General features: G+C 53.9%; 830 protein-coding genes, 26 tRNA genes, 9 rRNA genes, 4 other RNA genes, 4 pseudogenes, 6 riboswitches and 6 other annotated features (2 of these 885 only partly in view). Of the genes and pseudogenes, 662 read left to right on the plus strand and 211 right to left on the minus strand.

Translation table 11 applies throughout. The features are described from left to right. Positions 1-974 carry the 3' portion of a transcriptional regulator gene (locus tag ACFWUB_RS05800; protein ID WP_416183636.1) on the plus strand. The gene continues 481 nt to the left of window position 1, outside the view, so only the last 974 of its 1,455 coding nucleotides appear in the window; its start codon lies off the left edge, out of view; it ends in the stop codon at positions 972-974. A gap of 133 nt (positions 975-1,107) precedes the next feature. Here the strand turns inward: ACFWUB_RS05800 and ACFWUB_RS05805 are convergent, their stop codons facing one another. Both ACFWUB_RS05805 and ACFWUB_RS05810 read right to left on the minus strand, forming a co-directional pair. Further along, positions 1,108-2,454, minus strand: a complete 1,347-nt coding sequence (locus ACFWUB_RS05805; RefSeq protein WP_020310836.1) for an acetyl-CoA hydrolase/transferase family protein — start codon at positions 2,452-2,454, stop codon at positions 1,108-1,110. Positions 2,455-2,657: 203 nt separating this feature from the next. Then, positions 2,658-2,786 (minus strand): twin-arginine translocase TatA/TatE family subunit, encoded by a 129-nt coding sequence (locus ACFWUB_RS05810; protein WP_416184389.1) that lies wholly within the window; start codon positions 2,784-2,786, stop codon positions 2,658-2,660. An 81-nt stretch (positions 2,787-2,867) separates the two neighbouring features. On the opposite strand from ACFWUB_RS05810, the gene ACFWUB_RS05815 reads away from it, so the two are divergent. Next, the gene (locus ACFWUB_RS05815; RefSeq protein WP_292108430.1) at positions 2,868-3,788 is read left to right on the plus strand and encodes a DMT family transporter; all 921 of its coding nucleotides are present in this window, start codon (positions 2,868-2,870) and stop codon (positions 3,786-3,788) included. Between the two features lie 120 nt (positions 3,789-3,908). Here the strand turns inward: ACFWUB_RS05815 and ACFWUB_RS05820 are convergent, their stop codons facing one another. The 3 genes from ACFWUB_RS05820 to iorA are packed head-to-tail and all read right to left on the minus strand — an operon-like array spanning position 3,909 to position 7,622. Further along, on the minus strand, positions 3,909-5,246 hold the full coding sequence (locus ACFWUB_RS05820) for an acetyl-CoA hydrolase/transferase family protein (protein WP_292108429.1): 1,338 nt from the start codon (positions 5,244-5,246) through the stop codon (positions 3,909-3,911). An 11-nt stretch (positions 5,247-5,257) separates the two neighbouring features. Further along, entirely contained in the window at positions 5,258-5,839 is a 582-nt protein-coding gene (locus ACFWUB_RS05825; RefSeq protein ID WP_349173191.1) for an indolepyruvate oxidoreductase subunit beta, read from the minus strand. Between the two features lies 1 nt (position 5,840). Continuing rightward, the gene (gene iorA / locus ACFWUB_RS05830; protein WP_416183637.1) at positions 5,841-7,622 is read right to left on the minus strand and encodes an indolepyruvate ferredoxin oxidoreductase subunit alpha; all 1,782 of its coding nucleotides are present in this window, start codon (positions 7,620-7,622) and stop codon (positions 5,841-5,843) included. Positions 7,623-7,831: 209 nt separating this feature from the next. Here iorA and ACFWUB_RS05835 point away from each other — a divergent pair, with 209 nt between their 5' ends. After that, complete coding sequence (locus tag ACFWUB_RS05835; RefSeq protein WP_020723995.1) at positions 7,832-9,712, plus strand: sigma-54 interaction domain-containing protein; 1,881 nt, start codon at positions 7,832-7,834, stop codon at positions 9,710-9,712. A 3-nt stretch (positions 9,713-9,715) separates the two neighbouring features. Here ACFWUB_RS05835 and rpoN read toward each other — a convergent pair whose 3' ends face one another. The 15 genes from rpoN to ACFWUB_RS05910 form a co-directional block, all read right to left on the minus strand. Further along, positions 9,716-10,996 (minus strand): RNA polymerase factor sigma-54, encoded by a 1,281-nt coding sequence (gene rpoN, locus ACFWUB_RS05840; RefSeq protein ID WP_416183638.1) that lies wholly within the window; start codon positions 10,994-10,996, stop codon positions 9,716-9,718. A gap of 24 nt (positions 10,997-11,020) precedes the next feature. Beyond that, positions 11,021-12,349 carry an aspartate ammonia-lyase gene (locus ACFWUB_RS05845; RefSeq protein ID WP_292108427.1) on the minus strand — a complete coding sequence of 443 codons (1,329 nt, stop codon included), beginning with the start codon at positions 12,347-12,349 and terminating at the stop codon, positions 11,021-11,023. A 45-nt stretch (positions 12,350-12,394) separates the two neighbouring features. Beyond that, positions 12,395-13,591 carry a [FeFe] hydrogenase H-cluster maturation GTPase HydF gene (gene hydF / locus ACFWUB_RS05850; protein WP_416183639.1) on the minus strand — a complete coding sequence of 399 codons (1,197 nt, stop codon included), beginning with the start codon at positions 13,589-13,591 and terminating at the stop codon, positions 12,395-12,397. Between the two features lie 16 nt (positions 13,592-13,607). Then, on the minus strand, positions 13,608-14,354 hold the full coding sequence (locus tag ACFWUB_RS05855) for a nitrogenase iron protein NifH (protein WP_292298225.1): 747 nt from the start codon (positions 14,352-14,354) through the stop codon (positions 13,608-13,610). A gap of 12 nt (positions 14,355-14,366) precedes the next feature. Next, on the minus strand, positions 14,367-15,593 hold the full coding sequence (locus tag ACFWUB_RS05860) for a nitrogenase component 1 (protein WP_020310439.1): 1,227 nt from the start codon (positions 15,591-15,593) through the stop codon (positions 14,367-14,369). Further along, positions 15,590-16,945, minus strand: coding sequence for a nitrogenase component 1 (locus tag ACFWUB_RS05865; protein ID WP_349173198.1), 1,356 nt, complete (start codon positions 16,943-16,945; stop codon positions 15,590-15,592). The genes ACFWUB_RS05860 and ACFWUB_RS05865 overlap by 4 nt, the downstream gene beginning before the upstream one ends. Before the next feature lie 14 nt (positions 16,946-16,959). Then, positions 16,960-17,964 (minus strand): hydrogenase expression/formation protein HypE, encoded by a 1,005-nt coding sequence (hypE, locus tag ACFWUB_RS05870; protein WP_020310437.1) that lies wholly within the window; start codon positions 17,962-17,964, stop codon positions 16,960-16,962. Further along, entirely contained in the window at positions 17,957-19,015 is a 1,059-nt protein-coding gene (gene hypD / locus ACFWUB_RS05875; RefSeq protein ID WP_020310436.1) for a hydrogenase formation protein HypD, read from the minus strand. The genes hypE and hypD overlap by 8 nt, the downstream gene beginning before the upstream one ends. Then, positions 19,015-19,224: a HypC/HybG/HupF family hydrogenase formation chaperone gene (locus ACFWUB_RS05880; RefSeq protein WP_020310435.1), complete on the minus strand. Its 210-nt coding sequence runs from the start codon at positions 19,222-19,224 to the stop codon at positions 19,015-19,017. Before ACFWUB_RS05880 ends, hypD begins: the two co-directional genes overlap by 1 nt. 183 nt (positions 19,225-19,407) lie before the next feature. Continuing rightward, complete coding sequence (hypF, locus tag ACFWUB_RS05885; protein WP_416183640.1) at positions 19,408-21,690, minus strand: carbamoyltransferase HypF; 2,283 nt, start codon at positions 21,688-21,690, stop codon at positions 19,408-19,410. A gap of 1 nt (position 21,691) precedes the next feature. Next, entirely contained in the window at positions 21,692-22,726 is a 1,035-nt protein-coding gene (locus ACFWUB_RS05890; protein WP_020310434.1) for a nitrogenase component 1, read from the minus strand. Continuing rightward, positions 22,723-24,027, minus strand: a complete 1,305-nt coding sequence (locus ACFWUB_RS05895; RefSeq protein ID WP_036201012.1) for a nitrogenase component 1 — start codon at positions 24,025-24,027, stop codon at positions 22,723-22,725. Before ACFWUB_RS05895 ends, ACFWUB_RS05890 begins: the two co-directional genes overlap by 4 nt. Positions 24,028-24,029: 2 nt before the next feature. After that, entirely contained in the window at positions 24,030-24,785 is a 756-nt protein-coding gene (locus ACFWUB_RS05900; RefSeq protein WP_416183641.1) for an AAA family ATPase, read from the minus strand. A gap of 9 nt (positions 24,786-24,794) precedes the next feature. Continuing rightward, positions 24,795-25,046, minus strand: a complete 252-nt coding sequence (locus tag ACFWUB_RS05905; protein WP_020310431.1) for a TM1266 family iron-only hydrogenase system putative regulator — start codon at positions 25,044-25,046, stop codon at positions 24,795-24,797. A 323-nt stretch (positions 25,047-25,369) separates the two neighbouring features. After that, complete coding sequence (locus tag ACFWUB_RS05910; RefSeq protein ID WP_020311924.1) at positions 25,370-26,626, minus strand: dicarboxylate/amino acid:cation symporter; 1,257 nt, start codon at positions 26,624-26,626, stop codon at positions 25,370-25,372. A gap of 174 nt (positions 26,627-26,800) precedes the next feature. On the opposite strand from ACFWUB_RS05910, the gene ACFWUB_RS05915 reads away from it, so the two are divergent. Further along, positions 26,801-27,007, plus strand: a complete 207-nt coding sequence (locus ACFWUB_RS05915; protein WP_020311925.1) for a zinc-ribbon domain-containing protein — start codon at positions 26,801-26,803, stop codon at positions 27,005-27,007. 3 nt (positions 27,008-27,010) lie between these two features. Here the strand turns inward: ACFWUB_RS05915 and ACFWUB_RS05920 are convergent, their stop codons facing one another. Next, positions 27,011-27,235, minus strand: a complete 225-nt coding sequence (locus ACFWUB_RS05920; RefSeq protein ID WP_226885428.1) for a hypothetical protein — start codon at positions 27,233-27,235, stop codon at positions 27,011-27,013. 1,249 nt (positions 27,236-28,484) lie between these two features. Here ACFWUB_RS05920 and ACFWUB_RS05925 point away from each other — a divergent pair. Further along, positions 28,485-30,119: an IS1182 family transposase gene (locus ACFWUB_RS05925; protein WP_292282715.1), complete on the plus strand. Its 1,635-nt coding sequence runs from the start codon at positions 28,485-28,487 to the stop codon at positions 30,117-30,119. A 172-nt stretch (positions 30,120-30,291) separates the two neighbouring features. Here the strand turns inward: ACFWUB_RS05925 and rrf (ACFWUB_RS05930) are convergent. From rrf (ACFWUB_RS05930) to ACFWUB_RS05955, 6 genes are all read right to left on the minus strand, one after another. Further along, positions 30,292-30,408, minus strand: a 5S ribosomal RNA gene (gene rrf, locus ACFWUB_RS05930). 283 nt (positions 30,409-30,691) lie between these two features. Continuing rightward, a 23S ribosomal RNA gene (locus ACFWUB_RS05935) occupies positions 30,692-33,603 on the minus strand. Positions 33,604-33,798: 195 nt separating this feature from the next. Further along, positions 33,799-35,362 (minus strand): 16S ribosomal RNA (locus tag ACFWUB_RS05940). 824 nt (positions 35,363-36,186) lie between these two features. Further along, the gene (locus ACFWUB_RS05945; protein ID WP_020311887.1) at positions 36,187-36,537 is read right to left on the minus strand and encodes a desulfoferrodoxin family protein; all 351 of its coding nucleotides are present in this window, start codon (positions 36,535-36,537) and stop codon (positions 36,187-36,189) included. A gap of 328 nt (positions 36,538-36,865) precedes the next feature. Beyond that, a complete protein-coding gene (locus ACFWUB_RS05950; RefSeq protein ID WP_020724212.1) occupies positions 36,866-38,014 on the minus strand; it encodes an acyl-CoA dehydrogenase in 1,149 nt (382 codons plus the stop codon). A 122-nt stretch (positions 38,015-38,136) separates the two neighbouring features. Then, the gene (locus tag ACFWUB_RS05955) at positions 38,137-38,919 is read right to left on the minus strand and encodes an enoyl-CoA hydratase-related protein (RefSeq protein ID WP_302420253.1); all 783 of its coding nucleotides are present in this window, start codon (positions 38,917-38,919) and stop codon (positions 38,137-38,139) included. A gap of 318 nt (positions 38,920-39,237) precedes the next feature. Between ACFWUB_RS05955 and ACFWUB_RS05960 the strand changes: the two genes are divergently transcribed. Continuing rightward, a complete protein-coding gene (locus tag ACFWUB_RS05960) occupies positions 39,238-40,698 on the plus strand; it encodes a hypothetical protein (RefSeq protein WP_020311373.1) in 1,461 nt (486 codons plus the stop codon). A gap of 294 nt (positions 40,699-40,992) precedes the next feature. Here ACFWUB_RS05960 and ACFWUB_RS05965 read toward each other — a convergent pair whose 3' ends face one another. From ACFWUB_RS05965 to ACFWUB_RS05990, 6 genes are all read right to left on the minus strand, one after another. Then, positions 40,993-42,576 carry an acyl CoA:acetate/3-ketoacid CoA transferase gene (locus tag ACFWUB_RS05965; RefSeq protein WP_416183642.1) on the minus strand — a complete coding sequence of 528 codons (1,584 nt, stop codon included), beginning with the start codon at positions 42,574-42,576 and terminating at the stop codon, positions 40,993-40,995. 128 nt (positions 42,577-42,704) lie between these two features. Next, entirely contained in the window at positions 42,705-43,706 is a 1,002-nt protein-coding gene (locus tag ACFWUB_RS05970) for a sirohydrochlorin cobaltochelatase (RefSeq protein WP_020311371.1), read from the minus strand. 156 nt (positions 43,707-43,862) lie between these two features. Next, positions 43,863-44,043: riboswitch (cobalamin riboswitch) on the minus strand. Positions 44,044-44,054: 11 nt separating this feature from the next. Next, positions 44,055-44,567, minus strand: a complete 513-nt coding sequence (locus ACFWUB_RS05975; protein WP_014015433.1) for a ferritin — start codon at positions 44,565-44,567, stop codon at positions 44,055-44,057. Positions 44,568-44,669: 102 nt separating this feature from the next. Next, on the minus strand, positions 44,670-45,584 hold the full coding sequence (locus ACFWUB_RS05980) for a polyphosphate kinase 2 family protein (RefSeq protein WP_416183643.1): 915 nt from the start codon (positions 45,582-45,584) through the stop codon (positions 44,670-44,672). 27 nt (positions 45,585-45,611) lie between these two features. Then, positions 45,612-46,955: a hypothetical protein gene (locus ACFWUB_RS05985; protein ID WP_416183644.1), complete on the minus strand. Its 1,344-nt coding sequence runs from the start codon at positions 46,953-46,955 to the stop codon at positions 45,612-45,614. Next, the gene (locus tag ACFWUB_RS05990; protein WP_416183645.1) at positions 46,945-48,996 is read right to left on the minus strand and encodes a zinc-ribbon domain-containing protein; all 2,052 of its coding nucleotides are present in this window, start codon (positions 48,994-48,996) and stop codon (positions 46,945-46,947) included. Before ACFWUB_RS05990 ends, ACFWUB_RS05985 begins: the two co-directional genes overlap by 11 nt. Positions 48,997-49,139: 143 nt before the next feature. Between ACFWUB_RS05990 and ACFWUB_RS05995 the strand changes: the two genes are divergently transcribed. Next, positions 49,140-50,228, plus strand: coding sequence for a hypothetical protein (locus ACFWUB_RS05995; protein ID WP_155274727.1), 1,089 nt, complete (start codon positions 49,140-49,142; stop codon positions 50,226-50,228). Positions 50,229-50,407: 179 nt separating this feature from the next. On the opposite strand, the gene eis is transcribed toward ACFWUB_RS05995, so the two are convergent. From eis to ACFWUB_RS06060, 13 genes are all read right to left on the minus strand, one after another. Next, entirely contained in the window at positions 50,408-51,568 is a 1,161-nt protein-coding gene (eis, locus tag ACFWUB_RS06000; RefSeq protein WP_416183646.1) for an enhanced intracellular survival protein Eis, read from the minus strand. Positions 51,569-51,580: 12 nt separating this feature from the next. After that, complete coding sequence (locus ACFWUB_RS06005; protein ID WP_014015439.1) at positions 51,581-52,465, minus strand: DUF2156 domain-containing protein; 885 nt, start codon at positions 52,463-52,465, stop codon at positions 51,581-51,583. Between the two features lie 46 nt (positions 52,466-52,511). Continuing rightward, positions 52,512-53,120 carry a DNA-3-methyladenine glycosylase gene (locus ACFWUB_RS06010; protein WP_287055349.1) on the minus strand — a complete coding sequence of 203 codons (609 nt, stop codon included), beginning with the start codon at positions 53,118-53,120 and terminating at the stop codon, positions 52,512-52,514. Continuing rightward, positions 53,117-53,866 (minus strand): IclR family transcriptional regulator, encoded by a 750-nt coding sequence (locus ACFWUB_RS06015; RefSeq protein ID WP_022497190.1) that lies wholly within the window; start codon positions 53,864-53,866, stop codon positions 53,117-53,119. The genes ACFWUB_RS06010 and ACFWUB_RS06015 overlap by 4 nt, the downstream gene beginning before the upstream one ends. Positions 53,867-53,887: 21 nt before the next feature. Next, the gene (locus ACFWUB_RS06020; protein WP_014015442.1) at positions 53,888-55,063 is read right to left on the minus strand and encodes an efflux RND transporter periplasmic adaptor subunit; all 1,176 of its coding nucleotides are present in this window, start codon (positions 55,061-55,063) and stop codon (positions 53,888-53,890) included. 21 nt (positions 55,064-55,084) lie between these two features. Beyond that, positions 55,085-55,330 carry a pro-sigmaK processing inhibitor BofA family protein gene (locus tag ACFWUB_RS06025; protein ID WP_014015443.1) on the minus strand — a complete coding sequence of 82 codons (246 nt, stop codon included), beginning with the start codon at positions 55,328-55,330 and terminating at the stop codon, positions 55,085-55,087. A gap of 7 nt (positions 55,331-55,337) precedes the next feature. Then, positions 55,338-55,928: a recombination mediator RecR gene (gene recR / locus ACFWUB_RS06030; protein ID WP_014015444.1), complete on the minus strand. Its 591-nt coding sequence runs from the start codon at positions 55,926-55,928 to the stop codon at positions 55,338-55,340. Next, positions 55,928-56,245: a YbaB/EbfC family nucleoid-associated protein gene (locus tag ACFWUB_RS06035; protein ID WP_014015445.1), complete on the minus strand. Its 318-nt coding sequence runs from the start codon at positions 56,243-56,245 to the stop codon at positions 55,928-55,930. The genes recR and ACFWUB_RS06035 overlap by 1 nt, the downstream gene beginning before the upstream one ends. A gap of 27 nt (positions 56,246-56,272) precedes the next feature. Continuing rightward, positions 56,273-58,192: a DNA polymerase III subunit gamma/tau gene (gene dnaX / locus ACFWUB_RS06040; protein ID WP_416183647.1), complete on the minus strand. Its 1,920-nt coding sequence runs from the start codon at positions 58,190-58,192 to the stop codon at positions 56,273-56,275. A gap of 44 nt (positions 58,193-58,236) precedes the next feature. Continuing rightward, positions 58,237-58,439, minus strand: an RNA gene (gene ffs / locus ACFWUB_RS06045) — signal recognition particle sRNA large type. Between the two features lie 11 nt (positions 58,440-58,450). Next, positions 58,451-58,597 (minus strand): hypothetical protein, encoded by a 147-nt coding sequence (locus tag ACFWUB_RS06050; RefSeq protein WP_416183648.1) that lies wholly within the window; start codon positions 58,595-58,597, stop codon positions 58,451-58,453. Positions 58,598-58,735: 138 nt separating this feature from the next. After that, on the minus strand, positions 58,736-60,274 hold the full coding sequence (locus ACFWUB_RS06055) for a M20/M25/M40 family metallo-hydrolase (protein ID WP_416183649.1): 1,539 nt from the start codon (positions 60,272-60,274) through the stop codon (positions 58,736-58,738). A gap of 12 nt (positions 60,275-60,286) precedes the next feature. Then, positions 60,287-60,736, minus strand: a complete 450-nt coding sequence (locus ACFWUB_RS06060; RefSeq protein ID WP_020309822.1) for a GtrA family protein — start codon at positions 60,734-60,736, stop codon at positions 60,287-60,289. A gap of 176 nt (positions 60,737-60,912) precedes the next feature. On the opposite strand from ACFWUB_RS06060, the gene ACFWUB_RS06065 reads away from it, so the two are divergent. Beyond that, positions 60,913-61,353 carry a MarR family winged helix-turn-helix transcriptional regulator gene (locus ACFWUB_RS06065; protein WP_036200818.1) on the plus strand — a complete coding sequence of 147 codons (441 nt, stop codon included), beginning with the start codon at positions 60,913-60,915 and terminating at the stop codon, positions 61,351-61,353. 175 nt (positions 61,354-61,528) lie between these two features. Here ACFWUB_RS06065 and ACFWUB_RS06070 read toward each other — a convergent pair whose 3' ends face one another. From ACFWUB_RS06070 to dapF, 5 genes are all read right to left on the minus strand, one after another. Beyond that, complete coding sequence (locus tag ACFWUB_RS06070) at positions 61,529-62,926, minus strand: GntP family permease (protein WP_416183650.1); 1,398 nt, start codon at positions 62,924-62,926, stop codon at positions 61,529-61,531. Between the two features lie 232 nt (positions 62,927-63,158). Further along, positions 63,159-63,581, minus strand: coding sequence for an OmpH family outer membrane protein (locus ACFWUB_RS06075; RefSeq protein ID WP_020309825.1), 423 nt, complete (start codon positions 63,579-63,581; stop codon positions 63,159-63,161). Positions 63,582-63,598: 17 nt separating this feature from the next. Further along, positions 63,599-64,186 (minus strand): domain HDIG, encoded by a 588-nt coding sequence (locus ACFWUB_RS06080; RefSeq protein ID WP_020309826.1) that lies wholly within the window; start codon positions 64,184-64,186, stop codon positions 63,599-63,601. A gap of 61 nt (positions 64,187-64,247) precedes the next feature. Then, positions 64,248-65,405: a DNA/RNA nuclease SfsA gene (gene sfsA / locus ACFWUB_RS06085; protein WP_416184390.1), complete on the minus strand. Its 1,158-nt coding sequence runs from the start codon at positions 65,403-65,405 to the stop codon at positions 64,248-64,250. A gap of 248 nt (positions 65,406-65,653) precedes the next feature. Continuing rightward, positions 65,654-66,493: a diaminopimelate epimerase gene (gene dapF / locus ACFWUB_RS06090; RefSeq protein WP_036205034.1), complete on the minus strand. Its 840-nt coding sequence runs from the start codon at positions 66,491-66,493 to the stop codon at positions 65,654-65,656. Positions 66,494-66,652: 159 nt separating this feature from the next. Between dapF and ACFWUB_RS06095 the strand changes: the two genes are divergently transcribed. Further along, positions 66,653-67,495 carry an AraC family transcriptional regulator gene (locus ACFWUB_RS06095; RefSeq protein ID WP_320801526.1) on the plus strand — a complete coding sequence of 281 codons (843 nt, stop codon included), beginning with the start codon at positions 66,653-66,655 and terminating at the stop codon, positions 67,493-67,495. Position 67,496: 1 nt separating this feature from the next. Here the strand turns inward: ACFWUB_RS06095 and ACFWUB_RS06100 are convergent, their stop codons facing one another. Further along, positions 67,497-69,779: a hydratase gene (locus ACFWUB_RS06100; protein WP_353804295.1), complete on the minus strand. Its 2,283-nt coding sequence runs from the start codon at positions 69,777-69,779 to the stop codon at positions 67,497-67,499. A 319-nt stretch (positions 69,780-70,098) separates the two neighbouring features. On the opposite strand from ACFWUB_RS06100, the gene ACFWUB_RS06105 reads away from it, so the two are divergent. The 4 genes from ACFWUB_RS06105 to ACFWUB_RS06120 all read left to right on the plus strand — a co-directional run bounded on the left by ACFWUB_RS06105 (position 70,099) and on the right by ACFWUB_RS06120 (position 75,557). Next, positions 70,099-71,442 carry a citrate synthase gene (locus tag ACFWUB_RS06105; RefSeq protein ID WP_329990178.1) on the plus strand — a complete coding sequence of 448 codons (1,344 nt, stop codon included), beginning with the start codon at positions 70,099-70,101 and terminating at the stop codon, positions 71,440-71,442. Between the two features lie 3 nt (positions 71,443-71,445). Beyond that, positions 71,446-72,441, plus strand: a complete 996-nt coding sequence (locus ACFWUB_RS06110; RefSeq protein WP_416183651.1) for an isocitrate/isopropylmalate dehydrogenase family protein — start codon at positions 71,446-71,448, stop codon at positions 72,439-72,441. Between the two features lie 18 nt (positions 72,442-72,459). Continuing rightward, entirely contained in the window at positions 72,460-73,419 is a 960-nt protein-coding gene (locus tag ACFWUB_RS06115) for an NAD(P)H-dependent glycerol-3-phosphate dehydrogenase (protein WP_036205040.1), read from the plus strand. A gap of 503 nt (positions 73,420-73,922) precedes the next feature. Next, entirely contained in the window at positions 73,923-75,557 is a 1,635-nt protein-coding gene (locus ACFWUB_RS06120) for an IS1182 family transposase (RefSeq protein ID WP_292282715.1), read from the plus strand. 257 nt (positions 75,558-75,814) lie between these two features. On the opposite strand, the gene budA is transcribed toward ACFWUB_RS06120, so the two are convergent. The 11 genes from budA to dnaA all read right to left on the minus strand — a co-directional run bounded on the left by budA (position 75,815) and on the right by dnaA (position 87,294). Further along, positions 75,815-76,546 (minus strand): acetolactate decarboxylase, encoded by a 732-nt coding sequence (gene budA / locus ACFWUB_RS06125; protein WP_416183652.1) that lies wholly within the window; start codon positions 76,544-76,546, stop codon positions 75,815-75,817. 25 nt (positions 76,547-76,571) lie between these two features. Further along, entirely contained in the window at positions 76,572-77,951 is a 1,380-nt protein-coding gene (locus ACFWUB_RS06130; RefSeq protein ID WP_416183653.1) for a hemolysin family protein, read from the minus strand. A 26-nt stretch (positions 77,952-77,977) separates the two neighbouring features. Next, the gene (locus ACFWUB_RS06135) at positions 77,978-78,769 is read right to left on the minus strand and encodes a hypothetical protein (protein WP_072982674.1); all 792 of its coding nucleotides are present in this window, start codon (positions 78,767-78,769) and stop codon (positions 77,978-77,980) included. A gap of 33 nt (positions 78,770-78,802) precedes the next feature. Further along, complete coding sequence (locus ACFWUB_RS06140; RefSeq protein ID WP_416183654.1) at positions 78,803-79,963, minus strand: pyridoxal phosphate-dependent aminotransferase; 1,161 nt, start codon at positions 79,961-79,963, stop codon at positions 78,803-78,805. Between the two features lie 11 nt (positions 79,964-79,974). After that, complete coding sequence (gyrB, locus tag ACFWUB_RS06145) at positions 79,975-81,894, minus strand: DNA topoisomerase (ATP-hydrolyzing) subunit B (protein ID WP_416183655.1); 1,920 nt, start codon at positions 81,892-81,894, stop codon at positions 79,975-79,977. Positions 81,895-81,969: 75 nt separating this feature from the next. Then, a complete protein-coding gene (locus ACFWUB_RS06150; protein ID WP_020310262.1) occupies positions 81,970-82,233 on the minus strand; it encodes a hypothetical protein in 264 nt (87 codons plus the stop codon). Beyond that, positions 82,211-83,113, minus strand: coding sequence for a DUF721 domain-containing protein (locus ACFWUB_RS06155; protein ID WP_292281637.1), 903 nt, complete (start codon positions 83,111-83,113; stop codon positions 82,211-82,213). The genes ACFWUB_RS06150 and ACFWUB_RS06155 overlap by 23 nt, the downstream gene beginning before the upstream one ends. Beyond that, positions 83,094-84,206, minus strand: a complete 1,113-nt coding sequence (gene recF / locus ACFWUB_RS06160; protein ID WP_416183656.1) for a DNA replication/repair protein RecF — start codon at positions 84,204-84,206, stop codon at positions 83,094-83,096. The genes ACFWUB_RS06155 and recF overlap by 20 nt, the downstream gene beginning before the upstream one ends. Before the next feature lie 2 nt (positions 84,207-84,208). After that, the gene (locus ACFWUB_RS06165) at positions 84,209-84,424 is read right to left on the minus strand and encodes an RNA-binding S4 domain-containing protein (protein WP_302680970.1); all 216 of its coding nucleotides are present in this window, start codon (positions 84,422-84,424) and stop codon (positions 84,209-84,211) included. Then, positions 84,424-85,539 (minus strand): DNA polymerase III subunit beta, encoded by a 1,116-nt coding sequence (dnaN, locus tag ACFWUB_RS06170; RefSeq protein WP_302680969.1) that lies wholly within the window; start codon positions 85,537-85,539, stop codon positions 84,424-84,426. The genes ACFWUB_RS06165 and dnaN overlap by 1 nt, the downstream gene beginning before the upstream one ends. A 225-nt stretch (positions 85,540-85,764) precedes the next feature. Further along, a complete protein-coding gene (dnaA, locus tag ACFWUB_RS06175) occupies positions 85,765-87,294 on the minus strand; it encodes a chromosomal replication initiator protein DnaA (RefSeq protein ID WP_303267736.1) in 1,530 nt (509 codons plus the stop codon). Between the two features lie 384 nt (positions 87,295-87,678). On the opposite strand from dnaA, the gene rpmH reads away from it, so the two are divergent. The 15 genes from rpmH (at position 87,679) to ptsP (ending at position 103,060) form a co-directional block, all read left to right on the plus strand. Next, positions 87,679-87,813 (plus strand): 50S ribosomal protein L34, encoded by a 135-nt coding sequence (rpmH, locus tag ACFWUB_RS06180; RefSeq protein ID WP_020310268.1) that lies wholly within the window; start codon positions 87,679-87,681, stop codon positions 87,811-87,813. A 76-nt stretch (positions 87,814-87,889) separates the two neighbouring features. Further along, positions 87,890-88,243: a ribonuclease P protein component gene (rnpA, locus tag ACFWUB_RS06185; protein ID WP_020310269.1), complete on the plus strand. Its 354-nt coding sequence runs from the start codon at positions 87,890-87,892 to the stop codon at positions 88,241-88,243. A gap of 6 nt (positions 88,244-88,249) precedes the next feature. After that, positions 88,250-88,459: a membrane protein insertion efficiency factor YidD gene (gene yidD / locus ACFWUB_RS06190; RefSeq protein WP_020310270.1), complete on the plus strand. Its 210-nt coding sequence runs from the start codon at positions 88,250-88,252 to the stop codon at positions 88,457-88,459. Positions 88,460-88,516: 57 nt separating this feature from the next. Continuing rightward, on the plus strand, positions 88,517-89,185 hold the full coding sequence (locus ACFWUB_RS06195; RefSeq protein WP_036200823.1) for a YidC/Oxa1 family membrane protein insertase: 669 nt from the start codon (positions 88,517-88,519) through the stop codon (positions 89,183-89,185). After that, positions 89,182-89,970 carry an RNA-binding cell elongation regulator Jag/EloR gene (gene jag, locus ACFWUB_RS06200; RefSeq protein ID WP_302680965.1) on the plus strand — a complete coding sequence of 263 codons (789 nt, stop codon included), beginning with the start codon at positions 89,182-89,184 and terminating at the stop codon, positions 89,968-89,970. The genes ACFWUB_RS06195 and jag overlap by 4 nt, the downstream gene beginning before the upstream one ends. Positions 89,971-90,137: 167 nt before the next feature. Then, on the plus strand, positions 90,138-91,514 hold the full coding sequence (gene mnmE / locus ACFWUB_RS06205) for a tRNA uridine-5-carboxymethylaminomethyl(34) synthesis GTPase MnmE (RefSeq protein WP_302680964.1): 1,377 nt from the start codon (positions 90,138-90,140) through the stop codon (positions 91,512-91,514). Positions 91,515-91,526: 12 nt separating this feature from the next. Further along, a complete protein-coding gene (gene mnmG / locus ACFWUB_RS06210; protein ID WP_416183657.1) occupies positions 91,527-93,416 on the plus strand; it encodes a tRNA uridine-5-carboxymethylaminomethyl(34) synthesis enzyme MnmG in 1,890 nt (629 codons plus the stop codon). Next, entirely contained in the window at positions 93,403-94,113 is a 711-nt protein-coding gene (gene rsmG, locus ACFWUB_RS06215) for a 16S rRNA (guanine(527)-N(7))-methyltransferase RsmG (protein ID WP_302680963.1), read from the plus strand. The genes mnmG and rsmG overlap by 14 nt, the downstream gene beginning before the upstream one ends. A 17-nt stretch (positions 94,114-94,130) precedes the next feature. Then, the gene (locus ACFWUB_RS06220) at positions 94,131-95,276 is read left to right on the plus strand and encodes a D-alanyl-D-alanine carboxypeptidase family protein (RefSeq protein ID WP_292298255.1); all 1,146 of its coding nucleotides are present in this window, start codon (positions 94,131-94,133) and stop codon (positions 95,274-95,276) included. A gap of 58 nt (positions 95,277-95,334) precedes the next feature. Then, positions 95,335-95,419, plus strand: a riboswitch (ZMP/ZTP riboswitch). A gap of 74 nt (positions 95,420-95,493) precedes the next feature. Continuing rightward, positions 95,494-96,732, plus strand: coding sequence for an OFA family MFS transporter (locus tag ACFWUB_RS06225; RefSeq protein ID WP_302754950.1), 1,239 nt, complete (start codon positions 95,494-95,496; stop codon positions 96,730-96,732). Between the two features lie 672 nt (positions 96,733-97,404). Further along, complete coding sequence (locus tag ACFWUB_RS06230) at positions 97,405-98,166, plus strand: DeoR/GlpR family DNA-binding transcription regulator (protein WP_020723853.1); 762 nt, start codon at positions 97,405-97,407, stop codon at positions 98,164-98,166. Further along, positions 98,163-99,068 carry a 1-phosphofructokinase gene (pfkB, locus tag ACFWUB_RS06235; protein ID WP_416183658.1) on the plus strand — a complete coding sequence of 302 codons (906 nt, stop codon included), beginning with the start codon at positions 98,163-98,165 and terminating at the stop codon, positions 99,066-99,068. The genes ACFWUB_RS06230 and pfkB overlap by 4 nt, the downstream gene beginning before the upstream one ends. Before the next feature lie 49 nt (positions 99,069-99,117). Then, the gene (locus tag ACFWUB_RS06240) at positions 99,118-101,067 is read left to right on the plus strand and encodes a PTS fructose transporter subunit IIABC (RefSeq protein WP_292262082.1); all 1,950 of its coding nucleotides are present in this window, start codon (positions 99,118-99,120) and stop codon (positions 101,065-101,067) included. Between the two features lie 82 nt (positions 101,068-101,149). After that, positions 101,150-101,407 carry an HPr family phosphocarrier protein gene (locus ACFWUB_RS06245; protein WP_020310281.1) on the plus strand — a complete coding sequence of 86 codons (258 nt, stop codon included), beginning with the start codon at positions 101,150-101,152 and terminating at the stop codon, positions 101,405-101,407. A gap of 21 nt (positions 101,408-101,428) precedes the next feature. Further along, positions 101,429-103,060 carry a phosphoenolpyruvate--protein phosphotransferase gene (ptsP, locus tag ACFWUB_RS06250; protein WP_292262080.1) on the plus strand — a complete coding sequence of 544 codons (1,632 nt, stop codon included), beginning with the start codon at positions 101,429-101,431 and terminating at the stop codon, positions 103,058-103,060. Between the two features lie 214 nt (positions 103,061-103,274). Here ptsP and ACFWUB_RS06255 read toward each other — a convergent pair whose 3' ends face one another. From ACFWUB_RS06255 to ACFWUB_RS06275, 5 genes are all read right to left on the minus strand, one after another. Then, on the minus strand, positions 103,275-104,090 hold the full coding sequence (locus ACFWUB_RS06255; RefSeq protein ID WP_416183659.1) for a basic amino acid ABC transporter substrate-binding protein: 816 nt from the start codon (positions 104,088-104,090) through the stop codon (positions 103,275-103,277). 270 nt (positions 104,091-104,360) lie between these two features. Then, complete coding sequence (locus ACFWUB_RS06260) at positions 104,361-105,767, minus strand: sodium:solute symporter family protein (RefSeq protein WP_416183660.1); 1,407 nt, start codon at positions 105,765-105,767, stop codon at positions 104,361-104,363. A 167-nt stretch (positions 105,768-105,934) separates the two neighbouring features. Next, a complete protein-coding gene (locus ACFWUB_RS06265; protein ID WP_416183661.1) occupies positions 105,935-110,077 on the minus strand; it encodes an S-layer homology domain-containing protein in 4,143 nt (1,380 codons plus the stop codon). Between the two features lie 211 nt (positions 110,078-110,288). After that, positions 110,289-110,456 (minus strand): ESPR domain-containing protein, encoded by a 168-nt coding sequence (locus ACFWUB_RS06270; protein ID WP_416183662.1) that lies wholly within the window; start codon positions 110,454-110,456, stop codon positions 110,289-110,291. Between the two features lie 39 nt (positions 110,457-110,495). Next, positions 110,496-111,284, minus strand: a complete 789-nt coding sequence (locus tag ACFWUB_RS06275; protein WP_416183663.1) for a LytR/AlgR family response regulator transcription factor — start codon at positions 111,282-111,284, stop codon at positions 110,496-110,498. 605 nt (positions 111,285-111,889) lie between these two features. On the opposite strand from ACFWUB_RS06275, the gene ACFWUB_RS06280 reads away from it, so the two are divergent. The 8 genes from ACFWUB_RS06280 to ACFWUB_RS06315 all read left to right on the plus strand — a co-directional run bounded on the left by ACFWUB_RS06280 (position 111,890) and on the right by ACFWUB_RS06315 (position 117,459). Next, entirely contained in the window at positions 111,890-112,864 is a 975-nt protein-coding gene (locus ACFWUB_RS06280) for a bile acid:sodium symporter family protein (RefSeq protein ID WP_416183664.1), read from the plus strand. A 27-nt stretch (positions 112,865-112,891) separates the two neighbouring features. Continuing rightward, entirely contained in the window at positions 112,892-113,737 is an 846-nt protein-coding gene (gene panC, locus ACFWUB_RS06285; protein WP_416183665.1) for a pantoate--beta-alanine ligase, read from the plus strand. 102 nt (positions 113,738-113,839) lie between these two features. Beyond that, positions 113,840-114,136 carry a hypothetical protein gene (locus ACFWUB_RS06290; RefSeq protein WP_020310289.1) on the plus strand — a complete coding sequence of 99 codons (297 nt, stop codon included), beginning with the start codon at positions 113,840-113,842 and terminating at the stop codon, positions 114,134-114,136. 28 nt (positions 114,137-114,164) lie between these two features. Continuing rightward, positions 114,165-114,704: a DUF6803 family protein gene (locus tag ACFWUB_RS06295; RefSeq protein ID WP_292281651.1), complete on the plus strand. Its 540-nt coding sequence runs from the start codon at positions 114,165-114,167 to the stop codon at positions 114,702-114,704. 242 nt (positions 114,705-114,946) lie between these two features. Beyond that, the gene (locus ACFWUB_RS06300) at positions 114,947-115,231 is read left to right on the plus strand and encodes a nucleotidyltransferase domain-containing protein (protein ID WP_292108393.1); all 285 of its coding nucleotides are present in this window, start codon (positions 114,947-114,949) and stop codon (positions 115,229-115,231) included. Beyond that, positions 115,218-115,607 carry an HI0074 family nucleotidyltransferase substrate-binding subunit gene (locus ACFWUB_RS06305; RefSeq protein ID WP_292108392.1) on the plus strand — a complete coding sequence of 130 codons (390 nt, stop codon included), beginning with the start codon at positions 115,218-115,220 and terminating at the stop codon, positions 115,605-115,607. Before ACFWUB_RS06300 ends, ACFWUB_RS06305 begins: the two co-directional genes overlap by 14 nt. A gap of 21 nt (positions 115,608-115,628) precedes the next feature. Next, positions 115,629-116,336 (plus strand): response regulator transcription factor, encoded by a 708-nt coding sequence (locus tag ACFWUB_RS06310; RefSeq protein ID WP_020310292.1) that lies wholly within the window; start codon positions 115,629-115,631, stop codon positions 116,334-116,336. Further along, positions 116,323-117,459 carry a sensor histidine kinase gene (locus tag ACFWUB_RS06315; protein WP_416183667.1) on the plus strand — a complete coding sequence of 379 codons (1,137 nt, stop codon included), beginning with the start codon at positions 116,323-116,325 and terminating at the stop codon, positions 117,457-117,459. Before ACFWUB_RS06310 ends, ACFWUB_RS06315 begins: the two co-directional genes overlap by 14 nt. On the opposite strand, the gene ACFWUB_RS06320 is transcribed toward ACFWUB_RS06315, so the two are convergent. The 8 genes from ACFWUB_RS06320 to ACFWUB_RS06355 form a co-directional block, all read right to left on the minus strand. Further along, positions 117,425-120,274, minus strand: a complete 2,850-nt coding sequence (locus ACFWUB_RS06320) for a heavy metal translocating P-type ATPase (protein WP_416183668.1) — start codon at positions 120,272-120,274, stop codon at positions 117,425-117,427. The two genes, ACFWUB_RS06315 and ACFWUB_RS06320, sit on opposite strands and share 35 nt — an antisense overlap. 13 nt (positions 120,275-120,287) lie before the next feature. Beyond that, complete coding sequence (locus ACFWUB_RS06325) at positions 120,288-120,608, minus strand: metal-sensing transcriptional repressor (RefSeq protein WP_020310295.1); 321 nt, start codon at positions 120,606-120,608, stop codon at positions 120,288-120,290. Positions 120,609-121,142: 534 nt separating this feature from the next. Beyond that, complete coding sequence (locus ACFWUB_RS06330) at positions 121,143-121,571, minus strand: OmpH family outer membrane protein (RefSeq protein ID WP_020310296.1); 429 nt, start codon at positions 121,569-121,571, stop codon at positions 121,143-121,145. Positions 121,572-121,675: 104 nt separating this feature from the next. Then, on the minus strand, positions 121,676-122,089 hold the full coding sequence (locus ACFWUB_RS06335; RefSeq protein ID WP_020310297.1) for a GerW family sporulation protein: 414 nt from the start codon (positions 122,087-122,089) through the stop codon (positions 121,676-121,678). Continuing rightward, entirely contained in the window at positions 122,082-122,828 is a 747-nt protein-coding gene (locus ACFWUB_RS06340) for a hypothetical protein (RefSeq protein ID WP_416183669.1), read from the minus strand. The genes ACFWUB_RS06335 and ACFWUB_RS06340 overlap by 8 nt, the downstream gene beginning before the upstream one ends. 73 nt (positions 122,829-122,901) lie before the next feature. After that, positions 122,902-124,026 (minus strand): NADH:flavin oxidoreductase, encoded by a 1,125-nt coding sequence (locus ACFWUB_RS06345; protein WP_020310299.1) that lies wholly within the window; start codon positions 124,024-124,026, stop codon positions 122,902-122,904. Between the two features lie 152 nt (positions 124,027-124,178). After that, entirely contained in the window at positions 124,179-124,613 is a 435-nt protein-coding gene (locus tag ACFWUB_RS06350) for a MerR family transcriptional regulator (protein WP_020310300.1), read from the minus strand. A 12-nt stretch (positions 124,614-124,625) separates the two neighbouring features. Further along, positions 124,626-125,750, minus strand: coding sequence for an alpha/beta hydrolase (locus ACFWUB_RS06355; protein ID WP_416183670.1), 1,125 nt, complete (start codon positions 125,748-125,750; stop codon positions 124,626-124,628). Positions 125,751-126,172: 422 nt separating this feature from the next. Between ACFWUB_RS06355 and ACFWUB_RS06360 the strand changes: the two genes are divergently transcribed. Continuing rightward, entirely contained in the window at positions 126,173-127,456 is a 1,284-nt protein-coding gene (locus ACFWUB_RS06360; RefSeq protein ID WP_416183671.1) for an adenylosuccinate synthase, read from the plus strand. 528 nt (positions 127,457-127,984) lie between these two features. Here ACFWUB_RS06360 and ACFWUB_RS06365 read toward each other — a convergent pair. Further along, positions 127,985-128,638: a hypothetical protein gene (locus tag ACFWUB_RS06365; protein WP_020310303.1), complete on the minus strand. Its 654-nt coding sequence runs from the start codon at positions 128,636-128,638 to the stop codon at positions 127,985-127,987. A gap of 162 nt (positions 128,639-128,800) precedes the next feature. Between ACFWUB_RS06365 and ACFWUB_RS06370 the strand changes: the two genes are divergently transcribed. The 4 genes from ACFWUB_RS06370 (at position 128,801) to ACFWUB_RS06385 (ending at position 132,629) form a co-directional block, all read left to right on the plus strand. After that, a complete protein-coding gene (locus tag ACFWUB_RS06370) occupies positions 128,801-129,652 on the plus strand; it encodes a ParB/RepB/Spo0J family partition protein (RefSeq protein WP_292106805.1) in 852 nt (283 codons plus the stop codon). 35 nt (positions 129,653-129,687) lie between these two features. Further along, positions 129,688-130,218: a DUF4446 family protein gene (locus tag ACFWUB_RS06375; RefSeq protein ID WP_020310305.1), complete on the plus strand. Its 531-nt coding sequence runs from the start codon at positions 129,688-129,690 to the stop codon at positions 130,216-130,218. A 16-nt stretch (positions 130,219-130,234) separates the two neighbouring features. Continuing rightward, on the plus strand, positions 130,235-131,257 hold the full coding sequence (locus ACFWUB_RS06380; protein ID WP_416183672.1) for a peptidoglycan DD-metalloendopeptidase family protein: 1,023 nt from the start codon (positions 130,235-130,237) through the stop codon (positions 131,255-131,257). Positions 131,258-131,459: 202 nt separating this feature from the next. Continuing rightward, a complete protein-coding gene (locus ACFWUB_RS06385; protein ID WP_292106810.1) occupies positions 131,460-132,629 on the plus strand; it encodes an ABC transporter substrate-binding protein in 1,170 nt (389 codons plus the stop codon). Here ACFWUB_RS06385 and ACFWUB_RS06390 read toward each other — a convergent pair. After that, positions 132,617-133,339 (minus strand): M48 family metallopeptidase, encoded by a 723-nt coding sequence (locus ACFWUB_RS06390; RefSeq protein ID WP_416183673.1) that lies wholly within the window; start codon positions 133,337-133,339, stop codon positions 132,617-132,619. The genes ACFWUB_RS06385 and ACFWUB_RS06390 overlap by 13 nt on opposite strands. Before the next feature lie 78 nt (positions 133,340-133,417). Between ACFWUB_RS06390 and ACFWUB_RS06395 the strand changes: the two genes are divergently transcribed. The 12 genes from ACFWUB_RS06395 (at position 133,418) to ACFWUB_RS06450 (ending at position 144,978) form a co-directional block, all read left to right on the plus strand. Next, positions 133,418-133,972 (plus strand): 3'-5' exonuclease, encoded by a 555-nt coding sequence (locus ACFWUB_RS06395; protein WP_020310309.1) that lies wholly within the window; start codon positions 133,418-133,420, stop codon positions 133,970-133,972. Positions 133,973-134,390: 418 nt separating this feature from the next. Beyond that, entirely contained in the window at positions 134,391-135,605 is a 1,215-nt protein-coding gene (locus ACFWUB_RS06400) for an MFS transporter (protein WP_303147770.1), read from the plus strand. Positions 135,606-135,619: 14 nt separating this feature from the next. Continuing rightward, complete coding sequence (locus ACFWUB_RS06405) at positions 135,620-136,054, plus strand: MarR family winged helix-turn-helix transcriptional regulator (RefSeq protein WP_292300666.1); 435 nt, start codon at positions 135,620-135,622, stop codon at positions 136,052-136,054. Between the two features lie 121 nt (positions 136,055-136,175). After that, entirely contained in the window at positions 136,176-137,123 is a 948-nt protein-coding gene (locus ACFWUB_RS06410) for a 2-hydroxyacid dehydrogenase (protein ID WP_020310313.1), read from the plus strand. A 279-nt stretch (positions 137,124-137,402) separates the two neighbouring features. Next, on the plus strand, positions 137,403-138,482 hold the full coding sequence (gene uxuA / locus ACFWUB_RS06415) for a mannonate dehydratase (protein ID WP_020310314.1): 1,080 nt from the start codon (positions 137,403-137,405) through the stop codon (positions 138,480-138,482). A gap of 16 nt (positions 138,483-138,498) precedes the next feature. After that, complete coding sequence (locus ACFWUB_RS06420; RefSeq protein ID WP_416183674.1) at positions 138,499-139,044, plus strand: MFS transporter; 546 nt, start codon at positions 138,499-138,501, stop codon at positions 139,042-139,044. Further along, positions 138,969-139,787 (plus strand): MFS transporter, encoded by an 819-nt coding sequence (locus ACFWUB_RS06425; protein ID WP_416183675.1) that lies wholly within the window; start codon positions 138,969-138,971, stop codon positions 139,785-139,787. The genes ACFWUB_RS06420 and ACFWUB_RS06425 overlap by 76 nt, the downstream gene beginning before the upstream one ends. A 60-nt stretch (positions 139,788-139,847) precedes the next feature. Further along, complete coding sequence (locus tag ACFWUB_RS06430) at positions 139,848-140,792, plus strand: sugar kinase (protein ID WP_416183676.1); 945 nt, start codon at positions 139,848-139,850, stop codon at positions 140,790-140,792. 488 nt (positions 140,793-141,280) lie between these two features. Then, positions 141,281-141,919: a bifunctional 2-keto-4-hydroxyglutarate aldolase/2-keto-3-deoxy-6-phosphogluconate aldolase gene (locus ACFWUB_RS06435; RefSeq protein WP_416183677.1), complete on the plus strand. Its 639-nt coding sequence runs from the start codon at positions 141,281-141,283 to the stop codon at positions 141,917-141,919. Positions 141,920-142,407: 488 nt separating this feature from the next. After that, positions 142,408-142,818, plus strand: coding sequence for an IS200/IS605 family transposase (gene tnpA, locus ACFWUB_RS06440; protein WP_292298285.1), 411 nt, complete (start codon positions 142,408-142,410; stop codon positions 142,816-142,818). 17 nt (positions 142,819-142,835) lie between these two features. After that, complete coding sequence (locus ACFWUB_RS06445; RefSeq protein ID WP_292298286.1) at positions 142,836-144,143, plus strand: transposase; 1,308 nt, start codon at positions 142,836-142,838, stop codon at positions 144,141-144,143. A 145-nt stretch (positions 144,144-144,288) separates the two neighbouring features. Then, complete coding sequence (locus ACFWUB_RS06450; protein WP_416183678.1) at positions 144,289-144,978, plus strand: GntR family transcriptional regulator; 690 nt, start codon at positions 144,289-144,291, stop codon at positions 144,976-144,978. A 135-nt stretch (positions 144,979-145,113) separates the two neighbouring features. Here the strand turns inward: ACFWUB_RS06450 and ACFWUB_RS06455 are convergent, their stop codons facing one another. Then, complete coding sequence (locus ACFWUB_RS06455) at positions 145,114-146,109, minus strand: LacI family DNA-binding transcriptional regulator (protein WP_302681459.1); 996 nt, start codon at positions 146,107-146,109, stop codon at positions 145,114-145,116. A gap of 354 nt (positions 146,110-146,463) precedes the next feature. Between ACFWUB_RS06455 and uxaC the strand changes: the two genes are divergently transcribed. From uxaC to ACFWUB_RS06495, 8 genes are all read left to right on the plus strand, one after another. After that, a complete protein-coding gene (gene uxaC, locus ACFWUB_RS06460; RefSeq protein WP_416183679.1) occupies positions 146,464-147,873 on the plus strand; it encodes a glucuronate isomerase in 1,410 nt (469 codons plus the stop codon). A 14-nt stretch (positions 147,874-147,887) separates the two neighbouring features. Continuing rightward, positions 147,888-149,345, plus strand: coding sequence for a tagaturonate reductase (locus ACFWUB_RS06465; protein WP_416183680.1), 1,458 nt, complete (start codon positions 147,888-147,890; stop codon positions 149,343-149,345). 3 nt (positions 149,346-149,348) lie between these two features. Then, on the plus strand, positions 149,349-150,839 hold the full coding sequence (locus ACFWUB_RS06470; protein WP_416183681.1) for a UxaA family hydrolase: 1,491 nt from the start codon (positions 149,349-149,351) through the stop codon (positions 150,837-150,839). Positions 150,840-150,902: 63 nt separating this feature from the next. Continuing rightward, positions 150,903-151,847: a sugar kinase gene (locus tag ACFWUB_RS06475; RefSeq protein WP_416183682.1), complete on the plus strand. Its 945-nt coding sequence runs from the start codon at positions 150,903-150,905 to the stop codon at positions 151,845-151,847. A gap of 488 nt (positions 151,848-152,335) precedes the next feature. Further along, positions 152,336-152,983 (plus strand): bifunctional 2-keto-4-hydroxyglutarate aldolase/2-keto-3-deoxy-6-phosphogluconate aldolase, encoded by a 648-nt coding sequence (locus ACFWUB_RS06480; protein ID WP_416183683.1) that lies wholly within the window; start codon positions 152,336-152,338, stop codon positions 152,981-152,983. Positions 152,984-153,335: 352 nt separating this feature from the next. Next, on the plus strand, positions 153,336-153,680 hold the full coding sequence (locus ACFWUB_RS06485) for a molecular chaperone Hsp90 (RefSeq protein WP_292282200.1): 345 nt from the start codon (positions 153,336-153,338) through the stop codon (positions 153,678-153,680). Between the two features lie 12 nt (positions 153,681-153,692). Continuing rightward, a complete protein-coding gene (locus ACFWUB_RS06490) occupies positions 153,693-154,133 on the plus strand; it encodes an Rrf2 family transcriptional regulator (protein ID WP_292282198.1) in 441 nt (146 codons plus the stop codon). Positions 154,134-154,156: 23 nt separating this feature from the next. Beyond that, the gene (locus ACFWUB_RS06495; RefSeq protein ID WP_416183684.1) at positions 154,157-154,744 is read left to right on the plus strand and encodes a phosphatase PAP2 family protein; all 588 of its coding nucleotides are present in this window, start codon (positions 154,157-154,159) and stop codon (positions 154,742-154,744) included. Positions 154,745-154,862: 118 nt separating this feature from the next. Here the strand turns inward: ACFWUB_RS06495 and ACFWUB_RS06500 are convergent, their stop codons facing one another. Continuing rightward, on the minus strand, positions 154,863-156,161 hold the full coding sequence (locus ACFWUB_RS06500; RefSeq protein ID WP_416183685.1) for a lactate racemase domain-containing protein: 1,299 nt from the start codon (positions 156,159-156,161) through the stop codon (positions 154,863-154,865). Positions 156,162-156,346: 185 nt separating this feature from the next. After that, the gene (locus ACFWUB_RS06505) at positions 156,347-158,437 is read right to left on the minus strand and encodes an OPT family oligopeptide transporter (RefSeq protein ID WP_416183686.1); all 2,091 of its coding nucleotides are present in this window, start codon (positions 158,435-158,437) and stop codon (positions 156,347-156,349) included. A 255-nt stretch (positions 158,438-158,692) separates the two neighbouring features. On the opposite strand from ACFWUB_RS06505, the gene pepD reads away from it, so the two are divergent. From pepD to ACFWUB_RS06520, 3 genes are all read left to right on the plus strand, one after another. Continuing rightward, positions 158,693-160,147, plus strand: coding sequence for a beta-Ala-His dipeptidase (gene pepD / locus ACFWUB_RS06510; RefSeq protein ID WP_292106687.1), 1,455 nt, complete (start codon positions 158,693-158,695; stop codon positions 160,145-160,147). A 249-nt stretch (positions 160,148-160,396) separates the two neighbouring features. Then, positions 160,397-160,657 carry a 4Fe-4S binding protein gene (locus tag ACFWUB_RS06515; RefSeq protein WP_239639863.1) on the plus strand — a complete coding sequence of 87 codons (261 nt, stop codon included), beginning with the start codon at positions 160,397-160,399 and terminating at the stop codon, positions 160,655-160,657. Further along, complete coding sequence (locus tag ACFWUB_RS06520) at positions 160,654-161,355, plus strand: FprA family A-type flavoprotein (protein WP_416183687.1); 702 nt, start codon at positions 160,654-160,656, stop codon at positions 161,353-161,355. Before ACFWUB_RS06515 ends, ACFWUB_RS06520 begins: the two co-directional genes overlap by 4 nt. Here ACFWUB_RS06520 and ACFWUB_RS06525 read toward each other — a convergent pair. Both ACFWUB_RS06525 and ACFWUB_RS06530 read right to left on the minus strand, forming a co-directional pair. Next, the gene (locus ACFWUB_RS06525; RefSeq protein ID WP_020311590.1) at positions 161,338-161,958 is read right to left on the minus strand and encodes a hypothetical protein; all 621 of its coding nucleotides are present in this window, start codon (positions 161,956-161,958) and stop codon (positions 161,338-161,340) included. The two genes, ACFWUB_RS06520 and ACFWUB_RS06525, sit on opposite strands and share 18 nt — an antisense overlap. Positions 161,959-161,969: 11 nt before the next feature. Further along, positions 161,970-162,545 carry a xanthine phosphoribosyltransferase gene (locus ACFWUB_RS06530; protein ID WP_020723908.1) on the minus strand — a complete coding sequence of 192 codons (576 nt, stop codon included), beginning with the start codon at positions 162,543-162,545 and terminating at the stop codon, positions 161,970-161,972. 186 nt (positions 162,546-162,731) lie between these two features. Here ACFWUB_RS06530 and ACFWUB_RS06535 point away from each other — a divergent pair, with 186 nt between their 5' ends. The 4 genes from ACFWUB_RS06535 (at position 162,732) to rpsR (ending at position 167,674) form a co-directional block, all read left to right on the plus strand. After that, a complete protein-coding gene (locus ACFWUB_RS06535) occupies positions 162,732-166,475 on the plus strand; it encodes a phosphoribosylformylglycinamidine synthase (RefSeq protein WP_292298313.1) in 3,744 nt (1,247 codons plus the stop codon). Positions 166,476-166,656: 181 nt separating this feature from the next. Further along, positions 166,657-166,941, plus strand: a complete 285-nt coding sequence (gene rpsF / locus ACFWUB_RS06540) for a 30S ribosomal protein S6 (RefSeq protein ID WP_014015536.1) — start codon at positions 166,657-166,659, stop codon at positions 166,939-166,941. Between the two features lie 16 nt (positions 166,942-166,957). After that, positions 166,958-167,398, plus strand: a complete 441-nt coding sequence (locus tag ACFWUB_RS06545; RefSeq protein WP_416183688.1) for a single-stranded DNA-binding protein — start codon at positions 166,958-166,960, stop codon at positions 167,396-167,398. Between the two features lie 45 nt (positions 167,399-167,443). Further along, positions 167,444-167,674 carry a 30S ribosomal protein S18 gene (gene rpsR / locus ACFWUB_RS06550; protein WP_014015538.1) on the plus strand — a complete coding sequence of 77 codons (231 nt, stop codon included), beginning with the start codon at positions 167,444-167,446 and terminating at the stop codon, positions 167,672-167,674. 209 nt (positions 167,675-167,883) lie between these two features. Here rpsR and ACFWUB_RS06555 read toward each other — a convergent pair whose 3' ends face one another. Together ACFWUB_RS06555 and ACFWUB_RS06560 are read right to left on the minus strand one after the other, a co-directional pair. After that, the gene (locus ACFWUB_RS06555) at positions 167,884-169,140 is read right to left on the minus strand and encodes an amidohydrolase family protein (RefSeq protein ID WP_416183689.1); all 1,257 of its coding nucleotides are present in this window, start codon (positions 169,138-169,140) and stop codon (positions 167,884-167,886) included. Between the two features lie 22 nt (positions 169,141-169,162). Next, on the minus strand, positions 169,163-170,053 hold the full coding sequence (locus ACFWUB_RS06560; protein WP_036200907.1) for a diacylglycerol/lipid kinase family protein: 891 nt from the start codon (positions 170,051-170,053) through the stop codon (positions 169,163-169,165). A 170-nt stretch (positions 170,054-170,223) separates the two neighbouring features. On the opposite strand from ACFWUB_RS06560, the gene ACFWUB_RS06565 reads away from it, so the two are divergent. Both ACFWUB_RS06565 and ACFWUB_RS06570 read left to right on the plus strand, forming a co-directional pair. Further along, positions 170,224-171,831: a gamma-glutamyltransferase family protein gene (locus ACFWUB_RS06565; RefSeq protein ID WP_416183690.1), complete on the plus strand. Its 1,608-nt coding sequence runs from the start codon at positions 170,224-170,226 to the stop codon at positions 171,829-171,831. A gap of 67 nt (positions 171,832-171,898) precedes the next feature. Next, positions 171,899-172,903: a 1-aminocyclopropane-1-carboxylate deaminase/D-cysteine desulfhydrase gene (locus ACFWUB_RS06570; RefSeq protein ID WP_020311596.1), complete on the plus strand. Its 1,005-nt coding sequence runs from the start codon at positions 171,899-171,901 to the stop codon at positions 172,901-172,903. Between the two features lie 288 nt (positions 172,904-173,191). Here ACFWUB_RS06570 and ACFWUB_RS06575 read toward each other — a convergent pair whose 3' ends face one another. Together ACFWUB_RS06575 and ACFWUB_RS06580 are read right to left on the minus strand one after the other, a co-directional pair. Then, positions 173,192-174,187 carry an inorganic phosphate transporter gene (locus ACFWUB_RS06575; protein ID WP_416183691.1) on the minus strand — a complete coding sequence of 332 codons (996 nt, stop codon included), beginning with the start codon at positions 174,185-174,187 and terminating at the stop codon, positions 173,192-173,194. Next, the gene (locus ACFWUB_RS06580) at positions 174,180-174,809 is read right to left on the minus strand and encodes a DUF47 domain-containing protein (RefSeq protein WP_370857022.1); all 630 of its coding nucleotides are present in this window, start codon (positions 174,807-174,809) and stop codon (positions 174,180-174,182) included. The genes ACFWUB_RS06575 and ACFWUB_RS06580 overlap by 8 nt, the downstream gene beginning before the upstream one ends. Before the next feature lie 224 nt (positions 174,810-175,033). Here ACFWUB_RS06580 and ACFWUB_RS06585 point away from each other — a divergent pair, with 224 nt between their 5' ends. The 4 genes from ACFWUB_RS06585 (at position 175,034) to ACFWUB_RS06600 (ending at position 178,560) form a co-directional block, all read left to right on the plus strand. After that, positions 175,034-176,362: a nucleobase:cation symporter-2 family protein gene (locus ACFWUB_RS06585; protein ID WP_292261228.1), complete on the plus strand. Its 1,329-nt coding sequence runs from the start codon at positions 175,034-175,036 to the stop codon at positions 176,360-176,362. A 54-nt stretch (positions 176,363-176,416) separates the two neighbouring features. Continuing rightward, positions 176,417-177,550, plus strand: coding sequence for a L,D-transpeptidase (locus ACFWUB_RS06590; RefSeq protein WP_239639713.1), 1,134 nt, complete (start codon positions 176,417-176,419; stop codon positions 177,548-177,550). Positions 177,551-177,847: 297 nt separating this feature from the next. Beyond that, complete coding sequence (locus ACFWUB_RS06595) at positions 177,848-178,246, plus strand: NifB/NifX family molybdenum-iron cluster-binding protein (protein WP_370857024.1); 399 nt, start codon at positions 177,848-177,850, stop codon at positions 178,244-178,246. 32 nt (positions 178,247-178,278) lie between these two features. After that, the gene (locus tag ACFWUB_RS06600; RefSeq protein ID WP_020311601.1) at positions 178,279-178,560 is read left to right on the plus strand and encodes a glutaredoxin family protein; all 282 of its coding nucleotides are present in this window, start codon (positions 178,279-178,281) and stop codon (positions 178,558-178,560) included. Here the strand turns inward: ACFWUB_RS06600 and bioA are convergent. From bioA to ACFWUB_RS06615, 3 genes are read right to left on the minus strand one after another with little or no spacing between them, the layout of a single operon-like run. Next, positions 178,557-179,903 (minus strand): adenosylmethionine--8-amino-7-oxononanoate transaminase, encoded by a 1,347-nt coding sequence (gene bioA, locus ACFWUB_RS06605; RefSeq protein WP_292282178.1) that lies wholly within the window; start codon positions 179,901-179,903, stop codon positions 178,557-178,559. The two genes, ACFWUB_RS06600 and bioA, sit on opposite strands and share 4 nt — an antisense overlap. A gap of 12 nt (positions 179,904-179,915) precedes the next feature. Further along, a complete protein-coding gene (bioD, locus tag ACFWUB_RS06610; protein WP_302681507.1) occupies positions 179,916-180,584 on the minus strand; it encodes a dethiobiotin synthase in 669 nt (222 codons plus the stop codon). Between the two features lie 17 nt (positions 180,585-180,601). Continuing rightward, positions 180,602-181,168, minus strand: coding sequence for a biotin transporter BioY (locus ACFWUB_RS06615; RefSeq protein WP_302681506.1), 567 nt, complete (start codon positions 181,166-181,168; stop codon positions 180,602-180,604). A 227-nt stretch (positions 181,169-181,395) separates the two neighbouring features. On the opposite strand from ACFWUB_RS06615, the gene ACFWUB_RS06620 reads away from it, so the two are divergent. Beyond that, entirely contained in the window at positions 181,396-182,421 is a 1,026-nt protein-coding gene (locus ACFWUB_RS06620) for a branched-chain amino acid aminotransferase (protein WP_302681505.1), read from the plus strand. 139 nt (positions 182,422-182,560) lie between these two features. Here the strand turns inward: ACFWUB_RS06620 and ACFWUB_RS06625 are convergent, their stop codons facing one another. Then, positions 182,561-183,118 (minus strand): manganese efflux pump MntP family protein, encoded by a 558-nt coding sequence (locus ACFWUB_RS06625; RefSeq protein ID WP_416183692.1) that lies wholly within the window; start codon positions 183,116-183,118, stop codon positions 182,561-182,563. A 139-nt stretch (positions 183,119-183,257) separates the two neighbouring features. Between ACFWUB_RS06625 and ACFWUB_RS06630 the strand changes: the two genes are divergently transcribed. The 5 genes from ACFWUB_RS06630 (at position 183,258) to ACFWUB_RS06650 (ending at position 187,249) form a co-directional block, all read left to right on the plus strand. Next, on the plus strand, positions 183,258-184,613 hold the full coding sequence (locus tag ACFWUB_RS06630; RefSeq protein WP_416183693.1) for a purple acid phosphatase family protein: 1,356 nt from the start codon (positions 183,258-183,260) through the stop codon (positions 184,611-184,613). A 75-nt stretch (positions 184,614-184,688) separates the two neighbouring features. After that, complete coding sequence (locus tag ACFWUB_RS06635) at positions 184,689-185,480, plus strand: hypothetical protein (RefSeq protein ID WP_020311607.1); 792 nt, start codon at positions 184,689-184,691, stop codon at positions 185,478-185,480. A 229-nt stretch (positions 185,481-185,709) separates the two neighbouring features. Next, entirely contained in the window at positions 185,710-186,279 is a 570-nt protein-coding gene (locus tag ACFWUB_RS06640) for a kinesin (protein ID WP_147675874.1), read from the plus strand. Between the two features lie 133 nt (positions 186,280-186,412). After that, positions 186,413-186,991, plus strand: coding sequence for a GNAT family N-acetyltransferase (locus tag ACFWUB_RS06645; RefSeq protein ID WP_416183694.1), 579 nt, complete (start codon positions 186,413-186,415; stop codon positions 186,989-186,991). Between the two features lie 42 nt (positions 186,992-187,033). After that, positions 187,034-187,249: a hypothetical protein gene (locus tag ACFWUB_RS06650; protein WP_292282170.1), complete on the plus strand. Its 216-nt coding sequence runs from the start codon at positions 187,034-187,036 to the stop codon at positions 187,247-187,249. Positions 187,250-187,339: 90 nt separating this feature from the next. Here ACFWUB_RS06650 and ACFWUB_RS06655 read toward each other — a convergent pair. After that, positions 187,340-187,415: transfer RNA gene (locus tag ACFWUB_RS06655), tRNA-Thr, on the minus strand. A 495-nt stretch (positions 187,416-187,910) separates the two neighbouring features. On the opposite strand from ACFWUB_RS06655, the gene ACFWUB_RS06660 reads away from it, so the two are divergent. The 4 genes from ACFWUB_RS06660 (at position 187,911) to rrf (ACFWUB_RS06675) (ending at position 193,085) form a co-directional block, all read left to right on the plus strand. Further along, a 16S ribosomal RNA gene (locus ACFWUB_RS06660) occupies positions 187,911-189,475 on the plus strand. Between the two features lie 86 nt (positions 189,476-189,561). Beyond that, positions 189,562-189,637, plus strand: a tRNA-Ala gene (locus ACFWUB_RS06665). Between the two features lie 135 nt (positions 189,638-189,772). Beyond that, positions 189,773-192,685, plus strand: a 23S ribosomal RNA gene (locus ACFWUB_RS06670). Between the two features lie 283 nt (positions 192,686-192,968). Further along, positions 192,969-193,085: ribosomal RNA gene (gene rrf, locus ACFWUB_RS06675) — 5S ribosomal RNA — on the plus strand. A gap of 733 nt (positions 193,086-193,818) precedes the next feature. Here the strand turns inward: rrf (ACFWUB_RS06675) and ACFWUB_RS06680 are convergent. Beyond that, on the minus strand, positions 193,819-194,127 hold the full coding sequence (locus tag ACFWUB_RS06680) for a hypothetical protein (RefSeq protein ID WP_416183695.1): 309 nt from the start codon (positions 194,125-194,127) through the stop codon (positions 193,819-193,821). A gap of 40 nt (positions 194,128-194,167) precedes the next feature. Then, positions 194,168-194,701 carry a DMT family transporter gene (locus ACFWUB_RS06685; RefSeq protein ID WP_416183696.1) on the minus strand — a complete coding sequence of 178 codons (534 nt, stop codon included), beginning with the start codon at positions 194,699-194,701 and terminating at the stop codon, positions 194,168-194,170. Between the two features lie 110 nt (positions 194,702-194,811). Between ACFWUB_RS06685 and ACFWUB_RS06690 the strand changes: the two genes are divergently transcribed. Further along, entirely contained in the window at positions 194,812-195,693 is an 882-nt protein-coding gene (locus tag ACFWUB_RS06690; RefSeq protein WP_020311317.1) for a LysR family transcriptional regulator, read from the plus strand. Here ACFWUB_RS06690 and arcC read toward each other — a convergent pair. The 5 genes from arcC to ACFWUB_RS06715 all read right to left on the minus strand — a co-directional run bounded on the left by arcC (position 195,672) and on the right by ACFWUB_RS06715 (position 201,524). After that, positions 195,672-196,631: a carbamate kinase gene (gene arcC, locus ACFWUB_RS06695; protein ID WP_020311316.1), complete on the minus strand. Its 960-nt coding sequence runs from the start codon at positions 196,629-196,631 to the stop codon at positions 195,672-195,674. The genes ACFWUB_RS06690 and arcC overlap by 22 nt on opposite strands. A gap of 109 nt (positions 196,632-196,740) precedes the next feature. Further along, entirely contained in the window at positions 196,741-197,934 is a 1,194-nt protein-coding gene (gene ygeW / locus ACFWUB_RS06700) for a knotted carbamoyltransferase YgeW (RefSeq protein ID WP_020723902.1), read from the minus strand. 34 nt (positions 197,935-197,968) lie between these two features. Next, positions 197,969-199,288, minus strand: coding sequence for a YgeY family selenium metabolism-linked hydrolase (locus tag ACFWUB_RS06705; RefSeq protein WP_020311315.1), 1,320 nt, complete (start codon positions 199,286-199,288; stop codon positions 197,969-197,971). Between the two features lie 30 nt (positions 199,289-199,318). Then, positions 199,319-200,527: a diaminopropionate ammonia-lyase gene (gene dpaL, locus ACFWUB_RS06710; RefSeq protein ID WP_020311314.1), complete on the minus strand. Its 1,209-nt coding sequence runs from the start codon at positions 200,525-200,527 to the stop codon at positions 199,319-199,321. Between the two features lie 358 nt (positions 200,528-200,885). Next, positions 200,886-201,524: a helix-turn-helix transcriptional regulator gene (locus ACFWUB_RS06715; RefSeq protein WP_020311313.1), complete on the minus strand. Its 639-nt coding sequence runs from the start codon at positions 201,522-201,524 to the stop codon at positions 200,886-200,888. Between the two features lie 310 nt (positions 201,525-201,834). On the opposite strand from ACFWUB_RS06715, the gene ssnA reads away from it, so the two are divergent. The 6 genes from ssnA to ACFWUB_RS06745 all read left to right on the plus strand — a co-directional run bounded on the left by ssnA (position 201,835) and on the right by ACFWUB_RS06745 (position 211,524). Then, on the plus strand, positions 201,835-203,172 hold the full coding sequence (gene ssnA / locus ACFWUB_RS06720; RefSeq protein ID WP_292298347.1) for a putative aminohydrolase SsnA: 1,338 nt from the start codon (positions 201,835-201,837) through the stop codon (positions 203,170-203,172). 13 nt (positions 203,173-203,185) lie between these two features. After that, positions 203,186-205,696 (plus strand): putative selenate reductase subunit YgfK, encoded by a 2,511-nt coding sequence (ygfK, locus tag ACFWUB_RS06725; protein ID WP_020311311.1) that lies wholly within the window; start codon positions 203,186-203,188, stop codon positions 205,694-205,696. Between the two features lie 17 nt (positions 205,697-205,713). Further along, complete coding sequence (hydA, locus tag ACFWUB_RS06730; protein WP_303267818.1) at positions 205,714-207,093, plus strand: dihydropyrimidinase; 1,380 nt, start codon at positions 205,714-205,716, stop codon at positions 207,091-207,093. A 24-nt stretch (positions 207,094-207,117) separates the two neighbouring features. Continuing rightward, positions 207,118-209,811: a selenium-dependent xanthine dehydrogenase gene (gene xdh / locus ACFWUB_RS06735; protein ID WP_416183697.1), complete on the plus strand. Its 2,694-nt coding sequence runs from the start codon at positions 207,118-207,120 to the stop codon at positions 209,809-209,811. Between the two features lie 151 nt (positions 209,812-209,962). Next, complete coding sequence (gene yqeB, locus ACFWUB_RS06740; protein ID WP_292106603.1) at positions 209,963-210,811, plus strand: selenium-dependent molybdenum cofactor biosynthesis protein YqeB; 849 nt, start codon at positions 209,963-209,965, stop codon at positions 210,809-210,811. A 2-nt stretch (positions 210,812-210,813) separates the two neighbouring features. Beyond that, positions 210,814-211,524, plus strand: coding sequence for a formate dehydrogenase accessory sulfurtransferase FdhD (locus ACFWUB_RS06745; protein ID WP_416184391.1), 711 nt, complete (start codon positions 210,814-210,816; stop codon positions 211,522-211,524). 200 nt (positions 211,525-211,724) lie between these two features. Here ACFWUB_RS06745 and ACFWUB_RS06750 read toward each other — a convergent pair whose 3' ends face one another. The 4 genes from ACFWUB_RS06750 to ACFWUB_RS06765 form a co-directional block, all read right to left on the minus strand. Then, entirely contained in the window at positions 211,725-212,936 is a 1,212-nt protein-coding gene (locus ACFWUB_RS06750; protein WP_416183698.1) for a molybdopterin molybdotransferase MoeA, read from the minus strand. 2 nt (positions 212,937-212,938) lie between these two features. Further along, on the minus strand, positions 212,939-213,499 hold the full coding sequence (locus ACFWUB_RS06755) for a 4Fe-4S dicluster domain-containing protein (RefSeq protein WP_020311305.1): 561 nt from the start codon (positions 213,497-213,499) through the stop codon (positions 212,939-212,941). Between the two features lie 3 nt (positions 213,500-213,502). Beyond that, on the minus strand, positions 213,503-215,695 hold the full coding sequence (gene fdhF / locus ACFWUB_RS06760; RefSeq protein WP_292106596.1) for a formate dehydrogenase subunit alpha: 2,193 nt from the start codon (positions 215,693-215,695) through the stop codon (positions 213,503-213,505). A gap of 120 nt (positions 215,696-215,815) precedes the next feature. Next, the gene (locus ACFWUB_RS06765; protein ID WP_416183699.1) at positions 215,816-216,844 is read right to left on the minus strand and encodes a molybdopterin-guanine dinucleotide biosynthesis protein MobB; all 1,029 of its coding nucleotides are present in this window, start codon (positions 216,842-216,844) and stop codon (positions 215,816-215,818) included. A gap of 173 nt (positions 216,845-217,017) precedes the next feature. On the opposite strand from ACFWUB_RS06765, the gene ACFWUB_RS06770 reads away from it, so the two are divergent. The 15 genes from ACFWUB_RS06770 to pyk all read left to right on the plus strand — a co-directional run bounded on the left by ACFWUB_RS06770 (position 217,018) and on the right by pyk (position 232,590). Next, positions 217,018-217,395 carry a winged helix-turn-helix domain-containing protein gene (locus ACFWUB_RS06770; protein ID WP_020311300.1) on the plus strand — a complete coding sequence of 126 codons (378 nt, stop codon included), beginning with the start codon at positions 217,018-217,020 and terminating at the stop codon, positions 217,393-217,395. 6 nt (positions 217,396-217,401) lie between these two features. After that, entirely contained in the window at positions 217,402-218,421 is a 1,020-nt protein-coding gene (locus ACFWUB_RS06775) for a molybdopterin-binding protein (RefSeq protein WP_416183700.1), read from the plus strand. Positions 218,422-218,430: 9 nt separating this feature from the next. Continuing rightward, positions 218,431-218,928 carry a cyclic pyranopterin monophosphate synthase MoaC gene (gene moaC, locus ACFWUB_RS06780; RefSeq protein ID WP_204904840.1) on the plus strand — a complete coding sequence of 166 codons (498 nt, stop codon included), beginning with the start codon at positions 218,431-218,433 and terminating at the stop codon, positions 218,926-218,928. Beyond that, a complete protein-coding gene (gene moaA, locus ACFWUB_RS06785; RefSeq protein WP_020311296.1) occupies positions 218,918-219,895 on the plus strand; it encodes a GTP 3',8-cyclase MoaA in 978 nt (325 codons plus the stop codon). The genes moaC and moaA overlap by 11 nt, the downstream gene beginning before the upstream one ends. 3 nt (positions 219,896-219,898) lie before the next feature. Beyond that, positions 219,899-220,834 (plus strand): molybdopterin-binding protein, encoded by a 936-nt coding sequence (locus tag ACFWUB_RS06790; RefSeq protein WP_416183701.1) that lies wholly within the window; start codon positions 219,899-219,901, stop codon positions 220,832-220,834. Positions 220,835-220,873: 39 nt separating this feature from the next. Continuing rightward, positions 220,874-221,719, plus strand: coding sequence for a molybdate ABC transporter substrate-binding protein (gene modA, locus ACFWUB_RS06795; protein WP_020311294.1), 846 nt, complete (start codon positions 220,874-220,876; stop codon positions 221,717-221,719). A gap of 12 nt (positions 221,720-221,731) precedes the next feature. Further along, positions 221,732-222,403 carry a molybdate ABC transporter permease subunit gene (modB, locus tag ACFWUB_RS06800; protein ID WP_020311293.1) on the plus strand — a complete coding sequence of 224 codons (672 nt, stop codon included), beginning with the start codon at positions 221,732-221,734 and terminating at the stop codon, positions 222,401-222,403. After that, entirely contained in the window at positions 222,400-223,440 is a 1,041-nt protein-coding gene (locus tag ACFWUB_RS06805; RefSeq protein WP_416183702.1) for a sulfate/molybdate ABC transporter ATP-binding protein, read from the plus strand. Before modB ends, ACFWUB_RS06805 begins: the two co-directional genes overlap by 4 nt. Before the next feature lie 4 nt (positions 223,441-223,444). Next, entirely contained in the window at positions 223,445-224,500 is a 1,056-nt protein-coding gene (locus tag ACFWUB_RS06810) for an XdhC family protein (protein WP_416183703.1), read from the plus strand. Beyond that, a complete protein-coding gene (yqeC, locus tag ACFWUB_RS06815) occupies positions 224,497-225,153 on the plus strand; it encodes a selenium cofactor biosynthesis protein YqeC (RefSeq protein WP_416183704.1) in 657 nt (218 codons plus the stop codon). Before ACFWUB_RS06810 ends, yqeC begins: the two co-directional genes overlap by 4 nt. Continuing rightward, complete coding sequence (locus ACFWUB_RS06820) at positions 225,150-225,755, plus strand: nucleotidyltransferase family protein (protein ID WP_302681142.1); 606 nt, start codon at positions 225,150-225,152, stop codon at positions 225,753-225,755. Before yqeC ends, ACFWUB_RS06820 begins: the two co-directional genes overlap by 4 nt. 219 nt (positions 225,756-225,974) lie before the next feature. Next, on the plus strand, positions 225,975-227,453 hold the full coding sequence (locus ACFWUB_RS06825) for an amino acid permease (protein WP_020311288.1): 1,479 nt from the start codon (positions 225,975-225,977) through the stop codon (positions 227,451-227,453). A gap of 427 nt (positions 227,454-227,880) precedes the next feature. Then, positions 227,881-228,564, plus strand: coding sequence for a 7-cyano-7-deazaguanine synthase QueC (queC, locus tag ACFWUB_RS06830; RefSeq protein WP_020311779.1), 684 nt, complete (start codon positions 227,881-227,883; stop codon positions 228,562-228,564). Between the two features lie 28 nt (positions 228,565-228,592). After that, positions 228,593-230,578 carry a M13 family metallopeptidase gene (locus ACFWUB_RS06835; protein ID WP_416183705.1) on the plus strand — a complete coding sequence of 662 codons (1,986 nt, stop codon included), beginning with the start codon at positions 228,593-228,595 and terminating at the stop codon, positions 230,576-230,578. Positions 230,579-230,841: 263 nt separating this feature from the next. Then, the gene (gene pyk / locus ACFWUB_RS06840) at positions 230,842-232,590 is read left to right on the plus strand and encodes a pyruvate kinase (RefSeq protein ID WP_302512078.1); all 1,749 of its coding nucleotides are present in this window, start codon (positions 230,842-230,844) and stop codon (positions 232,588-232,590) included. A gap of 114 nt (positions 232,591-232,704) precedes the next feature. Here the strand turns inward: pyk and ACFWUB_RS06845 are convergent, their stop codons facing one another. Next, complete coding sequence (locus tag ACFWUB_RS06845) at positions 232,705-233,808, minus strand: M20/M25/M40 family metallo-hydrolase (RefSeq protein WP_292282605.1); 1,104 nt, start codon at positions 233,806-233,808, stop codon at positions 232,705-232,707. A gap of 478 nt (positions 233,809-234,286) precedes the next feature. Between ACFWUB_RS06845 and hcp the strand changes: the two genes are divergently transcribed. From hcp to ACFWUB_RS06875, 6 genes are all read left to right on the plus strand, one after another. After that, complete coding sequence (hcp, locus tag ACFWUB_RS06850; protein WP_020724202.1) at positions 234,287-235,858, plus strand: hydroxylamine reductase; 1,572 nt, start codon at positions 234,287-234,289, stop codon at positions 235,856-235,858. A gap of 377 nt (positions 235,859-236,235) precedes the next feature. Beyond that, positions 236,236-237,492, plus strand: a complete 1,257-nt coding sequence (locus ACFWUB_RS06855) for an RNA-guided endonuclease InsQ/TnpB family protein (protein WP_416183706.1) — start codon at positions 236,236-236,238, stop codon at positions 237,490-237,492. A gap of 343 nt (positions 237,493-237,835) precedes the next feature. Beyond that, the gene (locus ACFWUB_RS06860; protein WP_020311621.1) at positions 237,836-238,318 is read left to right on the plus strand and encodes a peptidylprolyl isomerase; all 483 of its coding nucleotides are present in this window, start codon (positions 237,836-237,838) and stop codon (positions 238,316-238,318) included. A gap of 7 nt (positions 238,319-238,325) precedes the next feature. Next, positions 238,326-238,595, plus strand: a complete 270-nt coding sequence (locus ACFWUB_RS06865) for a GIY-YIG nuclease family protein (protein ID WP_020311622.1) — start codon at positions 238,326-238,328, stop codon at positions 238,593-238,595. Positions 238,596-238,600: 5 nt separating this feature from the next. Then, positions 238,601-239,803, plus strand: coding sequence for a M48 family metallopeptidase (locus tag ACFWUB_RS06870; RefSeq protein ID WP_020311623.1), 1,203 nt, complete (start codon positions 238,601-238,603; stop codon positions 239,801-239,803). Then, entirely contained in the window at positions 239,796-241,208 is a 1,413-nt protein-coding gene (locus ACFWUB_RS06875) for an SGNH/GDSL hydrolase family protein (protein ID WP_416183707.1), read from the plus strand. The genes ACFWUB_RS06870 and ACFWUB_RS06875 overlap by 8 nt, the downstream gene beginning before the upstream one ends. A 230-nt stretch (positions 241,209-241,438) precedes the next feature. On the opposite strand, the gene ACFWUB_RS06880 is transcribed toward ACFWUB_RS06875, so the two are convergent. Further along, positions 241,439-242,380, minus strand: coding sequence for a sugar-binding transcriptional regulator (locus tag ACFWUB_RS06880; protein WP_416183708.1), 942 nt, complete (start codon positions 242,378-242,380; stop codon positions 241,439-241,441). Between the two features lie 95 nt (positions 242,381-242,475). Further along, positions 242,476-243,732 (minus strand): RNA-guided endonuclease InsQ/TnpB family protein, encoded by a 1,257-nt coding sequence (locus tag ACFWUB_RS06885; protein ID WP_416183709.1) that lies wholly within the window; start codon positions 243,730-243,732, stop codon positions 242,476-242,478. A 465-nt stretch (positions 243,733-244,197) separates the two neighbouring features. Between ACFWUB_RS06885 and glpK the strand changes: the two genes are divergently transcribed. From glpK to ACFWUB_RS06910, 5 genes are all read left to right on the plus strand, one after another. Further along, complete coding sequence (gene glpK, locus ACFWUB_RS06890; RefSeq protein WP_416183710.1) at positions 244,198-245,703, plus strand: glycerol kinase GlpK; 1,506 nt, start codon at positions 244,198-244,200, stop codon at positions 245,701-245,703. Positions 245,704-245,721: 18 nt separating this feature from the next. Beyond that, positions 245,722-246,453 carry an MIP/aquaporin family protein gene (locus ACFWUB_RS06895; protein ID WP_204365355.1) on the plus strand — a complete coding sequence of 244 codons (732 nt, stop codon included), beginning with the start codon at positions 245,722-245,724 and terminating at the stop codon, positions 246,451-246,453. 267 nt (positions 246,454-246,720) lie between these two features. Then, positions 246,721-248,181: an NAD(P)/FAD-dependent oxidoreductase gene (locus ACFWUB_RS06900; protein WP_292262466.1), complete on the plus strand. Its 1,461-nt coding sequence runs from the start codon at positions 246,721-246,723 to the stop codon at positions 248,179-248,181. Next, complete coding sequence (locus ACFWUB_RS06905; RefSeq protein WP_292298372.1) at positions 248,181-249,449, plus strand: NAD(P)/FAD-dependent oxidoreductase; 1,269 nt, start codon at positions 248,181-248,183, stop codon at positions 249,447-249,449. Before ACFWUB_RS06900 ends, ACFWUB_RS06905 begins: the two co-directional genes overlap by 1 nt. A gap of 1 nt (position 249,450) precedes the next feature. Continuing rightward, a complete protein-coding gene (locus ACFWUB_RS06910; RefSeq protein ID WP_020311410.1) occupies positions 249,451-249,822 on the plus strand; it encodes a DUF1667 domain-containing protein in 372 nt (123 codons plus the stop codon). Positions 249,823-250,174: 352 nt separating this feature from the next. Here ACFWUB_RS06910 and ACFWUB_RS06915 read toward each other — a convergent pair whose 3' ends face one another. The 3 genes from ACFWUB_RS06915 to cysE form a co-directional block, all read right to left on the minus strand. Next, positions 250,175-250,255, minus strand: a complete 81-nt coding sequence (locus ACFWUB_RS06915; protein ID WP_366926068.1) for a putative holin-like toxin — start codon at positions 250,253-250,255, stop codon at positions 250,175-250,177. A 380-nt stretch (positions 250,256-250,635) separates the two neighbouring features. Then, entirely contained in the window at positions 250,636-251,580 is a 945-nt protein-coding gene (gene cysK, locus ACFWUB_RS06920; protein WP_020311412.1) for a cysteine synthase A, read from the minus strand. A gap of 144 nt (positions 251,581-251,724) precedes the next feature. After that, positions 251,725-252,423, minus strand: coding sequence for a serine O-acetyltransferase (cysE, locus tag ACFWUB_RS06925; RefSeq protein ID WP_020311413.1), 699 nt, complete (start codon positions 252,421-252,423; stop codon positions 251,725-251,727). 54 nt (positions 252,424-252,477) lie between these two features. Further along, positions 252,478-252,692 (minus strand) — a binding site (T-box leader). A 641-nt stretch (positions 252,693-253,333) separates the two neighbouring features. On the opposite strand from cysE, the gene ACFWUB_RS06930 reads away from it, so the two are divergent. The 13 genes from ACFWUB_RS06930 (at position 253,334) to ACFWUB_RS06990 (ending at position 267,415) form a co-directional block, all read left to right on the plus strand. Beyond that, positions 253,334-253,879, plus strand: a complete 546-nt coding sequence (locus tag ACFWUB_RS06930; RefSeq protein WP_020311414.1) for a LutC/YkgG family protein — start codon at positions 253,334-253,336, stop codon at positions 253,877-253,879. Positions 253,880-253,894: 15 nt separating this feature from the next. Continuing rightward, the gene (gene ldhH, locus ACFWUB_RS06935) at positions 253,895-256,057 is read left to right on the plus strand and encodes an L-lactate dehydrogenase (quinone) large subunit LdhH (RefSeq protein WP_020311415.1); all 2,163 of its coding nucleotides are present in this window, start codon (positions 253,895-253,897) and stop codon (positions 256,055-256,057) included. A gap of 32 nt (positions 256,058-256,089) precedes the next feature. Then, the gene (locus ACFWUB_RS06940) at positions 256,090-257,118 is read left to right on the plus strand and encodes a polyprenyl synthetase family protein (protein ID WP_296820926.1); all 1,029 of its coding nucleotides are present in this window, start codon (positions 256,090-256,092) and stop codon (positions 257,116-257,118) included. Further along, positions 257,119-258,051, plus strand: coding sequence for a prenyltransferase (locus ACFWUB_RS06945; RefSeq protein WP_292108289.1), 933 nt, complete (start codon positions 257,119-257,121; stop codon positions 258,049-258,051). Further along, positions 258,035-258,754 (plus strand): ubiquinone/menaquinone biosynthesis methyltransferase, encoded by a 720-nt coding sequence (locus ACFWUB_RS06950; RefSeq protein WP_226888102.1) that lies wholly within the window; start codon positions 258,035-258,037, stop codon positions 258,752-258,754. Before ACFWUB_RS06945 ends, ACFWUB_RS06950 begins: the two co-directional genes overlap by 17 nt. An 87-nt stretch (positions 258,755-258,841) precedes the next feature. Next, positions 258,842-260,137, plus strand: a complete 1,296-nt coding sequence (locus tag ACFWUB_RS06955; RefSeq protein ID WP_292108288.1) for an FAD-dependent oxidoreductase — start codon at positions 258,842-258,844, stop codon at positions 260,135-260,137. 1 nt (position 260,138) lies between these two features. Next, on the plus strand, positions 260,139-260,423 hold the full coding sequence (locus tag ACFWUB_RS06960) for a 4Fe-4S dicluster domain-containing protein (RefSeq protein ID WP_020311420.1): 285 nt from the start codon (positions 260,139-260,141) through the stop codon (positions 260,421-260,423). A gap of 386 nt (positions 260,424-260,809) precedes the next feature. Then, positions 260,810-261,508 carry an MBL fold metallo-hydrolase gene (locus tag ACFWUB_RS06965; RefSeq protein WP_020311421.1) on the plus strand — a complete coding sequence of 233 codons (699 nt, stop codon included), beginning with the start codon at positions 260,810-260,812 and terminating at the stop codon, positions 261,506-261,508. 9 nt (positions 261,509-261,517) lie between these two features. Further along, positions 261,518-262,792, plus strand: coding sequence for a DUF445 domain-containing protein (locus ACFWUB_RS06970; protein ID WP_302681321.1), 1,275 nt, complete (start codon positions 261,518-261,520; stop codon positions 262,790-262,792). Further along, complete coding sequence (locus ACFWUB_RS06975) at positions 262,789-264,069, plus strand: DUF445 domain-containing protein (protein WP_416183711.1); 1,281 nt, start codon at positions 262,789-262,791, stop codon at positions 264,067-264,069. The genes ACFWUB_RS06970 and ACFWUB_RS06975 overlap by 4 nt, the downstream gene beginning before the upstream one ends. A 293-nt stretch (positions 264,070-264,362) precedes the next feature. Next, on the plus strand, positions 264,363-265,094 hold the full coding sequence (locus ACFWUB_RS06980) for a LytR/AlgR family response regulator transcription factor (protein WP_416183712.1): 732 nt from the start codon (positions 264,363-264,365) through the stop codon (positions 265,092-265,094). A 13-nt stretch (positions 265,095-265,107) separates the two neighbouring features. Continuing rightward, on the plus strand, positions 265,108-266,502 hold the full coding sequence (locus ACFWUB_RS06985; RefSeq protein ID WP_416183713.1) for an FAD-binding oxidoreductase: 1,395 nt from the start codon (positions 265,108-265,110) through the stop codon (positions 266,500-266,502). Positions 266,503-266,515: 13 nt separating this feature from the next. Beyond that, complete coding sequence (locus tag ACFWUB_RS06990) at positions 266,516-267,415, plus strand: radical SAM protein (protein ID WP_020311426.1); 900 nt, start codon at positions 266,516-266,518, stop codon at positions 267,413-267,415. Here ACFWUB_RS06990 and ACFWUB_RS06995 read toward each other — a convergent pair. The 9 genes from ACFWUB_RS06995 to ACFWUB_RS07035 form a co-directional block, all read right to left on the minus strand. Next, positions 267,412-268,050 carry a sensor histidine kinase gene (locus ACFWUB_RS06995; protein WP_416183714.1) on the minus strand — a complete coding sequence of 213 codons (639 nt, stop codon included), beginning with the start codon at positions 268,048-268,050 and terminating at the stop codon, positions 267,412-267,414. The two genes, ACFWUB_RS06990 and ACFWUB_RS06995, sit on opposite strands and share 4 nt — an antisense overlap. 39 nt (positions 268,051-268,089) lie before the next feature. Beyond that, positions 268,090-268,512 (minus strand): hypothetical protein, encoded by a 423-nt coding sequence (locus tag ACFWUB_RS07000; protein ID WP_416183715.1) that lies wholly within the window; start codon positions 268,510-268,512, stop codon positions 268,090-268,092. Positions 268,513-268,536: 24 nt separating this feature from the next. Further along, a complete protein-coding gene (locus ACFWUB_RS07005; RefSeq protein ID WP_416183716.1) occupies positions 268,537-268,767 on the minus strand; it encodes a hypothetical protein in 231 nt (76 codons plus the stop codon). Between the two features lie 19 nt (positions 268,768-268,786). Beyond that, positions 268,787-269,146 carry a hypothetical protein gene (locus ACFWUB_RS07010; RefSeq protein ID WP_292108286.1) on the minus strand — a complete coding sequence of 120 codons (360 nt, stop codon included), beginning with the start codon at positions 269,144-269,146 and terminating at the stop codon, positions 268,787-268,789. A 290-nt stretch (positions 269,147-269,436) separates the two neighbouring features. Next, the gene (ilvN, locus tag ACFWUB_RS07015) at positions 269,437-269,940 is read right to left on the minus strand and encodes an acetolactate synthase small subunit (protein ID WP_020311428.1); all 504 of its coding nucleotides are present in this window, start codon (positions 269,938-269,940) and stop codon (positions 269,437-269,439) included. Continuing rightward, the gene (ilvB, locus tag ACFWUB_RS07020; protein WP_036200715.1) at positions 269,940-271,637 is read right to left on the minus strand and encodes a biosynthetic-type acetolactate synthase large subunit; all 1,698 of its coding nucleotides are present in this window, start codon (positions 271,635-271,637) and stop codon (positions 269,940-269,942) included. Before ilvB ends, ilvN begins: the two co-directional genes overlap by 1 nt. A 111-nt stretch (positions 271,638-271,748) precedes the next feature. Beyond that, positions 271,749-272,759 carry a ketol-acid reductoisomerase gene (ilvC, locus tag ACFWUB_RS07025; protein ID WP_020311430.1) on the minus strand — a complete coding sequence of 337 codons (1,011 nt, stop codon included), beginning with the start codon at positions 272,757-272,759 and terminating at the stop codon, positions 271,749-271,751. Positions 272,760-272,854: 95 nt separating this feature from the next. Then, positions 272,855-273,096 (minus strand) — a binding site (T-box leader). Between the two features lie 264 nt (positions 273,097-273,360). After that, a complete protein-coding gene (locus tag ACFWUB_RS07030) occupies positions 273,361-275,238 on the minus strand; it encodes a carbon starvation protein A (protein WP_337466104.1) in 1,878 nt (625 codons plus the stop codon). Positions 275,239-275,709: 471 nt separating this feature from the next. Then, positions 275,710-277,587: a carbon starvation protein A gene (locus ACFWUB_RS07035; protein ID WP_416183717.1), complete on the minus strand. Its 1,878-nt coding sequence runs from the start codon at positions 277,585-277,587 to the stop codon at positions 275,710-275,712. Positions 277,588-278,021: 434 nt separating this feature from the next. On the opposite strand from ACFWUB_RS07035, the gene ACFWUB_RS07040 reads away from it, so the two are divergent. From ACFWUB_RS07040 to pta (ACFWUB_RS07085), 10 genes are all read left to right on the plus strand, one after another. Next, positions 278,022-279,119 carry an iron-containing alcohol dehydrogenase family protein gene (locus ACFWUB_RS07040; protein WP_296820941.1) on the plus strand — a complete coding sequence of 366 codons (1,098 nt, stop codon included), beginning with the start codon at positions 278,022-278,024 and terminating at the stop codon, positions 279,117-279,119. 272 nt (positions 279,120-279,391) lie between these two features. Further along, positions 279,392-280,393, plus strand: coding sequence for a nicotinate-nucleotide--dimethylbenzimidazole phosphoribosyltransferase (locus ACFWUB_RS07045; protein ID WP_416183718.1), 1,002 nt, complete (start codon positions 279,392-279,394; stop codon positions 280,391-280,393). Between the two features lie 12 nt (positions 280,394-280,405). Then, positions 280,406-281,272: a LarC family nickel insertion protein gene (locus ACFWUB_RS07050; RefSeq protein ID WP_020309588.1), complete on the plus strand. Its 867-nt coding sequence runs from the start codon at positions 280,406-280,408 to the stop codon at positions 281,270-281,272. 241 nt (positions 281,273-281,513) lie between these two features. Continuing rightward, positions 281,514-281,588: transfer RNA gene (locus tag ACFWUB_RS07055), tRNA-Gly, on the plus strand. Positions 281,589-281,609: 21 nt separating this feature from the next. Further along, positions 281,610-281,685 (plus strand) — tRNA-Asn (locus ACFWUB_RS07060). A 3-nt stretch (positions 281,686-281,688) separates the two neighbouring features. Further along, positions 281,689-281,763: transfer RNA gene (locus ACFWUB_RS07065), tRNA-Gln, on the plus strand. Between the two features lie 5 nt (positions 281,764-281,768). Beyond that, a tRNA-Lys gene (locus ACFWUB_RS07070) sits at positions 281,769-281,844 on the plus strand. 14 nt (positions 281,845-281,858) lie between these two features. After that, positions 281,859-281,934, plus strand: a tRNA-Glu gene (locus ACFWUB_RS07075). A gap of 7 nt (positions 281,935-281,941) precedes the next feature. After that, positions 281,942-282,017 (plus strand) — tRNA-Val (locus tag ACFWUB_RS07080). Positions 282,018-282,430: 413 nt separating this feature from the next. Then, on the plus strand, positions 282,431-283,465 hold the full coding sequence (gene pta / locus ACFWUB_RS07085; protein WP_020309844.1) for a phosphate acetyltransferase: 1,035 nt from the start codon (positions 282,431-282,433) through the stop codon (positions 283,463-283,465). Positions 283,466-283,672: 207 nt separating this feature from the next. On the opposite strand, the gene ACFWUB_RS07090 is transcribed toward pta (ACFWUB_RS07085), so the two are convergent. Continuing rightward, positions 283,673-284,101 carry a hypothetical protein gene (locus ACFWUB_RS07090; protein WP_020309843.1) on the minus strand — a complete coding sequence of 143 codons (429 nt, stop codon included), beginning with the start codon at positions 284,099-284,101 and terminating at the stop codon, positions 283,673-283,675. A gap of 220 nt (positions 284,102-284,321) precedes the next feature. Here ACFWUB_RS07090 and ACFWUB_RS07095 point away from each other — a divergent pair, with 220 nt between their 5' ends. Further along, positions 284,322-285,710 (plus strand): NAD(P)/FAD-dependent oxidoreductase, encoded by a 1,389-nt coding sequence (locus ACFWUB_RS07095; RefSeq protein WP_416183719.1) that lies wholly within the window; start codon positions 284,322-284,324, stop codon positions 285,708-285,710. Positions 285,711-285,716: 6 nt separating this feature from the next. On the opposite strand, the gene ACFWUB_RS07100 is transcribed toward ACFWUB_RS07095, so the two are convergent. From ACFWUB_RS07100 to ACFWUB_RS07110, 3 genes are all read right to left on the minus strand, one after another. Next, the gene (locus ACFWUB_RS07100; protein ID WP_302485952.1) at positions 285,717-286,415 is read right to left on the minus strand and encodes a response regulator transcription factor; all 699 of its coding nucleotides are present in this window, start codon (positions 286,413-286,415) and stop codon (positions 285,717-285,719) included. Then, positions 286,393-287,892, minus strand: coding sequence for a sensor histidine kinase (locus tag ACFWUB_RS07105; protein ID WP_292106363.1), 1,500 nt, complete (start codon positions 287,890-287,892; stop codon positions 286,393-286,395). Before ACFWUB_RS07105 ends, ACFWUB_RS07100 begins: the two co-directional genes overlap by 23 nt. 229 nt (positions 287,893-288,121) lie before the next feature. Continuing rightward, positions 288,122-288,799, minus strand: coding sequence for a hypothetical protein (locus tag ACFWUB_RS07110; RefSeq protein ID WP_302681514.1), 678 nt, complete (start codon positions 288,797-288,799; stop codon positions 288,122-288,124). A gap of 265 nt (positions 288,800-289,064) precedes the next feature. Between ACFWUB_RS07110 and selD the strand changes: the two genes are divergently transcribed. Further along, positions 289,065-290,102 (plus strand): selenide, water dikinase SelD, encoded by a 1,038-nt coding sequence (gene selD / locus ACFWUB_RS07115; protein WP_416183720.1) that lies wholly within the window; start codon positions 289,065-289,067, stop codon positions 290,100-290,102. A gap of 64 nt (positions 290,103-290,166) precedes the next feature. Here the strand turns inward: selD and ACFWUB_RS07120 are convergent, their stop codons facing one another. Together ACFWUB_RS07120 and ACFWUB_RS07125 are read right to left on the minus strand one after the other, a co-directional pair. Further along, the gene (locus tag ACFWUB_RS07120) at positions 290,167-291,099 is read right to left on the minus strand and encodes an RNA-guided endonuclease InsQ/TnpB family protein (protein WP_416183721.1); all 933 of its coding nucleotides are present in this window, start codon (positions 291,097-291,099) and stop codon (positions 290,167-290,169) included. Continuing rightward, positions 291,044-291,424, minus strand: coding sequence for a transposase (locus ACFWUB_RS07125; RefSeq protein WP_416183722.1), 381 nt, complete (start codon positions 291,422-291,424; stop codon positions 291,044-291,046). Before ACFWUB_RS07125 ends, ACFWUB_RS07120 begins: the two co-directional genes overlap by 56 nt. 267 nt (positions 291,425-291,691) lie before the next feature. On the opposite strand from ACFWUB_RS07125, the gene purB reads away from it, so the two are divergent. The 7 genes from purB to selA all read left to right on the plus strand — a co-directional run bounded on the left by purB (position 291,692) and on the right by selA (position 298,702). After that, on the plus strand, positions 291,692-292,984 hold the full coding sequence (purB, locus tag ACFWUB_RS07130) for an adenylosuccinate lyase (protein ID WP_292106059.1): 1,293 nt from the start codon (positions 291,692-291,694) through the stop codon (positions 292,982-292,984). A gap of 277 nt (positions 292,985-293,261) precedes the next feature. Further along, entirely contained in the window at positions 293,262-294,404 is a 1,143-nt protein-coding gene (locus ACFWUB_RS07135) for an aminotransferase class V-fold PLP-dependent enzyme (RefSeq protein ID WP_416183723.1), read from the plus strand. A 104-nt stretch (positions 294,405-294,508) separates the two neighbouring features. Then, positions 294,509-294,829 carry a thioredoxin gene (trxA, locus tag ACFWUB_RS07140; protein ID WP_020309836.1) on the plus strand — a complete coding sequence of 107 codons (321 nt, stop codon included), beginning with the start codon at positions 294,509-294,511 and terminating at the stop codon, positions 294,827-294,829. Positions 294,830-294,855: 26 nt separating this feature from the next. After that, complete coding sequence (locus ACFWUB_RS07145; protein WP_020309835.1) at positions 294,856-295,113, plus strand: TIGR03905 family TSCPD domain-containing protein; 258 nt, start codon at positions 294,856-294,858, stop codon at positions 295,111-295,113. Beyond that, a complete protein-coding gene (locus tag ACFWUB_RS07150) occupies positions 295,113-295,385 on the plus strand; it encodes a DUF3343 domain-containing protein (RefSeq protein ID WP_020724137.1) in 273 nt (90 codons plus the stop codon). The genes ACFWUB_RS07145 and ACFWUB_RS07150 overlap by 1 nt, the downstream gene beginning before the upstream one ends. A gap of 4 nt (positions 295,386-295,389) precedes the next feature. Next, positions 295,390-297,312 (plus strand): selenocysteine-specific translation elongation factor, encoded by a 1,923-nt coding sequence (selB, locus tag ACFWUB_RS07155; RefSeq protein ID WP_416183724.1) that lies wholly within the window; start codon positions 295,390-295,392, stop codon positions 297,310-297,312. Further along, on the plus strand, positions 297,305-298,702 hold the full coding sequence (selA, locus tag ACFWUB_RS07160) for an L-seryl-tRNA(Sec) selenium transferase (RefSeq protein ID WP_292262246.1): 1,398 nt from the start codon (positions 297,305-297,307) through the stop codon (positions 298,700-298,702). The genes selB and selA overlap by 8 nt, the downstream gene beginning before the upstream one ends. Positions 298,703-298,875: 173 nt before the next feature. Here the strand turns inward: selA and ACFWUB_RS07165 are convergent, their stop codons facing one another. Further along, positions 298,876-299,889 carry a LacI family DNA-binding transcriptional regulator gene (locus tag ACFWUB_RS07165; protein ID WP_416183725.1) on the minus strand — a complete coding sequence of 338 codons (1,014 nt, stop codon included), beginning with the start codon at positions 299,887-299,889 and terminating at the stop codon, positions 298,876-298,878. A gap of 160 nt (positions 299,890-300,049) precedes the next feature. Between ACFWUB_RS07165 and ACFWUB_RS07170 the strand changes: the two genes are divergently transcribed. The 3 genes from ACFWUB_RS07170 (at position 300,050) to ACFWUB_RS07180 (ending at position 302,586) form a co-directional block, all read left to right on the plus strand. After that, on the plus strand, positions 300,050-301,111 hold the full coding sequence (locus ACFWUB_RS07170) for a nicotinate-nucleotide--dimethylbenzimidazole phosphoribosyltransferase (RefSeq protein WP_292106078.1): 1,062 nt from the start codon (positions 300,050-300,052) through the stop codon (positions 301,109-301,111). Further along, positions 301,104-301,298 carry a type II toxin-antitoxin system RelB/DinJ family antitoxin gene (locus ACFWUB_RS07175; protein WP_020311799.1) on the plus strand — a complete coding sequence of 65 codons (195 nt, stop codon included), beginning with the start codon at positions 301,104-301,106 and terminating at the stop codon, positions 301,296-301,298. The genes ACFWUB_RS07170 and ACFWUB_RS07175 overlap by 8 nt, the downstream gene beginning before the upstream one ends. 277 nt (positions 301,299-301,575) lie before the next feature. Further along, a complete protein-coding gene (locus tag ACFWUB_RS07180; RefSeq protein ID WP_416183726.1) occupies positions 301,576-302,586 on the plus strand; it encodes an NADH:flavin oxidoreductase in 1,011 nt (336 codons plus the stop codon). 189 nt (positions 302,587-302,775) lie between these two features. Here ACFWUB_RS07180 and ACFWUB_RS07185 read toward each other — a convergent pair whose 3' ends face one another. From ACFWUB_RS07185 to ACFWUB_RS07195, 3 genes are all read right to left on the minus strand, one after another. Next, positions 302,776-303,180, minus strand: a complete 405-nt coding sequence (locus tag ACFWUB_RS07185) for a hypothetical protein (protein ID WP_020311801.1) — start codon at positions 303,178-303,180, stop codon at positions 302,776-302,778. 438 nt (positions 303,181-303,618) lie between these two features. Further along, positions 303,619-304,740: a hypothetical protein gene (locus ACFWUB_RS07190; protein WP_292261072.1), complete on the minus strand. Its 1,122-nt coding sequence runs from the start codon at positions 304,738-304,740 to the stop codon at positions 303,619-303,621. A gap of 29 nt (positions 304,741-304,769) precedes the next feature. After that, positions 304,770-305,690, minus strand: a complete 921-nt coding sequence (locus ACFWUB_RS07195; protein ID WP_292106990.1) for an NYN domain-containing protein — start codon at positions 305,688-305,690, stop codon at positions 304,770-304,772. A 139-nt stretch (positions 305,691-305,829) separates the two neighbouring features. Here ACFWUB_RS07195 and ACFWUB_RS07200 point away from each other — a divergent pair, with 139 nt between their 5' ends. Then, positions 305,830-306,705, plus strand: coding sequence for an EamA family transporter (locus tag ACFWUB_RS07200; RefSeq protein WP_416184392.1), 876 nt, complete (start codon positions 305,830-305,832; stop codon positions 306,703-306,705). Here the strand turns inward: ACFWUB_RS07200 and ACFWUB_RS07205 are convergent. Genes ACFWUB_RS07205 through murQ form a run of 3 tightly spaced genes read right to left on the minus strand, consistent with a single transcriptional unit; the run spans position 306,695 to position 310,061 of the window. Further along, a complete protein-coding gene (locus ACFWUB_RS07205; protein WP_292281667.1) occupies positions 306,695-307,777 on the minus strand; it encodes a DUF871 domain-containing protein in 1,083 nt (360 codons plus the stop codon). The two genes, ACFWUB_RS07200 and ACFWUB_RS07205, sit on opposite strands and share 11 nt — an antisense overlap. Continuing rightward, positions 307,778-309,160: a PTS transporter subunit EIIC gene (locus ACFWUB_RS07210; protein WP_020311687.1), complete on the minus strand. Its 1,383-nt coding sequence runs from the start codon at positions 309,158-309,160 to the stop codon at positions 307,778-307,780. Then, the gene (murQ, locus tag ACFWUB_RS07215; RefSeq protein WP_302681344.1) at positions 309,147-310,061 is read right to left on the minus strand and encodes an N-acetylmuramic acid 6-phosphate etherase; all 915 of its coding nucleotides are present in this window, start codon (positions 310,059-310,061) and stop codon (positions 309,147-309,149) included. Before murQ ends, ACFWUB_RS07210 begins: the two co-directional genes overlap by 14 nt. A 180-nt stretch (positions 310,062-310,241) precedes the next feature. Here murQ and ACFWUB_RS07220 point away from each other — a divergent pair. From ACFWUB_RS07220 to gmhA, 4 genes are all read left to right on the plus strand, one after another. After that, positions 310,242-310,318 (plus strand) — tRNA-Arg (locus ACFWUB_RS07220). 57 nt (positions 310,319-310,375) lie between these two features. Beyond that, complete coding sequence (locus ACFWUB_RS07225) at positions 310,376-311,734, plus strand: FAD-dependent oxidoreductase (RefSeq protein WP_416183727.1); 1,359 nt, start codon at positions 310,376-310,378, stop codon at positions 311,732-311,734. Between the two features lie 10 nt (positions 311,735-311,744). Then, positions 311,745-312,323, plus strand: coding sequence for a beta-class carbonic anhydrase (locus tag ACFWUB_RS07230; protein WP_020311684.1), 579 nt, complete (start codon positions 311,745-311,747; stop codon positions 312,321-312,323). Next, positions 312,320-312,877, plus strand: a complete 558-nt coding sequence (gmhA, locus tag ACFWUB_RS07235) for a D-sedoheptulose 7-phosphate isomerase (RefSeq protein WP_416183728.1) — start codon at positions 312,320-312,322, stop codon at positions 312,875-312,877. The genes ACFWUB_RS07230 and gmhA overlap by 4 nt, the downstream gene beginning before the upstream one ends. Here gmhA and ACFWUB_RS07240 read toward each other — a convergent pair whose 3' ends face one another. After that, entirely contained in the window at positions 312,878-313,528 is a 651-nt protein-coding gene (locus ACFWUB_RS07240; RefSeq protein WP_292261092.1) for a tetratricopeptide repeat protein, read from the minus strand. 33 nt (positions 313,529-313,561) lie between these two features. Between ACFWUB_RS07240 and ACFWUB_RS07245 the strand changes: the two genes are divergently transcribed. Beyond that, on the plus strand, positions 313,562-313,960 hold the full coding sequence (locus ACFWUB_RS07245; protein ID WP_020311681.1) for a NusG domain II-containing protein: 399 nt from the start codon (positions 313,562-313,564) through the stop codon (positions 313,958-313,960). Between the two features lie 8 nt (positions 313,961-313,968). Then, on the plus strand, positions 313,969-314,505 hold the full coding sequence (locus ACFWUB_RS07250; protein ID WP_020311680.1) for a Gx transporter family protein: 537 nt from the start codon (positions 313,969-313,971) through the stop codon (positions 314,503-314,505). Here the strand turns inward: ACFWUB_RS07250 and ACFWUB_RS07255 are convergent. From ACFWUB_RS07255 to ACFWUB_RS07270, 4 genes are all read right to left on the minus strand, one after another. After that, on the minus strand, positions 314,498-315,097 hold the full coding sequence (locus ACFWUB_RS07255; RefSeq protein WP_416183729.1) for a hypothetical protein: 600 nt from the start codon (positions 315,095-315,097) through the stop codon (positions 314,498-314,500). The genes ACFWUB_RS07250 and ACFWUB_RS07255 overlap by 8 nt on opposite strands. A gap of 18 nt (positions 315,098-315,115) precedes the next feature. Beyond that, positions 315,116-316,093: an AEC family transporter gene (locus ACFWUB_RS07260; RefSeq protein WP_292106967.1), complete on the minus strand. Its 978-nt coding sequence runs from the start codon at positions 316,091-316,093 to the stop codon at positions 315,116-315,118. A 17-nt stretch (positions 316,094-316,110) separates the two neighbouring features. Beyond that, entirely contained in the window at positions 316,111-316,776 is a 666-nt protein-coding gene (locus ACFWUB_RS07265) for an exonuclease domain-containing protein (RefSeq protein WP_416183730.1), read from the minus strand. 135 nt (positions 316,777-316,911) lie between these two features. Then, positions 316,912-317,736, minus strand: coding sequence for a MetQ/NlpA family ABC transporter substrate-binding protein (locus ACFWUB_RS07270; protein ID WP_036200576.1), 825 nt, complete (start codon positions 317,734-317,736; stop codon positions 316,912-316,914). An 89-nt stretch (positions 317,737-317,825) separates the two neighbouring features. Further along, positions 317,826-317,924: riboswitch (SAM riboswitch) on the minus strand. Positions 317,925-318,171: 247 nt separating this feature from the next. Here ACFWUB_RS07270 and ACFWUB_RS07275 point away from each other — a divergent pair. After that, the gene (locus tag ACFWUB_RS07275; protein WP_416183731.1) at positions 318,172-319,428 is read left to right on the plus strand and encodes an RNA-guided endonuclease InsQ/TnpB family protein; all 1,257 of its coding nucleotides are present in this window, start codon (positions 318,172-318,174) and stop codon (positions 319,426-319,428) included. Positions 319,429-319,665: 237 nt separating this feature from the next. Continuing rightward, complete coding sequence (locus tag ACFWUB_RS07280) at positions 319,666-320,805, plus strand: MFS transporter (RefSeq protein ID WP_416183732.1); 1,140 nt, start codon at positions 319,666-319,668, stop codon at positions 320,803-320,805. Between the two features lie 158 nt (positions 320,806-320,963). On the opposite strand, the gene ACFWUB_RS07285 is transcribed toward ACFWUB_RS07280, so the two are convergent. The 4 genes from ACFWUB_RS07285 to ACFWUB_RS07300 form a co-directional block, all read right to left on the minus strand. Continuing rightward, a complete protein-coding gene (locus tag ACFWUB_RS07285) occupies positions 320,964-322,364 on the minus strand; it encodes an FAD-binding oxidoreductase (RefSeq protein ID WP_020311675.1) in 1,401 nt (466 codons plus the stop codon). Positions 322,365-322,430: 66 nt separating this feature from the next. Continuing rightward, positions 322,431-322,859, minus strand: a complete 429-nt coding sequence (locus tag ACFWUB_RS07290) for a hypothetical protein (protein WP_020311674.1) — start codon at positions 322,857-322,859, stop codon at positions 322,431-322,433. Positions 322,860-322,875: 16 nt separating this feature from the next. Then, a complete protein-coding gene (locus tag ACFWUB_RS07295) occupies positions 322,876-324,222 on the minus strand; it encodes an MFS transporter (protein WP_416183733.1) in 1,347 nt (448 codons plus the stop codon). 35 nt (positions 324,223-324,257) lie between these two features. Beyond that, complete coding sequence (locus ACFWUB_RS07300) at positions 324,258-324,467, minus strand: hypothetical protein (RefSeq protein ID WP_020311672.1); 210 nt, start codon at positions 324,465-324,467, stop codon at positions 324,258-324,260. A gap of 444 nt (positions 324,468-324,911) precedes the next feature. On the opposite strand from ACFWUB_RS07300, the gene ACFWUB_RS07305 reads away from it, so the two are divergent. The 4 genes from ACFWUB_RS07305 to ACFWUB_RS07320 are packed head-to-tail and all read left to right on the plus strand — an operon-like array spanning position 324,912 to position 328,632. Further along, complete coding sequence (locus ACFWUB_RS07305) at positions 324,912-326,066, plus strand: amidohydrolase (RefSeq protein ID WP_071601857.1); 1,155 nt, start codon at positions 324,912-324,914, stop codon at positions 326,064-326,066. Continuing rightward, positions 326,063-327,085 carry a methionine ABC transporter ATP-binding protein gene (locus tag ACFWUB_RS07310; RefSeq protein ID WP_020311670.1) on the plus strand — a complete coding sequence of 341 codons (1,023 nt, stop codon included), beginning with the start codon at positions 326,063-326,065 and terminating at the stop codon, positions 327,083-327,085. The genes ACFWUB_RS07305 and ACFWUB_RS07310 overlap by 4 nt, the downstream gene beginning before the upstream one ends. Then, the gene (locus ACFWUB_RS07315) at positions 327,085-327,744 is read left to right on the plus strand and encodes a methionine ABC transporter permease (RefSeq protein WP_020311669.1); all 660 of its coding nucleotides are present in this window, start codon (positions 327,085-327,087) and stop codon (positions 327,742-327,744) included. The genes ACFWUB_RS07310 and ACFWUB_RS07315 overlap by 1 nt, the downstream gene beginning before the upstream one ends. 48 nt (positions 327,745-327,792) lie before the next feature. Then, positions 327,793-328,632 carry a MetQ/NlpA family ABC transporter substrate-binding protein gene (locus tag ACFWUB_RS07320; protein ID WP_292281678.1) on the plus strand — a complete coding sequence of 280 codons (840 nt, stop codon included), beginning with the start codon at positions 327,793-327,795 and terminating at the stop codon, positions 328,630-328,632. Between the two features lie 11 nt (positions 328,633-328,643). Here the strand turns inward: ACFWUB_RS07320 and ACFWUB_RS07325 are convergent, their stop codons facing one another. Then, on the minus strand, positions 328,644-329,366 hold the full coding sequence (locus ACFWUB_RS07325) for an HAD family hydrolase (RefSeq protein ID WP_416183734.1): 723 nt from the start codon (positions 329,364-329,366) through the stop codon (positions 328,644-328,646). Positions 329,367-329,400: 34 nt separating this feature from the next. Continuing rightward, on the minus strand, positions 329,401-330,327 hold the full coding sequence (locus tag ACFWUB_RS07330) for a metal ABC transporter substrate-binding protein (protein WP_020311666.1): 927 nt from the start codon (positions 330,325-330,327) through the stop codon (positions 329,401-329,403). A gap of 129 nt (positions 330,328-330,456) precedes the next feature. Here ACFWUB_RS07330 and ACFWUB_RS07335 point away from each other — a divergent pair, with 129 nt between their 5' ends. Genes ACFWUB_RS07335 through ACFWUB_RS07345 form a run of 3 tightly spaced genes read left to right on the plus strand, consistent with a single transcriptional unit; the run spans position 330,457 to position 332,365 of the window. Next, on the plus strand, positions 330,457-331,125 hold the full coding sequence (locus ACFWUB_RS07335) for a metal ABC transporter ATP-binding protein (RefSeq protein ID WP_292262524.1): 669 nt from the start codon (positions 330,457-330,459) through the stop codon (positions 331,123-331,125). Next, positions 331,125-331,943 carry a metal ABC transporter permease gene (locus ACFWUB_RS07340; RefSeq protein WP_292298400.1) on the plus strand — a complete coding sequence of 273 codons (819 nt, stop codon included), beginning with the start codon at positions 331,125-331,127 and terminating at the stop codon, positions 331,941-331,943. Before ACFWUB_RS07335 ends, ACFWUB_RS07340 begins: the two co-directional genes overlap by 1 nt. Next, on the plus strand, positions 331,940-332,365 hold the full coding sequence (locus ACFWUB_RS07345) for a Fur family transcriptional regulator (RefSeq protein ID WP_292262527.1): 426 nt from the start codon (positions 331,940-331,942) through the stop codon (positions 332,363-332,365). Before ACFWUB_RS07340 ends, ACFWUB_RS07345 begins: the two co-directional genes overlap by 4 nt. Before the next feature lie 311 nt (positions 332,366-332,676). On the opposite strand, the gene ACFWUB_RS07350 is transcribed toward ACFWUB_RS07345, so the two are convergent. Continuing rightward, positions 332,677-333,201 (minus strand): nitroreductase family protein, encoded by a 525-nt coding sequence (locus ACFWUB_RS07350; protein ID WP_020311662.1) that lies wholly within the window; start codon positions 333,199-333,201, stop codon positions 332,677-332,679. Positions 333,202-333,455: 254 nt separating this feature from the next. Between ACFWUB_RS07350 and ACFWUB_RS07355 the strand changes: the two genes are divergently transcribed. The 24 genes from ACFWUB_RS07355 (at position 333,456) to ACFWUB_RS07470 (ending at position 357,787) form a co-directional block, all read left to right on the plus strand. Next, on the plus strand, positions 333,456-333,758 hold the full coding sequence (locus tag ACFWUB_RS07355) for an ArsR/SmtB family transcription factor (RefSeq protein ID WP_020723714.1): 303 nt from the start codon (positions 333,456-333,458) through the stop codon (positions 333,756-333,758). A gap of 42 nt (positions 333,759-333,800) precedes the next feature. Then, positions 333,801-334,283 (plus strand): SixA phosphatase family protein, encoded by a 483-nt coding sequence (locus ACFWUB_RS07360; protein ID WP_292298401.1) that lies wholly within the window; start codon positions 333,801-333,803, stop codon positions 334,281-334,283. Between the two features lie 16 nt (positions 334,284-334,299). Next, on the plus strand, positions 334,300-335,106 hold the full coding sequence (gene thiD / locus ACFWUB_RS07365) for a bifunctional hydroxymethylpyrimidine kinase/phosphomethylpyrimidine kinase (RefSeq protein ID WP_301876880.1): 807 nt from the start codon (positions 334,300-334,302) through the stop codon (positions 335,104-335,106). Beyond that, positions 335,103-335,948: a hypothetical protein gene (locus ACFWUB_RS07370; protein ID WP_020311658.1), complete on the plus strand. Its 846-nt coding sequence runs from the start codon at positions 335,103-335,105 to the stop codon at positions 335,946-335,948. The genes thiD and ACFWUB_RS07370 overlap by 4 nt, the downstream gene beginning before the upstream one ends. Positions 335,949-336,153: 205 nt before the next feature. Continuing rightward, the gene (locus tag ACFWUB_RS07375; protein ID WP_302681467.1) at positions 336,154-337,815 is read left to right on the plus strand and encodes a ribonuclease J; all 1,662 of its coding nucleotides are present in this window, start codon (positions 336,154-336,156) and stop codon (positions 337,813-337,815) included. Between the two features lie 78 nt (positions 337,816-337,893). Continuing rightward, the gene (locus ACFWUB_RS07380) at positions 337,894-338,850 is read left to right on the plus strand and encodes a YybS family protein (protein ID WP_416183735.1); all 957 of its coding nucleotides are present in this window, start codon (positions 337,894-337,896) and stop codon (positions 338,848-338,850) included. An 18-nt stretch (positions 338,851-338,868) separates the two neighbouring features. Further along, positions 338,869-340,884, plus strand: a complete 2,016-nt coding sequence (locus ACFWUB_RS07385; RefSeq protein ID WP_301876881.1) for a DHH family phosphoesterase — start codon at positions 338,869-338,871, stop codon at positions 340,882-340,884. Beyond that, positions 340,881-341,327, plus strand: coding sequence for a 50S ribosomal protein L9 (rplI, locus tag ACFWUB_RS07390; protein WP_020311654.1), 447 nt, complete (start codon positions 340,881-340,883; stop codon positions 341,325-341,327). The genes ACFWUB_RS07385 and rplI overlap by 4 nt, the downstream gene beginning before the upstream one ends. A gap of 22 nt (positions 341,328-341,349) precedes the next feature. Next, the gene (gene lonC / locus ACFWUB_RS07395) at positions 341,350-343,269 is read left to right on the plus strand and encodes a Lon family ATP-dependent protease (protein ID WP_416183736.1); all 1,920 of its coding nucleotides are present in this window, start codon (positions 341,350-341,352) and stop codon (positions 343,267-343,269) included. A 1-nt stretch (position 343,270) separates the two neighbouring features. Then, complete coding sequence (gene dnaB / locus ACFWUB_RS07400) at positions 343,271-344,599, plus strand: replicative DNA helicase (RefSeq protein ID WP_020723716.1); 1,329 nt, start codon at positions 343,271-343,273, stop codon at positions 344,597-344,599. 199 nt (positions 344,600-344,798) lie between these two features. Beyond that, positions 344,799-344,874 (plus strand) — tRNA-Thr (locus tag ACFWUB_RS07405). 6 nt (positions 344,875-344,880) lie between these two features. Beyond that, positions 344,881-344,966 (plus strand) — tRNA-Tyr (locus tag ACFWUB_RS07410). Positions 344,967-344,971: 5 nt separating this feature from the next. Further along, positions 344,972-345,047, plus strand: a tRNA-Met gene (locus ACFWUB_RS07415). A 58-nt stretch (positions 345,048-345,105) separates the two neighbouring features. Beyond that, positions 345,106-345,181: transfer RNA gene (locus ACFWUB_RS07420), tRNA-Thr, on the plus strand. A gap of 5 nt (positions 345,182-345,186) precedes the next feature. Continuing rightward, a tRNA-Met gene (locus tag ACFWUB_RS07425) sits at positions 345,187-345,263 on the plus strand. Between the two features lie 147 nt (positions 345,264-345,410). Further along, positions 345,411-346,598 (plus strand): elongation factor Tu, encoded by a 1,188-nt coding sequence (gene tuf / locus ACFWUB_RS07430; protein ID WP_020311652.1) that lies wholly within the window; start codon positions 345,411-345,413, stop codon positions 346,596-346,598. 604 nt (positions 346,599-347,202) lie between these two features. Then, the gene (locus tag ACFWUB_RS07435) at positions 347,203-348,099 is read left to right on the plus strand and encodes a mechanosensitive ion channel family protein (protein WP_020311651.1); all 897 of its coding nucleotides are present in this window, start codon (positions 347,203-347,205) and stop codon (positions 348,097-348,099) included. Between the two features lie 313 nt (positions 348,100-348,412). Continuing rightward, positions 348,413-349,933, plus strand: coding sequence for an L-lactate permease (locus ACFWUB_RS07440; RefSeq protein ID WP_416183737.1), 1,521 nt, complete (start codon positions 348,413-348,415; stop codon positions 349,931-349,933). Positions 349,934-350,747: 814 nt separating this feature from the next. After that, positions 350,748-352,301, plus strand: coding sequence for a propanoyl-CoA transferase Pct (pct, locus tag ACFWUB_RS07445; RefSeq protein WP_020311649.1), 1,554 nt, complete (start codon positions 350,748-350,750; stop codon positions 352,299-352,301). Then, on the plus strand, positions 352,298-353,212 hold the full coding sequence (locus ACFWUB_RS07450; RefSeq protein ID WP_014015706.1) for a VOC family protein: 915 nt from the start codon (positions 352,298-352,300) through the stop codon (positions 353,210-353,212). The genes pct and ACFWUB_RS07450 overlap by 4 nt, the downstream gene beginning before the upstream one ends. Before the next feature lie 25 nt (positions 353,213-353,237). Beyond that, positions 353,238-354,014, plus strand: coding sequence for an acyl-CoA dehydratase activase (locus ACFWUB_RS07455; RefSeq protein WP_014015707.1), 777 nt, complete (start codon positions 353,238-353,240; stop codon positions 354,012-354,014). 21 nt (positions 354,015-354,035) lie between these two features. Then, on the plus strand, positions 354,036-355,322 hold the full coding sequence (locus ACFWUB_RS07460) for a 2-hydroxyacyl-CoA dehydratase subunit D (protein ID WP_020311648.1): 1,287 nt from the start codon (positions 354,036-354,038) through the stop codon (positions 355,320-355,322). Next, positions 355,322-356,440: a 2-hydroxyacyl-CoA dehydratase subunit D gene (locus tag ACFWUB_RS07465; protein WP_014015709.1), complete on the plus strand. Its 1,119-nt coding sequence runs from the start codon at positions 355,322-355,324 to the stop codon at positions 356,438-356,440. The genes ACFWUB_RS07460 and ACFWUB_RS07465 overlap by 1 nt, the downstream gene beginning before the upstream one ends. Positions 356,441-356,638: 198 nt before the next feature. Continuing rightward, entirely contained in the window at positions 356,639-357,787 is a 1,149-nt protein-coding gene (locus ACFWUB_RS07470; RefSeq protein WP_020311647.1) for an acyl-CoA dehydrogenase, read from the plus strand. 297 nt (positions 357,788-358,084) lie between these two features. Here the strand turns inward: ACFWUB_RS07470 and ACFWUB_RS07475 are convergent, their stop codons facing one another. Continuing rightward, positions 358,085-358,978 (minus strand): ketopantoate reductase family protein, encoded by an 894-nt coding sequence (locus ACFWUB_RS07475; protein WP_416183738.1) that lies wholly within the window; start codon positions 358,976-358,978, stop codon positions 358,085-358,087. Between the two features lie 182 nt (positions 358,979-359,160). Between ACFWUB_RS07475 and ACFWUB_RS07480 the strand changes: the two genes are divergently transcribed. The 9 genes and pseudogenes from ACFWUB_RS07480 (at position 359,161) to ACFWUB_RS07520 (ending at position 368,542) form a co-directional block, all read left to right on the plus strand. Further along, positions 359,161-361,122, plus strand: a complete 1,962-nt coding sequence (locus ACFWUB_RS07480) for a heavy metal translocating P-type ATPase (protein WP_292298406.1) — start codon at positions 359,161-359,163, stop codon at positions 361,120-361,122. A gap of 323 nt (positions 361,123-361,445) precedes the next feature. Next, a complete protein-coding gene (locus ACFWUB_RS07485; protein WP_416183739.1) occupies positions 361,446-361,718 on the plus strand; it encodes a hypothetical protein in 273 nt (90 codons plus the stop codon). Positions 361,719-361,870: 152 nt separating this feature from the next. Next, positions 361,871-362,986 carry an RNA-guided endonuclease TnpB family protein gene (locus ACFWUB_RS07490; RefSeq protein ID WP_416183740.1) on the plus strand — a complete coding sequence of 372 codons (1,116 nt, stop codon included), beginning with the start codon at positions 361,871-361,873 and terminating at the stop codon, positions 362,984-362,986. A gap of 151 nt (positions 362,987-363,137) precedes the next feature. Further along, positions 363,138-364,343, plus strand: a pseudogene (locus tag ACFWUB_RS07495) (MFS transporter); the annotation flags it as partial. Positions 364,344-364,708: 365 nt separating this feature from the next. Further along, a complete protein-coding gene (locus ACFWUB_RS07500; RefSeq protein ID WP_020311850.1) occupies positions 364,709-365,149 on the plus strand; it encodes an Hsp20/alpha crystallin family protein in 441 nt (146 codons plus the stop codon). Between the two features lie 95 nt (positions 365,150-365,244). Continuing rightward, on the plus strand, positions 365,245-365,676 hold the full coding sequence (locus ACFWUB_RS07505) for an Hsp20/alpha crystallin family protein (protein ID WP_416183741.1): 432 nt from the start codon (positions 365,245-365,247) through the stop codon (positions 365,674-365,676). A gap of 95 nt (positions 365,677-365,771) precedes the next feature. Next, a complete protein-coding gene (locus ACFWUB_RS07510; RefSeq protein WP_416183742.1) occupies positions 365,772-366,200 on the plus strand; it encodes an Hsp20/alpha crystallin family protein in 429 nt (142 codons plus the stop codon). 323 nt (positions 366,201-366,523) lie between these two features. Further along, positions 366,524-367,171, plus strand: a complete 648-nt coding sequence (locus tag ACFWUB_RS07515; RefSeq protein WP_074502902.1) for a cupin domain-containing protein — start codon at positions 366,524-366,526, stop codon at positions 367,169-367,171. Between the two features lie 39 nt (positions 367,172-367,210). Continuing rightward, positions 367,211-368,542 carry an anaerobic nitric oxide reductase flavorubredoxin gene (locus ACFWUB_RS07520; protein ID WP_416183743.1) on the plus strand — a complete coding sequence of 444 codons (1,332 nt, stop codon included), beginning with the start codon at positions 367,211-367,213 and terminating at the stop codon, positions 368,540-368,542. A 227-nt stretch (positions 368,543-368,769) separates the two neighbouring features. Here the strand turns inward: ACFWUB_RS07520 and ACFWUB_RS07525 are convergent. Continuing rightward, positions 368,770-368,843 (minus strand) — tRNA-Gly (locus ACFWUB_RS07525). A gap of 320 nt (positions 368,844-369,163) precedes the next feature. Between ACFWUB_RS07525 and ACFWUB_RS07530 the strand changes: the two genes are divergently transcribed. Beyond that, the gene (locus ACFWUB_RS07530) at positions 369,164-370,420 is read left to right on the plus strand and encodes an RNA-guided endonuclease InsQ/TnpB family protein (RefSeq protein WP_416183744.1); all 1,257 of its coding nucleotides are present in this window, start codon (positions 369,164-369,166) and stop codon (positions 370,418-370,420) included. A 348-nt stretch (positions 370,421-370,768) separates the two neighbouring features. Then, positions 370,769-371,488, plus strand: coding sequence for a hypothetical protein (locus ACFWUB_RS07535; protein WP_416183745.1), 720 nt, complete (start codon positions 370,769-370,771; stop codon positions 371,486-371,488). 218 nt (positions 371,489-371,706) lie between these two features. Here the strand turns inward: ACFWUB_RS07535 and tnpC (ACFWUB_RS07540) are convergent, their stop codons facing one another. From tnpC (ACFWUB_RS07540) to ACFWUB_RS07575, 8 genes are all read right to left on the minus strand, one after another. Then, positions 371,707-373,245, minus strand: coding sequence for an IS66 family transposase (gene tnpC / locus ACFWUB_RS07540; protein WP_416184393.1), 1,539 nt, complete (start codon positions 373,243-373,245; stop codon positions 371,707-371,709). 113 nt (positions 373,246-373,358) lie between these two features. Further along, positions 373,359-373,712: an IS66 family insertion sequence element accessory protein TnpB gene (gene tnpB / locus ACFWUB_RS07545; protein WP_020311937.1), complete on the minus strand. Its 354-nt coding sequence runs from the start codon at positions 373,710-373,712 to the stop codon at positions 373,359-373,361. Next, positions 373,712-374,059: an IS66 family insertion sequence element accessory protein TnpA gene (gene tnpA, locus ACFWUB_RS07550; protein WP_292299018.1), complete on the minus strand. Its 348-nt coding sequence runs from the start codon at positions 374,057-374,059 to the stop codon at positions 373,712-373,714. The genes tnpB (ACFWUB_RS07545) and tnpA (ACFWUB_RS07550) overlap by 1 nt, the downstream gene beginning before the upstream one ends. A 143-nt stretch (positions 374,060-374,202) precedes the next feature. Continuing rightward, on the minus strand, positions 374,203-375,741 hold the full coding sequence (tnpC, locus tag ACFWUB_RS07555) for an IS66 family transposase (RefSeq protein WP_416184374.1): 1,539 nt from the start codon (positions 375,739-375,741) through the stop codon (positions 374,203-374,205). A gap of 113 nt (positions 375,742-375,854) precedes the next feature. Further along, a complete protein-coding gene (gene tnpB / locus ACFWUB_RS07560) occupies positions 375,855-376,208 on the minus strand; it encodes an IS66 family insertion sequence element accessory protein TnpB (RefSeq protein ID WP_020311937.1) in 354 nt (117 codons plus the stop codon). Next, the gene (tnpA, locus tag ACFWUB_RS07565; protein ID WP_292282491.1) at positions 376,208-376,555 is read right to left on the minus strand and encodes an IS66 family insertion sequence element accessory protein TnpA; all 348 of its coding nucleotides are present in this window, start codon (positions 376,553-376,555) and stop codon (positions 376,208-376,210) included. Before tnpA (ACFWUB_RS07565) ends, tnpB (ACFWUB_RS07560) begins: the two co-directional genes overlap by 1 nt. Positions 376,556-376,926: 371 nt before the next feature. Next, positions 376,927-378,783, minus strand: coding sequence for an APC family permease (locus ACFWUB_RS07570; protein WP_416183746.1), 1,857 nt, complete (start codon positions 378,781-378,783; stop codon positions 376,927-376,929). Between the two features lie 195 nt (positions 378,784-378,978). Next, a complete protein-coding gene (locus ACFWUB_RS07575; protein WP_192813576.1) occupies positions 378,979-379,071 on the minus strand; it encodes a YadA-like family protein in 93 nt (30 codons plus the stop codon). Positions 379,072-379,199: 128 nt separating this feature from the next. Between ACFWUB_RS07575 and ACFWUB_RS07580 the strand changes: the two genes are divergently transcribed. Next, on the plus strand, positions 379,200-379,433 hold the full coding sequence (locus tag ACFWUB_RS07580; RefSeq protein WP_416183747.1) for a tyrosine-type recombinase/integrase: 234 nt from the start codon (positions 379,200-379,202) through the stop codon (positions 379,431-379,433). 172 nt (positions 379,434-379,605) lie between these two features. Here the strand turns inward: ACFWUB_RS07580 and ACFWUB_RS07585 are convergent, their stop codons facing one another. Next, entirely contained in the window at positions 379,606-380,853 is a 1,248-nt protein-coding gene (locus ACFWUB_RS07585; protein WP_020311933.1) for an IS256 family transposase, read from the minus strand. 129 nt (positions 380,854-380,982) lie between these two features. On the opposite strand from ACFWUB_RS07585, the gene ACFWUB_RS07590 reads away from it, so the two are divergent. Both ACFWUB_RS07590 and ACFWUB_RS07595 read left to right on the plus strand, forming a co-directional pair. Beyond that, complete coding sequence (locus ACFWUB_RS07590; RefSeq protein WP_292261670.1) at positions 380,983-381,201, plus strand: plasmid mobilization protein; 219 nt, start codon at positions 380,983-380,985, stop codon at positions 381,199-381,201. 210 nt (positions 381,202-381,411) lie between these two features. Continuing rightward, positions 381,412-382,641, plus strand: coding sequence for a [Fe-Fe] hydrogenase large subunit C-terminal domain-containing protein (locus tag ACFWUB_RS07595; RefSeq protein WP_020311845.1), 1,230 nt, complete (start codon positions 381,412-381,414; stop codon positions 382,639-382,641). 145 nt (positions 382,642-382,786) lie between these two features. On the opposite strand, the gene ACFWUB_RS07600 is transcribed toward ACFWUB_RS07595, so the two are convergent. Continuing rightward, positions 382,787-383,449, minus strand: a complete 663-nt coding sequence (locus ACFWUB_RS07600) for a uracil-DNA glycosylase (protein WP_020723726.1) — start codon at positions 383,447-383,449, stop codon at positions 382,787-382,789. Positions 383,450-383,608: 159 nt separating this feature from the next. On the opposite strand from ACFWUB_RS07600, the gene ACFWUB_RS07605 reads away from it, so the two are divergent. Genes ACFWUB_RS07605 through ACFWUB_RS07615 form a run of 3 tightly spaced genes read left to right on the plus strand, consistent with a single transcriptional unit; the run spans position 383,609 to position 386,540 of the window. Next, positions 383,609-384,403: a carbon-nitrogen family hydrolase gene (locus ACFWUB_RS07605; protein WP_416183748.1), complete on the plus strand. Its 795-nt coding sequence runs from the start codon at positions 383,609-383,611 to the stop codon at positions 384,401-384,403. 1 nt (position 384,404) lies between these two features. After that, positions 384,405-385,352 (plus strand): AEC family transporter, encoded by a 948-nt coding sequence (locus ACFWUB_RS07610; RefSeq protein ID WP_020310066.1) that lies wholly within the window; start codon positions 384,405-384,407, stop codon positions 385,350-385,352. An 18-nt stretch (positions 385,353-385,370) separates the two neighbouring features. Continuing rightward, entirely contained in the window at positions 385,371-386,540 is a 1,170-nt protein-coding gene (locus tag ACFWUB_RS07615; RefSeq protein ID WP_020310065.1) for a M20 family metallopeptidase, read from the plus strand. Positions 386,541-386,785: 245 nt separating this feature from the next. Here ACFWUB_RS07615 and gdhA read toward each other — a convergent pair whose 3' ends face one another. Beyond that, positions 386,786-388,135 carry an NADP-specific glutamate dehydrogenase gene (gene gdhA / locus ACFWUB_RS07620; protein ID WP_292298414.1) on the minus strand — a complete coding sequence of 450 codons (1,350 nt, stop codon included), beginning with the start codon at positions 388,133-388,135 and terminating at the stop codon, positions 386,786-386,788. 453 nt (positions 388,136-388,588) lie between these two features. Between gdhA and ACFWUB_RS07625 the strand changes: the two genes are divergently transcribed. The 52 genes from ACFWUB_RS07625 (at position 388,589) to ACFWUB_RS07880 (ending at position 432,671) form a co-directional block, all read left to right on the plus strand. Next, the gene (locus tag ACFWUB_RS07625; RefSeq protein WP_020310063.1) at positions 388,589-390,502 is read left to right on the plus strand and encodes a fructose-bisphosphatase class III; all 1,914 of its coding nucleotides are present in this window, start codon (positions 388,589-388,591) and stop codon (positions 390,500-390,502) included. A gap of 41 nt (positions 390,503-390,543) precedes the next feature. Next, positions 390,544-391,659: a Na+/H+ antiporter NhaA gene (gene nhaA / locus ACFWUB_RS07630; RefSeq protein WP_071601821.1), complete on the plus strand. Its 1,116-nt coding sequence runs from the start codon at positions 390,544-390,546 to the stop codon at positions 391,657-391,659. Between the two features lie 214 nt (positions 391,660-391,873). After that, entirely contained in the window at positions 391,874-393,130 is a 1,257-nt protein-coding gene (tyrS, locus tag ACFWUB_RS07635) for a tyrosine--tRNA ligase (RefSeq protein ID WP_292281787.1), read from the plus strand. Between the two features lie 237 nt (positions 393,131-393,367). Beyond that, a complete protein-coding gene (gene rpoB / locus ACFWUB_RS07640; protein ID WP_416183749.1) occupies positions 393,368-397,105 on the plus strand; it encodes a DNA-directed RNA polymerase subunit beta in 3,738 nt (1,245 codons plus the stop codon). A 53-nt stretch (positions 397,106-397,158) separates the two neighbouring features. Then, the gene (gene rpoC, locus ACFWUB_RS07645; protein ID WP_416184394.1) at positions 397,159-401,388 is read left to right on the plus strand and encodes a DNA-directed RNA polymerase subunit beta'; all 4,230 of its coding nucleotides are present in this window, start codon (positions 397,159-397,161) and stop codon (positions 401,386-401,388) included. Positions 401,389-401,659: 271 nt separating this feature from the next. Further along, positions 401,660-401,905, plus strand: a complete 246-nt coding sequence (locus tag ACFWUB_RS07650) for a L7Ae/L30e/S12e/Gadd45 family ribosomal protein (protein ID WP_020310059.1) — start codon at positions 401,660-401,662, stop codon at positions 401,903-401,905. A gap of 80 nt (positions 401,906-401,985) precedes the next feature. After that, positions 401,986-402,357 carry a 30S ribosomal protein S12 gene (gene rpsL, locus ACFWUB_RS07655; protein ID WP_014015730.1) on the plus strand — a complete coding sequence of 124 codons (372 nt, stop codon included), beginning with the start codon at positions 401,986-401,988 and terminating at the stop codon, positions 402,355-402,357. Between the two features lie 56 nt (positions 402,358-402,413). Beyond that, positions 402,414-402,884 carry a 30S ribosomal protein S7 gene (gene rpsG / locus ACFWUB_RS07660; protein ID WP_014015731.1) on the plus strand — a complete coding sequence of 157 codons (471 nt, stop codon included), beginning with the start codon at positions 402,414-402,416 and terminating at the stop codon, positions 402,882-402,884. A gap of 39 nt (positions 402,885-402,923) precedes the next feature. Then, positions 402,924-404,996, plus strand: coding sequence for an elongation factor G (fusA, locus tag ACFWUB_RS07665; protein ID WP_014015732.1), 2,073 nt, complete (start codon positions 402,924-402,926; stop codon positions 404,994-404,996). Positions 404,997-405,027: 31 nt separating this feature from the next. Further along, complete coding sequence (tuf, locus tag ACFWUB_RS07670; RefSeq protein ID WP_020310056.1) at positions 405,028-406,221, plus strand: elongation factor Tu; 1,194 nt, start codon at positions 405,028-405,030, stop codon at positions 406,219-406,221. Positions 406,222-407,021: 800 nt separating this feature from the next. After that, positions 407,022-407,333 carry a 30S ribosomal protein S10 gene (rpsJ, locus tag ACFWUB_RS07675; RefSeq protein WP_292298418.1) on the plus strand — a complete coding sequence of 104 codons (312 nt, stop codon included), beginning with the start codon at positions 407,022-407,024 and terminating at the stop codon, positions 407,331-407,333. 14 nt (positions 407,334-407,347) lie between these two features. Beyond that, complete coding sequence (gene rplC / locus ACFWUB_RS07680) at positions 407,348-407,986, plus strand: 50S ribosomal protein L3 (RefSeq protein ID WP_014015735.1); 639 nt, start codon at positions 407,348-407,350, stop codon at positions 407,984-407,986. Between the two features lie 31 nt (positions 407,987-408,017). Further along, positions 408,018-408,641: a 50S ribosomal protein L4 gene (gene rplD, locus ACFWUB_RS07685; RefSeq protein ID WP_020310055.1), complete on the plus strand. Its 624-nt coding sequence runs from the start codon at positions 408,018-408,020 to the stop codon at positions 408,639-408,641. Further along, on the plus strand, positions 408,641-408,925 hold the full coding sequence (rplW, locus tag ACFWUB_RS07690; protein ID WP_014015737.1) for a 50S ribosomal protein L23: 285 nt from the start codon (positions 408,641-408,643) through the stop codon (positions 408,923-408,925). The genes rplD and rplW overlap by 1 nt, the downstream gene beginning before the upstream one ends. Positions 408,926-408,955: 30 nt before the next feature. Further along, the gene (gene rplB / locus ACFWUB_RS07695; RefSeq protein ID WP_416183750.1) at positions 408,956-409,783 is read left to right on the plus strand and encodes a 50S ribosomal protein L2; all 828 of its coding nucleotides are present in this window, start codon (positions 408,956-408,958) and stop codon (positions 409,781-409,783) included. Positions 409,784-409,807: 24 nt separating this feature from the next. Next, positions 409,808-410,083, plus strand: coding sequence for a 30S ribosomal protein S19 (rpsS, locus tag ACFWUB_RS07700; RefSeq protein ID WP_014015739.1), 276 nt, complete (start codon positions 409,808-409,810; stop codon positions 410,081-410,083). Positions 410,084-410,096: 13 nt separating this feature from the next. Further along, positions 410,097-410,432, plus strand: a complete 336-nt coding sequence (rplV, locus tag ACFWUB_RS07705) for a 50S ribosomal protein L22 (protein WP_014015740.1) — start codon at positions 410,097-410,099, stop codon at positions 410,430-410,432. 13 nt (positions 410,433-410,445) lie between these two features. Continuing rightward, the gene (gene rpsC, locus ACFWUB_RS07710) at positions 410,446-411,114 is read left to right on the plus strand and encodes a 30S ribosomal protein S3 (RefSeq protein ID WP_014015741.1); all 669 of its coding nucleotides are present in this window, start codon (positions 410,446-410,448) and stop codon (positions 411,112-411,114) included. Continuing rightward, on the plus strand, positions 411,114-411,539 hold the full coding sequence (gene rplP, locus ACFWUB_RS07715; protein ID WP_416183751.1) for a 50S ribosomal protein L16: 426 nt from the start codon (positions 411,114-411,116) through the stop codon (positions 411,537-411,539). Before rpsC ends, rplP begins: the two co-directional genes overlap by 1 nt. A gap of 1 nt (position 411,540) precedes the next feature. Further along, on the plus strand, positions 411,541-411,741 hold the full coding sequence (rpmC, locus tag ACFWUB_RS07720) for a 50S ribosomal protein L29 (RefSeq protein ID WP_014015743.1): 201 nt from the start codon (positions 411,541-411,543) through the stop codon (positions 411,739-411,741). Between the two features lie 43 nt (positions 411,742-411,784). Further along, on the plus strand, positions 411,785-412,039 hold the full coding sequence (gene rpsQ, locus ACFWUB_RS07725) for a 30S ribosomal protein S17 (RefSeq protein ID WP_014015744.1): 255 nt from the start codon (positions 411,785-411,787) through the stop codon (positions 412,037-412,039). Between the two features lie 25 nt (positions 412,040-412,064). Continuing rightward, positions 412,065-412,433 carry a 50S ribosomal protein L14 gene (gene rplN / locus ACFWUB_RS07730; protein WP_293986065.1) on the plus strand — a complete coding sequence of 123 codons (369 nt, stop codon included), beginning with the start codon at positions 412,065-412,067 and terminating at the stop codon, positions 412,431-412,433. 25 nt (positions 412,434-412,458) lie between these two features. Then, positions 412,459-412,767 carry a 50S ribosomal protein L24 gene (rplX, locus tag ACFWUB_RS07735; protein WP_173364624.1) on the plus strand — a complete coding sequence of 103 codons (309 nt, stop codon included), beginning with the start codon at positions 412,459-412,461 and terminating at the stop codon, positions 412,765-412,767. A gap of 21 nt (positions 412,768-412,788) precedes the next feature. Then, complete coding sequence (gene rplE, locus ACFWUB_RS07740; RefSeq protein ID WP_416183752.1) at positions 412,789-413,328, plus strand: 50S ribosomal protein L5; 540 nt, start codon at positions 412,789-412,791, stop codon at positions 413,326-413,328. Positions 413,329-413,346: 18 nt separating this feature from the next. Then, entirely contained in the window at positions 413,347-413,616 is a 270-nt protein-coding gene (gene rpsN, locus ACFWUB_RS07745; protein ID WP_014015748.1) for a 30S ribosomal protein S14, read from the plus strand. 31 nt (positions 413,617-413,647) lie between these two features. Further along, positions 413,648-414,040, plus strand: a complete 393-nt coding sequence (gene rpsH / locus ACFWUB_RS07750) for a 30S ribosomal protein S8 (RefSeq protein ID WP_014015749.1) — start codon at positions 413,648-413,650, stop codon at positions 414,038-414,040. A gap of 20 nt (positions 414,041-414,060) precedes the next feature. Next, positions 414,061-414,603, plus strand: coding sequence for a 50S ribosomal protein L6 (rplF, locus tag ACFWUB_RS07755; protein ID WP_014015750.1), 543 nt, complete (start codon positions 414,061-414,063; stop codon positions 414,601-414,603). A 30-nt stretch (positions 414,604-414,633) separates the two neighbouring features. Next, positions 414,634-414,996, plus strand: a complete 363-nt coding sequence (rplR, locus tag ACFWUB_RS07760; RefSeq protein WP_014015751.1) for a 50S ribosomal protein L18 — start codon at positions 414,634-414,636, stop codon at positions 414,994-414,996. Between the two features lie 18 nt (positions 414,997-415,014). Beyond that, a complete protein-coding gene (rpsE, locus tag ACFWUB_RS07765; RefSeq protein WP_020311738.1) occupies positions 415,015-415,515 on the plus strand; it encodes a 30S ribosomal protein S5 in 501 nt (166 codons plus the stop codon). Positions 415,516-415,533: 18 nt separating this feature from the next. Then, a complete protein-coding gene (gene rpmD / locus ACFWUB_RS07770) occupies positions 415,534-415,713 on the plus strand; it encodes a 50S ribosomal protein L30 (protein WP_014015753.1) in 180 nt (59 codons plus the stop codon). A gap of 21 nt (positions 415,714-415,734) precedes the next feature. Next, positions 415,735-416,199, plus strand: coding sequence for a 50S ribosomal protein L15 (gene rplO, locus ACFWUB_RS07775; RefSeq protein WP_014015754.1), 465 nt, complete (start codon positions 415,735-415,737; stop codon positions 416,197-416,199). A gap of 12 nt (positions 416,200-416,211) precedes the next feature. Beyond that, positions 416,212-417,474 (plus strand): preprotein translocase subunit SecY, encoded by a 1,263-nt coding sequence (secY, locus tag ACFWUB_RS07780; RefSeq protein ID WP_022497273.1) that lies wholly within the window; start codon positions 416,212-416,214, stop codon positions 417,472-417,474. A gap of 16 nt (positions 417,475-417,490) precedes the next feature. Further along, positions 417,491-418,141, plus strand: coding sequence for an adenylate kinase (locus tag ACFWUB_RS07785; RefSeq protein ID WP_014015756.1), 651 nt, complete (start codon positions 417,491-417,493; stop codon positions 418,139-418,141). 2 nt (positions 418,142-418,143) lie between these two features. Then, complete coding sequence (gene map / locus ACFWUB_RS07790; RefSeq protein WP_020311735.1) at positions 418,144-418,896, plus strand: type I methionyl aminopeptidase; 753 nt, start codon at positions 418,144-418,146, stop codon at positions 418,894-418,896. 1 nt (position 418,897) lies between these two features. Continuing rightward, complete coding sequence (locus ACFWUB_RS07795; protein ID WP_014015758.1) at positions 418,898-419,167, plus strand: KOW domain-containing RNA-binding protein; 270 nt, start codon at positions 418,898-418,900, stop codon at positions 419,165-419,167. Between the two features lie 14 nt (positions 419,168-419,181). Further along, positions 419,182-419,400 (plus strand): translation initiation factor IF-1, encoded by a 219-nt coding sequence (gene infA, locus ACFWUB_RS07800; RefSeq protein ID WP_014015759.1) that lies wholly within the window; start codon positions 419,182-419,184, stop codon positions 419,398-419,400. Positions 419,401-419,423: 23 nt separating this feature from the next. Continuing rightward, the gene (rpmJ, locus tag ACFWUB_RS07805; RefSeq protein ID WP_007391661.1) at positions 419,424-419,537 is read left to right on the plus strand and encodes a 50S ribosomal protein L36; all 114 of its coding nucleotides are present in this window, start codon (positions 419,424-419,426) and stop codon (positions 419,535-419,537) included. A 22-nt stretch (positions 419,538-419,559) separates the two neighbouring features. Then, positions 419,560-419,928 (plus strand): 30S ribosomal protein S13, encoded by a 369-nt coding sequence (rpsM, locus tag ACFWUB_RS07810; protein WP_014015760.1) that lies wholly within the window; start codon positions 419,560-419,562, stop codon positions 419,926-419,928. 28 nt (positions 419,929-419,956) lie between these two features. After that, positions 419,957-420,346 (plus strand): 30S ribosomal protein S11, encoded by a 390-nt coding sequence (gene rpsK / locus ACFWUB_RS07815; RefSeq protein ID WP_014015761.1) that lies wholly within the window; start codon positions 419,957-419,959, stop codon positions 420,344-420,346. 52 nt (positions 420,347-420,398) lie between these two features. Next, positions 420,399-421,379 carry a DNA-directed RNA polymerase subunit alpha gene (locus ACFWUB_RS07820; protein ID WP_416183753.1) on the plus strand — a complete coding sequence of 327 codons (981 nt, stop codon included), beginning with the start codon at positions 420,399-420,401 and terminating at the stop codon, positions 421,377-421,379. A gap of 17 nt (positions 421,380-421,396) precedes the next feature. Beyond that, positions 421,397-421,735, plus strand: coding sequence for a 50S ribosomal protein L17 (rplQ, locus tag ACFWUB_RS07825; protein WP_014015763.1), 339 nt, complete (start codon positions 421,397-421,399; stop codon positions 421,733-421,735). Between the two features lie 75 nt (positions 421,736-421,810). Continuing rightward, a complete protein-coding gene (locus ACFWUB_RS07830) occupies positions 421,811-422,233 on the plus strand; it encodes a DUF3783 domain-containing protein (protein WP_416183754.1) in 423 nt (140 codons plus the stop codon). Between the two features lie 4 nt (positions 422,234-422,237). Beyond that, positions 422,238-422,714 (plus strand): 8-oxo-dGTP diphosphatase, encoded by a 477-nt coding sequence (locus ACFWUB_RS07835; RefSeq protein WP_416183755.1) that lies wholly within the window; start codon positions 422,238-422,240, stop codon positions 422,712-422,714. A gap of 231 nt (positions 422,715-422,945) precedes the next feature. Then, a complete protein-coding gene (locus tag ACFWUB_RS07840; RefSeq protein WP_416183756.1) occupies positions 422,946-424,490 on the plus strand; it encodes a capsule assembly Wzi family protein in 1,545 nt (514 codons plus the stop codon). Between the two features lie 248 nt (positions 424,491-424,738). Continuing rightward, positions 424,739-425,533 (plus strand): tyrosine-protein phosphatase, encoded by a 795-nt coding sequence (locus tag ACFWUB_RS07845; RefSeq protein ID WP_292282601.1) that lies wholly within the window; start codon positions 424,739-424,741, stop codon positions 425,531-425,533. 19 nt (positions 425,534-425,552) lie between these two features. Further along, positions 425,553-426,209 carry a polysaccharide biosynthesis/export family protein gene (locus ACFWUB_RS07850; RefSeq protein ID WP_416183757.1) on the plus strand — a complete coding sequence of 219 codons (657 nt, stop codon included), beginning with the start codon at positions 425,553-425,555 and terminating at the stop codon, positions 426,207-426,209. A gap of 26 nt (positions 426,210-426,235) precedes the next feature. Further along, entirely contained in the window at positions 426,236-427,693 is a 1,458-nt protein-coding gene (locus ACFWUB_RS07855) for a GumC family protein (RefSeq protein WP_416183758.1), read from the plus strand. Beyond that, positions 427,681-428,379, plus strand: coding sequence for a CpsD/CapB family tyrosine-protein kinase (locus tag ACFWUB_RS07860; RefSeq protein ID WP_416183759.1), 699 nt, complete (start codon positions 427,681-427,683; stop codon positions 428,377-428,379). The genes ACFWUB_RS07855 and ACFWUB_RS07860 overlap by 13 nt, the downstream gene beginning before the upstream one ends. Positions 428,380-428,516: 137 nt before the next feature. Continuing rightward, on the plus strand, positions 428,517-429,887 hold the full coding sequence (locus tag ACFWUB_RS07865; RefSeq protein WP_416183760.1) for a sugar transferase: 1,371 nt from the start codon (positions 428,517-428,519) through the stop codon (positions 429,885-429,887). Positions 429,888-430,137: 250 nt separating this feature from the next. Then, positions 430,138-431,052 (plus strand): glycosyltransferase, encoded by a 915-nt coding sequence (locus ACFWUB_RS07870; RefSeq protein ID WP_416183761.1) that lies wholly within the window; start codon positions 430,138-430,140, stop codon positions 431,050-431,052. Next, positions 431,045-431,812 (plus strand): glycosyltransferase family 2 protein, encoded by a 768-nt coding sequence (locus tag ACFWUB_RS07875; protein WP_416183762.1) that lies wholly within the window; start codon positions 431,045-431,047, stop codon positions 431,810-431,812. The genes ACFWUB_RS07870 and ACFWUB_RS07875 overlap by 8 nt, the downstream gene beginning before the upstream one ends. Before the next feature lie 109 nt (positions 431,813-431,921). Continuing rightward, positions 431,922-432,671, plus strand: a complete 750-nt coding sequence (locus ACFWUB_RS07880; protein ID WP_416183763.1) for a LicD family protein — start codon at positions 431,922-431,924, stop codon at positions 432,669-432,671. A 132-nt stretch (positions 432,672-432,803) separates the two neighbouring features. On the opposite strand, the gene ACFWUB_RS07885 is transcribed toward ACFWUB_RS07880, so the two are convergent. Next, positions 432,804-434,051: an IS256 family transposase gene (locus ACFWUB_RS07885; RefSeq protein ID WP_020311933.1), complete on the minus strand. Its 1,248-nt coding sequence runs from the start codon at positions 434,049-434,051 to the stop codon at positions 432,804-432,806. A 136-nt stretch (positions 434,052-434,187) separates the two neighbouring features. Between ACFWUB_RS07885 and ACFWUB_RS07890 the strand changes: the two genes are divergently transcribed. The 13 genes and pseudogenes from ACFWUB_RS07890 to ACFWUB_RS07950 all read left to right on the plus strand — a co-directional run. Then, positions 434,188-434,649, plus strand: a complete 462-nt coding sequence (locus ACFWUB_RS07890) for an IspD/TarI family cytidylyltransferase (RefSeq protein ID WP_416183764.1) — start codon at positions 434,188-434,190, stop codon at positions 434,647-434,649. Between the two features lie 325 nt (positions 434,650-434,974). Further along, positions 434,975-436,069, plus strand: a complete 1,095-nt coding sequence (locus ACFWUB_RS07895) for a glycosyltransferase (RefSeq protein ID WP_416183765.1) — start codon at positions 434,975-434,977, stop codon at positions 436,067-436,069. Between the two features lie 18 nt (positions 436,070-436,087). After that, complete coding sequence (locus ACFWUB_RS07900; RefSeq protein WP_416183766.1) at positions 436,088-437,230, plus strand: EpsG family protein; 1,143 nt, start codon at positions 436,088-436,090, stop codon at positions 437,228-437,230. A gap of 22 nt (positions 437,231-437,252) precedes the next feature. After that, positions 437,253-438,347: an acyltransferase gene (locus ACFWUB_RS07905; RefSeq protein ID WP_416183767.1), complete on the plus strand. Its 1,095-nt coding sequence runs from the start codon at positions 437,253-437,255 to the stop codon at positions 438,345-438,347. Positions 438,348-438,783: 436 nt separating this feature from the next. Further along, positions 438,784-439,005 (plus strand): hypothetical protein, encoded by a 222-nt coding sequence (locus ACFWUB_RS07910; RefSeq protein WP_416183768.1) that lies wholly within the window; start codon positions 438,784-438,786, stop codon positions 439,003-439,005. Positions 439,006-439,456: 451 nt separating this feature from the next. Further along, entirely contained in the window at positions 439,457-440,851 is a 1,395-nt protein-coding gene (locus tag ACFWUB_RS07915; RefSeq protein ID WP_416183769.1) for a lipopolysaccharide biosynthesis protein, read from the plus strand. 157 nt (positions 440,852-441,008) lie between these two features. Then, positions 441,009-442,256 carry an IS256 family transposase gene (locus ACFWUB_RS07920; RefSeq protein ID WP_020311933.1) on the plus strand — a complete coding sequence of 416 codons (1,248 nt, stop codon included), beginning with the start codon at positions 441,009-441,011 and terminating at the stop codon, positions 442,254-442,256. Positions 442,257-442,303: 47 nt separating this feature from the next. Continuing rightward, positions 442,304-443,104 (plus strand): LicD family protein, encoded by an 801-nt coding sequence (locus tag ACFWUB_RS07925; protein ID WP_416183770.1) that lies wholly within the window; start codon positions 442,304-442,306, stop codon positions 443,102-443,104. 196 nt (positions 443,105-443,300) lie between these two features. Then, on the plus strand, positions 443,301-445,085 hold the full coding sequence (locus ACFWUB_RS07930) for an NTP transferase domain-containing protein (RefSeq protein ID WP_416183771.1): 1,785 nt from the start codon (positions 443,301-443,303) through the stop codon (positions 445,083-445,085). Continuing rightward, positions 445,078-445,797: an NTP transferase domain-containing protein gene (locus ACFWUB_RS07935; RefSeq protein WP_416183772.1), complete on the plus strand. Its 720-nt coding sequence runs from the start codon at positions 445,078-445,080 to the stop codon at positions 445,795-445,797. Before ACFWUB_RS07930 ends, ACFWUB_RS07935 begins: the two co-directional genes overlap by 8 nt. Beyond that, complete coding sequence (locus tag ACFWUB_RS07940; RefSeq protein ID WP_416183773.1) at positions 445,798-447,336, plus strand: BCCT family transporter; 1,539 nt, start codon at positions 445,798-445,800, stop codon at positions 447,334-447,336. Positions 447,337-447,562: 226 nt separating this feature from the next. Then, positions 447,563-447,841: pseudogene (gene glmM / locus ACFWUB_RS07945) on the plus strand (phosphoglucosamine mutase); the annotation flags it as partial. 85 nt (positions 447,842-447,926) lie between these two features. Next, positions 447,927-448,232, plus strand: a pseudogene (locus tag ACFWUB_RS07950) (UPF0236 family transposase-like protein); the annotation flags it as partial. Between the two features lie 31 nt (positions 448,233-448,263). Here the strand turns inward: ACFWUB_RS07950 and ACFWUB_RS07955 are convergent. Next, the gene (locus ACFWUB_RS07955; RefSeq protein WP_416184395.1) at positions 448,264-449,238 is read right to left on the minus strand and encodes an IS3 family transposase; all 975 of its coding nucleotides are present in this window, start codon (positions 449,236-449,238) and stop codon (positions 448,264-448,266) included. Beyond that, on the minus strand, positions 449,175-449,456 hold the full coding sequence (locus tag ACFWUB_RS07960; RefSeq protein ID WP_008860184.1) for a transposase: 282 nt from the start codon (positions 449,454-449,456) through the stop codon (positions 449,175-449,177). The genes ACFWUB_RS07955 and ACFWUB_RS07960 overlap by 64 nt, the downstream gene beginning before the upstream one ends. A gap of 107 nt (positions 449,457-449,563) precedes the next feature. On the opposite strand from ACFWUB_RS07960, the gene ACFWUB_RS07965 reads away from it, so the two are divergent. The 18 genes from ACFWUB_RS07965 to ACFWUB_RS08050 all read left to right on the plus strand — a co-directional run bounded on the left by ACFWUB_RS07965 (position 449,564) and on the right by ACFWUB_RS08050 (position 469,130). Next, the gene (locus ACFWUB_RS07965; RefSeq protein WP_416183774.1) at positions 449,564-450,286 is read left to right on the plus strand and encodes an ATP-binding protein; all 723 of its coding nucleotides are present in this window, start codon (positions 449,564-449,566) and stop codon (positions 450,284-450,286) included. A gap of 10 nt (positions 450,287-450,296) precedes the next feature. Then, entirely contained in the window at positions 450,297-450,446 is a 150-nt protein-coding gene (locus tag ACFWUB_RS07970) for a hypothetical protein (protein ID WP_279133106.1), read from the plus strand. 305 nt (positions 450,447-450,751) lie between these two features. Next, a complete protein-coding gene (locus ACFWUB_RS07975; RefSeq protein WP_416183775.1) occupies positions 450,752-451,558 on the plus strand; it encodes an HD domain-containing protein in 807 nt (268 codons plus the stop codon). A 60-nt stretch (positions 451,559-451,618) separates the two neighbouring features. Continuing rightward, positions 451,619-452,548, plus strand: a complete 930-nt coding sequence (locus tag ACFWUB_RS07980; protein WP_301877350.1) for an NAD-dependent epimerase/dehydratase family protein — start codon at positions 451,619-451,621, stop codon at positions 452,546-452,548. A gap of 87 nt (positions 452,549-452,635) precedes the next feature. Next, positions 452,636-453,349: an orotidine-5'-phosphate decarboxylase gene (gene pyrF, locus ACFWUB_RS07985; protein ID WP_416183776.1), complete on the plus strand. Its 714-nt coding sequence runs from the start codon at positions 452,636-452,638 to the stop codon at positions 453,347-453,349. A gap of 6 nt (positions 453,350-453,355) precedes the next feature. Then, positions 453,356-453,943, plus strand: a complete 588-nt coding sequence (gene pyrE, locus ACFWUB_RS07990; protein WP_027895355.1) for an orotate phosphoribosyltransferase — start codon at positions 453,356-453,358, stop codon at positions 453,941-453,943. A 24-nt stretch (positions 453,944-453,967) separates the two neighbouring features. After that, complete coding sequence (locus tag ACFWUB_RS07995) at positions 453,968-454,903, plus strand: hypothetical protein (protein WP_416183777.1); 936 nt, start codon at positions 453,968-453,970, stop codon at positions 454,901-454,903. Positions 454,904-455,086: 183 nt separating this feature from the next. Further along, positions 455,087-455,584, plus strand: coding sequence for a copper amine oxidase N-terminal domain-containing protein (locus ACFWUB_RS08000; RefSeq protein WP_292108153.1), 498 nt, complete (start codon positions 455,087-455,089; stop codon positions 455,582-455,584). 208 nt (positions 455,585-455,792) lie between these two features. Further along, positions 455,793-456,737 (plus strand): aspartate carbamoyltransferase catalytic subunit, encoded by a 945-nt coding sequence (locus ACFWUB_RS08005; protein ID WP_416183778.1) that lies wholly within the window; start codon positions 455,793-455,795, stop codon positions 456,735-456,737. Then, on the plus strand, positions 456,721-458,007 hold the full coding sequence (locus ACFWUB_RS08010; RefSeq protein ID WP_292262009.1) for a dihydroorotase: 1,287 nt from the start codon (positions 456,721-456,723) through the stop codon (positions 458,005-458,007). Before ACFWUB_RS08005 ends, ACFWUB_RS08010 begins: the two co-directional genes overlap by 17 nt. Then, positions 458,007-459,065: a glutamine-hydrolyzing carbamoyl-phosphate synthase small subunit gene (gene carA / locus ACFWUB_RS08015; protein ID WP_020310981.1), complete on the plus strand. Its 1,059-nt coding sequence runs from the start codon at positions 458,007-458,009 to the stop codon at positions 459,063-459,065. Before ACFWUB_RS08010 ends, carA begins: the two co-directional genes overlap by 1 nt. Before the next feature lies 1 nt (position 459,066). Next, on the plus strand, positions 459,067-462,270 hold the full coding sequence (gene carB, locus ACFWUB_RS08020) for a carbamoyl-phosphate synthase large subunit (protein WP_416183779.1): 3,204 nt from the start codon (positions 459,067-459,069) through the stop codon (positions 462,268-462,270). 1,413 nt (positions 462,271-463,683) lie between these two features. Then, a complete protein-coding gene (locus ACFWUB_RS08025; RefSeq protein ID WP_416183780.1) occupies positions 463,684-464,157 on the plus strand; it encodes a hypothetical protein in 474 nt (157 codons plus the stop codon). Then, positions 464,154-465,083 carry a S66 peptidase family protein gene (locus ACFWUB_RS08030; RefSeq protein WP_416183781.1) on the plus strand — a complete coding sequence of 310 codons (930 nt, stop codon included), beginning with the start codon at positions 464,154-464,156 and terminating at the stop codon, positions 465,081-465,083. Before ACFWUB_RS08025 ends, ACFWUB_RS08030 begins: the two co-directional genes overlap by 4 nt. Before the next feature lie 231 nt (positions 465,084-465,314). Continuing rightward, positions 465,315-466,259 (plus strand): N-acetyl-gamma-glutamyl-phosphate reductase, encoded by a 945-nt coding sequence (argC, locus tag ACFWUB_RS08035; RefSeq protein WP_416183782.1) that lies wholly within the window; start codon positions 465,315-465,317, stop codon positions 466,257-466,259. 27 nt (positions 466,260-466,286) lie between these two features. After that, positions 466,287-467,012, plus strand: a complete 726-nt coding sequence (locus ACFWUB_RS08040) for an arginine biosynthesis protein ArgJ (RefSeq protein ID WP_292282339.1) — start codon at positions 466,287-466,289, stop codon at positions 467,010-467,012. A gap of 17 nt (positions 467,013-467,029) precedes the next feature. Continuing rightward, entirely contained in the window at positions 467,030-467,938 is a 909-nt protein-coding gene (gene argB, locus ACFWUB_RS08045; RefSeq protein WP_292282337.1) for an acetylglutamate kinase, read from the plus strand. A 19-nt stretch (positions 467,939-467,957) separates the two neighbouring features. After that, positions 467,958-469,130 carry an acetylornithine transaminase gene (locus ACFWUB_RS08050; RefSeq protein WP_416183783.1) on the plus strand — a complete coding sequence of 391 codons (1,173 nt, stop codon included), beginning with the start codon at positions 467,958-467,960 and terminating at the stop codon, positions 469,128-469,130. 346 nt (positions 469,131-469,476) lie between these two features. Here ACFWUB_RS08050 and ACFWUB_RS08055 read toward each other — a convergent pair whose 3' ends face one another. Further along, positions 469,477-470,682, minus strand: a complete 1,206-nt coding sequence (locus tag ACFWUB_RS08055) for a Fic family protein (RefSeq protein WP_416183784.1) — start codon at positions 470,680-470,682, stop codon at positions 469,477-469,479. 393 nt (positions 470,683-471,075) lie between these two features. On the opposite strand from ACFWUB_RS08055, the gene speC reads away from it, so the two are divergent. After that, entirely contained in the window at positions 471,076-473,235 is a 2,160-nt protein-coding gene (gene speC, locus ACFWUB_RS08060) for an ornithine decarboxylase (RefSeq protein WP_416183785.1), read from the plus strand. A 175-nt stretch (positions 473,236-473,410) separates the two neighbouring features. On the opposite strand, the pseudogene metF reads toward speC, so the two are convergent. Together metF and ACFWUB_RS08070 are read right to left on the minus strand one after the other, a co-directional pair. Next, positions 473,411-474,264: pseudogene (gene metF, locus ACFWUB_RS08065) on the minus strand (methylenetetrahydrofolate reductase [NAD(P)H]). A 47-nt stretch (positions 474,265-474,311) separates the two neighbouring features. Further along, positions 474,312-475,142 (minus strand): MetQ/NlpA family ABC transporter substrate-binding protein, encoded by an 831-nt coding sequence (locus ACFWUB_RS08070; RefSeq protein ID WP_416183786.1) that lies wholly within the window; start codon positions 475,140-475,142, stop codon positions 474,312-474,314. Between the two features lie 106 nt (positions 475,143-475,248). Beyond that, positions 475,249-475,342: riboswitch (SAM riboswitch) on the minus strand. A gap of 33 nt (positions 475,343-475,375) precedes the next feature. On the opposite strand from ACFWUB_RS08070, the gene ACFWUB_RS08075 reads away from it, so the two are divergent. The 5 genes from ACFWUB_RS08075 to ACFWUB_RS08095 all read left to right on the plus strand — a co-directional run bounded on the left by ACFWUB_RS08075 (position 475,376) and on the right by ACFWUB_RS08095 (position 480,090). Beyond that, positions 475,376-476,176 (plus strand): MetQ/NlpA family ABC transporter substrate-binding protein, encoded by an 801-nt coding sequence (locus ACFWUB_RS08075; RefSeq protein ID WP_416183787.1) that lies wholly within the window; start codon positions 475,376-475,378, stop codon positions 476,174-476,176. Between the two features lie 361 nt (positions 476,177-476,537). Further along, positions 476,538-477,353 (plus strand): energy-coupling factor ABC transporter ATP-binding protein, encoded by an 816-nt coding sequence (locus tag ACFWUB_RS08080; protein ID WP_020311169.1) that lies wholly within the window; start codon positions 476,538-476,540, stop codon positions 477,351-477,353. Then, positions 477,353-478,036, plus strand: a complete 684-nt coding sequence (locus ACFWUB_RS08085; protein ID WP_036201004.1) for an energy-coupling factor transporter transmembrane component T family protein — start codon at positions 477,353-477,355, stop codon at positions 478,034-478,036. Before ACFWUB_RS08080 ends, ACFWUB_RS08085 begins: the two co-directional genes overlap by 1 nt. 12 nt (positions 478,037-478,048) lie before the next feature. After that, positions 478,049-479,524, plus strand: coding sequence for a tryptophan transporter (locus ACFWUB_RS08090; protein ID WP_020311171.1), 1,476 nt, complete (start codon positions 478,049-478,051; stop codon positions 479,522-479,524). Next, entirely contained in the window at positions 479,521-480,090 is a 570-nt protein-coding gene (locus ACFWUB_RS08095; protein WP_416183788.1) for a GDSL-type esterase/lipase family protein, read from the plus strand. The genes ACFWUB_RS08090 and ACFWUB_RS08095 overlap by 4 nt, the downstream gene beginning before the upstream one ends. 265 nt (positions 480,091-480,355) lie before the next feature. On the opposite strand, the gene ACFWUB_RS08100 is transcribed toward ACFWUB_RS08095, so the two are convergent. Together ACFWUB_RS08100 and ssrA are read right to left on the minus strand one after the other, a co-directional pair. Further along, the gene (locus tag ACFWUB_RS08100; protein ID WP_416183789.1) at positions 480,356-481,693 is read right to left on the minus strand and encodes an MFS transporter; all 1,338 of its coding nucleotides are present in this window, start codon (positions 481,691-481,693) and stop codon (positions 480,356-480,358) included. A 67-nt stretch (positions 481,694-481,760) separates the two neighbouring features. Next, positions 481,761-482,002 (minus strand) — a binding site (T-box leader). A 242-nt stretch (positions 482,003-482,244) separates the two neighbouring features. Continuing rightward, positions 482,245-482,595: a transfer-messenger RNA gene (gene ssrA, locus ACFWUB_RS08105) on the minus strand. Between the two features lie 318 nt (positions 482,596-482,913). On the opposite strand from ssrA, the gene ACFWUB_RS08110 reads away from it, so the two are divergent. Then, positions 482,914-483,855, plus strand: a complete 942-nt coding sequence (locus ACFWUB_RS08110; protein WP_416183790.1) for an RNA-guided endonuclease InsQ/TnpB family protein — start codon at positions 482,914-482,916, stop codon at positions 483,853-483,855. 78 nt (positions 483,856-483,933) lie between these two features. On the opposite strand, the gene ACFWUB_RS08115 is transcribed toward ACFWUB_RS08110, so the two are convergent. Then, positions 483,934-484,995 (minus strand): RNA-guided endonuclease TnpB family protein, encoded by a 1,062-nt coding sequence (locus tag ACFWUB_RS08115; protein ID WP_416183791.1) that lies wholly within the window; start codon positions 484,993-484,995, stop codon positions 483,934-483,936. A 198-nt stretch (positions 484,996-485,193) separates the two neighbouring features. On the opposite strand from ACFWUB_RS08115, the gene ACFWUB_RS08120 reads away from it, so the two are divergent. From ACFWUB_RS08120 to rrf (ACFWUB_RS08230), 23 genes are all read left to right on the plus strand, one after another. Then, entirely contained in the window at positions 485,194-485,583 is a 390-nt protein-coding gene (locus ACFWUB_RS08120; protein ID WP_416183792.1) for a transposase, read from the plus strand. Between the two features lie 168 nt (positions 485,584-485,751). Beyond that, complete coding sequence (locus ACFWUB_RS08125) at positions 485,752-486,516, plus strand: YdcF family protein (protein WP_051524988.1); 765 nt, start codon at positions 485,752-485,754, stop codon at positions 486,514-486,516. Between the two features lie 135 nt (positions 486,517-486,651). Beyond that, the gene (gene gap / locus ACFWUB_RS08130) at positions 486,652-487,680 is read left to right on the plus strand and encodes a type I glyceraldehyde-3-phosphate dehydrogenase (RefSeq protein WP_020311176.1); all 1,029 of its coding nucleotides are present in this window, start codon (positions 486,652-486,654) and stop codon (positions 487,678-487,680) included. 127 nt (positions 487,681-487,807) lie between these two features. Further along, positions 487,808-489,331 carry a 2,3-bisphosphoglycerate-independent phosphoglycerate mutase gene (gpmI, locus tag ACFWUB_RS08135; protein ID WP_416183793.1) on the plus strand — a complete coding sequence of 508 codons (1,524 nt, stop codon included), beginning with the start codon at positions 487,808-487,810 and terminating at the stop codon, positions 489,329-489,331. Between the two features lie 43 nt (positions 489,332-489,374). Then, the gene (locus ACFWUB_RS08140) at positions 489,375-490,397 is read left to right on the plus strand and encodes a sugar-binding transcriptional regulator (RefSeq protein ID WP_020311178.1); all 1,023 of its coding nucleotides are present in this window, start codon (positions 489,375-489,377) and stop codon (positions 490,395-490,397) included. 18 nt (positions 490,398-490,415) lie between these two features. Next, positions 490,416-491,597, plus strand: coding sequence for a phosphoglycerate kinase (locus tag ACFWUB_RS08145; protein WP_020723979.1), 1,182 nt, complete (start codon positions 490,416-490,418; stop codon positions 491,595-491,597). A 31-nt stretch (positions 491,598-491,628) separates the two neighbouring features. After that, entirely contained in the window at positions 491,629-492,390 is a 762-nt protein-coding gene (gene tpiA, locus ACFWUB_RS08150; RefSeq protein WP_292282545.1) for a triose-phosphate isomerase, read from the plus strand. 252 nt (positions 492,391-492,642) lie between these two features. Continuing rightward, complete coding sequence (locus ACFWUB_RS08155; protein ID WP_416183794.1) at positions 492,643-493,602, plus strand: 5-bromo-4-chloroindolyl phosphate hydrolysis family protein; 960 nt, start codon at positions 492,643-492,645, stop codon at positions 493,600-493,602. 290 nt (positions 493,603-493,892) lie between these two features. Beyond that, positions 493,893-494,669: a LytR/AlgR family response regulator transcription factor gene (locus tag ACFWUB_RS08160; protein ID WP_302681443.1), complete on the plus strand. Its 777-nt coding sequence runs from the start codon at positions 493,893-493,895 to the stop codon at positions 494,667-494,669. Between the two features lie 222 nt (positions 494,670-494,891). Then, positions 494,892-495,521 carry a DUF47 domain-containing protein gene (locus tag ACFWUB_RS08165; protein ID WP_416183795.1) on the plus strand — a complete coding sequence of 210 codons (630 nt, stop codon included), beginning with the start codon at positions 494,892-494,894 and terminating at the stop codon, positions 495,519-495,521. Beyond that, entirely contained in the window at positions 495,514-496,503 is a 990-nt protein-coding gene (locus ACFWUB_RS08170) for an inorganic phosphate transporter (protein ID WP_302681441.1), read from the plus strand. The genes ACFWUB_RS08165 and ACFWUB_RS08170 overlap by 8 nt, the downstream gene beginning before the upstream one ends. A gap of 208 nt (positions 496,504-496,711) precedes the next feature. After that, positions 496,712-497,188, plus strand: a complete 477-nt coding sequence (locus ACFWUB_RS08175; protein WP_226885715.1) for an RrF2 family transcriptional regulator — start codon at positions 496,712-496,714, stop codon at positions 497,186-497,188. A gap of 171 nt (positions 497,189-497,359) precedes the next feature. Then, positions 497,360-498,172: a diadenylate cyclase CdaA gene (gene cdaA, locus ACFWUB_RS08180; RefSeq protein ID WP_020310207.1), complete on the plus strand. Its 813-nt coding sequence runs from the start codon at positions 497,360-497,362 to the stop codon at positions 498,170-498,172. 3 nt (positions 498,173-498,175) lie between these two features. Next, positions 498,176-499,081, plus strand: a complete 906-nt coding sequence (locus ACFWUB_RS08185) for a YbbR-like domain-containing protein (RefSeq protein WP_020310206.1) — start codon at positions 498,176-498,178, stop codon at positions 499,079-499,081. 14 nt (positions 499,082-499,095) lie between these two features. Further along, positions 499,096-500,700: an NAD(P)/FAD-dependent oxidoreductase gene (locus tag ACFWUB_RS08190; RefSeq protein WP_416183796.1), complete on the plus strand. Its 1,605-nt coding sequence runs from the start codon at positions 499,096-499,098 to the stop codon at positions 500,698-500,700. Next, on the plus strand, positions 500,701-502,056 hold the full coding sequence (glmM, locus tag ACFWUB_RS08195) for a phosphoglucosamine mutase (protein WP_416183797.1): 1,356 nt from the start codon (positions 500,701-500,703) through the stop codon (positions 502,054-502,056). 275 nt (positions 502,057-502,331) lie between these two features. After that, on the plus strand, positions 502,332-504,161 hold the full coding sequence (gene glmS, locus ACFWUB_RS08200) for a glutamine--fructose-6-phosphate transaminase (isomerizing) (protein WP_416183798.1): 1,830 nt from the start codon (positions 502,332-502,334) through the stop codon (positions 504,159-504,161). 262 nt (positions 504,162-504,423) lie between these two features. Next, the gene (gene pta, locus ACFWUB_RS08205) at positions 504,424-506,868 is read left to right on the plus strand and encodes a phosphate acetyltransferase (protein ID WP_368075177.1); all 2,445 of its coding nucleotides are present in this window, start codon (positions 504,424-504,426) and stop codon (positions 506,866-506,868) included. Positions 506,869-507,158: 290 nt separating this feature from the next. Beyond that, positions 507,159-508,157, plus strand: coding sequence for a phosphate acyltransferase (locus tag ACFWUB_RS08210; protein ID WP_020724174.1), 999 nt, complete (start codon positions 507,159-507,161; stop codon positions 508,155-508,157). A gap of 539 nt (positions 508,158-508,696) precedes the next feature. Continuing rightward, positions 508,697-510,261: ribosomal RNA gene (locus ACFWUB_RS08215) — 16S ribosomal RNA — on the plus strand. Positions 510,262-510,347: 86 nt separating this feature from the next. Continuing rightward, positions 510,348-510,423: transfer RNA gene (locus tag ACFWUB_RS08220), tRNA-Ala, on the plus strand. Positions 510,424-510,558: 135 nt separating this feature from the next. Beyond that, a 23S ribosomal RNA gene (locus ACFWUB_RS08225) occupies positions 510,559-513,471 on the plus strand. Between the two features lie 283 nt (positions 513,472-513,754). Further along, a 5S ribosomal RNA gene (gene rrf, locus ACFWUB_RS08230) occupies positions 513,755-513,871 on the plus strand. A 733-nt stretch (positions 513,872-514,604) separates the two neighbouring features. Here the strand turns inward: rrf (ACFWUB_RS08230) and ACFWUB_RS08235 are convergent. Together ACFWUB_RS08235 and ACFWUB_RS08240 are read right to left on the minus strand one after the other, a co-directional pair. Continuing rightward, entirely contained in the window at positions 514,605-516,038 is a 1,434-nt protein-coding gene (locus ACFWUB_RS08235; RefSeq protein WP_292261593.1) for a sensor histidine kinase, read from the minus strand. Continuing rightward, the gene (locus tag ACFWUB_RS08240; protein ID WP_020309681.1) at positions 516,022-516,702 is read right to left on the minus strand and encodes a response regulator transcription factor; all 681 of its coding nucleotides are present in this window, start codon (positions 516,700-516,702) and stop codon (positions 516,022-516,024) included. The genes ACFWUB_RS08235 and ACFWUB_RS08240 overlap by 17 nt, the downstream gene beginning before the upstream one ends. Positions 516,703-517,217: 515 nt before the next feature. Here ACFWUB_RS08240 and ACFWUB_RS08245 point away from each other — a divergent pair. The 35 genes from ACFWUB_RS08245 to ACFWUB_RS08415 all read left to right on the plus strand — a co-directional run bounded on the left by ACFWUB_RS08245 (position 517,218) and on the right by ACFWUB_RS08415 (position 558,666). Beyond that, positions 517,218-517,382 (plus strand): DUF362 domain-containing protein, encoded by a 165-nt coding sequence (locus ACFWUB_RS08245; RefSeq protein WP_014015850.1) that lies wholly within the window; start codon positions 517,218-517,220, stop codon positions 517,380-517,382. Positions 517,383-517,507: 125 nt separating this feature from the next. Further along, on the plus strand, positions 517,508-517,945 hold the full coding sequence (gene lspA, locus ACFWUB_RS08250; RefSeq protein WP_416183799.1) for a signal peptidase II: 438 nt from the start codon (positions 517,508-517,510) through the stop codon (positions 517,943-517,945). A gap of 10 nt (positions 517,946-517,955) precedes the next feature. Beyond that, on the plus strand, positions 517,956-518,873 hold the full coding sequence (locus ACFWUB_RS08255) for an RluA family pseudouridine synthase (protein ID WP_416183800.1): 918 nt from the start codon (positions 517,956-517,958) through the stop codon (positions 518,871-518,873). 15 nt (positions 518,874-518,888) lie between these two features. Beyond that, the gene (gene pyrR / locus ACFWUB_RS08260) at positions 518,889-519,422 is read left to right on the plus strand and encodes a bifunctional pyr operon transcriptional regulator/uracil phosphoribosyltransferase PyrR (protein WP_292261590.1); all 534 of its coding nucleotides are present in this window, start codon (positions 518,889-518,891) and stop codon (positions 519,420-519,422) included. Positions 519,423-519,629: 207 nt separating this feature from the next. Then, on the plus strand, positions 519,630-520,619 hold the full coding sequence (gene dhaK / locus ACFWUB_RS08265; RefSeq protein WP_020309676.1) for a dihydroxyacetone kinase subunit DhaK: 990 nt from the start codon (positions 519,630-519,632) through the stop codon (positions 520,617-520,619). 6 nt (positions 520,620-520,625) lie between these two features. After that, the gene (dhaL, locus tag ACFWUB_RS08270) at positions 520,626-521,255 is read left to right on the plus strand and encodes a dihydroxyacetone kinase subunit DhaL (protein ID WP_239639869.1); all 630 of its coding nucleotides are present in this window, start codon (positions 520,626-520,628) and stop codon (positions 521,253-521,255) included. Between the two features lie 21 nt (positions 521,256-521,276). Next, the gene (gene dhaM, locus ACFWUB_RS08275) at positions 521,277-521,654 is read left to right on the plus strand and encodes a dihydroxyacetone kinase phosphoryl donor subunit DhaM (RefSeq protein WP_020309674.1); all 378 of its coding nucleotides are present in this window, start codon (positions 521,277-521,279) and stop codon (positions 521,652-521,654) included. 6 nt (positions 521,655-521,660) lie between these two features. Then, entirely contained in the window at positions 521,661-522,617 is a 957-nt protein-coding gene (locus ACFWUB_RS08280) for an alpha/beta hydrolase (protein WP_020309673.1), read from the plus strand. Between the two features lie 139 nt (positions 522,618-522,756). Then, positions 522,757-525,039, plus strand: coding sequence for an adenosylcobalamin-dependent ribonucleoside-diphosphate reductase (locus tag ACFWUB_RS08285; protein WP_416183801.1), 2,283 nt, complete (start codon positions 522,757-522,759; stop codon positions 525,037-525,039). A 779-nt stretch (positions 525,040-525,818) separates the two neighbouring features. Then, positions 525,819-526,892, plus strand: coding sequence for a 3-phosphoserine/phosphohydroxythreonine transaminase (gene serC / locus ACFWUB_RS08290; RefSeq protein ID WP_014015859.1), 1,074 nt, complete (start codon positions 525,819-525,821; stop codon positions 526,890-526,892). 27 nt (positions 526,893-526,919) lie between these two features. Continuing rightward, positions 526,920-528,512, plus strand: coding sequence for a phosphoglycerate dehydrogenase (gene serA / locus ACFWUB_RS08295; RefSeq protein WP_014015860.1), 1,593 nt, complete (start codon positions 526,920-526,922; stop codon positions 528,510-528,512). Between the two features lie 13 nt (positions 528,513-528,525). After that, complete coding sequence (locus tag ACFWUB_RS08300; protein ID WP_302527534.1) at positions 528,526-529,170, plus strand: histidine phosphatase family protein; 645 nt, start codon at positions 528,526-528,528, stop codon at positions 529,168-529,170. Positions 529,171-529,224: 54 nt separating this feature from the next. Beyond that, positions 529,225-530,505 carry a serine--tRNA ligase gene (gene serS / locus ACFWUB_RS08305; RefSeq protein WP_416183802.1) on the plus strand — a complete coding sequence of 427 codons (1,281 nt, stop codon included), beginning with the start codon at positions 529,225-529,227 and terminating at the stop codon, positions 530,503-530,505. Between the two features lie 321 nt (positions 530,506-530,826). Continuing rightward, a complete protein-coding gene (glpX, locus tag ACFWUB_RS08310) occupies positions 530,827-531,792 on the plus strand; it encodes a class II fructose-bisphosphatase (protein WP_020309666.1) in 966 nt (321 codons plus the stop codon). Between the two features lie 343 nt (positions 531,793-532,135). After that, on the plus strand, positions 532,136-533,410 hold the full coding sequence (gene murA, locus ACFWUB_RS08315) for a UDP-N-acetylglucosamine 1-carboxyvinyltransferase (RefSeq protein WP_416183803.1): 1,275 nt from the start codon (positions 532,136-532,138) through the stop codon (positions 533,408-533,410). Next, complete coding sequence (locus ACFWUB_RS08320) at positions 533,391-534,461, plus strand: rod shape-determining protein (RefSeq protein WP_020309664.1); 1,071 nt, start codon at positions 533,391-533,393, stop codon at positions 534,459-534,461. The genes murA and ACFWUB_RS08320 overlap by 20 nt, the downstream gene beginning before the upstream one ends. A 41-nt stretch (positions 534,462-534,502) precedes the next feature. Continuing rightward, positions 534,503-534,793 (plus strand): hypothetical protein, encoded by a 291-nt coding sequence (locus ACFWUB_RS08325; RefSeq protein WP_020309663.1) that lies wholly within the window; start codon positions 534,503-534,505, stop codon positions 534,791-534,793. An 11-nt stretch (positions 534,794-534,804) separates the two neighbouring features. Further along, positions 534,805-536,820 (plus strand): SpoIVB peptidase S55 domain-containing protein, encoded by a 2,016-nt coding sequence (locus ACFWUB_RS08330; protein ID WP_416184396.1) that lies wholly within the window; start codon positions 534,805-534,807, stop codon positions 536,818-536,820. A 483-nt stretch (positions 536,821-537,303) separates the two neighbouring features. Beyond that, entirely contained in the window at positions 537,304-538,365 is a 1,062-nt protein-coding gene (locus ACFWUB_RS08335; RefSeq protein ID WP_416183804.1) for an RNA-guided endonuclease TnpB family protein, read from the plus strand. A gap of 188 nt (positions 538,366-538,553) precedes the next feature. Then, positions 538,554-539,318: an MlaE family ABC transporter permease gene (locus ACFWUB_RS08340; protein WP_292107609.1), complete on the plus strand. Its 765-nt coding sequence runs from the start codon at positions 538,554-538,556 to the stop codon at positions 539,316-539,318. 8 nt (positions 539,319-539,326) lie between these two features. Then, positions 539,327-540,079: an ABC transporter ATP-binding protein gene (locus tag ACFWUB_RS08345; protein WP_020309660.1), complete on the plus strand. Its 753-nt coding sequence runs from the start codon at positions 539,327-539,329 to the stop codon at positions 540,077-540,079. Further along, a complete protein-coding gene (locus ACFWUB_RS08350) occupies positions 540,076-541,311 on the plus strand; it encodes an MlaD family protein (protein ID WP_416183805.1) in 1,236 nt (411 codons plus the stop codon). Before ACFWUB_RS08345 ends, ACFWUB_RS08350 begins: the two co-directional genes overlap by 4 nt. Positions 541,312-541,340: 29 nt before the next feature. Then, complete coding sequence (locus ACFWUB_RS08355) at positions 541,341-543,023, plus strand: TolC family protein (protein ID WP_416183806.1); 1,683 nt, start codon at positions 541,341-541,343, stop codon at positions 543,021-543,023. Positions 543,024-543,177: 154 nt separating this feature from the next. Continuing rightward, positions 543,178-547,464, plus strand: a complete 4,287-nt coding sequence (locus tag ACFWUB_RS08360; protein ID WP_416183807.1) for a translocation/assembly module TamB domain-containing protein — start codon at positions 543,178-543,180, stop codon at positions 547,462-547,464. A gap of 229 nt (positions 547,465-547,693) precedes the next feature. Next, complete coding sequence (locus ACFWUB_RS08365; RefSeq protein ID WP_292107619.1) at positions 547,694-548,329, plus strand: sigma-70 family RNA polymerase sigma factor; 636 nt, start codon at positions 547,694-547,696, stop codon at positions 548,327-548,329. A 168-nt stretch (positions 548,330-548,497) separates the two neighbouring features. After that, positions 548,498-549,097 (plus strand): hypothetical protein, encoded by a 600-nt coding sequence (locus tag ACFWUB_RS08370; protein WP_020309654.1) that lies wholly within the window; start codon positions 548,498-548,500, stop codon positions 549,095-549,097. Between the two features lie 16 nt (positions 549,098-549,113). Next, the gene (locus tag ACFWUB_RS08375; protein WP_416183808.1) at positions 549,114-551,333 is read left to right on the plus strand and encodes a BamA/TamA family outer membrane protein; all 2,220 of its coding nucleotides are present in this window, start codon (positions 549,114-549,116) and stop codon (positions 551,331-551,333) included. A gap of 18 nt (positions 551,334-551,351) precedes the next feature. Continuing rightward, positions 551,352-552,632: a hypothetical protein gene (locus tag ACFWUB_RS08380; protein ID WP_416183809.1), complete on the plus strand. Its 1,281-nt coding sequence runs from the start codon at positions 551,352-551,354 to the stop codon at positions 552,630-552,632. Positions 552,633-552,653: 21 nt separating this feature from the next. Then, complete coding sequence (locus tag ACFWUB_RS08385; RefSeq protein WP_416183810.1) at positions 552,654-553,202, plus strand: OmpH family outer membrane protein; 549 nt, start codon at positions 552,654-552,656, stop codon at positions 553,200-553,202. A gap of 9 nt (positions 553,203-553,211) precedes the next feature. Further along, on the plus strand, positions 553,212-554,147 hold the full coding sequence (locus ACFWUB_RS08390; protein ID WP_020309650.1) for a hypothetical protein: 936 nt from the start codon (positions 553,212-553,214) through the stop codon (positions 554,145-554,147). A gap of 16 nt (positions 554,148-554,163) precedes the next feature. Continuing rightward, entirely contained in the window at positions 554,164-554,583 is a 420-nt protein-coding gene (locus ACFWUB_RS08395; protein ID WP_020309649.1) for an OmpH family outer membrane protein, read from the plus strand. 18 nt (positions 554,584-554,601) lie between these two features. Then, positions 554,602-555,633, plus strand: coding sequence for a UDP-3-O-(3-hydroxymyristoyl)glucosamine N-acyltransferase (gene lpxD / locus ACFWUB_RS08400; protein ID WP_416183811.1), 1,032 nt, complete (start codon positions 554,602-554,604; stop codon positions 555,631-555,633). A 12-nt stretch (positions 555,634-555,645) separates the two neighbouring features. Beyond that, entirely contained in the window at positions 555,646-556,560 is a 915-nt protein-coding gene (locus ACFWUB_RS08405; protein WP_416183812.1) for a lysophospholipid acyltransferase family protein, read from the plus strand. 237 nt (positions 556,561-556,797) lie between these two features. Beyond that, positions 556,798-557,505, plus strand: a complete 708-nt coding sequence (locus ACFWUB_RS08410; RefSeq protein ID WP_416183813.1) for a 5-bromo-4-chloroindolyl phosphate hydrolysis family protein — start codon at positions 556,798-556,800, stop codon at positions 557,503-557,505. Between the two features lie 9 nt (positions 557,506-557,514). Further along, the gene (locus ACFWUB_RS08415) at positions 557,515-558,666 is read left to right on the plus strand and encodes a toxic anion resistance protein (RefSeq protein ID WP_020309645.1); all 1,152 of its coding nucleotides are present in this window, start codon (positions 557,515-557,517) and stop codon (positions 558,664-558,666) included. Between the two features lie 24 nt (positions 558,667-558,690). Here the strand turns inward: ACFWUB_RS08415 and ACFWUB_RS08420 are convergent, their stop codons facing one another. Then, the gene (locus ACFWUB_RS08420) at positions 558,691-559,452 is read right to left on the minus strand and encodes an HAD family hydrolase (RefSeq protein ID WP_020309644.1); all 762 of its coding nucleotides are present in this window, start codon (positions 559,450-559,452) and stop codon (positions 558,691-558,693) included. A 160-nt stretch (positions 559,453-559,612) separates the two neighbouring features. On the opposite strand from ACFWUB_RS08420, the gene tkt reads away from it, so the two are divergent. The 46 genes from tkt (at position 559,613) to ACFWUB_RS08650 (ending at position 603,973) form a co-directional block, all read left to right on the plus strand. Further along, positions 559,613-561,604: a transketolase gene (tkt, locus tag ACFWUB_RS08425; protein WP_020309643.1), complete on the plus strand. Its 1,992-nt coding sequence runs from the start codon at positions 559,613-559,615 to the stop codon at positions 561,602-561,604. A 271-nt stretch (positions 561,605-561,875) separates the two neighbouring features. Then, a non-coding RNA gene (gene ssrS / locus ACFWUB_RS08430) (6S RNA) lies at positions 561,876-562,053 on the plus strand. A gap of 79 nt (positions 562,054-562,132) precedes the next feature. Next, positions 562,133-563,452 carry a replication-associated recombination protein A gene (locus ACFWUB_RS08435; protein ID WP_292108204.1) on the plus strand — a complete coding sequence of 440 codons (1,320 nt, stop codon included), beginning with the start codon at positions 562,133-562,135 and terminating at the stop codon, positions 563,450-563,452. A 24-nt stretch (positions 563,453-563,476) separates the two neighbouring features. After that, a complete protein-coding gene (locus ACFWUB_RS08440; RefSeq protein WP_020309641.1) occupies positions 563,477-566,020 on the plus strand; it encodes an FtsK/SpoIIIE family DNA translocase in 2,544 nt (847 codons plus the stop codon). 72 nt (positions 566,021-566,092) lie between these two features. Continuing rightward, positions 566,093-566,497 carry a helix-turn-helix domain-containing protein gene (locus ACFWUB_RS08445; RefSeq protein ID WP_292108205.1) on the plus strand — a complete coding sequence of 135 codons (405 nt, stop codon included), beginning with the start codon at positions 566,093-566,095 and terminating at the stop codon, positions 566,495-566,497. Positions 566,498-566,509: 12 nt separating this feature from the next. Next, positions 566,510-568,399 carry a YgiQ family radical SAM protein gene (locus ACFWUB_RS08450; protein WP_071601811.1) on the plus strand — a complete coding sequence of 630 codons (1,890 nt, stop codon included), beginning with the start codon at positions 566,510-566,512 and terminating at the stop codon, positions 568,397-568,399. A gap of 5 nt (positions 568,400-568,404) precedes the next feature. After that, on the plus strand, positions 568,405-569,448 hold the full coding sequence (locus ACFWUB_RS08455; RefSeq protein ID WP_292300816.1) for an ABC transporter substrate-binding protein: 1,044 nt from the start codon (positions 568,405-568,407) through the stop codon (positions 569,446-569,448). A 6-nt stretch (positions 569,449-569,454) separates the two neighbouring features. Beyond that, entirely contained in the window at positions 569,455-570,789 is a 1,335-nt protein-coding gene (gene rimO / locus ACFWUB_RS08460; RefSeq protein WP_020309636.1) for a 30S ribosomal protein S12 methylthiotransferase RimO, read from the plus strand. A gap of 15 nt (positions 570,790-570,804) precedes the next feature. Next, on the plus strand, positions 570,805-572,064 hold the full coding sequence (locus ACFWUB_RS08465) for a competence/damage-inducible protein A (protein WP_292281336.1): 1,260 nt from the start codon (positions 570,805-570,807) through the stop codon (positions 572,062-572,064). Positions 572,065-572,112: 48 nt separating this feature from the next. Next, the gene (gene recA / locus ACFWUB_RS08470; RefSeq protein ID WP_239639538.1) at positions 572,113-573,156 is read left to right on the plus strand and encodes a recombinase RecA; all 1,044 of its coding nucleotides are present in this window, start codon (positions 572,113-572,115) and stop codon (positions 573,154-573,156) included. Next, the gene (locus ACFWUB_RS08475; RefSeq protein ID WP_020309632.1) at positions 573,157-573,582 is read left to right on the plus strand and encodes a regulatory protein RecX; all 426 of its coding nucleotides are present in this window, start codon (positions 573,157-573,159) and stop codon (positions 573,580-573,582) included. A gap of 196 nt (positions 573,583-573,778) precedes the next feature. Continuing rightward, entirely contained in the window at positions 573,779-575,314 is a 1,536-nt protein-coding gene (gene rny / locus ACFWUB_RS08480) for a ribonuclease Y (RefSeq protein ID WP_302680908.1), read from the plus strand. Positions 575,315-575,501: 187 nt separating this feature from the next. After that, positions 575,502-575,578: transfer RNA gene (locus ACFWUB_RS08485), tRNA-Asp, on the plus strand. A gap of 3 nt (positions 575,579-575,581) precedes the next feature. Further along, positions 575,582-575,657: transfer RNA gene (locus tag ACFWUB_RS08490), tRNA-Phe, on the plus strand. Between the two features lie 5 nt (positions 575,658-575,662). Continuing rightward, positions 575,663-575,737, plus strand: a tRNA-Gly gene (locus ACFWUB_RS08495). Positions 575,738-575,742: 5 nt separating this feature from the next. Next, positions 575,743-575,816 (plus strand) — tRNA-Cys (locus tag ACFWUB_RS08500). A 19-nt stretch (positions 575,817-575,835) separates the two neighbouring features. Next, a tRNA-Leu gene (locus ACFWUB_RS08505) sits at positions 575,836-575,924 on the plus strand. A gap of 134 nt (positions 575,925-576,058) precedes the next feature. Then, entirely contained in the window at positions 576,059-576,778 is a 720-nt protein-coding gene (locus tag ACFWUB_RS08510) for a segregation and condensation protein A (protein ID WP_416183814.1), read from the plus strand. Further along, a complete protein-coding gene (gene scpB / locus ACFWUB_RS08515) occupies positions 576,753-577,331 on the plus strand; it encodes an SMC-Scp complex subunit ScpB (protein WP_302680907.1) in 579 nt (192 codons plus the stop codon). Before ACFWUB_RS08510 ends, scpB begins: the two co-directional genes overlap by 26 nt. Further along, positions 577,300-578,019 (plus strand): pseudouridine synthase, encoded by a 720-nt coding sequence (locus tag ACFWUB_RS08520; RefSeq protein ID WP_014015898.1) that lies wholly within the window; start codon positions 577,300-577,302, stop codon positions 578,017-578,019. The genes scpB and ACFWUB_RS08520 overlap by 32 nt, the downstream gene beginning before the upstream one ends. A gap of 12 nt (positions 578,020-578,031) precedes the next feature. After that, positions 578,032-579,285, plus strand: coding sequence for an NAD(P)/FAD-dependent oxidoreductase (locus ACFWUB_RS08525; RefSeq protein WP_020723740.1), 1,254 nt, complete (start codon positions 578,032-578,034; stop codon positions 579,283-579,285). Beyond that, complete coding sequence (cmk, locus tag ACFWUB_RS08530) at positions 579,273-579,941, plus strand: (d)CMP kinase (RefSeq protein WP_302680906.1); 669 nt, start codon at positions 579,273-579,275, stop codon at positions 579,939-579,941. Before ACFWUB_RS08525 ends, cmk begins: the two co-directional genes overlap by 13 nt. Then, a complete protein-coding gene (locus tag ACFWUB_RS08535) occupies positions 579,941-580,555 on the plus strand; it encodes a lysophospholipid acyltransferase family protein (RefSeq protein ID WP_416183815.1) in 615 nt (204 codons plus the stop codon). The genes cmk and ACFWUB_RS08535 overlap by 1 nt, the downstream gene beginning before the upstream one ends. Next, positions 580,552-582,510, plus strand: coding sequence for a bifunctional 4-hydroxy-3-methylbut-2-enyl diphosphate reductase/30S ribosomal protein S1 (locus ACFWUB_RS08540; protein ID WP_302680905.1), 1,959 nt, complete (start codon positions 580,552-580,554; stop codon positions 582,508-582,510). Before ACFWUB_RS08535 ends, ACFWUB_RS08540 begins: the two co-directional genes overlap by 4 nt. Before the next feature lie 69 nt (positions 582,511-582,579). Next, the gene (der, locus tag ACFWUB_RS08545) at positions 582,580-583,911 is read left to right on the plus strand and encodes a ribosome biogenesis GTPase Der (RefSeq protein ID WP_020311473.1); all 1,332 of its coding nucleotides are present in this window, start codon (positions 582,580-582,582) and stop codon (positions 583,909-583,911) included. After that, positions 583,908-584,531, plus strand: coding sequence for a glycerol-3-phosphate 1-O-acyltransferase PlsY (gene plsY / locus ACFWUB_RS08550; protein ID WP_020311472.1), 624 nt, complete (start codon positions 583,908-583,910; stop codon positions 584,529-584,531). Before der ends, plsY begins: the two co-directional genes overlap by 4 nt. 54 nt (positions 584,532-584,585) lie before the next feature. Then, positions 584,586-585,143 (plus strand): 16S rRNA (guanine(966)-N(2))-methyltransferase RsmD, encoded by a 558-nt coding sequence (gene rsmD, locus ACFWUB_RS08555; protein WP_020311471.1) that lies wholly within the window; start codon positions 584,586-584,588, stop codon positions 585,141-585,143. Between the two features lie 3 nt (positions 585,144-585,146). Continuing rightward, positions 585,147-585,638 carry a pantetheine-phosphate adenylyltransferase gene (gene coaD, locus ACFWUB_RS08560; protein WP_020311470.1) on the plus strand — a complete coding sequence of 164 codons (492 nt, stop codon included), beginning with the start codon at positions 585,147-585,149 and terminating at the stop codon, positions 585,636-585,638. A 13-nt stretch (positions 585,639-585,651) separates the two neighbouring features. Then, on the plus strand, positions 585,652-586,128 hold the full coding sequence (locus ACFWUB_RS08565) for a hypothetical protein (RefSeq protein WP_020311469.1): 477 nt from the start codon (positions 585,652-585,654) through the stop codon (positions 586,126-586,128). Positions 586,129-586,216: 88 nt separating this feature from the next. Beyond that, entirely contained in the window at positions 586,217-587,026 is an 810-nt protein-coding gene (locus tag ACFWUB_RS08570; RefSeq protein WP_292260113.1) for a TrmH family RNA methyltransferase, read from the plus strand. Positions 587,027-587,028: 2 nt separating this feature from the next. Beyond that, entirely contained in the window at positions 587,029-587,706 is a 678-nt protein-coding gene (gene larB / locus ACFWUB_RS08575) for a nickel pincer cofactor biosynthesis protein LarB (RefSeq protein WP_292260110.1), read from the plus strand. Between the two features lie 5 nt (positions 587,707-587,711). Next, the gene (gene larC, locus ACFWUB_RS08580; protein ID WP_239639701.1) at positions 587,712-588,158 is read left to right on the plus strand and encodes a nickel insertion protein; all 447 of its coding nucleotides are present in this window, start codon (positions 587,712-587,714) and stop codon (positions 588,156-588,158) included. A 96-nt stretch (positions 588,159-588,254) separates the two neighbouring features. Beyond that, on the plus strand, positions 588,255-589,103 hold the full coding sequence (locus tag ACFWUB_RS08585; protein WP_020311464.1) for a ChbG/HpnK family deacetylase: 849 nt from the start codon (positions 588,255-588,257) through the stop codon (positions 589,101-589,103). A gap of 17 nt (positions 589,104-589,120) precedes the next feature. Next, on the plus strand, positions 589,121-590,053 hold the full coding sequence (locus tag ACFWUB_RS08590) for an NAD-dependent epimerase/dehydratase family protein (protein WP_416183816.1): 933 nt from the start codon (positions 589,121-589,123) through the stop codon (positions 590,051-590,053). After that, on the plus strand, positions 590,050-590,499 hold the full coding sequence (locus ACFWUB_RS08595) for an ACT domain-containing protein (RefSeq protein ID WP_014015913.1): 450 nt from the start codon (positions 590,050-590,052) through the stop codon (positions 590,497-590,499). The genes ACFWUB_RS08590 and ACFWUB_RS08595 overlap by 4 nt, the downstream gene beginning before the upstream one ends. 23 nt (positions 590,500-590,522) lie before the next feature. Next, positions 590,523-591,812, plus strand: coding sequence for a homoserine dehydrogenase (locus ACFWUB_RS08600; RefSeq protein WP_020311462.1), 1,290 nt, complete (start codon positions 590,523-590,525; stop codon positions 591,810-591,812). A 3-nt stretch (positions 591,813-591,815) separates the two neighbouring features. Next, the gene (gene thrB / locus ACFWUB_RS08605; protein ID WP_292260100.1) at positions 591,816-592,733 is read left to right on the plus strand and encodes a homoserine kinase; all 918 of its coding nucleotides are present in this window, start codon (positions 591,816-591,818) and stop codon (positions 592,731-592,733) included. Beyond that, positions 592,730-593,557: an NAD(+) diphosphatase gene (nudC, locus tag ACFWUB_RS08610; protein WP_416183817.1), complete on the plus strand. Its 828-nt coding sequence runs from the start codon at positions 592,730-592,732 to the stop codon at positions 593,555-593,557. Before thrB ends, nudC begins: the two co-directional genes overlap by 4 nt. A 317-nt stretch (positions 593,558-593,874) precedes the next feature. Next, positions 593,875-596,538 carry a valine--tRNA ligase gene (locus ACFWUB_RS08615; RefSeq protein WP_416183818.1) on the plus strand — a complete coding sequence of 888 codons (2,664 nt, stop codon included), beginning with the start codon at positions 593,875-593,877 and terminating at the stop codon, positions 596,536-596,538. Positions 596,539-596,547: 9 nt separating this feature from the next. After that, a complete protein-coding gene (locus ACFWUB_RS08620) occupies positions 596,548-597,855 on the plus strand; it encodes a bifunctional folylpolyglutamate synthase/dihydrofolate synthase (protein WP_302680901.1) in 1,308 nt (435 codons plus the stop codon). Between the two features lie 132 nt (positions 597,856-597,987). Then, positions 597,988-599,238 carry an O-antigen ligase family protein gene (locus ACFWUB_RS08625; protein ID WP_416183819.1) on the plus strand — a complete coding sequence of 417 codons (1,251 nt, stop codon included), beginning with the start codon at positions 597,988-597,990 and terminating at the stop codon, positions 599,236-599,238. Between the two features lie 116 nt (positions 599,239-599,354). Next, the gene (locus ACFWUB_RS08630; protein ID WP_014015920.1) at positions 599,355-599,990 is read left to right on the plus strand and encodes a redox-sensing transcriptional repressor Rex; all 636 of its coding nucleotides are present in this window, start codon (positions 599,355-599,357) and stop codon (positions 599,988-599,990) included. A 279-nt stretch (positions 599,991-600,269) separates the two neighbouring features. Next, positions 600,270-600,884, plus strand: coding sequence for a GTP pyrophosphokinase (locus ACFWUB_RS08635; RefSeq protein WP_020311456.1), 615 nt, complete (start codon positions 600,270-600,272; stop codon positions 600,882-600,884). Between the two features lie 12 nt (positions 600,885-600,896). Beyond that, the gene (locus ACFWUB_RS08640; protein WP_416183820.1) at positions 600,897-601,586 is read left to right on the plus strand and encodes a response regulator transcription factor; all 690 of its coding nucleotides are present in this window, start codon (positions 600,897-600,899) and stop codon (positions 601,584-601,586) included. A gap of 3 nt (positions 601,587-601,589) precedes the next feature. Continuing rightward, positions 601,590-602,864: a sensor histidine kinase gene (locus tag ACFWUB_RS08645; protein WP_292281348.1), complete on the plus strand. Its 1,275-nt coding sequence runs from the start codon at positions 601,590-601,592 to the stop codon at positions 602,862-602,864. Between the two features lie 74 nt (positions 602,865-602,938). Further along, positions 602,939-603,973, plus strand: coding sequence for a 3-deoxy-7-phosphoheptulonate synthase (locus ACFWUB_RS08650; protein ID WP_416183821.1), 1,035 nt, complete (start codon positions 602,939-602,941; stop codon positions 603,971-603,973). Positions 603,974-604,150: 177 nt separating this feature from the next. On the opposite strand, the gene ACFWUB_RS08655 is transcribed toward ACFWUB_RS08650, so the two are convergent. Further along, on the minus strand, positions 604,151-604,561 hold the full coding sequence (locus ACFWUB_RS08655) for an amino acid-binding protein (protein ID WP_416183822.1): 411 nt from the start codon (positions 604,559-604,561) through the stop codon (positions 604,151-604,153). Between the two features lie 166 nt (positions 604,562-604,727). Between ACFWUB_RS08655 and ACFWUB_RS08660 the strand changes: the two genes are divergently transcribed. Together ACFWUB_RS08660 and ACFWUB_RS08665 are read left to right on the plus strand one after the other, a co-directional pair. Then, the gene (locus ACFWUB_RS08660) at positions 604,728-605,192 is read left to right on the plus strand and encodes a hypothetical protein (RefSeq protein ID WP_239639699.1); all 465 of its coding nucleotides are present in this window, start codon (positions 604,728-604,730) and stop codon (positions 605,190-605,192) included. Between the two features lie 593 nt (positions 605,193-605,785). Then, entirely contained in the window at positions 605,786-606,109 is a 324-nt protein-coding gene (locus tag ACFWUB_RS08665) for a hypothetical protein (protein ID WP_020311448.1), read from the plus strand. Between the two features lie 127 nt (positions 606,110-606,236). On the opposite strand, the gene ACFWUB_RS08670 is transcribed toward ACFWUB_RS08665, so the two are convergent. Continuing rightward, positions 606,237-607,439: an IS256 family transposase gene (locus ACFWUB_RS08670; protein ID WP_416183823.1), complete on the minus strand. Its 1,203-nt coding sequence runs from the start codon at positions 607,437-607,439 to the stop codon at positions 606,237-606,239. A 213-nt stretch (positions 607,440-607,652) separates the two neighbouring features. Here ACFWUB_RS08670 and ACFWUB_RS08675 point away from each other — a divergent pair, with 213 nt between their 5' ends. Further along, positions 607,653-611,132, plus strand: coding sequence for a DNA polymerase III subunit alpha (locus tag ACFWUB_RS08675; RefSeq protein WP_416183824.1), 3,480 nt, complete (start codon positions 607,653-607,655; stop codon positions 611,130-611,132). Positions 611,133-611,180: 48 nt separating this feature from the next. Here ACFWUB_RS08675 and ACFWUB_RS08680 read toward each other — a convergent pair whose 3' ends face one another. Beyond that, positions 611,181-612,359 (minus strand): cation diffusion facilitator family transporter, encoded by a 1,179-nt coding sequence (locus ACFWUB_RS08680; RefSeq protein WP_416183825.1) that lies wholly within the window; start codon positions 612,357-612,359, stop codon positions 611,181-611,183. 234 nt (positions 612,360-612,593) lie between these two features. Between ACFWUB_RS08680 and ACFWUB_RS08685 the strand changes: the two genes are divergently transcribed. Together ACFWUB_RS08685 and ACFWUB_RS08690 are read left to right on the plus strand one after the other, a co-directional pair. After that, positions 612,594-613,256 carry an HAD family hydrolase gene (locus ACFWUB_RS08685; RefSeq protein ID WP_292107843.1) on the plus strand — a complete coding sequence of 221 codons (663 nt, stop codon included), beginning with the start codon at positions 612,594-612,596 and terminating at the stop codon, positions 613,254-613,256. Between the two features lies 1 nt (position 613,257). Next, a complete protein-coding gene (locus tag ACFWUB_RS08690) occupies positions 613,258-614,460 on the plus strand; it encodes a multidrug effflux MFS transporter (RefSeq protein WP_292107841.1) in 1,203 nt (400 codons plus the stop codon). Between the two features lie 137 nt (positions 614,461-614,597). Here ACFWUB_RS08690 and ACFWUB_RS08695 read toward each other — a convergent pair whose 3' ends face one another. Together ACFWUB_RS08695 and ACFWUB_RS08700 are read right to left on the minus strand one after the other, a co-directional pair. Next, positions 614,598-615,857 (minus strand): M20 metallopeptidase family protein, encoded by a 1,260-nt coding sequence (locus ACFWUB_RS08695; protein WP_020310358.1) that lies wholly within the window; start codon positions 615,855-615,857, stop codon positions 614,598-614,600. A 19-nt stretch (positions 615,858-615,876) separates the two neighbouring features. Further along, positions 615,877-616,404 carry a cob(I)yrinic acid a,c-diamide adenosyltransferase gene (locus ACFWUB_RS08700; RefSeq protein WP_020310359.1) on the minus strand — a complete coding sequence of 176 codons (528 nt, stop codon included), beginning with the start codon at positions 616,402-616,404 and terminating at the stop codon, positions 615,877-615,879. Between the two features lie 176 nt (positions 616,405-616,580). On the opposite strand from ACFWUB_RS08700, the gene ACFWUB_RS08705 reads away from it, so the two are divergent. The 7 genes from ACFWUB_RS08705 to ACFWUB_RS08735 all read left to right on the plus strand — a co-directional run bounded on the left by ACFWUB_RS08705 (position 616,581) and on the right by ACFWUB_RS08735 (position 627,196). After that, entirely contained in the window at positions 616,581-618,011 is a 1,431-nt protein-coding gene (locus tag ACFWUB_RS08705; protein ID WP_020310360.1) for a CCA tRNA nucleotidyltransferase, read from the plus strand. Beyond that, positions 618,004-619,980 carry a penicillin-binding protein gene (locus ACFWUB_RS08710; protein ID WP_416183826.1) on the plus strand — a complete coding sequence of 659 codons (1,977 nt, stop codon included), beginning with the start codon at positions 618,004-618,006 and terminating at the stop codon, positions 619,978-619,980. The genes ACFWUB_RS08705 and ACFWUB_RS08710 overlap by 8 nt, the downstream gene beginning before the upstream one ends. A 20-nt stretch (positions 619,981-620,000) precedes the next feature. Continuing rightward, entirely contained in the window at positions 620,001-620,852 is an 852-nt protein-coding gene (locus tag ACFWUB_RS08715) for a bifunctional 5,10-methylenetetrahydrofolate dehydrogenase/5,10-methenyltetrahydrofolate cyclohydrolase (RefSeq protein WP_020310362.1), read from the plus strand. Positions 620,853-620,869: 17 nt separating this feature from the next. After that, on the plus strand, positions 620,870-622,036 hold the full coding sequence (locus ACFWUB_RS08720; protein WP_292298539.1) for a class I SAM-dependent methyltransferase: 1,167 nt from the start codon (positions 620,870-620,872) through the stop codon (positions 622,034-622,036). 404 nt (positions 622,037-622,440) lie between these two features. Continuing rightward, positions 622,441-625,971, plus strand: a complete 3,531-nt coding sequence (gene nifJ, locus ACFWUB_RS08725) for a pyruvate:ferredoxin (flavodoxin) oxidoreductase (RefSeq protein ID WP_416183827.1) — start codon at positions 622,441-622,443, stop codon at positions 625,969-625,971. 363 nt (positions 625,972-626,334) lie between these two features. Then, entirely contained in the window at positions 626,335-626,910 is a 576-nt protein-coding gene (locus ACFWUB_RS08730; protein WP_020310366.1) for a histidine phosphatase family protein, read from the plus strand. A gap of 13 nt (positions 626,911-626,923) precedes the next feature. After that, positions 626,924-627,196: a GNAT family N-acetyltransferase gene (locus ACFWUB_RS08735; protein WP_416183828.1), complete on the plus strand. Its 273-nt coding sequence runs from the start codon at positions 626,924-626,926 to the stop codon at positions 627,194-627,196. Positions 627,197-627,396: 200 nt separating this feature from the next. Here the strand turns inward: ACFWUB_RS08735 and ACFWUB_RS08740 are convergent, their stop codons facing one another. Beyond that, positions 627,397-627,993: a nitroreductase family protein gene (locus tag ACFWUB_RS08740; RefSeq protein ID WP_020723805.1), complete on the minus strand. Its 597-nt coding sequence runs from the start codon at positions 627,991-627,993 to the stop codon at positions 627,397-627,399. A 199-nt stretch (positions 627,994-628,192) separates the two neighbouring features. On the opposite strand from ACFWUB_RS08740, the gene rpsD reads away from it, so the two are divergent. Continuing rightward, the gene (rpsD, locus tag ACFWUB_RS08745; RefSeq protein WP_014015950.1) at positions 628,193-628,780 is read left to right on the plus strand and encodes a 30S ribosomal protein S4; all 588 of its coding nucleotides are present in this window, start codon (positions 628,193-628,195) and stop codon (positions 628,778-628,780) included. A gap of 271 nt (positions 628,781-629,051) precedes the next feature. Here rpsD and ACFWUB_RS08750 read toward each other — a convergent pair whose 3' ends face one another. Continuing rightward, positions 629,052-630,008, minus strand: a complete 957-nt coding sequence (locus tag ACFWUB_RS08750; RefSeq protein WP_296820355.1) for an exonuclease domain-containing protein — start codon at positions 630,006-630,008, stop codon at positions 629,052-629,054. Between the two features lie 34 nt (positions 630,009-630,042). Further along, positions 630,043-630,483 (minus strand): hypothetical protein, encoded by a 441-nt coding sequence (locus ACFWUB_RS08755; protein ID WP_020310370.1) that lies wholly within the window; start codon positions 630,481-630,483, stop codon positions 630,043-630,045. A 163-nt stretch (positions 630,484-630,646) separates the two neighbouring features. On the opposite strand from ACFWUB_RS08755, the gene ACFWUB_RS08760 reads away from it, so the two are divergent. From ACFWUB_RS08760 to ACFWUB_RS08875, 24 genes are all read left to right on the plus strand, one after another. Then, positions 630,647-631,264 carry a hypothetical protein gene (locus ACFWUB_RS08760; RefSeq protein WP_416184397.1) on the plus strand — a complete coding sequence of 206 codons (618 nt, stop codon included), beginning with the start codon at positions 630,647-630,649 and terminating at the stop codon, positions 631,262-631,264. A 17-nt stretch (positions 631,265-631,281) separates the two neighbouring features. Next, positions 631,282-631,773, plus strand: a complete 492-nt coding sequence (locus ACFWUB_RS08765) for a MogA/MoaB family molybdenum cofactor biosynthesis protein (RefSeq protein ID WP_020723807.1) — start codon at positions 631,282-631,284, stop codon at positions 631,771-631,773. Further along, positions 631,774-632,349, plus strand: coding sequence for a bifunctional adenosylcobinamide kinase/adenosylcobinamide-phosphate guanylyltransferase (gene cobU / locus ACFWUB_RS08770; protein ID WP_292106163.1), 576 nt, complete (start codon positions 631,774-631,776; stop codon positions 632,347-632,349). Then, positions 632,346-633,098, plus strand: a complete 753-nt coding sequence (cobS, locus tag ACFWUB_RS08775) for an adenosylcobinamide-GDP ribazoletransferase (protein ID WP_020310374.1) — start codon at positions 632,346-632,348, stop codon at positions 633,096-633,098. Before cobU ends, cobS begins: the two co-directional genes overlap by 4 nt. A 51-nt stretch (positions 633,099-633,149) precedes the next feature. Next, complete coding sequence (locus tag ACFWUB_RS08780; protein ID WP_020310375.1) at positions 633,150-633,803, plus strand: histidine phosphatase family protein; 654 nt, start codon at positions 633,150-633,152, stop codon at positions 633,801-633,803. Positions 633,804-633,812: 9 nt separating this feature from the next. Then, positions 633,813-634,532: a pseudouridine synthase gene (locus ACFWUB_RS08785; RefSeq protein WP_292298546.1), complete on the plus strand. Its 720-nt coding sequence runs from the start codon at positions 633,813-633,815 to the stop codon at positions 634,530-634,532. Positions 634,533-634,615: 83 nt separating this feature from the next. Continuing rightward, positions 634,616-635,683: a M24 family metallopeptidase gene (locus tag ACFWUB_RS08790; RefSeq protein ID WP_020310377.1), complete on the plus strand. Its 1,068-nt coding sequence runs from the start codon at positions 634,616-634,618 to the stop codon at positions 635,681-635,683. A 13-nt stretch (positions 635,684-635,696) separates the two neighbouring features. Further along, complete coding sequence (efp, locus tag ACFWUB_RS08795) at positions 635,697-636,254, plus strand: elongation factor P (RefSeq protein ID WP_020310378.1); 558 nt, start codon at positions 635,697-635,699, stop codon at positions 636,252-636,254. A 98-nt stretch (positions 636,255-636,352) separates the two neighbouring features. Beyond that, positions 636,353-636,721, plus strand: coding sequence for an Asp23/Gls24 family envelope stress response protein (locus ACFWUB_RS08800; protein WP_294025659.1), 369 nt, complete (start codon positions 636,353-636,355; stop codon positions 636,719-636,721). After that, positions 636,714-637,010 (plus strand): hypothetical protein, encoded by a 297-nt coding sequence (locus tag ACFWUB_RS08805; RefSeq protein ID WP_416183829.1) that lies wholly within the window; start codon positions 636,714-636,716, stop codon positions 637,008-637,010. Before ACFWUB_RS08800 ends, ACFWUB_RS08805 begins: the two co-directional genes overlap by 8 nt. 21 nt (positions 637,011-637,031) lie before the next feature. Then, entirely contained in the window at positions 637,032-637,478 is a 447-nt protein-coding gene (nusB, locus tag ACFWUB_RS08810; RefSeq protein WP_020310381.1) for a transcription antitermination factor NusB, read from the plus strand. Beyond that, the gene (locus ACFWUB_RS08815; RefSeq protein WP_416183830.1) at positions 637,478-638,431 is read left to right on the plus strand and encodes a peptidase; all 954 of its coding nucleotides are present in this window, start codon (positions 637,478-637,480) and stop codon (positions 638,429-638,431) included. The genes nusB and ACFWUB_RS08815 overlap by 1 nt, the downstream gene beginning before the upstream one ends. Then, positions 638,428-639,636, plus strand: coding sequence for an exodeoxyribonuclease VII large subunit (gene xseA / locus ACFWUB_RS08820; protein ID WP_020723809.1), 1,209 nt, complete (start codon positions 638,428-638,430; stop codon positions 639,634-639,636). The genes ACFWUB_RS08815 and xseA overlap by 4 nt, the downstream gene beginning before the upstream one ends. Beyond that, positions 639,620-639,874, plus strand: a complete 255-nt coding sequence (gene xseB / locus ACFWUB_RS08825; RefSeq protein WP_292260194.1) for an exodeoxyribonuclease VII small subunit — start codon at positions 639,620-639,622, stop codon at positions 639,872-639,874. Before xseA ends, xseB begins: the two co-directional genes overlap by 17 nt. Beyond that, positions 639,871-640,755, plus strand: a complete 885-nt coding sequence (locus tag ACFWUB_RS08830) for a polyprenyl synthetase family protein (RefSeq protein WP_292298552.1) — start codon at positions 639,871-639,873, stop codon at positions 640,753-640,755. The genes xseB and ACFWUB_RS08830 overlap by 4 nt, the downstream gene beginning before the upstream one ends. Before the next feature lie 21 nt (positions 640,756-640,776). Continuing rightward, positions 640,777-641,580 (plus strand): TlyA family RNA methyltransferase, encoded by an 804-nt coding sequence (locus tag ACFWUB_RS08835; RefSeq protein WP_416183831.1) that lies wholly within the window; start codon positions 640,777-640,779, stop codon positions 641,578-641,580. 9 nt (positions 641,581-641,589) lie between these two features. After that, complete coding sequence (locus tag ACFWUB_RS08840) at positions 641,590-642,462, plus strand: NAD(+)/NADH kinase (RefSeq protein ID WP_014015969.1); 873 nt, start codon at positions 641,590-641,592, stop codon at positions 642,460-642,462. Then, complete coding sequence (locus ACFWUB_RS08845) at positions 642,455-643,063, plus strand: class I SAM-dependent methyltransferase (RefSeq protein WP_278970384.1); 609 nt, start codon at positions 642,455-642,457, stop codon at positions 643,061-643,063. The genes ACFWUB_RS08840 and ACFWUB_RS08845 overlap by 8 nt, the downstream gene beginning before the upstream one ends. After that, positions 643,041-643,496: an arginine repressor gene (gene argR / locus ACFWUB_RS08850; RefSeq protein ID WP_014015971.1), complete on the plus strand. Its 456-nt coding sequence runs from the start codon at positions 643,041-643,043 to the stop codon at positions 643,494-643,496. Before ACFWUB_RS08845 ends, argR begins: the two co-directional genes overlap by 23 nt. 7 nt (positions 643,497-643,503) lie before the next feature. Next, positions 643,504-645,186, plus strand: coding sequence for a DNA repair protein RecN (gene recN, locus ACFWUB_RS08855; protein WP_416183832.1), 1,683 nt, complete (start codon positions 643,504-643,506; stop codon positions 645,184-645,186). Positions 645,187-645,308: 122 nt separating this feature from the next. Beyond that, the gene (dapB, locus tag ACFWUB_RS08860) at positions 645,309-646,106 is read left to right on the plus strand and encodes a 4-hydroxy-tetrahydrodipicolinate reductase (protein WP_416183833.1); all 798 of its coding nucleotides are present in this window, start codon (positions 645,309-645,311) and stop codon (positions 646,104-646,106) included. Between the two features lie 27 nt (positions 646,107-646,133). After that, positions 646,134-647,171, plus strand: coding sequence for an aspartate-semialdehyde dehydrogenase (locus ACFWUB_RS08865; protein WP_020310392.1), 1,038 nt, complete (start codon positions 646,134-646,136; stop codon positions 647,169-647,171). Between the two features lie 25 nt (positions 647,172-647,196). Next, complete coding sequence (gene dapA / locus ACFWUB_RS08870) at positions 647,197-648,078, plus strand: 4-hydroxy-tetrahydrodipicolinate synthase (protein WP_014015975.1); 882 nt, start codon at positions 647,197-647,199, stop codon at positions 648,076-648,078. Positions 648,079-648,246: 168 nt separating this feature from the next. Continuing rightward, a tRNA-Arg gene (locus ACFWUB_RS08875) sits at positions 648,247-648,323 on the plus strand. A gap of 248 nt (positions 648,324-648,571) precedes the next feature. Here the strand turns inward: ACFWUB_RS08875 and ACFWUB_RS08880 are convergent. Both ACFWUB_RS08880 and ACFWUB_RS08885 read right to left on the minus strand, forming a co-directional pair. Then, positions 648,572-649,123, minus strand: a complete 552-nt coding sequence (locus ACFWUB_RS08880; RefSeq protein ID WP_416183834.1) for a hypothetical protein — start codon at positions 649,121-649,123, stop codon at positions 648,572-648,574. A 12-nt stretch (positions 649,124-649,135) separates the two neighbouring features. After that, a complete protein-coding gene (locus ACFWUB_RS08885) occupies positions 649,136-650,395 on the minus strand; it encodes a DEAD/DEAH box helicase (protein WP_416183835.1) in 1,260 nt (419 codons plus the stop codon). Positions 650,396-650,542: 147 nt separating this feature from the next. On the opposite strand from ACFWUB_RS08885, the gene ACFWUB_RS08890 reads away from it, so the two are divergent. Further along, on the plus strand, positions 650,543-650,965 hold the full coding sequence (locus ACFWUB_RS08890; RefSeq protein ID WP_292260215.1) for a hypothetical protein: 423 nt from the start codon (positions 650,543-650,545) through the stop codon (positions 650,963-650,965). Continuing rightward, complete coding sequence (locus ACFWUB_RS08895; RefSeq protein ID WP_416183836.1) at positions 650,965-651,843, plus strand: hypothetical protein; 879 nt, start codon at positions 650,965-650,967, stop codon at positions 651,841-651,843. The genes ACFWUB_RS08890 and ACFWUB_RS08895 overlap by 1 nt, the downstream gene beginning before the upstream one ends. Positions 651,844-651,997: 154 nt before the next feature. On the opposite strand, the gene potE is transcribed toward ACFWUB_RS08895, so the two are convergent. The 3 genes from potE to ACFWUB_RS08910 all read right to left on the minus strand — a co-directional run bounded on the left by potE (position 651,998) and on the right by ACFWUB_RS08910 (position 656,280). After that, positions 651,998-653,323 carry a putrescine-ornithine antiporter gene (potE, locus tag ACFWUB_RS08900; RefSeq protein ID WP_416183837.1) on the minus strand — a complete coding sequence of 442 codons (1,326 nt, stop codon included), beginning with the start codon at positions 653,321-653,323 and terminating at the stop codon, positions 651,998-652,000. 378 nt (positions 653,324-653,701) lie between these two features. Further along, positions 653,702-654,883, minus strand: a complete 1,182-nt coding sequence (locus ACFWUB_RS08905) for an acetyl-CoA C-acetyltransferase (protein WP_416183838.1) — start codon at positions 654,881-654,883, stop codon at positions 653,702-653,704. A 212-nt stretch (positions 654,884-655,095) separates the two neighbouring features. Next, positions 655,096-656,280 carry an acetyl-CoA C-acetyltransferase gene (locus tag ACFWUB_RS08910; protein WP_416183839.1) on the minus strand — a complete coding sequence of 395 codons (1,185 nt, stop codon included), beginning with the start codon at positions 656,278-656,280 and terminating at the stop codon, positions 655,096-655,098. Positions 656,281-657,267: 987 nt separating this feature from the next. Between ACFWUB_RS08910 and ACFWUB_RS08915 the strand changes: the two genes are divergently transcribed. The 5 genes from ACFWUB_RS08915 to rplT all read left to right on the plus strand — a co-directional run bounded on the left by ACFWUB_RS08915 (position 657,268) and on the right by rplT (position 659,478). Next, positions 657,268-657,900, plus strand: a complete 633-nt coding sequence (locus tag ACFWUB_RS08915; RefSeq protein ID WP_416183840.1) for a hypothetical protein — start codon at positions 657,268-657,270, stop codon at positions 657,898-657,900. A 59-nt stretch (positions 657,901-657,959) separates the two neighbouring features. After that, positions 657,960-658,190 carry a DUF1653 domain-containing protein gene (locus tag ACFWUB_RS08920; RefSeq protein ID WP_014015984.1) on the plus strand — a complete coding sequence of 77 codons (231 nt, stop codon included), beginning with the start codon at positions 657,960-657,962 and terminating at the stop codon, positions 658,188-658,190. A 42-nt stretch (positions 658,191-658,232) separates the two neighbouring features. Next, positions 658,233-658,342 (plus strand) — a sequence feature (ribosomal protein L20 leader region). 14 nt (positions 658,343-658,356) lie between these two features. Further along, the gene (gene infC, locus ACFWUB_RS08925; RefSeq protein WP_071601828.1) at positions 658,357-658,869 is read left to right on the plus strand and encodes a translation initiation factor IF-3; all 513 of its coding nucleotides are present in this window, start codon (positions 658,357-658,359) and stop codon (positions 658,867-658,869) included. A 16-nt stretch (positions 658,870-658,885) separates the two neighbouring features. Then, a complete protein-coding gene (gene rpmI, locus ACFWUB_RS08930; RefSeq protein WP_014015986.1) occupies positions 658,886-659,083 on the plus strand; it encodes a 50S ribosomal protein L35 in 198 nt (65 codons plus the stop codon). A 44-nt stretch (positions 659,084-659,127) separates the two neighbouring features. Then, positions 659,128-659,478, plus strand: a complete 351-nt coding sequence (rplT, locus tag ACFWUB_RS08935) for a 50S ribosomal protein L20 (protein WP_014015987.1) — start codon at positions 659,128-659,130, stop codon at positions 659,476-659,478. A 123-nt stretch (positions 659,479-659,601) separates the two neighbouring features. On the opposite strand, the gene ACFWUB_RS08940 is transcribed toward rplT, so the two are convergent. Beyond that, positions 659,602-660,771, minus strand: coding sequence for an MFS transporter (locus ACFWUB_RS08940; RefSeq protein ID WP_020310405.1), 1,170 nt, complete (start codon positions 660,769-660,771; stop codon positions 659,602-659,604). Positions 660,772-660,890: 119 nt separating this feature from the next. On the opposite strand from ACFWUB_RS08940, the gene ACFWUB_RS08945 reads away from it, so the two are divergent. The 6 genes from ACFWUB_RS08945 to rlmH all read left to right on the plus strand — a co-directional run bounded on the left by ACFWUB_RS08945 (position 660,891) and on the right by rlmH (position 664,975). Beyond that, on the plus strand, positions 660,891-662,078 hold the full coding sequence (locus ACFWUB_RS08945; protein WP_302681244.1) for a pyridoxal phosphate-dependent aminotransferase: 1,188 nt from the start codon (positions 660,891-660,893) through the stop codon (positions 662,076-662,078). A gap of 75 nt (positions 662,079-662,153) precedes the next feature. Continuing rightward, positions 662,154-662,230 (plus strand) — tRNA-Ile (locus tag ACFWUB_RS08950). Between the two features lie 55 nt (positions 662,231-662,285). Beyond that, positions 662,286-662,362, plus strand: a tRNA-Ile gene (locus tag ACFWUB_RS08955). A 65-nt stretch (positions 662,363-662,427) separates the two neighbouring features. After that, positions 662,428-663,366, plus strand: coding sequence for an MBL fold metallo-hydrolase (locus tag ACFWUB_RS08960; RefSeq protein ID WP_302681245.1), 939 nt, complete (start codon positions 662,428-662,430; stop codon positions 663,364-663,366). Continuing rightward, on the plus strand, positions 663,363-664,496 hold the full coding sequence (locus ACFWUB_RS08965; protein ID WP_292262646.1) for a S1C family serine protease: 1,134 nt from the start codon (positions 663,363-663,365) through the stop codon (positions 664,494-664,496). The genes ACFWUB_RS08960 and ACFWUB_RS08965 overlap by 4 nt, the downstream gene beginning before the upstream one ends. After that, positions 664,496-664,975: a 23S rRNA (pseudouridine(1915)-N(3))-methyltransferase RlmH gene (gene rlmH / locus ACFWUB_RS08970; RefSeq protein ID WP_020310409.1), complete on the plus strand. Its 480-nt coding sequence runs from the start codon at positions 664,496-664,498 to the stop codon at positions 664,973-664,975. The genes ACFWUB_RS08965 and rlmH overlap by 1 nt, the downstream gene beginning before the upstream one ends. 290 nt (positions 664,976-665,265) lie before the next feature. Here rlmH and ACFWUB_RS08975 read toward each other — a convergent pair. Further along, positions 665,266-665,341, minus strand: a tRNA-Lys gene (locus tag ACFWUB_RS08975). 213 nt (positions 665,342-665,554) lie between these two features. On the opposite strand from ACFWUB_RS08975, the gene ACFWUB_RS08980 reads away from it, so the two are divergent. Genes ACFWUB_RS08980 through ACFWUB_RS08990 form a run of 3 tightly spaced genes read left to right on the plus strand, consistent with a single transcriptional unit; the run spans position 665,555 to position 668,670 of the window. Next, positions 665,555-667,018, plus strand: a complete 1,464-nt coding sequence (locus ACFWUB_RS08980) for a leucyl aminopeptidase (protein ID WP_416183841.1) — start codon at positions 665,555-665,557, stop codon at positions 667,016-667,018. Further along, the gene (locus ACFWUB_RS08985; RefSeq protein WP_020310411.1) at positions 667,008-667,832 is read left to right on the plus strand and encodes a PHP domain-containing protein; all 825 of its coding nucleotides are present in this window, start codon (positions 667,008-667,010) and stop codon (positions 667,830-667,832) included. The genes ACFWUB_RS08980 and ACFWUB_RS08985 overlap by 11 nt, the downstream gene beginning before the upstream one ends. A gap of 4 nt (positions 667,833-667,836) precedes the next feature. Continuing rightward, positions 667,837-668,670: an Asp23/Gls24 family envelope stress response protein gene (locus tag ACFWUB_RS08990; RefSeq protein ID WP_020310412.1), complete on the plus strand. Its 834-nt coding sequence runs from the start codon at positions 667,837-667,839 to the stop codon at positions 668,668-668,670. Here ACFWUB_RS08990 and ACFWUB_RS08995 read toward each other — a convergent pair. Then, the gene (locus ACFWUB_RS08995; protein WP_020310413.1) at positions 668,667-670,145 is read right to left on the minus strand and encodes a hypothetical protein; all 1,479 of its coding nucleotides are present in this window, start codon (positions 670,143-670,145) and stop codon (positions 668,667-668,669) included. The genes ACFWUB_RS08990 and ACFWUB_RS08995 overlap by 4 nt on opposite strands. Before the next feature lie 245 nt (positions 670,146-670,390). Here ACFWUB_RS08995 and ACFWUB_RS09000 point away from each other — a divergent pair, with 245 nt between their 5' ends. From ACFWUB_RS09000 to ACFWUB_RS09090, 19 genes are all read left to right on the plus strand, one after another. Then, positions 670,391-671,941: an acyl CoA:acetate/3-ketoacid CoA transferase gene (locus ACFWUB_RS09000; protein WP_301876682.1), complete on the plus strand. Its 1,551-nt coding sequence runs from the start codon at positions 670,391-670,393 to the stop codon at positions 671,939-671,941. A 195-nt stretch (positions 671,942-672,136) separates the two neighbouring features. Continuing rightward, a riboswitch (ZMP/ZTP riboswitch) is annotated at positions 672,137-672,214 on the plus strand. A gap of 53 nt (positions 672,215-672,267) precedes the next feature. After that, complete coding sequence (locus tag ACFWUB_RS09005) at positions 672,268-673,443, plus strand: phosphoribosylaminoimidazolecarboxamide formyltransferase (protein ID WP_292108345.1); 1,176 nt, start codon at positions 672,268-672,270, stop codon at positions 673,441-673,443. Positions 673,444-673,723: 280 nt separating this feature from the next. Continuing rightward, positions 673,724-675,715, plus strand: a complete 1,992-nt coding sequence (locus ACFWUB_RS09010; RefSeq protein WP_416183842.1) for a molybdopterin-containing oxidoreductase family protein — start codon at positions 673,724-673,726, stop codon at positions 675,713-675,715. A gap of 198 nt (positions 675,716-675,913) precedes the next feature. After that, the gene (gene ylxM / locus ACFWUB_RS09015; RefSeq protein WP_298678281.1) at positions 675,914-676,243 is read left to right on the plus strand and encodes a YlxM family DNA-binding protein; all 330 of its coding nucleotides are present in this window, start codon (positions 675,914-675,916) and stop codon (positions 676,241-676,243) included. Between the two features lie 13 nt (positions 676,244-676,256). Next, positions 676,257-677,609: a signal recognition particle protein gene (gene ffh, locus ACFWUB_RS09020; RefSeq protein WP_072983238.1), complete on the plus strand. Its 1,353-nt coding sequence runs from the start codon at positions 676,257-676,259 to the stop codon at positions 677,607-677,609. Positions 677,610-677,663: 54 nt separating this feature from the next. Continuing rightward, the gene (gene rpsP, locus ACFWUB_RS09025; RefSeq protein ID WP_020310421.1) at positions 677,664-677,933 is read left to right on the plus strand and encodes a 30S ribosomal protein S16; all 270 of its coding nucleotides are present in this window, start codon (positions 677,664-677,666) and stop codon (positions 677,931-677,933) included. A gap of 15 nt (positions 677,934-677,948) precedes the next feature. After that, positions 677,949-678,176, plus strand: a complete 228-nt coding sequence (locus tag ACFWUB_RS09030; protein WP_014015998.1) for a KH domain-containing protein — start codon at positions 677,949-677,951, stop codon at positions 678,174-678,176. Between the two features lie 8 nt (positions 678,177-678,184). Further along, positions 678,185-678,592, plus strand: coding sequence for a YlqD family protein (locus ACFWUB_RS09035; RefSeq protein WP_020310423.1), 408 nt, complete (start codon positions 678,185-678,187; stop codon positions 678,590-678,592). A 6-nt stretch (positions 678,593-678,598) separates the two neighbouring features. Next, complete coding sequence (gene rimM, locus ACFWUB_RS09040; protein WP_020310424.1) at positions 678,599-679,102, plus strand: ribosome maturation factor RimM; 504 nt, start codon at positions 678,599-678,601, stop codon at positions 679,100-679,102. Continuing rightward, the gene (trmD, locus tag ACFWUB_RS09045) at positions 679,099-679,833 is read left to right on the plus strand and encodes a tRNA (guanosine(37)-N1)-methyltransferase TrmD (protein WP_020310425.1); all 735 of its coding nucleotides are present in this window, start codon (positions 679,099-679,101) and stop codon (positions 679,831-679,833) included. The genes rimM and trmD overlap by 4 nt, the downstream gene beginning before the upstream one ends. Then, positions 679,833-680,405 carry an RNA methyltransferase gene (locus tag ACFWUB_RS09050; RefSeq protein ID WP_020310426.1) on the plus strand — a complete coding sequence of 191 codons (573 nt, stop codon included), beginning with the start codon at positions 679,833-679,835 and terminating at the stop codon, positions 680,403-680,405. The genes trmD and ACFWUB_RS09050 overlap by 1 nt, the downstream gene beginning before the upstream one ends. A 14-nt stretch (positions 680,406-680,419) precedes the next feature. Beyond that, a complete protein-coding gene (locus ACFWUB_RS09055) occupies positions 680,420-681,154 on the plus strand; it encodes a YebC/PmpR family DNA-binding transcriptional regulator (protein WP_014016003.1) in 735 nt (244 codons plus the stop codon). Between the two features lie 236 nt (positions 681,155-681,390). Next, positions 681,391-681,633: a DUF1858 domain-containing protein gene (locus tag ACFWUB_RS09060; RefSeq protein WP_020310427.1), complete on the plus strand. Its 243-nt coding sequence runs from the start codon at positions 681,391-681,393 to the stop codon at positions 681,631-681,633. A gap of 14 nt (positions 681,634-681,647) precedes the next feature. Beyond that, positions 681,648-682,241, plus strand: a complete 594-nt coding sequence (locus ACFWUB_RS09065) for a hypothetical protein (protein WP_020310428.1) — start codon at positions 681,648-681,650, stop codon at positions 682,239-682,241. 37 nt (positions 682,242-682,278) lie between these two features. After that, positions 682,279-682,821 carry a hemerythrin domain-containing protein gene (locus ACFWUB_RS09070; protein ID WP_239639606.1) on the plus strand — a complete coding sequence of 181 codons (543 nt, stop codon included), beginning with the start codon at positions 682,279-682,281 and terminating at the stop codon, positions 682,819-682,821. Between the two features lie 237 nt (positions 682,822-683,058). Further along, positions 683,059-684,414, plus strand: coding sequence for a hypothetical protein (locus tag ACFWUB_RS09075; RefSeq protein WP_416183843.1), 1,356 nt, complete (start codon positions 683,059-683,061; stop codon positions 684,412-684,414). Beyond that, complete coding sequence (locus ACFWUB_RS09080) at positions 684,386-685,243, plus strand: nuclease-related domain-containing protein (protein WP_292108350.1); 858 nt, start codon at positions 684,386-684,388, stop codon at positions 685,241-685,243. The genes ACFWUB_RS09075 and ACFWUB_RS09080 overlap by 29 nt, the downstream gene beginning before the upstream one ends. A 484-nt stretch (positions 685,244-685,727) precedes the next feature. Then, positions 685,728-686,093 carry an ATP-binding domain-containing protein gene (locus ACFWUB_RS09085; protein ID WP_416184398.1) on the plus strand — a complete coding sequence of 122 codons (366 nt, stop codon included), beginning with the start codon at positions 685,728-685,730 and terminating at the stop codon, positions 686,091-686,093. Positions 686,094-686,303: 210 nt separating this feature from the next. Next, complete coding sequence (locus tag ACFWUB_RS09090) at positions 686,304-686,795, plus strand: tetratricopeptide repeat protein (protein WP_292108351.1); 492 nt, start codon at positions 686,304-686,306, stop codon at positions 686,793-686,795. Between the two features lie 625 nt (positions 686,796-687,420). Here ACFWUB_RS09090 and ACFWUB_RS09095 read toward each other — a convergent pair. Beyond that, positions 687,421-688,296, minus strand: a complete 876-nt coding sequence (locus tag ACFWUB_RS09095; RefSeq protein ID WP_416184399.1) for an IS3 family transposase — start codon at positions 688,294-688,296, stop codon at positions 687,421-687,423. Continuing rightward, complete coding sequence (locus tag ACFWUB_RS09100; protein ID WP_020310575.1) at positions 688,263-688,841, minus strand: helix-turn-helix domain-containing protein; 579 nt, start codon at positions 688,839-688,841, stop codon at positions 688,263-688,265. Before ACFWUB_RS09100 ends, ACFWUB_RS09095 begins: the two co-directional genes overlap by 34 nt. A 138-nt stretch (positions 688,842-688,979) precedes the next feature. On the opposite strand from ACFWUB_RS09100, the gene ACFWUB_RS09105 reads away from it, so the two are divergent. The 8 genes from ACFWUB_RS09105 to upp all read left to right on the plus strand — a co-directional run bounded on the left by ACFWUB_RS09105 (position 688,980) and on the right by upp (position 696,050). Beyond that, positions 688,980-690,671, plus strand: coding sequence for an AAA family ATPase (locus tag ACFWUB_RS09105; RefSeq protein ID WP_416183844.1), 1,692 nt, complete (start codon positions 688,980-688,982; stop codon positions 690,669-690,671). Positions 690,672-690,721: 50 nt separating this feature from the next. Next, positions 690,722-690,931: a 50S ribosomal protein L31 gene (rpmE, locus tag ACFWUB_RS09110; protein WP_014017132.1), complete on the plus strand. Its 210-nt coding sequence runs from the start codon at positions 690,722-690,724 to the stop codon at positions 690,929-690,931. Positions 690,932-690,979: 48 nt separating this feature from the next. Next, positions 690,980-691,894, plus strand: a complete 915-nt coding sequence (locus ACFWUB_RS09115; RefSeq protein WP_192813546.1) for a DUF1385 domain-containing protein — start codon at positions 690,980-690,982, stop codon at positions 691,892-691,894. 10 nt (positions 691,895-691,904) lie between these two features. After that, positions 691,905-692,993 (plus strand): peptide chain release factor 1, encoded by a 1,089-nt coding sequence (gene prfA, locus ACFWUB_RS09120; protein ID WP_287046320.1) that lies wholly within the window; start codon positions 691,905-691,907, stop codon positions 692,991-692,993. After that, a complete protein-coding gene (gene prmC, locus ACFWUB_RS09125) occupies positions 692,986-693,843 on the plus strand; it encodes a peptide chain release factor N(5)-glutamine methyltransferase (protein WP_292108339.1) in 858 nt (285 codons plus the stop codon). Before prfA ends, prmC begins: the two co-directional genes overlap by 8 nt. Before the next feature lie 5 nt (positions 693,844-693,848). Beyond that, complete coding sequence (locus tag ACFWUB_RS09130; RefSeq protein WP_416183845.1) at positions 693,849-694,901, plus strand: L-threonylcarbamoyladenylate synthase; 1,053 nt, start codon at positions 693,849-693,851, stop codon at positions 694,899-694,901. A 70-nt stretch (positions 694,902-694,971) separates the two neighbouring features. After that, positions 694,972-695,409: a ribose 5-phosphate isomerase B gene (gene rpiB, locus ACFWUB_RS09135; protein ID WP_014017127.1), complete on the plus strand. Its 438-nt coding sequence runs from the start codon at positions 694,972-694,974 to the stop codon at positions 695,407-695,409. A 17-nt stretch (positions 695,410-695,426) separates the two neighbouring features. Further along, positions 695,427-696,050 (plus strand): uracil phosphoribosyltransferase, encoded by a 624-nt coding sequence (upp, locus tag ACFWUB_RS09140; RefSeq protein ID WP_020310569.1) that lies wholly within the window; start codon positions 695,427-695,429, stop codon positions 696,048-696,050. Between the two features lie 196 nt (positions 696,051-696,246). Here upp and ACFWUB_RS09145 read toward each other — a convergent pair whose 3' ends face one another. Together ACFWUB_RS09145 and ACFWUB_RS09150 are read right to left on the minus strand one after the other, a co-directional pair. Continuing rightward, positions 696,247-697,182: a homoserine O-succinyltransferase gene (locus tag ACFWUB_RS09145; protein WP_020310568.1), complete on the minus strand. Its 936-nt coding sequence runs from the start codon at positions 697,180-697,182 to the stop codon at positions 696,247-696,249. A 24-nt stretch (positions 697,183-697,206) separates the two neighbouring features. Beyond that, complete coding sequence (locus tag ACFWUB_RS09150) at positions 697,207-698,493, minus strand: O-acetylhomoserine aminocarboxypropyltransferase/cysteine synthase family protein (protein WP_302680942.1); 1,287 nt, start codon at positions 698,491-698,493, stop codon at positions 697,207-697,209. A gap of 82 nt (positions 698,494-698,575) precedes the next feature. Then, positions 698,576-698,820, minus strand: a binding site (T-box leader). Between the two features lie 464 nt (positions 698,821-699,284). On the opposite strand from ACFWUB_RS09150, the gene ACFWUB_RS09155 reads away from it, so the two are divergent. From ACFWUB_RS09155 to ACFWUB_RS09170, 4 genes are all read left to right on the plus strand, one after another. Then, a complete protein-coding gene (locus ACFWUB_RS09155) occupies positions 699,285-700,169 on the plus strand; it encodes a LysR family transcriptional regulator (protein WP_301876688.1) in 885 nt (294 codons plus the stop codon). A gap of 97 nt (positions 700,170-700,266) precedes the next feature. Then, complete coding sequence (gene mmdA / locus ACFWUB_RS09160) at positions 700,267-701,796, plus strand: methylmalonyl-CoA decarboxylase subunit alpha (RefSeq protein ID WP_302680941.1); 1,530 nt, start codon at positions 700,267-700,269, stop codon at positions 701,794-701,796. A 12-nt stretch (positions 701,797-701,808) separates the two neighbouring features. Beyond that, positions 701,809-702,294: a hypothetical protein gene (locus ACFWUB_RS09165; RefSeq protein ID WP_020310564.1), complete on the plus strand. Its 486-nt coding sequence runs from the start codon at positions 701,809-701,811 to the stop codon at positions 702,292-702,294. Positions 702,295-702,329: 35 nt separating this feature from the next. Beyond that, positions 702,330-702,743 (plus strand): biotin/lipoyl-containing protein, encoded by a 414-nt coding sequence (locus ACFWUB_RS09170; RefSeq protein ID WP_292261403.1) that lies wholly within the window; start codon positions 702,330-702,332, stop codon positions 702,741-702,743. Between the two features lie 267 nt (positions 702,744-703,010). Here ACFWUB_RS09170 and ACFWUB_RS09175 read toward each other — a convergent pair whose 3' ends face one another. Beyond that, positions 703,011-703,415 carry a thioesterase family protein gene (locus tag ACFWUB_RS09175; RefSeq protein WP_020723822.1) on the minus strand — a complete coding sequence of 135 codons (405 nt, stop codon included), beginning with the start codon at positions 703,413-703,415 and terminating at the stop codon, positions 703,011-703,013. Between the two features lie 160 nt (positions 703,416-703,575). Between ACFWUB_RS09175 and ACFWUB_RS09180 the strand changes: the two genes are divergently transcribed. Continuing rightward, the gene (locus ACFWUB_RS09180) at positions 703,576-704,253 is read left to right on the plus strand and encodes a hypothetical protein (protein ID WP_302680940.1); all 678 of its coding nucleotides are present in this window, start codon (positions 703,576-703,578) and stop codon (positions 704,251-704,253) included. Between the two features lie 359 nt (positions 704,254-704,612). Here the strand turns inward: ACFWUB_RS09180 and ACFWUB_RS09185 are convergent, their stop codons facing one another. From ACFWUB_RS09185 to ACFWUB_RS09195, 3 genes are all read right to left on the minus strand, one after another. Next, positions 704,613-705,113 (minus strand): transposase, encoded by a 501-nt coding sequence (locus ACFWUB_RS09185; protein WP_071602040.1) that lies wholly within the window; start codon positions 705,111-705,113, stop codon positions 704,613-704,615. Next, a complete protein-coding gene (locus ACFWUB_RS09190; RefSeq protein ID WP_416183846.1) occupies positions 705,059-706,246 on the minus strand; it encodes a transposase in 1,188 nt (395 codons plus the stop codon). Before ACFWUB_RS09190 ends, ACFWUB_RS09185 begins: the two co-directional genes overlap by 55 nt. A 505-nt stretch (positions 706,247-706,751) precedes the next feature. Continuing rightward, positions 706,752-708,407: an acetolactate synthase large subunit gene (locus ACFWUB_RS09195; RefSeq protein WP_020310559.1), complete on the minus strand. Its 1,656-nt coding sequence runs from the start codon at positions 708,405-708,407 to the stop codon at positions 706,752-706,754. Positions 708,408-708,514: 107 nt separating this feature from the next. On the opposite strand from ACFWUB_RS09195, the gene ACFWUB_RS09200 reads away from it, so the two are divergent. From ACFWUB_RS09200 to ACFWUB_RS09220, 5 genes are all read left to right on the plus strand, one after another. Then, positions 708,515-708,940 (plus strand): DUF523 domain-containing protein, encoded by a 426-nt coding sequence (locus ACFWUB_RS09200; protein ID WP_020310558.1) that lies wholly within the window; start codon positions 708,515-708,517, stop codon positions 708,938-708,940. Positions 708,941-709,002: 62 nt separating this feature from the next. Then, positions 709,003-709,563 carry a signal peptidase I gene (lepB, locus tag ACFWUB_RS09205; RefSeq protein WP_020310557.1) on the plus strand — a complete coding sequence of 187 codons (561 nt, stop codon included), beginning with the start codon at positions 709,003-709,005 and terminating at the stop codon, positions 709,561-709,563. Between the two features lie 143 nt (positions 709,564-709,706). Continuing rightward, a complete protein-coding gene (locus ACFWUB_RS09210) occupies positions 709,707-710,198 on the plus strand; it encodes a QueT transporter family protein (RefSeq protein ID WP_020310556.1) in 492 nt (163 codons plus the stop codon). Between the two features lies 1 nt (position 710,199). Continuing rightward, the gene (gene queF, locus ACFWUB_RS09215; RefSeq protein ID WP_292106443.1) at positions 710,200-710,694 is read left to right on the plus strand and encodes a preQ(1) synthase; all 495 of its coding nucleotides are present in this window, start codon (positions 710,200-710,202) and stop codon (positions 710,692-710,694) included. A gap of 70 nt (positions 710,695-710,764) precedes the next feature. Then, complete coding sequence (locus ACFWUB_RS09220) at positions 710,765-711,151, plus strand: hypothetical protein (RefSeq protein ID WP_020310554.1); 387 nt, start codon at positions 710,765-710,767, stop codon at positions 711,149-711,151. A 123-nt stretch (positions 711,152-711,274) separates the two neighbouring features. Here ACFWUB_RS09220 and ACFWUB_RS09225 read toward each other — a convergent pair whose 3' ends face one another. Then, a complete protein-coding gene (locus ACFWUB_RS09225) occupies positions 711,275-712,381 on the minus strand; it encodes an acyltransferase (protein WP_020310553.1) in 1,107 nt (368 codons plus the stop codon). An 89-nt stretch (positions 712,382-712,470) separates the two neighbouring features. On the opposite strand from ACFWUB_RS09225, the gene ACFWUB_RS09230 reads away from it, so the two are divergent. The 7 genes from ACFWUB_RS09230 to ACFWUB_RS09260 are packed head-to-tail and all read left to right on the plus strand — an operon-like array spanning position 712,471 to position 717,048. Then, the gene (locus ACFWUB_RS09230; RefSeq protein ID WP_020310552.1) at positions 712,471-712,983 is read left to right on the plus strand and encodes an ECF transporter S component; all 513 of its coding nucleotides are present in this window, start codon (positions 712,471-712,473) and stop codon (positions 712,981-712,983) included. Positions 712,984-712,996: 13 nt separating this feature from the next. Continuing rightward, positions 712,997-713,404, plus strand: coding sequence for a DUF3592 domain-containing protein (locus tag ACFWUB_RS09235; RefSeq protein ID WP_020310551.1), 408 nt, complete (start codon positions 712,997-712,999; stop codon positions 713,402-713,404). Positions 713,405-713,425: 21 nt separating this feature from the next. After that, positions 713,426-714,001 carry a GTP cyclohydrolase I gene (gene folE / locus ACFWUB_RS09240; protein ID WP_020310550.1) on the plus strand — a complete coding sequence of 192 codons (576 nt, stop codon included), beginning with the start codon at positions 713,426-713,428 and terminating at the stop codon, positions 713,999-714,001. Next, positions 713,994-714,359, plus strand: coding sequence for a dihydroneopterin aldolase (gene folB, locus ACFWUB_RS09245; protein WP_416183847.1), 366 nt, complete (start codon positions 713,994-713,996; stop codon positions 714,357-714,359). The genes folE and folB overlap by 8 nt, the downstream gene beginning before the upstream one ends. After that, positions 714,352-714,861, plus strand: coding sequence for a 2-amino-4-hydroxy-6-hydroxymethyldihydropteridine diphosphokinase (folK, locus tag ACFWUB_RS09250; RefSeq protein WP_292298577.1), 510 nt, complete (start codon positions 714,352-714,354; stop codon positions 714,859-714,861). Before folB ends, folK begins: the two co-directional genes overlap by 8 nt. Continuing rightward, on the plus strand, positions 714,836-715,501 hold the full coding sequence (locus ACFWUB_RS09255; RefSeq protein ID WP_292298579.1) for a response regulator transcription factor: 666 nt from the start codon (positions 714,836-714,838) through the stop codon (positions 715,499-715,501). The genes folK and ACFWUB_RS09255 overlap by 26 nt, the downstream gene beginning before the upstream one ends. Then, positions 715,498-717,048, plus strand: coding sequence for a histidine kinase dimerization/phospho-acceptor domain-containing protein (locus ACFWUB_RS09260; protein WP_416183848.1), 1,551 nt, complete (start codon positions 715,498-715,500; stop codon positions 717,046-717,048). Before ACFWUB_RS09255 ends, ACFWUB_RS09260 begins: the two co-directional genes overlap by 4 nt. Before the next feature lie 263 nt (positions 717,049-717,311). Here the strand turns inward: ACFWUB_RS09260 and ACFWUB_RS09265 are convergent, their stop codons facing one another. The 3 genes from ACFWUB_RS09265 to ACFWUB_RS09275 are packed head-to-tail and all read right to left on the minus strand — an operon-like array spanning position 717,312 to position 719,079. Then, on the minus strand, positions 717,312-717,542 hold the full coding sequence (locus ACFWUB_RS09265) for a hypothetical protein (protein WP_292261551.1): 231 nt from the start codon (positions 717,540-717,542) through the stop codon (positions 717,312-717,314). Beyond that, positions 717,539-718,267, minus strand: coding sequence for a metallophosphoesterase (locus ACFWUB_RS09270; RefSeq protein ID WP_020310544.1), 729 nt, complete (start codon positions 718,265-718,267; stop codon positions 717,539-717,541). The genes ACFWUB_RS09265 and ACFWUB_RS09270 overlap by 4 nt, the downstream gene beginning before the upstream one ends. 23 nt (positions 718,268-718,290) lie before the next feature. Then, a complete protein-coding gene (locus tag ACFWUB_RS09275; RefSeq protein ID WP_416183849.1) occupies positions 718,291-719,079 on the minus strand; it encodes a DUF4931 domain-containing protein in 789 nt (262 codons plus the stop codon). A 105-nt stretch (positions 719,080-719,184) separates the two neighbouring features. On the opposite strand from ACFWUB_RS09275, the gene deoD reads away from it, so the two are divergent. Genes deoD through ACFWUB_RS09295 form a run of 4 tightly spaced genes read left to right on the plus strand, consistent with a single transcriptional unit; the run spans position 719,185 to position 721,704 of the window. Then, entirely contained in the window at positions 719,185-719,892 is a 708-nt protein-coding gene (deoD, locus tag ACFWUB_RS09280; RefSeq protein WP_020310542.1) for a purine-nucleoside phosphorylase, read from the plus strand. A gap of 6 nt (positions 719,893-719,898) precedes the next feature. Continuing rightward, positions 719,899-720,723, plus strand: a complete 825-nt coding sequence (locus ACFWUB_RS09285; RefSeq protein WP_020310541.1) for an amidohydrolase family protein — start codon at positions 719,899-719,901, stop codon at positions 720,721-720,723. A 29-nt stretch (positions 720,724-720,752) separates the two neighbouring features. Further along, complete coding sequence (queD, locus tag ACFWUB_RS09290; protein WP_020310540.1) at positions 720,753-721,082, plus strand: 6-carboxytetrahydropterin synthase QueD; 330 nt, start codon at positions 720,753-720,755, stop codon at positions 721,080-721,082. Next, positions 721,072-721,704, plus strand: a complete 633-nt coding sequence (locus tag ACFWUB_RS09295) for a radical SAM protein (RefSeq protein ID WP_298588256.1) — start codon at positions 721,072-721,074, stop codon at positions 721,702-721,704. The genes queD and ACFWUB_RS09295 overlap by 11 nt, the downstream gene beginning before the upstream one ends. A 19-nt stretch (positions 721,705-721,723) precedes the next feature. On the opposite strand, the gene ACFWUB_RS09300 is transcribed toward ACFWUB_RS09295, so the two are convergent. Both ACFWUB_RS09300 and ACFWUB_RS09305 read right to left on the minus strand, forming a co-directional pair. Continuing rightward, positions 721,724-722,356: an exonuclease domain-containing protein gene (locus ACFWUB_RS09300; RefSeq protein ID WP_020310538.1), complete on the minus strand. Its 633-nt coding sequence runs from the start codon at positions 722,354-722,356 to the stop codon at positions 721,724-721,726. A gap of 218 nt (positions 722,357-722,574) precedes the next feature. Continuing rightward, positions 722,575-724,053: an aldehyde dehydrogenase family protein gene (locus tag ACFWUB_RS09305; protein WP_020310537.1), complete on the minus strand. Its 1,479-nt coding sequence runs from the start codon at positions 724,051-724,053 to the stop codon at positions 722,575-722,577. A gap of 203 nt (positions 724,054-724,256) precedes the next feature. Between ACFWUB_RS09305 and ACFWUB_RS09310 the strand changes: the two genes are divergently transcribed. From ACFWUB_RS09310 to nadC, 59 genes are all read left to right on the plus strand, one after another. After that, positions 724,257-724,904, plus strand: a complete 648-nt coding sequence (locus ACFWUB_RS09310) for an HAD hydrolase-like protein (protein WP_302680933.1) — start codon at positions 724,257-724,259, stop codon at positions 724,902-724,904. Between the two features lie 46 nt (positions 724,905-724,950). Continuing rightward, positions 724,951-727,872: an insulinase family protein gene (locus ACFWUB_RS09315; RefSeq protein WP_302680932.1), complete on the plus strand. Its 2,922-nt coding sequence runs from the start codon at positions 724,951-724,953 to the stop codon at positions 727,870-727,872. 12 nt (positions 727,873-727,884) lie between these two features. After that, positions 727,885-728,808, plus strand: coding sequence for a tRNA glutamyl-Q(34) synthetase GluQRS (gene gluQRS, locus ACFWUB_RS09320; protein WP_020310534.1), 924 nt, complete (start codon positions 727,885-727,887; stop codon positions 728,806-728,808). A 307-nt stretch (positions 728,809-729,115) separates the two neighbouring features. Then, positions 729,116-729,556 carry a division/cell wall cluster transcriptional repressor MraZ gene (gene mraZ / locus ACFWUB_RS09325; protein WP_302491087.1) on the plus strand — a complete coding sequence of 147 codons (441 nt, stop codon included), beginning with the start codon at positions 729,116-729,118 and terminating at the stop codon, positions 729,554-729,556. 8 nt (positions 729,557-729,564) lie between these two features. Continuing rightward, positions 729,565-730,497, plus strand: coding sequence for a 16S rRNA (cytosine(1402)-N(4))-methyltransferase RsmH (gene rsmH, locus ACFWUB_RS09330; RefSeq protein WP_292260616.1), 933 nt, complete (start codon positions 729,565-729,567; stop codon positions 730,495-730,497). A 39-nt stretch (positions 730,498-730,536) separates the two neighbouring features. Beyond that, positions 730,537-730,905 (plus strand): cell division protein FtsL, encoded by a 369-nt coding sequence (ftsL, locus tag ACFWUB_RS09335; protein ID WP_299721334.1) that lies wholly within the window; start codon positions 730,537-730,539, stop codon positions 730,903-730,905. Positions 730,906-731,004: 99 nt separating this feature from the next. After that, positions 731,005-732,510, plus strand: a complete 1,506-nt coding sequence (locus tag ACFWUB_RS09340; protein ID WP_292299464.1) for a UDP-N-acetylmuramoyl-L-alanyl-D-glutamate--2,6-diaminopimelate ligase — start codon at positions 731,005-731,007, stop codon at positions 732,508-732,510. After that, a complete protein-coding gene (locus tag ACFWUB_RS09345; RefSeq protein WP_292298588.1) occupies positions 732,510-733,880 on the plus strand; it encodes a UDP-N-acetylmuramoyl-tripeptide--D-alanyl-D-alanine ligase in 1,371 nt (456 codons plus the stop codon). Before ACFWUB_RS09340 ends, ACFWUB_RS09345 begins: the two co-directional genes overlap by 1 nt. Positions 733,881-733,885: 5 nt before the next feature. Continuing rightward, positions 733,886-734,851 carry a phospho-N-acetylmuramoyl-pentapeptide-transferase gene (gene mraY / locus ACFWUB_RS09350; protein ID WP_020310529.1) on the plus strand — a complete coding sequence of 322 codons (966 nt, stop codon included), beginning with the start codon at positions 733,886-733,888 and terminating at the stop codon, positions 734,849-734,851. Between the two features lie 55 nt (positions 734,852-734,906). After that, positions 734,907-736,274, plus strand: coding sequence for a UDP-N-acetylmuramoyl-L-alanine--D-glutamate ligase (gene murD / locus ACFWUB_RS09355; RefSeq protein WP_416183850.1), 1,368 nt, complete (start codon positions 734,907-734,909; stop codon positions 736,272-736,274). Between the two features lie 33 nt (positions 736,275-736,307). Next, entirely contained in the window at positions 736,308-737,429 is a 1,122-nt protein-coding gene (murG, locus tag ACFWUB_RS09360; protein WP_020310527.1) for an undecaprenyldiphospho-muramoylpentapeptide beta-N-acetylglucosaminyltransferase, read from the plus strand. 28 nt (positions 737,430-737,457) lie between these two features. Continuing rightward, on the plus strand, positions 737,458-738,846 hold the full coding sequence (murC, locus tag ACFWUB_RS09365; protein ID WP_292298590.1) for a UDP-N-acetylmuramate--L-alanine ligase: 1,389 nt from the start codon (positions 737,458-737,460) through the stop codon (positions 738,844-738,846). A 4-nt stretch (positions 738,847-738,850) separates the two neighbouring features. Then, positions 738,851-739,789, plus strand: coding sequence for a D-alanine--D-alanine ligase (locus ACFWUB_RS09370; protein WP_302680930.1), 939 nt, complete (start codon positions 738,851-738,853; stop codon positions 739,787-739,789). After that, positions 739,789-740,700, plus strand: coding sequence for a cell division protein FtsQ/DivIB (locus ACFWUB_RS09375; RefSeq protein WP_292260601.1), 912 nt, complete (start codon positions 739,789-739,791; stop codon positions 740,698-740,700). Before ACFWUB_RS09370 ends, ACFWUB_RS09375 begins: the two co-directional genes overlap by 1 nt. Positions 740,701-740,819: 119 nt before the next feature. Further along, entirely contained in the window at positions 740,820-741,857 is a 1,038-nt protein-coding gene (gene ftsZ / locus ACFWUB_RS09380; RefSeq protein WP_020310523.1) for a cell division protein FtsZ, read from the plus strand. Positions 741,858-741,935: 78 nt separating this feature from the next. Then, positions 741,936-742,400, plus strand: coding sequence for a transcriptional regulator NrdR (gene nrdR / locus ACFWUB_RS09385; protein ID WP_020310522.1), 465 nt, complete (start codon positions 741,936-741,938; stop codon positions 742,398-742,400). Positions 742,401-742,422: 22 nt separating this feature from the next. Continuing rightward, on the plus strand, positions 742,423-743,904 hold the full coding sequence (gene rfaE1, locus ACFWUB_RS09390) for a D-glycero-beta-D-manno-heptose-7-phosphate kinase (protein WP_020310521.1): 1,482 nt from the start codon (positions 742,423-742,425) through the stop codon (positions 743,902-743,904). Next, entirely contained in the window at positions 743,901-744,866 is a 966-nt protein-coding gene (gene rfaD, locus ACFWUB_RS09395; protein WP_292260593.1) for an ADP-glyceromanno-heptose 6-epimerase, read from the plus strand. The genes rfaE1 and rfaD overlap by 4 nt, the downstream gene beginning before the upstream one ends. Next, a complete protein-coding gene (locus tag ACFWUB_RS09400; protein WP_020310519.1) occupies positions 744,863-745,384 on the plus strand; it encodes a D-glycero-alpha-D-manno-heptose-1,7-bisphosphate 7-phosphatase in 522 nt (173 codons plus the stop codon). Before rfaD ends, ACFWUB_RS09400 begins: the two co-directional genes overlap by 4 nt. Continuing rightward, positions 745,371-746,402: a glycosyltransferase family 9 protein gene (locus tag ACFWUB_RS09405; protein ID WP_020310518.1), complete on the plus strand. Its 1,032-nt coding sequence runs from the start codon at positions 745,371-745,373 to the stop codon at positions 746,400-746,402. The genes ACFWUB_RS09400 and ACFWUB_RS09405 overlap by 14 nt, the downstream gene beginning before the upstream one ends. Continuing rightward, the gene (locus ACFWUB_RS09410) at positions 746,399-747,448 is read left to right on the plus strand and encodes a glycosyltransferase family 9 protein (protein WP_020310517.1); all 1,050 of its coding nucleotides are present in this window, start codon (positions 746,399-746,401) and stop codon (positions 747,446-747,448) included. The genes ACFWUB_RS09405 and ACFWUB_RS09410 overlap by 4 nt, the downstream gene beginning before the upstream one ends. 26 nt (positions 747,449-747,474) lie before the next feature. Continuing rightward, positions 747,475-748,053 (plus strand): porin, encoded by a 579-nt coding sequence (locus ACFWUB_RS09415; RefSeq protein WP_292281407.1) that lies wholly within the window; start codon positions 747,475-747,477, stop codon positions 748,051-748,053. A 507-nt stretch (positions 748,054-748,560) separates the two neighbouring features. Continuing rightward, on the plus strand, positions 748,561-748,980 hold the full coding sequence (locus tag ACFWUB_RS09420; RefSeq protein ID WP_416183851.1) for a PaaI family thioesterase: 420 nt from the start codon (positions 748,561-748,563) through the stop codon (positions 748,978-748,980). Beyond that, the gene (locus ACFWUB_RS09425) at positions 748,973-749,416 is read left to right on the plus strand and encodes a PaaI family thioesterase (RefSeq protein WP_020310514.1); all 444 of its coding nucleotides are present in this window, start codon (positions 748,973-748,975) and stop codon (positions 749,414-749,416) included. Before ACFWUB_RS09420 ends, ACFWUB_RS09425 begins: the two co-directional genes overlap by 8 nt. A gap of 43 nt (positions 749,417-749,459) precedes the next feature. Continuing rightward, complete coding sequence (locus ACFWUB_RS09430; protein WP_292298599.1) at positions 749,460-750,599, plus strand: acyl-CoA dehydrogenase family protein; 1,140 nt, start codon at positions 749,460-749,462, stop codon at positions 750,597-750,599. A 276-nt stretch (positions 750,600-750,875) separates the two neighbouring features. Continuing rightward, positions 750,876-751,901, plus strand: a complete 1,026-nt coding sequence (gene pheS, locus ACFWUB_RS09435; RefSeq protein WP_292108141.1) for a phenylalanine--tRNA ligase subunit alpha — start codon at positions 750,876-750,878, stop codon at positions 751,899-751,901. 13 nt (positions 751,902-751,914) lie between these two features. Further along, positions 751,915-754,341 carry a phenylalanine--tRNA ligase subunit beta gene (gene pheT, locus ACFWUB_RS09440; protein WP_020310511.1) on the plus strand — a complete coding sequence of 809 codons (2,427 nt, stop codon included), beginning with the start codon at positions 751,915-751,917 and terminating at the stop codon, positions 754,339-754,341. A gap of 236 nt (positions 754,342-754,577) precedes the next feature. After that, positions 754,578-755,921 (plus strand): trigger factor, encoded by a 1,344-nt coding sequence (gene tig / locus ACFWUB_RS09445; protein ID WP_020310510.1) that lies wholly within the window; start codon positions 754,578-754,580, stop codon positions 755,919-755,921. A 41-nt stretch (positions 755,922-755,962) separates the two neighbouring features. Continuing rightward, on the plus strand, positions 755,963-756,559 hold the full coding sequence (gene clpP / locus ACFWUB_RS09450) for an ATP-dependent Clp endopeptidase proteolytic subunit ClpP (protein WP_020310509.1): 597 nt from the start codon (positions 755,963-755,965) through the stop codon (positions 756,557-756,559). A 17-nt stretch (positions 756,560-756,576) separates the two neighbouring features. Beyond that, complete coding sequence (gene clpX / locus ACFWUB_RS09455; RefSeq protein WP_020310508.1) at positions 756,577-757,815, plus strand: ATP-dependent Clp protease ATP-binding subunit ClpX; 1,239 nt, start codon at positions 756,577-756,579, stop codon at positions 757,813-757,815. A gap of 72 nt (positions 757,816-757,887) precedes the next feature. Next, on the plus strand, positions 757,888-760,221 hold the full coding sequence (lon, locus tag ACFWUB_RS09460; protein WP_292108143.1) for an endopeptidase La: 2,334 nt from the start codon (positions 757,888-757,890) through the stop codon (positions 760,219-760,221). Beyond that, a complete protein-coding gene (yihA, locus tag ACFWUB_RS09465; RefSeq protein WP_020310506.1) occupies positions 760,221-760,856 on the plus strand; it encodes a ribosome biogenesis GTP-binding protein YihA/YsxC in 636 nt (211 codons plus the stop codon). The genes lon and yihA overlap by 1 nt, the downstream gene beginning before the upstream one ends. 182 nt (positions 760,857-761,038) lie before the next feature. Further along, positions 761,039-761,410, plus strand: a complete 372-nt coding sequence (locus ACFWUB_RS09470; RefSeq protein WP_020310505.1) for a thioredoxin family protein — start codon at positions 761,039-761,041, stop codon at positions 761,408-761,410. Positions 761,411-761,446: 36 nt separating this feature from the next. After that, positions 761,447-762,373, plus strand: a complete 927-nt coding sequence (locus ACFWUB_RS09475) for a glycosyltransferase family 2 protein (protein WP_292298610.1) — start codon at positions 761,447-761,449, stop codon at positions 762,371-762,373. Positions 762,374-762,415: 42 nt separating this feature from the next. Further along, positions 762,416-763,159 carry a C40 family peptidase gene (locus ACFWUB_RS09480; protein ID WP_292298611.1) on the plus strand — a complete coding sequence of 248 codons (744 nt, stop codon included), beginning with the start codon at positions 762,416-762,418 and terminating at the stop codon, positions 763,157-763,159. A 158-nt stretch (positions 763,160-763,317) separates the two neighbouring features. Next, positions 763,318-765,918 carry an alanine--tRNA ligase gene (gene alaS / locus ACFWUB_RS09485; protein ID WP_416183852.1) on the plus strand — a complete coding sequence of 867 codons (2,601 nt, stop codon included), beginning with the start codon at positions 763,318-763,320 and terminating at the stop codon, positions 765,916-765,918. 45 nt (positions 765,919-765,963) lie between these two features. Next, the gene (locus tag ACFWUB_RS09490) at positions 765,964-766,224 is read left to right on the plus strand and encodes an IreB family regulatory phosphoprotein (protein ID WP_020310502.1); all 261 of its coding nucleotides are present in this window, start codon (positions 765,964-765,966) and stop codon (positions 766,222-766,224) included. 7 nt (positions 766,225-766,231) lie between these two features. Continuing rightward, positions 766,232-766,648, plus strand: coding sequence for a Holliday junction resolvase RuvX (gene ruvX / locus ACFWUB_RS09495; protein ID WP_020310501.1), 417 nt, complete (start codon positions 766,232-766,234; stop codon positions 766,646-766,648). Between the two features lie 11 nt (positions 766,649-766,659). Then, complete coding sequence (locus ACFWUB_RS09500) at positions 766,660-766,932, plus strand: DUF1292 domain-containing protein (protein ID WP_302491090.1); 273 nt, start codon at positions 766,660-766,662, stop codon at positions 766,930-766,932. 141 nt (positions 766,933-767,073) lie between these two features. Then, positions 767,074-767,967 (plus strand): LysR family transcriptional regulator, encoded by an 894-nt coding sequence (locus tag ACFWUB_RS09505; protein ID WP_020310499.1) that lies wholly within the window; start codon positions 767,074-767,076, stop codon positions 767,965-767,967. Positions 767,968-768,086: 119 nt separating this feature from the next. Next, complete coding sequence (locus ACFWUB_RS09510; protein WP_020310498.1) at positions 768,087-769,292, plus strand: MFS transporter; 1,206 nt, start codon at positions 768,087-768,089, stop codon at positions 769,290-769,292. A gap of 133 nt (positions 769,293-769,425) precedes the next feature. After that, positions 769,426-769,977 carry a TlpA family protein disulfide reductase gene (locus ACFWUB_RS09515; RefSeq protein WP_292298615.1) on the plus strand — a complete coding sequence of 184 codons (552 nt, stop codon included), beginning with the start codon at positions 769,426-769,428 and terminating at the stop codon, positions 769,975-769,977. Positions 769,978-770,050: 73 nt separating this feature from the next. Beyond that, positions 770,051-770,127 (plus strand) — tRNA-Val (locus tag ACFWUB_RS09520). 381 nt (positions 770,128-770,508) lie between these two features. After that, positions 770,509-771,405 carry a Rossmann-like and DUF2520 domain-containing protein gene (locus tag ACFWUB_RS09525; protein ID WP_020310496.1) on the plus strand — a complete coding sequence of 299 codons (897 nt, stop codon included), beginning with the start codon at positions 770,509-770,511 and terminating at the stop codon, positions 771,403-771,405. Then, complete coding sequence (gene panB / locus ACFWUB_RS09530) at positions 771,374-772,213, plus strand: 3-methyl-2-oxobutanoate hydroxymethyltransferase (protein ID WP_020310495.1); 840 nt, start codon at positions 771,374-771,376, stop codon at positions 772,211-772,213. The genes ACFWUB_RS09525 and panB overlap by 32 nt, the downstream gene beginning before the upstream one ends. Before the next feature lie 385 nt (positions 772,214-772,598). Further along, positions 772,599-773,420 carry a transketolase gene (locus ACFWUB_RS09535; protein ID WP_020310494.1) on the plus strand — a complete coding sequence of 274 codons (822 nt, stop codon included), beginning with the start codon at positions 772,599-772,601 and terminating at the stop codon, positions 773,418-773,420. Continuing rightward, positions 773,420-774,355, plus strand: coding sequence for a transketolase family protein (locus ACFWUB_RS09540; RefSeq protein ID WP_292261441.1), 936 nt, complete (start codon positions 773,420-773,422; stop codon positions 774,353-774,355). The genes ACFWUB_RS09535 and ACFWUB_RS09540 overlap by 1 nt, the downstream gene beginning before the upstream one ends. A 287-nt stretch (positions 774,356-774,642) precedes the next feature. After that, positions 774,643-776,094, plus strand: a complete 1,452-nt coding sequence (locus tag ACFWUB_RS09545) for a nicotinate phosphoribosyltransferase (RefSeq protein ID WP_292261438.1) — start codon at positions 774,643-774,645, stop codon at positions 776,092-776,094. A gap of 12 nt (positions 776,095-776,106) precedes the next feature. Beyond that, positions 776,107-776,946: an ADP-ribosylglycohydrolase family protein gene (locus ACFWUB_RS09550; RefSeq protein ID WP_020310492.1), complete on the plus strand. Its 840-nt coding sequence runs from the start codon at positions 776,107-776,109 to the stop codon at positions 776,944-776,946. Further along, positions 776,915-777,748, plus strand: a complete 834-nt coding sequence (larE, locus tag ACFWUB_RS09555; RefSeq protein WP_416183853.1) for an ATP-dependent sacrificial sulfur transferase LarE — start codon at positions 776,915-776,917, stop codon at positions 777,746-777,748. The genes ACFWUB_RS09550 and larE overlap by 32 nt, the downstream gene beginning before the upstream one ends. A 1-nt stretch (position 777,749) precedes the next feature. Beyond that, on the plus strand, positions 777,750-778,382 hold the full coding sequence (nth, locus tag ACFWUB_RS09560; RefSeq protein ID WP_020310490.1) for an endonuclease III: 633 nt from the start codon (positions 777,750-777,752) through the stop codon (positions 778,380-778,382). Between the two features lie 78 nt (positions 778,383-778,460). After that, a riboswitch (SAM riboswitch) is annotated at positions 778,461-778,559 on the plus strand. Between the two features lie 50 nt (positions 778,560-778,609). After that, positions 778,610-779,863, plus strand: coding sequence for a branched-chain amino acid transport system II carrier protein (locus ACFWUB_RS09565; protein WP_416183854.1), 1,254 nt, complete (start codon positions 778,610-778,612; stop codon positions 779,861-779,863). A gap of 142 nt (positions 779,864-780,005) precedes the next feature. Then, positions 780,006-781,418, plus strand: coding sequence for an aldehyde dehydrogenase family protein (locus ACFWUB_RS09570; protein WP_416183855.1), 1,413 nt, complete (start codon positions 780,006-780,008; stop codon positions 781,416-781,418). A gap of 26 nt (positions 781,419-781,444) precedes the next feature. Next, positions 781,445-782,698: an NAD(P)-dependent malic enzyme gene (locus ACFWUB_RS09575; RefSeq protein WP_416183856.1), complete on the plus strand. Its 1,254-nt coding sequence runs from the start codon at positions 781,445-781,447 to the stop codon at positions 782,696-782,698. 277 nt (positions 782,699-782,975) lie between these two features. Beyond that, positions 782,976-783,698 carry a glycerophosphodiester phosphodiesterase gene (locus ACFWUB_RS09580; RefSeq protein ID WP_072981727.1) on the plus strand — a complete coding sequence of 241 codons (723 nt, stop codon included), beginning with the start codon at positions 782,976-782,978 and terminating at the stop codon, positions 783,696-783,698. A 70-nt stretch (positions 783,699-783,768) separates the two neighbouring features. Continuing rightward, the gene (locus ACFWUB_RS09585; RefSeq protein ID WP_416183857.1) at positions 783,769-785,058 is read left to right on the plus strand and encodes an alanine/glycine:cation symporter family protein; all 1,290 of its coding nucleotides are present in this window, start codon (positions 783,769-783,771) and stop codon (positions 785,056-785,058) included. A gap of 253 nt (positions 785,059-785,311) precedes the next feature. Beyond that, positions 785,312-786,217, plus strand: coding sequence for a quinolinate synthase NadA (gene nadA / locus ACFWUB_RS09590; protein ID WP_416183858.1), 906 nt, complete (start codon positions 785,312-785,314; stop codon positions 786,215-786,217). Between the two features lie 15 nt (positions 786,218-786,232). Beyond that, complete coding sequence (locus ACFWUB_RS09595) at positions 786,233-787,576, plus strand: L-aspartate oxidase (RefSeq protein ID WP_416183859.1); 1,344 nt, start codon at positions 786,233-786,235, stop codon at positions 787,574-787,576. After that, positions 787,545-788,396, plus strand: coding sequence for a carboxylating nicotinate-nucleotide diphosphorylase (gene nadC / locus ACFWUB_RS09600; RefSeq protein ID WP_022497878.1), 852 nt, complete (start codon positions 787,545-787,547; stop codon positions 788,394-788,396). The genes ACFWUB_RS09595 and nadC overlap by 32 nt, the downstream gene beginning before the upstream one ends. Before the next feature lie 403 nt (positions 788,397-788,799). On the opposite strand, the gene ACFWUB_RS09605 is transcribed toward nadC, so the two are convergent. Continuing rightward, positions 788,800-789,954 (minus strand): RNA-guided endonuclease TnpB family protein, encoded by a 1,155-nt coding sequence (locus ACFWUB_RS09605; protein ID WP_416183860.1) that lies wholly within the window; start codon positions 789,952-789,954, stop codon positions 788,800-788,802. Between the two features lie 396 nt (positions 789,955-790,350). On the opposite strand from ACFWUB_RS09605, the gene mutY reads away from it, so the two are divergent. The 18 genes from mutY (at position 790,351) to sufU (ending at position 809,617) form a co-directional block, all read left to right on the plus strand. After that, the gene (gene mutY / locus ACFWUB_RS09610; protein WP_416183861.1) at positions 790,351-791,409 is read left to right on the plus strand and encodes an A/G-specific adenine glycosylase; all 1,059 of its coding nucleotides are present in this window, start codon (positions 790,351-790,353) and stop codon (positions 791,407-791,409) included. A 30-nt stretch (positions 791,410-791,439) separates the two neighbouring features. Then, a complete protein-coding gene (locus tag ACFWUB_RS09615; RefSeq protein ID WP_416183862.1) occupies positions 791,440-792,651 on the plus strand; it encodes a metallophosphoesterase in 1,212 nt (403 codons plus the stop codon). A 16-nt stretch (positions 792,652-792,667) separates the two neighbouring features. Then, positions 792,668-793,669 (plus strand): nucleoid-associated protein, encoded by a 1,002-nt coding sequence (locus tag ACFWUB_RS09620; RefSeq protein WP_020310479.1) that lies wholly within the window; start codon positions 792,668-792,670, stop codon positions 793,667-793,669. A gap of 11 nt (positions 793,670-793,680) precedes the next feature. Beyond that, positions 793,681-793,962 carry a hypothetical protein gene (locus ACFWUB_RS09625; RefSeq protein ID WP_020310478.1) on the plus strand — a complete coding sequence of 94 codons (282 nt, stop codon included), beginning with the start codon at positions 793,681-793,683 and terminating at the stop codon, positions 793,960-793,962. An 11-nt stretch (positions 793,963-793,973) separates the two neighbouring features. Next, the gene (gene uvrB / locus ACFWUB_RS09630) at positions 793,974-796,091 is read left to right on the plus strand and encodes an excinuclease ABC subunit UvrB (RefSeq protein ID WP_416184400.1); all 2,118 of its coding nucleotides are present in this window, start codon (positions 793,974-793,976) and stop codon (positions 796,089-796,091) included. A 174-nt stretch (positions 796,092-796,265) separates the two neighbouring features. Then, positions 796,266-799,121: an excinuclease ABC subunit UvrA gene (gene uvrA, locus ACFWUB_RS09635; RefSeq protein ID WP_302680747.1), complete on the plus strand. Its 2,856-nt coding sequence runs from the start codon at positions 796,266-796,268 to the stop codon at positions 799,119-799,121. 3 nt (positions 799,122-799,124) lie between these two features. Next, positions 799,125-800,951 carry an excinuclease ABC subunit UvrC gene (gene uvrC / locus ACFWUB_RS09640; protein ID WP_416183863.1) on the plus strand — a complete coding sequence of 609 codons (1,827 nt, stop codon included), beginning with the start codon at positions 799,125-799,127 and terminating at the stop codon, positions 800,949-800,951. Positions 800,952-800,990: 39 nt separating this feature from the next. Further along, positions 800,991-801,638 (plus strand): RsiV family protein, encoded by a 648-nt coding sequence (locus ACFWUB_RS09645; protein ID WP_416183864.1) that lies wholly within the window; start codon positions 800,991-800,993, stop codon positions 801,636-801,638. 106 nt (positions 801,639-801,744) lie between these two features. Then, on the plus strand, positions 801,745-801,906 hold the full coding sequence (locus ACFWUB_RS09650; protein WP_014017078.1) for a rubredoxin: 162 nt from the start codon (positions 801,745-801,747) through the stop codon (positions 801,904-801,906). A 215-nt stretch (positions 801,907-802,121) separates the two neighbouring features. Continuing rightward, positions 802,122-802,517 carry a hypothetical protein gene (locus ACFWUB_RS09655; RefSeq protein ID WP_014017077.1) on the plus strand — a complete coding sequence of 132 codons (396 nt, stop codon included), beginning with the start codon at positions 802,122-802,124 and terminating at the stop codon, positions 802,515-802,517. Positions 802,518-802,588: 71 nt separating this feature from the next. Continuing rightward, the gene (gene scfA / locus ACFWUB_RS09660; RefSeq protein ID WP_186503878.1) at positions 802,589-802,729 is read left to right on the plus strand and encodes a six-cysteine ranthipeptide SCIFF; all 141 of its coding nucleotides are present in this window, start codon (positions 802,589-802,591) and stop codon (positions 802,727-802,729) included. A 69-nt stretch (positions 802,730-802,798) separates the two neighbouring features. Continuing rightward, positions 802,799-804,232, plus strand: a complete 1,434-nt coding sequence (gene scfB / locus ACFWUB_RS09665) for a thioether cross-link-forming SCIFF peptide maturase (RefSeq protein WP_416184401.1) — start codon at positions 802,799-802,801, stop codon at positions 804,230-804,232. Further along, a complete protein-coding gene (locus tag ACFWUB_RS09670; RefSeq protein ID WP_020310471.1) occupies positions 804,225-804,431 on the plus strand; it encodes a hypothetical protein in 207 nt (68 codons plus the stop codon). The genes scfB and ACFWUB_RS09670 overlap by 8 nt, the downstream gene beginning before the upstream one ends. Before the next feature lie 165 nt (positions 804,432-804,596). Then, positions 804,597-805,334: a Fe-S cluster assembly ATPase SufC gene (sufC, locus tag ACFWUB_RS09675; RefSeq protein WP_292108376.1), complete on the plus strand. Its 738-nt coding sequence runs from the start codon at positions 804,597-804,599 to the stop codon at positions 805,332-805,334. A 131-nt stretch (positions 805,335-805,465) separates the two neighbouring features. Then, entirely contained in the window at positions 805,466-806,830 is a 1,365-nt protein-coding gene (gene sufB / locus ACFWUB_RS09680; RefSeq protein ID WP_292261954.1) for a Fe-S cluster assembly protein SufB, read from the plus strand. A gap of 15 nt (positions 806,831-806,845) precedes the next feature. Then, positions 806,846-807,982: a SufB/SufD family protein gene (locus tag ACFWUB_RS09685; protein WP_014017071.1), complete on the plus strand. Its 1,137-nt coding sequence runs from the start codon at positions 806,846-806,848 to the stop codon at positions 807,980-807,982. Continuing rightward, positions 807,945-809,165 carry an aminotransferase class V-fold PLP-dependent enzyme gene (locus ACFWUB_RS09690; protein WP_416183865.1) on the plus strand — a complete coding sequence of 407 codons (1,221 nt, stop codon included), beginning with the start codon at positions 807,945-807,947 and terminating at the stop codon, positions 809,163-809,165. Before ACFWUB_RS09685 ends, ACFWUB_RS09690 begins: the two co-directional genes overlap by 38 nt. A gap of 14 nt (positions 809,166-809,179) precedes the next feature. After that, positions 809,180-809,617 carry a Fe-S cluster assembly sulfur transfer protein SufU gene (gene sufU, locus ACFWUB_RS09695; protein WP_020310466.1) on the plus strand — a complete coding sequence of 146 codons (438 nt, stop codon included), beginning with the start codon at positions 809,180-809,182 and terminating at the stop codon, positions 809,615-809,617. Positions 809,618-809,897: 280 nt separating this feature from the next. Here sufU and lgt read toward each other — a convergent pair whose 3' ends face one another. Next, positions 809,898-810,686 (minus strand): prolipoprotein diacylglyceryl transferase, encoded by a 789-nt coding sequence (gene lgt, locus ACFWUB_RS09700; RefSeq protein ID WP_292105941.1) that lies wholly within the window; start codon positions 810,684-810,686, stop codon positions 809,898-809,900. Positions 810,687-810,811: 125 nt separating this feature from the next. Between lgt and ACFWUB_RS09705 the strand changes: the two genes are divergently transcribed. From ACFWUB_RS09705 to ACFWUB_RS09745, 9 genes are all read left to right on the plus strand, one after another. Continuing rightward, positions 810,812-812,566, plus strand: coding sequence for a glycosyl hydrolase family 18 protein (locus ACFWUB_RS09705; protein WP_416183866.1), 1,755 nt, complete (start codon positions 810,812-810,814; stop codon positions 812,564-812,566). An 87-nt stretch (positions 812,567-812,653) separates the two neighbouring features. Beyond that, positions 812,654-815,134, plus strand: coding sequence for a leucine--tRNA ligase (gene leuS, locus ACFWUB_RS09710; RefSeq protein WP_416183867.1), 2,481 nt, complete (start codon positions 812,654-812,656; stop codon positions 815,132-815,134). A gap of 245 nt (positions 815,135-815,379) precedes the next feature. After that, on the plus strand, positions 815,380-815,994 hold the full coding sequence (locus ACFWUB_RS09715; protein WP_020310463.1) for an NUDIX hydrolase: 615 nt from the start codon (positions 815,380-815,382) through the stop codon (positions 815,992-815,994). Between the two features lie 348 nt (positions 815,995-816,342). After that, positions 816,343-817,494, plus strand: a complete 1,152-nt coding sequence (locus ACFWUB_RS09720; RefSeq protein ID WP_020723925.1) for an acyl-CoA dehydrogenase — start codon at positions 816,343-816,345, stop codon at positions 817,492-817,494. Positions 817,495-817,567: 73 nt separating this feature from the next. Next, the gene (locus ACFWUB_RS09725; RefSeq protein WP_020310462.1) at positions 817,568-818,380 is read left to right on the plus strand and encodes an electron transfer flavoprotein subunit beta/FixA family protein; all 813 of its coding nucleotides are present in this window, start codon (positions 817,568-817,570) and stop codon (positions 818,378-818,380) included. 20 nt (positions 818,381-818,400) lie between these two features. Next, positions 818,401-819,417: an electron transfer flavoprotein subunit alpha/FixB family protein gene (locus ACFWUB_RS09730; protein WP_020310461.1), complete on the plus strand. Its 1,017-nt coding sequence runs from the start codon at positions 818,401-818,403 to the stop codon at positions 819,415-819,417. 297 nt (positions 819,418-819,714) lie between these two features. Next, positions 819,715-819,929 (plus strand) — a binding site (T-box leader). A 36-nt stretch (positions 819,930-819,965) separates the two neighbouring features. Further along, positions 819,966-821,873, plus strand: coding sequence for a threonine--tRNA ligase (gene thrS, locus ACFWUB_RS09735; protein ID WP_292260345.1), 1,908 nt, complete (start codon positions 819,966-819,968; stop codon positions 821,871-821,873). Positions 821,874-822,012: 139 nt separating this feature from the next. Next, positions 822,013-822,876, plus strand: coding sequence for a ribosome biogenesis GTPase YlqF (ylqF, locus tag ACFWUB_RS09740; protein WP_416183868.1), 864 nt, complete (start codon positions 822,013-822,015; stop codon positions 822,874-822,876). Between the two features lie 2 nt (positions 822,877-822,878). Continuing rightward, positions 822,879-823,667: a ribonuclease HII gene (locus ACFWUB_RS09745; protein ID WP_292105960.1), complete on the plus strand. Its 789-nt coding sequence runs from the start codon at positions 822,879-822,881 to the stop codon at positions 823,665-823,667. Here the strand turns inward: ACFWUB_RS09745 and ACFWUB_RS09750 are convergent. Next, positions 823,659-824,612: a magnesium transporter CorA family protein gene (locus tag ACFWUB_RS09750; RefSeq protein ID WP_416183869.1), complete on the minus strand. Its 954-nt coding sequence runs from the start codon at positions 824,610-824,612 to the stop codon at positions 823,659-823,661. The two genes, ACFWUB_RS09745 and ACFWUB_RS09750, sit on opposite strands and share 9 nt — an antisense overlap. Positions 824,613-824,858: 246 nt before the next feature. On the opposite strand from ACFWUB_RS09750, the gene smc reads away from it, so the two are divergent. The 8 genes from smc (at position 824,859) to ACFWUB_RS09790 (ending at position 836,210) form a co-directional block, all read left to right on the plus strand. After that, on the plus strand, positions 824,859-828,413 hold the full coding sequence (gene smc / locus ACFWUB_RS09755) for a chromosome segregation protein SMC (protein WP_416183870.1): 3,555 nt from the start codon (positions 824,859-824,861) through the stop codon (positions 828,411-828,413). A gap of 2 nt (positions 828,414-828,415) precedes the next feature. Next, positions 828,416-829,360 (plus strand): signal recognition particle-docking protein FtsY, encoded by a 945-nt coding sequence (ftsY, locus tag ACFWUB_RS09760; RefSeq protein ID WP_020310457.1) that lies wholly within the window; start codon positions 828,416-828,418, stop codon positions 829,358-829,360. 11 nt (positions 829,361-829,371) lie between these two features. Then, the gene (locus ACFWUB_RS09765; protein WP_020723921.1) at positions 829,372-829,836 is read left to right on the plus strand and encodes a YhcH/YjgK/YiaL family protein; all 465 of its coding nucleotides are present in this window, start codon (positions 829,372-829,374) and stop codon (positions 829,834-829,836) included. A gap of 14 nt (positions 829,837-829,850) precedes the next feature. Further along, positions 829,851-830,663 (plus strand): hydroxyethylthiazole kinase, encoded by an 813-nt coding sequence (gene thiM / locus ACFWUB_RS09770; protein ID WP_020310454.1) that lies wholly within the window; start codon positions 829,851-829,853, stop codon positions 830,661-830,663. Continuing rightward, complete coding sequence (gene thiW, locus ACFWUB_RS09775) at positions 830,656-831,159, plus strand: energy coupling factor transporter S component ThiW (protein ID WP_020310453.1); 504 nt, start codon at positions 830,656-830,658, stop codon at positions 831,157-831,159. The genes thiM and thiW overlap by 8 nt, the downstream gene beginning before the upstream one ends. Before the next feature lie 121 nt (positions 831,160-831,280). Next, positions 831,281-831,871 (plus strand): TetR/AcrR family transcriptional regulator, encoded by a 591-nt coding sequence (locus ACFWUB_RS09780; protein WP_292107324.1) that lies wholly within the window; start codon positions 831,281-831,283, stop codon positions 831,869-831,871. 2 nt (positions 831,872-831,873) lie between these two features. After that, positions 831,874-833,046: an efflux RND transporter periplasmic adaptor subunit gene (locus tag ACFWUB_RS09785; RefSeq protein ID WP_292107327.1), complete on the plus strand. Its 1,173-nt coding sequence runs from the start codon at positions 831,874-831,876 to the stop codon at positions 833,044-833,046. Positions 833,047-833,057: 11 nt separating this feature from the next. Continuing rightward, positions 833,058-836,210, plus strand: coding sequence for an efflux RND transporter permease subunit (locus ACFWUB_RS09790; RefSeq protein ID WP_416183871.1), 3,153 nt, complete (start codon positions 833,058-833,060; stop codon positions 836,208-836,210). A 229-nt stretch (positions 836,211-836,439) separates the two neighbouring features. Here ACFWUB_RS09790 and nadE read toward each other — a convergent pair whose 3' ends face one another. Further along, positions 836,440-838,344: an NAD(+) synthase gene (gene nadE / locus ACFWUB_RS09795; protein ID WP_416183872.1), complete on the minus strand. Its 1,905-nt coding sequence runs from the start codon at positions 838,342-838,344 to the stop codon at positions 836,440-836,442. A gap of 162 nt (positions 838,345-838,506) precedes the next feature. Here nadE and ACFWUB_RS09800 point away from each other — a divergent pair, with 162 nt between their 5' ends. The 9 genes from ACFWUB_RS09800 to ACFWUB_RS09840 all read left to right on the plus strand — a co-directional run bounded on the left by ACFWUB_RS09800 (position 838,507) and on the right by ACFWUB_RS09840 (position 847,434). Then, positions 838,507-840,258, plus strand: a complete 1,752-nt coding sequence (locus ACFWUB_RS09800) for a B12-binding domain-containing radical SAM protein (RefSeq protein ID WP_020723918.1) — start codon at positions 838,507-838,509, stop codon at positions 840,256-840,258. After that, positions 840,255-841,205, plus strand: coding sequence for a TIGR01212 family radical SAM protein (locus ACFWUB_RS09805; protein ID WP_416183873.1), 951 nt, complete (start codon positions 840,255-840,257; stop codon positions 841,203-841,205). The genes ACFWUB_RS09800 and ACFWUB_RS09805 overlap by 4 nt, the downstream gene beginning before the upstream one ends. A 14-nt stretch (positions 841,206-841,219) precedes the next feature. Then, entirely contained in the window at positions 841,220-842,182 is a 963-nt protein-coding gene (locus ACFWUB_RS09810; RefSeq protein ID WP_370854616.1) for a PhoH family protein, read from the plus strand. A gap of 15 nt (positions 842,183-842,197) precedes the next feature. Beyond that, positions 842,198-842,671, plus strand: a complete 474-nt coding sequence (gene ybeY, locus ACFWUB_RS09815; RefSeq protein ID WP_014017045.1) for an rRNA maturation RNase YbeY — start codon at positions 842,198-842,200, stop codon at positions 842,669-842,671. 18 nt (positions 842,672-842,689) lie between these two features. Beyond that, complete coding sequence (gene era, locus ACFWUB_RS09820) at positions 842,690-843,583, plus strand: GTPase Era (RefSeq protein ID WP_416183874.1); 894 nt, start codon at positions 842,690-842,692, stop codon at positions 843,581-843,583. A gap of 11 nt (positions 843,584-843,594) precedes the next feature. Next, on the plus strand, positions 843,595-844,944 hold the full coding sequence (locus tag ACFWUB_RS09825; protein ID WP_416184402.1) for a hemolysin family protein: 1,350 nt from the start codon (positions 843,595-843,597) through the stop codon (positions 844,942-844,944). Next, complete coding sequence (gene recO / locus ACFWUB_RS09830; RefSeq protein ID WP_416183875.1) at positions 844,934-845,677, plus strand: DNA repair protein RecO; 744 nt, start codon at positions 844,934-844,936, stop codon at positions 845,675-845,677. Before ACFWUB_RS09825 ends, recO begins: the two co-directional genes overlap by 11 nt. Before the next feature lie 246 nt (positions 845,678-845,923). Beyond that, complete coding sequence (gene tnpA, locus ACFWUB_RS09835) at positions 845,924-846,319, plus strand: IS200/IS605 family transposase (protein WP_226886007.1); 396 nt, start codon at positions 845,924-845,926, stop codon at positions 846,317-846,319. Between the two features lie 53 nt (positions 846,320-846,372). Beyond that, on the plus strand, positions 846,373-847,434 hold the full coding sequence (locus ACFWUB_RS09840; RefSeq protein WP_416183876.1) for an RNA-guided endonuclease TnpB family protein: 1,062 nt from the start codon (positions 846,373-846,375) through the stop codon (positions 847,432-847,434). Between the two features lie 307 nt (positions 847,435-847,741). Here the strand turns inward: ACFWUB_RS09840 and ACFWUB_RS09845 are convergent, their stop codons facing one another. After that, positions 847,742-848,224: a hypothetical protein gene (locus tag ACFWUB_RS09845; RefSeq protein ID WP_020310925.1), complete on the minus strand. Its 483-nt coding sequence runs from the start codon at positions 848,222-848,224 to the stop codon at positions 847,742-847,744. Between the two features lie 190 nt (positions 848,225-848,414). Here ACFWUB_RS09845 and ACFWUB_RS09850 point away from each other — a divergent pair, with 190 nt between their 5' ends. Next, the gene (locus ACFWUB_RS09850) at positions 848,415-849,752 is read left to right on the plus strand and encodes an MATE family efflux transporter (RefSeq protein ID WP_416183877.1); all 1,338 of its coding nucleotides are present in this window, start codon (positions 848,415-848,417) and stop codon (positions 849,750-849,752) included. Positions 849,753-849,923: 171 nt separating this feature from the next. Here the strand turns inward: ACFWUB_RS09850 and ACFWUB_RS09855 are convergent, their stop codons facing one another. Further along, the gene (locus ACFWUB_RS09855; RefSeq protein WP_416183878.1) at positions 849,924-851,486 is read right to left on the minus strand and encodes a nitrite/sulfite reductase; all 1,563 of its coding nucleotides are present in this window, start codon (positions 851,484-851,486) and stop codon (positions 849,924-849,926) included. 332 nt (positions 851,487-851,818) lie between these two features. On the opposite strand from ACFWUB_RS09855, the gene ACFWUB_RS09860 reads away from it, so the two are divergent. From ACFWUB_RS09860 to hpf, 19 genes are all read left to right on the plus strand, one after another. Further along, positions 851,819-852,880 (plus strand): RNA-guided endonuclease TnpB family protein, encoded by a 1,062-nt coding sequence (locus ACFWUB_RS09860; protein WP_416183879.1) that lies wholly within the window; start codon positions 851,819-851,821, stop codon positions 852,878-852,880. Between the two features lie 196 nt (positions 852,881-853,076). Further along, entirely contained in the window at positions 853,077-854,558 is a 1,482-nt protein-coding gene (locus ACFWUB_RS09865) for an ATP-binding protein (RefSeq protein WP_416183880.1), read from the plus strand. After that, a complete protein-coding gene (locus ACFWUB_RS09870; protein ID WP_020310921.1) occupies positions 854,555-855,241 on the plus strand; it encodes a response regulator transcription factor in 687 nt (228 codons plus the stop codon). The genes ACFWUB_RS09865 and ACFWUB_RS09870 overlap by 4 nt, the downstream gene beginning before the upstream one ends. Positions 855,242-855,362: 121 nt before the next feature. Continuing rightward, a complete protein-coding gene (locus ACFWUB_RS09875; RefSeq protein WP_416183881.1) occupies positions 855,363-856,901 on the plus strand; it encodes an ArnT family glycosyltransferase in 1,539 nt (512 codons plus the stop codon). 81 nt (positions 856,902-856,982) lie between these two features. After that, positions 856,983-857,300 (plus strand): hypothetical protein, encoded by a 318-nt coding sequence (locus ACFWUB_RS09880; protein ID WP_416183882.1) that lies wholly within the window; start codon positions 856,983-856,985, stop codon positions 857,298-857,300. Positions 857,301-857,648: 348 nt separating this feature from the next. Beyond that, complete coding sequence (locus ACFWUB_RS09885; RefSeq protein WP_302755290.1) at positions 857,649-858,338, plus strand: tRNA (adenine(22)-N(1))-methyltransferase; 690 nt, start codon at positions 857,649-857,651, stop codon at positions 858,336-858,338. Further along, complete coding sequence (locus tag ACFWUB_RS09890) at positions 858,323-859,441, plus strand: Nif3-like dinuclear metal center hexameric protein (RefSeq protein ID WP_292298651.1); 1,119 nt, start codon at positions 858,323-858,325, stop codon at positions 859,439-859,441. Before ACFWUB_RS09885 ends, ACFWUB_RS09890 begins: the two co-directional genes overlap by 16 nt. A gap of 248 nt (positions 859,442-859,689) precedes the next feature. Further along, positions 859,690-860,334, plus strand: a complete 645-nt coding sequence (thiE, locus tag ACFWUB_RS09895; protein ID WP_020310916.1) for a thiamine phosphate synthase — start codon at positions 859,690-859,692, stop codon at positions 860,332-860,334. Positions 860,335-860,753: 419 nt separating this feature from the next. Further along, an RNA gene (rnpB, locus tag ACFWUB_RS09900) (RNase P RNA component class A) lies at positions 860,754-861,101 on the plus strand. Positions 861,102-861,393: 292 nt separating this feature from the next. Further along, a complete protein-coding gene (locus tag ACFWUB_RS09905; RefSeq protein WP_020310915.1) occupies positions 861,394-862,617 on the plus strand; it encodes an aspartate kinase in 1,224 nt (407 codons plus the stop codon). Between the two features lie 9 nt (positions 862,618-862,626). Then, entirely contained in the window at positions 862,627-862,926 is a 300-nt protein-coding gene (locus tag ACFWUB_RS09910; RefSeq protein WP_020723737.1) for a hypothetical protein, read from the plus strand. 188 nt (positions 862,927-863,114) lie between these two features. Continuing rightward, positions 863,115-863,480, plus strand: coding sequence for a holo-ACP synthase (gene acpS / locus ACFWUB_RS09915; protein WP_020310913.1), 366 nt, complete (start codon positions 863,115-863,117; stop codon positions 863,478-863,480). Between the two features lie 459 nt (positions 863,481-863,939). Continuing rightward, positions 863,940-865,592 (plus strand): NAD(P)H-hydrate dehydratase, encoded by a 1,653-nt coding sequence (locus tag ACFWUB_RS09920; RefSeq protein WP_416183883.1) that lies wholly within the window; start codon positions 863,940-863,942, stop codon positions 865,590-865,592. Position 865,593: 1 nt separating this feature from the next. Next, positions 865,594-866,526, plus strand: coding sequence for a ComEC/Rec2 family competence protein (locus ACFWUB_RS09925; protein WP_416183884.1), 933 nt, complete (start codon positions 865,594-865,596; stop codon positions 866,524-866,526). Position 866,527: 1 nt separating this feature from the next. Beyond that, positions 866,528-866,746 carry a DUF3006 family protein gene (locus ACFWUB_RS09930; RefSeq protein ID WP_020310910.1) on the plus strand — a complete coding sequence of 73 codons (219 nt, stop codon included), beginning with the start codon at positions 866,528-866,530 and terminating at the stop codon, positions 866,744-866,746. 441 nt (positions 866,747-867,187) lie between these two features. Further along, the gene (locus ACFWUB_RS09935; protein WP_416183885.1) at positions 867,188-868,021 is read left to right on the plus strand and encodes a protein tyrosine phosphatase; all 834 of its coding nucleotides are present in this window, start codon (positions 867,188-867,190) and stop codon (positions 868,019-868,021) included. Positions 868,022-868,399: 378 nt separating this feature from the next. Beyond that, on the plus strand, positions 868,400-869,818 hold the full coding sequence (locus tag ACFWUB_RS09940) for an S-layer homology domain-containing protein (RefSeq protein ID WP_416183886.1): 1,419 nt from the start codon (positions 868,400-868,402) through the stop codon (positions 869,816-869,818). Positions 869,819-870,287: 469 nt separating this feature from the next. After that, positions 870,288-871,736: an S-layer homology domain-containing protein gene (locus tag ACFWUB_RS09945; protein ID WP_416183887.1), complete on the plus strand. Its 1,449-nt coding sequence runs from the start codon at positions 870,288-870,290 to the stop codon at positions 871,734-871,736. A 778-nt stretch (positions 871,737-872,514) separates the two neighbouring features. Next, a complete protein-coding gene (gene hpf, locus ACFWUB_RS09950) occupies positions 872,515-873,039 on the plus strand; it encodes a ribosome hibernation-promoting factor, HPF/YfiA family (RefSeq protein ID WP_014017019.1) in 525 nt (174 codons plus the stop codon). Between the two features lie 191 nt (positions 873,040-873,230). Here hpf and putP read toward each other — a convergent pair whose 3' ends face one another. Beyond that, positions 873,231-874,736, minus strand: a complete 1,506-nt coding sequence (gene putP / locus ACFWUB_RS09955) for a sodium/proline symporter PutP (protein ID WP_302755300.1) — start codon at positions 874,734-874,736, stop codon at positions 873,231-873,233. A 231-nt stretch (positions 874,737-874,967) separates the two neighbouring features. On the opposite strand from putP, the gene secA reads away from it, so the two are divergent. The 21 genes from secA to ACFWUB_RS10060 all read left to right on the plus strand — a co-directional run bounded on the left by secA (position 874,968) and on the right by ACFWUB_RS10060 (position 896,897). Then, the gene (gene secA / locus ACFWUB_RS09960) at positions 874,968-877,433 is read left to right on the plus strand and encodes a preprotein translocase subunit SecA (RefSeq protein ID WP_036200638.1); all 2,466 of its coding nucleotides are present in this window, start codon (positions 874,968-874,970) and stop codon (positions 877,431-877,433) included. A 93-nt stretch (positions 877,434-877,526) separates the two neighbouring features. Beyond that, positions 877,527-878,649, plus strand: a protein-coding gene (gene prfB, locus ACFWUB_RS09965) for a peptide chain release factor 2 (protein WP_416184403.1) whose coding sequence is annotated in 2 segments (ribosomal slippage) — positions 877,527-877,595 and positions 877,597-878,649 — 1,122 coding nt in all. Because the reading frame shifts where the segments join, the coding sequence is not laid out codon by codon here. A gap of 5 nt (positions 878,650-878,654) precedes the next feature. Then, positions 878,655-879,341 carry an LmeA family phospholipid-binding protein gene (locus tag ACFWUB_RS09970; protein ID WP_292261503.1) on the plus strand — a complete coding sequence of 229 codons (687 nt, stop codon included), beginning with the start codon at positions 878,655-878,657 and terminating at the stop codon, positions 879,339-879,341. Positions 879,342-879,364: 23 nt separating this feature from the next. After that, the gene (locus tag ACFWUB_RS09975; RefSeq protein WP_416183888.1) at positions 879,365-881,413 is read left to right on the plus strand and encodes a DUF5693 family protein; all 2,049 of its coding nucleotides are present in this window, start codon (positions 879,365-879,367) and stop codon (positions 881,411-881,413) included. Next, positions 881,406-882,539 (plus strand): polysaccharide pyruvyl transferase CsaB, encoded by a 1,134-nt coding sequence (csaB, locus tag ACFWUB_RS09980; RefSeq protein WP_416183889.1) that lies wholly within the window; start codon positions 881,406-881,408, stop codon positions 882,537-882,539. The genes ACFWUB_RS09975 and csaB overlap by 8 nt, the downstream gene beginning before the upstream one ends. Beyond that, on the plus strand, positions 882,536-883,222 hold the full coding sequence (gene ftsE / locus ACFWUB_RS09985) for a cell division ATP-binding protein FtsE (protein ID WP_416183890.1): 687 nt from the start codon (positions 882,536-882,538) through the stop codon (positions 883,220-883,222). Before csaB ends, ftsE begins: the two co-directional genes overlap by 4 nt. Next, entirely contained in the window at positions 883,212-884,099 is an 888-nt protein-coding gene (gene ftsX, locus ACFWUB_RS09990; RefSeq protein ID WP_278948224.1) for a permease-like cell division protein FtsX, read from the plus strand. The genes ftsE and ftsX overlap by 11 nt, the downstream gene beginning before the upstream one ends. Before the next feature lies 1 nt (position 884,100). Continuing rightward, positions 884,101-885,285 (plus strand): murein hydrolase activator EnvC family protein, encoded by a 1,185-nt coding sequence (locus ACFWUB_RS09995; RefSeq protein ID WP_416183891.1) that lies wholly within the window; start codon positions 884,101-884,103, stop codon positions 885,283-885,285. 38 nt (positions 885,286-885,323) lie between these two features. Beyond that, positions 885,324-886,481: a S41 family peptidase gene (locus ACFWUB_RS10000; protein ID WP_416183892.1), complete on the plus strand. Its 1,158-nt coding sequence runs from the start codon at positions 885,324-885,326 to the stop codon at positions 886,479-886,481. Positions 886,482-886,616: 135 nt separating this feature from the next. Next, positions 886,617-887,888, plus strand: coding sequence for a GTPase ObgE (gene obgE / locus ACFWUB_RS10005; protein WP_292108361.1), 1,272 nt, complete (start codon positions 886,617-886,619; stop codon positions 887,886-887,888). Positions 887,889-887,999: 111 nt separating this feature from the next. Next, positions 888,000-888,293: a YhbY family RNA-binding protein gene (locus tag ACFWUB_RS10010; protein WP_020310895.1), complete on the plus strand. Its 294-nt coding sequence runs from the start codon at positions 888,000-888,002 to the stop codon at positions 888,291-888,293. 13 nt (positions 888,294-888,306) lie between these two features. Next, the gene (gene proB / locus ACFWUB_RS10015; protein ID WP_416183893.1) at positions 888,307-889,437 is read left to right on the plus strand and encodes a glutamate 5-kinase; all 1,131 of its coding nucleotides are present in this window, start codon (positions 888,307-888,309) and stop codon (positions 889,435-889,437) included. A 15-nt stretch (positions 889,438-889,452) separates the two neighbouring features. After that, on the plus strand, positions 889,453-890,697 hold the full coding sequence (locus ACFWUB_RS10020; protein ID WP_292298674.1) for a glutamate-5-semialdehyde dehydrogenase: 1,245 nt from the start codon (positions 889,453-889,455) through the stop codon (positions 890,695-890,697). Between the two features lie 147 nt (positions 890,698-890,844). Continuing rightward, complete coding sequence (gene nadD, locus ACFWUB_RS10025; RefSeq protein WP_416183894.1) at positions 890,845-891,486, plus strand: nicotinate-nucleotide adenylyltransferase; 642 nt, start codon at positions 890,845-890,847, stop codon at positions 891,484-891,486. Next, the gene (yqeK, locus tag ACFWUB_RS10030; protein WP_020310890.1) at positions 891,444-892,040 is read left to right on the plus strand and encodes a bis(5'-nucleosyl)-tetraphosphatase (symmetrical) YqeK; all 597 of its coding nucleotides are present in this window, start codon (positions 891,444-891,446) and stop codon (positions 892,038-892,040) included. The genes nadD and yqeK overlap by 43 nt, the downstream gene beginning before the upstream one ends. A gap of 2 nt (positions 892,041-892,042) precedes the next feature. Continuing rightward, positions 892,043-893,011 (plus strand): LCP family protein, encoded by a 969-nt coding sequence (locus ACFWUB_RS10035; RefSeq protein WP_416183895.1) that lies wholly within the window; start codon positions 892,043-892,045, stop codon positions 893,009-893,011. 27 nt (positions 893,012-893,038) lie between these two features. Beyond that, the gene (gene rsfS / locus ACFWUB_RS10040) at positions 893,039-893,422 is read left to right on the plus strand and encodes a ribosome silencing factor (RefSeq protein WP_014017001.1); all 384 of its coding nucleotides are present in this window, start codon (positions 893,039-893,041) and stop codon (positions 893,420-893,422) included. A gap of 1 nt (position 893,423) precedes the next feature. After that, complete coding sequence (locus ACFWUB_RS10045; protein ID WP_416183896.1) at positions 893,424-894,278, plus strand: S1 RNA-binding domain-containing protein; 855 nt, start codon at positions 893,424-893,426, stop codon at positions 894,276-894,278. 532 nt (positions 894,279-894,810) lie between these two features. Continuing rightward, positions 894,811-895,350, plus strand: a complete 540-nt coding sequence (locus tag ACFWUB_RS10050) for an ECF transporter S component (RefSeq protein ID WP_416183897.1) — start codon at positions 894,811-894,813, stop codon at positions 895,348-895,350. A 13-nt stretch (positions 895,351-895,363) separates the two neighbouring features. After that, a complete protein-coding gene (locus ACFWUB_RS10055) occupies positions 895,364-896,185 on the plus strand; it encodes a pyridoxamine kinase (RefSeq protein ID WP_416183898.1) in 822 nt (273 codons plus the stop codon). A gap of 109 nt (positions 896,186-896,294) precedes the next feature. Further along, positions 896,295-896,897 carry a TatD family nuclease-associated radical SAM protein gene (locus tag ACFWUB_RS10060; RefSeq protein WP_239639646.1) on the plus strand — a complete coding sequence of 201 codons (603 nt, stop codon included), beginning with the start codon at positions 896,295-896,297 and terminating at the stop codon, positions 896,895-896,897. Between the two features lie 228 nt (positions 896,898-897,125). Here the strand turns inward: ACFWUB_RS10060 and ACFWUB_RS10065 are convergent, their stop codons facing one another. Then, the gene (locus ACFWUB_RS10065) at positions 897,126-897,599 is read right to left on the minus strand and encodes a CBS domain-containing protein (protein ID WP_020310884.1); all 474 of its coding nucleotides are present in this window, start codon (positions 897,597-897,599) and stop codon (positions 897,126-897,128) included. A gap of 251 nt (positions 897,600-897,850) precedes the next feature. Here ACFWUB_RS10065 and ACFWUB_RS10070 point away from each other — a divergent pair, with 251 nt between their 5' ends. Beyond that, a complete protein-coding gene (locus ACFWUB_RS10070) occupies positions 897,851-898,666 on the plus strand; it encodes a hypothetical protein (protein WP_292298681.1) in 816 nt (271 codons plus the stop codon). Positions 898,667-898,870: 204 nt separating this feature from the next. On the opposite strand, the gene ACFWUB_RS10075 is transcribed toward ACFWUB_RS10070, so the two are convergent. After that, complete coding sequence (locus ACFWUB_RS10075) at positions 898,871-899,329, minus strand: phosphoenolpyruvate carboxykinase (ATP) (protein ID WP_416183899.1); 459 nt, start codon at positions 899,327-899,329, stop codon at positions 898,871-898,873. A 131-nt stretch (positions 899,330-899,460) separates the two neighbouring features. Between ACFWUB_RS10075 and htpG the strand changes: the two genes are divergently transcribed. Beyond that, entirely contained in the window at positions 899,461-901,410 is a 1,950-nt protein-coding gene (htpG, locus tag ACFWUB_RS10080) for a molecular chaperone HtpG (protein ID WP_027895755.1), read from the plus strand. Between the two features lie 325 nt (positions 901,411-901,735). Here the strand turns inward: htpG and gltS are convergent, their stop codons facing one another. Together gltS and ACFWUB_RS10090 are read right to left on the minus strand one after the other, a co-directional pair. Then, entirely contained in the window at positions 901,736-902,998 is a 1,263-nt protein-coding gene (gene gltS / locus ACFWUB_RS10085) for a sodium/glutamate symporter (RefSeq protein WP_416183900.1), read from the minus strand. Positions 902,999-903,117: 119 nt separating this feature from the next. Next, positions 903,118-904,326: a nucleotidyltransferase family protein gene (locus ACFWUB_RS10090; protein ID WP_416183901.1), complete on the minus strand. Its 1,209-nt coding sequence runs from the start codon at positions 904,324-904,326 to the stop codon at positions 903,118-903,120. Positions 904,327-904,584: 258 nt separating this feature from the next. Here ACFWUB_RS10090 and ACFWUB_RS10095 point away from each other — a divergent pair, with 258 nt between their 5' ends. Genes ACFWUB_RS10095 through ACFWUB_RS10105 form a run of 3 tightly spaced genes read left to right on the plus strand, consistent with a single transcriptional unit; the run spans position 904,585 to position 907,072 of the window. Next, entirely contained in the window at positions 904,585-905,121 is a 537-nt protein-coding gene (locus tag ACFWUB_RS10095; RefSeq protein WP_020310879.1) for a hypothetical protein, read from the plus strand. Positions 905,122-905,152: 31 nt separating this feature from the next. Then, positions 905,153-906,349, plus strand: a complete 1,197-nt coding sequence (locus ACFWUB_RS10100) for an acetate/propionate family kinase (protein ID WP_292281494.1) — start codon at positions 905,153-905,155, stop codon at positions 906,347-906,349. Between the two features lie 36 nt (positions 906,350-906,385). Continuing rightward, positions 906,386-907,072, plus strand: coding sequence for an HAD family hydrolase (locus ACFWUB_RS10105; protein WP_020723962.1), 687 nt, complete (start codon positions 906,386-906,388; stop codon positions 907,070-907,072). Between the two features lie 27 nt (positions 907,073-907,099). Here ACFWUB_RS10105 and ACFWUB_RS10110 read toward each other — a convergent pair whose 3' ends face one another. Both ACFWUB_RS10110 and ACFWUB_RS10115 read right to left on the minus strand, forming a co-directional pair. After that, entirely contained in the window at positions 907,100-907,489 is a 390-nt protein-coding gene (locus tag ACFWUB_RS10110) for a hypothetical protein (protein WP_292298685.1), read from the minus strand. A gap of 5 nt (positions 907,490-907,494) precedes the next feature. Beyond that, the gene (locus ACFWUB_RS10115) at positions 907,495-908,406 is read right to left on the minus strand and encodes a LysR family transcriptional regulator (RefSeq protein WP_014016983.1); all 912 of its coding nucleotides are present in this window, start codon (positions 908,404-908,406) and stop codon (positions 907,495-907,497) included. Positions 908,407-908,894: 488 nt separating this feature from the next. Here ACFWUB_RS10115 and nifJ (ACFWUB_RS10120) point away from each other — a divergent pair, with 488 nt between their 5' ends. From nifJ (ACFWUB_RS10120) to hemZ, 9 genes are all read left to right on the plus strand, one after another. Then, positions 908,895-912,410 (plus strand): pyruvate:ferredoxin (flavodoxin) oxidoreductase, encoded by a 3,516-nt coding sequence (gene nifJ / locus ACFWUB_RS10120; protein WP_416183902.1) that lies wholly within the window; start codon positions 908,895-908,897, stop codon positions 912,408-912,410. A gap of 269 nt (positions 912,411-912,679) precedes the next feature. Further along, positions 912,680-914,287, plus strand: a complete 1,608-nt coding sequence (locus ACFWUB_RS10125; RefSeq protein ID WP_416183903.1) for an EamA family transporter — start codon at positions 912,680-912,682, stop codon at positions 914,285-914,287. 319 nt (positions 914,288-914,606) lie between these two features. Next, positions 914,607-916,583 (plus strand): single-stranded-DNA-specific exonuclease RecJ, encoded by a 1,977-nt coding sequence (recJ, locus tag ACFWUB_RS10130; RefSeq protein WP_416183904.1) that lies wholly within the window; start codon positions 914,607-914,609, stop codon positions 916,581-916,583. Between the two features lie 14 nt (positions 916,584-916,597). Continuing rightward, a complete protein-coding gene (locus ACFWUB_RS10135) occupies positions 916,598-918,802 on the plus strand; it encodes a RelA/SpoT family protein (RefSeq protein WP_020310872.1) in 2,205 nt (734 codons plus the stop codon). Further along, entirely contained in the window at positions 918,799-919,248 is a 450-nt protein-coding gene (gene dtd / locus ACFWUB_RS10140) for a D-aminoacyl-tRNA deacylase (RefSeq protein WP_020310871.1), read from the plus strand. The genes ACFWUB_RS10135 and dtd overlap by 4 nt, the downstream gene beginning before the upstream one ends. A gap of 15 nt (positions 919,249-919,263) precedes the next feature. Then, entirely contained in the window at positions 919,264-919,899 is a 636-nt protein-coding gene (locus ACFWUB_RS10145) for an MBL fold metallo-hydrolase (RefSeq protein ID WP_020310870.1), read from the plus strand. Between the two features lie 3 nt (positions 919,900-919,902). Then, a complete protein-coding gene (locus ACFWUB_RS10150; protein ID WP_020723870.1) occupies positions 919,903-920,994 on the plus strand; it encodes an AI-2E family transporter in 1,092 nt (363 codons plus the stop codon). Beyond that, positions 920,969-921,529, plus strand: a complete 561-nt coding sequence (locus ACFWUB_RS10155; RefSeq protein WP_416183905.1) for a Fur family transcriptional regulator — start codon at positions 920,969-920,971, stop codon at positions 921,527-921,529. The genes ACFWUB_RS10150 and ACFWUB_RS10155 overlap by 26 nt, the downstream gene beginning before the upstream one ends. After that, positions 921,450-922,746: the 5' portion of a coproporphyrinogen dehydrogenase HemZ gene (gene hemZ, locus ACFWUB_RS10160; RefSeq protein ID WP_416183906.1), read on the plus strand. It continues 239 nt past the right edge of the window; the window shows 1,297 of its 1,536 coding nt (coding positions 1-1,297); it begins with the start codon at positions 921,450-921,452; the stop codon falls past the right edge of the window. Before ACFWUB_RS10155 ends, hemZ begins: the two co-directional genes overlap by 80 nt.

Below are 922,746 nucleotides of genomic sequence, written 5' to 3' on the forward strand. Positions count from 1 at the left end.
TCTGGTCCTACCTCGACGTGCCGTCCCATTATAAACGCCTGCGCATCCGCGTCGGCCTGGATAAAGAGAAGATACGCCGCCATCCGGAATACGTAGCCCGGCTCTACGCCGTCCTCAACCGCTTCATGGATGCGGAATTCACCTTTTACGACTTCTCCGCCTTGAGCGATGCCAATCTGATCATCCTCAAGGACCAGTTCGTCATCCAGTATTCGCTCCAGAGCCATCGGGGCATGATGATGTGTTCCTACATCGACGACCCGGCCGTCGTCCACGACATTTACGAGCGCTTCGGCGTCCACCATACGCCGAAACTCCTAACTCACATCCAGAGTCCCTGGAACGACGACTACGGCTACCGCACGTCCTTCTATGAAACGTCGCGGTTCTGCTTTTTCCTGACCAACGGCATCGAATACCTCCTGCCCCAGGAAGTCTTCGACCGGCTCATCGCCGAATCGCCGGCTGACCGGGCCGGCAATATCGAACGCCTGCGCATTACCTGGGAAGAAATCATCGCCAAGGCCCGCGTATCGCTCATCGTACCGACGCCGTCCTTCATGCGCTATCTGGAAACGGGCCACATTGACCTGACCGACGTCCAGTACACCTTGACGCCAGGCGAACGAATAGACCACTTGAAGACCATCGCCCGGACTCTGACCCAGAGCCAGGGCATCACCTTGGGGACCATGCACTTGTCGCCGGCCTTCCTGGCCTATAAAGAAGCGAACCTGTCCTTCTATTCCAACTACCGCATGAGCTTCTTCAAAAAGAACACCCTGGCCATGAACAGCCGGACCGACCCGTTCTACATCATCGTCGATAAGGACCTGGACGCCATGGTCCTGGACTTCTTCGACAACATGACGAAATCCACCTACTGCCATCCGTGCAGTGGCCAGGAGCTGGAAGGAAAAATCAAGGTCTACCAACACATGCTGGAAAAAATCACCAGCTTGGCTGGGACATAGAAAAAAGGCTTGTCGCCGTGCGACAAGCCTTTTTAAGTTGTAGGGGTCGCCACGTGGGCGACCCGCCGGGGATTCGGTAACTATCCTGGACGGGCTTGCCACGTGCAAGCCCCTACGGACTACAAACTATTTTTTACATGGAAATCTTGCTGGTCTTAGTCCAGATACCCATCTTTTCTGCGTCTTTGATGAGTTCTTCACGGAAGTCCGGATGAGCGATGTTGATCAGGGCTTCGGCGCGTTCCCACGTCGATTTGCCTTTCAGCAGGGCTGTACCGTATTCAGTGACGATGTAGTGGACAGCCGAACGCGGTGTCGTGATGACCGTGCCAGCCGGGAGGGTCGGTTTGATCAGGGATTCGACATGGCCGTCCTTGAATTTACGCGTCGAATGGACGCAGATGAAGCTCTTGCCGCCGTTGGATGCGAATGCGCCCTGGGCGAAGTCGAGCTGGCCGCCGGTGCCGCTGATCTGCTGATAGCCAGCCGTTTCCGCGTTGACCTGGCCATAGAGGTCGAGGTCGATGCAGCCGTTGATGGAGATGAATTTATCGATGCTGGCGACAACGCCGACGTTGTTGACGTAGCTTACCGGAGCGTTGAAGACGATCTGGTTGTCGTTGATGAAATCATAGAGGCGCTGTGTGCCGCCGGCAAAAGCATAGATGATCTTGCCTTTATCGCGGTTCTTGTTGCCCGTAATCTTGCCGGCTTCATAGAGGTCGACATAGGAATCGACGAGCATTTCCGTATGACCGCTCAAATCTTTGACATCCGATTCAGCCAGTTTGCAGCCGACAGCCGACGGGATACCGCCGATGCCGAGCTGGAGCGTACTGCCGTCTTCGATCATGGGGATGATGTAATCGGCGATCTTGTCATCGACTTCCGTACCGGCGCGGTTGGGGATCTGCGGCATGGGATGGTTCGAGCCTTCGACGACATAGTCGACGTCGCAGAGGTTCAGTTCCGTTTCATAGCCCAGAGCTTTCGGCATGTTCTGGTTGACTTCGAGGATGATCGTCTTAGCAGCACGGATCAAACCGCGAAGGTCCGATGCCTGAGGCCCGAGGTTGAAGTTGCCCCACTGGTCCATAGGATGAACCTGGATGATGAGTTTATCGATGTTTTCCCAATACTTCGGCAATTCGTTGAAGAGAATAGGAATGAACCAGCAGCGGCCGGCTTTGGACATCTTGCGTTCAAACCCGTTCATATGAGCCGTTGCGAAGCGGATCTGTTCGTTCGAGTCACTGTTGAGATAAGCCGCATAGGGTTCATCTTTGACGACGGTCGTGGCAACGATTTCGACGCCATGCAGGTCTTTCGCCCGTTTACCGATTTCGATGTCGATATCATACGGAGCAGCGCAGCCGAGGCCGTAGGAAACGCGGTCGCCATCTTTGACGAGAGCCGCAGCCTGTTCAGCCGTGATCAATTTCTTCTTATACTCTTCAGGAATTTGTGAAAGTTTGTACATTCTAAAGTCTCCTCCTTCATGACTTTGCAATAGTAGTATGAGATAACCTTATATATAGTATAAAACTTTCCCGCGGCGACTGCAATCATATTTTGTGAAAAATATTACAAAATATGCTATTATACCAGAATAGTCCGTGATGAAATCTCCCTAACAGGCCGCCTTTTAGGGGGACAGCCCTTACGCACAAGGCCACAGGCCGTCTATTTACGACCGGCCACTTGCCACCTGCGGCCTGCATTTATTTTTTCATCGTTATTCTTTTCGTCGGCCTTGACATCCGCCGTGTTGACGGCTTCTTTGAATTCCCGCAGGCTCTTTCCCAGGGCAATCTATTTTTGTTTACATTTTCTTCAAGGCAGTATAAAATGAAAATATTCTGGTTATTTTTCGTTTAGAGAAAGGATTATGCTATGTATCATTCACAAGCTAAAGGCACGATACTGCTGCTCATTACGGCCCTCATCTGGGGCGCTGCCTTCGTCGCCCAGAGCGTTGGCATGGACTATATCGGCCCGTTTACCTTCAGCGCCGCCCGCGATGTCATCGCCATCATCGTCCTGATTCCCGTCATCCTGTTGTTTACCGATAAAGGGACAGACGGGACCTATCCGCCGATTTTGCAACAGCTGAAACCGGACCGCATCACCCTCATCGGCGGTGCCTGGTGCGGCCTGGTCCTGGGCGCCGCCGATACGCTGCAGCAGGTCGGCATCTCCATGACGACGGCTGGGAAAGCCGGTTTCATCACGGCTTTGTACATCATCCTCGTCCCCCTCATGGGCCATTTCATGGGCCACAAAGTCCCGCGGATCATCGTAATCTGCGTCACCCTGGCCATTGCCGGCTTTTATCTCTTATGCATCAACGGCGATTTCCAGGTTTCTTTCGGCGACTTCCTGGTCCTCTGCTGTGCCGTCTTCTTCGCCCTGCACATCCTGGTCATCGACCATTTCCTCTTGAAAAAAGCCAACAGCATCAAGTTGTCCTGGGTCCAGTTCGCCACGGCCTTCCTCTTCTCCGGTACGCTGACGGTCCTCTTCGAACAGCCCGACTGGTCCGCCCTGTGGGCCGCCAAATGGCCCCTGCTCTACGCCGGCGGCCTGTCCAGCGGTGTCGCCTACACCCTGCAGATCGTCGGCCAGAAATATACCGAACCGACGACGGCGACCCTCATCATGAGCCTGGAATCGGTCTTCGCCGCCCTGGCAGGCTGGCTCATCCTGGGAGAAGTCATGACGGCCAAAGAACTGACAGGCTGCGTCCTCGTCTTCGCCGCCGTCATCTTAGCACAGATTCCCCTGCCACATCTCTCTTTCCGTCAAAAGAATTAAATTATATTTGAAAATATTATATTTCAAAATATAATATTTTGAAGTATAATATTTTTCTTCTAAATTCTCAAAAAAAAGCTGCCTATGTCGATTGACATAAGCAGCAGCGAAAAAAATTCATTAAATTTTGTTGCTCCGCCGCCAGATGCGCTGGGCTTCGGCGGCTTTGATCAAGTCTTCACGCATATCGGGATGGGCAATGTTTATCAGGGCTTCTGCCCGCTGCCACGTGGCCAGGCCGGACAGGTTGGCTACGCCGTATTCCGTGACCATGTATGGCGCCTGGGTCCGCGGCGTCGTGATGATATCGCCGGCAGTGAACTTGGGGAGGATGTTGGAATGGCGGACTCCCTTTTTATCGACCCGGCTCGACGGCATGGCCAGGAAGGCTTTGCCGTGGTCGGCGGCATAGGCACCGGTCACGAAGTCCAACTGGCCGCCAGTCCCGCTGATGTGCCGCGTACCGGCCGATTCGGAGCAGACCTGGCCGTAAAGGTCGGCGGCGATACAGCTGTTGATGGAAATGAAATCATCGAGCTGGCGGATGGTTTCCGGATTGTTGACGTAATGCATAGGCGCTGACAGGACATCCTGATTGTGGTCCAAAAATTCATAGAGTTCCTTCGAGCCCATACAAATGGAGAAGACGCCTTTCCCCCGCTGGAAAGGCTTTTTGTCGTTGGTAATCTTGCCTGCCTTATACAGGTTGAGATAGCCGTCGCTCATGAGCTCTGTATGCATGCCTAAGTCCTTCAAGTCCGATTCGGCAATGAGGATACCCAGGGCATTGGGCATGCCGCCGATACCGAGCTGCAGGGTAATGCCGTCGTGCAGGTAGGGGAAAATATTCTCGGCGATCTGCTTGTCGATGGCACTCGGTTCCCGATTCGGCGCCAGGCTGACCGCTTCCTGGCTTTCGACGATGGCCTGGACTTTCGAAACGTGGATGTGGTCGCTGCCCATGCCAAAGACGACGGGCATGTTGGGATTGACTTCGACGATGATCGTTTCCGCCGCGTCGAGCATTTCCTGGGTACAGCCATTGGTCAGGCCAAAGGAAAAATTCCCGTGCCTGTCCATGGGAGCTACGGTGATCATGGCGACGTTAACCGGCGCAAAGCCCCGCGTATAATAGGAGCCGCAGTCGCGGAACAGCATCGGCTCATGGTAGGCCCGGCCGGCATCGAGATATTTCCGGTCGATAGCGGAACAATGCCAGAGATTATACGTAAAGGTCTCGTTTTCCGGGTCGGCTTCCAAAATAGCTACAGGGTGGCAGGAAATGGCATTGCGGACCTTGATGTCCTTCAAATCCCCCTGGCGCCGGGCCAGGGCCTTGTCCAGGGCCGTCGGATAAGCACAGCTCATGCCATAATCGACCCAATCGCCATCCTTGACGACCTGCACGGCCTGGTCAGCCGTACAGCATTTCCCTTTATATTCCTGATATACGTCCATGACCGGTCACCTCACTGTCTGGCCGCAGCCATACCGGCGTCAAAGGCTTTTAAGTTGATGTCGACAAAGGCTGGTTTCACTGTTTTGGCAATGATTCCTTTCCAGTCGATATCATGGAGGCCCAGGGCTTCGATGAGGGCGCCCAGGAGGACGACGTTGGCACTCTTGGGATTGCCCAGGTCGGTGGCGATCTTCGTCGCATCGAGGTCCCGGACGGGGACGTGTTTCTTCAGTTCTTCAAGGATGCCCTGGGGATACTGGCAGGCGCCGGAAAGGACGGGCAGGGACGGGATCTGTGTCGTATTGACGACCATCTTGCCGTCTTTCTTGAGGAAGCGAGCATAGCGGGCCGCTTCCATTTCTTCAAAGGAGACGAGGATATCTGCTGAGCCTTCGCCGATGATGGGCGAATAAACTTTTTTGCCGAAACGGACCTGCGTGCTGACGCTGCCGCCGCGCTGGCTCATGCCGTGGACTTCGGACATCTTGACATCGTACCCGTGTTCGATGAGGCCGATGGTGAGGATCTTACTGGCTAATATCGTACCCTGGCCGCCGACACCGACGAAGAGTACACTCTTGACATCTGACATATTATTTATCCCCCTTTCTGGAAATGGCCTGAACCGGGCAGACCTGCATACAGACCGTACAGCCGATGCAGTCAGACTGGGCAATACTGGATTTCTTACTTTCACTGTCATAACGCAGGGCCGGGCAGCCAGTAGAAAGGCATTTCTTACAGCCAATGCATGTATCCCTATCGACGACGCACGGCGTCTTGTCGAGGTTGAACTGGGCTTTATCTTCTTTCGAGAACTTCTTGAGGACGCAGGGCCATTTGGTGATGATGACCGACGGTTCCTCTTCGATGGCAAAGGCCCAGTCCAGCGTCTCTTTCATGGCCTTCAGGTCCAGGGGATTGACGGTGCGGACGTGCTTGATGCCCAAAGCTTTGACGACGGCTTCGACGTCGATGAGTGTCGCCGGTTCGCCTTTGATATTGTAACCCGTCCCGGGGTTGTCCTGATGGCCGGTCATGCCGGTAATGCGGTTGTCCAGGATGACGCAGATGGCATTGGAACCGTTGTAGGCCACTTCGGTCAGGGAGTTGATGCCCGTATGGAAGAACGTCGAATCGCCCATGCAGGCGACAACCCGCTTCTTCTGATCACCGAGCTGGAGGCCATGGCTGAAGCCGTGAGCAACGGAGAAAGCACTGCCCATACAGACGGCCAGGTCCTTGGCGTTGAGCGGCGCCGACCCGCCTAAGGCATAGCAGCCGATGTCGCCGATCATGACCGTATCTTTCCGCTTGCCCAGTTCATAGAAGAAACCGCGGTGCGGACAGCCGGCACAGAGAGCAGGCGGTCTGGGAACGAAACAGGAATCGGGGACGTCCACACCGTGCTGCTGTTTCTTGAGGACACCGGCCGATACGATATTGGGGTTCAGCTCATCGATTTTTGGGATGACATCCTTGCCGTGGCAGGGAATCCCGGCCTGGCGTATCTGTTCTTCCATGAAGGGATCCAGTTCTTCGATGACGTAGAGTTCGTCGACCTTATCGGCAAAAGCTTTGATTTTCTGCATCGGCAGGGGATAGGTAAAGCCCAGCTTCAGATATGAAGCCTGGTCGCCCAAGACTTCTTTGGCATACATATAGGCTGCCCCAGCGGCGACGATGCCGATTTTCGTATCATGCATCTCTACTTCATTGAAGGGACAGATTTCGGAATAACCCTTCAATTTTTCTTCCCGTTCTTCGACGACATAGCGGCGTTTCTTGGAAATGGCCGGTACGGCATCCATTTTTTCCCGCTGTTTCTGATAGAGGACAGGCGGCACTTCCTGGCGGTCCTGTTCTTCGACGAGACTCTTGGAATGGCAGACGCGGGTCGTCATGCGTATCATGACCGGGACGCCATAGGTTTCGCTGACTTTATAGGCTTCTTTGGTCATGTCGATACATTCCTGCGAATCCGACGGCTCGAACATGGCGATTTTGGCAAACTTGGCATAATTGCGGTTATCCTGTTCATTCTGGGATGAATGCATCCCCGGGTCGTCAGCTGAAACGAAGGCAAAGCCGCCGTTGATGCCTAAATAAGCAAAGGTGAACAGCGGGTCGGCTGCGACGTTGACGCCGACCATCTTCATGGCTGCAAAAGAGCGGACGCCGGACATAGAGGCGCCGATGGCCGCTTCCATGGCCACTTTTTCATTTGGTGCCCATTCGGCATACATATCATCATATTTCGCGACATTTTCCAAAATTTCCGTACTCGGTGTTCCCGGATAAGCCGAAGCAAAGGACACGCCGGCTTCATACAAGCCTCTGGCGATGGCTTCATCACCGGTCAATAACTTTTTCATACTCCATACCTCCTCCATCGTTCGATCGGTTCATTATCTATTCACTAATCTATATGTAATATCCATGCCAATTCATTCCATGAGGTATATAAGCCATTTTCCCGAAGAGGGCCTTCGACGATAGGCTCATTAGGTAAAATACTTTTTACCTTCTTTACATTTATTTCGTATTTCTTTATGATGGAAAGAGAAACGGAGGAGGAAAGAAAATGGATACCATCGCTTTTTTGATTGCTGACGAGTTGATGCAGCAGTCTGTCTATACGATACTGCACATTTATAAAGATAAACTGGAAGCCCATGACATCACGACGACAGTCACGATCATCGACTTCCCCCATCTCATCGACCAGGCCCGCGGCCTGATACGCCAGGGCGCCAAAGTCATCATCACCAACAGCGGTTCCCACCAGATACTGACCAAGGCCATCGACAACGTGCCGATTCTCTGCCTTTTCAGTTCGACCAACGACGCCTTATATACACTGCGCTCTATTGCTCCGAAATACAAGCAGATCCACTTGCTGCTCAATGAGAACTTCATGTTCAACAAAGATGCCTGTCCGGAAGAGCTTCGCAAAAAAATCGTCTTCTATCCCCGCTACAGCCTGGATAAGACGCACTTAGAGCTGTTAGCGCGGGTCCGTCAGCTTCCGGTCACGCCGGATACGGCCATCGTCGGCTGTCCCCTGCTGCCCCAGATTGCCTATCCCAGTCCCATGCCGATTTATTCCATCAGGCCCAGCGAATCGACGATGCTCTCCGTCCTGCTCTACGCCCAGGAGCTCCTGGTCTTTCAAAGGAAGGACAATAAGCAGCTGTCCATGATGTCGTCCATCTTATCCCACGTCACAGACGGCATCATCCTCTATGCCAAGGGCGGCGCCATTTCCCACATCAATGAACGGGCTGCGTCCTTCCTGGGGATTCCGGTGACGACGAAGAACATGCGCGACATCTTTCCCGACTGGACCGAAGGGTCGAGCCCATCTTTCCACGAGACGATTCTCCAGCGGCCGCCGTATACGCTCATCGCCAATTCTGACTTTTTCCTCATGGACAGTAGGTCCCAATACATCCTGACTATCCGCGACGTGACGGAACTGCAGCGCCTGGAAAAGAATATCCGCTACAAACTCTCCAAGACGGGACTGACGGCGACGCACCATTTCGAGGACATCAAGACCGTCGACGAAGGCATGAAGCACGTCATCCGCCAGGCCGAAGTCATGGCCCGGTACAACGCGCCCATCCTCATCCAGGGCGAGAGCGGCACGGGGAAGGAACTCTTTGCCCAGAGCATCCACAATGCCAGCGACCGCCGTCACGGTCCTTTCGTGGCCATCAACTGCGCCGCCCTGCCGACAGACCTCCTGGAAAGCGAGCTCTTCGGCTATGTTGGCGGGTCCTTTACGGGCGCCCGCAAAGAAGGCAAGGCCGGCCTCTTTGAAATGGCCCACAACGGGACGATATTCCTCGATGAAATCAACAGCATGGCGCCGAGCATCCAGTCGAAGCTCCTGCGCGTCCTGGAAACGAAGCAGGTCATGCGCCTCGGTTCGGACTACGTCATCCCCCTGGATATCCGCATCATCTCGGCCAGCAATGCCGACATCATCGCCGCTGTCCAGGCCGGCAGCTTCCGGCGCGACCTGTTCTTCCGCATCAACACCCTGCGCCTGAGCCTGCCGCCGCTGAACGAACGGCCTGACGACATCCTCTACCTCTTCGCTTACTTCCTGGAAAATTTCACCCATCGCCGGCAGCCCCTCAAGGCGTCATTAAAAAAAGCCCTCATCCAGCATGACTGGTGGGGCAATATCCGCGAGCTGCACAGCGTCGCCTTGCGCTATTATATTTTTGGCGATACTCTGGACGATGACTACGATACCTTATTCGATATCCCGGACGAGGCCCAAAAGAACGCCCTGCTGGATACGGCGTCCCTCCAGCTGAACATGAAGAGCCTGGAAAAGACGATCCAGCAGATTCTCATTGAAGAACTGCAAGAAAAAGGCTATAGCCAGAAGGATATAGCCAAATTGCTCAACGTATCGCGGCAGACGATTTTCAATAAGATGAGGCCTTAGCCTTTACGGCCTCCAGCGGCGCCGGATGCGGCTGTTGGGGATGTTCAATTTTTGCCGGAACTTGGTCACCGTCCGTCGGGCTACGGAAATCTGGGCGGAGGCAAAATATTCGGCCAAGTCCTGGTCCGAATAGGGGTGGTCCTTATCTTCGCTTTCGACGAGATCCGCGATTTTCCGCATGATAGCTTTATCGGATACGCTGGCCCCATCTTCTTTATCGACGGCATAGGCCGTAGCCAAAAAGGACTGCAGTGGATATACCTGGCCTTCAAAGAGGACGTAGCGGTGGCGGCAGACGCGGCTGACCGTAGCCGTGCTGAGTTTCGTCTCCTCGGCGATGTCTTTCTGCCGCAAGGGCTGCAAGGGCTTATGGTACAAGAAATAGTCTTTCTGGTGGCTCATCAGGCAGGTCACGACTTGTTCGATGGAATGATGGCGATAGGCCAGGGCCGAGGCCAGGTCATTGAAATCACGGCGGGCTTTGCGGATATAGACCAGGGTCTCCTTGTCGCCCTGGGCGGCGTACTGGTCATACAAGTCATCGCGAAAATAGACATCCGGTATCTCTTCCAACGAGCGCAGGGCCAGCTGGCCTTTCTCGTCGCAATAAATCTCCACGTCCGGCCGGATATAGACTTCTTCCTGGGTAATCTGGCCGGCCGGCTGGAGGGACAGGGTCTTGAGGAAATCGCGGATAGCCTGCAGGCCCGCTTCAGACAGGGCCAGGGAAGCCTGGATTTTCTGCCATTTCCCCTGGAGGAAGTCTTCATAATGCTGCGCCAGCAGGGCTTCCGTCTTGGCAGGGGCCTTGCGGCTGCGCCGGGTCTGGATGAGCAGGGCTTCGCGCAGATTCCTGGCGGCAATGCCCGGCGGGTCAAAGGACTGGACGAGTTCCAGCCCTTTTTTCATGTCTTCCGGAGTGAGATGATAAGCCGTGCCCAGGGAAGCCAGGTCGCCCTGGAAAAAGCCCTTATCGTCGAGGGAGCCGATGACCAGGCCTGCCGCCATCAGCTGCGGCCTGGGCAGGGACTGGACGCGGAGCTGGGCCATGAGCCGGGCTTCCAGGGAATCACTGCGGCTGCGGAGATTGTCGATGGCCTTATCCCCCTTATCGCCGGCCGGCCGGACATCGTGATAGCGGATATCCAGCAAGGGATTGTCCGTCACCTGTTCCTGCAAAAAATCGGCCAGATCCTGGGCGTGGAGGGCCAGCATATGGATGGTCAGGCGCTGGACCTGCAATATTTTCGCTTTCTGTTCGAGTTTCAACGATAAGTTCGACATGACACGCCTCTTTCACGTAAAGAATTATTTTTTCACCATAGCCTCTAAGATACGATGGGCTTCGTCCGGTTCGTGGTCTTTGATGATGCGGCTCACCGTATCATATCCCAGGGCCCCGATATAGGCTGCGCCAAAGGCAGCCGAAGCCTGGAGGTGCTGCCGGCACGAGTCTTCCCGGACTTCCAGTCCTTCGACACAGGCCGTCTGGAAGATGCGCACTGACCGGATGAGGAGCTGCAGGCTTTCCAGCAGGCAGTCGGCGATGAGCGGTTCAAAGGCATTGAGTTCAAATTCGCCGTGAGCGGCGGCCATGGCAATGGCGCTGTCGTCAGCCATGACTTTCATGGCGCACTGCATGACCATTTCCGGGATGACCGGATTGACCTTGCCCGGCATGATGGAACTGCCCTGCTGACGGGCAGGCAGGCGGATTTCGCCGATGCCGCCATGAGGGCCGGAATTCATGAGGCGCAAGTCGTTGGCGATTTTCATGAGATTGACGGCCAAGGCCTTGAGTAGGCCCGACACTTCGACGAAGACGTCGTTGTTCTGGGTCAGGTCGACGGGATATTCTGCCGCGGCCAGGCCGATGCCCGTCAGCTGGCGCAGCTGTTCGATGACTTCGTAGCGGTACTGCCGCGACGCCGTATCGGCCGTGCCGATAGCCGTGCCGCCGAGGTTGACCATGCGCAGGCGTTCCTCGATTTTATAGAGGCGCCAGCGGTCACGGGACAGGGCCTGGGCATAGGCGCCGAACTCTTCGCCTGCCGTCATGGGGACGGCATCCATGAGCTCTGTCCGGCCCAGTTTATATGTCTTCTCATAGGCCTGTTCTTTGTGCTGGAAGGCTTCCTGCAAGTCGGCACAGGCCTTGCTCAGCTCCCGCAGCTGGCGGATGGCGGCAATGCGCAGGGCCGTCGGATAGACGTCGTTCGTCGACTGGCCGCGGTTGACGTCATCCAGGGGATGGATGACGTCGTATTGGCCCGGCTTTTTCCCCAATATGACCAAGGCGGCGTTGGCGATGACTTCGTTGACGTTCATGTTCGTCGACGTACCGGCGCCGCCCTGCAGGGCCTCGGTCACAAAAGCGTCGTCGTACTGACCGGCCAGGATGGCATCACAGGCAGCGGCAATGGCCTGGTAAATCCCGTCTTCGCGCACACCCAGGCGGGCGTAAGTCAGGGCGGCGGCCTTCTTGACCGTCACCATGGCATAGATGAGCGGCATAGCCGTCCGCTTGTGGCCTAAGGGGAAATTTTCCAAAGCCCTGGCCGTGTTGATACCGTACATCGCATTTTCCGGCAAATCCACTTCACCTAGTACATCGCGTTCGATACGCGTGTGTTCCATCCGAATCCCTCCCAAAGTAATCGCCCCTACAAACTACAAACTATTTTACACCAGCGACTGCAAATACGGGAAGACGCTGAGGCTGCGTTTCAAGATGCCCTGCATATAGGCGATGGCGATGCCGTAATTGGTAATCGGCACCTGCTGGTCGGCAGCGCATTTCATGCGGTACTGGACTTCCCGCCCGTTGAGCATACAACCGCCGCAGTGGATGACCAGGGCATAGCCCGATAAATCGTCGGGGAAATCGCGGCCGCTGGCCGTTTCGATGCGGATATCCTTATGCGTATAATTACGAAGCCAGCGGGGAATCTTGACCGTGCCGATGTCGTCGCACTGGCGATGATGGGTACAACCTTCGGCAATGAGGACCGTGTCGCCGTCTTGCAGCTTTTCCAGGGCCGTGACGCCGCGGACGGCCGTTTCCAACAAGCCCTTGTGCCGGGCCATGAGGATGGAGAACGACGTCAGGCGCACGTCCATAGGCGTATCGGCCGACACTTTGGCAAAGACCTGACTGTCCGTAATGACCAGGGCCGGTTTCTGGCCCAGACATTCCAGCGTATGGCGCAGTTCATATTCCTTGACGACGATGGCGGCGCTGTCGTTGTCGATGATTTCCCGGATTGTCTGCTGCTGCGGCAGGATGAGGCGCCCTTTCGGCGCTGCCGTATCGATGGGGACGACGAGGACGACGAAATCGCCGCCCTGGATGAGGTCGCTCACGATAGGCGATGCCGTTTCGACGGGCTTCAGGCGGGCCAGGCGCTCTTTGAGTTCGTGGATGCCTTCTCCCTTCAAGGCGCTGACGTAGATTTCATGGTCCTGCGCCTTGAAGGGCTGGTCCAGCAGGTCCGCCTTATTATAGACGATGAGGTAAGGCAGGTTCTTGTCCCGGATGAGAGCCAGGACTTCGTCGTCAGCCGGCGACCGCCCTTCGGCAACGTCGATGATGACGACGGCTATATCCGTCTTGTTGAGGACCTGTTTTGTCCGCCGCACCCGTTCTTCACCCAGGGCGCCGACGTCGTCGAAACCCGGCGTATCGATGATGACGACTGGCCCTAAGGGCAGGAGTTCCATGGCCTTGTAGACCGGGTCCGTCGTCGTCCCTTTCGTCGCCGACACGATGGACAGGTCCTGGCCGGTCACGGCGTTGACGACGCTCGATTTGCCGGCATTGCGGCGGCCAAAGAAGCCGATATGGACCCGTTCGCCTGACGGCGTATCATTCATCCCCATAGATATCGCTCCTTTCCTAAACCTGGAGCAGCTTTTGAGCTAACTCCCGATAAATCTGGCTGACCGGCAGGTCCGGGTCGCCTTCGACGACGGTCATGCCTTTATTTTCATAATACTGGATTTCCTTGCTTCTGGGAATATCGGCTACGATGGGCAGGCCGTGTTCATCGGCAAAGGCCTTGACCAGTTCGTATTCATCATCGACATTGCGCCGGTTGAGGATGATGCCCTTGACCTGGGCATAGCCGCGGCTCTTGAAGTTTTCGACGGCCTTGATGATATTAGCCGCTGCGTAGAGGGCCATCTTTTCGCCGGACGTGACGATGAAGATTTCATCGGCATAGCCATCGCGGATGGGCGCAGAGAAGCCGCCGCAGACGACGTCGCCCAAGACGTCATATAAGACGACGTCAGGCTGGAGCTTCTGGAAGACTTCCTGTTCGTCCATGAGGTCGAAAGTGGCGATGATGCCCCGGCCGGCACAGCCCAGGCCCGGCGTAGGGCCGCCCGTTTCGATGCAGAAGACGCCGCCGAAGCCTTCCCGGCCGATATGGTCGAAATCCGGTCCTTCTGTATGTTCCCGATAGTAGTCCATGACCGGCGTGACGGGATGGCCGTGCAGGAGGTTCAGCGTCGAATCGGCCTTAGGGTCACAGCCGACTTGGACGACTTTTTTCCCCATCATGGCCAGGGCGGCCGACACGTTGGCTGCCGTCGTCGACTTGCCGATGCCGCCTTTCCCATAAATTGCAAATTTTCTCATAAGACTTCCTCCTCACGTCAATTTATTTTTCAGCCATGCCGAAAAGGACGGCCCGACGAAGATGGGCATATCGGCGTGATAATGCCGTCCCGAATAGGCTTCATGGGGCATGGAAATGAATTTTTCTTTTTCATCCGGCAGCAGCCGGGCGTAAATCGGGTCGGCAATGACCCGGCGGGCTTTGCGGCATTCCTGACGGATGACATCTTCGACGCTGGCCACTTCGACCTGTTCCAGGAGCCACCGCGGCGCATCGGCAAGGGGGCAGAGCATGCGGACGTCGGAAATGCCCATTTCCTGCTGGAGCATAGCCTTCATCGACAAGAGGTAGACCGGTTCGCCGATGACCAGGACGTCACAGGGCGTATCGGCGTAGACCGGCTCCGTCTTCCAGGCGTTGAGGTCGGCCAGGGCATACTGGGCTTTGATGTACTTTTCCTGTCCCGTAAAGCCTGTGAGATACGACGAATCGCAGTTCCGCAAGGCTTCCAGCCAGTCAGCCGTCCCCTTTTCACCCATGGGGATGCCGACGACATAAGGGATGCCGTAGGTATCGCGCATGTACTGGGCCAGGTAGAAGGCCGTCGACGACAGGACAGCGTTGACGTCGGCATTGGCCGCTTCGGCCAACGTGTCCAGGGTATCGCCCATGGACCACGAACTCTGCAGGGTAAAGCCGGCATCGGTGACGATTTGCTTGAGCGTCGTCGCATTGCCGACGACGGAAAAGTCCAGCGGCGTCAGGCCCAGGAGATTGACCCGTTTCGCCGGTTTCTGCGGCTTGCGATGAGGCGCCTTCAAAAAGGTCTTGGCCAGCCAGATATAGGCGCCGCCGGCACCGGGCAGGTAACTGTGGATACCGTCGGTCCGGAAGCCCAGCGTCGGCAGGCCCGTCCGGGCCGCTACCAGGCGCTCGATGGCCTTGAAGTCCGTGCCGATGGCATTCGGCATGGGACTGCCGCCGATGGCGACAAAGCGGGGATGGGCCGCTTCTACGGCTTCGGCGATATTGTCGATGAGGCGCTGGTCATTGCCCTGGATGGTATCGATTTCATTGATGCCCGATACGTAGACCATGCTCGGCGTATCGTACCACCGCGGTTCATCGTGCGTATCGTATGTCGAATTACAGCCGTCAGCATCGTGCATGACGATGAGGCCGCCTAATTCAAAGAGCGACGATGCAATGCCGAACATGTCGACGGCATACGTCGATAAGACGCGTTGTGCTTGTTTCAACCATGACACCCCCATGCTTTTATTTGAATGATATCCCGCATCTTGGGATTTTCGGCGGCATTGGCCTGGCCGATCAAATCTAAAATCTTCAACAGGCCCGTATAGCCATAGAAACCGCCGTTTTCAACGAGATTGACGAAATACTTCGTATCCGTGAAATAGGCCGCCATCTGGCCGATGGCCAGGACTTTCCCGTACTTCTTACTGTCGTCACGCGGCAGGAGGCGGCGCTTGAAATGCGACGTCGAACGCAGGGACAGGTCCGGATACTGTTCCCGCAGGAACTGGAACGTTTCCTTTTCATCAGGCGACATTTCGTCGAGATAAATGGCGTAGACGTTGAAACCGTGGGTCAAGAGGAACGCAGCCAGTTCCAAGGGCCGCGGCGTCGCCGTATAGTCGATGGCGATGTGCGTATCACCGACTTGTTCCCGCAGGGTTTGGACTTTTTCTTCGATAGCCTGTTCATAGGCGTCGCAATCGGGCATGGTCAGGCCCAGGGCATCCGCCGCCTTTTGCAGGTTGCGGCGCATCCGGCCGTACTCATAGGCATAGGGCAGGTACAGGGCCTGCTGGTCCAGGCGCTTGCCCATATCCTGAGCTGCCGGACCGGCATTTTCCAGGAAGTAAATGTTGGCCACCGATTCACCCATGGCCTTATATTCTTCATAAGTCTGGCAGGCAGCGAAATCGTGGATAGCATAGCCTCCCTGGCGGAGCATAGCCGTCAATTCATTGTCTTCGTCGACGGGATAGTAATTGACGACATAATTGACGGCCTTCTGTTTCGGCAGGGGCTGGACAGCCCGCACGAGCTGGCGCCGGCCGAGGATGTCCGGCGTATAGCGCCGCTGCAGGGTCGGAATCATATAGCCGTCGATGAAATCGATGTCGGGATATTTCTGGCGCAGCGTCCCGTAGACGACGCGCAGGTCGATATTGAGGAAGTGCTGCATACAGCTGGTAAAGCCTTCGATGCACTTCGGCCGCTCGGGCATATCGTCGATGATATGGGAAATGCCGTCGATCATCATTTCTTCCAGGTTGCCCTTTATCAGGTTCTCGTTCGTCAAGGTGACGGTAGAGAAGCGGCCGGCCCCGTCCGGGACTTCATCAGCCGACAAGACGACGCCGTGAAGGCAGCAGGCGCAGCAAACGTAGACTTCGTGGCAGCCAGGGATGAGCATGGGCGAATGGGCAATGGTCCAATGGCCCCGGGCTGGCGAAGCATATTTCAGGCCGATGTGGAAAGGTTTGGGAAACGACGCCTGGCTGATGGCGACTTCGGCGCCGTCTGGTGTGACGTGATACCGCGGCACCTGGGGTGGATGAATTTCATTTTCGTAAATCATGCTCTCCCTCCTCCTTAGCAGATGCGCGGCAGCAGTTCACCGCCTGGCGGCGGCAGCAGCGTTTCCGCGCCGATTTCCGTACGCATGATGACCCGGCCGGGCTGGTCGGCTGTAACTTCGCCGATGATGGCCGCATCTTTCGAATATTTGCCCTGGCGCAGGGTGGCGACAATATCGCCGGCTACGGCTTTGGGCGCAAAGATGACCAGCCGGCCTTCGCAGGCCAGGTAAAGCGGTTCCAGGCCGAGCATGCCGCAGACGCCGCGGACGGCCGGGTCGACCGGGATGGCCTGGCTGTCCAAGTGGATGCCGACGTGGCTCTGGCCGGCGATTTCATAGAGGACCGTACCGACACCGCCGCGGGTCGCATCACGGATGACGTGGATGTCCTTGGTCGTATCCAGCATGGCTTCGACAGTCCCCCATAAAGGCGCGCAGTCGCTGGTCACATCGGCATCGATGCCGAACTGGTTGCGGGCCAGGAGGATCGTGCAGCCATGGCGGCCGACGTCGCCGCTGACGATGACAGCATCGCCGGGACGGGCCAGGGTCCCCGACGTATGGACGCCGTCTACGATCTGGCCGATACCCGTCGTCGTAATGAACAGGTGGTCGACCTGGCCTTTCCCGGCTACTTTCGTATCGCCGGCGACGATGCGCACACCGGCTTCAGCCGCCGTCTTGGCCATAGCCGCCGCATATTCTTCGACTTTAGCCAGGGGGAAGCCTTCTTCGATGACGAAGGCACACGACAGATATAAGGGCTTGGCACCCATGCAGGACAGGTCGTTGACGGTCCCGCAGATGCTCAGTTTGCCGATATTGCCGCCAGGAAATTCCGGCGGCGAGACGATGAAGCCGTCTGTCGTAAAAGCCAGGTTAGTCCCGCCGATGGGCAGGACAGCGGCGTCGTCCCCGGTGAACTGGGGATTGGAAAAATGAGCTTTAAAGACACGGTCGATGAGTTCGGCAGTCTGTTTGCCGCCGGCGCCGTGGGCTAAGGTAATGACATCACTCATGTAAATTGCCTCCATATAAATAATAAGCCGAGCAGGCCCCTTCGTGGGAAACCATGCAGGCCCCTACGGGATGTTCCGGCGTGCAGACCTTGCCAAAGAGCGGGCACTGGGGCGGCGTGCATTTCCCCTGCAGGATATCGCCGCAACGGCAGGCCGGATTGGCGCGCCCTTCCATAGCCGGCACGCCGTATTTCTTGCGGGCGTCACAGACTGCAAAGGCAGGCCGCAGCTGCAGGCCCGACTGGGGGATGACGCCTAAGCCGCGCCATTCCGAATCGCACGGTTCCATGACTTCTTTTATCAGGGCCTGAGCGGCCGGGCTGCCTTCAGCCTTGACGACACGGGGATAGCAGTTCTTGAAGAAGGGCTTCCCCTGAGGGAATTTGACCAGGATGACGGCAAAGGCCGTGAGCAGTTCTTTGGCCGTAAAGCCGGCGACGACGCCGGATACGCCTTCTTTCAGCATGGCTTCGCCAGAGCGGGTCCCCATGACGGCGTCGACGTGGCCGGGATAGAGGAAAGCGTCGGCGCTGTCCTTCATGGCTTCATAGGCCATAGGCATGGTCTTGTTAGCCGTGAGCAGGGAAAAATTCGTCATCCCGTCGGCGACGGCCTGCTTGACAGCCAGGCACGACGGCGGTGTCGTCGTTTCAAAGCCGACAGACAGGAAGACGACGTCTTCGTCCGGATGCGCCTTGGCATAATCATAGGCGTCGAGGGGCGAATAGACGATTTCCACATGACCTCCCTGACTGCGGGCATCGGCCAGGCTCATCGTACTGCCCGGTACGCGCACGAGGTCGCCAAAGGTGCAGATCGTAACGCCTTTTTCCAGGGCCAGCCAGATGGCCTGGTCGATATAACCGACAGGCGTGACGCAGACCGGGCAGCCCGGCCCGGAGATGACGTCGACCTGGGGCGGCAGGATCTGGCGGATGCCCTGGCGGAAGATTTCATGCGTATGGGTCCCGCATACTTCCATAATGCGGATTTTCGGCCCGTCATAACTGCGGATAATATCCAGGGCCGTCCGCTTCTTTGCTTCTGCCATCAGTTCAGGTCCTCCAGGATATCGTCTGTTTCGTCGGCATCATTATCGGTAATCTTGGCGATAGCCATGCCGGCGTGGACCATGACGTAATCGCCAGGATCGAGTTCGTCGATAAGAGCTGCCGATACTTCCCGTTTAGCACCGGAAGCATCGACGAGAGCCATTCCATTCTGTATTTTCATAACACGTGCCGGTAACCCTACACACATGATAATTCCTCCTTTATGTATAATCAATTAATTTCGTTCATCGAACAACGGGCAACCTCTCAGACCGCCTGCGGCGGCCAGCTCCCCTATCAGGGGAGCCTTGCGAACTGCGGCCTGCGGCCCTACAAAGACATGCATAACGTCATCACCATCGTTCCAGACGGGCGCCCCACGTGGGCGCCCCTACGCATACGCGGCGTAAACGGCCTGTCCTAAGGCGATGCCGCCGTCGTTGGGCGGGACCGTGCTGTGCTTGAGGACGGTGAAGCCCAGGTGCTGCAGGGTCTGGTCGCAAAGGCGCAGGAGCAGGCGGTTCTGGAAGACGCCGCCGCTCAGGGCCACGGCGTGCAGTCCCGTTTCTTCCTGCACGGCCAGGCAGGCCCCGGCAATCATGGCGGCCAGGCCCCGATGAAATGCATAGGCCAGGCAGCCGGCCGCTTCTCCGGCCAGGCGGCCTTCCAGTATCTGCCGGACCAGGACACCCGTCGGCAGGAGCAGCCGCTCTTGGCCATGGATGGGCGCCATGGGCGTCACATCCGGTGCGGGACGGTCTTTTTCCCAGGCCTCAGCGGCAAACTGGAGGGCCATCGACGCCTGGCCTTCAAAGGTCGAAGCCCGGCAAATCCCCAAGATAGCGCTGATGCCGTCGAAGAGGCGGCCGGCACTGGTCGACAAGACGCTGTTGATCTGCTGGTCAGCCAGGAAGAACTGGGCCTGCCGTTCGGCTTCACTGCAAAGGTGCAGGGCTTCGATCATGGACGCCGCCTGGCTCCGGTCCTTCTGCAAGCTGTCGATGAGGCTGACGGCAATGCGCCAGCCCTCGCGGGCCGATGCGTCGCCGCCGCGCTGCCAGAAAGGCTGGATTGACGCAGACCGCTGAAAGCCATGGACGTCACTGACCAGGACTTCGCCGCCCCAAATCGTCCCGTCTGTCCCGTAGCCGGTACCGTCAAAGGCGATGCCGATGACCGGTTCTTCCCAGTCGTTTTCAGCCATGCAGGACATGATATGGGCATAGTGATGCTGGACGGCGACGACGGGCAGGCCCAGTTCATGGGCTACGGCCGTCGTGTTATAGCGCGGGTGCAGGTCGCAGGCGACGACAGACGGCTTGGCTTCGAGGAGCGTCGTCATGCGCCGGATGGACTGGCGCAAGGCTTCGACAGTCCGTATATCGGCCATGTCGCCGATGTACGGCGAAGGATAGAACAGGTGATTGCGGCCGATGCAGAAACAGTTCTTCAATTCCCCACCGATAGCCAGGACATCCTTGCCGCTTCCCTTTCCATAAAAGAAAGGCAGCGGCGCATAGCCCCGAGAGCGGCGTATCATATAGGGCTTGCCGTCATACCAGTCCATGACCGAATCATCAGCCCGCAGGCGAATGCGGCGGTTGTGGCTCAGGATGAGGTCGCAGAGGCCGGACAGTTCCTGCCGCGCTTCGTCGTCATCGTGACAGATAGGCGCACCGGACTCATTGGCGCTGGTCATGACCAGTGCATCCGGTACGGCGAGGCCGTCGTCATAAGTAAAGAGCAGCAGATGGAGCGGCGTATAGGGCAGCATGACGCCGACAGACGGATTGCCCGGCGCAATGGACGGCGCCAGGGTCTGACTGCCTTTCTTGGGCAGTAAGATAATCGGCTTCTGATGGCCGTCGAGGACGTTTTCCGCCCCGTCGGGAATGATGCACTGCCGGCGCACGGCGTCGAGGTCCTTCATCATGACGGCAAAAGGCTTTACAGGCCGCCGCTTGCGCTGACGCAGGGTCTGGACAGCCTGTTCATTGCGGGCATCACAGCAGAGGTGGAAGCCGCCGATGCCCTTGACGGCGATGATTTTTCCATCAATAATCGCCTGTCTGGCCGCAATGATGGCCTGACGGCGCCGTTCGGGCCGGTCCAGGAGATAGACTTCCGGACCGCAGTCGTTGCAGCAGACCGGCTGGGCATCGTAACGCCGCGTTTCGGCGTGGGTATATTCATATTCGCACTGGGGACACATGGGGAACTCGCCCATACTCGTCCGTTCGCGGTCGTAAGGCATGGCATCGAGGATGGTCAGCCGCGGGCCACAGGCCGTGCAGTTGATGAAGGGGTGGAGATAGCGGCGGTTGGTCTTATCGAAGAGCTCCGCTTTGCAGGCATCGCAGATAGCAATGTCCGGCGACACGAAGATATCGCCTTTTTCCCTGGCGCTCTCGACGATGGAAAAATTCTCGTACGGCGGCCGGTCTTCCGTCGTCGTGACGACTTTCAGGATAGCCGACCGTTCAGGCGCCTTGCTTTCCAAATCATCGTGGAAGGCCATCAGGGCCGCCGGGGAACCTTGGGCCAGGATTTCCACATAAGAGCCCTTATTGCAGACCGTCCCGTGAATGGCATGAGCCGCCGCGATGCGGCTGACAAAGGGCCGGAAGCCGACGCCCTGGACGATGCCAAAGACACAAATCCGTTCCGTATGCATCTTATCCCCTCCCGGACACGGCAAAATGCGGAAAATCAACGTATTGGCCATGGAAGTTCGGCAGGGCCCGGCGGAAATAGGCATCGCCGAGGATGATGTCGAACTGGTCGTTGTCGGCCAGGCGGCGCAGGTCGTCTTCTTCACGGAGCCGGACGCAGTCCGTCCCCTGCGGCTCAGGGAGCCCCATGAACCACGAAGCCGTCGTCACGTAAGCGGCACCGGCTTCTTCGGCCATGGCGGCCATAGCCGAGGCAGCGACAGCCTGATGGATGATGAGGACGTTCTTGCCAGAAAAGAGATTGTCGTCAAAATCGACGACGGCATCGAGGCCGAAGTAATGGAGCTCATAAGGTGTCCCGAAGGTCTTCTGCAGATATTGAGCGGCCTTCAGGCCGGCCGGCGAAAGGACCAGATTGAGGGAGGCCTTGCCGGCCTTGCGGTAATCGTCGATTTCATCGAACAAGAGAATCTGCTGCCAGCCGTCTTCGACCAGGGACTGGCTGATCCATTCGATATCGCCAGGGTGCATCAGTTCCAGGGGAACAGCGCCGAGGACGCCGACTGTATCGGCTTCGGCCTGCTGCGACGAGTCGGCCAGGACCGGGAATAAGGCGTCGTAGGCCTTTTCGATGCCCTTGTCGTAGTAATCCATGCCCGTCGTATCGACTGTGACGACTGGGATGGACAGCTTCTTTTCAGCCATGTGCTTCAAGGCCTTATAGTCCGTGCCGATGACCGACGGGACCGGCGTCCCGACGATGGCGGCAAAGTCGGCATCAATCGTTTCGGCAGCCTGGCAGAGTTTATCGACCAGGCGGTCGTCGCGGCCGAGGATGGCGTCCATATCGCGCAGGCCGGCACTGAAGACGGCACTCTTTTTCCCACTGAACCAGCGCGGTTCATCAAAACCGCAGATGTTGCCGGCACAGCCGCCGGCATCGCAAATGACGACGATGCCGTTCAGTCCGTAGAGGACGGCCGCCGCGCCGGAGTCGTCCGGTGCAAAGGGTGAAATATATTTCCATAAACCTTTCATGGATGTTTCCTTTCCAACAAGGCCTGCTCCAGCCGCTGTAACAGCGAAATGACTCCGGCATAACCGAAGGGCTGGATATCTTCATCCCACGAGAGATGGGCGGCCTGTTCATGATAATATGCGGCATCTTTGCCGATGGTGACGTCGACAGGATGGTCCTGTCCCCGGTAATAGAGCATGGACGGCGACAAATTGGAGTATACCTGCGTATCCGGGCTCAGCTGGGCCAGGTGGCGCAGGTAGACGAAATCGTCCGGCCCCAGGTTGGCGTAGATTTCGCGGATGACGAAACCGTAGCGGGTCAGGGCCAGGGCCATTTCAAAGGCGTTGCCGTTCTGCATCTCGCCGATGGCCACGGTCGTGCCGCTGCATTTTTCCCGCACAGCCCGAACGACGGCCTGGGCCCGTTCATGCCAGGCACTGTCATCGATGGTCGTCCCCAGTACCTGAGCCAGGGCCTGATACTGTTTGTGGATCTGGGCGACCTGGTAGAGACGGGTCAGTTCGATGCTGGGAATACCCAGGCGCTTTTCCATATCCTGGGCAGCCAGGCGCGCTTCCGGATTGAGGATGATGTTGACGTTGGCCTGGGACATGGCCTTATAGGCGGCAAAGTCGGGACAGCGGGAAATCTCATTGATCTGATTAAAGCCGACGCCTCTCAGGATGTCGTACAACTCGCAATCGTCCTGCAAGGGCGCGAAATAGCCCAGGAGATTGACCGTCCGGCGGCGGCGCGGCTGTTTTTCCAGCAGCGAATAAATGGCCCGGCGGACGTCGACCATCGGCGGCTTGCGGCCTTCCCGGGTCAGAGCGTACATGTAGCAGGGCACGACGGGCAGGCCCGCTTCCTTTTCGGCTTTGCGGCAGACCCGTTCCATATCGGTCCCCAGAAGGGCGTCGACACAGGTCATGCAGATCATGACGACTGACGGCTTTTCAGCTAGGCTGTCGACGACTTCACAGACGGCCTGGGGGATTTTCTTCAGATGGCGGCCCGTGACGATGTCCGTTTCATCCATGATATAGAAGAAGAAACGGTCGCTGTACCCGCCCATTTCGCTGAGGATCGTCGTATTGCGGCCACAGCAGCCCGGTCCGACCAGGAGCATGACCGATCCGGGAATGGACAGGCCTGCCCGTTTGACGCCGAAGCCCTGGGCCCCAGGCGAGTTGAAGGCCAGGGCAGCCGGAGAATTATAGATGAGGTGCGTCGACGTGACGAGTTCAGCCGGGATATCATCGCGGCCGCGCGTCACCAGGTCCTGCACGGTGATAGCATAAGGTTTTCGTTCTGTCATAATCATTCCTTGTCTTGTAATAATTTTTGGGCCAAATCGAGGAAGATATGGCTGATAGGCAGGTCCGGATCGCCTTCGATGACGGTCTGGCCCAGATCTTCATAGCGGTTGATGTCGTCGCTGCGGGGAATGTCGCCGACGATGGAAAGGTGAGCCTTTTCGGCAAAGGCCCGGACCTTCGCTTCTTCGTCGGGGACGTTGCGGCGGTTGAGGAGGACACCCCGGACCTTGGCATAGCTGCGGTCGGCAAAATTGGCCACAGCCGTATTGATGTTGTTGGCTGCGTAGAGAGCCATTTTTTCGCCCGATGTGACGATGAGGACCTGTTCCGCATAGCCTTCGCGGATAGGCGCTGCAAAGCCGCCGCAGACGACGTCGCCCAGGACATCGTACAGGACGACGTCGGGCTCATATTTTTCAAAGAGGCCTAAATCTTCCAACAGAGAAAAAGTGGCGATAATGCCCCGGCCGGCACAGCCCAGGCCCGGCGTAGGACCGCCCGTTTCGATACAGAGGACACCGCCATAGCCGATGCGGGAAATATCCTCGATGGATTCTGGATCTTCGTCGTGTTCCCGCAGATAATTCATGACCGGCTGGACGGGATGGCCGCCGAGCAGATTGAACGTCGAATCGGCCTTAGGGTCACAGCCGATCTGGATGACTTTCTTGCCTAAATAGGCGAAGGCAGCGGCCAGATTACTGGTCATCGTCGATTTCCCGATGCCGCCTTTGCCGTAAATCGCAATTTTCAGCATACGCGCCTCCTACTGCGGCATAGGCGGGTAAATCGTCTTGGTGCTGACTTCCGGGAGCATCCCTAATTTCCCCGACAAAGCGCTGATGACGTCTTGCGGCGCATCGACGATGAGGCTGATGACGTTGATATCCTTATCCTTATAAGGGACCCCCATGCGGCCGACGACATACTGGCCATATTCATGCAGGATCTCATTTAATTTAGTCGATTCCTGGCGATTCCCTACGATAATACCGATTAAAGCGACTCTCGTTTCCATATTCGTACCTCCTAAAGAAAAAAGGGGCTGTCGCACGTGCGACGCCCCTTTTTGAGTTTTAAGTTTCCAGTTTGTAGTTTTTAGTGAAGGTCTTTGAATTGAAAGCCCTCATCTACAAACTATAATCAAAAGGGACCACGCATGATGGCAGAAGCCTCCGTGCGACAGTCCCTTCGGATAATTGTGCTTTCGCCTCATCTGCGCAGTCAAGTCTTTGCAGAGGAGCACGGTTGCTTCATAGATGAAGTTTTCCGTCAGGCAATCCTTACGGAGCACTTATTTACCCTATTATTATAACAGATTTAGTCTACTTTGGCGAATACTCACCTATTTTTTCCGCCCAAAAAAGCGCGGTACTTTTCATTGAACGTGGCCTTGTTCAATTCCTTTTCCCAGCAGGCGACGACGACCGTAGCCATGCAGTTGCCACAGACGTTGCAGATCGTGCGGATCATGTCGAGGAGGCGGTCGATGCCCAGGAGGATGGCGACGCCTTCTGTAGGCAGATTGAAGGCCGCTGCCGTCGCAGCGACGACGATGATGCCCGCACCGGGAACACCGGCAATGCCCTTGGTCGACAGCATGAGCGTGACCATGACCAGTAGCTGCTGCTCAATGGGCATCTGGATACCGTAGAGCTGGGCAATGAACAAGATACCGGCTGAACTGTACAGCGTCGAGCCGTCGAGGTTGAAGGAATAACCCGTCGGCATGACAAAGGTGACAATCGTCTTGGGAACGCCCAATTCTTCCAGGCGCTTCATGGCGCCGGGCAGGGCGGCTTCACTGCTGGCCGTCGAGAAAGCCAGGAAGAGGATGTCCTTCAAGGCCCGGATGACGTGGAAGAAATTGATGCCCGTAAAAAGGCTGGCAATGAGGGCGACGACACAGATGAACAGCGCCGTAGCACCGGCGACGGACAAGATGAGCTTGCCCAAGGGGATGAGCATGGCAATGCCATAGCTACCGACGGTATAGGCAATCATGGCAAAGACACCGATAGGCGCAAAGTGCATGACATAGCCCGTTACTTTGAACATGGCTTCAGCCACGCTCTGGCAGATATCGACAATGGTTTCACCTTTGCCGCCGATATGGGCGACGGCGACGCCAAAGAAGCAGGCAAAAAAGATGATCTGCAGCATATCCTGCCGGGCCATGGCATCGACGATGTTGGTCGGGATGATGTGGACGGCATAGTCGACGAGGTCGACACTGTGCTGGCTGGCAGCTGCGGCATTGGAAGCATTCGCTGCCGAAGCCGATAAAGTGACGCCCACACCGGGTTCTGCAATATTCATGAACAACAGGCCGATGGCCAGGGCGATGGTCGTAGCGAACTCGAACCAAATGATGGCCTTGCCGCCTAAGCGGCCGAGCTTTTTAAAATCGCCCGTACCGGCAATACCCATGACCAGGGTACTGAAAATAAGGGGCACGACAATCATCTTGATCATGCGCAGGAAGGCATCACCGAAGGGTTTCAGCTTATCGCCGAAATCGGGGAACAAATAACCGACCAGGGCACCAAGGGCCAGGCCGATCAAAATTTGGGAACTCAAGCCAATTTTTTTCTTCAAGGCTGTATCTCCTTTTCTCTGGTAATAAAAAACAGCAGATAAATAAAATTGTATGCTATTTTCGCCAAATACACAAGGTTTTATATGTATATTTTCCTCACAAAAAGATAACTTCTTGACACAGCGGGTACAGCCTTCTATAGTATACATAAAAGAAGAACAGGAGTTGAGCTTATGATTTGTCCCAAATGTGGTACGGAACTGCGCGACGGCGTCCTCATGTGCCCGATTTGCGGCACTAAACAGGAAGTACCACCGCCAGTCCCGCCCAAAAATATACAAAATAACCCGAAAATCTTTACTAAGACTCGGGTTATTAGTGTCATCATCATTGCAGCCTTTATCATTATCGGCTTATGCAAGGTGTTCTTATTCAAATGATTGTTAGATGCGGGAAATGACAGCATCATCATCAATGAAAATGCCGTTGTTTCCCATATCACCGGAAAAACGGTCTGTTTCCACTGAGGCCTGGATTCCCATGAGCGTATTGCGGAAATGGAGCGTCCCTCGACTATAACGGTCTCCATCAGCGCCATTAAAACCGTCGATATCGGCGCGGTCCAATAACATCTGGCGCGTATCTTCCGATAAGTCGCCCCATCTCATTCCCAACAAGGTCCGTGAAAGCATAACCATCCATCCTTTCGTTTAAATTTGACAAAGAGTAAAAAAAGAGCAAGGGCAGAGTGTGTACTCGTAAGACATCTTTGTCCTTGCTTTTATTCTTTGTATCCATTATATATTTCACAATAAGAAAAGTCAATCCGTTATGTGAAAAAAATATACTATTCCCCGGTCGCAGTTCGCAAAACCATGCCTCATGGACCTGTTATGTATATCACTATAAAAAAAGCCGTGGCTCGTTGTTCGTGGTTCGTGGCTCGTAAAAGCTCACCATCATTTTGAATAGGCTGTGGTCAAATATCACAGCGGGCCGCCCAAGACTCCCTTTATAGGGGAGCTGACCGCCAAAGGCGGTCTGAGAGGTTAAAGATCGGCCCCTACGATGCGGCCATAAGGCCGCAAAAACAAGCCACGAGCCACTAACAACGAACAACAAAAAAAGCACTAGCGGTTGTCCCACATCTCCTGCCGAATCCAGGGTATCTCTGTCTGACCGCATACTTTCACTCCATCAGGTCACGAGATTCGGCATAAGCGACTCACACGGTTTTGCGCGTCGCAGAGCTCCTTCAAAACCGGTTCCCTGCTTATCCCAGGGAACCCTGGTCGGATAGGAAGCCGCCTCGTCCCACATCGCTTGTCATGTATGATGGGTACCCCCATTATTCCGAACGGGCGCCCCACGTGGGCGCCCTTGCTAGCTGCTAACTGCTGACGGCTAACAACAAAAAAGGGCCTGTCGCACGTAATCGTGCACAGGCTCTTTTTATGTATGCAAAAACATCATAGCTTTATGGTCGTTCTTCGTGGACGGTTTGCTCGGACTCAGAAGCGGCTTTGCCGCAATAGACTCTGGAAATCAGGCGCAGGAGCGCCAAAAGGCTCCCCTGTGAAGGGGAGCTGGCCGCCAACGGCGGTCTGAGGGATTCTTCTGAAGAGGTTGGCATCGGCCACCTGGCCCCTAGCTGGTTCGCGTGCTCCACTCCTCTTGCCGAGAGTGCCATTTGCTGGCGTGCTGAAACTCGCTGCGCTCAAACAAAGCAGCACGCCGGACGCAAATAGCACGCACGGCATCCGGCACGGCCTACCCGGACCGCGCCGGACCGAGGTCGTTCCCGCAATGTCACCCGCCAGGGGCCAGGCAGCCGTATCCATTAGGGCTGAACAAAAAAATCTGAAAAAAACAAATCCCGGACTGTAAAAAGCCCGGGATTGCGCGTAAAATAGAGTTATGACGACACTAAATACGCATGTCAATTATACAATATGGGAAGCGCCTTATCAACTATCACTTCCCTTGAATATTTCATTTCAGATTCCGGATGACGATCCCGTGCGGTTAGTGAAGCTGCTCATAGAAAGGATGGATTTATCACCGCTGTACCAGACGTATTCTCGTATCGAGAAAAATCAGGCTTCACCACGCCAGTTACTGGCCATCGTTATTTATGCCAGCATGAACCAGATTTTCAGTTCCCGTCGTATTGAATCGGCTTGCCGGAGAGATTTGAATTTTCAATATCTGCTGGAAGGGAAACCCGTTCCCGATCATGCGACTATCGCCCGTTTCCGTTCTCATCATATGGCGGCATGCAGCCGGACCTTGTTTGCCGACATGGATGCCGTCTTGGCTCAGGCCGGGGCCTTATCGCTGAAGAATTTGTTCATCGATGGGACAAAAATCGAATCTGTTGCCAATAAATACACTTTTGTCTGGAAGAAGAGTGTCACGAAACGGCAGGCCAAAGTATTAGCAAAAATTCCGGGCTTTATTCTTAAGACCCAGGAACTCTTTGGCATCCAAGTGCTCCATACACACGCTGTCCATCGGTACCATTTACGGCGGCTGTTGGGGAAATTAAAACGGCTTCAACGAGAAGGACACATCGTTTTCGTCCATGGCAAAGGCCATCGTAAGACGCCATTGCAAAAGGCCATTGAAAAAGCCAAGGATTTCCTGCATAAGACAAAAGAGTACGCCGTCCAGCTTCATTACTGCGGGGACCGGAACAGCTATGCCAAGACCGATATCGATGCCACCTTCATGCATCTGAAAGAAGACGCCATGAAAAACGGCCAGGTCAAGCCTGCATATAATGTACAATATAGCGTGGACGCTGGATTCGTTACCTGGGTCACTGTCGGACCGCAGACTTCAGATTGTACCACCCTGCTGCCTTTCCTCGAAGATTTTCGCAAGCATTTCCCTTTCCAGTATACCCGTATCATTGCAGATTCCGGCTATGAAAGCGAAGAAAATTACACGAAGCTCGCCGAACAGGGGTATGATGCTTACATCAAACCGTCCGACCATGAGCAGCGGAAAAAACGCCGTTTCAAAAAAGATATTGGCAAATTCCAGAATATGGACTATGATGCGAAAAATGATGTCTTTTATTGCCACAATCACCGTAAGCTGACCTGTGTTGGGAAAAAGACCGAAACAACCAGCACGGGATTTAAAATACGCAAAAGCCATTATGTCTGTGAGGATTGTTCGGACTGTCCCTATAAGAAAGGATGCATTCATGGCAATCGCAGCAAGAAGCCGTTGGAAAAAAGGACGAAGCAATTAGAACTTTCTAAAAGGTTCCAAGCCCAACGGGCCGAAATGGAAGCTCACATCAGTTCTCCTACAGGGAAGATGCTTCGAATGAACCGTTCCATCCAGTCTGAAGGCGCTTTTTCCGACATCAAGGCGAATCTGTCGTTCCGGCGTTTTTTGAGCCATGGAACGGAGAACGCCCTGGCAACCAGCATCATACTGGCAATGGCCCACAATGTCTTGACCTTACATCACAAGCTGCAATCCGGCAATTTCGGGACATACCTTTATTCCTTAAAAAAAGTGAAAAAGAGTGCTTGAATAACCATATACATAGCAAAGGCACACGTTTTTTGCCGACTGGATGGCCGGTCTGTTTCGTGTACCTTTTTTACGTTTAGCTAAAAAAAGAGAATAGAACGATGAAATAGAATAAAAAAAGAGAGCTGTCGCACAAAGCCGAAATGGCTTAATGCGACAGCCCCTTTTTCTTAATCAGCGGCTTCCTATCCTCCCAGGGGGCCTCCCCCCAAGTACTTTCGGCGTTTGCGGGCTTAACTGCTGTGTTCGGCATGGGAACAGGTGGATCCCCGCAGCTATCGCCACTGAATTATGTTATTCAGGCGTCGGACAAGTCCGACATAAGCGATTCACACAGTTTTGCGCGTCGTCTCTGACTCCTTCAAAACTGGTTCTCTGCTTATCGTATCCTGACAACTGCATAAAAATGTTTCATACATCCAACGAACTATCAAGAATCTTTCCGCTCGTCTCCGAATCGTCGTTCTCTCTGTGTATCTGTTTCCAAATTCACAGCCTCCTGAGATTCGGAGTAAGCGATTCGCACATGTTTGTGCGTCGCCTTTCGGCTCCTTCAAACATGGCTCTCTGCTTAAGTCAAGTCCTCGGTCTATTAGTACCGGTCCGCTCCGTACATCGCTGTACTTCCACTCCCGGCCTATCAACCACATCGTCTTTGTGGGACCTTACTTGTTAAACAATGAGAAACCTCATCTCTAGGCTGGTTTCACGCTTAGATGCTTTCAGCGTTTATCCGTCCCCGACGTAGCTACCCAGCTGCACGGCTGGCGCCATGACTGGTACACCATTGGTCGGTCCACTCCGGTCCTCTCGTACTAGGAGCAGCCCCTTTCAAGTTTCTTACGCCCGCGATGGATAGGGACCGAACTGTCTCACGACGTTCTGAACCCAGCTCGCGTACCACTTTAATGGGCGAACAGCCCAACCCTTGGGACCTACTTCAGCCCCAGGATGTGATGAGCCGACATCGAGGTGCCAAACCTCCCCGTCGATATGGACTCTTGGGAGAGATAAGCCTGTTATCCCCAGGGTAGCTTTTATCCGTTGAGCGATGGCAATTCCACTCTCTACCACCGGATCACTAAGCCCGACTTTCGTCCCTGCTCGACCTGTCCGTCTCGCAGTCAAGCTCCCTTCTGCCTTTGCACTCTTCGCGCGGTTTCCGTCCGCGCTGAGGGAACCTTTGGGCGCCTCCGTTACTCTTTCGGAGGCGACCGCCCCAGTCAAACTGCCCGCCTGAGACTGTCCGCAAGCTCGTTACGCTTCTCGTTAGAATTCCAATAAAACAAGGTTGGTATCCCACCAGCGGCTCCGTGAATACTGGCGTACTCACTTCTCAGCCTCCCAACTATCCTGTACATCTCTTACCGGAATCCAATCTCAGGTTACAGTAAAGCTCCATGGGGTCTTTCTGTCCAGTCGCGGGTAACCTGCATCTTCACAGGTACTTCAATTTCACCGGGTCCCTCGTTGAGACAGTGCCCAAATCGTTACACCTTTCGTGCGGGTCGGAACTTACCCGACAAGGAATTTCGCTACCTTAGGACCGTTATAGTTACGGCCGCCGTTTACTGGGGCTTCAATTCACTGCTTCGCTTGCGCTAACACTTCCTCTTAACCTTCCAGCACCGGGCAGGTGTCAGCATCTATACATCAGCTTTCGCTTTAGCAGACGCCTGTGTTTGTGGTAAACAGTCGCTTGGGCCTCTCTTCTGCCACCCATCTCCGCTCCATGCGTTTCTGCACTTCACGTACGCTGGGTTATCCTTTTCCCGAAGTTACGGATATATTTTGCCGAGTTCCTTAACGAGGGTTTTCCCGCGCACCTTAGAATTCTCATCCTGCCTACCTGTGTCGGTTTCGGTACGGGTGCCTGAGTCCTCACTAGAAGCTTTTCTCGACAGTTTAGTGCCAGCCCCTTCGCTTCTGTCTCCAGAAGCTCCCCATCGCATCTCGGCCTTACGGGAAACGGATTTGCCTGTCTCCCGACCTACCTGCTTGGACGTGCTCTTCCATTCGCACGCGCGCCTTCCTTCCTGTGTCACTCCTTCGCTCAAACGGCCTCAGCCAGTACAGGAATTTCAACCTGTTGTCCATCTCCTACGCGTCTCCGCCTCGGATTAGGTCCCGACTTACCCTGGGACGACGATCGTTGCCCAGGAACCCTTAGGCTTTCGGTGGAAGGGATTCTCACCCTTCTTTTCGCTACTCATACCGGCATTCTCTCTTCCTGCCTGTCCACCTGTCCTTCCGGTCAGGCTTCTCCCATGCAGGAACGCTCCCCTACCCAATTAACTTATGTTAATTGCCAAAGCTTCGGTTCCGTACTTTAGCCCCGGACATCTTCGGCGCAGAGTCTCTCGACCAGTGAGCTATTACGCACTCTTTTAATGGTGGCTGCTTCTGAGCCAACATCCTGGTTGTTTTCGAAATTCCACATCCTTCGCCACTTAGTACGGCATTGGGGACCTTAGCTGTTGGTCTGGGCTGTTTCCCTCTTGACTATGGGCCTTATTACTCACAGTCTGACTCCCATGGATAAGTACAGCCATTCGCAGTTTGATTAGGTTCAGTAGCCGGATAGGCCCCTACCCCGTTCAGTGCTCTACCGCCTGTACTCTCGCCATGAGGCTAGCCCTAAAGCTATTTCGGGGAGAACCAGCTATCTCCACGTTCGATTGGCATTTCACCCCTACCCACATCTCATCCAAAAGCTTTTCAACGCTCACTGGTTCGGTCCTCCACACATTTTTACCTGTGCTTCAACCTGGACATGGGTAGATCACTGTGGTTTCGGGTCTACTCCAACTAACTATACGCCCTGTTCAGACTCGCTTTCGCTGCGGCTCCGCATTTCCTGCTTAACCTCGCTAGCTGAAGTAACTCGCCGGTTCATTCTTCAATAGGCACGCCGTCGCACCTAAAAAGTGCTTCGACTGCTTGTAGACATACGGTTTCAGGTTCTCTTTCATTCCCCTCCCGGGGTTCTTTTCACCTTTCCCTCACGGTACTATGCGCTATCGGTCCATATCAGTGTTTCGCCTTGGAGGGTGGTCCCCCCAGCTTCCCACAGGGTTTCTCGTGTCCCGTGGTACTCCGGATCCTGCTCCATGCATTCGCTTACGCCTACGAGGCTCTCACTCTCTCTGGCTGAGCTTCCCAGCTCATTCTGCTTCACTCATGCATTTGATAGCAGTCCACAACCCCGGATTGGTTTCCCATCCCGGTTTGGGCTCTGCCCCGTTCGCTCGCCGCTACTAGGGGTATCTCTGTTGATTCCTTTTCCTCCGGCTACTTAGATGTTTCAGTTCACCGGGTGCCCTTCCTCATAGAGGATGACAGCACTACTGCTGCCGGGTTTCCCCATTCGGAGATCTGCGGGTCAAAGGTTACTTGCACCTCACCGCAGCTTATCGCAGCTTATCGCGTCCTTCTTCGGCTGATATGGCCAAGGCATCCGCCGTACGCCCTTACTTACTTGACTATTTTTTCATGTATCACGCCATCCACACGGGATGTCATGATGAACAAGAATTCAAGGTTCGTTAAGATCTCTTTTTAAAAAGAGGTATTTTCTAACATTTTTATGCAGTTGTCAAGGTACGATTGAGAGGATGACCTCTCAAAACTGAACAATGAATGAATTGGCCTCCGTGCCGACTTCTTAGGTTTTCCCTAGAAAGGAGGTGATCCAGCCGCACCTTCCGATACGGCTACCTTGTTACGACTTCACCCCAATCATCGCCCCCACCTTCGACGGCTGGCTCCTTGCGGTTACCTCACCGGCTTCGGGTGTGAATGACTTTCGTGGTGTGACGGGCGGTGTGTACAAGGCCCGGGAACGTATTCACCGCAGTATGCTGACCTGCGATTACTAGCGATTCCTGCTTCATGCAGGCGGGTTGCAGCCTGCAATCCGAACTGGGACTCTGTTTTCGGGGTTTGCTCCGGATCGCTCCTTCGCTTCCCTCTATTAAGAGCCATTGTAGTACGTGTGTAGCCCAAGCCATAAGGGGCATGATGACTTGACGTCATCCCCGCCTTCCTCCGCATTGTCTGCGGCAGTCTCTCCTGAGTCCCCGGCCGAACCGCTGGTAACAGAAGATAGGGGTTGCGCTCGTTGCGGGACTTAACCCAACATCTCACGACACGAGCTGACGACAGCCGTGCACCACCTGTTTTCTTGTCCTCCGAAGAGGAACAGGGTATCTCTACCCTTAGCAATCAATGTCAAGGCTTGGTAAGGTTCTTCGCGTTGCGTCGAATTAAACCACATACTCCACCGCTTGTGCGGGCCCCCGTCAATTCCTTTGAGTTTCAGCCTTGCGGCCGTACTCCCCAGGCGGGATACTTATTGCGTTAACTCCGGCACAGAAGGGGTCGATACCTCCTACACCTAGTATCCATCGTTTACGGCCAGGACTACCGGGGTATCTAATCCCGTTTGCTCCCCTGGCTTTCGCGCCTCAGCGTCAGTTGTCGTCCAGAAAGCCGCTTTCGCCACTGGTGTTCCTCCTAATATCTACGCATTTCACCGCTACACTAGGAATTCCGCTTTCCTCTCCGATACTCTAGCATCGCAGTTTCGGTCCCCTCACGGGGTTAAGCCCCGCACTTTTAAGACCGACTTACGACGCCGCCTGCGCGCCCTTTACGCCCAATAATTCCGGACAACGCTTGCCACCTACGTATTACCGCGGCTGCTGGCACGTAGTTAGCCGTGGCTTTCTCTTACGGTACCGTCACTTACGACGGGTATTGACCGTCGTACCATTCGTCCCGTATAACAGAACTTTACAACCCGAAGGCCGTCATCGTTCACGCGGCGTTGCTCCGTCAGACTTTCGTCCATTGCGGAAGATTCCCCACTGCTGCCTCCCGTAGGAGTCTGGGCCGTGTCTCAGTCCCAATGTGGCCGTTCATCCTCTCAGACCGGCTACTGATCGTCGCCTTGGTGGGCCGTTACCCCTCCAACTAGCTAATCAGACGCAAGCCCCTCCTCCAGCGAAAGCTCCGAAGAGCCTCCCTTTCTTCCCTCTGCCATGCGACAGAAAGAACGTATTCGGTATTAGCAGCCGTTTCCAGCTGTTGTCCCCATCTAGAGGGCAGGTTGCTTACGCGTTACTCACCCGTTTGCCACTCGAATCAATAAGAAGCAAGCTTCTCATCTCTTCTCGTTCGACTTGCATGTGTTAAGCACGCCGCCAGCGTTCGTCCTGAGCCAGGATCAAACTCTCCATGATATATGGAAGAGCGTTTGGCTCTTGTTTATTGATTGGTATTACTCATTGTTTGACGTTCTATATAATAGAACCTCGCACGTTGGCGTTCATTCAGTTCATTGTTCAGTTTTCAAAGGTCATCGTTGTCATCACCGGGTGGCGACGACTTGTTTATTTTAACAAACTCAGAAGAGCTTGTCAAGGATGTTTTTGAACTTTTTTCAAAGTTCAATCACCCCGGCCTGCATGGCGCAGACCACGGCAGGATGAAACTCCTGCTGTGTCAGGGCCTTGCCCCGACAGCTTGTTCAGTATACTACTGTGTAAAGGAATTGTCAAGGATTTTTTAAAATCCTTGACGCAGGCCGCCGCGACATCACAGATGTCGCTGTAGGGGCCGGCCAAAGGGCGGCCCGTTGTGGGAATCCCGTGAAATGCTTTGTAGCGAAATCGCCGGTCGCAAAACCATGCTACATTGACTTGACAAGTATTTTCCCCATTATTCACAGCGGGTCGCCCAAGGCTCCCTTCATAGGGGAGCTGGCCGCCAAAGGCGGTCTGAGAGGTTAAAGGACGTCCCCTACGATGGCCCCGGTTGGGGCGTAAGCCGCCCCTGCGAAGAAGAGGGGGACCGCTTGCGGTGGAGGGGTTCTCCTCTACGAGCCGAGGGTTACTCGAGGCGATGTTGTCAGTCCGAGTCAGTCGCGGCGGGACGCCGCATCTGAATCGTCGTCGATGAACGATGAACGGCCTACGACGAACGACATCGCCAATGACGATGGGCTCCGGCCTGCGGCCTGCAAAAAAAGGGCTTGCCGCGTGTGCGGCAAGCCCTTTTTTATCCCTTAAAATTCCGCTTTCCAAATACCGTGGAGATTGCACGATTCGTATACGACGCCGGAGTCGACGGCTGCGAATACGGCTTTCGGTTCTTCACCGGGTTTGAGGAATTTGACTTCCAGTTTATCATCCGTTGCCAAGGCAATCCATTCGATGTGGTGTTCTTCCAACATCGGGTGGATGACAGAGCCGACAGTGACTTCCAGTTTATCGCCGACGCGTTTTACGACGGGGATGTGTTTTTCTTTAGCTGCATCAACGGAACCGACGGCAATGGGTTCAGCGCCTTCTACGCTGCCGCTGAGCAAAGCCAATACGTTTTTACCTTCGAGCTGATAGAATTTTACGTCTTTCATGATAACTCCTCCTCTAACAAAAAATTCAAGTGCATATATAAGGATTATATATTATATGTCGTTCATAGGTGGTAATAAAATCTTTTGTACCTTTAATTGATATTGGTTCTTTGTTATGTATATATCTTACATGATTTAGCCGTTTTTGTCAAGAAATAATCAACAAATAATTATTACTTATTCATAAATCAAAAAAAAAAGAAAAGAGCCTCACATGATGGGCGGAAGTTTCATGTGAGGTCCCTTTCTCTGGAGCGTTATCTTATATACTATTGTTCTATTATATGTACTTCTATATGTACTTCAGGAAGAAAGACGGTGAGCCGGCTTATCGGAGGATAGCGCCGGAAATGACCATCTGCTGTACCTGGTTGGTGCCTTCGTAAATCTGAGTGATCTTAGCATCGCGCATGTAGCGTTCAACCGGGTATTCACGAGTGAAGCCATAGCCGCCGAATACCTGGACAGCATCGGTGGTGACCTGCATAGCTACGTCAGAAGCGTATTTCTTAGCGATAGCTGCATCTACAGAGTAGGATTTAACGTCGGGCTGAGCCATTTTCCAAGCAGCCTGATAAACTGCGAGGCGGGCCGTTTCAATCTTGAGTTTCATGTCAGCCAGCATGAAGCTGATAGCCTGGAATTTAGCGATCGGTTTGCCGAACTGCGTACGTTCTTTAGCGTACTGAACAGCTGCATTATAAGCGCCTTCAGCAATGCCGAGAGCCTGTGCGCCAACGCCAACACGGCCGCCGTCGAGGGTCATCATAGCGATTTTGAAGCCTTCGCCTTCTTTGCCGAGGAGGTTTTCAGCCGGAACTTTTACGTTCTGGAATACGAGTTCACGCTGTACGGAAGCGCGGATACCCATTTTAACTTCTTCTTTGCCATAGGTAAAGCCTTCCATTCCTTTTTCCAGGATGAAAGCGCTCATGCCTTTAGCGCCTTTGGATTTGTCCGTCGAAGCGAATACGACGGTAACGTCAGCTTCGCCGCCGTTGGTGTTGAAGACTTTGGAGCCGTTCAAGGTGTAGCTGCCGTCTTCGTTTTTCGTAGCGACTGTGGAACCGTTCAAAGCGTCAGTACCAGCGTTCGGTTCGGTGAGGCCGAAAGCGCCGAGTTTCGTACCTTCTGCCAAGGGTTTCAAGTATTTGGCTTTCTGTTCCGGCGTACCGAATTTCCAGATTGGCCAGGAGCAGAGCATGGTGTGTACTTCGAAGCTGAGTGCGATGGACGGGTCAACTTTAGCGACTTCTTCGCAAGCGACAGCCAGGCTGAGGAAGTCAGCGCCTACGCCGCCGTTTTCTTCTTCCCAGGGGATACCGAGAAGGCCGAGGGTACCCATTTTGTCGAGGATAGCGCGGTCAAAGACTTCCTTTTCATCGCGTTCTTTGACAGTCGGTGCCAATTCTTTTTCTGCAAAATCTTTAGCCAGTTTAGCAATATCCTGCTGCATTTCGCTGAGTTTGAAATCCATAGTAAATATTCCTCCTAAAAATAATTCTTATTACATACTAAAGGTTTATAGGAAAGGGACTGTCGCACGAAGCTTTCAGCTGCCATGCGAAGCCCCTCCTTCTAACAATGAAGCGTGCTCTATTATTTGCCCTGGAAGTGTTTAGCGCGTTTGTTGACGAATGCGTCCATGCCTTCCTTCTGGTCTGCCGTGGAGAAGCAGAGGGCGAATACTTCGTCTTCGTAAGCGATACCGGTGACGACGTCGCAGTTGATGCCGCGGTTGATAGCCGTCTTAGCGAGCTGTACAGCGATAGGAGCGTTGCCCATGATTTCTTTCGCTACCTTTTTGCAGGTATCCATCAATTCTTCCTGAGGAACGACTTTGTTGACCAAGCCGATGCGATGAGCTTCCTGAGCGTCGATCATGTTAGCGCGGAAAATCATTTCTTTGCCATAGCCACGGCCTACGACACGGGGGAGACGCTGAGTGCCGCCGAAGCCCGGTGTGATGCCGAGGCCAACTTCAGGCTGACCGAATTTAGCGTTTTCAGCAGCATAACGGAAGTCGCAAGCGCAGGCGAGTTCGCAGCCGCCGCCGAGAGCGTAGCCGTTAACAGCTGCAATGACCGGCTGGGGCAGGTTTTCGATGCGTGTGAAAGTATCCTGGGAAATCTTACCGAATTTACGGCCTTCGACAGGGTTCTTAGTGGACATTTCAACGATGTCGGCACCGGCGACGAAGGATTTAGCACCTTCACCAGTGATGATGACAACTTTTACCGATTCGTCAGCTTCGATTTTGCCAACGCAGTCATTCAGTTCCGTAACTGTTTCCGTGTTCAATGCGTTGAGAGCCTTCGGGCGGCTGATCGTTAAAATACCGATACCATCTTCGTTGACGAATTTAATATTTTTGTAAGCCATAATGAAAAACCTCCTAATATAGTTATAAAAATTATCAACTATGTCTTATTGATTGGCCTTGCCTTGAACCAACCTTGTGACTACAGTATACAAATGACCAAGTTGGAACAAAACAGGAAAGGCTTGACCTTTTTTGCATAGAATTAAGTCCATGTGAATTTTTTTGTCAAAATCGTTGTGATTCACTAAGGCATGTGATAAAATGTACGTGCTTGATTGAATTAAATTTATACAGAGAATGAATGTATTTCATATATTAAAAACTATATGTGTTCCATATAAAAAATATGATAGTTTCGTATTGAAGGAGGTTACAACGTGATTTCAGATGGATATGCTTCAACGTTAAAACGGCTCATTACCTTCACACAGGCCAAGTTCATTTCCCTGGCCGATGTCGTCGGTTACGATGTGTCCTACGTCAATAAATGGAGCAACGGTACGAAATTACCGTCTTCCCGTTATGTCGAACGGATCAACGAAGAAATGGGCCAATACTTTGCCGAACTGATCACTAAGCAGAAGAAAGAGGCCAAGTTCTTTAAAACCTTCCCCATTTCCGAAAATACGGATGACCTGGGCTTTGAAATCGGCCAGTACCTCTGCGCCGCCTACCGGACGACGCTGAACCAGAACCGGGTTCCCAAGGGCAAAGAAAACCGCCCGTCCATCCAGGTCGTCACCGGTCATCACGATACGTCGGCTTTCTTGTCGGACTTGCTGCAAAAGGGCATTCAAAGCCTCGAAAGTGATGGTGAGCTCCTGGTCCTCGGTGAATTTTGTACTTTATACAAAACAGGGTTCTGGAAATATTTCGAAGGCCTCGAATTACAGCACAGACTGACCATCCGTGTCGGCCTGGACTTAGATAAAATTGAAAGCAACTTCGATGATTTAATCACGGTCTATCGTACGCTAGATAACTTTTTGGATATCGATTTCGTCTTTTATGACATCCAGGATACGTCCAATGCCAACCTCATCATCCTCAAGGGCGCGTTCGTCGTTCAATATGCCCTGGACACACAGCCCCGCTTCAAGATGTGTACCTATATTTTCGACGAATCCTTAGTCGGTGATATTTATGAAAAATTCAGTTTCAACGGAGCTGAAAAGAAACCGCTCATGTCGACGGTCAGCTCTCTGGGACTGGAAGAACTCGGCTATCGCACGGCCTTCTATGCGACAACGAAATTCTTCTTCTACTTGACCATCGGCTTTGAATTCCTCCTTCCTCACGAAGTCTTCGACCACATCAGCGAAACCGTATCGCCGGAACAGGCCTTTGCCATCCAGCGCCTCTGCGTCACGTGGGAAGAAATCCTCAATGCTTCGGAAATCACCTTCATCATGCCGACGACATCGCTCCTGCGCTACGTCGAATCGGGCTACATCTACCTGACCGACATCGAATACCGCTTGACTGCGGAAGAACGGAAAGCGCATATCAAGAGTATCTTTGAAGGCCTGGAAAAGAATCCCAACTTAACGACTGGCGTCCTCTTGCCGACCGTCAGCGACGGCATGTACACGGGCAAGGACTTGTCCTTCTATTCCAACTACAAGACAGGCTTCCTGAAAAAGAACAAGCGGAATATCCACAACGACGCCGATTCGTTCTACGTCATCAGCAGCAACCGTCTCCACTCCATCCTGCTCAATGCCTTCCAGAACATGAAGAACCAGCCGTCATACCGCCAGTATGATTTAGAAGCCTTAAAGAAAAAATACGAAACGTATAAACCGCTCATCGAAAGGACCTTGTCCTTGTCGAAGTAAAAAAAGAGGCTGTCGCATTAAGACAGCCTCTTTTTCTGTAGGGGCGCCCACGTGGGGCGCCCGCCCATGCAAATCGGCTACAGGCATCATAACATATACCTGACGGGCTCGCCACGTGCGAGCCCCTACAATCAAAAAAAGAAGCTTGTCGCAAATGCGACAAGCCCTTTTTTTACAGTCCGCAACTCACAGCGTAGTCCGCGGCTGTGTCAAAACCTCTCAGGCCGCCTTCGGCGGCCTGCTCCCCTATCAGGGGAGCTTTTCTGCAAACAACAAACTCTGTACTACAAACTATTATTTGTTCATTTCTTCTTTCATCTTTTTCAAACCCATGGGTTTATCTTCAAAGAGGAAGGCCGGCATGACTTTGACTTCGTCGATGATCGGCGTGAAACCCATCTGGTCGAGGACGTCTTTCTGGAGGTCGATGCCCGGGGCGATTTCGGTCAGGTGGACACCGTCTTCTTTCATTTCGAATACGGCACGTTCTGTGATGTAGAGGACATGCTGTTTATGTTTACGGGCATAGTTGCCGCTGAAGGTGATGTGACCGACTTCGGGAACGAATTTCTTGACTTTCCCTTCCTGCAGGATGTGCAGTTCACCGTCTTTGATTTCTTCGCGGAGTTTCCCTGTCGTAAAGGTCCCGCAGAAGACGACGTTCTTCGTATTCTGGGTGATGTTGACGAAGCCGCCGCAGCCGGCAATGCGCGTACCGAATTTGGATACGTTGATATTGCCTTCTTTATCGCATTCGGCCAGGCCCAGGCAGGTCAGGTCCAGGCCGCCGCCATCGTAGAAGTCGAACTGTGTAGCCTGGTCCATGTAGGCTTCGGCATTGACAGAAGCCCCGAAGCGGACGCCGCCGAGAGGTACGCCGCCGATGGCCCCGGCTTCGACAGTCATGGTCAAGCTGTCGCCGATGCCTTCTTCGTTGGCTACGGACGAGACGAGTTCCGGAATACCGATGCCCAGGTTGATGACGGCTTCACTGCTCATATTGAGAAGCAACAGGGCTGCCCGGCGGGCAATGACTTTCTTGGCATTGAGCGGAGCCGGATCCAGGGCTTTGACGGGAATCGTCGTTTCGCCCGTCAGGGACGGGTCATATTCGCAGTCGAAGGACTGCTGCCGTTTCGTTTCGTCATCGACCTGAACGACGTAGTCGACGTAGATGCCCGGTACTTTGACCAGTTTCGGGTCGAGCGTGCCGCCTTTGACGATTTTTTCAACCTGGACGACGACGATACCGCCGCTGTTATGGACGGCCTGTGCCAGCGGCGTGGCATCGAAAGGCGATACTTCCTTGGTCAGGACGATGTTGCCCCATTCATCGGCATAAGTCCCGCGGATGAAGCCGATATTCATATCCATACGCGGATAGAAGAGCTGGTCATGGCCTTCGATGTTGATGACTTTGACGAAGTCTTCCTTGGTGACGTCATTGAGACGGCCGCCGCTGATGCGGGGGTCCGCAAAGGTATCGAGACCGACGTGGGTAATCGTGCCTAAGCGATGAGCTGCGACGTCACGGAAATACTGGGACAGCGTGCCCTGGGGCAGGTTGTAGGCCTGGATCTTATTTTCATTGACTAATTTCTGCAGGGCCGTAACGGCGTTCCAGTGGCCGAGGATGGCTTTTTTCAACATCCCTTCGTGGGCGAAGTGGTCGCCGCCGCGGCCATCCGTATTCCCCTGGGAAGCGGCATAGATGAGCGTCAAATCTCTCGGCGAACCCGTATTGAGGAAGCGTTCTTCCAGGGCGCTGGTCAGCGCTTCCGGCTGTCCGGAACCGACGAAACCATTGGTCGTGACGACGTCACCGTCTTTGACGAGCTGAGCTGCTTCTTGAGCTGTAATTATTTTCACTTGTTTCATGTCTTCCATCTCCTATTTCTTCACGTTTGTTATATGCATTTCGTGAATTCATTATACAAAGGAAGCATATGGAATGATAGACGAAAAGGATGGACTAATTTGGTAGGAAAAAATTCCATGAAGTCAAATTACTGGGCTTCCAGGGCATTCCAGGCTTCATCAGCTCGTTCGACGAACATCTGGCGGACCGCTTCATTTTCTCCCAGGCCATGGATATAGGTCGTAACCGTGAAGCCTTCTTTTTCCAGGATACTCTTATGGGAATCGGCATCGGCACCGGCCATGTCGTTATTGGCATGGTCGCCGGCGACCATCATCATGGGCATGAGGATGACGTGCTTGATGCCCTTGGCTTTCAGCTGGGGAATGACTGTATCCAGATGGGGCCAGCCTTCGACAGAGTAGATGTAGACATTGCCCAGATCAGCTGCATCGAGGCGGTTCTGGACGACGGAGTAATAAGCATTGGCCGGATGCGGCGTGCCATGGGCCATGACCAGGATGGCGTCTTTCTTGCCAATTTTCGGGAACTGTGTCGAGAAGGCTTTGACGAATTCAGCGATGTCGTCGCGCTGGTCTTCCTGTCCCATCCAATACATGAGCGGCGTGCCGAGGGTCAATTTCTTGAAATCATGTTTGTAGAGGTCGAAAATAGCCGTATCATAAGCATATTCCATACCCGGGATGATGTCCAGGGAGGTAATGGCCACGCGCGTATAGCCTTCTTTTTTCAGCTGGGCCATGGCCTGTTCCGGCGTCGGTACGGTCACGCCTTCTTTAGCCTTGATGCGGTCGACGATGATATGCGACGTGAAGGCGACGACGACTTTCTGATCCGGATGGGCCGCCTTGATAGCCGATACAGTCTGGTCGATGGTCTTCTGGCGGCTGTCCTTATAGGTCGTGCCGAAGCTCAATACCAGGATGGCGTCTTTATTGGCTTCGTTCTGCATGTCCGGGTTGTTGTACGTGCGGACCCCGATTTCCGCGGCCTTTTTCAAAGCCGGCGTAGCGTCCTTGACTTCCGGGTTCAGCGTATAGCCGGCAGCAAAAGAGGGCGCCGAAAAAGCACCAAACGACGTCAGGGCCAAAGATAAAATCAGCGCGGTCTTTAATTTTTTGTGGAACATAATCATCTCTCCTTTGATAAAAAATATAAAAAAAGAGGCTGTCACATGATGGCATAAGCCTTCATGCGACAGTCCCTTACATACGAGTCCTTCACGGCCAGCAGCTCATAAAAAGCGGCTCGCCGTAAAAATCGCCATCCCCATCGCTCGCAGGTCAACCGGTGATCCTAATCAGGCAGTTCTTCTGGCTCGGATTCATGGCCATGGCTGCGCCTTCCCATACGCGGACGTACAGTGACATCATTGCAGCCTGGCTCCTCCTTACAGCGGCGGGACCGCGCCGGTTTTGCACCGGACTTCTCTATTGAGCTTACGCACCTGATTGCGCTTATGGAATTATCGTAAAACTTACAGGACTAATGTCGGAGCAACATAGGTACGGGCCAGCAATTCCTGGTTCAGAGAATACAGGCCTTTGGCATCGCTGCCGAACATCTTGTATTTCTTGATCAAATCGTCGGCATTCTTTTCTTCTTCACCCTGTTCCTTGACGAACCAGTCGAAGCATTGCATGGTCCGGTAGTCGTGGACTTTATCGGCGGCCTGATAGATCTTGTTGATCAGGGATGTGACATACTGTTCATGGGCCAGGCCGGCTTTCAGGACCGCTTTGATGCTGTCAAAGTCGTTCTGCGGTTCGGCAATGGCCGAGAAGGTAACGCGTTCACCGTTGTTGTGCAGATAGGTCCGCATGAGCATCGCGTGATCCCGTTCTTCCTGGGCCTGGACATCATACCAGTTGGCAAAGCCGTCGAGGCCATTGTCATAGAAATAGTTGGCAAAAGCTAAATACAAATATTCCGAATAGAATTCCTGATTGATCTGTTTGTTAATTAATTCTTTTACTTTTGCATCGAGCATAACGGTACCTCCTTGAGATATGTCTCAAAACGTGTACAGAACTTCATCGGTTTTCTTGAACCGTCCTTATTATATCACATTTGACCCTATCAGGAACACTTCTTATTTGACTTTTTGCTCATCAATGGCATTCTTGATGCTCTTCAAGTCCTTGATATCGACTTCTTTCAGGAGCTGGCGGAACCGGGCCAGCTGTTTTTCGACTTCCGGTGACAATTTCGGGAATTTCGGGTTAATGGCCTTGAGTTCCTTGAGGACGATCTGGGCGACGACATAGCGCGTATACCACTTGTCGTCAGCCGGGACGATATACCAGGGCGCATACTTCGTCGACGTCGCTGTCAGGACTTCGCCATAGACTTTCTGATATCGGTTCCAGTATTTCCGTTCTTCAATATCGGACATGTCGAACTTCCAGTTCTTCTGCTTGGTCACGATGCGGTCGATCAGGCGTTTCTTCTGTTCGTTTTTCGACAAATGAAGGAATATCTTGACCATAGGAAAGCCATTTTCCGACAAGTACCGTTCCCAGTCGCGTATCTGGCGATAGCGGCTCTCCCAGATATCCTTGCGGACCAGTTCTTCCGGCATGCCGTCGCTCTTGATGAGGTTGTGGATGCGGGCGACGACGACTTCTTCGTAATGGGAGCGGTTGAAGATGCCGATTTCTCCCCGGCCGGGCAGGGCCTTGTTGATGCGCCACATGTAGTCGTGGTCCATTTCTTCCGAACTCGGCTTCTTGAAGCTCTGCACCTTGACGCCAGCCGGATTGAGGCGGGCAAAGACGTGCTTGACCGTCCCGTCTTTCCCGGCAGCGTCCATAGCCTGCAGGACGATGACCAAGCCGTAATGGTTATCGGCAAAGAGTTTTTCCTGTAAATCCTGCATTTCGGAAATCGTCTGGTCCAGCAGTTCGCCTTTGACCTTCTTCTTGTCGATATCCACATCGCAGGCCGTCGGCCATTGGGCCAAATCGACTTTTTCGCCTGATTTCGCTAAATAGCGTGAAATATCCATGATGAAAACTCCTTTCTCTATCTATGTTCACCGGATGGTCTGCGGGCCGCCCTTTCCCCAGCGGCTCCGCTTGCCGTTTTTATAGTCGATGTTGATGGCCCCTATCTTGACTTTGCCGTTGACGATGGAAAAGGCATCCGTCGATACGTCGCCAAAGAACATGGAAATGACGACGTCCCGGAAGTTCAAGGTCTTGCCATCTTGAGCAAAGGAACCGGAAATGCCCCGGAACGGTACGTTGTGATAGCGGCCCGGACCGGAACGGAAATCACCGTAAATCGCCTTGGTGCCGGTCGTTTTATTTTCTTCCATGTGCAGATTCAAGTCGACGTTGCAGCGCAGGAAGAGGTCATGGGCCGCAATGCCGCCTTTGAGCTGGGAGCCGGTCATGTCCGCCGTATACGATTTATCGTCCAGGTTTACCTGTCCATGACCTTTCATGGAGCCGCCGAAGACGCCGGCCGTGACTTCGTTTATATCGAGCAGGCCCTGTTCATAATGGACCTGTCCTACGACATCCGTAAAGACCAGGGCCGTAATATCCAGACGGTCCATCTTCAAAGTGCCGTCGATGACCGGGGCATATAAAGGGCCGCGGATGTCGGCCGAAACTGTCGCCGGGTCGTCGATATCCAGGCCGGCCCCGAGAGAACGGGGATTGCAGTCGCTCAGCAAGAGCGACAGGTTATACTGCGGTGTTTCTTCTTTGAAATCCAGGCTGCCGCGGATGCGCAGGGACTTGGCATCGATCATGCCGGAAAAGTGACCGGCCCGCAAGTCGATTTTCGTCTTGCCTTTAGTATGGATGGCCGAAGAGAATTCGACATCGCCGATCTTGAAATAACGGCCTGGCGCTTCAGCTTCGATGACGCTCTGATGCAGGGCGACGTGGCAGTTAAAGGGGCGGTTGCTCTTAGGCCCTGTGACCTTGACCAAATCCTTCGGGCCGCTGCTGTGATGGTCACTGGCCTTCTTGATATGCTGTAACTCCATTTTATCATTAAAGATCAAATGAATATAGGCATTATTCAAAGTCACGTCTTCGACAGTCTGCGTACCGATATGACCGGTCAGGACATCGCTCAGTTTGACCGTAAACTGGCCTTCCGGTATCTGGACCAGCGTATCCCCATCTTCATCGTGCCATACCAGGCCCTCAAAGGACACGGTTCCGCCTGGCGTCGCCGTCAGGCGTTCCACCGTGACCGTACCGGGAAAGAGCTGGCGTTCTGCGACGACTTGGTTGAAGATATCCGCCGCTTTGTAGCTCATGTAGAAACAGAGTCCGTAAAGAACGGCGGCGGCGATCAAGGTAATCGCCCCCATGCGTTTCAGTTTTCGTTTATGTCGGACATACCATTTATTCCACATGTTCTCCCGTCTTCTTGGCACTCATATCACTGATTTTCCAGGTGTTCCCGTCTTTTACCATCGTCACCTGACCGTTGAAATACTGGACTTTGACCTTGGCACTGCCTGGGATACGGTCCCGCGCTTTCAAGGTGAAGGAAAAGGTCGTCTTATCGCTTCCGGAAGCGATTTTGCGGAGATTGGAAACGTCGCTGGACAAGGTGTTGGCGTAGCCCGGCGCGTAACCATCATAGCCGCCGACAGAATTCTGGAATTCCCCAGTCAGCATCTGGAAGGCATCTTGCAGGTCGTGATTGGAAATGGCCTTATGGTAAGCCAGGAAAGCCTGCTTCGCGCCATCTGTCTTTTCATCGGCCAGGCGGACGCTGATATATTCGACGGTCTGGCTGTTCTTGCTGACGGCAAAGCGCAGGATTCCCTGTTTCCCGTCATCGGTCTTAAAGGTATATTCATAATGAATCTGGGCACCGTATTCCGAGGCCTGGTAATCGTCACCATAGGCATTGACGACGTCATCCAAAGAGCTGCCCTGATGGATGCCCCGCTTGCTCTGAGCTGCCGGCGAGGAGGATGTCAGCATGATGACTTTATCGTCTTTGACGACGACATCCATATCGGTAAACTTATGATGAACGGCACCGTCTTTACTATCCGACGTGCTGAGTTCCCGGCCCAGGCCGTCTTTAGCTTCATCCCAGCTTTGGTCCAGGTAAACGCCGTTTAAAGAGAGTTCCGAATCAGCCGTCTTGACAAGCTGCGACGATACGGTACTCCCCTGGGCCGGTAGGGCTTTCTGTTCATGGGCGTACCAGATGCCGCCGGCAATGGCCACGACGAGGACGCAGGCCAGGGCGATGAAGAGATTGCGATGCTCCTGGAGCTGCGCTTTTAAAGGAACTTCTTTTTTCTCCCGCTGCGGCATAACTACAGGATGTACTGCCGGCCGGCTTTCAGGCTGCACTACCTTTTCCTCCTGCTGTACGGCTGTCCGATTGGTCAGATGACCGTATTGGGCTTGCAGAACCTGCAGCGGGGCCCCGCAGGACGGGCAGAATTTTGCCGACGGGTCGACGGGCTGGTGACATTGCGGGCACGTATGGACGGGTTTGCCGCAATGACTGCAAAAGGCCGCATCAGCCGCTACGGGACGGCCGCAATGAGGGCAGTATTTTTCATTTACTCCGTTTACATTTTGCGTTGACATTGCATTTTCATCGTTTTGATGATTGGCTTGGTTATCGCCTGTATCGTCAAAGTTAAATGATGTAAACATGTTTTCACCGCTCAATGTGCCAATCGACGCCAGGGAAGAAATGCCGAAGATGAAGAACAGGGCTGTCATGGGAACGGTACACATGAGGCGAAATGCCTGATAGAAGGAAGTCCCCAGCCGTTCTTCCCGGCGATAGATGTAATGCTGGCAGAAAACAGGAATCATCCAGACCAGGACCAGGAGGACGGCATAGCCGATAAAGGTCCCATAGCCGCCGCGGGTCATGCCGAACATCAGCTGGGTCATACTATAGACGATATGGCCGACGACAGCCGCCGTACAAAGGGCACTGATGAGCCAGCTGAGGACGACGTAGTAAATATAGCGGCGGTATTTGCTGATATAATGCCAACGTCTGCGATTCACATAAATAGTAGCGATGATACCCAGAATACAGAGAATGGCAGCGACAGTCCCACTGAAAAGGTCGGCAATCAAAATCAATAAAAGGTCTACAACGAAATAGCCCAGGGCCATCTTGAGCAGATAAGCCAGAGCCCGCGTCTTATAGAGCAGGTAAATCATGATGACCAGAAGAGCCAGCGTGACCAGCGTATTGAGGCCGCTGAAAAAGGTCAGGACATCCATGGTCCGCCGTATCCCAACAGGGCCGCCGAAGAGGCCGATCATTTCCAGTCCCCGAAGAGCCAATTCAAACAACACACCCAGTACCGTCGTTACCACGCCAAGATACATCATGGCGATGATAGCGGTATACTTCTTGTGTTCTGTCGGGAACCACTTGCCAAAATAACCTAAAGAATCCATAGAAACACCTCCGTGCCAATAAGGGGAATTATAATTTCATGTTACACCTATTTGACGAAAAGGAAAAGGGGCTGTAATGTTCTTGATTTTTTACAGCTTTTTCTCTACTATAAAAAGTAACGACTACGTATGCGAGGTGTTTTATGGACAGACAGCAAATGACGCGCCGGGAGTGGGTATCGGCACAACTCACGACTTGGCAGAATGTTTTGAGTGCCATCTGGATTTTCGCTATCCTCATGTATACTTTTATCCACGGTTTTAATCCCTGGGTCATCATCGGCGGCTTCGTCGGCTTTTTTATCGTTACGGCCTGGCAGATGATTTACATGATGCTCGCCTTTTCCCTGATTGCCGGCGGCCTCTGTGCCATATTTCCCTTTTTGGCGCCTGTCGCCTTCATCATCATGATCGTCCTCTTCATCGCCCGCATCGGTTTCATCTTGAAGAACTGGCGGGCTGTCATTGCCGGTCTTATGGTCTACGGCCTGGCCTTTGTCCTCTACTTCCGCATGGACTGGCTCAATACCTTATACCGGCCGATTTACCGAGGCTTGGCAACGATAGTAAACACGTTTCCTCACGTTTTCTTTACAGTCGTTCACGCGTCTCTCCTGGTTCGGGTCTTGGCCTTGACAGCCTTAGCCGCCCTTATCGCCTTCGTCTTCCAGCTCTTGTTGTATTGGCTCTATCGGAATGGTTACTCCTCGTCAGGTGCTTTGAACATCATGGGCAGTATCCCCCTGGTCATCATCGCCCTGGTCCTGCCCTTCCTGAAAGCCGCTGCCGGCGGCGTCGTCGACGGCGGCATGGCCGACGGCTTCGCCCACGATGGCGCCTTTGCCCATGACGGCGTCGTCAGCCACGAAGGCTTAGTCAAAGCGCCGTCCGGTTACCACCATGTAAACGGCTATACCCGCATCGCCCCAGACGGCCATACGGAATATGTCCACGACTACATCCGCTCCAACCCGGACGGCATTTTAGAAAACAACCTGTCCTATCACGGAAACCATCCCGTCGTAGAAGGAACGTACCAAGCTCTTCCTGGAGAAGCAGCTCACGTCCCGGCTAGCACAGGCCACTCCCTGTACGTCATGCTGGCCGGCGGCATGAAGAGCGGCTGGCGGGTCGTCGCCAACATCGGCCGCCATACCCTGATCACACTCTTCCTGGTGTATACCGCCGTGTTCCTCGTAACCAGTGTGGTCGTTTACACTGTTTATCGGTAAAAAAATAGGCTGTCGCTTATGCGACAGCCTATTTTTAAGTGGTTAGTGGCTAGTGAATGGTTTCGTAGGGGCCGTCCCAAAGGGCGGCCCGCCATGGATTTGTATAATCCCCTACGGATTACGAGCCACGTACGAGCTCCTACGAGCCACGAATCACTAACAACGAACCACAAAAGACACTAATACCACTCGTTGATCCAGTTTTTTTCGGTCGGGAAGAGGGCCTGCAGGGTTTGCAGGGCCTGTTCATTTCCCTGTAGTTTTTCATTGAAAACCAGGTCGTTTACATCCATGGCGCCAAAGGCTAATAAAGCCAGGGTACCGATGGGCAGGGTAACGTCGGCCTGCTCATTCTTCTCTTGGGTAACTACGGGTTTACCATTGTTTACTGTCAAGGTAAAGGTCCCGCAGTTCCAATCCGCCAAGGGGTCTTCCGTATGGAAGGTAACCGTACCGTCGGTCTGGTAGGGAAGCTGTTCCAAGGCCCCTTTGACATCGACGATGCGTCCCGTCATGAAGGGCATCGTTTCATGGCCCTGTTTCCCATCGGGATAAAAGCGATAGGACTGGTCATGGATGCCTTCGTTCCATTGGAAGGCCTCGCCTTGAGAACGGTGGTTGTACATATAGCCTAAGAGGCCGCGCTTGCCTTTGCGGCAGGTGTAAACAAATTCACCGCTGATGATGGTAGGTTCTCCCAGCTGATAGAAGGCATAGCCAATCGGTTCGTCCCCATCGAAGCAGACAGCGATATTGCCTTCGGACAGCTGGGCCTCGATATGGCTCCGCCAGCTCTGTTCATCGCGCAGGGCATAGCCGGACAGGCCCTTCGTATAGCCTTCATAAACGGTGGCCAGATAAGGCCACTGATCCGGGCTGTTGACAAAGGCATAGCGCACGGTCCGGTCCGTCAGAGGCCGCAAGGCTTCCAGGGGCATCGTTTCCTTCCACTGATGACAATAGAGTTCATAGCCATAAGGCTGATAGAAACCGGCCTTGCTGGGCATGAGGATGTGAATGTAATGGCCGCGGCGCTTCATTTCCTTTAGGGCTGCCGTCAACAGTTTCCCGCCGACACCGCTGCGCCGGGCTGCAGGATGCGTTGCCAGACCGACGATATACGACGTGTCGATGGCTTTGCCGCGCAGGCACAGCGTATACGGATTGAGATGGGTCAGGCAGGCCATATCATCGCCTTCAAAGCCCATGAGGACGTTTTCAGGCCGATAAAAATGATTGAAATACCACTGGAAAAACGGATCTTCCCGGTGTTCGAAACAATAGTCCCAAAGGCTTTCGACGAGGCCCCGGTCCGATTCAGTCGCTAAACGGAAGTACATAGAAAGGCCCCCTTATTTCTGGCGCAGTGTGACGTCGTATTTTTCGACGAAGTGATCCGGATTATACGATTCTTTGGAATGGCGCAGGCCGGGAATCCCCATGTCTTCTTCGCGGTTGATGTACGTCGTGTGCGGCCAGGCATGGACGACAAATTCATGGTTGATGACCTGGTACAGGCCGCGGATGGTCGGGTCGCTCTTTTCAAAATGGATGATAGCCGTATCATCGTTGAGCATTTCACCGATGGAGAAGGCGACGATCTTATTATACATGCGGATGGCGCCGCCTGTCGGCTGGAGGACTTCCCAGTTGTTAAAGACCGTTTCGATGGCATGGCGTTCGCCTAAGAGTTCATCGTCTTCATCGCCGGCTTCATGCTGGTCATACCAGGACTGTTCAGCGGCCAGACATTCATCGAAGATATCTTCCGTAATGGGGACGTATTCCCAGTTGCCGAAATACTGATTACGGAAATGGTTGAGGTTATTCTTCTTCTGGCGGTATTTCTTGCCCGACAGATTAATCAGGTTCTGCGTCAGGTAGACGTATTCATAATTGTCCCGGTCCGGCGTGAAGTCGTAACAGTCTTCGCAGAGCGCTTTGATCCGTTCGACAGCAGCCGGCGTGACGCCTTTCATCAAGAAAGGATAGCCGTGTTCTTCGAACCATTCATGCATGCGCAGGACGCCTTTAGCGAAACTGCCGTCTTTGCGGGCGAAAGGCGGGATCCAGAACTGTTTCTTGCCGCGGCCCGAGCGGATGTAGAGGACATTGTCTTCTTCAGCCCACTGGATTTCATAGGGCTTCTGCCAGGCAAAGAGCGTCATAAAGGTAGCATCAGCCTGTTCATATCTTTTCTGATGAAAATAGTCATCTATAATGGGTTTATCTTCCAAACGGATTTCTCTAAATTCAATAATAGTAATCTCCCCCTAACTAGGATTACAATTTAGACACATAAGGATTGTCTTTTATATAGAACCGCCAGGGAAAATGCTTTCCCCGTTCGGCATAGTCAATATTGATGCGCGTCGTCTGAACGATAGAAAAAGGTTCCTGACGCAGCGGATGGGCCAGATAGAGTTCATCACCGGTCAAATCCAGACCGTTCTGGTCCCGCGTAATAGCCAGGGCCTGGCAAAGTTTTCCCGGCCCGTTAGTCAGATTCTTGCTGACTTTCTTCGCCTTCCGGCGCCGTACCATGAGCGGAGTCCCTTCAGCTGGTTCAACAGCCCGTATGAGCACGGCCTGGCCCTGTCCTTCCGGACCGGCGACGACATTGAAGCAGCAGTACATGCCGTAAATCAGGTAGACATAACTGATGCCGCCGGCGTGGAACATCGGTGCCGTCCGCTTGGTAAGGCCATGAAAGCTATGGGCTCCGTCGTCGGCAAAGCCGTCGTAACAGCCGCCATAAGCTTCGGTCTCGACGATGAGGCCACTGCAGAGGCCCTGCGGCGTTTCATGGATGAGGTACTGCCCCAGCAGGCGCGGGGCCAGTACGCTGGCATCGACGCAAAATTCGTCAGCCCTCCATTTCCGGCCGGTCATGCTTTCTTCCGGTAGCCCAGGGAATGGGAAATCTCATAGGCATACTGGCTCATGGTGAACAGCATTTTCTGACGGATCGAGTCATAGAAACGCATAGACGGCCCGGCGATAGTCAAAGAGGCGATGACCTGGCCTTCAAAATTGAAGATAGGTACCGACAGGGCAAATAAGCCGTGTTCGCTTTCATCCTGAGTCATGGCATAGCCATTATGGCGGATGGCCGCGAACTCTTCTTCAGAAATATTGCCGTATTTTTCAATGTACCGCTTGCGTTCGTCATCGCTCGTCCAGGCCAGCAGGACCCGGCCGGCAGCCCCCTTATAGAGCGGCAGGGACTCCCCGATGGGGATGACCCGGCGCAGGGAATGGGTGCTTTCGACGTGGTCCAGGCAGATGCGGCAGTCGCCTTCGGCAATGTAAATGCTGACCGTTTCATTAAACAACTGCTGTAAACGCCGTAAATAAGGTTTGGCCAAAGTGATGACATTCTCTGTCCAATGAGACGAATAGCCCAGCGCCAGGGCTCGGGGACCGAGGCGGTACTGCTTGGACGTATCGTTGCGGGTCAAATACTGGCGCCGCTCCAAGGTGTTTACAATGCGGAAGGCCGTCGACGTATTCAAGTGGGTGTGTTCGGCAATGTCCTTCAGGGTCATGCCGGTATTACATTCCACGAAGAGGTCGAGGACGTCGAGGCTCTTTTCCAAGGACTTCAATAAACTGCTGTGATGCTCTTCTTTTGCCACTGGCTCTCACCTTCCTTGGAATTACGATTTAACTTTCATGCCGATTTCCAGCGAATCCGGCGGATCGGCAACGACGACATCGCCTTCGTCGAGGCCGTCGAGGATGACGACGCGGCCGTCTTCTTCATCGCCAGTCAGGACGGAACGGGCATCGGCCAGGCCGCTGTCATTGACGATGTAAACGAAGTCACCGCTGTCTTTGGTCCGGACCGCCGTCTTGGGAACGGTAATCTGGGACACTTCTTTCGGCGTGGCGATGCGGACGTGATAAAATTCACCGGGAACGAACAGGTTCTTGGCGTTGTTGAAAGTGACCTTGGCCATATAAGAACCGGTCGAAGGATCCTTGGTCGTTGCCAGATAGGTCAGTTCCCCCGTTTCCGTTTCACCCGAAGCGGCAATGATAGATACTTGCAGGCTGCCGTCTTTTTTGGCATCCTGTAAAGCGTCAATGTACATTTCAGGAATGGCAAAGGTCGCCACTAACGGCGACATCTGCTGAATCGTAGCCAGGACATTGCCGGCGACGGCGACAGACGGATTATCCGATACGGCCGTGACACGGCCGTCAATGGGCGAATAAATCGTCGTATTGCCTAACATATCGCGGGCAGCCTGGACGGCCTGCTGCAGCTGGGCGATTTTTTCATGGTCCACAGCCGGCGCTTCCTGGACCTGGACGGTCTGAGTCGTCTCGCCCTGAGAAGAACCTGAAGAGCCGCCAGCATCAGCCATCATCTGATTGTATTCGACTTTCGATAAGGCCCCCATATTATACCAGGCCTTCAATTCCGCCCGGTGGCCGCTGTTATCGCCGCCACCACCGCCGCCGCTGCTGGCAGCCGGTACGGTAACGGTCTTATACGTCGGCGTCGCAGCCGATGAAGCAGCGACGAGCTGCGATTCAGCCTGGCTGACGCTCTGCTGATACGGTGCCGAATCGACTTGGACGACGACGTCGCCAGCCTTGACTTCCTGGCCGACGGCCAACGGTGTCGATACGAGTTTCCCCGACAGTTTCGGCACGATATTGGTCATATGTAAAGCCGTAATATTGGCATCCAGCGTCAGAGCCACAGGATGATCCGACTTGGAAACCGTTTCAGTTTTCGTAGACACGCTGTTGCCGCAGCCCGAAAGGACTGATACAGCCAAGGCAGCCGTACAGGCAAGGACGGCCCATTTTTTCAATTTCACGATATCCCCTCTTCGCGTAGGTTAAAAAAACGTGTAATACAAGGTAACCAGTACGACCCCGGGCAAGCCGAACAGGCCGATGATGAGGCCTGTCCCGATGGTGATGGGGACGTGCTGGAAGCCAAAAAGATAGCCAAAATGGTTGACGCCGTACAGGACGATGAGGCCGACGACGACATTGACCAATAAATGGCGCATCGGTGCCAAGATGAGCTTATGCACTAAGAACAGGACAAAAACGCCTGCGGCTATCCATAGATATTCCATAATACCCTCACATTTCCTGCCGATTGGCAACGGCACCAGCCAGCGTCGCTTCGTCAGCATATTCAATGTCGCCGCCCATGGGAAGCCCGCGGGCAATGCGGGTCACGCGGATGCCGGCCGTCTTGATGAGGCGGGCCAGGTATAACGCCGTCGCTTCGCCTTCTACATCAGGATCGGTAGCCAAGATGACTTCCTTGACCGTCGTATTCCCCAGACGCTGCAGGAGCTCGCGGATACGCAGGTCTTCGACGTTGACGCCGTCTAAAGGCGATAAGGCCCCGTGCAGGACGTGATATAAGCCGTGGTAATCGCCGCTGCGTTCAATGGCCTGGACATCCTGCGGCGTTTCGACGACGCAGATCGTCGAGCGGTCGCGGCTGATGTCGCTGCAAATCGGGCACGGATCCTGGGACGATAAGTTGAAGCAGACCGAACAGAAGTGCATATTCGCTTTGGCATCGCGGATAGCATCGACAAATTCGTCGACACGGCTGGCCGGCTGCTGGACGATATAGTAAGCCAGCTTGCGTGCCGTCTTGACGCCGATGCCGGGAAGACGGCGGAACTCTTCCGTCAGCTTATCTAATGGCGTATCCATTAAAACATGCCCGGCAGGTGCATGCCACCGGTGATCTTGCTCATTTCCTGAGCCATCATATCGTCCACTTTCTTGTTGGCTTCATTGACGGCAGCGACCATGAGGTCTTCCAGCATTTCAGCGTCTTCCGGGTCGATGATGCTCGGGTCGATGTGGACGCTTTCGACGTTCTTTTCACCGTTCATGACGATGGTCAGGACACCGCCGCCGACGGTCGCTTCGACAGTGCGTTTCTTCAAATCTTCCTGCAGTTTCTTCATTTCTTTCTGCATTTTCTGTACTTTCTTCATCATACCTTGCATATTTCCACCAAACATTTGTTTTCCTCCTAATTTTGTGTAAACTTATTTTTTATTTTCTATATATATATTACAGTCTCCTACGTTTTTAAGCAATGGTCCCAAGGCGGCTCGTTCGGCTTCATCCATATCCTCGATGGAAGCCGGTTGCCATGCCGTTTCATCGCTGGAACTAGCTGCTTCTTGAGATGGCGCAGGAACTGGAATATCCTCTTCGGGCAGCGGTTCAGGTTCCGCCGGCCGGGTCAGGTTACTCTTTTTTTTTTCGTACCCATCCAGTTCGGCATCACCTTCCAAAAAGCCCTGCATGTGGTACGTGCCGCCCAGTATCTGGGATAAGGCAGCATCGGTAAACTTATAGTAATCTTCCCGGTTGGCCCTTTTCACCATGAAGGCCGTCTTAAAGGCGACGATGACCTGGCCTTCGCCGATGTAAACGACGCGGCCGTTGCGAATACAGGACAAGACGGCTTTCTTCTTTTCTTTATCAAGAATGGCGCACATCTTTTTCCAGACGTCCTGGTATTCGGCCGATGCGACAGGCTGCGCTGCCGGGGACGGTGCCGGAGCGGGTACGTTCGCAGCCGGAGCGGCCGCCTTCACGGGTTCGGGCCGGGGCGGTGCCGGTGGCACAGGCGGACGAGCAGGCTGGGGCATAGCGGCCGCAGCTTCCTGTACCGGTGCCTGGCCAACGGTGGGTCCAGGTGAAGTAAACTCTTCTTCCGGAAAGGGAACAGCTTCTTCCAGGCCGTAGCCGCCGCTGTAATCGTCCTCTTCCGGAACTGGGACGACTTCCGGCTTTTCTGCCACAGCAGTTTTAGCCGGTTTAGCCGGAGCCTTGGCGGCAGAAGCCGCTGCGACGGGGACAACGGGCGGCTGATTCAGCTGCCGCGCTGCCATGAGCAGCCCCATTTCCACGGCAATGCGCGGAACCGGCGACGTCTTGGCCGTCAGCAGTGCCTGCTGTAAAATGGCCAGGACTTGAAAAACTGCCGCTGGCGTCCATTCGCCAGCCTGTTTACGCAACTCGTCGAGGCAGTCGTCGTAAGCCGAAAGGGTATCGGAAGATGACGCGGCCTGGCAGAGCATGACGGCCCGCAAATGAGCCAGCAGCTCCATCAAGATGACCCGCGGCTCCTTGCCCATATGGATGACGTCGTCGACAGCCTTGATGATGACATCGCCTTTCCCATCGAAAATGGCCTGAGCCAGGGAAAACAGCCAGTCTTTGCCGATGAGGCCTAGCAAATCGCGGACGACGCCTTCGTCAATGGTACCGCTCGTGTTGCTGACGCACTGGTCGAGCATACTCAAGGCATCGCGCATGCCGCCGTCGGCCTGGACGGCCAGGATATGAGCCGCCCCCTTGGTCAGGTCGATTTGTTCCTGTCCGGCCACATAGAGCAGGCGCTTGGCAATATCCTCGCTGGTAATGCGCCGGAACTCATAACGCTGACAGCGCGACAAGATAGTCATGGGAATCCGTTCCGGCTCCGTCGTCGCCAGGATGAAGATGACATGGGCCGGCGGTTCTTCCAGGGTCTTCAGAAGGGCATTGAAAGCTTCTGTCGTCAGCATATGGACTTCATCGATGATGTAAATCTTCTTATGACCTTCAGCCGGCATGAATTTAATCGTTTCCCGCAAGGTGCGGATGTCTTCGATGCTGCGGTTGGAAGCGGCATCGATTTCGACGACATCCAGGGACTCGCCGCTCATGATGTGGCGGCAGACTTCACATTCATTGCACGGGTGGGACGTGGGCCCGTGGACACAGTTCATGGCCCGGGCAAAAATTTTAGCCGTGCTCGTCTTGCCCGTCCCGCGGGGACCGGAAAACAAGTAAGCATGGGCTACTTTGTCCGTATCTATCGCTTTTTGCAGGGTTTCCGTGATATGGGACTGGCCGACGACATCTTCAAAATCCTTCGGCCGCCATTTGCGGTATAATGCAATATATGCCATGAGTCTTTCCCTTCCGTATACGAAAAAAAGCAGCTAACCGCTGCTTTTACCAACTGAAAAGTACTCGTGTATGATAACCCGCCAGGTTTCCTCGTGGCACATGGAAATGTCTACTTATTGCTGCTTCCTCTCGGACCTGACAAGGTTCATAGATTCCCATTGCACAAGCCCCGGCGGATTACCACGCACCAGTACTTTTATTAAGTTAGCTACATTATTATATCGTGAAAAACGAAGTTTGGCAAGATTTTTTTTCTATTAATCAACCGAAGCTTTCGGGTTCCAAGCGCCTAAATCGAGCTGCCACTGTCCCTGGTTCCACTGCGTCTGCGGCGTAGCGAAAGCAAAGGAAGTAGCGCAGGCTGCCATGACTGCAGCCAGTACTAAAGATTTCTTTTTCATCATAATCCCAGCTTCCTATTGATATTTAATAGTGCCACCTATGACATTATTATGTTTTAGTATACCATATCTTTGTCACAAGTGCGTCACACTATTTCATGATTTTTAGTCATATCAGGACTATTTCCCATACTTTTATGATTATTCCCGGCCGACGTAAGAAATGATGGCGTCCAGGATATGCGGCAATTTCCGGCTCACACCGTCGATATGGACGCGTTCCGTCCCTTCGTGCAGGTCCTTACCCCATGGGCCCAGGAGGAGGAAGGGAATCTGTAATTTTTTCAGACTGTCCAAGTCGAAGGGATAGGCCTTGCCCCAGAGGAGCAGGTTCTTTTCGACCATACTTTCATCGAAATCGGGGTCGACGCAGCAGTAGCTGCAATCGGAAACGCCGTTGAAATAGCGGTCGAAGCGGACATCCATCAGAGTCGGGATTTTTTCCAGCAGGCCCGTAAAGGCCGGCGTCGGGAACGACAGGCTGTCAGCCGCCGGATAATAGGGCGGCGCAAAGGCGACGACGGCCATGGGCGCCGTCATGCCTGTGAAATCGAGGATCTGCTCCAAGAGATGTATCGTCTCTTCGACATAAGTACTGCTGCCTTCCTGCAAGGCGACGAAAGAAGCCTGTTTGGCCGCTTCATAGAAGACGTCGAAACCGGGATAAGCCGAAGCCTGCTGCAAGAGCTCATCGGCACTGCAGACGGAAACAGGCAAATCACTGCCCATGGTCTGCTGCAGGTCGTGGACAGCCCGCCGCGTTTCTTCCAGCAGGACGTACATGACGTCATCGGGCGTCTTGTCGTAAGTCAGCAGGTTCAAGGCCGCTGCCACCCGCTGAGGCAGGGTCACGTCATAGCGTTCCTTGCGGTCCCGCAGATAGACCCAGGCCGGCGGCGGCGTCTGTTCGCCATCACAGCAGTCAGTCAGGTCCGGACTGCCTTCCGTCGCCGCGATGAGGTGGGCCAGGATGCCCACGGGATTGATGCCCTTATCATAGCAGCCGATGTGGACAGGCTTGCCCTGGACTAGGACGACAGGCTGTATCTTGCCGACCGAACCGGTATAGGCGACGAGCTTGCCCTGCTCCTTATGGTTCGGTTCGCTGTCGATGAGGATGTCATAGGTCAAATCATAAGAAGAACGCAGTTCATTGAGCAAGGTAATGGCCGTCCGCATGCCGGCCGAATACGTTTCTTCATCGGGCAGGGATAAGTAAATCAAGCTGGCCTGTCCCGGCTGGAAGGCATAGTCCTCAAAGACGGCTAGTTGCGCGGCCGCACCGCCCTTCATGTCACAGGCACCGCGGCCAAAGAGCCATTCGCCGCTTTCCCAGTCACGGCGCACTTCCTCACTGAGCGGCGCCCGTTCCAGCGCCTTATACAGCCCTTGCGGGTCAAAAGCCTGGTCCCGCAGATAGCCATAGGACTCGACATCGACGACATCGTGATGATTCATGAAAATGACCGTATGGGCCGTACTGCCGCGGACGAGGCCGTAGACGACAGACCGCTGGCAGTTATCGTCGGGCACATGGATGAGGCCGCTGACGACGCCGTCGAGGTGAGAGAAGAACTGCTGCAGATAGCCTTCCATCTGCCTTTCCTTGAGCGTGTTCGTTTCACTGTCAATATGAATCATATCCTGTAAAATTTCCATAATCCGCGCTGCTCGTGCCATAGAGACACCCCCTTATTTAAATATCCATTTTTTACGCGATACATAATTCCAAACGGTGACGATGGCACTAGCCATGATTTTCGACACCATCGGATTCAGGCCTAAAATAGCCGGCGATGTGAACAGCCACATGAGCAGGAGATTCCAGCCCAGGCCAATGGCACTGACCAGGAAGACCAGGGACACTTCCGTCCCGCGATGATAGCGGCTGCCGCTGTCGAAGACGAAGCGGTTGCAGAGGATGTAGTGATACAGCGTCGACGTGGCAAAGGCCAGGGTCGTCGCCGCCAGGACAGTCTGGGTCTGCATGGAAAAGACAGCACTGGCTGACAACAGCCTGAAGAAAATATAAAAGAGCGTCCATTCCAATAAAGCCGCTGAGCCGCCGACGAGGAGATACATGAAGATCTTCATGTACTCGTTGTTGGTATAATCAAAGCCAAAGATCTGCTTGCGTTTCATGGTGTTCCTTCCTTTTCTGTTTTCGTATCCATTATACGGCACTTGCCAGGGAATTACCACACACTGCCGTTTTTTCTTGCATTTTCTAAAAAGACAATAGATATATATACGAAAATATGATAAAATATATAGTAATTGGTAATACGAAATATTTTTAGAAGGAAGGCAGATATCCTGTGGATTACACGAGATGCATCAATTTTTTGCTAACCATTTCACAACACGAAGTCTTTTTGATTTTCTCCGAGAACTTGTCGGAATTCGGCATCACGCCCGGCCAGTATGGTGTCCTGGCCTGTCTCTGGAAACATGAAACACTGACGCCGAAGGAAATCGCCAACATCCTGCGCGTCGAAAACTCCACCATTTCCGGCGTCCTCGACCGCATGCAGAAACGCGGCCTCATCGACCGCATCCTCGACCCCAACAACCGCCGCAGCATCCGCGTCAAACCGACGGCTGCCGGCATGGCCATCAAAGAACCGGTCCAGAAACGCATCGAAGAACTGAATGACATGGTCTTCAAAGAATTCACACCCCAAGAACGGGAAGAAGTGTTGAACCTGCTCACCCGTATCGGCAAAGTCTGTGCCGATGATTTGAAAGAAGGGAAATGAAAAAGGGGCTGTCGCACGTGCGACAGCCCCTTTTGAGTTTTAAGTTTGTAGTTTGTAGTTTTTAGTGAAGGTTTTTAAATTTAAAGTCCCTATCTACAAACTCTATACTAAAAACTATAAAGCAAAAGGGACCGCGCATGATGAACATATACCTTCATGCGCTAGTCCCACCAAATTATACAATACCAGTTAACATGTAGAAGAATACGCCGAAGAAGGCGACGAATACTTTCAAGAGGGTAATGGCGAACATATCCTTATAGGCTTCGCGATGAGTCAGGCCGCAGATAGCCAGGGTCGTGATGACAGCTCCGTTATGGGGCAGGCTGTCCATACCGCCGGAAGCCATGGCCGCGATACGGTGGACGACTTCAGCCGGGATGCCGACGGCAGCCGTTTCAGCCAGGAAGTGCTGGCCAAAGATATCGAGGGCGATACTCAGACCACCGGAAGCGGAACCGGTGATACCAGCCAGGATGTTGACCATCAAGGCGACGTTGAACAGCGGCATGCCCTGACCGATACCGAGGAGGGCATCAGCGACTTCCAGGAAGCCCGGCAAGGACGAAATGACGTTGCCGTAGCCAACTTCCGATGCCGTGTTCATGATAGCCAGCAGAGAACCTAAAGCGCCGGCATTGAGAGCGGCTTTGACGCTGGTGTTCTTGGACATGAACTTGCGGCCCGTTGCAGCGGCGATGATGATAGCCGCCAAGAGGCCGAGGACCAGGGCCCAGATAGCGACGACGTTGTGGACGCCTTTGGCCAGGAGAGGCACATTCATGGCGCGGAACGGTTCCAGTAAGGCATCATCCCACTGGAAAATCATGGAGAAGTAGAAGTTCAAGACCAGGACGACGATGAGCGGGATGATGGACAACTGCCAGGGCGGAAGAGAAGCTTCCGGATCGATGACCGTTTCATTGAGGGTATGGTTGCCATAGCCTTCGCCGGAACGGGCCATCTGTTTGCGGCGGAATTCAAGATAAATGAAGCAGAGGATAATCAGCAAGGTACCGCAAATCAAGCCTAAGATAGGAGCGGCAAAAGTCGTAGTTCCCAGATAAATCGTCGGGATGATGTTCTGGATCTGCGGCGAACCAGGATAGCAGTCCATGGTAGCCGTGAAGACACCGGCGACGAAGCAGGCCGGAATCAGGCGTTTAGGAATATCGGCTTCGCGGAACAGTGCAGCAGCGAAGGGATAGACGGCGAAAGCACAGACGAACATGGAAATACCACCATAACAGAGGATCATGCAGGCGAAGACGACGGCGAAGACAGCCTTATCTTTCCCGAGGAGCTTGATGGTTTCCATGGCAATACTGCGGGCCATGCCCGTTTCTTCCATGACCTTGCCGAAGACGGCACCGAGGAGGAAGACCGGGAAGAAGGACTTAATGTAGGTAACGGCCTTAGCCATGAACAGTTCCGTATACCCCGGTAAAATCGGCAGCCCCGAAAAGCTGGCGGCAAAGAGGGCGAAAATCGGTGCGAAGAGAATGACCGAGAATCCGCGATAAGCAAATGTTACGAGCAAAAATAAACTTAGGACGATTGCAACAATATCCATATACGTGTTCTCCTTTTCTTTTGGTTTCCGAATGACTCATTTCGTATCTTCATCATACGTGAGAACCAATGAGAATAAAAGACAACGTCCTAAGACAACCTTTGCGCTTTTTGCCCGTTTTGGAAATTCCATGAATGCAAAAGGACTTGCCGCACATGCGACAAGTCCCTTTTGAGTGGTTAGTGGCTAGTTGTTAGTGGCTAGCGGATGATTAAAAATTTAAAAACTGGGATTATTTCAGTTTAGCAGCGACGTCTTTGGTGATGTCCTGGGACTGGCCGATGACGACGGAGCCCGAGAGGACGACGTAGTCCAGGCCTTTTTCTTTCTGGACGGCCTGGGTCTTAGCGAGGATATCCTTTTCCAAGGGCGAGAACAGGGCAATGCGCTGCTGGTTCAGTTTCGTATTGTATTTCTGTACCAGTGCCTGCTGCGCGTTTTTATCGCTGGTCTTTTTCAATTCTTTCTGGAAATCCTGCTGAGCCGATTTGACATCGGACTGCCAAGTAGCCATGGTCTTCGCGTACTGCGGATGCTGCTGCAAGAGGGCACCGGCATTGATCGTGCCCAGGCCCGATGCGAAAGAAGCGCCGGCAGCGCTGAAGGTCAGCATAGCTGCGGCTACGGTGGTCATCATCATTTTACGTAATTTCATAGTGGTTTTCCTCCTAATTATTCTTCTACGCCTGTCAGTTCCAGACATTCCTTGCGGACGCCGTCTTCACAAGAGCGCATGGCTAAAATCGTCTTTTCAAAGAGGTCGTTCAGGTCCCATCCCAGGGTTTCTGCCCCCTGCTTGATGACGTCCCGTGAACAGCCGGCAGCGAAGCGCTTGTCTTTGAATTTCTTCTTGAGACTCTTCACTTCCATGTCTTTCGTGCTCTTAGACGGACGCATTTTGGCAGCCGCCCAGATGAGCCCGGTCAATTCGTCGGCAGCATAGAGGACTTTTTCCATCAAGTGCTCCGGTGCGACATCGACACAGATGCCATAGCCATGGCAGACGACGGCATGGATAAAGGCATCGTCGGCGTCGATTTCAGCCAGTAATTCCGGTGCCTTTTTACAGTGCTGATCCGGATATTTTTCAAAATCCACATCGTGGAGCAGGCCGACGAGTCCCCAGAAATCGACGTCATCGCCATAGCCCAGTTCCTGGGCATACCAGCGCATGACGCCTTCGACGGTCAGGGCATGCATGATGTGAAAAGGCTCCTGATTATATTTCTGCAATAAAGCCAATGCTTGTGAGCGTTCCATGTCTTTATCTCCCCCTAGCAAATCTCGATTTACCCCATTATAGCATAAAAAACGGGCCTGACTAGTCTTTTTTCACGAAAGCGCCTGTATCGGTCATCAACGAGGCCAGGCGGTTCATGCGGAAGTCTTCGATGACCTGGATGAAAGGCCGGTAATGGATGGGATTTTCGGCAAACCCGAAGAGATGGGACGGGCAGTCGCAATCGGTACAGCCAAAGCCCTCGATATGCCAGTCTGCCACGGCATCGACGGCCCGGGCCAGGTCGTGCTCCAGGTCATCCGCCGTCCGGACGGGCAGGGCGGCGACGACGTCGGCTTCCTGGCGCAGGTAGTCGATGTGCCAGTGCATCTTCTTGCGCTTGCGGCTGTGACGGGCCAGACGGGCAGCCAGGTTCTTCCGGGCCGACCCGGTATAGACGTAATAGCCGGCAGGAAAAGGGAACTCCCCTTTCGAACCGATGGCGATATCCTTCGCATCTGCCAGGTGAAGGATGAATAAATAATCACCGCTGTCATGGTTTTCCCGTTCCAGGATGGCCTGGGGATAGGTCAGGACGCCGGCTACGCCGGGCCTTGAAAACGAGCCATCCCAGTGCAGGGCTAGGGCCTTCCAGTCCAAGTGCGGCGCCGCTTCATAAAAGGCCTGGGCAAAGGCCGGATCCGTATGGTAGTCCGGCAGGAACCAGCGGCCCCGATTCCAGTGGACCAGGAACAAGACGCCCGTGTGGATGCCCTGACGACTCATGGCGGCTAGTTCCAGGATATGCTTTCGGCCCCGTTCGGTGACGGCATCGGGGAACATGGCGCCGTTTCGGCTGAAAAGGGTACACGACTTGACTTCGACGAAAAAGCGTTCTTCTCCCCGTCCCAGGAGGAGGTCGAAGCGGCTGTCGCCGACGGTGACTTCCCGGCGGATGAGGTCCCAGTCTTCCCAGCCGGGGATGCGGTGTTCCTGGACCAGCCAGGCCGCCGTATCATTATTGTACTGCGTATCGAGCAGAATCGGGATGCCGTCGCGCTCGATGCCGACGACGTCGTAAGCCGTCCGCCGCTTGAGATTGGCTGCCGGCCGGACATAGACAGCGACGCCGGGAAAGAGCAGTTCCCACATGCGGCCGGGATTGGGCATATGGCAAGTCACGATATCCCCATCCAAAGCGACATGGGCGATGAAGCGGTTGGGCCTGTCGATAAAGGCGCCGCGTTGTATATCATGCATTTCCAATAGTGAAAACCTCCCTTGGTAAAATGAAAAAGGGCTGTCGCATAAGCGAGCAGCCCTTTTTCGTGGTTCGTTTGGCGTGGTTCGTTTGCCGAAGTTTCACGTAAATACATATGAGGATATCTCCAGGATTCCCGCGGGCGCCCCGCGTGCCCCCCTACAACGGCAAACGAGCCACGACCCACGACAAACGATGGGAAAAAACAGCTCATGGCCAACGTCAGAAACCGTTTTCTGCCAAAGCGCTAGTCTTCCAGCCAGTCGCCGGTGAAGGTGACGGCGGCCGGGCCGGTCATGTATACGTTGCCGTCTTGTTCGTTGTATTCGATGTGCAGCGTGCCCAAGTAGAGCTGGACGTCTACGCTGCGGCCGGTGAAGCCGTTCAGGAAGGAGCCGACGGCGCAGGCACAGGAGCCGGTCCCGCAAGCCAGGGTGGCACCGGCACCGCGTTCCCACGTATGGACTTTGATGGTGTGATCGTCGATGACCTGGACGAAGTTCATATTGGTCTTGCGCGGGAAGGCTTTATACGTTTCAAATTTCGGGCCCAATTCATGGAGATCGACGGCATCGACATCCTTGACGTAAGTCATGGTGTGGGGGACGCCCATGAGCAGGCTGGTAATCTTATAGGTCTTGCCGTCGATGTCGATGGGTTCATCGATGACCGGACCCGACGGGCCTTCCATGGGAATCTGGGCGCGGTCGGTAAAGGGTTTGCCCATGTTGATCGTGACCAGACTGACTTTGCCGTCGTCGCCGACAGTGACTTTCGGTTTCATGATGCCCGCCAGGGTTTCGACAGCAAATTCTTTCTTGTCGATGATGCCGTTGTCGTAGACGTATTTGGCAAAGCAGCGGATGCCGTTGCCACACATTTCTGCTTCACTGCCGTCGGCATTGATGATGCGCATGCGGACGTCGGCTTTATCGCTCGGCACGATGACGATGATGCCGTCGGCACCGATGCCCGTATGAGGGGCGCACATCTTGATGGCCAGCTGTGAAAAATCCTTGTCAGCGCCGTTCTTATCTTCCAAAAAGACGAAGTCATTGCCTAAACCGTGCATTTTTACGAATTTCATAGTTGAGTCCTCCATAAAAAATATCTATTTCTGATTTCATTGCTTACTTGAATCCTTACAGTTGTTATTATACAATAGCGGAAAGTGGCAAATATATGAAAATAATGCTGTTTATATTGCAAATCCTGTTATACGCATATCAGGCGAGGTGACACGGCCATGGCTCAGAAAACCGGTTATTTAGCAGAAAAACTGAAACTCTTCCATCTCTCGGACAAGCGGCAGTGGACCTGCCCCTATCATTATCACGACTTCGACAAGATTACCCTTTTCTTCCGGGGCCATGTGTCGTATGACGTGGAAGGGACGGCTTATGACCTGCAGCCCTTCGACATCGTCGTCATCCCGGCCGGCAGGATCCACCGCCCCATCATCTATGGCGATGCCGTCTACGAACGCATCATAGCCTATATTTCTCCATCTTATTTACAGGGCTATGAACGCCGCGGCTGTCCGGCCGGGCAGATATTCACGCGGGAAAACGCCCCCATCCTGCGCCAGCCCCAGGAAGCGGACAATTTATACAATGTATCGTGCCGCCTGCGCCGGGCCTGGGCCGACATGGGCCCGGAAAGCCCGCTCCTGCAGGAAACGCTGTTTACGGAGTTCATGATCCACCTGACGCGGGCCCTGCAGAAAGACAAGCTCCACGTCGTCCAAAAAGGCCATCAGAATGAGAAGATACGCCGCATCCTGGCCTATATCGAAGAAAACCTGAGCGGCGACCTGTCCATTTCCAGCCTGGCCGCGGCCTTTTTCATGAGTCCCGATTACCTCATGCACCTCTTCAAGGCTGAAACGGGCATGACCGCCGCCAGCTACATCACGACGAAACGGCTGCAAAAAGCCCGCCACCTCATGCAGGAGGGGCGGGCTTTGACGGAAATCTGCTATGACTGCGGATTCACCAATTATTCGACGTTCTACCGGGCCTGGAAAAATCACTACCACACGTCACCCAAAGAAGGAATCCGCGCTTTTCCCGACAGTTTCGATGAATGAATCAGCGGTTTTTATTATAATTGATGAGGCAGCCGGCTTTGACGATTTTCTTTTCATCGTCCGTCATGGGAGCGATGTACAGCGACAATTCGCGCAAGTCCTTGCCGACGACATAGGCCTTGATGGCTTTCATGTCGCCGTCAAGGGATTTCTTGATGTCCGGTACATAGATGTAATCGCCGATTTCAAAGTCCGGTTCGCCTTCCATCTGGAAAGGCAGCATACCCCAGTTGATGACGTTGGAACGATAGCGCTTGGTCGCATATTCCTGGCAGATGTTGGCCAGGCCGCCGAGGACGCGCTGGCAGCTGGCAGCCTGTTCGCGGGCCGAACCGTCGCCGGGCTTGATGCAGTAGATCATGCTGCCAATTTCTACGTCTTTCATGGAAACGTCGCCGAAATGAGCGCGCAAGACGGCAAAGACGTCTTTCAAGGCCGGATCGACACCGGCCGGGCAGTCGCCGGCCAGGCGGGCCCGTTCAACTTTGTCGACGGCTTTGGCCCGGCCGACGTATTCCGGATCGCGGCGGGACAAGGTAAATTCCGCCAGGCCCAGGGGATTGGACCGGTACGACGACGTTTCGCCAGACGGGATGAGTTCGTCTGTCGTCGTGACCGGGTCGAGGATTTTCGAGCAGACCTTGAGCAGGACCGAATCGGCCAGGGGTTCCATGTCCGGCCAATCCTTGATGTTCGGGCCATAGACCAGGGAAGCGCCTTCATCGGCCTGGCCGAAGCCCTGGTAGACGCGGGTAGCATAGGGCTGGTCATCGTAATCGTAAGGTGTTTCGACGTAGTCGTCCATATAACCTTCGGCCGACGTCAGGACGCCGCCATTGGCTGCTGTCGCGGCGATGGAACGGGCATCCATGAGGGCGACGGAAGCGAACTGGCCGTTGCCCGGCTTGGAACCTTCGCGGTTCGGGAAGTTACGCGTCGTATGGCGGATGCTGAAGGCATTATTGGCCGGCGTATCGCCTGCGCCGAAGCAGGGGCCGCAGAAAGCCGTCTTGAAGATGGCACCGGCTTCCAAGAGGGAAGCGACAGCACCTTTGCGGACCAGGTCGAGGTAGACCGGCTGCGACGACGGATAGACATCGAGGGTAAAGTTGCCATTGCCGCAGGAAGCCTGTTTCAGGATGTGGGCGGCAGCCATGACATTGCTGTAGTTGCCGCCGGCACAGCCGGCGATGACGCCCTGCTGGACCTGGAGTTTCCCTTTTTGGATCTTATCGGTCAGGCTGTATTTCAAATCTTTATTGCTCATGCGGCCGTTGATGGCTTCTTCTGTTTCGTGGAGGATATCTTCCAGATTGGCATTGAGCTCATCAATAGTAAAGGCGTTGCTGGGATGCATGGGCATGGCAATCATCGGCTTGATCGTGCTCAGGTCGATGTAAATCATACCGTCATAGTAGGCGACGTCGGCCGGATTCAATTCCTTATAGGCATCGCCGCGGCCGTGCTGGGTCAAATAGGCCTTCGTGTCTTCATCGGTCCGCCATACCGACGACAGGCAGGTCGTCTCCGTCGTCATGACGTCGACGCTGTTGCGGTAATCCGTCGTCATGGAAGCGACGCCAGGACCGACGAATTCCATGACCTTGTTCTTGACATAGCCGTTCTTGAAGACGGCACCGACGATGGCGATGGCAATGTCGTGAGGGCCGACGGCCGGGCTCGGTTTCCCCGTCAAGTAGACGCCGACGACGCCAGGATAGGCGATATCATAGGTATCGCACAGGAGCTGCTTGACCAGCTCGCCGCCGCCTTCGCCGACGGCCATGGTCCCTAAGGCGCCATAGCGCGTATGGCTGTCGGAACCGATGATCATGCGGCCGCAACCGGCCATCTTTTCACGCATGTACTGATGAATGACGGCAACGTGAGGCGGAACGAAGATGCCACCATATTTCTTGGCTGCCGACAAGCCGAAGACGTGGTCGTCTTCATTAATCGTACCGCCGACGGCGCAGAGCGAATTGTGACAGTTTGTCAGCACATACGGGAGCGGGAATTTTTCCATTCCCGAGGCTTTTGCCGTCTGGATGATGCCGACAAAGGTAATGTCATGGGAAGCCATGGCATCGAACTTGATCTTCAAGTGTTCCATGGACCCTGATGTATTGTGATTTTTCAAGATAGAATAGGCGATGGTCCCCTTCCGCCCTTCTTCTTTCGAAATAGTCTTGCCTGTGAGCTGTCTGAGTTTGGCCACATCCTGTTCCGGTACGACATCTGTCCCGTGAACCAGGTACGCGCCTCCATCATATAACTGAATCATTCCAAGCCCTCCTTTGTCACCGCCTGGGCGATGGCTTTTCTCATCGTGAAAATAATGCAATCTATTTTCACAATATAAAAATTTAAGCATTTCAGTAAATATTATATCATAATTAAAACGGCCATGGCTACCCTTAAAACGTTTTATACTTTACGCGATTTTCATTTTACTTTCTCCATAATTATGCTATAATAACTTATACTTTGTAGGAATATATTAAAAATTATTCCCAAAATAAAATTTATGAATATTCGTAGATAACCGATATTTTATAAGTTATTCTTCCATATTCATACTTGCAGGAAAGAGAGGAATCATCTTGGACAAAAATATTTATTTAGCCCAGTTTTATGGCAAGTCACAGAACTACACACAGATTCCCCGCGAATGGTTCACCAAGTACGGCGTAAAGCGCGGCCTGCGCAATGAAGATCATACTGGCGTCCTCGTCGGCCTGACCCGCATTGCCGATGTCGTCGGCTACCAGCGCGACGAAAAAGGCCAAAAAGTCGATTGCGACGGCGTCTTGTACTATCGCGGCATCGACATTCGCGAGCTGGCTAAAGTGGAAAATTATAGAGGCTATTTATACGAAGAAGCCAGCTTTCTCCTCCTCTTCGGTTATTTGCCGACTGAAGATGAACTGAATGCCTTCTGCAAGGTTTTACAAAACGGCTACGACCTGCCGGACGACTTCCTGGAAATGAACCTCCTGCGCCTGCCCGGCAAGAACTTAATGAATAAACTGCAGCACGCCCTGCTGACCCTCTATAACTACGACCCCGACCCGGATAACACCGACGTCTACCAGACCCTCCGAAAGGGCTTGAACATCATGAGCAAGCTGCCGTCCATCGCGGTCTATGCTTATATGTCCAAAGTCCATTATTACAACCGCAAGAGCCTGGTCATCCACTATCCCCGCAAGGACTATTCGACGGCTGAAAACATCTTGTCCATGCTGCGGCCGGACAGCAAGTTCACGCCGAAAGAAGCGCAGCTCCTGGACCTGCTCTTATTCCTCCATGCCGACCACGGCGGCGGCACGAACTCGACGTTCACCAATATCGTCGTCTCGTCGACGGATACGGACCTCTACTCCAGCATGGCCAGCTCCGTCGGCGCCCTCAAGGGACCGCGCCACGGCGGCGCCAACATCCGCGTCTCCCTGATGATGGAACAAGTCATCGACGCCATCGGCATTAAGGCCACAGATGAACAAATCGTCGACGTCATTCACCAGATACTCAACAAGAAATTCAAAGGCTGTCACGATGGCCTGGTCTACGGTTTCGGCCACGCCGTCTACACCTTGTCGGACCCGCGCGCTGAAATCATGCGCCACTACTGCGGCATCCTGGCCAAGGAAAAGGGCATGACCGACGTCTTCCGCTTCTATAACCGTTTCGAAAAGCTGGCCATGAAGACCTTGAAAGAAGAAAAAGGCGTCAACATGTGCAGCAACGTCGATTATTACAGCGGCTTCGCCTACAATATGCTGGGCATCCCGCGCGACCTCTACACACCGCTCTTCGTCATCAGCCGTATGGTCGGCTGGCTGGCCCACAACATCGAACACAAGCTGTATGATAACCGTATCGTCCGTCCGGCAGCCAAGTATGTCGGCGACCTGATGGATTATATTCCCAGAAAGGACAGATAAATCATGAAGACAATTACCGTATTCAAAGGCGACGGCATCGGCCCGGAAATCACCGACGCTGTCCTGCAGATCCTCGACGCCGCCAAAGCGCCCCTTTCCTATGAAATTTTCAACGTCGGCGCTGCCGAATATGAACGCCACGGCGCCCTCATCCCGGACGACGCATTCACTTCTTTTGAAAAGACCCATCTCCTGCTGAAATCGCCGATCACTACGCCTATCGGCAAGGGCTTCCGCTCGCTCAACGTCACGCTGCGCAACAAATACGACCTCTATGCCAATATCCGTCCGGCCAAATCGAACACAGCCGTCAAGACGCCCTTCCCCAACGTCGACATCGTCACTTTCCGGGAAAACACGGAAGACCTGTACATCGGCGTCGAATACAAGATGAATGAAGACACGGTCCACGCCATCAAGCTCATCACCCGCAAGGCCAGTGAACGCATCATTAAGGCCGCTTTCGACTACGCCGTAGCCCATGGACGCAAAAAGGTTACCTGCGTCCATAAGGCCAATATTCTCAAGATGAGCGACGGCTTGTTCCTCGACATCTTCCACACCATCGCCAAGGATTATCCGCAAATCGAAAGCGACGACAAAATCGTCGACAACACGTGCATGCAGATGGTCATGCGTCCGGAACAGTTCGATATCATCGTCACGCCCAATCTCTATGGCGACATCCTGTCCGACCTGACCAGCGGTCTCATCGGCGGCCTGGGCCTGCTCCCGTCCATGAACGTCGGCGACGACTATGCCATGTTCGAAGCCGTCCACGGCAGTGCCCCGGATATCGCCGGTAAACACATCGCCAACCCGACGGCTCTCTTGTGGTCGGCCTGCATGCTCCTGGAATATATCGGCGAAACGGCTATTGCCGCCAAGATCCGCAAAGCCGTCGACGAAGTCCTGGCCGAAAAGCAGCATCTGACACCGGATTTGGGCGGCAGCGCCACGACGGAAGAATACCGCGACGCCGTCATTGCCAAACTGTAAGCTCAAAGGAGGTATTCCATGAAGATTACCGTCTTAGGCTGCGGCCGCTGGGGCAGTTTCCACGCCTGGTACGCCGACCACATCGGCCATGACGTCACCTTGTGGGGCCGTCCCGGTTCGCAGCACTTGCAGGAACTTTTAGAGACCCGGAAGAACGAATACCTGAGCCTTCCCGCTTCCATCTCATTGACATCGGACCTGAAGGCCGCCCTGGACGCTGCCGATATCTGCATCATCTCCATCAGCGCCCAGCAGCTGCGCTCCTTTGCCCGTCAGCTGAAAGCAGCCGGCTTTGCCCCATCCCTGCCCTTTGTCCTGGCCATGAAGGGCCTGGAGGAAGGGAGCGGCAAACGATTGACGACGGTCATGGCCGAAGAACTGGAACCGGCCGTACGCACGGCCGTCTGGGTCGGTCCGGGCCACGTCCAGGATTTTATCAGCGGCATGCCCAACTGCATGGTCATCGCCTCGGCTGATGAAGGCCTGACCCATTTCTTAGTCGATACCTTCACCAGTCCCCTCATCCGCTTCTACTATGGTCAGGACCTGTTAGGCATCGAAATCGGCGCTGCCGCCAAGAACGTCATGGGCATCGCCGCCGGTATGCTCGACGGCGCCCATCTGACCAGCCTGAAAGGGGCCCTCATGGCCCGCGGCGCTCACGAGCTCTCGGTCCTAGTCGCCGCCATGGGCGGCCAGGCCATGACCGTCTACGGTCTGAGCCACCTCGGCGACTACGAAGCGACCCTCTTTTCCCTGCACAGCAATAACCGCCGCTTCGGCCAGGACTTCATCGAAGGCAGGCCCTTCAAAAAACTGGCCGAAGGCGTCAGCACGACCGAAGCCCTCCTCGACTTATCCCAAAAATACGGCGTAGAACTGCCCATTACGGCAGCCGTCCATGCCATCATCAAAGAAAAAAAGGACCCCCACGAGGTCCTGAAAAATCTATTTCTCCGTTCTACGAAGAGCGAGTAAAAAAGGGCCTGTCGCACGTAATCGTGCACAGGCTCTTTTTATGTATGCAAAAACATCATAGCTTTATGGTCGTTCTTCGTGGACGGTTTGCTCGGACTCAGAAGCGGCTTTGCCGCAATAGACTCTGGAAATCAGGCGCAGGAGCGCCAAAAGGCTCCCCTGTGAAGGGGAGCTGGCCGCCAACGGCGGTCTGAGGGATTCTTCTGAAGAGGTTGGCATCGGCCACCTGGCCCCTAGCTGGTTCGCGTGCTCCACTCCTCTTGCCGAGAGTGCCATTTGCTGGCGTGCTGAAACTCGCTGCGCTCAAACAAAGCAGCACGCCGGACGCAAATAGCACGCACGGCATCCGGCACGGCCTACCCGGACCGCGCCGGACCGAGGTCGTTCCCGCAATGTCACCCGCCAGGGGCCAGGCAGCCGTATCCATTAGGGCTGAACAAAAAAATCTGAAAAAAACAAATCCCGGACTGTAAAAAGCCCGGGATTGCGCGTAAAATAGAGTTATGACGACACTAAATACGCATGTCAATTATACAATATGGGAAGCGCCTTATCAACTATCACTTCCCTTGAATATTTCATTTCAGATTCCGGATGACGATCCCGTGCGGTTAGTGAAGCTGCTCATAGAAAGGATGGATTTATCACCGCTGTACCAGACGTATTCTCGTATCGAGAAAAATCAGGCTTCACCACGCCAGTTACTGGCCATCGTTATTTATGCCAGCATGAACCAGATTTTCAGTTCCCGTCGTATTGAATCGGCTTGCCGGAGAGATTTGAATTTCCAATATCTGCTGGAAGGGAAACCCGTTCCCGATCATGCGACTATCGCCCGTTTCCGTTCTCATCATATGGCGGCATGCAGCCGGACCTTGTTTGCCGACATGGATGCCGTCTTGGCTCAGGCCGGGGCCTTATCGCTGAAGAATTTGTTCATCGATGGGACAAAAATCGAATCTGTTGCCAATAAATACACTTTTGTCTGGAAGAAGAGTGTCACGAAACGGCAGGCCAAAGTATTAGCAAAAATTCCGGGCTTTATTCTTAAGACCCAGGAACTCTTTGGCATCCAAGTGCTCCATACACACGCTGTCCATCGGTACCATTTACGGCGGCTGTTGGGGAAATTAAAACGGCTTCAACGAGAAGGACACATCGTTTTCGTCCATGGCAAAGGCCATCGTAAGACGCCATTGCAAAAGGCCATTGAAAAAGCCAAGGATTTCCTGCATAAGACAAAAGAGTACGCCGTCCAGCTTCATTACTGCGGGGACCGGAACAGCTATGCCAAGACCGATATCGATGCCACCTTCATGCATCTGAAAGAAGACGCCATGAAAAACGGCCAGGTCAAGCCTGCATATAATGTACAATATAGCGTGGACGCTGGATTCGTTACCTGGGTCACTGTCGGACCGCAGACTTCAGATTGTACCACCCTGCTGCCTTTCCTCGAAGATTTTCGCAAGCATTTCCCTTTCCAGTATACCCGTATCATTGCAGATTCCGGCTATGAAAGCGAAGAAAATTACACGAAGCTCGCCGAACAGGGGTATGATGCTTACATCAAACCGTCCGACCATGAGCAGCGGAAAAAACGCCGTTTCAAAAAAGATATTGGCAAATTCCAGAATATGGACTATGATGCGAAAAATGATGTCTTTTATTGCCACAATCACCGTAAGCTGACCTGTGTTGGGAAAAAGACCGAAACAACCAGCACGGGATTTAAAATACGCAAAAGCCATTATGTCTGTGAGGATTGTTCGGACTGTCCCTATAAGAAAGGATGCATTCATGGCAATCGCAGCAAGAAGCCGTTGGAAAAAAGGACGAAGCAATTAGAACTTTCTAAAAGGTTCCAAGCCCAACGGGCCGAAATGGAAGCTCACATCAGTTCTCCTACAGGGAAGATGCTTCGAATGAACCGTTCCATCCAGTCTGAAGGCGCTTTTTCCGACATCAAGGCGAATCTGTCGTTCCGGCGTTTTTTGAGCCATGGAACGGAGAACGCCCTGGCAACCAGCATCATACTGGCAATGGCCCACAATGTCTTGACCTTACATCACAAGCTGCAATCCGGCAATTTCGGGACATACCTTTATTCCTTAAAAAAAGTGAAAAAGAGTGCTTGAATAACCATATACATAGCAAAGGCACACGTTTTTTGCCGACTGGATGGCCGGTCTGTTTCGTGTACCTTTTTTACGTTTAGCTAAAAAAAGAGAATAGAACGATGAAATAGAATAAAAAAAGAGAGCTGTCGCACAAAGCCGAAATGGCTTAATGCGACAGCCCCCTTTTTTAGTGGTTAGCAGCTAGTGGCTAGGGGTTAGCGGATGATTTTAAATTTAAAGCCATCTTCTACAAACTACAAACACTGTACTACAAACTATTTTCCTTGTTCAATCTGTTTGATTTCTTCCTGTGAAGCTGCTGTCAGGTCACCTCGTTCGAACTGCTTGTTATGGGGCATGTCGAGGATGAAGCGGTCGGCTTTGTTGAAGATGACCCGGCCTTCTTCCAGATCCAGGTCAAAGACGTGGCCGCCTTTTTTCCGGTCTGCCGAAATGAAGTGGGAATGCCAGCCCGACGTATTGACGCCGCTCAGATAGTCCGGGATGTAGATGCCGATGAGGCTGCCGTCGATATCTTCAAAAGTGAAGCGGCGTTCATCTTTTTCCAGGACCTTGGCAAAGGGCAGATAGGGCTCCTGCTGTTCCAGCTCGGTCCGGGCCGACACACGGCGGAAATGACCGTCGATGCGGACGATGTAGACGTCGTTGATGCCCAGCCGGCGGACATGTTCCGTCATGATTTCTTTCAAGGCTTCAATCGAAGGCTGATGTTTCAGCAAGACTGGTTCCTGATGCCGCAGCCACGTTACCGTCGCGAAGGGCGTTGTATCGGTCTGAGCCGCTTCTACTGCCGATCCGTCGCCTAAGACGCGGTAGGCGTGGCCGTCGATGACGATGAGTTCACCGGCTACGGCATGAAACGTGCCCAGCCCCGTATCTCCATGGAGCAGCAGTGTTTCCATATCCGTGCTGCCGTAATAATTGCCGCGGGCCAGGGCCTGCAGCGTAGACACCTGGTAAATGGCCTGGCGTTCTTCCCTTTCCATATAACCTTCCTTTCTTAAAGGCTGACTATTTTTCATTGCCCTTCTCCGCTTTTTCATCGCTATCCGGGCTTTCCTTGCGGGTCACTAAAATCTTATCGACCCGCAGGTTATCCATATCCATGACTTCAAAAGTGAAATTTTCCCATTCATACGTATCGGTTTCCCGCGGGATGCGGCCTACGCCATACGTCATGAGGCCGCCGAGGGTCTTATAGAGGTCCTCGTCTTCTTCGGGCAGGTCCTCTTCGATGTCGAAGAAGTCCTTGAACTCTTCGATGGTCAGCAGGCCTTCCATGAGCCATTCATTGGGACCGCGCTGGATGATGCGGTTCGCTTCTTCTTTCTTTTCTTCTTCACCGGCCGGCATGATGCCTACTAATTCTTCCAGGATATCGTGCAGCGTCAGGATGCCGCTGAAATTGCCGTATTCATCGAGAACGGCGACTTCATGGACACTGTGTTCGCGAAAGACGTGGACGACCTTCATGATGTCCATGGATTCGGGAATATAAATCGGCTTGTGGACGCTCTCTTCGACGATGGTCGTCAGGGAAACGGTCTTATCCTTCCGGACGGCGGCATAGTATTTCTGGAAGATTTCGCTGACGGAAATCATGCCGATGAAATCATCCAGCGAGCCCCGGCCGACGGGCAGAGTGTTGTGGTTAAAGGCTACCAGTTCCTGCATGATTGTTTCTTCCGGATCTTCGACATCGATCCAATCGACCTGGGTCCGGTTGGTCATGATATCGCCGACGTCCATATCGGCCAGGCGGAAGACGCGGTCTACCAGTTCCGGCTCTTCTTTTTCAAAAGCCCCCAGTTCGACGCCCTGTTCCAGAAGCAGCTTGATTTCATCTTCTGTGACGGGCAGGACTTCCGGCTTGTTGACGCCCATGATTTTCGTGACCACTGCCGTCGACCAGGACAGGATCCAGACGACCGGTGTACAGAGGACGGAAAAATAGAGCATCGGCCGGGCCAGGAGACAGGCGATTTTTTCCGGTTTGTCGATGGCAATGCGCTTGGGTACGATTTCACCGAGGATGATCGTCAAATAGGTGATGAAGGCGACGATGCCCGTCAGGCTGATCGTATAGGCATAATTTTCCAGGCCGGGGATCTTGGCGACGTATTTCGACAAGGGCCCGGCCATTTCCGTGCCCCCGTAGACACCGGTGAGCAGGCTGACCAGGGTAATGCCGAACTGGACCATGGAAAACATCTTATTCGGATTTTCACGCAGTTTCAGGACGATGGCCGCCGATTTGCTGCCTTCATCGGCCAGGGCTTCCAGCCGCGACTGATGGCAGCTGACGATGGCCATTTCCAACAGCGAAAAGATGCCATTGCCAAAAATCAGCAAAATGATGACGAGAAATTGTTTCCCTAGGGAAAACTCCACAATAGATACACCCTCCTTTTACCTCTCTACCACCAAGGACCGACGCCGATGCCGATGCCACCGTGGTGGTGCCAGCCGCCGCCCCAGCCAATGCCGATGCCGACGCCGACACCGGGTCCGCTGTGGGACGATTCACTCCCATGACGGTCGGCTTCGTCGACGATGGTAAGGGTCTTGGTCACAGTCCGTACAGTATCACCGATCTTCACGTCGATGACCAGGTCGGTCTTGCCGGCCTGTAGGGGATGGATATTCATTTTTTCCGTAATATCGGCGATTTTGGTATTCAAACTCGTCGCTTTGACGTCATAAGGAATCATGCCCGGTACGTGGACGCGGATGATGCCGTAGCTGCCCAGGGGAATCTTTTTCGGATAGACGACGACTTCGACTTTGTCCATGAGTTTTTCCGTATTGCCGTAGATAAGGGCCGCATCATCGCCGGCCTGCAGTTTCCAGGCACAGCTTTCATCCTTGGCGACGAAATAGTTGCCCATGAGGACGTGGGATGCCGTATCATAGGCTTTTACATGATAGAAGTAATCGCCGACGAGGTTCTTATCGACGCGGAAATAGTAGCTGCCAACGAGTCCCGTCGTCTGGGACGGCAAATTCTGCAGCAGTCCCGTGACCTTATCGTAGGTACTCCCTTTCAGGATGTAAAAGTCATTGAGGTTCTTGACATTGACCGTCGGGTCTGTCAGGACGATGGCTGCCGTTTTTTCAGTACTGCCAGCTGCCGGCGCCTCTGCAGCCAGGGCGGTCATGGCCGTGACGGTGAAACAAAGACTGGTCAAGAGTATTTGCCATTTTTTCATCGAAATCCCCTCCCATACACAGGGTAAAGCAGATCATTTTTTCAAGATAGAAATATTTTCGAGCCGTTCCATAGCCTTTTCCAGGGTTTCGTCGCGGACGGCGAACTGCAGCCGCGCCAGGTGATGGACCGGTTCGATGAAGAACGTCGACGCCGGCACCAGGGCGACGCCGACTTTTTCCGCCAAATCCCGGCAGAATGCCTCATCGTCGTCATAGCCATAGCCGCCGATATCGACGAGCATGTAGAAAGCCCCTTGCGGTACATTATGGCCGATGCCGATATCATCGAGGCGCTTCATGACGAAATCCCGCTTGCGCGTGTACATGGCCCGCAGACCCTGGTAATAGTCCGGCCCGAAACGAAGGCCCGTGATAGCCGCTTCCTGCAGCGGACTGGGCGCGCTGATGGTCAGGTAGACGTGGAGCTTCTTGATGGCTTCCGTGATTTCCGGCGGAGCAAAGATATAGCCCAGGCGCCAGCCCGTGATGGAATACGTCTTGGACAAGGAACCGCAGCAGAGGGTCCGTCCGTACATGCCGGGCAGGGTCGAAAAATACGTATATTCCGTCGGTTCATAGAGGATGTGTTCATAGACTTCGTCGATGACGACGAAAGTATCGTATTTTTCAGCCAGGCCGGAAATGACCAGCAACTCGTCGCGGCTGAAGACCTTGCCGCAGGGATTGGACGGGTTGCACAGGAAAATGACTTTCGGCCTCTGTTTAAAAGCCGCTTCCAGTTCATCGCTATCAAAAGTATAGTCCGGTTCCCGCAGGGAAACGTAAATCGGTTCGGCGCCGCAGAGCAGGGCATCCGTGCTGTACGCTTCGTAAAAAGGCGAAAAGAGGATGACTTTATCGCCAGGGTCGACGAGGGTCATCATGGCTGCCATCAAGGCTTCCGTCCCGCCACAGGTGACGACGACTTCTTTTTCCGAGTCGATAGTCTGTCCCGTGAACTGCCGGCGGCAGTCGGCCATGGCCTGGCGCAGATTGGCTGCGCCAGGGTCCATACTGTACTGATGAGGTCCTTCCTGAGCGACCTGGCTGAGGCGGTCGCACATGGCCTGAGGCGGCGGGAAATCAGGGAATCCTTCAGCCAGGTTGATGGCTCCGGAAGCTTCGGCAATGCGCGACATCCGGGCGATGACCGATTCTGTGAACAATTCGATTTTTCGGGAAAGTTTCGGCATAATGTCTCCTCTTATAAATCCAGGTTGCGGACTTTCTTGGCGTTTTCTTCGATGAACTTGCGGCGTGGTTCGACTTTGTCACCCATGAGGACCGAGAAAATGCGGTCCGCTTCGGCAGCATCTTCCAGTTCGACTTTGAGCATCGTCCGGTTTTCCGGGTCCATCGTCGTTTCCCACAACTGTTCCGGGTTCATTTCGCCCAGGCCTTTGTAGCGCTGGACAACGACGCTGTTGTTATCGCGGCCCAGTTCATCGAGCTTGGCCTGCATCGATTCATCCGTATAGAAATACCAGACCTGTTTGCCCTTACGTACCTGGTAGAGCGGCGGCTGGGCGATATAGACGTGGCCATCCGTGATGAGGGGCTTCATGAAGCGATAGAAGAAGGTCAGGAGCAGCGTCCGGATGTGGGCGCCGTCGACGTCGGCATCGGTCATGATGATGATCTTATCATAACGGCGTTTGCTCAAGTCAAATTCCTGGCCGATGCCCGTACCGAAAGCGGTAATCATGGAACGTATTTCATCATTGGCCAGGATCTTGTCGAGGCGGGCTTTTTCGACGTTGATGATCTTGCCGCGCAAGGGCAGGATGGCCTGGAAACGGCGGTCACGGCCCTGCTTGGCACTGCCGCCAGCCGAATCCCCTTCGACCAGGTAGATTTCCGTCTGGTCCGGATTCTTTTCCGAGCAGTCTGCCAATTTACCGGGAAGGCTGCTGATTTCCAGAGCATTCTTGCGGCGCGTCAGTTCCCGGGCACGACGGGCGGCCTGGCGGGCGCGGGACGCGGAAATAGTCTTGGTGATGATAGCCTTGGCTTCGGACGGATGTTCTTCAAAAAATTCCTTCAAGCCATCTGAAATGATATTGTCGACGATGCCCTTGACTTCGCTGTTGCCCAGCTTGGTCTTGGTCTGGCCTTCGAACTGCGGTTCCCGGACCTTTACGCTGATGACGGCCGTCAAGCCTTCGCGGACGTCTTCGCCGGACAAGTTGTCTTCATTTTCCTTAATGATACCCGCACTGCGGCCATAATCGTTGATGGTACGCGTCAGGCCGGACCGGAAGCCGCTCAGGTGCGTGCCCCCTTCTTCGGTGAAGATATCGTTGACGAAGGTCAGGATATTTTCGCTGTAGCCGTCGTTGTACTGCATGGCAATATCGACGATGACCTTATTCTTTTCGCCGTCGACGTTGATGATCGTCGGGTTGACGGCCTGATGGCTCTGGTTGAGAAATTCGACGAACGACGTCAGGCCGCCTTCGTAGCAGTAAACTTCGCTCTTGCCTTCGCCGCGCTTGTCAGTCAGCGTGATGTGCAGGCCCTTATTGAGGAAGGCCAGTTCGCGCAGGCGCGTCTTCAAGGTATTGAAGTCATAGACCGTGTCCGGGAAGATTTCATGGTCCGGTTTGAAAGAAACTTTTGTCCCCGTTTCTTCTCCTGCTTCCAGAGGGCGTACCTTCCGGAGCGGCTGATCGGTCACGCCGCGGGTGAAGGAGATGTCCCATAAATAACCATCCCGTTTGACCTGGACCTTCGTCCAGACGCTGAGGGCGTTAACGACGGAAATGCCGACGCCGTGGAGGCCGCCGGAAATGGGATAGCCGTCGCCGCCGAATTTCCCGCCTGCATGGAGGACCGTCAGGACGACTTCGACAGCAGGCTTGCCGATCTTATGCATGGCTACAGGGATACCGCGGCCATTATCGACGACAGTGATGCTGTTGTCTTCCTGGATGGTTACTTCGATGTGCGTACAATAGCCGGCCAGAGCTTCGTCGATACTGTTATCGACGACTTCGTAGACCAGATGATGAAGGCCCCGTGTCGATGTACTGCCGATGTACATCCCAGGCCGTTTGCGGACGGCTTCCAGTCCTTCCAATACTTGAATCTGTTCGGCACCATATCTAGCTTTGTCTTTCGACATAGAGATTCTCAACTCCTGTTTCTTGCAATTTTAATGATTCATTTAGGCAATCTAACACTTTATTATACCGTAAAATCAAACATTTTTGAATACATACCTTGCCGGGTGCAGGCACTTCTGATAGCGCCGGACCACAGTCTCTCCCGTGACCGGCAGGGCAAAGACCTGCTTTCCTGTGACGACCAGGCAGCGCCAGGCCTTTTCCGGTATCCCGTCGACGGCGACGAGAGGCAGGCCGCAATGCTGGCAGACCGAGCGGCCCTGACGGCCTGACAGGTTGACGATGGCTACGACATCGCCGGCATGGATGGAGAGATTACGGCTCAGATGGAGATACATGGTCGTCCTTCTTTCTGTATTTGGCAACGAGGTTCTCGATGAATTTCGGCGGGATATCGCCGGGGACGCGGCGGGTGATGAGCATGGCCAGGGTAAAATCATCGGCTGCCGTATCGTATTCGTAATATACCTTTTCAATATAGGTATAGATGAGATTGCGGCGGACTTCATTGTACGCCTGTTCTTCCGCAGCCGCCGTCACGTCCGTCTTCAGATAGCCGGCCACGGCCTCCCACGACAGCCAGGGCATGTCGTCGAGGTAAGCGCGTATCTGCCGCTTCAAGGCATGCCGGGCCTCGCTGCGGCAAAAGAGGCACTGCCTTTCGCCAGGCGCCATCCAGCGGCCGCAACAGGGACAGGAAACGAAGCCTTCCAGCTGGTAAGCCTTCTTCCGCTTGGCCTGGGCGAAACGGAGCTGGACCACTTTTTCCCGCAGCCCTTCTGCCAGATGGGCCGTTTCCTGGCGGATACGGGCTACCGTATCGTCATCGAGGCGGACCTGGCTGATAGTCTCTTTAGGAAAGACATCTTCCCTTTCGCCCTGCAAGGTCTCATAGACCGGCCGGACCGGTTTTTTCCCCTTTTTGACAAAACGGACATCGGCAATGGCCCGATGCCCTACGTAAGAATTAATTTCCTCTATGATTTCATTTTTATACATAAACAGATAATTCATATATACCGGGTTCATGACGGCAATGATAACCTGTTTATCCTTAAAATCTAATATATATGAATATTTGGCAATCTGTTCGCCAGCAATCTGTTTCCAGTCCCGTTTGGCCTGGTATAAGTGATAAGGCAAAAGGAGCCGGTTTTTCTCCAATACTTTCGGTATGGCTAAACCGGCTTTTTTTAATTCAAGACTGCGTTCCTCCATGAGACAGGACCCTCCCTTGTTCAATGCAAATGGGATGACAGCCGGCCATGCCGGCAAAGATCCCCGGTTCCGTCGTCGTAATGAACGTCTGGATACGGTCGCGGACGAAATCGAGCAGGGCCTGCCGGCGGTCCGGGTCCAGCTCGCTCATGACATCGTCCAGGAGCAGGACCGGATATTCACCCGTCTCGGACTTGACGTATTCCAGCTCCGACAATTTCAAGGCCAGGACGGCCGTCCGCTGCTGCCCCTGGGAGCCGTATTTCCGCAGATCCGCCGGGCCGACGGAAAAAACCAGGTCGTCCCGGTGCGGCCCGACCGATGTCGCCTGACGGCGCACGTCTTCTTCGAGATGGCGCTGCAAGAGGGCATAGTACCATTCCGGATTGGTCTGATGGTCCCGGTCGCCGCCGCCATATGGCTGAACATATGTTAGGTTCAGCATTTCCGTCCCCCGGCTCAGACGCTTGTGGAGGACGCCGGCCAAAAAGGACAACTTGTGCAGGGCTTCGAGCCTTTTCGCGACCAGCGAAGCTGCAAAGCCGGCAATCTGGCGGTCCCATTCTTCGAGAGGATGGATGCCTTCATATTTCATCTTCTTCAGCAGGAGATTGCGCTGGGAAATGGCCCGGTTGTACTGCAGCAGTTCCCGGTAGTACGGCCGGCTGACCTGGGAGATTTCCATGTCGATGAAACGGCGCCGCAGCGACGGGCTGCCCTTGATGAGCTGCAAGTCGTCCGGCGAGAACAGGACTTCGTTGAGGGTCCCGACCAGTTCCTTTTGGGGAACTTTTGTTTCATTGACCCAGAGTTCTTTCTTGGCCGTCCGGGATAAGATGATTTTCAGCTGCTGCTGCGTATCACTGCGCTGAAACTGGATGATGATGCTGGCCTGGTCCTGGTTCCAGCTGATGAGGTCGGCATCGGCGATGCCCCGGTAGGACTTGCCGATGCCCCCCATATATAATGATTCCAATAGATTCGTCTTGCCCTGGCCATTCTTCCCATAGAGGAGGATGATGGCCTTGGGAAAGGTAATCATTTCATCATCATAATTCCGGAAACGGTGGAGCCGGACCGATTCAATCATCATAATTATTCACCTTTAATCAAATACGTACCGATACCTTTAATTTCAACTTTGTCTCCAGGATAGAGTTTTTTGCGTTTCGCAGTGCATAAAATTCCATTTATAAAAATCTTTTTTTCGTCCAGCAGAAAGCGGATTTCACCGCCGCTCTGTAAAATACTGGCCCATTTCAAGAATTGGTCGAGCTGGATCATCGGTGTCGTAATGTTTACTGTTTCCATTATTTTGTCCTCATAGGCGTTACAACAAATACACAGGAAGTATCTTCTTTATCCTGGACCAGCATGGGGCTGTTTTCCTTGGATTTCAAGATGACTTCCGAATCATGGCAATGCTTCAAGATGTCGAGGATGAATTTCCCATTAAAGGAAATATCCAGGCCCTGGCCTTCCAAATGGCAGGGGACGTAGTCTTCGACCGTACCGTAGTCAGGATGCTGGCTCATGAGTTTGATCTGGTCGTCGGCGACGATGAAGTTGATGACATTGTACTGGGCATCTTTGGCGACGATAGAAGCGCGTTCGACAGCGCCCGTGAATTCGGCCCGGTCCACCGTGACGATGCACTTGAAGTCATTGGGGATGACGCGCCGATAATTGGGGAATTCCCCTTCGATGAGCCGCGTCCGGATGTAGACATTGCCGAACTGTACGGCCAGGTAATTGCGGACTGCCGTGATTTCGACGGTTTCCGGGATATCTGTCGGCAGCTGGCGGGAAATTTCTGATAACAATCGGCTGGGGATAACGGCCTGTAAGGGATTATCCACAGGCGCATCGAGGGTAGCCGTCTTCAATGCCAGGCGGTGCGTGTCAGTGGCGACCATGGTCATCTGATTCCCCTGGACGTCCAGGAAGGTCCCCATGAAAATTGGGCGGGCCACATCAGTAGCGCAGGCATAGGACGTATTGTCTATGAGGTCCTTCATGACGACGCTCGTCGTCGTAAAGCTGGCATAGCCGTTTTCAACGATTTCGACTTCTGTGAAATCATCGGGATTCATGGTCAGACATTCAAACTTGAGTTTGCCGCCTTTGATGAGCAGCTGTGTATCGGCATCTTCCTTGATGATTTCGATTTCATCACTAGGCAGGCGGCGGGTCAATTCCATTAAATAAGGATTGGCAATAAAAGCTTCACCGCCTTCTTCAATGATACCGGGAACGGTGATCTTAATGCCCATATCGTAGTCATTGGCCTGGAACTCGATGATACCATGGAGGGCTTTGATAAGCAAGCCGTTTTCAGAAGATATATTGTTGCTTTTGTTCTGGGCGACTTTCTGGACAGCCTGCAGGCCTTTGTTCAGATCTTCTTTTTTCAGTTTTAGTCTCAATGGAGTATCCTCTTTTCTGCGCTGAATAAATTAATTAAATGTGAATTAAAAAATAGTAGTCTTAGTAATAGGGGCTGTGAATTTGTGGATAAGTGGAAAAAGACAGCGATTTTAAGCTGTCCACAGCTGTGGATAACGTGTGGACAAATCGTCATTTTTTATCCACATTTCCACTGTGGATTTCTTTTTTTGACTTATCCACAATGTATGTACAATTTTATCAGCCTAGTTATCCACACCGCGGATTTCATTCATCATCTTTTCCAGATGTTCTTTGAAATGCCTGTCTTTGTCTATTTTCTTCCGAATCTGCGAGCAGGCGTGCATGACTGTCGTATGATCGCGGCCGTTGAAGGCTGTCCCGATGTGGGGATACGTATTTCCTGTCAGTTCGCGGCACATATACATGGCAATCTGCCGCGGCAGGGCGATGTCTTTGGTCTTTTTCTTGCCCATGAGCTCTTTATAATTGATGTTATAGTGCTGACAGATGTACGTCGTGATTTCGTCAATGGTGATATATTTCTTTTCATCCTGGGCGTCGGTAATGTAATGGATGGCGTGTTTTACTAAAGGCAGGGTGACGTTGCTCTTGGACTGCGATGCTTCCAGGAGGACGCGGATGAAGGCGCCGTGCAGTTTTCGGATGTTTTCGCTGACATTGGCTGCGATGTAATTGAGGGCATCCAGGTCGCAGGTGATATTTTCTTTTTCTGCCCAGGCCCGGAGGATAGCCGTGCGCGTTTCTAAATCAGGCGGCTCGATTTGCGTGACCATGCCGTTTTCAAAGCGGGAACGCAGGCGTTCTTCCAGTTTCTTGATGTCCCGTGGCGGACGGTCGCTGGTGAAGACCATCTGTTTTTTGTCCTGATAGAGCTTGTTGAAGGTGTGGAAGAATTCTTCTTTTGAACTTTCTTTATCCCCACGGCCCAGGAACTGGATGTCGTCTACGAAGAGGACATCGACATTGCGGTAACGGCGGCGGAAACTTTCCGTGTTTTTGTCCTGGATACACTGGATGAATTCGTTGACGAAGTCTTCACTGGTGATGCACAACAGGCGCATGTTAGGGAAGTTCTTCAGCAATTCGTGGCCGATGGCGTGCATCAGGTGGGTCTTGCCCAAGCCGCTGCCGCCGTAGATGTAGAAGGGGTTCCATTTCTGGGCCGGTGCGGCTGCAATGGACTTGGCGACAGCTGTGGCGACGCGGTTGCTATTGCCGACGATGAAGTTATCAAAGGTATAATCTTTATTTAAATTATTATTATAAGGGATTTCATCAGGCGTGACGGGGACGGCTTCTTTGACGACGGGCATGGGGGCTGACGGACCGTCACTGATGGGCAATTCAGGCTGGACCCATTCTGTCTGTCCTGACGGGACGGACTGCGCGTCTCCGGCCGGGGCAGCGGCTGCCGGTGCGGGAGGCGCTGCCGGCTTTTTCGGCAGGGTGATCGTTTCAGCGACGGCTTCTGGCTGGCTTTCGGGAGCGGGCTTCTTTTCCTGGCTCGTAATCAGCTGGACCCTTGTCGGGCGGCCGATGGCGTCCTGGGCGACGGTTTCCAGGATATCCGTGTATTTTTTGCTGACGTAGTCGCGGAGAAAATTCGTCATTGTGTCTAATATGAGGAGATTTTCTTCTTCGGAATAGGAGTAGGGAATGATGTTGCCTTCAAACCAGTTGGTAAAAATCTCTTTCGGCAAGACTTGTTTCAGGTTAGCCAGCATTTTTTCCCATAAGCTGAGCAGGTCCATAATAATCCTTCCAATCTGTGCGTAAAATTGTGCGAGACATAGAGTGTACCATATAAAGTGTATATGTGTATAGCCTGAATTGTGGATAACGTGGACAAAGAGGACACAAAAAGGCGGAAAGACGATAATCATCGAATTTCCGGTTCTTTTCCACTTATCCACAAAATGTGGATAGATTGTTGACAACTTATTTATCTATCCACATTTTACAACAAAACCGAAATTAAGGGAAGAAAATTTTTACGGAATACTTATACATGAGGTATGCGCAAACAGTATAATACTTGGAAAATAGGGCTTGACAGCCGGGGCTTCGCTTACTATAATTAACCTGTTATGGTGTAAATTCATTTACTGTCAATGACGACAAAGGAGGTGTCTAGCTTGAAACAGACATATCAGCCGAATACATTGTGGAGAAAGAGGACTCACGGCTTCCGCGAAAGAATGAAGACGAAAGGCGGCCGCATGGTTTTGAAAAAACGCCGCATGAAAGGCAGAAAGAAACTTTCTGCTTAATTATTACGAGATAAACAGAAAAGTTCCGGTTGGCGGAATTTTTCTGTTTTTCTGGCATTTTTAGGACAATTTACGTATGTATGAACTAACAAAAGAACAACGGCTGTGCAAAAACCGTGAGTACCAGCTCGTATACCGCCGCGGCAAGTCGTATGTCAACCGCCGCGTCGTCCTGTACGTCCTGCCGCGCTCACCGAAACAGCCGACCCGGATTGGTTTCGTAACGGGTAAGAAAATCGGCTGCGCCGTCGAACGCAACCGCTGCCGCCGCCTGATGAAAGAAGTCTATCGTCTGCACCAGTTCGACCTGCGCGACGGGTTCGACTTGGTCCTCATCGGCCGCAGCAGTTTAAAATACGCCGGATACAAAGAAGCAGAACAAAGCATCCTGCAATTATTCCGGCATGCCAGGGTATTGAAAAAGAAGTGATGACACATGAAACGGTGTTTCATAGCCCTTATCCGGTTTTACCAGTTGTTCATATCGCCCCTTCACCGGCCGTGCTGCCGGTTTTATCCGACTTGTTCTGCCTATGCCATCGAGGCTTTGCAGAAGTACGGTGCTGTCAAAGGGAGTTATTTGGCACTAAGGCGCATTTTAAAATGCCATCCCTTTCACAAAGGCGGATATGATCCGGTACCGTAGATCCCTATTTTTACAACTGAACAGGAGTTGAGAGTATTGGGCTTTTTCAGTGGAATAATGGATGTCCTCAGCGGCATTATGACGACATTCATGAATTACTGTTATGCATTTACCCAGAATGTAGGCTATCCGAGCTATGGCGCTGCCATTATCATGCTCACCTTGATTATTAAACTGGTTCTGGCTCCGCTTACGGCTAAACAGATCCGTTCCATGGAAGGCATGCAGACCCTGCAGCCTAAGATCAAAGAATTACAGAAGAAATATAAGGGCAATCAGAAAAAGATGCAGGAAGAAATGACCAAACTGTATCGGGAAATGGGCGTCAACCCCTTGTCGGGCTGTCTGCCGATCCTCATTCAGATGCCATTCCTCATCGCCATTTTCTATGCTCTTCGGGAATATCCCTACGACCCGGCCTTTGAAAGTTTCTTATGGCTTCCCAGCCTGGGCCAGCCGGACCCCACATATATCATGCCGGTGCTGTCGGCTGTTTCGACTTACTTCATCCAGAACCAGATGTCCGGTACGCAGGTAGCGGCTTCGGATGCACAGGCTAAACAGCAGAAAATCATGAAGATCGTCATGCCGTTATTCATCGGCTGGATCAGCTTGAATTTCCCCAGCGGCCTGGTCATTTACTGGGTTGTTTCTAACGTATTCCAGTGGGCACAGCAGTTCCTCATGACCCACCTCAAGAAAAAAGGAGCACGATCAGAAGCATGAGTACCATCGAAACTACAGGAAAAACGATCGAAGATGCCGTCCGCTCCGGTCTGGTCCGTCTCGGCAGAATGAAGGACGAAGTCGACATCGAAGTCTTGGAAGAACCGAAGAGCGGTTTCTTCGGATTCGGCAGCAAGCCGGCGAAAGTACGCATTACCGAAAAAGAAGGCGTACCGACGGTCCCGACCATGGAAAGCCAGCCGGCAGCCGTGGAAAAGCCCGTCGCACCGGCAGCGGCTGAACCGGCTGCCAACGCAGCTGGCGCAGCTGAAGAAGCGGTTCCCCAGGTAGAAACAGAACCGGCTGAAGCCGAAACAGGCGATGATTTTACGGCTGAAGAAGCCGCCGCCAAGGCGAAGGCCTTCCTTCAGGAAGTGCTCAAGAACATGGGTATCGACGTCGTCATCGAAAAGATGATCAAGTCCGATAAAGTCCTGCTCCACCTGCACGGCAAGAACTTGGGTATCCTCATCGGCAAGCATGGCCAGACCTTGGATGCCCTCCAGTACCTGACCAACTTGACGACGAATCAGGGCGAAACGACGCGCCATTTCATCATGCTCGATGTCGAAAATTACCGCCATCGCCGGGAAGAAACGCTGAAACAGCTGGCTATCCGTCTGGCGAACCGCGTCAAGAAGAACGGCGACCGCGTCGTCCTGGAACCGATGAACGGTTATGAACGCAAAATCATCCATGTGACCTTGCAGAACGACCCGCAGGTCCGCACGGAAAGTGAAGGCCAGGACCCGTACCGCCACGTCGTCATTTACTATCAAGAATAATTTTTAGTTTGCCCTATGAAGCTTAACAAAGAGGCTGTCGCATTCAGACAGCCTCTTTCGAGTATTTTTCTACAAACTCTGTACTACAAACTATAAAGTAAAAGGAATCTTGCATGATGTCAGGAAACTTCATGCGAGCCCCTTGGCTATGAAAGGAGTATTGCCATATGTACGATACGACCGATACGATCGCGGCCATTGCCACCCCCCTGGGGGAAAGCGGCATCGGCGTCATCCGTATCAGCGGCAGCCATGCCTATGACGTAGGCGATGCCATTTTCCGCAGCCCTTCGGGAAAGCCCCTGGCCCAGCGCCGGGACCGTTCTATCCAGCATGGCTTCATCGTTGCCGATGACGGCCGTCCTGTCGATGAAGTGCTCATGCTCATCATGAAAAGGCCGCACTCCTATACGGCGGAAGACGTACTGGAAATCCAGTGCCACGGCGGCCGCAAGGCCTTGGAAGAAATCCTCGGCCTAGTCCTGGCCCACGGCGCCCGCATGGCCAATCCCGGAGAATTTACGCAGCGTGCCTTCGTCAATGGCCGCATCGATCTGGCCCAGGCCGAAGCCGTCATGGATGTCATCCAGGCCAAGAGCCGCCAGGGCCTGACCAGTGCCGTCAATCAGCTTGAAGGGCGGCTGTCTAAAGTCATCGGTGCCATGCGCCATGATTTGACGGACTTCATTACCCGCCTGGAAGTCACCATCGATTATCCTGAAGAAGACTTGGAAGATATCACCGTCCCCGATGTAGCCGGAGCTATCCGCAAACAGCTGACGGCCCTGGACGATATGCTGGAGGCTTCTCACGACGGCCGCATCATCCGCGACGGCGTCATGGCCGCCATTGCCGGTACGCCGAACGCTGGCAAATCGAGCCTGCTCAACCGCCTGCTCCAGGAAGACCGGGCCATCGTCACCGATGTGCCGGGGACGACGCGGGATGTCCTGGAAGAATGGATTTCCCTCAAAGGTGTCCCGGTCTGCCTCGTCGATACGGCAGGTATCCGGGAAACAGACGATACCGTCGAAAAGATAGGCGTCACCAAGGCCAAGGCCTATATGGACAAAGCCGATATTATCCTGGTCGTCATCGACCGGTCCCGGTCCTTGTCCGATGAAGATAAGGCCATCCTGGAAGACACGAAGGATAAGAATGTCCTGGTCGTCCTCAACAAGACCGATTTAATGCCAGTCGTTACGGAAAAAGATTTGGCAGGCTATGGTCATCCCGTTCTCTCCTTGTCGGCTGGTACGGGTGACGGCCTGGATTCCCTAAAAGATAAATTGTTGTCCCTGGCCCTGTCCCATGCCGATACGGCAGGCAGTGCCCTGCTCACCAATACGCGCCATATCGAACTGGTGCGCCAGAGCCGGCAAGCCCTGCAGCGGGCCCTCGATTCCATCGAAGCCGGTATGCCCGTCGACTGTGCCGTCGTCGACCTGCGCGAAGCCTGGGAGCTTTTGGGCTCGATCACGGGCGATACGGTCCACGACGATATGGTCGAAGAAATATTCAGCCGATTCTGTTTAGGTAAATAAAGGGGTGTAACCATGTTTGTAGTCGATACATACGATGTCATCGTCATCGGTGCCGGCCATGCCGGCTGTGAAGCGGCCCTGGCCAGTGCCCGCCTGGGCGCCAAGACCCTGATGGCGACGCTGAACTTAGATAATATTGCCCTCATGCCCTGCAATCCCGCTATCGGCGGACCGGGGAAGAGCCATCTCGTCCGGGAAATCGACGCCCTGGGCGGTGAAATGGGCATCAATACGGATAAGACGTGCCTCCAGATGCGCATGCTCAACACCGGCAAAGGACCGGCCGTCTATTCTCTCCGGGCCCAGTCCGATAAGAAGATGTACCAGATGGCCATGACCAAGACCCTGGAAAACCAGGACCACCTCGATGTCAAGCAGCTCATGATCACAGACCTTCTCGTCGAAGACGGCGCCGTCACCGGTGTCCGGACGGAACTGGATGAAGTTTATAAAGCCAAGTGCGTCATCCTGGCGACGGGGACCTACCTCAAAGGGAAAATCATCATCGGCACCTGTACCTATTCCGGCGGCCCTATCGGCCAGCGCTCGGCTGAAGATTTGTCGGGGTCCCTGGTCAAGGCCGGCCTCAAGCTTATGCGCTTCAAGACCGGTACGCCGGCCCGCGTCGACCGCCGTACCCTGCGGACCGATGAAATGGCCAAGCAGGAAGGCGACAAAGACGGTCATGCCTTTTCCTTCCTGTCGGAACGGAAAGACCGCAACAAAGAATGTTGCTGGCTGACCTTTACCAACGAAGAAACGCATAAGATCATCCGCGACAACCTCGACCGGGCTCCCATGTGCAATGGCATCATCACCGGCATCGGGCCGCGCTACTGCCCGTCCATCGAATCGAAAATCGTCCGCTTTGCCGATAAGAAGCGGCATCAGCTCTTCATCGAACCGGAAGGGGAATCGACGGAAGAAATGTACGTCCAGGGCATGAGCACCAGTATGCCTGCCGACGTCCAGTACGCCTTCCTGCGTACCATCCCGGGCCTGGAAGACGTCAAAATCATGCGCCCGGGCTATGCCATCGAATATGACTGCCTGGACCCGACGCAGCTCACGCCGTGGCTGGAAACGAAGAAGATTTCCGGCCTCTTCTCGGCAGGCCAGGCCAACGGGACCAGCGGTTACGAAGAAGCCGCTGCCCAGGGTCTCATGGCCGGCATCAACGCGGCCTTGAAGGTCCAGGGCAGAGAACCGTTCATCCTAACCCGCTCCGAAGCCTATATCGGCGTCCTCATCGACGATTTGGTCACAAAGGGGACGAATGAACCGTACCGCATCATGACCAGCCGCAGCGAATACCGCCTCATCCTGCGTCAGGACAATGCCGACCTGCGCCTAACCCAGAAAGGCTATGACCTGGGCCTGGTCACGCAGGAACGGTATGACCGCTTCACGGCCAAGAAAAAAGCCATCGAAGAAGGCATCGCCGCCCTCCAGGCCATTTCCGTCACGCCGTCCAAGGCCAATCTGGAAAAATTGGAACGCCTGGGCACGGCACCCATCCACACGGCCATCACGGCCTACGACCTCCTGCGCCGCAACGATGTCGACTACGAGGCCCTGCGGACGGTCTTCGACCTGCCGGAACTGGCTGCCGACGTGGAAGAAGAAATCGAAATCATGATCAAGTACGAAGGCTATATCAGCCGCCAGATGGAACAAGTCAAAAAGATGAACCGCCTGGAACAGAAGAAGATGCCCGCCGATATCGTCTATACCGATATCGACACCCTGTCGGCCGAAGCCCGGCAGAAACTCGATGAAATCCGGCCCTTGTCCTTAGGCCAGGCCAGCCGTATTTCCGGTGTGTCCCCGGCGGATATCACGGCCTTGCTCATCGTACTGGAACAGCACAGCCGGGAGGAAAAAAATCATGTTTCGCAGTGAATTAGAACAGGCCCTGAAGGCCATGGGCCTTACCGTGACAGACGGGCAGCTTTCCCAGTTCTGCGCTTTTAATGAAAGACTGGTGGAAACGAATAAAGTCATGAACCTGACGGCCATTACCGACCCGAAAGGCGTCGCCATCAAGCACATGGCCGACAGCCTGTCCTGTTATGACCCGGCTTATTTCAAAGAAGGCGCTCGTGTCCTCGATTTGGGGACTGGCGCCGGATTCCCCGGCCTGCCCCTGCTCATCTACCGGCCGGACTTGAACGTGACCTTCTTCGATTCCCTGCAAAAGCGCCTGACCTTCCTGGAAAACACGGTCCGCGATATAGGACTGACGGCGTCGTTCCTCCACGGCCGGGCCGAAGAAATGGCCCATAAGCTGGAATACCGCAGCGCTTTCGATATCGTCACCAGCCGGGCCGTCGCCCGCCTGAACATATTGGCCGAATGGGCCCTGCCCTACGTGAAGACCGGAGGCTATTTCATTTCCCTCAAAGGGGCCCAGTATGAAGACGAACTGGCAGAAGGCGAAAAAGCCTTGCAGATCCTGGGCGGCAAAATCGCCGAAGTCCGACCTGTTCACCTGCCGGGACTCGATGACGTCCGCGCCGTCCTTTACATCGAGAAAGTGAAGGAAAGCCCCAAAAAGTATCCCCGCAAGCCCAAGATGGCTGCGAAAAATCCCTTATAGAGAAAGAAGTGTATGCTATGTCTTTGAAAAGAATCTTCTGTCTGGCTGCAGCCGCCTGCCTGACTGTGTCGGCCGCCGTCTTTGCCGATACGCCGCAGCCACCTGAAATCAGCGCTCATGCCGCCTATGTCATGGATGCCGATACGGGTGACACGCTCTATGCGAAAAATGCCGACGACCGGGCCTATCCGGGCAGTACGACGAAAATCATGACCGGTATTCTCGGCGTCGAATTGGGCAAGGCCCAGGGCAAAATGGACCAGCCCCTCAACATCACCAATGACGTCTACAACATCGAAAGCGATGCGTCTGTTCTGGGCATCGATCCTGGCGACCAGATTACCCTGCGCCATGCCCTGACCGGCATGATGACCGTATCCGGCTGTGATGCGGCCGTTGCCGTAGCTGAAACGGTTACGCCGACCCAGGCCGATTTCGTCGCCAAGATGAATGAAAAAGCAGCCGCCCTGGGCTGCACGAATACCCATTTCGCCAATCCCCATGGCCTGCCGGACAGCGATCACTATTCGACGGCCCGCGATATGGCGACGATTGCCGCTTATGGCATGAAAATGCCGGAATTCCGCGACATGGTCAGCCACAGTGAATACGACATGCCCTATATCAACGGCGGGTCCAAGCACTGCACGACGACGAACTATTTCCTGACCAGCGGCTTCCCCGGTGCCAACGGCATCAAGACCGGCACGACCAACGCCGGCGGTCCCTGCCTGGTCGCTTCGGCTACCCAGGATGGCCGGACGGTCATCGCTTCCATCATGAACTCGGACGACCGCTTCGGCGATGCCCAGAAATTGATGGCCTATGGTTTTTCCGTCCTGAAACCGGTCGAACCGGCAGAAAACGTCTATATCCTGCGTCAGGCACCGGCAGGCCAGACATTGTCGGATATCAGGGAAAAAAAGGCCCAGGCTGCTGAACTGGCATCGCAGCAGAAGCAGGAAGCCGCTACGGCTGCCGCTTCCACGGCTGCGGCCAAAGCGCCTGTCAAAACAGCTACAACGGTAAAGACCGCAACGGAAACAGCTGCTAAAACGGCAGCCAAGACGACTGCGAAAACCGCTGCCAAAGCTGATACGGCGAAGACCAGTAAGCCGGCTGTTTCCAGCCAGCCTTACGTTCCCTTCTCGCCGGCTGCTTAAAAGTTAAAAAAGGGATATTGACAATCACCGTCCATATTCGTATAATAAGCACATCAGCAGATTCGTACAGGACTGACGGAATCAAGTGGAGTAACCACATGAACTGTACGGAGATTTTCATGCCGACCGTCTGGGCAAGAGTATGCTACATATTCTTGAGCCAGGCGGCCGGTATTTTTTTTCGCCAGTCTGGCTCCTCACAAGGAGTGTTGTCTAAATGAAACGAAATCGCTGGCTCATCGCCCTGTCTGCCATGGGGCTCCACCTCTGTATCGGCAGTGTCTACGCCTGGAGCGTCCTCACCAAGCCCATCATGGAATCTATGGGCTTCACCCTCAAGGAAACGACGTGGACCTTTTCCCTGGCCATCCTCTTCCTCGGCCTGTCGGCCGGCTTTTTGGGCAGTTTCGTCCAGAAAATCGGTCCCCGCAAGTCCGGCCTCTTATCCATGACCTGCTTCGCCACGGCCATGTTCGGCACGGCAGCGGCTCTCTATGCCCAAAGCCTGCCCATGCTCTACGCTTTTTACGGCGTCATCGGCGGCGTCGGCCTGGGGACGGGCTATATCACGCCCGTATCGACACTGGTCAAATGGTTCCCGGAAAATCGGGGCTTTGCTACGGGCCTGGCTATCATGGGCTTCGGTTTTGCCAGCCTCATCGCCGGTCCGGCCATTCAGCTGCTGGTCCAGCATTTTGGCTTAGTCGCTAACTTCATCATCCTCGGCTGCGTCTATATGGTCGTCATGACGGCTTCGTCGCTCTACCTGGCTCCGCCGGCAGCCGGAGACGTTCCGGCCAAGGCCGAAAAAGAATCTTCCGTCGAATACGCCGACGCCCAGCCGCAGTTCACCGTCCGCCGGGCCATGAAGACCTGGCAGTTCTACGCCATCTGGTGGCTCTTCTTCACCAACATCACCTGCGGTATCGCCCTGCTGTCCGTCGCTTCGCCCATGGCACAGGATGTCGTCGGCATGTCGCCTATGGCAGCGGCTTCCATGGTCGGCTTCATCGGCCTCATGAACGGCGCCGGCCGCATTGCCTGGGCGACCATATCCGACTACATCGGCCGCTCGGCTACGTATGTCCTCTTCTTTGTCATTGAAATCCTGGCCTTCTGGCAGCTGGCTGGCGTTACGGGCGCCTTCAGTTTCCAGGTCCTGGTCCTGCTCATCATTTCCTGCTATGGCGGCGGCTTCTCGTGCATGCCGGCCTACCTCAGCGACCTCTTCGGCACGAAATACCTCAGTGCCATCCACGGCCGCATCCTCACGGCCTGGGGCGCTGCCGGCGTTGCCGGCCCCCTGGTCCTGTCGCTCATCAAAGAAAATACCAATAGTTATGCCGTCACCTTGTACTTCTTCGTCGGCGCCTTCACCGTCGCCCTGGCCCTAATGCTCTTCCTCAAATACCGCACCCGCCACGGCATCGCCCGCGTCGCAGAAGCACGGGGATGATCGTTCATCGTAGGCCTGATGATCGTTTATCGTAGGTCGTTCGTCGTAGGGGGCCGCACGCGGGCGCCCCACGGGTCGCCCCTACAACGAAAAAAGCTGTCGCTATGCGGCAGCTTTTTTTTCGATGACGACGAACGATGAACGAATCGCAGCCAGGCGATGTTATGGATTTACGACAAACGATGAACGCATTACCATAGGCGATGTTATGGCAGAACCGTTATGGATTAACGGCAAATCATTCACGGCCTATGGCCTTGTGCGTAGGGGACGCTCTTTAACCTCTCAGACCGCCTTCGGCGGCCAGCTCCCCTATAAAGGGAGCCTTGGGCGTCCCGTTGTGAACAATGGGAGATATACTCAACTGGTCTATGAGAAATGGTTTTGTGACCTGTGAACTGCGAATAATGATATCGACGAACAGCATTTCACGGGATTCCCACAACGGGCCGCCCTTTGGGACGGCCCCTACAGCGACATCTGTGATGTCGCGGCGGACTGCGGGCTCGCCACGTGCGAGCCCCTACATATGTGAATAAAATCACTTAATGAGCCGGACGCATAGATGAACGAAAATGATTGCTTTTTGATTATAATGAATGAATTTGATTGAAAATGATTGAATATAACGGTATAATGAGGCCAAAGGAGGATAAAAAGGGAAGTGATACGATGTTGACAGAAGAAAGACATGAAAAGATCATGCGTCTTGTCAATACGAGTGGTGCCGTTTCGGTTCAGGACTTAGTAAGTTTTCTGAACATTTCCGAATCGACGGTCCGTCGGGATTTACTCACGCTGGACCGGGAAGGCCGCCTGCGCCGTGTCCATGGCGGCGCCACGACGCTGCGCGATGATTCTTCATATGAAGCGGATATGGAAAATCTGCAGGACAAGTATTCCATTCATATGAGCGATAAACGCCGCATCGCCCAGTATGCAGCCAGCCTGATCAAGAAGGATGACTTCGTCTATCTCGACGCCGGTTCGACGACGGAACAGATGGCCGATTTCCTGGCCGAATCTGAAGCGACCTTCGTGACCAACAGCATCCCGCTGGCCCAGAAATTGGGGCGCAGCGGCAGCCGCGTCTACATCCTGCCCGGACGGGTCAAAGGCGATACGGAAGCCATTGTCGGCAGTGATATGCGGGATATGATCGGCCGCTATCATTTCACCAAGGGCTTCTTCGGAGCCAATGGAATCGCTCCCCATTCCGGATGTACGACGCCGGATGATGAAGAAGCTGTCTGTAAGCGCGCTGCCGTAGGCCAGTGCCTAGACCGCTTCGTCCTGGCCGATTCCAGTAAATTCGGTTTATCTTCGCACATTACATTTGCAGACTTATCAATGGTTACGCTGATTACGGCCAAAGATGAAGAACACGTCGATTACCGGCCTTATCAGCAGATTACGGAGGTGCATATCCTGTGATTTATACAGTTACGTTCAATCCATCGTTAGACTATGTCGTCCACATGAAGACCTTCACGGCCGGTGACATCAACCGGGCCGAACAGGAAATGATCTATCCTGGCGGCAAAGGCATCAACGTGTCCCTCGTCCTGGGAAACCTTCATATTCCTTCTAAGATGCTCGGTTTCGTCGCTGGTTTCACAGGCCGGGAAATTGAACGCCTGGCCAAAATCAACGGCGGCGATACGGATTTCATCATCCTCGACGAAGGCTGCTCGCGTATCAACCTCAAAGTCAGCGCCGATGATGAAACGGCTGTCAATGGCATGGGACCGCATATTCCCGAAGAAAAACGGCAAGCCCTGCTGGCTCAGATCGATACCCTCAAAGCCGGTGACACCCTGGTACTGGCCGGCAGCATCCCCAGCGATATTCCCGATGATATTTACGAACAGATCCTCAAACGCCTCCAGGACCGCGATATCCGCGTCGTCGTCGATGCCACAGGCGACCTTTTGAAGAATGTCATCAAATATAGACCGTTCCTCATCAAACCGAATAACTTTGAATTAGGCGAATTGTTCAGCGTCGACCTCCATACGGATGAAGAAATCATCGTCTGCGCCAAACAGCTCCAGGCCATGGGGGCCCGCAACGTCCTCGTATCTCTCGGCGGTGACGGCGCCCTGCTCCTCGGCGAAGACGGCCAGGTCTACCGCCGCCAGTCCCCGAAAGGCACGCTGGTCAACTCCGTCGGTGCCGGCGACAGCATGGTCGCTGGGTTCCTGGCCGGTTTCGAAGCGTCCAAGGGCGACCTCCAGGAAGCCTTGAAAATGAGCATCAGCGCCGGCAGTGCATCGGCCTTCCATGAATGGCTGGCTACGGAAGACGATATCAAGGAAGTATACGCTACCTTATAAAGAAACACGCATTTTTGTGTAGAGAGTTGAGAAGAGAAGGAGAGAAATAATGCGTATTGTAGATTTACTCAAGAAACAGAGCATCGACCTCAATGCGTCTGTAGCCGACAAGGCCGCTGCCATCGACCACCTGGTCGACCTCATGGCCGCCGGCGGCAACCTGAACGACAAAGAGCTGTACAAGCAGCGCGTCCTCGCCCGTGAACAAGAAGGCAGTACGGGTATCGGCGAAGGCATCGCCATTCCCCATGCCAAGACGGAAGCCGTCAACGAACCGGGCCTGGCTTCGATGATTGTCCGCGACGGCGTCGACTACGAAAGCCTCGACGACGAACCGGCTCACTTGTTCTTCCTCATCGCCGCTCCGGCTGGCGGTGCCAACGTCCATCTGGAAGTCTTGAGCCGTCTGAGCCGTATGCTCATGGACGACGATTTCCGCGACAACCTGATGAAGGCCCAGACGCCGGAAGAATACCTGGCTATCATCGACAAGGCCGAAGCCGAACAAGTCGCAGCTGAAGAAGCAGAAGCTGCCGCTGAAGCCGCTGCCGAAGAAGCACCGGCTGAAACGGAAACGGCCGCTCCGTCGGATCGTCCCTACGTCATCGGCGTCACAGCCTGCCCGACGGGCATTGCCCACACCTACATGGCAGCAGAAGCCCTGGAAAACAAAGCCGCTGCCATGGGCGTCGACATCAAAATCGAAACGAATGGTTCCGGCGGTGTCAAGAACCACCTGACCCAGGCCGATATCGACCGCGCTGTCGGCGTCATCGTCGCCTGCGATAAAGACGTGCCGGTCCAGCGTTTTGCCGGCAAACCGGTCATCTTCACGAAAGTCGCCAACGGCATCAAGATCCCGGAAGAACTCATCCAGACCGTCCTCGACGGCAAAGCACCCATTTATCAGGGCAATGAATCGTCGTCGGAAGCCGTCGATGTCGAAAGCGCTGAAAAAGAAAGCGTCGGCCGTCAGATTTATAAGCACTTGATGAACGGCGTATCCCATATGCTTCCCTTCGTCATTGGCGGTGGGATCCTCATCGCCCTGGCTTTCCTCTGCGACATGGATAACGCCGGTACGGCCAACTTCGGCAGCGGCACGCCGCTGGCTGCCTTCCTGAAAAATGTCGGCGGCCTGTCCTTCAGCATGATGATGCCTATCCTGGCAGGCTATATCGCCATGAGTATCGGTGAAAGGCCGGCTCTCATGCCCGGTATCGTCGGCGGTTTCCTGGCAACGACAGGCGGTTCTGGTTTCTTCGGCGCCCTCTTTGCCGGCTTCATCGCAGGCTATCTCATCATTTTCCTGAAAAAAGCCCTGGCCCATCTGCCGGAAGCGCTGGACGGCACGAAGTCCATCCTCTTCTATCCGGTCCTCGGCCTGGTCCTCATCGGCGTCATCATGACTTATATCATCAATCCGCCGACGTCTGTTTTCAATACGTGGCTCTTCGACGTCCTCAACAGCATGACCACATCGAGCCGTATCGTCCTCGGCTTCATCCTCGGCGGCATGATGTCCATCGACTTCGGCGGCCCGATCAACAAAGCCGCTTACGTCTTCGGTACGGCCTCGCTCATGAGTGCCAGCGGTCAGGCTGTCAGCTCGGGCATCATGGCTTCGGTCATGGTCGGCGGCATGGTTCCGCCTCTGGCTATAGCCCTGGCTATGCTCATCTTTAAAGGTAAATTCACACCGAAAGAACGACAGTCGACGATTACCAACTTCATCATGGGCCTGTCCTTCATCACCGAAGGGGCCATTCCTTTCGCCGCATCGGATCCGGTCCACGTTATCCCGCCCTGCGCTATCGGCGCCGCTGTCGCCGGTGCCTTGTCGATGCTCTTCAACTGCGCCCTTCCGGCTCCTCACGGTGGTATCTTCGTCTTCGGTGTCATCACCAACTGGCCTATGTACATCGTCGCCTTAGTGGCCGGTGTCATCGTCGCAGCTATCCTGCTCGGTATTTTCCGCAAAAAACGTCCGCAAGACTGATTGCGTTATCGCTATAAATCGTATACACTATATTATGTAGCTTTATCTCATCTTCTATATTTCCTAAAAGGAGGAATTTGTCATGAAAGAATTTGAATTTGTTGTCACTGATCCCCAGGGTATCCACGCTCGTCCGGCAGGCCTTTTGGTCAAAGAAGCAAAGAAATTTGAATCCAATATCAGCGTATTCAAAGGCGCCCGCAAAGGCAATTTGAAGAAAATCTTCACCGTCATGGCTCTCGGCGTAAAACAGGGCGAAACGATTAAAGTACAAGTAGAAGGCGCAGACGAAGAACAGGCAGCTAGTACTGTAGAAGCCTTCTTGAAAGAAAACTTCTAATTTCTTTGAGGGGGAAAGTACATGCTGACGTTAAAAGGTAAAAGTGTCTTCTCCGGTATCAGCATCGGACCGCTGGCACTGTTCCATCGTAATACGATTTCTACGGCCGTACGGCCAATCGAAGACGTCGATGCCGAAATCGCGCGTTTCCAGAAAGCCCGCGAAGAAGCTATCGGCCAGCTCAAGGATTTGTATGTCAAGGCTGTAGACAAAGTCGGTGAAGAACAAGCCGCTGTCTTTGAAGTCCATCAGATGATGCTTGATGACGATGACTATATCGAAGGTATTGAAACCAAAATCCGCGATGAAAAAATGAATGCTGAAGCCGCTGTCGACCAGACGGCTCAGGAATTTGCTGAAATGTTCCGTTCCATGGAAGATGCTTATATGCAGGCCCGCGCAGCCGACGTCCTCGACATCTCCCGCCGTGTAGAACAACAGCTTTGCGGCGGCCCGGGAATCGACTTCAGCAATTATGACCACGTCATCATCGCAGCCGATGACCTGGCTCCCAGCGAAACGTTACAGCTCGATACGGATAAGATTCTCGGCTTTGTTACGTCAGCAGGCAGCACGAACTCGCATACGGCCATCCTGGCCCGCACCCTGGGCATCGCTGCCGTCGTCAGCACGGGCACACAGCTCCACAACGACGTCGACAACATGACGGCCATCATCGATGGCACGACGGGCACGGTCTACATCAATCCGGATGAAGAAACCATGGCGGCCATGAAGCAGAAACAGAAGGAAGAAGAACTTCGCGTAGCCGCTCTGGAACAGGTACGCGGCGTCCCGACGGTTACCAAAGATGGCAAGAAGATCAACCTCTATGCCAATATCGGCAACCCCGGCAATCTGCCGCAGGTCCTGGCCAACGACGCCGAAGGCATCGGCCTCTTCCGCAGTGAATTTCTCTATCTCGAAAGCAGCGATTATCCGACAGAAGACCAGCAATTCGAAGCCTATAAACAGGCGGCTGAAGCTCTGCAGGGCAAGACCGTCGTCATCCGTACCCTGGATATCGGCGCCGACAAGAAAGTCGACTACTTCCAGCTCGACCCGGAAGAAAACCCGGCCATGGGCATGCGTGCTATCCGCATCTGCCTGACCCGCGTCGACCTCTTCAAGACGCAGCTTCGCGCCCTCCTGCGCGCTTCGGCTTATGGCAAGATCGCTATCATGTTCCCGATGATCATTTCCGTCTGGGAAGTACAGCGGTGCAAAGAAATCCTCAACGAAGTCCGTCAGGAATTGGATGAAAAAGGCATTGCCTACGATAAGGATATGGAAATCGGCATCATGGTCGAAACACCGGCTGCTGCCGTCATGAGTGAAGAACTGGCTAAGGAAGTCGACTTCTTCAGCATCGGTTCCAACGACTTGACCCAGTATACCCTGGCCATCGACCGTCAGCAGACCCAGCTCGATGCCTTCTTCGATCCCCATCATCCGGCTGTCCTCAAACTCATCCAGATGACCATCGAAAATGGCCACAAAGCCGGCATCTGGGTCGGCATCTGCGGCGAACTCGGTGCAGACCTGACACTGACCGAAACGTTCCTGCGCATGGGCGTAGACGAACTCTCCGTCAGCCCACCGTCGGTCCTGCCGCTCCGTGAAAAAGTACGCTCTCTTGATTTGAGCAAGTAATAAAAAAGGTCTTGTCGCGATGCGACAAGACCTTTTTAGCTGTTAGCCGTTAGCCATCGGCCTCCCCTGTGAAGGGGAGCTTTTTGGCATTGTAGGGGTCGCCACGTGGGCGACCCGTTAGGAATTTGGATGATACTCTCAGCAGGCTGGCCGGGAAATCGTACACCCCCCCAAGCGGGCTCGCCACGTGCGAGCCCCTACGACCTGATAACCATTACTTCAGCACTTCTTCCGAGCTGGTCGGGAGGTTAGGCATATCGGTGTTGAACCATTTCTTGTAGATTTTCTGGAATTCGCCCGATTCTTTCAGTTTGGCCATGGCGTCGTTGACTTGTTTCAACAATTCTTTGTTGTCTTTGTTGATGGCGAAGGCCAGGTATTCCGGTTTCGTGTCGGGGATGTCGATGACGTCGAATTTATCTTTGCCGTCCTGGGTCAGAAAGTAATCGGCAACCGGTTTGTCGAGAATGGCTGCCGGCGAACCGCCGACCTGGAGTTCCATGATGGCTTCGGAGTTATTGTCGAACTGTTTGATCGTATAGCCCTGTTCTTCGGCATATTTAGCGCCAGTCGTACCGATCTGGACGGCAATCTGTTTGCCCTGCAGGTCGGCTACGGAATGGACGCCGCTGTTTTTCGGTGTCAAGATGACCAGTTTCGATTCGTAGAACGGAGCGGCAAAGGCGACTTTCTGGGCCCGTTCCTTGGTGACGGTCATGCCCGTAGCGGCGATATCCATGTCACCCTGCTGGATGATGGGGATGATACCAGAAAAAGCGATGTTGTTGAATTCGACATCACGGCCCATTTCTTTGGCTACGGCGCGGATCAAGTCCATTTCAAAGCCCTTATATTCCGTCGATTGGTCGTTATCCTTGAATTCAAAAGGAACAAACGTCGCATTGGTAGCGACGCGAAGCGGTTTCTTCGTATCGTTGGCAGCATCTTTCTTGTCACTGCCGCAGCCGGCCAGCATCGAAGCGGCTAATACGCCTGTAAGCAAAGCAGCACCTAATTTTTTCGTATCCATACAATCCCCTCCAGAAATTGAATAAAAATAAATTTATGCTTATTATTATACCATCTTGTGGGAAAAAGTAAAGGGCTTGTCGCAAGCGACAAGCCCTTTATCGTTGTTCGTGATTCATGATTCGTAGGGGAGACCACGTGGGGCGCCCGCTCCTGGGGATGTACGAATCTTCCGGCTACGGCTAATCTGCTGGAGAAATCGGACATATCCCGAAGCGGGTCGCCTTGACAGGACGGCCCCTACGAGCAGCAAGCAGCTGACTGCTTGCTGCTACTCCTTCAACTCCGGCATCTTGATAGGTGTCTTATCGATGAGGCGGACGACGAGGAGAGTGATGATGCAGATGATCCATTCAAAATAAATGACGTGGGGCAGGACGCGGATCTGCGGGCAGAGCTGCCAGGCAAAGAGGCCGATGATGCCGACCAGGGTCGTCCAGAAGGCCGTGTTCTTGCGGCACAGGGACGGGCAGAACATGGTGCAAAGGAAGACCAGCGTGAAGGCCGTCGTCAGGCTCAAACCGATGAGCATGACTTTGACGATGCCGACGGCGTTGAAGGCCAGCCACAACGTACCGGCGCCGATGATAAGGATGATTAGGCGGTTGGCCTTGATGTAGCTTGTTTCGGAAATATCCGGTTTGATAAAACGTTTAAAAATGTCCTGAGAGATGAGGGTACCGGCACCGAGGAGAATCGTGCAGGCCGTCGATACATCGGCCGCCCAGAGGGCAGCCAGGGTCATCCCTGACGAGAACGGGTCGAGACTCATGATGATCTGCGGCAGAGCCATGGTCGGATTGATGCCCGGGAACTGGGCTTTGGCAGCCAGGCCGAGGATAGCCGACAAGAAGCCGACCGGGAAGATGAGCAGGCCGCCGAGGATGAAGCCCCTGCGGGCTGCCTTGGCGTTCTTGGCGCCGCAGGCAATCTGGACCGGCCCCTGAGCCGTGATGGCCTGGGTCGTCATGACGATGATCCAGCCCAGGAGTACGGCAAAGGACAGGCCGCCCATGGGCGAGAACCAGTTAAAATCCGCTGCCGGCAGGGCTGCATTGATGCCGCTGATGCCGCCGTCGCGGAGAAGGATGCGGACGAGGGAATAGAGGATGCCGAGGTAAATGACGGTGACGCTGAGGATATTCGATAAACCGGAAGACCAGAGGCCGCCGATGGCCGTGATGCCGACGAAGACGACGGCACTGGTGATCATGCCGGCGTGCATGGAGAAGATATCCGGCATGAGGGCGTGTAAAATCGAACCGCCGGCGACGTACTGCAGGGACGTGATGCAGATCATGATCAGGGACAGGCCGATGACGCTGATGATGCGGGCTTTTTTATCGTAACTCCGTTCAAAGAGTTCCGGAATGGTCGTGCAGTTCAGGGAACGGTACTTACCGGCAGCGACAAAGCCCATGATGATGGCGCCGATAGCCCAGGCCGCATTGTACCAGCCGGCAGCCAGGCCGATTTTCGTCGCGCTTTCAGCGACGCCGACGGTCGAAGCCGCGCCGACGGCCATACCCGTGATACTGACGGCGACCAGGCCCGTAGAAAACTGGCGCCCTGCAAATAAATACTCTGTCGGGTTCTGACTGGCCCGGCGTTTGACATAGAAAGAAATGGCAAATAATAAAATGATGTATAAGATGACAATACACAATTGAATCGACATTTTCTCTCCATCCTCCTTTGACTTATAAATTTAAAAATTTGCAACCTTAGTTCCATCTATGGGAACATAATATGCCAATAATTAACGTTATTATAGGCTAAAACGAAGAAAAATACAAGGAGGAGAAAAAAGGGCTTGTCGCCGTGCGACAAGCCCTTTTTTTCAATCTATGCTTTTTTCTGTGCGGCCATGGCCTGGAGTTCTGGTTTGAATTCTTCGACCAGTTTCTTTTCGGCTTTGGCACCTTTGGAGAGGGCGTTGTAGATGATTTCCGCCATTTCGTAACGGGTCATCGTGCGTTCGCCGTGGTATTTTCCGTCTTCGTAGCCCTGGATGATGCCGTTGCCAGCGAGTTTGCTGACGGCTTCATAAGCCCAGTGGTTTTCCGGGACATCCGGGAAGTCTTTGGACATATTCGGATTGATGACCGAAAGGAGGGCATCGAGGCGGCTGGTGAGATAATCAATCTGTTTCTGCTGGGCTTTTTCCCGTTCTGTCAAGCCGTTCGTGGCATTGCGTCTTGCCTTATTGCCACCCTGGCCGATACGGAGGGAAATGCCGCCGCCATACATGTTTTCGCCTGTTCCGAAGGACGACGAAACATTGACCATGACGTTTTCATTCGGCCGGTAGAAGGCGCCGATAGCCGTAGCCGTTTCGCCTTTGTAACCGCCGACAGCAGCTGCAATGTTCCACTTGGAATCAGCATCGAATTCGAGGGGATGCAGGTTGGCCAATGCCGCTGCGTTAGCCCCGACTTTGTCGACGCGGCTGTCCAGCTTGTTGACCTTGTTTTCAACGCCGGTGACGCGTTCATTGGTCTGATAGAGCTGGCTGCCATTGACGGCATCCGTGCTGTCAGCGGCAATCCGGCCCGGAGCGACGTTGACCACTTTCTGATCGTTGGCGTTGATGCCGTTGGAATCGATGTAGGTCTTGTCGCCGACCTTATAGGAAGAAGCGGTCATGCTACCGGCAACCGTAGCGTTGCCGCCGACACTGAGATCTTTTTCCATGGTGACAATATCCTTAAAGGTTGCCTGGCCATCGAAGGTAGAGGTGCTGGTGACGTGGAGTGTATCCGTCGTCGTGCCGCCAGTAACGGTTGCACCATTGTTGACGACGAGTTTTTCTGTTTTTGTCGTACCTTCTACAGTCAGGTCTTTTTCAACCGTAGCGTTAGATTCCATGGTGACGTCGCCTTTCAGGTCAGACGTACCGTTGACTGTCAGGTTCTTGCCAACGTTTGCATTGCCCTGCAGGTCCGAATCGCCTTTGACAGTCAGTTTCTGATCAACCATTGCATTGCCATGGACACCGAGGTCCTTCATGACATCAGCATAATCCATCGTAGCCTGACCCGTTTCAATCGTGTTGCCAGAAATGGTGGTCTTTGTGACGGTCCCTTCTTTAATGGCCGTATTGTGGTCCGTGTTTTCAAAGGTTGTTCCACTGTCCGTCGTCGTTACCGTCGTTTTACCTACGGTATTGGTAATGGATTCGCTGGCCGTGTTGGTAATGTTCTGAGCAGCATTGGCAATGGTTCCGCCAGCAGCACTCAGGCTGATGTCTTTGGCACTCTGACTGATACCGGTACTGGTGTTGCCATCCGTTACGGCACTGCTGACCATGCCTGTTGTCGAATCTTTTACGATGTCGATGAGGGTGGAACCGTTGACCAGGGCATCTTCCGTCTTGGTGGTGGCGCTGTACTGGGTATCGCTGGCTTTGATCAGCTGTTCCGATTTGTCCACGGTGCTGTTGGTGTTGTTGGCCTTGGTCCCGTCAGTGATGGAGGAGGCCAGGCTCATGGCATCCTGGTTCACAACGGTGGTGTTGGTCTGGCCGGCAATGGTGTCGATGGTGGTCTTCTTATCCCCATCGGTGAGCTGGGATTTTTCTTCTGCTGCGCCCCGGAGATAGGAAGCGGTCTTGCCATCGACCTGGCTCATTTCTTCTTTAGTCTGATAGGACAACTGGGTGGAAGTGTTGGAGCCGTACTCGTTGGAAACCTTGCTGACAATGGAGCTGGAAGCATCCGTTTCTACATCAATAGCCTTGTTGGTGATCTTGTTCTTTGCTTCGTTGGTGATGCTTTCTGCTGTCAGGCTGCTGTCGCCGGTCACGGTCGTGGTCTGGTTTCCGCCTACCTTGGTATCCAGGTCGGACTTGTAGTCTTCCGTGACCTTGCCGGTGACAGTGGTCTTCAATTCTCCACCAACGGTGTTGGTCATATTGCCGGTTGCTGTGTTCACCAGGTCTTTAGCCGTATTGGTGATGGTTCCATTAGCTGCGCTGTTGGTAATATTACCGGTTGCAGTATTCAGGATATCTTTGGCATTGGTTGCGACCGTCTTATCTGTTGCATTGTTTGTGATGCCGCTTTCATTCATCACACTCTGAACTGCCGAACCGTCGCCAATCTGGGTGGTTACAGATTCACTGGCCGTATTGGTAATGGTTTTTGCATCATTGGTCATCGCTTCAGCAGCTTTGTTGGAAATAGTCTTCGCTTCATTGCTGATAGTGCCGTTGGAAGCAATGTTGCTGATATTGCCATTCTCTGCTTTGTTGGTAATGCTGTCAGAAGCTGTGTTTGTCAGTTCTTTGGCATTATTGGAAATAGTGCCATTTGTGGCCGTATTGGTAATATCCGTCGTAGTCTGGGTGGAAGAAGTCGTGTTGGTTCCATCGGTGACTTCGCTGGTGATGTTATCTACTTTCTGATCCACTTTGGAGAATACCGTATCAGACGAATTAATCTGATTGAGGATTTCATCGACGTGCTGTTCGAATGTGGAAGTCTTGCCATTGGCATCATTGGTAATGACATTACTGGATTCCGTTGCATTCATCTTTTCCACATTTCTGTTGATTCCATTGGAAGCTGTTTCGGTCTTACCTTTTTCCGTCAAAGTAGAAGTGCTGGTATAGGTTTTTCCATCCGTGGTATCTACTTTGCTATTGACAGAAGTCACATTCCCGCCATGAATTTCGGTATAATTGTTTTTATCCAGTTTGCTGGAGAGCGTCTTGGCATTGAATTCACCCTGGACTTCCCAATCTTTCACAGTTGCTTTACCACTTACGTTCAGGGTACCTGCATCAACTTCTCCAGTAGTCTTGATGGTGCCAGCCCCTGCATCCAGGTCTCCACCGGTCAGGGTCAGGTTGTGCCCTGTCATGCCTTTGGCTACCGTAAGGCTGTCACCGCTCAGTACTCCGCTGGCTGTAATATTCTGGCCGGAAATGTTCCCGGTCCCTGCCACGATATCTCCGCCGCTGGTATTCAGTTTGCCGCCGGCTGTCAGGATATCGCCGCCTACGGTTTTGATGTTGCCGGATCCAGTGTTGATTTCGCCGCCAGAAGTAGCTACTTTGCCCCCATTGGTACGGACTTCCCCGCCCTGGGTATTCACGTTGCCGCCGCCGGTCTGGATGAATCCACCGTTGGTCTTGATATTGCCATTGCTGATGGTGGCCGTTCCATCGGTCAGGGTAGCGCCCTGTACCGTTCCGGTAGAAGTCACATTCCCAGAAGCAACATTGCCATCAGTATCCACCGTAAACTTCCCGTTGGCCCCTTTGATGCTGCCGTCAGCATTCATAGCCGCCTGGGCTGCCGCATAGTTATCCCCGCCAGTATAGACGCCTTTGGCATCCATCACACTGCTGTTGGTACCAACCTTGATGCCATTTTCGCTGAGGGTAATCTGGTTTTCTTTGCCTTCATTCATAACCAGGGTAGTCGCCGCTTCTTTGGAAGTGCTGACAGTCCCATCCTTGTTCACCGTGGTGGTGTTCTTTTGCAGTACATTGTTGTCACTCAGGCTCAGTCCGCCATTGACCGCTTCTGCCAGTTTGGTATCAGCTGCCACACGGCCTGCCCATTCATTGGCATCAGCCTGGCTCAGGGCGTTGAACCCATCCACCATATTCTGGTTGACCTGCTGGATGACCTTATCCTGGGCTGCATCTGCACCCAGCCGAGCAGCCGTTTCGTCTGCCAGACCTTTATCCAGCAGCGCCACGTTTTCGCCAATGGTATTGGCGGCTCTCACGATAGCCCCATCCTGTACGGCGGCATCGTCCTTGCTCACATAGTTATCAGATGTCTGTTTTTCCAGATATTCCTTCACATTGGTGATCCGGGTATCCAGAGCCGTATCGGCAGCTTCCCGGGCAGCAGCTTCAGCGGCATCTGCCTTTTCCAGATTCGTCACAGAGTATTTCCGTTTCAGTGCTTCTTCATTAATGGCATCAGCATTGGCTTTGACCTGCGTATCCAGCGCATTCAGGTTCTCGCCCACAGATTTAAAAGCATCAACATATGCCCCATCCGTCGCTTGAATATTTTCACCTATCGAAAGGAGTTCATTTTGAACTTCCTTACTAAATTTTTGAATATCTTTCTGCAGGCTTTCTTGCCCTTTATCTATCCCTTCTTTGGTATAAACTTCTACTGCCGTAGTAGAACCAGTGCCAACCGGTTCCACCATTATGGTGGCATCCGCTGCATAGCTAAAACCCTCCGACCGGGAGGAGTATGAGGGCCGTGATGGCGGCCAGGGCCAGGCGTCTGGTCTTATCGCCTGTGCTGGAGGCCTTGGTATGGCTTTTGGCTAATTCCGATGCTACGACGTAGCAATTTCTTGATTTACTCCAGATGACTTTAAATATCTTATTCATATTTTCGCACCCTTTCTGTATAAAGATTTGACAGGGACCTTAATTTTGCGTACAAAAATAATAAGGTACCGGAAATGCTGAAATTTTTGGGATTTTTATGCGTCTTTTTGGAAAATGAATTTGAAATAATCTTCCTGGAACTGGGCGATATTTTCGTTTGGCCAGGGGGATTTTGTGCCCCTTCACTTCGATGTACTCACTCTTTATGATGTGAATTGCAGACTGGTTGACGATATAACCTTTTCCGGGAGAGACGAACTGGCCGGGGACGATGGATTCAAAGGTCTGCAGCAGGGCTGACAGGGATTGGCGCGTTTCCAACATGGAGCCGTCATAGGTGTGGACTTGCTGGACATGGCCGTTGCTTTCGATGAAGAGCAGGTTGTTGACTTCTTCGACCTGGATGCCGCCGCCGACGAGGCGAAAGAGGATCTTTTTGCTGTGCCGCTGGCGTATCGTGTCCATGACCCGGTCCATGGCCTGGTCGAATTGTTTTTGTGTAAACGGCTTGGTCAGGTAATGGGCGGCCCGGACGTCGAAGGCTTCGACGGCGAATTCGTCACTTGTCGACAGGAAGATGATTTCGGCTTGACTTTTCTGTTTTCTCATTTCACGGGCGATATCGGTTCCCAGCAGGCCGGGCATGCAGATATCCAACAAGATGATGTCGAAATCTTTCCTTTCTTCCACGGCGTCTACAAAGTTCATGGCGTTGTTATAGGCGTATATCTCGATATTCGAGGCTTTGTTCTGGTAATAAGTCTGTACGGCTGTTTTCATGATTTCCAACTGGTCTTGTAAATCATCGCAGAGGGCAATTCTCAACATAGGTACCTCCTTTCTGTTCACGGTAAGGGAACAATCATCCTTTTGCAAGTGTATTATAACTCGTGTTGATGCTTAAAAATTCCTCCGTGACATGAAATGTACTTTTTTTGGCATAAACGGAATAGGCCCTGATTTTTTTTTATACAATATCAAGTACATTGCTATTATTCTGTAATTATCCTATGAAATTTAAGTTTTGACTCCAAACGTCACTTTATTTTGCCGAATTCCGTATAACTGGAAAATGCTTGAGGTCTATTATGCTTCCGTATACAATTTACTGGCATATTAATGTGACTGAGAAACGCCATTGCATCGCGTTCCTAAATATGGTATGATACGGCCGAGGCAAAAGATAACATCACGTATCGTGAGTTATACTTTTTTCGGATATTTTTCAAGATGGTTTTTTCATCTGCTTGGATCTGCTTTGGACCGAGACAGAAAGGATGGCTCATCATTTGTTGGTAGTGCTGAAATACGTGGGATTTTTCACAATTTCGCCTGCCACTATGGACGTTTGTCGCTTAGACACCTTTCGGTCTGTGCCGGAAGGTGTTTTTTTTGTTTCTTTTGCCCCAGATTCTCATAGGGAGGTTTTTTTATTGAAAAAGTGTTGTGATTTTCTGGTAAACAACATGGCCATTTTCGTCGTCCTCATCGGTATTGTCGGCGTCGTATGGCCCCAGACCTTGCAATGGGTCGGCCCGTACGTTGGCTGGCTGCTGGGGATTGTCATGTTCGGCATGGGCATGACCCTGACTGTACAGGATTTCAAGACCGTCTTCAAGCGGCCGTGGGAAGTCCTCATCGGCGTCGTCGCTCAGTTCCTCATCATGCCCTTCGTGGCCTGGGCCCTGGTACGCCTCTTTGCCCTGCCGCCGGAACTGGCCATTGGCGTCATCCTCGTCGGGACCTGCCCGGGCGGGACGGCATCGAATGTCATCTCTTATCTGGCCAAAGGCGACGTCGCCCTGTCTGTCTCGATGACCATGTCGACGACGCTCCTGGCGCCTATCGTGACGCCGGCCCTGACCTGGTTCCTGGCAGGCGCCTGGATCCATGTTTCCTTCGTATCCATGATGATTTCCATTGCGGAAATGGTCCTGGTACCGGTCCTGCTCGGTTTGGCGGCTCATCATTTCTTCGCCCGCGGCGTCGAAAAAGTCCTGCCGGCCATGCCCGTCGTATCGGTAGCGACTATCGTCATCCTCGTCGGCTGCGTTGTATCCCTCAGTGCATCGCGTCTCTTTGACGTCGGCCTGCTCATGGCGGCTATCGTCATCTTGCACAATGTCTTTGGCCTGGCCCTTGGCTATGGCATGGCCAAATTGTTCCGCCTCGATTCGCGTAAATCCCGGACCGTAGCCATCGAAGTGGGCATGCAGAATTCCGGCATGGCTGCGTCTTTGGCCGTCTTATATTTCAACCCGGCAGCGGCCATTCCCGGCGCTATTTTCAGCGTATGGCACAATATTTCCGGGTCCATCGTGGCCAATTTCTTCTCGCGCCGCGATGAAAAAGCCGAAGAAAAGGCTCGTGCCCTGTCTGTCGATAAATCGAGTGTTCCTACTCATTAATTCATATTTCAAAGGAGTCTTACAATCATGAAAATTTTCCGTACTGTCAAAGAAATGCAGGCATTTGCTGGTGAACAGAAAAAGGCTGGTAAGGTTATCGGCCTGGTCCCGACTATGGGTGCGCTCCACGAAGGTCATCTGACCCTGATGCGGGCTGCCAAGGCCAAATGCGACGTCGTCATCGCTTCGGTCTTCGTCAATCCGACCCAGTTCGGCCCGAACGAAGACTATGATGCTTATCCGCGTCGCTTCGATGAAGACTGCCAGAAATTGGAAAGCGTCGGCGTCGATGCCGTTTTCCATCCGGAACCGTCGGAAATGTATCCTGAAGGCTGCTGCACCTATGTCAATGTCGACGGCGACATTACGCATAAACTCTGCGGGGCTCAGCGGCCTATCCATTTCCGCGGCGTCGCTACGGTCGTCACGAAATTGATGAACATTACCCGCGCCGATGAAGCCTTCTTCGGTCAGAAAGACGCCCAGCAGGTCGTCGTCGTCCGCCGTTTCGTCAGCGACCTCAATATCCCGGTCCACATCAATATGGTCCCCATCGTCCGCGAAGAAAGCGGTCTGGCCCGGAGCTCGCGCAATGCTTACCTTTCGCCGGAAGAAAAACAGGCGGCCCTGGTTCTGTCCCGCAGCCTGCGCAAAGCCAAAGCCGCTTATGAAGGCGGCGAAAAGGATGTAGAAACACTGAAATCCATCGTGACCAAGGAAATCCAGTCGGAACCGATGGCTTCTATCGACTACGTCGATCTCTTCTCCTTCCCGGCCTTGAAACCGATTGCGACGGTCGACCAGGAAAGCCTGTTGGCTATCGCCGTCCGCATCGGCAAGACGCGTCTCATCGATAACGTCATCTTGGGCTAAGGAAATCTTCACATTATCTTCACATTTCCTCCACATCTTTTTCGCACCCCTCTGGTATAGTAGAAGCATAAACAGAGGGGTACTACAAAGGAGGTTTTCGTGATGAAGAAAAAAATCTTAGCCGGATTGGCTGCACTCGTAGTGATTGCCGGTTTTTCCGCCTTTGCAGCGACACCAGCTGCTTCAGATGGTTCATCGTCAGGGACTTACGGCCCGGGCTATACGTGTTATGACAACGGTAACGGGTATTGCCGGGGACCGCGTGCCTGCTATGATGACCAGGATAACTGCTATACTGGAAATGGCTATTGCCAGGGACCGCGCCGCGGCTGCCGGGCTGATGGCCAGCGCGGTTGTCAGGGCCGTCAGGATTGCCCTGCCTATAGCGCTCAACAGTAAGCCGTTCTAATCAAAGGGGGAAAACAATATGGTAATGACTCACTACATGGAACTCTTATCGCTCTATGAACCTTGGTTTTTGATTCTCTTCATGCTCGTACCGATGGTACTGGCCGAAACGATTTTGGCTGCCGGTGCTTTTTCCTTGCTCTACAAGGACAGCCGCAGTGAAAAATGGGACAGCCTGAGCCACGTCTGCGGCCTCATCCTGGGTGTCTTCTTCATCGTAGCTACAGTATACATCGTCACATCCTACGTGCCGACTATCCAGTGGCGCGGCCCGATTGATTACATTTCTATCTGGGCCTATGTCCTGGGCGTCATCCCGGCCGTCCTCATCCTCTTGCAGGAATTGGGCATCATCTTTAAGGGCCTCGATACAACGGCAAAAATCAAGAAACACATCGTCCTCATGATTCTCTTCGTCTTGTTCACCCATTTAGCCATGGTCTTCGGCATGGCCGACCCGCAGCTCGCAGGCTACGTCCCGCCGAAACAGAACATGCAGATGCAGATGAACGGCAATATGCCTATGGACCACAGTCAGATGGACCACAGCAAGATGTAGTTTCGTGGCTAGTGGCTAGTGGTTCGTGGCTTCGTAGGGGCCGTCCCAGAGGGCGGCCCGCCTCTCCTGTTAGGAGAGGTGGCCCGAAGGGCCGGAGAGGTTTAACCTCTCAGTCAGCTGTAGCTGACAGCTCCCCTATAAGGGGAGCCATTATACGAGCCACGAACCACTAAAAAGGGCTTGTCGCACGTGCGGCAAGCCCTTTTTTCATGCTATAATTGATGTAAAAAGGGGTGAACACGATGGACTTAGCGCAGCCGATTTTAGAGGGCATCATCGCTCTGGCTAAACAATACGATATTCAAAAAGTCATTCTTTTTGGCTCCCGTGCCCGTGGCGATAATTGGGAACGCAGTGATATTGACCTGGCTGTCTGCGGTGGAAATCTCACGCGGTTTTCTCTCGATGTCGACGAGGTCATACCGACGCTGCTCATGTTCGATGTCGTCGATTTAGATGAACCGGTCCAGCCCGAACTACGAGCCGCTATCCAACGGGAAGGAGTTGTTATATATGAAAAAGTATGAGAATTTCTGCAAAGCCTTGAATAACCTCAAAGAAATACAAAAAGAAATACCGCCTTATTCGACGGTCGTCCAAACGGGAATGGTTTCCCTTTATGAAATCTGCTTTGAACAGGCTGGGAAAGCCATGAAAGAAGTATTGGAAAACAATGGCTATAGCCAGCATAAGATAGGGTCACCGCGGGCGATTATCAAAATGGCTTATCAGGCCAATCTGATTGACGATGAGGATTGCTGGCTGGAGGCGTTGCGGGACCGGAACAATGTGGCCCATTCTTATAATGAAGAAATTGCCAATAATATCATCAAGGACAGCAAGGAAAAGTACATCGCCATGTTTGAAGAGTTGCAGCGGGAAATAGAAAAAAATTGGTTGTGAAAATGATCGGGAGGTGGAATTTTGCGAACGAATTCGATTTTGATCGTCGATGATGATGAAAAACTCTGTGCCCTGCTGCGGTCTTATTTCGAGCAGGAGCGGTTCATGGTCTATGTCGCCCATGATGGCATGACGGCGTTACATACACTGCGCACCCAGAAGCCGCAGATCATGCTCCTCGATTTGATGATGCCCGGCATGGATGGCTTCGAAGTCTGCCGCCGCATCCGCCAGTTCAGCGATATACCCATCATTTTTCTGTCTGCCAAGGATGATGAAACGGACCGCCTGGTCGGCCTCAACATGGGCGGCGACGATTATGTGACCAAGCCTTTCCACGTCAAGGAAGTCATTGCCCGCGTCTACAGCCTGTTGCGGCGGACCCGTGGTGAAGTACTGCAGCAGACGACGTCGTATACCATACGGGACCTGACTATCGACAAGGAAAAATTTACCGTCCTGCGGGGACAGCAGCCCATTGCCCTGACGCCGACGGAATTCAATCTCCTGCTGGTTCTGGCCTCGGCACCGGATCGGGTATTCAGCCGCATGCAGCTCGTGGATAAAGTACAGGGCGGCTATGGCTTTGAAGGCTATGAACGGACTATCGACACGCATATCCGCAATCTGCGCAAGAAACTGGAGCCCGACCCGGCCCATCCGACGTATATCCTGACCGTATACGGTATCGGTTATAAATTCGACGGAGGGAATCATGAAGAAAGCTGACAGCATCGTCATCCGCCTGACCGGGATGGTCTTTATCCTGATTTTCCTGACCATCGCCATCCTGCTCATCCTGGTCAATAATCAGATGGACAGCCATTTTTCCCAGTATTTGAATAACATGTCGCAAATGATGGGAAACAGCCATCAGGGCATGGGGATGATGCATGGGCTGGCGGAAATTACGTATATATCGGCTGTCCACCGGTCGCTGTTGTGGGTCGGCCTGGTCATGCTGGCCGTCAGCGTTACCATCAGCTACTTCATTGTCCGGGAAATCATGCGGCCTTTGTCGGCCCTGACTGACGCCGTCCAGAAGGTCAAGTCCGGCACGTATGGCCAGACCGTACCCGTCGAGCGTCATGACGAAGTCGGGACCCTGACGGAGACTTTCAACGATATGTCCCAGGAACTGGCGAAAAACGATAAGATGCGGCGCCGCCTGTTTGCCAACATCGCCCATGAACTGCGGACGCCCCTGGCCATCTTGCAGGGCAATCTGGAAGGCATGATCGACGATGTCATCCCGACGGATAAGAAGGTCCTCCTGTCCATGGAAGATGAGACGTTGCGCATGGGCCGGCTCATCCAGGACCTGCGCGACTTGTCGCTGGCTGAAATCAACGAGCTCACCCTCCATAAAGAACCTTATGATATCAACGTCCTCCTGGAACGGGCCGTGAGCATGCTCCAGCCTTTATGCGACGAAAAATCCCTGACCGTCCATTTGGACTTGGCCAGGGATTTACCGAAAGTATCCATCGATATAGACCGTATCAATCAGGTCATTTATAATCTGCTGAACAACGCCATCCGCTATATCGAAGCGGGATGTATGATTACCGTTTCGACGCAGGTCGTCACCGTACAGGGCCAGCCCTATGTGCAGGTCCAGATCGCCGATACGGGCAGCGGCATTGCCCCAGAGGATTTACAGCATATCTTCCAGTATTTCTACCGTAGCGAAAAATCGCGGAGCCGCAAGAGCGGCGGCAGTGGTATCGGCCTGGCTCTAGCCCGGCAGTTCGTCCGCAGTCATGGCGGCAGGATATGGGCGGACAGCGAAGTCGGCAGAGGGACGACGTTTACTTTTATTTTACCAATTCATAGCCAGCATCGGCAATGACTTTGGCAAAGGCTTCCGTCGGGATGTCTTTGCTGGTCGTGACGTCGGCTTTTTTACCTTCCAAGTCGACAGTGACAGCCGTGACGCCGTCCATGGCAGCCAATGCATCGTGTACGTGTTTCTGGCAGTGCTGGCACATCATGCCTTCGATTTTCAATGTTTTTTCCATCGTTTCATCCTCTTCTTTCTTTGGTGTACTGAGATTTTGTAATGTATATCCAGCAGTAGTGATGACTTTTTTGAAGTCCTCTGCGGAGATAGCTTTATCAGCCGAGACATCGGCTTTTTGACCATCGAGGTCGACGACGGCATCGGTGACGCCGTCCATGGCTTTCAGGACTTTCGTGACCGTAGCCACGCAGTGCTGGCACATCATGCCTTCGATGGACAGGGTATAGTGATACGGAGCCGGAACGGCTGCCACTTCGGGAACCGGCGTTTGCGTCGCTGCCTGTGCAGCTTTCGGGCTACTGGTTTCCGGCGCCGATGTTTCACGTGAAACATCGGTACTGTGCGTCGTCTTGAAGAAGCGCAGGCGCAGGGCGTTCATGCAGACCGTGAAGCTCGACAGACTCATGGCAGCGGCGCCGATCATGGGATTGAGGCGGATGCCAAAGGCCGGATAGAGGACGCCTGCAGCTAGGGGGATGCAGATGACGTTGTAGAAGAAGGCCCAGAACAGGTTTTCTTTGATATTCTTGATGACAGCCTTGCTCAGGCGGATGGCGCTGACGGCGTCGAGGAGGTCGCTGCGCATGAGGACGGCATCGGCGCTTTCGATGGCGACGTCGGTCCCGGCACCGATGGCCATGCCCAGATCGGCTTTGGCCAGGGCCGGCGCATCGTTGATGCCGTCACCAATCATGGCGACTTTATGGCCTTCGGCCTGGAGGGCGGCGATGTGTTTTTCTTTATCCTGCGGCAGGACGCCGGCGATGACCTGGGGAATATGCAGGCGCTGGCGGATGGCTTCGGCTGTGCGCTGGTTGTCGCCTGTGAGCATGACGACGTTGATGCCCATTTTGGCAAAGTCGGCAATGGCTTCGGCGCTGGTCTCTTTTTCGACGTCGGCTACGGCGATGATACCGATGATTTCTTTGTCGTCAGCAAAGAGGAGCGGCGTCTTGCCGTCGTCAGCCAGGGCATTGAGGCTGGCCGTGATGGCTTTGGTGTCGATATGGGCTTCGTCCATGAGGCGCGTGTTGCCGGCATAATAGGTCTTGCCGTCGATGACGGCCTGGACGCCGCGGCCGAAGAGGGCCTTGAAATCGCTGGCTGTCCTGCCGGTCAGCTGATGGTCGCCGGCATAGGTCGTAATAGCTTCGGCCAGGGGATGTTCGCTGCCTTTTTCCAGGGCTGCAGCGATGGCGACGAGGTCTTCTTTCGTGCCTTTCAGGGGAAGGATATCCGTGACTTTCGGACGGCCTTCGGTAATGGTACCGGTCTTATCCATGACGACCGTGTCGATGGCATGGGCCGTTTCCAGGGCTTCGCCGGATTTGATGAGGATACCGTTTTCAGCCCCTTTGCCAGTGCCGACCATGATGGCGACTGGCGTAGCCAGGCCCAGGGCGCACGGGCAGGAGATGACCAGGACGGAGATGGCCGTCGAGAAGGCGAATTCGGCGTCGACGCCCATGACGAAGTACCAGATGAGGCCTGTAATGATGGCGATGGTGATGACGGCCGGGACGAAGTAACCCGAAATGGTATCGGCCATCTTGGCGATAGGTGCCTTGCTGGCACTGGCTTCATCGACGAGCTTGATGATCTGGCTGATCGTCGTGTCGTCGCCGACGCGGCGGGCTGTGATGTGGATGAAACCCGTCTTGTTTATCGTAGCCGACGTGACTTTATCGCCGACTTGTTTTTCTACAGGGATGCTTTCGCCAGTAATGGCGGCTTCATCGACGCTGGTCGTCCCTTCAGAAATGATACCGTCTGCCGGGATGCTTTCACCCGGACGGATGACGATTTCATCGCCGACGACGAGGTCTTCGACGGGAATGACCGTTTCGACGCCGTTGCGCAGGACCGTGGCCTGTTTCGGCGCCAGGTCCATCAATTTTTCGATGGCCGTACTGGTCTTGCCTTTGGCGCGGGCTTCGAGGTATTTACCGATGTCGATGAGGGTGACAATCATACCGGCCGATTCAAAGTACAGATTGGTGCTGTACTGGGCGACGAGGGCCCAGTCGCCATGGCCCATGCCCCAGCTCATGCGGAAAATGGCGAAGACGCCGTACAGGGCAGCTGCCATGGAACCCATGCCGACCAGGCTGTCCATGTTCGGGGCGCCCTGGAAGAGGTTGCGGAAGCCGTTGACATAATACTTGCGGTTCAAGTACATGATCGGCAGGATCAGTAAGAACTGGGTAAAGGCGAAGGTAATGGCATTTTCATCGCCGTGGAAGACATACTGGAAACCTTCCGGTACGGGGATGCCGAACCATTCGTAGAACATGTGGTGCATGGCGATGTACATGACCGGGATGAGGAAGACGATGGACCAGATGAGGCGGTGCTTCATGGATTTCATTTCTTCCTTGGCTATGTCAGAGGCGCTCTTTTGCGGAGCGCCGGCCTGTTTCTGGCTGCCGCCTTCGGCCGGGCTGGCTCCGTAGCCGGCGTCGACGACGGCCTGGATGATGTCTTGCTCGCTGACGACATTTTCATCGTACGAGGCCTGCATACTGTTGGTCAGCAGGTTGACGCTGGCCTTGTCGATGCCGTCCAGCTTGTTGACGGCTTTTTCCACGCGGGACGAGCAGGCGGAACAGCTCATGCCTGTGATGTTGAATTTTTCGTGCTTCAACGGACTCACTCCTTTATTTCATGAGTTTCTGAAGGGCGCAGACGAGTTCATCGACGACTTCGTCTTTGCCTTCACGGATGTCGTGGACGACGCAGGACTTGATATGCTGGCCCAGGAGTTCCTTATTGAAAGAATTCAATGCCGACTGGATGGCACTGACCTGAGTCAGGATATCAATGCAGTAGCGGTCGTCTTCGACCATCTTTCGCACACCCCGTACCTGGCCCTCGATGCGGTTCAGGCGGGAAATGAGCGATTTATACTCTTTGCCCTCTTTATTGCGATACTTATGTTTCTCCGTATCGCAGCAGGGACAGACTTTCTTTTCGTCCATAATTGAGTTCTCCTTTCATTTAAATACCCCTATGGGGTACATTGATATAATATACCGATATGGGGTATATGTCAAGGGTGTTTTAGCGGTTAGCAGTTAGGGGTTAGGGGCTAGCGGATGGTTTTTAATTTGTAGGGGCGCCCGCGTGGGGCGCCCGCTCCGGAATATGCATGATTTCCTAATCAGTTTGCCAGGAGAATCATCCCAATTCCTAACGGGTCGCCCACGGACCCCTACGAACGCTAACCGCGGATTGTTAAAAAAGGACTACGTATGATGATATAAGCCCTCATACGATAGTCCTTTTTCTGTAGGGGCGTCCGCCCCGGGATTATGCGATTTCACTGTAGGGGCGACCGCGTGGGGCGCCCGCTCCGGAATATGTCTGATATCCCAATCAGTTTGCCAGGGGAATCATCCCAGTTCCTAACGGGTCGCCCACGTGCGACCCCTACGGTGCGGCCATGAGGCCGCCACGAGCCACTAACACTAACCACTAAAAAAAGCTGCCGCAAAGCGGCAGCTTTTTTACTCCTATTTCAACAATGCTTTTACAGCTTCTGTTTCATCCGTAGCGTTTTCAGTACCGGAGATGATGGCACCCTGGACTACGATGCAGTCGAGGCCTTTGTCCTTGCGGACCTGTTCGACTTTGGAAACGACGTCTTTTTCAATGGGGACGATCAGTTTGTTTTCCAATTTGCTCAAGTTCTGAGCCAATTCACGGCCGAGGTTCTGGCGTTCCTGGTCGGTCTTCATTTTCGGAGCTTTTTTAGCGAACTGTTCGTTAGCGTCTTTAACGGCAGCCTGCATCTGGGCGCTGACTTTCGGGAAGTCCTTATGGGACTGTACCAATGTATCGAAGTTGACGACACCGACGCCGGAAGCAAAGGCCGACGAAACAGCGACGAGGCTCATCATTCCCATAACGGCAAGGGATGCTAATTGTTTTTTCAGTTTCATAATGTATTCCTCCTGTGCCGCAGAGCGGCTGAATTACTCTTTCTTACTATGGTTCTATTCGTATATTATAACAAACTTACCGATAAAGTACAACCTGCACAGAATCAGGCTTTTTCGTCGTCGCCTTCTGCTTTGTCTTCTTCATCGTCGTGAATATAAATGTATTTGTCTTTTTTCATCTTGTCGATGATTTCCGGTGCCATGGCGATGAGTTTTTCAAAGGCCGAAGCCTGGTAGCCATCTTTCTTGATGGAGAACATTTCTACCCGGTCCCCTTTGATGACCAGGATGGCAGCTGGTTCCATCTTGGCACCGCCGCCGCTGCCGGCACTGCTGCGCCCGTTTTCGGTCTTGCCGTTGACGCCGCCGGACCCGAAGCCAAAGGTGACGTCTACGAACGGTACCAGGATGGCGTCACCGATGTGGACGGCCTGGCCGACGACGGTTTCGACTTTGATCATTTCTTTGAAACTTTCAAAAATTTGTTCCAAGTTGTTCTTGATGTACGAGTTATCCATGTTGTTCCTCCTTGTTCACAGCGTGCCACTCAGCCCATAAACGGCGTACAGGCCGGGAGGCGGCAAAGGCGGCTGTAAACAGAAGCAGCACTGCCGGATATAGACGGCCCGAAGCACGGACGGTACAGTCATACTGTTCCTCTACGAAATTGAATTGTAAGTCTGTGACGCTCCCCGGACAGATGGCATAGAGGGCACCGGCCAGCATCCCCGTTTCATGCGGTTCAGGGAGGCCGACGATGCCGGTCAGGGTGAAGCGGCGGATTTGGCCGTGGCCGAGCAGGCGCGACAGCCAGGTGAAGAAAGCCGCTAAAAAGTCGGCATTGAAGAAGCTGGCTAAGAACCGGCGTATGGGCGGTTTCTTTTTTTTCGCTTCTTTCGCGTCACTCTGTGCTGGGGCATCCGGCCCTTCCTGGCGGAGCAGGTCTTCATACGTGAGGCGCTGGCTTTCTTTTTCCAGTTCGTCCCAGGCCTTTTCTTCCTCTTCCGCTGTAGGGAGCGGCGGTTCGACAGACTCTTTCACGGCAGGGCTGCGCTTCCAGCACATATGCAGTTCATGATGCGGCTCCTCGCCCAGCGTATAGGACCAGGATGCATCGGCCAATTTCCGGCCCCATCGGTCCTGGCCTTCGATGTGGAAAGGCGTCCCGATATGGATGGTAAGGGCGTAGGAGACGGGCAGGCAGAGGATGAGCAGTATGCAGCTGAATAAGATGGCAAGGATGACGATGATTGCCATAGGGCAGCCCCCTTTTGTGAAAATAATCCGTTATTTTTATTTATTCGATGAACTCGGGGCGATTTCCTCTTTTTTAGGCGTCTTGTTTCGCTTTTTCTTGTTTATTGAAAATGCAGTCCACATCTTCGGCACCGAAGCAGCGGGAACAGGAAATGCACAGGGCCGGTTCGGTATCGCCCGATTTCCAGCGGTTCGGCAGGTCCGGCTGGCGCAGGTAGGGACGGCTCATGGACACGAAAGCCAGGTCTGTCGATTCCAGTGTATCTTCGATATCTTCGACCTTGCGGAAACCGCCGACGACGCCGACATCGATTTTGTCTTTCAGCATAGCTGCGGCTTCAGAGGCATAGGCTTTGAAATACATCGGTTCCTTTGTGCGGCGGATAGCCCGGATCGGGCCCTTGCGCGGCAGGGACGATGTGTTGCCGCCGCTGACTTCGATGGCGTTTACACCCATGTCGGCCAGCCAGGTCATGACCTGCTTGCTTTCTTCAAAGGTCATGCTGCCGTCTTTCATGAAATCGGCACAGTTCAATTTGACCCAGACCGGATAATCGGCGCCGACGGCCTGGCGCATGGCGGCGACACATTCCAGGAGGAAGCGGGCCCGGTTTTCCAGGCTGCCGCCGTAGGCATCGGTGCGGGTGTTGAAATGGGGCGACAAGAACTTGCTGGCCAGGTAGCCGTGGGCGCCGTGGAACTGGACGCCGTCGAAACCGGCGGCCTTGGCTCTGGCAGCGGCTTTGGCGACGGCTTCCGTCAGTTCGTGGATCTGGTCGACTGTCAGGGCCTGCGATTCCTGGGTCCACTTGCCGACCTTTTCCGTAACGCCGCTGGGGCTGATGATAATGCGCGTTTCCCCTTCCGGGATTTCCGGCAGGAGGATGGCGGACCCCATGACGACGAGCTGAGCGATGATTTTTCCGCCGTGCTGGTGGACGCGGTGGACGACCTGGGACAGCGGGGCAATACATTCATCATCGTCGATGCGGATCTGGCAGTGCTGACGCGGTTCCATTTTGGTAGTAGCCATCATGCCGGTAATAATGATACCGGCACCGCCGTCGGCCAGATTTTCATACATTTGGGCCAGCTTTTCTGTCGGAAGGCCGTAGTTCCCCATTCCTTCAAAGGTAGCAGAACGGACAAGGCGGCACTTCGCTTCAATACCGCCGATGTGACATGTATCAAATAACATGGTAGAAATCTCTCCTTGGTAATAAAAAATGAATTTCAGTTTATCCCGAATATTATACAATATTTGAGGAAATAAGCCAATGCATTGTTTTTTGAACATTTGGGAGTTCATTTTAAAAAGGGCTTGTCGTCGTGCGACAAGCCCTTGGCTATTCACTTATTGGGATCATCAGGAGGTTTTTTACCTGTTTCTCGTTCATATTCATCGAAATCAATTTTGCTTTCTGAACCGAGTTCCAATGCTTTTTTATAGTACCATTCTTTAAAATCCAGCTCTTCCATGTAGTACTGCAGTTGTTCAATCTGATCCAGGACAAACTGACGCTGCTGGCGGATGAGGGCCTGCCGTTCTTTCAGGCTTTCATCGCCGCGCTGAGCCAGTTCGGCATATTCGCGGATGCGCTTGATGGGCATGCCCGTATTTTTCAGGCAGGTCAGCAGGTGGAGCCAGCGAATATCCATATCGCTGAAGAGACGGATACCGTTTTTCCGTTCTACCTGGGGCAGCAGCCCTTCTTTGTCATAATAGCGGATGGCAGACGGACTGATACCAGTCATCTGCGCCGCTTGTGAAATCGTATAAGACATAGTTTATCTCCCTTATTTTAAATACTGCCGGTAGAAGGCTTCGATTTTGTCGAAGGGAATGACATCCATTTTATAATACAGGTCGGTGTGTACGGCATCGGGGATGATCAGCAGTTCTTTGTTGTTCCCTTTCAGTTTCTTGAACGCGTCTTCGCTGAAGTAGCGGGAGTGGGCTTTTTCCCCGTGGATCATCAGTACGGCGCTTTCGATTTCATCAGCCCGGGACAGAAGGGGCATGTTCATGAAATCGAGCAGGGAACTGAGAGTTGCGCCTGTGGTGGAGCCGAAGGACCGGGGGCTGTAGCCGCGTTTTTCCTGGTAGTAGTCATGATAATCCTTGACGAACTGTGGCGTATCGGCTGTTACTTCTGTGGGGACACCGCCGGCCATTTTATAGGTGCCATTCCGGTAATCTTCTGTGCGCTGGGCGCTGATGGCTTTGCGGGCTTCCATCCGTTCTTTTTTTAGGGTTGCTTCATCTTTTTCATAGTCGAAATAGCCATTGGCGATGACCCGGCTCATGTCGTACATGGTAGATGTGACCGTAGCTTTGACGCGCGTATCCATGGCAGCGTCATTCAGAGCAAAGCCGCCCCGGCCGCAGATGCCGAGGATGCCGATTTTTTCCGGGGCGATGTTATTGCGGGTGGACAGGTAATCGACGGCGGCAGAAAAATCTTCCGTGTTGATATCCGGTGAGGTCGTGTTGCGCGGTTCGCCGGCGCTTTCCCCGGTAAAGGACGGGTCGAAAGCCAGGGTGATGAATCCCCGGGCCGCTAATTCCTGGGCATAGCGGCCGGAAACCTGTTCCTTAACGGCACCATAAGGACCGGCTACGGCAATGGCAGCGAGTTTTTCACCTTGTTTCATATTTTTCGGCGTATAGAGGTCGCCGACTAACGTAATGCCATAGCGATTATGGAAGGTAATTTTTTGGTGAGCGACCTTCGCATTTTCTGGAAACGTCTTGTCCCATTTATTGGAAAGTGTTGCAGCGTCAATGGTTTCAGCCGGTGCTTTCGATGGAGCTGGGGCCTGGGCGGCATAACTGCTACCGGCACCTGCGCCGATGATGAAAAGGGAGCTGCACAGGGCAGCGAATACCATATTTTTCATGATGCGTTTTCTTAATTTCATAATTATAGGCCTCCTGTCAGAAAATTTATAGCTCATTTGTATTTCATGGCCTAAGCATAAACCTTAAAGGTAACTTTAAGTCAAGGGCTTTCTTTAGCGTGATTTCTTTATAACCCCCAAAACCTTTTAAGTTCATTGACAAAATGGGCTTAAATGATATACTTCTAGTAGAAGTAGTGAATTTTTGCAATTGAAACACGAAAGCCCCTGGAACTGCCATTCCAGGGGCTTTCTCTATGGTTTAGAACTATCCGCTAACCACTAACTGCTAGCCCCTAACCCCTTAAAAAGGATTGTCGTCATGCGATAGCTACTTTTTGCTCCTTTTGTAAAGAAATATGTTTTTAGTTGGCTTCACTAAGCGACTATGATATAATATAAGTGTTTGTTAATTTTACAATTCACGAAGGGATGTTGAATACATGGCTACAGCAATGGTAATCGGAACCCAATGGGGCGACGAAGGTAAAGGTAAGATTGTAGATTATTTGGCCCAGAAGGCCGATGTCGTCATCCGCTCCCAGGGTGGGAATAACGCCGGCCATACGGTCGTCGTCGACGATAAGTCCTTTGCACTGCGTCTTTTGCCGTCGGGTATCCTCTTTTCCGACAAAACTTGCATCATCGGCAGCGGCGTCGTTGTCAATCCGAAAGTCCTCCTTGAAGAAATCGAAGGCATGACCTCCAAAGACGTGCAGATCAGCAAATTGGAAATTTCCACGCGTGCGCATGTCATCATGCCGTATCATATCCGCATTGATGAAGAAGATGAAAAACTCAAGGGCGACGCTAAAATCGGTACGACGAAGAACGGTATCGGACCGTGCTATGCCGACAAAGTCAACCGCGTAGGCATCCGCATCGGCGACCTCATGGACCGCGATGTCTTTGCCAAGAAACTGCGCATCAATATTGACCTTAAAAACCGTCTCTTTGAAAAATATTATGGCTGCGAAGGCTTCGATTACGATGAAGTCCTCAAAGAATACCTCGGCTATGCCGACCAGATCCGCCAGTATGTCAAGGATACGAACTACTCGGCGAACCTCTATGTCAGTGAAGGCAAGAAAGTCCTCTTTGAAGGGGCACAGGCTGCTATGCTCGACCTCGACCATGGTACATATCCCTTCGTTACCAGCTCCAATCCGACGGCTGGCGGTGCCTGCACTGGTTCCGGCGTCGGTCCTCGCCGTATGGAAAATATCGTCGGCGTCGTCAAAGCCTATACGACCCGCGTCGGCGCTGGCCCGTTCCCGGCAGAACAGCTCAACGAAGTCGGCGAATATCTGCGCAACACAGGCCATGAATTCGGCACGGTTACCGGTCGTCCCCGCCGCTGCGGCTGGCTCGACACGGCTGTCGTCAAATATGCAGCCATGCTGAACAGCCTCGATTACCTGGCTATTACCCGCCTGGACATCCTCGATGACCTGGATACTATTAAAATCTGCACGGGCTATAAATATAAAGGCCAGCTCTTGAAAGAATATCCGGCCAGCCTCGACGTCCTGGAAAACGTCGAACCGATTTATGAAGAAATGCCGGGCTGGAAAGCAGACATCTCGAAATGCAAATCCTATGATGAACTGCCTGAAGCTGCCCGCCACTATGTCGAACGCATCAGCGAACTCACAGGCGTTCCCCTGGGCATCGTCTCCGTCGGCCCGAACCGCAGCCAGACGATCATCCTCAAAAAGATTTTCTAAAAACAACTGAATTACACCATAATTGTGAAAAGGCGCTGTCTTATGAAGACAGCGCCTTTTTGAGTATTAAGTTCGCAGTTTGTAGTTTTTAGTGAAGGGTTTTAAATTTAAAGCCCTCCATACTACAAACTACAAACTCCATACTACAAACTACAAACTCCATACTACAAACTATGAAGCAAAGGGAATCTCGCATGATGGCAGAAACCTTTGTGCGACAGTCCCTTTCAAGTTATTAGTGGTTCGTCAAAAACAAACGCCCCAATCGGGGCATCCGTAGGGGCCGTCCTGAAAGGCGGCCCGCCGTGACCAGTCGGTAATACATTATATGGTTCATGTGGCATGATTTTACGACCGGCGTTTTTTTCGGATTCAGATGCGGCGTTCCGCCGCGACAGACTCAAGCTGACAACGACGCTTCGGGAAACACTCAGCGTGTAGCGGGACGCCCTTTGGGACGGCCCCTACGAGCTACGAGCCAGCGGTCCGCTGGCTAACGGCTAACCCCTAGCCCCTAGCCCCTAGCCTCTACTCCCCGCAATGGCCGGCCATGGCGCAGGAGCTGCACGAGCCGGAGCAGCCACCGCCGATGAAGTTCAGGCCGATGACGCCGGTTACGGTTTTGCGTGGCATGAGCATGCCGCTGGGCAGGAGGGAGACGCCGATTTGTTCGGCGTGGACGGCCTGGGCGATGTTGGCCATCTGGCCGGACGGCCAGTCGCCAGTGCCGGGATTCATGATCCAGGCGGCTTTATAGCCTTTATCGGCGCCGGCTTCGTCGAGCATGTCGATGAGCTGTTTCGTATAGCCTGCTGTGGCGACGGCCAGGGCCGAATCGAGAGCCAGGCCGCGGGTGATGTCTTTATTCATGAACAGGGCATCGACCTCTTTTTCCAGGGCTTCGCCGAGGGTAACGGCATACATCAGGACGATGGCCGAATCTTCGATGCGCTGGTGGACAGTCGGGCTGTTGATGGTAAAGGGGCTGTCGCAAAGGACCATATGGGACGTGCTGTCATAGAAGCACTGCTGGCACGTAGCCTGGGGTTTGGCCAGTTCCATGACGCGCTGGCACGCTTCCTGGACGAAATCATCGGAAAGTTCAGCAGCTCCGCGCTGCAAGGCGTATTCTTTGACGCTGGCAGCGTCGATTTCCCGCAAGGGGTCGGTAAATGTTGGCATTTTTTACATCCTTTCTGAATCTGTACATTTGCTTCTTATTATACCATAGAAATTGTTAGAAAAATCAATGAAATCAGGGCAATAAATATTTGATTAAATGGTGGATAGACGATATACTATAATATAGACTTCAAAAATAATTTTGGAAGAAATGAGGTGGACATGGTGGCAGTCGACGAGTCTCCTGCTGAACGGGGCGCACCGGCGGAAATCGCCGTAGAATGTATCGTCCCCAATCCCCGGCAGCCGCGGCAGACCTTTGATGAACAGGGGCTGGCCGCTTTAGCGGATTCCATCCGTCAGCATGGGCTTGTCCAGCCTGTCGTTGTCCAGAAGGCCGGTCCCGGCCGATATGAGCTCATTGCCGGTGAGCGGCGGCTGCGGGCGGCCAAACGCTGTGGCCTGAAAACAGTGCCGGCTATCATACGAAGCTATACGCCCGATGAAGCGGCAGAAATTGCTCTCATCGAGAACCTGCAGCGCCAGGACCTGGATGCTATTGAAGAAGGCATGGCCTATGAACGGCTGATGAAGGACTTTGGCCTGACACAGGAACAGACGGCGCAGAAAGTCGGGAAAAGCCGGTCCCATGTAGCCAACATGGTCCGTCTGCTGCAGCTTCCAGCCGACATCAAGGAATGGATCGCTGCAGGCCGCCTATCCATGGGACAGGCCCGGCCTCTGTTGCAGCTGCCGTCTGCGAAACTGCAGCGGGAAGCGGCTCTGTACATTATGAAGCATGAGCTGTCGGCCCGCAAGGCAGAAGCCCTGGTCCGCCATCTGATGACCCAGGCCAAGCCCCGCCCGGAACCGGACGCCCATGTGGCCTGGCTGCAGGATAAGCTGAAGATGGCCTTGGGGACCGATGTGGCCATCCAGCTGGGGAAGGGCCGGAAAAAGGGGAAAATCGAGATTTCCTTTTCGTCAGAAGCAGAATTTGAACGGCTGCTGTCGATACTGACTGAAGAAAAAGAAGACACGCCGCGGTCACCTCTTTCTTTGTTTCATATATAATATTTTTGCATATTCATGTTCATGGGAGGAAAGAAATGCTGAATGTCGATATGCAGGCTGCCACGATGGCGCTTGCCGGTATTGGCGGGTTGATTTTATTGCTCTTGCTCGTCTATATCGTCATTTTACACAAGAAAATCAGAAAATTAGAAACGAATTACACCTTTTTTATGCAAGACGAAACGGGAGCCAGCGTCGAAGCGAAGCTGCGTGACGATGTCGATAAGCTGCATAACCTGCAGGGGACACTCGACATGATCCACCAGACGCAGAAGGATATCATGGCTGTCCAGAATCACTGTTTCCGTAAAATCGGGTTCGTTAAATATAATGCCTTTGACAATATCGGCAACAATCTGAGTTTTGCCTTTACCGTCCTCGACGGGAAAAATGATGGCTTCTGTCTTTCCAGTGTCTATGGGCGCAATGAATCGCGTATTTTTGCCAAACCGATCGTAGAGGGCAAGTGTCTCTATGGCATGAGTGAAGAAGAAAGGGAAAGCCTGGACAACGCATTGAATTACAGCGGTGACATGCAGGCTGTTCAAAAGGATCTGGAAGGATAACAAAGAGGGGAAAAGCGTGAAGATCCACATCAAGATATATCCATGGATGCGCAACCTGCAATCATGGTGCCAACGCATGAAGGCCTGGGAAACACCGGCATGGTGGCCGTCGTTCCTGAAAACGGACCGGACGGAGCCATTAGTCGTGACACCGGCGCAATATAAGAAACTCGTCCGCGGCTGTGCTGTCGCAGTGGTCGTCATTGTAATCGCTGCAGGCATCGGCATTTACGAGTTCGTTTCGCTTCAGCAGGCCAAGGCCCAGGAAGCACTGCATGAACAGCAGCTGGAATTGATGCGTGAAAAGACGACATCGCTCCAGGAAAAGATGGATAAAATGGATTCCCTGGATCAGGAGCTGCGGCAAATGGTCAAGGGGTCGGGGGCTGGTGACAGCCCAAAAGGTGACGGTGGCGTAGCAGGGGGACAGAAGAAATCTCCGGACCTTTCTCATGCCAGCTACAATGACCTGTTATTGGCCACCTCGCGTTTGGAAACCCGCAGTAATGCCCGCATCATCAGCTTCATCACCTTGAAGACGGTCTTGAGCGATACGGCAGGCGAACAGGTTCGGCAAATGCAGCAGATTACGCATAAATATCAGGGTGGTGCCCTGGGCGGCGGAAATAATGGCGATGCCAGCAGCACGTCGACGACGCCTTCCATCTGGCCCGTCAGCGGGACAGTCACGTCTAACTTCGGTTATCGCGGCAATCCTATTGGCGGCGGTTCCGGCTTCCATGAAGGCATCGACATCGGCGTCGACTACGGGACGCCTGTCCGGGCGACGGCAGCCGGTAAAGTCACCATGGCCGGCTGGGTCGACGGCTATGGCAACCTCGTCGAAATCGACCATGGCAATGGCTTCGTTACCCGCTATGGCCATAACTCCATGCTGTTAGTTACGGTAGGACAAGAAGTCCGGGCTGGTTCGATTGTTGCCTTAGCCGGCAGTACAGGCCGCAGCACGGGACCGCACGTCCATTACGAAGTCCGCGTCAATGGAACCCCGACCAACCCGCTGCTGTTCCTGCCGTAGAGATTAGCGCATGCCGGTCTTTGTCATCATGCACGGTCTCTTTGTCTTCAAAGTTTGTAGTACAAAGTTTAGAGTTTGTAGAAGATGGTTTTCAATTTTTTACCATTTGCTGTAAACTAAAAACTACAAACTCAAAAGGGGACTGTCGCACGTGCGGCAGTCCCTTTTTTTTACTACTATCCCCCAGGAAGGAGGCGCGTTTATGAAGAGAAACATGCAGATACTCGGCTTTTGTATGCTTTTTGTCATCCTTCTCTTGAGTGGCTGTTCTTTGATGCCAGCCAATACAGGGGTCCTCATCGGGACGAACCTGGCCTTGAGCGGCAAGGGTATGTCCTATTCGACATCGACGGAACGGGGCATCGAACTGGCCAAGGATATGGTCAATGACCGGGGCGGCCTCTTAGGTAAGCCCGTCCAGCTCGTATCGGTCGATAATCATGGTAAACCGGAAGATGCCGTAGCCGCTATCCAGCAGCTCACGGTGCGCCATGTGTCGGCCATCATCGGCCCGGACTTGGCCGATTGTACGCGGGCTGTCATCCCCAACGTGGAAGCCGTGAAGATTCCCCTCATCAGTCCGGCCTGCACACAGCCGGATATCACCGTCGATGCCCAGTCCCATGAGGTGTACCGCTATATTTTCCGCGCCGCTTATATCGATGCTTCCCAGGGACGGGCCATGGCCGACTATGCGCTGAAACAGCTCCATGTCAAGCGGGCGGCAGTCTTTTATTATCCGGACAAGATGTATGCCCAGGGCCTGGCCGAATATTTCCGCAGTGCCTTTGCTGCCAGCGGCGGTGACGTGCCCGTCTATATTCCCGTAGAAAATGTACTGGACCTGACTAAATACCTGCCCTTGTTGCAGCGGGAACAGGTCGACGTCATCTATCTGCCCGGTTATGATGACTGGACGATACCGGCTATCGAGCTGCTGCGCAGTCACGGCGTTTCCCTGCCCCTCTTAGGGCCGGACGGCTGGAATGGACCCAAGATGGAACGGGATGTCGACAAGGATTATTTGACCCAGGTCTATTATACGGACCATTATGCCGGCCACGACGCGACGGATGCGGCCAAGCGCTTTTCTCAGGCTTATTATGAAAAGTATGGGGAATGGCCGGATAGTTATGCCGCCCTGGGGTACGACGCCTTCATGATGACGGCCGATGCCATTGAACGCTGTCAGTCAGCCGAAGCGGCCGATGTGGCCCGGGAACTGGTGAAGACCATCGATTACGATGGCGCGACGGGGACCATTTCCCTCGATGCCAATCACGATGCCATTAAAGACGTCTTCATCATGACCTTCCAAGATGGCCGGCCGGAACTGGCGGCGACGATTCCCGCTGACCATCAGACACAGTAAGGCAGATACTTCGCCATGGCCTGGCGCCGGGCTTTCCAGTCGGGCATGCGGATGGTCATGGCGTCATAGAAATGGCGGGAATGATTGGGCTGGAGAAAATGGCAGAGCTCATGGAGCATGACGTGGTCGATGATGGCTTCAGGCATGATGGCCAGGTAGGTGTTCATGGTGACGATGCCTTTGAGGGGCATGCAGGACCCCCAGCGCGACCGCATGACCCGCTGTTTCAGGACCGGGTCGGGCAGGGCGAGGCCGGCGAATAAGGGCTGCATACGGGACAAACTGGCAGGAAAGAGTTTCTTCCCCAGGGCTTGCAGCAGCTTATGATAGAGCTTCTGCCGCATGACCGGCGTGTCATCGGCCAGTTCCATGAAGACCGTCTGGCCGCTGCGGCGGATGCTGTTGTGCAGGCCCAGGCGGACGTCGAGCCTGTAGGGCTGGCCTGCCAGATAGAGCGTGTCGCCGTCGCTGAGGGTCAGTATGGGGAATTTCTGTTTCCGTTCTTCCATTTCGCGGATGGCGCGGATGATGAAGTCCGTCTTCTTTTCCAGGAAATCCTCGATATATTCCCAAGGGGCACGGGCCGGTGCCGAAATATACAGCGTGCCGTCACTGCGGACGTGGAGATTGATGTTTTTCACTTTTTTTCGGACCAGGATGACCGGGAAGGTTTGGCTCTGGGCCGTGAATTGGCGTTGTTCGTTCGTCATGGTGATACCTCGCAGAAATAAGATTTGTAGCTATTGTAAATAGAATCTGTTCGTTTGTCAAAAAAAGGAAGGTAGATTATGCTCGATTTTACGGCTATCGACTTTGAAACGGCCAATAAATACGCCAACAGTGCCTGCTCCCTGGCTGCGGTCACCATGAATGACGACCGCTGTGTCAAAGAAGGCTATACCCTCATCCGACCGCCTTTCATGGTTTTTGATTCAGGCAATATCCAGATCCATGGCATCACGCCGGACCAGGTCGCCCATAAACCAAAGTTCGATGCCCTGTGGGACCGCATCCGCCCTCATCTGGAAGGACGCATCCTGGTCGCCCACTATGCCGTCTTCGATACGCGGGTCCTGCGCAGCCTGCTGAAGACGTATCACCTGGAAAAGCCCCAGGCGTCCTATGCCTGCACTGTCGAAATCTCCCGCCGCGTCTGGCCGGACTTGCCCAATCATAAACTGGACACCGTTGCCGGTCACCTGGGCTATTCCTTCCATCACCATCAGGCCTTGGACGACGCCCGCGCCTGTGCCTACATCGTCCTCAAAGCCGCAGAAATCGTCGGCGCTTCGTCCATGGAAGAACTCCTCAAGGCGACGCACCTCAAGTTGAAGACACTGTGATAGAGTTTGTATTATGGACTTTGTAGGGGCCGTCCCAAAGGGCGGCCCGTCTGTCATGGTGGTGTACACGTAATGCATGACGGGTGATGCGTGAAAACATCCTTCATCTGCCCGAATAGCTATGTCTACAATTCACAGCGGGACGCCTAGCCACAGCTGTCCGTTTTGGCAGCCGTCCTGCGCCTCCTGCTGGTCGGCACCTGACGGGCCAAAAAGGCTTAGCAGGACGTCCCCTACGATATCGCATACAGGCGGTGGAAATGAACTCGAGACAGCTGCCGGAACGGACAACTTTTGAGATAAAAGCGTCCGGCATGATGGCAGAAATCCTCACATAGTATTGACTAGTCAATATAACAGTGTTATGATAGATTCCGTCAACAAATTTGACTAGTCAATTATAAAAGGAGCGATTGCAGTGATAAAAGAAAGATTATGGACTCGTGATTTCATGGCTCTGGTCCTGGCCAACGGTTTTTTGTTTGCCGGGTTTCATTTCCTCTTGCCGACGATTACCCTCTATGCGGCCAGTTTAGGGGCTACGGGTGGGGAAATCGGCCTCATCGGCGGTATCTTTGGTTATTCGGCCATCTGTATCCGTCTGTTCACTGATACGGGTGTCCACTATTTAGGGAAAAAGAAGTGCCTTTACCTGGGCCTGGCCCTTTCCATTTTGGCTACCGTGTCGTATTATATGTTTGATAGTATCCACGCCATCGTAGCTGCCCGCATCCTCCACGGCTTCGGTTTTGGCCTGAGTACGACCTTTGCGGCAGCTATCGTCGCCGATGTCATCCCGGCCAGCCGCCGCGGCGAAGGGATTGGTTATTTCGGCCTGGGCAGTACGGTCATGATGGCCCTGGCTCCGGCTGTTGGTTTATTTTTACTCAATGACATCAGCCCAGCAGCCCTGTTCTTTGCCTCGGCCGCCGTTTCCTTCCTGGCTGTCCTTGCCAGTGTCTTCTGTCATGCCGGCAAGAAAGTTCGTCGGGTAGAAGTGAAGGAAAAGGCTTCTCTGCGCGACCGCATCTGTGAAACCGGTACGGGCCTTCCCGCTGTTTTGACGATTTTCTTCGGTGCCGCCTATGGCAGTGTCAATACGTATATCGCCATGATGGCTGCTGAAGCGCATATCGAAAATGCCGGCCTGTTCTTCATCATCGGGACGCTGTTCGTCTTCATTTCCCGTCCTTTTGGCGGCCGTCTCCTCGATGCTAAAGGTGCTTTTGCCGTCGTCATGCCCGGATCGGTCTTGTACTTGATCGGCTTATTGCTCATCATGGCAGCTCATTCGCTCACGGTCTTATTGGCAGCGTCCGTCTTTTATGGCTTAGGTGCAGGCCTGCTGCTTCCGGCCCTGCTGACGTGGATTTTGAATATGGTCCGCCCGGAACGGCGCAGTTCTGCCAGCGCGACCTTCTATAATATGCTTGATATCGGCACCAGCACGGGTATCCTCGTCTTGGGCGTCATCGCCGGCATGGTAGGCTACCGCCACATGTACTGGAGCGTTACAGCTCTCATGATTTGCTTTGCTGTCCTGTTCATGTTCTGTCATTATCGTTATGGCAGCGATGTCATGGCCAGCCAGAAAGCGGGGAAAGGAGCTGTCGCCGATATCCATGAAGATTGAGAGGTATTACAATTATGGATATACAAGACCGGCAAGATGATGAACTAGTGCGGCAGTTATTTTGCACGACCCGTATCTTTTCCCGGACTTTAAATGGCTGTGTTGCGCCTTTGGGACTTCACAGTTCGGAATGGATGGTCCTGAACTTCATCCATTTGAATAGCGGCATTGCCCAGGCCGATTTGATACGTCATTTTAAGGTAGAAGCGGCAGCGATTACGCGCACTTTGAGCCGGCTGGAAAAGAAAGGCCTCATTAGCCGCCATCCTATGGAGAAGGGGCGGGGAAAGTATATCGAATTGACAGCATCCGGCCAGGACTTGTTCGCCCAGGCAGAACCCTTTGTGACAGCTCATCGGCGACGGGCTCTGCAAGGCCTGTCGCCAGAGGAACGAAAACTATTATTGAGCCTATGTGCTAAAGTACAAGCGGCCTTAGACGAAAAATAGTATATGTTTTTATCATATAGAGGGTATACCTATACTGATTTCCCATAGATAGCTTACAAATTGCCAATATATGCGTATAATTAAATCAAAATATTACCTATGCTGAAAGGAGATTTTACAAATGAAAATTGTCTTGTTGGAATCGTTAGGTATCAGCCAGGAATTACTTGATTCGTATGTGAAACCCTTGAAAGAAAAAGGCTATGAATTCGCTGCGTATGAACGCAATGATGACCCGGCCGTCCAGATTGAAGAAGCCAAGGACGCCGATATCCTCATCATCGCCAATATGCCCCTCAAAGCCGAAGTCATCAATGCCTGCCCGAACTTGAAGTACATCGACGTCGCCTTTACCGGTGTCGACCACGTCGCTCTCGATGCGGCCAAAGCCAAAGGCATCAAAGTCAGCAATGCGTCCGGCTATTCGACAGTTGCCGTAGCTGAATTGACCATCGCCATGATGCTCGATTTGCTCCGCCGCGTACCTCAGGTCGATGCAGCCTGCCGTGCTGGCGGTACGAAAGCCGGCCTCGTCGGCAACGAACTGGAAGGCAAGACCGTCGCCCTCGTCGGTACCGGTCATATCGGCCATCGCGTCGCCGAACTGGTCCATGCCTTTGGCGCCAAGGTCATCGCCTATAACGGCTTCTCCCATAAAGCCGATACGGAACTGATTAAATACCTGCCCATGAAAGAAATGATGGAACAGGCCGATATCGTCAGCCTCCATTGCCCGGTTACGGACAAATCGAAGGGCTTGATCAATAAAGAAACCTTGTCGTATATGAAACCGACGGCCTTCCTCATCAACGAAGCCCGCGGTCCTGTCGTCGTATCCCAGGATTTGGCTGATGCATTGAACAGCGGTAAAATCGCCGGTGCCGGCATCGACGTTTTTGAAAACGAACCGCCTCTCGACACCAATCACCCGCTGCTCCATTCCAAGAACACTATCGTTACGCCGCACGTCGCTTTCGCTACGGCAGAATCCATGGCGAAACGCGCCGTCATCGTCTTTGACAACATCGACGCATACTTAGCCGGAAATCAGAAGAACGTCATTTTATAATGATACAGGGCTTGCCTGGTAGCAAGCCTGCAGGCCGCGGTTCGCAGACCGCAATCGTAGGGGCCGCCCAAAGGGCGGCCCGCTTTTTTTTGGCCATTTTCATGCCTTTTTATGCACAAAAATCATGGATTCAATTTTTCTATTCTACTTATTCAAATTATAATGTCTTACCTTGCTTAATGGATACTAGTATGGTAGTATGTAACTGCGAAAAGAAATAAAAGAAACATCAACGAAAATAAATATTTTATGATTCATTTATAATTGGAGGATTGCCTTATGAGAATGACCTTCCGTTGGTACGGAGAAAATGATGACAAAATTACCTTGCAGCAGATCGACCAGATTCCTGGTATGGACGGTATCGTCGGCGCTTTATTCGACATTCCTGTTGGCGAAGTATGGCCAGTAGAACCGCTGCTTCACATCAAAAAGCAGGCTGAAGCGAACAACCTGGTCTTCAAGGATCTGGAAAGCATCAACGTCCATGAAGACATCAAATTGGGCCTGCCCAGCCGTGACCAGTATATTGAAAATTACATCACGTCCCTGCGCAATGCTGCCAAAGCCGGCATCCAGATGGTCTGCTACAATTTCATGCCCGTCTTCGACTGGACCCGGACCGACCTGGCCAAACCCCTTTACGACGGCTCGACGGTCCTGGCTTATGACTACCATCTCATCGCCGGCAAGACGCCGCAGGACATGGCCCGGGAAATCCTCGACAACAGCAATGGCTTCGTCCTTCCCGGCTGGGAACCGGAACGGCTGAAAGAATTGTCGCACCTGTTTGAACAGTATGAAGGCATGGATGAAGACGGCCTGCGCAAGAACCTGGAATATTTCCTCAAAGCCATCGTTCCTGTCGCTGAAGAAGTCGGCATCAAGATGGCCATTCATCCCGATGATCCGCCGATTTCCGTCTTTGGCCTGCCGCGCATCGTAAAAAACGAAGACGACCTCGACAAAATCGCAGCCATGGTCGACAGCCCGAGCAACGGCTTCACCATTTGCACCGGTTCCCTCGGCTCGAACCGTCAGAACGACATTCCCCACATCATCCGCAAGTTCGGGAAAATGGGCCGCGTGAACTTCCTGCATATCCGCAACATCCAGGTCCATGAACCGTGGGTCTTCAACGAAGTCGCTCATAAATCGCAAATCGGCAACCTCGATATGTACGAAATCGTCAAAGCCGCTTATGACATCGGGTTCGACGGCCCTATCCGTCCGGACCACGGCCGCATGATCTGGGGCGAAGAAGGCCGTCCGGGCTATGGCCTCTACGACCGGGCCCTTGGTGCTAACTATATCTGTGGCTTATGGGATGCTATTAACCGCACGTGCGGGCAGTTATAAAAAGGAGGAACTTACGATGACGGCAGAAAGATTTAAAAATATGCGCTGGGTAATTATTGGACTATGCTTTTTAGCGAATGCGATTAACTTTATTGATCGTGCTAATTTAGCTATTGCAGCACCTCATATTCGGGCTGAATTGGCCTTAGACCCGACAACGATGGGGGTTATTATGAGTGCTTTCTTTTGGACATATGCTTTATGTCAAATGCCGGCCGGGTGGTTTATTGATAAAGTCGGTGTTCGCGTAAGCTTGGCTTTTGCTGTTGCTTGGTGGTCTATCTTTACCGCAGTAACAGGGATGGTTCATACTTTTGGTCATATGGTTGGGTCGCGATTATTGCTTGGTGTTGGTGAATCGGCAGCTATGCCGTCTTTTGCCAAAGCTGCTTATAATTGGTTTCCTCATAAAGAACGCGGCATTGCTTGCAGTATTTTTGATAGCGGTTCTAGAGTTGGTTCTGCCTTATCGTTGCCCTTGATTGCTTGGATTATTTCTATTCTTGGTTGGCGTGGCTCCTTTATTATCACGGGTATTATTGGTCTTATTTTTGGGCTTTAGCATGGTGGTTTATTTATCATGACCCTGAAAAGTATCGTGATATTGCTCCTGGACAAGTTGAAGCTTTATTAGCTGAACGAGGAGAACAAGAGGCAGAATCAGCTAAAAATCAATCTAAAGTTTCTTGGGCAGCCCTGTTTCGCTATCGGACTGTATGGGGATTAATGATAGGATTATTTTGTTTGAATTTTGCCATTTATTTCTTTATTACATGGTTCCCAAGCTATCTGATGGAAACACGTGGATTTTCTCTAAAAGCATTGGGGACATTGGGGATGTTACCGGCATTATTAGCAATTCCAGGTGGATGGCTTGGTGGTTTTACGTCTGACTGGCTTTTACGCCATGGACACACAGCTACTTTTTCTCGTAAAGTTTGTTTAGTTGGTGGAATGTTTCTTTCTTCCTGTATTGCACTTTGTGCTATTGTTGATAATGTATATGTTTGTTTAGCACTATTTGCATTATCTTATGCTAGTTTATCTTTTGCAGGATCTAATACCTGGGTTATTGTTGGTGAAATTGCACCGACACAAAAATATGTTGCTTCTATTGGTGGTATTATGAATTTTGCAGGGAATCTCGCTGGCATATTTATTACTACATTTACAGGTGTTATGTTGACAATCACGCAAGGTTCCTTCTTAGTTCCGTTAGCTGTTGCTGGTATTCTATGTATTTTGGGGGCCTTATCGTATCTCTTCTTGGTTGGACGTGTTGAACCATTGCCGTTGAAGAAATAAGTTTATATCTAGATGAGCTGCTTTAGTTGGCGGCTCATTTTTATAAAGGGTGATATTACTATGAGTAAAGTACTTACTATCGGCGAAGCCATGGGCTTGCTGATTGCTGAAGAAATAGGGCCGCTGGAAGAAGTGGAACATTTTTCCCGCCATGTTTGCGGGGCGGAACTGAATTACGCCGTCGGCATGGCCCGGCTGGGCAATGATGTATCGTATATTTCCAAGGTCGGCGTCGATCCCTTCGGGAAGTGCATCTGCAACTTCCTCAAGGCCAATGGCATCCACGATGACTATGTCTGGACTGATGACGACCATATGACGGGGTTCCAGATGAAGGAAAAGGTCCTGGAAGGGGATCCGATGGTGGCCAATATCCGCAAACACACGGCCTTTTCCCACTTCCAGCCGGCGGACCTTTCCGGCATCGACTGGACTGGCGTCGACCACCTGCACGTCACGGGGATTCCCCTGGCCCTGTCGGAATCGTGCCGGGAAACGATTTATACGCTGATGATGCGGGCTCACGGCAAAGGCGTGCGCATTTCCTTTGACCCCAACCTGCGGCCCATGCTCTGGAAATCCCAGGAAATCATGGCCCGTGTCATCAACGACGCCGCCCAGTATGCCGATATCGTCATGCCTGGCCTCAATGAAGGCCGGATCCTGACGGGAATGGACAATGAAAGAGATATCGCCGGCTATTATTTGCAGCGCGGCGTTCAGACTGTCGTCATCAAAATGGGTGGCAGCCATGGGACCTATATCCGCACGGCCGATGACCAGGAATACCGCGTGCCGAGCTATCACGTCGACCACATCGTCGATACCGTCGGCGCCGGTGACGGTTTTGCCGTCGGTTTCACCAGTGCCATCCTGGATGGCCTGAGCCTGGAAGAGGCTGCCCGCCGAGGCGCTGCCATCGGGGCCATGGCCATCCAGGTCGCCGGTGATAACGAAGGATTGCCGACGCGGGAACAACTGGCGGTATTCCAACAGAACGCATAATATTGGTTGTGGGATTCCCACAAGCGGGCCGCCCTTTGGGACGGCCCCTACGTGCGGTCCTATGGGACCGCTGCGGCCTGCGACCTGCGTTAATGACACCTGCATCAATCCGTATAATTGGTGCAAAACAACCCCATTAACCGCGAATAGGACATGGCCGATAAATGTGGAACGGGCGCCCCACGTGGGCGCCCCTACGCTGCGGCCTGCGTTGATGCCACCTGCATCAATCCGCATGATTGGTGCAAAACGGCCCCATTAACCGTGAATAGGACATGGCCGATCGGTGTGGAACGGACGCCCCACGTGGACGCCCCTACGAAAATGGGTATAAAAACATGTAGGGGCTCGCACGTGCTTTTTCAGCCCGTCAGGTCATGACTGTAAGGAATGGCAGGACGGTTGCTGAAACGGACCGCTGCAGAGGGCGAGCCCGCCCGGAATGATGGTGGCAAAACGTTCATCAGTCGTGAAAAGGAGAGAAAATCATGGATAAATTAGATGTTGTTAAGAAAATTCAGGAAATCGGCGTCGTCGCTGTCGTTCGAGGCAAGACACCGGAAGAAGCGATGATGATGTCCGAAGCCTGCATCAAAGGTGGCGTCACGGCCATTGAACTGGCTTTCACGACGCCGCGGGCTCATGAAGTCATCGAAGCCCTTTCCAAGAAGTATGCCGATAATCCTGACGTCCTCATCGGCGCCGGTACGGTCCTCGATGCCATTACGGCCCGCATCGCCATCCTCGACGGCGCTCGGTTCATCGTATCGCCGGCCCTGGATGTAGAAACGATTAAGCTCTGTAACCGCTACCGCGTGGCCGTCATGCCGGGGACGACGACCCTCAACGGCGTCATTACAGCCCTGGAATACGGTGCTGACGTCGTCAAGATCTTCCCTGGGGAAATCCTGGGCATGAAAGCCATCAAGGCCATCCATGGTCCCCTGCCGCAGGCTCCGCTCATGCCGACAGGCGGCGTCAATGTCGAAAACGCCGGTGACTGGATCAAAGCCGGCTGCGTCGCCGTCGGTGCCGGCGGTGCCCTCACTGGCGGCGGCAAGACGGCCGATGAAATCACGGCTACGGCCAAGAAATTCATCGCCGCCGTCCAGGCTGCCCGGAAGTAAAAATTTGATGTAATGTATTTGATGAAAGGCTCTCCTCATAGGAGAGCTGGCCGCCGAAGGCGGTCTGAGAGGTTGCTTTAAAAACGGGACTGGCGCATGAATGCCTATGTCATCATGCGCCAGTCTTTTTTCTTTAAGTTTGTACCTCTCGATGAATTTACACGTTCACATAATTCGTTTAAATGGTGTGATGACATAAAAGAAAAACTCGATAATTAAGCCGCTCACAGTCGTGTAAATCAAAATAAATTAATTTACTGATGCTGGAAACAGTACTTTTTTTCTTCTGGAAATATATAATTTGTGCCCGTTTTGTGATAAGATGAAATTGAGAAAAGCAGGTATTGATGAAGTGTCGCCGCACACTCGTGACTTTAGTCATGAGTTAGGCGACACATAACATATGTCATTTTAAAATCGCAAATAAAACCTTGAAATCATTGAGCTTTCCAACTGCATATGTTATTATATATGCAGGAGGTGAGAATATGACAATAGAAACCCATCATGGTCGAGGATATGTCTATTGTTTACACTACCATATCGTTTGGTGTGTGAAGTACAGACATAAGGTACTGACACCAGAAATTGTCGGAGACCTTGTTCAGATACTAGAAAAAATAGCCAATGACAATGACTTCGAAATTTTGGAACTCAACACAGACACAGACCATGTACATATTCTCATAGACTGTTCCCCGCAGCACTTCATCCCAGACATAATGAAAGCTATTAAAGGCGTGTCTGCTCGACTGCTTATGAAAAAGTACGGTGATACGCTCAGAAAGAAGCTCTGGGGAGGGCATTTGTGGAACCCGTCTTATTTTATAACGACTGTTTCTGAGAACACAGAAGCACAAGTTAGGGAATACATCAAATCTCAAGGAAAAAAGGATTAAGAAATGAGGGCTTGGCGATGAAGATAATGACTACTTACAAAACCAAAATCAGAGATTCGCATAGTGCATTAGCTAACACCGTGGGAATCTATCGTCAAGCTGTAGACTTTCTTATTGGTGTGGCTTTAGAAGAATGGAATGCCCTCAAAGAAATCGAACGCTCTCTCGAAAAACAGAGGGCGATTGAGTGCGTAATTCATCATACTAAATCTAATCCTTGCCCAAAATACGATTTCGATTCCAGATTTGGCAAATTCCCAAGTTATCTTCGCCGTGCGGCTATCACCGAGGCTGTCGGCAAGGTGTCCTCCTACAAAAGCAACTATGCTAACTGGGAAGAAAATCCGCAAGGTAAAGAACCTGGGATTCCAGTTGCAGGGTATATCTACCCCGCTATGTATCGAGACAACTGCTTTGTTCGTATTGGCACATATACAGCAAGACTAAAAGTCTGGATTCGAAATACTTGGGATTGGCTGGATGTGCAGCTTCGTAAATCTGACGTTGACTATATCCAACGTCATTGTGCAACCCGCAAGGAGTGCGTACCGACTCTTCGTAGACGGGGGAAGAACTGGTATTTGGATTTTACCTTCGAGGAAAATGTCAAACTCGAAGACAAACCCATTGACCGTCAAATTATCATCGGAGTAGACCTTGGCATTAACAATGCTTGTACTTGTTCCGCTATGTTATCAGATGGCACTGTCATCGGCAGGAAGATTCTTTCCCTGCCGAGAGAAAAAGACTCTCTGGGGCATAAGCTGAACAAAATCAAGAAGGCACATCAGCATGGTGCGAGGAAAATGCCGAGGTTATGGGCAAAGGCAAAAGGCGTAAACCTTGACATTGCCCATAAGACGGCTCAGTTCATCGCTGATGTAGCTATGCTCTATTCCGCTGACGTAATTGTATTTGAACATCTCGACACTCAGGGTAAGAAGCGAGGCTCAAAGAAGCAGAAACTCCATCATTGGCGGGCACAAGCTGTGCAGCGTATCGTTGCCGACAAAACCCACCGTGATGGAGTTCGCGTCCGTCGTGTTTGTGCATGGAACACATCAAAACTCGCTTTCGACGGTTCTGGTGAGGTCGAGCGAGACGAACACAATTATTCGATGTGTACTTTCAAAACTGGCAAAAGGTATCATTGTGACCTGTCTGCCAGTTATAACATTGGTGCTCGGTATTTTATTCGAGAAATCCTGAAATCCTTGCCTGCGAAGGCAAGGTTGGGCATTGAGGCAAAAGTTCCTCAATGTACCAAGAGAACCACCTGCACCTTGTCTACGTTACTTAGTCTGAATGCGGAGCTTGTGGCGTAATGCCATCAAGTTATCTGAGTTCAGTGCCTTATCGTAGAAAGACAGTCCGCTGTCCTAAAGACAGCATGACACGAACTTAATCGTGTCGTTGGAAGCATCCGACTTTAGTCGGGTGAGGGTTCACTTTCAGAATGATGGAGTTGTTATGGAAAATTTGGAATTATTTGAAAAAGCGCCGAATGAAACGGTGCGGGAATACGCCTATCGCGTGTTGTATGAAAACATTATGTCTTTGAAGCTGCCGCCAGGTACGGCCATGTCTGAACAGGAACTGTCGGGAATCTTGCATGTCAGCCGGACACCGGTGCGGGAAGCCTTCATCCGCCTGTCGCAAAAGGGACTGCTCGAAATTTTACCGCAGCGCGGGACCTTCGTATCTAAGATTCATACGGAACAACTGGCAGAGTTCCGCTTTTTCCGGGTCACCTTGGAACGGGCTATCGTAGAACTGGCTTGCCAGGATTTTCCGGATCCGTGGCGGACGAAATTAGAATTCTGTATTTTCGAGCAGGGTAAATTCATCACCTCAAAAGATGCAGAAAAATTTTTCAAGAGTGATAATACCTTGCACTCTCTGCTCTATGAAGGCTGTGGGAAACCGCATATCTGGCAGATTGTCCAGGAATCGAACCTGGATTATGCCCGGGCCCGCGTCCTCAATGTCAGCGATGCCGCTGAGCAGATGAATCTTCTCTACGAGCAGCACAAAAGCATAGTCGGCGCTATCTTTGCCGGTAATACAGAACTGGCAAAACGCATCATGACCGAACACATTGACAAGGTCATGGGTGATGTAGAAGTGCTGAAAAAAGAATATCCAGAGTATTTCCGGTAAAGGTAAGGATAGTTTGTAGTTCAGAGTTTGTAGTTTGCAGAAGATGACTTTAAATTTTTTACCATTTGTTGAAAACTAAAAACTACAAACTTAAAACTCGAAAAGAGGCTGTCGCACATGCGACAGCCTCTTTTTTCACCTCTTGAAACTTTCCCGTTCTACGAGGTCTGCACTGAATTCGGTGCGGACTGGGACGGAATCAGCTTTTTTTCCGGTCAGCTCGGTGACGATGTGGACGGCTGCATTGCACAGGCTGGTCAGTTTATTGTCCAGGCTGGTAATGGTCGGCGTGGCACATTGGGCCAGGATGGAGTTATTGCAGCCGATGACGGGAATGTTTTTTCCATGGCGCAAGGCGGCACGCTGGGCCGCAACGGCAAAGATGTCTTCTGACGTGACGATGGCGTCAAAGGGAATATCGTCTGCGACTAAACGGTCGATGAGTGCTTCCGTATCTTGCAAGGTCCGGGGAATCTGCTGGATGAGTTCTGGTTTCTCCGTCAATCTCCATTCCCGGATCCCCTGGCGGAAACCGTCGAGCTTATGGCGGCCGCTGTAGGTGAGGGAATCGTAAATGTAGAGGATGTCCTGACAGTTCTTGGCAGCCAAAGCGGCGATGACCATTTTCATGCCTTCTTTTTCATTGCAGACGACGCTGTACATATTGGGCTGATGGTAATCGCTGTTGATGGTGATGACCGGGATTTGCCGGGCCGTTTCACAGAGTTGGCGGATATCGGATTCGGAAGAAAATGGCGTGCCGATAGTGATGATTGCATCGACGTGCTTATCGGCCATAGCGGAAATATATTTGCCGTTATGCCCTGTATCGCTGCCGGTATTGGAGAGCATGACGTCGAAATGGTGCTTCCGCAGGCCATCTTCCAGCAGGGATACGGCATGGGCATAGAATATATCGGCCACGTCGGTACAGATGACGCCGACGATTTTCATGGAATCGAGACCTAAGCCCCGGGCGAAGGGATTGGGTTTATAGCCCATTTCTTTCATAACTTGAAGGACTTTCGCCCGTGTCTTTTCACTGACCCGTGTGCTGCCGTTGAGGACGCGGGAGACGGTGGCAATCGATACATTGCATTTCTGGGCGATGTCGTAAATGGTGATGTTCATGGCGATCGTTCCTCTTTATGTAAAAAATCTGGATTGCTTACATTATAGCATACTTTTTTCTGGAAAAAGGCGGGGATACGAAAATGCAAAATGTAAGCGATTAACCAAGCGGAATAGGAAAACAGGAAAATCTAGGCACAAAAAGAATAATAAAATGGATCGACCATTCATAATTATGAGTTAAAAGCATGGAAAATGATTAATTTTTCAAAGTTAATACGGAAAAATCATATTACGTTGACACTTAGGTAATGACATGATATTCTTTCAGTGAAGATAAATGTAAGAGCTTACAATAAAATTTACCAATGACCGATGAAGTTAGCGGCCTTATATTGGGAGGAGACGGACAAAATGAAACAATTCATGGACAAAGACTTCTTATTGGATACGGCTACGGCCAAGCATTTATTCCACGATTATGCAGAACATATGCCGATCATTGATTACCACTGCCATATTTCTCCGCAGGAAATCGCAGAAGATCACCATTTCCGCAGCATTACCGAAGTATGGCTCGGCGGTGATCACTATAAGTGGCGCCTCATTCGTTCCAATGGGACACCGGAAGAAAAGGTTACCGGGACGGAATCGACAGATTTGGAAAAATTCGTTGAATATGCGAAAGCTCTTTCACGAGCTATTGGCAATCCGCTCTATCATTGGAGCCATTTGGAACTGCAGCGCTATTTCGGTATTACCGAACCGTTGAACGAAAAGAACGCTGAAGATATCTTCAATCGCTGCAATGCCAAGCTGCAGGAAAAAGGCATGGGCGTCCAGGGCTTGATTGAACAGTCCAATGTCAAAGTCATCTGCACGACTGATGACCCGGCCGATGATTTGAAATGGCATCAGAAGCTGAAAGAAGAAAAGACGTGCAGTGCCAAGGTATATCCGGCTATGCGTCCGGACAAGCTGATGAACATCGACAAAGCCGGTTATGCCGATTACATGGCCCGCCTCGGTCAGGCTGCCGGCGTTGAAATCAAGACCTTTGCCGATATCCGCCAAGCCATGGACAAGCGCATCGCCTTCTTTGAAGAAATGGGCTGCCGCGCTACAGACCATGCACTGGAATATGTCTTCTGCCGCGAAGCCGATGAAGCGACTGTCGATGCTATCATTGCCAAAGCCTTGAAAGGCGAAAGCATCAGTAAAGAAGAAACGGAAGCCTATAAGACGGCTGTCCTCACCTACCTGGCTGGTGAATATTACAAACGCGGCTGGGTCATGCAGCTCCACTTCGCTACCCTGCGCGACCTCAATTCGGAAATGTACCGCAAGTTAGGACCGGATACGGGTTTTGACAGTGTTGCCGAAGGGAATTGCTGCAAAGGCCTCATCGCCTTCCTGGATCATCTCAATGAACGCCATATCCTGCCGAAGACGATTCTCTACTCCGGGACGCCGAACGATAACGCCATGATCGGCACCATTATCGGCGCTTTCCAGGGTCCTGAAGCCCGCGGCAAGATTCAGCAGGGCGCTGCCTGGTGGTTCAATGATACGAAACAGGGCATGATCGACCAGATGACGAGTATTGCTAACTTGTCCGTCTTTGGCAACATCCTGGGGATGTTGATCGACTCCCGGTCCTTCTTATCCTATGCCCGTCATGAATATTATCGCCGTATCCTCTGCAACTGGATCGGCAATCTCGTCGAAAACGGCGAATATCCGAACGATGAAGACGCACTCCGCCAGCTCGTCGAAGATATCTGCTATAACAACGTAGCCAACTACTTCCAGTTCCAAATGTAAACGGAGGGTAAACGATGAAAAACGTCAGTGAACTTTATACAAAAGCCAAACATCCCGTCCGTATCTTACAGTTCGGAGAAGGCAATTTTCTGCGGGCCTTCGTCGATTACGCCATCGATGTAGCTAATGAAGAAAATGGTTTTGATGGCAGCGTCGCTGTCATCATGCCCCGGTCGGGCAAGACGGACCGCTTTGCTAAACAGGACGATGTTTACACGGCCTGCCTGCGCGGCCAGCAGGATGGCAAAGTCTATAAAGAAAACCGGGTCATTACTTCCGTCCAGACCGTGCTCAGCGCCCGCGATGAATATGATGCGTTCATGGCCCTGGCTCACGAAGATTCGTTGGAATTCGTCGTATCGAATACGACGGAAGCCGGTATCACCTTTGATGAAAAGGATGCTTTTACAGATTGCCCGCCGTCGACTTTCCCGGCAAAATTGACCAAGTTCCTCTATGAACGCTATACCTTTTATAAAGGCGCTGCCGATAAAGGCCTGACCATGCTGCCGACGGAATTGAATGACAACAACGGTAAACTCCTTCGGGACTGTGTAAACCAATATGTATCCCTGTGGAAACTGGAAGCGCCTTTCCAGTCCTGGCTCGACCAGCATTGCCAGTTCACGGATACCTTGGTCGACCGCATCGTCGTCGGCTATCCGGCTGATTCCATCGTGGCTCTGCAGGACGAACTGGGCTATGAAGACAGCCTGCTCGACCAGGCCGAACCTTTCTCCTTATGGGTTATCGGCGATCCGGCGCTGGCTTCGCGGCTGCCGTTAAACTCAAGTAAATTCCATGTTGAATTCACGGACCATATCCAGGCCTTTAAAGAACAAAAAGTGCGCATCCTCAACGGGGCTCATACGTCTATGGTCCTCGGTGCTTATCTGGCCGGTCTCGATTATGTCGGCCAGTGCATGGAAGACCCGGTCATCCGCAAGTCTCTGGACCAGACCGTCTTCGATGAAATCGTTCCGACCGTCCATTTGCCGGAAGAAAAGGCCGTTGCCTTTGCCAAGGCCGTTTATGAACGCTTTGAAAATCCTTTTGTCAAACACGCATTGCTCTCGATTTCCCTGAATTCCATTTCCAAGTGGAAAGCCCGCATCCTGCCGACCTTTAAAGACAGTCTGGCAGCGACGGGGAAACTTCCGAAATGGCTGACCTATTCCTTTGCCGCTTTCCTGGCTTTCTATCGGACGACGGAGGCTGGTGAACATTGTCTTATCGGGTCACGGCCGGGCAATACTTATGAAATCCACGATGATGAAGATAAACTGGCCTTTGTCAAAGAACAGGCCGGTAAAACGACGGCTGATTACGTCAAGGCCATCATGGCACGCAGTGATTGGTGGGGCGAAGACCTGTCGGCTATCGACGGCTTTGCCGATGCCGTTACGGCTTATCTGGACCGCATGGCTGAAATCGGTGTCAAAGCTCACATTGCCGAATTGACAAAGGAGTAAACGATGAACGTATTCCAAATCAACCCTCATGATAATGTCGCCGTAGCTGTCGATGCCGTTGCCAAAGGCAGCGTCGTCACGGCTGGCGGTAAGACTTTCACGGTCTGCCAGGACATCCCGGCAGGGCATAAAGTGGCCCTGCAGCCGATTGCCAAAGGCGAAGACCTCATCAAATACGGCTTTCCCATCGGGACGGCTAAAACGGATATCCCCGTCGGTGCCTGGGTCCATACGCAGAACGTCCAAAGTAAACTCGGTGATTTACTTCACTATACCTATGAACCGGAAAAAGCTGATCGTTCTCCCTGGAAAAGTGAAAAAAAATACGAATTCCAGGGCTATAAACGGAGTGATGGCAGTGCCGGCATCCGAAATGAAGTATGGATCATCCCGACCGTCGGCTGTGTCAACAATATTGCCAGAGCCATTGAAACGGCAGCCCAGGCTTATAAGACGGAAAATATCGATGGTATCTATGCCTATAGTCATCCCCACGGCTGCTCGCAGTTAGGCGATGACCAGGTCCATACACAAAAGATACTAAGTGGGCTGATTCACAATCCCAACGCCGGTGCCGTCCTGGTCCTGAGCCTGGGCTGTGAAAACAATCAGGTCAGCCTGATGAAAGAAGTCATCGGCGACTATGATCCGGACCGCGTCAAATTCCTGGTCTGCCAGGACGTGGAAGATGAAATTGAAGCCGGCACGGCTATCGTCAAAGACCTCTGCCATTACGCGGCTCAGTTCCATCGCCAGCCCTGCGATGCATCGCTGCTGACTATCGGTTTGAAATGCGGCGGCTCCGATGGTTTTTCGGGCATTACAGCCAATCCCCTGGTCGGGGAGATTTCCAACCGCCTCATCGCAGCCGGCGGTACGTCGATTCTGACTGAAGTGCCGGAAATGTTCGGCGCCGAAACGCTGCTCATGAACCGGGCTCGCAATCGGGAAGTCTTCGACAAGACCGTCGACCTCATCAACCACTTCAAAGAATATTTCATGAGTTACAGCGAAAAAATCAATGAAAATCCATCGCCAGGCAACAAGGCCGGCGGCATCACGACGCTGGAAGATAAGTCCCTGGGTTGTGTCCAGAAGGGCGGCCGGGCTCTCGTCGAAGATGTCCTGGCCTATGGAGACAGGGCGACGAAAAAAGGCCTAAACTTGTTGCAGGCTCCAGGCAATGATTTAGTAGCCTCCAATGCGCTGGCCGCTGCCGGAGCCCATATGGTACTGTTTACAACGGGCCGGGGTACGCCGTTTGCCTGCCCCGTACCGACGATTAAGATTTCCAGCAATAGTCACCTGGCCGGATTCAAACGGAATTGGATCGATTTCAACGCCGGAACCATTGCTGAAGGGGAATCGCGGGAAGCCGCAGCGGACCGCCTTTTCCAATATATCCTTGACGTAGCGTCAGGTCGTGTCCATGCGAAATCGGAAGCCTTGGACAAGCACGAACTGGCTATATTTAAAAACGGAGTTACTTTATAGTAAACATGGATAAACCGTTACATTCAGATGTGACGGTTTATCCATATCTTATGGAGGAAAAATATGGTTAAAGTACTTACTATCGGCGAGGCCATGGGCTTGCTGATTGCTGAAGAAATAGGGCCGCTGGAAGAAGTGGAACATTTTTCCCGCCATGTCTGCGGGGCGGAACTGAATTACGCCGTCGGTATGGCCCGGCTGGGCAATGATGTATCGTATATTTCCAAGGTCGGCGTCGACCCCTTTGGGAAGTGCATCTGCAACTTCCTCAAGGCCAATGATATCCATGACGATTATGTCTGGACCGATGACGACCATATGACGGGCTTCCAGATGAAGGGAAAGGTCCTGGAAGGGGACCCGACGGTCGCCAATATCCGCAAGCATACGGCCTTTTCCCACTTCCAGCCGGCAGACCTCGCCGGCATCGACTGGACCGGCGTCGACCATCTGCACGTCACGGGGATTCCCCTGGCCCTGTCGGAATCGTGCCGGGAAACGATTTATACGCTGATGATGCGGGCTCACGGTAAGGGCGTGCGTATTTCCTTTGACCCCAACCTGCGGCCCATGCTCTGGAAATCCCAGGAAATCATGGCCCGTGTCATCAACGACGCCGCCCAGTATGCCGATATCGTCATGCCTGGCCTCAATGAAGGCCGGATCCTGACGGGAATGGACAATGAAAGAGATATCGCCGGCTATTATTTGCAGCGCGGCGTTCAGACTGTCGTCATCAAAATGGGCGGCAGCCATGGGACCTATATCCACACGGCCGATGACCAGGAATACCGCGTGCCGAGCTATCACGTCGACCACATCGTCGATACCGTCGGCGCCGGTGACGGTTTTGCCGTCGGTTTCACCAGTGCCATCCTGGATGGCCTGAGCCTGGAAGAGGCTGCCCGCCGAGGCGCTGCCATCGGGGCCATGGCCATCCAGGTCGCCGGTGATAACGAAGGATTGCCGACGCGGGAACAACTGGCGGTATTCCAACAGAACGCATAATATTGGTTGTGGGATTCCCACAAACGGGCCGCCCTTTGGGACGGCCCCTACGTGCGGTCCTATGGGACCGCTGCGGCCTGCGACCTGCGTTAATGACACCTGCATCAATCCGTATAATTGGTGCAAAACAACCCCATTAACCGCGAATAGGACATGGCCGATAAATGTGGAACGGGCGCCCCACGTGGCGCCCCCTACGCTGCGGCCTGCGTTGATGCCACCTGCATCAATCCGCATGATTGGTGCAAAACGGCCCCATTAACCGTGAATAGGACATGGCCGATCGGTGTGGAACGGACGCCCCACGTGGACGCCCCTACGAAAATGGGTATAAAAACATGTAGGGGCTCGCACGTGCCTTTTCAGCCCGTCAGGTCATGACTGTAAGGAATGGCAGGACGGTTGCTGAAACGGACCGCTGCAGAGGGCGAGCCCGCCCGGAATGATGGTGGCAAAACGTTCATCAGTCGTGAAAAGGAGAGAAAATCATGGATAAATTAGATGTTGTTAAGAAAATTCAGGAAATCGGTGTCGTCGCTGTCGTTCGAGGCAAGACACCGGAAGAAGCGATGATGATGTCCGAAGCCTGCATCAAAGGTGGCGTCACGGCCATTGAACTGGCTTTCACGACGCCGCGGGCTCATGAAGTTATCGAAGCCCTTTCCAAGAAGTATGCCGATAATCCCGACGTCCTCATCGGCGCCGGTACGGTCCTCGATGCCATTACGGCCCGCATCGCCATCCTCGACGGCGCCCAGTTCATCGTATCGCCGGCCCTGGATGTAGAAACGATCAAGCTCTGCAACCGCTACCGCGTGGCCGTCATGCCGGGGACGACGACCCTCAACGGCGTCATTACGGCTCTGGAATACGGCGCTGACGTCGTCAAGATCTTCCCTGGGGAAATCCTGGGCATGAAAGCCATCAAGGCCATCCATGGTCCCCTGCCGCAGGCTCCGCTCATGCCGACAGGCGGTGTCAATGTAGAAAACGCCGGTGACTGGATCAAAGCCGGCTGCGTCGCCGTCGGTGCTGGCGGTGCCCTCACAGGCGGCGGCAAGACGGCCGATGAAATCACGGCTACGGCCAAGAAATTCATCGCTGCCGTCCAGGCTGCTCGAATTAAAAGTTTATAGTATGGAGTTTGTAGTTTGTAGAAATATGGTTTAAATTTTTACCCGTCCGCTACAAACTAAAAACTGCAAACTTAATACTCAAAAAGAGGCTGTCGCACGTGCGCAGCCTCTTTTTTTTACAATTGTTTACACGCGAATAAAAACGTTTAAATAGAGAATACGCTCGTTTTAAAAATGTGATAACCAAGCGGATGACAAATATTTAAATCAAAATAAATAAGTTTAAAATAGTTCAACAAAACATATAATATGTAACCATTGACTTTACAATAAAAATGTCGTATGATAGGGATGTAATCAGGATAATTCTATCCTGGATGTTTTGATTCGTCATTTATAGGGGGTTTTTAAAATGGATGCAAAAACAGTAGAATTCGTTACGGCTAAGACACATGATTTGATGGCAGCTCCCAGCTGCAATCCGACGCTGAAAACGGCCGCCCAGACTTGGCTCGATGCTGCCGATAAAGACGCAGCTGCGCCGGCTTATATCGAATCCTTGAAGCAGGGCGTCTCGACCATCGATGAACTCCTGGACTTTGCAGCTTCGGAACATGCTGTCCAGATTATGGGGGACGATGCAGCGAAACAGCTCTTGGCGCATGCCAAAGATATTCAGGCCAAAGGGGCTAAATTCTGTGACTGCCCGGCTTGTACGGCTGACCTGGCTATCCTTCGTGAATTAAAAGCCATTTAAGGAGTCTTTCATATGCAGATTTCCAGTCGATTTACCATGGCCGTTCATACCCTGTTGTGTATCGATTACTTCGGCAAAACGGAAAAAGTGACGAGTGACTTCATTGCTGCCAGCGTAGGGACGAATCCCGTCATCATCCGCAAACTGCTCATCCAGCTCAAAGCGGCCGGGTTGATCCAGGTCAAGCGCGGGACTGGTGGCGCAGCGTTGGAAAAACCGATTGCTGACATTAGTTTATATGACGTTTACCATGCCGTAGACTGCGTTGGCGGCGACTCGCTCTTCCATTTCCACGAACATCCCTGCCCGCAGTGTCCGGTGGGCAAGACGATTCACGCAGGGTTAGATGACCGGCTGCATCAGGTACAGGATGCCATGGAGGATAAGATGCGCAGCATCTCCTTGGCCGATGTAGCGGGAACGATGCGGGACGTCTTTGCAAAACAGGGCTGAGTCCGGCTGAAAGAGAGGCTATCATGGCAAGGTCTATCTTTTTATTCGTTCAATGGTTCATTGCCCGGCGCAGGACCTGGCTTCGGATCCTTACTTGGATTACCCGGTTCGGCTACTGGCTGTTCATCCTTTATGGCCTTATCGAATGGTTCCGGCCGCGGCCGGTTTCAGAGCAGATTAAACGTCGAAAAACATTAGTTTACTGTCTCTTTTCCGTCATCGTGGGCTCTTCGGTTTCCTGGGTCATCGGTAAAATCTGGCATCGCCCCCGGCCTTTTGCCTGTGGTGACGCGGCGCCGCTGGTAGCGCATAAGGCCAATGCGTCCTTTCCCAGCAATCATTCCATGAACAGCCTGGCCATTTCCCTGATGCTACTGGCCCGGCACAACCCCTGGGGACTGCCGGCCCTGGCCTGGACAGGCGTCCTGGCATCGTCGCGGATACTCAGCGGTCTCCATTACGTCAGCGACGTCGTCGGCGGCTTCTTCATCGGAGCTGCGGCCAGCCATGTCGTTTACCATAGTAAACGTTGTTCACAACTAGCTGACCACATCCTTTACTATTGGCACGTCGGGGCCACGGTTGTAGAGACCTGGTGGCGGAAATGCTGATGGAACAGAGTTTGTAGTTTGCAGACGATGGCTTTAAATTTAAAAACATTCACTACAAACTAAAAACTGCAAACTTAATACTCAAAAGGGCTTGTCGCATATACGACAAGCCCTTTTTTTACCACAGATTGTCTTCTTCGTTAAACTTCCATGTAAACGGTTCGGATGTGACTGTCATGTCCGGATCGTTTTTTATATCTTCTAAGCACGAGAGGGAACATTCGATGTCTTCCAGTTTCAGTGTATTCTTGATGCGGACGATTTTAGCCTGGTTCGGGTCGGTCAGGAAGGCGTGGGCCATGGCCATTTCGATGGCGTCTTTATCGCTGTTGCCATACAGGGGCAGGAGGGCCATGCGGAAGGACTTGGCCGTAATGCAGTTGGTATAAACGGAAGCGAAATCCATCTTGTTTACGAAGCGGTAACTGACGATGTCGGCCATACCGCAGCCGGCACCATTGCCATGGGAAGCCTCGGTTATATCCAGGATGACGATGCGTTCGATGTCCGGCGCTAAGGCGCGGAAGGCCGGTTCCTGACTGAAGCGTTCCGTCCGTCCCGTGATGTTCGGGTCCATGCCGGTACCGCTGATTTCCTTGCCGATTTCGTCGACGATGAGGACGTCGATGTGGGGCAGTTTCAGCCGGGGCATTTCGGCTTTGGCCATGGTCTGCAAGGCAGCATCGCGTTCAAAGAATTTATCTGTCGGGATGACTTCCAGGGCGGCGATGTCATCGCTGGGGCTCTGGACCATGCCGACGGAGAAAACGACGTTTACATGCTGCAAGAAGGCTTTCGATACGCGTTCCAGGTTGGGCCCGAAAGCGTCATAACCCCGGCCGTGGAAGGTCGAAGCGCCTTTGTGCTTGCCGCAGCCGATGCAGATCATCTTCAGCAGACCTGATTCGTGTTTATATTTGAAGTGTGTATGCGGTTTAATTTTGTTGAATAAGATGATGCCGTCGGCTTCGTAGGCGTTTTTATCGCAGTAGACCGGGAAGCCATCGTCTAAGGTAGCGACTTCGACGACGTCCATGGTGGAAAGGACGGGGACGCCTAAGTAGTCTTCATTGATGCCGAACTGAGCTAAATGGGCCTTTTGGCCTTCAGCGGTGGCTCCGGCATGGCTGCCCATGGCCGGGAAGACGAAGGGTTTGGCGCCCCAGGCCTTGAGCTGGTCGCAAAGGGCTTTCATGATTTCCTTGTAGTGCGGGAGCCCGCGGCTGCCGGCTGTGATGCCGATGCGTTTACCAGGCAGGCTGGCCGTCGTCTTTTCATCGAGAGCTAGGAGCTGTTGTTTCAATGTGCCCACAGGATCGGCTAAATCTTTATGGGGGAAAGCCTGGTGGACTTTGACCATCTGCGGGATGACGATACCGTCGGTCAGGGATTGCTTGTCGAGTTTGGGAAAGAACAAAGAAAGGACCTCCTTTAAAGTGGACTCGCAGGATAGTCTGCGGGATCCCCTTATTATACGCCGTTAGGGGAAAAGAAGAAATATGCAAAAAAAGCCCTCGTACCAAAAAATGTACTGTGTACGAGGACTTTTTTTGAGGATTTTGTCGAAATTTTAATGAAATTCTAATGTAAGCGGCATATTCCTTACTTGCTTTCGGCATCTTCCGGATTGAACTTGGTAATCAAGATGTGGCGGACGAAGATGGCGATCATGGCGATGAAGCAGAGCAGGCCGAGGATATCAGCTGTAGACTGGAAGTCTTTGCCGACCAGGGCCAGCGGGTTTTCGCTGCCGCCGGAAGTAACGGAAACGACGATGAGCAAGGCGATGATGACGCCCATGAGGCTTTCGCCGACGATGAGGCCCGATGCAAAGAGGACACCGCGATGATTGCAGGCTTCTACGTCTTCTTCTTCGTGGCCAGGGCTGCGGCGGGCAGCGCGGGCTTTCAGGGACTTATGAATGAGATAACCCATGACCGAACCGATGACCAGAGGGATTTCCAGTGTCGGCGGCAGGTAAATGCCCATGCCGACAGCCAGCGGCGGCAATGCCAGGGATTTCGTGTTTTTCGTCAAAATGAGGTCGATGATGATGGCGGCGATACCGACACCGACACCGAAGAGGATGTAGTTCCAGTCGAGGCTGGCACTGAAGATACCTTGGGCGATGGTCGTCATCAAGGTTGCCTGCGGAGCTGCCAGGGCCTGGGTCGGATCCATGCCGGCACGGGGAAGGGCACCGGTAAAGCCATAGGCCTGATAGAGCAGGTTCAGGACCGGAGCGATGGCGAAGGAGCCGATGATCGAGCCCAAGATGAGGGCGACCTGCTGTTTCCACGGCGTAGCGCCGACGAGGTAGCCTGTCTTGAGGTCCTGCAGGTTATCGTTGGAAATAGAAGCGATGCTGACGATGACGCTGGTGATGAAGATAGCAAAGGCCGTAGCGAACTGCGTGCCCTGCATGGTTTCAAAGACACCGGCCGAAGAGCCGATACCGAGGACGACCAGGGACGATACGATGATGCCCAGGATGCCGATACCGGAAATCGGGCTGGCCGACGTGCCGATGAGGCCTGCCATGTAACCGCAGGCAGCAGCGACGAAGAAGCCCATGAGGGTGGCGACCAGGATGCCGACGACGATGAACATGAGCGTTACCGACATGGAAAGGCCGGCGTTGCTGACGAAGGCGTAGAAAGTGATGAACAAGCCGATAAGGATGGCCAGGAAGACCAGGCCGACCGATTTCGGCGACATGTCGATGTCCGTATGATGGAGTATCTTCTTTTCTTCCGTATCGTTGGCGCGCAATGCGTTGATGGACATCTTGATGCCGTCGACGACCGGTTTGGCCAGGCGGATCAAGGTCCAGGCAGCGGCGATACCGATGCAGCCGGCACCGATGAAGCGGACTTTCTGAGCCCAGATGGCCTTGGCGAAAGCGGCGGCACTCTGGCCTTCAGCCGGCGTGATGACCGACGTCAGATAGGGAACGAAGACGTACCAGGCCAGGAGCGTGCCGACTAAGATAGCCATGCCGCTGGCGATGCCGATGAGGTAACCCGCGCCGAGGAGGGCTGTCGAAAAGCCCAGGGGAATCTGGGTGACGGCTTTGCCGAACGAGAGCCAGTAGCTGAATTCGGAAGAAACGACGTGGAAGCCGTTGGAACAGAGACTGAAGAGACCAGCCAGAGCCGTGCCGCCGACGATATCTTTCATGCCTGTTTCTTTTTTGCTTGTGTCTTCGCCGTTGGCTTCTTCCTTGCGGATTTCACTGCCGACTTTCAGGATTTCAGCAGCAGCCCGGCCTTCCGGATACGGCAGGTCGCTGTTGACGACCATAGCCCGGCGCAGGGGGATAGTGAACAAGACCCCGAGAGAGCCGCCGCAGGCGCAGAGCAGCAGGGTCTGCCAGAACGGGAAGCCCTGCCAGTACCCCAGCATGAGCAAGCCCGGCAGGATGAAGATGATTGCAGATAAAGTGCCGGCAGCAGATGCCTGCGTCTGTACCATGTTATTTTCCAGGATGTTGGAATGTTTGAACATGCGCAGGATTGCCATGGAGATGACTGCAGCCGGGATGGACGACGAGAACGTCAGGCCGACTTTTAAGCCCAGGTATACGTTGGAAGCCGTAAAGATAACGGTGATCAGGGCGCCGAGGATCATACCGCGGGCCGTCAATTCCGGCATACTTGGGTAGTTCACAGTCAGATTTGATTGTGGTTTCATAGAAAAACCTCCCAAATAAAAATTAAGCAGTACTAAAACGTACAACTTCACTGACGCTTATATTATACTCAATTTTTTTGCATTCGTCATATATCAATTTGTACACTGTACGCGGAAAAACAGCTGTATAATTACTTTTTCGCAAGCAAAAATATACACATGCGGATAGTAGCCCGATGCGCCTCGTCCGTGGTATAATAAATAAACGATTAAGCAAGTCAATCGCAGAGACTTTTTGAAGGGAGCGTTTGTCATATGAACGATCATGAAATCATTGAAGGTGTCATCCACGAATTTGCAGGACTGGCCAAGCATCCGCGTCCGTCCCACCATGAAAAAGGCGTCAGCGATTATATCGTCAGCCGTCTCCATGAACTGGGCGTTGCCGATGTAACACAGGACGAAGTATATAATGTCATCGCCAATGTTCCGGCCAGCAAGGGCTGCGAAGATTGGCCGCTTACGGTCCTCCAGGGCCATATGGATATGGTCTGCGTCGCCAAGCCCGGCGTCGATTTCGACCCCTTGACCAGTGAAATCAAACTGGTCCGCGAAGGCAACATCCTCCACGCCGATGGGACCAGCCTCGGTGCCGATGACGGCATTGCCGTCGCTTTGGCGCTGTATCTCATCCAGCAGGATATCCAGCACGGCCCGCTGCGCCTCATCTTTACGGTCGATGAAGAAACGGGCATGACCGGGGCTACCCATCTGGATCCGAAATACGTCCAGGATGTGCAGTACATCATCAACTGTGACTCTGAATACATGGATGTCCTCTGTGTCGGCTCGGCCGGCAGCGTCCATACGCATTTCAGCCGGCCCATCCACTGGCAAGCTGCTGAAGGTAAACAGGCGTTTACTATCACAGCCAAAGACTTTGCAGGCGGCCATTCCGGTGAAACCATCAACGACGGCAAGAGCAACGCCATCAAGGCCCTGAGCCTGGCCCTCCGCCGCATTGCCCAGGCCGGCGTATCCTATGTCCTGGCATCTATCACGGGTGGCGTAGCTGCCAATGCTATCCCGTCGGAAGCCTCGGCTGTCATCGTTGTCGACGATGTAAACGCAGGTGAAACGGTGAAGAAAGCCGTCGGCGAAGAACAGGCCGAAATCGCGGAAGTGTATGGTGAAGTCGAAAAGAACGCCCACTTCCTCGTCGAAAGTGCCGACGTACCGGCCCAGACCTTCTCGGCTGACGATACGAAGAATCTGGTCAGCCTGCTGAACATCCTTCACTGCGGCGTCTTCGCCATGAACCAGCTGCTGCCGAAGCTGCCGGACCTGTCGGCCAACATCGGTACGATCCGGACTGAAGGCGACCATGTCGCCATCCAGTATTTCCCCCGCGCTTCGGCCGATGCCCGCCTGCGCGAATTGATGGCTATCCTCCCCGTTTACGCAGAGTTGACAGGCTGTGACATCGAACTGGCTTCGCCGGAACCGGCCTGGACGGAAAATCCGCACAGTAAACTCGTTCCCCTCGTCGCTGACGTTTACAAGGAAGAAGCCGGCAAAGAAGCCCGCATCGAAGCCATGCACGGCGGCCTGGAAACAGGGTACTTCTTCTCCATGAACCCGAAACTGGACATCATCTCCGTCGGCCCGACGACGCATGACATCCACAGCGCCGATGAATCGGTCGAACTCGATACGGTAGCCCTCCTGACCCGCATCGTCGCCAAGACATTGGGAAAATTAAATAATTAGTGGCTAGTGGATAGTGATTCGTGGCTCGTAGGGGCTTGCATGTGGCAAGCCCGTTCCTGGATATATGTGATTTCCCAGTCAGGTGTCATGGGCGTCATATAAATACCCAGCGGGTCGCCCACGTGGCGACCACTACAGTAAAACTTAACAAAAAGAGGCTGTCTTCATGCGACAGCCTCTTTTGTTGTATTTGCAACGGTTTTATTTGGATATTTTTGCTATAGTATAAGTGTACAAAAAGGGGGGAGTATGATGGAAAAAACGCATATTGACCGACTGGTTACACCCGATTATTTTAACCGCAAGGAATGTGAAGGCTGCGGCTGTTGCATCAGTATCTGCCCGTATGAAGCTTTGTCGATGCAGACCTGCGCCGACGGCATCCGGCGGCCCCGCGTCGATATGACTAAATGTCTGCGCTGCAACCGCTGTATGGATGCTTGTGAAATTTACAAGTGTTACTATATTCCTCAAAAACAATATGAAACTGCCAGGAGGGCTGCACTATGAAATACTCGCTGAATCCACACATCTTTGTCTTTGGCAAGACCATCAAGAAGCCGAAGATTTCCATTTCTTTTTTATCTTACCTGCTTCGGGGGAAACAGAATATCCTCATCGACACGGTTCCCGATAAAGCAGCCGATGCCTATATCCAGGACATCGAAAGTGTCCTGCCTGTCAGCCAGATCGATGCCCTGATTCTCAACCATTCCGAAGAAGACCATAGCGGAGCCCTGCAGGCCGTCCTGGACCGTCATCCCCAGCTGCCCATCTACTGCACGCCGGCCACGAAGGAACGGCTCCAGCCGACGTATCCGGAAGCTGATTTCCGCGTCGTCCAGCATGGCGAAAGCCTGACGTTAGGCGATTATACCTTCCAGTTCATCCATACGCCGGGGCTCCACTGGCCGGATAATATGGTCACCTGGCTGGCTTCGGAAAAAATCCTCTTCTCCAATGACCTCTTTGGCCAGTATTTAGCCGAAGAACCGCCGGTCGATGCCGGTTATTCCAAGGAAGCCATCCTCAAAGGCACCGAACCCCATTTTGAACGGGTCTTTGCCCCTGCCTCTGAAAGCGATAAAGCCATCATCGCCGATATCGCCGCTATGCCTATCCAGACAGCAGCAACCGGCCATGGCCTCATCTTGCAGAGCCAATGGCCGGCTGTCCGGGATTTCTATGTATCACACGTGATCAAATAAATATTTCGTATCGTAACTGAGGTCCATGTACTGCGCAATCGTTTCGTCGTCGAATCCGTATTCTTCCGACTTATGGGTCAAATTACCCCATTTGATCTGGAGCTTCTTCTTGGAATTCAATGGTTCTTCGTATTCGATGCGCAGTTCTTGTGCTTCTTGGGAGTGGTCCTGGACCTTGACAAACAGGCCTTTGTCGAAAGTCAGCTCGTAGACTTTTCGGAAAGCATGAGGAAGCTGGAAACCGAAGGGAACGAAGTATTTATCGATGAAGCTGTTGGCGATGAGGATGGACCCGCTGTAATCCATGACGTGGTTGAGTTCATATTTCAGGTCCCCTGCCGGCGAATGGAAGGAAACGGGATGGATGCCGTCGATGGCAGGCGGTTCCATGCCGTTGTTATTGGTCAGCAATTTATGGAGGGTCAGCATCTTTTCATCGTTGAAGCCGAAGATCGCCGTATATCCGCGCAGGCAGGCTTCATTGTACATGATGGGATGGAGGCCGAATTCCTCGATGTTAAAGAAGTCGTCCACCTCTTCGATGGCGACGATACTGAATTTATACGTGGCAAAATCGAAACCGTCAAAAAATTGGGCGCGCATGATGATTCTCCTTATTCGACGAAGACAGGTTTGTTATTTTCAAAACGGGCGATGCGGGCCAGAGATTCGACGCGGAAGCCTTTATCTTCCAACGTCCTGCGGCCGCTCTGGAAAGTCTTTTCGACGACGATGCCGATACCGGCGACAGTACAGCCTGCCTGGGCGACGATGTCCGTCAGGCCGACGGCAGCGGCTCCACTGGCCAGGAAGTCATCGATGATGAGAACCGATTCGCCGGCGTGGAGATAGGCCTTGCTGATCGTTGCCGTATATTCTTCTTCTTTCGTATACGAGTAGATCTTGGCCGTATACTGTTCGCCCTTGGTGAGCAGGGATTTCTTCTTGCGGGCAAAGACGATAGGCAGGTTGCCCATGGCCAGGGAAGCCGCATAGGCTACGGCGATGCCCGAAGCCTCGATGGTGACGATGCGGTCGATGTGTACGTCTTTGAAACGGCGGGCGAACTCCTGACCGACGTGATTGATGAGGTTCGTATCGATTTGCTGGTTCAAAAAGTTATCAATCTTCAAAATCCGGTTGTCGATGACCAGGCCATCCTGTAAAATTCGCTGTTTCAATTCTTCCATTACTTCCATGTCCTCCCTGTGATGAAAAATGGTAAACATTGTCTACTATAATAGTACTAGTCTAATACGATTTTATAGGCAAGTCAATAAAATTCTAAGTTTACTTATGGTTTTAAAACAGGTATACTAAAGTTGTCTAATGAGTTGTCTAATGATAAGTTATCTATCTTTGAGGGAGGTCATGACATGCAGTCTATCCGACGTTTGTATGTTGCCAAGAACGGTGTTTTTGCTGACGAAGCAAAACGATTGCTCACTGATTTACAGGAAAACCTGTTGATTAAAGGGTTGACCGATATTCACATTTACCACCGCTATGACGTATCCGGGCTCGATGATGCGGCTTTTGAAGCGGCTAAAAATATGATTTTCTCCGAACCGCCTGTCGATGCCGTCTATGACGAATTGCCGGTTGGCAAGGACGACACGGTCCTGGCCGTCGAATATCTGCCGGGCCAGTACGATCAGCGCGCCGATTCGGCCATGCAGTGCCTGCAGATGCTGACCATGAAGAACGACAGCCTCGTCCGCACGGCACAGGTCCTCGTTTTGTCCGGCAGCTTATCCGCTGATGACGTCGCTGCCATCAAACATTATTGCATCAACCCCGTCGAAGCCCGCGAAGCCTCGCTGGACCCCATTTCGACGCTGGAAATGCCCTGGGAAAAACCGGCTGACGTCCCCGTCATCGACGGCTTCGATGCCATGGATGACGCCGCTTTGAAAGAACTGTCGGCACACATGGGCCTGGCCATGAGCTTCGACGATTTGAAGTTCGTCCAGACCTACTTCCGGGATGAAGAAAAACGGAATCCGACAGTGACGGAAATCCGCGTCATCGACACCTATTGGTCGGACCACTGCCGTCATACGACGTTCATGACCGAACTCACGGATGTTTCTTTTGAAAACGGGACGTTTACGGCGCCCATCCAGCGCGCTTATGAATCATATAAGACGACGCGGGAAAACTTGAACCGTAAGAAACCACAGACCCTCATGGATATGGCGACTATTGCCGTCAAAGAATTGAAAGCTGCCGGTAAACTCGATAACCTTGACGAATCGGAAGAAATCAACGCCTGCACGATCATCATCCCTGTCGATGTCGATGGCGTCGAAGAAGAATGGCTCCTCCTCTTCAAGAATGAAACCCATAACCACCCGACGGAAATCGAACCGTTCGGCGGCGCAGCTACCTGCCTGGGCGGCTGTATCCGCGACCCCTTGAGCGGCCGTTCCTATGTCTATCAGGCCATGCGCGTCACCGGTGCCGGCGACCCGCGTCAGTCGGTCAAGGATACGCTCGTCGGCAAACTGCCCCAGTGTAAGCTGACGACAGGCGCTGCCAAGGGTTACAGCTCTTATGGTAACCAGATTGGCCTGGCTACGGGCGAAGTCAAAGAATATTACAACCCCGGCTTCATTGCCAAGCGCATGGAAATCGGTGCCGTCCTCGGCGCAGCTCCGCGCAATAACGTCGTCCGCGAAGAACCGCTCCCTGGCGACATCATCATTCTCCTCGGCGGCAAGACCGGCCGCGACGGCTGCGGCGGTGCTACGGGCTCGTCCAAGAAACATACCGTCGAATCCCTGGAAACGTGCGGCGCCGAAGTCCAGAAGGGCAATGCCCTGACGGAACGCAAGATCCAGCGCCTCTTCCGCCGCCATGAAGTCACGGTACTCATCAAACGCTGCAACGACTTCGGTGCCGGCGGTGTCTCCGTCGCTATCGGCGAATTGACAGACGGCCTGGACATCAACCTCGACAAAGTCCCGAAGAAATACGAAGGCCTGGACGGTACGGAACTGGCTATTTCCGAATCGCAGGAACGTATGGCTGTCGTCGTCGCTCCGGAACACGTCGATGAATTCATGAAATATGCCGCCGAAGAAAACCTGGAAGCGACGATCGTCGCTGTCGCTACGGATACAAAACGCCTGGTCATGCACTGGCGCGACCAGAACGTCGTCAATATTACCCGCGCTTTCCTCGATACCAACGGCGTCACCCAGCATCGCAAAGCCGTCGTCGTCGCTCCGGAAGACAAAGATTTCTTCAAGGCTCCGGAAGTCAAAGACGTCGCCAAGACCTGGCTCGATACCATGGGAACCCTGAATATCGCCTCGGAACAGGGCCTGGCCGAACGCTTCGACAGCACCATCGGCGCCCGCACGGTCCTCATGCCCTTTGGCGGCAAATACCAGAAGACGCCGGTCGAAGGCATGGTTGCCAAGATTCCGGTCGAACACGGCAATACGACGACGGCCAGCATCTTCACCCACGGCTATGACCCGGACCTGGCTATCTGGAGCCCCTTCCACGGTGCCCTCTACGCCGTCATCCAGTCCATTGCCAAACTGGTAGCCCTCGGTGGCGACCGCAAAAAAGTCTATCTGACCATGCAGGAATTCTTCCAGAGCCTGGGAACCAATGAAAAGGCCTGGGGCCAGCCGGTCAGCGCCCTCCTCGGTGCTTTCGTAGCCCAGCAGGTCATGGAAGTGGCCGCTATCGGCGGGAAAGACAGCATGAGCGGTACCTTTGAAAACCTCACCGTTCCGCCGACGCTCGTTTCCTTTGCCATTGCACCGGAACACACGAACCATATCATCTCGCCGGAATTCAAAGCCGCTGACGACGCAGTCCTCCTCTTCGACCTGCCCCGCGACGCTGAAGAAATGCCGGACTTCGATACTTTTAAAGCCCACTGCGATTTCCTCCATCAGGCTGTCCTCGATGGTAAAATCAAAGCCATGCATGCCGTCGGTCAGGGCGGTATCGCCGCTGCCGTCGCCCAGATGGCCTTTGGCAATGGCATTGGCTTCGCCGTTGATGCATCCTTTGCTACGCAGGAACTGTTCAACCTCCGCTATGGCTCGATCCTCGTCGAAACCGACGCTGCTACGGCTGCTGAATGGGTCAAACGGGCTCACGTTTCCCTCGTCGGCAAGACGACGGCTGCTGCTGATGTGACCGTCGATGGCGTGACGATTTCTCTGAAAGACCTCCAGGATGCCTGGGAAAAACCGCTGAGCCACGTCTTCCCCATCAAGAGCGAAAGCGGTACAGGTGATGCCGAACTGCCGCTGTTCACGACGTATGGTCCGCGCCGCAGTGAAGCCTTTGGTACGCCGCGGGTCTTCATTCCCGTCTGCCCGGGCACGAACTGCGAATACGACTCGGCCGCTGCCTTTGAACGGGCTGGCGCTACGACGGATGTCATGGTACTGCGCAACAACACGCCGCAGGATCTGGCAGAATCTATCGATGAAATGGCTAAACGTATTGCCAAAGCCCAGATCATCATGTTCCCTGGCGGCTTCAGTGCCGGTGACGAACCGGAAGGTTCAGGCAAGTTCATTGCCACCTTGTTCCGCAACCCGGTCCTGTCGGAAGCCCTGGAAAACCTGCTCTATCAGCGCGATGGCCTGGCTCTCGGCATCTGCAACGGCTTCCAGGCCCTGATTAAACTCGGTCTTCTGCCTTACGGTCATGTCCAGCCGTTGAAAGCTGACAGCCCGACGCTGACATACAATACCATTGGCCGCCATCTGTCGCGCATGGTCGAAACCAAGGTCGTTTCCGTCATGAGCCCGTGGTTCAGCAGCTGCAAAGCCGGTGACGTCCACACCGTCGCCATCTCCCATGGCGAAGGCCGTTTTGTCGCCACACCGGAACAGATTCGCGAACTGGCTGCCAAAGGCCAGATTGCCACACAGTACGTCGACCTTTCCGGCAAAGCGACTTATGACAGCGAATACAACCCGAACCAGTCGGTCCTGGCAGTCGAAGGCATTACCAGCCCCGATGGCCGTGTCCTGGGCAAGATGGCGCATACCGAACGCTTCAGCGCCGAAGACGTCTTCCAGAACATCGCTGGCAACAAACTCCAGCCGATCTTCAAATCGGGCGTCGAATACTTTAAATAAAAGAGGAGCACTAGTGCGGGCCGCCCTTTGGGACGGCCCCTACGAGTCGCTAACTGCTAGCTGCTAATAGCTTTTTCTTGCATTTCCCCATCACCTATGATATAATTAACGAGCTTGAACTGTGTCAAGCTCCTAACCCTTCTGCGGGAAGGGTCATATGTCCAAAAGAGGAGGTGATTTCGTGAACAAGTACGAAGTCATGTTTATTGCAAAACCGCTCGAAGAAGCAGAAGTAGATCCGATCGTTGAATTGGTATCCAACCTTCTCACCAAGAACGGCTGCACTATCGAAAAAGTAGATCGCTGGGGTAAACGTCATCTCGCATACCCTGTTAAAAAACAGGCTGATGGCTACTACGTTTTGATCAACTTTGAAGGCGAACCTGACGTCATCAAAGAAATCGACCGTGTCATCAAGATCCACGATACTATTCTGAAACACTTGATCGTCAAGATCGACGAATAACCGGAGGCGCAAAGGTATGAACTCAGTCCAGTTATTAGGGAATTTAGCTCGTGACCCGGAAATCCGTTTTACGAAGACCGGCCGGGCAGTCGCTATGTTTACCGTTGCCTGTACGCGGTCGTATATTCCGGCCGGCAGTTCAGAACCGCGGGAATTAACTGATTTTATTCCTTGTGTTGCTTGGGGTAATTTGGCGGAAAACTGTGGCAATAACTTGTCCAAAGGCAGCCGTGTATTCGTCCAGGGCCGTATCTCCGTTCGTTCTTACGAAACGCAGGATGGCCAGAAACGCTATCGCACGGAAGTTGTATGCGACTTCGTTGCCCAGACAATGGGATCAGAACACCAGCAGGCTGCTCCGGCATCGCATGCTAGTGCACCGCAGCCCAAACCGGCTGCACCGGGAACCGGCTTTGACAGCATGGGTTCCAGCACAGACGAAGAAATCCCATTCTAAAAGGTCAGACACACCCCTTCTAATTCTTGAAGGAGGAAACTATACATGAGAAGAGATCGCTCGAGAAAACCGAGAAGAAAAGTATGCAGCTTCTGCGTAGATCATGCTGAACAGATCGATTACAAAGACGTTGCAAAACTTCGCCGTTTCACAACAGAACGCGGTAAAATCTTGCCGCGCCGCATTTCCGGCGTTTGCGCTAAACATCAGCGTAAATTGACTGTTGCCATCAAACGGGCACGTGCAATCGCACTCTTGCCGTATACGGCTGAATAATAAAAAAAGACTTGTCGCTTTGCGGCAAGTCTTTTTTTTGTAGGGGCGACACGTGGGGCACCCGCATCGGAATATGTACGATTTTCCTGTCAGGGTGCTAGGCGAATCATACAAATGCAACGGGCCGCCCTTTGGGACGGCCCCTACAAAAGGCTAGCCGCTGACTGCTGACCGCTAACCACGAGCCACGAACCACGAACCACTAGCCACTAATCACGAGCCACTAACTTCCCGTCTACATAGCGGGCGATGATGTTGCGGTCGTCGCCGTCGTAGATGAACTGCTGGAGTTTTTCAAAAGGCGTCCGTTCCAGGCCTTCGATGTCGTCCATGTGGATGACCAGGGCGTCAAAGGCGTAGCCTTTTTCAAAGCTGCCTGTCCGGCCGTAGAAGCGGCCCGGTCCTTTGGTGGCCAAATACAAGCCTTCACCGATGGTGAGGGCTTTTTCTCTATCGTGCTGCAGGGAATAGAGTTTCGATATTTCAATGGTCAAGGCAATCTGCTTGTTCATGGACGGTGTATGGCCGGCAGCGACGTCGCTGGCAATCGTGCAGGTCAGGCCGTTTTCCAGGTTGCGCCGCAAGGGCATGATGCCGCTGGTCAGGTTGGCATTGGACTGGGCGCAGTGTGCTAAGTAAATGCCTTTATCGCGAAGTAAACGTTTTTCTTCGTCTGATAAATAGATGGCATGGGCCATGATAGTCTTTTCGGGCCGCAAGAGGCCAAAGGCGTCATAGACGTCCGTATAAGACGGCAAGTCGGGATGGAGCTCTTTGACCCAGGCGACTTCATTCCGGTTTTCCGACAGATGGGATTGGACGGGCAAGTCGTAGGTTTCACAGAGGCGGCCCAGGCCGGTCATCAGTTTTTCTGTCGTCGACGGGACGAAGCGCGGCGTCGCGATGAAGCGGACCTTGTGCAATGCTTCGCGGCAGCGGACGGCCAGCTCTTCCGTATCGGCCAGGGAGCGGTCCGTATCTTCCAGGAGGTAGTCCGGGGCGTTGCGGTCCATGTTTACTTTGCCGATATAGGCTTTGAAACCCATGGTTTCGGCCAGTTCCATGAGCTGCCACGTCGATTCTTTATGAATCGTCGCAAAGGCGGAAAAACATAGGGTCCCTTCGGCCTGGAGGCGTTTCAGGAAGGCCGTATAGACGCGGCGGGCAAAGACGGGGTCGGCGAATTTCCCTTCGGCCGGAAAGGTGTAATGTTCCAGCCAGGGAAGGAGTTCTTCGTCAAAGCCGAGGCCGCGGTTTATGTATTGCGGGGCGTGGATATGCAGGTCGACGAAGGCCGGAATGATGATATCCTGGTTGTAATCGACGACTGTTTCCGGGCCTGTCGTTTCCGGCAGGTCCGTCATGAAGCCCGTTACGACGCCGTTTTCGATATGGGCATATTGATTTTCACGGATCGTCAGTTCATGGCGTGACGGCGTGAAGAGAAAATTTCCTTTAATGAACATGTAAACGCTCCTTGTCTATCACTTACGCAGGTACGTAAACGGATAAGAATGATGGCAGGACTTCGATGTCCAAGGGGAAAGCCGGCCCTTCGTCGCCGTCCATGTTGGTCGAGAGATGGCTGCCATCCAGCAGTTCGATGCGGACGCGGTCCATGGTCTTCAAGGTCATCAGTTCCGACGTCAGCGGCTGGCCGGCCAGGAATTCCGGGATGACCTTGATGAGGTCCAGATAATTGAAGTCCTTGAAGATGCCCAGCCAGATTTTTCCGTCGTCGACGCGGGCCTGGGGCGCCAGGTTGCGGAAACTGCCGACGGAATTGGTCAGCATGACGACGATGAGGGGCGAGCGGTGGACTGTCGAGCCCTGGGCCGTCGTGATCTTGAACAGCGACGTCTTATGGGCCTGCATGGCCTTGATGCCGGTCAGGAAATAGGCCAGCGGGCCGAGGCGCGTCTTCTGCTCGATGGATACGTGGCCGACGGCTTCGGGCATGATGCCGGCGGCAATGGTATTGACGAAGTAGCGGTCGTTGGCCTTGGCGATGTCGACTTTGACCGTCTTGCAGTGCTGCAGCATGGCGATGGCAGCTTCCGGATGGAGGGGGATGTTCAGGGCCCGTGCCAGATCGTTGATGGTTCCCAGGGGGATGAAGCCGAAGTGGATGGCACTGTTGGCCTGTGCCAGGCCGTTGATGGTTTCATTCAGCGTCCCGTCGCCGCCCATGGAAAATACCGAATCGAAGCCGGTCAGGGCTGCTTCCTTGGCCCATTCCGTCGCGTCGCCGGCTTTCTGCGTTTCCCGCAATTCGACGTCGTCGAACATCGTTTCCAGTTGTTGTCTTAAATTATCCTTGTGATATTTTGCCCGTTCACGCCCTGCTGTAGGGTTGACGATTAACATACACCGTTTCAACTTGCTCTACTCCTTACTTGTAAATTGTGATAAGTCCTTAACGTGACTGATGATTACTATTATAGCGGTAAAAAAGTCGTTCGTGAAGGTGTAAACAAAGGATTTCTCTGATTTTCGTCGAACTCTTTAAGTAAGGTTCACTTGTAATTTTTTGAAAAGGGGAGATTGGAATGAATTTTGATGCATCTGTGTATCCCTATGGCTCCCACCGGGAAGTGGTCTATGGCCGCCGGGGCATGGTCTGTACGTCTCAGACCCTGGCTGCCCAGGCCGGGCTGGATATGCTGAAAAAAGGCGGCAACGCCATCGACGCCGCCCTGGCTGCGGCCATGTGTCTGACTGTCCTGGAGCCGACCAGCAACGGCCTGGGCAGTGACGCCTTCGCCCTGATATGGACGAAGGGGAAACTCTATGGCATCAACGGCAGCGGCTGGTCCCCGGCAGGACTGACGCGGGATGAATTGCTGAAGCGGGGGTATGACCAGGTCCCGCTCCGGGGCTGGGAGCCGGTCATGGTCCCAGGGGCGCCGGCGGCGTGGGCCGAAGTCCATCGCCGTTTTGGCCGACTGGCCTTTGAAGAACTCTTTGAACCGGCCATTGCCTATGCCCGGGATGGTTATGCGGTCATGCCGAACCTGGCAGCTATGCTGGCCGACAGTATGGCATCCTTTGCACCTTATCGGGGGAAGAAAATCTTTCAGCACTTATTCGATACTTTTTTCCCTCATGGCCAGGCGCCCAAAGCCGGTGATATCCTCAAATTGCCGGAACTGGCCAAGTCTCTGGAAATCCTGCGGGACAGCCATTGCCGGGCCCTGTACGACGGTGAACTGGCTGACGCCATAGAGAACTGGTCAAGGGAAACGGGCGGTCTTATCCGAAAGGCGGATTTAGCAGCGTACCAGCCGCAGTGGGCCGACCCGATCCATACGGCGTACCGTGGTTACGATGTCTGGGAAATGCCGCCCAACGGCCATGGCCTGGTCGTCCTCATGGCCCTGGATATTGCCAGCGGGTTTACTTTTAGTAAACGGGATGATGCCGAATCGATTCACCGCCAGATCGAAGCCATGAAACTGGCCTTCTGCGATGGCAAGAAATATATTGCCGACCCGCGTTTCATGAAGACGGCTGTTGACGATTGGCTCTCTCCAGCCTATGCCGACCGGCGGCGGGCCCTTATCGGTCACGAGGCCCTGCTGCCGCAGCCGGTCGATGTAAACTGTGGCGGTACCGTTTACTTGTGCAGTGCCGACGGCGAAGGCAATATGGTTTCTTTCATCCAGAGCAACTACAGCGGTTTCGGTTCGGGCATCGTCGTTCCGGGATACGGCATTTCTCTCAGCGACAGGGGTTATAACTTCTCTATGGACCCAGCCAGCGATAACTGCGTCGGGCCGCGGAAGAAGTCCTATCATACGATCATTCCCGGCTTTTTGACGAAAGACGGCCGTCCTGTCGGCCCCTTCGGCGTCATGGGCGCTTTCATGCAGCCCCAGGGGCAGTTCCAGGTCCTGCTGAATACCATCGACTATCATCTCAACCCTCAGGCAGCCCTGGATGCTCCGCGCTGGCAGTGGGTCGGCGGCAAGACCATTGAAATGGAACGGGCCTTTCCAACCGCTGTCATTGAAGAACTGCGCCGCCGCGGCCATGACGTCGTCGTCAAAGACGATATCCAGACCTATGGCCGGGGACAGATCATCTGGCGCGATGACCAGGGGACGCTCATGGGTGGGACCGAACCCCGGGCCGATGGCTGTGTCGCCGCCTGGTAAAGGTCGTTTACTTTTCTTCTTCCGGAAAATATGATAGGATGGAGAAAACTAAAGGAGGACTGTCCCCATGAAACCGAAACTTTCTATTTTAGACCCTAATCCGACGCCGCTCCAATACCTGTCCGGCCTGTCGCAGGAATTATTCCGTGAAATCTATATCAAGCGCGATGACCTGACGCCTTTCGGCGGCGGTGGCAATAAACTGCGTAAATTAGAGTATCTGATGATCGAAGCCCTCAACTCTCAGGCGACGACCATTGTGACCGTCGGAGCGCCGCAGACCAACCATGGCCGCCTGACGGCGGCTGTTGCCGCGAAATTCGGCCTGAAATGCATTATCGTCGCTGTCGGTGATACTGATGGCGAACTGAGCGGCAATTTACTCCTCGACGGTATTTTTGGCGCCCGCGTCGTCCTCAAGCATGACGATGGCCGCGACCACGACGTTCAGCTTGAAGAAACAGTCAAGAAAGTCATGGCCGCCGAATTAAAGAAGGGTGAACAAGTTTACTTCATCCCCATGGGCGGCAGCGATACGACGGGTATGCTGGGCTACATGGACTGCGCCCGCGAACTCGACGCCCAGGCCAAGGAACAGCAGATCGACGGGGCGACGGTCTATGTCGCCGTCGGCAGTATGGGTACATATCTCGGCTTGTATTGCGGCTTGAAAGCCATTCAGTCGAATTTGAAACTGGTAGGCATTGCCGTCATGCCCTTCGACATGGAAAAATTAAAGGCCTACTTTAAGCAGGCCAAGGAAGAATATGGCTTTGATTTCGACGGCGACTTCCACGTCGAAACGGGCTATATCGGCAAGGGCTACAACGAACCGGAACCGCGGGTCCGCGAAGCCATCTACACCATGGCCCGTCACGAAGGCATCCTCCTCGACCCGTGCTACACGGGCAAGATGTTTGCCGGCGTCCTGTCGATGATCAAAGAAAAGAAAATCAAACTGGGCCGGCAGGTCATCCTCGTGCATACCGGCGGCATGCCTGGCCTCTACACCAAAGCCCATCGCATCAAATTTGAAAACGAACTCAAAAACCAGATCGAGATTGTGAAGTAAGGGGTTAGCAGTCAGCCGTTAGCAGTTAGTGGCTCGTGGCTAGTGGCTCGTAGGGGACGCCCAAAGCCTTTTTGGCCCGTCAAGTGCCGACCAACGGAAGGCATAGGACGGCTGCCAAAACGGACAGCAGCGATGGGCGTCCCGCATTCGTGGTCCCTTTCTCTTTATAGTTTGTAGTACGGAGTTTGTAGAAGAGGGCTTTAAATTTAAAAACCTTCACTACAAACTACAAACCTAAAACTCAAAAAGGGGCTGTCGCACATGCGACAGCCCCTTTTACTATGTCTTTTAAAAGAACACTTTTGTCAATATGACGTACGACAAGGCGCCCATGACAGCCGTGCAGGGAATGGTCATGACCCAGGCCGTGACCATCTGCCGGGCGACGCTCCAGTGGACAGCTTTGACGCGTTGTGCCGAACCGACACCCATAATCGACCCGGAAACGACGTGTGTCGTCGAGACGGGCAGGTGCAGCAAGGTGGCCGAGAAGATGACGACCGCTGAGTTCAAGTCGGCTGCAAAGCCGTGGACGGGATGCATCTTGAATATCTTGCCGCCGACGGTACGGATGATCTTCCAGCCGCCGACGCTGGTCCCCAGGGCCATGGACAGGGCGCAGAGGAATTTGACCAGGTCCGGTACTTCCAGGCTGGTGATGAAGCCGCCCGATACCAATGCCAGGGTGATGATACCCATGGATTTCTGGGCATCATTGGAGCCGTGGGAAAAAGCCATGAGGGCCGCCGACACGACTTGCAGCCTGTTGGCCGACAGGTTTACCTTGGCCGGTTTGAATGAATGGCAGACGGCAAAGATGATCTTCATGATGATGAAGCCCGTAATGATGGCCGAAACCGGTGAAATGATGAGGGACAGGACGATTTTCAGGATACCCCAGCCGTTGAGGGCGGCTACGCCGGCCGATACGATGATGGCACCGATCATGCCGCCGATGAGGGCGTGAGACGAACTGGAAGGCATGCCGACCCACCAGGTCAGGAGGTTCCAGATGATAGCGCCGACCAGGCCGGCGATGATGATCATTTCGTTGACTAACGTCGGCGAGACGACGATGTCGCCGCCAATCGTCTTGGCGACACCTGTCGAAATCATGGCGCCGAGGAAGTTGAGGATAGCCGTACCGACGATGGCGACGCCAGGGCGGATGGCACGTGTCGATACGCAGGTTGCGATGGCATTGGCCGTATCGTGGAAGCCGTTGATGAAGTCAAAGACCAGAGCCAGGACGACGACCATGATGATGAGCGACATATCAAGCATATTTCATGGTCACCTCTTTAATGGTATTTCCCAGGGTTTCGACGTGGTCGGCCGCTTCTTCCAGGGTCCCTAAGATATCTTTCCAGCGGATGACGTTGAGCAGGTCCGTTTCATCGCCGCTGAAGAGCCTGGAAATTTCCTGGCGATAGATATGGTCTACTTCCGATTCGAGGCGGTTCAGTCGTTCAGCATGACGCATGAGTTTGGCTTCGTTGTGGTCGATATCCTTCAAGAAAGAGAAAATCTTTTTCAATTCTTCGCCCATAGTGACAATCTGTTCGGTCATGGCGATGGCCGCTTTCGGCGCTTCCGTGACGTGATACATGCTGGTGCGCATGAGAGCGCCCTGCAGGGAATCGATGCAGTCTTCGAGCTGACACGTCAGTTTGTAAAAATCTTCCCGGTCGATAGGCGTGATGAAGACACGGGACAATTTGAAGATGACTTCCTGGTTGATTTTGTCCGACGTGTGTTCCAGTTTGACGATTTCCTTGAGATGCATGGAAATGGTTGAAACGTCCTCCATGACTTCATGGGCGATGAGGGCGCCGCGATGGAAATTTTCGGCGTTGGTCATGAGATAATCGAAGAATTCTTCGTGCTTGTTGCTGATACTGAACATGTTATTTCCTCCTCTGTGTACTTAAAATCAGTATATGAGAGACATATCATTGTTTTGAAAAGAATATGTAAAGATTGAGTAAAATTTAGCTACATGTTTTATTTTTTTTGAGGCAATGGTATAATAAAAACGGTATTGTTATTTTTTATAGGTATGTATATTGTTAAGAAAAAATCGCTTGCCATGGTGCAGGCTTTTTTTGAACATGAGGTGACTTTTACGAAATGAACGAAAACCTGACTAAACGGATCCATCCCGTTGACGAAATGCTGCCGGCTGGCCGGCTCTTTGCCTACGGTCTGCAACACGTCCTGGCCATGTACGCCGGGGCTGTAGCCGTACCGATCATCATTGCCCAGGCCCTGCACTTGTCGCCGGCTGAACTGGTCCACCTGATCAATGCCGACTTATTTTCCTGCGGCATCGCCACGCTGATACAGACTTTAGGCTTCTGGAAAATCGGCGCCCGCATCCCGATGATCCAGGGGGTCACTTTTGCGTCGGTCACGCCGATGATCCTCATCGGGGCGGAACACGGAATTACGGCCATTTACGGATCGATTCTCATTGCCGGGCTGTTCACTTTCTTCATTGCTCCTTTCTTTAGCCGGTTCATCCGCTTTTTCCCGCCTGTCGTCACGGGGACGATCATCACCATCATCGGTATCACCCTGCTGCCGGTAGCCGTCAACTGGATGGGCGGCGGCAATCCGAAGTCGCCGGACTTCGCCTCACCGATGAATTTGTTCCTGGCCTTCATCACCCTGGTCATCATCATCGCCATTTACCGCTGCGGCAAGGGCTTCTTGAGCAATGTTTCTGTCCTGCTGGGACTCATCGGCGGGACGATCATTGCCATGATTTTAGGGCAGACGAACTTCGCCGAAGTCGGCAACGCGGCCTGGATTGGGTTAGTCACGCCTTTTTCCTTCGGCTTCCCGACTTTTGATATCGGCTCGATCCTGTCGATGATCGTCGTCATGATCGTCACGATGGTAGAAACGACGGGGGACTGCATCGCTATCGGGTCCATCGTCGGCCGCCCCATTGGCCGCAGCCGCCTGGCACGCTGCCTCCGGGCTGATGGCTTATCGACCTTTATCGGCGGTATCCTCAACAGCTTCCCTTATACGGCCTTTGCCCAGAACGTCGGCCTCATCGCCGTCACCCGCGTCAAGAGCCGTTTCGTCGTCGCCGCGTCTGGCATCATCCTCATCGCTTTGGGCCTGTTCCCGAAGATGGCGGCTGTCGTCGCCTCTATCCCGAATTCCGTCTTAGGCGGTGCAGGCGTAGCCATGTTCGGCATGGTCATTGCCAGCGGTATCCGGGCCTTGAGTAAAGTTAAATTCGACGGGACATACAATCTGATGATTGTCGCCGTCAGTATCGGCGTCAGCATGATCACCCTGACGGCGCCGAACTTTTTCCACAGCTTCCCGTCGTGGGCGAACATCGTCCTGCACAGTGGCATTACCCTGGGCAGTATTACGGCTGTCGTCCTCAACCTGATTCTGAATGGCAGCGGCCGGGAAGATGATGTAAACGAAGATTAAATAAATGTAAATCAAAATAAAGGCGCATCAGCGCGATGAAAGTGAGGGATTTTTTTGCTGAAACGAATGATGGCTCTGACCTGCGTCCTGGCCTTGACCGCTGGAGCTGCCTGGGCCGATACGCCGGAACTGAAGACTGGACCGGCTCCTTTTGCAGTCAAAGTGGAAATCAAGCCGACGGCGGCGCCGCAGGAAGAAACGAAACCGGCCCAGCCAGCCGTAACGGCGAAGAAGGACACGAAAAGCCAGACGGCCGCCAAGGAAGGCCAGCAGGCCAAGGCGGTCGAATCGGAAAAGAAAATAGGTATCAACCTGGCCAGCCGTATCTTAACGCTCTATGAAGGCGATACGAAGGTCAGGATGTATCACGTCGGGGTCGGCAAGACGTCGACGCCGACGCCGACCGGTTACTATGCCGTCCAATATAAGGAAGTCAACCCGACCTGGGTCGACCCGGATGACACGAGCATCCAGATCGGTTCAGGTCCGGACAACCCTATTGGCTACCGCTGGATCGGCTTTTACGGTAACTATGGGATCCATGGGACCAATCATCCTGAATCCATCGGCGGCTATGTATCCAATGGCTGCGTGCGCATGAAAGAAGCCGATGTAGAAGACCTCTACCAGTATGTATCCGTCGGGACGCCGGTTACGGTCTACTATGACCGCCTGGTCATCGACGTCGACCCGGACCATACGGTTTCTTATTATATCTATCCTGACGGCTACGGCTGGCAGTCCCTGAGCATCGCTCAGGTCAAGAAGGCCCTGGCCGGCTATGGCGTAGAAGATTTTGCTGATTTCCAGGAAATCTCCGATAAGATCAACGCCTCCGATGGCAACGTCACGTACATCGCCAAGGCTTACGATTTAGTTGTAAACGGCCATAAACTGGCCAAGCGGGCACTGGGCAAGAATGGCCAGATTTACCTGCCGTCCGTAGCTGTGGCGACGGCGCTGAATCTGGATTTACAGTGGAATTCTCAGCAGGGCATCCTGACCAGTCCTTATGGGATCGCCCCGGGATACGTCAAGAGCGACGTCGTTTACATGAACGCCGTCGACGCCTACTCCCTGTTCCATCTCAAAGGTGAACTGACGCCGGACTATGTCTATAATATGTACTCCGTCAAAGGCAACAGTACACCGACCGTCGTCATCTCGCCGGGAAGCGGGAATGATTGACGTTTGATGCGATGGCTTTTTTGTAGGGGCTTACACGTGCTTTTTTAGCCCGTCAGGTATATGCAAGATGGCCATGCACCGATTGGCGTGAACGGGCGCCCCACGTGGGCGCCCCTACGACGAACGATAAACGACCTACGATGAACTCAAAAAGAGGCTGTCTTAATGAGACAGCCTCTTTTTCATTGACAAATACCGACATATGTCATATACTAAAATCAAATTAATCGACATATGTCAAAAAAAGACGGGCCGCGAGGACCCGTCTGGTTATTGCAGATTGGAGGAGAAATTGTTATGATGAGAGTAGCAGTTACGTATGAAAATGGGAATGTATTCCAGCATTTCGGCCATTCGGAAAAATTCAAGATTTATGATGTCGAAGATGGGCATATCGTCAAGGCTGACGTCATCGACACCAATGGTCAGGGCCACGGTGCCCTGGTCGGTTTCCTGCAGGCCCAGGAAATCAATGCCGTCATTGCCGGCGGCATCGGTGGCGGAGCCCAGCAGGCCCTGGCGGCCGCTTCGATTGACCTCTATGGCGGCGTTACGGGCAGTGCCGATGAAGCCGTCAAGGATTTGCTCAATGGTACGCTGAAATTCAATCCCGACGTAGCTTGCAGCCATCACGACCAGCAGCATGGCCATGGTGAACATCACTGCGGTTCCCACGGCTGCGGAGGTCATCAGTAACCTGTCTGTTCCCTGGAAAGGAGACGATTCCCTTGAAGAATATCACCGCTTTTTATATGAACGGCTGCCCCTATTGCAAGGGCGCCAAAGAAGCCTTGGCTGAACTGATCGAAGAAAATCCGGCTTACCGCCAGGTAGCCGTCGACTGGTACGAAGAATCGGAACACCCCGAAGTCGTACAGGGCCATTCTTACTACTATGTGCCGTCTATGTTCATCGGCACGGAAAAACTCTACGAAGCCCAGCCAGGCCAGTCTTATGACGACATCAAGGCCCATGTCAAAGCGGCCCTGGATGCGGCGCTGAAGGCTTAATCGCCACCTAAGACGGCATGGACGGCATCCCGGCAGCGGCGGACGGCTTCATCCATGGTCTGCTCATCAATGGTGAGGGGCGGATTGAAGTAAATGACGTCGCCAATGGGGCGCAGGACCAGTCCCAGGTCCATGGCTTTGCGGAAGATGTGCCAGCCGACCCGTTTTTCCGGGTCAAAGGCGCGTTTACTCCGTTTATCTTCAACTAATTCAATCGCATTGATCAGGCCGATGTGGCGGATTTCGCCGACATGGCTGTGGCTGCCGAGAGCAGCGTCTAACTTTTCGTGAAGGTAGATGCTCTTTTCGGCAGCTTTTTTTAATATATCGTCGCGTTCCATGATGTGTAGCACAGCCAGGGCCGCCCGGCAGGCCAGGGGATTGCCGGCATAGGTGTGGCTGTGGACGAAAGCCTTATGGGTCTTGAAATCGTCGTAGAAGGCCTGGTAAATGGCATCGGTCGTAATCGTCAGGGACATGGGCAGGTAGCCGCCGGTCAGGCCTTTCGACGTGCAGAGGATATCCGGGCTGACGCCGGCGTGTTCAATGGCGAACATCTTGCCCGTCCGGCCGAAGCCGGCAGCGACTTCATCGTCGATGAGCAGGACGCCGTACTGGTCACAGAGCTGGCGCAGGCGGCGCAGGTATTCTGGCGGGTAGATGCGCATACCCGCCGCGCCTTGCAGGATCGGTTCGACGATGAGGGCTGCCGTTTCTTTGCCGTAAGCGGCGAAGGCCTTTTCAGCGCCGACGAAACATTCGCAGTCACACGTATCCCGCGTTTGGCCATAGGGACAGCGGTAGCAGTCGAGGCCGTCGAAATGGATGTTATTCATCATCATGGGCTTGTAAATGCGGGCATAGAGGTCCATACTGCCGACGGACAGGGCGCCGATGGTCTCGCCGTGATACGATTCAGACAGGCACATGAAACGCTGCCGTTCAGGGTGGCCCGACTGATACTGATATTGAAAGGCCATCTTCAGGGCACATTCGACAGACGATGAGCCATTGTCGGTGAAATTGAAATGCGTCAGCCCTTTTGGCAGCAGCGGCAGCAACGCCTGACAGAGCTCGATGGCCGGGCGATGGGAGAAATTGGCAAAGATGACGTGTTCCAGCTGGTCGAGCTGGTCTTTGATGGCGTCATTGATTTCGTCGTTGCAGTGGCCGAGGAGATTGCACCACCAGGAACTGATGATGTCGATGTATTCTTTGCCTTCTGTGTCATAGAGATAGCAGCCTTTGCCGTGGTCGATGACGACGGGCGGGAAGACTTCGGCGTCTTTCATCTGCTGAGCCGGATGCCAGATGTATTTTAAGTCAGCTTCAAGTAAACTCATGTAAATCACTCCTTACTGGTATAGTTGAATCAAAGCCTGGGCATCGGCCTGTAAAAGTTCGGCGTTGTCGCCGACGACGGCCAGGACGGGCTTGCCGCTGAGCTTTTCAATCATGCGGATGTTGTCTTTTTCCATGGGGCTTCCCGTATAATGGTTGACGATGAAACCTTGGACAGGCAGGCCCTTTTCTTTCATATAAAAGGCGGTCAGGACGGCGCCGTTGATGGTCCCCAGGCCAGCCGGGCAGACGATGAGCGATGGGATGTGCAGCCAGCCGATGAGATCTTCCAGCTGGAAGCTGATGGCATCATCTTCGCGGAGGGGACAGATGATGCCACCGCTGCCTTCGACCGTGACGTAGGGATAGGCTGCCGTGACGCGCTGCCAGTCGCGGAGGATGACGCTTTTTTCGATGGGCTTCTCTTCCCAGCGGGCTGCCAGGTGAGGCGACACGGCGTGGTCGTAAAGATAAGACAAGAGCAGGTCCGGCGATTCGCCAATCCCGGCTATCTCATTTACATAACCGGCATCACTGGCCGCGACGGTCGGGGCGCCGCTGATGGCAGCCTTATAATAACCGACGTCATAACCGTGCTGGCGCAGTGTCTTGATGAGCAGGGCTGTGACATAGGTCTTGCCGATGTCCGTCCCCGTCCCGGTGATGAATAAACCTTTACTCATAGTAAACGAACTCCTTTCTAGAGGGCAGTGGTCCGACGTATTCGGCGGGTCAGGAAGGCGGCGACGATGCAGAGAAAGATGTCACCGGGAATGGGCAGGACGAAGCAGTAGACGAAGAGTGTCCACAGACTGATCGGTGTGCCCAGGTATACGTTATTGATTAAAGCTAAATAGACCATGCCGCAGGCGTAGACGATGATGAGGCCGGCAAAATCAGCAGCCAGCAGGCGCTGCAGCGATGGCATGGCGCTTTGATGGGCAATGTATCCGGTCAGACAGGCACCGCCGATGAAGCCGATGAGATAGCCGAAGGTCGGCTGGAAAATATAGGACGGACCGCCGCCAGACGTGAAGACCGGCAGTCCGACCAGCCCTAAGAGGACGTAGACGGCCACCGAGGCGGCGCCGCGGCGGCTGCCCAGGAGCAGTCCGGCCAGGGTGGTGAACAATAATTGCAGCGTAAAAGGACAGAACGGAACAGGGATGCGGATAAAGGCCCCGATGGCGATGAGCGCCGTGAACAGGGCGAATAAGACCATATCCCGCGTATCCCAGCGGTGGGCTGAGAGGACAGAAGAAACCATGAAATCACTCCTTTGGATAAATGTAAACCACAATAATATTTAAAAAGTTTACGATAATCTGGATTATAGCCAATAATCGACTTATTGTCAATTTTTAAATAGTATAAATTAGTTAACAATAATCCGGTGAGAATTTCTCCCATTGACAAAAGCGAAAGAAGTGATTAATCTATAATTACAAAATAGATATAAATTATTTTGTTTAAAAAAGAAATGGAGGAATTGCGATGTCAAATGTTAATATTGACTGGTCGGCCTTAGGTTTTGAATATCAGCCGATTGCAAAACGTTATGTTGCCAACTATAAAGATGGCAAATGGGGCAAAGGGGAATTGACGGATAACCCGAATGTCGTCCTCAATGAATGTGCCGGCATCCTGCAATACTGCCAGCAAGTCTTTGAAGGCTTAAAAGCCTATAAAACCAAAGACGGCCGCACGGTCACCTTCCGTCCGGACCAGAACGCAAAACGTTTGATGGACTCGGCAAAACGCTTGGAAATGCCGCCGGTTCCGGAAGATATGTTCATGGAAGCTGTCGACGAAGTCGTCCGGGCCAATAAGGATTATATTCCTCCCTTTGAAAGCGGCGGCGCTCTCTACCTGCGTCCGTATCTCTTTGGGACTAACCCGGTCATCGGCGTCAAACCGGCTGACGAATATCAGTTCCGCCTCTTCGGCACGCCTGTCGGCTCTTACTTCAAGAACGGCGTCAAACCGATTACGATCTGCATTTCTGACTTCGACCGTGCAGCACCGCGCGGCACAGGCCATATCAAAGCCGGCTTGAACTATGCCATGAGCATGTATCCTTACATTTTGGCTCATCAGAACGGCTTCGATGAAAACATGTTCCTCGACCCGGCTACGCGCACGTACGTAGAAGAAACGGGCGGCGCTAACTTCCTCTTCGTCAAGAAAGATGGCACTTTGGTTACGCCGAAATCGGACTCCATCCTGCCGTCCATTACCCGCCGTTCCCTGATCACGATCGCAACGGACATGCTTGGCATGAAAGTCGAACACCGTCCGGTTAAGTTCGCAGAAGTCAGCGAATTCGCTGAAGCCGGCCTCTGCGGTACGGCTGCCGTCATCTGCCCGGTAGGCAAAGTCGTTGACCACGGCAAAGAAATCTGCCTCCCCAGCGGCATGGACGAAATGGGTCCTGTCCTGACGAAACTGTACAAGACCTTGCGGGGCATCCAGATGGGCGAAATCGAAGGACCGGAAGGCTGGATCCACGAAGTTAAATAATTTATATTTCGTAGGGGCTCGCACGTGGCGAGCCCGCGGGTATATGTAAGATGCCCGTGAACCGATTTGCGCGAACGGGCGCCCCACGTGGCGCCCCTACAGAAAAAAGGCTTGTCGCATGTGCGACAAGCCTTTTTTTTTACAACACGCCCAAGCCTTCCAGAAATATTTTTAAACCAATCAAGATGAGGACGGCCCCGCCGATGCGTTCGGCCTTATTTTTATAGCGCATCCCGAAGAGGCTGCCGACTTTTATCCCGGCTGCCGAGAACAAGAACGTCGTCACGCCGATGAGTGTCACAGACGGCACGAGGGCGATGTCCATGAAAGCGAAGGTGACGCCTACGGCCAGAGCATCGATACTGGTTGCGATGGCCAGCATGAGCATCGTATAGGGACTCATGCTGGCATCACAGTGTTCTTCGGCTTCAAAGGACTCCTTAATCATATTGAGGCCGATGGCGCTGAGCAGGATGAACGTGACCCAGTGATCATAGGCATCGATCATGTCGGCGAAAAAGCTGCCCAAGCCATAGCCGATAGCCGGCATCAGAGCCTGGAAGCCGCCAAACCACAGGCCGGCCAGGACCATGTGGCGCCAGTTGATTTTTCCCAGCGACAGGCCTTTACAGATGGAAACGGCAAAGGCATCCATGGATAGGCTGACGGCCAGCAAGAGTAAATCAAGTGTATTCATTCTCTTCTCTCCTCATCAATGCAGCAATATACAATTCAATTATTATAGGAGATAGGGAAATCGATGTCAACGAAAAAGATTGCCAAATCAACGAATTGTGCTACAATACATTTTGTGACAAGAAAGGACGTGAAAACACATGAAATATAGAAAGCGCCATCTCCTGGCGGCGCTCCTCAGTGCGTTTACTTTATTTTCCGGTCAGGCCATGGCCATGTCCGTGGATAACCTGATGCAGGTCGTCGCCAAGGACAGTGCGACAGGCAAGACCATTTCCTGGCAGTATGACAGCGACCGTAGCGATTACAGTGTAGAATACCGTCACAAGGACCAGGGTGATGTCCAGTTGGCTTATGTGACCGAAGGGAAACGGCCTCCCATTTACGACGCCGACAATCCGGCACCCTATACGTATGGGGCTTACATGCAGAAACTGACACCGGCGACGGAATATGAATACCGCATCGTCAATGCTGACGGTGCGACCGATTGGATTACTTTTTCGACGACAAAAGAAGATTTAAACAAATACAAAGTCCTCGTCTTCGGCGACTCTCAGTCCACCGATTACAGCGTCTGGGGGCAGACGGCGCAGATCGCCTGGCAGCAGAACGATGATGCGGCTTTCTTCATCAATATGGGGGACATTACCGACAACGGTCAGGCTTACTTCCAGTGGCGGGACTGGTTTGACAACGCCGATGTACTGACCAGCCATATCCCCTTTGCGCCGGTCCTGGGCAACCACGAAGCCTATAGCATGGATTGGCAGTTTGCCGAACCGTATACGTATAAAGCCCTGTTCGCCGTGCCCTATGGCGGCCCGAAGGATCAGAACCGCCTGGCTTACTCCTTTGATTATGGCGACGTCCACTATGTGTCCCTCAATACGGATTACGAAGAATTGAACGGCTGGCGTCCGACGATGATGGAAGATGAAGCTGCCTGGCTCGACAAGGATTTGGCTGCGGCCAAGAAGGCCGGGAAACGGCTGGTCGTCCTCATGCACCGTCCGCCTTGGGACAGCCCGTATAACGGCACCCTCGATGTAAACGGCAAATACTTCATGCCGCTCTTCGATAAATACGACGTCCCCCTGGTATTTACGGCTCATGAACACTGCTATGAACGGACCGTTCCCATCAAGAACGACCAGGCCGCTACGGAAGGGACCGTCTACATTGCCACGGGCCGCTCCGGGACAGAAGCCTGGGATGGCTCGGTCAAGAAGCCGACTGATGTCATTTACTATAATCCAACGGATATGCCCATGTACCTGACGCTCCAGGTCGAACCGGATGAATTCCGCGTCAGCGCCATGAAAAATGACGGCACCCTGATCGATACCGTTTCCATCCCGGCCAAGCACCAGGAAGCGGAAGTTTCCAAAAACGCAGACAACACCGTAAAGGCGCCGGAAACGAAGACCAAGAAAGATAAGCAGAGTGCTAAGCAACATGCTAAGAAAAGTGTAAACAAACATAAACAGAAGTAAAGACGGTTGTTTTCTTTCTGGAAGATGTGTATAATTAACAGTTACAGAAAGTAAACAGAAGAGGAGCGAATGAGAATGAAAAAATTAGCAAAAAATATGATCCTTTGTGCGCTCGTGACGATGAGTTTATCAGCCGTCTGCTTTGCAGAAGATACGACTACGACGGAAACGACGGCAACAGAACCGCAGGCAACAGCTACGGTGACGACAACGACTCAGGCTGCTCCGGACCAGAATGTCGTCGACTGGCTCGACCCGGCTGCCGGTGAATGGTACAGCACCAAGGGCAACCTGGTCATGACCATCGAAGGCAACACCATCAACGGCTGTACGGTAACGGACCCGAAAGACTGCACCTATGACTATCCGCGGACCGGGACCTTCACCATCCATGAACAGACTGGCGACCGGACGATCAAGATGGACCTCATGGGCCATAAATCCCATCAGTACCTCATCGTAGACAATAAGATGCCCTTACGCCGGTCCCTCAACGCCGACCGTTACGAATCCATTGGCGGCGTCTACCTCGGCATGACCCAGGAAGACCTGACGGCTGCCTATGGCCAGCCGAGCAGTACTGCCGAAGATCAGGGAACAGACCGCTGGATTTATGATAACCATCACATGGATGCTTATCTCCAGGGCGGCATTGTCATCGGTATCCGCATTTATGACGGCAGCGATTTGAAGTTCGATAAATCTGGCCTGACCGCTTCTGATACAGCAGGTGCCTATGCCAAATCTTACGAATTGGAAACGACGCCGGAAGTCCCGACAGAAGCCAACGCCATTTCCAAAGCCTATAAACTGCCCCAAGGCGAATACCTGCGCTTTGGCCAGAATTTCGTCCAGCTTTCCATCTAATCGGATAGATACTAATTGCACATCGACTGAAATGGGGCCTCACATGACGGGAATCTTCATGTGACAGCCCCCTTTTCGTTGCATTATTCTTTGAAATACGGTAAACTAAAGGTAATTGATTTATATGAATTGCTGTTGCGCTGGCTGGCATGGTTAAGCCTTTTTTTATTGGAAAAATGAGCCAGGTAAATGCAAAAACAGAGATAGTAAACATGAGGAGAGAAAACACGTGATTACGACAAGAGATTTAATGGACCGCTATAATATCAAGACCCGTCAGGGCATCATCCAGTTCGTCAAAAAACATCTGGACGAAATCAATCATGACGGAGAAGAACACGCCACCATGCAGAAAGGCGAATGGGCCTTCGATACGGAAGCTGTCCGCATCCTCGACCAGCTGCGCGGCCTCCACGACCAGGCGACCATTACCGAACTGGAAAGTGAAAAAGTATCCAATGCCCAGCAAGAATCGCACAACCTGCGCATTTTGCTGCTCAAAGCCCAGCAGGACCTCAACACGGCCCAGCAGCAGGTCATCACGTTGCAGCAGAACCTGATCGCCAAACAGAACGAACTGTCTGAAGTCAAAGTCAAAGCCCTGGAAGCTCAGCAGAACAAGGACCAGGCCGATGCCCTGCAGAGCGAACTGGACCGTCTGAAAAAAGAAGGCAGTATCATCGAAGACGAACACAAACAACTCCAGGAAACACTGGCCACCGTCCAGGCTGAACGAGACAGCCTGCGCCAGCAGCTGGCCGAAAAAGACAACCGCCATTGGTGGGAATTCTGGAAATAATCATATACCGGGAACAGGGACTATGGCATGGAAATCCTGAGAGCATGCCATAGTCTTTTTTTAGGCTCCCATGATAGGGAAGCTGGCCGCCAAAGGCGGTCTGAGGGGTTCTTTGAAAAGGAGAGATACGGCCATGAGCGATAATATTACGATTCGGTCAGCCTGTGAAAGTGATGCGGCAGCTTTGGCCCGGATTTACGCACACTATGTGGAAAAGACGGCCATTACGTTTGAATACACCGCGCCGGATATGGTGGAAATGGAACGACGCCGCCAAGAGATTTCGCAGCACTATCCCTACTTGGTTGCCGAAACAGACGGCGAGGTCATCGGTTATGCCTATGCTCATGCATTCTATGGCCGTGAAGCCTATGCCTGGTCCGTTGAATCGAGCATCTACGTCGATGTAAACGCCCGTAAACACGGCATTGGCCGCAAGCTGTACGAGGCCATGGAAGAAGAATTGAAATCCATGGGAATACTCAACATCAACGCCTGCATTGCCGTACCCCGTGATGATCAGGACCCGTATGTCACCAACGGCAGCTTGAACTTCCATCAACGCCTTGGCTACACCCTGGTCGGCCGTTTCCACAACAGCGGCTACAAATTCGACCGTTGGTATGACGTCGTCTGGATGGAAAAAATGATTGGCCCCCATACCGTTCATCCCCGATTTCCGGCAAAAAATGAGACCCTTTTTGCTTTATAGTTTGTAGCATGGAGTTTGTAGGGAGAGGGGGATTTGGCAGTCATGTGCAACTTAGGAGAAGGAATATACGAAGATGGCCTGATGAAAGGCAAGCAAGAAGGATGGGAAAAAGGCAGAAAAGAAGGTAGAAAAGAAGGTAAATTGGAATTCGCTCTCGAACTGTTAAAGGATGGGATGGCCTTGGAAAAAGTGGCAAAGTATAGTAAATTATCGTTGTCCATGATTGAAAAACTGGCTAAACAAAATAAATTGATTTAGGAGCAGTTGGATGTATGATGTTTGAAGCGATAGCTTTCAACTTCAAACGCAAAAAGAGGCTGTCGCATATGCGACAGCCTCTTGATTTTTTGGAGCCACTAATAGGATTCGAACCTACGACCCTCTCATTACGAATGAGATGCTCTGCCAGCTGAGCTATAGTGGCAAGTACTCTTATATTATATTCACGAGGCCTATAGTTGTCAACACTTTTTTTAAACTTTTCTGATTTTTTTTGAAGAGTTATTACGGCGTGCGAAAACGGCCCTGCTAGTGAAGGAGGACCTGGCAGGGCTGTTTCCGTGATGATTGTGAAAGGGTTTAGGTTGTAGTTGTGAGGTGGTTCTACTGGCCTGCTTATATTATATAATACCATGTATAGGAATTTTCTCGTATTAGGGGACTAACTACGGATTTTTTGTTACTAACATCGATATACAGGGACGAATGGGAATTATTTCAAGTTTTTTTGGAAAATGTGTTGACAAGATGGAAAAGGTCTGGTAAGATATACAAGTCGTCGCGATGAGGCGATGACACGATGACCTTTGAAAACTGAACAATGAACTGAATGAACGCCAACGTGCGAGGTTCTATTATATAGAACGTCAAACAATGAGTAATACCAATCAATAAACAAGAGCCAAACGCTCTTCCATATATCATGGAGAGTTTGATCCTGGCTCAGGACGAACGCTGGCGGCGTGCTTAACACATGCAAGTCGAACGAGAAGAGATGAGAAGCTTGCTTCTTATCGATTCGAGTGGCAAACGGGTGAGTAACGCGTAAGCAACCTGCCCTCTAGATGGGGACAACAGCTGGAAACGGCTGCTAATACCGAATACGTTCTTTCTGTCGCATGGCAGAGGGAAGAAAGGGAGGCTCTTCGGAGCTTTCGCTGGAGGAGGGGCTTGCGTCTGATTAGCTAGTTGGAGGGGTAACGGCCCACCAAGGCGACGATCAGTAGCCGGTCTGAGAGGATGAACGGCCACATTGGGACTGAGACACGGCCCAGACTCCTACGGGAGGCAGCAGTGGGGAATCTTCCGCAATGGACGAAAGTCTGACGGAGCAACGCCGCGTGAACGATGACGGCCTTCGGGTTGTAAAGTTCTGTTATACGGGACGAATGGTACGACGGCCAATACCCGTCGTAAGTGACGGTACCGTAAGAGAAAGCCACGGCTAACTACGTGCCAGCAGCCGCGGTAATACGTAGGTGGCAAGCGTTGTCCGGAATTATTGGGCGTAAAGGGCGCGCAGGCGGCGTCGTAAGTCGGTCTTAAAAGTGCGGGGCTTAACCCCGTGAGGGGACCGAAACTGCGATGCTAGAGTATCGGAGAGGAAAGCGGAATTCCTAGTGTAGCGGTGAAATGCGTAGATATTAGGAGGAACACCAGTGGCGAAAGCGGCTTTCTGGACGACAACTGACGCTGAGGCGCGAAAGCCAGGGGAGCAAACGGGATTAGATACCCCGGTAGTCCTGGCCGTAAACGATGGATACTAGGTGTAGGAGGTATCGACCCCTTCTGTGCCGGAGTTAACGCAATAAGTATCCCGCCTGGGGAGTACGGCCGCAAGGCTGAAACTCAAAGGAATTGACGGGGGCCCGCACAAGCGGTGGAGTATGTGGTTTAATTCGACGCAACGCGAAGAACCTTACCAAGCCTTGACATTGATTGCTAAGGGTAGAGATACCCTGTTCCTCTTCGGAGGACAAGAAAACAGGTGGTGCACGGCTGTCGTCAGCTCGTGTCGTGAGATGTTGGGTTAAGTCCCGCAACGAGCGCAACCCCTATCTTCTGTTACCAGCGAGTTAAGTCGGGGACTCAGGAGAGACTGCCGCAGACAATGCGGAGGAAGGCGGGGATGACGTCAAGTCATCATGCCCCTTATGGCTTGGGCTACACACGTACTACAATGGCTCTTAATAGAGGGAGGCGAAGGAGCAATCCGGAGCAAACCCCAAAAACAGAGTCCCAGTTCGGATTGCAGGCTGCAACCCGCCTGCATGAAGCAGGAATCGCTAGTAATCGCAGGTCAGCATACTGCGGTGAATACGTTCCCGGGCCTTGTACACACCGCCCGTCACACCACGAAAGTCATTCACACCCGAAGCCGGTGAGGTAACCGCAAGGAGCCAGCCGTCGAAGGTGGGGGTGATGATTGGGGTGAAGTCGTAACAAGGTAGCCGTATCGGAAGGTGCGGCTGGATCACCTCCTTTCTAGGGAAAACCTAAGAAGTCGGCACGGTGGCAATTCATTCATTGTTCAGTTTTGAGAGGTCATCCTCTCAAGAGATAGAGAAGCTGGGGGTGTAGCTCAGCTGGGAGAGCACCTGCCTTGCAAGCAGGGGGTCAGGAGTTCGATTCTCCTCATCTCCACCAAACTTTTTTATCATCGTACCTTGACAACTGCATAAAAATGTTAGAAAATACCTCTTTTTAAAAAGAGATCTTAACGAACCTTGAATTCTTGTTCATCACGACATCCCGTGTGGATGGCGTGATACATGAAAAAATAGTCAAGTAAGTAAGGGCGTACGGCGGATGCCTTGGCCATATCAGCCGAAGAAGGACGCGATAAGCTGCGATAAGCTGCGGTGAGGTGCAAGTAACCTTTGACCCGCAGATCTCCGAATGGGGAAACCCGGCAGCAGTAGTGCTGTCATCCTCTATGAGGAAGGGCACCCGGTGAACTGAAACATCTAAGTAGCCGGAGGAAAAGGAATCAACAGAGATACCCCTAGTAGCGGCGAGCGAACGGGGCAGAGCCCAAACCGGGATGGGAAACCAATCCGGGGTTGTGGACTGCTATCAAATGCATGAGTGAAGCAGAATGAGCTGGGAAGCTCAGCCAGAGAGAGTGAGAGCCTCGTAGGCGTAAGCAAGTGCATGGAGCAGGATCCGGAGTACCACGGGACACGAGAAACCCTGTGGGAAGCTGGGGGGACCACCCTCCAAGGCGAAACACTGATATGGACCGATAGCGCATAGTACCGTGAGGGAAAGGTGAAAAGAACCCCGGGAGGGGAATGAAAGAGAACCTGAAACCGTATGTCTACAAGCAGTCGAAGACCTTTATATGGTCGACGGCGTGCCTATTGAAGAATGAACCGGCGAGTTACTTCAGCTAGCGAGGTTAAGCAGGAAATGCGGAGCCGCAGCGAAAGCGAGTCTGAACAGGGCGTATAGTTAGTTGGAGTAGACCCGAAACCACAGTGATCTACCCATGTCCAGGTTGAAGCACAGGTAAAAATGTGTGGAGGACCGAACCAGTGAGCGTTGAAAAGCTTTTGGATGAGATGTGGGTAGGGGTGAAATGCCAATCGAACGTGGAGATAGCTGGTTCTCCCCGAAATAGCTTTAGGGCTAGCCTCATGGCGAGAGTACAGGCGGTAGAGCACTGAACGGGGTAGGGGCCTATCCGGCTACTGAACCTAATCAAACTGCGAATGGCTGTACTTATCCATGGGAGTCAGACTGTGAGTAATAAGGCCCATAGTCAAGAGGGAAACAGCCCAGACCAACAGCTAAGGTCCCCAATGCCGTACTAAGTGGCGAAGGATGTGGAATTTCGAAAACAACCAGGATGTTGGCTCAGAAGCAGCCACCATTAAAAGAGTGCGTAATAGCTCACTGGTCGAGAGACTCTGCGCCGAAGATGTCCGGGGCTAAAGTACGGAACCGAAGCTTTGGCAATTAACATAAGTTAATTGGGTAGGGGAGCGTTCCTGCATGGGAGAAGCCTGACCGGAAGGACAGGTGGACAGGCAGGAAGAGAGAATGCCGGTATGAGTAGCGAAAAGAAGGGTGAGAATCCCTTCCACCGAAAGCCTAAGGGTTCCTGGGCAACGATCGTCGTCCCAGGGTAAGTCGGGACCTAATCCGAGGCGGAGACGCGTAGGAGATGGACAACAGGTTGAAATTCCTGTACTGGCTGAGGCCGTTTGAGCGAAGGAGTGACACAGGAAGGAAGGCGCGCGTGCGAATGGAAGAGCACGTCCAAGCAGGTAGGTCGGGAGATAGGCAAATCCGTTTCCCGTAAGGCCGAGATGCGATGGGGAGCTTCTGGAGACAGAAGCGAAGGGGCTGGCACTAAACTGTCGAGAAAAGCTTCTAGTGAGGACTCAGGCACCCGTACCGAAACCGACACAGGTAGGCAGGATGAGAATTCTAAGGTGCGCGGGAAAACCCTCGTTAAGGAACTCGGCAAAATATATCCGTAACTTCGGGAAAAGGATAACCCAGCGTACGTGAAGTGCAGAAACGCATGGAGCGGAGATGGGTGGCAGAAGAGAGGCCCAAGCGACTGTTTACCACAAACACAGGCGTCTGCTAAAGCGAAAGCTGATGTATAGATGCTGACACCTGCCCGGTGCTGGAAGGTTAAGAGGAAGTGTTAGCGCAAGCGAAGCAGTGAATTGAAGCCCCAGTAAACGGCGGCCGTAACTATAACGGTCCTAAGGTAGCGAAATTCCTTGTCGGGTAAGTTCCGACCCGCACGAAAGGTGTAACGATTTGGGCACTGTCTCAACGAGGGACCCGGTGAAATTGAAGTACCTGTGAAGATGCAGGTTACCCGCGACTGGACAGAAAGACCCCATGGAGCTTTACTGTAACCTGAGATTGGATTCCGGTAAGAGATGTACAGGATAGTTGGGAGGCTGAGAAGTGAGTACGCCAGTATTCACGGAGCCGCTGGTGGGATACCAACCTTGTTTTATTGGAATTCTAACGAGAAGCGTAACGAGCTTGCGGACAGTCTCAGGCGGGCAGTTTGACTGGGGCGGTCGCCTCCGAAAGAGTAACGGAGGCGCCCAAAGGTTCCCTCAGCGCGGACGGAAACCGCGCGAAGAGTGCAAAGGCAGAAGGGAGCTTGACTGCGAGACGGACAGGTCGAGCAGGGACGAAAGTCGGGCTTAGTGATCCGGTGGTAGAGAGTGGAATTGCCATCGCTCAACGGATAAAAGCTACCCTGGGGATAACAGGCTTATCTCTCCCAAGAGTCCATATCGACGGGGAGGTTTGGCACCTCGATGTCGGCTCATCACATCCTGGGGCTGAAGTAGGTCCCAAGGGTTGGGCTGTTCGCCCATTAAAGTGGTACGCGAGCTGGGTTCAGAACGTCGTGAGACAGTTCGGTCCCTATCCATCGCGGGCGTAAGAAACTTGAAAGGGGCTGCTCCTAGTACGAGAGGACCGGAGTGGACCGACCAATGGTGTACCAGTCATGGCGCCAGCCGTGCAGCTGGGTAGCTACGTCGGGGACGGATAAACGCTGAAAGCATCTAAGCGTGAAACCAGCCTAGAGATGAGGTTTCTCATTGTTTTAACAAGTAAGGTCCCACAAAGACGATGTGGTTGATAGGCCGGGAGTGGAAGTACAGCGATGTACGGAGCGGACCGGTACTAATAGACCGAGGACTTGACTTAAGCAGAGAGCCATGTTTGAAGGAGCCGAAAGGCGACGCACAAACATGTGCGAATCGCTTACTCCGAATCTCAGGAGGCTGTGAATTTGGAAACAGATACACAGAGAGAACGACGATTCGGAGACGAGCGGAAAGATTCTTGATAGTTCGTTGGATGTATGAAACATTTTTATGCAGTTGTCAGGATACGATAAGCAGAGAACCAGTTTTGAAGGAGTCGGAGACGACACGCAAAACTGTGTGAATCGCTTATGTCGGACTTGTCCGACGCCTGAATAACATAATTCAGTGGCGATAGCTGCGGGGATCCACCTGTTCCCATGCCGAACACAGCAGTTAAGCCCGCAAACGCCGAAAGTACTTGGGGGGAGGCCCCCTGGGAGGATAGGAAGCCGCTGATTAAGAAAAAAAGCACTAGCTTAGGCTAGTGCTTTTTTTGTTGTTAGCCGTCAGCAGTTAGCAGCTAGCAAGGGCGCCCACGTGGGGCGCCCGTTCGGAATAATGGGGGTACCCATCATACATGACAAGCGATGTGGGACGAGGCGGCTTCCTATCCGACCAGGGTTCCCTGGGATAAGCAGGGAACCGGTTTTGAAGGAGCTCTGCGACGCGCAAAACCGTGTGAGTCGCTTATGCCGAATCTCGTGACCTGATGGAGTGAAAGTATGCGGTCAGACAGAGATACCCTGGATTCGGCAGGAGAGGTGGGACAACCGCCAGTGCTTTTTTGCTGTTCGTTGTTAATGGTTCGTGGCTCGTTTTTGCGGCCTTATGGCCGCATCGTAGGGGCCGATCTTTAACCTCTCAGACCGCCTTTAGCGGTCAGCTCCCCTATAAAGGGAGCCTTGGGCGGCCCGCCGCGAATAAATGGTGATATACATAACAGGTCCATGAGGCATGGTTTTGCGAACTGCGGCCTGCGAATGGCGTTTTCTCCGAACAGCATTTCGCGGGATTCTCACAACGGGACGCCTAGCCACAGCTGTCCGTTTTGGCAGCCGTCCTGCGCCTCCTGCTGGTCGGCACCTGACGGGCCCAAAAGGCTTACAGGATGTCCCCTACGAAAGCGGTCCGGTGGACCGTCTGCTAACTGCGATCGGCGGCCTGCGAATAATGTTTTCTTTGAACGCCGTTCTACAGCAATTCGTATTTTTGGTTTTTTTGATAGCTTATCATGAATACCCGGCCCTTTTCGTCGAACATGATGGTCAGGTAATAGTCCGGGTAGACGACGTCGGACAGGAGGTATTCGTTACCGATGGCCTTGAGTTCATACATGAATTTGAAGGCTGGACGCAGCTTTTTCAGGGCGTCGCTTTTTTTGTCGCCAATCTGCAGGCCGTAGAAAGAATGAGGGACTTTGTCATCAGCACTGATGATGAGGTCTTTTTTTTCTTGGCGACTGTAATACAGGTCCTGCCATACCGTAAGACACCTCCGCATTCAGCATAGGCCGGGCGGAGGTGTTTTGTCAAGGCAGGTGTCATCCATTTTGACAGCTATGCGTTTTGCAGCGATATTTTTCGGGAAGCTGGACGATGATGATGCCCAGGAGGATACAGATGGCTCCGGCTAATTGGACGGGCGTAAAGGTTTCGCCCAGGAAAATGACGCCCAGGACGGCGGCGATGAGCGGGTTCAGTGCTGTAAACAGGCCGGCTTTTTCGGCGCTGGTATACTTTTGGGCGACGGGCTGGAAGGTGAAGCCAAAGACGGAACAGATGAAGACCAGGGCCAGGATGGCACCCCACGTCGTCGTATCGGCAGGAACGGCCGGGCTTTCAAATAAGACCATGCCTGCTGTACTGTACACGGCGAGGAATCCCATTTGCAAGATCCCCAGCAGCAATGGGTCGTACTGCCGGGCCAGGCGGGCGGTCAGGCAGATCCAAAGGGCGTAGAAGACGGAACCGGTCAGGCAGATGATTTCTCCCGGTGCCAGATGGAAAACGGCGCCTTGCAGGGTAAGACAGGCGATGACGATGATGAGCAGTATTTCTGCATTTCTTTGTTTCATGAAAAAGTCCCTCCTTACTTTTTTCTTGCTTTTATGATACGATAAAAGCAGTATGGAGAGAATAGCAAAATAATATATATAGTTTTGATAAAAAAGCAAAGGTGATAGATATGAATACGGAAAAATGCAGGCTCTTGCTGCAAGTCATCCAGGCGGGCAGTTTTTCTTCAGCTGCCGAACGATTGGGATATACCCCGTCTGGCGTCATGCGGTCCATTGCATCGCTGGAAAAAGAAATCGGCTTTCCCCTGCTGGGGCGGACGGCACAAGGCATTTATCTGACCCGTGAAGGGCAGGCAGTGCTCCCTTATCTGCGCCGCCTCATCCGTGATGAAGATGCTTTGTTGCAGTACAGTGCCCAGATCCGGGGATTGACGGCCGGGGATATTTACATTGGCTCTTATTTCAGTGTAGCCGCCAACTGGCTGCCGCAGATCATACAGGCTTTCCAGCAGGCCTATCCGGCAGTCCACGTCCACATCGAGGAATGCGCCAATAAAGTGATGTACGATGGATTGGAAGAAGGGCGCTTCGATTGTTGTATCACGACGTGGCGCCCTTTTTCCGGAGACTGGATTCCCTTATGTGAAGATGAAATGGTCATGTGGCTTCCGGAAAATCATCCCTTGGCACGAGCCGAGGTATACCCGTTGAAGCAGTTGTGTCATGAATCTTTTATTGAACCACTGCCGCAGCAGGATACGGATGTCGTCCGGATCCTCAAGGAAGAACATATTTCTTATGAAACGCGATATACGGCCATCGATAACTATACGACCTATCGCATGGTCGAAGCCGGCCTGGGTGTCAGTATGAACAATCGCCTCATGACGGCACAGTGGCAGGGCCGCGTGGCTATCCTTCCCATGGATCCGCCCCATACGATTACCATTGGCATTGCCATTCCCAGCCGGGATGGGGCATCACCGGCAGTCAAGAAATTCATCCATTACGTGCAACAGGGAATCAGTCAGATCCTTGCGCCCCGGTAAATGCGGGTCCCCGTCTTTCCGAGGATGCCTTCTTTGGCTTTTTGGAGCAGTGTGATCAAGGCTGTCCGGCCGGGACGGGATTCGGCGAATTTGACGGCAGCCTGGACTTTGGGCAGCATCGAGCCGGGAGCGAATTCATTTTGAGCCATATATTGCCGGGCTTGGTCGGTCGTCATTTCCGACAGCCACTGTTCGTCTGCCTGGCCAAAATGGATGGCGACTTTTTCCACGGCTGTCAGGATGATGAGGTAGTCGGCGTGGAGGTCTTCGGCCAGGCGTTCGCTGGCAAAATCCTTGTCGATGACGGCACTGGCCCCTTTGAGGTGGTTGCCGTGGCGCATGACGGGGATGCCGCCGCCACCGCAGGCGATGACCAGCTGGCCGGAATCGACGAGGGTCTGGATGGCGCCGATTTCAATGATTTCCTGGGGTAGCGGCGAGGCGACGACGCGGCGCCAGCCCCGGCCGGCATCTTCCTTGACGATGTAGCCGTATTCTTTGGCAGCGTATTCCGCCTGTTCCTTGGTCATGAAATGGCCGATGGGCTTCGACGGGTTCTTGAATGCCGGGTCTTCCGGGTCGACGCGGACCTGAGTGACCATGGTGGCGACGGGGATGTCGAAGATGTCGCGGTTGTACATTTCTTCGCGCAGGGCATTCTGCAGGTCATAGCCGATGTAAGCCTGGCTCATGGCGACACAGACCGACAGCGGCGTGTTGGGCTGGTTCGGGTCTTCCCGGCTCAGGGCGGCCATGGCGTGGTTGATCATGCCGACCTGCGGGCCGTTGCCGTGGGCGACGATGACTTCACAGCCTTCCTGGATGAGGTCGACGATGGCTTTGGCTGTCGTCTTGACGGCCAGCATCTGTTCGTGCAGTGTATTTCCCAGGGCGTTGCCGCCGAGGGCAATGACGATACGTTTCTTTTTCTCGGTCATGATAAATCTCCTTTTATGTGTGAAAAAGTTTTATAAATGATGAGTAAAACGCATGGCAGGGAGATGAAAAAGGCACCGGTCCGGAGGACCGGCACCTTTGGCGGTCAAATTATTTCATTTTGCGCAGAATGCCGCGTTCTTCTAAGGCTTTCAGGGTCTGAGCCGGATCCTGGCATTTGGCCAGCATGATCATGGCGGCGATGACATAGGGTTTGTAGCTGGCTTCTTTATAGAGGGAATCGCGATAGCGGTCAAAGACAGAGGCTTCGACTTCGCCGTCTTCACAGCTGACGCCGTTGATGTCGGCCGGCAGGCAGTGGAGATACATAGCTTTGCCGTCTTTCGTGGTCTTCATCAATTCTTCTGTACAGCACCAGTCTTTATGCTGCGCGTTCTGGGCTAAGAGTTCCTGTTCCAGGGCGTCGATGCCGGCCTGGTCGCCAGCGGCGTAGAGGTTAGTCCGCTTTTCCATGGCTGCAAAGGGAGCCCAGCTCTTGGGATAGACGACGTCGGCGTCTTTGAAGGCGTCGGCCATGTCGTGGGTGATGCGGAAGGAGCCGCCCGATTTTTCGGCGTTCTTTTTGGCGACGTCGACGACGTCCGGCATGACTTCATAGCCTTCGGGATGAGCCAGGACGACGTCCATGCCCAGACGGGTCATGAGGCCGATGACGCCCTGCGGGACCGAGAGGGGTTTGCCATAGGACGGGGAGTAAGCCCAGGTCATGGCGATTTTTTTGCCCTTCAGGTTTTCCAGGCCGCCCATTTCGTGGATGATGTGGGCCGCGTCGGCCATACACTGAGTCGGATGGTCGATGTCGCACTGGAGGTTGACCAGCGTCGGTTTCTGTTCGAGGATACCGTCTTTATAGCCCTGCGTGACGGAATCGACGACTTCTTTCTGGTAGGCATGACCTTTGCCGATGTACATGTCGTCGCGGATGCCGATGACGTCGGCCATGAAGGAGATCATGTTGGCCGTTTCCCGGACCGTTTCGCCGTGGGCAATCTGGCTCTTCTTTTCGTCCAGGTCCTGGACCTGCAGGCCTAAGAGATTGCAGGCCGAGGCGAAGGAAAAACGGGTCCGCGTCGAATTATCGCGGAAGATGGAAATGCCTAAGCCGCTTTCAAAAATCTTTGTGGAAATATTGTGTTCCCGCATGAAGCGGAGGGCGTCGGCTAGGACCCAGATGGCTTCCAGTTCGTCATCGGTCTTGTCCCAGGTGAGGAAAAAGTCGTTTTCATACATGTCTTTGAAATTGAGGGCATTTAATTTATCGATGTAGTCCTGTAAGGTTTTCATAGGGCAGTCTCCTTTTAATCGTTATGGGATGTGATCATTTATCGGTGTATACAGAAGGTAATGCGGCATAGACGGCGGCACAGGTGACGAGGTCCTGTTTCCATGTCTTTTCGTTCGGTGCATGGGCCTGGGCTTCTGCGCCGGGGCCGAAGCCGATGACGGGGATGCCGTTGCGGCCCATGATGGAAACGCCGTTAGTCGAGAAGGTCCATTTATCCGTCAGGGGGCGGGCTTTACGCATGGCTTCCGCTTCGGCAGTGCCGATGCGGCTGTCGCCGAAGAGGGAGGTATAGGCTTCTTCCAGGGCTTTGGTGACTTTGTGGTCTTTCGGGATGACCCATGTCGGGAAGTAACATTCGATGGGATAGGTCAGGCCGGTGTAGCTCGGGCGGGCGTATTCATACATGCTGACTTTGACATCGTCGCCGTACTTCTGGACGCTCGGCAGAGCCCGGATTTCATCGAGGCAGCTCTGCCACGTTTCGCCGGCCGTCATGCGGCGGTCCAGGGAGACGGCACAGGAATCGGCGACGGCGCAGCGGCTCGGCGAGGTATAGAAAATCTGGGAGCACGTGACTGTACCGCGGCCGAGAAAGTTGGCTTCTTCCCATTCGGGATTGTATTTCTTGTCGAGCATCTTGACCAGGCCTTTGATTTCCGTCGTGTCGGCTGCGTCATTTTCGTTGAGGGCCCGCACGTCCTGGAGGATATCGGCCATCTTGTAAATGGCGTTATCACCGCGTTCGGGTGCGCTGCCGTGGCAGGATACACCCTGGACGTCGATGCGGATTTCCATGCGGCCGCGCTGGCCGCGGTAGATGCCGCCGTCTGTCGGTTCCGTGGAGACGACGAATTCCGGACGGACCTTGTCTTCGTTGATGATGTACTGCCAGCAGAGGCCGTCGCAGTCTTCTTCCTGGACCGTACCGGTGACCAGGACGGTGTACTTGTCGGATAGGAGGCCCAGGTCCTTCATGATGCGGGCGCCGTAGACGGCAGAAACGATGCCGCCGAGCTGATCCGACGTGCCGCGGCCGCCGATTTCCGTTTCCGATTCAAAGCCTTCGTAGGGATCGAAATCCCAGTTGGCCTTGTTGCCGATGCCGACGGTGTCGATGTGGGCGTCGAAGCCGATGAGGGTCTTGCCGGTGCCCATGTAGCCCAGGACGTTGCCCATGGGGTCGATTTCCACTTTATCGAAATCGAGTTTGCGCATTTCTTCGGCAATGCGGTCGATATGTTCCTTTTCGCCGCAGCTTTCACCGGGGAATTTAACGATGTCCTGCAGGAAACGGGTCATATCCTGTTCATAGCCTTTGGCGGCTTCTTTGATTTTTTCGTACGGTACTGTCATGAAAATCACTCCTATATCTTATATAATGTTTTACTTATTCAAACCGCGCCAGACGATATTCTTATAGCGTTCCGGGTCCGTGTCGCCTTCTGTCGAGAAGACCAGGACCTGTGAATGGTCGTCGAGGCCGAGTTCAGCGCGCAGGTCCTTACATTCATCGGATAACATGATTGTAGCCAGGGTGCCGAAGGGGACGGCACCGGATTCACCGGATACGATGGGCGCATCTCCTTTGAGGGGCGCTGCCAGCATACGCATACCGCGGACCGTGATGGGGTCATCGGCTGCGATGAAGGTCGTCACATGGTTCTTGAGGATGTCCCAGGAAATCGTGTTCGGTTCGCCGCAGGCCAGGCCGGCCATGATGGTATCCAGGTCACCGCCGACCATGCGGGGCTTGCCGTCACCGGCTGCGGCACCTTTATACAGACAGGCTGCGGCCGATGCTTCGACGACGATGAATTTCGGCGGATTGTCTTTATAGAGGTTGGCGAAGTAACCGACGACGGCACCGGCCAGGGACCCGACACCGGCCTGGACGAAGATGTGCGTCGGCCGTTCGATGCCCCGGGCCTTCAGCTGTTCGCCAGCTTCCATGGCCATCGTGCCGTAGCCCTGCATGATCCACGACGGGATTTCTTCATAGCCGTCCCAGGCCGTGTCCTGGACCATGACGCCGTGCGGCGTAGCGGCGGCTTCTTTGGCTGCCTGGCGGACGCAATCGTCGTAATTGAGGTCGAGGATGTCGACGTCGGCGCCGAGTTTCTTGATGTTTTCCAGCCGCGTCTGGGTCGTGCCTTTCGGCATGTGGACGACGGCTTTCTGGCCCAGCTTCTGGGCGGCCCAGGCGACGCCGCGGCCGTGGTTGCCGTCGGTTGCCGTGAAGAAGGTTGCCTGGCCGAATTCCTGGCGGAGCTCATCTGACGTCAGGACGTCATAAGGCATGTCCGATACATCGCGGTGCGTTTCCTTGGCGATGTACTTGGCCATGGAATAGGAACCGCCCAGGACTTTGAAGGCATTGAGGCCGAAGCGGTACGATTCATCTTTGACGAAAATCGAACCGACGCCCAGGTAGCGGGCCATCTGCGTGAGCCGGGTCAGCGGCGTTTCGCTGTATTGCGGGAAACTCTGGTGGAATGTCCGGGCCTTGGCGACTTCGCTGAGGGACATGATCGGCAAATTTTTATCATCTGATTTGGGCAGATGGTTCATAGCCCATTTCATATCTTTCTTCATATCCGTACCTCCTAAAGATAGACTGAAAAAAATATTTTAGTAAATCTAAAAGTTTTTGTATACCTAGAGTATAACATGACCTTACAGATTTGCAATAGAAAAGAGCTAAAAATTTGTTAGGTATCTACACTTTTTTTGCAATGACAGAAAGAGAACTGTTACATTTGGGCATAGAAAAAGGGCTTGTCGCATGTGCAACAAGCCCTTTTTTGAGTATTAAGTTTGCAGTTTGTAGTTTTTAGTGAAGGCTTTTAAATTTAAAGTCAGCTTCTACAAACTACAAACTCCGTACTATAAACGATAAAGAGAAAGGAATCTTGCATGATGATAGAAGCCTTCGTGCGATAGCCCCTTAATCTCACTCTTCTCCGCTGTCGATGTAGCTGTACAGGGTATATTTGGAGATGCCGAAGTGTTTGGAGATTTTGTCGCCGGCCTTGGTGATCAGCAGGGCCCCGCGGTCGTTGAGGAATTTGATGGCTTTGATCTTGTCTTCCCGTGTCATGAGGGGGACGGGTTTGCCGACCTGACGCGTCGATTCGTCGATGAGGTCGTTGAGGAGGTCCGTGACATTCTGCGGGATGCGGCTGACCTTATCTTCCTTGGACGTGACCGAGATGAGCGGCTTGATGGCATTTTCGACCATCATCAGTTCGGTAATGTCATAGTTGATGGAGAAGATGCCGATGACTTTTTGCTGTTCATTGCGGATGTAAATGGTCGTCGACTTGAGGATGCGGCCGTCTTTGGTCTTGGTCAGGTAACTCGTATGGTCCTGGAGCTTGTCGGGATCGCTGCGCAGGGCGTCGAGGACGGCCATAGACGGGCCATCGCCTACTTTGCGGTTGGTGACGTGGCCATTTTCGATGGCGACGATGGAATTTTCCTTATAATTATCGCTCAAGTCGTGGATGACGATTTCACAGTTCGGGCCGAATTGGTCTGCCAGGCCTTTGGCTAAGTGACGCAAGAAGTTGAGGACGACGTCGTCTAACATAAGGGGCACCTCTTTCTCATATCAAAAACAGATTATTAGCTTATCTGCTAAAAATTTTTTAGGTACTGTTACTATAGCATATTTTCGGGATAAATCAACGCCCTTGGTGAAAAAAGGTATGTCGAAAAAACATCTTTCCATTACAGGCTATAACAAAAAGATAATAAAAAATTTTTAGACTAAAAAAAAATTGACAGGTAAGGCGGAACGGGTTACTATTAAGATAGATACGAGAATGACACAAATAACATGCATTAACTGCAAGAAATCTTATGATTTATGATTTGTATAGCATAGAGGAGGTATACTTATGTTAATCGTCGGAAACGGTCACGTCGTTACCCGCGACGCGAAGAATCAATATTTCCCTGATGGCGCCGTAGCCATAGACGGCACGACAATCTGCCGCGTCGGCCAGACGGCAGAAATCCGCCGAGCCTATCCAGACGCCGCTTTTATCGATGCCAAAGGCGGTGTCATCATGCCGGCTTTCATCAACGTTCACGAGCATATTTACAGCGCCATGGCCAGGGGTATGAATATCGACGGCTATGCGCCCAAGGGCTTCCTGGACATCCTCGACGGCCTGTGGTGGAACATCGACCGTCACTTGACCAACGACCTGACTTATTTGAGCGCCATGGAAACGTATGTCGAATGTATCAAGAACGGCGTGACGACAGTCTTCGACCATCACGCCAGTTTTGGTGAAATCAAGGACAGCCTCTTTGCCATCGGCCAGGCAGCGCAGGAACTGGGCGTCCGCTCGTGTCTGTGCTACGAAGTCTCCGACCGCGACGGTCAGGATAAAGCTTGCCAGGCAGTCCTGGAAAATGAAGCCTGGATCCGCCACGCTCAGGCCGACACGACGGACATGATTGCCGGCATGATGGGCATGCATGCCCAATTTACCATCAGCGACAAAACGATGGCCCTGGCAGCCGAACATAAACCGGACGGCGTGGGTTACCACATCCACGTCGCCGAAGGCATCGAAGACTTGCAGGATTGTCTGAAGAAACACGGTAAACGCATTATCGACCGCCTTTATGACTGGAATATCTTAGGGCCCAAGACCCTGCTCGGCCACTGCATCCACGTCAATCCCCACGAAATGGACCTCATCAAGGCGACAGATACCATGGTCGTCCACAATCCGGAATCGAACATGGGCAATGCCTGTGGCTGCCCGCCGACGATGGACATGGTCCACCGCGGTATCCTGACCGGCTTGGGGACCGATGGCTATACGCACGATATGATTGAGTCCTATAAAGTCGCCAATATCCTGCACAAACACCATCTCTGCGACGCTACAGCCGCCTGGGCTGAAGTACCGCAGATGCTGTTCTATAACAACGCAGCCATGGCCAACCGCTATTTCAAGAAGCCCTTAGGCGTACTGGCAGAAGGGGCTGCAGCCGACGTCATCGTCATGGATTACATTGCTCCGACGCCGATGAATGAAGAAAACATCAACAGTCACATCTTATTCGGCATGAGCGGCCACGATGTCGTCACGACTATTGCCAATGGCAAAGTCCTCATGGAAAACCGCCAGCTCACCGGTGTCGATGAAGAAGCCCTGATGGCTAAAATCCGCGAAGGCGCAGCGACCCTGGCCGGACGCATTAATGGATACTTATAAGGAGGAATCTATCATGAGTGATCGCATGACATCCATTCCCTTTGGAAAATTGATGAACTGGGTCCTGACCGAAGCGCCGTCAGGGACGATCTTTGGCGTCCACCATCGCCTACAGGCCGACCCGAATCGGACATATACTATCTTTGACAGACCGCTGGAAATGCCCTTTGGCCCGGCTGCCGGTCCCCATACCCAGCTGGCCCAGAATATCGCTGCCGGCTATGCGGCGGGAGCGCGCTTCTTTGAACTGAAGACGGTCCAGAAAATCGACGGCGAAGACCTGCCCGTTCCCAAACCCTGCATCAAGGCCGACGATGAATGTTACAATGTCGAATGGTCGACGGAACTGACCGTCCCCAAGGCCCTGGAAGAATACGTCAAGGCCTGGTTCCTGGTCCACGTCATGGCCGTCGAATACGGCTTAGGAAGTCCGGACGGGATGCAGTTCAACATGTCCGTCGGCTACGACCTGGCAGGGATACAGACGGCAAAAATCGATTCGTTCATCGAAAATCTGAAAGACGCATCCCATACGGCTATCTTTGCCGAGTGCAAAGCCTGGCTCCTGGCCCATCTGGACCGGTTCCAGAAACTCCGTCGGGAAGACGTCGAAGCCATTCCGGCAGAAATCTGCAACTCTGTCACGGTCTCGACCATGCACGGCTGTCCGCCCGATGAAATCGAACGGATTGCCCGCTATTTACTGAAAGAAAAACACCTCAATACCTTCGTCAAATGCAACCCGACCTTACTGGGCTATGACTTCGTCCGGAAATGCATGGATGACCTGGGCTATGGCCATATGGTCTTCGATGACAGCCATTTCAAGGCGGATTTACAGTACCGTGATGCCGTACCCATGCTCAAGGGGCTGCAGGAAGCGGGTAAAGAGGAAGGCCTGTTGTTCGGCGTCAAACTGACCAATACCTTCCCCGTCGACATTACGCGCCATGAATTGCCGGGGACGGAAATGTATATGTCCGGCAAGCCCCTCTTTTTCCTGTCCATGAATGTGGCCAAGAAGCTGAGTGAAGCCTTTGACGGCAGCCTGCGTATTTCTTACAGCGGCGGTGCCGATGCCCACAACATCAAGAATATCGTCCGGGCCGGCATCTGGCCGGTCACGGTGGCGACGACGCTGCTCAAGCCCGGTGGCTATGAACGCTTTGCCCAGCTGGCACAGTGTTTTGAAGGTCAGCGTGGACAGGCGTTTACTCGTGTAAACGTCAAGGCCCTGGATGACTTGCTGGCTAAGGCTCAGGATGATGCCCACTATGCCCGTCTGGACCCGAAGGCCCAGCAGCGCAAGAACGACCAGGCACTGCCCTTGATGGACTGCTTCATGGCACCGTGCAGCCAGACTTGCCCCATCCATCAGGATATCCCGGCCTATATGGACCTCGTCGCCGCCGGGAAATATGACCAGGCCCTGCAGATTATTCTGGAAAAGAATCCCCTGCCCTTTACGACGGGGACCGTCTGCTACCATACCTGTATGAACAGCTGTACGCGCAATTTCTGCGATGCCCCTGTTGAAATCCGGCGCAATAAGCTGATAGCTGCTGAAAAAGGCTATGCCAGCGTCATGACGACTTTGCAGGCCACGCCGTCCAATGGGAGAAAAGCGGCTGTCATCGGCGCCGGTCCGGCCGGACTGTCGGCGGCTTATTTCCTGGCCCGCGGCGGCCTGGATGTGACCGTCTTCGATAAGAACGACGAACCTGGCGGCCTGGTGCGGACCTTCTTGTGTGAAAAGAAAGGGCAGATTTCACCAGAAGCCATCGACAAGGATGTAGCCCTCATCGAAAAGATGGGTGTCCATCTCGTCGTCGGTAGGGCCATCGCCTCGCTCGACGAATTGCAGGGCTATGACATCATCCTGGCGGCCTGCGGCGTCAAAGGGAAAATCGGTGACACCCTGGCCGGCGCCATCGAAGGCCTGACCGTCATCGGCGATGGCCATTACGGCAAGACGACATCCGTCGTCGAATGTATTGCCGACGGCAAGCGGGCGGCGGAAGGCATTTTAGGCCAGATGGCCAGTGTCGATACCCTGATTCCAGCTGATGTAAACGACGTTTACTCGAAGCGGGGTATTCTGGAGACGGCACCGGAAACAGGCTGTGACGGCCGCTGCCTCCATTGTGACAGCGTCTGCGAAGTCTGTACGGAAGTCTGCCCCAATCGGGCCAATACAGCCATCCAGGTACCGGGCCATATGCAGGCTCAGATCCTGCATATTGACTACATGTGTAACGAATGTGGCAACTGCCGGACCTTCTGTCCCTGGGGCGGTGCGCCGTATGTAGATAAGTTTACACTCTTCGCTAATGAAGACGATTTAGACCACAGCGATAATTCGGGCTTTGCCGTCCTCGACAAGGCCAGCGGCTTCTGCAAAGTCCGCCTGGATGGAGAAATCCGGACGACGACTTTAGGGACGGCTGATGAAGCGATCCCGGAAGACCTGCGGACCTTCATGGAAACGGTCTGCCGCGATTACGATTACCTGCTGATTGAATAGAGAAAGAAGGGAAAACCATGGATTACGTCATCAAAAACGGGACGGTCTGCCTGGAGGGCGAACATTTCCGGGCCGACGTTACCGTCCGTGAGGGAAAAATCCAGGCCTTGGGACAGGCTGTGCACAGCGGTCATGAACAGGTCATCGACGCCGACGGCCTCTATGTCTGCCCTGGCGGCATCGATGCCCACACCCATATGGACCTGCAGCAGTCGCCGCAGTACCGCGCGTGCGATGACTTTTACAGCGGTGGCGTGGCAGCGGCCTGCGGCGGCACGACGACCATCCTGGATCATATGGCCTTTGGCCCGGCCGGCTGTTCCCTGCGCTATCCCTTTGAACGGTACCGGAAACTGGCCGTGCCCTGCCCGGTCGACTACAGCTTCCATGGCGTCATCCAGCATGTCGACGACCAGGTCCTGCAGGAATTGGGCCAGCTCATCGACGAAGGTTTTCCCAGTTTCAAAGCCTATACGACGTATGGCTATCCCGTCGGCGAGAAGAAACTGATGCAGCTCCTGCCGGTCATCAAGAAGCATGGCGGCCTGCTCACGGTCCATGCCGAAAGCGACGGCATTACCAACGCCCTGCGGAATGCCCTGGGACCGCAGGACCTGCAGCCCATCGGCCAGGCGAAGACGCGGCCCAACGTGGCCGAAGCCGCAGCCGTGAGCCGTGTCCTGGCGGCAGCCCGGGCTTGTGGCGATGCGCCGGTCTATATCGTCCACACGTCGGCCCATGAGAGCCTGGACCAGCTGCGCCTGGCCCGGCGCCAAGGCCAGCGTCATATTTACAGTGAAACGTGTCCGCAATACTTATTGCTGACAGAAGAGAAATTCCGTCACGGCGGCCCTATGGAAGGCATTAAATACATGCTGGCGCCGCCGCTGCGGAAAGCCGAAGACAACCAGGCCCTGTGGCAGGCCCTGGCCGACGGGACGATCCAGACCGTAGCGACGGACCACTGCCCCTTTACGATAGCTGAAAAACAGGAGAATGTCAGCGATTTCCGGAACTGTCCCGGCGGCGTATCCGGCGTCGAAGAACGGATGCCCCTGCTGTTCAGTGAAGGCGTCCTGAAAGGCCGGCTGACCCTGGAGCGCTTCGTCCAGGTGACCAGTGCCAATGTGGCCAAAATCTTTGGCCTCTATCCGCGCAAAGGGACGCTGCTGCCCGGCAGCGATGCCGACATCGTCCTCATCGATCCGAAAGGGACGCGGACCTTTGCCAGGGAGAACCTGCACACGACCTGCGGCTATTCGCCCTATGAAGGCATGACGGTCCAGGCGACGATCCGCCTGACCATGCTCCGCGGCGAAATCATCGCCAAAGACAATCAATTCTGTGGAAAACGCGGCTATGGAACCTTGTTGTATCGATTCCGCGATAAAAGATAATCTTGATTATAGGAAGGTGGCATTATGAGTGAATTATGTAAACTATGGGTAAACGGCCGTGAAATAGAAGCCGATGGAGAACGCAAGCTCATCGACGTCCTGCGCAATGACCTGCGCCTGAAATCCGTCAAGGATGGCTGCAGTGAAGGGGCCTGCGGAACCTGTACGGTCGTCATCGACGGCAAGGCGACCAAGACATGTGTCCAAAAGGTCAGCCGCATGGCTGGTAAACACGTGTTGACCGTCGAAGGGCTGTCCAAGCGGGAAAAAGACGTCTTCGTCTACGCCTTTGGCGAAGCCGGCGCCGTCCAGTGCGGCTTCTGCATCCCCGGCATGGTCATGTGCGGCAAGGCCCTCATCGACGCCAACCCGGCGCCGTCGCGGCTGGAAATCGCCGCGGCCATCCGTAATAATATCTGCCGTTGTACGGGTTATAAGAAAATCATCGACGCCATCGCTATGGCAGCAGATTTGCTGCGCACGGACCAGCCTCTTCCCGTCCGCGGCGGCTACCGCGGCGTCGGCGCTCCCTGCCAGCGCGTCAACGTCAAGGCCAAAGTCCTGGGCGTCGGCAGATATACAGATGATTTGGACGCCGTCGACCTGCCCGGCATGTGTTACGGCAGTGCCATCCGCAGCGCTTATCCGCGGGCTGTCGTCAAGGCCATCCATGCGGAAAAGGCCAAGGCCCTGCCCGGTGTCGTCTGCGTCCTGACGGCAGACGATATCCCCGGGTCCGTCAAAGTCGGCCATTTGAAGACCGATTGGGATACGCTCATCCCCGTCGGCTCGACGACGCACTTCCTGGGTGACGCCATCGCCCTGGTGGCTGCGGAAACGCCGGAAATCCTGGAACAGGCTAAGAAGCTCGTCGATATCGAATATGAAGAACTGCCGGCCCTGACCTGTGCAGCCGACGCCCTGAAAGAAGGGGCGCCGCTGGTACACCCGTCGGCTGGTACGAACGTCCTGGCCCATGAACACCTGGTCCGCGGCGACGCTGATGCCGTCATTGCCGCCTCGAAGTATAAGGTGACGCACCACTTTGAAACGCCATGGACGGAACACGCCTTCCTGGAACCGGAATGTGCCGTCGCCATGCCCTTTGATGACGGCGTCTTCGTTTATTCGTCGGACCAGGGCATTTATGATACGCGCCGGGAAACGGCACTCATGCTGGGCCTGCCGGAAGAAAAAGTCATCGTCGAGAACTGCTTCGTCGGCGGCGGCTTCGGCGGCCGGGAAGACGTGACGGTCCAGCATTTGGCTGCCCTCGTCGCCTATGTATGTAAACGGATATGTAAAGTGAAGTTGACGCGCCAGGAAAGCATCCTCATCCATCCCAAGCGCCATCAGTTCAGCATGGACATGACGACGGCCTGCGATGAAACTGGGAAACTGACGGCTATGAAGCTCGTCGCCGTCACCGACAACGGGGCCTATGCCTCCCTGGGCGGACCCGTTCTCCAGCGCGCCTGTACCCATGCGGCAGGGCCTTATAACTACCAGACCATCGACATCGACGGGACAGCCGTTTACACTAACAATCCACCAGCCGGAGCCTTCCGCGGATTTGGCGTCACTCAGACCATTTTTGCCACGGAATTAAACTTAAATAAACTGGCTGAACTGGTCGGCATCGACCCGTGGGAAATCCGATATCGCAATGCCATCCGGCCCGGTGACATCCTGCCCAATGGCCAGATTGCCGACCCGTCGACAGGCTTGGCCGAAACGCTGGATGCCGTCAAAGAGGCGTACTATCACAGCGGGCCTTATGTCGGCATTGCCTGTGCCTTGAAGAATTCCGGCGTCGGCGTCGGCCTGCCCGACTATGGCCGCTGCCGTCTGGTCGTCAAAGACGACAGGGTACACATTTACTCGTCGGCATCCTGCATCGGCCAGGGCGTCGGCACGGTCCTGGTCCAGATGGTATCCCAGGCTGCAGGTCTTCCCATTGAAGATATCAAATGGCATATGCCCAATACGGCGACCTCACCCGATGCCGGTACGACGTCGGGTTCGCGGCAGACGACGTTGACCGGGGAAGCGGCCCGGCGAGCCGCCGTCCAGCTGCGGCGCGACCTCTTTGCCGCCAAGGGCCTGCCTTATGAAGAAACGAGCCATGCCAGCAACTACCTGGAAGGCGTAACGGTAGAAAAAGAATCGCCCGCTACGGCCGCCGTCCGCTTCAACCGTAGCGACTTAGATGTCCTCAACGGTCGGGAATACATCGGCGAATACCTGGGCAAGACCGACAAGATGGGCGCTGACGTCCCTCATCCCGTATCACACGTCGCCTACGGCTATGCCACACACGTCTGCATCCTCAATGACGACGGTACCATCCGCAAAATGGTCGCCGCCCACGACGTCGGCCGCGTCGTCAACCGCAAGAGCCTGGAAGGCCAGATCGAAGGCGGCACCGTCATGGGCTGCGGTTATGCTCTGACGGAACAATATCCGTTGGACCACTGTAAACCGACGGCCAAATTCGGGACCCTGGGCCTGTTCCGGGCCGATAAAGCCCCTGACGTCGAAGCCATTCCCATCGAAAAAGAAGGCGTCGACGTAGCCTACGGAGCCATCGGCGTCGGCGAAATCACCTCCATCCCGACGGCACCTGCCGTAGCCGGAGCCTACTATAAATGGAACGGCCAGTTCCAGACAACATTGCCCTTAGAAGGGACGCTGTATAGCCGGAAGAAAAAGAAATAAAAGTTTGTAGTACAGAGTTTGTAGTTTGTAGAAGAGGGCCTTAAATTTAAAGCCGTCTGCTAGCCACTAACAACTAAAGAGTGCTTGACGTCTTGCGACAAGCACTCTTATAATAGGGATGTTTGATGTTTCGATGTGGAAAGGTGGTCTTATGGAAGATAAATTGGTCATTATCCGCGGGGCTGGGGACCTGGCGACGGGCGTGGCCCAGTCTTTGTATGAGGCTGGGTTCCGCCTGCTGCTGCTGGAAGTGGAGAAGCCGTCGGCTATCCGGCGTCAGGTGGCCCTCTGTGAAGCCGTCTACGATGGGACGGCTGCCGTCGAGAATCTGACTTGCTGCCGCTGTCGGTCTTTGGCCGAGGTCCGGAAGGCCTGGGAAGGCGAGGCCATTCCCTTGCTGGTGGACCCGGAAGGGGCGTCGATTGCGGCGCTGAAGCCCTGGGCCGTCGTCGATGCCATCCTGGCTAAGAAGAACTTGGGGACGAACCGGCGTATGGCACGTCATACCGTGGCCCTGGGGCCGGGATTTACGGCCGGGGTCGATGTCGATGCCGTCATTGAAACCAAGCGGGGCCACCAGCTGGGGCGTATCATTTGGCAGGGCACGGCTATCGCCAATACGGGGATTCCCGGATTGATTGCCGGCTACGGCAAAGAGCGCGTCATCCACAGTCAGCAGGCCGGGTTCGTATACGGATTGGTCCACATCGGCGATAAAGTAAAAAAAGGACAGCCCATGGCTGTCCTGACAGAAGAGCCCATCCCTTTTGGAATGGCCGTGACGGAATGTATGGGGACGCCGATTCTGGCGTCGCTGACGGGATTCGTCCGGGGACTGATCCGTGACGGCTATCAGGTACCGCAAGGCTTCAAGATAGCCGACATCGACCCGCGGGATGATGAACGGGAGAATTGCTTTACGATTTCCGACAAGGCCCGCAGCCTCGGCGGCGCCGTCCTGACGGCCCTGCTCTGGATGGGGAAGGGGGAATTTTCGTGAAGATGAATCAGAATGACTTACATTTTTCGTCGTGCCGGGAGCTGCCCTATATCGACTATTACCAAGGCGCAGCAGCTAAGAAGCAGTCCATTGCCGTCGAAGTGATGACGCCACTCTATCTCGATGGGCAGCGCATCAGTACGCTCATTTCTTCGCCGGAAGATATCGATGTCCTGGCTGTGGGTTACTGTCTGGCCGAAGAGAAAATACCGGCTGGCCGCAAGCTGGCTGGTGTCTGCCTGCACGATGGGGCGGCCTGGGTCACGACGGAAACCGGGACGGCACGGGCAGTAGAAAAGCCGCCTTTTGTGCCGATTACGGCAGAGAAGCTCTGTTCCTATGGAGGTCTCTTGGACAGCTTATCGACGGCACATCACGCCTCGCACGGCGTCCACGAAGGGGCCTTGGTCCAAGGCGATGAAGTCCTCGTCTATACGGAAGATATCGGCCGCCACAATGTCCTCGACCGCCTGCGGGGCCTCGTCGAATTACAGCACATCGACGTCAGTCAGGCCGTCCTGGTCTTCAGCGGCCGCGTTCCGCAATCAGTCATCGAAAAAGTCCATGGCCTGGGCGTCCGCTTCCTGGCTTCACGGGCCTTACCGACGAGTCTGGGCGTGTCCCTGGCGGAGCAGTACCAGATTACCCTGTCCTGCGGCTTGCGGCCTGATTCTTTCAAAATATTTGCTCATCCAGAACGGATTTTATTATAATATAAAAAAGTGTCACATGAAGGCATTTTGGCTTCGTGTGACAGCTTTTTTATGTAGGGCTCGCACGTGGCGAGCCCGCTTCGGGATATGTATGATTTCCCGAAGTGGTTGCTAAAAAATCGTCCCAATTTCTAACGGGTCGCCCACGTGGCGACCCCTACAGTGCAAACAAGGGCTTGTCGCTGTGCGACAAGCCCTTTTTATAGGAATATTACTTCAATGGGAGCGCCCTTTGGCAACGGGGGCGTTCCTTTTTTTATATACGCCAGGGCGTTGGTGTGGGCAAGGCCCAGCAGGGCACTGGACGTCAGTGTCGCATTGGGTGTGAATATGGGCTGGCCCTGTTCGTAGGTCAGGCGGCCCTGGACGAAGCGGTCGACAGGATTTTTCTTATAGATCGCGTCGCCTAAATGGCAGGTGACGACGGGAAATTCGCTGTTTCTTTCGCCGTTGAGGCGGCGCAGGATGGGGACGGCCAGGAGATGGAAGGCATTGAACGACGCCGAAGGATTGCCGGACAGGCCGAGGATGACTGTCCGGTGGCCGTTGTCGTCGATGACGCCGCCGTAAGAGGCCGAGCCGGGCCGCATGGTGATGCGGTTGTAAAGCTGGACGGCACCGAGGTCTTGGTAAATCTGGGGCATCGTGTCATAGAGACCGACGGAAACGCCGCCAGTGCTGACGATGAGGTCCCTGCCCTGAGCTAATCGTCGGATCGCGGCCATTTCAGCGGCTAGTTGGTCCGGCCCATCCGATACATGGTAAAAAGTGACTTCTGCGCCGTACTGTTCCAGTAAAGACCGGAAAAGATAGGCATTGGAGTTGTAAATCTGGCCATGGTGCCGCACTTCTCCGGGCAGGACCAGTTCCCGTCCTGACGTCAGGAAGAGGACCTTCGCTTTGGCGTAAACGGGAAGGCGTTCATTTCCCAGGCCGACGGCGACGGACAGGGCACCGGCTGTGAGCTTCGTCCCGGCCGGGATGATGACGGCGCCGGAACGGCACTCTTCGCCTTTGGGGATGATGTTGCTGCCCGGCGGGATGCTTTCTGTAACTCGTATATGATTTCCCTGGCGTTCGACGTATTCCTGGGGGACGACGGTATCGCAATCATCCGGGACGGCGCAGCCCGTCATGAGGCGTACGGCCTGGCCGGCTGCAACAGGGCCGTCATAGACGATGCCGGCGCCGATGGTCGCCACGACTTCATAGGTGGTTCCTTCATGGCTATGGATAGCATAGCCGTCGAAGGGCGATTTACGGTACGGCGGATAGTCGCAGGCTGCCGTAATGTCCCGGGCTGTGATGCGGCCCAGGGCCTGGTTTGGTGTGACATATTCTATTTTCGCTTCATAGGAAGGCAAGGCGCCGTCGAGACGGCGCCTTGCTTCGGTAATTGTGACGATTTCCATAGTTATGGCTTTCCTTTTTTCAATGCTTTTTCATAAGCTGCCTGTGTTTTGGCCGCTTCTTTTTGGGCTTTCAGTTTAGCCCGCTGAGCCGCGACGACGGCCGGGTCGAAGAGACTCAGGGCTTCCGTTGGGCAGGCCGGGATACAGGCTGGTTCCCCCGTTTCCGTATTGGCACAGAGGTCGCATTTGTAGGCGACGATGCGGAAGGGCCGGCCTTTGGTATCGCCGTGGTAGATCTTGGTCATGTTGATGGCCTGGAAAGGACAGGCGCGGGAACATTTTCCGCAGCCCCGGCAGGCCTCTTCATCGATGACGACCGAGTCGGGACCCAGGGAAATGCAGTGGAACGGACAGGCCTCCATACAGCGCGGCTTCGGGCACTGCTGGCATTGGACGGCCTTGGTGACTTTCGACGTGTAAACGACGTGGACCCGCGGCGTGAAATCGAAGCTCTTGGGCTTGAGGGCAAACAGGGCCTTGCCTGTATGGCTGGCCACACAGGCGGCCATGCAGGTCTTGCAGCCGATGCACAGTTCCGGGTCCGTCTTGACGTGTTTAAACATCGTTTACACCTCCTTTACTTCGATGCCCATGCGGCTGCGGATAGCGGTATACTGGGCTTTTACATCGCGTTCGGCCTGTTTCTGGTCGTCGATTTTTTCGACGCGGCAGGCACAGTATTTGAATTCCGGCGTATGGCTCTTGGGGTCCAGGGCGGCCGACGTCAATTCGTTGCAGGCGCCGACCCACCACTGATAGGTCATGTACGTCGCCCCTTTGGATACGCGGTCTGTTTCCTGGCAGCGGGTGATGGTATGGCCCCGCTTGGAGACGACGCGGACCAGGTCGCCGTTGGCAATGCCCAGTTCCTGGCAGTCTTCGGGATTCATCTGGATATAGCCCGGTTCATCGGCCAGGTCGGCCAGGAGGCGGCAGTTGCCGGTCATGGTACGGACCGAATAGTGGCCGACTTCGCGGACTGTCGACAGGGACAGGGGGTATTCGGGACTTTCCAGCTCTTTGGCCGGCGTCCAGGGGTAGTAGTAGAAATGGCCTTTGCCGTCGGCCGTAGCAAAATGAGCGCCCTTGTGGAGATACTGTGTCCCCGTATCATCCGGGCTGTCTTCCGTGCAGGGCCATTGGACGCCGTGGTTCTCGACCATCTTTTCATAGCTGGCACCGGCGAATTTCGGGCACAGGGAGCGCATTTCGTCCCAAATCTGTTCGGTATTGTCGTAATGCATGGGATAGCCCATGGCCGTTGCCATGAGGCAGAGGATTTCCCAGTCCGTCTTGCAGCCCGGCTGGGGTTCGATGAGCTTGCGGACGCGCTGGAAGCGGCGGTCGCAGGAGGTATATACGGCATTGTGTTCGCCCCAGGCCGTAGCCGGGAAGATGACATCGGCATATTCGCAGGTCTTGTTGAAGAAGATGTCCTGGACGATGACCAGGTCGATAGCCGACAGGGTGCGGCGGATTTCCGGCAGGTCCGGATCGGACTGGGCCGGGTCTTCGCCGATGATGTAATAGGCGTGGATCCGCTTCTTCGGGTCCGGTTCGCGCAGGACTTTGTCCGGCACATAGGTCAGGGGCAGGCCGACGTGGGATGGCAGGGAAACGCCCCAGGCCTTTTCAAATTTATGGCGGATTTCATCGTCCATGACGTCCTGATAGCCAGGATACTGGTTGGGCAGGACGCCCATGTCACAGGTTCCCTGGACGTTGTTCTGGCCGCGGACCGGGCCGACGCCGGTGGCGTAATGGCCGTAGTTGCCGGTCATGAGACTCAGGTTGGAGCAGGCGATGACGCATTCGACGCCCTGTGAGAACTGGGTGATGCCCATGCCCCAGAGGGTCATGGTATGTTTGGACGAAGCGAACAGGCGCGCTGCCCGGTGGATATCGTCGGGATCGAGGTGGGTCGCTGCGGCGACGGCTTCGGGCGCGTATTTATCCTGGGCCACTTCTTTGGCATAGTCGGCAAAGCCTGTCGTATGCTTTTCGATGAAATCGTGGTCGACCAGGTCCTCCGTGACCATGACGTGGGCCATGGCGTTGAGGAAGAGCATGTTCGTGCCGCCCTTGATAGGCAGGTAAATGGTGGCGATGCGGCCCGTTTCTGTCAGGCGCGGATCGACACAGATGATCTTGCAGCCCTTCTTCTTGGCCCGGACGATATGGCGGGCGACGAGGGGATGCGAGACCGGCGCGTTATAACCGATATCGAAGATGACTTCTGCGTCTTCGAGTTCGGGAACGCTGAAAGACATGGCACCTTCACCGACGGACTCACCGAGTCCGGTAACCGATGGAGCGTGTCAAATGCGGGCGCAGTGGTCGACGTTGTTCGTGCCGACGACGGCGCGCATGAATTTTTGCGTAATGTAAGCGGCCTCATTGCCGGGACCGCGGGCCGAACCGGCGCCCATGACGGCATCCGGGCCGTATTCCTTGATGATGGCTTTGAGGCGGGCCGCTGCGTATTCGATGGCTTCCTGCCACGATACTTCGACGAGGGGCGTGCCCTTGCCGTTTTTGCGGATCATCGGCTGGCGGATACGCTTGGTCAGGATCTGAGGGTCATTCAGATAGTCCCAGCCGTACAGCCCTTTCAGACAGAGCCGGCCTTCATTGTTGACACCGCGCGGCGAGCCCTTGGCTTCGATGACCTGGTTTTTTTCCGTGTCGACCGTGCAGGTGATGACGCAGCCTGTGCCACAATAGGGACAGACCGTGTCGATTTTCTTATAGGCACACATAGGAACACCTCACTTTTACATAAACTGGAGATTTTTAGTATACCACGGACGGGGTACGCTTTACTAGTCTCAGTGTAGGACTTATTTTAGCAGGGTGCAAGACAGAAAAGAACAAACTGCTTATATCACCGACGAGCGGTAGCCAGTGAGGAATAAGATATTGTTGACCAGCTGGTTGTCATCGGCCTGGGTCACGTCGATTTGTGGAAAGAGACCGTGACTGCGGCTTTCGACGAGGACCAGGTCGGCCAGCTGTTGCTGGGACAGGGCCAGGATGTAATCTTCTTTCCGCGTTCCCATGGGATAATCTGCCGGACCGCAGAGACAGACGGAAACGGCACCGGCTTTGCGGGCCCGGTCCGTATCGGAGCCGGTCTTGCAGCGGGCCACGGTGTGATGGCTGCTCTTGATATAGGCGACCTGATAGCCGCGGTGCGTCAGTTCCGTAATGGCTGCCGCAGCGGCTGTCGTCTTGCCATCGCCTGATTTCGGTGCCGTCAGGGTGACGACGGGTACCTGGCGGCGGCTGTTGGTGTCGCGGCCTTTGGCAGCCTCATAGGCTTCAGGCGTATTGATATTGAAATATAAGGCCGAACGGAAGGTTTCATCGACATAGGCTGCCGGCACGTCTTGATACAGATGGCGCAGGCGGTAATTGCCCTTCTGCAGATGGTCCGTAATGGCTGGCAGGAGCTGACGGCTGTATAAGGCGGCCAGGGGCTGGTCCTGGCCGTTTTCCGTCCTGGGTATGATGGCCTGCAGGGTGGGCTGGCGCCGGAGTAATTTGACCAAATCCGGGGCGGGGGCAAAATCATAGAAGGGAAGGTCGACAGATAAGACCAGATAGAAGTCGCACTGGCCGCTGTACAGGGCGGCCTCCATCCCGCCCAAGGGGCCGCAGTCAGGATAATTGTCTATGACCAGGCGGACTGTGCGGGCTAATTTGGCGGGTAAATGGGACGATTCATAAGGACGGTTGATGGAAAGCAAGCGCTCTGTAAAGGGATAAGCCTGGCTGCGCAGAAGCAGATCCGTCAGCAGGTCCGTATCGCGCCAGGGGAGGGCCGTTTTATCGCGGCCCATGCGGGTACTGCGGCCGCCGGCCAGGATAATTAGTCCCAGCGATAAAGGGCGAAGTATTTTTGTCATCCTATCACATCCTTTTGTATGTTATGCGTGTATTATATCATAATTTGCATAAGCGATGATGATTTCACTACGGGTTACAAAAAAAGTATGGCCAGCTAACAGATTTTCATGTATAATGAGCTTAGTAGATTCGTTATTTGTAAGCGCGAATAACGCTTGAAGGAGGTGGCTCCATGGCAGAAGAGAAACTACATTGCAAAGTGACCCTGTGCCTCATGGGCGATAAGCGGGCCTTCGGGCCCGGCGTGGCCGAACTGCTGGAAGGTGTCCGCCGTCATGGTTCCCTGCAGGGCGCAGCCCGGGATATGGGCATGTCGTACTCCAAGGCCTGGACAGTCATGCGCAACGCCGAAGAAATCTGGGGCTTTCCCCTCATCCGCCGCTATGTCGGCGGCAAAGACGGCGGCCGGTCCGTCCTGACCAAGCAGGCTGAAATCATCCTGGAACGGTATGAAGAGATGAACGAGGCCCTGCACGACGTGGCAGACCGCCAGTTCCGGCAATGGTTCAATGATGAAGAACTCCATAAATTACAAAAAATGGAAGGATAGATAAGTATGAAAATGATGAAAACCGAAGACGCTGTCGGCCATGTCCTCTGCCATGATATTACGCAGATCATCCGCGGCGTCACCAAAGGCCCGGTCTTCCGCAAGGGCCATGTCATTACCCAAGAAGATATTCCGGTCCTCTTGTCGGTCGGCAAGGACCACGTCTATATTTGGGAAAAAGATGACACCCTGTTCCATGAAGATGAAGCCGCTGCCATCCTGCGCGACATCTGCATGGGAGCCCATATGCACGGCAGTGCGCCGAAAGAAGGGAAAATCGAACTCATCGCCGACTGCGACGGCGTCCTGACTATCCGCCGGGATGGCTTGAAAGCCGTCAATTCCCTGGGCGAAATGATGATCGCCACCCGCCATGGCGGCTTCCCGGTCCGCAAGGGCGATAAACTGGCCGGTACGCGCATCATTCCCTTGGTCATCAAGAAGGATAAGATGGCCGCTGCCCAGGAAGCAGCCGGTCCGGCACCGCTCCTCGACGTCCATCCCTTCGGACAGAAGAAAGCCGGCGTCGTCACGACGGGGAATGAAGTCTTCCATGGCCGTATCGAAGATACGTTTACGCCGGTCATCGAAAGCAAGCTGGCTGAATACGGTGCCGTCATGGCCATGCATACGACCCTGGCTGATGACCCGGCTGCCATTACGGCGGCTATCCAGGATATGCTGGATAAGGGCATGGATATGGTTTTCTGTACGGGCGGCATGAGTGTCGACCCCGATGACCAGACGCCGCTGGCCATCAAGAATACGGGAGCCCGCATCGTATCGTATGGTGCTCCGGTCCTGCCAGGGGCCATGTTCCTTCTGGCTTATAGCGGGGACGATCGCCCCATCGTCGGTCTGCCGGGCTGTGTCATGTATGCCAAGCGGACGATCTTTGACCTCGTCCTGCCGTCGCTCATGGCCGATGTCCCCGTGACGACCGATGACCTGGCCGGTCTCGGCGAAGGCGGCTTATGCCTGGGCTGTCCTGTCTGTACCTTCCCGAACTGTGGCTTTGGAAAGTAGGTGATCCTGGTGAACCCGTTTACACACATTGACAACAACGGTGACGCCGTCATGGTCGACGTCAGCGGTAAAGCCGTGACGGCCCGGACGGCTGTGGCCTGCGGCCGTATTTCCATGAGCCGCGAGTGCTATGAAGCCGTCAGGGCCGGTGCCGTGAAAAAAGGCGATGTCCTCGGCGTGGCCCGCATTGCCGGCATCATGGGAGCCAAGCGGACGAGCGACCTCATCCCGCTCTGCCATATCCTCAATTTGACCAAATGCGGCGTCGAATTCATCTTCCACGACGATACTTGTGAACTCGAAGGCCGCTGTACTGTCAAGTGCGACGGCAAGACCGGCGTCGAAATGGAAGCCCTGACGGGCGTATCCGTGGCTTTGCTGACGGTCTACGATATGTGCAAGGCCGTCGATAAGCGCATGTGTCTCAAGGATATCCACCTCGTCGAAAAAATCGGCGGCAAGAGCGGCCATTTCCAATATGACGGAGGGGAGCACCATGAAGGATAAATGGGGACGGACCATCGGCTACCTGCGCCTGTCCCTGACGGACCGCTGCAACCTGCGCTGCCGCTACTGTATGCCTGAAGCCCTGACCAGCGTCGGCCACGAAGCTGTCCTGCGCTATGAAGAAATGCAGCTCATCTGTCGGGCTGCTCTGTCCCTGGGCATCGACCGCTTCAAGATTACCGGCGGCGAGCCGCTGGTGCGCAAAGGGGCCGTGGCCTTCATGGAATCCCTCAAAGCCATGAAAGGCGTCCGTTCTGTGACCTTGACGACGAACGGCCTGCTGTTGTCCGACGCCCTGCCGGACTTGGTCCGTATGGGCATCAACGGCATCAACATCAGCCTGGACAGCCTCGATGCCGGGCAGTATGCCGGGCTGACCGGAGGCGGCCAGCTGTCCGTCGTCCTGGAAGCCTTGGAACGGGCCGCGGCTGCTCGGGTAAACGTCAAAGTAAACGCCGTATTACTAGAAGAAACGCAGGACCAGATCCTGCCGCTGGCCCGCTTGGCCGGCCGGTTTCCCGTCGATGTGCGCTTCATCGAACTCATGCCCATCGGCTACGGGACGACGCTGAAAGGCCTTACGGAAGAAGCGGCCCTGGCCGTCCTGCGCCGGGCCTATCCGGATTTGGCTGCCACAGAAGAACGGCGGGGAAACGGACCGGCTTCGTATTACCGGAGCGGCCAGCTGCAAGGTCGTATTGGCTTCATCGCTGCCAATACCCATGGCTTCTGCTCGTCCTGTAACCGCCTGCGCCTGACGAGTACGGGCTTTTTGAAGCCCTGTCTCTGCTATGACGATGGCGTCGATTTGCGGGCCATCGTCCGCAGCGGCCAAGAGGAGGAAACTATCTGTCAGGAGCTGCAGCGCGCCATGGCCAGGGCGGTTTATGACAAGCCGGCCAAGCATTGCTTCGCCGAACAGAACCATATCAGTGAACATAAGACGATGAATCAGATCGGAGGATAAAAAATGGGGAAAGTACATGCTGTTTGCATCAGCACCATCCGCGGCGTGGCTAAACAGGCCGTACCGGAAGGGAATTTCATAGTCAACTGGGGCATTGAAGGCGACGCTCATGCCGAACACTGGCACCGCCAGGTCAGCCTGCTGGGCCTGGAAAGCATCGAAGCTTTCCGCCGCCGCGGCGGTCAGGTGGAATTCGGCGCTTTCGGCGAAAATCTCGTCGTCGACGGCTTCAATTTCTCGGCCCTGCCTGTAGGGACGCTGCTGCGCTGTGGCGACGTCCTGCTGGAAATGACCCAGATCGGCAAGAAATGTCACAACCATTGTGCCGTCTATGAAGCCGTCGGCGATTGCATCATGCCCAGGGAAGGCGTATTTGCCCGCGTCCTTGAAGGCGGCGTCATCCGCCCGGGCGATGTCATGACCGAAGTCCCGCGGCAAGGGAAACGGCCTTATCAGGCAGCGATCATCACCTTGTCGGATAAGGGAAGCAAAGGCCTGCGGGAAGATGCCAGCGGCCCCGTCATTGTCCAGCGGCTGGAACGGGCTGGGTTTGAAGTCATGGAACAGCTGCTCCTGCCCGATGGCAAGGGCCCCTTGGAACAACAGCTCTGCCGGCTGGCCGACCAGCGCCAGGCTGACCTCATCTTGACGACAGGCGGTACCGGGTTTGGCCCTCGCGACGTCACGCCCGAAGCGACCCTGGCCGTTGCCGACCGTCAGGCGCCGGGCATTGCCGAAGCCATCCGGGCCGCTTCCATGCAGATTACGCCGCGGGCCATGCTGTCCCGGGCGGTCAGCGTCATCCGCAAGAAGACCTTGATCATCAACCTGCCCGGCAGTCCCAAGGCCTGTCAGGAATGTATGGATGTCTTCCTGGATACGATTCCCCATGGCCTCGACTTACTGCGCGGCGAAGTCCGGGATTGTGGCCGCAAGTAAATGCATATAAATGGATTTACAAAAAGGAGATGTACGGTGATGACGTGGAAAAAAGTAGTCGCATCGGTCTTGGCGGCGACGCTGGCTTTTGCCCTGGCCGGATGCGGGTCGGACAAGAAAGAGGACAAAGCCGCCGGGGACGGCGATAAAGTCCACCTGACCGTCTTTGCTGCGGCCAGCATGACGGAAACGATGAACCAGATTGCCGCCCAGTATCAGAAAGAACATCCGGACGTGGAAATTTCCTTTAACTTCGATTCGTCGGGCACGCTGAAGACGCAGATCCAGAACGGTGCCGACTGTGACCTCTTCATTTCGGCAGCCCAGAAGCAGATGAACCAGCTCGACGCCTCAAAAGACGCCAAAGCCAATCCGGATAAGCTGGACTTCGTCAAGAGCGGCAGCCGCATAGACCTGTTGGAAAACAAGGTTGTCCTGGTGACGCCCGAAGGCAACCCCAAGGGCGTCCAGAATTTCAATGATATGGCGGCGAAATTGAAGGACGGCTCCATCCGCCTGGTCATGGGCAACAGCGACGTTCCTGTCGGCCAGTATACACAGAAAATCCTGAAATTCTACAACCTCGATGAACAGGCCATCGCTCAGGCCGGCCACATTACCTATGGCTCGAACGTCAAAGAAGTGACGACCCAGGTCCGCGAGGGCAGTGCCGACTGCGGCGTCATCTATGCGACCGATGCCTTCAGTGCCAAGTTGAAACCTGTCGACGAAGCGACGAAAGATATGTGCGGCCAGGTCATTTATCCGGCGGCTGTCATGAAGAACAGCAAGCACCCGCAGGAAGCGCAGGATTTCCTCAATTACCTCAAGGGCCAAGAAGCCATGAAGATTTTCCAGGGCGTCGGCTTCAGCCCTGTCGGCTAAGGATAGCTGCTTATGGACTGGTATCCCCTTTGGAACAGCCTGCGCATTGCCGCTATTTCCTGTGTCCTCGTCTTCTTTAGCGGCATTGCCCTGGCTTATTATGTCGCCCGCCTGCCGCGGGTCCTCAAAGGGCTCCTCGATGTCGTCCTGACACTGCCCCTGGTCCTGCCGCCGACGGTCTGCGGCTGGCTGCTGCTCCTGGTCTTCGGCTTGAAGCACCCTGTCGGCATCTTTCTCAATGACGTGGGCATCCGCTTCGTCATGACCTGGTATGGCGGCGTCCTGGCGTCGGCTGTCGTCGCTTTTCCCCTCATGTACCGCACGGCCCGCGGGGCCTTTGAGAGTTTCGACGAAACCCTGGCCTGGAGTGGCAAGACCCTGGGCCTGTCGGATACGTTCATCTTCTGGCATATCCGCATGCCTTACTGCAAGCAGGGCATCATCGCCGGGACGGTCCTGGCCTTTGCCCGGGCCCTGGGCGAATACGGGGCGACGAGTATGCTCATCGGCTATATCCCCAAGAATACGGCGACCATTTCGACGACGGTCTACCAGTTGTGGCGGACCAATGACGAATACAGCGCCTTCATCTGGGTCCTGGTCAACATCGCCATCAGCGCCGTCGTCCTGCTGACAGTCAATCTCTTTGAAAAGCGCAGCCGTGAAAGGAGGCGCCTGGCATGATCGATATCGATGTCCATAAGGACTGGGGCTCTTTTACGCTGGATGTGAAGCTCCATCATGAGAGCGGCATCCTCGGCCTGCTCGGCGCTTCGGGCTGTGGCAAGAGCAAGACTCTGCAGTGCATTGCCGGTATTGAAAAGCCTGATGCAGGCAAAGTCGTCGTCGGGGCGCGGACCTTGTTCGACAGCGAGCGCCATATCAATGTCCCCGTCCCGCAGCGGCGCGTAGGCTATCTGTTCCAGCACTATGCCCTGTTCCCCAACATGACCGTCGAAGACAACATCCGCTGCGGCGTCCGCTCGGCTTCGTCCAAGGCTGACGCCCGCCGGCAGGTCCGTTCCATGATGGAACGCCTGAATTTGACAGGCCTGGAGAAACAGAAACCGGCCGAATTGTCCGGCGGCCAGCAGCAGCGCGTGGCCCTGGCCCGCATCCTGGTCAATGAGCCGGACATCCTGCTCCTGGACGAACCCTTCAGCGCTCTGGACAGTTATTTAAAAGAAAAGGTCATGACAGAACTCAAGGACTTGCTGCGTCAATTCCCGAAAGACGTCGTCTTGGTGACACACAGCCGCGACGAAGCCTATCAACTCTGTCAGTCCATCGCCGTCCTAGACGACGGCCGCGTGTCGGCCTGTGCGCCGACAAAGGAACTCTTTGCCGATCCCCAGTCCCGGGCGGCAGCGGTCCTGACGGGCTGCAAGAATATCGTAGCGGCCCGCAAGGCCGGACCGACAGCCGTCTTCATCCCGTCGTGGCAGATTACGCTGCAGACGGGACGGCCTGTCGGCGACGACCTCTGTGCCATCGGCATCCGCGGCCACGCCTTTTGCGGTGGCGACGGCGAAAATGCCAGGCCCATCGTCGTGACCGAGGAAATCGAGCAGCCCTTTGAATGGATCGTCAAGTTCCGCTATGCCCATCAGGAAGGCGGGACGCCGGATATCTGGTGGCGTTTCGCCAAGCCCGACCGGCCGGCTGTCCTGCCGGACTGCCTCACTGTCGATGGGCAGGCTATTTTACTCTTATATAGGTGATATCATGGAAGCTTTCTATACCCGATTATATGAAACTTTGCAGTCCGGCCAGCCGGCTGTCCTCCTGACCGTCGTCGCCAGCCAGGGCTCGACGCCCCGCGGCATCGGCAGCCATCAGGCCGTCTTTGCCGATGGGACGACGGCCGGTACTGTCGGTGGCGGTTATCAGGAATATCTGGCCATCCAGGCCGGCCGGCAATGCCTGGAGAGCCGCCAGTCGGCTTTTCGCCGGCTCATCCTCCACCCCAATGACGAAGAAGATATCAACGCTGCCTGTGGCGGGGAATTGACCGTCTTCTGCCAATACCTCGACCCGGCCCTGCCGGGCCTGCTGGATGTACTGGCCGCTATCATCCAGGCCCTGCGCCAGAAGACGGCGTCGTGGCTGGCCCTGGATGTCAGCGATGAAGCCCATTGGGGCATGGCCCTGGTCCGGGAAGGCCAGGTGCAGGGCTGCGGCCAGATGGCGGCTTTGCAGGCCGTCGATGCGGCTTGGTGCCGTCAGAATGTAGCCGGCCTTGCTGCGGATGGCCAGCGGCGCTGGTACAGCGAACCCCTGACTTATCCGGGACGGGTCTTCGTCTTTGGCGGCGGCCACGTGTCTCAGGCCCTGGTCCCGGTCCTGGCCAGTATCGGCTTTTCCTGCATCGTCGTCGATGACCGGGCGGAATTTGCCGATCCGGCTCTGTTCCCCCAGGCCGATGCTGTTTACCAAGCTGATTATGAAGCCCTTCCGGCGGACCTCGGCGTAACGCAGGATGACTATGTCTGCATTATGACCCGCGGCCACGTCGGCGACTACGATGTCCAGCGCCAGATGCTGGCCATCAAGCCGTATTATCTCGGCGTCATCGGCAGCCGCCGCAAATTGGCCTTTGTCAAAGAGAAACTCCTGGCCGACGGTTTTTCAGCTGCCGAAATCGATGCCTGCCACGCGCCTATCGGCCTGGCCATTTCGGCCGTGACGCCGGCAGAAATCGCCATCAGCATCGCTGCCGAACTCATTGCCGTCCGGGCCAAGCGGGAAGGGCGGGAAAAGAGCCGCTACCGTAAACCATGACGGCCGAGGTATACACTTATATCGGTGCCGGCGGCAAGACGACCAGTATCTTTGCCCGGGCCCGGCAGGAACGGGCTGCCGGGCGCCGCGTGGCCGTCGTGACGACGACTCATATGAAGCGGCCACGCAGATGGTTCGTACCGGCCGCTTTGCCGGCAGGCTGGCAGAGCCAATGGCAGCGCGACGGTATCATCGTCGTCGGCCAGGAAGGGCTGAACGGGAAAATCACCTGGCCCGGCGAGGATGTTTACCTGCGTTTATGTGCGGCTGCCGACGTCGTCCTCGTCGAAGGCGATGGCTCACGGCGCCTGCCCTTGAAGGTCATGGGCCCCCATGAACCGGTCATCCCGGCCAACAGCCGTGATGTATACTGCCTGGCCGGCCTGTCGGCCGTGGGACGGATCGTGAAGGACGTCTGTTTCCGCTGGGAGTTATTGCATCTCAATCCGGAAGCCGTCGTGACCGAACGCCTCCTGGCCTATATTGTAGAAGCCGGCTGCCTGGCCCGCATCGGGTCCTGGAAAGACAGGACGACCGTCGTCCTCAACCAGGCCGACGATGAACGGCAGCAGGCGGGGAAACGGATTTTGAGCGGCCTGTCCCGGCCAGGAATAGTGACGACGTATCCAGTGGAAATGAGGGAAGCGAAATGAAAATACAGTTAGTCTTGATGGCGTCCGGCTTCGGCCGCCGTTTTGGCAGCCATAAATTGGAAGTGTTCGTTCATGGACGCCCTTTATATACGTATGGAATGAAAAGCCTGTGCCAGGCGGCACAGGCTTTTTTGCCATCTTCCGGTATCGACTGTCAGGTGACGGTCGTGACGGCTCATGATGCCATTGCCTCAGCCTGCCAGGCTCAGGGCATTGACGTCATATGGAACGGTCAGGCGGGAGAAGGTATGGCTGCGTCTTTGCGCTGCGCCGTCCAGGCTCATAGTGAAGCCGACGCCTGGGCTTTTTTTCCGGCAGACCAGCCCTTGCTGACGGCAGAAACGATTGCCGACTTCCTGCGGCAGTTCCTGGCCTCTGGCGCAGCTGTAGGCTGTATGCATAACGGCGAGCGGCGCTGCAGCCCTGCCGTTTTCCGCCGCCCTTATGGACCGGGACTCCTGACCCTGCGCGGCGATACGGGAGGCCGGCAGTTTCTGAAGCGTCCTCAGACCTGGGTCTATTATCCCAAAAGAAAAGGTGAATTATTTGATATAGATTACCAGGATGATTTAATCTTTTTAAATAAAACACTGGATAAATAGATTATGATTTAAGCGTATTAATATTATAGTTTACCTTAACTTTTTGATTGAACATATTTTTGCTATTTTTAATTTTAAATATAAAAATATAATTAATTTAGGATAAAACATTTACAAATTAAAATGTACGAGTATAATAAAAGGCAGTTGAACGATTGACTATCCGGTCAATCCATAGGGGAGTCAACGATACTTTACAATCATAAGGGGAGAGGTTCTATGACGAAACACATCTTTAGAACCAAAAGTATCAGTGAATTTATTTCGGAAACGAAACAAGACGGCGGCATGAACCGCGTCCTCGGTACTTTTGGCCTGACCATGCTCGGTATCGGCGCTATCGTCGGTACAGGTATCTTTGTTCTGACCGGCGTTGCCGCTGCCAATTATTCCGGTCCTGCACTTATCATTTCTTTCATCATCGCAGCTTTGGCTTGCGGCTGTGCCGCCCTGTGTTATGCTGAATTTGCCGCCATGGTTCCCGTTGCCGGCAGTGCCTATACTTACGGCTACGTCGCCCTCGGTGAATTTTGGGCCTGGGTCATCGGCTGGGACTTGATACTAGAGTACGCCTTTGCCGTATCGGCCGTCGCTATTGGCTGGTCCGGGTACTTCAATAATATCCTCACCAACTTGGGCCTCGTCCTGCCGAAAGCCTTGACACTGGCTCCATATAACGGCGGCATCGTCAATCTGCCGGCCGTCCTCATCCTCTGCGTCATCGCCTTCATCAACATCCACGGCGTCCGCCAGAGTGCAACTGTCAACAACATCATCGTCGGCATCAAATTGGCCGTCGTCGCCTTGTTCCTGGCTTTAGGCTTCAGCCACGTCGATGCTGCCAACTGGGTTCCCTTCATGCCCTATGGCTGGTCGGGTGTCTTCGCCGGCGCGTCCATCATCTTCTTCGCTTATATCGGCTTCGATGCCGTTTCCACAGCAGCTGAAGAAGTCAAAAATCCGCAGAAAGATCTGCCCCGCGGCATTATCTTATCGCTCATCATCTGTACGGTCCTGTACATCGCCGTATCGGCCGTCCTCACCGGCATGGTTCCGTACCTCGAATTCAAGACGACAGCAGCTCCGGTTGCCTTTGCCCTCCAGGCCGTCGGCTATCACTGGGGTGCTGCGGCTATCTCTGTCGGCGCCATCTGCGGCCTGACTTCGGTCCTCCTGGTCATGAGCTTTGGCCAGAGCCGCGTACTCTTCGTCATGTCCCGCGATGGCCTGCTGCCGAAATTCTTCGGCCACGTCCATCCGAAATATAAGACTCCGGCCCGCAGCTCCATGCTGGTTTGCGTGGTTACGGCTATTACGGCAGGGTTCCTGCCAATCAACATCGTCGCTGAAATGACCAATATCGGTACACTCTGTGCCTTCATCATCGTTTCGGCTGCTGTCATTGTCCTTCGCAAGAAGAACCCGAACCAGGTACGCGCCTTCAAATGTCCGCTCGTTCCCCTGGTTCCGCTCCTGGCTATCGCCTTCTGCGGTGTCCTCATCTACATGCTGCCCCTGGTTACGCAGATCCGCTTCGTCGTATGGCTTCTGTTAGGCCTGGCCATCTATTTCGGCTATGGCTACAACCACAGCATCATCTCCCAGGCACGCCGCGGACAACTCGGTGCCGCTCCCATTCCGGGTACTGCTGCACCGGCTGAACAAGGCGTCCACGAAGGCCATCCGGCTAACCATTAATCCGCTTTCCAACCCAATACCAATACAGAAAAAGGCTATCACTCTGTGACAGCCTTTTTCTATGTTAAAAATGCCCCGACTGGGGCTACGTAGGGGACGCCCAAAGGGCGTCCCGCCGCGAACAGTCAGCCAATATATGTAACTGGTCAATGAGGCATGGTTTTGCGAACTGCGACCGGCGGCCGGCGTTTTCTTGGATTCAGATGCGGCTTCGCCGCAACAAACTCAAACCGACAACGACGCTTCGGGAAACCCTCAGCGCGTAGCGGGACGCCCTCTGGGCGTCCCCTACGACCGCGAGATTTGCTCACAGCCCATTCGATTATGGTGGTATGTTTTTACGAACCACGAGCCACGAACCACGAGCCACTGATTCTGTGTTATACTATGGTGTATACGGTTTATCATGAATAAAGGGGGTCTCCTCATGAAGTGTGTTGTTTTGCTCAGTGGCGGCGTCGATTCTACGACGTGTCTGGCCATGGCTTTGACGAAATATAAAAAGGAAGACGTCTTGGCGTTGACGGCTTATTATGGCCAGAAACATGCCAAGGAATTGGAAGCGGCCCGCAAGGTGGCGGCTTACTACGGGGTGCAGCAGCAGGAGGTCAATTTGTCTCAGGCTTTTTCTCTGAGCGATTGTTCGCTCCTGCAGGGCAGCCATAAGGCGATTGCCCATGAATCGTATGCAGATCAGCTGGCCAAGAAGAGCGGCGAAGGGACGGTTGATACGTATGTGCCTTTCCGCAACGGTCTGTTCTTGTCGTTTGCCGCAGCCGTCGCCGTCAGCGTCGGCGCGGAAGTCATTTATTACGGTGCCCATGCCGATGATGCCGCTGGCCGGGCGTATCCGGACTGCACACCGGAATTTGAAACGGCCATGAACACGGCCATTTATGAAGGTTCTGGCCGGACCTGCCACTTGGAAGCGCCTTTGTTATCGTGGAACAAAGCGGGCGTCGTCAAAGAAGGCCTGCGCCTGGGCGCGCCTTATGAATTGACCTGGAGCTGCTATGAAGGCGGCGACAAGCCCTGTGGTGTCTGCGGGACCTGCCGCGACCGGGCGGCTGCCTTTGCTGCCAATGGGGTCAAGGACCCGGCATTGTCATAAAACAGGGAGTCAGGGAGGAGACATATATATGGAATATAAGGTAAAGACGCGGCTGACGACGATGGTACTGTTGGCTCTCATGGCCTTTGGGTCCGTCCAGGCCAGCGATGCTGTGTCCGAAAAAGATAATTTTTATCAGGCTGTCAATAGCAAGACGTTAGCAGCTCAGCAAATCCGGCCGACGGAAGCTTCTTGGTCCTGGTTTTCTGAACGGTCTTTAGAAAATAAGAAAGCCCTGGGCAAGGAACTGGAAACGGTCGCCGCCAAGCAGGGAACTTATGCCAAGGGGACGCCGGAACAGAAAATCGCCGACCTCTACGCCTGCGCCATCGACAATAAACAGCGCAACGCCACGGCCCGCGCCCATCTGCAGGAACTGACCTGTCCCATTGAAAAAGCCCAGACCCTGCCGGAATTGACGGCGGCCTTGCAGGCTGTCAGTGCCAAGACCGGGACGGATATCTTCGTAGGCTACACCGTCGACCGCCTGCCGACGGGCCTGCGTTATGTGCCGCGTATCTTGACGGTGACGCCGTCCTTTACGAAGGATGAATTGGAAAAAGAACCCCAGCCCGGAGCCTGGAAGGCTTATCGGGAATACGTCGCCCATATCCTCGAAGAAGCCGGAGAAGCGCCGGACCAGGCGGCGGCTCACAGCGAAGCCATCTTCGCCATGGAAAAGGGCCTGGGGCCACACTTGCTGACGAGCGAACAGCGCAATGACGTGACTGTCCAGAACCGCCTGATGTCGCGGGGGAATCTGGAAAAACTCATGCCCAATATGGGCGGCAAGACGGTCCTGACCAACCTGGGCCTGAATAAAGAAAAACAATTCTTCTTATCGAATCCGGAGTATTTACAGCAGTTCGACGCCCTCTATGTGCCTAAGAATCTCGACCTGCTCAAGAGCTATGCTGTCTATCAGGTCTATAGCGGCTTTGCGCCCAGTGCGGATATCAAATTGCGGGATCTGCAGCGCAATTATGCCCTCCAGCGCTTCGGCATCGCCCAGGCGCGGGATGACAAGGAAACGGCGAGCCGCATGGTCCAGAACATGCTGTCTTATGAATTCGGCCAGATTTATATGAAGAATCACTGTACGGCGGCCATCATCAACGATGTGAAGGCCATGATCAATGAAATCCGCGACGTCTATCAGCAGCGGCTGGAAGCCAATGACTGGCTCAGTCAGGCGACGCGGGCCAAAGCCGTCGACAAGCTCAGCCACCTGCGCGTCTTTGTCGGCGGTCCGGCTGAAGATGACAAACCTATCATCGAAAGTATGCCTGACGTCATTGCTCCACAGGATGGCGGCGATTTGCTGGCCAATGTCATGCACAACGGCGTCCTGGAAAAACAGCAGGTCCATGCGCTATTGGGAACGAATTTTAATCCCGACAAATGGTATGCCTTTGACCCGCAAGATGTCAATGCCGCTTATATCCCGGAAAATAACAGCATCACCATCCCGGCCGGTATCCTGCAGCCGCCGTTCTACGATGCCAAAGCTTCACGCGGTGCCAATCTGGGCGGCATCGGCGTCGTCATTGGCCATGAGATTTCCCATGCTTTTGACCCGAATGGCAGCAAGTACGACAGCGAAGGCCGCTTGAAGAACTGGTGGAAGGCAAAAGACTATGAAGCTTTCCAGAAATTATCGGCTGCTTTCGGTCCTTATTACGATCGCTATACCCTCGGCAAGGGGCTCCATGAAAATGGCAAGCTCGTCAGCAACGAAGCCATTGCCGACTGCGGCGGCCTGTCGGTTGCGACGGAACTGGCCCATGACGACCAAGGGATGCTGCGCGACTTATACCGCACCTTTGCCACGGTATTTGCGACCAAGATGACCGACCAGCTGCTGCTCTACCTGGTCCAGAATGATCCCCATCCGACTGGCGAAGCCCGCGTCAACGGCGCCTTGTCGTCGACGAATGGCTTCTATACGGCCTATGGCATCCAGCCCGGCGACGGCATGTATGTCGAACCGCAGAAGCGCGTCCATTTGTGGTAAAATCTTCGTGGCTAGTGGCTAGTGGCTAGTGGCTAGTGGCTAGTGGCTAGTGGCTAGTGGTTCGTAAGGCCGTCCTGCTGCGGCGGCCTGCGGCCTGCGTCCTCATAAAGTATTTACACAACTAATCCTTGCATTATCGTGGGGAATACGGTACAATCGCAGTGAGCAATAGCCGTATATTGCACTAGTGGGACAAAAAACGCACCACTAGGAACAGAAACGTCAATCGTTACGTGTACGTGAGTAGAAAAGGAGAAATCTGTATGCTGAAAAAAACAAAGATCGTCTGCACCTTAGGCCCCAGTTCCAATACCCCGGAAATTATCGAAAAGATGATTAAAGCCGGCATGAACGTTGCCCGCTTTAATTTCTCCCATGGTTCTCATGAAGAACATAAACAGCGCATCGACATGGTCCGCGCTGTCTCTCAGAAACTGGGTATCCCGGTTGCACTGCTCCTCGACACGAAAGGCCCGGAAATCCGTTTGGGCAAATTTAAAAATGGTTCGATCATGATGGAAGCCGGCAAAGACTTTACCTTGACGGCCCGTGACGTAGAAGGCGATGAAACTATTGCCTCCATGAACTATAAAGAATTACCGCAGGACGTCAAAGCCGGCGACCACATCCTCTTGTCGGACGGCCTGGTCAACTTGGAAGTTGTCAGCGTCGAAGGCCAAGACATCCATACGAAAATCCTCAACAGCGGCAAGATGAGCGACCGTAAACGCGTTGCCGTACCGGGCATTGCCATCAACCTGCCGGCTGTTTCCGATACAGACGCCGACGATATCGAATTCGGCTGCCGCATGAACATGGACTGGATTGCCGCTTCCTTCATCCAGCGCGGCAAAGATGTCCTGACGATCCGCAAGATTTTGGAAAAACACGACAGCCATATGAAGATCATCTCCAAAATCGAATGTCAGGCTGCGGTCAACAACATTGACGACATCATCAAGATGAGCGACGGCATCATGGTCGCCCGCGGTGACCTCGGCGTCGAAGTCCCGGCAGAAGAAGTGCCGATGCTCCAGAAAGTCCTCATCCATAAATGCCAGGCCGCAGGTAAACCGGTCATTACGGCTACGCAGATGCTGGAATCTATGTGCAACAACCCGCGTCCGACCCGTGCTGAAACGAGCGACGTCGCCAACGCCATCCTCGACGGTACCGATGCCATCATGCTCAGTGGCGAAACGGCTGGCGGTCTCTATCCGGTGGAAGCGGTAGAAACCATGGCCCGCGTCGCAACCTTTACGGAAAGCAACTTCACGCCGAAGTCCTATGAAGACGTCGACGCTGAATCGGCTACGACGACGGAATCCATCGGCAAAGCCGTCGTCAAGATTGCCCAAGACCTCCACGCTGCAGCCATCATCGCTTCGACTGAACGCGGCGGCACAGCTCAGATGATTTCTAAATTCCGTCCGGCCTGCCCGATTGTAGCCGTATCGCCGCATGAAGCCATCGTCCGCCGCCTGCAGCTCAACTGGGGCGTCCAGGCTGTCACCGGTAAAGAAGCCAGCGACACCGATGCTGTCGTCGACAATGCTATCTTTGCAGCTCTCGACAACGACCTCATCAAAGCCGGCGACCTCGTCGTCCTCACGGCAGGTGTCCCCGTTGCCAAAGCCGGTTCGACCAATATGATCCGCGTCCAGGTCGTCGGTGACGTCCTCCTCCGCGGTACCGGCATCGGCCGGAATTCGGCTATCGGCAAAGTCTGCATCGCCGAATCGAAAGAAGACCTGGAAAAGAACTTCACCGACGGCTGCATCCTCGTAGTCCGTTCGGCCCGCGCTGATTTCGTCGACTACATGAAACGGGCCAGCGCCATCGTCTCCGAAGAAGCCGGCCTCACTAGCGAATCGGCTATCGTCGCCATCACCCTCGGCATCCCGACCGTCGTCGGCGCTGCCCATGCTGCCGATACCCTGGAAAACGGCGAAGTCGTCACCGTAGACGCCAGCCGCGGCACTATCTTCCGTGGCGAAGCCAACGCACGGTAGGCCTCGCTAAATTTTTTACCATTTGCTAATCACTAACAACTAGCCACAACGGACCGCCCTTTGGGACGGCCCCTACGATAAAAGGGCTTGTCGCATATGCGACAAGCCTTTTTTTTACACTCCCATGAATTCCAACATCTGGATCATGCCGGGCACAAAGGTATCGACGTCCAGCGATTCCTGAAGGGTATGCTCCCCGTGGCTGCGGCAGAAACCGAAGGAAATGGCCGGGATACCCTGGCCCATGGGAATGTTGGCATCGGTGCTGCCGGCAATGCACGGCGTCGGCAGGCCGTGGCGCCGCCGGATGGCCGTGATGCGGTCTGCCAGGGGATTGGTGTCCAGGCGACTGCAGGGCCGTTCGCCGAGCAGCTGGGTTTTGATGTGGACCGTTTCCCCTTCAGTATGGGCCAGGAGGCTTTGAAAAGTTTGGTCCAGCTTGTCCAGTTCATCAGCATTTTCCGAGCGCAAGTCGACAGTGAACACGGCCTTTGCTGCAATGGAATTGACCGTCGTGCCGCCCGTGATGGTGCCGACATTGTACGTCGTCTTTGGCTGGGATGGCACGGACAGTGCATAGAGCTGGCTGATGATGCGGGCCGCTTCGGCAATGGCATTGGACTGGCCGAAATGCATCCAGCTGTGGCCGCCGGCGGCTTCGACGGTGACGGCATAGCGGCGGGAGCCGACAGCTGTCGTCACAAAAGTATCGAAAGTACAATCGACGGCGACCACTTCGGCAATGCGGCCGTGCCAATCGGCCATGACCTGCCGCATTCCCTTGAGATTGCCCAAGCCCTCTTCGCCGACGTCGAAGGCAAAGAGCAGACCTTGTGGCGGCGTGAGCTGTAAATCGTGGAACATTTTGATGATAAATAATAGACCGGCGATACTGGCGCTGTTGTCGCTGCACGACGGCGCTGACAAAATGTGACCTGTCTGGCGGATGTGGATTTCCTGCAAATCCTGGAATACCGTATCTATATGAGCGGTGTAAAGGGCGACCTTTTCACCGCTTTTTACATGGCAGGGATAGACCACATTTCCTGCGGCATCACGATACGCCCCGGCGGCGCCCCATTGATGCAAAAGATTCAATATCCATTCGCCCTTGGCCTGTTCATGTCCGGTCGGTGAAGGAATAGAAATAATATCACAAAGCCATTCCATAAAATCACGGCCGTGATTCCGTACGTATTGCTCAATCTTTTCATTCATGATGATGACTCCTCTCTCAGCATGGTAACCTTATTATAGCATGAAGGAAAAAGCAGGTCGCAGTTCGCAGGCCGCAGGCCGCCTCGGACTCAGATGCGGCTTCGCCGCGACAGACTCGTGAAATGAACGCAGTTCGCAGACGGCAGTTCGCAGGTCGCAAAAAATACGGCCTGTGGCCGAATTGTAGGGACCGGCCTTTAACCTCTCAGACCGCCTTTGGCGGCCAGCTCCCCTATAAAGGGAGCCTTGTGCGTCCCGCTGTGGGGATTAATCACAGCCTATTCGAGTATAATGGCAGGCTTTTACGAGCCACGAACCACAAATCACGAATAACGAGCCACTAATTTCTCTTTTGGTTGTAAATGCAACAGAAATGTTTCTTTCTTTTTGTTATACTTTACGTGTACTCGATGAGAGCAGAGAATTACGAATCACCCATTCAATTTATTATATGTATGAAATACAGGAGGTTTTCCCCATGACAAAAGAAAAACAGATGTTTTGTTTCCAGTGTGAACAGACCGCTATGGGTACTGGCTGTACCGGTTGTGCCGGTGTTTGTGGCAAATCGGCTGTTGAAGCCGGCTTGCAGGATGTTTTGACCGGCGCCCTTGTTGGTTTGGCCCGCACCTGTCAGACTGCCGCTCCGACGGCTAAGACCTATCGTACTATCCTCGAAGGCATGTTCACGACCATTACCAACGTCAACTTCAACACGACGACGACCCAAGCTATGATCGATAAAGTTCACGCTGAAGCCGCTGCCCTTTCGTCCACTCCCGCAGCTGACTACGATATGAACCAGATGTGGAACGCTGACGAAGATATCCGTTCCCTTAAATCGCTCATCCTCTTTGGTATGCGCGGCATGGCTGCTTATGCTTATCATGCTCTCATGCTCGGCAAATCGAGCGAAGAAGTCGATGCTTTCTTCGTCAAAGGCTTGTCGGCCATCGGCGAAGACTGGGGCATGGATGAACTCCTCCCGATTGTCATGGAAACAGGCAAAGTAAACTTGACCTGCATGGCTCTCCTCGATGAAGCTAATACGTCTACTTATGGTACTCCGGTTCCGACGACAGTTCCTTTGACGGTTGAAAAAGGCCCGTTCATCGTTGTCACCGGCCACGACCTGAAAGACTTGGAACTCCTCCTCAAACAGACTGAAGGCAAAGGCATCAATATCTATACGCACGGCGAAATGCTCCCGGCTCACGCTTATCCGGAATTGAAGAAATACAAACACCTCAAAGGCAACTTCGGCACGGCTTGGCAGAACCAGCAGAAAGAATTCGACGGCGTTCCCGGTGCATTCCTGTTCACGACGAACTGCCTCATGCCGCCTCGTAAATCCTACATTGACCGCGTCTTCACGACGGAAGTCGTTTCCTTTGACGGCGTAACTCATATCGGCGAAGACAAAGACTTCACGCCGGTCATCGAAAAAGCCCTGGAACTCGGCGGCTATGCAGAAGACCAGCATTTCACCGGCATCAACGGCGGCAGCACCGTTACGACTGGCTTTGGTCATGGCACGGTCCTCTCCGTTGCTGACAAAGTCATCGATGCTGTCAAAGCCGGCGCTATCAAACACTTCTTCCTCGTCGGCGGTTGCGACGGCGCTCGTCCGGGCCGTAACTACTACACGGAATTCGTTAAACAGACCCCGGCTGATACGGTCGTCCTCACCCTGGCTTGCGGCAAATACCGCTTCAACGACCTCGACCTCGGCACTATCGGCGGCTTGCCGCGCATCATGGATATGGGCCAGTGCAACGACGCATACAGCGCTATCCAGGTAGCTGTCGCTTTGGCAAAAGCCTTCGACTGCGGCGTCAACGATCTGCCCTTGACCCTCGTCCTCTCGTGGTATGAACAGAAAGCTGTCTGCATCCTCTTGACCCTCCTCTCCTTGGGCATCAAGAATATTTACCTCGGCCCGACACTGCCGGCCTTCGTCTCCAAGAATGTCCTCAACTACTTGGTAGAAAACTTCAACATCACTCCGACCAGCACGCCGGAAGCTGACCTCAAAAAGATTTTGGGATAAGAGGCCGGAGTTTATAGCTTGTAGTTTGCAGAGAAAACCTTCAAATTTAAAGCCATCCGCTAACAACTAACTGCTAGCCACTAACAACTTTAAAGGGCTTGTCGTCGTGCGACAAGCCCTTTTTTTCGCCTGTATGCGATTGCGTAGGGGACGCCCAAAGGGCGTCCCGCGTGAATAGTGTGAATGGCTGGAATTTATGACGAGCGGCTAGTAATTTATCCCAGTTTCGCCAGAAGACTCCTTCCTCTTAGGTAGGGGATGAATGGCAATGGATTTCGCAGGTTCGATGCCTGCGAAATCCCCCCTATGTCTTTTCTGTCTTAGCCTTTTCACCTCGGCTAGGGTATAATTGTAGATGACAGAGGAGGTGAAACCAGATGTACTTGACGCAATCGAATGTCATCCGCGGCTTGTCGAAACAAGACTATGCCATGCTTCGGGAAATGTGCCAATACAGCAATAACCTGTACAATGTAGCGGTCTATACGATTCGGCAGCATTACTTCGATACTCATCAATTCTTGCGGTACGAAGAAAATTACCCCATTTGCAAGGAAAATGAAAACTATAGCTTGTTGCAGGCCGGTGTAGCCCAGCAGATATTGAAGATGGCCGACCGCAGTTTTCGTTCTTTTTTCGGGCTTTTGCAGAAAGTCAAGGCAGGTGACTATCAGTCGAAAGATGTCCGCCTGCCGCACTATCGTGAAAAAGGGGGATGGTTCCATCTCGTCTTGTCGACGAACGCTATCAACATCAAGAATGGCTTCCTGACAGTGCCGCTGAGTCGGAAATATGCGAAGATCCATAACGGCCATCGGATTCGGATTCCTGTTCCCGACAGGATGAAGGAGAAGACGATTCAAGAAGTCCGCATCTGTCCCATGTATGGCGGACGGTATTTCAAGATTCAGTATTGTTACCTAAAGGAACCAGAACCGGTGAAAGCTTCGCCAGACCGTGTCCTGGCTATCGACTTGGGCCTGGACAATCTGGCCGCCTGCGTTACCAATACGGGGACGTCGTTTCTCATGGACGGTCGTAAACTCAAATCTATCAACCAGTATTGGAACAAACGCAAAGCCAGACTCCAAAGCATTGCCGCCAAGCAGGGCCAGAAGACGACGAACCAGCTCTGTCAGTTAGCGAAGAAACGCAATTTCCGGATGCAGGACATCCTTCGCAAGACAGCCCGCTATATCCTCGATTTTTGCATCAGTCATCAGATAGGGACTATCGTCTGTGGCTATAATCGCGATTTCAAACGAGGACTAAAGCTGGGCAAAGTGACGAATCAGCATTTCGCTCAAATCAATTTGAGCTATCTTCGTAGTACCTTGAAACACCTGTGTGAACGCTATGGGATAACCTATCTGGAACAGGAAGAATCCTATACCTCTCAGGCCAGTTGCCTGGATTTGGATGATATTCCCGTATACCAGTTGGATGCCCCCTATACAGGAACGTTCAGCGGGAAACGAATCCGGCGCGGCCTGTACCGTTTCGCTAACGGCAGGACGGCCAATGCCGACATCAACGGTGCCGCTAATATACTCCGCAAAAGTAAGCAGAACTTCGATTTCGAGGAACTGTGTAAGGGGCTTTTGGACAGCCCTTTGAGAATAAGGCCATCCTGATTTCAGGAGAAAACTTAAACAGCAACCTTCTCAAGAATCTCCCGCGTCTATAAGCGGGAGAGGTTCAAAAAACCTGCCATCATGCCAGAGTGAGCTGTGGTGGAATTTCGCGGCGGGCCGCCCGTCGGGACGGCCCCTACGAAAAGGCCCCGATTGGGGCGATTTTTACGAGCCGAGGGTTACTCGAGGCGATGTCGTTATTCTGAGTCTGTTGCCGCGTAGCGGCATCTGAGTCCGAGGCGGCCTGCGGGCGCTTTAGCGCCCTAACTACTTGCGGAATTGCCTATTCTACGGTAATATAAACGTATACAATACCTTATTATATACACAGGAGGCTGTTACTATGGCAGACAATAAAACATACGCTGTGTTCCAGACGAACCGCGGCGATTTTACGGTAGAACTTTTTGCAGACAAGGCACCGATTACGGTCGAAAATTTTGTGAATTTGGCAAAATCCGGTTTTTATGATGGCACGATTTTCCATCGCATCATTGCCGATTTCATGATCCAAGGCGGCGACCCGACGGGTACGGGATGCGGCGGCTCGAAACAGACGATTCCTGATGAATTCGGTCCGGGCCTCGATTTCAGCGAACCCGGTGTCCTGGCTATGGCCAATGCCGGCCCCAATACGGGCAGTTCCCAGTTCTTCGTGACGGTCGTCCCGACGCCGTGGCTCCAGAACCATCATTCTATTTTCGGCAAGGTCGTCAAGGATTATGACGTCGTCGAAGGCATCAGCAGAGTCAAGACCGATTTTGCCGATAAACCGCTGGAAGATGTTGTCCTGAATACGGTGAAAATCGTCACGGAAGAAGCCTAAGGGCTTCATGTTATATTATACGTATATGGTGCGCTGCGCCGACCAGTCTTTATATACGGGCTGGACGCTGGATGTGCCCCGGCGGGTCGCAGCGCATAATGACGGCAGAGGGGCTAAGTATACCCGTTCCCGTCGCCCTGTAACCCTGGCCTGGTGCCAGGGTTTTCCTACAAAACACGAGGCCATGCATTGGGAATGGCAAATCAAGCAGTGGACGAAAAAGAAGAAGGAGAAGCTCTGCCGGGAACAGCTTTCGCTAACGGATGAGGGAGGATGATAGGGATGAAATTATGGAAAAAATGGCTGACGACTCTCGTTGCCAGCCTGTCTCTCTGCGTGGCGCCTGTCGCCATCGCTTCGGCTGCGTCGACGGCGCAGATCCTGCTCTATGGGGCAGCGACTATGGCTCTGGCCAAACAGCAGCTGCTCCAGATGGACAACAACAATCAGAAGCAGATGTTGGCCAATACGCAGGCCAAGACTGGTGTCGTCGATAATGAAGCCTACAGCGACCGTCTGGAAAATATCCAGCGCAACCTCGTAGCGACGGGCCTCATCAAGCGCAATTACGATGTCTATGCCAACCCGTCGAAAGAGTTGAACGCCTTTGAAACGATTGGCGGCGTCATTTCCGTCAATAAGGGGATGCTCGATGCCCTCAACGACGATGAACTGGCCTTTACCATGTGCCATGAAATGCAGCACGGCGAAAAACGCCATGCCATCAACGGCGTCCTCAAGAGTATCGGTATTTCGACGCTCATCGACGTTTCCCTTGGCGGTAATGCCGACGTCCTCGACATTCTCCTGGGCAGTGTGGCCGTCAATTACATCGACAATGAATTCGTCACTATGGACCAGGAAAAACAGGCCGATGCGACGGGCTTCAATGTCTTCAAGAATACGGCCTACAATGTCGGCGGCGCGGCTTCGTCCATGCAGTACGTTTACGAACAGTACGGCGAACTGTGGCAGGAAGGCTTCAAGCGCGTCATCAGTCCGAATAATCATCCTCAGATGTCGAGCCGTATTGAAAAGCTGGCCGGCCGCATGACCTTGTGGTCGGGCAACCGCGTCCAGGTCGGCGGCAACACGGTCTATGTCAATGCCAAACCCGTCGTCACACCGGCTGCAGCCGGGACGTATTCGTCGCGGCGCCGGGCTTTCCTGGTAGCGGGCAATCTGGCCCGGGCTACGCATGACGTCTACGGCGAAGCGACGAAAGACGACAAGGTCGTTACGGAAGCGATGAACAAGAAGCAGCCGTCGTGGAACGTAGCGTCCCGCGGTAACGATGTCTATGTCAACGACTTGCGCATCATGACCTGTGCTGACGGTGATGATCAGCCGGCTATCGTCAAGAATATCCAGTCGGCCCTGGAAGCCAAGCCGGCCATGTTGAGCAAGAAGGAAATCCAGAAGCAGAATAAAGCCTGGACCCAGAAGTACGGTTATAAGAAAGATAAGAAGGAGAAGAATGCGTAAACAATTAGCTTTTATCACGGCTCTCATGGCCCTGACCCTGGGGGTCGGCATCTTTGCCGGCGCCCGTCAGTCGACGGACTCCCGCGGTGTCGACGTGGCCCTGGAAGAAACGCGGCAGCATGTAAAGGCCGATAGTGATGACATGCCGGCTTTGCGGGAAAAACCGCATGTCACTCTCCATTATCCGGCGACGGATCCGGCTGATGGCCATCCCATCCTGCGCTGGAGCCGTGTCGACGGGGCTGTCATGTATGACGTGCAGATCTTGAAGAAAGAGGAAGAAAAAGGCGATGACGGAAAGGTCAGTACGTCTTACGAGCCTTTCATGGATGACCAGAAGGCTTATACGACGGGACTGGAACTGGATTTGCCCGATACCTTCCTGGGACAGGTCTTTTACTGGCGCGTCCGCGGCCTCGATTTGAAGGGCCGTCCGGTCAGTGAATTTTCGGATATCGAAGAAGCGCATGTCGATATTTTCCAGCCTTTTACGGAAAAGCCGACGCCCTTGTCCTTTTTCAACCAGGGACCGGGACAGACCCTGCTCTATCCGGTCTACGACTGGATAGCCGTACCGGGGGCAGCCAAGTATGAAGTAGAAATCCTCAACGATTTGCCGGAAGATCCGAATGGCACGGCGCCGTCGATTCATCGCATCGACAGTTACACGCCGCAATATGCCCAGCAGTACGACCAGAAGGCCCGCATGGGCGATAAGCCCTTTTACTGGCGCGTCCTGGCTCTGGATGGGGCAGACAATCCTATCGGCGGTTATTCCGATGCCCTGCCCTTTGAGCTGGACCCGGCAGCGGAACAGGGCGTCGTCGCTATCTTTGGCGACAGTATCAGCCACGGTGGCGGCAGTATTTCCTATTCGCCGACGGATTGGGACTTCAGTTACGCTTCGTATCTCATGTTCCCGACAATCAACCTGGCCCAGAGCGGCGATACGAGCGCCATGGGCGTCGAACGCTTCGACCGCGACGTCCTGCCCTTCAAGCCGTCGTATGTCATTATCCTCATCGGCTCCAACAGCCTCCGCGCCGGCGTGCCGGCCGGTGAAGTCATCAGTGACTTACAGACGTTGAAGGAAAAATGCCTGAGCCATGGCATCAAGCCCGTTTTCCTGACCATTCCGCCGCTCAATCCGGAGAACATCAAGGCTGCCTTCGACCAGGATACGGCCGATGACTGGCGCGGCGCCATTGCCGAAGTCAACGACTACATCGACACGCAGGTCCATATCGACATCACGCCGGGCATGGCCGACAGCCGCGGCGAACTCAAGACCGAACTGGCCCTGGACGGACTCCATCTCGACCCGCCGGGCAAAAAAATGATGGCTGCTGCCATCAATAACGCCTGGGCCAGCATCACCGCCCTGCCCGATAGCGCCTGGGAGTAAGGGAAAGGGCTGACGCCCTTTCCAGTGGTTAGTGGTTCTTTGTTCGTTAATAAGCGGGCCGATATCCCCGTGATTGTAGGGGGCGCCGCGTGGACGCTCCTGCTAGGATTTGGAGTATTTTTTAGCAGACTGATTGGAAAATCGTACATATCCCGTACATATCCCGGAGCGGGCGCCCCACGTCGCCCCTACAGAAAAAGAGGCTGTCGCATATGCGACAGCCTCTTTTTTTACACCTTCTCCAGTAATCGTTTGGCTGTGAACTGGTCGGTGATGAGAACGTTGGCGTAGCCTCCTTTTAGGGCCGCCCGGATGCTGGCGATTTTGCCTTCGCCGCCGGACAGGAGGATGCTGTATTCTTTGTTGCGCAGGTCATCGAGGGCGATACCGACGGTGCGGTCGTTCAGCTCCTGGCTGGAGATATTTCCGTCTTTATCGAAGAAGCGGGAGCAGATATCGCCGACGGCGTGGCTCTTGAGGTAGGCCTTTTCCTGGGCGTCGGCATAGCCCAGACGGAAGAACAAGGCGTTGTCGCGGACGGTGCCGACGCTGAAGATGGCGATGTTGGCGTTGCGGCCCAGTTCCAGGACGCGCTTGATGTGGCGGTCGCGGTAGACCATTTCCTTGACCTCTTTCGAGTCGAAGAGGACCGGCAGCGGCAGGTACTGGGCGATAGTTTCATAGTTCTTGGCGAATTTTTCCAATATTTCATTGGCAAAGGTTTCGCTCGTCGACAAGGTGATGCCCCCTTCGAGCTGGACAATCTGGGCGCCCTTCAGGGGATGGGGGATGAGCTGGTGGGACAGTCTGTGCAGGGTCGTGCCCCAGCCGACGCCGATGATGTCCCCGTCCTGGATGATTTCATTGATATAGGCAGCGCCGCGCTGGCCTATATATTTCTTGACCTCTTCTTCGTCTTCGATAGGGGCGTTGGCGATGCAGACATCGCGCAGGCCGTATGCGGCGGCGACTTTTTGGGCCAGCTGGCCCTGGTCTTCGATGGGGTCGAAGATTTCGATGCGCACGAAGCCCATGTCCTTGGCGTACTGTAAAAGCCGCGATACCGACGGACGGGACAGCTGCAGCTCTTTGGCAATCTCGGCCTGGCTGAAGCCCGACTGGTAATACAATTTGGCAGCGCTGATGGCTAGTTTATTCTTATCATGTTGCATAGGAATCCATCCTTAATTATAGATATTTTGAACCTCTCCCGCTTATAGAAGCGGGAGATTCTTGAGAAGGTTGCTGTTTAAGTTTCCTCCTGAAATCAGGATAGCCTTATTCTCAAAGGGCTGTCCAAAAGCCCCTTACACAGTCCTTCGAAATCGAAGTTCTGCTTACTTTTACGGAGTATATTGGCGGCGCCGTTGATGTCGGCATTGGCCGTCCTGCCGTTGGCGAAGCGGTACAGGCCGCGCTGGACTCGTTTCCCGCTGAACGTTCCTGTATAGGGTGTATCCGGCTGGTATACGGGAATGTTGTCCAAATCCAGGCAGCTGGCCTGAGAGGTATAGGATTCTTCCTGTTCCAGATAGGTTATCCCATAGCGTTCACACAGCTGTTTCAAGGTACTGCGCAGATAGCTCAGGCTAATTTGAGTGAAATGCTGATTCGTCACTTTGCCCAGCTTTAGTCCTCGTTTGAAATCGCGATTATAGCCGCAGACAAGGGTCCCTATCTGATGACTGATGCAAAAATCGAGGATATAGCGGGCTGTCTTGCGAAGGATGTCCTGCATCCGGAAATTGCGTTTCTTCGCTAACTGACAGAGCTGGTTCGTCGTCTTCTGGCCCTGCTTGGCGGCAATGCTTTGGAGTCTGGCTTTGCGTTTGTTCCAATACTGGTTGATAGATTTGAGTTTACGACCGTCCATGAGGAACGACGTCCCCGTATTGGTAACGCAGGCGGCCAGATTGTCCAGTCCCAAGTCGATAGCCAGGACACGGTCTGGCGAGGTTTTCACCGGTTCCGGGTCCTGTAAGTAGCCATACTGAATCTTGAAATACCGTCCACCGTACATGGGACAGATGCGGACTTCCTGAATCGTCTTATCCTTCAATTTGTCCGGAAAAGGAATCCGAATCCGATGACCGTTATGGCGTTTCATATATTCACGGCTCATCGGCACCGTTAGGAAGCCATTTTTTATGTTGATGGCGTTCGTCGACAAGATGAGACTGAAGAGACCACCTTTTTCACGATAGTGTGGCAGGCGGACAGCCTTTGAACCATAGTCACCTGGCTTGACTTTCTGCAAAAGCCCGAAAAAGGAACAAAAACTGCGGTCGGCCATCTTCAATATCTGCTGGGCAACACCGGCCTGCAACAAGCCGTAGTTTTCATTTTCCTTACAAATGGGGTAATTTTCTTCGTACCGCAAGAATTGCTGGGTATCGAAGTAATGCTGCCGAATCGTATAGACCGCTATATTATACAGGTTATTGCTGTATTTGCACATTTCCCGGAGCATGGTATACTCTTGTTTCGACAAGCCGCGGATGACATTCGATTGCGTCAAGTACATCTAGGATTCACCTCCTCTGTTATCTACCATTATACCGTAGACGAAGTGAAAAGGCTAAGATGGAAAAGACATAGGGTGGATTTCGCAGGCATCGAACCTGCGAAATCCATCGCCATTGATGCCCCTACCTAAGAGGAAGGAGTCTTCTGGCGAAACTATGATAAAATAGTGTAATCCTCTGACGAAAAAATAGTAGCGAATGCGAGTATATTCTCTTCCATTATCGCATTTTTGTTCATGTAAATGCAAGGTAAAATAGAAAACAAATTCAGAAATATGACCTTTTATGTATACTATATTTTGCATAAAAATTATAGCCTGTTTTAAGGCTATACGCAAAGTGAAAATATGTAAATATTTAGTTGAAATAATGTGCTAGGTGATGTATGATGAAATCACAGAAAATCCTCTATGCAGGTAGCGAAAGAAGACACCAGTGTAATTGATGAAAGGAGCAATGTTATTATGCAAGACAAGCAATACGTCATGGCCCTTGATGCCGGCACCACGAGTAATCGCGCTATTATTTTCGACAATGAATCACATATCGTCAGCGTCAGCCAGAAAGAATTCACTCAGTATTTCCCGAAACCGGGCTGGGTAGAACATGACGCCAATGAAATTTTCCACAGCATGGTCGAAGTCATGCGCGAAGCCCTGGAACAGGCCAATATGACGGCTAGTGAAATCTCGGCTATCGGTATTACTAACCAGCGTGAAACGACGGTCGTCTGGGACAAGAACACAGGCGACCCCGTGTACAACGCCATCGTATGGCAGTCCCGCCAGACCGCGCCGATTTGTGAAGACCTCAAAGCCCGCGGCCTGGTCGATGAATTCCGTGAAAAGACGGGCCTGGTCATCGATGCCTACTTCTCGGGCACGAAGGTCAAATGGATTTTGGACAATGTCGAAGGCGCCCGGGAAAAAGCCGAAAAAGGCGATCTCCTCTTCGGGACCATCGACTGCTGGCTGGTCTGGAAACTGACAGGTGGCCAAGTCCACATCACCGACTATTCCAACGCATCCCGTACACTTATGTTCAACATCAAAGAACTGAAGTGGGATGACCAGCTTCTTGAATATTTAACCGTTCCTAAATGCATGCTCCCGGAAGTCCGCCCGTCCAGTGAAGTCTATGGCTGCACGGATCCGGCTATCCTCGGCGGTCCGGTCAACATCGCCGGTATCGCCGGTGACCAGCAGGCGGCTCTCTTTGGTCAGACCTGCTATGAACCGGGTATGGCCAAGAACACCTACGGTACAGGCTGCTTCATGCTCATGAACACAGGCACGACGCCGATTCCTTCCAAGAACGGCCTGGTCACGACCATTGCCTGGGGCCTTGACGGCAAAGTCGAATATGCCCTGGAAGGTTCTATCTTCGTCGCCGGTTCGGCTATCCAGTGGCTCCGCGACGGCCTGCGCCTCATCGACACGGCTCCTGATTCGGAATGGGTCGCTAAACGCGTTCCCGACTCGGACGGCGTCTATGTCGTACCGGCATTCGTCGGTCTCGGCGCTCCCTACTGGGATATGGATGCCCGCGGCTTGATCATCGGCATCACGCGCGGTACTAAGAAATCTCACATCGTTCGTGCAACTCTCGATTCTATGGCTTACCAGACGAAAGATGTCCTCGGCGCCATGGAAGCAGACTCTGGCATCAAACTGGCTGCCCTCAAAGTCGACGGCGGAGCTGTTGCCAACAACATGCTCATGCAGTTCCAGGCCGATATCCTCGGCGTTCCTGTCGATCGTCCGCAGGTCATCGAAACGACGGCTCTCGGCGCCGCTTATCTGGCTGGCCTGGCTGTCGGCGTATGGGATTCCAAAGAAGAACTCGTATCGAGCTGGAAAATCCAGAATCGTTTCGAACCGACCATGGATCCTGAAAAAGCAGCAGGGTATTATAAAGGCTGGCGCAAAGCTGTCAAACATGCAATGCACTGGCTTAGTGATGAAGACTAAGAGAGAGGTGCTGGAATCATGATGTTTGACAACTTATTAGGAGAATTTATCGGGACGATGGTCCTCATCGTCTTCGGGGCCGGCGTCTGCGCCTGCAACACGCTGACCAAATCGAAAGGCCAGAACGGCGGCTGGATTTGTATAACCGCAGGATGGGGTTTCGCCGTAACCCTCGGCGTTTACACGGCAACGACCCTCGGTGCTCCGCAGGGTGACCTGAACCCGGCTGTTACGCTCGGCAAGACGATGATCGGGATTTACAGTGTTCCTCAGTTCTTCGCCACGTCCATCGCTCAGATCCTGGGCGGTATCCTCGGCGCAGCTATCGTCTGGCTGGCTTACCTGCCCCATTGGGCTGAAACGGAAGATAAACCGGCGAAACTCGGTATCTTCTGCACGGCTCCGGCTATCCGCAACTATCCGGCCAACTTCCTTTGTGAATTCATTGCTACTTTCTTCCTGATGTTCGTTATCTGGATGATTTTCTCCAATAAAGTCGGTGCCATTCCTCCTGGAGTCGGCCCGTATATCGTCGGCATCCTCATCTGGGCTTTGGGTATGAGCCTTGGCGGTCCTACGGGGTACGCCATGAACCCGGCTCGAGATTTGGGTCCTCGTATTGCTCATGCTATCCTGCCGATTGCCGGTAAAGGCGGTTCGGACTGGGCTTATGCCTGGGTTCCTGTTTTCGGCCCGCTGGCTGGTGCCTTTGCTGCCTACGTCGTAGCCATGGCTTTACATGTCTTCTAATTTATTTAATATATGGTTTTGGGAAAGGGCTTGTCATTCATCGGCAAGCCCTCTCCTTTACTTAAGTTTATAAATTTGTTTATAAATTTTGAACATAATTTCATACTTAATCAAAGGTAATATTCCTATATTTTTGCATGAAAAAATAGTATAAGTTGGCTGCGTGAAAATATGTAAAAATAGTCTTGCAATTATTTTCACAAACCGATATAATAAGGGCATCAAAGATAGTGATACTTGGTATTTACAGAGAAAGAGGTTGTGAACATGACAAAACAAGCAGATGTCGTCGTAATTGGCGGCGGTATTACCGGCACAGCCATTTTGCACGAACTGGCAAAGTACAATCTTCGTGCAGTCCTGGTTGAACAGGAACCGGAACTGGCTGCCGGCACGACAAAGGCCAACAGTGCCATCCTTCACGCAGGTTTCGATGCGCCTACGGGTAGTATGAAGGCCCGCATGAATGTTGCAGGCAATGCGATGTATCATGAATTGAAAGACGAATTGGATCTGGACATCCGCTGGTCCGGCTCGTATGTAGCCGCCCTCGACGATGAACAGATGGACGTCCTCAAGGAACTCCTCGAACGGGGCAATGCCAATGGCGTTCCGGGACTGAAAATCGTCAGCGGCGACGAAATGCGCAAAGAAGAACCGAATGTCAGCAAGGACATCAAAGGCGCACTCTGGGCTCCGACTGCCGGTATCTGCTGGCCTTTCGGCCTGGCCCTGGCTTTTGCTGAAAATGCCGTCATCAACGGCGCTGAAGTCATCCGTGAATGTCAGGTCACGGGCATTACCGTAGAAGACGGTGCCGTCAAAGCCGTCGAAACGGACAAGGGTACTATCGAAACGAAATACGTCATCAATGCCGCCGGCGTCCATGCCGACGAAATCAGCCGCCTTGCCGGGGACGATACCTTTAAGATCCATCCGCGCCGCGGCGAATACATCCTCTTTGATAAAACGGCTCAGAAAGACCTCGTTTACTCGCCGATTTTCCCGACACCGACGAAAATGGGCAAAGGCATCCTGGTCTGCGCGACGACGCATGGCAACGTCTTCGTCGGCCCGAATGCCCAGGATATGCCAGATGAAGAAAAAGACGACACGGCCGTTACCATTCCGGGCATGGACGACATCCTGGACAAAGCCCGCCGCCTGGTCCCGAACATCCCTGTAGGCGCTACGATTACGGAATTTGCCGGCGTCCGCGCCGTATCCAGCACGGGCGACTTCATCCTCGGCCCGTCGGAAAAGACGAAAGGCCTCATCCAGGCTGCCGGCATCCAGTCTCCGGGCCTGACTTCGGCTCCGGCTATCGCCAAATACCTCGTCGACGGCATCGTCGCTGAAACCGGTGCGACAGCCAAGACGGACTATAAGAAAGGCCGTCCGGCTCAGCCCTGCTTCCGCATGATGGCTGAAGCTGACCAGAAAGCCCTCATCGCCAAGGATCCCCGTTATGGCCGCGTCATCTGTCGCTGCGAAACGATTACGGAAGGGGAAATCGTCGATGCCATCCATCGCCCCGTCGGTGCCCGCACCGTCGACGGTGTCAAACGCCGCACGCGTGCCGGCATGGGCCGCTGCCAGGGTGGCTTCTGCGGACCTCGTGTTACACAGATTTTGTCCCGTGAATTGAACATCCCCGTTACGGAAGTACGGAAAGAAATGCGTAATTCTTACATGTTCTACAACAAAGAAAGCGGAGGTAAGGCATAATGGGTGAACAACTTTATGATATTATCATCGTTGGCGGCGGCCCGGCAGGCTTATCCGCTGCCTACAGCGCTTGGCAGAACGGCGCTAAAAAAATTCTCGTCCTCGAACGTGACCGCGAAGCTGGCGGCATCCTCCAGCAGTGCATCCACAATGGTTTCGGCCTCCATCACTTCAAAGAAGAACTGACCGGCCCGGGCTACGCACAGCGCTGCTATGACCTGGTCAAGGATAAACCGGAAATCGAAATCCTCGTCGACACCATGGTCCTCAGCGTCAATCCCGACAAGACCGTTACGGCTGTCAGCCCGGCTCACGGCCTGATGAAAGTACAGGGCAAGACGATCATCCTCACCATGGGATGCCGCGAACGTACACGCGGTGCCATCCGTATCCCCGGTTATCGTCCGGCTGGCGTCTTTACGGCCGGTGCAGCGCAGCGCATGGTCAACATGGAAGGCTATCTGCCCGGTAAGAAAATCGTCATCCTCGGCAGTGGCGACATCGGCCTCATCATGGCCCGCCGCATGACCCTGGAAGGCTGTAAAGTCCAGGCTGTCCTGGAAATCTGCCCCTTCTCGAACGGCTTGACCCGTAATATGGTACAATGTCTGTATGACTATGATATTCCTTTGTATCTGTCTCATACCATTACGGCCATCCACGGCAAAGACCGGGTCAACGGCATTACGGCCGCCAAAGTCGACGACCATATGAAACCCATTCCGGGCACGGAATTCGACATCGACTGCGATACGCTGCTCCTGTCCGTCGGCCTGATCCCGGAAAATGAATTGTCCCGCGGCTTGGGGCTGGCTATGTATCCGCTCACCAATGGTCCTATCGTCGACCAGCATCGTGAAACGAGCATCCCTGGCATCTTTGCAGCCGGCAACGTCGTCCACGTCCATGACCTGGTAGACTTCGTATCGGAAGAAGCTGAAATTGCCGGTAAATACGCTGCCCTCAAGGCACAGGAACAGCTGCCGGAAGACGTAGCCGACGTCAAGGTCGAAGCCATCGACGAAGTCCGCACCTGCGTTCCCCAGCACGTCCGCGCTACGGCAGAAGGCGAAACGATCCGCTTGTTCATGCGTGTCCGCAAACCCATGAAGAAAGTCCGCCTCACTGTCAAGAGCGGTGACGATACGCTGCTGACGAAAGTCCTCCCCGTCGCCAAACCGAGTGAAATGATCGCCGTCAACGTACCGGCTGAAAAAGCCAAGGGCCATCATGCGGATTGGACCGTTTCCGTAAAGGAGGAAGCATAACATGAGTGTAGAAACGAAACAACTGAACTGCATCAACTGCCCGCTGGGCTGCCTGCTTACTGTTACCCTGGAAGACGGTAAGATTACCAAGGTCACAGGCAATACGTGCCCGCGCGGTGAAAAATATGCCCATCAGGAATTGACCGACCCGCAGCGCATGCTGACCTCGACGGTCCGCATCGAAGGCGGCGAACTGCCGCTCCTGCCGGTCGTATCCAAGACGACGTTGCCGAAAGGCAAAATCCTCGACTGTGCAGCAGCCCTGCGCAGCGTCGAAGTCAAAGCCCCGGTCCATACAGGCGACGTCATCGTCAAAGATATCCTGGGCCTCGGCGTAGATATCGTGGCCAGCCGCGATATGGGCAAAGAATAAGCATCGGTACCAATATTCCCTCTTACATATACCAGAAAGGGGCTGTCGCATGTGCGACAGCCCCTTTCTCGTTGCTCGTTGTTCGTGGCTAGTGGCTAGCGAAAAGAGGTTGCAGGGGTCGTCCTCTACAGCGATCTTCTTCAGCAGCCGTCCTGTCGTTTTTTACAGTCATGCCCTGACGGGCTGAAAAGGCACGTGCTTTAGAGGGACTCATTAATTTGCTTGATTTATTAGGCGAACATGGTACAATAAAAACAGAGATAGTCCGATGGTGGTACATCGGTCTCCTCTGTGGTTTATGTTTGAAGAAGGCCGTGTACCGCGAGTACGCGGTTTTTTTCATGCTAAAGGTTTATCGCTTCGTTGCTGAAATAATCAGCACTATAAGAGTTGCGAATGCAATCATCAATGACAATGCTTCGTATACACTCATGCTGATCACCTCGCTTTCGCGAGGGAAACCGAATACATTGAACTATCTCATGGAGTTCAGTATACCAGATTTACTACCAGGCTTCAAGGAAAAGCCATTGTTCGTAATTCATAAAGCCATACCATCATTATCGAATAGGTTGTGGTGAAATCTCGCAGCGGGCCGCCCATCCTCTGCTGTCCGTTTCAGCAGCCATCTTGCGCCTTCCGTTGGTCGGCACCCGATGGGCTGGAAAGGCTCTGGGACGGCCCCTACGCAGCTAACCACTAACCACTAGCCACTAACCACTAGCCACTAACCACTAGCCACTAACCACTTAAAAGAGGCTGTCGCATGTGCGACAGCCTCTTTTCTCATGTATTGGTTGGAGGATGGTCTATTTATTTCGTTTTCTGCTGGATGAAGCCCGGCGTCGTGAGGTAACGGTCGCCGTTATCCGGCAGGAAGGCTACGATGGTCTTGCCGGCGTTTTCCGGACGTTTTGCGACTTCCGAAGCGGCATAGAGAGCTGCACCGCCGGAGATACCGATGAGGAGGCCTTCGGATTCGGTGAATTTCTGAGCCGTTTCATAAGCCTGTTCTGTCGTAACCGTGAAGACTTCGTCGTAGATCTTGGTATCCAATGTTTCCGGAACGAAGTTTGCGCCGATGCCCTGGAGTTTGTGCGGGCCTGCATGGCCTTCGGAGAGGAGCGGCGAATCTTTCGGTTCGATAGCGATGATCTGGACGGACGGTTTCTTTTCTTTGAGGTACTGGCCGACGCCGGAGAGCGTGCCGCCTGTGCCGACACCAGCTAAGAAGATGTCGACAGCGCCGTCTGTATCTTCATAGATTTCCGGGCCCGTCGTCAGGCGATGGATTTCCGGATTGACCGGGTTGGTGAACTGGCCGGGGATGAAGGAATCGGGGATTTCTTTGGCCAATTCGTTGGCTTTGTCGACAGCGCCTTTCATGCCGGTCTTGCCCGGTGTGAGGACGATTTCAGCGCCATAAGCGGAAATGAGGTTGCGGCGTTCGATAGACATGGTTTCCGGCATGGTGAAGATGGCGCGGTAGCCTTTGGCAGCAGCTACGGCAGCCAGGCCGATACCCGTATTGCCACTGGTCGGTTCGATGATGACCGAGCCTTTTTTGAGGATGCCTTTCTTTTCAGCGTCTTCGATCATGGCTTTGGCGATGCGGTCTTTGGCGGAGCCGGCCGGGTTGAAAGCGTCGAGTTTGACCAAAAGGTTAGCAGCTACGCCAGCGGCGTTGTTGTAACGTTCCGGTTTCAATAATGGTGTGTTGCCGATCAACTGTAACATGGATGTGTAGATTTTGCTCATGAGAATCTCTCCTTTTCCTATGATTCATCCCCCGATGAATGCAAAAATATGTTGAAGTATAGTAAGGTATACCAAATGGGTATAGATTTTATGTACACCTGTAGAGGGATTTTTCATTTCCATACAGGGTGACAACGAAGTTTATTATTTCAATGGCCGCATTTTGCCAACGCAGCGTTCATCTTGCTGGTGGTCCATCATTTCGACGCGGTGCTGCAAGAGGGCTACCTGATGCTGCAGGGCGATGATCTGATCTTCGATGGGGTCGGGCAGGCGGTTGTGGTTGAGGTCGACGTCGCGTTCGCTGTGGCTGGCCTTGAGGCGCTTGCCTTTCTGGACGACGACGCGGCCCGGGATGCCGACGACTGTCGAGTACGGCGGCACTTCTTTGAGGACGACGGAACCGGCGCCGATTTTTGAGCTTTCGCCGACGGTGAAGGACCCGAGGACCTTGGCGCCGCAGGCGACGACGACGTAGTCGCCGATGGTCGGATGGCGTTTGCCCTTTTCCTTACCCGTCCCGCCGAGGGTGACACCCTGATAGAGGGACACGTTGTTGCCGATGACCGTCGTTTCTCCGATGACGATGCCCATGCCATGGTCGATGAACAGGCCTTCGCCGATTTGGGCGCCGGGATGGATCTCGATGCCCGTGAAGAAGCGGGAAATCGTGGAAATGAGGCGGGCCGTGACGAACCACTGATGCTTATAGAAGAAGTGGGCCAGGCGATGGGCCCAGATGGCATGAAGGCCGGAATAGCAGAGCAAGACTTCCAGCGTGTTCTTGGCGGCTGGATCGCGGTCCTTGATGACGCGAATGTCGTTGCGAAGTGATTTGAACATGGCGTAGCGCCCTCCTGTGTCGTAAAAAAGTAAATAAAAAAAGACCTGCCGTCATACAGAGACGGTGGTCCGTGGTTCCACTCTGATTGCAGTCTTTCGACTGCCACTCAATACCCGTAACGGCGGCAACCGGGATGACCTACTCACGTTCAATCATCCTGCTCCCAAAGGCATTCCATCACATTCAACTTCGATAGGGGCTTTCAGCCGGTGGCCCTTACTCTCTGTGCCGTTATCCTGTGTGTACTTGTTTTGGTCATTGCATTTTTGTTTTCGTGTTGAACACATGATACCCCTTCACAGGACGTTTGTCAATAGAAAAATTGTAAAAAGATGATAAAATTGGTGTCTTATTCAAAAAGGCCGATAGAATCACGTTCTTTATATATCCATATAAGGGATTTGCCGTTTTTCGTTCATCGTTCGTCGTAACCAGGGCTTTTGTTTTTTTCGACCTACGACGAACGATGTTTTCATAAAGACTCATTATTTTTGATTAAATTTGTCTGCATACAATATCCATGTTTAGTAGATATGAATTGTATTCTCTACAATCAATCGTATACTGTAAAGCAAAATGAGCTTAATATGAGATAAAGTAATTTAAAAAATCTAAAAATATCATTACAAAAACATATCCTTTAGCGTGGTTAAACGAAGTATATAGCGTAAATAAGCCATTTTTCTGAAAGGCTTATTGATAAAAAGCATGGAGTGTTAAAAGAACACCATATTAGTAATGAATGAGCTAATAACAAAAACGCATAGATGACCATTCAAGGTTTCTCGTTTTGTATTACCCATTTTTCTATACTTATTGCACTTTGCGCATGAAATGGTATACTTATGTTAAATACTTTACTTCATAGTATTCGTTGTAGTTGTGATTTATAAGTAAAGAGGTGTGAAAATGGAAAAGACAGAATTGTATGAAACATTCCAGAAAGGGTTGACCAGCGTCAACGGCGAAAGTTACATCGCCAAAAAAGCAGACGTTGCTGCAACTCTCACCAAAATTTTCCAGGACAAGGACACACATGAAGTTGCCCTCGTTGAAACGCCGCTCCTGAAAGAAATCGGCGCTGTAGACGCATTGAAAGCCGCAGGCATCAAAGTGGATACGGATCACTTCCGCAAGAATGCCCCGGACGACAAAGGCGGCGTTACCGAAGCCGATTACGGCATCGCCAACTTGGGCTCCATTGTCCAGATGAAGGACGACATCGACTGTCGTATCGTTGAAACGGTATCGGACGTCTATGTCGGCATCGTCAAACTTTCTAAGATCGTCGATACTTTCGATGACATGATCGACATCATGGCCGAAACGAAACCGTTCCCGAAATTCGCCGGTATCATCACCGGCCCGAGCCGGACAGCTGATATCGAATGTGTCGGTACTGTAGGGGTTCATGGCCCGCGTCAGTATTCGGTCATCGTCGTAGAAGATGCGTAAGGGAGGGAACAGCACATGTCTAACGAATTACTGAAGCAAGAAATCGAGCGCGCCATGGATAATGCGCCGCTGCAGAAGGCGTTGAAGAACTTTACGACAGCTTATCCTGGCAACCGTGCAAGAGTTTACAAAGGATATGACTTTGAAGCGCTTCGTGAGAAAGTCCATGAAGTAAAATCCTATGCTCGTGACCATCTGGACGAAGTCATGGCCGAATTCATCAAGAATGCGGAAGCCAACGGGGCTCACGTATTCGTCGCTCATTCTCCGGAAGAAGCTATGGACTATGCTTTGAAACTGGCAAAAGACAACAACGTCAAACTTTGCGTTAAGTCGAAATCCATGGCATCGGAAGAAATGCACTTCAACCAGAACTATGAAAAAGCAGGCATTACGGCTCAGGAAACGGACTTGGGCGAATTCATCAACTCCATCGCTGGTGATACGCCGTCCCACATGGTTATGCCGGCTATTCATTATTCTAAAGAAGACGTTGCCGACCTCTTTGAATCGTATACGAAACAGCCAGAAGAACCGGTCATCACGAAAGAAGTCAAGACGTCCCGCCGCGTCATGCGTCCGAAATTCCTCAGCGCTGAAATGGGGGTTTCCGGTGCCAACGTCGCTGTCGCTGAAACGGGGACAGTCATTACCATGACGAATGAAGGCAACGGCCGTATGGTCGCAACCCTTCCGAAAACGCACTTATATATCTTTGGTATTGAAAAATTCGTCGCTAAGATGAGCGATATCCGCTACATCTTCAAAGTACTGCCTCGTAACGGTACAGCCCAGAACATCACGGCATACCTTTCCTTCTACACGGGCGCTACGAAAGTCGTTACGGATCCGGAAAACGATACGAAGGAAGACAAGAACTTCCACATGATCATCCTCGATACGCCGGAACGCCGTAAGATCATGGCCAGTGAAGATTACAAAGATATCTTCTGCTGCATCCGCTGCGCTGCCTGCCTGAATGTATGTCCGGCCTTCCGCCTCGTCGGCGGCCACGTATATGGCGGCTCCATTTATACCGGCGGTATCGGCACGCTGCTCACGAGCTTCCTCAACAGCCGTGAACGCGGTAAAGATATCCAAAACATCTGTCTCCAGTGCGGTACGTGTAACACAGTCTGCGGCGGCAAACTCGATATTGCCGGCATGATCCTGAAATTACGTACGAAATTCGCTCAGGAAGATGGCCTCAATCCGGTCCATAAATTCTGTCTCGATACGGTTGCTGACCGTCACCTCTTCCACTCTATGCTGCGCATCGCTTCCGTTGCTCAGGGCATGATTACCAAAGGTCAGCCGATGATCCGTCATCTGCCGATGTTCTTGTCCGGTCTGACAGCAGGCCGCAGTCTGCCGAGCGTTGCTCCGCAGCCGTTCCGCGATATCCTGCCGACAATCAAACAGGATGTTCCCAATCCGAAGGGCAAGATCGCTATCTTCACGGGCTGTCTCCTCGACTTCGTCTATGTCGACATCGCAACGGACGTCGTCAAAGCCCTCAACATGGCTGGCTATATCGTAGAAATGCCGCTTGGCCAGGCTTGCTGCGGTGCTCCGGCTACCTATATGGGCGATGTTGAAAACGCCAAGAAAGCTGCTGAAATGAACTTGAACGCTATGGAAGCTGAAAAATACGATTACATCGTATCGGCTTGCCCGACTTGTACGCATGCCCTCCGCGATTATGTCGACTTCTTCAAGGACGATCCGGAAATGCTCAAGAAAGCGGAAGCACTCCGCAGCAAGACCTTCGACTTCTGCAAACTCGTTTCCATGCTCGGCGGCTTGCCGGATACCGGCGATGGCGTACCGATGAAGGTCACCTATCACGACTCCTGCCACTTGAACCGTTACCTCGGCGTCACAAAGGAACAGCGTGAACTCTTGAAAGCTACCAAGGGCGTCGAACTCATCGAAATGCACGATTGCGATAAATGCTGCGGCTTCGGTGGTTCTTACTCCGTTAAATTCCCTGAAATGTCGGCTCCGATCCTCGAAGAAAAGATCAACAACATCGTCGCTTCTGGCGCAGATGTCGTCGCTGTCGACTGCCCGGGCTGCTTGCTCCAGATCCGTGGCGGCCTCGATGCTCGCGGCTTGAACAACATTCAGGTTAAACACACAGCACAGATCGTCGTTGAAAAACGCGAAAAAAAATAGGCAATAACGTTGGCCGGAAAGGTAAATAGAGCATGATGATAAAACAGACACTCTTAGAAACCAGCGCCCGGAAGTTTATGCCCAAATTGTTTGCCGGTATCAGCGATGACCAGGTCCGCAGAGTGAAAGAGTATATAAAACTATATACGCAGCATCCCTTTGAAGGTACAGCCACTGGCGCTGTCCTCGACGATGCAGCCTCTTCGCAGGGGAAGATGATCCGTCCCCGCCTGGTACTGATGGCCGGCTCGTTCGGAACAGACCGCGACGATGTGCGGGAGCGGTTGTATAAACTGGCGGCCGTAGTGGAAATGACCCATCTGGCCTCACTGATCCATGACGATATTGTCGACGATGCACCGGTCCGGCGCGGCAAGCCGTCGGTGCAGAGCAAGTACGGGAAGAACGCAGCCGTCTATGCCGGCGATTTCCTGATGAGCCGCATCACCTTCTATTTGATGCGCGAGGGATTGAACCGGGCAGGTATGGTCATCGCCCAGGCTGTAGAGGAAATGTGTGCCGGCGAAATCGGCCAGGCCATGTGCCGCTATAAAGAGGACGTCACTATTGACCAATATCTGCAGAACATCCACGGCAAGACCGTCGCCTTGTTCCGCGCCTGCTGCCGCATCGGTGCCATGGAAAGCGGTTGTGACGAACGGGTATCGCGGATGCTCGAGTCCTTCGGCGAATGTCTGGGCTATATGTTCCAGATGCGCGACGACCTCCTCGACTTCGTACCCGATAGTTCGATGATTGGCAAGAAAGCCCACCAGGATTTCCGCGAAGGGATCTATACCCTGCCGGTCCTCCTGGCACGGGAACAGCCCGGCGGCCGCCGGCTCCTCTACCCCTATATGGAAAGGAGCGCCGAAGGGACGCTGACTCATGCGGATATCTGCCGCATGGAAGAAATCGTCGCAGCCCTGGGCGGCCTGGAAGGCGCGTGGAACCAGATCCACACCTACCAGAAACGGGCTGAGGACATCCTCGAAGCCCTGCCGTCAAGTGATATTTCCCTGCAGCTCGGCAAGATCGTACGTAAGCTGGGGGCCGTGTGAATGGAACAGCAACATTGCTTAACACCTAAGCTGGCCGTTCGCCTGGCTGCACCGCACACCTGGCTGGCTTCTGTATATCCCGCCGTATTCGGTGAACTGTATTGCCTCCTGAAGGGCTACCCCCTTACGGGGACGCTGGCCATCACCCTCTTTTGGGCCTGCGTCTTCATGCAGTCCGCCGTCAATACGCTGAATGATTATTTTGATTTTGTAAAAGGCACGGACACTGCCGACGACAACGTCGAGGTGAGCGACGCCGTCCTGGTTTATGAAAACATCAAGCCTGGACAGGCATTGGCTTTGGGACTTGGCTACTTAGTTGCAGCCGGTCTCCTGGCCTTGCCGGCACTGGTCACAGCCGGACCGGCGCCGCTGATCATCGGCGTCATCGGAGCCATCGCCGTATGGACTTATTCCGGTGGTATCCTGCCGATATCCTATCTGCCGATTGGCGAGTTCGTTTCGGGCTTCGTCATGGGCGGCCTCATCCCCATGGGAATCGTCGCCGCCGTAAGCAGTGCCTTCGATTTTTCCGTTTTGCCTGCAGCGCTGCCCTTCATCATCAGTATCGGTCTCATCATGATGACCAACAATACGAGTGATATCGAAAAGGACAGGCAGGCCAAGCGCCGGACCTTACCGGCACTTTTGGGAAGGACTAAGGCTGTCCGCCTGTACCGGGCTGCCGTATGGATCTGGATGGCACTCATCTGCATCCTGCCCGTATGGTACACCGGCTGGTGGGGCCTCATCAGCCCGGCTTTCTTCATCGTGTTTGCCCGACATACCTTTATGAACCTGCTTCGTTCGCCCCTGGAACCGCAGGGGCGGGTGAAACAGATGAAAGGTATCATCGCCGCCAATCTCTTTGGCAACGGTGCCTATCTGTTAGCACTCGCGATGGTCCTCTTCGGAGGTGGTACTTTTGGCTGAACTCTCAAAACGGGAGAAGGTATATCATGTATTCCAGCAGATTTCCCAGACTTATGACCGCGCCAACGGGCGCATCAGTCTCGGCATGGAAAGCCGTTGGAAAGACTGCCTCATCGAAGCTGTCTGTGAGCAGGCAGCCAAGGGCAGCCGTGTCCTGGATGTGTGCAGTGGCACTGGGGACATCGCTATTTCCCTGGCAGCGCACCGGCCGGATCTCAAGGTCACTGGCCTCGATTTTTCGCCGGCGATGCTCGACGTAGCCCGCAAAAAAGGCGCGCCGCTTGCTAACGTTACCTGGCAGGAAGGTGATGCCATGAACCTGCCTTTTGAGGATAATACCTTTTCGGCAGCCTGTATCTCCTTCGGGCTTCGCAACACATCGGACTACCTGCGCGTCCTGCAGGAAATGACCCGCGTCGTCGTTCCCGGCGGCTGGGTATATTGTCTCGACTCCTTTGTCCCCGATTCTCTGGTCATCCGGCCCTTTTATTCGGTGTACTTCCGGTATGTCATGCCCTTCCTGGGCGGCGGCTTCCGCCATCGGCAGGAATACACCTGGCTGTGGCAGTCGACGCAGGATTTTCTCAGGAAGAAGGAGCTCCTGGACTTGTTTGGACAAGCCGGATTGATTGACAGGCAGATGAAAAGCCGCTTATTTGGGGCCTGCGTGCTCCACAAGGGGAAGAAGCCTGCGGTCGAATGAAGGATTATGAAAAGGACTTACATTACGTTACGATAGATACGAACGGAAATTAAGATAGCAAACCGTATGGTTAAGGAGGGTAAGAACATGAGTAGTGAAGAAAAATTTGATGCCATCGTGGTTGGCGGCGGTTTAGCTGGTTCTGCTGCAGCCTTGACAATGGCCAGAGCTGGTTTGGATGTTATGATGGTGGAGCGCGGTAAATTCTGCGGTTCCAAGAACTCCAGCGGCGGCCGTCTCTATGGACACAGCTTGGAAAAACTGATTCCGAATTTCGCAGCAGAAGCTCCGATTGAACGTAAGATTACGCAGGAACGCCTGTCGCTCATGACAGAAGGCGGCGCACTGAGCTTCCAGTATGGTTCGGATAAACTGGAAAACCTCAAATATCCGTCCTACTCGGTACTGCGTTCTAAATTCGATAAATGGTTGGCCGATAAAGCCGAAGAAGCCGGCGTCATGCTGACAGAAGGCTTCCTCGTCGATGAACTGGTCGTCGAAGACGGCAAAGTCATCGGTGTCATGACGGGCGGCGAAGAATTCGACGCTGATGTCGTCATCCTGGCTGATGGCGTCAACTCCCTGCTGGCACAGCAGATCGGCATGAAGAAAGAACTGGAACAGAAAGACGTTGCAGTCGGCGTCAAAGAAGTCATCGAACTCGGTGAAGACGTCATCAACGAACGCTTCGGTTTGAGCGGCAATGACGGCGCAGCCTGGATGATGGCTGGCGACCCGACGGGCGGCAACCTCGGCGGCGGCTTCATTTACACCAACAAAGACAGCCTGTCCCTGGGCATCGTTACGACCATCAGCGATATCGGCCGCGTCGATGTCAGCGTACCGGACATGGTTGAACGCATGAAAGCTCATCCGGCTATTGCTCCCTTCCTCAAAGGCGGGAAACTGAAAGAATATTCGGCTCACCTCGTTACCGAAGGCGGCCTCAAGATGATGCCGGAACTCGTCCGTGACGGCGTCCTCGTCGCTGGCGATGCAGCAGCTATGGTCGTTAACCTGGGTTACACCGTCCGCGGCATGGACCTGGCTATCGAATCGGGCCGTCTGGCTGGCGAAGCCGTCATCAAAGCGAAGAACCGCAACGACTTCTCGGCTGAAAGCCTCTCGGTTTACAAGACCTTGTTAGAAGAAAGCTTCATCATGAAGCTCATGAAACAGTATCAGAACCTGCCGGGCCTCTTGGAAGATCACATTATCTTCAACGATTTCCCGAAGATGGCCGACGAATTTGCCGGCATGGTCTACAAAGTAGACGGCGGCGCACCGGTCGCTCTGCCCATGATTGCTCTGACAGTTTTGGCAAACAACGGCGGCTTGGCTAATCTCTTCGATTTAGGTAAGAAAGCTTGGGAGGCGATGTAAGATGGCAAAGATGAGTGTAGACGATAAACTGGGTTTCGATAAGTTCGTGACCGATGAACACGAATCTCATATCCAGATCAACGAAGATTATCATGACGAAGCAGAAATCAAACGCTTAGTCATGGCATGTCCGGCTAACCTGTATCACTATGATGACGGCAAACTGGTCTTCAGTCATGAAGGCTGCCTCGAATGTGGTACGTGCCGCGTCATTTCCGGCGGCAAAGGCGTAAAGAGCTGGAAACATCCGAAAGGCGCTATGGGCGTAGAATTCCATCAGGGCTGATCGCAGAGGGAAAGTAAAAAAGGCTTGTCGCATGTGCGGCAAGCCTTTTTACTTTGTAGGGGTCGCCACGTGGGCGACCCGTTAGAACTTTGGATGAGTTCCCTAGCAAACTGGCTGGGGGAATCACATATATCCTCAAGCGGGCTCGCCCTCTACAGTGGTCCGTTTCAGCAACCGTCCTGCCATTCCTTGTAGTCATGGCCTGACGGGCTGAAAAGGCACGTGCGAGCCCCTACAACTAAAAATTGGAGAAATTCGCACGAGCCACGAACTACGAGCCACCGGCCCCTAGCCACAACCCTCCCCGGCATGTACACGGGCGACGCATATATGGTATAATAAAAAGTATGCAATAGCCATTAAACAACCGATAAGGGGGTTACTATATGAGTGTACAGATTACCTTTTTGAATCACAGCGGCTTTGCCGTCGAGACCGATTCCAAGGTGCTGGTCTTTGATTACTACAAGGATCCATCGGGGACGGTCAAGGCTTACAGCCAGGTCGGCAGGAAGCCGTTGTGGTTCTTTGTCAGCCATTGGCACGAAGACCATTTCAACCGCAGCATCGGCCAGTTCGGCGGTGCCCAGTACATCGTCAATGAAGATGTGCGCCTCAAGGACATTCCGGCAGACCGGTTCCATGCCATGAAGTTGTATGAAACGCTGCCCCTGGGAGATACGACGGTGACCCAGTATGGGTCGACTGATGAAGGCGGGTCGTTCCTGGTGGAAACGGACGGCTTGAAGATTTTCCATGCCGGCGACTTGAACTGGTGGCACTGGCTCGGCGATACGGATGAAAATAATGCCGAAGCCAAGAGCAACTTCGACCGGGAAATGAAACACCTTGCCGGACAGACTTTCGACATTGTCTTTTTCCCTGTCGACGCCCGCCTGGAAGGCGCCCGCGAATGGGGCGTCACGGGTTTCCTGAAAGACGTTTCGGTCACGAAATGCCTCATCCCCATGCATTATTTCGGCACGCCCTGGACGCCGTCGGCAGCTTTTAAACAGGCTTATCCGGACGTACCCTTGTGGATTCCCCAGCATGATGGCGACGACGTCATCATCGGCGGGCAGTAAGGAGGTATCATGGCAAGTAATACACACGGGGGCAGACGCAGCCAGATTGCCAATTATATCCTGATTACGGCGGCAGTCCTCCTGCTTCTGGCATACCCCTTCCAAGACTTTTTTGTCGGCGGACTGCTGACCCATCTGGCCGGGGCGGCCCTCATCGGCGGCCTGGCAGACTGGTATGCCGTAACGGCCCTGTTCCGCCGGCCTTTGGGCATCTCCTTTAAGACGGCCCTCATTCCGAACAGCAAGGAACGCATTGCCGAAATGGCCCGGCATATGATCGAATATGAAATCCTGACCGTTTCCAATATGTACAACATCCTCAAACATCATCCCATCCTGGGCGCGACGCTGGATTATCTCCATACGGAAAAGGGGTTCCAGTCGGCAGAACGCGTCTTCGGTCAGATCCTCAATACCTTCTTGTACACCATCGACATGAAGACCGTCGTCAAGGCCTTTGCCGGCATCGGCGGCCAGGTCATCGAGAAAGTCGACCTGGCACCGATCATGAGCAAGGCCATCAAAATCGGCCTGCGCGGTGAATCGGGGAAGGATTTCCTCGATTTCATGATCCTCAACCTGGAAGACCTCGTACGCAGTGAAACGATGAAGCGCTATGTCGGCGAAATCTACGAAGCCTCCCTGCGCCAGTACGCCAAGCACAATATCTTCCTCGGCTGGGCCATCAAGGCGGCCTTGAAGATGGAAGTCTTCCAGCCGGACCACGTAGCCGGCCTCTTGCAGACGAAGTGCCTGGACCTCCTGGCCGAAGCCAAGGAAGACAATTCCCTACAGCGCCAGCAGGCCCTGCGCTATTTGTGGAAACAGACGGAAAAGATCGAATTCAACGACGAATGGCGCCAGCGCATCGACAGCTATAAGAACCGCATGTACAACAGCCTGGTCACGCGGCCGGACACGAAAGAAGCCTGGCAGCGCTACGTCCAGGACCCGGAACGGCAGAAGCGGGTCTGCAAGGTCGCAGCTAATTACGTCATCAATAAACTGGAATCGTGGCGCCAGAGCCCAGACCAGGTGGAACATATGAACCGCCAGGCCCTGGCCTTTGCGGCCCGCGAATTGAAGCGTCTCCAGGTCTGGTTCGGCAAGACGGCAGAACAGGAAATCCTGAAATACGACGGCAATTACCTGGCAGAACAGCTGGAAAACAGTGTCTGGTATGACCTGCAGATGATCCGCGTCAACGGTTCGCTCGTCGGCGCCATCCTGGGTGCCGTCATTTACCTGGTCATGTACGCCGTGAAGGGAGGGGCTATCTTATGACATACAGACAGCGTGCCAATATGATTTTAGGCCTGTCTTTCGTCTGCTTCATCGCCATTTTCCTCTGGTGGTATACGCATGACGTCTCGGTCTGGGAAGAACTGCTGTTCTTCGTCATCCAATCGGCCCTCATCGGCAGTATCGCCGACTGGTTCGCCGTTACGGCGCTCTTTGAAAAGCCGTTGAGCTTTCCGTATCACACGGAACTGCTCTATCGCCATCGCGACCAGATCATCGACAGCATGACCAAGATCATCTCGGAAAAGCTTCTCCAGCCCAATATGTGGCAGGATAAGCTCTATCAGATTTCTTTCATCGATAAGCTCGTCGGCTGGCTGCGCGGCCCGAACGGCCGGGAAAAGTTCCGCAGCGTCCTCTACGAAGTGGCTCAGCGGGCTTACCGCTACGCTCAGAAGGGCGGGACCCAGGCATCCATAGCCTCGCACATCCGCAAGTACCTGAAACAGCAGCCCCTGGTCAGTTTCTTCCAGGACCGCCTCATTTCCCTTTTGGAAGACCCGAACAGCAACATGTTCAACGATGCCATCGGCCTCGTGCGGGAACTGGTCAACAGCGACGACTTCGACAGCCTCCTGGAAAAGCTCATCCTCCAGTGGCGTGAAGAATCGCAGCATTCGTCCATGTCCAGCCTCACACTGACCAAAGTCCTGGGCATTGTCGATACCCGTAAGATTGCCAAGGATATCAAGATGGGCATCGTCGAATGGCTCGACCAGTGGGAACATGCCGAAGGGGAACAGCGCGAATGGCTGTGCCGCAAACTGGAACTCTTCCTCTATTCCATGAACGGCCAGCTGGCCTTTGGCGTCCAGAACTGGCAGGACCAGTTCGTCGACTCCCTGCCCATCGAGCAGTGGCTGACGGCGACCCAGAATTCGGCCAAGGACTATTTCACCAAAGGCGACCAGGGCAAGGAAGAACTGAAGGATTTATTGGAAGAACAGTTCATCCATTACCTGGAATACTGCCGGTCCTATCCGGAAATCAAAGACTGGCTCGATGAACAGATACGCCGGGCCTGCAACGTCATCCTGGAACATGAACACTCGCTCATCGCCGTCGCCGTCCGCGACGTCCTGTCGGGCTTCGACAAGAAGCGGTTCAACCAGTTCCTGGAAAGCAAAGTCGGCGAAGACCTGGCCTGGATCCGTATCAACGGGGCCATCGTCGGCGCATCCATCGGCATCTGCGTCTTCGGCTTTTTGAAATTATATCAGTTCACCATCGTACCGCTCCTGCGGGGCATCGTACTGTAGTGGGGGAAAAGGGGCTGTTGCATGTGCGACAGTCCCTTTTCTGTAGGGGCTCGCACGTGGCGAGCCCGCTCAGGCAAATCAGTGATAACGGGATTCTTGCATATGCTGACGGGCGCCCCACGTGGGCGCCCCTACTATAGAGAAAAAGGGACCATGCATGATGGTAAATACCTTCTTCTGAACGCCGCTACGCGTCAAAAATGCGCCATTTCGTGACACATCGGACGGCTTGAGACGAATCTGGTGATATAATAAACTTGTAAAATACTTGTTTATTGAAAGGAGGCGTCACGATGGTACGAATTGCGATTTGTGATGATTTACAGGAACAGTTGGACATCATTCAAAAGGCAGTCCAACAGTATTTCCACGATAAAAAGGAACCGACCGAAGTCTTTACCTATAACAATACCATGGATTTCGTCGATGCTTTTGAAAAGGAAGGGAATTTCGACATCGTCCTGCTGGATATCTGTATGCCCGGCCTGCTGGGGACGGACATTGCCGCAGAGATGCGCAAGCAGAAGAGCCGGGCGGAAATCGTCTTCTTGTCGACGAGCGAAGAATTTGCCGTCGAAGCCTTTGCCGTCCGGGCTGCCCATTACCTGGTCAAGCCCTTTACGCAGAAAGAGTTCGACCAGGCCATGGACCGCGTCATGGAAAGCATCCGCCAGCGCCACAGCGGCAAGATGATCTTCCGCCTCGTCGGCGGCGGTATCCAGGTCGAAGAAGTCAACGCCATCCTCTACGTCGAAAGCAATGGGCACATCCAGCAGGTCTATACGGCAGACCACTTGCTGCTGGAAACGCGGCAGTCCCTGGCTAGTCTCTTGGATACGCTGGATGCCATTGCGCCGGGCCAGTTCGTATCGCCTGGGAAAGGCTATATCGTCAACCAGTCGGCTATCCGCGTCATCAAGAGCGATTACATCGAAATCCAGGGCCATAAGATTCCCCTGGCCAAGCGGAAATATCGCCAGTTCCAGGAAAGTTATTTAAAATTTATCTTCGGGCAGGAAGCCTGAGAAGGAAGTCATTATGGAGTATAATCACGTAACCCCGGCCGTCGTCGCGGACCTCGAAGCCATCGTCGGCGCTAAATATGTCTGGACGGACCGGGATAAAAAGATTCCCTATGGACAAGACGAAGGGACCGGGCCAGCCTGTCTGCCCGACGTCGTCGTCCTGCCGGCGTCGGCCGAAGAATTGGCGGCTGTCGTCCGCCTGGCCAATGACGCCGTCATCCCGGTCATCCCCAGGGGGACCGGGACCGGCCTGGAAGGCGGAGCTGTGGCCGACAGCCGCGGCGGCATCGTAGTCAGTATGGAACGGATGGACCGTATCGTAGAAATCAATGAAGACGCCATGTACATGGTCGTCCAGGCCGGCGTCATTACGGCGCGGATACAGGAAGAAGCCCGCAAGCGCGGCCTCCTCTATGCCGGCGACCCCTGCAGCGGCGACTGCTGCTGTATTGGCGGCAATGGCGCGACCAATGCCGGCGGCAACCGGGCCGTCAAGTACGGGACGACGCGGGATCAGATCTACGCCATCGAAGTCGTCACGCCGACCGGGCAGATCGCCCATCTCGGCAAGCGCCTGCACAAGATGACGGCCGGTTATCCCCTGGAAAAAATCGTCATCGGTTCCGAAGGGACGCTGGGCATCATTACGGAGCTGACTTTGAAGCTCGTACCCCTGCCCAGGGCCACGGCCCACGTCCTGGCCGTCTTTCCGTCGCCGGAAACGGCCCTGGCCCTGGTCACGGCCCTGCCCAAGGCAGGTATTACGCCGACGTGCCTGGAATTCATGGACTATGACGTCATTTCCGTCGTCCAGGACTGGCTCAAAGAAAAACAGCCCTGCCCGGCCGGCGGCGCCTATATGATTATCCAGCTCGACAGCTCGCGGGACGAAACGCTCGATGACGACTGCGTCACTGTCGATGAAGTCTGCCGCTGCCTGGGAGCTGTCGATGTCTTCATGGCCGACGCCGATAAAGTCTGGAAGGCCCGCAAGGCCTTTACGGAAGCGTCGGCTGCGGACTGCCCCGTGGCGGCCATGGAAGACTTCGTCGTCCCGCCGGACCGGCTCCTGCCCTTCATGGAACGCTTACGGGATTTGGGACAGGCGCTGGGCGTCGTCTTCCGCGGTGTCAGCCACGCCGGCGACGGCAATATCCATCTCGATGTCCTGCGCAAGGGCTTCGCCGATGAAGGGGATGAAAAGCAGAAAGTCGCCGCCTTTGAAGATAAGGCCTGCCAGGCAGCTTATGAGCTGGGTGGTGCCATTTCCGGGGAACACGGTATCGGTCAGGCCCGCAAGGCCCTGTTCGCCAAGTATACGGATCCGGTGGAACTGGCCTTGATGAAGGCTGTGAAGCAGGCCTGGGACCCGAAGAATATCCTGAATCCCGGAAAAATTTTTGACTGAGGTATAGAAAACTATGGAAACCTATTGTAATGACTGTCCCCGCCGCTGCGGCGTCGTCCGCGCGGCCTTTTGGGATGAAAAAAAGATGCCCGGCTTTTGCCACAGTCCGCTCCAGCCCGTCGTAGCCCGGGCGGCCCTGCACCAGTGGGAAGAACCCTGTATCAGCGGCAGCCACGGCTCTGGCGCCGTCTTTTTCACGGGCTGCAACCTGCGCTGCTGTTTCTGCCAGAATGCCACCATTTCCATGGGCGGGACGGGCGTGCCCATTACGGTGGACAAGCTGCGGGAGCTTTACGGCCGGCTCATCGCCCAGGGGGCGCACAACATCAACCTGGTCACGCCGACGCCGTATAAACAGGCCATCTTGGCGAGTCTGGCCGCCCCCCTGCCGGTACCGGTCGTCTACAACTGCGGCGGCTATGAATCGCAGGAGACGATTGACGATTTCAAGGGCAAAGTGCAGATCTATCTGCCCGATTTGAAATACCTCGACCCGAAATTGGCCAAGCGCTACAGTGCTGCCGAAGACTATCCGCAAGTCGCCACGGCGGCCATCCTGCGCATGTACGACCAGGTCGGCCCTTATGAAATGGACGACGACGGCATCCTGCAGAAGGGCGTCGTCATCCGCCACCTCATCCTGCCGGGCTGCGTAGACAATACGAAAGCCGTCATCGACTGGGTGCGAGACCACTTCGATGACGGCCAGGTCTTATTCAGTTTGATGCGCCAGTATGTACCCTGCGGCCGGGCCGGGGAATACCCCGAAATCGACCGGCCCTTGTCGGACGAAGAGTACGATGAAGCCGAACAGTACCTCTTCGACAGCGGCATCGAAGACGGCTTCGTCCAGGAAAAAGGCAGTGCCAGCGACGCCTTCATCCCGGCCTTCGACGGTACAGGCGTCGTCTAAGACGGGCTGCCCTTGCCCCAGGGGACGCGGATGTACGTAGAGAACCAGCCGTCTTCACAGGTGCAGAGGACGCTGGCGTCATAGGTGTCGCGGAAGCGGCTCAGCGATTTCATGCCGATGCCATGGCCATTGACCTTTGTCGTCGGCAGGCCGTCTTCATCGAGGGCTACGGTCCCGTCGAAGCGGTTCTTGACCAGGATGCTGAGGATGTCGCCCTGGCAGATGGTCAGCAGGGACAGGGCGCGATGGCTTCCGGGCTGCTTTTCGCTGGCATGGATGGCATTTTCGATGAGGTTGGACAAGACGATGGCCAGGTCGGAGCTGAGAGCCGTATTTTCCTTGGGGATGACGGCTTTGACGGTAATGGGCATGTGCAGGGCTTCGGCTTTGGCCAGATACGTCGACAAGGCGGCGTTGACCAGGGGATTCTGACAATACTGTTTGCGCTTGGTCTGATTCAGCTCGGCACCGATTTCCTCGATGAGCTGCAAGGCTTCTTGGGAACGATGGGACACGATGAGTTGTTCCAGTTCGTCCAGGTAGGCCTTGCGTTTTTTATATATGGCCTTCATCTGGTTCTGTGACTCCAGCAGGGAATGGGTATAATCGTAGCTGGCTTCGATTTGGGCTGTCATATTTTCTGTCCGTTCGTACATCTTCAGGGTCTGATCGGTTTAGCGGAGGCCCGTGCGGATGCTCTGGGCGATGATGAGCAAAGCCAGGAGCAGGATACTGCGGGGCAGGATCATCCGGTCCATGATGAGGACGTCCGAACTGGCCATGATGAAGTACATGTCCAGCAGCAGGAAGAGCGGCAGCATGCTGATGTATTTCCAATAGTGATGCGTCGTCAGATGACGGTATTTCACGAAGACTTCATTGAAATAACGGCGCAGCATGGGCATAAGGGCCATGTAGCAGACGATATAGAACAGCCATTGGGCCGGATAGATGGCTGCCGACAGGGCCGGCCGGGAGCTGTCGCCATGGAAGATGGCCAGCAGGATCAGGGCCATCAGGGTGTGGACGAAGATCGTACAGGCTGCGCGGATGGAAAAGACGTAGAGATGGAGGAATACATAAGGCCGGATCGTCACGACGGCCCAAAGAAAATGGGGAATCTAGGCGATGACAAAGACTTTTTTATATAAGATGAAGCTGTGTTCCCAGGGACCCCAGACGAACATATAGAGGAAAAAGATGAGTTCCATGAGGTACAGGACGGCATATCCACCCAGGACGAGGACTTTCTGCCGATGCTTCAGCAAGGGTTCAAAGGCATAGTACTGGAGGATAGCTGGCGGCATGAGGGCTGTCGTCATCAGGAAAACGGTCACGATGTTGTAAAGCATGGCTGAGTATCACTTCCAATCAAGTCTGATAGGGAATCGTCAAATACAGGCTGGCCAGGTGGTTGTGGAGGTCATAGCGGAAGGTCGCCTCGTAGAGCCGGGAGAACTGATTCAGGTCCGGAACGAACTGGGCATAGGGCGCTTCCCGGAGGAGGTCGTTTTTGTCGTCCGGGATGTCCGGTGATACGGCATGTTTAATGAAGACCAGCAGGCCGCCGTGTATGGGCGTCGTCCCGATGATGAGCAGGCGCTGGTCTTTCGGCAGGGACTGGAGGGCCTGGGCCGACATGGCAATGGCTTTGGCCAGGATGTCGCCCAAGGCGATTTCAAAGGGCAGGGACGGGGGGAAGCCGTCGTCAAGACCGTAGCTGACATGCATATCACTCCCTTTCTATCAAATACAAGATACCTTATTATAGCATATTTATGTGGCTGGCACATGGATGTTTCTGATAAGGTGCATTATAATTTGTAGGGGCTCGCACGTGCCTTTTCAGCCCGTCAGGCCATGACTACAAGGAATGGCAGGACGGTTGCTGAAAAGGACCACTGTAGAGGGCGAGCCCGCCGGGCATATGTAAGAATCCCGTGGTCGATTTGCGTGGACGGGCGCCCCACGTGGGCGCCCCTACAGAAAAAAGGAGCTGTCGCGATGCGACAGCTCCTTTTTTACATCGCCTTGACCGGTACGAGTCCTCGTGATAGGGAAATGGTCCCGGTCCGGGCGATTTCTAATATTTCATATGGCGACAATACCTTGATGAGGGCATTGACGTGGTCTTCGCGTCCTGTAACGCGGAGGATGAGCGAGTTCAAGTTGACATCGACGACTTTGGCGTGGAACAGGTTGGCCAGGCTGGCCAGCTCGTCGCGGACTTGCGGCGTGTCGTAGCGGACCTTGATCATGGCCAGTTCGTAGCTGATGAAGGGCGCTTCATCGAGGTTGATGATCTTGATGACGTCGATGAGCTTGGCCAGCTGGCTGATGGTCTGCTTCAATTCTTTATCGTCTTCGATGCTGATGACGATATTGAAGCGCGACACATCTGGTTCTTCCGTATAACCGACGGTCAACGATTCGATGTTGATGGCCTTGCGGCTGATCAGGCCAGCAATATGTGTCAATACGCCCGGTTTATTATCGGACAAAATAGCCAGATGCTGTTTTCTCATCAGGCGTCACCTCCTAAAATCATGTCACTCAATGCTTTGCCGCCGGGAACTGTCGGGTATACCCGTTCTTCCGGCGAGATGCGGATATCGACCAGGGCCGGCCCTTTATGGGCAAAGGCCTCTTTCAGGACGGGGGTTAAATCGTCCTGTTTTTCGATGGCGTATCCTTTGACGCCCAGCGATTCGGCCAGCATGGGCAGGTTTTTGCGCTTATTCAAAGTGCATTGTGAATAATGGTGGTTATAGAAGAAATCCTGGAGCTGGACGATCATTCCCAGCGTATCGTTGTGCAAGACGATGACTTTCACGTCGATGCCGTATTCCGACAAGGTCGCGAATTCCTGACAGTTCATGAGGATACTGCCGTCGCCGGAAAAGACGACGACTGTTTTTTCGGGACAGGCCACTTTGGCACCGAGGGCAGCCGGCAGGCCGAAGCCCATCGTGCCCAGACCACCGGAAGAAATGAAGTGTTTCGGCTCATCCGTCGTGAAGAATTGAGCTGCCCACATCTGATGCTGACCGACGTCGGTAATGGCTACGGTATCGTCGTCCCGGGTGATGTCCCGGACGGCGGCGAAGATTGACTGGGGTGAAATGCAGCCTGGACGCGGCGGCGTCGCGAAGGGGTGGCTTTTCTTCATGGCCAGGACCTCATGACGCCAATCGGCAAAGGCGGCTCCATAATCGAAGGCGCCTTCTTTCAGCTTCTTGGCGAAAATGGGCAGGGACCAACGCAGGTCCCCTTTGATGCCTAAGTCGATGTCGATGATCTTGTCGATTTCGACATCATCGATTTCAAAATGGATGATCTGTGCATTGGGAGCAAACGTATCGGCTCGGCTGGTCAGGCGTTCGTCGAAACGGGCCCCTAAGGCGATGAGCAGATCGCAGCCTGAGATGGCTTTGTTCGATGCATAAGAGCCGTGCATCCCGCCCATACCGAGATGGAGTTCGTGAGAATCGGGGATGGCTCCTTTGCCCATGAGTGTCGTGACGACGGGAATCTTCGTCGTATTGACGATGTCTTCGAGATACTTCGTCGTTTCCGACAGGATGACACCGCCGCCGACGAGGAAGACCGGTTTCTGGCTGTGCTGGATCATGGCGACAGCCCGGTCGATGTCATAAGCTTGTCCAGTTGTTTCGACGACGTAGCCCGGCAGATGGACTTTATCGGGATATTGGAAATAGATTTCCGCTTCCAGGGCGTCTTTGGCAATATCGATCAGGACTGGACCGGGCCGGCCTGTCGATGCGATGTAAAAGGCTTCTTTCAGGACGCGCGGGATAGAAGCGGCGTTCTTTACCAGGTAGTTGTGCTTGGTAATGGGCGACGTAATGCCGGAAATATCGGCTTCCTGGAAGGAATCGCGGCCGATGAGGCCCGTCGGGACCTGTCCGCTGATGATGACCATGGGGATAGAGTCCATGTTGGCCGTAGCAATGCCCGTAACCATGTTGCATACCCCTGGTCCGGACGTGGCGATGCAGACGCCGGGCCGGCCGGTAACGCGGGCGTAGCCGTCTGCAGCGTGGACCGCTCCTTGTTCATGACCGGTAAGGATGTGCCGGAAGTTGTCTTTATACATTTCTTCGTATAGTGGCAGGATAGCCCCTCCGGGATAGCCGAAGACGACGTCGACGCCTTCCCGTTTCAAACATTCCAGCACTGCCCTTGCACCTGTCATTTTCATCATCATTCACCTCTTAATATCGTTCATCGTTTGTCGTAGTTCGTTCATCGAAGCGGCCATTCATCGTCCTTTTCGATGAACGACGAACGGCCTGCGATGAACGGATCTTACTTAGTCGTTCTGGTCGTTGTTGTGGAGCCACGGCATCATGTCGCGGAGTTTAGCGCCGACTTTTTCAATCGGATGTTCAGCGTGCTGACGGCGCATAGCGAGGAAGTGAGCGCGGCCGCCGGCTTTGTTTTCGAGGAGCCAATCTTTAGCGAAAGCACCGGTCTGGATGTCGTCGAGGACAGCTTTCATGGCTTTCTTGGAATCCTGCGTGATGACGCGCGGGCCGGCTGTGTAGTCGCCGTATTCTGCCGTGTCGCTGATGGATTTACGCATCTTAGCCATGCCGCCTTCGTACATGAGGTCGACGATCAACTTCATTTCATGGAAGGTTTCAAAGTAAGCGATTTCCGGCTGATAACCAGCTTCGCAAAGGGTTTCAAAACCGTTGGTGATCAACTGGCAGATGCCGCCGCAGAGGACTGCCTGTTCGCCGAAGAGGTCTGTTTCCGTTTCTTCCTGGAAAGTCGTCTGGATGACGCCGGCACGGGTACCGCCGATGCCGCGGGCATAGGCCAAAGCGATGTCGAAGGCTTTGCCTGTAGCGTCCTGTTCGACAGCGAATACGTCAGGAACACCGCCGCCTTCAGTGAAAGTACGACGGACGAGGTGGCCCGGGCCTTTCGGAGCGACCATGAAGACGTCGACTGTCGAAGGAGGAACAATCTGTTTAAAGTGAACGTTGAAACCGTGAGCGAAAGCGAGGGCGCTGCCGTCTTTCAAGTTGGGAGCGATTTCTTTTGCGTAGACGTCAGCCTGTTTTTCGTCCGGAATCAAGATCATCGTGATATCGGCTTCTTTAACGGCTTCAGGAACGGATTTAACTTCAAGACCGGCTGCCTGGGCTTTGGCGATGGATTTGCTGCCTTCATACAAGCCGACGACGACGTCGATGCCGCTGTCTTTGAGGTTCAACGCATGAGCGTGGCCCTGGCTGCCATAACCGATGATTGCGACTTTTTTGCCTTTCATTACATCCCAGTTTACATCCTGATCATAAAATACTTTTGCCATGATAACATATCTCCTTTGTAATATAAAATAAGAATTTTATCGTTGGGATTTAGAGATTTGTCAAAAGAGGCCAACAAAAAAACTCCGCCCCTTCTGTAAGGGACGGAGTATAATTCCGCGATACCACCCTGATTCCCGGCGCATTGCTGCAGCCGGACTCTCTACAACGTACCAACATACGCGTTTCTGGTAACGGTGAAATGCCGTCGGCGCCTAATGAAATTCAGCGTCGATCTTCGGAGAGGAGCTTCATCGGTATCATCGTACTGGCTCGCACCGGCCGCCAGCTCTCTGAAAAGCAATGGTACAGACTACTTTCTCTCGTCATTAGATTTACGAATATTTCGCTTCACGGTTTGTTTCCTGAAGCTTGAACACATTGTACGCAATTTGCTGGTCTATGTCAAGATGTTTTTCCATAAATTTTTAAAATAAAACAAGGTTAAACGTTAAATGATTAGGTAAAACGTTTATAGATTGTAGGGGCTCGCACGTGGCGAGTCCGCCCGATATATGTGGGAATACCGAGGTCGGTTTGCGCGAGCGGACGCCCCACGAACAACCTAAAAAGGCTTGCCGCTGTGCGACAAGCCTCTTTTTTCTAATGATGATCAACTGTAAGTTCTTTGAAGCGTTTGGCGACCGGGTCGGTCTTGATGAGTTCTTCCAGGTGTTTCAATTCTTCGGCTTCTACAGTTTCTGTCGTATCGTAGCTGGGCGGTACGGTCTTAGCCAGGTACAGGCATCTTCTGATGGAGGAGATGCTGACGATGATGACCAGGAGAGCCATGATGGCCGAAACGGTGAACAGGAGCCATTCTTGTTTGGGCAGATAGATGTTGAACATGTTAAGGTAATCGGCCCAGAAGATGACGACGGTCAGGAAGACCCAGGGGATAACCGTGACCCAGGCAAAGCGGGCCTTACCCATAGCGCAGATGACAACCGTCGAGATGGCCAGGGTGATGATGGCCAGCAGCTGGTTGGATACACCGAAGATAGGCCAGATGGTGGACAAGTTCCCCTGGAGGACGATGTAACCCCATGCACCGGAGATCAGAGCCGAAGCGATGATTGCGCCGGGCAGCCAGTGGGGATCGCCGAACTTCGGCCATACGCGGCCGATGAGTTCCTGAAGCATGTAACGGCCGACACGGGTACCGGCATCGATGATGGTCATGATGAAGAGAGCTTCAAACATGATGCAGAAGTGATACCAGTAATTCATGAGGTGGTCGAGGCCGGGGATGTTGGAGAAGATGAAAGCCATGCCGACAGCCAGGGAAACAGCACCGCCCGGACGATGGGCGACGTTTTCGCCGACCATGGCGTTCAGCTGGGGCAGGTCGACGACCTGGATGCCCAGAGCCTGGAAATGTTCGGCCGACGAGTTGATGGCGAAGTAATCATTCGGTACGAGCGAGCAGGCTGCAATCAAAGCCATCATGCCGACGAAGGATTCGGTCAGCATAGCGCCGTAGCCGACGGGCAGGATAGAGCGTTCGTTCATGAGCATCTTCGGCGTCGTGCCCGTAGAAATCATGCAGTGGAAGCCGGAGATAGCACCACAGGCGATGGTGATGAAGATGTACGGCAGGACCGGACCGGTGATGACCGGGCCGCCGCCGGCGCAGAACTGGGTGATAGCCGGCATCTGGACGGTCGGGCCGACGATGATGATGCCGATGGCCAGGGCGCCGATGGTCCCGATCTTCATGTACGTCGAGAGGTAATCACGCGGTGCCAGGAGCAGCCATACCGGAAGGGCAGCGGCTACGAAGCCGTAGATGATGAGGGCGATGGAAATGCCTTTGGCGCTGATGGTAAAGAGCGGAGCCAAGGTAGGCGATGCCTGGACGGCCGGGCCGAGGACGACGGCCAGCAAGGTCAGGGCGACGCCGATGATGGTGCCTTCTTTAATGCGGCCAGGGCGCAGGAACTGCATATAAATACCGATGAAAATAGCAATAGGAATGGTCATGCCGATGGTGAACGTACCCCACGGGCTGTCGTGCAGGGCGTTGACGATGACGACGGCCATGCCGGCCATAGCCAGGATGTTGAGGAACAGGACGGCGAAGGACGTAGCCAGGCCAGTCTTGTCACCAATCTGGGCTTTTGCGATCTCAGCGATGGATTTGCCATCGTAACGCATGGAGCAGAAGAGGATGACCATGTCGTGGACGGCACCGGCGAGGACGCCACCGATGAGGATCCACAAGGCACCGGGCAGATAACCGAACTGAGCGGCAATGACCGGGCCTACGAGCGGGCCGGCACCGGCGATAGCGGCGAAGTGATGGCCGAAGACGACGTACTTGTTGGTAGGCACGTAGTCGTGGCCGTCTTCAAAGCGGAAGGCCGGCGTGACCTTGTACTGGTTGACCGTCAAGACTTTGGCAGCGATGAAAGCGCCATAGAAACGGTAAGCCAGTACAAATACTAATGCAGAGATAATGACTAAATACAAACCATTCATAAAACAATCCCTCCTTTATGAAATTGTGTGTAGGCTACTCTACTTCCCACGGATCCGGAGCTATACTTATTTCTAATTGGTGTAATATGAATTATGTATCGCACGAGAAATAAAGTATACACTGTACTTATACACTTACTATAGGCTAAAGGAGAGAAAAATTCAAGTTACTTATAGTAAAGATTACGAAAACAGCATGATATAAATTCATAATAAAAATAATAAAATGTTATAAAACGGGCATTTCCTTTGCGCAAAGAGAATTTTGAGTATATTATCAATGGTCAACAATGCACTTTGTGCATTATTGACAGTGGCTCGTGATTCGTGCCTGTAGGGGCTCGCACGTGGCGAGCCCGCTGGGGATATGTAGAATATCCATGAACCGATTTGCGTAAACGGGCGCCCCACGTGGTCGCCCCTACAGAAAAAAGGCTTGCCGCATGTGCGACAAGCCTTTTTTACTCGCTCTTAGTGATGAGCAATGGTTAATTCCTGGAAACGCTGAGCGGCTTTATCCGTCTTAACGAGTTCCTGGAGATGTTTGAGTTCTTCTGCTTCGACAGTTTCTGTCGTATCATAGCTGGCCGGTACGGTCTTAGCCAGGTAGATGCATCTACGGATAGCACCGATAGCTACGATGATGACCAGGACGGCCATGATGATGGAGACTGTGAACATCGTCCATTCACCCTTCGGCAGGTAGATTTCGAAGATGTTCAGGAAGTCGGCCCAGAAAATCATGACCATCAGGAAAGCCCAGGGAAGACCAGTAACCCAGAGGTAACGGGCTTTGCCCATGGAGCAGATGACAACCGACGAAATGGAGAGGGCGATGATAGCCAACAGCTGGTTGGATACGCCGAAAATCGGCCAAATCGTGGACAAGTTGCCGTTCAGTACGAGGTAACCCCATGCTGCGCAGATCAAAGCCGATGCGAGGATGGCACCCGGTTTCCAGTTCGGGTCACCGAATTTCGGCCATACGTGGCCGACGAGTTCCTGGAGCATGTAACGGCCGACACGAGTACCAGCATCGATGATAGTCATGATGAACAAAGCTTCAAACATGATGCAGAAATGATACCAGTAGTTCATGAGGTGGTCGAGGCCAGGCAGGTTCGAGAAGATGTAAGCCATGCCGACAGCCAGGGAAACAGCACCGCCCGGACGATGAGCGACGTTTTCACCGACCATTTCGTTCAGGTGCGGCAGGTCGACAACCTGGATGCCCAGAGCCTGGAAGTGTGCAGCCGAAGAGTTGATAGCGAAGTAATCGTTCGGTACGAGGGCGCAGGCTGCAATCAGAGCCATCATAGCGACGAAGGATTCAGTAACCATAGCACCATAGCCGACAGGCAGGATGGAGCGTTCGTTCATGAGCATCTTCGGCGTCGTGCCGGTGGAAATCATGGAATGGAAACCAGAAACAGCACCGCAGGCGATGGTAACGAAGATGTACGGAAGGACTGCACCGGTGATGACCGGGCCGCCGCCAGCGCAGAACTGCGTCGTTGCCGGCATCTGAATCTGCGGGCCTACGATGAGGATGCCGAGAGCCAGGGCACCGATAGTACCGATTTTCATGTACGTAGAGAGGTAATCACGCGGTGCCAGAAGGAGCCATACCGGAAGGGCTGCGGCGATGAAGCCGTAGATGATCAGGGCGATGCAGATGCCGTTATGGCTGATGGTGAACATGGGCCCTAAGACCGGCGAAGCCTGGACTGCCGGACCAGCGACAACAGCCAGCAAGGTGAGGATGACGCCGATGATGGTGCCTTCTTTGATCTTGCCAGGACGCAGGAACTGCATGTAGATGCCGATGAAGATAGCGATAGGAATGGTCATGCCGATGGTGAAAGTACCCCACGGGCTGTTTGCCAGGGCATTGGCGATAACGACGGCCATGCCAGCCATGCAGAGGATATTCAGGAAGAGGACGGCGAAAGAAGTAGCTACGCCTGTCTTCTGGCCAATCTGTGCTTTTGCGATTTCGGCGATGGACTTGCCATCGTAACGCATGGAGCAGAAGAGGATGACCATGTCATGGACAGCACCGGCGAGAACCCCACCGATGAGAATCCATAAAGCGCCGGGCAGATAACCGAACTGGGCGGCGATGACCGGGCCGACAAGCGGGCCCGCACCAGCGATGGCTGCGAAGTGATGGCCGAAGACGACGTACTTGTTGGTCGGTACGTAGTCATGACCGTCTTCAAAGCGGAATGCCGGTGTGACTTTGTACTGGTTCAGCGTCAAGACTTTTGCGGCGATGAAAGCGCCGTAAAAACGGTAAGCCAGTACGAACACTAATGCTGAAATAATAACGAGATACAAACCGTTCATACAAAAAGAACCTCCTTTGATAAAATAGTATGCGTGCAACCCTTTCCGTATGAAACAAAATGATACCAACGTACAACGCTTGGAAATGGTGTACACTACATTACGCTCCCTTATTATAGAGCAGTTTTCCCGAATTGCAAGATGTACACTCAGCATAGTACGCTAACTGATTATAACTCAAAATACATTATCAAACTACAATTTGTTATAGTAAACGTTTTCATACTATATATAGCAATGAACGTTTAATTTACATACTAGATAAGTCATATAATTACTAAAAGTCATATGGATAAATGTCAACATAGCGATTTTTCATAGGTATTGCGAATAGAAAAGTTAAACCTTTTACCCTAGCCACGGCCAGTGGACAATGCTATAATGGCTATAGCTTTTGAACTTATCTTTTTTCATTATTACAGGAGGTTTTTATCATGTCTCAAACTGACTATACTTTGGTTCTGCCGGCTTTTACCATTGGCGTCCATGCTTATGATGCTATCGGCAAGATTACCCGTCATTTCGGCAAAAAAGTCGTCATCATCGGCGGCAAGACGGCCCTGTCCAAGGCAAAACAGCCCTTGCTCGATGCCATCGCCAAGACGGACCTGGAAGTCCTCGGCGTACTCTGGTACGGCGACGATGCGACGTATGAACACGTCGACCGCCTGCTCCGTGAACAGGCCGTCCAGGATGCTGACCTGGTCTTCGCCGTCGGCGGCGGCCGTGCCATCGATACCTGTAAAGTCGTCGCTGACCGGGCTGGCAAGGCCTTGTTCGCTTTCCCGACGCTGGCTTCCAACTGTGCTCCATCGACGGCCCTGGCTGTCATGTACAAAGCCGATAAATCCTTTGCCGGCTACTACTATCTCGACCAGCCGCCGGTCCATACCTTCATCAATATGGCCATCATTGCCGACTCGCCTTTCAAGTTCTTCTGGGCCGGCATCGGCGATGCTATGAGTAAAGAATGTGAATCGGAATTGGCCAGCCGTACGGCGGAACACTTCCATACGGTCCTCCTGGGCCGGGCCATCGGCAAAGCCTGCACGGCGCCGCTCTTGCAGTATGGTGAACAGGCCCTGGAAGATTTCAAGGCCAAGAAGATCACCTATGCCCTGCAGCAGGTCGTCCTGGATATCATCATCAGCACGGGCCTCGTTTCCAACTGTACGACGGGCGGCGGCGACTACTACTACAATTCGTCCCTGGCTCACATGTTCTATAACGCGTCGACGGTCCTGCCGCAAGTCGTCGAAGGCCATCTCCATGGCGAAACGGTTTCCTTCGGCGTCCTGGTCCTGCTGACCTATGACAAACAGTTTGAACTGCGCGACCAGGTAGCGGCCCTCTATAAGAAGTGCCATTACCCGACGACCCTGGCTGACCTCGATATCAAAGCCGACGAAGTCGATTCCATCGTTGATGCTGCTCCGGCCCTGACCGAATGGACCTGCGTCCCCGAACCGCTGACCAAAGAAGCTTTCAAAAAAGCCATCATGGATACCGACGAATTCGGCCGTTCGTTATAATACCTTGAAGGCCGTTGGTCGAAGTGCTTCGATGAACGATGAACGGACTACGATGAACGTCATGATGTAGCGATAACTGGCTTTTTCGTGTATTTCGTGTATAATGAATTTTATAATAAGATTAGTTTGTAGTATGGAGTTTGTAGTTTGTAGAAGATGTTTTTAAATTTTTACCATATACTACAAACTGAAAACTTCAAACTTAAAACTCAAAAAGGAGCTGTCTTATTGCGACAGCTCCTTTTCAAACTTTTCACGCCACGGAGGGGATTATGGACCAAGTATTAGAACAAGTCATCAGTGCCATCGAACCGATGGATTTGGCAAAAACGGCAGAGTGCTATCAGCGCCTGGCCAGTCTGACCATACGCCAGGACAGCAAGTTGTCCTATCTGGCAGGCCGCATTGCCGGTGTACAGAGGACGCTGCATCCGGAAAAATTGCAGAAAGCCGTCGTCGTCTTTGCAGCTGACCATGCCGTCGATGGCGGAGAAAATAAGACCAAGGGCAAGAACAGCAAGGCCGACGCCCTGGAAATCGCCACTGGCCGAGGGCCTATCAATAAGGTGGCCCACCGCATCGGTGCCGGCGTCATGCTCCTTGACATGGGCCTGGAAGAAGATATCCCGGAATCGCAGGGCGTACAGAATTTAAAAGTCATGCACGGCAGCCATTTCTGGGCCCGCCAGGATGCCATGAGCGAAGATGAAATGATGGATGCCCTCTTCAGCGGCCTGCAGATCGGACAGAACCTGGCCGATGAAGGCTATACGGCTGTAGGTCTGGGGAACCTCGGCGAACGGGGACTGCTGACGGCTTTCATATTGACAGCTGTCTTTTTCCGGGACCAGCTGGAAGAACTGCCGGAGCACATGAAGTCCGGTCAGAAATTAGAGAAATTGAAGGAAGTCATCGACCAGCACCACTTCCATGCGTCAGATCCCCTGGACCTCCTGCGCCGTGCCGGGGCTCCGGACATTGCCGCCATGGTCGGCTTCATCCTGTCGGCAGCCCAGCGCAAGCTGCTCGTCATCTTTGACAACGCCGTCACCGGCTCTGCCGTCCTCATTGCCCGCGCCTTATGCCCGACGATTGACGATTACGTCTGCGCTTCGGCGCGCTATCTGGAACCGGTCCATCAGATGCAGATGAAGAAACTGGGCCTCAAGCCCTTCGTCGAACTGGACCAGAACCTCGACCAGGGCATGGGCTCGGCTATGGGCCTGACCATGCTCGACGCATCGGTACAGATGATGAATGAAAATTTAAAATAAGGAGCGATTTCCATGAAAACCTTATACCTCGATTGCTTTTCCGGTATCAGCGGCAATATGTTCATCGGCATGCTCATCCAGGCCGGTGTCCCCTTTGAAGCCTTTAAACAGGCCATGGCCTCGCTGAACCTGACGGGCTATGACTTGGTGTGCCACAGCGTCAACAAGCTGGGCATCCAGTCTATCTATTATAATGTCCTCCTCGATGCAGAACGTCATGACCACGGGGCTCACGACCATCATGAGCATCACGACCATGAACAGGGACACGAACACCATGAACACCACGCGCATCATGGGGAAGAGTTGGCCGGCCAGGGCCATCTCGTCGATATGACGGGCCATCATCATCACCATCAGCACCGGGGCCTTCCGGAAATTACCAAGATCATCGAAGGTGCACCTATCGAGGACGATATCAAGGCCAAGAGCCTGGCCGTATTCCAGGCCCTGGCAGAAGCCGAAGCCAAGGTGCATGGCGTCCCCGTCGACGAGATACACTTTCATGAAGTCGGCGCCATCGACTGTATCCTGGATATCGTCGGTACGGTCTGGTGCCTGAAATACCTGGGCATCGAACAAATCGCCACGTCGCCGCTCCATGCCGGCAGCGGCTTTGTCCGCTGCGCTCACGGCATCATGCCCGTCCCGGCACCGGCGACGGCCGAACTCCTGGCCGGGATTCCCTGGTATGCGACGGATATCAAAGGCGAACTGGTCACGCCGACCGGCGCTGCCCTGGTCAAAGTCCTGGCGCATGCCGGCGTCCGCCCGAAGGATTTCGTCTACGACACCGTGGCCTACGGGGCTGGAACGAAAGACCTGACTATCCCCAACGTCGTCCGCGGCTTCATCGGACAGGCAGGGGAAATATCGTAGGCCGTAAATCGTAGGGCCGTCCCAAAGGGCTTCCCGCCATGATATCGAAATCAGGCGGGACGCCCTTTGGGCGTCCCCTACAGAAAAAAATTACCGGCCGCATATGCAGCCGGTAATTTTTTTTCTTGACAAATCTCATACGTCATGGTATTATAATTAAGCACTGTGACGGGCACAACGGCCCGCCGGAATACAGCGTTGACATATCAATCCCGATGTGATATACTTAGAAAGTCGTCATGCGGAAGTAGCTCAGTGGTAGAGCATCACCTTGCCAAGGTGGGGGTCGCGAGTTCGAGTCTCGTTTTCCGCTCCATTTCCTTCGGGAAGCTATTGTTCCTCAATAGCTCAGTTGGTAGAGCAATCGGCTGTTAACCGATTTGTCGTAGGTTCGAGTCCTACTTGAGGAGCCATACAGGGGTGTCGCCAAGCGGTAAGGCAACGGACTCTGACTCCGTCATTCGTAGGTTCGAATCCTACTACCCCTGCCAATCATGATCCACTAGCTCAGTTGGCAGAGCACCTGACTTTTAATCAGGGTGTCCCGAGTTCGAATCTCGGGTGGATCACCACATTCCACATACGTGGCCCCTTGGTCAAGCGGTCTAAGACATCGCCCTTTCACGGCGAGAACATGGGTTCAAATCCCGTAGGGGTCACCACAATCATGGGCGATTAGCTCAGCTGGGAGAGCGCCTGCCTTACAAGCAGGATGTCAGCAGTTCGATCCTGTTATCGCCCACCAGGAAAAAAAGACCTGTCACTTTGTGACAGGTCTTTTTGCGTTGTTAGTGGCTAGTGGCTAATGGCTCCCCTGTGAAGGGGAGCTGGCGCCGCAGGCGTCTGAAGGGTTCTACCCATGACGAGTGATTTGCCGCCACGGTCCGCGGCCTGCGGCCTGCGAACTGCGAACTGCGACCTGCGGCGGGACGCTCAAAGGGCGTCCCCTGCAATGAACGATATAAAATACGTATCACATTGGCCTTTGGATTGCGCAATCGGCATAGTCTATTTCTTCTGCTCATTTTATATATGCGTAATAATATGTTTGATTCCTATAAATTTTGTATTATAATGGATGGTAGCGATGGGATATTTTCTTTAGCATAAGGACATATTCCTACTAATTTCTAAGAACTTACAAGGAGTGGTACCCAAATGAGATTTACAGAAGATTTGAAAGCCCGCGTTTCCAAAGCACAGAAAAAAATCGTCCTTCCGGAAACGAACAGCCGTCGTGTATTGAAAGCTGCTGAACGCGTTTTGGCTGATGGTTTTGCTAAAATCGTTCTCGTAGGTAAACTGGAACAGATCAAAAAAGATGCTGCTAAATTCCAGATCGATCTCACCGGTGTCGAAGTCGTCGACCCTGAAACTTACTATCGTATGGACGAACTTTGCGCTTACTTCGCAAAACGTCGTGAAAAGAAAGGCATGACCCTGGAAAAAGCTCGTGAAATCATGCTCAACAACTACACCTTCTTCGCAGCTGGCCTCGTTGCTCTCGGTGAAGCTGACGGCTGCGTATCCGGTGCTGCTACGACTTCTGCTGAAGTTATCCGCGCAGGCCTTCAGGTCATCGGCCCCCGTCCTGGCAACAAGACCGTATCTTCCGCTTTCATTCTCTTGACCAATACTCCGCAGTATGGCGATAACGGTATCCTCGTACTCGGTGACTGCGGCGTTATACCCAATCCGACGTCGGAACAGCTCGCTGATATCGCTTGCATCTGCGTAGAACGCGCTCGCCGCACGGTCCAGATCCTCAACCCGAAAGTCGCTTTCCTTTCCTACTCCACCAAAGGTTCTGGCGCTGGCGAATCCGTCGACAACGTACGCCATGCTGTTGAAATCCTGAAAGAACGCAACGTCGACTTCGACTTCGACGGCGAACTCCAGGCTGACGCTGCTCTCGTACCGGAAGTTGGCGAACACAAAGCACCGGGCTCCAAAGTTGCCGGCCACGCTAACGTCCTCATCTTCCCGAACCTCGATGCTGCTAACATCGGCTACAAGATGGTTCAGCGTTTCGCTAACGCAACGGCTCTTGGCCCCTTGGTCCAGGGCTTGGATAAACCTATCCTCGACTTGTCCCGTGGCTGCTCGTCTGAAGACGTTGCTGACGTCGTTGCTGTATGCTGCTCCGATGCCATCACAGCTGACCTCTACAAAAAAGAACGTGCTCAGCAGTAATTTCGTAGTTCGTTCGTAGTTCATCGTGATAGCTTGATATTTTTCATCCTATGCAATCAACGATGAACGACCTACCGTATATATTCCAGAGCGGGCGCCCCACGTGGTCGCCCCTACAACTCAAAAGGGGTTTGTCATTGGCTAACCGCTAACCCCTAACTGCTAATCACTAAAAAAGGCGCTGTCTTTATGGGACAGCGCCTTTTTTTACTTATACCGGATGCGGCGGTTGCCGACGACCATAGTCGGGCTCAGGGTGCGGTAGACCATGTACGTGAAGAACATGAAGCCGAAGAGGAAGACCAGGGCATATTCATCCGTCAGAGGGGCATCTTTGGTGAAATACCAGGCACAGGCCAGGGTCAGGATGAGGCTGGCGTACATGGAAATGGTGACACACCACGTCCGCTGGCCACGGTCGCGCATCTTGTAGAAGTCATGGAATTTGACGTACATGGCGACAGTCCAGGCGACGAGGACGACGGCCAGTACGATGGGGACAGCCACGGGAAGGGGAAGGTATAAGGATACGAGAAAGAGGACCATGAGGGCAAAAGTGCTGAGGAAAATCCCTTCCTGGCGTTTTAAATCCCGGCTGGAGTCATCAGGGACAGCCGGGCGGTTACGACGAGACATAAGTCATCATCCTTTCTATAGCGTTTTACCTCATTATAGCATAGGTTGACTTTCTTTTCACAATATGATAGCGTGAGGGGGTAAGGGCCGCTTTGCAGAGCGGCCCGCAGACCGCAGTTCGCAGGCCGTAGGGGCGACCACGAGCCACGAGCCACTTTAGAGCGCTTGCCACGTGTGAGCTCCTGTTCGCAAAGGGTCTGCCTGGAAAGGATGTGTGATTATGCATGCAGTAAAGACATATGATGTCATTATCATCGGGGCCGGTCCGGCCGGTATTTTTACGGCACTAGAACTGGCCGATAAAGGATTTAGGATCCTCATGGTCGAAAAGGGACAGGATATACGGGAGCGCATTGCGACGAGCCTGAACAAGAAGGCCCTGCCCAAGGATAAGATGCGCAATGTCGTCTGTGGCTGGGGCGGCGCCGGTGCCTTCAGTGACGGCAAACTGACGCTGACGACGGAATACGGCGGCAATCTCGACGACTATATGTCCAAGGCCGACCTCATGGATAAGATACGTTACGTCGACGACGTCTACTGCCGCTTTGGCGGTGCTGGCCGCAAGGTCTATGGCGATGAGAACAAGGAATGTATCCGCGATATCAAGCGCAAAGCGGCTGCTGCTGACCTGCGCTTCATCCCGGCCCGCATCCGCCATCTGGGGACCGATGTCAATGCCCAGATCCTGACCAATATGCGCGATTTCCTGGAAGGGAAAGTCGATATCATGGCCGATACGGCAGTCAATCACATCGTCGAAGAAAAAGGGGAAATCAAAGGCGTCCTCATCGGCGGCCAGTTCTACGCCTGCCGCTATCTGGTCAGCGCACCGGGCCGGGAAGGGTCGGAATGGTTCGTCCACGAAGTCGAAAAGATGGGCCTCAAGCTGACGTCCAACGCCGTCGATATCGGCGTCCGCGTGGAAATGCCGGCAGAAGTCCTGGAAACGATTACCGACGTCGTCTATGAATCGAAGCTCATCTATTTCAGCAAATCCTTTGACGACCGGATCCGCACGTTCTGTATGAACCCTTATGGTTTCGTCGTCGAAGAGAATAACGACGGCCTGCTCACGGTCAACGGCCACAGTTATGCCCATAAGAAGAGTGAAAACACGAATTTCGCCATCCTCGTATCCAAGAAATTCACGGAACCTTTCCATGAACCGATCAAATACGGGAAATACATCGCCAACCTGGCCAATATCCTCGGCGGCGGCGTCATTGTCCAGCGCCTGGGAGACTTCCTCGACGGGCGGCGGTCGACGCCGGAACGCATCCAGCGGGGCCTGGTCCGGCCGACCATGCCCAATGCGACGCCAGGGGACTTATCGCTGGTCCTGCCGTACCGTCATATGCAGGATATCAAGGAAATGCTGGAAGCCCTCGATGCCGTAGCACCTGGTGCCAATTCGCGCCATACCCTGCTGTACGGCGTGGAAGCCAAGTTCTACTCGAACCGGCTGGAATTGAGCCATGTCCTGGAAACGAAGATTCCCAACTTCTTTGCCATCGGCGATGGCGCCGGCATCACCCGTGGCCTGGTACAGGCTTCGGCAGCCGGCGTGACAGTCGGTCAGGAAATCCTGCGGCGGGAAGAAAAGTAAATAGCGTCATTCTTTGAACCGGTATCCGGCACCCCAGACCGTCTCGATGTAGATGGGCTTGGCCGGGTCCGGTTCTATTTTTTCGCGGATACGGTTGATGTGGACCATGACTGTCGCCGTGTCGCCTTCGGCGTCGAGGCCCCAGACGCGCTCGAAGAGTCGGTCCCGGCTGAAGACTAGGCCGGGATGCTTGGCCAGGAAGACGAGGAGCTCGAATTCGCGGTTGGTCAGGGCGATTTCTTCTCCTTTGACGTAGACCCGGTGCTTATCGACATAAATTTCCAGGTCGCCGCTGCGGATGACTTCGCCATCGGCTGCTTTCTGCTGGGCCTTGCCCATGAGCCGTTCATAGCGTGTGATGTGGGCCTTGACGCGGGCTACGAGCTCTGTCGGGCTGAAGGGTTTGATGATGTAGTCGTCGGCACCGAGGCCCAGGCCGCGTATCTTGTCCATGTCTTCCCGCTTGGCCGATACCATCAGGATGGGTACTTCCTTTTCCTCGCGGATGCGGCGGCAGATGTGAAAGCCGTCGGTCCCGGGCAGCATGATGTCCAGCAGGATGAGGTCGAAATTTTCCTGCAGGGCCCGTTCCAAGCCTTTCGTCCCATCCGTTTCGATGACGCTCTCAATGGCACTGGCTTCGAGAAAATCCCGTTCCAGTTCGGCAATTTCTAAGTTATCTTCAATGATCAGAATCCGTTTCATGATATTCCTCCTCTATCCGCGGTAAGGTGATGACGACGGTCAGGCCGCCGCCGGGTGTTGCTTCTGCATGGATTTGGCCGTGCAGGGTCGTAATGATCTGTTTGGCAATGGCCAGGCCCAGGCCGCTGCCCTTTTGGACATCCGTCCGGGCGGCATCGGTCCGGTAAAAACTGTCGAATAAGCGGGGCAGGTCTGCCGCCGGGACACCTGGCCCGTGGTCGGCTGCGGTCAGGACGACGGCCTGCGGCGTTTCGGCGAGGTGCAGGTCCATGGTGACTGTAGGGCCTTCTTTATATTTCAGGGCATTTTCCAATAGGTTGTCGATGACCCGCTGGAACTGCATCCTGTCGATAGCTGTCCAGGCCGGACCGGCTGGCGGCGAATAGTGCAGGATGAGGCCCCGCTCGGCCAGGCGTTCCGTGTTTTCGGCGGCGAAATCAGCGAAATAATCGCGCAGCGATACCCGTTCCATCATAAAGGATACTTGGCCCAAGTCGAGTTTGGAAAAGAGGAACAGCCTGTCGACGAGTTTTTCCAGGGTGCAGGCGTTCTGGTAGATGAGCTCGACGTAATGATGGCGCTTTTCAGCGGTCTTGGCGATGCCGACCAGGATGCCGCTGGCATAGCCTTTGAGCAGGGTCAGGGGCGTCGACAAATCATGGGAGATGCCGGCGATGAGCTCTTTGCGGTTCTGCTCATACTTTTCCTGGGCCAGGCGGGCTGAGCGCAGCTGGCGGCGCATGTGGTCGAAGGCTTCACAGGTCCGGCCGAGTTCATCGCGCGACGACAGGCGGAGCTCGTAGTCGAGATTGCCTTTCTCGATTTCAGCTGCCGCTGTCCGAAGCGCTGCCAGCGGCGTCAGTATCTGGCGGGACAAGACGCGGGACAGGATGAAGCCGCAGGCGATGATGATGGCGCTGGCCGTGCCGACGATGAACAGGAGCAGCATTTGCATGACGCCCTTGGCCATGCCTTCGCGGATGCCGCTTTTAGCAATGAACGGCGTATTGCCGGCAGCGATGACCGTCGTCCCGCTGTGGGGGGACGTGTAGCGGAAAAAGAAACCGTCGCCGTCCCAGGTCATGACCGTCTGCTGGCCATGGGCTTTTTTCAGGACCCTGTCGGCCAGACCATAAAAGTCGATGCCCGGCGTGATATAGGCGACCTGGTCGTTGCGGACGATGGCCGTGGCAATGCCCAGGTCTTCCAGGACCCGGCAGTCTTCGCGCATATCCTTGACCTTTAACGGCCCAGGCCGTTCGGCCTTGACGCGAAGGGAACTAACCGTATACTGGATGGACAGGGCCGGCCCCTTTTCCGGCCATAACGTCGTCAAATCATTGTGAGGCGATGAAAAGCGGAGTCCTGAGATGAGCAGGAATCCCAGGGCCGTCAAAATAGCGATGGGAACAAAGACCATGGTAAAATTAGTGATGAGCAGGCGGTGTCGCAGTGAAATATCACGTATATGCAGCATAAACAGGCCATCCTTTCGTAGTGATAGTTTCATTATAGAGTGATTCGTGGCTCGTGGCTAGTGATTCGTAGGGGGATGTCGCACGAAGGTTTCTGCCATCATGCGCGGCTCCTTTTTCTCTATAGTTTGTAGCATGGAGTTTGTAGTTTGTAGAAAACTAAAAACTAAAAACTACAAACTTAAAACTACAAAAGAGGCTGTCTTCATGGACAGCCTCTTTTGTATCAAGCTAATCTTCAATTTCTGTATGGATGACGGTGCCGTTAGTGGCGTCTACGAGGACGTCATAGCGGACGGAGCCGGATGTGACGCGGACTTTATACATGGGGTGGAAGGTGTTTTGCGGCATAGCGCCCTGCGGCGGCTGGCCATTCCTATCCGGCTGGCCCTGGGGTGGTGTCATGGGGACGACTTGTTTGTCGGCCTGGCCGTCTGCTGTGGCTTTGGCCGTAGCCCCGGCAGCGGCGTCTGCGCCAGGACGACCGGCTTTCATGCCTTCCGGTCCGCGCTGTTCGCCTCTTTCATCGCCTTTACGGTCTTTGTCTTTCGGCTTTTCTTTGCGGCCGTCTTTCGGACCGTGTTTGGCACTGTTCATATCGAAGAGGGCGATTTCTTTGAACGTCAGTTCACTTTCGTCTTTGCCGATGGCCTGGGCGGCAGCGGCGCAGGCCTGGTCTTCGCTGATGAGGGAGATGTTGTGCTGGTCGGCCTGGGCCTTGGTCATCTGGGCCATGGCGTCGACCCGTTCGGCGTGACGGGCCAGATGCTGCTGGTGCAGATAGTAGTGGCCGCCGGCCGTGGCTACGACGCAGACGACGCAGAAGGCAGCAGCGATTTTTGCATTGCGGGCCGTGCAGACTTTATTTTTAATCGAAACGAGTGTATCTTGCCATTTTTCCTGGGTCATGATGAATTCCTCCTGTCTTCAATCACTTATTCTTGACTACGAGGACAGTATAACGGATAAATCTAAAATCGAGCTAAACCAGGCCGTAAGAATTACATAAATATAGTATAATGAGTTTGTAGCCTATAGTTTGTAGTTTGTAGCAGATGGTTTTAAATTTTTAGCCATCACTGAAAACTAAAAACTGCAAACTCAAAGCTAACAATAAGGCGTCTTTGTACGATGACCTTATTCTGAATACTGTAACACCAAGGAGGTATCTATCATGAACGATGAACGTTTGAAATTGACTCAAATGGCGTCCTGCTCCGGTTGAGGCGCTAAGTTAGGGCCAGGGACACTGGCTCAATTGTTGGACGGGCTTCCAACACACAAAGATGACCGCCTCCTCGTTGGCTATGATAAGAGCGACGACGCGTCGGTCTATCAGGTGAGCGACGATCTGGCTGTCGTCCAAACGGTCGATTTCTTCCCGCCTATCGTCGATGATCCTTATTTATTCGGTCAAATTGCGGCGGCCAACGCCCTGAGCGACGTCTATGCCATGGGAGCCGAAGCCAAACTGGCCATGAACGTCATGTGCGTCAATCTGTCCATGGGCCGCGAAGCCATCCGGGCTATCCTCGAAGGGGGCTACCAGAAGGCCTATGAAGGCGGTGTCATCATCACCGGCGGCCATACTATCGAAGACAAGGAACCGAAATACGGCTTGTCCGTCACGGGTTTCGTCCATCCGCAGAAACTGCTGCGCAACTCGTCGGCCCGGCCTGGCGATGTCCTCATCCTGACCAAGCCCTTAGGCGTGGGCATCCTCATGACGGCAGCCAAGGGCGATTTCGTGGCCAAGCCGCTCCTGCAGCAGCTCTACGACCAGATGGCCCAGCTCAATAAAGGGGCCCGCGACATCATGGTCGGCTACGACGTCCACAGCTGTACCGACGTTACGGGCTTCGGCCTGCTCGGCCATGCCTGTGAAATGGCCGACGGCAGTGGAACGACGATTCATTTTCAGAGTGACGCCATTCCCTACCATAAACAGGCATTGGACATGGCAGCCATGGGGCTGATCCCGGCTGGAGCCTACCGCAACCGCGACTTTGCTGCGGGACGCGTCAAGGCGGACGGCGCTGATAAGCGCTTCATGGACATCCTCTACGATCCCCAGACTTCGGGCGGACTGCTCATCGCTGTCGCCGAAAAGGACGCACCGGCCCTGGAAAAAGCCTTGAAAGACTCGATTCCCTGTGCGGCCGTCGTCGGCTATGTGACCGAGCGGGACAAATGGTCCATCGTAATCGATTGAACCTCTCCCGCTTATAGAAGCGGGAGATTCTTGAGAAGGTTGCTGTTTAAGTTTCCTCCTGAAATCAGGATAGCCTTATTCTCAAAGGGCTGTCCAAAAGCCCCTTACACAGTCCCTCGAAATCGAAGTTCTGCTTACTTTTACGGAGTATGTTGGCGGCGCCGTTGATGTCGGCATTGGCCGTCCTGCCGTTGGCGAAGCGGTACAGGCCGCGCCGGATTCGTTTCCCACTGAACGTTCCTGTATAGGGTGTATCCGGCTGGTATACGGGAATGTTGTCCAAATCCAGGCAGCTGGCCTGAGAGGTATACGATTCTTCCTGTTCCAGATAGGTTATCCCATAGCGTTCACACAGGTGTTTCAAGGTACTACGAAGATAGCTCAGACTGATTTGAGTGAAATGCTGATTCATCACTTTGCCCAGCTTTAGTCCTCGTTTAAAATCGCGATTATAGCCGCAAACAATGGTACCTATCTGATGGTCAATGCAGAAATTAACAATGTAACGGGCTGTCTTGCAAAGGATGTCCTTCATCCGGAAATTGCGTTTCTTCGCTAACTGACAGAGCTGGTTCGTCGTCTTCCGGCCCTGCTTGGCGGCAATGCTTTGGAGTCTGGCTTTGCGTTTGTTCCAATACTGGTTGATAGATTTGAGTTTACGACCGTCCATGAGGAACGACGTCCCCGTATTGGTAACGCAGGCGGCCAGATTGTCCAGCCCTAAGTCGATAGCCAGGATACGTTCTGGCGAGGTTTTCACTGGTTCTGGGTCCTGTAAGTAGCAATACTGAATCTTGAAATACCGTCCGCCATATATAGGACAGATGCGGACTTCCTGAATCGTCTTATCCTTCAGCCTGTCGGGAACAGGAATCCGAATCCGATGGCCGTGATGGCGTTTCATATATTCACGGCTCATCGGCACGGTTAGGAAGCTATTCTTAATGGTAATGGCATTCGTGGACAAGATGAGATTGAAGAGCCCCCCCTTTTTCACGATAGTACGGCAGGCGGACTGCCTTTGAACTATAGTCTCCGGACTTTACTTTCTTTAAAAGACTGAAAAAGGCCCGAAAACTGCGGTCGGCCATTTTCAATATCTGCTGGGCGACACCGGCCTGCAACAAGCCATAGTTTTCATTTTCCTTGCAGATGGGGTAATTTTCTTCATACCGCAAGAATTGCTGGGTATCGAAGTAATGCTGCCGAATCATATAGACCGCTACATTGTACAGGTTATTGCTGTATTGGCACATTTCCCGGAGCATCGTATAGTCTTGTTTCGCCAAGCCGCGGATGACATTCGATTGCGTCAAGTACATCTAGGATTCACCTCCTCTGTTACCTACCATTATACCGTAGACGAAGTGAAAAGGCTAAGATGGAAAAGACATAGGGTGGATTTCGCAGGCATCGAACCTGCGAAATCCATCGCCATTGATGCCCCTACCTAAAAAGAGGAAGGAGTCTTCTGGCGAAACTATGATAAAACTTGTAAAAACGGCTACCTTCAGCCCCATAGATAGTGTATAATAAAGTTGGTGAGTTTTTTTACCGTACTCATGTCAACTACAAAGGAGAGATCAACTGTGATTGAACGCTATACGAAACCGGAAATGGGTCATATTTGGACAGAATACAATGAATGGGATACGATGAAACAGGTCGAAATCCTGGCTAGTGAAGCACAGGCCGAACTGGGCAACATCCCGAAAGAAGCGGCTAAGGAAATTCGCGAAAAAGCTGCTTTTTCTGTCGACCGCATCCATGAAATCGAAGCGGAAACACACCATGACATTGCGGCTTTCGTCTCGACGCTTTCGGAAAATATCGGCGAAGCCGGTAAATATGTACACCTCGGCCTGACCTCGACAGACGTTAAAGACACGGCTCTGGGCTACATGCTCAAACAGGCTTCGGACATCCTCATCAAGGACCTGGAAAACTTCCACGCCGTATTGCGCCGCCGCGCCGTTGAATTCAAATATACGCCGTGCATCGGCCGTACCCACGGCATCCATGCCGAAGCGACGACGTTCGGCCTCAAGCTGTGCAACTGGATGGCTGAAATCGAACGCGACATCGACCGCATGAAACATGCCAAGGAAACGATTTCCGTCGGCAAGATCTCCGGTGCTGTCGGTACCTATGCCGACATTGATCCCTTTGTTGAAAAATATGTCTGCGAACATCTCGGCATCGCTGCTTCGCCGATTTCGTCGCAGACCTTGCAGCGCGACCGCCATGCTGAATATGTAACGACCCTGGCTGTCATTGCCAGCTCCATCGACAAGATGGCTACGGAAATCCGTCACCTCCAGCGCACGGAAGTCCGCGAAGCCGAAGAATACTTCAGCCCCAAACAGAAAGGCTCTTCCATCATGCCTCACAAACGCAATCCTATCACTTGTGAACGCATGTGCGGCTTGGCCCGCGTCATCCGCGGCAACGCCCAGGCTGCTTTGGAAGACGTCGCCCTCTGGCACGAACGCGACATTTCCCATTCGTCTGTCGAACGCGTCATCCTGCCAGACAGCACTATCGCTCTGGACTACATGCTCCAGACTTTCACCCGCGTCATCGACAAGCTCCTGGTCTATCCGGACAAGATGATGAAGGACCTCAACCTTACTGGCGGCCTCATCTACAGCCCGATCATCCTCAACACGCTCGTTGAAAAAGGCGCTGTCCGCGAACAGGCATACCGCTGGGTTCAGCGCAATGCCATGAAACGCTGGCTCGAAGGGGAAGACTTCCTGGGAAACCTGAAAAAAGACGAAGACGTCACGAAATACATGACAGCCGAAGAAATCGAAGGCTGCTTCGACGTCAAGAAGATGCTCAGCCACGTCGACACCATCTTCGCACGTTTCGGAATTTAAAAATAGTTTGTAGGGGCTCGCACGTGGCGAGCCCGCCCCGAAGATATGTAAAAAAGGGTTTGTCGTCGTGCGGCAAGCCCTTTTTTGCTGTCTCGGAAATCTGCATCCACGAAAGCCTCTCCTAACAGGAGAGGTGGCTCAAAGGGCCGGAGCGGTTAACCTCTCAGTCAGCTGCGCTGACAGCTCTCCTAACAGGAGAGCCGGGCCGCCCTTTGGGCGGCCCCTACGAACCACGAACCACGAACCACGAGCCACGAATCTCCCAGGAGGTGATTTTATGTATTATTTCGATAATGCGGCGACGACGGCGCAGAAGCCGGAGGCCGTCGCCCGGGCCGTTTACAATGTCCTGTCATCGGGAACCGTGGGCAACCCGTCCCGCGGGGCCCATGGCTACGCCCTGAAGGCCTATGGTATCGTCTTGCAGGCCAAGGATGATGTAAAGGCCTTGTTCCACTGCGGCCCGGAATATGATGTCGCCTTTACGCATAACTCGACGGCAGCCCTGAACATGGTCCTCAAAGGGCTCATCCATCCCGGCGACGGCGTTTTGACGACGTCGTGGGAACACAATGCCGTCCTGCGGCCGCTTTACCAGTTGGAAGCCCAAGGCGTATCCCTGGCTTTCATCGCCAGCGACAGTCCCGGCGGCGCCTTGCAGTATGACACCCTGGAAGAACGGCTGACACCGCGGACGAAATGGTTCGTCTGCAACCACGCGTCGAACGTGACCGGCAATGTTTTGGACCTGCCCCGCATCAAGGCCTTCTGCCAGCGTCACCATCTGGGGCTCATCGTCGATGTATCCCAGACAGCCGGCGCCATCGACGTCGACTTATCCGATGGCATCGTCACGGCAGTCTGCTTTACGGGCCATAAGTCGCTTTACGGGCCAGGCGGGACGGGCGGCATCGTCATCCGCCGCGATGCTCTCGTGACGCCGTACATCACCGGCGGCGACGGCGTCCATTCCTTCGAGCGGGAGCAGCCGTCGGCTGTCCCCGGTGTCTTTGAAGCAGGTACGGCCAACGTAGCGGGCATTGCCGGCCTCGACGCCGGGATAAAGCAGCTCCTGGATGGTGGCGTCACCGCTGCGGCTGCGCATCAGGAAGCACTGGCCCGGATTTTCGTACCCGCCGTCCAGGCTATCCCGGGTATCCGTCTGTATGGCGACTTTTCCGGACCCCGCGTCGGCGTCTACAGCCTCAATATCGGTGATGCAGAATCGGCCGTCGTCAGCGACATCCTTTGGCAGACATACCAGATGGCGACGCGCCCGGCCTATCACTGTGCGCCCCTCATCCATCAGGCCCTGGGGACGGCCGTCCAGGGAGCGGTACGCTTTTCTTTTTCCCAGTTCACGACGGCTGACGACGTCCGGGCCGCTGTCCGGGCCTTGCGGGCCATTGCGGCGATGTAAGATTTTCTGGCAATCCATCAGGAAAACTTGACTGCTTTGGTATAGTAATATATAATAGATATAGTCATAAAAGACAAATAGTCAAAAGAAAGGTGGAATCTCTCATGGAATATAAATTCACAGCCGATAATTTTCAGCAGGAAGTATTGAACAGCAGCCAGCCGGTCATGGTCGACTTTTTCGCTAACTGGTGCGGCCCGTGCCAGATGATGGGACCGGTCATCGCCAATCTGGCCGAAGAATATGCCGGCAAGATTAAGATCGGCAAGATCAATGTCGACGAAAATCCGGGCGTAGCCCAGGCCTATGAAGTCGCCACGATCCCGAACCTGGTCTTCTTCAAAGACGGGAAAGTGGTCAACCGCGTCATCGGTGTCGTCCCGGACAATGTATTGAAAGAAAAATTAGACGCTTTGCTCAAATAAGCAGCTGGCGCCGGAGGAGGATTTTCATGAAAAATTATTCCTATATGACCCAGGGGACTTGTGCCCGTCAGATTACCTTCAGCCTAGAAGACGGCAAACTGCATGACGTCCATTTCGTAGGCGGCTGTCCCGGCAATACCCTGGCTCTCAGCAAGTTGTTGGAAGATACCGATGCCGCCCGGGCCGTAAAGCTCCTGAAAGGGAATCCCTGCGGTGACCGCGGTACCTCCTGTGCCGATCAACTGGCCATCGCCGTCGAACAGGCCTTGAAACAAGGCGCCTGATGGCGGAGTCAGTCTATGGCGTCGCCCTGGTGCCGTCGACACGGCAGGCTATGGAAGGCGAAAAGCTGGCCAAGGCAGCCGGCCTGGCCGTGCGCATCATTCCGACGCCGGGAAAGCTCGACGCGTCGTGCGGCTTTTCCCTGCGCTATGAACTGGTTGATGAAGCGGCCCTGACAGCTCTCCTCGATGAGGAGGGGCTGGCATGGGTCGCTTTATATCATGCCTGCCGCCAGGGCCTGACCGTCACGTACACTAAAATCAGAGAAGGGTGATATTATGGCCAGACATATCGTCATCGGGACGGCCGGCCATGTCGATCATGGCAAGACGACGCTGGTCCGGGCCCTGACCGGGATCGATACGGATACGACAGCGGAAGAAAAGAAACGGGGATTGACCATCAACCTGGGCTTTGCCTGGCTCGACCTGCCTGACGGTACGCGGGCCGGCATCGTCGATGTGCCGGGTCATGAAAAGTTCATCAAGAATATGGTCGCCGGCCTGCCGGGCCTCAATCTGGTCCTGCTCGTCGTCGATGCCAACGAAGGGGTCATGCCGCAGACGAAAGAACATCTCGACATCTTGACCCTTCTTGGCGTGCATAAATTCATCATCGTCGTCACCAAGGCCGACACCGTCGACGACATGCTGCTCAGCCTGACCCTGCAGGACATCCGCCAGAATCTGGCCGATACGGCAGCCGAAGGGGCCCCGGTCGTCGTCACCGATGCCGTCAGCGGCCGCGGCCTGACGGAACTGGTCGATGAAATCCAGGCCATGGCAGCGACGCTGCCCATGGAAAGCGCTCAGGGGATGGGCCGTCTCAACGTCGACCGGTCGTTCTCCATCAAGGGATTCGGGACTATCGTCACGGGGACCCTCATCGACGGCCCCATGATGAATGGCCGCGAAGTCTGGCTTTATCCTGGCGGCCGGCGCCTGCGCATCCGCAATATGCAGGTCCACGAGCAGGATGTCCTGCGGGCCGACCCGCCGCAGCGGACGGCATTGAACCTGGCAGGCATTTCCTGTGGCGCCATCCATCGCGGTGACGTCCTCTGTACGGCGCCGGATTTTACAGCGACGCGGATGATCGATGTCAAAGTGACCTGCCTGGCTGACGCGCAGCCCCTTTTTCTATGGCAGCGCATGCGCCTCCTCGTCGGGACGCGGGAAGTCATGGCCCGCATCGTACCCTTGGGAGCCGAACAGATTGCGCCGGGGACGGAGGGCTTTTTGCAGCTGCGCCTGGAGCAGGATGAAATCTATGTCAAGGCTGGGGACCGTTTCATCCTGCGGACCTTTTCGCCCATGCATACCGTAGCCGGCGGGGAAATCCTCGACGCCCATCCGCAGAAACACCGCCGCTTCAAAGACGACGTCGTGACCAGCCTGGAAGCCCGCGATGCCGGTCTGACGGACGACGTCGTCGCCGGCTTCCTGCGCCTGCGCCAGGTCCCCTTTACCCAGGCTGACGTCATTGCCGGGGCGACGGACCTGCCCCTGGATAAGGTAGAGCTGGCCCTGGACCATTTGCGGCAAAATGGGATTGTCCGCCGGACCCGTCAGGGCTACATCCACGGTGACGTCTATAAGACCTGGCAGGCCAAGGCCCTGCAAGTCCTCCTGGCCTATCATAGAGAGAAACCGCTGCAGCCTGGGATTCCCCAGCCGGCCTTCCGGAGCCGCCTGCATCTCGATGAAAATGACGGGACGGCCCTATTGCGGCTGCTGACGGCTGGCGGCATCTGCCGCCTGTCCCGCCAGTGCGTAGCGGCGAAACAATTCCGTATCACCTTTTCTCCGTCTCAGCGGAAATTGCAGTCGGCTATTGAAAAGAAGCTGGACCACAGTGGCTATGTGCCCGTCCCGGTCCGCGACGTCCGGGCTTTGGGCCGGGAAGCCCAGGCCGTCGCCGATGCCCTCAACGGCAAGAGCCTCGTCTTCTTATCGCCTGATTTCATCTTGTCGAAGCGCTACATGATGAAAGCCGCTGAAGCGGCCTGCCGGTATCTGCAATCAGGCTGTCCGCTGACACTCGGCGATTTTCGCGATGTCCTGGGAGTCAGCCGCCAGCAGGCCCTGCTCATCCTGGAATATATGGACCGCTGTGGCATTACCCGCCGCGTTGCCGACGGGCGCCTGGCCGGACCGGCAGCCCGGAAATATGAAATAAAAGGGGAGAATGACCATGGATGAAGAACGACAGCAGCTGCTCCGTCAGCTGCCCGATGTAGACCATTTACTGCAACGGCCGGTACTGCTGACCTGGCAGGAGAGGAAATCGCGCCAGGCTGTCCGCGATGCCGTCCGGAACGTATTGGATGAACGGCGTCAGGCCATCTTGGCCGGCCAGTGGGACCAGCCTTTTTCCGGCGATGACTTTGACCGGGCCGTCGTCTCCCGCCTGCAGGCAGAAGAAACGGGCCATCTGCGCCGGGTCATCAACGCCACCGGGACGGTCCTGCATACGAATCTGGGCCGGGCTGTTTTCAGTCCGGACCTGGCCCGTCACATTGCCAATCTGGTCTGCCATTACAGCAATTTAGAATACGACCTGGCTTCCGGCAAGCGGGGATCGCGCTATGACCATGTCCGGGAACTTCTCTGTGAGCTGACCGGTGCCGAAGATGCCATCGTCGTCAATAACAATGCCGCTGCCGTCCTCTTGACCCTGTCCAGCATGGCCGCCGGCCGGGAAGTCGTCGTGTCGCGGGGGGAACTCGTCGAAATCGGCGGCTCCTTCCGGATTCCCGACGTCATCGAACAGAGCGGCGGCCGTATCTGCGAAGTCGGTACGACCAACAAGACTCATTTGTCCGACTACGAACGGGCCATCGGCGAAGATACGGCGGCCCTCATGAAGGTCCACACCAGTAATTACCGCATCATCGGTTTTACCGAGAGTGTCTCCGCTTCGGACCTGGCCCGCCTGGCCCATGACCACGGACTGCCCTGCATCAACGATGTCGGCAGCGGCCTGTTCGTCGATTTGGCCGCATGGGGACTGCCTCATGAACCGACGGTCCGCGAAGTGTTGGACGCTGGCTGCGATGTCGTGACTTTCAGCGGCGACAAGCTCCTGGGCGGCCCTCAGGCGGGTATCATCGTCGGTAAAGCCGCCTATCTGGATGCCATGAAACACCATCCCCTGCTGCGGGCCCTGCGCGTCGATAAGATGACCCTGGCCGGTTTGCAAGGGACTTTGCAGGCCTATCGCGACGGTACGGCCGTTTGCCAGATCCCGACACTGTACTGCCTGGCCCAGACGAAGAAAGAGACGCGGGAACGGGCGGAACGGCTGTTGCAGGCCCTGCATACAGATGACCTGCCGGCCTGCGTTTCCCTGCGCCGTGTAGACGATTGTGTCGGCGGCGGCGCCTGCCCCGATGCCGTCCTGCCGGGCTGGGCCCTGGCCATTGATCCCTATGACCTGTCGGCGGAAAAACTGGAACAGCGCCTGCGCCAGGCCGACATCCCCATCATCGCCCGCGTCCAGCACTGCGCCGTCGTCCTGTCCCTGCGCACCATCGGCGACGACGAATTCCCGGACGTCGCCCGCATCGTGCGGGAAGCGTTGGGCGTTTGAGCGTCGCGTGGAGGTTTCTGCCATCATGTATGAGCGGGCCGTTCTTTATAGTTTGTAGTACGGAGTTTGTAGTTTGTAGAAGAGGGTTTTGAATTAAAAAAACTTCACTACAAACTGCAAACTTAATACTCAAAAAGGCGCTGTCTTCATATGACAGCGCCTTTTTACATTTCCTACCGCGGGGATGATTGGCCGATGATTTCTTTTCCTTCTACGAACTGGACCGTAGGATTCGGTTTTTTCTTTTCAATGAGGTCGACCATGAGGTGCAGACAGTGCTGACCGATTTCGCCCATGGGAATATCGACGCGGGACAGGGAGGGAATGGCGTAATCGTTGAACTGAGCCATGTTGATCCCAATGGTGAAGACCTCAACGTCCTGGGGAATCGAAATACCCAGTTCATGGCAGGCATAGAGCATGCCGTGGGCCAGGACGTCGGATTCACAGAACATGGCCCGGGGCATCCGCTTTTCTTCGTAGAGCTTCTTCGTAGCTTTCACAGCGCTCGATGAAGACGTATCGCAGAGGATGATGTTTTCTTCCGGAACGGTGTGGCCGGCCTTGGCGAAGGTGTCGAGGAAGCCCTGCATCCACGTGCGCATGATCGGGAACGACGTGTCATGGGTCAGGACGCCGGCGTCGAAGATGCCCTTGTCCAGGAAGTGCTGGGCGACGTTGCAGCCGATAGTATAGTTGTCCATGGTGACGCTGCTGTATTTATCCGATTCCCGGTTAAAGAGGACGACAGGGCAGGGGATATGGATGGAATTGAGGTAGTCCATATCTTTATTGGACATATTCGCGATGATGATGCCGTTGAAAAATTCATTCTGCATGGCTTCGAGCTGTTTTTGCAGCTGGTCGACCTTATAAGGGACGACGGTCAGATGAATGGCTTTGTCCTGTTTCATGATTTCTTCCTGGATGCCGAGGGTGATGCGGGCCAGGTAGTTGATACGGAAGTCCGTTGCCCAGTAGAAGGCAATGGCATAGCTGTCTTTTTTAGCCGACCGCAGTTTTTTGGCCGACTGGTTGGGGACGTAATTCAGGTCTTGTGCAATTTTGTATATACGCTGTTGTGTTTCCTGCGAGATTTTCCGTTCCCGGCCCTTGCCGTTCAGGACGATGGAAACGGTGGCGATGGAAACGCCAGCAGCTTTGGCAATGTCTTTAATTGTGGACACGATGGCCACCTCCACTCTTGCTTTTATTTTGACATAAATTAAACGTTTTTTCAAGGAAATCTGTGTTACAGGATGAACAAATATTCATTTTTATGTAAGTCGCGAATCGTTTGCAATCATGGTACAATAGAAGCGATTAAGACGAGAAAAGAGGATGTGTATGACAGTGAGCAAAGAACGTTACCGGCGCCAGGCCCTTCATCAAATCGACAATCTGGCCAAGCCGCCGGGAAGCCTGGGACTTTTGGAAAAGCAGGCCAAGCAGATTTTATTGGCCTGGGGGACCTTTCACCGGGAGCTGCGGCCGAAACACATCATCTTTGCCGCCGACAATGGTGTCGTCCGGGCCGGTGTCGTCGCGCAGTTGTCGGATATCACGTATATGCAGAGCTGCCATATGGTACAGGGGACGTCGGCCGTGACCTGTTTCTGCCGCAGCCAGGATATCCCTTATGAAGTCGTCGATGTCGGTATCGACAGTGATGATGCCGTCGGACTGGACCGCAAGATCGCCAGGGGGACAAAGAACTTTGCCGTCGAACCGGCTATGAGCCGGGAAGAGCTGGCGCAAGCCATGGCGACGGGCCGCGAACGGGTGCAGGCAGCGGCCAAAGATGGCATCAATCTCCTGTCATTCGGGGAAATGGGCATTGGCAACACGACGACGTCTGCCGCGGTCCTTACGGCATTGTCGCCGAAAAAGATGTCCTGGCTGACTGGCTTCGGTTCGGCCCGGGGCAATTATAAACTGCTCTTCCATAAGCGCCATGTCATCGCCGCAGCCGTCAAGGCCTATGAAAAAGAAATCCAGATGCCGGCTGATGCCCTGCGCTGCGTCGGCGGCTTTGATTTGGCAGCACTCTGCGGCGCCATGATGGCCTGTGCCGACGAAAAGATTCCCTTTTATATCGACGGCTTCATTACGGCGACAGCCCTGGCCTGTGCCATCGCCATGAAGCCTGCCGTCCGCGATTATGCCCTGCCGTCCCATATTTCCCGGGAGCCCGGCATGGCCCAGGCCCTGCGCCTGTGCGGCATCGATGAATACGACGTGCCCATCCAGGCCGGTCTCTCCCTGGGTGAAGGGACGGGGGCCGTCTTGGGCGTCGTCCTCATGAAGACCATGATGTATGCCGTCTGGCATATGGCTACCCTGGACGGCATCAACCAGGAAGCCCAGGACCGCCATGACAACCGCAAAGGAGATGAAACGCATGGATGAAGAAACGAGAAAAAAAGCCCAGGCCATCTTTGAGCGCCTGGGACTGACGGAAGAACAAGCAGTTGAACTCTTTTATAAACGGACCATTGCGGCCGGGAAAATGCCCTTTGCTGCAGCCGAAGGGGAAACCAAGAAAATCAAGAAAAAACGCATGAACGAACGCTTCGCCGAATGGGATGCTTTTTAGCGGACCGCAGAAGCTCAATTCGTGCAGCCATCTCCGCTTGTCTTTGCCGGGCTGACTGCGTCGAAAAGCCTCGACAGAGCCCCGCTATGCCTGCGTTTTTCTCCTTGCCAGCCCGGCAAATCCGGCGCGGATCTGACCGCGTCATTGAGCTCCTGCGGTCCGAAAGGCTCTCCTGCGAAGGGGAGCTGGCCGCCGAAGGCGGACTGAGGGGTTCTTAAATGTACGAGCCACGAACCATGAACCACTTTAAATTATTTTTACGAAAGAAGGGATTTTGATGATGTATCCGTTATTACATGAAACGCTGAATGTTGGGTCTCTGGTTTTGAAGAACCGTCTGGTCCTGCCGCCGATGGCGACGGAAAAGTCGGCGAAAGGCCAGGTGACGGATGGGCTGGTCGCTTATTATGGTGATATGGCCCGCAGCGGTCCAGGCCTGATCATTCAGGAACACAGTTTCGTTTCGCCTGAAGGCCGGGCCAGTGCCAACCAGGTGTCGCTGGCGGCCGATGCCGATATTCCCGGACTGCAGCGCCTGACGGCGGCTGTCCACGCTCAGGGCGTACCCATCCTGGCACAGATCAGCCATGCCGGCAGTGCTGCCCATCGGGCCATTACGGGGCAGGAAGTCATCAGTGCCAGTGCTGTTTCCAATCCGTCGCGGGCCGCTTCGGTCCAGGGCCAGCCGGAATTTCCCCGGGAAATGACGCAGGGCGATATCCAGCGCATCGTCCAGGCCTTTGTCGACGCCGCTGTCCGGGCACAGCAGGCCGGCTACGACGGCGTGGAAATCCACTCGGCCCATGGCTATCTGCTGGACCAGTTCTATTCACCGGTGACCAATAAGCGGACCGATGACTATACGGGCCAGACCTTGGCTGGCCGGACCCGGCTGCACGTTGAAATCATTCAGGCTATCCGCCGCCAGGTCGGGTCTGATTTTGTCCTTTCCCTGCGCCTGGGCGGCAGCGATTATATGGATGGCGGTGCCGTCGTCGGCGATGTCAGCGAAGCGGCTAAGATTTTTGAAACGGCCGGCATCGACATGCTCAGCCTTTCCGGCGGCATGAGCTTCTTCTTCCGCCCTGGCCATACGGAAGCGGGATATTTTGCCGAATTATCGGCAGCAGCCAAAAAAGGGACGACCCTTCCCGTCTTGCTGACCGGCGGCATTGCCGACGGCGCCGAAGCGGAAGCCTTCCTGGAAAAAGGGCAGGCCGACCTCATCGGCATCGGCCGGGCGGCACTCCGGGACCACCAGATTTACCAAAAAATCTTGTCCATGTAGAAAAAAAGCGCTGTCGCATGAAGACAGCGCTTTTTGAGTATTAAGTTTGCAGTTTGTAGTTTTTAGTGAATGTTTTTTTTAAATTTAAAGTCGTCTTCTATAAACTACAAACTCCGTACTACAAACTTTAAAGAGAAAGGAGCCTCGTACGATGGCAGAAGCCTTCATGTGACAGCTATGAATTATGTTTCAATGAATACGGTCTGTTTTTTTCTGAGCAAAAAGCCATTCTAAGGCGGGCTGCATGGTGTAGGCATGCTGCCAGGTAGAGCGGTGGCTGCCGCCTTGGTACTGGGTCAGGTAGTGGCTGCAGTCCGGCGTGATGAGGGCAGCGGCCTGGGCGTCGACCTGGTCTTGCGGCTGGGTGGGGTCGAGGGTCTGGCTGGCTACTTTGACGCCGTCTTTTTCTAAGTTTTCCATGATTTTTGCCAGGCTCGGGCTGGCACCGGGGTCACCTTGGGAGGTAACGGCCCAGATATGCTGGTGACCTAAGGGCGAAGTGACGGTTTCGTCCCATTTGCAGGCGACGAGGTAAGAGCCGGCGAAGAAGTCCGGATATTTGACATCCATGGCGATGGATGTCATGCCGCCCATGGACTGCCCCGTGTTATAGATGCGGTCCGTATCGATGGAATATTGACGGCAGAGCTGCTGGACGAGATGGATGGTCCGGTCCAGTTCCGGCCCGTACTGATAGTTGTCATCGACGATGATCGTATCGTATTGAGGGGCCAGGACGAAGCAGGGGTGCTTGGCCTGCCATTCCGGCGAGGCGAAGGTAATCCCAAGCCTGCCATTTTTTCAATTTCATGAGAAAACCTCCCTTTTGGACTGTCGCACGAAGGCTTCTGCCCTCCTGCGGGGTTCTTTTTCTTTTATGGTTTATATTATAGTACAGCATTTGTAGTTTGCAGAGAAAACCTTTAAATTTAAAACCATCCCCTAGCCCCTAACAACTAAAAAGCGTAAACGGGCGCCCCACGTGGTCGCCCCTACAGAAAAAAGGCTTGTCGCATATGCGACAAGCCTTTTTTATTTACTTATCATATCGTCTGAGGCGAAGCCCGTGCGATTGGCGTAGTCGCCTTCCAGGATTTGGACGGGGACGAAGCCGTTCTTGTCTTTGTCACCGGTAATCTGGATGCGCGTCGGCTTGGCAAAGACCAGTATCTTGTCGGACCGGACGAGGGAGCGGATTGTTTCCATATCGCGGTCGTGGCTGGCTTTGAGGAAGGTGGGAATGGTCGTCTCGTCGGGGATGACGTAGGTCCCGCGCATCATGAGGTAGCGGCCGCTGTTCGAGGGCAGGCGATTCTTTTCCTGCTGCGCTTCTTTTTCCTCGTCGCTCAGTTCCGGGACGCCGCTGGCTGAATAGCGGGAGAAGTTGACATTGGTCTGTTCGGCTTCTCCATAGCGGTGGACGTAATAGATGGTGATGAACAGGCAGAAGATGACGAAGGGCAGGAAGAGCATCTTCGTGTAATACGTCAGTTTGGCGTATTTGGCTTCCTTTTCTTCCCGCGCTTCCCGTTCTTCCCGCGTCTCGACGACTTCTTCCGGCTGGCCCTGGAGGGCACCGGCCAGGATGGCCGACAAGGGGATACCGTAGCTGGAAATGGGATAGAGGTTTTCCAGCCAGTTCAAGCCGCAGATGCAGGCCATGGCCCGGCTCAGGGCATTGTCCATGTCGACGGGGATCTTCATGCGGTGCAGAATCGACGTCAGCGAATCATTGGCCAGGTTGGGCATGTACGTCGAGGCCAGGAATTTCAAGTCCCGGATGTAGACATCCTTCAGGGGCAGTTCCCGCCCGGATGCTTCATAGCTGGCCTTGATGGCCGGAAAGAGCCGTTCCGAGCGGTAGGCAGAGAGGACGGCGTCTTTGAGGAGAAAGGCAATGTCTTCATCCCAGACGACATCGAAAGGCTTGCTGTCGGCCAGCATGGCTTCCGTCAGGTTGTGTGCCTGGACCGGGCCTTCCCGGGGTTTGATGAAATAGGAAATGCCGTGGACATTGCCGTCGCTGATCCAGGCCAGCGCCAGGCGGCAGATACTGTTTAAGTTGTCGTTGGCCAGGTCCGCTGCGATGGCGATGGACGAATTGACCTTTCGCCGGCGCAGCGATTCCAGCGCCTTTTGTGTATTCGCATCCATGGCGGGTATCCTCCGTGAATCGAGTGGTTTTAACGGCCTCGCTGTTTATAGTAGGGGCGGAACGTGCGCCGCGGCCGCTTGGGCGTTTGTTTGAGCTTGAAGTAGTTGTGCTTGACTGTGCAGTTCTTTTCGTCTGTAAAGGTATTGACGTCGAAGAGTTTCAACGATTCGATGAAGGGAACGAATTTCTTGTAGCCAAAATTGCGGACGTCGAAGTCGGAGAACTGCTTGCTCAGGAGATTTCCCAGGGTACCCGAGAAAATCCAGCCGTTGTCGTCGGAATTTTCTTCGGTCAGCTTGATGAGCGCCTGACGGATGGTGGAGAAATCTTTCCCCGGTGTCTTGCCGTGGAGGGGCATCGTTTCCGGCGGTGTCAGCGGACGGGCTGCCGGCGTTTCGCTGGCATGATTATCGGCTTCCGGCTTTTCGGCCTTAGCCTGCGGACTGGTATGTTCGGCCTGGGCTTCTTCATGGTCCGTGCCTTCGTGGTCACCGGCTTCGTGTTCTTCGGCTTCTTCCCAAAGGACGTCGAGGTAGAGGAACTTGTTGCAGGCCGAGATGAAGGACCGGGGCGTCTTGCTTTCGCCCATACCGAGGACATATTTCTGCGATTCCCGCAGGCGCGAAGCCAGGCGGGTGAAATCACTGTCTGACGAGACGATGCAGAAGCCGTCGAGGTTGCTCTGGTACAATAAGTCCATCGTGTCGATGATGAGGGCCGAGTCGGACGAATTCTTGCGGATTGTATTGCTGTACTGCTGGACGGGCTGGATGGCGTTATCTAAAATGGTATTGCGCCACGACGCCATCTGGGGCGTCGTCCAGTTGCCGTAAATGCGTTTGTAGATGACATCGCCGAGATTATTCGCTTCAGATAAGATGACGTCGATGTATTTGCTGGAAATATTTTCGGCGTCGATGAGGACGGCGAGTTTCATTTCTTGATTCATAATTTGATTACCTCTGTTTACATTACTTTTTTATTATATCATCATCCATAATAACTGTGCTATAATAAAACCAAGGCTGGAACGAAGGCGTTTATCCTTCACCAGGCCTATTTTTTTTAAGAAGGTGATACGCGTGAAAATGGAACATATGGCGCCTTTCTGCGTCGTCGCAGCGGGCATCTGCTGGGGCATCATCGGCCTGTTTACCCGCCAGCTGTCGGCCTATGGCCTGTCGCCCTTACAGATTACCTTTGGCCGGGCCCTGGTCACGGCCATCGCCATGGCTGGCGTCGCCCTATTCCGCCAGCCCCGCAGTTTGGCCATTGCGCCGCGGGATATCTGGATGTTCCTGGGGACCGGCCTGGGGAGCATCGTCTTTTTCAATATCTGCTACTTCACAGCCATCGAATTGACGACCTTGTCCGTCGCGGCTATCCTGCTCTATACGGCGCCGAGTATCGTCATGGTCTTTTCTATCTTCCTTTTCCATGAACGCTTTACGCGGCGCAAGGGGTTCTGCCTGGTCCTGGCCTTTGTCGGCTGCGTCCTGGTCAGCGGCTTAGGCATGGGTCATGTCGAGGCTGCCGGTATCCTGGCCGGTCTGGGCAGCGGCTTCGGCTACGCCCTCTATTCCATTTTTGGCCGCTATGCCCTGGCGAAATATGAACCCCTGACGGTCACGGCCTGGACCTTCATCATCGCGTCTTCAGGACTCCTGCCTTTCTGCCATTTCGGCATGGTCCTTTCCCTGGCCGCCGCCGTGCCCTATACGGGCCTCCTCTTCGCCCTTCTCGGCCTGATGTCGACGGCTCTGCCCTTTGGCCTCTATACGATGGGCCTGAAGCATATGGAAGCGGGCCGGGCATCTATCCTGGCTTCAGTGGAACCGTTGACGTCGACCGTCGTCGGCATTGCTATTTTCCATGAAGCCCTGACCCTGACCGGGGCGGCCGGCATGGCCTGTATCCTGGGGGCGGTCATCCTCCTGGCCAGGTCCGGATCCGCTAACGGATGAATTCAAAGCGGAATTTCCGGCCCGGCGTGATATAGTCGAGGAGAAATTCTTCGTTCGGCACGACTTTGGCGACGATGTTGGTCCGCTCTTCCGGCGGCAGTTCACATTTGACGATCTGGACTTCGCCCATATAACGCAGGAAATCGGCGTTGTCCAGGGTGATGTCGCCGCGGTGGAGACTGCGGAAGATGTCGCTGTCCGGTTCGATGATGCGGCCGTCCAGATGGGCCCGGCTGCCATTGGCGCGGATGACATCCCGCGACGGGTCGGGCCGGGCCGTGAAGGTATAGGACAACAGGTCCTGGATGTGCGGTTCCCAGCTGAGGAGTTTGGCCTTGATGACGACGACGTCCGTTTCTTCCCGGCCGGCCCGGGCCAGGTCGCGCAGTTCTTTATCGGCCGGCTTGTCGTCGCCGATGAAGACGGACTGGACGCCCAGGGCGGCCAAGTGGCGGGCTGCCAGGCTGACGTCCTGATGGCGGTGGAATTCCAGCGTCGGCAGGCCTTCATACAGCGGTGCCCGTTGGCCGGCCTGGCTGGCGACGAAGGCGCCGACGGACAGGCCACAGGCGTGGAGCCTGTCAGTCTGGGTCTTGAAATAGTCGAGGGCCAGGCCCGTGTGGGGACGGGGATAGAAGTTGTGCAGGCTGTCGATGTGGTCCAGCTGGGCGCCATTCTTCCGGAGGTCTTCCAGGTCTTTCCGGGTCAGCGTCGACGCGTTGACCTGGACGCGGACGATGTGGCTGTACATGGCCAGCTTGGCTGCATCGAAACCGTCGTCAAAGCGGACAGTTGTAATGCCCAGCTTGGCGATAACTTCCGGATCGAAACGGTCCATGCCCAGGCAGGCTGCCGAGGCCGGCGATACGTCGGCGACGATGTCGAGCTGACATTGCCGGGCCGTGTCCAGGACGGCCTGCAGTTCCTTGCGGAAGGCTGCCGGGTCCGTTTCAGGGATGTGGAATGACGTAAAGAGCCGCGTCATCCCCAGGGCAGCGCCCCGTTCGATGCGGGCCGTTTTTTCTTGGATCGTCCCTCCCAGGCCGGGATAGACGGAAATACCCGTTTCCATTTATTCACCCTCCTTCGGGTCGTCGAAACCCAAGAGCCAGGTTGCAATGAAGCCGGCCACGTAGGCTGTGACGAGTCCTAATAAATACATGGGGATGTTGTCCGTACTGGCTGCCAGAGGCAGGCCGGAAATGCCGATCGTCGCGGCGCCGACCATGTAGGCGGCCTGGACGGCGCCGCCAAAGGCGCCGCCGATGCAGGCCCCGATAAAGGGCTTGCCCAGGGGCAGGGTGACGCCGTAGATGAGCGGTTCGCCGACGCCCATGAGGCCGACGGGCAGGGCCGAGGCGATGGTCTTGCGCAGGGCCTTGTTCTTCGTCTTGGCATAGACGGCGATAGCCGCGCCGACCTGGCCGCCGCCGGCCATGGCCAGGATGGGCAGGAGAATGGTCACGCCGTAGCGCGACAGGAGTTCCGCGTGGATCGGCGTCAGGCCCTGATGGATGCCGACCATGACCATGGGCAGGAAGGTCCCGCCCAGGATGAAGCCCGTCACGGCGCCGCCGGTCCCGATGGATTCCGTCGCCGCATAGCCGATGGCTTCTGACAAATAGCCGCCCAGGGGCTGGCAGAGGAAGAGGGCCACGAAGGTCGAAATGACGACGACCAGGAAGGGCGTGACGAAGAGGTCGAACATATCCGGGACGAGGCGGTGGAGCTTCTTTTCCAGCCACGATGAAAAGAAGACGACCAGGAGGACGGCGATGATGCCGCCCCGGCCAGGGACCAGGGATTCGCCGAAGAGATTGATCTGAGCCAGGTTCGGATGGCTGAGGATGGCTGCCATGACGCCGCCCAGCATGGGCGAGCCGCCGAATTCCTTAGCCGCATTGATGCCGACGAAGATGTTCAGGCCATAAAAGGCGGCGTTGCCGGCGATGGCCAGGACCTGCATCAGCGGCTGGGCCGCCAGGGACGGGTCCATCTTGAAGGCCACGTTGAGCAGGCCCGTGATCAGGCCGCAGGCGATGAAGGCCGGGATGATGGGCACGAAGATATGGGCGATTTTCTTCAGGGCCAGTTTGGCCGGCGTCGCGTTCTTGCGGCGTATTTCTTCGTGAAGGGCCTGGCCGTCGAAGGGCCCCTGCTTATCGTCGCCGGCATCTGGCGCAGCGGCCGCCGGCTGTTCTTTACGGCCTGCTTCGACTAGGGGGGCAAAGGCCTGGTATAGTTTGGTCGCCTTGCCCGGGCCGACGATGATCTGCCATTCGTCACCGGATTTGTTGATGCCCATGACGCCGGGCAGTTTGGCCAGGTCGTCTTTGCTAAAGTGTTCATCCTTTACGGTCAGGCGCAGGCGGGTCATGCAGTTGTAAGCCTTTTCGATATTGCCTGCCGGACCGGTGATATCGTAGATGGCCCGTGCCAGTTTATCGTAATCCATGGGCAGCCTCCTTGAGGACGGCGGCGACATAGCCCTGGGCCGCTGTCAGGCGGTCTTCGGCTTCGCTGGCCGGGATGTGCAGGAGGACCATGACGATGGCCGTCTTGGCCCGGCCCTGACTTTCCCTGAGGGCTTCGATGGCCTTCTGGCGGCTGCAGCCCGTCGCCGTCATGACGATGCGTCGCGCCCGTTCTTCCAATTTCTGATTGGACGACTTGACGTCGACCATGAGGTTGCCATAGACTTTGCCCAGGCGGATCATGGCGCCTGTAGACAACATGTTGGCGATCATCTTCTGGGCCGTGCCGGCTTTCATGCGCGTCGAGCCCGTGACGACTTCCGGGCCGACGACGGCGCAGAGGTCGATGTCGGCACAACGGCCGATGGCCGAATGAGGCGAACAGTCGATGGCGATGGTAGCGGCTCCGACCGAGGCCGCATAGGTCAGGCCGCCGACGACATAAGGCGTCCGGCCCGAGGCGCTGAGGCCGACGACGACGTCGTCAGCCGTCAGGTTTTTGTCTATCAAATCCTGCCGGCCCAGTTCCGGCGAGTCTTCAGCCCCTTCTTTGGCCCGGAAGATGGCTTCATAACCACCGGCGATGAGGCCCTGGATGCGTTCCGGGTCGGTGCTGTACGTCGGCGGACATTCGACGGCGTCGAGGATGCCCAGGCGGCCGGACGTGCCCGAGCCCATGTAGAACAGACGGCCGCCGCGGCGCAGTTTATCGGCAATGGTGTCGACGGCTTGGGCGATGGCCGGGATGATGGCGCCGACGGCATCGGCGACTTTATGGTCTTCTTCATTTATGATGTGCAGCATATCTTCGGTCGATACGCTGTCGATATGCTGGCTATGGCTGTTCTGCTGTTCCGTAGCCAGGGTTTCTAAATTGATCATGCTTGATTCCTTTCTTTCATGCAGTCGTGGCTATTGCCGCTTGGGAACAATATACACATCTCTAATTATAGAGAGTGTTTGAAAGACTTGCAATAGGCTTTTTTTCATGAGCCAGCACCTTTATTTTTTTGCCGTTTCATGGTATGATTAATCTGCACGCAGCAGACCTGTGTGCCCTGTGCGCCCATAGCTCAGCTGGATAGAGCAGCAGTTTCCTAAACTGCGTGTCGGATGTTCGAGTCATCTTGGGCGCACCATTTTTTTATCTTGAATACAATCTAATCATTTTACAATCCGGAAAGGTGGGTTCTCTCATGTCCGATACCAAGAACCGGCTGGCTTCTTTCCATGAAGAAGTCATGCATGATGCTGATTATACGCTGGCTGAAGCCGTTGCCGAAGCCAAACGCTGCCTGAATTGCAAAGTACCGCAGTGCCGCAAAGGCTGCCCCATTGAAAATGAAATCCCCCAGTTCATACATGCCATGACCTTGGGCGATTTCGGCGCCGCTGCTGAACATATCTATCACCGCAGTGATTTGCCGGCTATCTGCGGCCGCATCTGTCCGAGAGAAAAGCAGTGCGAAGGCCACTGCATCCTCGGCAAAAAAGGCAAACACGTCGAAATCGGCAAACTCGAACGCTTCGTAGCGGACATGGCCCTGGATGGCGGCTTCCTGCCGCAGCCGGTCAGCCGTAAAACAGAAGGCCGCGTGGCCATCATCGGCTGCGGCCCGGCCGGCATGGCAGCTGCGAGAGAACTGGCTGGCCGCGATTATGATGTAACCATCTTTGAAGCCGCTTCCCAGCCCGGCGGTACCATGACCTATGGTATCCCGACTTTCCGGCTCCATAAGGAATTACTGCAGCGCGAAGCCCAGGCCCTGACAGCTATGGGCGTCACCATCGAATATAACGTCAAAATCGGCGTCGACAAATTCCTGGACGAACTGCAGCGTGATTTCGATGCCGTCTTCATCGCCATCGGTACGATGAATGCCTGGAATCTCGGCGTCGACAACGACACGATCGACGGCGTCGTCGATGCGGAACAGTTCCTGCGCGACGTCCAGCGCGTCCAGACCGGTGAAGTCGAACTGGCAGACCTGCCCGTACAGAAAGGCGACCAGGTCATCGTCGTCGGCGCCGGCAACGTCGCCATCGATGCGGCCCGCACGTCGCTGCGCCTCGGTGCGGACGTCAAAATCGTCTACCGCCGGGCTGAAAAGAACATGAAGTGCCTGCCGTCGGAATACGAAGAAGCCAAGGCCGATGGCGTCCAGTTCCAGTTCTATTCGGCACCGAAAGCCGTCGTCGGGACGGACCATGTAGAAGGCCTGAAATACGAAAAACAGCAGATCCTCGAAGATGCCACCATGGTACCGACGGGAGAATTCGGCGTCGTCCCGGCCAATAAAATCATCGCCGCCATCGGCAACAAGCCGGAATTGTCCGTCGTCAAAGCTCTCGGCGTCGATGCCAATGACGATGGCTACATCGCCGTCAAGGATATGCCTTACGGCCTGACCAGCAAAGAAGGCGTCTTTGCTGCCGGCGATATCGTCCACAAGCCGCAGACCGTCGTCCTGGCCATGCGCGAAGGGCGTAAGACTGCTGAAGGTATCGACCAGTACTTGAAGGCCAAAAAAGTCATGGCCGCTGTGAAAGCATGAGGAGGCCGCTATGAGTGAATTGACACGGCAGATACTGAAAGCCAATAAGTCTTTTGTCAAACAGTCCCTGTCCCAGGGCGGCTTCGATGAAGTCAGCAAGTATCCGAGCCGCAACCTGGCCGTCCTGACCTGTATGGACACGCGCCTCTTGAATTTCCTCGAACCGGCCATGGGCATCGCCCGGGGCGAAGCCAAACTCATCAAAGTCGCCGGCAATACGGCTTTTGAAGACTTTGACAGCGTCATCGGCAGCCTCATGGTTGCCGTCTACGAACTGCACGTCCACGACATCATCGTCATGGGCCATGACGACTGCGGCATGCTCAAGACGACGGCAGACAGCCTGTGCCGCCATATGGCCGAAGAAGGCATCGATGAAAAGGCCATCGCCGCCGTCCGCCCCAAATTGGAACAGTGGGCCGACCCCATTACCGATATCGACGCGTCTGTCTGCGATACGGTCCGCCGCCTGCGGGCCAATCCCTACTTGCCTTCATCCCTTACGATTTATGGTATGGTCATCCATCCGCACACCGGTGAAATCCGCGTCGTCGACGATGGAGAAGGCCAGGAACAGGAGGTATTATGAGTCTGGTCACACAACGAATGAAAGACCACGCCGCCGTCCTCGAGGCGACGATGGAGTTGATCCCGGATATTGAAAAAGCCGGGGCTCTGTTCAAAGAGGCCCTGGCTTCTGGTCACAAGATACTTTTTTGCGGCAACGGCGGCAGTGCTGCCGATTCCCAGCATTTAGCCGCGGAAATCGTCGGCCGCTTCCAAAAGGAACGGCGCCCGTTCCCGGCCATCGCCCTGACCGTCGACACGTCGATCCTGACGGCCGTCGGCAATGATTATGGCTTCGATACGGTCTTTGCCCGCCAGGTCCGGGCCTTAGGCGAAAAAGGCGACGTCCTGGTCGGCATTTCTACGTCCGGCAACAGCCAGAACGTCCTGGAAGCCATCGATGCAGCCCGTGAAAAAGGCCTCACTGTCATCGGCCTGACCGCTTATGGCGGCGGCAAGATGAAGGAGACCTGCGATATCTGCCTGGCCGTACCGGCCAAAGTGACGGCACGGGCCCAGGAAATGCATATCATGATCGGCCACATCCTCTGTGAAATCGCTGAGGAAGACATGTAATCAGCCGACGATTTGCTGGAACTGTTTGTTGTTCCGTATCTTATCGAAATGGCTCTGCGTCCGGGCTGCCTGGCGGACGTCTTCGCCGCCCAGGTCGATGGCCTGCTTCAGATAGGGCAGGGCCTGGTCGGCTTTGCCCAGGTCGCCGTAGATGGTGGCGATGCCGTAGTAACTCCAGGTATTGCCCGGATCGGCGGCGATGACGTTCTTGAAATACGTCAGGGCCTTGTCGTATTGGCCGTCAATTTTATAGGCTAAGGCCAGGTTGTAGAAAGAAGCGACGTCTTTCGGGGCTATTTTCAGCGCTTTTTCGATGAGCTCGATGCCCTGGGAGACGTCGTTTTTGCTGCCTGTGCTGTTGCCGCGCATGGCCAGGGTGACGCCCTTATTGCTCAAGGCCTGATAGTTGTTGGCGTCGAGGGAAAGGGCCTTGTCGAAATCGTTCAGGGCCCCGGCATAATCGCCGGCCTGGTATTTTTTCAGGCCTTCGTCGCTGTAAGCCTGCGAATCGGCCTGGATGGCCGGTGCCGATGGAGCCTGTACGTCCTGTGCCGTCTGAGCCGGCTGGGGCTGGGATGGCTGTGTACTGCATCCGCCGCTCCCGGCAGCCAGGGCCAGCAGGAGCAGGATGGCCAAGTGTTTGTTCTTCATGTTCATTCTCCTGTTCGTCAATATGGAAATCCTATGAAACATATCATCAAAAAAGGGGACATCGTCCTCATCATTACGCTGCTCGTCTTATCTTTCATCCCGGAAGGTATCTTTTACCTGACCGGTAACGATGCGTCTGTGAGCCGGACGTATGCGGTCATCCAGGTCGACGGCAAGGTCTATAAAGAAGTTCCCTTGTCGGGCCACCATGGGACCGATGTCATCCCTATCCAGACCGAGGAGGGCTATAACCTCGTGGTCATCCAGGACGAGAGCGTAGGCATTACCGAAGCCGATTGTCCCGATAAAATCTGTATCAGTGAAGGCTTTGTCAGCAAGCCCGGTGCGACTGTCGTCTGCCTGCCGCACAAGGTGCTGGTCGAAGTGAAGTCCGCCGGCGATGACGAACCCGATGTCATTCCGGCCCATTAGAGGTACTTATGAAAAAGACATTTCACATTATTATCCTGGGCCTGTTCATCGCCCAGTCCCTGGTCTTATACGTCGTCGAAGGGATGCTGCCCGTGCCCTTCATCGCGCCAGGGGCGAAACTGGGGCTGGCCAATCTGATTACGGTCATCGCCCTCTATGCCCTGCCGCGTAAGCGCGACGTCTGCCTCATCCTGCTCGTGCGCATCATCCTGGCCACGGCCTTTGGCGGCGGCATCAACGCTTTCTTGTACAGCGTCGCCGGGGCGGCTTTCAGCCTGGGCGCCATGATGGTCCTGCAGAAGACGGGGAAATTCTCTATCATCGGTGTCAGCACGGCTGGCGGTATTTTCCACAACCTGGGCCAGGTCATCGTGGCCTCTTTGGTCGTAGAGAATATCAAGATTATGCTCTACCTGCCGATCCTGGCCGTTGCCGGCACAGGAACGGGCATCCTCATCGGCATTACGGCTATCTTCACCTTGCGCCACTTGAAGCGGCTGCCCATTTACCGGCGCATGCAAGAGGAAAATCAGGCGATTAATTGATTCGGATGGAGTCGAGGACTTCGTCAGCGAGCTTTACCTTATCTTCTTTGCTGCCGTCGCAGGCTACGACGACGATCCACGTCGCCGGGCCGTCGGCAAAGCCGATGAGGCGGGCCTTCATGGATTTATCCTGATACGTGAAGGTAAAGGTCTGGACGACGGCGTGCTGCCCGCTGACCATCGTCGTGTCCTGGCTGACCGAGACGTTCTGGGCGTCGATTTTCGATAATACGGCGCCGGCTGCGGCTTCGGCCGTCTGGTTGAGGCGCTGGCTGATGGCCTGGCCCTGGCTGATGTGCAGGTCGTCGTACATCTGCTGCGTGTCGATGCTGTTGGTATAGATGGCGATGTACAGGCCGCCGTCCATTTCACCGTACAGGCGGCTGCCCTCGAAGTACCGCTGGGTCAGCGGGTCTACGGGGACGGGGAAGTCGAGCTTCTGGAGATTTCCCGGCAGTTTCAGGGAAATGGCCGAGCCCATGCCGTCGACGCGGCGTTCTTTGAGGGTAATCGTATAGCAGGCCGTCAGGCTCAGGGTAAGGATGAGCAGGCATAAAGCCAGACAGAGGGAACGGATTCGGGTATGAGTCATGAGTGCACCTCGCGAAAGTTATTTGAAAGGCAGGTATCCCCAGGATACGAGCAGGTAAAAAGCGGGATATAGAATAAGTATATATAAGAGCTGTGTCGTAATGAAAGGCGCCATGGCCAGATTGACGTTCAAGTCGTAAAGGCGCTCCGTAATCAAGGCGTTGATGGCACAGGGCGTAGCCATGACGATGACAATCGTCCCCAGGAGCACCGGGTCCGACGTGAAGCACAAGGCCAGGAAATACGATGCCAGCGGCGTCAGGACCATCTTGATGGGAATGAGGTCCAGCGTCTGGCGGGCATAGTCCTTGAAGTGGGAAAAGTCGATGAGGTAGCCGACGGGGATGAGGGCTACCCAGGCGCTGACGTGGATCAGGGCCTGGAAAATCGTCGTCCCCGCAGCGGGCCTGGGGATGCCGGCGGCGTGTAAGGCCGTGCCGATGACCAGGGCTACGACGGACAACTGGTTCCAGTTGATGAAGATCGATTTCCAGTTATCCTTGAAAAAGACGAAGAAATTGCGGTCCTTGCCGCCGTGCTGGTAGTAGTAGCCCATGGGGAAGAGGACGAAGAACATGAGCAGGTTCTGGAAGACGCCGATGATCTGGACGTAGGCATAGGACATTTCCCCGTAGAGAATGTAGCTGCACAGGCCGCCGAGCATCCCCGTGTTGGCCGGGATGGCGGCGATGAGGTAACTGCCTCGGTCGACGAAGGACGAGAATTTGCGCTGCCGTCCCAGCAAGAGGACGACGGCCAGCGGCAGGAGGCCGTTGAAAAAAGCGAAGAAAGGCAGGCTGAGCAAGTCCGTCCGCATGGGCAGGACCCAGAAGCTGAGCAGGGTCAGGGACGTCATGATGACGATGATGTTGAAGCGGATGAGCCAGTTCGACTGGTCCGGCGTCAGCCAGCTCCGCCTTTTGGCGACATATCCGGCAATCATGGGCAGGATGATGTCTGTGAAAATATAAACCATCCGGAGTGTCGTATCTTCCATGGCCGGATTCCCTCCCTTTACTTGCGGGCAGCGCGGAAGGCGTCGGCCAGGGAGAACGTCAGCGGTTCTGCCGGCTTGGTGGCGTCGATGATAGGCTGCATGATATCGCGGAATTCTTCTTTTTTCTTCGATAAGACGTAGAGTTTGGACGTGTTGCGGGCATCCCAGAGGGCGTCGTGCATCTGGCCGTCGAAGGTTTCTCCCAGGGTGCTGACAGCCTTGTCCAGGGAAATGACATTATCCAGGCCCAGGAGGTTGCAGTAAATCTGCTGGAAGTTCTGCCAGTGGTCGAGCATCCAGCGGACGCGGTCGTCGTGCTCGTCGATTTCTTTGAGGCGGAGTTCGCAGTCCAGCTGGCGCCAGTCATTTTCACTCCAGGCGAACATTTCGTAGGCATTGGGGCAGCCTTCGTTGCACCAGGTCAGGAAATGGTCGAAGGCCTGGCGGAAATGGGGTTTCCCGGCCAGCATTTCCATGGTGATACCTGTCAATTCCTGACAGGTCTGATTCATGGCTGTCGTATATTCGGGCAGCACATATTCCTTATACGACGAGATTTCATTCCCCTCTTCGTCTATTTTAACAGCACCGATTTCGATGATTTCCCCTTTGCAGATGCGGCGCGCTTCCTTCTGGTCCCGGCCGATAGGGTTCATCTCGAAATCGACAAATACGGCTTTCATGAGAGTGTCTCCTTTCTGAATCTGATGACAACCATTATTATACCATAAGTAAAGGGCTTGTCGCACGTGCGACAAGCCCTTTTAAGAGGATTCAGGCGGGCCGCCCTTTGGGCGGCCCCTACGAACCACTAGCCACTAAAACGCCGGCAGGATAGTTCCCTGGAAGTGTTCTTCAATGAATTTCTTGATCGGTTCAGACTGATAGATTGCCAAGACTTTCTTGTATGTTTCGTTGTTTTCGTCGCCCTGACGGACTGCCATGACGTTGGCATACGGCGAATCCTTCGATTCGACGAGGATCGAATCTTTCTGCGGGTTCAGGCCGGCCGGGATAGCGTAGTTGGTGTTGACGCAGGCCAGGTCCGTATCGTCGAGGGAGCGGGGAATCTGAGCGGCGTCGAGTTCGACGAACTGGAGGTTCTTGGGATTTTCGGTGATATCTGTTACCGAAGCGTCGACGGAGTTGCCGTTTTTCAATTTAATCAGGCCGGCCTGCTGGAGCAGGAGCAGGGCGCGGGCACCGTTGGTCGGGTCGTTCGGGATGGTGACTTTGGCGCCGTCCGTGACGTCTTTAATGTCTTTGAATTTATGGGAGTAAACGGCCATGGGCAGGATAATGGTCTTGCCGATGGAGGTAATCTTCAGGCCTTGTTTCTTGACGACGTTGTCCATGTACGGCTGATGCTGCATGGAGTTCATATCCAGGTCGCCTTCGGCCAGGGCCTTGTTCGGCTGGACGTAGTCGTTGAATTCGACGACTTTGATAGTAATGCCCTGTTTAGCTGCTTCTTTAGCGACTTCTTCCATGACTTCGGCATGAGGACCGGCAGTGACGCCCATCTTGATTTCTTTTTTGTCACCGGAAGCACCGGAATTGGAAGACGAACCGCAGCCGGCGGCAAAGAGGCACGTCGTCGTGATGAGAACGGCGGCGAAGAGTTTTTTTACTGTTGCGTTCATGTAATCATTTCCTTTCTGGATAACGGATAATAAGGGCTTGCCGGTCAAAAAGAAAAGCCGTCATACAGATGACGGCTCAATTTGCGATTCGTTCATCTGCCGGTATACACCGCTGGACTTGGCACCTATCCCGATAGGGGGTTGCCGCAGCGTCATCGGGCCATTCCCTCGACTGCTCTTGATGAAAGACAATGTATGGTTGTTGGTGTACATATTATCACCTGGAAGAGAATCTGTCAAGAAATATTGTGCTTCTTGAGGAAAATTTCTTTTTATCATAGTTTCGCCAGAAGACTCCTTCCTCTTAGGTAGGGGATGAATGGCGATGGATTTCGCAGGTTCGATGCCTGCGAAATCCACCCTATGTCATTTCTGTCTTAGCCTTTTCACTTCGTCTACGGTATAATGGTAGGTAACAGAGGAGGTGAATCCTAGATGTACTTGACGCAATCGAATGTCATCCGCGGCTTGGCGAAACAAGACTATACGATGCTCCGGGAAATGTGCCAATACAGCAATAACCTGTACAATGTAGCGGTCTATATGATTCGGCAGCATTACTTCGATACCCAGCAATTCTTGCGGTATGAAGAAAATTACCCTATCTGCAAGGAAAATGAAAACTATGGCTTGTTGCAGGCCGGTGTTGCCCAGCAGATATTGAAAATGGCCGACCGCAGTTTTCGTTCTTTTTTTGGGCTTTTGCAGAAAGTCAAGTCCGGTGACTATGGTTCAAAGGCTGTTCGCCTGCCATACTATCGTGAAAAAAGGGGCCTCTTCAGTCTCATCTTGTCGACGAACGCCATCAACATTAAGAATAGCTTCCTGACGGTACCAATGAGCCGTGAATATATGAAACGCCATCACGGCCATCGGATTCGGATTCCTGTTCCCGACAGACTGAAGGATAAGACGATTCAGGAAGTCCGCATCTGTCCCATGCATGGCGGACGGTATTTCAAGATTCAGTATTGCTACTTACAGGAACCAGAACCGGTGAAAACCTCGCCAGACCGTGTCCTGGCTGTTGACTTGGGCCTGGACAATCTGGCCGCCTGCGTTACCAATACGGGGACGTCGTTCCTCATGGACGGTCGTAAACTCAAATCTATCAACCAGTATTGGAACAAACGCAAAGCCAGACTCCAAAGCATTGCTGCCAAGCAGGGCCAGAAGACGACGAACCAGCTCTGTCAGTTAGCGAAGAAACGCAATTTCCGGATGCAGGACATCCTTCGCAAGACAGCCCGTTACATTGTTAATTTCTGCATTGACCATCAGATAGGGACCCTTGTTTGCGGTTATAATCGAGATTTCAAACGAGGACTGAAGCTGGGCAAAGTGACGAATCAGCATTTCACTCAAATCAGCCTGAGCTATCTGCGTAGTACCTTGAAACAGCTGTGTGAACGCTATGGGATAACCTATCTGGAACAGGAAGAGTCCTATACCTCTCAAGCCAGCTGCCTGGATTTGGATGATATTCCCGTATACCAGCCGGATACACCCTATACAGGAACGTTCAGCGGGAAACGAGTCCAGCGCGGCCTGTACCGCTTTGCCGATGGAAGGACGGCCAATGCCGATATCAACGGCGCCGCCAACATACTTCGTAAAAGTAAGCAGAACTTCGATTTCGAAGGACTGTGTAAGGGGCTTTTGGACAGCCCTTTGAGAATAAGGCTATCCTGATTTCAGGAGGAAACTTAAACAGCAACCTTCTCAAGAATCTCCCGCTTCTATAAGCGGGAGAGGTTCAAAATAATACCGCTCATCGGAGGCTTATGCTCGTATAGTATAAAGCCGGATAAGATGTCACTTCAGTCCTGCAGCGGAGGAAGGGCGCGTACGTAAACGCGTCTTTCGATAAAGATGCAGGACAGGGTGGTTTCTTGTCTGGCTTTTTTTAGTGTGAGGTGACAGAAATTGATGAATAAACGAGATATCCTTTGGCAGATTTATAGTGCCAAAGCCTTTTACTTCCTCGGCGGTTTCGGTTTTACGTCGTGGGCATCGCTCATTCCCTTCCTGAGGCAGCAGCTGCAGATTCAGGACGACCACCTGGGGTTCCTCTTATTGGCCGTCGGCTTAGGCGCCCTGATCATGATGATGCTGGCCGGTTCCATTGCCGGGCGCCTGGGCTGTCGCCGTTCTTTGACCATCGCCGGCCTGGCCATTGCCGTCGTCCTGAACGTTCTCTGTTATGTGCCGGCTTATGCAGCGGCCTTGGTCATGGCCGTCCTCCTCGGTTCGTCCCTGGGACTGCTCGACGTCGTCGTCAACATCAACGGTATCTTCATTGAACGGAAAGTCCACAAGCGCCTCATGTCCGGCCTGCAGGCCATGTGGTCCCTGGGGAATTTCGCCGGCGCTGCCTTTTTTGCTTCCATGCTCCACCTGGGCTTTTACTGGAAAATCGTCATGATTGCCGGCGCCGTCTTCATCGGCCTCTGCGTCTGCTTCTTTGCGCCCCATCTCCATGAGGAACGGCAGGCATCCGGCAAGGGCGCTTCCCTGGTCCTGCCCAAGGGGAAAATCGTCCTCATCGGCCTGGTCTGCACCATTGCCTTCCTGGTAGAAGGTTCTATCAACGATTGGAGCGGCGTCTTCATGACGACGGAAAAGGGCATCGACATTTCCCAATCCGGTCTGGGCCTGACCCTGTTTACGGCGTCGGCCTTCCTGGCCCGCCTGCCCGGTGACTCCCTGACCATGCATTTCGGGCCGCGGCGGCTGCTGGCCCTGTCACTGCCCGTCGCCTTTGCCGGCTTCATGGGCATCCTGCTCATCAGCGGCGGCCCCTTCCTGTTTGCATCGTACATCCTCATCGGCGTCGGCTGTGCCAATACCGTGCCGATCTTTTATTCCTCTCTGGGGACGCAGAAGGACATGCCCGTAGCCGATGCCGTCGCTGCCGTCAGCACCATCGGCTACGCCGGTATCCTCCTGGCACCGGCCGTACTGGGCTTCATCGGCCGGGCCTTCAGCCTGACCGCCTCCTTCGCCTTAGTCACGGCCCTCCTGGTCATCATGTCCATCATGGCCATGCGGCTCTTGCGGGGGAAATAGTTTGTAGTTTGTAGTCGGGGATGTGTAAGAATCCCGTGACCGACTTGCGTAAACGGGCGCCCCACGTGGGCGCCCCTACTAACCCCTATCCCCTAACCCCTAACCACTAACCACTAGCCACTTAAAAAGGGCTTGTCGAATGACGACAAGCCCTTTCTTCACGCCTCAATCACTTTCCCCGGGTTGAGGATGTCTTTCGGGTCCATGGCCCGCTTGATGGTCTTCATGATTTTCAGTTCGCCTTTTGGCGTGAACTGTTCCATATATTTCAGCTTCTTGGCACCGATGCCATGTTCACCGGCCAGGCGGCCGCCGACGCTGTAGGCATAGGCGTAGACCTGCTGGTGGAATTCTTCGACGTTCTTTTCCCATTCTTCGTCGCTCATATCCATCTTGCAGAGGACGATGTGCAGGTTGCCGTCGCCGATATGGGCGTTGATCTTGACTTCAAAAGGATAGTTCTTACCGATGTCCATGATTTTTTCAATGGTCCCGGCGATTTTATGTACCGGAACGACGACGTCGTCCGTGAGGAAGACCTTGCTCTGGAGTTCGACGGACGTCTGGCAGTTACGGCGCATATTCCAGACGCGGTCGTCAGCTTCCAGGACTTCGGCAGCGCCCGATTCTTCACAGATCGTGCAGACAGCGTCCATCTTGGTGTCCAATTCGTCTTCGTGGAACGTTTCGACGGTGATGATGACGTAAATGCCGTCGTCGTAGTGCGGCATGTCCTTGTAATGGCAGTAGTCAGCGCAGCCGCGGACGTAGGAATTGTCCATGTATTCGACGCTGGTCGGGTCGATGCCGGCTTTCATCAGCTTCGGCACCATGTGCAGGGCCTGGCGCGGGTCCGTGTAGATGGCCAGGACGTCGAAGCGGTACGGCGGCAGGGGGATGAGCTTGACTGTGACTTTGGTGATGATGCCCAGCGTCCCTTCACTGCCGATGATGAGCTGTTCCAGGTCGTAGCCGGTAGAGCATTTCTTGAGGATGCGGCCGCATTCGACGATATCCCCTGTAGGCGTGACGATTTCCAGGCAGTAGACCTGGTCGCGGGTGACGCCATAGCGGACGGCGCGCAGGCCGCCGGCATTGGTGGCCAGGTTGCCGCCGATGAGGCAGCTTTCGGCGCTGGACGGGTCGCCGGCATACATGAGACCGACTTTTTTGGCGGCGTTCTGCAAGTCTACCGTGCGGACGCCGGCTTCGACGGTCATGTACATGCCTTCTTCATTCAGTTCGATGATCTTGTTGAGACGGTCCATGCAGAGGACCAGGCCGCCGCAGACAGGGATGGCACCGTCGGCCAGGCTGGTGCCGCCGCTGCGGACGGTAATGGGGAAGTCGTATTCATTGGCCAATTTGACGATGTCCGAGATTTCCTGGGCATTGGCCGGTGATACGGCTGCTTCCGGGAGATGGAACATGGCCGGATTGGTTTCATAGTCTGTCTGATACTGTAAGAGCAGGTCTTTATCGGTCTTGACATAAGTCGGACCGGTAATGGCCTTTAATTTTTCAATGATTTCTGCCGTAATAGGCTGATAAGTTTTCAAGCGAAGGGCCTCCTTATAAAAATCGGTTGTCTTATTTTACCACGCCCGCTTTGCTTAGGGAAGGCATCAGAACTTGAAATCGATTGTTGCCGAGACGCCGACGCCCTGGACGCGGCTGAGGTTGGTGACATTCGTCGTCGCCATTGGGATGAGGGCATTGGCCCGGGCGATGCCGTTGAATTCGCCTTCCAGCTGAGCCACGGCCTTGACCTTTTCGACCTGTGCTGATGGGCCGATGACCTGGACGGCGCCGATATATTTACCCGTACCGACACTGACGATGGGGACGACTTTCGTCGCGTAGTCCGTGCCGACGCCGTTCTTCATGAGCAGTTTGTTGAGGAAATCATTGATGGAATCGCCGTATTTGGAAACGAGGACGGAAATACCGCCGACTTTCAGGATAGAGCCGAGGTTGAAGGCCTGGACGGCCGTGCCGCCGGCAAAGCCGAGGAGCGATGCGACCGTAACGGCTGCGATGAGTTGTTTTTTCATGGAAATACCTCCTAATTTACACTTTTTTGGGACTTGTGCCGCGGGCCAGCGAGGCCGTGACGGCGAGGAAACAGAGGACGGCCAAGATGACGAACGAAGCGTGCAGGGCGGCCACGACGCCATCCGCATAAGACGGCTGTTTGGCCGTCTCTGTCGTCATGATGAAGGTGACGACGGCCATGCTCAGGGCCTGGCCGAGGTTGCGCGATAAGGCCAGGATGCTCGAAGCGATGCCGTGATGCATCTTTTTGACCGACCCCATGATGGCGCTGTTGTTGGGCGCGCCGAACAGGGCTGCGCCCAGGCCGATGAAGACCAGGAATATGGCGGCGCCGCTGACGGGGATGTGCGGGAACAGGGCGAATGCCGTCAGCCCCAGGGCAGTCAGGACGAGGCCGATAGAGGCGATGCCTCGCGGGCCGTATTTATCCGACAAGTCGCCGGCCCGGGGCGACAAGAAGGCCATGATGATGGGCTGGACCAGGAGGATGGCTCCGGATACAGCCGGCGGCAGGCCGAGGATGACCTGGAAATAGAGGGACAACAGGAAAGAAACGGCATAGGTAGAACTGTACTGAATGAGGGCGGCCAGGTTGGACATGGAAAAAGTCAGGTTGCGGAACAGATAGAGTGGCAGCAGGGGGTGGAAGGACTTGCCTTCATGGATGACGAAGATGACCAGCAAGACCAGGCCAATCCAGAAAAAAGCACTGTAATCTTCAAAGGATGATAGCCCGTACAGGGCGCAGAGGATGCCGCTGACCGATAAGGCAGAGCTGACGAGGTTGACGAAGGGAGCGCCGTTGGCATACCATTCTTCTTTGATGGGCCGGATGAAGGCGTACGAAATGATGATGGCCAGGGCAGACAAGAGGAAGATACAGCGCCAGCCGACGAACTGCGTCAGGGCGCCGCCGATGACCGGACCCAGGGACAGGCCAAGATAGGTCAGGGCGACAGCCTGGCCCAGTATATGGCCCTGATGGGCTTCATCCGTCGTGGCCAGGAGCAGGGGCATATAGGATACATAGACGCCGGACAGGGCGATGCCCTGGATGGCCCGCAAGATGATGAGCATCGTCAGGGTCTGGGCGAAGGCCGCCGCCGCTGTCGCCATGGCAAAGACGATGAGCGACAGGGAATAGGTCCGCCGCCGTCCATGAACATCGGAGACCTTTCCCAAAGGCAGGAGAAAAGCAGCCGTCGTCATCAGGAAAATCGTCACGACCCAGCTCATGCGGTCCGGCGCGACGCCGAACTGACCGGCCATGACGGGGATGGCGATATTGATAGACGTAGAAAGAAAAGGCCCGACAAAACTGATCAGGCAAATCGAGTAAAAAATCCGTTTTTCCGTCGACATATCCGCACCTCACAAACGTAATCATTCTGCTCCTATTATACCATATGAGCCGGAGCCGGTGGGAGCTGGCGGAGAAAATCGCGGACTAAGAACGTGCAGAAATAAGGAAAGGTGTAAATATCGTTTTCATGGCCGATGTTGCCGCCGATGAGCTTGATGCCGAAGCGGATGTCACTATAAGACGGGCTTTTCGACGAAAAACGGCTTTTTCTGAGGACGCTCTTTCCACTGAATGAGGAAGTCATCGATTTTTCGCTTTAAAAGCAGTATCTGAGCGAGTCAAAATAATGTTTGTTATAATGATATGCTAACGTGAATTTTTTTTGCTAATTTATTAGAAAATATATAAAAAGATGAAACTATACTTGACAAGTAGCCTTTTGAATAGTACCATAGGCGTAAACATTGAGAAATGCGATAACCAAAACAAGTACATCTGTGTACTGCGTCAGAGAGTGCAGGTCTGGGGCTGAAAGCCTGCATCGTTGGGAAACAGGATGGAATGCCTTTGGTTGCATGGCTGCGGAATTTAGTATGCAGCTGCGTCTGACCGGCGTTACACGGTTATGAGATACAGTTTTGGCTGTAAACAGAGTGGAACCGCGGGCCACCGTCTCTGTCATAGGAGATGGTGGCCTGTTTGTATATCCACAGAAGGATGTAGAGAAAATGAGAAAGAGGGGTTATGAATGATACAGGACATAAATCAATATATTCATGATGAATTTCAATGGTTCCATCGTCATCCGGAACTATCTTTTAAAGAAATAGAGACGACCAAACGGATCCGTCAAGACTTACAAAAAGGCGGGCTTCATATTTTGAATCTGCCTTTGGAGACGGGCGTCGTTGCAGAGGTCGGAACAGGAAAACATCCTATTGTTGCTATCCGCTGCGATATTGATGCCCTGCCGGTTACGGAAAAAGCTGACGTACCTCATCGGTCAGAACATCCCGATTGTATGCATGCTTGCGGACATGACTTCCATACAGCTTCTATTTTGGGGGCAGCTTATTTATTGAAAGCACGGGAAGCCGATATTCAAGGAACTATCCGTATTATTTTCCAGCCGGGAGAAGAAGGTCCGAGCGGAGCCTTGAAAATCATTGAAACGGGCATTATTGATGATGTCGATGCGATTTTTGGAATGCACTGCACGCCCCTTCTCGATGTCGGTCAAATGGGGATCATCGATGGTCCGGCCATGGCGGCTGTCGATGCTTTTCGTATTACTTTTCATGGCAAGGGCGTCCATGCAGCTCATCCGGATAAAGGTATCGATCCCATCGTAACAGCGTCTGCTTTTGTCGGTGCTGTCCAGACTGTGGTCAGCCGGAATATGGATCCCTTCGCCGCTACTTTGGTCAGCGTTACCCATATTGAAGGCGGTCACAACTGGAATGTCATTCCTGATGAAACTTTTGTTGAAGGTACGACGCGGAGTATGAGTAAAGAAGGGCGGCAGGCTATTCGCAATCATATCGAATCCTTGGCCTCTTCCACCGCTGCTGCTTATGGCGCCAAGGCCGAAGTCCATTGGATTCCAGGGCCGCCGGCATTGATTAATGATGCTCATTGGGGAATCTTAGCCCGTAAGGTAGCTGATAAACAGGGCTTTGATAAACAACCGATGGCCCCGTCACTGGGAGGCGAAGACTTTGCCTTTTATTACGATAAGGTACCTGGTTATTTTGTTTTTGTCGGGACTGGCCATTCCTACCCGAATCACAATGCTAAATTCAAGGTAAATCCAGCCGCACTATATCCGGCTTCACAATATATGGCTGAACTGGCCTGCCAGGCAGTAGAACAGATTCAGCAAGAAGGGAGCAGCAAGGGATGATTCAATTTAAAGATGTCAGCAAGACCTTTAAAAGCAAAGGTGTTACGACACAAGCATTACAGCATGTATCACTGACTATTGATGACGGAGATATGTTTGGCGTCATCGGGTTCAGCGGTGCAGGTAAATCGACGCTGCTGCGCATGGTCAACGGCCTAGAAATGCCGACCGAAGGTCATGTAGAAATCAACGGCCAAGATTTGAGTAAAATTTCTCACAATGAAATGCGTAAACTTCGCAAATCCATTGGTATGGTCTTTCAGCAATTCAATCTTCTCGACTCGAGGACCGTTTTTGACAATGTAGCTATTCCTTTACGGCTTAATAAAGCGGATAAAGACAAGATGCATAAAAAGGTCATGGAACTTTTGGAATACGTCAATCTGGCGGATAAGGCCGATGCTTATCCGGGTCAACTTTCTGGCGGGCAAAAGCAGCGTGTTGGCATTGCTCGCGCACTGGCTACGGATCCGTCTATTCTCTTATGCGATGAAGCGACAAGTGCACTGGATCCGGAAACGACGGAATCGATTTTGCAGCTCCTTGAACGGATTCATAAAGAGTTAAATATTACCATGCTTATCGTTACGCATGAAATACAAGTTATTCAGCGTCTATGCAATCGTGTGGCCGTCATGGAACATGGTAAAGTCGTAGAAAGAGGATCTGTGCTGGAAGTCTTCAGTAATCCTCAGCAGGATATGACTAAAAAATTTGTCCGTACGGTTATTCCCGACCAGATTCCGCCGTCTGTCGTTGCCAAGATTCATGAAGAAAAAGATAATTATAAAATTTTGAAACTTCGTTTCCTTGGCGATAATGCGACAGACCACCTTATGTATCATATCAACAAAACCTTTTCCGTCCAGACGAATATCCTCTTTGCATCAGTCAATGAATTACAAAAGACGATTCTTGGTATCTTCATCCTTCAGATTATTGGGAATGATGCAGAGATTGCCAAGGTTATTCAATACATTGATGAACAGCAGGTTCAGTGGCAGGAGGTTGATTTGTAATGATTGATTTAGGTGTGCCTATGTCGCAGATTATTTTGGCGGCAGAACAGACTGTATATATGGTCTTCGTTTCGTTATTCTTAGGGACTATTTTGGCAATTATCATGTCTGTTGTCCTGGTGCTGACTAATGATGATGGCATTTTGAAGAATAAATATGTCTATACTGTTCTCAATACAGTTATCAACATTATTCGCAGTATCCCGTTTATCATCTTGATGGTTTTTATTTTGCCATTGACTAAAATGATTGTTGGGACTCGTATTGGGACGACAGCGGCTTTAGTTCCACTGGTCATTTTCATTGCGCCTTACTTGACCCGGCTTTTTGAAAATTCCATTTTGGAAGTCAGCAAGGGGATCGTGGAAGCGGCGCAGTCCATGGGAGCGTCTTATTTTGAAATCGTTTGGTATTTTCTGCTTCCTGAAGCTAAAAGCTCTCTTATTCTATCGATTACGACTGGGACTATCGGCCTTATCGGAGCGACAGCTATGGCTGGTGTCATTGGGGCCGGTGGCGTCGGTGACTTAGCTTTGACCTATGGCTATGAACGATTGAATACGCCGCTCATGTTCTTTACGGTCGTCATCTTAGTTATCTTTGTACAAATCATTCAATCCATTGGCAATCATTTTGCCTATAAGACGCGCAATCATTAAGGTTGCACACTTATCATATATAGGGATGTTCATTTAGGGGGTATTCATATGAAATGGAAAACATGGAAAAAATTTGGTGTCATTGCGATGGCCGTCATCATGGGCGCTGCTTTTCTTGCCGGTTGTGGCAGCGACAGCAATAATGCATCTAGCGCCAACAAAAAGGAACTGACGTACAGTAAGTCTCAGGGACCGTATTCCGACCTCTTTGAAAAGGGAATTAAGCCTATTTTGGAAAAGAAAGGCTATAAAGTTACCGGTAAGGATATGTCTGATTTATTGCAGGCCGATGTAGCTTTGAATGAAGGTGAAGTAGATTTCAACGTTGAACAGCATACGGCTTATATGGAAAACTTTAATCAAAAACAAAATGGCCATTTAGCGGCTATTACGCCGATTCCGACTGTTCCGGCCGGTATTTTCCCGGGTTCTAAGACTTCTTTGGACCAGGTTGCTGATGGCGATACGATTGCCGTTCCAAACGATGCTTCTAATACAGCTCGTGCTTATGCCCTGCTCCAGAAAATCGGCTGGATTAAATTGGATCCCAATAAAGACTTGTCGACAGTTACCCAGCAGGATATCGTAGAAAATCCGCATCACTTGAAATTTACAGAAATGAAATCTTTAACTATCCCATCTGTACGCAGTGATTTCAGTTACATTGTCATCACTGGCGCTATCATTTACAATGCTAAAATCGATCCTCAGACGGCTTTGGCTAAAGAAGATATCTTACCGCATCTCCTGTTACAGCTCGTTGTCCAGGATAAAGATAAAGATGCACAATGGGTCAAAGATATTGCCGATGCATACCATTCCGACGAATTCAAAGAGTATATGAAGAAAAACAATAATGGCCTTTGGTTCGTACCTGAGGGAGAATAATCGCTAGTTTTTTAAAAGAACCTGGCGATTTCTTCCGGCGTATCGACGAGGAAGCGGGCACCGTGGGCTTTCAAAAAAGTTTTGGAACGAAAACCCCAGGTGACGCTGATGCAGTCCAGGCCTGCGTTTTTGGCGGTCTGGATGTCGATTTCAGAATCGCCGATGTAAACAGTCTGTTCCGGTGTGAGTCCTAAGTCTTTCAAGGCTTTGAGGACCATGTCCGGCGCAGGCTTTCGCCGTATCTGGGGCTGTTCGCCCAGGGAGAGATCGAAGAGGTCCTGAAAATAGTCGGCTGTCAGTTTCTGTACGGCCGGGTCGGGTTTATTAGAGACGACGGCCGTTTGGATGCCATTGGCCCGGAGCTGGCGGAGGAGCTGGCTGATGCCGGTGTATTCTCCCGTCTGGATGGCGCAGTGGGCGGCATAGTAGGGACGGAAGATGTCCTGGATGCGGCGGACTTCCTGGGCATCGACACGCGGTGTAATCGTATCGCCGTCCTGGCCGACGTATTCCAGCTGTTCGTAAGAGGCAATCCCCTTTTCAATGGCCAAGGCGCGGGTAATGGCCACTTGGACGCCGCTGCCGAAGAATTGGCGGACCTGGGCTGTCCCATAGGCATGGTCGTGACCTGTTTCGGCTAAGACGTGGTTCAAGGCGCTGGTCAGGTCTTCCAGGGTATTGAGGACGGTACCGTCCATATCAAAAATTGCGGCTTTATATGTTTTATGTTTCATATTCTTCTCCATGGTTACTTTATTTTTTGCCATTTTAGCGCAGGCTGCTGGCATAAATCTTTTCCAGGTTGTCGCGCATGCGATCCAGGTAGGATTCGTCATCTTCACTCGTTTCGATGGTATGGATCGTTTCGACGCGGGCACCGACTTCACGGGCCAGGGTTTCTGACGTTTTCGGGCTGACCATGTCTTCGACGAAGATGGTCCGCACGTCGTTGGCCCGGCAATAGTCGGCCAGGCGGGCCAGCTGGCGGGCACTGGGTTCGCCGCTGGAAAAGACGGATTCGACGCTGTGCTGGGTCAGGCCGAAGTCGCGGCAGAGGTAGGCAAAGGCAGCGTGGCCGGTGACGAAATCCTTGCGGGGAACGCTGGCGAATTTGCGGGCATATTCGTCTTGCAGGGCCTGGAGCTGTTTTTTGTAATTCGCCGCATTGTTGCGGTAATAGTCGGCGTTGGCCGGGTCGGCTTCAGCCAGGGCGGCGGCGATGTTAGATACTTCGATTTGGGCGTTTACCAGGCTCAGCCAGATGTGAGGGTCGTAGGCGCCGTGTTCTTTGACATCTTCCTCATCGGTCAGGGCGATGGGCGTGACGCCTTGCGAGGCATTGACCGTATGGAGGGATGTATTCTTGGCTGCTTCGACGACCTTAGGGGCCCACGGTTCCATGCCCAGGCCGCTGTAAACGAAGAGCTGAGATTTACCGAGATGTTTAATAGTCTGCGTCGTCGGTTGGAATTCATGGGGCTCTGTCCCATCGGGGATGAGGGTGTAAACATCGACTTTATCACCGCCTACGGCTTGAGTGAACTCTTTCAGAGCGTCGAAAGTGACAGCGACTTTTAATTTCCCGTCATCGGGGACATCGGCGGCGGGACCACAGCCAGCCAGGCCGATGATGCATAAGCAGGCCGCCAGGACCATGCCGTAACGGGCCAGGCGGTTGAGGGTATGTAACAACATTGATAAGACCTCCTATGGCGTCCATCGTATCACGGGCGCCTTTTTTTGTCAATTATTTGCAAATGCCTTGCATTTTCGTTTTCACGGGGCTATAATAAGGGCTCGAGACTACGACAAGGGAGGCAAGCTATGATTGATTTACAGCACGTTTATTTCGCCTATGAACACGGTCAGTACCTGTTAGAAGATGTCAACATGACCATCCGCGACGGCGACTATATTTCCGTCGTCGGTGAAAACGGCAGCGGCAAGAGTACGCTCATCAAACTCATCCTGGGCCTGTTGTCGCCGAGCCGGGGGTCCATTTCCAATACCTATCGCCATCGGGCCTATGTGCCCCAGCGCTTCGAGACGCTGAACAGCCAGTTCCCGATTACGGTCTGGGAAGTCCTCAACTGTTACCGCCAGGTCCTGCACTTGAAGCATAAAGAAATCATCCGGGACTGCCTGGAACAGATGAATGTCTATTCCCTGAAGGACCAGCTCATCGGCAACCTGTCCGGCGGCCAGTGCCAGAAGGTCCTCATCGCCCGGGCCCTCATGGGCCATCCGGACCTGCTCATCTTCGATGAACCGTCGACGGGAATCGATGTGCGCAGTCAGGAAGAGCTCTACCCGTTTATCAAGGATTTAAATGAAAATAAAGGCGTCACGGTCATTACGGTCGAACACAATCTGAAATTCGCTGTCCGCAATTCGACGAAGATGTTCCACGTCGTCGGTGGCCGCGGCCATTTCTGCTCGCCCAAGGCATATCTCGATGAATATGTATCAGCCACGATGGGAGGGGATAAGTAATGTTTGAATATGCCTTTATGCAGAATGCTTTTATCGTAGCCCTGCTCATTTCTATCGTCTGCCCGCTCATCGGCATGTTCCTGGTCCTGCGCCGCTATTCCATGATTGGCGACGCCTTGTCCCATGCGTCCCTGGCCGGCGTGGCTGTGGGTCTCCTCTTTGACTGGAACCCCGTTCTCAGCGCCTTTGGCCTGACCAGTTTCTTCGGCATCCTCATCGAAGTCCTGCGCCGCCGCTTCCGCCGTTATGCCGAGCTCATCCTGGTCATCATCTTATCTCTCTCCGTGGGCATTGCCATTACCATCATCAGTGCCGGCCTGGTCCACACGAATGTCGAATCCTTCTTGTTCGGCAGTATCCTCACCGTGTCGACGGGCGATGTCTACTCCGTCGTCGCCCTCAGCATCATCTCCCTGGCCGTCATTGCCAGACTCTATCCCCAGCTGGTCATGCTGACCTTTGATGAAGACGGAGCGCAGATTGCCGGTGTCCGCAGCAAGCTCATCAACTATATCTTTGCCGTCCTGGTAGCGGCGACGATTTCCGTTTCTATCCGCATCGTCGGCATCCTGGTCATCAGCTCCCTCATCGCCCTGCCCGTGGCGACGGCCCTGCAGCTGCGCAAAGGCTTCCGGCGGACCCTCATTTACTCCGTCGTCTTCAGCTTCATCGACATTCTGTCGGGCCTGCTGCTGTCGTACTACATCGATGCTGCGCCTGGCGGCGTCACGGCCTTGACGTCAGTTGCCATGCTGCTTCTGGTCATTGCCTATAAAGAATGTGTCTTTTCCCTGCAAGAAAAGAGGCGCCGTCCATGAATGACGATTATAAAGCCTGTTTACGCGAACATGGCCTGAAGAGTACCAAGGCCCGCAACGGCGTCCTGGATATCCTGAGCCGGGAAACCAGTGTCGTGACCGTCGAAACCGTCTATGCAGCCCTGTTGGAACAAGGATGTAAAGTCAATTTTTCCACAGTGTACCGCATCCTGGAAATGTTTACAGAGCGTAAACTGACAGAAAAGATATTCCTCCCCGATGAAGGGAAATACGGCTTTTCCCTCCGCCGTCCCGGCCATACACACAGGCTCATCTGTTTACAATGCCATAAAGTCGTGGATCTAGCTCATTGTCCGCTCAGCGACTATGAAAAAGAAGTGGCCCAAAAGACACAGTTCGACATCGTCGGCCACAACCTGGAACTCTACGGCTATTGCCCGGAATGTAAGAAGGGGAGATAATCGCTAGTGGTTAGTGGTTAGTGGTTAGTGGTTAGTGGTTAGTGGTCATTTGCTAGGAGCATCACCCAAATTCCTAACGGGTCGCCCACGTGGCGGGCCTTACTAGAAAAGGGACTACGCATGATGGTATAAGCCTTCATACGATAGTCCCTTTTCTAGTAGTGGTTGTTATTAAATTTATAAAAAAGAAAAAGCAACCTCTCAGTCAGCTTTGCTGACAGCTCTCCTATGAGGAGAGCCACGAACTGCGGCCTGCGAACTGCGGTCTGCGGGCGCCCCACGGGGCGCCCCTACGAGCCACTAACCACTATTTACTTAACAAATTTAATGAAATCCGGTTTCCGCGGGGCTGCGGCCGGTTCCGGGCCGTCGCCGTAGCCGACGATGCAGTGGCCGACGCCGACGAGGTGTTCCGGCAGGCCCCATTCTTTGAGGAGGGCTTTCCCTTCGGGCGTTTCAAATTCTTCTTTGGCCCGGTTGATCCAGCACGAGCCGAGGTGCAGGGAAGCGGCGGCATTCATGAGATTGCCCAGGATGAGGCAGCCGTCGGACCAGGCGTTGGGGGATTTTTCCATGTCGGCCAGGACCAGGAGGACCGTCGGGGCGCCGTACATGGGGTCATTCGTCGTGCCCATGATTTTGGCGTTGAGAGCGCTCAGGCGGGCCAGGGTATCCGTATCCTGGATGACGACGATGGTACAGGGCTGCAGGCCACGACCGCTGGCTGCATAGGTGCCGGCCTGGAGAATCAGATACAAGTCTTCATCGCTGATCTGGGCCTTTTTGTACTTGCGGACGCTGCGCCGCGTGATGAGGGTATGGATGGTTTCATTCATGACATTCACTCCTAAGTAAAAGTATTTTGTTGCGATTTTGTTATCATTATAGGGCATTTTTGATTTAGAGGAAAGGCTTTTGCCAGGACATTTCACGCCTTTTTAGGACTTTTTATAATTCCTTCATAATTCATTTACCTTGTCTGTACCCTGTGCGGGCCTTATTTGTGACGCCTCTAGCAGTATCTGTGAAAAGTGTGCTATAATAAAACGATTAAGACAGACAGTGATAAACAGCATTAGGAGCGATTGCATTGAAACGACGAGCACCGGAACTTTCACAACAATATATCCAGCCTTTGGCCGATGTCTTCAAAGTCCTCGGCGATCCGACACGGCTGCGCATATTGCGCGTCCTCATGAATCAGGAAGTCTGCGTCCGGGATATTGCCGATGAACTCGGTATGGGCCAGTCTGCTGTGTCCCATCAGCTGCGCATCCTGCGCGATGCCCGGCTGGTCCAGTTCCGCCGGGACGGCAAGACCGTATACTATTCGCTGGCCGATGCCCATGTCTTTACGCTGCTCGACGTCGGCCTGGAGCATGTTGCCGAATAAAAGGGGTACATAAAAGGGGAGTAGTTTATGTATGTTTGTTTAATGCGTCACGGAAAGGCCCAGCCTTTTGATCTGCATCAGCCGGATAAACTGCGTGAACTGACTGAAAAAGGGTGTAATCAGGCTTCGTCCATGGCGAAATGGGCCTCGTCATGGTGGCCGTCGGGGAAAACGGCCCTGTGGGTCAGCCCATACGTGCGGACGTGTCAGACAGCCGCTTATTTAGAAAAGCATCTGCCTATTGAGCAGTTCCATACGCATAAAGCCATCGCTTCTGGTGACTTAGTCGCCGTATACGACGAGATTTTGAGCCGGGAAACAGCTGATGTCGTGTGCATCATCGGCCATTCGCCGTTCCTTGACCGCTGGGCTCAGGCCTGGACGGGGACGGCTGTCGACTTCAAGACGGGCAGCATGGCCCTGTTCGACTTCGACGTCCACGGCGGCCGCATCGGTTCGGCATCGCTGCTTTTCTATGTCCATCCGAAGGCCTTGAAATTTTTGGGACCTTCTTACAAAGAATAAATTGGAGGTTGTACTCATGATGAAACATGTATTATCCATTGCCGGGACGGATCCTTCTGGCGGAGCCGGTGCCGCTGCGGATTGCAAGACTTTTTGTGCCCACGGCTGCTTTGCCTTGAATGTCATTACGGCCGTCGTTTCCCAGAACACCCAGGGCGTGCGCGGCTATATGGACATCACGCCGGACCTCATTGCTTCGCAGATCGATGCGGTCTTTGAAGATATCGACGTCGACGCCGTCAAAATCGGCATGGTCAGTGTACCTGAAACGATCCGCGTCATCGCCGATAAATTGAAACAATACCAGCCGCCGTATATCGTCATCGATCCGGTCATGGTTGCTACCAGCGGCCATCGCCTGCTGGTACCGGAAGCCGAACAGACGCTGAAGGAAGTCCTCCTTCCCATGGCCGATCTCCTGACGCCGAATCTGCCGGAAGCCGAAGTGCTGACAGGGAAATCCATTGAAAGCCTGCACGACATGGAAGAAGCGGCCAAGGCCATTGCCGCCATGGGTGCCAAAGCCGTCCTGGTCAAAGGCGGTCATCGCATTGCCGATGTGACGGATATCCTCTTCGATGGCCATGATTTTCATTATTATAAGGGGAAACGCCTGGAAAGCACGAGTACCCATGGGACAGGCTGCTCCTTATCGAGCGCCATCGCCTCGAACCTGGCCAATGGCCTGAGTCTGCCAGACGCAGTCGGTGCGGCGAAAGAGTACGTCTTTGAAGGCATTGCCCATGCTGAACCCATTGGCAAGGGCCATGGCCCGATTCATCACTTTTATGAATTATATAAGAAAGCAGGGTGGACAAAATGAGATTGACACATTCTTGGAAGAAAATGTGCTGCCTGGTCATGGCAGCTGCATCGATCGGCGGTATGGCACTGGCTGCTTCACCGCAGGCAACATATGAAGAAGCGGCCCGCAACATGGCGGCCCATCCTCAGGGCTCTTATACGCTGAAACTGGGCCTCAAGATGCCCTTTGTCGGCGAAGGGGCCGTCGTCAACAATATCGACGTCCAGGAACGGCCTTTCGTCATCCAGTCCCAGGCTAAGGTAACGGGTTTTGCTGCGACGACGATGAAGAAAGTCCCTGAAGGGAAAGCCTATGCCGTCCAGAACGGGAAAAAAATCGACGTCTATTACCAGGAAGATGGCGATGAATGGGAAAAGAAGAGCTATGATTTGAAGGACAGCAAGCCCTTGGCCGATTACCTGCGTCAGGACTACAATGTCCTGGCTGGCGTGAAAAAAGTCACCGCTGCCGGCGGCAATGATTACAACGTCGTCTTCGACGCTTCCCATATCTATAATCCGGCCGACCAGGCCCAGTGGAAGAAAAACGGCATGACGGCCGAACAGATCCGCGTCATGACCAAAGTCCTCCAGGGCTTGCAGCAGTGCGGCGACTTATCGACGGTCGTCACCATCGACCCGGCGACGAAGCGCATTTCCCGCATCTCCCTGCCCTTGACGGACCAGCTGCGCAGCCTGGCCCTGACGCTGGTCGATGAATATGGCCGCAGTGACGCCGACAAGGCCGTAGCCCAGTCGTTCATCAAAATGAGCGAAGTCAGCCTGACCATCGATTGCACGGCCCTGCCCCAGGGAACACAGCTGACCGTGCCGGAAAAAGTCATCAAATCGGCAAAATAAATGTAAATTTTTTATGAAAAGTTAAGAGTTTTCACAAAAAGAGACGATAGATTATTGACAGAGTCCCGGAAATAACGGAAAATATGATAGAAGGAAGAAAATCCATTACTGTTCGTTATATCTACATATAGGATAGACCTGCAGCCTGGTCTGCCGGGCTCCGGTTGGAACGGATACAACTATATTTATTTTTAGGAGGTATATTTTGGCTAAAAAAGAAAAACTCATGGTAATTCCCTTAGGTGGTTTAGGTGAAATCGGCAAGAATATGACGGTCATCCAGTACGGGAATGATATTATCGTCATCGACGCCGGCCTGGCCTTCCCGGATGACGACATGTTCGGCATCGACCTCGTCATCCCGGACATGAGTTACTTGATTGAAAACCGGGACAAAGTACGGGCCGTCGTCATCACCCATGGTCATGAAGACCATATCGGCGGTTTGTCCTACTTGCTCAATGAAGTAAATGTGCCCGTATACGCCACCAAGCTCGTATGCGGCCTCATCGAAGGGAAACTGAAAGAAAATCACATTACGAATTATACACTGAATGAAGTGCATCATGGTGATGAAGTACAGATCGGCTGTATGAAGGTCGGCTTCATCCATACGAACCACTCCATCCCGGATGCCAGTGCCCTGTATTTCCGGACTCCCATAGGCACCATTGTCCATACAGGCGACTTTAAGATGGACCTGACGCCAGTCGATGGCCGTCAGATGGACATCCATAAATTTGCTGAATTAGGCCGCCGCGGCGTCCTGCTGCTCATGTCGGACAGCACCAATGCCGAACGGCCGGGCTACACCGAATCGGAAACGACTGTCGGCCATGCTTTCCGCAAGGCTTTCCGCGCTGCAAAAGGCCGTATCATCCTGGCGACATTCGCCTCGAATATTTCCCGTATCCAACAGGCTATCAATACGGCAGTGCAGTTCAAGCGCAAAGTCACCGTCCTCGGCCGCAGCATGGTCAACAACGTCCAGATTGCCATTGAACTGGGCTATCTCGACGTTCCCGAAGGTGTCCTCATCGAACCGGATGAACTGAACCGTTATCCCGATGACCAGATCCTCATCTTGACGACGGGCAGCCAGGGCGAACCCATGGCCGGCCTGTCGCGCATGGCTTCCAACAACCATCGCAGCGTCAGCATCATGCCTGGCGATACAGTCATCATTTCGGCTACGCCTATCCCAGGCAATGAAACCGGTGTCAGCCGCACCATTGATAACCTCATGCGCCTCGGTGCCAATGTCATCGCCGGCCGGGATAAGAAAATCCACGTATCCGGCCATGCCAGCCAGGAAGAACTGAAGCTCATGCTGGAACTGATCAAACCGAAGTATTTCATCCCTGTCCACGGCGAATACCGCATGCTCAAGACGCACGGCGACCTGGCCGTCATGATGGGCGTTGCCAAGGACCACGTCCTCATCGGCGACAACGGCCAGATCTTTGAATTCTCGAACCGTTCCGGCCATAAGACAGGCCATGTCAATGCAGGCCGCGTCTTCATCGACGGTCTCGGCGTCGGCGATGTCGGCAACATCGTCATCCGCGACCGCCAGCAGCTGGCTATGGAAGGTGTCGTCATCGTCGTCATGACCCTGGCCAAAGGGACGAGCCATCCCCTGGCCGGCCCGGATATCGTTTCCCGCGGCTTCGTCTATGTCCGCGATTCGGAAGAATTGATCCGCGAAGCTCATGACCGCGTCGCCGCCGTCCTCGAACGCTGCGAAGCCGGTAATATCCGCGAATGGGCTGTCATCAAGTCCCAGGTCCGCGATACGCTGAGCCGTTATCTCTATGAAAAGACACGGCGTCGTCCGATGATCCTGCCGATCATCATGGAAGTATAATTTGATGTTTGTTACTGTGACAGCGGAGGCATCTCGTGCCTCCGCTGTTTCTCAGTCCCGACGAAAGGGGGAACTGTTATGGAGCAGAGGCGTGTCACCCCGCTGACGACGGCCGGCTGTTTTGCCGCCATTATGCTGGTCTTTACGCTTCTCAGTACATACGTGCCGATTTTTTCTTTTATTGGTTATTTCATCATGCCCATTCCCATGGTCATCATTTTCATGAAATACGGTCTGCGCCAGACCTTGCTGCTGGGCGTGACCGTAGGCTTCCTCATGGGGTTGTTCATCGACCCGGTGACGGCATTGGTCCAATTCCTGAGCTTCGGTGCCGTCGGCCTGGCCCTGGGAGCTGGCTTTCGCTATGAATGGTCGGCTGTACGCCTCTTGGGGACGGTTACAGCGGCCCTGGTCGCCGTCTTCGTCGTCATCGCCCTATTGTCCTATGTTGTCCTCGACGTCAACGTCTTTACCCAGATGAACGATTTCTTCACGCAGTTCATGGACAGCATGATGGCCCAGTACCAGCAACAGGGCATGTCTGACGTCAAATTGGCAGAAACGCGGGCCCAGCTCAACCAGGTCCGGGAGATGCTGCCGTCGCTGCTGCCCATGTTCCTCTGTCTGGGGACGGCCATCATCGCCTACGCGAACATCAAGATTTCCCAGGTCATCCTGCGCCGTCTCGGCTTTTCGCTCAAGGCGTTTTTGCCTATTCGTTATTGGGAAATACCCCGTAGTATGATATACTTATATATATTGGCATTGGTCATGAAATACTGGGGAGTGACACGGGATATTACCTGGCTCAATATCATCGGCATGAATCTCAATCAGATTGCCTTCTTCTTCATCTGTATCCAGGGAATTGCCTTCGTCTTTTATCTCCTCAGCAGCCGTTTCCGTTTAGGGAATGGCCTTCAGGCCCTGATCCTCATCTCATTTTTTGTCATGCCTGTTTTTTCGTATGCTGCCTTTTTAGCCGGCATCTTCGACATGCTCACGAATTATAGAAAAAAAGGTCGTACGCTTTAGTACGCAGGGGGCGGAACCATGTTTAAAACGTTGCTGTCAAGGCGGTCGGAAGAACCTTTCTTCCTGATTACCGTCTTGCTGCTTATCATCATTGCCGTATATAATTGGGTCATCGCCTTGCTGGCCCTGATCCTCATCGGCGGGGCTTATGTCCTGACCCGCAAGAACCATAACGAACGCAACCGGGAAATCAGCCAGTTCTTCGATGCCATCTCCAAGAGCGTCGACCAGGCTTCGACGTATGCCGTGCAGAATCTGCCTATCGGCATTGCCATCATCGACATGCAGTCCAACTTGTGCTGGGCCAACAGCGTCTTCCGAGACTGGGTCGGCGACATCGACAACGACCAGCAGCTGGACCACATCATGCCGAACTTGAAAGTCGATAAGTTCTGGGGGAAATCGGGATATTTCTTTGAACACATCGGCGAACGCTATTACCGCGTCGTCTACAAGTATCTGCAGACCGAAGCCGCTGACGATGACAATTACCTCATCCTCTATTTTGAAGACATTACCGATACGGAACGGCAGAAGCTGAATTCCCTGGCTGCTGTCCCCGTTTTCTGCGATATCGAGATCGACAACCTGGAGGAAGTTGCCAAGGGGATGACGGCTGTCCAGCGGGCTACGCTGGTGACCAACGTCAACAACTGCCTTATCGGCGAGCTGTCCGGCCATAATTGCTTTATCTGGGCTTACGGCAATGAGAAGTACATTGCCTGCATGAGCCGGGATACGCTGGAATATTATAAGGAAGATAACTTTTCTTTCCTGGAAAAAATCCGTTCCATCCATACGGTCAACCGCATCCCCGTGACGCTCAGCATGGGCATCGCCCTCTTCCCGAGCGACGTCATTGCGGCGGGCAAAGCCAATTTCAACGAACTGGCTACGAAAGCCCGGGCCGGCCTCGACCTGGCTCTGGGCCGCGGCGGCGACCAGGTCGTCGTCTATGAAGAGGACGGATCGCCTCACTTCTACGGCGGCAAGACGCGCAGCGTCGAAAAGAATACCCGCGTCCGGGCCCGCGTCGTCGCCCAGGCCATCCACGAACTCATCGATACGAGCGATATGGTCCTGGTCATGGGACATGAACGGGAAGACTATGACAGCATCGGCGCTGCCGTCGGCGTAGCCCACATGGCCCGCCTGGCAGGCAAGCCAGTACATGTCGTCGTCAGCAATCAGACCGACGCCATCCGGCGCCTGGAAGATCAGATCATGGATAATCCCGATTTCAAGGACCTGCTCATTTCGGCAGAAACGGCGGAGAACATCTGCAACAGCCAGACCCTGCTGTTCATCGTCGATACGCACCGCCCGGACATGACCGTAGCCCCGGCTTTGCTGGACGAAACGGACCGGCGCGTCGTCATCGACCATCACCGCCGCAGTTCGGACTTCATCAAGAAGCCCTTGCTGACCTATACGGAAACGTCGAGTTCTTCGACGAGCGAACTGGTGACGGAGCTCTTGCAATATTTCCAGGAAGATGTAGAATTGACGAAGATCGAAGCGACGGCCCTCTATGCCGGCATCATCGTCGACACCAAGAACTTCGCCGTCCAGACCGGCGTGCGCACTTTCGACGCCGCGTCGTATCTGCGCCGCTGCGGAGCGGATCCGGATATCGTCCGCGAACTGTTCAGCTCTGACTTCGATACCGTCAAGGACCGGGCCCTCATCTTGTCCGGTGCCCAAATCAGCGACGGCGTCGCCATGGCCAGCTGCCCCAAGGGTCAGCGCAATGCCACCATCATCGCCGCCCAGGTAGCGGATATGCTCATCAACATCGACAGCGTCGAAGCCAGCTTCACTTTCTATTATCTGGCCGATGACTGCATCGGTGTCAGCGCCCGCTCGAAAGGCGAAATCAATGTACAATTAGTCATGGAAGCTCTCGGCGGCGGCGGCCACCGTACCGTTGCCGGTGCCCAGCTGCGTGGCCGGACCCTGGTCGAAGCCCAGGGGGACGTCATGGCAGCCCTCCATGAAATCATAGATAAAGACAAGGAGATTGATGAAAAATGAAAGTAATCTTATTACAGGATGTAAAAAAACTCGGTAAGAAAGGGGACATCATCGAAGTATCGGAAGGCTATGGCCGCAACTTCCTCCTGCCCCGTAAATTAGCCGCTCCCGGCACATCGGAAAACCTCAACGATGCCAAACAGAAAAAAGCCGCTGCCAAGCATAAGGCCCAGGTCGCTTCGGATGAAGCCGTCATCCTGGCCAGCCAGCTGAAGAAAGTCGAACTGACCATTCCCGTTAAAGTCGGCGAAGGCGGCAAAGTCTTCGGTGCCATTACGGGCAAGACTATCAGCGAAGCGGCCAAGGCCCAGTACGATATCGACCTGGACAAGAAAAAAGTAGAAATCAAGGATCCGATTAAATCGCTCGGCGATTACGATGTTACCATCCGCGTCCATCCGACGATTACCAGTGTCATCAAAATACACGTTGTAGAAGGCTGATCATAAGCCATAAGGGGATACAATGAAAGAATTATTGGACAAATTATTACAGCGCCATAAGTACCTCGAACCGACGGCGGAGGAAGAACTCCGCCGTCAGGTTAACGTGCTTTATGGCGCTTTTACTGGTCTTATAGGGTCTGAAAAGATGGTCCTCCGGGCCAGTAAGTACTCTGCCTTGTCGTACATCCATTCCGAAGACCCGCGCCAGCGCCTGGTCGGACTGCAGCGCCTCATCTATGAAGACGTCTCGTATGATAAAGTACCCGATGACGATGAAGTCATCAACGTCCTCAATGAACTGGAAATGGTCCTGGCTGAGATGCTGGCCCGTCAGGCCGTAGAAGAACGGCTGGAAAAGAAAATCAGCCAGCGCATGGATGAAAAACAGCAGGAATACGTGCGGGAAATCAAGATGGAACTCATCAAGGAAGAACTGCACGACGTCGAAACGCCGCAGACCAAGCGCAAGCTCAAGGAATTGGACGACCTGGAAAACGTCCATCTTACGGAATCGGTCATGGAACGGGTACGGCCGAAACAGCTCCGGGCTATTGTCGGCCAGGAACGGGCCGTGGAAGCCATGCAGAGCAAGTTATCGTCTGTCTATCCGCAGCACCTGCTCCTCTACGGACCGCCTGGCGTCGGCAAGACGACGGCTGCCCGCATCGTCCTCGACGAAGCCAAGAAGCTGCCCTTTACACCGTTTGGCCCTGATGCGCCCTTTATCGAAACGGACGGGACGACACTGCGCTGGGATTCGCGGGATATGACCAACCCCCTCATCGGTTCGGTCCACGACCCGATTTATCAGGGCGCCCGCCGCGACCTGGCCGATACGGGGATCCCGGAACCGAAGCCGGGCCTGGTCACCGAAGCCCATGGCGGCATCCTCTTCATCGACGAAATCGGGGAAGTGGACCCGATGCTGCTCAACAAGCTGCTGAAAGTCATGGAAGACAAGCGGGTCCGTTTTGAATCGGCTTATTACGACGAAGACGACCCGAATGTGCCGAAGTATATCAAGAAACTCTTTGCCGAAGGGGCTCCGGCCGACTTCATCCTCATCGGTGCGACGACGCGGGACCCGTCGGAAATCAATCCGGCCATCCGGTCGCGCTGCGCTGAAATCTTCTTTGAACCCCTCATCCCGTCGGATATCGAACAGATTGTCACCAATGCCGCTGCCCAGCTGGGGGCGGAACTGGAAGACGGCGTGGCCAAATTGATCAGTGAGTTCACCATCGAAGGCCGCAAGGCCGTCAACATCCTGGCCGATACATATGGCCTGTCTGTCTTTAAATCGGGCTCCAAGGACCACGTGCGCATCACCTGCGACCACGTCCGCCGCGTCGCCCAGATCAGCCGCCTCGTGCCTTATGTGACGGAAAAGGCCAGCGATACGCCTGTCGTCGGCAAGGTCTTCGGCCTCGGCGTCGCCGGTTACCTCGGCTCGGCCATTGAAATCGAAGCCGTCGCCTTTCCGGCGCGGGCGCCGGGGAAGGGGTATTACCGCTTCAACGATACGGCCGGTTCCATGGCCAAGGACTCCATGTTCAACGCAGCCGCTGTCGTCCGCCGCATGACCGGTAAGGAACTGTCCGATTACGACGTCAACATCAACTTCGTCGGCGGCGGCAATATCGACGGCCCGTCGGCAGGCTGTGCCATTACGACGGCCCTCATCTCGGCCATCACAGGCAAGCCGGTCCGCCAGGACATGGCCCTGACCGGGGAAATTTCCATCCAGGGCCAGGTCAAGCCCGTCGGCGGCGTCTTTGAAAAGGCTTATGGCGCCCGTCAGGCTGGCATGAAAGGAATCATCATCCCGAAAGAAAATGCTCATGATATCCCGGAACGCCATTTAGGCCTGAATATCCACTATGCCGTCACCATCGACGACGTACTGAAACTGATGTTGGTCGAACAGGAGAGAACCTAATATGGAACAGCGGATTCCACCGCAGAACGTAGAGGCGGAACAAGCCGTCCTGGGGGCGATGCTCTTATCCCATGATGCCGTCATCGTCGCTATGGAAAAGCTCCAGTCCCAGGATTTTTACCGCGACGTCCATCGCATCATCTTCGAGGCCATGGAACACCTCCATCGGGAAAATAAAGAAATCGACGTCATCACCCTGCCGGACGAGTTGAAACGCATGAAGAAGCTCGACGATGTAGGCGGTCTCGAATACGTCCTGAACCTGCCGAACCTGGTCGGGTCAGCGGCCAATATCGAATATTACGCCAATATCGTCGCCGAGAAGGCCCTGGCGCGCAACCTCATTTCGACGTGTACCGAACTGACGACGGAAGCCTATGACGGCCAAAAGGAAACGGAAGCCCTCCTGGACGATGCCGAACGGCGCATTCTCCAGCTGTCGGATACAAAGAACCGCGGCGATTTCGCTTCCGTCGGCGCCGTCGTCGAAGTGACCCTGGACAAGATCACCAAGCTCTATGAAAATAAAGCGGGCCTCACCGGCCTGCCGACGGGATTCCGCGACCTGGACCGCATGACGTCAGGCCTGCAGCCGTCGGACCTGATCCTGGTCGCTGCCCGTCCGAGTATGGGCAAGACGGCCTTTACCCTGAACATCGCCCAGAACGTCGGCGTCCGTCAGCATAAGACGGTAGCCTTCTTTTCCCTGGAAATGTCCCAGGAACAGCTAGTCCAGCGACTGCTCTGCCAAATCGCCCATATCGACTCGCAGAAACTGCGCACAGGCCAGCTCAACAGCGATGAAGAGTGGACGCGCCTGACCGATGCCTGCGACAAGCTTTATGAGTCGCCCATTTACATCGACGATACGCCGGGCATCTCTGTCGCCGAAATGCGATCGAAAGCGCGGCGCCTCAAGTCGGAACACGGCCTGGACCTGATTATCGTCGACTACCTGCAGCTCATGCAGGGGCGCAATGCCGAAAGCCGCCAGCAGGAAATCTCCGAGATTTCCCGGTCCCTCAAGGCCCTGGCGCGGGAACTGAAAGTACCGCTCATCGCCTTGTCCCAGCTCAGCCGCAGTGTCGAAAGCCGGCAGGATAAACGGCCTATGCTCAGTGACCTCCGCGAATCGGGGGCCCTGGAACAGGATGCGGATATCGTTTCCTTCTTGTACCGCGAAGATTACTACGATAAGGAAACGGAGAACCAGCACATTACAGAAGTCATCCTGGCCAAACACCGCAACGGCCCTGTCGGGTCGGTCAAGCTCTACTTCAAGAACGAGTTCACGCTGTTCCTCAACCTGGACACGCAGCATGAAGGGTAGATAAAATTAATTTAAAAAAAGTGTAAAAAGCACTTGCATTATTCCGTGGGGTATAGTATACTAATCAAGTCAGCGGTTCTGACAGAGCCTTTTGAAACGGGGTTCTGCCTCGTCAGAAGAAATAAGAAAAGCTGATAAAAAAGTTCTTGACAGAACGTCAGTCCTTTGATATAATAGACTACGTTCCACGGAACAGTAAGCCAACGTAGCTCAATTGGTAGAGCAACTGACTTGTAATCAGTAGGTTGTAGGTTCAAGTCCTATCGTTGGCTCCAGTAAATGGTGGGGTTCCCGAGTGGCTAAAGGGAGCAGACTGTAAATCTGCCGGCGTTTGCCTTCGAAGGTTCGAATCCTTCCCCCACCACCAATCATCGCGGGGTGGAGCAGTTGGTAGCTCGTCGGGCTCATAACCCGAAGGTCGTAGGTTCAAGTCCTGCCCCCGCTACCAAATTTTTTTACTGTCAGGTAAAAAAACAACTTCATAATTGGCTTTGACCAGTTCATAAGCTGTTGTAGCTCAGTCGGTAGAGCGTATCCTTGGTAAGGATAAGGTCACCGGTTCAATCCCGGTCAATAGCTCCACACATGGCGGCTTAGCTCAGTTGGCTAGAGCATGCGGTTCATACCCGCAGTGTCCAGAGTTCGAATCTCCGAGCCGCCACCACACTAATAACCTCGTGCATACGAGGTTATTTCTATATGCAAAAATATTTTTTGTTTAAATTTTCCTATTTTTTTAAGCAAAGAGTATGGATGTGTGATAGAATACAAGTGGGTAGCTGTTTTTTTCCTAAAGGAGGAAATGATTACAATGGCAAAAGAACATTATGAAAGAACAAAACCGCATGTTAATATCGGTACGATTGGTCACGTCGACCATGGCAAAACGACATTAACGGCTGCTATTACGAAAGTATTAGCAAAGAAGGGCTTTGCCAAGTTCGAAGATTACTCCGATATTGACAAGGCTCCGGAAGAACGTGAACGTGGTATTACGATCAACACGGCGCACGTCGAATATGAAACGGAAAAACGCCACTATGCACATGTTGACTGCCCGGGGCATGCTGACTATGTCAAGAACATGATCACTGGTGCAGCTCAGATGGATGGTGCTATCCTCGTTGTATCCGCAGCTGACGGCCCGATGCCGCAGACTCGTGAACACATCCTCCTGGCCCGCCAGGTCGGTGTACCGGCTATCGTCGTATACCTCAACAAAGCTGACCAGGTCGACGATCCGGAACTGATTGAACTCGTTGAAATGGAAGTCCGCGACCTCCTGACTGAATATGATTATCCTGGCGATGAAGTACCTATCATCGTAGGTTCTGCATTGAAAGCCCTCGAAGGCGATCCGGAAGCTGAAAAATCCATCCTCGACTTGATGGATGCTGTCGACAGCTACATCCCGACGCCGAAACGTCCGACGGACCAGCCGTTCCTGATGCCTGTCGAAGACGTATTCACCATCACCGGCCGTGGTACGGTTGCTACGGGCCGTGTCGAACGTGGTACGATCAAAGTCGGTGACGCTGTCGAAATCGTCGGCCTCGCTGATAAACCGAAAGATACCGTCGTTACGGGCGTTGAAATGTTCCGTAAGATCCTGGACCTCGCAGAAGCAGGCGACAACATCGGCGCACTGCTCCGTGGCATCGACCGCAAAGACGTCGAACGCGGCCAGGTCCTGGCTAAACCGGGCACGATTCATCCGCACACGAAATTCAAGGCTCAGGTCTATGTCCTGACCAAAGATGAAGGCGGCCGTCATACGCCGTTCTTCAACGGCTATCGTCCGCAGTTCTACTTCCGCACGACTGACGTAACGGGTGTCATCACCCTGCCGGAAGGCACAGAAATGTGCATGCCTGGCGATAACGTCAAGATGGAAGTCGAACTCATCACACCGATTGCTATCGAAGCAGGCCTGCGCTTCGCTATCCGTGAAGGCGGCCGTACCGTAGGTGCTGGTGTCGTATCCGAAATCGAAGGCTAAAAGATAGTTTAAAGTTTGTAGTGCCGAGTTTGTAGAAAGAGGTTAAATTTTTAGCCAATAACTGCAAACTAAAAACTACAAACTTGATACTTAAAAGAGGGGCTGTCGCACGAAGGTTTCTGCCATCATGCGAGGCCCCTTTCTCTTTATAGTTTGCAGTATGGAGTTTGTAGTCTGTAGAAATGGAATTTAAATTTTCTAATCACTAACTGCTAACCACTAGCAACTTAAAAGGGCTTGTTGCATGTGCAACAAGCCCTTTTTTTGCATACATTTATGCGCAAGGCTACAGGCCGTGAATTAGTTATCGCCTGTCTGCGCAATTGTAGGGGCTCGCACGTGGCGAGCCCGCTTCTAATATAATGAGGGAATGACGGTAACTGTAGCGTAAGGCACCCGTCGGAAGCCTCTCCTCATAGGAGAGGTGGCCCGAAGGGCCGGAGAGGTTAACCTCTCAGTCAGCTGCGCTGACAGCTCTCCTAGCAGGAGAGCCGGACCGTCGGCCCCTACGAACCCCTAGCCCCTAACCCCTAACCCCTAGCCACTAGCCACTACCCAAAATCCCGGGTATAATAGAACTACACACAAGAGGAGGGTGCGAAATATGAACATTGCTGAAAATACGGCCGATACAGCGCAGCAGGCGGCTAACGTCGTCCAGGCCGATGTCCAGAACCAGGTCACGCAGAGCGTCACGACGCTGGACCATTTAAAGGATTTTCTGCTCAACCACGGTCCCGATGTCATCTATGCCATCGTCATCTTCATCGTCGGCCGCTATGTGGCCCGGGCTTTCAAGAACCTGGCTGTCCGCATGATGACCCATGCCAATTACGACCATACGGTCATCACCTTTGTCAGCCAGCTGATTTATTATGCCATCATGGCCTTGGTCCTGTTGTCGGCCCTGAATAAGGCCGGTATCCCGACGAATTCCTTCCTGGCCGCGTTCGGCGCCTTTGGCCTGGCTGTCGGCCTGGCCTTGCAGAGCAATCTGTCGAATTTCGCTTCCGGCCTTTTGATCCTGATCTTCAAGCCTTTCAAAGCCGGAGATTGGATCGCCGTCGGCGGCGTAGAAGGCAGCGTCAAAGGGATTCAGATGATGAATACGGCTATTACGACGAAAGACAACAAGACGATTTTCATCCCCAATTCCAGTATCACCTCGTCCCAGGTGACCAACAGCTCTTACCAGCAGGAAAGGTACATTACTTTTTTCTTCGACATCGGTTACCAGAACGACCATCACAAGGCCATTGCCCTGCTGAAGCAGATATTCCGGGAAGACAGGCGGGTCCTCAATGCCGACACGATGGAAATCGGCATCCGCGAATTTGCCGAAAGCTCCGTGCGCATCGCCGCTTTTCCCAAGGTCGCCAAGGAAAATTATTACCCCGTCTATTACGACACTATGTCCAAGGTAAAGGATACCTTCGATGCCAACGGTATTGATATACCTTATCCGCAGCGCGTAATTTATATACAAAAAAATGAACAATAAAACATTACTTTTTGAACATGTTTTCAGCTATTTCTTAGGAAATAGCTGATTTTTTTGTACCTTATCCATAGTATGTGAAAAAAAGAATAAAGATGGGAAATAAGAATATTCGCCAAAATCGAAAAATAATCTTGCGTTTTTCGTCTAACTAAGGCTTGAGCTATACTTTAATAGCATTGTTAAGCTGTTGATTTATGCCCTTTTTCTATTATATAATAGTATCATGTTGTTCGGGAATTAATTATTTAATTATTAATAGTTTTTGAGCATATAATAAGTTCAAAAGTGAACAAAGAAAGAGGGTATTTGTATTATGGTATTTTTATTGGCATTGTCACCTATTTTGTGGCTCATCGTTTCTTTGGGCTTCCTGAAGATGCAGAGCTTCAAGGCATGTCCCATTGCCTTGATCATTTCTTTTGCCGTCGCCCTGGCCTGGTATCATATGCCGGGCATGGATGCCGCTACGGCAGCCCTGGAAGGCGTGGCCCTGGCATGCTGGCCTATTTTACTGGTCATCATCGCCGCTATCTTTACGTATAATCTGACCTTGTACACCAAGAGCATGGATATCGTCAAGCACATGCTGACGACGGTCAGCAAGGACCGCCGCGTCCTGGCCCTGCTCATTGGCTGGGGGTTCGGCGCCTTCATGGAAGGTATGGCCGGCTTCGGTACGGCTATCGCTATCCCGGCATCGATGCTGGTTGCCCTGGGTTTCGACCCCATCAAGGCTATCCTGGTCTGCCTGGTTGCTAACTCCGTTCCGACGACGTATGGTTCCATCGGTATCCCGGCCAGCACCCTGGCTAACTTGACGGGCCTCGATCCGGTCCAGCTGTCGACATATATCAGCTTGCAGCTCCTGCCGCTCAACATCCTTTGCCCGTTCATCATCGTCGCCATCGTCGGCGGCTCGCTGAAGGCCCTCAAAGGCGTTTTCATGGTTACCCTGCTCTCGGCCCTGGGCCTGGCTGTGCCGGAACTCATCGTCTCGGCCTTCGTCGGTCCGGAACTGGCTGTCATGGGGGCTTCTATCGTCATCATGGCCCTCATCGTCGTTTATTCCCATTTCCGTCCCATAGACAATCCGGAATATGCCATGGACATCAATCCGGCTCACGTACCGCTCCGCGGTGGTCTGCTGGCTTGCCTGCCCTTCATCTTGATCTTCGTCTTCTTATTGCTGACGTCGAAACTCGTTCCCTTCATCCATGCACCGCTCATGGCTATTAAATCGTCGGTCCTCATCTATACCGGTCAGGGCGGCGTGCCTTATACCTTCATCTGGGTCAATACGCCGGGCATCCTCATCCTCCTGGCAGCCTTCATCAGCGGTAAGGCCCAGTCGGCCCGTTTTAGCGAAATGTTCTTCGTCTTGCTGAACACCATTAAAGGTCTCCGCAATACGATCATCACCATCATCGCCGTCATCGCTACGGCTAAAGTCATGGGCTACAGCGGCATGACATCGGATATCGCCCGCACGGCTGTCGAAGCGACGGGCATGATGTATCCGGCCATTGCACCGCTCATCGGCTCTGTCGGCACGTTCATCACCGGTTCCGGTACGTCCAGTAACGTCCTCTTCGGCAACCTCCAGACCGATGCCGCTGCCGCCATCAACGCCAATAAAGCCTGGCTGGCTGCTGCCAACGCGGCCGGTACCTGCGCAGGCAAGATGATTTCGCCGCAGAGTATCGCCATCGCCGTCGGGGCCATCTCCCTGACCGGCAAGGATAACGAAATCCTCCAGGCAATCATGAAAGTCTACGTACCATATATCATCCTCTTAGGGGCCATCGTCTACTTCGGACAGGTCCTGGTAGGGTAGGGAAAAAGGGACTGTCGCACATGCGACAGTCCCTTTTTCTGTAGGGGCTTGCACGTGGCAAGCCCGCCTGAAATGTGATGTAGACGTTATACATGACAAATGATATGCGTGAAAACGTTCAATATACTCCAATCTATTATGTCTATACAATCATGATAGGCCTGTCTTAGAATATGAGTGATTATTCATTTTAGGGAGAGCGCCACCAAATATCCAACGGGTCGCCCACGTGGCGACCCCTACAGCGCAAAAAAGGCTGCCGTATAAAGCCATCTGGGCTTCGTGCGGCAGCTTTTTTAGATGATTCAGGCGAACCACTAGCCACTAGCCACGAACCACTAATCCCTAGCCCCTAAACTTCCTATTACGAACTATTCTAGAATGGAAGAATAAGTGCCGTTTTTCACATACTATAACGAATTATCATGCTTGATTTTTAACAGTACCTTTTGGTCATGGCTGTTTTACAGGGGTTTCCGACTTTTTGATATATAATATCGATTAAACTAAAAATCATACGTGATGAATTAATCTATTTATATCAATATATAAGCCGTTTTATCGCCGTAATTCGCTTGGAATTAGTTGTTCGATAAATAATTATAAATATCAAAATTTATAATTCTAAAGTGGAATGGATTTGTAGATTTTCTATTCCTTGTGACTAATTTGTCCCAATTTATTCATTGACGTTATGGATTTTCCATGATATCATTCTAGTCAGTAATTCACCTTTGGAAAATTTTCACAAAGGCGTACGACAGTAGCGACGACAGCGTCGGTACACTCTACATAGCAGGAGGAAGTTACGGTAATGAGAAAAGTAGAAATCATTACAGCTGAACAAGCAGCTCAGCTCGTAAAAGACAACGACACGATTACGTCTATTGGTTTTGTCAGCAGTGCCCATCCGGAAGCCCTGACCAAAGCCTTGGAAAAACGGTTCTTGGATACGAACACGCCGCAGAACCTGACTTACATCTACGCAGGTTCCCAGGGTAAACGCGATGGCCGTGCTGCAGAACACCTGGCACACACAGGTCTTTTGAAACGCGCCATCATCGGTCACTGGCAGACAGTACCGGCTATCGGTAAACTGGCTGTTGAAAACAAAATCGAAGCATACAACTTCTCGCAGGGCACGCTGGTTCATTGGTTCCGCGCTTTGGCAGGCCACAAACTCGGCGTCTTCACAGATATCGGTTTGGAAACTTTCCTCGATCCCCGTCAGCTCGGCGGCAAGCTCAATGACGTAACCAAAGAAGACTTGGTCAAATTGATCGAAGTCGACGGTCACGAACAGCTTTTCTATCCGACCTTCCCGGTCAACGTAGCTTTCCTCCGCGGCACTTATGCCGATGAATCGGGCAACATCACCATGGATGAAGAAATCGGGCCTTTCGAAAGCACTTCCGTCGCCCAGGCCGTTCACAACTGTGGCGGTAAAGTCGTCGTCCAGGTCAAAGACGTCGTCGCTCACGGCAGCCTCGACCCGCGCATGGTTAAGATCCCTGGCATCTATGTCGACTACGTCGTCGTAGCAGCTCCGGAAGACCATCAGCAGACGTATGACTGCGAATACGATCCGTCCCTCAGCGGCGAACATCGTGCTCCCGAAGGCGCTGCCGACGCAGCTCTCCCCATGAGTGCTAAGAAAATCATCGGCCGCCGCGGCGCTTTGGAACTGACCGAAAACGCTGTCGTCAACCTCGGCGTCGGTGCTCCGGAATACGTTGCTTCCGTTGCCGGTGAAGAAGGTATCGCCGATACCATTACCCTGACCGTCGAAGGCGGCGCTATCGGTGGCGTACCGCAGGGCGGTGCCCGTTTCGGTTCGTCCCGCAATGCCGATGCCATCATCGACCACACCTATCAGTTCGACTTCTACGATGGCGGCGGTCTGGACATCGCTTACCTCGGCCTGGCCCAGTGCGATGGCTCGGGCAACATCAACGTCAGCAAGTTCGGTACTAACGTTGCCGGCTGCGGCGGTTTCCCGAACATTTCCCAGCAGACACCGAATGTTTACTTCTGCGGCACCTTCACGGCTGGCGGCTTGAAAATCGCTGTCGAAGACGGCAAAGTCAAGATCCTCCAGGAAGGCAAAGCCAAGAAGTTCATCAAAGCTGTCGACCAGATCACTTTCAACGGTTCCTATGCAGCCCGCAACGGCAAACACGTTCTCTACATCACGGAACGCTGCGTATTTGAACTGACCAAAGAAGGCTTGAAACTCATCGAAGTCGCACCGGGCATCGATATTGAAAAAGATATCCTCGCTCACATGGACTTCAAGCCGATCATTGATAATCCGAAACTCATGGATGCCCGCCTCTTCCAGGACGGCCCGATGGGGTTGAAAAAATGAAACCTATGCGACTCCACCACGTAGGCATTGTCCTGCCGACCTTAGAAAAAGCCCATGAATTCATGCAGAATAATGGACTTGAAATCGACTATGCCGGCTATGTCGATGCTTACCAGGCTGATCTCATTTTCACTAAGTTTGGTGAATTTGCCAGCCCGATTGAAATGATTATCCCGCACTCCGGTGTGCTTACCCAATTCAATGGTGGCCGCGGCGGCATTGCCCACATCGCCTTCGAAGTGGACGATGTCGAAGCTGTCCGCCAGGAAATGGAAGCAGATTGTCCGGGATGCATGTTAGAAAAGAAAGCTGTCCAGGGTACGGACGACATTATCGTCAACTTCCGCCGCCCGACAACCAACCAGGGTATCCTCGTTGAATATGTTCAGACGACAGCACCTATCACCGGCCGCGGCGAAAATCCTTTCGTTAAGAATCTCGGCCCGGAAAAAGGGAAGCTCAACGAAACATGGCATCCCATGCGCCTGCACCATATCGGCATCGTCTTGCCGACCTTGGAAAAGGCCCATGAATTCATCAAGACCAATGGTCTGGAAGTGGATTATTCCGGTTTCGTCGACGCCTACCATGCGGATCTCATTTTCACTAAAAAAGGTGAAAACAGTACGCCTATCGAATTCATTATTCCCCGTGAAGGGGTCCTCAAAGATTTCAATCATGGCAGGGGAGGTATCGCTCATATCGCCTTTGAAGTGGATGATGTCGAAAAGGTACGTCAGATTATGGAAAGCCAGAAGCCTGGTTGCATGCTCGAAAAGAAAGCCGTCCGGGGAACGGACGATATCATCGTCAACTTCCGCCGTCCCAGCACGGACGCCGGCATCCTCGTCGAATATGTCCAGACCGTAGCTCCCATCAATCGCAGCAATCCCAACCCTTTTAATGATTGATTTTTTATAAAGAAAGGTGAAAACTGTGTATACTCTCGGAATCGACGTTGGTTCTTCTTCTTCCAAGGCAGTCATCCTGGAAGATGGCAAGAAGATCGTCGCCCATGCCGTCGTTGAAATCGGCACCGGTTCGACCGGTCCGGAACGCGTTTTGGACGAAGTCTTCAAAGATACCAACTTAAAAATTGAAGACATGGCGAACATCATCGCTACAGGCTATGGCCGTTTCAATGTCGACTGCGCCAAAGGCGAAGTCAGCGAAATCACGTGCCATGCCAAAGGGGCCCTCTTTGAATGCCCCGGTACGACGACCATCCTCGATATCGGCGGTCAGGACGTCAAGTCCATCAAATTGAATGGCCAGGGCCTGGTCATGCAGTTTGCCATGAACGACAAATGCGCCGCTGGTACGGGCCGTTTCCTCGACGTCATGTCGAAGGTACTGGAAATCCCCATGTCTGAAATGGGGGACTGGTACTTCAAATCGAAGCATCCCGCTGCCGTCAGCAGTACCTGCACGGTTTTTGCTGAATCGGAAGTCATTTCCCTTCTTTCCAAGAATGTCCCGAAAGAAGATATCGTAGCCGGTGTCCATCAGTCCATCGCCGCCAAAGCCTGCGCTCTCGTGCGCCGCGTCGGTGTCGGTGAAGACCTGACCATGACCGGCGGTGGCTCCCGCGATCCCGGCGTCGTCGATGCCGTATCGAAAGAATTAGGTATTCCTGTCAGAGTCGCTCTGCATCCCCAAGCGGTGGGTGCTCTCGGAGCTGCTTTGATTGCTTATGATAAAATCAAGAAATAAGTCAAAGGAGAGAACAAAATCATGAGTGAAGAAAAAACAGTAGATATTGAAAGCATGAGCTCCAAGGAAGCCCTTGGTTACTTCTTGCCGAAAGTCGATGAAGACGCACGTAAAGCGAAAAAAGAAGGCCGCCTCGTTTGCTGGTCCGCTTCTGTCGCTCCTCCGGAATTCTGCACGGCTATGGACATCGCCATCGTCTATCCGGAAACTCACGCAGCTGGTATCGGTGCCCGTCACGGTGCTCCGGCCATGCTCGAAGTTGCTGAAAACAAAGGTTACAACCAGGACATCTGTTCCTACTGCCGCGTCAACATGGGCTACATGGAACTCCTCAAACAGCAGGCTCTGACAGGCGAAACGCCGGAAGTCCTCAAAAACTCCCCGGCTTCTCCGATTCCCCTTCCGGATGTTGTCCTCACTTGCAACAACATCTGCAATACCTTGCTCAAATGGTATGAAAACTTGGCTAAAGAATTGAACGTACCTCTCATCAACATCGACGTACCGTTCAACCATGAATTCCCTGTTACGAAACATGCTAAACAGTACATCGTCGGCGAATTCAAACACGCTATCAAACAGCTCGAAGACCTCTGCGGCCGTCCCTTCGACTATGACAAATTCTTCGAAGTACAGAAACAGACACAGCGCTCCATCGCTGCCTGGAACAAAATCGCTACGTACTTCCAGTACAAACCGTCGCCGCTCAACGGCTTCGACCTCTTCAACTACATGGGCCTCGCCGTTGCTGCCCGCTCCTTGAACTACTCGGAAATCACGTTCAACAAATTCCTCAAAGAATTGGACGAAAAAGTAGCTAATAAGAAATGGGCTTTCGGTGAAAACGAAAAATCCCGTGTTACCTGGGAAGGTATCGCTGTCTGGATCGCTCTCGGCCACACCTTCAAAGAACTCAAAGGTCAGGGCGCTCTCATGACTGGTTCCGCTTATCCTGGCATGTGGGACGTTTCCTACGAACCGGGCGACCTCGAATCCATGGCAGAAGCTTATTCCCGTACATACATCAACTGCTGCCTCGAACAGCGCGGCGCTGTTCTTGAAAAAGTTGTCCGCGACGGCAAATGCGACGGCTTGATCATGCATCAGAACCGTTCCTGCAAGAACATGAGCCTCCTCAACAACGAAGGTGGCCAGCGCGTCCAGAAGAACCTCGGCGTACCGTATGTCATTTTCGACGGCGACCAGACCGATGCTCGTAACTTCTCGGAAGCACAGTTCGATACCCGTGTAGAAGCTTTGGCAGAAATGATGGCAGACAAAAAAGCCAATGAAGGAGGAAACCACTAATGAGTCAGATCGACGAACTTATCAGCAAATTACAGGAAGTATCCAACCATCCCCAGAAGACGGTTTTGAATTATAAAAAACAGGGCAAAGGCCTCGTAGGCATGATGCCTTACTACGCTCCGGAAGAAATCGTATACGCTGCAGGCTATCTCCCGGTAGGCATGTTCGGTTCCCAGAACCCGCAGATCTCCGCAGCTCGTACATACCTTCCTCCGTTCGCTTGTTCCTTGATGCAGGCTGACATGGAACTCCAGCTCAACGGCACGTATGACTGCCTCGACGCTGTCATCTTCTCCGTTCCCTGCGATACCCTCCGCTGCATGAGCCAGAAATGGCACGGCAAAGCTCCGGTCATCGTCTTCACACAGCCCCAGAACCGTAAGATCCGCCCGGCTGTCGACTTCCTCAAAGCTGAATACGAACATGTCCGCACTGAATTGGAACGTATCCTCAACGTAAAAATCTCCGACCTGGCTATCCAGGAAGCTATCAAAGTATACAACGAAAACCGTCAGGTTATGCGTGAATTCTGCGACGTAGCTGCTCAGTACCCGCAGATCTTCACTCCGGTCAAACGCCATGACGTCATCAAAGCCCGCTGGTTCATGGACAAAGCTGAACACACCGCTTTGGTCCGCGAACTCATCGACGCTGTCAAGAAAGAACCGGTACAGCCGTGGAATGGCAAAAAAGTCATCCTCTCCGGTATCATGGCAGAACCGGATGAATTCCTCGACATCTTCAGCGAATTCAACATCGCTGTCGTCGCTGACGACCTCGCTCAGGAATCCCGCCAGTTCCGTACAGACGTACCGTCCGGCATCGATCCCCTCGAACAGCTCGCTCAGCAGTGGCAGGACTTCGATGGCTGCCCGCTCGCTTTGAACGAAGACAAACCGCGTGGCCAGATGCTCATCGACATGACCAAGAAATACAATGCTGACGCTGTCGTCATCTGCATGATGCGCTTCTGCGATCCGGAAGAATTCGACTATCCGATTTACAAACCGGAATTCGAAGCAGCCGGTGTCCGTTACACCGTCCTCGACCTCGACATCGAATCTCCGTCGCTCGAACAGCTCCGCACCCGTATCCAGGCTTTCTCGGAAATTCTCTAAGAATCGCCTGATCCATCAGCCATCTGGGCGGGACTCCGAAAGGTGCCTGCTACAGGATAAATTGCCTGCTCCGGCAGACAGTATGGCAGCTTGCAGCCCGCGTTGTGCGGGCTGTGGGCTGTTCATGACGCTTTAAAGACGGCTCTGCCGTTTTTAAATAAAAACCATATATACAATCTTTTAGGAGGAAACTCAATCATGGAATTCAAACTTTCTGAATTACAGCAAGATATCGCAAATCTCGCAAAAGATTTTGCAGAAAAAAAATTAGCTCCCACTGTCAAAGATCGCGACGAAAAAGAAGTCTTTGACCGCGCTATCCTCGACGAAATGGGTACTCTCGGCCTTCTCGGTATTCCTTGGGAAGAAGAAAACGGCGGCGTAGGTGCTGACTTCCTCAGCCTCGCAGTTGCTTGCGAAGAAGTAGCTAAAGTTGACCCCTCCATCGCACTCAGCTTTGAAGTACACACTATGCTCTGCTCCTGGCCGATCTGGAAATTTGGCACAGCTGAACAGAAAGCTAAATTCCTCAAACCCCTCGCAGAAGGCACAAAACTCGGCGCTTTCGGCCTCACCGAACCGAATGCTGGTACCGACGCTTTGAACGGCTCCACAGTCGCTACGAAAAACGAAGATGGCAGCTACACCTTGAACGGCTCCAAAGTCTTCAACACCAACGGCGGCGAAGCTGACGTTACTGTCGTATTCGCTTCCACGGACAAATCCAAAGGCGCTAAAGGCATGAGCGCTTTCATCCTCGAAAAAGGCATGGAAGGCTTTACCTATGGCAAAAAAGAAGTTAAAATGGGTATCCGCGCTTCCGTACAGCGTGAACTCGTATTCCAGAACGTAAAAGTTCCGGCTGAAAACCTCCTCGGCAAAGAAGGCGAAGGCTTCAAGATCGCTATGATGACCCTCGACGGCGGCCGTGTTGGCGTTGGCGCACAGGCTCTCGGCATTGCTGAAGGTGCTTACAATGCAGCTGTTCAGTATGCTAAAGAACGTACACAGTTCGGCAAACCGATCGCTAAATTCCAGGCTATCAGCTTCATGCTCGCTGACATGAAACTCAAAATCGAAACGGCTCGCCTCGCTGTCTACAAAGCAGCTTGGAAAATGGCTCAGCCCGACGTTAAATCCTACTCCGTAGATGCAGCTATCGCTAAGAAATATGCTTCTGACGTAGCTATGCAGGTCACCACCGATGCTGTCCAGGTGTTCGGCGGCTATGGCTTCACTCGCGAATATCCGGTTGAACGCTACATGCGCGATGCTAAGATCACTCAGATCTACGAAGGCACCAACCAGGTACAGCAGATGGTTATCTCTGGCGCCATCCTCAGATAGTCAAAGAGTTTCCTAACAGAACTCTCCTCCTTTTGAAACACGTATAGAAATAGTATAAAACAGTATGAGATAAAACCGCTTACAAAGAGAGGCTGTCGCCGATGCGACAGCCTCTCTTTTTCGTATTTGTAATTTGCAGTTTGTAGTGGCTCCCCTGAGAAGGGGAGCTGGCCGCTCCAGGCGGTCTGAGGGGCCTTGCTACAGTAATGCGTAAGCCAGCCCCTAACCACTAGCCACGAGCCACTAACCACTTAACGGGGCTTTACACTGCGGCCTGCGGCGCCCGTATGGGCGCCCCTACACCAACGCCCGGTAACATTTCTCCGACATGGGCACGGGCACGCCGTACTGGCGGGCCAGGCGGATGAGGGCGCCGCTGAAGGTATCCAGTTCGCTCTGGTGGCCGGCGGCGATGTCCCGCTCGAGGGAGCTCGTGGCACCCATGTCGTCGCTGCCTAAGATGCGGTCGTACTGGTCGTCGACGATGTCGTCGGGCAGGGGGACGCCGGCGGCCTTGCCGACGTCATAGGCTTCCTGCAGGAGAGCCCGGAATTCTTCCCTGCCATGGAGCTGGGAGAGGGCGCCGCCGATGGATGTCCGATAGTACGCCGTCAGGACGTTATAAGCGCAGTTGAGGATGAATTTGCGCCAGATTTCGACGGTGATGTTCTCGGCGATGCAGCAGGTCAGGCCTGGATGGTTGAGGATGCCGTAGACTTTCTTCGTCGCATCGGCGTCGTCCGAGCCGATGTAAATACGGGCAAAGCGCCCTTCCTGGCGGATGGAGTAGTCTTCTTTATAAGATGACGTGATGTAGATGGCCGAATCGACGATTTTTCCGCGCTTCATGAGGGCCGCTGCCGTATCGTGGTAGGTGAAGCCGTTGAGGACGGGGACGACGATCGTATCGTCGCCGATGCAGGGCAGGACCGCCGTCAGAGCCGCTTCCAGGGAATAATTCTTGACGCAGACGAAGATGACGTCCTGGATGCCTGCCGAGGCGGGATCGTCCGTGACGGCCGGATGGGCCGTGTGGTCGCCGAAGAAGTCGCTGTGGACGACGAGGCCCTTTGTCTGGAGCGATTCTTTGCGCTTCCGCCGGGCAATGAGTGTTACGTCATCATAATTGGCACAGAGGACGGACGCGATATATCCCCCGACGCCGCCGATGCCGGTAATCATGATTTTCATAGTATCAACCCCTCTTTGAATAATCAAGTATACCTTATTATCGCACAGGCCCGGATAAACAGCAAATCGGTCAGGGTATGCCCAAAAAGTATATGAAGATAACATATGAACACTTGAACATATTTAACTTTAATGATATCATGAAGGCAAATAAAAAGTGAGTCCCTGAAGGAGGCATATCTATGGCAGAAGAATTTTTGAAAGACCAGGGCTGTTCCTGCTGCAACGGCCATCACGACGAAGACGAAGCCGTCAAACTGGATGCTGTCGGCACTTGCGGCTGCTGCTGCGGTGACGACGATAATGACGAAGAAGAAAGTCCCTTGTGGACCCTCGTCGCCGGGACGGTGCTCTTTTTAGTCACCTACCTGACCGGCATCATTCCCGATGATTTTTCCCTTCCCGCCTATATCATCGCCTATCTGTTCTTAGGCTACGGCGTCCTGCGGGAAGCTGGAGAAAACATCATGAAGCGCCAGCCTTTCGATGAAAATTTTCTCATGGCCGTGGCTACCATCGGCGCCTTTGCCATCGGTGACTATCCAGAAGCCGTCGCCGTCATGCTCTTCAGCCGCATCGGCGAAGCCATGGAAGACCGGGCCGTCAACCGCAGCCGCAAGCAGGTGGCCGCCGCCATCGATATGCGCCCGGAAGTCGTCCATCGCGTAACGGCCGATGGCTCGACGGTCACCATCCCGGCCAAGGACGCTGCTGCTGGTGATGTCGTCGTCGTCCGCGTCGGTGACCGCATCCCCTTGGACGGTGTCGTCATGGCCGGCGAAAGCCTCATCGATACGTCGGCCCTGACAGGGGAACCGGTTCCGGTCATCTGCCGGGAAGGCTCGGAAGTCCTGTCGGGCAGCATCAATACGTCTGGCGTCCTCCACGTCAAAGTGACCAAGCCCCTGGCAGAATCGATGGTCACGAAGATTTTGGAATCCGTCGAACGGGCAGCGGCGCGCAAGCCGAAAATCGACCGTTTCATTACGCGCTTTTCCCGCATCTATACACCGGTTGTCGTCGCCATCGCCGCGGCTACGGCCATCATCCCGTCCCTGGTGACCGGTCAGTGGCATTACTGGATTTATACGGCTTTGACTTTTCTGGTCATCAGCTGCCCCTGCGCCCTGGTCCTCAGCGTACCCCTGAGCTTCTTCGCCGGTATCGGTGCGGCGTCGAAACAGGGCATCCTCTTCAAGGGCGGTATTGCCATGGAACAGATGAAGCACATCGGCGCCGTCGTCTTTGATAAGACCGGGACCATTACCAAAGGTAACTTCGTCGTCCACCAGGTCGTTCCGGCCGATAACCGCAGTGCCGATGACGTCCTCTGCCTCTGCGCGTCGGCAGAACAGGCGTCGAACCATCCCATTGCCCGCAGTGTTGTCGCCCAGGCCTGTGAACAGGGCCTGAGCCTGACCGAGCCGTCGGAAATGGAAGAAATCGCCGGGCAGGGCCTGAAAGCCCAGGTCGGCAGCCATAGCGTCCTCTGCGGCAACCGCCAGCTCATGGACGGGCAGCATATTGCCCTGCCGGCCATGGACGACGTCGAATACGGCTCGGAGCTATACGTCGCCATTGACGGGGCTTATGCCGGCCGCTTGGTCATTTCGGACACCATCAAAGAAGATGCGGTTGACGCCGTCAAGGCTATTTCCCGCATGGGCATCACGACGGCCATGCTTACCGGTGATTCTCAGAAAGCCGCAGATTACATCGCCTCTAAGACGGGCATCGACGACGTCCGGGCCAAACTGCTGCCGCAGGATAAAGTCAATCAGATGGATGCCCTGCGTAAGCAATATGGGCCGGTCCTCTTCGTCGGCGACGGCATCAACGACGCGCCTGTCCTGGCCGGTGCCGATGTCGGCGCTGCTATGGGCAGTGGTGCCGATGCAGCCGTCGAAGCGGCTGACGTCGTCTTCATGCAGTCCCGGGTCAGCGCCGTACCGGCAGCACTCCACCTGTCCCGGGAAACCATGAAGATTGCCATGGAAAACGTCGTCTTTGCCTTAGGCGTCAAAGGCGTCGTCATGATTGCCGGGTTTGCCGGTTATGCTTCCATGTGGGCTGCCGTCTTTGCCGATTCCGGCGTCGCCGCCCTTTGTGTCCTCAATTCGGTACGCATGCTTTACAAAAAATAAAGTCTTTCTGGAAAATTGGTAATAAAAACGTTTAACTAAATTGAAAATATAACGTTTAACGAAAGAAAATTTAAAAATATTAATAAAATACCTTGACAACCAGCCTCTTTTCAGGGATAATAGGCACATCACACAAACAGAGCACTGTGAAAGCAGTGCGGATATAATGACGATGAACGGGTAAAAGACGAATCCTGATCCTCTTCAGAGAGCCGGCGGTGCTGTGAATCCGGCGAGGTGCAATCGTCCGACTTCGCCCGGGAGTTTCTGTACCGACTCTTTTTCTAGGGAATTGAGGTACAGACGCAATCCCGCGTTATAGGATGTCTGTCAAAGACGTTGAGTATAATGACAGGGTGGTACCGCGAATCATCGCCCCTGTTGCTCCGCTGGAGCAGCAGGGGTTTTTTATATCCCCTGAGTGTGACTCGTACAGTATTCATTATCAAATTATTTCTTGGGTATTTTGGTATTCATGTAAAGAGGTATTGGCTATGGAAAAAGCAATGGGTAAGATCATGACCGCTGCAGTTGAAACGCGGGCTGCTGCCGGCACGATGACAAATTTCCGATGGAAAATCGCGTTTTTAACCTGATTCTGCAAGAAGTCTCCCGCCTCTTTAGGCGGTGAGATGAATTGCAGGTTTTTCTGAGGGCTCGATGCCATCAGAAAAACAATGGCTTCACAAGTTGATTTGCAGTATAATCAGTAGTAAGAGTGAAAGGATTTGGAAAGTCAAGGCAGGTGATGATAGTGAATAAGGCATACCGATACAGAATCTATCCGACAACGGAACAGAAAATTACGTTTGCCAAGACCTTTGGGTGTGTCCGATTCATCTACAACAAGATGCTGAGTGACCGCATTGACTATTATAAGGAAACCGGCCAAAAGCTGAATAACACGCCTGCGCAGTACAAGGAAGAATTCCCTTGGTTAAAGGAAGTAGATAGTTTAGCCCTTGCCAATGCCCAAATGAACCTGAATAAGGCCTACAGCCACTTTTGGAATGACAGCAAGCATTTCGGCAAGCCGCGCTTCAAGTCAAAGAAAAATTGTCGTGCTTCGTATTCTACGAACAACCAGAAAGGCTCTGTCCGAATCGAGGGCCATAAGGTGAAACTGCCGAAAGTCGGCTGGGTGAAACTATGCCAGCATCGTCCCTTGCCGGAGAACAGTATCATAAAGACCGTGACCATCAGCAAGACGCCATCCGGAAAGTACTATATCAGTATGCTGGTGGAGTATGAAAACCAAATACTCCCTGTCATACCGAAGACCTTCCTGGGCCTGGATTTTGCGATGCACGGCTTGTATGTGGCTTCCGATGAGGATGAGGCTAAGTATCCCGATTTCCTGCGAAAGGCAGAGAAGAGATTGGCTAAGGCACAGCGGAAGCTATCCCAAAAGCAGAAAGAAAGTCATAACAGAGAAAAACAAAGGCTGCGTGTAGCTATTCTCCATGAGAAAGTGGCCAATCAACGGCAGGATTTCCTGCATAAGAAGGCTCGCTACCTTGCAGACCGCTATGATGTCATTGGCATTGAGGATATTAGCGTCAAAGCGATGGCAAAGCGGAAAAAGGGTGGCAAGTTCAGTTTTGGCAAATCCGTAGCTGACAATGGCTGGAATCTGTTCACGAACATGCTGGAATATAAGTTGGCTTGGCAAGGCAAACAGCTTATCAAGATAGACAAGTGGTATCCAAGCAGCCAACTGTGCCATGTTTGCGGATATCAGAACCACGAAACCAAGGACTTATCTGTAAGGGAATGGGATTGCCCGAAATGTGGCAGTCACCATAATCGCGATAAGAACGCTGCCATAAATATTCGGGAAGAAGCCAGGCGGATATCTGCCTGACGTAATCCATAAAATACCGTGGGGCGCACGGGAATCTACGCCTGTGGAGAGAGTGTAAGCCGCCGCAACTCTTTGGAGTCAGTAGCGCTGTTCTCGTTGAAGCAGGAAGCTCCCGCCTCTCTAGGCGGGAGTACGTTCACTCAGTTTCGTCGCTTACATGGACCGCGTCAACCTTTCCGTCGCGACGCCGGTCATCATGCAGGAATTCGGCTTCACGAAAATCGACATGGGCTTCATTCAGACCTGTTTCTTCGCCAGCTACGCTTTGATGCAGGTCCCTGGCGGTATCCTGGCTGAAAAGTTCGGCATGCGCAAGACCGGGGCTTTCGCCATCCTCTGGTGGTCCGTCTTCACGGCCTTGACGGCTTTAGCTAAAGGCAAGATCAGCTTTGCCGCCGTCCGCCTGGCTTTCGGCCTCGGCGAAGGCCCTGTCTTTCCGTCCTTAGGGGCCGCTACCTTTACATGGTTCAATAAACACGAAAAAGGCAAGGCCAGCTCGTCCATCCTGTTAGGGACCTTCTTCGGCCCCGTCGTCGGCCCGGTCGCAACGGTCGCCCTCATGGGGCTCTTCGGCTGGCACGCCGTCTTCATCATCTTCGGTCTCGTCGGCGTCGCCCTGGCCTGGGTATGGCACCGCTTCGCCTGCGACAATCCGGCAGACAGCCCCTATGTCAATGCTGAAGAAGCAGCATACATCAACGAAGGCCGTTCGGCTGACTCCCTGAAGAAAGCCGTCGCTCCCTGGCATAAGTTCCTCCGCTCGACTCAGTTCTGGGCTGTCGGCATCCAGTTCATGGTCGTCGACTACATCATGTACGTCTTCCTGGCATGGCTGCCCATGTACCTGACTGAAGTTCACAACATGTCCTTGAAATCCATGGGCTTCTGGGCTTCCTGCCCTTGGATCGCACTGATGGCTATGGTCTTCCTGGCCGGCTTCGTTTCCGACAAGATTGCCAATGGCAGCCACAGCGAAATGCAGTATAAGATGCGCACCGTCACGGCTATGGCCGGCGTCGCCGTTACATCCCTCGGCCTGTACATCGCATCCCATACGGCTGACCCGGCCATGAACATCTTCTGGATGTCCGTTTCCCTCGGTGCCTTGGGCTTTGCTATGAGCGCCAGCTGGTCTTCCGTCATCTCCCTGGGTGGTAAATACACCGGTTCCGTTTCCGGCTGGATCAACCTCTGGGGCAACATCGGCGGCGTCCTGGCTCCTATCGTCACGGCCTTCTTCGTCACCAACTACGGCTGGAACAACGCCTTCACGGCAACGTCCCTGTTCGGCATCATCGCCATCGTAGCCTGGATCTTCGTAAAACCGGGCAAACAACTCGTCCCGCAGGATAAGTAATTTAGTGGCTCGTAGGGGCCGTCCCAAAGGGCGGCCCGCCGTTCGCAGGCCGCCGTTCGCAGACCGCAGACCGCGTTCTTTGCCTCCCTTAACAGGGGAGGTGGCCTGAAAGGGCGGAGAGGTTTCTTTTACTAGCCCCTAACGGCTAGCTGCTAACCACTAAAAAGTGCTGTCGTTTACGCGACAGCACTTTTTTTAAAATTTTTTATTAGCACTCACTTGACAAGAGTGCTAATAGGGTCTATGATATAGCTGTAATCAGGAAGAGGTTACAGAGAGATAAGCAAAAAGGTCAAAAGAACAGAACTGAAAAGAAGGTTCACTCATAGCAACAATGAACGATGTGTTGAAAGAGGGTAATGATTATGATGAAAGGTTTATTTCCAGTTGTAACGAACAGTGATTTTGTATTCCCTGATACGATTTTTGACAACTTCTTCAACAGCTTTGAAAATCCGACAGAAGGCAACTACCGCGTCCCGCAGGTAGATATCGAAGATACCGATAAGGCCTACATCCTGACGACGGACCTGCCGGGCATTGCCAAAGAAGACATCAACGTCAGCTACAACGATGACATCCTGACTTTGACGGCTAAACACGAAGAAAAGAAAGATGAAAAAGACGATAAGAAGAAATATATCCGCAAAGAACGCAGCAGCCATACGTTCTGCCGTCAGTTCACGGTCCGCAACATCCAGAAAGATGGCATCCAGGCAGCCTTTAAAGACGGCGTCCTGACCGTAACCCTGCCGAAAGAAGACCCGAAGAAAGTGGCTGAAGCCCACCGCATTGAAGTCAAATAATTGTAGGGGCGCCCACGTGGGGCGCCCGCCAAACTCCCTTGTATTCAATGTTTGATATATGGTGTTCAAACTTACGTAAAAAGGAGGCATGACTTATGAATAGCTTATTCCCAGTTGTTGATAATGGATTTTCCGTTCCCGATGTTTTTGATAACTTCTTCAATCGCTTCATGTGGCCGAGTGAATTCTCCAGCACGATGCCGAAAGTCGACATTGAAGACAAAGGCAGCGAATACGTTATGACCGCTGATCTGCCGGGCGTCCAGAAAGAAGACATCCATCTGAGCTACGACAACAACGTCCTGACTTTGGCTGCCAGCCACAACGAACAGAAGGATTCGCAAGACGAACAGCACAACTACATCCGCAAAGAACGCAGCAGCCATACGTTCTGCCGTCAGTTCACGGTCCGCAACATCCAGAAAGATGGCATCCAGGCAGCCTTTAAAGACGGCGTCCTGACCGTAACCCTGCCGAAAGAAGACCCGAAGAAAGTGGCTGAAGCCCACCGCATTGAAGTCAAATAATTGTAGGGGCGCCCACGTGGGGCGCCCGCCAAACTCCCTTGTATTCAATGTTTGATATATGGTGTTCAAACTTACGTAAAAAGGAGGCATGACTTATGAATAGCTTATTCCCAGTTGTTGATAATGGATTTTCCGTTCCCGATGTTTTTGATAACTTCTTCAATCGCTTCATGTGGCCGAGTGAATTCTCCAGCACGATGCCGAAAGTCGACATTGAAGACAAAGGCAGCGAATACGTTATGACCGCTGATCTGCCGGGCGTCCAGAAAGAAGACATCCATCTGAGCTACGACAACAACGTCCTGACTTTGGCTGCCAGCCACAACGAACAGAAGGATTCGCAAGACGAACAGCACAACTACATCTGCAAAGAACGTTCGAGTTCGTCCTTCTGCCGTCAGTTCCCTGTCACAGGTATTCAGAAAGAAGGTATCCAGGCTGCTTTCAAAGATGGCGTCCTGACCGTAACTCTCCCGAAAGATGCCCAACAGGCACAACCGACCAACACCATTGAAATCCAGTGAGGATGAAAAAAAGACCTACCGCATACACGGCAGGTCTTTTTTTAGTGGCTAGTGGCTAGCAGTTAGTGGCTAGCAGCTCGTAGAGGCAGGCCTCAAGGCTCCCCTAATAGGGGAGCTGGCCGCCGAAGGCGGTCTGAGAGGTTGATTTAAAGCTATCTGCTAACCGCTGACTGCTGGCTGCTAAAAATAGGCATCGCTTAATGCGACGCCTATTTTTTTTATAATTGAGAAATTCTATTATCTGTTGTAATTACAACAGACATAATGATGAAAAAAACGTATACTTAACACATCGAAGGGAAAGAAAAAACGAGGTGAGTGGAATGAAAGAAACGAAAGGCCATATCTTTTCTATCAGCCGTGATAATGCCCCAGTGGCCGGCTGTACGATTTCTAAAGAACTGGTCAATGAAGCCCAGTATCAAGTCTTTTACTTTTCCCTGGCTGCCGGTACGGACATCAGTCCGGAAATCTACAGGCAGGCGAAACTCCTCTATGTCGCTGACGGTACGCTGACCGTTCACTGGCCGGGGGAAGAACATAATCTGGTGGCTGGTCAGGCCATCATCGCACCGCCGTCCGTACCCGTTGGCATGAAGAGCCGCGATGGGGCGGTCTATACGGAACTTACAGTAGAGGAGGAATTCCTTATGAACATCGATGCAGGCAAGATTTTCTCTTTGGCAGGCCTCGTGCCTTATCAGGATGGTAAGATCATCAACCGCGACATTATCCAGTCGCCTAAAGTCAAATTCGTCGTCATGAGCTTCGGCGCCGGCACAGGTCTTTCGGAACACGCTGCTCCCGGTGAAGCCTTGATTTTTGCCCTGGAAGGCAAAGCCGTCATCCGCTATGAAGGCGAAGATCATGAAATCAAGGCCGGCGAAAACTTTGCTTTTGCCAAGAACGGCCGCCATGCCATCACTGCCGATGGACCTTTTAAAATGGCATTGCTGCTTACGTTAGAATAATTTTATCATATAGAGATAACTGAAAAGGAGACAATCATCATGGGTAAAAAAATTACAGAAAAAGTGACTTGGGTAGGTAAAATCGACTGGGAATTGAACGAATTCCACGGCCATGAATATTCGACAGAAAAGGGCTCTTCGTACAACTCCTACTTGATCCGCGATAAAAAGACGGTCCTCATGGATACGGTCTGGAAACCCTTTGACGACGAATTCGTCGCTAACCTGAAGAAGGAAATCGACCTCAAAGACATCGACTATATCGTCATGAACCACAATGAAAACGACCACAGCGGCGCTTTGCCGGCACTGATGCGGGAAATCCCGGATACGCCGATTTACTGCACCAAGAAAGGGGAAGCCATCCTGCGCGGCCTCTATCACCAGGATTGGAACTTCGTCAACGTCAAGACCGGCGATACCCTGGACCTGGGCGACAGCCAGCTCGTCTTCATCGAAGCCGCTATGCTCCATTGGCCGGATACGATGTTCACTTATATGACCGGCGAAAACATCCTCTTCAGCAACGACGGTTTCGGTCAGCACTATGCCAGCGAAAGAATGTACAATGACTGCGTAGACCAGGCAGAACTCTATCAGGAAGCCATGAAATACTATGCCAATATCCTCAACCTCTACAGCCCCATGGTTACGCGGAAAATCGATGAAATCCTCAAGATGGGTGTCCCGGTCAACATGATTTGCCCGAGCCACGGTGTCATCTGGCGCAAAGATCCCCTGAAAATCGTCGCCAAATATCAGGATTGGGCCAAAGCTTACCAGGAAAACCAGATCACCATCATTTATGATACGATGTGGAATTCCACGCGCCGCATGGCTGAATGCATCGCCGAAGGCCTGCGCGAAACGGATCCGACGCTGACAGTGAAACTTTTTAACTCCGCTGTCGATGACAAGAACGACATCGTTACGGAAGTCTTCAAATCGAAAGCCATCCTCGTCGGCTCGCCGACCATCAACTATGGCTTCCTCTTCTCCATCGGCGGCATCATGGAAATGATCCGCGGCCTGAAATTCAAGAATAAGAAAGCCGCTGCTTTCGGCAGCTATGGCTGGAGCGGTGAAGCTGTCAAACAGATTACAGCTCTCCTCCAGGGTGCCGGCTTCGACGTCGTCAACGACGGCCTGCGCTGCCAGTGGAACCCGGACCAGGCAACCCAGGAAACATGCCGCCAATACGGTCGTGATTTCGCAGCAGCCGTCAACACTTCCGAAGCCAAGGAAGATGAAGTCCAGACCGAACTCGGCGATTACAACAACGACGAACAGATCGGCAAGGCTGCTAAAGAACATTTCGAAGATTGGGAAAAAGATGCCCGTGAAGGCGTAAAAGGCGGCTATGCCGGCTAAGTAGGGAAAGTGGCTCGTGGTTCGTGGCTAGTAGTTAGTAGCTCGTGGCTAGTAGCTGGCTACTAGCTCTTGCCTCCCCTTATAGGGGAGGTGGCCTGAAAGGCCGGAGAGGTTGCTTTAAATTTAAAGTGATAATACTTGCGAACCGGATTTGTGTGAGCGGGCGCCCCACGTGGGCGCCCCTACAAAAAAAGGCTGTCGCACATGCGACAGCCCTTTTTTTATTCTGGAGCGGATGAAGGGAATCGAACCCTCGTACCAAGCTTGGGAAGCTCGTATTCTACCACTGAATTACACCCGCATGAACTTTTACTTGTTCATTTTACCAGTATTCATGCGGTTTGTAAAGGTTTTCGAAGAATTTTCTTGAAATACTGGTAAAATAAGGCCTCACGGCCTTTTATAATGGTTAACAATAGGCGGAAAAGCAGATAAAATCTAGCTTTTTCCGCCTTTTTTTATCACAGTTTCGCCAGAAGACTCCTTCCTCTTAGGTAGGGGATGAATGGCGATGGATTTCGCAGGTTCGATGCCTGCGAAATCCACCCTATGTCATTTCTGTCTTAGCCTTTTCACCTCGGCTACGGTATAATGGTAGATAACAGAGGAGGTGAATCCTAGATGTACTTGACGCAATCGAATGTCATCCGCGGCTTGTCGAAACAAGAGTATACGATGCTCCGGGAAATGTGCCAATACAGCAATAACCTGTATAATGTAGCAGTCTATACGATTCGGCAGCATTACTTCGACACCCAGCAATTCTTGCGGTACGAAGAAAATTACCCCATCTGCAAGGGAAATGAAAACTATGGCTTGTTGCAGGCCGGTGTTGCCCAGCAGATATTGAAGATGGCCGACCGCAGTTTTCGTTCTTTTTTTGGGTTTTTGCAGAAAGTCAAGTCCGGTGACTATGGTTCAAAGGCTGTTCGCCTGCCATACTATCGTGAAAAAAGGGGCCTCTTCAGTCTCATCTTGTCCACGAACGCCATCAACATTAAGAATAGCTTCCTGACGGTACCAATGAGCCGGGAATATGCGAAACGCCATAACGGGCATCGGATTCGGATTCCTGTTCCCGACAGACTGAAGGATAAGACGATTCAGGAAGTTCGCATCTGTCCCATGTATGGCGGACGGTATTTCAAGATTCAGTATTGCTACTTACAGGACCCCGAACCGGTGAAAACCTCGCCAGACCGTGTCCTGGCTATCGACTTGGGCCTGGACAATCTGGCCGCCTGCGTTACCAATACAGGGACGTCGTTCCTCATGGACGGTCGTAAACTCAAATCTATCAACCAGTATTGGAACAAACGCAAAGCCAGACTCCAAAGCATTGCCGCCAAGCAGGGCCAGAAGACGACGAATCAGCTCTGTCAGTTAGCGAAGAAACGCAATTTCCGGATGCAGGACATCCTTCGCAAGACAGCCCGTTACATTGTTAATTTCTGCATTGACCATCAGATAGGGACCCTTGTCTGCGGTTATAATCGAGATTTCAAACGAGGACTAAAACTGGGCAAAGTGACGAATCAGCATTTCACCCAAATCAGCCTGAGCTATCTGCGTAGTACCTTGAAACACCTGTGTGAACGCTATGGGATAACCTATCTGGAACAGGAAGAATCCTATACCTCTCAGGCCAGCTGCCTGGATTTGGATGATATTCCCGTATACCAGCCGGATGCCCCCTATACAGGAACGTTCAGCGGGAAACGAATCCAGCGCGGCCTGTACCGTTTCGCCAACGGCAGGACGGCTAATGCCGACATCAACGGCGCCGCCAATATACTTCGTAAAAGTAAGCAGAACTTCGATTTCGAGGGACTGTGTAAAGGGCTTTTGGACAGCCCTTTGAGAATAAGGCTATCCTGATTTCAGGAGGAAACTTAAACAGCAACCTTCTCACGAATCTCCCGCTTCTATAAGCGGGAGAGGTTCAATGATTTTCTGAGTAATTGTTTTACTGTACATTTTCGCTGATTTTTAGTGATTTTTCTTCAAAAGGGGTGCAGGAGGGGTGCAGTTTGACCCTGAATACAAGCTCTACATTTATGGAATACAAGCTTTAAAGGGCCTATAAACCGCATGGTTAAATGATTTTATGGAAAATGAAAAGGGGCAATGATTTATGAATGAAATGGTAATAAAAATACAATTTATAGTATCGTAGCATATCAAAGAGGCTCTCTAAGTGAGCCTCTTTTTTAGGAGGTGTAATTGTTGGCTACTGTAATCAATCGAGGAAATGGTCATTGGGAACTTCGGGTCTATATAGGTCAAGATAAGGACGGCAACAAAATCCGTAAAAGTAAACGCATCGTAGCTAAATCCAAAAGAGCCGCTATGAAGGAACTAGATAAATTCAGACTACAACTTCAGGCAAAAGAATTACAAGCTGAAGAAGTAGCTGCTCCTGTCCATAAGGATATGGCAATTACCTTTGATAATTTTGTCGGTATCTGGGATAAGAGACATAATATCCATCTGGCCATGACGACAAGGGAACATAACCGGACACTGTTGCGAAACCGGATTCTGCCATTCTTCCATGACAAACCTATCGAAAATATCAACGTTGAAGATATCCGGGCTTTCATCTATGAACTTCACCAGAGTGAGATTCATCATAATTCTAGGCAAAAACAACGATTCTTGTCAGAGACGATGATTCACAAAAACTTTGCTCTTTTAAAACATATCCTGTCTAAAGCTGTTGAATGGGGCTATATCAAGGAAAACCCTTGTGACAGATTAGAACACAGAGAAATACCAAAGCCTAATTATCATCACTATCCCATTATTCAGGAAGAACAGCTGAAGAAATTGCTGAAGGCAATAGATGATTTACCTGATAACTACAGTGAATTGAAACACAGGGCTATATTTTATTTAACTTTGATGACAGGGATGCGAAAAAAATCTGTATTCAGAGGTCTGTGAAATATGTATCATCTCGTTGTACTGAAGTCTCTAATCCAAAGATGGACAAGTCCATCCGGACAGTTTACATCAGTGACTTCCTCAGCCAATTATTAGAACAACTTAAAAGAAAACAAATCAAATCCGCCCTGTGTGGTAAGCGGAAAATAAATCAGTGTATAGAAAAAGCCCCAGACTTATGCTATCCTTTTTTCATAAGTCTAGGGCTTTGATTCTATTTATTCTTTGCACTTTTCCTGGGGCTTTGTTGCCCAAGGCAGGTATTGATCCAAGGTTTCGGTATCTTTGAAGTTTGCTGTATTCGGCAGCTTTTCAAAAAGGTATTTCAGATACCGTTCGGGGTCCAAGCCGTTGGCTTTGGCTGTTTCAATCAGGCTGTAGACGATGGCACTGGCTTTGGCTCCTTTGGGGCTGTTACTGAAAAGCCAGTTTTTCCGCCCAACGGTGAAAGGTCGGATGCTGTTTTCCGCGGTGTTGTTGGAAATGTCACAGTGTCCGTCTTTGAGGTAACAGGTCAGCCCGTCACGGTTCGACAGGAGATAATTCATGGCCGTTGTCAGCGGCGATTTGGGCAGCAGTTTGTCGACATTGTTTTCTGCCCACGCGAAGAGCGCCTTCAGGATAGGCTTTTCTTCCCCGAGGCGTCGTTCATACCGTTCTTCCGGTGAGAGCGATTTATATTCTTTTTCTTTGTCGAATAACTGGCTGATCTGGTCGATACCCGCTTTGACTAAGGTGTTTTCGAGTCCATCCGTTTCTTTAGCATAAGCCGGAGCGGCATCGACGAACTTCCGTCGGGCATGGGCCCAGCATAGGCAATGCCCCGCTGTCTTGATGGAACGGTAGCCGACATAGTCGTCCGTCAGCAGGTAGCCAGAGAAACCTTCCAGGAAAGTTTCTGCACAATGGGCACTGCGCGTCGGCGCATATTCAAACAAACGGATTTTCCGCGTGGGATTCAAAGCCGTGCTGGCATAGACCCACATATATGACTTGCTCGTATTTTTACGGCCTTTTTCGTTATGCACCTGGATAGGTGTTTCATCAGCATGGAGACAGCGCTCTTCCAGGAGCATCTCATGCATCCGTCCATAGACCGGGGCCAACCATTCTTTGGAAGCGATGATGATCCAGTTAGCCAGATTGGCCTGGGAAAAGGCCAGGCCGATGCGTTTCCATTCGCTTTCCTGGCGGTACAGTGGCAGGGCATAGCCATATTTCTGCATCATGACATGGGCGACCACCGATGGTGAGGCGATAGAATGGGGGATGACCGGCTGAGGCATGGCTGCTTTCAGGATGGCAGGCTGTCCCTGCTTGCGGCAGGTACGGCATTCATAACTTTTACGATAGAAATCCTTCACTTCCACGCGGGCTGCGATGTAGACGACTTCCGAACGAATGAATTCTTCGCCTACCGGCGAAAGTGTGCTGCCACATTCCGGGCAGACCGTCGTTTCCGGTTCGACGACAATTTTCTGATGAGGCAGTTTGGCCAGTAATTCTTCACGATGGCCGACCTTTTTCTTGCGTTTGTGCGGCTTGACCGAAATTTCCGGTTCCGGAGCGCTGGGTTTCGCTTCTGTTTCTGCTTCATTGAACAGGCTCATCTGTTCTTCCGGGTACACGACTTTCTTGGTTTCCGACTTGCGGCCAAACTGAGCCTTGCGCAGCCATTCGACCTGCTTGCGCAGCTGTTTGTTCTCTGCTTCCAGAGACGCTTTCTGCGCGGTCAGTTCATCGATTTTCCCCTGCATTTCCTGTTCACGGATATCTGTCATACGGCACCTCAATCTTACGGATTTGTGATAAATCTATTATACCATAAAACAGCCGAAAACCCTAGCGTTTATGCAGTGTTTCGGCTATTTTACAAAACCGTTTTCGGCGTAATCTTTTGCACGGCCCGAGGCTGTTCAACAGACAGCCCCTCCATGAGCCAGCGGTACTGCTGTGGTGTGAGTTCCCGGACTTCATCAGGTGTCCTTGGCCACTGCAGCCTTCCTTTTTCCAAGCGTTTGTAGAGGAGCAGGAAACCATCACCCTGCCAGAGCAGGGCCTTGAACCGGTCCCGGCGACGGCCGCAAAACAGGAAAAGAGAAAGCTGAAACGGATCCATCTGGAACTGCTGGGCGATGATGGCACTGAGCCCGTCAATGGACTTGCGCATGTCCGTATAGCCACAGGCGATGAAGACATGTTCTGCTGAAATATGCAAATCCATCAAGCATTCACCTTCTGCAGTAGCTGCAGCGTCTTTTGCAGCAGTCTTTCAGAAGTATGCTCCGTCACTTCCAGGGAAAACGCACCACACTGCACGATAAGGGAATCCTGAACGGGAATCGCCGCCGAAAGAGGGACTAGTGTGGGGACTTCTTCCTTTTTAGTTTCCGGCGCCTGTGCCGGTGTGAAACGAATACGGAGTTTATGTTGCCAGTAGTAATACTGCTTGATAGGGATATCCTGCTGCGCACAGAATTCCTTCACCGTTAAGCCACTCTGCTGGCGCTGCGCGATGATCTGCATCCAGTGTTTCATTCTTATTTCGTGTGTAATTTTTTGAGTATCCAAAAACATCCTCCTTACTGAATAGGATAAATTAGAGTTTTTAGACAAAATGGGAGAAACTCTGTAAGCGGAAAATAAATCAGTGTATAGAAAAAGCCCCAGACTTATGCTATCCTTTTTTCATAAGTCTAGGGCTTTGATTCTATTTATTCTTTGCACTTTTCCTGGGGCTTTGTTGCCCAAGGCAGGTATTGATCCAAGGTTTCGGTATCTTTGAAGTTTGCTGTATTCGGCAGCTTTTCAAAAAGGTATTTCAGATACCGTTCGGGGTCCAAGCCGTTGGCTTTGGCTGTTTCAATCAGGCTGTAGACGATGGCACTGGCTTTGGCTCCTTTGGGGCTGTTACTGAAAAGCCAGTTTTTCCGCCCAACGGTGAAAGGTCGGATGCTGTTTTCCGCGGTGTTGTTGGAAATGTCACAGTGTCCGTCTTTGAGGTAACAGGTCAGCCCGTTACGGTTCGACAGGAGATAATTCATGGCCGTTGTCAGCGGCGATTTGGGCAGCAGTTTGTCGACATTGTTTTCTGCCCACGCGAAGAGCGCCTTCAGGATAGGCTTTTCTTCCCCGAGGCGTCGTTCATACCGTTCTTCCGGTGAGAGCGATTTATATTCTTTTTCTTTGTCGAATAACTGGCTGATCTGGTCGATACCCGCTTTGACTAAGGTGTTTTCGAGTCCATCCGTTTCTTTAGCATAAGCCGGAGCGGCATCGACGAACTTCCGTCGGGCATGGGCCCAGCATAGGCAATGCCCCGCTGTCTTGATGGAACGGTAGCCGACATAGTCGTCCGTCAGCAGGTAGCCAGAGAAACCTTCCAGGAAAGTTTCTGCACAATGGGCACTGCGCGTCGGCGCATATTCAAACAAACGGATTTTCCGCGTGGGATTCAAAGCCGTGCTGGCATAGACCCACATATATGACTTGCTCGTATTTTTACGGCCTTTTTCGTTATGCACCTGGATAGGTGTTTCATCAGCATGGAGACAGCGCTCTTCCAGGAGCATCTCATGCATCCGTCCATAGACCGGGGCCAACCATTCTTTGGAAGCGATGATGATCCAGTTAGCCAGATTGGCCCGGGAAAAGGCCAGGCCGATGCGTTTCCATTCGCTTTCCTGGCGGTACAGTGGCAGGGCATAGCCATATTTCTGCATCATGACATGGGCGACCACCGATGGTGAGGCGATAGAATGGGGGATGACCGGCTGAGGCATGGCTGCTTTCAGGATGGCAGGCTGTCCCTGCTTGCGGCAGGTACGGCATTCATAACTTTTACGATAGAAATCCTTCACTTCCACGCGGGCTGCGATGTAGACGACTTCCGAACGAATGAATTCTTCGCCTACCGGCGAAAGTGTGCTGCCACATTCCGGGCAGACCGTCGTTTCCGGTTCGACGACAATTTTCCGATGAGGCAGTTTGGCCAGTAATTCTTCACGATGGCCGACCTTTTTCTTGCGTTTGTGCGGCTTGACCGAAATTTCCGGTTCCGGAGCGCTGGGTTTCGCTTCTGTTTCTGCTTCATTGAACAGGCTCATCTGTTCTTCCGGGTACACGACTTTCTTGGTTTCCGACTTGCGGCCAAACTGAGCCTTGCGCAGCCATTCGACCTGCTTGCGCAGCTGTTTGTTCTCTGCTTCCAGAGACGCTTTCTGCGCGGTCAGTTCATCGATTTTCCCCTGCATTTCCTGTTCACGGATATCTGTCATACGGCACCTCAATCTTACGGATTTGTGATAAATCTATTATACCATAAAACAGCCGAAAACCCTAGCGTTTATGCAGTGTTTCGGCTATTTTACAAAACCGTTTTCGGCGTAATCTTTTGCACGGCCCGAGGCTGTTCAACAGACAGCCCCTCCATGAGCCAGCGGTACTGCTGTGGTGTGAGTTCCCGGACTTCATCAGGTGTCCTTGGCCACTGCAGCCTTCCTTTTTCCAAGCGTTTGTAGAGGAGCAGGAAACCATCACCCTGCCAGAGCAGGGCCTTGAACCGGTCCCGGCGACGGCCGCAAAACAGGAAAAGAGAAAGCTGAAACGGATCCATCTGGAACTGCTGGGCGATGATAGCACTGAGCCCGTCAATGGACTTGCGCATGTCCGTATAGCCACAGGCGATGAAGACATGTTCTGCTGAAATATGCAAATCCATCAAGCATTCACCTTCTGCAGTAGCTGCAGCGTCTTTTGCAGCAGTCTTTCAGAAGTATGCTCCGTCACTTCCAGGGAAAACGCACCACACTGCACGATAAGGGAATCCTGAACGGGAATCGCCGCCGAAAGAGGGACTAGTGTGGGGACTTCTTCCTTTTTAGTTTCCGGCGCCTGTGCCGGTGCGAAACGAATACGGAGTTTATGTTGCCAGTAGTAATACTGCTTGATAGGGATATCCTGCTGCGCACAGAATTCCTTCACCGTTAAGCCACTCTGCTGGCGCTGCGCGATGATCTGCATCCAGTGTTTCATTCTTATTTCGTGTGTAATTTTTTGAGTATCCAAAAACATCCTCCTTACTGAATAGGATAAATTAGAGTTTTTAGACAAAATGGGAGAAACTCTAATTGGTCTAATTCATCCTGTTTGATGAGCCTATTGTCTCACAAACAGCCAGGAGATTAAATCCACCGATTTATTTTCCGCTTACGAAACTCTAATTGGTCTAATTCATCCTGTTTGATGAGCCTATTGTCTCACAAACAGCCAGGAGATTAAATCCACCGATTTATTTTCCGCTTACCCTGTGTGTCCTCAATTCGGTCCGCATGCTCTATAAAAAATAACTGACCATCTCCCGATGACAGTTCCATAACAGAAAGCCCCGTCGAAGAAATTTCCTTCGACGGGGCTTTGTTGTAGATGCTACTTGATTTCTATTTCGTAAACTGCAGGGGGACTGTCGATACGACGACGTCTAAGTAAGGCAGGATACGGAGTCTTAGCAGCCAGCCGCTCTGGTTGTGAAGCAGGCGGTGCCATAATTTTTTCGTTTCAAATTCCGGAATGAGGACGGTAATCATATCTTTCGGAGCCGTCTCTTTCCGCAGCTCTTGGATAAAGGTGATGAGCGGGTCCGTCAACTGCCGATAAGGCGATTGAAGCATGATGAGCTCGATGTCGGGTTCCAGTTGGCGCCACAAGGTTTTGATTTTTTTACCCCGTTCATCGTCGCTGTAGACGTGGACGGCATAGATTTTATCTTTCGAACCGCTGATGATCTTGGCGTAGCGAATGGCCTTGGCTACGGCTTGAGTCGGGGACGCGATGGGGATGATGATGATATTGCGGCCTAAGTCGGTGGTCATGACTTTCGTATACTCTTCCGGTGTCAGCAACAGCTGTTCTCGGACGTCATCATAGTGATGATGGACTTTAAGGAACATATAGACCAAGGTCGGGATGAGCAGGACGATGATCCAGGCTCCGTAGATGAATTTGGTGATGAGGACGATGACGACGACGCAGGCCGTGACCAGGGCACCGAAGCCGTTGATGACGGAAAAGAGGCGCCAGTTTCGTTCCCGGCATTGTCTCCAGTAGACGACCATGGCCGATTGGGCAATGGTGAAGGAGAGGAATACGCCGATGGCATAGAGGGAAATGAGGTGCTCAATATTACCCTGGAAGAGGACAATCAAGATGCCGGCCATGAGCGTCAGGACTTGGATGCCGTTAGAATAGCTCAGGCGTTCACCGCGGTTGGCAAAGTAGCGGGGGACGTAGCCGTCGACGGCCATGAAAGAAAGAAGCGGCGGCAGGCCGTTGTAGGCCGTATTGGCGGCGATGTAGAGGATGACCATCATCAAAATCTGGATGACGTAGTAAATCAAGGTCCGGCTGAAGATATCTTCGACAAGGAGGGACAATAGGGTGTAGCCTTGTGTCGGCAAGAGGTGAAGATAAATGATGAGGTAACTGAGGCCGCCGAGCATGATTGCCAGGATACAGGCCATGATAGCCGTCGTTTCGATGGCGTTTTTTTGCTGAGGCGCCTTGAACATGGTGACGCCGTTGGCAATGGCTTCGATGCCGGTCATGGAACTACAGCCGTTAGCAAAGGCCCGCAGGACGATGAGCATCAAGGCGGTCTGATTCAATGGGGCTACCGTTTCGACAGCGACGGTATGAGCCGTGAGGGTGCCGTTCCAGATTTGATAGAAGCCGCCGATTAAGGTGATCCCCATGGCAGCCAAGAAGAAGTACGTCGGCCAGACGAAGACGGTTGAGGCCTCCCTGGTACCGCGCAGGTTGACGATCATCATCAGGATGAGAACGCCGAGGTCAAGGTAGACGTGATAAGGGTGGAGGACCGGAAAGGCACTGACCAGCGCCGCCGTCCCTGAAGAAATGGAAACGGCAACGGTCAGGATGTAATCGGCCAGAAGCGCCGCCCCTGCCGTAAGGGCCGGGTAGACACCGAGGTATTTCATGGCGATGCCATAGGAACCGCCGCCGCCCGGATTGACCCGGACGACCTGGGTATAGGACAGGGCAACGATGAATAATAAGGCAATGATAGCTAAGACGATAGGTCCGAAATAACGGTATGTCGCTAAGGTCGGTACCGAAGCCAGGACGATGGCAATCTGTTCCGGCCCGTACCCGACGGATGACAGGGCATCCGATGAGAAAATAGGCAGGGCCTTCCATTTTGGTATCTGTTCGCCCTCGAGTTTGGTATTCTCCAAAGGCTTGCCGAGAAGGTGGCGACTAATCGTTTTGAATAGCATGATAGCCTCCTTTTTTTATTGTAAGAAACTGCATTTTGCTAAATACAGCTTAGTATAATCCCTTTTCATACTCCTGTCAATAAAGGTTTTTCATGTGTTATTCCTGTTGACCATAAGATTTCAGAAACAATAGCAAAAAGACATCCCTCGCTGCTGCAAGTCAAAGGAGACTTTTTGTCTAAGGAGGAAATCGTGTTATTTAGAGGCGCCGAGGGCTGCGGCATGTTCGCTCTTGTAGGAGCCGAATCCGACGGCGAAGGAGCCTTTGTCATCGGGGGCGAAATCCAAGGGATGGAGTTATCATCACTATCCCATTATTCAGGAAGAACAGCTGAAGAAATTGCTGAAGGCAATAGATGATTTACCTGATAACTACATGATCATCTAGTTCCTGTAAGTCCTAGTTATCTGAATACATGGTTGACAAAAATGTGCAAAAAGATAGAATACCCCATATTGGTGTTCACTCTTTGCGTCATATGGCCGCTACGTATGCTCTGAATGAAGGGGCATCTTTAACGACTGTACAGTCAATGTTAGGGCATACAAACATACGGACTACGTCCATCTACTTACATCCCTTGGATAGTAAAAAGAAGGAGGCTGCACAAATCATGGGAAAACACTTTGATGAAATGCGGAAAGGGTAGATAGTTACAATAACGTTTATATATGGGAGAGAACGTGTATTGCGTTCTCTCTTCTTTTTTTGTTTTTTATGAATACTAAAACATATTAATAAAGAAAGAATGATTTCAATTGTTCTTAAATGATGCCAAATGAAGGAGCTGAGGGTGTGTCAAGAGTTTTGTGTAAATCGATTCAATAAGCAACATCGTATTGCTGCATAAGCTGAGACATCCTGTCGTCCATGAGCAGCTGGTTCCGGACCATCGCCCAGTTTGCGACGTGACGACCCTTCCATTTTTTATAGAGCTCTTGGATGCGTAGGTAGAAAATCTTGAAGACTGCATCCTCGTTGGGGAAAGCGCCTTTCTTGGTCACCTTGCGGAAGCTAGAGTTGACGCTCTCGATGGCATTGGTCGTGTACATGATCTTGCGCACGGCACTGCCATAGTTATAGAGCTGCTCGACGTGTGAGAAATTGTTTTCCCATACGCTGACCGCGCCTGGATAAGCCTGCCAGTCGGTCTTGAACTTCTCGAATTCCTGACGGGCCTGCTTGACGTTGATGGCACCATAGATGAGCTTCAGCTGCTTCGTGAATGCACTCCACTGCTTGCGTGGGATGTAGCGGATGGAATTGCGGATGAGGTGTACGATGCAGCGCTGAACCGTGGCATGCGGGAATACAGCCTTGGCGCCTTCCTCCAATCCGCTCACGCCATCCATGGACAGGATGCCAAGATCCTTAACGCCGCGAGCCCGCAGCTCGTCGAAGATCTGCATCCAGGCATGCTTGCTCTCCGTCTCGTTGATCCAGAGGCCAAGGACATCCTTGCAGCCGTTGACGTCATAGGCAAGCATGACATAGACGGCCACCTGCTGGACGCCATACTCCGTGCGCAGCGATACGTAGATGCAGTCGACGAAAGCAAATGGATAGAACGACTGGAGCGGACGATTCCGCCATGCCTCGACCTCTTCCATGACGCAGCCTGTGATGGTGGAGATCTGTTCATGTGACATCTGGAAGCCGTAGATGTCTTCGATGGTTGCAGCGATGTCGCGTTGGCTCATGCCACGGGCATACATCGCCAGTACCTTGCCCTCGATGGACGAAACGTCGCGCTGGTGCTTCTTGATGATCTGCGGTTCAAACGTACTCTGGCGATCCCTAGGGACGCGGATAGGAACCTCGCCCAGAGAGGTCTTGAGCGTCTTGGATGAATAGCCGTTCCGGACATTGTCACCGTCTTCGGAGCGCTCATGCTTCTTATGGCCGAGATGATTTTCCATCTCACCTTTGAGCATGGACTCAAAAATGGGGCCAAAAATCTGCTTCAGGACGTCCTGTACGTCTTCCGCGCTCTTGATGTCGTAGTTGTTGAGGATTTGCTGAGCAATCTGCTCGCCTGGGGTAGTTGGTGGAGTTTTACACTTTGCCATTCTGTTACCGTCCTTATCTTTGTTTACCCCAGTATGGGGCATAAAGTAGATTCATGCAATACCGATTTACACAAACTATTTTACACTCCCCAAGAAAGAGACTGTATAGCAAAGAAAGGTGGTCATATTATGAGTAAATCTTTGAGGAAACGTAATATCGAAAAACAGTTAAACAACAGAAAGGAATATTATGACAGGGAAGAGAAAGAAAAGAAAACCGTCCAAATAAATACTCGGTGTACAGCTCATACAAAGAAAATGCTTGATGAAAAAGTAAAGGAAAGCGGCTTAACCGTATCCGAATATATAACACGCTTGATTGAAGAGGGGCAGGGCAAAACAGATTAATTGTTTCGTTACTGGACCGCGTGTAAAATCGGCGATGCCTTTCATGAAAAAAGCCTCCTTTTTTTGCAAATCGTACTCACTATAGCAATCTGGGCAGGCTTTTTCAATATAGAACATAAAATTATCATAAAACTGTTGTAATAACGAAAAATCTGCTACAATAAAGCTGTATTAGTCTGTGTTAGCAGATGTTCACAAAGGAGGTTCCTCATGAAAACATTAGATGAATTGTACCAGCAGATGCTTAAACGGGCTGCTGACGGTAAACCGGTCGGTGTCGATGGTGACCCGAAATTGATCGATTGTCTGGCTCATCCCGACGACCATCCCCTGATCTGGCGGGTCAAGCCCTGTCTCTGTCCGCCCGATGAACCACATCACTGCCAGGAAGCCTGTGACTGGGGCGCTATCACGTCCGGTCCCGATGGCATCTCCATCGACGACAGCCAGTGCGTCGGCTGCCAGGCCTGCGTCGATGCCTGCAAGCTCGATACCCTGAAGACGCGGAAAGACCTTATCCCTGTCGTCCAGGAACTGCACGACTACGACGGCCCTATCTACGCCTTGGTTGCTCCTGCCGTATCCGGTCAGTTCGGTCCCGATGTTACCATGGGGAAACTGCGGACAGCTTTCAAGCGCCTGGGTTTCACGGGTATGCTGGAAGTCGCCGTCTTTGCCGATATCCTGACATTGAAAGAAGCCCTGGAATTCGACAAGAACATCAACAATGAAGACCAGTTCCAGCTCACCAGCTGCTGCTGCCCCATGTGGATTGCCATGATCAAGAAGCTCTATCACCAGCTCCTGCCCAACGTCCCGGGCTCTGTCTCGCCTATGATTGCCGGCGGCCGTACAGTTAAGGCCCTGCATCCTAATGCCAAGACTGTCTTCATCGGGCCCTGCCTGGCTAAGAAAGCTGAACGGAAAGAACCGGACCTGGTAGGCGCTATTGATTACGTCCTGACCTATCAGGAACTGCGCGACTTCCTGACGGTTACGGACATCGACCTGGCATCCCTGCCGGAAGACAACGTGCCCCACGCTTCGGAAGCGGGCATCTGCTACGCCTATGCCGGCGGCGTCTCTGAAGCCGTCACGGAAACGGTCCATCAGCTGAACCCGGACCGCAAAGTCGACATCAAGACGCGCAAAGCCGATGGCGTCCCGGCCTGCAAGGCCATGATCAACGACATCCTGGCCGGCAACCGCGATGGCAACTTCTTTGAAGGCATGGGCTGTCTGGGCGGATGCGTCGGCGGTCCCCGGGCCATCATCAAGAAAGAAGAAGGCAAGGTCAACGTCCAGGCCTACGGCAAACAGGCGGCCTACAAGACACCCATGGAAAATCCCTACGTCATCGAATTATTGAAGAAACTCGGCTTCCCGACAGTCGAAGAATTCCTCGAACGGAGCCACCTGTACGACCGTATTTTTGACTGATGATGGGTATGGTCATCATGTAGTGACCTTTTTCGTCAGAGTTTCTAGGGGGCGCCCCACGTGGCGCCCCTACAGAAAAAAGGGCTGTCGCATCTGCGACAGCCTTTTTTTACACGGCCTGCGAACTGCAGCCTTCAAGGGCCATTTACCAATGCCGGCTCTCTTTTAATGCTGCATATTGGGCCAGGAGGTCCGGCTTTTCCGGGCTCTGATAGGTATAGTCGGGCATGGCGGCTTTGGCTTTTTCGACAGCCGCTTTGAAGTCGTAGTAGACCTGCCATTTCGATTCGACCAGTTCGTGGCCGGTCTGGCGCAGGAGAAAGGCCGGGTGATATGTCGGCATGATGTCATAGCCGCGCCACGTGAACCACTTGCCTCGGTTGCGCATGATGCTGGCGGCGCGGCCATAGAAATACTGGAAGGCGACTTTGCCTAGGCAGACGATGACTTTCGGCTGGACCAGTTCGATTTCTTTGACCAAATGGATGTCCGCGCAGTGGCGCCCTTCTTCCAGGGTCGGCGTGCGGTTGTTCTTGGGCCGGCACTTGACGATGTTGGTGACATAGACGTGGTCCCGCGTGAGTCCGACGCTCCACAAGGCCTTGTCGAGGAGCTGCCCCGACGGGCCGACGAGGGGAACGCCGTATTCATCTTCCACACCGCCAGGCCCTTCGCCGACGAACATCAGCGGCGACGCACAATCGCCGGAATAGCGCGTCGGTCCGCGATTGCCTTCGTCCCGTAAGTGACAGGCTGTACAGCTCATGAGTTCTGTCAGCCAATCTTTCATCTTTTCATTTTCTTCCATGATACCCCTTCTTTATGCGATAATTAATTTTACTATAACAAGGCGGCCGCCTCTTTTCAAGTCGTCCAGCGGTATTCTAAAAAAATACTTTTTACATACTATAGTATGGTATATAATAAAGCTAAATTGACATGAAAATTAAAGAAAGGGGGAAGTGCAGTGAAAATCTCACTCATTCAATTTCCTATCGTCCCCGGCGACAGGCTGGCCAATTTCGACCAGGTCCGGCGCCGCGTCCAACAGGCGGCCAGGGCTGGTTCGGATATGGCCGTGCTGCCTGAATTGTGGGACCTGTCGTTCTACCCGCCTGATGTTTATGACCTGGCCGATGAAGAGGGCCGCCAGGCCCAGGCGTTTTTGCAGGACCTGGCTGCGTCCTGTCATATCCAGCTCATCGGCGGCTCCATTGTCCGCCGTCACGACGGGTGCCTGTACAATACGACGTATATCGTCGATGAAGAGGGGAATCGCGTCTCATCGTATGACAAATGCCATTTATTCACGCCTGGTGGGGAAGAGAAGGTCTTCGCGCCGGGAGATCACTTGAATACTTTCTTCCTGGGCGACATCCCTATGGCGTCGATTACCTGTTATGACCTGCGCTTTGGCGAATGGGTCCGCATGGCGGCCCTGGCCGGTGCCCAGATCCTCTTTGTCCCGGCCGCCTGGCCTCATCCCAGGCTGGCTCATTGGCAGATACTCAATCGGGGCCGGGCTATTGAGAACCAGTTCTTCGTCGTCGCCGTCAACAGCTGCGGTACCTGCGGTGACTACCGCTTCTGTGGCCATTCTATGATTATCGACCCGTGGGGCGAAGTGCTGGCCCAAGGAGGAGACGGTGAGGAAATCGTTACCGGCGAAATCGACTTGTCCGTCATCAAAGACATCCGCAGCCGCATCAATGTCTTTCGCGACCGGCGGCCTGAGTTATATCATTTAGAAGGGAAGCGGTAACGTGGAAGGCGTATTGCACGGTTTACAAGGTATTTTTGAAGTCCTCTTCATCATTTCCATCGGCTTCATCTTGGCCAAGAAAGGCTGGTTCGGGCCGGACATGAGCGCTGTCTTTACCAAACTGGTCATGAAGATAAGCCTGCCCTTATACATGCTCTGCCAGCTGGAAAAGGACTTTACCCATGATTCGCTGCTCCGCATCGCGCCGGACCTGCTCCTGCCCTTTGCGTCAATCCTTTTGGCCTATGCCGTCGGCCGCATAGCGGCCAAAGTCCTGCACATCCGCCAGGACCGGCAGGGCGTCTTCATCACTTGTTTTTTCATTGCCAATACCATCTTCATCGGCCTGCCCGTCAACCTGGCCCTGTTCGGGACGCAGAGCGTGCCGTCGGTCATGCTCTATTACATGGCCAACACGACCATGTTCTGGACCCTCGGCGTCTACCATATCGTCAACGACAGTCTGGGCGGCAAGGGGAATATGCCCTTGTTTTCCCTGCAGACCCTGAAGAAAGTCTTTTCGCCGCCGCTCCTGGGCTTTTTGGCTGGCCTGGTCCTGATTATGGCCAATATCAAGCTGCCTGATTTCCTGCTGACGTCGTTCCAATACGTTGGCAATATGGCGACGCCGCTGTCGCTCATGGTCATCGGCATTGAAATGACGGGCATTTCTCTGGCGTCGGTCCGCTGGGACCGGGACATCATCGGCGCCCTCGTCGGCCGCTTCCTGGTCTGTCCGGCCTGCGTCCTGGTGCTCCTGCCCTTCATCCCGGTCACGCCCATGTCGGCCCAGGTCTTTACTATGCAGGCCAGTATGCCGGCCATGACCCAGATGACAGTCGTCGCCAAGTCCGTCGGCGCCGATGTCCGTTATTCGACGGAAGTCAGCTTTATCACCGTCGTCATGGGCATCGTCATCATTCCCTTATATATGTTTATCATTGGATAGAAGGAGTTTTTTTAGAAAATGAATACCCTCGAAGATTTGAAGAAAGCTTTGAAAGCCCATGAAGCCCAGGCTTTTCAGCTCAACTATACCATTGCTGACGACCCGGAGCTGTCCGGTGAAGAATATCATGCCTGCCGCCACTACGTCGATTTGTGCCGTTCTTTGGGCATGGAAGTGGAAGAACAGTTCACCGGTCAGCCGACGGCTTTCCGAGCCATCGCTCATCGGGCCGATAAACCCGTCTTCAAGATGGCCCTTTTGGCGGAATACGACGCCCTGCCCGGCGTCGGCCACGGCTGCGGCCATTCGGCCAATGGTGCCATGAGCTTCCTGGCCGCTGCGGCCTTAAAGGATTTGAAGGATCTGCCTGTCGACGTCGACCTCATCGGCACACCGGACGAAGAACTGCGCGGCGGCAAGGTCATCATGTGCGACCAGGGCGTCTTCAAGGACTATGATTTCGCCGTCATGGTCCACGTGTCGCCGACCCGGACCAATGCCAATTCCCATTTCCTGGCCCTCGACGACTACCGCATTGCCTTCCACGGCCAGACGGCTCACGCCGCCGGTGAACCCTGGAACGGCCGCAATGCCCTGAATGGGGCCATGCTGGCCCTGCACGCCGTCGATATGCTGCGCCAGCACGTCCGGCCGGAAACGCGAATCGGCTCGTATATCGTAAACGGTGGGGCCGCCTCCAACGTCGTCCCCGATTACGCCGAAGTCGAATGTTGTATCCGCCACAGCGAACGGGAATATCTCGATACCGTCGTGGCCAAGGTCATGAACTGCTTCAAAGGGGCGGCCATTGCTACGGAAACGACATATGACGTCACCCAAATGGGCTGCAAATTCGATAACATGGTCTGGAATGAAGCGGCGACGAAAGCGTCGGAACAGGTCCTCCAGGCCATGGGGATCCCTTACGAAGAACCAAAGGATTGCGGCAGCTCCGACGTCGGCAACGTCAGCCATCAGTGCCCGGCCGTCCACGTCCACCTGGCCTTGGGCGACGTCCCCATGCCGGAACACTCGACGGACATCGCCAATGCCGTCAAGGCCAGGACCATCGAACCGACCATCGTCAAAGGCGCCGAAATCATGGCACGCCTGGCCCTGCTCTTCGCCCAGGACACGGCCCTGCGCCAGCAGATGAAAGATGAGTTCACGGCGAAGAGCCTCTCCTGATAGAGGTAGTTTGTAGGGGCTCGCACATGCCTTTTCAGCCTGTCAGGTCATGACTGCAAGGAATGGCAAGACGGCTGCTGAAACGGACCGCTGTAGAGGGCGAGCCCGTTAGGTATATGTGAAATACTTGGAAAACGGATTTGCGTGAACGGGTCGCCCACGTGGCGACCCCTACAGAAAAAAGGAGCTGTCGCGATGCGACAGCTCCTTTTTTCACGCTCTATATATTCAGTTTCAGGTATACCTTAGAAGACACCTTGTGCCAGCATAGCGTCGGCGACGCGTTCGAACCCGGCGATATTGGCACCGGCTACGAGGTTGTAGCCCAGGCCGTTGCGGGCAGCTGCGTCTTTGCAGTTCTGGTAAATGGTGTTCATGATTTCGTGGAGACGGTCATCGACTTCCTTGGCAGTCCATACCAGGCGTTCGCTGTTCTGGCTCATTTCCAGGGCCGATGTAGCGACACCGCCGGCGTTGACGGCTTTCGACGGAGCGACGATGATGTCTTTCTGATCGAGTAAGAATTTCAGGGCATCGTTGGTCGTCGGCATATTGGCGACTTCGATGTAGTAGCGGATCTTGTTGGCAGCAATCTGTTTAGCCTGTTCCATATGGACGTCGTTCTGCATAGCCGACGGCATGACGATATCGACTTTGCGGCCCCACGGTTTTTCGCCCGGGAAGAATTCGACGCCGAATTTATCGGCATAGTCCTGGACGCGGTTGCGGCCGCTGTTGCGCATTTCGACGATGTAGTCGATCTTTTCCTGCGTAGCGACGCCGTCCGGGTCATAGATGTAGCCGTCCGGACCGGAGAGGGTAACGACTTTGGCACCCAGTTCCGTAGCTTTCTTGCAGATGCCCCAGGTTACGTTGCCGAAGCCGGCAGCGGCGATAGTCTTGCCTTTGATGTCCTGGCCGTCGTCTTTGAGAACGTTTTCCAGGAAGTATACGGCGCCGTAGCCCGTAGCTTCCGGACGGATGCGGGAACCGCCGAAGCTGAAGCCTTTGCCCGTGATGACACCGTTTTCGAAGCAGCCTTTCAGGCGGCGGTATTCGCCGAAGAGGTAGCCGATTTCACGGCCGCCGACACCCATGTCCCCAGCCGGTACGTCGACATCGGGACCGATGTAGCGATAGAGAGCCTGCATGTAGCTCTGGCAGAAACGCATGATTTCAGCGTCGGACTTGCCCGTCGGGTCGAAGTCAGCCCCGCCTTTGGCGCCGCCGATAGGCAGGCCGGTCAGTGCGTTCTTGAAAATCTGTTCAAAGCCCAGGAATTTGATGATGCCTGAGTATACGTTCTTCTGGAAACGAAGGCCGCCTTTGTAGGGCCCGATAGCGCCGTTGAACTGGAAGCGGTAGCCCGTGTTGGTGTGGTATTTGCCTGCATCATCCTGCCAGACGACGCGGAATGTGAATTGCCGTTCCGGTTCGACGAGACGGTTGAGGAGGTCGAACTTTTCATATTCCGGGTGGCGTTCGACGACAGGGTCCAGGGAGCTGAAGACTTCTTCGACGGTCTGGACGAATTCCGGTTCGTTTGCGTGTTTCGTGCGTACATTTTCAATGACAGATTCCAAATACTTATTCATATGTAATCACCTCATTTAAAATTAATTATACCTAAAACTGATTTCTACAATTACATAATAACATGTTTTTCCGTCCTTGCAAATACCACAATGAGGAAAAGATTTTTCCATGATGGCACTGCATTGCCACTATGTGAAAGAGAACGTCAAAATTCAAGGATTTTTAAGGTATAAGATAAACGTTATAGTAAGTTAAAGGGAGGTATTCGTTAAAAATAATTGCAATATAAATCAAAATCATGGTATAAATAGAACTATACTTATTGAGGAAGAAGGGGGAAGACGGCCCTTTGTCTTTTGCTGGAGGAATAATTGTATACACCAGTTAAACAAAATGGAGAGGAAGGTGACGAAAATCAGAAAAAGAACCTAGTCACCCTGACAATGATGATATACAATAGAAAGTAAATAAGCCATACAACATATACTATATAAGAAAGAGAGGTACGCAACATGGAAACGTACGATACCTATTCCCCGGAATATTTGCGCTATTTGGAGCTCCTGTCCAAGGAGTATCCCACGCAGGCGGCGACGTTCACGGAAATCATCAATCTGCAGGCCATCGTCAACCTGCCGAAAGGGACAGAACACTTCATGAGTGACCTGCACGGTGAATACGAAGCCTTCTATCACATCCTCAACAACTGCTCCGGCGTCATCCGCGAAAAAGTGGAAATGATTTTTTCTGACAAGATGAGCAAGGCCGAACAGGACGACTTGCTGACTCTTATTTATTATCCTAAGGAAAAGCTGAACATGCTCTACCGCGAAGGCAAGGTCAACGATGACTGGGCCCGGACGACGCTGGAACGGATGATCGACCTGGCCAAGCTCTTGTCGTCGAAATATACGCGGTCGAAAGTCCGTAAAGCCATGCCGGAAGTCTTCCGCTTCGTTATCGATGAACTCTTGCACGCCCAGCCCGATGAAGACCAGAACCAGCTGGTCTATCACATGAAGATTCTCGACACCATCTTGGAAACGGGAAGTACGCGCCAATTCATTTACGCTTTGGCCAATCTCATCAAACGGCTGGCCGTCGACCACCTGCACATCATCGGCGATATCTACGACCGCGGCGCTCATGCCGACAAGATCATGGACACGCTCATGCATCATCATTCTCTGGACATCCAGTGGGGCAACCACGACGTCCTCTGGATGGGTGCTGCTGCCGGCAACGCGGCCTGCATCGCCAATGTCCTGCGCAATAACATCCGTTACCATAATATGGAAATATTAGAAAGCGGCTATGGCATCAGCCTTCGGCCCTTTGCCCTCTTTGCCTTGCAGACGTATAAAGAGGACGACGGCATTGAGCCCATGGTCAAGGCCATCAACGTCATCGTGGCCAAGCTGGAAGGTCAGACCATTTACCGCCATCCCGACTACAATATGGACGACCGCCTGCTGTTCCACAAGATTGATTGGGAAAAAGGCGTCATCACTCTCGATGGCAAGACGTATGAATTGAAGACCAAGGACTTCCCGACGGTCAATCCCCAGGACCCGTACACGCTGTCGCCGGAAGAACACCAGCTCATGAACGACATCCAGGCCGAATTTACCGAAAGCGAACGCCTGCAGCGCCACATCCGCTTCCTCTACAGCCACGGCTCGTTATACCGCTGCATGAATAACAACCTCCTGTTCCACGGCGGCCTGCCCCTCAACCAAGACGGCAGCTTTAAGGAAATCTACCTCGACGGTAAGCCGTATAAGGGCAAAGCCTTCATGGATAAGGCGGAACACCTCATCCGCCGGGCTTATGACCAGCGCGATACTGACAGCCTGGACTATATGTGGTACCTCTGGTGCGGTGCCGATTCCCCTGTATCCGGCCGCATCGTCAAGACTTTTGAACGGAGTTACATCATAGACGAATCGACGTGGAAAGAACCGCAGAATGCCTACTACCGCCTGAATCGCGATAAAGACGAATGCATCAAGATCCTCCACGAATTCGGCATCGACTCGCCTCAGGGACACATCATCAACGGCCATACGCCGGTCAAGGTCAAGAAAGGCGAAAGCCCTATCAGGGCGGAAGGCAAGGAAATCTGCATCGACGGCGGTTTCTGCAAGGCCTACCAGGGGTCGACGGGCATTGCCGGCTACACGCTCATCTTCAACTCCCACGGCATACGCATCAAATCTCACTACCCCTTTGAAGATGTCTACCAGGCGTTGATGAACAACGTCGACATCGATTCCGAATCGACACAGGTCGAACTGGAACCGAAGCGCGTCATGATCGGCGACACGGATAACGGCAAGAAACTCCTCCAGATGATCCACGACCTGAAGGCCCTGCTGGAAGCCTACCGCCAGGGCGTCATCCTCGAACGCCGTCCGAACCCGTAGGGGCCGTCCCAAAGGGCGGCCCGCCTAGTTAAGGAGGAAATATGAAACGAGAATCGTTAAGCGGACTGTTACTCATTGCCTGTGCGATACTTGCCATGGCCATCTCTAATTCTCCCTTCGGTCCCGCTTATGAACGCTGGCTCCAGGCCCCGCTGCCGGCAGGGACGCACATGTCCCTGCTGCACTGGGTCAATGACGCCGTCATGGCGCTGTTCTTCTTTGTCGTCGGCGCCGAAGTGAAGCGGGAATTCCTCTATGGAGAACTGAAGTCCCGGTCGGCAGCGATGCTGCCCATGGCTGCGGCCTTAGGCGGCATGCTCGTGCCGGCTGCGATTTATGGCCTGTGCAATGCCGGCCTGCCGACGGCTGGTGGCTGGGGCATCCCCATGGCGACGGACATCGCCTTTTCCCTGGGCGTCCTGTCCCTGGCGGCTCCGAAAGCGCCGCGCAGCCTCGTCGTCTTTTTGACGGCCCTGGCCATCGTCGATGATCTCGGCGGTATCGTCGTCATCGCTGTCTTTTATGCCGGTTCCCTCAACCTTCCGGTCCTGGCCGGCGGCCTCATCGTCTGGCTGCTGATGCTGGCTGGGTGCCGCAGGAATTGGCAATCAGCCTGGTTTTACGCTGTGGGAGGTATCCTCATCTGGCTGGCCTTCTTCTACGGCGGTATCCATCCGACCATGGCCGGCGTCCTCACGGGCTTCGCCATGCCGGCCGTGCCCGGCAAGGATGGAAGGGAAGGCCTGCTGCTGCGGGCAGAACACGCCCTGACGCCTGTCTCGGCTTTCGTCATCATGCCCGTCTTCGCCCTGGCCAACGCCGGCATCCGCCTCGACCTGAGCGGCCTGACCGGCCTGGCGTCGGCACCGGGACTGGGCGTCCTGGCTGGCCTGGTCCTGGGCAAGCCCATCGGCATCGGCCTGGCCGTCTGGCTGTTGACGGCCTTGAAAAAAGCGTCCCTGCCAGAAGGGCTGACGATGAAACACTTCTGGGCCGTCGGCCTCCTGGCCGGTATCGGCTTCACCATGTCCCTGTTCATCGCCGGCCTGGCCTTTCCCGGCAGTCCGGTCCTGATGACGGCCAAGACCGCCATCATCGCCGCGTCCCTCACGGCGGCCATCCTCGGCGGCTTCCTGGTCAACCGCGTAAGCCGATAGCCTTCCTGTAATTATCGGTAGGGGGCTCACACGTGGCGAGCCCGCCGCGAATAGTCAGCCATATACCAAGCGGGCCAATGTGGCGTGGTTTTGCGGCCTGCGGCCTGCGGTCTGCGAACAGCGGGCGCCTTTGGCGCCCATCATTGACGTAATACGTTCATGTCGTTATAATGAAGAGTAACTTATCATTTTTTATACAAAAGGAGCGAATTCGATGAATATTATTGATGAATTGTCTTGGCGCGGTGCCGTCAATCAGATGACAGATGAAGAAGGGTTGCGTAAGCTCACGGAAGAAAAGAGCATTTCCCTCTATTGCGGTGTCGACCCGACGGGTGACAGCATGCATATCGGCCACTTGATTCCGTTCATGATGCTTAAACGCTTTGCCAATGCCGGCCATCATCCGTATGTCGTCATTGGCGGCGGTACCGGTGCAATCGGTGACCCGAGCGGCCGCAAGACGGAACGCCAGCTCCAGACTCTCGATAAAATCAAGGCCAATGCCGAAAAATTGAAGGCTCAGTTCATGCATCTTTTCGGCGATTCGGAAAACATCACCTTCGTCAATAACTATGACTGGCTCAGCCAGATCAGCCTCCTCGATTTCCTCCGCGATTATGGCAAACTGTTCAGTGTCAACATCATGCTCAGCAAGGAAGTCGTTGCCAGCCGTCTGGAAGCAGGCATTTCCTTTACGGAATTTTCCTACCAGATTCTCCAGTCCATCGACTTTGAACACCTCTTTTCCCATAACGACGTCCAGCTGCAGATCGGCGGTGCCGACCAGTGGGGCAACATCACGGCCGGTATCGACACGATCCGCAAGATGCACGGCAGCGATGCCAAAGCCTATGGCCTGACCATTCCCCTCATGCTGAAATCGGACGGCACCAAGTTCGGCAAGACCGCCGGCGGCGCTGTCTGGCTCGACCCGGAAAAGACATCGCCCTTTGAATTCTATCAGTTCTGGCTCAACCAGGATGATGCGGACGTCGTCAAATACTTGAAATACTTTACCTTCCTCAGCAAGGAAGAAATCGACGCCCTGGCCGAATCGGTCGAAAAAGAACCGGAAAAACGACTGGCCCAGCGCCGCCTGGCTGAAGAAGTCACGACTTTCGTCCACAGCCCGGAAGCCCTGAAGGAAGCCCAGAACATCACGGAAGCCCTGTACCACGGCAGCATCGCCGACCTGTCGGAAAGCGAATTGGAACAGGCCTTCGGCAAGATGCCGACTGTCGACGTTTCCAACGAAGATAAAGACGTCGTCAACTGGCTCGTCGATTCCCAGATTTACAAATCGAAACGCCAGGCCCGCGAAGACATCACCCACGGTGCGGTCACCATCAACGGCGTCAAAGTCACGTCCCTCGACGAAATTGTCAAACCTCACAAGAATTCCAACGGCAAGTTCGTCATCGTACGCAAAGGGAAGAAGAAATACACTTTGGCCCGGGTTCATCAGTAAGGGTAAATTTTAGAAAATTGTTAAAATAGAATATTGACAGAAGCGCTTTGCTATGCTATAATAACTCATTGCAAAATGTTCAATTGATATTATGAGATACATGGAGGAAGCGCTTCCGGTGAGCAAAAAATTAAGCAAGGTTCAAATCGTCTGAGAGCCTTGCTTTTTTGTCGCTTTACACGGCGCTGTACAACGCTATCATAATGATTTACTTTTTATAAGGGGTGAAGAATCAGCATGTTCAAACCTGTACAAGTAGGGAAAAGGACTCGATACACGTATGCTAAGATTAACGAGGTCTTGAAAATGCCTCATTTGTTGGATTTACAGAATAAATCCTACGAATGGTTCCTGGAAAAGGGACTGAAAGATATCTTCAAAGACATTTCTCCCATCGAAGATGCATCGGGTAACCTGTCTTTATCCTTCGAGGATTTTAAATTAGGGGAACCGAAGTACGACATTCGTGAATGTAAGGAACGCGATACGACATACGCCGCACCGCTCCGCGTCCAAATCCGTCTTGTCAACCACGAAACAGGTGAAATCAAGGACCAGGAAGTATTCATGGGTGATTTCCCACTGATTACCGATACAGGTACCTTCATTATCAATGGGGCAGAACGCGTTATCGTCAGCCAGCTCGTCCGTTCTCCGGGCGTCTACTATGGCCACGAAATCGACCCGATGGGCATCCGCCTGTACAATTCGACGGTCATTCCGAACCGTGGTGCCTGGATCGAATTGGAAACAGACGCCAACGACATCGTCTATGCCCGTATCGACCGCAACCGCAAGATTCCTGTCACGGTCCTCATCCGCGCGCTGGGCTGGTCGTCGAACGCCGACATCCTCGAACTCTTCTTCGACGATAAACGCCTGAAGGCTACGTTTGAAAAAGATACGACGGAAAATCAGGACGAAGCCCTCGTTGAAATCTATAAGAAACTCCGCCCCGGTGAACCGCCGACCGTTGAAAGTGCCCGCAATCTCTTTGAAGGCCTCTTCTTCGACCCGCGCCGTTATGATATGGCCCGCGTTGGCCGTTACAAAGCCGGCAAGAAACTCGGCTGGGAACGCCGCCTCTTTGGCCTGACCTTGCACGAACCGATCGTCAACCCGGAAACAGGGGAAGTCATCGTCGATGCCCATACGGAAATCGGCTCGGCTGAAGTTGAAAGGATCCGCGAAAGCGGCGTCTTCCATCGCGAAATCGCCGACGGTGCGCCCGCCGGTGACGGCGGCGGCCTCGTCGAAGCCTTCGTCGAAAAACCGGACGGCTCGGTCTACAAGATCATCTGCAACAACAGCGACCTTCCGTATGACCACCGCACGATTACCCGCGAAGACATCATCGCCCACATCAGCTATCTTCTCAACCTCATGGACGGCTTCGGAACTGTCGATGACATCGACCATCTGGGCAACCGCCGCCTGCGCTGCGTCGGCGAACTCCTGCAGAACCAGTTCCGCATCGGCCTGACCCGTATGGAACGCGTCGTCCGCGAACGCATGACCATCCAGGATGCCGAAAGCATTACGCCTCAGGTCTTGATCAACATCCGTCCTGTCGTCGCTGCTATCAAAGAATTCTTTGGTTCCAGCCAGCTGTCCCAGTTCATGGACCAGACAAACCCGCTGGCAGAAATCACGCACAAACGCCGTCTGAGCGCCCTCGGCCCTGGCGGTCTGTCCCGTGAACGCGCAGGGTTCGAAGTCCGCGACGTCCATCATTCCCACTACGGCCGCATGTGCCCGGTAGAAACGCCTGAAGGCCCGAACATCGGCTTGATTTCGTCCCTGGCCTGCTTCGGTAAAGTCAACGAATTCGGCTTCATCGAAGCCCCGTACCGCCGCGTCGATAAAGAAACGGTCGTCGTTACGGAAGATGTCCACTACATCACGGCTGATGAAGAAGAACAGTACGTCATCGCCCAGGCCAACGAACCGTTGACCGAAGATGGCCATTTCGTCCACGAACGCGTTGCCTGCCGTCACGGTGAAGATACCCGTGAATTCCCGGCTGACCGCGTCGACTTCATGGACGTATCGCCTAAGGAAGTCGTTTCCGTCGGTACATCCATGATCCCCTTCCTGGAAAACGACGATGCCAACCGTGCCCTCATGGGTGCGAACATGCAGCGCCAGGCAGTACCTTTGCTGCGCACACAGGCTCCGCTCGTCGGTACCGGCATGGAATACAAGACGGCTTGTGACTCCGGCGTCTGCGTCCTGGCAAAACACAGCGGCGTCGTATCCCGCGTTACTGGCGACACCATCCAGGTCCGCACGGATTCTGGTTCTGTCGATACATATAAACTCATCAAATTCGTCCGCTCCAACCAGAGTACCTGCATCAACCAGCACCCGTTGGTCTATAAGAACGAAAGGGTCACGGAAGGTCAGCCCCTGGCTGACGGCATGGCTACGGACGGCGGCGAATTAGCTCTTGGTTACAACATCCTCGTAGCCTACATGCCTTGGGAAGGCTATAACTACGAAGACGCCGTTCTCCTCAGTGAAGAACTCCCGAAGAACGACATCTACACATCCATCCACATCGAAGAATACGAATGTGATGCCCGCGACACGAAACTGGGTTCGGAAGAAATTACCCGTGAAATCCCCAACGTCAGTGAAGAAAGCACGAAGAACCTCGACGAAAACGGCATCATCATGATCGGTGCCGACGTCTTCCCGGGCGACGTCCTGGTCGGCAAAGTCACGCCGAAAGGCGAAACGGAACTGACACCGGAAGAACGCCTGCTGCGCGCCATCTTCGGCGACAAGGAACGCGAAGTCCGCGATACGTCGCTGCGCGTACCTCATGGTGAATCGGGGAAAGTCGTCAACGTCCGCATCTTCTCCCGTGAAAATAACGACGAACTGCCGCCTGGCGTAAACCATCTGGTCCGCGTCTACATCGCCCAGAAACGTAAGATCCACGAAGGCGACAAGATGGCTGGCCGTCACGGCAACAAAGGTGTCGTTTCCCGCGTCATGCGCCAGGAAGATATGCCTTTCCTGCCCGATGGCACGCCGGTCCAGATCGTCCTGAACCCCTTGGGCGTACCGTCTCGTATGAATATCGGTCAGATTTTGGAAACCCACCTTGGCTGGGCTGTCCACGAACTGGGCAAACAGATCAAGGAAATGGATCCGGGCCTGGAAGAAAAACTCCGCGCTGCCGGCTATGATTTCGATAAATACGGCATGCCCAAACCGGACGTCGCCGGTGTCCATATCGCAACACCGGTCTTCGACGGCGCTCAGGCCGAAGACGTCTTTGAAGCCCTGAAGATCGCCGGCCTGCCGGAAGACGGCAAATCCGTCCTCTATGATGGCCGTACAGGGGAACCGATGGACCGCCGCGTCACTGTCGGTTACACGTACTTCCTCAAACTGCATCACCTCGTCGACGACAAGATCCATGCTCGTTCGACAGGCCCGTACTCCCTGGTCACGCAGCAGCCGCTCGGTGGTAAAGCCCAGTTCGGCGGCCAGCGTTTCGGCGAAATGGAAGTCTGGGCTCTGGAAGCGTATGGCGCAGCCTATACCCTCCAGGAAATGCTGACTGTTAAGTCTGACGATGTCGTCGGCCGTGTCAAGGCTTACGAAAAGATCGTCAAAGGTGAAAATATTCCTGAACCGGGCGTACCGGAATCGTTCAAGGTCCTCCTCAAAGAACTCCAGGCCATCGGCCTCGACGTCCAGATCCTGAACGAAGACGGCGAAGAAGTCGTCATCAAGGAACTCGACGATGAAACGGAACCGGAACAGACTGATGAACTCCGCCGCGTCATGGAAGGTGAAAATGGTCCGGAAACACCGGCTGCACCGGCTGAAGACGCTCCTGCCGAAGGAGAAGAAGGCGAAGAACAGGAACCCGTCGCCAACGGCGGCGAAGATGACATCATGAGTGCCATGAGCCTCGATGCCGTCGCCGAAGCTGAACAGGCTGACGATGATGAATAACGAGTCGATAGAAGGGAGCGGTATTAGTGCTTGATGTGAATGAATTCGATTCCATGCGGATCGGTCTTGCTTCACCGGAAAAGATCCTCGAATGGTCCCACGGGGAAGTCAAGAAACCAGAAACGATCAATTACCGTACATTGAAACCGGAACGGGATGGGTTGTTCTGCGAACGCATTTTTGGGCCGACAAAGGACTGGGAATGTCACTGCGGCAAATACAAACGTATCCGGTATAAAGGTGTCGTCTGCGACCGCTGCGGCGTCGAAGTCACGCGCGCCAAAGTCCGTCGTGAACGGATGGGCCATATTAAACTGGCTACACCGGTATCTCATATTTGGTATTTTAAAGGCATCCCCAGCCGGATGGGCCTGATCCTCGATATTTCTCCCCGTTCGCTGGAAAAAGTCTTATACTTCGCCTCGTACATCGTCCTCGATCCGGGCGATACGCCGCTTACCAAGCAGCAGCTGATGACGGAAACGGAATATCGTCAGTATCTGGATATGTACGGCGATAAATTCCGCGTCGGCATGGGCGCTGCAGCTGTCAAGGAACTGCTGCAGGGCCTGGACCTGGACCAGCTGGACAAACAGCTCCGCGATGAACTCCGCGATTCGTCGGGCCAGCGCCGCGTCCGCGCTATCCGCCGGCTGGAAGTCGTCGAAGCCTTCCGCCACTCCGGCAACAAACCGGAATGGATGATTATGGATGTCATCCCGGTCATCCCGCCGGAACTGCGCCCGATGGTACAGCTCGACGGCGGCCGCTTCGCTACGTCTGACCTGAACGATCTCTATCGCCGGGTCATCAACCGTAACAACCGCCTGAGCCGCCTCTTGGAACTGGGCGCACCGGACATCATCGTCCGCAACGAAAAACGTATGCTCCAGGAAGCCGTCGATGCCCTCATCGATAACGGCCGCCGCGGCCGTCCGGTCACGGGCCCGGGCAACCGTCCCCTGAAATCCCTGTCGGATATGCTGAAAGGGAAACAGGGCCGTTTCCGCCAGAACTTGCTCGGTAAACGTGTCGACTACTCTGGCCGTTCGGTTATCGTCGTCGGTCCGGAAATGAAGATGCACCAGTGCGGCCTGCCGAAAGAAATGGCCCTGGAACTCTTCAAGCCTTTCGTCATGAAGAAACTTGTCGAAAAAGGCATTGCTACCAATATCAAGAACGCTAAGAAGAAAGTCGAACGCGTCAACAGTGAAGTCTGGGACGTCCTGGAAGACGTCATCAAGGAACATCCTGTCCTCTTGAACCGCGCCCCGACACTGCATCGTCTGGGTATCCAGGCTTTCGAACCGATCCTCTGGGAAGGCCGCGCCATCAAACTGCATCCGCTGGTCTGCACGGCATTCAACGCCGACTTTGACGGTGACCAGATGGCCTGCCATCTGCCTCTTTCCGTAGAAGCCCAGTCCGAAGCGCGGACGCTCATGCTTTCGTCTCATAACATCCTGGCTCCGAAAGATGGCAAACCGGTCGCCGTCCCGACACAGGACATGGTCCTCGGTGCTTATTACCTGACCCTGGTCAAACCGGCTGCCAAGGGCGAAGGCAAGATTTTCTCCAACTACGATGAAGTCATGCTTGCTTACGATGCCAAAGTCATCGACATCGAAGCCCTGATCAAGGTCCGCATCCCTGGCCACGGCCTCATCGAAACGACGGCAGGCAAACTGCTCTACAACTATCAGATCTATGAACCACTGCGCCTCTTCCATACGGATAAAGTCATGGTCTTCACGGACCCGAAGGACACGGTCTTCGCCTATGAAAACGGCCTCATCGACTGGTCCCACTTCGTCAAGATCAAAGACGAAGAAGGCCATATCCGCGACTATGGTTTCTCGCAGCTGAAAGAAAAATTCGGTGTCGACCTCACGGCTACGCGCCCCTTGCCGAAGCGTAAGATCGACGAAGCCGCTGTGGCTGAATTCAAGAAAGATAAAGAATATGTCGACGTCAACTGCCTGGGCGTCCTCATGAACAAGAAACAGATCGGCAAACTCGTCGATGCCTGCTTCCACCTCGTCGGCAATACCAAGACGGCAGAACTTCTGGACAAGATCAAGGCCATCGGCTACCATTACGCCCGCCAGGCCGGTATGTCCATCGCTATTTCTGATATTCAGATCCCGGCAGAAAAATGGGATATCCTCAATGAAGCCGACAAGAAGGTCCAGAACGCCTATGCCATGTATCAGCGCGGCTTGATTACCGAAAACGAACGCTATAACAAGAGCGTCGAAATCTGGACAAAGGCCACTAACGACGTTACGGATGTCATGATGGATAACATGGACCCGTTCAACTCGATCTTCATGATGGCTGACTCCGGCGCTCGAGGCAGCCGTGACCAGATTCGTCAGGTTGCCGGTATGCGTGGCTTGATGGCTGACCCGTCGGGCCGTATCATCGACTTGCCGATCAAAGCGAACTTCCGTGAAGGCCTGTCCGTACTGGACTACTTCACCTCGTCTCACGGCGCCCGTAAAGGCTTGGCCGATACGGCACTGCGTACAGCTGACTCGGGTTATCTGACCCGTCGTCTCGTCGACGTCTCTCAGGACGTCATCGTCCGTGAAGATGACTGCGACGTATTCGGCATCGACCTCGTCCGCGAACGGGCCCGTCTGGCCAGCTCGTGCCGCCAGGCCGTCAACCTCCTGCGCGACAAGCTCATCGGCCGCGTCCTGGCCCGTGATGTAGCGGATCCGGAAACCGGCGACATCGTCTTCCCGGCAGAACATCTCCTGACCAACGACGATATGGATACGGTCATCGAACACCAGATCCCGAAACTCTACCTCCGCGGCAGCCAGATGGATATCAACGATGACCTGAACCACACCAACGTCATCGAAACGGTTTCCCTCGGTGCTCCGGAAGAAGGTTTCCGCGCAGCTATCCGCAAATCCATGGCGGAAAATATGCTCGGCAAGACTGTCGAAAAAGCCGTCATCGATTCCAACGGCATTGAAATCTGCGCCAAAGGCACGCCGCTCACAGAAGATGCCATCGACCGCATCCTCAACAGCGACGTCGATGAAGTCAAGGTCCGCAACAACGACATCCGCGGCGTCGAAGTCACGGCTATCGTCGAAGACAGCGGCAACGGCGTCATCGAATCGCTGGAAGACCGCATCGAAGGCCGTACGGCTGCCGAAACCCTGGTCAACCCGGAAACGGGCGAAGTCATCGTGGCCCTCAACGAAGAAATCATGGCAGACCAGGCCAAAGAAATTGCAAAATACTATGATAAAGTCCGGATCCGCAGCGTCCTCACCTGCCGCAGCCGTTATGGCGTCTGCGCGAAGTGCTATGGCCGCGACCTCGGTACGGGCGGCAAGGTCAATGTCGGCGAATCGGTCGGCACCATCGCTGCTCAGTCCATCGGTGAACCGGGCACACAGCTGACCATGCGTACCTTCCATACGGGCGGTGTCGCAACGGCCGGCGATATCACCCAGGGTCTTCCTCGTGTCGAAGAATTGTTTGAAGCCCGTAAGCCGAAGGGCAATGCTATCGTCACGGAAATCAGCGGTACCGTATCGATTACCGAAAAAGAAGACCATCACGATATCAACATCGTCCATGTCACTTCCAAGGACGGTGAAGAACGGAGCTACACCATCCCGTTCGGTTCGCACCTCGTCGTACATGAAGGCGACTTCATCGAAAAGGGCAGCCGCATCACGGCCGGCTCCATCAACCCCCACGACATCCTGCACATCCTGGGTGTCGAAGCTACCCAGCGGTACCTCGTATACGAAGTACAGAAGGTATACAAATCCCAGGGTGTTGGTATCAACGATAAGCACATCGAAGTCATCGTACGCCAGATGCTGCGCAAGATGAAGATCGAAGACGCCGGCGATGCCGATGTATTGCCGGGCGATTATATCGACGTCAACATCTTTGAAGATATGAACAAGCGCATCGAAAGCAATGGCGGCAAGCCCGCTATCGGCAAACCGATGCTCCTCGGTATCACCAAGGCCGCACTGGCAACGGACTCCTTCCTGTCGGCTGCATCCTTCCAGGAAACGACCCGTGTCCTGACCGATGCTGCTATCAAAGGCAAGATCGACCCGCTCCTGGGCCTCAAAGAAAACGTCATCATCGGTAAACTCATCCCGGCTGGTACGGGCATGAGCCGCTACCGCAAGATCAAGGTCGTAAAGCCCGTTCCGTCTATCAGCTATGAAGACGAAGAAGGCAACCCCGTAGACGCACCGGAAGGTGCCGATACGACACCGGAAGCCGGACATTAAGAGAGTAAAAAAGGGCTGTCGCATGTGCGACAGCCCTTTTTTGTTGTTAGTGGTTCGTCGTTCGTAGGGGCTCGCACGTGGCGAGCCCGTTTTGTATATATGGGAAGGCTCGTGGCTCACGAATCACTAGGACACGTGTAATAAAAAATGTACTGATTACGCAGTTTTTACCCAAAAACTCATTGACATATCATATTCGTGATGATAAAATATCTAAGTGTCGCAATGAATGCATTGCGTCTAAATTGCAAGACGTAAGGAGTGAGGTTTCGTGAGCTTGGAACTAGCTGCCAGTGTCCGCAAGACCGTGGGCGCGAAGCAAACCCTGAAAGCAATGAAACGAAACGAAGTCACACAGCTGTACATCGCCAATGATTGCGATGAACAGGTCGTAGCGCCGCTCATAGCAGAAGCCGAAGGCGCTCACATCCCCGTCGACCGCGCTTACACCATGACCGAATTGGGCATGGCCTGCCACATCAAGGTAAAAGCTGCAGCCGTAGGCTTGTTAAAATAATTTTCGGTAACATCATCTCATGAGCTCTGCTCGTTGATGATTACATTATAAATCTAATTGTTTGGAGAGGAGGTGCCCAAATGCCAACAATCAGCCAATTGGTTCGTAAAGGACGTCAGGTTGCCGTCACAAAATCGACAGCACCGGCTTTGAAAAACTGCCCGCAGAAACGCGGTGTCTGCACTCGTGTATACACAGCTACCCCGAAAAAACCTAACTCGGCTCTGCGTAAAGTTGCCCGTGTTCGCTTGACGAACTCCATCGAAGTAACTGCTTATATTCCCGGCATTGGTCACAATTTACAGGAACACAGTGTTGTATTAATCAGAGGCGGTCGTGTCAAAGACCTTCCTGGTGTACGTTATCACATCGTCCGCGGTGCCTTGGATACAGCTGGCGTAGCAGATCGTCAGCAGTCCCGTTCTAAATACGGCGCTAAGAAAGGCAAATAAGATTTGCCATTTAAGATGAACAAGATGACTTACATAGCATAGAGGAGGAATTAGACATGCCAAGAAAAGGCCCCGTGCCGAAGCGTGATGTGCTGCCGGATCCGGTGTACCATTCCAAATTGGTAACGCGCTTCATCAACAAAGTTATGTTGGACGGCAAAAAAGGTGTCGCTGAAACCATCGTTTATGATGCTTTCGACATCATCCGTTCTAAAATGAATAAAGATCCTTTGGAAGTATTCGAACAGGCTCTCAACAACGTTATGCCTGTCCTGGAAGTCCGTGCCCGCCGCGTCGGTGGTGCTAACTACCAGGTTCCTGTCGAAGTACGTGCAGACCGTCGCCTGTCCCTCGGTATCCGCTGGACTGTCGGCTATGCCCGCAAACGCGGCGAACGCACGATGAAAGAAAAGCTCGCTGGCGAATTGATGGACGCCTTCAACAATACAGGCGCTGCTATCAAGAAAAAGGAAGATACTCATAAAATGGCTGAAGCTAACAAAGCTTTCGCTCATTATCGTTGGTAATTTACGATATTTATTATTTTTTGAGGAGTGGAAAAAACCGTGCCAAGAGAATTTTCTTTGGAAAAAACGAGAAATATTGGCATCATGGCTCACATCGATGCTGGTAAAACCACGACAACAGAACGTATCCTGTTCTACACCGGCCGCGTCCACAAGATCGGCGAAGTTCATGATGGCGCTGCTACCATGGACTGGATGGCTCAGGAACAGGAACGTGGTATCACGATTACATCGGCTGCTACGACGGCTCACTGGAAAGGATACCGCATCAACATCATCGATACTCCGGGGCACGTTGACTTCACCGTTGAAGTTGAACGCTCGCTGCGCGTACTCGACGGCTCTGTTGCTGTTTTCTCCGCAAAGGGCGGCGTAGAACCGCAGTCGGAAACGGTATGGCGTCAGGCTGAACATTACCATGTTCCCCGTATCGCATTCGTCAACAAGATGGATACGACCGGTGCTGACTTCCTGAACGTTGTCGACATGATGAAAGATCGTCTTCAGGCAAATGCCGTTGCTATTCAGCTCCCAATCGGTGCTGAAGCAACCTTCCGCGGCATCATCGACCTCATTACCATGAAAGCAGAAGTCTATGACGATGCACTCGGTAAAGAAATCGAAGTTGTCGACATCCCGGAAGACGAATTAGAAGAAGCTAAGAAATATCATGACATCATGGTTGAAGCTGTTTGCGATACCGATGAAGACCTCATGATGAAATACCTCGAAGGTGAAGAAATCACCATCGACGAATTGAAAGCAGCTATCCGTAAAGGCGTCTGCACGAACAAATTGTTCCCGGTCCTCTGCGGTTCTGCTTACAAGAACAAAGGGATCCAGATGCTCCTCGACGCTGTCGTCGATTACATGCCGAGCCCGTTGGATATTCCTCCGGTCAAAGGCACCAACCCCGACACAGACGAAGAAGAAACTCGTGAAGCTGATGACAATGCACCGCTTTCCGCATTGGCATTTAAGATCATGGCTGACCCCTTTGTCGGCAAACTGGCATTCTTCCGCGTTTACTCCGGCACCTTACAGGCCGGTACCTATGTCTACAACTCGACAAAAGGTAAAAAAGAACGTGTTGGCCGTATCCTCCGGATGCACGCTAACCACCGCGAAGAAGTACAGGAAGCTTACACGGGCGACATCGGCGGCATCGTCGGCCTGAAAGATACGACCACAGGCGATACGCTGTGCGATGAAAAACACCCGATTATCCTCGAAAAGATGGAATTCCCGGATCCGGTTATTTCCGTAGCCGTTGAACCGAAGACCAAAGCTGACCAGGAAAAAATGGGCATTGCCTTGGCTCGTCTGGCTGAAGAAGACCCGACGTTCAAAGTCAAGACCGATGCTGAAACCGGCCAGACCATCATCTCCGGCATGGGCGAACTCCATTTGGATATCATCGTCGACCGCATGTCCCGCGAATTTAAAGTAGACTGCAACGTCGGCAAACCGCAGGTTGCTTACCGCGAAACCATCCGCAAAGATGTCAAGTCTCGTGGTTTCTTCAAGCGTCAGTCCGGCGGCCGTGGTCAGTATGGTGACTGCTGGCTCGAACTCATTCCGCAGGAACAGGGCAAAGGCTACGAATTTGAAAACAAAGTCGTTGGCGGCGCTATTCCTAAGGAATACATCGGCTCCGTTGAAGCTGGTGTCAAAGAAGCAATGGAAACAGGCGTTTTGGCAGGTTTCCCGATGGTCGATATCAAAGTCGTCGTATACGACGGTTCTTACCATGAAGTCGACTCCTCGGAAATGGCCTTCAAGATCGCTGGCTCTATGGGCTTCAAAGAAGGTGCCCGCAAGGCAGACCCGGTTCTCCTCGAACCGTACACGAAAGTCGAAGTTGTCGTTCCTGAAGAATACATGGGCGACGTCATCGGCGACCTCAACTCCCGCCGTGGTCGTGTCGAAGGTATGGAAATGCGCTCCGGTGCAGAACATATCAACGCATTCGTACCGCTGGCAGAAATGTTTGGCTATGCAACGGATTTGCGTTCCCGTACGCAGGGCCGTGGCGTTTATACGATGACATTCGACCACTACGAAGAAGTTCCGAAGAACGTAGCCGAAAAAGTCATCAGCGAAAAAGGCTAATATAATTTAATTTACACTGGAGGAACAGCAAATGGCTAAAGAACATTACGAAAGAACCAAACCGCATGTTAACATTGGCACGATCGGTCACGTCGACCACGGCAAAACTACTTTGACAGCTGCCATCACCAAAGTTTTGGCTGAAAAAGGCTACGCTAAATTCGAAGACTATGCTGATATCGACAAGGCTCCGGAAGAACGTGAACGTGGTATTACAATCAACACGGCACACGTTGAATATGAAACAGACAACCGTCACTATGCACACGTTGACTGCCCGGGCCATGCTGACTATGTCAAGAACATGATCACCGGTGCTGCTCAGATGGACGGCGCTATCCTCGTCGTTTCCGCTGCTGACGGCCCGATGCCCCAGACTCGTGAACACATCCTCTTGGCCCGCCAGGTTGGTGTACCGGCTATCGTCGTATACCTCAACAAAGCTGACCAGGTTGACGATCCGGAACTCATCGAACTCGTTGAAATGGAAGTTCGTGATCTCCTCAGCTCCTACGATTTCCCCGGCGACGAAGTTCCTATCGTAGTTGGCTCTGCTCTCAAAGCCCTCGAAGGCGACGAAAGCGAAATCGGCAAACCGTCCATCCTCAAATTGATGGATGCTGTTGACGAATACATCCCGACTCCGCAGCGCCCGACGGACCAGCCGTTCCTCATGCCTGTCGAAGACGTCTTCACCATCACAGGCCGCGGCACTGTTGCTACAGGCCGTGTTGAACGTGGCGAACTCAAAGTTGGCGACGCAGTTGAAATCGTCGGCCTCGCTGACGAACCGAAAGATACGGTTGTTACGGGCGTTGAAATGTTCCGTAAGATCCTCGACCGTGCTGAAGCAGGCGACAACATCGGCGCTCTTCTCCGCGGCATCGACCGTAAAGAAATCGAACGCGGCCAGGTCCTCGCTAAACCGGGTACCATTCATCCGCACACGAAATTCAAAGCTCAGGTTTACGTCTTGACGAAAGACGAAGGCGGCCGTCACACTCCGTTCTTCAACGGCTATCGTCCGCAGTTCTACTTCCGTACAACTGACGTAACTGGCGTCATCCAGCTCCCGGAAGGCACTGAAATGTGCATGCCTGGCGATAACGTCAAAATGGATGTTGAACTCATCACTCCGATTGCTATCGAAGCCGGCCTCCGCTTCGCTATCCGCGAAGGCGGCCGTACAGTAGGCGCTGGCGTCGTTTCCGAAATCGAAGGCTAAAAATAGTTTGAAGTTTGTAGTACCGAGTTTGTAGAAAGAGGTTAAAATTTTTAGCCAATGACTGCAAACTAAAAACTACAAACTTGATACTTAAAAGAGGCTGTCGCATATGCGACAGCCTCTTTTTTGCATGCATTCATGCATGAATCGCAGTTCGCAGTCCGCTGTTCGCAAAACCATGCCACATGGACCCGTTAGGTGTATGGACATTCTTCATAGCGGGCCGCCCAAGGCTCCCTTCATAGGGGAGCTGGCCGCTGAAGGCGGTCTGAGAGGTTAAAGGACGGCCCCTACGCACAAGGCCGCAGGCCGTGAAAGATTTATCGCCTGGCTGCGATTGTAGGGGCTCGCACGTGGCGAGCCCGCTTCTGGCATAATGAGGGAATCGCGGTTATAGTAGCGTGGGGCACTAAAGCCTCGCTTCATAGGAGAGGTGGCCCGAAGGGCCGAAGAGGTTAACCTCTCAGTCAGCTGCGCTGACAGCTCTCCTAGCAGGAGAGCCGGGCCGCTAACCACTAGCCACTAACTGCTAACAACTTAAAGGGCTTGTCGTCATGCGACAAGTCCTTTAGCATGATGCAACGACATGGGACCCATGTTAAATTGGTTCGATTATTTCTCAAAAACATAGAAAACTCCTTGCATGATGCGCCTTTTTGTAGTAAACTAAGTAAGTACGCGACAACAGGGTAATACCCTCTGCGGCGCGCTAAACTATGATATAAGATGTTGCCCGCCTTGCGGGGAAACTCTTATGGAGCAGTCTATTCAAGGAAATAGACGTTAGGAGGAATTAAGTAATGGCAAAACAGGAAAGAATTCGTATTCGCCTCAAAGCTTACGATCACAAAACGCTTGATCAGAGCGCGGCGAAAATCGTCGACACGGCGAAACGTACCGGTGCTATGGTATCCGGACCGATTCCGCTTCCGACAGAAAAGAACATCTTCACGATTCTTCGTTCTCCCCATGTCAACAAAGACTCTCGTGAACAGTTCGAACTCCGTACGCACAAACGCTTGATCGACATTCTCGAAGCATCCAACAAGACCGTTGATGCCTTGACAAGACTCAATCTGCCGGCAGGCGTAGACATCGAAATCAAATTATAGGAGGAGGTGCGATTATGTCTAAAGCTATTTTGGGTAAAAAATTAGGTATGACTCAGGTCTTTACTGAAGAAGGCGCAGTCGTCCCTGTAACCGTCGTCGAAGCTTCCCCGAACGTAGTTGTACGTGTCAAGACCGTTGATACGGACGGATACAACTCCATTCAGCTCGGCTATGGTGAAATCAAAGAAAAACATCTGACAAAACCCGTTAAGGGTCAATTCGACAAAGCAGGCGTTGCTCCTGTTAAGTATCTTCGCGAATTCCGTTTGACAGATACGCCGGAATATACGGTAGGCCAAACTCTGGCAGCTGATATTTTCGCAAGCGGCGATCTCGTCGACGTAATTGGCACCAGCAAGGGCAAAGGTTTTGCAGGTACCATCAAACGTCACGGTTTCCACCGCGGACCGATGGGTCACGGCTCCAAATCTCATCGTGAACCCGGTTCTCTCGGACCTATGACCAGTGGTGGCGGCGGTAAAGTCGTCAAAGGTAAAAAACTTCCTGGACAAATGGGTGGCAATCAGGCAACTGTTCTTCATCTCTCCATCGTCAAAGTCGACATGGACAAGAACCTGATCCTGGTTAAAGGTGGTATCCCGGGCGCCAAAGGCAGCCTCGTCATGATTCGCGATACTGTAAAACCCCGCTAATAGTTGTCTACAGGAAGGAGGATAAAATATAATGCCAAAAGTAAGCACGTATAATATTACCGGCGCACAGACCGGTGAAATCGAATTGAACGATAGCGTATTTGGCGTTGAAGTGAACGAAGCCGTTATGCGTCAGGCCGTTCTCCGTCAGCTCGCCAACCAGCGCTTGGGCACACATTCCACCAAAACTCGCGGCGTCGTTCGCGGTGGTGGCAGAAAGCCTTGGAAACAAAAAGGAACCGGCCGGGCCCGTGTAGGCAGCAACCGCAGCCCGTTGTGGGTTGGTGGCGGCACCATCTGGGGTCCCCATCCGCGCTCTTACGCACAGAAAATGCCGCGTAAAGCTCGTCGCCTCGCCGTTAAATCCGCTTTGAGCAATAAAGTCAATACTAACGAATTGTTCGTCCTCGACGAAATCAATCTCGCAGCTCCGAAGACGAAAGAAGTCGTCGCACTCATCAACAACTTCAAATTCGCTGGTGAAAAAGTCCTTTTCATCACCGACAACGATGAAGTCGTAGAACGCTGCGCACGCAACATCAAAGGCGTTAAAGCCATTTCCACTACGGGCGTCAACATCTTTGACCTGCTCCACTACACGAAATTGTTCGTTACGAAGAGCGCTGTAGCTAAGATTGAGGAGGTGCTCGCATAATGAACATGCATGATCTCTTGCTGAAACCGGTCATCACTGAAAAAACGACCATGATGATGTCTGATGGCAAATACACATTCAAAGTACCGCTCCGTGCTAATAAAGTTGAAATCCGTAAAGCTGTTGAAGCCGTCTTCGGCGTCAAAGTTAAAAGCGTAGCAACACTTCGCACGATGGGCAAATTCAAGCGCATGGGTAAATACATCGGCAAGCGCCCGGATTACAAGAAAGCCATCGTAACCCTTCAGGAAGGCGAAACCATCGAATTCTTCGAAGGAGCTTAAGGAATTAACGAATAAGGAGGAGGCACTACAATGGCCATTAAATCATTTAAACCGTACTCCGCTAGCCGCCGTTTCATGACTGTTTCGACATTCGAAGAAATCACGGCGTCTAAACCGGAAAAATCCTTATTGGCTAAAGTAACCAATAAGGGCGGTCGTAATAACAGCGGCCGTATGACTGTCCGCCATCAGGGCGGTGGTCACAAACGCCGTTATCGTTTGATTGACTTCAAACGTATTAAAGATAACATCCCGGCAAAAGTTGCGACGATCGAATACGATCCGAACCGCTCTGCCAACATCGCTCTTCTGTTCTACGCAGATGGCGAAAAGAAATATATCATCGCTCCGAACGGCCTGAAAGTCGGCGACGTTCTCTACAGCGGTCCTGAATCGGATATCAAGATCGGCAACGCATTGCCGCTCCAGAACATCCCTCTCGGTACGCTCGTACACAACGTCGAACTGAAAATCGGCAAAGGCGGCCAGATGGTCCGCTCCGCTGGTGAATCGGCTCAGCTCATGGCTAAAGAAGGCAACTATGCACTGCTCCGCCTTCCGTCGGGCGAACTTCGTCAGGTACACGTACGCTGCCGCGCTACGATCGGCGTAGTCAGCAACACGGACCATGAAAACATCACCATCGGTAAAGCCGGCCGTTCCCGTTGGAAGGGCATCCGTCCGGGCAACCGTGGTGTCGTCATGAACCCGTGCGATCATCCGCATGGCGGCGGCGAAGGTAAAGCTCCTGTTGGTCGTAAACGTCCGGTTACTCCTTGGGGTAAACCTGCTTATGGCGTTAAGACTCGCGACGCTAAGAAAGCTTCCAATAAATTCATTGTGAAGAGACGTAAATAAGTGTTGAGGAAAGGAGATAACTAAGTGTCCAGATCCATTAAAAAGGGCCCATTCGTAGCACACCATCTCTTGAAGAAAATCGACGCTATGAACGAAGCCAACGAAAAGAAAGTAATCAAAACCTGGTCCCGTGCCTCGATGATCCTGCCGAGCTTCGTCGGCCACACCATCGCTGTTCACGACGGCCGTAAACATGTACCTGTCTATATCACGGAAGATATGGTAGGTCATAAATTAGGCGAATTCGCACCGACTCGTACGTTCAAGGGTCATGCTAAAGCCGAAAAAGTAACTAAATAAGGGGGTAACATAAATGGCAGTAAAAGCTGTTACGAAACACATTCGCATTGCTCCCCGTAAAATTCGGATTGTTGCTGACTTGGTTCGGGGCAAAAACGTCGGCGAAGCTTTCGCTATCTTGAAATTCACTCCGAAAGTGGGTTCCCGTGTAGTTGAAAAAACTTTGCGCAGTGCCGTTGCTAATGCGGAACATAACAATGATATGGACGTTGCAAAATTGTTCATTTCTGAAATCTTTGTTGACCAGGATTCCACGATGAAACGTATTCATCCGCGCAGCCGTGGACAGGCCTTCAAAATTCTCAAACATTCCAGTCATTTGACGGTTGTTGTTGACGAAAAAGCATAAGGAGGGAAATGGAGTGGGTCAGAAAGTTAATGCCCATGGATTCCGCGTCGGCGTTTCCAAACCTTGGGACGCAAAATGGTATGCAGAAAAAGATTACGCTGCACTTTTGAATGAAGACGTCAAGATCCGTGAATTCTTAAAGAAACAGTTATACATCGCAGGTGTTTCCCGTATCGAAATCGAACGCTCTGCAAAACGTATCAAATTGATTATCCATACCGCAAAACCGGGCATGGTCATCGGCCGTGGCGGCGCAGGTATCGAAGATATTAAAAAAGCGTTGAAAGCCTTCACCACTAAGACTGTCGACGTAAACATCGCAGAAATCAAACAGGCCGAAATGGATGCAACCCTGGTTGCTGAAAACGTTGCCGGCCAGCTCGAACGCCGTATCGGCTTCCGCCGCGCTATGAAACAGTGTGTTGGCCGTACCATGCGTATGGGCGCTAAAGGTATCAAGATCATGTGCTCCGGCCGTCTCGGCGGTGCTGAAATCGCTCGCAGCGAAAGCCTTCGCGACGGTTCCATCCCCCTGCATACGCTCCGTGCTGACATCGACTATGGCTTTGCAGAAGCTCATACGACATATGGCTGCATCGGCGTCAAATGCTGGATCTACAAAGGTGAAATCCTCCCGGAAGCTAAGAAAGCTCCGAAGAAACGCGAAGGGAGTGAAGCATAATGTTAATTCCAAAACGTGTTAAATATCGTAAACAGTTCCGTGGCCGCATGAAAGGCCAGGCACATCGTGGTAACAAAGTCGCTCATGGTGAATACGGCCTCGTCGCTCTCGAACCGTCGTGGATTACGAACCGCCAGATCGAAGCAGCCCGTATCGCTATGACCCGTTATATCAAACGTGGTGGTAAAGTCTGGATCAAAATCTTCCCGGACAAACCGATCACGGCAAAACCGGCTGGTACTCGTATGGGTTCCGGTAAAGGCGCTCCTGAATACTGGGTTGCCGTTGCAAAACCGGGCCGCGTACTCTTTGAAATGGGCGGTGTAAGCGAAGAAATTGCTCGTGAAGCAATGCGTCTTGCCGGCCATAAGCTGCCGATTAAAACGAAGTTTGTTGTTAAAGGTCAGGAATTAGGTGGTGAATAAAATGAAGGTTAAAGAAATCCGTGCGCTGAGCGCTGCCGAAATGGATGAAAAAGTGGTTAGCCTGAAAGAAGAATTGTTTAACCTCCGTTTTCAACATGCGACCGGCCAATTAGAAAATCCAATGCGTATCCGCGAAGTCAAGAAGACAATCGCTCGCATCAAAACGGTACAGCGTGAAGCAGAACTGAAAGCGCAGGCGTAAGAAACGTCCATAATTGGAATCTAAAAGGAGGTCACAAGCACAGATGGAAAGAAATGAACGGAAAATCCGCGTAGGTAAAGTTGTCAGCGATAAAATGGACAAAACCGTTGTCGTTGCTGTAGAATATAAAACACAGCACAAGCTGTACAAAAAGCCGATTATCTCGACTGTAAAATTCAAAGCCCACGATGAAAACAACGAATGCCATGTTGGCGACGTAGTCCGCATCGAAGAAACTCGTCCGCTGTCCAAACAGAAACACTGGAGAGTAGTGACAATCGTAGAAAAAGCTAAATAAGCTCGATTAATTAGGAGGTTAAGCCATGATTCAGCAAGAAACTGTGTTGAATGTTGCCGATAACACGGGCGCCAAGAAAATCTTGTGCATCCAGGTCATGGGCGGCTCGTATCGCAAATATGGCAACATTGGTGATATCATTACCGCATCTGTTAAAGATGCAACACCCGGCGGCGTTGTCAAGAAAGGCGATGTAGTCAAAGCTGTTATCGTTCGTTCCAAAAAAGGTTTGCGCCGCGCAGACGGTTCCTATATCCGCTTCGACGAAAACGCAGCTGTCGTAATCAATAATGATAAAAGCCCGAAAGGTACTCGTATTTTTGGGCCCGTTGCCAGAGAACTGCGTGAAAAAGATTTCATGAAGATCATCTCCCTGGCTCCGGAAGTATTATAAGGAGGAGGTGTTCTCAATGGGTAAAATGCACGTTAAAACAGGCGATACGGTCATCGTCATCGCTGGTAAAGAAAAAGGCAAAAAAGGCAAGGTCATCGCAACGTATCCGAAGAAAGACCGCGTCGTAGTAGAAGGCCTTAACCTGGTTAAGCGCCACACGAAACCGAGTCAGAACAATCCTCAAGGCGGCATCATCACGAAGGAAGCAGCTATCCACGTTTCCAACGTAATGCTCGTAGATCCTGAAAGCGGCAAACCGACCCGTGTCAAAATGGTCCAGCAGGCCGACGGCACCAAAGTCCGTACAGCCGTAAAGAGCGGTAAAGCTATCTAATAAGAAGGGAGGCCCTTGAGAGTGTCCAGATTAAAAGACAAATACCTTTCCGAAGTTGTGAAAGGCTTACAGGAAAAATACAATTACAAAAATGTAATGCAGATTCCGAAGGTTACTAAAGTGGTTATCAACATGGCCGTTGGCGAAGCTGTTACCAACTCCAAAGCCTTGGACGCTGCTGTTAACGATATGACCATCATTTCCGGTCAGAAACCGATCATCACGAAAGCCAAGAAATCCATCGCAGCTTTCAAAATCCGTGAAGGCATGAACCTCGGCTGCAAAGTAACGCTCCGCGGCGAACGGATGTATGAATTCCTCGACAAACTGATGAACCTCGCACTGCCCCGCGTCCGTGACTTCCACGGCGTCAGTGCCACCGGTTTCGACGGCCGCGGCAACTATACCCTCGGCCTGAAAGAACAGCTTATCTTCCCGGAAATCGAATACGATAAGGTTGATAAAGCTCGCGGCATGGACATCACCATCGTTACCACAGCTACGACCGACGAAGAAGGCCGTGACATGCTGAAAATGATGGGCATGCCTTTTGAAAAGTAATAGAGGAGGATAACATACATGGCAAAGAAATCGATGCTCGAACGTGAAAAGAAACGTGAAAAAATGGTTGCCAAATACGCTAAGCTCCGCGCTGAACTCAAAGCAAAAGGCGACTATGAAGCACTTTCTCAGCTGCCGGCCAACGCATCTCCGGTTCGTCTGCACAACCGTTGCAAAGTAACCGGCCGTCCTCACGGTTATATGCGTAAATTCGGCATCTGCCGCATCACATTCCGTGAACTGGCTTACAAAGGTCAGATCCCTGGCGTTAAAAAAGCCAGCTGGTAACACGTATTCCATGGAGGGAGGTTTTTAGATTATGGCAATGACCGATCCGATTGCGGATATGCTCACAAGAATCCGTAATGCTAACTCGGCATATCACGAAAAAGTAGAAATCCCTGCTTCGAAGATGAAAGCTGCAGTGCTCGACATCCTCAAAGAAGAAGGTTTCGTCAAAAACTACGAATCCGTAAACGAAGGCAAAACGCTGAAAGTTACGTTGAAATATGGTTCTAATAAAGAAAAAGTAATTACCGGCATCAAGAGAATTTCCAAACCGGGCCTGCGCGTATACGCTGGCAAAGAAGAACTCCCGCGCGTTCTCGGTGGTTTGGGGATCGCAGTAATTTCCACGTCCCAGGGCGTCATGAGCGACAAAAAAGCTCGTAAACTCGGCTTGGGCGGCGAAGTTATCGCTTACGTCTGGTAAATCGTTTTGGAGGTGTCAATATGTCCCGAGTAGGTAGAATGCCTATTGATATCCCGGCAGGCGTAAATGTAAACCTCGATGGCCACGTAATTACCGTTAAAGGCCCGAAAGGCGAACTCACACGTACGCTTCACCAGGATATGAAAATCACAGTGGCTGACAACGTCATCACTGTAGAACGTCCGTCTGACGATAAAAATCACCGTGCACTGCACGGCCTCACCCGTGCCCTTATTGCCAATATGGTAAAAGGTGTTTCGGAAGGCTTCAAAAAAGAACTGGAAATCGTTGGCGTTGGTTACAGAGCACAGATGAAAGGTAAGAAACTTGCCTTGACTCTTGGCTTCTCCCATCCCCTCGAACTCGATGCTCCGGCTGGTGTCACCATCGAATGCCCGAGCGCTACGCAGATCACCATTTCCGGTGCTGATAACGAAGTTGTCGGCGAATTTGCTGCTAAAGTCCGCGGCTACCGCCTGCCTGAACCGTACAAGGGCAAAGGTATCCGTTATGTTGGCGAACATGTCCGTCGTAAAGCCGGTAAAGCTGGTACGAAAAAATAAGTAACCTTTAATTAGAAAGGAGTGAATTCCTTGAAGAAGAGTAAAAACACAATCCGTTTGAAACGGCATTGGCGTTTACGCAAGAACATCAACGGCACGGCAGAACGTCCGCGTCTCAACGTTTTCCGCAGCCTTAACAATATCTACGCTCAGGTCATCGACGACCAGAACGGCGTAACTTTGGTTTCCGCAAGCTCTTTGGACAAAGAAATCAAAGGGCAGAACGTCAGCGGCGGCAACGCCGAAGGCGCAAAATTAGTCGGTGCTTTAGTTGCAAAACGGGCTATCGAAAAAGGTATCACGACGGTTGTCTTCGACCGTGGCGGTTACATTTATCATGGCCGTGTTGCAGCTCTCGCTGAAGCAGCTCGTGAAGCTGGCTTGAAATTCTAATCAAGGAGGAAATAACACATGGCAAAAGTTGACCATGCAGGTCTCGAATTACAGGAAAATGTAGTATTCATCAACCGCGTTGCTAAGGTAGTTAAAGGCGGCCGCCGTTTTTCCTTCAGTGCCCTCGTTGTTGTCGGTGACGGCAACGGCAATGTCGGCGCAGGTTTAGGTAAAGCTGGCGAAGTTCCTGAAGCAATCCGCAAAGGCGTTGAAGACGCTAAGAAACATATGATTTCCGTTCCTCTCAAGAACGGTTCCATTCCCCACACGATCACGGGTATCTTCGGTGCAGGCAAAGTATTCCTGAAACCGGCTGCTGAAGGTACTGGCGTCATCGCTGGCGGCCCGGTCCGTGCCGTATTGGAACTGGCAGGCGTCCGCAACATCCTCACCAAATCGATCGGTTCTTCCAACCCGAACAACATGGTTCAGGCAACCCTCGAAGGCTTGGGCCGCTTGAAGGATGTCAACAAAGTTGCTGAACTCCGTGGCAAAACTGTAGAAGAAATTTACGGTTAATAAGGAGGATATAACAAGATGGCTCAGGTTAAAGTTACACTCGTAAAGAGTTTGGCAGGCCGTCCTGGCGACCAGCGCGCAACCATCGTTGCCCTCGGTCTCCACAAGACGAACTCCAGCGTAGTAAAAGAAGTCACCCCGCAGATCAAAGGGATGCTTCATAAAGTAGAACACTTAGTAAAAGTAGAAGAAATTTAATATAGAAGGAGGTGCGCTGAATTGAAACTTCATGAAATGAGTATTGTTCCTGGTTCCAAGAAAAAACGCAACCGCGTCGGCCGCGGCATCGGCTCCGGCAATGGCAAAACGGCTGGCAAAGGTATGAAAGGTCAGCTCTCCCGTAGCGGTGGCGGCAAGCGCCCGGGCTTCGAAGGCGGCCAGATGCCGTTGTATCGTTTGCTCCCGAAACGCGGCTTCAAAAACATTTGGGCTAAAGAATATGCAGAAGTTAACGTTTCTGTACTCAACCGCTTTGAAGATGGCACGACTGTCGATCCCGTCGCTCTCGTAGAAGCTGGCATCCTCAAGAATGTCCGCGATGGCGTCCGCATCCTCGGCAACGGTGAACTCGAAAAGAAACTCACTGTCGTAGCTAACGGCTTCACGAAATCCGCTAAGGCTAAAATCGAAGCAGCTGGCGGCAAGGTTGTAGTACCGGGAGAAGAACCGGTAGCTGAACAGTAGGGGTGATTTGTGGTGTTAGAAAACATCCAAAACGTACTGAACGTCCCGGAATTTCGGAAACGGGCAGTCTTCACTCTCATCATGTTCGTCATTTTCAGACTTGGCGTTCACATCCCCGTACCGGGCGTTGATTCGTCAGTCATTGAGAATCTCTTCAGCAGCGGCAACTTGTTCGGTCTTCTGGACTTGTTCGCCGGCGGGGCACTGAGTAAGTTCTCCGTCCTGGCCATGAGCATCACGCCGTACATCAACGCGTCGATCATCATGCAGCTGCTGACAGCCGTCGTCCCGACCTTTGAACAATGGGCAAAGGACAATCAGGAAGGCCGCGATAAGATCCAAAAGGTCACGCGGTACGGTACGGTTGTCCTGGCGTTGATCCAGGCTTTCGCCATGAGCTATGCGCTGAAAGTCAACAATGCCCTCATCGTCGACAGCTGGGCCATGGTCGTCATGGTCTCGCTGATCCTCACGGCAGGCACGTGTTTCCTCATGTGGCTCGGTGACCAGATCACAGCTGGTGGGATCGGCAACGGCATTTCTCTCATCATCTTCGCGGGTATCGTAGCGCGTTTCCCGCAAGGGTGCATGACGATTTACAAGTATATCCAGGCTGGTTCGATCAACATCTTCCAGGCCTTGCTTTTTGCTGTTATCGCCTTGTTCATGATCGTCGTGGTCATCGAAGTCACACAGGGTCAGCGCCGCGTCACGGTACAGTATGCGAAACGTATCGTCGGCCGTAAGATGTATGGCGGTCACTCGACACATATTCCGCTGAAAGTCAACCAGGCTGGCGTCATCCCCATCATCTTCGCTTCGTCTGTACTGATGTTCCCGATTACCATCGCACAGTTCGTACAGAATGACACGATCCAGTGGATCGCAAGCTTCTTTGCATGGGGCACGGTGACCAACACCGTCATGTACGCACTCCTGATTATGTTCTTCACCTATTTCTACACGGCTATTTCGCTGAACATCCCGCAGCTCACGGAAAATATGCAGAAGTATGGCGGCTTCATCCCTGGCATCCGCCCGGGCCAGCCGACAGCCATGTATATCGATCGCATCATGACGAGGATCACCCTCGCCGGTGCCTTCTTCCTGGCCTTCATCGCCATCCTGCCGAACTTCATCGGCTGGATCACGGGGATCGAAGGGGTTTACTTCGGCGGTACGGCCATCCTCATCGTCGTCGGTGTTGCCATCGACACGATGAAACAGGCAGAATCCTTAGTTTTGAATAGACAATATCAAGGATTTATGAAATAATAAGGGGGTAGTTTGAGTGTATATTCTTTTAATGGGCCCTCCGGGTGCTGGTAAAGGTACCCAGGCTGAACGATTGATTGAAAAATATGGTATTCCCCAGATTTCGACAGGCGACATGTTCCGGGCAGCTGTAAAAGAACAGACCCCGCTCGGCCTCGAAGCCAAGAAGTACATGGACAACGGCCAGCTCGTACCGGACGCTGTTACCGTAGGCATCGTCAAAGAACGCCTCGCCAAGGATGACTGCAAAAAAGGCTTCATCCTCGACGGCTTCCCGCGCACGACCAGCCAGGCTGTATCCCTTGATGCCATCCTCCGCGATTTGGGCATCAAACTCGATGGCGTCATCAACATCGCCGTCCCCGATGAAGAACTCATCAAACGGACGACGGGCCGTCAGATCTGCCGCTCCTGCGGTGCGACATACCATGTCACATTCAAACCGTCCAAGGTGAAGAACGTCTGCGATAAATGCGGCGGCGAATTGTATCAGCGCGATGACGATAAAGTAGAAACCGTCAAGAAACGCTTGAGCGTCTACGCTGCACAGACGAAACCGCTCATCGACTACTATAAGAATTCCAATCTCTACATCGAAATCGATGGCAAACAGAGCATGGAAGATGTCTACAAAGACATCGTTGCTAGTCTTGAAAAGAGTAAATAAGCATGATTATTTTAAAATCCAAACGGGAAATTGAGTATATTCGCGAAGCTGGCCGCATTACGGCCAACGCCCTTCAGCTCATGAAGAAACTGGCAAAACCTGGCATCACGACAGGCGAACTCGACCAGCGCTGTGAAGAATACATCCGCAGCTGCGGCGCTTTTCCGAGTTGCAAAGGCTATTACGGGTTCCCGGCAACCATTTGCGCCAGCGTAAATGAAGAAGTTGTCCACGGTATCCCGGGGCACCGCAAGCTCAAAGATGGCGATATAATCAGCATTGATTTAGTAGTGAACAAGAATGGCTACCATGGCGATTCGACGGTAACGATTCCCGTCGGCCACGTTCATCCGGCGACCCTCAAGCTCTTGAAGGTCACCGAAGAAAGCCTCTATAAAGGCATCGAACAGGCCGTTGCCGGGAATCACCTCGGCGACATCGGCCACGCAGTCCAGTCGTATGCCGAATCCTTTGGATACGGCGTCGTCCGCGACTACGTCGGCCACGGCATCGGTACGGACATGCACGAAGATCCGGAAGTGCCGAACTACGGCATGGCCGGTCACGGCGAACTGCTGGAACCGGGCATGGTCCTGGCCATTGAACCGATGATCAATATGGGCACGGAAAAAGTCCGCCAGTTGAAGAACGGCTGGACCGTCGTCACGCGTGACGGCAAACCGGCAGCCCACTTCGAACATACAGTAGCCATCACGGAAAACGGTCCTGAAATCCTTACCCTTCCGGAAGAATAAGATGGAACGGACACAGATGATACCTGTCTGCACGGTCGTAGAAAGCCTGGCAGGCAGGGATAAAGGCCACTTGTATGTTGTTGTCGGCAGTCTGGCTTATCCCTACGTATGGATTGCTGACGGTAGAAAGTACAACCTGGATAAGCCGAAGAAAAAGAATTGCCGGCATCTCCGGATATTGGGAACGAGCGTATCCACTGGAAGCGCTGGTCCCGCGAGAATCAGCAATGAATGGATACGGTCCGTCTTGAACCGGGCTGTGAAGAATTGACCAGGGAGGTTACTATGTCGAAGGTAGATGTCATTGAAGTAGAAGGCGTCGTCGTTGAAGCTTTGCCAAACGCCATGTTCAAAGTCAAGCTTGAAAACGATCACATCGTGCTGGCTCATGTCTCCGGTAAAATGCGGATGAACTTCATTCGTATCCTTCCGGGCGACCGGGTCACACTTGAATTGACACCGTATGATCTGAATCGCGGTCGTATCACGTACCGCTTTAAGTAAGAGTATTACGCAGGAGGTTAACGATGAAGGTAAAACCGTCAGTAAAAAAGATTTGCGAAAAATGCAAAATTATCAAACGTAAAGGCCGCGTCATGGTCATTTGCGAAAATCCGAAACATAAACAGAAACAGGGTTAATAAACAGGAGGTGAATGAATAGATGGCACGTATAGCCGGTGTGGATTTACCACGTGATAAACGAGTTGAAATTGGTTTGACTTACATTTTAGGTATTGGTCTTTCTTCTTCCCAGAAAATTCTGGCTAAGACTGGCGTAAACCCGGATACCCGCGTTCGCGACCTGACAGAAGACGAAGTACAGAAGATTCGTGAAGTCATCGGTTCTGAATATAAAGTTGAAGGCGACCTTCGCCGTGAAACAGCACTCAACATCAAACGCCTGATCGAAGTTAATTCGTATCGCGGCAAACGTCATCGTGCAGGTCTTCCGGTCCGCGGTCAGCGCACCAAGACGAACGCACGTACCCGTAAAGGTCCGAGAAAAGCTGTAGCAGGTAAGAAGAAATAAGATTCTTTAAGTAAGGAGGGAAACGATTTTGGCTAAGAACGTAAGAAGCAACAAAAGAAAAGAAAAGAAACACGTAGAATCGGGCGCAGCACATATCCGTTCTACTTTCAATAACACGATCGTTACGATCACTGATGCAAAAGGCAATGCACTGTCCTGGGCAAGTGCCGGCGGCCTCGGTTTCCGCGGTTCCCGTAAGAGCACTCCGTTCGCTGCACAGATGGCTGCTGAACAGGCTGCCAAAGCTGCTATGGAACATGGCCTCCGTCAGGTAGAAGTTTTCGTAAAAGGTCCGGGCTCCGGCCGTGAAGCTGCTATCCGCGCATTGCAGGCTGCAGGTCTTGAAGTCAACTCCATCAAAGACGTAACTCCTATTCCGCATAACGGCTGCCGTCCGCCGAAACGGAGACGCGTATAATCGTAGATAATTAACCAAGGTGTTTTGATTCTGAAATAGGAGGATTTTCCTAATGATCGATGATAACAAGTTTAAAGTTAAAACCGTCGAAATCAATGACGGCGGTACCTATGGAAAATTCGTATGTGAACCTCTCGATCGGGGTTACGGAATCACATTGGGTAATAGTTTGCGGCGTGTCCTCCTGGCATCCCTGGATGGCGTAGCAATCACTTCGATCAAAATCGATGGTGTTCTCCATGAATTTTCGACCATCCCCGGCGTTCGGGAAGATGTTTCGGAAATCATCCTCAACCTCAAACAGGTTCGGATGAAATTCCTGGACGATGATATCAACGAACTCGATATCACTGTCGATATCTCTGGTGAATGTGAATTCACTGCAAACAATCTTAACGTAAACTCAGACATTGAAATTTTGAACCCGGATCTTCATATTGCCACGCTGGATACGGACGCTGAAATCCGTATGCAGTGCCACATTGAACGCGGCAAAGGGTATGTTCCTTCTACGAAGAACAAGAAAGAAACGGATATGATCGGGGTCATCCCCATCGATTCGATTTTTTCGCCTATTGTGCGCACCAACTACGAAGTAGGCAATATCCGGGTCGGCAACGAAATGGATCACGATTCGTTGACGCTTGAAGTGACGACGGACGGCAGCATCAGTGCTGAAAACGCCGTCGCCAAGGCTGCATCCATTATGATCAGCTATTTGAATTACTTCCAGGACATCGCCACCGACGCCAAAGTCAATGACACGTTGGCTGAATTCACCAACAAAGATGGCGAAGAACCGGAAGCACCGACAGAACCGGACCTCAACGACATCAAGATTGATGTCCTCGATCTTTCCGTACGCGCTTCGAACTGCCTGAAACGTGCAAACATCTACACCTTAGGCGACCTCGTAGAACGGACGGAAGACGACTTGTCCAAGATTCGCAACCTCGGCAAGAAGTCTGTCGATGAAATCATTGAAAAGTTGCAAAAAGAAGGTTACGATTTAAAATCGAGTAACGAAGAATAGTTCGAGGAGGATGAACGATGGCTTATAGAAAGTTGGGACGAGACAGCTCCGCACGTAAAGCATTGCTGCGCAGCATTGTCACCTCTTTATTCCAGCATGAACGCATTGAAACGACAGAAGCAAAGGCAAAAGAACTTCGCAAAGTCGCTGACAAAATGCTTACCCTCGCAAAACGCGGCGACCTCCACGCTCGCCGTCAGGTCTTGGCATACATGATGGATGAAGACGTTGTCAAAAAACTGTTTGACGAAATTGCACCGAAATACAAAGATCGTCAGGGCGGTTACACTCGCATCATCAAAACTGGCGTTCGTCAGGGCGATGCTGCTCCGATGGTAATCATCGAATTAGTATAAGCTTGTAAGAAAAAAGGGGCTGTCGCAAGACAGCTCCTTTTTTGCACAAAGGAGTGAATACAAATGCCATATCGTATGATGTTAGCTGTCAACTTTACACCGGAACGGCTGGACCAGGTCAAGCTCCTGGCCCTGCTGACCAAATCGAAAGTGAAAGCCGTCAAAGAAGAAGAAAAAAATGAAACTGTTGGCAAAGTCCTCGGTCTGACGGACGAAGAAATTGCTGAAATCGCTGCGATGAAACAGGAAACGGAACAAACCAAGGTTCACGAACAGATGAACGAAGACGAAAAACTTCCGCCTGTCACCAAAGAAGCGCTGATTCTCTGCGGCTTCGATAACCAGGCTGTCAACCTGCTCCTGAGCAGCATCCGCCGGGGCCGCCTGAAGAACGTGCCCCTCAAGGCCATGTTGACGCCGAACAACATTTCCTGGACTATCGAAACGATTTTGCAGGAATTGTCGAAAGAACACGAATATTTTCATAAAAAGAGGTAAGACCATGCGTCCTACGACACTTTGCTTTCCCGTCCGCCCGGACGGGAAACTTTTATTAGGCCGCAAAAAACGCGGCTTCGGCGTCAGCAAGTGGAACGGCTTCGGCGGTAAAATCGAAGCCGGTGAAAACTTCCTGCAGTGCGCCGTCCGGGAACTCCGGGAAGAAACGGGCCTCATCGCCAAGGAAGAAGACCTGGAACTCGTCGGCTTCCTGGACTTTCACTTCTCGGCCTCATCGGAACTGGACCACATCGGCTTCGTCTACTTCCTCCGCCAATGGCAGGGGACTGTCCAGGAAACCGAAGAGATGGAACCGCAATGGTTCGACCCGTCAGCCCTTCCGTATGATGAAATGTGGAAAGGCGACCGGACCTGGATTCCTATGCTGCTGAAAAAAGAAAAAGTCAAAGGCATCATTACCTTTGCCGAAGATAATGAGAATCTGCAACATCTAGAATTGTATCGCATAGACAATGTATAGATTCATGAGTTAGCTAAGACGACAGATAGACAATATCTGTCGTCTTTTGCAGTCTTGAGACAATTGCGACAAAATCCAGGTCTTGACATTGTTTTGGCATTTGGTTTACACTTATTAAAGTATTAATAGGTGATAAATAGAACGTAGTCATTTTTAAAACTTTTATATGAAATCGTAATAATGCATATTAGTTATGCAGTATATTTTGTGATGAAGTGGAGTTTGATGACGATGAAGACGACCTTAATGAGTGCCCTCATGCTGAGTTTGGGTATGACGGCCAGCGTATTGGCAGCACCGGCGACGACGGCCAACGTTTCCGTAGACAGCCCGTACTATGGCTATATCGAGAAATTGAGTGCCATGGGCTATCTCGATACCATGCCCAACGGGGCCAAACCATACAGCCGCATGCAGATGGCCCAGTGGGTCGTCCAGGCTCAGGATAAGGCCCAGACCAAGCCTATGCCAAAATACTTGTCCGATGAAGTCGAAGCCCTGGCGCAGTACGTGGCGCCGGAAGTGGCGACCCTGCGCGGGGAAAAGACCTATGATCCTTTGAAGCTCCGTTCGGTCTCGCTGACGGCAGCAGCCCAGCTTTCAGATACGCCGCGCCATTCCTATAGCCATATTGATCGCAGTCATACTACTAATGCGGGCTGGCAGACCTTTGGCGCCAATCGCAATGGCTATAAATACGGCCGCGACGGCAATGGCATCTTGGAAGCCGAAATCTCCGGGAACATCGGTCATGAAACGGCTATCGCCCTGCGGCCGCGCTTCAGCTATGACAAGGACAACGATTTCAGCGCCAGCCTGGAAGAAGGTTATATCAAGACCCGTGCCGGTATCTGGGCCTTTGAAGCCGGCAAAGAAGCCATGTCCTGGGGGCAGGGGGAAACGGGCAATCTGGCCTTAGGGAACAACATGCGTCCCTTGACGACCATCCAGGCCCACTTCATGGAACCCCAGCGCGTCGGTGGTTTCTTCCGTTTCCTCGGGCAGGCCGACGTCCATCTCTTCTACGGCTTCCTCGAAGACGACCGATCCGACCGCGCGAATGCCCGTGGGATGAAAGATTACGATAATGCCGGTCTCTTTGGCATCCGTGCCGATTTCTCGCCGACGTCGTACTTCACCTTCGGCCTGTCCCGCCTGTCCATGCTCGGTGGTGACGGCAATGGCTTGGATAGCTCTGACTGGGGCCATTGGCTCTATGGCCGTAACGATGATGCCGACCAGGACCGCTGGGACGACATCGCTGGCGGTGACTTTCGCTTGAGCCTGCCCGGTGTCACCTTCTACGGTGAACTTTACGGTGAAGACCAGTCCCACTACATGCCGTCCAAAGTCGCTTACCGGGCCGGTATGTATTTGCCGAAGTTGACCCATGACGGCTCGTGGGATATGACCTTGGAAATGGCCGATACCAGCGATGCCTGGTACGGCCACCAGCGCTTCAATAACGGCTGGACCTATCACGACGCCATCATGGGCGATGCCATGGGCCGCGATGCCCGCAAATACTACGGCGCCATCCGCCATTATTTGCCTCATGAAACATCCATCGGCCTCTATGCCCAGCGGACCGAAATGGAACGGGGCATGCGCATCCATCCTACAGTCAATGAATTCGGCCTCACCGGCCAGACCAAACTTGCCCAGGACGTCTACTTAAGCGGCATCATCGGCTACGCCAACGTAGAAAACGCCGACTTCACCATTCATACAGACCACGACAAATTCGCCACCGCCACCATCCAGTGGAGGTATTAGAATACGGCTCTCTTGATAGGCCCTTTTTGGCCCGTCATGGACTGACCGGAGGGAAGTGCATGACGGTTGCCAAAACGGAGAGCCGTGCTAGAGTTGTCAGCGAAGCTGACTGAGAGGTTTCGCAGGCCGGCGCCCACGACCAACCAACCTCTCCGGCCTTTCAGGCCACCTCCCCTATAAAGGGAGGCATAACGACGAACGATCTACGATGAACGACAGGGGCCCCGGCCCCCAGACGGAGAACTATCATGATAGACATTCACTCACATATTTTATACGACATTGATGATGGCTCTGAATCGCTGGACATGTCGCTGCAGATGCTGCGCATGTCCGTCGATTCCGGGGTCACCGATATTATTGCGACGCCTCATGTCAACCGTCAGGGCCATATACCGGCCTGGCAGACGATTCTCGACAAGGTAGCCGCCCTTCAGGAAGAAGCGGATAAGGCTCAGATTCCTATTCGTATCTATACGGGCGCGGAAGTGGAACTCAACGGCGATACGCTGCGCTTTATGAAGGAAAATCACGACGATTATTGTCTGGCTGGCAGCCGCTATGTCATGTTGGAACTGACCGACCAGTCCCAGCCGGATATCGTCGAAAAGATGATTTATGAGCTGCAAATGCGCGGGTTCCTGCCACTTCTGGCCCACGTAGAACGCTATGAGCGCCTCATGGAGCGCCCGGAAACACTTCTGGCATGGATGAATAAGGGCGTCCTGGCTCAATGCAATACAGGCAGTTTCACGGGCTATTTCGGCTCAAAGTTGCAACAGCGCGTCCGCGACCTCTACCGCAATGGCATGATCCACTTCCTCGGCAGCGACGGGCATCGCGTGGAATCTCGCACGACGGATATACGCGAAGCCCACGAAGAACTGGACCGCCTGGCTGCCAAGGATAAGCAGCACGTCAATCTTTGGAACACGGCGACGCGCAATGCCGAATGTATTTTAAAGAACCGCGTCTTTTATCCCGACTTGCCGTCGCATTGGCAAAAAGAGAAAAAAGGCTTTTTCCATCGTCTCTTTGGTTGAATTTAGGATGTGAATAAATATGTTGAAGAAACGTATACTGGCGCTGGCTGCCGTGACTGCCTTATGGACCGGGACGGCCTGCGCTGAAGAATATTACATGCGGCCTGGCGATGAGCTCAATATCGTCGTCACCCAGCAGCAGGATTTAGGCAATTCATCGACGAATCAGTCGCCTTTCGTCGTCCGGCCGGACGGCAACGTGTCCTTTCCCTTAGTCGGGGAAATCCACGCCGAAGGTATGACGGTCTCCCAGTTCACAGACGTCTTGCAGCAGGGATTGTCGCGGTATATTGTCGATCCCGATGTATCTGTCAATATTTCCAAGTTAGGCCGCGTCCGGGTCTACGTCTTTGGCGAAGTCAAGAAGCCCGGTGCCGTAGAACTGGAAAAGGGCCATACCGTCATCGACGCCATCGGTGCCGCCCAGGGCTTTACGCGGGATACGGCGAAGAAGAAAATTTTCCTCATCCATCAGGACCAGCCGAAGTCGCTCATTCCCATTAACCTCAATAATATGCTCAAAACCGGCGATATGTCGCAGAATGTCACCCTCCGCGAAGGGGACATCCTTTATCTGACCAAGAATCATCGCATCGACTTTGCCCGCGATATTGCGCCGATCTTCAGTAGTATTTACATGATTACCGAAGCGAAAGATAACTTAGATAACAATTAGTATTTCCCATACAGGAGTTGAACAGGGTGGAAGAAATAACCATTGATTTGAAGGACCTCTTTCAAGTTGTCATGGCCAACAAGAAGAAAATCGCGGCTATTACGGCGGCCTTCATGATTGCCGGCGGGGCCTATCTGCTCGTCGCGCCGCCGGTGTACCAGTCGACGTCGCTGCTGCGCATCAAGCAGGATAAGGGCCTGGGCGATTCGATTTTGTCCAAAGTATCCGGCGGCAATGCCATGGATGACAAGCAGCGCATGATGACCGACGCAGAAATCCTCAAGAGCCGCAACGTCGTCCTGCCGGTCATCGCCCAGACAGAAGAACGCGATGAAAACGGGAAATTGCCCGACTATGACGGCTATGTCAAGAGTCATATCATTACCAAACCGTATAAAGATACAGAAATTCTGGAAGTCGACGTCACCGGCAAGTCGCCGGAACAGGCCCAGAAAGCCAATAACCTCATCATTAAGGGTTTCATCAATCGTCTGACCGAACTGAGTCATGACGAACAGAAGCGGACTCGCGAGTTCCTGGAAAAGCGACTGGCCGCGTCCAAAGACGAATTGAGTCAGGCCGAAGATAAGCTGCAGCAGTATCAGGCCGCCAACAAGATGTACTCTACCGACGACCAGATGAAGCAGCTCACGGATAAACTGAACATCGTCGACAAGGCCAAGGCCGAAAACCAGCTCAATTTGGAAACGGCCCAGGCTGGTTTAAAGAGCGTCAACGAACAATTAAGCTCTGCCGGCGTGGCCATTGCCGACAGCCCGGCTATCCAGCAGTACAAGACTCAGCTGGCCCAGTTGGAAGCGACCAAAGCCAGCTACGTCGGCAAATATACGGATGAACATCCGAAGATGCAGGAAATCAACAACCAGATCAACTCCACCCGCGATTCCCTGAATCAGGAAATCAGCAAAATCGTTTCCCAACAGGCGCCGTCCAGCAATACTGTCCAGCAGGGCTTATTGGCCGATAAATTCAAGAACGAAGCGGCCATTGCCGTAGCCCAGAGCAAAAAGACGGCCCTGGACCAGATGGATTCGGAAAATGACGCCATCATCGCCTCCCTACCGGAAAAGGAACAGGGCTTCGTCCGCGTCAAGCGCGATGCCGACGTAGCCAACGAAATCTATGTCATGTTGGCCAAACGCCTGGAAGAAGCCAAGGTCGCCGAAGTCATGGTGCCGAACGAAGTACAGGTCGTCGACTGGGGGACATTGCCGGAAAAACCGATTAAGCCGCGGAAAGTCCTGATTATGGCCATCATGACCTTGTTAGGTCTCATCGTCGGCATGGGGACGGTCATCGTCCAATCCCTCATGTATCGCAAGATACGGACGGCCGAAGACGTCGAAAAAGAACTGGGCCTGCCGGTCCTCGGGATGATCCCCGACATCAACATATTGCAGGAAGACCTGCAGCGAAGCAGTGGTCTCTGGTCCAAGATTAGGAGGAAATTATGGCGGAAATAGATTTCATCACCCATTATGACAGCCGGTCCCCGGTCTCCGAAGCCTACCGGGCCATCCGGACGAATTTGCAGTTTTCTGGTGCCGGCAAGACCTTGAAGACCATCGTCTTTACGTCGGCCATCCCAAACGAAGGGAAGTCGACGACCGTCGCCAACTTGGCCATTACCATCGGGCAGGACGATAAAAAAATCCTGCTCATCGACTGCGACATGCGCAAGCCCGTCGTCCATCGCCGTTTCAGTCTGCTCAACCGGGGCCTGAGTAACTGCTTTGCTGAAGACCTGCCCCTGAAAGAAGTCATCCAGGCCGACGTCTTCCCCAACCTGGACGTCGTCACTAGTGGCCCTGTTCCGCCGAACCCGGCAGAACTTCTGGGATCGAAGAAGATGAAGGCCCTCTTGCAGGAAGCAGCGGAAATGTATGATTACGTCTTCCTCGACATGCCGCCCGTCCTGGCCGTCACCGACGCCGTCCTTATGGGCAGCCAGACCGACGGCACCATTCTCGTCCTGGGCAGCGGCGACATCAGCCCGGACGAAGGTAAACAAGCCAAAGAACTCTTAGAAAAAGTCCACGCCAACATCCTCGGCGTCATCTTGAATAAAGTCCCGCAGCACCACAAGAGCGGCTACTATTACTACTACTATTACGACGAAGACCATCATAAAAAGCGCCGCCGGCGGTAGGGGCCGCCATAACCGGCGGCCCGCGCGAATCCTGTGCATAGCCCAATGAATGATATGCGGAGGTAGGGGCGCCCACTACAAACTACAAACTATTACTTCAAACACCACGGGGCCTGCAGCCCCGGAAAGGAGAGGTCATGAAGACCCGTGTCTACCCTACGTCGCGCAAGCTTTTCGGCTTACTGGGCGACGTGACTATCATCACCCTTACATATCTTGTCTTGACCTATCTGCTTGTCAATCCGGCAGCGGTAGAAGCGCACCATGTCCTGTACTCGGGAATGCTTCCTGTTGCCGTCATCTTCACGGTCATGATGTTCAGCATCAATGGCCTGTATACCATCGAGCACAAGCGCTTCAGTGAAGTCCTGATCAGCCTGGCTGTCAGTCTCTTCCTGGTTCTCATCCTCGTCATGGCCTTGAGTTTTGTCATTCATGAATTCGCTTATTCCCGGGTATTGATTATTTCCAGTACGGCCGTACAATTCGTCCTGCTCGGTTTTTGGAAGCGGGCCGTCCAGCGTTGGGAACAGAGCCTTCATCCCGTCCGACGCGTCATGATTATGGGCAACGAAGACGAATGCCGCCATGTCTATTACCGCATGAGTGCCCAACCACAGCTCAAAATGAAGCTCCAGCACGTCATCATGAACCCGCAGACCGATTGGCGCCAGGAATTGGAAGCTTGTGATATCGATACGCTCATCATCTGCTCAGATATCCCCATTGCCACAAAAGCCAAAATTGTCAATTATTGTACGGATAAAGAAATTCAGCCATACATCATTCCCGGTTCTTATGAAATCTTTTGCAACGGGGCCATGCTCCAGAAAATCGATGACGTGCCCGTCTTCCGGCCTAAGAGCCTGCGCCTCAGCGTAGAACAGCGGGCAGTCAAGCGCACTGTCGACATCATCTTGGCTGGCATCGCCGCTATCTGCGCCTTGCCTTTCGCCATTCCCGTCGCCTTGGCCATCAAACTCGGCGACGGTGGTCCCGTCCTCTATAGTCAGGTCCGTGTCGGCCGCTTTGGCAAGGAATATAAAGTCTACAAATTCCGTTCCATGCGCGTCGATGCGGAAAAATATTCCGGTCCCCAGCTGGCGACGGAGGACGACCCGCGCATTACCAAAGTCGGCAAATTCATCCGCGCCACCCGCCTGGACGAACTGCCGCAGATCCTCAACGTCCTCAACGGCGACATGAGCCTCGTCGGTCCCCGACCGGAACGGCCTTTCTTCGTCGAAAAATTCAAAAAAGAAAACCCTGAATACGCCTATCGCCATAACGTCAAACCGGGCATCACCGGCCTGGCTCAGGTCTTTGCAAAGTATAACACCACGCCTTATGACAAACTCGTCTACGATTTGATGTACATCGAAAACTACAGTATCTGGGAAGACTTCATCATCATGATCCAAACCATCAAGATCCTAGTCACCAAGAGCGCCACCGAAGGCAAAGACGTCAGCGGCAAAGACCTGGACCTAAGCAAATTCCAGCGCTAAAAAGCCCTCAAAGCCTCCCCTAATAGGCCCTTTTTGGCCCATCAGGTGCTGACCGCAGGGAAGCGCAAGATGGTTGCCAAAACGGAGAGCCGTGCTGGAGGTGCCACGAAGTGGCGGAGAGGTTTCGCGTGGAGACCGCTTGCGATGGTAGGGTTCTTTCTCAAGACGGTTGCCAAAACGGAGAGCCGTGCTGGAGGTGCCACGAAGTGGCGGAGAGGTTCTTCCTATTTTTACAAAGGATGGATTATTTATGCCTGTCAATTATTCTGTTTTAATGTCTGTCTACTACAAAGAGCATCCTGATTACTTACGGCAAAGCATGCAAAGCATTTACGACCAGACCGTCCCTACCGACGACTTTGTCCTCGTCTGTGATGGACCATTGACGCCGGAACTGGATACTGTCATCGCTGACATGCAGCAACAATTCGGGCCGCGCCTGAATGTCTGCCGTCTTTTAAAAAACGGCGGCCTCGGTAAAGCTTTGAACTTCGGTATCGGACAATGCAAAAACGACCTTGTCGCCCGCATGGATTCGGATGACGTCAGTCGTCCCGACCGGTGTGAACGACAACTGGCCGTATTTCAGAATTATCCCGAATACAGTTTGGTCAGCGGTATCGTAGAAGAATTCAGCGATACCATCACGAACGTTTCCGTTCGCCGCATCGTTCCCGAACACCAGAACGACATCATTGCCTTTGCTAAGAAACGCAATCCTTTCAACCATCCTTGTATTATGTATAAAAAAAGCGATGTAGAAGCTGCCGGAGGCTATCAAGACTTTTATCTGCTGGAAGACTACTACCTCTGGATTCGCATGATTCAACAAGGCTTTATAGGCTACAATTTGCAGGAGCCGCTGCTGTGGATGCGGGCCGGCAGTGATATGTATAAACGTCGAGGTGGCTGGAAATATTTTTTATCACAGCGTAAGCTGTTGTGTTATATGTATCAGTCTGAATTTATTACTTACAGTCAATACCTTATGGGTACATTCATTCGTTTGGGAGTAGCTATGGCACCTAACAATTTTCGAAGTTTCGTTTTTAATAATATTCTAAGAAGAAAAATGAATAAAAATTCGATGGGGGGGGGGGTAACTCGATATAGTCAGTTAAATCGTCTCAACCCCATGTGGACCTGGGGTGTTGTCTGTGATTGATACAACACCAAAGTCGAAAACCATTCCCTTGGTCAGCATCATCATGCCGGCTTACAATAGCAGTAAAACAATTCGAGACAGCATCCAATCGGTTTGTCATCAAACATATCCCAATTGGGAGTTATTAATCATCGACGATTGTTCAGAGGAAGATATCGAAAGCATTGTTCATGAATTTGAAGACCAACGGATTCACTACTACCGCTTACCAAGCAATCAGGGCGTTGCATGCGCCAGAAATAAAGGGATTTCAGAAGCCCAAGGACAGTACTTGGCTTTTTTGGACAGTGATGATTTGTGGCATCCCCGGAAATTGTTCAATCAGGTAAGTTTTATGCAGAAATATCATTATGCTTTTACTTATACTTGGTATCGGCAATTTAGTGGTGATATTCATCATTTGGGGAATCTGGTCAAAACGAAAACGGCTGTCGACTATAAAGAACTTTTAAAAGGTAATGATATCGGCTGTTTGACGGTTATGATTGACCGTAGTCAAGTCCGTAACATTTCTATGCCATCTCAGAGACATGAAGACTATATCACCTGGCTCAACATCTTAAAGCAGGGTTGGACGGCTTACTCTCTTCCCCTTGTATTGGCAGCATATCGCAAAGAAAAAGGATCTTTAACCAGCAATAAATGGAAAAGCCTTCTATGGACTTGGAAGGTATATCGGGACAGTCAGCATTTATCCTTGTTTCGTTCGGCAATTTGCTTGTTTTTTTATGTTTATTATGGAGTAAGAAAGCATTTCTAAAATTCATTATCGTATTTTTGTATAGCTTTTTGACAGGATATTGTATCAAGTAAAGTGAGGTTTTATTGTGCGGCTTTTATCTAGCGACGAAGTGAAAAAACATGAACTTATGATTTTATTAGATGTTCAGGATTTTTGTGAGAAAAATAATATATGTTTCTACATTCTGGGTGGAACCTTATTGGGAGCTATCCGGCATCATGGCTTTATCCCATGGGATGATGATATAGATATTTGTATGCCCAGACCTGACTATGAGCGCTTTTTGCAAACCTATAAGTCAGCACATGGGTATATACCAATGGCTAATATCTTAGGCAATTGGGTTAATCCATTTGCTAAGGTAATAGATCCAAATACGAAAGTAGTTTCTTATATTAGTGATAATGAGCCAGGGCTATGGATTGATATTTTTCCTGTAGATGGATTGCCAGATAATTTCGATCATGCAAAAAAATTGTATGATAAATGTGAAATCTACCGTAGCCTATTCTCTTGCGTTTTTTCTAAATTAGGGGAGGGGAAAACAAGACTTCGGAAATATGCTAAATATATACTGAAGCCAATAGCATTAATGATTGGCGCCCCGTATTTGTCAAAGAAAGTCGAGGAGCTGGCACATACCTGCAGATATGAAGATTCAAAATATGTGGGTGTCATTACATGGGGGTATGGTATTGGTGAGAGAATGCCCAAAGATGAGTTTGAAAGGAAGGTTATGGTCGATTTCGAAGGATATAAGATGCCAACTTTTTCATGCTGGGAATTATACCTTGGTAATTTGTATGGAGATTATATGCAGCTGCCTCCGGAAAATCAGAGGTATACACATAGTATGGATGTATATGTAAAGGATTAGTGAATTAAATGAATATTGCAATTATTTTTGCTGGCGGTACAGGGACACGGATGAATTCTCGTTCTAAGCCGAAACAGTTTTTGGAAGTGCATGGGAAACCAGGGGTGTGTCAAGAGTTTTGTGTAAATCGATTCAATAAGCAACATCGTATTGCTGCATAAGCTGAGACATCCTGTCGTCCATGAGCAGCTGGTTCCGGACCATCGCCCAGTTTGCGACGTGACGACCCTTCCATTTTTTATAGAGCTCTTGGATGCGTAGGTAGAAAATCTTGAAGACTGCATCCTCGTTGGGGAAAGCGCCTTTCTTGGTCACCTTGCGGAAGCTAGAGTTGACGCTCTCGATGGCATTGGTCGTGTACATGATCTTGCGCACGGCACTGCCATAGTTATAGAGCTGCTCGACGTGTGAGAAATTGTTTTCCCATACGCTGACCGCGCCTGGATAAGCCTGCCAGTCGGTCTTGAACTTCTCGAATTCCTGACGGGCCTGCTTGACGTTGATGGCACCATAGATGAGCTTCAGCTGCTTCGTGAATGCACTCCACTGCTTGCGTGGGATGTAGCGGATGGAATTGCGGATGAGGTGTACGATGCAGCGCTGAACCGTGGCATGCGGGAATACAGCCTTGGCGCCTTCCTCCAATCCGCTCACGCCATCCATGGACAGGATGCCAAGATCCTTAACGCCGCGAGCCCGCAGCTCGTCGAAGATCTGCATCCAGGCATGCTTGCTCTCCGTCTCGTTGATCCAGAGGCCAAGGACATCCTTGCAGCCGTTGACGTCATAGGCAAGCATGACATAGACGGCCACCTGCTGGACGCCATACTCCGTGCGCAGCGATACGTAGATGCAGTCGACGAAAGCAAATGGATAGAACGACTGGAGCGGACGATTCCGCCATGCCTCGACCTCTTCCATGACGCAGCCTGTGATGGTGGAGATCTGTTCATGTGACATCTGGAAGCCGTAGATGTCTTCGATGGTTGCAGCGATGTCGCGTTGGCTCATGCCACGGGCATACATCGCCAGTACCTTGCCCTCGATGGACGAAACGTCGCGCTGGTGCTTCTTGATGATCTGCGGTTCAAACGTACTCTGGCGATCCCTAGGGACGCGGATAGGAACCTCGCCCAGAGAGGTCTTGAGCGTCTTGGATGAATAGCCGTTCCGGACATTGTCACCGTCTTCGGAGCGCTCATGCTTCTTATGGCCGAGATGATTTTCCATCTCACCTTTGAGCATGGACTCAAAAATGGGGCCAAAAATCTGCTTCAGGACGTCCTGTACGTCTTCCGCGCTCTTGATGTCGTAGTTGTTGAGGATTTGCTGAGCAATCTGCTCGCCTGGGGTAGTTGGTGGAGTTTTACACTTTGCCATTCTGTTACCGTCCTTATCTTTGTTTACCCCAGTATGGGGCATAAAGTAGATTCATGCAATACCGATTTACACAAACTATTTTACACTCCCGAAACCAGTCTTGATTTATACAATGGAAAACTTTCAAAACCATCCATTGATTGATAAGATCATTCTTGTTTGTGTAAAATCCTGGATAGGATATGCACAACAACTGATAAGCAAATATGACATTACTAAAGCAGTCAAGGTAATATCTGGTGGTGCTACTGGGCAGGCTTCAATTTATAGAGGATTAAAGGCAGCAAAAGAGTTATATGGTGATAACCATATCGTATTAATCCATGATGGTGTTAGGCCTTTGATTGATCAAACAACCATTACAAATTGCATTCAAGAGGTTGAGGCTCATGGCAATGCGATTACAGTATCCCCAGCTGTAGAAACTATCTATGTCAAATCTGATGATAATAAGAATGTAGGAACAGTTTTGGAACGCTCTCGCTGTGAGATGGCAAGAGCCCCACAGTGTTTTATTTTAAATGATATCTTTAAAGCTCATGAGAAAGCGAATGAAGAAGGTCGGAGAGACTTTGTTGATTCTGCTTCATTGATGTAATATTATGGTTATGATCTTTATACAGTTGATGGACCGGCTGAGAATATAAAGATTACGACTCCATCTGACTTTTATATATTCCGTGCCATTTTGGATGCTAAAGAAAATAGCCAAATTTGGGGATTGTAGCAGTCAAGTATGCAAAGGTTGCAGAGATGGATTTAAAAACCTTGCAGCTTAATCCGAATAGCACGATGGCTCAGTATGTACTTGATAAGCATTACATGCGAAAGCATGGACCAAATGCATATTATGGGCAAAAATAATACATGAAAACTTGTGATTTCTGAATAAAATCTGTTTTTGATAAAGGAATGGTTGTCATATGAAAGTCTTATTCCTTGTTCCTAATTTACGCGCATCCAATGGTGTTGCGAGCTTTGCGCTAAACTATTTCCGAAACATGGATCCCGGTGAAGTCCATATCGACTTTGCCCTTTACCAAGATCGCGCTTCCCCTTACTACGGTGAAATCAGGGAACGTGGTTGCGAGATCTTCATTCTTCCCAGTGTAAAGCACATGAAAGAACACTGGCGGGCATGTGACAAGATCCTGCGTGAAGGGCACTACGACATCATACACGACTGTACCCTCCACATCAGCCTTCCCATGATGCTCTGTGCGAGGAATCATCATGTGCCTGTCCGGTTGCTCCATAGTCATAGCGCCAAAATGGGAGAGACGAAGAAAAAAGAAATCCGAAATCGACTTTTTATGCCCGTGCTTCGTTCTCTTGCGACGGACTATGCCGCCTGCTCCAAGCTGGCCGGAAAAGCGATGTTCGGAAAGCGTGATTTCACATACATTCCGAATGTCGTTGACAGCAGGAGGTATATGTACAATGAAGTTGAGCGTTTAAAAATAAGGGGAAAATACAATTCTAAAAACAAGAGAATCGTAGGCACAGTCGGTCGTCTGGCCCCCCAAAAAAACCCCATCTTTGCCATGGATGTGTTTAAAAAGTTTTCTGAGTCACGTAGGGACGTAGAGTACTGGTGGATTGGGAATGGCGATATGGATCGGCAGGTCAAGGACTATGCAGAAAAAATCGGCATTGCGGATCACGTACACTTTTGGGGGGGACGTGACGACGTGATCGAGCTGTACCAGGCGATGGACGTTTTCTTCCTCCCAAGTCTTTTTGAAGGGCTTCCCGTGACGGGTATCGAGGCGCAGGCCATGGGTCTTCCCATGGTTGTCTCAGATACAGTGACGAACGAGATGGTTTATACAGATTTGGTCGATTATGTGAGCCTCGCCTCGCCGCTTTCCGCATGGTCTGATCACTTGCAGGCGGCTCTTTCGCGGAATGTTCGGCGTGAGGCGTATGCTGAGCAGTTGAAAGCCAGTCTTTTCTCGGATGTGCAGTGCGGGGAACGTCTGATGGGGATTTATCAGCGGATGCTGGATGGAAAATAATGTAAAGGAGTACAGGTTATGTTTATTTTTGAAAGGTTAATTAGTTTAGGATTTTTCTTTTTGGCGATACTCATAGCTTGTTATTTAATGTCTCGTATAAAGGGAAAACAGTACAGAGTAATTCTTGCTTTGTATTTATTGGTGCTTACTGGTTTTGCATGGTGTTATGAACCCTATATTACTGCTGATTTATATAGATTGAGGCAATATGTTGAAGCATGGATTAATCTTTCTTTTGAAGGTGCTTTTGACTATGCATGTCATACAACAACACCAAGCTGGATACTGTTTTCTTATTTTACTAATCAAATTGGAAATCAAAATTGGATGCAGTCTATTGCCTGCTTATGGTGTTATGGCAATATTTTTATCGTCTTATCCAAGGTGATTGATCGGTTTGATTTAAAAAAGACAGATAGAGGTTGGCTACTCTTTTACATAATGTCTGTTGGTACACTTTTTCTTCAAGCAATTTCCGGAATTCGTACTATGCTGGGATTTTCTATTGTTTTTCTCTGTGTATATCGAGAATATTTTGAGGGGAAAAGCGCAATTTGGGATCTGCCATTTTACATAATTGCGGGATTATTTCATCCTGCCGTATTAGTATTACTTGGCTTGCGATTTATCGGATTGGCACTTGAAGGAAAGTCTGGTATTAACCGAATATTGAATATTTTATTTTCTGTGATGGTGGTAGCGATTGGTTTATATTATGCGTATGATTATCTGTTGGCCGCAAATGATAAAGCAGTTGATTATATGACTAATGATGCTGAGTACACTTATATGTGGGAATATCTTATTGGATGTATAGAAAGTGTCCAAATTTTATTTCTTTGCTATTGGTGGAAAAAAGGTACACCAAGTCTATGTGATGGGGAAAACTGGTCGATTCGCTCTTACGTAGTAATGAATGCTTTGTTTACTTTAGGCTGCATTTGTTTTATTCCTCTTTCATATTCAATATTTAGACGATTTACTGTCTTTGCAACAATGCTGTCATTGCCTATATTGGGAGCATTTTTGCAAAGATGTGCTATTGAGAGAACGCGTGGAGTTTTGTGGGCGCGGTGGGCGATTAATCTTATGTCAGTAATAATTATGTTTTTATCCATTGCTCGGGGAGATCTTTGCGGCTATAAGTTTTTCTTAAGCTGAGAAAGGGAGTTAATGAGTGGTAATGCCAGGAAAAGTAAGAAATTCAAATATAGAACTTTTGCGTATAGTTTCCATGCTGATGATTGTTATACTTCACTTTCTTATGCATGGACAAATTTTAAAATGGTCTGCATTCGGATCAAAAGAATATGCGATATATTGGATGATTGAGGCTTTCGTATTCGTCTCTGTTAATGCTTTTGTCCTTATATCAGGATATTTTTTGTGCTTATCCAAATTTAAAGTTTCAAGACTCATGAAAATATGGTTCCAAGTACTGTTTTACTCAATTATATGCACAATATGTTGTATGGCGATAGGGGGGGGGGTATCTCTAAAAAGTTTGTTTAAGGCAATCGTGCCTTTGACAGCAAAACAGTATTGGTTTGTGACGACGTATGTATTGATGATTTTATTTAGCCCTTTAATTAATATGGCAATTCGTGAAATGAATAGAAAGCAGCATCAACTGGCTGTTTGGCTGATTGCAATTATTCTTTGCGTTATGCCGACTGTTTTTGTTTGGGAGCGAGATCTTATAACCAAAGGCATGGATTATACTTGGTTTCTTGCACTGTATATTATTGCTGCGTATATTCGTAAATATGGAATTCCCAAATGGATGACGATGAAAGTATGTATATGGACGTATGTGATTTGCTCACTCATTACTGGAGGGGTGCGCATTCCGTTAGGAATTTTATCTAATCACTTGGGATTTGGCTATACATTGTCTGGCCTCTTTTTTAGATACAACTCGATGCTTGTCGCAGGGGCTTCCATTGCTTTATTTTGTTTCTTTTTACAGTTACGAATCAGGGAAGGGGGGCTGAACCGTTTGATTTTGCAGGTGGCACCTCTGACTTTTGCAGTATATCTTATTCATGATCATCCACTGATTCGAGATTTACTTTGGGATTCTTTGCCTATGCATCAATGGTTTACGATGGGGATACCATCTACATTAGTGGCTATGTGTGTTACTGTTTTGATAATATTTTTGTTCGCTTGTCTTGCTGAAAAAGGGAGAATCATTTTGTTTGAAAAGTTGGGGATTAATAACCTGCTTTCCTATATCACTCAAACGACAGAGAGAATGATAAGTCGATCGCTTTAGAAAAAATTACACAAATCACTTGCCGTTACCAATTTTTGAATAACCAAATTACAATATCCTATCATCCTGTACTCAATTCAGGACGATTTCCAATCATTAACAATAGTTTATCCATGTCTCTTAAAATAGGAGTCAGTCTGCTCTAATCAGATGATTCCTCATAAAAATAAAAGCCTGTAACGTTGTAGAGCGCGTTCGTTTCTATTTCGACTACTTGTGGGATTCTACTACAAAGGATATATTATGAATATTTTGTATTTATCAAATCTATCTGCCAGCAACTTTACTGGACCTAGATACAGTGTGCCTAGACAAGTTTTAGCGCAATCGAAGTATGATCATGTTTTTGGGTATAATATAAGCAGAATTGATAAGATGAAGTTTCAATCTGTTTTTCCTGTAGTCAGCGGCGGGTCTTCATTTTTTTACCCTGGTTTTGGTTTTAATTCGTTTTTTCTTTCTTGGCATACAAGGGAAAAGTGCCATTTCCCATATCTTGGCAGCAGGTGGCGCAATGGCAGCTATAGCATTTATTTTTTTAAAAGGACAGCTCTATATTGAAGCGGTAATGGAAAAAGCGGGCAATTATACTAATAATGCAGAAGAATATACTTATTGTACACAATTTATAGGGGTGGCGAAAAATGAAACAGCTTAATGTAGATAAAATATTAGTATTAACGCCACCTGGCTGTCAGAAATCCCAAGAATCTCTATGGGGAAAATCTGTAAAAGTATGTAGTATGTATACGGATAGTCGAATTGGTGTACACCTTCAGTATTTGCGGCGGTGTACTTGGTACATGAAAAGCCAATTTTGCGGCATTTATTGTGGAACCAGCGAATCTTGATATACCTAGAAAACTGTAACTTCGTTTCGTATATGGTTACGATTGTCTGTATTTCGGTTGGAATCTTTGGAGCGGCAGTTTTTATTGATAATTTTTTTGTAAGTAAGATTCTTGAAAGAATATATGGACTCCCGATTATGGATAAAATTAGAGAGAAGTGTAATCAATGCAGTAGATACATTGGGGAATAAGCCAAGGAAACTAGTGGAAATAAATGAGCGACTTTATGTAGCGAATGATTAACAAGGAGGAATATTAGTGTCCCGGTATAAATCGTTGCTTAAAGATACACTGATATTTGCAATTGGTAGCATTGGAACTAAACTGATTTTGTTTCTAATGGTTCCGCTATATACAAATTACATGACAAGTGCAGAATATGGAACTGCAGACTTAATATTTACGATTGCACAGTTACTAGTATCCATTTTGTCAGTTGTTATTTTTGATGCAGTTATCCGCTTTGGTTTATCAGGCGGTGAAAAACGTGAAAATGTTCTTTTGGTTGGATTTATCGTTTTTGTTTTTTCTATAATTTTGGGAGCGGCCATTACGCCAATAATCGGCCTCTACAAAACAATTTCTGAATGGAAGTGGTATTTGTATTTCTATGTTGTGTTGAGCATTTTATATAGTATAGAATTTAATTATCTCAAGGTGATGGGAAAAAACAAGCAGTATGCGGCTTTTAATATTTTGCAAACAGGAATGATGGCGAGCTTTAATGTTTACTTTCTTGTTAATAAATCCCTTGGAGTGCAAGGCTATCTTCTTGCATATATATTGTCCACCTTTATTATAGATATCATTGCATTCATATCTGGGAAACTCTGGAAAGAACTTTCAAAAGCTAAATTTGAAAAAGCACTTTTTTGCAATATGATTTCCTTCTCAGCGCCATTGATTTTAAATAATGTTTCATGGTGGATTATCCATTCTTCTGATAAAGTAATGGTCGAAATTATGGTTTCTACGGCAGCATTGGGCATTTATACCGCTGCTGCAAAAATTCCAGCACTGATAAATGTTATTGTGTCGATTTTTCAACAGGCATGGGACATTTCAGTCATAAAAGAAATTGAAACTACAAATGAAAGTGACTATTATTCCGATGTGTTTAAATGTTTATTTCTCTTCACATCCGGAGCCTGCCTTGTATTCGTTACAATTATAAAAGTTTTTATGCATTATTATATTGGAATTGAATTTGCAGATGCTTGGCGCTATGTTCCGTTACTACTTGTCAGTGCTGTCTTTGCTGCAGTTGCATCTTATTATGGTTCAATGTATGGGGCACTAAAAAAATCCGTGAATAATATGTTTACAACATTGTTAGCTGCAGCTGTAAATATTGTGATTAATGGATTGTTAATTCCTTTCATGGGGATTTGGGGTGCAGTGATTGGCACATTGATAGCATACATTGTGGTTGCTTTTGCTAGAATGATAGATGTTAGACGGTATATGATGATTTCAGTGAATTGCAAGACTTTCTTGTCAATAAGTGTAATAATATTGATACATGCAATTGCAGTATCTTTAGATTTCCACATATATGCTATTTCTTTGCTTGCAATTCTTGCGTTTGTTTCTATTAATTTGCATGATTTAGGGATACTCGTAAAGAAATTTTCAAAATTCATATTAAGGTGAGTTGATTAAGCGATATTTGTTTTATATCTAATGCTGAATTGGATAAAATATAAATAGATGAAAGGGAGGGAGTGTAAAATAGTTTGTGTAAATCGGTATTGCATGAATCTACTTTATGCCCCATACTGGGGTAAACAAAGATAAGGACGGTAACAGAATGGCAAAGTGTAAAACTCCACCAACTACCCCAGGCGAGCAGATTGCTCAGCAAATCCTCAACAACTACGACATCAAGAGCGCGGAAGACGTACAGGACGTCCTGAAGCAGATTTTTGGCCCCATTTTTGAGTCCATGCTCAAAGGTGAGATGGAAAATCATCTCGGCCATAAGAAGCATGAGCGCTCCGAAGACGGTGACAATGTCCGGAACGGCTATTCATCCAAGACGCTCAAGACCTCTCTGGGCGAGGTTCCTATCCGCGTCCCTAGGGATCGCCAGAGTACGTTTGAACCGCAGATCATCAAGAAGCACCAGCGCGACGTTTCGTCCATCGAGGGCAAGGTACTGGCGATGTATGCCCGTGGCATGAGCCAACGCGACATCGCTGCAACCATCGAAGACATCTACGGCTTCCAGATGTCACATGAACAGATCTCCACCATCACAGGCTGCGTCATGGAAGAGGTCGAGGCATGGCGGAATCGTCCGCTCCAGTCGTTCTATCCATTTGCTTTCGTCGACTGCATCTACGTATCGCTGCGCACGGAGTATGGCGTCCAGCAGGTGGCCGTCTATGTCATGCTTGCCTATGACGTCAACGGCTGCAAGGATGTCCTTGGCCTCTGGATCAACGAGACGGAGAGCAAGCATGCCTGGATGCAGATCTTCGACGAGCTGCGGGCTCGCGGCGTTAAGGATCTTGGCATCCTGTCCATGGATGGCGTGAGCGGATTGGAGGAAGGCGCCAAGGCTGTATTCCCGCATGCCACGGTTCAGCGCTGCATCGTACACCTCATCCGCAATTCCATCCGCTACATCCCACGCAAGCAGTGGAGTGCATTCACGAAGCAGCTGAAGCTCATCTATGGTGCCATCAACGTCAAGCAGGCCCGTCAGGAATTCGAGAAGTTCAAGACCGACTGGCAGGCTTATCCAGGCGCGGTCAGCGTATGGGAAAACAATTTCTCACACGTCGAGCAGCTCTATAACTATGGCAGTGCCGTGCGCAAGATCATGTACACGACCAATGCCATCGAGAGCGTCAACTCTAGCTTCCGCAAGGTGACCAAGAAAGGCGCTTTCCCCAACGAGGATGCAGTCTTCAAGATTTTCTACCTACGCATCCAAGAGCTCTATAAAAAATGGAAGGGTCGTCACGTCGCAAACTGGGCGATGGTCCGGAACCAGCTGCTCATGGACGACAGGATGTCTCAGCTTATGCAGCAATACGATGTTGCTTATTGAATCGATTTACACAAAACTCTTGACACACCCGAAAGGGAGGAGTAAAATTGAAGAAGATTACTATGAAAGAATATAAAGAATGCGTATTAAATGTTCTTGAGAAAATTGATTTTATATGTAGAGAAAACAATTACACGTACATGATTTGCTATGGCACCCTTCTTGGTGCTGTCCGACATAAAGGCTTCATTCCATGGGATGACGATATTGACATTGTTATGCCAAGAAAGGACTACTATAAGCTCGGACAATATATTATTGATCATCCTGAAGTGGGCTTAAACTATATAGATATTAGTAACAGGAAAGACTCTATTTACTACTGCGCAAAAGTGTGTGATGCGAATACTATAGTAAAGGAGTCGAGGTTCAAGCAAATTGAGGGGTATGGCGCTTTTGTGGATGTTTTTCCGCTAGATTATTTGCCTGAAGATAGTAAAGAAAGGATGAGATATTGCAAAAGAGAATTATTTTGGGAAAGAATTGTCCAGCATGCAGCTGAATTAACTCCGGGAAAAGGTGATGGACTGAAACAGGACGTATTAAAAAAACTAGCTTTTTATGGAGCAAAAATTTTTAATGCAGAAAAGGTCCTATTAAAGATGCATCAACGGTATATAAAATTTGATGAGGTGCCAACAAAATATATTGGTATTCCATGGGATTCAAACTGTTTTAAGACTGAGTGGTTTCAGGATAAGGTCGAAGTTGAATTCGAAGGGAAATTGTTTTTTGCACCAAAGGAAATTGAAAAAGTACTTAAAGCATCCTATGGTGACTATATGCGGTTGCCTGCTGAAAAAGATAGGGTCTATAAGCATCATTTAGAATGTTATAGAATAAATTAATAATATATCGTTGATGACTACTATGATAGCTGTCTGGATGACGTAAGCGGAAAGGTCTACACTCGCGACTTGTTCCGCAGAGACTAAATTGATATATAGGGTATGTGCAGAAACTTTTGAGGATAACTGGATCGTAAACTTCCTTAAAGGTTTTTGCTTCATTATGATGTTCATGAAGTGTAACGGAGGGATGAACATGAACAAGCGGGAAAGCGATGTGCTGAACACACTTCTGCAAGAACCGTTCATCAACCAGAGAATTTTGGCTGAAGAAGCAGGTCATTCTTTAGGTGTAGTAAATCGGTCTCTTAAAGAACTTATCAAGGATGGATATTTGGATGATTCTATCCGTCCCACGGCAAAAGCCATGACAGAGTTTAGGCAGAAAACTCCGCAACGAGCTATTATCTTAGCAGCTGGTTTTGGTATGCGGATGGTTCCCATCAATACAGAAATGCCCAAGGGCCTTCTGGAAGTCAACGGGGAGCCTTTGATTGAGCGAATCATCAAGCAACTTCATGAAGTGGGAATTCAGGAAATCTATGTTGTTGTGGGTTTCATGAAGGAAAAATATGAATACCTGATGGATGATTATGGCGTAGAACTGGTGGTTAACCCGGACTATGCCGCAAAGAACAATCTGCATTCTCTCAGATTGGTAAAAGAGCATCTGGAGAATGCGTATATCGTCCCTTGCGACATCTGGTGTGACCGCAATCCGTTTCACCGTCATGAGCTGTACTCATGGTATATGGTCAGCGATCTTGTGGAAAACGAAAGTAATGTTCGTGTGAACCGCAAGATGGAGCTGGTAACTGTGCCGAAAAATGTCGGTGGTAATGCGATGATCGGTATCAGCTACCTTACAAAAGAGGACGCAGATACGGTGTCTGCACGCATCGAGGAGCTTTGCAAGAAACCACAGCATGATGGTTCGTTTTGGGAAGAAGCACTCTATAATAAGGATCGCATGATCGTCACAGCCCGAGTAGTGCATTCGGCAGATGTTGTGGAGATCAACACCTATGAGCAGCTTCGTGAGATCGACAGCGATTCTAACCAACTGAAAACGGATGCGATTCGTTTAATCTGCAAGGCATTGTGCGCAAAACCGGAGGAAGTCACGGATATTACAGTCCTGAAAAAGGGAATGACCAACCGTTCGTTTCTGTTTACCTGTAAGGACAAAAAGTACATTATGCGCATTCCGGGAGAGGGTACAGACCAGCTTATCAATCGCCGTCAGGAAGCGGCAGTGTATCATGCCATCGCTGATAAAAACATCTGTGACGATATCGCCTATATTAACCCGGAGAACGGCTATAAGATCACAGAGTTTCTGGAGGGCGCCCGGGTATGCGACCCTACCGACTATGAGGATGTCAAGAAGTGCATGAACCGTTTGCGTGACTTCCATGCGTTGAAGCTGAAGGTGGCGCATGAATTTGATATTTTCGGGCAGATGGAGTTCTACGAAACGCTGTGGGATGGTACTCCTTCTGTTTACAAGGATTATGAGAAAACTAAGGCGAATGTCTGGTCTTTGAAGCCTTATATTGATGCACACGCAGGTGAAAAGATTTTGACGCATATTGACGCAGTACCGGATAACTTCCTGTTTGTCCAGAAGGATGGAAAAGAGGAAATTCGTCTGATCGACTGGGAGTATGCAGGTATGCAGGATCCCCATGTGGATATCGCAATGTTCTGTATTTACTCGCTTTACAATAAGCGTCAGGTGGATCGCTTGATTGCAGCATATTTCACAGACGGTTGCGATGATGTGACACGGATCAAAATCTACTGCTATATCGCTGCCTGTGGTCTGCTGTGGAGCAACTGGTGTGAGTATAAGCGGAATCTGGGCGTAGAATTTGGCGAATATTCTCTGCGGCAGTATCGCTATGCTAAGGACTACTATCGCATCGTTCAGGATGAACTGAGGAAATCAGGGGAAAGCGGGGAACAGGAAAATGCCTAAAGTAGAAAGAGCCATTATTATGGCGGCAGGGCTGGGAAACCGGATGCACCCGGTCACGCTGACAACGCCGAAGCCGCTGGTCAAAGTAAATGGCGTGCGGATGATTGATACGGTAATTAAGGGGCTGCACAAAAATGGCATTTCGGAGATATACATTGTGGTGGGCTATCTGAAAGAGCAGTTCGTTCCACTGGCGACAGAATATCCCGGCGTTCGACTGATTGAAAACCCCTACTATGATACCTGCAATAATATCGCATCCCTGTATGTAGCAAGAGATCACATCGAAAATGCGATCATTCTGGATGGCGATCAAATTATCTATAACCCGGATATTCTGGCTCCGGAGTTTGAGCGTTCCGGCTACAACAGCGTATGGACGGACGAGGAAACGGACGAGTGGTTGCAAACCGTAAAAGGTGGCATCGTGATCTCTTGCAGCCGTACAGGCGGCAAGGGCGGATGGCAGTTATATAGCATTTCTCGCTGGACAGCAGAGGACGGAAAAAGACTGAAGCACCATCTGGAAATCGAGTTTGAACAGAAGCAGAATCGTCAGATTTACTGGGATGATGTGGCACTGTTCTGCTATCCGGAAGAATATCGACTGGGAATTCGCCCGATGAATCAGGGCGATGTCATTGAGGTGGACAACTTCAGTGAACTGGTTGCTCTGGATTCCAGCTACAAAAAATACGAGGGGGAAGCATAAATGAACAAAAATAGAGAGCGTGGAAAAATTGATTGGATGATAACGCTGCTCCCACTGACCATTATCATTGCCCTGTGCATTCTGTTCTTCTTTGCACCGGAACAGTCCAATGCCGTGCTGAGCCAGATCCGGTTCTTTTTCGGAGATACCTTTGGCACCTATTATTTGGTGATTGGACTGGGTATTTTCATCCTGTCACTGTACATTGCGTGTTCGAAGTATGGGGACATTGTTCTGGGTGAACCCAACGAAAAGCCTCTGTATTCCTTCTTTGCATGGGGCTCCATGATGTTTACTTGCGGTCTTGCTGCGGATATCCTGTTTTACTCTTTTTCGGAATGGGTGCTGTATGCAACCGACCCCCATCTGGCAGAGATGGGCAGCATTCAGGACTGGGCAGGGGTATATCCCTTGTTCCATTGGAGCTTTATCCCGTGGGGCTTCTATCTGGTGCTGGCGGTAGCATTCGGCTTTATGCTGCACGTAAGAAAAAGAACCCGGCAGAAATACTCGGAAGCTTGCCGCCCGATTCTGGGCAAGCACACCGATGGCTGGGCAGGTCGCATCATTGACCTGCTGGCGGTGTTCGCTTTGCTGGCGGGTACGGCGACTACTTTCAGCGTGGCAACACCGCTGATGGCGACCATTATTGGGGAGCTATTCCATGTTGCTGTCAGCCACACAGTCATCAATATTATCATCCTGTTAATCACTTGCGCCGTGTATACTTACTCTTTGCTGCATGGCTTCAAGGGTATCAGCAAATTGGCCAATGTCTGCATCTATCTTTTCTTTGGGTTGCTTGCCTTTGTCCTCCTGTTTGGCGGCGAGACCCGGTATATTATCGAAACTGGTTTCTCCTCGCTGGGACGGATGATGCAGAATTTCATCGACCTTTCCACCTTTACCGACCCGCTGCGTACCTCCAACTTCCCCCAAAACTGGACCATTTATTACTGGGCCTACTGGATGGTTTGGTGTGTGGCAGCACCGTTCTTTATTGGCAGCATTTCCCGTGGCAGAACGGTACGTCAGACGATTCTGGGTGGCTATGTGTTTGGCGTGGGCTCTACACTGACCAGCTTCATTGTGCTGGGTAACTACTCCATGGGACTGCAGATGACTGGCAAGGCGGATTTTATCGCCAAGTATCTGGAAAACGGCGATATGTACGGTATGATTGTAGATATGATCAAGACTATGCCCGGCGCACCGGTCGTTATGGTGGCTGTTCTGATTACTATGATCACCTTCTACGCAACATCCTTTGATTCTATCGCACTGACGGCATCCTGCTACAGCTACCACACCCTCAAGGATGATGAACAGCCCAATAAGGGCATCCAGTTGATGTGGTGCATCTTGCTGATTCTGTTGCCCATTGCATTGCTGTTTGCGGAAAGTTCCATGAACAACTTGCAGTCGGTCAGCATCGTGGCAGCATTCCCCATTGGCGCAGTCATCGTGATGATTGCGGCGAGCTTTTTGAAGGATGCCAAAAAGTATCAATCAGAGCTGGAAACGCATCAAAACGAATAAATTGATAAGATAAGACAATGCAGCCATGCTCAAAGCGTGGCTACGCCATCCTAATATGCTGCCTCTACGTGGCGGATGGCAGGCAACGAGATTCTCTCTCGGCTAAAGCATACATTTGTCAATTCACTCTTTGGATGAGGAAAAGCTATAATGGGAAAGCATTTTGGAACCGATGGCTTCCGTGGCGAAGCTGGGATCACGCTGACCGCTGACCACGCCTACAAGGTTGGTCGTTTTCTGGGCTGGTATTACAACGCACTGGCGTGAGTGCAACGGCAACAACGAGCCTGCACACATTGTAATCGGCAAGGATACCCGCCGCAGCTCTTATATGTTCGAGTATAGTCTGGTTGCCGGTCTGACCGCTTCCGGCGCAGATGCCTATCTGCTGCACGTTACCACTACGCCATCTGTGGCCTACATCGCCCGCATGGACGACTTCGACTGTGGCATCATGATCTCCGCCAGCCACAACCCCTACTACGATAACGGGATCAAGCTGATCGACTGCTATGGTGAGAAGATGCCGGAGGAAATCTTGCTGTTAGTCGAGGATTACATCGACGGCAAACTGCACGTGTTCGATAAGGACTGGCCGGAGCTGCGCCCGAACAGAGGCGGATTTGGAGGAGGTAGACAAGCTGCAGAGCTATCTGGAGAGAAATGCTCCCTATATCCCCAGCCTGAGTTAGCGCGGCATCCATACAGAGATTCACCTGGGGACTGCAGAAACAAATTACCGGTTCTACAGCTATCGCATGAAGCGGCAGGGACGGAGCTGGTCCAGCGAGGGAATGGAGTGTATGGTTTGGGGACTGACCGCCCGGAAGAATAAGACGCTTACGTACGCCCTCTTGTACCATGCTAATGGGAAGTGGTCCTATGTCAAGTTTGAGTACAAATTAAATTGAGGTTTCTATCAATCAGTTATCCAGCAATCAAAGCTGCCTTTTTCTTGTAGTTTGCATATAATTTTTCATAGTCATTGGGTGACATATAGTTACAGTGACTGTGAATTCGAACGGTATTATAAAACGTGTTAATGTATTCAAACACCAGCATATAGGCTTGTTGATAATTTTCAATCTTAAATCGATTCAGCCCTTCTCGCTTAATCAAGGCATGGAATGATTCTATGCAGGCATTATCCCATGGATAGCCTTTCTTCGAATAGCTGCGGCGCATCTGTGCAGTTTCCTTGATATAGGATTGCGAAAGATATTGACAACCGCGGTCCGTGTGAATTACTACCAGACGGCCTGGATTCCTGGTTTGCTTTGCCATTTGAATCATCCTAACAATGCTAGATGCATCCAACTTCCGGGATAAATTCCAGGCAATGATTTTTCGAGAAAACAAATCCATGATACTGGCCAGATACACAAATCCTTCAGTGGTCCAAATATAAGTAATATCGCTGCACCAGATTGTGTCTGGTCTTGGCGGATTAAATTGTTCTTGCAGAATGTTAACTAATATGGCATCCAAACAACGGCTCTGGGTCGTAACGGTATAATGCTTGACCCAACAAGCACGAATCCCCATTTGCCGCATGTAAAGGCCCACTGTCCTTTCGGAAATACATTCACCTTTCTGTTGAAGCAATGTAGTAATTTTGGGTGCTCCATAGATTTGCTTTGAATCTTCGTAAATGGTTTGAATCTGTTTTTTTACCTCCTTACGGTGCGTAGCTTGTTTGGATAATTTGCGATGACTCCATCTATAGTAACCTGATGTAGAAACGCCCAGTTCTGCCAGCACTCCAGATACCGAAAAATGGCATTTCTCCTGATGGGCTTTTTCGGCTTCCTGTTTGACGCTATGGTAAATGGCAGGGATTATTTGTCTAGAATGCTGATAGCTTTTTTTAAGACATTGATGGCATCCTTGGCATCTCGTAATTCACGTTTCAAACGAGCGATTTCCTTGGCTTCATCAGATGCATAGTTTCCGGATCCGCGATATGGCATTTCCCCATTATCCCGCAATTGCTTTTGCCATCGGGACAGTGTCTGTTGGGAAATTCCTAAATTATGGGCACACCCAATCAGTCCTAAGTCACGATGATCATGGTAATATTGGACAGCATCCACTTTGAATTGTTTGTTGAACTTCGTCATACTAAGGCCCCCTATATATACTTTTATTGTATCACTTTATGGGAAACCTCAGTTTGACTTGTCCTATTTATATGCTAGCACCAAAGAACCCGTGGACAATTAGAGGGATGCGGCGAGAAGAAAAAAGCGATTATCCTTTTAAAGCAGTTCGTGAGGTTTTAGTGAATGCTTTAATTCATAGAGATTATCAAAATATTGGGGCTGAGGTACATGTTGATATGTATGATGATCGGATGGAAATATCCTCTCCTGGAGGTATGATGAATGGAAGCCGTATTCAGGATTTGGATTTGAAAACGGTGCCGTCTATGAGAAGAAATGAAATTATTTCAGATATTTTTGGGAGATTGCATTATATGGATCGTCGAGGGAGTGGGATACGTCGAATTATAAATTCATATACCCATTATGAGAATAAACCGAGTTTTTATTCTAATGAATATTTCTTTCTTGTATCTCTTCCGAATAGAGGAATTGCATCAAGAATAAAGCATACTACGGGAAAAACGCAACTTACTACGGGGAAAACGCAACTTACTACGGAGAAAACGCAACTTACTACGGAGAAAACGCAACTTACTGCGGAGAAAACGCAACTCGAAGTCTTAAGGACTGATATACGGCAAAAGACGGAAAAAATTTTTCGGCCGGTAACAGTGGATAAAATTATAAAATTATTGTCTACTTATGAAAATAAATATTCTTTTAATCGACAGATTGTGGCAAAGCAGTTTGAAATAAGCGAAAATGCTGCATCTCGGATACTGAAAAAAGCCATGGATTGCGGTATTGTCAGAAAAGAAAAAAAAGGAGTTTATTATTTCAAATAATTCCTGCACCATGAACAAACTGCCCTATACCTTCAGCGTCATCTTCTTCGGCATCATTAGCATCAGCGCCACTTACATCGGCCTCGCCTATTTCTACCTCGGCCTCTGGGGGAGGCGCCTGACGGCGCCGCAGTTCGCAGCCGGCCGTCCGCAGTCCTGATGAGGGCAGCCAGAGGCAGTAAAAATCAGCTAAGTGCAGATTAAGGCAGTAAAGACAGCTAGAAGCTGCTGTTTTCTGCACTTCTCTGCTTTCCACTGCTTTTTTCTGCTTCTTTCTGTCCGCCGGGGCTACCCGGGGTGTCATTGTTAGTTTGAGTCTAAAGCGGCACAGCCGCATCTGAGTCCGAGCGGCAGGGCGGAAGAACCCCTCAGTCAGCTTTGTTGACAGCTCCCCTATTAGGGGAGCCTTAAAATTTATGGAATGTTTAATATAGTATAATATACTGGTTAGGAGATGGCGGTTTAATGATAGACAGGGATTTTGTGGTGGCCCAGTTCCGGCGTTATGTCGATGGCTTTGATCAGTCTGAGGAGGGCGTGCGCTTGAAGTATGCTCATTCGCTGCGGGTCAGTGCCCTTTGTGAGGAAATTGCGGCGAGTCTTGGTTTGCCCTCGGCGGACCGGGATTTGGCTTGGCTCATCGGTATCCTCCACGACATCGGCCGTTTTGAACAGTTGCGGGAGTACCATACGTTTGTCGATTACCGGTCCATGGACCATGCCAAGTATGGCGCTCATTATTTATTTGATGACGGTCATATCCGCGATTTTCTCGACGATGAGAGCCAGGATGATATTATCCGTATGGCCATTGACCAGCATAATGTCTACCAGCTTCGCCGGGATTTGACGCCGCGGCAGCAGCTCTTTTGCCAACTCATCCGTGATGCCGACAAAATCGATATTTTCCGGGTTTATGTCATGTATATGCGCCAAAAGAAGAATATCTGGAACGTCGACTGGTCTGACTTTGAAAACCAGCCTATTTCCGATGTCGTCATGGCTCAGGCCCGCCAGGGGAAACTGGTGCGGACGCAGGATAAGAAGACCTTCATGGACTTTTATGTCGGTGCCCTCTGCCTCTATTTTGATTTAGTCTATCCCCGGAGCCAGCAGCTGGCGCGGGAACAGGGCTATCTCGATAGGCTCCTCGATTTCCATTCGCAGAACGCCGATAGTGAAGGTAAATTGGAAGAAATCCGTCGTTTGATTCGCAGGACGGGAACATTGCCTCATCCTTCATTTATTGATACAATATATAAAAATATGTAGTATATATTTGATTGATGACAAAATGAGTATTGTATCCTTAATAGTAGGGGGCTTAAAATTATGGAAATATTGATTACTGGCGGTGCTGGGTTCATTGGGTCACACATTTTGGCACAGCTCCAGGGACGGCGCGATATGGATGTCGTCGTGTTTGACAATTTGTCCAGCGGATCCAAAGAACATGTACCGGCTGGGATGGAACTGGTAGAAGGCGACGTCTGCGATGAAGCGGCTGTAGATGCCCTTTTTGCCGACCATCACTTTGATGCCGTCATCCACTTGGCGGCCCAGACGATGGTCCCGACTTCAGTGGAACAGCCTGTCCTCGATTGCCAGATTAATCTGGAAGGCGTCCTCCACGTGCTGGAAGCCTGCCGGATCCATGGCACAGGGCACATCCTTTTTTCGTCCAGTGCCGCTGTCTACGGCGACAACCTCCATATCCCCCTGAAAGAAACGGAACGGCTCGTGCCGACGTCCCCTTATGGTATCACTAAGATGACGACGGAACATTACCTGCGGGTCTATCACGAATTATATGGTATGGATGCGACGGTCTTCCGCTTTGCCAACGTCTATGGCGAACGGCAGGGCGAAAAGGGCGAAGGCGGCGTCGTCAGTATTTTCTGCAAGCTTTTGTCCCAGCGTCAGGGAATCACGGTTTTCGGCGACGGCAATCAGACCCGCGATTTCGTCTATGCCGGCGATATCGCCCAGGCCATCATCCGGGCGCTGCCACTCAAAGGCTGTCACACGATGAACGTGTCGACCGGACAGGAAACGAGCATCAACGATTTGATCCGCAGTTTTGAAAAAGCCGTGGGCTATACGGTCCCCGTCCAGTATACGGCACCCAGGACGGGCGATATCCTGCGGTCGGTCCTCAGCAATGAGGCCTTGAAAAGGGATTTAGGTTTTGTGCCGGAAATGGATTTGGAAGAAGGAATCCGCCGGACCTATGACTGGTATCGCAGCCAATGGATGAAGTAAGGCGCTTTTTGCCTTGACAGGCTTCCCAAAACATGACACAATGAATTAGATATGCCTATATACATTTATATACAGGAGGGGTAGCCTATGGCAGATGATCGCATCATTACGGCTTTGGACGTCCATTCACTGGATGATATGAAGAAGCTTGTTGAAACCCTTGGCGATAGTGTTTCTTTTTATAAAGTCGGGATGGAACTCTTTTACAGTGCCGGTCCCGATGCAGTACGGTATTTGAAGGACCAGGGGAAACATGTTTTCCTCGATTTGAAGGTCCACGATATTCCCAATACGGTGGCCCAGAGCATCCGCGCCCTGACCCGTCTCGGCGCCGACCTCATGACGCTGCACGGCACAGGCGGCCGGGCTATGATGGAAGCGGCAGCCGAAGCTGTCCGCGATGAAGCGGCCAAATTGAATATCGAACGGCCGCGCCTGCTGGCTGTAACGGTCCTGACCAGTATCGACGAAGACGCGTGGAAGGAAATCGGCGGCAAGTACAGCATTGCCGAATCGGTCAAGAATCTGGCAAAGCTGGCCAAGGAAGCCGGTATCGACGGGACCGTTTCTTCGCCGTATGAAGCCAAGGAAATCCGGGAAATGAATGGTCACGATTTCCTCATCGTCACGCCGGGCATCCGTCCGACCTTTGCCGTCGCCAACGACCAGAAGCGCTTTACGACGCCGTCCCAGGCACTCCGCGACGGGGCTTCTCATTTGGTCATCGGCCGGCCGATTACGAAAGCCGCGGATCCGAAGGAAGCAGCCGAAAAGATTTTAGCAGAAATTCAGGGGGTATGATTCACTATGATGACAGAAGAAGAAGTAAGACAGTTGTTAGTTGACACGAAAGCCGTTCTCGAAGGCCATTTCCTTTTGACGTCCGGCCTGCACAGCCCGCTTTATGTTGAAAAATTCAATGTCCTCCAGCATCCGGAATATACGGAAAAGCTCTGCAAGGAATTGGCAGAACGCTTCAAGGACCAGAACGTCCAGACCGTCATGGGTCCTATGACCGGCGGCATCCTGCTGGCTCATGAAGTCGGCAAGGCACTCGGTACGCGGGCTATCTTCACGGAACGTGAAAAGGGCGTTATGACACTGCGCCGCGGTTTCCACATCGAACCGGGTGAACGCGTCCTCATCGTCGAAGATATCGTCACGACTGGCGGTTCCGTCCAGGAAGTCGTCAATGTCGTCAAGAAAGCCGGCGGCGTCATCGTCGGTGTCGGCCTCCTCGTCGACCGCAGCGGCGGCAAGGCCGAATTTGGCGTACCGAAAGATAAAGTCCAGGCTCTCCTGCATTTGACCGTCCCGACGTACAAACCGGAAGAATGCCCGCTCTGCAAACAGGGCATCCCCATGACCGAACGGGGCAGCCACCATCTGAAATAATCTGGATCAGGAGATGTTTTGTTCATGGAAATGTTATCGGCCATAGCGCCTTTCTTCATGGCTGGCCTGCTGGGGACGGTGTTCGCCCGCTTTACGGGTATCAATATGAGCATGTGCGTCCTCCTCATGTTCTTGTACATGGGAGCTAAGCCCATCGAATGTATTGCCGCTATGTTGATGTTCAATGTCTTTACGTATTTTACGGTGTACTCTCAGCTTCACGTCATGAAGATCAAGAGTTTCACCTTTTTCCCTGGCATGCGCCTGGCCATCCCGATTTTGATCACCATTGCTCTGGCTGCGCTCAATCCTTTCATCGGCATCGTTTTCTTCGTCTTTACCTTCCTCATGGAAATCTTCGCCAAGATTTATAAGGAAATGGATGCCAAGTCGCGGCCGACGAAAGGGAAAATCGGCCAGATGGTCGTCATCGCCGGTATCCTGGTGACTATCGGTGCAGCTATCGTCCAGTTCATCCCGGAAAATTACTACTACATCGTCGGCGGCGTGACCATCTTGATTTACGCCTTCGTCATGTGGCGGACGGGAGACCGCCGCAAGGGGACGGCCTGGTGGGATAAGATGCTCTACGCATCGACGTTCCTCACCGGCCTGAGCGGTATCGACGGGACCGATTGGCTTACGGCGATGCGCCGCAATCCCGAATCGGTGTTGTCCAAGTGCTATCCCATCGTCATCAACGGGGCCATGATCATCGGCCTGCTGGCGTCGTATGCCATGTACCAGTATTTCTCGCTGGGCGCCCTGTTCGCTACTATCGGCTCGGCCGTCGGCATCCGCCTGTTCGGCTTGTATGAACATAAAGAAAAGGGAAGCTTCTCGTACCTCACCCTGGGCATTGCCGTCCTGGCAGCCCTGGTGTTCATGATCATCCAGCCAGTACCGACGGGATTCCCCGTCGTACCCATGGCTGACCAGACGGGATTCTTTGATTTTTAGTTTTGCAAAAAAGCGCTGTCTTCTATGGCAGCGCTTTTTTTGCAAGGCTCCCTTTATAGGGGAGCCAGGGGCGACCTGCGTTCTTTCAAATATTAGCAGGAAAACGGCGGGATTTGTCGAATATATTATATATGTCCTTATTTATGACTCATTTTTGTGTTTTGGATAAAGGGGGAATCCCTTATGAAGAAGAGTATTATCTTAGCCATGGTCGTGGCGGCTTTGGCTTGCGGGCCGGCCTGGGCCTATGATGAAGGGCCGGTTATGGGGCCGTATACGTCGATTCCGGGGCTGACGGCTGTGCAGCAGTGCCAGCTGACCGTTGCCGGCAAGGTCATGGACCCGGCTGATGGAGCCGTATTACAGGAAAATAACGTGGTCATGATTCCTCTGCGTAAAGTGGCGGAACAGCTCGGTTATACCGTGACCTGGGATCCTGACGACCAGAGCGTCCGCGTCGAGATGAATATCGCCTATATCATCGTCAAACCCGGTGAAGACTGGTACGAACGGATCGGGACGATCAAGAAGGTCAACTTGAACCACATCTTCCAGTACGGTGCCGGCCCGGTCAATGTCAACGGTACGATGTACGTCCCGGCCCAGCTCTTTGAAGCCTTTTACAACAGCGTCACCATTACGCCCCAGGCCGTGACGATTACGCCGGCGTCGACGGATTGAAGTCGTGAAAAAACTGCTTGACTTTATAGGCCCTGGCCGATACAATATATAGAAGAATATGTGGCAGTCCCGTGAGGCTGTGCGATTCTAATACTTTCAGATTGAACCTTTAATATAGTCCGGAGAGGCTAAAAAGGGACATATTTTGCCATGCTTATAATATGACCTTTGCCCTGCGGCAGAGGTCTTTTTTTACAAGGAGGATTCGATGGTTAGTATACAGGGCAAAAGCCTGTTGGGGCTCCAGGGAGTACCGAAAGAAGAAATTGAGTTGATACTGCAGGTAGCTAAGAAGATGAAAGCCGTCGTCAACAGCGGGAATAAGAAGTTATCCCTGCTCAAAGGGAAATCGGTGGTCAACATGTTCTGGGAACCGAGCACGCGTACGCGCGGTTCCTTTGAAATGGCTGCCAAGTATCTCGGCGCCGATGTCATCAACTTCACGCCGCGGGGAAGCTCCATCCAGAAAGGCGAAAGTTTCCGCGATACCCTGCTGACGGTAACGGCCATGGGTGTCGATGCCATCGTCATGCGTCAGAAACAGGAAGGTTCGCCTTGGTTTGCCGACCGCTGCGTCGACCCGATCATCATCAACGCCGGTGATGGCGCCCACGAACATCCGACGCAGGGCCTCCTCGACATGTTCACCATTCAGGAAGTCAAAGGCCATATCGACGGCTTGAAGGTCGTCATCGTCGGCGATATCGACCACGGCCGCGTCGCCCGCTCCAATATTTACGGCCTCAAGACCATGGGTGCTGACGTCCACCTCGTCGGTCCGCGGACACTGCTCCAGCCGGAATTGGAAGCCATGGGCGTCAAAGTCCACTACGACTTGAAGGAAGCCATCCAGGATGCAGACGTCATCAACGTCCTGCGTATCCAGAAAGAACGACAGGGCATCGGCTTCTTCCCCAGCGCCGGTGAATACAATTCGCTCTTCGGTGTCAACCGCGACCGCCTCAAGTGGGCTAAAGACGACGTCCTCGTCCTTCATCCGGGCCCCATGAACCGGGGCATCGAAATCGAACCGGATACATGTTACAGTGAATTTTCTTCGATTCAGGAACAGGTCAAGAACGGCGTATCCGTCCGTATGGCCGTATTATATCTGACAATTATGGGAGGCGATGACGTTGACACTACTCGTTAAAGGCGGCAGAGTCGTAAATCCGGCCATGCAGCAGGATGAAATTTGTGACATTCTCATTGAAAATGGTAAAATTAAGGAAATCGGAGCCAATCTGAGCGCTGACGGCGCCGAAATCTTCGACGCATCGGGCCTCGTCGTAGCACCGGGCTTCATCGATATGCACGTCCATCTCCGCCAGCCCGGCCAGTCCGGCAAGGAAACGATTGAAACGGGGACGAAGGCAGCTGCTGCCGGCGGCATCACCCGCGTTGCGACCATGCCGAATACCAAGCCGGTCATCGATTCGGCAATCATCGTCGACGGCATGAAGTATAAGATCGAACGGGAAGCCAAAGTCAAAGTCGAAATCATCGGCGCCATCTCCAAGGGCCTCCAGGGCCAGGAACTGGCCGCTATGGGCGCCATGGCCAAAGAAGGCGTCGCCGCTTTCTCCGATGACGGCCGTTACGTCGAAAACTGCGATTTCATGCGCAAAGCCATGGAATATGCCAGCATGTTCCACAAGGTCATCATCGACCACTGCGAAGAACAGAGCCTCGTCGAAGGCGGCAACATGCATGAAGGCGTCGTTTCCAACGAATTGGGCATCAAAGGCCGTCCGGCTGTCGCTGAAGACATTGCCGTCGCCCGCGATATTTTCCTGGCCGAAGCGACACACACGCCGGTCCACATCGCTCACATCAGCACCAAGAACGCTGTCGAACTGGTCCGCCAGGCCAAGAAGCGCGGCGTCCAGGTCACGGCGGAAGTCACGCCGCAGCACCTCATCCTGACCGATGAAGCCCTGCGCACTTTTGAAACACGGTATAAAGTCAACCCGCCGATCCGCTCGGAAGAACACCGCGCAGCCTGCGTCGCCGGCCTGCAGGATGGCACCATCGATGCCGTCGTCACCGACCACGCACCGCATGAATGGGAAGAAAAGGACCAGGAATTCAACCTGGCTCCCAGCGGCTTCGTCGGCTTGGAAACGAGCGTCGGCGCCATGCTGACTTATATGTATCATACGGGTCATATCGACCTCATGACTCTGGTCAATGCCATGTCGACGGCACAGGCCAAGATCCTCGGCCTCGATGCCGGTGTCATCGCACCGGGCAAGGATGCCGATTTGACCGTACTCGATCTCGATAAAGAATGGACGGTAGATTCCTCGAAATTCTATTCTAAGGGAAAAGCGTCGCCTTTCGATGAAATGATTTTCAAAGGCAAGGCCGCAGCTACCATCGTCAATGGTGAAATTGTAATGAAAAACGGGGAGGTTTTATAATGAAAGGTGTCCTCATATTAGAGAATGGACAGAAGTTTTATGGCAACATGCTGATGGATGAACCGGCTGTCGGCGAAGTTGTCTTCAATACGGGCATGACAGGCTATCAGGAAACGTTCACCGATCCGTCCTATGCCGGTCAGATCATTACCATGACCTACCCGCTCATCGGTAACTACGGTTTGTTCCACGAAATCGAACAGGCCGACCGTCCCTATGCTGCCGGCTTCATCGTCAGCGAGCTCTGTGAAGAACCGAGCAACTGGCAGAACGAAGGCAAGCTGTCTACCTTTATTATGACACACCACATCCCCTGCCTCTACGGCGTCGATACGCGTGCCATTACGCGGGCCATCCGCAGCCAGGGCGTCATGAAAGGCGTCATCGTGCCGGAAACGATGGAAGAAAGCGCTATCAAGGAACTCTTCGATACGCCGCTGGAAACGCAGCTCGTCCGCCGCGTCACGACGCGTGAAATCAAGCATATGGGCGATGGCCGCTTCCATGTCGCCGTCATGGATTACGGTGCCAAAGCCAACATCCTGCGCGAACTGGTCAACAGCGACTGCCGCCTGACCCTTTTCCCGGCTGAAACCAAGGCTGAAGAAGTCCTGGCCGTCAATCCGGACGGTATCTTCCTGAGCAACGGCCCTGGCGACCCGAAAGACGTCCCGTACATCGTCGAAGAAGTCAAGAAGATGATCGGCAAGAAACCGATTTTCGGCATCTGCCTGGGCCTTCAGATGCTCGGCCTGGCTCTGGGCGGCAAGAGCCGCAAGCTGACCTTCGGCCACCGCGGTGCCAACCATCCGGTCAAGGATATTCGCACGGGCCGCGTCTACATCACGTCCCAGAACCACGGCTATGTCATCGACGAAGCCTCTCTGCCCGATGACGTCGTCATCACCCATCGCAACCTCCACGACAACACCCTCGAAGGTTTTGAAGTCCCGTCCAAGAAGATCATGTGCGTCCAGTACCATCCGGAAGCTTCGCCGGGACCGACTGATAATTTGTATCTGTTTACACAATTCGTCAAGATGATGGAGGAAAACTAACATGATAGAAGGATTGAAGAAAGTACTCGTTATCGGTTCGGGCCCTATTATCATCGGTCAGGCCGCTGAATTCGACTATGCCGGCACTCAGGCCTGCCGCGCCTTGAAGGAAGAAGGACTGGAAGTCGTCCTCATCAACAGCAACCCGGCGACGATCATGACCGACGAAGACATTGCCGACCGTGTCTATGTCGAACCGATTTCCCTCGACTACGTGACGGAAGTCATTGAAAAAGAACGGCCTGACGGCCTGCTGGCTACCCTTGGCGGCCAGGTCGGCCTGAATATGGCTGTCGAACTGGCTAACGCCGGTGTCCTGGAAAAATATAACGTCCAGCTCCTCGGGACGCATCTGTCGGCTATTGAAGAAGCGGAAGACCGCGAACTCTTCAAGAAAGCCATGAAGGACATCAACCAGCCGGTACCGGAAAGCGATATCTTTGAAGATGTCCCGTCGGCTATTGAATTTGCCGATAAAATCGGTTATCCGATCATCGTCCGCCCGGCCTTTACCCTCGGCGGTACCGGCGGCGGCATCGCCCACGACGAAGACGAATTGTTCATGATCGCTACGCGCGGCATCAAACTCAGCCCGATCAACCAGATCCTCGTCGAACGCTCCGTTGCCGGCTGGAAGGAAATCGAATACGAAGTCATGCGCGATAAGGCCGACAACTGCATCATCGTCTGCAACATGGAAAACATCGACCCAGTCGGCATCCATACGGGCGACTCCATCGTCGTCGCACCGAGCCAGACCCTGAACGACTTGCAGTACCAGATGCTGCGTACGGCATCGCTGGACATCATCCGCCGCTTGAAGATCGAAGGCGGCTGCAACGTCCAGTACGCCCTGGACCCGAACAGCAACCAGTATTACGTCATCGAAGTCAATCCCCGTGTCAGCCGTTCGTCGGCCCTGGCTTCCAAAGCGACGGGCTATCCTATCGCCAAAGTTGCCGCCAAAGTCGCTACAGGCCTGACCCTGGACCAGATTACCAATGCCGTTACGGGCAAGACGACGGCCTGCTTCGAACCGACCCTCGACTATTGCGTCGTCAAATTCCCGCGCTGGCCTTTTGAAAAATTCGCCCTCGCCGACAAGACCCTGGGCACGCAGATGAAGGCTACGGGCGAAGTCATGGCCCTCGACCGCTGCTTTGAAGGGGCCCTGCTCAAAGCCGTCCGCTCCCTGGAAATCGGCGTCAACTATATTTCCATGAAGAAGCTCGAAAGCAAGTCCCTCATCGACATCGTCGAACTTCTGCAGAAACAGGATGATGAACGGCTCTTCGTCGTCGCTCAGGCCCTGCGCCTCGGCATCAGCGAAGAAAAGATTCATTACATCACGGGCTATGACCTGTGGTTCCTCCATAAGATCAAGAACATCATCGACTTGGAATTCGACTTGAAGCGCAACAACCTGACGGTCGATAACATCCGCCTGGCTAAACGCTACAGCATGCCCGATGCCGTCATCGCCGGCTTCACCAACAAGACGGAAGACGAAGTCCGCCAGTTCCGCCTCGACCACGGCATTACGCCGACCTTCAAGATGGTCGATACGTGCGCTGCCGAATTTGAAGCCGCTACGCCGTATTACTATTCGTGCTATGCCGACGAAGACGAAGTCAAGCCCCTGGGCAAGAAGAGCGTCATCGTCCTCGGTTCCGGCCCAATCCGCATCGGTCAGGGTATCGAATTCGACTACTGCTCGGTCCATTCGGCCTGGGCCCTGCGCAAAGCCGGCATGAACAGCATCATCGTCAACAACAACCCGGAAACGGTCAGCACCGACTTCGATACGTCGGACAGCCTGTACTTTGAACCGCTCACCGTCGAAGACGTCATGGCTGTCGTTGACAAGGAAAAACCGGTCGGCGTCATCTGCCAGTTCGGCGGCCAGACGGCTATCAACCTGGCAGCTCCACTGGCCAAACGGGGCGTTACCGTCCTCGGTACGTCTGTTGACGGCATGGACCGCGCCGAAGACCGCGAACGCTTCGACGAAGTCCTGGCCAAATTGAACATTCCCCGTCCGGACGGCCGCATCGCTACCAGCGATAAAGAAGCCATGAAGGTTTCCAAGGAATTGGAATTCCCGCTCATCGTCCGCCCGTCTTACGTCCTCGGCGGCCGGGCTATGGAAATCGTCTATAACGAAAAAGAATTGGAACGCTATCTCCGTGAAGCCGTCATCGCTTCACCGGATCATCCGATCCTCATCGACGAATACATGGTCGGCCGTGAAGTCGAAGTCGACGCCGTCGCCGATGGTACGGATGTCTATATTCCGGGCATTATGGAACAGGTCGAACGGGCCGGCGTCCATTCTGGTGATTCCATTGCCGTCTATCCGCCGCAGCACCTGGACCAGGATATGATCGACCAGATCGTCGATTACACGACGCGCATTTCCCTGGAATTGCAGGTAAAAGGTTCGGTCAACATCCAGTTCGTCGTCTCCCGCGGTAAATTGTACATCATCGAAGTCAACCCGCGTTCGAGCCGTACCGTTCCCTTCCTGAGCAAGGTCACCCATTTCCCGATTGTCGAAATCGCAACCCGCATCGCCCTCGGCGAAACTTTGAAGGACATGGGCTATCACAGCGGTCTCATGCCGGCCAAGAAACACGTCGCCGCCAAGGCTCCGGTCTTCTCGTTCAGCAAGATCGGCCTGGCTGAAATCGCCCTCGGGCCGGAAATGAAATCGACTGGCGAAGTCATGGGTATCGGCCATTCGTACTCCGAAGCCCTGTACAAAGCCGTCAATGGCGCTAAGATGAAGATCCCCGCTGGCGGTACGATCCTGGTCACCGTCGCCGACCGCGATAAAGCCGAAGCCCTCCAGCTGGCTGAAGGCTTCAAGGAATTGGGCTATCACATCATCGCCACCGAAGGGACAGGCAAATACTTCAACGACCACGGCATGCCCGTCGACATCGTCCGCAAGATCCACGAAGGCGGCCAGAATATCGCCACCCTGATCCGCAACGGCAAAATCGACTTGGTCCTCAATACCCTGACCTATGGCAAACACCCGGAACGCGACGGTTTCAACCTCCGCCGTATGGCCGTAGAACTCGCCGTTCCCTGCCTGACCTCCCTCGATACAGCCCGTGAAGTCCTCCGCGTCTTTGCCAACAAAGGCAAAAACGAAGGCTATCACCACGTCGCTGCCTTGCAGGATTACGACATGGAATAAAATAACGCAGTCCGCCGGCCGCAGTCCGGTAAAGGGATTGTGCACGAAGGTTTCTGCCATCGTGCACAATCCCTTTTTGCATGTCGTTTGTCGTAGTTCGTTCATCGTTCGTCGTTTGCGGGACGGGCTCGCTGGCGCATCGCCGTTCTCGGATTCAGATGGCGCTGCGCGCCTTTAGACTCAGACTGACAATGCGGCTTCGGGTGCTCCCTCCAGCGCATAACGGGCGCCCGGTTATGGGCGCCCCTACAGGTCTCGGGGTATGTTTTTGCCATAACGGCTTGGACTCAGACTGACAATGCAGCTTCGGGTGACCCCTGCGGCGCATAGCGGGCGCCCGGTTATGGGCGCCCCTACAGGTCTCGGGGGATGTTTTCGCCATAACGGCTTGGACTCAGACTGACAATGCGCCTTCGGGTGACCACTGCGGCGCATAACGGGCGCCCGGTTATGGGCGCCCCTACAGGTCTCGGGGGATGTTTTCGCCATAACGGCTTGGACTCAGACTGACAATGCGGCTTCGGGTGCTCCCTCCAGCGCATAACGGGCGCCCGGTTATGGGCGCCCCTACAGGTCTCGGGGGATGTTTTCGCCATAACGGCTTGGACTCAGACTGACAATGCGGCTTCGGGTGACCTCTGCGGCGCATAGCGGGCGCCCGGTTATGGGCGCCCCTACAGGTCTCGGGGCATGTTTTCGCCATAACGGCTTGGACTCAGACCGACAATGCGGCTTCGGGTGACCCCTGCGGCGCATAGCGGGCGCCCGGTTATGGGCGCCCCTACAGGTCTCGGGGGATGTTTTCGCCATAACGGCTTGGACTCAGACTGACAATGCGGCTTCGGGTGACCCCTGCGGCGCATAGCGGGCGCCCGGTTATGGGCGCCCCTACAGGTCTCGGGGGATGTTTTCGCCATAACGGCTTGGACTCAGACTGACAATGCGGCTTCGGGTGCCCCTCCAGCGCATAACGGGCGCCCGGTTATGGGCGCCCCTACAGGTCTCGGGGTATGTTTTCGCTATAACGGCTTGGACTCAGACTGACAATGCGGCTTCGGGTGACCTCTGCGGCGCATAGCGGGCGCCCGATTATGGGCGCCCCTACAGCACGGGAGTAGCCACGTGTAAAAATCCGGCGTGCGACATCGCCGACAGGCGATGAGCCGCCTTCAGGCGCTCCTGCGCCCATACAATCCCGTGAACCTGGCGCTGCGAAGCAGCATCTGAATCCGAATGGGGGAGATGTGAGGAGCAACCCTTCCGCCTCTTCGAGGCACCTCCCCTATTAGGGGAGGATTTCCGGAATGCGAACGGCCGACTGCGGACTGCGGGCCGCCGGTTATGTCGGCCCCTACATCGATGAACGATTTCCCCTGTGGTATAATAATCTCAGCATGAGAAAGGGTGGTATCTATGAAACTGAAACACGGTATACTTACATTGTCTTTGGGATTGGCCATGGCTCTAGGCGGTTTTGCCGGCAGTCAGGCTTTTTTCAACAGTCCTTTGGCTGCGAATAGTCATTACCGGCCGATTAATTTTGGCATGGGTTATGAAATGTACGTCGATTTGAGTTCGCTGGAAACCGTGAAGGATGATGGTCAGGGCTGGATTTTTAAGGTCAATCTCTTCCGGTCGCCAGAGGATTCGGGGAATATTGAAGGGACGTATACCCTGACTTATAAGGTGGCTCATGGCCAGGCCTGGCTGTATAATGATTCGACCCATAGCTGGCAGGAAATCCCTATGCGCAAGAAGGAAATCAAGCACAATCAGATTGCCGATTTCGTCGCCGTCAATCTCTGTTACAAGCAGAAGACGGGCCAATATCTGAATGACGACTATGGCTATGCCAAGGGTATGGAGCATTATTACAAGGGGGAGTGAAGGCCGTGACTGCCGTCCGGGGACCGGCTCTGCATCGCGGCGACTGTATCGGCATCGCAGCTCCGGCGACACATGATGAAGGCCAGGATATTTCCGCGGCTGTGGACAGGCTGGAACGGGCCGGCTATCGCGTCAAGCTGATGCCGACGGTTACCGGGAGTTACGGCTTCTTTGCCGGGACCGATGAGGAACGGGCCCGCGATGTCAACGCCTTGTTCTACGACGATGACGTCAAGGCCATCCTCTGTCTCAATGGCGGCTATGGCTCGGCACGCATCCTCGATAAGCTGGATTACGACTATATCGCCGCTCATCCTAAACTGGTCATCGGCTTCAGTGATGTGACGGCTTTGCAGATTGCTCTCTGGGAAAAGTGCCGCCTGGTCACGGCCAATGGGCCGCTCATGGTCACCCTCGGCGGCTCCGATGCCTATACGGCAGGCCAGTTCTTTCAGGGCCTTACGACAGACGCATGGCAAGGTCCCCTGGCCCTGCCGGCCGGGCGGAAGCTGACGACCGTCGTTTCGGGACAGGCAGAAGGGCCGATTGTCGGCGGCAATCTGACGGTCCTCACGTCCCTTGTCGGCACGCCTTATGCCCTTGACGGGACAGGCTGCATCCTGGTCCTGGAGGATACTGGTGAAGATGCCTACCGTATCGACCGCATGCTGAACCAGCTCTGGCAAAGCGGCCTTTTGTCCCGCGTCGCCGCCATCGCCTATGGTGACTTCACCGACTGCCCTCATGATCCGGGCGACTTCACGACGGACCAGGTGCTGGATTATTATGCTCATCTGGCAGGGAAACCGGCCATTAAGGGCCTGCCCGTCGGCCATACCCGGGATAAGGCCTTCGTGCCTTACGGCGTCGAAGGACGGCTCGATGCTGACAGGGAGGGCGCGTCGCTTACCTTTGTTGATGGTTGATGTTAGGCGGGCCGCAGCCTCTGCTGTCCGTTCTGGCAACCGTCCTGCGCCTTCCGTTGGTCGGCACCTGACGGGCCAGAAAGGCCCTTGGGACGGCCCCTACGATTATTTGCGATTATTTATGTAAAAAATCGTGTATAATTCTTGACAAAATATTAAAATGCATCTATAATGAATAAAAATTCAAAGAATAGTCAGGGCACAGCCCATGTGATATAGGAGTGATGAAGTGTGAAAACGAAAGTATTCATTGATGGCCATGAAGGGACGACGGGCCTTCGTATTCATGAACGGCTCAGCAACCGTCAGGACATTGAACTGGTTCCTATTGCCGACGATGTCCGCAAGGATCCCGATGCCATCCGGGCTTGCATGAAGCAGGCCGACATCGCCTTCCTTTGTCTCCCTGACGGTGCCGCAGCCGAAGCCGTAACGCTGGCTGAAGGTTGTGACGTCCGCCTCATCGATACGTCGACAGGCCGGCGGGTGGCACCGGGCTGGACTTATGGGTTCCCCGAATTATCGCCGCAGCAGGCCGAAGCCATTGCCAAGAGCGACCGCGTCGGCAATCCGGGCTGCCACGCCAGCGGTGCCATTTCTATTCTCCAGCCCCTGACGGCAGCCGGCATTGTTCCGGCCGATTATCCCGTAACGGCGTTCTCCCTGACCGGGTACAGCGGCGGCGGTAAGAAGATGATCGCCCAGTACGAAGGCGACAAGAGCCAGGATTTATATGCACCGCGTCAGTACGGCCTGGTCCAGCAGCACAAACACTTGCCGGAAATCGTCACCATCTGCCATTTGACGCAGGAACCGGTCTTTACGCCTATTGTCGATGATTATTACAGTGGCATGGAAGTCATGATTCCTTTCTTCAGCCACTTGCTGGCCAAGAAAGTGACGGCTCAGGACGTATGGCAGGTCTTGGCCGACCATTATGACGGCTGCCCCTTCGTCCACGTCCTGCCCTTTGGGGAAGACAAGGGCGGCTTCATCGCAGCCAATGACATGAGCGGCTACGACGATATGGAAATCTTAGTCACCGGCAACGACCAGCGCATCATGGTCACGTCCTTGTTCGACAACCTCGGCAAAGGCGCTTCCGGTGCGGCCATTCAGAATATGAACCTCATGATGGGCATCGATCCCACGACGGGGCTAAATTTAAAATATTAGATGAGTCAGATGAAAGGTGGAGTCAGTATGAGTCAGGTTTATGATAGCCTCAGCGTACCGCAAGGATTTCAGGCTGCCGGTACGTACAGTGGATTATGCAGCAGCCGTGTGAAATTGGATGTCGCCATGATCGTAAGCCGACGCGACTGCTCCATCGTTACCGCCACGAGTCAGGGCCTGATGACTCAGTCCGGTAAGGTACTGCTCCTGCACAACGGTACGGCCCTTCCTGATGGGCCGCGGGGCCATGAGATTTCTCAGGAAGTCTGCCAGGCTGCCGGGAAATGCATGGATGAAGCGCCAGACGATATCGCCCTGGTCGCCAGCGGGGCCAAAGGCCAGTATTTCCGCCCGTCCCTGCTCATCCACAGCCTCAAGACGCTGACGGCAGGATTGGGGACCGACAGCCAGCCGCTGGAAGCGGTTCTGGATAATGCCGGCGACGTCACGGCCTATCAGGTAGCCTTGTCCAGTGGGACGCCCGGCTGTTCTCTGAGCGGTGTCGCCGCCGACGGCACGGCCGACAGCGACGGCTTATGTGTCATCATGACCGATGCCCAGGCCGGCAGTGCTGTCATCGAAGGCGCCCTGGCTCAGGCCAAGGCGGCCATCGATACGGAAAACTTTACGTTCATCGTCATGGCCAACGGCATGGCCGGCAGCAGCCCGTGCAGTCAGGAGGTACTGGCTGATGGACTGGAACAGTTATTGAAAAAATTAGGCTTCCAAAATTCCTTGAAGGCCTGCAGTTAATGGGGGAATCTATTGTAATGTTTAAACGAATCGAACTCGTCTCGGAAGATGTCAAATCCGTAACCAATGCCCAGAAGGCGCAGATTTTGATGAACGCCCTGCCGTACATCAAGAAATACAGCAACAAAATCGTCGTCGTCAAATACGGCGGCAATGCCATGATCAACGAAGACCTGAGGAAATCGGTCATGGGCGATATCGTCCTCTTGAACCTCATCGGCGTCAAGGTCGTCCTCGTCCACGGCGGCGGCCCGCACATCAAAGAGACGCTCAATAAATTGGGCATGGAATCGAAATTCCTCAACGGCCTGCGCGTCACCGATGCAGAAACGATGAAAGTCGTCCAGATGGTCCTGGCCGGTCAGGTCAACAAGGACCTGGTCAACCTCATCGGGACCATCGGCGGCAAAGCCATCGGCCTCTGCGGCATCGATGACCAGATGATCAAAGTCCAGAAACAGAGCGATGAACTGGGCTACGTCGGCCGCATTACCGACGTCGACGTTTCCATCATCAAAGATAACCTGGATAAAGGCTATATCCCGGTCATTTCGACCATCGGGACCGACACCAACGGCCAGGCTTATAACATCAATGCCGACACGGCAGCCGCCAAGATTGCCGGCGCCCTCAATGCAGAATGTATGCTGTCCATGACCAATATCGACGGTGTCCTCAAAGATAAGGACGATCCCGATTCATTGCTCACGGAAATCACCCTCGACCAGGCGCGGCAGCTGGAAAACGACGGCATCATCGCCGGCGGCATGATTCCCAAAGTCCAGTGCTGCACCGATGCCATCAAGGCCGGCGTCAAGCGCGTGTTCATCATCAACGGCACGGTTCCCCATGCCATCCTCATCGAAATGCTCACCGAAGAAGGCCTGGGCACGATGTTCGTAGGACATTACTCTATCGGTAAATAAAGAAAGAAGGAATCCCCTAATGGCAGAAGATTATAAAAACCTTGATAAAGAATATATCGTCAATGTATACAACCGGGTCGGGGCTGTATTGGATCACGGCAAAGGTGCGATTTTATATGACGTCGATGGCAAGAAATACATCGATCTCAGCGCCGGTATTGCTGTCAACATTTTTGGTGTCTGTGATGACGTGTGGATTCATGCCGTCGAAACGCAGCTCCATAAATTGAGCCATATTTCCAACGTCTTCTTTACGGAACCCCAGACCGTCCTGGCCGAAAAACTCTGCCAGAAGACGGGCATGAAGAAGGTCTTCTTCTCGAACTCCGGTGCCGAAGCCAATGAATGTGCCATCAAGACGGCCCGCAAATATTCGCACGACAAATACGGCGACGGCCGCTATACCATCGTCACCTTGAAGAACAGCTTCCACGGCCGGACCATTGCCACCTTGACGGCGTGCGGCCAGGACTCGCTCCATGAAGACTTCGGGCCCTTCGTCGACGGCTTCGTCTATGCGGAACCTGATGATTTTGCCGATATGAAGCGGCTCTGCGAAGAAAATAACGTCTGCGCCATCATGATGGAAATGGTCCAGGGCGAAGGCGGCGTCCATCCCCTCGACAAAGAATATGTCCAGCAGGTCGCAGAATATGCGCATGCCCACGATATCCTGATTATCGTCGACGAAGTCCAGACCGGTAATGGCCGGACGGGCTATCTCTATTCCTACATGGGCTACGGCATCCAGCCCGATATCATTTCGACGGCTAAAGCCATCGGCGGCGGCCTGCCCTTGGGGGCTACGATGTTCGCCGATTCGACGCAGCATACCCTGACCAACCATACCCATGGTTCGACTTTTGGCGGCAACCCGATTTGCACGGCCGGTGGCATTTCCATCATCGACCGCCTCGACGACGCCCTCATGGAAGAAGTCCGGAAAAAAGGGAAATACATCAAAGAAGAACTGGAACAGTGCGAACACGTCGACCACGTATCCGGCATGGGCCTCATGATTGGCGTCACCCTCAAGAATAAAGCCCTCATGGACGTCGTAGAAGGCTGCGTCGACCACGGCGTCCTCGTCCTCACGGCCAACGGCCTCCTGCGCCTCCTGCCGCCGCTCAACATCCCCTGGGATGAATTGAAAGAAGCTATCAGCATCGTCAAGGAAGTCATCGATAAATAGAATATAGTTTGCAGTATCAAGTTTGTAGTGAAAAAGGCGCTGTCGCACATGCGACAGCGCCTTTTTGGCAGTCAGCAGCTAGCTGTTAGCCGTTCGCAAAAATACACACGGCCCATGGCCGAACTGTAGGGGCTTCCCGTGGGAAGCCCGCCAGAGAGATTTCATAACAGCCCATTCGAGTATAATGGTAAGTTTTTACGAGCCACGAACAACGAGCCACTATTTTTTGACGAGCCAAGGGGCACTCGAGGCGATGTCGTCATTCTGAGTCTGTTGCCGCGAAGCGGCATTTGAGTCCGAGGCGGCATGCGAACTGCCAACTGCGACCGGCGGGGCCGTCAGGCCCTTATAACCGCAATTGGTAGCGGTATGGCCGTATTTCTTTATTTATCCACAGATATTCTTCAGGAATTTTTTTCAGATGATTGTAGACTGTGTTTTCGGAAATGTTTAGGGTTTCTATGATTTCTTTTACGGAAACGCCGATGTCGGAAAAGATAGCCGCTTGTAGCAGGATATCGCAAATCGCAGCGGTGGTTTTATTTTTCGTTGACAAGGACGGCGTTTGGGTGAGTTTTTCTTTGGCTTTTTGATAAGTTTGATATTTATGTTTGAGTGTATGGTGTGTGAAAAGCGTGGCCTGTTCGATGAATTTCAAGGTTCCTATGATGAAGGGGGTCAAATCTCCGCGATTGATGTCGGCATCGGTATGTGAAAACAGGTCGTAGTATCTTTTGCGGTATTTTTTGATTAAGATAGAAACTTGCAGGGCTATTGCGGGATGTAAATGCAATGCCAACAAATAAGACGTGATGAATCGCGCCATTCGGCCATTTCCATCATAGAAAGGATGGATGTAGCCAAAGAAATAGTGAAAGATAGCAACACGGATTAAATAAGGGATGGTCTTGTCATTCAGCACATCGAGGGCTGCGTCCATCATTTGAATGATAGCTGATTCCGGATAGACTCCTTGATGGATAGTTTTTTGTGCCGGTGAGACGATGTCGACACGATCCTTACGAAAGATTTTCCCATCAGGGAGATTTTTGGGGTCATCTCGTTTAATTTCATCGGCCAGAAAATCGTCGAAAAGCTGGCGGATATCCTGGCTGGTAGTTAAAGGGATGTATTCTTTTTGAATGATTTTGATGTATTTGTTGACGATGCTGCCCAGACGGTAAAATGACTGTTCCGATTCGGGGACGGAAAAAGCCATCAAGATTTCTTTCCTCGTACTGCGGACGCCTTCAATGTCATTGGTCGATTTGATTTCATCAACCAGGGACGTATGCAAAAACTGCGAGATAGCGGCCGGTGGAACTTGATGTATAATGTCAAGACAGTCCATGACTTCGCTGGCAATTTTTTCCAAGGATAAGGCGATTTCTTCGCTATAGCAGAAAAAAGCAGGATGGCTTTGCCAACGATGATACTGCTTTATCGCCAAAGGCAAATGACGGCTAAAGGGGCTGTGAAACCGTTCCTGATATACTTTTTCCCATATTTGGCTGTCTTTGTAATAGAGTGAATACAGGGATTCATATTTCATGGCAGTTACCTCAAAAAAAGCGATTTTTGCTATCTCATGATTCTGAGACCTCAAAAAATGGAAATTTTGAGGTTTCACTTTTATTATACTCGGCAATTGATAATATGACCAGTATAGAGCTCAGGTCGCAGTTCGCAAAAAAATACACGGCCAACGGCCTTGTGCGTAGGGGGCGACCTTTAACCTCTCAGACCGCCTTTGGCGGCCTGCGACCGGCGGGGCCGTCAGGCCCCATATTCGATGAACGACGAACGACCTACGATGAACGACTTTTTAGGCCCCAATGTACTGTTTGCGAAATATTTTTCTTGCTATTCATGGGGGAATTGCGTACAATAGGGCTGTATTTATTAAAATATCAATGCAAAGGAAGAGGATAGGGAGAGAAGACATATGAAACATTTGAAGATAGCTTACAGCTTTGATGTACAGTATTATTTCGTTGACAGCGACCGGGAAATCGTGCCTGTTGAGCAGACGGATTTCACCGATGTGGCCGTAGCGGTTATTTCGGACCAGGATTTTGCCTACATCGACAAGATCGATGAAACGGGATTCGGTATTCCCATCATGGTCATCATGCCGGGCGGCGAGAAGATGCCGGACCAGTATATCGACAAGGTCGATGTCGTCTTTACGGAAGAAATGGTCAATAAGAGCCGCTGTATTTCGACGGCCGAACGCCTGGCCAGCCGCTATGAACATGCTGTGCTGCCGCCGTTTTTTGCCGACCTCGTCGATTACGTCAGTGAAAAGAATACGCCTTTTGACTGCCCGGGCCATCAGGACGGCCTGTTTTTCAAGAAGCATCCGGCAGGACGCTATCTTTATGATTTCTATGGACCTCATATTTTTCAATCCGATATCTGTAATGCCGACGTGACCCTCGGTGATTTGCTCATCCACGAAGGGCCGGCTTTGGAAGCGCAGGATTTTGCAGCCGAAGTCTTCCATGCCGATAAGACCTATTTCGTCCTCAATGGCTCTTCGTCGTCCAATAAGGTCGTCACCAATGCCTTGCTGACGCCTGGCGACTTGGTTCTCTATGACCGCAACAATCACAAGTCCGTCGCTCTCGGGGCTCTCATCCAGGCCGGGGCGACGCCGGTCTATTTGGAAACGGCCCGCAATCCCTATGGCTTCATCGGCGGCATCGACGCCCACTGTTTCGATGAAACGTATCTGCGCCAGCTGGCAGCCGAACGGGCTCCGGAAAAAGCCAAGGCCAAGCGGCCTTTCCGCCTGGCTGTCATCCAGCTCGGCACTTATGACGGGACGCTGTACAATGCCCGCTACGTCGTCGACCGCATCGGCCATCTCTGCGACTACATCCTCTTTGATTCGGCCTGGGTCGGCTATGAACAGTTCATTCCCATGCTCAAGGATTGCTCGCCGCTGCTCCTCGATTTGCATGAAGACGATCCGGGCATCATGGTCGTCCAGTCGGTCCATAAGCAGCAGGCTGGTTTTTCTCAGGCTTCGCAGATCCACAAGAAGGACAACCATATCCATAACCAGCCCCGCTACTGCAACCACAAGACCTTCAACAATGCCTTTATGGCCAATGCGTCGACGAGTCCTTTTTATCCCATGTTCGCCACTATCGCTGTCAACGCCAAAATCCATGCCGGTGCGGCTGGCCGCAAGATGTGGATGGACTGCGTGAAAATGGGTATCGAAGCCCGCAAGGATATCCTGCGCCGCTGCCACTATATCCGGCCGTTCGTGGCACCGACGGTCTACGGCAAACCCTGGCAGGATGGCAATACAGATGACATGGCCAACGACCTGGCTTATTTCACCTTTGAACCGGATGCCAAGTGGCATGCTTTTGAAGGATACGGGCCGGGGCAATACCTCGTCGACCCCTGCAAATTGTTATTGACGACACCGGGCATCGACGCTGAATCGGGACAGTACGAAGATTTCGGTATCCATGCCAACATCCTGGCGACGTACCTTCGCGGTAACGGCGTCATCCCGGAAAAATGTGATTTGAATTCGATCCTCTTCCTGCTGACACCGGCTGAAAATAAGAATAAGATGCGCCTCCTCGTGTCCCAGCTGGTCCGTTTTGAACGCTTCGTCGACCACGATGTCCCCATGCAGGAAGTCCTCCTCGGCGTCTACAACTCACATCCGGACCGCTACGCCGGCTATACGATTCGCCAACTCTGTCAGGAAATGCATGATTTCTATAAGGCGCGGAACGTCAAGGACCTGCAGAAGAAACTCTTCCGTCGGGAATACTTGCCGGAATACGCCATGAATGCCCAGGATGCGCAATACGCTTTCATCCGCGGCCAGGGTGAGCTGGTGCCCCTCGATGAAATCGAAGGCCGCATCGCCCTCGAAGGCGCTCTGCCGTACCCGCCGGGCGTCCTCTGCGTCGTCCCGGGCGAACGCTGGTCCCATACGGCAGTCCAGTATTTCAAGGCCCTGGAAGAAGGCCTCAATGAATTGCCGGGCTTCGCCTCGGAAATCCAGGGCGTCTATCTGGAAAAAGAAGACGATGGACGCATCCACGCCTATGGGTATGTGCTGAAAGAGTGAAAAAAAGAGAGACTGTCGTATTAAGACAGCCTCTCTTTTTTTCACTGTAGGGGTCGCCACGTGGGCGACCCGCTAGAGATTTGGCAATGCATTCCCTGAACTTGAGACTCGCTAATGTTCTGGGACGGGCTTGCCACGTGCAAGCCCCTACTATAGAGGTGATGTACAAAGATTTCTATAACAATGTCTTTACGGCTTCGGCGATTTTTTTGGCGATGTACGGGTTATTCATGGTGTAGACGTGGATGCCGTCTACGCCGTTGGCCAGGAGGTCGGCGATCTGGTCGATGGCGTAGGCGATGCCGATGTCGCGCATGGATTCGGGAGTGTCACCGTATTTTGCAATGGCCCGCTGGAATTTGATGGGGAGTGTAGCGCCGCACATGGTGACCATGCGTTCGATTGAGCTTTATTGGTGACGGGCATGATGCCGGCTTCGATGGGGACGTTGATGCCGGCGATTTCACAGCGTTCGAGGAAGCGGTAGAAAAGGGCGTTGTCGAAGAATAGCTGAGAAATGAGCTCGCTGGCACCGGCGTCGACTTTGGTCTTCAAGTTGCGGATGTCGGCAGCCAGGGTCTTGGCTTCGGTATGGCCTTCGGGATAGCAGGCGCCGATGACGTTGAAGTCCGGTTCCTTTTCTTTGATGAAGGCTACGAGGTCGCTGGCATGTTCAAAGACGTGAGCCCGTTCGCGGCCCGGTACTTCGTCGCCGCGCAGGGCCAGGATGTTTTCGATGCCCGCTTCTTTCAATTCTTTCAAGTTCTGCAGGGCTGCTTCTTCCGTGAGGTAGATGCAGGGCATATGGGCCGCCGTTTCGCAGCCTAACTGCTTGATGTACGTAGCGACTTCGACGGTACGGTTGCCGCCCGTGCCGCCGGCGCCGCAGGTGACGCTGATGAAGTCAGGATGGAGCTGGCTCAGCTCGTCCAGGGTCGGATAGACCGTTTCGACGGGAATGTCCCGTTTCGGTGGAAAGACTTCAAAAGAAAAGACCGTTTTTTTGGCAAAAAGCTCATTCGTATGCATGTATATGAATTCCCCCTCAATATCAAACGTCAAACATCCAACTTTTATTAGAAGCTCGGCAGGATTGCGCCCTGGTATTTGTCTTCAATGAATTTCTTGACTTCCGGAGACTGGAGGGCTTTGACGAGTTTCTGGATTTCCGGACGATTTTCATCGCCTTCACGGATGACGAGGACGTTGGCGTACGGCGAATCCTTCGGTTCCAGGAAGAGAGCGTCTTTCAGCGGATTGAGGCCGGCTTCCATAGCGAAGTTGGTGTTGATCAAAGCGATGTCTACGTCATCGATGGAACGGGGAATCTGAGCGGCTTCGAGTTCGACGAACTGGAGATGCTTGTCGTTCTTTTCGACATCCTGTACGGTCGATGTGATGTTACCGCCGTCTTTCAAGCCGATGAGACCGGCACTCTGCAGGATGAGGAGGGCGCGACCGCCGTTGGTCGGGTCATTAGGAATGGCGACTTTAGCACCATCCGGCAGGTCTTTCAAATCCTTGATTTTGTGGGAATAAATGCCCATCGGTTCGACGTGGATCTTGGCGATGGCTTTCAGTTTCGTGCCGTGTTCGTTGTTGAATTTGTCGAGGTACGGCGAATGTTGGAAGAAGTTGGCATCCAGTTCCTTGTCGTTGAGGGCCAAGTTCGGTTTGACGTAATCCGTGAATTCGACGACTTTCAAGTCGACGCCTTCTTTGGCCAGGAGCGGCTTGATTTCGTTGAGGATTTCGCCGTGCGGTACGGGCGTAGCGCCGACGGTGACCGTCGTGTTCTTGGAAGACGAGCCGCTGGAAGCGGAATCACTGCCGCAGCCGGCAGCCAGGAAAGCGACGGCCAGCAGGGCCGAAGCGGCGAGAAGCGAGAGTTTCTTGAGATTTTTCATGAAGATTCCTCCTAACAAAATATAGAATAATATAGACTATCCTGTTCCGTCATTTTATCCATAAAAAAGACCTCTTTCCGAAAGAGAAAGAGGTTTGATGGCTGATTCTTTATCTCTCGGAATAATCCGCAGGAATTAGCACCGTCATCGTCGGTTGCCGGGTTTCATAGGGCCAGTCCCTCCACCACTCTGGATAAATGTCGTTCTAAAGTTGTCTTGATTCTTAGTTTATCATGGATAGGCTATTTGTCAAGGTCTATCTTAAGGGCATTGACAAAACTATACTTAATGGCCAGAGTGCCGGCAGCAGCGACAAGGAAATCAAGATCGGAGCCACAGCGGGTCCTCATGCTGAAGTCGTCGAAGCCGTGGCTAAGGAAGCGGAAAAACAGGGGATTCACATCAAGGTTGTCGAATTTTCCGACTACATTACGCCGGACAAGGCCCTGGCTGATGGAGATATTGACTTGGTCAGCTATCAGCACAAGCCATTCCTGGATAATTTCAATAAGCAGAATGGCACTGATTTAGTGCCTATCGGCAATACGATCCTCATGCGCATGGGGATTTACAGTGATAAATATAAGAGTGTCGACGCTTTGCCCGACGGTGCCGTCATTGCTATCCCCAATGACCCGACCAACGGTGGCCGCGGCTTGGCACTCCTTCAGCGGTCTGGCCTCTTGAAACTCAAGGACGGTGTCGGTTTCAAAGCTACACCGGCTGATGTTGTCGATAATCCCAAGCATTTCCAGTTCAAGGAAATCGAAGCGGCCCAGTTGCCGCGCAGCCTCGGTGATGTCGATGCCGCTGTCATCACTATGAATTACGTCATGAGCGCCGGCCTCAACGTCAAAGAACAGGGCATCTTCCTGGAACCGAAAGACGAACCGCTGGCCGTCATGGTCCTGGCTGTCCGGGCTCAGGACAAGGACAACCCGACGTACAAGAAGATTGCTGAAATCTTCCATTCCGATGCTGTCAAGAAGTTCATTGCCGATAAATACAACGGCACCATCGAACCGGCTGAATAGGCGGGCCTAAGGCTTGACAATAGGCGCGTTACAAGTATATAATAAAGCAAAATCTAAATGGATTTGTCGATGAACGAAACGAGTATATCCGATTGTGGCAGTTCCAGCGAGCCGATGGCAGTGGGAGTTCGGCACGGACCGGCGGATAGAATGGATTCGGGAGATGCGGCCTGAACGGTGACCAGTAGGGTGCGACGGTGTATTTCCACCGCTATCAAAGAAACGTGTATCGCTTATGCCGTACATGTAGAGCTGGACTCACTGAGTCAATCTGGGTGGCACCGCGGAAGAAATCAAACCTTTCGTCCCTGTATAGGGACGGAAGGTTTTTTTGTGTCTTCAAATAGAAGGGGAGAGAAAGATGCTGGAAATGAAAGATGTCAGTTTCAACTACGGCAATGGCGTGCCCGTATTGGAACATGTAAATGTACAGATCGGTGAGGGCGAATTCATCGGTCTCGGCGGCCGCAACGGCTGCGGCAAGACGACGGTGACGCGCCTGCTCATGGGGCTGGAAAAGCCCGTATCCGGGGAAATCCTGTATGACGGCAAGGTCATCAACGATGACGATGCTTCTGTGCGCAGCCATTTCATGGGCTACGTCTTCCAGCGGCCGGAACGGCAGATGTTCCGGCCGACGGTCCGTGAAGAAGTAGCCTACGGGCCGCAGCAGCTGGGCATGAGCCGCGACGAGATCCGCCAGGCCGTCGACGAAGCCCTGGCTGCAACGGAACTGACGGAACTGGCTGAAGCCTATCCGCCCAACTTGAACCGCGGCGAAAAACAGCGCGTCGCCATTGCATCAGCCATCGCCATGCATACGAAATATATCGTTCTCGATGAACCGACGAGCGGCCAGGACAGTGAAGACAAGGACCAGCTCATGGCCTTGCTGACGGACCTCAATAAAAAGGGCATGACCATCCTCATCATCAGTCATGACATGGATATTTTCGCCGAATACTGTCAGCGCGTCCTGGTCATCGGCAATCATACCAAGGCCTTCGACGGGACGCCGCAGGAACTGTTCACCCAGCGCGATGATCTATATGACCTGGGTCTGAGCCGGCCCGATGCCGTCACTTTATCCATGGCGGTTCCTGATTTTCCTTATTGTAAATCGATGAAAGAATTTACGACAGCCATGCTGGAACGGATTGGAGGTATGAAAAAATGATGAAGAATTTGGTCCCTGTTACGAAATTGATCGGCACCTTCGCCTTTTCCTTTTGGGCCCTGGTCATGCATACGACGCTGCCCCTGGTCATCTTAGTCGTCATCGAACTCATCCTCTTGGGATTATGCGGCAGCCTGTCGCGCAACCTCAAGGCCGTCTTCAGCCTGGCCGTCTTCGCCGTCTTCCTGGCTGTCGTCCAGCTCCTGGGCGGCGGGTCCCTGGAATCGGCTTATGTCACGGGCCTGCGCATGCTGGCCATGACCATCGTCTTCATCATCTTGCTGACGACGACGCGCCTGCAGGATTTGACGGCCGCCCTGGTCAAGCAGATCAAGATACCTTATGAATATGCCTTCATGTTCACGGCGGCCCTGCGCTTCGTACCCGATTTCATCGCCGAAAGCAAGGCCGTCCAGGAAGCCCAGGCCTGCCGGGGTCTGTCGACGAAGGGCAATGTCTTTAAGAAAGTCATCAATTATATGAGTGTCGTCCAGCCGCTGATGCTCAAGTCCCTGGGCCGGTCGGAAACGATGGCACTCAGTCTGGAATTACGCGGTTTCGGCAGCAACGAACACAGCTTCATGAGCAATGTCCGCCCGAAAGGCCGCGACTATGTGGGCATTGTCATCATGCTGGCCCTGAGCTGTTTTGTCGTTTACTTGCGCCTGCAAGACTTGGTTTAGGAGGGAAGAAAGATGAAAACTGTTGCAGATATTGCTAAATTAGAATTTCATCATCGTCAGGGCGGCCAGTTCCGCTGGATCACCATTACGACGCTCATGCTGGCCATCGGCACGATCCTGCACCTGGTCTCACCGAGCGTCGGCGGCGTCACGCCGAACTGGACCATCGCCACGTATTGTGTCGCCATCTGCCTGACCAAGCCGAGTTACAAGCAGGCCTTGGGCATCGGCCTGGTCGCTGCCCTGGTCAACGTCCTGACGTCGAAGTCGGGCTTTCCTTATGGCAACCTCATCAGTGAACCGCTCGGCGCCCTGACCTGTACGTTCATCGTCAAGAACCTGGCATTCATCAAATTCAAAGGTCATTCGTGCCTGCCCGTCCTGACCGGCTTTGCAGCGACCTGCATGAGCGGCGGCGCTTTCGTCACGATCCTGAAGTTCGTCATGAATCTGCCGAATGTCGTCTATTTTACGGCCATGCTGCCCTTGGTCGTCGTCATCGGCGCCTTGAATGCCATCGTTACACCGCTCATGTATTTCCCGGCCCTGCGCCTTTTCGTATCCCGGGGCATCCTCGATTCCCTGGAAGAACGGGAAGTCACGTCGGACCACAGCATGTATGATTTGAAGCCGTCCCAGGAAGGCCTCATTTCCATGGAACATTTGTCGTACATCTATAACAAGCAGAAGACGCCCGTCCTGGACGATGTCACCATGACCGTGAATAAAGGCGACTTCCTGGTCATTACCGGTGAAAGCGGCAGCGGCAAGAGCTCGCTGTGCATGGCCATGACCGGCGCTATCCCGCATTATTTCGGCGGCGTCATGAAAGGCATGGTCTACGTCGACGGCCAGGCGACGACGCAGACGACGATTTCCCAGCTGGCAACCCGTGTCGGCGCCATGCTCGATGATTATGACAGCCAGCTCGTCGCCATGACGGTCGAAGAAGAAATCGCCTTCAGCCTGGAAAATCAGGGCGTCGCACCGGATAAGATCGGCCAGGCTATTTCGGAAGCCCTGGAAAAGGTCAATATGACGCCGTACCGCAACCGCCAGGTCACGAAGCTGTCCGGCGGCCAGCGACAGCGCCTGGTCATTGCCGACGTACTGGCGACCAATCCGGATATCCTCGTCTTCGATGAACCGACGTCGGCCCTGGACCCGGAAGGGACCCATGAATTCTATGAATTGATCCACGACTTGAATGTCAAATACGGTCATACCATCGTCGTCATCGAACATACGCTGGAAGCAGCCCTGCCCTATGCCAACCGGCTGGTCCTCATCGACCACGGCCACATCCTCAGCGATGCCGACGTCGAAACGACGCTGCGCTATATGTATGACCATGATATTTATACCAGTGCCATCCCGAAAATCTTCGCCTGCCAGATGGACCTGGAAAAAGCCGGCTGCCAGTTCGATGCCCCGTGGCTGTCGACGGACGCTGCCGTAAAGGCCGTCCAGAAAGCCGTCCAGCCGTGAAACTCCTGTGCCTGGGCGACAGCCTGACCTACGGCTTCGACGTCCGGCCCGACCAGAGCTGGACGGCCCTGGTCTCGGCCCAAAGCCATATCCATATCGACAATGAAGGCCAATGCGGCGATACGACGACGGGCATGGTCTATCGCCTCCATCAGTTCGACCTCAGCCGGTATGACGCCTTCTTCATCATGGGCGGTTCCAACGACATCCTCCTCGGCGGGGAGTTGGAGAAAATCTGCCAGAATATGCGGACTATCGTCACGACTTTCAAGGAGCAGGGGAAGCCCGTATACCTGGGCATCCCGCCGCTGACCAAGATGGAAAGCGCCATGTACGGCTGGCAAAATGCCAGTGACGTAGAAAAACACAACGACGGGCTCCGCCAGTATCGGCAATGGCTCCTTTCCTACGGAAAAGAAACGGAATGCATCGTCATCGACTTCTACGAAGCCCTGCTCAAAGCCGAACGGCGGACAGGCCGCAATCTCTATGCCGACGGCGTCCATCCCAATGCCGAAGGCTACGCCGTCCTGGCTGGAGCTGTGCTGAAAGCGATGGGGTGTTAGTGGCTAGTGGTTCGTGGCTTGTAGGGGCCGCCCAAAGGGCGGACCGCCTGATTCACGTAAAAAGGCACTGTCTTTATGCGACAGTGCCTTTTTACGAACTGTAGGGGCGTGCACGTGGCGCGCCCGCACGGTTTATGTGAGCATCCCCTAAGCCATCCTAGGGGGTGCTTTTTTGGACCCTTACAGCTCGGTGGCGTAGGCGCCGGTTATTCATAACGGGCGCCCCACGTGGCGCCCCTACAATGTGGGTCCGAGCCACGAGCCACTAATGTCCGACTGTAGGCTGGACGTTGGCTTTGGCGTCGAGGAGGACGTCTTTTTTGGCGGCGCCGTTGACTTTATATTTCAAAGTCAGGACCAGGAGGCCGGCGCAGAACATGAAGGCGGCCATGAGGTAGTAACCCATGTCGAAGCTGCCTGTCTGAGCCTGGACCCAGGCCATCATGTTCGGACCGAACATGCCGCCCAGGTTGCCGCAGGAGTTGATGAGGGCGATGGAGCCGGCAGCGGCCGGGCCGGAAAGGAACGTCGTCGGGATGGTCCACCATACGCCCATGGAAGCGTGGATGCCGATTGCCGACAGGCAGATGAGGAACAAGGCGACGCCCATGTTATGAGCGAAAGGCGACAAGCCGAGGCCGACAGCGCCGACGGCCAGGGCACCGAAGACGTGCCATACTTTATCGCCCGTAACCGTAGCCGTATGGCCGATGACCAGCTGGACGACGAGGGCTGCCATCATGGGGATAGCGATAGCCCCGCCGATGAGCGACGTAGACCAGCCGGAGAGGTTCTTGAGGACCGTGGGCATCCAGAAGTAGAAGCCCCAGAAACCGACGACCCAGAGGAAGTAGATGAGGCAGAGTTTCAAGACTTTCGTATCCGTAAAGGCCTGGAAAACTGTGTATTTCTTGACGCTTTGCATCTTGGCTTGTTCTTCTTGGTACATGGTGGTCAGGTATTCTTTTTCAGCGTCTGTCAGCCAGCTGGCTTGATCCGGACGGTCTTTGACGGCAAAGAAGAAATAGAAAGCGAAACAGAGGGCCGGGATGGATTCCAGGATGAACAATTCCTGCCAGCCTAAGAGGCCGAAGAAGGAATGTTCCAGGAGAACGCCGGCAATCGGTGCGCCGATGATGGTCGAAAGGAGCAGGGACGTCAACATGAGTGACGTAGCCCGGGCCCGTTCAGAGGCTGTGAACCAGCGGGGGAACAGGAGGGAGTAGATGACCGGGTAGAGGCTGGCTTCCGATGCGCCTAACAGGAAGCGGCACAGGTAGAACTGCCATTCCGTCGTGACGAAGGCCATGCACAGACTGACGGCGCCCCAAGTGAACATGATGCGGGAAATCCATTTCGATGCCGAAAATTTAGCAGCGAACAAGGAACCTGGGATTTCCAGGAGCAAGTAGCCGATGAAGAAGATGCCGGCGCCGAAGCCATATACTTCCGGCGATAACCAGGGCAGGGTTTGAGTCATGGTCAGTTTAGCGTAGGAAATATTGACGCGGTCGATGCAGGCTATAATCGAGACGAGAAAGACCGGTAAAATGATGCGAAGATCTCTCCGTCGTTTTAGACTGTCAAAATTGATGTTTTCCATGATGAATTCCTCCTATTGTGAGTCATATAGTCATAAGATAAACATGAAATAAAAAAAACTCCCGTCCACAAGGGACGGAAGTTCATATCCGCGGTACCACCCAATATTCCTCGCCAAAAAAAAAGCAAGGCACTTTTCAACGTACTATCATACGCGTTTCCTGTAACGTGGATCAGACGGTGCAGTTTACTCACTTCAACTGCAATTCTCAGAGATGATTTTCCATTTTCCTTCCACCGCCGGCTTTCACCATACCCGGCTCGCTGTGCGCTTCCGTAAAAATGTACTCTTTCTCGTCATCGAATGTCAAAATATAAAATCGATGTTTAACTTACGGTCCTTATCATAGCCCTTGGGAATTGATTTGTCAAGCTTTTTGTCGTAAAAAGAATTATCCCTTGAAGGTTTCTGCTGTTATTCCTGTTGCTTTTTTTTTAGGTTTGCCGTGGGTCGTTTGCCGTTTGCCGTAGAAGAAAGGAGATTCGACAAACGAACCACGAACTACGAACAACGAAAAGGCCTGCCGCTAAAAGCGACAGGCCTTTTTTATTTGGTGGAGATGAGGAGAGTCGAACTCCTGTCCGTAAATGCCGCCCCATGAACTTCTCCGAGCGCAGACCTTGTTAGGATCTTAAACCGTTTTCGTACAAGGACAAACTAGACGATTCCAGCCTGTGAGTTTCCCGACACGACTGCCAGGCAGAGCCATGTGGTATCCCGCTAAGTGACGTCTGCGAGCTGCCCGCAGGATTAGCAGCAGGAGACGTTAGCCGCGATTAGGCAGCTAAAGCAAAATTGTTTTCTTTTGCGTTTAATTTAAAAGGTTCACCGATTTACGGGCAGATGAAACCCCGGCTCGCTATTCATGATACAACCATCCACGTCGAAACCTTTACATCCCCATGGATAGAATCTCCCTTTACAGGGATTCAAAATAAGTATAGCACATATTTTACCGTTTGCCAATGAAGTTTATGGTATAATATGCGTAGGGGCCGCCCAAAGGGCGGCCCACAGTTCGCAGACCGCAGTTCGCAGTTCGCCGGTCGTGGTGATTTATCTTTTCCCGCCAGAAGACTCCCACCTCTTAGGTGGGGGATGAATGGCGGTGCTTGAGTGGGTTCAATGCCCGTAAAAAGCACAAAAACGCTGTAACTCATCTTGAAAATCATCACTATTTCCCACATAATAATCATATAATAAAAAAGGAGGTGAAAAATGTGTATCTTACTCAATCAAATGTCATCAGAAATCTTTCCAAAGAAGACTATGCCATGCTGCGGGAGATGTGCCAATACAGCAATAACCTCTACAACGTGGCTCTCTACAACATCAGGCAATACTATTTCCAAGCGAGGAAGTTCTTGAAATACGAAGAAAATTACCATGTCTGCAAGGAAAACGAAAACTACGGTCTGTTGCAGGCTGGCGTATCTCAGCAGATATTGAAGGTGGCTGACCGCAGTTTCAAGTCATTCTTCAATCTCATAAAAAAGGCAAAATCAGGAGAATATCGCTTCAAGGATATCAAAATGCCTCACTATCGGGAAAAAGGCGGCATGTTCAACCTGATTCTTTCCACGAACGCCATAAACGTAAAAGATGGATTCTTGACGATCCCCATGAGTCGGGGATTTTCTAAACGGCATGGCCGTAAGCCAATCAAAATCCCTTTCCCTGCAAGACTGAAAGAGAAAACCATCAAGGAAGTCCGTATCTGCCCCGTATATAATGGCAGATACTTCAAAATCCAGTATTGCTATCTTCAGGAGAAAGAACCTCAAGACGTTTCACCGGACAATGTTCTTGCTATCGACATCGGTCTTGAAAATCTGGCAACTTGCGTGACCAACACCGGGACGGCGTTCATCATGGACGGGCGTAAACTTAAATCAATCAACCAGTATTGGAACAAGCAGAAAGCCTACTATCAGGGGATTGCCGACAAACAAGGACAGAAGAAAACGCACAGGCTCTATGCCTTAGCAAGAAAACGTAACAATCGGACACAAGACTACCTCCGCAAGGTTGCCCGCTATATCATCAACTACTGTATCGAACACCGTATCGGAACCATCGTCTGTGGTTATAACGGTGACTGTGAACGTACTCCCGCCTATAGAGGCGAGAGCTTCCTGCTTCAACGAGAACAGCGCCACTGACTCCAAAGAGTTGCGGCGGCTTACACTCTCTCCACAGGCGTAGATTCCCGTGCGACCCACGGTATTTTATGGATTACGTCAGGCAGATATTCGCCTGGCTTCTTCCCGAATATTTATGGCAGCGTTCTTATCGCGGTTATGGTGACTGCCACATTTAGGGCAATTCCATTCCCTTATAGATAAATCCTTGGTTTCGTGGTTCTGATATCCGCAAACATGGCACAGCTGGCTGCTTGGATACCACTTATCTATCTTGATAAGCTGTTTGCCTTGCCAAGCCAGCTTATATTCCAGCATGTTCGTGAACATATTCCAGCCATTGTCGGCTACGGATTTGCCAAAGCTGAACTTGCCACCCTTTTTCCGCTTGGCCATCGCTTTGACACTAATATCCTCAATGCCAATGACATCATAGCGGTCTGTGAGATAGCGAGCCTTCTTATGCAGGAAATCCCGCCGTTGATTAGCCACTTTCTCATGGAGAATAGCTACGCGCAGCCTTTGTTTTTCTCTGTTGTGACTTCCTTTTTGCTTGTTGGATAGCTTTCGCTGTGCCTTAGCCAATCTTTTCTCTGCCGTTCGCAGGAAACTGGGATACTTAGCATCCGCCTCATCGGAAGCCACATACAAACCGTGCATCGCAAAATCCAGGCCCAGGAAGGTCTTCGGTATGACAGGGAGTATTTGGTTTTCATACTCCACTAGCATACTGATATAGTACTTTCCTGATGGCGTCTTGCTGATGGTTACGGTCTTTATGATACTGTTCTCTGGCAAGGGGCGATGCTGGCATAATTTCACCCAGCCGACTTTTGGCAGTTTCACCTTATGGCCCTCGATTCGGACAGAACCCTTCTGGTTGTTCGTAGAATACGAAGCGCGACTATTTTTCTTTGACTTGAAGCGCGGCTTGCCGAAATGCTGGCTGTCATTCCAAAAGTGGCTGTATGCCTTGTTCAGATTCAGTTGGGCATTGGCAAGGGCTAAACTATCGACTTCCTTTAGCCAAGGGAATTGTTCTTTATACTGCGCAGGCGTGTTATTCAGCTTTTGGCCTGATTCCTTGTAATAGGCAAGGCGGTCACTCAACATTTTGTTATAGATGAATCGGACACAGCCGAAGGTCTTGGCAAACATCATTTTCTGTTCCCTTGTCGGGTATATTCTGTATCGGTATGCCTTATTCACTATCATCACCTGCCTTGACTTTCCAAATCCTTTCACTCTTACCACTGATTATACTGCAAATCAACTTGTGAAGCCATTGTTTTTCTGATGGCATCGAGCCCTCAGAAAAACCTGCAATTCATCTCGCCGCCTAAAGAGGCGGGAGACTTCTTGCAGAATCAGGTTAAACGTAGTATCGACCTGGGTAGGATAACCAACCAGCAGTTTACGCAAATCAGTTTCGGTAATCTGCGTGAAAAACTGGAAGGACTTTGCGAGCGTTACGGTATGCGATATATCGAACAGGAAGAATCTTACACTTCTCAAGCAAGTTGCTTGGATTTAGACGATATTCCTGTCTATAATCCTGAACAGCCGTATACTGGCACGTTCAGTGGGAAGCGTATCCACCGTGGCTTGTACCAGTTCGCCGATGGCAGGATGGCCAACGCGGATGTGAATGGAGCATACAACATACTCCGTAAAAGTAAGCAGAACTTCGATTTCGAGGGACTGTGTAAGGGGCTTTTGGACAGCCCTTTGAGAATAAGGATATCCTGACAGCTAACTCCTTTGGAATAGGCTGTCAGGCGTTAGTCCATGTATCAAACTTCTCAAGAATCTCCCGCTTCTATAAGCGGGAGAGGTTCAAGGTTTACAAGCAACCTCTCCGGCCCTTCAGGCCACCTCTCCTAGCAGGAGAGAACTATACGAAAGGATGTCTTCATTTTGTTGTTATATATCATTAAATGGCTTTATGCCTGGATCCTGCCGATGGGTGGCATTGTCCTGGCTTTGATTCTCTTATTGTGTTATATGTTCCGCAAGCATAGTCCCGGCCGCTGGGCGCTGGCTGTCGTTACGGCTGTCTTTTATCTTTTGTCCATCGAGCCCGTATCGAACGGCCTCATCCATCCCTTGGAAACGGCTTATGACCAGCCGCAGGGGACGGCTGTCGCTGGCGATGTCATCGTCCTTCTCGGCGGCGGATCCCGGGCCGGCGTCCCCGATTTCGACGGTACCGGCCAGGTCGGCAGCGCCGCAGCCAACCGTTTCCTCATGGCCTTGCGCCTGCAAAAGGCTAAGGATCTGCCCATCCTCTTATCGGGCGGGACCATCCTCGAAGGCGACGCCAATGAATCGGAAATCGAAAAGCGGATGCTCCTCTCCCTGGGCGTGCCGGAAAATAAGATCTTCATGGACGACAAGAGCCGCAACACGGCGGAAAATGCCGCTTTTTCCAAGCAAATCTGCGAGCACCAGGGCTGGACGAAGCCCATCCTGGTCACCAGTGCCTTCCACATGCCCCGGTCTGTCCGCTTCTTTACGCGTGAAGGCCTCGATGTGACGCCGTATCCCTGTGATTACCATACGAGCGCTGTGACGAACTGGTCCGGATACTCCGTCGTACCCCAGTCTTTTTACTTATTTAACTCCTGTCTGGCCATCAAAGAATACGTCGGCATCGCCGCCGCTTCTTTGCGGATGCAATAAATTGGGACATAAAACGTCCATGGTATTGCAAAATCGTACCCGATGTGGCATACTTACAGTGTAAGTAGTAAGGCCCTCAAGTTCTTAGAATTATGTAAAAGAGTTATTTTCGTTTTCAAAAGGAGTGTATCGACAATGATTAAAGTTGGTATTAATGGTTTCGGTCGTATTGGTCGTTTTGTTTTCCGCGCTGCACAGACTCGTGATGACATCGAAATCGTAGGCATCAACGACCTCTGCCCGGTTGACTACATGGCATACATGCTCAAATATGATACCATGCACGGCCAGTTCGATGGCACGATCGAAGCTGACGTCGAAAACAGCCAGCTCATCGTTAATGGCAAAAAAATCCGCGTAACGGCTGAAAAAGATCCGGCAAACCTCAAATGGGACGAAGTCGGTGCTGAATACGTCGTTGAATCGACAGGCCGTTTCCTCACCATGGACCTCGCTGAAAAACACCTCGCAGCCGGTGCAAAATACGTTGTACTCTCCGCTCCTTCCAAACAGGGTGCTGACGGCCGCCAGGCAGACATGTTCGTTTGCGGCGTTAACACCGATACATACAAAGGCCAGAAAATCGTTTCCAACGCATCTTGCACGACGAACTGCCTCGCTCCGATCGCTAAAGTCCTCAACGATGCTTTCGGCATCAAAGAAGGCCTCATGACGACGGTTCACTCCACGACGGCTACGCAGAAAACCGTTGACGGCCCGTCCATGAAAGACTGGCGCGGTGGCCGTGCAGCTGCTGGCAACATCATTCCGTCCACGACGGGTGCTGCTAAAGCTGTCGGCAAAGTCATTCCGGAATTGAACGGCAAATTGACCGGTATGTCCATGCGTGTACCGACCCTCGACGTTTCCGTCGTCGACCTCACGGTCAACCTCGCTAAACCGGCTACATACGATGAAATCTGCGCAGCTATGAAGAAAGCTTCTGAAGGCGAACTCAAAGGCATCCTCGGCTACACTGACGAAGCTGTCGTTTCCTCCGACTTCCTCGGCTGCCCGCTCACGTCCATCTTCGACGCTAAAGCTGGTATCGCTTTGACGGACACCTTCGTAAAAGTCGTTTCCTGGTACGACAACGAAATCGGCTACTCCAACAAAGTCCTCAACCTCATTGCTGTCATGAACGATTACAACAGCAAACACTAATTTGTAGCGACGCATTTCCCAACGGGTAAACAGCCTCCCGTTACAAATCAGATTGAACCCTAAAGGGGCCGTCGCATGGCGGCCCCTTTTTATTACTCATCGATTACAAAAGGAGTCAAAAACTGTAATGACGAAAAAGAAACCTGTAATGCTGGTCATCATGGATGGTTTTGGCTGCAGCCATATCGAAAAAGATAACGCCGTAGCCCAGGCAGACCTCAAGGTCTTGCCGAAACTTTGGAAAGAATATCCTCATTCGTATCTCGGCGCATCGGGCGAAGACGTCGGTCTGCCTGACGGCCAGATTGGCAACTCTGAAGTGGGCCATCTTAATATCGGTGCGGGACGTATTGTGTACCAGGCGCTGACAAAAATCACCAAGGACATCAAAGACGGCGCTTTCTTCCAGAAACCGGCTCTCGTCGGTGCTATGGAAAACGTCAAGGAAAAGGATTCGGCCCTCCATCTGCTGGGCCTCGTCTCTCCTGGCGGCGTCCACAGCAGCGAACAGCATCTCTATGGTCTTTTGGAAATGGCGAAGCGCTATGGCTTGAAAAAAGTCTACATCCACGCCTTCCTCGACGGCCGCGACGTACTGCCCCGCAGTGCCGGCGAATACCTCCAGGAACTGGAAGACAAGTGCGCTGAACTCGGCGTCGGTGAAATCGCCACCATCAGCGGCCGCTACTATGCCATGGACCGCGACAAGCGCTGGGAACGCGTCGAAAAAGCCTATGATGCCGTCGCCCTCGGCGAAGGACCGCAGGAACCGGATGCCCAGACCTGCCTGGAACATTCCTACGCAGCTGACGTTTCCGACGAATTCGTCATCCCGACAGTCATCCATAAACATCCCGTCCAGGATGGGGACAGCGTCGTCTTCTTCAACTTCCGCCCCGACCGGGCCCGTCAGCTGACGACGGCTTTCGTCGTCCCCGATTTCGACGGCTTCCCGCGTCCGAAGAAACTGGACACGTACTTTGCGACCATGACCCGTTACGAAGACGACCTTCCGGTACACGTCGTCTATGATAAAGAACGGATCCCCGACACACTGGGCGAAGTCCTGGCCAAGGCCGGCAAGACCCAGCTGCGCATTGCCGAAACGGAAAAATACGCTCACGTCACGTATTTCTTCAATGGCGGTGAAGAAGAACCGAATCCCGGTGAAGACCGCATCCTCGTACCGTCGCCGAAAGTTGCGACGTATGACTTGCAGCCGGAAATGAACGCGCCCATTGTCACGGAAAAAGTCATCGAACAGATCAAGGCCGATAAATATGATATGATCATGCTCAATTTCGCCAACGCCGATATGGTCGGCCATACAGGCGTCTTTGAAGCGGCTGTCAAAGCTGTCGAAACGGTCGACACCTGCGTCGGCAAAATCGTCGAAGCCTTGAAACCCGTCCAGGGCCAGCTCCTGATCATCGCCGACCATGGCAATGCGGAACAGATGGCCGATCCCGATACGGGCTGCCCTTACACGGCTCATACGACGAACCATGTACCGTGCATCCTGGTCAGTGAAGAACATAAAGGGAATCACCTGCACGACGGTATCCTGGCCGACGTCGCCCCGACCATGCTGACTTTGGCCGGTATGGACATTCCTGCCGATATGACCGGCAAATGCCTGCTGGATCAGTGATTATACTCTGTTGTTCTATCGCATCGTGAAGGGAGAGAGTAAGATGGAACAAGATACATTGAGTATCTTTCAAAAAATAGCTCCCGATGTCATGGGGACAATCAAAGAACGTTACCTGCTGCTGCGGCATATCGCCGACGCCGGACCCGTCGGCCGCCGGACCCTGGCCGGCCTTTCGGGCCTGTCGGAACGCGTCGTCCGGTCGCACGTCGACGTCCTGCGGCGCAGCGGTATCGTCCGCTTTACGACGCTGGGCATTGCTATGGAGCCGGAAGGCAAACGGCTCATGCCGGATCTGTTGGAATGTTTCCTGCGCCTGAACAATTTGGATGACATGCAGCGCCAGATTCGCCAGAAGCTGGACCTGAAGAATGTCTACATCGTTCCCGGTGACAGTGACAGCGATAAGACAGCGAAGGAAGAACTGGGCCGCCGTGGCGCCCTCTTGCTCAACGACCTCTTTGGCAGCGTCGATACTGTCGCCATCAGCGGCGGTTCGACCATGGCCGAAGTGGCCCGTATGCTGCCGGAATGTCTGGCCAATGTGACCATCCTGCCGGCCCGCGGCAGCATGGGGAACCACGTCGAAGTCCAGGCCAACTATATTGCCGCCAACATTGCGTCCAAGACCCACAGCTCGTACCGCATGATCCACATCCCCGAAGGCCTGAGCGACTCGGCGCTGCAGATGATGCTCAAAGCTGACCGTCAGACCCAGGAAAATGTCGCCATGACCGCCCGGGCCCAGGTCGTCATCTTCGGCATCGGCCGGGCCGACCGCATGGCCCGCAAGCGGGGCATGACGGCGCTCCAGCGCGATGCCCTGCACAGCCTCGGCGCCTGTGGCGAATCGCTGGGCTGCTATTGCGGCCTGGACGGCAAAATCTTATATGGTACGAATAATGTAGGGATTTCATTACGGGAAATCAAATATCATCCGCACATCATCGCCGTAGCCGGTGGCGCCAGCAAGGCAGAAGCCATCGTCGGCGTCATGCGGGCCTGCCATACGGGCACGCTGGTCACTGATGAAGGTGCGGCTGAAAAAATCATACAACTGCTTTAATTGGAGGAGGAACCTTTCATGAAAAAAACGATCACCGATGTAAATGTCGAAAACAAACGCGTCTTTGTCCGCGCTGACTTCAACGTCCCCCTTGATGAAAACTGCCACATCACAGATGACACGCGTATCCAGAAGACGCTGCCGACCATCAAATACTTGCTCGACCACAAGGCTGCTGTCATCCTGGCCAGCCATCTCGGCCGCCCGAAGGGACAGGTCGTCGAAAAGTATTCCCTGAAACCGGTCGCTAAACGCCTGTCGGAACTCCTCGGCATCGACGTCAAATTCGCTCCGGACTGCGTCGGCGCAGAAACGAAAGCCATGGCTGATGCCCTCAAACCGGGTGAAGTCCTGCTTCTGGAAAACCTCCGTTTCCATAAAGAAGAAGAAAAGAACGGCGAAGATTTCGCCCGCCAGCTCGCTTCCCTGGCTGAAGTCGGCATCAACGACGCTTTCGGCTGCTGCCACCGCGCTCATGCTTCCGTCGCTGGCATTACGAAGTTCCTGCCCATGGCTGCCGGCTTCCTCCTGGAAAAAGAAATCCGCTTCATCGGCGGTGCTGTCGATAATCCGGCTCACCCCTTCGCAGCTATCATCGGCGGCGCTAAAGTTTCCGACAAGATCGAAGTCATTTCCAACCTTCTGCCGAAAGTCGACCTCATGATTATCGGCGGCGGCATGGCCAACACCTTCCTGGCTGCCCAGGGTTATGGCATCGGCAAATCTCTCGTCGAAGCCGACAAGATCGACCTGGCTAAACAGCTCATCAACCAGGCTAAGGAACAGGGTACGAAACTGCTCCTGCCGGTCGATGTCATGGTCGCCGCTGAATTCAAGAACGATGCTGATCACAAAGTCGTTCCCGTCGATGCGGTCCCGGCTGATTGGATGATCCTCGACGTCGGCACGAAGACACAGGAACTCTTCGCCAAAGAACTGGCTCCGATGAAACTCATCGTTTGGAATGGTCCTATGGGCGTATTTGAAATGGAAAACTATGCTAAAGGTACGGAAGCAGTCGCCAAAGCTGTTGCTGATTCCGATGCTGTTTCTATCGTCGGCGGCGGTGACTCCGTCTCGGCTGTCAACAAGACCGGCCTGGCCGACAAGATCAGCCACATCTCCACGGGCGGCGGCGCTTCCCTGGAATACCTCGAAGGCAAACAGCTCCCGGGTGTCGTATCCCTGAGCGATAAATAAAATCATTCACCTTTAAAGGAGGAAACTCATTATGCGTAAAACCATCATTGCCGGCAACTGGAAAATGAACCATCTCGGTGCCGACGCCAAAGAAACTATCCAGGGCCTCGTCGCCAAAGTCCCGCAGGACGTAAAACCGGAAGTCATCATCGCTCCGGTCTTCCCGTACCTGCCCATGGCTGTCGAAATGACCAAAGGTACGCCGATCCACGTCGCAGCCCAGAACATGCACTGGGAAGAAAAAGGCGCTTTCACTGGCGAAGTTTCGCCGGCTATGCTCGTCGACATCGGTGTCACCCATGTCATCCTGGGCCATTCCGAACGCCGGACGTACTTCAATGAAACGGACGAAACGGTCAACAAGAAGACCAAAGCCGCACTGGCTCATAATCTGACGCCGATTGTTTGCTGCGGCGAAACGCTGGAACAGCGCGAACAGGGCATCATGCAGTCCTGGATCGAAAGCCAGATCGAAAAAGCCTTGGAAGGCCTGACGGCAGCAGACGTCAAGAAAGTCATCATCGCTTATGAACCGATCTGGGCTATCGGCACGGGCAAGACGGCCAGCGCTGCCCAGGCAGAAGAAGTCTGCGCTATCATTCGCAAGAAACTGGCTGCCCTCTATGACGCAGCTACGGCAGAAGACGTTTCCATCCTCTACGGCGGCAGCGTCAAAGGCGGCAACGTCGCTGAACTCACAGGCTCTGCCGACATCGACGGCGGCCTCGTAGGCGGTGCCAGCCTCAAAGCCGACGACTTCCTGGCTATCATCAACAATGCTGTTGTAAAATAGTTAGTGGCTAGTGGCTAGTGGCTAGTGGCTAGTGGCTAGTGGCTAGTGGCTCGTAGGGGTCGCCACGTGGGCGACCCGTTATGGATTTGGATGATTTTTCTAGCAGACTGGCCGGGAAATCGTACATATCCCGGAGCGGGCGCCCCACGTGGTCGACCCTACAGAAAAGGACCTGTCGCTTTTGCGGCAGGTCCTTTTGCTATATCTCCCCACATTTGTTACAATAAGGGCATGAGATGGAGGAGAAATTCGATGAAATATATTTTATATGTCCTTTCTTTTTTCTGCCTGCTCATCGGCGGCGGTGCCTGGTTCTTTTATAACCATCCTGTCGGTGTCATCGGCGTTATCCTGTCGCTGTATATCCTGTATCGCCTGGAACGGCAGCCGCACAAGCTTTCTTTGAAGTGGCCCGGCAGCAAAGGGAAGGGAGCCAGCCGTGACCAGGCGGCCTTTGAAAAGGCTGTCAGCGACTTCAACTGCATGGAAGCGGAACGATTGGGGCTGACCGACCCGGACCTGCGCCGGACCGTTGCCAATATGCAGCACATTGCCCGTAACTTTCTCTACTATTTACAGCAGTATCCCGAACGAATCGGACTGGCAGAACACTTCATCGACTACTATCAGGACCGGGCCGTCTACATGGTCCATAAATATAAGAAACTGGCCGTAACAGGCGTTAAGACGGACAAAGTGGTCAACACGCAGAACAAGCTCAAGAACCTGCTCAGCCAACTCGACCAGGCCTATGAAGAACAGTTCACGCAGGTCATGGAAGCGGAATTAGTGACCATCGACGGAGAAACGACGGTCATGGCCCAGAACCTGTCTGCCCAAGGCCTGTACGACCCGGAGGCTGCCGCGCGGAGAAAGAAGCCGTCGTCCCTGAAAGGCTCCCTGGCTCAGTGGAAGCAGAAAGCCGCCGACCGCTTCGATGCCTATACGGACGGGACCTTCTCGTCGATTACACCGGAACTGCGCCATAAAATCAACGAAGAGCGCCTGATTACAGCCGTCCTGGCCTTCTTCCTGGGCTCCTTCGGCATCCATTACTTCTATTTGAAGCGCCCTGTCCGCGGGGCCATCTGCGCCCTCTTCTGCTGGACCCTCATCCCGGGCTTCCTGGGCCTGCGCGAAGGCATCCGCTACTTCAACATGACGACCGATGAATTTTACTATGCCGATTATTTACATAAATACGGCGCTTAACTCCATAAATAAAGTGAAACACGAGTATAATACTCATGAGTATTATACTCGTGTTTCACTTTATTTGTAATGCGCTTTCTTAGATTTCTACGTTGAAGTGTTTGAGAATCATTTTTTCGGCTTCTGCATTCCACAGTCCTTTGTGGGCTTTGCAGCATTTGTCCAGTTCCTTACTATATGTATTAAAAGACAGGCAATTTGAGGTTGTCTTTTTACAGGTTTCATTCCTACTAGCGGTAACGCAGTTTGTGGTATAATGAAGGTAAAAATCACGAAGAGGAGGTGTTGATATGGGGGCGAAAGCCGTGATCATCGATCACGAACCACTGATGGCGGCGCAGTTGAAAAAACTGTTACAGCAGGGGAAACCAGCTATCGAGGTGAAAGCGATATGCTATGAAGGGGAGCAGGCCATGGCCTGTCTGGCAGCCCATCAGCCGGATATCGTCTTTCTGACCCTGGAAATGCCGCGGGTCAGCGGCATGATTATTGCAAAGCAGATCGAAGCGGAAAAAGGGCCTCATCCGGCCATCGTCTTTGTCACGGGTCAGCGCGATTTCATTTCTCAGACGCTGCGGCTCAATGTCCTCGACTATCTGGTCAAGCCGGTTACGGAAGGTGAAGTCCGGCGGGTTGTCGAAAAGTTCTGTGCCGTCTATACAAAAAAAGAAACCCCTTCACAGGAAGGAGCTTCTCTGACGGCTGCCGACGGCGGCGAACGGCCCAGTTATGCCCGGCGCTTTTCCGTCGATGAAGGTGATAAGATAAAACTCATCGCAACGGAAGATATCCGCCTGGTCTATGCGGAAAAGCGCAAGGTCTATTTGGTTACTCTCTCAGGCCGGACTTATCCCAGCCATCTCAGTCTGGTCCAGTTTGAAAAGCGTCTGCCTGAAGACATCTTTTTCCGCTGTCACCGCAATTACATCGTCAATATCGATGAAGTCCAGCAAATTGAACCGTGGTTCAATCATCAATACGTCCTCATCCTGAAAGGGATGGAAGACCAGCCCGTGCCCATCGGCCGATCGTATGTCAAGAAGCTCCGGCAGTACGTCGACTTATAGGTTCAAGGCAGCCTTAAAGTAGGCTTTAAGGTTCCCCGGCAGATGACAGCATTTTGATAATGCATAGATTGCAGGATGAGGGTGAAAAAATGCCTGGTTGTTATAGAATAATGGCAAGCCATATGATATAATTCAAAGTAAAGCCTTGTAAAGAATATGAAAGAATCGTGTGAATTTTGATAAAGGCTTATTCTTATCTTTTTGTTAAGGAGATCGATGATTATGGCATTCCACTTAAAGCCCAAGGAAGAAAAATTCTTTTCCCTATTGGACCAGCATGCGACGTTGAGCTATGAAGCGGCTGAATTACTGAGCCAGGCTATTAACGGCGAAGTCGCAAAAGAAACGGCGCTGGAAAAAATCGACGCCCTGGCCGACCAGGCCGATGTATTGGTCATGGAAACGATGAAGCGCCTGCAAAAGACATTCATTACGCCTATGGACCGGGAAGATATCCAGCAGCTGATCGACCAGCTCGATGCGGCAATCGATAACATCAGTGAAATCATGGATAAAATGTGCATGTACCAAGTCGGTGAAGCGACGGATGGGGCTAAAAAGATGGCGACCATTACGGCTAAGGCCATGAAGGAAATACGCAAGTCCATTGGCTACATGAAGGACCTCAAGAAGAATTACCTCAAAGTCGAAGCGCGGAGCAAGAAAGTGTTGAAATTGGAACAGGACTGCGACGACTTATATCATGAAGAAATGGCGAACTTGTTCAAGAACTGCAAGGACCCCACCGAAATCATCAAGTGGAAGGAAATCCTCCAGTCCGTTGAAGACGTCACTGATGATTGTGAAAATTTAGTCGTTACGTTCAGAAGGGTTGTATTGAAGTATGCCTGAGCATTGGTTAATATGGGCCATCGTACTGCTGGCTGTTCTCTTTGATTATATTAATGGCTTCCACGATACGGCGAATGCCATCGCGACCAGTGTTTCGACGCGGGCCATTTCACCGCGTCACGCTATCATGATGGCGGCGTGCCTGAATTTTGCCGGTGCTATGATCAGTACCGGCGTCGCTAAGACCATTGGCGGCGATTTAGTCCTCAATCCGGCTGAAATCAGCTTAGAAGTCATCGTAGCTGCTCTTATCGGCTCGATTATCTGGAATGTCATCACTTGGTACTATCGCATACCGAGCAGTTCATCCCATTCGTTGATTGGTGGCGTCATCGGTGCCGTTTGCATCAGCGTCGGGCCGGCAGCTCTCGATATGGGCGGTATCGGCAAGATTATCCTGTCTTTGATCTTGTCGCCTGTCGTCGCCTTGATTACGGGCTATTTCGTCATGATCGGCATCCTCTGGGTCGTCCGTAAATATTCCCCGCTGGCCCTGAACCGGCAGTTCCGCAAGATGCAGCTCTTGTCGGCCAGTTTGATGGCTTTTTCCCACGGCTCCAATGATGCCCAGAAAGCCATGGGGATCATCGCCCTGGCTCTCTTATCTGGCGGTTATATTGAAACCATGGAAATCCCGATTTGGGTCAAGATGGCCTGCGCCACGTCGATGGCCCTGGGGACGTCGGCCGGCGGCTGGCGTATCATCTCTACGATGGGGACGAAGATCTTCAAGATGGAATCGATCAACGGCTTTGCGGCGGATTTGAACTCGTCTATCGTCATCTTTTCGGCGACTTTCCTCCATCTGCCCGTCAGTACGACCCACGTCGTATCGGGCTCCATCATGGGCATCGGTTCAGCCGAACGCGTCCGCGCCGTCCATTGGGGCGTCGCCCGCAGTATGCTCGTCGCCTGGGTCGTCACCATCCCCATCAGTGCCCTTATGTCGGCAATCATTTTCAAAATTATCGATTTTCTTTAAGACTATGTTTGAGGTTTAGTGTGTGAAACTAACCACTAACCACTAAAAAAGCGCTGTCTTCATGGGACAGCGCTTTTTTCTTTTGAGGATGTCTACCCCAAAGTATATTATAGATGTACTTTGGGGCGCTGGAGTTACAGAATTAAAACTATACTTTTTTTGTCTTTTATTGTATAATACTAAATATAGACAACAAGGGGGTAGAAATATGAGATTGAATCAGGCTACGGACTATGCCTTCCGCATGGTCCTCTATTTGGCATCTCTCCCGGAAGGCACGAAGATTACCGGCGCGGCGCTGGCTGAAAAACAGAATATACCGGAACGTTTTTTATTGAAAATCATGCGCAGTCTCACCAAGGCTGGCATCATGAAGTCTTACCGCGGTGTCGAAGGCGGCTTCGCCCTGCAGCGGGCTCCCAAGGATATCACCCTCTTTGACATCATCGATGCCGTCGAAGGGCAGACGGAACTGCAGCGCTGTCTCCATGATATCGGCTCGTGCAGCCGCGGCTGCAGCGGCATGTGCTCTATTTATGCCGCTTTTGCCGACATCCAGCGCGACCTGGCGGCCCGCCTGAAGTCCATCAACTTCGAGACACTGGCCAAACAGGAAGCCAATCTGCGCATGGTCCATGAAGCAGAAGCGCAGCTGACGGCCAAAAAAGAAGCGGCAGAAAAGTGAGCTTGTAGTACGGAGTTTGTAGAAGAGGGCTTTAAATTTAAAACCCTCCGCTAACCACTAGCCACTAAAAAGGGCTTGTCACCGACGACAAGCCCTTTTTTTTATGCCCAAAATATTGTAAAATAAGGATACCCATTTTATTTTTATTCTCGTTGTGTGGAGTGAAGCCCTATGTACCTACCCCTTCAAGGTTTCATCAGCAGCTTCCGGCTGCTCGATATATTGGATATCCTGCTCGTCGCTTTTGTCCTCTATAAATTATTCATCCTCATCCGCAATACCCGGGCCGTGGCCCTGATCAAGGGCCTGCTGGTCCTGGGCGTGGTCACTGTTGTCAGCAAGGTCCTCGACCTGCACGTCATCAACTGGATGCTGCAGCAGGGGATGACGGTCATTCTCGTCGCCCTGCCTGTCGTCTTCCAGCCGGAATTGCGGCGGGCCCTGGAACAAATCGGCCGGGGCCGTTTCTTTCGTTCCGGCCAGGTCATCAGCATGGAAGAACTGGAACGGCTCATCGATGAAATCGTGGCTATCAGTGAATCCCTGTCAAAGACCCATACAGGAGCGCTCATCGTCTTTGAACGCGAAGTAGGCCTTAACGACTACATCGATACAGGCATCGCCATCGACGGCCTGGTGTCGCGGGAACTGTTGGGGAATATCTTCATTCCCAATACGCCCCTTCACGATGGCGCCGTCATCATCCGGGAAAACCGGATCATGGCTGCCGGCTGTCTGCTGCCGTTGACGTCGGACCGGTCGCTGTCGACGGAATTAGGGACGCGTCATCGGGCGGCTATCGGCATCAGTGAACTGGCCGATGCCGTCGTCGTCGTCGTCAGCGAAGAAACGGGCTCCATTTCTTATACCTATGGCGGTCATATTTATCGTCACCTCGACGGCAATGCCCTGCGCAATGTCCTGAAGACGTTCTTGAACAGGACGCCTCAGGGCCTGGCCAATATTTTTAAATGGAGGCCTTAGCTTATGAACAAGATTGATAAAAAATGGCAGCTCAAAATAATTTGCCTCCTCTTGGCTATCGTCTTGTGGTTCGTCATCATCAACGAACAGAACCCGCTCAGTGAAGGCAGTTATACCGTACCGATCACTGTAGAGAACCTCGACTCCCAGTATATTACGTCCAACGTGCCCAAGACGGTCTATGTCCGCCTGTCGGGACCGCGCAATACGATCATCAACGTTGGGCCGTCGGATATCAAGGCCTATATCGACTTGTCCAGTGTCCAGGAAGGGGAAGTAGAGGTCCCGGTCCACATCGAGATCCCCAGCGGGACGGAGCTGAAGAAGCAGAGCATGACGTCGACGAAAATCACAGTCGATGTCTATACAGTCAAAGAATTTAAATTGACGCCCCATGTCGTCGGCAAACTGGATGACAAGGATTTCATCAGCGATTTGAAAATCGTACCGGAGAAAGTCGTCGTCAGCGGGGCGCGCCGCCTCATCCAGCACGTCAGCCAGGCAGTCGTAGATATCCCGGTCAATCAGCGCAATGGCGACTTTGCTATTATGGCGCCGATTCATTTGTATCAGGCTGATGGCACGCCTGTCGAAGGACTGGAAATGACGCCCTGGCAGAGCAATGTCAAAGTGGCCATTGCCCATGATGCCGTGGCCAAGACGGTGCCTCTCAACCTGAACGCTACGGGCCAGACGGCCTGGAAGACCGTCACAGTCCAGCCGATGTCGGTCCAGGTCCGCGGTGAAGCCGATACGCTGAAGAATATCAGCTCCATCGATTTGCCAGATATCGATGTGGAAAACATGACGGAAGAAAAGACCTGGAAAGTGCTGATTCCGCCCATTGATGGTGTCGTCATAGACCCTGATGAAGTCGACGCCACACTGCATATTAAGAAAGATGAGTAGAAAGGGAGAAGATTGTGCTTAGAGTATTGAATATCCGCACGGCTGTCCCTATGCAGAAGCCTTTGGCAGCTTTAGTGGCTAAAAAGCTTCGATGCAGCCGCAGCGATATTTCCCGCCTTATCATTGTCCGCCGGTCCATCGACGCCCGGCGGAAACCGCGGATTTATTTCGTTTTTACGGTCGATGTGGAATTCGTCGACGAAAGCCGCGTTTGGAAGCGCTGTCGTGACAATAAGGATGTCCGCCAGCTGGCTGAGTCGCCGGCGCCGGATATCCGGCCCGGTACGCAGCCGCTTACCCACCGGCCCATCGTCATCGGGACCGGCCCGTCTGGCCTGGCGGCAGCCCTGGCCCTGGCCGAACACGGCTATGCGCCTATCGTCTTTGAACGGGGGTGTGACGTCGATACCCGCACGAAAGACGTTGAAGATTTTTGGCGCGGCGGCCCCTTCAAGGCATCGTCGAACGTCCAGTTCGGCGAAGGCGGAGCGGGGACCTTTTCCGATGGGAAATTGACGACCCGCGTCAATCATCCGCTGCTGCGGCGCATTTTGCAGACTTTCGTCGATGCCGGAGCGCCGGAAGACATCCTGTATGCCTATAATCCCCACGTCGGGACCGATGTCCTGCGCTGCGTCGTCAAGAATATGCGCCACACCATCGAGGCGCAGGGCGGCGAAGTCCATTTTTCCAGCTGTGTCACGGCCATCCATCGCGACGATGAAGGCCGCATTACTTCTGTGACCGTCAATGACCGCGATGAGTACCCGGCCGAGCTGGTCGTCATGGGTATCGGCCACAGTGCCCGCGATACGTATTACATGCTCCATGACCAGGGCATTACCCTGGAAAAGAAGCCTTTTGCCGTCGGTGTGCGTATCGAACATTCCCAGGATGTCATCGACCGGGCCCAATATGGCTGCCCGGCAGCCGACCTCGGCCTGGAACCGGCCGATTACGCCCTGGTCTATCACAGCCCGGAAGGGCGGTCGTGCTATTCTTTCTGCATGTGTCCCGGCGGTGTCGTCGTCGGCGCGGCTTCGGAAGAAGGGCGGGTTGTCACCAATGGCATGAGCCTGTACCGACGTGACAGCGGCATCGCCAACAGTGCTGTCGTCGTCAACGTCACAGCCGACGACATGGGCGGCGACAGCCCCCTGGCGGGGATCGAATTCCAGCGCCGCTATGAAGCCCTGGCCTATCAGGCCGGCGGCAGCAATTATCACGCGCCAGCTCAGACCGTCGGGGCTTTCCTCAGCCGTCCTGGAGCACCGCAGGAAGGGCCCATCCATTCCTATCGTCCCGGCGTGACCTGGACGGACCTGCATGAGGTCCTGCCAGGTTTCGTTACGACGACACTGGAACAGGCCCTGCCTTATTTTGGGCGGCGGATCCATGGTTTTGACGATGACGATGTCGTCATGACCGGCGTCGAAACCCGGACCAGCGCCCCGGTACGCATTGTCCGCGGCGAAGACCGCATGGCCCTGGGGGCGGCAGGCCTTTATCCCATCGGGGAAGGGGCTGGCTATGCCGGCGGCATTATGAGCGCTTTTTTGGATGGCCTGGAAACGGCGATTGAAATCATCCGTAAATATCAACCTTTGGAGGTAAAGTAAATGGCTAGATTGTTTGGAACTGATGGAGTACGAGGTATTGCCAATGATTCGCTGACACCGGAATTGGCATATCATTTGGGCAGAGCAGCTGCCTATATTTTTGGGCAGAACAAAGAACACCCGACCTTTCTCATCGGCCGGGATACCCGCCGTTCCGGCACTATGCTGGCAGATATCCTGGCCGCCGGTATCGCTTCGGCTGGTGGTGACTGCTACATGGTAGGCGTCATTCCGACTCCGGCCATTGCCTACTTGACGCGGACTCATCATATGGATGCCGGCGTCATGATTTCGGCGTCGCATAATCCCTTTGAATACAACGGTATCAAGTTCTTCGACGGCTTTGGCTATAAGCTGCCTGACGAAACGGAAGACAAAATCGAAGAATGTATGCTCAAAGATGAACGGGCTGCCCTTCAGAGCCGTCCGACCGGGGCCGCTATCGGCACGATTTCGACGTGGACCGATTTACAGCAGGAATATGCCGATTTCATCTGCAAATCGACGGATGTCGATTTGTCGGGCCTGAAAGTCGTCCATGACGGGGCCAATGGTTCCGCTTCGGTCTTGGGGCCGGAAATCCTCAAACGCCTGGGTGCCGAAGTCATTGCCATCCATCATGAACCGAACGGCATCAACATCAATGACAACTGCGGCTCTACCCATTTGGAAAGCTTAAAGGAAACGGTTCTCAAGTATGGGGCCGACGTAGGGATTGCCAACGACGGCGATGCCGACCGCTGCCTGGCTGTCGATGAAAAGGGCCAGGAAATGGATGGCGACCAGATCATGCTCCTCTGCGCCATGAAATTGAAGGCCGAAGGCCGGCTCAAACAGGATACCGTCGTCGGTACGGTCATGAGCAATATCGGTTTCCACAAAGCCCTGAAGGAAATGGGCTGCCAGACGGAAATTACGGCTGTCGGCGACCGCTATGTCCTGGAAAAGATGCGCAAAGACGGCTATTCCCTCGGCGGCGAACAGTCGGGCCATATCATCTTCCTCGACTACAATACGACTGGTGACGGCCTGCTCACGGCGGTCCAGCTGCTGAGCATCATGAAACAGCAGCAGAAGCCCTTGTCGGAACTGGCCGGATTGATGACGCGCTATCCGCAGATTTTGAAAAATGTTCGCGTTCAGACGAAATCGGGATGGGAAGACAATAACCTCATCATGGCCGCCATCTCGGCTGGCGAAGAAGAGTTGGGCGATGAAGGCCGCATCCTCGTCCGCCCGTCGGGCACAGAACCCTTGATCCGTGTCATGGCAGAAGGACCGGACCTGGAACAGCTCGAACGCATCGTCGATGACATCGCCGTCGTCGTCGAACACGAAATGGGCCCGTCTAAGTAGGTATTGACAAAACCTTGCAAATATATTAAAGTGTGGGAATGGAGTTCCTGGAACTCTTTCCTGCACTTTTTTATGCAGGCGTCTGGAAATCCTTGACGATATAATGGATAGCGCTAGTGCCTGATGGATTCAGGCAGACGAGGTAGAGAAGTATCGAAATAGTCAGCGGATGTCTCTCGGCAGCTTCAGCCGTTATATGGCGGAAAAACACGATGGTAACGTCGTCGACAAGTTCGTCATAAGAAGGAACATTTTCATATCAGGAGGATATAACTATGTGTGGTATTGTAGGTTACATCGGAGACAGAGAAGCAGCAGATTTTTTGATGGATGGACTGGCCAAGCTGGAATATCGTGGTTATGACTCGGCCGGTATCGCCGTCTACAACGACGGCGCCATCGCTGTCCGCAAAAAAGCAGGCCGTCTGGTCAATCTGGCTGAAGAAGTCAAGGCTCACCCCGTCGTAGGGACGCTGGGCATCGGTCATACCCGCTGGGCGACACACGGCGGCCCGTCGGACGTCAATGCCCATCCCCATACGGATGAAAAGGGGAACTTCGCCATCGTCCACAACGGTATCATCGAAAACTACATGGAATTGAAGGAAGAACTCCTCAAAAAAGGGTATCACTTCAAGTCGGAAACGGATACGGAAGTCGTCGCGCACCTCTGCGCCGACATGTACGACGGAGATTTCACCAGCACCGTCCGCAAGGTCCTGGCCCGTCTGCGCGGTTCCTATTCGTTGGTCTTCATGTGCAAGTTTGAACCGGATAAGATCATTTGCAGCAAGAAAGACAATCCCCTCATCGTCGGCCTCGGCCAGGGGGAAAATTACATCGCTTCGGATATCCCGGCCATCCTCAGCTACACCCGCAAGACGTATATCATGAATGATGGGGAAATCGCCATCGTCATGAAAGATAATGTCTGGGTCACGGACCTCGAAGGCAAGCCCATTTCCAAGAAGGTCTTTGAAGTCAACTGGGATGCTGAAGCAGCTGAAAAGGGCGGCTTTGAACACTTCATGCTCAAGGAAATCTACGAACAGCCGAAGGCTATCAAAGATACCATGAGCTGCCGCATCACCAAAGATGGCAAGCACGTCCATTTTGAGGAATTGAACTGGACGCCGGAAGACGTCAAATCAATCGGCAAGATTTTGATTACTGCCTGCGGTACGGCCTACCATGCCGGCCTTTTGGCCAAGTATTTCATTGAAAAACTGGCCCGCATCCCCGTCGAAGTCGACATCGCTTCGGAATACCGTTACCGCGATCCCTTGACGGACAGCAAGACCCTGTGCATCGTCATCAGTCAGTCCGGGGAAACCATAGACACCCTGGCAGCCCTGAAAGAAGCCAAACGCCGTGGCGCTCGTTCCCTGGCCGTCACCAACGTCGTCGGTTCGTCTATTTCCCGTGAAGCCGACCAGGTCGCTTATACCTGGGCTGGCCCGGAAATCGCCGTCGCTTCGACCAAGGCCTATACGACGCAGCTGGTCACGCTCCTGCTCCTGTCCCTGTACATGGGCCGCTTGAACGGGAACCTGCCCGTAGACCGGGAAGAAAAAATCCTGGCTGATTTGACCAAACTGCCGGATCAGTGCCAGGCCATCTTCGACCAGGTCGATTTCATCAAAGGTCTCTGCAGTACTTTCAAAGATAAAGAAGACGTCTTTTTCATCGGCCGTTCCATGGACTACGGCCTGGCTATGGAAGGTGCCCTGAAATTGAAGGAAATCTCCTATATTCATGCTGAATCCTATGCCGGCGGCGAACTGAAACACGGCACGTTGTCCCTCATCGAAGCCGGTGTCCCCGTCATCGCTTTGGCTACGCAGGTAGAAGTCGAAGAAAAGATGATCAGCAACATCAAGGAAGTCAAAGCCCGTGATGCCTATGTCGTCGGCGTCGTCCAGGAAGGCGATACGGAAGTCGGCAAGACTGTCGATGCCTTGATCAAGGTCCCGGCATCGGACGATTTCGTCATTCCCATCCTGGCCATCATCCCCTTGCAGCTCCTGGCCTACTACATCGCCGTCAGCCGCGGCAACGACGTAGATAAACCGCGTAACCTGGCCAAAAGCGTTACCGTAGAATAATCGTTAGTTTGAGGTTTGATGTATGATGTTTGAGGTGATGGCCTTTAAATTTTGTCCCATCCACATCAAACATCAAACTTTCAACTTCAAACTAAAAAGCGCTGTCTTCATGCGACAGCGCTTTTTTTGTCCCCTTTATTCTCCGTTCGGCAGGGGAATCGTCCCTTTCGTCCGGGAAAAGGCGCGGCCTTCTTCTTTTTGCCGTATACTATACTCAACGAAATGACAGTGATGATTGCAGATAGATGTGAGGTGTTGTCTTATGTCACGCTTTATCAATAACCTGAAACGCCGCGTTGCCAAAGAGCAGAAGAAAATCGTCCTGCCGGAATCGGAAAGCCGCCGCGTCCTGCAGGCTGCCGAACGGGTCCAGGCCGAAGGTTTCGCCCGGCCCATCCTCATCGGCCGGCCCCAGAGTATCGTCGAAGTAGCGTCAGAATATCAAATCGATATGGATGGTATCGAAATCATCGATCCCGAAACATATCCCATGATGGATAAATTCTGTGAATATTATGCTAAGCGGCGGGCCAAGAAGGGCATGACTCTTGAAGAAGCACGGAAAGTCTTGTCGGAAAATTATATTTTCTTTGCTGCCTGTCTCGTCGCCTTCGATATTGCCGACGGCATGGTCGCCGGGGCTGTCGCTACATCGTCGGAAGTCATCCGGGCGGCCCTGCAGGTCATCGGGCCCCACCCCGGCTTGTCGACGGTCAGCAGTTCCTTTATCATGATTACGGATAAACCGCAATTCGGCGATGATGGCATCTTCGTCGTCGGCGACTGCAGTGTCGTCATCGAACCGACGCCGCAGCAGTTGGCCGATATCGCCGTCAGCTGTGTCGAACGGGCCCGCCGGACGGCGCAGATGCTCGATCCGAAAGTAGCCCTCTTGTCGTATTCGACCATGGGAAGCGGTGCCGGCGAAGAAGTCGACCGCGTCCGCGAGGCCGTCCGCCTGCTGCGGGACCGAAACGTCGATTTCGAATTTGATGGGGAAATGCAGGCCGACGCTGCCCTGGTGCCTCGTATTGCCCGGCAGAAAGCACCGGGATCGACGGTAGCCGGGCAGGCCAATGTCCTCGTTTTCCCGAATCTCGTTTCCGGCAATATCTGCTATAAAGTCTTGGAACATCTGGCCGGAGCGACGGCGCTGGGCCCGCTCCTCCAGGGCCTGGCCAAGCCGGTCATGGATTTATCCCGGGGCTGTACGCCTGAAGATATTACCGACGTCATCGCCATTTGCTGCAGCGATGCCATCTACATGCAGGCTGAAAAGAAACGCGATATCGCCTTTACCAGCCGTTTTGAAAAGCTCGACCGCCGCGTAGCCGTCGAGAACCGCAATATTTCCATCCAGTTCGACCCGGAAAAATGCAAGAACTGTACTCTCTGCCGCCGGCGCTGTGCCGATGTCATGTCCATGACCGGTTATTATTCCCTGGAAAGTACCGGCGACGTGCCTATCTGCGTCCACTGCGGCCAGTGTTCCCTGACCTGCATGTTTGGGGCGACGACGACGGTATCCCAGCGCGATGCTATCCAGAAGGCCATCGACGATCCTAAGAAAGTCGTCATCTTCCAGACAGCGCCGGCTGTCCGCGTCGCCCTCGGCGATGAATTCGGACTGCCTTTCGGTTCGGTTGTCCAGGGCAAGATGATCGCCGCCCTGCGGGCCCTCGGCGGGGATTATGTCTTCGATACGAATTTCGGCGCCGATTTGACCATCATGGAAGAAGCATCGGAACTCTTGTACCGCATGCATAACAAGAAAGAACTCCTGCCGCAGTTCACCAGCTGTTGTCCGTCGTGGGTCGAATTCACGGAAATCTTCTTCCCTGAACTGATTCCCCATCTGTCGACGGCTAAGAGCCCTATCAGTATGCTCAGTCCTATGATCAAGACGTATTTTGCCAAACGCATGAAGATCGACCCGGCCGATATCGTGACGGTCTGCGTGACGCCGTGTACGTCGAAGAAGGCGGAAATCGCCCGGCCGGAACGGAATGCTGCCGGCCGTTACTGGAAGAAACCGGAAATCCGCGATACGGACTACTGCATTACGACGCGGGAATTGGCGAAATGGATCAAAGACGCCCAAATCGACTTCAACAGCCTGAAAGATTCGGATTACGACCCCATCTTCGGCCAGTCCTCCGGCGGCGGCACGATTTTCGGAAACAGCGGCGGCGTCATGGAAGCGGCCCTGCGGACGTTGGTCTATTTGAAGACGGGCAAACCGGCTGATGAAGAATTCCTCCACTTTGAAGAAGTCCGCGGCTTGGAAGGCGTCAAGGAAGCGGCCCTGACCCTGGACAACGACATCATCCGCGTCGTCGCCATCAGCGGTCTGGCCAATGTCCGGCGCTTCATCAACCTCATGGAAGAAAAACATTCGTGGAAGAAATATGCCTTCATCGAAGTCATGGCCTGCCCAGGCGGCTGCATCGGCGGCGGTGGTCAGCCGAGAACGAAACTGCCACAGGAAATCCCGGCCAAACGCGCCCGCATCGAATCGCTTTACGGACTGGATGCACTGAACCAGATACGTGCCAGCTGGGAAAACCCGGAAATCCAGACACTGTATACCAAGTTCCTGGGTGAACCGCTCAGCGACCTGTCGGAATCCTTACTGCACACGCAGTATATCAACAAGCACTACATGCTGGGCAAAGAAGATAAAGTCCAGCCAGGCGTGAGCCATTAACGTGATTAGTGGTTCGTGGCTAGTGGCTCGTGGCTTCGTAGGGGCCGTCCCAGAGGGCGGCCCGCCTCTCCTGTTAGGAGAGGTGGCCCGAAGGGCCGGAGAGGTTAAACCTCTCAGTCAGCTGTAGCTGACTGCTCCCCTATAATGGGAGCCATTGTACGAACTGCTAACAGCTAGCTGCTGACTGCTAAAAAAGCGCTGTCTTCATGCGACAGCGCCTTTTCACTTGCTTCCTTTCCCGTATGTCCTTATAATGAAAGGTAACATACATGATGCGGAAGGGAATCGATATGAGCCGGTATATTACGTCTTTGAAACAGCAGGCGGCCCAAAAGCCGCAAAGAATAGTTTTGCCTGAAAGTGATGATATCCGTATATTGCAGGCTGCCGACCGGGTATTGGCCGAGCAGCTGGCCATCCCCGTCCTTTTGGGGAAGGAAGGCGACATACAGGAACTGGCTTCACGGTATCAGCTCGATTTGGAAGGGGCTGAAGTGATTTATCCCAAGAAGTACCCTGGTTTAGAAAGCCTGGCCCAGACCTATGCGGATAAGCGGAAAGCCACTGGTATGACCTTGGAAGAGAGCCGCCGTTTTCTCTTGAATCATCCCTTGTATTTTGGGGCCGCCTTAGTCGCTGCCGGGGAAGCGGCCGGCATGGTAGCCGGTATCGAAACGCCGGCGCCGGAAGTGCTCCGGGCGGCTTTGCAGCTCATTGGGACGCGGGATGACATCGATACGGTCAGCAGTTCTTTTATCGTCGTGACGGATATGATGCAGTTCGGTCATGACGGCGTCTTCGTCGTCGGCGATGGCGATGTCATTCCCGACCCGGACGAATACCAGTTGGCCGATATTGCCTGCAGCTGCGTCGAACGGGCGCGGCGGACCCTGCACATTGCCTCGCCCAAAGTGGCCTTGCTGTCGTATTCGACCATGGGCAGTGACCGCGGTGCCGGTGCCGATAAAGTCCGCAAAGCCGTGCAGATCCTGAGTGACCGCAATGTCGATTTCATCTACGATGGAGAAATGGAGGCCGACGTGGCCCTGGTCCCAGCGTATGCTGCCGATTGGGCGCCCCGCTCACCGGTGGCAGGCCAAGCCGATGTCCTCGTCTTTCCCGACCTCAATACGGGCAACATCTGCTGCAAGATGCTGGAACACGTCGCCGGGGCGACCGTCCTGGGGCCGCTGCTGCAGGGCCTGGCCAAGCCGGTCATGGACCTGTCCCGGGCGTCCACTGTCGATACCATCGTCGACACCATCGTCATCTGCTGCTGCGATGCGTGAGAATACGCAGACCGCAGTTCGCAGGCCGCAGGCCGCATCTGAGTCAGACTGACAACATCGTCTCGAGTAATCCTCGGCTCGTAGAGGAGAACTCCTCCACCGCAAGCGGTCCCCCTCCCCTTCGCAGGGGCGGCTTACGCCCCGACCGGGGCCGTCGTAGGGGCCGTCCTTTAACCTCTCAGACCGCCTTTGGCGGCCAGCTCCCCTATGAAGGGAGCCTTGGGCGACCGGCGGCCGGCGTCAAGGATTTGAAAAAAGTCCTTGACAATTCCTTTACACAGTAGTATACTAAATAAGCTGTCGGGGCAAGGCCCTGACGCAGCAGGAAGTTTGAATTTAAAAAAGTTCAAAAACATCCTTGACAATCTCTTCTGAGTTTGTTAAAATAAACAAGTCGTCGCCACCCGGTGATGACAACGATGACCTTTGAAAACTGAACAATGAACTGAATGAACGCCAACGTGCGAGGTTCTATTATATAGAACGTCAAACAATGAGTAATACCAATCAATAAACAAGAGCCAAACGCTCTTCCATATATCATGGAGAGTTTGATCCTGGCTCAGGACGAACGCTGGCGGCGTGCTTAACACATGCAAGTCGAACGAGAAGAGATGAGAAGCTTGCTTTTTATTGATTCGAGTGGCAAACGGGTGAGTAACGCGTAAGCAACCTGCCCTCTAGATGGGGACAACAGCTGGAAACGGCTGCTAATACCGAATACGTTCTTTCTGCCGCATGGCAGAAGGAAGAAAGGGAGGCTCTTCGGAGCTTTCGCTGGAGGAGGGGCTTGCGTCTGATTAGCTAGTTGGAGGGGTAACGGCCCACCAAGGCGACGATCAGTAGCCGGTCTGAGAGGATGAACGGCCACATTGGGACTGAGACACGGCCCAGACTCCTACGGGAGGCAGCAGTGGGGAATCTTCCGCAATGGACGAAAGTCTGACGGAGCAACGCCGCGTGAACGATGACGGCCTTCGGGTTGTAAAGTTCTGTTATACGGGACGAATGGTACGACGGCCAATACCCGTCGTAAGTGACGGTACCGTAAGAGAAAGCCACGGCTAACTACGTGCCAGCAGCCGCGGTAATACGTAGGTGGCAAGCGTTGTCCGGAATTATTGGGCGTAAAGGGCGCGCAGGCGGCGTCGTAAGTCGGTCTTAAAAGTGCGGGGCTTAACCCCGTGAGGGGACCGAAACTGCGATGCTAGAGTATCGGAGAGGAAAGCGGAATTCCTAGTGTAGCGGTGAAATGCGTAGATATTAGGAGGAACACCAGTGGCGAAAGCGGCTTTCTGGACGACAACTGACGCTGAGGCGCGAAAGCCAGGGGAGCAAACGGGATTAGATACCCCGGTAGTCCTGGCCGTAAACGATGGATACTAGGTGTAGGAGGTATCGACCCCTTCTGTGCCGGAGTTAACGCAATAAGTATCCCGCCTGGGGAGTACGGCCGCAAGGCTGAAACTCAAAGGAATTGACGGGGGCCCGCACAAGCGGTGGAGTATGTGGTTTAATTCGACGCAACGCGAAGAACCTTACCAAGCCTTGACATTGATTGCTAAGGGTAGAGATACCCTGTTCCTCTTCGGAGGACAAGAAAACAGGTGGTGCACGGCTGTCGTCAGCTCGTGTCGTGAGATGTTGGGTTAAGTCCCGCAACGAGCGCAACCCCTATCTTCTGTTACCAGCGAGTTAAGTCGGGGACTCAGGAGAGACTGCCGCAGACAATGCGGAGGAAGGCGGGGATGACGTCAAGTCATCATGCCCCTTATGGCTTGGGCTACACACGTACTACAATGGCTCTTAATAGAGGGAGGCGAAGGAGCGATCCGGAGCAAACCCCAAAAACAGAGTCCCAGTTCGGATTGCAGGCTGCAACCCGCCTGCATGAAGCAGGAATCGCTAGTAATCGCAGGTCAGCATACTGCGGTGAATACGTTCCCGGGCCTTGTACACACCGCCCGTCACACCACGAAAGTCATTCACACCCGAAGCCGGTGAGGTAACCGCAAGGAGCCAGCCGTCGAAGGTGGGGGTGATGATTGGGGTGAAGTCGTAACAAGGTAGCCGTATCGGAAGGTGCGGCTGGATCACCTCCTTTCTAGGGAAAACCTAAGAAGTCGGCACGGTGGCAATTCATTCATTGTTCAGTTTTGAGAGGTCATCCTCTCAAGAGATAGAGAAGCTGGGGGTGTAGCTCAGCTGGGAGAGCACCTGCCTTGCAAGCAGGGGGTCAGGAGTTCGATTCTCCTCATCTCCACCAAACTTTTTTATCATCGTACCTTGACAACTGCATAAAAATGTTAGAAAATACCTCTTTTTAAAAAGAGATCTTAACGAACCTTGAATTCTTGTTCATCATGACATCCCGTGTGGATGGCGTGATACATGAAAAAATAGTCAAGTAAGTAAGGGCGTACGGCGGATGCCTTGGCCATATCAGCCGAAGAAGGACGCGATAAGCTGCGATAAGCTGCGGTGAGGTGCAAGTAACCTTTGACCCGCAGATCTCCGAATGGGGAAACCCGGCAGCAGTAGTGCTGTCATCCTCTATGAGGAAGGGCACCCGGTGAACTGAAACATCTAAGTAGCCGGAGGAAAAGGAATCAACAGAGATACCCCTAGTAGCGGCGAGCGAACGGGGCAGAGCCCAAACCGGGATGGGAAACCAATCCGGGGTTGTGGACTGCTATCAAATGCATGAGTGAAGCAGAATGAGCTGGGAAGCTCAGCCAGAGAGAGTGAGAGCCTCGTAGGCGTAAGCAAGTGCATGGAGCAGGATCCGGAGTACCACGGGACACGAGAAACCCTGTGGGAAGCTGGGGGGACCACCCTCCAAGGCGAAACACTGATATGGACCGATAGCGCATAGTACCGTGAGGGAAAGGTGAAAAGAACCCCGGGAGGGGAATGAAAGAGAACCTGAAACCGTATGTCTACAAGCAGTCGAAGACCTTTATATGGTCGACGGCGTGCCTATTGAAGAATGAACCGGCGAGTTACTTCAGCTAGCGAGGTTAAGCAGGAAATGCGGAGCCGCAGCGAAAGCGAGTCTGAACAGGGCGTATAGTTAGTTGGAGTAGACCCGAAACCACAGTGATCTACCCATGTCCAGGTTGAAGCACAGGTAAAAATGTGTGGAGGACCGAACCAGTGAGCGTTGAAAAGCTTTTGGATGAGATGTGGGTAGGGGTGAAATGCCAATCGAACGTGGAGATAGCTGGTTCTCCCCGAAATAGCTTTAGGGCTAGCCTCATGGCGAGAGTACAGGCGGTAGAGCACTGAACGGGGTAGGGGCCTATCCGGCTACTGAACCTAATCAAACTGCGAATGGCTGTACTTATCCATGGGAGTCAGACTGTGAGTAATAAGGCCCATAGTCAAGAGGGAAACAGCCCAGACCAACAGCTAAGGTCCCCAATGCCGTACTAAGTGGCGAAGGATGTGGAATTTCGAAAACAACCAGGATGTTGGCTCAGAAGCAGCCACCATTAAAAGAGTGCGTAATAGCTCACTGGTCGAGAGACTCTGCGCCGAAGATGTCCGGGGCTAAAGTACGGAACCGAAGCTTTGGCAATTAACATAAGTTAATTGGGTAGGGGAGCGTTCCTGCATGGGAGAAGCCTGACCGGAAGGACAGGTGGACAGGCAGGAAGAGAGAATGCCGGTATGAGTAGCGAAAAGAAGGGTGAGAATCCCTTCCACCGAAAGCCTAAGGGTTCCTGGGCAACGATCGTCGTCCCAGGGTAAGTCGGGACCTAATCCGAGGCGGAGACGCGTAGGAGATGGACAACAGGTTGAAATTCCTGTACTGGCTGAGGCCGTTTGAGCGAAGGAGTGACACAGGAAGGAAGGCGCGCGTGCGAATGGAAGAGCACGTCCAAGCAGGTAGGTCGGGAGACAGGCAAATCCGTTTCCCATAAGGCCGAGATGCGATGGGGAGCTTCTGGAGACAGAAGCGAAGGGGCTGGCACTAAACTGTCGAGAAAAGCTTCTAGTGAGGACTCAGGCACCCGTACCGAAACCGACACAGGTAGGCAGGATGAGAATTCTAAGGTGCGCGGGAAAACCCTCGTTAAGGAACTCGGCAAAATATATCCGTAACTTCGGGAAAAGGATAACCCAGCGTACGTGAAGTGCAGAAGCGCATGGAGCGGAGATGGGTGGCAGAAGAGAGGCCCAAGCGACTGTTTACCACAAACACAGGCGTCTGCTAAAGCGAAAGCTGATGTATAGATGCTGACACCTGCCCGGTGCTGGAAGGTTAAGAGGAAGTGTTAGCGCAAGCGAAGCAGTGAATTGAAGCCCCAGTAAACGGCGGCCGTAACTATAACGGTCCTAAGGTAGCGAAATTCCTTGTCGGGTAAGTTCCGACCCGCACGAAAGGTGTAACGATTTGGGCACTGTCTCAACGAGGGACCCGGTGAAATTGAAGTACCTGTGAAGATGCAGGTTACCCGCGACTGGACAGAAAGACCCCATGGAGCTTTACTGTAACCTGAGATTGGATTCCGGTAAGAGATGTACAGGATAGTTGGGAGGCAGAGAAGTGAGTACGCCAGTATTCACGGAGCCGCTGGTGGGATACCAACCTTGTTTTATTGGAATTCTAACGAGAAGCGTAACGAGCTTGCGGACAGTCTCAGGCGGGCAGTTTGACTGGGGCGGTCGCCTCCGAAAGAGTAACGGAGGCGCCCAAAGGTTCCCTCAGCGCGGACGGAAACCGCGCGAAGAGTGCAAAGGCAGAAGGGAGCTTGACTGCGAGACGGACAGGTCGAGCAGGGACGAAAGTCGGGCTTAGTGATCCGGTGGTAGAGAGTGGAATTGCCATCGCTCAACGGATAAAAGCTACCCTGGGGATAACAGGCTTATCTCTCCCAAGAGTCCATATCGACGGGGAGGTTTGGCACCTCGATGTCGGCTCATCACATCCTGGGGCTGAAGTAGGTCCCAAGGGTTGGGCTGTTCGCCCATTAAAGTGGTACGCGAGCTGGGTTCAGAACGTCGTGAGACAGTTCGGTCCCTATCCATCGCGGGCGTAAGAAACTTGAAAGGGGCTGCTCCTAGTACGAGAGGACCGGAGTGGACCGACCAATGGTGTACCAGTCATGGCGCCAGCCGTGCAGCTGGGTAGCTACGTCGGGGACGGATAAACGCTGAAAGCATCTAAGCGTGAAACCAGCCTAGAGATGAGGTTTCTCATTACATTAGTAAGTAAGGTCCCACAAAGACGATGTGGTTGATAGGCCGGGAGTGGAAGTACAGCGATGTACGGAGCGGACCGGTACTAATAGACCGAGGACTTGACTTAAGCAGAGAGCCATGTTTGAAGGAGCCGAAAGGCGACGCACAAACATGTGCGAATCGCTTACTCCGAATCTCAGGAGGCTGTGAATTTGGAAACAGATACACAGAGAGAACGACGATTCGGAGACGAGCGGAAAGATTCTTGATAGTTCGTTGGATGTATGAAACATTTTTATGCAGTTGTCAGGATACGATAAGCAGAGAACCAGTTTTGAAGGAGTCGGAGACGACACGCAAAACTGTGTGAATCGCTTACGTCGGACTTGTCCGACGCCTGAATAACATAATTCAGTGGCGATAGCTGCGGGGATCCACCTGTTCCCATGCCGAACACAGCAGTTAAGCCCGCAAACGCCGAAAGTACTTGGGGGGAGGCCCCCTGGGAGGATAGGAAGCCGCTGATTAAAGAAAAAAAGCACTAGCTTAGGCTAGTGCTTTTTTTGTTGTTAGCCGTCAGCAGTTAGCAGCTAGCAAGGGCGCCCACGTGGGGCGCCCGTTCGGAATAATGGGGGGGTACCCATCATACATGACAAGCGATGTGGGACGAGGCGGCTTCCTATCCGACCAGGGTTCCCTGGGATAAGCAGGGAACCGGTTTTGAAGGAGCTCTGCGACGCGCAAAACCGTGTGAGTCGCTTATGCCGAATCTCGTGACCTGATGGAGTGAAAGTATGCGGTCAGACAGAGATACCCTGGATTCGGCAGGAGAGGTGGGGCAACCGCCAGTGCTTTTTTGTTGTTCGTTGTTAGTAGTTCGTGGCTCGTTTTTGCGGCCTTATGGCCGCATCGTAGGGGCCGATCTTTAACCTCTCAGACCGCCTTTGGCGGTCAGCTCCCCTATAAAGGGAGCCTTGGGCGGCCCGCCGCGAATAAATGGCGATATACATAACAGGTCCATGAGGCATGGTTCGTAGGACTGCGGATGCTAACTGCTAACTGCTGACCGCTAGCTGCTAGTAGGGGCGCCCACGTGGGGCGCCCGTTCGGAATAATGGTATATCCATCATACATGACAGGTGATGCATGAAAACACGCACATATATTAGTATACGTTATGCTCACATAGTCACAGCGGGCTTGCCACGTGCAGGCCCCTACGAAAGCGGTCCGGTGGACCGACCGCTAACGGCTAATCCATCACTCTTCCTGCGTGCGTTGGAAGATGGCGGTGACTGTCGTTCCTTTATGGAGGGTGCTGTCTAATTCCAGTTCGGCATTATTGGCCTTGGCGATGTATTTGGCGATGGATAGGCCCAGGCCGGATCCGCCTGTGTCTTTGGTGCGGGACGAATCGACGCGGTAGAAGCGTTCAAAAACGCGTTCCAGGTCTTCTTTGGGGATGCCGATGCCTGTATCGCTGATGACATAGCGGACGGTCTTTTCGTCGGCCTGGCAGGTCAGGGTGACCTGTCCGCCGGCAGGCGTATATTTCAGGGCATTGTCGACGAAGATGCGCAGCATCTGTTTGACGCTGCCCGGTTCGGCCGTAATCAGGGCTTCGTCGTTTTGACGCAGGATGATCTGGTGTTCTTTGTCGATGAGGCTGACTTCGCTGTATACTTCCTGCAGGAGGTCGGCCGTATTGATTTTCGTAAAGTGTTTCAACAGCGTTCCATTATTGGAACGGGCAAAGAAGAGCAGGCGTTCGATGAGCTGCTTCATATAGTCCGTTTCTGATTTGATGGCCGTCAGGCTTTCGTTGAGGACGGCCGGGTCGTCTTTGCCCCAGCGGCATAAGAGGTCGGCGTAGCCGGCAATGACGGTAATCGGCGTCCGCAATTCGTGGGACGCGTCGCTGATGAACTGCTGCTGTTGTTTATAACCGTATTCGATGCGGTCCAGAGCCTGGTTGATGCTGACGGCCAGGTCGTGGAGTTCGTTCTTGTTGTCAGACAGGGCGATACGGTTGTCCAGGCGGTTGACTTCAATGGTCTTGACCGTGTCATTGATGACCTGCAAGGGGGCCAGGGAGCGCTTCATGAGGTACATACCCGTGAAGATGGTCAAGATCAGGCTGATGAGGACCGAAGCCAGGAGCTGTTTCGATAAGAGCGACACGAAGCCCGTTTCTTTATCGGGGCGCTGAGAAAAGCGCAGGTAGTAGTTCTTTCCCTGTTTGTCCGTCCAGAGCTGATAATAGGAGAATTCAGACGATTCGTTGCCTTGGACGCTGGTGGGCAGCGGCTTTTTCTGCGGATTGCTTATGGCGTCGTCGATGTAGCGGTCGCTCAGTTTGCGGACGGCATGGGTCGGGCCGTTGTCGACGATGAGATGGCCTGCGCCGTCATAAATTTGTAAGTTCATCGACGGTGGTACGTTGGCCCGGACAAATATCGTCGTATCGACCTTTCCGTAGTCGTCCAGGTATTGGATGGCCGCCGCAGCGCGGGACTTCAATTCATCGCGCAGGGAGTCGTTCATGATGTAGTGGACGCTGGTAATGGTTACGACCGATACGGTCAGGAGGATGAAAAAGACGATAGACGAATAGAGCAGGACCATTTTAGCGAAAATGGGCAGGGGAGCGATGAGCAGGTGCTGTGTCAGCCAATGATTAATCTTCTGCCACATAACCGACTCCACGGACTGTACGGATGTAGTTGCGCCCGTTCGGGCCCAGTTTGCTGCGCAGGTAACGGATATAGACGTCGACGATATTCGTGTCGCCGATGTAATCGTAGCCCCATACCTCTTCGACGATGCGCGACCGCGAGAGGACGATGTTCTTGTTCCGGACTAAATAGGCGAGGAGCTCGAATTCTTTCTTCGTCAATTTTAATTTTTTCGTTCCCTTCATGACTTCGTGACGGTCGAGGAATAAAGTGATGTCATTCAGCTGGAGAAAATTTCCCCGGTCGGCCAGCTGATGGCGTTCTCGCAGGAGGACACGGATGCGGGCAAAGAGTTCTTTGCTGTTGAAGGGTTTGGTCAGATAGTCGTTGGCGCCGATGTCCAGGCTGACGACTTTCGTTTCGATATCGTCCTTGGCTGAGAGCATCATGATCGGGACGTTCGATAGTTCCCGCGTCCGCTTACAGATGGTCAGGCCGTCGACGTCAGGCAGCATGATGTCCAGCAGGATGAGGTCGAAGTGTTCCTGGCCGATGCGGTCCAGGGCAGCGGCGCCGTTGTATTCGATGCCACATTCATAGCCTTCATGTTCCAACTCCATTTGCAGGAAGCGGGCGATTTGTTTTTCGTCTTCGACGATTAAGATATGTGTCTTTTCGGTCATATAACAACCTCCCCAAAAAAGAATTTGCACACTCTAAGCCATATACATACTATTATAACGTATAAATTCCCTTTTTTGTACTACTCATTCGGACATTGTTACAAAAATATCACGAAAATTTAATCTATTTTTAATCTTTAGGGATTTACTTTTCGCCAGAACCTGTTATTATAGTATATGTAGAACAGATCATCTACGAGACGTTGGAGAAGTAAGTTGTTCATATACCCCTCGAACACCCATATCTTATTTTCTTCAACTGCTGAGATATTGTCTTCCCCCGATGATATCTTGCAAAAAGAGAAAGCCGGCTCCCCTCGCCGGCTTTTTTCTATTTCTACGGAAAATGATTTTGGCGAAATTTTGAGAAAATTTTTTTGGACAATCGCAAAAACCTAGGAAATACCTATATCTTTACCCATTCGGTATTCATTGACAAGTCTGTCTATTCGTGTAATAATGAGGAAGACGAAGGGGAGATTCCCCCGAAGGCTTGATGTTTGGAGGTGAAAACCATGCATGTTATTTCCGACGAATGCGTAAAATGCGGCGCTTGCGCTAGCACTTGCCCGACCGGTGCCATCGAAGAAGGCGAAACGAAATACGTTGTAACTGATTCCTGCATCGACTGCGGTGCTTGCGAATCCGCTTGTCCTACAGGCGCTATTTCCGCTGAATAATTGCTTCGGCAAAAGGTTGTCGCATAAGGCTTCGGCTATTGTGCGGCAGCCTTTTTTTATTGAATTTTCCCTGTTTCTGTGATAGGATAAAAGCACTGTAAGATGCATAATAGGAGGAGTTTGCTTTGTATGTATTAGGCATTGCCCTGGCCGTGACCGTTGTCGATCAGCTTACGAAATACGCTATCCATCAGGCCATGGTCCTTCATGAATCCATTCCGGTCATTCCGGGATTTTTTCATATTACTTATATTTTGAATCGCGGTGCTGCTTTTGGGATTTTAGAAAATCAGCAGTGGCTCTTTTTAGTCATGGCCTTGGCCTTATTCCTGCTCTATGGTCTATTCCGCAAGAAATTGCCGGCGACGCCCTGGGTCTATGGCGGGGCGGGGCTGCTTTTGGGCGGTGCCTTGGGCAATGCCCTGGATCGGACGCTCCGCGGGGCAGTAACAGATTTCTTCGATTTTCGTATCTGGCCCGTCTTCAATGTCGCTGATATCGGCATTGTTGTCGGCGTCGTTCTTTTGTTATGGTATAGTTGGACCCATATTTCAGATAAATGAGGATGAAGACATGGAAGAAAAGAATTTAATTGTCACAGAACAGGAACAGGGCAAGCGGCTGGACGTCTATTTGACGACGGCCCTGGATATTTCGCGCAGTTATGCCCAGCAGCTCATTCAGCGCCAGGGAGTCACAGTCAATGGAAAGGACGCCAAAGCCAACCGCCGTCTCAACGAAGGCGATCAGGTACAGGCTGTCATCGAACTCCAGGAAGAATATAAGGTGGTCCCGCAGGACATCCCCTTGGATATCGTCTATGAAGATAAGGACATCATCGTCGTCAATAAGGCCCGCGGCATGGTCGTCCACCCGGCTGCAGGCAATCCCGACGGGACCCTGGTCAATGCTCTGCTCTATCACTGCCAGGGCGAGTTGTCGGGCATCAACGGCGTCATCCGCCCGGGTATCGTCCATCGCCTGGACAAGGATACGTCAGGCGTCATGGTTGCCGCCAAGACCGATGAAGCTCATAAGGGGCTGGCCGAACAGATTAAAGAACATTCGGCGCACCGGACGTACTGGGCCCTGGTCCACGGCAATATTTCGGAAGAACGGGGCGTCGTCGATGCCCCTATCGGCCGCCATCCCAAAGACCGGGTCAAGATGGCCGTCACCTTTAAGGGTGGCCGCGAAGCTGTGACCCATTTCAAAGTATTGAAGCGCTATGGCGATTACACCTGGGTCGAATGTAAGCTGGAAACGGGCCGGACTCATCAGATCCGCGTCCACATGGCTTATATCCACCACCCGGTCGTCAACGACCCTTTATATGGGTATAAGAAGGACGATTTCCCTATCGACGGTCAGGCCCTTCACTCGCATAGTCTCGATCTGGTCCATCCGATTACGGGGAAGGCCATGCATTTTGAAGCGCCAGCGCCGGCTGATTTCCTGGCCTGCCTGGAACGGGCGGAAAAGAAAGACTGACAGGTGGTGAGTCACATGTGGAAAGAAAAGACACTGCTCATGGACGAAAAAGCAATCGGCCGGGCTATCCGCCGCATTGCCCATGAAATCATTGAACGCAATAAAGGCCTGGACAAGACGGTACTCGTCGGTATCCATACGCGCGGCGTCCCCCTGGCTCAGCGCCTGGGCCGGGAACTGGCAGCTATCGAAGGCCGGGATGTGCCCGTGTATGATCTCGATATTTCGGCTTATCGCGACGACGACCGCAAGAGCCCCATCGCCGTCAGCGATGCCGGCAAATTCGATGCCGACGGCCAGACGGTCATCTTAGTCGACGACGTCCTGTTCACGGGACGGACGGTCCGGTCGGCCCTCAATGCCATCATGGAACTGGGGCGGCCTCAGTTCATCGAACTGGCTGTCCTCGTCGACCGGGGTCACCGGGAACTGCCGATCCGTGCCGATTATGTCGGCAAAAATGTGCCGACGTCGCGGAAGGAAGACGTGTCGGTTCAATTAAAGGAAACCGATTCGTGCGACCGCGTCGTCTTGCGGGAACAGAATTGATTTTCCCCTTATTTCTTGCTATACTTAAGTGAACATCGCACGAAGTTTTCGACCATCTTATCTGGTTATCCTGGCGTTAATGTTTGAAGATTGATGTAAATTTTTAACCATCCGCTAACAACTGACTGCTAGCCACTAACCACTTAAAAGAGCTTGTCGCACGTGCGACAAGCTCTTTTAACTATATCCTAGAAAGAAGGGGTTATCATGAAAAAAATTGTCAATGATGTCAACAACGTTGAAGAGGAAATGATTCAGGGCCTGGTCAAATCGGCACCGAAGAAGCTGCGCAAACTCGATTATGGGACCATCGTCGTCCGGGCCGACAAAAAAGAAGACAAAGTCGCCCTGGTCAGCGGCGGCGGCAGCGGCCATGAACCGGCTCATGCCGGCTACGTCGGCACGGGCATGCTCGACTGCGCCGTGGCCGGGACGGTCTTCACGTCGCCGACACCGGACCAGGTCCTGGAAGGCATCAAAGCCGTAGCGACGGATAAAGGCGTCCTCTGCGTCGTCAAGAACTATACAGGTGATGTCATGAACTTTGAAATGGCCATCGAAATGGCAGCCGATGAAGATATCAAGGCCGACTATGTCGTCGTCAATGATGACGTCGCCGTCCGGGACAGCCTGTATACGACGGGCCGCCGCGGCGTAGCCGGTACGATTTTCGTCCATAAGATCGCCGGTGCCAAAGCTAAACAGGGCGCTGAACTGCCGGAAGTCAAGGCCGTCGCCGAAAAGGTCATCGCCAACGTCCGCTCCATGGGCATGGCCATCGAACCGTGCACTGTTCCGGCTGCGGGAAAACCGGGCTTTGAACTGGCCGATGATGAAATGGAAATCGGTATCGGCATCCATGGCGAACCGGGGACGCATCGGGAAAAAATGCGTCCGGCCAATGAAATCGCCAAGATGCTCGTCGACCAGATTCTGGCGGATCTCGATTATAAAGGTCATGAAGTCGTCGTCCTCATCAACGGTATGGGCGGGACGCCGCTCATGGAACTGTACATCGTCAACAACTTCGTACAGGATTATCTCAAGGAACAGGGCATCAGCGTCTACGACACGATGGTCGGCAATTATATGACATCCATCGAAATGGCTGGTTTCTCCATCACTCTCCTGCGCCTGGATGACGAAATGAAGGCTCTCTACGATGCACCGGCCGATACGCTGGCCTGGAAAAAATAAGAGGGGATGAGTTCATTGGATACGAAACAGATGGCAGCCATCGTCGAAGGGATGGCTAAGAAAATCGAAGCAGAAAAAGAATATTTGACCGAGCTCGACAACGAAATCGGTGACGGCGACCACGGCATCAACCTGGCCCGCGGCTTTGAAGCCGTCGAAAAGAAGCTGCCTTCCCTGGCAGGCGGTGACATCGGTGCCCTGCTCAAAGGCGTCGGCATGCAGCTCGTGTCGACAGTTGGCGGCGCATCGGGCCCGCTCTACGGGACGGCCTTTATGAAAGCCGGCATGGCCTGCAAGGGCCTGACGGAAATCGACGGACCTGCTTTCGTCAAAGCCATGGAAGCCGCTGTCGACGGCATCAAGATGCGCGGCAAGGCGACAGAAGGCGAAAAGACCATGCTCGATGCCTTGTGCCCGGCACTGAAAGTCCTGCAGGATGACGTAACGGCCGGCAAATCATTGAAAGAAGCCTTGCAGGATGCAGCTCAAGCTGCGGAAAAAGGCGTAGAATACACGAAGACCATTATCGCTACCAAAGGGCGTGCCAGCTATTTAGGCGAACGCAGCCTGGGCCATCAGGATCCGGGCGCTACGTCGTCGCTCTATTTGCTGCAGGTCCTGGCTGAAATGGCCTGATCTTTAGGAGTGAAGGAAAAGATGGTAGGAATCGTATTGATTTCCCACAGCCAGAAGGCCGCTGAAGGGGCCGTTGAACTGGCCCGCATGATGGCGCCTGATGCGCCTATTGCCGCTGCCGGCGGACTCGAAGACGGCAGCCTGGGAACGAGTTTCGAGAAAATCACGGCGGCTGTCGAAGCCGTAGATCAAGGCGATGGCGTCGCCTGCATCATGGATATGGGCAGTGCCGTCATGACGGCAGAAATGGTCGCTGAAAGCCTGGACGACCGGCAGATACAGCTCCTGGACTGCCCCTTCGTCGAAGGGGCAGTCATCGCCGCCATTGAAGCAGTTGGCGGTACGCCTCTGGCTGCCATGCAGGATAAAGTAGAAGCCAGCCGGGACAGGAAGCTGTAAGGTATCATGATGAAGCGCTTCTTGAAACGCCTGCTCCTGTTCCTGGTCTGCCTGGCCGTCATCTTGGGCGGTATCGGGGCTTATATCGGAAACATGGCTTATGAAGAATTTTATGATGCTCCCTGGGACCAGCTCCTGGGCATCGAGAACCACAGCCGAGACGTGTCCACCGTCCGCCAGTGGGAAAAGGAACGGGGCTGGGAACCGGTCCGGGTCAATGGTCAGGACGGGACGATCCTGCGCGGGACGTATATCGAGAACCGTCATGATTCCCATAAGACGGTCATCCTCATCCACGGCCTCTACCAGAATCGGTCCATGTGCCTGCCTTATATGGAAGTCTATCGCCGCCTGGGCTATAATATCCTGCTCATCGACCTGCGGGGCCACGGCGAAAGCGAAGGGGCCCATACGGAATGGGGCATCCGGGAAATCGATGACCTGGCCATGTGGTGCCAGTGGCTGCGCAACCGCGATGAACAGATGAGCATCGGCCTGCACGGCGTCTCCCTCGGAGCGGCCATGGCCCTGCTGTATGCAGGCAGTGAATACGGCAAGGACCTGTCCTTTGTCGTCGCCGATAGCTCTTATGGCAATATCATCTCCCTGGGACGGGAGAAATTGTGGCAGGCTTCAGGAGATAAGCGGGCTATCTGGAGTTATGACCTCCTGGACCCCTTCTTCCAGGCTGCCATGTTCTACCATACCCACAAGACCGTGTCTTCCCTGGAACCGGCGCAGGCTGTGAAGCGGATGAAGATGCCTGTCCTCTTCCTTCACGGCAGCGACGATGCCCTGGTGCCGGTCAAGACGGCAAAGAGCCTCTATGATAATTGTACGAGCCCGAAAAAAGAACTCTATATTTTTGCTGACTCTCCTCATGCTGTCGGCATTGAAACAGACCGCAGCGATTACCTGCGCGTCGTCAGCCGTTTCATAGAAAAGGATGTCCTCAATGACTAGGAAGGCGTCGGACTATGCATTTCCGATACTTGACTATTTCCCGCCATCCTGCTATTATTAGTATAGTAAATGACCGCCGTCTACTACATGTAGTAGACGGCGGTCATGCGTTTGCTATGCGCAGTGGAGGAGGAAGATTATGAACGAACAAGAATGGCTCGGTGCAGAGAATCAGCTCGGCCTGGATATTTGGAAGAATAAATATTGCGATAACGGCGAAACCTTTGACCATTGGGTCGGCCGCATCAGTGGCGGCGATGAAGAAGTCGCCGATTTGATCAAAACCAAGAAATTTCTCTTTGGCGGCCGCATCCTGGCCAACCGGGGACTGGAATATGAAGGCAAGAAGATTACCTTGTCCAACTGTTACGTCATGACGCCGCCGGAAGACAGCATCGAAAGCATCTTCGACCGGGCCGGGAAATTGGCCCGGACCTACAGCTACGGCGGTGGCTGCGGCATCGATATTTCCCGCTTGAGTCCGAAAGGGGCGCGCATCAACAACGCGGCCAAAGAAACGAGCGGTTCTATTTCCTTTATGACCCTCTATTCCCTGGTCACGGAACTGATCGGCCAGAACGGCCGCCGCGGGGCCTTGATGATTTCCATCGACTGTGCCCATCCTGATGTCCTGGATTTCATCAAGCTCAAGACGGACCTCAATAAGGTGACTAAGGCCAATATTTCCATCCGCCTGAGCAATGAATTCATGGAAGCCGTCAAGGAACACAAACAGTTCCGCCTCCATTTCAAGCGACAGGAAACGGGGCAGGTCATTGAAAGCCTGGTCAATGCAGCCGACGTCTTCCGCCTGGTCGCAGAAACGAACTGGGACTATGCCGAACCGGGCGCCCTGTTCTGGGACCGCATCAAATCGTGGAACCTCCTGGCCCACACGCCGGAATTTTCCTTTGCCGGCGTCAATCCCTGCGCCGAAGAACCGTTGCCGGCCGGTGGCTCCTGCCTCTTGGGCAGCATGAACCTGTCCAACTTCGTCAACGATCCCTTTACGCCGAACGCTACCTTTGATTTCGATGAATTCAAGCGCTGCGTCCGCATTGCCGTCCGGGCCCTGAACGATGTCCTCGAAGAAGGCCTGCCCCTGCATCCCTTGGAAGAACAGCGGGAAAGCGTCAAAGCCTGGCGCCAGATCGGCCTGGGCATCATGGGCCTCGGCGACATGCTCATCCAGATGGGCCTGACTTATGGCAGCACAGACGCCGTCGCCTTCTGTCATGATATCGGCTTTGCCATGGCCGATACGGCTATCGCTGCGTCGGCAGAACTGGCTCATCAGCGCGGTGCCTTCGAAAAATGCCATATCGATGAAATCATGAGTACGCCTTATTTCAAAGCCAACACGACGGAAGCGACGGCCAAACTGGTCAAGGAATACGGCCTGCGCAATTCCCAGCTCCTGACCATCGCCCCGACGGGGACTTTGTCGACGATGCTCGGCATTTCCGGCGGCATCGAACCGATTTATGCGAACTTCTATGAACGCAAGACGGAATCGCTTCACGGGACGGATGTATATTACAAAGTCTATACGCCTATTGTCGAACGGTATATGAAGAAACACCATATCAAAGACGACAGCCAGCTGCCGGAATACTTCGTCACGGCGTTGACCCTGGATTATCATGAACGCGTCGAAATGCAGGCAGCCTGGCAGCAGCACATCGATGCGTCCATCAGTTCGACAGTCAACGTGCCCAACAGCTTTACCGTCGAAGATACGGAAGACCTCTACCTCTTGGCCTATGAAAAGGGCTGTAAGGGCCTGACCCTGTTCCGCGACGGCTGCAAGCGGGCCGGTATCCTGACGACCCATGAAGAAGAAAAACGTGTACCTACGGCTGGTGAAGGCCTGGAACGCGGTGAAATCGTCAGCATCGACGACAACGTCATCGGCAAGAAACGGAAACTCATCACGGGCTGCGGCAGCCTGCACTGCATGGCTTTCTTCGATCCCCAGACAGGGGCTCTCCTGGAAACATACCTCAGCAAGGGCTCGACAGGCGGCTGCAACAACTTTATGATCGGCTTGTCGCGCATGATTTCCATCAGTGCCCGCGCCGGCATCGATATCTATACCATCGTCGACCAGCTCAATTCGACAGGCAACTGCCCGTCCTATTCGGTGCGCCGGGCGACGCGCGGCGATACCAGCCGCGGTTCGTGCTGCCCCATGGCAGTCGGCAATGCCCTCCTGGACATGTTTGACGAAGTCCAGGAAGAACTGCATCAGACGGCGTCTGTCGCCAGCGGCCATACACCGGTCAAAAAGACACCGGTCCGGCCGAAAGCCGAAAAGAAAGTCACCGCTGAAAGCATGCTCTGCCCGCAGTGCGGCGAACCCTTAGTCTTTGAAGGCGGCTGCAACACCTGCAAAAACTGCGGTTGGAGTAAATGTAATTAGAGTCTGATTTCGCCTCTGGTGACAGCCGTCTTGCATCATCTTGCCCCGTTTCTCTTCGTCAGCCGCTCCTCGACGTAGCTCTGCTACGCCTTGCGGGCGTCTTCCTTGAGAAACGGGGCAATCTGACGCAATCCAACTGCCCCCAGAGACGGCATCAGACTCTGGGCTGTGGGAGATTTGGAAAAGCCAATGAGTCGTGCCACTGGCTGACGCTGGCCTGGCAATCCAACTGCCCCCCAGAGACGGCATCAGACTCTATGCAATCTCTGGAAAATTGGGAAAAGCCAATGAGTTGTGCCACTGGCTGACGCTGGCTTTTAGGAAATGGGCAATCCGGACTGTAGGGGTCGCCACGTGGGCGACCCGCTGGAGACTGATAGTGATAGCCCATGGCAGGATGATGGGGCTGATTTATCGGCTACGAGCACGCACCTACGGCTGTTGGGGGATGATCCTGTTAAAATTTGTCTTGACAGGCAGGGCGTTTGTGTTTATAATAGACGTAATTTTACAGAAGGCGATGAAGGAGAAGCAAATTATGGGTCCTTTCAGAGAGCTGCCGGGTGGTGTGAGGCAGCAGGGCTGTAAGGCGTTCCGCTCTGGAGCTGCAAATGATGAATTTGACGGGTACGCCCGATATAGCGGTACAAGTTGGCCGAAAGGCAAGTTGGGTGGCAACGCGGGAATATCGACTCTCGTCCCTTTGATGGGACGGGAGTTTTTTTATTGGTATGGCAGAAGACTTCCCCTGCGGTCTTCTCATAGTAAGAGGTGGAAATATGAAGAGAGTGTACAATTTCAATGCAGGCCCATCGGCAATGCCTTTGGAAGTCCTCAAGGAAGTGCAGGACGAATTTCTCGATTTCAATCATACGGGGATGAGCATCGTCGAAATCAGTCATCGCAGTGCTGCCTATCAGGAAATGCAGGACGACACGGTGGCGACGCTAAAGAAGCTCCTAACTGTTCCTGACGATTACCATATCGTCTTCATCCAGGGCGGCGGCAGTATGCAGTTCGTCATGCACGCGGCCAATTTCCTCAAGAAACGCGGCGGTTATTTGAATACCGGGGTATGGTCCAACAAGGCCATGGAAGCGGCTTCCTTCTTCGGGGAAACCTATGAAGTCGCTTCGAGTAAAGCCGATCACTTTACGTACATCCCCAAGGCAGACAGCTTCGTCGTCAAGCCCGATACGGACTATATTTACATGACATCGAACAATACCATCCATGGGACGGAATGGCATGATTTTCCGTCTTTCGACGTTCCTTTGTTCTGTGATATGTCCAGCGATTTCCTCAGCCGCCCGGTAGATGTGAAGAATTTCGATTTCATCTATGCCGGTGTCCAGAAGAACGTCGGTCCGGCCGGCGTCGTCGTCGCCATCATCAAGGACGACCTGCTGAATAAGGTCTGCCGCGATTTGCCGCTCATGCTGCAGTATAAGACCTATGTCGACCACGATTCGACATACAATACGCCGCCGGTGTTCAATATTTATTTCGTCAATAAAGTAGCTCACTGGCTCGACGACCACGGCGGATTGCAGGCCATGTATGAACGCAATCAGAAGAAAGCCGCCATCGTCTACGGCGTCATCGACGACAGCCACGGCTTCTACCGCGGCCATGCCCGCCAGGATTCGCGCAGCCTGATGAATGTCACCTTCAACTTGCCGACGAAGGAACTGGAAGCACAGTTCGTCGCCGAAGCAGCCGAACACGACCTCATCGGTGTCAAAGGCCATCGGTCCATCGGCGGCTGCCGGGCGTCCATTTACAATGCCGTCACCGAAGAAGGCTGCCAGGCCTTGGCCGATTTTATGAAACAATTCCAGAAGAAACATTAATGTGTCAGTAATAGGGGGAGAAAGAACATGAAGATTTTAGTCAGCGATGACGTATCGATGAAAGGCGTAGAACTCTTACGCGAAAACGGTTATGAAGTAGATGTCAAGAAGAACCTCGATGAACAGGGCCTGATCGACTGCATCGGCGAATACGACGGCCTCATCACCCGTTCCATGACCCACGTTACGGAAAAAGTCATCGAAGCGGCTACGAAATTGAAAGTCGTCGGCCGTGCCGGTGTCGGCGTCGACAGCATCGACTTGAAGAGCGCAACGTCCCGGGGCATCGTCGTCGTCAATACGCCGACCTCCAATACGCTGGCTGCCACAGAACACACCTGTGCCATGATCATGGCCATCACCCGCCACATCCCGCAGGCCCACAATTCGCTCATGGCCGGCAACTGGGACCGCAAGACTTTTACAGGCATCCAGCTCCAGAACAAGACTATCGGCATCATCGGCGTCGGCCGTATCGGTTCGCGCATTGCCAAACGCATGCAGGCTATGGAAATGAAGACCATCGGTTATGACCCGTACATCCCGGAAGAACGGTTCAAACAGCTCGGCGTCGAACAAGTCGACTTGGATACCCTCCTCAAACGGTCGGACTACATCACCATGCATACGCCGCTGACCAAGGAAACGCGGGGCCTCATCGGCAAGGAAGAAATCGCCAAGATGAAAGACGGCGTTCGGGTCATCAACGTCTCCCGCGGAGCTGTCCTCGATATTTATGCCTTGGCGGAAGCCCTCAAGAGCGGCCATGTCGCCGGCGCTGCTATCGACGTCTTCCCGACGGAACCGCTGACCAAGGACATCAACCCCTTCCTGGGCATGGACAACGTGGTCATTACGCCGCACCTCGGCGCATCGACAGTAGAAGCTCAGATCGGCGTTTCCATCGATGTCGCTGAAGGCGTCATGGAAGCCCTCAAGGGCGAACCGGTTGCGACGGCTGTCAACATGGCCCCGGTACCGCCCAATGTCTACAATGTCATCCATCCTTATTTCGACCTCATGGAACGCATGGGCAACCTGGCCGTTTACCTGGCCGATGCGCCGATGAAGGAAATCGAAGTCGAATACACGGGCGAACTGGCCGATACGGAAACGCGCCTGCTGACGACGGCCGTCCTCAAAGGAGCCCTCAATCCGATCCTCCAGGAATCGGTCAACTACGTCAATGCCGCCGAAGTCGCCAAGACGCGCCACATTGCCATTAAAGAAATCAATAGCCAGTCCAATGGCTATTTTGTCAATTCCGTCACCGTCCGGGTCCGCACCAATAAAGGGGAACACGCCATCGTCGGCGTCTTGTTCAACGGCACGGAAGCCAAGATCGTCCAGATCGACGAATACCGCGTCGACTTCACGCCGGAAGGCTACCTGCTCCTGGTACCGCATGTCGACCAGCCGAATATGATTGGCCAGATTTCGACCATCCTCGGCCAGGCTCACATCAACATCATGGGCATGCAGGTCGGCCGGATGACCAAATCGGGCAACAACATCATGGCTATCGCCGTCCAGGACGATATCCCCAACGATATCATGGTCAAACTCCGCTCGATCAACGGCATCCTCGACATGAAGCTCATTCACTGCGATATTCACTAACAGGGGGAACACTATGGTACGCATCATACTCATTCGCCACGGCGAAACACAATGGAATATTGAAGGCCGCTACCAGGGCCAGGAAGATACGCACCTCAGTGAACGGGGCCTCAAGCAGGGCCATATGGTCGCTGAAGGACTGAAAGACACGCCCATCGACGTGGCCATTTCCAGTCCTCTCGAACGGTCGTACATGACCTGCTCCTTCTGCGCGGACCTCCACGGTCTGCCGGTCCTCAAAGACGACAGGCTCCTGGAAATCAACCACGGCGACTGGGAAGGGAAGCTGGCCGATGAAATCGAAGCCAAGTATCCTGAAGAATTCCACCGCTGGCATACACAGCCTCATACGGTGACCATGCCCGGTCAGGGCGGCGAATCGCTGGAAGACGTCCGCGTCCGCGCCCGTGCCGCCTTTGATGATTACGTCCGGAAATACGACGGCAAGACGGTCCTCGTCGCCGCTCATGATGCCGTCAACAAGGCCATCATCTGCGATATCCTGGGTCTGGATATGAGCCATTTCTGGCAGATCAAGCAGGATAATACGTGCATCAACGTCCTGGAATGTCAGGATGGCGTATGGCGCCTGGTCCTGCTCAATTCTACGAATCATATGGGGTATTTGTTCAGCGGTATTGAACAAAAAGGCTTATAAGGCTATAATACGAGGGGTATAAAAGCATATTTACTGAGGAAGGAAGAAATTATCATGTTAGATACGAAATTCATCCGCGAACATGCGGAAGAAGTCAAAGAAAATATTAAGAACCGCCATGCCAAAGCCGATGTCGACGCTTTCGTCGCCTTGGACAACCAGCGCCGCGACATTCTTCAGAAAGTCGAAGCCATGAAGAACGAACGCAATACGGTCACCAAGGAAATCAGCCAGCTCAAACGCAACAAAGAAAACGCTGACGCCCAGATCGCAGCCATGAAGAAGCTCGGCGACGACATCGACGTCCTCGACAAAGAAGTCAAGAAAGTTGAAGCTGACATGCGCGCTATCCAGCTCATGATCCCCAATATGTGCCACCCCTCGGTCCCCGTTGGCAACGACGACAGCGACAACCCGGAAGTCCGCAAATGGGGCGAACCGACGAAATTCGATTTCCAGCCCCTCAATCATTGGGATGTCGGTGAAAAACTGGGTATCCTCGATTCCGAACGGGCTGCTAAAGTCACGGGTGCCCGCTTCTATTATTACATCGGCGCCGGCGCCCGCCTGGAACGCGCTGTCTACAACTTCATGCTCGACCAGCATACAGAAAAGGACGGCTACACCGAAGTCATCCCGCCGTACATCGTCAACCGCGATTCCATGACCGGTACAGGCCAGCTGCCGAAGTTCTACGAAGATATGTACAAGCTCAACGTCGAAGGCGAAGAAATGTACATGATCCCGACGGCAGAAGTACCGCTGACCAACTACTACCGCGGTGAAATCATCGACGGTGCCAAGCTGCCGGCCTACTTCACGGCCATGACGCCGTGCTTCCGTGCCGAAGCCGGTTCGGCTGGCCGCGATACGCGGGGCCTCATCCGTCAGCACCAGTTCCACAAAGTTGAAATGGTCAAATACGTTGCTCCGGAAACGAGCTATGATGAACTCGATAAACTGACCAACAACGCCGAAGATATCCTCAAGGCCCTGGGCCTGCCGTACCACGTCGTCTGCCTCTGCACGGGCGATATCGGCTTCTCCGCTGCCAAGACCTTCGACGTCGAAGTCTGGTTCCCGGCACAGGGGAAATACCGTGAAATCTCGTCGTGCTCCAATACGGAAGATTTCCAGGCACGCCGGGCCAATATCCGCTTCCGCCGCACGCCGAAATCGAAACCGGAATTCGTCCATACCCTGAATGGCTCCGGCCTGGCTGTCGGCCGTACCGTCGCCGCTATCCTGGAAAACTACCAGCAGGCTGACGGTTCCGTCATCGTACCGGAAGTCCTCCGCCCGTACATGCATTGCGACGTGATCACGAAACAGTAGTAGGGGACGCCCAAAGGGCGTCCCGCAGTTCGCATTCGCAGGCCGCCGGTCGCGTTCGTAGGGGGCTGTCGCACGAAAAATTTTGCCATCATACACGGTCCCTTTTACTTTATAGTTTGTAGTACAGAGTTTGTAGAGCTGGCTTTAAATTTTTTACCATTTGCTGCAAACTAAAAACTGCAAACTTCAAACTCGAAAAAGGCGTTCGCCTGCGATAAACGATGAACGAAAAAACTCCTGCCCCGAGGCAGGAGTTTTTTTACTCTGTCTAGAAGTAATACTATATATGTATTTCAATTATTTTTAGATAGGAGGTTCACTATGGATCGCGTATTGACCTTGGAATTTGTCCGCGTTACCGAAACGGCTGCCGTCAAGGCTGGCCGCCTCATGGGGAAGGGCGACAAGATGGGCGCTGACCAGTTGGCTGTCGATGGGATGCATTCGATTTTATCGACGGTTCCTATTGATGGGACTGTCGTCATCGGCGAAGGCGAAATGGACGAAGCGCCGATGCTCTATATCGGTGAAAAAGTCGGCGCCGGCGGCACGGAAGTCGATATCGCCGTCGACCCGCTGGAAGGGACGAACCTGACGGCGAAAGGCCAGGATGGGTCCATTGCCGTCATGGCCATCGCCCGCAAGGGGAACTTGCTCCACGCTCCGGACATGTACATGGAAAAGCTCTGTGTCGGACCGCGGGCCAAAGGCCGCATCGACCTGACCCAGCCCGTTCAGGAAAACCTGCGCCGCATCGCCGAAGGCCTGGAACGAGGCATCGACGATCTGACCGTCGTCATCCTCGACCGGCCGCGCCATCAGGAAATCATCGACGAATGCCGCAGTGCCGGCGCCCGCATCAAGCTCATCACGGACGGTGACGTCTCGCCGGCTGTCGACGCCGGTATCGAAGGGTCCGGCGTCCACGTCCTCATGGGCATCGGCGGCGCTCCGGAAGGCGTCCTGGCTGCAGCGGCCCTGAAATGCCTGGGCGGCGATATGCAGGCCCGCCTCATTCCCTATACCGACGAAGAACGGAAGCGCTGCTGGGAAATGGGCATTGATGACATCAACCGCGTCATGACCCTCGACGACCTGGTCAAAGGCGACGACTGCATCTTCTCGGCGACGGCCATTACCGATACGCCCATGATGCGAGGCGTCCAGTACTTTGGCGGCGGCGCCCGCACCATGTCCGTCGTCATGCGCTACAAGAGCGGCACGATCCGCTTCATCGACACGTTCCACCGCTTCGACAAGAAGGCCAAATGGAGTATTCATTTGTAAAAGCCGTAGTTCGCAGGCCGCAGGTTGCTGTCAGCCGTCAGCAGCTAGCGGTCAGCAGCTAGCGGTCAGCAGTTAGCGTCCCGCTTGTAGGTTGAAGAAAAATTTCCGAGTGATTTCGTCTGTAGGGGCTTGCACGTGGCAAGCCCGCTCCGGAATATGAGTGATTTTCCGGATTGGGAGAACGTAAAAAGGGCTTATCGCACGGCGACAAGCCCTTTTTTTTTCTTCCCTTTTATGGTACAATGACTTGATAGTAATTATATGCTCATAATGGCACCTTAGGCGCCATTGCCTTTTGGCCATTTAGAATAAACTACTCGAATAGTATTAGGAGGCACCAGAATTGGAGAAACTTGTTATTCATGGTGGAAAGCCCTTACAGGGTACGGTTCGCGTCAGCGGGGCTAAAAATGCCGTGCTGCCTATCATTGTCGCATCTATGCTGGGAACGACGCAGAGTACTTTGACAGAAATCCCGAAATTAGCCGACGTACATACCGTCTGTGACGTCATCGCGTCCCTCGGCGTTCATATAGAACATCCTGAAAGAGATACACTGGTCATCGATGCCCATGAGCTGACATCGACAACGGCTCCGTATGATTTAGTGCGCCGTATGCGTGCATCTTTTTTGGTTATGGGACCTTTACTGGCCCGCAAGGGGAGGGCCCAGATTTCCCTGCCCGGCGGCTGCTCCATCGGTGCCCGTCCTATCGACCTGCACCTCAAGGCTTTTGAAGCCATGGGAGCCGTCATCAACCTGGAAAACGGAGACATCGAAGCGACGGCACCGAATGGCCTCAAAGGGGCTCAGATCTATCTCGATTTCCCCAGCGTCGGCGCTACGGAAAATATCCTCATGGCTGCATCCATGGCCGACGGTAAGACGGTCCTGGAAAATGCCGCAGAAGAACCGGAAATCGTCGATTTGGCAACGTACCTCAACAGTATGGGCGCCAACATCCGCGGTGCCGGCACCAACGTCATCCGCATCGAAGGCGTCAAGGAACTGCATGGCGCCAATCACGCCGTCATCCCCGACCGCATCGAAGCGGGTACTTTCATGGTCGGCGCGGCCATGACCCAGGGCAATGTCTTCGTAGAGAATGCCATTTCGGAACACTTGAAGCCCCTCATTTCCAAATTGAAAGAAGTCGGCGCCGAAGTCCAGGAAGAAATCGACGGCATCCGCGTCATCGGCCATGAACCGCTTCGCCCGGCCGATATCAAGACCCTGCCTTATCCCGGTTTCCCGACAGACATGCAGGCCCAGTTCATGGCCCTGACGACTATCTGCCAGGGGACGAGTGTCGTCACCGAAACGGTCTTTGAAAACCGCTTCATGCACGTCGACGAATTCAAGCGCATGGGTGCCAAGATCCGCATCGAAGGCCGCAGCGCCATCGTCGAAGGCGTCCCCAGGCTCAAAGGGGCCTCTGTCAATGCGACGGACCTGCGGGCCGGTGCTGCCTTAGTCCTGGCTGGCCTCGTCGCCGAAGGGAAAACGGAAGTCGGCTATTTATACCACATCGACCGCGGTTATGATAATCTCGTATTAAAATTACAAAGGCTAGGTGCAGACATTGTTCGCGTCAATATTGAGGAAGAAGAAAACTAAGAAAAGAGTACAGCCGAAACAGTCTCATTCGTTCTTTCTGGCCAACTGGTTCGGCAGCGATATCGCTATCGACCTGGGAACGGCCAATATCATCGTGTTCGTCAAGAACCGGGGCATTGTCGTCAATGAACCGGCCGTCATCGCCGTCGATACGATGGAAAATAAAGTCGTCGCCATCGGCCGCGAAGCCCAGGCCATGCTGGGGCGGACGCCGCGTAACATCCACGCCTACCATCCGCTGCGCAACGGCGTCATCGCCGACTACGACGCGACGGAATACATGCTGCGCTACTTCATCCGCAAGGCCATCGGCAAGGCACTGATCTTTAAACCCCGCGTCGTCATCTGCGTCCCGTCGAGCGTCACCAACGTCGAACGGCGGGCCGTCATCGAAGCGGCCATGCAGGCCGGTGCCCGCAAGACGACGGTCATGGAAGAACCGCTGGCTGCCGCTATCGGCGCCGGTCTGGACATTGCCACGTCTAATGGTTCCATGGTCGTCGACATGGGTGGCGGGACGACGGACGTCGCCGTCCTCAGCCTGAGCGGCGTCGTCATCAGCGAATCCCTGCGCATTGGCAGCAACACTTTTGACGAAGCGATTATCCGCTATTTGGAAAAGATCAAGCACGTCGCCATCGGTCAGCACACAGCAGAAGAGCTGAAGATACTCATCGGCACGGCCATGGGCGACGGCCGGCGCATGACAGCCGATGTCCGCGGCCGCAGCACGGAAACGGGCCTGCCGACGTCGGTCGATATCGACTCGCAGGAAATCCGCCAGGCCCTGGACGAACCGATTCAGACCGTCCTCAAGACGATCGTTTCCATCCTGGAAAAGACACCGCCCGAACTGGCTGCGGACATTGCCGACCATGGCATTGTCCTTACCGGCGGCGGCCTGCTCCTGGATAGTTTCGACCGCCTCATTTCCCAGACGACAGGCATGGCCGCCTATCTCTGCGATGAACCTTTGTTGTGCGTCGCCAACGGAGCCGGTAAGGCTTTGCGGGAAATGGACCGCTTAAAAGATAGTTTTGATGATTTATAGAGTGCTCCGCAGCAGGCGGAGCTGAGAAGGAGGGAGCCGTCATGAAAAAGTTTCGCAGACTCGCCGTATTAGCTGGGTTAGCAGGTCTGATGGCTATGCCGGCCGCAGCTGCTGACGTATCGTACACGACGGTATTGAGCGGCAGCGTCGTCAGCGTAGCCCCTGTCGGTGCAGCCGTCAAAGAGGGAGATGTCCTGCTTACGGTGAATTCCCTGGCCGGTCCGATGCCGGCTGCCCGTTCTGACAAGGATGGCGTCGTCAAGACCGTCCTCGTTCAGCCGGGATCACAAGTGCAGCAAGGCGCCGTTGTCGTCGTGGTGGAAACGAAATGAGATATACCATGATGAAGAAAGTCTCCGCCTTGCGGCGTACGTTGGGCCGGGTCTGTCTGACCGCGGCCCTTTCCTGTATCCTGGCTCTTTCGGCACAGGCACAGGAGTTCATGAATGTCAGTGAAGTCCAGCCGGGGATGACGGGCTATGCCAAGACCGTCGTCCACGGTACGACTATTGATACCTTCCCCGTCGAAATCTTAGGGGTCATGAAGAACAGCGGCCCGTCAGGGGACTTGGTCCTGGCCAAGTTTTCCGGGCCCCTCATTGAAGAAACGGGTGGCATCGCTCAGGGCATGAGCGGCAGCCCGGTCTATATCAATGGCAAACTGCTCGGTGCCGTCGCTTACGGCTGGTCCTTTACCAATTCCCGCGTCGGCATGATTACGCCTATCAACGATATGATCAAGCTCTGGAATGTGCCGACGAGAGAAGAAATCCGGCCTTTCAACGCCCGCGAATCATCGCTCATCCCCATTGCGACGCCGCTCATGACGTCGGGCTTCGACAGCGTGTCGACAGCGTGGATGCAGAGCAAACTGCCGGGCTATAACTTCATGCCTGTCGATACGGCTTCGGCCAGCAGCGACAGCACGGCCCTGCCCCTGGAACCGGGCAGCAGCGTCGCCGCAGCCTTCGTCAACGGCGATATGAAGATGGGTGCCATCGGGACGGTCACTTACGTCGACAACGACCAGATCGTCGCCTTTGGCCATCCCTTCCTGAAAAAGGGCAGCATCAATTATTTCATGCACAATGCCTACATCTTTACAGTCGTCAATAACCTGTCCAGTTCCTTTAAGCTGGGCTCTATCGGTGCCGAAGTGGGCAAAATCACTCAGGACCGCGGCGCCGGCATCGGCGGCCAGTATGGCTATCTGGCACCGGGCATTCCCGTCGTCATCAAGGCCAGGGATACGGACACCGACACGGCCATGACCAAGCGCGTCAAGATCATCGAAGACAATGAACTGACTCCGGTCCTGGCGGCTACGACGGTGTACAATACGGTCAATAAGACCATCGACCGCACGGGCGGCGGCACGGCGACCTTGTCGTATACCATCCGCTCTTCCAATGGCCGTGATAAAGATATTACCCGGCACAATATGTATTATTCCGAAGATAACATCAATGAAAAGAGTATCGACGAGCTCTACAATGTACTGGATATCTTGAAACACAATGAGTTCATCGACTATCCTATCCTGGACATCAACATGTCCGTCGATATCACGCAGGCCTGCAAGTCGGCGACCATCGTCGATGCGTCGGCAGCGCCTGTCATTGTCAGCCCAGACGATACGGTCTATTTCAAGGTCAAGCTCCACCCGTACCGCGGTGTCGATGAAGTGAAGACCATGAGCTTCACCGTCCCCAAGAACCAGCCTCTCGGCGATATGGTCCTGGAAGTGCGCGGCGGCGGCGTCATTCCTCTGCCGTACCTCATCGAAAAACAGCGCTACAACCTGACTGACGAAATCGTCCAGCGCCTGCGCCATTATAAGGATTTCAATGAACTGAAGAAGGAAATCGAAAAAGAAGATGCCAACAATGACTTGGTCATCGAAATCCTCAGCCAGGGCGTCAGCATGATCAACGAAAGCGGCACGAAAGTGAAGAAGGAAAAGATCCGCGGCAAAGAACCGGGGACCAGCGCCAAGGATGTCATCAAACCGGGCAAGCACAACATCGGCGATGAAAATCCGAACGACGCCAAATCTTCCATTCCGACACCGTATATCGTCAAAGGCGACGGCCAGATCACCATCAAAGTCGTCACGCCGGAAAAACGCGACGCTTATTTGGCCAAGAACCACAACATCAACGAAGCGAAAGCCGTCATCGGTGAAGAAACCGACGGGTCCTCGCAGGATGATGAATTGGTCAAAGCCGATAAGAGCAGCGATGACAACAAGGATACAACCAAGAAAGATGACAAGGGAAGCGACAAGAAACCCGATAAAGGCCAGGATAAGAAATCGGCTGAACCGATCCGCACCGTCGATCTGGATATGTTCCACTAGCCGTTCGTAGGGGACGCCCAAAGGGCGTCCCGCAGGCCGTAGGCCGCATGTCGCAGTCAGCAGCTAGCCACTAGCCACTAACCACGAGCCACGAGCCACTAGCCACTAAACAGGCGCTGTCTTCATATGACAGCGCCTTTTCCCTTGCCATTTTTCGCATAAAATGCTATTATTTTAGCTGTAGAAAACTCAAATTGCAATTTTAGTTTTCCTTATTTTCTTTCTCACAATTTAGGCACAATTGAATACAGGTGTTTTACATCCATTTTTAACCTGATTCTGCAAGAAGTCTCCCGCCTCTTTAGGCGGTGAGATGAATTGCAGGTTTTTCTGAGGGCTCGATGCCATCAGAAAAACAATGGCTTCACAAGTTGATTTGCAGTATAATCAGTAGTAAGAGTGAAAGGATTTGGAAAGTCAAGGCAGGTGATGATAGTGAATAAGGCATGCCGTTACAGGCTCTACCCGACAACAGAACAGAAAATGATGTTTGCCAAGACCTTCGGCTGTGTCCGATTCATCTACAACAAGATGCTGAGTGACCGCATTGACTATTATAAGGAAACCGGCCAAAAGCTGAATAACACGCCTGCGCAGTACAAGGAAGAATTCCCTTGGTTAAAGGAAGTCGATAGTTTAGCCCTTGCCAATGCCCAAATGAACCTGAATAAGGCCTACAGCCACTTTTGGAATGACAGCAAGCATTTCGGCAAGCCGCGCTTCAAGTCAAAGAAAAATTGTCGTGCTTCGTATTCTACGAACAACCAGAAAGGCTCTGTCCGAATCGAGGGCCATAAGGTGAAACTGCCGAAAGTCGGCTGGGTGAAACTATGCCAGCATCGTCCCTTGCCGGAGAACAGTATCATAAAGACCGTAACCATCAGCAAGACGCCATCCGGAAAGTACTATATCAGTATGCTAGTGGAGTATGAAAACCAAATACTCCCTGTCATACCGAAGACCTTCCTGGGCCTGGATTTTGCGATGCACGGCTTGTATGTGGCTTCCGATGAGGATGAGGCTAAGTATCCCGATTTCCTGCGAAAGGCAGAGAAGAGATTGGCTAAGGCACAGCGGAAGCTATCCAAAAAGCAGAAAGGAAGTCACAACAGAGAAAAACAAAGGCTTCGCGTAGCTATTCTCCATGAGAGAGTGTCCAATCAACGGCGGGACTTCCTGCATAAGAAGGCTCGCTACCTTGCAGACCGCTATGATGCCATTGGCATTGAGGATATTAGCGTCAAAGCGATGGCCAAGCGGAAAAAGGGTGGCAAGTTCAGTTTTGGCAAATCCGTAACTGACAATGGCTGGAATATGTTCACGAACATGCTGGAGTATAAACTGGCTTGGCAAGGCAAACAGCTTATCAAGATAGACAAGTGGTATCCCAGCAGCCAGCTGTGCCATGTTTGCGGATATCAGAACCACGAAACCAAGGACTTATCTGTAAGGGAATGGGATTGCCCGAAATGTGGCAGTCACCATAACCGCGATAAGAACGCGGCCATCAATATCCGAGAAGAAGCCAGGCGGATATCTGCCTGACGTAATCCATAAAATACCGTGGGGCGCACGGGAATCTACGCCTGTGGAGAGAGTGTAAGCCGCCGCAACTCTTTGGAGTCAGTAGCGCTGTTCTCGTTGAAGCAGGAAGCTCCCGCCTCTCTAGGCGGGAGTACGTTCACTGATGGTATAGTAAAGTAGTATGATACTTAAAGAAAGGACGGTCTTTCATGCAGGAAATTTTGGAAGGCATCGGCAGCTTTACGCTCCGTGTCTTTGAACAAGTCGGCGTCATTGCCATCCTCTTTGGCCAGACCCTGCGTCAGCTGCCAAAGATACAACGCCGCCTGACCCTTGCCCAGATGGCTCATCTCGGCGTTAATTCCCTGCCTATCGTCAGCCTGACCCTGCTCTTTGCCGGCATGGTCATGACCTTGCAGATCGTCGATATTCTCTTGCGCTATGGCGCCCAGTCGACGCTGGGCGGCGTCATGTCCGTCGCCATGGGCCGTGAATTAGGCCCTATTTTAACTGGCGTCGTCATGGCAGGCCGCGTCGGTGCAGCCATGACGGCTGAAATCGGGACCATGAAGGTCACGGAACAGATCGATGCCCTGCGCTGTATGGCCGTCAATCCCATTGCCTATCTCGTCGTACCGCGCTTTGTAGCCTGCGTCGTCATGGTGCCTATCCTGGCCTTTTACGGCTATGTCATCGGTACGGCCGGCGGCTACGGCGTGGCCACATTGGGCGCCGGGCTCACGCATTTCACCTATGTGAATTCCATCGAACTCTTTACGGAAGTCAGCGACGTCGTCTACGGCCTCATCAAGGCCATGTTCTTCGGCGGTATCATCGCCCTCGTCGCCTGCAATGAAGGCATGCATGCCCAGAGCGGGGCCGAAGGCGTCGGCCAGGCTACGACGAAGTCCGTCGTCACGTCGATTATTTTCATCTTTATCTGCAATTATATCTTATCGGTTCTATTGTATTGAGGAGTGCTATGATCCGTCTTCGCAATGTGACCGTCGCCTATGGCGACCGGGTCATACTAGACAACATCAATTTAGATATCCATCAGGGTGAAACCCTGGCCATCCTCGGTGCCAGCGGTTCAGGCAAGAGTACCATCCTGCGCCTGATCATCGGCCTGCAGAAGCCGACGAAAGGGCAGGTCTTCTTTCACGATGAAGACATTACTACCTTTGATGAGGAACAGCTGACGGCTGTGCGCCGTCATATGGGCATGGTCTTCCAGTATTCGGCCCTCTTCGATTCCATGACTGTCGGCGAAAACGTCGCCTTTGGCCTGCGCCAGCATACGAAAGACGATGAAGCGACGATCCAGCGCATCGTTGAGGAGAAACTCCACCTTGTCGGCCTGGAAGGCATCGAGGACATGATGCCCAACGATTTATCAGGCGGCATGAAGAAGCGCGTCAGCCTGGCCAGGGCTATCGCCTTGGATCCACAGGTCATCCTCTATGACGAACCGACAGCCGGCTTAGACCCGCTGCGCTGTATGGATATTAACCGCTTGGTCGTCAGTATGCAGAAGCAGATTCATGCGACATCAGTCATCGTCACCCACGATATGGATTCGGCCTTCTATGTCGCTGACCGCCTGGCTTATTTACAAGACGGGCGCTTCCGGCTCATTGCCGATAAGAAGACCTTTGCCCATACAGATGATGAGGAAGTGCAGCGCTTTATCCACGGCGGGCGTCTTCCAGAAGAAAGAGGGGATAGCCTATGAAGTGGAGTGCAGAAGCGAAAGTCGGTCTGGTCACCATCGTCGGCGTCCTCGTCTTTACCTTTGTCGTCCTGACCCTGGCCCACGCCGAAATCTTCGGCAAGCCGGGCTTCGTCATCCATACGGAATTTAAAGATGCCAATGGCCTGCAAAAGGGCAATTCCGTCCGCTATGTCGGTGTCCACGTCGGCAAAGTCGAAAGCGTGAAACCGTCCCGCGACGGCGTCGATGTGGCTATGAAGCTGGAAAAGGGGACGGAAATCCCGCGTGATTCCAAAGTGACGATTACGACGGACGGCCTGCTCGGCGAAAAAATCGTGGCCATTACACCGGGGAATGACAAGAATCATCTTCTCGCTGATGGAGATTACATCGATGGCACACAGAGCAAGAACATGGATGACATGATGGATAGTGCCGGCAAGCTCATGGGCAGTGCCGACGATATGGTCAAGAATATCAACGCCATCATCGGCGATGAAAAGACCCAGTCCGCAATGCGCGGTTCCATTCAGAATATTGATGCCATTACGGGCAAGACGAGCCAGATGATGGACGCCAATGCCGGCAATATCCAGCAGATTACAGCCAATATGGCAGCCATGACGGCCCAGATGAACGCGTCCATGCAGAATCTCGACGGCGACGGCGCAGCTTCGGCTAATGTCCGGGCGACGGCGGCTAACATGAAGCAGATTACGGACCGCTTCGAGACCATTGCTCAGTCGATGGAAAAGATGACGACGGATCCGCAGACCCAGGCCAATATTCAGACGACGTTGAATAATACGGCCCAGATTACAACAAAAGTGAATAAGATACTCGGCGGCACTTCGGATATCAAAGTCCAAGGCGAAGCCGGACTCTTATATAATACGACGAAGAATGAGACCAGCGGCACTGTAAATTTTAAGGTGTACCGTGGCGATGCGTTTGGCCTCGTCGGGGCAGAGAACATCGGTAACGGTACGAACCTCAATTTGCAGTACGGCCGCCGGGGCCGCCTGTTCGACACGCGGGCTGGTCTGATCAACGGTGACCTTGGGGCCGGCTTCGATTTCTTCCAGGACGGGCCGTTCCGCTTGTCTCTGGAAGGCTATGATCCCGATGACTGGCGCTTCCGTTTGAAAGCTCAGTACCGCTTGGCGCCGAATCTCTATCTCTTCAGCCAGTTCACGCGGCCTATGAGTCGCAGTGACGGTGGCAATTATTATGGTATTAACTACGCTTTTTAGCAGATTCTATAGAAATAACGGGGGTACCCATGATGAACAACAAACTGTACAAGAAATTGGTCATCGCCATGATGATTACGACCATAAGCACAGTCGCCGCTGCTTCGGCAGCGGATACGACGGCTTCTGTCCGTCCTGTCGACTTAGCGCAGGCCGACGCGATCCAGTCCCGGGCCAAAGCGGAACAGCAGGAAATCCAGGCTGAAAAAGCTCAGCAGCGGAAGGCGGCGAAAGCCGAAGCCAAGGCCAAAAAAGCTGCCGACGCTGTCCATCCTGTCGACATTACGCCGGAACTGCGTGAAGAACTGGCTCAGAAAATTGCTGACGATTCAGCGAAGTCCGCTGAAAAAGCCGCTGCGAAACGGGCGAAGACACAGGAAATCGATCCGGTCATCGTCATCGGCCGCGTACCGACCAATGGCACTGTCGATTTGAATCTGCCTAAGACCGTCCAGATGGCCCTCGACTATAACCGGGATATCAAGAACTCCCAGTACGCCCTGAAAAAGGCAGAATATGCCATTAATCAGGCCCAGGCCGGCAAAAAGCCGACTGTCGATTATAACTTTGGCGCCCAGCGCAGCCGGGCTACGGATGCTGCTACCTATAGCCGTGCTGCCAGCCTGATGGGGAGCGCCAATAGTATCAGCAATGCTTTTTCTAATGGCATTTCCGTCAACATTCCGCTGTATACCGGCGGGCTCGTTGAAGGTAAAATTGACGTCGCTAAATTAGGCAAGACCAATGCCCAGGAAGAAATCCTGCGCGTCGAACAGGCGACGAAATATTCGGCCATCGAAGGCTACTATGGCCTCCTGGCTTATCAGGAACTGCAAGGCGTTTACCACGAAGCCGTCGACAACCTCCAGGGACACTTGGATAACGTCCAGGCTCAGTACAACGTCGGCACCAAGGCCAAGGTCGACGTCCTCTCGTCCGCTGTCTCCCTGGCCAACGCCAAGACGACGGCCATTACGGCAGACAACAACGTTGCCATTGCTGAATCGAACTTGAACAACATCCTCGGCCTGCCTTTGGAAACGAAGCTCAACTTGGCCGACCATCAGCTGCCCTTCGATACGTACAACATTTCCCTCCAGGAAGCGACGGACTATGCCATGAAATATCGGCCGGAAGTCCTCCAGGCAGCCATTGCCGTCCAGGAAGCGGAACGCAACATCGACATCGCCAATGCCGGCAATAGGCCGACTGTCGCCATTACAGGCGGTAATGATTGGGCTGACAACACCTTCCCAGGCATTGATGCTAATAAGAGAAGTTGGAAAGTAGCTGCTGGCGTCACCTACAGCTTATATGACGGCGGCGCGACGAAGGCTAAAGTCAACCAGGCCAAACAGGACCTCCTCGTCGCCCGTGAAACGGAACAGAAGACCCGCGAAGCCGTCCAGCTGGAAGTCAAGCAGGCCTACCTCAACATCCGCAGTGCCGCCCAGAAGGTCGAAGAAACGCAGACCGTCGTCGACCAGGCCCGTGAAAACTATCGTATCCAGAATATCCGTTACCAGGCCGGCGTCGGCATCAACCTGGACGTCCTCGATGCCCAGTTGAGCCTCAACAAAGCCCAGGTCAACCACATCCAGGCCCTGTACGACTACAACGTCGGCATTGCCAAACTGGAACAGGTCATGGGCGTCGATGTCGAATCGGGTGTCATCCATCCGTCTTTGACGGCGACGACATATCGGGGATAAACAGGGCTTAAAGAGATGATGACAGGTTTTTAACAATTTACAAGGGAAATATCCTATTTGTCATCTATTTCTTGATTTTCCTCAACTCCATAGGTAAAATAAAGAGAGAATTGTAACGTGCAATTCTCTCTTTTTTTGTATGCGGAGCTCGATTATGAAGAAAAAATGGATGGCTGCCTGTGGCGTCACGGCCTTTTTCCTGTCAGCAGGGATTGCCCTGTGGATGGAAAAACCGGCTCTGACCCAGATGGCTGGCCAGGCGATTACGACAACTGCAAACAGTAAATTGAACGGGACCTTGTCGTTTTCTTCACTGGATATATCCCTGAACGGCCAGCTGGTCATGGCCAAGCCAGTCATTAAAGATGCACAAGGGCGGGTCGTCATCGAAGGCGATGCCGTCCGGGTTTATGTCAACCCCGGCAAGATCATGACGGCTCTAAGGCAGGGCGAAATCCTGCAGGCCCTGGATACGGCCGATGTCGACGACCCCGTCCTGCATCTTTGGCAGAATGAAGACGATGGCACGTGGAATGTGGCGTCGCTCATCAAGAAGAATCAGAGTACGACCGATGCCGGTTTCCGCGGGGCCATCAATGTTCACAACGGGACTATCGACGCCCAATTACCGGACAGCACGGTCGTCACCGGAGAAAATGTCAACGGCAGCGTGGCCTTTGCCGACTATCCGTCGCTGGCCATCGATGCGTCCATGACCGTCGATGGGCAAAAGGTGACGGCTCACGGAAGGTATGCCTCGAACCGCCAGTATGATTTCACCGTCAGCGCCGACGCCGTCAACGGGACTTATGCGTCGTCATTCATCCCGTCGTCGGCCGATGTCGTCATCCGCAGCGGGACCGTCGAAAACGTCAAAGTACGCGTCGCGGACAGCCACAACGGCTTTTTCCTGTCCGGCCAGGCCGACGTATCTGACGGCTACGTCACCGTCCAGGGCCTCGAGGTAGACGGCCTGAAAGGCCATGCGGCCCTGACGAGCAAAGATATTACCTTATCGGACGTCGAAGGCCGTGTCAACGGCCAGGACTTCCGCGTCGGCGGGACTATTGTAACCAACGGCGACACGCCGGTATTCAACCTGAACGTCGACGTTCAGGGAGCCGACGTGACGGCCTTTGCCGATTATCTGCCCGTTGCTATCAGCGGGACAGCCGGTTTCAAAGGGACGGTCTGGGGGACGGCACAGGACGTGAATGCCCGCGGTACAGCGTCTCTGCACGATATGACTTATAACGGCTATACCGTCGATAAAGCCCAGGCAGATTTGATTTACAGTCAGAACCGGCTCGATATCGATTCACTGACGGCCCAGGCCTATGGCGCTTCCCTGAGCGGGAAGGGCGTCTATGACATCCAGAGCGGTGCCTATGAAGCCGATGCCGACGTAGACGGACTGGACCTCTCGGCCGTGCCCGGCGTGCCTGTGGCCGTCATGGGGAGTCTGTCGGCGTCGCTCCACGCAGCCGGCAACAGTAAGGATAACTCGATTATGGCGACAGGCCACGTGACGGCAGGGGACCTGTCTTATAATGGCCTGACTGTCGACTCGGCAGCCGGCGATGTGGCCTATGACGGTCGCGTCATGACCTTGCGCAGCGGTCATGCTGACCTGGCAGGAGGAAGTATCGACGTCAGCGGTTCTTATGAAGTGGACAGCCAGACGCCGCACCTGTCCTTTACCGGCCATGACCTGCCCCTCGACGCCGCTTCGCCTTTCGTGTCCCTTCCCATGGATGGGACGGCCGATTTGTCCGGCCACATCGACGGGCAGCAGTGGGATGTGGCCTTTAATGCCCGCAGCGGCCAGATCAAGGGCGTCCCCTTCGACAGCATCGACGGGACGGCCCGGGGACAGGGCAGCCGCATCGAAATCCCGGCCCTCTACTGGCGCCGCGGTGATGGGACCCACACCCTGCACGGCCAGGCGGACCTGGATGCCCGGACGATACAGGCATCGCTGACGACGGCGCATATGCGCATCGAACAGCTCCTGCCGGCTATCGGCAAGGCAGACCTGCCGCTCACTGGCTGGGCCGATAATACGATTACCCTCAGCGGCAGCCTGGATAATCCGACGGCTTCCGGCTCGTTCCGCCTGACCAGCGGATCCTATGCAGGCTACCTCTATAAGAATGTCAGCGCCGATTACCGCCTGGATAATGGGACAGTCTATCTCTCGAATGGCGATATTTCTTCTTACACGGCATCCCTGGCCCTGTCCGGTTCCATCGGCGATACGCTCAATCTCGATTTGATCGGGAAGAACGTCGATATTTCCCACCTGGTACCGCAGAACAAGACGCCGCGCAGCGGATCTTTCGACGTCCAGGCCCATATCGGCGGCAGCCTGGACAATCCGACGGCAGCCGGTTCACTGACGGCGGCCAATCTGGTCATCAACCACATGGCCCTGAACAATATCCACGGCGATTTTGCCTATTATGACAATATGCTGCGCCTGACGGACCTCCATTTCGCCCAGCTCGGCGGGACGTATGACGGCAATTTATTGTATAATACGAAATCGTCTCTCCTGCGGGGCCAGGCGACGGTCGTCAACGGCGACATTGCCGGTCTGCTCAAGGTCGCGGCCCTGCCAGTACAGGATATTGCCGGCAAGCTGAATGGCCAGGTCGACATCAGCGGCACAGGTGACAACCCGACGGTCTCCATGAAGGGGACCATCAGTGACACTTCTTTCGGCGGCCAGGCCGTCGAACCGGCTGACATCGACGTCCAGATGGAAAATGGCGTCGTCACCATCAACAAGATGGCCCTGAACATCGGCAGCGGCGTCCTGGCTGCCCAGGGGACGTATGCCCTGCACGGTCCGGTGAAATTGTCCGTCGCTGCCAAGCAGTTCCCGGCCAAGGCCCTGACCGACGTTCTGGGACATAAAGACTTCGTCGTCGATGCGCCTATCGACTTTGCCGCTGACCTGAGCGGTACAGGCGATGACCTCCAGGCCGACGTATCGGCCCAGCTGGGAAGCGGCACGGCCAACGGCATTTCCTTTACGGGCGCTTATGCCCTGTTCAACATCCGCAACGGCCTGATTACTTTGCAGCAGGCCAGCGGCAGCCGCGACCCCTATAAGGTCAGCGCACACGGTACCATTCCCGTCAGCGCCTTGTCTGGCGGCAAGACCGGCGAATCCATGGACCTTTCGCTGCAGCTCGATAACGCCGGCCTCGATGTCCTGACTTTCCTGACGCCTTACGTCACCGAAGCCGACGGTCCCATCCAGGGGGCCGTCAAAATCGGCGGAACCCTGGATGCACCGACGGTCAACGGCGATATTGCCGTCAAGAACGGCACCATCAAGTTCAAGGACACGGCTTATCCCCTGGCCAACATCAATGCTGACCTGGCCTTCAAAGGCCGTTCGGCCGTCCTCAGCGGCAGCGGTACTATGGATAAGAAAGGGAAGAAGAATCCCGGCAGCATCAGCCTTGACGGCAAAGCCGCCTGGAGTGGCCGCAGCTTAGATTCGTATTCCCTGGCGGCTGATTTTTCCGGCCTCTATCTGAACTGCCCCTATTACGACGGTCCCATCACGGGCTATGTCAACGTCACGCCTGGCGACGGGCGGCCTAAAGTGAGCGGCCTCATGCAGGTCGACAATACGACTGTCGACATTCCCCTGGCTCTGGCCAGCAGCAGTGAAGGGCCCGATTTGGACCTGGATTTCACCCTGACCCTGGGCAACAAGGTCCGTCTGTACAATCCGGCTCTGTACGACTTGATGGTCAATGGGTCGGTCACCTTCCAGGGCAACCTCAATCATCCCCATCCGTCGGGCCGCTTTGAAGCGACGCGGGGAACCGTCCATTATTTGGACACCAATTTCCGCGTGACCAAGGCTAAGGCCGATTTCTCACGGTATGATTCCTTCCTGCCCTATGTCGACGCTGAAGGCTTCAGCCGCGTCGGCCAGTACAATGTCATGCTGACCCTGCGCGGCCAGGCGGACAACATGGACCTCATGCTCCGCTCCGACCCGCCCCTGACGAAGCAGCAGATCGTATCGCTCATTACCCTGCGCAACAGCGGCGGCCGCCCCCAGAGCTCCCTCAGCGAGGAAGATATGGACAGCCTCCTCGGATCGGGCATCCGCATGACCCTGAACAGCCTGGGCCTTACACAGAGCCTGGAAAAGGCCTTGTCCCTGGATATGCTCACCGTCACCAACGGCTCGCTGAACCTCAATGATAAGAATACCGATGTGGGCCGCAACTATTACAACATTGAAATGGGGAAATACCTGTTCAACGACTTCATGGCCACGGCGGCCTTCGGCATCAACCACGGCGACGACCGCTTCGGCTTCATGTATGACCTGGGCAGCAAGTTCAGCGTCAACGCCTGGACGTCCGACGACGACAGTTTCATCGGCGGTGTCTATAAGTATTCGTTTTGATTCCGTATATGGGGTCATGCCGTTGCATCCGGGGATTGATGGCAGGACGCCATACATACAGGAATAACGGGAAGGAAACATGTCCTGAAGCGGGCTTGCCACGTGCAAGCCCCTACAGATGGGACACAGGCCCATCCCTGTATATGTGTGGATACGCCATTGCCTTTGTAGGGGCGCCCGTCCCTATATATGTGTGAATTCCATTTGAATGAAAAGGTGGTGAAAGGCCATGTTAGACGATTATCTGAAAGAACTACAGCACATCACCCTGCTCCAGCCCGACGAAGAACGGGCCCTGTGGCAGGCCTATAAGGACGAGGGGAATCTGGAGGCCCGCAGCCGCCTCATCGAGCAGTACCAGCCCTTGGTCTTCAAAGAGGCCATGCGCTGGCACATCCATCGCGACATCCTGTCCGACGCCCTGCAGGAAGGGACACTGGGCCTCATCGAAGCCGTGGAACGCTATGATTACCGCCGTGGCGTGGCCTTCCCGCTCTTTGCCGTCCACCGCATCCGCGGGGCCATCCTGGACTATCTGAAGCGCGAAGGCGCCGTCAGCGCCGTATCCCTTGACGAACCGGATGAACGGGGCGTGACGTTGCAGGATACGCTCTGCGATGAGCGCCAGGACCCTGTCGAAGCCACGAGCCGCCAGCTGTTGCTGGAAAAGGTCGGCCACGTCTTGAAAAGGCTGCCCGAAAAGGAACAGGCCGTCGTCGAAGGCGTGTACCTGAACGACGTGGAGCAGAAGCACCTGGCCAAGAGCCTGGACGTCAGCCTGCCTTACGTCTACCGCCTGCAGAAACGGGGCATCCGCCGCGTGCGCGGCATGCTCAGCCGGTTCATCCATGAGAGCCGCCACTAAAATTTTTTTACATTTTCTTAAAATTGACCCGTTTTTAGGTGAAAAGAATCGGAAAATGCTGTAAAATATAGATTATGGCATGTTTTTGCGCCTTTTTGCCGGTATAAATTCATACGGCCTTTGCCGATTTTATAAGAGTATTCGTCTAGGCAGAAAGGAGAAGGCTGTATGAAACATTCCCAACGCGATACAGTTCACCGGGTCCGGGCCGTCCGGTCCTGGCTGGAAAAGGCCGAAGCCTCGTTTGATGAAGAGTCCGATATCAAGGGCGAACTCAATCTGATGCTGGCCGAAGCGGAAATGAAGAATTTGCGCAAACACCATCCAGTCAGCAGGAACTGGCTGCGGGCCGGTGCCATGGTCACGTCCTTCTTCCTGGCGCTGGGCGGCTGGTATGCCTTCCGCCTGACTGGGCCGGAAGAACGGCCGCCGGCCGTCGAGGCCGTCGTCCAGGAGACGGCGGCAGGGAATGAAGCGGACCGGGACCCGGTGGATACGGCTGCGCCTGTGGCCGAGCCGGTCCCGGCAGGCAGCGTGCAGCCCCCTGTCCAGGAAGGACCAGCACCGGTGGCAGCATCTGCGCCGCCAGCAGCTCCTGCCGGAGACGAACCGCCTGTGCAGCCAGCCGCGACGGCTGCAGCCGTACCGGAACCGCCAGCAGCGGCTCCGGTACGGGTGGCAAGGAAGGCAGTCTTGTCGGACCGCCAGATACAAGCTACTGTACAAGAAGCACGTCATACCTTGCGCGGTACAGGTATTACGAAATAGATAATGGAGGATTTTTATGAATATGCGGAAGAAAAAACTTCTCGCCCTGATGGTAACCAGTGCGATGATGACGTGCCCTGTTTGGGCTGATGATACGACAGCGGCAACAGGTTATGAGTCGTCGGGCAGCCAGACGGTTACATCTGGCTCGGCAGCTGCTCCGGCGGATGACCAGAAAACAGCTGTCAATACGGTCGTAACCTCGCCCAATGATGAAACGACAGCCGATGCCATGAAAGCGGCTAAATCGGGCCTGACGGGCTATGAAACGGCAGAAGAACTGGCCGCCATTGCGGCTGGTAAGAGTCCGGCTGCAGTTCAGCAGGAAACAGCAGAAGCCGTCCACAAGGAAAATGAAATCCTCAACCCGGCTCCTGTCGATACGACGCCGCAGATTACGGGCGACAAAGTCAGCTACATGAGCGGTACCAGCGACATGCAGTTTGATACGTCCATCCCCGGCTATCCCCTGGCCGTCATCCAGGCCGGCCAGGACGTGGCCCTGCCTTATGGGGAAGCCGTTACCGATGCCGACTTGAAACCCTATGTCGACAAGGTAGCCACTTCCGTTACGGTCGGCCCCGTACCGGAAGCCCAGATTGAACAGAAACTCCTACCGCAGCTGGCCATGCGCGTCGGCGATGCCGTCAACATGGACTACATCCGTCACGACCTCAACGTCATCGGGGCGACGGGCCTGTTCTCGACGGTCAAGCCGTCCTTTACGACTGTACCGGAAGGCGTTTCCCTGAACTATACGGTCCAGATGAATCCGGTCGTCAAGAAAATCGACATCGTCGGCAACGAATCCCTCAGTACAGGTGATTTGATGAAACTCGTCGCCACGACGCCGGGCACGACGCTCAACACCGCCGTCGTCAGCCACGACGTAGCCAATATCAACACGGCCTTTGCCAATGCCGGTTATATGATGAGCCGCGTCTCCGATGTCCGCCTCGACGACGAAGGCGTTTTGCACATTGCCATTTCTGAACCGCGCATCGAAAATATCAATCTCCGCGGCAATACCAAGACCAAGAATAAGGTCATCATGCGTGAACTGCGCATGAAGAAGGGCGATATCTTCAACAAGAACACTGCCAGCCGCAGTATCCAACGTGTTTACAACACGGGCTATTTTGAAGACGTCAACGTCCGCCTCCTGCCGGGCCAGCGCAATCCCAAAGATGTCATCGTTGAAATCGACGTCACCGAACAGAAGACCGGTTCGGTCACCATCGGTGCCGGTTACTCTGACTCCGACGGCCTGGTCGGCATCCTCGGCCTGGCTGAAACGAACCTGCGTGGTACAGGCGATAAGGCCAATATCAGCTGGGAATTCGGCGGCAACACGGATAGCAACAAGAACTACATCTTCTCGTATACCCATCCGTACCTCAACGATGCCGGCGACTCCATCGGCTTCAGCATCTTCGACCGCGAATCGGAATATGACGACTATGATGAAAAAGGTGATTCTAAGGCTGAATACGACCGCCGGACCAATGGCTTCAACATCACTTATGGCCGCGTCCGCAGCGAATACGTCAGCGACTACGTCACGCTGGAAACGAAGCGGACAAAATATGTTAGTTGGGATAGCGGATACAACTACCGCGATTGGCAGAATAATACAGATCCAGAATTTCCTTCAATATACCGAAATTACTTGAAAAATAACTTTGGCCGCACGAACAGCATGACCTGGTCTCACGTCTTCGATAACCGCGACAACGTCTACGATCCGACGAAAGGCAAGCGCCTGTCCTTTACGGGGACCTGGGCTGGTCACGGCATGGGCGGCGACTTCGACTACTTCAAGTTCATCGCCGAAAACCGCCTGTACTACAAAGTCGGCCGGGCCCACGTCATCGCCGTCCGCCTCATGGGGGGGATCGCAACTGGCGATATGCCGTACAACGACTTGTTCACCCTCGGTGGTGCCGACAACCTGCGCGGCTATGAAGACGATGAATTCCGCGGCAACAAGATGTACGAAGCGACCGTCGAATACCGCTATCCCATTGCCAAGAAGATCCAGGGCGTCGTCTTTACCGACGTGGGCAATGCCTGGGGTGGCGTAGAAAACATCCCCTGGTACCATGAAAACAATAAACTCCATTATTCCGGTGGTATCGGCTTCCGCATCACCACGCCGATCGGGCCTATCCGCCTGGATTACGGCGTAGGCCAGGATGGCGGCAAGTTCCACTTCAGCTTTGGCGGTAAGTTCTAAGACGATGAAAGGTCGTGGATGATGAAGATCCGCACTTATTTATTGACTGTCTTTGCCGTCTGTGCTAGTCTTAGTAGTGCTATAGCAGCATCAGTAGAACAAGTGACGGTCCATGTCGCCTCCGTAGAGGAGGCGATTCCGCCATTAGTCGAAAAACGTATTGCTGCCAGCATCCAAACTGTAGGGAACCACGTATTCCTCAACCACGACAGCGGAGACATTGTCAGTCGTCATGAAGAATACGAGCGAACCGTCAACGATATCATCAATCGCGTCCTCATAGGCTATACGGTGGAATCCATTGCCATCCATCCCGGCAGCCGGACGGAGCTGGATGTACGCATCCGCCCTTGGGGTGATACGATCCGCAACGTCCGCTTCGCCGTCGACTACGGAGCCTTGCCGAAAATGGGGCAGGAACTGGTCGATAAAGACCTGGAACATGCCGGGGACATGGCCGAAAGCCTGCTCATCGGCCTGCCTGTCGATGCCCTGGACTGGGCTAACGGTGCCGTCAAATCGGTCCTGGAAAATGAACTGGAAGAACGGGTGCCGGAATTTTATCCGCACATCGTCATCCACGGCGGTCCGGAAACGGACGTCACCGTCTACATGCTGCCCAAGCTGCCTGTCGTGCGCAACGTCCGCGTGGCTATCAAGGGCGACGATGTACCGAAGGTCATCTTCCTCAGCGCCCGCAACCAGCTGGAACGGACCTATGCCGGCCTGGCTGGCCTGCCCGTGGCTTTTGTCCGGCGCCATGAACGGGATATTGCCGAAGCTTTGCAGGGCGATGTCCAGCGCCAGTGGGTCGTCAAGAACTACGGACTGCACGTGACGCCGTCCTTGTCGCTCGGTGAGGATACGGCCATCGACCTTACGTCACAGACGGCTTTTTACGACATCCGCGGCGGCGCCTATATCGACGCCGGCCGTGACCACAGCAGCGACGATGATACGGTCCTCATGGCCCATGTGGGCCGTAAGATCGGCAGCCATCACGAAGTGTACGGTGCCGTCAAGTTCATGCCGTCTTCCCTGGACTGGAACTTCATGCCCGGCTACTTTTACCGCTTCCGCAGCGGGACCCAGGCGGGATACCAGTTCGAAAGCCTCGACGACAGCCAGCACCTGTGGCTGCGCCAGCCCTTGGGAGGGCGCTGGACCTTGCGCTATGACCGTGACCTGACCCATGACGATTCCGAAGTGGGCCTGCACTATCGCGTCGATGATTATGTCGGTTTGGAATATATCGTGTCCGACCACGATGCTTGGCTCCGGATTATCGGTTATTTGTAATACAAAAGGAGAAGTTTTATTATGATGTCTGAAATAGGTAAGAAACGCAATATCAAGATTTTTTCGGCTGTTATCGCAGCTATCTTCGTCTTCAGTGTCGCCGGCCTGGCTATCATGCAGACGGGCAACCCTGTCAATGCGGCTCCGTCGAGCAACATCGGCGTCGTCGATACGAGCAAGATCATCACTCCTGATAATCAGGACGCCGTTGCGGCACAGAAACAGCTCCAGCAGGCTGGCGAAGACATGCAGAAACAGTTTGAACAGCAGTCGGCCGGCATGGACGACCAGCAGAAACAGCAGCTCTTCCAGAAGATGCAGGGCGAACTGGCTACGAAACGCCAGGAAATCTTCAAAGGCATCAAAGATAAAGTCGACACGGCTGTCAGCGATGTTGCCAAGACCAAAGGCCTCAGCCTCGTCGTCGACAAGAGCGTCGTCCTCTATGGCGGTACGGATATTACCGACCAGGTAGCCAAAGAACTGAACAAAAATTCCAGCTCCAGCAGCTCCGACAGCAGCTCCAGCAATTCCAGCAGTTCGGACAGCTCCAGCAGCAGTAACCAGTAAGGAGTCTTTATGAAACGGATATATGCGGCAGCCGGTGCCGCGGTCCTCATGGTCTGTCTCCTCGCCGGCTGGTGGTTCTTCAGCCACCGCAGCCAGCCGGCCCCGTCGACAGCTGCGACGCCGGTCTATGCCTATGCAGACCTGGAACACGTCGTCATGAGCCACCCGCGTTATAGCGAGTATCACCATTTAGAACTGGAATACAACGCTATGGTTGCCCAATATCAGTTTGAACAGTGGAACTATTCCCAGAAAGCTGCTGCCGAAGGGACGTCGGTCCAGAATTTTGCCGCTGCCGACGCCGCAGGTACGGCAGCCCTCGACCAGGAACTGCAGGCCAAAGTCGCCCTCAAGGAGAACGAGCTCAACAACCGGCTGAAACAGCGGTATGATTCGCTCGTCCAGGAAAAGAAGAAGACGACGCCTGTCATTTCCCAGGCCGACACCTTGAAAATCGTCAATCTCCAGTTGAAGCTGAAGACCCTGTCCCTGTCTAAAGAAGAACGGGCAGCGACAGAGGAACAGCTCCAAACCTTGCTCAAAGGCAGCCAGGCTGACGTCCAGGTGACCAACCGGACAGCCGATGAAATCGCGGCCCTCATGGCACCGGATAAGGCCCAGGCCAAGAAAGAGCTCGATGACTACGCCCAGCAGGTCAAGAAAGACCTGGAAGGACGCAAGGCAGACAACCAGCAGGTCTTCCAGCAGCAGCTGGGCGTCTTGCAGGACCGGCCGGAACCGGCTGTGTGGAACAAGGAATGGAAAGATAAACTCGATGCAAAAGAAAAAGAAATGAAAGATGTGAAAGACGCCATCATGGCAGATATCCGCGATAAAGCCGCCGATGTCGCCCAGGAACAGGGCTTTGAGATGATCTTCGCCAACTACGAAGGCATCGGCACGGCTACGGATGTTACCGATGATATTATTGCCAAGTTGGCATAACAGGAGGCTTTTAGCAATGAAAAAAGTTTGGAAGCGCTTAGGAATCGTCGCCGCAATGCTGGCCCTGACGGGTATGCTCGCCGGCTGTGGCGGAAAAGATAATGTAGGCGTCGTCGACATGTCGCGCGTACAGAAAGAAGCGCCCCTGGTCCAGCAGTATAAACAGAAGACCGAAGATAAACAGAAATCCATCGAAAAGGAATTGCAGGACGCACAGCAGTCCATGTCGGCTGAAGATTTCCAGAAGAAACAGCAGCAGGCCCAGCAGGAACTCAATATTTTCGGCGCCAGCATGCAGCGTCAGTTCATGTCGGACATCCAGAGCAAGTTAGGCGACATCGCCAAGGATAAAAATGTCGGCATCATCGTCGTCAAAGAAGCCGTTCCTTCCGGCGGCATCGACGTAACCGACGATTTAATTGCCAAATTGCAGTAAAAAAAGGGGTTGTATATCGTGAAGAAAACAGTACAGGAATTAGCAGTATTGCTGGGCGGCACGGTCATCGGCAAGGGTGACGCCGTCATTGAAGACGTGAAAGGCCTGGCCGAAGCCGGTCTGCAGGACATTACCTTTGCCGTCGATCCGTATACGGAATATTTGCCGCAGGTCCATGCCGGTGCCGTCATTGTCGAAAAAGAAGTTCCTGCCGGAGATAATACGCTCGTCGTCGTAGAAAATCCCCGCCTGGCTTTTTCCCAGCTCCTCGTGCTGTTTCATCCCCGCCAGTCGGTCACGCCGGGCATCCATCCGACAGCCATCATCGACGGCAGCGCCTCTATCGGCGAAGACGTAGCCATCATGCCTTATGCCGTCATCGGCAAGAACGTCGAAATCGGCAAGGGTTCGACGATTTATCCCTATGTCTTCTTAGGGGATAACGTCAAGATCGGCGAAGGCTCGGTCATCTATCCTGGCGCCGTCATTCACGAAAACTGCGTCCTCGGCAAGCGGGCCGTCATCCGGGCTCATGCCGTCATCGGCGGTGAAGGCTTCGGCTTTGCCACGGAAAAGGGCAAGCATACGCGGATCCCGCAGATCGGCAACGTCACCCTCGGCGACGATGTCGAAATCGGGGCCTGCACGTGCTTGGATAATGCCACGCTGGGTTCGACAAAAGTCGGGCGGGGGACGAAAATCGACAACCTCGTCCATCTCGGCCATAACGTCGAAATCGGCGAAGACTGCTTCCTCATCGCCCAGACAGGCATTGCCGGCAGCACCAAAGCGGGTAACCACGTCATCTTTGCCGGCCAGACCGGCTGCACCGGCCACATCACCATCGGCGACAATGCCGTCTTTGCCGGGAAAACCGGGATTACCGGCAATATCAAGGGCAATCAGGTCTATGCGGGCTTCCCGGCCCGTCCCCATATGGAATGGAGCCGTACCCAGGTCTATTTGAAGCACCTGCCGGAAATGGCCAAGACCGTCAAGGCCTTGCAGAAAAAAATCGCCGAACTGGAAAAGAAATTAGAACAACAGTAAGAGGATTTGCCTATGTACACCTTTATGAAATGTCTGAGCTGGATCATCTGCCACATTCCCGAAGGCTGTCGCCGGGCCCTGGGCACCTTTTTAGGTGCCTTTTTCTGGACTTTCGTCCCGAAGAAGCGAAAAGTGCTGGCCCAGCAGCAGATCCTGGACTGTGGCCTGACAGAGGACCCGGATAAGGCCATGGCCATTGCCAGGGCCAGTACGGTCCGCTTTGGTCCGATGATCGTCGAAGTCCTGTCGTATCCGCGCTATACGAAGGAACTCCTCGACGAAAAGATTACCTGGCACGGCAAGGAATACCTGGACGAGCTCAAAGCCAGCGGCGAAGGGGCTATCTTCATGGCCTCCCATGCCGGCAACTGGGAACTCCTAGGGGCCGTCCTGGCCATGAACGGCTATCCCCTTATTTCCGTCGCTCAGGAACAGAACAGCAAGAGCGCCGATGCCTTCATCAACGAGTACCGGGCCATGATGAAGCAGCACGTCACTTACAAGACGGGCATCCGCGACATGGTCCGCTTCCTCCGCGACGGCCACTACATCGGCCTGCTCATGGACCAGGACCCGGGCTATACCGGCATCATGGTCAAACTCTTTGGCATGGACACCCTGACGGCTGACGGACCGGCCAAGATGGCCGGCATCGCCAATTACCCCATCGTGTCGACCTTCATCCACGAAGACCGGCCGTACCACCACGTCGTCGAAGTCCTGCCGCCCATCAAGCCGTACACAGCGGACCACAAGCTCTCGAAAGAGGAAAAGAACCGCATCATGTACGAAACGACACAGGAACTCAACGACCGCCTGGAAGCCCATATCCGCAAGTATCCAGAAGACTGGTTCTGGCTGCACAATCGCTGGAAATGGACTAAACGGTATAAAATAAAACAAGCTGAAAAGGGGGCTGGCGTATGAAGGCTTATGTCATCATGCGTAGTCACTATTACTTCGTAGTTTGTAGTTCGGAGTTTGCAGTTTGTAGAAAATGGCTCTAAATTTAAAACCATTCACTAAAAACTACAAACTGCAAACTTAATACTCAAAAAGAGGCTGTCTTCAGGGACAGCCTCTTTTTTGCCTTACAATCCACGACAAATGGGGCGAAAAATGCTATGATTAAGGAAAGACATTCTTCACTTAGGAGGGACGATCGTGAATATTTTCTTATATCTCATCGCTATCATCTGTTTTGCCGTTCCCAGTTATAACTGGTTCGCTACGGGTCATCTGTCCGGGACGTTCAGTCTCGTCTTCGGCGTCTTCATCCTCTACTGGATTCACCGCCACAATAAGAAGAAGTTCAAGCCGGAACTGGAATTTTCCAGCGGCAACGAAGAAGTGGACAAGCTGAACGACGAGCTCTTCAGCAAAGCCGTCGATGATTTCAACGCCATTGAAAAAGAAATGAAGCACGTCGATGACGACGAACTGCGGAAACAGCTGCGCAAGATGCAGGGCATTGCCAAGAATTTCCTGACCTACTTGCAGCAGCATCCGGAACGGATGAGCCTGGCCCGGCGCTTCGTCGATTATTACCAGGACCGGGCCCTGCTCCTGGTCCGCAAGTACCAGGAGCTGGAAAAGACGGGCCTTGAAGCGCAGGAAGTGCAGCAGTCGAAATGGGAGATCAAGCAGCTCCTGGATAAGTTCGACGAAGCCTATGAAGACCAGTTCTCCAAGGTCCTCAATGCCCAGCTCATGGACCTCGACGCCGAAATGAAGGTCATGAAGCAGAACATGGCCGCTGACGGCATCCAGACGAAACCGCCCAAGGTGGAACCGCAGGCCAAGCGCAGTGATGACCTGGTCGGGACGATCATCGATTTAGCCGACCAGTTCTTGAATACAAAAAGAAAGTAGGTAGATACTATGGCCGATATCAATTTGAATGACCTTTTAGAGAAAAAGCAGGCCGACAGCCAGAAAGCCCTGCCAGCCGTCGATGAAAAGCACGAAGTAGCTCATTTCAATGCCCAGGTCGAAAGCCTGACGCCGGAAGAACGGCAGCAGGTCGACACCATCAAGGATGCCATCGACCTGGTCAATTCCAACGCCATCGTCCAGTACGGCAGCGCCGCCCAGAAAAATATCGCCACCTTTTCGGACAGCGTCTTGTCGACGGTCAAGAGTACGGACCCGGCCGCAGCCGGTGACCTGCTCAACGACCTGGTCAAGCGGGTCAAGTCCTTTGAAGACGAAAACGACGAGGACCAGGGCTTCCTGGCCAGCCTGCCCGTCGTCGGCTCGCTGTTCAAGAAAAAAGAAGCCCTGACCCAGTCCTATACGACGCTGGCCGCCCAGATCGACAAGATACAGGCCGGCCTGGACAGCCAGAAAATGACCCTCATGAAGGACATTGCCATGTTCGACGGCCTCTACGATAAGAACCTGGAATACTTCAAACAGCTCCAGCTCTACATCCAGGCTGGCGAAGAAAAGATACAGGAACTGAACTTGACGACGATTCCCAAACTGGAAGCCCAGGCTCAGGTTTCAGATAATCCCATGGCCGTCCAGGTCGTCCAGGATTTCAAGAATTCCGTCAGCCGCTTTGAAAAGAAGGTCCACGACCTGAAAATCAGCAAGACCATTGCCATCCAGACGGCACCGCAGATCCGCATCATCCAGAACAACGACAAGATCCTCGTCGACCGCATCCAGAGTGCCATTTACAACACCATCCCCTTGTGGAAGAACCAGATGGTCCTGGCCCTGGGGCTGGGGCGGCAGAAAGAAGCCCTGGAAATGCAGCAGGCTGTGTCTAATACGACCAATGAACTGCTCAAGCGCAACGCCGCCATGCTCAAGCAGAATTCCCACGATACGGCCGTCGAAAATGAACGGGCCATCGTCGATATCGAAACGGTCAAGCAGGTCAATGAAGATTTGATCAGCACCATCGAAGATACGCTGCGCATCCAGCAGGAAGGACGGCAGAAGCGGCAGGCCGCCGAAGCCGAACTGGTCCAGATCGAAGACCGCCTGCGGGAAGCCCTGTTAAAAGGCGCCGGCCACAACTAGAAACTGCAAACTACGGACTATCCCTTAGAGCCAGCCGAATTTTTTGCAGGCTTCCAGGATGCCGCCCTTATCGTTGTCGCCCGTGACGTAGTCGGCATGGGCTTTCAGCTCATCCCGGCCGTTGCCCATGGCGATGGAGAAGAAGGGCTTGCGGAACATGGAAATGTCGTTCATGCCGTCGCCGAAGACGACAGCATCTTCCGGGCGGCCGCCGACGAGGTCCAGCATACGCAGGATGCCGCGGCTCTTGTCGGTCGGTTCGATGAGGTACGTGTGGTCGATGTATTCCAGGTGGGGCAGGCCGTATGTCGGCGGTTCGTCTTCGAGGCGCTGGGGCCGGGCGTACATGATTTTATAGACGGCCGTCAGATTTTCGATGGGGACCGGGCGGATGACGGTTTCCATGTAATTGCGCGGGTCGTCGTGGGGGAAATCAGCATACGGTGTATAGCGGTTGATGGTATTGTCCGTGACGACGGCCCAGGGATAGTGGCGGTCCGTCAGGTCGCGCAGCAGGGCTTTGCAGTTCTCCAGGGGCAGGCCGGTCATTTTCAGGATTTTCCCGTCCAGGGACAGGCTGTTGCCGCCATCGGCGACGACGGCCGGTATGCCGTAGCGGTCGGCAAAGGTCTGTGTATCGTGCTGCAGGCGGCCCGATGCGATGGCGATGAAATGGCCTTTCTGGACGAGGCGGCGCAGGCAGTACAGCGTGTCTGCCGGGATGATGCTGGAGATCCCCAGGCCCAGGGTCCCGTCGATATCAAAGAAAAAGTATTTTTTCGTCATGAGTCTATCCTTTCTCGGAAAATTAAGAAACCTCTTTATTATAGCATATATAAATTTCTCCCAAAATCCCCTTTTGCCATTGACAGAAGGGGTCCTTTTTTTACATAATAAAGTGAATGTCTATTTATTTTCGATCACATAAAAAGGAGCGATTTGACTAATGAGCACCATTGATACGACTTGTGTAAATGCCATTCGTGTATTGTCGGCTGACGCCATCCAGAAGGCCAACTCCGGCCATCCCGGCCTGCCCCTCGGCGCAGCCCCCATTGCATACGAACTCTGGGCAAATCACATGAACCATAACGCAAAGGACCCGAAATGGGCGAACCGCGACCGCTTTATCCTCTCGGCTGGCCACGGCTCGATGCTGTTGTATTCGCTGCTCCATTTCTACGGCTACGGCCTGACCATGGACGACATTAAACAGTTCCGTCAAGATGGCTCCTTGACACCGGGTCATCCGGAATACGGCCACACGACGGGCGTCGAAGCGACGACAGGCCCCCTCGGCGCCGGCCTGGGCATGGCTGTCGGCATGGCCATGGCAGAAGCTCACTTGGCAGCTATTTTCAATAAACCGGGTTATCCCGTCGTCGACCACTACACCTTCGCCCTCTGCGGCGACGGCTGCCTGATGGAAGGCATCTCGTCGGAAGCCTTCTCCCTGGCAGGGACACTCGGCCTTTCCAAACTCATCGTCCTCTACGATAGCAACAACATCTCTATCGAAGGCAATACGGACATCGCCTTTACGGAAAATGTCCAGGCCCGCATGGCTGCCTTCGGTTTCCAGACGATTACCGTCGAAGACGGCACGGACCTCGATGCCATCGGCAAAGCCATCGAAGAAGCCAAAGCCGACAAGGAACATCCGTCGTTCATTACCATCAAGACCCAGATCGGCTATGGCTGCCCGGCCAAACAGGGCTCGGCTGCCGCTCATGGCTCGCCGCTGGGTGAAGAAAACATCGTCGCCATGAAAGAAAACCTGGGCTGGCCGAAACCGCAGGAAACCTTCTACATCCCGGACGAAGTCTATGCTCATTATGCTGAATTGAGCCAGAAAGCCGGCGCAGCTGAAGCGGATTGGCAGAAACTCTTTGCCGACTACGCTGCCAAATTCCCGGATATGAAAGCTAAATGGGATGCTTTCCACAGCGATGTCGATGCACAGGCCCTCTTGAATGACGAAGATTTCTGGGCTTATGAAGATAAACCGCAGGCTACGCGCAGCTTGTCCGGCACGATGATCAACCGCCTGAAAGACATCATGCCTCAGCTCTTTGGCGGCAGCGCCGACCTGGCTCCGTCGAACAAGACGGAAATGAAAGGCGAAGGCTTCTTCAGCAAGACCGATTACAGCGGCCGCAACGTCCACTTCGGCGTCCGTGAACTGGCTATGGGCGCCATCACCAATGGCCTGGCCCTTCACGGCGGTATCCGTCCGTATGCCGGCACGTTCTTCGTCTTCAGCGATTACATGAAACCCATGATCCGCCTGGCTGCCCTCATGAGCCTGCCGACGACGTACGTCCTCACGCACGACAGCATCGGTGTCGGCGAAGACGGCCCGACTCACGAACCGATTGAACAGCTGGCCATGCTCCGCTCCCTTCCTAACGTCAACGTCTTCCGTCCGGCTGACGCTACGGAAACGGCTGCCGGCTGGTACCTGGCTGCGACCAGCCAGAAGACGCCGACGGCCCTCGTCCTGACCCGCCAGAACCTGCCGCAGCTCGCCGGCAGCAGCAAAGAAGCCCTGAAAGGCGCTTACGTCATCGCCGATGCCAACAAGGCCGTTCCCGATGCCATCATCATGGCCAGCGGTTCGGAAGTCGAACTGGCTGTCAGCGCTAAAGACGAACTGGCTAAAGAAGGTGTCGACGTCCGCGTCGTCAGCATGCCTTGCATGGAACTCTTTGAACAGCAGGACGAAGCCTATAAAGAACAGGTACTCCCGAAAGCTGTCCGCGCCCGCGTCGCTGTCGAAGCCGCTTCGGACTTCGGCTGGGGTAAATACGTCGGCCTCGACGGGACGACGGTTTCCATGAAATCCTTCGGTGCCTCCGCTCCGGCCGGCGTCTTGTTCAAGAAATTTGGCTTCACGACAGAAAACGTCGTAGCCGCCGTAAAGAAAGTCGTAAAATAATCGTGGTTCGTGGCTCGTAGGGAACGTCCAAAGGCGTCCCGCAGACCGCAGGTCGCAGTTAGCCGTTCGTAGGGGCCGTCCCAAAGGGCGGCCCGCCGCGTCTTTGCGGGATTCTCACATATACGGAAACGGGCGCCCCACGTGGCGCCCCTACTAGCCACTAACCCCTAGCCCCTAACCACTTAAAAGGCGCTGTCTTCATGCGACAGCGCCTTTTTCATTTGTCAAGGCTTGATTTTTCTTCTATATTTTATTATACTAGATACAAGAAGAAACCCTACTGTGTACGTAAATGGTCTCGATGTTTTGAACCAACACTTTTTACATTGGGAGTTCGGGCTCTATATCGTTAGGCAATGCCTTCACTGGACTGTCGACCCTTATAGGAGAACACCCACCTGCTTAGGCAGGCTCAAAACTCGGTTTATAAACGGCATGGTGGGGCTCTTTTCTTATTCGAGAATTTAGTTATTTCGTCCGCCGCTGAGGAGACTTGGCGGCGTTCTATTTAGTCTGGAGAGCAAACAAATGAGCGGAGACGATTTATTTTCTATGGCTGATGAACGGAGCGGCCGGGACTATGCGCCGCTGGCCGTCCGCATGCGGCCGGAATCTTTGGATGACATCTATGGACAGGACGACCTCATCGGCCCGGGCAGTTTTCTGCGGACCCTCATCGAGAAGGACACGATCCCGTCCCTTTTGTTTTACGGTCCCTCTGGCGTCGGCAAGACGACGCTGGCCCATGTCATTGCCAATGAGACGGACAGCCGTTTCGTAACCCTCAACGCCGTCACGGCCGGGACGGCGGAACTGCGCAAAGTCATCGCGGCGGCGCAGGATGCCATCCATTTATATCAAAAGCGGACGATCCTCTTCATCGACGAAATCCACCGCTTCAATAAAAGCCAGCAAGACGTCCTGTTGCCGTATGTCGAAGACGGGACGGTCATCCTCATCGGGGCGACGACGGAAAATCCTTATTTTGAAGTCAACCGCCCCTTATTGTCGCGCCTGCGCGTCATCCAGCTGAAGCCCCTGCCGGAACAGGCCGTCATGGCCGTCCTGCGGCGGGCTCTGACGGATAAAGAAAAAGGCCTGGGCTCGCTGGGCATCACGGCCAGCGATGAGATGCTGGGAACCCTGGCGCGGCTGGCCGACCGCGATGCCCGCGTCGGCCTCAACCTGCTGGAACAGGTCTGCATGGTCGTCCCGGCTGGCGGCCATATCACACACGACGCTATCGAAAAAGTAGCCGGTCATAAGGTCTATACGTATGACAAGAAAGGCGATGCCCATTACGATACGGTATCGGCTTTCATCAAGAGTATGCGTGGGTCCGACCCCGATGCGGCCCTGCACTATATGGCCCGTATGATCGACGCCGGAGAACAGCCGTCCTTCATCGCCCGCCGCCTGGTCATCTGTGCGGCTGAAGACGTAGGACTGGCCGATCCCCAGGCTCTGGTCATCGCCAATGCCGCTGCCCAGGCCGTCCAGTTCGTCGGCTGGCCGGAAGGGCGCATCATCCTGTCCGAAGCCGTCATCTACGTGGCCTGTGCGCCGAAGAGCAACAGCGCCTACATGGCTATCGATGCGGCTCTGGCCGACGTCCGCCATAAGGACTGTGGCGATGTGCCCGATTATCTACGCGACAGCCATTACAGCGGCGCCGCCGCTCTGGGCCATGGCCTGACCTACCAGTACCCTCACGATTTCGATGGGGGCTGGGTGGCCCAGCAGTATCTGCCCGATGCTTTGAAAGGAGCGTCCTATTACCGGGAACGGCCCTATGGACAGGAAGGGAGCATGGCAGCTGCCTGGCATAAGCGCCGTGGCGGCAAGTAATCTATTAGTAGAAGGTGAACTGTTTTGACAAAAGGAAAGACCCGTAAAACCAGCCGCACCAAGCGGACGACTGGCACGCGTCAGAAGGCGAAGACTGCCAGGAAGGCAGGGACGTCGCCACTTTTGAAATATGAAATCATAGGTATTTGTTGTATCCTCGCAGGCGTCTTTGCGACGGCCGGCTTCATCGGCGTCGATACAGGCCGCATCGGCCACAGCGTCGACGATATCTTATCGTATATCTTCGGCCTGGGCCGGATCGTCGTCAGCCTGTCCCTCATCGTCCTGGGCCTGAAATACATCGTCATCCGCAAGGCCTGCCCAGTGTCGAAATCGTGGGCCGTCGGGACGTGGATCTATATCCTCCTCCTGGGGCTGGTCCATTTGCTGGTCATCCCGGAAGGGACGGAATTCCTGCCGCACAGCTTATCTGTCGGCGGGGGAATCGTCGGGGCCGTCATGGCCTTGGTCCTGCGGCGGTTTCTTGGATTTTTTGGAGCTGTCATGGCTATTACCGGTGCCTGCATCGTCACCTTCCTGGTCTGGAAGAATTGGTCTATTTCTAAGCCTGTGGCTGTCGTAGCCGACAAGGCCGGCCAGGAAGCGGCCAAAGTGTCGGGTAAGGCCGTCGAAGGCCTTCAGGACGCATCCCAGTCCCTGAAACAGTGGCATGAACGCCGCCGCATCTTCGATTTGCAGGCGGTTGTAGGGGACGACCCGTTAGGGCGTCCCGCTTGTGGGAATCCCGATGATTATCCCGCTGATATGGAACGCCCGGCCTCAACCATTGCCGATGCCTGCGACTTGGGCAACGGCGTCGAAGAAGTCCGCTTCGATGCCAGCCCTATCGAAGAAGACGTGCCTTACGATTGGGCCAGCGACGATTCGTATGAAGAAGTTCCGGAAACGCCGGAGGAAATGCCGGAAGACGCCCGGCCTTACAGTCAGATACATGAAACCGTCGTCGGCGATACAGTGCCGACGGCCCATGACGTACAGCCCGGCCCGGCAGCGCCGGCGGCTTCACTGGCCGGAGAAACGGATGTCCTTGGCCATGATATGGGCGACGTCAAGCCCATTGAAGTCGAAAAGAGCAGCGTCGCTGTCGAAACCAGCGAAGAAGGGAGCAGTGCCGTTCCCAAAGCGGCTGGCGAAAAGACGTACCGCCTGCCGCCGGTGAGCATGCTCAAACCGGGGCCGCAGCATATCATCGGCCTGAGCGATGAAGTCCGGGAAAATGCCCGCATCCTCCAGGAAACGCTGCAGAGCTTCAACATCGATGCCAAGATACTCAATGCCAGCCAGGGGCCGTCTATCACCCGTTACGAGCTGGAACCGGCAGCGGGCGTCAAAGTCAGCAAAATCGTCCACTTAGCCGATGATATCGCCTTGAAACTGGCCGCCACGGATATCCGCATCGAAGCGCCGATTCCCGGCAAAGCGGCCGTCGGCATCGAAGTGCCGAATAAAAAGCTGACCGGTGTCAATCTGCGCGATGTCATCGACACGGATACGTTCCGCAAGGCCGCCGGCGGCGTCCCGGTCTGCCTGGGCAAAGACATTGCCGGCAACCCCATCGTCGCCGACCTGACCAAGATGCCTCATCTCCTGGTAGCCGGCTCGACCGGGTCCGGCAAGAGTGTCTGCATCAACACCTTCATTGCCAGCATCCTCTTCAAGCAGCGGCCGGAAGACGTCAAGCTCATCCTCATCGACCCGAAGGTCGTCGAATTATCCAATTACAACGGCATCCCGCACTTGCTGACGCCAGTCGTCACGGACCCGAAGAAGGCCGCCAGCGTCCTGCGCTGGGCTGTCCGGGAAATGGACGACCGCTATAAGCGCTTCGCCATCACCCATACGCGGGATATTTCCCGCTATAATGAACTCCATCCGGAAGACACGATGCCTTTCATCGTCATCATCATCGACGAATTGGCCGACCTCATGATGATGGCCTCAGACGACGTGGAAAAGTCCATCATCCGCCTGGGTCAGAAAGCCCGTGCCTGCGGCATGCACCTCGTCCTGGCGACACAGCGGCCGTCTGTCGATGTCCTGACGGGTCTCATCAAGGCCAATGTCCCGAGCCGCATTGCCTTCGCCGTTTCCAGCCAGGTCGATTCACGGACTATCCTCGACATGGCCGGTGCAGAAAAACTGATTGGCAAGGGCGACATGCTCTTCTATCCTCTCGGTGCTTCCAAGCCTCTCCGCGTCCAGGGCGCTTTCATTTCCGATTCGGAAATCGACGAAATGGTCGAATTCATCAAGGCCCAGGGCGGTCCCAATTACGATGAAGCCGTCCAGAAGGCCCAGTCGGAAAATCCCGAAGACAGCGTCGATTTCTTTGAAGACGACCTCATGCGCCAGGCCATCGACATGGTCCTGGAAACGGGCCAGGCTTCGACGTCCATGCTCCAGCGCCGCTTCCGCGTCGGCTATACGCGGGCAGCCCGCATGATCGACATGATGGAAGCCATGCACATCGTCGGCCCCAATAACGGCAGCAAGCCCAGGGAAATCCTCATGACGGCCGACGAAGTCCAGCAGAAGTATTTGAGCTGAACCCCTGTACCCCTGGCCGTATCTGTTATATAATAAAAGGTACGATTATAGAGAATGGGGAGAGGAACAACAGTGAACGAATCGTCGATCGGAGAAGTGCTGCGACTGGCAAGAGAACAACAAGGGCTGACACTGCAAGACGTGTCCGATGCCCTCAATATAAAGCGGGAATACCTGGAAGCCCTGGAAAAGGACGAATACGATGCCATTCCCGGCGCCGTCTTCGTCAAGGGCTTTCTTCGCAATTACGGCATTTTCCTGGAACTGGACGGCATCGCCCTGGCCCGGGAATACAAGGAAAACGTCGAAGAACGGACGCCGCAGCCGGAAGTGCGGACCATCATGCCCGTCAAAAAGAAGAAAGTCCGCAAGGACAGCAATAAAAAGAAGAAGCAGCGTCAGGGAAAATGGCCGGAAATCACTATCATTGCCGGCATCATCATTTTCCTGCTGCTCATCATTTGGATTTTAATTTAAATAAGGAGCCATATGCGCGAGAAATTCTTAGTAACCAGCCGGGAGGACATGGAACGCCGCGGCTGGGATCAGCTCGATTTTGTCTACATCAATGGCGACGCCTATGTCGATCACCCCGGTTTTGCCGCAGCCCTCATCGGCCGCGTATTGGAAAGCCGGGGCTATCGTGTCGGTATCATTTCCCAGCCCGACTGGCATAGTGCCGAACCGTTCAAGAAATTGGGACGGCCGCGGCTGGCCGCTTTGATTACAGCCGGCAATCTCGATTCCATGCTCAATGAAAAGACGGCAGCCAAGAAATTCCGCAGCCGCGACAGCTATTCGCCAGGCGGCGAAGCCGGCCACCGGCCGGAACGGGCGACCATCGTCTATGCCAACCGCATGCGGGAAGCCTATAAGGATGTGCCCATCATCATCGGCGGCATCGAAGCCAGCCTGCGCCGCTTTGCCCACTATGATTACTGGTCCAATAAAGTGCGCCATTCCATCCTCCTGGACAGCAAGGCCGACATCCTCAGCTACGGCATGGGGGAACATTCCGTCGTCGAAATCGCCGACGCTCTGGCCGAAGGCAAGACCGTCGCCGAAATGTACGACATCCGCGGCATCTGCTACGTCACCAGCCGGCCGCCCATTTCAGATAAGACCGTCGTCTGTCCGTCTTATGAAGACGTCAAGAAGGATAAATTGACCTTTGCCAAGGCTTTCAAGATGCAGTACGAAGAACAGGATCCCTTTTACGGCAAGACTATCATCCAGCCGTCAGAGAACCGCTTCGTCGTCCAGACGCCGCCGGCCCTGCCGCTGACGACAGCCGAGATGGATGCTATCTACGAACTGCCCTTCCAGCGGCGCTGGCATCCTGATTACGACGCAGCCGGCGGCGTTCCGGCCCTGCATGAGGTCCAGTTCAGCCTGACCAGCCAGCGCGGCTGTTTCGGCCACTGCCATTTCTGCGCCATTGCCAGCCATCAGGGCCGCATCATCCAGCATCGCAGCCATGAATCACTGGTCAGGGAAACGGAGCGCATGACCCATCTGCCCGGTTTCAAAGGCTACATCCACGATGTCGGCGGCCCGACGGCGAACTTCCGCCACGTCGCCTGTGCCAAGCAGCTCACCGACGGGGCCTGCCGCAACCGCCACTGCATCGGCAGCGAAACGTGTCCGAACCTCAATACGTCCCACGACGATTATCTGAAGCTGCTGCGGGAAATACGCAGCGTCAAAGGCGTCAAGAAGGTCTTCGTCCGCTCAGGCCTGCGCTATGACTACGTCCTGGCCGACCACAACAAGGCTTTCGTCAAGGAACTCTGTCAGTACCACGTCAGCGGCCAGCTGAAAGTGGCGCCGGAACACGTCGTCAAGCACGTGACGGACCTCATGGGCAAGGCCGACGTCCATGCCTTCCTGAAGTTCAAGGACTGGTTCGATGAAGCCAACCGGGAACTGGGGAAGAAACAGTACCTCGTCCCGTATTTCATGTCCAGCCATCCCGGCTGTACCCTGAAAGATGCCGTCGCCCTGGCCGAATTCCTTCGGGATATGCATATGCAGCCGGAACAGGTACAGGACTTCATCCCGACGCCTGGAAGCCTGTCGACGGCCATGTACTATACAGGCCTCAATCCCTTGACGGGTGAAAAAGTCTACGTCGCCCGCCGGCCGGAAGAGAAACAGATGCAGCGGGCCCTGATGCAGTATAAGAACCCGGCCAATTATGATATTGTCTATAAGGCCCTGTGCCTGGCCGGCCGACGGGACCTCATCGGATACGGTCCCAAATGCCTCATCGCGCCGCGGCGCCATCAGGCAGGGAGACGGCCCGATAAGGCCGGCCGGCATGCCGCTCCGCCCCGCAGGCAGGGGAGGGGACCGGCTAAGACTAGAAAATTCAGGTGAAGCTAATGAAGAAATTCGTGCCCTTTATCGTGCTCAGCCTCTTCGTCATCCTGCTCCTGAGCCTGTGCGGGCCCATCCTGGTACAGCGCCAGCAGGAAGAAGCACAGCGGGCGTATGAAGCCGAACGCCATCTCGTCGTCTTTTCCGACTTGCCTCAGGATGTCAACGACGGCCTGGCCCAGCGCTTTTACGAACAGAAACATCTGCGCGTCCAGATCTATTCCAAGAGCGACAGCGAGATCCGCCAGTCCCTGAAGGACGACGGCGGCGTCAAGCCCGATATCCTCATCGCCTCGGAAGACGACTTGCAGGCTCAGAAGAAAAACGGCATCTTGCAGCCCTACGCCTCACCGGTCACGGATAAAGTGCCGCCGTCCATGAAGGACCCGGAACAGCTCTGGAATGGCCTCTGGTATAACCCTATGGTCTTCGTCCTCAGCCAGGCCTATTACGAACGGCGGGGCATGCAGATCCAGTCCTGGGACGACCTGTTGACCGACCCGGGTATGGTCCTGGCTTTCCCGGACCTGGCATCCATGGATATGGCCGGCGAGTTCCTCTGTTCTTTTGTGGAAATGAGAGGCATGGAAGACAGTGAACGCTATCTGAGCTCGCTCCAGAGCCATGTAGCGGCCTATTCTAAGTCCATGTCGGTCAATGTCCGCCGCGTAGCCAGCGGCGAAGCCGATATGGGCGTCGCCGACGCGTCCGTCGCCCGGCAGTATTACAAAGACGGGGCGCCGATCTTCATCCTCTATCCTCAAGACGGCACGTCGTACTGGCTGACCGGTGCGGCTGTCACCAACTGGTGTGAAGATGGAGAATTGACCAACGCCTTCATCGACTGGCTCTATTCGCCCGATGCTATTGACGTCTTGCGGCAGAGACACATTTTTTTGAGCGAAGCCCTGCCGCCGGCCAACCCGGAAGTCGATGCCAAAGGCCGGGAGCTCGTCTTATTCCCCGTAAAAAAACAGTATTCTGATCAGGGCCGCCGCGATTTGCAGGCCTGGTGGATCAAATCAATTCGCTTCGGAAAGGAAAAGTAAAGCTACATGGAAAAAATCGGATTTGTCAGCTTAGGCTGCTCCAAAAACCTTATTGATACGGAAGTCATGCTGGGCATCCTCCGCGACCGCCATATGGAGATCACAGAGGACCTGCCCCAGGCGGATATCATTATCGTCAATACGTGTACGTTCATTGAAAAAGCCAAGCAGGAATCCATTGATACGATATTGCAGGCTGCCCGCTACAAGACGGAGGGGAAATGCAAGATACTCATCGTCACGGGCTGCCTGAGCCAGCAGTATAAAGAAGATTTGATGAAGGAAATGCCGGAAATCGACGCCCTCTTGGGAACCGGTTCGTGGGACCGCATCTGGGAAGCCATCGATACGGTCAAGAAAGGGCGCAAAGCCTGCTTCATGGACGATGTCAGCCATCTCTACAACCAGAATACGAGCCGCCTGCGGACGACGCCGAAGTACAGTGCCTATGTGAAAATCGGCGAAGGCTGCAACAACGGCTGCTCGTTCTGCATCATTCCCCATGTACGGGGCAAGCTGTACAGCCGGCCCGTCGATTCCGTCGTCGCCGAAGTACAGCAGCTGGCAGCCGACGGCGTCAAGGAAGTCAACCTCATCGCCCAGGACACGACGAGCTATGGCGTCGACCTGGCCGGTCATTCCCTGTTGCCGGAACTGCTGCGCCAGCTGGTGAAGATCGACGGCATCCGCTGGATCCGCCTGTTCTATCTCTATCCCCACTACTTTACGGATGAATTGATGGACCTCATCGTCAAGGAAGAAAAAATCTGTCCCTACGTCGACTTGCCGCTCCAGCACATTTCCCAGTCCGTCTTGCAGCGCATGAACCGCCGCGATTCCGAAGCCGATGTGCGCAGCCTCATGAAGAAGCTCTGCAGTCACGGCCGCAAGCTGACCCTGCGCTCGACGTTCATCGTCGGCTTCCCTGGCGAAACGGAAGAAGAATTCCAGGAACTCTGTGATTTCGTCAAGGAAACGGAATTCGACGATGTCGGCGTCTTCACCTATTCCCGCGAAGACGGCACGCCGGCAGCCCTCATGGACGGCCAGATTCCGGAAGAAGTCAAGGAAGAACGGTATCATCAGCTCATGGCCATCCAGGCCAAGGTATCGGAAATCCGCAATCAGGAACTGGAAGGCTCTGTCCATACGATGCTCGTCGAAAGAGTAGAAGAAGAAAAGGGTATCCGCCAGGCTGTCGGGCGCATTGAAATCCAGGCTCCCGACGTCGATGGCCTGACCTATCTGGAAGACGCCCAGGATGTACAGCCTGGCGATATGATTCCCGTCCGCATCGCCCAGGGCTTTGCCTATGACCTCGTAGCGGAACGGATGGATTAACCGAGGTGATCGCTTATGTTCGTGGAACTGGTTACGACAGGTTCCGAATTACTGTTAGGTGAAATTACCAATTATAACTCAGCTTACTTGTCGAGGAAACTCAATGAAATCGGCTATTCTGTCATCTATCATACGACGGTCGGCGACAACCCGCAGCGCATGGAAGAAGCCCTGAAGACGGCCCTGTCCCGCGTCGACATGGTCATCACCACAGGCGGCCTCGGGCCGACCCAGGGCGATATGACCAAGATCATCGGCGCCCGCCTCATGGGAATGCCTCTCGTTTATAATGAAACCATCGCCGAATCGGTCCGCCAATGGGTCCTCGTCCATCACGGCAGCACGGCCATGACGGAAAACCAGAAGCGCCAGGCCATGGTCCCACAGGGCACCGTCCTCTTCGATAACGGCGCCGGTACGGCACCGGGTGTGGCCATGCAGCAAGGCGGCAAGACCCTGGTCCACCTGCCGGGACCGCCAACGGAAATGCGCTGGATGTATGAAAACCGCCTGAAACCGTGGCTGCTCCAGACTTTTGGCAGCCAGGGCTGCATCGCTTCGCGCTATATCAAAATCTATGACATGGGCGAAGCCTTCATCGAAGAGAAACTCATGGACCTGGTCAAGGAGCAATCGAATCCGACCCTGGCCATGTATGCCCGGCCAGGCTTCGTCGAAGTCCGCCTGACGGCCCGGGCTGACCGGGAAGATCAGGCGCGGTCCCTGCTGGCTCCCCTGGAAGGGGAAGTCCGCCGCCGGCTGGCTGGCCAGATTGTCAGCTTCGACGACGATACCATGGCCCATGTCCTGGGTCAGCTCGTTCGCGACAGCGGCTATTCCGTCAGCGCTGCCGAATCGTGTACCGGCGGCCTGGTGGGCTCACTCATCACCGATGTGCCGGGCGCCTCCGATTACTTCCGCGGCTCGGCCGGGACGTACTGCAATGAAATGAAAGAAAAGATACTCGGCGTTTCTCACGATACGCTGGAACGCTATACGGCCGTCAGCGCACAGACGGCTGCTGAAATGGCCGAAGGCAGCCGCCGCCTGTACGGGACGGACCTGGCCGTCAGTACGACGGGCATTGCCGGCCCCGGCGGCGGCACGCCGGACCAGCCCGTCGGCCTGGTCTATACGGGTATCAGCGGTCCCTGGGGGACCGTGACCCACCGCAACGTCTATCACGGCGGCCGGGTCGAAGTCAAACAGCGGGCTGCCCTGCGGGCCGTCTATTACTTAGTCCACTATATAGTGACACATACAAAGAAAGCATAGTTAGGAGGAGACAATTTGGACGCAAAACAGACAGCACTTGAAAATGCAATGCGCAAGATTGAAAAGGATTTCGGCAAAGGCGCCATCATGCGCCTCGGCGACGTCGCCGACAAGATGAACCTGGAAGTCATCTCATCGGGTTCCCTGGCCGTCGACCTGGCCGTCGGCGTCGGCGGTTATCCCCGCGGCCGCGTCATCGAAATCTACGGTCCTGAATCGTCAGGCAAGACGACCCTGGCCCTGCATGCCATCGCCTCGGCCCAGAAGAGCGGCGGCATTGCCGCTTTCATCGATGCCGAACACGCCCTGGATCCGGTCTATGCCCGCCACCTCGGCGTCGACACGAATGAACTGCTCATTTCCCAGCCCGATAATGGCGAACAGGCCTTGGAAATCACGGAAGAACTCGTCCGCAGCGGCGCCGTCGACATCATCGTCGTCGACTCCGTAGCCGCCCTGGTCCCGAAAGCGGAAATCGAAGGGGAAATGGGCGATTCCCACGTCGGTCTCCAGGCCCGCCTCATGAGCCAGGCCCTGCGCAAACTGACGGGCATCATTTCCAAGTCCAAAACCATCGTCATCTTCATCAACCAGCTCCGCGAAAAAGTCGGCGTCATGTTCGGCAACCCGGAAACGACGACTGGCGGCCGGGCCCTGAAATTCTACGCTTCGATCCGCATGGAAATCCGCAAGGGCGAAGCCATCAAGTCCGGCGGCGATGTCATCGGCAACCGGGCGCGGGTCAAAGTCGTCAAGAATAAAGTGGCTCCACCTTTCAAGCACTGCGAATTCGACATCATGTACGGCACGGGCATTTCCCGCGAAGGCACGGTCCTCGACCTGGGTACATCTATGGATATCATCGAAAAGAGCGGCACCTGGTATTCCTATAAGGGTGAACGCCTGGGCCAGGGGAAGGAAAACGTCAAGATTTTCATGAAGGAACATCCGGAAATCACGGACGAAGTGGAAAAGATCATCCGCGATACCCTGGCAGCAGAACCGGAAAAATTCGACGAAGCCATGGAAGAAGAAGATACGGCGTCCCTGGATGCGGCGGATACAACTGCTGAAAACAGCGACGAAGCCTAAATGGATTATCGCGAAGCTTATGAAAAAGCCTTGCAGCTCCTCAACGTCCGCTTTCTCAGCGAAGGGGAGCTGAAGGCCAAGCTGCGCCGCCGCGGTGTTGACGACGACGTCCTCAAGGACGTCGTGGCTGCTCTGGAAGGGGAACACTTCCTCGACGACCAGCGCCTGGCCCGTGACGTGTACCGCTATTATGCCCGCAAAGGGCAGTACGGCCACTTGTATATCGTCAACCGCCTGCGCCGCCGCTGCCTGCCCGTACCGGAAGACGTCGAGCGGCCCGATGAATACGCCCTGGCCGGGAACCTGGTGAAGCGCAAGTTCTCTTATCGTGCCGATGAAGCCCGCAAGGCGGCCCGTTTTTTACAGTACCGCGGCTTTTCGCCCTCAGTCATACGGGACGTCCTGGAAGATTTTACGGTCCATTGATACGTTAATCTTGACTAAGTCTATCTTGACATTGATATAAAAAAAATTTACAATTAAGAGAGCCGGTTTGATACACTGGTCTATATTTTGCATAATTGTAGGTTTTTTGAACATGAAGTAAATTTTACATACTCATAAAAAAAGCCGGACTGCGAGTTCGGCTTTTTTTTGTGAAAGGGGAGGTGAATCCATTACTATGCTAACGATTATTGCTGCAGCAGTCGCCTGCGGTCTCATCGGCGGCGGCACGGGCTATATTTACCGTAAGAAGATCGCCGAAGGCAAGATCGGCCAGGCCGAAGTCGAAGCACAGCGCATCATTGCCACGGCCCAGCAGAACGCAGAAGCCCGTAAGAAGGAACTCGTCCTGGAAGGGAAGGAAGAAGTCCACAAGATGCGCAACGACGCGGAACAGGAATACAAGGAACGCCGCAATGAATTGCAGCGTTTTGAACGGCGCCTGTTGCAGAAAGAAGAACATTTGGACAAGAAATCTGATTCCATGGAAAAGAAGGAAGATGCCCTGCAGCGTAAGGAAGATGAAGTGACGCGGATGCAGGAAAAAATCGAAGCCCTTCATGAACAGAAGATGGCTGAACTGGAACGGATTTCCGGCTTGACATATGAAGATGCCAAGGAATTGCTCCTGAACAACGTCCAGACCGAAGTGAAGCACGAAACGGCGCAGATGATCAAGAACCTGGAAGACCAGGCCAAGGAAGAAGCCGAAGGCAAGGCCCGGGAAATTATTTCCATGGCCATCCAGCGCTGTGCTGCTGACCACGTCGCCGAAACGACAGTATCTGTCGTTTCCCTGCCGAACGATGAAATGAAAGGCCGCATCATCGGCCGTGAAGGACGCAATATCCGGGCTATTGAAACGCTGACCGGCGTCGATCTCATCATCGACGATACGCCGGAAGCGGTCATCTTGTCGTGCTTTGATCCCATACGCCGTGAAATCGCCCGCATTGCTCTGGAAAAACTGATTGCCGATGGCCGTATCCATCCGGCACGCATTGAAGAAATGGTCGAAAAGGCCCGCAAAGAAGTCAATCAGAAGATCCGCGAAGCTGGCGAACAGGCGACGTATGAAACGGGCGTTCACGGTCTGCATCCTGAACTCATCAAAATCCTCGGCCGCCTGCGTTATCGTACCAGTTATGGCCAGAATGTCCTGCGCCATTCCATCGAAGTCTCTCAGCTGGCCGGCATCATGGCCGCTGAACTGGGCGTCGATGAAAACCTGGCCAAACGGGCCGGGCTCATCCACGATATCGGCAAGGCCCTGGACCACGAACTGGAAGGGACTCACGTTTCGATCGGTACGGAAATCGCCAAGAAATACGGCGAATCCAAGCTGGTCGTCAACTGCATCGCTGCCCATCACGGCGATGAAGAAGCGCACAGCGTCGAAGCCGTCCTGGTGTCGGCGGCAGATGCCGTATCGGCTGCCCGTCCGGGTGCCCGCCGGGAAACGCTGGAAAACTATCTGAAACGCCTGACGAAACTCGAAGAAATCGCCGAATCTTTCGATGGCGTCGAAGACTGCTTCGCCATCCAGGCCGGCCGCGAAATCCGCGTCATGGTCAAGCCGGACAAGCTGGATGAATCGGACTGTGTCCTGCTGGTCCACGACATCGTCAAACGCATCGAAGCGGAACTGGAATACCCAGGTCAGATCAAAGTCGTCGTCATCCGCGAAACGCGGATGGTGGATTATGCAAAATAACCTTTTTTGAATTCATCAGGACGCCCGGTGATGGCTTCGGCCATGACGGGCGTCTTTTTCATTCCTACAAAAAAAGTTTGAAAAAAATAAAAAAAAGTACTTGCCAAAACATCCTTCTTGTAGTAGAATAGTTTTTGTTCGAGGCACTAAGAAATACCGAAACAACCTCGAAAGAACGAAAGAAAGTGGCCCCGTGGTGTAGCGGTTTAACATGTCGCCCTGTCACGGCGAAGATCGTCAGTTCAAATCTGATCGGGGTCGCCAATTGCTCAGGTAGCTCAGTCGGTAGAGCAGGGGACTGAAAATCCCCGTGTCGGCGGTTCAATTCCGTCCCTGAGCACCACAAATGCGGAAGTAGCTCAGTGGTAGAGCATCACCTTGCCAAGGTGGGGGTCGCGAGTTCGAGTCTCGTTTTCCGCTCCATATATGGCGGCATAGCCAAGCGGTAAGGCAGAGGTCTGCAAAACCTTCATCCCCAGTTCGATTCTGGGTGCCGCCTCCATATTTTCATCTTTCGTCATGCCGAGGTGGCGGAACTGGCAGACGCAACGGACTTAAAATCCGTCGGATAGAGATATCCGTACCGGTTCGATTCCGGTCCCCGGCACCAAAAAACAACGAGCGTGTGAGCGGCGTTGGCCGTGGCCGACGAGTCCCTTGCAAAAGAAAGGAGCTGTCTTAGGACAGCTCCTTTTCGCAGTCCAGTGAAATTCACATTCATGGGAAAATGAGTTATAATGAATCATGACAGAATACAAGTATAAAGTATCGGATTTTGAAGGTCCCCTGGACCTGCTGCTCTATCTCATCGAAAAGAACAAAGTCGATATTTATAACATACCTATCGTCGAGATTACAGACCAGTTCAACGCCTACGTAGCGGACATCGACACATTCGATGTCGATTATGCCAGCAAGTTCTTCGTCATGGCAGCGACGCTGTTGCAGATCAAATCGCGCCTGCTGCTGCCTAAGCAGCCGAAACTGGCTGAAGAGGAGGAAGAAGGCCCGCAGGAAGCGCTGGTCCGCCAGCTCGTCGAATATAAAAAGATGAAAGCCCTGTCCCAGGCTATGGGACAGTTGTGGGATGCCCGCAGCCTCATGCTGGGGCGCCTGCCGACGGCCATGCCCTATGAGGCCCGCTTTGCCGGCCACATCGACACAGAGGCCCTCTACCAGGCGTTCCACAAGGTCTGCCAGGCCCTTCCCGAGCCGACAGCCGTAGAAATCCGCATACAGAAGGAAATCTACAGCGTCGAAGAGTGCATGCGCCGCGTCACGTACGCCCTGCGCCGTGCCCAGGGGACGATGGCCGTCGACGCCATATTCCGGACCTGCCGGTCCCGGGTCGAACTGGTCGTCACCTTCCTGGCCGTCCTGGAACTGCTGAAAGTTGGCCAGTGCGCTACTGTTGCTGAAGGAGAGGATGGGAATACCATTGCCTTACGATACACGCCAAACTGATACCATCGAGCCTACGGCTCTGCTGGAAGCTCTGCTCTTTCTGAGCGGCGACCCCATGACGGTGACGGCCATCTGCGCCCATACGGGCTGGACCCAGGCCGAAACGGAAGTGACGGCAGACCGCCTGCAGCACCTGCTCAGCAGCCAGCGGCGGGGTATCGTCCTCATCCGCGTCGCCGGCGGCTTTCAGCTGGTCACGCGGCCGGACCTCCACGATGCCCTGCAATGGGTCCGGACGGGGACGACGGAGTTGTCCTCTATGGCACTGGAAGTATTGGCCATCGTCGCCTTCAAACAGCCGATTACGCGGGCTGAAATCGAAAAGCTGCGCGGTGTCTCGTCAGAACGGGTCCTGACGTCGCTGGTCCAGCAGGGCCTCGTCGTCGAACTGGGGCGCAAGGACAGCCCAGGGCGGCCGATTTTATACGGCACGTCTGCTTATTTTTTAGAATGTATCGGCATGGATTCCCTGGCCGATTTAGCCGGCCGCATGCCGGCAGATATTACGGAGGATGCAACTGATGGAAGAACGGTTACAGAAAGTGATGAGTAACTGCGGTGTCGCTTCGCGGCGCGCTTCGGAAAAGATGATATTAGAAGGGCGCGTCCGCGTCAACGGCGTCATCGTCCGCGAACTGGGGACGAAAGTCGACCCCGACAAGGACCGCATTGCCGTCGACGGCAAGACCCTGGAAGCGCAGCCGAAGCATTATTATCTGTTCAACAAGCCCAAGGGTGTCATCACCACGTCGAGCGATGACCAGGGCCGGGCGACGGTCATGGACTATTTCAGGAAGGAAAAGGACCGCATCTACGCCGTCGGCCGCCTGGACCAGAATACGGAAGGCCTGCTGATCATGACCAATGACGGTGAACTGGCCAACATCCTCATGCATCCCAGCCGCCTCGTCGACAAGACTTATGAAGTCAAGGTCAAAGGGCGCATTGCCGATTCGGTCCTGCAGCACCTGGCAGACGGCGTCGAGCTGAAGGACGGCATGACGGCCCCGGCCGATGTCTACTATATCGGCTATGACCCGAAGACGAACCTGACCAGTGTGGAAATCACCATCCACGAAGGACGCAACCGCCAGGTCCGCCGCATGTTCGAGTTCTTCGGCTACCAGGTCCACAACCTGCGCCGCGTCCAGTACGCCTTCCTGACCCTGAGCGGCGTCAAGCGCGGGGCCTATCGCAAGCTGACCCGCGAAGAAGTGGCGGAACTCTACAAATATAAATAAACAGGAGTGCTTATGAAGGAAATACTCGTCATCGGTGCCGGTGCGGCCGGCATTATGGCTGCGCTGGCCGCGGCAGAAGCCGGGGCCAGGGTACACTTATTTGAAAAAAATGATATCGTCGGCAAGAAGATGGGCATTACCGGCAAGGGCCGCTGCAATCTGACCAATTCGTGCAGCATGGCCGATTTCATCGCCCATACGCCGGGCCACGGCAAATTCCTCTACAGTGCGTATGAACAATTTACCAATCAGGATCTGCTGGATAAATTGCATACCTGGGGCCTGGCTACCAAGGAGGAACGGGGCGGCCGCATCTTCCCCCAGTCGGACAGTGCCATCGAAGTGCGCAAGCTCTTCTATCGCAAGCTCTGCCAGAAGGGCGTCGACCTCCATCTGAGCAACGCCGTCCACGCCGTCAAGGCCTGGGGCAGCCGCATGGTCGTCAGTGCGGCGTCGGGGAATTACGAAGGCGACGCCTGTATCATCACGACGGGCGGCATGTCCTATCCCGTGACCGGTTCGACAGGCGACGGCTACGGCTTTGCCCGCAGCCTGGGACACAGCGTGACGGAGCTGAAACCGTCGCTCATTCCCTTTACGACGGAAGAAACCTGGCCTCACACCCTGTCGGGCCTGTCCCTGCGCAATGTCGAAGCGTCGCTGTGGAAGCGGGGCAAGAAAGCTGCCTCTCATTTCGGCGAGATGCTCTTCACTCATTTCGGCGTGTCCGGGCCGATCATCCTCATGCTCAGTACCGAGGCGGCCCATAAGAAGTCCTGCGTTTTTCCCATGCAGCTGCGCATCGACCTCAAACCGGCTTTGTCCAAGGAAAAGCTCGACGCCCGGCTGCGGCGGGATTTCGAGAAATACATCCGCAAAGAAGCCGCCAATGGGCTGAAGGACCTCCTGCCGCAGCGGCTCATCCCCATCGTCCTCGACCAGGCCGGCATCGCCGCTGCCTGTCCGGTCAACCAGATTTCCCGGGAACAGCGGCAGGACCTGGTCGATACCCTCAAGGCCCTGAGCCTGACCGTGACCGGGACGCGTCCCATTGAAGAAGCCATCGTCACGGCTGGCGGCATTGCCGTCAAGGAAATCAATCCCAAGATGATGGAGTCGAAACTTGTCCCCAATCTCTATTTTGCCGGAGAAGTCATCGACATCGACGCCTTTACAGGCGGCTATAATCTGCAGGCAGCCTTTTCGACGGGCTTCGTCGCCGGAACGGCGGCCGCTACAAAGGAGTGCATACCATGCGAAAATTGACGGTTGCCATTGATGGGCCGGCCGGAGCGGGCAAGAGCAGTGTCGCCAAGGTCCTGGCCAACCGGGTCCATTACTTGTATATCGATACGGGTGCCATGTACCGGGCCTTTACTTGGGCCGTCCTGGAAAAAGGCATCGACCTTTCTGATGAAAAAGCGGTCCGTGACCTCGTCGATACCATTGATATCCGCCTGGAACCGCAGGCAGACCTGTGCCGCGTCTACGTCGGACCGACGGAAGTGACCGAAGCCATCCGGACCCAGCGCGTATCTTCCCATGTTTCTGCCGTCGCGGCTCTTGCAGTCGTACGGGAAAAACTGGTAAAATTACAACAGGCCATGGCCAAAGAAGGCGGCGTCATCCTCGACGGCCGCGATATCGGGACTGTCGTCCTGCCCCAGGCAGACCTCAAGATCTTCCTGACGGCGTCTGTCGATTCCCGGGCCCGCCGCCGTTATTTGGAAGTCCAGGCCAAAGGTGGCAGCGAGACGTATGAAGAAATCGCTGCCAGTATCGCCGCCCGCGACGATATGGATTCGCACCGCGCCGTTTCGCCGCTGAAGAAGGCCGACGATGCCATCGTCGTCGACAACAGCGATCTCGATTTAGAGCAGACGGCCGACGTCATCCTGGGCCTGATGAAGGAGCGAGGCTGATGCATACCTTTACATATGGCGTGATCCGCAAGATTTTCAATGTCGCTACCTACGGCGTCCTGGGCATGGAAGTCATCGGTGAAGAGAACATCCCCGAAAAGGGGCCGTTCCTGGTTGTCTGCAATCATGCCAGCAATTTCGATCCGCTCCTGCTGGGGACGGCCATGCGCCACCATCTGATCCATTTCATGGCTAAAGAGGAATTGTTCCGCAATCCCCTCATGGGCTGGTTCCTGCGCTATGTCCACACCTTCCCGGTCCACCGCGGCCACATCGACCGCAAAGCCGTCATCGAGTCCTTTCGGGTCCTGAAGAGCGGCGAGGTCCTGGGGATTTTCCCTGAAGGGAAGCGGACGCGGGGCGGCAAAGTCGGGCCTTTCCATGAAGGCTTTGCCGGAATCGCCATCAAGGCCAAGGTGCCGGTCCTGCCGGCAGCTATCGTCAATTCCGAATTCCTGCCGAAAAAGACCGGTCCCGTCCGGGTCATCTTTGGCAAACCCGTCCCGGCACCGCAGGGAAAGGCATCGGATCGCGACTTGGTCAAAGGTTTTTCCGACGAAATCCGCGATATTATCATAGCTATGCAAAATCAGTATAAAGGGGACGCAAAATGAAAGTAACTCTCGCCGCGGCCTGTGGCTTTTGCTATGGTGTGCGCCGGGCTGTCGAGCTTGCGGGGCAGGCCGAAAAGGGGACGCATACCCTGGGGCCCATCATCCACAATCCGCAAGTTGTCGGGCGTTTAGCCGCTCATGGCGTATCGCCGGTCGACTCGCTGGACGATGTCGACAAGGGGGCTGTCGTCCTGATACGCTCTCACGGAGTCGGCCCGGATGTCTATGAACAGGCTGACCAAAAAGAACTAAAAGTCATAGATGCGACGTGTCCACACGTCAAAAAGGCCCAACAAGACGCTAAAAACATCGTCGAAAAGGGCGAAAAACTCATAATAGTAGGAGAAAAATCCCATCCTGAAGTAATTAGCATTTCACAATGGGGGGCAAATCATGCTATTATAATAGATAGGGAAGAAGAAGCTGAAAAAATTCCCTTTTGCGATTCTATGGGAGTCGTCGTCCAGACGACGTTCTCTCAAGAGCAATTCAAGCGTATCGCCGCTATCCTGCAACGAAAGACCAATCATCTCGATGTGCATATGACCATATGCACGGCGACGCAGCAGCGTCAGCAGGCAGCGATAGAACTGGCAGGCCATGTGGACGCCATGATCGTCATTGGCGGCAAGAACAGCGCCAACACAGGTCGCCTCGCGCAGGTATGCCGTGAACAGGATTGCCCGACATACCACATCGAAACAGCAGCCGAATTGGATACGGCCTGGTTCCGTGGTATGAATCATATAGGCATTACAGCCGGTGCTTCCACGCCGGATTGGATAATACAGGAGGTTGTTAAGATTATGGAAAATTTGCAAGCTGAAGGCACAGAAGTAATGAGTGAAGAATTGCTGGACAAGTATGACTATGAAGAAAATCCAAAGAAAGGTGACGTGGTCAAAGGCACGGTTATTTCTGTGAATGATGATGCTGCCTATGTTTCCATCGGTACGAAAGCAGAAGCAATCCTGCCGAAAAAGGAAATGGCTGTTCCCGCTCCGGAAAAAGCAAGTGACTTTGTCAAAGTCGGCGACGAACTGACTGTTGAAATCGCCAACAACATCAAAGAAGAAGGAGCTATCGTCGTTTCCCTCGTCAAGATGAAAAAAGTCGAAGACTGGAAAGAAGTCCGCGATGCTTTTGAAAACGACCAGCTCGTCGAATGTACAGGTAAAGAAACGAACAAGGCTGGCCTTGTCGTTTCCATCAAATCCCTGCGTGGTTTCATTCCCCTTTCCCAGGGCGATATCAAATTCGTTAAATCTTTGGACTATCTCGTAGGCCAGACCTTCCAGGTCAAAGTCATCGACATCGACGAACACAAGAACCGCCTCGTCCTTTCCCGCAAAGCCGTCCTCGAAGCAGAACGCGAAGCAAAACGCGAAGAAGCCCTCAAACACATTGAAGAAGGCGCTGTCCTCGAAGGCACGGTCGTCAAGATCATGCCCTATGGTGCATTCATCGATCTCGGCGGCGTAGAAGGCCTGCTCCACATTTCCGACATTTCCTGGAAACGCATCAGCTCTGTCGATGCCGTTCTCCATACGGGTGAAAAACTCCAGGTCCTCGTTCAGAAATTCGATAAAGAACGGAACCGTATTTCCTTGTCCTTGAAAGCACTCCAGAAGAACCCCTGGATCGCTGCTATCGAAAAATTTGAAGTCGGCGATATCGTCAAAGGCGAAGTCAAGAAGCTCCTGCCCTTCGGCGCTATCCTGGCCATCGATCCGGAATTGCAGGGCTTGCTCCACATTTCCGAATTGACGGAAAAACGCGGCGTTGCTGTCAAAGACCTGGTCAACATCGGCGATGTCATGAACGTCAAGATCATCGGCATCGATACGGATAAGAAAAAGATTTCTCTCAGCGTCTTGGCCATTCAGAAAGATGAAGAAGAACAGGAAGTTCGCAACTATCTCGATAACCAGGATAAAGAAGAAGAAAACAACTAAGGTTTCACAAAAAGGGGATAGCCGGGCTCTACCGGTTATCCTTTTTTCGTCTATAGAAAGGATTCTGCCATGTACAAACCCTTAGTCGCTGTCGTCGGGCGTCCGAACGTCGGCAAATCGACGCTCTTCAATGCCATTGTCAAGAAGCGCATTTCCATCGTCGAAGACATTCCCGGCGTGACGCGCGACCGCATTTATTTCGACGCCGAATGGCTCGGCCAGGAATTCACCATGATCGATACGGGCGGCATCGAATTCGTCGATTCAGATAACCATATCTTTACCAGTATGCGTTATCAGGCTGAACTGGCCATCCGCGAAGCCGACGTCATCCTCTATGTCGTCGACGGCAAAGTCGGCGTCCAGCCTCAGGATGAAGAAATCGCCCACCTCCTCCGCTCATGCGGCAAGCCGGTCATCCTGGTCGTCAACAAGATCGACAGCGTCGAACAAGAAATGAATATCTACGAATTTTACAGCCTCGGCCTGGGCGACCCCATCGGCGTCTCGGCTGTCAACCTGATGAACCTCGGCGACCTCCTCGACGAAGTCCTGAAGTACATCAAGAAAGTCCCGGCCATGGACGATGACGACGAAGCCATCCACATCGCCCTCGTCGGCCGGCCGAATGTCGGCAAGTCATCCCTGACCAATGCCCTCCTGGGGCAGGAACGGGTCATCGTCAGCAACGTGCCGGGGACGACGCGCGATTCCATCGATACCCACTGGTCCTATGAAGGGACGGATTTCGTCCTCATCGATACGGCCGGTATGCGCCGCAAGGCCAAGATCGACATGCCTGTCGAACGCTATAGCGTCGTCCGGGCCCTGCGCGCCGTCGACCGTTCGGATATCGCCGTCCTGGTCATCGATGCCACAGAAGGCGTGACCGAACAGGATACGAAGATCGCCGGTTACGTCCATGAAGCCGGCAAGGGCTGCATCATCGTCGTCAACAAGTGGGACCTCGTCGAAAAGGACAGCAAGACGAGCCACAAATTTGAAGAAGACATCCGCCGCGAACTGGCTTTCCTCCAGTATGCGCCCATCCTCTTCGCTTCGGCCCTGACCAAGCAGCGCATCAACCGCCTGGCCGACATGGTCAAGTTCGTGTCGGAACAGCAGCACATGCGCGTGTCGACGAGCGTCCTCAACGAACTCATCGAAGATGCCCAGCTGACCAATCCGCCACCGGCCAAGGGCGGCAAGCTGCTCAAGATTTACTACATGACCCAGGCTTCGGTCCAGCCGCCGACGTTCATCCTCTTTGTCAACGAACCGCAGCTCATGCATTTCTCGTACCTGCGCTTTCTGGAAAACCGCCTGCGCGAAACCTTCGGCTTTGAAGGGACGCCGATCCGGCTCATCCTGCGCGGGAAGAAGGACGGTGAAAGCTTATGATGCTCGGAATCCTCTGCCTGGTACTGGCCTATATCGCCGGGTCCTTCCCAAGCGGTCTGGTCATCGGCAAGGCCTTGTATCATACGGATATCAGGGACTACGGCAGCCATAACACGGGGGCGACCAACGCCTACCGCGTCCTCGGCGCCGTCGGCGGCCTGCTGGTCCTCATCTGCGATGTCGCCAAGGGGATGCTCGGCGTCTACCTCGGCCAGGTCGCCAGCCAGTCGGGCCTGGGCAGTACGGACACGCAGATCTACTTCATGATCGCCGGCGGCCTGCTGGCCATCGTCGGCCATTCGTGCTCGATTTTCCTCAAGTTCAAAGGCGGCAAAGGCGTCGCCACGGGCCTGGGCATCATCCTGTTCCTGGCCCCGTGGGAAACGCTCATCGTCTTCTGCGTCTGGGCCGTCATCGTCGCCCTGACGCGCATCGTCTCCCTCGGTTCCATCGTAGCGGCCATCCTGGTGCCCGTTACCATGTTCTTTTTCAACGAACCTCTGCCGCTGACGATTTTCGGCCTGCTGGCAGCCCTGCTGGTCGTCGTGCGCCATAAAGACAACATTATCCGCCTCATGCACGGCAAGGAACTGAAGGTCGAACGAATTAAGAAAAAATAGATTGATATGTAATAAAAAACGTGTATAATTAACTATGTACGAGCAGGTGATCCTATGAGAATCATATCCGGCAGTGCCAGAGGACGGGTCCTGAAGTCCCCGAAGGGGATGCTGACCCGGCCGACGCTGGACCGTACGCGGGAAAGTCTCTTCAACATCCTCGAAAACAGCGGCGGCCTGCGCGGTGCCGCTGTCCTCGATATCTTTGCCGGTACGGGTGCCCTCGGTCTGGAAGCGCTGAGCCGCGGTGCGGCATCGGCTGTCTTCATCGACCATTACACGCAGCAGCTCATCCGCCAGAATGCAGCCCTTTGCGGCTTTGCAGACTGCGTCGAAGTGCTGCGCCTTAACTCGGCCAAAGCCCTGGCACGGCTGCAGGGACGCAAATTTGATTATATCTTTGCGGACCCGCCGTATAACAAAAATTTGGTGAACGATACAATCGCTTTGATAGGTGAATACGATTTGCTGGCTCCGGGAGGATTGATTCTGATGGAATACAGCCGGAACGAAGGTATAACGGAGAGCCCATTGTATGAGGTCATCAGAGAAAAATCCTATGGGAAAGACACGCGGATTGCCTTTATCCGCCGTCGTCAGGAAGGAGTCTAGAAAGTGCGAATCGGTATTTGTCCCGGCAGTTTTGATCCTGTCACCAACGGACACATTGACATTTTTGAACGGGGGAGCCAGCTTGTCGACAAGCTCATCGTCGCTGTCTTTGAGAACCCGTCAAAGAAGCCCTTGTTCTCGATGGCAGAACGGGAAGAGATGTTGCGGGAAACGACAAAACACATTCCCAACATCGAAGTCGTCAGCTTCCATGGCCTGCTCAACGAATATGCCATCGAACACGGTGCGACTATCATCATCCGCGGCCTGCGCGCCCTGAGCGATTTTGAATACGAATTCCAGCGGGCCCTGCTCATGAAGAAGGTGGAACCGCGTATCGAAACGGTCTTCATCATGACCAGTACCCAGTATTCGTATATCAGCTCGACAGGTATCCGCGAACTGGCCTGCTTCGGCGGCAAGCTCGACGATATGGTTCCCGATTATGTCGAACAGAAACTGAAAGAGAAGTTTGCAGACAAGTACAATGCTTAGGAGTGGAGAATACATGAATTCGGATAAACTGTTAGAAGATTTGGAAAGTTTGGTAATGAACGCCTCGAAGATGCCTTTTACCAATAAGAAGATGGTCGAAGAAGAAGAAATCCTTCAGATCATCGACGATTTGAAAGAATCCATGCCGGCCGAATTGGAACAGGCCAAGAAAGTCTTGTCCGAAAAAGATAAGATCATTTCCGATGCCCAGCATCATGCCGAAAGCATGGTCGCCCAGGCCAAGGATTATATTGCCAAATTGACAGAAGAAAGCGAACTGGTACGGCAGGCTCAGGAACATGCCAACCAGATCATCCAGAATGCCAACGATTCGTCGGAACAGCTGAAGAACAGCTCCATTACCTATGCCGGCGATGTCCTCAAATACGTTGAATCGACATTGGAAAAGACCTTGTCCAGCATCCAGCAGAACCGCGAAAGCCTGCTCAAGAATAACGGACATCAGGACGACAAGCCGGATCAGCAGTAATCATGGCTTATACGAGAGGGACTGTCGCATGAAAGTTATCATGCGAGGTCCCTTTTTTTATCCGCATGGCGGGTAGATAGGAGGTACTATGAACGAAATTACGTCCCGCGACAACCAGTGGGTCAAGATGGCCTGCTCCCTGAAGCAGAAGAAAGGCCGCCAGGCCCATCAGCGCGTCTTCGTCGAAGGCCTGCGGGTCATTGCCGACGCAGCGGCCATGGCTATTCCCGATGCCATCTGCTTCGTCTCGGAAAAGGGGCGGGCCCTGGATGGCTTTGAAGCCCTCTATGCCAGAGGCCTCGAATTGGGATGGACTTTTTATGCCGTCACCGACAGCGTCTATGACAAGCTGAAAGACACCAGGACGCCCCAGGGATTGGCGGCCATGCTGCCTTTCTTTGCCTATACTTTCGACAGCCTGCCGGCCATTGCGCCGGAAAAGGCCGTCCTCTATCTGCGCTCCATCCAGGACCCGGGCAATCTGGGGACCATCCTGCGCACGGCGGCTGCGGCCAATGCCGGCGCCGTCCTGCTCAGCGAAGGCAGTGTCGACGTCTATAATGACAAGACCATCCGCAGTGCCATGGGGGCTATCTTCAAGGTCCCCGTCGTCCAGGACGTGACCGATGAACAGCTGGACCAGTTCTGTGCCGACGAGGACCGCCAGGTCTATGGGACGGCTCCGGAAGGGACCGTTTCGTATGTCGACGCCGACTACAGCCAGCCTGTCATCCTGGCCTTCGGCAACGAAGGCAACGGCCTGCCTGGTCCTTTCCTGGACTGCTGCGATGACGTACTGACCATCCCCATGCGTCCCGATACGGAATCGCTGAACCTGTCCATGTCGGTCGGCATCGTCTTATATAAGGCATGGGAAAAAAATGGTTTTAAGGAGTAACTATGGAAGAAAATAAGGAAACCCTCGATTTGGGCTTTGCCAAACTGGACTTGCAGCGTCAGCAGCGCTGCGGCTTCCCGGAAGTCGTCTACTGTGCCGGCAAGACTGTCGATCAGTCGGTACGGATCCTGGACATCCTTATGGAGAAGTACGACAACGTCATCGGCACGCGGGCCGATAAGGCCGTCTACGACGCCCTGGCCGGACGCCATCCGGCTGCCCAGTATGACGAATTGGCCCGTATGGTCTATCAGCATAAGGATAAAACCGTCGTCAATGGCGACCGCCTCATTTCGGTCATTACCGCCGGGACGAGCGATATCCCCATTGCCGAAGAAGCGGCCTTGACGGCGGAAATCATGGGCAACCGCGTCGAACGCATCTACGACGTCGGCGTCGCCGGCATCCACCGCCTCCTGGCCCGCGTCGATGATATCCGCCGGGCCAACGTAAATATCGTCGTCGCCGGCATGGAAGGGGCTCTGGCCAGCGTCGTCGGCGGCCTCGTCGACAAACCGGTCATCGCTGTGCCGACCAGTATCGGATATGGTGCCAATTTCCACGGCCTGTCGGCCCTCCTGGCCATGCTCAACAGCTGTGCTGCCGGCGTATCCGTCGTCAATATCGACAACGGCTTCGGCGCTGGCCGCCTGGCCGATACGATGAATCGCTTGAGGTGATGGAAATGGAAACATTATGGCAGCTGGAAGCCAATATCGATGACATGAACCCGCAGAACATGGAATACGTCTTTTCCCTCATCCTGGCTCAGGGCGCCAACGATGTCTGGGCCATGCCGATGATGATGAAGAAAGGCCGCATGGCCTCTATGCTCTGCGTCTTGTGCCGTCAGGAACTCATCGACACCCTCATCGGCGTCATTGTCAGGGAGACGACGTCCATTGGCGTCCGCTTCTTCCCAGTGACCCGCCTGGCCTGCGACCGGCTCATCACGACGGTCCGCGTCGATGGCCGCGACCTGCACTGCAAGGTCTGCCGCTATGACGGCAAGGTCGTCAACATATCGGCAGAATACGATGATTGCCGGGCTGCCGCCGCTGAGACAGGGACGCCCCTGAAGGATTGGCAGCGCAAAGTGAAGGAAGCAGCATATCGGCAATTTGCGGAATAGAATGGGCAGAGGATATTGTCAAAATACGATTGTCCATGTATAATAGTCATTAAGCTCATTATGTAGTACGTCCTGAAAGGACGGGGAGTTTGAAAGATGAACAGAGTCATCATCAATGCCGATGATTTCGGCATCCATACAGAAGTCAATCAGGCCGTCATCGAAGCCTGCGACCAAGGTGTCCTGACCAGCACGTCTCTGCTGGCCAACGGCCCGGCCTTTGACGAGGCCGTCGACCTGGCCCGGAAATGTCCCGGTCTGGGCATCGGCATCCATCTCAGCCTGGTCGGTTCTCTGCCGACGGTCCTGTCGGCCAGGGAAGTGCCGACCCTGGTCCAGCCCGACGGCCTGCTGCCGGAAAGCTATACGGAAGTCATCAAGCGGGCCTGTCAGGGAAAACTCGATTACGGTCAGGTCTACCGGGAACTCGACGCCCAGATGGAAAAAATCATGGCTACGGGCCTTCCCATCGACCACCTGGACAGCCACCAGCACCTGCACGTCCTGCCGCAGGTCTGGTCCATCGTCCAGTCGCTGATGATGAAGTACGGTATCCACCGCCTGCGCATCCCCAGGGAAGCCTATTCCTATAAGGTATTGTCGGCCAATCCTGTGCGCATTGCCGGCCGCGACGGCCTGACCTACTTGTCGAAGAAAGCCATGGCCTCGGTCCGGCGCCTGCACTTTACGACGACGGACTTTTTCTGGGGCATGGTCGACGGCGGGCACATGACGGAAAGCAATCTGCACTATCTCATCGACAGACTGCCTTTTGGGACCCATGAAATCATGATGCATCCAGGCCGCAGTACGGCTGTCCTCAGCCAGTCCTTTGCCTGGGGCTATCACTGGCAGGATGAATTCCAGGCCCTGCTGTCACCGGCTATCCGCCAGCAGCTGGAAGCCAAACAGATTGAACTCATTACTTACGGTGACCTGCCGTAAGGATTGGAGGTCTTACTTTGCATATTTTAGTTACCGGCGGGGCCGGCTTCATCGGTTCCCACCTCGTCGACGCCTTGCTGGAAGACGGCCATGACGTGACCGTCTTTGATAACCTGAGTACAGGCTGCCGGGACCAGATTCCGACAGAGGCCCGTTTCGTCGAGGGCGATATCCGCGACGAAGCAGCCCTGCAGGCCCTCTTTGAAGAAGGCCGTTTCGACGTCGTCTTTCATGAAGCGGCCCAGACCCAGGTATCCTACTCCCTGGCCCATCCCAGGGAAGATGCCGAACTCAACGTCATCGGCCTGATTAATGTCCTGGAACAGTGCCGCCGTCAGGGTGTACAGAAATTCATCTATTCGTCGTCGGCCGCCGTCTATGGCGATAATCCTAAAGTGCCCCTGAGCGAATCGGAACCACTGGCACCGGCGTCGTTCTACGGCTTGACCAAAGTGGCTGCAGAAAAGTATATCCAGCTCTATGGCAGCCTGTTCGGCCTGCCCTATGCCATCCTGCGCTATGCCAATGTATATGGCGAACGCCAGGGCAATGGCGGCGAAGGCGGTGTCGTCGGCCTCTTTGCCAGAGCATTGGCCTGCGGTCAGGACCTGACGATTTTCGGCGACGGTGAACAGTCCCGCGACTTCGTCTACGTCAAGGATGTGGCCCGCGCCAATATCGCCGCTATGGACAGCGGCGTGCCGTCAGGGATTTATAACATCAGCACCCAGATCGAGACGACCATCAACGCCCTGAAAGAGATTCTCTTGTATTTCTCTCATGCCGGTGTGGCCGTTTCTTATGGAGAAGCCCGCAAGGGCGATATTTTCCGGTCGTCCCTGGCCAATGGCAAGGCCATCGAAACGCTCCACTGGCGGCCTAAGATGAAACTCATGCCGGGCCTCATGGCGACGTATCAATATTTTCTCGAAAGGGAGGAAGCCGAGTGAAAGAAGACAGCAACCATAAATTTTACCTGGTCCGCGAAGACATTCTGCCCGAAGCCATCAAGAAGACCATCAAGGTCAAGGAAATCCTCAAGCATCATCAGACGCGCACCATCAACGAAGCCGTCCGCATGATGGACTTGAGCCGCAGTGCGTACTATAAGTATAAGGACTATGTCTTCCCGTTTTACGATGTGACTCAGGGGAAAATCGTCACCTTGTCGGTCATGATCTTCGACCGGCCTGGGGAATTATCGCAAGTGCTCAACACGGTCGCTGCCAATAACGGCAGTATCCTGACCATCAACCAGGGGATTCCCTTGCAGGGAATGGCAGATGTCAGCTTGTCCATCGAAACCAAGGATATGACCGTTCCTGTCGATGAACTGATTAAAACGTTGGAAAAGCTGTCCGGTGTCAGCAAAGTCGATATCATCGGACAAGCGTAAGATAAAAAAGGGGGAGTAGGCTCATGAAAAATGTTTCCATTGCCTTGTTAGGCTGCGGTACGGTCGGAAAAGGGGTTGTCGACTTACTGGCCATGAACGGTCCGCTCATTGAAGAACAGCTCAATACGAAAATCAACATCAAGCGGGTCCTCATCCGCGATTTGAATAAGTACGAAAAGATGGAAGACTTACCTGATTCCATCCAGCTCACGACGGATTTCAACGATATCATCAACGACGATGAAATCGACATTGTCGTCGAAGTCATGGGCAGCGCCGATTTTGCCAAGGACTGCATCGAACAGTGCTTCCTGCGCGGCAAGAGCGTCATCAGTGCCAATAAGGACCTCATCGCCGATTACGGCATTCCGCTATTGAAATTATCGCAGCAGCACAACGTGGACTTCCAGTTCGAAGCCAGTGTCGCCGGCGGCATCCCCATCGTGCGCCCGATGTATTCGTCGCTCAACAGCAACCGCATCGAAGAAATCATCGGCATCATGAACGGCACGACGAACTTCATCTTGTCCAACATGACCGCCTATGGCTCGTCGTATGAAGACGTCCTCAAGGAAGCCCAGGAAAAGGGCTATGCCGAAGCGGACCCGACGAACGACGTCAGCGGTTACGATGCGGCCCGCAAGATCGCCATCCTGGCAACGCTGGGCTTCCACTCGGCTGTGACCTTCAACGACGTCCATGTCGAAGGCATTGAAAACATTAGCAAAGAAGATATTGAACACGCCACGGAAATGGGCTATGTCATCAAGCTCCTGGCCATTGCACGCCAGGATGAAGACGGCATTTCCCTCAACGTCCATCCGGCCTTCATCCGCAAAGGCCACCCGCTGGCCAACGTCGACGGCGCTTACAATGCCGTCTGCGTCCGCGGCAACTGCGTCGGCGACGTCATGTTCTACGGCCAGGGCGCCGGCTCCTTGCCGACAGCCAGTGCCGTTGTCAGCGACGTCATGAACGTCATCCTCCACCGCAACCTGAAGATGACGGGCAAACGGGATTACGTATGGCACGAAGCCAAGCTCAAACCGCAGGCCGACATTTCCTCGCCGTACTACATCCGCATGATCGTCAACAATGCGCCGGGCGTCCTGGCGGCTGTTTCCAAGGTCCTGGCAGAAAACAATATCAGTATCCGTTCCCTCATCCAGAAGGATGAAACGGCAGAAATCGCTGAAATCGTCATCCTCATCGACAAATCGCCAGCAGGCCTGGTCCAGGCTTCGCTCCAGAAAATCGAAGACTTGTCGTGCGTTCGCAAGATTGCGAATGCCATTCGTGTAATCGAGGTGTAAGAAATGACAAAAACGCTGCACGCACAGATTCCGGCCACGTCGGCTAACGTCGGCTCCGGCTTTGATGCCGTCGGGATTGCGCTGACTTTGTACAATGACATTTATTTTACGGAAGAACCGGATAAAGACACGATCACTGTCGAAATCGAAGGTTTGGGAGCCAATTCCCTGCCCCGTAATTTCGATGAGAATATGGTCGGACAGGCCATGAAGGCCGTGGCCATCAAGAACCGCCAGTCCCTGCCCAAGGGCGGCACACTGCGGCTGGTCAATGCTATTCCGCCGGCCCGCGGCCTGGGAAGCAGTTCGGCAGCCCTCGTCGGCGGCATCCTCATCGGCAATGCCTTGACGGGCAATAAGATGACCCGCGAAGATATGCTGACCATGGCGACCGTCCTGGAAGGCCATCCTGACAACGTGGCTCCTGCCATTTACGGCGGCCTGTCCGTTTCTATCATGGTCGATGGCAAGACCCTGACCAATTCCATCCCCATCGACGATGACCTGTCTTTCATTACGGTCAGCCCGGAAGTCGAAGTTTCGACGGAAGAAGCCCGCAAGGCCCTACCCAAGACCATTGACTACCAGAGCGCCGTCTTTAACGTCAGCCGCGTCAGCTTCCTCGTTTCTTCGCTGTTCACCAAGCAGTACGACCGCATCGCCTATGGCCTGCAGGATAAACTGCACGTGCCCTACCGCCTGCGCCTCATCCCCAGCGGCGAACTGGTCCTCAAGAAGGCCGTCGAAGCCGGTGCCCTGGGCGCTACCATCAGCGGTTCCGGTTCGACGCTCATCGCCTTTGCGACGGATCAGGAAGTGCAGATCATGGACGCCATGATCAACTGCTTCAACGACCACGGCATCGCCGCTACGGGCCATATCCTGAAATGCAGCAATGAAGGAGCGAAACTCGTCGAATGATACAAGACATTGGCGATCACACGTACCATGTCGAATACCACCCTGTGCCTCTGGCGCGGGATGGTATTCTGCTGTCTTATCAGGGCCGCAAGGTCCTGGTCCGGCTGACGGGCGATAAAGAATTCGTCTATCCCCGCCATGCCGACTATGCCGACATCGGAGAAGACCAGTTCCGCTGGCTCTTTGCCGAAGACCGGGCCCAGTTCTACCTGGCGAAGGAAGCCCTGCCGGAACGGGACGGCTTTACCTATGTGTCCATCAATTTCATGCGCGCTGCCCGGCCGCGTTACCTGGCCTTTGCCGGCATCGCCGGCCTGTCCCTGCACAACTGGTACAGCAACCACATCTATTGTGGCCATTGCGGCCGCCCCATGGTACACAGCGAGAACGAACGCATGGTACACTGCGACCACTGCCACACCATGATTTATCCGCGCATCTGTCCGGCCGTCATCGTCGCCGTCCGCCATGGCGACAAACTGCTGGTCTCGAAGTATGCCGGACGGGAATACAAGAATATCGCCTTGCTGGCCGGTTTTGCCGAAGTCGGTGAGACCATCGAAGAAACGGTCCACCGGGAAGTCATGGAAGAAGTGGGCATCCGTGTCAAGAATCTGCAGTTCTATAAGAGCCAGCCCTGGTGCTTCACGGATACGCTGCTCTTTGGCTTCTTCTGCGACCTCGACGGCGACGATACGCTGAAAGTCGACCACGGCGAATTGGCCACGGCCGGCTGGATCGACCGCAAGGACATTCCGGAAGATACGGAAAAGGCCAGCCTGACCATGGAAATGATGACCCTCTTCCAGCAGGGCGTCTATTGATTTTATGCGGAGTACCTTGACAGGCCCAAGTAAACTTGCTACAATATTTATCACATAAAAGCGATGAGCGGAAGAAGCCTTATTTCTTTTTGTCAGCGAGATGCCGAGTCCGGTGCGAGGGCATCCAAAGAGGGTAGGGCGCGTCACCCGGGAGCTGGCAGGAGGAAAGGCCTGCCCGTGCAGCAGACGTTACCTGTGCCATGAAGCGGTCGCGCAAGCGGCAAATTAGGTGGTACCGCGGAAGATACAGCATTCTTTCGTCCTAAGGAATACCCTTAGGCGAGGGAATGCTCTTTTTTGTTTTGGAGGGAATATAGATGAAATGGAATAAGGAACAGTTAGGCGCTTATGCACCGAACGACATTGAAATGTCCTGGTATGATTTTTGGGAAAAGAATGGCTACTTCCATCAGGACCCGGATCCGAGCAAAGAACCGTTCAGCATCGTCATGCCGCCGCCGAACGTCACGGGTCAGCTCCACATGGGGCACGCCCTGGACAATACCCTGCAGGATATCCTCGTCCGCTTCAAACGCATGGAAGGCTATAACGTCGCCTGGATCCCCGGCACGGACCACGCTGGCATTGCAACCCAGGTCAAAGTCGAACAGCAGCTGGCCAAAGAAGAAGGCAAGTCCCGCTACGACATCGGCCGTGAAGAATTCCTGAAACGCGTCTGGGCCTGGAAGGAACAGTACGGCAGCCGCATCGAAAAACAGGTCCGCCGCCTCGGATCTTCCTGCGACTGGAGCCGCAAGCGCTTCACCATGGACGATACCTGCGCCCGCGCCGTCCGCGAAGTCTTCGTCACGCTCTATGAAAAAGGCCTCATCTACCAGGGCCAGCGCATCACCAACTGGTGCCCGCACTGCCATACGGCCCTGTCGGATATCGAAGTCGACCATTCCGACGTCCAGGGCCATCTCTGGTACATCAAATACCCTGTCGTCGGCGAAGATGACTACATCATGATCGCTACGACCCGTCCGGAAACGATCATGGGCGATACGGCTGTCGCCGTCAACCCGGCTGACGACCGCATGAAGAAATACATCGGCAAGAAAGTCGTCGTTCCTCTCATCGACCGCGAAGTCGAAGTCATCGCCGACGATTACGTCGATATCGGCTTCGGTACGGGCGCCGTCAAGATTACGCCGGCTCACGACCCGAACGACTTTGAAATGGGCCAGCGCCACAACCTGGAATCCATCATGATCATGAACCTCGACGGCACGATGAATGAAAAAGCCGGTGCCAAATACAACGGCATGACCCGGGAAGACTGCCGGAAAGCCGTCGTCGCCGACTTGAAAGAATTGGGCCTCCTGGACCACATCGAAGAACTGACCCATGCCGTCGGCCATTGCTCGCGCTGCAAGACGACAGTCGAACCGTTCGTCACCAAGCAGTGGTTCGTCAAGATGAAACCCTTGACTGAAGCCGCCCTCAAGGCCGTCGAAGACGGCAAGACGAAGTTCATCCCCGACCGTTTCGTCAAGACCTATAATCACTGGCTGGAAGACGTCCACGACTGGTGCATCAGCCGTCAGCTCTGGTGGGGCCATCAGATCCCTGTCTGGTACTGCGATGACTGCGGCAAGTCTTCCGTCAGCCGGGAAGACATCACAGAATGTCAGCACTGCCACAGCAAACACATCCATCGCGACCCGGACGTCCTCGATACATGGTTCAGCTCGGCTCTCTGGCCGTTCTCGACTATGGGCTGGCCTGATAAGACGCCGGATATCCAGCAGTTCTTCCCGACCAGCGTCCTGGTCACGGGCTATGACATCATTTTCTTCTGGGTCGCCCGCATGATGTTCATGACCTGCGAATTCATGAAGGAAATCCCCTTCAAGAACGTCTTCATCCACGGCCTGGTCCGCGATAGCCAGGGCCGCAAGATGAGTAAATCCCTGGGCAACGGCATCGATCCCCTCGGTGTCTGCGAACAGTACGGCGCCGATGCCCTGCGTTTCACCCTGGTCACGGGCAATACGCCGGGCAACGACATGCGCTTCTACATGGAACGCGTCGAAGCGAACCGTAACTTTGCCAATAAGATCTGGAACGCTTCTAAATTCGTCATCATGAACCTCGGTGATTTCGACGAAACCTTCATCCCTGAAGATAAAGACCTGACCCTGGCCGACCGCTGGATCCTCACATCCTTCAATGAAACCGTCGCCAAAGTCACGGAAGACCTGGATAAATTTGAACTCGGCGACGCTGCCGATGCCGTTTACAACTTCATCTGGAACTCCTACTGCGACTGGTACATCGAACTGGCCAAGAAACGCCTTTACCGGGCCGAAAGCGAACGGGACAAGCACACGGTTCAGTACGTCCTGGTCTATGTCCTGACGCACACCCTGGAAATGCTCCATCCCTTCATGCCCTTCGTTACGGAACACCTCTGGCAGCACCTGCCTCACGAAGGCGAAAGCATCATCGTCGCTCCCTGGCCGAAGACGCAGGATAAATGGAACTTCCCGGCCGATGCCGCTACGATGAATACCATGATGGAAGCCATCAAGGGTATCCGTAACCTCCGCGCCGAATCGAACGTCCCCATGGGCAAGAAGGCGCCGGTCATCCTGGCTCCGGCTACGGAAGACATGGCTCAGACCTTGAAGACTTACGAAGATTACTTCCATACCCTGGCCTTTGCCGATAAAGTAACCCTCCTCGGTGCGGGCGATGCCAAACCGGAAAATGCCGTCGTCGCCGTTGTCCCGGGCATTGAAGTCTACTTACAGCTCAAAGACCTCATCGACGTCGAAAAAGAAACGGCCCGCGTCCAGAAGGAACAGGAAAAACTCCAGAAGGAAATCGCCCGCCTCGACAAGAAGCTGTCCAACCAGGGCTTCCTCTCGAAAGCACCGGCAGCGGTCGTCGAAAAAGAAAAGGGCAAGCTCGCCGACTACCAGGAAAAGATGGCTGCTTTGACCAAGCGCATGGAAGACCTGGCTAAACTCTAAGAGGCAGCTATGACCTACGAACAAGCAATCGACTATCTGGAATCAGCCAATGTCTTTGGCATCCAGCTGGGGCTCGGCCGTATCCAGGCCTTACTGGAACGGCTGGGCAATCCCCAGAACAACTATAAGACCATCCACGTCACCGGGACCAACGGCAAGGGCTCGGTGACGGCTATGATCGCCTCGGTCCTGACTGAAGCGGGCTTCCGGACGGGCCGCTACACGTCGCCTCATCTGGAAGACTATACGGAACGGATCCATATCGACAACCATGACATTTCCCGCGACGACTTTGCCAAAGCCGTATCCGTCGTCAAAGACGCCGTGACGGCCATGGTCGCTGCCGGCGGGGAAGGGCCGACGGAATTTGAAATGATTACGGCTGCTGCTTTCTGGTACTTCGACTATATCGGCGTCGATTACGCCGTCATCGAAGTGGGCTTGGGCGGCCTCCTCGATTCGACGAACGTCATCGTCCCCGTCGTCTCGGTCATCACTAACGTCGCCATGGACCACATGAAATACTGTGGTAATACGATCGAAGCCATTGCCGAACAGAAAGCGGGCATCATCAAGGAAGGCGTACCTGTCGTCACGACGGCCGATGGGCCGGCTTTGCAGGTCATCGCCCGCAAGGCCTATGAAAAGCACAGCCGCCTCTATGCTCTGGACCACAGCTTCGACGTCGTCGGCAACGCCGGACCGGAAGACCCGGAAGCCGGTCAGATGGTGACGGTCCGGGAAAAATACGGCTTTGCCATTACGACGGTCCTGCCCCTGCTGGGCAAACACCAGCGGACGAATTGCGCCGCTGCCATCATGACCCTGCTCATCCTGGCCCGCCATGAAAAGAAACTGACCCGGACGGTCCTGGAAAACGGCATCCGTCACGTCCAGTGGCCAGGCCGCTTCCAGGTCTTCAAGGCCGGAGATATCGACGTCGTCCTCGACGGGGCCCATAATCCGGCCGGTATCGATACCTTCTGCAAGACCTATGAAGATGTCTTTGCCTCGCGGAAGCGGGTCTTCCTGTTCTCCGTCCTGGCCGATAAAGATTACAGCCAGATGGTACGGGAACTCTTCCACGACGACGATTACGTCATCTGCGCGCCGGCACCGACGCCTCGCTCGGCTGACCCGAAAGCCATGGCGGCCATGCTGCCGTGTAAAGCCGACTGGGCCGGCACCATCGCTGAAGGCCTGGATAAAGCCCTGGCCGCAGTCCAACCGGACCAGGTCCTCTGCATCGTCGGCTCCCTGTACATCCAGGGAGAAGTCCGGAAATACTTCCGGGATAGATATCGTATGGAATTGTGATATTTGACAATTGCAAACCTCAAACTCAAAAAGGGCTTGTCGCCGTGCGACAAGCCCTTTTCATTGCGCCTTTGCGCCTTGTTATGGTAAAATGATACATATATTTTACACGGAATGTAAGGAGCGAAAGATATGAAGTGGATGATACGGACCGGCAGTACGCCAGCCGAGCGGGCACGGCTGCGCGTCGTCTATGCCATGGCAGGGACTGTTTTTTTTATGCCTTTGAACTTGTTCATCATGGAAGGCTTTTTCATCATTGCCCTGGGACTGGGGTTTTATTATTGTAAAAAATATCCCAAACTGCCCCTGCGCCAGTCGCCGCTGTCCCTGCCGGCAGCCGGTTTTGCCCTGGCCGCCTTCCTGTCTCTCGTGGGCTCGCCACACTTCCTCTTGGGAACGGCTTTCTATGCCTTCACGGTTTTGCAGTACCTCGTGCTCTACTATGGCATCCTCTTGTTCGTCCGTCATTCCTGGGAGCGGCGCCTGCTCTTTTCGACGCTCCTCCTCAGTGCTTTCATCGTCGCCCTGTACGGCCTGTACCAGTATGCCCATATGCTGACCCTCCACGAAGCCGAATGGGTCGATAATTCAGCCTTTCCCATGCTGCGGCGCCGCATGTACTCGACGCTGTACAACCCTAACTTATTGTCGGCCTTCCTGCTGATTATCATGAGTGCGGCGGCGTCGATGATGATCTGTACCCGCCACCGCTGGCATCATGTCATGTACCTGGCCTTTTTTGCCATCCTGGCCTTGTGCCTGGTCCTGACCTATTCCCGTGGCGCATGGCTCAGCGTCTGCGCTTTGATCTTCTTTTTCGGCCTCTTTTGGGATAAACGGGTGTGGCTCCTCTTTCTGGCAGGCCCGCTGATCCTGGCTTTCTACCACGGCGGCGTCGCCGACCGCCTGATGTCCATTTTCAGCCACAGCGAAGCGGACACGTCCGTTTCCATGCGCATGGACATGTGGGAGGCAGCCATTGCCATGTTTGTCGACCATCCCGTCCTGGGCATTGGCTGGGGCGCCTTCAAACACGTCTATCCCGTCTATAATGAATTGATCCAGGAAGCAGGTATCGTCATCTTCCACGCCCATAATATGTACCTCAACATCCTGGCAGAAACGGGCATGGCCGGCCTGGGCTTCGGCTTATGGTTCTTTTTCGGCAATGCCTGGTATGCCATCCGCTATGTACGCAGCCATGCGGCCCACACCTTCAGCCGATCCCTGGCCATGACCCTGGCCGCTGCCGTCTTGTCCCTGGGAATCAGCGGCATGAGCGACTACGATTTATTTAGTACCCAGATTTCACTTACTTTTTGGCTGATGAGTGCCCTTTTTGCTAACATGTATGGCGAAGAATGTGAAAAAAAACGATAAAAATAGTTTGCGAAATAATTCACAATGATATATAATAAGTCTGTGACTATTATCACTAGATAAGATGACTTATAGCTATAGGGAATAGCTTGGGACATAGTTGGAGGGTATTATCCATGAGACAGAAAAAGGCAATATCGGATGCTGTCATCGAACGATTGCCGCTGTACTACAGGGACTTGCTATTATTGCAAGACGCGGGAATCGATATCATCTCATCCGAAAAGTTAGGGGAACGGTTGGGGATTACGCCGGAACAAATCCGCAAAGACCTGACCTGCTTTGGCGCTTTTGGAAAAAAGGGCGTAGGCTATTACGTCAGTGAATTATGCCAGCAGATCGTGGAAATCATCGGCCTGCAGCAGCATTGGAAAATCGGTATCGCCGGCATCGGCCATCTCGGCTGGGCCTTGGCGAACTACAAGACTTTCGGACGCTTGGGCTTCCGCACGACAGGCTTGTTCGACGTCGATCACCGCATCATCGGTCAGAACGTCGGCGGCGTCGAAGTCACGCCGATTTCTGAAATGGGCGAAGTCATTCAGCGCGAAGGCATCCAGATCGGTATCATCACGACACCGGCAGCTGTAGCTCAGCAGGTCGCCGACCAGATGGTCGCCGCCGGCATCCGGGGCATCTTGTCCTTTGCACCGCTGCGCCTGACCGTACCGGACGGCATCTTCGTCTTCCGCGAAGACCTGTCCATCGGCTTGAGCCGCATTTCGTACTATTTGACGAATAAGAAGGATTGATGATGGCCGTCCGCTATTGGCATGGCGGGCGCCCTTACATTATCTTTATAGTTTGTAGTACAGATAGTTTTTGGGGTGTAGGGGTCGCCACGTGGGCGACCCGTTAGGAATTGGGATGATTTTTCTAACAAACGGGTCGGAAAATCGTACATATCCCAGAGCGGGCTCGCCACGTGCGAGCCCCTACAGCAAAAAGGCGCTGTCTTCATGCGACAGCGCCTTTTGTGTGCTATAATATTCGTACATTCCCGATAATTTGTAGAATGAGGTGATACTACTATGGATTCTATCTATGGTTCCTATGGACCGGCTTTGCAGGCTGCTCTGGAAGATATTATCGGCCGTATCCGCGCCTATAGTGACGATATAAAGGCCAAGACCGGGGAAGCGGCTTATGAACACCTGATTTACCGCATCAAGTCCGAAGGGAGTATGCGGGAAAAATGTGACCGCAAGGGCCTGCCTCAGACGGCCTATTCGGCTCTCCACGATATCCGCGATGCCATCGGCATCCGTATCGTCTGTTGTTTCCTCGACGACATCTATCGGGCTATCGACTTCCTGAAAAGCCTCGATGGCGTCCGCGTCGTCGAAGAGAAAGATTATATCCGCCACGTCAAACCGAACGGCTACCGCAGTTACCACGTCATTTTGGAACTGGAAGAGCCTTATGAAGATGTGACCGGCGCCAATCCGGGTCATTTCTATGCCGAAGTCCAGCTGCGCACGATTGCCATGGATTCCTGGGCCAGCCTGGAACATCAGATGAAATACAAGCACGACATCAAGAACCCGGAACTCATCGTCCGGGAACTCAAGCGCTGTGCCGATGAACTGGCTTCGTGCGACGTGTCCATGCAGACTATCCGCAATTTGATCCATGCACAAGAATAAGGGGGAAACGCTATGCGCCTTCTATTAGCTGAAGATGAAAAAGAAATGTCCGCAGCTCTGTCTGCCATCCTGACCCATTCGGGATACGATGTCGATGCCGTCTATGACGGCCAGGCTGCCGTCGAAAAAGCCCTGTCCCAGTCCTATGACTGTATGATCTTCGACATCATGATGCCGAAGAAGGACGGCGTCCAGGCCTTGAAGGAAATCCGCGACAAAGGGAATATGACGCCGGTCATCATGCTGACGGCCAAAGCCGAAATCGACGACTGCATTACCGGCCTCGACGCCGGTGCCGACGACTACTTGACCAAGCCCTTCGCCATGGGCGAACTCCTGGCCCGCCTGCGCTCCCTGACGCGGCGGTCGACGTCCTATGCGCCGTCGAAACTCACTGTCGGCAATGTCGAACTCGACGTGGAAGAACAGGAACTGGCCTGCCGCAATTCTATCCGCCTGGCCAATAAGGAAACGAAGCTCATGAAATTCTTCATGGCCAACGCCGGCAAAACCCTGTCGACGGCCCAGATCTTCGATAACGTCTGGGGCGATGAAGAAGAAGACGTCGATGAAGGCATCGTCTTCCTTTACGTCTCGTATTTACGGGAAAAGCTCGAAGCCGTCCAGGCCGACATTGAAATCGTCGGCCAAAGAGGGCAGGACTATGCCTTGACCGTGAAAGAAGCGTCTGCGGAGGGTTAGACCATGAATATGATCAAGCGCCTGCGCCGTAAATTCATCATCATGGCGACAATCGGCGTCCTCGTCGTCCTCGGCGGCGCCCTGGGCCTCATCAATACCATCGCCTATATGCGGATGAATCAGCAGGTCATGTCGGTCCTGACCTATATCATCCATAACAACGGCGCTGTGCCCCAGAAAATCGGCGGCGACGATGGCAGTTTCTTCAGCGACCCGTCATGGACGGAAGAAACGCCGGAATTTGCCTACCAGATACGCTTTTTCAGCGTCCTCGTCAATGCCAGCGGCTATGCAGAAAAAATCGACATCCAGCACATCGCTTCGTTTTCTGAAAAAGAAGCCATCGAATACGCCCGGACGACTGTCGCTGAGGCGCGGGAAAACGGAACGAAACAGGGCTTTTTCAAAAAGAACCGGGCCAGTTATGCCTATATGATTCAGCCCAACGACGACGGCAGCTTCCTCATCGTCATCCTGGACTGCACGCGCGACGTCGCTGCTGTCACTTCGTTCATGCGCTATTCTCTCTGGTTTGGCCTGGGCTGTGTCATCTTATACGTCATCATCCTGGCGGCCATGTGCAACGTCGCTATCCGGCCTTTCGTCCGCAACATGGAGAACCAGAAGCGCTTCATCACCAATGCCGGGCACGAACTCAAGACGCCGATTGCCATCATCTCCGCCAATGCCGAAGCCATCGAGATGCTCAATGGCCAGAGCCAGTGGACGGACAGCATCCTCAAGCAGGTCCGCCGCCTGTCCAACCTCATCCAGAACCTCATCATGTTGTCCAAGATGGGCGAACGCTCTCAGGTCGACCTGGTCATTACCGATGTGAACTTGTCGGAAACGGTCCATGCCGTAGCCGACTCCTTCCAGCAGCTGGCCATTGACGCCGAAAAGACCTTGCATACGGATATTGCCGACGGCATCCACGTCAAAGGCGACAGTAAGTGCCTCTATGAACTGGTCAACATCCTCGTCGACAACGCTGTCAAGTATTGCGATGACAAGGGGACCATCGACGTCTCCCTGCGCCGTCCCCGTCTGGGGAAGGGGGCGATTGTCGCCGTGACCAACACCTATGCCGACGGGGCTAATGTGGATTATTCCCGCTTCTTTGAACGCTTCTACCGCGGCGATACGTCCCATAACAGCCAGAAGGCCGGCTATGGCATCGGCTTGTCCATGGCCGAAGAATTGACGAAACTCATGGGCGGTAAGATTAATGTATCCTATAAGGCCCAACGTATAACGTTTACTGTCCGGCTGGGCTGATTTTCCCTATAGGGAAAGGCCGCAACCTGTGCTATAATGTGACCAACATCACTTTTACTCAGGGGGAAGATATTATGGAAATGCAAATGGAATATATCCGAAAATTACCGGAACCACAGGAACTGATGGAACAATTTCCCATCGACGACAAGGTCAAGGCCATCAAGGCGAAACGGGATGAAGAAATCAAAAACATCCTGACCGGCCAAGACGACCGCTTCCTGCTCATCATCGGTCCCTGTTCGGCCGACAATGAACCGGCTGTCCTCGACTATATCCATCGCCTGGCCAAGGTCCAGGAACAGGTCAAAGATAAAATCTTTATCATCCCGCGCGTCTACACCAGCAAACCCCGTACCATCGGCGTCGGCTATAAGGGCATGCTTCATCAGCCGGACCCGGAAGGCAAGGAAGACATGCTGGGCGGCATCATCGCCATCCGTGAAATGAATGCCCGCGTCGTCCGCGAAACGGGCTTTACCTGCGCTGAAGAAGTCCTCTATCCGGAAATCTTCCGTTACTTGTCGGACCTCTTGTCCTATGCCGCCGTCGGCGCCCGGTCCGTCGAAGACCAGTTCCACCGCATGATTGCCAGTGGCGTCGGCATCCCTGTGGGCATGAAGAACCCGACGTCCGGTGACATTTCGGTCATGCTCAACTCCATCGAAGCGGCCCAGCATACGCAGGATTTCCTCTTCCGCGGCTGGGAAGTCCGCACCAAAGGGAATCCGCTGGCCCACGCCATCCTGCGCGGCTATGTCGACAGCTTCGGCAACAGCATGCCTAACTACCATTATGAAAACCTCCAGCGCCTGTACGAAGCCTATGGCAAGCGGGAACTGTCCTATCCGGCCGTCATCGTCGACGCCAACCATGCCAATTCGGGCAAGAAATACCTCGAACAGATACGCATCGCCAAAGACGTCATCCACAGCCGCAAGCACTCGGCCGACATCAAACAGCTGGTCAAGGGCTTGATGATCGAAAGCTACATCGAAGACGGCAATCAGAAAATCAGCGAAGGCACCTATGGCAAATCCATCACCGACCCCTGCCTGGGCTGGGAAAAATCCGAACGCCTCATCTACGATATGGCAGAATTGCTGTAATTAGTGGCTCGTGGCTAGTGGTTCGTTTTTACGGTCTTATAGCCGCACTGTAGGAGCTTCTCTATAGTTTGTAGTACGGAGTTTGTAGTTTGTAGAAGAGGGCCTTAAATTAAAAACCAACCCCTAACCACTAGCCACTAAAAAAAATCGCTGTCGTACGTGCGACAGCGATTTTTTTTAAAAAGTATCCAACAATATATATCCTTTACCGCGCAGGAACGTTTCCGTTTCCATTTCGCGGGTCTTGAAGATGGCGACCGGTGTGCCGGCCTGGCGGTTATAGGAAATATACAAGTAGTCAATGGAAATATTGGCCTGGCGGAGGCTGTCGAGGATTTTGTCCAGGCAGCCCGGCATATCGCCCATTTCGACGGCGACGACTTTGTCTGCATGACATTGGTAGCCGGCTTCCTGTAATTTGGCAACAGCCAGTTCCGGGTCGGTGACGATGAGGCGGATGATGCCGAATTCGGCGCTGTCATTGGCCAGCATCGTGTAGATGTTGATATTGGCATCGGCCAGGACCGACGTCATCTTGCGCAAGGCGCCCTTCGTGTTTTCAGTGAATACAGAAACTTGATTGAGCATAAATCGAAATCCCCCTTGATGATAAAATATTGTGACGTTGTCCCCATTTTACCATAAAAAGACAGGCTTGTAATGGGGATGGGATTTGTTAAACGTTTCAGAATGGGCAAGTCATGATATAATAAAAGCATAGGAACTATGTTTTTTACGATACGAGGTGAGGGCTATGCCAGCTCGATTGGTCATCTTCTTATTTTTACTGCTCACAGGCACTGCCAAACTCTATATGTGGCTCGGCGTCACGGACCCCTTGAAAGCCGTCATCGCGGCGACCCTGACGACCTTTGTCATCATCTGTGGTCTGCGGCGGAGCGGCCAGAAACAGGCCGAACAAAAAGAACGGGAAAAGACAGCGGTAGCTGAAAAAGAAAAAATCCAGTCGGCCCAGGAACCCGTAAAGACGAAACATCGACTCGATGCCGACGATGCGGCCTTCCTGTCAGCCGTCGGCACAGGCCTTATCCTGCACGAACTCCACGAACGGAACAAAGAACAAGAACGGGTCGAACGCGATTACGACGGGAATTGGGATAACCCCGATGACGACAGCCAGTATGACGATAACCAGTACGACGACAGCCAGTATGACGATAACCAGTACGACGATAGCCAATATGATGACTGGGAGTGATGGGAATTTCGCAGGCCGCAGTTCGCAGACGGCAGACCGCAAAAAAATACACGGCCAACGGCCTTGTGCGTAGGGGCTGTCCCAAGCCTTTTTGGTCCGTCAGGTGCTGACCGTCGGGAGGCGCAAGACGGCTGCCAAAACGGACAGCTGTGGCTGGGCAGCCCGTTGTGAAATTTGGCATACCTATTCTTGTATGATGGTAGGTTTTTACGAGCCACGAGCCACGAACCACTATTTTTTCACGAGCTGAGGGTTCCTTGAGGCAATGTCGTTAATTTGAATTTATCGTCGCGCAGCGGCATTTGAATCCGAAGTGAACCGCGGCCTGCGAACTGCGGGCCGTCAGACCCTAAATTCGACGAACGACCTACGACGAACGGCTCTACGCCGCGGCCTGAGGCCTTCATTTCCTGGAGATTCCGAAATATACGAAATCGCCGAAGAAGCGAATCCGTGACATGACGAAAATGGAGCGCTGGCTGGCGTATTTCGCTAACCAGCTCATACCATCGTAGGGGTCGTCCGTGGGCGACCCGTCAGCATGATAGGGCTTGTCTTGTTCATGCATGTGGATTAGAAGGAGGGAACTGATCATGAGCGATGAAGCCATCCATAAAGCCGTAGATGCCGCCCGGACCTTTCTTCAGGATGACGCCGAACGCCTGGCTTACATCAACCGCGAACTCGCCATCCTAGACTATAACTCGGACCATCGCGATGCCTTTGAAGAAGGGGAAGCTAAGGGACGTGCAGAAGGAATTGAAAAAGGTCGTGCAGAAGAACGGAAATCGTCAGATAACCGATGGGAAAAATTGATGGGTCTGTTATTGGAGGAAAAACGGTATGATGAAGCGAAAAAAGCAGCTTCCAGTAAAGAGTTCCGTGAAACACTTTTCAAAAAATATGGCTTAGAATAAGACAGAATTTAGAAGTGAACGTACTCCCGCCTATAGAGGCGGGAGACTTCTTGCAGAATCAGGTTAAAGTAAAGGTAGTGTCAAGATTCTTTCGCAAATTCATTTCATCCGCCAGTAAATATCGTAATCAGATATATGGATTTTCCTCGTCATTTGGCTGCTCAATTTCCATCTTGAATAGATGCTCCATGTCCATATAGCGTTTTGAGCCCCATTCCGAGGCGGCAACATGACGAAGTCTGGCACAGACGAGCATCAAAGCACTGTTGCCGTCAGGAAAGGCACCAATGGCCCGTGTACGGCGGCGTATCTCGCGATTCACCCGTTCTGTTAGGTTATTCGTGCGGATCCGGCTCCAGTGTTCTGTTGGAAAATCCATATAGGTCAAGGTTTCGCCCACGCTGTCCTCGACTTTCTTGGCTGCGGATAAAAGCTTCATTTCACGGAGCTTGGCGGCAATGGAGACCGCCTTTTCCTGTGCAGCTTCCTTGCTCTCCTGCGCGTGGATTGCCTTGAGCATTAAGGCAACCTGCTTCATCTTAGTCTTTGGCGTCACTGTGAAGACGTTCCGGTAAAAATGGACCGTGCAGCGTTGGTATTTGGCTTCAGGAAAGACTACAGGGATGCTTTCCAGCATGCCAAGGCATTTATCGCCGATAATGAGACGCACGCCTGCAAGGCCACGGCCTTTGAGCCAGGTGAAGAAGTTCAACCAGCTTTCCCTGTCTTCTTTCATGCCTTCTGCTGCTCCGAGAATCTCACGGAACCCGTCTTTATTGACGCCAATAGCGACTAAAACGGAGACATTTTGAATCTCGCCACCCCAGCAGCGCTTGAGGTAAATGCCGTCGACGTAAACATACGGATATTCCCCCGTTAAAGGACGCTGACGCCATTCCTCGATGTGCTTGTATGCCTTCTGGTTGAGATGGCTGATGGTGCCAGAGGAGACCTTTGTGCCCCAAAGCAATTCGGTAATATCTTCGACACGGCGCACGGATACGCCGGCCAGGTACATCTCAATAAGGGCTTCCTCGACAGAGCATTCACGGCGTTTATAGCGCTCGATGATGGCCGTCTCAAACTGGATGCCCTTGAGCTTCGGCACGCGTAATCTGACTTCGCCGGAAGTCGTGCCAAAATTCCGCTCGTAATGACCGGAACGGTAGCCCTTACGGTCTCCCGTTCGCTCATACTTGCCAGCGCGGACGAGTTCATCCGCCTCGTGGTCGAGCAGGGCGTTCAGTGTTTCCTCTACACTGTTGCGTACAAGATCCTTTAAATTATTCTTTATAAGATCCTCATTAAGTTGTATAATATTACCAGACATGGTCTATTGCCTCCTTACGAATTTTGTGTGGTAACTTAATTGTACTAGCGGCAATAGACTATGTCTATTTTTTATGAAATTGAATTTGCGAAATATATTTTACCTTATCGCGTCTTATGTCCCCCTTAACAATCTTATCGCTAATGTGGTATAATATCCTATTACGGATAACTTTATCTCATTAGCGATTTTTTTTGAAGGAGGATTTTTTGGATGCGGCCTTTTGTTCATTTGCATGTCCATACTCAATACAGCTTGTTCGACGGCTTGTGCAAGATTCCCGACATGGTGAAGCGCGCTAAGGAGTTGAACATGCCGGCTGTGGCGATTACGGATCATGGCAATATGTACGGTGTCATTTATCTGTATAAAGAAGCCGTAGCCCAAGGCATCAAGCCGATTCTGGGGTGTGAAGTATATATGACCCGGGGCAGCCGTTTTGAAAAGAAGACCAAGGAACGGCTTTGCCATCTGATTTTGCTGGCCAAGGACAATAAGGGCTATCATAATCTCATCAAAATCGTGTCCAAAGGCTTCGTCGATGGGGAAAATAATTATCACAAGCCCCGTGTCGACTATGATCTGCTCGAACAGTATCATGAAGGCCTTATCGCCATGAGTGCCTGCATCGAAGGCCACATCCAGCAGGATATCCTCAATCATAATGAAGAAGGGGCCAAGCGGACGCTGGATCGCCTGGTCTCTATTTTCGGCAAGGATGACTTTTACTTGGAAGTCCAGAATCACGGGATTCCCGAGGAAAAAGTCGTCCGCACGGTATTCAAGCGCTGGTCCCAGGAGTACGGTCTGAAGCTGGTGGCGACCAATGATTACCATTACATCGACCCCAGTGACGCAGCGGCACAGGAAGTCAAGCTCTGTATTTCTACGGGCAGTACCCTCGATGACCCGTCGCATTTCCGTTTCTATAATAATGAGTTTTATATGAAGAGCGGCGACGAAATGGCGGACCTCTTTGCCGATATGCCCGAAGCCCTGGATACGACGCTGGAAATCGCCGATAAATGCAACGTCGAAATCTCCTTTGATGAACGCCATCTGCCGCAGTTCCCGGTACCGGAAGGGGAAACGGATTCGTCGTATTTGCGCAAGCTCTGCGAGCAGGCCCTGCCGGAAAAATACGACCCCATTACAGCGGAAGTCCGCAAACGGCTGGACTATGAATTGGGTGTCATCGACACTATGGGATTCCCGTCGTACTTCCTCATCGTCTGGGACTATGTCAAATACGCCAGGGACCATGAAATCCCCGTCGGGCCGGGCCGCGGCTCGGCAGCGGGCTCGGTCGTCGCGTATTTGCTGGGCATTACCGGACTGGACCCGCTCAAGTACGACCTCCTCTTTGAACGATTCCTCAACCCGGAACGCGTCACTATGCCGGATATCGACATGGACTTCTGTTATGAAAACCGGGGCCGCGTCATCGATTACGTTACCCGGAAATACGGTGTCGACCACGTCTCGCAGATCATCACTTTCGGGACCTTGGCGGCCAAAGCCGTCCTGCGTGATGTCGGCCGCGTCCTCGACATCCCCTTGAGTGAAGTGAACCGCATCGTCAAGATGGTGCCTAACGAATTGGGCATGACCCTCGACAAGGCCCTGAAGATGAGCAAGGAATTCCGCGAGGAATATGAACAGAATGCGACGGTCCACCGCCTCGTCGATTTCGGCAAATCCCTGGAAGGCCTGGTCCGCCATTCGTCGACTCACGCAGCGGGCGTCGTCATCTCGGCGGCGCCTGTCGATGACTACGTGCCGGTCCAACATTCCAAGGAAGGCGACTTGACGACACAGTATGAAAAGGACCTCGTCGAAGAACTGGGCCTGCTCAAGATGGACTTCCTGGGGCTGCGGACGCTGACCGTTATCGGTGATGCCGTCAAGATGATTAAAAAAGACCACGGCATCGACCTGGATATCAATGCCATCCCCCTGGATGACCCGGCAACGTGCCAGCTCCTGACCGAAGGCGACACGGCCGGCGTCTTCCAGATGGAATCATCGGGCATTACCAACCTGGTCAAGGAACTGGCACCGAAGCATTTCGAAGACATGATCCCCCTCGTCGCCTTGTATCGTCCGGGGCCTTTGGGCAGCGGCATGGTCGATGACTTCATCAAAGGCAGTCACGGGGAAAAGAAGGTCACCTACCTGCACCCGCTGCTGGAACCGATCCTCAAGGATACATATGGCGTCATCCTCTACCAGGAACAGGTCATGCAGATCGCCTCGGTCATGGGCGGCTTTTCCTTGGGACAAGCTGATTTGCTGCGCCGCGCCATGGGCAAGAAAAAGGAATCCATCCTGGTCGCCCAGCGGGCTAATTTCCTGGAAGGGACGCGAAAGAACGCCATTCCCGACGACATTGCCAACAAGGTATTCGACCTCATGGTCTATTTCGCCGGCTATGGTTTCAACAAGTCCCATTCGGCAGCTTATGCCTACGTAGCCTGGCAGACGGCGTACCTCAAGGCCCATTATCGGCCGGAATTCATGGCAGCGACTATGACCAGCATGATCAACGATGTCAGTAAAATCAGTTACTACGTCGCAGAGTGCCGCCGTCACGGCGTCCAGGTCCTGTCGCCTGACGTCAATGCCAGCATATCCATGTTCTCCGTCCAGGACGGGGCCATCCGCTTTGGCCTGTCCGGCGTCAAGAGCGTTGGCGCCAACGCCATCGAAGCCATCGTCAAGGCCCGCGAAGAGGGCGGACCATTCACATCGCTCGGCGATTTCTGCAGCCGCGTCGATTACCATATCGTCAACAAGCGGGCCCTGGAAAGCCTCATCAAATGCGGGGCTATGGATTCTTTTGGCAAGAAGCGGTCCCAACTCATGGCCGTCATCGACCAGGCCATCGCCATGGGGTCCCTCAGTCAGAAGGACTACGCGTCGGGTCAGATGGGGCTCTTCGACGATGCCGAAGATGTCATGACGGAACTGGAATATCCGGATATCGAGGAATATCCCATCGAAATGCGCCTGGCCATGGAAAAGGAATACGATGGTTTTTATTTCAGTGGCCATCCCCTCAATAAATATAAGGACATTATGAAGAAATTGACGCCCTTGTCGGTCCTCTATGGGGAAGACGGGCGGCAGTACGATGGCAAGATGATGCGCATCGGCGGCCTGATTACGGCCAAGAAGCAGGTCATGACCAAGCGCAATGAACAAATGGCCATCATCACCGTCGAAGACTTCACCCATGCCGTATCGGTCGTCGTCTTCCCTAAGACCTATGCCCGCTATCAGCAGGCCGTCGCCGTCGATATGGCCGTCGCCATCCGCGGCCGGGCCGACATCAACGACGACAGCATCCAGATCCTGGCCGAAGAAGTGAAACCGCTGGACCAGGAAAAGGGAGAACCCGTGCAGCCCGCTGCCGTATCGCCGGCAGCAGCCCGCCAGGCTGGCGACTATTGGCATCCCGGTATGGGCGCCAAATTATTCATCAAAATCCCGGCCCACTTGGAACGGACCGATTTGGCCGGCCGTATCGGCCAGGTCCTGGAACAACATCCGGGACCGGTCAAGGTTTACTTCCACCTCATGGGCAGCCGCAAGACCATCTTGACTAATGAAAAATATTGGGTAGAAACGACAGAAGACCTGCGGCAAAAACTGCAGGCCATGCTGGAACCGCGGTCCCTCGTCGTGCAGTGAGGCGTAAAAACTTAAAAGGGCTTGTCGCATGTGCGACAAGCCTTTTCGTCATTTCCCCGGATCAGCCATGATTTTGGCCAGGACGACGCGGTATTTATCGTTGTATTTTCGCATGCAGTCGTTGATGTCGCGGCGGATGCGGGCGATGTTTTCGACGTTATATTCTGCCGGCGGGATGTGGATGTCACAGATGACATTGAGCCGGGCATGGCCTGAGGTGATGCGCAGGTGGTCCGTATGATAACGGAGATATTTTTCGTGGACGATCTTATCCAGGACGTGGCGGACGTCGTTGATTTTGTGGATGTCTGTGCAGAGCGGGTCCATGTGGATATTGACTTCCATATGGTACTTGTCCTGCAATTCGTCTTCCAGGACGTCTAAGGCGGCGTGGACTTCGACGAGGTCAGCCTTGTCCGGGACTTCGGCGTGAATCGAGCCGAACATGCGGCCCGGGCCGTAGTCGTGGATGCGGATGTCGTGGACGCCGACGACGTGGGGACAATTCAAAGCAGTCGCTACGATGCCCCGGATGAGTTCCGGGTCCGGCGCCTTGCCCAGGAGAATGTTAATGACGTCTTTGGCAATGCCGTAGCCGGCGTACATGATCATCAGGCCGATGGCCGTGCCGGCAGCGGCGTCGATGGGCAGCGTCGTGAACTGCTGGGCAATGGTAGCGACCAGGACGCCCGTCGTGGCGATGGCATCGGTAATGCTGTCGGCAGCCGTCGCATCGTTGACGCCGGAATTGATTTTCTTGCCGATATAGCGGTTATAGATGCACATCCAGACCTTGACGGCGATGGAGATGACGAGGACGCCGATGCTCCAATAGGAGAATTCCATGTCTTCTGGTTCAAAGAATTTGCCAATCGACGTTTCGCAGAGCTTGTAGCCGACGACGAGGATGATGATGGAAATGGTCAGCGATGCCAGGTATTCAAAGCGGCCGTGGCCGAAGGGATGTTCCTTGTCTGGCGGTCGGTTGCTCAATTTGGCACTGATGATGGAAATGAATGACGAACCCATGTCGGTCAGGTTGTTGAAGGCATCGGACAAGATACCGATGCTGTTGCTCATCATGCCGACGAGGAATTTGCTGACAAAGAGGAAGAGGTTACAAATAATGCCTAAGATGCCGCCGAGGATACTGTATTGTTCACGGACGTGTTTGTCATCGGTATCCTCATAGTTCTTGATGAAGCGGCGGATAATGAATTCGATCATATGAAATCACCCAGCTTTCTGATTCCCTTCATTATAGCAGAGATAGGGCGAGATACAAGTAATAACGAGAAAGAAATTGAGAATAAAAGAAATGCAAAAAATCATAATATTATCGAAAATGGGAATAGTTATTGAGTATTTTGCCGGGAAGAATTGCAATTACTTTATTTTTTTATATAATAGAATAGTGATTGAAGAATAATAAGCTCATAAAGTATATGATGGGGAGGGTGTATGGATATACGAAAAGCACTTATTTTTGATATGGATGGGACCATGTTTGATACGGAACCCATTTCTTATCGCTGTTGGCGGGACGTATCAGCCCGGTATGGTTTTGACCTGGACCGCTCGGTGTTCGACCGCATGCTGGGACGGGACAATCTGCGCATCCGTGCTATTTGTGATGACGCCTTCGGTCCGGATTATCCCTATGACGATATTTGTCGGGAAAAGGTGGCCTTGCAGCTGGAATATTACCGCAGCCATGCTATTCCCATCAAGCCGGGCCTGCTCCACGTCCTGCACTACGCCCGGGAAAAAGGGATTGCCTGCGCCGTCGCTTCGTCATCACCGCGGACACTGATTGAATATTTATTAGATAAAACGGGTGTAGCTCCCTTCTTTTCCGTCGTCCAGAGCGGGGAAGAAGCGGCCCATGGCAAGCCGGATCCGGATGTGTTCCTCATGGCCTGCGACAAAGCCCGTGTTTCACCGGACCAGGCATTAGTATTGGAAGATTCAGAGAGTGGCATCCTGGCCGCCCATGCTGCGGGAATCCCGTCTATCTGGATCCCCGATTTAATTACTATTCCCAAAGACGTACAAGACCTGGCCTGGACATGTTGCTACAGCCTGGAAGAAGTTCCAGGACTGCTGGCGAAAGGGGATTCATAATATGACACAGACAAAGCGAAGCCGCTGGCTTTTGCTCATGACCGTATTTTTAGGGATGCTGGCAGCTATTGCACCGCTGTCGACGGATATGTATCTGCCAGCCCTGCCGTCGATGATGACGGCCTTTGGCGTGACGCCGTCTGTCATCCAGCTGACTTTGACGGCCTCTATGACCGGCATGGCGCTGGGGCAGATCGCCGTCGGCCCTATCAGTGATGATAAGGGGCGCCGCCTGCCCTTGATGGTCGGCATGGCGATCTTTACCTTGTCGACGGTGGGCTGTATTTGGTCGCCGTCCATTCAGGTCTTCCTCATCTTCCGGCTCATCCAGGGCTGTGCCGGTGGTGCCGGTATCGTCCTGTCCCGGGCCATTGCCCGCGACATCTGCAAGGGCAGCGCCTTGACGCGGCTCTTTGCCATGCTCATGCTGGTCAATGGGATTGCACCGATTCTGGCTCCCGTCATCGGCGGCCAGATCCTGCGCTTTGCCCCGTGGGAAGGCGTCTTCCTCTTTATTGCCATTGTCGGGCTGATCCTGACCGTATCGGCCGGTTTGATGCGTGAAACACTGCCGCAGCGGCGCCGCGTATCCGGCGGCATGGCAGCCAGTATGAAGAGCTTTACGGCCCTGTTCCGTCAGCCTTATTTTATGGGGCATTGTATCATGCAGTGCTTTTCCTTTGCCGCCTTTTTTGCCTATATTTCCGGATCATCCTTTGTTTTCCAGAACGTCTACGGCGTATCAGCTCAGGCTTTCAGCCTCATCTTTGGCATCAATGGTGTCGGCCTCATGATCAACGGTGCCGTTACGGGCCGGTTGACAGGCCGCATTGCTGACTGGAAACTCCTTCGGTTTTCCCTGTGTCTGGCCGCTGTCGGCAGCGTGGCCCTGCTGGCAGCCTTCAGTACCGGCATGCCGCTGCCGGTCATCATGGTCATTCTCTTCTTGACCGTATCGACGCTGTCCATGATGAGTACCAGCAGTTTCTCCATGGCCATGCAGGACCAGGGACGCAGCGCCGGCAGTGCGTCGGCCCTCATCGGCTTCTTCTCCATGATCAGCGGCGCCGTCATGGCCCCAGTCGTCGGCATCGCCGGAGACCATACGGCCATCCCCATGGGCATCGTCATGGTCATCGGCGAAATCGGCGCCCTCCTGGCCTTCTATGCCTTGATCTATCCGCGACATAGAAAAGAACATTGATCCTTTGTAGGGGCTCGCACGTGGCGAGCCCGCCGGGGATATGCAAGATACTTGTAAACTTGATTTGTGTGAGCGGGCGTCCCACGTGGACGCCCCTACAGAAAAAGGGGCTGTCGTATTACGACAGCTCCTTTTTTTCATATATTCCGTGCGACGAGTTTTTCGAGTGGTTCGTCTGGCCGCTGGAAGGGGATATCCGGTTTTTCTGCCAGGTAATCCAGGGCAAAGCCCAGGCAGGTGGCAGCGCCGTAGGTCAGGCCGTCTTCGTCGAGGTCGAATTCCGGCGTGTGGTGATTGGCACCGCATCCTTTTTCTTTGTTTTCGATGCCCGTAAAGGTCAGGACGCCGGGATAGAGGCGGGACGTGATGGCAAAAGTTTCCGAAGCCATCCAGGGTGTACAGTCCGTCAGGGCGTCGGCGCCTATGTACTTTTCGACGGCTTTTTCGGCGATGGCCACGCAGACCGGGTTGTTCTGGACTTCAAAGAGCGGCTCCGGCATGTGCAGGATGTCGTAACGGCAGTCATAGGTCTGGCAGGCATTGGCCAGGATGCGCTTGAATTCTTCGTAGAAGCGCCTGCCTGCATGGTCGTAGCTGAAGAAGCGGCACGTACCGGCAAAGGTCAGGCTGTTGGGGATGACGTTGAGGACGTCGCCACTGTGCAGGCTGCCGATGGAGAAGGTCAGACATTCTTTCGGCGGGACGGCCCGCATCCGCAGGGCCTGCATGTTGCCGTAGAAGTCGTGGAAACAGTCGATAGGGCTTTCAGCCAGGTCCGGCCGGGAGCCGTGGCCGCCGTGGCCGTCGATGCGGATTTCAAAGCCGAAGCCGCCGGCCATGGGCGCGTCGTGGCAGACAGAGACTTTGCCTGCCGGGATGTCCCAGCGGACGTGGGTCGCATAGCAGGCGTCGATATGCCAGGGGCTTTCTGTTTCCAAATAGCGCAGGAGATATTCCAGAGGGCCCGATTCTTCTTCGCCCCGTTCAAACATCAAGACGACGGTTCCGTCCCACTGGTCTTTCCAGCGCTGGAGGCATTTTGCAGCCATGAGCTGCATGGCCATATGGCCGTCGTGACCGCAGGCGTGCATGACGCCGTGATTCTGAGAGCGGCAGACGCGCGGGCACGATAAATTCCGTTCGCCTTCTTCGATGGGCAGGGCATCGACGTCAGCCCGTAAGAGCAGCGTCTTGCCAGGGCCTTTGCCGTCAATCCAGGCGATGAGGCCGCCCTTGTCGACCAGGCGGTAAGAAATGCCATATTCCTCCAGCTTTTTGGCAATATAGGCCAGGGTCTGGTCTTCCTTTTTGGACAGTTCCGGATGTTCGTGGAAATGGCGGCGCAAGGCGACGAGTTCACCTTGTTCTTTGCGTACTTCTTCGAGAATATCGATCATCTTTGCTTCCCCCTCTGTGTTATTCTTCAATCCCTATGCGGGCGGCAAGGCCCCGGTCAAAGGGATGCTTGATTTTCTTGATTTCTGAGACGTAATCGGCCAAGTCCAGGAGGGCCGGACTGGGGTCGCGGCCAGTCAGGACGACTTCCGTATGGGCCGGTTTGTCCTTTAAGAAATCGAGGACCTGCTCTTCCGGGACGAGGCCCAGGGCGCAGGCGCCGACGAGTTCGTCGCAGACGGCCAGGTCGGGATGGTGCATTTCGCAGAAGTCCCGGACTTTTTGCAACAATGCCGTCTGGGCCTCACAGGTGGCCTGTTTTTCGGCGTCAGTCATCTGAAAGGTGAATTTCAGGATGGCTTTGCCCCGCAGGACCGTGACCTGCGGCAGGGCCTTGAGAGACTCCAGCTCGCCTGTCGGCCGGCCCTTGAGGAACTGGGCGAAAAGAATCTTGCCGCCCCGGCCGGCACAGCGCAGGACCAGGCCCAGCGAGGCCGTCGTCTTGCCCTTGCCGTCGCCGCAATATATATGTATTAAGCCTGTATCCATCATATCACCTCTCATTAACTGTTAGTCATTCACTATACTGTGGCGGGCGCCCCACGTGGGCGCCCCTACGGGGGTTATTATACCATAATCAAAAAATGGCAGGTAGTGGTCAGGCCCATCCATTCGTGATATAATATAACATCAGTTAATTTTTTTTAGAAAGGAAGGCCGGGAAGATGGAAGAACGAGCCCGACAGCTATTGACAGCTTTAGAGGATGCAGGCTTTGAAGCCTATGTCGTCGGCGGTGCCGTGCGCGACCTGCTTATGGGAAAAGAACCGCACGACTATGATATCGCCACCTCTGCCCGGCCTGATGATATCCGGGCCGTCGCCGCCAAAGAGGACTGGCACACCGTCGAGATCCACGGCGAAGCCTTTGGCATCGTCGTCGTCGTCATTGCCGGCCAGACCTTTGAAGTCGCGACTTTCCGCGGCGAAGCCTATGGCGAGGACAGCCACCGGCCGGATACGGTCTGGTATGCTGATACATTGCGCGAAGATGTCCTGCGCCGTGATTTCACCGTCAACGCCATGGCCATGGATTGCCGCGGCGATATTTACGACTACGTCGGCGGTCAGAAGGATTTGCGCAGGAAACGGCTGGTCACCGTCGGCAATCCGGTCCGCCGCTTCCAGGAAGATGCCCTGCGTCTGTTTCGGGCCTGCCGCTTTGCGGGACAGCTCGATTTCATGGCCTCGAAAGATCTCGTCAAAGCCATGCCCCAGGCCTTTGGCCGCGTCCCCGGCCTATCCCTGGAACGAGTCGTCAACGAAATGGACCGCCTCATGGTCACGCCGGCGGCGTACCGGGGACTGGACATCCTCGTCCGCACCGGCCTCGGCGCCTGCTCGTGCCGCCAGAAGGTGAACGGCTGTTATGAAGCTGTCCCCATCCTGCCGGAATTGAGTCATCTGCCCGACACGCCGCAGTCGAAACCGTTCCATCTCTTCGATGCCTGGGTACACACCCTGGCGACCGTCGCCAACACGCCGCCGGATCTGACCATCCGATATGCGGCGTTGTTTCACGATGTCGCCAAAGGCCTACCCGGTATCCGCGGCGTCCATAAGGGCCGCTATACCGATTACGGCCACGATGCCAAGGGCGCAGAACTGGCCGAAGCCATCCTGCTGCGCTGGCACAAGAAACCGGCCTTTGCCCAGCGCGTGGCCTGGCTGGTCAAGACGCATATGAAATTCCATTTCTTTGCCAATACGGCCGAAGGCGACGTCGAGAAATGGCTTCGCCATGAAGCCCTCGATGGCCCTTTCCATCGGACAGAAGAACTAGTCGAAGCCGTCGGCCAGGCTACGGCTGTGGCCTGCGGCGATATTTTAGGCTGCGGCCATGCCGACGCCAGCACAGAAGGGACGGAATCCTTCGGGGCCTATATGGCCATGCTGGCTGAGGCCATGCCAGTCAGTACCAAGGACCTGCACTACGACCGACGGATTCCCGATGCGTGCGGCCGCCGTACAGGCGACTGCCTGCGGATCCTCTTGAAGCGGGTCCAGAACCAGGACCTGGAAAATGAGGCTGATGTACTGGCCGATGCAGCCCGGCGCTGGATGAAGCGCCATGAAGGGGAAGGGCATCATGAATAAAAATGAAAAGAACCTGACCCATCGCATTTGCAGCCGCATGGTCATTTGCATGGCTATTTTGGCGGCCATCGGCTTTGGCACCGTTACCCGCTTGTTTATAGAGCAAGTCATCCATCATGACAAAAACGTGGCCTCTGCCCAGGAACAGAGTCAGATTGAACGGAACCTGCAATCGCCGCGGGGCATGATACTCGACCGCAATGGCAAGGTCCTGGCCATCAGCGAGATGTCCAAGTCACTCTATGCCGACCCGACCATGCTCAATGAAGACCCGGCCATGGTAGCCGATTTACTGGCGCCTTATCTCCGCATCTCGAAGGATGAAATTGAACGGCGCCTGAAAGAAGATACGGCCTTCGTCTGGCTCGACCGACAGATGGACCACGAAAAATATGAAGCCGTCGAATCGCTCATCAAGGAAGACAAGCTGCACGGCCTGGCTTTCCGCGATGAAAACCGCCGTTTCTATCCGAACGGTTCGATGGCTGCCCAGGTCATCGGCTTTGTCGGTGAAAATGACCACGGCCTGGAAGGCCTGGAAATGATGCTGGACGATGAAATCCGCGGCAGCAAACAGACTTTCCGCCTGCAGACCGATAACCATAACATCCCTGTCTTTTCGTCAGCCCTGGAACGGATCCTGCCCAACAAGGAACGGTCCGTCTGCCTGACTTTGGACAGTACCATCCAGTACGTCGCCGAAAAGGGCCTGGACGGCATCATGGCCCGCAGTCATCCTCAAGGTGCATCCATTATCGTCATGAATCCCAAGACCGGTGAGATATTGGCTATGGCCAGCCGGCCTACGTATGATCCCAATGATTACAGTAAGGAAAATAAAGAAGCTTACAAGAACCGGGCTGTCGTCAATGTTTACGAACCGGGATCGACTTTTAAGCCCCTTATGGCTGCCGCTGCCCTGGATTCGGGGAAATGGCATATCGGTGATGTCTATCACGACACAGGCTCCGTCCACGTCGCGGACCGGACGATTTACAACTGGGACCACAAGGGCATGGGCGACGTGACCTTGCGGGAAATCATCATGTATTCCATCAATACCGGCATGGCCCACGTCGCCGTGACGACAGGTGGCAAGACGCTGACCGATTACGCCCGCCGCTTTGGTTTCGGGACGATTACGGGCATCGAATTGTCCGGTGAACAAGAGGGCATCCTGTTCGATCCCGATAAGATGTCCATCGTCGATACAGCCACGATGGGCATTGGTCAGAGCGTCGCCGTCACGCCCCTTCAGATGGTACAGGCCTTCAGTGCCATCGCCAATGAAGGCCGCATGATGAAACCTTTCCTGGTCAAGGAAATCGATAATCCTGACGGTTCCATTTATAAAAAGACAGAACCGACAGAAGTAAGGCAGCCCATCAATGCCGGTACGGCTGAAACGATTAGCAAGTTCATGGGCGAAGAAGTCGCTATCGGCGGCGGCCAGAGCGCCAAAATCGAAGGCTATCGCTTTGGCGGCAAGACCGGCACGGCCCAGAAGAAGACCGAAGACAGCACGGGCTACGCCGAAGGCCAGTATGTCGGCTCCTTCATCGGCTTTGGTCCCTTGGAAGACCCGCAGTTCCTGGTCCTCATCGTCGTCGATGACCCGCAGGGCGTCTATTACGGCGCCCAGGTCGCTGCGCCGGTTTTCAAGGAAATGATGACCGAAATCGTTCGCATGAAAGGCATCCGTCCGACGGAAGCGATAGACCAGAAACCGCTGGGTCCCGTCGTCATGACGCCGGCTCATGCCATTCCGCCCGTCCATATTTCCAGTGATGGCGTCCTCATGCCATCTTTCATCGGCTGGAGTACGAGGGAAGTCAACGACTGGCTCAATGAAGCGGGCTTAGGCTTTATCCCCAAGGGGATGGGGAAAGCCATCCAGCAATCGCCGCAGGCGGGTAGTTATGCACCGCAGGGCAGTAATGTCACCGTTATTTTCAAACGGAATCCATAGAACAACAGGGGGAACTAGTTATGCAATTACTCAACGGCCGGGAAGTGGCCGCATTTCATCGCGAACGGGTGGAACGCCGCCTGGCCGATATCCAGGAAGAACTCCATATCCAGCCGGAACTGGCCATCATCCTCGTCGGGGATGATGCGCCGTCGGCCATGTATGCCAGATCCATGCAGAAGACGGCCCGGGCCGTCGGCTTGAAGGCAGAAATCTATCAGAAACCGGATTCCATCAGTGAAGTAGAGCTTTTATCGCTCATCGATAAGCTCAACGAACAGGCTTCTGTCTTCGGCATCCTGCCCATGATGCCCTTGCCGCGCCACTTGAACAGCCAGCGCATCATCGACTGCATCGACCCGAAGAAAGACGTCGATGGCCTGACCGATGTCAACATCGCCCATTTATATACGGGACGACCGGGGTTCGTGCCCTGTACACCGCGGGCAGTCATTGCCATCCTCGATTATTACCATATTTCTCTGAGTGGCAAGGATGTAGCCATCATCGGCCGCAGCAACGTCGTCGGGAAACCGCTGGCTCAGCTCTGCCTGAACCGCAACGCCACGGTCACGCACTGTCATACGCGCACGAAAGACCTGAAAGCCGTCTGCCGCCGGGCAGACCTGGTCATCGCCGCTGCCGGGAGAGCCGGCTTAGTGACAGGCGATATGATAAAACCCGGTGCTGTAGTCATCGACGTCGGCATCAACCGCGTCGATGGCAAGACTGTCGGCGACGTCGCTTTTGATGAAGCGGCCGCCGTGGCCGGGGCCGTGACACCCGTGCCGGGCGGTGTTGGCGCCGTGACGACGATGATGGTACTGGAAAACGTCGTCTGCGGCATCGCCCGGACAGAAACTATTTTATAAAAGTGAGGGAGTAATCTATGCATATCTTAGATAATTTCATGATTCATTATTTACGTCGCTTCGATAAACACTGCTTTACGGTACAACTTCACGACAAGACCTACACCATTGGCGAAGGCCAGCCGTTGTTCAACGTTATTATTCACAAAGACATTCCGAAAAAAGAATTGCTGGCGTCGACGTCGCTGGCACTGGGCGAAGCGTACATGCGCAAAGACGTCGAAATCCAAGGCGATTTGTTCACGGCTCTTCGCTGCTTCTTATCCCAGACGAGCCAGTTCTCGCTGGATAAATCCTTGTTCAAACGCATCCTCTATCCGTCGGAATCGAAATCGGCTCAGAAGAAACAGGTTTCGTCCCACTACGATCTGGGGAATGACTTCTATGCCAAATGGCTCGATCCGTCCATGAGCTATTCCTGCGCATACTTCAAGAATGAAGACGACAGCCTCGAACAGGCACAGCATAATAAAGTCCATTACATCCTGGAAAAACTCTACCTCAAAGAAGGCATGACCCTCCTCGATATCGGCTGCGGCTGGGGCTATCTGCTTATCGAAGCTGCCAAGAAATATGGCGTCAAAGGCTATGGCTGCACACTCAGTAAAGAACAGTGGAAAAAAGGCCAGGAACGCATTGAAAAACTGGGCCTCCAGGACCTGGTACAGATCGACCTCATCGACTACCGTGACCTTGTCGCCGAAGGCCGTCAGTACGACCGCATCGTCAGCGTCGGCATGCTGGAACACGTCGGCCGCTCCAATTATCCGCTGTACATGGAAACAGCCAGCCACCTCTTGAAGGACGGCGGCATGTTCCTCCTCCATTACATCAGCGGCCACGACGAAAGCATCGGCAACCCGTGGATGCGCAAATACATCTTCCCGGGCGGAACCTTGCCGTCGCTCCGCGAAATCGTCAGCCTCGCTTACGACGATGACTTCCAGGTCATCGACGTCGAAAGCCTGCGCCGCCATTACTATAAGACCCTCATGTGCTGGTTCAATAACTTCCAGAACGTCCGCGATGAAGTCATCGCTGCCCGCGGCGAAGAATTCGCCCGCATGTGGGACCTCTACCTCTGCGGCTGCGCCGTATCCTTCTACATCGGCAACATCGACATCCACCAGATCCTCATGACCAAAGGCACCAAGAACGACCTGCCCATGACCCGTTGGTACTAATGTAGTAGGGGACGCCCAAAGGGCGTCCCGCAGGTCGCAGGCCGCAGGTCGCCGGTCGCAGGGACGTCCCCGCGGCTCCCCTGATAGGGGAGCTGGCCGCCGAAGGCGGTCTGAGAGGTTGATTTTCTATTCACTACAAACTGAAAATTTAATACTCCCAAAGAGACTGTCGCACATGCGGCAGTCTCTTTTTTTACGAACCACGAGCCACGAACCACGAACCACTTTCACTCTCCTATATACGCGTAAAACGTATAACCATAGCTGCTTTGATGATAAAATAGCATAAATAGTATGCTTGACTTTTATATCTACAACGGCTATACTAAAAGTACAGAAAGCGTTAAACGTTATACGAATCCGGATGAATTATCTTTGAATAGTAGAAAAGGGGAGTGTCTCTTATGATTAAACAGATCGTGAAAACCTTAGACGGCAACGAAGCAGCTGCTGACGTTGCGTATAATTTTACTGAAGTCGCTACGATTTACCCGATTACTCCGTCGTCGCCGATGGCAGAACACGTCGACGTCTGGTCGGCCAATGGCCGTAAGAATCTCTTTGGCCAGCCCGTCAAATTAGTTGAAATGCAGTCCGAAGCCGGCGCTATCGGTGCCGTCCACGGCGCTTCGGAAACGGGCAGCCTCTGTTCGTCCTTTACGGCGTCGCAGGGCCTGATGCTGATGATTCCGGTCATGCACCGCCTGTCGGGCGAATTGAAACCGGTCGTCCTGCACATTGCCGCCCGTACCGTTGGGACTCACACCATGTCCATCTTTGGCGACCATTCCGACGTCATGGGCTGTCGCAACACGGGCTGGGCTATGCTCTGCAGTGCCAGCGTCCAGGAATGTGCCGACCTGGCAGCCGTTGCCCATCTGTCGACCATCAAAGGCCGCGTTCCGTTCATGCACTTCTTTGACGGCTTCCGCACATCCCACGAAATCCAGAAAATCAAGATGCTGCCGGCTGAAGAACTGGGCAAACTCATCGACCGCGATGCTCTCTATCATTTCAAACACACCGGCCTGAACCCGGAACATCCGGTTATGCGCAGTACCGTTACCAACCCGGATATGTTCTTCCAGTCCCGCGAAGCCAATAACCCCTGGTATCAGCGCCTGCCCTACATTGTCCAGGACTACATGGACAAGATCAGCGAACTGACGGGCCGTCCGTACCACCTCTTCGATTACTACGGCGCTCCTGACGCAGAACACGTCGTCATCGCCATGGGTTCTGTCACCGGTGCCATCCAGGAAACTATCGACAAGCTCTGCAAAGAAGGCAAGAAAGTCGGCTTCATCCAGGTCCACCTCTATCGTCCGTTCTCGCTGGAACACTTTATGAAAGCCATGCCTGACACGGTCCGCACGATTACCGTCATGGACCGCACGAAAGAACCGGGCGCCCTGGGCGAACCGCTCTACGAAGATGTCTGCGCAGCCATGTCCCACGTCAAACAGGACGTCACCGTCCTGGCCTGCCGCTATGGCCTGTCATCGAAAGACGTACCGCCGGCATCGATCAACGCCGTCTTCACCAACATGGATTCGCTCCAGCCGAAGAACCACTTCACCCTGGGCATCATCGACGATGTTACCCATCATTCCCTGGCCGACGTACCTATCACAGTCGACACGGAAGGGACCATCAGCTGCAAGTTTTGGGGCTTTGGCTCGGACGGCACGGTTGGTGCCAACAAGAACTCCATCAAGATCATCGGCGACAACACGGATATGTATGTCCAGGCTTACTTTGAATACGATACCAAGAAATCCGGCGGCGTCACCAAGTCGCACCTGCGCTTTGGCAAGAATCCGATCCGGGCTACGTACTATATCAAATCGGCGGACTTCCTGGCCTGCCATAAACAGGCATACATAGGGACTTACGATATTGTCAGTGAAATCAAGGACGGCGGCATCTTCCTGCTCAACTGCAGCTGGGATAAAGACGACGTCGCCAACCACCTCAGCAATAAAGTAAAACGCCAGCTCGCTTCCAAGCACGTCCGCTTCTATATCATCAATGCCACCAAGATCGCCGAAGAAATCGGCCTGGGCAGCAACCGCACCAATACGGTCCTGCAGGCAGCTTTCTTCAAACTGGCCAACATCCTGCCCATCGACGATGCCGTGAAATACATGAAAGACGCCATTGCCAAGACCTATCTGGCCAAAGGCGAACAAGTCATCGCCATGAACCAGGCTGCCGTCGACCGCGGCATTTCGGATATCGTCGAAGTCACTGTACCGGAAGCATGGAAAGACCTGCCGTCTGACCCCGTCGTCGAAGATACCCGCGATATTCCGGAATTCATCAAGAAAGTCGTCGAACCGGCTAACCTGCAGCTCGGTGATACCATCCCGGTCAGTGAATTCGTCCCCTATGCCGACGGTTCCTACCCCCTGGGCACGACGAAATATGAAAAACGCGGCATCGCATCGACCGTTCCTGAATGGGACCTGGAAAAATGCGTCCAGTGTAACCGCTGCTCCCTGGTCTGCCCGCACGCCGCTATCCGTCCGTATCTGGTAACGGCTGACGAAAAAGCCAAGGCTCCGGCTGACTTCAAGACCAAGAAAGCCATCGGCAAGGGCCTGGAAGACTATGAATTCCGCATCCAGGTTTCGCCGCTCGACTGCTACAGCTGCAGTGCCTGCGTCAATGCCTGCCCGGCTCAGGCCCTGACCATGAAGCCGCTGGAAACGCAGCGTCATGAAAGCGTCGACTGGGATTATGCCCAGACACTCCCTGAAAAACATACGACTCTCGATAAATTCTCCGTCAAAGGCAGCCAGTTCCATCAGCCGCTCCTCGAATTCAACGGCGCATGTGCAGGCTGTACGGAAACGGCTTACATGAAGATCCTGACCCAGCTCTTCGGGCCGCGCATGATCGTCGCCAATGCTACGGGCTGTACCCAGGCTTGGGGCTCGGCAATGCCCAGCATCCCGTACACGACGAACTGTGAAGGCTTCGGGCCGGCCTGGTCGAACTCGGTCTTTGAAGACAACGCAGAATTCGCCCTCGGCATGTCCCTGTCCATGGAACAGCAGCGCGATGCTATCCGCATTAAATCGGAAGAACTCCTGGGCCTGACTGACGGTGCCCTCCACGACGCCATCAAAGCCTGGATCGATTCCATCGGCGTCGCTAACGAAGGCGAAGTCACAGAAGGCATCAGCCGGACATACATCAAAGAATTGATGGCTGCTCATCTCACCGGCCGGGCTGCAGACTTGCAGAAAGAAATCCTGGCTCATAAAGAACACATCATCAAGAAGACCATCTGGATGTATGGCGGCGACGGCTGGGCTTATGATATCGGCTACGGCGGTCTGGACCACGTCCTGGCTATGAACGCCAACGTCAATATCATGCTCGTCGACACGGAAGTCTACTCCAACACTGGCGGCCAGTCGTCGAAAGCTACGCCAATCGGTGCTGTCGCTCAGTTCGCTGCATCGGGCCGCAAGTTCAACAAGAAAGACTTGGGCCGCCTGCTCATGACCTATGGCCATATCTATATCGCCCAGGTCGCCCTCGGCGCTGACCCGAACCAGCTCATCAAAGCCATCAAAGAAGCAGAAGCCTACAATGGCCCGTCCATCATCATCGCCTATGCACCGTGCATCAACCATGGCATCAAAGGCGGCATGGGCAACGCCCAGCACGAAATGAAACGCGCCGTAGACTGCGGTTACTGGCACCTCTATCGCTACAACCCGCTGCTCAAAGAAGAAGGCAAGAACCCCTTCATCCTCGACTCCAAAGAACCGCAGCAATCCTTCCGCGAATACCTCATGGGTGAAACGAGATATGCTGCCCTGACGAGAACCTTCCCGGATATCGCCGAAGAACTCTTTGCCAAGGCCGAAGAATTCGCTAAGAAGAAATACGAAACTTATAAGGAATTGGCTGATAAATAGGTAAAACACGCTAATGCCATATACACACCCGAAAACAGGGCTGCCCCAAAAGGCGGCCCTGTTTTCGCACACTCGGACTCAGATGCGGCAGAGCCGCGACAGACTCAAAAGAAGGACATCGCCTCGGAAACCAAGCCTCCCCTCATAGGGGAGGTGGCCGTCAGGCCGAAGAGGCTGAAGTTCACCAATGTCTATCGATGATCAAAAAGCAACCTCTCAGTCAGCTTGCGCTGACAGCTCTCCTATGTGGAGAGCCATTGGGAAAGCCTCCCCTCATAGGGGAGGTGGTCGCCAGGCCGGAGAAGTTGTCTTTCAAATTCTCCTTTTTTTGTGATAAAATAAAAGAAAAAAGCAGGTGATAATGTGAAGAGAATATGGCTCATCCGTCATGGCGAAAGTATTGCCAATGCCGGCGAAGCGACGCAGGATCATCGCAATATTCCCTTGTCGGAATTGGGGCTCAAGCAGGCGCAGGCCTTGGCTTTACAGATTCCTAAGAAACCGGACCTGATTGTCACGTCGCCTTATCTTCGGGCGCAGCAGACGGCCATGTGTACAATAGGGCGGTTTCCTGATACGGTGACGGGGATTTGGGACTGTGTCCATGAATTTGTTTATTTGGCACCGGCGACGTGTGTCGGGACGACGTCGCAGCAGCGGCGGCCGCGGGTCATCAATTATTGGCGCAAACTCGACCCGGACTATGTCGACGGCGAAGGGGCCGAAAGTTATCGCCAGCTCATCGGGCGAATCGAACGGACCTTATCTCTGCTGCAGCGGCGGCCGGAGCAATTCATCCTGGTCTTTACGCACGCCCAGTTTATCCGCAACCTGCTCTTGGTCTATGAAAATCCGGGCAGGCCTGTAGAAGAATACATGGCCGCTTTCCGCCGCAGCCGCCCGGTCCATAATGGACAGATTGTTGAAATTACGATGTAAAGGAGAAATTACCATGGAATTACAATATGGACCCAATAAAATCTGGATGGAAAATGAAGCTGGAACGGTCGTAGCTGAAGTGGACTTCGTCGAATGGGAAGACGGCAATTACGACATCGTCCACACCTTTGTCGACGACAGCCTGCGCGGCCAAGGTGCCGCTGGCAAACTCGTCAAAGCCGCAGCTGACGAAATACGGCGGCGCCATAAAAAAACGGCCACCAGTTGCTCCTACGCCGACGCCTGGTTCCGCCGCCACAAAGACGAACAGGATTTACTTGGATAATCAGGACGAGAATCCACTTGATTTATCTACATTCATGATAGAATGAGAATAGAGCTAGCTCGGTGGTGGGACATCGGCTCTCCTCTAGTTTTAGTGTTTGAAGAAGGCCGTGTACCACAAGTACGCGGTTTTTTTCATATTACAAGTTTATCGCTTGCTTAACACTCGAAAAAAGCTGCCTTCGTATGGCAGCTTTTTTCTTACTGAAGGACTTTCACCCGTTCTTCGATGGGGACTTTTACGATGGGTTTTGGCGGTTCTGTGGGATGGCCGAAGGGCATCTGGGCGATGAGCTGCCATTCTTTGGGAACGCCTGTGAGTTTTTTGACTTCGTCGTCGATGAGGGGGTTGTAGTGCTGGAGGTTGACGCCGAGTCCCAGGTCGGTCAGGGCGGTCCAGACGGCGAACTGCATCATGCCGTTGGCCTGCTGGGCCCAGATGGGGAAGTTCTTGGCGTAGAGCGGGAACTGGGAGGCCATGTTGTCGACGATGGTCGTGTCGTCGAAGTAGAGGATCGTGCCATAGGCTGCGGCGAAGGAGTTGATCTTGGCTTCCGTCGTGGCGAAGTTGGCTGGCGGGACGATTTTGCGGAGCGTATCCATGGTGATTTTCCAGATGGCGTCGTGCGTTTCGCCAAAGGCGATGACGGCTTTGCCGGACTGCATGTTGAAGGCCGACGGTACTTCGCGGATGACGTCTTCGATAGTCTTGGTAATGGTTTCCTGGGGAATCGTGACGTCTTTGCTGAGGGTGTAGTTCGTGCGCCGGTTGCTGACGGCTGTGATGAAGTTGGTCATAAGAGCACCTCCTGAATTTACAAATCATTTCCTAATTGATAGTAATTATTAGTTGTTTATTGGCTAAAGTATACCATAGTGAAGAAAAGAAGTCAAGAATCATGACCCCTTGACAGCAAGGCTTTTTTCATGATATTATTTATACATTGCGTAAGCAAAATTTAATTTCTTGAATTACTAATATGAGGTGATGTAGAAAATGGCAACGAGGAGAGACCCGCGTTTTAAGGAATGTCGCCGGTTCGGAGTTAATGTGTACGGACACCCTAAGGCATTAAAACGCGTACGTAAAGATCAGCGTCAGAAAAAAATGTCTGAATATGGCACACAGTTATTGGAAAAACAGAAACTTCGCGCATACTACAATTTGCTCGAACGTCAGTTTGTCCGTTATTATGATAAAGCCAAGAAGATGGAAGGCGTTACTGGCCAGAACATGCTGAAATTGCTGGAATGCCGTTTGGATAACCTGGTATACCGTATCGGTTTTGCAAACTCCATCCGCCAGGCACGTCAGATGGTCAACCACGGCCACATCCTGGTCAATGGCAAACGCTGCGACATCCCGTCGGCACACGTTAAAGTTGGTTCCGTTATCGCTTTGAAAGAAGCTTCCCGTTCCAACGAAATGTACAAAAAATCTTTCCAGGAATTGAAGACTTTCGATGTACCGTACATCGAAAAGAACTTCGACGGCTTCGAAGGCACACTTACCCGTATGCCCGAACGCGACGAAATTCCGGTAGAAATCAACGAAACACTTATCGTCGAATTGTACTCCAAATAAGAGCTGTTTGATGGTAACAAAAAGGCGCTGTCGCATGAAGACAGCGCCTTTTTTTGGGGGTTAGCAGTTAGTGGCTAGCTGATGATTTTATAAAACAAGGGACTACGCATGGTGATATGAGACTGCATGCGATAGTCCCCTTTTTTTGTTTGATGTTAAAGGCAACCTCTCAGACCGCCTTCGGCGGCCAGCTCCCCTATAATGGGAGCCTTTCGTCAAACATTCATGTCACGAGCCACGAGCCACGAGCCACGAACCACTAGCCACTAACTTACCGTCCTTCAGAGAAGTCCAGGCCTTTGTCGGTGGCGTAGTATGTGCCTGGTTTTTCGCCGGCTTCTACGTAGCCTTTTTGTACCAGGTCGTCGATGAGGGCCGGGTCCGGTGTTCCGGGAGCGAACATTTCTTTCGGCCTTCCTTCTTCGCGTTCGACGGCGGCGATGAGGGCGGCTTCTTTGTCGTCTGTCGTCGGTGCTTTTTGGACGTACGTCAGGTCGGGCAGGAACATGGGGTATTCCTTGTGGGCCAGGAGAAAGAAGCGGCCTATGGCGATGGCCTGGCTCAACAGGTTGCCTTCTTCGGTCTGGATATCCATTTCATCGCAGATGACGTCGAGCTGGTTCGACGGGAAGTGATAGAGTTTCTTGGCGACTTCCAGTGTATCGGCATAGCAGAAGGCCGGTGCGTCGATGCCGTAGATGTGCAGGGCGTGGGTCAGGCAGCCCATGACGAAGGGCGCGTTGTGGGCGACCAGGGTCTGACTTTCGATGAGGTTTTTCAGGCCGGCCTGCCAGTATTCGCCGAATTCATCGGCCTTGGAGAGTTCGTCCCACTGATAGCGGCCTTTGACGGCAGACAAGTTGTTTTCTGGCGGACGGATGTAGAAGTAACGCGTATCCTTCAGTTCGCCGTGGTCGAATTCAGCCAGGGCCAGGAGACAGACGGAATAGGGCTGTTCGTTGGCCAGTTCCAGGGCGACGGCCGTGAAGTGCTGCGGGAAGCGGCGCAGTTTCCCTTTTTCTTCGATGGGATATTTGTAATAGCCGTCATTGGGCTTGATGTCGTACTGGTGCAGGTTGGCGACTTTGACGTGTTCCTTCTTGGCCAGTTCCTGCTGGACCTTCGCCTTGCGATGGCGCTTGCGCAGGGCCGACGTGAGGGAATAGAGGACGGCAGCGATGAAGACGATAGTGACGATCGTCGTAATGATGTGGATCAGGGAATCCATGGAATATCAAATCCTTTTCAATAATTTTTGAGCCTTATTCTTGGAAGAAATTCATGTCGTAACAGGCCCGGAAAGCGCGGTTGGCCGCATTGCCGTTGGCAGACAGGCGGTCTGTCGTCTTGACTTCCGGATTGGGCAGGGACAAGGTGGACACGACGTTGCCCTGCAAATCGTAGCCGACATCGCCGAGAGTCTGTGTTTTTACGGTCTGGGCTTTAAAATTGTAGAAGAAATTGTTATCATAACCTTGGACCGTGTTGTTGGCATAGTCATAGGTCACGACCGTAGCCCGGATGATGTAGTACGGCGGATCGTAGCGGACGGACTGGATGGTGTTCATGTCGATATACGATTCGGTTGTGTCATCGTGGCCGACCTGGACGAAGCGGGGGTTGTCATCGAGAAATGTGGCGGATGCCATGAAACTGAAGACGCAGGCAAATGTGACTGCCAGAGCGGCAATTTTTTTGAACATAAGACATACTTCCTTTCCCTGTCTCTTCCAATCGAGGCAGTTTATACATATATTATATCGGAATCATGAAACATTACAAGAACGTATATTTTTCAAGTAGGACTTTTGCCCTTTCGGGTCGAATAATAAATAATATAAGATAGAAGAGGTGATCATATTGGATGTGATATATATTGGCCTGCCTTTCTTCTTTTGGCAGGAAGATGAGTCGGAGCACGGCCTCGATGTCCACGTGACGGAAGGCTTCCAGAAGCTGGGTTCCCACGTGTACCCCCTCAATGCCGGCGACGACGCGGAAGAAATCTGTTCGGCTTATAATTGGCATACATCCTTTGTCGATGAAGACGAAGACATTACGCCGTCGGAAGAATTCATTTCAGAACATGTCTTGTGGGACGATTTCCGCCTGCTCTATATTTCGGCAGCTGCGGCTACGTCGGAAGACGAATACACGCAGTTCGTCTGTCATACGGCAGAGTTCGCCAAAGAGAGCGGCCTCGTCGTGGCAGCGGAAGTCGTCGACGGCGACAGCGACGATGAAGACCCGTATCCCTGGCGCGATAAGGCGACGGTCCTCTGGTCCCGCGGCGATATCCTGCCATCGGGAGGTCCGGCCTGTGCCGTGCGCTTGGCCCTGGGCAGGGGCATCACCATTGCCAGCCAGGGCGAAGAACGGACCTATGACGTCCAGGTCGTCAGTGAATGTTTCATCCCTTCGTTTTTACAAGGATTGCTGGAAGGGCGCGATCCCTTTTCCATCATAGAATCTTATGTATCTTAAGTTAGGAGGTATTTATCTTGAACAGTAAAAAAATGGAAGAACATCCTTTGCGGGCGGCCATTCTCACTATCAGCAACAGCCGCACTTTTTCAGACGATACGAACGGCCTGCTCATCCAGTCGGCCTTGGCCAATTACGGTCATCAGGTCGTCGACTATCAGATCGTCAAAGACGACAAGGCCGAAATCGAACGCCATCTCCATGAATGGGTCTGCAGCGTCGACCTGGTCATCACCAGCGGCGGTACGGGCATGGCCAAGCGCGACGTGACCATCGAAACGGTAGAAGCCCTGTTCGATAAGAAAATCCCGGCTTTCCAGTCGATGATGACGTATTTCGCCTATCGCCGGGCCTGCGGCGTCCAGGCCATGGCCTACCGGACGACGGCCGGTATCATCCACCAGTGCCAGGTCTACTGCCTGCCGGGCCTGCCGAGCCTCATCAAGATCGGCATGGAAAAGGTCATTTTGCCGGAAGCCTTTCATTTGTATTCGGAAATCAAGAAGTAAATGGATACGTCTAAAATCATACTTGTCACCGGCGGGGCGCGGAGCGGTAAGAGCGCCTTTGCCGAACGCTATGCTGCCGCCCTTCCCGGGCGGCATGCTTATGTCGCGACGGCCCGCATCTTCGATGAAGAAATGGCCCAGCGCATCGCCATCCACCGCAAGCGCCGCCCGTCGTCGTGGCAGACCTGGGAAATCCCGCAGGACCTGCCAGAGACGATGGAACGGCTGTGCCAGTCGTCGGACGTGGCCCTCGTCGACTGCCTGACCCTCTATTTTTCTAATTATCTCTTTGCCCACGACGGCGAAGACGACGAAGCTATCATCGACGGCGCCCTGGCCGAACTGCAAGCGGTCCTGGCGGCTTTCCGCCAGGCCGGCGTGACGGCCGTCCTGGTCACTAACGAGCTGGGCTGCGGCATCGTGCCCATGGAACACGTGAGCCGCCTGTATCGCGACCTCATGGGCAAGATCAACCAGGCCGCTGCGGCCGAAGCCGATGAAGTTTACTTATCGGTCTGCGGTATTACGACGGAACTGAAGCATCAGGCCGTCTGCCTGCCGGAGGTGAAGTCATGAAGGCCTTTCTCATTGCCCTGCAGTTCTTATCGCGCATCCACCTGGCTTCGCAGAGCGTCTGGCGCGATGAGGATTTCGGCCGGTCCGTCCTGTTCTTTCCCCTCGTCGGCTTGATCATCGGCCTGCTTTTGGCGGCGCTCTATTGGGCGTCGTCTTTCCTTTTTGACGCCTTTGGCCGGTCGGCCCTGGTCGTCGCCTTCTGGTTCTACCTGACCGGCGGCCTCCACGCCGACGGCTATATGGATACGGCTGATGGCCTCTTTTCCGGCCGCAGCCGCGAGCGGATGCTGGAAATCCTCAAGGACAGCCGCGTCGGCGCCGGCGGTGTGACGGCTTTCGTCTTCCTGGTCCTCTTGAAGGTAGCCTTCCTCAGTCAGCTGGCACCGGAAGCAGCCCTGCCGGCCCTCGTCGGTATCCCGGCAGCGGCCCGCTTCGGGACTTTGATCAGCATCTTCCAATTTCCCTATGCCCGCGAGCAGGGGCTGGGCCGGGCCTTCGTCACTTACGCACCGGCTCATACTGTAGAAAAAGCCCTGGTCCTGGCCCTGGTGCCGGTCTTTTTCTGCGGGCCCTTTTATCTGGCCCTCTTAGGTGCGGCCATGCTCCTCTCTTTGTGGGCCAACAGCCGCATCAGCCGCAAGCTGGGCGGCGTCACGGGCGATACGTATGGCGCCGTCCTCGAGGGCAGCGAAATGGCCCTGCTCCTGATGACGGCCGTCGGTAGCAAGCTGGCCGATTTCTTGTTATAATGGGACGGCACGAATGTTGAATTACTTATAGGGAACTTACGGAGGATTACGATGATAAAATTATATTTAGCACGTCATGGTGAAACAGAAGGCAATGTTCAGCAGTGGTATCAGGGGTCGACCGACGTCCCCCTCAATGAACACGGCCTGGAACAGGCCAGGTGCCTGGGTGAATTTTTCCGCCATGTCCATCTCGATGCCGTCTACAGCAGCACGCTCCAGCGCGCCAAGGTGACGGCCGAATGTGTCGCTGCGCCGCATCATCTGGATGTCGTCGCTTACGATGAATTGAAGGAAGCCGATTTCGGCGTCTGGGAAGGCCATACGTATCAGGAAATCACGACTCAGTGGCCAGGCGAACTGGAAGCGGTCTATGCGTCGGACGGGACCTTGCCGGCCCGGGGCGGCGAATCGTTCTGCCAGGTCCGGGACCGGACATTGAAGAAGACGCGGGAAATCCTGTCGCATCACAAGGACGGCGACAGCGTCTTCATGGTATCCCACGGGGCGGCCATCCGCTGCCTGCTCTTCGGCCTGCTGGGCCTCGATATGAAGCGCATCTGGTGCTTCCAGCAGTTCAATACAGCTTTTAACATCATCGAATATTACGGCGACCGCAATGTCATGACCCTCATGAACTGCACGCAGCATCTGGAAGGCCTGACGGGGTACCAGCCCCAGTGGGACAAGATGCCGTCGTTATAAGGAGGCATCATGGCAAAGACAATGCGCCTCGACAAGCTCCTGGGCCATACGGGCTGGGGGACGCGGCGGGAACTCAAGGAATTGTGCAAAGGCGGGCACGTGACTGTCAATGGCGCCGTCTGCCGCGACAGCAGCCAGAAAATCGACCCGGCAGCCGATGCCGTTGCCGTCGATGGTCAGGCCGTCCATTATGAAGAGTCTATTTATCTCATGCTCTACAAGCCGGCCGGCGTCGTATCGGCTACGGAAGACAACGTGTCGCCGACGGTCATCGGCCTCTTGCCGCGCCAGTACCAGGGGGCCGGCCTCTTTCCCGTAGGCCGCCTCGACAAGGATACGACGGGCCTCCTGCTCATCACCAATGACGGGACCTGGGCTCATGGCATTACGTCACCGAAGAAGCATACCGATAAGATATACGACGCCGTCGTTGAAGGGGATATCCCTGAAGATGTAGGGGACCGCTTTGCCAGCGGCATCGTCCTCGACGATGGCCTGCACTGCCTGCCGGCCAAAGCTGTCCAGACCGGCCCCCGGTCCCTGACGGTCGTCGTCCAGGAAGGGAAGTTCCATCAGGTCAAGCGCATGTGTGCCGCCGTCGGCCTGAAAGTCGTCCAGCTGCACCGCCGCTCCATCGGCAGCGTCGTCCTCGATGACGGTTTGGAGCCAGGCCAGTTCCGGCCCCTGACCGATGAAGAACGGGAAGCGTTGCGCAGCCAGAGCCGGTGATTTGCAATTTTATCTTTTCAGCCAGTGGAAAATATGGTATTATAAAATATGATTGAATTACTATAGGGTGATAGGGGGATACTATGATAGAACAACGAATTGCCCGCCTGCGCGCTTTTCTCCAGGAACACGATGCAGACGGCGTCATTATCGTCCAACCTGAAAACCTGCGCTACTTCAGTGCCTTTACGGGTGGTGAAGGGGCACTGGTCATCGGCCTGGACCAGGCCGTCTTATGGACTGATTCCCGCTATACGGAACAAGCTGCCAACCAGTCCGGGGCATGGTACGATATCAAGAACCACCACAATGCCTTATCGGCCTCCATCCGTTCGTCACTGAACGACATGGAAATCGGCGTGGCAGCGTATGAAGAAAATTTCCTGACCCATTTCATGTACGAAAATATTTCCGACGGAGCCTTATGCGGCTTCCTGCCCTGCGATTTGACCAGCCTGCGGGCGGTGAAGGAACCGTATGAGCTGAAAGCGACGCGCAAGGCCAGCAACATCGCTGACCGGGCCTTTGCTGATTTATTGCCGTACATCAAGCCCGGTGTCACCGAAAAGGAACTGGCTGCCCGCCTGGAAAGCAATATGCTGCTCTTAGGCTCGGAAGAAAAGTCCTTTACGACTATCGTCGCATCCGGCAAGCGCTCGGCCATGCCCCACGGTACGGCCAGCCCGAAAGTCGTCGAAGCCGGCGATTTCGTCACCTTTGATTTCGGCGCCGTCTGGGAAGGCTACCATTCGGATATCACCCGGACTGTCGTCGTCGGCAAGGCGTCGCAGGCCCAGAAGGATTTCTACAATCTCATCCTGGAGGGTCAGAAGCTGGGCGTATCGCTCATCAAGGCCGGCGTTTCCCGCCGCGAAGTCGATTTTGCCGTGCGCAACTACTTCGCCCGCTATCACGTCAGCCAGTATTTCACTCATTCCCTGGGCCACGGTACGGGCCTGGAGATCCACGAACAACCAGTCCTGTCGCCGCGTTCGACAGGCGTACTCGAAGAGAATATGATAGTCACGGTAGAACCGGGACTGTACATAGAAGGCAAGTTTGGCGTCCGCATTGAGGATTCCGTTGCCGTTACAGCCAACGGCTGTGAAATTTTAACCAAAACACCCAAAGATTTGATGGAGCTGTTATAGGAGGAGTTTACACATGATTACAAGTAATGATTTCAGACCAGGCGTAACTATCGAAATCGACGGCCAGGTATGGCAGGTCGTTGAATTCCAGCATGTAAAACCGGGTAAAGGCGCTGCTTTCGTCCGCGCTAAGATCAAGAACCTCGAAACGGGCGCTGTTGTTGAACGTACCTGGAACGCTGGCGAAAAAGTACAGGACGGCCACGTCGACCGCCGCCAGATGCAGTACCTCTATGAAAACGAAGGCATGTACTGTTTCATGGATAACGAAACATACGAACAGATCGAATTGAACAAAGAAAACCTCGGCGACGCTGTCCATTTCCTCAAAGAAGAAATGAACGTTTCCGTCATGATGTTCAAAGGCAAAGTCATCGGCATCGATCTCCCGGCTGCTGTCGAATTGAAAGTCGTCGAAACCGATCCCGGTGTCCGCGGTGATACAGCTACAGGCGGCAGCAAACCGGCTAAATTGGAAACGGGCTATGTCGTCAAAGTACCGCTCTTTATCAATGAAGGCGAAGTTCTCCAGATCGACACGAGAACCGGCCAGTATATCGGCAGAGCATAAGGTTAACGCAAGTCGTTAGCCGCCAGCCGCTAGCATAGGGTATCAAAGGGGCTTCGCACGTGCGACAGCCCCTTTTGTGGACTAAAGGGGTGATTCCCATGGAAACGACTGAAGTAAATGAATGGGGGAGTATCCATATTTCCCAGCGCGTCATTGCCTCTATTGCGGCTCTGACGGCGGCCCAATCGGCCTATGTCGCTGATTTGGGGACGAATATCGCCGAAGTGGCAGCGGAAAAGCTGGGGCGTACCCTTCCGGGCCGCGGCGTCGACGTCTCTATCGACGGCCAGCGCATCGAATTGACGGTCCGCCTGGTCGTCCGCTATGGCTGCCGTATTCCCGACGTAGCCCTGGAAGTGCAGAAGTCCGTCAAGGATGCCGTCGAAAAGGCGACGGCCTGCACGGTTACGGCGGTCCACATCATTGTACAACAGTTAGTGTTTGGAGAGGAGGACCGCCATGGATGAGGAACAGGATTTTGCCTATGCCGTCAGTGCCAAGGCCCTGGGCCATATCGCCGAGACGGCCGGCCGCCAGGCCTCTGGCGTCGTCGCTATACGCAGCCGCAGCGCGGCCGTGACGGACGGCGTCGTCCATCTCCATCTGGTCGTCCGCGCCCGTTATGGCAGCGACCTGCACGGCCTGGCCCTGGATGTCCAGCAGCGGGCGGCTGAGGCCATCGACGCCATGGTCGAACCAGAGGGCCTTGATATTTCCGTTACCATTGAAGACCTGGCGGTACTGCCGGCTGAATAAAGTTATTACAGGAGGAAACTCGTGAGCAGACATAAAGCGCGCCAGCAGGCGCTCGAACTTTTATATTCCCGTGAATTCCACGGAGAAAATGATATCCAGTACAGCGAACAGGAAATCCTGGAAAATGATTACGTCACGACCGACGCCTTGACCGAAGACGGCCCGGAACTGAGTGATCAGGAACGCAATGACTATTGCACGTATCTCGTCGAAACGACGACGGAACACCGGGACGAACTGGATACGATCATCCGCTCCTTTGCCAAGGGCTGGGACATCGAACGGATGAACCGCACGGACCGCAATATACTGCGCCTGGCCTTGTGCGAACTCGTATACCCCAAGGAAAGCCTGGCGCCGTCCATCGTCCTCAATGAAGCGGTCATCCTGGCCAAGGAATTCAGCGGCGACAAGTCGGCGCGGTTCGTCAACGGCATTTTGGGCGCTTATGTAAGGTCCCAGGCCTGATGGACGTCTTTCTCGGCATCGATACCAGCTGTTATACGACGTCGCTGTGCCTCGTCGACGCGGCTTATGACGTCGTCGCCGACGAACGCATCATCCTGAGCGTCGCCAAGGGCGGCCGCGGCCTGTCCCAGTCCAACATGGTCTATCAGCATACGCGCAACCTGCCGGTCCTCTTTGAACGGCTGGCTGGCGTCCTGGCCAGTGCCCATATCCGGGCCATTGCCGTGACTGACCAGCCCCGGCGCCGCGGTGATTCGTACATGCCCGCTTTCCTGGCCGGCCTCGGTTATGGCCGGGCCCTGGCCGCCGTTCTGGGCGTGCCCTTGTACCGCCTGAGTCATCAGGAAAACCATCTCCTCGCCGTCCTGCGCAGCATGGGCTATATCGGCAGCGAGCCGTTCTACGGCATCCACCTGTCCGGCGGGACGACGGACCTGCTGCGGGCCGTGCCCGATGAAAAAGGCCTCGATATCACCCGTATCGGCGGCACCAGCGACATCAGTGCCGGCCAGTTCATCGACCGCATGGGCGTCGCCCTGGACCTGCCCTTTCCGGCTGGCGTCCATGTCGACAAGCTGGCTCAGACGGTAAATCCGCCCGTCAAGGGAGCTCATGTCTTTTGCCGCGATGGCCAGGTCAGCTTTTCCGGGCCCGAATCGCAGGGCCAGCGGCGCATCGCCGCCGGCGGGGAAGACCCGGCCCGCCTTTGCAGCTGGACGCTGTCGACGGTCTGGCGCGGCTTGGAGAGCCTCCTCGATTACGCCGCTGCCGATGGCATGAAACATCTCGTCGCCGCTGGCGGCGTCATGTCCAATGGCTACCTGCGCCGGCAGATGAGCGATTATTGCCGCCGCCATCAGATAGACCTGAATCTGGCAGCCGACGGCTTCAGTGCCGACAACGCGTCGGGCGCCGCCTTCTGGGCTGCCGTACAGGAAGGGAAGAAATCATGAAATATGCATCGGTTACGGACGTCGTCCGCCGCATCAAAGATGATATCCACGGCGATTACCGCTTGCAGAGCATCGCTATGGAAGGCAACATCATCGGCCTCAAGCGGGCGTCGAACGGCCATTATTATATGAATATCCGCGATGATCAGTGCTCCATCCGGGCCATCGTCTTCCGCAGCCGCGTGACGGCAGCGGTCCGGGCCGTCCGCGAAGGGGACCATGTCGTCGTCATCGGCGCCGTCAACGTCTATGAAAAAGGCGGCGCCCTTTCCTTTATCATTGAACAGCTCTTTTCCCAGGGGACAGGGTCTCTGCAGGCCCAGTACGAACGCATCAAGAATGAACTGGCGGCTCAGGGCTATTTCGACAGCAGCCACAAGAAGGAGCTGCCGCGCTTCCCCTGGCGCATCGGCGTCCTGACGTCGAAGACCGGCGCCGTGCTCCACGACATCTATAAGATTGCCGGCGAGCGCAATCCTTATGCCGAAATCATCCTGCATCCCATCCCCGTCCAGGGCGACGGCGTCGATACGGCCATCGCCAAGGCCATCGGCGAGATGGGCCGGCGCAAGGACCTGGACGTCCTCATCGTCGGCCGCGGCGGCGGCTCCATGGAAGACCTGTGGTGCTTCAACAGCCCGGCTGTGATCAAGGCCATTTACCATGCCAGCGTACCGGTCATTACGGCCATCGGCCATGAAACGGATACGACCCTGGCCGATTATGCCGCTGACGTGCGGGCGGCGACGCCGACCCACGCGGCCGAGATGGCTTTCTTTGACGTCAGCGAAGCGGAAATGGACCTGGCCGCACTGGCGGACCGGGCTTACGAACGGGTCATGGCCTGCATCGAAGACCGGCAGCGCTGGGTCGAACAGGCGGCGGGCCGGCTGAACCTGCAGCGCTACGATGCCTTCCTGGCCATGCGCGAAGCACGCCTGGCAGGCCTGATGGAACAGGCCGACCGCCAGCTGCGCCTCCATCTGGAACAGAAGCAGGGGAAGCTGAATACCCTGACAGCTTCCCTGCAGGCCCTGAACCCGGCAGCCCTCGTGCGCCGCGGCTACGGCCAGCTCATGCAGCATGACAAGATCCTTACAGATATCCACAGCGTGTCGAAAGAGGCCCCGCTGACGATACAAGTCGTCGACGGGACGATTACGACGGCTGTTAAAGAGGTGGACATATATGGCAAGAACGACTGATAAATTGAAGAGTTTTGAAAGCAATTATGAAAAATTGGAACAGCTCGTACAGGAACTGGACGCACCGGACCTGACGCTGAAGCAGTCCCTCGATTTATATGAAAAGGCCATCAAATTATCCCAGTCCTGCGAAGGCGCCCTGGAATATGCCCGCCAGAAGGCCCAGGCCCTGGCCGATGTCCGGGCCGATAAGGACAGCAGCGACGATGCGCCGGCTGAAGGGGTGTTGGACTTATGACCTTCCAAGACTATCTGGCAGGACAGCGTAAGCGCGTCGACGATTACCTGTCCCACGTACTGACGACGGACCAGCCGCGTTTTTCCAGGCTCTATGAAGCCATGGATTACAGCCTCCTGGCCGGAGGCAAGCGCATCCGCCCGGTCCTTCTGCTGGCGACGGTCGAAGCCCTGGGCCAGGATGCCTCTCCCTATACGGGACTGGCCTGCGCTCTGGAATGTATCCATACGTATTCCTTGATCCACGACGACCTGCCCTGTATGGATGACGACGACCTGCGCCGGGGCAAGCCGACGAACCACGTCGTCTACGGTGCCGGCCTGGCTACCCTGGCCGGTGACGGCCTGCTGACCTTTGCCTTCGAGCTCATGGCCAGCCAGAAAGGCATTGCACCGGACAAACTGAACCGCTGCATCGCCGTCATCGCCAGAGCGGCCGGACCGGCCGGCATGGTCGGCGGCCAGGCCTTCGACCTGGCATCCGACGGCGACATGGCCATCGGCCGGGAAGGCATGGAACTCCTGCACCGTTCCAAGACGGGCGTCATCTTCAAGGCGGCCATCGACATGGCAGCCATCGTCGCCGATGCGTCGCCGCAGCAGCGGCAGGCCCTGGAAGCCTATGCGTCGTACATGGGCCTGACCTTCCAGATCACCGACGATATCCTCGATGTCGTCGGCGATGAAGCTTTGCTGGGCAAACCCGTCGGCAGCGACGCCCGCAACGACAAGGCCACGTATGTGACCATCTTTTCCCTGGACGAAGCCCGGCGCATGGCCCGCGAAGCGGCCGGCAAAGCCGTCCAGGCCCTGGAACCGTTAGGGCCGCAGGCCTGGTTCCTGAAAGAACTGGTCGAACATCTGCTGGTCCGCGTTCATTAATGTGAGAGGGGTATTACAGGTATGCAGCATAAAGAAAGATTAGACGTGCTTCTCGTCAGCCGCGGCTTGTCTGAAAGCCGGGAAAAGGCCAAGGCGACCATCATGGCCGGCCTGGTCTTCGTCGACAACCAGCGCGTCGATAAGGCGGGCACGAAGCTGCCCGTCGACGTAGATATTACCGTCAAGGGCAATCCCATTCCCTATGTCGGCCGGGGCGGCCTGAAACTGGAAAAGGCCATGGAAACGTTTCCCGTCGACTTGACGGGTAAGACCATGATGGATATTGGTGCCTCGACAGGCGGCTTCACGGACTGCGCCCTCCAGCGCGGCGCGGCCAAGGTCTTTGCCGTCGACGTCGGCTATGGCCAGCTGGCCTGGAAACTGCGGACCGATGACCGCGTCGTCAACATGGAACGGACCAATATCCGCAACGTCACTGTTGCAGATATCGGCGAGCCCGTCGATTTCATCTCCATTGACGTCTCCTTCATTTCCCTGCTCAAGATCATGCCGGCCGTCGAACCGCTGCTCAAGGCAGGCGGCACGATGGTCACGCTCATCAAGCCGCAGTTCGAAGCGGGCCGGGAACACGTCGGCAAAGGCGGCATCGTCCGCGACATCCAGGTCCACCGCGACGTCATCCGCCACGTCACGGACGGCATCGCCGCCTGCGGTTTGTCGCCGCTGGGCCTGACCTTCTCGCCCATCAAAGGGGCTGATGGCAATATAGAATATCTCTTGTACAGCCGTAAAGACAATCCCTGCCATAACGATATCACTGACGCCGTTGTCGATGACATCGTCGGTAAATCCCATGAAATGTAGGTGATCCCCATGCGTATCGGTATTTTCCCGAACCTCGTCAAACGCGAAAGTGCTGCCATCGTCCAGCAGATGATCAAAATTTGCGAAAAATATGGCATTGAATATTATCTGCCGGCTTATGTCAGCGAGAGCCGCCAGCCGGCCTATCAGCGCATCGGCGCTGAACACCTGCGCCCACGCATGACGATTTACAGCACCATCGACGTAGCCATGGTCCTCGGCGGCGACGGGACCATTCTCAAGATGGCCAAACAGTTTGCCGAAGCCGACATCCCGGTCTGCGGCATCAATCTCGGCTCTCTGGGCTTCCTTTACGAAGTCGAGACCAAGAACCTGGAAAAGCGCATGGAAGATATCCTGGCCGGCCGCTATTTCCTGGAAGAACGGATGATGCTCCATTCGGAATTGTGCTATGAAGACGGACTGGTCCAGTCCCTGCCCGATGCCCTCAACGACATCGTCATCGGCCACGGCAATGTAGGTAAGCTCATCCGCATCGATCTCAGCATCAACGGCCATTTCATCCAGCAGTATCCCGGCGATGGCCTCATCGTAGCGACGGCGACGGGGAGTACGGGCTATACCTTCTCCAGCGGCGGCCCTATCGTCGCGCCCAGCGTGCCCTGCATCATGGTCACGCCCATTTGCCCGCATCTGCTGCTGAAAGTGCCCCTGGTCCTGCGCGATGACGACCAGGTATCGGTGACGGTGGCCAACAGCCGCAACAGCGTCCGCGTCTCCGTCGACGGCATGATGGACCAGGAACTGATGCGCAATATGACCCTTCAGGTCCGCAAGTCCGACCACGTCCTCAAGATCATCCGCTTCAACAAGAACTATTTCTACAGCAATTTATTCACGAAAATGATGGGAAATGATTAATATGTATCCATTCCGCAATGCCGTTACCGTCTCTCATATGATGATGGAACCCTATGCCCGCCAGGCTCATGTCCTCGTCGACATGACCTGCGGCAACGGCCACGACACGGCTTTCCTGGCCCGTCTCATGCCGGACGATGCCGTCCTCTACGCCTTTGATATCCAGCCCTGTGCCATTGACCATACGCAGCAGCGCCTGCAGCAGGAAGGGCTGGACGGGAAGCACGTCGTCTGCACCTGCGGTTCTCACGAAGAACTCCTGGCCCGGATACAGGAAAACGTGGATTTAATGGTATTCAATCTGGGCTATTTGCCGTCAGGCGACCATAAAATCCATACAAATTGTGAAATAACACTAAAAGCTATGAAAATAGGCTTGAATAAAATTGCGATAAATGGGATAATTATGATAGCAGCTTATCCCGGTACCGAAGCCGGGGCTCGCGAAGAACAAGCGCTGCGGTCGTATTTACAGACCATACCCCAGCAGGACTTCCATATTTCGTCCTGGCAGCCCGTCAATGAGGTGCATTGTCCACCCGTATTATATATTGTACAGAAAAGAGGGAAACGTCATCATGAAGAGATTCCGTTACACTAAGATTAAAGAAATTGTCCAGTCCCGTCCCATCGAAACGCAGGAAGAATTAGCCAAGGCCTTGCAGGAAGAAGGCATCGAAGTCACACAGGCTACGGTTTCCCGCGACATTAAAGAACTCATGCTCATCAAGGTTCCGACCAGTGACGGCCATTACCGCTATGCCTTGTCGCCGGAACAGAATATGCTCATGTCCAAGAACCGCATGGCCCGCCTGTTCCAGGACTCCATCGTCCGCGTCGATTCGGCGTATAACCAGATCATCGTCCACACCCTGCCCGGTTCGGCCAATCCCATTGCCGCCGCCATCGACCATGCCCGCTGGGAAAATGTCATCGGCACCCTGGCTGGCGATGATACGGTCCTCCTCATCGTCAAGGACACAGAAACCGTTCCGAAACTGGTCAAGCTTATCGTATCGCTGATGAAGGAATGAGGCCCTTATGCTGCAGTCCCTGCACATCCACAATTTTGCTCTGATTGAAGACCTGCACCTTACTTTTGGCGACGGGGTGACGATTTTTACTGGCGAGACAGGCGCCGGCAAATCGATTCTCCTCGACGCCATCGGTATGCTGGCAGGCAAACGCGCATCGGCATCGTTCGTCCGCCACGGGACGGACTCGTTCCTCGTCGAAGGCGCGTTCTTTTTTTCTGCGTTGCCTGAAGGGCTGGAACAGCTCCTGGAGGCCAACCACATCGAAGTCGATGAAGGCCAGCTCATCATTTCCCGCCAGTTCCCGCGCAGCGGCCGCGGGACCATCCTGGTCAACGGGACGCTGGTACCGACGGCGACTTTGCGGCGGCTGGGCGAGTACCTGCTGGATATCCACGGCCAGTTCGACAACAGCCTGATTTTCAACCCGTCTTATCACGTGGCTATCCTCGACGGCCTTACGGCAGACGTCCGTCAGGCCCGTCAGGACTACGATGGATTATACCGCCAGTGGCATGAGACGGAAGGGGAAATCAAGGCTTTGCGCCATGACGAAAGTGAAAAGGCGCGGATGCTCAGTATCCTGGCGTTCCAGATCAAGGAAATCGAGGGAGCCGCCCTGAAAGAAGGGGAAGACGACGAACTGGAGCAGAAAATCAACAAGGCGTCCCATGCCGAACATATCAAGGATAATCTGAAGGAGGCCATGTTCGCCCTGGAAGGGAGTGAACGCCAGCCCGGCGTCATCGAGCAGATCGAGACCATCCACCGCAGCCTGGAAAGGGCCTCAGCTTACGATGAAGCCTTCAGTGCCCTGGCTGGGAAAGTCGAGACCTTGTCGTATGAAATCGAAGACGTTCACGACGGCCTTTTGCGCTATGCCGATTCTTTCGACTTCGATGAACGGGCCCTGGATGCCATGCAGTCCCGCCTGGCGTCGATTGAAAAGCTCAAGCGCAAGTACGGTTTCACTGTCGCCGATATCCTGCAGTTCCTGGCCAAGGCCAAGGCCGATTATGAACGGCTCGACCAGTCCGAAAGCCATCTGGCCAAGCTGGAAGAGAAACTGGCCCGTGAAGCTGAAGCCGTGCGCCAGCAGGCCCAGGTCCTGGCCGCTGCCCGCCGTGAGGCCGACAGCCAGTTCAGCAAGGCCATGACGGCGACGCTCAATAAGTTGGGCATGCTGAACAGCCGTATCGCCTTCCACATCGAACCGATGAAGGACATCACAGCGGATGGTTCAGCCGGTATCGAGCTCTATTTCTCGGCCAATACGGGCGAAGATATGCAGCCCCTGGCCAAGATAGCATCGGGCGGCGAAGTATCGCGTATTGCCCTGGCCCTGAAGACGGCCGGTCCGGAACGGACGACGGGCAAGACGATGATCTTCGACGAAATCGACGTCGGCATCAGCGGCCAGACGGGCCTGCAGGTCGCCGACCACATCCGCCAGCTCTCCGGCCAGGGCCAGGTCTTCTGCATTACCCACCTGCCGCAGACGGCGGCCATTGCCGACCACCATTATTTCATATATAAGAAAGAAATGGACGGCCGCACGGTCACCCAGGTCCGGGGCCTCTCGGAAGGGGAACACGTCCTGGAAATCGCCCGCATGTTCGCCGGCAACGATACGACCAAGGCCAGCATCGAAGCCGCCCGCCAGATCGTAAAACAAGTCAAGGGCAGGTAATACCCTTGACTTGCGATTCGACATTGCTTTACGGGTTGACGAATGTCCGCGATAGGTATATAGTTAAATATAATTTCAAAAAATAGAAGTTCTACGAAAACGAATCCATAGGAGGGATAGATATGCTTCGTGTATTAGTCAATGGTGCCGATGGCCGCATGGGCAGCCAGGTCGTCAAAGCCGTCTTTGAAGACCCGGAACTGGAAGTAGCCGGTGGCATCAGCATTACTCATGTCGGCGAAGATGTCGGTGACATCGCCGGTGTCGGCCACTTGGGACTGACCATCCGCGATGACCTGGGCGCTGCCCTCGATGACATCAAACCGGATGTCGTCGTCGATTTCACCACGCCGAAAGTCATCTTCAACAACGCTAAGACCTGCATCGAACACGGTGTCAATATGGTCGTCGGCACGACGGGCCTGACCGCTGAACAGCGTCATGAACTCCATGCCCTGGCTCTGGAAAAGAAGACGAGCATCTTCATTGCCCCGAACTTTTCCATCGGCGCTGTCCTGATGATGAAGCTCTCGACAGAAGTCGCTCCGTATCTGCCGGATGTCGAAATCATCGAACTCCATCACAACAATAAACTGGACGCTCCGTCCGGTACGGCCATCATGACGGCCGATAAGATCGATGCGGCCCGCAAAGAAGCTGGTGTACAGCCGGCTCCGGACAAGACCCATGAAAGCCTCGACGGCGCCCGCGGTGCCTCTGTCGCCGGGATCCCTATCCACAGCGTCCGCCTGCCGGGTTACGTCGCACATCAGCAAGTCTTATTTGGGGGGTACGGCGAACTGCTGACAATCCGCCACGACTCGATGGACCGCAAGTCCTTCATGCCCGGCGTCGTCTTAGCCGTCAAAAAAGTAAGCTCCCGTCCGGGCTTGACCTTTGGACTGGAAAACTATTTATAAAAGAACCATTAGGGGAGGAAGTTTGTTATGACAAAAGAACCGGTAGTAGCGATTTTAGGTGCCACAGGTGCCGTAGGCCAGGAATTTATCCGCTTGATCGGAGAACGCAAATTCCCGTACAGCAAGTTGAAGTTATTAGCATCGTACCGTTCGGCTGGCAAGAAATTGACCGTCAACGGCCAGGAATATACGGTTGAAGAAGCCAAACCAGAATCTTTCGACGGTGTTGATATCGGCTTGTTCGCCGGCGGCTCGATCAGTAAGGAATTGGGACCCGAAGCTGCTAAACGGGGCTGCGTCGTCATCGACAACTCCAGCACGTTCCGTATGGACCCGGATGTCCCCCTGGTCGTACCGGAAGTCAACCCTGAAGATATTGCCTGGCACAAGGGCATCATTGCCAACCCGAACTGCTCGACGATCATCATGCTCATGGCCCTCAAGCCGATTCATGACTTGTCGCCGATTAAACGCATTATCGTCAGCACGTACCAGGCCGTTTCCGGTGCCGGCAAAGAAGGTATCGACGAACTGCGCGATGAAACGGAAGCCTACCTCAAAGGGGAAGAAATGCAGCCGAAGATCCTGCCCAGCAAGAGCCTTCCCAAGCATTATCCCATCGCTTTCAACCTCATCCCGCAGATCGATAAATTCGTAGAAAAAGACTACACCAAAGAAGAAATGAAGATGGTCAACGAAACGCACAAGATGCTCCACGACGACTCCATCGCCATTACGGCTACGACGGTCCGCGTACCGGTCTTCCGCAGCCATGCTGAATCGGTCTATGTCGAAACGGCCGATGAACTGACTGTCGATGCCGTCCGCAAAGCCATCGATGCCTTCCCGGGTGCCCAGGTCCAGGACAACCCGGCTGAAATGGAATATCCTATGCCCTTGTTCACGTCGGAAAAATACGACTGCTACGTCGGCCGTATCCGCAAGGACCTGTATAATCCGAAGGCCATCAATCTCTGGGTATCGGGCGACCAGATCCGCAAAGGCGCTGCCCTCAATGCCCTGCAGATTGCCGAATACATGCTGGCTCACGACATGATCCACTAAGTACGAAGAGGGGAGAGAATCCTTTATGTTAACTTTTCCAAATGTGATTGTTGCCATGGTCACGCCGTTCCACGAAGACGGTTCCGTCAATTATGAAGCGGCTGTTGAACTGGCTAAGAAATATGCTGATGAAGGCTCGGCCATCCTCGTCGGGGCTACGACGGGCGAAGGGGCTGTCATGACGGAAGAAGAAAAGCTCAAGCTCTTCCAAGTCACGGCAGATGCCTTGAAAGACAAGACCCTGGTCATGGGCAATGTCGGCACCAACAATACGCTCCAGACTATCGAAATGGCCAAGAAGGCCAAAGATACGGGCGTCGACGTCCTGCTGTGCATCGTCCCGTATTACAATAAACCGAACCAGGAAGGCTGTTACGCTCACTTTGCTGCCATCGCCAAGTCGACGGACCTGCCTATCTTCATTTATAACGTACCGGGCCGTACAGGCGGCAAAATCGAACCGCAGACGGTCTGCCAGCTGGCTCATGACTTCCCGAACATCATCGGCCTCAAAGACGCCAGCGGCGACCTCGATTATGCCGGCTACGTCGCAGCCAATGCACCGGAAGGTTTCCACCTCTACAGCGGTGACGACAACCTGACCCTGCCCATCGTCGCTGTCGGCGGCGAAGGCGTCATTTCCGTAGCTGCCCACGTCATCGGCAAGGAAATGAACGAAATGATCCAGGCCCATAAAGACGGCGACGTCAAGAAAGCCGCTGCCCTCCATCAGAAATACCTGCCCTTCATGAAAGGCTGTTTCTGCACGGTCAGCCCGGTCCCGGTCAAAACCATGCTCAACATGCTCGGCTTCCCGGCCGGCCCGTTCCGCCTGCCCCTGGTAGACGCCACACCGGAAATAAAGGCCAAGTGCGAACAATACCTGAAAGACATCGGCAGATTATAAGTGCTGATAAACGGAAACCTCTCCGACCTGTACTCAAGCCTCCCTTATAGGGGAGGTGGCCCAGTGGGCCGGAGAGATTTCTATAAACTTGGTTTTATATTAAAAAAAGCCTTGACATATCCCCGATTTCTTGTTATTATATATGAGTCGTCAGGAACGACAAGATATGACTCGGTAGCTCAGCTGGATAGAGTGACTGACTACGAATCAGTAGGTCTAGGGTTCGAATCCCTACCGGGTCACCATAGAAAAAAGCTCACGCATTTTGCGTGAGCTTTTTTGTTGTGGCCCGTTGTTCGTGGCTCGCACGTGGCGAGCCCGTTTCAGAAGTTGTAGGATTTCCCAGCCAGATTGCTAAGAAAGTCATTCACATTCCTAATGGGGTCCACGTGGCGATCCTTACAGCACAAAAAAAGCTGCCGCACCTTGAGGCGACAGCTTTTTTTACACTATTTTTCAGAAGCGGGCGCCCCACGTGGCGCCCCTACATTGATTATTTTTTTAAATCCGGAGTGCAGTCGATGATGATGCTGCCCGGTTGTTTCATGACCGTGAAGTTGCCTTTTGTCGAGGATAAGGCTTTTTCCAGGGTCTTGCTGTGCCATTTTTCGACGCCCATCTGGGAACCGCCGATATTTTTTGACGATGCCGATTGTTTCTGGGCATCTTCCGGCAGGAGGTCACTGATATTGACGTTTTCACCGTCTTGGACTTTGATAGTCACTGTAACGGCCCGGCCGTTCTGGAAGACGACCTGGTAGCGGCCATTATGGAAGACGCGGATCGTGTCGCCCTGGGAGTAGGGATGGCCCCATTCATTTTCCCAATCGGCCTGGGTATCGCCGATGGTCGGCAAGTTGGCGACCGGCGTTTCTTTCGTGTCGGCCTGGCTCTTCGTGTCCTGGCCCTGCTTGGTTTCTCCCGGCTGTTGCTGCTGGGTCTGGGTCTGCTGTTTCTGCGGCTGCGAATTGGTCGGCGATGCCGGCGTACATCCGGCAGCCACCAGGGTGAAGAGCAGAAGGACAAGGGTAAGATAACGTTTCATAAGTAGACCTCCTTAGCGGCGCCGGCGGTTGTCCCCGCCCTTATGGCGCTGTTTATGGCGTTTTTCTTTCGTTGTCTGGTAAGTGCTGGCCGGCAGTTTGTCCCGATACGTCTTTTTCCGCTTCGGCGGTTTGCTGCTGGCCTTGACTTTGACTTGTCCCGTCAGGGTATATTTCGTGATCGTCGCATGGATATTGTGTTCGATGCGGCGGACCCAATTTTCATCGGCTGCCGTGGCAAACATGATGGACAGGCCTTCATTGCCGGCACGGCCGGTGCGGCCGATGCGGTGGATGTAGTAGTCGACGTCATGGGGGACATCGAAGTTGAAGACATGCGTGATCCCTTCGATGTCGATGCCGCGGGCTGCGATATCCGTGGCGACCAGGATCTGCGTCTTGGCTTTGGCAAAGTCGCGCAGGACCTGATTGCGGCGGCCCTGAGACATATCGCCGTGGAGTTCGCCGATGTTGAAGCCCTTGGCGATGAGTTTGCCTGCCAGGAGGGAAGTCCGTTCCTTGGTGTTGCAGAAGACGATGGCCAGGTAGGGGTTCATGTCGGTCAGCATCTGGCAGAGCTTCGGCAGTTTCTGTTCTTCTGTCATCATGTAGATGCGCTGTTCGATGTTTTCCAGGGCGATGGTCTGGCCTTCGAGAATATTCAGGACCAGCGGGCTCTGCATGTGCTTCTTGGCCAGGCCTTTGATCTTATCCGGGACAGTGGCCGAGAAGAAGAGGAGCTGCCGCCGTTTCGGCGTCAGGCCGATGAGGGTATCGACGTCTTCCAGGAAGCCGGCCTGGAGCATCTGGTCCGCTTCGTCGACGATGACCCGGCGGACGCCGCTGAGGTCGAGGGAATGGCGGCGGCAGTGGTCGAGAAGCCGGCCTGGTGTGCCGATGATGACGTGCGGATGGCGGTGCAGTTTCTGCAGCTGATTCTCGATGGTCTTGCCGCCGATGAGGCTGAGGACGTCGATGCCCAGTTCCGGTGCCAGCGTATCGGCGACGTCGGCAATTTGACGGGCCAATTCCCGTGTCGGTGCCATGACCAGGACCTGTTCGGCGTGGATATCCGTCTTGATCTGCTGCAGCGACGGCAGGAGGAAGGCAAAGGTCTTGCCCGTGCCGGTCTGGGCCTGGGCCAGGATGTCGCGGCCCTTGAACAGCGGCGGAATGGCCTGGGCCTGGATGGCCGTCGGTTCGTCGACGCCCTGCTTATGGAGGAGTTCACAAATCTTCGGCGTAATGCCGAGGATTTCAAAATTCTTTGTCATGTATGTTCCTTTCTGTGCGGACTAAAATCACTTGCTATAATTTCTATTGTACACAAAAGTCAGGCCTTGCGCAAACTTTTTTTTCTTTTAGGGATATGGTATACTAAAGTGATTTCGTTTGCATTATTTTAGGAGGTCTTGCAGAAAATGAGTTGGTGGCGCGATATCTTGCGGCAATGTGTCTTCATGTGTTTCTTTATCATTCCCATTCCCATCGGTGCCTATACGATCCACAGCGGCTCCAGTGCCGTCGTAGCCATGGTAAGTTATGTCTTTTTATCGCTGGTCATCCCCGTAGCCTACGTGGGCTGCCACGATGCGACGTTTGGCCCCAAGGGTGGGCGTATCCGCCGCTGGGTCATGGCCCTCATGTGGTTCATCGTCTTTGCGGCTATCGGGGCCTTTACGGCCTTCATGGGTGTCTATTGGAAGGCTGCGCCTTTCTGGGAATGGCCGACCATTGGCCGTGATATCGTATTCATCGTCGGCATGTACGCAGAAATCAGCCTGACCATGCTCCTGGCTTACGCCATATCCCAGCTCCTGCCGGGCCGAAAGGAAGTAGGTTAATGGACAACTTACAAAAACAGACATGGCACGATCGGCTGCTGGCCGTCGTCTGGGCGTCGTGCGGCATCCTGCCGCTGCCCTTTGGTGCCTTTGCTTCAGATAGGCCATATATCGCCTCAGCGTCGATTCTGGCCTTTTTTATCTTATCCTTTGCCATTCCCCTGTGGCTGGGCTATCGCCGCCGTCGTGCGGGCAGGGACGGCGATTATGCGTCATCCGGGGCGACTCTGTATGGCGGCGCCGTCGTCCTGCTCGTCGCTGTCGGCCTGCTCAACGGCCTGACCGGCCTGGACTGCTGGCATTCTTATCCCGTCCGGGTCGGATTATTCGCCCTGTGGATGTTCCTGACCGTCGCCATACAGTATCTGGCGGCACGGGCCGTCGATTTCTGGAAAGGGCGCCGGCGGAAATACTGGTACTCCCAGTTCATCGATCCCATCGTCTACAGCCTGCCCCTGCCGTGTGCCGTGCTGGGCATGTTCCTCTTCCCAGCCGTCAGCGACTCGTCCGTGACGCAGAGCCTGGTCGTCGGCATCATGGCCATCATGGGCTTCTGCTTCATCGGCATGAGCATCTTCGTCATTGCCACCTTCGCCTTCTATTTCTTCCCGTATAAGCGCTATGGTTATCAGGGGGAAAAGCGGCTGGTCCACATTGCCGCCATCGTCGTCATGGTCCTCATGTGGGCCCTGGTCCAGCACATCCTCTTCGACAGCCAGATACACGTCTTTACGTACATCTTCAAGGCCATGCCGATCCTCCAGAACAATCCCCTGGTCTTCGTCACGCCCTTCGTCGTAGCCGCCCTGACCATCATCGGCTGCGTAGCCATGCGCAACGTCGTCCTGGCGGCCTTTGAGGGGAAGAGGAGTTTGTAGTTTGTAGAAATTGTAGGGGCTTGCCGTGGCAAGCCCGCCTCAGAATATGAATGATTTTCCGGTTCAAGGAGAACGTCGCCTGATATCCAGCGGGTCGCCCACGTGGCGACCCCTACAGTAAAAAAGGCTTGTCGCACGGCGACAAGCCTTTTTTTTATTTAATTTCCACGATGGTCTGCTTCATGATGGTGAAGCGGATGACGTATACCAGCCATCCCAGGAAGACGGCGAAACAGCCGCTGAGGAAGGTCGTGGCATCGGTGGTGGTCAATGCATATACGCAATAGATAATGGATACGCCTGCCAGGAATATCGACGTATTTCTGTTACAGACTTCATTGGGGATATGTTCCTTGGTGAGGATCGTCGTCAGGGCCTCGGCACAGAGCATGTAGGGGATGACGTTGGTGACGACGGCCAGGTTGGCCAGGAGTTCGAACTGGGCGGCCAGGGTCGGGCTGATGGTCATGAGGGCCAGGAGGCTCTGCATGCAGAGGATGCACAACATGCCTTTGACCGGGACGTCAGCGCTTGTGACTTTGGCGAAAATCTTGGGGAACAGGCCGCGCTGGGCGCTGGTCTTGAAAACGCGGGCCAGGGTGAACTGCCAGGACAAGAGGGAACCGGCACAGGAGAACACCATCAGGCCCATGACGGCTTTGCCGGCCGTATCGCCGAGCATGTACGAGAAGGCCAGGCCGAAGGGAGCGCTCGATGCCAGGATTTCCGCATTGGGGACGATGCCTGCAATGACGTTCGTCGAGGCGACGTAGATGATGGCGACGCCGAGGGTGCTGACGAAAGTGGCAATAGGAACGGATTTCTTCGGATTTTCAACGGCATCCATGTTGACCGCTGCCGATTCGAGTCCCAAGAAGGACCACAAGGTCAGGGCGATGGAATTGCCGACGGCATCGCTGAGTCCCAGGTTATTGGGGTTCCACGAAGCCAGCCAGGTAGCCGTGCTGAACCAATGCCAGCCGATGATGGAAATGCCCAGGACCGGGATGATGGCACCCCAGATGGTGATGGCACTGAGCTTGCCGGAATAACGGGAGCCGCTGAAGTTGAGGGCTGCCGCGATCCACAATAAAGCGATCGTATATAAACACGTCTGTAACGGCGTAAAGGTTGTCTCAAGGAAACCGGCGCCGTAGCCGACCGCCGTAATGGCGATAGCGACGTTTGCAATTACGATGGAAACAGAGTAGGCGTAATTAGCCATAAAATGTCCTACACGCCCGAAAGCGTATTCGGAGTAACCGCCCATACCACCTGGCTTTGTCGTGAACATGCCACATCGGGCAAAAGCCATGGCCAGGGCTAAAGAGCCTAGTGAGGTAATAATCCAGGAAATAATCGAGATCGTACCGACTTCGGCGAGCTTGGTCGGCAGCATGATGATACCGGCGCCAAGCATGTTGGCAGCAGTGACAAAGGTCAACTGTACCACAGACATTTTACGACATGTAGTTTTCATTATCAGTCCTTCTTTCGTTAGTGATGCGTATAAGCATGGCTTGAAATTTTTAGCAAATTAATTCTATCATTTTTGCCGGGAAAATTAAATACTTTTTGAAAAAACGTTATATGTATTTGGGCCACTTTTCACGCTCTATATTCCAAATGGGAATAGAGTTTAGTGGTTCGTGTTTCGTGGCTCGTAGCACTGTAGGAATCGTACGTGGGGACCCGTTGGGAATTTGAATGAGTTTCCCAGCAATCTGAATGGAAGATTGCATAATCCTGAAGCGGGCGCCCTACGTGGTTGCCCCTACAGAAATTTAAAAATATCAGCTGACTGCTAAAAAAGGCTTGCCGCCGAAGCGACAAGCCTTTTTACACATGAGAGATGAAATTAGTCGATGTTTTCTACGACGCAAGCCGTACCCTGGCCGCCACCGATGCACAGTGTAGCCAAACCGTATTTGCCGCCGACTTCTTTCAAGCCATAGAGCAAGGTTACGAGGATACGAGCGCCCGATGCACCAATCGGATGGCCGAGGGCGATAGCGCCGCCATGGATGTTGACTTTGTCCATATCGAAACCGAGTTCACGGCAGCAGTATACAGCCTGAGCTGCGAATGCTTCGTTAGCTTCGACGAGGTCGAGGTCTTTGACTTCCAGGCCTGCTTTAGCCAATGCTTTACGGGAAGAAGGAACAGGGCCGGTACCCATGATAGCGGGATCTACGCCAGCAGAAGCATAGCTTACAATCTTAGCCATCGGTTTGAGGCCGAGTTCTTTAGCTTTATCAGCGGACATTACGACAACAGCAGCTGCGCCGTCGTTGATGCCGGAAGCGTTACCAGCCGTAACGGTGCCGCCTTTTTTGAAGGCCGGTTTCAATTTAGCCAAAGTTTCCATGTTGGAACCTTCACGCGGTCCTTCGTCGGTGTCGATGACGACGTCCTGTTTCTTCTGATGAACCGTTACCGGAACGATCTGGGATTTGAATGCGCCGCTATGGATAGCTTCGCAAGCGAGGTTCTGCGAACGAACGCCGAGTTTATCCTGATCTTCACGAGTTACGTTGAAGCGTTCAGCAATGTTTTCAGCCGTGATGCCCATATGATAATCGTTGAATGCGTCCCAGAGGCCATCTTTGATCATCGTATCGACGAGGACACCGTTGCCCATGCGATAGCCATAACGAGCTTTCGGAACAGCGAAGGGAGCCATGGACATGTTTTCCATGCCGCCTGCTACGATGACGTCAGCGTCGCCGGCTTTGATCATCTGAGCTGCCAAGGATACGCAGCGGAGACCGGAACCGCAAACTTTATTGACCGTAAGAGCCGGGACTTCGATCGGCATGCCAGCTTTGATCATAGCCTGACGAGCCGGGTTCTGGCCCTGAGCAGCCTGGAGAACGTTGCCCATTACGACTTCGTCGACATCTTTGCCTTCGATACCAGCACGTTTGAGCGCTTCTTTAATGACGACAGCACCGAGTTCTACAGCCGGTGTGTTTTTGAAACCGCCGCCGAATTTACCAATTGCCGTACGGCAAGCACTTACGATAACTACTTCTTTCATTGGAATCACTCCTTGAAAATTTTTACGTATTGAAATAGGTGCCGGTGTATCAGTATGAGAGGATGCACCGTGCAAAAGTGTCATGTTGAAAATGACACTCTGATATTGCTATCATACACCATTTTAAAGAAAATGTATAGAGCACGTTCCAAAAATTACGTACTCCATACATCTCCCTTACTTATGGCTAGGGAATAGGGAAATTTGTTAAATTACAGACGTTCTACGATGATAGCCGTGCCCTGGCCGCCGCCGATGCAGAGGGAAGCCAGACCATATTTACCGTTGATTTCCGGTTCAGCCATTGCGTAGAGCAAGGTGACAACAATACGGGCGCCGGAGCAGCCAATCGGATGGCCGAGGGCGATAGCGCCGCCGTGGATGTTGACTTTGTCCATGTTGAGGCCGAGTTCGCGGACGCAGTATACGGACTGAGCTGCGAAAGCTTCGTTCAATTCGATGAGGTCCATCTGGTCAACAGTCATGCCGGTCTTTTTCATGACTTTGCGGACTGCCGGAATCGGGCCGGTACCCATGATAGCCGGTTCAACACCAGCCGAAGCCCAGTCGATGATGCGAGCCAGCGGTTTGATGCCGAGTTCTTTCGCTTTTTCAGCGGACATTACGACAACAGCAGCTGCGCCGTCGTTGATGCCGGAAGCGTTACCAGCGGTGACCGTGCCGTTTTTGATGAAGGCCGGACGGAGTTTAGCCAAGGTTTCCATGGTGCAGTTCGGGCGGATGAATTCGTCTTTGTCGACGATGACGTCGCCTTTTTTCTTATGAACCGTTACCGGAACGATCTGGCTGTCGAATTTGCCTTCCTGCTGAGCTTTGTAAGCCAGGTTTTCAGAACGGCAAGCTAATTTATCCTGATCTTCACGGGTTACGCCGAAACGGGCAGCGACGTTTTCAGCCGTTACGCCCATGTGGTAGTTGTTTTCCGTGCAGAACAGGCCATCGCGCATGAGCAGGTCTTCGAGGACGCCGTTACCCATACGGTAGCCGCGGCGGCCTTTAGCGATGGAGTAGGGGGCGTTGGACATGGATTCCATACCGCCGGCTACGATGATGTCGGCATCGCCGAGTTTGATCTGCTGGGAAGCGAGGGAAATGGCACGCATGCCGGAACCGCAGAGTTTATTCAATGTGAAAGCAGGAACTTCCTGAGGAATACCCGAATGGAGGGCTACCTGACGGGCCGTGTTTTCACCGCAGCCAGCCTGGAGTACGTGGCCCATGATGACTTCGTCGATCTGATCTACAGGGATACCTGCGCGTTTGATTGCTTCAGTAACAGCAGCAACACCGAGGTCTACAGCGGTGACGTCTGCGAACTGGCCATTGAAACTGCCGATGGCCGTACGGCAAGCACTTACGATAACAGCATCTCTCATTAAAAAAACCATCCTTTCTGATGTGGAACAAAGTATAGAATAATATAGTATATAAGACTTAGTTGACGGAGCCGCCGCTTACGCAGCTCCTTGGGGGTTACGCTGAAATGAAGAACTTGAGTTCTAAATTTCACAATCTCCATGCCTATATAGTACATTTTTTCACAAGGAAATGCAAGAGGAAAATGAATTTTCCCTATGCTAGATAATCATGATAAAGAAAGGGTCAGATGAGAAAAGAATAAAGAGAACGAATAATTTGGTATACGTATGGTTGGCGGCTAGCAGTCAGCAGCTAGCCGCTCGTAGGGCCGCCCTTTGGGACGGCCCCTACGAACCCCTAGCCCCTAGCCCCTAGCCACGAGCCACTAAAAAAGGGCTTGCCGCGACGCGGCAAGCCCTTTTCCTATCCCTCTTAAAGAAGATGAGCGATGAAACTGTACGAAAGTAAAGCGCCCATGGAGATGATGATTTTTGCGTCTGCACTTAAATTCATAGTTCTTACCTCTTTTCTTCCTTATTATATGACGATACTTAATAATTTTAAATGATTACCAGATATTCGTTCTACCTGTAGGAGAACTCTTTATCTATAAATATAATAACATACGAGTAAATAAAATCAATAGCTGAAAAATGCAACGACAGGGCTGATAAATGATTTAAAGGCAATGAATGGCTAAATGACGATATAAAATCAAGAAAATGGGGGAGCTGATTTTTTAAAAAGAAGAAAGATGAGGTAAAAAACAGGAAGTATAAAGCACTGTAAAATAGATATTTATTCATAACAGAAAAATATTAAAATTTACGTTTAAATAAAGGAAGAACTTAAAACTTAGTAAAAGACGCTTTTCTCGGCACTAGCGGCATGGCGTGAAATGCCTTATAATAAGTATATCTGCCAGATGACAGGTTGAGTGTTTGGCGGATGATATCCATTAAAGATGCTATTATTAATGTATTATATATATTAGGAGGAAGACTATGGGATTTTTTGATGCCTTTTTTAAAGAATATCAGCGGACGAAGAGCGAGGAGATCTATGACAAGGCCTTGCAGATTTTCAATTCGCCGGAATTACAGAATCAGGCCCTGTCAGGCAAACTGGCCGACAAGGTGACGCATGGCGAAGATTGCGACATCATTCCAGGTTCATATGGTCGTTTTGGCCACGATAGGACCAATCCAATTCCCGTCAATGGACCGAGTGGAGAATTTGTCTACTTATCGCGCCTGCGCCTGCGCCGGACCGGATCGATGGTCTTTTTCCACAAAGCCGGCAGCGTCGACGGCATCGATGTCTTTGAACTGACCAACGTCAGCGGCAAGTTCGTCGACCGCCTGTATGTCGACATGTATCATCCCCGCTGTTCCCGCCGTTATCCCGACGGCTATACGCTGGAACGGGAAGCCGTCTTCCCGCGGGGCGTGACGACGACGCTGGCCGATTTCCCCAAAGGCCTCTATAAGGCCATCAAGAAGGAAGCCAAGCTGCGCCTGGGCATCGACGTCGCTGAAAAGGAAAGCGACTGCATCGATGTGCCGGCCGTACAGGCTGCTTTGGACCAGCTGCGGCAGAAAAGGCCGGCGGCTCCCATCATGAAGCCATTGAAATAAAGAGAAACTATGGTATAATTACACCAGGTTAGTAATGTAGATTATTAGGAGGGTTATCGATGAGAGAATTACCAAAAGCCCATGAAATTTGGCGCCATTTCAAAAAAAATACTTATGAAATCATCACCATTGCCGAACATACGGAAACCGGTGAAAAATTTGTCATTTACAAGGCCTTGCACGATACGATGAAGACCTATGCCCGCCCGTTGAAGGATTTCATGAGCGAAGTCGATAAGGAAAAATATCCCCGTGCTGAACAGGATTATCGTTTCGTCAAGATTAAATAACCTTGACAAGGCCTGCCATGGCTGATATAATATGTACTGTTGAAAATAAAGCAGAAGCTATCCGCTTCTCACCTTACAAGACGGTCGTGTCACTAGGGTCTATGACGGAAACGTAGAGCGGATAGTCATGCTATCCGTTCTTTTTTTATTTCGGAGGTGAAAGACGATTAGTAAGGAATTACGTATCAACGATCAAATCAGAGCCCGTGAAGTACGCGTGGTCAGTGATTCTAACGAACAGCTCGGTGTCATGTCTCTCCGTTCGGCCCGCCAGATTGCGGAAGAACGGCATTTGGACCTGGTAGAAGTCGCACCGAATGGCAAACCGCCTGTCTGCCGCATCATGAACTACGGGAAATACCGTTATGAACAGCAGAAGCGTGAAAAGGAAGCCAAGAAAAAACAGAAAGTCTTGACATTGAAAGAAGTAAAACTTCGTCCCAATATCGAAGACCATGACTTCTACGTTAAGATGAAAGCTGCGCAGCGTTTCCTGGGTGAAGGCAGCAAAGTCAAAGTTACGATCATGTTCCGCGGCCGCGAAATGAGCCATCCGGAACTGGGCCGTGATTTGCTGGTTCGATTCGCTGATGAATTGAAAGACACCGCCCATGTAGAAAAAGAACCTAAAATTGAAGGCAGAAACATGACCATGGTCATCGCTGTCAACAAGAAGTAACAGGAGGACAATTATTATGCCGAAATTGAAAACTCGCCGTGCTGCGGCAAAACGCTTTAACACAACTGGTACAGGTAAAATCAAACGCATGAAACCGTATAAGAGCCACATCCTGGAAAGCAAGAGCCCGAAACGTAAACGTAACCTGAGAAAAGCTACGCTCGTTTCCAAGACCATGACCGAAGCCGTCCGCAAGATGTGCCCGTTCATCTAATAGGGAAAATACTTTTTTTGATATAGATTCGGAGGAATAGACTAATGGCAAGAATTAAAGTTGGCGTTACAGCACACGCTCGTCATAAAAAAATCTTAAAAATGGCTAAAGGCTACCGCGGTACCCGCAGCCGTCTCTTCAAAAAAGCTAACGAAAGCGTCATGAAAGCGCTCTACTACGCTCGTCGTGACCGCCGCGCCAAGAAACGCGAATTCCGTAAATTGTGGATTGCCCGTATCAACGCCGCAACCCGTGCTAACGGCCTCAGCTACAGCCGCTTCATCTGCGGCCTGACCAAAGCTGGCGTCATCGTAAACCGCAAAATGCTCGCTGACCTCGCTGTCAACGACGCAGCTGCTTTCGCAAAACTCGTAGAAGTCGCAAAAGCACAGTAATCTATGCAAATAAAATCCCCTGCATGAAGGTTTCCACCATCATGCAGGGGATTTTTGCTTTGCAGCAGTCAGCGGTCAGCAGTTAGCCACTAACCACTAACCACTAGCCACTAACCCCTACAATCAATGCCGCCAGGCTTTGGGCACGGGGATGAGGAAGGCGAAGATGGCGCCGAAGATGGCGCTGATCCAGAGGCATTGCAGGGCCGGGGAGATGCCCCACTGGTCGGCACCCCAGCCGACGATGGGCGAGATGAGGCCGCCGATGGTCGTCGTCAGGCCCAGGGTGACGCCAGAAGCGAAGCCGACGTTCTTGCCGAGGTAAGTCTGGCCGAGGACGACGATGGGGCTGTAGGCGGCGAAGAGCGAGAAGGCGACGGGAAGGAGCAGCAGCGTCGCCGTGACGATGTCCGTACTGTTGACCAGGAAGAACATGGACGGAATCATGATCACCATAGAGCCGCGAAGGACGCGGAGGAAGCCGAAGCGGTCTGCCAGGACACCGCCGATGAAGGTGATGACGACGCCCATGGAAAAGAGGATGGACAGGGCCAGACTGCCCGTTGCCGGCGAGGCATGGAGGACGTGGATCCAGTAGAGGGGAATGAAGGTATTGCAGACCGTAAAGCCGATGGAACGAACGAAGATGACGACGGACAGGCGGGCGAAGGCACTCCAGTCGTTGGTCCGGACTTCCCCGGGATGGGCTTTCTTTTCGGCCGTCGCCGCTTCGCTGACCAGAGATAAGATGTGCGGCATCTGATGGTAGAGGACGAAGGCGATGAGGGCGTTGACGATGCCGAAGACGACCAGACCGTGGATGTCGAAGGCATAGGCACAGGCTCCGGCAACCATGGGGCCGATGGCGAAGCCGGCATTGCCGCCGACGGAAAAGGTCCCCATAGCCTGTCCCTTGCGGTCGCCGGCGATGTTATTGACCATGCGGGCCGCTTCGGGATGATAGATGGAAGAGCCGAAGCCGCTGAACATGGAGCAGAGGAAGATGAGCCAGTAGTTCTGCGTAAAGGCCAGCATCGTCAGGCAGAGGCCGCAGAGGATGGGGCCGAGCGGAGCGAACCAGGGCTTGGACACCTTGTCGGAATAATAACCGAAAATAGGCTGGGAAACCGATGATAAGAGCATGTTGGCAAAGATGAGCGTCGCTGCGTCCTGATAGTTCAGGTTGCACGACGAGATGAAATAGGGCAGGAGGGCCGGAATGGCGCCTTGCGCCCAGTCTACGGAAAAATGGCCCGTAGCGAATAGGTATACATAAGGACTCAGTTTCTTCATGCAAATTCTCCTTTCAGGAAGTTGAAATCATATCTATTATAGCATAGGCTGTTTTCCTTTTCATATTGGTGTTATAATAATAACAAACTAATCAATATATATTAAAAGGAGTTGTTATTATGGCATCAAAAGAAATGTACGCCTTGGGCTCCCAGGCTTCGGTCATCCGTGACCTCTTCGCTTATGGACAGGAACAAGCGGCTATCGTCGGTAAGGAAAATGTCTTCGATTTCAGCATCGGCAATCCGACCGTCCCGGCCCCGGCCTGTGTCAAAGAAGCCATTGAAGACATCTTGGAAACGCGGGAATCCGTGGCCATCCACGGCTATACGGCAGCTTCCGGTGATGCGTCTGTCCGCCAGGGCCTGGCCGATTACATGAACCAGACTTATGACGCCCGGGTACGGGCCGATAATTTCTACATGACCTGCGGGGCTGCAGCTTCGCTGACCATCAGCCTCAAAGCCCTCGTCGAAGGCCCGGATGACGAAATCATCCTCATTGCGCCGTTCTTCCCGGAATATACGGTCTTTGTCCACAATGCCAATGCCAAAGCCGTCGTCCTGCCGCCGGATACGGAACACTTCCAGATTTCTCTGGACGCCCTGGAAAAGGCCATTACACCGCATACACGGGCAATCATCATCAATTCGCCGAATAACCCGTCTGGCGTCGTCTACTCGGCTGATACCTATGAAAAATTGGCGGCCCTGCTGACGCGGAAGTCCCAGGAAATCGGCCATCCTATCTATATCATTTCAGATGAACCGTACCGGGAAATCATTTACGATGGCCTTCCCATCCTCTATGTCCCGAAATTCTACAAAGACACGATCATCTGCTATTCGTACAGTAAATCCCTGAGCCTGCCGGGCGAACGTATCGGCTATGTCCTGGTTCCGGACTGCGCTGCCGATGCCCAGGAAGTCTATACAGCTGTCTGCGGTGCCGGCCGTTCCATGGGCTTTGTCTGCGCACCTCATCTTTTCCAGGACGTCGTCCTCAAATGCCTGGGCCAGACTGGCGACATGAACATTTACGACGAAAACCGCAAGCTCTTATATAATGGTTTAAGAGAAATGGGCTACGACTGCGTCTATCCGAGCGGCGCTTTCTACCTCTTCGTCAAATCGCCTGAAGCCGATGCCAAGGCTTTCTCCGACAAGGCCAAGAAGCTGAATCTGCTCATCGTACCGGCCGACAGCTTTGGCTGCCCTGGCTATGTCCGCGTATCGTACTGCGTCGATCCGGATATGATTAAACGGTCCTTTGCTGCCTTTAAGAAACTGATGGAACAGTATAAGTAAAAAGATGTAAGAAATTGGAAAAATTTCCTTGACACGTCCTGTATCTGTGGTATACTAAACGAGTCGTTAGGAAATGGGCCTATAGCTCAGCTGGTTAGAGCGCACGCCTGATAAGCGTGAGGTCGGTGGTTCAAGTCCACCTAGGCCCACCAATTTTTCACTTGACAATTTCCTGCGGTATGTTATACTAAGCAAGTCCCATGACATGGGCCTATAGCTCAGCTGGTTAGAGCGCACGCCTGATAAGCGTGAGGTCGGTGGTTCGAGTCCACCTAGGCCCACCACACAGACCATCGTTTGGATTATTCCGGAACGATGGTTTTTTTTTTCAACAGAAGGAGGGAAGACCATGACGGAAAGTGAAAGGCAGCTCCAGGAAATGGCCCTGTCTATCCAGGCGGCCCGGCAGCAGGCCGGGTGCAGGGCGGCCGTCACGGCACCACCGACAGCGGCCGATACGATTCCCAATCTCGGCGGTGAAGCTCGGGCAGGAGACTGCCTGGTCAGCATGCTGGCCAGCGGCAGCAAGGGCAATGCCGCTTATATCCGTTGTGGCAAGACGAATATCCTCATCGATGCCGGCATCAGCTGCCGCCGCATCGAACAGGGATTGAAGCGCTACGGCTGCGCTTTAGGCGACCTCGATGCCGTCTTCATCACCCATGAACATTCGGACCACGTCAACGGCCTGGCGACGCTCCTCAAGCGGACGGACATGCCCGTCTATACGACAGCCGAGACCTGGCAGGCCATAGGCCGGAAAGTGGAAGGCTTCCAGGACCGCTTCGTCCGCCTGACACGCCGCGTCGGCCTGAAGGATATCCAGGTCATTCCCTTTGCCATATCCCACGATGCCGTGCGGCCCGTCGGCTATACGGTCTGCCACGGCGAATCGAAGATCACCCTGGCGACAGATTTAGGCTGTGTCAGCCCTGACGTCGCGGCGGCAGCGGCTTATGCGGACATCCTCATTTTAGAAGCCAATCACGACGAAGGCATGGTCCGCAACGGGCCCTATCCCTATCCGCTCCAGCAGCGCATCCTCAGCCGCTGGGGCCATCTGTCCAACAAGACGGCAGCCGCTTTCCTGGCCGGTCTGCCGACGAAGGGCGTCATGCGGGTCCTCCTGGCACACCGCAGCGAAAAGAATAACACGCCGGCCCTGGCGCTGCACACGATGCGCACTATCCTGTCTCAGGCCGGACGGGTCATCGGCCAGGATATTTTATTGCGGTTGGCCTGCCAGAAGGGCAGCGTCCGCTTCCAGGAAAGGAGTCATGAATTATGATGCAACGCAAACATGTCATTACGGCGGCAGCCGCCGTCGTCCTCATCGCCGTCGGCGTCTTCGGCGGTTTCAAGATCCACGATGCCTTTTTTACGCCGAGCGGTACCTATAACGGGACGGTGAACCAGCTCCAGGAACCGTCGAAATCGGATTCCATTTCCGATGCCCGCAATACGGCCGTCGTCCAGGCTGCCAAGAAAGTCAGCCCGGCTGTCGTCGGCATTACGACGAAAGTCTATAACCGCGATATGTTCAACCGCAAAGTCCTGGTCGGTGAAGGCGTCGGCTCTGGCGTCATCTTCGACAAGGCCGGCTATATCGTCACTAATAACCACGTCGTCGGCACGGCCAAGACGGTCATCGTTTCTTTGGCCGATGGCCAGAGTACCGAAGGGACTGTCGTCGGCCGCGATGAAAAGACGGACCTGGCCGTCGTCAAGATCAAGATGGACAATCTGCCCGTCGCTGAATTTGGCGACAGCGATTCCCTCCAGGTCGGCGAACCGGCCATTGCTATCGGCAACCCCCTGGGCCTGGAATTCCAGGGCACAGTCACAGTCGGCGTCATCAGCTCCCTCAATCGGACCATCGGGGCTGAAGGCCAGAGCATGAAGCTCATCCAGACCGACGCAGCCATCAATCCGGGCAATTCTGGCGGCGCCCTCGTCGACGCCGACGGCAAGGTCATCGGCATCAACAGCGCCAAGATTTCCAAGGAAGGCGTCGAAGGCCTGGGCTTTGCCATTCCTATCAACGCAGCCCGTCCGATTTTGCAGGACCTCATCAAGAACGGCAAAGTCGTCCGCCCGTACCTCGGCTTATACGGCCTGGACCAGCAGATGGCAGCCCGTTTCGGCATGAAGCTGAACGTAGCCGGCATCTACGTCTATAAAGTCGCTGCCGGCGGTCCTCTCGACCAGGCAGGCCTCCGCCATGGCGACGTCATCCTGAAACTCGACGGCACGGATGTCAAAGACTTCAGCGCTCTCCAGAGCGTCATGGATAAACACAACGTCGGCGATTCGGTCAGCCTCGACTACACGCGCAACGGCTCGGACCACGAAGTCACCGTCGTCCTCCAGGAAAGCCCGCAGAATGATTCGTCCGACCAGGAAGACGGGACCAACTGATGAAGTACCACGTCATTACCATCGGCAAGATCAAGGAGAAATACCTCACGGCCGGCATCGATGAGTTCTTGAAGCGCCTGCGCCCGTACGGCCAGGTCGAGCTCACCGTCCTGCCCGAAGAGAAGATGCCCGACAACCCGTCGCCGGCCCAGAAGACCCAGGTCCTCGACAGGGAAGGGGAGAAGATGCTGCGCCACGTCCGCCAGGGCTCGCACCTCTTCGCTCTGGACGTGCAGGGCAAGCTCGTGTCGTCTGAAGACCTGGCGGCGTCCTTTGCCAAACTGGCCCTGTACGGCTGCAGCGAAATCTCCTTCATCATCGGCGGCCCTTTCGGCCTGAGCGACCTCGTCCGCCGCAGAGCCGACAGCTGTATCTCCTTTGGCCGCATCACCCTGACCCATCAGATGATACGCCTCCTCTTATTAGAACAAATCTACCGCGCCATCAAAATCGACCGGCACGAACCCTATCATTTGTAAGGGGCTGGCAGCTAGCAGTTAGCCGTTAGCAGCTTGGGCGTCTGGTTTTTACGAACCGCTAACAATGAATAACTTAAACAGGGACTACGCACGAAGACTTATGTCATCATGCGTGGTCCCTGTTGTTTTATAGTTCGTAGGGGTCGCCGCGTGGGCGACCCGTTGGATTTGGATGATTATTCTAGCAAACTGGGCGGTAAATCGTATATATTTCTAGAGCGGGCTCGCCACGTGCGAGCCCCTACAGCTTAAAAAAGGCTTGCCGCACATGCGACAAGCCTTTTTCATTCTGGTGGACCATCAGGGGATCGAACCCTGGACACCCTGATTAAGAGTCAGGTGCTCTGCCAGCTGAGCTAATGGTCCATATTTTGTTGTCCTTCGTACTCGCTGTTTCCTGAGCACATGTAATATAATACACTAAACCTCAGAGAAATGCAAGCGTTTTTTTAAGAAAATTTACAGAATCTTGAATTTCCCCCGATTCTTGATTTTGGCGACACGGCGAATGTATAATGAAAGAAATGATATTTTACAAAAACTACTCGTTTGTTGATAGATTGAAAGTGAGCGATGTGTATGATTACTTATAATGGCAATGGCGGCATGGACACTGTCGCTGTCGGCCTGAATGAACGGGGGTCGACGCTGCGCCAGCTGCCCGAAGGGGATGTCCAGCTCATCCGGGCCTATGCCGGACAGCACCCGGAGATTTTGCAGCATACGTCCCTTCACGTCTTCCACTGCCTGTCTGACGGCCGGGCCAGGACCTATTTCCTCATCGGCTTGGAAGGGAAGCCCATCCGCTATTCGACGTATGAAGATTTCCGCATGGCCCGGCGCCTCATGGCCGCAGCCATGAAAGAAGGCGTCAGCGAACTGGCTGTCATGGCCGATACCCTGGATATGGACCTGGGGTCCCTCATCGATGGCCTGCTCTACCGTAATTACGAATTCAATCACTATAAACGCCAGGCCAAGAGCCGGACTATCGGGAATATCAATATCCTGACCCACAGCCTGCGCCCGAAGGAATTCAATTCCATGTGCTACATGTATACATCCATCTATGAAGGCATCTACGCGGCGCGGGACCTGGTCAACATGCCGTCCAATGATTTGACGCCGCGCAAGTTTGCCGATATCGTCGGGGCCATGCTCAAAGGCGACAACATCCTCATAGAGAATCTCAATAAATGGGCCCTGGAAAAACGCCATATGGGCGGCATCGTCGCCGTCGGCAAGGGCAGCATGAACCCGCCCCAGCTCCTGTCCATTGCCTACCAGGGCGACCCTAACAGCCGGGAAGTCCTGGGCATCGTCGGCAAGGGCGTCACTTATGACAGCGGCGGCCTGTCCCTCAAGAGCCATGCCAATCTGGAATTCATGAAGGACGACATGGCCGGTGCCGCAGCGGCTGTCGGCGTCATGCGGGCTTTGATGCTGCTCAAATATCCCGTCAACGTCCTGGCCGTCCTCCCGCTGGTCGAAAATATTCCCTCCGGCATGGCTTATCACGTCGACGACATCCTGACCATGTACAACGGCAAGACGGTCGAAGTCAAGAACACCGATGCCGAAGGGCGGCTCATCCTGGCCGATGCCCTGACGTATGCTCAGGAAAAGGGGGCGACGCGTCTCATCGACCTGGCGACTTTGACCGGTGCCTGCGTGACGGCCCTGGGGACCGTGCGGACGGGCATGATCGGCAACGATCAGGAATGGATGAACCGTTTCTTCAGCGCTGCGACGGAAGTTCACGAAAAGATATGGCAGCTGCCGGCTGATGAAGAATATGAAAAGCTCCTGGAAAGCGACGTCGCCGATTTGAAGAACGTCGGCGGCTCCGAAGCGGGAGCCATCACGGCAGGCCTCTTCCTCAAGCAGTTCGTCCACGACGGCACACCGTGGATCCACTTGGACATCGCCGGCCCGGCCTTCAATGAAAAGGCCGACGAAACGGGCCTCATCGGGGCGACCGGCGTCGGCATCAAATCCATTCTTCACTTATTGCAGGGAGGCGTGGCGCCCCATGATCGTTGATTTACATATGCATACGACTTGTTCAGACGGCGTATATACACCGGAACAACTAACACAGATGGCCGTCGACGCCGGGCTCAGCGTCATGGCTATTTCCGACCACGATACGGTAGCGGCTTATGACGGCAGCCATCGTTTCGCCGCAGGCGTCCGCGTCATCCCGGCTATTGAAATCAGCTCGGAATGTGACGGCGAAGATGTGCACATCCTGGGCTACGGCATCGACACGGCTGACGCCGGCTTGCAGGCTTACTGCGCACAATTCAAGGAACGGCGCTTCAACAGGGCCCTGGAAATCGTCGACCGCTGCCGCAGCTTAGGCTATGACATCAATCGCAGCGGCATCGAAGCGACACTGCGCCAGGGCGGGACTGTCGGCCGGCCCCACATTGCCCGCCTGCTCGTGGCCAAGGGCTATTTCCCCGACGTCAAGACGGTCTTCGATAAACTGCTCTACCGCGGCGGTCCGGCTTACGTCCCTTATCACCGCCGCAGCATCGACGACTGCGTGGCCCTCATCCGCCAGGCCGGCGGTACGGCCATCCTGGCCCATCCGGGCCTGCTCAAGCGGACGCTGGACCAGGTCCTGGCCCATGACTTTGACGGCGTCGAAGTCTATCATCCCAAGAACCGCGGCCGCTATAAAGAATTCTTGAAACTGGCTGAGGACCGCCATGGGTACGTCAGCGGCGGCTCAGATTTCCACGGCACGACAGGCCGTTTCCCCGAAAAGGTCGGCGTCTTTACCGTCGATGCCAAGGCGGTAAAAGCTCTGCTCGACCATGTAGAAGGGAACCTAAAGAAAAGCAGGTGAGATTATGGAGGTTTTCGGTTTTATCGGCGCCAGCGGCACGGGCAAGAGCCATCACGCCCTGGTCGTCGCCTATGACCACGATATCCAGGCCATCATCGACGACGGCCTGCTCATCGACCACAACCGCATCGTCGCCGGCCGGTCGGCCAAAGAAGAGACGAACCGCCTGAAAGCCGTGCGCCGAGCTATCTTCAACAAGCCCGAAGACGCAGCGGCCATGCGGGCGGCGCTGGAGAAGATACATCCCGATAAATTGCTCATCCTGGGCACGTCGAAGCACATGATACACCGCATCTGTGAGTCCCTGCACCTGCCGGAAGCGTCGCAGTTCATCCGCATCGAAGATGTGTCGTGCCCGTCGGAAATCGCCAAGGCCCGGGCCATCCGCATCAAAGAGGGCAAGCACATCATCCCCGTGCCGACGATGGAACTGAAGCCCCATTTCCAGGGCTATCTCCTGGACCCGATCCGTTCCTTCTTCTATGGCCGCAACGGCAAGAAGATATCGCCTTTTGAACGGTCCGTCGTCCGGCCCGTCTTCAGTTATTACGGGAAACTGACCTTTTCCAACGACGTCTTGGAAGCCCTGGTGCGCCATGCCCTGGCCAAGAACGACGGCGTCACCAAGATCAACCGCCTGCGGGTGGCCATCAATTACAACTCGACGCGCAATGGCCTGGCCATCATCCTGTCCCTGACCATCGCCTATGGCCAGAACATCAAGAAGCTCATGAGCCGTATCCGCCGGGACATCCAGCAGGAAGTGGAATACACGACGGGCATGTCCGTCGAGATCCTCAAAATCACGGTCCGCAGCATTTCCCAGCCTGAAGACTAGGCGTCGCCGTTTTCTTCGGTCAGGACCATCATGAGCGGCGTAATCAGGCCCCGCAGGGCGTCGACATTTTCCGCCGAGAAGCCCTTGTACTGAGGAGAATGGCTCAGGCCGTCGAAGAAATCATGCATACAGCCGATGAGCTGGGAATTATTGAGCAAGTAAATGGGCTTGGTCTGGGGCAATATGTGGTGCGTGTTCTTTTTGAAGAAAGCTGACGTGTGATTGCCGTAAAAAGCGAGATTAGAAAAATTCGTATAACTGCTTTCTCCCGATGCCGGGAGGAGAATCCCGTAAGTAATGGCCGGGTTCTGCTTCATCTTTTCGACGATGAGGTTGAGCTGGGCCTTTCTTTCGTCTGGCGTCATCTGGTAGTTCATGTCGGTCAGGTAGAAGCAGCCCGTTTCCAGGTAGCGGATGATGGAATTCTTGGGCATGATGATTTTCATGCGCCCCTGTTCGATGATGCGGTACCAGATGTACTGGATGCGCCGGACCCATTCTTTGGTGGCATTGGGATATTTTCCTTCGTCGATGAGTTGGCACAGCGACGTATAGACTTCGTCGGGGAGGAGGAATTCCAGGCCGTTGGTCAGGAAGAAGAGGTAGTTGTTGGATGTAAAGAAGATGTCGCGGTAGCCGAATTTTTCCATGCCCAGGGACTGGCGGGGCTCCATGAGGACGGGCTGGACCATCATGTAGGCGCAGCACTTCTTATAGATTTCCCGGACCTGGGCCGGGTCGGTGATGGTCAGGCACATGTCGATGTAGTCGTCGCCGTCGACGTAGTAGAGGTAGGCAAAGGCGTCTTTGAGGACGATGATGTTGCGGTACGATTCGTGGTCGATTTCGTGCATGGTGAAATTATAGGTCAATAAGTGGTCCAGACACTGATAGAGGCTGCTGGCGGCCTGGGGCATATGATCGGCAAAGACGTCCATCTTCAGGCCTAAGTGGACGTCGCAGGACCAGCGGTCGTTGTGACATTCTTCCAGGAGCTGCCAGATGCCGTTCTGGTCGAGGACGTGGAACTGGCCGGTCATGACCAGCATTCCCTGGGACTGGAGGCCTTCCAGGTATTGGTGGAGCAGCTGGCACAGGGCCGTGTGGCAGTCAGCGCGGCCGGCGTAGAAATGGATGGCCTGGTCGCGGCTTTCACTTTTCCCCTTCCTGGTCTGGGCCTGGCGGTAGGCACGGCTTAGCAGGTCGTAGAGATGGAAGGCCAGATCCTGGCCGTCGTCGGCAAAGGAGAAGATGCGCTTCAGGTCCCCTTCCTGGTGCTGTTTCTGGGCCGTGTTGGCAAAGAAGCGGGCCATGTCCTCGTGGATGCGGTCGGCATGGCGTGAAGCCGGCAGGCGGGCGCCGTTGACCCATTTGCTGATGTAGGACATGTCGTAGTCGATGGCCTGGGATAAGGTCGTATATTTCGTCTCTGTATATTGCAGCAGCTGCTTGAGGACTTCTGCATAAGGATTCATGAACAGGACTCCCTTGATGATAGATTTGAATACGTGTATATTCCTTATATTCATTATATAGCCTGGCCAGGACACCTTCAAGGAAAGGCCTTGTCATATTTGTCATCTTTGAGGCAAGTTTTTCATCTTTTGTCACGGCTTTGTGCGTATTTTTCAAGGGCAAAAGGGGCTATACTAAAGCCAGAAGATGAGAAGAAAAAGAGCTCATCGAAGACAAGTAAGGAATCTATAAGGAGGAAGTCATCATGGCAAAACTGATTACAGCAGAAAATGCAGCATCGCTTATTAAAGATCGTTCGACTATCGCCGTTTGTGGTTTTGCACAGTGTGCATTGCCGGAAGAAGTATTGCAGGCCCTGGAAGACCGCTTTACCAAGACCGGATATCCGCAGCAGCTGACACTGGTCCATACGGCCGGCATCGGTGACGGTGTGAGCAAGGGTGCCAGCCATTTCGCCCACGAAGGCATGCTGAAACGGGTTATTGCCGGTCATTACAACCTGGCTCCCAAACTGGGGAAACTGGTCATGGACAATAAGGTCGAAGGCTACAACCTGCCGCAGGGCACGATGGCCCAGTGGTTCCGCAGCATTGCCGGCCGCAAACCGGGCCTGTTTACCCGTGTCGGCCTCAATACCTTCGTCGACCCCCGCATCGAAGGCGGGAAATTGAACAGCATCACTAAGGAAGACCTGGTAGAAGTCAAGGAACTGGACGGCGAAGAATATCTCTGGTACAAACCGTTCCCCATCGACGTCGCTATCGTCCACGGGACCTGCGCCGACTTGAATGGCAACGTATCGACGGATAATGAAGAAGTCCGCATGGAACTCCTGCCCATGGCCCTGGCAGCCAAAGCCAGTGGCGGCATGGTCATCGTCCAGGTCGAAACGCTGGCCGAAAACCGGACGATTCCGCCGAAACACGTCGTCCTGCCGGGCATCGACGTCGACTACATCGTCTTGTCCAAGGTCCGTCAGGTCCAGAACCCGGCTTATACCGGTGAAATGCGTATGCCTTTGTCCCAGATTCCGCCGATGGAACTCAATGCCCGCAAGGTTATCGCCCGTCGGGCTGCGATGGAACTCGTTCCCAACGCCGTCGTCAACCTGGGCATCGGGATTCCTGAAGGTGTTTCCAGCGTAGCTAACGAAGAAGGTATCGGCGACCAGCTGACCCTGACCGTCGAAGCCGGGCCTATCGGCGGCGTACCGGCCAGCGGCGCGGACTTTGGCGGTTCGGCCAACGCCGATGCCATCGTCGACCATCCGTATCAGTTCGACTTTTACGATGGCGGTGGCTTGGATATGGCTTTCCTGGGCATGGCAGAATGTAACGCCAAAGGCGACGTCAACGTCAGCAAGTTCAAAGACCGCATCGCCGGCTGCGGCGGCTTCATCAACATCACCCAGAATACGCATAAAGTCGTCTTCTGCGGCACCTTTACGGCCAAGGGCCTGCGCGAAGAAATCCGGGACGGCAAACTGGTCATCACCCATGAAGGGGCTGTCCAGAAATTCATCGATAAGGTCGGCCAGATTACCTTCAGTGCTGAATATGCCCATAAACACAACCAGCAGGTCATGTTCATCACCGAACGCTGTGTCTTCGTCCTCACCGATAAGGGCTTAGTCCTCACGGAAATCGCACCGGGCGTGGATCTGCAAAAGGACATCCTCGACCAGATGGAATTCGTACCGCACATCGCCGAAAATCTGAAGACCATGGACGAACGCCTCTTCCGCGATGAACCCATAGGCCTGGCCCAGGACATCTTTGAACAACAGGCGGGTTAGTGGATAGTGGCACTGTAGGGGGCGCACGTGGGCGCCCCGTTCGGAATTTGGATGTTTCTCCCAGTAAACCGAATGGGAAATGGAAATCACATCATCCTGGAGCGGACGCCCCACGTGGCGCCCCTACAGAAAAAGGGACCGTCCGAAGGGCGGTCCTTTTTCTTGACATCTCCCGTCTGCGGACGGTATAATAAATCTGAAACATGTGACTGACGGAAGTGGAGTTACCACGGGGAGCATGATTCGTACGAGCCGACCGTCTGGGCGAAACGTTCCAGAAGTGTCGGTATTTTTTATTTTTGCTTAACTATTCAGGAGGAATCACCATGAAAGAACTGCAATTAAAATACGGCTGCAATCCCAACCAGTCGTCGGCCCGGGTTTATATGAAAGATGGCAGCGACCTGCCCTTTACGGTCCTCAACGGCCGTCCCGGTTATATTAATTTGCTCGACGCCTTCAACAGCTATCAGCTGGTCAAAGAATTGAAAGAAGCGACAGGCCTTCCGGCAGCGGCTTCCTTCAAGCACGTCAGCCCGGCTGGGGCCGCCGTCGCTACGGACATGAGTGATACCCTGAAAAAGATATACTGGGTCGACGATTTGAAATTGTCCCCCCTGGCTTCGGCCTATGCCTGCGCCCGCGGTGCTGACCGCATGAGCTCGTACGGCGATTTCGTCGCTCTGTCTGACGTCTGCGATGTCGAAACGGCAACGCTCCTCAAGCGGGAAGTCTCGGACGGCGTCATCGCTCCGGGCTACAGCGACGAAGCCTTGGCTATTTTGAAGACCAAGAAGAAGGGGAATTACTGCGTCCTCCAGATAAACCCGGACTACAAGCCGCGCCTTGTCGAATCGAAGGAAGTCTATGGCGTCACTTTTGAACAGGAACGCAATGAAGCCAAGATTACGACGGACCTCTTCAAAAATGTCCCGACGAAGAACAAGAATATCCCGGCAGCAGCTCAGCGCGATTTGATGATCGCCCTCATCACTTTGAAATATACCCAGTCCAATTCGGTCTGCTACGTCAAAGACGGCATGACCATCGGCGTCGGCGCTGGCCAGCAGTCCCGCGTCCACTGCACGCGCCTGGCTGGCAACAAGGCCGATATCTGGTGGCTCCGCCAGAACCCGAAAGTCCTGAACCTGCCTTTCCGCGACGATGTCCGCCGTCCGAACCGCGACAACGCTATCGACGTCTACATCTCCGATGACTACGAAGACGTCCTGGCCGACGGCATCTGGCAGGACTTGTTCACGGAAAAACCGGAACCGCTCACACGGGAAGAAAAGAAAGCCTGGATCGCCCAGCTCCACGGCGTAGCCCTGGGCAGCGATGCCTTCTTCCCCTTTGGCGACAACATTGAACGGGCCCATCGCAGCGGCGTCGACTACATCGCCCAGGCCGGCGGCTCCATCCGCGACGACAATGTCATCGAAACGTGCGATAAATACAACATCGCCATGGCCATGACCGGCCTGCGCCTGTTCCATCATTAAGGCTTCCCCTGGGAAGAAGAAGGACCGCTCGCGGGGTTCCTATGCTCTATAGTTTGTAGGGGCCACGTGGGAGACCTGTTAGGAATTTGGATGATTCTTCTAGCAAACGGGTCGGGAAATCGTACCTATCCCAGAGCGGGCGCCCCACGTGGCGCCCCTACAAGAAAAGGCGCTGTCGCACGAAGGGTTATGCCATCTGCTAACTGCTAACCCCTAACTGCTTAAAAGGAGCTGTCGCGATGCGACAGCTCCTTTTTTCCACGAAACAAGAGGTGATACCATGAAAACCTGTACATCTGTCTGTCCGTATGACTGCCCCGATGCCTGCGGGCTCGTCGTGACGGTCGACGGCGGCCGCGTCGTATCCGTTGCCGGCGACAAGTCCCATCCCTTTACGCGCGGGACGTTGTGCCCGAAGATGGCCCATTATGAGCGGACCGTCCATTCGCCGCGCCGCCTGACGACGCCGCTGAAGCGGATTGGCCCCAAGGGAAGCGGCCAGTTCGCGCCCATTTCCTGGGACCAGGCCCTGGCAGAAATAGCCGGGACCTGGAAGGGCATCATCGCCGAAGCCGGTGCCGAAGCCATCCTGCCCTATTCTTATGCCGGTACCATGGGCATCGTCCAGCACGACGCCCTGCACGGCCTGTTCTATCGTTTGGGTGCTTCGGAACTGGACCGGACCATCTGCGCTCCGGCCAAAGGGCGGGGCTTCAAGGACGTCATGGGCAATACCATGCCGACGGCGCCGCAGGCAGCCCAGGACAGCGACTGCATCTTCCTCTGGAGCATCCATATGCTGGCCACGAATATCCACTTCCACCACGACGTCGAAGCGGCCCGGGCCAAAGGGGCCGTCGTCTGGTGTATCGATGCCTATCGCAACAAGACGGCCGACCTGGCCGACCACTTCATCGCCGTCCGCCCCGGTACGGATGGAGCCCTGGCCCTGGGCATGATGCATGTCCTCGACCGTGACGGCCTGGCTGACGAAGCCTTCCTGGACCGGAACGTCCTCGGCTGGGAGGACTTGAAAAAGAACGTCCTGTCCAAGTATACGCCGGAAAAAACGCAGGGCATCACCTGCGTGCCGGCCGACGTCATCGTCGAATTGGCCCACGCCTACGGCCGGGCCCGGGCGCCGTTCATCCGCCTCGGCAGCGGCCAGTCCCGCTATCGCAACGGCGCCATGACGACGCGCCTCATCACCTGCCTGCCGGCTGTCGTCGGCGCCTGGGGGAAGCAGGGAGCCGGCCTCTTGACTTCGGCGTCGGCGTCGAAAGCCTATGATAAAGAAATCGTCACCCATTCCGATTGGAAACAGCCTGGCAAGCGCGTCGTCAACATGTGCTGCCTGGGCCAGGCACTGACGGGTGACGACCGCATCCGCAGCCTCTTCGTCTATTCGTCCAATCCGGCCTGCACGGCGCCGGACCAGAACCAGGTCCTGAAGGGCCTCTGTCGGGACGATTTATTTACCGTCGTCCACGAACGCTTTATGACCGATACGGCCCGCTATGCCGATATCGTCCTGCCGGCGACGACGTCGCTGGAACCCGACGACGCCTATTATTCCTATGGCAACTACACGATCCAGTGCGGCTATGCGGCCATCCCGCCTGTCGGCCAGAGCCGCTCCAACTGGCGCGTCGCCTGTGACCTGGCCCATGCTATGGGTATAGACGATGATTTCTACGATTGCTCAGAACGGGACCTCGTCGAAGCCCTGGCTGCGTCGACGACGAAATGGCCCCTGCCTGTGGATCAGCAGCGCCTTAGTCAGGGCCTGCCGACGCCGCTGCCCATGCCGGACGATTACCAGACGCGATTTGCCACGCCGTCGGGGAAAATCGAGATATACAACGCGGCCCTGACGCCGGCCCTGCCGGACTATCTGCCCCTTGCAGAAGACGACGGCACGCTGGCTTTCGTCAATGGGCCGGACATGCGCATCCTCGATTCGTCCTTCAATGAACGGGACGAACTGACGGCCAGCCATACAATGGACCTCTTCGTCCATCCCGACGATGCGGCCCGCTATGGCCTGCAGGACGGCCAGACCGTGACCTTGGCCAATGAACGGGGCCAGGCCGATTTCACCGTCGTCATCTCTAAACGGACTGTGCCGGGCCAGGTCGTCAGCGAAGGCGTCTGGTGGCGGGAACGGGTCAAAGGGCAGGGAGCCTCAGTCAACGTCCTCACGTCCCAGCGCCTGACCGACGAAGGCGCCGGCAGCACCTTCTACGACGTCCGCGTATCCATCGTACCGTAATAGTTGGTAGTTTGCAGTTTGTAGTTTTTAGCAGACGGGACTAAATTTAAAGCCATCCACGAGGCACGGCCTGCGACCTGCGACCTGCGGCCCGCCCTTTGGGCGGCCCCTACGAACCCCTGACAAGTAAAAATACTTGACAGATAGGCTGCTTTCCGTTATAATACCAAAGTACGCTGTTTGAAAGGCGGTGAAGCCATGCTTGAAGATGTAGTCCGCAAGGGACGGCTCCTCGATTTGTACGGGCCTTTGCTTACGGAGAAACAACGGCGCTGCATGGAAATGTATTTCGATATGGACCTGTCCCTGAGCGAAATCGGGGAGGAACTGCACATTTCCCGCCAAGGTGCCTATGATATGCTCAAGCGCGCTTCCCATTCGCTGGAAAATTACGAACAGCGCCTTCATCTGCTGGCCCGCTACGATGCGGTCCGGGATAAGATCGATGAAGTAGAGCGGCTTCTCGACCGGGAAGAACCGCAAACCCTTGAAAGCGCGAAACAGCTTTTGCATGAAATAGAGTTATAGAAGGAGGCCCCTTATGCCATTTGAAAGTCTGTCCGAACGATTCCAGGCGGCATTTAAAAAACTCCGCGGCAAAGGGAAGCTTTCTGAAGAGGATGTCAGCGAAGCGCTGAAAGAGATGCGCCGCGCCCTTCTGGAAGCGGACGTCAACTTTGCCGTCACCAAAGATTTCATCAAGAAAGTCAAAGAAAAGGCCGTCGGCGAAGAAGTCTTCGGCAGCCTCAATGCGTCACAGACGGTCATCAAGATCGTCCGCGATGAACTGACGGAACTCCTCGGCGGGACACAGAGCCGGATCACCATTTCTCCCAAGCCACCGACCATCATCATGCTCGTCGGCCTCCAGGGGGCTGGTAAGACGACGACAGCCGCCAAACTGGCCAAGAAGCTGAAGTCCCAGGGCAAGAGCCCGCTCATGGTCGCAGCCGACGTCTACCGTCCGGCGGCTATCACGCAGCTGCAGGTCCTCGGCCAGGAACTGGACATGCCTGTCTATACCGAAGAGGGCAGCAAGGACCCTGTCGCCATTGCTCAGCACGCTATTCCCTATGCGACCAGCCATTTACGCGATGTCGTCATCATCGATACGGCCGGCCGTTTACATATCAATGAAACCCTCATGGACGAACTCATCAACATCAAGAATGAAGTTCATCCCCATGAAATCCTGCTCGTCGTCGACGCCATGACCGGTCAGGATGCCGTTACGGCTGCATCGGCCTTCGATAAAGCCCTCGGCATCGACGGTATCATCATGACCAAGCTCGATGGCGATGCCCGCGGCGGTGCCGCCTTGTCCATCAAGGCCGTCACGGGCAAACCGATTAAGTTCATCGGCGTCAGCGAAAAGCTCGACGGCTTGGAAGAATTCCATCCGAACCGCTACGCATCGCGTATCCTCGACTTAGGCGACGTCGAAACGATCATCGAAAAAGCCCAGGCGGCTTTCGATGAAGAATCGATGGAAAACATGAAGAAGACCATGAAAAGTGGTACCTTCACCTTCGATGACTTCCTGTCCCAGCTCCATATGATCAAGAAGATGGGCAATATGGGCAGTCTCCTGAGCCTCATCCCAGGCATCGGGAAATATAAGAAAGAACTCGACAAGGTCGACATGGACGGCAAAGAATTCAAACGAATCGAAGCCATCATCACATCCATGACGGCCCAGGAACGGTCGAGTGCCAATCCGAAAATGCTCATCAAGGACAGCCGCAAGCGCCGTATCGCCAAGGGCAGCGGCACGCGCGTCCAGGATGTCAACCGTCTCATCAAGCAGTTCGCAGAAATGCAGAAGATGATGAAGCAGGCCAAGAAAGCACAGAAGAATAAACGACGGGGTTTCATGCCGCGTCTGCCTTTTTAAATGGATTTCCCTTTTTTGTGGAAATAAGATACTATATCAAGGAGGTGATTTTCAATGATTAAAATTCGTTTGGCTCGTTTAGGTGCTAAAAAGAAACCGATCTACCGCGTCGTCGTCGCTGATTCCCGCGATGCTCGTAACAACGGTCGCCCGGTTGCTACGTTGGGCATGTACGATCCGTCCAAAGACATGGACAATCGTCTGACCGTCGATGCTGAAGCAGCTGTAGCATGGCTCGGCAAAGGCGCACAGCCGACAGATACGATCCGTTCTATCTTCAAAAAAGCTGGCATCATGGCTCAGTTTGAAGCATCCAAAAAGTAAGTGAGGCTGGATACTATGGAAGAATTGATTGCATGTATCGCCCGGTCCCTCGTCAAGAACCCGGATGCGGTTACAGTTACCAAGATTCAAAAAAAAGGCCTCGAAGTCTATCAGCTTCATGTCGCACCCGAAGATATGGGTAAAGTCATTGGCAAACAGGGTAAAATTGCGAAAGCATTGCGCCTTGTTGTCAAGGCTGCGGCAGTGAAGGCTAACAAGAAAGTATCAGTGGATATCGTATAGGAGGAACCATGGATCAGATTACATTGCGCGTTCCTGTCGCTGTCAAAGCAAAGGTTACGCAGGCCCTCAAGGATCGTATCCTCAAAGGTGCTGACCAGGCCCTGAGTGACATCGATCGGGAAATGCAGAACCTGGAATTCCAGGCCAAACGCATGATGACCGAACAAGCTAAAATCGATGCACAAGGGTTGATTTCCTTGCGTGCTAAAGTAGAAGAACAGAAACAGCGTCTCGCCGCAGCTAAGGCTAAGGCACAGCACGACAGAGAAGAAGCTGAACAGTTGACAATCGGTTCCGAAATCAGACAAGGCACGCTTGAACAGACTGTCGTTGTCAATGTCGGCGATGATTTAGAAAAATTGATGGGAACGGAAATCCTGCTTGAAGACGGCAAGATCGTTTCTATCCGCCAATAGAATACGATGGCTGAATTAGATCTTTTCACAATCGGTCAAATCGTTGCCCCGCACGGCGTGCGGGGTGATGTTCGTATTTATCCCGATACGGATTTTCCGAAACGATTCCTGAAAATGAAATACGGCTACATTGACGGCAAGAAATATGAAGTAGAATCCGCACGTCTTCATAAGCGGGTCGTCCTCATGAAATTTGTCGGCGTCGATGATCGCAATGCGGCGGAACTGTTGGTCAAAAAAGACCTGCAAGTGCCGCGCGAAGATTTAGTGCCCCTGCAGAAAGGCCAGCACTACATCTACGACATCCTCGGCTCGGCCGTATACGACCTTCAGGGCCATGAACTGGGAAAACTTACAGACGTACTGCGCACGGGCAGCAACGACGTCTATGTCGTCACTGCCGATGACGGCAAGGAAACACTCCTGGCCGCCATTCCCGATGTCATCAAGTCCATTGATGAAAGTGCCAAGAAGATCGTCGTCGATCCGCCGGAGTGGGTGGACGAATGAGAATCGACATTATCTCACTCTTTCCGGAGCTCATCGAAACGTTCTTCCAACACAGCATCATCGGGCGGGCACGGGCAGCCGGCCTGTTGGATCTGGATGTGACCAATCCCCGTAATTTCACGTACGACCGTCATCACATGGTCGATGATACCATCTATGGCGGCGGCTGCGGCATGCTCATGAAGGCAGCGCCCCTCTATGCCGCTGTCGAAGCCGTGCGGCGTCAGGTGCCGCGGCGGCGCATCATCTTCATGGGGCCCGCAGGGCAGACCTTTACGCAGGCCAAGGCACGCGAGCTGGCGACATACGACCAGCTTATTTTATTATGCGGCCATTACGAAGGCGTCGATTACCGCGTCGAACAGGATTTGGCCGATGAGACCATTTCCGTCGGCGACTACGTCCTCACTGGCGGTGAACTGCCGGCTATGACCGTTACCGATGCCGTAGCCCGCATGATTCCCGGAGTCCTCGGCGCAGCTGCCGGGGCCGCTGACGATTCTTTCTATTCGTCGCTCCTGGAATATCCGCAGTATACCAAGCCTGCCGTCTTTCGCGGCATGGCCGTACCGGAGGTCCTGCGGAACGGTGACCACGCCAAGATCGATGCCTGGCGCCGGGAAGCGTCGCTGGCGCGGACCTTGGAATTACGGCCGGACCTTTTGCAGCATTGCGATTTGTCGCCAGCTGACCAAAAGATACTGGCTAAACTGAAAGGGGCGAAGAAATGATGAAATCCCCTTTGTATGTCGGATTGGTTCATTATCCCATATATGATAAGAACTTCAACGTCATTGCCACGGCTATTACCAACTACGATCTGCATGACATTTCGCGGTCGGCCAAGACTTATGGCGTCAAGAAATATTTCATCATCCACCATATTCCGGGGCAGCTCGATATGGTGCATAAAATCATGGATTTCTGGGAAAGCCCGGTGGGCCGCAACTATAACGGCTACCGCACCCAGGCTTTCGATATCGTAGACATCCGCCCGTCCATCGAAGCGGCTGTCGAAGCCGTCACCGCCGCAGAAGGGAAGCGCCCTTACGTCGTCACGACGGACGCGCGGACCTATGCCAACACCATTTCCTATAAGGAGTTGCGGCAGAAGCGGGAAGAAGACGATACGCCGATCCTCCTGCTCTTTGGCACGGGCTACGGGATGACGAAAGAAACGATGGAAAAATTTGATTTCATCCTGGAACCGATTTACGGGGCCGGGGAATATAATCACTTATCTGTCCGTTCGGCAGCAGCTATCATCTTAGATCGCCTGGCCGGCGAAGATTGGTGGAAATAAAGGGAGGCATTTGAATGTCTGGACATTCTAAATGGGCGAATATTAAACGTAAAAAAGGGAAAAACGACGCAATCCGCGGTAAGATCACGACCAAAATCGGCCGTGAAATCACGATTGCTGTCCGCATGGGCGGTCCGGACCCGGTCGGCAACATGCGTCTGAAGCTGGCCCTTCAGAAAGCAAAGGAAAACAATATCCCGAAAGATAACATCAAACGGGCTATCCAGAAAGGCGCTGGCGCTACAGAAGGCCAGAACTACGAAGAAATCGTATACGAAGGCTACGGCCCGGCAGGCGTTGCCGTTACGGTCAACGTCCTCACGGATAACCGCAACCGCGCAGCCGCTGCTGTCCGCCACGAATTCTCCAAATCCGGCGGCAACCTCGGCGCTACGGGCTGTGTCAGCTGGATGTTCCACAACACGGGCATCTTCGTCGTCAACCGCGACCAGGCCGATGAAGACCAGATCATGGAAGTCGCCCTCGATGCCGGTGCTGATGACGTAAAAGTTTCCGACGAAGACTACGAAATCATCACCACGCCGGAAGCCTTCGACGCTGTCGAAAAAGCCCTGGCTGACAACAACATCGAAACGGAACACGCATCGATCACCATGGTTCCGGAAAACACGATCAAACTCACGGGAGAAGACGCTGAAAAAATGGAACGCTTCGTAGACGCCCTCGACGAACTCGACGACGTCCAGGACGTATACCACAACGCAGAACTTCCGGAAGAGGAAGAATAAGAGTGGTTAGTGGCTAGTGAACCATTCACTACAAACTGCAAGCTGCAAACCTAAAAAGGCGCTGTCGCAAAGACAGCGCTTTTTTACTAGCCATGAACCACGAGCCACTAAATCCCCAAACCGTTGTAATAACAACCGATTGTCCTATTTATCCATGGTATACTACGTTCAGAAGTTGAGAGAACCTCACTTAGAGATAAGATATAATTCATCCACTTACTTAGGAGGTAGGTACTATGTTGAAATCTGTTTTGAATAAATTCGCAATGAATGAAAAAGTTACGTCCGATATGATTATGGGCGATATCATCCGTCTTCATCCGGAAGTCGTCGATACCCTTATTTCTCAGGGGATGCACTGCCTGGGCTGCCCGTCGTCGCAGCAGGAAAGCCTGGCCAATGCCTGCTTTGTCCACGGCCTGGACCCGGAAATCGTTACTAAAGCCGTCAACGTTGCCATTGAAGCGAACAAACAGTAAGAGGAGGACATATCATGAGCGCATTTTTAGGACCCATCCATTTTTGGTTATACAATAAAATCCAGTTCCAGGAAAGCCTGATCGACGAACTCATCCGCTACGCATCCAGCCAGGGCTGGTCCGACAGCGATTTGGTCGACAAATACGGCAGCAAAGACCGCCGCAAACTCGATGAAGTCATCGACGAATCGAACATCCACGGCTGGCTCCAGTCGCGCATCCACGATGCCGAAGGCCGTTATGCCGCCTTGGTACTCGACGTTGCCGGTGACCAGGAAGACCGCCTGACGGCACTGAAACAGGCCGCTTATGACTTCGGTGCCAGCCAGCATCTCAATGCCACTACGGCCCCGGAAGCCTTCCACCGCCTGGACGACCTGCTCCTGGACGGGATGCCCTGCGACCAGGTCAACCGCGTCCGCGAAAGCGATGACAGCCGCATCACCTGGGACCGGACTATGGACCTGCACAGCGAATTCTGGCAGGGCCACGGCGACCGCTACTACGCCCTGCGCCAGGCCTTGGTCGACGGTCTGTTATCGGCTACGGATTACGCCTTCACCAGCCCGGCCGAAGGCCAGTATGAAATCGTCAAGAAATCTGCCTAAACGAAAGAGAGGGAGCCTTATGTATTGCACGGAAGTCATGGTTAAACAACATGCCAATATTTCACGGATGCTGAAAGTCATCAAAGAATCGTGTTGCGCTATTCTGGAAGGGGCTGAAATCGACCAGCAGGAATTTGCCGAAATCCTCGATTTCATCCGCCGTTATGCCGACGGCCACCATCACCGCCGGGAAGAACTCGTCCTTTTCCCTGAAATGGTCGACCACCTGGAAGAAGTCGCCTCCATCATCATCAAGCACGGCATGCTCGTCGAACACGACCTCATCCGTGCCCATGTCCGGGCCCTCGACGAAGCCCTCAAACTCTACGCCCAGGAACCGAAGACGGAATATAAACTCCAGGTCCTGACCGAAGCCATGGCCTATGCCAACCGCCTGCAGCAGCACGTAGAAAAAGAAAACAACGTCGTCTACCCCTTAGCCGACCGCGGCCTGTCCGATGATATCAAAGCTAAAATCGACCAGACTGTAAAAGACATGGAACAAGAAGAAGGCCCGGAATTCGTAAAAGGCTACATGGAACTCCTGGACCGCCTGGAAAAGAAATATAAAATCGCGTAGCCCGGCTCTCCTCATAGGAGAGCTGTCAGCGAAGCTGACTGAGAGGTTGCTCTTTTTACATAGTTTGTAGTACGGAGTTTGTAGAAGATGGCTTAAAATTTTTACCCATTGCTAGCCACTAACCACTAACCACTAACCACTAAAAAAACTTGTCGCACGGCGACAAGTTTTTTTTATGCCAAGACACATTTTGTCCTCTTATTGATGTATAATAATATGTCCAAGGAGGCGATAGGAATGAAACAGATTGACGTAGTACAAGCACAGCAAGATATCCAGTTCATCTATAACTGCTATAAGAAATTTGCCCTTGACGTGGACGAATGTCGGGCGGTCCTTAAAGAACGCGACTGCTGCGAACATCGCGACAGTGATGGTCATCTGCTCTTTGAGGATGCCAGCTCCCTGACGATGATAGATAGCGCCAAGAATTGTCATGATACGTATATCTGCAAAAAATGCCATACTGTTTTTTCGCTGAAAATTGACCCGGATACGCACGAATACAGCTACAATGAAGTCTTTAGATATAACAGCCTGGATGACCTTCTCAAGCCGGATTTCATAGCACACCTCGAAAAATCCAATCATATTTTGGACAAGATGCAGCAGTTCACGCCCAAAGATGTCACCTTTTTCCACAATAACCTTAAAATCCAGGCCGAACTGCTCCAGCGTGAAATCCGTCGACAAACGGCTATCTTAGAGAAATTGGATTACATCACCCTGGACCTGTCCTATTACGATGACTTTTCAGCCAAACACATCCGCAGCATCCTCTTTCCCCTGTACCAGCAGATGACATTCAGGACATTTTGGGTACTGAGCTTTTCCGTGCCCATCTTTAATACTCTCGATTATTATGATTGTACGGTCAATCTCCTCGACGACATCCCGGGGCTCAATATGGACGAAGCGCTCATGCTTATCGAAGACTGCTTCAAAAAGGCCGGCACGACCTTGCAGGAAAGCCGGCGCCGTTATGCCTGGGAACCCGTCTGTAATCACCGTGATGAACAGGGGAACCTGCTGATCCATAATCTGCCGAATATGGTACAGACCGTTGAATGTGAACGCTGCCATGCCGTCTTTACCCTGAATTTCAACGAACAACTGGGAAAATACACCCATGGCTACCTCCTGAACGACTGCCACTTCTACGACTTCGAACGGGCTGGCGTCGCCGAGAAAGCAGAAGCCGTCCTGGAAAAAGACAGACTTTCCAACGTCCATTCGCTGACGGACTATTACCATATGCGCGAAGAATTGAAAGAACAGTACCAGGCCGTCACGGAAGATAAGATGGCCTGCTGGGAACTGGTGGGACGCCTGAATACATGCCTCTTAGAAATCGATGGCCTGAATACCTTCACGCGCCATCAAGTCGAAGACAGCGTGTTGTATGCCCAAAAAGAAATGATCGACCGTTATCTCTGGCAACATGGACTTCAAAAACAGCTCAAAGCCCGGCTGAAAGAATTCGGCACCCTTCCGTCCCTGAAGTATCCCTGGTATAATAAGGAGAACACGAAGACAGAAGATACAGAGAAAAGAAAGATACTGCATGGCACGTTTTTATCCGACCATCGATGACGATTTTCATGGCAGCGATGGCGAAATACAGGTCTATCAGGCCTTACAACAATTAAGTGACGGATATGTCGTCTTCCATTCCTTCCGCTGGCTCGGCGAACCGGGCCAATACCGGAGTGAAGGGGAAGGCGACTTTATCATTTTCCACCCGACCAAGGGCATCTTGTCCATCGAAGTCAAATCCGGCGGTATCGGCTATGAAGAAGGCAGTTGGATCCAAATCAACCGCAGGAATAACAGCAAAAAACGCATCAATCCCTTAGGACAGGCTGCGGAAACGCAGTACCGTATCCAGCGGATCCTGCGCCAGCATTTCCCCTATGACTGTCCCATGATTGGCCGGGCGGCCTGGTTCACGTCGGTCGCCATGGATTCGAAACTGCGTCTGCCAGCCGAAGCCGTTCCGGAAATCATCCTGGACCAGCTGAGTTTAGCACATCCGGAAGAAGCCCTGGACAAGGTTTATGCCTATTGGAAAGACCACCTGGGCCGGTCCTTTACACCGTTGAAGCCGCCGGAATTCAAAGCCCTCATCCAGACACTCATGCCGTCTTTCCGCATTGCCGAAACGATTTCCAGCAGCAGCCGGGAAACGAAGACGTCCTACGTCCAGCTGACGAACCAGCAATTCTCTATACTCCGGTTCTTGCAGGAACAGCGGACGGCGGCCATTTACGGGCCCGGCCGGCACGGGCAAGACTATGCTGGCCGTAGAAAAAGCGCGGATGCTGGCCAGTCAGGGAAAAAAGGCCCTCTATCTGTGTTTCAACGAATTCCTCCTGCAGTACCTGCGACGCCATTATCACGATCCGCAGATTACCTTCCATAATGTACGCACTTTGGCTGAAGAAATCCTCCAGGACGACACCTTGCCCCTCAATAAAGTCGTTGCCGTCTTTGAACAGTACTTTGAAAGCGAATTCAATGATGATGACTGGGCGTATCCCAACATCGTCGTCGACGAAGGCCAGGACCTGAGCGACTCTATCCTGGAACCCCTGAGCTTCCTGGCAGAATTACAGGACGGCTGTTTCTACATCTTTTACGACCGCAATCAGTACATCATGAGCCGCAAGACGACGGGCTGGATCGATAAGAATGCCGAATGTCGCCTGGTCCTCTATAAGAATTGCCGCAATACCGCTGAAATCGCCACGTCCATCGGCAAGTTGATGCACATGAAAGACAGTTATGTCAACACCATCCAGGGCATGACGCCGAAAGCCGTCTTTTATGGGAACGAAAAAGAACTGCAGAAACAGGCAGACCGCTTCGTCAAGGACATGTGCCAGCAAGGCGTTGCCCTGAAAGACATGGTCATCCTCACGGCCCACTCCGTCGGCCATAGCGGCCTCAAAGGCTGCCGGACCCTCAACGGGATTCCCGTCACGACGGAACCGGAAGACGGCAAAATCCTCTTCACGTCGGTACGGAAATTCAAGGGCCTCGAAGCCACGGCGGTCCTCCTCATCGACGTCAATCTGTCGGAACTCCCGGACGACCTCATGCAGCGCCTCATCTACGTCGGCTCCTCGCGGGCTACGATGTACCTGAAAATCGCCTTCTGCGAAGACATCGAAAAGAAAAACTACGGCCCCATCCTGGATGCCCTGACCGACGAACCGGTCAAGCATAACCGCAGCGGACTGGTCAAAACCCTGCACTTAGAAGCGGACTAATGGGAGCGCAGGCCAGTGAAAGGCTCTCTTTCTAGGAGAGCTGTCAGCGAAGCTGACTGAGAGGTTGCTTTTAAATTTAACTCCATCCGCTGACTGCTAAAAAAGGCACTGTCGTCGTGCGACAGCGTCTTTTTGCCTCGCCATGACAAAACCTGTCCTACTCAGATGCTATAGTGAAGATATAAATTGTATTTCACAGGAGGGATAGTCATGGACAGAAGCGAACAGACCAAGAAGAATCAGGCCATCAATTTGTATACGTGGGGCTTAGAACTCCTCTCTGACGGCGGCCACGTCCGGGATGCCGATAAAGTGGGCTGGATGCTGATAGAAAATGCAGCCACCCAGGGTGACCGGGACGCTCAGAACTATTTAGGCGATGCCTATTTTTACAGTTACAAAAAAGATGAAAAAGCTGCCTTTTGGTACACCAAAGCCGCTGAACAGGGACTGCCAGAAGCCCAGGCTATGCTGGGGATGCTCTATCTCCTGGGACGCGGCGTCACACGGAATTATGCCAAAGCCCGCCATTACTTTGAACAAGCCTTGCAGGGCGGTGAACTCAACGTCGAAGCCGCCGTGGCCCAATATTGGCTGGGCCAGATGTATAAAGAAGGCATCGGCGTCCCGAAAGACAGCGAAAAAGGCGAAAAACTGATCCGCCTGGCCGCCATCAACGGTTATGCACCCCATGGGAAATAAGTGAGCGCAGGCCGCCGGTCGCCGGTCGCCTCGGAATCAGATGCGGCTTCGCCGCGACAAACTCAAACTGACAACGACGCTTCGGGAAGCCCTCAGCGCGTAGCGGGCCGCCCGCCGCTACCATCCGTCCGGGTAACCATCCTGCACCTGAAAAATCAGAATGGTTTGGGACGGCCCCTACGGATGCGGCTTCGCCGCAATAAATTCATGAAATAAACGCAGTTCGCTGGTCGCAGATGGCAGTCCGCCGCGGTCTTGCAGACCACAAAAAAATCACGGCCAACGGCCTTGTGCGTAGGGGCTGTCCCAAGCCTTTTTGGCCCGTCAGGTGCCGACCGTCGGGAGGTGCAGGACGGCTGCCAAAACGGACAGCTGTGGCTGGGCGTCCCGCTTGTGAGATTCGACCATAGCCTATTCAAGCATAATGGCAGGCTTTTACGAGCCGCGGCTATTGTCACAAGCGGAGGGTCACTCGAAGCGATGTTATTTTTCTGAATCTGTTGTCGCTACGTGCGGTAACAGATTTATAAAATAAAAACAGTTCGCCGGCGTCTGCTCGCAGTGATGTGACCCCAAAAAGTTAGACCTTGGTAACGAGACAGTTTTTACTGTCTCGTTACTTTTTTTATGCTGTCTGTCGGAAAATTCTGTATTGTACAGGACTTTTCCAACCTAGTTTTTCTTTGATTCTTTGCTCATTATAGTATTTGATATATCGTTCGATAGCGGCTTTTAGTTCCTCATAGCTGTAGTAAATCACCCCATAATACATTTCTTGCTTCATTAAGCCGAAGAAGTTCTCCATGACAGCGTTATCATGACAGTTGCCCTTTCGAGACATGCTCTGAAAAATTCGTTCTTCTTTAAGATTCTGGGTATAGGCTTTCATTTGATATGCCCAGCCCTGATCGGAGTGAAACGTTCTTCGATACGGACAATCAGCCGTGATTTTGATTGCTTCAGCCTGAGCTTCCAGTATGCTTTTAGCCGAAGGATGTTTCGCTATTCCATAACTGATGATTTCATTGTTGAACATGTCCAGGAAAGGATCCAGATAAAGCTTGTGCAGGGTCAGATGTCCCTGTGTATCTACTTCATAGTATTTGAATTCTGACGTGTCGGTTGTAATCTTCTGGTGCGGAATAGTCGTGTTAAAACGACGTCGTATCCGATTCGGAGCCACGGTTCCTACCTTGCCTCTATAAGAGCTGTATTTACGGCTTTTTCGAGTAAAGGATGTTACCTGAAGGCCTAGTTTCTGCATGATACGTTGGACTTTCTTCTTGTTCACGCAATACCCTTGATTCTTTAATTCACCGGTCATGCGCCGATAGCCATAATCTTTATGCTGGCTACGGATTTCCTGTATTTTGTCTTCTAGTTCTTGATCGGGATTCTCACGGTCAAACCGTTTCTGCCAGTACATATAGGTTGCCTTGGGCATCTGCGTATAGGAGAGAAGATCGTTTAATTTGAATGATCTTCGGAGACTGCAGATGATTTTTGCAACCCTCTCGTTTTTGCTTCGTCCTCTAAACGCAGTCTCCTCAGTTCTTTTAAAAAAGCATTCTCTATCCGGAGTTTGAGATTTTCATCCTCTAACTCCTGGACATGTTCCACGCTGGCATCGACGACTGGCTTCTGCTCCTGAGTATCTGGTTTTCTGGTTCGTGATTCGCTCAAAGTTCTTCTCCTGCCTTTCCTATGTGGCCGTAATGCATCCGGCCCAGCTATTTTAAATTCATTGACCCATCTGGCAATCATTGTCGGATTGTTGATTCCTACTTGAAGGGCTAGTTCCTGATATGAAAATTCGCTTGTTAAGTAAGACTGTACCACAGAAAGTTTCTCTTTGAAAGAGTATATTTTTCGGGAGCGAGATCTTTTCAATCCATCATCTCCAAATGCTTTGTAGGCTGCAGTCCACTTTAGCAATTGGCTGCTACTTTCCATTCCATATTTACGTGAAATAGAAGTACACCCTTCGTCACTGCTCAAGTATTCCAGTACTATTTTTTTCTTAAATTCATAACTGTGTTTTGCCATAAAAAAACTGACCCCCAATCGTTAGATTTTTGGTCTAACTATTGGGGGGCAGCTCACCCTTCATGGCGTGGCTCCTCTTTTTGTTTCTCGTGATTCTTGTTATAATAAAAGACAAAGAACAGGAGAAGGCCCCCGCCTATGAAAGAAGGTGATGGTATGAAGTGGCAGATGCCGATTGGTGTCGATAATTTTTTTGATATACGGAGTAAGCATTATTATTTCGTCGACAAGACGGATTTTATCCGCCAGCTCATCGACGGGCACAGTGCGGTGACGCTGATTACGCGGCCGCGGCGGTTCGGTAAGACCTTGACCCTGAGTATGCTGGAGCATTTCTTTTCTATCGAAAAAGAGGCACAGAGCCGCCGTCTCTTCGACGGACTGGCTATCGAAGGAGCCGGCGCTGCCTACATGGCCCATCGCGGCCAGTATCCGGTGCTGTTCTTGTCTTTGAAAGATTTGAAGGACCTTACTTGGCCGCAGATGCTGCAATCCCTGAGTTCCTGGATTAGTTATTGGTTCATCGACCATGAGTATTTGGCAGAGAGTCCGGCTGTGAACCCGGATTTACGCAGGCGCTTCCTGGCACTGAAACAGCAGGGGGCCGGGCAGAATGAAATGCAGCTGGCCCTGACACTATTGGTCAAGATGATGCATCAGCATTTCGGCAAGCCTGTCATTTTATTGCTCGATGAATACGATGCGCCGATTCAGCAGGCTTGGGAACATGGCTTTTATACAGAGTGCATCGCTTTTATGAAACAGTTCCTGGGCAGTGTCCTGAAGGGCAATCGCGACTTGGATTTTGCCGTACTGACGGGGGTCCTGCGGGTGGCCAAAGAGAGTATTTTCAGCGATTTGAATAATCTCGACGTTTGCTCCGTCATGGATGCTGCCTATCGGGATGTCATTGGATTTACGCCACAGGAAGTGGCCCAGATGGCAGAAGACCTTTCCATGACCACGGCCCTTCCGGCCTTGAAAGCGTGGTATGATGGCTATCTCTTCGGTGGGGCGGAGATTTATAATCCCTGGTCGATTGTCAATTTTTTCCGTCACGGTGATGTCGGAGATTATTGGGTCAATACGTCGGGAAATGGCATTATCCGGGAAATGCTGCGCCATGTGACGGCTGAAACGGAGACGGATTTACTGTCTCTTTTACAGGGGCGCCATGTGACGGCTTTGATACGGGAAGGCGTCATTTATGAAGATATTGGCCGGGATACGGATGCCCTCTATACGATGCTGCTGACGACGGGCTATTTGACGGCTGTCAGCCGCAAGCGGGGAATCGGCGGCATACGCTGTGAATTGGTCATTCCCAACCGGGAAGTACAGGATGTATATCGTTTTGAAATCCTTGACAAGATGAGAGGTCGATTTTCCGTGTCCCGGCTGGAAACCATGTTCGATGATTTACTTTCAGGCAACGGAAAGGCCTTTTCGGAACTGCTGGGAGGCTATCTCCGGGACCTGGTCAGCGTATATGATACGGCCAATAAAGAAAGTTTCTATCACGGCTTCGTCCTTGGCATGACGGCGTTATTTGTATCCGATTATATTATCGAATCGAACCGGGAAAGCGGGTACGGCCGCTTCGACCTGGCAATTATTCCCAAGGATGTGTCTAAGGCCGGCGTCATCATGGAATTCAAAGTGGCTTCGAGGGAAGCTGACATGGCGGCGAAGGCCAAAGAGGCGTTGCAGCAGATTGAAGAAAGAGAATACGTGACGGAATTCCGCCAGCGGGGAATTCAGCGTGTATGGAAATACGGTATCGCCTTTTGCGGGAAAAAAATCCTTGCATTTCAAGGGCCAATGTGCTAAACTATTCTAGCATAGGTTTTGAATGATTGATACAGAAAGAGGTGTAAGTGGTGAAAGAAGGTATTCATCCGAAGTACTACCCGAATGCGAAAGTTACTTGCGCATGCGGCAATACGTTTGAAACAGGTTCTACGAAACCGGAACTGCGTGTTGAAATTTGCTCCAAATGCCATCCGTTCTTTACGGGGCAGCAGCGCGCTCAGCAGGCTCGCGGCCGTATCGAACAGTTCAATAAACGTTATGGTAAAACAGCTAAATAAGCAGCAGTACAAGTGGGCAGCAGAGCAGAAATGCTCTGCTCTATTTGTATGTACAGAAATGGAGGCAACTCTTTGAAGAAACCGAAGACGTACGTCGGCGGCCAGGCCGTCATCGAAGGGGTTATGATGCGCGGTCCTGTCAGCATTGCCACAGCAGTGCGGACGCCGTCCGGTGAAATTACTGTAAAGAAAGACGCCGTTCACTCCATTACCGAACGGTATCCGATTTTGAAGAAGCCTTTTTTGCGGGGCAGTGTTGCCTTGTGCGAGTCCCTGGTATACGGCATGAAGAGCCTGTCCTATTCGGCCCAGGCTGCCGGTGAAGAAGATGAGCAGCTGTCGAACACGCAGATGGCCCTGACTATGGCCGTGTCTGTCGTCCTGGCCATCGTCTTTTTCCTGGCCATCCCGACGTATGCAGCCAAGTTCATTCCCGGCGTGGCTGACAGTGCCTTTCGCCTGAACGTCGTCGAAGGGGTCCTGCGCCTCGCTATATTTCTATTATATATATGGGGGATTTCCCTGACGTCGGACATCCGCCGCGTCTTTGAATACCATGGTGCCGAACACAAGACCATTTGGACGTATGAATCGGGAGAAGAGCTGACCGTCGAGAACGTCAAGCGCCACAGCCGCCTCCATCCGCGGTGCGGTACGAATTTCCTGCTCATCGTCATGGTCGTGTCGATTTTCGTCTTTGCCTTTTTGGGCTGGCCGAATCTCGTCGAACGCATCGCATCCCGCGTGCTGCTCATGCCCGTCGTCGCCGGCATCAGTTATGAAATGATACGCCTCGCCGGCCGCACCCAGAATCCGGTCATTCAAGCCTTATTCCGTCCGGGCCTGTGGCTCCAGTATCTGACGACGCGGGAACCCCATGCCGACCAGATCGAAGTGGCTATCGAAGCCCTCAACGCCGCCAAGCCGGCTGATGAAGAAAATGAATCGAACGAATTGAAATGAGGAGGACCTTATGAGCTCTTTTATGGATAAAGTCCAGGCCGTAGAGAATAAATTCATGGACCTGGAACAGCAGATCAGCGACCCGTCTGTCATCGCCCGTCAGGACGAATGGCAGAAACTGACCAAGGAACACGCTTCGCTGATGCCGATTGTCGAAACATTCCGCAAATACAAAGACATTACCAGCACCATCGACGGCGACAAGGAAATCATCGACGATCCCGACAGCGACGATGACCTCATCGCCATGGCCAAGGAAGAAATGAACGGCCTCACTAAGGAACAGGCCGATCTGGAAGACCAGCTGCACGTCCTCATGCTGCCCAAGGACCCGCGGGATGACAAGAACGTCATCATGGAAATCCGCGCCGGAGCCGGCGGCGACGAAGCAGCCCTCTTTGCCGGCGACTTGTTCCGCATGTACATGAAATACATCGAAAAACAGCCGGGATGGAAGACGAGCATCATCAGTTCCAACGCACCGGAACTGGGCGGCTTCAAGGAAGTCGTCTTCTCCGTCGAAGGCTCTGGCGTCTATGGCAAGTTGAAATATGAATCGGGCGTCCACCGCGTCCAGCGCGTGCCCGTCACCGAAGCCGGCGGCCGTATCCACACGTCGACGGCAACCGTTGCCGTCCTGCCGGAAGCGGAAGACGTCGAAATCGACCTCAACATGGACGACGTCCGCGTCGACTATTTCCGCGCCTCCGGTGCCGGCGGCCAGCACGTCAATAAGACGAGTTCTGCCGTCCGCATGACCCATATCCCGACTGGGATGGTCGTCGAATGTCAGGATGAACGGTCCCAGCTGGAAAACCGTGCCAAGGCCCTGCGCGTCCTGAAAGCCCGCCTCCTCGACCAGGCCCAGCAGAAGGCCGATGCCGAATTGACGGAAGAACGGCGCAGCCAGGTCGGTACGGGCGACCGCAGCGAACGTATCCGCACGTATAACTTCCCGCAGGGCCGCGTGACGGACCATCGCATCAACCTGACCCTGTACAAGCTGGATAACATTCTCAACGGCGATATCGACGAATTCATCCAGGCCCTGGCCGAAGCCCGCCGGGCGGAATTGATGAAAGAAGCCGAAGATGAATAAGATTTGGACTATCGGTGCCTTGCTGCAATGGACGCAACAGTACTTTGCCGGCAAAGGCATCGATTCGCCGCGCCTCGATGCGGAAATCCTCCTGGCCCACGTCTTGCATAAAGAGCGCATCTACCTGTACGCCCATTATGACGAACCCATGAACGGTGAAGAACTGGCCGCCTACCGGGCGATGGTCAAACAGCGGGCTGACCGCCTGTCTGTAGCCCACATCCTGGGTACCAAGGCCTTCATGGGCCTCGATTTCAAGGTCAGTGAAGACGTCCTCATTCCCAGGCCGGAAACGGAAATGCTCGTCGAGACTGTCGTCGCCGCTGCCGAAGGGACGGCGCCGGCCATCATCGACATCGGTACGGGCAGCGGGGCCATCATCCTCAGCCTGCTCCACTATCTGCCGCAGGCCACGGGGAAGGGCGTCGACATTTCGCCCAAAGCCCTGGCCATAGCCGCTGAAAATGGCCGTACCCTGGGCCTAGACGGCCGCGTGACCTGGATCGAAAGCGATTTATTCACCAAGGTTCCGCAAGGCGCTTGTGACTGGCTGGTGTCCAATCCGCCGTACCTGACCAAGGGCGATATGGAACATCTCCAGCCGGAAGTGCGCCACGACCCGGCCCTGGCCCTGTACGGCGGCGACGACGGACTGGAATTCTATCGCCGCATCGCCGCAGAAAGCCCGGCTTACGTCAAAGCCGGCGGCCACTGTGCCGTCGAAATCGGCGCCGGCCAGGCCGACGCCGTGACGGCTGTTTTCTGCCGCCATGGCGCCTATGACCACGAACAGACCGTCAAGGATTACGGCGGCATCGACAGGGTCCTCGTATTTTCCAGAAAAGAGTAGAGACGATGAAACAGACGAAACTTGTAGAAATTACGGACATAGAGAAACAGAAAGCCATCCTCGAAGAAGCGGGCCAGATCATCCGCGACGGCGGCCTGGTCGTCTTTCCGACGGAAACGGTCTACGGTATCGGTGCCAATGGCCTCGACGCCGACGCGTGCCGCAGCATTTACGTCGCCAAAGGCCGGCCCAGCGATAACCCGCTCATCCTGACCGTGCCCGACGAAGAAGGGGCCCGCCAGGCAGCGGCTGTCATCCCGCCGACGGCACAGAAGCTCATGGACCGCTTCTGGCCGGGACCGCTGACCATCGTCCTGCCGCGCAAGCCCATCGTGCCTGATGCGGCGACGGGCGGCCTTGATACGGTAGCCCTGCGCTGCCCGGACCACGATATCTGCCGGGCCTTCCTGCGCTGTGCCGGCGTCCCCGTAGCCGGTCCCAGCGCCAACCTGTCGACCCGGCCCAGCCCGACGACGGCCGAAGAAGTCATGCACGACATGGACGGCCGCGTCGATATGGTCATCGACGGCGGTCCCTGCCACATCGGCGTCGAATCGACGATTGTCGAATGTAACGGCGACGACGGCGTCACCATCCTGCGTCCCGGCGGCGTCACTGTCGAGATGCTTCAGGAAGTCGTACCTCACGTCCAGCTCGATACGACGCTGGTCACGGGCAAGGGCGTCCCCAAGGCGCCGGGCATGAAATACCGCCACTATGCGCCATCGGCACCGATGACCGTCGTCGTCGGCCCTGTCGACAAGGTGACGGAAAAACTGCAGGCCTTATACGACCAGGCCAAGGGCGAAGGCAAAACCGTCGGCTTTTTGGTCAGCGAAGAAGTAGGGGCCTCGTTCCCACATAAAGATATGTATATCTGGGGTCGCCATGGCGACAAGGAAGCCCTGGCCAACCAGCTCTACACGGGCCTCTTGTCCTTTGACAGCAACCAGGTCGATATCATCCTGGCCGAAGGCATCGACGATGAGGGATTGGGCCTGGCTATCATGAACCGCATGAAAAAAGCTGCCGGCGGCCACGTGGTCATTGTCGGTTAAACCTTTTCACATGACTCCGAAAGGGGTATAATAAAACTGAATTTATCAGCATATATGGGAGGAATTGATTATGAAATTAGTACTCGGCGCCGATCACGGCGGATTTGACCTGAAAGAAAACATCAAAGAATATTTGAAGGAACAAGGCATTGAATTCACCGATTACGGCACCCTGACGGGCGAACGCTGCGATTATCCGGACATTGCCAAGAAAGTCGCTGAAGCCGTCGCTGATGGCACTTTCGACCGGGGCATCCTCGTCTGCGGCACAGGTATCGGCATCGGCATTGCTGCCAACAAAGTCCACGGCATCCGGGCCGCTCTCTGCCACGACTGCTTCTCGGCAGAATACTGCCGCCGCCACAATGACGCCAACATCCTGACCATGGGCGGCCGCGTCATCGGCCCGGGCCTGGCCAGAGAAATCGTCCGTATCTTCCTCTCCACTGGTTTTGATGGCGGCCGCCACGCTGTCCGCGTCGCCAAGATTGCAGAAATGGATAAATAGGAAAGGGGATTTCACACATGCACGTACAAGTAATGGATCATCCGCTCATTCAGCACAAAGTCACACTCATGCGGAAAAAGGAAACGGGTTCGAAGGATTTCCGCAACCTCCTGGAAGAAATCACCATGCTCATGGGCTATGAAATCACACGGGACCTGCCCTTGGAAGACGTCGAAATCGAAACGCCTGTTGCCAAGATGATAGGCAAACAGATCAGCGGCAAGAAACTGGGCATCGTCCCGGTCCTGCGCGCCGGTCTGGGCATGGTACAGGGCATGCTCAACCTCATCCCGACGGCCAAAGTCGGCCACATCGGCCTCTACCGTGACCCGCAGACGCTGGAACCGGTCGAATACTACTGCAAGCTGCCCGATGTAGAAGACCGTGATTTCATCATCGTCGACCCCATGCTGGCTACCGGCGGCAGTGCATCGGCTGCCATTACGCTGCTCAAAGAAAAAGGCATCGAGAACATCAAGCTCATGTGCCTCGTCGCAGCGCCCCAGGGCGTCCAGAAAGTCAACGCCGACCATCCAGACGTCCGCATCTACGTCGCTGCCCTCGATGATAAACTCAACGACCAAGGCTACATCGTCCCCGGCTTAGGCGATGCCGGCGACCGCATCTTCGGAACGAAGTAATCGTTCATTGTAGGTCGTTTAGCGAAAATAAAGATCGTTTGTAGTTTATTGTAGGGGCTCGCACGTGGCGAGCCCGCCCTGGAATCTGTGTGATTTTCTGTCCAGTTTAGAGAATCATCCACATTCACAACGGGTCGCCCACGTGGCGCCCCCTACGGTGTAAAAAAGGCCTGTCGCAAATGCGACAGGCCTTTTTTCAATGCGCACAAGGATGGACCTTGGCGATGGCTTGTAAATCATAAGGTGTTTCCTGATAGACGATGTTCAGCCAGTTGTGATAGAACAGGTGAGCGTAGCTGCACCACGTGAAGTACGGCTGCTTGGTATCGTTGTCACCAGGATAGTAGTTCTTGGGCACGGCAATGGGCAGGCCCTTTTTCTTATCCCGCAGGTATTCCTCTTCCAGGGTCCGCCGGTCGTACTCGAAGTGACCGAGGACGAAGAAACGGCGGTGATCCGGCGTACCGATGATGTTGATGCCGTTTTCGACGGACCGTGAGAGGATGTCGAGCTGCGGCGTATTGTAGACTTGGATGTCGTTAATCGCCGTATGCCGCGACTGGGGGATGAAGTAACGGTCATCGAAGCCCCGCAGGAGGGGATGGTGCTTCTGGGTCAGCTGGTATTCAAAGATACCGAAGAGCTTGGCCGGCAGGAGACGCTTTTCGATGCCATAGTAGTAATACAGGGCTGCCTGGGCGCCCCAGCAGAAGTGGAGCGTCGAGAAGGCATGTGTCTTGGCCCATTCAAAGTAAGTCTTCATTTCCGGCCAGTAGTCGACAGACTCGAAGGGAATCTGTTCGACCGGGGCGCCGGTGATGATGAAACCGTCGTAGTAGTTATCCTTGATTTCATCGAAGACGTAGTAGTTTTCTTCTAAATAAGACGGGTCGGTGTGGGTGCTCTCATGGCTGTCCGTATGGCAGAAGTCCACTTCGACCTGGAGCGGTGAATCACCGAGGAGGCGGAGAAGCTGCAGCTCTGTCGGTTTCTTCAAAGGCATCAGGTTGAGGATAAGGATGCGCAGCGGCCGTATATCCTGATGGAGGGCCAGCCCCTTATCGATGGTGAAGATACCTTCTTCGTGAAGTTTTTCCTTGGCGGAAAGACCGTCAGCAATTTTAATAGGCATAGTGCATTTCTCCTTACAATAGTCTTAGATGGTTTCCAGTGCTTTTTCAACAGCGGCGAGGAGGTCTTCGATGTTTTCGAGGCCAACAGAGATACGGATCGTGCCCGGTGTGATACCGCAGGCGCGCTGAGCTTCTTCCGAAAGCTGCTGATGCGTCGTCGAAGCCGGGTGAACGAGGAGGGACTTGGAGTCGCCGACGTTAGCCAGGTCGGAGAAGATGTCCGCATTGTCGATGAATTTACGGGCAGCTGCATAGCCGTCTTTCAATTCAAAGGAGAAGATCGAACCGGTTCCCTTGGGGAAGTATTTCTGAGCCAGTTTGTAGTACGGCGAAGACGGGAGGGACGGATAGTTGACTTTAGCGACTTTCGGATGGTTTTCCAGGAAGTCGGCGATTTTCTGGGCGTTAGCGACGTGGCGTTCGATGCGCAGGGACAAGGATTCCAGGCCCTGGATGAGGAGCCATGCGTTGAACGGGCTGATGCAGGCACCGAGGTCGCGGAGGGCTTTGGCGCGGATACGGGTTACGAAGCCGGCACCAGGGATATCCTTGGCGAAGTTGACACCATTGTAGGATTCGTCAGGCGAAGCGAATTCTTTGAAACGGCCCGAGCCAGCCCAGTCAAATTTGCCGTTTTCAACGATGAGGCCGCCGAGGGTCGTGCCGTGGCCGCCGATGAATTTCGTAGCCGAATGGACGACGACGTCAGCACCGTGTTCGAGCGGGCGGAAGAGGAACGGCGTAGCAAAGGTGTTGTCGACGATGACCGGAAGGCCGTTGTCGTGTGCGATTTTGGCGATAGCTTCGAAGTCCGGAATGTTGATGGCCGGGTTGCCGAGGCTTTCGAGGTAAATGGCTTTGGTCTTGTCGTTGATGTATTCGGCAAAGGACTGCGGGTCGTCGGGATCGGCGAAGTGCGTCGTAATGCCGAGGTGTTTGAAGGTTTCGCTGAACAGTTCGACTGTGCCGCCGTACAAGGTCGGAGCAGCGATGATTTCGTCACCAGCACCGGCGAGGTTGATGATGGAGTAGGCGATAGCCGAAGCGCCGCTGGCTGTAGCCAAACCGGCTGTGCCGCCTTCGAGGGCTGCGATACGTTTTTCCAGGACGTCCTGCGTCGGGTTGGTCAGACGGCTGTAGATGTAGCCAGCGTCTTTCAAAGCGAAGCGGTCTTCGGCCTGCTGTGTATCTTTAAAGACATAAGATGTGGTCTGGTAAATAGGAACGGCGCGGGCACCCGTTGCCGGATCCGGTACCTGACCTGCATGCTGCTGTAATGTTTCGAATTTGTAGTTTGTGTTTTCGCTCATAATACATTTCCCCCTAATATTAAAAAATATATAATGTAATATAAACTTGAAAGCCTTGTAATAAAAAAAGCTTCCGTCCCAAGTAAGGGACGGAAGCACCGTGATACCACCCAATTTTACTCATCCCTCACAGGATGAGCCTCTTCAGGTACGCAGGCAAATGAGCCTTGAATACCATAGTGCTGTAACGGGCACGCCCGGACGGCCTAACTGTTCGACCAATCTGCTCGGAGTCCATCTTCCACGATGACCCTTGCATTCCCTTTCACCAAATGGGAACTCTCTGTGCCAATTCCTATCGTGTACTCTTCTCTTCATTGCAACACTATCAAGTTGTTGACGTAAGTCTACCATCAAAAACGGACTTTGTCAAATGATTTTCGCAAAAAATTTCAAGTAAATTGACGTTAAACGTTATATGTTTCAACAAAACGCAGTGAATTATTAGGAGGCAGTTCGCTGGCCGCCGCGGTCCTGCGGACCGAAAAAATACACGGACAGCGGCCTCGTGCATAGGGGCCGTCCCAGAGCCTTTTTGAACCGTTAGGGCCGACAGGACCGAATTTCGATGAACGAATAATCAGTACCGTATCCACTTTGAGCTGTGAAATTCATGGTTATTCCGGGTATGCGCCTTCCATATAGTCTGAGGCGAAGGGTAATAAAGTAGTCATAATGGGTCCTCATTTGGGTCTAATCCTTTACGGATGGCCTTATTATACGGTATAATAAGATATGACACAAACGGTGATTTAGCATGTATGTCATGACGAAATGGGTGAATAAGTGATATGGATAGTATAAAATGTCAGGCTTTGCTCCTGGCGATTCAATATGGCAGTCTGACGGCGGCCGGCAAGGAACTGGGGTATACTCAGTCGGGGATGACCCGTATGATCCGTTCGCTGGAGAAGGAAATCGGCTTCCCTCTGCTCGTGCGCAACAAGCAGGGCGTCCGGCCGTCGGCCAATGGCCAGCAGATGGTGCCGGTCTTTCAGGAAGTCGTCAGGGCTTCGCAAAAGGCCGCCGACTTGGGGGCGGCCATTCAAGGCGTCCTGGCCGGGGTCCTCAATATCGGCAGTTATTATAGTGCCGCCGCGGCGTGGCTGCCGAAGATTTTGCGCCGTTTCCAGGCCCAGTATCCCAAGGTGGAAGTCCATTTGTTAGAAGGGACGAATCAGGAATTGGCCCAGTGGCTCAATGAGAAGGCCGTCGACTGCTGTCTGGCCGCCAAGCCCGGAGCGGATGTGGCCTATGACTGGATTCCCTTGAAGGACGATGAGCTCGTCGTCTGGCTGCCGCCGGATCATCCCTGGACGGCGGAAAAGGAGATTCCCGTAGAATGGCTGAACGGGGCGCCTTTTATCATCCCTCTGCCGGATCACGATACGGATATCGACCGCTTCCTGGCAGCCAATCAGGTCCAGCCCGATGTCCGCTTCACGACGACCGACCCGTATACGGCGTACTGCATGGTCGAAGAGGGTTTGGGAATCAGCGTCAACAACCGCCTGACGACGGAGAAGTGGGCTGGCCGCGTCGAACTTAGGCCTCTGGCCCCGGCCCAGTCGATTTCGCTGGGCATCGCCGTCCCAGACATCCAGGAAATGTCCCCAGCAGCGGGCAAGTTCGTCGCCCAGGTCTGGCAGGCCGTCAACGGCAGCCCGGAAAAATAGGAGTTTGACGACTAAAAGACTATAAAATTTGGATATTCTATGATATAATTTATTGTTATGTGACCTGATAAAATACTTTGATACTGGAGGTATAAGAATGGCTACAGTTCAGGAAAAGATTGACCAGCTCCATGAAAAGCTCGCGAAAATCGAGATGGGCGGCGGTCAGAAGCGAATTGATTCGCAACATAGAAAAGGCAAGATGACAGCCCGCGAACGGCTGGCTAAGTTATTTGATGAAGGCAGCTTCACGGAAATGGGGCAGTTCATCCATCATCGCTGCATGAATTTCAACATGCAGGAAAAGGAAATCCCCGGCGACGGCGTCGTTACCGGCTACGGTACGGTACGCGGCCGCCTGGTCTTCGCTTATGCCGAAGATTTTACGGTCGAAGGCGGTTCGCTCGGCGAAATGCACGCTCATAAAATCGCCCAGATGCAGGAAATGGCTCTGAAGATGGGAGCCCCTGTCATCGGCATCAATGACTCCGGCGGTGCCCGCATCCAGGAAGGCGTCGATGCTTTGTCCGGTTTTGGCCGCATCTTCATGAATAATACGGCCGCATCGGGCGTCATCCCGCAGATCGCCGTCATCATGGGGCCCTGCGCCGGCGGTGCCGTATACAGTCCGGCCCTGATGGACTTCGTCTTCATGGTCAAGAATACGTCGGATATGTTCCTCACGGGCCCGGCCGTCATCAAGTCGGTCACGGCCGAAGAAGTGACGGCCGAAGAATTGGGCGGCGCCATGACGCACAGCTCTATTTCCGGCGTGGCTCACTTTGCCTGTGAAAATGAAGACGACTGCATCGAAAAGATCAAGGCCCTCCTCGACTTCCTGCCCAGCAACAATATGGAAGAAGCGCCGGTCGTCGAATCGGACGATGACCCGAATCGCGAAGACGAAAGCCTCAATTCGGTCATCCCCGACGACAGCAGCATGCCTTACGATATGCTCGACGTCATCAAATCCTGCGTCGACGACGGCAATGTCTTCCAGGTCCTGGAAAACTATGCCCTCAATATCATCACCTGCTTCGCCCGCTTTGACGGCCAGACCGTCGGTATCATCGCCAACCAGCCGAAGTTCCTCGCCGGCTGCCTGGATATCAACGCATCGGACAAGGCGGCTCGTTTCATCCGCTTCTGCGACAGCTTCAATATCCCTGTCGTCACCTTCGTCGATGTACCGGGCTTCCTGCCTGGGACGACTCAGGAATACGGCGGCATCATCCGCCACGGTGCCAAGATGCTCTATGCTTACTGTGAAGCGACGGTCCCCAAGATTACCGTCGTCACCCGCAAGGCCTACGGCGGTGCCTACATCGCCATGTGCTGCCGCCAGCTCGGCGCCGACATGGTCATGGCCTGGCCGTCGGCAGAAATCGCCGTCATGGGCCCCGATGGTGCAGCCAATATCATCTTTAAGCACGACCCGGAAAAAGAAAAGAAGAAACAGGAATATATCAATGAATTTTCGACGCCCTATAAAGCAGCCGAACACGGCCAGATCGATTGCGTCATCGAACCGAAGGAAACGCGTCCGCGCATCATCAGCGCCCTGGCTATGCTTTACAGCAAGCGGGAAGAACGGCCGTCGAAGAAACACGGCAACATGCCGTTATAAGGAGGCTGCTGTATGATAGAAATTCAATTTGCCGTCATCGTCCTGCTGGTCGCCATGACATTGGTCCTGAGCCGGTACTATAATACCCGCTTCCGCGCTCTGGAAGACAAGATGAAGGACGTTGCCGACTTCCAGCAGAGCGTCAAAGAACTGGCCGAAGCCGTCCAAAATTTGAAGGACCCTGTCAAGGTTGAAAAAACGGTCCCGTCGGAACCGGAAGAAGCGGAAAAATCGGAATTGACGAACCCCGTCGTCCCTGTCGGCCAGCGCCAGCCCGCCGTCGTCGCAGCCCGGCCGATGGCTGTCGTAAAAGAAACGGCCCCCCAAGGTTCTCAAGATGGCCTAGACGATGAAGTCGTCGCTGTCATCATGGCCGCTGTTGCCGCCTATGGCTATCCGCCGTCGGCAATCCGTTCTATCCGTCCGCAGAAACGCGGTTATAAACGCCATCGGGAAAGCTGGGCTATGGCAGCCCGCCTGGGTGGTATGAGTCGTTAATGAAGTGAATATTTAAATCCAGGAGGATTATATATATGAAAAAATTCAAGGTTACCGTCAATGGAAAAGCATATGAAGTAGAAGTCGAAGAAATGGGAGGCGCTCCGGCAGCGGCTCCAGCTCCGCAGGTTGCAGCCGCACCGGCTCCGGCAGCTCCCGCACCGACACCGGCAGCGGCTCCGGCTCCGGCTGCCACGCCGGCTCCCGCCGTAGGCGGCCCGATCCCGGAAGGTGCCATCACCGTCAAGGCCCCCATGCCGGGCAAGATTTCGGCCCTCAAAGCTGAAGCTGGCAAAGCCGTCAAACGAGGCGACATCATCCTCGTCCTGGAAGCCATGAAGATGCAGAACGACATCACGGCGACGGCAGACGGAACGCTCCACGAAATCCGCGTCAACCCCGGCGATAACGTAAAGACCGGCGACGTACTGGCTGTTATTGTAAAATAGTGGCTCGTAGGGGACGCCCAAAGGGCGTTCCGCAGGCCGCAGTTCGCAGACCGCAGTTCGCAGGCCGCAAGCCGTAAAAAAAGTGGCTAGTGGCTAGCCGTTAGTGGTTAGCGGATGGCTTGAAATTTAAAAACATCCACTTTAAACTTTCAACTTCAAACTCAAAAAAGAGGCTGTCCTATGAAGACAGCCTCTTTTTTTATACGAGCCACGAGCTTGCAGGCCGCCTTGACAGGACGGCCCCTACTAGCCACTAGCTACTAGCCACTACTTTGCTGCAGCTTTTTTGGCTTCGGCTTTGGCGAGGAACGGTGCCGATTCGATGATGAAGCGGTCGTGGGTGGCTTCGCCTACGAGGCCGGCTTCGTCGTGGGCTTCGATTTTGAAGGTCAGTTTTTTGCGGTCCTGTTCGATCAGGGTGGCTTTGGCCGTGACGGTCAGGCCGATAGGCGTAGCGGCGACGTGTTTGACGTTCATGGCGATGCCGACGGTGTTATAGCCTTCCGGGAGCTGAGGGTCGCAGGCGTTGATGGCTGCGTTTTCCATGAGAGCTACCAGGGCCGGCGTTGCGTAGACCGGGGATTTGCCGCTGCCCAATTTGATGGCCGTATTGTTTTCCGTGCATTTTTCAGAAACTTCTGCTGTCGAGTTGGCTTTGATGTTGAATTCCATAGTGGTATAACCTCCTAAATAAATGGGAATATGCCTGAACCGTATAGATTGAGGCGATTTACATAACTATATCATATCATACTTTCCTCTTTTTTGACAGACAAAGCGTCATGAGATACAATGGACGTGTCATTGTGTAAGAAAAACGAGGAGTGAAACCATGAAAATTAAAGCAATCGTGCTGGTGGCAGCCGCCGTCTTGGCGATGGGGACGGCTGCCCTGGCCAAGGATAAAGGGACGCTGTCGAAGTTCCCCAACTGGGGCGTCATCACGGTCCCCGATGATATCTACATGCAGTCAGGGCGGCAGCCCATGCTGACGGCTGCTGATGAAGGCAACGATGTCATCGCCCTGTTTGAACGAATCTTTCCTATCCAGCCGGAAACGTATCAGGTCGTCAAGAAGGACGATGCCGATTTCCAGTATGCCTATCTACTGCATTATACGGCGACCATCTGGGACGTCAAGGCGGCCGTCTATGGGGAGAACCGGGAAAACTCTTATCTCCGCGATATCGGCAGCCGGCCGGATATGCGCATCCTCATGAACCGGCTGAACCAGAATATGCCGGGACGCCTTCCAGAGGGCTTCCACGTCGTCTCGCCGGTGACGGCGAAAAAGACCAATGGCCATCTCTTTTATGAATGGACCATCGCCAAATCCCTGGTCATCAACGGCAATCCCTTCACGGAAACCATCCACTGCCTGGCCTGGCAGCACGGCGATACGATGGAAGTCGCCGCCATCCTGGGCAACATCGCCAAAGAAGGCGATGACGACATCATCAGCGCCGTCACGGATATGTTGAAAAAAGCAGAAAAGATGCCTAAGAAATAGTTTATAGTACGGAGTTTGTAGTTTGGCGCCCGATATCCAGGCGGGCCGGATCCCTGCGAAGGCCGGGAACATTGTCGCCGAACTCTGGGCGGGCTCGCCACGTGCGAGCCCCTAGCCACTAACTACTAACCCCTAGCCACTAGCTTGCGGGCCGCCTTGATAGGACGGCCCCTACGGGCCACTAGCCACTAAAAAGGGGCTGTCGCATTAAGCCATTTCGGCTTTGTGCGACAGCTCTCTTTTTTTATTCTATTTCATCGTTCTATTCTCTTTTTTTAGCTAAACGTAAAAAAGGTACACGAAACAGACCGGCCATCCAGTCGGCAAAAAACGTGTGCCTTTGCTATGTATATGGTTATTCAAGCACTCTTTTTCACTTTTTTTAAGGAATAAAGGTATGTCCCGAAATTGCCGGATTGCAGCTTGTGATGTAAGGTCAAGACATTGTGGGCCATTGCCAGTATGATGCTGGTTGCCAGGGCGTTCTCCGTTCCATGGCTCAAAAAACGCCGGAACGACAGATTCGCCTTGATGTCGGAAAAAGCGCCTTCAGACTGGATGGAACGGTTCATTCGAAGCATCTTCCCTGTAGGAGAACTGATGTGAGCTTCCATTTCGGCCCGTTGGGCTTGGAACCTTTTAGAAAGTTCTAATTGCTTCGTCCTTTTTTCCAACGGCTTCTTGCTGCGATTGCCATGAATGCATCCTTTCTTATAGGGACAGTCCGAACAATCCTCACAGACATAATGGCTTTTGCGTATTTTAAATCCCGTGCTGGTTGTTTCGGTCTTTTTCCCAACACAGGTCAGCTTACGGTGATTGTGGCAATAAAAGACATCATTTTTCGCATCATAGTCCATATTCTGGAATTTGCCAATATCTTTTTTGAAACGGCGTTTTTTCCGCTGCTCATGGTCGGACGGTTTGATGTAAGCATCATACCCCTGTTCGGCGAGCTTCGTGTAATTTCTTCGCTTTCATAGCCGGAATCTGCAATGATACGGGTATACTGGAAAGGGAAATGCTTGCGAAAATCTTCGAGGAAAGGCAGCAGGGTGGTACAATCTGAAGTCTGCGGTCCGACAGTGACCCAGGTAACGAATCCAGCGTCCACGCTATATTGTACATTATATGCAGGCTTGACCTGGCCGTTTTTCATGGCGTCTTCTTTCAGATGCATGAAGGTGGCATCGATATCGGTCTTGGCATAGCTGTTCCGGTCCCCGCAGTAATGAAGCTGGACGGCGTACTCTTTTGTCTTATGCAGGAAATCCTTGGCTTTTTCAATGGCCTTTTGCAATGGCGTCTTACGATGGCCTTTGCCATGGACGAAAACGATGTGTCCTTCTCGTTGAAGCCGTTTTAATTTCCCCAACAGCCGCCGTAAATGGTACCGATGGACAGCGTGTGTATGGAGCACTTGGATGCCAAAGAGTTCCTGGGTCTTAAGAATAAAGCCCGGAATTTTTGCTAATACTTTGGCCTGCCGTTTCGTGACACTCTTCTTCCAGACAAAAGTGTATTTATTGGCAACAGATTCGATTTTTGTCCCATCGATGAACAAATTCTTCAGCGATAAGGCCCCGGCCTGAGCCAAGACGGCATCCATGTCGGCAAACAAGGTCCGGCTGCATGCCGCCATATGATGAGAACGGAAACGGGCGATAGTCGCATGATCGGGAACGGGTTTCCCTTCCAGCAGATATTGAAAATTCAAATCTCTCCGGCAAGCCGATTCAATACGACGGGAACTGAAAATCTGGTTCATGCTGGCATAAATAACGATGGCCAGTAACTGGCGTGGTGAAGCCTGATTTTTCTCGATACGAGAATACGTCTGGTACAGCGGTGATAAATCCATCCTTTCTATGAGCAGCTTCACTAACCGCACGGGATCGTCATCCGGAATCTGAAATGAAATATTCAAGGGAAGTGATAGTTGATAAGGCGCTTCCCATATTGTATAATTGACATGCGTATTTAGTGTCGTCATAACTCTATTTTACGCGCAATCCCGGGCTTTTTACAGTCCGGGATTTGTTTTTTTCAGATTTTTTTGTTCAGCCCTAATGGATACGGCTGCCTGGCCCCTGGCGGGTGACATTGCGGGAACGACCTCGGTCCGGCGCGGTCCGGGTAGGCCGTGCCGGATGCCGTGCGTGCTATTTGCGTCCGGCGTGCTGCTTTGTTTGAGCGCAGCGAGTTTCAGCACGCCAGCAAATGGCACTCTCGGCAAGAGGAGTGGAGCACGCGAACCAGCTAGGGGCCAGGTGGCCGATGCCAACCTCTTCAGAAGAATCCCTCAGACCGCCGTTGGCGGCCAGCTCCCCTTCACAGGGGAGCCTTTTGGCGCTCCTGCGCCTGATTTCCAGAGTCTATTGCGGCAAAGCCGCTTCTGAGTCCGAGCAAACCGTCCATGAAGAACGACCATAAAGCTATGATGTTTTTGCATACATAAAAAGAGCCTGTGCACGATTACGTGCGACAGGCCCTTTTTCTTATAACGTTTTCATCAGTTCTTCCAGATGTTCTGTGAGTTTCATGTTTTCATCGTAGTCGATGGGGCAGTCGATGATGACTGGTTTGTTCTGCTGGAAGGCTTTTTTCAGGGTCGGCAGGAGGTCTTCGGTCTTGGTGATGCGGTAGCCGATGGCGTGGAAGCTTTCGGCCAGTTTCACGAAGTCCGGGTTGGTGAAGTCGACGTACTGGTGATGGCCGTACTGCATGTCCTGTTTCCATTTGATCAGGCCATAGCTGCAGTCGCTGAAGATGAGGATGACGAAGTTCGTGCCCAGGCGGTAGGCCGTTTCAAATTCCTGGACGTTCATCAGGAAACCGGCGTCGCCGGTGATGGCCAGGACTTTCTTGTCCGGATGGACGAGCTTGGCCGAGATGGCGCCGGGAACGGCGATGCCCATGGTGGCGAAGCCGTTGGAGATGAGGCACGTATTCGGTTCGTAGCAGTTGTAATGGCGGGCGATCCAGACTTTATTGGCACCGACGTCGGAAATGACGATGTCGTCTTTGCCCATGACGCGGCGGCAATCGATGAGGGCTTTCTGCGGCTTGACCGGGAAGGCCATATCGTGGGCGTAGCTTTCGTGTTCGTCGACCATCTTCTGACGGATATCCAGGAACTGTTTCGGTTCAGCCAGGCGGGCGGCTTTGGCCATGATGCGTTCCAGCGAGTTGGGGATGTTGCCGACGACTTCGACTTCGGGCTGATAGTTCTTGTTGATATCGGCCGGCATGGTGTCGATGTGGATGATGTCGGCATTGGTCAGATGCCATTTGGCCGGAGCGTATTCGATGATGTCATAGCCGACGGCGATGACCAGGCTGGCCTTTTCCAGCATTTTCGTCTGGTAGTCGTCCATAGGGATGCCGACGGTCCACATGGAATATTTGTTGTCAAAGGGAATGGCACCTTTGGCCATCATCGTGTTGATGACAGGGAGCTTCAGTTTTTCCGCAAAGGCCGTGAGCTGTTTGGCCGCTTTGCTGCGGATGACGCCGCTGCCGGCCAGGATGACCGGGTTCTTGGCATAGGAAATCATGGAAGCGGCCGCTTCGATTTGCGATTCCAGGGCTGTTTCCGGCAGGATGCTCTTATGCTGCAACGGTTTTTCATCGTCGGCGACGGGCATCTTGCTGATGTTGACCGGCAGGTCGATGAAGGTAGCGCCCGGTTTTTCCCGTTCGGCATATTTGAAGGCCAGGCGGGTGATTTCAGCCATCGTGTCCGGACGGACGACGGTGTAGGCCCGGCGGGTGATCGGTTCGAACATGGCCCGCAGGTCGAGGTACTGATGGGCCGTGATGTGCATTTTATCGGTGCCGACCTGGCCGGAAATGGCGACCAGCGGGGCCCCGTCGCAGTCGGCATCGGCGACGCCGGTGATCAGGTTGGTAGCCCCCGGGCCGAGGGTGGCCATGCAGACACCGGCTTTGCCGGTCAGACGGCCATAGACATCGGCCATGAAGGCTGCGCCCTGTTCATGGCGGACTGTAATGAATTCAATCTTTGAATGTTCCAGGGCATCCATGACGGCGAGGTTTTCTTCGCCGGGAATACCAAAAATATAATGGACGCCTTCTTCTTCCAGACATTCGACGAGAAAGTCAGCTGTGTTGCGCGTCTTCTTTTGTTCCATGGTGTGAACACTCCTTTGACGATAGATGGATAGGTTGAAATTCGTGTTGCAACCTGTATTATAATATGGTATAGCTTGTTTTTCAATCATTTGAGAGGGAGGATTTTATGAACGTTCTAATCAGTGCCTGCCTGCTCGGCCAGTACTGCCGCTATGATGGTCAGACGAAGGTTTATCCGCAGGTGCAGGATTTGCTCGGGCGGGATGATATCCATTTGATTCCCGTCTGTCCGGAACAGGCCGGCGGCCTGGCGACACCGCGTCCGCCGGCAGAACGGCAGGGAGAACGGGTCGTCACGGCAGACGGTACCGATGTGACGGCGCAATACCGGCGTGGTGCCGAAGCGGCCCTGTACTTGGCCCGCCTGTTCCATTGCACGAAGGCCATCTTGAAAGAGAAAAGTCCGTCTTGTGGACATGGACAGATTTACGATGGTACTTTTTCACGGACCCTGACGGCTGGCGACGGCGTGACGGCGGCGTTATTACGCGCAGAAGGCCTTGAAATCATAGGGGAAAGCGACCTGCTCTGACCCTTGCTTTTATACCCCTGGTTTGCTACAATATACGAGTACGCAAGTGAGGAGGTTTCAGCGTGAATACGTTTCTACATGAAGTTTACGAATGGATTTATTCCATCATCATCGCGTTGGCCATTGCCATGGTCATCCATATCTTCTTCTTCCAGCCGACACGCGTTTCCGGTGAATCGATGATGCCGACCCTGCACAACGGGGAATACCTCATCGTATCCAAATGGAATCACGTCCTGGGGGAAGTCCCGAACTATGGAGATATTGTCATCATCGACAGCCGCGTCCAGTATCCGCGCACGTGGAAAGATGACGTCGCAGAACCGATGAACAATTACATGGCTTTCTTTAATCATGATCTGCAGACCAAGAACATCTGGGTCAAGCGGGTCATCGGCCGTCCTGGCGACACGCTGGCGTTCCATGATGGCAAGGTATGGCGCAACGGCCAGCCTTTAGATGAACCGTACATCAATGAACCGATGGAATACAGCCGCAAAGGGGAAATCAAGATCCCCGAAGGCTATGTCTTCTGCATGGGTGATAACCGCAACCACAGCAGTGACAGCCGCTTCATCGGCCCGGTCCCCATCGACCACGTCTTAGGCCACGTCATCTGGTAGGCCTCAAAAGAGCATACGACAGTTCGCAATCCATCCTGTCGGTAAACAAAACTAGGAAGCATTACAATGGTATCTTGCAATGCAGACGGGATTGTTTCGGCAACCCCGTCTTTTTTTCTTTTCTTTGGAAGGAGGTTACGCCTATGTATAATTTTCTCGCGAATACGAAACGCATGACCGTCGCTGCCATGGTCATGGCCCTGTACATCGTCATCTTGTACGTCACTCAGGGGATTTCCTTTGGCCCCTATCAGATCCGCATCGCCACGTCGCTCTATGCATTGGCCTTTGTATATCCCTTCCTGGTGGTCCCCTTGGGGCTTGCGAACTTCATTGCCAATTTCCTCTTCGGCGGCCTGGGCTTTATCGACATGATCGGCGGCTGCTTCGTCGGCATGGCCACGACATGGCTCATCGTCCAGATCCGTCAGCGTCAGTATAGTCCATGGCTGGCTGCCCTGCCCATCTGGTGGGTGCCGGCCCTCTGCGTCAGCGCCTGGCTGTCGTACCTGCTCGATTTGCCCTACGCCGTCCTGGTCAGCAGCCTGGCTGTCGGTCAGCTGCCGCCGGCCATCTGCGGGGTCCTGCTCATCCAGGCCCTGAGCCATCGTTATGTCTTGAAGAAGGAGTTTTGATATGAGCCGAAGTAAAGAAGAACTGCAGGGCGTGACCCAGCTGGGCAATCAGCACACGACGTACGCCCAGGACTACGACCCGTCCCTGTTGGAAACATTTGTCAACAAGCATCCAGACCGGGATTATTTCGTCAAGTTTAACTGTCCCGAATTCACCAGTCTCTGCCCCATGACGGGCCAGCCGGACTATGCGACGATTTACATTTCCTACGTCCCTGGTGAGCGCATGGTAGAAAGCAAATCGCTGAAACTCTATCTGTTCAGCTTCCGCAATCACGGTGATTTCCATGAAGACTGCGTCAACATCATCATGGACGACCTCATCCAGGCCATGGACCCGAAATATATCGAAGTATGGGGGAAATTCCTGCCCCGCGGCGGCATCAGCATCGATCCGTATTGCAACTACGGCCGGCCCGGCACGCCCTGGGCTGACGTGGCCTGGCAGCGCCTGTCCCAGCACGATTTATATCCTGAAAAGGTAGATAATCGCTAAATCTATTACCTTTTACGGCTGTTTCATGATATAATAAGTCTAAAAACAACAGAAGTAAGGGGTGTTACCTGTGAAATTGAAAAAAATGCTTTTGGCCCTGGGATTCTCCCTGGCCTTGTCGGCATCGGTCTTCGCAGCGGATAATATGTGGCAATATAACCAGTATACGTCCATCGACATGAACTCGGCCAAGCTCTATTACGATATGGGCCGCCAGATCCTGTCCTTTGAGACGGTGGAACAATCCGGCGAAACGACTGACTACTGCACCTATGTGTATAACATCGATGACCAGACGATCCAGCTGAAAAAGATGATTACCAAGACGAAGAAGCATAAGTATAAGAGCAGCTTCTATCCGGAATCCATCAAAGACGGCAACGCCGTCATCAAGGCCAGAGCCCGCATGGCCAATGATGTATTGGTCAAAGTAAAGGAAAAGGATGAGAAAAAATAGTGTGGGAGTTGGCAGTTTTCAGAGAAAACCTTTAAATTTAAAGCCATCCGCTAACAACTAACTGCTAGCCACTAACAACTTAAAAAGGCTTGTCGTCGTGCGACAAGCCTTTTTTATACGATGTCATTTCCCCTTGACGCAGATGCTGAGCCATTTCGGCAGTCTGTGTTCGACGACGACCCAGGAATAGGCTGCGGCACAGGCTGTGACGATGACGTAGATGGCGATGATGTGGACGGCCCGCAGGTAGATGTGCCAGTGGGCGGCCAGGCCCGTGCAGGCACTGAGAAAGACGGGATGGACCAGGTAGATGGGATACGAGTAGTCGCCCAGGAGGGAGAAGACCTTGTGGACCCATTGCGGGACAGGCCGGCATTCCCACCAGTAGAGGAGGAAGAGCATCGTCGACAGGGTATAGGCCATGCCGATAGGGCTGAGCTGATGGATAGTGAAGACTGCCGACAAGGGGTCGTAGCCCAGGTAGTGCATGACGCCGTAGTAGGCGGCCAGCATACCCGCTGTCGTCGCTGCCTGGAAGACGTTGACCAGCGTGCCGTGGCGTTTCAGCCAGTCCGTCACGGCTGTGAAGTGTTCTGCCGTAAAGGCACCGAACATGAAGATGAACAGGTAGTGCAGGACGACGTAGTTCAGGCGGAAGTTGAAGGCGTCCTGGATGAGGGGATTGTCGGAATGGACCGTCCAGATGTAGCTGGAATAGAAGTTGAAGACCATGTTGGCGAAAAAGAGGATAGTAAAAGAGAGCCACGGCGCCTTGTCCATGAAGCGCAGGAGCGGCCGCCACAACGGCATGAGGAAGTAGAACCACAAGAGGATGACCAGGAAGTAAATGTGATACATGGCCAGGCCGTACCATAAGGTGCGGAAAAAGGCGTAAGGCTGGAAGACACTGAAGTTGTGGCTGATGACCGATACGTAGACCATGTAGAACAGGGACCAGGCCAGGTAGGGGACGAAGACCGTCCGCAGGCGGCGCCGCAGGTAGTCTTTGTAGACGAAGGGCTGGTCCAGGGGCTGGCTGTAGAACATGCCGAAGGCCGACAGGAAGAAAAAGGCCGGTACGGAAAAGCGGGACAGGATTTCCAGGATGGCCACCAGTCCCAGATTAGGCGACGGGTTGACGATAGCGACGGATCCGACGTGGATGGCGATGACGCCGAGCATGCAGAGACCGCGCATATAATTGATGGAATGAATGAATCGTTTTGACATCTGACACCTCGAAAGATACAATAAAGATAATTGGGATAATGACATATCCTATTATAACAAATTTTTCCAGCTTGGACAGGGGAGGTTTTATGACAGAAGATATAAAAAATGTGACCCGTACCGGGCTCATCCTGGCCGTGACCTTGATCCTGCAGGGCCTGCGCCTGGTCATCCCCATACCGCCGCAGGTCAGTATGTTCGTCGTCGGCTCCCTGGTCAATGCCTGCCTCATCGTGGCCGTCCTCACCGTCGGCCGCCGGGCCGGCCTGGTCGTCGCCGCCTGTACGCCCGTCTTTGCCTGGCTCGAAGGGATGCTGCCCTTTTTTCCCTTTGTCTTTCCCGTAGCCTTGGGCAACAGTTTCTACGTCTGGGCGGCCTGGCGCTGGCAGCGGTACGGCCTGCCGGCTTTCTGCGGCGGCGCCCTGGGCAAGGCGGCCATCCTTTACGGCTCTTTTTACCTGCTCTTTGCCTGCATCGCCTTTCCGCCGGCTGTGCGGCATATGCTCTTGTTTGCCATGAGCTGGCCTCAGGTCGTGACGGGCGTCATCGGGGCTGTCATCGGCAGGGAAGTGAGCCGCTTCGCCGCTTCTCGTCCTGAATAGAAAGGAAGGTATTATGTTACTGCAGATCTTTTATTATCTCCCGGCCATCCTCGGCGTGCTGTTCATCGCCGTCGGGACCTATCACGGCTGGAAATTCCGCGGCATGACGCGGCGCTGCAAGGTCGCCGCTGTAGGGACGCTCCTCGGGTTTGAAGAAAAGAAGATGAAGAGCGGGACCTTGTATTATCCCGTCGTCCGTTTCCAGACGAAAGACGGCCAGACCTATCAGGCCCGTTACGCCTTTGGCGATGCCGAATGGGACTATACGGCCGGTGACGAACTGGATTTGCGCTATAACCCGGCGGATCCCCAGGAAATCTATCTCGATCACGTACAGAGTATCTGGCAGCAGTATGCCAGTCCCTTTTTCATCATCGTCGGCGGCCTTATCTTTATCGCTGCGTATTACTTCATTTTATAAATAAAGGAGGAGCTAGTTACGTTGGAAGAAAATGAAAGAGCCGTGGCTGCGATGCGGCAGTTTTTAGAGGCCCTGGGACTGGACCTTCAGGCCCTGGGGATGGAAAAGACGCCGCACCGCGTGGCCCAGGCTTTTGCTGATTTTTTCTCAGGCCTCAAGGAAAATCCCGATGACGAGTGGCAGGATCCCATTGCGACTCAGACCGATGGCCTGGTCGTCGTCCGCAACATCCGCTTCCACTCCATGTGCGAACACCACCTGCTGCCCTTTTTCGGCTCCGTCCATGTGGCGTATTACCCGAAAAAGGGGACCATTGCCGGCTTCGGCCATTTCGTCCGCGCCGTCGATATCCTGGCTCGGCGGCCTCAGCTCCAGGAACGGATGACTGACGAACTGTGTCAGTCCATCCGCCGCGGCCTCGACCCGGAAGGCGTGCTGATCGTCGTCCAGGCGACCCATCTGTGCCTGACCATGCGCGACCGCCTGGCCATCGACTCGAATATCGTGACGACGGCGTCGTCAGGCTGCCTGAAAGAAGGGACCGCCGCCTATGACCAGGCCTGGAAACTGCTCATGGAGGAGGAAAAAGATGGATAAAATCGTCCTGATGGGACTTCATTTCTATGGCTATCATGGCTGTCTGCCTGAAGAAAAACGCCATGGCCAGCCCTTTCACATCGACCTGGTACTGGAAACGGACCTGGAACGGGCCGGCCAGACCGACGACTTGACGCAGACCGTCGACTACAGCGCCGTCTATGGCGTCGTCAAGGCCGTCGTCGAAGGGCCGTCGTATGACCTCATCGAACGGGTGGGCCAGGTCATTGCCGACCGCATCCTGGCCCAGTTCCCGCTGGTCCAGGCCCTGACCGTGACCGTCCACAAGCCGCAGGCGCCCATCGGCGGGCCCTTTGAAGACGCTGCCGTCGTCCTGGAAAGGCGGCGCCATGGCTAAGTTCTATCTCAGCATCGGCGCCAATCTGGGTGACCGCATGGCGACGCTTCGCCAGGCCGTCCGCCTCCTGGCCGATACGCCGGGCGTGACGGTCACGGCTGTTTCGCCTTTTTATGAAACACCGCCCTGGGGCAAGACCGACCAGCCAGCCTTCATCAATGGGGCCGTGGCTGTCGAAACGGAAGGGTCCGGACAGGAGCTGCTCGATGCCTGTCTGGCCATTGAACGGCGTTTGGGCCGTGTGCGCCGCGAAAAATGGGGCGCCCGGACTATCGATATCGACCTCGTCTACAGCCCGGACGAGGCGTGTGAGACGGAAACGCTGACCTTGCCTCACCCTTATCTCACACAGCGGGCTTTCGTCCTGGTCCCTTTGCGGGACTTGGCGCCGGACCTCATCCTTTGCGGCCGGCCGATCGGCGACTGGCTGGACCGGTTGCCGGATACAGACTCTATCAGAAAGAAGGACAGTAACTATGGAAAAAATACTCATTGCAGATGATGAACAGCTCATGCGTCAATTGGTCATCGACTTCTTGAGACCCGAAGGCTATGAAATCCTGGAAGCGTCAGACGGCAAAGAAGCGCTGGAAATCTATGATAAGGAACATCCGGACCTCATCCTTCTGGACGTCATGATGCCTGGTTATGATGGCTGGACGGTCTGCCGCGAAATCCGCCGCGAATCGACGGTCCCCATCATGATGCTGACGGCGAAAGGGGAAGAAATCGACCAGCTCTTCGCCTATGACCTCGGTGCCGATGAATATATCACCAAGCCCTTCAGTCCGAAGATTTTAGTCGCCAAGATCAAGGCCCTCCTGCGCCGTTCCCAGAATGAACAGGAAACGCATGAAACCGATGAGGGTGTCGCTATCGACCGCGATGCCCGTCAGGTCGTCCTCGACGGCAAGAACGTCGACCTGAGCCCGACGGAATACAAGCTCCTCAACTACCTCATGAGCAATACCGGCAAGGCCCTGAGCCGCCGCCAGATCCTCAACCAGGTATGGAACTACGATTACTACGGCGATCTGCGCACCGTCGACACGCACATCAACCGCCTGCGCATCAAGCTCGGCGATAAAGGCCGCTATATCCGCACAGTCCGCGGCTACGGTTACCGCTATGATGGCAAATGAGGAAAGGGCGCTGGTCGTTAAAATTTAAGGCCGGCCTCTATGTCGGCTTTTTTACGATTTTCTTCATTATCACTCTCATGGTTGCCGTCGGCTTCGGCTTTGAACGCTACTATTATTCCATGAAGAAAGAAGCTATGGTCGAAGCGAGTCAGAAAATCAGCAATATCTACCGGAAAGAGGGCGGTTCAGATGAAAGTTCGCTGGACGACCTGAGCCAGCAGTATGCCTTGGATGTGCTCATCGTCGATCAGGGGAAATTGGTCTATTCGTCCCGGCCAGGCCGGCGGGTCCATCTGCCTATGGAAAAAGATATACAAGATGAAGAAGTCATCGTCCAAGGGAAAGAAAATGAAGCGGCTGCTGACAAGCCGGTCTTCCGCCTGCCCCTGCATATCGCCGAACTACGGGATTTGCTCGATGGCAAGATGCCTGAAGAAGAAGTGCTGGGCAAGGTCCAGCTCTATAAGGATACGCCTGATTTCGAGCATTTCAATCTCATCGACCGCGTCCAAGACGGAGCTTACGTCATTATCAGCCAGTCCGTCGCACCCTTGCGGGAGAATATCTACATCGTCCAGCGGTTCATCATCGTCTGCGGCCTCATCTGGCTGGTCCTGGCTATTATCGGTACGATTCTCTTGACCCAGCGCATGACCCAGCCCCTGCTAGAATTGAAGAACCTGGCCGTCGCCATGGCTCACCTCGATTTTTCCAAGCGCTGGAAGGGGAATTTCAATGATGAAATCGGGGAGCTCGGCGACAGTATCAATACGCTGGCCAACCAGCTCAACGTCGCCCTGACGGCTCTGCAGCAGTCCAATACGGAATTGCAGAAGCAGCTCGACAAGGCCAAGGAAGTGGAACACATGCGCAAGTCCTTCCTGTCGGCTGTCTCCCATGAGCTGAAGACGCCTCTGGCCATCATCCAGGGCTATGCCGAAGGGCTGGACACGCTGGATATCGACAAGGAAACGCAGCAGCGCTACTGTGCCGTCATCCGCAGTGAAACCCAGAAGATGGATAAACTCGTCAAGGACCTGCTCAACTTGTCGCGTCTGGAAACGGACTCTTTCAAACTGGAACAGACGGTCTTTGATTTCACGGCCCTGGCCGAAGAAAGCAAGGCCCGCTTTGCCAAGGCTCTGGCTGATAAGCATATCCTGGCCAAGTGGGAACTGCCAGCTGAAATGAACGTCTATGGCGACCCGGAACGGATCGATACGATTCTGACCAATTTCCTGAGCAATGCCATCGACTATACGCCCGTCGGCAGGCATATCCACGTCTTTGCCGATGACCTGGGGAAGCGCTACCGCATCTGTGTCTACAATGAAGGCAGCCATATCGGCGAAGCGTACCAGCAGCGCATTTGGGAACCGTTCTATAAGATCGATTCATCCCGGGCCCGCAGCCCGAAACGCGTTTTCGGCGGCCACGGCCTGGGTCTGGGGACCGTCGCGGCCCTGGTGAAACTCCACGGGGAAACCTACGGCGTCCGCAACGAAAAAGACGGCGTCACCTTCTGGTTCACCATAAAGAAGAGATAGCTCGTCGTTCATCGTAGGTCGTTGGTCGTTGTAAGGGATAAAAAATGGGACCTCGCACGAAGGTTTTTGCCATCATGCGAGGTCCCATTTGCTTTATAGTTTGTAGAAGATGGCTTTAAATTTAAAACCATCGGCTAACCACTAGCCTTTTTTGGAAGAGAACCCCTCAGACGCCTGCGGCGCCAGCTCCCCTTCGCAGGGGAGCCGAAAGCCTCACCTGCGAAGGGGAGGGGGACCGCAAAGCGGTGGAGGGGTTCTTCCCATCAGAACGACCGCTTGCCTAAGGTGGGGTGGCTGCATTTTTTCAGGGTCAGGTGGTCGACGAGGTAGCCGGCCCGGTCCAGGTCGACGTCTTCTTTTTGACCGTCGTGTTCAAAGACGCAGAGCGGCTGGTCGGTCCCGACTTCGCCGCCAGGGAGGTAGATGTATTCACCCGTTTCGGCGTCGCCGAAGATGATGCCGGCTAAGAGGTGTTTTTTGGCTATTTGACTCATCGCAGGGCCTCCTGTCCGTCGAATTTGATTTCTAAGAGCTTGCAGTCCCGGTAGTCCGCCGAGACGAGCTGGAGCAGCGTCCCGTTGTAGCGGCGCGGGAACATGGTCCCAGGCTGCATGCCGTGGAGATGGCCGAAAACGCAGAGCGGGACGTGATATTTTTCCAAAAGGTCCGTAAAGCCGCTGGGCTTGGTCAGATCGCAGACCGGCGGGTAGTGGAGCAGGAGGATGGTGTGCTTGCACTGCAGGGCCTCGGCTTCCTGCAAGGTCCGTTCGACGCGCAAAAGTTCCCGCCGATAGGGCTTGGCGTCGCGGTCTTCCTGGTAGTGGATGTCGCCCGGGCAGACCCAGCCGTGGGTGCCGCAGATGGCGATGTCCTTGTCGCCCAGGACGGCTGTCGAGCCGTAGAGGTACTGCATATTATTCTCGGCGTCCATCCGGTTCAGTTTGCCGGCACTTTCCCACCAGTAATCGTGGTTGCCGCGGATTATGATTTTTTTACCCGGCAGGGCCCGTATCTGGTCCAGGTCTTCCTGGGCCTCCTTGAGGTGCATGGCCCAAGACGTGTCGCCGGCGATGAGGACGACGTCGTCGTCACTGACGCGGCTCTTCCAGTCGGCGGCGATGCGCTGCCAATGGTTCTTCCAGCGGCTGCCGAAGACTTCCATGGGCTTTTTGGGGGGATTGCCTGATAAATGTAGATCACCGATTGCAAATAAACGCATAGAGTTGTAATAACCGTCCTTTCTTATACTTCATGCAAGCGCTGCTGCAAGGCATGAATGAAGCGCGCTGAATGGCCTCCGTTGGCGATTTGGGGAATCATATAGCCGACGTAGAGGGGGTTGGTCAGAAAGCGCGGGATAATTTTGACATACAAGGCATCGTCAGCCGGGAAGTCATAGAAAAAGATATTATAACTGTCGTTGAAGCTGACAAAGGAGTGCATGAAATAATCTGCCGTCAGCTGCATATAGCGGACGAATTTCCCCAGCTTTCCCCGGTCTTTGAGGATGAGGTTCACTTCATAAAAGCCGATGATCGGGCGCTGGGACAAGTTGACCGTCAGGCCGTCTTCTTCAATGATGGAAGGCCCGACGAAGTGGAAAGGTTTGATGTCCTGGTGATAGTCGTAGTCCTTGAAGCCGACGATCTGCGAATGGGGGTGGTGGATGGTGCCGCCGGCCATGTAGCCGTGGCTGCGGTAGAAGACGACGGACCGGAATTTTCCCATGTCCTTGACTTGCTGCCATTTTTCCAGGCCGAATTCGATGAGCTTCAAGGCGTATTCCGGTGTATACGATGAAAATTCGCCATCGCAGTCATCGCTTTCGATGATCAGCGTCTGCCACGAATCCTTGAGGACGGGGTAGGCGTTTTCCAGCCAGATCATAGGGCCCCGTTTTTCCATGACGTTCTTCAAGTGGGCTACGTCGCAGAAGGGACAATACTTTTCATCGCGATGGACCGTGTCGGGCTTGGTCTTGCCCAGGTCCAGATTATATTCCAAAATGTGAGATAAGGGATTTTCATTCATGACGACCGCTCCTTTTGATACCTACTATACATTGTAGCATAGAGATAGCCATTTTCAAACCATGTGGTATAATACAGATATGCTATTTTTAAGGAGGAATTTATCATGAGTCTTCATATTGCTGCTCGTGACGGTGAAATCGCCGACCGCATCTTGCTTCCCGGCGATCCCCTGCGGGCTAAATATATTGCTGAAACTTTTTTGGACGATGCCGTCTGCTACACGGATATCCGCAACATCCTCGGCTATACGGGGACCTATAAAGGCGTCCGCCTGTCCGTCCAGGGCACGGGCATGGGCATCCCGTCCATTTCCATTTATGCGACGGAACTCATGCGCGATTACGGCGTGAAGAAGCTCATCCGCGTCGGCACCTGCGGGGCCATGCGCAAAGATATCAAGCTCCGCGACGTCATCATCGCCCAGGGGGCCACGACGGACTCGTCGATCATCCGCAACATCTTCGGCGGCTCCATCAACTACGCGCCACTGGCTGATTTCACGCTCCTGCGCCAGGCCTACGAACAGTCGGTCAAACAGGGCATCCCGGCGCGGGTCGGCAACATCGTCTCTGTCGACCGCTTCTACGATGACGAAATCGACAATGATAAACTGACCCAGTACGGCATCATGGCCGTCGAAATGGAAACGGCCGGCCTCTATACGCTGGCTGCCAAATACGGCGCTCAGGCCCTGGGATTGTTCACGGTCAGCGACCACTTGCTGACGGGCGAAGCCTGCACGCCGGAAGAACGGCAGACGTCCTTCGACGATATGATCCGCATTGCCTTGGAAACGGCTATTCAGGAGTAACCGCCTATGAGAGCTAAAGAACTACGGGTCATTGACAGCCACTTCCATTTTTGTGATTACGTCGGCTTCAACCAGATTGCCCTGGCTGCGGGCTATACTAATACGGAAGAATGCCTGCACAAGGCCTTTCAGGACAACAACATCGTCCACGGCGTCGTCATGGGCAACAAGACCCTGGACCCGGCAGGCCATCACTACCCCGATTACATGAGCTACTGCATCGGCCTGGACAGCAACGTCTTTTACGACGATATGGACCTCATGACGGCCCAGGTCGAAGAGAACCTCAAGCGCAAGCAGTGCTGCGGCATCAAGCTCTATCCGGGCTATAACCACGTCTACGTCTACGATGAGCTCTATGACCCCATTTACGAGCTGGCCCGGAAGTATAACAAGCCCGTCGCCATCCACACGGGCCTGACGGCTACGGCCAACGCCCTCTTGAAGTACAGTCATCCCATGACCCTCGATGAAGCGGCCGTCAAATATCCCGATGTCCAGTTCGTCATGTGCCACATCGGCAATCCCTTCCTGCAGGATGCCATTGCCGTCCTGGAAAAGAACCACAACGTCGCCGTCGACTTGTCAGGCCTCCTGGAAGGGAAGATACCCGACATGGTCACCTTCCTGCGGGATAAGCGGGGCTATATTTCCATGCTCCGGGACTGGCTGAACTACCTCGGCTCTTATGACCGGGTCATGTTCGGGACCGACTGGCCCCTGGCTAATTTTGCCGATTATATTACCTTTGTCAAAGATTTCATCCCTGAAACGTATTGGGATGACGTCTTCTTTAACAATGCCAACCGCATCTACCAGCTGGGATTATAGCCGGCCTTGCGGCAAGGGAGGAACGCCTTTTGTATACTGTAACCAAGCGGATGGAAATATCCGCTGCCCATTACCTGGTCCTCGATTATGAGAGCAAGTGCGAGCATCTCCACGGTCATAACTGGATCATCTCTGTGACCTGCCAGGCCGAAACACTGGACCGAAACGGCATGGTCGTCGATTTCAAGAAAATCAAGGAAATGGTCCACGCCAAGATGGACCATCAGAATCTGAACGATGTCTTCGACTTCAATCCGACGGCGGAAAATATCGCCAAGTGGATCTGCGACACCGTTCCCCATTGTGTCAAAGTGACGGTCCAGGAAAGCGAAGGGAACGTGGCCACTTATGAATTATAGCCTCTGTGTCAACGAGATTTTCGACAGTATCGACGGCGAAGGCAAGAAAGCCGGTCAGCTGGCGACGTTCATCCGCCTCTGCGGCTGCAACCTGCGCTGTTCTTACTGCGATACGGCCTATGCCTTTAACGAAGGCCGGCACATGGACATTGCCGATATCATCGCCCAAGTGTCCTATCCCAACGTCACCCTGACCGGCGGCGAACCGCTGTGCCAGGACATCCACGCACTCCTGGAAGGGCTCAAAGGGCACAGCGTCAATATCGAGACCAATGGCAGCATGGACATCGAGCCGTATTTCAAATACGACCACGTCTGGTTCACTGTCGATTATAAGAGCCTGTCTTCGGACATGGCCAATCGCATGCTGCCGGAGAACTTCGAGAAGCTCCGGCCTCAGGACGTCCTGAAGTTCGTCGTCGGCGACGAAGCCGACCTGCGCCAGGCTCTGGGTGTCTATCGGCTGTACCGGCCTAAATGTGCCGTCTACGTCGGCGCCGTCTTCGGCAAAATCGAGCCGCGGCGCATCGTCGAGTTCATGAAGGAACACCGTCTGACGGACTGGCACATGCAGCTTCAACTCCATAAGATCATCTGGAACCCCGACGACCGGGGCGTCTAGCTGGGACGACGAAACGCCGTTATCCGCTGATTTGCGGGTAACGGCGTTTTTTGAAGATGGCCTGGTCGTCGTCGAGCATGTGCTGGAAGCAGAAGAGCGTCGCGTCCGTATCGGTCAGGCTGTCGTGCCAGTTGCGGCCGTGATAGCCGTAGTGGGCGGCGCAGTTCATGAGCTTTTCATAAGTGATGGTCTTCGTTTCCTGGTAATGGATGAGGGAAAAGGCTTCGGCCAGGTCGAGGTAGATGTCCTTGTCCGGCAGGACGACGCCCGACGCGTGGAGCTTGGCAATGTCGTTGAAGGTACTGTAGCCGACGATGAGGTCTGCATCCATGAAAAGGCTGCTGACCGTGTCGGCCCAGAGGATGAACGGGTCTTCACAGGCGACCTGTTCCGGCGTGATGTGATTGACTTCCATCGCTTCATCCCAGCGTTCCGTGTAGAGGGGCTTGAAATAGCGGTTCATGAGGACGTCGCCGCAGCCGTTCATGATGGACAGCTGGATGATTTCGGCGTCGGCCGTGAGGCCCGTCGTCTCCAGGTCCAGCGTCAGGATGCGCGCCGGGTCGAGGCGGCGGATGGCCTGTTTGATCTGCGGTGACCGGCGGATGCTCTGGCGCCGGGCTTTTTCTTTCTTCGACAGTAACTTTTTCATGGAAAAACCTCCTTTCTTCTCTGCAATGGCTTTATTATAGGAAGAAAGGAGGTCCTTGTCAATCGTTATTTCTTGGTGCTGGCACCGGTCGCAGCCTGCGGCGGAGCCGGCCGGTCGACGGTGGCAAAGCCGTAGACGGCCGTACAGGCCAGGAGCAGCATGAGCAGGAGGGAGATGATTTTTTTGCTGTCATAGGAGAAGTGTCCTTTCGTGATTACTTATTCGTATAAGCCGCTGGGCTTTTCCGAGAGGTTGATGAAGATATTCTTGGTCTGCATGTAATGGCGCATGGTCGTCTTGTCCGTTTCGCGGCCGATGCCGGAGAGCTTGTAGCCGCCGAAAGGTGCGCCGGCCGGCAGGGCATTGTAGGTGTTGACCCACATGCGGCCCGTTTCCACGCCTTTGGCTACGCGCAGGGCCCGGTTGATGTCGCGCGTCCAGACGGCGCCGCCTAAGCCGTATTCGCTGGCGTTGGCCAGGGCGATGACTTCGTCTTCCGTCTCAAAGGGCAGGATGCAGACGACAGGGCCGAAGATTTCTTCCTGGGCAATGCGCATATCGTTGGTGACGTCGGCGAAGATCGTCGGTTTGATGAAATTGCCCTTGTCGAGGCCGTTGGCGGTTGCCTTTTCGCCGCCGCAGACCAGGCGGGCGCCTTCCTGCTTGCCGATTTCGATGTAGCTGAGGATCTTTTCGACCTGACGGCCGTCGATCTGGGCGCCCATCTGCGTGTCTTCCAGCCAGGGCAGGCCGACTTTGACGCGGTTGAATCGTTCGGCCAGTTCGGCGACGAACTTGTCGTAGATCCCTTTCTGGACGAAGATGCGGGAGCCGGCGCAGCAGACCTGACCCTGGTTGAAGAGGATGCCCAGCTGGGCGCCGTCCATGGCCATGTCCCAATCGCAGTCGTCGAAGAAGATATTCGCCGATTTGCCGCCCAGTTCCAGTGTCGCCGGGATGAGTTTTTCCTGGGCTGCTTTGTAGACGCCGCGGCCGATTTCCGTAGAGCCCGTGAAGGCCAGTTTCTGGATATCCGGATGGTCGAGGATGTACTGACCCGACCGGGAGCCCTTGCCGGTGATGACGTTGACGACGCCGTCAGGCAGGACGCCTTCCAGGAGGTGCATCAGTTCCAGGACGCTGAGGGACGTCGTGCTCGATGGCTTGAGGATGATCGTACAGCCGGCGGCCAGGGCCGGTGCCAGTTTCCAGGCGGCCATGAGGAAGGGGAAGTTCCACGGGATGATCTGGCCGACGACGCCAATCGGTTCGTGGATGACCAGGCTCAGCGTGTGGTCGTCCAGGGTCGACGCCCGGCCGTCTTCGCTGCGGACGACGCCGGCGAAGTAGCGGAAATGGTCGGCTGCTGCCGGGATGTCGACGGCCTTCGTTTCCCGGATGGGCTTGCCGTTGTCCAAGGTTTCGATGAGGGCCAGCGTGTCGGCATTCTTATCGATGATGTCGGCGATTTTCAAGAGGATGGCCTGTCGTTTTCGGGGCGATACGTTCTTCCAGGCCGGGAAGGCAGCCTGGGCGGCGCGGACAGCGGCGTTGACGTCGTCCTGCGTCGCTTCGGCACAGACCGACAGGACTTCACCGTTGGCAGGGTTGATGGCTTTAAAGGTAGAACCGTCGCTGGACGGGACCCAGCGGCCATTGATATATAAATCGTAAGAGGGGCGGATGACATTTTTCATCAGGACACTTCCTTTCTACGTAATGGACATAAGAGAAAATGATTCTTTGTTAATGTAAAGTCATTATACCATAAGTATACTAAAACGGTCAACAATGGGAATTTTTTCACGGTCTTTGCCCTGTATAAATGATTGCAAATATTGACAAAGCAGGCTAAAATAGATAGGGTACACAATAAGTATAGTTTCACAGGAGAAGTTACATGTATAAATACGTTTTATTCGATCTCGACGGGACCCTGACCGATTCCAAGGAAGGCATCATCAAGTCCGTCGCCTATGCCCTGGAACAGATGGGCGAATCGACAGAAGGCCGTCTGGATCAGCATACTATCGTCGGGCCGCCGCTGTTGACGACCTTTGAAGACGTCTATGGCTTTTCGCCGGAAAAGGCCCGTCAGACTTATGCCTATTTCCAGGAACGCTACAGCTCGATCGGCAAGTTTGAGAACCGGGCTTTCGATGGCATCGTTCCCATGCTCAAGGCCATGAAGGAAGCGGGCATCCGCTCGTTCGTCGCTACATCGAAGCCCCAGGTCCATGCCGAGGCGATCTGCCAGAAATTCGGCATCGCTCCCTATGTGGAAGCCATTGCCGGACCGGCCGTCGGCGGGACTGATACCAAGGCCGACGTTATGCGGCGCATCCTGGCTGGCCTGGGCCCGGTGGAAAAGGGCGACGCCGTCATGGTCGGCGACCGCCGTTTCGACATCATCGGCGCCCACGAATTGGGCCTGCCCGTCATTTATGTCACCTATGGCTATGGCGATGAAGCGGAACGGAAGGCCTTCCAGCCCGATTACACGGCAGCGACCGTAGGGGACTTGAAACAGTTACTTTTGCAAGCATGATGCTAGCTATAATACATTATATAATAAGAGATGAAGGAGCATTTTTATGAAGTTACAAGAAAAACAGATGATCCATGGCTTTGCCGTCGACCGGTCCCGTTACGTACCGGAACTGCACAGCCAGGCCTATGAGCTGCACCACGTCCAGTCCGGTGCCCGCCTGTTATATATCCAGAATGACGACGACAATAAGGTCTTTTCCATTTCCTTCCGGACGACGCCGTCCGACAGCACTGGCGTACCCCATATCTGCGAACATTCGACGCTCTGCGGCTCGCGGAAGTTCCCCCTCAAGGAACCCTTTGTCGAACTGGTGAAGGGCTCGCTCAACACCTTCCTCAACGCCATGACCTTTCCGGACAAGACCATGTATCCCGTAGCCAGCCGCAACGCTGCTGATTTCAAGAACCTCATGGACGTCTATCTCGACGCCGTCTTCTTCCCGAACATGATTAAGGACAAACAGGTCCTCATGCAGGAAGGCTGGCATTATCATCTCGACTCGGCTGACGACGAGCTGACTTATCGCGGCGTCGTCTATAACGAAATGAAAGGCGTCTTCTCTTCACCGGACTCGCAGATGGAACGGCACGTCATGGATGCCCTCTTCCCGGATACGACGTATGGCGTCGAATCGGGCGGCAACCCCGATGATATCCCGAACTTGACGCAGGAAGGCTTTGCCGCTTTCCACGCCAAATATTATCACCCGTCGAACAGCTATATCTTCCTCTACGGCGATATGGATATCGACCAGACCCTGGCCTTCATCGACGGCGAATACCTGAGCCAGTTCCAGGCCCAGACCATCGATTCGGCCATCGGCCGCCAGGCCTGCCCGGGCAGCCAGGTCCAGACCTTCCCCTACGGCATTGCCACGGGAGAAAAGACGGACCACAAGACGCTGCACAGCCTGACCTATGTCATCGACGACGCCCTGGACCCGACGGTAGCCATGGCCTTCAAAGTCCTGACCTACGTCCTCCTGCAGTCGCCGGCAGCGCCGCTGAAGAAAGCCCTGGTCGATGCCGGTCTGGGCAAGGATATTTCCGGTGACTTCCAGGACGGGCTCCTGCAGCCCATGTGGGGCATTTCCGTCAATGGCTCGGACCCGGATAAACAGGACAAGATCCTGCCCATCGTCCGCGACGTCCTCAGCAACATGGTCCGCGACGGCCTGGACAAGACCCTGCTCACAGGCGCTTTGAACCGGACGGAATTCATCCTGCGCGAAGCCGATTTCGTCGGCCGCCCGAAGGGCCTCATCTACGGCATCCGCTGCATGGATACGTGGCTCTACGATATGGATCCCCTGGCTGCCCTGTCTTATGAAGGCTCCCTGGATGTGTTGCGCCGCGGCATCGACAACGGCTACTTTGAAGGCCTCATCCAGAAATACATCCTCGACAATCCCTATTACGCCCTGATCTCACTGGTACCGGAACCGGGCCTGACCGAACGGCACGACAAGGCCCTGGCCGACAAGCTGGCTGTTTACAAGGCTTCGCTCTCGAAAGAAGAAATCGACGCCATCGTAGCCGACTCCCAGGCCCTGCAGAAGCGGCAGGCCACGCCGGACTCGCCGGAAGCCCTGGAAACGATTCCGACCCTGACCCGGGACGACCTGGAAAAGAAGGCCGACACGATTGCCATGGAACAGCAGGATGTAGGCGGCGTCCCGGTCTGCTATGTCCCGGATGAAACGAACGGCATTACTTATGTCAATGCCTACTTCGACCTCCACGGCCTGACACGGGAAGAAATTTCCTATGTCTACCTGCTGAGCGACCTCATCGGCGATATGGATACGACAGACCATACGTATGGGGACATCGCGTCGCTCATCGACTTGTACACGGGCGGCATCGACTACAGCGTGTCGGCCTTTTCGAACCGGACGGACAACAAGGACTACATGCCGGTCTTCTGCTTCAAGGCCAAAGGCCTGACGCAGAACCTGGACAAACTCGTCGATTTGTTGAAGGAAATCTCCCTGCATACGGTCTTCACGAATAAGGACCGCCTGGTCGAACTCGTGGAAGAAACGAAGGCCGGCTGGGATATGGATGCCTTCCGCCGGGGCCATACGATCGTCATGCACCGCGTCTTGTCCTACGTTTCGCCAGTCGAAGCCTTCTGCGACGCCGGGGAATTGTCGTACTACGAATTCATTACCGATGTCGCCAGCCGCATCCACACGGACGCCGAAGCCATCGGCGCCAAACTCGCTGCGGTCATGAAGAAGATCTTCACCCGTTCGGCCCTGACCCTGGAAGTGACGGCCAGCCGGGACGACTGGCAGACGGCGAAAAACACTGTGTCGTCGTGGATCACGGCCCTGCCGCAGGGCGAAAAGCTCCAGGGCTTGTGCGATTTCGGCCTGTCCCGGAAGAATGAAGGCATCATGACCAGCGGCACGGTCCAGTACGTCGCCAAAGGCGGCAACTTCCGCAGCCACGGCTACGACTACGACGGCTCGCTCATGGTCCTCGATACGATCCTCCAGTACGGCTACTTGTGGACGAAGATCCGCGTCCAGGGCGGGGCGTACGGCGCCTTCACCCGTTTCTATGACAACGGTGACATGGTCTTCTGCTCGTACCGCGACCCCAATCTCCGCTCCAGCGTCGAAGCCTACGATGCCCTGGCAGATTATCTGGAATCCTTCGACGTGTCTGACCGGGAAATGACGAAATACGTCATCGGGACCTTGAGTCGCATCGACATCCCCTTGACGCCGTCCCTGCGGGGGGCCAAGGCCATGACCCGCTATTTCACGGGGACCACTGATGCCATTGCTCAGCAGCGCCGGGACCAGCTGCTGGCGACGACGGCCGCCGACATCCGGGCTCTGGCACCGCGCATCCGCGCCGTCATGGCCGATGACAATGTCTGCGTCATGGGCAGTGAAGCCAAGATACGCGAAGCGAAGGACTTGTTCACCAGCCTCATTTCGCTGCCCGATTAGGATGTGAGTGCCATGCGCGGACGTTTTGCGCCGAGCCCGACGGGCTATATCCATTTGGGAAATGTCTGGTCGGCTTTCCTGGCCTGGCTGCAAGTGCGCCAGGCCGGCGGGACCTTGGTCCTGCGGATCGAAGATATTGATGAACAGCGATCGAAACCCATCTTTACCCAGGCCCTCATGGAAGACCTGCACTGGCTGGGCCTCGATTGGGATGAAGGGCCTGACATAGGCGGACCTTACGGGCCGTACATCCAGCAGGAACGATACGACCGCTATGCGGCGGCCCTGGATACACTCAAAACCGCCGGCCTCTTGTATCCCTGTTATTGCAGCCGCGCCCGCCTGCAGGCCGTCGGCGCCCCTCATGCCGGCGAGCATACCGTCTACGACGGCCATTGCTACGGCCTGAGCGAAGCCCAGCGGAAGCAGATGACCAAGAAGCCGTCGTGGCGGGTCCATGTGCCGGAACGGACCATTTCCTTTACAGACGGCGTCTACGGGCCGTTCCACGAAGACTTGACGCGCTGCTGCGGCGACTTCGTCGTCCGCCGGGCCGACGACATGTATGCCTATCAGCTGGCCGTCTCCGTCGACGACGGGGCCATGGCCATCACCCATGTCCTGCGCGGCGAAGACCTGTTATCGTCGACGGCCCAGCAGATATGGCTCATGGAAACGTTGGGTTATACGCCGCCCGTATACACCCATGTGCCCATGCTCGTCGATGAAGTCGGGAACCGCCTGTCCAAGCGCCAGCACGGCATCACTATCCGCTCCTTGCGGGACCGGGGCCTTACGGCAGAAGACATCTTATCCTACCTGGCCTACGCCGGCGGCCTGGTGCCGGAACGGCGCCGCTATAGCCGGGATGAACTCGTCCGGCGCTGCGATTTCCACAAATTGCGCACCGAGCCCATCGTCGTAAACATGCTGTAGGGGCCGCCCAAAGGGCGGCCCGCCAGAGGAGACGCACTCAGGTTCCTGTCATTATGCGAAGTTACTTTTCTCTATAGTTTGTAGTACGGAGTTTGTAGAAGATGGCTTTAAATTTAAAACTATTCACTACAAACTTCAAACTGTAAACTTTTAACTTGGACTACGAACTACGAACCACGAATCTCCCCAAGAAGTTTTGTCTGAAAGAAGAAACTTTCAGGCAAAACTTCTTTTTTTCGCCATTATGTTGTCACGGCGTGTGGAAATGTGGTAAAATGTGGTGAAAAGTGAAAGGAGTTGCGGCCTTATGTTTATGGGTGAATATGAACATACCATCGATGCAAAAGGTCGCGTTATTTTGCCTGTCAAATTTCGGGACGAACTAGGGCCAAAGTTCGTCGTTACCCGCGGTTTGGAAGGCTGCCTTTCTGTCTATACGATGGAGGCGTGGATGCGGTTGGCCGGCAGTTTGAAAAAACTCCGGGCTTCTAAAGAAAATGTCCGCGCCTTCAAGCGGTTTGTCTTCGGCAGTGCTGCCGAAGTAGAATTCGATAAACAAGGCCGCATCCTGATTCCAGCGACATTGAGGGCCTATGCCAAGCTGGTCAAGAATGTGACTGTCCTGGGGACAGGGGATAAGGTCGAAATCTGGAGCAAAGACGCTTATGAAGCGTATGCTGCCAAGACCGTACCGGTCATGGAAGAAATTGCGGAAAGTCTCGACGATGCCCTGGACTTGGACTTTTAGGAGGAATTATGAATTTTCATCACGTCAGTGTGCTTCGTAAAGAAACCATAGATAACTTAATTACCGACCCTGACGGGATCTATGTCGATTGTACACTCGGCGGCGGTGGTCATTCCCGAGCGCTGGCCGAACGCTTGTCGCCTAAAGCGACGCTCATCGGCCTCGACCAGGACCGGGACGCCATTGCAGCGGCGACGGAACGGCTGAAGGATACGGCCTGCCGGCGTATCCTGGTACAGCGGAATTTCCGCTATCTGCCAGACGTGCTCGATGAATTGGGGATAGAAAAGGTGGACGGCGTCATGTTCGACCTCGGCGTGTCCAGCTATCAGCTCGATACGCCGGAACGGGGCTTTTCCTACATGCAGGACGGTCCCCTGGACATGCGCATGGACCGGGACCAGAAGCGCAGCGCTTACGATATCGTCAATGGCTACAGCCAGGCCGACTTATACCGCATCATCAAGACCTACGGCGAAGAACGGTGGGCCAAGCGCATTGCGGCCTTCATCGTCGAGGCGCGGCGGGAAAAGCCCTTGGAACGGACAGAAGAACTGGTCCAGGTCATCAAGAAGGCCATCCCGGCCGGTGCCCGAAAGGACGGACCCCATCCGGCCAAACGGACGTTCCAGGCCATCCGTATCGAAGTCAATGATGAACTGGGAATCCTTCACGATTCCCTGGAACAGGCTGCCCAGCGCCTGAAGCCGGGCGGACGGCTGTGCGTCATTACCTTCCATTCCCTGGAAGACCGCATTGCCAAACAGACGTTGAGGCTCTTGGCGACAGATTGTATCTGCCCGCCGGACATGCCCGTTTGTACGTGCCATCATCATGCCATCCTAAAAGCGAAGCGCCAGCCCATCCTGCCGTCGCAGGAAGAACTGGATACGAATCCGCGGGCCCGCAGTGCGAAGCTCCGCGTCGGCATCCGCAAGTAACGGGGACGGGCTATGATCATGGAAATGGATGTGTTGCGTATGCTGGTGAGGAAAGCCGGGAACATACATGGTGATAAGAGCATACCCTTATGGCGGACGGCTGCCGTAGACGCAATCCGGCGGGGGGCGGCTTACGTCCTGCTGCCGATTGGAATGATTGCGGCTATCGTGATCGTGTCCAATCTACTGACATCCTGGGCGTATCAGCAGAGTGGAGAACTCATGGAGGTGAAGCGCGAGACGCAGCAGCTGCAGCGTGAAAACGATGAACTGCGCGTCGAGATTTCCAAATTGGAAACACCGGAACGAATTTACACGACCGCGACGAAGCGACTGGGCATGGTAGCACCGTCACGGATCCTTTACGGGAGCCAGACGGACCAGGCCGCAAGGGGAAAACGTCGATAATTGCTTAAAACCGAGAGGTCGACGCACTTCGTGCGACGACCTCATTGTTGTTTAGCTTGTAGAGAATACAGAAAGAAGTCACAAGGAGGACCTATGATTATGACCAAAACGGTAGGAGAACTTTGTAAACAGATCAAGGGCATTTATAATCTCAATGGCAGTGCCGATACGGTGATCACCGGTATTTCATCGGATTCGCGCCAGATTGAAGCGGGCTATCTCTTCGTCTGCATTTCCGGTGTCCACGTCGATGGCGCCGCCTTTGCAGCCCAGGCTGTCGAAAAAGGGGCCGTCGCCGTCTTGACGACGAAACACCTCGACCTGCCCAAGAGCACTATCCAGATCCAGGTACCGGACATCCATCATGCCCTGGAAGACATAGTCCCGTTCTTTTATGATTATCCGGGCAAGAAGATGCGCATGATCGGCGTCACCGGCACTAACGGCAAGACGACGACGACTCACATCATCGCCCATATCCTGCGGGCTGCAGGCTATCATGTCGGCGTCATCGGCACCATCCACGCCCTCATCGACGATGAAGAACTGCCGATCCACAACACGACGCCGGATGTCGTCGAACTCCAGCACTTCCTGGCCCTCATGCAGGAAAAGGGCATGACCCATGTCGTCATGGAAGTTTCCAGCCATGCCCTGGCCTTGAACCGCGTCGCCGGCATCGAATACGATACGGCTGTCTTCACCAACCTGACCCAGGACCACCTCGATTTCCACAAGACCATGGAAAACTACGTCGCCGCCAAGGCCAAGCTCTTCCAGAGCCTGACCGCTGCCGACCACGTCAAGGAAAACAAGACGGCTGTCGTCAATATCGACGATCCCTGGTCCAAGGATATCCTCCAGGCCTGCCACTGCAAGGTCCTGACCTACGGTGTCGAAAAGGATGCCGACCTCAAAGGGTCCAACTTGAAAGTCGAATTGAAGAAATCCTCCTTTGATGTCGTCGGCCCCTTCGTCAACGTCCACCTCAACATGAATATCACGGGCTTGTTCAATGTCTACAATACGCTGGCTGCCATCGGCGCAGCCCATGCCGAAGGCGTCGATGAAGCCACTATCGACAAGGCTATCCAGACCTTTCACTCCGTACCGGGCCGTTTTGAACTCGTCGAAGCCGGTCAGGATTTCGCCATCGTCGTCGACTATTCCCATACGCCGGACAGCCTGCAGAAGGCTCTGGAAACGGCGCGGGCCATGAAGCCGAACCGCATCATCGCCGTCTTTGGCTGCGGCGGCGACCGCGATAAGACCAAGCGCCCCATCATGGGCCGCATCGGCGCCGAACTGGCCGATATCCCTATCGTCACGTCTGATAACCCCCGCTCGGAAAACCCGGAAACCATCGTTTCCGAAGTCGAAGCGGGCGTCAAGGAAGGCTTGAAACCGGGTCAGCACCATGAAGTCATCGTCAACCGCCGCGACGCCATTTACCGCGCCGTCGAACTGGCCCAGACCAACGACATCATCGTCATCGCCGGCAAGGGCCATGAAACGTATCAGATCCTCAACGACGGGACCATTCATTTCGATGACCGCGAAGAAGCGCGCAACGCCGTCCATGCACTGCACAGAGGAGATAAATAATGGCTGCTTTTACTAGCGAAGAAATAATCCAGGCCACTGGCGCCCGGCTCCTGAAGCCGGCCGCCTCTGTGTCTTTCAGCGATGTCTGCACGGATACGCGGGCCATCGCCAAGGGTTCGTTGTTCGTCGCCTTCAAAGGGACGTCTTTCAACGGCCATGATTTCGTAGATAAGGCCCTGGCTGCCGGCGCTGCCGGGGCAGTCGTATCGGAAGTGCGTCCGGAATATGAAGGGCTGACGGCGCCGATTTTCGTCGCCGCCGACACGCTCAAGGCCTATCAGGACCTGGCCCGCTTCCACCGCCGCCGCTTTGCCATCCCCGTCGTAGCCGTCACCGGTTCGGTCGGCAAGACGTCGACGCGCAATATGATCGCTACCGTCCTCAGCGAAAAGTACCGTGTCTTGCAGACGGAAAAGAATTTCAACAACGAAATCGGCCTGCCCAAGACGCTCTTGCAGCTGACGCCGGACCACGAAGCCTGCGTCGTAGAAATGGGTATGCGCGGCTTAGGGCAGATTGCCGAACTGGCTGCCATCGGCGAACCGACTATCGGCGTCGTAACCAACGTCGGCAAGAGCCATATCGAACTGCTGGGCTCGCAGGAAAATATCGCCAAGGCCAAAGCCGAACTCGTCCAGGCCCTGGATGAAAAGGGGACGGCTGTCCTCAACGGCGACGATCCCTTCGTCCGCCCGATGACGGCTTTGTGCAAAGGGAAGACTGTCCTCTATGGGACCGATGACCAGGCGGCTGTACGGGCAGACCATATCGTCTGCGACCAGCAGGGCGTCCGCTTCCATTGCAGCGGCGCCGGCCAGTCTTTCGACGTTTCCGTGCCGGTCATCGGCGGCCACAACGTCTACAATGCCCTGGCAGCCATTGCCGTCGGCCAGCTGACGGGCCTGAGCGCGGCTGAGATACAGCGCGGCCTGGCATCGTACCACGGCATGGCCATGCGCCAGGAACTGCTGCATATCGGGCCGTATACCTTCATCAACGATACGTATAATGCCAATCCCGCGTCCATGGCCGAAGCCATCCGCACGCTGGACCTGCTGACAAAGGGCCGCAAGATCGCCGTCCTCGGCGGCATGGGCGAACTGGGAGACTGGGCGAAACGGGAACACGAAACCATTGGCCGCCTCGTCGCCCAGACCAGTCTCGATGCCCTCATCACGATGGGCGATTTAGCCAAAGATATCGCTCAATCGGCGAAAGCTGCAGGCATGACGGCCGTCTATACGACGGATACGCATGAACAGGCGGCGCGCCAGCTGAAAGAACTCCTCCACGATGGCGATACAGTCCTCCTCAAGGGCTCGCGGAGCTTTGCCATGGAAAAAATACTGCCCTATTTTGAAAGGAAGTAATGTGAATGTTTAAAATGCTGATTCTCAGCTTCATCGTCAGCCTGGTCATCGGCCTGGTCTTCGGACCGCTGGTCATCAAGGAATTGAAAAAATTCCATGCCCGCCAGTCCGAAAGGGAAGAAGGGCCGCAGAGCCACAAATATAAAGCCGGGACGCCGACTATGGGCGGCATCCTCATCCTGACGGCGCTGACCGTATCGTGCCTCATCTTCGATCCGATGGACCTGCGCAAAGGCCTGGCCTTATTCCTGGCTTTGGGGCATGGCGTCATCGGCTTCCTCGATGACAGCATCAAGGCCATCAAGCACCGCAACCTGGGTCTTACGGCGAAACAGAAACTGGCCGGCCAGTTCGTCATGGCCGCGATTTTCTGCTACATCCTCGATGCCTTTCTCCATTTCCCGACGACCTTGTGGATTCCCTTTACTTCCATCACTGTCGATTTGGGCATGTTCTACTATCTCTTCGTCTTCGTCATGATCGTCGGCACGAGCAATGCCGTCAACCTGACCGACGGCCTCGACGGCCTGGCTGCCGGGTCCTGCGCCATTACGTCCGTTGCCTACGTCGTCATCGCCGTCGCCCTGGGCTATACCCATTTCGCTATCTTTGGCACGGCCCTGACCGGGGCCTGCCTGGGCTTCCTCTTCTATAACCAGCATCCGGCCAAGATGTTCATGGGCGATACGGGCTCTTTGGCTCTGGGCGGTGCCCTGGCAGCTATGGCCATTTTGACCAAGACGGAACTGCTCCTCATCCTGGCTGGCGGCTTGTACGTCATCGAAGCCCTGTCGGTCATCATCCAGGTCATTTCCTTCAAGACCCGCGGTGTCCGCGTCTTCAAGATGAGCCCGATCCACCACCACTTTGAGCTGTCTGGCTGGAGTGAAGTCAAGGTCGTCACTGTGTTCTGGAGCTTCTCGGCTCTCATGGCGATCCTGTCCATTATCGTCGTACTGGCCTGCAAATAGGGCCTGCGGCTTTTCTGATTGAACTACGATATTTTATATAAAGCAGGTGTTGGCAATGAGCATCATGGATTTTTCTGGAAAACATTTCTTAGTCATCGGCGCAGGCATCAGCGGCCGCGCTGCCTCTCTGGCCCTGGCAGGTCATGGCGGGTCCGTTACGCTGAATGATATGAAGGCCATCGACACGGCGGAACAGCCGTGGCCGGATATAAAGGCCGCCGGCGTCCAGCTGGTCTTCGGCAGCCAGGAAACGGCTCTTTTGGACGGCATGGATGTCGTCGTCCCGTCGCCGGTCATTTCTCCGGAAATCCCGATCATGAAAGAAGCGGCCCGCCGCGGCCTGCCAATCTGGAGTGAAGTCGAAGTCGCCTGCCGGGTCACCGATGCTGACATGATCGGCATTACTGGGACCAATGGCAAGACGACGACGACGACCCTGGTCGGCGAAATCATGAAGGCCACAGGCCGTCAGACCGTCGTCGGCGGCAATATCGGCTACGGCCTGTCGGCCCAGGCCGACAACCTGCCAAAAGAAGCCGTCGTCGTCGCTGAACTGTCCAGTTTCCAGCTCGAATTCACGCACAGCATCAAGGCCAAGGCCGCGACAATCCTCAACATCACGCCGGACCACCTGGACCGCCATCATACGATGGAAGGCTATGCCGCTGCCAAGGAACGGATTTTCCTCAACCAGGACAAGGGCGATTACGCTGTCCTCAATTACGATGACGAACGGGTACGGGCCATGGCGAAAGACATGACCGGTACGGTCGTCTATTTCTCGACGTGCGGCGAAGTCCCGGAAGGGGCCTTTTATCGGGACGGACAGCTTATCCTGCGCCTCCATGGCCAGGATACCGTCGTCTGTGCCGAAACGGACCTGCACCTCTTCGGCAAGCATAATATCCAGAATTGCCTGGCTGCGATTCTCTTGACCTATGCTGCCGGAGCGCCCCTCGACGTCATCCGCCAGGTCCTCAAGGCTTTCAAAGGCGTCGAACACCGCCTGGAAAAAGTGCGGACCATCCACGGCGTCACCTATTACAACGACTCGAAGGGGACCAACGTCGATGCGTCCATGAAGGCCCTGGAAGCCTTCCCGCAGGGGCACCTCATCCTCATTGCCGGCGGCTATGACAAGAAGACGCACCTCGATGACTTCATGGCCTTGGCGGCGAAACGCGTCGATACGCTGATCCTCATCGGCGATGCGGCCGAACGCTTCGAAGCCGCTGCCAAGAAGGCGGGTATCCAGGATATCCGCCGCACTGGTTACAGCATGGAAAGGGCCATCATGCTGGCCCGCAAAATTGCCAAGGCACCGCAGGCCGTCCTCTTGTCGCCGGCTTGCTCGAGCTTTGACATGTATGATAATTTTGAACAGCGCGGACGTGTCTTCAAGGGCATCGTCAACGCCATTTAACGATATTTAGAAGAAACAACAGGAGGCAGGAACATGCGTCGAGTCATTATTTCCGGAGGTGGCACAGGCGGCCATATCTACCCGGCGATTACCATTGCCCGGGCGATTGCCGACATTGAGCCCACCGAATTTCTCTACGTCGGCTCCAAAATCGGCCTGGAAAATACATTGATCCCTAAAGAAGGCTTGCCTTTCGTCACCCTCGACGTGCGGGGCCTGGAACGGAAGATTTCCGTCCGCAACCTCGTCACCCTGGGCAAGACGGCAGGCAGTCTGATCAAGGCAGAAGGCATTATCCACAAATTCAAACCGGACGTCGTCATCGGGACGGGCGGTTTCGTCTGCGGTCCGGTCCTTTTGGCAGCCAGCCTGAGTGGTGTGCCCACACTGATACAGGAACAGAACGTCATCCCCGGCGTTACCAATACGATTTTGAGCCGCTTCGTCAACCGCGTAGCCCTGGGCTATGAAGAGGCAGCGGCCCGTTTCAAGCGCAAGGATATCCTGGTCTATACGGGCAATCCCGTCCGCAAGGATATCCTCACGGTGACGCGGGAAGAAGGGCGCAAGGCCCTGGGCCTGGACCCGGATAAGTTTACGCTCCTCGTCGCCGGCGGCAGCCGCGGCGCCCGCAGCATCAACACGGCGATGATCGAAGTCCACAAGTATTTCCGCAACGACGACCATATCCAGATTCTCCACGTCACGGGGGACCATGAATACGACCGCGTCGTCAAGCAGCTGCCGGGCATCGAATGCCGCGGCCGCTATGGCAAGGGAAGCCGTATCATCCCGTACCTGCATCATATGCCCGACGCCCTGGCCGCCTGCGACCTGGCCGTCTACCGGGCCGGTGCCGTCGGTCTGGCTGAACTGACCGTCCGCGGCGTGCCGTCCATCCTCATTCCCTATCCCTATGCAGCCGAAGACCACCAGCGCTACAATGCCCAGGCCCTGGTCATGTGCGGCGCTGCCAAGATGATCCTCGACAAGATGCTGACAGGCCGGGAATTGTTAGAAGAAATCATTCATTTAAAAGACGATCCGAAGGCACTGGCAGCGATGGCGAAAGCCAGCCGCTCCATGGGCAAGCCACAGGCGGCACACGATATTGCCGAACTGGCCTTGTCGATTGCCCGCAAACGTCGTCCGTAAGAGGAAAAGAAGGGTGTGGAATAAACCTATGGTTAATCTGAACGATGTTACCAACGTTCATTTTATCGGCATTGCCGGCGCTGGGATGCGGGCAATTGCCAATGTTTTCATTGAAAAAGGATATCATGTGTCCGGTTCGGACCTCAAAGCGTCTCCGGTAACGGAACAGTTCGCCAAAAAAGGGGCCCGTATCTGTATCGGCCAGCGTCCGGAAAACCTGCAGGACGCCCAGGTCGTCGTCATTTCATCGGCTATCCGCGATACCAATGTGGAACTGGCCGAAGCGCGCCGCCGCGGTATTCCTGTCATCCATCGCTCGGATGCCCTGGTCCATATCATGAGCTGGGGGAAGGGGATTTCCGTAGCCGGTGCCCACGGCAAGACGACGACATCGTCCATGCTGGGCCAGGTCTTTGAAGAATGTCATCAGGACCCGACCATCGTCATCGGCGGCGAAGTCGATTACCTGCATAGCAATTCCATCCTGGGGAAAGGCGCCTATGTCATCGCCGAAGCTGATGAAAGCGATGGGACTTTCCTCAAGCAGAACCCTTATATCGCCGTCGTCACCAATATCGACGCCGACCATATGGACCATTACGGCTCGCTGGAAAACGTCATCGCCGCTTTCAAGCAGTTCATCCAGAAGCTCGACCCTGAAGAAGGCCTGGCCGTCTTGTGCTTTGAAAACGACAAGATCCGCGCCCTGGCCCCGCAGACGGGCCACCGCTACGTATCTTACGGCATCGAACAGCCGGCGGACTATCAGGCCAGCGACCTGCATTACCTCAAGGGCAAGCTCCATTTTTCCGTCTATAAGCACGGCGAAAAGATGGGGGATATGGTCCTCAACGTACCGGGACGCCACAACGTCCTCAACGCCCTGGCGACGACAGCCGTCGCCGATGCCTGCGGCCTGCCCTTCGACGGCATCGCGTCGGCCATGAGCCATTTCCACGGCGCCAAACGGCGTTTCCAGACCAAGGGCTTCGTCGGTGACGTCTGGGTCGTCGACGACTATGCCCACCATCCGACGGAAATCAATGCGACCTTGACGGCTGCCCGCGATATGGGGACGCACCGCGTCGTCTGCCTCTTCCAGCCGCACCGCTACACGCGGACGAAGCTGCTCCTCGACCAGTACGGCAGCGCCTTTGCCAAAGCCGATAAACTCATCGTCACCGACGTCTACAGTGCCGGTGAAGACCCCATCCCCGGTGTATCAGGGGAACTCATTGCCAAGAAGGTCAAGGAAACGACGGGACAAGATGTCACCTATATCCCGCACAAAGAAGACTTAGTGGCTTATTTAAAGGAAAATTCCCGGCCTCTCGACCTGGTCATCACCATGGGGGCCGGAGACATTTATAAAGTCGGCGAAGCCTATCTCGCTGAAGCTAAAGAAATGGAGAAATAAGGAAATGGAAGACATGAAAGATAAAAAAATTGCCGTCGTCGTCGGCGGTCCTTCGACAGAAGCAGAAGTATCGCGCCGCACTGGGGCTGCCATTGCTGACGCTTTGACGAAAAAGGGATATCACATCGAAACGATCGAACTCGTACCGAAAGAATTCGCCAAGACCTTGACCGAAAAGGGTATCGACATCGTCTTCAACGCCCTTCACGGCCGCTACGGCGAAGACGGTGTCATCCAGGGCTTGTGTGAAATGATGGGGCTCCCCTATACCGGTCCCGGCGTCATGGCCAGTGCTGTTGGCATGAACAAGGTCATGAGCAAGGCCGCTTTCCAGGGGGCCGGCATTGCCACAGCGCCCTTTGCCTACTATTTCGCCACTCAGGACCGCGAAGCCATCGCTGCCGACATTGAACAGCGCTTCGACCTGCCTGTCGTCATCAAGTCGTCCGGCCAGGGCTCGAGCATCGGCACGGTCATCGTCCAGACCAAGGAGGAACTCCGTCCGGCCCTGGAAGAAGCATTCAAGTACAGCGCTTCGCTGGTAGCCGAAGCCTTCATCGATGGCGATGAATTCACCGTCGCCGTCATGGACGACGTCGCCTTCCCGGTCATCCAGATCGTGTCCAGCACGGGCAAGTACGACTTCTATTCCAAGTATGCCCCTGGCGTCGCCAAGCATCTCTGCCCGGCTCCGATTTCGCCGGAACTGACCAAAGAAATGCAGGACCTGGCCCTGAATGTCTTCCATCTGTGCCACTGCAGCGGCGTATCCCGCGTCGATATCATGACCGACAAAGAAGGCCATCCGTTCGTCCTGGAAATCAACACCGTCCCGGGCATGACGGCGACCAGCCTGGTCCCCGATGCCGCCCGGGCCATGGGGATGTCCTTTGAAGATTTGTGTGAAAAGATTTTGCTGGAAGCATCGGTAGGTAAGTTTTAATGGGAAAGAAATCATATCATACGGGGCAGCGACGGGTCGTGCTGCCTAACGATCCTCATGATGTGTTTGTTCCTCCTCATCTTGAGAACGACCCGCTGAACGAACCGGACCGGGAAGCCCTGGCCGCCAAGAAAGAAGCCCAGCGCCGCCGCAAGGCCCGCCAGGCAGCACGGCTGAAGAAGAAAAAGGCTCGGCAGAAACAGATTTGGGCCCGGCGCCGCCGTATCGGCTGTATCTTTACGGTCCTCGGCGTCTTCGTCATCTGGCTCTTCCTGCGCCTGGCGCCGGTCTCTTTCGGGACGATCATCGTCGATGGCAACGAGAACATGTCCTTTGAAGATGTCTACCGGGCCTGCGGGGCTTATTCCTATGTCAACGTCGTCCAGTTGTCGACAGACGATGTGGAAGAACGGCTGAAGAAAGACCTGCGCATTGCCGACGCGACAGTGACGCGGGAATTCCCGGCGACGATCCACGTCACCCTGACAGAACGCAAGCCAGCCGCTGTCATCACGACGCTATACGGCTTCGCCTATGTCGACAAGACGGGGCGGGTCATCGAACTGGGGCCGCAGATCAAGGGCGTATCCCTGCCAATCATGACGGGCAAGAAAGTCGATAACCTGCTCTTAGGCGATACGGTGACGGACCCGACCCTCCATTCGGCCATGGTCTATCTCCAGAGCCTGCCGCCGGATATTCTCAAGAATATCGCTGAAATCAACGTGGGAAATCCCGAAAGCATCGTCGCCTATACGACCGATTCCATCCCTATCCACCTGGGCAGCGGCGATGAACCGGCAGAACGGGCGAAGCTGACGGAAACGCTGCTGGCCGAAGTTCAGGAAAATCATCTGGCCGTCCAATACATCGACACGGATGTGCGCTCGCCCCTTGTCAAGACGAAATAAGGCGCATAGGGCCTTGATTTTCAAAAACAGGTAGATAAATTTTCTAAGATAGTGTAAAATAATAAGGAATCCTACTGCACAGGGTGTGCGTTATAGAGTCTGAAGGAGGAAAATGCGATATGGCAGAGTTTGCAAACATAAAAGTAATAGGTGTCGGTGGCGGCGGTAACAACGCTGTCAACCGTATGATAGAAAGCGGCTTGCAGGGCGTCCAGTTCATTTCGGTCAATACGGAAGACCAGGTCCTGGAAGTATCCAAAGCCGATGTCAAGATCCAGATCGGTGAAAAATTGACGCGCGGCCTCGGCGCCGGTGCCAATCCCCAGGTCGGCGAACAGGCTGCCCTGGAAAGCAAAGAAGAAATCGTCAAGGCCCTGCAGGGTGCCGACATGGTCTTCGTCACAGCCGGCATGGGCGGCGGTACCGGTACCGGTGCAGCTCCTATCGTTGCCGAATGTGCCAAGGAAATGGGGGCCCTCACGGTGGCTGTCGTTACCAAGCCGTTCTCTTTTGAAGGGAAACGCCGTAAGGAAGTCGCTGATAAAGGTGCCGACTACTTGAAAGAAAAGGTCGACACGATCATCACTATCCCTAACGATAAATTGCTCCAGATCATCGACAAGAAGACGCCCCTCAAGGACGCATTCCTCGTCGCTGACGATGTCCTCCGCCAGGGCGTACAGGGCATTTCCGATTTGATTACGACGACAGGCCTCATCAACCTCGACTTCGCCGATGTCAAGACCATCATGTCCGACCAGGGCGAAGCTATCATGGGTATCGGCGTCGGCTCCGGTGAAAACCGTGCTGTCGAAGCTGTCGATGGAGCTATCCACAGCGCCCTCCTGGAAACGAGCATCGACGGTGCCCAGAGCATCTTGCTCAACGTTACCGGCGGCCCGGATATCAGCTTGTACGAAATCAACGAAGCAGCTGAAAAAGTGGCTGAAGCTGTCGATCCGGAAGCCAACATCATCTTTGGTTCCGTCATTGATCCGGATATGGAAGATTCCATCCGCATCACTGTCGTGGCTACGGGTTTTGGCAAAGAACCGTCTTCGATTCCCGCATTTGGCCAGGGCACTGGTACAGCAGCCAAAGCCGGCGATACGAAAGACAATGCCGGCGGCGTAGAAATTCCTACGTGGATGAGATAATCAGCATGAAAAAAGCGGATCCCGGCGGACCCGCTTTTTTTTAAAAATACCGTCGAGAAGAAGGTAGGAGGAAAAAACATGAGATGCCCATTTTGCCAATGTGCAGATACAAAAGTAACGGATTCGCGGGCTACCGATGACGGCAAGGCCATCCGTCGCCGACGCGAATGCCAGCAGTGCGGCCGCCGTTTCACGACGTATGAAATGGTCGAAGAAGTGCCGCTCGTCGTCGTCAAGAAAGATGGCCGTCATGAATTATTCGACCGCAACAAATTATTGAACGGCCTGCTCCGGGCCTGCAACAAGCGGGAAGTCACGCGGCAGCAGCTGGAGGACATCGTCACCAAGGTCGAGCGTAACATCCGCAATACCCTGGCCCAGGAAGTGTCCAGTGAAAAGATAGGGGAAATGGTCCTCAGCGAGCTGCGCTCTGTCGATGAAGTCGCTTATATCCGCTTTGCTTCCGTATACCGCGAATTCGCCGATCTGGACAGTTTCATGGCTGAACTGCAGCATCTCATGGGCACGAAAGAAAAGAAATAAGAGACCGGAATCGAGGAACATTATGACAGAAAATTATATCGATCATTTTTTGAACCATGTCCTGCCGGAATTGCGCATCGCCGTCATCGGCGACATCATGGTCGACCGCTATGTGTTCGGTAAAGTGGAACGCATTTCGCCGGAAGCGCCCGTACCTGTCAATAAAGTCGACCACATGACGTCCGTCCTGGGCGGGGCTGCCAACGTAGCCTCGAACCTGGCCAATCTCGATTGTCACGTCTTTCTGGGCGGCCTCATCGGCGACGATGAAAACGCGTCTCTCCTGCACCAGCTGCTGGAAGACGCCCATATCGACGGGTCGGGCCTGGTCGTGCGCCAGGACCACGCGACGACGACGAAAATGCGCATCCTCGGCGCCCGCCAGCAGATGGTACGCCTGGATTTTGAAGAAGTGACGCCCTTGGCCGTTACGGAAGAGGAACAACTCATGACCTGGCTGTACAACTGCGTGGCAGCCGGCCTGGACGGCATCATCCTGTCGGACTATAAGAAAGGCGTCCTCACCGATTCCCTGGCTCAGAGCATCATCAAAGAAGCCAATCGGGCCGGGATTCCCGTCCTGGTCGACCCCAAGGGCAGCGATTGGACGAAATACAACGGCGCCGATTTCGTGACGCCGAACATGAAAGAACTGAGCGACTGCCTGGGACGGCCTGTAGCCAATGAAGGACAGGCCGTCGTAGCGGCAGCGGAAATCCTGCATGAGCAGTATCAGTTCGCCCACCTCATGGTGACCCGCTCGGAAAAGGGCATCACCGTCATCGGCCGGGACGGCAAGGTGTGGAACAACCCGGCGACGGCGCAGGAAGTCTTCGACGTATCCGGTGCCGGTGATACCGTAGCCGCAGCTTTCCTGTCGGCTATTGCCGGCCACTTGTCGATTCGCACGAGCCTGCAGATCGCCAACGCCGCAGCGGGTATCGTCGTCACCAAGGTCGGGACCTATCCCATCCATCGCCACGAATTGCTCAAATTATGGCAGGAATGGCAGCCGGCCCACTGGCATCCGTATCAGCCCCTGAGTCGGGAAGAAGCGGCTGAAAAGATACGCCAATGGCAGAAGAAGGGCGATACCGTCGTCTTTACCAATGGCTGCTTCGACATCCTGCACCGCGGCCACGTCCTCTACCTGCAGCAGGCGGCCATGCTGGGCCAGCACCTCGTCGTCGGCCTCAACTCCGATGCGTCCGTGCGGCGCCTGAAAGGGGAAACGCGGCCCCTGGTCAAACAGGAAGACCGGGCCATCCTTTTGAGTGCCCTGGCCTGCGTCGATGAAGTGGTCATCTTCGAGGAAGATACACCGAAAGAACTTTTACAGGTCCTGCGTCCGGATATCCTGGTCAAAGGCGGCGATTACAAAGCTGATGAAGTCGTCGGCCGGGAATCGGTCAAGCGCGTCGAGATCATTTCCTTTGAAGACGGATATTCGACGACAGGCCTGATCCAGAAAATAGCTGATTTAGTAAAGAAGGGGAAACTATGAAAATTGTAACAGGCGGTGCCGGTTTTATCGGCAGCAATATCGTAAAACAGTTGAACAACCGGGGCATCAACGACATCCTCATCGTCGACGACCTGACGGACGGCCGCAAATGCCGCAACCTCCAGGGCCTCGATTTCTTTGATTACATGGACTATGCCGACTTCGACGAACAGATGGCCGACGACACCTTCGACTGCGGCTACATCGACGTCGTCTTCCATGAAGGGGCCTGCTCGGACACGATGAACTACGACGGCCGCTACATGATGAAGAACAACTATGAAGGCAGCAAGAATCTCCTGCGCTACTGCATGCAGCGCAAGATTCCCTTCCTCTACGCTTCGTCGGCTTCGACTTATGGCAGCGGCAAGCACGGCTTCCGCGAAGACCCGGCCTGCGAACAGGCGCTGAATCCCTATGCCTATTCCAAGCTCCAGTTCGACCGCTTCGTCCGCCGCGTCATGCCCCTGGCCAAGAGCCAGATTGTCGGCTTCCGCTATTTCAATGTCTTCGGTCCCCAGGAAAACCACAAGGACCGCATGGCTTCGCTCATCTACCAGAAGTACCATGAACTCCAGGAAAAAGGGAAGATTACCCTCTTTGAAGGGACGGCAGGCTATGAAAATGGCGGCCAGATCCGCGATTTCATCTACGTCAACGACGTAGTCAACGTCATCTTCTATTTCTGGGAACATCCGGAACTGTCAGGCATCTACAACTGCGGCACCGGCATCGGCCATACGTTCAATGAATTCGTCCAGGGCGTCATCGATTATTGCGGCAAAGGCCATATCGAATACGTCCCCTTCCCGGACATCCTCAAGGGCAAGTACCAGAGTTATACCCAGGCCGACACGACGAAGCTCATGGAAGCCGGCTATGACCGCGGCTTTACCCTGCTCCCGGAAGCCGTCAAGGAATACTGCAGCATCCTGGAAAAGAGCGACGGGTATTACGAATGAGGAAGGCCGTCTTTTTCGACCGCGACGGCGTCCTCAACGTCGACAAATCCTATTTGGGCTTCATCAAGGATTTTGAATGGATGGACGGGGCCAAAGAGGCCCTGGCCTATCTGACGGAAGAGGGCTATGCCATCATCGTCGTCACCAACCAGAGCGGGGTCGCCCGCGGTTATTATACGGAAGACGACGTGAAGGTCCTCCACGACTGGATGTGCCGGGAAGCGGCCAAAGCCGGCGGCATCATTACGGCCGTCTACTACTGCCCTTATCTTGAAGGGGCGCCGGTCAAGGCCTATGACAAGAAGAGCGACTGGCGCAAGCCGGCGCCGGGCATGGTCCTGCAGGCGGCGAAAGATTACGATATCGATTTGAAACACTCTTTCATGATCGGCGATATGCCCCGCGATGTGGAATGTGGGCAGCGGGCCGGCATGGATGGCTATTTATTTACTGGCGGCAGGCTGGACGATTTCGTCCGGGCCATCGTCGCAGAAAGGAAGGGCCGTGAAAGCATATAAGAACATACTGGTCATCAAGATGAGCTCTCTCGGCGACGTCCTTCACGCCCTGCCGACACTCTACGCATTGCGTCAGAACTGCCCGGACGCCCGCATCGTCTGGGCCGTCCATGAACAGTTCGCGCCGGTCCTGCCGGGAAAACCTTATATCGATGAAGTCATCTATATCGACAAGAAGCGGCTGAAATCCCTGTCGTACTGGAAAGAGCTGCGCCGGACGCTCCATGCCTATCATTTCGACGTATCCTTTGACCTCCAGGGCCTGGCCAAGAGCGCTATCGTCGCCTGGTTGAGCGGTGCTGAAGAACGCTATGGCTACTGGGAAATGCGCGAAGGCAGTTTCCTGGTCAGCAAGGGCCTCACGGGTCCCCACAAGTACGACCACGTCATCGAACGCTATCTCGATACGGTCCGCGTCCTCGGCGGCCGCGTCGATGCCATCGAATTCCCGCTTCCCGATATTACCGGTGAAAGACGGGCCTGGCGCCAGCGTCTGGCGGCGGACGGCCTGACCGGACCCTATGTGGCCATCGTGCCCGGTGCCCGCTGGAGCGTCAAGGAATGGCCCTTGTCCCATTGGCAGGAATTCCTGCAGCGCCTGACGGCGTCCGGCATGGCCGCCGTCCTCTTAGGCAGCGGCGACGACGTCCCCAAAGGGAAGGCCCTGAAGGACCATGATTCGTCGGGCCAGGTCTTCGACTATACAGGCCGCACCGATTTGCGGCAGCTCATGGCGGCCATTGCTGAAAGCGCCCTCTATATCAGTGCCGATACGGGGCCGCTGCACATGGCCAATGCCTTGAAAAAAGAACTCATCGCCCTCTTTGGGCCGACGTGTCCCCAGCGGACCGGCCCTTACGGCGGAAACGACGACGCCTACATCCACATGGTCCTGTCGCCGACGTCCCAGGCGACGCCGGAACGGCCCTTGGTCGATGATCCGGACTGCATGGCCCAGATTACGCCCGATGCGCTGTGGCAGGTCTATGAAGGCGTCCTGAAGAAGGTGGAACTATGATTAATCTGCGCAACAAAAAAATAATCGTCACCTTTCTCATGCATCTAGGCGACCTCATCCTCATCACCCCGTTCCTGCAGGTCCTGCGCCGTCATGCCCAGGGCTCGGAAATTACCCTCGTCGTCGATGAGAAAGTGGCCGACGTCGTCCGCTACAACCCCAATATCGACCACCTGGTCACGGTCGACAAGAAGGGTAAAGACAATTCCGTCCGGGCCCTGTGGCGTATCGGGCGGCACTTGCATCAGCATCACTACGATATCCTCATCAATCTGCATCCCAATGAACGGACGTCCTTCCTGGCGGCCGTCATCCACGCCAAGCAGTTCGTCGGCATGAGCCATTTCCTGGTCCGGCCCCTGATGGACCGCTATACCCGCCTGGACCGCATCCATCTCCACGCGGCCGATATGTACATCAACGTCCTGGCCCAGCTGGGCATCGATGACTACCGCAGCGACGGCCTGCAGTTCTTCACCTGCAAGGCCTGGGATGACAAGGCGACGGAATTCTACCGTACCCAGGGCGTCCACAACAGCGATGCCCTCATCGGCTTCAATATCGGCAGCGCCGTTCCGCAGAAACGCTGGCCGGCCAAGCGCTTTGCCGCCGTTGCCGACTACTTCGCCCGCCGCGGCTTCAAGTGCGTCTTCTTCGGCGGCCCTATGGATGAAGCCATGGTCAAAGAAGCGACGTCCCAGATGGAATCGGACCCGATCATTGCCACCGGGAAATTCACCATCGGCGAACTGGCCTCGGCCATCCGCTGCTGCTCGCTGTTCATCACCAACGACAGCGGCCCTATGCACGTCGCCGTCAGTCAGGGCGTTCCCCTGGTCGCCCTCTACGGGCCGAGCAATCCCAAGCTTTACGGCCCCTATACGGACCGGGCCATCGTCCTGGAATCGACGAACCACTATGAAGTTGGCAAGAGCATGAAACAAATTATCCGCGAAGGTAATTATAAAGGTATTTCGGTTATTCCCATGAGCCAGGTCATCGCCGCCGGCGAAGAACTCCTGAGCCGTTATTATGGAAGAAAATAACCCGTATTATATGGAGGTGGAAGGTTATGAAAAAACTTATTATTGCAGCGACCCTGGCCGCCCTGGCCATGACTTCGGCTGCTATGGCAGCCCCGTTGCGGGATCCTCAGCCCGGTGACTTGAAGGCCAACGCCAACTACGGCTTCGACCAGAAAGAAGGCGGCCGCAGTGCCAAGAGCCGCCTGACCGGTGGCGACGTCACCTACGTCCTGAACAATCGCTGGGACATCCAGTACGTCAACAACTACACCAAGGGCGATAACGACAACAAGATCAACGAAAACTATCTCGTCGGTAATTACCGCTTTACGCCGTATCTGTCGGCCTTTGCCGGCGGCTCCTACGTCAAGACCGAAACGTATAATACGACCAAGTCCTATGGCTATCAGGTCGGCCTCAAAGGCCAGCTCCCTCTGGCAGCACGCTGGCAGGGCTTTGCATCCGTCGGTGTCGGCGATGACGTCAATACCTATGAAGTCGGCGTCGGTTACGACATCACGCCGAACTGGGATGCCCACATAAAATACCGCAGCAGCAGCGTCGACGTCGATAACTACGACGACGATGTCAAAGGCTGGCAGGTCGGCATGGGCTATAAGTTCTGATATTGACAAGGGGCGGATCCGTCCCGTATAATGTACCAATGACATGTGCTGTGGTTGAAAGTCGATGTCAGTCGCAGACCAAGCGATCCACGTAAGGCACCCAAAGCGGTGCTGATCATAGTGCGGCCTAGAAGTAAGACCTGCCGCGGAAATACTGCGAGAGGGCTAGTAGTGGGGGACAGCAGTCTATGAGCGAACGTCCCAGCAGGCGAGTGTGGGGGTAAAGACCAGGTCAGGCATGTCAGGGAAAGGGGCTGTCGTATGAAGGATTCTGCCATCATGCGCAGTCCCTTTTTCTTTATAGTTTGTAGAAGATGGCCATAAATTTCAAACCATCCGCTAACCCCTAGCCCCTAGCCACTAGCCCCTAGCCCCTTAAAAGAGGCTGTCTTGATGTGACAGCCTCTTTTTTGTATTTTCGTTTGACGGATGATTGTTCGTATAGTAAAATGTAAGGGTATTTATGTTATTAGCCTAAGGAGTGGAGTCATAATGGATGCTAAGCGGTTGGAACGAGAAATTCACAAAAATCCCTTCGATACCTTTATGGATTTCCACGTCGAAAAGACTGAACCAGAGAGTACGATCCTCACTTTTGAGAATAAAGGCTCGAAATGGGATAATCCCAATGGTACCATGTACGGCGGTGTCCTCTATTCCATGGCCGATTCGGCGATGGAGGCTGCTTGTGCTGTCTGTGGCAAAGCCGTCCTCACACTGGACCTGGGTATGAATTACCTGCGTCCGGCTTTTGCCAATACGGTCATCCGGGCCGAAGCCAGGATCATCCATAACGGCCGTACGACGATGGTCGCCCTCTGTGATTTTTACGATAATGACCAGCGCTATTTAGCTCATGGCAAGGGCACCTTCTTTGTGACAGGGGCCTACGTCTTTGAGGGAGAAAGGGGGCATACGGATGAATGAACCAGAAGAAGCAGTGAGCCCGGAAGTGGCAGAACGGCTGCATCGTATGCTGGACAGTATTTATTCGCATACACCTTATTTCCAGAGCATGCCCTGTACGGTAGAAAAGCTCGACGTCGGCCGCGTCCGCATCGGCTTCGATATCAGCCGTCATTCCTGCAATTACCGGGGCATTGCCTCGGGCGGCGTCCTGGCCGCTTTCTGCGATACCCTCATGGGCATGGCCAGCCGGACCCTGGGCTTCCAGGTGACGACGCTGGAAATCAACATGAACTATATCCGCAGTGTCAAAGGCGGCGAGCACATTACCGGCGTGGGCCAGGTCATTCACCACGGCCGGAAGACCATTGTCGTCGAATGTGAATGTTATGATGCCAGCGGTAATATTATCGTAAAAGGGCGGTCGTCTTTTTATATTTTGAAAAAACTCGATTGATAGGATAATCATGTAATTATAGGGAAGGTTGGTTAGTACAAAGATGGATTTTGCTTATAACGACGAACAGAAAGAAATCATCAAGGTTGTCCGCGACCTGGTGGAAAAAGAAATCGTCCCCTACGCTTCGGAAATGGATGAAACGGGAAAACTCCATGAAGGGCTCCTGGAAAAATTGGCAGCCCAGGGCCTGCTGGGCGTCGCCATTCCGGAAGAATTCGGCGGTGCCGGCCTCGACGCCATCACTATCGCCGCTATTTATGAAGAATTAGGCAAAGGCTGTGCCGGCGTCGCTACGACCGTCGCTGCCAATGCCCTGGCCTCGTATCCCGTCATCATTGCCGGTAACGACGACCAGAAGAAACGCTATTTCGATATCATCAATGAAGACAACCTGGCCGCTTTTGCCCTGACTGAACCGGGCACCGGTTCCGATGCCGGTTCCGTTTCGACGCGGGCCATGAAGACCGAAGACGGCAAAGGCTATATCCTCAATGGTACGAAATGCTTCATTACCAACGGCGCCCTGGCCGAAGTCTTCGTCGTCTTCGCCAACACCCGCAAGAGCGGCGGCATCCGCGGCTTGACGGCCTTCATCGTCCGCAAGGGGACGCCGGGCTTCACAGTCGGCAAGGCTGAAAATAAAATGGGCATCCGCGCTTCCAATACGACGGAGCTCATCTTCCAGGACTGCTTCGTCCCTGTCGAAGACCGTCTCGGCCGCGAAGGCTATGGCTTCCACATCGCCATGGATACTTTGGATGCAGCCCGTCCCTTCGTCGGTGCCGTTTCCGTCGGCATTGCCGAAGCCGCTTTCCGTGCCTGCTGCGAATATGCCAAGGTCCGCGTACAGTTCGGCAAACCCATCGCTTCCTTTGAAATGGTCCAGGCCATGATTGCCGATATGGCCATGAAAGTCGAAGGAGCCCGCCTCCTGGTCCACCGCGCCTGCTGGATGAAGGACCAGGGTATGGACTTCAGCCGTGAAGCGGCCATTGCCAAGTGCAACGCGTCCGACGTGGCCATGCAGGTCACGACCGATGCAGTCCAGGTCATGGGCGGCTATGGCTATATCAAGGAATACCCTGTCGAAAAATACATGCGTGACGCCAAAATCATGCAGATTTACGAAGGCACCAACCAAATTCAGCGGTTGGTTATTGCAAATAAGACACTTTACTGATACAATATATAACAAACCCATAGAGGGATTTATGGCAATGATAAAGAGGGGATGGAACTGACTCCGCCTACAGGGAATCGAGGCCGCAGATTGAGAGCCTCGTGCCGGATGTTCCATGCGTTCACTTTAGAGCCTCCTGCTGAACGGAGTAGGCAGGACGGGGGTTCCCGTTACAGGACAATCGAGAATCAAGTAGGGTGGTACCGCGAATGAGACTTTCGCCCCTTAGGGGGCGGGAGTCTATTTTTTTGTACTTGCCAGTAGGAGGAAGAAAGTATGATCAGTGATAAGATCGAGGCCATCAAAGCGGCCGTCAATGAACAGCTCGCCAAGAGCGAACATCTTCAGGACGTACAGGATATCCGCGTCAAGTTCCTGGGTAAAAAAGGGGAACTGACGGCAATTATGAAGGAAATGAAGAATTTTTCCAAAGAAGAACGGCCTAAAGTCGGCCAGCTCGTCAACACGGCCCGCAATGCCATCGAAGAACAGATCAAGGCCAAGATGGAAGAAGTCAAGGCCAAGGAATTGGCTGCGAAGATCGAATCGGAAAAAATCGACATTACCCTGCCGGGCCGCAAACCGGTCATGGGCCACGAACATCCCCTTCATCAGACTCTGCGCCTGATGGAAGACTCGTTCCTGCGCATGGGCTTCTCCATCGTCGAAGGGACGGATATCGAATCGGATTACTATAACTTCCAATGCCTGAATCTGCCGGAAGACCATCCGGCCCGGGACATGCAGGACTCCATGTACATTACGGATAACATCCTCCTGCGGACCCATACATCGGGCATGCAGGCACGGACCTTGCAGGCCCACAAGCCTAACGAACCCTTCAAGATCATCGCACCGGGCAAGGTATACCGCTGCGACTACGATGCGACCCATTCGCCGGTCTTCCACCAGATGGAAGGCATGATCATCGACAAGGACATCCGCTTCTCCGACCTCAAGGGCATGCTCGAAGACTTCCTGCGCGACATCTTCGGACCGCAGACGAAAGTCCGCTTCCGCGCCAGCTACTTCCCCTTCACGGAACCGAGCGCCGAAGTCGATATTTCCTGCGTCATGTGCGGCGGCAAGGGCTGCCGTGTCTGCTCCCACACGGGCTGGCTGGAAATCCTCGGCTGCGGCATGGTCAATCCCAGCGTCCTGCGCCTGAACGGCTATGACCCGGACGTCGTCACGGGTTTTGCCTTCGGCATGGGCGTCGAACGCATTGCCATGTTGAAATACGGCATCGATGATTTGCGCTTGTTCTATGAAAACGATATGCGGTTCTTGAACCAGTTCTAGGAGGGTATGAATAATGAAAAGTTCTTTAACTTGGATGCAGGATTATGTCGACGTCGACATGAACCAGGACATGCAGGCATTTGCCGATAAATTGACCATTGCCGGTATCCCTGTCGAACAGGTGGAATACTGGGGGACAGAAGTCAAGAAAGTAAAGACCGGGAAGATCCTTCAGATCGACAAGCACCCCGATGCGGATAAACTCGTCGTCTGCCAGGTAGACATGGGGGATGAACAGCTCCAGATCGTCACGGCTGCGACCAACGTCCGCGTCGGCCAGATCGTCCCCGTCGCCGTCCACGGCGCTCATCTGCCGGGCGGCACTAAGATCAAGCGCTCGAAGCTGCGCGGCGTCTTGTCCAACGGCATGTTCTGCTCGGCCCACGAATTCGGCTTCGACGACAGCCTGCTCTTGCCGGAAGAACGGGAAGGCATTTGGATCCTGCCGCCCGATACGCCCCTCGGCGTCGATGCGGCCGACTATCTCCAGGTCCGCGACGTCGTCTATGAATATGAACTGACGGCCAACCGCGCCGACTGCTTCTCCATGGTCGGCCTGTCCCGTGAATTCGCCGTCCTCAGCGGCAAAGAAGCCCGTTACCCGGATATTTCCGTCAAAGAATGTGACACGCCCATCGACGGCAAGGTCAAAGTATCCATTGACGACGAAGAACTGTGCAGCCGCTATGCCGCCCGCCTGCTCCTGAACGTCAAGATCGGCAAGTCGCCTATGTGGATGCAGCAGCGCCTGCGCAAGTCCGGCGTCCGTCCCATCAACAACGTCGTCGACGCTACCAACTACACCATGATCGAACTGGGCATCCCACTCCATGCCTATGACTACGATAAAGTCGCCGGCCATCACCTCATCGCCCGCCGGGCCAAAGCCGATGAAGCCTTGAAGACTCTGGATGATGTAGACCGTAAATTGACCGACAACATGCTGGTCATCGCCGATGAAGAAAAAGCCTGCTGCGTCGCCGGCATCATGGGCGGCATGGATACGGAAGTCACGGACCAGACGACGTCGGTCATCCTCGAATGTGCTTCCTTCAAAGGCTCCAACATCCGTCATACGGGCCGTATGCTCGGCCTGCGTTCCGAAGCTTCCGGCCGTTTTGAACGAGGACTCGATTCGGACAGCTGCATCAAATCCATCGACCGCTGTGCCCAGCTCCTCCAGGAAATGGGCGCCTGCGACGTAGCCCAAGGCGTCGTCGATGTCTATCCGAAACCGCAGGCTACGACGCGCATCGCCTTTACGGCGGCTCAGGTCAACAAATTCCTGGGCACGGAAATCCCGGAAGCCGACATGGTCCATATCCTGGAAACGCTGCAGTTCGGCATTGAAAAAGACGGCGATACCTTGACGGCCGTCGTTCCCAGCTATCGCGGCGACTGCACGGAAATGCCGGACATCGCCGAAGAAGTAGCCCGCGTCTACGGCTATGAAAACATCCCGTCTACGCGCCCGGCCGCTCCCATTTCCAAAGGCGAAGCCGGCTTCCACCACGACGTAGGCGAAAAGATTTCGTCCATCCTCAGCAGCAGCGGCCTCAACGAAACGGTCACGTTCAGCTTCATGCACCCGGACCAGCTGAAGAAGCTCCTCTTCAAGGACGGCGATGCCGTATACAACGCCGTGCCCATCCTCAACCCGATTACGGAAGACTTCCCGCTCATGCGGACGACGCTGGTACCGACCTTGATGGATGTCCTGGTCCGCAACCAGGCCGTCAAGAATCCGTCTGTCGGCATCTACGAAATCGCACCGGTCTATCGGCCGAAACAGCTGCCCCTGACGGAACTGCCGGAACAGGAATTCTATGTCAGCGGCCTCCTCTACGGCCAGCGCACGCCTGCTGAATGGCCGGCCAAAGCGGAAAATTATGACTTCTATGACGTCAAGGGCCTCGTCGAAGCCGTCCTCCAGGGACTGGGCATCCAGGCCGACCTGGAAGTCTCCGACTGGGCGCTGCTCCATCCGGGCAAGGCTGCCCGCTACGTCAAAGACGGCAAAGTCCTCTGCGACTTCGGCGAACTCCACCCCAAGGCTATCGACAATTACGATGTCGCCGGCCCGGTCTATGTCTTTGAAATGCATATGGACGCTATCCTGCCCTTGGTCAACCTCCTGCCGGATTACCATAAAGTCGCCAAGTTCCCGGCATCGAGCCGCGACCTGGCCTTCCTGGCACCGCTGGCTACGGCCAATGCCGACATCGTCAGCGTCATCAAAGAAGACGGCGGCGACAACCTGGAAGCCGTCCACCTCTTCGACATGTACACGGGCAAACAGGTACCGCAGGGCTACAAGAGCCTGGCCTATTCCTTAGTCTTCCGTTCCGAAGAAGGGACCCTGACCGACGCCGACATCCAGGCCCCGGTCGACGCCATCGTCAAAGACCTGAAAGAAAAATTCGGCTGCGAATTGCGGTAGGGAGTGATTGGTTTGTAATACAAAGTTTGTAGTTTGTAGAAGATGGCCTTTAATTTTTAACCATTTCACTGCAAACTAAAAACTACAAACTTCAAACTCAAAAAGGCGCTGTCTTTATGCGACAGCGCCTTTACCCATATTGTAAAAAAAGTAAAGTTGTGGTATGATGTAGAGCGTAATATGGTATTTTAGAGATATTCAGGGCTCTACCGGCCCATAAGGAGGACATACTTAGAATGAACGTAACAGTGAATGAAGTAGACCAGCACAAAGTAACCCTGCACATTGAAGTGCCTGCTAAAGACGCTTCCAAACAGGCAGCAGCAGCTTGCAAGAACTTGGCAAGCCGTGTCAATATCCCGGGCTTCCGCAAGGGGAAAGCACCGCGCATGGTACTGGAAAGCTTCTTGGGCAAAGATGCTGTCAAACAGGAAGTTTTTGAAGCTATTGCCAATAAAGCCTACAGCGATGCCCTCGACCAGGAAGGCATCGTTCCTGTAACTGAACCGGAATTGAACGTCATTACCGACGAAAAAGGCAAAGACGTCGTATTTGAAGCTACGGTCACCAAGAAACCGGAAGTCAAACTCGGCGAATACAAGGGCATTACCGTTGCCAAAGACAAAGTCGACGTAACCGACGAAGACGTAGCCAAAGAACTGGCTAACCTCCAGAAACAGCATGCGAAACTCGTCGTAGCTCCGGAAGGCACGGAAATTGCAAAAGATGACTTCGCTGTCATCGATTTCAAAGGCACTGTCGACGGCGTCGCATTCGAAGGCGGCGAAGGCAAATCCTATCCGCTCCAGATCGGCTCCGGCAGCTTCATCCCGGGCTTTGAAGATCAGCTCATCGGCTGCAAAGCTGGCGACGAAAAAGACGTCAAAGTCACCTTCCCGGAAGATTACTTTGAAAAATCCCTGGCTGGCAAAGAAGCTGTCTTCGCCGTTAAAGTCAACGACGTAAAACGCAGCGAACTCCCGGCCATCGACGATGAATTCGCTAAAGAAGCCGGCAAATTCGACAGCGTCGACGACCTCAAAGCCGACATCCGCAAACGCCTCGAATCGAAAGCATCCTTCCAGGCTTTGGAAAAATTCAACTCTGAAGTCCTGAAGACGGCTGTCAACAATGCCGAAGTCGATATCCCGCAGGTCATGATCGACGACAAAATCGACCAGATGATCGAAGAACTGGCCATGAAACTGGAAACACAGCGCATGAGCCTCGACGATTATCTCAAATACATGAACCAGGATATGGACAAACTCAAAGAACATTACGCTGAACCGGCTAAAGAAAACGTAAAGATGGACCTCGTCCTCGAAGCTATCGCCAAAGCTGAAAACATCGAAGTCAAAGACATCGATCTCCAGGCTGAAATCATCACGATGGCTCAGAACTTCGGTGCCGATCCGAAAGAAGTCTACAAGATCATTTTGAAAGAACATCGCGTTCCCATGCTCGTACAGTCTGTCGGCCGTAAAAAAGCAGCCAGCTTCATCCTAAAAAATGCCGTCGACCCGAACGAAGACAAAAAAGAAGAAGCTAAAGCTGAAGACGCAAAGGCTGAAGACTAATCCCGGAAACGCATTCTCCGGAGGTGTTAGTTTTGACAAATATGTATGTACCCATCGTCGTCGAACAGACGGCACAAGGGGAACGGAGCTATGATATCTATTCCCGCCTGTTGAAAGACCGCATCGTCTTCCTCGGCGGCCCGATTGATGATACCGTTGCCAACAGCATCATCGCCCAGCTCCTTTTCCTGGAAGCAGAAAATCCTGACAAGGATATCCACTTATATATCAACAGTCCTGGCGGCGTCGTCACGGCAGGCATGGCCATCTACGATACCATGCAGTACATCAAGCCGGACGTCTCGACGATCTGCGTCGGTTCCGCTGCCAGCATGGCGTCGGTACTCCTAACGGCCGGTGCCAAGGGCAAACGCTTCGCCCTGCCGCATTCCCAGGTCATGATCCACCAGCCTCTCGGCGGTGTCCAGGGCCAGGCTACGGAAATCGAAATCCATGCCCGCGAAATCCTGCGCATGCGCAAGGAATTGAACGGTATCTTGTCTGAACACACAGGACAGCCCATTGACGTCATCCAGAAGGATACGGAACGGGATAATTTCATGACTGCCGAAGAAGCCAAGGAATACGGCCTCATCGATGAAATCCTGACCCGTCCGCTGCCGGATGAAACGAAATAGGACAGGAGGAAGACAAGATGAACGATAGGAATGATGAACCGCGTTGCAGTTTCTGCGGCCGGCCCCAGAGCGAAGTACAGAAGCTCATTGCCGGCCCGGGTGTCTATATCTGCGACGAATGTGTTGCCGTAGCGCAGCACATCATGGAAGAAGAAAAGGCGGAAGAAACGCCGGACTTCCAGCTCAAGGACCTGCCGACGCCGCATGAAATCAAGGCTACCCTTGATGAATACGTCATCGGCCAGGAAGCAGCCAAGAAGACCCTTTCCGTTGCAGTGTACAACCACTACAAGCGGCTCCAGACCAATTTCAGTGCCTCTGATGATGATGTAGAGCTCCAGAAGTCGAATATCGTCATGGTCGGCCCGACTGGGAGCGGCAAGACCCTCCTGGCCCAGACCCTGGCCCGCCTCCTCGATGTGCCCTTTGCCATCGCCGATGCGACGAGCCTGACCGAAGCCGGCTATGTCGGCGAAGACGTCGAAAACTGCCTGCTCAAGCTCATCCAGGCCGCTGATTACGATATTGCCAAAGCTGAACGGGGCATCATCTACATCGACGAAATCGATAAGATTGCCCGCAAATCGGAAAACCCGTCCATTACCCGTGACGTTTCCGGTGAAGGCGTCCAGCAGGCCTTGTTGAAGATCCTCGAAGGGACCGTTGCCGGCGTTCCGCCTCAGGGCGGCCGCAAGCATCCCCACCAGGAAATGCTCCAGATCGACACGACGAACATCCTGTTCATCTGCGGCGGCGCTTTCGATGGTATCGACAAGACCATCCTCAACCGTACGACGGACAAGAATATGGGTTTCGGTGCGGACATCCACTCCAAGTCCGAACACTCCATGGAATCGCTCCTCAAGGAAATCATCCCGACGGACCTCCAGAAGTTCGGCCTCATCCCGGAATTGATCGGCCGCCTGCCCGTATTGGTTACTCTCAATCCTCTCGATGAAGATGCGATGGTACACATCCTGACAGAACCGAAGAACGCCCTGGTCAAACAGTATCAGAAGATGCTGTCCATGGACGACGTAGATCTCGAATTTACGCCGGAAGCTCTCCAGGCCATTGCCAAGGAAGCGCTGCGGCGCAATACCGGTGCCCGCGGGCTTCGCTCTATCATCGAACGGATCATGCTCGATGTCATGTTTGATGTACCGAGCCGCGACGACGTAGCCAAGTGCATCGTCACGGAAAAATGCGTCAAAGAAGGCGCTGAGCCCGACCTCGTATTGAAAGAGGCAAAATGATATAATGTACAATAAAACTCATTTCTTAAACCGGAAATGAGTTTTATTTTTCCATAGAAGAAGGTGAAGTGTATGAACGAAAACGTTGTGCTCAACGAGCAAGATATCCTGGCCCTGCCTTTTGTCCCGCTCCGGGGCATCGTCGTCTATCCGAAGCTGGTCAGCCACATCGACATCGGCCGCGATACGTCCCTGGCTGCCGTCGACTACGCCATGGAACACGACCGGCAGCTCCTGGTAGCGACCCAGGTCGATGAAAACGAAGACAATCCGGGTTTTGACGATGTCTATACCATCGGCTGCCTGGTCAAGATCGAACAGCTCCTGCGCATGCCTGGCGGCCTGGTCCGCATCCTGGTCAACGGCATTTCCCGCGTCCGCATGCAGGGCTTTTCCCAGAAAGCCGATTACCTCGAAGGGGCTGCCGTCAAAGTGGCTGAAATCAGCCGCAACGAAGTCGAAGAAGAAGCCCTGCGCCGGGTCGTCCTCAAGCGGCTCCTGGACTGGATGGGCAATCTCCGCGACGGCGAAGAAGCCAGCGAAAATGCCAAGAACATCGACGAACCGGGCGTCCTGGCTGACTTCGCTGCATCCCAGCTGCCCTTGCGCCTGGTCATCCGCCAGCAGCTCCTGGAAACGGCTGACGTCGAAGCCCGCCTGCGCCGCATTGCGTCGCTCTTGGATACGGAAGTCGACATTGCCAACCTGGAATCGAAGCTGAACATGGAAGTCCGCGGCAAGATGGACCAGCAGCAGAAAGAATACTACCTGCGGGAAAAGATCAAGGCCATCCATGAAGAATTGGGCGACAAAGTCGACAAGGACACGGAAGTCCAGGAACTCCGCGACCAGATCAAGAAGATGAAGCTCGACGAAGACATCGAAAAGGCCCTGCTCAAGGAAGTGGACCGCCTCGACTCCATGCCGCCCATGATGGCGGAATCGGCCATCATCCGCACCTACCTCGACTGGGCCATGGCCCTTCCCTGGAAGAAGGAAACCAAGGACCGCCTGGACCTCAACGAAGCGCAGAAAGTCCTCGATGAAGACCATTACGGCCTGAAGAAGGTCAAAGACCGAATCATCGAATATTTAGCGGTCAAACAGCTGACGCACAGCCTGAAAGGGCCGATTCTCTGTTTTGTCGGTCCTCCGGGCACGGGCAAGACGAGTATCGCCAAATCCATCGCCCGGGCCATGAACCGCAAGTACGTCCGCATATCCCTGGGCGGCGTCCGCGATGAAGCTGAAATCCGCGGCCATCGCCGGACTTATATCGGTGCCCTGCCGGGCCGTATCCTGGCCGGTATGAAACAGGCCGGCGTCAAGAACCCGGTCTTCCTCCTCGACGAAATAGACAAGATGACGTCCGACATGCGCGGCGACCCGTCGTCGGCACTGCTGGAAGTCCTCGACCCGGAACAGAACAATACTTTCAGTGACCATTTCCTGGAACTGCCCTTCGACTTGTCGAAAGTCTTCTGGATCACGACGGCCAACGTCCTCGGCGATATTCCCCGGCCCCTCATGGACCGCATGGAAATCATCGACTTCACGAGTTATACAGAAGAAGAGAAGGTCCAGATCGCCAAGCGCTATCTGGTGCCGAAACAGATCAAAGAAAATGGCCTTAAACCGAGTCAGGCCAAGTTCTCCGACGCCGTCCTGCGCCATATCATCGAAGGCTATACGCGCGAATCGGGCGTCCGCAGCCTGGAAAAGACCATCGGTACGGTCTGCCGCCGTATCGGCAAATCCCTGCTCATGAACGACGAAGTACCGCTCAGCGTCTCCGTCAAGAACCTGGAAAAACTGCTCGGTCCGGTCAAATTCCTGCCGGAAACGGTCCACAAAGACGACGAAGTCGGCATCGTCACCGGTATGGCCTGGACCCAGGTCGGCGGTGAAGTCCTGGAAACGGAAGCCGTTGCCGTCAAGGGCAAAGGCCGCCTGCTGCTCACGGGCCAGCTCGGCGACGTCATGAAGGAATCGGCTGAAGCCGGCGTGACCTACGTCCGCAGCCGGGCCGATGTCCTGGGCATTGATGCCGATTTCTACGCCAACATGGACTTGCACATCCACCTGCCCGAAGGAGCCATCCCTAAAGACGGTCCGTCGGCAGGCATCACCATGGCCACGGCCATTACGTCGGCCCTGACGGGCAAAGCCGTCCGCCACGACGTAGCCATGACCGGTGAAATCACGTTGCGCGGGACGGTCCTGCCCGTAGGGGGCATCAAGGAAAAAGTCATCGCCGCTCACCGGGCAGGCATCAAGAAGATCCTCTTGCCTGAAGAAAACAAGCGCGACATGGACGAAGTGCCGCAGTCGGTCAAAAAAGACGTCAAATTCGTCTTCGTTCACCATATGGATGAAGTGCTGGCTCAGGCACTGGTGAAGTCCTGATGGCTTCGTATGATATCATCAAGGCGGCCTATGCCACGACGGCGGTCCGCCGCGACCAGTACCCCGAAGGGAACGTGCCGGAAGTCGCCTTCCTCGGCCGTTCCAACGTCGGCAAGTCGAGCCTGATTAATTCCCTGTGCAACCACCGCGGCCTGGCCCGTGTCAGCGGCGCACCGGGGAAGACGCAGACTATCAACTACTTCAGCGCAGCCCTGCGACGGCGCGATGAAGAAGAAGGGGAGCAGCGCCTGCCGTTCTACTTAGTCGACCTGCCGGGCTATGGCTTTGCCAAGACTGGCGGCAGGAACCGTGACATGTGGAGTGCCTTCATCGGCGAATACGTCACGCAGTCGCCGAACCTCTGCGTCCTCTGCCTGCTCGTCGACCTGCGCCATCCCGGCCTGGCCATCGACCAGCAGGCCTATGACTGGCTGGCCAGCGCCGGCGTTCCCCTGCAGATCGTAGGGACCAAGGCGGACAAGCTCAAGGCCAATGAAAAGAACCGCAACCTGGCCCAGCTCAACAAACTCTTCCCGTCAGACCGGCCGGCCCTGGCCTACTCGTCGCTAAAACGCGACGGCTTCGGCCCCCTGGCCAAGAACCTCTTTGAACGGGTGCTGGCCGTCAGCAGGTAGCAGTTAGCCGCTAGCCACGAACCACGAACCCCTAACTGCTAACCCCCTAAAAAGGGGCTGTCTTCAAAGGACAGCCCCTTTTTTGCTCCTTTTATAGCGAACGATGTTTCTAGTTGGCTTCATTAAGCGAAAGTGGTATAATGGATTTGATTTACATCGGCCAGATGGGAGGTTGTATAATCATGGCAGTAGTTTCGATTGACAGTGATGCTGATTTTTCTGTGAAAGTCCTTCATCAGCCGGGCATTGTCATCGCAGACTTCTGGGCTCCCTGGTGCGAACCGTGCAAGATGGTTCATTCGGAAATCAGCCAGGCTGCCGCGAATTTTGGCGATGCTGTGAAAGTAGTACGCATCAATGTCGATACGATGCGGAATATTGCCGAAAAATATGAAATCATGGCGGTTCCGACATTATTGTTCTTTAAGGGCGGTAAGCCACTCAAACGCATTATCGGCTATGCCTCGCAGGCGGAAATCAGCAAGTTCCTGGCATCTGTCGTAGCAGAAAACAAGGCTGCCGGTTTTGACAACAAAAATATTGGGATGATATAATTGAATTCAGAAACGAGAGGGACGGGACGACAGTTATTGTCTATTGTCGTTCCTGTATACAATGAACAGCCGAACATTGAGAAATTCTATGAAGAGGCGACGAAAGCCGCAGCGGCACTCGATATGGATTATGAAATCATCTTTGTCGACGACGGTTCTAAAGATGCAACGCCCCTCATCCTCAGCCGCTTGACCCAGCAGGATGAGCACGTGCGGGCTTTTATCCTGGCCCGTAACTTCGGTCATCAGCTGGCCATTACCTGCGGCATGGATCATGCCCTTGGCGACGCCGTCATCACCATGGATGGTGACTTGCAGCATCCGCCGTCGATGATTCCCGAATTGGTCCAGAAATGGCGCGAAGGCAACGACGTCGTCCAGACCATACGGGAAGCGACGGACGATGCGGGCTTCCTCAAGCGCATAACGTCGAAATGGTATTATCGTATACTGAATGCCGTATCCCCGGTCCACATCACACCAGGCGGGTCCGACTTCCGCCTCATCGATAAGCGGGTCCTGGAAACATTCAAGCAGTTCCGCGAACACGACCGTTTCATCCGCGGCCTCATCGGGGACATCGGTTACACACAGACTTTTATTCATTTCGTAGCACCCAAGCGTTATGCCGGGAAATCGAAGTTTTCCGTACGCAAGATGCTTCATTTTGCCCTGGACGGGATCATGGCCTATTCCAAGATTCCCCTGCGGGTTTCCTTTTATATCGGCATGCTGAGCGGTTTGTTGAGCCTGCTCCTGATTTTGCATGTCATCTATTGTAATATAATGGGCGAAGCCGTGCCGGGATGGACGACGACGATGATCGTCGACTGCCTGTTCAGTGGGTTCCAGCTCATTTTTATTGGTGTCATCGGAGAGTATATAGGACGTATATTTGAAGAGGTGAAACATAGGCCTCTGTATTGGCTGCGGGCTGAACTCGGCCAGCATAAAGACAGGTAGGAACGGTGCGTTGTATGGCCTTCGAGACAGAGAGGAGTATTTATGTGGAAAAAAATCAGTAAAGTTTGGATATTTGCCGCACTTTTCGTTTTTGCCGCACTGCCGGCGCTGGCAGCTTCTCCGCTGACCATTGGCAGCCGGGGCGATGAAGTCCGTTCGATTCAACAGATTCTTCGCAGTAAAGGCTACCGGGTCAATGTCAACGGCGTTTACACCAATGATACGGCGCGGGCCGTATCGCAGTATCAGAAAGATAAGAAAATCCAGGTCAGCGGTAAAGTCGGCGGCTGGACCTATTATCTCCTGACAGGCAATCGTTCCATGCTGCCGCCTAAGCCGGTCATGAAGAGAGGGCAGGGGACGCGCTTCAACAATGGCGCTATCAGCAAATACCGTCATTTCAGCGGCGGCGATGCTTTCGGCAACCAGCTGGTCAATTCGGCATACCAGTATTTGGGCATCCCTTACGTATTCGGCGGCAATACGCCGGCTGAAGGCTTCGACTGCTCAGGCTTTACGAAATATGTCTTTTCCCATAATGGCATCAATCTGCCGCGCCTGGCAGATGAACAATATGAAGTAGGCCAGCGGGTCCGCCGCAGCGAACTCATGCCGGGCGACCTGGTCTTCTTCACGACGTATGAACCGGGTGTATCCCATACGGGCATCTATGTCGGCAATAACAATTTCATCAGTGCCACCAGCAGTGGCGGCATCCGCGTAGACAGCCTCGACAGCGGCTATTGGTCGCCGCGCTATGTCGGTGCTACACGGGTTCGGAGATAGGCAAACTGGCTAGGAAACAGTCGTCCTCTAGCCTTTCCTTATACAACCGGGCTGTGAGATAAAAAATCACAAGAAAAGGTTGCCGAACAGGGGGAAATGAGCGTATAATTTTCCCATGTAGAAAGATATTTAGAGGGAGTGTTTACTATATGAAGTACATGACGGGTAATGAAATCCGCAAAGCCTATTTACAGTTCTTTAAGAGCAAGGAGCACTTGATCCTGCACAGTTTTCCGCTCATTCCGGAAAACGACCCCAGCCTGCTCCTCATCGGCGCCGGCATGGCACCGCTCAAACCATATTTCACGGGTAAGCTCGTACCGCCGTCGTACCGCGTCACGACGAGTCAGAAGTGCATCCGCACTGACGATATCGACAACGTAGGCCGTACGGCCCGTCACCATACGTTCTTTGAAATGCTGGGCAATTTCTCCTTTGGCAACTACTTTAAGAAAGAAGCCATTTCCTGGGCCTGGGAATTCCTGACCAAAGTCCTGGAACTGGATACGGATAAATTGTATGTCACCATCTATCCCGATGACAAAGAAGCCTATGACTACTGGCATAATATGATTGGCCTGGCTGACGAACGGATTTTCAAATTCGACGATAACTTCTGGGAAATCGGCGAAGGCCCGTGCGGTCCGGACAGTGAAATCTTCTATGACCTCGGCCCGGAACGAGGCTGCGGTAAACCGACGTGTACCGTCGGCTGCGACTGCGACCGCTACCTGGAAATCTGGAACCTCGTCTTCACCCAGTACAACCGCACTAAAGACGGCAAGTACGAACCGCTGGCCAAGAAGAACATCGATACGGGCTGCGGTCTGGAACGACTGGCTTCGGTCATCCAGCAGAAAGAATCGAACTTTGAAACGGACCTCATCTTCCCAATCATCGAAAAAGTCATCGCCATTTCCGGCGGCGACTACAATGACCCCCGTCAGAAGATGGCCATGAAGGTCATTGCTGACCATATCCGCGCCATTACCTTCATGATTTCCGATGGCATCCTGCCGTCCAATGAAGGCCGCGGCTACGTCCTGCGCCGTATCCTGCGCCGTGCCGTCCGCTTCGGCCGCCTCCTGGGCATCAAGGACCTCTTCCTGGCAGGTCTCGTCGATACGGTATTGGACATCCTCGGCGATGAATATCCGGAAACGCGGGAACACGAAGCCCTCATCAAACAGATCATCAATACAGAAGAAAAACAGTTCAGCGCTACCCTGGCACAGGGCATGGAACTGCTCAACGATATGATGGCCCATGTGGGCGACGACAAAGTCCTCACTGGCGCTGAAGTCTTCAAACTCTACGATACGTATGGCTTCCCCATGGAACTGACCGAAGAAATCGCCGGCGAACAGGGCTTCAAAGTCGATAAAGACGGCTTCCAGGAAGCCATGAAGGAACAGCAGGAACGGGCCCGCGCTGCCCATACCAAAGTATCGGCCAAAGTCGCTACGCCGGATACGACCAAACTGGACCAGTCGAAACTGGTCAACGACGAAACGGCTGTCAAAGCGACGATTGCCATGCTCGGCAAGGAAGGCGTCGAAATCAGCGAAGCCCGCGACGGCCAGGAAGTGACGATCATCCTCGACGACAACCCCTTCCATGCCGAAGGCGGCGGTCAGCTCAGCGATACAGGCGTCCTCTGTGCTGCTGAAGGCAAGGCACAGGTCACTGATGCCCAGGCTCTGCCCAATGGCCTGGTATACCTCATCGCTGAAATCACTGAAGGCGTCCTCCGCACGGACGATGCCGTCGATATCGCTGTCGACAAGCAGCGTCATATGAACCTGGCCCGCAACCATACGGCAACACACCTCTTGCAGGCTGCCCTGCGCAAAGTCCTGGGCAATCACGTCAACCAGGCCGGCTCACTGGTCACACCGGACCACCTGCGTTTCGACTTCACCCATTTCTCGCCGGTCACGCAGGATGAACTGGATAAGATCGAAGCCCTGGTCAACGAAGAAATCCTCAAGGCCGTCCCCGTCACCATCGAAGAAATGGCCCTCGATGCGGCCAAAGAAAAGGGCGCTATGGCCTTGTTCGGTGAAAAATACGGCGATATCGTCCGCGTCGTCTCCGTCGACGACTTCAGCTGCGAACTCTGCGGCGGCTCTCATGTGGCCAACACGTCGGTCATCGGTACGTTCCGCATTACCAGCGAAACCGGGACTGGCTCCGGCGTCCGCCGTATCGAAGCCGTTACCGGTCCGGCTGCCCTCAAGCTGGCTAAGGATGAATCGCAGGAACTGCAGCAGCTGGCAGGCCTCTTGAAAGGCAAGGTCAGCGATGCGCCGGCCAAACTGGAAGCTCTCCTGGCCCAGCTCAAGGATACGGAAAAAGAATTGGCTCAGCTCAAGAAAGACGCAGCCCTGTCCGATATGGACAGCATCCTGGCAGCTAAAGAAGATATCGGCGGCGTTCCTGTCGTCGCAGCCGTCGCTCAGGCTGATTCTATGGATAACCTGCGCGACCTGGCTGATACGGTCCTCGACAAGCTCGGCAGCGGCGTCATCCTCTTGGGGATGACCAATGGCGATAAAGTCAACTTCGTCTGCAAAGTCGCCAAGAGCGATACCAAGAAAGGCCTCCATGCCGGCAAGATCATCAAAGCTGCTGCTCAGGCAGCTGGCGGCAATGGCGGCGGCCGTCCCGATATGGCCCAGGCCGGCGGCAAGGAACCGGAAAAATTGGGCGATGCCCTTAAAGCCGGTGCCGCAGCCGTACGCGATATGTTAGCATAAATTTTTGGCAGTCATGCCAGTTGAATAAAAAGGATGTGAGTGAACATGGCAGTAAGCGACGAAACGATGATTATGCAAAACCGAAGTGAAGAACAGACCGTTGCATCCATGATTCTGGAAGATGTATATCACGCATTGGAAGAAAAAGGATACAACCCGATTAATCAGATCGTAGGCTATCTCCTGTCCGGTGACCCGACGTATATCACGAGCCACAACAATGCTCGCAGCAATATCCGGCGCATCGAACGAGATGAACTCATCGAAGAATTAGTCCGTTCGTACGTCAAACAGCACAACTTATAGGAGACATATGAGAATTTTAGGACTCGATGTCGGTTCCAAGACCATCGGTGTCGCCTGCAGCGATGCCTTGCTGATTACGGCCCAGGGCGTAGAAACGATCCGCCGTAAATCCGATGAAGCAGACTTTGCCCGTCTGCGCGAACTGATCAAAGAAAAAGAAGTACACCGCATCGTCGTAGGCAAGCCGCGTCATATGAACGGTGACTACAGCGATAATATGAAAAAAATCGAAGAATTCGTCGAACGATTCCAGCAAACCGTCCCGGATATAGACATTGTCTATTGGGATGAACGCCTGACGACCGTTATGGCCCAGAATGTATTAAAGGAAGGCAATGTGCGGCGCGAAAAGCGCAAGCAGTTTGTCGATAAAATGGCAGCAATCCTTATTTTACAGAATTATTTAGACGCTCATGCTCATTAAGGAGGACTACTATGTCGGAAGAAATGAACAACGAATTGGAAGAAGTCATCATCGTGACCGCTACGGATGACCAAGGCAACGAAGTGGAATATCAGGAAGTACAGCGCCTCGACCTCGATGGTAAAGTATTCGCCCTGCTCGTCGAAGTCACGGAAGACGAAGAAGGCGGCGATGCCATCATCGCCCGCGTCGACCAGGAAGACGGCGAAGACGTCTACGTCGCACCGACGGACGAAGAGTTCGACGCAGCCAATGCAAAATTCGATGAACTCTTAGATAAGTAATTGAAGGGGCCCTGCATGAAGGTTTCGGCCATCATGCAAGGCCTTTTTGCTTTATCGTTCATCGTTCGTCGTTCATCGTGATGGGATGCTTTTTTTCGACCTACGAGGAACGACCTACGAGGAACGAAAAAAGGAGGTCCCATGGATTTACCGTCGATACAGCAGCTGCGGAATTTCGTCATTTACGGGAAGTATGGAAATTTCACGACGGCTGCCAATGCCGCCAACATTACCCAGTCGGCTTTCAGTGCGCAGATGAAGAAACTGGAAGACCTCGTCGGCGTCCGCCTCATCGAGCGCTCGAACAGGGGAAGTCACTTGACGCCGGCTGGCAAGATGTTCTACACGAAAATAGCCCGCATTTTAGGTGAATTAGAAGAAGCCATGAGCGAACTGCCAGGGCGGACAGGGAAGACCCAGCCCCTGTCGGTGGGAATCATGCTGTCCTTAGGCGACGTCCACATGAACCGCCACCTCGCTTATTTCCAGGAGCACCACAGCGGCGCTTCTTTCCGGGTCTACAACCTGGAAGTCCGGGAGATGATCCAATGGCTGAAAGACGATAAACTGGATATCGTGTCCCTCTTTTATCTGCCGGCACTGCACCTGGAAGACTACGAGAAGGTCTTTTTTGGCATCGAGAACCTCGTCTATTACGGGCCGAACCTGGATCTGCCGGAACATGCCGTGACGCCTCAATACGTGGCATCCCAGCCGTTGGCGCAATATTCGCCGCAATACGAAATGAATAACTACATCAATCACTATTTCACGGCCCATGCCTGCCCGCCTCAGGAAACGCAGGCCTGGTTCTCCACGCCCTATGCCATGATGAACTATTGCCAGCAGAACCGCATCGGAGCTATCCTGCCGGAACGATTCCTCCAGGCCATGGGCATCACCCAGGGCTACTGTGCATTGGAACCGCCGCTGCGCCTGCCCTGTTATCTGGTCTATAAGAAGGACAATCCCAAGTACGCGACGATACAGGTCTTCGTCGACTATATCCGTCGCGTGTATCATATCAAAAAATAATGATAAAGGTATCTGCCATCGTAAAAAACGATGACAGGTATCTTTTTTTTGCGTTATACAAGATAGGAGAGAAGGTGTAGAATCTAGCTTGCAAATACGAAAGGAGCAGTGAATACAGAATGTCGAATCAATCACTTTGGAACAAAGACTTCCTTCTCGACACAGGTATCAATTTTGTAGTCTATCTCATTTATTATTTATTGATGGTTATTATCGCCGTCGTCGCCAAAGACCAGCTTCATGCTTCTCTCGGTGAAGCCGGCCTGGCTTCGGGCATCTTCATCGTCGGCACTTTGCTGGCCCGCTTGCAGTTCGGCAAAGCTATTGAATTGTATGGCCGCCGCAAATCGTTATATGGCGGGATCATCCTTTATTTTGTAACGACGTTATTATATTTTTATATTCCCAATCTCGCTATTCTCTTTGCTATCCGCTTCCTCAACGGCATGGCCTATGGCATCGTCTCGACAGCGACGAACACGATTGTCGCTTCCTGTATTCCTGCCGATAAGCGGGGTGAAGGCATCAACTACTACGGCCTGAGCACTAGCCTGGCCGCTGCCGTCGGACCTTTCCTGGGCATGTTCCTCATCGTCGTCACGAACTTCACCTTTATCATCACCCTCTGCGCCATCCTCGTCGGCTTGTGCATGATTGGCTGCATCGCCCTCCACATCGACGAAATTACCCTCACGTCTGAACAGGTGGCCAAGATGAAAGCCATGAGCCTCGACAATTACGTCGAATATCGCGTCATGGTCATCTCCATCATCGGCTTCTTCATGGGCTTCGCTTATTCCAGCGTCCTGACTTTCCTGGCCGCTTATGCCCGTGAAATCAACCTGGTCCAGGCCGGCACGTTCTTCTTCGTCGTCTATGCCGTCGTCATCACCATCACCCGTCCGATGACGGGCGTCATCTTCGACCATAAAGGCGAAAATTACGTCCTCTATCCCTGCTACATCTGCCTGGCCATCGGCTTGTTCCTCCTCAGCATCACCGGTGCTTCGTGGCAGCTTCTCTTATCGGGCGTCTTCGTCGGCCTCGGCTATGGCACGTTCATGTCCAACGGTCAGGCAGTCTGCATCAAACTGACTCCGTCGTACCGCATCAGCGTCGCCCTGTCGACGTACTTCGTCGCCCTCGACCTTGGCATCGGCGTAGGCCCGTATGTCCTCGGCAGCCTCCACGGCCTGCTCACGTTCCCCCAGCTCTATGCCGTCGCTGCTATCGTAGCCATTGCCTGCTTTGCCATGTACTACATTTTCTACGGACGCAAGATCAACCTCATCAACCGGGCCGTCCGCATCTACATCCACGCATAATACGTAATTACAATAGATCCTATCCCCAGATTCGAGGGCTTGTCGTACGACGACAAGCCCTCTTCACGTTGTTAGCCCCTAGCCACGAACCACTTTTTTCAGTTATAATGGATAGAAAAAGAGGGGGGGAGAGATGATGAACATCAAGACGAAAATCCTGGCCGGCCTGGCCTGTATCTGTCTGATACTGACAGTCTTTTTCTGGCCTGGCAAAGAAGAAGATGCCTATAGTTCCGACGTCGTCAGGGAAGCGGAAGACGTGAGCGAGCGGGAAACGGAAATGCTGGCACCTGATGAGGTCCTGCAGGCTCCCGATGGAAGGGACATACGCTTGCAGGCTCTGTATAACCAAAAGCCGGTCTGCCTCTTTTTCTGGGCATCCTGGAGCAGCGACAGCCTGCGCCAGCTGGCCATCCTGGAAAAGGCCTGTGTCCAGTACGGCCAGGATGTCTATTTCGTGACCATCCCCGTCGGACCGGATACAGCAGATAGCCGGTCCTATATCCACCAGCAGGGATATGCCCTGCCCGTATACAGCACACAGAAACAGATGCTCCATGACTATGGCGTCCATCAGGTACCGCAGCTTATCTTCATCGCCTGCGGCGGCCAGATGACGCGCCCCTTTAATACCGTATTGAATGAGCGCCAGGTGACATACGAAATCAAAAAAATGCTGAAATAATTTTCCCATACCCCTTGCCAAATAGGGAAAAGTAAGTTATAATAAACAAGTCGCACAGAGAAGTACAAAATATGGGCGGTTAGCTCAGTTGGTTAGAGTATCTCGTTGACATCGAGGGGGTCGATGGTTCGAATCCATTACCGCCCACCATATTGTGTGTGAAAAAAGAGCTGTCTTTATAGACAGCTCTTTTTTGTGGCTAGTGGCTAGTTGTTCGTGGCTAATACTTAGTGCTTTTACGAGCCACTAGCTACGAACCACGAGCCACGAACCACGAGCCACGAGCCACAAACCACTATCATACTCTATTCTTAAAAGTTATTGGTAAAAGTTTCACAAATGTAGTATCCTGTATATGTGATTCGGGTTGGACGGAATCTTTTGGGATTCGTACCGTAAAAAATCCGGGTCAACTATTATCATAATTTCATAGCATATCGCTTGGATCGAAAGACCGGGACGAATTCTTGTAAACGTAGGCTTTTTACGCGCATTCCCGGGAGGAGTGCGCTTTTTTTTGAGGGAGTTATCATGCGTTTAGGTATTATCGGCGCCGGCAGAGTCGGCGCTTCTTTTGTATTAGCTTTTCCTTCCGATGTCGAAGGAATCCTTTGTTCCACAGAAGAACATACACGTCAAATGGCCCGCCGCCTCCATGCTGCTGCCTATACCGACGGTGCTGAACTCGCACGGCACTGCGATGTCCTCCTGCTCACAGTACGCGACGATGCCCTGGCTCCCGTTAGCCGGGAATTGGCCGCTTCCCTGACAGGGGATGCGCTGCCGCCTCAGACCTGTATATTTCACTGCAGTGGAGCTATGGATTTATCGCCTCTTGAGCCCCTTTCACGGTTGGGGTATCCTGTCGGCAGCCTTCATCCGCTGCAAAGCTTTGCCGAACCTTCGGCAGACCGCCTGAAGGGAATCTACATGGCCGTCGATGGTGATGAACGGGCCAAGGCCGTTGCGGCAGATCTGGTCCGGACTTTGGGCAGTACGCCTTTTTTCGTACCCCCTGAAGACCGCATGCTCTATCATGCTGCGGCCTGCTTCTGCTCCAACTACGTCGTGACAGCCCTGGCCATTGCCCAGAAGCTCATAAGCCGCTGGACCGGCAGTGCCGGCGCTGCATCCCAGGCGCTGCGGCCCCTCGTCGAAGGGACGATGGACAATGTCCGCCAGCGTCCGCTGTGGCAGACGGCTTTGACCGGCCCTGTGTCCCGCGGAGATGCCGGGACCGTTGCCAAACACCTGGCCGTCATGCCGGAGAAATGGCTCCAGCCCTATTGTGCTTTTGGCTGTGCCGCTGCAGACTTAGCCTTAGAAAACGAAACGATTACAGAGAAACAGCATGACACGCTGACAAGAATCCTTGCGATGGCGGAAGGAGTTCACCATGAACAAGAAAGTAACCAATCTGACCATTAAGAAAATGAAACAGGAAGGCACGCCGATTTCCATGATTACGGCCTATGACTACATCATGGCCCAGAACGTCGATGAAGCCGGTATCGACATGATCCTTGTCGGCGATTCCCTGGGCAATGTCGTCATGGGTCATACGTCGACACTGCCGGTGACTATGGAAGATATGATCCACCATACGGCGGCTGTCGTCCGCGGCGTCAAACGGGCTCTGGTCGTCGGCGACATGCCCTTCATGAGCTATCAGGAAAGCACCCAGCAGGCCCTGCACAATGCCGGCCGGCTCATGAAAGAAACGGGCTGCGATGCCGTCAAGCTCGAAGGTGGCGCCAGTGTCTGCGAAGCCGTCAAAGCCATGACGACGGCCGGTATCCCCGTCGTCGGCCACATCGGCCTGACGCCGCAGTCCGTCCATCAGCTCGGCGGCTTCCGCGTCCAGGGCAAGAACAGCGAAACGGCTAAGCAACTGATTGCCGACGCCTTGAAGCTGGAAGAAGCCGGCGCCTTCGCCATCACATTGGAATGTGTCCCGACAGATATCGCCACGGAAATCACCAAAGCCCTGCATACGGCGGCTACCATCGGCATCGGGGCTGGCAACGGCACCGATGGCCAGGTCCTGGTCTGCACGGACCTCCTGGGCATGAGCAATGGCTTCCGCCCGAAATTCGTCAAGACCTATGCCGATCTCCATCAGACCATCGTCGATGCCGTAGGCCGGTACATCCACGATGTCAAGGACCGCAGCTTCCCCGACGAAGCCCACGGCTTCGCCGTAGACCCGGAAGTCGTCAAAGCCATGAAAGAATAGGGGAAAGGCAGCCGTCAGCAGTTAGCGTTGTAGGGGCTCGCACGTGGCGAGCCCGCCAGGTATATGTGAGATACTAATGAACCGGATTTGCTTGAACGGGCGCCCCACGTGGTCGCCCCTACAGAAAAAGGGCTTGTCGTCGTGCGACAAGCCCTTTTTATACCATTTATTTATATTATGGAAGCACGTCTTGCTATACAGTCATGAAGCATATCCAGATGGTATATTCTGTTTGACTTGTGTATATAATCATTGTACAATAAACTCAAGAAATAGAAACGAACAAAAGAGGTCGTATGTCCGAACGCACGCGTATCGCCGCCAGACATAAACGGGGGTATGCGGCGTTTTTTTCTTGACGACCTGACATAGGAGGCTATGCTTCATGAAGCATGATCTACATGACGTGTGTATGCAGATACGGCGGGATACGGTGCGGTCCATTTACCGTGCCGGTTCCGGTCATCCTGGCAGCTCTCTATCGGCTGTCGAAATCATGGCCACACTTTATTTTACAGATGTCTTTACCTGTTTTCCTGACCGGCCCCATGCGCCGGAACGGGACCGTTTTGTCTTATCCAAGGGCCATGCGGCCCCGGCTTATTACAGCATTTTGGCCCATAAGGGCTATTTCCCCCTGGCCTTGCTCGATACGCTGCGGACGGTTGGCAGTGCCCTCCAGGGCCATCCCAATTTGGAAAAACTGCCCTGTCTCGACTGCGCTGTCGGCTCTTTAGGCCAAGGCCTGTCCATTGCCAACGGCATTGCCCTGGCCTTGAAACTGCGCCATGAAACACCGGAAGTCTTCTGTCTCATCGGCGATGGGGAACAGCAGGAAGGCCAGATTTGGGAAGCTGCCGCTTTTGCCTCACAGCACCATTTGGACAATGTTTGTCTGATTGTCGATTGCAATGGCCTGCAGCTCGTCGATTCCTTGGTGTCGATCAAGAATATGGAACCGATGGATGCGAAATGGGAAAGTTTCGGCTGGCATGTCCTCCGCGTGGATGGCCACGATACAGATGCCCTGTACGACGCTTATGGCGCTGCCAAGGCCTATCGCGGCAAGCCGACGGTCATCCTGGCCCATACGGTCAAGGGGAAGGGTGTATCATATATGGAAAATCAAGCGAAATGGCACGGTGCGGCGCCGGATGAAGCCCAGTACCGCCTGGCCATGGATGAACTGACAACGGAGGTGCCGTAATGGAACGAGTACCGATGCGCGACGGCTATGGGAAGGCCCTGCTGGAACTGTGCCGCCTTCACGACGATGTCCTCGTCCTCGATGCGGACGTCGCCAAATCGACGCGGACCGAATGGATCCGCCAGGAATATCCTGAAAAATATATCAATGTCGGCATATCGGAACAAGACCTGGTCGGTACGGCAGCCGGCCTGTCGCTGACGGGCTTCGTCCCCTTCATTTCGACATACGGCGTCTTTTTGACAGGCCGGGCGTGGGGACAGATACGCAATACGGTCTGTTATAATAATCTCAACGTCAAGCTCGGCGGCGCCCATGCCGGCATTTCCGTCGGCCCTGACGGCGCTACCCATCAGGCTCTGGAGGACATCGCCCTCATGCGGGTCATTCCCCATATGATGGTCATTACGCCTTGTGACTGGTGGGAAACGTATAAGGCGACGATGGCCGTCTATGATATCAAAGGGCCGTCATATGTCCGCTTTGGCCGCAATCCGGCGCCCGTCGTCACCGATAAGGATACACCTTTTGACCTCTATAAGGCGGCCATCTTCCGGGATGGGAGTGATGTGACCCTCTTCGCCAACGGCCTCATGGTCCATGAAGCCCTGACGGCGGCGGATGAACTGGCCCGGGAAGGTATTTCGGCCCGCGTCGTCAACATCCACACGGTCAAACCGCTGGACCTGGATACGGTCTGTACTTGTGCGGCTGAAACGGGGGCCGTCGTCGTCTGTGAAGAACATCAAATCATGGGCGGTCTGGGAGGGGCCATCTGCGAAGCCCTGGCCCAGCACTGCTGTGTCCCAGTAGAACTCGTCGGCATCCAGGACCGCTTCGGCGAATCGGGGAAACCGGATGACCTCCTGAAAGCCTATAATCTCTCGGCCAGCGACGTCATCCAGGCCGTCCATAACGTGTTGAAGAGGAAGTAAAGTGGCTCGTGGTTCGTGGTTCGTGACTCGCAGCCTCCCCTTGAGAGGGGAGGTGGCCTGAAAGGCCGGAGAGGTTAAATTTAATACCATCCGCTAACAATGGACCAGAAAGGGCCGCCCTTTGGGACGGCCCCTACGATGAAATAGGCTGTCGCACGTGCGACAGCCTATTTTGTCATGCTAAGTCCGTATAGAATTTTGCGATGTATGCAAAATCGGTAATTCGTTGTTCCTTTATCGTTAACTGATGTATAATAGGAATAACTACTTTTTGGAGGCGAGTTATCTTGTATACGAAAGCGTTATTGACCGACCTGTACCAGTTGACCATGATGCAGGGCTTATTTTTTGAAGGCAAGCACGAACAGCAATGCGTGTTTGACCGCTATTACCGGACCAATCCCTTCCAGGGGGGCTATACGGTCGTGGCCGGGTTGGAACATCTCATCGATTATGTACACAATATACATTTCAGTGACGACGACCTGGCCTATCTGAAGAGCACCGGTTTTTTCCAGGACAAATTCCTCGATTACCTGAAAGACCTGCGCTTTACGGGCGACATCTATGCCATGCCCGAAGGGACCGTCGCCTTTCCTCAGGAAGTGCTCCTGCGCGTCCAGACCAAGAAGGACGAAGCCTTACTGTTAGAAACGTGCATGTCCATGATCATGAACCATGAAAGCCTCATTGCCACCAAGGCTCGCCGCGTCCGGACGGTGGCTGGTAAGGACAACCTCATGGAATTCGGCCTGCGCCGGGCCCAGGGGAAATCGGCCGGTGTTTACGGCGCCCGTTCGGCCATGATCGGCGGCTTTAACGGGACCAGCAACGTCCTGGCTGGCGCCAAATTCGGCATGCCCGTCTTAGGGACCATGGCTCACAGCTGGGTCATGAGCTTCTCGTCGGAACTGGAAGCTTTCCGCGCCTATGCCCGCCAGTACCCGAACAACCTCATCCTCCTGGCCGATACATATAATACGCTGAAACAGGGCGTCCCCGATGCCATTACGATCTTCAAGGAAATGAAGGCTGCCGGCACCCTGCCCAAGGCTTATGGTATCCGCCTGGATAGCGGCGACCTGGCTTATTTATCGAAAGAAGCCCATAAGATGTTTGCCGATGCAGGCTTCCCAGATGCCATCATTGCGGCCTCGAATGACCTCGATGAAAACCTCATTTCCGAATTGAAAGCCCAGGGCTGCGCCATCAACTCCTGGGGTGTCGGCACGAACTTGATTACGGCCAAGGACAGTCCGTCCCTGGGCGGCGTCTTCAAACTCGTCGGCCAGTATGACGATGGCAAATTCGTGCCGAAGATCAAGATGAGCGACAATGCCGAAAAGATTTCCAATCCGGGCCTGAAGAACGTCCTGCGCATTTACGATAAAGATACGGGGAAAATGAAAGCTGACATCATCATCCTCGAAGGTGAAAGCATTGACGAATCGAAAGACCTGCTCCTCCAGAGCGATAAGGCACCGTGGCGCTCGCGGACGATTCCTGGCGGGACTTACCGTGTCCAGAAGATGCTCGTCCCTATTTTCCAGAAAGGCGAACTGGTCTATCAGAAACCGGACCTCAAAACCATCATGGCCTATGCAGACCAGCAGGTCCAGACTTTGTGGCCCGAATACCTGCGCCTGGTCAACCCGGAAGAAATGTGGGTCCAGCGCAGCAGCAAGCTGTCGGCTTTGCGCGATAAAGTCTTGAAAGAAGAATCGGCTCATTTCTTTTAGGGAGATGATTCCATGAAGGGAGCTATCATCGGCGATATTGCCGGCTCCATCTATGAATTCGATGAAACCGCGGAATCCCTGGATTTTCCTTTATTCGTTAAAAACAGCCGTTTTACCGATGATACGGTGACGACTGTAGCCGTAGCGGCAGCCCTGATGGAGGGGAAGGCATCCTGCTGCGGCTATATCGAACCCTTGCGGCGCCAGCTCCGCTACTGGTGCCGGAAATATCCCGACGCCGGTTTTGGCGGCCTGTTCCGCCGCTGGTTCCTGGCCGACGAGGCACCGGCTTACGGCAGCTATGGCAATGGGGCGGCTATGCGCGTCAGCCCGGCTGGCTGGATTGCCGATACTCTGGAGGAAGCCCAGGCGCTGGCAGAGCTGACAGCCGTCGTCAGCCATGACCATCCCCAAGCCATCAAGGGTGCCATTGCCGTGGCGTCGGCTATCTTCCTGGCCCGGCAGGGGAAGGAGAAAGAGGCGATTGCCGCATATCTGCGGTCGCATTTCTATGATCTGTCCCGGACACTGGCCCAGATACGGCCGTCTTATGGCTTTACCTGCACGACGGACGATAGTGTGCCAGAAGCCATCGAATGTTTCCTGGAAGGGACGGACTATGAAGATACGATCCGCAAGGCGATTTGGCTCAACGGCGATACGGATACGCAGGCAGCCATTGCCGGCAGCATTGCCGAAGCCTATTATGGCGTGCCCGATGCCTTGTGGCAGCAGGCCCTGCCATATGTCGGTGACGAAGAAATGAAGGGCGTCATTCGACAGTTCTATGAAAACTATATTGGTTCGAGGGGGAACTCTTTTGATTTCAACAGAGACAAGCAAGAAATATGAAAAACTCCAGCAGATCTTAAAGGACATGGGCAGTGTCGTCGTCGGCTTTTCCGGCGGCGTCGACAGCACCTTCCTGACCTATGCGGCTCACCAGGCTCTGGGGGACCGGGTCCTGGCCGTGACGGCCGTTTCGGCGACCCTGCCGGGCAGTGAAGCGGCTGATGCCAAGGCCATGGCCAAGGTCATCGGCGTCGAACACCGCCTGGCCCATTCGACGGAATTCGAGGACCCGGACTTCGTCCAGAATCCGCCAGATCGCTGCTATATCTGCAAGAAAATACGCTTTACGTCGCTCGTGGCCCTGGCCAAGGCCGAAGGCTATCAGTGGGTCGTCGACGGGGGGAATGTCGATGACCTCGGTGATTACCGGCCGGGTATGAAAGCCCTGCAGGAATTATCCGACGCCGTCCGCAGCCCGATGATCGAAGCAGGCCTGGCCAAGGCGAATATCCGGGCTTTGTCGAAGGAATTCGGCCTCCAGACCTGGAATAAGCAGAGCGCTGCCTGCCTGGCCAGCCGCGTCCCGTATGGCGTGGAACTGACGCCGCACCGCCTGGCTCAGATCGATGCGGCCGAAGCCGCCGTAGCGCCTTACGTCCAGGGGTCCCTGCGCGTCCGCTATCACGGCGATGTAGCCCGCATCGAAGTCGCCGTCGATGAAATCCCGTCGGTCCTGGCTCATCGGGAGGAAATCGTCCGGGCCATCAAGGATACGGGCTTTACGTACGTCACCCTCGATTTGGGCGGCTATGAAATGGGCAGCCTGAACGACGTAATCCATACTGATGAGGAAGTAAAGTGATATGGCTATTTCCAAGAAAGTAAAAGATGAAATGCTGCAGCGGTTCCAGGACCAGTACGGTATCATGAAACCGGCTCTGCACTATAATTCTCCTTTTGAATTGATGATTGCCGTCATCTTGTCGGCCCAATGTACGGATGAACGGGTCAATATCGTGACGGCCGGCATGTTCCCGGAATATAACACGCCGGAAAAGATGCTGACCCTGGGGACAGCGGGACTGGAAGAAAAGATACGGACCTGCGGCCTCTATCGCAGCAAGGCCAAGAATATCCTGGCCAACTGTGCCATCCTTTGTGAAAAATATCATGGCCAAGTGCCGCAGACTTTCGATGAGCTGGTGAAACTGCCCGGCGTCGGCCGCAAGACGGCCAATGTCCTGGTCAGTATCTTGTTCAATACGCCGGCCATTGCTGTCGATACCCACGTCTTCCGCGTGTCCAACCGTCTGCAGCTGGCCCAAGGGACGACGCCGCTGGAAGTCGAAAAGGGCCTGCAGAAGGCCATTCCCAAGGAATGGTGGAGCCGGGCCCATCATTGGCTCATCTGGCATGGCCGCCGGGTCTGCAAAGCCCGCAAGCCTTTATGCGACAACTGCTTTTTGGCTGACCTTTGTCCCAGTTGTCAGAAGTAAAACGTTAAATCAAAATAAATACATTGACAAGTCGTTAAAAATTTTATAAAATAACACCAATACAGACAAATTTCATAAGTTATATCGAGAGCAGCTGAGGGACGGGCCCGATGACGTTGCGGCAACCTGCCTAAGGTAAGGTGCCAATTCCTACAGGCTATTCCTGAAAGATATCATTATGACTGAGGCGCAGCTTGGAGGCAGCGCCTCTTTTCTTTTGGCGTATTATGTACTTATTTTCACATCATTCAATCTTGATTTTCCCGCCCCAGCTCGGTTTGAACAGCGGCAGCGATTTCCTGTCCGGCCTGGCTGGCCTGACCCTTTCGGGTATTTTTCTTCCTATCTTCACGCTCATCGTCATCGGCCTCAACGGCGACGTCCACTCCATTACTGAACGGGTAGGGAAGAATACGTATAACGTCCTCCTGGCAGCCCTCATGCTGGTCTGTACCTTCGTTTCCATTCCCCGTACGTGTGCGACGGCCATCCAGCTCGGCATCCAGGGCAACCTGCCGGCAGCACCGTTCATCCCGCTGGTCATCGCCTATTTCGTCATCAGCTTCTTCTTTGTTGCCGACCAGAACAACGTCATGGACCGCATGGGCAAATACCTGACGCCGCTCCTGGCCCTGATCCTGGTCATCGTCGCCTTCGTCGGCATCTTCAATCCCCTGGGGACACCCGTCGCTCCGGCTGTGGACCATCCCTTCGTCAATGCCTTCCTCGGCGGCTATAACACGGGCGACGTCCTGGTCAGCTTCATCATGGCAGCTGTCTTCATCAGCTCCATTTACGGCAAGGGCTATAAGACCGTCGGCCAGCGCAATAAAGTGCTCATCTACTGTGGCATCGTTTCCTTCGTCCTGCTGCTCATCATTTACGGCAGCCTGCTCTACATGGGCGCCTGCGTCAGCGGTGACTATGCGCAGAACATCGGCCGTGCGGAACTCCTGGTCGCCATCATCCAGCGCGTCGGCACGTGGGTCATGGTTCCCATGGGCATCGCCGTCGTCCTGGCCTGCCTGACGACAGCCATCGGTCAGATTGCCGCCGTTGCCGAATTCACCAGCACGGCTACGGGCAACCGCATCAGCTATAAGCAAGTCGCCGTCGCCTGCTGCATCTTGTCGGCCCTGACGGCCCTCCTCGGCGTCGACGGTATCGTCACCTACATCGGCTGGATTTTCGGCGTCTGCTATCCGCCGTGCCTGGCCCTCCTGGTCCTGGGCATCATCGGCCGCTTCATGCCCAACAACGGTGCTTACAAAGGCTCTGTCTACCTGGTCACGCTCTTCGCCCTTTTGGAATCCCTGCCGGGTCTGAGCAGCCTGGGCTTTGCTAAAGCCATCGTCGCCGCTACGCCCCTGTCCACATACGGTTTCGGCTGGATCGTCCCCTTTATCATCGGCCTCATCGGCGGCTCCATCATCGGCCATTTCGTATCCGCCTCAGAACCCGTAGAAGCCGAAGCGAAATAAGATAGTTTGTGGTATGGAGTCTGTAGGGGGCGCCACTAAAAATAGACTGCCTTTTAGGCAGTCTATTTTTTTCCCCGACTTGCATAATCAATGACTTATCTCTATAATTAAAGAATAATCTCGAGTAAAAGGGGGTAATTTCATGGATTTGAAAAAACTATATATCGATGGCCAGTGGGTTGCGCCCTTGTCTGGCCAATATATTGACGTAGAAAATCCGGCGACGAAAGAAATCTTCGCCACTGTCGCCGCGGCTGGTGCCGATGATGTCGCTGCCGCTGCCCAGGCGGCTGCCAAAGCTTTCCCGGCCTGGTCGGCTATGCCGCTGGAAGACCGCATCACCTTCATGAAGAACCTGCTGGTCCAGATGATCAGATTGGAACCGCAGTTCGTCGACGCCGTCGTCAAGGAATTAGGGGCGCCTGTAGCCTTTGCCAGGACCAACCATATTGGCTACCAGTTCGTGCGGACCCAGTCGTATATCGACTTGGCACCGGAATTGCCACTGGTCGAACATCTGTCCCAATCCGTCGTCTACCGCCGGCCTTTGGGTGTCATCGGCTGTATCACGCCGTGGAATTATCCTTTAGGGCAGATTATCCAGAAAGTCGTACCGGCCTTGCTCGTCGGGGCGACAGTCGTCCTCAAGCCGAGTCAGCACACGCCGGTGACGGCGTACTACCTGGCCGAAGCCTTTGACCAGGCCGGTTTCCCCAAAGGCGTCTTCAATCTCGTCGCCGGCCGGGGCAGCCAGGTCGGCAATGCCATCTGCGACGACCCGAATATCGCCATGGTATCCTTTACGGGGTCGACGGCAGCCGGCATCAAGGTATCTCAGCGCGCCTTAGCTTCGATGAAGCGCATCAGTATGGAACTGGGCGGCAAGTCGCCTTTCGTCCTCTTGAAGGGGGCGGACTACGAAAAGGCTATCCGCATGTGCTTCAATTCCATTTTCCTCAACAGTGGCCAGACCTGTACGGCCCTGTCGCGCCTGATCATCCCGCGGGATGACAAGGAACAGATTGAACAGCTCATGCTGAAGATACTGCCGGAATATACTATTGGCGACCCGGCTCTGGAAACGACGAAAATCGGTCCTGTCGCATCGTATGACCAGTGGCAGACCGTCGATGCCTACATCGCCAAGGGCCTGGAAGAAGGGGCGACACTTCTGGCTGGCGGCCGTCCGGATGCGCCGGACCACGGTTACTATGTCAAGCCTGTCATCTTTACGGACGTAACCAATGACATGACCATTGCCCGCGAAGAAATCTTCGGCCCCGTCCTCAGCGTCATCGCTTATGATACCGTCGACGAAGCCCTGGCCATTGCCAACGATACGCCTTATGGCCTCAACGCTGCCGTCTGGGGACCGGACAAGGAAGAAGCCTCGAAGGTGGCAGCAGCCGTTTTGTCGGGCAACGTCTACGTCAACGACAGCCCGCGCGACGTCACAGCGCCTTTCGGCGGCTTTAAGGACAGTGGTATCGGCCGTGAAGGCGGCAAAGATGGGATGTTGGAATTTACAGAACCCCAGGCCATTTTTAATGCATAAACAGTTATAGGAGGAGTTTTAGCGTCATGAATTTCGATGAAGAAGCCATGAAAATCCGCCGCGGCAAACACGGCGTTATTGAAACCATTCCCCGGGAAGTCCTCAAGACCCACGACGACCTGAGTATTCTCTATACGCCTGGCGTTGCCCAGCCGTGCCGGGAAATCACTAAGGACCCGGATTTGTCTTTCGACTTGACCTGCCGTGGCAATATGATCGCCGTCGTATCGGACGGGACCCGCGTCCTCGGCCTGGGCGACATCGGCCCGGAAGCTGCCATGCCGGTCATGGAAGGGAAATCCATTCTCTTCAAGGTCTTTGGCGGCGTCAATGCCGTTCCTATCTGCCTGGATACAAAGGACCCAAAAGAATTCATCGAAACCGTGAAGCGCCTGCAGCCGTCTTTCGCCGGTATCAACCTGGAAGACATTGCCTCGCCGAAATGCTATGAAATCGAACAGACCTTGAAAAAAGAAATGGATATCCCTGTCTTCCATGATGACCAGCACGGTACGGCCATTGCCGCCCTGGCCGGCGTCATCGGTGCCTTCCGCTATGTCCATAAGGACTTGAAGACAGCCCGCATCGTCATTAATGGGGCAGGGGCTGCCGGCGCTTCCATCGGCCGCCTCCTGGTCCGCGCCGGAGCTCGGAACGTCACCATGGTCGACCGTCCGGGGATTCTCTACGCTGGCATGGAAGGGCTGAACCCGGTCCAGGCGGAACTGGCATCCCTGACCAATCCGTCCCATGCCCACGGGACCCTGGCTGATGCCGTCAAAGGGGCCGACCTCCTCCTAGGCGTATCGGCACCGCATATTTTTACTAAGGAAATCATCCAGGCCATGGCCGACGATGCCGTCGTCTTCGCCATGGCCAACCCCATCCCGGAAACGGACTACGCCTCTGCCAAAGCGGCCGGTGCCAAAGTCGTCGGCACTGGCCGGTCGGATGCACCGAATCAGATCAACAACGTCATGGTCTTCCCGGGTATCTTCCGCGGCGCCCTGGCCGTCCGGGCCCGCAGCATCAACGAAGACATGAAACTGGCTGCGTCTTACGCCATCGCCTCCCTGGTCGGCGATGACGAACTGGCCGAAGACCATGTCATTCCCGACGCCTTCGATAAACGCGTCGCTCCGGCCGTCGCCGCCGCCGTCGCCAAAGCTGCTATGGACAGCGGCGTCGCCCGCATCACCCGCGACCCGGAAGACGTCCGCCAAGAAGCAGCAGAAACCATCGACAAACTCCACGCCATGCTCGACTTGATCCATAAATAAAGAGCTAGTGGTTCGTGGCTAGTAGCTAGTGGTTAGTCGACATTATAGGCTGCAATGTCGGAGCTCTTAGTGGTTGAAAAAATAACATTATTGTAAAACAGGTCATTGCATGAATATTTTTATTATCTTGCAAGGACCTGTTTTTATTTATTATAAAAAATGATAGAAATATTATGATTTGTAAAATGATGTAAATTATATCATGAAAATATTTTCTTGATTCGTCAAGCAGATATACTCTATAATGGACACAGAATCATTACTAGGAGGTTTTTTCATGAAGAATTTTGCACATCGCGGATTTAGCGGCAAATATCCGGAAAATACGATGCTCGCTTTCCGCAAGGCATTAGAATGTGGTGCCGATGGAATTGAAATGGATGTACAGCTGACGAAAGATGGTGAGCTCGTGGTCATCCATGATGAACGGGTCGACAGGACGACGAATGGCACGGGCAATGTTCGCGATTATACGCTGGAAGAATTGCAGAAACTCGATGCTTCGTATATCTATTCAGAAGAAGTAGGCTTTCAGACTATTCCGACTTTTGACGAATATTGCCGATGGGTAGCTGGGACGCCCTTGGTGACGAACATTGAATTGAAGACGGGTGTCTATCCTTATCCAGGGATTGAAGCTAAAGTATGGCCTGTGTTGCAGCGCTATCATTTAGAAGATAAAGTCATCATTTCGAGTTTCAATCATGAAAGTGTTCTGCGTATGAAAGCCTTGGCACCTGATTTAAAATATGGCTTGTTGACGGAAACGTGGCTCATCAATCCTGGGGCCTATACAGAAGGTGTCGGCGTTCAGTGTTATCATCCGTATTATGGCAGCTTGACAGCAGAAACCGTAGCGGAAGTCAAGGCACATCATATTGAAATCAATACGTTTACGGTCAATAATGAAGAAAGTGTAAGACAGCTGCGCGATTATGGCGTCGATTGCGTCATTGGCAATTTCCCGGATATGGTAAAGCGCGTCTTGGAAGGAGTATGACATGGAAAATTTAGAGGCGATTGTACAATTGATTGACTCCTGGCTATGGGGAAGATGGCTGGTTTTCGTTTTGCTGGCCTTAGGGATTTTATATACTGTTTCCAACGGATTTATCCAGGTCCGCCATTTTGGTTTCATTATCCGCCGGACCCTCATCGATTCTTATAAGTCCCGTCACGAAGACAAAGGGAATGGATCTATTTCCACTTTCAAAGCGATGATGGTCACGCTGGCTGGTAACGTCGGCGGCGGTAACGTCGTCGGGGTCGCTACGGCTATTTTGTCTGGTGGCATGGGCGCCGTCTTTTGGATGTGGGTAGCTGCCTTTTTCGGCATGGCCTTGAAATATGGTGAAATCGTCTTGTCCCAGATGTATCGCGGCAAAGATGAAAACGGTAACCTTCTCAGCGGTCCTATGTACTATATCCGCGATGGCCTTAAAATGCCCTGGCTCGGCGTCGTCATTGCCGTGCTGATGTGTACGAAAATGATGGGGGCTAACTTGGTACAGTCCAATACAATTTCAGGCATCCTTTATTCGAATTACGGCGTCCCGACGTACATGACCGGTGTCGTCCTCATCATCCTGCTTTTATGCATCACTCTGGGCGGCTTGAAACGTCTGGCTAATCTGGCCATGAACCTCGTTCCGGCTATGTCCGTCTTTTATATCGTCATCGGTGTGCTGGTCGTCCTCTTGAATATTCAGCAGCTGCCGCATGTATTTGTAGAAATCTTTACCCAGGCCTGGTCTTTTGATTCCGTAGCTGGCGGTACTGGCGGCTATGTCATTGCGAAAGCCATGCAGTACGGGATTGCCCGCGGCATGTATTCCAATGAAGCTGGGGAAGGGACCGCTCCCTTTGCTCATGGTTGTTCGCTTGTACCCCATCCCGTCGATGAAGGGATTACGGGGGTTGCCGAAGTCTTTCTTGACACCATCGTCATCTGCAGCATTACGGCTTTCGTAGTCGGCGTCACCGATATGCAGCACTCCGGCCATTCGGCAACGGTATTGGCACTCAACGCTTTCGGCACCGTCTGGGAACCGTTGAAACACGCCGGTACACTGGCCCTGCTCATCTTCTGCTTTACGACCTTGATGGGCCAGTGGTGGAACGCCGCCAAGAGCTTTACGTATGCCTTCGGCAATAAAGTCACGAATGTCGTAAAATACATTTTCCCCTTCTTGTGCCTCATCGGCTCCTTAGGCAAAATCAACCTCGTCTGGGGTATCCAGGACGTAGCGATGGGTTTGGTCGTCATCCCTAACATGATTGCCCTGCTCATTCTCTTTCCGCAGGTACGGGCTAAGACAAAGGAATATTTCAGTGACCCAAAATACTACGACCATAAATAGGGAATATAAAAACTATAAGTTGCAAACTGAATACTTAAAAGAGGCTGTCTTAATGCACTGCCTCTTTTTTACATCTCACACTGTCTTGACAGTAGTATTGTCAAATCTTTACCGATACGGTATAATAGGGTAAACAAAAAAAACGGTTTGTCCCGTCGTGGATGATGAGCCGCTGTGTACTTTGAACAAGAGAGGTTGTCACATGAAGAGTCGTCTTTGTGGGGCAACCTTTTCCCTGAAAGGATGAAGTTTTGTGTATATCGAAGATGAGATTGCAGCGCTGAAGAAAGAGAAGCAGGCGATTATCCTTGCTCATTATTATGTTCCTGATGAAGTGCAGGAATATGCCGATTTTGTCGGCGATTCTTTTGGTCTGGCCAAGAAGGCGATTGAAACGGATGCCAAGATCATTGTCTTTGCCGGTGTCGATTTCATGGGCGAAAGTGCCAAGATGCTGAACCCTGAGAAGAAAGTCCTCATGCCGGATGCGACGGCCAGCTGCCCCATGGCCCATATGGCCGATGTGGAGACGATTGAAAAGGTCCGTTCCCAGTATGATGACCTGGCCGTCGTCTGCTACGTCAACTCTACGGCAGCTGTCAAGGCCGTATCCGATGTCTGCGTCACGTCGTCTAATGCCGTCAAGATCGTCAGGAAACTGCCGAACAAGTATATTTTCTTTACGCCCGACAAGAATCTGGGTCACTACGTTTCGACACAGGTCCCGGATAAGCATTTTATCCTCAACAACGGTTTCTGCCCGCGCCACGATACGGTCGATCCGGCTTATGTGAAGAAGGTCCAGGCTGCTCATCCCCAGGCCCTGTTCCTGGCCCATCCGGAATGTCGTCAGGAAGTCCTGGCCTTGGCCGATTATGTCGGCAGTACGTCGGGAATCATCGATTATGCCGGGAAGTCCGACGCCAAGGAATTTATCATCGGCACGGAAGGCGGCGTCTTTTATGAATTAGAGACGCGCAATCCCGATAAGACTTTTTATCCGGCCATGGAAGATGCGTATTGCATCAATATGAAAAAAGTAACGCTAGAAAAAGTCCGCGATTGCCTGCGCGATGAAACGAATGAAGTCCGCGTCGACCCGGATGTCGCCGGAAAAGCTGTCCGTTCATTGGAACGGATGCTGGAATTAGCCAAATAGAAGAAGGTATATGTCATGGAAACAGAAAAAACAGATATTGTCATCGTCGGTACCGGTGCCAGCGGCCTCTTTGCCGCCCTGCACCTGCCGCAGGATAAACAAATCCTCATGATCACCAAAGATGAAGTAGAAAATAGCGATTCTTTTTTAGCCCAAGGGGGCATCTGCGTCCTTCACGATAAGGACGACTACGACAGCTTCATGGAAGATACGCTCAAAGCCGGTCATTATGAAAACCGCCGCGAATCGGTGGATATCATGATTCGCTCGTCGCGGCCGGTCATCGACGAACTCATCGGCTACGGCGTCGATTTTGCCCGCAAGGCCGACGGTTCGCTCGACTACACGCGGGAAGGCTGCCATTCGCGGGCCCGCATCTTGTTCCATGAAGATATTACGGGCAAGGAAATCACCAGCCATCTCTTAGCCGCTGTCCGTCAATTGCCCAATGTGACCATTCGCGATTTCACGACCATGGTCGACATCGTCACCGATGGGAACCGCTGCCTGGGCATCATCGCCCGCGACAGCCAGGGCCAGTACCGGGCCATCCAGGCCGATGAAACGATCCTGGCCAGCGGCGGTGTCGGCGGCTTGTACGACCATTCGACGAATTTCCCCCATCTCACGGGCGATGCCCTGGCTATCGCCATGCGCCACGGCGTCGAACTGGAACACATCGACTACGTCCAGATCCATCCGACGTCGCTTTATTCTAAGAAGCCCGGCCGGAGCTTCCTCATTTCCGAATCGGTCCGCGGCGAAGGGGCTAAACTGCGCGGCAAGGATGGCCAGCGTTTTGCCAATGAAGTCCTGCCCCGCGATTTGATGACGGCAGAAATCCGCAAACAGATGAAGAAAGATGACCGTCCTTTTGTCTGGCTCGATATGACCGTTCTCGGCGAAGACGTCATTAAGCATCATTTCCCACATATCTATGAACGTTGCCTGGAAGACGGCATCGATGCGACGAAAGACTGGGTCCCGGTCACGCCGGCCCAGCACTACTTCATGGGCGGCATCCACGTCGACAAGTACAGCCAGACGACGATGGACCACCTCTATGCCGTCGGCGAAACGAGCTGCAACGGCGTCCACGGCCGCAACCGCCTGGCCAGCAATTCTCTCCTGGAAAGCCTGGTCTTTGGCAAGCGCGCAGCCCAGCATATCGTCGAAGGTGATAAGCAGCCGAAGCAGATTGTCAGTGAAGCTGATTTCGCCAAAGTCTGTGCGCCGTCAGAAGCCTTCCTGCGCAGCCATGAAGCTACGCTGGCCGATGAATACCGCCGTCATGTTTTGGGTGAAATGGAAAGGGAGCGTGAATGTGATGAACAGCGTAACCATGAAATTGCAGGCTGATCCCTTGATCCTGCAGGCCCTTCAGGAAGACATCACCGGTGAAGATGTGACGACCAATGCCATTTTGCCGGAAGACTGTCAGGGCGAAGCGGAACTCCTATGTAAACAGGATGGCATCATCGCCGGCCTCGACGTCTTTGCCCGGGCCTTTACCCTGTTGGATGACAAAGTCTGGTTTGATTTTTTTGTCAAAGACGGCGACGAAGTCCACAAGGGACAGAAGCTGGCCAAAGTCGTCGGCAGCATTCGGGCCATCCTGTCGGCCGAACGGGTAGGCCTCAACTATTTGCAGCGCATGAGCGGCATCGCGACCTATACCCATCAGGTCGTATCCCTGCTGGCCGGTACGGGAATCACCCTGGTCGATACGCGCAAGACGACGCCGAACATGCGGGTCTTTGAAAAATATGCCGTCACTGTCGGCGGCGGCAAGAATCACCGTTACAATCTGTCTGACGGCGTCCTCCTCAAGGACAATCATATCAGTGCCGCCGGCGGCGTAGCCAAAGCCATTGCCCTGGCCAAAGCTTATGCGCCTTTTGTCCGTAAAATCGAAGTCGAAACGGAAACGCTGGACATGGTCCGCGAAGCCGTCGAAGCCGGCGCCGACATCATCATGCTGGATAATATGAGCCACGATATGATGCGAGAAGCGATAGCCCTCATCGACGGCCGGGCTGAAACGGAATGTTCCGGCAACGTGACCAAAGAAAATATTGCCGCCTTGTCCGATATTGGCGTCGATTACATCTCTAGCGGTGCCTTGACCCATTCCGCGCCTATCCTGGACTTATCCCTGAAACACCTTCATCGGATATAGTGGCCCGTAGTTCGTGATTCGCAGTTCATGGCTCGTAGGGGCGACCACGTGGAACACCGTTTTGTTGCTTGTTGCAATACATTAGTCCCTTGACAAGGGATGAAATAGCGATATAATAGAATCAAAGAAAAGACAACGATGTCATGATTGATGTCGTTGTCTTTTCTGTTTTTGGTATTATCCGATCTTGAGAGGGGGCCTTCACATGTATGTATGGCGAATGGAAAAGATTATGGCAGAAAATTTCCGCGAATGGAAAATGCTGCAGCAGTGTCAACTACTCCCGACTAAAGTCGGGAGCTTGTAAGTCGGAACTACATAGGTACTAACGACATCTAAAAGATGTCTTCCTAAATCCGCCTACATCATCGGGTGGCTGACAACACCCGCTTTGCTAAGGAGTTTACTCCGAAGCAGTTGTTATTCTTTCATAACGAGGATGGTTATCTCCAGAAATCCACATAGTTCCGAGGAGTTGGATATTCATAGCTCCGATACGGTCATCGTTAGATCTGTAACCACACTGGCAACGATATAAGTGTTTGTGATGGTCACGGCTTTCTTTGTGGATAGTACCGCATTTGGGACAACGTTGAGAGGTATACTTAGCAGATACCTTCAGAACTTCGGAACGATTTTCATGAGCCTTATAGGTCAGGAATTGCTCCAACTGATAGAACGCCCAGCTGCACAGGTCGTAATTTTGTTTAGCAGTTTTTGAAAGATGGGACTCTTCGAAGCTAACACCGGTCAGATCTTCAAGCACAAACAGCGTATCTTTGCCGTATTTTTCAACGAGTGTCTTAGAAATCCGATGGTTTACATCAGACATCCAACGGTTCTCTCGTCCTGAAATGGCTTTAAGTCTACGCTTTGCTGATTTTGTACCCTTAGACTGGAGCTGGCGGCGGACTTCCTGGAACTTATGACGCTTAGTGACAATCTTCTTACCAGAGACGAATTCAGTTTTTCCCTGCTCGTCATAGCTAACGGTCAAAAAACGTAATCCACGGTCAATACCGACAACGTGACGGACGTTTTCTTTCTGAAAATCTTCGACAGCTTTGGTTACGGGAATATGGAGATACCATAACCCTTTGAGTTCGACCAGTTTTGCTGTTCCAAGGTCATAAGCGCCATCAAGGTATTCAGCGAAATGTTCGCCCTCAAAAGTGCATTTGGTTCTTTTTCCGAGTGTATTGATAGACAGAACCTGTCCGCTATCAACGAAGCTATAATCACGATTGCGAACCAAGTCCGCTTGTGGGCGGCTAAAGAACACAGGCTTCCAAAGCCATTCCCATGTCTTGGCGATGCGTTGCCAGTTGCCATTCTCATCCTTATATCTGTAGGGATTTTGGAAGAGCTGTTGTTTTACCGTTTTATATTTGGCAATCGTCGTCTTGATAGAAGACTGGGCCAGCTGCGATTTCAGATCGAACTGGCTGCGCAGGTCACTGTACAGCTCTCTGTTGAGACTTTGGTAGGCCATGTTAAATCGGTGGTCAAAGATGTACTGCGACACGAAGTTACAAGCCTGACGGTATTGTTCAGTCATCTGACGGAACAGAGTCTCTTGTTCGGGAGTAACGTGTATACGAAGTTTTATCGTTTTAGTTAGGTTAGACATTTTTTCACCTGCCTTTCTAAAATCTATACTACTTCATCAAAATTATTATATCATAATTTTTTTGCTAAAAGTCTATTATTTATTATTGAAAGAAGAGGAGGTGCGGCGGAGACTCATGACTAAAGTCACGAGTCTCCGCCGCACCATAGTGATGAAAAGTATCAGAAAGGACGCCAAGCTGTTCAGCCTAAGAAAGAGGAACTGCGTCTCCGCGGCGGTGCCCATTCTGAAACGTGATGAAACTTAGAGAACACGTGTTTGACAAAAAGCCTCTGGATTTCTATACTAGTAGTTAATAGTGTAGAAAGAAAGAGGCTTATTTATATGGATATAAAGAAAGAACATTGGAGCCCGCTGCTCATCGACTGGTTTGCCGCCCATGGCCGGGACCTGCCATGGCGCGATGAAACGCCGCGGGATCCGTATAAGGTCTGGGTCTCGGAAATCATGCTGCAGCAGACGAAAGTCGAAACAGTCCGCCCCTATTATGACAGCTGGATGGACCATTTTCCGACCCTCTCCGCCTTGGCGGCGGCTTCTCAAGATGAAGTCCTGCGGCAGTGGCAGGGCTTGGGGTATTACTCGCGGGCCCGCAACCTCCATGAAGCGGTCCAGGAAGTACAGGTCAAATACGGCGGCCATGTGCCGGAAAATAAAAAAGACGTACAGTCCCTGAAAGGCGTTGGCGATTACACAGCCGGCGCCATTTTAAGCCTGGCTTACGGTCAGAAGGAAGCCGCTGTCGACGGCAACGTCCTGCGCATCTTTGCCCGCCTTTACGATATTGAAGAGAATATCTTGTCGACGCTGGTCAAGAAGAAAGTCACAGCCCTCGTCGCAGAGCAACTTCCGGACGAAGCGCCTGGAGCCTTTAACGAAGCTCTCATGGACTTAGGGGCTATGATCTGCATCCCTAAGCATCCCCGCTGTCCCGACTGTCCTTTACAAGAGCTCTGCCTGGCTCACCGGGCTGGGAAAGAATGTGAGCTGCCCATCCGCCTGGTCAAGAAGAAATCGCCTGTCGAAGAAATTACCGTCGTTGTCGTCCGCCATGGGGACCAGTGGCTCGTCCACCGCCGTCCGCCCAAGGGCCTCTTGGCGTCGATGTGGGAATTTCCCAATGCCCTGGGGAAGGGGAAAGAGGGCATCGCTGCAGTCCGTCAGCTCTTGGCGCAAAAAGGACTGACCCTGGCTGCCGATGACCAGCCTGTAGGCTCCCTGAAGAGCATCTTTTCGCATAAGACCTGGCAGATGACGGTCTATGAAGGCTGCATCACCCAGGGGAAAATCGGAGAAGAGGAGGATTGGCAGTGGATCGACTGCAAGGACTACGCGTCCTTGCCCTGGGCCGGACCGCACGGCAAGATCACTGCCATGGTATAATTGATGAAAGGTCTTTTCTTTATTAACTTCATGGTCATTACATCCTGTATCTGCGTCGTCGCGGCGCTGTTATGGGATTATGTCGTCCGCACGGGTCATCGCTGGCTGCTGCTCCTGGGGACGTTGCTGCTGGCCGTCTTATCGGCAGCCGGTCTCTACCATTATGAAGACCTCTTTCCCGGCCTCATCGCGTCGGGCTGGGAAGGTCTCTATGACGGCAAGGCCATGGCCGGCCTGATCTGGCTGCTGGCCTGTCTCTTGGCCTTTCCCTGCCTGGTCGTCGTCGCCATAGCCCGCTTTTTCTGCCGGCCCCGGCGCCGCCGGAGAGGGCGTCGGCGTCAACGGCGCTCGTTGGGCGTGACGCGCCGGTCTTTCCTCAAAGGCCTGGCGGCGCTGATCCCCGTGGCGGCTTTCGCCACCAGCGGAGCGGGCAATCTCTTGGGCGAACGCGATTTGGATACGACCTACCATGTCTTGAAATACAAGAACCTGCCCGATTATCTCGACGGCTATAAAATCGGCCAGCTCTCTGACCTGCACATGGGGCTCTTTTTCAGTCCCCGGCGATTGCAGGAAGCCCTCGATGCCGTAGCGGCACAGGGCGTGAACCGCCTGGAAATCACAGGCGACCTCATCGATGAACTGGCCCTGCTGCCCAAGGCCCAGGCCATCCTCAAAGCCAATGCCAGCCGCTTCCCTGACGGCATCGACTTCTGCTATGGCAATCACGAGTATTACCGCAGTTTCGATGCGATTACAGCCATGCTCGATGACACGCCGGTCCGGGTACTGCGCAATTCCACCTTCCAGGCCAGCCGTGGCTGCGGTCAGGGCTTGAAAGGGCGTAATGGCCGCGACGGCCGGTCTTTTTATATTGCGGCTGCTGATTATAGTTTTGCCAAAGGCGACGAGGCCTTTGCCAAAGAACGGGAACAGTACGTCCGGGAAACCCTGGCTAAAGTGCCGGAAGACGCTTTTGTCGTTCTGCTGGCCCATCATTCGGCCTTTATCGACGAAGGCTTTGCCCATCACATCCCCTTGACCTTATGCGGCCATACGCACGGCGCCCAGTTCGCGCCCATTGCGCCGCTGGTTTCGGCCTTGGGCTTCAAATACCTCCGCGGCCTGTTCCAGAAAGGCGAGTGCAAGGGCTATGTCAACCGCGGTACGGGCCACTGGCTGCCTTTCCGCGTCCTCTGTTCACGAGAAGCCAGTGTCTTTGAATTACGAAAACAAGCGTAAAGGATGAATGCCCATTATGATGATCAATACAGCTGTACTCCATATTTTTGATTTCAATACCAACGTCTGCATTGTATCCCAGAAGGACCTCGATTTCAGCAGCGATGTCGTCTACGAATACGTCAGCAAGCGGCTGAACCGCATCATCGGCGATGCCGCCCAGAAGACGGGCGTCTTCTATGCGACCAGCGCCTTTCAGATGAAATTGCAGGCCCTCGTCGACGGGACCCTGACTTTCGACGATTTGGCGTCCCAGATCGCCCGCGAGCTCTACCAGCTCGTGTCCCATTGTGATGAACCGGAATCGACAGACCTCCTGGTCATCGACTTCCAGGATGACGACGATGTCCGCAACCTGGGCATCCTCATGCTGGACAACAAGACGGCCTATACCCATCAGATCCTCGACGACGAAGGGACGGTCTACAACAAGCTCATCAAACATTACGCCATCCTGCCCGGGACGGCGCAGAAAGCCGAGGCCTATGCCCTCATCCGCCTGAACGATTTTTCTATCCATTTCGTCGACAAGAAGCGGAAAATGGACGGTGAAGACGTCTACCTCCTGCCGGACAAGCTCCTGCAGTGCACGTCGGTCATTTCCAGCAAGGAAGCCGTGAAGGTCGTCAGCAAGATTGCCGAAAAAGTAGCGGAAGAACACGGCGCCAGCACGGTCGAAGCCTTATCCAAAGCCAAGACCTATCTGGTGGAAAATGCCGAAACGGCTGATTCCTTCTCGCCGCAGGACCTGGGCAGCGACGTCTTCGGCGATTCGCCGGTCCTGCAGCGGGAATTTGAAGAACAAGTCAAAGAAGCGAAACTGCCTGAAGCCGTAGCCATCGAAAAGGAATATGCCCAGAAGGCCGGCCGCAGCCATAAAATCAAGACCGATACGGGCATCGAGATCACTTTTCCGTCGGAATATATCGAAAATACCGACTTCATCCAATTCATCAACAACCCCGATGGGACCTTGTCCATTGAATTGAAGAATATCGGGAAAATCGTCAATAAATAAGGGGGATTATTATGTCACGCAAGAATCGGCGCAAAAAAGCCAGGAATACTGCAGCCGTTCCGGAAGGGACAGCCGCAACGGCACAGCCGAAAAAGAAGAAAGGACCCGCTCACGGTCTGGACCGGAGAACCTGGGTCTTGTACCTCGTCGGCTTTTCCGCCCTGGCCTGGTCCTATTTTATCTTATTCACCCGCAACTGGTCGGACGCAGGCTTTGCCTTCACCGTCCTGGTTACGGTTCTCTGGCCCTGGTCTTTGTATAAGAATTGGAAGAAAGGGCCGAAAAAGAGGTAACGCTTATGGATATGTCCCATTACAATAAAGATTACGATACGTCCCACCCTTTCCACGTCGTCGCCCCTTATGAACCTATGGGCGACCAGCCCGAGGCCATCGCCTCTCTGGCAGACGGCATCCGTTCCGGCCAATGGGCCCAGGTCCTCGTCGGGGCTACCGGGACGGGCAAGACCTTCACTATGGCCAAGCTCATCGAAGCCGTCCAGAAACCGACCCTGGTCATTGCCCACAATAAGACCCTGGCTGCCCAGCTGTGCAGTGAATTCAAGTCATTCTTTCCCGATAACGAAGTCGGTTATTTCGTCAGTTATTACGACTTCTATCAGCCCGAAGCCTATATCGCCTCGACAGATACGTACATCGAGAAAGACGCGTCCATCAACGATGAAATCGATAAATTGCGCCACTCGGCGACGATGAGCCTCTTTGAACGGCGCGATGTCATCATCGTCGCTTCCGTTTCCTGTATCTACGGCTTAGGCGACCCGGAAGACTACAGTGAACTCGTCGTATCCCTGCGACTGGGGCAGGAAAAGCCGCAGGAAGAAATACTGCACAAGCTCGTCGATATCCAGTACAGCCGCAACGACATGAACCTCGAACGCGGGACCTTTCGCGTCCACGGCGATACGATCGAAGTCTTTCCGGCGGCTTTCGACAACTCCGTCATCCGCATCGAAATGTTCGGCGATGAAATCGACCGCCTGACCGAAGTCGATGTCCTGACCGGCGAAGTCATTGCCGAACGCAAGCACGTCGCCATCTATCCGGCCAGCCATTATGTCACGACCAGGGACAAGATGGAACGGGCCCTGGGGACGATCCGCCAGGAATTGGACGAACGGCTGAAAGTGCTGAAAGACGGGGGCCACTTGCTGGAAGCACAGCGATTGGAACAGCGCACGCGCTACGATATGGAAATGATGGAAGAAATGGGCTATTGCTCAGGCATCGAAAACTATTCGCGCCATCTGGCCGGTCGCAAGCCCGGTCAGGCGCCGTATACGCTTCTCGATTATTTCCCCGATGATTTCCTCATCCTCGTCGACGAATCGCACGTCACCCTGCCGCAGCTGCGGGCCATGTATGCCGGTGACCGGTCGCGCAAAGAAAACCTCATCGAATACGGTTTCCGCCTGCCGTCGGCCTTGGACAACCGGCCTTTGAAATTTGAAGAATTTGTCGAACGCATCAATCAGATCGTCTACGTCAGCGCTACGCCAGGGCCCTATGAAATGGAAGTCCAGACCAATCTGGCCCAGCAGATCATCAGGCCGACGGGCCTGTTGGACCCGAACGTGGAAGTCCGTCCCATTGCCGGCCAGATGGATGACCTGTTGGGGGAAATCCGCCAGCGTACGGAAAAGGACGAACGCGTCCTGGTGACGACGCTGACCAAGAAGATGGCCGAAGATTTGACGGACTACCTGAAAGAAATGGGCGTCCGCGTGCGCTATCTCCATTCGGATATCGCCACCATCGAACGGGCCGACATCATCCGCGACCTGCGGGCCGGCGTCTTCGACGTCCTGGTCGGCATCAACCTCCTGCGCGAAGGCCTGGATATGCCGGAAGTCTCGCTGGTAGCCATTCTCGATGCCGATAAAGAAGGCTTCCTGCGTTCAGAAACGTCGCTTATCCAGACCATGGGCCGGGCGGCGCGAAACGTCCATGGACAGGTCATCATGTATGCCGACAAGATTACCGACTCCATGGCCAAGGCTATGGAAGAAACGCAGCGGCGCCGGGAAATCCAGGATGCATATAATAAAAAACATCACATTACGCCGAAATCGGTCAAAAAAGACGTCGTCGACCTCATCGAACTGACGAAAGTCGCCGAAACGGAAGCGGCCTATGGCAGCCAGAAGGGAAGGAAAGGCGGCAAGATGACCCGCGAGGCCCTGAACAAAGTCATCAAGACCATGACTTTGCAGATGAAAGAGGCGTCGAAGAACCTGGAATTTGAAAAAGCCGCCGAACTGCGCGACCGCCTGGGCCAATTGCGCCAGCAGCTGGCCGATATGAGCCACGATGATACCCTGCCTAAAGACATGCAGGGCGAAGACATGCCTAAGCGCCGCTACCGCCGCAAGATCAAGCGGCCGGATGCGAAAAGAAAATAGTCATGCAAAGGTTTTTGTCGGCATACGCCATCCCTTTTATCCTATCGTTTGTCGTGGGTCGTTCATCGTTTACCGTGATGGATTAAATTTTTGAACATTTCCGTTGTAGGGGTCGCCGTGTGGGCGACCCGCTGAGTCCGACATGTTTTATATAATATTGAGTATAGGAGCATCATGGAAGATAAATATATTGTCATTAAAGGTGCGCGTCAGCACAATTTAAAGAACATCGATGTCAAGATTCCCCGGGACAAGCTCGTCGTCTTTACGGGCCTGTCCGGTTCGGGCAAGTCGTCCCTGGCTTTTGATACGATTTATGCCGAAGGCCAGCGCCGCTATGTCGAATCTCTGTCGGCCTATGCCCGGCAGTTCCTGGGCCAGATGGATAAGCCTGATGTCGATTACATTGAAGGCCTGTCGCCGGCTATTTCCATCGACCAGAAGACGACGAGCCGCAATCCCCGGTCGACCGTCGGGACGGTTACGGAAATCTACGATTACCTGCGCCTGCTCTATGCCCGCGTCGGCGAGGCCTACTGCCCGAAATGCGGCAAGCCCATCCGCCAGCAGACTATCGAGCAGATGGCCGATGCTGTCATGGCCCTCGGCGAAGGCGAAAAGGTCATGGTCATGGCCCCTGTCGTCGACGGCCGCAAGGGGACCCATCAGAAACTCCTGGCCAAATTGGTCAAGGACGGCTATGTCCGCGTCCGCGTCGACGGCGAAGTCTACCTTTTGTCCGATGATATCCCCTTGGATAAGAATAAGAAGCATACTATCGACGTCATCATCGACCGCCTGGTCATCAAGAACAGTATCTTGACGCGCCTGACTGATTCTTTGGAAACGGCGGCTAAACTGGCCGATGGCATCGTCCACATTTTCCGTATGGCTACGAAAGAAGTCCTGACTTTCAGTCAGCATTTCGCCTGCCCGGACTGCCACGTCAGCCTGCCGGAAATCGAACCGCATCTCTTTTCTTTCAACAGTCCCTTCGGGGCCTGCCCGGCCTGCTCCGGTATCGGCAGTACCATGGAAGTCGATGCCCGCCTCGTTTTGCCGGACCGCAAGAAATCCTTTGCCGACGGCGCTGTAGCGGCTCTCAGCAGCAACCCCGATTCGTGGTTCATGCGCCAGCTCGGCGGTCTCCTGCGGCCTTACGGCTTTACCCTGGATAATTGTTACGACGACTTGCCGGAAGAACTGCAGGAAAAACTCATGGACGGTTCTGACGACCTGTGCGTCTTTGAATATGAGAACCTGCGCGGCCAGGTAAAGCAGTTCTCGACGACTTTTGAAGGCGTCCTGCCCATGGTCCGCCGCCGCTACCGCGAGGCTTCATCGGATATGATGCGCGACCAGTTCGGACAATTCATGACCGTCAAGCCCTGCTCGACGTGCCACGGTGCACGCCTGCGCCACGAAGCGCTGGCCATCAAGATCGGCGGCCTGAACATCGCCGAATTGACGGATTTGCCCGTCAGCGACATGATTCCCTTCTTCGATAACTTGAAATTGACGGAAAAACAGCAGCTCATTGGCAAGCAGATCTTCAAGGAAATCAAGGCCCGCCTGAACTTCTTGCAGACCGTCGGCCTGGACTACCTGACATTGTCGCGGACGGCGGGCACCCTGTCCGGCGGCGAAGCCCAGCGAATCCGCCTGGCGACCCAGATCGGTTCGGGCCTGGTCGGCGTCCTCTACATCCTGGACGAACCGTCTATCGGCCTGCATCAGCGGGATAACGACAAGCTCCTGGAAGCCCTCAAGCGCCTGCGCGACCTGGGCAATACACTCATCGTCGTCGAACACGACGAAGATACCATGCGGGCTGCCGATTATATCGTCGATATCGGACCGGAAGCAGGGGAACACGGCGGCACTATCGTCGCCCAAGGCACGGCCGATGACATCATGGCCTGCCCTCAGTCTTTGACGGGCCAGTATCTGAAGGGGACCAAGTATATCCCCGTTCCGCAAGAACGGCGCCAGGGGAATGGCACCTTTTTGGAAATCATCGGCGCAGCTGAGCACAATTTAAAACATATAAACGTCTCCATCCCCATCGGGACCCTGACCGTCGTCACCGGCGTGTCCGGCTCGGGCAAGTCGACGCTGGTCAATGAAATCCTCTACAAGGGTATGGCCGAAGCCGTCTACGGCACGCCGCACCGGCCGGGCAGGTTCAAGGCCCTGAAAGGCGTTGAATACATCGACAAGATCATCAACATCGACCAGTCGCCTATCGGCCGGACGCCGCGGTCCAATCCGGCGACGTATACGGGCGTCTTCGACTCCATCCGCCAGCTCTACAGCCAGACGGCAGAAGCCAAGGTCCGGGGCTACAAGGCCGGCCGCTTCAGCTTCAACATCAAAGGCGGCCGCTGCGAAGCCTGCAAAGGCGACGGCATCATCCGCATCGAAATGAACTTCCTGCCGGACGTCTACGTCCCCTGTGAAGTCTGCCACGGCGCCCGCTATAACCGGGAAACGCTGGAAGTCAAATACAAGGGCAAGAATATTTCCGACGTCCTCAACATGACCGTCGACGACGCCTGCCAGTTCTTTGAAAACATACCGCGCATCGTCAATAAGCTGAAGACGCTGCAGCAAGTCGGCCTGGGCTATATCCGCCTGGGCCAGCCGGCGACGACCCTGTCCGGCGGCGAAGCCCAGCGGGTCAAGCTGGCGACGGAATTGTCCAAGCGCAGTACCGGCCGGACCCTGTATATCCTCGACGAACCGACGACGGGCCTGCATACGGCGGATATCCACAAGCTCATGGACGTCTTGCAGATGCTCGTCGACGGCGGCGATACGGTCGTCGTCATCGAACACAACCTGGACGTCATCAAGACGGCAGACTACCTCATCGACCTCGGTCCCGAAGGCGGCGCCGGCGGCGGTACGGTCGTCGCCATGGGGACGCCCGAAGAAATCTGCCAGGTACCGGAATCCTATACGGGTCAGTTCCTCAAGCCCGTCCTGGAACGGACCAAGGCCCTCATGGCCGGCAAGAAGGGGGTATAAGCCATGGCCGTCAGCGAGGCCGTCCGGGAAAAAGTCCGCAACCTGCCGACCCAGCCCGGCGTCTATCTCTGGAAAGATGAGAAGGGGAAAATCATTTACGTCGGCAAAGCCGTCAATCTGCGCAACCGCGTGACCAGCTATGTCCGCCACGATGCCAACAGGACGCCGAAAGTAGCGGCCATGGTCAGCCATGCTGTGGACTTGGAAACGATAGTCGTCGCTACGGAAATGGAAGCCCTCATCCTGGAAAATACGCTCATCAAGAAATACCATCCCCACTACAACATCATGCTCCGCGACGACAAGACCTATCCCTATATCAAGGTCACCGTCCAGGAAGATTACCCGCGCATCTTCATGACCCGCCGCGTCAGCCGCGACGGCGCCCGCTATTTCGGCCCCTTTGCCGATTCGACAGCCGTCCACCGCGTCCTGAAGCTCATGCAGCGGGCCTACCACATCCGGTCGTGCCGGACCATGCCGACGGACCGGCCATGTTTGCAGTACCATTTGCATCACTGCGATGCGCCCTGCGTCCACTATATCACCAAAGGGGATTACGGGGTCCTGGTCCGCCAGGCCCTGGATATCCTCGAAGGTCGGGACAGCGACGTTTCCCAGGCGCTGCAGCAGAAGATGGAAGAGGCTGCGGAGGCCATGGAATTTGAAAAGGCTGCCATGTACCGTGACCAGATCAAGGCCATTGCCGTCATCCAGGAACAGCAGAACATCGTCAATACGACCGGCGGCGATATGGACGTCATCGGCCTGGCCCGTCAGGCCGGGCAGACATGCGTCCAGATCTATACGGTCCGCATGGGCAAGCTCATGGGACGGGAAACGTTTTCCCTGGACAACGGCAGCGACGACGATGTGCCGTCCCTGATGGAAGCCGTCGTTGACCAGTATTATGGCGACAGGACTTTCATCCCGGCAGAAATCGTCGTACCAGGCCTGGAAGACCGGGAAGGCTGCGAACGCCGCCTGAGCCAGCAGAAGGGGAAGAAAGTCACTGTCGTCATCCCGCAGCGGGGGACGAAGAAACAACTCCTGGACATGGCTGCTGAAAATGCAGCCGGCCTTTTGGAACAGAAACGGCTGCAGTGGCAGCACGACGTGGACAAGACGACCGGTGCCGTCGAAGGCCTGGCGCGGATCCTCAACCTGCCCTGCCTGCCGGAACGCATGGAGTGCTTCGATATTTCCCATACCCAGGGCATCGAGACCGTCGCTTCCATGGTCGTCTTCGAGCATGGTCAGCCGGCTAAGAAGGAGTATCGCCGCTTTAAGCTGAAGACCGTCCAGGGTAAGCCTGATGACTTCAAGTCCATGGCGGAAATCATGGAACGGCGCTATGGTGAAAAGGATTGGCCCGTACCGGACCTGATCATCATCGACGGCGGCAAAGGCCAGCTCCATGCGGCCCTGCCCGTCATCCGCCAGGCCGGCTGCGAAGCGCCGGTCATCAGTCTGGCCAAGCGCATCGAAGAAGTTTTCGTCGAAGGCCGCAGCGATTCTATCATCCTCAGTCACCACACGCCGGAACTGCAGCTGTTGCAGGCCATCCGTGACGAAGCTCATCGCTTTGCCATTACCTATCACCGTCATTTGCGGGGCAAGCGCAGCCTCGTGTCCATCCTGGACCACGTCGAAGGCATCGGACCCAAACGGCGCAAGGCCTTGTGGACGGCCTTCAAGACCTTAGGCGACATGAAAGCGGCGTCCATCGAGGAACTGGCTGCCGTGCCGGGCATGAACCGCCAGGCTGCCGAAAATGTTTATTATTTCTTCCGCCTGGGAACCGATGAAAAGCGGAAAATGACCCAATAAATATGGTATAATAAAAAGAAATGAAAGAGGAGGGATTATATGAAGAAAAAAGTCCTTACCATTTTATGTGGCGCCTGGCTCATGGGGGCCGTCGCCATGGCTGCTTCGCCAGCCCTTATCCAGGATGCGCCGAAAGCCGTCTATACCCATAGCGATGGCAGCGTCCTCAGTATCCAGTACCCGGCCATTACCATGACCAACAACGCCGGAGCGGCCCAATTGATAGCCCAGTATTTTACCGATGAACAGCAGCAGGCCAAGACCTTTTTCGACCAGCAGGGCGATAAGGGCATCAAATTGACGGAAGAAAAGACGTACACCGTCACCTTGAACGATGGCAAGTATTTGTCCTTCCTCGATGAAGGCTATCTCTATTTCGACAGAGCCGCTCATCCGACGAGCTGGAAGACCGGCGTCGTCTTCGATATGGTGACGGGCAAGCGGATCACCAACTGGCGGGATTTGGTCAAACCGGGCGATGAAAAGTATTTCACCCTCAAGAAAATCACCAATAAACTGACCCTGAGCGGCCACGTCCTGTCGACGTACTTCAACGGCCTGACAGAAGACCCGAAGAATTTCTATCTCGACAAGAGCCGCAATATCCACTTCGTCTTTGGCCAGTATGAGGTAGCACCGTATTCGTCGGGCATCATCGATATCAATATGGGCAGACAGGCAAAATAAGTCATAAAATAATCTTGCTTTTTTTTGCCCAATATGATATCATAAACATGTCAAAAATAATTAATAAGAATTATTCGTTAATACGTTGATTCAGGAGGAAAAGAACATGGATAAGTACGAATGCAGCATTTGCGGTTATATTTATGATGAAGCTGAAGGCGACGCAGACAACGGCGTTGCAGCTGGCACGAAATTCGCTGATCTCCCGGCAGATTGGGTATGTCCGACCTGCGGCGCAGACAAAGACGCTTTCGTAAAAATGGACTAATCAGTTTGTAGTATAGAGTTTGTAGTTTGTAGAAGATGGTTTTAAATTTTTAACCATCCGCTAACCACTAGCCACTAGCTGCTAACTACTCCAAAAGAGGCTGTCTCAATGAGACAGCCTCTTTTTATTGACAATCTTCCGGAAGCACGATACAATGATTACTGTTAGACATAAATATTCGTCATGTTTTACATGATTTTGCAGGGGGTGCTTCTGTGAATTTAAAATATGTCAAAGGCAGTTACATGGATGAAATCATGTATGAAGGCCGGCCTGTCCTGTTCACTCTCGATGGCCTCGATGAAGGCCATGAAGAGGAAGCGCAGCAGTACGGCGAAGAAGTTTGGAACTGGGTTTTGGCGCATCGCTCCCGCGTCATCGCTCACGCGCCGCTGATTGCGAATTTCAAGAACAAGAAATGGCGTTCTGACGGCGAACCGGAAGTGACAGCAGAGGAAATCCGCAGTTATTTAAGTCGCATCACTTCGATTTATGCCACTTATAAGAAAGGCTTCGACGTATTCTTCGATACCAATGACGTATTCGATGAACGGTCCATCGTCATCAGCATGGGCAAGAATTTCTTCTTTGAAGGCTTCAAACTCTTGTAATCCTGTCATATTGTAGAATCACCGAGAATGTGGTAAAATAAGGAATAATCATTGATAGCGAGGTGAATATCATGGCAAAACACATCATTACGATCAACACAGAATCGATCCAGAAGACGGTACAGCACGCTGGCTGCAGCGAATGTCAGACGTCCTGCCAGTCCGCTTGCAAAACTTCTTGCACCGTTGGCAATCAGATCTGCACAAAATAAGTTACGTGAAGGAAAAGGGGCGTCGCTCGCGCGGCACCCCCTTCTTTTTGTATGGAGGAAACATTATTCATGGCTGAAATTAAACCAATGATTCATAAATACTGTCAGAACGGCACTTACATGCTCCTCGACGTCAACAGCGGTATCATCAACGTCATCGACAAGATGACCTACGATGTCCTCGACGTCTATGACGGTACCAATAAAGAAGCTGTCTATCAGGCCTTTGCCGGGACGTATGATAAAAAGGATTTGGACGAAACCCTGGGCGAACTGGATGAGCTCATCGAAAAGGAAATGCTCTTTGCACCGATGACGGAAAACTTCAAGGTCGTCGCCGAAGAAGAACCGGTCATCAAATCGCTCTGCCTGAACATTGCCCACGATTGCAACCTGCGCTGTCAATACTGCTTTGCCTCCCAGGGCGATTACGATACGCACAAGCGGGAACTCATGAGCTTCGACGTAGCCAAACACGCTGTCGACCTGCTCATCAAGAGCACCGAAGGCAAACGCCAGCACTGCGAAATCGACTTCTTCGGCGGCGAACCGCTGATGAACTTCGGCGTCGTCAAGCAGACCATCGAGTACATCCGGGAACAGGAAAAGATCCACGATAAAGTATTCAAGCTGTCCCTGACGACGAACGGCATGCTCCTCGACCCGGCCAAGGTCAAGTATTTGACGGATAATCACATCAGCCTCATCCTGAGCCTCGACGGTCGTCCGGAAGTACACGACCGCATGCGTCCCGATGCCGGCGGTCACGGCTCGTACAAGACCTGTGCCGACAATCAGGTCTATGCGGCGAAACACCGCAACGGTGAAGAATATTACGTCCGCGGGACGTATACAAAATACAATCTCGATTTCACCAAAGACGTAGAACACATGGCTGACCTCGGCTTTGAAGGCCTGTCCATGGAACCCGTCGTCGGCGACGACTTGTCCTATGCCATCACCGATGACGACTTGCCCCGCATTTATGAAGAATACGACCGCCTGGCCGATTTCTACCTGAAACGCATGGATGAAGGCCGGCCCTTCATTTATTACCACTTCATCATGGACCTCTATCGCGGTCCCTGCATCGCCAAGCGCCTGCGCGGCTGTGGTGCCGGCCATGAATACATGTGCGTCGTCCCCAACGGCGACATCTATCCCTGTCATCAGTTCGTCGGCCAGGACGACTATGTCATCGGCAACGTCTATGACGGCGTGACCAATACGGAACTGCCGCCGCTCTTCCGCGACATGCACGTCCTCAACAAGCCCATCTGCTGCGACTGCTGGGCCAAGTTCTTCTGCAGCGGCGGCTGCCATGCCAATAACATCAAGTACGGCGGCAACATCCAGACGCCGTATGAACTGAGCTGCAAGATCCAGAAGAAGCGCATCGAATGTGCCATGTACATTCAGGCCGTCCTGGCTATGCGCGGCCAGAAAGCCCGCCTCTTCGGGGACCCGGAAGAAAATTGTGAAGGATGCGGCGCCTGTGAATAAGCTGACCAAGCTCATGAAGCTCAAGGTCTTCTTATGGATCGTCGTCTATGCCTATTTACTCTATGCCATCGTCGTCGACGGCCCGTCGGCAGGTCTTCTAGGCCTGCTGGCGGCAGCTGTCGCCGTCTGTGTCATGCAGGTATGGATGCATAGCAAGGCCCGGGCCCGGTGGATGCATAATAAATTTGATAAAAAATAACCAGAAACGCTACTAAATAGGTTGACTTTGTGGCGTTTATAGAGTACATTAAGAACAGTCCAGTAAGTGTATCTAAATGGTACACTTTATCAATACAAAAATTCGCGCTCTGTCCTGCTGTGCAGGGGAGAGGTGAAACGTATAACTTATGTAGGAGTGATACTGATGAGTGAATTATTAAGAGTAGAAGGCTTGCACATCGCTGTCGAAGGCAAAGAAATCCTCAAAGGCCTCGACCTGACGATCAACACAGGCGAAACACATGTCATCATGGGTTCCAACGGCGCCGGCAAATCGACGCTGTTCAATGCCATCATGGGCAACCCGAAATACGTCGTCACAGCCGGCAAGATCTTCTTTGAAGGCAAAGATATTACGGAAGCTCCCGTCAATGAACGCGCCAAAGCAGGTATCTTCATGGCCTTCCAGCAGCCTATCGCCGTCCAGGGCATTTCCGTTGAAAACTTCATCCGCAACGCCAAGAGCACCGTATCGGGTCAGCAGCAGCGCATCATGCCTTTCCGTAAGAAGCTCCACGCCCAGATGGAACAGCTGAAGATGGATAAGTCTTATGCTGAACGCTATGTCAATGACGGCTTCTCCGGCGGCGAACGGAAAAAGACGGAAATCCTCCAGATGTGCATGCTCGAACCGAAACTGACCATGCTCGACGAAATCGACTCGGGCCTCGACGTCGATGCCGTCCGCATCGTATCGGACACGGTATCCAAGTACCACAATGAAAACAATTCCATCCTGGTCATTACCCACCACAGTGAAATCTTGCAGCACTTGAAACCGGATTTCGTCCACATCCTCATCGACGGCAAGATCGTCAAGACCGGCGATGCATCGCTCATCCAGGCTATTGAAGCCAACGGCTACGACGCATACAAAGGATAGTAGGAGGTACAGCTATGGCTGATAATAAAGAAAAGCTGGTCGATCAGGAAAAAGAAAAACTGGTCGAACAGAAAGAAGAAAAAATCGCTGAAGAACGCCAGAAGATCGATACCTTCGCCGACTTCGGCAACATGTATAACTTTAAGAAAGATTTTACCTATTCCTATAAGACCGATGCCGGCCTGACGGAAGACATCGTCCGTGAAATTTCGGAAAAGAAACACGAACCGAAGTGGATGCTCGATTTCCGCCTCAAATCGCTGGATATCTTCAACCACATGGAATATCCCGACTGGGGCCCGGACATCAGCGAACTCGACATGGACAACATCGTCACTTATGTCCGCCCAAACGCTCAGATGAAAGCTGACTGGAACGACGTCCCCGATGACATCAAAGACACCTTCGACCGCCTGGGTATCCCGGAAGCCGAAAAGACGTCCCTCGCCGGCGTCGGTGCCCAGTACGACTCGGAAGTCGTCTACCACAGCATCCAGGACGAACTGGTCCAGCAGGGCGTCGTCTATACCGACTTCGATACGGCCCTGGAAAAATATGAAGACATCGTCAAGGCTCATTTCATGAAGCTCGTCCCGCCGACGGACCACAAGTTCGCCGCCCTGCACGGTGCTGTCTGGTCCGGTGGCTCCTTCGTCTACGTCCCGGCCGGTGTCGACGTCTCCATCCCGCTGCAGAGTTATTTCCGCCTCAATGCGCCGGGCGCAGGCCAGTTTGAACACACGATGATCATCGTCGAAAAGGGAGCGAAAGTCCACTTCATCGAAGGCTGTTCGGCTCCGAAATACAATGTCGCCAACCTCCACGCAGGCTGCGTCGAATTGTTCATCGGCGACGATGCATCCCTGACCTATTCGACCATCGAAAACTGGTCTAAGAACATGTACAACCTCAATACAAAGCGGGCCATCGTCGGCAAGAACGGCACCATCAACTGGGTCACGGGCTCCTTCGGTTCCCATACGTCGTGCCTCTACCCCATGAGTATTCTCCAGGGCGAAGGCGCTCATTGCGAATTTACCGGCGTCACCTTTGCCGGCAAGGGCCAGTACCTCGATACGGGTTCGAAAGTCGTCCACAACGCACCGAACACGACGAGCAACATCAATTCTAAATCCATTAGCAAGAGCGGCGGCGTCTGCATCTATCGCGGCAGTGTCGTCATCAACCCGCCGGCTGACGGCGCCAAGGCCAACGTCAGCTGCGAATCGCTCATGCTCGACGAACAGTCGCAGTCCGATACGATCCCGGCTATCGTCGTCAAGAACGACAACATCGACCTCGGCCACGAAGCTTCTATCGGCCGTATTTCCGACGAAGCTATCTTCTACCTCATGAGCCGCGGCCTCAGCGAAGATGAAGCGCGGGCTATGCTCGTCCGGGGCTTCGTCGAACCGGTATCCAAGGCACTGCCTTTGGAATATGCCGTCGAAATGAATAACCTGATCAATCTCGAACTCAAAGGTTCGTTGAAATAGGGGAGGAGGAACATCATGGCAGTAAAGACAGAAAAAATCCAGTACAACCAACTCCCGCGTCCGACCTTCCGCTGGATGAAGGTCAATCACTTGGAATTGGACCCCTTGAAAGCCCAGGCTCTCCCGGCTTACACGCCGGAAGAACGTCACGATGGCGAAGCAGCTGTCGCTTTCTATGAAGGCAACCAGATTGTAGGCCTCAATGATTTCCAGGGTTCCAATGCGGAAGAACTTCAAAAAGCACTGAACCAGGCCAATTCCGGCTGCGCCGTCAGCGTCGGCGAAAACCAGAAAGGGTCGGTCCATCTCAAATACAGCCTCAGCGCCGATATGCCTCAGCTCACGGCACAGCTCAAAATCGAAGCCGCTGCCCACAGCGACTTGACTGTTTATCTGGAATTTGACGGCGATGCCGAAGACGGTTCCGTCAATTTCCTGACCTTCGTCAAGACCGGCGAAGGCGCTCACGTCAAAATCAGCAAGGTCCAGCTCAACGGCGAACACGTCCGCCACGTCGAACACCGCTATGGCGATGCCGGCAAAGAAAGCACCATCGACTACGTCAGTGCCGAATTGGGCGGCAAAGCAGCCATTGTCTACTACAAGACAGACCTCATGCAGGATGAAAGTAATTTCAACAGCCAGGCCATGTACCTCGGCCATGACGACCAGATCGTCGACTTCTCTTACTGGGTTCCGACGCAGGGCGTCAAGACCAATACGGATATCCTGACGACAGGCGCTCTCCTCGATACGTCGAAGAAATTCTTCCGCGGTACCATCGACTTCCTCCGCGGCGGCAAGAAGGCTGTCGGCTCCGAATCGGATACGTGCATCCTGCTCAGCCCGAAGGTCCATTCCATTTCCGTACCGCTCCTCCTCTGCAAAGAAGATGACGTCGTCGGGAATCACGCTTCCAGTGCCGGCCAGATCGATAAAGACAAGCTCTTCTACCTCATGAGCCGCGGCTTCAACGAAAGCGGTGCCCAGCTGATCATCGTCGAATCGAACATCCGCCCGGTCATCGATGCTTTGGGTGATAAAGATTTAGAAAATAGAGCGCTCCAGGCTGTCCGTGAAAAGATGCAGTTCTGCCGCAAGAAAGGTGATTGTCATGCTAAATGTACGCAAAGATTTCCCCATCTTGACTAAAGTCCATAATGGACATCAGATCGTTTACTTTGATAATGCTGCGACGACGCAGAAACCGTACCAGGTCATCCACGCCATCGTAGACCTCCTGGAACACCACAACGGCAATCCCCATCGCGGCGCCCACGTCCTCAGCATCGAAGCCGGTGAATTGTACGACGAAGCCCGCGAAGCAGTCCGTAAATTCATCAATGCCGCTTCGACGGAAGAAGTCATCTTCGTCCGCAATACGACAGAAGCGCTGAACCTCGTAGCCCGCAGCTATGCAGAACCGCGCCTGAAGAAGGGCGATAAGATCGTCATCCCCATTTCGGAACATCATTCCGACCTGGTCACGTGGCAGCGCGTCTGCCAGAAGACCGGGGCTGAACTCGATTACATGTACCTCGACGAAGAAGGCCACTTCACCGAAGAAGACCTGGCTAAAATCGACGACAAGACGAAAATCGTCGCCTTTGCCGCTGTCAGCAACGTCTTCGGCATGAAGCGCCCGGTCAAGGAAATCGTCGCCAAAGCCCATTCCGTCGGAGCCATCGCCATCGTCGACGGTGCTCAGTCGACACCGCACATGAAGACCGACGTCCAGGATATGGACTGCGACTTCTTCGCCTTCTCGGGCCACAAGATGTGCGGTTCTGCCAGCACGGGCGTCCTTTACGGCAAGAAAGCCATCCTGGAAGGCATGGAACCGTTCCTCCTCGGCGGCGACATGATCGAATATGTCAAGGAACAGTCGACGACCTTTAACGAACTGCCCTTCAAATTCGAAGCCGGTTCCCAGAACGTCGAAGGTGCCGTTGCTCTGCACGCTGCCATCGACTATTTGCAAGACCTGGGCATGGACAACATCGAAGCCCATGAAGAAGAACTGACCCGCCACTGCCTGGAAGGGATGAAGAAAATCCCTCATATCCACATCATCGGCAGTACCGACCCGGCTGAAAAAACCGGCGTCATTACCTTCACCATCGACGGCGTCCATCCCCATGACGCAGCGACCATTCTGGACAGCTTCGGCATCGCCATCCGTTCGGGCCACCACTGCGCACAGCCTTTAGGCGCTCACTTGGGCGTAGAAGCCTCGAACCGCGCCAGCTTCTATATCTACAATACCCTGGAAGAAGTCGACTACTTCCTGGAAAAACTGCCCCTCGTCCGCAAACAGATGGGCTTTAAAGATTAAGGAGATAGAAAGTCATGGAAAATATGAACGAATTGTATTCCGACATCATCTTGGAACACAATCAGTGTCAGGAAAATAAACATCCCCTGGAAGATGCCAACCTCAGCGAACACGGCCACAACCCGAGCTGCGGTGACGACATCACCCTCCAGGCCGACATCCAGGACGGCGTCATCAAAGACGCTGCCTATACGGGCCACGGCTGTGCCATCAGCCAGGCTTCAGCGGACATCATGATCGACCTCATCAAAGGCAAGACCGTCAAAGAAGCCCTGCGCCTGGTCGACCTCTTCCTGGATATGATCAAACGGGAAGTCACCGACGATGACCAGTTGGAAGAACTGGAAGACGCCATCGCCCTGAAGAATATCTCCAACATGCCGGCCCGCGTCAAATGCGCCGTCCTGGCATGGCATACCCTGAAAGATGCCCTGGAACGGGAAGAAAAGTAGCCGCTAGCAGTTAGCTGCTAGCGGCTCGTAGGGGACGCCCAGAGGGCGTCCCGCTTGTGGGAATCCCATAAATCAAAAGAGGCTGTTGCATTAAGCACATGTTTTTGCTTAATGCAACAGCCTCTTTTTCGTGTACAGAGATTCAGGCGGGCCGCCAGCCTCTGCTGTCCGTTCCAGCAACCGTCCTGCGCCTTCCGTGGGTCGGCCCCTGACGGGCTGGAAAGGCTTTTAGGACGGCCCATGCGGTGCTTGCGGCCTGCAGGCTGCGAGCCACGAACCACTAGCCACTGACTTTTTCATCCACGCTGCCTTTCCACTGGATGAGGATGAAGGCGATGAGGGCGATGGCGAAGGCGATGATGCTGGTCATCTGGGCCGATTTCAGGCCCAGCGTCAGGTTGACGTAGTCGCCACGGAGGAATTCCAGGAAGAAGCGTTCGACGGCGTAGAGCATGACGTACAGGCAAAATACCTGGCCCTTCTTGTGGGGGAAGCAGCTGTAGAGGAGCAGCGCGACGAAGACCAGGACGTCGATCTGACCTTCCCAGACTTCGGCCGGCCACAAGGGCTGATTGCCATACGTGTGATAGGCCAGGGTCGTGTCGGGATAGACGATGCCGAAGTCACCGCCTGTGGGATGGCCGAAGGCGTCGCCGTTCATGAGGTTGGCCATGCGCCCGATGGATTGGCCCAGGATGATGGACGGTGCCAGGAGGTCGGCAAAGGCCCAGGTGTCGATGTGATGGTACTTCGTGTACAGGATGCCGGCTACGGCGCCGAAGAGCAGGCCGCCCTGGATAGCCATGCCGCCCTGCCAGACGTAGGGGATTTCCGTCAGATGGTTGTGATAATAGGCCCAGTCGAAGAAGAAGACGTCCCATAGACGGCCGCCGACGATGCCCGACAGGCCGCAGTACATGGTGAAGTCAAAGATGTGGACGTGCCAGCCCCGGCCGTCGCGTTTCATGATATAGTAAGCCGTAATGCCGGCAGAAACGATACCCAGCATGAATAACAGCCCATAGGCCCGGATCGGGAAGGAACCGATAAAAAATAGATATTGATGCAATATAAAACACCCCTTTGTTGTGGTATAATGAAACAATGTGAACGGAACATGAAAAGGTTCACGGTTACCATAGAATTATACAGGATTGAGGACTTTTTTCCAATCCCCGTGAGGAGCAAATGACGATGAAATACAACCATGTTATGCGGACGTCCTGTCTGGCCGCCTTGATCTGTCTGTCCCTGAGTGCTGTTTCCTGGGCCAATGGGCCGGCTGCGGACAGCGCCAAGGCGTCGGACCCGGCCTTCAGTGTATCTACCGTAGCCAATCCTATCCCTGATGAAGCCATCAAAGACCTGGAAATCGTCGAAGACCAGGGGCGCTGGCTCGTCTCTGACAAGGCGCTGGAACAATACGGCATCCGTGAAGCCGACCACGCCAAGGGGACCTACTGGTTCCGCCTGCCGAAGGCCCAGAACGGCTCGACGGCCTGGCAGAACGAAAACGTCCAGCTGACTCTGCCAGGACGAGCAGTCAGCGGCGGCCGGACCATCAATATCCGCCATGTCCGCCGTCCCCTGGGCATCAGCTACGTCCTGGGCAACGGGACGACAGAAAAGAACGAACTCCTGCCGCCATCCCAGCCCGTCCATACGGTACCGGAACTCCGCCAGGTACAGGACGCAGTACCGGCAGCGGCTAAGGAAGGGAAGATGGGGACCGTCCTCTTTTGGGACCCTGTCATGAAGGAAGACGCCAGCCTGCCGTCTTTGCAGACCCGTCAGCCCGTCATGTCGCCCTGTGCTTTCCGCCTGACGGAAAGCGGCGTCGAACTGCGCAATCCCGACTTCGATATGCTGGCTTCGACGTATACCAGCAAGGGATACGTTATGTGGCCTTTGATCGACAACAATTTCAACCCCAAACTGACCCATCAGGTCCTGAGCAACAGCCGTCTCCAGGACACGATGGTCCGCCAGCTCGTCGGCTATGCCTTATTATATGATTTCAAAGGCTATAACATCGACTTTGAAAACGTCAATTACAGCGATAAAGATGCTCTGACGGTTTTTGTGGCCAAACTGTCCCAGGCCTGCCATGCCTATGGTATCCAGCTTTCCATGGATGTCACGCCCGTCTCGGACAGCCCCAACTGGTCCCTGGTCTATGACCGGGCGGCCCTGGCTCCGCATCTCGACTACCTCATGGTCATGGCCTATGACCAGTTCGGCCGGGCCAGCACGACAGCCGGCCCTGTCGCTTCCTATCCCTGGGTCGAACGGGCTGTACAGAATACGATCGATCTCGTACCGCCGTCGAAAGTCCTGCTGGGCATGCCGTTGTACATGCGCTTGTGGTATGAATCCAGCGATGGCCGCGATTTGCCGAAAGACATCCACGACTGGCCGGCTGTCGTCGGCGCACCGCCGGCAAAGGGCGTGAAATACAGCGAGGCCAGAGAAGAAGCAGCTGAAGAAGCGGCTGGGCCGATGCTGGTCCAGGTCGTAACGGCGGAACAGGAAAATGTCCGTCGGGCCAAACAGCCGGTCATCATGCCTGTCGAACTCGATGGGGAAACGTATAAGCGCCGTGTCCTGCCGCGTCGTATCAGGACGGCACCCAAAGCTGCAGCCACGGCTCCGGCGCGCAAGAGCGGCGGCAAGGGCAAGCTCTTCGTCCGCACGTTGACCATGGCCGACAGCGAAGACATCTTCAAGGCCTATAAGGACTATGTCGTCTGGAACGATGATCTGCAGCTCTATTATCTGGAACTGCCGCTGACGACGGGGACCGTCAAGATCTGGTTTGAAGATGAAAAGTCACTGAAAGCCAAAGCCGGCCTGGTCCAGACCTATGGTTTGGGCGGCGCTGCCTTCTGGCGCAAAGGCTTTGAACCGGCACATTTTTGGCAGCGTTTTGCAAAACATGAATTGACTTGACGACGCCCTGCCACTATAATAATACTCAAGACGCTGTAGTACAGTCTGTCTGTATTTTGACTGGGGCAGGATAGGAGGCTCTCACAATTGGAAAAGTATATTCCACAGGAAATAGAAAAGAAATGGCAGCACGTATGGGAAGAAAGTAAATGCGACTGCTGCACCGAAGACAACGGCAAGCCGCCGTACTACGTATTGGAAATGTTCCCGTATCCGTCGGGTAACCTGCACATGGGTCATGTCCGCAATTACACGATTGGTGACGTCATTGCCCGTTATCGCCGCATGAGCGGCTATAACGTCTTGCATCCTATGGGCTATGATGCTTTCGGTATGCCTGCAGAAAACGCAGCTATCAAACACAATATCCCGCCTGCAGAATGGACATACAGCAATATTGAAAACATGACACGCCAGCAGAAAGCCCTGGGCCTGTCGTATGACTGGGACCGCGAAGTCGCTACGTGCCACGAAAAATACTATAAATGGACGCAGTGGATCTTTGAACTGCTCTACAAACGCGGCCTGGCTTACCGCAAAGAAGCTAAAGTCAACTGGTGCGAAAAATGCAACACCGTATTGGCCAACGAACAGGTCATCGAAGGCAAATGCTGGCGCTGCGACACACCGGTCGTCAAAAAGGACTTGAAACAGTGGTTCTTCAAAATCACCGACTACGCAGACCGCCTGCTCGACGATCTGAAACTCCTGCCGGGCTGGCCGGAACGCGTCAAGACCATGCAGAAGAACTGGATCGGCCGCAGCGAAGGCTTGGAATTCAGCTTCGACATTCCCAGCCTGAAGGAAAAAGTCGCCGTCTACACGACGCGTCCTGACACGATTTACGGTGTCACTTTCGTCGTCCTGCCGCCGGAACATCCGCTGGTCCACAAGATTTTGGAAAACAATCCCAAGAAAGCCGAACTGGAAGCATTCTGCGAAAAAGTACGCAATACCAGCGATATCGAACGGACGAGCACGGAATCGGAAAAAGTCGGCATGTATACCGGCATCGACTGCGTCCATCCGCTGACGGGCAAGAGCGTCCAGATTTGGATCACCAACTACGTCCTCTACGATTATGGTACCGGCGCCGTCATGGGCGTACCGACGGGTGACCAGCGTGACTGGATGTTCGCTACGAAATACAACATCCCGAAGATCATCACTTTGCAGCCGAAAGACCACGAACTGAAGCTGGAAGAAATGGACCATGCCTATGAAGACAAGGACGGCGTCCTGGTCAATGCCGGTCCTTTCACGGGCATGGAAATGCATAAAGCCATGAAAGCCATCATCGACTACATGGAAGAAAAAGGACTGGGGAAACGCCGCGTCAACTATCGCCTGCGCGACTGGCTCATTTCCCGTCAGCGCTATTGGGGCGCTCCTATCCCTATCATCTACTGCCCGAAATGCGGCGAACAGCTTGTACCGGAAGACCAGCTGCCGGTCAAGCTGCCGGAAGACGTCAAGTTCACGGCTGGCGCCATATCGCCGCTGGCTACGAGCGAACACTTCGTCCACTGCACGTGCCCGAAATGCGGCGGCCCGGCTACGCGTGAAACGGATACCATCGATACCTTCGTCTGCTCGTCGTGGTACTATCTCCGCTATACCGATGCCCGCAATGATGAAAAAGCCTGGGATCCGAAGAAAGCCAACCATTGGATGAACGTCGACCAGTATATCGGCGGCATCGAACACGCCATCCTGCACCTCATGTATTCCCGTTTCTTCATGAAGGTCTTCTATGACGCCGGCCTGGTCAACAATGTCGAACCTTTCGAACGCCTGCTGACACAGGGCATGGTCCTCCTCGACGGCAGCAAGATGAGTAAGTCCAAGGGCAACATCGTATCGCCGGAAGAAATCATCGCCAAATACGGCGCCGATACGGCCCGCCTGTTCATCCTCTTCGCGGCTCCGCCCGAACGCGATCTGGCCTGGTCTGACCAGGGCGTCGAAGGCTCTTACCGCTTCCTCAACCGCGTATGGCGCATTGTCCATCAGTTCCAGGACTTGGTCAAAGACGGCCTTGAAGGGACGGACTATACGGAAGCCGAAAAAGAACTGCGTTTCCAGGAATTCAAAGCCATTGCCAAGGTCACAGAAGACGTCCGCGGCACAGACGGCAACTACGGCCTCAATACGGCTGTCAGCTCGATTATGGAATATGTTAACGCCATGCATGGCTATGTCGGCGCTAACAAGACCATCCACAAGGCCGTTGCCCTGGAAGCCAACAAGAACCTGCTCAAGCTCCTGGCTCCCTTCACACCGCATATTACGGAAGAACTCTGGCAGAAATGCGGCTTTGAAGGCAGCGTCCATGCCCAGGATTGGCCGGAAGTCGACAAATCGGCTCTCGTCGTCGATGAAATCGAACTGCCTGTCCAGATCAACGGCAAAGTACGCGACCGCCTGACCGTAGCCGTCGACATCGACAAAGATGCCTTGCAGGAAAAAGTCCTGGCTTTACCGCACATCCAGGAATTCATCGGCGATAAGAAAGTAGTCAAATTCATAGTCGTACCGAAGAAAATCATCAACATCGTCATAAAATAAGTAGAGGCTCGCACGTGACGAGCCCGCCGGCCGCAGTTCGCAGTTTTGCCTCCCCTGATAGGGGAGGTGGCCTGAAAGGCCGGAGAGGTTGGGGTTAGCTATAAGCTGATGGCTAGCCACTGACAACTAACAGATATGGGCGCCCCGCGTGGCGCCCCTACAGTAAAAGGGCTTGTCGAAGTACGACAAGCCCTTTTACTTTGTACTTCTTTGAACTTAGTCTTTTCCTCAGAAAGGAGCCTTGTATGAAAGCATTTAAACCATGGCCGGACCGTATCGTCCGCCAGAACACCTGTATGAATACGCGGGCTTGTGCCGTCTTAGTGCCGATTATCTACAAAGACGGGGAAGAACAGGCCGTGTTTGAAGTGCGCAGCAGCAAGCTGGGCTGGCAGCCTGGCGACGTCTGCTTCCCCGGCGGCCGCATCGACGACGGCGACGACAGCGCTCTGGAAGCGGCCCTGCGGGAGACGAAGGAGGAACTCGGCGTCGACCCATCCCATATCCACGTCTGGGGCCCCCTGGACTACATGGAATCACCTGTAGGCGTCACCGTATGGCCCTTTGCCGCCTATATGGATACAGATGACTTCGTCCTCAACCGGGGCGAAGTGGACCATACCTTTACGGTCCCTCTGTCCTGGTTCGATGAGCATGAACCGGAAATCGGCCGCGTCGAACTGGCTACCCGGCCGGCACCGGGCTTTCCCAAGGGCCTGGATATTTCCCATCAGACAGGCTGGAAACAGCGCCGGACGTATAACGTCAAGATTTATACGTATGAAAATTATAAAATCTGGGGAATTACGGCACACATCCTTGACAACTTCCGGGGTATCCGTGCTATAATACAACCGTAAGCTTTCCTTAATATTTGTAACCAGTATAGTTAGGTATACATACAAAAGCGTATACGGAAAAGCAAGGCGTACTCTGTCAAGAAGATTTTAATCTTTTTGCCTCCATTAGTACAAAAAAGTCTTGTTAAAGTTTTAGGATGAGAAAATGGAATAGTGATATTGTGCTTTATAGGCTTTTTGCTATTGATTTAACATGTGAAAAGTTGTACAATGCATTTGTAAGCACTGAGACGGTGTGAATATATATCCAGACAGAATTTACTGTAAGGAAATGTATCGCCTCGATGTTCAGGTTTTTATCTTATGGCTTTACTAAACTAACTATACACTAAGGAGAGTGGAAACATCATGGATTTTAACTTAACAGATATTCAACAGGACTTCTTAAAACTCGCTCATGATTTCGGCGAAAAGAAATTAGCTCCGACCATTACGGAACGCGACCACAAAGGTATTTATGACAAAGACCTTATTGATGAACTGCTCAGCCTCGGTATTACCGGCGCTTACTTCGAAGAAAAATACGGCGGTTCCGGCGATGACGGCGGCGACGTTTTGAGCTACATCCTCGCTGTTGAAGAATTGGCTAAATACGACGCTGGTGTTGCTATCACCCTGTCGGCAACGGTTTCCCTTTGCGCTAACCCGATTTGGCAGTTCGGTACAGAAGCTCAGAAAGAAAAATTCCTCGTTCCTTTGGTTGAAGGTACTAAACTCGGTGCTTTCGGCTTGACCGAACCGAACGCTGGTACTGATGCTTCCGGCCAGCAGACTGTTGCTGTTAAGAACGACGACGGCACATACACGCTGAACGGCTCCAAGATTTTCATCACCAACGGCGGCGCTGCTGATATCTACATCATCTTCGCTATGACCGACAAGAGCAAAGGCAACCACGGCATTACAGCCTTCATCCTCGAAGACGGCATGCCTGGCTTCACTTTCGGTAAGAAAGAAGACAAGATGGGCATCCATACTTCGCAGACCATGGAACTCGTATTCCAGGACGTCAAAGTTCCGGCTGAAAACATGCTCGGCGAAGAAGGCAAAGGCTTCAAGATCGCTATGATGACTTTGGACGGCGGCCGTATCGGCGTTGCTGCTCAGGCTCTCGGCATTGCAGAAGCTGCACTGGCAGATGCTGTTGAATACTCCAAACAGCGTGTACAGTTCGGCAAACCGCTCTGCAAATTCCAGTCCATTTCCTTCAAACTGGCTGACATGAAGATGCAGATCGAAGCTGCCCGTAACCTCGTTTACAAAGCTGCTTGCAAGAAACAGGAAGGTAAACCCTTCACCGTTGATGCTGCTATCGCAAAACGCGTTGCTTCCGATGTTGCTATGCGCGTAACGACAGAAGCAGTCCAGATCTTCGGCGGCTATGGCTACAGCGAAGAATATCCGGTTGCTCGTCACATGCGCGATGCTAAGATCACTCAGATTTACGAAGGCACGAACGAAGTTCAGCTCATGGTTACAGGCGGTGCTCTGTTAAGATAAGTGAAGTTTATGATGCAGGCTTGGCATCAGCCAAGCCTGTTACATAAAAAAAGATTTTAGGAGGCAAACGTAAATGGAAATATTGGTATGTGTCAAACAAGTTCCGGACACAGCAGAAGTTAAGATTGACCCCGTAAAACATACCGTCATTCGTGCTGGTGTTCCTAACATTTTTAACCCCTTCGACCAGAATGCTCTGGAAGCAGCTCTTCAGATGAAAGATGCTGACAAAGACGTAAAGATTACGTTACTCTCGATGGGTCCTGATCAGGCAAAAGACGTTCTTCGTGAAGGCCTCGCAATGGGCGCTGACGATGCATATCTTCTGTCCGACCGCAAACTCGGTGGTTCCGACACGTTAGCTACGGGCTATGCTTTGGCACAGGCTATCAAAAAAATAGCTGCTGACAAAGGTATCGAACAGTTCGATATCATCCTTTGCGGCAAACAGGCTATCGACGGCGATACCGCTCAGGTTGGCCCGCAGATCGCTTGCGAACTCGGTATTCCTCAGATTACGTATGCCCGCGACATCAAAGTCGAAGGCAACAAAGTTACTGTTCAGCAGGAAAACGAAGAAGGCTACATCGTAACGGAAGCTAACTTCCCGGTATTGATTACCGCTGTTAAAGACTTGAACGAACCGCGTTTCCCGACCATTCGTGGCACCATGAAAGCAAAACGCCGCGAAATCCCGAATTTGGACGCTGCTGCTGTTGCAGCTGATGACGCTCAGATCGGTTTGTCTGGCTCTCCGACTAAAGTCCGCAAGATTTTCACACCGCCTCAGAGATCCGGTGGTCTCGTTCTCAAAGTTGAAGATGACAACGAACAGGCAATCGTCGACCAGATTATGGAAAAACTGGTTGCCCAGAAAATCATTTAATCTAAGGAGGAACAGTGAAAATGGATTTAGCAGAATATAAAGGCATTTATGTAATTGCTGAACAGTTTGAAGGCAAATTACGTGATGTATCTTTCGAATTGTTGGGCCAGGCTCGCATCTTGGCTGACACCATCGGCGACGAAGTCGGTGCAATCCTCATTGGTAAAGACGTAAAACCGTTGGCTCAGGAACTCATCGCTCACGGTGCTCATAAGGTATTCGTATATGATGATCCTCAGCTCGAACATTACAATACGACGGCTTATGCAAAAGTTATTTGCGATTTCTTCCATGAAGAAAAACCGAACGTATTCCTCGTTGGCGCTACCAACATCGGCCGTGACCTCGGCCCGCGTGTCGCTAACTCCTTGAAGACTGGCCTCACCGCTGACTGCACACAGCTCGGCGTTGACGACGACAAGAAGACCATCGTATGGACCCGTCCGGCTCTCGGCGGCAACATCATGGCTGAAATCATCTGCCCGGACAACCGTCCGCAGATGGGTACTGTCCGCCCGCACGTCTTCAAAAAACCGGAAGCAGATCCTTCTGCAACTGGCGAAGTTATCGAAAAGAAAGCTAACCTCTCCGATGCTGACTTCATGACCAAATTCGTCGAACTCATCAAATTGGGCGGCGAAGGCGTTAAAATCGAAGACGCTGACGTTATCGTTGCTGGCGGCCGTGGCATGAACGGTGAAGAACCGTTCAAGACCGGTATCCTCAAAGAATGCGCAGACGTCCTCGGCGGCGCTGTTGGTGCATCCCGTGCAGCTGTTGACGCTGGCTGGATCGATGCTCTCCATCAGGTTGGCCAGACTGGTAAAACAGTTGGTCCGAAGATCTACATTGCATGCGCTATTTCCGGTGCTATCCAGCACTTGGCAGGCATGACTGGTTCTGACTGCATCATCGCCATCAACAAAGACGAAGATGCTCCGATTTTCAAAGTCTGCGACTATGGTATCGTAGGCGATGTCTTCAAAGTTCTCCCGCTCCTCACGGAAGCTATCAAGAAACAGAAAGGCATTGCATAAGTTATCTAACCGTGCATAATCAAAAGGTCTATCGCTATGCGATAGACCTTTTTTGCTACTGGCAGCTGGCCGTTAGTGTCTGACCACTAGTTCGTAGGGGTTCGCACGTGGCGAACCCGTTTCAGCATATGTGTGGTTTCCTATTCAAGTTGCTAGAAACATCATACAAATACTTGGCGGGTCGCCCACGGGCGACCCCTACAAACTCAAAAAGAGGCTGTCGCTTTAAGACAGCCTCTTTTCTCTCTTGACAACCCCCATTTCCTGCCGTATAATTTATGCATACATAGAGATATGTAAGATGCTTTGAAAAGGACAACACTTGATAGCTCCTTTATTACAGAGAGAGGCACGATGGTGAGAGTGCTTTATAAAGTCTGGCAAGTTACCGCCTTGGAGCAGGATTCCCGAAGTAAGTAGGGGGTCCCGGCCGCCCCGTTATCGCGCTTGAGTACATCGGGTTTTCCGGTGAACTAGGGTGGAACCACGTGAGTTATGCTCTCGTCCCTTGAGGACGAGAGCTTTTTTTATTAAGGAGGATGTTTGTAATGGCAGAATTAGTATTAAAAGACGGAAGCAAAAAACAGTTTCCCGATGGCATCTCTCTTGCCGAAGCTGTCAAACAGCTCAGCAACAGTCTTGCAAAGAAAGTATTAGTCGCAAAGGTAAACGGTGAAGTCACGGACCTCCGCGAAACCATTGTCGACGGCTCGACCGTTGAATTCCTCACCTTCGCCGACCAGGAAGGGAAAGATACGCTCCGCCATACAGCATCTCATGTCATGGCACAGGCTATCCAGCACCTCTTCCCGGGCGTCAAGTTCGCCATTGGCCCGTCCATTGAAAACGGCTTCTACTACGACCTCGACACAGAACACCGTTTCACACAGGAAGACTTTGCTGCCATTGAAGCTGAAATGGCTAAGATCGTCAAAGAAAACCTTCCCATTACCAAAGAAGTCTTGTCCCGTGCCGACGCTTTGAAACTCTTCAAAGACGCTGGCCAGGATTATAAAGTAGAACTCATCGAAGACCTTCCGGAAGATGCCGTCATCTCCATCTACCGCCAGGGCGACTTCGTCGACCTCTGTGCCGGCCCGCACTGCGCTTCGACCGGTGCCGTCAAGGCCTTCAAGCTGCGCACCGTTGCCGGTGCTTACTGGCGCGGCGATGAACACAACAAGATGCTCCAGCGTATTTACGGGACCGCTTTTGAAAAGAAATCGGAACTCGATGAATACCTGAAGATGATGGAAGAAGCTGAAAAGCGCGACCATCGTAAACTGGGCAAACAGCTCGACCTGTTCAGCTTCCACGAAGAAGGCCCGGGCTTCCCGTTCTTCCATCCCAAGGGAATGATCCTGCGCAACAACTTGCTTAAATTCTGGCATGAACTCCATGATGAAGCCGATTACGACGAAATCATGACCCCGATGATCCTCAACCGTCACCTCTGGGAACAGTCCGGCCACTGGGATCACTACCGCGACAACATGTATTTCACGACCATCGATGAACAGCCTTACGCCATCAAACCGATGAACTGCCCGGGCGGCATCCTGGTCTATAAGAGTAACGTCCACAGCTACCGCGACTTCCCGATGCGCATGGCTGAACTCGGCCTGGTCCATCGCCATGAACTCCATGGGGCCCTCCACGGCCTGTTCCGCGTCCGCTGCTTCACTCAGGACGATGCTCACATCTTCATGCTGCCGAGCCAGATGAAAGAAGAAATCTCCGGCGTCATGGACCTCTTCGACAAGGCTTACAAACAGTTCGGCCTGGAATATCACGTCGAATTGTCCACTCGTCCGGAAGACTCCATGGGCTCCGACGAAATCTGGGAACTGGCTACCAAGACCTTGCATGATGTCATCGAAGAACGCCACATCCCGTACGTCATCAACGAAGGCGACGGCGCATTCTACGGCCCGAAACTGGACTTCCACCTGAAAGACTCCATCGGCCGTACCTGGCAGTGCGGTACTATCCAGCTCGACATGCTCATGCCGGAACGCTTCGACATGACCTATATCGGCGAAGATGGCCAGAAACATCGCCCGGTCATGGTACATCGTGCCTGCTTCGGCAGTATCGAACGCTTCCTGGGCATCATCACCGAAAACTATGCCGGTGCTTTCCCGGTATGGCTGGCTCCGGTCCAGATCAAGTTCCTGCCCATCTCCGACAAACACCTGGCTTACTGCAAAGACCTGGCTAAGAAGTTCAAGAAATTGGGCATCCGCGTCGAAGTCGATGAAAGCAGCGAAAAGATCGGCTACAAGATCCGCAAGGCTCAGATGGAAAAAGTTCCTTACATGGCTGTCGTCGGCGATAAAGAAATGGAAAACGGCACCCTCGGCCTGCGCGACCGCTCTAAAGGCGATTTAGGCGCCAAACCGATCGACGAAGTCGTCGCCCACATCCAGAAACTCACCGAAACAAGAGAAGGCTAATAGCGTGAGTTTGTAGTTTGCAGTTAGAAGTTTTAAAATAAAGCCATCTACTAAAAACTAACAACTAGCCACTAACAACTAAAAAGGGCTTGTCGTCGTTCGACAAGCCCTTTTTTCTCATCACCAAAGGAGATTCACTATGATAATCAACTGGTATCCCGGCCACATGGCCAAGGCCAAGCGCCTTATTCAGGAAAATCTCAAGATCATCGACGTCGTCATCGAACTCGTCGATGCCCGTATCCCTATGAGCAGCACCAATCCCATGATCAAGTCCCTCATCGGCGACAAGCCGTCTATCGTCGTCCTCAACAAGGCCGACCTGGCCGATCCGGCCGTCCTCGATGAATGGGTGGCCTATTACAAGCAGCAGGGCCGCAAGGTCCTGGCCCTGAACAGCAAAGGCGGCAAAGGGGTGAAACAGCTCATTTCCCTGGTCCGCTCCCTGGCAGCGCCGAAGCTGGCCCGCTGGAAGGCCCGGGGCCTCAAGAACCGCGCCGTCCGCACCATGATCCTGGGCATTCCTAATGTCGGCAAATCGACGCTCATCAACAAGCTGTCCCGCCGCAGTGCGGCCAAGACGGCCGACAAGCCTGGCGAAACGAAGGGCAAGCAGTGGGTCCACATCGGCGACCAGCTCGACCTCCTGGATACGCCGGGCGTCTTGTGGCCGAAACTGGAAAACCAGGTCAGCGCCTACCGCCTGGCAGCGACAGGGGCCATTTCCGATACGGTCTTCGACATGGAAACGGTCATCATGCAGCTCATCGAACAGTTATCGGCCCAGTACCCTGATGAATTGAAGGCCCGTTATAAACTGGAAACCCTCTGTGACAAGCCGCTGGATACGATCGAAGCCATCGGCCGCAAGCGGGGCTGTATCGTTTCCGGCGGCGTCGTCGACCTGGAAAAGACGTACAAGCTCATCCTCAAGGAATTCCGCGAAGGCAAGATCGGCGCCATCTCCCTGGACCGGCTGGGCGAATGGGAAGGGGAGGAATGACCATGGACATCGAGAAACTCCGCGTCGCCGACCTCAAGGCCCGCCTGGCCGCTGGCGGTGACGTCCAGGACCTCCTGGCAGCCATGAAAGAAGACGGCCGCGTGTCGGTCCGCAAGCTGGCTGCCGCCTATATGCGCCAGAAAATCCGGGAAGAAGCCGAACGGGAACGGGTCCTGCACATGTATGCCCAGGAAACGGCTTACTACAACCAAGGGCTGTACCACGTAGCCGGCATCGACGAAGCCGGCCGCGGCCCGGCTGCCGGTCCGGTCATGGTAGCCGCCGTCATCCTGCCGCCCTACTGGGAATGTCCCGGCCTCAATGACAGCAAAAAAGTCCCGCCGGCCAAGCGGGACGTCCTCTATGATAAAATTATGGCCGAAGCCGTTGCCGTATCCTGTGTGGCCAAGTCGGAAAAAGAAATCGACGAACTCGATATTTACCACGCCACCATGCAGGGCATGTACGACGCCGTGAACGGCCTGGCCGTGCCGGCTGAAGCCGTCCTGGTCGATGCCATGCCTCTTCGGGAACTGACCGTGCCCCATAAGTCCCTGGTCCACGGCGACGCCCTGAGCGCGTCCATCGCCGCCGCTTCGATCATCGCCAAAGTCACGCGTGACCGCCTCATGGTCGAATACGACAAAAAATATCCCCAGTACGGCTTTGCCGTGCACAAGGGATATTTGACGAAAATGCATATGGAAGCGTTGCAAAAATACGGGCCCTGTCCCATTCACCGCCGCTCTTTTGAACCGATAAAGAGCATGGTGAAGGGCCTTTCAGAATAAATCCTTCCGCCAGAGCATGATGGCGGCGACGACGGTGCAGAACATGGCGATGCCTACGACGTAATAGAAGCCGGCTGTCGTGTCCTGGAAGGGGACGGAGACGTTGATGCCCCACAGGCTGAAGATGATCGTCGGGACGGCCAGCATGATTGTAATGGAAGCCAGGAATTTCATGACCAAGTTCAGGTTGTTGGAAATGATGGATGCAAAGGTATCGGACATATTCATGAGGATGTTGGAATACATCTCGACCATTTCGATAGCCTGCTTGTTTTCGATGATGACATCTTCCAGGAGGTCTTCGTCTTCTTCATACATCTTGATGAGGTGGTGGAGCGACGTATTGCGGCGCAGGCGCATGAGCCGTTCCATGACGATGCCATTGCTGCGCAGGGCCGACGTGAAGTACGTCAAGGATTTCTGTAATTCCAGGAGCAGGAAGAATTCCTTGTTGCGCATGGAATGGCGCAGGATTTCCTCGATGTCATCGGTCCGGCGGTTGATCTGCATCAAGTAGCGCAGGAACAGCGTCGCCGAACGGTACAGGATCTGGAATAAGAAACGCGTTTTCTTGAATGTATAGAACAGAGGATACTTATTCTCCGTAAAGGCGCGCATGACTTCTGTTTCTTGAATACAGAGGGTGATGATGAAGTCCGGTGTAATGAAAATGCCCAGGGGCAAGGTGTCATAACTGTCCGTTTCCAAGATGATCGGGATGTTGATGACGACAAAGATGTAGTTATCTTCAATTTCGACGTGGGAACGTTCTTCCGTGTCCAAGGCGGTTTTCAGAACATCAGTGGGGATTTCCGTGACCATGGATACGAGCTGTAAATCTTCGGAATCGGGATTTACGACGTGGATCCAGGATCCTTTTTCAGCCGATGCCAGGGAAATGTTGTCTTCCAGATGGCCGTTGCTGTGCTTATAAACTTGAATCATTACGGTACTCTCCCTTTCTGCAGAATGAGGGCCTTCAAACCTAAATTCTAATATAATCCATTAAGACAGGACTTGTCAAGGCTTTCCCTGATATTTTACACAAACTTTGCCCAGCCCTGGCTGGCGACGCCGTGGTGGCGGCAGGCTGGTAATTATGGTATCATTAACTGTACGAGTAAATAAGCAGAACTGCTATGCGGCGCCATACCGTGTCCGTCCGGGCAGTCCACAGAGAGAGTAGAAACTATGCAATTATTGAAAATGGAACTGCGGGGATTCAAGTCCTTTGCAGATAAGACGACCCTGACCTTCGACAAGGGCATTACGGCCATCGTCGGTCCCAATGGCAGCGGCAAGAGCAATATTTCCGATGCCGTCCGCTGGGTCATGGGGGAACAGAATGTCCGCCAGCTGCGGGGGCAGAAGTCGGAAGACATCATCTTTGCCGGGACCCAGACCCGCCGGCCCCAGGGGGCAGCGGAAGTCTCGCTGTACTTCGATAACAGCGACCACGCCTTGGATACGGAATTCACGGAAGTCGTCGTCACGCGGCGCCTCTTCCGCTCCGGCGACAGTGAATACTATATCAACCGCCGGCCGTGCCGCCTGAAAGATATCCATATCCTCTTCGCCGATACGGGTATCGGCCAGGACTCTATGGCCGTCATCGGCCAGAACCGCGTCGACCGCATCCTCAACAGCAAGCCCGAAGAGCGGCGGGTCATCTTTGAAGAAGTTGCTGGCATCAGCCGCTTCAAAGGCCGCAAGGCCGACGGCCTGCGCAAGATCGCCGAGACCGAGCGCAACCTGGAGCGCATCCGCGACCTCATGAGCGTCCTCGAAGAGCGGCTGGAACCATTGCAGGAACAGGCAGAAACTCTGCAGAAATTCCGCTGCCTCGACAGCGAGCGCCTGGCCTATGAAGGGACCGTGACCTTGCAGGAACTGCGCAACAGCGAACGCCTCCTGGCCAAAGCCGAGAACAGCCGCATGACGGCGGCGACAGAAGAAGAAAAGGCCGCCCAGGAACTGGCAGCGGCCGAGGGAAAACGCAAGGCCCTGTTGGAGGTCATGGCGGCAGACGACGAAAAACTGCGCCGCCTCGATGAAGAAGCCATGGCCGTCCACAACGAGCTGGACAGCCTCGTCCACCGCCGTGAAGCCTGCCGGCAGCGGCAGGCCGAACTGGCCGAGAACGAATCCCAGGCCGCTGACGACGCCGCTCAGCTGCAGCAGCGCCAGGCAGCCTGGCAGGAACAAAAAGAAACCCTGCAGGCCCAGAAGGACCAGAAAGCAGCTGAACTGGCTGCGGCTCAGAAGGCTTTAGCCCTGACTCAGACCCTGTTCGGCCAGGCCGAAGCCAAGGCCGAAGCGGCAGCCAAAGCCCTGCAGGAACGGGTCGACGCCAACTCCAAGCGCAGCCGCGACGCTTTCATGCTGCGCCGGGACAGTGAAGACCTGCGCCGCCGCCTGGAAGAAAATGAAGCCGCCTGCCAGCAGGCCCTGAAGCAGTGGGAAGACAAGAAGCAGGCCCTGACAGCGGCAGAAGCCCGCCATGAGGAAGCCCGGGCCCAACAGGAAGCGTGCCAGAAAAAAGCCGCCGCCTTTGAAAAGCAGGCCGCCTCGCTGCGACAGACGGCTCAGGAAAAGGGCCAGCGCCTGAAAAAAGGAGAAGATGAATACCGCCGCCTGCGCGGCGATGTCGACGCCGCCTCCCAGCGCATGCGCGTCCTCCAGAGCATGGAACAGGAACATGAAGGCCTGGGACGGGCGGTCAAAGTCGTCCTGACGGCCAGCCAGCCCTGGCGCAGCCGGCTGTGCGGCGCCGTCGGCGAACTCTGCCAGATCCCATCGCGCTTTGCCGTCGCCATCGACGTCGCCCTGGGCGGTGCCGTCCGTTACGTCGTCGCCGAAGACGAAAGGGCGGCCAAACAGGCTATTTCGTATTTAAAAGACAGAAAAGCCGGCCGGACGACCTTCCTGCCCCTGGATACCCTGCGCAGCCGGCAGCGGACAGCCGATGAAGAACAGGCTGCCGGCGAACCGGGCATGCTCGGCTTCGCCTCCGATGCTATTTCTTATGATGCTAAATATGAGAAGGTCTTTTCATCCCTCTTAGGGCGGACCCTCCTGGCCGATACCATGGATACGGGCTCGGCTGTGGCCCGGAAATACGGCCATCGCCTGCGCATCGTCTGCCTCGACGGGACGCAGTTCAACGCCGGCGGCTCCCTGACCGGCGGCAGCGCCCGCAATCAGGAAGGTTCCCTCATCAGCCGGCGGGCGCTGCTGCAGGAATTGCAGGAGACCTGCCGCCGTGGCCAGCAGCGTCTGGAAACCCTGGCCGCTGAGGGCCGGGAACTGCGCCGGCAGGCCGAAGAATCTGCCCGGGAACTGGCCCAGGCCGAAGACCATTGGCGCAAAGCCAGCCAGGCTGCGGAACAGGCCCGCTGGCAGGGCGGTCAGGAAGAGAAGGGCCTGGCCGATATCCGCCAGGCCCTGGCTGATTTTGACCAGCGCGTCGAAGCCTTGGAAAAGGAACGGGCCGACATGCAGGCCCGGCTGGTCGCCAAGGAAGCCGCCCTGGCCGATATGGAAACGGGGCCGGCCGCCGATGTCCAGCAATGGCAGGACGCCTGTGATGCTGCCAAGGCCGAAGCGGCCCAGTGCCGTCAGACCTTGACGGAGCGGCAGATTGCCGTTGCCAAGCTGACCGAACAGGTCCGTCACGGCGATGACCAGCTGCGCCAGCATGATACGTGGCAGCAGGAATTGACGGCCCAGGAACAAGCCCTGTCCCAGCGCCGCCAGGATTTGCGCCGCCGCCAGGAAGAAGCGGCCCGCCTGTTGACAGAACTGTCGAAAAATATTACCGTGAAAGAAGCCGATACGGTCCGCTGTGACCAGGCCAAAGAGGCTTTTTACCGGACCCGCAACGAGTCCCTGAAAAAAAGCCAGGCTCTGGACGGTGTCGTCGCCGACCTTCGCCGGCGCCATCAGGAGTGGCAGCAGCGCTGCCATGCGGCTGAAGTCCAGCTGGAAAAGTATAAAGGCGATATCAGCCATCACGAAGAACGGCTGGCCATGCAGGGCCTGAGCCGCCAGGAAGCTATGGAACGGCGCCGTCAGGGCTCGTTGAAAGAGCTTCATGACAAGGTCGCTTCCTTGAAGGCTCAGATTACGGCGCTAGGGACCATCAACCCGGCTGCCGAAGACGAATACAAGACGGCTTTGGAAAAACGGGACTTTTACGTCCGCCAGTGCGACGATTTGAAGGAATCGCGGGAAAAATTGCGGACTGTCGTCGCCGAAATCGATGCGGCCATGGCTGAACAATTCGCCAAGGCCTTCAAGGCCATCGGCGTCCATTTCCAGGATATCTTCAGCCGCCTTTTTGGCGGCGGTACGGCCCACCTGGCCTTGACCGATAAGGAACATATCTTGGAAGCTGGCGTGGAAATCTATATCCGCCCGCCTGGAAAGAAGCAGCAGTCCCTGACGCTCCTTTCCGGCGGCGAACGGGCCCTGACGGTCATTGCCCTGCTCCTGGCTTTTCTGGCCTATCATCCGGCACCGTTCTGCCTGGTCGACGAAGTCGACGCCGCCCTGGACGAAGCCAATGTCGAACGCATGGCCCGATACCTCAAGAATTACAGCGGTGCGACGCAGTTCATCGTCATCACCCACCGCCGCAAGACCATGGAAGCGGCCAATACCCTGTTGGGCGTGACCATGGAAGAAAAAGGCGTATCGCGCCTGCTGACTGTCAAAGTAGATGAATTGTTAAAGGAAGGAACATAACTATGGGATTTTTTTCAAAACTGCGCAAAGGCTTAGAAAAGACGAAACACTCGCTCATCCAGAATATCGAAACCGTCGTCCGCGGCTATGCCAAGATCGACGACGACATGTACGATGACCTGGAAGCGGTCATGCTCACCGGCGATATTGGCGTCGAAACGACGGAATACCTCCTGGACCAGATCCGGACCGGTGTCAAATCGAAGGAAATCAAAGACGGCAACGACGTCGTCCCGTATTTGGAAAAATGCATCGTCGCCCTGCTCAATGAAAACGATGAACCCCTGCCGGAAACAGACGGGCCGCGGGTCATCTTCATCGTCGGCGTCAACGGCGTCGGCAAGACGACGACTATCGGCAAACTGGCCAAGTATTACAAGCAGCAGGGGAAATCGGTCATGCTCGCCGCCGGCGATACCTTCCGTGCGGCAGCGTCGGAACAGCTGACCATCTGGGCGGACCGCGTCGGCGTACCCATCGTCAAGCATCAGGAAGGCGCCGATGCAGCCGCCGTCGTCTTCGATGCCACGGCGTCGGCCAAAGCCAAGGGCATGGATATCCTCCTCGTCGACACGGCCGGCCGCTTGCAGACCAAGTCCAACCTCATGGAAGAATTGCGGAAAATGGCCCGTGTCGCCAGCCGCAACATCGAAGGAGCTCCGCAGGAAACGCTCCTCGTCCTCGATGCCACGACGGGCCAGAATGCCGTCAGCCAGGCCAAACTCTTCGGCGACGTCGTCCCCTTGACGGGCGTCGTCCTGACCAAGCTCGACGGGACGGCCAAAGGTGGCGTCATCTTGTCGGTCAAGCGGGAATTGGGCGTCCCTGTCCGCTGGGTCGGCGTCGGCGAAGGCGTCGACGACCTGCGTCCCTTCGATGCCGCCCAGTTCGCCGATGCCCTGTTCGATAAAAACGTCGCAGCCCGCGAAGCCAGCGACGAAGATTAGGAGGGAATCCCATGTTCGTAGGTAATATTTCCCAGTATGAAAAGGAAAGCCGTTTCCTGCCGGAATATATCCGGCCGTGGATCGAGAAATTGTCTTCCCTGGTCAAGTCGGACTTGAATCCCGGACGCCATACCTTCGATACAGTCAATTACATGAATGTCGATGTCACGGAAACGGCGCCGGCCAGCCAGCGTCTGATGGAAGCCCACCGCGACTACATCGACGTCCAGTACGTCCTCGAAGGCGAAGAGAACATCGGCTGGCAGCCCTTATGCCAGGCCGGCCCTGTCGTCGATGACAGCCGGGCCGACAGCGATGCCTGGTTCTACAATCCCGATGTCGCCGACGATACGGTCATTGCCATGACGCCGGGAACGTATGCCATTTTCACGCCGGCTGACGGCCATCGCTGCCTCTGCGCGCCTGACGGGCAGGGGAAGGCCATCAAGAAGGCCATCCTCAAGCTCCACGTCTAGAAGGGGGGATGAAGATGGAACTTATTCCGGCCGTCGCCAGGGCCCTTGAGGAACTGCGCCGTCAGCGGCCCCTCATTCACCATATCACCAATTTCGTCACCATGACTGACTGCGCCAATGCGACCCTGGCTATCGGCGCGTCGCCGACTATGACCAATGCCGTCGAGGAAGTCGCCGAAATGGCGGCTGCCGCCAGGGCCCTGGTCCTCAACCTGGGGACGCTCCAGGCGTGGACCCTGGAGGCCATGCTGGCAGCCGGTAAATCGGCCGCTGCCCACGGCGTGCCCATCGTCTTCGACCCCGTCGGCGCCGGCGGTACGACCTTCCGCACCCAGGCGGCCCTGCGCCTGCTGGATGAACTGCCTATGGCCGTCATCCGCGGCAACGCGTCGGAAATCACCTGCCTGGCAGCCCATAAGAGCGGCCAGGATTTCGGCGTCGACAGCCGTCTAGGCCCAGCCGACCCGGCCCTGGCTTCGTCCCTGGCCAGCCATCTCGGGACGACCGTCGCCATCACCGGCGCCGTCGATGTCCTTTCCGATGGCTGCCAGACGGCCGAAATCCGCAACGGCTGTCCCCTGCTGACCTATGTGACCGGTACGGGCTGCATGACGACGTCCCTCATCGCCTCCTTTGCCGCCGTGGCCGACCCGTTCACAGCCGCAGCCGGCGGCATCCTGGCCATGGGCATCGGCGGTGAGCTGGCCCTGGCAGGGGAGGGGAAGAATGGGCCGGGGACCTTTCACGCCCGTCTCTTCGATGCCTTTTATCAATTAAATGATGCTATCTTACAAAAATATGGAAAGGTTGTAGTACATCGTGAATAATACTGAACTCAAGAAAATGACAGTGACGGCGATTTTCATCGCCATCGGAGTCCTCCTGGCGCCTTTCGTATCCTTTCCCTTCGGCGGTGCCCGGGTCTTCCCGCTGCAACACCTCATCAATGTCCTCTTGTCGGTCCTCGTGGGCTGGCGCTATTCGACGGCCGGTGCTTTCTGCATTTCATCCATCCGCATTGCCATGGGCGTCGGTACCGTCCTGGCCTATCCCGGCAGCATGATCGGCGCCGCTTTATCCGGCGTTTTGTATAAAAAAACAAATTCCATCTGGGGTGCCGTCATCGGGGAAATCGTCGGGACCGGCCTTCTGGGCGGCCTCATCGCCTATCCTGTCGCCGCTTTCGTCCTCGATTCCAAAGTCGTCGCCTTATGGTTCTTCATCGTTGCCTTTTTGCCCAATACCTGTATTGGTGCGGCCTGTGGTGCTGTTTTATACAAAGTCCTGCCGATTCGGAAATTTGCCGAAGAATTGAGAAAATAATAATATCAACTTGTTTATTGACTTATAAGGTGCTGTATATTAAACTATAAATTGGTACTGAGTTTTATAGTTTGAGTTTCAAAAGTATCACCTTGTATTTTTTTGAGTAGGACGTGTTTACATGACAGAAAATATCCGCGCCAAGATTCTGGCCGAAGCCCTTCGTGAAATCAACCGCCATGGTTCCGATTTCCACATGGACGACTTAGCCCGTAATCTGCGCATCAGCAAGCGGACTTTATACGAAAATTTTTCGTCGAAACAGGAAATCATCGAACAGGCCATCGCCGATTTTACCGATAAGATCTATGCCTATCATCAGCGTATCGTCAGCGATCCGGCCATGACTTGCGAAGCCAAGCTCATCGCTTATTTCGACGTGCCCAGTGACAACTGGCAGGTCCTGTCCGTGCGGAAAACATCGGATCTCCTGGCAAAGATGCCCGGTACTTGTGAACGCTTGCAGTCCCGCTATAAAAAAGACTGGCTCCTTTTGGAACGGCTCCTCGATGAAGCTCAGGAGACAGGAGAATTCAAGCCCTTTGATAAGTTCCTGTTCTTGCGTATCCTGCATAGCGCAGCCGATGACATTATCGATTATTTTAATGATGTCAAACACGATTCCACCTTTAGTGACTATATGAAGCGCTGTATCAACGTCTTGCTTTATGGCATTAAAAATCAGGAATCGAAAGAAATAGGAGGAAAGTGAAGATGATACAAAAACGCAAACTTGCGACGATGAGCGTTACCGTACTCACCATCGCCGCGCTCTTAGCCGGCTGTGGGGCCAACCAAAGTGCGACTAAGGCTCCCGTTGCAGTCAACACGTACAAAGTCGTCGCCGCGGACACGCCGGTCAAGGCCGAGTACAGCGGTACCGTGACGGCAACAGACAAGGTGCCTGTCCGTCCCAAGATTTCCGGCCGTGTCGTAGAAAAATACGTCCAAGGCGGTCAGGAAGTCACGGAAGGGCAGCCGTTGTTCCGCCTCGACAGCCGGACCTATGACGCCGCCCTGGCCCAGGCCAAGGCTACCCAGGCCCAGTCCGAAGCCAATCTGGCCAATCAGCAGCTGAACCTGCGCCGTTACCAGACCCTGGCCAGCCAGGACGCCATCCCGCAGCAGACCGTCACCGACCAGGAAGCGGCTACGCAGCAGCAGCAGGCTGTCGTCGAAGCCAATGCAGCCCAGGTCGACGCTGCTCAGGATAACGTCGACGATACCATTGTCTATGCTCCGTTCAGCGGCAAATTGAACGTCGATGACGTACCTATCGGTACCTTTGCGACGGCCGGTTCGACGGCACTGGTCACCATTTCTTCGACCAATCCGGTCTATGTCGAATTCTCCATCAGTGAAGCCGAATACCTGCAGATGACCAAGCAGGCTGCGGACAACGCCGGCAGCTGGGGCGACCATCTCCTGCTCCGCTTGAGCGACGGCACCATGTATCCTTATGAAGGCCATGTCACCCAGGTCAACCACGGCATGGATGGCAACTCTGGCTCGATCATCGTCAAGGCCGTCTTCGACAATCCGGATAATCTCCTCATCCCAGGCCTCTATGCGACGGTCGTTTCCGATACCCAGATCCAGCGCAATGCGCTGTCCGTACCGCAGCGCGCCGTCCAGCAGACGCTGGGTAAATATTATGTATCCGTCATCGACGGCAATGGCGAAGCCCAGAACCGGGAAGTCACGCCGGGCCAGAAAGTCGGCAAATTCTGGATCATCAACGATGGTCTTCAGGATGGCGATACGATTATCGTCGACGGCTATCAGAAGGCCAAAGGCGCTGCCTTGGACCAGCACCTGCTGACCAAGGCCGATATCGACAACGACAGCTCCGATACGTCGTCGGACACATCATCGTCAAATAGTTAGGAGGCGGGATCGTGATATCTAAGTTCTTTATCGACCGGCCTATCTTCGCTATCGTCATTTCGCTGATCATTTCCATCTTCGGCCTGTTGTCGATGGCGACTCTGCCGGTTGCCAAGTATCCGCAGGTCACGCCGCCGCAGGTCCGCGTCTCGGCTACTTATATCGGCGCGAATGCCGAAGTCGTCGGCACGACCGTGGCCAGCGTCATCGAACGCCAGCTTGTCGGTGTCGATAACCTGGTCAATATGGAAAGCTCGACGAACGATAACGGGTCTTACTCCATGACCGTCCAGTTCAAGTCCGGCAGCGATGGTGATATGGACACGGTCAACACTCAGAACCGCGTCAGCCAGGTCCAGTCGACCTTGCCGTCAGAAGTTACCCAGACCGGTGTTACAGTCCAGAAGTCGACGAGTTCCATGGCTATGGTCTTCGCCCTGGTTTCGCCCAATGGCTCTTATGATGCGACGTTCATGAAGAACTATGCTACCCAATACTTCATGGATGAACTGAAATCCGTCCCGGGCATCGGCGACGTCCAGGAATTCGGGTCTGACTATGCCATGCGCATCTGGCTCAACCCGATGAAGATGAATATCTTGAAGATTACACCGACCGATGTCATCTCGGCTATCAGCACTCAGAATAAACAGGCCGCTGTCGGCACCATCGGCTCCCAGCCGTCGCCGAACAACCAGACCTACCAGTATACCCTGCGTACCGACGGCCGCTTGCAGACGGCGGAACAGTTCAAGAACGTCATCGTCCGCACCAATCCCGACGGTACCATGGTCCGCGTCGGCGACATTGCCGATGTCAGCCTGGGATCCAAGGATTATTCCGTTGCCAGTAACCTCAACGGCGGCAAGGCTGCCGGTTTCATGATCAGCCTGACAGCAGACGCCAATGCCATGCAGTCCGTCAGCGGCGCCCGCAAAGTCTTGGAAAAGGCGAAACAGTCGTTCCCATCTGACTTGGATTATAAGATTGTCTACGATAGCACGACCTTCGTTACGGCATCGATCCACGAAGTTATTGAAACCTTCATCGAAGCCCTGCTGCTGGTCGCCCTCATCGTTTACATCTTCCTTCAGAGCGGCCGGTCGACGCTGATCCCGCTCATCGCCGTCCCTGTATCCCTTCTGGGTACCTTTGCCTGCTTCAAGGTCCTCGATTTCTCCATCAACACCCTGACGCTGTTCGCCATGGTCCTGGCCATCGGCCTCCTCGTCGACGACGCCATCGTCGTCATCGAAGCCGTCGAATACGAAATCAAGTACAACGCCCGAAGTCCGCGGGAGGCGACGATCATCGCCATGCAGAACGTACAGAACCCGGTTATCGGTGTTGCCTGCGTCCTGGCCGCCGTCTTCATCCCCGTCGGCTTCATCAGCGGCATGAGCGGTATCCTCTACCGCCAGTTCGCCCTGACCATTGCCGTGTCGGTCCTCATTTCGGCCTTCGTCGCTTTGACCCTGACACCGGCCATGTGTGCGTCGATTTTGAATGTCCACAAACCCAATGACAACCCCAAGGGCATTTACAAGTTCTTCCAGAAATTCAATGATGCCTTCGATAGGCTCATCGCCTGGTATGGCCTGCGCCTGGCTCACTTGCAGCTCCACCTCAAATGGTGCGTGGCCTTCCTGGTCATCATCAGCGCCCTCACGGCAGGCGTCTTTAAAATCATGCCGACAGGCTTTGTCCCGTCGGAAGATAATGCCTTCGTCATGATGAACGTCACCTTGCCCGAAGGCATTTCCCAGACGGAAACGAAACAAATCAGTGCACAAATCAGCAAGTGGCTGGAACAGCAGCCCGGTGTAACCAATGTCATGAACGTCGTCGGCTTCAGTATCCTGGCCAATGGGCCGAAATCGAACGGGGCTACGTCCTTCATCGGCATGAGTGACTGGGATGAACGTAAAGATAAATCCCTGTCCGTCGACGCCCTGGTCGGCAAGATCATGGGCATGGGCAATCAGATTCCTCAGGCTACGGTCATCGCCATGAACCCGCCGCCGATCGACGGCATGGGCACGTCGTCGGGCTTTACGATGCAGCTGGAAAACCGCGGCAGCCATACGACGGCCGAATTGTCAGCGATGGCACAGAAATTCATCGCCGCTGCCCGGAAGCGGCCGGAAATCGGGTCGGTCTACACGGCCTTTGCTGCCGATACGCCGGGCTATGAGCTCGACATCGACCGCGATAAAGTTGCCAAAGAAGGCGTTTCCCTGAGCGACCTCTATTCGACGCTCCAGTCCTTCTATGGTTCCTATCAGGTCAACGATTTCACCATGTTCGGTCGTAATTTCAAGGTCGTCGTTCAGGCCGCTCCGGAATTCCGTGAAACCATCGATGCCAATAACCACATCTACGTCCGCAACAGTGCCAACCAGCTCGTTTCGGTGGCCAACTTTGTCCGACCGAAAGCCATCGGTTCAGCGTCGATCCTCAACCGTTTCAACGACTATCCGGCCATCAAGATTCAAGGGGCCCCGGCTAATGGCTACAGCTCCGGTGATGCCCTTAAAGCGCTGGAAGAAGTCGCTAAAGACACGCTCAGTGAAGGCTATGCCTATGAATGGAGCGGCATGAGCCGTGAAGAAGTCGAAGCCGGCAACAAGACGGTCTACGTCTTTGCCCTGGCTATCCTCTTCGTCTTCCTCGTCCTGGCCGCCTTGTATGAAAGCTGGAAAGTACCCTTTGCTGTTATGTTCAGTCTGCCGGCAGGCGTCTTCGGGGCTTCGGCCTTTGCCTACCTCCTGAACCAGCAGAATAACCTGTACTTCCAGATTGGCCTGTTGGCCGTCATCGGTCTGGCCGCCAAGAACGCCATCTTGATTATCGAATACGCTAAAGTCCGTGTCGATGAACGCGGCATGGATCCCGTATCGGCTGCTATCGAAGCCGCCAAGATCCGTCTCCGCCCGATCATCATGACGTCCCTGGCCTTCGTCGTCGGTTCCATCCCACTGGCCATGGCCAGCGGCGCCGGCGCCGCATCGCGAGTCGCGATGGGCATCACCGTCGTCTTTGGTACGTCCATTGCGACCATCTTCGGCGTCTTCCTCATCCCCATGATGTTCATCATCGTAGAAACATTCGGACACAAACGCGTCCGTCCTAAACAAGAAGTCGGAAGACTGAAAGATATGTAGTGAAAAAGGGGCTGTCGCCTTAAGCGACAAGCCCCTTTTGTGGTTCGTTTGTCGTGGGTCGTTCATCGAAGCGGACGCAGTCCGCGAGCTGTAGGGGCCGCCTTAATCGGCGGCCCGTGCGAATCCTGTGTACAGCCTTATTCTTTGGATTTGGGTGAATCTTTCGAACCACGGCAAACGCCAAACGAACCACGAAAAAACGCCTGCTGCAGAAACAGCAGGCGTTTTTTTACGCTTCATTTGCCAAAAGGCGTTCTTTCATTTCCAGGTAGCGCGTCGTGTAGTACGGTGTCAGCTGGGATTCGCGCAGGTCGTTGCCGAAGGGGCGGCGGCTGATGGAGAGGATAGGGGGGCTCTGGATGCGCTTGGCGACGGCGAAGCCGGCGATGAGGCGCCACCACCGTTCCAGGTCGTCGATGAAGGCTTTGGCCGTCGGGAAGAGCTGATGGACGTCGACGGAGCAGCCGATGTTCTTTTCCAGGGTGCCGTTGATGTACCATTCGAGGATGGTTTCCGGCGTGGCCCGCTGCCAGCGTTCGACGAAGGCGGCGAAGAGGTAGTCGTGATAGGGGTAGATGATCGGGTCGCCCTGGCCCTTGGTGATATCCTGCTTGTCCGACAGTTCGGCGCTGGGGACGATGTCGATGCTGCCCTGGGGCACGACTTCGCGCTGGAAGACCTGGTCATTGAGGTAGCGGGCCAGGTCGTAGACCTGATGCTTCCACAGGTCCGCCGTAGCCGCCAGGTAGCCGGCGCTGTCGCCGTAGAGGGTGGCGTAGCCGACGGACAGTTCGGCCTTGTTGGCATTGCACGTGAAGACGCCGCCAAAGGCTGCCGCCGCTGCGGCCAGGATACGGCTCGACCGGTCGCGGGCCTGGATGTTTTCTTCAATGAAACTGGTCAGTTCCAGATGACCCTTGTCCTGGCCTTTCTGGCTGAGCCCGGCTCCTTCGAACTGGTGCCGCGTCAGTTCCAGGCTGTCCTGGACGGGGACGACCGTGTACAGGCAGCCGATGTTGTCGGCCAGTTCTTTGGCCAGGCTCTTGGTCATGTCCGAGTTGTAGCAGCTGGGCATGTTGACCAGCAGGATGTTTTCCGGCGGCAGTACCGTCGCATAGAGGGCGGCGTTGACGGCCGAGTCGATGCCGCCGGAGACGCCGAGGACGACTTTATGGACGCCGATGGCATCCATGAAGGATTTCAGGCCGTAGTGCAGGCTGGCGTAGATGTCTTCGATGGGAGACTTTTCCGGCTGCAAGTGCGAAGGCGAGACGAAACGCTGGGCCTTTTCATCGAAGTCGACGATGACCATTTCTTCCGTAAAAGGCGTACATTCGACGTGCTGCGAACCGTCTTTCTGGTACGTGCTGCTGGCGCCGTCGAAGGTGTAGATGTTCTTGCCGTTGTTCTGGATACCCGTGCAGTTGACGTAGATGGCCGGGCAGTGGACCTTGTCGATGGCCTGGCCGAAGAGGCGGTGACGCCGCTGGGTCTTGCCCAGGGTGAAGGGCGAGTTGGAAATGTTGATGAACATGTCGATGTCGTACATTTTCCCTAAATAGCTCATGGGCTTGAAAGGATAGTTTTCATCCCAGCTGTCTTCGCAGATGAGCGGCCCCATGCGGAACTTGCGGCCGTCGTCGAAGGGAATCTGGACGGGCGACAGGAAGTCTTCCGGGAAGGCATGGCGTTCCTGGGCGACTTCGATGAGCGACGTGAAGTAGCGGATGTCGCTGAATTCGCGGTAGTTGGGCAGGAGCGTCTTGATGTAGAAGGGGTAGGGCGAGCGGGCCGGCGAAATCCAGCGGCCGTTGTAAGCGATGAACATGGCGTTATACTTCCGCGTCCGGCCGTCGAGGTTGACCCGGTCCGTCTCTTTGGCGACGTTGCCGAAGATGATGGCCATGCCGTCGGACAGGGCCTTGATTTCTTCACCGAAGCGGACGCAGTCGTCGATGTAGTCGGGCTGGTCCCAAATATCACCGATGAGATAGCCCGGAATAGCGAGCTCCGGGAAGACGATGAGGTCGCAGCCGGCTGCTTTGGCCTTGGCGATACATTCTTTCATGACGGCCGTGTTCTGCCGTGGATTGCCAGGGTGGACATTTGTCTGGGCAAGTGCTATTTTAAACAAGGAAAAGCCTCCTTTTCGTAGGGGAAAAACTATGTACTATCTCATCTTATCATAAAAAGGGGCAGGCGAAAAGGCTGTCCCCGGCCAGGGGCGGAAAAGACATGACAGAACGCCGTCCTTGCGGTATACTTAATACATATAAAAATTTAAAGAGAGGCTTTCATGAAAACACTGCTTACCATCTTGAATTCCAAATTCATCCAATCGTCCCTGGCCCTGCGCTGCCTGTCGACGGCGTGTGACCACCAGGGCGTCGCCGTGTCCGTAGCCGAATATACGATCAATCAGAACAGCTATGACATCCTGCGCCACATCGCCTCGTTCGAGGCCGACGTCATCGGCTTTTCCTGCTATATCTGGAATATCGAAATGACCTGTCATCTCATCGACCTGGTGAAACAGGTCTTTCCCCAGACCAAGGTCTTCGTCGGCGGCCCGGAAGTATCCTATACGGCCCGGCAGATACTGGAAGATTATGAGCATATTGATTACGTCCTCCAAGGTGAAGGGGAAGAGATGGTACCGGCTTTCCTGAAATCCCTGGCAGCCGGCCGCGATGGGACAGAAGTCCCCGGCGTCCTCGGCCGCGTCAGCGGCGTCATCCAGGGCGACGAGACCTTCCAGGAAGTAGAAGACCTGGACAGCCTGCCTTTTCCTTACGAGCATCAGGACTTCCGCGAACTGGACCACCGCATCATGTATTATGAAAGCTCCCGGGGCTGTCCTTTCCACTGCCAGTACTGTCTGTCGGGCATGAACGACCGCGTCCGCTTCCGCTCGGTCCCGCTGGTCCTGAAGGAACTGCAGGCTTTCGTCGATGCCGGCGTCCATCAGGTCAAATTCGTCGACCGCACTTTCAACTGCAGCCCGGCCCATCACCGGCCGCTCATAGCGTACATGATTGCCGTCGATAAGCCCATCAATTTCCACCTGGAAATCGAGCCCGGCGTCCTTACCGATGACGACATCGACCTCCTGGCCCAGGCACCGAAAGGACGGATCCAGCTGGAAATGGGCATCCAGACGACGTATGAGCCGACGCTCCAGGCCATCCACCGTCATAATGACTGGCCGCGCATTACGCATATCATGGAACGCCTTGTCGCCTTGGGGACGATGCATCTCCATTTAGACCTCATCGTCGGCCTGCCTTATGAAGACTACGGCCATCTGCGCCAGTCCTTCAACGATATCTATGCCCTGCACCCCCATAAATTGCAGATCGGTTTCTTGAAGCTCCTCAAGGGCTCCGGCATCCGCCGCGACTATCCTGACGATTACCGGTACGACCCGCAGGGGCCCTATGAAGTCCTGGCGACGACGTGGCTGCCTTATGAAAAAGTCGCCTATATGAAGGTCCTGGAAGACGTCTTCGAGCGGACTTATAATTCCGGGAAATTCACTTATTTCTTCAACTGGCTCGGCCGCCGCTATGCTCCGGATTATATGAAACTCTACGAGGCCTTGACAGACGAGTGGCTCGTCCTGCATAATGACCAAAAGGCCCTGTCCGATGAGTCCTTGTGTCATTTCCTCTGCCACTGCATCGAAGATATCCTGCCCCTGACAGAAGACCAGCAGCGCTTGGCCAAAGACCTGCTGGCCCTGGATATGCTGACCTTTTTCCGCTTCCGTCTCCATCCCGATTTCCTCGGCTGGTGCGAAGCGCCGCGCAGCCAGACCGACGCCATCTTCCGCGACGAAGCCTGGCTCCGCCAATTTGCCAGGGACTATCATTTCACCAACTGGCGCGACATCAAGATGCGCTATCGCATCTGGCCTGCCAGCCCGGCCCTGAAAGGGGAACTGCGCCGCTACGGGCCCGTCCCGGAAGGCGCAGCCTATATGCTGGCTGAAAAAAAGAAAGACCGGGCCGAATGGTGCGCCATCCCGGTCAAAGGAGAACCATCGTGAACGAACGTTACCGCGTCTACTCGACGTATTTAAAAGAAACATATGGCGAAAAAGTCTATAAACTGCCTATCAGCATCCCCGATACCTGTCCCAACCGCGACGGGACCCTGGGCGTCCGGGGCTGTGCCTTCTGCGGTTCCATCGGCGCCGGCTACGAGAACCTGCCGGCGACGGTGACCATTGGCCAGCAGATCGAGCAGAACATGGCTCACATCAAGCCCAAGTACAAGGCCAATAAATTCATCGCCTATTTCCAGAATTTCACCAATACCTACCTGCCGCCAGAGCGTTTCCGGGATTACCTCGCCGCCGCCTGCCAGCCCGATATCGTGGCCCTGGCCGTAGCGACCCGGCCGGACTGTCTCAACGAGACCTATCTCGATATCATGGCTGACGTCAAAGAAAAGTACGGCGTCGATATCCTCGTCGAACTGGGCCTGCAGACGGTCAACTATAAGACCTTGGCCAAGATCAACCGCGGCCATACCGTTGCCGAATACATCGACGCCATGGTCATGCTCCGGGAGTATCCTTTCCGGACCTGTACGCATGTCATCCTCGACCTGCCCTGGGACACCATGGAAGACACCGTCGAGACAGCCAAGATCATTGCCGCCCTCGGCTCTGACGAAGTCAAGCTCCACGCCCTGTACATCATTAAGAACACGGCCATGGCCGAATGGTATGCCCAGGGAAAGATCAAGCTCTGGACCTGCGAAGAGTACGTCCGCCGCGTCGTGGCCTTCCTCGAATACAGCCGGCCCGATACGGTCTTCCAGCGTCTCATCGGCCGGGCGCCGAAAGAAGCGACGGACTTCGCCAACTGGGGCATGGGATGGTGGCGCATCCGCGATATGATCGATGAAGAACTGGAAAAACGCGGCACCTGCCAGGGAGCCCGCTGTGACTACCTGCACGGCAAGGCCGTCCGTAAATTCATGAAATAAAGGAGTATCTCACTTTGGTAGAAAAGAAACTGCAATTTTCCGATTTGCGTGAAGCCCGGGCCGTCCTGGGCATGAAAGACGAATTCCTCAAGACGATGCAGCGCGAATTCCCGGACTGCCGCATTGCCGTCCGCGGCGATACGGCCATGATCGTCGGCAGCGAAGAGGATGTGGCCTATGTGACCGAAGTCTTCCGCGTCCTGCGCTACTTGTTCCGGGAAAATACCTATCTGACGACGCAGCACGTCCGCTATTCGGCCAGACTCATCAAAGAAGGCCAATCGGAGGCCCTGCACAACCTCTATGAAGATACGGTCGGCATTTCTGCCCGGGGCCGTCTCATCAAGCCCAAGACGCTGGGCCAGAAACGCTACGTCGATTCCATCCGCAAGAACCTGGTCACCTTCGGCATCGGTCCGGCCGGGACGGGCAAGACCTACCTGGCCGTAGCCCTGGCGGCTTTTTATCTCAAGAACCGCGAAGTCGAACGGATCATCCTGACCCGGCCGGCTGTCGAAGCCGGGGAAAAACTGGGCTTCCTGCCCGGTGACCTGCAGGAAAAGATCGACCCGTACCTGCGCCCGCTCTACGACGCCCTGGCCGACATGTTCGGCTATGACCAGTTCCAGAAGATGATCGACCGCAACATCATCGAAGTGGCGCCACTGGCCTACATGCGCGGCCGGACCCTGGAAGAATCGTTCATCATCCTCGACGAAGCCCAGAACACGACGCGGGAACAGATGAAGATGTTCCTCACCCGTATGGGCAACCACTCGCGGGTCGTCGTCAACGGCGATGCGACCCAGATCGACCTCGTCGACCGGCGCATGTCGGGCCTGACGGAAGCCGAAAAGATACTCAAAGACGTCCGCGGCGTCGGCATGGTCTACTTCAGCGATGAAGACGTCGTCCGTCACGATATGGTAGGCCGCATCATCAGGGCCTACGAAACTTATTATCATCACGATCACTAGATTGGGGGAATTGCCATGAATATCAACATCAATTACGAAGATCCGTCGTTCCAGCACGATGAATATGAAAAAGTCATCGACCGCGTCTGTGAAGAAGCAGCTTTGGTCTACGGCCTGGGGCCCAATGCGGAAATCAGCATCCTCTTGTGCCACAATGATTACATCCATCAGCTGAACAAGCAGTACCGCAATATCGACCGGCCGACGGACGTCCTGTCCTTTGCCCTCAATGAAGGCGAAGACGACGGCTATGACGGCCCGGACACGGCCCTCTTGGGGGACATCATCATTTCTCTGGAAAAAGTCCAGGAACAGGCCGATGAATACGGCCACTCCTTTGAACGGGAACTGGCCTACCTGACCATCCACGGCATGCTGCACATCCTCGGCTATGACCACATGGAACCGGACGATAAAGCCGAAATGCGTAAAGAAGAAGAATTTATTTTACAGCGCCTGGGCTACGTCCGCGAAGGCGAAGAATTATAAGGAGGAGTCACTATATCTATGGAATCATTTAAATCGGGGTTCGTCGCCGTCGTCGGCCGCCCGAATGTCGGCAAGTCAACGCTCATCAACCATATCATCAAACACAAAGTCTCGATTGTCTCCGATAAGGCCCAGACGACGCGCAACCGCATCCTCTGCATCCATACGGACGACGAATGTCAGATCGTCTTCCTCGACACGCCGGGCATCCACAAGCCGAAACATAAGCTGGGGGAATTCATGGATGAAGCGGCCTATCAGTCCCTGCGCGACATCGACGCCGTCCTGTTCCTCATCTCGGGCAATGAAAAGAAGGGCCCTGGCGACCTCTTCGTCCTGGATAAGCTGAAAGACGTCGGCGTTCCGGTCTTCTTGATCATCAACAAAGTCGACCTCATGACGAAAGAAGAGATACTGCACAAGATTACGGAATATGCCGAACTCTATCCTTTCGCCCAGGTCATCCCCATTTCCGCCCTGAAAGGGGACAACGTCGATGCCGTCGTCGACGAACTGCGCAAGATCCTGCCGGAAGGGCCCAAGTATTTCCCTGACGACATGATCACGGACCAGCCGGAACGCCTTTTGGTCGCTGAAATCGTCAGGGAAAAGCTCTTCCGCTGTACCCGCGATGAAGTGCCCCATGCCATCGCCGTCTATGTCGAAGAAATGAAGGACCGCGGTCACAATAAGGTCTATATCCGGGTCACGGTCTATGTCGAACGGGATTCGCAGAAGCGCATCGTCATCGGCAAGAACGGCACGGTCCTCAAAGAAGTAGGCAACCTGGCCCGCCAGGAAATCGAAAACCTCCTCGGTTCTTCGGTTTACCTCGACATCTGGGTCAAAGTCAAGCGGGACTGGCGCAATAAGTCGGGCGCCCTCAGCGAATTGGGCTATAAGAACGAGTAGGGGGCTGCATGATGGAAGTACAATCAATCGTCCAATGTCTGCTCGTCTTTCTCATCTGTTTGGCCGTCAGCGCCATCTGCGTCACCGGTAAATTCGCCTTTGCCCAGCTGCGCCGGGAATACCTGGAAGAACTCGTCCGCGACGGCGATACGTCGCTGAAACCGCTCTTGTCCCTCTACGACAAGCCCATCGTCTTTCTGGGGACGGCCCAGCTCGGCATGGCCTTGTCCGGCCTCATCGCCGGCGCTGCCGGATTCTGCGGCCTCTATGGCCTCTACGGCCTGCTGGCTCCGTATATCGGCCATACGTGGCTCATCTGGCTCATCGAAATCTGCGCCGGTATCGTCCTCTGCTTCATCCTCTGGGTCTTTGGCGAGCTCATCCCCAAGTCCATCGGCCTCCAGCGCCCGGAAAAGAGCCTCAAGGCCCTGCGCCGCTTCATCCAGCCCTGGAGCCGGCCCTTCATGCCCTTCATCCTCTTCGGGAACTGGCTGGGCCGGGCCATCCTGGCAGACCGCAACCTCGATGTGACCAATGAAATCGATATGGACCATTCGGAAGATGAAATCCGCATGCTGGTTACGGCCAGCCACAAGGAAGGGAAAATCGACCAGGTCGAAAGCGAACTCATCGGCAACGTCTTCGATTTCGCCGACCGCCTGGCCAAGGAAATCATGGTGCCCCGCCAGGACATCGTCTGCCTCTATACGGAAGATACGATGAACCAGCATTTGCAGACCATCCGCCAGTCGCGGCATACGCGCTATCCCCTCTGTGAAGACGATAAGGACCACGTCCTGGGCCTGGTCCACATCAAGGACATCATGGACCTCTATATCCACAAGCGCAGCAACTTGAACCTCATCAAGCGGCCGATCCTCATGGTCCCGGAAATCATGCCGGCATCGAAGCTCCTCCAGCTCATGCGCATGCGCCGGACCTACCTGGCCATGGTCGTTGATGAATACGGCAGCACCGTCGGCCTCATCGGCCTGGAAGACATCCTGGAAGAACTGGTCGGCACGATCCAGAACGAACACACCCAGGAAAAAGAAGAAATCCAGCCCCTGCCTGACGGCGCCTATGAATTTGCCGGGACAGTCCTTCTCGACGACGTCGAAGAGCTGCTGCACATCCCCGTCGAAGACGATGTCGATACCGATACCATCGGCGGCTACGTCTTCAATGCCCTGGGCCATACGCCGAAAGTCCACGACGAAGTCACTATCGGCGCCTACTGCTTTACAGTCCTGGAAATGCAGCGGTTCCGCATTGTCCGTCTGAAAGCGGAACCCCTTCCGGAAAGGGAAGGGGCGGGAGACGGAGAGGAAGGAGACGCCGAGGCGGACCATGAGGCGTAGCGGGTATTACGGCCGCAAGCCGTCGCGGTCCTATGAAGGCATCATCCTGACCGTCCGCAAGACCAGTGCCAAACAGCTCGTCGTCACGGTCCTGACCCGGCAGGCCGGCATCCTCCACGTCCTGGCCCGCCGCAGCACTCAGGGCAAGATGGGCTACGGCGCCTTGACGCCTCTGGCCGAGATGACCTTTGACGTCTTTGAAAAAGACGGCGTCTACACGCTGACGGAATACGACTGCCGCAGCAACCAGCGCCTCCGCGAGCTGACTTGGGACGGCTATATCTATTCGCAGATCTTCGTCGAAATGGTCCTCTTCATGGCCGGCGGCGGAGCCGATGAAGTCCTGTACGATCTGGTCCGCCTCTACGGCCGGGCCATCGAACTCAAGGACATCCGCATCGTCACCCTCATCGCCGGCTGGCAGCTCATGGCCCTGACAGGCTTCCTGCCGGACATCGACACGGCCCGCGTCTTCTGTCAGGGCCAGGGCTACTGCCGGCAGCCCGTCTATTACATCGACGATGAAAGGCCGGAAAACATGAAAGAACTGCCTCTGACGCCGTCTGTACGCCAGACCTGGAAGACCCTGGTCCACTATCCCTGGGGAACCCAAGAAACCGTGAACCTGCGCATGGCCGACCTGAAATTCCTGGAAGCCCTGCTCTACAACTACGTCAACCAGTGCAGCGAACGCCAGATGAAGACACCGGAATTATTAGTGGCTCGTGGCTAGTGGTTCGTGGCTCGCGGATCGCGGATCGTAGGGGCGGCCCGCCTGGCTCTCTTGATAGGAGAGCTGTCAGCAAAGCTGACTGAGAGGTTGCTCTTTTAACCTGATTCTGCAAGAAGTCTCCCGCCTCTTTAGGCGGTGAGATGAATTGCAGGTTTTTCTGAGGGCTTGATGCCCTCAGAAAGACAATTGCTTCATAATTTGTTTTGCAGTATAATCAGTAGTAAGAGAGAAAGGACTGATTATACTATGAAATTAGACAGTAACAACCATTCAGTGTTCTTGCTCTATTACCATCTTGTTTTGGTGGTGAAGTACCGCCGCAAAGTATTTTCTGACCCAATGAGCCAATATGCAAAAGATATATTTGTCCGCATAGGTTCATCATATAATATCACTTTGGAAGAATGGAACCACGACCAAGACCATGTACATATTATGTTTCGTGCCCATCCTAATACAGAGATATCGAAATTTGTCAACGCTTATAAAAGTGCCAGCTCAAGGCTCATAAAGAGATACTTCCCCGAGGTTAGGTGTAAGCTATGGAAGGACATGTTCTGGTCAAGAAGCTATTGTCTGCTGACAACCGGAGGCGCTCCTATAGAGACAATTCGCAAGTATATAGAAAGTCAAGGCAGGTGATGATAGTGAATAAGGCATACCGATACAGGATCTATCCGACAACGGAACAGAAAATGATGTTTGCCAAGACCTTCGGCTGTGTCCGATTCATCTATAATAAAATGTTGAGTGACCGCCTTGACTATTACAAGGAAACAGGCAAAAAGCTACATAACACGCCTGCGCAGTACAAGGAAGAATTCCCTTGGCTGAAAGAAGTGGATAGTTTAGCCCTTGCCAATGCCCAAATGAACCTGAATAAGGCCTATAATAACTTTTGGAATGATAGCAAGCATTTCGGCAAGCCGCGCTTCAAGTCCAAGAAGAATCGTCGTGCTTCGTATTCCACGAACAACCAGAAAGGCTCTGTCCGAATCGAGGGCCATAAGGTGAAACTGCCGAAAGTCGGCTGGGTGAAACTATGCCAGCATCGTCCCTTGCCGGAGAACAGTATCATAAAGACCGTGACCATCAGCAAGACGCCATCCGGAAAGTACTATATCAGTATGCTGGTGGAGTATGAAAACCAAATACTCCCTGTCATACCGAAGACCTTCCTAGGCCTGGATTTTGCGATGCACGGCTTGTATGTGGCTTCCGATGAGGATGAGGCTAAGTATCCCGATTTCCTGCGAAAGGCAGAGAAGAGATTGGCTAAGGCACAGCGGAAGCTATCCCAAAAGCAGAAAGAAAGTCATAACAGAGAAAAACAAAGGCTGCGTGTAGCTATTCTCCATGAGAAAGTGGCCAATCAACGCCGGGATTTCCTGCATAAGAAGGCTCGCTACCTCGCAGACCGCTATGATGTCATTGGCATTGAGGATATCAGCGTCAAAGCGATGGCAAAGCGGAAAAAGGGTGGCAAGTTCAGCTTTGGCAAATCCGTAGCTGACAATGGCTGGAATCTGTTCACGAACATGCTGGAATATAAATTGGCTTGGCAAGGCAAAAAGCTTATCAAGATAGACAAGTGGTATCCAAGCAGCCAACTGTGCCATGTTTGCGGATATCAGAACCACGAAACCAAGGACTTATCTGTAAGGGAATGGGATTGCCCTAAATGTGGCAGTCACCATAACCGCGATAAGAACGCTGCCATAAATATCCGAGAAGAAGCCAGGCGGATATCTGCCTGACGTAATCCATAAAATACCGTGGGGCGCACGGGAATCTACGCCTGTGGAGAGAGTGTAAGCCGCCGCAACTCTTTGGAGTCCGTGGCGCTGTTCTCGTTGAAGCAGGAAGCTCCCGCCTCTATAGGCGGGAGTACGTTCACATAGTTCGTGTTTCGTAGGGGTCGCCACGTGGGCGACCCGTTAGGGATTTGTGTGATTCTTCTAGCAGACTGGTCGGGAAATCGTACATATTTCAGAGCGGGCGCCCCACGTGGACGCCCCTACAAAAAAGAGGCTGTCGCGCATGCGGCAGCCTCTTTTTGCCCCCTCACCGCTTATGCAGCGGGTCGTATTTCCAATGATGGGCGTATTCTTTTAGACTTTCGGCGACGGCGTATTGGGCCGTATCGGTATAGACCATTTGCGTATCTACGGACTCTTCCCAGATGGGGACAGGCCAGTCGCGGGGCGGTTCGATGTAATAGAGCAGGAATTCCCTGGTCTTTTCGATGAACCATTCCGGCAGGCGGGGGTGGAATTTCTTGTAGAAGATGAACAAGTGGATGTGATTGGGCATGACCGTGAACTCTTTGATGATGGCAATCTGGTTGTTCCGCTGCATGGCCTTGAGGGCCCGCGTCGCCGCCATGCCCCAGGCGGTCGGCCGCCAGATGTGCTGTCCCTGATAGCGCAGGACTTTCCCCAGTGTTTCTTCCTTTTGATACGTACAAAAGGTGATGAGCTGGCACCGGGGAACGGTAGAGAAGGGTTCCCGCCATGCAGGAAGGGAGAAAAACGGTTTGTGATACATGGGCAACACCTCCGAAAAAAACAAAACGTTTAAAACAAGATGCGTGTTACGCCTATTGTACCCTGGAAATATGAAAGGGACATTAAAAAATCAGGGGCCTTGATTAAAAAATGATTAAAACTTGTTTTTGTGCCCTATCATGCTATAATAAAACTATTTCACTCCTTGTTATTAGAGAAAGGACGATTCCATGGTTCGCAGTATGACTTCGGGCAATCCCATCCGCCTCATCCTGGCTTTTACGGTGCCCCTTTTAATCGGCAATGTTTTCCAGCAATTTTATAATATCGCCGACATCATCATCGTCGGCCGCACTATCGGCGTCAATGCCCTGGCCGCTGTCGGCGCCGTGGCACCCGTCTTCATGGCCGTCTTCGGCCTGACGATCGGTTTGTCTTCCGGTTTTTCCGTCATCACGGGTCAGCGCTTCGGTGCCGAAGACGTGGACGGCATGCGCCGGTCTGTGGCGACGTCTGCCATGCTGGCCCTGGTCATCACCCTGATGCTGACGGCCTGCGTGAGCCTGGCCATGCCGCTCATCATGCGGCTCATGAACATTTCAGATGTCCTCTACGACGACGCCTATCATTACATGCTCATCGTCGTCCTCGGCCTGGTAGCCATGATGAGCTATAATCTCCTGTCCTGCATCTGCCGGGCCCTCGGCGACAGCCGGACGCCACTTTATTTCCTCATCGTGTCGTCTCTCTTGAATATCGCCCTGGCCCTGTTGTTCATCGTCGCCTTTGGCTGGGGCGTCCCCGGCTCGGCCATCGCCCTGGTCATCGCCCAGGCCGTATCGGCCGTGCTCTGCCTGTGTTTCATGCGCCGCCGCTTTCCCATGCTGCGCCTGACCCGAGCCGACTGGAACTTTGACTGGCCCTTTGCCTGGCAGCATTTGCGCCTGGGCCTGCCCATGGCCGTCCAGTTCCTTATCATTTCCATGGGCATCCTGGTCCTGCAGTCGGTCTGCAATACCTTTGGCCCTGAAACGATTGCCGGCTTCGTATCGGCGACGAAAATCGAACAGCTGGCCTTGCAGCCCATGATTTCCTTCGGCATCGCCATGGCTGTCTATTCGGCACAGAACTACGGCGCCAGCCAGTATGGCCGCATCCGCCAGGGCGTCCGTCAGTGCTCCCTCGTGTCCCTGGTATTCTGCCTGGCCGCAGCCGTGGCCATGTACAGCTATGGCCGGGAACTCGTCAGCGTCTTCACGACGGACCACGACGAAGTCCTCATGGAACAGGCTTTCCTCTATCTGAAGATGTCCGTCCCGTTCTATCTCTTCCTGGGCCAGATCTTCGTCTACCGCAACGCATTGCAGGGCATGGGCATTTCCAGCGTGCCCCTCATCAGCAGCATCCTGGAACTGGGCGGCCGCAGCGTATCGGCCCTGGTTCTGGCCGCCATGTGGGGCTACTTCGGCATCTGCTGTGCCAGCCCTATTTGCTGGGTCCTGGCCTGCCTATTTACAGGTGGTTCCTATTTCTGGGTCATGCACACCATGAAGGCCAACGGCTGTTAAAAAGGGAAGGGGACAGTCTATGAATACAGAGAAAGAAAACAATATGACTTCGTTAGGAGTATGAAGCATTTTTTTAGCAAGCTGATTGGGAAAACGTACATATTACAAAGCGGGCGCCCCGCGTGGCGCCTCTACAGAAAAAGCGCCGTCCGCGAGGACAGCGCTTTTTTTCTATTCAAACTGATTGACTAATTCTATGAGTCTTTCTTTATGCTGCGGATACCATTCGTCGTAGGACTGGTTGGCATCGAGGAGTGCCTGGTTGAGGGCCAGGAAGAAGTCCGGCAGGTGTTCGATGGTGATGACGCCGATCTGTTCGCCCATGACGCCTTTGCCGATGGCGTAGTTGCCGCCGGCGTAGATGTTGAAGGCCGGTTCCATTTTGTCGCCGACTTTCTTGCTGGCACCGCGCAGGCCCAGGGGAGCCAGCTGCTGGACCGTGCAGTTCGACGGACAGCCCGAGAAATGGCATTTCGGCAGGAAGTGGCTGTCGATGCCGCGGTCTTTGAACATCTTGGCCAGTTTGACGAAGGTGCCGTGAGAATCGCGCAGGCCCTGCTGGCAGACCGTCGCGCCGATGCAGCTGACGGAATGTTCAAAAGTCGTCGTCGCCGTGTCGTCGGCCGTAAGGGCTGCGATTTTGCGGGCTTCGTCGGCTGTGAGGTTGATGATATAAGCCGTTTCGTCGGCGTTGAGACGGATTTCAGCGCCTTCCATGGTCTGGAGCGTCTTCAGCAGTTCATGGAAGACAGCTACTTCCGGCGTGCCGCCCAAAGGCTTGTATTCGACGTAATAAAGACCTTCCTGTTTCTGTTTGCCAATGCGGCCGTCTTCGAGGATGCTGTCGTCGGCACCGCTCTTGGCCAGGGGCGTTTCTTCTTCAATGGTCAGGCGGTAATCGCCTTCGGCCTTGGCTTTCGCTACGGCATCGCGGACGGCCTGGCGGAAGGCATCGTCGCCGAGCTTGGTGAGGATGAAACGCGAACGGTTCTGGCCGCGGTGTTCATAGTCGCCGTATTTCATGTAGACGTCCCGGCCATAGCCCAGGATGTAATAGGAAATATCCTGCGGATCGACGCCTTCGTCGATGAGGATGCCGAAGCGCGAGCCGTTGAGTCCGAAGCCGCCGCCGGCATAGACGTCGAATTTGTGGTCCGGCCGGGCCACGAAGCCCAGGTCCTTGAAGGTCGCATGGCCTTCGTTGTCCAGGCCGCTGGAGAAGCTGATTTTATATTTACGCGGCAAGTTGAATTTGGGAATGCAGTTGATGACGAAGTTGGCTGCTGCCTTGATGTACGGCGTCATGTCGAAGTATTCGCCCGGAGCGACGCCATGGAGCGGGCTGGCCGTGATGTTACGCGGATTGTCGCTGCCGGCGCCGACGCAGTAGACGCCGTGGTCGAAACATTCCTGATAGAGGGCGAGGACTTCTTTTTCGCCCAAATGATGGAGCTGCAGGGCCTCGCCTGTCGTGAAGTGGACGAGGTCGATGTCGTAGCGGTCGAGGACGTCCTTCAGGAAAGCGATGCGTGCCGGTTCGATGGCACCGCCGGAAAAGCGCAGGCGCAGCATGGTGCTATGGGCCCCCCGTTCGCCATAGCAGCCGAACTTGCCCGACGTCCCCTTATATTTGGCCGGCGGCAGTTCCTTAGCGTAAAAAGCCTGCGTCGCTTCGACGAACTGCGGGAAGCGGCGGCTGATTTCTTCCTTTGTTTCTTTTGTGATTTGAGTCATTTCATAAACACCTCTTATTTAATCCAAAACTATACTAGATTTGTACCCTATTATAACAGACTTTTTTAAAGAGGGCAAAAGATTCACCAGAAAATTTGCTTTTTGTTATATTTTTGTTTAACCTGATTCTGCAAGAAGTCTCCCGCCTCTTTAGGCGGTGAGATGAATTGCAGGTTTTTCTGAGGGCTCGATGCCATCAGAAAAACAATGGCTTCACAAGTTGATTTGCAGTATAATCAGTAGTAAGAGTGAAAGGATTTGGAAAGTCAAGGCAGGTGATGATAGTGAATAAGGCATACCGTTACAGGCTCTACCCGACAAGGGAACAGAAAATGATGTTTGCCAAGACCTTCGGCTGTGTCCGATTCATCTACAACAAGATGCTGAGTGACCGCATTGACTATTATAAGGAAACCGGCCAAAAGCTGAATAACACGCCTGCGCAGTACAAGGAAGAATTCCCTTGGTTAAAGGAAGTAGATAGTTTAGCCCTTGCCAATGCCCAAATGAACCTGAATAAGGCCTACAGCCACTTTTGGAATGACAGCCAGCATTTCGGCAAGCCGCGCTTCAAGTCAAAGAAAAATTGTCGTGCTTCGTATTCTACGAACAACCAGAAAGGCTCTGTCCGAATCGAGGGCCATAAGGTGAAACTGCCGAAAGTCGGCTGGGTGAAACTATGCCAGCATCGTCCCTTGCCGGAGAACAGTATCATAAAGACCGTGACCATCAGCAAGACGCCATCCGGAAAGTACTATATCAGTATGCTGGTGGAGTATGAAAACCAAATACTCCCTGTCATACCGAAGACCTTCCTGGGCCTGGATTTTGCGATGCACGGCTTGTATGTGGCTTCCGATGAGGATGAGGCTAAGTATCCCGATTTCCTGCGAAAGGCAGAGAAGAGATTGGCTAAGGCACAGCGGAAGCTATCCCAAAAGCAGAAAGAAAGTCATAACAGAGAAAAACAAAGGCTGCGTGTAGCTATTCTCCATGAGAAAGTGGCCAATCAACGGCAGGATTTCCTGCATAAGAAGGCTCGCTACCTTGCAGACCGCTATGATGTCATTGGCATTGAGGATATTAGCGTCAAAGCGATGGCAAAGCGGAAAAAGGGTGGCAAGTTCAGTTTTGGCAAATCCGTAGCTGACAATGGCTGGAATCTGTTCACGAACATGCTGGAATATAAGTTGGCTTGGCAAGGCAAACAGCTTATCAAGATAGACAAGTGGTATCCAAGCAGCCAACTGTGCCATGTTTGCGGATATCAGAACCACGAAACCAAGGACTTGTCTGTAAGGGAATGGGATTGCCCTAAATGTGGCAGTCATCATAACCGAGATAAAAACGCAGCCATAAATATTCGAGAAGAAGCCAGGCGGATATCAGCCTGACGTAATCCATAAAATACCGTGGGTCGCACGGGAATCTACGCCTGTGGAGAGAGTGTAAGCCGCCGCAACTCTTTGGAGTCCGTGGCGCTGTTCTCGTTGAAGCAGGAAGCTCCCGCCTCTATAGGCGGGAGTACGTTCACCCTTAGTATGTATATATGTATACTAGAAGAAAATTTAGAGAAACCAGGTGAGGACTATGCAACTCCGGGACTGGCGGCTGCGCAAGCGCCTCCTTTTTTCCAACTTTATCATGATTTTCATTCCCGTCCTGTTTACGGTCGTCGTCAGCATCGCCATCTTTTTGGCCCTGCAATTCGGCAACATCAACCGGGCCAGTATCATTTCCTTTATCTGGCCTGAGAGCGGTCAGAACATGTCCATCCAGTTCGAGCTGAGCCGCCTCCGTGTCCGGGCCGATCAGTATAATGGCAACATGGACCGTCTCCTCCAGGCCGCCGATCATTTGGAGGACCAGGGCCTCAATGTATCCATTTGGCGCGATAAGGAAGACCTCTACGATACGGATGGCATCGACAAGGTGTACCTGCGCCAGCAAGTCATGGCCGGTCATCGTCAGGGCCATGCCGACTTTACCTGGACTGGCGAAGGCCTGCGCTTTTACTACGTCTCGCCTCATACGGACATCCATTTGGCCGTCGCCGGTGCCGTGCCGAGTTATTCCGAAAACGAGTACATCGACTTGTCATCGAAGGACATCTTGAAGGTCGCCTTTTACGTCCTGGCTATCCTGACTATCTTGCTGACCATCCTCGTCGGCCTGAAACTGTCGCGCTGGATGGCCGGCCAGATCGTCGGTCCCGTCGAAAGGCTGCGCAATATGGCCGATGCCATCAGCCAGGGCGATTTGGACCATCCCGTCCCGATTTTGTCGCGTGACGAAATCGGCGATACCTGCCAGGCTTTTGAAAAGATGCGCCTCCAGCTGCGGGCTGCCCGGGATACGCGGGAAAAATACGACAAGAACCGCAAGGAACTCCTGGCCGGCATTTCCCATGATTTGTCGACGCCTTTGACGAAAATCGAAGGCTATGCCAGCGGCATCCTCGACGGCATCGCCAATACGCCGGAAAAAGAACGGCACTACCTGGACATGATCGTCGATACGTCGCGCCACATGGCCGGCCTGGTCCGGACGCTCTTCCTCTTTTCCAAGCTCGACCTGGGGCAGGTGCCCTTCCATTGGGAAGACGTCGACGTGGCGGCCTATTTAAAGGATTATATTGGCGAACAGACGGACCATTTCCACCAGCAAGGGCTGGACGTGACCTTCCAGTCCTCCCTGGACAAGGCCGTCATTTCTATGGACCGTCAGCAGTTCCAGCGGGTCATTGAAAATATCCTGGGCAACAGCTTGAAATATAAAGACCAGGCCGTCGGCCATCTGGCCATTATCCTGACCGATGGCGGGGAAGGGGCATACCTCCTTTCTTTTGCCGATGACGGCTGCGGCGTCGAAGAGAAGGAACTGCCGAAGCTCTTTGAAAGTTTCTACCGCACCGACAAGGCCCGGACCAATGTGGCCAAGGGAAGCGGCTTGGGCCTGGCCGTGGTCCAGCAGATTGTCCATGCCATGAAGGGAAAAATCTGGGCCCAGGCGACAGTGCCTAAGGGATTGACCATTTGCATTTCGTTACCGAAAGGGGAATCACATACATGAAACGTATCTTGATTATTGAAGACGACCAGGGCATTGCCGAATTGGAAAGGGACTACTTGGAAGCCAATGGCTTCAGTGCCGACATCGCGGTCGATGGCAAGACAGGGGAAAAGAAAGCCCTGGAAGACGCCTATGACCTCATCCTGCTGGACATCATGCTGCCCGGCCGCGATGGCTTCCAGATTTGCCGGACTATCCGCGAAACCAAGGACATCCCGATCCTCATGGTATCGGCCCGGCAGGAAGACATCGACAAGATCCGCGGCCTCGGCCTGGGCGCCGATGACTACATCGTCAAGCCCTTCAGTCCCAATGAGCTCGTAGCCCGCGTCAAAGGTCACCTGGCCCGGTATGAACAGCTCACGTCCCGCGAAGTCCATCGCGACGTCCTGCACTACGGCGACTTGGAAATCGATGAGAGCGGCCACCGCGTCTTCGTCAAGGGGAAAGAAGTGACCCTGCCCAATAAGGAATTCGAGCTCCTCTTGTTCTTTGCCAAGAATCCGGGCATCGTCTTCAGCAAGGAGACCCTCTTCGACCGCGTCTGGGGCAGCGAAGCCCTGGGGGAAACGGCGACCGTGTCGGTCCACGTCAACCGCATCCGCGAAAAAATCGAAGAGGATACGGCCAACCCCCGCTACATCGAAACGGTCTGGGGCGCCGGCTACCGCTTCCGGGGTTAGCCTGACGGAATTTTTTACGGTCCTTTCTCGTTTTGTTATCGCTCTGTTTATCTTTTATTTAACTTCCCTTCCTATACTGATACCATCAAAACGGTAACGAATAGGAAGGGGAGTTTTTATTATGTATGAATTTCGTGCAAAACAGGAAGACGTGGCCCTGTCGGTATGGCAGCGCCTGTGGCAGAAAATCATGGCTTCGCCGGCTGCCATCCTCCTGGTCCTGGCAGCCATCCTCTGTTTTGTGGCCAACCACCTGCTGGTCGTCACGGACCCTGTCGAATCGAACTATGTTCTGACGGCTAAGGAAATGCTCGCTTCTGGCGACTACTTCTCACCGCGCATCTTCGGCAATTACTGGTACGATAAACCGATTTTCTTCTATTGGGAACTCATTGCCGCCTTCAAGCTCTTCGGCATCAGTAATTTCTCGGCCCGCTTTTTCCCGGCCCTATTCGGTATGGCCGGCATCCTCCTGGCCTATGGCTTCACGGCCCGCCTCTACGATAAGAAGACGGGATTCCTGACCGGCCTCATCTTGCTGACGACGGTAGAATATTTTTACCTCTCCAAGGCCATCATTACGGATATGACCCTCTTCGTCTTTTATTCGGCCTGCCTCATGGCCTTTTACATCGCCTACAGCGAAGGCAAGCCGCGCTGGTATTACCTGGCCTACGCCTTTGCCGGCCTGGCCGTCCTGACCAAAGGGCCTATCGGCTTCTTCCAGCCCGGGCTGATCATCCTGCTTTTCCTCGTATGGCGCCGGGATCTCAAGGCCCTGCTGCACATCAAGCTCTTTTCCGGCCTGATCCTGTTCCTGGCCATCACCCTCATCTGGTATGGTCCGATGTACGCCATGCATGGCAGCGACTTCGTCAGTCAGTTCATCGGCGTCCATAACGTCCTGCGGGCTACCGTTTCCGAACATCCTCAGTTCAATGTCTGGTATTATTACAGCGCCATCTTCCTGGCCGGCTTCATCCCCTGGGTCTTCACTCTGCCCCTGGCCTGGCGCGACTATGGCCTGACCCGGAAAATCGCGGCGGCCTGGCGGGAAAAACGACTGCGCCTGCCTGCCTTGTCCATGAAGACCCAGTTCCTCATCGTCTGGGCGGCTACGATTTTCGTGACCTATCAGCTCATGGCGACGAAATACATGACCTATACCTTCCCGTATATGATTCCCCTGGCCATCGGCTTTGCGTCGTATTTGAAGAAATATGACCGCCTGGTCCTCAACATGGCCGGCATCGTCCTGGCCATTTACGTAGCCGCTACGTGTACGGTCATCGTGCCTCAGTGCCAGCAGGCTTCGGCTTATGATGCCGCCCAGGTCGTCAGCGGCCTGGCCGATAATGAAACGGCCGTCGTCACCTATGGTGGCCGCTATCCCGTATCCTTGACATACTATTCCGGCCATACGGCGTACCGCCTGGCGGAACGGGACAACATCGCCAGGATGCTGCCCGGCGGCATCAGCTGGAACGCCAAGAACGTCATGCCCTTCATGGCCATCGAAGACCTGCCGGACCAGGGCAAAGTCCTAGCCGTCGTCCGCGACCGCGATGAAGCCCGTTTCCTGCAGGACGTCCCAGGGACATGGCAGTGGCGCGCTCAGAAGGGCGTCTGGGTCATTTACCAAAAAGCATCGGATTTGTAAGTCTCCTGGAAAGGCCTTGTGACTGAATTGTAACAGCCCGTGCGTATACTATAGTCAACCTTGAAAGGGAGAGTGATAACGATGAAGAAATTCAACTATATAGTACGCATGATGCTGGTTCTGGTCGTCACCTTCATGACCTTCAGCGGCGCCGCCCTGACGGCACAGGCTGCCGAACCGCATAGCCATTCCCACCGCTGGGAACAGCGCGATGACCGCGACTACCGCCATCACGACGGCGATTGGGAAAAGAGCCGGAAACGTTGGGAAAAAGACCGGAAACAATGGGAAAAGGACCACAAATCAGAATCCCAGAAAAAAGTCGATAAAGCCAACCGTAAGGCCAACATCGCCATCGGCGTAGCCGCCGTCGCCACCATCATCGCCTTGACGAAGTGAGTGGGAATAATAGTGGCTAGTGGTTCATGGCTCTCCTTATAGGAGAGCTGTCAGCGAAGCTGACTGAGAGGTTGCTCTTTAAAGTTTGTAGTACGGAGTTTGTAGTTTGGAAAAGATGGTTTTAAATTTAAAACCATTCGCTAGCTACGAACCACTTAAAAGGGGCTGTCGCACATGCGACAGCCCCTTTTTTCGACGAACGATGAACAACCTACGACTCTAACCGCTAACCCCTAACCGCTAACCCCTAACCCCTAGCTACGAACCACTAGCCCCTTTCAATTCTCGTCCCGTCTGTTATAATAGGGAGTGCAATTAGATTCTGTTTATAAAGGAAGTGTTTATATCATGAAATTAACGGACCGCCTGGCTGCGGCTGTATCCCTCATTCCACAGGGGGCCGTCATTGCCGACATCGGGACCGACCACGCCTATATCCCGGTCTCCGTCTGTGAGAGCGGCCACTGTCCGTCGGCCATTGCCGCCGATATCGTCCCGGGACCGCTGGCAGCGGCCGTGGCCCACGTCCGCGGTGCCGGCTTGACCGACCGCATCGAATGCCGCCTGGGTGACGGCCTGACCTGCGTCAAAGCAGGGGAAGTCGATGGCGCTGTCATCTGTGGCATGGGCGGCCCGCTGATGGTGCGGATACTCCAGACTTCCTATGCGGTCTGGCAGTCTTTGAAATTTGTCGTCTTGCAGCCCCAGAGCGATGCCGGTGCCTTGCGCCGCTACCTGTATGAGCATGGCTGGCACATCGAAGACGAACGGCTGGTCATCGACGACGGCCGCCTTTACGAACTGATGCGGGCCGTGCCGGGACAGGCCGGGGCCCTGCCGGACTGGATCTATGACATCGGCCCCGTGAACTGGCAGCGCCGCGACCCGCTGCTCAGCCGCAAGATAGACATTCTCATGGAAACAAAAGGGCACATCCTGGAAGGCCTGAAGAAGAGCCGCAAAGATGTGCACGAACGGATGGAAAAAATAGAAAGCGAATTGCGCTTCTGGAGGGAATTGAAATGGCAACTACAGTAGGTGAAATCGTCAAAGTATTGAAAGCTTGGGCGCCGTTGTCGCTCAAAGAATCGTGGGATAATCCGGGCCTGCTCATCGGCAGCCCTGACGAACCGGTCGATAAACTCATGGTCACCCTGGACGTCATGATGGGGACCGTCGATTATGCCATCGAACACGGCATCCAGATGATCGTCAGCCATCACCCGGTCATTTTCGATGGCTTGAAATCCCTGCGGACCGACACATACAGCGGCCGCATGTACCAAAAACTCCTGGCCCACCACATTTCCGTCTACAGCGCCCATACCAACCTGGATAGTGCCGACGGCGGCGTCAACGACGTCCTGGCCCGCCTCCTGGGCTTGACGGATTTGAAGGGCCTCGTCCCCGTCGCCGAAGATAAACTCTATAAAATCGCCGTCTACGTCCCGGAAAGCCATGGTGACGCCGTCCGCCAGGCCTTGGCCGACGCCGGTGCCGGCTATATCGGCAACTACAGCGACTGTTCCTTTACGGCCAAAGGCGAAGGCCGTTTCAAAGCCCATGAAGGGACGCATCCCTTTATCGGTGAAATCGGGCAAGTCGAAAAAACGGCAGAAGAACGGGTCGAAACCATAGTCCCCGAAAGCAAGCTCCGTCAGACCGTACAGGCCATGCTGGCCGCTCATCCCTATGAAGAACCGGCGTATGACCTGTATCCGCTGAAAAATGCCGGTCATCCCTTCATGATGGGCCGCGTCGGGACCTGGCCGACACCGGAACCGGCTATGGACGTCTTGAAGAAAATCAAAGGCCTCCTTCATCGCGATGCCTTGTCCTATGCCGGCGATACGGACGTCATCGTCCGCCGCGTCGCCCTTCTCGGAGGTGGCGGAGCTGGCTTCATCAAACTGGCGAAAGACGCCGGTGCCCAGCTTTACCTCACAGGTGATGTCAAATACCACGACGCCCAGGAAGCCATCCGACAGGGCATCGTCGTCGCCGACGGCGGCCACTTCGGCACCGAATCGCCTGTCGTCGCCGACCTCTGCCGACGCCTGGAACAAGCTGCCGAAGAACAGCAATGGCACATCACCTGCGAAACTGACCCGACCAGTAAGGACATGCTGCATTATATGTAAAGCGCCTTATGGCGCGCCGTTCGCAGGTCGCAGGCCGCAATGGCTCCCCTGATAGGGGAGCTGTCAGCGAAGCTGACTGAGAGGTTGATTTCCTGTCAGATAGTGCCGCTGTGAAATTCAACCACAGCCCATTCTTGTCCAATGGCGGGTTTTTACGAGCCACGAGCCACGAGCCACGGCCTTCCAAGGCGACCAGCGAACTGCGGGGCCGTCAGGCCCCATTAATTCCCATAGAAAGGAAACGTATCATGACTAAAGAAGAACATGTAAGACATTTATTAGAAGACCCGGTATATGCCATTATGGGCAACGAGGAACTCTGCCTGGGCCGTAGCAATATGGACGTCGCCAAGGAATTGATCGCGGCTGGCGTCACGATTATCCAGTACCGCGAAAAACATAAGAAATGGCGCGCCAAGTACGAAGAAGCCAAAGCCATTGCCCAGCTCTGCCACGACCACGACGTGACCTTTATCATGAACGACTCGACAGACCTGGCCATCGCCTGCGGCGCCGACGGCATCCACGTCGGCCAGGATGATGCACCGGCCCAGATCGTCCGTCAGCTCGCCGGCCCGGACGTCTTCATCGGTGTATCGACCAATACCGTCGATGAAATGAAACAGGCCCTGGCTGACGGTGCCGATTACGTCGGTTTTGGTCCCATGTTCCCGACACAGTCCAAGAAAGACGCCGACGAAGTCGTAACGCCTGAAGCCAAGGAATATGCCCTTAAATTCGACCTGCCCGTCGTCACCATCGGCGGCATCAGCCTGGCTAACATCCGCAGCCTCTACGACGAAGGTTTCCGTTCCTTTGCCATGATTTCCGCCATCGTAGGCCAAAAAGACATCAAAGGCGCCGTAGAAAAAATCCGCCGGACCTTGCGTTAGCTATAAGCGAATAGAGCTTATAGCGCCGGTCGCAGTTCGCAGACCGCCGTCCGCAATGGCTCCCCTGATAGGGGAGCTGTCAGCGAAGCTGACTGAGAGGTTGATTTCCTGTCAGATAGTGCCGCTGTGAGGTTCAACCACAGCCCATTCTTGTCCAATGGCGGGGTTTTACGAGCCACGAGCCACGAACAACGAGCCACGGCTCTTTCCTCGGATTTAGATGCGGCAGTTCTGCCGCGACAGACTCATGATTGTATTACGACCATGTATCACCTGTCATAAATGCCGGCTGTGCCCGAGATTCACGGCGGCCTGCGACCTGCGGGGCCATCAGGCCCCTGATTCGATGAACGGAATCGGCCTGCGGGCCCGTCAGGCCCTTGACTCTCATCATCAAATATGGTATCCTATACGAATGATGAGTATGAAAAGCAATCGCTAGTGCTTTTGCATTAGAGGAAAGTCCGAGCTCCGTAGGGCAAGATGCCGGCTAACGGCCGGCGAAGGTGACTTTAGGGATAGTGCCACAGAAATGTGTACCGCCACGCAAGTGGTAAGGGTGGAACGGTGCGGTAAGAGCGCACCAGCGGTGCAGTAATGCATCGGCTAGGTAAACCCCATCTGGAGCAAGACCGAATAGGGGAGGGATGAAGCGGCCCGCTGATCTTCCGGGTTGTGTCGCTTGAACATGCCGGCAACGGTATGTCTAGATAGATGATTGCTGCTGCGCAAGCAGAACAAAACTCGGCTTACTGATTACTCATCACCTTGTGAATCTAAAAGGACTGTTACACGAAGGCATAGGCCATCGTGGACAGTCCTTTTTTTATGTTTGAAAACGGCCATTTCATCACGATGAACGAAGAACGACCTACGATGAACGGACGGCGGCCTGCGACCGGCGAACTGCGGCCTGCGGGCCTTTAAGGCCCTACAAGCCCTTTACATTTCCCCTTGTCCATGATATCATTTCAATAAGTGGTTTCAGATGGTAATAAACCATAATAATGAATTACCATGATAATGAATACTTAAACAAACAAAAGCGAGGGATTTAAGTTGGCATTAATCGTTAAGAAGTTCGGCGGCAGCTCCGTTGCGACACCGGACAAAATGCGGGCTATTGTACAACGAGTCTTAAAAGGCAAAAAGCCTGAAGACAAAATCGTCATCGTTGTTTCGGCAATGGGGGATACTACCGACGATTTAGTGACATTAGCAAAGCAGATTACCTCTAAGACTTACGGCCGTGAAATGGATATGCTCCTGACGACGGGCGAACAGGTCTCCATCGCCCTCATGGCTATGGCTTTCCAGGAAGCCGGCCAGAAGGCTATTTCCTTTACCGGTGCTCAGGCCGGCATCAAGACCAGCGATTCCTTTAACAAAGGCCGTATCCTGGCATTGAAACCGGGCCGCATCATGAAAGCGCTGGATCAGGGCAATATCGTCGTCGTCGCTGGTTTCCAGGGCATTACGGGCCATGGCGATATCACGACGCTGGGCCGCGGCGGTTCCGATACGACAGCCGTTGCCATTGCCGGTGCCATCCATGCTGATGTTTGTGAAATCTATACCGACGTTGACGGCGTATACACGTCCGATCCCCGTGTCGTTCCCAATGCAAGGAAAATCGAACAGATTACATACGGCGAAATGCTGGAAATGGCGAAACTCGGCGCCGGTGTCATGCAGCCCCGTGCCGTCGAAATGGGCAGCCGCTTCGGCGTCCCCATCCATGTACGCTCGACTTTTTCTGAAGATGAAGGAACTATGATACAGGAGGATTGCTCTATGGAAGTCAAACAGTATCTCATCCGCGGCGTCGCTTCGGATAAAAATGTTGCAAAAATCACCGTTTTAGGGATTCCCAATAAACCGGGCTTCGCTTATCGCGTTTTCGCTGAATTGGCAGAAAAACACGTCGACGTCGACATGATCGTCCAGAGTGTCCGCATTGCCAACGAAGGCGTAACGGATATTACCTTTACCATTGCCCGTACGGACCTGGAACAGGCCAAAGCTGTCTTTGCCAATCTGCGCAAGGAAATGCCTGTCGAAGATATCCTCATCGATGATAAGATGGCTAAAGTTTCTGTCGTTGGTGCTGGCATGGCTGGTCATCCGGGCATCGCTGCCGGCATGTTCGGTGTCCTTGGCGATAACGGCATCAATATCGAAATCATTTCCACTTCGGAAATCAGCATCACCTGCCTGATTGCAGAAGATGTCATCGACAAAGCCGTCAAAGCTATCCACGCGCACTTCTTCGACGAAGACTGAGGGGGATACATGTCTGTATTGGATAGCTTTACAGAAGAGATGTTGCAGTCTGAACTGCCCAAACGGGTCATCCTCGAACGCCTGACCCATGGCCTGGAAGTAGAAAAGCCGCCGCAGTTTGCCATTCCGGCTCCCAAATACACCTTTGAGACCAATCTGCACGGCTTCCGTTACGACTATCAACATCAGACCGTCACCATTTCCTATAAAGTAGCCCACGGCCTTCATGACGATATGACCGTATCCTTTATGACTTTCCGGGTCATCCTGGAAGGATTGGGCGTTTGTATCCGAATGCAGAAGTGGTAGTGAAATACAGAGGGGGTTGTCGCCAATGCGGCAGCCTCCTTTTTGTGGTGAAGGAGGGGAAACGCCGTTCGCAGGCCGCAGATGGCAGGCCGCAATGGCTCCCCTGATAGGGGAGCTGTCAGCAAAGCTGACTGAGAGGTTGAGAGGCATGCGTAGGGGCCGTCAGACCAAAAAGGAGGGGAAACGCGATGCATTGCGGAACCGATATCGTACAAATCAGCCGTATAGCGGACATGGCCGCCCGTCACGGCCGTTCCTTGGGCCGCTTTTTTACGGAACAGGAACTGGCTTATTGCCAGCGGAACGATGGTACCTGGCGGGCCGAATCGCTGGCCGGCATCTTTGCTGCCAAAGAGGCTTTGTTCAAGGCCTTGGGGACCGGTTTCCGCCAGGGAAAATGGACGGACGTCGAAGTCTGCCATGACTCGTTGGGAGCCCCGTATTATCAGCTCCATGGCTATTACGCCCAGGCCGTGGGCCAGGATGGCCAGCTGCCGTCCCTGTCCATCGCCCACGACGGCGATTACGCCATCGCCTTCACCGTGTTAGGGTAAAAAAAACGCAGTCCGCAGGCCGCAGATGGCAGTCCGCCATGGCTCCCCTGATAGGGGAGCTGTCAGCGAAGCTGACTGAGAGGTTGATTGGCTGTCAGATAGTGCCGCTGTGAGGTTTAACCACAGCCCATTCTTGTCTAATGGCGGGATTTTACGAACCAAGAACCACGAGCCACGGCCTTTCCTCGGACTCAGATGCGGCGTTGCCGCGACAGACTCAAACTGAGAACGACGCTTCGGGAAGCCCTCAGCGCGTAGCGGGCCGCCTTTACAGGCCGGCCCCTACGGTGGCCCCGGATGGGGCAATTTTACGAGCCAATGGTTTCCCGAGGCGATGTCGTCCCTTTGAGTTTGACGCCGCGCAGCGGCACGGCATTTGAGTCCATGGCGGCCTGAGATGGCGGGGCCGTCAGGCCCCATTACACGCGCCCTTTTCAATAAAAATAGGAGAGAATTACTATGCAAAAAGTTACTACTGCCGCTCAGATGCGGAATATGGATCGGATAGCTATGCATGGCATATATGCCATTGCGCCGGCTGTCCTCATGGAAAATGCCGGCCATGCCGTTGCCGAACGGGCCGGTGCCTGGCTGGAAGGCTGGAATGGCAAGGATGTCGTCCTCTTTTGCGGCAAAGGCAATAACGGCGGCGACGGCTTCGTCATTGCCCGCCATATCTTAGCCGCCGGGGCCAGGGCCTATGTCTATGTCCTCGGGGAAGAAGCCGACTATAGCGATGAAGCGCGTCAGCACTTGCATACGCTGCAGCAGCTGGCCGACGATGAAACGTGCCTGCTCTTGCCGGCGCCGCAGTCGGAAGCTGACTGGCAGGTCCTGCAAGAACGGCTCCTCGCCTCTTCTGTCGTCATCGACGCCATGTTGGGGACGGGCTTCCACGGCAGCCTGCGCCAGCCCATTGCCTCTATCGTAGCGGAAGTCAACGCCGCTGCCGCCGCCGGTGCCGTCACGGTCATCGCCGTCGATATGCCGACTGGCGTCAACTCCGATACGGGGGCTGTCAGCAACGGTGACGACGATGAAGACGGTCCGCTCTTTGCCGATATGACCGTCACCTTTGGTGCCCTCAAACGGGGCCTGGTCCTCTATCCCGGCCGGGCTTGTGCCGGCCACGTTGAAGTCGACCCCATCGGCATGCCTGGTCCGCTGCTCATGCAGCTCGAAGAAGACCCGGCTTATTTGCTGCAGGAATCGGATATCGCTGAAATCGTCGTGCCCCGCAGCCCGGACAGCCATAAAGGAACTCACGGTACCATCGCTATCGTCACCGGCAGCAGCCAAATGGCCGGAGCCGCCCTCATGGCCGCGCATGGAGCCGTCCGCAGCGGGGCCGGCAAGGTCTTCCTCCGCGTGCCCGGTGCGACGGCGCCGTACTGCATCGGCGCCCAGCCGGAAATCATGGTCCGCGGCGTCGGTACTGGCGACCACTTCACCGCTGCTGATGCCGATGAAATCATTGCTGAAAGCAAGACCTGGTCCGTCCTGGCCATGGGCCCCGGCATGGGCCGCGACGCCGGGACGAAAGAATTTCTCCTGAAAGTCCTGGCCGCTGTGGATTGCCCTGTCGTCCTCGATGCCGATGCCCTCAACCTGCTGGCCGGAGAAAAGGCCCTCATCGCTTCGCGGGGCAGCCGGATTATCATGACGCCGCACTTGGCCGAATTTTCTCGCCTCAGCGGCCTGTCCATGACGGAAATCAAAGCGGACCCCATCGCGGCAGCCCGTCATTTTGCCTCGGAATGGAAAGTCAACCTCGTCCTCAAAGGGGCGCCGACGCTCATCGTTTCGGCCCGGACGGGGAACGTCTACATCAACTCCACGGGCAATCCCGGTATGGCCTGCGGCGGCATGGGGGACGTCCTGACCGGCATGATCGCCGCCATGACGGCCCATCAGGGCATGAGCGATTTGTGCAGTGCCGCCTGTGCCGGCGTCTATCTCCACGGATCAGCCGGCGATGCCTGCCGCAAAGCCCGCGGCCCCTATGGCTTTACGCCCATGGAAACAGCCGATGCCCTTCCCGGCGTCCTGGCTTCTTTAGAAGAAGATTTGGCCCTGCCCATTTTGCAGCAGCCCTTGATTGGAGGAAAATAAATTGAAAAAAAGAAAACTCTTTACCGCCGCTCTGGCCCTGGTCATGAGCCTCATGCTCATCCTGGCCGGCTGTGGCAACAGCGCTTCGTCCAGCTCGTCTGGCGGAGCCAAAGCCGTTCAGTCTTTGACGGCTTCTGACAAAGATTTGCGCGTGTCCGTCCTTAACGTCGGCCAGGCCGATGCGACGCTTATCCAGTATAAAGGCAAGAACATGCTCATCGACACGGGTGACGTCGACAGCCGGGCCGATTTGGTCAAACAGCTCAAAGAACGCAAGGTCAAGGACATCGACATCATCGTCATCACCCATCCTCACGGCGACCACCTGGGCGGCATGGCGGAACTGTTCAAGGACTTCAAAATCAAGCAGATCTATGACAATGGCCAGAGTGCCAATACGGCCATGTACCGCAATTACCTGAAAAACATCAAGGCCAAGAACATTGCCTATAAGACCTTGAAGAAGGGCGATACCTTCACCCTGGGCGATGACGTCACCTTTACCGTCCTGTCGCCGGGCACGCCTTTCACTAAAGAAAATACCCAGAGCGTTTCTGAAAGCGGCCTGACCAATGACAATTCCATCGTCTGCAAGATGACCTATGGCCAGTTCTCCATGATGTTTACTGGCGATGCCCAGAAAGAAGTCGAAGAAAAGATCCTCAAGGACTATAAACCAGCTGACCTCAAAGCAGACGTCCTCAAAGTCGGCCATCACGGCAGCAAGACCTCGTCGTCCGACGCCTTCGTCAAAGCCATAGCCCCGAAAGCAGCGACCATTTCCTGCGCCGCCGGCAACCAGTACAAGTTCCCGCACGAACCGACGCTGAAGACCTTGCAGAAATACAACGTCGAAGTCTATCGTACCGACCGCAACGGCGTCATCACCATTACCACCGACGGCTCGTCATACAGCATTGAAAAGGAGCATTGATATGAAAAAAGAACTCGTCGGCAGCATCGACCGCATAACCGAACAGACAGCCTACATCATCCTCAACGACGATGAACACGAACTCCAGTTCCCACTGGAACTCTTGCCAGACGGCGCCGATGAAGGCATGGCCTTCACTATCACCATCGAACGCAACGAGGAAGAAGAAAAACGACTGGCCGAAGAAATCGAGGCCTTGAAAGAAGGCCTCTCCCAATAGGGAGAGGTTTTCTTTTTGCTCTTCCCAGGATTCACGGCGGGCTCGCCACGTGCGAGCCCCACGGAATCGCATACAGGCGATGGGAATGAGTGCAGGCCGCAAAAAAAATACACGGCCAGCGGGGCCGTCAGGCCCCTTATATATATTCCCTAACACGTTTTACTAAACACACATAATGCATGAAAATAAATAATTACTACAGGAGGTAATTTTATGATTGGGTATAAAAAAATTGCAGTCATCTTGGCCGTTTTTTCGGCTATGGGAATGGCTGTTCAAGGTCAGGGAAATGGCGATAGCATCGCGCTTTCTACGAATGTACCCACGTCTTTGCCGGCTTTGGCACCGGCAGCGTATCGCGGTCATTTCTGGCGGGTCGATGCAGAAAATGATGCCGGACTGCCACGGAATTTTCGCACTTGTCAGTCATCTTTTCACGGAGTGGAACATAAATATGCATCTGAGGTGGATCCGTCTTATGTTCCTTCCCGTAAGGGCTTGGACGACTTGCGTATTTCCGGGTCCGGCCAGTTTTCGGCCCGCCAGTTCGACGCCCTCGTCCATGAGCTGCGGAAAAAGACGAAAGGTCCTATTTATGACATCGACTTGCGCCAGGAGTCACACGGCTTCTTCAACGGCACGGCCGTCAGCTGGTATGGCCGTCACGATTGGGGTAATATAGGAAAATCCCAAGCCGAGGTTCTCATCGATGAACAGCAGCGCTTGCAGGCCGCTTTGGGGACAGACGTCACGGTCTACGACCAGGGGAAAGGCGATTTGCCCGTTCATCCTCAGATTATGACCGTACGACGCGTCCAGACGGAACAGGAATTGGCAGAAAGCAAAGGCGTCCACTACGTCCGCCTGGTCAATACGGACCATCTCTGGCCGACGCCGGGCGAAATCGACGCCTTTCTGGTTTTCGTCCGCACTTTGCCAGACGATGCCTGGCTCCATTTTCATTGCGAAGCCGGAGCCGGCCGGACGACGGCTTATATGGTCATGTACGATATGATAAAGAATCCCGACGTACCTTATCGGGATATCGTCTATCGCCAGTATGAAATCGGCGGCAACTACACGCCACATGACGTATCCCGTCCCAAACGAGGCGATTGGAAAGGACTGTATTATCATGAAAAACACGAAATGGTGTCCTTATTTTATCAGTATGTGCAGGACCAGGCAAAACAGGGATGGAGCCAGTCATGGTCACAATGGTTACAGAATAAAAGAATGAGAGTCAATAACGTTCATAACGATAACGACATATAAAACGACAAGAAATGTATAAATAACCATTTACAAAATTTTTATGCAAAAATAAGCTTTAGGAAATCAAAAAATAAGACTAAAAAATGGAAGCTGAATGGCGCTGTTAAGCCAATCTTTATTTTGCTAAAACTGAGTTACAGATATGGAGTTTTGACAAGCTTCAGGAAAAGTTGTATAATAATCGCAACAGGTGTGGTGCGGATGCAGGCAACACCTGCGGAAAGAGCAAAAAAACAGTACCTTTTTCAAGGCAGTAAAAGAGAGGAAACTAGGACAACTCGCCAATGAACCCTTGGAAAAAATACGTTTCGGCGCTCGCTAGTAACGGTGTAAGTCTTTTTACGAAACTTATTTTTTATTGGAAAAGGGGTAATTCTCATGAAATCCAAAGTAGTAGCAGCTCTCGCAGCAACCATGGCTATTGGCGCAACATGCGCTTTTGCAGCTAACCCGTTCGTCGACGTACCGTCTGACAGCTGGGCTTACAAATCCGTCGTAGAATTGGCTGACGCTGGCATCATCCAGGGCGTTGACGGCCAGTACTTCCAGGGCAACCGTAACATCACTCGTTACGAAGCTGCTGAAATGGTCGCCAAAGCTATGGCTCACATGGACAAAGCTTCTGTCGAACAGCGCGCCCTCATCAACAAATTGGCTGACGAATATGCTGACGAACTCAACAACCTCGGCGTTCGCGTAAGCGCTCTGGAAAACCGCGTTGGCAACGTAAAACTCACTGGTGATGCTCGTATCCGTTATCGTTACCAGGATTCCTATAAGAGTGAAAAAGGCTTAGCAAAAGATGATATTGCTGGTAAGAAAAATGATTCTTCTTGGGATTATCGTATCCGCGTTCGCGCTAATGCTCAGGTCAATGACCGCACGAAAGTTACCTACGGCATCAGCTCGGATAATAAGAACTTTGCTGATAACGCCCAGGCTAGCGATGAAGACAATGATATCTACACGGATATCGCCAAAGTCGACTATAACTTCGGCGGCAACAACTGGAACCTCAGTGTTGGCCGTACCGATGCTTACGTCCTCGGCAATGCTTATGGCTACAACTACGGCGATGTCTTCGACCGTGCAGAATTAAAATATAAGAATGATAAATTTGCTGCCACCGCTGGTTACGGTAAATTTAAGACCAATGGTACCGATACGTATTATGGCCCGAATGTTGCTGGTAAAAATGTACTTGATGCTAATGGTAAACTCACATCTGATGGTATCAATGGTGTTAAGACTGGCTACGGTGAATTGGAAGGCTTCTTCGGCGGCGGCCGCGCAGCTGGTTCGGCAGTTGGTGTTTACTATAACGACTTTACCCGAGCTGGTGATACAAATAATGGTGAACAGAATTCTTTCTATGCTGACGATCTCTGGGGCGCTTATGCTAAAGCTAACCTTGGTAAATGGAGCCTCTTGGGTAACTACGAAAAAGTAAACTTTGACAAAGATATCAAGACGGCTAGAAGTGCTAAGACTGATGATGCATCTGTCTGGATTGGCAAGTTATCTTATGGCAAAGCCAACTTCGCTACGCCGAAGTCTTGGGATGCTTGGGTTGAATACATCAACGCACAGGATGGTGCTTTCATTGGAGCTAACTCCAATTCTTGGAGATTCGACAGCCATATGGACAACATCGAATCCTGGGGTGTCGGTGCTGATTACACCTTCGCTAAGAATGCCATGTTCCAGGTTATGCAGTCCTTCGGTACGAACACTAAAGACGGCAATGCACCCGATCCGGAAGAACAGACACGCGCTCAGTTCGTATTCGTATTCTAATCTCTCCTTTACAGGAAGATTGCCAAAGACCACTCAGAAATGGGTGGTCTTTTTTTTGATGAATAAAGTGCAATGCTAATTTTCTATGAAATGTTTAGCGATATGTGCAATCGATATGAACAAACCCACTAGAGCGAATATAAATGGTATAGCTTTTTTGCATATGCTAAATTGGCATAATTAGTGAAAGATGGCTTTTTTAAGCGATTTAATGACCATTTTTGATGAACTTATATTTACGAATTTTTGACAAAAGTTACAAAATAAGGTATAGTGAAAAAGAACTAGTGTAGTGCATTGCAGGTATACTAGTGAAAAGGGGTACGAAGAAACAGACGGTCTGAGGCAGTAAAAGAGAGGAAACTAGGATAACTCGCCAATGAACCCTCAGAAAATATGTTTCTGTCTCTCGCTCGTAACCGTGTAAGACTTTAGGAAACTTATTTTTATTGGAAAAGGGGTAATTCTCATGAAATCCAAAGTATTAGCAGCTCTCGCAGCAACTATGGCTGTTGGCGCTACTTGCGCATTCGCAGCTAACCCGTTCGTCGACGTACCGACCGACAGCTGGGCATACAAATCCGTCGTAGAATTGGCTGACGCCGGCATCATCCAGGGCGTTGACGGCCAGTACTTCCAGGGCAACCGTAACATCACTCGTTATGAAGCCGCTGAAATGGTCGCCAAAGCTATGGCTCACATGGACAAAGCTTCTGTTGAACAGCGCGCCCTCATCAACAAACTGGCTGACGAATATGCTGATGAACTCAACAACCTCGGCGTTCGCGTAAGCGCTTTGGAAAACCGCGTTGGCAACGTCAAACTCACCGGTGATGCTCGTATCCGTTATATCCACCAGAGCGAAGGCGACAAGATTAAAGCTGACAAGGCTGTATACAATACTGTTTCTGCAAAGAATGGTAAAGGCGAAGATGTTGTCAATAAATCAACAAAGAACGACAGCTCTTGGTCCTATCGTTTCCGCGTCCGCGCCAATGCTCAGGTCAACGACCGTACGAAAGTAACTTACGGCATCAGCTCGGATAACCATTTCTTCTCGGATAATGCTCAGGCTAGCGATGAAGATAACGATATCTACACGGATCTCGCTAATGTCGATTACAACTTCGGCGGCAACAACTGGGACCTCCTCGTAGGCCGTTATACCTATAAAATCGGTGGCGACCGCTCCTATGGCTTCCTCTTCGGTGATACCTTCGACGGTGCTCAGTTGAAATACCAGAACGACAAATTCGCTGCAACCGCTGGCTATGGTAAATTCAAAGCTGGCGATATCGCTGGTTATGATGATGAAGATGGTCAGATGGACGGTGTTAAGACCGGCTTCGGCGAATTAGAAGGCTTCTTCGGCGGCGGCCGTGCAGCTGGTTCGGCAGTTGGCGTTTACTACAATGACTTTACTGTTGCAGGTGGTACTGATGCTGCCTTTGCTAAAGATGGTGCAGAAAAAACTAAAGATTTCTTTAATTTCGATGATATGTGGGGCGCTTATGCCAGCGTCAACTTCGGCAAATGGAACCTCTTGGCTAACTATGAAAAATACAACAGTACAGATGCTTCCAAAATTGCAAAACAGAGTGACGATCCGACCGTTTGGGTTGGCAAGCTGACCTACGGTGCTGCTAACTTCGCTACGCCGAAATCCTGGGACGCTTGGGTTGAATATGTCAATGCTGACCAGGGCTTCGCTGATGCAAAAGGCAACTTCGTTGGTTCCACAGATGGCTGGAGAGCAGATAGCCTCTTGAATAACGTTAAATCTTGGGGCGTTGGCGTCGACTACACTTTCGCTAAGAATGCTCAGTTCCAGGTAATGCAGTCCTTCGCAACCAGTGCAAAAGACGGCAATGCTGATCCGGGCGAAGAAACACGTGCTCAGTTCGTATTCGTATTCTAATCTTTCCTTTCACAGGAAGATTACAAAGACCACTCAGAAATGGGTGGTCTTTTTTTGCACAAAAATGGAAAAGACGCAGGTAGCCGCATAAACACATACGGCCCGTGGCCGTATTCGTAGGGGCTCGCACGTGGCGAGCCCGCTAGAAAGAGTTAGCCATAGCCTATTCTAGTATAATGGTGAGCTTTTACGAGCCACGAATCACGAACTACCACGGCTTTTTCCTCGGATTCAGATGCGGCGTTCCGCCGCGACAGACTCAGGATGGTATTACGACCGCGTGCCAATCGTCATAAATTCCGGCTGTACCCAGGATTCACGGCGGTACGCCTTTCAGGCGTCCCCTACGGTATCGCAATAGGCGATGGAAAAGAACACGGCCACAGGTAAAAATGCACGGCCATCGGCCTTGTGCGTAGGGGACGCCCAGAGGGCGTCCCGCTGTGAGATTTGCCCACAGCCCATTCTGGTATAATGGCGGGCTTTTACGAGCTACGAACCACGAACCACGAGCCACGATTTTTTCCACAAGCCGAGGGTTACTCGAGGCGATGTTGTTAGTTTGAATCTGTTGCCGCAAAGCGGCATCTGAGTCCGAGACGGCCTGCGACCGGCGGGGCCGTTGGCCCCAAAATAAAAAAATTCAAATTTTTTTGTTTTTTTTAGAAGGAATTTGCATCCCCGTGTTGAATACTATACATATAAGGGAAGAGACCACAAGGAATGAAAGCCATACATTCTTTAGACAGGATCTCCCCACGAAAGGAAGGGATGTTTTATGGCAACCATCGTTAGAGGTAAAAATTTAGAAATTACACCGGCTCTGAAAGATCACGTTGAAAAACAGGAAAAGAAAGTTACGAAATACTTTGATAACGAAGTCAATGTCCAGGCCCTGCTTTCTGTAGAAAAAGATCGGAAAATCGCTGAAATCACGTTGAAAGTCGACGGTGTCGTTCTCCGCGGCGTCGAAGCCAACGATGATATGTATGCTGCTATCGATTTAGTCTATGATAAACTGGTCCGCCAGATTCATAAATACAAAACAAAAATCGCCCGCCGCATGAAGAAAGGCGCTTTCAATGACGCTCTCGTCGAAGGGCCGGCTGTTCCGGAAGAAACCTTTGAAGTCGCCCGCGTCAAGAAATTCGCCGCTCGTCCGATGGACGTCGAAGAAGCTATCTTGCAGATGAACCTCGTAGGCCACGACTTCTTCGTCTTCCTCAACTCCAAGACCGATACGATCAATGTCGTCTATAAACGGAAACACGGGAAATACGGCCTCATCGAACCGGAATACTAGGGGTTGTCCGTGGCTCCCTTGATAGGGGAGCTGTCAGCATAGCTGACTGAGAGGTTGAAAAGATGAATAAAAAAGCTGTCGCATTAAGCAGGAATGCATAATGCGACAGCTTTTTTAAGTATTAAGTTTGCAGGAGAGGCAAATAATGGCGGTCTGCGACTGCGGCCTGCGGGCTCGCCACGTGCGAGCCCCTACTCTTCCTCATTGTGGAGGACGCTGATTTTGGGAGTATGGTGGATGGCTTGTTCAAATTCGTCCTGGATTTCCTGGCTCGGTCCGCCGTCGAGTTTGCTGACGATGTAGATGGCGATGAGCGAGAAGAGGAAGCCCGGTACGATTTCATAGAGGCCGAACCAGGCGAACTGTTTCCAGATGAGGACGGTCAGGCCGCCGACGATGATGCCGGCCAGGGCGCCGTTCTTGGTCATGTTCTTCCAGTACAGGGACAGGAGGATGGTCGGGCCGAAGGCGGCACCGAAGCCAGCCCAGGCATAGGAGACCATGGTCAGGATGTAACTGTTCGGGTTGAGGGCCAGGACGATGGCCAGGGCGGCGACGACGAGGACCGTCAGGCGGCTGACGTAGATTAATTCTTTATCGCTGGCATTCTTGCGGACGAAGGTATGATAAAAGTCCTTGGAAATGGCCGAGGCCGTGACCAGCAGCTGCGACGAGGCCGTACTCATGATGGCTGCCAGGACGGCGGACAAAATAAGGCCCGAGGCAAAGGGCGGGAAGAGCTGACGGCTCATGACCAGGAAGACTTTTTCCGAATCGGCGCCGACTAAAGGCGTCGGGACGATGACTTTGCCTACCAGGCCGACCAGGACGGCAGCGGCCAGGGAGATGACGACCCAGGTCATGGCGATGTGTTTCGATTTCTTCAGTTCCGTCGGGTCGCCGATGGCCATGAAGCGGACCAGGATATGGGGCTGGCCGAAGTAGCCGATGCCCCAGGCCAGGGCGGAGATGATGCCGATGATACCCGTCGTCGTCGTGTCCGGTGCCATTTCCAGGAGGTTCGGTGCCGTCGTAGCCAATCGGGTCATGACGGCGTCGCAGCCGCCAAAGGCGATCATGCCGACCAAGGGGACCAGGACGATGGCCAGGAACATCATGCAGCCCTGGATGAAGTCGGTCCAGCAGACGGCCATGAAGCCGCCCAGGAAGGTGTAGATGACGACGACGCCGGCACTGAGCAGTAGGGCCGAGAAGTAGTCCATGCCGAAAACCGATTCAAAGAGCTTGCCGCCGGAGACGAATCCCGATGACGTGTATATAAGGAAAAATATAAGGATGAAAATAGCCGAGATGATGCGGATGATATTTTTTTCATCGTGGAAGCGGTTCTTCAAATAGTCCGGCATGGTCAGGCTGTTGTTGGCCACTTCGGTATAGTTACGCAATCTCTGGGATACGAACTGCCAGTTGAGGTAGGTACCGATGGCGATGCCAATGGCAATCCAGGCAGCCGAGATACCTGTAGAATAAGCGAAACCCGGGACGCCCATGAGCATCCAGCCGCTCATGTCCGATGCTTCGGCACTCATAGAAGTGATCCATGGACCCAGGCTGCGCCCGCCGAGAATGTAATCGCTCAGCCGCTGCTGGGACCGGGAATAATAGACGCCAATCGCCAGCATTGCCAGTAAGTAGAGGGCAAAGGCTGTCAATATGGACACATCATATTGCATCATAATGATAAAACCCCTTTCACGTGGTGGATAAATAAATAATAAAATCATTTTAGCATATTCATGCGGTGTTGTATATGGGAAAATACCTGTTCTTTCCCAAAGGAATCCCCTTATATTTTCTTAAATCCCTTTGAAACGGTTGCAAAATAGGCGCCAATCACGGTATAATGTATAATTGATATAATATCACAGAGTAGATTGCAAATTGTGTAAATTGGAGGTCTCGGATAGGTGTTTAATAAACTGATACAAAGACTGCTCGGGAATAATACCGAGCATGAATTAAAGAAGATGTGGCCTATTGTCCGCCGCATCAACGACCTGGAACCGAAATTGGCAGGCCTGAGCGATGCGTCGCTGCAGGAGAAGACCTTCGAGTTCAAGAATCGCCTGGCCAACGGAGAAACGTTGGACGACATTCTGCCCGAAGCCTTTGCCGTCGTCCGCGAAGCTTCGCGCCGTGTGACAGGGATGCGCCATTTTGACGTCCAGCTCCTGGGGGGTATCGTCCTCCATCGCGGGGATATCGCCGAAATGCGTACGGGTGAAGGCAAGACCTTGGTCGCGACGCTGCCGGTATACCTCAATGCCCTGACGGGCAAGGGCGTCCACGTCGTCACGGTCAACGACTACCTGGCTACCCGCGACAGCGAAGATATGGGCCGCATCTATAAGTTCCTCGGCCTGTCCGTCGGCCTCATCGTCCACGACCTCACGTATGACCAGCGCCGCCGGGCGTACAACGCTGACGTCACCTATGGGACGAACAACGAATTTGGGTTCGACTACCTGCGCGACAACATGGTCATCAGTGAAGACCAGATGGTACAGCGGCCGCTCAACTACTGTATCGTCGACGAAGTGGACTCGATCCTCATCGACGAAGCGCGGACGCCGCTCATCATTTCCGGCCCGGGTGAAAAATCGACGGACCTCTATTATACGCTGGCAGGCATCGTCAAGACCTTCACCAAGGACGACTACACGATGGACGAAAAGCAGAAGACCATTGCGCCGACCGATTCGGGCGTTGCCAAAGTCGAAAAGATGCTGGGTATCAGCAACATGTTCGACAACGACCACCTCGATTTGAACCACCTGGTCATCCAGGCCCTGCGGGCGCGCTTCATGATGCACCGCGATAAGGATTACGTCGTCAAGAACGGCGAAATCGTCATCGTCGATGAATTCACAGGCCGCCTCATGTTCGGCCGCCGTTACAGCGATGGCCTGCATCAGTCCATCGAAGCCAAGGAAAACGTCAAGGTCCAGGGCGAAAGCAAGACCCTGGCTACGATTACCTTCCAGAACTACTTCCGTATGTACGACAAGCTGGCCGGCATGACTGGTACGGCCAAGACGGAAGAAGACGAATTCAACAAGATCTATAAACTCGACGTCTACGTCATCCCGACCAACAAACCGGCTATCCGCCGCGATCTGCCGGACGTCATCTACAAGACGAAGAACGCCAAGTACCGCGCCGTCGTCCGGGAAGTCAAGAAGCGCCACGCTACGGGCCAGCCGATCCTGGTCGGCACGACGTCCATCAACCAGTCGGAAATCCTCAGCCAGCTCCTGGATAAGGAAAATATCGTCCACAACGTGCTCAACGCCAAGTACCACGAAAAAGAAGCGGAAATCATCAAGAACGCCGGCCAGAAGGGCATGGTCACCATTGCCACCAACATGGCTGGCCGCGGCACGGACATCAAACTCGGGCCAGGCGTCGCTGAACTGGGCGGCCTGATGATCATCGGTACGGAACGCCACGAAAGCCGCCGTATCGACAATCAGCTGCGCGGCCGTGCCGGCCGTCAGGGCGACCCGGGTACGACGCAGTTCTTCCTGTCTCTGGAAGACGACCTCATGCGTATCTTCGGCTCGGAAAACATTTCCAAGTTCATGGATAAATTGGGCATGGATGAAGACGAACCGATTACGGCCAAGATGATTACCCGGTCCATTGAAAAGGCCCAGAAGAAAGTCGAAAGCCACAACTTTGAAATCCGTAAATACGTCCTGGAATATGACGATGTCATGAACCAGCAGCGTGAAGTCCTCTACAGCCAGCGCCGCCAGGTCCTCACAGCCGATTCCCTGCGCGATACTATCATGGGCATGGTCGACGATATCATCCACGAAGGCCTGGACAAATACGCCAATGAAAAGCTCTATCCTGAAGAATGGGATTTCGCCGGCCTCCTGAGCCAGATGCAGCAGTATTTCGTGCCCAAGAACGCTACGTCTGTGGAAGAACTGGAAAACCTGAGCCGCGTCGAAGTCCAGGATAAATTGAAACAGATTGCCGTCGACCTCTATGAAGAACGCCTCAAGGAAATCGGCGAACAGACCATGAAGGAACTGGAAAAGGCCATCATGCTCCGCGTCGTCGACAGCAAGTGGATGGACCACCTCGACGCTATGGATGCCCTCAAGGAAGGCATCAACCTGCGGGCTTACGGCCAGAAGAATCCGCTCGTCGAATACAAATTCGAAGCCTATGAAATGTTCGAGGAAATGATCGAATCCATCAAACGGACCGTCGTCACCTTCCTCTATCATATCCAGGTCACGTACAGCAAGCCCGTACCGCAGGCGGAAGATCATCTCCAGGGCGCTCACGAAGTCCACGAAGAAAGCAAACCCGTCAGCGCCGAAGACATCAAGAAAGACGAAGAACGGGAACGGCAATGATGGCGTAGGGGCGTCCACGTGGGGCGCCCGCGCGAATTCTGTGAACATCCTATTATAGTTATTTTTATTTAGAAAAAGCAGGTGATACTTGTGTTGTTAGATGAAATGCGTAAACCGCTGGAAGACCTCAAACATAGAATACAAGAAATCGGGGATTCACTTTAACTTACCTCGGAAAAAAGAACGTATCATGGATTTAGATATGCAGATGAGTGACCCGACCTTCTGGGATGACCCGGACAAGGCCAAGAAGATTTCCCAGGAAGCGACGCTGCTCAAGACGGAAGTCGAAGGCCACGAAGAACTCGTCCGCAAAGCTGATGACCTCAGCGACTATTTGGAAATGGCCATGGAAGATGGCGACGCCTCCTTTGCCGAAGACATTGAAAAGCAGTACCACGACCTGCTCAAGAACATCGAAAAGCGGGAAGTACGGCTCCTCTTGTCCGGCGAATACGACAAGTGCAACGCCCTCATTACCTTCCACGCCGGTGCCGGCGGTACGGAAGCTCAGGACTGGGCACAGATGCTCATCCGCATGTATACCCGCTGGGCTGAACGCAATGGCTACAAACTGACCGTCCTGGATATGCAGCCCGGTGATGAAGCGGGCATCAAGAGCGCTGCCTTCCGCGTCGAAGGCGAATACGCCTATGGCTATTTGAAATCGGAAAAAGGCGTCCACCGCCTGGTCCGCATTTCGCCTTTCGATGCCGCAGCCCGGCGCCACACGTCCTTTACGGCTGTCGATGTCATGCCGGAACTGCCGGACGACGTCGATGTCGAAATCAATATGGACGACGTCCGCGTCGATTACTTCCGCGCCTCCGGTGCCGGCGGCCAGCACGTCAACAAGACGAGTTCCGCTGTCCGCATGACTCACATGCCGACGGGCATCGTCGTCCAGTGCCAGAATGAACGGTCACAGCTGCAGAATAAGGAAATGTGCCTGAAGTACTTGCGGGCTAAGCTCTTTGAATTGGAACAGGAAAAGCAGGAAAAACTGAAAGCCGAAATCGGCGGCGTCCACCAGGCTATCGAATGGGGGAGCCAGATCCGCTCGTACGTGTTCCACCCGTACAACCTGGTCAAGGACCACCGGACCAATGTCGAAACGGGCAATATCCAGGCTGTCATGGACGGCGACCTGGACATCTTCATCGAAGGGTATTTGCAGCAGGAAAAAGAAAATAAGTTAGCAAAGCAGGAGCTCTAAAGTAAATGAAAAAATGGATGATTTTCTTTGTCATCGTCGCAGCCCTCTTGGTCGGCGCCAATTCCTATGCGCCCCAGCTGGCCGAAGCCGGCCTCTGTCAAGCCTTGTCGGCGACACTCAATCTGCACAGCGATGATGTCCGCGTCCAGGCGTCGCCAGGGGCGAAGATCTTCCTCGGCGACATCGACGCCATTACGGTTCATGCCAATAATTTCCAGGCTGGCGATCTGACCTTCGCCCACTTCGACTGCAATCTCTACGGCGTCCATTTCAAGCCGCTCCTGGCCCTGGCCGATCAGGAAGTCCGGGTCACCCGGGCCGAGAGCGGTGAGATGACGGCATCCATCCGCAGCGAAGAACTGGAAAAGTTCCTGGTCAAGAAGGTCCAGGGACTGACGGACCCGCAGGTCTCCTTTGAAGACGACGCCGTCCGCGTCCAGGGGCGGGTGAAGCTGGGCGGCCTCGTGTCGGCCCAGGCTGATGTCCGCGGTCATTTTGGCATGAAAGGGTCGAAGCTCATGTTCATCCCGTCGTCCGTGACGGTAGAAGGCATGGGCATGCAGATCAGCACGACGCAGATGGCCAATGCTGAGATTTACGACTTTGCCGGGTTCCCCTTGGGAATCCAGCCGGACAGCGTCACCATGCGCGACGGCCTCCTGACCATCCATGGCCAGGTGAGCAACTCATAGATAAGGTGAAGAGAATGACAAACATGAATAAACGCAGTATGCTGGCGATGATACTGGCCGTCTTTATCGGCCTCGTATGTGCGCTGGGCATGTGCGTACAACGCAATGCGATAGAAAATGAGTCGACGACGGTAGAACAGGCTATGGATTATGATGCCATCGTCGTCATGGCCCGTAACGACGGCTACGACCTCGACACGGCACTTCAGATGTGCCGCGATGCCGGCGTTACGAGCTTTGCCATTTACGATACTACCCTCAATAAGCTGACCCAGCGCGGCGAACTGTCGCTGGTGACGAAACTCGGTGCCGACCTCTATTATCCTCAGTTCGGCATTACCGACAAATCCTATGACTACTACCTCATCGGCAAGCCCCAGGGCCAGACGGACCTCTATTTCGACGAAGTCGTGTCCGACCTCAAGACCCGCCTGGGTGACGATAAAGTCAAGATCATGTCCCATGGCCCGTACCGTATTGCCGGTATTCAAGGTGTCATGCCGGGCTTAGGCGATGTCAACCTGGGTATCCTCAGCGCCGACGCCAAGACCATCAGCGACCACGGCTTCCACGTCATCCTGCGGCCGACGAATTACAGCAACCCGACGAAGGAACAGGTCGCTCATTTCTTCGACCGCGTCGACCAGATCAAGAACGTATCGGGCATCATGTTCGTCGGCAAGGAAGTCCTGGGCTATACGCCGGTCAACGCCGAACGCAAGACCATGCTGGACTATACGGCGGACAACCTGAACGACAGGGACATTCCTTTCTATATGATCGAATCGGTCAACCAGCTCCAGTATAATCAGCAGGACGGCATGTATGACCTGGCCGGCCTGGTCCATTACCGCACGGCCCGCGTCTATGCCATGGCCAAGGAAGAACTGGAAAAGATTACGCCTGAAGAAGCGGCTATGCGCTTTTACATCAGCGACCTGGAACGCAATGCCCGGGTCAATCTCTATCCGCTCTATAAGAAGCCTCTCCACGGCATGAACCTGACCCAGACCAACTTGTCTTACGTCAAGATGGTTTCGCAGAAACTGACGGACCGGGGCTACACCCTGGGCCGGGCTTCCATCATGCCGGCCTATTATCCGAACCGCCTGCTCCTGGCCATTACGGCAGCGGCAGCAGCCTGCGGCTTCGTCTTCGTCCTCAACCTGCTCCTGCCCTTGACGGACCGCAAGAACTACATCCTCATGGGCCTGGGCATCGTCTGTGCCGTCATCGGTGCTATCGTCGCCAAAGGGGCCTTGTTCCTCCAGGTCTGGGCTATCGGCTGTGCGACAGCTGCGCCGACAGCGGCCATTCTCCTGGCCCTGGACCACTGGAAGAAGATGAAGATCACTAAGAAACTCGGCTATGGCCGCGTCGTCCGCGATGGCACCATCGGCTTGTTCTTTGCCGTCGCCGTGGCCATGATCGGCGGCCTCTATATCGCCGCCATGCTGGGCAATATCCGCTTCTTCATGGAATTCGACTTCTACCGCGGCGTCAAGCTGACCTTCATCCTGCCCCTGATCCTGGTGGCTATCGGCTATCTGCGCCGCTTCCCGCTCATGGGACAGACCATCGCCTCGCCGGAAGACCTAAAGGTCTTCGTCAAGGATTTCCTCAATATTCCCATTAAGATGGGGACCATCCTTATCCTGGCCGTCCTGGCCCTGGCTGGCGTCATCTTCGTCGGCCGCAGCGGCCACACGGCAGGCGTCCCCGTACCGGGCGTGGAAGTCGCTATGCGCCGCTTCCTGGAAAATGTCCTCTATGCCCGCCCGCGGGAAAAGGAATTCCTCATCGGCCATCCGGCCTTCTACCTCATGGTCGCTGCGCTGTACCGTAAATGGCCGCAGCTGCTGCACTTCTTCCTGGTCATCGCCGCTGCCATCGGCGTCGGCTCTATGGTCGAAACCTTCGCCCATATCCGCACGCCTTTCCTCATGTCCTTCATCCGCGGCATCAACGGCTGGGTGACGGGCATGGTCATCGGTATCGGCCTGATCATCGCCATTGCCATCGTCAGCTATGTGACGACGTGGCTGGGAAAGCAGGTGGCCCATCGTGACTAGAGTCGTTATTTCCGGCTATTACGGTTTTGCCAATGCCGGCGACGAAGCCATGCTGGCGGCCATTGTCGGCTCCCTGAAAGACATCATTCCCGACGTATCGATTACGGTCATCACCGGCAACTGCCGCATGACCCGGGAAAACCATAACGTACAGGCTGTACACCGCCTGAACTTCTTTGCTATCGCAGCGGCCATTCGCCGCTGTGATATTCTTATAAGCGGCGGTGGCAGCCTTTTGCAGGACGTGACCAGCGCCCGCAGCCTCTATTATTACTTGTGGATCATGAAAATCGCCCTGTTCTTCAAGAAGCCCGTCATGCTCTACGCTCAGGGCATCGGCCCCGTCCGCGGTGCCAAGGCCCGCCGGGCTGTGCGCGATGTCTTGCAGCGCGTCGCCGTCATCGGCGTCCGCGATGCCGATTCCAAAGCCGAACTGGCCGCCATGGGCGTGACCCGGCCGCCTATCCATGTCACGGCTGACGCCGTCTTGTCCATGCATCTCGTCGATAAGAACATCGGCCTCTATATTCTCAAGAAACACGGCATCACCGGCATCCGCCGGCGCCTGGGCATTGCCGTCCGCAACTGGCAGGACCATGAAGCCTATAAGGACGCCATTGCCGCTGCTGTTGACGAGCTGCAGGAAACACAGGACGTCCACGTCATCTTCATCCCCATGCAGTACCCGGCCGACGTCGAAGCCGGCCGCGACATTGCCAGCCGCATGAAGACGAAAGCCGTCGTCCTCGACGGCCACTATACGACGGTGGAATTCATGTCCCTCATGGGCTGTATGGATGCGGTCATTGCCAACCGCCTGCATGCCCTCATCTTTTCGGCTATCATGCAGGTGCCGGCGACGGCCGTGTCGTATGACCCGAAAATCGACAGTTTCATCGACCTCATCGGCGATAGGGTCTGCGGCACGACAGAAGACGTCCAGGCTGCGGATATCGTCGCCGACGTGAGCCAGAAATTGGCTCTCGGCCATTTGGCGCCGGAAATCAAGGCCCGCCTCAATCACCTGCGGCGCCAGTCCCTGCGCAATGCCTATCTGGCCCTGCGCATCCTGGAAGGCCGCAAGGGCGTCCGCAAGCGCCTGCAACAGCATCGGAGGTCCTTATGATTGAATTAAAGAACGTATCCAAGGTCTATGACAATGGCTCCATTGCCCTGGACCACGTATCGCTCCATATCGGCAAGGGCGAGTTCGTCTTCGTCGTCGGCGCCAGCGGGGCCGGCAAGTCGACGCTCATCAAGCTCTTGTCCTATGAAGAACTGCCATCGCGGGGTTCGGTCTTCGTCAACGGCATTGAAGTCAATAAGCTGGCCAAGAACCGCGTGCCCTATCTGCGCCGTAAAATGGGCATCGTCTTCCAGGATTTCCGCCTCCTGCCCAATAAGACGGCTCAGGAAAACGTGGCCTTTGCCATGGAAGTCATCGAAGCGCCGCGGCGCCTCATCCGCCGCCGTGTCCGCGATGTCCTCGACCTGGTCGGCCTGGTCGGCAAGGCCGATGCCCTGCCTAAGAACCTCAGCGGCGGCGAACAGCAGCGCGTAGCCATCGCCAGGGCCATCGTCAACCGGCCGCTGCTGCTCATTGCCGATGAACCGACGGGGAACCTGGACCCGGAAACGTCGCGGGACATTATGGAAGTCTTCAAGAAAATCAACCACATGGGGACGACAGTCCTCATGGTGACTCATGATAAGACCCTCGTCGACATGATGAACAAGCGGGTCATCGAAATCGACGGCGGCAAAGTCGTCCGCGATGAACAGAAGGGGGGATACGACGATGAAACTTAGGACCATGCGCTATTACATGACCGAAGCGCTCCAGTCGTTCTGGCGCAACCGCTTCATGTCCATCGCCTCTATCGCTACCGTCGCCTTGTCGCTGTTCATCCTGGGCCTTTTCCTGACCCTCGTGGCCAACCTCGATTACTTCGCCGAGAACCTGGAAAGCCAGGTCGAGATCACGGTCTACCTCAAAGACGACGTGAGCCAGAAGGACATCGACAGCGTCGGCCGCCGCCTGAGCGCCCTGCCCGACGTGAAGTCCGTTGCCTTTACCGATAAGGACCAGGCCATGGATATCCTCAAGGAACGCATGAAGGACCAGCCGGGTATCCTCGACGCCCTGGACGGCAAGAATCCCCTGCCCAGTTCGTATGAAGTGACCTTTACGGAACCGGAAGCCGTGCGCCGGACGGCGGACATCGTTTCCGATTATCCCGAAGTCGAAGGGACTCATTACGGCCAGGAAATCGTCGAACAGCTTTTCCAGATTACGCGCATCATCCGCTGGGGCGGCATTGCCTTGATCATTTTCCTGACCCTGGCCATGCTGTTCATCATTTCCAATACGATCCGCCTGACCGTCTTCGCCCGGCGCAAGGAAATCGCCATCATGAAATACGTCGGCGCGACGAACTGGTTCATCCGCTGGCCGTTCCTCCTGGAAGGGCTGCTCCTGGGCTTCATCGGCGGCGTCCTGGCTGACCTGGCCTTGTGGCAGTTCTATGGATTCGCCGTCACGGCCATCCATCAGTCCCTGGCCTTCCTGCCCATGGTCAGTGTCTATCCCTTTATGTACCGCACGGCGGCCATCCTCCTGGTCATCAGTATGATCATCGGCGCCTTGGGCAGTACGATTTCGCTGAAACGATATATGAAGGTGTAATATGGTAAGAAAATACATTATCCTGGCCGTAACGGCAGCCCTGTTGTCGCCGTGCCTCCTGTCCTTTGCCGACGATGACCTGCAGGACCAGCTGGACGACGTCCAGACCCGCATGGCCGAGCAGAGCGAAAAGAAGGCCCAGGCCCAAATGGTCATCGACAACGTCAGCGACAAGCTCTATGAAATCCAGAAGAGCCTGGAAGCGGCCCAGGGCGAATACCGGACGGTAACGGCTGACCTGGCGGCGACAGAAGAAAAAATAGCCGCGACTCAGGCCGAGCTCGACGAGAACCGGGCCCGCCTGGAGAAGCGGGAGAAAGTCTTTACCAGGCGCATCCGCGACGTCTACATGCATGGCCAGCTGAGCTATCTCGACGTCGTCCTCGGCGCCAAGGACTTCAGCGACTTCTCGAACCGCCTGGAGCTCCTGCGCCGCGTCGTCGATGCCGATATTTCCCTTATTTCCGACATCCGCCAGGAACGGGCAGCTATCGAAGCGGCCCAGAAAGAGTTAGAAGTACAGCGCGACCGCCAGGCCAAGCTGCGCGATGAAGCGAAGGCCAAGCGCGACGAAATCGCATCGCATAAAGAAGAACAACAGGCTGTCCTCTACCAGGCTCAGACCGATAAGGCCACGGCTGAGAAGGCTTATGCCGAATATCAGCAGGCTTCCCAGTCCATTGCCGAGATGCTGCGCCAGCGGGCGTCGGCTGAAGCCCAGCCGGCTCCGGCCGCTCCCGACAGCAGCGACCAGGGCGAAAGCAGTGATGCCGGCAGCTCCCAGCCTTCCGGCGGGGGAGGGACCGGTGCCATGATCTGGCCCGTCAACGGCGTCATCACTTCGCCTTACGGCTATCGGACTCATCCCATCTTCGGGACGACCATCTACCATAGCGGTATCGACATCGGTGTCGATTATGGGACCCCTGTCCAGGCCGCCGACGGCGGGACTGTCGTCGAAGCCGGCTGGGTCAGCGGCTATGGCTATGCCGTCGTCATCGACCACGGCAACGGCCTGTCGACGTTGTACGGCCACAATCAGGAACTCGCCGTTTCCGCCGGCCAGAGCGTCTCTCAGGGCCAGGTCATCGCCTACGCCGGATCGACAGGCAACTCCACCGGCCCTCACGTCCACTTCGAAGTCCGCGCCAACGGCGACCCCGTCGATCCGCAGGGATATGTTTGAGGTATGAAGTTTGATACACTATACAAGGAGGCACCCTGATGGGGAAACATAGTTTACGGCAGACGTGGGAGAGCGTCCGCCGGCCGCTGGGATATGTCTGCAGCGGTATGATCATCATGATTGTCGCCATGGTTGGCCTCTTTTGGTATTATACGGGCCGGCCTTCGTCGATGTTCGAGTTTTTCCGGACCTTGGAAATCATCGAAAGCCATTATGCCGAAAATGTCGATAAAAACGCCATCTTTGACGGTGCCTTGAAGGGCATGGTCAGTACTTTGGGCGATAAACATTCGACCTATCTCGGCGGCGATTTGTATAAAGACTTTTCCGCCCAGATGAGCGGCACTTACGCCGGCATCGGCGTCTACATCGCCTCTACCGATGAAGGCATCCTCATCGCCGGTGTCATGGAAGGCAGTCCGGCTGAGGAAGCGGGTCTCCAGCGCGGTGATATCCTGGTGTCCATTGATGGCACGTCCGTCGAGGGCTATCAGCTGGAAGATGTGTCCCAGCACATCCGCGGACCTGTCGACACCAGCGTCGACCTCGTCGTCCGCCGCGATGGCGAAGAACAATCCTTTACCGTCCAGCGCCGCCAGATCCACGTGCCGACAGTCGCCGGCAAGATGGTCGACGGCACGGACGTCGGCTATATCCGCGTGGCCGTCTTCAGTGATGGCACGGCTGACGATTTCACCAAGGAATTCACCAAGCTCCGCGAGCAGGGCATGAACAAGCTCATCCTCGACCTGCGTGACAACCCGGGCGGCATCGTCGAACAGGCTGTCGGCGTGGCCAGCAATTTCGTTCCGCCCAACAGTACCATCGTGTCTTATACGGAACAGGATGGCAAAGTGGACCAGTACACGGCCCAGGGGACGGATGACCCGATTCCCATCGTCGTCTTGGTCAATGAAAATTCGGCCAGCGCTTCGGAAATCGTCGCCGGTGCCGTCCAGGACATGAAACTCGGACCCATCGTCGGCGTCAAGACCTACGGCAAGGGGACCGTCCAGGGCGTCTTCCCCGTCGACTCGGCATCAGCCGTCAAAGTGACCGTCGCCAAGTATCGGACGACGAATGGCCGCGAAATCGACGGCGTCGGTATCGAACCGGATGTCGTTGTTCCCTTGACGCCGTCCGACCCGGAAGACAGCCAGTTCGAGAAGGCTTTGGAAATTATTCAGGAAAAATGACTTTACAGATGAGCGAATATGCTTTAAAATTTGATAGTAACGTCAATTAGATATTTTTGGACAGATAGACAGGAGACATGGTATATGTATGCTGTGTCTCTTTCTGTATCCGCATGTATTCCTATGAGGTGAAATATGTTTATAGACAGAGCAAGAATTTTTGTACAGTCCGGCAAGGGCGGCGACGGCATGAGCAGTTTCCGTCACGAAAAGTTCGTCCCCAAGGGCGGGCCGAACGGCGGTGACGGCGGCCAGGGCGGCAACGTCGTCCTCGTCGCCGACCGCAACGTCAATACCCTGGTCGACTTCCGGTTCCGCCGCCTGTTCAAGGCCAAGCCCGGCGGAAAAGGTGAAGGCAGCAACAAGTACGGCCGCAATGCCGAAGATTTATTGATCACTGTTCCCTTGGGGACCATCGTCAAAGATGAAGAAACGGGCCAGGTCATGGCCGACTTATCCCGCGACGGCCAGAGGGCCATCGTCGCCAAAGGCGGCCGCGGCGGCCGCGGCAACTGGCATTTCCGCACCAGCGCCAACCGGACGCCGACCTTTGCCGAACGGGGCGAACCGGGGGAAGAACGGTGGCTGCGCCTGGAACTGAAGGTCCTGGCTGACGTCGGCCTCCTGGGTTACCCCAGCGTCGGCAAGTCGAGTATCCTGCGCAAGGTTTCGGCAGCTCAGCCGGAAGTCGCAGCTTACCACTTCACGACGCTCAACCCGATTTTGGGTGTCGTCAACCTGCCGGACCACCGCAGTTTCGTCATGGCCGATATCCCCGGCCTCATCGACGGCGCCAGTGAAGGCGTCGGCCTGGGCCACGATTTCCTGCGCCACATCGAACGGACGAAGATCCTCATCCACGTCGTCGACGTGTCGGGCATCGAAGGGCGCGACCCCATCGAAGACTATGAAAAGATCAATGCCGAACTGGCGAAATACAGCGAAAAACTGGCGCGCAAACGCCAGGTCGTAGCGGCCAACAAAATCGACCTCCTCGGCGATTCGGACAACCTGGAACGGCTCATGGACTACATGACCGCTCACGGCGTCGAAGTCTATCCCATCTGCGCCATGACCGGCGAAGGCATGGACAAGCTCCTGGAACGGGTCTGGACGATGCTCGAAGAGTACGTCGAAGAACCGGACGAAACGACGGAAGAAGTCGTCTATAAAGCCCAGAATAAGCCGGACTTTGAAGTCAAGCGCGACGACGACGGCGCCTTCGTCATCACCGGCGCCCGCATCGAAAACCTCGTCGCTATGACCAACTTCGACGACGACCAGTCCCTGCGCCGCTTCCAGCGCATCTGGCGCTACATGGAACTGGACAAGCTCCTCCAGGAACACGGCATCCAGGACGGCAACACCGTCCGCATTTATTCCATGGAATTTGAATACCACAAATAACGCAGGCCGCCATTGGCTCCCCTGATAGGGGAGCCATCGTAGGGGCTCGCACGTGGCGAGCCCGCCTGAGTCCAACATATTTTATATAATAATGAGCACAAGGAGATCCATATGAACAATAAAGATAAGAAGCAACTCAAGGGCATGGCCAGCCTCATGCCGTCTGTCGTCCAGATCGGCAAGGACGGCCTCAGCGATGCCGTCATCGACAGCGCCCGTGCTGCTATTACGGCGCGGGAACTGATCAAGGCCCACGTCCTCAACAACGCCAATCTGCCGACGAAGGAAACCATGGAAGATTTGGCCGATATGCTCGGCGCCGAACTCATCCAGGTCATCGGCCACTACGGCGTCTTATTCAAGAAGAAAGACAAGAAATCTCATTACGAATTTATTAAAGACTAGGACGTGAGGCTTTGTGAACAGTACAAGCAGGGACTTCGGCCAGAAGAAACGCATCGTCGTCAAGGTCGGGTCCAGCACCATTTCCCATGCTACGGGAAAATTGAACTATCGGCGTATGGAACACCTGGTCCGGGAACTGGCGGATCTCCAGAACCAGGGTAAGCAGATGATCCTCGTCAGCTCCGGCGCGACCAATGCCGGTATGGCGCCGCTCCACATGGACCACCGGCCCCGGTCGATACGGGAAAAGCAGGCTCTCGCCGCCGTCGGCCAGGGCGTCCTCATGCATACGTATGAACGGCTCTTCCGCGAATACGGCCAGGTCGTCGGCCAGGTCCTGCTGACCCGCATGGATTCCCAGGACCGGAGCAAGTTCATGAACTCTCGCAACGCTTTGCTGACGATGCTCGACATGGGCGTCATTCCCATCATCAATGAAAACGACGTCGTCGCCGTCGATGAATACAAAATCGGCGACAACGACACGCTGTCGGCTATGGTCAGCGGCCTCGTCGACGCCGACCTGCTCATCCTCTTGTCCGACATCGACGGCCTCTACACGGATAATCCGCGGACCCATGATGATGCCAAAATCATCCCTGTCGTCGACAACATCGACAAGCACATCTATGAAATCGCCGGCGACGCCGGGTCCAGCATGGGCACGGGCGGCATGTACACTAAGATACAGGCCGCGTCCATTGCCACGGCAGCCGATGTGGACATGGTCATCGCCTCGGGCAGTGAAGACGGCATCATCAGCCGTATCTGCGCCGGCGAAGAAGTGGGGACGCTGTTCAAAGCTAAAGAAACGCCGCTGCACTCGAAGAAGCGCTGGCTCGTATCGGGCAGCAAGGCCCAGGGCCGGCTCGTCGTCGACCAGGGCTGCCGCAATGCCATCATCGACTGCGGTTCGAGCCTCCTGCCCGTCGGCATTACCGCCGTCGAAGGCATCTTCGATGAAGGGGACATCGTCAGCGTCGTCTACGACGGCCTGACCATTGCCAAGGGCATCAGCAACTACAGCAGCGTCAACATCAATGCCATCAAGGGCCTGCAGTCTGCGGATATTCCCAAGGTCCTGGGCCACAATGGCATTTATGAGGAAGTCATTCATCGCGATAATCTCGTCGCCATGTATTAAAAGGGGGTATTTTCTATGATATCCGAAGTATTCCGCAAAGGCCGTGACGCCAAGGAAGCCTCGTACGTCCTGGCCGCTGCCTCTACGGCGGAAAAGAATCAGGCCCTGGCCGCCATCGCCGACGGTCTCGTCGCCCATGAAACCGATATCCTGGCAGCCAATGCCGTCGACTTGCAGCGGGCTAAAGCCAAGGGCATGGCGTCGGCCATGGTCGACCGCCTGACGCTGACCAAAGAGCGCATCGCCGCCATGGCCGAAGGCGTCCGCCAGGTCATCGCCCTGCCAGACCCGGCCGGCGTCGTCCTCGACGAATGGGACCGCCCCAACGGCTTGCACATCCGCAAGGTCAGCGTGCCCTTAGGCGTCATCGCCATCATTTATGAATCGCGGCCCAACGTCACGGTCGACGCCGCCGTCCTCTGCGTCAAAGCCGGTAATGCCTGCGTTCTCCGCGGCGGCAGTGAAGCCATCGCTTCCAATACGGCCCTGGCCAAAGTCATCCGCGAAAGCCTGGCCGCAGCCGGCCTTCCGGCCGATGCTGTGAACCTCATCGAGGATACCGACCGGGCCCTGGTCAAAGAACTCTTGACCTTGCGCCGCTATATCGACCTGGCCATTCCCCGCGGCGGGGCCGGCCTGATCCGCATGGTCGTCGACACGGCGACAGTGCCTTGCATCGAAACGGGGAGCGGCGTCTGCCACGTCTACGTCGACAAGGATGCCGATTTGGACATGGCCGTCAGAATCGTCGAAAACGCCAAGGTCTCGCGGCCGTCGACGTGCAACGCCATGGAAACGCTCCTGGTCCACCGCGACGTGGCCCAGGCCTTTCTCAAGAAACTGGCGCCGGTCATGAAAGCCGACGGCGTCGAGCTGCGCGGTGACGACGAAGCCTGCCAGTCCAGCGCCATGAAGGCTGCCAGTGACGACGACTGGGCGACGGAATACAACGCCCTCATCATGTCGGTCAAGGTCGTCGGCTCCCTCCAGGAAGCACTGGACCATATCCGCCGTTTCAGCACTCACCATTCGGAAGCCATCATCACGGAAAACAAGGCCACTGCGGCTGCCTTCCAGGCCGCCGTCGATTCGGCCGCTGTCTACGTCAACGCGTCGACGCGCTTTACCGATGGCTTTGAATTCGGCTTTGGCGCCGAAATCGGCATCAGCACGCAGAAGCTGCATGTCCGCGGACCCATGGGGCTGGAAGCTCTCGTGTCCTATAAATACCTCGTCGACGGCGACGGTCAGGTCCGTTGAGGCTGCGGAAGCTGCGCGGGTATGGACGGACCCTGCGCCAGTACGCTGCGTCGCCGAAGACACAGTTTGAATACCGGCATTATGCCAGATTTTTATTGCTTTACGCGTTAGCAGTAGCTATCGCCTGGGGAGGAATCTATTGGTACCATGGAAATCACTAGGCTCGGCATCATGGGAGGGACCTTCAATCCCATCCATTTAGGCCATCTCATGATCGCTGAAGAAGCGCGCCAGACCTTTCACCTGGACAAGGTCCTCTTCGTGCCGTCATACATCACGCCCAACAAGAACGTCAACGGCGCGACGGCCGAGCAGCGCCTGGCCATGACGCGCCTGGCTACGGCTGACAACCCGCATTTTACAGTCAGTGATATGGAGATGCACCGCAAGGGCAACTCCTATACGGTCGATACGCTGCGCTTCCTGAAGAAGCTCTACGGACCGTCGTATATCTTGTATTTTATATCCGGTACAGACACGATCCACGACCTGTACAACTGGAAGGAACCGGAAGAAATCCTGAAGCTGTGCCAGTTCGTCGGAGCGACCCGGCCCGATGGCTCAGAACAGATCGATTCCATCATCGCCTCTTTCGGAGAGCTGGGGAAGCATATCCTCAAGCTGCCCGTACCGACCATGGAAATCTCATCGACAGAACTGCGCCGCCGCATCCGCTTAGGGCTATCTGTGCGCTATATGATACCGCCGGCTGTGGCCGAATACATCAGAAAAAATGGAGTATATCAATGTACAACGAAGAATTCAAAGATAGAATCAAAGAGGATTTAAAGAAATCTCTGTCTTCTCATCGCTATACCCATGTACTGGGTGTAGCAGCAGCGGCCCGCGAATTGGCAGACCGCTACGGCTGCGATGCCGATACGGCTGAAGTAGCCGGCCTTTTGCACGATGCTGCCAAACAGCTGCCCCTGCCGGAGATGCAGGCACTGGCGGAAAAATCCTTTCCCGTCCTGCCGGCACCTATCCTGGCTAACGGCGGCCTGCTCCACGGCTATGCGGCCGTGACCATCGCCAAGGAGCGCTATGGCATTACCGACCCGGCCCTCTTGGGGGCCGTCGCCCACCACACGACCGGGGCGGAACAGATGAGCACCCTGGAAAAAATCATTTTCCTCGCCGATTACATCGAAGTGAACCGCGACTTCGACGGTGTCGACGACCTGCGCCAGGCAGCCAGGCGCGACCTCGATGAAGCCGTCCTCTTGGGCTATGATTCGACGATCCGCCATCTCCTCGACCAGGGCAAACCTATTTTCGTCGGCACCGTCGTCAACCGCAATGCCCAGATCGACGTCGTCCGTGCCGCAGATGGGAAGGCCTGAGGATGACACAGGAGAAACGAAGAAAGATATTATACCGCATCCTGGCCGTCGTCGCCGCCATCGCCATCGTCCTGGCAGGCCGGTCCCTGTACCTGCATTACCAGTCCATCAAAGAGGCGCCGATCCAGCAGGATGTGCCGGACACGAGCCAGACCCAGAGCGACAGCTCCGTCTTTGCCCAGACCAGCCCGGACAAGCCGCTCTACGTCCTGCTCCTCGGCACCGATGGCGGGGACCCGCAGCAGGCGAATTTCGTCGGCGTCGCGGCTATCAACAAGGCCAAGAAGCACATCGACATCATCATGCTGCCTGACGATACGAAAATCGAAGGGCGCAAGGAAAAGGGCATCCAGGAATTGCAGGATGTCTACAGTGAAGGCGGCATGAGCCTGGTCCGGGCCGTCGTCGAAGACATTTTCCACATCCCCATCCCGTATTATGCGACCTTTACGGCCGATTCCTTCTCGAAGATGGTCGACCTCAGCGGCGGTGTGCCGATTTACGTCGAAAAGAACATGTACCACGGCGACGAAGCGACGGGGAAGACCGACATCAACCTCTTCCAGGGCTATCAGATCCTGACCGGGAAGGAAGCCGCCGGCTATATGCGCTATATCGACGCGGACGGCTATCTGTCGCGGACGCAGCGGCAGGAACGGTTCATCAAGAACTTCTATGAAGACCGGCAGGACTGCTTCGGCGTGACCAATGCCTTCTTCATGTACCGGGCCTGGCACAACGTCGATTCCAACATTTCCGCCAAGGACATGGCCCAGCTGGCCTTCGATTTCCGCGGCGTGACGGCTGACAACATCGATTTCTATATCCTGCCCGGCGAAATGGCCATGAGCGGCAAGAACGGCGATACGAAATACTACTGGACCTACGATCCGGTCGAAGTCCAGAAAGTCATTGGCCGCACGAACAACGCCATCTCGACGGCGCCGGAACCGGATGATACGAAACAATAATTACGTCATAAAGGAGTTACTATATACATGCCAATTACCATGAAAGCAGCGAAAGCTGAACAACCGAAAGAACTGAAGAGCTATGAAATTGCCTGCAAGGCCGCTGACGACAAGAAAGCCTGGGACATCGTCACCCTCGATATGAGCGATTCGTCCCTCATGGCGGACTACTTCGTCATCTGCAGTGCCCGCAACAACCGGCAGTCCCAGAGTATTGCCGACAATATCGAAGAACAGATGGAAAAGAACGGCTATGATGTCCGTCACGTCGAAGGCTACCGCGAAGGCAAGTGGATCCTCATCGATGCCGGTGAAGTCATTGCCCACGTCTTCGTCGAACAGGATCGTCAGTATTACGATCTGGAAAACTTATGGTGCGACGCACCGCGCATTGCCTACGAAGGTGAATAAGATGACGACACTTCAGGAAAATAGTATTGTTACGCTGGAAGTCCTGCGCCAGAGCGATATGGGCGTCTTTTTGAACGGCGGTACGGGCAATACGAACGACGATATTTTACTCCATAAGAACCAGCAGACAGGCGACGTCAAAGTTGGCGACAAAGTGACGGTCTTCTTGTACCACGACCCGTCAGGCCGCCTGACGGCCTCTATGCGCCTGCCGAAGATCAAAGTCGGCCAGATCGGCTATGCGCCGGTCATCAATACGACGCGCTTCGGTGCCTTCGTCGACGTCGGCACGGAACGGGGCATCTTCATGCCCTTTGCCGAAATGAAAGGCCGGCCGAAAGAAGGGGAATACGTCTGGGTCAAGCTCTATGAAGACAAGTCCCACCGTCTGGCCGTCTCTATGGAAGTGGAAGACGAAATGCGCCGGGCTTCGCGGGCGGCGACGGACGCCAAAGTCGGCGACTGGGTCGAAGGGGCGGTCTACAACATGACCGACCAGGGGGCATACCTCATGACCCGCGAACGCTGGATCGCCTTCCTGCACCGCAGCGAATTCAACGGGCCCATCCTCATCGGCCAGATGATCAAAGGCCGCATCACCTACCTGCGCGAAGACGGCCGCATTAACATCTCCCTGCGCCAGACCAAGGAAAATGCCATCAATCCCGATGCCGAACGTATCCTGGACTTCCTCAAGCAGCGCAAGGGCAAGATGCCCTATGGCGACAAGACGGCACCGGCCGTCATCAAAGCCAAATTCGGCCTGAGCAAAGCCGCCTTCAAGCGCGCCTTGGGCCACCTCATGAAAGAGAAGAAAATCCACCAGGACCAGGGCTGGACCTATTTGGATATGTAGGGGCTCGCGCGTGCCTTTCTGGCCCAGCAGGTGCCGACCAACGGAAGGCATAGGCTGGCTGCCAGAACGGACAGCAGAAGCGGCGAGCCCGCCGTTCGCAGGCCGCAGCGCCATGAATCATGTCGCCGTAAGGGCCATCGCATTTTGATATGTAGGGGCTCGCGCGTGGCGAGCCCGCATGTGGCACGTTGTGGGAATCCCGCAAGCTGGTGTGATTGAGCGGTTCGTATAAAAACGGGACCGTGCACGAAGACATATGTCGTCATGCACGGTCCCGTTTTGATTTTGTAGGGGCCTCTACGTGGCAAGCACCTACGGATTTATTTTTTTTCTATTGGATTCAGGCGGGCCGCCTTGACAGGACGGCCCCTACAGATTTATTTTTTTCTGGTAGACAGAAAAAAATAAATCTGTCCCATTTACAATGGGCTGAATATACCCTAAAATAGAGTACAGATTAATCATAACCATACATTGGCCAATGTGTGAAACTCTATAACCGTTAGGGGGATTTCACATGTCATCATATTCTATGGAACACAAACAATCGGCCACTTCGGCTGGGAGCCTTTGTTATGCGGCCGTTTTGACGGCCCTGGTCTTTGTCCTTACCTTTGTACCGAAGATTCCCATTCCACTGGGCTATGCCCATTTGGGGGACGCCATTATCTTTGCGTCTGTCCTGTTCAGTACGCGCCGCCAGGCAGCCCTGGCCGCTTCTGTCGGCTCGGCCCTGTCTGATTTCATTGGCGGTTTCCCGATTTGGATCATCCCGACGCTGATCATCAAGTACGTCATGGTCGAAGCCGTCTTTTATACGGTACGCCCGGACAAACGGGAATGGACGCTGACGTCGCCGCGCGTCTTCATCGGTTTCTTCTTATCCGCTGCCTGGATGGTCCTGTCTTATACCGTATCGGGCAGTCTCCTCTACGGCAGCTGGGCCGTCGGCATCCCCATGGTGCCGGGACTCATCGGCGAAGGCGTCGTCAATATGATTGCCGCTTATGCACTGGCCGCTTGTCTGGTCAAGGCTAGATTCCATGGTTATGGTTATAGCCTGAAAAGATAAGGAATGATTGTATATGCATCAGAAGAAACTGGCTCTGGTCAATGATGTGACCGGCTATGGCCGCTGCAGCATCGCCGTGGCCCTGCCCATCGTGTCGGCCCTGAAAGTCCAGGGCTGCATTTTGCCGACAGCTATCTTGTCGGTCCATACGGGCTTCCACGACTATTATCTCGACGACTATACGGATCACATGACGCCGTATATCGAGAGCTGGAAGAAAAACGATCTCACCTTTGACGGCATCAGTACGGGCTTCCTCGGCTCGGCCCGGCAGATCGACATCGTCCTCGATTTCCTCCGCGATTTCAAGGGACCCCATACATTGGCTATCGTCGACCCCGTCATGGGCGACGATGGCCAGCTGTATCCGTCGTATACCCAGGAGATGTGCGATGAAATGCGGCGCCTCCTGGCCTATGCCGACGTGGTGACGCCCAATGTGACCGAAGCCTGTGAGCTTTTGAACCTGCCGTACCGGTCGGACCGCGACTTGAGCGAGGACGATTTCGCCGCCATGGCCAAGGCCTTGGCCGACAAGGGGCCGCAGGGCGTCATCCTGACGGGCATCCACAATGGGCCGTACATCGGCAATTTCATCTATGACCAGGGGAAGATGAGCTGGGTCCGGGCCAAAAAGGTCGGCGGCGACCGCAGCGGTACAGGCGATGTCTTTACGGCCATCGTATCGGCGTCCGTCGTCCGCGGCGAAAGCCTGGAACAGGCCGTACAGAAGGCGTCGGACTTCATCTGCCGCGTCATGGCCTATACGGAAGAACTGGACCTGCCGCACAACGCCGGATTGGCCTTTGAAGAATATCTGACCACACTGAGATGATGTCTGCCATTCAGGCAGCTCTAAATAACAAAAAAGAGGATAGGGTATTATGATCGTTTACACTGTAGTAGGACAAGGACAATATGTAGATCTCGCAGATGGCTTGAAGATGAAGCCTGAAGGGCAGTGGAGCATGTACGTCAATCTGACCAACCGCTGTACCTGTTCGTGTACTTTCTGTCTGCGCTCCATGAAGAAGATGGCCGAAAATGAAACGCTGTGGCTGAAGCGGGAACCGACCGTCGATGAAGTGAAGAAGGCTCTCGATGGCGCTCCCTGGGACCACATCAACGAAGTCGTCTTCTGCGGCTTCGGCGAACCGACGGAACGGCTGGCCGATTTGACGGCCCTCTTGAAGTACGTCAAGGAAACGCATCCCGGCGTGAAGACCCGCGTCAATACCAACGGCCTGTCCGACCTGGCCTATGGCCGCGATACGGCCCCCGATTTTGGCGGCGGTATCCTCGATACCATTTCCATCAGCATGAATGCGTCCAATAAGGAACGCTACCTGGAACTGACGCGCAGCAAATTCGGCATCCAGTCTTATGACGCCATGCTCAAATTCGCCGTCGACTGTAAACAGTACGTCCCCAACGTCGTCCTTACCGTCGTCGACCACGTCGAAGACAGCGAAGAAATCAAGAAATGCCGCGCCATCTGCGACAAACTGGGTCTCCACCTCCGCGTCCGCGTGTACGAGGATAAATAACGATGTAGGGGCTCGCACGTGGCGAGCCCGCTGCCATAATGGGGTTGTAGGAGCCCAACATGTAAAGCTATCGCCTGCATGCGATTCCGAATAGGACGAGAATTAACCTCTCAGTCAGCTACGCTGACAGCTCTCCTAGCAGGAGAGCCGGGCTGCCAGCCGCCAGCCGCCAGCCGCTAACTGCTAACTGCTAAAAAAGCGCTGCCGCATATGCGACAGCGCTTTTTTTCACTGCGTATTTTCACCGTATTCGTTATAGAGTTGTTTGAGGATGTTCTTTCGTTCTACCATGCCCAGGAGCTTCTTGTCCTTGACGATGGGGATGGCTTTCAGGTGTTCTGCGACCATGACGCTGGCCAGGTCTTCCATGGTGGCGTCCGGGCCGGCCATGATGACTTTTTTGGTCATGAGTTGTTCGGCCGTGCAGGCAAAGAGTTTCTTGAAGCCCTGCTGGTATTCCTTGAGGTTGCCGTAATAGATGTTGGCTCCCAGGAGGTTGACGTATTGGGGGACACAGGGCTTGACTTCCTTGTACAGGAGGTCTGCGTCGGTGACGATGCCGATGATTTCCTTGTCGTCTTTGATGATAGGAATGGCCGTGATGTTGTTTTCTACGAACATATCGACGAGGTCAAAGATAGACGTATCTTTCTGCGCCGTAATGACATTTTTTTCCATGATATCTGCTGCCGTTTTCGACATAAGATCAACCCCTTTATCATAAATTCGATGGGAGCATGACTCCTATTCAATTACATTATACCATATTTTGGGCGTATAGGGACGGCTGTTGCCGTCCCGCCGGTCGCTATCCGCTAACCTCTTAAACGGGCTTCCCACGTGGAAGCCCCTACAGCGGCCTGCGGCCGGCGAACTGCGAACTGCGGCCTGCGTCCTTCGCCAAATCATGGTATAATAGGAACATATTTTACTAGACTAAAGGAGCGATGGACATGACCATAGATTATTTAGTAGCCGACCCTAGCGGCAATACGACGATTCTGGTGTTGACGCCAGTGCCGAAAGAGGAACACAGTGCTTTGGCGGCGAAGTTATTGGCCCTGCCGGGCATCGAGGCGGAACAGGTCGGCTATGTGACCCGCGAAGCGGGAAAGCCCCTGCGCGTCGACATGATGGGCGGCGAGTTCTGCGGCAATGCATCGCGGTCGGCGGCGGCCTGGGCCCTGGCCTGTGACGGCGGGACACAAGGCGTATACGATGTATCCTGCTCGGGCTGCGATACGGTCCTGCCGGCTAAGGTTGCCCAGAAAGGCGATGGCCTGTATGAAGCCTTCATTGAAATGCCTTATCCCGAAGATGTGAGCGGCGTCCTCGTCGACGCCGGCGATGTGCCGGCCCGTTTTTTCCGCGTCGATTTGCCGGGGATTACGCACTTCGTCCACTTCGTGCCTGATTTAGAAGGCATTGATAAAGAGAAATACTGGCATATCCTGGCTGATTACGTCGATGGCGAGGATTTCCCGGCTTACGGCCTGATTCTCTGCGATACGAAGGAACAGACCATGATTCCCGCTGTCTACGTCCGCGATACGGACACGCTATATTGGGAAAACAGCTGCGGCAGTGGCTCGGCTGCCGTCGCCGCGGCCCTGGCCTGCACGACCCATAAGAACGTGGCCTGCTACATGAAACAGCCTGGCGGGACCCTGGCCATTGCTGCCAAAGTCAGCGAAAAAGGCGACTTGCAGCAGATCTTCATCGGCGGCCCCGTCACATTGGGAGAAGTCGAAACAGTCACTATCAGCTAATAGCTTTGACCATCGCCGATTTTTCGAGTATTAAGTTTGCAGTTTGTAGTTTTTAGTGAGTGCTTTTAAATTTTACGGCGGGCCGCCTTGACAGGACGGCCCCTACGATGCGACATCATGGATGTCGCTGCGGCTTTTTTTGCGGCTTGCGCGGCGGCTTCCTTTTCATGTGACATCATGGATGTCGCTGCGGCCTGCGAACGACTACACCCGCGGGCCCGCTTCAATGATTTCTCCGGGCATGTCGGGGTACTTGGTCTTGAAGTTTTCATAGAACATGGCGGCGACTTTCTTGGCCATGATGCCGTAGGATTTCTTGTTGTCCCACGTCGCCCGCGGGTTGAGTATCTGGTTGGGGACGCCGGGACAGGTCTGGGGGATGTCGACGTTGAAGCGCATGTCGTGACGGTAGGGGACGTCGTCGAGATAGCCGTTCAGGGCGGCCGTGATCATGGCCCGCGTGTATTTCAGGTCCATACGGCTGCCGATGCCATAGGGGCCGCCAGTCCAGCCCGTATTGACCAGGTAGACCTTGGTATTGTACTTTTCGATGCGTTCGCCGAGCATACCGGCGTAAATGTCCGGCGCCAAGGGCATGAAGGGTTCGCCGAAGAGGGTCGAGAAGGTCGGAATCGGTTCGGTAATGCCTTGTTCCGTTTGCATACTGGATACACGATAAAGGTCAAATTCTTAAAAAATACTTGACTATTTGACTTTTTGCTGTATGATATTGGTGTAAGGGTACCTGAAGGTATCCGCCACTACGGCAGAATCATATAAAGGAGTGTTTGAGTATGGCGAAAGAAACCCATGAATTTCAAGCTGAAACGAAACAATTACTGGACTTGATGGTCCATTCTATTTATACCAACCACGAAATCTTCCTGCGCGAACTGATTTCCAACGCATCCGATGCTATCGACAAGCTGCATTACCAGTCGCTGACCAACGGCGACCTCCTCGAAGGGGACACGGCCTTTGAAATCCATTTGACGCCTGACGCCGATGCCCACACGCTGACTATCTCCGATAACGGCCTGGGCATGAACAAACAGGATTTGATGGAAAACCTGGGCACCATCGCCCAGTCCGGCACCAAGGCTTTCCTGGAAAAACTGAAGGAATCCCAGGATGCCGACAGCACGGATAAGGACCTCATCGGCCAGTTCGGCGTCGGCTTCTATTCGGCCTTCATGGTCGCCGATAAAGTCACCGTCGTCACCCGCAAGGCCGGTGAAGAACAGGCGTATAAGTGGGAATCCACTGGCGATGGTGAATACAGCCTGGAAGAATGTCAGAAACCGAAACACGGCACGACGATCATCCTCAGCCTGGGCAAGGACTTCTACGGCGATGACAGCGAAGAAAACTACACCGACAAGATGACCCTCCAGAGCCTGGTCAAGAAGTATTCCGATTATATCCGCTACCCGATCACCATGGACTTCACGACCAAGGAAAAACCGAAGGATGCCGACGGCAAGGTCATCGAAGACGCACCGGAAGAAGAACACACGGAAACGCGGACGCTGAACTCCATGCAGCCCTTGTGGACGCGCAACAAATCGGACATCAAGCCGGAAGAATATAAGGAATTTTTCCAGCACCAGTTTTATGAATGGGAAGAACCGATGGAAATCTTCCACAACCGCGTCGAAGGGGCCGTCGATTACACGGCACTGCTCTTCATCCCGGGCAAGGCTCCGTTCAACCTCTACTATGCCGACTATGAACCGGGCATCCAGCTCTATTCGCGCCACGTCTTCATCATGGATAAATGCAAGGACCTCCTGCCGGATTACCTGCGCTTTGTCAAGGGCCTCGTCGATTCGCCGGACCTGTCCCTGAACATTTCCCGTGAACTGTTGCAGAAGAGCCGCGAACTGAGCCTCATCGGCCGCAACCTGGAAAAGACCATCCTCAAGACGTTGAAGCGGAATCTGGAAAAAGACCGTGAAAAATATGAAACGTTCTGGGCTGAATACGGCAAATCCCTGAAAATCGGCGTCTACAGCGGCATGATGACCGGTGAAAACAACGTCGAAAAATTGAAGGACCTGCTGCTCTTCATGTCGTCGAAAGATGGCAAACTCTGCACCATCAAGGAATACGTCGACCGCATGAAAGACGGCCAGCAGAAGATCTACTACGCCACGGGCAAGGACAAAGAAGCCATCGAAGGCCTGCCGCAGATGGAAATGCTCCGCGACCGCGGCATCGAAGTCCTCTACATGACTGACCCGGTCGATGAATTTGCCGTCGAAGCTATCGGCGAATACGATGGCCACCGCTTCCACTCCATCAGCCGCGGCGATCTGGACCTGGAAGACGACGCCTTCAAGGAAGAAAAGAAGAAGAACGAAGAATTGGCCAAGGACAACGAAGGTCTCTTGAAGGATATGAAAGATTTCCTGGGCGATAAAGTGGCCGATGTCCGCTTGTCCAACCGCTTGAAGAGCGGTGCCGTCTGCCTCGTCGCCGACGCTGCCGGCCCGTCCCTGGCTATGGAACAGGCCTTTGCCGCTGCCAACAACCCCATGCTCAAGGCCCGCCGCATCCTGGAAATCAACCCGCAGCATGAACTGTTCGGCAAACTGACTGCCGTCCACGACCAGGGTAAAGACAGCCAGTCCTTCAAGGACTACTGCAACCTCCTCTACGATCAGGCACTGCTCCTGGAAGGCATCATGCCTGACGACCCCGTGGCTTTCGCTAATAAAGTAGCCAGCCTGATGGCAAAATAAAATTCCATACAAAAAAAGCCCCTCCCGGTGTGTGACCGGAAGGGACGTTCCTCCAGCAAAAGGGCTTGTCGCATATGCGACAAGCCCTTTTGCCGTAGGGGCCGTCCTGTTAAGGCGGCCCGTTTGTGGGAATTCCGCAAACTGACACCGCAATTCGTAGGCCGCAGTTCACCGATTAACCTCTCAGTCAGCTGCGCTGACAGCTCTCCTAGCAGGAGAGCCGGGCCGCCTTTCAGGACGGCCCCTACGAAAGCGGTCCATGGGACCGCGGCTAACTGCTAGCCACGAGCCACGAGATACGGGCCGCCTTTCAGGACGGCCTCTACTAGTGGAATATATTGATGAAGATGGTGATGATCGAGGCGTTGACCGGGTCGATGATGAGCGAGCCGATGAGGGGGATGACGAAGAAGGCCGTCGGTGCCGGGCCGAAGAGTTCGGTCATGGCCGTCATGTTGGCGATGGCGTTCGGCGTAGCGCCGAGGCCGAAGCCGCAGACGCCGCTGGTCATGACGGCTGCTTCGTAATCCTTGCCCATGGCGCGGAAGACGATGAAGTAGGCGAAGATAGCCATGAACAGGGCCTGGCTGAGGAGCATGACGACCAGGGGGATGGCCAGATCGGCGAGCTGCCAGAGTTTCAGGCTCATGAGGACGCAGGTCAAAAAGACGGTCAGGCTCAGGTTGCCCAGGACTTCGCTTTCACGCTGGTAGATTTTGTAGGCGTGAGTGAAGTCGGCGATATTGCGGATGATGGCAGCGACGATCATGGAGCCGATATAGCCCGGGAAGACCAGACCGATGCTGCTGAAGAAGCCGCTGACCAGGGTACCCAGGCCCATGGCCAGGAAGAGGTGGGCCATGGCGTTCATGAAGCGGTAGTTGTCGATGGTCTGACCGATTTTATTTTCAATCTTGATGGCGTTTTCTGCGCGTTCCTTATTGCCGGCAACGGCTTTCAGTTTCGAAACGGTGCCAGCATTGAAGGATGGGTCGAAGCGTTCCGATTCGGCCGAGCTGACCAGGTGGAATTTGTGGACCAGTTCTTCGCCAATCGGGCCGCCGATGACGCCGCCGGCGACGAGGCCGAACGTAGCTGCTGCGACGGCAATGGTCACGCCGCCGTCGAGGCCGATGCTTTCCAGGAGCGGGCCGAAAGCCGCTGCCGTACCGTGGCCGCCGACCATGGGGATGGAACCCGTTGCCAGGCCCAGGAGCGGGCTCAGGTTAAAGGCCATAGCCAGGCCGGAGCCGATGATGTTCTGGCAGATGATCAGGACCGTCGTGACAATGGCCATTTTCAGGACCATGACGCCGCCGCGCTTGATGAGGCTGATGCTGGCCGTATAGCCGACGCTGGTGAAGAAGAGCATCATGCAGATGTTCTGCATGATCGTATCCTGTTCGTATTTCCAGATGCCCTGCGTATATAAGATGCAATTGATGATAGCAAATAAGATACCGCCGACGACGGGCGCCGGGATACAGTACTTACGAAGGACGCTGATCTTGACGCGCAGGAAGACGCCAACGTAGTAGACGACGATGGCCGCAGCCAGGGTCTGATAAATATTAAGATTTAAAGACACACGGAAAACCTCCTTATAATTTTAAAAATACAATACATATCATATCATAACAGATTTTAGGCTGTAAAACAATTGTAAACATGAGAAAACGTTTTGATTTTTTAAGCATATATGGGATATTATTTTTTAATAGACAGAAAAAATGGTGAATGATAATAATCTTGACGGCCTTTTCGCTGGCTCTCTTTAGAAAAACAAAAGGACTGGATGTCGCTGGCCTTGAGGTCCAGCTTCAGCTGTTCCTGTCCCAGGGGAGAGAGGCCGGGAGCGTCGGAATGCACTTTGGTGACCACCGGGAGCTGGCCCTTGGCCCCTTTCAGGAAAGCTGCACCGCGGCTGTTGAGGGCCAGGAGGCGGGCATATTGCGGACCTGCCTCATAGGAGCAGTCCATGAGGTCCCGCGAGGGCTGCAAGAGCGTATAGGCGCCCATGCGGCAGAGGCGGCTGTAGGCATAGCGCCGCGTCTTGATGCTCCTGAGGGCCTGGTCGTAACTGCCGCTTTCCATGAAAGCGCGGTGCCAGCGGTTTTCCAATCCTTCCGTAAAGGCCGGCAGACTGCGCAGCTGGTCCGGTGTCAGCAGGCGGTTATGGCTGGCGACGAAATCGCCGTAGCGGCCGTAATCAGTGAAGGCGCCCTGGGCCAGCTGGTCTTCGGCACCTGCCAGGCTGGCCGCTGTGAGATAAGGCCGACAGGCGGCGGCTGTCCCGCTGCAGCGCATGGCCTGGCGCAGGGCCGAGGCGCTGGCAAAGGCGGCACCGAGGCCGGTATCGCCGTGTCGGCCCTGGCGGGGCAGGGGAAGAAAGGTCAAGGGCTGTTCCTGTTTCAACATGGCCCGGGCATATTCAAAGGCCAGCAGGGCATTGGGCTGCTGCAGCAGCCGGGCTTCGTCAGGGGCCGCGGCCATGAGTGCGTCAGTCAGCTGCTGTCCAGCTGAGGATTTTTTTGCTGCCTTCAGGCAGGCTGTCAGTCCCTCGGAGCGGCGGGCCAGGGAGAGAAAGTCAGCCGCCGTTCCGCCTTCGACGCCGCAGGCCAGGGCCTGGCAGCCCAGGCGGGCGGCTAAGGTGACGCCGCCTTGAGCGAAACCGGCCGCGCTGGACAGGGCATAGACGGCAGGGAGTTCGATGACCACATCGGCACCGCCGTCGATGGCCCAGGCCGCGCGGTGCCATTTATCGAAAAAAGCCGGTTCGCCGCGCTGGACGAAGGCGCCGCTCATGATGATGACGATGGCCGCCTCCGGGCCGGCTGCCTGGCGGACTTGGCGGATTAAACGGGCGTGACCCGTGTGGAACGGGTTGAATTCGGCGATGATGGCAAGGGATTCCATAGAGCCTCCTATATGTTCAGAATTTCACAAAATCTCGAAAAAGTATAGCCTGATGAGAATTATATTATATGTTTTAAATAAAATCGTGCTAATGGTTATAAGTATACGGGGCAGGCCGGGAAACGTCAATGGTGTATACTCATTCCTGCCAAGGGAGAGGCGAAAGTATTTGCAATTCGTCGCTTTTTTTTAGGTGACGCTATAAATCTTTTATGCTATAATGAACCTAGTCTGTAGAAAGCATAAATAGGTGATTGCATGAAAGGATTGAAATTATTAGCAGTTGCGGCCATGACCGCAGCTGTCGTATTGTTGTCCGGATGCGGCAACATGACGATGCTCGAAGAATACAGCTTCGGGTATGTCCAGCTCAAAGCCGGGAATTCGGAAGTCTATGTCATGACACCGTTCGACCTGGCCCATGTAAGCCGCCAGAATGGGGAAGGCATGATGTACATCAACAACGATAAGCACATCAATGTCGTCGCTGTTTCCGAAACGGCTGGCGAAACGACGCCTGTAGCCATGGCAGAAGAATATGTTGCCATGCTGAAACAGACACCGGATGTTTCTGATCTGCAAACGAAGGTCACCGACGCGGAAGAAAGCGGCCGCAAGACCACTGTTGTCGACGCTTCCTATACGGAACCGCTCAACGGCCAGCCGGCCAAACTCATCGTGCGGAGTCTCTTCTTTGAAGATAATGGCCAGATATGGCACGTCATGTACATGTACAAAGACGGCGATGCCCTGGCTAAAGAAGTAGTTGACCACGTATTTGGCCAGCTCAAATAATTCTAAGACAAATGAAAGAGGGTAAATTTTCATGATCGTATTGGTTGTAAACTGCGGCAGCTCGTCCTTGAAGTACCAGCTCATCAACATGGACAATGAAGAAGTAATGGCAAAAGGTTTGGTCGAAAAAATCGGCCTTCCCGATTCGCAGCTGACCCACAAATGGAATGGCCAGAAGAAAGAAATCAAACAGTCCATCCCGGATCACCAAGTCGCTGTCAAACTCGTCCTCGACATCCTCACCGACGCTGAATGCGGCGTCATCAAATCCATGGATGCCATCGACGCTGTCGGCCACCGCGTCGTCCATGGCGGCGAAGAATTCGCTGCTTCCACGCTCATTACGGATGAAGTCATGAAAGCCTTGGAAAAATGCTCGGCTATGGCTCCGCTCCACAATCCGCCTAACATCATCGGCATCAACGCCTGCAAAGCCATCATGCCCGGCGTTCCTCAGGTCGGCGTCTTCGATACGGCTTTCCATCAGACCATGCCGGCGAAAGCCTTCATGTATGGCCTCCCGTATGAACTCTACAAAGAAGACCACATCCGCCGTTATGGCTTCCACGGCACGAGCCATCGCTATGTAGCTGGCGAAGTCGCTAAAGTCATGGGCGTACCCGTTGAAAAACTGCGCATCATCAACTGCCACCTCGGCAACGGTTCTTCCCTGGCTGCCATCAAATATGGCAAATGCGTCGACACGACCATGGGCTTCACACCGCTCGCCGGCGTCCTCATGGGCACCCGCTGCGGCGATATCGACCCGGCTATCGTCCTCAACGTCATGGACAACCACAACCTTTCGACGAAAGAAATGGATACGCTCATGAATAAGAAATCCGGCGTCCTCGGCATTTCCGGCGTTTCCAGCGACTTCCGCGACCTCGGCCAGGCTGCTGCTGAAGGCAACGAACGCGCTCGGCTCGCCCTCGACATGTTCCACTATCAGGTCCGCAAGGAAATCGGCGCTTTCGCAGCTGCCATGGGCGGCGTAGACGTCATCACCTTTACGGCTGGCGTCGGCGAAAACGGCATCGAAGACCGTGCAGCCATCGCTGAAGGCCTGGAATACCTCGGTGCGAAACTCGACCCGCAGCGCAACAACGTCCGCGGCAAAGATGCCCTCATCAGCACGGATGATTCGACGGTCAAGATGTACGTCATCCCGACGAACGAAGAAATCATGATCGCCCGCGATACGAAGGACATCGTATCCAAACAGTAATGACCAAAGTGCGTGCCCGAAGATGGAGTGAATACTGTGAAATTACTATACTGGGACATTGACGGAACCTTATTGAATACGGGCCGGGCCGGTCTGTACGCCATTGAAGAAGTCTTCCACGACCTCAAGGGCGCCGACGTGCCCGTGCCGAAGATCGCCGCCGGCGGCCGGACGGATAATTTCATCTGCCAGCAGCTCTTGTATAAAGCCACAGGCATCATGCCGACAGACGATGAAGTCCATGCCTTTTGCCGGGGCTATGAAAAGAAGCTCCTGAAATGGCTGAAGCGCAAGGCCGAAGAAGGCGTCGTCCTGCCCCACGTAGAAGAGAACCTGGCTTTCTTCCAACAGCGAAAGGATTACAGGCAGCTCCTCCTGACCGGCAACAGCGCCATCGGCGCCCGCATGAAGATGGACGTCTTCGGCCTGTCCCAGTACTTCGATTTCTCTCATTCTGGGTTCGCCTTCAATTATTACTATCGCGATGATCTGGCCCGCAATGCCCTGGCCATCGCCAAGGAAGCCTGGGGCGATGCCATCGAGATGGCTTATGTCATCGGCGACACGCCTTACGACATCCAGTGCGGCAAAGCCATCGGCGCCCGCACGATCAGCGTGGCTACAGGCCGCTATTCCTATGAGGAACTGGCCCAGTGCGCGCCCTGGAAGATACTGCGGTCCCTGCCGGAACCGGAAGCCTTCCTGAAAATCATCGAAAATTAAAAAGAAGGTCAAAAAAAAGACCCGGACTCATAAGGAGTCCGGGTCTTTTTCCGGTTCTTCGATGCGCCAGGTGTTTTCGAGGACGCGGAAATTGAGGCGGTGCCATTTCTTTTCGATATCGTCCAGTGTCTGCGAGGCGGAATATAACATATTATTTTGTTTCTTGGCCTGCTTTTCCAGCTGTGCCATGCGAACGCGCTGGGTGGATACGGTGTCCGCCAGTTCATAGACCTGGAACTGCAAGGCGGCGATCCAGAAGAATTCCAGCAGGGCGACGATGACGACGCATTTCTGGGCCTTTGGCAGACCGTGCCAGGCCTGGCAGAAGCGGCGGCGCAGGCGGGAGAGGGCCGCCCGGCCGTGCTGCTCCTTTTGGCGGATCCCCGTCAGGTCAGGAGGGAACTTGTGTCTGTCCATAAGCCTTATAAGTTGGAAATGACGCGGGCCTTATTGCGGACGAAGTCGAGCCACAACTGGGCGGCATGGGAGAGGTAGTGGCCCCGTTTCCAGATGACGTAGAGGACGTGCATGATTTCCGGTTCTACCAGGGGACGGACGACGACCGATTCCGATACGCGGGGGTTCGTTTCCTTCGTCGGGCACAGGCGGCTCGGCAGGAGGGCGACGCCCAGGTTGGCGACGACGGTCTGGATCATGAGGTCCCGCTGGCTCGTTTCGAAGACGATCTTCGGCTGGAAACCGATTTTCTTACAGTGCTGGATGATTTCGTCGTGCAGGTTGAAGTCGTCGCGGTAGAGGACCAGCGATTCATTGGCCAGCTTCTTGAGGGGAATCGTCTTTTCCTTGGACAGGATGTTGTCCCGGTGGATGATGACGTTCATCGGGTCCTGGGTCAGGAAGAACGATTCAAAGTCCTTTTCCTTCGGCTGCGTGCAGACGATGCCCAGGTCGATGAGGCCTTCCTGGACGCTGATTTCGACTTTCTTCGAGCCGTGTTCGTAGAGGTCCAGTTCGATCTGCGGGTATTCCTGCTTGAACGCCCCCAGGAGGTTGGCGAAGATCGGTGCGCCCGTGATCGGCGGCAGGCCGATGAGGACCGTCCCTTGTTCCAGCTTGAATTCGTTTTCAAAGTCCGTCTTCAAGTGTTCGAACATGAAGACGACGCGCTTGGCGTGGGAGAGGAAAATCGTGCCGGCATCGGTGAGTTCGACGGCCTTGGCGTTGCGCATGAAGAGGACGACGCCCAGTTCTTCTTCCAGGGCCTTGATGGTGCGGCTGATGGCGGACTGGGAAATGTGCAGCGTCCGCGCGGCTTTGCTGAATGATTTCTTGTCGGCTACTTCGACAAAGTATTTAAGATGATGAAAATCCATACTAACACCTCCACTAATGGTGTACACCGAATCGGCACTTTAATATACACTCGATTGGTATACGTTTACAAAATAGCACTGAACGATGCATAAACTAGCATCACATTCCTATTGAATTTAGCATTACTTAGGCATATAATTAACTTGTAAGAAAAAGTTACAAAGTCGTTCGGTTTGTGATGGTCAGCAAGCTTCAAAAGGCATGTTGGTGTGCAAATCTGTAATATCACTATAATAGTATTACAGATTAAGAATATTAGCAACACCTTTTTTGAATATTATTGAACCTTCCCGCTTTTCATTGCATTTTTTTCAAGATAGGGACGTGTATGGACGATACGTGAACAGAAGTCATCCATGGAACCTGGGTGAGGGTCCGCGCCGTCCGTATGAGGATGCAACAGGACGTCTTTATAGCTTTCTTAAGCCTATCAGTATGGTTTTTCCATATTGAAAGTATACTTTTATCTAAGGAGCGTGTTTTATCTATGAGCAAATTTAAAACCATGGATGGTAACGAAGCAGCTGCATGGGTGTCCTATGCATTTACTGAAGTTGCCGCAATTTATCCGATCACGCCGTCTTCTCCTATGGCAGAACATGTCGATGATTGGGCAGCCGCTGGCATGAAAAACATCTTCGGCCACAAAGTCAACGTTGTTGAAATGCAGTCCGAAGCTGGCGCGGCTGGCGCATTCCACGGTTCTTTACAGGCTGGTGCTTTGACAACTACGTACACGGCATCTCAGGGTTTCCTCCTCATGATCCCGAACATGTACAAAGTTGCCGGTGAACTCCTCCCGGGCGTATTCCACGTAGCTGCTCGTGCTTTGGCTAACCATGCACTGAACATCTTCGGTGACCATCAGGACGTTATGTCTGCTCGTGCAACAGGCTGCTGTCTCTTGGCTGAATCCAATGTTCAGGAAGTCATGGATCTCGGTGGTGTCGCTCATTTGGCAGCAATTAAAGGTTCCCTGCCGTTCATCAACTTCTTCGATGGTTTCCGTACTTCTCACGAAATCCAGAAAGTTGAAGTCATGGACTTCGAAAACTTCAAGAAACTCGTTGACTGGGACGCTATCGAAGCATTCCGCAAACGTGCCCTCAACCCGGATCATCCGGAAATCCGCGGCACTGCAGAAAACCCGGACGTATACTTCCAGCACACAGAAGCTTCCAACAAATTCTACGACGCTATGCCGGATATCGTAGCTGACTACATGGACAAGATTTCTGAAATCACTGGCCGTACGTACAAACCGTTCAACTACTTCGGTGCTCCTGACGCTGAATACGTTGTCGTTTCCATGGGTTCTCTCTCCGACGTCGCTAAACAGACTGTCGAATACTTGCAGAGCCAGGGCGAAAAAGTCGGTGCCATCAACGTTCACCTCTATCGTCCGTTCTCCAACAAATACCTCCTCAACGTTCTTCCTAAGACTGTTAAGAAGATCGCTGTCATCGACCGTACGAAAGAACCGGGCTCCCTCGGCGAACCTCTCTACCTCGATATCGTTGGCTTCGTAAAAGAAGAAGGCCTTAACATCGACGTTATCGGCGGCCGTACAGGTATGGGCTCCAAAGACGTTCTTCCGGAAGACTTCCTCGCTGTCTTCAAAGAACTCAAGAAAGAACATCCGCTCAACGGCTTCACGCTGGCTATCAACGACGACGTTACCAACCTCAGCCTTCCGCGCGAACCGAAAATGCCGGTTGACACGACTGGCCTTACGTCCTGCAAATTCTGGGGCTTCGGTTCTGATGGTACTGTCGGCGCTAACAAATCCGCTATCAAGATCATCGGTGACCACACCGACATGTATGCTCAGGCATACTTCGCTTATGACTCCAAGAAATCCGGCGGCGTAACTATTTCTCACCTGCGTTTCGGTACTCGCCCGATCGATATGCCGTACCTCATCGACGCAGCTGACTACATCGCTTGCCATCGTCAGTCCTATGTAAAACGCTTTGACATCCTTCGCGGTATCAAAGAAGGCGGCACATTCATGCTGAACTGCACCTGGACCGACGAAGAACTGGAAAAAGAACTTCCGGCTCGCATCAAACGCGCTATCGCTAAGAACCATGTTAAATTCTACACCTTGAACGGTGACGCTATCGGCCAGAGACTCGGCCTCGGCACTCGTATCAACATGGTCATGCAGGCTGCATTCTTCGCACTCGCTAAGATCATTCCTATCGATGACGCTGTTAAATACTTGAAAGACTCCATCGTCAAGAGCTATGGCAAGAAAGGCCAGAAAGTCGTTGACATGAACAACGGCGCTGTTGATGCTGGTATCAAAGAATTCCATGAAGTTAACTATCCGGCTTCCTGGGCTGACGCTAAAGACGAAGTCGTCGAAGGCCGTCCGGCTCCGAAGTACTTCACGGAAGTTGCAAAACCGATGCTCGAACAGGTTGGCGACGATCTCTCGGTTTCCGCATTTGCTGGCCGCGAAGATGGCACCATGCCTTCCGGTACTGCTAAATTCGAAAAAGCAGGCCCGGCTCTCCACGTTCCTTCCTGGGATGCTGAAAAATGTATCGGCTGCTTGCAGTGCTCCTTCGTCTGCCCGCACGCTACTATCCGTCCGGTCTTGACGACGAAAGAAGAAACGGCTGCTGCTCCGGCAGGCTACAAAGTAGCTCCGAAAGCTAAATCCGGCAAAGAATATGATCTCGCCATCATCGTTGACCAGCTCGACTGCCTCGAATGCGGTTCCTGCGTAAACGTTTGCCCGGTTCAGGCTCTCACCATGGTTCCGAACACCGACGAAGAACGTCAGAAGATGGATCTCTGGTACTATGGTACGGAAACGGTTGCTCCGAAAGCTAACCCGCAGAACAAGAAGACCGTCATCGGTTCTCAGTTCGAAACTCCGCTCCTCGAATTCTCCGGCGCATGCGCAGGCTGCGGTGAAACACCGTATGTCAAACTCATCACGCAGCTCTTCGGCGATCGCATGATGATTGCTAACGCTACTGGCTGCTCCTCCATTTGGGGTGCATCCGCTCCGGTTTCCCCGTACACCATGAACGCTGCTGGCCATGGCCCGGCTTGGGCAAACAGCCTCTTCGAAGATGCTGCTGAATTTGGTCTCGGCATGTTCCTCGGCGTAGACAAAGTCCGCAAAGACTTGGCTGAAAACCTCGACGCTGCTAAAGCCGTTGCTTCTCCGGAACTCCAGGCTGCACTCAGCGACTGGGCTGCTAACCTGAACGAAGGCGAAGGCTCTCGTGAACGCGCTGACAAACTGACAGCTCTCCTCGAAAAAGAAGCTGCTGGCAAACCGGTTCTCGAAGACTTCCTCGCTAAGAAACAGTTCTTCGTTAAACGTAGCCAGTGGATCATCGGTGGTGACGGCTGGTCCTACGATATCGGTTACGGCGGTGTTGACCACGTCCTCGCTTCCGGCCACGACGTCAACGTCCTCGTCCTCGATACCGAAGTTTACTCCAACACTGGCGGTCAGTCCTCTAAAGCTACCCCGACTGCAGCTATCGCTCAGTTCGCTGCTGCCGGCAAACGCACGAAGAAGAAGGACCTCGGCATGATGGCTATCTCCTATGGCTATGTCTATGTAGCTCAGGTAGCTATGGGTGCTGATAAGAACCAGCTCATGAAAGCCATGACTGAAGCTGAAGCTTACCATGGCCCGTCCCTGGTTATCTGCTACGCTCCTTGCATTAACCACGGCATCCGTAAAGGCATGGGCAAGAGCCAGCTCGAAGAAAAACTCGCTGTCGAATGCGGTTACTGGGATCTCTTCCGCTACAACCCGGATCTCAAAGCTCAGGGCAAGAATCCGTTCAGCCTCGACTCCAAAGAACCGGATTACAGCAAATTCCAGGAATTCTTACAGGGTGAAGTTCGTTATGCTTCCCTTAAGAAAGGCTTCCCGGAAGAAGCAGACGCTCTCTATGCTAAGACAGAAGCAGACGCAAAAGCTCGTCGCGAATCCTATGTACGTTTACAGAAGGGTTTTGAAGACTAATTTGATTGCACTCGCTGCATGAGAATAGAAGCAAGGCCCCGCATGAAGGTTTCGACCCTCATGCGGGGTCTTTTCTCTTTGTAGTTTGTAGAAGAGGGCTTTAAATTAAAAAACCTTCACTAAAAACTAAAAACTGCAAACTTCATACTCAAAAAGGAACTGTTGCACTGCGACAGCTCCTTTTTTATTGCTATCCTTTCTCAATAGGTATATAATAAAGCGTGTTTTTATAACCATTTTGAAAGGGGTCTTTCTGTATGTCATCTAAAATGGGTACATTATGTATTGTTTTGACAGCCATAGCCTTTGGTACGATGGAAATTTCCTTGAAGATTGCCGGAACGGCGTTCACGCCTTTCCAGCTGACTTTCCTTCGGTTCCTCGTCGGCGGGCTGCTGCTCATGCCGCTGGCTGTCCGCGATTTGAAGAAGCGCAGCATTCACCTCGATCGTTCCGATTGGGGCTATTTGGCTGTCCTCGGGCTGATCAACATCTGTTTCAGCATGATCCTCTTCCAGATCGGGGTCAACATGGCTAACGCCAGCCTGGCAGCTATCGTCTTTTCCAGTAGCCCGATTTTTGTCATGATTTTTTCGTATTTCATCATTCACGAAGCCTTTACCCGCAAGAAGGCCATTACCTTGGTCTTGAGTATCATCGGCCTGGTCATTGTCGCCAATCCCATGGCCATTATCCGCAGCGGCAATATCGGCCTGCTCGTATCGCTGGCAGCTGCCGTTTCCTTTGCCCTTTATACGGCGCTGGGTAAACTCCGTATTGAAAAACTGGGCGGCAACGTAGAAAACGCCTTCAGCTTCCTCATCGGCTGCGTCTTCCTGTTTTTCATCCTCTTGTTCCACGGCGACCCCATCGTGGCCGGTATTGATTCCCAGACCGTATGGCCCCTTATTTACTGTTCCTTAGTCGTCACGGGCTTCGGCTATCTGTGCTTCATGAAGGCCATCGAACTGACAGGTCCGTCCAATGCATCCTTTGCCTTCTTCATCAAGCCGATCATCGCCTTGATCTTGTCGGCCATCATCTTGTCGGAACCGATTACGGTCAATGCCGTCGTCGGCCTGGCCCTGATCCTCCTGGGCTGCACGATGGCAGGGCCGATTGAACACCTGCTCTTCCGTCACCATGCTATCGGTGAAATCGAAGGCCGCGAAAATCATCCGGCCTGGATCAAGGAAGATACAGAAAGTCCCTTGGTCATTACCATTTCCCGTGAATACGGCAGCGGCGGCCGCAACATCGGCAAGCTCGTCGCCCGTAAGCTCGGCATCCCTTATTACGATACGGAAATCCTCAACCTGACCCGTAAAGAACATCCGCAGACCTTCGCCGCCTGGTGTAAAGACCGCAAGCGCATGCTCGGCCCCTTGCTGACCAAGGTCTATGACGATTATATCCACTACGCGTCGGGCTATGAATCGAAGCAGCAGGAAATGTTCCGCGATGAATCCGAAGTCATCCAGGCTCTGACAGAAGGGAAGTCGTGCGTCATCGTCGGCCGCCTGGCCAACTACATCCTGCGCAAACGGCCGAATACCTTCAATGTCTTCGTTTCGTCCGACCCGGATTGGGCCATCCAGCGCATCATGCTCCGCGAACACGTCGATGCCGACAAGGCGCGGAAGATCCGCAACCACGTCAATCACGAACGGCGCGACCACTGCATGTACTGCACCGATTCCTATTGGGGCTACGGCGCCAACTACGACTTGAGCCTCAAATCCAGTGACTACGGCATCGTCAAGACAGCCGACCTCATCCTGCAGGCTGCCCAGCACCGCCTGACTATCTCCAAAGAAGATATCAACCCTGCTGCCGACCACAACGCCGTCTCCGCGCCGGCTGTAGCCGAATCGTGATTTTGTAGTTTGCAGTAGGGGCTTGCACGTGGTAAGCCCGCAACTGGATATGTATGGATTTTCCCGTCCGGCTCCGTAGAGAATTCACCCAGATACCGAAACGGGTCGCCCACGTGGCGACCCCTACAGAAAAAGCGCTGTCTTCATATGACAGCGCTTTTTTTACGCCTGCCATATTTAAACAAACTTTAAACTTTCTCAAAATTAACAAATAATGGCAAATAGCTATAGATTTAGCCTTTATTTTGAGAATAGAAAGTGATAAAATAATAGCTGATTTATTGATAGTGATTATTCTTGAGAATGTGTCGTGATAGCTATGGAGAAACGATGGCAGTTCGGCAGTCCCGACGAGGGGCTCATGGAGGCCTTGTCCGCACAATTACATATATCCCCGGTCTTGGCACAGGTACTGGCCAATCGCGGCATCGCCGATGTCCGGGCAGGGGACCATTTTCTTCACAATACTTTGGCCGATATGGCCGATCCTTTCCTGATGAAAGGCATGGAGAATGCCGTCATCAGGCTGGAGCAGGCGATAACTGAAAAGCAGCGCATCGTCATCTACGGTGACTATGACGTCGACGGCATTACGTCGACGTCTCTTGTTTATTCCGTCCTTCGCGACCTCGGCGCATCGCCGCAGTTCTACATTCCCGAACGGGAGAGCGAAGGCTATGGCCTCAACGAAGGGGCCCTGGAGCAGCTGAGCCGGCAGGCCGACCTGCTCATCACCGTCGACTGCGGCATTTCGTCACACGACCTGGTCCAGCAGTTCTCGCCGGTCCTGGATATGATCATTACGGATCATCACGAACCGCCGGAACAGATCCCGCCAGCCCTGGCCGTCCTCAATCCCAAGCAGGCCGGCTGCCCCTATCCCTTTAAGGAGCTGGCCGGCGCCGGCGTGGCCTACGTCCTCTGCCGGGCCCTGTGGCAGCATCACTGCCATGAAGACCTGCCGGGCTATACGGACCTGGCGGCCTTGGGGACCATTGCCGACCTGGTCCCCCTGACTGGCGAGAACCGTATCCTCGTCCGCCATGGCTTGGCGGCCATGAAAGAAGGGAAGCGGACGGGCATCAAGGCCCTCCTCGATGCGTCCAATCTCAGCGGGAAGGATATCACGGCCGGCCGTATCGCCTTTACGGCGGCGCCGCGCCTCAATGCGGCCGGGCGCATCAGCCATGCGACGAAGGGTGTCAAACTGCTCCTGGAAACCGATGCGGCCAAGGCGGCGGCCGATGCAGCCGAACTGAGCCGCCTCAACACGGAGCGCCAGGACATTGAGCACACCATTGCCCAGGAAGCCATCGCCCAGATCGAAGGGCAGGCGAGGGGCCGCGACGGCGTCCTCATCGCCTATCATGAGGGCTGGCACGTCGGCGTCATCGGCATCGCCGCATCGCGCCTGGTAGAGACGTATTACCGGCCGTCCCTGGTCATCACCGTCCGCGACGGCATCGGCAAGGGATCGTGCCGCAGTATCAGCGGTTTCAACATGTACGAAGCCCTGCAATACGCCCAGGATTTGCTCATCCAGTTCGGCGGCCACACCATGGCGGCGGGCTTTTCCGTCAGGGCCGAGAACATCGAAGCCCTGCGCCGGCGCCTGCTGGACTATGCGGCAGCGCATATGACGGCCGCCGACTACGTCCCCTTGGTCCACATCGACAAGGAATTGGAACCGGCCGATGTGACCTTGGACCTCATTGCTGAGCTGTCCCGCCTGGAGCCCTATGGCATGGGCAACAGCCGGCCCGTCTTTTCCCTGAGCGGGGCTACGGTAGAGGAAATCCGTCCCATCGGCCGGGAAAAGCAGCACGTCCGCCTCGTCGCCCGCGGCGCCGATAGGACACGCCTTTCCGGTGTCGCCTGGTCCCAGGCGGGCCTGTGCGACGCCATCGTCGAAGGCGACGTCATCGACGTGGCCTTCCAGCTCGAACGGAACGACTTCAATGGCATGTCGTCGCCGCAGCTGGTCATCCAGGACGTCCACCTGCCAGGCCGCCACATCGTCCTCAACCGGGCGGTCATGGTCGATATTTACATGGCCCTCAAGAAATGCATCCCCGACTGGGGCATGCCGGTCTGGCAGGTCCGCCGCCGTCTGGCTGCGGACCAGGGGGACTGTTATGATGTCCACACCATTTACGCTGCCATCGTCGTCCTCCGGGAAATCGGCGTCCTCAAAATACGCCATGATGACGACGGCCCAGCTTATTATTTTCCTATCCTTGCGGGGAAAATGGATCTTCATGCGTCGCCGACGTATGAATTGTACTGCAAGGAGTGAGGAGGTTTCATATTATGGAATTTAAAGATAAAGATGTCGAATTCAAACACCTCATCGACACGATACATACGTATCTGCCCCAGGCCAAATGCGATGACGTGACCAAAGCCTATAACCTGGCCGAAGAGGCCCACAAGGACCAGCGCCGCGTCAGCGGGGAACCGTATATCCTGCATCCCCTGGCCGTCGCCCAGATACTGGCAGATATGAAAATAGATACGACGACCATTACGGCGTCGCTCCTCCACGATGTCGTCGAAGATACGTCGTACACCCTGGAAGATATCAAGAAGATGTTCGGCAAGGAAGTAGCCTTCCTCGTCGACGGCGTCACCAAGTTGAGCCGCCTCAATTACCGTACCAAAGAAGACCAGCAGCTCAACAGCATGCGCAAGATGTTCCTGGCCATGGCCAAGGACGTGCGCGTCGTCGTCATCAAGCTCGCCGACCGCCTGCACAACATGCGTACCCTGCGCTACATGCGCAGCGACAAGCAGAAGCGTATTGCCCAGGAAACGCTGGAAATCTTTGCCCCCCTGGCACACCGCTTAGGGATTTTCAATATCAAGTGGGAACTGGAAGATTTGTCCTTCCGCTACCTCGAACCGGACAAGTACTACGACCTCGTCGACCAGATGAAGCAGAAGCGCCACGTCCGCGAAGAAATCGTCAACGAAGCCATCGACGTCCTCAAGAAGGCCCTCGACGAAGCCCACATCCACTGCGAAATCAACGGCCGGCCCAAGCATTTTTACAGCATTTATAAAAAGATGAAGAAAGATAACCGCGACTTGAGCCAGGTCTATGACCTCTTCGCCATCCGCGTCATCGTCGACGACGTCAAGGACTGCTACGGCGTCCTGGGTATCGTCCACAGCCTGTGGAAGCCACTGCCGTACCGCTTCAAGGACTACATCGCCATGCCTAAGCCCAATAACTACCAGTCCCTGCACACGACAGTCATCGGGACGAGAGGGCAGCCTGTAGAAATCCAGATCCGCACCTGGGAAATGCACCGCATCGCCGAATACGGCGTCGCCGCCCATTGGCGTTATAAAGAAGGCAACCAGACGGCCAACAAGGACGCTTTCGATGAAAAAATGGGCTGGCTGCGCAACCTCCTGGAATGGCAGGACACGAGCAATCCGAAAGAATTCGTCAACGCCCTGAAGCTCGACGCCTTTTCCGACGAAGTCTTCGTTTTTTCGCCGCGGGGCGACGTCATCGACCTGCCCCAGGGTTCTATCCCCATCGACTTTGCCTACCGCATCCACACCGACGTCGGCCACCGTTGCGTCGGCGCCAAGATCAACGGCAAGATCGTCCCTTTGGACTATAAATTGAAGAACGGCGACATCGTCGAAATCATTACGTCCAAAGTCGGCAAGCCCAGCCTGGACTGGCTGAACATCGTCGGCAGCTCGGAAAGCCGCTCGAAGATACGCAGCTGGTTCAAGAAGGAAAACCGCGAAGAAAACATCGCCAAGGGCCTGGATGCGCTGGAACGGGAATGTAAGCGCCTGGGCCACGACTGGAAAGCCCTCAACGTCGGCGGCCGCCTGGGCCGCGTGGCCAAGCAGATGAACGCCGGCTCCGAAGACGACCTGGTCGCCGCTGTCGGCTACGGCGGCTTTGCCGTCAATACGGTCCTCATCAAGCTCCTGGAACTGCACAAGAAAGACCTGCAGAAGCAGGAAGAAAAGACCAACAGCCTGGCTGCCCTGGAAAAACTCAAGACCAAGAAGCCCGTCAAGCACAACGGCACGGGCATCCTGGTCAAAGGCGAACCGGGCCTGCTGGTCCGCCTGGCCAAATGCTGCAGCCCTGTACCGGGCGATCCCATCATCGGCTTCATCACCCGCGGCCGCGGCGTCTCGGTCCACCGCGCGGACTGCCCGAACGTCACGCACGGCCAGAACGACGTAGACCGCCTCATCGACGTCGAATGGGATTACGACGGCAACGAACGCTTTGAAGTGAACATGGAAATCGTCGCCTACGACCGCACGGGCATCATGGCCGAAATCATGGCCACCCTGGCGGAAATGAAGATTTCCATCCTCAGCGTCAACGCCAAGACCAGCGATACCAAGAACGTCACCATCCACATGGGCATCAGCATCAAGGACCTGGCCCAGTTTGAATTCGTGGCCACCAAGATACGCCGCCTGAAGGATGTCTACGCCGTCGAACGCTATACGGGAGGGAGCCAGACATGAGAGCTGTCGTACAAAAGACCCTGACGTCTTCTGTGACCTCGGACGGCGTCCTCACCGGCCAGGCAGGCAACGGCCTGACGGTCCTCCTCGGCGTTTCCGTCAAGGATACGGAAGCCGACGTCCGCTACCTGGCCGACAAGATCGTCCACTTGCGTATCTTTGAAGATGACCAGGGCAAACTCAATCACTCCCTCCTCGACGAGGGAGGGGAGATGCTGGTCATTTCCCAGTTCACCCTGTACGGCGATGCCCGCCACGGCCGCCGTCCCAGCTATATCGAAGCGGCCAAGCCCGAACAGGCCGAAGCATTATATGAGCAGTTCGTCGCCGCTGTCCGCGCCTTCGGCGTCACCGTGGCGACAGGCCATTTCCGGACCCATATGGTCGTATCCCTGGCAAACGACGGGCCTGTGACCATCCTCTTGGACAGCCAGAAAACCTTTTAAGGGGGAAGTATACTTATGAGCATGAAATATATCAGTATGGAACTCGGTCCTATCATGACCAATTGTTATATCGTCTACGACACGGATACGAAAGAAGCCATGGTCGTCGATCCGGCCTGGGATTATCCCGCCATCGACAAGGCTCTGACCAGCCATGGCCTGACGCTGAAGTTCATCTTCCTGACCCATGGCCATGCTGACCACATCGGCGCCCTGCAGGAACTGCGCCAGCGCAAGAACGTACCGGTCTACGTCGGCGCCGGCGATGCCGACCTCATTTCCAATTCGCACAATAACCTGTCCCTGTTCATGGGCCAGGCCATCGAATGTACGTCGGCAGACCACCTGGTCAAGGACGGCGATGAACTGACATTGGGGCATCTGCACTTCACAGTCCTGGAAACGCCGGGCCATACGCCGGGCGGCCTCAGCCTGTACGGTGAAGGCGTCGTCTTTTCCGGCGACACGCTGTTCCGCTATTCCGTCGGCCGTACCGACCTCTACGGCGGCTCGTCGAAGACGCTGCTCCACAGCCTGGAAACGAAACTCATGACCCTGCCTGACAATACGCTGGTCCTGCCTGGCCACGGCCCGGCTACGTCCATCGGCGACGAACGGCGTGGCAATCCATTCCTGGACGGAGGCTGGTAAACCATGGTTGCCTATAAGGGCGCGGAGTTCTGGATGCGCGTCACCCTGGCCATCCTGGCCGGTGCGCTGTTCCTCACGGTCCATGCCGTCTACTGGCCCGTCGTCATTTCCCTGATCCTGACGTTCATCCTCATGCCTATCCGCGATGGCGTCATCAAAGGGCTGCGGCGCCTGACCGGCCGTCATGTACCCATCGACCTTGCCATCCTCATCTCCTTTGTCATCCTCATCGTCATCGTGACGATTATTACCAATATCATCGTCAAGCCGCTGGTCATCCAGGTCAATCTGCTGGCAGCCAACTTCAACGATTTGGTCAGCCAGACGGCGGCCCTGGTGACGCAGCTTGAAAATGAGCAGACCCAGTTCTATATCCCGGACCAGGTCAAGAAAATCGTCAACGATGCCTTCGTCAAGATCGGCAATTACGGCATCGAGGGCATCACCAACCTCATCCAGTCCGTCTTTGCCATTGCCGGGACGGTCGTCGAATTCTTCGTCGTACCGATCATTACTTTCTACTTCATGAAAGACGGCGGCCACATGGTCAAGAGCTTCGTCGATATCTTTCCCGAAAGCTATCGCAGCCATCTGGCCGGCCTCTTCCAGGAAATACAGCACGTCCTGAGCCGCTACATCCGCGGCCAGATCCTCATGAGCTGTATCATTGCCACCCTGACTTTCCTCGGCATGTGGGCCATGGGCGTACCGTACCCCATGGTCATCGGCATCTTGGCGGCCATTACCGAATGGATACCCATCGTCGGGCCTATCGTCGGCGCCGTGCCGGCTATCCTGCTCAGCGCGACGGTCAGTTTGTCCCTGCCGCTGAAAGTCATCATCTTCTATATCGTCATCCAGCAGATCGACAGCCACCTCATCATGCCTCAGGTCATGGGGGCCGTCATCAGCCTGCATCCGGTCGTCATCGTCATCGCCCTGCTCATCGGCGGGACCCTCTTTGGCGTAGCCGGCATGATCCTTACCGTCCCGGTGACGGCAGTCTTACAGATTTTGTGTAAACATTTATGGTTTTACAATACATATAAAGAAAAGGCGATGAAGTACAATGGAAACAACGAGAACAGAAACTAATAAGAAAGAAATCATGGATACCATGATGAATAAGAAAGAAATCATGGATACCATGATGAAACGCATGAAAGAAAAGATCAAGTTCAAGAAATGCAAGATGACGTCCCAGCGGCAGATCATCCTGCGGGCCTTCGTCGAAAGCCCAATCCGCCATATGAGCGCCGAAGAAGTCTTCGAGCTGGTCAAGAAGACGGCGCCTGACATCGGCCTGGCTACGGTCTACCGGACGCTGGACCTGTTCACCCAGATGGACCTCTTGAAGAAACTCGATTTCGACGACGGCTGCAGCCGCTATGAATTGAATGACCGCGACAATGAAGGCCATTTCCATCATCATCTCATCTGCCTGGGCTGCGGCAAGGTCTGGGAATGTGAAGACGACCTCCTGGAAACGCTGGAAACGATCCTGGAAAAGCGCCTCCACTTCCACACCGTCGACCATCAGCTGAAAGTCTATGGCTACTGCGAAGCCTGCCAGAAGAAACGGGAAGAAGAAGCGGCCAAAGAAGCCGAAGCTGCGAAAGAAGCGGAATAAGATGGCCCTCCAGACCTATACCTATGACGGGCCGGAACGCTTCCATTCCCTCGTCGGGCAGGTCATGGCCTCCCTGGGCTATGTCGGCGGCCGGGAAGTCCGCGACGTCGGGGCTGCCGTCACTGTCCGCGAGGAAGGCGCCCACCTCCACGTGCGCTGTACCTTCCAGGACGGCGGGGCGCCCTGGTCTTCTGAGGCCAGCCTCGTCGGGACGGACCGGGAACGGGCATCCCTCAAGGACTGCCTCATCCACTGGCATAACCGCTTCTGCGGCCACGGACCCAGCCCGTGGGGGACGCTCATCGGCGTGCGGCCGACGAAACTGGTCCACCACCTCTTCGACCAGGGCTTCACAGCCGACCAGGCCGAAAAGGCCTTGCAGACGTCGTATTGCGTGGCGCCGGCCGTCGCCCGGGACCTGGTGGCCATGGCCAGGCTCCAACGGCCTTACGTCACCGACAGGGGCCGGAAAGTGGCCCTCTACGTAGGGATTCCCTATTGTCCCAGCCACTGCCTGTACTGCTCCTTCCCGTCGCGCCTCATCGGCAGGGAAGGGGAGGCGGAACTCACGGCTTTTCGCGATGCCGTCCTGGCCGACCTCGACGACCTGGCCGACCTGTGCCGGACCTATGACTTGGAAGTCACGTCGCTCTACGTCGGCGGCGGTACGCCGACGTGCCTGCCCCTGCCGGTACTGGAAGCGATGATGACGCGGCTGGCCCGGAATTTCCCGGAAGCCTGCGAATGGACCGTCGAAGCGGGACGGCCCGATACGGCGACGCCGGACATGCTGGCCATGCTCCGCCAGGCCGGTGTCGATCGCATCAGCGTCAATCCCCAGACGTTGCAGCAGCATCTCCTCGATGCCCTGGGCCGGCGCCACCGGGTCGAAGATATTTACACCATGTATGAGAACTGCCGGAAACTGGGTTTTTCCGTCATCAACATGGACTTTATCGCCGGCCTTCCCGGGCAAACCGTAGCAGATATGCAGGAAAATATGGAAATTGTTTGCAAACTGCACCCGGAAAATGTTACAATTCATACGTTAGCATTAAAAAAACGGGCACCCTTATTCCATCATGAATTGCGGGCCGCCATTCCGCCAGCCGAAGAAACGGGCCATATGGTCCGCCTCTGTCAGTCCATCCTGACGGCCGGCGGCTATGTGCCGTACTACATGTACCGCCAGAAGTACATGGCAGCCAGCTTCGCCA

It is taken from the genome of Megasphaera sp. (assembly GCF_047831605.1).
Taxonomy (GTDB): domain Bacteria; phylum Bacillota; class Negativicutes; order Veillonellales; family Megasphaeraceae; genus Megasphaera; species Megasphaera intestinihominis.

Bases quoted from the DNA above. Each gene is read 5' to 3' on its own strand.
- ACFWUB_RS08655 (WP_416183822.1), bottom strand. From the start codon at position 604,561: ATGCTCAATCAAGTTTCTGTATTCACTGAAAACACGAAGGGCGCCTTG.
- ACFWUB_RS09690 (WP_416183865.1), top strand. From the start codon at position 807,945: ATGCTAAATGTACGCAAAGATTTCCCCATCTTGACTAAAGTCCATAAT.
- rpiB (WP_014017127.1), top strand. From the start codon at position 694,972: ATGAAATTAGTACTCGGCGCCGATCACGGCGGATTTGACCTGAAAGAA.
- ACFWUB_RS08235 (WP_292261593.1), bottom strand. From the start codon at position 516,038: ATGTGGCAGAAGATTAATCATTGGCTGACACAGCACCTGCTCATCGCT.
- ACFWUB_RS08395 (WP_020309649.1), top strand. From the start codon at position 554,164: ATGAAAAAAGTTTGGAAGCGCTTAGGAATCGTCGCCGCAATGCTGGCC.
- der (WP_020311473.1), top strand. From the start codon at position 582,580: ATGTACAAACCCTTAGTCGCTGTCGTCGGGCGTCCGAACGTCGGCAAA.
- ACFWUB_RS07905 (WP_416183767.1), top strand. From the start codon at position 437,253: ATGCCAGGAAAAGTAAGAAATTCAAATATAGAACTTTTGCGTATAGTT.
- ACFWUB_RS09860 (WP_416183879.1), top strand. From the start codon at position 851,819: ATGATGTTTGCCAAGACCTTCGGCTGTGTCCGATTCATCTACAACAAG.
- ACFWUB_RS06545 (WP_416183688.1), top strand. From the start codon at position 166,958: ATGAACTCAGTCCAGTTATTAGGGAATTTAGCTCGTGACCCGGAAATC.
- scfA (WP_186503878.1), top strand. From the start codon at position 802,589: ATGGCAAAACACATCATTACGATCAACACAGAATCGATCCAGAAGACG.
- uvrA (WP_302680747.1), top strand. From the start codon at position 796,266: ATGGAAGATAAATATATTGTCATTAAAGGTGCGCGTCAGCACAATTTA.
- ACFWUB_RS09070 (WP_239639606.1), top strand. From the start codon at position 682,279: ATGGTTAAACAACATGCCAATATTTCACGGATGCTGAAAGTCATCAAA.
- ACFWUB_RS10045 (WP_416183896.1), top strand. From the start codon at position 893,424: ATGACGACACTTCAGGAAAATAGTATTGTTACGCTGGAAGTCCTGCGC.
- ACFWUB_RS06650 (WP_292282170.1), top strand. From the start codon at position 187,034: ATGTGCAACTTAGGAGAAGGAATATACGAAGATGGCCTGATGAAAGGC.
- ACFWUB_RS10150 (WP_020723870.1), top strand. From the start codon at position 919,903: ATGGTTGCCTATAAGGGCGCGGAGTTCTGGATGCGCGTCACCCTGGCC.
- ACFWUB_RS07440 (WP_416183737.1), top strand. From the start codon at position 348,413: ATGGTATTTTTATTGGCATTGTCACCTATTTTGTGGCTCATCGTTTCT.
- ACFWUB_RS08835 (WP_416183831.1), top strand. From the start codon at position 640,777: ATGCAGCATAAAGAAAGATTAGACGTGCTTCTCGTCAGCCGCGGCTTG.
- ACFWUB_RS08465 (WP_292281336.1), top strand. From the start codon at position 570,805: ATGTTCGTGGAACTGGTTACGACAGGTTCCGAATTACTGTTAGGTGAA.
- tuf (WP_020311652.1), top strand. From the start codon at position 345,411: ATGGCAAAAGAACATTATGAAAGAACAAAACCGCATGTTAATATCGGT.
- ACFWUB_RS07210 (WP_020311687.1), bottom strand. From the start codon at position 309,160: ATGGATTACGATAAACTGGCACGGGCCATCTACGATATCACCGGTCCG.
- ACFWUB_RS08280 (WP_020309673.1), top strand. From the start codon at position 521,661: ATGATGAAGCGCTTCTTGAAACGCCTGCTCCTGTTCCTGGTCTGCCTG.
- ACFWUB_RS06010 (WP_287055349.1), bottom strand. From the start codon at position 53,120: ATGACCGGCCGGAAATGGAGGGCTGACGAATTTTGCGTCGATGCCAGC.
- ACFWUB_RS09175 (WP_020723822.1), bottom strand. From the start codon at position 703,415: ATGGAATTCAACATCAAAGCCAACTCGACAGCAGAAGTTTCTGAAAAA.
- gpmI (WP_416183793.1), top strand. From the start codon at position 487,808: ATGACGAAAAAGAAACCTGTAATGCTGGTCATCATGGATGGTTTTGGC.
- queF (WP_292106443.1), top strand. From the start codon at position 710,200: ATGAGCCGAAGTAAAGAAGAACTGCAGGGCGTGACCCAGCTGGGCAAT.
- folB (WP_416183847.1), top strand. From the start codon at position 713,994: ATGGATAAAATCGTCCTGATGGGACTTCATTTCTATGGCTATCATGGC.
- ACFWUB_RS08185 (WP_020310206.1), top strand. From the start codon at position 498,176: ATGAACAAGATTGATAAAAAATGGCAGCTCAAAATAATTTGCCTCCTC.
- dnaX (WP_416183647.1), bottom strand. From the start codon at position 58,192: ATGGCATATATTGCATTATACCGCAAATGGCGGCCGAAGGATTTTGAA.
- ACFWUB_RS08115 (WP_416183791.1), bottom strand. From the start codon at position 484,995: ATGATGTTTGCCAAGACCTTCGGCTGTGTCCGATTCATCTATAACAAA.
- ACFWUB_RS09625 (WP_020310478.1), top strand. From the start codon at position 793,681: ATGTCACGCAAGAATCGGCGCAAAAAAGCCAGGAATACTGCAGCCGTT.
- ACFWUB_RS07265 (WP_416183730.1), bottom strand. From the start codon at position 316,776: ATGAAAGCCGTATTTGTCGATTTCGAGATGAACCCTATCGGCCGGGAC.
- ACFWUB_RS06990 (WP_020311426.1), top strand. From the start codon at position 266,516: ATGGAAACCTATTGTAATGACTGTCCCCGCCGCTGCGGCGTCGTCCGC.
- glmS (WP_416183798.1), top strand. From the start codon at position 502,332: ATGTGTGGTATTGTAGGTTACATCGGAGACAGAGAAGCAGCAGATTTT.
- panB (WP_020310495.1), top strand. From the start codon at position 771,374: ATGAACAAGAAAGTAACCAATCTGACCATTAAGAAAATGAAACAGGAA.
- ACFWUB_RS09920 (WP_416183883.1), top strand. From the start codon at position 863,940: ATGCAAAAAGTTACTACTGCCGCTCAGATGCGGAATATGGATCGGATA.
- ACFWUB_RS09620 (WP_020310479.1), top strand. From the start codon at position 792,668: ATGATGATCAATACAGCTGTACTCCATATTTTTGATTTCAATACCAAC.
- hydA (WP_303267818.1), top strand. From the start codon at position 205,714: ATGGATTACGTCATCAAAAACGGGACGGTCTGCCTGGAGGGCGAACAT.
- ACFWUB_RS09515 (WP_292298615.1), top strand. From the start codon at position 769,426: ATGATGAACATCAAGACGAAAATCCTGGCCGGCCTGGCCTGTATCTGT.
- ACFWUB_RS06585 (WP_292261228.1), top strand. From the start codon at position 175,034: ATGAACGAAAACCTGACTAAACGGATCCATCCCGTTGACGAAATGCTG.
- ffh (WP_072983238.1), top strand. From the start codon at position 676,257: ATGCCATTTGAAAGTCTGTCCGAACGATTCCAGGCGGCATTTAAAAAA.
- ACFWUB_RS09340 (WP_292299464.1), top strand. From the start codon at position 731,005: ATGACCAAAACGGTAGGAGAACTTTGTAAACAGATCAAGGGCATTTAT.
- ACFWUB_RS09295 (WP_298588256.1), top strand. From the start codon at position 721,072: ATGAATTATAGCCTCTGTGTCAACGAGATTTTCGACAGTATCGACGGC.
- cobS (WP_020310374.1), top strand. From the start codon at position 632,346: ATGAAGGCCTTTCTCATTGCCCTGCAGTTCTTATCGCGCATCCACCTG.
- ACFWUB_RS06100 (WP_353804295.1), bottom strand. From the start codon at position 69,779: ATGATTCAGTTATATGATGGAGGCGCGTACCTGGTTCACGGGACAGAT.
- ACFWUB_RS06980 (WP_416183712.1), top strand. From the start codon at position 264,363: ATGGTACGAATTGCGATTTGTGATGATTTACAGGAACAGTTGGACATC.
- ACFWUB_RS08680 (WP_416183825.1), bottom strand. From the start codon at position 612,359: ATGATCGAATTCATTATCCGCCGCTTCATCAAGAACTATGAGGATACC.
- ACFWUB_RS08370 (WP_020309654.1), top strand. From the start codon at position 548,498: ATGAAACATTCCCAACGCGATACAGTTCACCGGGTCCGGGCCGTCCGG.
- xdh (WP_416183697.1), top strand. From the start codon at position 207,118: ATGAGTGAATTATGTAAACTATGGGTAAACGGCCGTGAAATAGAAGCC.
- ACFWUB_RS05915 (WP_020311925.1), top strand. From the start codon at position 26,801: ATGATTTGTCCCAAATGTGGTACGGAACTGCGCGACGGCGTCCTCATG.
- ACFWUB_RS08365 (WP_292107619.1), top strand. From the start codon at position 547,694: ATGTTAGACGATTATCTGAAAGAACTACAGCACATCACCCTGCTCCAG.
- ACFWUB_RS07515 (WP_074502902.1), top strand. From the start codon at position 366,524: ATGAAAGAAACGAAAGGCCATATCTTTTCTATCAGCCGTGATAATGCC.
- ACFWUB_RS09115 (WP_192813546.1), top strand. From the start codon at position 690,980: ATGTACAGAAATGGAGGCAACTCTTTGAAGAAACCGAAGACGTACGTC.
- ACFWUB_RS09885 (WP_302755290.1), top strand. From the start codon at position 857,649: ATGAAATTAACGGACCGCCTGGCTGCGGCTGTATCCCTCATTCCACAG.
- ACFWUB_RS10050 (WP_416183897.1), top strand. From the start codon at position 894,811: ATGGAACACAAACAATCGGCCACTTCGGCTGGGAGCCTTTGTTATGCG.
- modA (WP_020311294.1), top strand. From the start codon at position 220,874: ATGACGTGGAAAAAAGTAGTCGCATCGGTCTTGGCGGCGACGCTGGCT.
- smc (WP_416183870.1), top strand. From the start codon at position 824,859: ATGCAATTATTGAAAATGGAACTGCGGGGATTCAAGTCCTTTGCAGAT.
- rsmH (WP_292260616.1), top strand. From the start codon at position 729,565: ATGAATTTTCATCACGTCAGTGTGCTTCGTAAAGAAACCATAGATAAC.
- ACFWUB_RS09575 (WP_416183856.1), top strand. From the start codon at position 781,445: ATGAATTTCGATGAAGAAGCCATGAAAATCCGCCGCGGCAAACACGGC.
- recO (WP_416183875.1), top strand. From the start codon at position 844,934: ATGAGGCGTAGCGGGTATTACGGCCGCAAGCCGTCGCGGTCCTATGAA.
- ACFWUB_RS07585 (WP_020311933.1), bottom strand. From the start codon at position 380,853: ATGGCAAAGTGTAAAACTCCACCAACTACCCCAGGCGAGCAGATTGCT.
- ACFWUB_RS07845 (WP_292282601.1), top strand. From the start codon at position 424,739: ATGATAGACATTCACTCACATATTTTATACGACATTGATGATGGCTCT.
- rpmI (WP_014015986.1), top strand. From the start codon at position 658,886: ATGCCGAAATTGAAAACTCGCCGTGCTGCGGCAAAACGCTTTAACACA.
- ACFWUB_RS07380 (WP_416183735.1), top strand. From the start codon at position 337,894: ATGGAGCAGAGGCGTGTCACCCCGCTGACGACGGCCGGCTGTTTTGCC.
- ACFWUB_RS06970 (WP_302681321.1), top strand. From the start codon at position 261,518: ATGGCAAGTAATACACACGGGGGCAGACGCAGCCAGATTGCCAATTAT.
- ACFWUB_RS09085 (WP_416184398.1), top strand. From the start codon at position 685,728: ATGGTCATCCTCACGGCCCACTCCGTCGGCCATAGCGGCCTCAAAGGC.
- ACFWUB_RS05985 (WP_416183644.1), bottom strand. From the start codon at position 46,955: ATGTGGAATAAATGGTATGTCCGACATAAACGAAAACTGAAACGCATG.
- ACFWUB_RS08755 (WP_020310370.1), bottom strand. From the start codon at position 630,483: ATGTTCAAAAAAATTGCCGCTCTGGCAGTCACATTTGCCTGCGTCTTC.
- ACFWUB_RS06340 (WP_416183669.1), bottom strand. From the start codon at position 122,828: ATGGCAATCATCGTCATCCTTGCCATCTTATTCAGCTGCATACTGCTC.
- ACFWUB_RS07230 (WP_020311684.1), top strand. From the start codon at position 311,745: ATGAGTGAATTGACACGGCAGATACTGAAAGCCAATAAGTCTTTTGTC.
- ACFWUB_RS07860 (WP_416183759.1), top strand. From the start codon at position 427,681: ATGGCGGAAATAGATTTCATCACCCATTATGACAGCCGGTCCCCGGTC.
- ACFWUB_RS06715 (WP_020311313.1), bottom strand. From the start codon at position 201,524: ATGTTAGACGACGTCGTCCTCAACTTCTTGCGTCACTTAGCCAAAGGC.
- ACFWUB_RS09170 (WP_292261403.1), top strand. From the start codon at position 702,330: ATGAAAAAATTCAAGGTTACCGTCAATGGAAAAGCATATGAAGTAGAA.
- thrB (WP_292260100.1), top strand. From the start codon at position 591,816: ATGACAAAAACGCTGCACGCACAGATTCCGGCCACGTCGGCTAACGTC.
- ACFWUB_RS07190 (WP_292261072.1), bottom strand. From the start codon at position 304,740: ATGGATGCGAATACACAAAAGGCGCTGGAATCGCTGCGCCGGCGAAAG.
- nth (WP_020310490.1), top strand. From the start codon at position 777,750: ATGGCTATTTCCAAGAAAGTAAAAGATGAAATGCTGCAGCGGTTCCAG.
- recF (WP_416183656.1), bottom strand. From the start codon at position 84,206: ATGATGATTGAATCGGTCCGGCTCCACCGTTTCCGGAATTATGATGAT.
- ACFWUB_RS09470 (WP_020310505.1), top strand. From the start codon at position 761,039: ATGGCAGTAGTTTCGATTGACAGTGATGCTGATTTTTCTGTGAAAGTC.
- ACFWUB_RS07580 (WP_416183747.1), top strand. From the start codon at position 379,200: ATGGTTGACAAAAATGTGCAAAAAGATAGAATACCCCATATTGGTGTT.
- yqeC (WP_416183704.1), top strand. From the start codon at position 224,497: ATGACGGCCGAGGTATACACTTATATCGGTGCCGGCGGCAAGACGACC.
- ACFWUB_RS07370 (WP_020311658.1), top strand. From the start codon at position 335,103: ATGAGATTGACACATTCTTGGAAGAAAATGTGCTGCCTGGTCATGGCA.
- ACFWUB_RS08255 (WP_416183800.1), top strand. From the start codon at position 517,956: ATGGAAGAAAAGAATTTAATTGTCACAGAACAGGAACAGGGCAAGCGG.
- ACFWUB_RS08170 (WP_302681441.1), top strand. From the start codon at position 495,514: ATGCCTGAGCATTGGTTAATATGGGCCATCGTACTGCTGGCTGTTCTC.
- ACFWUB_RS06705 (WP_020311315.1), bottom strand. From the start codon at position 199,288: ATGACAGTACCGTACGAAAAAATCAAAGAAGCCGCCAAAGGCTATGAA.
- larB (WP_292260110.1), top strand. From the start codon at position 587,029: ATGGAAGAAAATAAGGAAACCCTCGATTTGGGCTTTGCCAAACTGGAC.
- ACFWUB_RS06445 (WP_292298286.1), top strand. From the start codon at position 142,836: ATGAAGATAATGACTACTTACAAAACCAAAATCAGAGATTCGCATAGT.
- ACFWUB_RS10125 (WP_416183903.1), top strand. From the start codon at position 912,680: ATGGGTACATTATGTATTGTTTTGACAGCCATAGCCTTTGGTACGATG.
- murD (WP_416183850.1), top strand. From the start codon at position 734,907: ATGAGCATCATGGATTTTTCTGGAAAACATTTCTTAGTCATCGGCGCA.
- ACFWUB_RS07175 (WP_020311799.1), top strand. From the start codon at position 301,104: ATGGATGAAGAAACGAGAAAAAAAGCCCAGGCCATCTTTGAGCGCCTG.
- ACFWUB_RS09260 (WP_416183848.1), top strand. From the start codon at position 715,498: ATGAGGAAAGGGCGCTGGTCGTTAAAATTTAAGGCCGGCCTCTATGTC.
- rplX (WP_173364624.1), top strand. From the start codon at position 412,459: ATGCACGTTAAAACAGGCGATACGGTCATCGTCATCGCTGGTAAAGAA.
- ACFWUB_RS07150 (WP_020724137.1), top strand. From the start codon at position 295,113: ATGGCGGAGTCAGTCTATGGCGTCGCCCTGGTGCCGTCGACACGGCAG.
- thrS (WP_292260345.1), top strand. From the start codon at position 819,966: ATGGCAGAATTAGTATTAAAAGACGGAAGCAAAAAACAGTTTCCCGAT.
- ACFWUB_RS09940 (WP_416183886.1), top strand. From the start codon at position 868,400: ATGAAATCCAAAGTAGTAGCAGCTCTCGCAGCAACCATGGCTATTGGC.
- rsmD (WP_020311471.1), top strand. From the start codon at position 584,586: ATGAGAATCATATCCGGCAGTGCCAGAGGACGGGTCCTGAAGTCCCCG.
- ACFWUB_RS08050 (WP_416183783.1), top strand. From the start codon at position 467,958: ATGGCAGAAGATTATAAAAACCTTGATAAAGAATATATCGTCAATGTA.
- ACFWUB_RS09190 (WP_416183846.1), bottom strand. From the start codon at position 706,246: ATGACGACACTAAATACGCATGTCAATTATACAATATGGGAAGCGCCT.
- ACFWUB_RS06820 (WP_302681142.1), top strand. From the start codon at position 225,150: ATGAAAATACAGTTAGTCTTGATGGCGTCCGGCTTCGGCCGCCGTTTT.
- ACFWUB_RS06220 (WP_292298255.1), top strand. From the start codon at position 94,131: ATGTCTTTGAAAAGAATCTTCTGTCTGGCTGCAGCCGCCTGCCTGACT.
- ACFWUB_RS08650 (WP_416183821.1), top strand. From the start codon at position 602,939: ATGGAAATGCAAATGGAATATATCCGAAAATTACCGGAACCACAGGAA.
- ygfK (WP_020311311.1), top strand. From the start codon at position 203,186: ATGAGTGATCGCATGACATCCATTCCCTTTGGAAAATTGATGAACTGG.
- carA (WP_020310981.1), top strand. From the start codon at position 458,007: ATGAAAGGTGTCCTCATATTAGAGAATGGACAGAAGTTTTATGGCAAC.
- ACFWUB_RS07885 (WP_020311933.1), bottom strand. From the start codon at position 434,051: ATGGCAAAGTGTAAAACTCCACCAACTACCCCAGGCGAGCAGATTGCT.
- hypE (WP_020310437.1), bottom strand. From the start codon at position 17,964: ATGAGTGATGTCATTACCTTAGCCCACGGCGCCGGCGGCAAACAGACT.
- ACFWUB_RS08960 (WP_302681245.1), top strand. From the start codon at position 662,428: ATGACGGAAAGTGAAAGGCAGCTCCAGGAAATGGCCCTGTCTATCCAG.
- ACFWUB_RS06960 (WP_020311420.1), top strand. From the start codon at position 260,139: ATGGCAAAGATGAGTGTAGACGATAAACTGGGTTTCGATAAGTTCGTG.
- ACFWUB_RS07870 (WP_416183761.1), top strand. From the start codon at position 430,138: ATGCCTGTCAATTATTCTGTTTTAATGTCTGTCTACTACAAAGAGCAT.
- ACFWUB_RS08450 (WP_071601811.1), top strand. From the start codon at position 566,510: ATGCGCGAGAAATTCTTAGTAACCAGCCGGGAGGACATGGAACGCCGC.
- ACFWUB_RS06455 (WP_302681459.1), bottom strand. From the start codon at position 146,109: ATGAACATCACCATTTACGACATCGCCCAGAAATGCAATGTATCGATT.
- uxuA (WP_020310314.1), top strand. From the start codon at position 137,403: ATGAGAATGACCTTCCGTTGGTACGGAGAAAATGATGACAAAATTACC.
- tnpC (WP_416184393.1), bottom strand. From the start codon at position 373,245: ATGCAGGGGAAAATCGATGAACTGACCGCGCAGAAAGCGTCTCTGGAA.
- ACFWUB_RS07795 (WP_014015758.1), top strand. From the start codon at position 418,898: ATGGAACGGACACAGATGATACCTGTCTGCACGGTCGTAGAAAGCCTG.
- ACFWUB_RS08175 (WP_226885715.1), top strand. From the start codon at position 496,712: ATGAGATTGAATCAGGCTACGGACTATGCCTTCCGCATGGTCCTCTAT.
- sufC (WP_292108376.1), top strand. From the start codon at position 804,597: ATGAGTGAATTATTAAGAGTAGAAGGCTTGCACATCGCTGTCGAAGGC.
- ACFWUB_RS08690 (WP_292107841.1), top strand. From the start codon at position 613,258: ATGACACAGACAAAGCGAAGCCGCTGGCTTTTGCTCATGACCGTATTT.
- selB (WP_416183724.1), top strand. From the start codon at position 295,390: ATGGCCAGACATATCGTCATCGGGACGGCCGGCCATGTCGATCATGGC.
- nadD (WP_416183894.1), top strand. From the start codon at position 890,845: ATGGAAATCACTAGGCTCGGCATCATGGGAGGGACCTTCAATCCCATC.
- potE (WP_416183837.1), bottom strand. From the start codon at position 653,323: ATGAAAACTACATGTCGTAAAATGTCTGTGGTACAGTTGACCTTTGTC.
- ftsZ (WP_020310523.1), top strand. From the start codon at position 740,820: ATGGCAGAGTTTGCAAACATAAAAGTAATAGGTGTCGGTGGCGGCGGT.
- rpsG (WP_014015731.1), top strand. From the start codon at position 402,414: ATGCCAAGAAAAGGCCCCGTGCCGAAGCGTGATGTGCTGCCGGATCCG.
- ACFWUB_RS08785 (WP_292298546.1), top strand. From the start codon at position 633,813: ATGGCAAAGACAATGCGCCTCGACAAGCTCCTGGGCCATACGGGCTGG.
- ACFWUB_RS06350 (WP_020310300.1), bottom strand. From the start codon at position 124,613: ATGTCTTATACGATTTCACAAGCGGCGCAGATGACTGGTATCAGTCCG.
- ACFWUB_RS09285 (WP_020310541.1), top strand. From the start codon at position 719,899: ATGAGAGCTAAAGAACTACGGGTCATTGACAGCCACTTCCATTTTTGT.
- ACFWUB_RS09165 (WP_020310564.1), top strand. From the start codon at position 701,809: ATGATAGAAATTCAATTTGCCGTCATCGTCCTGCTGGTCGCCATGACA.
- cysK (WP_020311412.1), bottom strand. From the start codon at position 251,580: ATGAGCAAAATCTACACATCCATGTTACAGTTGATCGGCAACACACCA.
- lon (WP_292108143.1), top strand. From the start codon at position 757,888: ATGAACGAAAACGTTGTGCTCAACGAGCAAGATATCCTGGCCCTGCCT.
- ACFWUB_RS09345 (WP_292298588.1), top strand. From the start codon at position 732,510: ATGGCTGCTTTTACTAGCGAAGAAATAATCCAGGCCACTGGCGCCCGG.
- mraY (WP_020310529.1), top strand. From the start codon at position 733,886: ATGTTTAAAATGCTGATTCTCAGCTTCATCGTCAGCCTGGTCATCGGC.
- ACFWUB_RS09840 (WP_416183876.1), top strand. From the start codon at position 846,373: ATGATGTTTGCCAAGACCTTCGGCTGTGTCCGATTCATCTATAATAAA.
- ACFWUB_RS09235 (WP_020310551.1), top strand. From the start codon at position 712,997: ATGTTACTGCAGATCTTTTATTATCTCCCGGCCATCCTCGGCGTGCTG.
- ylxM (WP_298678281.1), top strand. From the start codon at position 675,914: ATGCTTGAAGATGTAGTCCGCAAGGGACGGCTCCTCGATTTGTACGGG.
- ACFWUB_RS05815 (WP_292108430.1), top strand. From the start codon at position 2,868: ATGTATCATTCACAAGCTAAAGGCACGATACTGCTGCTCATTACGGCC.
- rplB (WP_416183750.1), top strand. From the start codon at position 408,956: ATGGCCATTAAATCATTTAAACCGTACTCCGCTAGCCGCCGTTTCATG.
- bioD (WP_302681507.1), bottom strand. From the start codon at position 180,584: ATGAGTAAAGGTTTATTCATCACCGGGACGGGGACGGACATCGGCAAG.
- ACFWUB_RS08420 (WP_020309644.1), bottom strand. From the start codon at position 559,452: ATGACGAAAAAATACTTTTTCTTTGATATCGACGGGACCCTGGGCCTG.
- ACFWUB_RS06260 (WP_416183660.1), bottom strand. From the start codon at position 105,767: ATGTCGATTCAATTGTGTATTGTCATCTTATACATCATTTTATTATTT.
- xseB (WP_292260194.1), top strand. From the start codon at position 639,620: ATGGCAAGAACGACTGATAAATTGAAGAGTTTTGAAAGCAATTATGAA.
- ACFWUB_RS09060 (WP_020310427.1), top strand. From the start codon at position 681,391: ATGTTGAAATCTGTTTTGAATAAATTCGCAATGAATGAAAAAGTTACG.
- yqeK (WP_020310890.1), top strand. From the start codon at position 891,444: ATGTACAACGAAGAATTCAAAGATAGAATCAAAGAGGATTTAAAGAAA.
- ACFWUB_RS07205 (WP_292281667.1), bottom strand. From the start codon at position 307,777: ATGGAAACGGGTATTTCCGTCTATCCCGGCCTGGGAGGGACGATCCAA.
- ACFWUB_RS05995 (WP_155274727.1), top strand. From the start codon at position 49,140: ATGGACAGACAGCAAATGACGCGCCGGGAGTGGGTATCGGCACAACTC.
- ACFWUB_RS06790 (WP_416183701.1), top strand. From the start codon at position 219,899: ATGGGGAAAGTACATGCTGTTTGCATCAGCACCATCCGCGGCGTGGCT.
- ACFWUB_RS08300 (WP_302527534.1), top strand. From the start codon at position 528,526: ATGGTACGCATCATACTCATTCGCCACGGCGAAACACAATGGAATATT.
- ACFWUB_RS06865 (WP_020311622.1), top strand. From the start codon at position 238,326: ATGTTATATTATACGTATATGGTGCGCTGCGCCGACCAGTCTTTATAT.
- ilvB (WP_036200715.1), bottom strand. From the start codon at position 271,637: ATGAAAATGACAGGTGCAAGGGCAGTGCTGGAATGTTTGAAACGGGAA.
- ACFWUB_RS09195 (WP_020310559.1), bottom strand. From the start codon at position 708,407: ATGGAACAAAAGAAGACGCGCAACACAGCTGACTTTCTCGTCGAATGT.
- jag (WP_302680965.1), top strand. From the start codon at position 89,182: ATGAGTACCATCGAAACTACAGGAAAAACGATCGAAGATGCCGTCCGC.
- ACFWUB_RS05895 (WP_036201012.1), bottom strand. From the start codon at position 24,027: ATGACAGAACGAAAACCTTATGCTATCACCGTGCAGGACCTGGTGACG.
- ACFWUB_RS06405 (WP_292300666.1), top strand. From the start codon at position 135,620: ATGGATATACAAGACCGGCAAGATGATGAACTAGTGCGGCAGTTATTT.
- ACFWUB_RS07360 (WP_292298401.1), top strand. From the start codon at position 333,801: ATGCGTCACGGAAAGGCCCAGCCTTTTGATCTGCATCAGCCGGATAAA.
- ACFWUB_RS08840 (WP_014015969.1), top strand. From the start codon at position 641,590: ATGCGTATCGGTATTTTCCCGAACCTCGTCAAACGCGAAAGTGCTGCC.
- ACFWUB_RS09510 (WP_020310498.1), top strand. From the start codon at position 768,087: ATGTCGAATCAATCACTTTGGAACAAAGACTTCCTTCTCGACACAGGT.
- pyrR (WP_292261590.1), top strand. From the start codon at position 518,889: ATGTGGAAAGAAAAGACACTGCTCATGGACGAAAAAGCAATCGGCCGG.
- ACFWUB_RS07325 (WP_416183734.1), bottom strand. From the start codon at position 329,366: ATGAAACATAAAACATATAAAGCCGCAATTTTTGATATGGACGGTACC.
- dapA (WP_014015975.1), top strand. From the start codon at position 647,197: ATGTTAACTTTTCCAAATGTGATTGTTGCCATGGTCACGCCGTTCCAC.
- ACFWUB_RS06410 (WP_020310313.1), top strand. From the start codon at position 136,176: ATGAAAATTGTCTTGTTGGAATCGTTAGGTATCAGCCAGGAATTACTT.
- tyrS (WP_292281787.1), top strand. From the start codon at position 391,874: ATGAATATTATTGATGAATTGTCTTGGCGCGGTGCCGTCAATCAGATG.
- clpX (WP_020310508.1), top strand. From the start codon at position 756,577: ATGAACGATAGGAATGATGAACCGCGTTGCAGTTTCTGCGGCCGGCCC.
- yihA (WP_020310506.1), top strand. From the start codon at position 760,221: ATGGCTTCGTATGATATCATCAAGGCGGCCTATGCCACGACGGCGGTC.
- ACFWUB_RS06345 (WP_020310299.1), bottom strand. From the start codon at position 124,026: ATGTTATTTGATACATGTCACATCGGCGGTATTGAAGCGAAGTGCCGC.
- ACFWUB_RS08890 (WP_292260215.1), top strand. From the start codon at position 650,543: ATGAGTTGGTGGCGCGATATCTTGCGGCAATGTGTCTTCATGTGTTTC.
- ACFWUB_RS09570 (WP_416183855.1), top strand. From the start codon at position 780,006: ATGGATTTGAAAAAACTATATATCGATGGCCAGTGGGTTGCGCCCTTG.
- rlmH (WP_020310409.1), top strand. From the start codon at position 664,496: ATGAAGTACCACGTCATTACCATCGGCAAGATCAAGGAGAAATACCTC.
- ACFWUB_RS06625 (WP_416183692.1), bottom strand. From the start codon at position 183,118: ATGAATACACTTGATTTACTCTTGCTGGCCGTCAGCCTATCCATGGAT.
- ylqF (WP_416183868.1), top strand. From the start codon at position 822,013: ATGATAATCAACTGGTATCCCGGCCACATGGCCAAGGCCAAGCGCCTT.
- pyrF (WP_416183776.1), top strand. From the start codon at position 452,636: ATGGCAGATGATCGCATCATTACGGCTTTGGACGTCCATTCACTGGAT.
- cysE (WP_020311413.1), bottom strand. From the start codon at position 252,423: ATGTTCAAATCACTTCGCAACGACATTCGCGTCATCAAGGACCGCGAT.
- ACFWUB_RS08285 (WP_416183801.1), top strand. From the start codon at position 522,757: ATGAACGAACAAGAATGGCTCGGTGCAGAGAATCAGCTCGGCCTGGAT.
- ACFWUB_RS07045 (WP_416183718.1), top strand. From the start codon at position 279,392: ATGGACCAAGTATTAGAACAAGTCATCAGTGCCATCGAACCGATGGAT.
- ACFWUB_RS05905 (WP_020310431.1), bottom strand. From the start codon at position 25,046: ATGGAAACGAGAGTCGCTTTAATCGGTATTATCGTAGGGAATCGCCAG.
- ACFWUB_RS06470 (WP_416183681.1), top strand. From the start codon at position 149,349: ATGAACGTATTCCAAATCAACCCTCATGATAATGTCGCCGTAGCTGTC.
- ACFWUB_RS09225 (WP_020310553.1), bottom strand. From the start codon at position 712,381: ATGTCAAAACGATTCATTCATTCCATCAATTATATGCGCGGTCTCTGC.
- ACFWUB_RS07010 (WP_292108286.1), bottom strand. From the start codon at position 269,146: ATGCATGTCAGCTACGGTCTTGACGACGGCTTCCCCCCGTCCCTGCCC.
- ACFWUB_RS06165 (WP_302680970.1), bottom strand. From the start codon at position 84,424: ATGGAAACAGTAAACATTACGACACCGATGATCCAGCTCGACCAATTC.
- ACFWUB_RS08390 (WP_020309650.1), top strand. From the start codon at position 553,212: ATGAAACGGATATATGCGGCAGCCGGTGCCGCGGTCCTCATGGTCTGT.
- ACFWUB_RS05975 (WP_014015433.1), bottom strand. From the start codon at position 44,567: ATGCTCGATGCAAAAGTAAAAGAATTAATTAACAAACAGATCAATCAG.
- ACFWUB_RS08325 (WP_020309663.1), top strand. From the start codon at position 534,503: ATGAAAAAGTTTCGCAGACTCGCCGTATTAGCTGGGTTAGCAGGTCTG.
- panC (WP_416183665.1), top strand. From the start codon at position 112,892: ATGAAAATTTTCCGTACTGTCAAAGAAATGCAGGCATTTGCTGGTGAA.
- ACFWUB_RS08895 (WP_416183836.1), top strand. From the start codon at position 650,965: ATGGACAACTTACAAAAACAGACATGGCACGATCGGCTGCTGGCCGTC.
- obgE (WP_292108361.1), top strand. From the start codon at position 886,617: ATGTTTATAGACAGAGCAAGAATTTTTGTACAGTCCGGCAAGGGCGGC.
- rplC (WP_014015735.1), top strand. From the start codon at position 407,348: ATGTCTAAAGCTATTTTGGGTAAAAAATTAGGTATGACTCAGGTCTTT.
- ACFWUB_RS09535 (WP_020310494.1), top strand. From the start codon at position 772,599: ATGAAGCATGATCTACATGACGTGTGTATGCAGATACGGCGGGATACG.
- ACFWUB_RS08165 (WP_416183795.1), top strand. From the start codon at position 494,892: ATGGCATTCCACTTAAAGCCCAAGGAAGAAAAATTCTTTTCCCTATTG.
- ACFWUB_RS07935 (WP_416183772.1), top strand. From the start codon at position 445,078: ATGCCTAAAGTAGAAAGAGCCATTATTATGGCGGCAGGGCTGGGAAAC.
- tnpC (WP_416184374.1), bottom strand. From the start codon at position 375,741: ATGCAGGGGAAAATCGATGAACTGACCGCGCAGAAAGCGTCTCTGGAA.
- glmM (WP_416183797.1), top strand. From the start codon at position 500,701: ATGGCTAGATTGTTTGGAACTGATGGAGTACGAGGTATTGCCAATGAT.
- ACFWUB_RS08155 (WP_416183794.1), top strand. From the start codon at position 492,643: ATGAAATATATTTTATATGTCCTTTCTTTTTTCTGCCTGCTCATCGGC.
- ACFWUB_RS06825 (WP_020311288.1), top strand. From the start codon at position 225,975: ATGACGAAACACATCTTTAGAACCAAAAGTATCAGTGAATTTATTTCG.
- ACFWUB_RS10145 (WP_020310870.1), top strand. From the start codon at position 919,264: ATGAGCATGAAATATATCAGTATGGAACTCGGTCCTATCATGACCAAT.
- ACFWUB_RS07195 (WP_292106990.1), bottom strand. From the start codon at position 305,690: ATGAATCAAGAAATGAAACTCGCCGTCCTCATCGACGCCGAAAATATT.
- ACFWUB_RS08715 (WP_020310362.1), top strand. From the start codon at position 620,001: ATGCAATTACTCAACGGCCGGGAAGTGGCCGCATTTCATCGCGAACGG.
- dpaL (WP_020311314.1), bottom strand. From the start codon at position 200,527: ATGAAGAAAGATATGAAATGGGCTATGAACCATCTGCCCAAATCAGAT.
- hydF (WP_416183639.1), bottom strand. From the start codon at position 13,591: ATGGGGATGAATGATACGCCGTCAGGCGAACGGGTCCATATCGGCTTC.
- ACFWUB_RS07590 (WP_292261670.1), top strand. From the start codon at position 380,983: ATGAGTAAATCTTTGAGGAAACGTAATATCGAAAAACAGTTAAACAAC.
- ACFWUB_RS06580 (WP_370857022.1), bottom strand. From the start codon at position 174,809: ATGTTCAGTATCAGCAACAAGCACGAAGAATTCTTCGATTATCTCATG.
- tnpA (WP_292298285.1), top strand. From the start codon at position 142,408: ATGACAATAGAAACCCATCATGGTCGAGGATATGTCTATTGTTTACAC.
- ACFWUB_RS09415 (WP_292281407.1), top strand. From the start codon at position 747,475: ATGAAAAAACTTATTATTGCAGCGACCCTGGCCGCCCTGGCCATGACT.
- ACFWUB_RS09845 (WP_020310925.1), bottom strand. From the start codon at position 848,224: ATGTATCACAAACCGTTTTTCTCCCTTCCTGCATGGCGGGAACCCTTC.
- ACFWUB_RS08090 (WP_020311171.1), top strand. From the start codon at position 478,049: ATGAAAACTGTTGCAGATATTGCTAAATTAGAATTTCATCATCGTCAG.
- nrdR (WP_020310522.1), top strand. From the start codon at position 741,936: ATGAGATGCCCATTTTGCCAATGTGCAGATACAAAAGTAACGGATTCG.
- trmD (WP_020310425.1), top strand. From the start codon at position 679,099: ATGAGAATCGACATTATCTCACTCTTTCCGGAGCTCATCGAAACGTTC.
- recJ (WP_416183904.1), top strand. From the start codon at position 914,607: ATGGAGAAACGATGGCAGTTCGGCAGTCCCGACGAGGGGCTCATGGAG.
- ACFWUB_RS06120 (WP_292282715.1), top strand. From the start codon at position 73,923: ATGACGACACTAAATACGCATGTCAATTATACAATATGGGAAGCGCCT.
- ACFWUB_RS07975 (WP_416183775.1), top strand. From the start codon at position 450,752: ATGATAGACAGGGATTTTGTGGTGGCCCAGTTCCGGCGTTATGTCGAT.
- rpoC (WP_416184394.1), top strand. From the start codon at position 397,159: ATGCGGATCGGTCTTGCTTCACCGGAAAAGATCCTCGAATGGTCCCAC.
- ACFWUB_RS06275 (WP_416183663.1), bottom strand. From the start codon at position 111,284: ATGTTGAGAATTGCCCTCTGCGATGATTTACAAGACCAGTTGGAAATC.
- ACFWUB_RS09005 (WP_292108345.1), top strand. From the start codon at position 672,268: ATGAAAGAACTGCAATTAAAATACGGCTGCAATCCCAACCAGTCGTCG.
- ACFWUB_RS07865 (WP_416183760.1), top strand. From the start codon at position 428,517: ATGAAGACCCGTGTCTACCCTACGTCGCGCAAGCTTTTCGGCTTACTG.
- ACFWUB_RS07480 (WP_292298406.1), top strand. From the start codon at position 359,161: ATGGCAGAAGAATTTTTGAAAGACCAGGGCTGTTCCTGCTGCAACGGC.
- putP (WP_302755300.1), bottom strand. From the start codon at position 874,736: ATGATGCAATATGATGTGTCCATATTGACAGCCTTTGCCCTCTACTTA.
- ACFWUB_RS09730 (WP_020310461.1), top strand. From the start codon at position 818,401: ATGGATTTAGCAGAATATAAAGGCATTTATGTAATTGCTGAACAGTTT.
- ACFWUB_RS06295 (WP_292281651.1), top strand. From the start codon at position 114,165: ATGGTAATGACTCACTACATGGAACTCTTATCGCTCTATGAACCTTGG.
- ACFWUB_RS07295 (WP_416183733.1), bottom strand. From the start codon at position 324,222: ATGTCGACGGAAAAACGGATTTTTTACTCGATTTGCCTGATCAGTTTT.
- yidD (WP_020310270.1), top strand. From the start codon at position 88,250: ATGAAACGGTGTTTCATAGCCCTTATCCGGTTTTACCAGTTGTTCATA.
- pepD (WP_292106687.1), top strand. From the start codon at position 158,693: ATGAACGATCATGAAATCATTGAAGGTGTCATCCACGAATTTGCAGGA.
- ACFWUB_RS06150 (WP_020310262.1), bottom strand. From the start codon at position 82,233: ATGTATCTCCATCTGAGCCGTAATCTCTCCATCCATGCCGGCGATGTC.
- recR (WP_014015444.1), bottom strand. From the start codon at position 55,928: ATGGATACGCCATTAGATAAGCTGACGGAAGAGTTCCGCCGTCTTCCC.
- cmk (WP_302680906.1), top strand. From the start codon at position 579,273: ATGCGAAAATTGACGGTTGCCATTGATGGGCCGGCCGGAGCGGGCAAG.
- ACFWUB_RS08245 (WP_014015850.1), top strand. From the start codon at position 517,218: ATGCATGTTATTTCCGACGAATGCGTAAAATGCGGCGCTTGCGCTAGC.
- carB (WP_416183779.1), top strand. From the start codon at position 459,067: ATGATAGAAGGATTGAAGAAAGTACTCGTTATCGGTTCGGGCCCTATT.
- ACFWUB_RS07340 (WP_292298400.1), top strand. From the start codon at position 331,125: ATGTTTGAATATGCCTTTATGCAGAATGCTTTTATCGTAGCCCTGCTC.
- ACFWUB_RS09230 (WP_020310552.1), top strand. From the start codon at position 712,471: ATGACAGAAGATATAAAAAATGTGACCCGTACCGGGCTCATCCTGGCC.
- bioA (WP_292282178.1), bottom strand. From the start codon at position 179,903: ATGAGTTTACTTGAAGCTGACTTAAAATACATCTGGCATCCGGCTCAG.
- ACFWUB_RS07280 (WP_416183732.1), top strand. From the start codon at position 319,666: ATGAATAAACGAGATATCCTTTGGCAGATTTATAGTGCCAAAGCCTTT.
- ACFWUB_RS08345 (WP_020309660.1), top strand. From the start codon at position 539,327: ATGATCCGTCTTCGCAATGTGACCGTCGCCTATGGCGACCGGGTCATA.
- pheS (WP_292108141.1), top strand. From the start codon at position 750,876: ATGATCAGTGATAAGATCGAGGCCATCAAAGCGGCCGTCAATGAACAG.
- ACFWUB_RS05950 (WP_020724212.1), bottom strand. From the start codon at position 38,014: ATGGATTTCAAACTCAGCGAAATGCAGCAGGATATTGCTAAACTGGCT.
- ACFWUB_RS05835 (WP_020723995.1), top strand. From the start codon at position 7,832: ATGGATACCATCGCTTTTTTGATTGCTGACGAGTTGATGCAGCAGTCT.
- tkt (WP_020309643.1), top strand. From the start codon at position 559,613: ATGAGCACCATTGATACGACTTGTGTAAATGCCATTCGTGTATTGTCG.
- ACFWUB_RS05965 (WP_416183642.1), bottom strand. From the start codon at position 42,576: ATGAAACAAGTGAAAATAATTACAGCTCAAGAAGCAGCTCAGCTCGTC.
- ACFWUB_RS06835 (WP_416183705.1), top strand. From the start codon at position 228,593: ATGGAATATAAGGTAAAGACGCGGCTGACGACGATGGTACTGTTGGCT.
- arcC (WP_020311316.1), bottom strand. From the start codon at position 196,631: ATGACCGAGAAAAAGAAACGTATCGTCATTGCCCTCGGCGGCAACGCC.
- ACFWUB_RS07260 (WP_292106967.1), bottom strand. From the start codon at position 316,093: ATGGAAGATACGACACTCCGGATGGTTTATATTTTCACAGACATCATC.
- ACFWUB_RS06570 (WP_020311596.1), top strand. From the start codon at position 171,899: ATGAAACCGAAACTTTCTATTTTAGACCCTAATCCGACGCCGCTCCAA.
- ACFWUB_RS08945 (WP_302681244.1), top strand. From the start codon at position 660,891: ATGGCATCAAAAGAAATGTACGCCTTGGGCTCCCAGGCTTCGGTCATC.
- rpmC (WP_014015743.1), top strand. From the start codon at position 411,541: ATGAAGGTTAAAGAAATCCGTGCGCTGAGCGCTGCCGAAATGGATGAA.
- ACFWUB_RS07830 (WP_416183754.1), top strand. From the start codon at position 421,811: ATGATGTTAGCTGTCAACTTTACACCGGAACGGCTGGACCAGGTCAAG.
- ACFWUB_RS06195 (WP_036200823.1), top strand. From the start codon at position 88,517: ATGGATGTCCTCAGCGGCATTATGACGACATTCATGAATTACTGTTAT.
- ACFWUB_RS08570 (WP_292260113.1), top strand. From the start codon at position 586,217: ATGAACGAAATTACGTCCCGCGACAACCAGTGGGTCAAGATGGCCTGC.
- ACFWUB_RS07330 (WP_020311666.1), bottom strand. From the start codon at position 330,327: ATGTTGTTACATACCCTCAACCGCCTGGCCCGTTACGGCATGGTCCTG.
- ACFWUB_RS06975 (WP_416183711.1), top strand. From the start codon at position 262,789: ATGACATACAGACAGCGTGCCAATATGATTTTAGGCCTGTCTTTCGTC.
- ACFWUB_RS06155 (WP_292281637.1), bottom strand. From the start codon at position 83,113: ATGGAGGAACGCAGTCTTGAATTAAAAAAAGCCGGTTTAGCCATACCG.
- tnpA (WP_226886007.1), top strand. From the start codon at position 845,924: ATGAAATTAGACAGTAACAACCATTCAGTGTTCTTGCTCTATTACCAT.
- ACFWUB_RS07310 (WP_020311670.1), top strand. From the start codon at position 326,063: ATGATTCAATTTAAAGATGTCAGCAAGACCTTTAAAAGCAAAGGTGTT.
- ACFWUB_RS08475 (WP_020309632.1), top strand. From the start codon at position 573,157: ATGGATTATCGCGAAGCTTATGAAAAAGCCTTGCAGCTCCTCAACGTC.
- ACFWUB_RS05900 (WP_416183641.1), bottom strand. From the start codon at position 24,785: ATGCTGAAAATTGCGATTTACGGCAAAGGCGGCATCGGGAAATCGACG.
- ACFWUB_RS10035 (WP_416183895.1), top strand. From the start codon at position 892,043: ATGACACAGGAGAAACGAAGAAAGATATTATACCGCATCCTGGCCGTC.
- ACFWUB_RS05880 (WP_020310435.1), bottom strand. From the start codon at position 19,224: ATGTGTGTAGGGTTACCGGCACGTGTTATGAAAATACAGAATGGAATG.
- dapB (WP_416183833.1), top strand. From the start codon at position 645,309: ATGCTTCGTGTATTAGTCAATGGTGCCGATGGCCGCATGGGCAGCCAG.
- rpmD (WP_014015753.1), top strand. From the start codon at position 415,534: ATGGCTCAGGTTAAAGTTACACTCGTAAAGAGTTTGGCAGGCCGTCCT.
- ACFWUB_RS09500 (WP_302491090.1), top strand. From the start codon at position 766,660: ATGTCGGAAGAAATGAACAACGAATTGGAAGAAGTCATCATCGTGACC.
- ftsL (WP_299721334.1), top strand. From the start codon at position 730,537: ATGCTGGTGAGGAAAGCCGGGAACATACATGGTGATAAGAGCATACCC.
- ACFWUB_RS09490 (WP_020310502.1), top strand. From the start codon at position 765,964: ATGGCAGTAAGCGACGAAACGATGATTATGCAAAACCGAAGTGAAGAA.
- serA (WP_014015860.1), top strand. From the start codon at position 526,920: ATGAAGATTTTAGTCAGCGATGACGTATCGATGAAAGGCGTAGAACTC.
- ACFWUB_RS09540 (WP_292261441.1), top strand. From the start codon at position 773,420: ATGGAACGAGTACCGATGCGCGACGGCTATGGGAAGGCCCTGCTGGAA.
- serC (WP_014015859.1), top strand. From the start codon at position 525,819: ATGAAGAGAGTGTACAATTTCAATGCAGGCCCATCGGCAATGCCTTTG.
- ACFWUB_RS06770 (WP_020311300.1), top strand. From the start codon at position 217,018: ATGGCAGAAGAGAAACTACATTGCAAAGTGACCCTGTGCCTCATGGGC.
- rplN (WP_293986065.1), top strand. From the start codon at position 412,065: ATGATTCAGCAAGAAACTGTGTTGAATGTTGCCGATAACACGGGCGCC.
- queC (WP_020311779.1), top strand. From the start codon at position 227,881: ATGAAGTGTGTTGTTTTGCTCAGTGGCGGCGTCGATTCTACGACGTGT.
- hypF (WP_416183640.1), bottom strand. From the start codon at position 21,690: ATGCATACGGAACGGATTTGTGTCTTTGGCATCGTCCAGGGCGTCGGC.
- ACFWUB_RS08695 (WP_020310358.1), bottom strand. From the start codon at position 615,857: ATGATCGATATTCTCGAAGAAGTACGCAAAGAACAAGGTGAACTCGTC.
- ACFWUB_RS09785 (WP_292107327.1), top strand. From the start codon at position 831,874: ATGATACAAAAACGCAAACTTGCGACGATGAGCGTTACCGTACTCACC.
- selA (WP_292262246.1), top strand. From the start codon at position 297,305: ATGGATGAAGAACGACAGCAGCTGCTCCGTCAGCTGCCCGATGTAGAC.
- ACFWUB_RS09410 (WP_020310517.1), top strand. From the start codon at position 746,399: ATGATTAATCTGCGCAACAAAAAAATAATCGTCACCTTTCTCATGCAT.
- eis (WP_416183646.1), bottom strand. From the start codon at position 51,568: ATGTACTTCCGTTTAGCGACTGAATCGGACCGGGGCCTCGTCGAAAGC.
- rpsE (WP_020311738.1), top strand. From the start codon at position 415,015: ATGGCAAAAGTTGACCATGCAGGTCTCGAATTACAGGAAAATGTAGTA.
- ACFWUB_RS07105 (WP_292106363.1), bottom strand. From the start codon at position 287,892: ATGCTGCATATACGTGATATTTCACTGCGACACCGCCTGCTCATCACT.
- ACFWUB_RS06140 (WP_416183654.1), bottom strand. From the start codon at position 79,963: ATGCCGAAACTTTCCCGAAAAATCGAATTGTTCACAGAATCGGTCATC.
- ACFWUB_RS09685 (WP_014017071.1), top strand. From the start codon at position 806,846: ATGGCAGTAAAGACAGAAAAAATCCAGTACAACCAACTCCCGCGTCCG.
- ACFWUB_RS07315 (WP_020311669.1), top strand. From the start codon at position 327,085: ATGATTGATTTAGGTGTGCCTATGTCGCAGATTATTTTGGCGGCAGAA.
- ACFWUB_RS07965 (WP_416183774.1), top strand. From the start codon at position 449,564: ATGCGGCGAGAAGAAAAAAGCGATTATCCTTTTAAAGCAGTTCGTGAG.
- rplP (WP_416183751.1), top strand. From the start codon at position 411,114: ATGTTAATTCCAAAACGTGTTAAATATCGTAAACAGTTCCGTGGCCGC.
- mraZ (WP_302491087.1), top strand. From the start codon at position 729,116: ATGTTTATGGGTGAATATGAACATACCATCGATGCAAAAGGTCGCGTT.
- ACFWUB_RS09945 (WP_416183887.1), top strand. From the start codon at position 870,288: ATGAAATCCAAAGTATTAGCAGCTCTCGCAGCAACTATGGCTGTTGGC.
- ACFWUB_RS09855 (WP_416183878.1), bottom strand. From the start codon at position 851,486: ATGACTCAAATCACAAAAGAAACAAAGGAAGAAATCAGCCGCCGCTTC.
- infA (WP_014015759.1), top strand. From the start codon at position 419,182: ATGTCGAAGGTAGATGTCATTGAAGTAGAAGGCGTCGTCGTTGAAGCT.
- ACFWUB_RS09200 (WP_020310558.1), top strand. From the start codon at position 708,515: ATGAACGTTCTAATCAGTGCCTGCCTGCTCGGCCAGTACTGCCGCTAT.
- ACFWUB_RS09550 (WP_020310492.1), top strand. From the start codon at position 776,107: ATGAAGGGAGCTATCATCGGCGATATTGCCGGCTCCATCTATGAATTC.
- rplT (WP_014015987.1), top strand. From the start codon at position 659,128: ATGGCAAGAATTAAAGTTGGCGTTACAGCACACGCTCGTCATAAAAAA.
- ACFWUB_RS06520 (WP_416183687.1), top strand. From the start codon at position 160,654: ATGAAATACTCGCTGAATCCACACATCTTTGTCTTTGGCAAGACCATC.
- alaS (WP_416183852.1), top strand. From the start codon at position 763,318: ATGACGGGTAATGAAATCCGCAAAGCCTATTTACAGTTCTTTAAGAGC.
- thiD (WP_301876880.1), top strand. From the start codon at position 334,300: ATGATGAAACATGTATTATCCATTGCCGGGACGGATCCTTCTGGCGGA.
- ACFWUB_RS08615 (WP_416183818.1), top strand. From the start codon at position 593,875: ATGAAATGGAATAAGGAACAGTTAGGCGCTTATGCACCGAACGACATT.
- ftsE (WP_416183890.1), top strand. From the start codon at position 882,536: ATGATTGAATTAAAGAACGTATCCAAGGTCTATGACAATGGCTCCATT.
- ilvC (WP_020311430.1), bottom strand. From the start codon at position 272,759: ATGGCAAAAGTATTTTATGATCAGGATGTAAACTGGGATGTAATGAAA.
- ACFWUB_RS09180 (WP_302680940.1), top strand. From the start codon at position 703,576: ATGAAAATTAAAGCAATCGTGCTGGTGGCAGCCGCCGTCTTGGCGATG.
- ACFWUB_RS08885 (WP_416183835.1), bottom strand. From the start codon at position 650,395: ATGACAAAGAATTTTGAAATCCTCGGCATTACGCCGAAGATTTGTGAA.
- acpS (WP_020310913.1), top strand. From the start codon at position 863,115: ATGCATTGCGGAACCGATATCGTACAAATCAGCCGTATAGCGGACATG.
- ACFWUB_RS08660 (WP_239639699.1), top strand. From the start codon at position 604,728: ATGCCAGCTCGATTGGTCATCTTCTTATTTTTACTGCTCACAGGCACT.
- ACFWUB_RS09030 (WP_014015998.1), top strand. From the start codon at position 677,949: ATGGAAGAATTGATTGCATGTATCGCCCGGTCCCTCGTCAAGAACCCG.
- ACFWUB_RS07030 (WP_337466104.1), bottom strand. From the start codon at position 275,238: ATGAATGGTTTGTATTTAGTCATTATCTCTGCATTAGTATTTGTACTG.
- ACFWUB_RS07385 (WP_301876881.1), top strand. From the start codon at position 338,869: ATGTTTAAAACGTTGCTGTCAAGGCGGTCGGAAGAACCTTTCTTCCTG.
- ACFWUB_RS06450 (WP_416183678.1), top strand. From the start codon at position 144,289: ATGGAAAATTTGGAATTATTTGAAAAAGCGCCGAATGAAACGGTGCGG.
- ACFWUB_RS09970 (WP_292261503.1), top strand. From the start codon at position 878,655: ATGAAAAAATGGATGATTTTCTTTGTCATCGTCGCAGCCCTCTTGGTC.
- ACFWUB_RS06860 (WP_020311621.1), top strand. From the start codon at position 237,836: ATGGCAGACAATAAAACATACGCTGTGTTCCAGACGAACCGCGGCGAT.
- ACFWUB_RS08100 (WP_416183789.1), bottom strand. From the start codon at position 481,693: ATGGAAAACATCAATTTTGACAGTCTAAAACGACGGAGAGATCTTCGC.
- rpsH (WP_014015749.1), top strand. From the start codon at position 413,648: ATGGCAATGACCGATCCGATTGCGGATATGCTCACAAGAATCCGTAAT.
- ACFWUB_RS06325 (WP_020310295.1), bottom strand. From the start codon at position 120,608: ATGGACGAAAAGAAAGTCTGTCCCTGCTGCGATACGGAGAAACATAAG.
- ACFWUB_RS06930 (WP_020311414.1), top strand. From the start codon at position 253,334: ATGGAAAAGACAGAATTGTATGAAACATTCCAGAAAGGGTTGACCAGC.
- ACFWUB_RS06910 (WP_020311410.1), top strand. From the start codon at position 249,451: ATGAGTGTAGAAACGAAACAACTGAACTGCATCAACTGCCCGCTGGGC.
- ACFWUB_RS06300 (WP_292108393.1), top strand. From the start codon at position 114,947: ATGGACTTAGCGCAGCCGATTTTAGAGGGCATCATCGCTCTGGCTAAA.
- glpK (WP_416183710.1), top strand. From the start codon at position 244,198: ATGCAAGACAAGCAATACGTCATGGCCCTTGATGCCGGCACCACGAGT.
- ACFWUB_RS10115 (WP_014016983.1), bottom strand. From the start codon at position 908,406: ATGGATTTTCATCATCTTAAATACTTTGTCGAAGTAGCCGACAAGAAA.
- ACFWUB_RS08995 (WP_020310413.1), bottom strand. From the start codon at position 670,145: ATGAATCCTTATGCAGAAGTCCTCAAGCAGCTGCTGCAATATACAGAG.
- rfaE1 (WP_020310521.1), top strand. From the start codon at position 742,423: ATGACAGAAAATTATATCGATCATTTTTTGAACCATGTCCTGCCGGAA.
- scfB (WP_416184401.1), top strand. From the start codon at position 802,799: ATGGCTGAAATTAAACCAATGATTCATAAATACTGTCAGAACGGCACT.
- ACFWUB_RS07460 (WP_020311648.1), top strand. From the start codon at position 354,036: ATGAGTGAAGAAAAAACAGTAGATATTGAAAGCATGAGCTCCAAGGAA.
- ACFWUB_RS08585 (WP_020311464.1), top strand. From the start codon at position 588,255: ATGAACAGAGTCATCATCAATGCCGATGATTTCGGCATCCATACAGAA.
- ygeW (WP_020723902.1), bottom strand. From the start codon at position 197,934: ATGAAAACCTTACAGGACTACATCGATAAATTAAATGCCCTCAATTTC.
- rplF (WP_014015750.1), top strand. From the start codon at position 414,061: ATGTCCCGAGTAGGTAGAATGCCTATTGATATCCCGGCAGGCGTAAAT.
- ACFWUB_RS06620 (WP_302681505.1), top strand. From the start codon at position 181,396: ATGTCAAATGTTAATATTGACTGGTCGGCCTTAGGTTTTGAATATCAG.
- ACFWUB_RS07475 (WP_416183738.1), bottom strand. From the start codon at position 358,978: ATGAAAATCATGATTACCGGCATCGGCGGCGTCGGGGGATATATCGCG.
- ACFWUB_RS06870 (WP_020311623.1), top strand. From the start codon at position 238,601: ATGAAATTATGGAAAAAATGGCTGACGACTCTCGTTGCCAGCCTGTCT.
- ACFWUB_RS09595 (WP_416183859.1), top strand. From the start codon at position 786,233: ATGGAAACAGAAAAAACAGATATTGTCATCGTCGGTACCGGTGCCAGC.
- ACFWUB_RS08675 (WP_416183824.1), top strand. From the start codon at position 607,653: ATGCGGCCTTTTGTTCATTTGCATGTCCATACTCAATACAGCTTGTTC.
- ACFWUB_RS09875 (WP_416183881.1), top strand. From the start codon at position 855,363: ATGTATGAATTTCGTGCAAAACAGGAAGACGTGGCCCTGTCGGTATGG.
- ACFWUB_RS06035 (WP_014015445.1), bottom strand. From the start codon at position 56,245: ATGTTTGGTGGAAATATGCAAGGTATGATGAAGAAAGTACAGAAAATG.
- ACFWUB_RS09765 (WP_020723921.1), top strand. From the start codon at position 829,372: ATGTTCGTAGGTAATATTTCCCAGTATGAAAAGGAAAGCCGTTTCCTG.
- ACFWUB_RS06635 (WP_020311607.1), top strand. From the start codon at position 184,689: ATGAAAAAATTAGCAAAAAATATGATCCTTTGTGCGCTCGTGACGATG.
- ACFWUB_RS05825 (WP_349173191.1), bottom strand. From the start codon at position 5,839: ATGTCAGATGTCAAGAGTGTACTCTTCGTCGGTGTCGGCGGCCAGGGT.
- ACFWUB_RS06645 (WP_416183694.1), top strand. From the start codon at position 186,413: ATGAGCGATAATATTACGATTCGGTCAGCCTGTGAAAGTGATGCGGCA.
- ACFWUB_RS05920 (WP_226885428.1), bottom strand. From the start codon at position 27,235: ATGAGATGGGGCGACTTATCGGAAGATACGCGCCAGATGTTATTGGAC.
- ACFWUB_RS08910 (WP_416183839.1), bottom strand. From the start codon at position 656,280: ATGAGAGATGCTGTTATCGTAAGTGCTTGCCGTACGGCCATCGGCAGT.
- rpsP (WP_020310421.1), top strand. From the start codon at position 677,664: ATGATTAAAATTCGTTTGGCTCGTTTAGGTGCTAAAAAGAAACCGATC.
- ssnA (WP_292298347.1), top strand. From the start codon at position 201,835: ATGTTAATCGTCGGAAACGGTCACGTCGTTACCCGCGACGCGAAGAAT.
- ACFWUB_RS08865 (WP_020310392.1), top strand. From the start codon at position 646,134: ATGACAAAAGAACCGGTAGTAGCGATTTTAGGTGCCACAGGTGCCGTA.
- rnpA (WP_020310269.1), top strand. From the start codon at position 87,890: ATGTATGAACTAACAAAAGAACAACGGCTGTGCAAAAACCGTGAGTAC.
- rpoB (WP_416183749.1), top strand. From the start codon at position 393,368: ATGTTCAAACCTGTACAAGTAGGGAAAAGGACTCGATACACGTATGCT.
- ACFWUB_RS06420 (WP_416183674.1), top strand. From the start codon at position 138,499: ATGACGGCAGAAAGATTTAAAAATATGCGCTGGGTAATTATTGGACTA.
- ACFWUB_RS09105 (WP_416183844.1), top strand. From the start codon at position 688,980: ATGAAAGAAGGTGATGGTATGAAGTGGCAGATGCCGATTGGTGTCGAT.
- ACFWUB_RS10065 (WP_020310884.1), bottom strand. From the start codon at position 897,599: ATGTCGAAAACGGCAGCAGATATCATGGAAAAAAATGTCATTACGGCG.
- ACFWUB_RS07095 (WP_416183719.1), top strand. From the start codon at position 284,322: ATGCATGCAGTAAAGACATATGATGTCATTATCATCGGGGCCGGTCCG.
- larC (WP_239639701.1), top strand. From the start codon at position 587,712: ATGGAAACATTATGGCAGCTGGAAGCCAATATCGATGACATGAACCCG.
- ACFWUB_RS09090 (WP_292108351.1), top strand. From the start codon at position 686,304: ATGGACAGAAGCGAACAGACCAAGAAGAATCAGGCCATCAATTTGTAT.
- ACFWUB_RS09055 (WP_014016003.1), top strand. From the start codon at position 680,420: ATGTCTGGACATTCTAAATGGGCGAATATTAAACGTAAAAAAGGGAAA.
- ACFWUB_RS06375 (WP_020310305.1), top strand. From the start codon at position 129,688: ATGCTGAATGTCGATATGCAGGCTGCCACGATGGCGCTTGCCGGTATT.
- ACFWUB_RS06475 (WP_416183682.1), top strand. From the start codon at position 150,903: ATGGTTAAAGTACTTACTATCGGCGAGGCCATGGGCTTGCTGATTGCT.
- ldhH (WP_020311415.1), top strand. From the start codon at position 253,895: ATGTCTAACGAATTACTGAAGCAAGAAATCGAGCGCGCCATGGATAAT.
- ACFWUB_RS09315 (WP_302680932.1), top strand. From the start codon at position 724,951: ATGAAGTTACAAGAAAAACAGATGATCCATGGCTTTGCCGTCGACCGG.
- ACFWUB_RS09705 (WP_416183866.1), top strand. From the start codon at position 810,812: ATGAAATACAACCATGTTATGCGGACGTCCTGTCTGGCCGCCTTGATC.
- rpsQ (WP_014015744.1), top strand. From the start codon at position 411,785: ATGGAAAGAAATGAACGGAAAATCCGCGTAGGTAAAGTTGTCAGCGAT.
- ACFWUB_RS08140 (WP_020311178.1), top strand. From the start codon at position 489,375: ATGGAACAAGATACATTGAGTATCTTTCAAAAAATAGCTCCCGATGTC.
- ACFWUB_RS10095 (WP_020310879.1), top strand. From the start codon at position 904,585: ATGAAAGGATTGAAATTATTAGCAGTTGCGGCCATGACCGCAGCTGTC.
- ACFWUB_RS06775 (WP_416183700.1), top strand. From the start codon at position 217,402: ATGAAAATGATGAAAACCGAAGACGCTGTCGGCCATGTCCTCTGCCAT.
- murG (WP_020310527.1), top strand. From the start codon at position 736,308: ATGCGTCGAGTCATTATTTCCGGAGGTGGCACAGGCGGCCATATCTAC.
- mnmE (WP_302680964.1), top strand. From the start codon at position 90,138: ATGTACGATACGACCGATACGATCGCGGCCATTGCCACCCCCCTGGGG.
- ACFWUB_RS06435 (WP_416183677.1), top strand. From the start codon at position 141,281: ATGGATAAATTAGATGTTGTTAAGAAAATTCAGGAAATCGGCGTCGTC.
- ACFWUB_RS09850 (WP_416183877.1), top strand. From the start codon at position 848,415: ATGGTTCGCAGTATGACTTCGGGCAATCCCATCCGCCTCATCCTGGCT.
- dapF (WP_036205034.1), bottom strand. From the start codon at position 66,493: ATGAAATTCGTAAAAATGCACGGTTTAGGCAATGACTTCGTCTTTTTG.
- ACFWUB_RS09310 (WP_302680933.1), top strand. From the start codon at position 724,257: ATGTATAAATACGTTTTATTCGATCTCGACGGGACCCTGACCGATTCC.
- prfA (WP_287046320.1), top strand. From the start codon at position 691,905: ATGAGCTCTTTTATGGATAAAGTCCAGGCCGTAGAGAATAAATTCATG.
- ACFWUB_RS09185 (WP_071602040.1), bottom strand. From the start codon at position 705,113: ATGGACTATGATGCGAAAAATGATGTCTTTTATTGCCACAATCACCGT.
- ACFWUB_RS05865 (WP_349173198.1), bottom strand. From the start codon at position 16,945: ATGATTTACGAAAATGAAATTCATCCACCCCAGGTGCCGCGGTATCAC.
- htpG (WP_027895755.1), top strand. From the start codon at position 899,461: ATGGCGAAAGAAACCCATGAATTTCAAGCTGAAACGAAACAATTACTG.
- ACFWUB_RS06805 (WP_416183702.1), top strand. From the start codon at position 222,400: ATGATCGATATCGATGTCCATAAGGACTGGGGCTCTTTTACGCTGGAT.
- rpsN (WP_014015748.1), top strand. From the start codon at position 413,347: ATGGCAAAGAAATCGATGCTCGAACGTGAAAAGAAACGTGAAAAAATG.
- ACFWUB_RS07250 (WP_020311680.1), top strand. From the start codon at position 313,969: ATGAAAAAGACATTTCACATTATTATCCTGGGCCTGTTCATCGCCCAG.
- ACFWUB_RS07180 (WP_416183726.1), top strand. From the start codon at position 301,576: ATGATGTATCCGTTATTACATGAAACGCTGAATGTTGGGTCTCTGGTT.
- tnpB (WP_020311937.1), bottom strand. From the start codon at position 373,712: ATGGATTTGCATATTTCAGCAGAACATGTCTTCATCGCCTGTGGCTAT.
- ACFWUB_RS07090 (WP_020309843.1), bottom strand. From the start codon at position 284,101: ATGTCTCGTCGTAACCGCCCGGCTGTCCCTGATGACTCCAGCCGGGAT.
- pheT (WP_020310511.1), top strand. From the start codon at position 751,915: ATGAAAAGTTCTTTAACTTGGATGCAGGATTATGTCGACGTCGACATG.
- nadC (WP_022497878.1), top strand. From the start codon at position 787,545: ATGAACAGCGTAACCATGAAATTGCAGGCTGATCCCTTGATCCTGCAG.
- ACFWUB_RS09750 (WP_416183869.1), bottom strand. From the start codon at position 824,612: ATGATTCAAGTTTATAAGCACAGCAACGGCCATCTGGAAGACAACATT.
- argB (WP_292282337.1), top strand. From the start codon at position 467,030: ATGTTTAAACGAATCGAACTCGTCTCGGAAGATGTCAAATCCGTAACC.
- upp (WP_020310569.1), top strand. From the start codon at position 695,427: ATGCACGTACAAGTAATGGATCATCCGCTCATTCAGCACAAAGTCACA.
- ACFWUB_RS08700 (WP_020310359.1), bottom strand. From the start codon at position 616,404: ATGGATACAGGCTTAATACATATATATTGCGGCGACGGCAAGGGCAAG.
- glpX (WP_020309666.1), top strand. From the start codon at position 530,827: ATGGATCGCGTATTGACCTTGGAATTTGTCCGCGTTACCGAAACGGCT.
- ACFWUB_RS09075 (WP_416183843.1), top strand. From the start codon at position 683,059: ATGAAACAGATTGACGTAGTACAAGCACAGCAAGATATCCAGTTCATC.
- ACFWUB_RS06025 (WP_014015443.1), bottom strand. From the start codon at position 55,330: ATGGAATATCTATGGATAGCCGCAGGCGTTTTTGTCCTGTTCTTAGTG.
- ACFWUB_RS09065 (WP_020310428.1), top strand. From the start codon at position 681,648: ATGAGCGCATTTTTAGGACCCATCCATTTTTGGTTATACAATAAAATC.
- ACFWUB_RS10070 (WP_292298681.1), top strand. From the start codon at position 897,851: ATGACCATAGATTATTTAGTAGCCGACCCTAGCGGCAATACGACGATT.
- ACFWUB_RS09145 (WP_020310568.1), bottom strand. From the start codon at position 697,182: ATGCCTATTAAAATTGCTGACGGTCTTTCCGCCAAGGAAAAACTTCAC.
- ACFWUB_RS07595 (WP_020311845.1), top strand. From the start codon at position 381,412: ATGAAAACATTAGATGAATTGTACCAGCAGATGCTTAAACGGGCTGCT.
- ACFWUB_RS06095 (WP_320801526.1), top strand. From the start codon at position 66,653: ATGGCTCAGAAAACCGGTTATTTAGCAGAAAAACTGAAACTCTTCCAT.
- rpoN (WP_416183638.1), bottom strand. From the start codon at position 10,996: ATGTCGAACTTATCGTTGAAACTCGAACAGAAAGCGAAAATATTGCAG.
- prmC (WP_292108339.1), top strand. From the start codon at position 692,986: ATGAATAAGATTTGGACTATCGGTGCCTTGCTGCAATGGACGCAACAG.
- ACFWUB_RS06900 (WP_292262466.1), top strand. From the start codon at position 246,721: ATGACAAAACAAGCAGATGTCGTCGTAATTGGCGGCGGTATTACCGGC.
- rplW (WP_014015737.1), top strand. From the start codon at position 408,641: ATGAACATGCATGATCTCTTGCTGAAACCGGTCATCACTGAAAAAACG.
- rplI (WP_020311654.1), top strand. From the start codon at position 340,881: ATGAAAGTAATCTTATTACAGGATGTAAAAAAACTCGGTAAGAAAGGG.
- ACFWUB_RS08240 (WP_020309681.1), bottom strand. From the start codon at position 516,702: ATGACCGAAAAGACACATATCTTAATCGTCGAAGACGAAAAACAAATC.
- ACFWUB_RS07835 (WP_416183755.1), top strand. From the start codon at position 422,238: ATGCGTCCTACGACACTTTGCTTTCCCGTCCGCCCGGACGGGAAACTT.
- ACFWUB_RS09035 (WP_020310423.1), top strand. From the start codon at position 678,185: ATGGATCAGATTACATTGCGCGTTCCTGTCGCTGTCAAAGCAAAGGTT.
- dhaM (WP_020309674.1), top strand. From the start codon at position 521,277: ATGGTAGGAATCGTATTGATTTCCCACAGCCAGAAGGCCGCTGAAGGG.
- yqeB (WP_292106603.1), top strand. From the start codon at position 209,963: ATGGAAGATAAATTGGTCATTATCCGCGGGGCTGGGGACCTGGCGACG.
- ACFWUB_RS05945 (WP_020311887.1), bottom strand. From the start codon at position 36,537: ATGAAAGACGTAAAATTCTATCAGCTCGAAGGTAAAAACGTATTGGCT.
- ACFWUB_RS08735 (WP_416183828.1), top strand. From the start codon at position 626,924: ATGGAATTACAATATGGACCCAATAAAATCTGGATGGAAAATGAAGCT.
- ACFWUB_RS06395 (WP_020310309.1), top strand. From the start codon at position 133,418: ATGCTCGATTTTACGGCTATCGACTTTGAAACGGCCAATAAATACGCC.
- ACFWUB_RS08535 (WP_416183815.1), top strand. From the start codon at position 579,941: ATGCATACCTTTACATATGGCGTGATCCGCAAGATTTTCAATGTCGCT.
- ACFWUB_RS07900 (WP_416183766.1), top strand. From the start codon at position 436,088: ATGTTTATTTTTGAAAGGTTAATTAGTTTAGGATTTTTCTTTTTGGCG.
- tuf (WP_020310056.1), top strand. From the start codon at position 405,028: ATGGCTAAAGAACATTACGAAAGAACCAAACCGCATGTTAACATTGGC.
- ACFWUB_RS07625 (WP_020310063.1), top strand. From the start codon at position 388,589: ATGGAAACGTACGATACCTATTCCCCGGAATATTTGCGCTATTTGGAG.
- ACFWUB_RS09930 (WP_020310910.1), top strand. From the start codon at position 866,528: ATGAAAAAAGAACTCGTCGGCAGCATCGACCGCATAACCGAACAGACA.
- ACFWUB_RS06315 (WP_416183667.1), top strand. From the start codon at position 116,323: ATGAAGAAAGCTGACAGCATCGTCATCCGCCTGACCGGGATGGTCTTT.
- murC (WP_292298590.1), top strand. From the start codon at position 737,458: ATGGTTAATCTGAACGATGTTACCAACGTTCATTTTATCGGCATTGCC.
- nhaA (WP_071601821.1), top strand. From the start codon at position 390,544: ATGAAACGAGAATCGTTAAGCGGACTGTTACTCATTGCCTGTGCGATA.
- rpsM (WP_014015760.1), top strand. From the start codon at position 419,560: ATGGCACGTATAGCCGGTGTGGATTTACCACGTGATAAACGAGTTGAA.
- ACFWUB_RS07600 (WP_020723726.1), bottom strand. From the start codon at position 383,449: ATGGAAGAAAATGAAAAGATGAAAGATTGGCTGACAGAACTCATGAGC.
- ACFWUB_RS09995 (WP_416183891.1), top strand. From the start codon at position 884,101: ATGGTAAGAAAATACATTATCCTGGCCGTAACGGCAGCCCTGTTGTCG.
- ACFWUB_RS08965 (WP_292262646.1), top strand. From the start codon at position 663,363: ATGATGCAACGCAAACATGTCATTACGGCGGCAGCCGCCGTCGTCCTC.
- ACFWUB_RS09265 (WP_292261551.1), bottom strand. From the start codon at position 717,542: ATGAGTCAAATAGCCAAAAAACACCTCTTAGCCGGCATCATCTTCGGC.
- rpsD (WP_014015950.1), top strand. From the start codon at position 628,193: ATGGCAACGAGGAGAGACCCGCGTTTTAAGGAATGTCGCCGGTTCGGA.
- ACFWUB_RS10075 (WP_416183899.1), bottom strand. From the start codon at position 899,329: ATGCAAACGGAACAAGGCATTACCGAACCGATTCCGACCTTCTCGACC.
- ACFWUB_RS07100 (WP_302485952.1), bottom strand. From the start codon at position 286,415: ATGAAACGGATTCTGATCATTGAAGATAACTTAGAAATTGCCGAACTG.
- ACFWUB_RS06060 (WP_020309822.1), bottom strand. From the start codon at position 60,736: ATGAAACGCAAGCAGATCTTTGGCTTTGATTATACCAACAACGAGTAC.
- ACFWUB_RS06490 (WP_292282198.1), top strand. From the start codon at position 153,693: ATGCAGATTTCCAGTCGATTTACCATGGCCGTTCATACCCTGTTGTGT.
- uvrB (WP_416184400.1), top strand. From the start codon at position 793,974: ATGTCCCATTACAATAAAGATTACGATACGTCCCACCCTTTCCACGTC.
- ACFWUB_RS09645 (WP_416183864.1), top strand. From the start codon at position 800,991: ATGAAGAAAAAAGTCCTTACCATTTTATGTGGCGCCTGGCTCATGGGG.
- ACFWUB_RS05970 (WP_020311371.1), bottom strand. From the start codon at position 43,706: ATGTTCCACAAAAAATTAAAGACCGCGCTGATTTTATCTTTGGCCCTG.
- ACFWUB_RS06135 (WP_072982674.1), bottom strand. From the start codon at position 78,769: ATGAAAAAATGGCAAATACTCTTGACCAGTCTTTGTTTCACCGTCACG.
- ACFWUB_RS09650 (WP_014017078.1), top strand. From the start codon at position 801,745: ATGGATAAGTACGAATGCAGCATTTGCGGTTATATTTATGATGAAGCT.
- ACFWUB_RS09370 (WP_302680930.1), top strand. From the start codon at position 738,851: ATGGAAGACATGAAAGATAAAAAAATTGCCGTCGTCGTCGGCGGTCCT.
- ACFWUB_RS10100 (WP_292281494.1), top strand. From the start codon at position 905,153: ATGATCGTATTGGTTGTAAACTGCGGCAGCTCGTCCTTGAAGTACCAG.
- ACFWUB_RS06075 (WP_020309825.1), bottom strand. From the start codon at position 63,581: ATGAAATTACGTAAAATGATGATGACCACCGTAGCCGCAGCTATGCTG.
- ACFWUB_RS08330 (WP_416184396.1), top strand. From the start codon at position 534,805: ATGAAGAAAGTCTCCGCCTTGCGGCGTACGTTGGGCCGGGTCTGTCTG.
- ACFWUB_RS06855 (WP_416183706.1), top strand. From the start codon at position 236,236: ATGTACTTGACGCAATCGAATGTCATCCGCGGCTTGTCGAAACAAGAC.
- ACFWUB_RS05990 (WP_416183645.1), bottom strand. From the start codon at position 48,996: ATGGATTCTTTAGGTTATTTTGGCAAGTGGTTCCCGACAGAACACAAG.
- ACFWUB_RS08040 (WP_292282339.1), top strand. From the start codon at position 466,287: ATGAGTCAGGTTTATGATAGCCTCAGCGTACCGCAAGGATTTCAGGCT.
- ACFWUB_RS08905 (WP_416183838.1), bottom strand. From the start codon at position 654,883: ATGAAAGAAGTAGTTATCGTAAGTGCTTGCCGTACGGCAATTGGTAAA.
- ACFWUB_RS06255 (WP_416183659.1), bottom strand. From the start codon at position 104,090: ATGGATACGAAAAAATTAGGTGCTGCTTTGCTTACAGGCGTATTAGCC.
- ACFWUB_RS07970 (WP_279133106.1), top strand. From the start codon at position 450,297: ATGAACAAACTGCCCTATACCTTCAGCGTCATCTTCTTCGGCATCATT.
- ACFWUB_RS10055 (WP_416183898.1), top strand. From the start codon at position 895,364: ATGCATCAGAAGAAACTGGCTCTGGTCAATGATGTGACCGGCTATGGC.
- ACFWUB_RS07570 (WP_416183746.1), bottom strand. From the start codon at position 378,783: ATGCTATTCAAAACGATTAGTCGCCACCTTCTCGGCAAGCCTTTGGAG.
- ACFWUB_RS06615 (WP_302681506.1), bottom strand. From the start codon at position 181,168: ATGGTTTCTTCTGTCCTCTCAGCCCACCGCTGGGATACGCGGGATATG.
- ACFWUB_RS08720 (WP_292298539.1), top strand. From the start codon at position 620,870: ATGCATATCTTAGATAATTTCATGATTCATTATTTACGTCGCTTCGAT.
- ACFWUB_RS08990 (WP_020310412.1), top strand. From the start codon at position 667,837: ATGGAGGTTTTCGGTTTTATCGGCGCCAGCGGCACGGGCAAGAGCCAT.
- folK (WP_292298577.1), top strand. From the start codon at position 714,352: ATGGCTAAGTTCTATCTCAGCATCGGCGCCAATCTGGGTGACCGCATG.
- ACFWUB_RS06565 (WP_416183690.1), top strand. From the start codon at position 170,224: ATGAATTTTGATGCATCTGTGTATCCCTATGGCTCCCACCGGGAAGTG.
- ACFWUB_RS06965 (WP_020311421.1), top strand. From the start codon at position 260,810: ATGAGTGTACAGATTACCTTTTTGAATCACAGCGGCTTTGCCGTCGAG.
- rpsJ (WP_292298418.1), top strand. From the start codon at position 407,022: ATGGCAAAACAGGAAAGAATTCGTATTCGCCTCAAAGCTTACGATCAC.
- ACFWUB_RS06330 (WP_020310296.1), bottom strand. From the start codon at position 121,571: ATGAAACTGAAAAAACAATTAGCATCCCTTGCCGTTATGGGAATGATG.
- gmhA (WP_416183728.1), top strand. From the start codon at position 312,320: ATGAGTCTGGTCACACAACGAATGAAAGACCACGCCGCCGTCCTCGAG.
- ACFWUB_RS08620 (WP_302680901.1), top strand. From the start codon at position 596,548: ATGACCTACGAACAAGCAATCGACTATCTGGAATCAGCCAATGTCTTT.
- ftsX (WP_278948224.1), top strand. From the start codon at position 883,212: ATGAAACTTAGGACCATGCGCTATTACATGACCGAAGCGCTCCAGTCG.
- ACFWUB_RS06270 (WP_416183662.1), bottom strand. From the start codon at position 110,456: ATGAATAAGATATTTAAAGTCATCTGGAGTAAATCAAGAAATTGCTAC.
- ACFWUB_RS10135 (WP_020310872.1), top strand. From the start codon at position 916,598: ATGGAATTTAAAGATAAAGATGTCGAATTCAAACACCTCATCGACACG.
- ACFWUB_RS06685 (WP_416183696.1), bottom strand. From the start codon at position 194,701: ATGAAACAAAGAAATGCAGAAATACTGCTCATCATCGTCATCGCCTGT.
- ACFWUB_RS08405 (WP_416183812.1), top strand. From the start codon at position 555,646: ATGTACACCTTTATGAAATGTCTGAGCTGGATCATCTGCCACATTCCC.
- ACFWUB_RS06495 (WP_416183684.1), top strand. From the start codon at position 154,157: ATGGCAAGGTCTATCTTTTTATTCGTTCAATGGTTCATTGCCCGGCGC.
- ACFWUB_RS07940 (WP_416183773.1), top strand. From the start codon at position 445,798: ATGAACAAAAATAGAGAGCGTGGAAAAATTGATTGGATGATAACGCTG.
- ACFWUB_RS09155 (WP_301876688.1), top strand. From the start codon at position 699,285: ATGGATAGTATAAAATGTCAGGCTTTGCTCCTGGCGATTCAATATGGC.
- ACFWUB_RS09890 (WP_292298651.1), top strand. From the start codon at position 858,323: ATGGCAACTACAGTAGGTGAAATCGTCAAAGTATTGAAAGCTTGGGCG.
- ACFWUB_RS07510 (WP_416183742.1), top strand. From the start codon at position 365,772: ATGAATAGCTTATTCCCAGTTGTTGATAATGGATTTTCCGTTCCCGAT.
- efp (WP_020310378.1), top strand. From the start codon at position 635,697: ATGATTACAAGTAATGATTTCAGACCAGGCGTAACTATCGAAATCGAC.
- ACFWUB_RS08665 (WP_020311448.1), top strand. From the start codon at position 605,786: ATGAGCGATGAAGCCATCCATAAAGCCGTAGATGCCGCCCGGACCTTT.
- ACFWUB_RS07005 (WP_416183716.1), bottom strand. From the start codon at position 268,767: ATGCTTTACAACATCGTGACCGTTTTCCTGATGACGACAGCCCTCATG.
- ACFWUB_RS09275 (WP_416183849.1), bottom strand. From the start codon at position 719,079: ATGAATGAAAATCCCTTATCTCACATTTTGGAATATAATCTGGACCTG.
- ACFWUB_RS08380 (WP_416183809.1), top strand. From the start codon at position 551,352: ATGATGAAGATCCGCACTTATTTATTGACTGTCTTTGCCGTCTGTGCT.
- ACFWUB_RS06290 (WP_020310289.1), top strand. From the start codon at position 113,840: ATGAAGAAAAAAATCTTAGCCGGATTGGCTGCACTCGTAGTGATTGCC.
- pta (WP_020309844.1), top strand. From the start codon at position 282,431: ATGAGATTTACAGAAGATTTGAAAGCCCGCGTTTCCAAAGCACAGAAA.
- thiE (WP_020310916.1), top strand. From the start codon at position 859,690: ATGACTAAAGAAGAACATGTAAGACATTTATTAGAAGACCCGGTATAT.
- ACFWUB_RS10020 (WP_292298674.1), top strand. From the start codon at position 889,453: ATGATATCCGAAGTATTCCGCAAAGGCCGTGACGCCAAGGAAGCCTCG.
- ACFWUB_RS08635 (WP_020311456.1), top strand. From the start codon at position 600,270: ATGGATTCTATCTATGGTTCCTATGGACCGGCTTTGCAGGCTGCTCTG.
- ACFWUB_RS08685 (WP_292107843.1), top strand. From the start codon at position 612,594: ATGGATATACGAAAAGCACTTATTTTTGATATGGATGGGACCATGTTT.
- ACFWUB_RS09580 (WP_072981727.1), top strand. From the start codon at position 782,976: ATGAAGAATTTTGCACATCGCGGATTTAGCGGCAAATATCCGGAAAAT.
- ACFWUB_RS08640 (WP_416183820.1), top strand. From the start codon at position 600,897: ATGCGCCTTCTATTAGCTGAAGATGAAAAAGAAATGTCCGCAGCTCTG.
- ACFWUB_RS09720 (WP_020723925.1), top strand. From the start codon at position 816,343: ATGGATTTTAACTTAACAGATATTCAACAGGACTTCTTAAAACTCGCT.
- ACFWUB_RS06690 (WP_020311317.1), top strand. From the start codon at position 194,812: ATGAATACGGAAAAATGCAGGCTCTTGCTGCAAGTCATCCAGGCGGGC.
- ACFWUB_RS07275 (WP_416183731.1), top strand. From the start codon at position 318,172: ATGTACTTGACGCAATCGAATGTCATCCGCGGCTTGGCGAAACAAGAC.
- ACFWUB_RS05855 (WP_292298225.1), bottom strand. From the start codon at position 14,354: ATGAGAAAATTTGCAATTTATGGGAAAGGCGGCATCGGCAAGTCGACG.
- rplV (WP_014015740.1), top strand. From the start codon at position 410,097: ATGGCAGTAAAAGCTGTTACGAAACACATTCGCATTGCTCCCCGTAAA.
- moaA (WP_020311296.1), top strand. From the start codon at position 218,918: ATGAAGGATAAATGGGGACGGACCATCGGCTACCTGCGCCTGTCCCTG.
- argR (WP_014015971.1), top strand. From the start codon at position 643,041: ATGAAGAGATTCCGTTACACTAAGATTAAAGAAATTGTCCAGTCCCGT.
- ACFWUB_RS08455 (WP_292300816.1), top strand. From the start codon at position 568,405: ATGAAGAAATTCGTGCCCTTTATCGTGCTCAGCCTCTTCGTCATCCTG.
- ACFWUB_RS06555 (WP_416183689.1), bottom strand. From the start codon at position 169,140: ATGTTCATTAAAGGAAATTTTCTCTTCACGCCGTCACGCCATGAACTG.
- ACFWUB_RS06630 (WP_416183693.1), top strand. From the start codon at position 183,258: ATGAAATATAGAAAGCGCCATCTCCTGGCGGCGCTCCTCAGTGCGTTT.
- ACFWUB_RS06390 (WP_416183673.1), bottom strand. From the start codon at position 133,339: ATGACGAACGAACAACGCCAATTCACGGCCCAGAGCCAAACCTTCCCG.
- ACFWUB_RS08780 (WP_020310375.1), top strand. From the start codon at position 633,150: ATGATAAAATTATATTTAGCACGTCATGGTGAAACAGAAGGCAATGTT.
- ACFWUB_RS09605 (WP_416183860.1), bottom strand. From the start codon at position 789,954: ATGACTGAACAATACCGTCAGGCTTGTAACTTCGTGTCGCAGTACATC.
- ACFWUB_RS06595 (WP_370857024.1), top strand. From the start codon at position 177,848: ATGATGAGAGTAGCAGTTACGTATGAAAATGGGAATGTATTCCAGCAT.
- ACFWUB_RS07880 (WP_416183763.1), top strand. From the start codon at position 431,922: ATGATTTTATTAGATGTTCAGGATTTTTGTGAGAAAAATAATATATGT.
- ACFWUB_RS07225 (WP_416183727.1), top strand. From the start codon at position 310,376: ATGTCCGATACCAAGAACCGGCTGGCTTCTTTCCATGAAGAAGTCATG.
- rfaD (WP_292260593.1), top strand. From the start codon at position 743,901: ATGAAAATTGTAACAGGCGGTGCCGGTTTTATCGGCAGCAATATCGTA.
- ACFWUB_RS09150 (WP_302680942.1), bottom strand. From the start codon at position 698,493: ATGAGCGAAAACACAAACTACAAATTCGAAACATTACAGCAGCATGCA.
- gdhA (WP_292298414.1), bottom strand. From the start codon at position 388,135: ATGAATAAGTATTTGGAATCTGTCATTGAAAATGTACGCACGAAACAC.
- ACFWUB_RS08600 (WP_020311462.1), top strand. From the start codon at position 590,523: ATGAAAAATGTTTCCATTGCCTTGTTAGGCTGCGGTACGGTCGGAAAA.
- ACFWUB_RS09425 (WP_020310514.1), top strand. From the start codon at position 748,973: ATGAATGAACCAGAAGAAGCAGTGAGCCCGGAAGTGGCAGAACGGCTG.
- ACFWUB_RS07240 (WP_292261092.1), bottom strand. From the start codon at position 313,528: ATGAAGAACAAACACTTGGCCATCCTGCTCCTGCTGGCCCTGGCTGCC.
- ACFWUB_RS06885 (WP_416183709.1), bottom strand. From the start codon at position 243,732: ATGTACTTGACGCAATCGAATGTCATCCGCGGCTTGTCGAAACAAGAG.
- ACFWUB_RS06530 (WP_020723908.1), bottom strand. From the start codon at position 162,545: ATGGAAGAATTGAAACAGCGAATTTTACAGGATGGCCTGGTCATCGAC.
- ACFWUB_RS07050 (WP_020309588.1), top strand. From the start codon at position 280,406: ATGAAAACCTTATACCTCGATTGCTTTTCCGGTATCAGCGGCAATATG.
- ACFWUB_RS07110 (WP_302681514.1), bottom strand. From the start codon at position 288,799: ATGACCCAGGAAAAATGGCAAGATACACTCGTTTCGATTAAAAATAAA.
- ACFWUB_RS09725 (WP_020310462.1), top strand. From the start codon at position 817,568: ATGGAAATATTGGTATGTGTCAAACAAGTTCCGGACACAGCAGAAGTT.
- ACFWUB_RS06750 (WP_416183698.1), bottom strand. From the start codon at position 212,936: ATGGAAATCGTCACAATTACCGAAGCAAGGCGCCGTCTCGACGGCGCC.
- ACFWUB_RS07820 (WP_416183753.1), top strand. From the start codon at position 420,399: ATGATCGATGATAACAAGTTTAAAGTTAAAACCGTCGAAATCAATGAC.
- ACFWUB_RS08540 (WP_302680905.1), top strand. From the start codon at position 580,552: ATGAAAGTAACTCTCGCCGCGGCCTGTGGCTTTTGCTATGGTGTGCGC.
- hcp (WP_020724202.1), top strand. From the start codon at position 234,287: ATGACAAAAGAAAAACAGATGTTTTGTTTCCAGTGTGAACAGACCGCT.
- ACFWUB_RS06465 (WP_416183680.1), top strand. From the start codon at position 147,888: ATGAAAAACGTCAGTGAACTTTATACAAAAGCCAAACATCCCGTCCGT.
- ACFWUB_RS08645 (WP_292281348.1), top strand. From the start codon at position 601,590: ATGAATATGATCAAGCGCCTGCGCCGTAAATTCATCATCATGGCGACA.
- rpsL (WP_014015730.1), top strand. From the start codon at position 401,986: ATGCCAACAATCAGCCAATTGGTTCGTAAAGGACGTCAGGTTGCCGTC.
- ACFWUB_RS07490 (WP_416183740.1), top strand. From the start codon at position 361,871: ATGATAGTGAATAAGGCATACCGATACAGAATCTATCCGACAACGGAA.
- modB (WP_020311293.1), top strand. From the start codon at position 221,732: ATGGACTGGTATCCCCTTTGGAACAGCCTGCGCATTGCCGCTATTTCC.
- ACFWUB_RS09080 (WP_292108350.1), top strand. From the start codon at position 684,386: ATGGCACGTTTTTATCCGACCATCGATGACGATTTTCATGGCAGCGAT.
- ACFWUB_RS06335 (WP_020310297.1), bottom strand. From the start codon at position 122,089: ATGGATAACTCGTACATCAAGAACAACTTGGAACAAATTTTTGAAAGT.
- ACFWUB_RS06940 (WP_296820926.1), top strand. From the start codon at position 256,090: ATGATGATAAAACAGACACTCTTAGAAACCAGCGCCCGGAAGTTTATG.
- uxaC (WP_416183679.1), top strand. From the start codon at position 146,464: ATGAAACAATTCATGGACAAAGACTTCTTATTGGATACGGCTACGGCC.
- gap (WP_020311176.1), top strand. From the start codon at position 486,652: ATGATTAAAGTTGGTATTAATGGTTTCGGTCGTATTGGTCGTTTTGTT.
- ACFWUB_RS08385 (WP_416183810.1), top strand. From the start codon at position 552,654: ATGATGTCTGAAATAGGTAAGAAACGCAATATCAAGATTTTTTCGGCT.
- clpP (WP_020310509.1), top strand. From the start codon at position 755,963: ATGTATGTACCCATCGTCGTCGAACAGACGGCACAAGGGGAACGGAGC.
- tnpB (WP_020311937.1), bottom strand. From the start codon at position 376,208: ATGGATTTGCATATTTCAGCAGAACATGTCTTCATCGCCTGTGGCTAT.
- ACFWUB_RS09010 (WP_416183842.1), top strand. From the start codon at position 673,724: ATGAAAACCTGTACATCTGTCTGTCCGTATGACTGCCCCGATGCCTGC.
- ACFWUB_RS09715 (WP_020310463.1), top strand. From the start codon at position 815,380: ATGAAAGCATTTAAACCATGGCCGGACCGTATCGTCCGCCAGAACACC.
- ACFWUB_RS07305 (WP_071601857.1), top strand. From the start codon at position 324,912: ATGATACAGGACATAAATCAATATATTCATGATGAATTTCAATGGTTC.
- dhaL (WP_239639869.1), top strand. From the start codon at position 520,626: ATGAGTTCATTGGATACGAAACAGATGGCAGCCATCGTCGAAGGGATG.
- rimO (WP_020309636.1), top strand. From the start codon at position 569,455: ATGGAAAAAATCGGATTTGTCAGCTTAGGCTGCTCCAAAAACCTTATT.
- ACFWUB_RS06485 (WP_292282200.1), top strand. From the start codon at position 153,336: ATGGATGCAAAAACAGTAGAATTCGTTACGGCTAAGACACATGATTTG.
- ACFWUB_RS07200 (WP_416184392.1), top strand. From the start codon at position 305,830: ATGGAACATATGGCGCCTTTCTGCGTCGTCGCAGCGGGCATCTGCTGG.
- ACFWUB_RS08025 (WP_416183780.1), top strand. From the start codon at position 463,684: ATGAAACTGAAACACGGTATACTTACATTGTCTTTGGGATTGGCCATG.
- hypD (WP_020310436.1), bottom strand. From the start codon at position 19,015: ATGGCAGAAGCAAAGAAGCGGACGGCCCTGGATATTATCCGCAGTTAT.
- ACFWUB_RS09975 (WP_416183888.1), top strand. From the start codon at position 879,365: ATGAATAAACGCAGTATGCTGGCGATGATACTGGCCGTCTTTATCGGC.
- ACFWUB_RS09525 (WP_020310496.1), top strand. From the start codon at position 770,509: ATGCGTTTAGGTATTATCGGCGCCGGCAGAGTCGGCGCTTCTTTTGTA.
- ACFWUB_RS07135 (WP_416183723.1), top strand. From the start codon at position 293,262: ATGTATTATTTCGATAATGCGGCGACGACGGCGCAGAAGCCGGAGGCC.
- ACFWUB_RS07245 (WP_020311681.1), top strand. From the start codon at position 313,562: ATGAAACATATCATCAAAAAAGGGGACATCGTCCTCATCATTACGCTG.
- ACFWUB_RS07485 (WP_416183739.1), top strand. From the start codon at position 361,446: ATGTCTGTCAAAGACGTTGAGTATAATGACAGGGTGGTACCGCGAATC.
- ACFWUB_RS09505 (WP_020310499.1), top strand. From the start codon at position 767,074: ATGGATTTACCGTCGATACAGCAGCTGCGGAATTTCGTCATTTACGGG.
- ACFWUB_RS07930 (WP_416183771.1), top strand. From the start codon at position 443,301: ATGAACAAGCGGGAAAGCGATGTGCTGAACACACTTCTGCAAGAACCG.
- ACFWUB_RS07470 (WP_020311647.1), top strand. From the start codon at position 356,639: ATGGAATTCAAACTTTCTGAATTACAGCAAGATATCGCAAATCTCGCA.
- ACFWUB_RS06070 (WP_416183650.1), bottom strand. From the start codon at position 62,926: ATGGATATTGTTGCAATCGTCCTAAGTTTATTTTTGCTCGTAACATTT.
- nudC (WP_416183817.1), top strand. From the start codon at position 592,730: ATGATACAAGACATTGGCGATCACACGTACCATGTCGAATACCACCCT.
- ACFWUB_RS06810 (WP_416183703.1), top strand. From the start codon at position 223,445: ATGGAAGCTTTCTATACCCGATTATATGAAACTTTGCAGTCCGGCCAG.
- nifJ (WP_416183827.1), top strand. From the start codon at position 622,441: ATGATTAAACAGATCGTGAAAACCTTAGACGGCAACGAAGCAGCTGCT.
- ACFWUB_RS06225 (WP_302754950.1), top strand. From the start codon at position 95,494: ATGAAACGAAATCGCTGGCTCATCGCCCTGTCTGCCATGGGGCTCCAC.
- nifJ (WP_416183902.1), top strand. From the start codon at position 908,895: ATGAGCAAATTTAAAACCATGGATGGTAACGAAGCAGCTGCATGGGTG.
- rsfS (WP_014017001.1), top strand. From the start codon at position 893,039: ATGCCAATTACCATGAAAGCAGCGAAAGCTGAACAACCGAAAGAACTG.
- ACFWUB_RS09865 (WP_416183880.1), top strand. From the start codon at position 853,077: ATGCAACTCCGGGACTGGCGGCTGCGCAAGCGCCTCCTTTTTTCCAAC.
- ACFWUB_RS07125 (WP_416183722.1), bottom strand. From the start codon at position 291,424: ATGTACTTGACGCAATCGAATGTCATCCGCGGCTTGGCGAAACAAGAC.
- ACFWUB_RS08335 (WP_416183804.1), top strand. From the start codon at position 537,304: ATGATGTTTGCCAAGACCTTCGGCTGTGTCCGATTCATCTACAACAAG.
- ACFWUB_RS09210 (WP_020310556.1), top strand. From the start codon at position 709,707: ATGTATAATTTTCTCGCGAATACGAAACGCATGACCGTCGCTGCCATG.
- rpsR (WP_014015538.1), top strand. From the start codon at position 167,444: ATGAGAAGAGATCGCTCGAGAAAACCGAGAAGAAAAGTATGCAGCTTC.
- ACFWUB_RS09480 (WP_292298611.1), top strand. From the start codon at position 762,416: ATGTGGAAAAAAATCAGTAAAGTTTGGATATTTGCCGCACTTTTCGTT.
- ACFWUB_RS08980 (WP_416183841.1), top strand. From the start codon at position 665,555: ATGATTACTTATAATGGCAATGGCGGCATGGACACTGTCGCTGTCGGC.
- iorA (WP_416183637.1), bottom strand. From the start codon at position 7,622: ATGAAAAAGTTATTGACCGGTGATGAAGCCATCGCCAGAGGCTTGTAT.
- ACFWUB_RS06680 (WP_416183695.1), bottom strand. From the start codon at position 194,127: ATGCGGAGGTGTCTTACGGTATGGCAGGACCTGTATTACAGTCGCCAA.
- cdaA (WP_020310207.1), top strand. From the start codon at position 497,360: ATGTACCTACCCCTTCAAGGTTTCATCAGCAGCTTCCGGCTGCTCGAT.
- dnaB (WP_020723716.1), top strand. From the start codon at position 343,271: ATGGAACAGCGGATTCCACCGCAGAACGTAGAGGCGGAACAAGCCGTC.
- pyrE (WP_027895355.1), top strand. From the start codon at position 453,356: ATGATGACAGAAGAAGAAGTAAGACAGTTGTTAGTTGACACGAAAGCC.
- ACFWUB_RS08350 (WP_416183805.1), top strand. From the start codon at position 540,076: ATGAAGTGGAGTGCAGAAGCGAAAGTCGGTCTGGTCACCATCGTCGGC.
- ACFWUB_RS07520 (WP_416183743.1), top strand. From the start codon at position 367,211: ATGGGTAAAAAAATTACAGAAAAAGTGACTTGGGTAGGTAAAATCGAC.
- map (WP_020311735.1), top strand. From the start codon at position 418,144: ATGATTATTTTAAAATCCAAACGGGAAATTGAGTATATTCGCGAAGCT.
- ACFWUB_RS06355 (WP_416183670.1), bottom strand. From the start codon at position 125,750: ATGAAATTAAGAAAACGCATCATGAAAAATATGGTATTCGCTGCCCTG.
- ACFWUB_RS07185 (WP_020311801.1), bottom strand. From the start codon at position 303,180: ATGGGCGGCATGACATCCATCGCCATGGATGTCAAATATCCGGACTTC.
- ACFWUB_RS09300 (WP_020310538.1), bottom strand. From the start codon at position 722,356: ATGAAAAAGTTACTGTCGAAGAAAGAAAAAGCCCGGCGCCAGAGCATC.
- ACFWUB_RS07255 (WP_416183729.1), bottom strand. From the start codon at position 315,097: ATGACTCATACCCGAATCCGTTCCCTCTGTCTGGCTTTATGCCTGCTC.
- hpf (WP_014017019.1), top strand. From the start codon at position 872,515: ATGGCAACCATCGTTAGAGGTAAAAATTTAGAAATTACACCGGCTCTG.
- ACFWUB_RS08630 (WP_014015920.1), top strand. From the start codon at position 599,355: ATGAGACAGAAAAAGGCAATATCGGATGCTGTCATCGAACGATTGCCG.
- ACFWUB_RS07345 (WP_292262527.1), top strand. From the start codon at position 331,940: ATGAATGACGATTATAAAGCCTGTTTACGCGAACATGGCCTGAAGAGT.
- ACFWUB_RS07270 (WP_036200576.1), bottom strand. From the start codon at position 317,736: ATGAACGCAACAGTAAAAAAACTCTTCGCCGCCGTTCTCATCACGACG.
- ACFWUB_RS08000 (WP_292108153.1), top strand. From the start codon at position 455,087: ATGAAGAAGAGTATTATCTTAGCCATGGTCGTGGCGGCTTTGGCTTGC.
- ACFWUB_RS09825 (WP_416184402.1), top strand. From the start codon at position 843,595: ATGGAAGTACAATCAATCGTCCAATGTCTGCTCGTCTTTCTCATCTGT.
- sufU (WP_020310466.1), top strand. From the start codon at position 809,180: ATGGAAAATATGAACGAATTGTATTCCGACATCATCTTGGAACACAAT.
- ACFWUB_RS07035 (WP_416183717.1), bottom strand. From the start codon at position 277,587: ATGAACGGTTTGTATCTCGTTATTATTTCAGCATTAGTGTTCGTACTG.
- ACFWUB_RS09745 (WP_292105960.1), top strand. From the start codon at position 822,879: ATGGACATCGAGAAACTCCGCGTCGCCGACCTCAAGGCCCGCCTGGCC.
- rpmJ (WP_007391661.1), top strand. From the start codon at position 419,424: ATGAAGGTAAAACCGTCAGTAAAAAAGATTTGCGAAAAATGCAAAATT.
- ACFWUB_RS09375 (WP_292260601.1), top strand. From the start codon at position 739,789: ATGGGAAAGAAATCATATCATACGGGGCAGCGACGGGTCGTGCTGCCT.
- ACFWUB_RS08525 (WP_020723740.1), top strand. From the start codon at position 578,032: ATGAAGGAAATACTCGTCATCGGTGCCGGTGCGGCCGGCATTATGGCT.
- pyk (WP_302512078.1), top strand. From the start codon at position 230,842: ATGCTGAAAAAAACAAAGATCGTCTGCACCTTAGGCCCCAGTTCCAAT.
- ACFWUB_RS08750 (WP_296820355.1), bottom strand. From the start codon at position 630,008: ATGGATTCCCTGATCCACATCATTACGACGATCGTCACTATCGTCTTC.
- ACFWUB_RS09000 (WP_301876682.1), top strand. From the start codon at position 670,391: ATGGCAAAACTGATTACAGCAGAAAATGCAGCATCGCTTATTAAAGAT.
- ptsP (WP_292262080.1), top strand. From the start codon at position 101,429: ATGCTGACGTTAAAAGGTAAAAGTGTCTTCTCCGGTATCAGCATCGGA.
- ACFWUB_RS08845 (WP_278970384.1), top strand. From the start codon at position 642,455: ATGATTAATATGTATCCATTCCGCAATGCCGTTACCGTCTCTCATATG.
- pta (WP_368075177.1), top strand. From the start codon at position 504,424: ATGTCACGCTTTATCAATAACCTGAAACGCCGCGTTGCCAAAGAGCAG.
- ACFWUB_RS08160 (WP_302681443.1), top strand. From the start codon at position 493,893: ATGGGGGCGAAAGCCGTGATCATCGATCACGAACCACTGATGGCGGCG.
- pct (WP_020311649.1), top strand. From the start codon at position 350,748: ATGAGAAAAGTAGAAATCATTACAGCTGAACAAGCAGCTCAGCTCGTA.
- ACFWUB_RS06765 (WP_416183699.1), bottom strand. From the start codon at position 216,844: ATGACAAAAATACTTCGCCCTTTATCGCTGGGACTAATTATCCTGGCC.
- ACFWUB_RS08880 (WP_416183834.1), bottom strand. From the start codon at position 649,123: ATGAAACGTTATCTTACCCTTGTCCTTCTGCTCTTCACCCTGGTGGCT.
- ACFWUB_RS06055 (WP_416183649.1), bottom strand. From the start codon at position 60,274: ATGGCACGAGCAGCGCGGATTATGGAAATTTTACAGGATATGATTCAT.
- ACFWUB_RS08375 (WP_416183808.1), top strand. From the start codon at position 549,114: ATGAATATGCGGAAGAAAAAACTTCTCGCCCTGATGGTAACCAGTGCG.
- ACFWUB_RS08340 (WP_292107609.1), top strand. From the start codon at position 538,554: ATGCAGGAAATTTTGGAAGGCATCGGCAGCTTTACGCTCCGTGTCTTT.
- mutY (WP_416183861.1), top strand. From the start codon at position 790,351: ATGGATATAAAGAAAGAACATTGGAGCCCGCTGCTCATCGACTGGTTT.
- ACFWUB_RS06365 (WP_020310303.1), bottom strand. From the start codon at position 128,638: ATGCCAACATTTACCGACCCCTTGCGGGAAATCGACGCTGCCAGCGTC.
- ACFWUB_RS08740 (WP_020723805.1), bottom strand. From the start codon at position 627,993: ATGACCAACTTCATCACAGCCGTCAGCAACCGGCGCACGAACTACACC.
- gluQRS (WP_020310534.1), top strand. From the start codon at position 727,885: ATGCGCGGACGTTTTGCGCCGAGCCCGACGGGCTATATCCATTTGGGA.
- sfsA (WP_416184390.1), bottom strand. From the start codon at position 65,405: ATGCATGATATACAACGCGGCGCCTTTATCGACAGGCCCAACCGCTTC.
- ACFWUB_RS06230 (WP_020723853.1), top strand. From the start codon at position 97,405: ATGTTGACAGAAGAAAGACATGAAAAGATCATGCGTCTTGTCAATACG.
- ACFWUB_RS07450 (WP_014015706.1), top strand. From the start codon at position 352,298: ATGAAACCTATGCGACTCCACCACGTAGGCATTGTCCTGCCGACCTTA.
- ACFWUB_RS09130 (WP_416183845.1), top strand. From the start codon at position 693,849: ATGAAACAGACGAAACTTGTAGAAATTACGGACATAGAGAAACAGAAA.
- ACFWUB_RS08815 (WP_416183830.1), top strand. From the start codon at position 637,478: ATGGACGTCTTTCTCGGCATCGATACCAGCTGTTATACGACGTCGCTG.
- ACFWUB_RS09050 (WP_020310426.1), top strand. From the start codon at position 679,833: ATGAAATCCCCTTTGTATGTCGGATTGGTTCATTATCCCATATATGAT.
- ACFWUB_RS08080 (WP_020311169.1), top strand. From the start codon at position 476,538: ATGCTGGAAATGAAAGATGTCAGTTTCAACTACGGCAATGGCGTGCCC.
- ACFWUB_RS08790 (WP_020310377.1), top strand. From the start codon at position 634,616: ATGATAGAACAACGAATTGCCCGCCTGCGCGCTTTTCTCCAGGAACAC.
- rsmG (WP_302680963.1), top strand. From the start codon at position 93,403: ATGTTTCGCAGTGAATTAGAACAGGCCCTGAAGGCCATGGGCCTTACC.
- ACFWUB_RS06240 (WP_292262082.1), top strand. From the start codon at position 99,118: ATGCGTATTGTAGATTTACTCAAGAAACAGAGCATCGACCTCAATGCG.
- ACFWUB_RS06845 (WP_292282605.1), bottom strand. From the start codon at position 233,808: ATGAATGAAAAGATTGAGCAATACGTACGGAATCACGGCCGTGATTTT.
- ACFWUB_RS07980 (WP_301877350.1), top strand. From the start codon at position 451,619: ATGGAAATATTGATTACTGGCGGTGCTGGGTTCATTGGGTCACACATT.
- recA (WP_239639538.1), top strand. From the start codon at position 572,113: ATGCGCAAGATTGAAAAGGATTTCGGCAAAGGCGCCATCATGCGCCTC.
- ACFWUB_RS07840 (WP_416183756.1), top strand. From the start codon at position 422,946: ATGAAGACGACCTTAATGAGTGCCCTCATGCTGAGTTTGGGTATGACG.
- ACFWUB_RS07465 (WP_014015709.1), top strand. From the start codon at position 355,322: ATGAGTCAGATCGACGAACTTATCAGCAAATTACAGGAAGTATCCAAC.
- ACFWUB_RS07500 (WP_020311850.1), top strand. From the start codon at position 364,709: ATGATGAAAGGTTTATTTCCAGTTGTAACGAACAGTGATTTTGTATTC.
- ACFWUB_RS06945 (WP_292108289.1), top strand. From the start codon at position 257,119: ATGGAACAGCAACATTGCTTAACACCTAAGCTGGCCGTTCGCCTGGCT.
- ybeY (WP_014017045.1), top strand. From the start codon at position 842,198: ATGAATATCAACATCAATTACGAAGATCCGTCGTTCCAGCACGATGAA.
- ACFWUB_RS08705 (WP_020310360.1), top strand. From the start codon at position 616,581: ATGGAAGAACGAGCCCGACAGCTATTGACAGCTTTAGAGGATGCAGGC.
- xseA (WP_020723809.1), top strand. From the start codon at position 638,428: ATGAAATATGCATCGGTTACGGACGTCGTCCGCCGCATCAAAGATGAT.
- ACFWUB_RS08075 (WP_416183787.1), top strand. From the start codon at position 475,376: ATGGATAGGCTATTTGTCAAGGTCTATCTTAAGGGCATTGACAAAACT.
- ACFWUB_RS08055 (WP_416183784.1), bottom strand. From the start codon at position 470,682: ATGAAATATGAATCCCTGTATTCACTCTATTACAAAGACAGCCAAATA.
- mmdA (WP_302680941.1), top strand. From the start codon at position 700,267: ATGGCTACAGTTCAGGAAAAGATTGACCAGCTCCATGAAAAGCTCGCG.
- ACFWUB_RS05925 (WP_292282715.1), top strand. From the start codon at position 28,485: ATGACGACACTAAATACGCATGTCAATTATACAATATGGGAAGCGCCT.
- ACFWUB_RS06535 (WP_292298313.1), top strand. From the start codon at position 162,732: ATGCAGTCTATCCGACGTTTGTATGTTGCCAAGAACGGTGTTTTTGCT.
- budA (WP_416183652.1), bottom strand. From the start codon at position 76,546: ATGGAAAGGGAAGAACGCCAGGCCATTTACCAGGTGTCTACGCTGCAG.
- dhaK (WP_020309676.1), top strand. From the start codon at position 519,630: ATGAAAAAAATTGTCAATGATGTCAACAACGTTGAAGAGGAAATGATT.
- ACFWUB_RS07435 (WP_020311651.1), top strand. From the start codon at position 347,203: ATGAACATTGCTGAAAATACGGCCGATACAGCGCAGCAGGCGGCTAAC.
- serS (WP_416183802.1), top strand. From the start codon at position 529,225: ATGTTAGATACGAAATTCATCCGCGAACATGCGGAAGAAGTCAAAGAA.
- lonC (WP_416183736.1), top strand. From the start codon at position 341,350: ATGAAAGAATTATTGGACAAATTATTACAGCGCCATAAGTACCTCGAA.
- ACFWUB_RS09270 (WP_020310544.1), bottom strand. From the start codon at position 718,267: ATGCGTTTATTTGCAATCGGTGATCTACATTTATCAGGCAATCCCCCC.
- ACFWUB_RS06360 (WP_416183671.1), top strand. From the start codon at position 126,173: ATGGCTACAGCAATGGTAATCGGAACCCAATGGGGCGACGAAGGTAAA.
- ACFWUB_RS07615 (WP_020310065.1), top strand. From the start codon at position 385,371: ATGAATACCCTCGAAGATTTGAAGAAAGCTTTGAAAGCCCATGAAGCC.
- ACFWUB_RS07320 (WP_292281678.1), top strand. From the start codon at position 327,793: ATGAAATGGAAAACATGGAAAAAATTTGGTGTCATTGCGATGGCCGTC.
- ACFWUB_RS09400 (WP_020310519.1), top strand. From the start codon at position 744,863: ATGAGGAAGGCCGTCTTTTTCGACCGCGACGGCGTCCTCAACGTCGAC.
- ACFWUB_RS08435 (WP_292108204.1), top strand. From the start codon at position 562,133: ATGAGCGGAGACGATTTATTTTCTATGGCTGATGAACGGAGCGGCCGG.
- ACFWUB_RS08625 (WP_416183819.1), top strand. From the start codon at position 597,988: ATGAAGTGGATGATACGGACCGGCAGTACGCCAGCCGAGCGGGCACGG.
- murQ (WP_302681344.1), bottom strand. From the start codon at position 310,061: ATGATCAATTTAGAAACCCTGGCTACGGAACAGCAGAACAGCCATAGC.
- cobU (WP_292106163.1), top strand. From the start codon at position 631,774: ATGGATACGTCTAAAATCATACTTGTCACCGGCGGGGCGCGGAGCGGT.
- ACFWUB_RS07920 (WP_020311933.1), top strand. From the start codon at position 441,009: ATGGCAAAGTGTAAAACTCCACCAACTACCCCAGGCGAGCAGATTGCT.
- ACFWUB_RS09255 (WP_292298579.1), top strand. From the start codon at position 714,836: ATGGAAAAAATACTCATTGCAGATGATGAACAGCTCATGCGTCAATTG.
- ACFWUB_RS07530 (WP_416183744.1), top strand. From the start codon at position 369,164: ATGTACTTGACGCAATCGAATGTCATCCGCGGCTTGTCGAAACAAGAG.
- ACFWUB_RS07290 (WP_020311674.1), bottom strand. From the start codon at position 322,859: ATGAAAAAACAACTCATCGCAGCCGTTACGGTCGCATCGCTCCTCGGC.
- ACFWUB_RS10090 (WP_416183901.1), bottom strand. From the start codon at position 904,326: ATGGAATCCCTTGCCATCATCGCCGAATTCAACCCGTTCCACACGGGT.
- ACFWUB_RS08355 (WP_416183806.1), top strand. From the start codon at position 541,341: ATGATGAACAACAAACTGTACAAGAAATTGGTCATCGCCATGATGATT.
- ACFWUB_RS09305 (WP_020310537.1), bottom strand. From the start codon at position 724,053: ATGAAAAATGTCATCCGCCCCTCTTACGATTTATATATCAATGGCCGC.
- ACFWUB_RS06880 (WP_416183708.1), bottom strand. From the start codon at position 242,380: ATGCAACATGATAAGAATAAACTAGCCATCAGCGCTGCCAAATTGTAT.
- dnaA (WP_303267736.1), bottom strand. From the start codon at position 87,294: ATGGACCTGCTCAGCTTATGGGAAAAAATGCTGGCTAACCTGAAACAA.
- ACFWUB_RS06995 (WP_416183714.1), bottom strand. From the start codon at position 268,050: ATGACAGCCCAAATCGAAGCCAGCTACGATTATACCCATTCCCTGCTG.
- ilvN (WP_020311428.1), bottom strand. From the start codon at position 269,940: ATGAGAAAACAGCATCTGGCTATTTTGTCCGATAATAAACCGGGCGTA.
- ACFWUB_RS07300 (WP_020311672.1), bottom strand. From the start codon at position 324,467: ATGACTTCCTCATTCAGTGGAAAGAGCGTCCTCAGAAAAAGCCGTTTT.
- ACFWUB_RS07145 (WP_020309835.1), top strand. From the start codon at position 294,856: ATGAAAAATTATTCCTATATGACCCAGGGGACTTGTGCCCGTCAGATT.
- ACFWUB_RS06430 (WP_416183676.1), top strand. From the start codon at position 139,848: ATGAGTAAAGTACTTACTATCGGCGAAGCCATGGGCTTGCTGATTGCT.
- ACFWUB_RS09910 (WP_020723737.1), top strand. From the start codon at position 862,627: ATGTCTGTATTGGATAGCTTTACAGAAGAGATGTTGCAGTCTGAACTG.
- ACFWUB_RS06245 (WP_020310281.1), top strand. From the start codon at position 101,150: ATGAAAGAATTTGAATTTGTTGTCACTGATCCCCAGGGTATCCACGCT.
- ACFWUB_RS08360 (WP_416183807.1), top strand. From the start codon at position 543,178: ATGAAGAAAAAATGGATGGCTGCCTGTGGCGTCACGGCCTTTTTCCTG.
- ACFWUB_RS08985 (WP_020310411.1), top strand. From the start codon at position 667,008: ATGATCGTTGATTTACATATGCATACGACTTGTTCAGACGGCGTATAT.
- ACFWUB_RS06080 (WP_020309826.1), bottom strand. From the start codon at position 64,186: ATGGAACGCTCACAAGCATTGGCTTTATTGCAGAAATATAATCAGGAG.
- ACFWUB_RS08920 (WP_014015984.1), top strand. From the start codon at position 657,960: ATGAGAGAATTACCAAAAGCCCATGAAATTTGGCGCCATTTCAAAAAA.
- ACFWUB_RS08830 (WP_292298552.1), top strand. From the start codon at position 639,871: ATGACCTTCCAAGACTATCTGGCAGGACAGCGTAAGCGCGTCGACGAT.
- ACFWUB_RS08145 (WP_020723979.1), top strand. From the start codon at position 490,416: ATGAAAAAAACGATCACCGATGTAAATGTCGAAAACAAACGCGTCTTT.
- ACFWUB_RS06875 (WP_416183707.1), top strand. From the start codon at position 239,796: ATGCGTAAACAATTAGCTTTTATCACGGCTCTCATGGCCCTGACCCTG.
- deoD (WP_020310542.1), top strand. From the start codon at position 719,185: ATGAGTCTTCATATTGCTGCTCGTGACGGTGAAATCGCCGACCGCATC.
- ACFWUB_RS06305 (WP_292108392.1), top strand. From the start codon at position 115,218: ATGAAAAAGTATGAGAATTTCTGCAAAGCCTTGAATAACCTCAAAGAA.
- ACFWUB_RS06110 (WP_416183651.1), top strand. From the start codon at position 71,446: ATGAAGACAATTACCGTATTCAAAGGCGACGGCATCGGCCCGGAAATC.
- ftsY (WP_020310457.1), top strand. From the start codon at position 828,416: ATGGGATTTTTTTCAAAACTGCGCAAAGGCTTAGAAAAGACGAAACAC.
- ACFWUB_RS06050 (WP_416183648.1), bottom strand. From the start codon at position 58,597: ATGATGAAAAAGAAATCTTTAGTACTGGCTGCAGTCATGGCAGCCTGC.
- ACFWUB_RS06575 (WP_416183691.1), bottom strand. From the start codon at position 174,187: ATGCTTGATATGTCGCTCATCATCATGGTCGTCGTCCTGGCTCTGGTC.
- ACFWUB_RS05890 (WP_020310434.1), bottom strand. From the start codon at position 22,726: ATGAAAGGTTTATGGAAATATATTTCACCCTTTGCACCGGACGACTCC.
- rimM (WP_020310424.1), top strand. From the start codon at position 678,599: ATGGCTGAATTAGATCTTTTCACAATCGGTCAAATCGTTGCCCCGCAC.
- ACFWUB_RS10000 (WP_416183892.1), top strand. From the start codon at position 885,324: ATGGGGAAACATAGTTTACGGCAGACGTGGGAGAGCGTCCGCCGGCCG.
- ACFWUB_RS08070 (WP_416183786.1), bottom strand. From the start codon at position 475,142: ATGAAAAATCTCAAGAAACTCTCGCTTCTCGCCGCTTCGGCCCTGCTG.
- gyrB (WP_416183655.1), bottom strand. From the start codon at position 81,894: ATGTCGAAAGACAAAGCTAGATATGGTGCCGAACAGATTCAAGTATTG.
- ACFWUB_RS08510 (WP_416183814.1), top strand. From the start codon at position 576,059: ATGACAGAATACAAGTATAAAGTATCGGATTTTGAAGGTCCCCTGGAC.
- ACFWUB_RS07960 (WP_008860184.1), bottom strand. From the start codon at position 449,456: ATGACGAAGTTCAACAAACAATTCAAAGTGGATGCTGTCCAATATTAC.
- dtd (WP_020310871.1), top strand. From the start codon at position 918,799: ATGAGAGCTGTCGTACAAAAGACCCTGACGTCTTCTGTGACCTCGGAC.
- rplQ (WP_014015763.1), top strand. From the start codon at position 421,397: ATGGCTTATAGAAAGTTGGGACGAGACAGCTCCGCACGTAAAGCATTG.
- ACFWUB_RS08005 (WP_416183778.1), top strand. From the start codon at position 455,793: ATGGTTAGTATACAGGGCAAAAGCCTGTTGGGGCTCCAGGGAGTACCG.
- rplD (WP_020310055.1), top strand. From the start codon at position 408,018: ATGCCAAAAGTAAGCACGTATAATATTACCGGCGCACAGACCGGTGAA.
- ACFWUB_RS06480 (WP_416183683.1), top strand. From the start codon at position 152,336: ATGGATAAATTAGATGTTGTTAAGAAAATTCAGGAAATCGGTGTCGTC.
- ACFWUB_RS07170 (WP_292106078.1), top strand. From the start codon at position 300,050: ATGACAGTGAGCAAAGAACGTTACCGGCGCCAGGCCCTTCATCAAATC.
- ACFWUB_RS08670 (WP_416183823.1), bottom strand. From the start codon at position 607,439: ATGTCTGGTAATATTATACAACTTAATGAGGATCTTATAAAGAATAAT.
- era (WP_416183874.1), top strand. From the start codon at position 842,690: ATGGAATCATTTAAATCGGGGTTCGTCGCCGTCGTCGGCCGCCCGAAT.
- thiM (WP_020310454.1), top strand. From the start codon at position 829,851: ATGGAACTTATTCCGGCCGTCGCCAGGGCCCTTGAGGAACTGCGCCGT.
- ACFWUB_RS06385 (WP_292106810.1), top strand. From the start codon at position 131,460: ATGAAGAGAAACATGCAGATACTCGGCTTTTGTATGCTTTTTGTCATC.
- ACFWUB_RS07040 (WP_296820941.1), top strand. From the start codon at position 278,022: ATGTCTCAAACTGACTATACTTTGGTTCTGCCGGCTTTTACCATTGGC.
- ACFWUB_RS09430 (WP_292298599.1), top strand. From the start codon at position 749,460: ATGGATTTTGCTTATAACGACGAACAGAAAGAAATCATCAAGGTTGTC.
- ACFWUB_RS09880 (WP_416183882.1), top strand. From the start codon at position 856,983: ATGAAGAAATTCAACTATATAGTACGCATGATGCTGGTTCTGGTCGTC.
- ACFWUB_RS05845 (WP_292108427.1), bottom strand. From the start codon at position 12,349: ATGGAACACACGCGTATCGAACGCGATGTACTAGGTGAAGTGGATTTG.
- plsY (WP_020311472.1), top strand. From the start codon at position 583,908: ATGATGCTCGGAATCCTCTGCCTGGTACTGGCCTATATCGCCGGGTCC.
- ACFWUB_RS06985 (WP_416183713.1), top strand. From the start codon at position 265,108: ATGGAGTATAATCACGTAACCCCGGCCGTCGTCGCGGACCTCGAAGCC.
- ACFWUB_RS08210 (WP_020724174.1), top strand. From the start codon at position 507,159: ATGAGCCGGTATATTACGTCTTTGAAACAGCAGGCGGCCCAAAAGCCG.
- ACFWUB_RS09615 (WP_416183862.1), top strand. From the start codon at position 791,440: ATGGTCATTACATCCTGTATCTGCGTCGTCGCGGCGCTGTTATGGGAT.
- recN (WP_416183832.1), top strand. From the start codon at position 643,504: ATGCTGCAGTCCCTGCACATCCACAATTTTGCTCTGATTGAAGACCTG.
- ACFWUB_RS08520 (WP_014015898.1), top strand. From the start codon at position 577,300: ATGGAAGAACGGTTACAGAAAGTGATGAGTAACTGCGGTGTCGCTTCG.
- ACFWUB_RS08940 (WP_020310405.1), bottom strand. From the start codon at position 660,771: ATGAAGAAACTGAGTCCTTATGTATACCTATTCGCTACGGGCCATTTT.
- ACFWUB_RS09780 (WP_292107324.1), top strand. From the start codon at position 831,281: ATGACAGAAAATATCCGCGCCAAGATTCTGGCCGAAGCCCTTCGTGAA.
- ACFWUB_RS06895 (WP_204365355.1), top strand. From the start codon at position 245,722: ATGATGTTTGACAACTTATTAGGAGAATTTATCGGGACGATGGTCCTC.
- sufB (WP_292261954.1), top strand. From the start codon at position 805,466: ATGTATAACTTTAAGAAAGATTTTACCTATTCCTATAAGACCGATGCC.
- ACFWUB_RS09565 (WP_416183854.1), top strand. From the start codon at position 778,610: ATGTACTTATTTTCACATCATTCAATCTTGATTTTCCCGCCCCAGCTC.
- ACFWUB_RS05955 (WP_302420253.1), bottom strand. From the start codon at position 38,919: ATGGCTTACAAAAATATTAAATTCGTCAACGAAGATGGTATCGGTATT.
- ACFWUB_RS07895 (WP_416183765.1), top strand. From the start codon at position 434,975: ATGAAAGTCTTATTCCTTGTTCCTAATTTACGCGCATCCAATGGTGTT.
- ACFWUB_RS08915 (WP_416183840.1), top strand. From the start codon at position 657,268: ATGGGATTTTTTGATGCCTTTTTTAAAGAATATCAGCGGACGAAGAGC.
- ACFWUB_RS06955 (WP_292108288.1), top strand. From the start codon at position 258,842: ATGAGTAGTGAAGAAAAATTTGATGCCATCGTGGTTGGCGGCGGTTTA.
- ACFWUB_RS05805 (WP_020310836.1), bottom strand. From the start codon at position 2,454: ATGTACAAACTTTCACAAATTCCTGAAGAGTATAAGAAGAAATTGATC.
- ACFWUB_RS08710 (WP_416183826.1), top strand. From the start codon at position 618,004: ATGAATAAAAATGAAAAGAACCTGACCCATCGCATTTGCAGCCGCATG.
- ACFWUB_RS06755 (WP_020311305.1), bottom strand. From the start codon at position 213,499: ATGTTTAAACACGTCAAGACGGACCCGGAACTGTGCATCGGCTGCAAG.
- ACFWUB_RS09800 (WP_020723918.1), top strand. From the start codon at position 838,507: ATGAAAACACTGCTTACCATCTTGAATTCCAAATTCATCCAATCGTCC.
- ACFWUB_RS07335 (WP_292262524.1), top strand. From the start codon at position 330,457: ATGATTGATTTACAGCACGTTTATTTCGCCTATGAACACGGTCAGTAC.
- trxA (WP_020309836.1), top strand. From the start codon at position 294,509: ATGGAATATAAATTCACAGCCGATAATTTTCAGCAGGAAGTATTGAAC.
- ACFWUB_RS06905 (WP_292298372.1), top strand. From the start codon at position 248,181: ATGGGTGAACAACTTTATGATATTATCATCGTTGGCGGCGGCCCGGCA.
- ACFWUB_RS05820 (WP_292108429.1), bottom strand. From the start codon at position 5,246: ATGGACGTATATCAGGAATATAAAGGGAAATGCTGTACGGCTGACCAG.
- ACFWUB_RS06915 (WP_366926068.1), bottom strand. From the start codon at position 250,255: ATGAGTGTATACGAAGCATTGTCATTGATGATTGCATTCGCAACTCTT.
- ACFWUB_RS05980 (WP_416183643.1), bottom strand. From the start codon at position 45,584: ATGGATATTTCACGCTATTTAGCGAAATCAGGCGAAAAAGTCGATTTG.
- ACFWUB_RS09870 (WP_020310921.1), top strand. From the start codon at position 854,555: ATGAAACGTATCTTGATTATTGAAGACGACCAGGGCATTGCCGAATTG.
- tig (WP_020310510.1), top strand. From the start codon at position 754,578: ATGAACGTAACAGTGAATGAAGTAGACCAGCACAAAGTAACCCTGCAC.
- ACFWUB_RS07850 (WP_416183757.1), top strand. From the start codon at position 425,553: ATGTTGAAGAAACGTATACTGGCGCTGGCTGCCGTGACTGCCTTATGG.
- ruvX (WP_020310501.1), top strand. From the start codon at position 766,232: ATGAGAATTTTAGGACTCGATGTCGGTTCCAAGACCATCGGTGTCGCC.
- ACFWUB_RS06115 (WP_036205040.1), top strand. From the start codon at position 72,460: ATGAAGATTACCGTCTTAGGCTGCGGCCGCTGGGGCAGTTTCCACGCC.
- ACFWUB_RS06505 (WP_416183686.1), bottom strand. From the start codon at position 158,437: ATGAAACCACAATCAAATCTGACTGTGAACTACCCAAGTATGCCGGAA.
- ACFWUB_RS10110 (WP_292298685.1), bottom strand. From the start codon at position 907,489: ATGGACAGACACAAGTTCCCTCCTGACCTGACGGGGATCCGCCAAAAG.
- ACFWUB_RS08565 (WP_020311469.1), top strand. From the start codon at position 585,652: ATGAATTCGGATAAACTGTTAGAAGATTTGGAAAGTTTGGTAATGAAC.
- ACFWUB_RS10060 (WP_239639646.1), top strand. From the start codon at position 896,295: ATGAAGCCTGAAGGGCAGTGGAGCATGTACGTCAATCTGACCAACCGC.
- ACFWUB_RS06515 (WP_239639863.1), top strand. From the start codon at position 160,397: ATGATGGAAAAAACGCATATTGACCGACTGGTTACACCCGATTATTTT.
- ACFWUB_RS07995 (WP_416183777.1), top strand. From the start codon at position 453,968: ATGGAAATGTTATCGGCCATAGCGCCTTTCTTCATGGCTGGCCTGCTG.
- ACFWUB_RS08085 (WP_036201004.1), top strand. From the start codon at position 477,353: ATGAAGAATTTGGTCCCTGTTACGAAATTGATCGGCACCTTCGCCTTT.
- ACFWUB_RS09100 (WP_020310575.1), bottom strand. From the start codon at position 688,841: ATGGCAAAACACAGTTATGAATTTAAGAAAAAAATAGTACTGGAATAC.
- ACFWUB_RS10155 (WP_416183905.1), top strand. From the start codon at position 920,969: ATGGAAACAACGAGAACAGAAACTAATAAGAAAGAAATCATGGATACC.
- ACFWUB_RS08805 (WP_416183829.1), top strand. From the start codon at position 636,714: ATGGATGAGGAACAGGATTTTGCCTATGCCGTCAGTGCCAAGGCCCTG.
- ACFWUB_RS08415 (WP_020309645.1), top strand. From the start codon at position 557,515: ATGGCCGATATCAATTTGAATGACCTTTTAGAGAAAAAGCAGGCCGAC.
- rny (WP_302680908.1), top strand. From the start codon at position 573,779: ATGCTAACGATTATTGCTGCAGCAGTCGCCTGCGGTCTCATCGGCGGC.
- mnmG (WP_416183657.1), top strand. From the start codon at position 91,527: ATGTTTGTAGTCGATACATACGATGTCATCGTCATCGGTGCCGGCCAT.
- ACFWUB_RS08800 (WP_294025659.1), top strand. From the start codon at position 636,353: ATGGAAACGACTGAAGTAAATGAATGGGGGAGTATCCATATTTCCCAG.
- ACFWUB_RS10010 (WP_020310895.1), top strand. From the start codon at position 888,000: ATGAACAATAAAGATAAGAAGCAACTCAAGGGCATGGCCAGCCTCATG.
- speC (WP_416183785.1), top strand. From the start codon at position 471,076: ATGAAACATTTGAAGATAGCTTACAGCTTTGATGTACAGTATTATTTC.
- tpiA (WP_292282545.1), top strand. From the start codon at position 491,629: ATGCGTAAAACCATCATTGCCGGCAACTGGAAAATGAACCATCTCGGT.
- uvrC (WP_416183863.1), top strand. From the start codon at position 799,125: ATGGCCGTCAGCGAGGCCGTCCGGGAAAAAGTCCGCAACCTGCCGACC.
- ACFWUB_RS06745 (WP_416184391.1), top strand. From the start codon at position 210,814: ATGAATCAGAATGACTTACATTTTTCGTCGTGCCGGGAGCTGCCCTAT.
- ACFWUB_RS06370 (WP_292106805.1), top strand. From the start codon at position 128,801: ATGGTGGCAGTCGACGAGTCTCCTGCTGAACGGGGCGCACCGGCGGAA.
- ACFWUB_RS07350 (WP_020311662.1), bottom strand. From the start codon at position 333,201: ATGAATGAAACCATCCATACCCTCATCACGCGGCGCAGCGTCCGCAAG.
- ACFWUB_RS06525 (WP_020311590.1), bottom strand. From the start codon at position 161,958: ATGCGCGCCCAATTTTTTGACGGTTTCGATTTTGCCACGTATAAATTC.
- ACFWUB_RS07505 (WP_416183741.1), top strand. From the start codon at position 365,245: ATGAATAGCTTATTCCCAGTTGTTGATAATGGATTTTCCGTTCCCGAT.